This is a genomic window from Shewanella sp. WE21, from assembly GCF_002966515.1.
Lineage (GTDB): Bacteria > Pseudomonadota > Gammaproteobacteria > Enterobacterales > Shewanellaceae > Shewanella > Shewanella oncorhynchi.
The window spans coordinates 2,825,898-3,748,643 of the sequence record NZ_CP023019.1 but is presented as its reverse complement, the minus strand read 5'-3'; the positions used below and the strand labels follow the sequence as shown (position 1 = coordinate 3,748,643).

General features: G+C 45.3%; 810 protein-coding genes, 38 tRNA genes, 1 other RNA gene, 8 pseudogenes and 3 riboswitches (2 of these 860 running past the window's edge). Of the genes and pseudogenes, 382 read left to right on the top strand and 475 right to left on the bottom strand.

Features of this window, described 5'->3' with window-relative positions:
- A protein-coding gene (locus CKQ84_RS16675; protein ID WP_105252102.1) for an MBL fold metallo-hydrolase crosses the window boundary here: on the bottom strand, nucleotides 1-76 show its 5' end (the start). It extends 569 nt beyond the left edge of the window; 76 of the gene's 645 nt are visible here — the first part of the coding sequence; it begins with the start codon at nucleotides 74-76; its stop codon lies beyond the left edge, outside the window.
- A 255-nt stretch (nucleotides 77-331) separates the two neighbouring features.
- On the opposite strand from CKQ84_RS16675, the gene CKQ84_RS16670 reads away from it, so the two are divergent.
- Complete coding sequence (locus tag CKQ84_RS16670; RefSeq protein WP_105252101.1) at nucleotides 332-1,621, top strand: alpha/beta fold hydrolase; 1,290 nt, start codon at nucleotides 332-334, stop codon at nucleotides 1,619-1,621.
- A gap of 210 nt (nucleotides 1,622-1,831) precedes the next feature.
- Here CKQ84_RS16670 and CKQ84_RS16665 read toward each other — a convergent pair whose 3' ends face one another.
- Nucleotides 1,832-3,931: a DNA topoisomerase III gene (locus CKQ84_RS16665; protein WP_105252100.1), complete on the bottom strand. Its 2,100-nt coding sequence runs from the start codon at nucleotides 3,929-3,931 to the stop codon at nucleotides 1,832-1,834.
- Between the two features lie 166 nt (nucleotides 3,932-4,097).
- Here CKQ84_RS16665 and CKQ84_RS16660 point away from each other — a divergent pair, with 166 nt between their 5' ends.
- Together CKQ84_RS16660 and CKQ84_RS16655 are read left to right on the top strand one after the other, a co-directional pair.
- Entirely contained in the window at nucleotides 4,098-4,385 is a 288-nt protein-coding gene (locus tag CKQ84_RS16660; RefSeq protein WP_028761027.1) for a hypothetical protein, read from the top strand.
- A 267-nt stretch (nucleotides 4,386-4,652) separates the two neighbouring features.
- Entirely contained in the window at nucleotides 4,653-6,131 is a 1,479-nt protein-coding gene (locus tag CKQ84_RS16655) for a sodium:alanine symporter family protein (protein WP_105252099.1), read from the top strand.
- A 127-nt stretch (nucleotides 6,132-6,258) separates the two neighbouring features.
- Here CKQ84_RS16655 and purF read toward each other — a convergent pair whose 3' ends face one another.
- The 9 genes from purF to fabB form a co-directional block, all read right to left on the bottom strand.
- The gene (gene purF, locus CKQ84_RS16650; protein WP_028761029.1) at nucleotides 6,259-7,773 is read right to left on the bottom strand and encodes an amidophosphoribosyltransferase; all 1,515 of its coding nucleotides are present in this window, start codon (nucleotides 7,771-7,773) and stop codon (nucleotides 6,259-6,261) included.
- Between the two features lie 57 nt (nucleotides 7,774-7,830).
- The gene (locus CKQ84_RS16645; protein WP_028761030.1) at nucleotides 7,831-8,319 is read right to left on the bottom strand and encodes a CvpA family protein; all 489 of its coding nucleotides are present in this window, start codon (nucleotides 8,317-8,319) and stop codon (nucleotides 7,831-7,833) included.
- Nucleotides 8,320-8,434: 115 nt separating this feature from the next.
- Complete coding sequence (locus tag CKQ84_RS16640) at nucleotides 8,435-9,208, bottom strand: SPOR domain-containing protein (protein ID WP_028761031.1); 774 nt, start codon at nucleotides 9,206-9,208, stop codon at nucleotides 8,435-8,437.
- Nucleotides 9,201-10,472: a bifunctional tetrahydrofolate synthase/dihydrofolate synthase gene (gene folC / locus CKQ84_RS16635; protein WP_105252098.1), complete on the bottom strand. Its 1,272-nt coding sequence runs from the start codon at nucleotides 10,470-10,472 to the stop codon at nucleotides 9,201-9,203. Before folC ends, CKQ84_RS16640 begins: the two co-directional genes overlap by 8 nt.
- Before the next feature lie 44 nt (nucleotides 10,473-10,516).
- Nucleotides 10,517-11,302 carry a tRNA pseudouridine(38-40) synthase TruA gene (gene truA / locus CKQ84_RS16630; RefSeq protein WP_028761033.1) on the bottom strand — a complete coding sequence of 262 codons (786 nt, stop codon included), beginning with the start codon at nucleotides 11,300-11,302 and terminating at the stop codon, nucleotides 10,517-10,519.
- Nucleotides 11,303-11,404: 102 nt separating this feature from the next.
- Complete coding sequence (locus tag CKQ84_RS16625; RefSeq protein WP_105252097.1) at nucleotides 11,405-14,836, bottom strand: FimV/HubP family polar landmark protein; 3,432 nt, start codon at nucleotides 14,834-14,836, stop codon at nucleotides 11,405-11,407.
- A 177-nt stretch (nucleotides 14,837-15,013) separates the two neighbouring features.
- Nucleotides 15,014-16,030: an aspartate-semialdehyde dehydrogenase gene (locus CKQ84_RS16620; RefSeq protein WP_028761035.1), complete on the bottom strand. Its 1,017-nt coding sequence runs from the start codon at nucleotides 16,028-16,030 to the stop codon at nucleotides 15,014-15,016.
- A gap of 2 nt (nucleotides 16,031-16,032) precedes the next feature.
- Nucleotides 16,033-17,163: a 4-phosphoerythronate dehydrogenase gene (locus CKQ84_RS16615; RefSeq protein WP_105252096.1), complete on the bottom strand. Its 1,131-nt coding sequence runs from the start codon at nucleotides 17,161-17,163 to the stop codon at nucleotides 16,033-16,035.
- Nucleotides 17,164-17,323: 160 nt separating this feature from the next.
- On the bottom strand, nucleotides 17,324-18,535 hold the full coding sequence (gene fabB, locus CKQ84_RS16610; RefSeq protein WP_216822559.1) for a beta-ketoacyl-ACP synthase I: 1,212 nt from the start codon (nucleotides 18,533-18,535) through the stop codon (nucleotides 17,324-17,326).
- 138 nt (nucleotides 18,536-18,673) lie between these two features.
- On the opposite strand from fabB, the gene mnmC reads away from it, so the two are divergent.
- Entirely contained in the window at nucleotides 18,674-20,716 is a 2,043-nt protein-coding gene (gene mnmC / locus CKQ84_RS16605; RefSeq protein ID WP_105252094.1) for an FAD-dependent 5-carboxymethylaminomethyl-2-thiouridine(34) oxidoreductase MnmC, read from the top strand.
- A gap of 96 nt (nucleotides 20,717-20,812) precedes the next feature.
- On the opposite strand, the gene CKQ84_RS16600 is transcribed toward mnmC, so the two are convergent.
- The 6 genes from CKQ84_RS16600 to prmB form a co-directional block, all read right to left on the bottom strand.
- Nucleotides 20,813-21,586, bottom strand: coding sequence for an RNA methyltransferase (locus tag CKQ84_RS16600; RefSeq protein ID WP_105252093.1), 774 nt, complete (start codon nucleotides 21,584-21,586; stop codon nucleotides 20,813-20,815).
- Nucleotides 21,576-21,860 (bottom strand): YfcL family protein, encoded by a 285-nt coding sequence (locus tag CKQ84_RS16595; protein WP_028761040.1) that lies wholly within the window; start codon nucleotides 21,858-21,860, stop codon nucleotides 21,576-21,578. The genes CKQ84_RS16600 and CKQ84_RS16595 overlap by 11 nt, the downstream gene beginning before the upstream one ends.
- A 4-nt stretch (nucleotides 21,861-21,864) precedes the next feature.
- A complete protein-coding gene (locus CKQ84_RS16590; RefSeq protein WP_105252092.1) occupies nucleotides 21,865-23,043 on the bottom strand; it encodes an ATP-NAD kinase family protein in 1,179 nt (392 codons plus the stop codon).
- Between the two features lie 60 nt (nucleotides 23,044-23,103).
- Entirely contained in the window at nucleotides 23,104-24,279 is a 1,176-nt protein-coding gene (locus tag CKQ84_RS16585; RefSeq protein ID WP_105252091.1) for an MFS transporter, read from the bottom strand.
- 117 nt (nucleotides 24,280-24,396) lie between these two features.
- Entirely contained in the window at nucleotides 24,397-25,491 is a 1,095-nt protein-coding gene (aroC, locus tag CKQ84_RS16580) for a chorismate synthase (protein ID WP_028761043.1), read from the bottom strand.
- Between the two features lie 124 nt (nucleotides 25,492-25,615).
- Nucleotides 25,616-26,560: a 50S ribosomal protein L3 N(5)-glutamine methyltransferase gene (gene prmB, locus CKQ84_RS16575; RefSeq protein WP_011788895.1), complete on the bottom strand. Its 945-nt coding sequence runs from the start codon at nucleotides 26,558-26,560 to the stop codon at nucleotides 25,616-25,618.
- Between the two features lie 80 nt (nucleotides 26,561-26,640).
- Here prmB and smrB point away from each other — a divergent pair, with 80 nt between their 5' ends.
- Entirely contained in the window at nucleotides 26,641-27,171 is a 531-nt protein-coding gene (gene smrB, locus CKQ84_RS16570) for an endonuclease SmrB (RefSeq protein ID WP_105252090.1), read from the top strand.
- A gap of 98 nt (nucleotides 27,172-27,269) precedes the next feature.
- On the opposite strand, the gene sixA is transcribed toward smrB, so the two are convergent.
- Nucleotides 27,270-27,740 carry a phosphohistidine phosphatase SixA gene (gene sixA, locus CKQ84_RS16565; protein WP_028761045.1) on the bottom strand — a complete coding sequence of 157 codons (471 nt, stop codon included), beginning with the start codon at nucleotides 27,738-27,740 and terminating at the stop codon, nucleotides 27,270-27,272.
- A 169-nt stretch (nucleotides 27,741-27,909) separates the two neighbouring features.
- Here sixA and CKQ84_RS16560 point away from each other — a divergent pair, with 169 nt between their 5' ends.
- The 3 genes from CKQ84_RS16560 (at nucleotide 27,910) to CKQ84_RS16550 (ending at nucleotide 35,818) form a co-directional block, all read left to right on the top strand.
- Nucleotides 27,910-30,699: an insulinase family protein gene (locus CKQ84_RS16560; RefSeq protein WP_105252089.1), complete on the top strand. Its 2,790-nt coding sequence runs from the start codon at nucleotides 27,910-27,912 to the stop codon at nucleotides 30,697-30,699.
- A 284-nt stretch (nucleotides 30,700-30,983) separates the two neighbouring features.
- A complete protein-coding gene (locus CKQ84_RS16555) occupies nucleotides 30,984-35,243 on the top strand; it encodes an EAL domain-containing protein (RefSeq protein ID WP_105252088.1) in 4,260 nt (1,419 codons plus the stop codon).
- Between the two features lie 107 nt (nucleotides 35,244-35,350).
- On the top strand, nucleotides 35,351-35,818 hold the full coding sequence (locus CKQ84_RS16550) for a hypothetical protein (protein ID WP_105252087.1): 468 nt from the start codon (nucleotides 35,351-35,353) through the stop codon (nucleotides 35,816-35,818).
- Nucleotides 35,819-36,204: 386 nt separating this feature from the next.
- On the opposite strand, the gene CKQ84_RS16540 is transcribed toward CKQ84_RS16550, so the two are convergent.
- The 3 genes from CKQ84_RS16540 to fadI form a co-directional block, all read right to left on the bottom strand.
- Nucleotides 36,205-36,405: a hypothetical protein gene (locus CKQ84_RS16540; protein WP_105252086.1), complete on the bottom strand. Its 201-nt coding sequence runs from the start codon at nucleotides 36,403-36,405 to the stop codon at nucleotides 36,205-36,207.
- A gap of 379 nt (nucleotides 36,406-36,784) precedes the next feature.
- Entirely contained in the window at nucleotides 36,785-38,905 is a 2,121-nt protein-coding gene (gene fadJ, locus CKQ84_RS16535) for a fatty acid oxidation complex subunit alpha FadJ (protein ID WP_105252085.1), read from the bottom strand.
- Nucleotides 38,906-38,910: 5 nt separating this feature from the next.
- On the bottom strand, nucleotides 38,911-40,221 hold the full coding sequence (fadI, locus tag CKQ84_RS16530; RefSeq protein WP_105252084.1) for an acetyl-CoA C-acyltransferase FadI: 1,311 nt from the start codon (nucleotides 40,219-40,221) through the stop codon (nucleotides 38,911-38,913).
- A gap of 262 nt (nucleotides 40,222-40,483) precedes the next feature.
- Between fadI and CKQ84_RS16525 the strand changes: the two genes are divergently transcribed.
- The 17 genes from CKQ84_RS16525 (at nucleotide 40,484) to CKQ84_RS16445 (ending at nucleotide 62,220) form a co-directional block, all read left to right on the top strand.
- Nucleotides 40,484-41,440, top strand: coding sequence for a MoxR family ATPase (locus CKQ84_RS16525; protein ID WP_028761051.1), 957 nt, complete (start codon nucleotides 40,484-40,486; stop codon nucleotides 41,438-41,440).
- A 24-nt stretch (nucleotides 41,441-41,464) separates the two neighbouring features.
- Nucleotides 41,465-42,418: a DUF58 domain-containing protein gene (locus tag CKQ84_RS16520; protein ID WP_105252083.1), complete on the top strand. Its 954-nt coding sequence runs from the start codon at nucleotides 41,465-41,467 to the stop codon at nucleotides 42,416-42,418.
- A 2-nt stretch (nucleotides 42,419-42,420) separates the two neighbouring features.
- Entirely contained in the window at nucleotides 42,421-43,065 is a 645-nt protein-coding gene (locus tag CKQ84_RS16515; RefSeq protein WP_105252082.1) for a DUF4381 domain-containing protein, read from the top strand.
- Nucleotides 43,059-44,078: a VWA domain-containing protein gene (locus CKQ84_RS16510; protein ID WP_105252081.1), complete on the top strand. Its 1,020-nt coding sequence runs from the start codon at nucleotides 43,059-43,061 to the stop codon at nucleotides 44,076-44,078. Before CKQ84_RS16515 ends, CKQ84_RS16510 begins: the two co-directional genes overlap by 7 nt.
- Nucleotides 44,078-46,114: a VWA domain-containing protein gene (locus CKQ84_RS16505; protein ID WP_105252080.1), complete on the top strand. Its 2,037-nt coding sequence runs from the start codon at nucleotides 44,078-44,080 to the stop codon at nucleotides 46,112-46,114. The genes CKQ84_RS16510 and CKQ84_RS16505 overlap by 1 nt, the downstream gene beginning before the upstream one ends.
- Nucleotides 46,108-47,829, top strand: coding sequence for a BatD family protein (locus CKQ84_RS16500; protein ID WP_105252079.1), 1,722 nt, complete (start codon nucleotides 46,108-46,110; stop codon nucleotides 47,827-47,829). Before CKQ84_RS16505 ends, CKQ84_RS16500 begins: the two co-directional genes overlap by 7 nt.
- 72 nt (nucleotides 47,830-47,901) lie before the next feature.
- Nucleotides 47,902-48,465, top strand: a complete 564-nt coding sequence (locus CKQ84_RS16495) for a sigma-70 family RNA polymerase sigma factor (protein WP_006085483.1) — start codon at nucleotides 47,902-47,904, stop codon at nucleotides 48,463-48,465.
- A complete protein-coding gene (locus CKQ84_RS16490) occupies nucleotides 48,458-49,162 on the top strand; it encodes a DUF3379 domain-containing protein (RefSeq protein ID WP_105252078.1) in 705 nt (234 codons plus the stop codon). Before CKQ84_RS16495 ends, CKQ84_RS16490 begins: the two co-directional genes overlap by 8 nt.
- 157 nt (nucleotides 49,163-49,319) lie before the next feature.
- Nucleotides 49,320-50,771 carry a sodium/proline symporter PutP gene (gene putP / locus CKQ84_RS16485; RefSeq protein WP_105253092.1) on the top strand — a complete coding sequence of 484 codons (1,452 nt, stop codon included), beginning with the start codon at nucleotides 49,320-49,322 and terminating at the stop codon, nucleotides 50,769-50,771.
- A gap of 353 nt (nucleotides 50,772-51,124) precedes the next feature.
- Complete coding sequence (locus CKQ84_RS16480) at nucleotides 51,125-52,441, top strand: OmpP1/FadL family transporter (protein ID WP_105252077.1); 1,317 nt, start codon at nucleotides 51,125-51,127, stop codon at nucleotides 52,439-52,441.
- A gap of 103 nt (nucleotides 52,442-52,544) precedes the next feature.
- Nucleotides 52,545-52,931 (top strand): VOC family protein, encoded by a 387-nt coding sequence (locus tag CKQ84_RS16475; RefSeq protein ID WP_028761061.1) that lies wholly within the window; start codon nucleotides 52,545-52,547, stop codon nucleotides 52,929-52,931.
- Nucleotides 52,932-53,074: 143 nt separating this feature from the next.
- Nucleotides 53,075-53,791, top strand: coding sequence for an SIMPL domain-containing protein (locus CKQ84_RS16470; protein ID WP_028761062.1), 717 nt, complete (start codon nucleotides 53,075-53,077; stop codon nucleotides 53,789-53,791).
- A 176-nt stretch (nucleotides 53,792-53,967) separates the two neighbouring features.
- Nucleotides 53,968-54,981 carry an efflux RND transporter periplasmic adaptor subunit gene (locus CKQ84_RS16465; protein WP_028761063.1) on the top strand — a complete coding sequence of 338 codons (1,014 nt, stop codon included), beginning with the start codon at nucleotides 53,968-53,970 and terminating at the stop codon, nucleotides 54,979-54,981.
- A 36-nt stretch (nucleotides 54,982-55,017) separates the two neighbouring features.
- Nucleotides 55,018-58,260: an efflux RND transporter permease subunit gene (locus CKQ84_RS16460; RefSeq protein ID WP_105252076.1), complete on the top strand. Its 3,243-nt coding sequence runs from the start codon at nucleotides 55,018-55,020 to the stop codon at nucleotides 58,258-58,260.
- A 43-nt stretch (nucleotides 58,261-58,303) separates the two neighbouring features.
- Nucleotides 58,304-58,516, top strand: a complete 213-nt coding sequence (locus CKQ84_RS16455) for a DUF2892 domain-containing protein (protein WP_105252075.1) — start codon at nucleotides 58,304-58,306, stop codon at nucleotides 58,514-58,516.
- 108 nt (nucleotides 58,517-58,624) lie between these two features.
- Nucleotides 58,625-59,041 carry a rhodanese-like domain-containing protein gene (locus CKQ84_RS16450; RefSeq protein WP_173913194.1) on the top strand — a complete coding sequence of 139 codons (417 nt, stop codon included), beginning with the start codon at nucleotides 58,625-58,627 and terminating at the stop codon, nucleotides 59,039-59,041.
- A gap of 722 nt (nucleotides 59,042-59,763) precedes the next feature.
- On the top strand, nucleotides 59,764-62,220 hold the full coding sequence (locus CKQ84_RS16445; RefSeq protein WP_105252074.1) for a S8 family serine peptidase: 2,457 nt from the start codon (nucleotides 59,764-59,766) through the stop codon (nucleotides 62,218-62,220).
- 82 nt (nucleotides 62,221-62,302) lie between these two features.
- On the opposite strand, the gene CKQ84_RS16440 is transcribed toward CKQ84_RS16445, so the two are convergent.
- From CKQ84_RS16440 to CKQ84_RS16395, 10 genes are all read right to left on the bottom strand, one after another.
- Nucleotides 62,303-62,848: a YaeQ family protein gene (locus tag CKQ84_RS16440; protein WP_028761068.1), complete on the bottom strand. Its 546-nt coding sequence runs from the start codon at nucleotides 62,846-62,848 to the stop codon at nucleotides 62,303-62,305.
- Between the two features lie 176 nt (nucleotides 62,849-63,024).
- Nucleotides 63,025-63,936: a bifunctional precorrin-2 dehydrogenase/sirohydrochlorin ferrochelatase gene (locus CKQ84_RS16435; protein WP_105252073.1), complete on the bottom strand. Its 912-nt coding sequence runs from the start codon at nucleotides 63,934-63,936 to the stop codon at nucleotides 63,025-63,027.
- 19 nt (nucleotides 63,937-63,955) lie between these two features.
- On the bottom strand, nucleotides 63,956-64,315 hold the full coding sequence (locus CKQ84_RS16430; protein ID WP_105252072.1) for a rhodanese-like domain-containing protein: 360 nt from the start codon (nucleotides 64,313-64,315) through the stop codon (nucleotides 63,956-63,958).
- A 128-nt stretch (nucleotides 64,316-64,443) separates the two neighbouring features.
- Nucleotides 64,444-64,761: a DUF2007 domain-containing protein gene (locus tag CKQ84_RS16425; protein WP_028761071.1), complete on the bottom strand. Its 318-nt coding sequence runs from the start codon at nucleotides 64,759-64,761 to the stop codon at nucleotides 64,444-64,446.
- A gap of 235 nt (nucleotides 64,762-64,996) precedes the next feature.
- On the bottom strand, nucleotides 64,997-65,944 hold the full coding sequence (secF, locus tag CKQ84_RS16420) for a protein translocase subunit SecF (protein WP_028761072.1): 948 nt from the start codon (nucleotides 65,942-65,944) through the stop codon (nucleotides 64,997-64,999).
- A gap of 12 nt (nucleotides 65,945-65,956) precedes the next feature.
- Nucleotides 65,957-67,807, bottom strand: coding sequence for a protein translocase subunit SecD (secD, locus tag CKQ84_RS16415; protein ID WP_028761073.1), 1,851 nt, complete (start codon nucleotides 67,805-67,807; stop codon nucleotides 65,957-65,959).
- A gap of 17 nt (nucleotides 67,808-67,824) precedes the next feature.
- A complete protein-coding gene (gene yajC, locus CKQ84_RS16410; RefSeq protein WP_007649452.1) occupies nucleotides 67,825-68,157 on the bottom strand; it encodes a preprotein translocase subunit YajC in 333 nt (110 codons plus the stop codon).
- A 27-nt stretch (nucleotides 68,158-68,184) separates the two neighbouring features.
- Nucleotides 68,185-69,309, bottom strand: coding sequence for a tRNA guanosine(34) transglycosylase Tgt (gene tgt, locus CKQ84_RS16405; protein WP_006082277.1), 1,125 nt, complete (start codon nucleotides 69,307-69,309; stop codon nucleotides 68,185-68,187).
- A 161-nt stretch (nucleotides 69,310-69,470) separates the two neighbouring features.
- A complete protein-coding gene (queA, locus tag CKQ84_RS16400; RefSeq protein ID WP_105252071.1) occupies nucleotides 69,471-70,508 on the bottom strand; it encodes a tRNA preQ1(34) S-adenosylmethionine ribosyltransferase-isomerase QueA in 1,038 nt (345 codons plus the stop codon).
- A gap of 62 nt (nucleotides 70,509-70,570) precedes the next feature.
- A complete protein-coding gene (locus tag CKQ84_RS16395) occupies nucleotides 70,571-70,780 on the bottom strand; it encodes a hypothetical protein (protein ID WP_105252070.1) in 210 nt (69 codons plus the stop codon).
- A gap of 207 nt (nucleotides 70,781-70,987) precedes the next feature.
- Between CKQ84_RS16395 and CKQ84_RS16390 the strand changes: the two genes are divergently transcribed.
- Together CKQ84_RS16390 and CKQ84_RS16385 are read left to right on the top strand one after the other, a co-directional pair.
- On the top strand, nucleotides 70,988-71,611 hold the full coding sequence (locus CKQ84_RS16390; RefSeq protein WP_105252069.1) for an ACP phosphodiesterase: 624 nt from the start codon (nucleotides 70,988-70,990) through the stop codon (nucleotides 71,609-71,611).
- Between the two features lie 75 nt (nucleotides 71,612-71,686).
- Nucleotides 71,687-72,358, top strand: coding sequence for an RluA family pseudouridine synthase (locus tag CKQ84_RS16385; protein ID WP_105252068.1), 672 nt, complete (start codon nucleotides 71,687-71,689; stop codon nucleotides 72,356-72,358).
- A 98-nt stretch (nucleotides 72,359-72,456) separates the two neighbouring features.
- Here the strand turns inward: CKQ84_RS16385 and CKQ84_RS16380 are convergent, their stop codons facing one another.
- A complete protein-coding gene (locus CKQ84_RS16380) occupies nucleotides 72,457-72,897 on the bottom strand; it encodes a hypothetical protein (RefSeq protein WP_028761078.1) in 441 nt (146 codons plus the stop codon).
- A gap of 351 nt (nucleotides 72,898-73,248) precedes the next feature.
- Between CKQ84_RS16380 and CKQ84_RS16375 the strand changes: the two genes are divergently transcribed.
- Nucleotides 73,249-74,628: a Gfo/Idh/MocA family oxidoreductase gene (locus CKQ84_RS16375; protein ID WP_028761079.1), complete on the top strand. Its 1,380-nt coding sequence runs from the start codon at nucleotides 73,249-73,251 to the stop codon at nucleotides 74,626-74,628.
- Nucleotides 74,629-74,804: 176 nt separating this feature from the next.
- Here CKQ84_RS16375 and CKQ84_RS16370 read toward each other — a convergent pair whose 3' ends face one another.
- The 7 genes from CKQ84_RS16370 to CKQ84_RS16340 form a co-directional block, all read right to left on the bottom strand.
- Nucleotides 74,805-75,329 carry a CIA30 family protein gene (locus CKQ84_RS16370; RefSeq protein WP_028761080.1) on the bottom strand — a complete coding sequence of 175 codons (525 nt, stop codon included), beginning with the start codon at nucleotides 75,327-75,329 and terminating at the stop codon, nucleotides 74,805-74,807.
- 75 nt (nucleotides 75,330-75,404) lie between these two features.
- On the bottom strand, nucleotides 75,405-76,631 hold the full coding sequence (gene sstT / locus CKQ84_RS16365) for a serine/threonine transporter SstT (protein ID WP_028761081.1): 1,227 nt from the start codon (nucleotides 76,629-76,631) through the stop codon (nucleotides 75,405-75,407).
- A gap of 171 nt (nucleotides 76,632-76,802) precedes the next feature.
- Nucleotides 76,803-77,702 carry a chemotaxis protein CheV gene (locus CKQ84_RS16360; RefSeq protein WP_028761082.1) on the bottom strand — a complete coding sequence of 300 codons (900 nt, stop codon included), beginning with the start codon at nucleotides 77,700-77,702 and terminating at the stop codon, nucleotides 76,803-76,805.
- Nucleotides 77,703-77,841: 139 nt separating this feature from the next.
- The gene (locus CKQ84_RS16355) at nucleotides 77,842-78,312 is read right to left on the bottom strand and encodes a dual specificity protein phosphatase family protein (RefSeq protein ID WP_028761083.1); all 471 of its coding nucleotides are present in this window, start codon (nucleotides 78,310-78,312) and stop codon (nucleotides 77,842-77,844) included.
- 72 nt (nucleotides 78,313-78,384) lie between these two features.
- Complete coding sequence (locus tag CKQ84_RS16350) at nucleotides 78,385-79,668, bottom strand: DEAD/DEAH box helicase (protein WP_105252067.1); 1,284 nt, start codon at nucleotides 79,666-79,668, stop codon at nucleotides 78,385-78,387.
- Between the two features lie 47 nt (nucleotides 79,669-79,715).
- Nucleotides 79,716-80,273, bottom strand: coding sequence for a methylated-DNA--[protein]-cysteine S-methyltransferase (locus CKQ84_RS16345; protein ID WP_028761085.1), 558 nt, complete (start codon nucleotides 80,271-80,273; stop codon nucleotides 79,716-79,718).
- A gap of 103 nt (nucleotides 80,274-80,376) precedes the next feature.
- On the bottom strand, nucleotides 80,377-82,068 hold the full coding sequence (locus CKQ84_RS16340; protein ID WP_105252066.1) for a DNA-3-methyladenine glycosylase 2 family protein: 1,692 nt from the start codon (nucleotides 82,066-82,068) through the stop codon (nucleotides 80,377-80,379).
- 172 nt (nucleotides 82,069-82,240) lie between these two features.
- On the opposite strand from CKQ84_RS16340, the gene CKQ84_RS16335 reads away from it, so the two are divergent.
- Nucleotides 82,241-84,070 carry an ABC transporter ATP-binding protein gene (locus tag CKQ84_RS16335; protein ID WP_105252065.1) on the top strand — a complete coding sequence of 610 codons (1,830 nt, stop codon included), beginning with the start codon at nucleotides 82,241-82,243 and terminating at the stop codon, nucleotides 84,068-84,070.
- 581 nt (nucleotides 84,071-84,651) lie between these two features.
- Here CKQ84_RS16335 and CKQ84_RS16330 read toward each other — a convergent pair.
- From CKQ84_RS16330 to gltX, 10 genes are all read right to left on the bottom strand, one after another.
- A tRNA-Glu gene (locus tag CKQ84_RS16330) sits at nucleotides 84,652-84,727 on the bottom strand.
- Nucleotides 84,728-84,858: 131 nt separating this feature from the next.
- Nucleotides 84,859-84,934, bottom strand: a tRNA-Glu gene (locus CKQ84_RS16325).
- Nucleotides 84,935-85,052: 118 nt separating this feature from the next.
- A tRNA-Glu gene (locus CKQ84_RS16320) sits at nucleotides 85,053-85,128 on the bottom strand.
- 118 nt (nucleotides 85,129-85,246) lie between these two features.
- Nucleotides 85,247-85,322: transfer RNA gene (locus CKQ84_RS16315), tRNA-Glu, on the bottom strand.
- A gap of 118 nt (nucleotides 85,323-85,440) precedes the next feature.
- A tRNA-Glu gene (locus CKQ84_RS16310) sits at nucleotides 85,441-85,516 on the bottom strand.
- Nucleotides 85,517-85,647: 131 nt separating this feature from the next.
- Nucleotides 85,648-85,723: transfer RNA gene (locus tag CKQ84_RS16305), tRNA-Glu, on the bottom strand.
- A gap of 130 nt (nucleotides 85,724-85,853) precedes the next feature.
- Nucleotides 85,854-85,929 (bottom strand) — tRNA-Ala (locus tag CKQ84_RS16300).
- 104 nt (nucleotides 85,930-86,033) lie between these two features.
- A tRNA-Glu gene (locus tag CKQ84_RS16295) sits at nucleotides 86,034-86,109 on the bottom strand.
- 63 nt (nucleotides 86,110-86,172) lie between these two features.
- Nucleotides 86,173-86,248, bottom strand: a tRNA-Ala gene (locus CKQ84_RS16290).
- A gap of 105 nt (nucleotides 86,249-86,353) precedes the next feature.
- On the bottom strand, nucleotides 86,354-87,763 hold the full coding sequence (gene gltX / locus CKQ84_RS16285) for a glutamate--tRNA ligase (RefSeq protein ID WP_105252064.1): 1,410 nt from the start codon (nucleotides 87,761-87,763) through the stop codon (nucleotides 86,354-86,356).
- A gap of 608 nt (nucleotides 87,764-88,371) precedes the next feature.
- On the opposite strand from gltX, the gene CKQ84_RS16280 reads away from it, so the two are divergent.
- From CKQ84_RS16280 to CKQ84_RS16225, 12 genes are all read left to right on the top strand, one after another.
- Nucleotides 88,372-88,447: transfer RNA gene (locus tag CKQ84_RS16280), tRNA-Val, on the top strand.
- 44 nt (nucleotides 88,448-88,491) lie between these two features.
- Nucleotides 88,492-88,567: transfer RNA gene (locus CKQ84_RS16275), tRNA-Val, on the top strand.
- A 29-nt stretch (nucleotides 88,568-88,596) separates the two neighbouring features.
- Nucleotides 88,597-88,672, top strand: a tRNA-Val gene (locus CKQ84_RS16270).
- Between the two features lie 48 nt (nucleotides 88,673-88,720).
- A tRNA-Val gene (locus CKQ84_RS16265) sits at nucleotides 88,721-88,796 on the top strand.
- 28 nt (nucleotides 88,797-88,824) lie between these two features.
- A tRNA-Val gene (locus CKQ84_RS16260) sits at nucleotides 88,825-88,900 on the top strand.
- A gap of 28 nt (nucleotides 88,901-88,928) precedes the next feature.
- Nucleotides 88,929-89,004: transfer RNA gene (locus CKQ84_RS16255), tRNA-Val, on the top strand.
- A gap of 167 nt (nucleotides 89,005-89,171) precedes the next feature.
- Nucleotides 89,172-89,402 carry a hypothetical protein gene (locus tag CKQ84_RS16250; RefSeq protein WP_105252063.1) on the top strand — a complete coding sequence of 77 codons (231 nt, stop codon included), beginning with the start codon at nucleotides 89,172-89,174 and terminating at the stop codon, nucleotides 89,400-89,402.
- Between the two features lie 467 nt (nucleotides 89,403-89,869).
- Complete coding sequence (locus CKQ84_RS16245; RefSeq protein WP_105252062.1) at nucleotides 89,870-90,889, top strand: TRAP transporter substrate-binding protein; 1,020 nt, start codon at nucleotides 89,870-89,872, stop codon at nucleotides 90,887-90,889.
- A gap of 59 nt (nucleotides 90,890-90,948) precedes the next feature.
- Nucleotides 90,949-91,605, top strand: a complete 657-nt coding sequence (locus tag CKQ84_RS16240) for a TRAP transporter small permease (protein WP_173497702.1) — start codon at nucleotides 90,949-90,951, stop codon at nucleotides 91,603-91,605.
- Nucleotides 91,605-93,002 (top strand): TRAP transporter large permease, encoded by a 1,398-nt coding sequence (locus tag CKQ84_RS16235; protein ID WP_105252061.1) that lies wholly within the window; start codon nucleotides 91,605-91,607, stop codon nucleotides 93,000-93,002. Before CKQ84_RS16240 ends, CKQ84_RS16235 begins: the two co-directional genes overlap by 1 nt.
- 129 nt (nucleotides 93,003-93,131) lie before the next feature.
- Nucleotides 93,132-94,928, top strand: a complete 1,797-nt coding sequence (locus CKQ84_RS16230; protein WP_105252060.1) for an ATP-binding protein — start codon at nucleotides 93,132-93,134, stop codon at nucleotides 94,926-94,928.
- Nucleotides 94,929-94,932: 4 nt separating this feature from the next.
- Entirely contained in the window at nucleotides 94,933-96,312 is a 1,380-nt protein-coding gene (locus CKQ84_RS16225; protein ID WP_105252059.1) for a sigma-54 dependent transcriptional regulator, read from the top strand.
- A 16-nt stretch (nucleotides 96,313-96,328) separates the two neighbouring features.
- Here the strand turns inward: CKQ84_RS16225 and CKQ84_RS16220 are convergent, their stop codons facing one another.
- A complete protein-coding gene (locus CKQ84_RS16220; RefSeq protein ID WP_105253089.1) occupies nucleotides 96,329-97,576 on the bottom strand; it encodes an MFS transporter in 1,248 nt (415 codons plus the stop codon).
- Nucleotides 97,577-97,738: 162 nt separating this feature from the next.
- Between CKQ84_RS16220 and CKQ84_RS16215 the strand changes: the two genes are divergently transcribed.
- The gene (locus tag CKQ84_RS16215) at nucleotides 97,739-98,620 is read left to right on the top strand and encodes a LysR family transcriptional regulator (RefSeq protein ID WP_028761094.1); all 882 of its coding nucleotides are present in this window, start codon (nucleotides 97,739-97,741) and stop codon (nucleotides 98,618-98,620) included.
- An 85-nt stretch (nucleotides 98,621-98,705) separates the two neighbouring features.
- On the opposite strand, the gene CKQ84_RS16210 is transcribed toward CKQ84_RS16215, so the two are convergent.
- The 4 genes from CKQ84_RS16210 to CKQ84_RS16195 form a co-directional block, all read right to left on the bottom strand.
- A complete protein-coding gene (locus tag CKQ84_RS16210; protein WP_105252058.1) occupies nucleotides 98,706-102,602 on the bottom strand; it encodes a S8 family serine peptidase in 3,897 nt (1,298 codons plus the stop codon).
- 741 nt (nucleotides 102,603-103,343) lie between these two features.
- Nucleotides 103,344-103,745 (bottom strand): YbaY family lipoprotein, encoded by a 402-nt coding sequence (locus CKQ84_RS16205; RefSeq protein WP_028761096.1) that lies wholly within the window; start codon nucleotides 103,743-103,745, stop codon nucleotides 103,344-103,346.
- Between the two features lies 1 nt (nucleotide 103,746).
- Nucleotides 103,747-104,613 (bottom strand): acyl-CoA thioesterase II, encoded by an 867-nt coding sequence (tesB, locus tag CKQ84_RS16200; RefSeq protein ID WP_028761097.1) that lies wholly within the window; start codon nucleotides 104,611-104,613, stop codon nucleotides 103,747-103,749.
- Between the two features lie 237 nt (nucleotides 104,614-104,850).
- On the bottom strand, nucleotides 104,851-105,789 hold the full coding sequence (locus CKQ84_RS16195; protein ID WP_105252057.1) for an SDR family NAD(P)-dependent oxidoreductase: 939 nt from the start codon (nucleotides 105,787-105,789) through the stop codon (nucleotides 104,851-104,853).
- Between the two features lie 342 nt (nucleotides 105,790-106,131).
- Between CKQ84_RS16195 and CKQ84_RS16190 the strand changes: the two genes are divergently transcribed.
- Complete coding sequence (locus CKQ84_RS16190; protein ID WP_028761099.1) at nucleotides 106,132-107,007, top strand: 1,4-dihydroxy-2-naphthoate polyprenyltransferase; 876 nt, start codon at nucleotides 106,132-106,134, stop codon at nucleotides 107,005-107,007.
- A 144-nt stretch (nucleotides 107,008-107,151) separates the two neighbouring features.
- Here the strand turns inward: CKQ84_RS16190 and CKQ84_RS16185 are convergent, their stop codons facing one another.
- Nucleotides 107,152-107,967, bottom strand: a complete 816-nt coding sequence (locus CKQ84_RS16185) for a class III extradiol ring-cleavage dioxygenase (RefSeq protein WP_105252056.1) — start codon at nucleotides 107,965-107,967, stop codon at nucleotides 107,152-107,154.
- A 97-nt stretch (nucleotides 107,968-108,064) separates the two neighbouring features.
- Nucleotides 108,065-108,547 (bottom strand): DoxX family protein, encoded by a 483-nt coding sequence (locus CKQ84_RS16180; protein ID WP_105252055.1) that lies wholly within the window; start codon nucleotides 108,545-108,547, stop codon nucleotides 108,065-108,067.
- Between the two features lie 163 nt (nucleotides 108,548-108,710).
- Between CKQ84_RS16180 and CKQ84_RS16175 the strand changes: the two genes are divergently transcribed.
- On the top strand, nucleotides 108,711-109,601 hold the full coding sequence (locus CKQ84_RS16175; protein ID WP_105252054.1) for a LysR family transcriptional regulator: 891 nt from the start codon (nucleotides 108,711-108,713) through the stop codon (nucleotides 109,599-109,601).
- 153 nt (nucleotides 109,602-109,754) lie between these two features.
- On the opposite strand, the gene gndA is transcribed toward CKQ84_RS16175, so the two are convergent.
- The 3 genes from gndA to CKQ84_RS16160 all read right to left on the bottom strand — a co-directional run bounded on the left by gndA (nucleotide 109,755) and on the right by CKQ84_RS16160 (nucleotide 114,278).
- Nucleotides 109,755-111,281 carry an NADP-dependent phosphogluconate dehydrogenase gene (gndA, locus tag CKQ84_RS16170; protein ID WP_105252053.1) on the bottom strand — a complete coding sequence of 509 codons (1,527 nt, stop codon included), beginning with the start codon at nucleotides 111,279-111,281 and terminating at the stop codon, nucleotides 109,755-109,757.
- A 426-nt stretch (nucleotides 111,282-111,707) separates the two neighbouring features.
- Nucleotides 111,708-112,022: a quaternary ammonium compound efflux SMR transporter SugE gene (sugE, locus tag CKQ84_RS16165; protein ID WP_011789592.1), complete on the bottom strand. Its 315-nt coding sequence runs from the start codon at nucleotides 112,020-112,022 to the stop codon at nucleotides 111,708-111,710.
- Between the two features lie 297 nt (nucleotides 112,023-112,319).
- A complete protein-coding gene (locus tag CKQ84_RS16160; RefSeq protein WP_105252052.1) occupies nucleotides 112,320-114,278 on the bottom strand; it encodes a propionyl-CoA synthetase in 1,959 nt (652 codons plus the stop codon).
- 291 nt (nucleotides 114,279-114,569) lie between these two features.
- Between CKQ84_RS16160 and CKQ84_RS16155 the strand changes: the two genes are divergently transcribed.
- From CKQ84_RS16155 to CKQ84_RS16100, 12 genes are all read left to right on the top strand, one after another.
- On the top strand, nucleotides 114,570-114,977 hold the full coding sequence (locus CKQ84_RS16155) for a MerR family DNA-binding transcriptional regulator (protein ID WP_006082318.1): 408 nt from the start codon (nucleotides 114,570-114,572) through the stop codon (nucleotides 114,975-114,977).
- 140 nt (nucleotides 114,978-115,117) lie between these two features.
- On the top strand, nucleotides 115,118-116,287 hold the full coding sequence (locus tag CKQ84_RS16150; protein ID WP_105252051.1) for an isovaleryl-CoA dehydrogenase: 1,170 nt from the start codon (nucleotides 115,118-115,120) through the stop codon (nucleotides 116,285-116,287).
- A gap of 116 nt (nucleotides 116,288-116,403) precedes the next feature.
- Nucleotides 116,404-118,011: a carboxyl transferase domain-containing protein gene (locus CKQ84_RS16145; protein ID WP_105252050.1), complete on the top strand. Its 1,608-nt coding sequence runs from the start codon at nucleotides 116,404-116,406 to the stop codon at nucleotides 118,009-118,011.
- 49 nt (nucleotides 118,012-118,060) lie between these two features.
- Nucleotides 118,061-118,942 (top strand): enoyl-CoA hydratase-related protein, encoded by an 882-nt coding sequence (locus CKQ84_RS16140; protein WP_105252049.1) that lies wholly within the window; start codon nucleotides 118,061-118,063, stop codon nucleotides 118,940-118,942.
- Nucleotides 118,942-120,984 carry an acetyl/propionyl/methylcrotonyl-CoA carboxylase subunit alpha gene (locus CKQ84_RS16135; RefSeq protein WP_105252048.1) on the top strand — a complete coding sequence of 681 codons (2,043 nt, stop codon included), beginning with the start codon at nucleotides 118,942-118,944 and terminating at the stop codon, nucleotides 120,982-120,984. Before CKQ84_RS16140 ends, CKQ84_RS16135 begins: the two co-directional genes overlap by 1 nt.
- Before the next feature lies 1 nt (nucleotide 120,985).
- Nucleotides 120,986-121,909, top strand: a complete 924-nt coding sequence (locus tag CKQ84_RS16130) for a hydroxymethylglutaryl-CoA lyase (protein WP_105252047.1) — start codon at nucleotides 120,986-120,988, stop codon at nucleotides 121,907-121,909.
- A gap of 84 nt (nucleotides 121,910-121,993) precedes the next feature.
- On the top strand, nucleotides 121,994-122,698 hold the full coding sequence (locus CKQ84_RS16125) for a CoA transferase subunit A (protein WP_105252046.1): 705 nt from the start codon (nucleotides 121,994-121,996) through the stop codon (nucleotides 122,696-122,698).
- A 128-nt stretch (nucleotides 122,699-122,826) separates the two neighbouring features.
- Nucleotides 122,827-123,483 (top strand): CoA transferase subunit B, encoded by a 657-nt coding sequence (locus CKQ84_RS16120; protein ID WP_105252045.1) that lies wholly within the window; start codon nucleotides 122,827-122,829, stop codon nucleotides 123,481-123,483.
- A gap of 363 nt (nucleotides 123,484-123,846) precedes the next feature.
- Complete coding sequence (locus tag CKQ84_RS16115; protein WP_105252044.1) at nucleotides 123,847-124,449, top strand: DJ-1/PfpI family protein; 603 nt, start codon at nucleotides 123,847-123,849, stop codon at nucleotides 124,447-124,449.
- Between the two features lie 38 nt (nucleotides 124,450-124,487).
- The gene (locus CKQ84_RS16110; RefSeq protein WP_105253088.1) at nucleotides 124,488-124,805 is read left to right on the top strand and encodes a cytoplasmic protein; all 318 of its coding nucleotides are present in this window, start codon (nucleotides 124,488-124,490) and stop codon (nucleotides 124,803-124,805) included.
- 191 nt (nucleotides 124,806-124,996) lie between these two features.
- Nucleotides 124,997-125,755 (top strand): sulfite exporter TauE/SafE family protein, encoded by a 759-nt coding sequence (locus tag CKQ84_RS16105; RefSeq protein WP_105252043.1) that lies wholly within the window; start codon nucleotides 124,997-124,999, stop codon nucleotides 125,753-125,755.
- Between the two features lie 216 nt (nucleotides 125,756-125,971).
- Nucleotides 125,972-127,135, top strand: coding sequence for a PQQ-dependent sugar dehydrogenase (locus CKQ84_RS16100; protein ID WP_254053108.1), 1,164 nt, complete (start codon nucleotides 125,972-125,974; stop codon nucleotides 127,133-127,135).
- Nucleotides 127,136-127,289: 154 nt separating this feature from the next.
- On the opposite strand, the gene CKQ84_RS16095 is transcribed toward CKQ84_RS16100, so the two are convergent.
- Nucleotides 127,290-130,367 carry a transglycosylase domain-containing protein gene (locus CKQ84_RS16095; protein WP_105252041.1) on the bottom strand — a complete coding sequence of 1,026 codons (3,078 nt, stop codon included), beginning with the start codon at nucleotides 130,365-130,367 and terminating at the stop codon, nucleotides 127,290-127,292.
- A 369-nt stretch (nucleotides 130,368-130,736) separates the two neighbouring features.
- Nucleotides 130,737-131,333 (bottom strand): thymidine kinase, encoded by a 597-nt coding sequence (locus CKQ84_RS16090; RefSeq protein WP_028761119.1) that lies wholly within the window; start codon nucleotides 131,331-131,333, stop codon nucleotides 130,737-130,739.
- Nucleotides 131,334-131,874: 541 nt separating this feature from the next.
- On the opposite strand from CKQ84_RS16090, the gene CKQ84_RS16085 reads away from it, so the two are divergent.
- Together CKQ84_RS16085 and CKQ84_RS16080 are read left to right on the top strand one after the other, a co-directional pair.
- A complete protein-coding gene (locus CKQ84_RS16085) occupies nucleotides 131,875-133,974 on the top strand; it encodes a cytochrome c3 family protein (RefSeq protein WP_105252040.1) in 2,100 nt (699 codons plus the stop codon).
- Nucleotides 133,975-134,177: 203 nt separating this feature from the next.
- Nucleotides 134,178-136,328: a M3 family metallopeptidase gene (locus CKQ84_RS16080; RefSeq protein WP_105252039.1), complete on the top strand. Its 2,151-nt coding sequence runs from the start codon at nucleotides 134,178-134,180 to the stop codon at nucleotides 136,326-136,328.
- A 143-nt stretch (nucleotides 136,329-136,471) separates the two neighbouring features.
- On the opposite strand, the gene CKQ84_RS16075 is transcribed toward CKQ84_RS16080, so the two are convergent.
- The 3 genes from CKQ84_RS16075 to CKQ84_RS16065 all read right to left on the bottom strand — a co-directional run bounded on the left by CKQ84_RS16075 (nucleotide 136,472) and on the right by CKQ84_RS16065 (nucleotide 140,088).
- Nucleotides 136,472-138,040: a Na+/H+ antiporter NhaC family protein gene (locus CKQ84_RS16075; RefSeq protein ID WP_028761122.1), complete on the bottom strand. Its 1,569-nt coding sequence runs from the start codon at nucleotides 138,038-138,040 to the stop codon at nucleotides 136,472-136,474.
- A gap of 79 nt (nucleotides 138,041-138,119) precedes the next feature.
- Nucleotides 138,120-138,316, bottom strand: a riboswitch (Lysine riboswitch).
- Between the two features lie 95 nt (nucleotides 138,317-138,411).
- Entirely contained in the window at nucleotides 138,412-139,338 is a 927-nt protein-coding gene (locus tag CKQ84_RS16070; RefSeq protein WP_105252038.1) for an electron transfer flavoprotein subunit alpha/FixB family protein, read from the bottom strand.
- On the bottom strand, nucleotides 139,339-140,088 hold the full coding sequence (locus tag CKQ84_RS16065; protein WP_028761124.1) for an electron transfer flavoprotein subunit beta/FixA family protein: 750 nt from the start codon (nucleotides 140,086-140,088) through the stop codon (nucleotides 139,339-139,341).
- Between the two features lie 310 nt (nucleotides 140,089-140,398).
- Between CKQ84_RS16065 and CKQ84_RS16060 the strand changes: the two genes are divergently transcribed.
- The 8 genes from CKQ84_RS16060 to CKQ84_RS16030 all read left to right on the top strand — a co-directional run bounded on the left by CKQ84_RS16060 (nucleotide 140,399) and on the right by CKQ84_RS16030 (nucleotide 149,436).
- Nucleotides 140,399-140,791 (top strand): H-NS family nucleoid-associated regulatory protein, encoded by a 393-nt coding sequence (locus tag CKQ84_RS16060; RefSeq protein WP_028761125.1) that lies wholly within the window; start codon nucleotides 140,399-140,401, stop codon nucleotides 140,789-140,791.
- 215 nt (nucleotides 140,792-141,006) lie between these two features.
- Nucleotides 141,007-144,096 (top strand): amidohydrolase family protein, encoded by a 3,090-nt coding sequence (locus CKQ84_RS16055; protein WP_105252037.1) that lies wholly within the window; start codon nucleotides 141,007-141,009, stop codon nucleotides 144,094-144,096.
- On the top strand, nucleotides 144,096-145,442 hold the full coding sequence (locus CKQ84_RS16050; protein WP_105252036.1) for an amidohydrolase family protein: 1,347 nt from the start codon (nucleotides 144,096-144,098) through the stop codon (nucleotides 145,440-145,442). The genes CKQ84_RS16055 and CKQ84_RS16050 overlap by 1 nt, the downstream gene beginning before the upstream one ends.
- 78 nt (nucleotides 145,443-145,520) lie before the next feature.
- Nucleotides 145,521-145,901 carry an Rcs stress response system protein RcsF gene (gene rcsF, locus CKQ84_RS16045; RefSeq protein ID WP_105252035.1) on the top strand — a complete coding sequence of 127 codons (381 nt, stop codon included), beginning with the start codon at nucleotides 145,521-145,523 and terminating at the stop codon, nucleotides 145,899-145,901.
- A gap of 178 nt (nucleotides 145,902-146,079) precedes the next feature.
- Nucleotides 146,080-146,814, top strand: a complete 735-nt coding sequence (tsaA, locus tag CKQ84_RS16040; RefSeq protein ID WP_105252034.1) for a tRNA (N6-threonylcarbamoyladenosine(37)-N6)-methyltransferase TrmO — start codon at nucleotides 146,080-146,082, stop codon at nucleotides 146,812-146,814.
- Nucleotides 146,815-147,444: a DapH/DapD/GlmU-related protein gene (locus CKQ84_RS16035; RefSeq protein ID WP_105252033.1), complete on the top strand. Its 630-nt coding sequence runs from the start codon at nucleotides 146,815-146,817 to the stop codon at nucleotides 147,442-147,444. It abuts the gene before it with no gap.
- A 27-nt stretch (nucleotides 147,445-147,471) separates the two neighbouring features.
- Nucleotides 147,472-147,636 (top strand): hypothetical protein, encoded by a 165-nt coding sequence (locus tag CKQ84_RS23780; RefSeq protein WP_216822558.1) that lies wholly within the window; start codon nucleotides 147,472-147,474, stop codon nucleotides 147,634-147,636.
- Between the two features lie 84 nt (nucleotides 147,637-147,720).
- The gene (locus tag CKQ84_RS16030; protein ID WP_105252032.1) at nucleotides 147,721-149,436 is read left to right on the top strand and encodes a proline--tRNA ligase; all 1,716 of its coding nucleotides are present in this window, start codon (nucleotides 147,721-147,723) and stop codon (nucleotides 149,434-149,436) included.
- A gap of 140 nt (nucleotides 149,437-149,576) precedes the next feature.
- Here the strand turns inward: CKQ84_RS16030 and CKQ84_RS16025 are convergent, their stop codons facing one another.
- Complete coding sequence (locus CKQ84_RS16025; protein ID WP_105252031.1) at nucleotides 149,577-150,458, bottom strand: helix-turn-helix domain-containing protein; 882 nt, start codon at nucleotides 150,456-150,458, stop codon at nucleotides 149,577-149,579.
- A gap of 186 nt (nucleotides 150,459-150,644) precedes the next feature.
- Here CKQ84_RS16025 and panB (CKQ84_RS16015) point away from each other — a divergent pair, with 186 nt between their 5' ends.
- The 6 genes from panB (CKQ84_RS16015) (at nucleotide 150,645) to CKQ84_RS15990 (ending at nucleotide 157,182) form a co-directional block, all read left to right on the top strand.
- Nucleotides 150,645-151,487 carry a 3-methyl-2-oxobutanoate hydroxymethyltransferase gene (gene panB, locus CKQ84_RS16015; RefSeq protein WP_105252029.1) on the top strand — a complete coding sequence of 281 codons (843 nt, stop codon included), beginning with the start codon at nucleotides 150,645-150,647 and terminating at the stop codon, nucleotides 151,485-151,487.
- Nucleotides 151,488-151,623: 136 nt separating this feature from the next.
- Complete coding sequence (locus tag CKQ84_RS16010; RefSeq protein ID WP_028761134.1) at nucleotides 151,624-152,748, top strand: patatin-like phospholipase family protein; 1,125 nt, start codon at nucleotides 151,624-151,626, stop codon at nucleotides 152,746-152,748.
- Between the two features lie 194 nt (nucleotides 152,749-152,942).
- Nucleotides 152,943-153,182 (top strand): hypothetical protein, encoded by a 240-nt coding sequence (locus tag CKQ84_RS16005; RefSeq protein ID WP_105252028.1) that lies wholly within the window; start codon nucleotides 152,943-152,945, stop codon nucleotides 153,180-153,182.
- A gap of 148 nt (nucleotides 153,183-153,330) precedes the next feature.
- Complete coding sequence (locus CKQ84_RS16000; protein WP_105252027.1) at nucleotides 153,331-154,041, top strand: YjbF family lipoprotein; 711 nt, start codon at nucleotides 153,331-153,333, stop codon at nucleotides 154,039-154,041.
- Between the two features lie 10 nt (nucleotides 154,042-154,051).
- Nucleotides 154,052-154,837: a capsule biosynthesis GfcC family protein gene (locus CKQ84_RS15995; protein ID WP_105252026.1), complete on the top strand. Its 786-nt coding sequence runs from the start codon at nucleotides 154,052-154,054 to the stop codon at nucleotides 154,835-154,837.
- Entirely contained in the window at nucleotides 154,837-157,182 is a 2,346-nt protein-coding gene (locus CKQ84_RS15990; RefSeq protein WP_105252025.1) for a YjbH domain-containing protein, read from the top strand. The genes CKQ84_RS15995 and CKQ84_RS15990 overlap by 1 nt, the downstream gene beginning before the upstream one ends.
- Nucleotides 157,183-157,290: 108 nt before the next feature.
- Here CKQ84_RS15990 and CKQ84_RS15985 read toward each other — a convergent pair whose 3' ends face one another.
- The 4 genes and pseudogenes from CKQ84_RS15985 to CKQ84_RS15970 form a co-directional block, all read right to left on the bottom strand.
- Nucleotides 157,291-158,385 carry an NADH:flavin oxidoreductase/NADH oxidase gene (locus CKQ84_RS15985; RefSeq protein WP_105252024.1) on the bottom strand — a complete coding sequence of 365 codons (1,095 nt, stop codon included), beginning with the start codon at nucleotides 158,383-158,385 and terminating at the stop codon, nucleotides 157,291-157,293.
- Nucleotides 158,386-158,418: 33 nt separating this feature from the next.
- On the bottom strand, nucleotides 158,419-158,958 hold the full coding sequence (gene rfbC / locus CKQ84_RS15980) for a dTDP-4-dehydrorhamnose 3,5-epimerase (RefSeq protein ID WP_105252023.1): 540 nt from the start codon (nucleotides 158,956-158,958) through the stop codon (nucleotides 158,419-158,421).
- A 53-nt stretch (nucleotides 158,959-159,011) separates the two neighbouring features.
- A pseudogene (locus tag CKQ84_RS15975) lies at nucleotides 159,012-159,170 on the bottom strand (sugar phosphate nucleotidyltransferase); the annotation flags it as partial.
- A gap of 454 nt (nucleotides 159,171-159,624) precedes the next feature.
- Nucleotides 159,625-160,359 carry an XRE family transcriptional regulator gene (locus tag CKQ84_RS15970; protein ID WP_105252022.1) on the bottom strand — a complete coding sequence of 245 codons (735 nt, stop codon included), beginning with the start codon at nucleotides 160,357-160,359 and terminating at the stop codon, nucleotides 159,625-159,627.
- Nucleotides 160,360-160,532: 173 nt separating this feature from the next.
- Between CKQ84_RS15970 and CKQ84_RS15965 the strand changes: the two genes are divergently transcribed.
- The 48 genes from CKQ84_RS15965 to CKQ84_RS15725 all read left to right on the top strand — a co-directional run bounded on the left by CKQ84_RS15965 (nucleotide 160,533) and on the right by CKQ84_RS15725 (nucleotide 192,435).
- Nucleotides 160,533-160,757 carry a helix-turn-helix transcriptional regulator gene (locus CKQ84_RS15965; RefSeq protein WP_071938781.1) on the top strand — a complete coding sequence of 75 codons (225 nt, stop codon included), beginning with the start codon at nucleotides 160,533-160,535 and terminating at the stop codon, nucleotides 160,755-160,757.
- A 4-nt stretch (nucleotides 160,758-160,761) separates the two neighbouring features.
- Nucleotides 160,762-162,768, top strand: coding sequence for a transposase domain-containing protein (locus CKQ84_RS15960; protein ID WP_105252021.1), 2,007 nt, complete (start codon nucleotides 160,762-160,764; stop codon nucleotides 162,766-162,768).
- 44 nt (nucleotides 162,769-162,812) lie between these two features.
- The gene (locus tag CKQ84_RS15955; protein WP_105252020.1) at nucleotides 162,813-163,757 is read left to right on the top strand and encodes an AAA family ATPase; all 945 of its coding nucleotides are present in this window, start codon (nucleotides 162,813-162,815) and stop codon (nucleotides 163,755-163,757) included.
- 8 nt (nucleotides 163,758-163,765) lie between these two features.
- Entirely contained in the window at nucleotides 163,766-164,020 is a 255-nt protein-coding gene (locus tag CKQ84_RS15950) for a hypothetical protein (RefSeq protein WP_105252019.1), read from the top strand.
- Complete coding sequence (locus tag CKQ84_RS15945; protein ID WP_105252018.1) at nucleotides 164,020-164,235, top strand: hypothetical protein; 216 nt, start codon at nucleotides 164,020-164,022, stop codon at nucleotides 164,233-164,235. Before CKQ84_RS15950 ends, CKQ84_RS15945 begins: the two co-directional genes overlap by 1 nt.
- A 1-nt stretch (nucleotide 164,236) precedes the next feature.
- The gene (locus CKQ84_RS15940) at nucleotides 164,237-164,431 is read left to right on the top strand and encodes a hypothetical protein (protein ID WP_105252017.1); all 195 of its coding nucleotides are present in this window, start codon (nucleotides 164,237-164,239) and stop codon (nucleotides 164,429-164,431) included.
- Nucleotides 164,431-164,751 carry a hypothetical protein gene (locus CKQ84_RS15935; protein WP_105252016.1) on the top strand — a complete coding sequence of 107 codons (321 nt, stop codon included), beginning with the start codon at nucleotides 164,431-164,433 and terminating at the stop codon, nucleotides 164,749-164,751. Before CKQ84_RS15940 ends, CKQ84_RS15935 begins: the two co-directional genes overlap by 1 nt.
- A gap of 14 nt (nucleotides 164,752-164,765) precedes the next feature.
- Nucleotides 164,766-165,386 (top strand): DUF3164 family protein, encoded by a 621-nt coding sequence (locus CKQ84_RS15930; RefSeq protein ID WP_105252015.1) that lies wholly within the window; start codon nucleotides 164,766-164,768, stop codon nucleotides 165,384-165,386.
- Nucleotides 165,387-165,656: 270 nt separating this feature from the next.
- A complete protein-coding gene (locus CKQ84_RS15920) occupies nucleotides 165,657-165,893 on the top strand; it encodes a hypothetical protein (RefSeq protein WP_105252013.1) in 237 nt (78 codons plus the stop codon).
- Nucleotides 165,877-166,059, top strand: a complete 183-nt coding sequence (locus CKQ84_RS15915; protein ID WP_105252012.1) for a hypothetical protein — start codon at nucleotides 165,877-165,879, stop codon at nucleotides 166,057-166,059. The genes CKQ84_RS15920 and CKQ84_RS15915 overlap by 17 nt, the downstream gene beginning before the upstream one ends.
- On the top strand, nucleotides 166,052-166,723 hold the full coding sequence (locus tag CKQ84_RS15910; RefSeq protein ID WP_105252011.1) for a DUF2786 domain-containing protein: 672 nt from the start codon (nucleotides 166,052-166,054) through the stop codon (nucleotides 166,721-166,723). Before CKQ84_RS15915 ends, CKQ84_RS15910 begins: the two co-directional genes overlap by 8 nt.
- Nucleotides 166,722-166,798, top strand: an RNA gene (locus CKQ84_RS15905) — hammerhead ribozyme type II. The genes CKQ84_RS15910 and CKQ84_RS15905 overlap by 2 nt, the downstream gene beginning before the upstream one ends.
- A 13-nt stretch (nucleotides 166,799-166,811) precedes the next feature.
- Nucleotides 166,812-167,081, top strand: coding sequence for a hypothetical protein (locus CKQ84_RS15900; protein ID WP_105252010.1), 270 nt, complete (start codon nucleotides 166,812-166,814; stop codon nucleotides 167,079-167,081).
- Nucleotides 167,082-167,122: 41 nt separating this feature from the next.
- A complete protein-coding gene (locus CKQ84_RS15895; protein ID WP_105252009.1) occupies nucleotides 167,123-167,377 on the top strand; it encodes a hypothetical protein in 255 nt (84 codons plus the stop codon).
- Between the two features lie 9 nt (nucleotides 167,378-167,386).
- On the top strand, nucleotides 167,387-167,641 hold the full coding sequence (locus CKQ84_RS15890) for a hypothetical protein (RefSeq protein ID WP_105252008.1): 255 nt from the start codon (nucleotides 167,387-167,389) through the stop codon (nucleotides 167,639-167,641).
- Between the two features lie 8 nt (nucleotides 167,642-167,649).
- Nucleotides 167,650-167,862, top strand: coding sequence for a hypothetical protein (locus CKQ84_RS15885; protein ID WP_105252007.1), 213 nt, complete (start codon nucleotides 167,650-167,652; stop codon nucleotides 167,860-167,862).
- Nucleotides 167,855-168,373 carry a gp16 family protein gene (locus CKQ84_RS15880; protein ID WP_105252006.1) on the top strand — a complete coding sequence of 173 codons (519 nt, stop codon included), beginning with the start codon at nucleotides 167,855-167,857 and terminating at the stop codon, nucleotides 168,371-168,373. Before CKQ84_RS15885 ends, CKQ84_RS15880 begins: the two co-directional genes overlap by 8 nt.
- Nucleotides 168,374-168,646 (top strand): hypothetical protein, encoded by a 273-nt coding sequence (locus CKQ84_RS15875; RefSeq protein ID WP_105252005.1) that lies wholly within the window; start codon nucleotides 168,374-168,376, stop codon nucleotides 168,644-168,646.
- Nucleotides 168,647-168,737: 91 nt separating this feature from the next.
- Nucleotides 168,738-169,169, top strand: coding sequence for a Mor transcription activator family protein (locus CKQ84_RS15870; RefSeq protein WP_105252004.1), 432 nt, complete (start codon nucleotides 168,738-168,740; stop codon nucleotides 169,167-169,169).
- 14 nt (nucleotides 169,170-169,183) lie between these two features.
- The gene (locus CKQ84_RS15865) at nucleotides 169,184-169,669 is read left to right on the top strand and encodes a phage head morphogenesis protein (RefSeq protein ID WP_216822557.1); all 486 of its coding nucleotides are present in this window, start codon (nucleotides 169,184-169,186) and stop codon (nucleotides 169,667-169,669) included.
- 63 nt (nucleotides 169,670-169,732) lie between these two features.
- Nucleotides 169,733-170,317 (top strand): glycoside hydrolase family 108 protein, encoded by a 585-nt coding sequence (locus tag CKQ84_RS15860; protein ID WP_105252002.1) that lies wholly within the window; start codon nucleotides 169,733-169,735, stop codon nucleotides 170,315-170,317.
- A complete protein-coding gene (locus CKQ84_RS15855; RefSeq protein ID WP_105252001.1) occupies nucleotides 170,317-170,577 on the top strand; it encodes a hypothetical protein in 261 nt (86 codons plus the stop codon). Before CKQ84_RS15860 ends, CKQ84_RS15855 begins: the two co-directional genes overlap by 1 nt.
- Complete coding sequence (locus CKQ84_RS15850; protein ID WP_105252000.1) at nucleotides 170,562-171,170, top strand: hypothetical protein; 609 nt, start codon at nucleotides 170,562-170,564, stop codon at nucleotides 171,168-171,170. Before CKQ84_RS15855 ends, CKQ84_RS15850 begins: the two co-directional genes overlap by 16 nt.
- Nucleotides 171,170-171,385 carry a TraR/DksA family transcriptional regulator gene (locus CKQ84_RS15845; protein ID WP_105251999.1) on the top strand — a complete coding sequence of 72 codons (216 nt, stop codon included), beginning with the start codon at nucleotides 171,170-171,172 and terminating at the stop codon, nucleotides 171,383-171,385. Before CKQ84_RS15850 ends, CKQ84_RS15845 begins: the two co-directional genes overlap by 1 nt.
- Complete coding sequence (locus CKQ84_RS15840) at nucleotides 171,385-171,687, top strand: DUF2730 family protein (RefSeq protein ID WP_105251998.1); 303 nt, start codon at nucleotides 171,385-171,387, stop codon at nucleotides 171,685-171,687. The genes CKQ84_RS15845 and CKQ84_RS15840 overlap by 1 nt, the downstream gene beginning before the upstream one ends.
- A gap of 8 nt (nucleotides 171,688-171,695) precedes the next feature.
- Entirely contained in the window at nucleotides 171,696-171,986 is a 291-nt protein-coding gene (locus CKQ84_RS15835; protein ID WP_105251997.1) for a hypothetical protein, read from the top strand.
- A 9-nt stretch (nucleotides 171,987-171,995) separates the two neighbouring features.
- On the top strand, nucleotides 171,996-172,589 hold the full coding sequence (locus tag CKQ84_RS15830) for a DUF3486 family protein (RefSeq protein WP_105251996.1): 594 nt from the start codon (nucleotides 171,996-171,998) through the stop codon (nucleotides 172,587-172,589).
- Nucleotides 172,589-174,247, top strand: coding sequence for a terminase family protein (locus tag CKQ84_RS15825; protein WP_105251995.1), 1,659 nt, complete (start codon nucleotides 172,589-172,591; stop codon nucleotides 174,245-174,247). Before CKQ84_RS15830 ends, CKQ84_RS15825 begins: the two co-directional genes overlap by 1 nt.
- Entirely contained in the window at nucleotides 174,244-175,809 is a 1,566-nt protein-coding gene (locus CKQ84_RS15820) for a DUF935 domain-containing protein (RefSeq protein ID WP_105251994.1), read from the top strand. The genes CKQ84_RS15825 and CKQ84_RS15820 overlap by 4 nt, the downstream gene beginning before the upstream one ends.
- Nucleotides 175,802-176,581 carry a phage minor head protein gene (locus CKQ84_RS15815; protein WP_105251993.1) on the top strand — a complete coding sequence of 260 codons (780 nt, stop codon included), beginning with the start codon at nucleotides 175,802-175,804 and terminating at the stop codon, nucleotides 176,579-176,581. Before CKQ84_RS15820 ends, CKQ84_RS15815 begins: the two co-directional genes overlap by 8 nt.
- Nucleotides 176,582-176,923: 342 nt before the next feature.
- The gene (locus CKQ84_RS15810; protein ID WP_105251992.1) at nucleotides 176,924-177,886 is read left to right on the top strand and encodes a phage protease; all 963 of its coding nucleotides are present in this window, start codon (nucleotides 176,924-176,926) and stop codon (nucleotides 177,884-177,886) included.
- Nucleotides 177,886-178,785, top strand: a complete 900-nt coding sequence (locus CKQ84_RS15805; RefSeq protein WP_105251991.1) for a Mu-like prophage major head subunit gpT family protein — start codon at nucleotides 177,886-177,888, stop codon at nucleotides 178,783-178,785. Before CKQ84_RS15810 ends, CKQ84_RS15805 begins: the two co-directional genes overlap by 1 nt.
- A 92-nt stretch (nucleotides 178,786-178,877) precedes the next feature.
- Entirely contained in the window at nucleotides 178,878-179,516 is a 639-nt protein-coding gene (locus CKQ84_RS15800) for a hypothetical protein (protein WP_105251990.1), read from the top strand.
- A gap of 10 nt (nucleotides 179,517-179,526) precedes the next feature.
- Nucleotides 179,527-179,958, top strand: coding sequence for a gp436 family protein (locus CKQ84_RS15795; RefSeq protein WP_105251989.1), 432 nt, complete (start codon nucleotides 179,527-179,529; stop codon nucleotides 179,956-179,958).
- Nucleotides 179,958-180,500 (top strand): phage virion morphogenesis protein, encoded by a 543-nt coding sequence (locus CKQ84_RS15790; protein WP_105251988.1) that lies wholly within the window; start codon nucleotides 179,958-179,960, stop codon nucleotides 180,498-180,500. The genes CKQ84_RS15795 and CKQ84_RS15790 overlap by 1 nt, the downstream gene beginning before the upstream one ends.
- Nucleotides 180,497-181,090 carry a hypothetical protein gene (locus CKQ84_RS15785; RefSeq protein WP_105251987.1) on the top strand — a complete coding sequence of 198 codons (594 nt, stop codon included), beginning with the start codon at nucleotides 180,497-180,499 and terminating at the stop codon, nucleotides 181,088-181,090. Before CKQ84_RS15790 ends, CKQ84_RS15785 begins: the two co-directional genes overlap by 4 nt.
- 50 nt (nucleotides 181,091-181,140) lie before the next feature.
- Nucleotides 181,141-181,326, top strand: a complete 186-nt coding sequence (locus tag CKQ84_RS15780; protein ID WP_105251986.1) for a DUF2635 domain-containing protein — start codon at nucleotides 181,141-181,143, stop codon at nucleotides 181,324-181,326.
- 14 nt (nucleotides 181,327-181,340) lie between these two features.
- Nucleotides 181,341-182,822 (top strand): phage tail sheath subtilisin-like domain-containing protein, encoded by a 1,482-nt coding sequence (locus CKQ84_RS15775; RefSeq protein WP_105251985.1) that lies wholly within the window; start codon nucleotides 181,341-181,343, stop codon nucleotides 182,820-182,822.
- Between the two features lie 15 nt (nucleotides 182,823-182,837).
- Nucleotides 182,838-183,191, top strand: coding sequence for a phage tail tube protein (locus CKQ84_RS15770; protein WP_105251984.1), 354 nt, complete (start codon nucleotides 182,838-182,840; stop codon nucleotides 183,189-183,191).
- On the top strand, nucleotides 183,191-183,535 hold the full coding sequence (locus CKQ84_RS15765) for a phage tail assembly protein (RefSeq protein ID WP_105251983.1): 345 nt from the start codon (nucleotides 183,191-183,193) through the stop codon (nucleotides 183,533-183,535). Before CKQ84_RS15770 ends, CKQ84_RS15765 begins: the two co-directional genes overlap by 1 nt.
- Before the next feature lie 125 nt (nucleotides 183,536-183,660).
- Entirely contained in the window at nucleotides 183,661-185,409 is a 1,749-nt protein-coding gene (locus CKQ84_RS15760; RefSeq protein ID WP_105251982.1) for a phage tail tape measure protein, read from the top strand.
- Nucleotides 185,410-185,429: 20 nt separating this feature from the next.
- Complete coding sequence (locus CKQ84_RS15755) at nucleotides 185,430-186,746, top strand: DNA circularization protein (RefSeq protein WP_105251981.1); 1,317 nt, start codon at nucleotides 185,430-185,432, stop codon at nucleotides 186,744-186,746.
- Entirely contained in the window at nucleotides 186,746-187,846 is a 1,101-nt protein-coding gene (locus CKQ84_RS15750) for a phage baseplate assembly protein (RefSeq protein ID WP_105251980.1), read from the top strand. The genes CKQ84_RS15755 and CKQ84_RS15750 overlap by 1 nt, the downstream gene beginning before the upstream one ends.
- Nucleotides 187,836-188,483, top strand: coding sequence for a phage baseplate assembly protein V (locus tag CKQ84_RS15745; RefSeq protein ID WP_105251979.1), 648 nt, complete (start codon nucleotides 187,836-187,838; stop codon nucleotides 188,481-188,483). Before CKQ84_RS15750 ends, CKQ84_RS15745 begins: the two co-directional genes overlap by 11 nt.
- A 7-nt stretch (nucleotides 188,484-188,490) precedes the next feature.
- A complete protein-coding gene (locus CKQ84_RS15740) occupies nucleotides 188,491-188,943 on the top strand; it encodes a phage GP46 family protein (RefSeq protein ID WP_105251978.1) in 453 nt (150 codons plus the stop codon).
- Entirely contained in the window at nucleotides 188,933-190,000 is a 1,068-nt protein-coding gene (locus CKQ84_RS15735) for a baseplate J/gp47 family protein (protein WP_105251977.1), read from the top strand. Before CKQ84_RS15740 ends, CKQ84_RS15735 begins: the two co-directional genes overlap by 11 nt.
- The gene (locus tag CKQ84_RS15730; protein ID WP_105251976.1) at nucleotides 189,985-190,569 is read left to right on the top strand and encodes a YmfQ family protein; all 585 of its coding nucleotides are present in this window, start codon (nucleotides 189,985-189,987) and stop codon (nucleotides 190,567-190,569) included. Before CKQ84_RS15735 ends, CKQ84_RS15730 begins: the two co-directional genes overlap by 16 nt.
- Nucleotides 190,570-190,635: 66 nt before the next feature.
- Entirely contained in the window at nucleotides 190,636-192,435 is a 1,800-nt protein-coding gene (locus CKQ84_RS15725; protein ID WP_105251975.1) for an SGNH/GDSL hydrolase family protein, read from the top strand.
- 119 nt (nucleotides 192,436-192,554) lie between these two features.
- Here the strand turns inward: CKQ84_RS15725 and CKQ84_RS15720 are convergent, their stop codons facing one another.
- Entirely contained in the window at nucleotides 192,555-193,925 is a 1,371-nt protein-coding gene (locus CKQ84_RS15720) for a GAF domain-containing sensor histidine kinase (RefSeq protein ID WP_105251974.1), read from the bottom strand.
- A complete protein-coding gene (locus CKQ84_RS15715) occupies nucleotides 193,922-195,463 on the bottom strand; it encodes a DUF3369 domain-containing protein (RefSeq protein WP_105251973.1) in 1,542 nt (513 codons plus the stop codon). Before CKQ84_RS15715 ends, CKQ84_RS15720 begins: the two co-directional genes overlap by 4 nt.
- A 259-nt stretch (nucleotides 195,464-195,722) precedes the next feature.
- Between CKQ84_RS15715 and CKQ84_RS15710 the strand changes: the two genes are divergently transcribed.
- Nucleotides 195,723-196,175 (top strand): copper resistance protein NlpE, encoded by a 453-nt coding sequence (locus tag CKQ84_RS15710; protein ID WP_105251972.1) that lies wholly within the window; start codon nucleotides 195,723-195,725, stop codon nucleotides 196,173-196,175.
- 197 nt (nucleotides 196,176-196,372) lie between these two features.
- The gene (locus tag CKQ84_RS15705) at nucleotides 196,373-197,080 is read left to right on the top strand and encodes a HutD family protein (RefSeq protein WP_254053106.1); all 708 of its coding nucleotides are present in this window, start codon (nucleotides 196,373-196,375) and stop codon (nucleotides 197,078-197,080) included.
- A 30-nt stretch (nucleotides 197,081-197,110) separates the two neighbouring features.
- On the opposite strand, the pseudogene CKQ84_RS24040 reads toward CKQ84_RS15705, so the two are convergent.
- From CKQ84_RS24040 to rfaH, 20 genes and pseudogenes are all read right to left on the bottom strand, one after another.
- A pseudogene (locus tag CKQ84_RS24040) lies at nucleotides 197,111-197,250 on the bottom strand (dTDP-glucose 4,6-dehydratase); the annotation flags it as partial.
- Nucleotides 197,251-197,489: 239 nt separating this feature from the next.
- On the bottom strand, nucleotides 197,490-198,533 hold the full coding sequence (gene wecA / locus CKQ84_RS15695) for a UDP-N-acetylglucosamine--undecaprenyl-phosphate N-acetylglucosaminephosphotransferase (RefSeq protein ID WP_105251971.1): 1,044 nt from the start codon (nucleotides 198,531-198,533) through the stop codon (nucleotides 197,490-197,492).
- 144 nt (nucleotides 198,534-198,677) lie between these two features.
- A complete protein-coding gene (wecA, locus tag CKQ84_RS15690; protein ID WP_105251970.1) occupies nucleotides 198,678-199,751 on the bottom strand; it encodes a UDP-N-acetylglucosamine--undecaprenyl-phosphate N-acetylglucosaminephosphotransferase in 1,074 nt (357 codons plus the stop codon).
- 296 nt (nucleotides 199,752-200,047) lie between these two features.
- A complete protein-coding gene (locus CKQ84_RS15685) occupies nucleotides 200,048-201,214 on the bottom strand; it encodes a nucleotide sugar dehydrogenase (RefSeq protein WP_105251969.1) in 1,167 nt (388 codons plus the stop codon).
- Between the two features lie 261 nt (nucleotides 201,215-201,475).
- Complete coding sequence (locus CKQ84_RS15680) at nucleotides 201,476-202,483, bottom strand: NAD-dependent epimerase (protein WP_105251968.1); 1,008 nt, start codon at nucleotides 202,481-202,483, stop codon at nucleotides 201,476-201,478.
- 25 nt (nucleotides 202,484-202,508) lie between these two features.
- A complete protein-coding gene (locus CKQ84_RS15675) occupies nucleotides 202,509-203,630 on the bottom strand; it encodes a glycosyltransferase family 4 protein (protein WP_105251967.1) in 1,122 nt (373 codons plus the stop codon).
- Nucleotides 203,631-203,655: 25 nt separating this feature from the next.
- Nucleotides 203,656-204,786 (bottom strand): glycosyltransferase family 4 protein, encoded by a 1,131-nt coding sequence (locus CKQ84_RS15670; protein WP_105251966.1) that lies wholly within the window; start codon nucleotides 204,784-204,786, stop codon nucleotides 203,656-203,658.
- The gene (locus CKQ84_RS15665; protein WP_105251965.1) at nucleotides 204,787-205,350 is read right to left on the bottom strand and encodes an acyltransferase; all 564 of its coding nucleotides are present in this window, start codon (nucleotides 205,348-205,350) and stop codon (nucleotides 204,787-204,789) included.
- An 8-nt stretch (nucleotides 205,351-205,358) separates the two neighbouring features.
- Nucleotides 205,359-206,657 carry a hypothetical protein gene (locus tag CKQ84_RS15660; RefSeq protein WP_105251964.1) on the bottom strand — a complete coding sequence of 433 codons (1,299 nt, stop codon included), beginning with the start codon at nucleotides 206,655-206,657 and terminating at the stop codon, nucleotides 205,359-205,361.
- Between the two features lie 4 nt (nucleotides 206,658-206,661).
- Nucleotides 206,662-207,594, bottom strand: a complete 933-nt coding sequence (locus CKQ84_RS15655) for a glycosyltransferase family 2 protein (RefSeq protein ID WP_105251963.1) — start codon at nucleotides 207,592-207,594, stop codon at nucleotides 206,662-206,664.
- Between the two features lie 220 nt (nucleotides 207,595-207,814).
- The gene (locus CKQ84_RS15650) at nucleotides 207,815-208,552 is read right to left on the bottom strand and encodes a hypothetical protein (protein WP_105251962.1); all 738 of its coding nucleotides are present in this window, start codon (nucleotides 208,550-208,552) and stop codon (nucleotides 207,815-207,817) included.
- A complete protein-coding gene (locus CKQ84_RS15645) occupies nucleotides 208,549-209,799 on the bottom strand; it encodes an O-antigen translocase (protein WP_105251961.1) in 1,251 nt (416 codons plus the stop codon). Before CKQ84_RS15645 ends, CKQ84_RS15650 begins: the two co-directional genes overlap by 4 nt.
- Nucleotides 209,796-210,899, bottom strand: coding sequence for a DegT/DnrJ/EryC1/StrS aminotransferase family protein (locus CKQ84_RS15640; RefSeq protein ID WP_105251960.1), 1,104 nt, complete (start codon nucleotides 210,897-210,899; stop codon nucleotides 209,796-209,798). The genes CKQ84_RS15645 and CKQ84_RS15640 overlap by 4 nt, the downstream gene beginning before the upstream one ends.
- A gap of 1 nt (nucleotide 210,900) precedes the next feature.
- Nucleotides 210,901-211,362 carry an acyltransferase gene (locus CKQ84_RS15635; RefSeq protein ID WP_105251959.1) on the bottom strand — a complete coding sequence of 154 codons (462 nt, stop codon included), beginning with the start codon at nucleotides 211,360-211,362 and terminating at the stop codon, nucleotides 210,901-210,903.
- The gene (locus CKQ84_RS15630; protein ID WP_105251958.1) at nucleotides 211,340-211,762 is read right to left on the bottom strand and encodes an FdtA/QdtA family cupin domain-containing protein; all 423 of its coding nucleotides are present in this window, start codon (nucleotides 211,760-211,762) and stop codon (nucleotides 211,340-211,342) included. Before CKQ84_RS15630 ends, CKQ84_RS15635 begins: the two co-directional genes overlap by 23 nt.
- Before the next feature lie 3 nt (nucleotides 211,763-211,765).
- Nucleotides 211,766-212,641 (bottom strand): glucose-1-phosphate thymidylyltransferase RfbA, encoded by an 876-nt coding sequence (rfbA, locus tag CKQ84_RS15625; protein ID WP_105251957.1) that lies wholly within the window; start codon nucleotides 212,639-212,641, stop codon nucleotides 211,766-211,768.
- 76 nt (nucleotides 212,642-212,717) lie between these two features.
- Nucleotides 212,718-213,806 (bottom strand): dTDP-glucose 4,6-dehydratase, encoded by a 1,089-nt coding sequence (rfbB, locus tag CKQ84_RS15620; RefSeq protein WP_105251956.1) that lies wholly within the window; start codon nucleotides 213,804-213,806, stop codon nucleotides 212,718-212,720.
- Nucleotides 213,807-213,969: 163 nt separating this feature from the next.
- Nucleotides 213,970-214,944 (bottom strand): Wzz/FepE/Etk N-terminal domain-containing protein, encoded by a 975-nt coding sequence (locus tag CKQ84_RS15615; protein WP_105251955.1) that lies wholly within the window; start codon nucleotides 214,942-214,944, stop codon nucleotides 213,970-213,972.
- Between the two features lie 103 nt (nucleotides 214,945-215,047).
- Complete coding sequence (locus tag CKQ84_RS15610) at nucleotides 215,048-217,534, bottom strand: SLBB domain-containing protein (protein ID WP_105251954.1); 2,487 nt, start codon at nucleotides 217,532-217,534, stop codon at nucleotides 215,048-215,050.
- A gap of 1,013 nt (nucleotides 217,535-218,547) precedes the next feature.
- Nucleotides 218,548-219,054, bottom strand: coding sequence for a transcription/translation regulatory transformer protein RfaH (rfaH, locus tag CKQ84_RS15605; RefSeq protein WP_105251953.1), 507 nt, complete (start codon nucleotides 219,052-219,054; stop codon nucleotides 218,548-218,550).
- Between the two features lie 472 nt (nucleotides 219,055-219,526).
- On the opposite strand from rfaH, the gene CKQ84_RS15600 reads away from it, so the two are divergent.
- Entirely contained in the window at nucleotides 219,527-221,032 is a 1,506-nt protein-coding gene (locus tag CKQ84_RS15600; protein WP_028761163.1) for a peptide MFS transporter, read from the top strand.
- Nucleotides 221,033-221,150: 118 nt separating this feature from the next.
- Here CKQ84_RS15600 and CKQ84_RS15595 read toward each other — a convergent pair whose 3' ends face one another.
- Nucleotides 221,151-222,254, bottom strand: a complete 1,104-nt coding sequence (locus CKQ84_RS15595) for a response regulator (RefSeq protein ID WP_105251952.1) — start codon at nucleotides 222,252-222,254, stop codon at nucleotides 221,151-221,153.
- Nucleotides 222,255-222,375: 121 nt separating this feature from the next.
- Complete coding sequence (locus CKQ84_RS15590; protein WP_105251951.1) at nucleotides 222,376-223,164, bottom strand: VacJ family lipoprotein; 789 nt, start codon at nucleotides 223,162-223,164, stop codon at nucleotides 222,376-222,378.
- 219 nt (nucleotides 223,165-223,383) lie between these two features.
- On the opposite strand from CKQ84_RS15590, the gene CKQ84_RS15585 reads away from it, so the two are divergent.
- Together CKQ84_RS15585 and CKQ84_RS15580 are read left to right on the top strand one after the other, a co-directional pair.
- The gene (locus tag CKQ84_RS15585) at nucleotides 223,384-225,291 is read left to right on the top strand and encodes a hypothetical protein (protein WP_105251950.1); all 1,908 of its coding nucleotides are present in this window, start codon (nucleotides 223,384-223,386) and stop codon (nucleotides 225,289-225,291) included.
- A gap of 61 nt (nucleotides 225,292-225,352) precedes the next feature.
- A complete protein-coding gene (locus tag CKQ84_RS15580) occupies nucleotides 225,353-225,661 on the top strand; it encodes an EscU/YscU/HrcU family type III secretion system export apparatus switch protein (RefSeq protein ID WP_105251949.1) in 309 nt (102 codons plus the stop codon).
- Nucleotides 225,662-225,714: 53 nt separating this feature from the next.
- On the opposite strand, the gene CKQ84_RS15575 is transcribed toward CKQ84_RS15580, so the two are convergent.
- The 50 genes from CKQ84_RS15575 to CKQ84_RS15330 all read right to left on the bottom strand — a co-directional run bounded on the left by CKQ84_RS15575 (nucleotide 225,715) and on the right by CKQ84_RS15330 (nucleotide 274,690).
- Nucleotides 225,715-226,113, bottom strand: a complete 399-nt coding sequence (locus tag CKQ84_RS15575; RefSeq protein WP_028761168.1) for a DUF2802 domain-containing protein — start codon at nucleotides 226,111-226,113, stop codon at nucleotides 225,715-225,717.
- 230 nt (nucleotides 226,114-226,343) lie between these two features.
- On the bottom strand, nucleotides 226,344-226,838 hold the full coding sequence (locus CKQ84_RS15570) for a chemotaxis protein CheW (RefSeq protein WP_006082380.1): 495 nt from the start codon (nucleotides 226,836-226,838) through the stop codon (nucleotides 226,344-226,346).
- A 7-nt stretch (nucleotides 226,839-226,845) separates the two neighbouring features.
- Nucleotides 226,846-227,841, bottom strand: a complete 996-nt coding sequence (locus tag CKQ84_RS15565; RefSeq protein WP_105251948.1) for a chemotaxis protein CheW — start codon at nucleotides 227,839-227,841, stop codon at nucleotides 226,846-226,848.
- Entirely contained in the window at nucleotides 227,825-228,616 is a 792-nt protein-coding gene (locus tag CKQ84_RS15560) for a ParA family protein (protein WP_028761170.1), read from the bottom strand. Before CKQ84_RS15560 ends, CKQ84_RS15565 begins: the two co-directional genes overlap by 17 nt.
- A gap of 71 nt (nucleotides 228,617-228,687) precedes the next feature.
- A complete protein-coding gene (locus CKQ84_RS15555; RefSeq protein ID WP_105253086.1) occupies nucleotides 228,688-229,209 on the bottom strand; it encodes a membrane anchored protein in chemotaxis locus in 522 nt (173 codons plus the stop codon).
- A 13-nt stretch (nucleotides 229,210-229,222) separates the two neighbouring features.
- The gene (locus CKQ84_RS15550; RefSeq protein ID WP_105251947.1) at nucleotides 229,223-230,350 is read right to left on the bottom strand and encodes a chemotaxis response regulator protein-glutamate methylesterase; all 1,128 of its coding nucleotides are present in this window, start codon (nucleotides 230,348-230,350) and stop codon (nucleotides 229,223-229,225) included.
- A 20-nt stretch (nucleotides 230,351-230,370) separates the two neighbouring features.
- A complete protein-coding gene (locus CKQ84_RS15545; protein ID WP_105251946.1) occupies nucleotides 230,371-232,620 on the bottom strand; it encodes a chemotaxis protein CheA in 2,250 nt (749 codons plus the stop codon).
- Nucleotides 232,621-232,635: 15 nt separating this feature from the next.
- On the bottom strand, nucleotides 232,636-233,373 hold the full coding sequence (locus tag CKQ84_RS15540; protein WP_105251945.1) for a protein phosphatase CheZ: 738 nt from the start codon (nucleotides 233,371-233,373) through the stop codon (nucleotides 232,636-232,638).
- Nucleotides 233,374-233,386: 13 nt separating this feature from the next.
- Nucleotides 233,387-233,770, bottom strand: coding sequence for a chemotaxis response regulator CheY (gene cheY / locus CKQ84_RS15535; RefSeq protein WP_007649667.1), 384 nt, complete (start codon nucleotides 233,768-233,770; stop codon nucleotides 233,387-233,389).
- Between the two features lie 47 nt (nucleotides 233,771-233,817).
- Nucleotides 233,818-234,531 (bottom strand): RNA polymerase sigma factor FliA, encoded by a 714-nt coding sequence (locus CKQ84_RS15530; protein WP_028761175.1) that lies wholly within the window; start codon nucleotides 234,529-234,531, stop codon nucleotides 233,818-233,820.
- Nucleotides 234,524-235,405, bottom strand: coding sequence for a MinD/ParA family protein (locus CKQ84_RS15525; RefSeq protein ID WP_006082389.1), 882 nt, complete (start codon nucleotides 235,403-235,405; stop codon nucleotides 234,524-234,526). The genes CKQ84_RS15530 and CKQ84_RS15525 overlap by 8 nt, the downstream gene beginning before the upstream one ends.
- Before the next feature lie 4 nt (nucleotides 235,406-235,409).
- Entirely contained in the window at nucleotides 235,410-236,792 is a 1,383-nt protein-coding gene (gene flhF / locus CKQ84_RS15520) for a flagellar biosynthesis protein FlhF (protein ID WP_028761176.1), read from the bottom strand.
- A gap of 11 nt (nucleotides 236,793-236,803) precedes the next feature.
- The gene (flhA, locus tag CKQ84_RS15515) at nucleotides 236,804-238,903 is read right to left on the bottom strand and encodes a flagellar biosynthesis protein FlhA (protein WP_028761177.1); all 2,100 of its coding nucleotides are present in this window, start codon (nucleotides 238,901-238,903) and stop codon (nucleotides 236,804-236,806) included.
- Between the two features lie 182 nt (nucleotides 238,904-239,085).
- Complete coding sequence (gene flhB, locus CKQ84_RS15510; protein ID WP_028761178.1) at nucleotides 239,086-240,216, bottom strand: flagellar biosynthesis protein FlhB; 1,131 nt, start codon at nucleotides 240,214-240,216, stop codon at nucleotides 239,086-239,088.
- Between the two features lie 18 nt (nucleotides 240,217-240,234).
- On the bottom strand, nucleotides 240,235-241,032 hold the full coding sequence (gene fliR / locus CKQ84_RS15505; RefSeq protein WP_028761179.1) for a flagellar biosynthetic protein FliR: 798 nt from the start codon (nucleotides 241,030-241,032) through the stop codon (nucleotides 240,235-240,237).
- Nucleotides 241,033-241,036: 4 nt separating this feature from the next.
- Nucleotides 241,037-241,306 carry a flagellar biosynthesis protein FliQ gene (fliQ, locus tag CKQ84_RS15500; RefSeq protein WP_012587225.1) on the bottom strand — a complete coding sequence of 90 codons (270 nt, stop codon included), beginning with the start codon at nucleotides 241,304-241,306 and terminating at the stop codon, nucleotides 241,037-241,039.
- Nucleotides 241,307-241,324: 18 nt separating this feature from the next.
- Nucleotides 241,325-242,071, bottom strand: a complete 747-nt coding sequence (gene fliP, locus CKQ84_RS15495; RefSeq protein WP_028761180.1) for a flagellar type III secretion system pore protein FliP — start codon at nucleotides 242,069-242,071, stop codon at nucleotides 241,325-241,327.
- Nucleotides 242,068-242,496 (bottom strand): flagellar biosynthetic protein FliO, encoded by a 429-nt coding sequence (gene fliO, locus CKQ84_RS15490; protein WP_105251944.1) that lies wholly within the window; start codon nucleotides 242,494-242,496, stop codon nucleotides 242,068-242,070. The genes fliP and fliO overlap by 4 nt, the downstream gene beginning before the upstream one ends.
- 30 nt (nucleotides 242,497-242,526) lie before the next feature.
- Nucleotides 242,527-242,907, bottom strand: a complete 381-nt coding sequence (gene fliN, locus CKQ84_RS15485) for a flagellar motor switch protein FliN (RefSeq protein WP_028761182.1) — start codon at nucleotides 242,905-242,907, stop codon at nucleotides 242,527-242,529.
- Between the two features lie 11 nt (nucleotides 242,908-242,918).
- The gene (fliM, locus tag CKQ84_RS15480) at nucleotides 242,919-243,947 is read right to left on the bottom strand and encodes a flagellar motor switch protein FliM (protein WP_105251943.1); all 1,029 of its coding nucleotides are present in this window, start codon (nucleotides 243,945-243,947) and stop codon (nucleotides 242,919-242,921) included.
- A gap of 39 nt (nucleotides 243,948-243,986) precedes the next feature.
- Nucleotides 243,987-244,514: a flagellar basal body-associated protein FliL gene (gene fliL / locus CKQ84_RS15475; RefSeq protein ID WP_105251942.1), complete on the bottom strand. Its 528-nt coding sequence runs from the start codon at nucleotides 244,512-244,514 to the stop codon at nucleotides 243,987-243,989.
- Nucleotides 244,515-244,598: 84 nt separating this feature from the next.
- Nucleotides 244,599-246,491 (bottom strand): flagellar hook-length control protein FliK, encoded by a 1,893-nt coding sequence (locus CKQ84_RS15470; RefSeq protein WP_105251941.1) that lies wholly within the window; start codon nucleotides 246,489-246,491, stop codon nucleotides 244,599-244,601.
- A gap of 242 nt (nucleotides 246,492-246,733) precedes the next feature.
- Nucleotides 246,734-247,180, bottom strand: a complete 447-nt coding sequence (gene fliJ / locus CKQ84_RS15465) for a flagellar export protein FliJ (protein ID WP_105251940.1) — start codon at nucleotides 247,178-247,180, stop codon at nucleotides 246,734-246,736.
- Between the two features lie 29 nt (nucleotides 247,181-247,209).
- Nucleotides 247,210-248,547, bottom strand: a complete 1,338-nt coding sequence (fliI, locus tag CKQ84_RS15460; RefSeq protein WP_105251939.1) for a flagellar protein export ATPase FliI — start codon at nucleotides 248,545-248,547, stop codon at nucleotides 247,210-247,212.
- Complete coding sequence (gene fliH, locus CKQ84_RS15455) at nucleotides 248,516-249,511, bottom strand: flagellar assembly protein FliH (RefSeq protein WP_105251938.1); 996 nt, start codon at nucleotides 249,509-249,511, stop codon at nucleotides 248,516-248,518. Before fliH ends, fliI begins: the two co-directional genes overlap by 32 nt.
- Nucleotides 249,498-250,550: a flagellar motor switch protein FliG gene (gene fliG / locus CKQ84_RS15450; protein WP_028761189.1), complete on the bottom strand. Its 1,053-nt coding sequence runs from the start codon at nucleotides 250,548-250,550 to the stop codon at nucleotides 249,498-249,500. The genes fliH and fliG overlap by 14 nt, the downstream gene beginning before the upstream one ends.
- Nucleotides 250,543-252,231: a flagellar basal-body MS-ring/collar protein FliF gene (fliF, locus tag CKQ84_RS15445; protein WP_028761190.1), complete on the bottom strand. Its 1,689-nt coding sequence runs from the start codon at nucleotides 252,229-252,231 to the stop codon at nucleotides 250,543-250,545. Before fliF ends, fliG begins: the two co-directional genes overlap by 8 nt.
- Nucleotides 252,232-252,276: 45 nt before the next feature.
- Nucleotides 252,277-252,612 (bottom strand): flagellar hook-basal body complex protein FliE, encoded by a 336-nt coding sequence (fliE, locus tag CKQ84_RS15440; RefSeq protein WP_028761191.1) that lies wholly within the window; start codon nucleotides 252,610-252,612, stop codon nucleotides 252,277-252,279.
- 231 nt (nucleotides 252,613-252,843) lie between these two features.
- Nucleotides 252,844-254,187: a sigma-54 dependent transcriptional regulator gene (locus tag CKQ84_RS15435; RefSeq protein ID WP_028761192.1), complete on the bottom strand. Its 1,344-nt coding sequence runs from the start codon at nucleotides 254,185-254,187 to the stop codon at nucleotides 252,844-252,846.
- A complete protein-coding gene (locus tag CKQ84_RS15430) occupies nucleotides 254,180-255,262 on the bottom strand; it encodes a PAS domain-containing sensor histidine kinase (RefSeq protein ID WP_105251937.1) in 1,083 nt (360 codons plus the stop codon). Before CKQ84_RS15430 ends, CKQ84_RS15435 begins: the two co-directional genes overlap by 8 nt.
- A 109-nt stretch (nucleotides 255,263-255,371) precedes the next feature.
- Nucleotides 255,372-256,805, bottom strand: coding sequence for a sigma-54 dependent transcriptional regulator (locus CKQ84_RS15425; RefSeq protein WP_105251936.1), 1,434 nt, complete (start codon nucleotides 256,803-256,805; stop codon nucleotides 255,372-255,374).
- A 287-nt stretch (nucleotides 256,806-257,092) separates the two neighbouring features.
- Complete coding sequence (gene fliS / locus CKQ84_RS15420) at nucleotides 257,093-257,503, bottom strand: flagellar export chaperone FliS (RefSeq protein WP_028761195.1); 411 nt, start codon at nucleotides 257,501-257,503, stop codon at nucleotides 257,093-257,095.
- Nucleotides 257,504-257,509: 6 nt separating this feature from the next.
- Nucleotides 257,510-257,830 carry a hypothetical protein gene (locus CKQ84_RS15415; RefSeq protein WP_028761196.1) on the bottom strand — a complete coding sequence of 107 codons (321 nt, stop codon included), beginning with the start codon at nucleotides 257,828-257,830 and terminating at the stop codon, nucleotides 257,510-257,512.
- Nucleotides 257,831-257,860: 30 nt separating this feature from the next.
- On the bottom strand, nucleotides 257,861-259,231 hold the full coding sequence (gene fliD, locus CKQ84_RS15410) for a flagellar filament capping protein FliD (RefSeq protein WP_105251935.1): 1,371 nt from the start codon (nucleotides 259,229-259,231) through the stop codon (nucleotides 257,861-257,863).
- A gap of 33 nt (nucleotides 259,232-259,264) precedes the next feature.
- A complete protein-coding gene (locus tag CKQ84_RS15405) occupies nucleotides 259,265-259,642 on the bottom strand; it encodes a flagellar protein FlaG (RefSeq protein WP_105251934.1) in 378 nt (125 codons plus the stop codon).
- Between the two features lie 139 nt (nucleotides 259,643-259,781).
- On the bottom strand, nucleotides 259,782-260,600 hold the full coding sequence (locus CKQ84_RS15400) for a flagellin (protein WP_028761198.1): 819 nt from the start codon (nucleotides 260,598-260,600) through the stop codon (nucleotides 259,782-259,784).
- Between the two features lie 253 nt (nucleotides 260,601-260,853).
- Complete coding sequence (locus CKQ84_RS15395; RefSeq protein ID WP_105251933.1) at nucleotides 260,854-261,675, bottom strand: flagellin; 822 nt, start codon at nucleotides 261,673-261,675, stop codon at nucleotides 260,854-260,856.
- 94 nt (nucleotides 261,676-261,769) lie between these two features.
- Complete coding sequence (flgL, locus tag CKQ84_RS15390; protein WP_105251932.1) at nucleotides 261,770-262,981, bottom strand: flagellar hook-associated protein FlgL; 1,212 nt, start codon at nucleotides 262,979-262,981, stop codon at nucleotides 261,770-261,772.
- An 11-nt stretch (nucleotides 262,982-262,992) separates the two neighbouring features.
- Nucleotides 262,993-264,918: a flagellar hook-associated protein FlgK gene (gene flgK, locus CKQ84_RS15385; protein WP_028761201.1), complete on the bottom strand. Its 1,926-nt coding sequence runs from the start codon at nucleotides 264,916-264,918 to the stop codon at nucleotides 262,993-262,995.
- A gap of 40 nt (nucleotides 264,919-264,958) precedes the next feature.
- Nucleotides 264,959-266,101, bottom strand: a complete 1,143-nt coding sequence (flgJ, locus tag CKQ84_RS15380; protein ID WP_105251931.1) for a flagellar assembly peptidoglycan hydrolase FlgJ — start codon at nucleotides 266,099-266,101, stop codon at nucleotides 264,959-264,961.
- 17 nt (nucleotides 266,102-266,118) lie between these two features.
- On the bottom strand, nucleotides 266,119-267,210 hold the full coding sequence (locus CKQ84_RS15375) for a flagellar basal body P-ring protein FlgI (RefSeq protein ID WP_028761203.1): 1,092 nt from the start codon (nucleotides 267,208-267,210) through the stop codon (nucleotides 266,119-266,121).
- 11 nt (nucleotides 267,211-267,221) lie between these two features.
- Nucleotides 267,222-267,896 carry a flagellar basal body L-ring protein FlgH gene (gene flgH / locus CKQ84_RS15370; protein ID WP_028761204.1) on the bottom strand — a complete coding sequence of 225 codons (675 nt, stop codon included), beginning with the start codon at nucleotides 267,894-267,896 and terminating at the stop codon, nucleotides 267,222-267,224.
- An 11-nt stretch (nucleotides 267,897-267,907) separates the two neighbouring features.
- Nucleotides 267,908-268,696 (bottom strand): flagellar basal-body rod protein FlgG, encoded by a 789-nt coding sequence (gene flgG, locus CKQ84_RS15365; protein WP_028761205.1) that lies wholly within the window; start codon nucleotides 268,694-268,696, stop codon nucleotides 267,908-267,910.
- A 10-nt stretch (nucleotides 268,697-268,706) separates the two neighbouring features.
- Nucleotides 268,707-269,450: a flagellar basal-body rod protein FlgF gene (gene flgF, locus CKQ84_RS15360; RefSeq protein ID WP_105251930.1), complete on the bottom strand. Its 744-nt coding sequence runs from the start codon at nucleotides 269,448-269,450 to the stop codon at nucleotides 268,707-268,709.
- A gap of 173 nt (nucleotides 269,451-269,623) precedes the next feature.
- Entirely contained in the window at nucleotides 269,624-270,985 is a 1,362-nt protein-coding gene (flgE, locus tag CKQ84_RS15355) for a flagellar hook protein FlgE (protein ID WP_105251929.1), read from the bottom strand.
- Between the two features lie 82 nt (nucleotides 270,986-271,067).
- On the bottom strand, nucleotides 271,068-271,838 hold the full coding sequence (gene flgD / locus CKQ84_RS15350; protein WP_105251928.1) for a flagellar hook assembly protein FlgD: 771 nt from the start codon (nucleotides 271,836-271,838) through the stop codon (nucleotides 271,068-271,070).
- A gap of 24 nt (nucleotides 271,839-271,862) precedes the next feature.
- Nucleotides 271,863-272,279 carry a flagellar basal body rod protein FlgC gene (flgC, locus tag CKQ84_RS15345; RefSeq protein WP_006085646.1) on the bottom strand — a complete coding sequence of 139 codons (417 nt, stop codon included), beginning with the start codon at nucleotides 272,277-272,279 and terminating at the stop codon, nucleotides 271,863-271,865.
- Between the two features lie 2 nt (nucleotides 272,280-272,281).
- Nucleotides 272,282-272,686, bottom strand: coding sequence for a flagellar basal body rod protein FlgB (gene flgB / locus CKQ84_RS15340; RefSeq protein WP_105251927.1), 405 nt, complete (start codon nucleotides 272,684-272,686; stop codon nucleotides 272,282-272,284).
- 143 nt (nucleotides 272,687-272,829) lie between these two features.
- Nucleotides 272,830-273,669 (bottom strand): protein-glutamate O-methyltransferase CheR, encoded by an 840-nt coding sequence (locus CKQ84_RS15335; RefSeq protein ID WP_168824478.1) that lies wholly within the window; start codon nucleotides 273,667-273,669, stop codon nucleotides 272,830-272,832.
- Between the two features lie 100 nt (nucleotides 273,670-273,769).
- On the bottom strand, nucleotides 273,770-274,690 hold the full coding sequence (locus tag CKQ84_RS15330; protein ID WP_028761211.1) for a chemotaxis protein CheV: 921 nt from the start codon (nucleotides 274,688-274,690) through the stop codon (nucleotides 273,770-273,772).
- A gap of 205 nt (nucleotides 274,691-274,895) precedes the next feature.
- Here CKQ84_RS15330 and flgA point away from each other — a divergent pair, with 205 nt between their 5' ends.
- The 3 genes from flgA (at nucleotide 274,896) to CKQ84_RS15315 (ending at nucleotide 276,430) form a co-directional block, all read left to right on the top strand.
- A complete protein-coding gene (gene flgA / locus CKQ84_RS15325; protein ID WP_028761212.1) occupies nucleotides 274,896-275,603 on the top strand; it encodes a flagellar basal body P-ring formation chaperone FlgA in 708 nt (235 codons plus the stop codon).
- Between the two features lie 75 nt (nucleotides 275,604-275,678).
- The gene (flgM, locus tag CKQ84_RS15320) at nucleotides 275,679-276,002 is read left to right on the top strand and encodes a flagellar biosynthesis anti-sigma factor FlgM (protein WP_105251926.1); all 324 of its coding nucleotides are present in this window, start codon (nucleotides 275,679-275,681) and stop codon (nucleotides 276,000-276,002) included.
- 2 nt (nucleotides 276,003-276,004) lie between these two features.
- Nucleotides 276,005-276,430 carry a flagella synthesis protein FlgN gene (locus CKQ84_RS15315; RefSeq protein WP_028761214.1) on the top strand — a complete coding sequence of 142 codons (426 nt, stop codon included), beginning with the start codon at nucleotides 276,005-276,007 and terminating at the stop codon, nucleotides 276,428-276,430.
- A 127-nt stretch (nucleotides 276,431-276,557) separates the two neighbouring features.
- Here CKQ84_RS15315 and CKQ84_RS15310 read toward each other — a convergent pair whose 3' ends face one another.
- Together CKQ84_RS15310 and CKQ84_RS15305 are read right to left on the bottom strand one after the other, a co-directional pair.
- Nucleotides 276,558-277,007, bottom strand: coding sequence for an LPP20 family lipoprotein (locus CKQ84_RS15310; RefSeq protein ID WP_028761215.1), 450 nt, complete (start codon nucleotides 277,005-277,007; stop codon nucleotides 276,558-276,560).
- The gene (locus tag CKQ84_RS15305; protein ID WP_105251925.1) at nucleotides 277,004-277,636 is read right to left on the bottom strand and encodes a FlgO family outer membrane protein; all 633 of its coding nucleotides are present in this window, start codon (nucleotides 277,634-277,636) and stop codon (nucleotides 277,004-277,006) included. The genes CKQ84_RS15310 and CKQ84_RS15305 overlap by 4 nt, the downstream gene beginning before the upstream one ends.
- Before the next feature lie 280 nt (nucleotides 277,637-277,916).
- Here CKQ84_RS15305 and CKQ84_RS15300 point away from each other — a divergent pair, with 280 nt between their 5' ends.
- The 13 genes from CKQ84_RS15300 to CKQ84_RS15240 all read left to right on the top strand — a co-directional run bounded on the left by CKQ84_RS15300 (nucleotide 277,917) and on the right by CKQ84_RS15240 (nucleotide 292,041).
- Entirely contained in the window at nucleotides 277,917-279,083 is a 1,167-nt protein-coding gene (locus CKQ84_RS15300; RefSeq protein ID WP_105251924.1) for a flagellar assembly protein FlgT, read from the top strand.
- 55 nt (nucleotides 279,084-279,138) lie between these two features.
- Nucleotides 279,139-279,214: transfer RNA gene (locus CKQ84_RS15295), tRNA-Arg, on the top strand.
- 51 nt (nucleotides 279,215-279,265) lie between these two features.
- Entirely contained in the window at nucleotides 279,266-280,594 is a 1,329-nt protein-coding gene (locus tag CKQ84_RS15290) for a motility associated factor glycosyltransferase family protein (protein ID WP_105251923.1), read from the top strand.
- Nucleotides 280,591-280,830, top strand: coding sequence for a hypothetical protein (locus tag CKQ84_RS15285; RefSeq protein ID WP_105251922.1), 240 nt, complete (start codon nucleotides 280,591-280,593; stop codon nucleotides 280,828-280,830). Before CKQ84_RS15290 ends, CKQ84_RS15285 begins: the two co-directional genes overlap by 4 nt.
- Nucleotides 280,831-280,908: 78 nt before the next feature.
- The gene (locus CKQ84_RS15280) at nucleotides 280,909-281,781 is read left to right on the top strand and encodes an N-acetylneuraminate synthase family protein (RefSeq protein ID WP_105251921.1); all 873 of its coding nucleotides are present in this window, start codon (nucleotides 280,909-280,911) and stop codon (nucleotides 281,779-281,781) included.
- A complete protein-coding gene (locus CKQ84_RS15275) occupies nucleotides 281,781-283,526 on the top strand; it encodes a thiamine pyrophosphate-binding protein (protein WP_105251920.1) in 1,746 nt (581 codons plus the stop codon). The genes CKQ84_RS15280 and CKQ84_RS15275 overlap by 1 nt, the downstream gene beginning before the upstream one ends.
- On the top strand, nucleotides 283,519-284,253 hold the full coding sequence (locus CKQ84_RS15270) for an SDR family NAD(P)-dependent oxidoreductase (protein ID WP_105251919.1): 735 nt from the start codon (nucleotides 283,519-283,521) through the stop codon (nucleotides 284,251-284,253). Before CKQ84_RS15275 ends, CKQ84_RS15270 begins: the two co-directional genes overlap by 8 nt.
- Nucleotides 284,254-284,271: 18 nt before the next feature.
- A complete protein-coding gene (locus CKQ84_RS15265) occupies nucleotides 284,272-285,465 on the top strand; it encodes a bifunctional 2-polyprenyl-6-hydroxyphenol methylase/3-demethylubiquinol 3-O-methyltransferase UbiG (protein WP_105251918.1) in 1,194 nt (397 codons plus the stop codon).
- Complete coding sequence (locus CKQ84_RS15260; protein ID WP_105251917.1) at nucleotides 285,455-286,681, top strand: ATP-grasp domain-containing protein; 1,227 nt, start codon at nucleotides 285,455-285,457, stop codon at nucleotides 286,679-286,681. The genes CKQ84_RS15265 and CKQ84_RS15260 overlap by 11 nt, the downstream gene beginning before the upstream one ends.
- 9 nt (nucleotides 286,682-286,690) lie before the next feature.
- Nucleotides 286,691-288,625 carry a glycoside hydrolase gene (locus tag CKQ84_RS15255; RefSeq protein ID WP_105251916.1) on the top strand — a complete coding sequence of 645 codons (1,935 nt, stop codon included), beginning with the start codon at nucleotides 286,691-286,693 and terminating at the stop codon, nucleotides 288,623-288,625.
- Nucleotides 288,622-290,352, top strand: a complete 1,731-nt coding sequence (locus CKQ84_RS15250) for an NTP transferase domain-containing protein (protein ID WP_105251915.1) — start codon at nucleotides 288,622-288,624, stop codon at nucleotides 290,350-290,352. The genes CKQ84_RS15255 and CKQ84_RS15250 overlap by 4 nt, the downstream gene beginning before the upstream one ends.
- The gene (locus tag CKQ84_RS15245; RefSeq protein WP_105251914.1) at nucleotides 290,339-291,454 is read left to right on the top strand and encodes an acetyl-CoA carboxylase biotin carboxylase subunit family protein; all 1,116 of its coding nucleotides are present in this window, start codon (nucleotides 290,339-290,341) and stop codon (nucleotides 291,452-291,454) included. The genes CKQ84_RS15250 and CKQ84_RS15245 overlap by 14 nt, the downstream gene beginning before the upstream one ends.
- On the top strand, nucleotides 291,451-292,041 hold the full coding sequence (locus tag CKQ84_RS15240) for a bifunctional 2-polyprenyl-6-hydroxyphenol methylase/3-demethylubiquinol 3-O-methyltransferase UbiG (RefSeq protein WP_105251913.1): 591 nt from the start codon (nucleotides 291,451-291,453) through the stop codon (nucleotides 292,039-292,041). Before CKQ84_RS15245 ends, CKQ84_RS15240 begins: the two co-directional genes overlap by 4 nt.
- 6 nt (nucleotides 292,042-292,047) lie before the next feature.
- Here CKQ84_RS15240 and pseC read toward each other — a convergent pair whose 3' ends face one another.
- Both pseC and pseB read right to left on the bottom strand, forming a co-directional pair.
- A complete protein-coding gene (pseC, locus tag CKQ84_RS15235; protein ID WP_105251912.1) occupies nucleotides 292,048-293,193 on the bottom strand; it encodes a UDP-4-amino-4,6-dideoxy-N-acetyl-beta-L-altrosamine transaminase in 1,146 nt (381 codons plus the stop codon).
- Nucleotides 293,190-294,191 carry a UDP-N-acetylglucosamine 4,6-dehydratase (inverting) gene (pseB, locus tag CKQ84_RS15230; protein ID WP_105251911.1) on the bottom strand — a complete coding sequence of 334 codons (1,002 nt, stop codon included), beginning with the start codon at nucleotides 294,189-294,191 and terminating at the stop codon, nucleotides 293,190-293,192. Before pseB ends, pseC begins: the two co-directional genes overlap by 4 nt.
- Before the next feature lie 406 nt (nucleotides 294,192-294,597).
- Between pseB and CKQ84_RS15225 the strand changes: the two genes are divergently transcribed.
- From CKQ84_RS15225 to CKQ84_RS15215, 3 genes are all read left to right on the top strand, one after another.
- On the top strand, nucleotides 294,598-297,057 hold the full coding sequence (locus tag CKQ84_RS15225; protein ID WP_105251910.1) for a 6-hydroxymethylpterin diphosphokinase MptE-like protein: 2,460 nt from the start codon (nucleotides 294,598-294,600) through the stop codon (nucleotides 297,055-297,057).
- Nucleotides 297,058-297,175: 118 nt separating this feature from the next.
- Nucleotides 297,176-297,655, top strand: coding sequence for a DUF2947 domain-containing protein (locus CKQ84_RS15220; RefSeq protein WP_105251909.1), 480 nt, complete (start codon nucleotides 297,176-297,178; stop codon nucleotides 297,653-297,655).
- Nucleotides 297,656-297,954: 299 nt separating this feature from the next.
- Entirely contained in the window at nucleotides 297,955-298,515 is a 561-nt protein-coding gene (locus tag CKQ84_RS15215; protein WP_105251908.1) for a chalcone isomerase family protein, read from the top strand.
- 12 nt (nucleotides 298,516-298,527) lie between these two features.
- Here CKQ84_RS15215 and CKQ84_RS15210 read toward each other — a convergent pair whose 3' ends face one another.
- A complete protein-coding gene (locus tag CKQ84_RS15210) occupies nucleotides 298,528-299,472 on the bottom strand; it encodes a DUF6268 family outer membrane beta-barrel protein (protein ID WP_105251907.1) in 945 nt (314 codons plus the stop codon).
- A 120-nt stretch (nucleotides 299,473-299,592) separates the two neighbouring features.
- Nucleotides 299,593-300,222, bottom strand: a complete 630-nt coding sequence (locus CKQ84_RS15205) for a TetR/AcrR family transcriptional regulator (RefSeq protein WP_105251906.1) — start codon at nucleotides 300,220-300,222, stop codon at nucleotides 299,593-299,595.
- 139 nt (nucleotides 300,223-300,361) lie between these two features.
- Between CKQ84_RS15205 and CKQ84_RS15200 the strand changes: the two genes are divergently transcribed.
- Nucleotides 300,362-301,468, top strand: a complete 1,107-nt coding sequence (locus CKQ84_RS15200; RefSeq protein WP_105251905.1) for an efflux RND transporter periplasmic adaptor subunit — start codon at nucleotides 300,362-300,364, stop codon at nucleotides 301,466-301,468.
- 2 nt (nucleotides 301,469-301,470) lie between these two features.
- Nucleotides 301,471-304,551, top strand: a complete 3,081-nt coding sequence (locus CKQ84_RS15195) for an efflux RND transporter permease subunit (protein WP_105251904.1) — start codon at nucleotides 301,471-301,473, stop codon at nucleotides 304,549-304,551.
- Here the strand turns inward: CKQ84_RS15195 and CKQ84_RS15190 are convergent.
- Nucleotides 304,536-304,781 carry a YdcH family protein gene (locus tag CKQ84_RS15190; protein ID WP_105251903.1) on the bottom strand — a complete coding sequence of 82 codons (246 nt, stop codon included), beginning with the start codon at nucleotides 304,779-304,781 and terminating at the stop codon, nucleotides 304,536-304,538. The genes CKQ84_RS15195 and CKQ84_RS15190 overlap by 16 nt on opposite strands.
- A 260-nt stretch (nucleotides 304,782-305,041) precedes the next feature.
- Between CKQ84_RS15190 and CKQ84_RS15185 the strand changes: the two genes are divergently transcribed.
- Nucleotides 305,042-307,045, top strand: coding sequence for a methyl-accepting chemotaxis protein (locus CKQ84_RS15185; RefSeq protein WP_105251902.1), 2,004 nt, complete (start codon nucleotides 305,042-305,044; stop codon nucleotides 307,043-307,045).
- A gap of 625 nt (nucleotides 307,046-307,670) precedes the next feature.
- Here CKQ84_RS15185 and cydX read toward each other — a convergent pair.
- The 4 genes from cydX to purL form a co-directional block, all read right to left on the bottom strand.
- The gene (cydX, locus tag CKQ84_RS15180; protein ID WP_011788717.1) at nucleotides 307,671-307,787 is read right to left on the bottom strand and encodes a cytochrome bd-I oxidase subunit CydX; all 117 of its coding nucleotides are present in this window, start codon (nucleotides 307,785-307,787) and stop codon (nucleotides 307,671-307,673) included.
- Between the two features lie 19 nt (nucleotides 307,788-307,806).
- Entirely contained in the window at nucleotides 307,807-308,946 is a 1,140-nt protein-coding gene (cydB, locus tag CKQ84_RS15175; RefSeq protein ID WP_028761243.1) for a cytochrome d ubiquinol oxidase subunit II, read from the bottom strand.
- 15 nt (nucleotides 308,947-308,961) lie between these two features.
- Complete coding sequence (locus tag CKQ84_RS15170) at nucleotides 308,962-310,518, bottom strand: cytochrome ubiquinol oxidase subunit I (protein ID WP_028761244.1); 1,557 nt, start codon at nucleotides 310,516-310,518, stop codon at nucleotides 308,962-308,964.
- Nucleotides 310,519-311,789: 1,271 nt separating this feature from the next.
- Entirely contained in the window at nucleotides 311,790-315,671 is a 3,882-nt protein-coding gene (purL, locus tag CKQ84_RS15165; RefSeq protein ID WP_105251901.1) for a phosphoribosylformylglycinamidine synthase, read from the bottom strand.
- Between the two features lie 279 nt (nucleotides 315,672-315,950).
- Here purL and mltF point away from each other — a divergent pair, with 279 nt between their 5' ends.
- Nucleotides 315,951-317,381: a membrane-bound lytic murein transglycosylase MltF gene (gene mltF, locus CKQ84_RS15160; protein WP_105251900.1), complete on the top strand. Its 1,431-nt coding sequence runs from the start codon at nucleotides 315,951-315,953 to the stop codon at nucleotides 317,379-317,381.
- Between the two features lie 469 nt (nucleotides 317,382-317,850).
- Here mltF and tadA read toward each other — a convergent pair whose 3' ends face one another.
- The 3 genes from tadA to guaB form a co-directional block, all read right to left on the bottom strand.
- Nucleotides 317,851-318,378: a tRNA adenosine(34) deaminase TadA gene (gene tadA / locus CKQ84_RS15155; RefSeq protein WP_105251899.1), complete on the bottom strand. Its 528-nt coding sequence runs from the start codon at nucleotides 318,376-318,378 to the stop codon at nucleotides 317,851-317,853.
- 151 nt (nucleotides 318,379-318,529) lie between these two features.
- On the bottom strand, nucleotides 318,530-320,107 hold the full coding sequence (gene guaA / locus CKQ84_RS15150; protein ID WP_028761248.1) for a glutamine-hydrolyzing GMP synthase: 1,578 nt from the start codon (nucleotides 320,105-320,107) through the stop codon (nucleotides 318,530-318,532).
- Nucleotides 320,108-320,225: 118 nt separating this feature from the next.
- On the bottom strand, nucleotides 320,226-321,692 hold the full coding sequence (gene guaB, locus CKQ84_RS15145) for an IMP dehydrogenase (protein ID WP_006085677.1): 1,467 nt from the start codon (nucleotides 321,690-321,692) through the stop codon (nucleotides 320,226-320,228).
- 120 nt (nucleotides 321,693-321,812) lie between these two features.
- Here guaB and xseA point away from each other — a divergent pair, with 120 nt between their 5' ends.
- Nucleotides 321,813-323,159 (top strand): exodeoxyribonuclease VII large subunit, encoded by a 1,347-nt coding sequence (gene xseA / locus CKQ84_RS15140; RefSeq protein WP_105251898.1) that lies wholly within the window; start codon nucleotides 321,813-321,815, stop codon nucleotides 323,157-323,159.
- Between the two features lie 82 nt (nucleotides 323,160-323,241).
- Here the strand turns inward: xseA and der are convergent, their stop codons facing one another.
- The 8 genes from der to CKQ84_RS15100 form a co-directional block, all read right to left on the bottom strand.
- The gene (gene der / locus CKQ84_RS15135; protein WP_105251897.1) at nucleotides 323,242-324,708 is read right to left on the bottom strand and encodes a ribosome biogenesis GTPase Der; all 1,467 of its coding nucleotides are present in this window, start codon (nucleotides 324,706-324,708) and stop codon (nucleotides 323,242-323,244) included.
- A 79-nt stretch (nucleotides 324,709-324,787) separates the two neighbouring features.
- Nucleotides 324,788-325,975 carry an outer membrane protein assembly factor BamB gene (gene bamB / locus CKQ84_RS15130; RefSeq protein WP_105251896.1) on the bottom strand — a complete coding sequence of 396 codons (1,188 nt, stop codon included), beginning with the start codon at nucleotides 325,973-325,975 and terminating at the stop codon, nucleotides 324,788-324,790.
- A gap of 11 nt (nucleotides 325,976-325,986) precedes the next feature.
- Nucleotides 325,987-326,607, bottom strand: coding sequence for a tetratricopeptide repeat protein (locus CKQ84_RS15125; RefSeq protein WP_105251895.1), 621 nt, complete (start codon nucleotides 326,605-326,607; stop codon nucleotides 325,987-325,989).
- A gap of 13 nt (nucleotides 326,608-326,620) precedes the next feature.
- Nucleotides 326,621-327,898 (bottom strand): histidine--tRNA ligase, encoded by a 1,278-nt coding sequence (gene hisS, locus CKQ84_RS15120; protein WP_028761252.1) that lies wholly within the window; start codon nucleotides 327,896-327,898, stop codon nucleotides 326,621-326,623.
- Nucleotides 327,899-328,042: 144 nt separating this feature from the next.
- On the bottom strand, nucleotides 328,043-329,158 hold the full coding sequence (gene ispG / locus CKQ84_RS15115; RefSeq protein WP_105251894.1) for a flavodoxin-dependent (E)-4-hydroxy-3-methylbut-2-enyl-diphosphate synthase: 1,116 nt from the start codon (nucleotides 329,156-329,158) through the stop codon (nucleotides 328,043-328,045).
- 48 nt (nucleotides 329,159-329,206) lie between these two features.
- A complete protein-coding gene (locus CKQ84_RS15110; protein ID WP_105251893.1) occupies nucleotides 329,207-330,277 on the bottom strand; it encodes a RodZ domain-containing protein in 1,071 nt (356 codons plus the stop codon).
- Nucleotides 330,274-331,062, bottom strand: a complete 789-nt coding sequence (gene pilW, locus CKQ84_RS15105) for a type IV pilus biogenesis/stability protein PilW (RefSeq protein ID WP_028761255.1) — start codon at nucleotides 331,060-331,062, stop codon at nucleotides 330,274-330,276. Before pilW ends, CKQ84_RS15110 begins: the two co-directional genes overlap by 4 nt.
- A 32-nt stretch (nucleotides 331,063-331,094) precedes the next feature.
- Complete coding sequence (locus CKQ84_RS15100) at nucleotides 331,095-332,216, bottom strand: bifunctional tRNA (adenosine(37)-C2)-methyltransferase TrmG/ribosomal RNA large subunit methyltransferase RlmN (RefSeq protein WP_028761256.1); 1,122 nt, start codon at nucleotides 332,214-332,216, stop codon at nucleotides 331,095-331,097.
- 151 nt (nucleotides 332,217-332,367) lie between these two features.
- On the opposite strand from CKQ84_RS15100, the gene CKQ84_RS15095 reads away from it, so the two are divergent.
- Entirely contained in the window at nucleotides 332,368-333,459 is a 1,092-nt protein-coding gene (locus CKQ84_RS15095; RefSeq protein WP_028761257.1) for a CNNM domain-containing protein, read from the top strand.
- A 144-nt stretch (nucleotides 333,460-333,603) separates the two neighbouring features.
- Nucleotides 333,604-335,349: a bifunctional UDP-sugar hydrolase/5'-nucleotidase gene (locus tag CKQ84_RS15090; RefSeq protein WP_105251892.1), complete on the top strand. Its 1,746-nt coding sequence runs from the start codon at nucleotides 333,604-333,606 to the stop codon at nucleotides 335,347-335,349.
- Between the two features lie 84 nt (nucleotides 335,350-335,433).
- Here CKQ84_RS15090 and CKQ84_RS15085 read toward each other — a convergent pair whose 3' ends face one another.
- A complete protein-coding gene (locus CKQ84_RS15085; protein ID WP_105251891.1) occupies nucleotides 335,434-336,327 on the bottom strand; it encodes a LysR substrate-binding domain-containing protein in 894 nt (297 codons plus the stop codon).
- 183 nt (nucleotides 336,328-336,510) lie between these two features.
- Between CKQ84_RS15085 and CKQ84_RS15080 the strand changes: the two genes are divergently transcribed.
- Both CKQ84_RS15080 and CKQ84_RS15075 read left to right on the top strand, forming a co-directional pair.
- Nucleotides 336,511-336,954, top strand: a complete 444-nt coding sequence (locus tag CKQ84_RS15080; protein WP_028761260.1) for a DoxX family protein — start codon at nucleotides 336,511-336,513, stop codon at nucleotides 336,952-336,954.
- Nucleotides 336,955-336,967: 13 nt separating this feature from the next.
- Entirely contained in the window at nucleotides 336,968-337,678 is a 711-nt protein-coding gene (locus CKQ84_RS15075; protein ID WP_105251890.1) for a pirin family protein, read from the top strand.
- 235 nt (nucleotides 337,679-337,913) lie between these two features.
- Here CKQ84_RS15075 and CKQ84_RS15070 read toward each other — a convergent pair whose 3' ends face one another.
- The 5 genes from CKQ84_RS15070 to CKQ84_RS15050 all read right to left on the bottom strand — a co-directional run bounded on the left by CKQ84_RS15070 (nucleotide 337,914) and on the right by CKQ84_RS15050 (nucleotide 340,573).
- The gene (locus CKQ84_RS15070; protein WP_105251889.1) at nucleotides 337,914-338,438 is read right to left on the bottom strand and encodes a GNAT family N-acetyltransferase; all 525 of its coding nucleotides are present in this window, start codon (nucleotides 338,436-338,438) and stop codon (nucleotides 337,914-337,916) included.
- A gap of 166 nt (nucleotides 338,439-338,604) precedes the next feature.
- Nucleotides 338,605-339,126 (bottom strand): GNAT family N-acetyltransferase, encoded by a 522-nt coding sequence (locus tag CKQ84_RS15065; RefSeq protein WP_105251888.1) that lies wholly within the window; start codon nucleotides 339,124-339,126, stop codon nucleotides 338,605-338,607.
- 186 nt (nucleotides 339,127-339,312) lie between these two features.
- On the bottom strand, nucleotides 339,313-339,615 hold the full coding sequence (locus CKQ84_RS15060; RefSeq protein ID WP_006082493.1) for a hypothetical protein: 303 nt from the start codon (nucleotides 339,613-339,615) through the stop codon (nucleotides 339,313-339,315).
- Nucleotides 339,616-339,740: 125 nt separating this feature from the next.
- On the bottom strand, nucleotides 339,741-339,950 hold the full coding sequence (locus CKQ84_RS15055) for a DUF3820 family protein (RefSeq protein WP_006082494.1): 210 nt from the start codon (nucleotides 339,948-339,950) through the stop codon (nucleotides 339,741-339,743).
- 152 nt (nucleotides 339,951-340,102) lie between these two features.
- Entirely contained in the window at nucleotides 340,103-340,573 is a 471-nt protein-coding gene (locus tag CKQ84_RS15050) for a GNAT family N-acetyltransferase (RefSeq protein WP_105251887.1), read from the bottom strand.
- A 527-nt stretch (nucleotides 340,574-341,100) separates the two neighbouring features.
- On the opposite strand from CKQ84_RS15050, the gene CKQ84_RS15045 reads away from it, so the two are divergent.
- The 6 genes from CKQ84_RS15045 to CKQ84_RS15020 all read left to right on the top strand — a co-directional run bounded on the left by CKQ84_RS15045 (nucleotide 341,101) and on the right by CKQ84_RS15020 (nucleotide 347,198).
- Nucleotides 341,101-341,907: an AAA family ATPase gene (locus CKQ84_RS15045; RefSeq protein WP_105251886.1), complete on the top strand. Its 807-nt coding sequence runs from the start codon at nucleotides 341,101-341,103 to the stop codon at nucleotides 341,905-341,907.
- Nucleotides 341,867-342,313 carry a CopG family transcriptional regulator gene (locus CKQ84_RS15040; RefSeq protein ID WP_105251885.1) on the top strand — a complete coding sequence of 149 codons (447 nt, stop codon included), beginning with the start codon at nucleotides 341,867-341,869 and terminating at the stop codon, nucleotides 342,311-342,313. The genes CKQ84_RS15045 and CKQ84_RS15040 overlap by 41 nt, the downstream gene beginning before the upstream one ends.
- Before the next feature lie 249 nt (nucleotides 342,314-342,562).
- On the top strand, nucleotides 342,563-343,966 hold the full coding sequence (locus CKQ84_RS15035) for an ABC transporter substrate-binding protein (protein WP_105253084.1): 1,404 nt from the start codon (nucleotides 342,563-342,565) through the stop codon (nucleotides 343,964-343,966).
- Nucleotides 343,953-345,692 (top strand): GGDEF domain-containing protein, encoded by a 1,740-nt coding sequence (locus CKQ84_RS15030; protein WP_105251884.1) that lies wholly within the window; start codon nucleotides 343,953-343,955, stop codon nucleotides 345,690-345,692. The genes CKQ84_RS15035 and CKQ84_RS15030 overlap by 14 nt, the downstream gene beginning before the upstream one ends.
- 109 nt (nucleotides 345,693-345,801) lie before the next feature.
- On the top strand, nucleotides 345,802-346,626 hold the full coding sequence (locus CKQ84_RS15025; RefSeq protein WP_105251883.1) for a zinc-dependent peptidase: 825 nt from the start codon (nucleotides 345,802-345,804) through the stop codon (nucleotides 346,624-346,626).
- Between the two features lie 23 nt (nucleotides 346,627-346,649).
- On the top strand, nucleotides 346,650-347,198 hold the full coding sequence (locus CKQ84_RS15020; protein ID WP_105251882.1) for a nuclear transport factor 2 family protein: 549 nt from the start codon (nucleotides 346,650-346,652) through the stop codon (nucleotides 347,196-347,198).
- A 97-nt stretch (nucleotides 347,199-347,295) separates the two neighbouring features.
- On the opposite strand, the gene CKQ84_RS15015 is transcribed toward CKQ84_RS15020, so the two are convergent.
- Nucleotides 347,296-348,771, bottom strand: a complete 1,476-nt coding sequence (locus CKQ84_RS15015) for an HDOD domain-containing protein (protein WP_105251881.1) — start codon at nucleotides 348,769-348,771, stop codon at nucleotides 347,296-347,298.
- A 194-nt stretch (nucleotides 348,772-348,965) separates the two neighbouring features.
- Nucleotides 348,966-349,979 carry a low-specificity L-threonine aldolase gene (gene ltaE, locus CKQ84_RS15010; RefSeq protein ID WP_105251880.1) on the bottom strand — a complete coding sequence of 338 codons (1,014 nt, stop codon included), beginning with the start codon at nucleotides 349,977-349,979 and terminating at the stop codon, nucleotides 348,966-348,968.
- Between the two features lie 343 nt (nucleotides 349,980-350,322).
- Between ltaE and CKQ84_RS15005 the strand changes: the two genes are divergently transcribed.
- The 3 genes from CKQ84_RS15005 to tpx all read left to right on the top strand — a co-directional run bounded on the left by CKQ84_RS15005 (nucleotide 350,323) and on the right by tpx (nucleotide 352,490).
- On the top strand, nucleotides 350,323-350,913 hold the full coding sequence (locus CKQ84_RS15005) for an OmpA family protein (protein WP_105251879.1): 591 nt from the start codon (nucleotides 350,323-350,325) through the stop codon (nucleotides 350,911-350,913).
- A gap of 32 nt (nucleotides 350,914-350,945) precedes the next feature.
- Complete coding sequence (locus CKQ84_RS15000; RefSeq protein WP_028761273.1) at nucleotides 350,946-351,773, top strand: mechanosensitive ion channel family protein; 828 nt, start codon at nucleotides 350,946-350,948, stop codon at nucleotides 351,771-351,773.
- A 123-nt stretch (nucleotides 351,774-351,896) separates the two neighbouring features.
- Complete coding sequence (tpx, locus tag CKQ84_RS14995; protein ID WP_105251878.1) at nucleotides 351,897-352,490, top strand: thiol peroxidase; 594 nt, start codon at nucleotides 351,897-351,899, stop codon at nucleotides 352,488-352,490.
- Nucleotides 352,491-352,566: 76 nt separating this feature from the next.
- On the opposite strand, the gene CKQ84_RS14990 is transcribed toward tpx, so the two are convergent.
- Together CKQ84_RS14990 and CKQ84_RS14985 are read right to left on the bottom strand one after the other, a co-directional pair.
- Nucleotides 352,567-353,208, bottom strand: coding sequence for a trimeric intracellular cation channel family protein (locus tag CKQ84_RS14990; protein ID WP_028761275.1), 642 nt, complete (start codon nucleotides 353,206-353,208; stop codon nucleotides 352,567-352,569).
- Nucleotides 353,209-353,567: 359 nt separating this feature from the next.
- Complete coding sequence (locus CKQ84_RS14985; protein WP_028761276.1) at nucleotides 353,568-354,128, bottom strand: DUF4136 domain-containing protein; 561 nt, start codon at nucleotides 354,126-354,128, stop codon at nucleotides 353,568-353,570.
- A 180-nt stretch (nucleotides 354,129-354,308) separates the two neighbouring features.
- Here CKQ84_RS14985 and CKQ84_RS14980 point away from each other — a divergent pair, with 180 nt between their 5' ends.
- From CKQ84_RS14980 to ruvX, 4 genes are all read left to right on the top strand, one after another.
- Nucleotides 354,309-354,626 carry a hypothetical protein gene (locus CKQ84_RS14980; protein WP_105253083.1) on the top strand — a complete coding sequence of 106 codons (318 nt, stop codon included), beginning with the start codon at nucleotides 354,309-354,311 and terminating at the stop codon, nucleotides 354,624-354,626.
- A gap of 177 nt (nucleotides 354,627-354,803) precedes the next feature.
- The gene (gene yciH / locus CKQ84_RS14975) at nucleotides 354,804-355,133 is read left to right on the top strand and encodes a stress response translation initiation inhibitor YciH (RefSeq protein WP_037392612.1); all 330 of its coding nucleotides are present in this window, start codon (nucleotides 354,804-354,806) and stop codon (nucleotides 355,131-355,133) included.
- 66 nt (nucleotides 355,134-355,199) lie between these two features.
- Nucleotides 355,200-355,763, top strand: a complete 564-nt coding sequence (locus tag CKQ84_RS14970) for a YqgE/AlgH family protein (protein WP_105251877.1) — start codon at nucleotides 355,200-355,202, stop codon at nucleotides 355,761-355,763.
- A gap of 29 nt (nucleotides 355,764-355,792) precedes the next feature.
- Nucleotides 355,793-356,218 carry a Holliday junction resolvase RuvX gene (ruvX, locus tag CKQ84_RS14965; RefSeq protein WP_006082513.1) on the top strand — a complete coding sequence of 142 codons (426 nt, stop codon included), beginning with the start codon at nucleotides 355,793-355,795 and terminating at the stop codon, nucleotides 356,216-356,218.
- A gap of 87 nt (nucleotides 356,219-356,305) precedes the next feature.
- Here the strand turns inward: ruvX and hemH are convergent, their stop codons facing one another.
- The 4 genes from hemH to CKQ84_RS14945 all read right to left on the bottom strand — a co-directional run bounded on the left by hemH (nucleotide 356,306) and on the right by CKQ84_RS14945 (nucleotide 360,237).
- Nucleotides 356,306-357,319, bottom strand: a complete 1,014-nt coding sequence (gene hemH, locus CKQ84_RS14960) for a ferrochelatase (protein ID WP_028761280.1) — start codon at nucleotides 357,317-357,319, stop codon at nucleotides 356,306-356,308.
- 32 nt (nucleotides 357,320-357,351) lie between these two features.
- A complete protein-coding gene (locus CKQ84_RS14955; protein WP_105251876.1) occupies nucleotides 357,352-357,891 on the bottom strand; it encodes a glutathione peroxidase in 540 nt (179 codons plus the stop codon).
- Between the two features lie 186 nt (nucleotides 357,892-358,077).
- A complete protein-coding gene (locus tag CKQ84_RS14950) occupies nucleotides 358,078-359,190 on the bottom strand; it encodes a PilT/PilU family type 4a pilus ATPase (protein WP_028761282.1) in 1,113 nt (370 codons plus the stop codon).
- Between the two features lie 9 nt (nucleotides 359,191-359,199).
- Nucleotides 359,200-360,237 carry a type IV pilus twitching motility protein PilT gene (locus CKQ84_RS14945; protein ID WP_006082517.1) on the bottom strand — a complete coding sequence of 346 codons (1,038 nt, stop codon included), beginning with the start codon at nucleotides 360,235-360,237 and terminating at the stop codon, nucleotides 359,200-359,202.
- 35 nt (nucleotides 360,238-360,272) lie between these two features.
- Here CKQ84_RS14945 and CKQ84_RS14940 point away from each other — a divergent pair, with 35 nt between their 5' ends.
- The 8 genes from CKQ84_RS14940 (at nucleotide 360,273) to CKQ84_RS14905 (ending at nucleotide 367,385) form a co-directional block, all read left to right on the top strand.
- Nucleotides 360,273-360,971 (top strand): YggS family pyridoxal phosphate-dependent enzyme, encoded by a 699-nt coding sequence (locus CKQ84_RS14940; RefSeq protein WP_105253082.1) that lies wholly within the window; start codon nucleotides 360,273-360,275, stop codon nucleotides 360,969-360,971.
- Between the two features lie 216 nt (nucleotides 360,972-361,187).
- Nucleotides 361,188-362,006: a pyrroline-5-carboxylate reductase gene (proC, locus tag CKQ84_RS14935; protein WP_105251875.1), complete on the top strand. Its 819-nt coding sequence runs from the start codon at nucleotides 361,188-361,190 to the stop codon at nucleotides 362,004-362,006.
- A gap of 46 nt (nucleotides 362,007-362,052) precedes the next feature.
- Entirely contained in the window at nucleotides 362,053-362,601 is a 549-nt protein-coding gene (locus CKQ84_RS14930) for a YggT family protein (RefSeq protein WP_105251874.1), read from the top strand.
- The gene (gene yggU, locus CKQ84_RS14925) at nucleotides 362,601-362,906 is read left to right on the top strand and encodes a DUF167 family protein YggU (protein ID WP_105251873.1); all 306 of its coding nucleotides are present in this window, start codon (nucleotides 362,601-362,603) and stop codon (nucleotides 362,904-362,906) included. The genes CKQ84_RS14930 and yggU overlap by 1 nt, the downstream gene beginning before the upstream one ends.
- 135 nt (nucleotides 362,907-363,041) lie before the next feature.
- A complete protein-coding gene (locus tag CKQ84_RS14920; protein WP_105251872.1) occupies nucleotides 363,042-363,476 on the top strand; it encodes a DUF4426 domain-containing protein in 435 nt (144 codons plus the stop codon).
- A 122-nt stretch (nucleotides 363,477-363,598) separates the two neighbouring features.
- Nucleotides 363,599-364,216 carry an RdgB/HAM1 family non-canonical purine NTP pyrophosphatase gene (gene rdgB / locus CKQ84_RS14915; RefSeq protein ID WP_105251871.1) on the top strand — a complete coding sequence of 206 codons (618 nt, stop codon included), beginning with the start codon at nucleotides 363,599-363,601 and terminating at the stop codon, nucleotides 364,214-364,216.
- The gene (gene hemW / locus CKQ84_RS14910; RefSeq protein WP_105251870.1) at nucleotides 364,216-365,382 is read left to right on the top strand and encodes a radical SAM family heme chaperone HemW; all 1,167 of its coding nucleotides are present in this window, start codon (nucleotides 364,216-364,218) and stop codon (nucleotides 365,380-365,382) included. Before rdgB ends, hemW begins: the two co-directional genes overlap by 1 nt.
- Before the next feature lie 152 nt (nucleotides 365,383-365,534).
- Nucleotides 365,535-367,385 carry a DUF885 family protein gene (locus CKQ84_RS14905; RefSeq protein WP_105251869.1) on the top strand — a complete coding sequence of 617 codons (1,851 nt, stop codon included), beginning with the start codon at nucleotides 365,535-365,537 and terminating at the stop codon, nucleotides 367,383-367,385.
- 664 nt (nucleotides 367,386-368,049) lie between these two features.
- On the opposite strand, the gene CKQ84_RS14900 is transcribed toward CKQ84_RS14905, so the two are convergent.
- The 5 genes from CKQ84_RS14900 to trmB form a co-directional block, all read right to left on the bottom strand.
- Complete coding sequence (locus CKQ84_RS14900) at nucleotides 368,050-368,991, bottom strand: LysR family transcriptional regulator (protein ID WP_006082526.1); 942 nt, start codon at nucleotides 368,989-368,991, stop codon at nucleotides 368,050-368,052.
- Nucleotides 368,992-369,443: 452 nt separating this feature from the next.
- On the bottom strand, nucleotides 369,444-370,265 hold the full coding sequence (locus tag CKQ84_RS14895) for a YggN family protein (protein ID WP_105251868.1): 822 nt from the start codon (nucleotides 370,263-370,265) through the stop codon (nucleotides 369,444-369,446).
- Between the two features lie 183 nt (nucleotides 370,266-370,448).
- The gene (gene glsB, locus CKQ84_RS14890; protein ID WP_105251867.1) at nucleotides 370,449-371,363 is read right to left on the bottom strand and encodes a glutaminase B; all 915 of its coding nucleotides are present in this window, start codon (nucleotides 371,361-371,363) and stop codon (nucleotides 370,449-370,451) included.
- Complete coding sequence (locus CKQ84_RS14885) at nucleotides 371,363-371,689, bottom strand: YggL family protein (protein WP_028761293.1); 327 nt, start codon at nucleotides 371,687-371,689, stop codon at nucleotides 371,363-371,365. Before CKQ84_RS14885 ends, glsB begins: the two co-directional genes overlap by 1 nt.
- A gap of 48 nt (nucleotides 371,690-371,737) precedes the next feature.
- Nucleotides 371,738-372,454, bottom strand: a complete 717-nt coding sequence (trmB, locus tag CKQ84_RS14880) for a tRNA (guanosine(46)-N7)-methyltransferase TrmB (protein WP_105251866.1) — start codon at nucleotides 372,452-372,454, stop codon at nucleotides 371,738-371,740.
- Between the two features lie 200 nt (nucleotides 372,455-372,654).
- On the opposite strand from trmB, the gene mutY reads away from it, so the two are divergent.
- Both mutY and CKQ84_RS14870 read left to right on the top strand, forming a co-directional pair.
- On the top strand, nucleotides 372,655-373,746 hold the full coding sequence (mutY, locus tag CKQ84_RS14875) for an A/G-specific adenine glycosylase (RefSeq protein WP_105251865.1): 1,092 nt from the start codon (nucleotides 372,655-372,657) through the stop codon (nucleotides 373,744-373,746).
- Nucleotides 373,747-373,748: 2 nt separating this feature from the next.
- The gene (locus CKQ84_RS14870; protein ID WP_011788659.1) at nucleotides 373,749-374,027 is read left to right on the top strand and encodes an oxidative damage protection protein; all 279 of its coding nucleotides are present in this window, start codon (nucleotides 373,749-373,751) and stop codon (nucleotides 374,025-374,027) included.
- An 86-nt stretch (nucleotides 374,028-374,113) separates the two neighbouring features.
- On the opposite strand, the gene CKQ84_RS14865 is transcribed toward CKQ84_RS14870, so the two are convergent.
- Nucleotides 374,114-374,689 (bottom strand): YceI family protein, encoded by a 576-nt coding sequence (locus CKQ84_RS14865; protein WP_028761297.1) that lies wholly within the window; start codon nucleotides 374,687-374,689, stop codon nucleotides 374,114-374,116.
- Nucleotides 374,690-374,693: 4 nt separating this feature from the next.
- Nucleotides 374,694-375,245, bottom strand: coding sequence for a cytochrome b (locus tag CKQ84_RS14860; RefSeq protein ID WP_105251864.1), 552 nt, complete (start codon nucleotides 375,243-375,245; stop codon nucleotides 374,694-374,696).
- A 389-nt stretch (nucleotides 375,246-375,634) separates the two neighbouring features.
- On the opposite strand from CKQ84_RS14860, the gene CKQ84_RS14855 reads away from it, so the two are divergent.
- The 4 genes from CKQ84_RS14855 to CKQ84_RS14840 all read left to right on the top strand — a co-directional run bounded on the left by CKQ84_RS14855 (nucleotide 375,635) and on the right by CKQ84_RS14840 (nucleotide 376,862).
- Nucleotides 375,635-375,710, top strand: a tRNA-Phe gene (locus CKQ84_RS14855).
- A 34-nt stretch (nucleotides 375,711-375,744) separates the two neighbouring features.
- Nucleotides 375,745-375,820 (top strand) — tRNA-Thr (locus tag CKQ84_RS14850).
- A gap of 846 nt (nucleotides 375,821-376,666) precedes the next feature.
- A tRNA-Phe gene (locus CKQ84_RS14845) sits at nucleotides 376,667-376,742 on the top strand.
- A 44-nt stretch (nucleotides 376,743-376,786) separates the two neighbouring features.
- Nucleotides 376,787-376,862, top strand: a tRNA-Thr gene (locus tag CKQ84_RS14840).
- A gap of 294 nt (nucleotides 376,863-377,156) precedes the next feature.
- Here CKQ84_RS14840 and CKQ84_RS14835 read toward each other — a convergent pair.
- Nucleotides 377,157-377,342, bottom strand: coding sequence for a hypothetical protein (locus CKQ84_RS14835; RefSeq protein WP_105251863.1), 186 nt, complete (start codon nucleotides 377,340-377,342; stop codon nucleotides 377,157-377,159).
- Nucleotides 377,343-377,495: 153 nt separating this feature from the next.
- On the opposite strand from CKQ84_RS14835, the gene CKQ84_RS14830 reads away from it, so the two are divergent.
- The gene (locus CKQ84_RS14830; protein WP_105251862.1) at nucleotides 377,496-377,840 is read left to right on the top strand and encodes a DUF3634 family protein; all 345 of its coding nucleotides are present in this window, start codon (nucleotides 377,496-377,498) and stop codon (nucleotides 377,838-377,840) included.
- Nucleotides 377,841-377,923: 83 nt separating this feature from the next.
- Here the strand turns inward: CKQ84_RS14830 and CKQ84_RS14825 are convergent, their stop codons facing one another.
- The 12 genes from CKQ84_RS14825 to CKQ84_RS14770 form a co-directional block, all read right to left on the bottom strand.
- Nucleotides 377,924-378,151, bottom strand: a complete 228-nt coding sequence (locus CKQ84_RS14825) for a hypothetical protein (protein ID WP_105251861.1) — start codon at nucleotides 378,149-378,151, stop codon at nucleotides 377,924-377,926.
- Between the two features lie 257 nt (nucleotides 378,152-378,408).
- Entirely contained in the window at nucleotides 378,409-378,954 is a 546-nt protein-coding gene (locus CKQ84_RS14820; protein ID WP_105251860.1) for a DUF3833 domain-containing protein, read from the bottom strand.
- Complete coding sequence (locus CKQ84_RS14815; RefSeq protein WP_105251859.1) at nucleotides 378,942-379,556, bottom strand: chalcone isomerase family protein; 615 nt, start codon at nucleotides 379,554-379,556, stop codon at nucleotides 378,942-378,944. The genes CKQ84_RS14820 and CKQ84_RS14815 overlap by 13 nt, the downstream gene beginning before the upstream one ends.
- 94 nt (nucleotides 379,557-379,650) lie before the next feature.
- A complete protein-coding gene (locus tag CKQ84_RS14810; RefSeq protein WP_105253081.1) occupies nucleotides 379,651-380,232 on the bottom strand; it encodes a DUF2878 domain-containing protein in 582 nt (193 codons plus the stop codon).
- A 91-nt stretch (nucleotides 380,233-380,323) separates the two neighbouring features.
- Nucleotides 380,324-381,598: a cyclopropane-fatty-acyl-phospholipid synthase family protein gene (locus CKQ84_RS14805; RefSeq protein ID WP_105251858.1), complete on the bottom strand. Its 1,275-nt coding sequence runs from the start codon at nucleotides 381,596-381,598 to the stop codon at nucleotides 380,324-380,326.
- Between the two features lies 1 nt (nucleotide 381,599).
- Nucleotides 381,600-382,409, bottom strand: coding sequence for a DUF1365 domain-containing protein (locus CKQ84_RS14800; RefSeq protein WP_173913193.1), 810 nt, complete (start codon nucleotides 382,407-382,409; stop codon nucleotides 381,600-381,602).
- Nucleotides 382,406-383,656 (bottom strand): NAD(P)/FAD-dependent oxidoreductase, encoded by a 1,251-nt coding sequence (locus CKQ84_RS14795; protein ID WP_105251857.1) that lies wholly within the window; start codon nucleotides 383,654-383,656, stop codon nucleotides 382,406-382,408. The genes CKQ84_RS14800 and CKQ84_RS14795 overlap by 4 nt, the downstream gene beginning before the upstream one ends.
- Nucleotides 383,653-384,453, bottom strand: a complete 801-nt coding sequence (locus CKQ84_RS14790) for an SDR family NAD(P)-dependent oxidoreductase (RefSeq protein WP_105251856.1) — start codon at nucleotides 384,451-384,453, stop codon at nucleotides 383,653-383,655. Before CKQ84_RS14790 ends, CKQ84_RS14795 begins: the two co-directional genes overlap by 4 nt.
- Nucleotides 384,453-384,899, bottom strand: a complete 447-nt coding sequence (locus CKQ84_RS14785; protein ID WP_105251855.1) for a nuclear transport factor 2 family protein — start codon at nucleotides 384,897-384,899, stop codon at nucleotides 384,453-384,455. The genes CKQ84_RS14790 and CKQ84_RS14785 overlap by 1 nt, the downstream gene beginning before the upstream one ends.
- Before the next feature lie 23 nt (nucleotides 384,900-384,922).
- Entirely contained in the window at nucleotides 384,923-386,425 is a 1,503-nt protein-coding gene (phrB, locus tag CKQ84_RS14780; protein ID WP_105251854.1) for a deoxyribodipyrimidine photo-lyase, read from the bottom strand.
- Complete coding sequence (locus tag CKQ84_RS14775; RefSeq protein ID WP_105251853.1) at nucleotides 386,412-387,443, bottom strand: MerR family transcriptional regulator; 1,032 nt, start codon at nucleotides 387,441-387,443, stop codon at nucleotides 386,412-386,414. The genes phrB and CKQ84_RS14775 overlap by 14 nt, the downstream gene beginning before the upstream one ends.
- 60 nt (nucleotides 387,444-387,503) lie before the next feature.
- Nucleotides 387,504-388,457 carry a DUF523 and DUF1722 domain-containing protein gene (locus CKQ84_RS14770; protein ID WP_105251852.1) on the bottom strand — a complete coding sequence of 318 codons (954 nt, stop codon included), beginning with the start codon at nucleotides 388,455-388,457 and terminating at the stop codon, nucleotides 387,504-387,506.
- A gap of 273 nt (nucleotides 388,458-388,730) precedes the next feature.
- On the opposite strand from CKQ84_RS14770, the gene CKQ84_RS14765 reads away from it, so the two are divergent.
- Nucleotides 388,731-389,255, top strand: a complete 525-nt coding sequence (locus CKQ84_RS14765) for a hypothetical protein (protein WP_105251851.1) — start codon at nucleotides 388,731-388,733, stop codon at nucleotides 389,253-389,255.
- A gap of 153 nt (nucleotides 389,256-389,408) precedes the next feature.
- Here CKQ84_RS14765 and CKQ84_RS14760 read toward each other — a convergent pair whose 3' ends face one another.
- From CKQ84_RS14760 to CKQ84_RS14750, 3 genes are read right to left on the bottom strand one after another with little or no spacing between them, the layout of a single operon-like run.
- Complete coding sequence (locus tag CKQ84_RS14760; protein ID WP_028761311.1) at nucleotides 389,409-389,693, bottom strand: heavy-metal-associated domain-containing protein; 285 nt, start codon at nucleotides 389,691-389,693, stop codon at nucleotides 389,409-389,411.
- Entirely contained in the window at nucleotides 389,690-390,007 is a 318-nt protein-coding gene (locus tag CKQ84_RS14755; protein WP_309247085.1) for a hypothetical protein, read from the bottom strand. The genes CKQ84_RS14760 and CKQ84_RS14755 overlap by 4 nt, the downstream gene beginning before the upstream one ends.
- Nucleotides 390,008-390,023: 16 nt before the next feature.
- Nucleotides 390,024-391,166: a transglutaminase-like domain-containing protein gene (locus CKQ84_RS14750; protein ID WP_105251849.1), complete on the bottom strand. Its 1,143-nt coding sequence runs from the start codon at nucleotides 391,164-391,166 to the stop codon at nucleotides 390,024-390,026.
- A gap of 691 nt (nucleotides 391,167-391,857) precedes the next feature.
- Between CKQ84_RS14750 and CKQ84_RS14745 the strand changes: the two genes are divergently transcribed.
- The 3 genes from CKQ84_RS14745 to CKQ84_RS14735 are packed head-to-tail and all read left to right on the top strand — an operon-like array spanning nucleotide 391,858 to nucleotide 395,018.
- The gene (locus CKQ84_RS14745) at nucleotides 391,858-392,934 is read left to right on the top strand and encodes a porin (protein ID WP_105251848.1); all 1,077 of its coding nucleotides are present in this window, start codon (nucleotides 391,858-391,860) and stop codon (nucleotides 392,932-392,934) included.
- A gap of 9 nt (nucleotides 392,935-392,943) precedes the next feature.
- Nucleotides 392,944-393,354 (top strand): phosphate ABC transporter substrate-binding protein, encoded by a 411-nt coding sequence (locus CKQ84_RS14740; RefSeq protein ID WP_105251847.1) that lies wholly within the window; start codon nucleotides 392,944-392,946, stop codon nucleotides 393,352-393,354.
- Nucleotides 393,355-393,398: 44 nt separating this feature from the next.
- Nucleotides 393,399-395,018 carry a methyl-accepting chemotaxis protein gene (locus CKQ84_RS14735; RefSeq protein WP_105251846.1) on the top strand — a complete coding sequence of 540 codons (1,620 nt, stop codon included), beginning with the start codon at nucleotides 393,399-393,401 and terminating at the stop codon, nucleotides 395,016-395,018.
- A 113-nt stretch (nucleotides 395,019-395,131) separates the two neighbouring features.
- On the opposite strand, the gene CKQ84_RS14730 is transcribed toward CKQ84_RS14735, so the two are convergent.
- A complete protein-coding gene (locus CKQ84_RS14730; protein ID WP_028761316.1) occupies nucleotides 395,132-396,403 on the bottom strand; it encodes an amino acid permease in 1,272 nt (423 codons plus the stop codon).
- Nucleotides 396,404-396,659: 256 nt separating this feature from the next.
- Between CKQ84_RS14730 and CKQ84_RS14725 the strand changes: the two genes are divergently transcribed.
- From CKQ84_RS14725 to CKQ84_RS14715, 3 genes are read left to right on the top strand one after another with little or no spacing between them, the layout of a single operon-like run.
- On the top strand, nucleotides 396,660-397,043 hold the full coding sequence (locus tag CKQ84_RS14725; RefSeq protein ID WP_028761317.1) for a RidA family protein: 384 nt from the start codon (nucleotides 396,660-396,662) through the stop codon (nucleotides 397,041-397,043).
- Nucleotides 397,044-397,067: 24 nt separating this feature from the next.
- Nucleotides 397,068-398,342: a serine dehydratase subunit alpha family protein gene (locus CKQ84_RS14720; protein WP_105251844.1), complete on the top strand. Its 1,275-nt coding sequence runs from the start codon at nucleotides 397,068-397,070 to the stop codon at nucleotides 398,340-398,342.
- Nucleotides 398,343-398,392: 50 nt separating this feature from the next.
- Entirely contained in the window at nucleotides 398,393-399,052 is a 660-nt protein-coding gene (locus CKQ84_RS14715; RefSeq protein ID WP_105251843.1) for a transcriptional regulator, read from the top strand.
- A 65-nt stretch (nucleotides 399,053-399,117) separates the two neighbouring features.
- On the opposite strand, the gene CKQ84_RS14710 is transcribed toward CKQ84_RS14715, so the two are convergent.
- Both CKQ84_RS14710 and CKQ84_RS14705 read right to left on the bottom strand, forming a co-directional pair.
- Nucleotides 399,118-400,707: a hypothetical protein gene (locus CKQ84_RS14710; RefSeq protein ID WP_105251842.1), complete on the bottom strand. Its 1,590-nt coding sequence runs from the start codon at nucleotides 400,705-400,707 to the stop codon at nucleotides 399,118-399,120.
- 227 nt (nucleotides 400,708-400,934) lie between these two features.
- Nucleotides 400,935-401,849 (bottom strand): DUF368 domain-containing protein, encoded by a 915-nt coding sequence (locus tag CKQ84_RS14705; protein WP_105251841.1) that lies wholly within the window; start codon nucleotides 401,847-401,849, stop codon nucleotides 400,935-400,937.
- A gap of 223 nt (nucleotides 401,850-402,072) precedes the next feature.
- Here CKQ84_RS14705 and CKQ84_RS14700 point away from each other — a divergent pair, with 223 nt between their 5' ends.
- Nucleotides 402,073-402,573, top strand: a complete 501-nt coding sequence (locus CKQ84_RS14700; RefSeq protein ID WP_105251840.1) for a hotdog fold domain-containing protein — start codon at nucleotides 402,073-402,075, stop codon at nucleotides 402,571-402,573.
- 211 nt (nucleotides 402,574-402,784) lie between these two features.
- On the opposite strand, the gene xapA is transcribed toward CKQ84_RS14700, so the two are convergent.
- Nucleotides 402,785-403,612 carry a xanthosine phosphorylase gene (gene xapA, locus CKQ84_RS14695; RefSeq protein ID WP_028761323.1) on the bottom strand — a complete coding sequence of 276 codons (828 nt, stop codon included), beginning with the start codon at nucleotides 403,610-403,612 and terminating at the stop codon, nucleotides 402,785-402,787.
- A 135-nt stretch (nucleotides 403,613-403,747) separates the two neighbouring features.
- On the opposite strand from xapA, the gene CKQ84_RS14690 reads away from it, so the two are divergent.
- From CKQ84_RS14690 to CKQ84_RS14675, 4 genes are all read left to right on the top strand, one after another.
- On the top strand, nucleotides 403,748-404,665 hold the full coding sequence (locus CKQ84_RS14690; RefSeq protein WP_105251839.1) for a LysR family transcriptional regulator: 918 nt from the start codon (nucleotides 403,748-403,750) through the stop codon (nucleotides 404,663-404,665).
- Between the two features lie 65 nt (nucleotides 404,666-404,730).
- Nucleotides 404,731-405,168, top strand: coding sequence for a nucleoside deaminase (locus CKQ84_RS14685; protein ID WP_028761325.1), 438 nt, complete (start codon nucleotides 404,731-404,733; stop codon nucleotides 405,166-405,168).
- 199 nt (nucleotides 405,169-405,367) lie between these two features.
- Nucleotides 405,368-406,573, top strand: a complete 1,206-nt coding sequence (locus CKQ84_RS14680) for a DUF418 domain-containing protein (protein WP_173913230.1) — start codon at nucleotides 405,368-405,370, stop codon at nucleotides 406,571-406,573.
- Nucleotides 406,574-406,602: 29 nt separating this feature from the next.
- Nucleotides 406,603-407,124: a DUF1294 domain-containing protein gene (locus tag CKQ84_RS14675; RefSeq protein ID WP_105251838.1), complete on the top strand. Its 522-nt coding sequence runs from the start codon at nucleotides 406,603-406,605 to the stop codon at nucleotides 407,122-407,124.
- A gap of 79 nt (nucleotides 407,125-407,203) precedes the next feature.
- Here CKQ84_RS14675 and CKQ84_RS14670 read toward each other — a convergent pair whose 3' ends face one another.
- Nucleotides 407,204-407,818 (bottom strand): TetR/AcrR family transcriptional regulator, encoded by a 615-nt coding sequence (locus CKQ84_RS14670; protein WP_105251837.1) that lies wholly within the window; start codon nucleotides 407,816-407,818, stop codon nucleotides 407,204-407,206.
- Nucleotides 407,819-408,094: 276 nt separating this feature from the next.
- Between CKQ84_RS14670 and CKQ84_RS14665 the strand changes: the two genes are divergently transcribed.
- A complete protein-coding gene (locus CKQ84_RS14665; protein WP_105251836.1) occupies nucleotides 408,095-408,574 on the top strand; it encodes an HPP family protein in 480 nt (159 codons plus the stop codon).
- An 81-nt stretch (nucleotides 408,575-408,655) separates the two neighbouring features.
- On the opposite strand, the gene CKQ84_RS14660 is transcribed toward CKQ84_RS14665, so the two are convergent.
- A complete protein-coding gene (locus tag CKQ84_RS14660; protein ID WP_105251835.1) occupies nucleotides 408,656-410,011 on the bottom strand; it encodes a short-chain fatty acid transporter in 1,356 nt (451 codons plus the stop codon).
- Between the two features lie 250 nt (nucleotides 410,012-410,261).
- On the opposite strand from CKQ84_RS14660, the gene CKQ84_RS14655 reads away from it, so the two are divergent.
- Entirely contained in the window at nucleotides 410,262-410,732 is a 471-nt protein-coding gene (locus CKQ84_RS14655; RefSeq protein ID WP_105251834.1) for an FKBP-type peptidyl-prolyl cis-trans isomerase, read from the top strand.
- 132 nt (nucleotides 410,733-410,864) lie between these two features.
- Here CKQ84_RS14655 and CKQ84_RS14650 read toward each other — a convergent pair whose 3' ends face one another.
- From CKQ84_RS14650 to CKQ84_RS14640, 3 genes are all read right to left on the bottom strand, one after another.
- Nucleotides 410,865-413,471 (bottom strand): glycosyl hydrolase family 18 protein, encoded by a 2,607-nt coding sequence (locus CKQ84_RS14650; RefSeq protein WP_105251833.1) that lies wholly within the window; start codon nucleotides 413,469-413,471, stop codon nucleotides 410,865-410,867.
- Between the two features lie 113 nt (nucleotides 413,472-413,584).
- Nucleotides 413,585-413,673: riboswitch (cyclic di-GMP riboswitch) on the bottom strand.
- Nucleotides 413,674-413,807: 134 nt separating this feature from the next.
- Nucleotides 413,808-414,566: an IS5-like element ISSod6 family transposase gene (locus tag CKQ84_RS14645; RefSeq protein ID WP_011071076.1), complete on the bottom strand. Its 759-nt coding sequence runs from the start codon at nucleotides 414,564-414,566 to the stop codon at nucleotides 413,808-413,810.
- Nucleotides 414,567-414,901: 335 nt separating this feature from the next.
- A complete protein-coding gene (locus CKQ84_RS14640; protein WP_028761333.1) occupies nucleotides 414,902-415,687 on the bottom strand; it encodes an ROK family protein in 786 nt (261 codons plus the stop codon).
- Between the two features lie 704 nt (nucleotides 415,688-416,391).
- Here CKQ84_RS14640 and CKQ84_RS14630 point away from each other — a divergent pair.
- Nucleotides 416,392-418,179: an aminopeptidase P family protein gene (locus CKQ84_RS14630; RefSeq protein ID WP_105251832.1), complete on the top strand. Its 1,788-nt coding sequence runs from the start codon at nucleotides 416,392-416,394 to the stop codon at nucleotides 418,177-418,179.
- 202 nt (nucleotides 418,180-418,381) lie between these two features.
- Here CKQ84_RS14630 and CKQ84_RS14625 read toward each other — a convergent pair whose 3' ends face one another.
- The gene (locus tag CKQ84_RS14625) at nucleotides 418,382-419,647 is read right to left on the bottom strand and encodes an HD-GYP domain-containing protein (protein WP_168822982.1); all 1,266 of its coding nucleotides are present in this window, start codon (nucleotides 419,645-419,647) and stop codon (nucleotides 418,382-418,384) included.
- A 531-nt stretch (nucleotides 419,648-420,178) separates the two neighbouring features.
- On the opposite strand from CKQ84_RS14625, the gene CKQ84_RS14620 reads away from it, so the two are divergent.
- Complete coding sequence (locus tag CKQ84_RS14620; protein WP_105251831.1) at nucleotides 420,179-421,747, top strand: methyl-accepting chemotaxis protein; 1,569 nt, start codon at nucleotides 420,179-420,181, stop codon at nucleotides 421,745-421,747.
- Between the two features lie 361 nt (nucleotides 421,748-422,108).
- Nucleotides 422,109-423,410 carry a DEAD/DEAH box helicase gene (locus tag CKQ84_RS14615; RefSeq protein WP_028761337.1) on the top strand — a complete coding sequence of 434 codons (1,302 nt, stop codon included), beginning with the start codon at nucleotides 422,109-422,111 and terminating at the stop codon, nucleotides 423,408-423,410.
- 116 nt (nucleotides 423,411-423,526) lie between these two features.
- Here the strand turns inward: CKQ84_RS14615 and CKQ84_RS14610 are convergent, their stop codons facing one another.
- Both CKQ84_RS14610 and CKQ84_RS14605 read right to left on the bottom strand, forming a co-directional pair.
- Nucleotides 423,527-424,417: a hypothetical protein gene (locus CKQ84_RS14610; RefSeq protein WP_105251830.1), complete on the bottom strand. Its 891-nt coding sequence runs from the start codon at nucleotides 424,415-424,417 to the stop codon at nucleotides 423,527-423,529.
- Nucleotides 424,418-424,456: 39 nt separating this feature from the next.
- Nucleotides 424,457-424,795, bottom strand: coding sequence for an ankyrin repeat domain-containing protein (locus tag CKQ84_RS14605; protein ID WP_254053105.1), 339 nt, complete (start codon nucleotides 424,793-424,795; stop codon nucleotides 424,457-424,459).
- Between the two features lie 308 nt (nucleotides 424,796-425,103).
- On the opposite strand from CKQ84_RS14605, the gene CKQ84_RS14600 reads away from it, so the two are divergent.
- From CKQ84_RS14600 to CKQ84_RS14590, 3 genes are all read left to right on the top strand, one after another.
- Complete coding sequence (locus tag CKQ84_RS14600; RefSeq protein ID WP_105251829.1) at nucleotides 425,104-425,757, top strand: peroxiredoxin-like family protein; 654 nt, start codon at nucleotides 425,104-425,106, stop codon at nucleotides 425,755-425,757.
- Nucleotides 425,758-425,856: 99 nt separating this feature from the next.
- On the top strand, nucleotides 425,857-426,492 hold the full coding sequence (locus CKQ84_RS14595; protein WP_105251828.1) for a DUF2913 family protein: 636 nt from the start codon (nucleotides 425,857-425,859) through the stop codon (nucleotides 426,490-426,492).
- Nucleotides 426,493-426,637: 145 nt separating this feature from the next.
- Nucleotides 426,638-427,390 carry an ABC transporter substrate-binding protein gene (locus tag CKQ84_RS14590; RefSeq protein ID WP_105251827.1) on the top strand — a complete coding sequence of 251 codons (753 nt, stop codon included), beginning with the start codon at nucleotides 426,638-426,640 and terminating at the stop codon, nucleotides 427,388-427,390.
- Between the two features lie 79 nt (nucleotides 427,391-427,469).
- Here CKQ84_RS14590 and CKQ84_RS14585 read toward each other — a convergent pair whose 3' ends face one another.
- Genes CKQ84_RS14585 through CKQ84_RS14575 form a run of 3 tightly spaced genes read right to left on the bottom strand, consistent with a single transcriptional unit; the run spans nucleotide 427,470 to nucleotide 430,791 of the window.
- Nucleotides 427,470-427,988: a hypothetical protein gene (locus CKQ84_RS14585; protein ID WP_105251826.1), complete on the bottom strand. Its 519-nt coding sequence runs from the start codon at nucleotides 427,986-427,988 to the stop codon at nucleotides 427,470-427,472.
- Nucleotides 427,989-428,006: 18 nt separating this feature from the next.
- Nucleotides 428,007-430,130, bottom strand: coding sequence for an aldehyde ferredoxin oxidoreductase (locus tag CKQ84_RS14580; protein ID WP_105251825.1), 2,124 nt, complete (start codon nucleotides 430,128-430,130; stop codon nucleotides 428,007-428,009).
- A 16-nt stretch (nucleotides 430,131-430,146) separates the two neighbouring features.
- Entirely contained in the window at nucleotides 430,147-430,791 is a 645-nt protein-coding gene (locus tag CKQ84_RS14575) for a 4Fe-4S dicluster domain-containing protein (protein WP_105251824.1), read from the bottom strand.
- Between the two features lie 355 nt (nucleotides 430,792-431,146).
- On the opposite strand from CKQ84_RS14575, the gene CKQ84_RS14570 reads away from it, so the two are divergent.
- On the top strand, nucleotides 431,147-433,516 hold the full coding sequence (locus tag CKQ84_RS14570; protein ID WP_105251823.1) for an OmcA/MtrC family decaheme c-type cytochrome: 2,370 nt from the start codon (nucleotides 431,147-431,149) through the stop codon (nucleotides 433,514-433,516).
- A 155-nt stretch (nucleotides 433,517-433,671) separates the two neighbouring features.
- Here the strand turns inward: CKQ84_RS14570 and CKQ84_RS14565 are convergent, their stop codons facing one another.
- A complete protein-coding gene (locus CKQ84_RS14565) occupies nucleotides 433,672-435,450 on the bottom strand; it encodes a flotillin family protein (RefSeq protein WP_105251822.1) in 1,779 nt (592 codons plus the stop codon).
- 36 nt (nucleotides 435,451-435,486) lie between these two features.
- Nucleotides 435,487-436,122, bottom strand: a complete 636-nt coding sequence (locus tag CKQ84_RS14560; RefSeq protein ID WP_105251821.1) for a YqiJ family protein — start codon at nucleotides 436,120-436,122, stop codon at nucleotides 435,487-435,489.
- Between the two features lie 438 nt (nucleotides 436,123-436,560).
- Between CKQ84_RS14560 and CKQ84_RS14555 the strand changes: the two genes are divergently transcribed.
- The 5 genes from CKQ84_RS14555 (at nucleotide 436,561) to CKQ84_RS14530 (ending at nucleotide 440,208) form a co-directional block, all read left to right on the top strand.
- A complete protein-coding gene (locus tag CKQ84_RS14555; RefSeq protein WP_105251820.1) occupies nucleotides 436,561-438,066 on the top strand; it encodes a carboxypeptidase M32 in 1,506 nt (501 codons plus the stop codon).
- Between the two features lie 443 nt (nucleotides 438,067-438,509).
- Nucleotides 438,510-439,007 carry a GNAT family N-acetyltransferase gene (locus CKQ84_RS14545; RefSeq protein WP_105253076.1) on the top strand — a complete coding sequence of 166 codons (498 nt, stop codon included), beginning with the start codon at nucleotides 438,510-438,512 and terminating at the stop codon, nucleotides 439,005-439,007.
- Nucleotides 439,004-439,354 (top strand): DMT family protein, encoded by a 351-nt coding sequence (locus CKQ84_RS14540; RefSeq protein WP_006082592.1) that lies wholly within the window; start codon nucleotides 439,004-439,006, stop codon nucleotides 439,352-439,354. The genes CKQ84_RS14545 and CKQ84_RS14540 overlap by 4 nt, the downstream gene beginning before the upstream one ends.
- Nucleotides 439,355-439,381: 27 nt before the next feature.
- Nucleotides 439,382-439,639, top strand: coding sequence for a DUF2960 domain-containing protein (locus tag CKQ84_RS14535; protein WP_006082593.1), 258 nt, complete (start codon nucleotides 439,382-439,384; stop codon nucleotides 439,637-439,639).
- Between the two features lie 59 nt (nucleotides 439,640-439,698).
- Complete coding sequence (locus CKQ84_RS14530; protein WP_028761351.1) at nucleotides 439,699-440,208, top strand: RDD family protein; 510 nt, start codon at nucleotides 439,699-439,701, stop codon at nucleotides 440,206-440,208.
- Nucleotides 440,209-440,328: 120 nt separating this feature from the next.
- On the opposite strand, the gene lptG is transcribed toward CKQ84_RS14530, so the two are convergent.
- Complete coding sequence (gene lptG / locus CKQ84_RS14525) at nucleotides 440,329-441,387, bottom strand: LPS export ABC transporter permease LptG (protein ID WP_105251819.1); 1,059 nt, start codon at nucleotides 441,385-441,387, stop codon at nucleotides 440,329-440,331.
- Nucleotides 441,384-442,496, bottom strand: a complete 1,113-nt coding sequence (gene lptF, locus CKQ84_RS14520) for an LPS export ABC transporter permease LptF (RefSeq protein WP_105251818.1) — start codon at nucleotides 442,494-442,496, stop codon at nucleotides 441,384-441,386. Before lptF ends, lptG begins: the two co-directional genes overlap by 4 nt.
- 243 nt (nucleotides 442,497-442,739) lie before the next feature.
- Between lptF and pepA the strand changes: the two genes are divergently transcribed.
- The 3 genes from pepA (at nucleotide 442,740) to CKQ84_RS14505 (ending at nucleotide 447,990) form a co-directional block, all read left to right on the top strand.
- Nucleotides 442,740-444,248 carry a leucyl aminopeptidase gene (gene pepA, locus CKQ84_RS14515; RefSeq protein WP_006082597.1) on the top strand — a complete coding sequence of 503 codons (1,509 nt, stop codon included), beginning with the start codon at nucleotides 442,740-442,742 and terminating at the stop codon, nucleotides 444,246-444,248.
- Between the two features lie 341 nt (nucleotides 444,249-444,589).
- Entirely contained in the window at nucleotides 444,590-445,093 is a 504-nt protein-coding gene (locus CKQ84_RS14510; protein ID WP_105251817.1) for a DNA polymerase III subunit chi, read from the top strand.
- A gap of 20 nt (nucleotides 445,094-445,113) precedes the next feature.
- Nucleotides 445,114-447,990: a valine--tRNA ligase gene (locus CKQ84_RS14505; protein WP_105251816.1), complete on the top strand. Its 2,877-nt coding sequence runs from the start codon at nucleotides 445,114-445,116 to the stop codon at nucleotides 447,988-447,990.
- A 604-nt stretch (nucleotides 447,991-448,594) separates the two neighbouring features.
- Here the strand turns inward: CKQ84_RS14505 and CKQ84_RS14500 are convergent.
- The 13 genes from CKQ84_RS14500 to recA all read right to left on the bottom strand — a co-directional run bounded on the left by CKQ84_RS14500 (nucleotide 448,595) and on the right by recA (nucleotide 455,932).
- Nucleotides 448,595-448,671 (bottom strand) — tRNA-Arg (locus CKQ84_RS14500).
- 101 nt (nucleotides 448,672-448,772) lie between these two features.
- Nucleotides 448,773-448,864, bottom strand: a tRNA-Ser gene (locus CKQ84_RS14495).
- Between the two features lie 45 nt (nucleotides 448,865-448,909).
- A tRNA-Arg gene (locus CKQ84_RS14490) sits at nucleotides 448,910-448,986 on the bottom strand.
- A 49-nt stretch (nucleotides 448,987-449,035) separates the two neighbouring features.
- A tRNA-Arg gene (locus tag CKQ84_RS14485) sits at nucleotides 449,036-449,112 on the bottom strand.
- Between the two features lie 49 nt (nucleotides 449,113-449,161).
- Nucleotides 449,162-449,238 (bottom strand) — tRNA-Arg (locus CKQ84_RS14480).
- An 86-nt stretch (nucleotides 449,239-449,324) separates the two neighbouring features.
- Nucleotides 449,325-449,401, bottom strand: a tRNA-Arg gene (locus CKQ84_RS14475).
- A gap of 44 nt (nucleotides 449,402-449,445) precedes the next feature.
- Nucleotides 449,446-449,522: transfer RNA gene (locus CKQ84_RS14470), tRNA-Arg, on the bottom strand.
- Between the two features lie 22 nt (nucleotides 449,523-449,544).
- Nucleotides 449,545-449,636, bottom strand: a tRNA-Ser gene (locus CKQ84_RS14465).
- Nucleotides 449,637-449,841: 205 nt separating this feature from the next.
- A complete protein-coding gene (gene csrA / locus CKQ84_RS14460) occupies nucleotides 449,842-450,039 on the bottom strand; it encodes a carbon storage regulator CsrA (protein ID WP_006082602.1) in 198 nt (65 codons plus the stop codon).
- A 118-nt stretch (nucleotides 450,040-450,157) separates the two neighbouring features.
- On the bottom strand, nucleotides 450,158-451,414 hold the full coding sequence (locus CKQ84_RS14455; RefSeq protein WP_105251815.1) for an aspartate kinase: 1,257 nt from the start codon (nucleotides 451,412-451,414) through the stop codon (nucleotides 450,158-450,160).
- A 9-nt stretch (nucleotides 451,415-451,423) separates the two neighbouring features.
- On the bottom strand, nucleotides 451,424-454,048 hold the full coding sequence (gene alaS / locus CKQ84_RS14450) for an alanine--tRNA ligase (RefSeq protein WP_105251814.1): 2,625 nt from the start codon (nucleotides 454,046-454,048) through the stop codon (nucleotides 451,424-451,426).
- Nucleotides 454,049-454,367: 319 nt separating this feature from the next.
- Nucleotides 454,368-454,790, bottom strand: coding sequence for a regulatory protein RecX (locus tag CKQ84_RS14445; protein ID WP_105251813.1), 423 nt, complete (start codon nucleotides 454,788-454,790; stop codon nucleotides 454,368-454,370).
- Nucleotides 454,791-454,864: 74 nt separating this feature from the next.
- The gene (recA, locus tag CKQ84_RS14440) at nucleotides 454,865-455,932 is read right to left on the bottom strand and encodes a recombinase RecA (RefSeq protein WP_105251812.1); all 1,068 of its coding nucleotides are present in this window, start codon (nucleotides 455,930-455,932) and stop codon (nucleotides 454,865-454,867) included.
- A 402-nt stretch (nucleotides 455,933-456,334) separates the two neighbouring features.
- Between recA and mutS the strand changes: the two genes are divergently transcribed.
- Complete coding sequence (mutS, locus tag CKQ84_RS14430; protein ID WP_105251810.1) at nucleotides 456,335-458,905, top strand: DNA mismatch repair protein MutS; 2,571 nt, start codon at nucleotides 456,335-456,337, stop codon at nucleotides 458,903-458,905.
- A gap of 132 nt (nucleotides 458,906-459,037) precedes the next feature.
- On the opposite strand, the gene rpoS is transcribed toward mutS, so the two are convergent.
- The 10 genes from rpoS to CKQ84_RS14380 all read right to left on the bottom strand — a co-directional run bounded on the left by rpoS (nucleotide 459,038) and on the right by CKQ84_RS14380 (nucleotide 466,714).
- Nucleotides 459,038-460,018, bottom strand: a complete 981-nt coding sequence (gene rpoS / locus CKQ84_RS14425; protein WP_028761361.1) for an RNA polymerase sigma factor RpoS — start codon at nucleotides 460,016-460,018, stop codon at nucleotides 459,038-459,040.
- Nucleotides 460,019-460,098: 80 nt separating this feature from the next.
- Nucleotides 460,099-460,995 carry a peptidoglycan DD-metalloendopeptidase family protein gene (locus tag CKQ84_RS14420; protein ID WP_105251809.1) on the bottom strand — a complete coding sequence of 299 codons (897 nt, stop codon included), beginning with the start codon at nucleotides 460,993-460,995 and terminating at the stop codon, nucleotides 460,099-460,101.
- A gap of 99 nt (nucleotides 460,996-461,094) precedes the next feature.
- On the bottom strand, nucleotides 461,095-461,730 hold the full coding sequence (locus CKQ84_RS14415; protein WP_028761363.1) for a protein-L-isoaspartate(D-aspartate) O-methyltransferase: 636 nt from the start codon (nucleotides 461,728-461,730) through the stop codon (nucleotides 461,095-461,097).
- Nucleotides 461,727-462,476: a 5'/3'-nucleotidase SurE gene (gene surE, locus CKQ84_RS14410; protein WP_105251808.1), complete on the bottom strand. Its 750-nt coding sequence runs from the start codon at nucleotides 462,474-462,476 to the stop codon at nucleotides 461,727-461,729. The genes CKQ84_RS14415 and surE overlap by 4 nt, the downstream gene beginning before the upstream one ends.
- Entirely contained in the window at nucleotides 462,473-463,588 is a 1,116-nt protein-coding gene (gene truD, locus CKQ84_RS14405) for a tRNA pseudouridine(13) synthase TruD (protein ID WP_105251807.1), read from the bottom strand. Before truD ends, surE begins: the two co-directional genes overlap by 4 nt.
- Before the next feature lie 20 nt (nucleotides 463,589-463,608).
- A complete protein-coding gene (ispF, locus tag CKQ84_RS14400) occupies nucleotides 463,609-464,094 on the bottom strand; it encodes a 2-C-methyl-D-erythritol 2,4-cyclodiphosphate synthase (RefSeq protein WP_028761366.1) in 486 nt (161 codons plus the stop codon).
- A 37-nt stretch (nucleotides 464,095-464,131) separates the two neighbouring features.
- Nucleotides 464,132-464,923, bottom strand: coding sequence for a 2-C-methyl-D-erythritol 4-phosphate cytidylyltransferase (gene ispD, locus CKQ84_RS14395; protein WP_173913192.1), 792 nt, complete (start codon nucleotides 464,921-464,923; stop codon nucleotides 464,132-464,134).
- 12 nt (nucleotides 464,924-464,935) lie between these two features.
- On the bottom strand, nucleotides 464,936-465,235 hold the full coding sequence (gene ftsB, locus CKQ84_RS14390; protein ID WP_105253074.1) for a cell division protein FtsB: 300 nt from the start codon (nucleotides 465,233-465,235) through the stop codon (nucleotides 464,936-464,938).
- Between the two features lie 174 nt (nucleotides 465,236-465,409).
- Entirely contained in the window at nucleotides 465,410-466,378 is a 969-nt protein-coding gene (locus CKQ84_RS14385) for a tyrosine-type recombinase/integrase (protein WP_105251806.1), read from the bottom strand.
- A gap of 48 nt (nucleotides 466,379-466,426) precedes the next feature.
- Complete coding sequence (locus CKQ84_RS14380; protein WP_105251805.1) at nucleotides 466,427-466,714, bottom strand: helix-turn-helix transcriptional regulator; 288 nt, start codon at nucleotides 466,712-466,714, stop codon at nucleotides 466,427-466,429.
- A gap of 105 nt (nucleotides 466,715-466,819) precedes the next feature.
- Here CKQ84_RS14380 and CKQ84_RS14375 point away from each other — a divergent pair, with 105 nt between their 5' ends.
- From CKQ84_RS14375 to CKQ84_RS24145, 10 genes are all read left to right on the top strand, one after another.
- Nucleotides 466,820-467,092: a hypothetical protein gene (locus CKQ84_RS14375; RefSeq protein ID WP_105251804.1), complete on the top strand. Its 273-nt coding sequence runs from the start codon at nucleotides 466,820-466,822 to the stop codon at nucleotides 467,090-467,092.
- Between the two features lie 45 nt (nucleotides 467,093-467,137).
- Entirely contained in the window at nucleotides 467,138-467,311 is a 174-nt protein-coding gene (locus CKQ84_RS23775) for a hypothetical protein (RefSeq protein ID WP_158683062.1), read from the top strand.
- A 142-nt stretch (nucleotides 467,312-467,453) separates the two neighbouring features.
- Nucleotides 467,454-467,714, top strand: a complete 261-nt coding sequence (locus CKQ84_RS14370; RefSeq protein WP_254053104.1) for a hypothetical protein — start codon at nucleotides 467,454-467,456, stop codon at nucleotides 467,712-467,714.
- A 14-nt stretch (nucleotides 467,715-467,728) separates the two neighbouring features.
- Nucleotides 467,729-467,986, top strand: coding sequence for a hypothetical protein (locus CKQ84_RS14365; RefSeq protein WP_105251802.1), 258 nt, complete (start codon nucleotides 467,729-467,731; stop codon nucleotides 467,984-467,986).
- The gene (locus tag CKQ84_RS14360) at nucleotides 467,983-468,582 is read left to right on the top strand and encodes a 3'-5' exonuclease (RefSeq protein WP_105251801.1); all 600 of its coding nucleotides are present in this window, start codon (nucleotides 467,983-467,985) and stop codon (nucleotides 468,580-468,582) included. Before CKQ84_RS14365 ends, CKQ84_RS14360 begins: the two co-directional genes overlap by 4 nt.
- 307 nt (nucleotides 468,583-468,889) lie before the next feature.
- The gene (locus CKQ84_RS14350; RefSeq protein ID WP_105251799.1) at nucleotides 468,890-471,166 is read left to right on the top strand and encodes a replication endonuclease; all 2,277 of its coding nucleotides are present in this window, start codon (nucleotides 468,890-468,892) and stop codon (nucleotides 471,164-471,166) included.
- Nucleotides 471,163-471,399, top strand: coding sequence for a PapB/FocB family fimbrial expression transcriptional regulator (locus CKQ84_RS14345; protein WP_105251798.1), 237 nt, complete (start codon nucleotides 471,163-471,165; stop codon nucleotides 471,397-471,399). Before CKQ84_RS14350 ends, CKQ84_RS14345 begins: the two co-directional genes overlap by 4 nt.
- Nucleotides 471,400-471,627: 228 nt before the next feature.
- The gene (locus tag CKQ84_RS14340; RefSeq protein WP_105251797.1) at nucleotides 471,628-472,191 is read left to right on the top strand and encodes a Panacea domain-containing protein; all 564 of its coding nucleotides are present in this window, start codon (nucleotides 471,628-471,630) and stop codon (nucleotides 472,189-472,191) included.
- A 113-nt stretch (nucleotides 472,192-472,304) separates the two neighbouring features.
- Nucleotides 472,305-472,601 (top strand): hypothetical protein, encoded by a 297-nt coding sequence (locus tag CKQ84_RS14335; protein ID WP_216822556.1) that lies wholly within the window; start codon nucleotides 472,305-472,307, stop codon nucleotides 472,599-472,601.
- A 605-nt stretch (nucleotides 472,602-473,206) separates the two neighbouring features.
- Entirely contained in the window at nucleotides 473,207-473,329 is a 123-nt protein-coding gene (locus CKQ84_RS24145) for a hypothetical protein (RefSeq protein ID WP_301553930.1), read from the top strand.
- 753 nt (nucleotides 473,330-474,082) lie between these two features.
- Here the strand turns inward: CKQ84_RS24145 and CKQ84_RS14330 are convergent.
- The gene (locus tag CKQ84_RS14330; protein ID WP_105251795.1) at nucleotides 474,083-475,039 is read right to left on the bottom strand and encodes an IS110 family transposase; all 957 of its coding nucleotides are present in this window, start codon (nucleotides 475,037-475,039) and stop codon (nucleotides 474,083-474,085) included.
- Between the two features lie 317 nt (nucleotides 475,040-475,356).
- On the opposite strand from CKQ84_RS14330, the gene CKQ84_RS14325 reads away from it, so the two are divergent.
- The gene (locus CKQ84_RS14325; RefSeq protein ID WP_105251794.1) at nucleotides 475,357-476,016 is read left to right on the top strand and encodes a hypothetical protein; all 660 of its coding nucleotides are present in this window, start codon (nucleotides 475,357-475,359) and stop codon (nucleotides 476,014-476,016) included.
- Nucleotides 476,017-476,802: 786 nt separating this feature from the next.
- Here the strand turns inward: CKQ84_RS14325 and CKQ84_RS14310 are convergent.
- The 22 genes from CKQ84_RS14310 to CKQ84_RS14210 form a co-directional block, all read right to left on the bottom strand.
- Entirely contained in the window at nucleotides 476,803-477,789 is a 987-nt protein-coding gene (locus tag CKQ84_RS14310) for a hypothetical protein (protein ID WP_158683060.1), read from the bottom strand.
- A complete protein-coding gene (locus CKQ84_RS14305; RefSeq protein WP_105251791.1) occupies nucleotides 477,774-478,454 on the bottom strand; it encodes a hypothetical protein in 681 nt (226 codons plus the stop codon). The genes CKQ84_RS14310 and CKQ84_RS14305 overlap by 16 nt, the downstream gene beginning before the upstream one ends.
- Nucleotides 478,455-479,033 (bottom strand): adenine glycosylase, encoded by a 579-nt coding sequence (locus CKQ84_RS14300; protein WP_105251790.1) that lies wholly within the window; start codon nucleotides 479,031-479,033, stop codon nucleotides 478,455-478,457.
- Nucleotides 479,030-479,899: a hypothetical protein gene (locus tag CKQ84_RS14295; RefSeq protein ID WP_105251789.1), complete on the bottom strand. Its 870-nt coding sequence runs from the start codon at nucleotides 479,897-479,899 to the stop codon at nucleotides 479,030-479,032. Before CKQ84_RS14295 ends, CKQ84_RS14300 begins: the two co-directional genes overlap by 4 nt.
- Before the next feature lie 30 nt (nucleotides 479,900-479,929).
- Complete coding sequence (locus CKQ84_RS14290; protein WP_105251788.1) at nucleotides 479,930-481,723, bottom strand: phage tail protein; 1,794 nt, start codon at nucleotides 481,721-481,723, stop codon at nucleotides 479,930-479,932.
- A 21-nt stretch (nucleotides 481,724-481,744) separates the two neighbouring features.
- A complete protein-coding gene (locus tag CKQ84_RS14285; RefSeq protein ID WP_105251787.1) occupies nucleotides 481,745-482,332 on the bottom strand; it encodes a phage tail protein in 588 nt (195 codons plus the stop codon).
- On the bottom strand, nucleotides 482,329-483,516 hold the full coding sequence (locus tag CKQ84_RS14280) for a baseplate J/gp47 family protein (RefSeq protein ID WP_105251786.1): 1,188 nt from the start codon (nucleotides 483,514-483,516) through the stop codon (nucleotides 482,329-482,331). The genes CKQ84_RS14285 and CKQ84_RS14280 overlap by 4 nt, the downstream gene beginning before the upstream one ends.
- Nucleotides 483,507-483,827, bottom strand: a complete 321-nt coding sequence (locus tag CKQ84_RS14275) for a DUF2590 family protein (protein ID WP_105251785.1) — start codon at nucleotides 483,825-483,827, stop codon at nucleotides 483,507-483,509. Before CKQ84_RS14275 ends, CKQ84_RS14280 begins: the two co-directional genes overlap by 10 nt.
- Nucleotides 483,824-485,869, bottom strand: coding sequence for a phage tail tape measure protein (locus tag CKQ84_RS14270; protein WP_105251784.1), 2,046 nt, complete (start codon nucleotides 485,867-485,869; stop codon nucleotides 483,824-483,826). Before CKQ84_RS14270 ends, CKQ84_RS14275 begins: the two co-directional genes overlap by 4 nt.
- Complete coding sequence (locus CKQ84_RS14265; protein WP_105251783.1) at nucleotides 485,866-486,534, bottom strand: hypothetical protein; 669 nt, start codon at nucleotides 486,532-486,534, stop codon at nucleotides 485,866-485,868. Before CKQ84_RS14265 ends, CKQ84_RS14270 begins: the two co-directional genes overlap by 4 nt.
- An 8-nt stretch (nucleotides 486,535-486,542) precedes the next feature.
- A complete protein-coding gene (locus CKQ84_RS23885) occupies nucleotides 486,543-486,719 on the bottom strand; it encodes a hypothetical protein (RefSeq protein WP_173913191.1) in 177 nt (58 codons plus the stop codon).
- Nucleotides 486,720-486,727: 8 nt separating this feature from the next.
- Entirely contained in the window at nucleotides 486,728-487,075 is a 348-nt protein-coding gene (locus CKQ84_RS14260) for a putative phage tail assembly chaperone (RefSeq protein ID WP_158683058.1), read from the bottom strand.
- A 55-nt stretch (nucleotides 487,076-487,130) separates the two neighbouring features.
- Nucleotides 487,131-487,556 (bottom strand): M15 family metallopeptidase, encoded by a 426-nt coding sequence (locus CKQ84_RS14255; protein ID WP_105251781.1) that lies wholly within the window; start codon nucleotides 487,554-487,556, stop codon nucleotides 487,131-487,133.
- Nucleotides 487,557-487,565: 9 nt separating this feature from the next.
- On the bottom strand, nucleotides 487,566-487,889 hold the full coding sequence (locus CKQ84_RS14250; protein WP_105251780.1) for a hypothetical protein: 324 nt from the start codon (nucleotides 487,887-487,889) through the stop codon (nucleotides 487,566-487,568).
- Nucleotides 487,890-487,897: 8 nt separating this feature from the next.
- A complete protein-coding gene (locus CKQ84_RS14245) occupies nucleotides 487,898-488,362 on the bottom strand; it encodes a phage protein (RefSeq protein WP_105251779.1) in 465 nt (154 codons plus the stop codon).
- A 14-nt stretch (nucleotides 488,363-488,376) separates the two neighbouring features.
- Nucleotides 488,377-489,534: a DUF2586 domain-containing protein gene (locus CKQ84_RS14240; protein ID WP_105251778.1), complete on the bottom strand. Its 1,158-nt coding sequence runs from the start codon at nucleotides 489,532-489,534 to the stop codon at nucleotides 488,377-488,379.
- Nucleotides 489,535-489,537: 3 nt separating this feature from the next.
- A complete protein-coding gene (locus tag CKQ84_RS14235) occupies nucleotides 489,538-490,191 on the bottom strand; it encodes a phage virion morphogenesis protein (RefSeq protein WP_105251777.1) in 654 nt (217 codons plus the stop codon).
- The gene (locus tag CKQ84_RS14230; protein WP_158683056.1) at nucleotides 490,181-490,681 is read right to left on the bottom strand and encodes a phage tail protein; all 501 of its coding nucleotides are present in this window, start codon (nucleotides 490,679-490,681) and stop codon (nucleotides 490,181-490,183) included. Before CKQ84_RS14230 ends, CKQ84_RS14235 begins: the two co-directional genes overlap by 11 nt.
- On the bottom strand, nucleotides 490,678-491,139 hold the full coding sequence (locus CKQ84_RS14225) for a head completion/stabilization protein (RefSeq protein ID WP_158683054.1): 462 nt from the start codon (nucleotides 491,137-491,139) through the stop codon (nucleotides 490,678-490,680). The genes CKQ84_RS14230 and CKQ84_RS14225 overlap by 4 nt, the downstream gene beginning before the upstream one ends.
- A gap of 90 nt (nucleotides 491,140-491,229) precedes the next feature.
- Nucleotides 491,230-491,952 carry a phage terminase small subunit gene (gene gpM / locus CKQ84_RS14220; protein WP_105251774.1) on the bottom strand — a complete coding sequence of 241 codons (723 nt, stop codon included), beginning with the start codon at nucleotides 491,950-491,952 and terminating at the stop codon, nucleotides 491,230-491,232.
- 9 nt (nucleotides 491,953-491,961) lie between these two features.
- Nucleotides 491,962-493,284 carry a phage major capsid protein, P2 family gene (locus CKQ84_RS14215; protein WP_105251773.1) on the bottom strand — a complete coding sequence of 441 codons (1,323 nt, stop codon included), beginning with the start codon at nucleotides 493,282-493,284 and terminating at the stop codon, nucleotides 491,962-491,964.
- A 23-nt stretch (nucleotides 493,285-493,307) separates the two neighbouring features.
- On the bottom strand, nucleotides 493,308-494,360 hold the full coding sequence (locus CKQ84_RS14210) for a GPO family capsid scaffolding protein (protein ID WP_105251772.1): 1,053 nt from the start codon (nucleotides 494,358-494,360) through the stop codon (nucleotides 493,308-493,310).
- Nucleotides 494,361-494,472: 112 nt separating this feature from the next.
- Between CKQ84_RS14210 and CKQ84_RS14205 the strand changes: the two genes are divergently transcribed.
- The 7 genes from CKQ84_RS14205 to CKQ84_RS14175 all read left to right on the top strand — a co-directional run bounded on the left by CKQ84_RS14205 (nucleotide 494,473) and on the right by CKQ84_RS14175 (nucleotide 500,499).
- Nucleotides 494,473-496,278 (top strand): terminase family protein, encoded by a 1,806-nt coding sequence (locus CKQ84_RS14205; protein ID WP_105251771.1) that lies wholly within the window; start codon nucleotides 494,473-494,475, stop codon nucleotides 496,276-496,278.
- The gene (locus CKQ84_RS14200) at nucleotides 496,278-497,306 is read left to right on the top strand and encodes a phage portal protein (protein ID WP_105251770.1); all 1,029 of its coding nucleotides are present in this window, start codon (nucleotides 496,278-496,280) and stop codon (nucleotides 497,304-497,306) included. The genes CKQ84_RS14205 and CKQ84_RS14200 overlap by 1 nt, the downstream gene beginning before the upstream one ends.
- On the top strand, nucleotides 497,306-497,569 hold the full coding sequence (locus CKQ84_RS14195) for a hypothetical protein (RefSeq protein WP_105251769.1): 264 nt from the start codon (nucleotides 497,306-497,308) through the stop codon (nucleotides 497,567-497,569). Before CKQ84_RS14200 ends, CKQ84_RS14195 begins: the two co-directional genes overlap by 1 nt.
- Entirely contained in the window at nucleotides 497,569-498,219 is a 651-nt protein-coding gene (locus tag CKQ84_RS14190; protein ID WP_105251768.1) for a hypothetical protein, read from the top strand. Before CKQ84_RS14195 ends, CKQ84_RS14190 begins: the two co-directional genes overlap by 1 nt.
- Nucleotides 498,220-498,221: 2 nt before the next feature.
- Nucleotides 498,222-498,836, top strand: coding sequence for a hypothetical protein (locus CKQ84_RS14185; protein ID WP_105251767.1), 615 nt, complete (start codon nucleotides 498,222-498,224; stop codon nucleotides 498,834-498,836).
- Entirely contained in the window at nucleotides 498,833-499,201 is a 369-nt protein-coding gene (locus tag CKQ84_RS14180; protein WP_105251766.1) for a DUF1353 domain-containing protein, read from the top strand. The genes CKQ84_RS14185 and CKQ84_RS14180 overlap by 4 nt, the downstream gene beginning before the upstream one ends.
- A 227-nt stretch (nucleotides 499,202-499,428) precedes the next feature.
- Nucleotides 499,429-500,499: a site-specific DNA-methyltransferase gene (locus CKQ84_RS14175; protein ID WP_105251765.1), complete on the top strand. Its 1,071-nt coding sequence runs from the start codon at nucleotides 499,429-499,431 to the stop codon at nucleotides 500,497-500,499.
- Here the strand turns inward: CKQ84_RS14175 and CKQ84_RS14170 are convergent.
- The 4 genes from CKQ84_RS14170 to mazG all read right to left on the bottom strand — a co-directional run bounded on the left by CKQ84_RS14170 (nucleotide 500,462) and on the right by mazG (nucleotide 505,102).
- Nucleotides 500,462-500,782, bottom strand: coding sequence for a hypothetical protein (locus CKQ84_RS14170; RefSeq protein ID WP_105251764.1), 321 nt, complete (start codon nucleotides 500,780-500,782; stop codon nucleotides 500,462-500,464). The genes CKQ84_RS14175 and CKQ84_RS14170 overlap by 38 nt on opposite strands.
- A gap of 116 nt (nucleotides 500,783-500,898) precedes the next feature.
- Nucleotides 500,899-502,194: a phosphopyruvate hydratase gene (gene eno / locus CKQ84_RS14165; protein WP_105251763.1), complete on the bottom strand. Its 1,296-nt coding sequence runs from the start codon at nucleotides 502,192-502,194 to the stop codon at nucleotides 500,899-500,901.
- Nucleotides 502,195-502,424: 230 nt separating this feature from the next.
- Nucleotides 502,425-504,062, bottom strand: coding sequence for a CTP synthase (locus CKQ84_RS14160; protein WP_012587102.1), 1,638 nt, complete (start codon nucleotides 504,060-504,062; stop codon nucleotides 502,425-502,427).
- A gap of 116 nt (nucleotides 504,063-504,178) precedes the next feature.
- Nucleotides 504,179-505,102 carry a nucleoside triphosphate pyrophosphohydrolase gene (gene mazG / locus CKQ84_RS14155; protein WP_105251762.1) on the bottom strand — a complete coding sequence of 308 codons (924 nt, stop codon included), beginning with the start codon at nucleotides 505,100-505,102 and terminating at the stop codon, nucleotides 504,179-504,181.
- A gap of 509 nt (nucleotides 505,103-505,611) precedes the next feature.
- Here mazG and aguA point away from each other — a divergent pair.
- Together aguA and CKQ84_RS14145 are read left to right on the top strand one after the other, a co-directional pair.
- Nucleotides 505,612-506,724 (top strand): agmatine deiminase, encoded by a 1,113-nt coding sequence (gene aguA / locus CKQ84_RS14150; protein WP_105251761.1) that lies wholly within the window; start codon nucleotides 505,612-505,614, stop codon nucleotides 506,722-506,724.
- A 73-nt stretch (nucleotides 506,725-506,797) separates the two neighbouring features.
- Nucleotides 506,798-508,504 carry an amidase gene (locus CKQ84_RS14145; RefSeq protein WP_028761372.1) on the top strand — a complete coding sequence of 569 codons (1,707 nt, stop codon included), beginning with the start codon at nucleotides 506,798-506,800 and terminating at the stop codon, nucleotides 508,502-508,504.
- A 180-nt stretch (nucleotides 508,505-508,684) separates the two neighbouring features.
- On the opposite strand, the gene CKQ84_RS14140 is transcribed toward CKQ84_RS14145, so the two are convergent.
- Together CKQ84_RS14140 and CKQ84_RS14135 are read right to left on the bottom strand one after the other, a co-directional pair.
- A complete protein-coding gene (locus CKQ84_RS14140; RefSeq protein ID WP_028761373.1) occupies nucleotides 508,685-509,749 on the bottom strand; it encodes a methionine synthase in 1,065 nt (354 codons plus the stop codon).
- A gap of 55 nt (nucleotides 509,750-509,804) precedes the next feature.
- Nucleotides 509,805-510,779, bottom strand: a complete 975-nt coding sequence (locus tag CKQ84_RS14135; protein WP_105251760.1) for a DUF1852 domain-containing protein — start codon at nucleotides 510,777-510,779, stop codon at nucleotides 509,805-509,807.
- 637 nt (nucleotides 510,780-511,416) lie between these two features.
- Here CKQ84_RS14135 and CKQ84_RS14130 point away from each other — a divergent pair.
- The 4 genes from CKQ84_RS14130 to CKQ84_RS14115 all read left to right on the top strand — a co-directional run bounded on the left by CKQ84_RS14130 (nucleotide 511,417) and on the right by CKQ84_RS14115 (nucleotide 519,832).
- Nucleotides 511,417-516,207 carry a DUF3320 domain-containing protein gene (locus CKQ84_RS14130; RefSeq protein WP_105251759.1) on the top strand — a complete coding sequence of 1,597 codons (4,791 nt, stop codon included), beginning with the start codon at nucleotides 511,417-511,419 and terminating at the stop codon, nucleotides 516,205-516,207.
- A 241-nt stretch (nucleotides 516,208-516,448) separates the two neighbouring features.
- Nucleotides 516,449-516,883 carry an OsmC family peroxiredoxin gene (locus CKQ84_RS14125; protein ID WP_105251758.1) on the top strand — a complete coding sequence of 145 codons (435 nt, stop codon included), beginning with the start codon at nucleotides 516,449-516,451 and terminating at the stop codon, nucleotides 516,881-516,883.
- 362 nt (nucleotides 516,884-517,245) lie between these two features.
- A complete protein-coding gene (locus CKQ84_RS14120) occupies nucleotides 517,246-518,076 on the top strand; it encodes a PRC-barrel domain-containing protein (protein WP_105251757.1) in 831 nt (276 codons plus the stop codon).
- A gap of 43 nt (nucleotides 518,077-518,119) precedes the next feature.
- On the top strand, nucleotides 518,120-519,832 hold the full coding sequence (locus tag CKQ84_RS14115) for an FAD-dependent oxidoreductase (RefSeq protein WP_105251756.1): 1,713 nt from the start codon (nucleotides 518,120-518,122) through the stop codon (nucleotides 519,830-519,832).
- Nucleotides 519,833-520,336: 504 nt separating this feature from the next.
- On the opposite strand, the gene relA is transcribed toward CKQ84_RS14115, so the two are convergent.
- Both relA and rlmD read right to left on the bottom strand, forming a co-directional pair.
- Nucleotides 520,337-522,544 carry a GTP diphosphokinase gene (relA, locus tag CKQ84_RS14110; RefSeq protein ID WP_028761378.1) on the bottom strand — a complete coding sequence of 736 codons (2,208 nt, stop codon included), beginning with the start codon at nucleotides 522,542-522,544 and terminating at the stop codon, nucleotides 520,337-520,339.
- 151 nt (nucleotides 522,545-522,695) lie between these two features.
- Entirely contained in the window at nucleotides 522,696-524,048 is a 1,353-nt protein-coding gene (rlmD, locus tag CKQ84_RS14105) for a 23S rRNA (uracil(1939)-C(5))-methyltransferase RlmD (RefSeq protein WP_105251755.1), read from the bottom strand.
- Nucleotides 524,049-524,148: 100 nt separating this feature from the next.
- On the opposite strand from rlmD, the gene barA reads away from it, so the two are divergent.
- The 3 genes from barA to CKQ84_RS14090 all read left to right on the top strand — a co-directional run bounded on the left by barA (nucleotide 524,149) and on the right by CKQ84_RS14090 (nucleotide 527,901).
- Nucleotides 524,149-526,950: a two-component sensor histidine kinase BarA gene (barA, locus tag CKQ84_RS14100; protein ID WP_105251754.1), complete on the top strand. Its 2,802-nt coding sequence runs from the start codon at nucleotides 524,149-524,151 to the stop codon at nucleotides 526,948-526,950.
- Entirely contained in the window at nucleotides 526,925-527,524 is a 600-nt protein-coding gene (locus tag CKQ84_RS14095) for a YjaG family protein (RefSeq protein WP_105251753.1), read from the top strand. Before barA ends, CKQ84_RS14095 begins: the two co-directional genes overlap by 26 nt.
- A gap of 143 nt (nucleotides 527,525-527,667) precedes the next feature.
- Nucleotides 527,668-527,901, top strand: a complete 234-nt coding sequence (locus tag CKQ84_RS14090; protein ID WP_006082632.1) for a DUF3319 domain-containing protein — start codon at nucleotides 527,668-527,670, stop codon at nucleotides 527,899-527,901.
- A 21-nt stretch (nucleotides 527,902-527,922) separates the two neighbouring features.
- Here the strand turns inward: CKQ84_RS14090 and lldR are convergent, their stop codons facing one another.
- The gene (lldR, locus tag CKQ84_RS14085) at nucleotides 527,923-528,822 is read right to left on the bottom strand and encodes a LysR family transcriptional regulator LldR (RefSeq protein WP_105251752.1); all 900 of its coding nucleotides are present in this window, start codon (nucleotides 528,820-528,822) and stop codon (nucleotides 527,923-527,925) included.
- A gap of 290 nt (nucleotides 528,823-529,112) precedes the next feature.
- On the opposite strand from lldR, the gene CKQ84_RS14080 reads away from it, so the two are divergent.
- Nucleotides 529,113-530,075, top strand: coding sequence for an AEC family transporter (locus CKQ84_RS14080; RefSeq protein WP_105251751.1), 963 nt, complete (start codon nucleotides 529,113-529,115; stop codon nucleotides 530,073-530,075).
- Nucleotides 530,076-530,203: 128 nt separating this feature from the next.
- The gene (recN, locus tag CKQ84_RS14075; protein WP_105251750.1) at nucleotides 530,204-531,862 is read left to right on the top strand and encodes a DNA repair protein RecN; all 1,659 of its coding nucleotides are present in this window, start codon (nucleotides 530,204-530,206) and stop codon (nucleotides 531,860-531,862) included.
- A gap of 136 nt (nucleotides 531,863-531,998) precedes the next feature.
- Here the strand turns inward: recN and CKQ84_RS14070 are convergent, their stop codons facing one another.
- The 9 genes from CKQ84_RS14070 to glyA all read right to left on the bottom strand — a co-directional run bounded on the left by CKQ84_RS14070 (nucleotide 531,999) and on the right by glyA (nucleotide 539,728).
- Nucleotides 531,999-532,493, bottom strand: a complete 495-nt coding sequence (locus CKQ84_RS14070; RefSeq protein WP_028761385.1) for a phosphatidylglycerophosphatase A — start codon at nucleotides 532,491-532,493, stop codon at nucleotides 531,999-532,001.
- Between the two features lie 15 nt (nucleotides 532,494-532,508).
- On the bottom strand, nucleotides 532,509-533,465 hold the full coding sequence (gene thiL / locus CKQ84_RS14065) for a thiamine-phosphate kinase (protein ID WP_037392620.1): 957 nt from the start codon (nucleotides 533,463-533,465) through the stop codon (nucleotides 532,509-532,511).
- 78 nt (nucleotides 533,466-533,543) lie between these two features.
- Nucleotides 533,544-533,948: a transcription antitermination factor NusB gene (nusB, locus tag CKQ84_RS14060; protein WP_006082638.1), complete on the bottom strand. Its 405-nt coding sequence runs from the start codon at nucleotides 533,946-533,948 to the stop codon at nucleotides 533,544-533,546.
- Nucleotides 533,949-533,959: 11 nt separating this feature from the next.
- The gene (gene ribE, locus CKQ84_RS14055) at nucleotides 533,960-534,439 is read right to left on the bottom strand and encodes a 6,7-dimethyl-8-ribityllumazine synthase (protein WP_006082639.1); all 480 of its coding nucleotides are present in this window, start codon (nucleotides 534,437-534,439) and stop codon (nucleotides 533,960-533,962) included.
- A 130-nt stretch (nucleotides 534,440-534,569) separates the two neighbouring features.
- Entirely contained in the window at nucleotides 534,570-535,673 is a 1,104-nt protein-coding gene (ribBA, locus tag CKQ84_RS14050) for a bifunctional 3,4-dihydroxy-2-butanone-4-phosphate synthase/GTP cyclohydrolase II (protein ID WP_028761388.1), read from the bottom strand.
- A 95-nt stretch (nucleotides 535,674-535,768) separates the two neighbouring features.
- The gene (locus tag CKQ84_RS14045; RefSeq protein ID WP_105251749.1) at nucleotides 535,769-536,425 is read right to left on the bottom strand and encodes a riboflavin synthase; all 657 of its coding nucleotides are present in this window, start codon (nucleotides 536,423-536,425) and stop codon (nucleotides 535,769-535,771) included.
- A gap of 11 nt (nucleotides 536,426-536,436) precedes the next feature.
- Nucleotides 536,437-537,591: a bifunctional diaminohydroxyphosphoribosylaminopyrimidine deaminase/5-amino-6-(5-phosphoribosylamino)uracil reductase RibD gene (ribD, locus tag CKQ84_RS14040; protein WP_173913190.1), complete on the bottom strand. Its 1,155-nt coding sequence runs from the start codon at nucleotides 537,589-537,591 to the stop codon at nucleotides 536,437-536,439.
- 145 nt (nucleotides 537,592-537,736) lie between these two features.
- On the bottom strand, nucleotides 537,737-538,186 hold the full coding sequence (gene nrdR / locus CKQ84_RS14035; protein WP_105251748.1) for a transcriptional regulator NrdR: 450 nt from the start codon (nucleotides 538,184-538,186) through the stop codon (nucleotides 537,737-537,739).
- A 288-nt stretch (nucleotides 538,187-538,474) separates the two neighbouring features.
- The gene (gene glyA / locus CKQ84_RS14030; RefSeq protein WP_105251747.1) at nucleotides 538,475-539,728 is read right to left on the bottom strand and encodes a serine hydroxymethyltransferase; all 1,254 of its coding nucleotides are present in this window, start codon (nucleotides 539,726-539,728) and stop codon (nucleotides 538,475-538,477) included.
- A gap of 189 nt (nucleotides 539,729-539,917) precedes the next feature.
- Here glyA and ettA point away from each other — a divergent pair, with 189 nt between their 5' ends.
- Nucleotides 539,918-541,585, top strand: coding sequence for an energy-dependent translational throttle protein EttA (gene ettA, locus CKQ84_RS14025; protein ID WP_105251746.1), 1,668 nt, complete (start codon nucleotides 539,918-539,920; stop codon nucleotides 541,583-541,585).
- A 180-nt stretch (nucleotides 541,586-541,765) separates the two neighbouring features.
- On the opposite strand, the gene CKQ84_RS14020 is transcribed toward ettA, so the two are convergent.
- Nucleotides 541,766-542,707 carry a LysR family transcriptional regulator gene (locus tag CKQ84_RS14020; RefSeq protein ID WP_105251745.1) on the bottom strand — a complete coding sequence of 314 codons (942 nt, stop codon included), beginning with the start codon at nucleotides 542,705-542,707 and terminating at the stop codon, nucleotides 541,766-541,768.
- A 243-nt stretch (nucleotides 542,708-542,950) separates the two neighbouring features.
- Between CKQ84_RS14020 and CKQ84_RS14015 the strand changes: the two are divergent.
- The 7 genes and pseudogenes from CKQ84_RS14015 to CKQ84_RS13985 all read left to right on the top strand — a co-directional run bounded on the left by CKQ84_RS14015 (nucleotide 542,951) and on the right by CKQ84_RS13985 (nucleotide 552,275).
- Nucleotides 542,951-543,873 (top strand): annotated as a pseudogene (locus CKQ84_RS14015) (MBL fold metallo-hydrolase).
- A gap of 188 nt (nucleotides 543,874-544,061) precedes the next feature.
- Complete coding sequence (locus CKQ84_RS14010; RefSeq protein ID WP_105251744.1) at nucleotides 544,062-544,754, top strand: DsbA family protein; 693 nt, start codon at nucleotides 544,062-544,064, stop codon at nucleotides 544,752-544,754.
- A 2-nt stretch (nucleotides 544,755-544,756) separates the two neighbouring features.
- Nucleotides 544,757-545,227 (top strand): nuclear transport factor 2 family protein, encoded by a 471-nt coding sequence (locus CKQ84_RS14005; RefSeq protein WP_216822555.1) that lies wholly within the window; start codon nucleotides 544,757-544,759, stop codon nucleotides 545,225-545,227.
- A 308-nt stretch (nucleotides 545,228-545,535) separates the two neighbouring features.
- A complete protein-coding gene (locus CKQ84_RS14000) occupies nucleotides 545,536-546,738 on the top strand; it encodes a metallophosphoesterase (RefSeq protein ID WP_105251743.1) in 1,203 nt (400 codons plus the stop codon).
- Nucleotides 546,739-547,017: 279 nt separating this feature from the next.
- Entirely contained in the window at nucleotides 547,018-547,812 is a 795-nt protein-coding gene (locus CKQ84_RS13995; protein ID WP_105251742.1) for an ABC transporter substrate-binding protein, read from the top strand.
- Nucleotides 547,813-548,022: 210 nt separating this feature from the next.
- The gene (locus tag CKQ84_RS13990; protein WP_105251741.1) at nucleotides 548,023-549,132 is read left to right on the top strand and encodes an efflux RND transporter periplasmic adaptor subunit; all 1,110 of its coding nucleotides are present in this window, start codon (nucleotides 548,023-548,025) and stop codon (nucleotides 549,130-549,132) included.
- A complete protein-coding gene (locus CKQ84_RS13985) occupies nucleotides 549,132-552,275 on the top strand; it encodes a multidrug efflux RND transporter permease subunit (RefSeq protein WP_105251740.1) in 3,144 nt (1,047 codons plus the stop codon). The genes CKQ84_RS13990 and CKQ84_RS13985 overlap by 1 nt, the downstream gene beginning before the upstream one ends.
- 76 nt (nucleotides 552,276-552,351) lie before the next feature.
- On the opposite strand, the gene CKQ84_RS13980 is transcribed toward CKQ84_RS13985, so the two are convergent.
- Complete coding sequence (locus tag CKQ84_RS13980; protein WP_105251739.1) at nucleotides 552,352-553,275, bottom strand: DMT family transporter; 924 nt, start codon at nucleotides 553,273-553,275, stop codon at nucleotides 552,352-552,354.
- Between the two features lie 193 nt (nucleotides 553,276-553,468).
- Between CKQ84_RS13980 and CKQ84_RS13975 the strand changes: the two genes are divergently transcribed.
- Entirely contained in the window at nucleotides 553,469-554,329 is an 861-nt protein-coding gene (locus CKQ84_RS13975; RefSeq protein WP_028761405.1) for an AraC family transcriptional regulator, read from the top strand.
- 115 nt (nucleotides 554,330-554,444) lie between these two features.
- Nucleotides 554,445-554,918: an NYN domain-containing protein gene (locus tag CKQ84_RS13970; protein WP_105251738.1), complete on the top strand. Its 474-nt coding sequence runs from the start codon at nucleotides 554,445-554,447 to the stop codon at nucleotides 554,916-554,918.
- A 93-nt stretch (nucleotides 554,919-555,011) separates the two neighbouring features.
- Here CKQ84_RS13970 and CKQ84_RS13965 read toward each other — a convergent pair whose 3' ends face one another.
- From CKQ84_RS13965 to CKQ84_RS13940, 6 genes are all read right to left on the bottom strand, one after another.
- The gene (locus CKQ84_RS13965) at nucleotides 555,012-555,473 is read right to left on the bottom strand and encodes a group 1 truncated hemoglobin (protein ID WP_105251737.1); all 462 of its coding nucleotides are present in this window, start codon (nucleotides 555,471-555,473) and stop codon (nucleotides 555,012-555,014) included.
- The gene (locus CKQ84_RS13960; protein WP_173913189.1) at nucleotides 555,470-556,351 is read right to left on the bottom strand and encodes a DUF3034 family protein; all 882 of its coding nucleotides are present in this window, start codon (nucleotides 556,349-556,351) and stop codon (nucleotides 555,470-555,472) included. Before CKQ84_RS13960 ends, CKQ84_RS13965 begins: the two co-directional genes overlap by 4 nt.
- Nucleotides 556,352-556,427: 76 nt before the next feature.
- Nucleotides 556,428-558,734 (bottom strand): GGDEF domain-containing phosphodiesterase, encoded by a 2,307-nt coding sequence (locus CKQ84_RS13955; RefSeq protein ID WP_105251736.1) that lies wholly within the window; start codon nucleotides 558,732-558,734, stop codon nucleotides 556,428-556,430.
- A complete protein-coding gene (locus CKQ84_RS13950) occupies nucleotides 558,724-559,401 on the bottom strand; it encodes a methylamine utilization protein (protein ID WP_028761410.1) in 678 nt (225 codons plus the stop codon). The genes CKQ84_RS13955 and CKQ84_RS13950 overlap by 11 nt, the downstream gene beginning before the upstream one ends.
- 443 nt (nucleotides 559,402-559,844) lie before the next feature.
- Complete coding sequence (locus CKQ84_RS13945) at nucleotides 559,845-563,003, bottom strand: efflux RND transporter permease subunit (RefSeq protein WP_105251735.1); 3,159 nt, start codon at nucleotides 563,001-563,003, stop codon at nucleotides 559,845-559,847.
- 13 nt (nucleotides 563,004-563,016) lie between these two features.
- Nucleotides 563,017-564,255, bottom strand: coding sequence for an efflux RND transporter periplasmic adaptor subunit (locus CKQ84_RS13940; protein WP_105251734.1), 1,239 nt, complete (start codon nucleotides 564,253-564,255; stop codon nucleotides 563,017-563,019).
- A gap of 418 nt (nucleotides 564,256-564,673) precedes the next feature.
- Here CKQ84_RS13940 and CKQ84_RS13935 point away from each other — a divergent pair, with 418 nt between their 5' ends.
- Nucleotides 564,674-565,297 carry a TetR/AcrR family transcriptional regulator gene (locus CKQ84_RS13935; protein ID WP_105251733.1) on the top strand — a complete coding sequence of 208 codons (624 nt, stop codon included), beginning with the start codon at nucleotides 564,674-564,676 and terminating at the stop codon, nucleotides 565,295-565,297.
- A 75-nt stretch (nucleotides 565,298-565,372) separates the two neighbouring features.
- On the opposite strand, the gene CKQ84_RS13930 is transcribed toward CKQ84_RS13935, so the two are convergent.
- Nucleotides 565,373-566,260 carry a LysR family transcriptional regulator gene (locus tag CKQ84_RS13930; protein WP_105251732.1) on the bottom strand — a complete coding sequence of 296 codons (888 nt, stop codon included), beginning with the start codon at nucleotides 566,258-566,260 and terminating at the stop codon, nucleotides 565,373-565,375.
- A 90-nt stretch (nucleotides 566,261-566,350) separates the two neighbouring features.
- On the opposite strand from CKQ84_RS13930, the gene CKQ84_RS13925 reads away from it, so the two are divergent.
- Nucleotides 566,351-566,785: a PACE efflux transporter gene (locus tag CKQ84_RS13925; protein ID WP_105253070.1), complete on the top strand. Its 435-nt coding sequence runs from the start codon at nucleotides 566,351-566,353 to the stop codon at nucleotides 566,783-566,785.
- Between the two features lie 327 nt (nucleotides 566,786-567,112).
- On the top strand, nucleotides 567,113-567,937 hold the full coding sequence (locus CKQ84_RS13920) for an ABC transporter substrate-binding protein (RefSeq protein WP_105251731.1): 825 nt from the start codon (nucleotides 567,113-567,115) through the stop codon (nucleotides 567,935-567,937).
- A 28-nt stretch (nucleotides 567,938-567,965) separates the two neighbouring features.
- On the opposite strand, the gene CKQ84_RS13915 is transcribed toward CKQ84_RS13920, so the two are convergent.
- Nucleotides 567,966-568,856, bottom strand: a complete 891-nt coding sequence (locus CKQ84_RS13915) for a LysR family transcriptional regulator (protein WP_028761417.1) — start codon at nucleotides 568,854-568,856, stop codon at nucleotides 567,966-567,968.
- 140 nt (nucleotides 568,857-568,996) lie between these two features.
- Between CKQ84_RS13915 and CKQ84_RS13910 the strand changes: the two genes are divergently transcribed.
- Nucleotides 568,997-570,253 carry an adenylosuccinate synthase gene (locus CKQ84_RS13910; RefSeq protein WP_028761418.1) on the top strand — a complete coding sequence of 419 codons (1,257 nt, stop codon included), beginning with the start codon at nucleotides 568,997-568,999 and terminating at the stop codon, nucleotides 570,251-570,253.
- Nucleotides 570,254-570,405: 152 nt separating this feature from the next.
- On the opposite strand, the gene CKQ84_RS13905 is transcribed toward CKQ84_RS13910, so the two are convergent.
- Nucleotides 570,406-571,386: a chemotaxis protein gene (locus CKQ84_RS13905; protein ID WP_105251730.1), complete on the bottom strand. Its 981-nt coding sequence runs from the start codon at nucleotides 571,384-571,386 to the stop codon at nucleotides 570,406-570,408.
- A 352-nt stretch (nucleotides 571,387-571,738) separates the two neighbouring features.
- On the opposite strand from CKQ84_RS13905, the gene CKQ84_RS13900 reads away from it, so the two are divergent.
- Nucleotides 571,739-572,170 carry a thioesterase family protein gene (locus CKQ84_RS13900; protein ID WP_105251729.1) on the top strand — a complete coding sequence of 144 codons (432 nt, stop codon included), beginning with the start codon at nucleotides 571,739-571,741 and terminating at the stop codon, nucleotides 572,168-572,170.
- A gap of 208 nt (nucleotides 572,171-572,378) precedes the next feature.
- Here CKQ84_RS13900 and CKQ84_RS13895 read toward each other — a convergent pair whose 3' ends face one another.
- Both CKQ84_RS13895 and CKQ84_RS13890 read right to left on the bottom strand, forming a co-directional pair.
- Nucleotides 572,379-573,872, bottom strand: a complete 1,494-nt coding sequence (locus CKQ84_RS13895) for a bifunctional diguanylate cyclase/phosphodiesterase (RefSeq protein ID WP_105253069.1) — start codon at nucleotides 573,870-573,872, stop codon at nucleotides 572,379-572,381.
- Between the two features lie 90 nt (nucleotides 573,873-573,962).
- Entirely contained in the window at nucleotides 573,963-574,805 is an 843-nt protein-coding gene (locus CKQ84_RS13890; protein ID WP_105251728.1) for an HDOD domain-containing protein, read from the bottom strand.
- Between the two features lie 328 nt (nucleotides 574,806-575,133).
- Between CKQ84_RS13890 and yegQ the strand changes: the two genes are divergently transcribed.
- From yegQ to CKQ84_RS13875, 3 genes are all read left to right on the top strand, one after another.
- Nucleotides 575,134-576,501 carry a tRNA 5-hydroxyuridine modification protein YegQ gene (yegQ, locus tag CKQ84_RS13885; RefSeq protein WP_105251727.1) on the top strand — a complete coding sequence of 456 codons (1,368 nt, stop codon included), beginning with the start codon at nucleotides 575,134-575,136 and terminating at the stop codon, nucleotides 576,499-576,501.
- Between the two features lie 4 nt (nucleotides 576,502-576,505).
- Nucleotides 576,506-576,757, top strand: a complete 252-nt coding sequence (locus CKQ84_RS13880; protein ID WP_105251726.1) for a YfhL family 4Fe-4S dicluster ferredoxin — start codon at nucleotides 576,506-576,508, stop codon at nucleotides 576,755-576,757.
- A 521-nt stretch (nucleotides 576,758-577,278) separates the two neighbouring features.
- On the top strand, nucleotides 577,279-579,168 hold the full coding sequence (locus CKQ84_RS13875; RefSeq protein WP_105251725.1) for a S8 family peptidase: 1,890 nt from the start codon (nucleotides 577,279-577,281) through the stop codon (nucleotides 579,166-579,168).
- 109 nt (nucleotides 579,169-579,277) lie between these two features.
- Here the strand turns inward: CKQ84_RS13875 and CKQ84_RS13870 are convergent, their stop codons facing one another.
- Nucleotides 579,278-579,811: an SCP2 domain-containing protein gene (locus CKQ84_RS13870; RefSeq protein WP_105251724.1), complete on the bottom strand. Its 534-nt coding sequence runs from the start codon at nucleotides 579,809-579,811 to the stop codon at nucleotides 579,278-579,280.
- Between the two features lie 138 nt (nucleotides 579,812-579,949).
- Between CKQ84_RS13870 and CKQ84_RS13865 the strand changes: the two genes are divergently transcribed.
- Both CKQ84_RS13865 and CKQ84_RS13860 read left to right on the top strand, forming a co-directional pair.
- Nucleotides 579,950-580,960: a peptidase U32 family protein gene (locus CKQ84_RS13865; RefSeq protein WP_105251723.1), complete on the top strand. Its 1,011-nt coding sequence runs from the start codon at nucleotides 579,950-579,952 to the stop codon at nucleotides 580,958-580,960.
- Nucleotides 580,961-580,997: 37 nt separating this feature from the next.
- Nucleotides 580,998-581,885: a U32 family peptidase gene (locus CKQ84_RS13860; protein WP_105251722.1), complete on the top strand. Its 888-nt coding sequence runs from the start codon at nucleotides 580,998-581,000 to the stop codon at nucleotides 581,883-581,885.
- Between the two features lie 36 nt (nucleotides 581,886-581,921).
- Here CKQ84_RS13860 and CKQ84_RS13855 read toward each other — a convergent pair whose 3' ends face one another.
- Nucleotides 581,922-582,635: a hypothetical protein gene (locus CKQ84_RS13855; protein WP_028761881.1), complete on the bottom strand. Its 714-nt coding sequence runs from the start codon at nucleotides 582,633-582,635 to the stop codon at nucleotides 581,922-581,924.
- A gap of 706 nt (nucleotides 582,636-583,341) precedes the next feature.
- On the opposite strand from CKQ84_RS13855, the gene CKQ84_RS13850 reads away from it, so the two are divergent.
- The gene (locus tag CKQ84_RS13850; protein WP_105251721.1) at nucleotides 583,342-584,700 is read left to right on the top strand and encodes a YjiH family protein; all 1,359 of its coding nucleotides are present in this window, start codon (nucleotides 583,342-583,344) and stop codon (nucleotides 584,698-584,700) included.
- Between the two features lie 538 nt (nucleotides 584,701-585,238).
- Here the strand turns inward: CKQ84_RS13850 and CKQ84_RS13845 are convergent.
- Together CKQ84_RS13845 and CKQ84_RS13840 are read right to left on the bottom strand one after the other, a co-directional pair.
- On the bottom strand, nucleotides 585,239-586,129 hold the full coding sequence (locus CKQ84_RS13845; protein WP_105251720.1) for a hypothetical protein: 891 nt from the start codon (nucleotides 586,127-586,129) through the stop codon (nucleotides 585,239-585,241).
- Nucleotides 586,130-586,491: 362 nt separating this feature from the next.
- Entirely contained in the window at nucleotides 586,492-587,487 is a 996-nt protein-coding gene (locus tag CKQ84_RS13840; protein ID WP_105251719.1) for a DUF5677 domain-containing protein, read from the bottom strand.
- 483 nt (nucleotides 587,488-587,970) lie between these two features.
- On the opposite strand from CKQ84_RS13840, the gene CKQ84_RS13835 reads away from it, so the two are divergent.
- The 3 genes from CKQ84_RS13835 (at nucleotide 587,971) to CKQ84_RS13825 (ending at nucleotide 591,485) form a co-directional block, all read left to right on the top strand.
- Entirely contained in the window at nucleotides 587,971-589,062 is a 1,092-nt protein-coding gene (locus CKQ84_RS13835; protein WP_105251718.1) for a UDP-2,3-diacylglucosamine diphosphatase, read from the top strand.
- Nucleotides 589,052-590,938: a lysophospholipid acyltransferase family protein gene (locus CKQ84_RS13830; RefSeq protein WP_105251717.1), complete on the top strand. Its 1,887-nt coding sequence runs from the start codon at nucleotides 589,052-589,054 to the stop codon at nucleotides 590,936-590,938. Before CKQ84_RS13835 ends, CKQ84_RS13830 begins: the two co-directional genes overlap by 11 nt.
- A 115-nt stretch (nucleotides 590,939-591,053) precedes the next feature.
- The gene (locus CKQ84_RS13825; RefSeq protein ID WP_028761428.1) at nucleotides 591,054-591,485 is read left to right on the top strand and encodes a CBS domain-containing protein; all 432 of its coding nucleotides are present in this window, start codon (nucleotides 591,054-591,056) and stop codon (nucleotides 591,483-591,485) included.
- Between the two features lie 62 nt (nucleotides 591,486-591,547).
- On the opposite strand, the gene CKQ84_RS13820 is transcribed toward CKQ84_RS13825, so the two are convergent.
- Nucleotides 591,548-592,900 carry an NCS2 family permease gene (locus tag CKQ84_RS13820; RefSeq protein ID WP_105251716.1) on the bottom strand — a complete coding sequence of 451 codons (1,353 nt, stop codon included), beginning with the start codon at nucleotides 592,898-592,900 and terminating at the stop codon, nucleotides 591,548-591,550.
- A gap of 692 nt (nucleotides 592,901-593,592) precedes the next feature.
- Between CKQ84_RS13820 and CKQ84_RS13815 the strand changes: the two genes are divergently transcribed.
- Nucleotides 593,593-593,964, top strand: a complete 372-nt coding sequence (locus tag CKQ84_RS13815) for a PilZ domain-containing protein (RefSeq protein ID WP_105251715.1) — start codon at nucleotides 593,593-593,595, stop codon at nucleotides 593,962-593,964.
- 81 nt (nucleotides 593,965-594,045) lie between these two features.
- Here the strand turns inward: CKQ84_RS13815 and radA are convergent, their stop codons facing one another.
- Nucleotides 594,046-595,410, bottom strand: coding sequence for a DNA repair protein RadA (gene radA, locus CKQ84_RS13810; protein WP_006082696.1), 1,365 nt, complete (start codon nucleotides 595,408-595,410; stop codon nucleotides 594,046-594,048).
- Nucleotides 595,411-595,510: 100 nt separating this feature from the next.
- Between radA and CKQ84_RS13805 the strand changes: the two genes are divergently transcribed.
- Complete coding sequence (locus CKQ84_RS13805; RefSeq protein WP_105251714.1) at nucleotides 595,511-597,892, top strand: PilZ domain-containing protein; 2,382 nt, start codon at nucleotides 595,511-595,513, stop codon at nucleotides 597,890-597,892.
- Here CKQ84_RS13805 and CKQ84_RS13800 read toward each other — a convergent pair.
- Both CKQ84_RS13800 and serB read right to left on the bottom strand, forming a co-directional pair.
- Nucleotides 597,889-598,884, bottom strand: a complete 996-nt coding sequence (locus CKQ84_RS13800; protein WP_173913188.1) for an alpha/beta fold hydrolase — start codon at nucleotides 598,882-598,884, stop codon at nucleotides 597,889-597,891. The two genes, CKQ84_RS13805 and CKQ84_RS13800, sit on opposite strands and share 4 nt — an antisense overlap.
- A 115-nt stretch (nucleotides 598,885-598,999) precedes the next feature.
- Complete coding sequence (serB, locus tag CKQ84_RS13795; protein WP_105251712.1) at nucleotides 599,000-599,980, bottom strand: phosphoserine phosphatase SerB; 981 nt, start codon at nucleotides 599,978-599,980, stop codon at nucleotides 599,000-599,002.
- A 79-nt stretch (nucleotides 599,981-600,059) separates the two neighbouring features.
- Between serB and CKQ84_RS13790 the strand changes: the two genes are divergently transcribed.
- Entirely contained in the window at nucleotides 600,060-601,094 is a 1,035-nt protein-coding gene (locus CKQ84_RS13790; RefSeq protein ID WP_158683052.1) for a YtjB family periplasmic protein, read from the top strand.
- A gap of 190 nt (nucleotides 601,095-601,284) precedes the next feature.
- Here CKQ84_RS13790 and deoD read toward each other — a convergent pair whose 3' ends face one another.
- The 11 genes from deoD to pnp form a co-directional block, all read right to left on the bottom strand.
- Nucleotides 601,285-601,995: a purine-nucleoside phosphorylase gene (gene deoD, locus CKQ84_RS13785; RefSeq protein WP_006086929.1), complete on the bottom strand. Its 711-nt coding sequence runs from the start codon at nucleotides 601,993-601,995 to the stop codon at nucleotides 601,285-601,287.
- Between the two features lie 91 nt (nucleotides 601,996-602,086).
- The gene (locus CKQ84_RS13780; protein ID WP_105251710.1) at nucleotides 602,087-603,301 is read right to left on the bottom strand and encodes a phosphopentomutase; all 1,215 of its coding nucleotides are present in this window, start codon (nucleotides 603,299-603,301) and stop codon (nucleotides 602,087-602,089) included.
- A gap of 9 nt (nucleotides 603,302-603,310) precedes the next feature.
- Nucleotides 603,311-604,642, bottom strand: a complete 1,332-nt coding sequence (gene deoA / locus CKQ84_RS13775; protein WP_105251709.1) for a thymidine phosphorylase — start codon at nucleotides 604,640-604,642, stop codon at nucleotides 603,311-603,313.
- A gap of 184 nt (nucleotides 604,643-604,826) precedes the next feature.
- Nucleotides 604,827-605,597 (bottom strand): deoxyribose-phosphate aldolase, encoded by a 771-nt coding sequence (deoC, locus tag CKQ84_RS13770; RefSeq protein ID WP_006086931.1) that lies wholly within the window; start codon nucleotides 605,595-605,597, stop codon nucleotides 604,827-604,829.
- Between the two features lie 424 nt (nucleotides 605,598-606,021).
- Complete coding sequence (locus tag CKQ84_RS13765) at nucleotides 606,022-606,882, bottom strand: outer membrane protein OmpK (RefSeq protein WP_105251708.1); 861 nt, start codon at nucleotides 606,880-606,882, stop codon at nucleotides 606,022-606,024.
- A 347-nt stretch (nucleotides 606,883-607,229) separates the two neighbouring features.
- Nucleotides 607,230-608,525 (bottom strand): NupC/NupG family nucleoside CNT transporter, encoded by a 1,296-nt coding sequence (locus CKQ84_RS13760; protein ID WP_105251707.1) that lies wholly within the window; start codon nucleotides 608,523-608,525, stop codon nucleotides 607,230-607,232.
- 176 nt (nucleotides 608,526-608,701) lie between these two features.
- Entirely contained in the window at nucleotides 608,702-609,466 is a 765-nt protein-coding gene (locus CKQ84_RS13755; protein ID WP_105251706.1) for a TatD family hydrolase, read from the bottom strand.
- 10 nt (nucleotides 609,467-609,476) lie between these two features.
- Nucleotides 609,477-609,680 (bottom strand): hypothetical protein, encoded by a 204-nt coding sequence (locus CKQ84_RS13750; RefSeq protein ID WP_105251705.1) that lies wholly within the window; start codon nucleotides 609,678-609,680, stop codon nucleotides 609,477-609,479.
- 91 nt (nucleotides 609,681-609,771) lie between these two features.
- On the bottom strand, nucleotides 609,772-611,352 hold the full coding sequence (gene prfC, locus CKQ84_RS13745) for a peptide chain release factor 3 (RefSeq protein WP_105251704.1): 1,581 nt from the start codon (nucleotides 611,350-611,352) through the stop codon (nucleotides 609,772-609,774).
- Between the two features lie 99 nt (nucleotides 611,353-611,451).
- On the bottom strand, nucleotides 611,452-612,354 hold the full coding sequence (gene nlpI, locus CKQ84_RS13740) for a lipoprotein NlpI (RefSeq protein WP_105251703.1): 903 nt from the start codon (nucleotides 612,352-612,354) through the stop codon (nucleotides 611,452-611,454).
- A 192-nt stretch (nucleotides 612,355-612,546) separates the two neighbouring features.
- Nucleotides 612,547-614,646 carry a polyribonucleotide nucleotidyltransferase gene (pnp, locus tag CKQ84_RS13735; RefSeq protein ID WP_105251702.1) on the bottom strand — a complete coding sequence of 700 codons (2,100 nt, stop codon included), beginning with the start codon at nucleotides 614,644-614,646 and terminating at the stop codon, nucleotides 612,547-612,549.
- 195 nt (nucleotides 614,647-614,841) lie between these two features.
- On the opposite strand from pnp, the gene CKQ84_RS13730 reads away from it, so the two are divergent.
- Nucleotides 614,842-616,896 carry a bifunctional diguanylate cyclase/phosphodiesterase gene (locus CKQ84_RS13730; RefSeq protein ID WP_105251701.1) on the top strand — a complete coding sequence of 685 codons (2,055 nt, stop codon included), beginning with the start codon at nucleotides 614,842-614,844 and terminating at the stop codon, nucleotides 616,894-616,896.
- Nucleotides 616,897-617,087: 191 nt separating this feature from the next.
- Here CKQ84_RS13730 and rpsO read toward each other — a convergent pair whose 3' ends face one another.
- From rpsO to rlmE, 14 genes are all read right to left on the bottom strand, one after another.
- Nucleotides 617,088-617,357, bottom strand: coding sequence for a 30S ribosomal protein S15 (gene rpsO / locus CKQ84_RS13725; RefSeq protein WP_028761447.1), 270 nt, complete (start codon nucleotides 617,355-617,357; stop codon nucleotides 617,088-617,090).
- A gap of 148 nt (nucleotides 617,358-617,505) precedes the next feature.
- A complete protein-coding gene (gene truB, locus CKQ84_RS13720) occupies nucleotides 617,506-618,471 on the bottom strand; it encodes a tRNA pseudouridine(55) synthase TruB (RefSeq protein WP_028761448.1) in 966 nt (321 codons plus the stop codon).
- Nucleotides 618,471-618,929 (bottom strand): 30S ribosome-binding factor RbfA, encoded by a 459-nt coding sequence (gene rbfA, locus CKQ84_RS13715; RefSeq protein WP_105251700.1) that lies wholly within the window; start codon nucleotides 618,927-618,929, stop codon nucleotides 618,471-618,473. Before rbfA ends, truB begins: the two co-directional genes overlap by 1 nt.
- 57 nt (nucleotides 618,930-618,986) lie before the next feature.
- The gene (infB, locus tag CKQ84_RS13710; protein ID WP_105251699.1) at nucleotides 618,987-621,629 is read right to left on the bottom strand and encodes a translation initiation factor IF-2; all 2,643 of its coding nucleotides are present in this window, start codon (nucleotides 621,627-621,629) and stop codon (nucleotides 618,987-618,989) included.
- A 25-nt stretch (nucleotides 621,630-621,654) separates the two neighbouring features.
- The gene (gene nusA, locus CKQ84_RS13705; RefSeq protein WP_028761452.1) at nucleotides 621,655-623,154 is read right to left on the bottom strand and encodes a transcription termination factor NusA; all 1,500 of its coding nucleotides are present in this window, start codon (nucleotides 623,152-623,154) and stop codon (nucleotides 621,655-621,657) included.
- A gap of 29 nt (nucleotides 623,155-623,183) precedes the next feature.
- Entirely contained in the window at nucleotides 623,184-623,639 is a 456-nt protein-coding gene (gene rimP, locus CKQ84_RS13700; protein WP_006082718.1) for a ribosome maturation factor RimP, read from the bottom strand.
- A gap of 173 nt (nucleotides 623,640-623,812) precedes the next feature.
- Nucleotides 623,813-623,889, bottom strand: a tRNA-Met gene (locus tag CKQ84_RS13695).
- 82 nt (nucleotides 623,890-623,971) lie between these two features.
- Nucleotides 623,972-624,058 (bottom strand) — tRNA-Leu (locus tag CKQ84_RS13690).
- An 11-nt stretch (nucleotides 624,059-624,069) separates the two neighbouring features.
- Nucleotides 624,070-624,405, bottom strand: a complete 336-nt coding sequence (gene secG / locus CKQ84_RS13685) for a preprotein translocase subunit SecG (protein ID WP_028761453.1) — start codon at nucleotides 624,403-624,405, stop codon at nucleotides 624,070-624,072.
- Nucleotide 624,406: 1 nt separating this feature from the next.
- Nucleotides 624,407-625,189 (bottom strand): triose-phosphate isomerase, encoded by a 783-nt coding sequence (tpiA, locus tag CKQ84_RS13680; RefSeq protein ID WP_006082720.1) that lies wholly within the window; start codon nucleotides 625,187-625,189, stop codon nucleotides 624,407-624,409.
- Nucleotides 625,190-625,383: 194 nt separating this feature from the next.
- Nucleotides 625,384-626,721 carry a phosphoglucosamine mutase gene (gene glmM, locus CKQ84_RS13675; RefSeq protein ID WP_028761454.1) on the bottom strand — a complete coding sequence of 446 codons (1,338 nt, stop codon included), beginning with the start codon at nucleotides 626,719-626,721 and terminating at the stop codon, nucleotides 625,384-625,386.
- A gap of 80 nt (nucleotides 626,722-626,801) precedes the next feature.
- A complete protein-coding gene (folP, locus tag CKQ84_RS13670; RefSeq protein WP_105251698.1) occupies nucleotides 626,802-627,635 on the bottom strand; it encodes a dihydropteroate synthase in 834 nt (277 codons plus the stop codon).
- 210 nt (nucleotides 627,636-627,845) lie between these two features.
- Nucleotides 627,846-629,816 (bottom strand): ATP-dependent zinc metalloprotease FtsH, encoded by a 1,971-nt coding sequence (gene ftsH, locus CKQ84_RS13665; protein ID WP_173913187.1) that lies wholly within the window; start codon nucleotides 629,814-629,816, stop codon nucleotides 627,846-627,848.
- A 29-nt stretch (nucleotides 629,817-629,845) separates the two neighbouring features.
- The gene (gene rlmE, locus CKQ84_RS13660; protein WP_006082724.1) at nucleotides 629,846-630,475 is read right to left on the bottom strand and encodes a 23S rRNA (uridine(2552)-2'-O)-methyltransferase RlmE; all 630 of its coding nucleotides are present in this window, start codon (nucleotides 630,473-630,475) and stop codon (nucleotides 629,846-629,848) included.
- 90 nt (nucleotides 630,476-630,565) lie between these two features.
- Here rlmE and yhbY point away from each other — a divergent pair, with 90 nt between their 5' ends.
- Entirely contained in the window at nucleotides 630,566-630,865 is a 300-nt protein-coding gene (yhbY, locus tag CKQ84_RS13655; protein WP_006082725.1) for a ribosome assembly RNA-binding protein YhbY, read from the top strand.
- An 89-nt stretch (nucleotides 630,866-630,954) separates the two neighbouring features.
- Here the strand turns inward: yhbY and secF (CKQ84_RS13650) are convergent, their stop codons facing one another.
- From secF (CKQ84_RS13650) to CKQ84_RS13620, 7 genes are all read right to left on the bottom strand, one after another.
- On the bottom strand, nucleotides 630,955-631,857 hold the full coding sequence (secF, locus tag CKQ84_RS13650; RefSeq protein WP_028761458.1) for a protein translocase subunit SecF: 903 nt from the start codon (nucleotides 631,855-631,857) through the stop codon (nucleotides 630,955-630,957).
- Between the two features lie 2 nt (nucleotides 631,858-631,859).
- Nucleotides 631,860-633,674: a protein translocase subunit SecD gene (gene secD, locus CKQ84_RS13645; protein ID WP_105251696.1), complete on the bottom strand. Its 1,815-nt coding sequence runs from the start codon at nucleotides 633,672-633,674 to the stop codon at nucleotides 631,860-631,862.
- A gap of 226 nt (nucleotides 633,675-633,900) precedes the next feature.
- Nucleotides 633,901-634,530 (bottom strand): hypothetical protein, encoded by a 630-nt coding sequence (locus CKQ84_RS13640; protein WP_173913227.1) that lies wholly within the window; start codon nucleotides 634,528-634,530, stop codon nucleotides 633,901-633,903.
- 386 nt (nucleotides 634,531-634,916) lie between these two features.
- Nucleotides 634,917-635,393, bottom strand: a complete 477-nt coding sequence (gene greA, locus CKQ84_RS13635; RefSeq protein ID WP_028761461.1) for a transcription elongation factor GreA — start codon at nucleotides 635,391-635,393, stop codon at nucleotides 634,917-634,919.
- 298 nt (nucleotides 635,394-635,691) lie between these two features.
- Nucleotides 635,692-636,510, bottom strand: a complete 819-nt coding sequence (locus tag CKQ84_RS13630; protein ID WP_105251694.1) for a DUF4198 domain-containing protein — start codon at nucleotides 636,508-636,510, stop codon at nucleotides 635,692-635,694.
- A gap of 55 nt (nucleotides 636,511-636,565) precedes the next feature.
- Nucleotides 636,566-637,078: a DUF2271 domain-containing protein gene (locus CKQ84_RS13625; RefSeq protein WP_105251693.1), complete on the bottom strand. Its 513-nt coding sequence runs from the start codon at nucleotides 637,076-637,078 to the stop codon at nucleotides 636,566-636,568.
- Between the two features lie 16 nt (nucleotides 637,079-637,094).
- Nucleotides 637,095-637,775: a PepSY-associated TM helix domain-containing protein gene (locus tag CKQ84_RS13620; RefSeq protein WP_173913186.1), complete on the bottom strand. Its 681-nt coding sequence runs from the start codon at nucleotides 637,773-637,775 to the stop codon at nucleotides 637,095-637,097.
- A gap of 362 nt (nucleotides 637,776-638,137) precedes the next feature.
- On the opposite strand from CKQ84_RS13620, the gene CKQ84_RS13615 reads away from it, so the two are divergent.
- Complete coding sequence (locus tag CKQ84_RS13615; protein ID WP_105251692.1) at nucleotides 638,138-638,926, top strand: hypothetical protein; 789 nt, start codon at nucleotides 638,138-638,140, stop codon at nucleotides 638,924-638,926.
- A 206-nt stretch (nucleotides 638,927-639,132) separates the two neighbouring features.
- On the opposite strand, the gene CKQ84_RS13610 is transcribed toward CKQ84_RS13615, so the two are convergent.
- The 10 genes from CKQ84_RS13610 to CKQ84_RS13565 all read right to left on the bottom strand — a co-directional run bounded on the left by CKQ84_RS13610 (nucleotide 639,133) and on the right by CKQ84_RS13565 (nucleotide 643,415).
- A tRNA-Gln gene (locus CKQ84_RS13610) sits at nucleotides 639,133-639,207 on the bottom strand.
- A 40-nt stretch (nucleotides 639,208-639,247) separates the two neighbouring features.
- Nucleotides 639,248-639,332 (bottom strand) — tRNA-Leu (locus tag CKQ84_RS13605).
- 75 nt (nucleotides 639,333-639,407) lie between these two features.
- Nucleotides 639,408-639,484 (bottom strand) — tRNA-Met (locus tag CKQ84_RS13600).
- A gap of 2 nt (nucleotides 639,485-639,486) precedes the next feature.
- A tRNA-Gln gene (locus tag CKQ84_RS13595) sits at nucleotides 639,487-639,561 on the bottom strand.
- A 24-nt stretch (nucleotides 639,562-639,585) separates the two neighbouring features.
- Nucleotides 639,586-639,660 (bottom strand) — tRNA-Gln (locus tag CKQ84_RS13590).
- A gap of 59 nt (nucleotides 639,661-639,719) precedes the next feature.
- Nucleotides 639,720-639,804: transfer RNA gene (locus CKQ84_RS13585), tRNA-Leu, on the bottom strand.
- Nucleotides 639,805-639,898: 94 nt separating this feature from the next.
- Nucleotides 639,899-639,975 (bottom strand) — tRNA-Met (locus CKQ84_RS13580).
- A 208-nt stretch (nucleotides 639,976-640,183) separates the two neighbouring features.
- On the bottom strand, nucleotides 640,184-641,275 hold the full coding sequence (gene ychF / locus CKQ84_RS13575; RefSeq protein ID WP_028761466.1) for a redox-regulated ATPase YchF: 1,092 nt from the start codon (nucleotides 641,273-641,275) through the stop codon (nucleotides 640,184-640,186).
- A 139-nt stretch (nucleotides 641,276-641,414) separates the two neighbouring features.
- Nucleotides 641,415-642,002, bottom strand: a complete 588-nt coding sequence (pth, locus tag CKQ84_RS13570) for an aminoacyl-tRNA hydrolase (protein ID WP_028761467.1) — start codon at nucleotides 642,000-642,002, stop codon at nucleotides 641,415-641,417.
- 165 nt (nucleotides 642,003-642,167) lie between these two features.
- Nucleotides 642,168-643,415: an FAD-dependent monooxygenase gene (locus CKQ84_RS13565; RefSeq protein WP_105251691.1), complete on the bottom strand. Its 1,248-nt coding sequence runs from the start codon at nucleotides 643,413-643,415 to the stop codon at nucleotides 642,168-642,170.
- Nucleotides 643,416-643,792: 377 nt separating this feature from the next.
- On the opposite strand from CKQ84_RS13565, the gene miaB reads away from it, so the two are divergent.
- The 7 genes from miaB to CKQ84_RS13525 all read left to right on the top strand — a co-directional run bounded on the left by miaB (nucleotide 643,793) and on the right by CKQ84_RS13525 (nucleotide 650,791).
- Nucleotides 643,793-645,217 carry a tRNA (N6-isopentenyl adenosine(37)-C2)-methylthiotransferase MiaB gene (miaB, locus tag CKQ84_RS13555; RefSeq protein ID WP_006082739.1) on the top strand — a complete coding sequence of 475 codons (1,425 nt, stop codon included), beginning with the start codon at nucleotides 643,793-643,795 and terminating at the stop codon, nucleotides 645,215-645,217.
- A 214-nt stretch (nucleotides 645,218-645,431) separates the two neighbouring features.
- On the top strand, nucleotides 645,432-646,481 hold the full coding sequence (locus CKQ84_RS13550) for a PhoH family protein (protein WP_028761469.1): 1,050 nt from the start codon (nucleotides 645,432-645,434) through the stop codon (nucleotides 646,479-646,481).
- Nucleotides 646,471-646,932 carry an rRNA maturation RNase YbeY gene (ybeY, locus tag CKQ84_RS13545; protein ID WP_105251690.1) on the top strand — a complete coding sequence of 154 codons (462 nt, stop codon included), beginning with the start codon at nucleotides 646,471-646,473 and terminating at the stop codon, nucleotides 646,930-646,932. Before CKQ84_RS13550 ends, ybeY begins: the two co-directional genes overlap by 11 nt.
- Nucleotides 646,933-646,972: 40 nt before the next feature.
- A complete protein-coding gene (gene corC, locus CKQ84_RS13540) occupies nucleotides 646,973-647,848 on the top strand; it encodes a CNNM family magnesium/cobalt transport protein CorC (RefSeq protein WP_006082742.1) in 876 nt (291 codons plus the stop codon).
- A gap of 6 nt (nucleotides 647,849-647,854) precedes the next feature.
- On the top strand, nucleotides 647,855-649,429 hold the full coding sequence (lnt, locus tag CKQ84_RS13535; protein WP_105251689.1) for an apolipoprotein N-acyltransferase: 1,575 nt from the start codon (nucleotides 647,855-647,857) through the stop codon (nucleotides 649,427-649,429).
- A gap of 10 nt (nucleotides 649,430-649,439) precedes the next feature.
- Complete coding sequence (locus CKQ84_RS13530; protein WP_105251688.1) at nucleotides 649,440-649,943, top strand: Tfp pilus assembly protein FimT/FimU; 504 nt, start codon at nucleotides 649,440-649,442, stop codon at nucleotides 649,941-649,943.
- Between the two features lie 188 nt (nucleotides 649,944-650,131).
- A complete protein-coding gene (locus CKQ84_RS13525; RefSeq protein ID WP_105251687.1) occupies nucleotides 650,132-650,791 on the top strand; it encodes a methyltransferase in 660 nt (219 codons plus the stop codon).
- A gap of 100 nt (nucleotides 650,792-650,891) precedes the next feature.
- On the opposite strand, the gene CKQ84_RS13520 is transcribed toward CKQ84_RS13525, so the two are convergent.
- Nucleotides 650,892-651,392, bottom strand: coding sequence for a zinc ribbon-containing protein (locus CKQ84_RS13520; protein ID WP_105251686.1), 501 nt, complete (start codon nucleotides 651,390-651,392; stop codon nucleotides 650,892-650,894).
- Nucleotides 651,393-651,513: 121 nt separating this feature from the next.
- On the opposite strand from CKQ84_RS13520, the gene leuS reads away from it, so the two are divergent.
- The 14 genes from leuS to lipA all read left to right on the top strand — a co-directional run bounded on the left by leuS (nucleotide 651,514) and on the right by lipA (nucleotide 665,676).
- Nucleotides 651,514-654,093 (top strand): leucine--tRNA ligase, encoded by a 2,580-nt coding sequence (leuS, locus tag CKQ84_RS13515; protein WP_105251685.1) that lies wholly within the window; start codon nucleotides 651,514-651,516, stop codon nucleotides 654,091-654,093.
- Between the two features lie 100 nt (nucleotides 654,094-654,193).
- Complete coding sequence (lptE, locus tag CKQ84_RS13510; RefSeq protein ID WP_028761476.1) at nucleotides 654,194-654,688, top strand: LPS assembly lipoprotein LptE; 495 nt, start codon at nucleotides 654,194-654,196, stop codon at nucleotides 654,686-654,688.
- Nucleotides 654,689-654,705: 17 nt separating this feature from the next.
- On the top strand, nucleotides 654,706-655,737 hold the full coding sequence (holA, locus tag CKQ84_RS13505) for a DNA polymerase III subunit delta (RefSeq protein ID WP_105251684.1): 1,032 nt from the start codon (nucleotides 654,706-654,708) through the stop codon (nucleotides 655,735-655,737).
- A 24-nt stretch (nucleotides 655,738-655,761) separates the two neighbouring features.
- Entirely contained in the window at nucleotides 655,762-656,412 is a 651-nt protein-coding gene (gene nadD / locus CKQ84_RS13500) for a nicotinate-nucleotide adenylyltransferase (RefSeq protein ID WP_105251683.1), read from the top strand.
- 107 nt (nucleotides 656,413-656,519) lie between these two features.
- On the top strand, nucleotides 656,520-656,849 hold the full coding sequence (gene rsfS, locus CKQ84_RS13495) for a ribosome silencing factor (RefSeq protein ID WP_006082751.1): 330 nt from the start codon (nucleotides 656,520-656,522) through the stop codon (nucleotides 656,847-656,849).
- The gene (rlmH, locus tag CKQ84_RS13490) at nucleotides 656,849-657,319 is read left to right on the top strand and encodes a 23S rRNA (pseudouridine(1915)-N(3))-methyltransferase RlmH (RefSeq protein ID WP_006082752.1); all 471 of its coding nucleotides are present in this window, start codon (nucleotides 656,849-656,851) and stop codon (nucleotides 657,317-657,319) included. Before rsfS ends, rlmH begins: the two co-directional genes overlap by 1 nt.
- Nucleotides 657,320-657,380: 61 nt before the next feature.
- The gene (mrdA, locus tag CKQ84_RS13485) at nucleotides 657,381-659,237 is read left to right on the top strand and encodes a penicillin-binding protein 2 (protein ID WP_105251682.1); all 1,857 of its coding nucleotides are present in this window, start codon (nucleotides 657,381-657,383) and stop codon (nucleotides 659,235-659,237) included.
- Complete coding sequence (gene rodA / locus CKQ84_RS13480; protein ID WP_028761480.1) at nucleotides 659,234-660,340, top strand: rod shape-determining protein RodA; 1,107 nt, start codon at nucleotides 659,234-659,236, stop codon at nucleotides 660,338-660,340. The genes mrdA and rodA overlap by 4 nt, the downstream gene beginning before the upstream one ends.
- A 16-nt stretch (nucleotides 660,341-660,356) precedes the next feature.
- On the top strand, nucleotides 660,357-661,433 hold the full coding sequence (gene mltB, locus CKQ84_RS13475) for a lytic murein transglycosylase B (RefSeq protein ID WP_105251681.1): 1,077 nt from the start codon (nucleotides 660,357-660,359) through the stop codon (nucleotides 661,431-661,433).
- Entirely contained in the window at nucleotides 661,417-662,262 is an 846-nt protein-coding gene (locus CKQ84_RS13470; protein WP_105251680.1) for a septal ring lytic transglycosylase RlpA family protein, read from the top strand. Before mltB ends, CKQ84_RS13470 begins: the two co-directional genes overlap by 17 nt.
- A gap of 141 nt (nucleotides 662,263-662,403) precedes the next feature.
- A complete protein-coding gene (locus CKQ84_RS13465; RefSeq protein ID WP_028761483.1) occupies nucleotides 662,404-663,579 on the top strand; it encodes a serine hydrolase in 1,176 nt (391 codons plus the stop codon).
- Between the two features lie 121 nt (nucleotides 663,580-663,700).
- Entirely contained in the window at nucleotides 663,701-663,967 is a 267-nt protein-coding gene (ybeD, locus tag CKQ84_RS13460) for a DUF493 family protein YbeD (protein ID WP_006082758.1), read from the top strand.
- Nucleotides 663,968-664,060: 93 nt separating this feature from the next.
- The gene (lipB, locus tag CKQ84_RS13455; protein ID WP_028761484.1) at nucleotides 664,061-664,714 is read left to right on the top strand and encodes a lipoyl(octanoyl) transferase LipB; all 654 of its coding nucleotides are present in this window, start codon (nucleotides 664,061-664,063) and stop codon (nucleotides 664,712-664,714) included.
- A complete protein-coding gene (lipA, locus tag CKQ84_RS13450; RefSeq protein ID WP_028761485.1) occupies nucleotides 664,711-665,676 on the top strand; it encodes a lipoyl synthase in 966 nt (321 codons plus the stop codon). The genes lipB and lipA overlap by 4 nt, the downstream gene beginning before the upstream one ends.
- Before the next feature lie 220 nt (nucleotides 665,677-665,896).
- Here lipA and CKQ84_RS13445 read toward each other — a convergent pair whose 3' ends face one another.
- Nucleotides 665,897-666,376 carry a GNAT family N-acetyltransferase gene (locus tag CKQ84_RS13445; RefSeq protein WP_105253067.1) on the bottom strand — a complete coding sequence of 160 codons (480 nt, stop codon included), beginning with the start codon at nucleotides 666,374-666,376 and terminating at the stop codon, nucleotides 665,897-665,899.
- A 155-nt stretch (nucleotides 666,377-666,531) separates the two neighbouring features.
- Nucleotides 666,532-666,897, bottom strand: coding sequence for a hypothetical protein (locus tag CKQ84_RS13440; protein ID WP_028761487.1), 366 nt, complete (start codon nucleotides 666,895-666,897; stop codon nucleotides 666,532-666,534).
- Between the two features lie 243 nt (nucleotides 666,898-667,140).
- Between CKQ84_RS13440 and dpsA the strand changes: the two genes are divergently transcribed.
- A complete protein-coding gene (gene dpsA / locus CKQ84_RS13435; protein WP_028761488.1) occupies nucleotides 667,141-667,608 on the top strand; it encodes a DNA starvation/stationary phase protection protein DpsA in 468 nt (155 codons plus the stop codon).
- 94 nt (nucleotides 667,609-667,702) lie between these two features.
- On the opposite strand, the pseudogene CKQ84_RS13430 reads toward dpsA, so the two are convergent.
- The 9 genes and pseudogenes from CKQ84_RS13430 to CKQ84_RS13390 all read right to left on the bottom strand — a co-directional run bounded on the left by CKQ84_RS13430 (nucleotide 667,703) and on the right by CKQ84_RS13390 (nucleotide 678,307).
- Nucleotides 667,703-668,958, bottom strand: a pseudogene (locus tag CKQ84_RS13430) (DUF1624 domain-containing protein).
- On the bottom strand, nucleotides 668,948-671,119 hold the full coding sequence (locus CKQ84_RS13425; protein ID WP_105251679.1) for a TonB-dependent siderophore receptor: 2,172 nt from the start codon (nucleotides 671,117-671,119) through the stop codon (nucleotides 668,948-668,950). Before CKQ84_RS13425 ends, CKQ84_RS13430 begins: the two are co-directional and overlap by 11 nt.
- 85 nt (nucleotides 671,120-671,204) lie before the next feature.
- Nucleotides 671,205-671,495 carry a DUF2607 family protein gene (locus CKQ84_RS13420; protein ID WP_028761491.1) on the bottom strand — a complete coding sequence of 97 codons (291 nt, stop codon included), beginning with the start codon at nucleotides 671,493-671,495 and terminating at the stop codon, nucleotides 671,205-671,207.
- A 154-nt stretch (nucleotides 671,496-671,649) separates the two neighbouring features.
- Nucleotides 671,650-672,651 (bottom strand): siderophore ABC transporter substrate-binding protein, encoded by a 1,002-nt coding sequence (locus tag CKQ84_RS13415; protein WP_105251678.1) that lies wholly within the window; start codon nucleotides 672,649-672,651, stop codon nucleotides 671,650-671,652.
- On the bottom strand, nucleotides 672,648-673,430 hold the full coding sequence (locus tag CKQ84_RS13410; protein ID WP_014611499.1) for an ABC transporter ATP-binding protein: 783 nt from the start codon (nucleotides 673,428-673,430) through the stop codon (nucleotides 672,648-672,650). The genes CKQ84_RS13415 and CKQ84_RS13410 overlap by 4 nt, the downstream gene beginning before the upstream one ends.
- Entirely contained in the window at nucleotides 673,427-674,377 is a 951-nt protein-coding gene (locus tag CKQ84_RS13405; RefSeq protein ID WP_028761494.1) for an iron chelate uptake ABC transporter family permease subunit, read from the bottom strand. Before CKQ84_RS13405 ends, CKQ84_RS13410 begins: the two co-directional genes overlap by 4 nt.
- Nucleotides 674,374-675,227: pseudogene (locus CKQ84_RS13400) on the bottom strand (ABC transporter permease). The gene CKQ84_RS13405 and the pseudogene CKQ84_RS13400 overlap by 4 nt, the downstream one beginning before the upstream one ends.
- 159 nt (nucleotides 675,228-675,386) lie before the next feature.
- A complete protein-coding gene (locus CKQ84_RS13395; RefSeq protein ID WP_105251677.1) occupies nucleotides 675,387-676,097 on the bottom strand; it encodes a TetR/AcrR family transcriptional regulator in 711 nt (236 codons plus the stop codon).
- Between the two features lie 92 nt (nucleotides 676,098-676,189).
- On the bottom strand, nucleotides 676,190-678,307 hold the full coding sequence (locus CKQ84_RS13390) for a TonB-dependent receptor (RefSeq protein WP_105251676.1): 2,118 nt from the start codon (nucleotides 678,305-678,307) through the stop codon (nucleotides 676,190-676,192).
- A gap of 319 nt (nucleotides 678,308-678,626) precedes the next feature.
- Here CKQ84_RS13390 and CKQ84_RS13385 point away from each other — a divergent pair, with 319 nt between their 5' ends.
- Nucleotides 678,627-680,228 (top strand): ABC transporter ATP-binding protein, encoded by a 1,602-nt coding sequence (locus tag CKQ84_RS13385; protein WP_105251675.1) that lies wholly within the window; start codon nucleotides 678,627-678,629, stop codon nucleotides 680,226-680,228.
- Complete coding sequence (locus CKQ84_RS13380; RefSeq protein WP_105251674.1) at nucleotides 680,225-681,802, top strand: ABC transporter ATP-binding protein; 1,578 nt, start codon at nucleotides 680,225-680,227, stop codon at nucleotides 681,800-681,802. The genes CKQ84_RS13385 and CKQ84_RS13380 overlap by 4 nt, the downstream gene beginning before the upstream one ends.
- Before the next feature lie 286 nt (nucleotides 681,803-682,088).
- Here the strand turns inward: CKQ84_RS13380 and CKQ84_RS13375 are convergent, their stop codons facing one another.
- The 3 genes from CKQ84_RS13375 to CKQ84_RS13365 form a co-directional block, all read right to left on the bottom strand.
- Nucleotides 682,089-683,504 carry an ammonia-forming cytochrome c nitrite reductase subunit c552 gene (locus CKQ84_RS13375; protein ID WP_105251673.1) on the bottom strand — a complete coding sequence of 472 codons (1,416 nt, stop codon included), beginning with the start codon at nucleotides 683,502-683,504 and terminating at the stop codon, nucleotides 682,089-682,091.
- Complete coding sequence (locus tag CKQ84_RS13370; RefSeq protein ID WP_105251672.1) at nucleotides 683,488-684,699, bottom strand: NnrS family protein; 1,212 nt, start codon at nucleotides 684,697-684,699, stop codon at nucleotides 683,488-683,490. Before CKQ84_RS13370 ends, CKQ84_RS13375 begins: the two co-directional genes overlap by 17 nt.
- A 671-nt stretch (nucleotides 684,700-685,370) precedes the next feature.
- Nucleotides 685,371-685,447: transfer RNA gene (locus CKQ84_RS13365), tRNA-Trp, on the bottom strand.
- Nucleotides 685,448-685,828: 381 nt separating this feature from the next.
- On the opposite strand from CKQ84_RS13365, the gene CKQ84_RS13360 reads away from it, so the two are divergent.
- Nucleotides 685,829-686,167 (top strand): PBPRA1643 family SWIM/SEC-C metal-binding motif protein, encoded by a 339-nt coding sequence (locus CKQ84_RS13360; RefSeq protein ID WP_028761503.1) that lies wholly within the window; start codon nucleotides 685,829-685,831, stop codon nucleotides 686,165-686,167.
- Nucleotides 686,168-686,273: 106 nt separating this feature from the next.
- Here CKQ84_RS13360 and CKQ84_RS13355 read toward each other — a convergent pair whose 3' ends face one another.
- Genes CKQ84_RS13355 through CKQ84_RS13345 form a run of 4 tightly spaced genes read right to left on the bottom strand, consistent with a single transcriptional unit; the run spans nucleotide 686,274 to nucleotide 689,314 of the window.
- Nucleotides 686,274-687,218: a hypothetical protein gene (locus tag CKQ84_RS13355; RefSeq protein WP_105251671.1), complete on the bottom strand. Its 945-nt coding sequence runs from the start codon at nucleotides 687,216-687,218 to the stop codon at nucleotides 686,274-686,276.
- A gap of 40 nt (nucleotides 687,219-687,258) precedes the next feature.
- Entirely contained in the window at nucleotides 687,259-687,417 is a 159-nt protein-coding gene (locus tag CKQ84_RS23880) for a hypothetical protein (RefSeq protein WP_173913185.1), read from the bottom strand.
- Nucleotides 687,414-688,346, bottom strand: coding sequence for a 3'-5' exonuclease (locus CKQ84_RS13350; RefSeq protein WP_105251670.1), 933 nt, complete (start codon nucleotides 688,344-688,346; stop codon nucleotides 687,414-687,416). The genes CKQ84_RS23880 and CKQ84_RS13350 overlap by 4 nt, the downstream gene beginning before the upstream one ends.
- Before the next feature lie 35 nt (nucleotides 688,347-688,381).
- Nucleotides 688,382-689,314 carry a DUF808 domain-containing protein gene (locus CKQ84_RS13345; RefSeq protein WP_105251669.1) on the bottom strand — a complete coding sequence of 311 codons (933 nt, stop codon included), beginning with the start codon at nucleotides 689,312-689,314 and terminating at the stop codon, nucleotides 688,382-688,384.
- A 239-nt stretch (nucleotides 689,315-689,553) separates the two neighbouring features.
- Between CKQ84_RS13345 and rpiA the strand changes: the two genes are divergently transcribed.
- The gene (gene rpiA / locus CKQ84_RS13340; RefSeq protein WP_028761507.1) at nucleotides 689,554-690,216 is read left to right on the top strand and encodes a ribose-5-phosphate isomerase RpiA; all 663 of its coding nucleotides are present in this window, start codon (nucleotides 689,554-689,556) and stop codon (nucleotides 690,214-690,216) included.
- A gap of 184 nt (nucleotides 690,217-690,400) precedes the next feature.
- Here the strand turns inward: rpiA and CKQ84_RS13335 are convergent, their stop codons facing one another.
- Complete coding sequence (locus CKQ84_RS13335) at nucleotides 690,401-691,591, bottom strand: class I SAM-dependent rRNA methyltransferase (protein WP_012090004.1); 1,191 nt, start codon at nucleotides 691,589-691,591, stop codon at nucleotides 690,401-690,403.
- Between the two features lie 280 nt (nucleotides 691,592-691,871).
- Nucleotides 691,872-693,062 carry an endonuclease/exonuclease/phosphatase family protein gene (locus tag CKQ84_RS13330; RefSeq protein ID WP_105251668.1) on the bottom strand — a complete coding sequence of 397 codons (1,191 nt, stop codon included), beginning with the start codon at nucleotides 693,060-693,062 and terminating at the stop codon, nucleotides 691,872-691,874.
- 763 nt (nucleotides 693,063-693,825) lie between these two features.
- Between CKQ84_RS13330 and CKQ84_RS13325 the strand changes: the two genes are divergently transcribed.
- The 4 genes from CKQ84_RS13325 (at nucleotide 693,826) to CKQ84_RS13310 (ending at nucleotide 698,256) form a co-directional block, all read left to right on the top strand.
- Entirely contained in the window at nucleotides 693,826-694,533 is a 708-nt protein-coding gene (locus CKQ84_RS13325; protein ID WP_105251667.1) for a hypothetical protein, read from the top strand.
- 19 nt (nucleotides 694,534-694,552) lie between these two features.
- Complete coding sequence (mgtE, locus tag CKQ84_RS13320; RefSeq protein WP_105251666.1) at nucleotides 694,553-695,926, top strand: magnesium transporter; 1,374 nt, start codon at nucleotides 694,553-694,555, stop codon at nucleotides 695,924-695,926.
- A gap of 251 nt (nucleotides 695,927-696,177) precedes the next feature.
- Nucleotides 696,178-697,266 carry a methyl-accepting chemotaxis protein gene (locus CKQ84_RS13315; protein ID WP_105251665.1) on the top strand — a complete coding sequence of 363 codons (1,089 nt, stop codon included), beginning with the start codon at nucleotides 696,178-696,180 and terminating at the stop codon, nucleotides 697,264-697,266.
- A 216-nt stretch (nucleotides 697,267-697,482) separates the two neighbouring features.
- A complete protein-coding gene (locus tag CKQ84_RS13310) occupies nucleotides 697,483-698,256 on the top strand; it encodes an ABC transporter substrate-binding protein (protein WP_105251664.1) in 774 nt (257 codons plus the stop codon).
- A gap of 66 nt (nucleotides 698,257-698,322) precedes the next feature.
- Here CKQ84_RS13310 and CKQ84_RS13305 read toward each other — a convergent pair whose 3' ends face one another.
- From CKQ84_RS13305 to CKQ84_RS13270, 8 genes are all read right to left on the bottom strand, one after another.
- A complete protein-coding gene (locus tag CKQ84_RS13305) occupies nucleotides 698,323-699,054 on the bottom strand; it encodes an RluA family pseudouridine synthase (RefSeq protein WP_105253066.1) in 732 nt (243 codons plus the stop codon).
- A gap of 120 nt (nucleotides 699,055-699,174) precedes the next feature.
- Nucleotides 699,175-702,399, bottom strand: coding sequence for a carbamoyl-phosphate synthase large subunit (gene carB / locus CKQ84_RS13300; protein ID WP_105251663.1), 3,225 nt, complete (start codon nucleotides 702,397-702,399; stop codon nucleotides 699,175-699,177).
- A 27-nt stretch (nucleotides 702,400-702,426) separates the two neighbouring features.
- The gene (gene carA, locus CKQ84_RS13295; protein WP_105251662.1) at nucleotides 702,427-703,587 is read right to left on the bottom strand and encodes a glutamine-hydrolyzing carbamoyl-phosphate synthase small subunit; all 1,161 of its coding nucleotides are present in this window, start codon (nucleotides 703,585-703,587) and stop codon (nucleotides 702,427-702,429) included.
- Nucleotides 703,588-703,754: 167 nt separating this feature from the next.
- Nucleotides 703,755-704,567: a 4-hydroxy-tetrahydrodipicolinate reductase gene (gene dapB, locus CKQ84_RS13290; RefSeq protein WP_105251661.1), complete on the bottom strand. Its 813-nt coding sequence runs from the start codon at nucleotides 704,565-704,567 to the stop codon at nucleotides 703,755-703,757.
- Nucleotides 704,568-704,638: 71 nt separating this feature from the next.
- On the bottom strand, nucleotides 704,639-705,256 hold the full coding sequence (locus CKQ84_RS13285) for an FKBP-type peptidyl-prolyl cis-trans isomerase (protein ID WP_006083907.1): 618 nt from the start codon (nucleotides 705,254-705,256) through the stop codon (nucleotides 704,639-704,641).
- A gap of 219 nt (nucleotides 705,257-705,475) precedes the next feature.
- A complete protein-coding gene (locus CKQ84_RS13280; RefSeq protein ID WP_105251660.1) occupies nucleotides 705,476-706,285 on the bottom strand; it encodes a M48 family metallopeptidase in 810 nt (269 codons plus the stop codon).
- 149 nt (nucleotides 706,286-706,434) lie between these two features.
- Nucleotides 706,435-707,019, bottom strand: a complete 585-nt coding sequence (locus tag CKQ84_RS13275) for a GNAT family N-acetyltransferase (protein ID WP_105251659.1) — start codon at nucleotides 707,017-707,019, stop codon at nucleotides 706,435-706,437.
- Nucleotides 707,020-707,153: 134 nt separating this feature from the next.
- The gene (locus CKQ84_RS13270; protein ID WP_105251658.1) at nucleotides 707,154-708,485 is read right to left on the bottom strand and encodes a DEAD/DEAH box helicase; all 1,332 of its coding nucleotides are present in this window, start codon (nucleotides 708,483-708,485) and stop codon (nucleotides 707,154-707,156) included.
- A 513-nt stretch (nucleotides 708,486-708,998) separates the two neighbouring features.
- Between CKQ84_RS13270 and CKQ84_RS13265 the strand changes: the two genes are divergently transcribed.
- Both CKQ84_RS13265 and CKQ84_RS13260 read left to right on the top strand, forming a co-directional pair.
- A complete protein-coding gene (locus CKQ84_RS13265) occupies nucleotides 708,999-709,277 on the top strand; it encodes a hypothetical protein (protein ID WP_006082790.1) in 279 nt (92 codons plus the stop codon).
- A 398-nt stretch (nucleotides 709,278-709,675) separates the two neighbouring features.
- Nucleotides 709,676-710,685: pseudogene (locus tag CKQ84_RS13260) on the top strand (sugar-binding protein).
- A 736-nt stretch (nucleotides 710,686-711,421) separates the two neighbouring features.
- Here the strand turns inward: CKQ84_RS13260 and CKQ84_RS13255 are convergent.
- The 3 genes from CKQ84_RS13255 to dnaK form a co-directional block, all read right to left on the bottom strand.
- Entirely contained in the window at nucleotides 711,422-712,015 is a 594-nt protein-coding gene (locus tag CKQ84_RS13255) for a hypothetical protein (RefSeq protein ID WP_105251657.1), read from the bottom strand.
- A 296-nt stretch (nucleotides 712,016-712,311) separates the two neighbouring features.
- A complete protein-coding gene (gene dnaJ, locus CKQ84_RS13250) occupies nucleotides 712,312-713,448 on the bottom strand; it encodes a molecular chaperone DnaJ (RefSeq protein WP_105251656.1) in 1,137 nt (378 codons plus the stop codon).
- 110 nt (nucleotides 713,449-713,558) lie between these two features.
- Complete coding sequence (gene dnaK, locus CKQ84_RS13245; RefSeq protein WP_105251655.1) at nucleotides 713,559-715,478, bottom strand: molecular chaperone DnaK; 1,920 nt, start codon at nucleotides 715,476-715,478, stop codon at nucleotides 713,559-713,561.
- A 288-nt stretch (nucleotides 715,479-715,766) separates the two neighbouring features.
- Between dnaK and CKQ84_RS13240 the strand changes: the two genes are divergently transcribed.
- From CKQ84_RS13240 to CKQ84_RS13230, 3 genes are all read left to right on the top strand, one after another.
- A complete protein-coding gene (locus CKQ84_RS13240) occupies nucleotides 715,767-716,687 on the top strand; it encodes a DMT family transporter (RefSeq protein ID WP_105251654.1) in 921 nt (306 codons plus the stop codon).
- Nucleotides 716,688-716,806: 119 nt separating this feature from the next.
- Nucleotides 716,807-717,283, top strand: coding sequence for a Cys-tRNA(Pro) deacylase (gene ybaK / locus CKQ84_RS13235; RefSeq protein WP_028759489.1), 477 nt, complete (start codon nucleotides 716,807-716,809; stop codon nucleotides 717,281-717,283).
- Between the two features lie 209 nt (nucleotides 717,284-717,492).
- The gene (locus CKQ84_RS13230; RefSeq protein ID WP_105251653.1) at nucleotides 717,493-717,801 is read left to right on the top strand and encodes a hypothetical protein; all 309 of its coding nucleotides are present in this window, start codon (nucleotides 717,493-717,495) and stop codon (nucleotides 717,799-717,801) included.
- Between the two features lie 104 nt (nucleotides 717,802-717,905).
- Here CKQ84_RS13230 and CKQ84_RS13225 read toward each other — a convergent pair whose 3' ends face one another.
- The 5 genes from CKQ84_RS13225 to CKQ84_RS13205 all read right to left on the bottom strand — a co-directional run bounded on the left by CKQ84_RS13225 (nucleotide 717,906) and on the right by CKQ84_RS13205 (nucleotide 722,738).
- A complete protein-coding gene (locus tag CKQ84_RS13225) occupies nucleotides 717,906-719,183 on the bottom strand; it encodes a glutamate-5-semialdehyde dehydrogenase (RefSeq protein ID WP_105251652.1) in 1,278 nt (425 codons plus the stop codon).
- Between the two features lie 12 nt (nucleotides 719,184-719,195).
- A complete protein-coding gene (gene proB, locus CKQ84_RS13220) occupies nucleotides 719,196-720,314 on the bottom strand; it encodes a glutamate 5-kinase (protein WP_105251651.1) in 1,119 nt (372 codons plus the stop codon).
- Nucleotides 720,315-720,516: 202 nt separating this feature from the next.
- Complete coding sequence (locus tag CKQ84_RS13215) at nucleotides 720,517-721,806, bottom strand: NCS2 family permease (protein WP_105251650.1); 1,290 nt, start codon at nucleotides 721,804-721,806, stop codon at nucleotides 720,517-720,519.
- Nucleotides 721,807-722,047: 241 nt separating this feature from the next.
- Entirely contained in the window at nucleotides 722,048-722,386 is a 339-nt protein-coding gene (locus tag CKQ84_RS13210) for a carbon starvation protein CstA (protein ID WP_105251649.1), read from the bottom strand.
- Between the two features lie 25 nt (nucleotides 722,387-722,411).
- A complete protein-coding gene (locus CKQ84_RS13205; protein ID WP_028761704.1) occupies nucleotides 722,412-722,738 on the bottom strand; it encodes a winged helix-turn-helix domain-containing protein in 327 nt (108 codons plus the stop codon).
- 207 nt (nucleotides 722,739-722,945) lie between these two features.
- Between CKQ84_RS13205 and CKQ84_RS13200 the strand changes: the two genes are divergently transcribed.
- Nucleotides 722,946-723,497, top strand: coding sequence for a DUF924 family protein (locus CKQ84_RS13200; RefSeq protein ID WP_028761703.1), 552 nt, complete (start codon nucleotides 722,946-722,948; stop codon nucleotides 723,495-723,497).
- Nucleotides 723,498-723,648: 151 nt separating this feature from the next.
- Nucleotides 723,649-724,506 (top strand): ABC transporter substrate-binding protein, encoded by an 858-nt coding sequence (locus tag CKQ84_RS13195; protein ID WP_105251648.1) that lies wholly within the window; start codon nucleotides 723,649-723,651, stop codon nucleotides 724,504-724,506.
- A gap of 15 nt (nucleotides 724,507-724,521) precedes the next feature.
- On the opposite strand, the gene CKQ84_RS13190 is transcribed toward CKQ84_RS13195, so the two are convergent.
- The 3 genes from CKQ84_RS13190 to CKQ84_RS13180 form a co-directional block, all read right to left on the bottom strand.
- Nucleotides 724,522-724,959, bottom strand: coding sequence for a universal stress protein (locus CKQ84_RS13190; protein ID WP_105251647.1), 438 nt, complete (start codon nucleotides 724,957-724,959; stop codon nucleotides 724,522-724,524).
- A 171-nt stretch (nucleotides 724,960-725,130) separates the two neighbouring features.
- Nucleotides 725,131-725,562 (bottom strand): universal stress protein, encoded by a 432-nt coding sequence (locus tag CKQ84_RS13185; RefSeq protein ID WP_105251646.1) that lies wholly within the window; start codon nucleotides 725,560-725,562, stop codon nucleotides 725,131-725,133.
- A gap of 108 nt (nucleotides 725,563-725,670) precedes the next feature.
- The gene (locus CKQ84_RS13180) at nucleotides 725,671-726,054 is read right to left on the bottom strand and encodes an STAS/SEC14 domain-containing protein (protein WP_028761699.1); all 384 of its coding nucleotides are present in this window, start codon (nucleotides 726,052-726,054) and stop codon (nucleotides 725,671-725,673) included.
- A gap of 226 nt (nucleotides 726,055-726,280) precedes the next feature.
- Between CKQ84_RS13180 and CKQ84_RS13175 the strand changes: the two genes are divergently transcribed.
- Nucleotides 726,281-727,705, top strand: coding sequence for a coniferyl aldehyde dehydrogenase (locus CKQ84_RS13175; protein ID WP_105251645.1), 1,425 nt, complete (start codon nucleotides 726,281-726,283; stop codon nucleotides 727,703-727,705).
- A 17-nt stretch (nucleotides 727,706-727,722) separates the two neighbouring features.
- A complete protein-coding gene (locus CKQ84_RS13170; RefSeq protein WP_173913184.1) occupies nucleotides 727,723-728,328 on the top strand; it encodes a TetR/AcrR family transcriptional regulator in 606 nt (201 codons plus the stop codon).
- A 147-nt stretch (nucleotides 728,329-728,475) separates the two neighbouring features.
- On the opposite strand, the gene CKQ84_RS13165 is transcribed toward CKQ84_RS13170, so the two are convergent.
- The 10 genes from CKQ84_RS13165 to CKQ84_RS13120 form a co-directional block, all read right to left on the bottom strand.
- The gene (locus CKQ84_RS13165; protein WP_105251644.1) at nucleotides 728,476-729,282 is read right to left on the bottom strand and encodes a CsgG/HfaB family protein; all 807 of its coding nucleotides are present in this window, start codon (nucleotides 729,280-729,282) and stop codon (nucleotides 728,476-728,478) included.
- Complete coding sequence (locus CKQ84_RS13160) at nucleotides 729,282-729,677, bottom strand: curli assembly protein CsgF (RefSeq protein WP_105251643.1); 396 nt, start codon at nucleotides 729,675-729,677, stop codon at nucleotides 729,282-729,284. Before CKQ84_RS13160 ends, CKQ84_RS13165 begins: the two co-directional genes overlap by 1 nt.
- Before the next feature lie 10 nt (nucleotides 729,678-729,687).
- The gene (locus CKQ84_RS13155; RefSeq protein ID WP_105251642.1) at nucleotides 729,688-730,098 is read right to left on the bottom strand and encodes a curli production assembly/transport protein CsgE; all 411 of its coding nucleotides are present in this window, start codon (nucleotides 730,096-730,098) and stop codon (nucleotides 729,688-729,690) included.
- 298 nt (nucleotides 730,099-730,396) lie between these two features.
- Nucleotides 730,397-732,085, bottom strand: coding sequence for a PAS domain-containing sensor histidine kinase (locus CKQ84_RS13150; RefSeq protein ID WP_105251641.1), 1,689 nt, complete (start codon nucleotides 732,083-732,085; stop codon nucleotides 730,397-730,399).
- Nucleotides 732,086-732,131: 46 nt separating this feature from the next.
- Entirely contained in the window at nucleotides 732,132-733,610 is a 1,479-nt protein-coding gene (locus CKQ84_RS13145; protein ID WP_105251640.1) for a sigma-54 dependent transcriptional regulator, read from the bottom strand.
- Nucleotides 733,611-733,733: 123 nt separating this feature from the next.
- Entirely contained in the window at nucleotides 733,734-734,933 is a 1,200-nt protein-coding gene (locus CKQ84_RS13140; protein WP_105251639.1) for an FtsX-like permease family protein, read from the bottom strand.
- Nucleotides 734,934-734,943: 10 nt separating this feature from the next.
- Nucleotides 734,944-736,254, bottom strand: a complete 1,311-nt coding sequence (locus tag CKQ84_RS13135) for an ABC transporter permease (protein ID WP_105251638.1) — start codon at nucleotides 736,252-736,254, stop codon at nucleotides 734,944-734,946.
- A gap of 11 nt (nucleotides 736,255-736,265) precedes the next feature.
- Entirely contained in the window at nucleotides 736,266-737,015 is a 750-nt protein-coding gene (locus tag CKQ84_RS13130; RefSeq protein WP_028761691.1) for an ABC transporter ATP-binding protein, read from the bottom strand.
- 98 nt (nucleotides 737,016-737,113) lie between these two features.
- Nucleotides 737,114-737,377 carry a hypothetical protein gene (locus CKQ84_RS13125; RefSeq protein ID WP_105251637.1) on the bottom strand — a complete coding sequence of 88 codons (264 nt, stop codon included), beginning with the start codon at nucleotides 737,375-737,377 and terminating at the stop codon, nucleotides 737,114-737,116.
- A 109-nt stretch (nucleotides 737,378-737,486) separates the two neighbouring features.
- A complete protein-coding gene (locus CKQ84_RS13120; protein ID WP_105251636.1) occupies nucleotides 737,487-738,749 on the bottom strand; it encodes an efflux RND transporter periplasmic adaptor subunit in 1,263 nt (420 codons plus the stop codon).
- A gap of 353 nt (nucleotides 738,750-739,102) precedes the next feature.
- Here CKQ84_RS13120 and pyrC point away from each other — a divergent pair, with 353 nt between their 5' ends.
- The 4 genes from pyrC to CKQ84_RS13100 all read left to right on the top strand — a co-directional run bounded on the left by pyrC (nucleotide 739,103) and on the right by CKQ84_RS13100 (nucleotide 741,995).
- The gene (pyrC, locus tag CKQ84_RS13115) at nucleotides 739,103-740,134 is read left to right on the top strand and encodes a dihydroorotase (RefSeq protein WP_105251635.1); all 1,032 of its coding nucleotides are present in this window, start codon (nucleotides 739,103-739,105) and stop codon (nucleotides 740,132-740,134) included.
- A 131-nt stretch (nucleotides 740,135-740,265) separates the two neighbouring features.
- On the top strand, nucleotides 740,266-741,312 hold the full coding sequence (locus CKQ84_RS13110; protein ID WP_105251634.1) for a hypothetical protein: 1,047 nt from the start codon (nucleotides 740,266-740,268) through the stop codon (nucleotides 741,310-741,312).
- Nucleotides 741,312-741,566, top strand: a complete 255-nt coding sequence (locus tag CKQ84_RS13105; protein WP_158683050.1) for a hypothetical protein — start codon at nucleotides 741,312-741,314, stop codon at nucleotides 741,564-741,566. The genes CKQ84_RS13110 and CKQ84_RS13105 overlap by 1 nt, the downstream gene beginning before the upstream one ends.
- 135 nt (nucleotides 741,567-741,701) lie before the next feature.
- Nucleotides 741,702-741,995 (top strand): DUF3144 domain-containing protein, encoded by a 294-nt coding sequence (locus CKQ84_RS13100; RefSeq protein ID WP_105251632.1) that lies wholly within the window; start codon nucleotides 741,702-741,704, stop codon nucleotides 741,993-741,995.
- Between the two features lie 457 nt (nucleotides 741,996-742,452).
- Here the strand turns inward: CKQ84_RS13100 and CKQ84_RS13090 are convergent, their stop codons facing one another.
- On the bottom strand, nucleotides 742,453-744,318 hold the full coding sequence (locus CKQ84_RS13090; protein ID WP_158683048.1) for a P-loop NTPase fold protein: 1,866 nt from the start codon (nucleotides 744,316-744,318) through the stop codon (nucleotides 742,453-742,455).
- Between CKQ84_RS13090 and CKQ84_RS13085 the strand changes: the two genes are divergently transcribed.
- Nucleotides 744,312-745,070, top strand: a complete 759-nt coding sequence (locus CKQ84_RS13085; protein ID WP_011071076.1) for an IS5-like element ISSod6 family transposase — start codon at nucleotides 744,312-744,314, stop codon at nucleotides 745,068-745,070. The two genes, CKQ84_RS13090 and CKQ84_RS13085, sit on opposite strands and share 7 nt — an antisense overlap.
- 21 nt (nucleotides 745,071-745,091) lie before the next feature.
- On the opposite strand, the gene CKQ84_RS24200 is transcribed toward CKQ84_RS13085, so the two are convergent.
- The 5 genes and pseudogenes from CKQ84_RS24200 to CKQ84_RS13060 all read right to left on the bottom strand — a co-directional run bounded on the left by CKQ84_RS24200 (nucleotide 745,092) and on the right by CKQ84_RS13060 (nucleotide 748,335).
- Nucleotides 745,092-745,184, bottom strand: a complete 93-nt coding sequence (locus CKQ84_RS24200; RefSeq protein WP_367870070.1) for a P-loop NTPase fold protein — start codon at nucleotides 745,182-745,184, stop codon at nucleotides 745,092-745,094.
- 222 nt (nucleotides 745,185-745,406) lie between these two features.
- A pseudogene (locus CKQ84_RS24035) lies at nucleotides 745,407-745,752 on the bottom strand (ISAs1 family transposase); the annotation flags it as partial.
- 262 nt (nucleotides 745,753-746,014) lie between these two features.
- Entirely contained in the window at nucleotides 746,015-747,157 is a 1,143-nt protein-coding gene (locus CKQ84_RS13070) for a glucosaminidase domain-containing protein (protein WP_254053102.1), read from the bottom strand.
- A 264-nt stretch (nucleotides 747,158-747,421) separates the two neighbouring features.
- A complete protein-coding gene (locus CKQ84_RS13065; protein ID WP_254053187.1) occupies nucleotides 747,422-748,009 on the bottom strand; it encodes a LysR substrate-binding domain-containing protein in 588 nt (195 codons plus the stop codon).
- Nucleotides 747,985-748,335 (bottom strand): LysR family transcriptional regulator, encoded by a 351-nt coding sequence (locus CKQ84_RS13060; protein ID WP_158683044.1) that lies wholly within the window; start codon nucleotides 748,333-748,335, stop codon nucleotides 747,985-747,987. The genes CKQ84_RS13065 and CKQ84_RS13060 overlap by 25 nt, the downstream gene beginning before the upstream one ends.
- A 96-nt stretch (nucleotides 748,336-748,431) precedes the next feature.
- Here CKQ84_RS13060 and CKQ84_RS13055 point away from each other — a divergent pair, with 96 nt between their 5' ends.
- The gene (locus CKQ84_RS13055) at nucleotides 748,432-749,499 is read left to right on the top strand and encodes a tartrate dehydrogenase (RefSeq protein WP_105251625.1); all 1,068 of its coding nucleotides are present in this window, start codon (nucleotides 748,432-748,434) and stop codon (nucleotides 749,497-749,499) included.
- A 125-nt stretch (nucleotides 749,500-749,624) separates the two neighbouring features.
- Here CKQ84_RS13055 and CKQ84_RS13050 read toward each other — a convergent pair whose 3' ends face one another.
- Nucleotides 749,625-750,083 (bottom strand): GNAT family N-acetyltransferase, encoded by a 459-nt coding sequence (locus tag CKQ84_RS13050; protein WP_105251624.1) that lies wholly within the window; start codon nucleotides 750,081-750,083, stop codon nucleotides 749,625-749,627.
- Nucleotides 750,084-750,200: 117 nt separating this feature from the next.
- Between CKQ84_RS13050 and CKQ84_RS13045 the strand changes: the two genes are divergently transcribed.
- Nucleotides 750,201-751,664 carry a PLP-dependent aminotransferase family protein gene (locus tag CKQ84_RS13045; RefSeq protein ID WP_105251623.1) on the top strand — a complete coding sequence of 488 codons (1,464 nt, stop codon included), beginning with the start codon at nucleotides 750,201-750,203 and terminating at the stop codon, nucleotides 751,662-751,664.
- A gap of 9 nt (nucleotides 751,665-751,673) precedes the next feature.
- Here CKQ84_RS13045 and CKQ84_RS13040 read toward each other — a convergent pair whose 3' ends face one another.
- From CKQ84_RS13040 to CKQ84_RS13030, 3 genes are all read right to left on the bottom strand, one after another.
- The gene (locus CKQ84_RS13040; RefSeq protein WP_105251622.1) at nucleotides 751,674-752,057 is read right to left on the bottom strand and encodes an MAPEG family protein; all 384 of its coding nucleotides are present in this window, start codon (nucleotides 752,055-752,057) and stop codon (nucleotides 751,674-751,676) included.
- A gap of 92 nt (nucleotides 752,058-752,149) precedes the next feature.
- On the bottom strand, nucleotides 752,150-752,545 hold the full coding sequence (locus CKQ84_RS13035) for a GNAT family N-acetyltransferase (RefSeq protein WP_105251621.1): 396 nt from the start codon (nucleotides 752,543-752,545) through the stop codon (nucleotides 752,150-752,152).
- Between the two features lie 30 nt (nucleotides 752,546-752,575).
- On the bottom strand, nucleotides 752,576-753,091 hold the full coding sequence (locus CKQ84_RS13030; RefSeq protein WP_105251620.1) for an ATP-binding protein: 516 nt from the start codon (nucleotides 753,089-753,091) through the stop codon (nucleotides 752,576-752,578).
- Between the two features lie 470 nt (nucleotides 753,092-753,561).
- On the opposite strand from CKQ84_RS13030, the gene CKQ84_RS13025 reads away from it, so the two are divergent.
- Both CKQ84_RS13025 and CKQ84_RS13020 read left to right on the top strand, forming a co-directional pair.
- A complete protein-coding gene (locus CKQ84_RS13025; protein WP_105251619.1) occupies nucleotides 753,562-754,680 on the top strand; it encodes a glycerol dehydrogenase in 1,119 nt (372 codons plus the stop codon).
- A 225-nt stretch (nucleotides 754,681-754,905) separates the two neighbouring features.
- The gene (locus tag CKQ84_RS13020) at nucleotides 754,906-756,297 is read left to right on the top strand and encodes an NAD-dependent succinate-semialdehyde dehydrogenase (protein ID WP_105251618.1); all 1,392 of its coding nucleotides are present in this window, start codon (nucleotides 754,906-754,908) and stop codon (nucleotides 756,295-756,297) included.
- 62 nt (nucleotides 756,298-756,359) lie between these two features.
- Here CKQ84_RS13020 and CKQ84_RS13015 read toward each other — a convergent pair whose 3' ends face one another.
- From CKQ84_RS13015 to CKQ84_RS12970, 10 genes and pseudogenes are all read right to left on the bottom strand, one after another.
- Nucleotides 756,360-757,187, bottom strand: a complete 828-nt coding sequence (locus CKQ84_RS13015; RefSeq protein ID WP_105251617.1) for a cobalamin-binding protein — start codon at nucleotides 757,185-757,187, stop codon at nucleotides 756,360-756,362.
- Nucleotides 757,188-757,263: 76 nt separating this feature from the next.
- Nucleotides 757,264-758,298, bottom strand: a complete 1,035-nt coding sequence (locus tag CKQ84_RS13010; RefSeq protein ID WP_105251616.1) for a DUF2235 domain-containing protein — start codon at nucleotides 758,296-758,298, stop codon at nucleotides 757,264-757,266.
- A 207-nt stretch (nucleotides 758,299-758,505) separates the two neighbouring features.
- Nucleotides 758,506-759,129 carry a cob(I)yrinic acid a,c-diamide adenosyltransferase gene (gene cobO / locus CKQ84_RS13005; RefSeq protein WP_105251615.1) on the bottom strand — a complete coding sequence of 208 codons (624 nt, stop codon included), beginning with the start codon at nucleotides 759,127-759,129 and terminating at the stop codon, nucleotides 758,506-758,508.
- A 44-nt stretch (nucleotides 759,130-759,173) separates the two neighbouring features.
- Nucleotides 759,174-760,816, bottom strand: a pseudogene (locus tag CKQ84_RS13000) (cobyric acid synthase).
- A 75-nt stretch (nucleotides 760,817-760,891) separates the two neighbouring features.
- Nucleotides 760,892-761,533: a bifunctional adenosylcobinamide kinase/adenosylcobinamide-phosphate guanylyltransferase gene (cobU, locus tag CKQ84_RS12995; protein WP_105251614.1), complete on the bottom strand. Its 642-nt coding sequence runs from the start codon at nucleotides 761,531-761,533 to the stop codon at nucleotides 760,892-760,894.
- A complete protein-coding gene (locus CKQ84_RS12990) occupies nucleotides 761,530-762,318 on the bottom strand; it encodes an adenosylcobinamide-GDP ribazoletransferase (protein ID WP_028759425.1) in 789 nt (262 codons plus the stop codon). Before CKQ84_RS12990 ends, cobU begins: the two co-directional genes overlap by 4 nt.
- Nucleotides 762,319-762,424: 106 nt before the next feature.
- Complete coding sequence (cobT, locus tag CKQ84_RS12985) at nucleotides 762,425-763,507, bottom strand: nicotinate-nucleotide--dimethylbenzimidazole phosphoribosyltransferase (RefSeq protein WP_105251613.1); 1,083 nt, start codon at nucleotides 763,505-763,507, stop codon at nucleotides 762,425-762,427.
- A 208-nt stretch (nucleotides 763,508-763,715) separates the two neighbouring features.
- Nucleotides 763,716-764,846 carry an iron ABC transporter permease gene (locus tag CKQ84_RS12980; protein WP_105251612.1) on the bottom strand — a complete coding sequence of 377 codons (1,131 nt, stop codon included), beginning with the start codon at nucleotides 764,844-764,846 and terminating at the stop codon, nucleotides 763,716-763,718.
- A complete protein-coding gene (locus tag CKQ84_RS12975) occupies nucleotides 764,843-765,718 on the bottom strand; it encodes an ABC transporter ATP-binding protein (RefSeq protein ID WP_105251611.1) in 876 nt (291 codons plus the stop codon). Before CKQ84_RS12975 ends, CKQ84_RS12980 begins: the two co-directional genes overlap by 4 nt.
- Nucleotides 765,719-765,817: 99 nt before the next feature.
- Nucleotides 765,818-766,011: riboswitch (cobalamin riboswitch) on the bottom strand.
- A 221-nt stretch (nucleotides 766,012-766,232) separates the two neighbouring features.
- Nucleotides 766,233-766,958, bottom strand: coding sequence for a histidine phosphatase family protein (locus CKQ84_RS12970; RefSeq protein ID WP_105251610.1), 726 nt, complete (start codon nucleotides 766,956-766,958; stop codon nucleotides 766,233-766,235).
- Nucleotides 766,959-767,227: 269 nt separating this feature from the next.
- On the opposite strand from CKQ84_RS12970, the gene metH reads away from it, so the two are divergent.
- Nucleotides 767,228-770,962: a methionine synthase gene (gene metH / locus CKQ84_RS12965; protein ID WP_105251609.1), complete on the top strand. Its 3,735-nt coding sequence runs from the start codon at nucleotides 767,228-767,230 to the stop codon at nucleotides 770,960-770,962.
- 402 nt (nucleotides 770,963-771,364) lie between these two features.
- On the opposite strand, the gene CKQ84_RS12955 is transcribed toward metH, so the two are convergent.
- Nucleotides 771,365-776,293 (bottom strand): NACHT domain-containing protein, encoded by a 4,929-nt coding sequence (locus CKQ84_RS12955; protein WP_105251607.1) that lies wholly within the window; start codon nucleotides 776,291-776,293, stop codon nucleotides 771,365-771,367.
- A 1,231-nt stretch (nucleotides 776,294-777,524) separates the two neighbouring features.
- On the opposite strand from CKQ84_RS12955, the gene CKQ84_RS12950 reads away from it, so the two are divergent.
- From CKQ84_RS12950 to CKQ84_RS12940, 3 genes are read left to right on the top strand one after another with little or no spacing between them, the layout of a single operon-like run.
- The gene (locus CKQ84_RS12950) at nucleotides 777,525-780,422 is read left to right on the top strand and encodes a xanthine dehydrogenase family protein molybdopterin-binding subunit (RefSeq protein WP_105251606.1); all 2,898 of its coding nucleotides are present in this window, start codon (nucleotides 777,525-777,527) and stop codon (nucleotides 780,420-780,422) included.
- On the top strand, nucleotides 780,419-780,952 hold the full coding sequence (locus CKQ84_RS12945; RefSeq protein ID WP_006082848.1) for a (2Fe-2S)-binding protein: 534 nt from the start codon (nucleotides 780,419-780,421) through the stop codon (nucleotides 780,950-780,952). The genes CKQ84_RS12950 and CKQ84_RS12945 overlap by 4 nt, the downstream gene beginning before the upstream one ends.
- Entirely contained in the window at nucleotides 780,952-782,241 is a 1,290-nt protein-coding gene (locus tag CKQ84_RS12940; protein ID WP_105251605.1) for a cytochrome c, read from the top strand. Before CKQ84_RS12945 ends, CKQ84_RS12940 begins: the two co-directional genes overlap by 1 nt.
- 190 nt (nucleotides 782,242-782,431) lie before the next feature.
- On the opposite strand, the gene CKQ84_RS12935 is transcribed toward CKQ84_RS12940, so the two are convergent.
- Nucleotides 782,432-783,433 (bottom strand): dienelactone hydrolase family protein, encoded by a 1,002-nt coding sequence (locus CKQ84_RS12935; RefSeq protein ID WP_173913183.1) that lies wholly within the window; start codon nucleotides 783,431-783,433, stop codon nucleotides 782,432-782,434.
- Nucleotides 783,434-783,658: 225 nt separating this feature from the next.
- Between CKQ84_RS12935 and CKQ84_RS12930 the strand changes: the two genes are divergently transcribed.
- The 6 genes from CKQ84_RS12930 (at nucleotide 783,659) to CKQ84_RS12905 (ending at nucleotide 794,065) form a co-directional block, all read left to right on the top strand.
- Entirely contained in the window at nucleotides 783,659-784,606 is a 948-nt protein-coding gene (locus CKQ84_RS12930; protein ID WP_105251604.1) for a LysR family transcriptional regulator, read from the top strand.
- A 279-nt stretch (nucleotides 784,607-784,885) separates the two neighbouring features.
- On the top strand, nucleotides 784,886-786,094 hold the full coding sequence (locus CKQ84_RS12925) for a NupC/NupG family nucleoside CNT transporter (protein WP_105251603.1): 1,209 nt from the start codon (nucleotides 784,886-784,888) through the stop codon (nucleotides 786,092-786,094).
- Nucleotides 786,095-786,299: 205 nt separating this feature from the next.
- Nucleotides 786,300-788,597: a hypothetical protein gene (locus CKQ84_RS12920; RefSeq protein WP_173913182.1), complete on the top strand. Its 2,298-nt coding sequence runs from the start codon at nucleotides 786,300-786,302 to the stop codon at nucleotides 788,595-788,597.
- Between the two features lie 12 nt (nucleotides 788,598-788,609).
- Nucleotides 788,610-790,352, top strand: a complete 1,743-nt coding sequence (locus tag CKQ84_RS12915) for a toxin-antitoxin system YwqK family antitoxin (RefSeq protein ID WP_105251602.1) — start codon at nucleotides 788,610-788,612, stop codon at nucleotides 790,350-790,352.
- 159 nt (nucleotides 790,353-790,511) lie between these two features.
- Nucleotides 790,512-792,824, top strand: coding sequence for a toxin-antitoxin system YwqK family antitoxin (locus CKQ84_RS12910; protein ID WP_105251601.1), 2,313 nt, complete (start codon nucleotides 790,512-790,514; stop codon nucleotides 792,822-792,824).
- Nucleotides 792,825-792,967: 143 nt separating this feature from the next.
- Nucleotides 792,968-794,065: a calcium:proton antiporter gene (locus tag CKQ84_RS12905; RefSeq protein WP_025008445.1), complete on the top strand. Its 1,098-nt coding sequence runs from the start codon at nucleotides 792,968-792,970 to the stop codon at nucleotides 794,063-794,065.
- Between the two features lie 29 nt (nucleotides 794,066-794,094).
- Here the strand turns inward: CKQ84_RS12905 and CKQ84_RS12900 are convergent, their stop codons facing one another.
- The 5 genes from CKQ84_RS12900 to CKQ84_RS12880 all read right to left on the bottom strand — a co-directional run bounded on the left by CKQ84_RS12900 (nucleotide 794,095) and on the right by CKQ84_RS12880 (nucleotide 798,352).
- Nucleotides 794,095-795,000: a hypothetical protein gene (locus CKQ84_RS12900; RefSeq protein WP_254053101.1), complete on the bottom strand. Its 906-nt coding sequence runs from the start codon at nucleotides 794,998-795,000 to the stop codon at nucleotides 794,095-794,097.
- Between the two features lie 164 nt (nucleotides 795,001-795,164).
- Nucleotides 795,165-796,133 carry a D-alanyl-D-alanine endopeptidase gene (pbpG, locus tag CKQ84_RS12895; RefSeq protein WP_105251600.1) on the bottom strand — a complete coding sequence of 323 codons (969 nt, stop codon included), beginning with the start codon at nucleotides 796,131-796,133 and terminating at the stop codon, nucleotides 795,165-795,167.
- 396 nt (nucleotides 796,134-796,529) lie between these two features.
- Nucleotides 796,530-797,021 carry a GNAT family N-acetyltransferase gene (locus tag CKQ84_RS12890; RefSeq protein WP_105251599.1) on the bottom strand — a complete coding sequence of 164 codons (492 nt, stop codon included), beginning with the start codon at nucleotides 797,019-797,021 and terminating at the stop codon, nucleotides 796,530-796,532.
- Between the two features lie 174 nt (nucleotides 797,022-797,195).
- Nucleotides 797,196-797,915: an LrgB family protein gene (locus CKQ84_RS12885; RefSeq protein ID WP_028761650.1), complete on the bottom strand. Its 720-nt coding sequence runs from the start codon at nucleotides 797,913-797,915 to the stop codon at nucleotides 797,196-797,198.
- A gap of 2 nt (nucleotides 797,916-797,917) precedes the next feature.
- A complete protein-coding gene (locus CKQ84_RS12880; protein WP_105251598.1) occupies nucleotides 797,918-798,352 on the bottom strand; it encodes a CidA/LrgA family protein in 435 nt (144 codons plus the stop codon).
- 122 nt (nucleotides 798,353-798,474) lie between these two features.
- On the opposite strand from CKQ84_RS12880, the gene CKQ84_RS12875 reads away from it, so the two are divergent.
- Nucleotides 798,475-799,365, top strand: a complete 891-nt coding sequence (locus CKQ84_RS12875) for a LysR family transcriptional regulator (RefSeq protein ID WP_105251597.1) — start codon at nucleotides 798,475-798,477, stop codon at nucleotides 799,363-799,365.
- Nucleotides 799,366-799,373: 8 nt separating this feature from the next.
- Here CKQ84_RS12875 and CKQ84_RS12870 read toward each other — a convergent pair whose 3' ends face one another.
- Complete coding sequence (locus CKQ84_RS12870) at nucleotides 799,374-800,255, bottom strand: hypothetical protein (RefSeq protein WP_105251596.1); 882 nt, start codon at nucleotides 800,253-800,255, stop codon at nucleotides 799,374-799,376.
- Nucleotides 800,256-800,625: 370 nt separating this feature from the next.
- On the opposite strand from CKQ84_RS12870, the gene CKQ84_RS12865 reads away from it, so the two are divergent.
- The 3 genes from CKQ84_RS12865 to CKQ84_RS12855 are packed head-to-tail and all read left to right on the top strand — an operon-like array spanning nucleotide 800,626 to nucleotide 802,766.
- A complete protein-coding gene (locus CKQ84_RS12865; RefSeq protein ID WP_105251595.1) occupies nucleotides 800,626-801,360 on the top strand; it encodes a basic amino acid ABC transporter substrate-binding protein in 735 nt (244 codons plus the stop codon).
- A gap of 7 nt (nucleotides 801,361-801,367) precedes the next feature.
- Nucleotides 801,368-802,048, top strand: a complete 681-nt coding sequence (locus tag CKQ84_RS12860) for an amino acid ABC transporter permease (RefSeq protein WP_006085903.1) — start codon at nucleotides 801,368-801,370, stop codon at nucleotides 802,046-802,048.
- Complete coding sequence (locus CKQ84_RS12855) at nucleotides 802,041-802,766, top strand: amino acid ABC transporter ATP-binding protein (RefSeq protein ID WP_028761645.1); 726 nt, start codon at nucleotides 802,041-802,043, stop codon at nucleotides 802,764-802,766. Before CKQ84_RS12860 ends, CKQ84_RS12855 begins: the two co-directional genes overlap by 8 nt.
- A gap of 487 nt (nucleotides 802,767-803,253) precedes the next feature.
- On the opposite strand, the gene CKQ84_RS12850 is transcribed toward CKQ84_RS12855, so the two are convergent.
- From CKQ84_RS12850 to CKQ84_RS12835, 3 genes are all read right to left on the bottom strand, one after another.
- On the bottom strand, nucleotides 803,254-803,991 hold the full coding sequence (locus tag CKQ84_RS12850) for a hypothetical protein (protein ID WP_105251594.1): 738 nt from the start codon (nucleotides 803,989-803,991) through the stop codon (nucleotides 803,254-803,256).
- Between the two features lie 614 nt (nucleotides 803,992-804,605).
- Entirely contained in the window at nucleotides 804,606-804,962 is a 357-nt protein-coding gene (locus tag CKQ84_RS12840) for a DUF6547 family protein (RefSeq protein ID WP_014611206.1), read from the bottom strand.
- Between the two features lie 77 nt (nucleotides 804,963-805,039).
- Nucleotides 805,040-805,405, bottom strand: a complete 366-nt coding sequence (locus CKQ84_RS12835; RefSeq protein WP_105251592.1) for a glyoxalase superfamily protein — start codon at nucleotides 805,403-805,405, stop codon at nucleotides 805,040-805,042.
- Nucleotides 805,406-805,567: 162 nt separating this feature from the next.
- Here CKQ84_RS12835 and CKQ84_RS12830 point away from each other — a divergent pair, with 162 nt between their 5' ends.
- The 3 genes from CKQ84_RS12830 (at nucleotide 805,568) to CKQ84_RS12820 (ending at nucleotide 808,268) form a co-directional block, all read left to right on the top strand.
- Nucleotides 805,568-806,221 (top strand): oxygen-insensitive NAD(P)H-dependent nitroreductase NfsB, encoded by a 654-nt coding sequence (locus CKQ84_RS12830; RefSeq protein ID WP_028761757.1) that lies wholly within the window; start codon nucleotides 805,568-805,570, stop codon nucleotides 806,219-806,221.
- Between the two features lie 334 nt (nucleotides 806,222-806,555).
- A complete protein-coding gene (locus CKQ84_RS12825) occupies nucleotides 806,556-807,200 on the top strand; it encodes a DNA-J related domain-containing protein (RefSeq protein WP_006082872.1) in 645 nt (214 codons plus the stop codon).
- A 312-nt stretch (nucleotides 807,201-807,512) separates the two neighbouring features.
- A complete protein-coding gene (locus CKQ84_RS12820; RefSeq protein ID WP_105251591.1) occupies nucleotides 807,513-808,268 on the top strand; it encodes a DsbA family protein in 756 nt (251 codons plus the stop codon).
- A gap of 106 nt (nucleotides 808,269-808,374) precedes the next feature.
- Here CKQ84_RS12820 and CKQ84_RS12815 read toward each other — a convergent pair whose 3' ends face one another.
- Complete coding sequence (locus CKQ84_RS12815; protein ID WP_105253061.1) at nucleotides 808,375-808,902, bottom strand: cytochrome b/b6 domain-containing protein; 528 nt, start codon at nucleotides 808,900-808,902, stop codon at nucleotides 808,375-808,377.
- Nucleotides 808,903-809,009: 107 nt separating this feature from the next.
- Nucleotides 809,010-809,531, bottom strand: a complete 522-nt coding sequence (gene hemG / locus CKQ84_RS12810; RefSeq protein ID WP_105253060.1) for a menaquinone-dependent protoporphyrinogen IX dehydrogenase — start codon at nucleotides 809,529-809,531, stop codon at nucleotides 809,010-809,012.
- Between the two features lie 476 nt (nucleotides 809,532-810,007).
- On the opposite strand from hemG, the gene CKQ84_RS12805 reads away from it, so the two are divergent.
- The gene (locus tag CKQ84_RS12805) at nucleotides 810,008-811,216 is read left to right on the top strand and encodes an MFS transporter (protein WP_105253059.1); all 1,209 of its coding nucleotides are present in this window, start codon (nucleotides 810,008-810,010) and stop codon (nucleotides 811,214-811,216) included.
- Nucleotides 811,217-811,360: 144 nt separating this feature from the next.
- Nucleotides 811,361-812,200, top strand: a complete 840-nt coding sequence (locus CKQ84_RS12800) for a TIGR03899 family protein (protein ID WP_105251590.1) — start codon at nucleotides 811,361-811,363, stop codon at nucleotides 812,198-812,200.
- Nucleotides 812,201-812,305: 105 nt separating this feature from the next.
- Here CKQ84_RS12800 and cysC read toward each other — a convergent pair whose 3' ends face one another.
- The 5 genes from cysC to cobA all read right to left on the bottom strand — a co-directional run bounded on the left by cysC (nucleotide 812,306) and on the right by cobA (nucleotide 818,086).
- Complete coding sequence (gene cysC, locus CKQ84_RS12795; protein WP_105251589.1) at nucleotides 812,306-812,923, bottom strand: adenylyl-sulfate kinase; 618 nt, start codon at nucleotides 812,921-812,923, stop codon at nucleotides 812,306-812,308.
- Nucleotides 812,924-812,987: 64 nt separating this feature from the next.
- Nucleotides 812,988-814,712: an SLC13 family permease gene (locus CKQ84_RS12790; protein ID WP_105251588.1), complete on the bottom strand. Its 1,725-nt coding sequence runs from the start codon at nucleotides 814,710-814,712 to the stop codon at nucleotides 812,988-812,990.
- 3 nt (nucleotides 814,713-814,715) lie between these two features.
- Entirely contained in the window at nucleotides 814,716-816,158 is a 1,443-nt protein-coding gene (cysN, locus tag CKQ84_RS12785; protein WP_105251587.1) for a sulfate adenylyltransferase subunit CysN, read from the bottom strand.
- Between the two features lie 82 nt (nucleotides 816,159-816,240).
- Entirely contained in the window at nucleotides 816,241-817,149 is a 909-nt protein-coding gene (gene cysD / locus CKQ84_RS12780; RefSeq protein WP_105251586.1) for a sulfate adenylyltransferase subunit CysD, read from the bottom strand.
- Between the two features lie 91 nt (nucleotides 817,150-817,240).
- Complete coding sequence (gene cobA / locus CKQ84_RS12775; RefSeq protein WP_105251585.1) at nucleotides 817,241-818,086, bottom strand: uroporphyrinogen-III C-methyltransferase; 846 nt, start codon at nucleotides 818,084-818,086, stop codon at nucleotides 817,241-817,243.
- A 441-nt stretch (nucleotides 818,087-818,527) separates the two neighbouring features.
- Here cobA and CKQ84_RS12770 point away from each other — a divergent pair, with 441 nt between their 5' ends.
- Complete coding sequence (locus tag CKQ84_RS12770; RefSeq protein WP_105251584.1) at nucleotides 818,528-819,412, top strand: phospholipase A; 885 nt, start codon at nucleotides 818,528-818,530, stop codon at nucleotides 819,410-819,412.
- Nucleotides 819,413-819,645: 233 nt separating this feature from the next.
- Nucleotides 819,646-821,202, top strand: coding sequence for a S41 family peptidase (locus CKQ84_RS12765; protein WP_105251583.1), 1,557 nt, complete (start codon nucleotides 819,646-819,648; stop codon nucleotides 821,200-821,202).
- Nucleotides 821,203-821,263: 61 nt separating this feature from the next.
- Here the strand turns inward: CKQ84_RS12765 and CKQ84_RS12760 are convergent, their stop codons facing one another.
- The 5 genes from CKQ84_RS12760 to CKQ84_RS12735 all read right to left on the bottom strand — a co-directional run bounded on the left by CKQ84_RS12760 (nucleotide 821,264) and on the right by CKQ84_RS12735 (nucleotide 829,316).
- Nucleotides 821,264-823,000: a hypothetical protein gene (locus CKQ84_RS12760; RefSeq protein WP_105251582.1), complete on the bottom strand. Its 1,737-nt coding sequence runs from the start codon at nucleotides 822,998-823,000 to the stop codon at nucleotides 821,264-821,266.
- A gap of 402 nt (nucleotides 823,001-823,402) precedes the next feature.
- On the bottom strand, nucleotides 823,403-824,188 hold the full coding sequence (gene mtgA / locus CKQ84_RS12755) for a monofunctional biosynthetic peptidoglycan transglycosylase (protein ID WP_105251581.1): 786 nt from the start codon (nucleotides 824,186-824,188) through the stop codon (nucleotides 823,403-823,405).
- Nucleotides 824,189-824,944: 756 nt separating this feature from the next.
- The gene (locus CKQ84_RS12745; RefSeq protein ID WP_105251580.1) at nucleotides 824,945-825,727 is read right to left on the bottom strand and encodes a phosphoadenylyl-sulfate reductase; all 783 of its coding nucleotides are present in this window, start codon (nucleotides 825,725-825,727) and stop codon (nucleotides 824,945-824,947) included.
- Nucleotides 825,720-827,417 (bottom strand): assimilatory sulfite reductase (NADPH) hemoprotein subunit, encoded by a 1,698-nt coding sequence (gene cysI, locus CKQ84_RS12740; protein ID WP_105251579.1) that lies wholly within the window; start codon nucleotides 827,415-827,417, stop codon nucleotides 825,720-825,722. The genes CKQ84_RS12745 and cysI overlap by 8 nt, the downstream gene beginning before the upstream one ends.
- 99 nt (nucleotides 827,418-827,516) lie before the next feature.
- Nucleotides 827,517-829,316: an assimilatory sulfite reductase (NADPH) flavoprotein subunit gene (locus CKQ84_RS12735; RefSeq protein WP_105251578.1), complete on the bottom strand. Its 1,800-nt coding sequence runs from the start codon at nucleotides 829,314-829,316 to the stop codon at nucleotides 827,517-827,519.
- A gap of 419 nt (nucleotides 829,317-829,735) precedes the next feature.
- On the opposite strand from CKQ84_RS12735, the gene CKQ84_RS12730 reads away from it, so the two are divergent.
- Both CKQ84_RS12730 and pntB read left to right on the top strand, forming a co-directional pair.
- On the top strand, nucleotides 829,736-831,262 hold the full coding sequence (locus tag CKQ84_RS12730; protein ID WP_105251577.1) for a Re/Si-specific NAD(P)(+) transhydrogenase subunit alpha: 1,527 nt from the start codon (nucleotides 829,736-829,738) through the stop codon (nucleotides 831,260-831,262).
- A gap of 11 nt (nucleotides 831,263-831,273) precedes the next feature.
- Entirely contained in the window at nucleotides 831,274-832,758 is a 1,485-nt protein-coding gene (pntB, locus tag CKQ84_RS12725; protein WP_105251576.1) for a Re/Si-specific NAD(P)(+) transhydrogenase subunit beta, read from the top strand.
- A 145-nt stretch (nucleotides 832,759-832,903) separates the two neighbouring features.
- On the opposite strand, the gene CKQ84_RS12720 is transcribed toward pntB, so the two are convergent.
- Nucleotides 832,904-833,662, bottom strand: a complete 759-nt coding sequence (locus CKQ84_RS12720) for an IS5-like element ISSod6 family transposase (RefSeq protein WP_105251575.1) — start codon at nucleotides 833,660-833,662, stop codon at nucleotides 832,904-832,906.
- Nucleotides 833,663-833,858: 196 nt separating this feature from the next.
- Between CKQ84_RS12720 and CKQ84_RS12715 the strand changes: the two genes are divergently transcribed.
- On the top strand, nucleotides 833,859-834,239 hold the full coding sequence (locus CKQ84_RS12715) for a hypothetical protein (RefSeq protein ID WP_105251574.1): 381 nt from the start codon (nucleotides 833,859-833,861) through the stop codon (nucleotides 834,237-834,239).
- 196 nt (nucleotides 834,240-834,435) lie between these two features.
- Here the strand turns inward: CKQ84_RS12715 and CKQ84_RS12710 are convergent, their stop codons facing one another.
- The 4 genes from CKQ84_RS12710 to hldE all read right to left on the bottom strand — a co-directional run bounded on the left by CKQ84_RS12710 (nucleotide 834,436) and on the right by hldE (nucleotide 838,074).
- On the bottom strand, nucleotides 834,436-835,020 hold the full coding sequence (locus CKQ84_RS12710; protein WP_105251573.1) for a hypothetical protein: 585 nt from the start codon (nucleotides 835,018-835,020) through the stop codon (nucleotides 834,436-834,438).
- A 168-nt stretch (nucleotides 835,021-835,188) separates the two neighbouring features.
- Nucleotides 835,189-835,668, bottom strand: a complete 480-nt coding sequence (locus CKQ84_RS12705; RefSeq protein ID WP_006082899.1) for a TetR family transcriptional regulator — start codon at nucleotides 835,666-835,668, stop codon at nucleotides 835,189-835,191.
- Between the two features lie 151 nt (nucleotides 835,669-835,819).
- Entirely contained in the window at nucleotides 835,820-836,647 is an 828-nt protein-coding gene (locus CKQ84_RS12700; RefSeq protein ID WP_105251572.1) for a hypothetical protein, read from the bottom strand.
- Nucleotides 836,644-838,074 carry a bifunctional D-glycero-beta-D-manno-heptose-7-phosphate kinase/D-glycero-beta-D-manno-heptose 1-phosphate adenylyltransferase HldE gene (gene hldE / locus CKQ84_RS12695; RefSeq protein WP_105251571.1) on the bottom strand — a complete coding sequence of 477 codons (1,431 nt, stop codon included), beginning with the start codon at nucleotides 838,072-838,074 and terminating at the stop codon, nucleotides 836,644-836,646. Before hldE ends, CKQ84_RS12700 begins: the two co-directional genes overlap by 4 nt.
- Nucleotides 838,075-838,177: 103 nt before the next feature.
- Between hldE and CKQ84_RS12690 the strand changes: the two genes are divergently transcribed.
- Nucleotides 838,178-839,104: an LpxL/LpxP family Kdo(2)-lipid IV(A) lauroyl/palmitoleoyl acyltransferase gene (locus tag CKQ84_RS12690; protein ID WP_105251570.1), complete on the top strand. Its 927-nt coding sequence runs from the start codon at nucleotides 838,178-838,180 to the stop codon at nucleotides 839,102-839,104.
- Nucleotides 839,105-839,195: 91 nt separating this feature from the next.
- Here CKQ84_RS12690 and CKQ84_RS12685 read toward each other — a convergent pair whose 3' ends face one another.
- Nucleotides 839,196-840,926 carry a potassium/proton antiporter gene (locus CKQ84_RS12685; RefSeq protein ID WP_105251569.1) on the bottom strand — a complete coding sequence of 577 codons (1,731 nt, stop codon included), beginning with the start codon at nucleotides 840,924-840,926 and terminating at the stop codon, nucleotides 839,196-839,198.
- An 886-nt stretch (nucleotides 840,927-841,812) separates the two neighbouring features.
- Between CKQ84_RS12685 and CKQ84_RS12680 the strand changes: the two genes are divergently transcribed.
- The gene (locus CKQ84_RS12680) at nucleotides 841,813-842,727 is read left to right on the top strand and encodes a L,D-transpeptidase family protein (protein ID WP_105251568.1); all 915 of its coding nucleotides are present in this window, start codon (nucleotides 841,813-841,815) and stop codon (nucleotides 842,725-842,727) included.
- Between the two features lie 92 nt (nucleotides 842,728-842,819).
- Here CKQ84_RS12680 and CKQ84_RS12675 read toward each other — a convergent pair whose 3' ends face one another.
- Complete coding sequence (locus CKQ84_RS12675) at nucleotides 842,820-843,647, bottom strand: M14 family metallocarboxypeptidase (protein WP_105251567.1); 828 nt, start codon at nucleotides 843,645-843,647, stop codon at nucleotides 842,820-842,822.
- Between the two features lie 216 nt (nucleotides 843,648-843,863).
- Between CKQ84_RS12675 and CKQ84_RS12670 the strand changes: the two genes are divergently transcribed.
- Nucleotides 843,864-845,282, top strand: a complete 1,419-nt coding sequence (locus tag CKQ84_RS12670; RefSeq protein ID WP_105251566.1) for a pitrilysin family protein — start codon at nucleotides 843,864-843,866, stop codon at nucleotides 845,280-845,282.
- Complete coding sequence (locus CKQ84_RS12665) at nucleotides 845,279-846,844, top strand: pitrilysin family protein (protein WP_105251565.1); 1,566 nt, start codon at nucleotides 845,279-845,281, stop codon at nucleotides 846,842-846,844. Before CKQ84_RS12670 ends, CKQ84_RS12665 begins: the two co-directional genes overlap by 4 nt.
- A gap of 44 nt (nucleotides 846,845-846,888) precedes the next feature.
- Here CKQ84_RS12665 and CKQ84_RS12660 read toward each other — a convergent pair whose 3' ends face one another.
- Nucleotides 846,889-847,686: a polymer-forming cytoskeletal protein gene (locus CKQ84_RS12660; RefSeq protein ID WP_105251564.1), complete on the bottom strand. Its 798-nt coding sequence runs from the start codon at nucleotides 847,684-847,686 to the stop codon at nucleotides 846,889-846,891.
- Between the two features lie 281 nt (nucleotides 847,687-847,967).
- On the opposite strand from CKQ84_RS12660, the gene zapE reads away from it, so the two are divergent.
- A complete protein-coding gene (gene zapE / locus CKQ84_RS12655) occupies nucleotides 847,968-849,248 on the top strand; it encodes a cell division protein ZapE (RefSeq protein ID WP_105251563.1) in 1,281 nt (426 codons plus the stop codon).
- A 587-nt stretch (nucleotides 849,249-849,835) separates the two neighbouring features.
- Nucleotides 849,836-851,461, top strand: coding sequence for a methyl-accepting chemotaxis protein (locus CKQ84_RS12650; protein WP_105251562.1), 1,626 nt, complete (start codon nucleotides 849,836-849,838; stop codon nucleotides 851,459-851,461).
- A 109-nt stretch (nucleotides 851,462-851,570) separates the two neighbouring features.
- On the opposite strand, the gene CKQ84_RS12645 is transcribed toward CKQ84_RS12650, so the two are convergent.
- Nucleotides 851,571-852,569, bottom strand: a complete 999-nt coding sequence (locus CKQ84_RS12645; protein WP_105251561.1) for a LysR family transcriptional regulator — start codon at nucleotides 852,567-852,569, stop codon at nucleotides 851,571-851,573.
- A gap of 138 nt (nucleotides 852,570-852,707) precedes the next feature.
- Between CKQ84_RS12645 and CKQ84_RS12640 the strand changes: the two genes are divergently transcribed.
- Entirely contained in the window at nucleotides 852,708-853,667 is a 960-nt protein-coding gene (locus CKQ84_RS12640) for a sodium-dependent bicarbonate transport family permease (protein WP_105251560.1), read from the top strand.
- A gap of 77 nt (nucleotides 853,668-853,744) precedes the next feature.
- Here the strand turns inward: CKQ84_RS12640 and CKQ84_RS12635 are convergent, their stop codons facing one another.
- Together CKQ84_RS12635 and glnE are read right to left on the bottom strand one after the other, a co-directional pair.
- Nucleotides 853,745-854,716 carry a diguanylate cyclase gene (locus CKQ84_RS12635; protein ID WP_105251559.1) on the bottom strand — a complete coding sequence of 324 codons (972 nt, stop codon included), beginning with the start codon at nucleotides 854,714-854,716 and terminating at the stop codon, nucleotides 853,745-853,747.
- A gap of 117 nt (nucleotides 854,717-854,833) precedes the next feature.
- Nucleotides 854,834-857,689 (bottom strand): bifunctional [glutamate--ammonia ligase]-adenylyl-L-tyrosine phosphorylase/[glutamate--ammonia-ligase] adenylyltransferase, encoded by a 2,856-nt coding sequence (gene glnE, locus CKQ84_RS12630; RefSeq protein WP_105251558.1) that lies wholly within the window; start codon nucleotides 857,687-857,689, stop codon nucleotides 854,834-854,836.
- A 238-nt stretch (nucleotides 857,690-857,927) separates the two neighbouring features.
- On the opposite strand from glnE, the gene CKQ84_RS12625 reads away from it, so the two are divergent.
- From CKQ84_RS12625 to CKQ84_RS12590, 8 genes are all read left to right on the top strand, one after another.
- The gene (locus tag CKQ84_RS12625) at nucleotides 857,928-858,899 is read left to right on the top strand and encodes a hypothetical protein (protein WP_105251557.1); all 972 of its coding nucleotides are present in this window, start codon (nucleotides 857,928-857,930) and stop codon (nucleotides 858,897-858,899) included.
- Between the two features lie 13 nt (nucleotides 858,900-858,912).
- On the top strand, nucleotides 858,913-859,812 hold the full coding sequence (locus CKQ84_RS12620; protein WP_105251556.1) for a DUF350 domain-containing protein: 900 nt from the start codon (nucleotides 858,913-858,915) through the stop codon (nucleotides 859,810-859,812).
- Between the two features lie 4 nt (nucleotides 859,813-859,816).
- Nucleotides 859,817-861,541: a polyamine aminopropyltransferase gene (locus tag CKQ84_RS12615; RefSeq protein WP_105251555.1), complete on the top strand. Its 1,725-nt coding sequence runs from the start codon at nucleotides 859,817-859,819 to the stop codon at nucleotides 861,539-861,541.
- 78 nt (nucleotides 861,542-861,619) lie between these two features.
- Nucleotides 861,620-862,033, top strand: coding sequence for a YjfI family protein (locus CKQ84_RS12610; protein WP_105251554.1), 414 nt, complete (start codon nucleotides 861,620-861,622; stop codon nucleotides 862,031-862,033).
- 11 nt (nucleotides 862,034-862,044) lie between these two features.
- Nucleotides 862,045-862,734, top strand: a complete 690-nt coding sequence (locus CKQ84_RS12605; protein WP_028761835.1) for a PspA/IM30 family protein — start codon at nucleotides 862,045-862,047, stop codon at nucleotides 862,732-862,734.
- Nucleotides 862,735-862,898: 164 nt separating this feature from the next.
- Entirely contained in the window at nucleotides 862,899-863,552 is a 654-nt protein-coding gene (locus tag CKQ84_RS12600) for a hypothetical protein (protein WP_028761836.1), read from the top strand.
- A gap of 101 nt (nucleotides 863,553-863,653) precedes the next feature.
- A complete protein-coding gene (locus CKQ84_RS12595) occupies nucleotides 863,654-863,983 on the top strand; it encodes a hypothetical protein (RefSeq protein WP_028761837.1) in 330 nt (109 codons plus the stop codon).
- A gap of 155 nt (nucleotides 863,984-864,138) precedes the next feature.
- Nucleotides 864,139-864,963: an ion transporter gene (locus tag CKQ84_RS12590; RefSeq protein WP_105253058.1), complete on the top strand. Its 825-nt coding sequence runs from the start codon at nucleotides 864,139-864,141 to the stop codon at nucleotides 864,961-864,963.
- An 83-nt stretch (nucleotides 864,964-865,046) separates the two neighbouring features.
- Here CKQ84_RS12590 and CKQ84_RS12585 read toward each other — a convergent pair whose 3' ends face one another.
- Nucleotides 865,047-866,543: an inorganic triphosphatase gene (locus tag CKQ84_RS12585; protein ID WP_105251553.1), complete on the bottom strand. Its 1,497-nt coding sequence runs from the start codon at nucleotides 866,541-866,543 to the stop codon at nucleotides 865,047-865,049.
- Between the two features lie 231 nt (nucleotides 866,544-866,774).
- On the opposite strand from CKQ84_RS12585, the gene CKQ84_RS12580 reads away from it, so the two are divergent.
- The 4 genes from CKQ84_RS12580 (at nucleotide 866,775) to putA (ending at nucleotide 873,279) form a co-directional block, all read left to right on the top strand.
- Nucleotides 866,775-867,455, top strand: coding sequence for a TIGR00153 family protein (locus CKQ84_RS12580; protein ID WP_105251552.1), 681 nt, complete (start codon nucleotides 866,775-866,777; stop codon nucleotides 867,453-867,455).
- 26 nt (nucleotides 867,456-867,481) lie between these two features.
- Nucleotides 867,482-868,771, top strand: coding sequence for an inorganic phosphate transporter (locus CKQ84_RS12575; protein WP_028761838.1), 1,290 nt, complete (start codon nucleotides 867,482-867,484; stop codon nucleotides 868,769-868,771).
- A 224-nt stretch (nucleotides 868,772-868,995) separates the two neighbouring features.
- Nucleotides 868,996-869,547, top strand: a complete 552-nt coding sequence (locus CKQ84_RS12570; protein WP_105251551.1) for a TIGR04211 family SH3 domain-containing protein — start codon at nucleotides 868,996-868,998, stop codon at nucleotides 869,545-869,547.
- Between the two features lie 537 nt (nucleotides 869,548-870,084).
- Nucleotides 870,085-873,279, top strand: coding sequence for a bifunctional proline dehydrogenase/L-glutamate gamma-semialdehyde dehydrogenase PutA (gene putA, locus CKQ84_RS12565; protein WP_173913181.1), 3,195 nt, complete (start codon nucleotides 870,085-870,087; stop codon nucleotides 873,277-873,279).
- 533 nt (nucleotides 873,280-873,812) lie between these two features.
- Here putA and CKQ84_RS12560 read toward each other — a convergent pair.
- The 3 genes from CKQ84_RS12560 to CKQ84_RS12550 form a co-directional block, all read right to left on the bottom strand.
- Nucleotides 873,813-874,670 (bottom strand): SIR2 family protein, encoded by an 858-nt coding sequence (locus CKQ84_RS12560; protein ID WP_105251549.1) that lies wholly within the window; start codon nucleotides 874,668-874,670, stop codon nucleotides 873,813-873,815.
- Nucleotides 874,671-874,672: 2 nt separating this feature from the next.
- Nucleotides 874,673-874,876, bottom strand: coding sequence for a hypothetical protein (locus CKQ84_RS12555; protein ID WP_105251548.1), 204 nt, complete (start codon nucleotides 874,874-874,876; stop codon nucleotides 874,673-874,675).
- Nucleotides 874,877-875,078: 202 nt separating this feature from the next.
- On the bottom strand, nucleotides 875,079-875,657 hold the full coding sequence (locus tag CKQ84_RS12550) for a ParA family protein (protein WP_105251547.1): 579 nt from the start codon (nucleotides 875,655-875,657) through the stop codon (nucleotides 875,079-875,081).
- A gap of 870 nt (nucleotides 875,658-876,527) precedes the next feature.
- On the opposite strand from CKQ84_RS12550, the gene CKQ84_RS12540 reads away from it, so the two are divergent.
- Together CKQ84_RS12540 and CKQ84_RS12535 are read left to right on the top strand one after the other, a co-directional pair.
- Nucleotides 876,528-877,271, top strand: coding sequence for a DUF599 domain-containing protein (locus CKQ84_RS12540; protein ID WP_105251545.1), 744 nt, complete (start codon nucleotides 876,528-876,530; stop codon nucleotides 877,269-877,271).
- Nucleotides 877,272-877,363: 92 nt separating this feature from the next.
- Nucleotides 877,364-877,540 carry a helix-turn-helix domain-containing protein gene (locus CKQ84_RS12535; protein ID WP_006082937.1) on the top strand — a complete coding sequence of 59 codons (177 nt, stop codon included), beginning with the start codon at nucleotides 877,364-877,366 and terminating at the stop codon, nucleotides 877,538-877,540.
- 311 nt (nucleotides 877,541-877,851) lie between these two features.
- Here the strand turns inward: CKQ84_RS12535 and cyaB are convergent, their stop codons facing one another.
- The 3 genes from cyaB to cydD all read right to left on the bottom strand — a co-directional run bounded on the left by cyaB (nucleotide 877,852) and on the right by cydD (nucleotide 882,228).
- Nucleotides 877,852-878,439 (bottom strand): class IV adenylate cyclase, encoded by a 588-nt coding sequence (gene cyaB, locus CKQ84_RS12530; protein WP_105251544.1) that lies wholly within the window; start codon nucleotides 878,437-878,439, stop codon nucleotides 877,852-877,854.
- Between the two features lie 91 nt (nucleotides 878,440-878,530).
- On the bottom strand, nucleotides 878,531-880,282 hold the full coding sequence (cydC, locus tag CKQ84_RS12525; protein ID WP_105251543.1) for a cysteine/glutathione ABC transporter ATP-binding protein/permease CydC: 1,752 nt from the start codon (nucleotides 880,280-880,282) through the stop codon (nucleotides 878,531-878,533).
- Complete coding sequence (gene cydD / locus CKQ84_RS12520; protein WP_105251542.1) at nucleotides 880,279-882,228, bottom strand: cysteine/glutathione ABC transporter permease/ATP-binding protein CydD; 1,950 nt, start codon at nucleotides 882,226-882,228, stop codon at nucleotides 880,279-880,281. The genes cydC and cydD overlap by 4 nt, the downstream gene beginning before the upstream one ends.
- 279 nt (nucleotides 882,229-882,507) lie before the next feature.
- On the opposite strand from cydD, the gene CKQ84_RS12515 reads away from it, so the two are divergent.
- A complete protein-coding gene (locus tag CKQ84_RS12515) occupies nucleotides 882,508-883,026 on the top strand; it encodes a type II secretion system protein (RefSeq protein ID WP_105251541.1) in 519 nt (172 codons plus the stop codon).
- Between the two features lie 135 nt (nucleotides 883,027-883,161).
- Here the strand turns inward: CKQ84_RS12515 and CKQ84_RS12510 are convergent, their stop codons facing one another.
- Nucleotides 883,162-884,208, bottom strand: a complete 1,047-nt coding sequence (locus CKQ84_RS12510) for a DUF3626 domain-containing protein (protein ID WP_105251540.1) — start codon at nucleotides 884,206-884,208, stop codon at nucleotides 883,162-883,164.
- 634 nt (nucleotides 884,209-884,842) lie between these two features.
- On the opposite strand from CKQ84_RS12510, the gene CKQ84_RS12505 reads away from it, so the two are divergent.
- On the top strand, nucleotides 884,843-886,387 hold the full coding sequence (locus CKQ84_RS12505) for a DEAD/DEAH box helicase (protein ID WP_105251539.1): 1,545 nt from the start codon (nucleotides 884,843-884,845) through the stop codon (nucleotides 886,385-886,387).
- A 190-nt stretch (nucleotides 886,388-886,577) separates the two neighbouring features.
- On the opposite strand, the gene CKQ84_RS12500 is transcribed toward CKQ84_RS12505, so the two are convergent.
- From CKQ84_RS12500 to CKQ84_RS12465, 6 genes are all read right to left on the bottom strand, one after another.
- Nucleotides 886,578-887,627 carry a hypothetical protein gene (locus tag CKQ84_RS12500; RefSeq protein WP_105251538.1) on the bottom strand — a complete coding sequence of 350 codons (1,050 nt, stop codon included), beginning with the start codon at nucleotides 887,625-887,627 and terminating at the stop codon, nucleotides 886,578-886,580.
- A gap of 289 nt (nucleotides 887,628-887,916) precedes the next feature.
- Nucleotides 887,917-889,293 carry an ATP-dependent RNA helicase DbpA gene (gene dbpA / locus CKQ84_RS12495; protein ID WP_105253057.1) on the bottom strand — a complete coding sequence of 459 codons (1,377 nt, stop codon included), beginning with the start codon at nucleotides 889,291-889,293 and terminating at the stop codon, nucleotides 887,917-887,919.
- A 350-nt stretch (nucleotides 889,294-889,643) separates the two neighbouring features.
- Nucleotides 889,644-890,531, bottom strand: a complete 888-nt coding sequence (locus CKQ84_RS12490; RefSeq protein WP_105251537.1) for a pirin family protein — start codon at nucleotides 890,529-890,531, stop codon at nucleotides 889,644-889,646.
- 721 nt (nucleotides 890,532-891,252) lie between these two features.
- On the bottom strand, nucleotides 891,253-891,501 hold the full coding sequence (locus tag CKQ84_RS12480) for a hypothetical protein (RefSeq protein ID WP_105251535.1): 249 nt from the start codon (nucleotides 891,499-891,501) through the stop codon (nucleotides 891,253-891,255).
- Nucleotides 891,502-891,620: 119 nt separating this feature from the next.
- Nucleotides 891,621-892,292 carry a RusA family crossover junction endodeoxyribonuclease gene (locus CKQ84_RS12475; RefSeq protein ID WP_105251534.1) on the bottom strand — a complete coding sequence of 224 codons (672 nt, stop codon included), beginning with the start codon at nucleotides 892,290-892,292 and terminating at the stop codon, nucleotides 891,621-891,623.
- Between the two features lie 820 nt (nucleotides 892,293-893,112).
- Nucleotides 893,113-893,316, bottom strand: a complete 204-nt coding sequence (locus CKQ84_RS12465; protein WP_011788205.1) for a YheV family putative zinc ribbon protein — start codon at nucleotides 893,314-893,316, stop codon at nucleotides 893,113-893,115.
- Between the two features lie 253 nt (nucleotides 893,317-893,569).
- Between CKQ84_RS12465 and CKQ84_RS12460 the strand changes: the two genes are divergently transcribed.
- Nucleotides 893,570-895,483, top strand: a complete 1,914-nt coding sequence (locus tag CKQ84_RS12460) for an ABC transporter ATP-binding protein (RefSeq protein WP_105251533.1) — start codon at nucleotides 893,570-893,572, stop codon at nucleotides 895,481-895,483.
- 54 nt (nucleotides 895,484-895,537) lie between these two features.
- On the top strand, nucleotides 895,538-895,999 hold the full coding sequence (locus tag CKQ84_RS12455; protein WP_105251532.1) for a TIGR02444 family protein: 462 nt from the start codon (nucleotides 895,538-895,540) through the stop codon (nucleotides 895,997-895,999).
- Nucleotides 896,000-896,078: 79 nt separating this feature from the next.
- Here the strand turns inward: CKQ84_RS12455 and CKQ84_RS12450 are convergent, their stop codons facing one another.
- The 3 genes from CKQ84_RS12450 to CKQ84_RS12440 all read right to left on the bottom strand — a co-directional run bounded on the left by CKQ84_RS12450 (nucleotide 896,079) and on the right by CKQ84_RS12440 (nucleotide 898,712).
- Nucleotides 896,079-896,489 (bottom strand): GFA family protein, encoded by a 411-nt coding sequence (locus tag CKQ84_RS12450; protein ID WP_105251531.1) that lies wholly within the window; start codon nucleotides 896,487-896,489, stop codon nucleotides 896,079-896,081.
- Nucleotides 896,490-896,540: 51 nt separating this feature from the next.
- A complete protein-coding gene (locus CKQ84_RS12445) occupies nucleotides 896,541-898,136 on the bottom strand; it encodes a GMC family oxidoreductase (protein ID WP_105251530.1) in 1,596 nt (531 codons plus the stop codon).
- Nucleotides 898,137-898,205: 69 nt separating this feature from the next.
- On the bottom strand, nucleotides 898,206-898,712 hold the full coding sequence (locus CKQ84_RS12440) for a TAT leader-containing periplasmic protein (RefSeq protein WP_105251529.1): 507 nt from the start codon (nucleotides 898,710-898,712) through the stop codon (nucleotides 898,206-898,208).
- Nucleotides 898,713-898,900: 188 nt separating this feature from the next.
- On the opposite strand from CKQ84_RS12440, the gene CKQ84_RS12435 reads away from it, so the two are divergent.
- The 3 genes from CKQ84_RS12435 to CKQ84_RS12425 all read left to right on the top strand — a co-directional run bounded on the left by CKQ84_RS12435 (nucleotide 898,901) and on the right by CKQ84_RS12425 (nucleotide 901,151).
- Nucleotides 898,901-899,944, top strand: coding sequence for a hydrolase (locus CKQ84_RS12435; RefSeq protein ID WP_105251528.1), 1,044 nt, complete (start codon nucleotides 898,901-898,903; stop codon nucleotides 899,942-899,944).
- Entirely contained in the window at nucleotides 899,928-900,173 is a 246-nt protein-coding gene (locus CKQ84_RS12430; RefSeq protein WP_105251527.1) for a YheU family protein, read from the top strand. The genes CKQ84_RS12435 and CKQ84_RS12430 overlap by 17 nt, the downstream gene beginning before the upstream one ends.
- Before the next feature lie 90 nt (nucleotides 900,174-900,263).
- Nucleotides 900,264-901,151, top strand: coding sequence for a phosphoribulokinase (locus tag CKQ84_RS12425; RefSeq protein WP_011847692.1), 888 nt, complete (start codon nucleotides 900,264-900,266; stop codon nucleotides 901,149-901,151).
- Nucleotides 901,152-901,893: 742 nt separating this feature from the next.
- On the opposite strand, the gene CKQ84_RS12420 is transcribed toward CKQ84_RS12425, so the two are convergent.
- Nucleotides 901,894-902,403, bottom strand: coding sequence for a GNAT family N-acetyltransferase (locus CKQ84_RS12420; protein WP_173913180.1), 510 nt, complete (start codon nucleotides 902,401-902,403; stop codon nucleotides 901,894-901,896).
- Nucleotides 902,404-902,592: 189 nt separating this feature from the next.
- A complete protein-coding gene (pepB, locus tag CKQ84_RS12415) occupies nucleotides 902,593-903,885 on the bottom strand; it encodes an aminopeptidase PepB (RefSeq protein WP_105251525.1) in 1,293 nt (430 codons plus the stop codon).
- 201 nt (nucleotides 903,886-904,086) lie between these two features.
- On the opposite strand from pepB, the gene sfsA reads away from it, so the two are divergent.
- From sfsA to CKQ84_RS12365, 10 genes are all read left to right on the top strand, one after another.
- On the top strand, nucleotides 904,087-904,791 hold the full coding sequence (gene sfsA / locus CKQ84_RS12410; protein ID WP_105251524.1) for a DNA/RNA nuclease SfsA: 705 nt from the start codon (nucleotides 904,087-904,089) through the stop codon (nucleotides 904,789-904,791).
- Between the two features lie 163 nt (nucleotides 904,792-904,954).
- Complete coding sequence (dksA, locus tag CKQ84_RS12405; RefSeq protein ID WP_006082967.1) at nucleotides 904,955-905,398, top strand: RNA polymerase-binding protein DksA; 444 nt, start codon at nucleotides 904,955-904,957, stop codon at nucleotides 905,396-905,398.
- Nucleotides 905,399-905,567: 169 nt separating this feature from the next.
- Nucleotides 905,568-906,482, top strand: a complete 915-nt coding sequence (gluQRS, locus tag CKQ84_RS12400) for a tRNA glutamyl-Q(34) synthetase GluQRS (protein ID WP_105251523.1) — start codon at nucleotides 905,568-905,570, stop codon at nucleotides 906,480-906,482.
- 19 nt (nucleotides 906,483-906,501) lie between these two features.
- On the top strand, nucleotides 906,502-908,043 hold the full coding sequence (locus CKQ84_RS12395) for a polynucleotide adenylyltransferase PcnB (RefSeq protein WP_173913179.1): 1,542 nt from the start codon (nucleotides 906,502-906,504) through the stop codon (nucleotides 908,041-908,043).
- Complete coding sequence (folK, locus tag CKQ84_RS12390; RefSeq protein ID WP_105251522.1) at nucleotides 908,043-908,531, top strand: 2-amino-4-hydroxy-6-hydroxymethyldihydropteridine diphosphokinase; 489 nt, start codon at nucleotides 908,043-908,045, stop codon at nucleotides 908,529-908,531. The genes CKQ84_RS12395 and folK overlap by 1 nt, the downstream gene beginning before the upstream one ends.
- Nucleotides 908,532-908,587: 56 nt before the next feature.
- On the top strand, nucleotides 908,588-909,382 hold the full coding sequence (gene panB / locus CKQ84_RS12385; protein ID WP_105251521.1) for a 3-methyl-2-oxobutanoate hydroxymethyltransferase: 795 nt from the start codon (nucleotides 908,588-908,590) through the stop codon (nucleotides 909,380-909,382).
- A gap of 27 nt (nucleotides 909,383-909,409) precedes the next feature.
- Complete coding sequence (gene panC, locus CKQ84_RS12380; protein WP_105251520.1) at nucleotides 909,410-910,255, top strand: pantoate--beta-alanine ligase; 846 nt, start codon at nucleotides 909,410-909,412, stop codon at nucleotides 910,253-910,255.
- Between the two features lie 389 nt (nucleotides 910,256-910,644).
- Nucleotides 910,645-911,172 carry a hypothetical protein gene (locus CKQ84_RS12375; protein WP_105251519.1) on the top strand — a complete coding sequence of 176 codons (528 nt, stop codon included), beginning with the start codon at nucleotides 910,645-910,647 and terminating at the stop codon, nucleotides 911,170-911,172.
- Between the two features lie 553 nt (nucleotides 911,173-911,725).
- Entirely contained in the window at nucleotides 911,726-912,145 is a 420-nt protein-coding gene (locus CKQ84_RS12370; RefSeq protein ID WP_105251518.1) for a curlin, read from the top strand.
- Nucleotides 912,146-912,159: 14 nt separating this feature from the next.
- Entirely contained in the window at nucleotides 912,160-913,665 is a 1,506-nt protein-coding gene (locus CKQ84_RS12365) for a curlin (protein WP_105251517.1), read from the top strand.
- A 174-nt stretch (nucleotides 913,666-913,839) separates the two neighbouring features.
- On the opposite strand, the gene CKQ84_RS12360 is transcribed toward CKQ84_RS12365, so the two are convergent.
- On the bottom strand, nucleotides 913,840-914,505 hold the full coding sequence (locus CKQ84_RS12360) for a LuxR C-terminal-related transcriptional regulator (protein WP_014611267.1): 666 nt from the start codon (nucleotides 914,503-914,505) through the stop codon (nucleotides 913,840-913,842).
- Nucleotides 914,506-914,899: 394 nt separating this feature from the next.
- Nucleotides 914,900-915,508, bottom strand: coding sequence for a DUF2238 domain-containing protein (locus tag CKQ84_RS12355; RefSeq protein WP_105251516.1), 609 nt, complete (start codon nucleotides 915,506-915,508; stop codon nucleotides 914,900-914,902).
- A gap of 154 nt (nucleotides 915,509-915,662) precedes the next feature.
- Between CKQ84_RS12355 and serA the strand changes: the two genes are divergently transcribed.
- Together serA and ygfZ are read left to right on the top strand one after the other, a co-directional pair.
- Nucleotides 915,663-916,892 (top strand): phosphoglycerate dehydrogenase, encoded by a 1,230-nt coding sequence (gene serA, locus CKQ84_RS12350; protein ID WP_105251515.1) that lies wholly within the window; start codon nucleotides 915,663-915,665, stop codon nucleotides 916,890-916,892.
- A 154-nt stretch (nucleotides 916,893-917,046) separates the two neighbouring features.
- Complete coding sequence (gene ygfZ / locus CKQ84_RS12345) at nucleotides 917,047-918,009, top strand: tRNA-modifying protein YgfZ (RefSeq protein WP_105251514.1); 963 nt, start codon at nucleotides 917,047-917,049, stop codon at nucleotides 918,007-918,009.
- Nucleotides 918,010-918,097: 88 nt separating this feature from the next.
- Here ygfZ and CKQ84_RS12340 read toward each other — a convergent pair whose 3' ends face one another.
- Nucleotides 918,098-919,114 (bottom strand): two-component system response regulator, encoded by a 1,017-nt coding sequence (locus tag CKQ84_RS12340; RefSeq protein ID WP_028759378.1) that lies wholly within the window; start codon nucleotides 919,112-919,114, stop codon nucleotides 918,098-918,100.
- Nucleotides 919,115-919,162: 48 nt separating this feature from the next.
- Nucleotides 919,163-922,746, bottom strand: partial view of a PAS domain S-box protein gene (locus CKQ84_RS12335; protein WP_105251513.1) — the 3' portion only. Its footprint extends 1,741 nt past the window's final position; the window shows 3,584 of its 5,325 coding nt (coding positions 1,742-5,325); its start codon lies off the right edge, out of view; it ends in the stop codon at nucleotides 919,163-919,165.

The window sequence follows — 922,746 nt, the reverse complement described above, 5'->3', positions numbered from 1 at the left end:
CACGCTTGGTTTTTTCACACCAGATCAAGCTGCAATTTTGCTGAAAAGGTGTCACTGGAATAATCTGATACTTCATAGCTTCAATCTCGTGTTATCCATAAGCGATAGATTACGCTAAGAAACTCATCATGGCTCAAATTTGTATCCAAAAAATTGATCTTCACCAAAAGCTAATCAAATAATCCTAGCTTACGACATAAACTATTTTGTCTATACCCAAGTTAGCTGAAGATACGCATTTCAGGTAGCCTAGGTTGCTGCATCTTCAGCTTATTTGGGTATACAATCTGCCAATCACAATAACATGATCCTCTGCCATTAAGGTTGTTTGATGAAACCCGATATTATTCTCGCCGGAGTGCTGGCGAAGAAACACACTTTTACCTTGCCCCTCAACTATCAAAATCCAATTGCAGAGCAAATCCAAGTGTTTGCCAGAGAACTCTGTAGCCCAGAAAACAAAGATAAAAAACTACCTTATATCGTATTTTTTCAAGGCGGCCCTGGATTTGCGGCCATGCGTCCCGCCAGCAACAGCAGCTGGATCCGCCGCGCATTAAAAGAATATCGGGTATTATTACTCGATCAACGTGGTACAGGCTTATCAACACCGATTAATTACCAAAGCCTGCAACACTTAGATCCCGCAGCTCAAGCGGATTACCTAAGCCATTTCAGGGCTGACAATATCATTCGTGATGCCGAAACGATTCGTGCCCAGCTTTGTCCCGCCGATAAGTGGGCGATTCTCGGCCAAAGTTTCGGGGGATTTTGCGTGTTACATTATTTAAGCGCCGCCCCTCAAGGCGTCAGTGAAGCCTATATCACGGGTGGCATACCATCATTAACCCGTAGCAGCGACGACGTCTATCTTGCGACTTATCAACGCGTACTGGCGAAGAATAAACAATTTTTCCAACGCTTCCACGATGCTCAACATCTCGTCACTCGCTTAGCAAAACATTTGCTTGAAAATGAAGTGTATTTGGCAACGGGTGAACGCCTCTCGGTTGAAATGTTGCAACTGCTGGGTATTAATATCGGAATGGAGCAAGGGCCTGAATCGGTTTATTATTTGCTTGAGCAAGCCTTGATCAACACGGCTTCAGGGGCAGTAGTCAATCCGTTATTTTTAAATCATTTCGGTCAAATGCTCGATTACAACACTAACCCGATTTTTGCCCTGTTGCATGAAGCCATCTACTGTCAACACTCGGCCTCACAATGGTCGGCACACAGGGTTAGACAGCAATTCCCCGCCTTTAACTATCAACAAGGTAAACCGTTTTTATTCACAGGTGAGATGATATACCCATGGATGTTTGACCAATTTAGTCACTTAGTGCCGCTTAAAGCCGCGGCAGAAATCCTTGCCCATAAATCAAATTGGCCAACACTTTACAATCTAGAGCAACTGGCACAAAACCGAGTCCCTGTTGCAACGGCCATTTACAGTGAAGATATGTTTGTAGAGATGCAATACAGTTTAGAAACCACAAAACAAGTTGGCAGGCTAAAGTATTGGTTAACATCAGAATATGAACATAACGGCATCCGCATGGATGGAGAACGCATACTGGATAAGCTCATCAGCTTAAACCGAGGCGACACCCTAAGATAAATATGAACTTTAAGGGCTAATTAAGTTAATGCTGAGATTATATGCCTGCTCCTCATCAATTGAGTGATTTTGGCAAGCTTTAACGACCTATTTCCGTATGAGTAAACCGTTTTGGTTTACTCTTTTTTTTGCCCAAATTCAGTGCTATGAAAGCGTTATAGCTTAAGGTCGAATATCCCCTACAACAGAATCACAACGCACTCGTGACGATTAAACCTCTGTAGCCATTTTGCGTGTTCGACTCCTTGCGCCAGCACTAGCCACTGACTTATTCACACTGCTTTTAGCTGTACTTGCAGTGCCTGCCCGTTTTGCCGAGCTCGAGGCTTTGCGGTAAGGCGACTTACGATAACCAGATTTATTACTTGCCGTTTTACGATAACCTTGGCCTTGTAAACCATTAAGCGCGGTTGGCAGTTGGGCGCCTGCATTCTGGATAAGCGTGGATAAGGTGCCGAGCAGTGGCTGCATAAAGGCTTGATAAGAGGTTTCTTTATGGCAAATGCCATTCAGACTCGCTTCCCAAAGCGCTGTCATATCCGGCGTAGTCGCACTCGCGGGCAAGCTGTTAATCAATCCTTTCCCCACGTCTGTCGAGACAATAGATTTACCTAAGCGTTGTAAAAAACCGCGTTTGAACAGCAATTCGATAATACCTGCACGGGTGGCCTCTGTACCTAATCCGTCGGTTTCTTTAAGAATTTTACGGATCTCAGGATCGGTCACATAACGGCTAATACCCGTCATAGCACCGAGTAAAGTGGCATCGTTAAAGGCCTTTGGTGGTTGAGTATTTTTCTCCAACAATTCGCCTCGAGTACAATGCAAAGCCTGTCCCAATTTCAAAGGCGGTAATTGGCCGATAAACTCGTCATTCTCCTCATCGTCCTTACCTGTGCTTTCTTCCGTCGACTTGTTGCCACTCGCCTTACTGCCATTTGGCTCTTGGCGGGCAAAGAGTTGCTTCCAGCCGAGGGATTTATCCTGACGCGCCTTGGTATTAAATAAGCCACCCTCGATTGTCACTTGCACTGTGGTTTCACTGTAACAATAAGCCGGATAAAACTGTGCTAAGTACTGGCGAGCAACATGAAGATATAACTGCCTCTCACGCTGACTCAAGCTAGATAAGTTAGCCGTCTTCTCTGTGGGGACGATTGCGTGATGGGCGTCCACTTTTTTATCATCCCATGCTTTAGATTTAAGACGGGGCTCGGGTGCATCAGCACCTTGCAATAACTCAGCAGCACCGTCACTTATCGCCTTAAGTACCGAAGGCGCAAGGTTATGTTGCTCAACGGGTAAATAACGACTGTCGGAGCGTGGGTAAGTAATGAGTTTATGGCGTTCATACAAACTCTGGCAGGTATCGAGCACATCCTTAGCACTCATGCCAAACCGTTTCGCCGCATCAATTTGCAACGCGGATAAGCTGTAGGGCAATGGTGGATTCTGTTTCTTGTCCTTAGCCACTAATTGAGTGACTAAGACGGGTTTATCACTGATGCGACTCACCACATTTTGCGCTAACCCTCTCACTAACACTCGTCCTTCTTCATCCATATAAGGCTGACAAGCTTCGCTAGGTTGCCACTTGGCGCTGAAGGTTTCTTGCTTCTCGGTCGCCAAATGCGCTAGTACTTCATAAAAAGGTTTAGATTGAAAGTGGGCAATCTCTTCATCACGGCGCACCACTAGCCCAAGCAATGGCGTTTGTACTCGGCCGACGGATAACACGCCTTGATAACCGACCTTTTTACCTTGGATGGTGTACGCACGCGTCATATTCATGCCATAGAGCCAATCGGCTCGACTGCGGGCTAAGGCCGATGTGGATAAAGGAATAAACTCGCGATTACTGCGTAGCTGCGTTAGAGCCCGTTTTACAGCTTGTGGGTTTAAGTCACTGATCAGTAAACGCTGGGTTTGATGTAGCTTGTCCCCCGTCACGCCAAGATAGGCAATCACTTCATCCACGAGTAACTGCCCTTCACGGTCGGGATCGCCCGCATTAACCAAGGTGTTGGCTTGTTTGACTAATCGTTTAAGCACTGTAAGTTGGCTGCGGGTTGCGGCCTTAGGTTTTAGTTGCCACTTGTCTGGCACTATTGGCAAATGCTCGAATTTCCAAGACTTAAATTCGGGATTATAGGCATCAGGTTCAGCTTGCTCGAGCAAGTGACCAACACACCAAGACACACAATCGCCATTGGCGGCTTCGATAAATCCATCGCCTTTTTTATGGGGTTTAGGCAATACATCGGCAATGGCCCGCCCTAGGCTAGGTTTTTCTGCGATATAGAGAATCATATAAACACCAAGCACTGGATATAATTACAGTATAATTTAGCCCAAACGCCAGTTGAGTGCAAATTTCTGTAGTAAACCGAGCTTAAATGTAAAAGCTTAAGTGTAAATTCAATTGCGAATGATTCTCAACAAGGCATAAGATACACTAAATAACTAAGGAGTGACTATGAGACAGTTTGCAATAAATGCGCGACAGGCTATGACAATAACTCCAGCATTAATATTAAGATTCAATCAGTTATTGATATTCCATAGCTTAATGTTACTCGCAATAAGCATGCTCACCAGTACCTGGCTGGGACAAATGAAAATCATCGATATGCCGTTAGCATGGGGATTCATTCTCGTCATTCCTATTGCTGTGAGTTTATCTCTATTACTCAGCCATCAAATCACGCGCCATAGCTTAAGCAGCTTATTCGGCGTGTGGATGCTACTTTGGGTAATGGGATAACTGACATTCATAATAAATCACTACCGTATTTCGAGTTAACTCGCCCCTCTGCTCTATTTATCCATGCTAAAACTCAATTTCAAAACACATTGGTTTCAAATATTTAACATTTTAACTATGAAGCTCCCTAAAAAATAGTTATGTTGAGTATCTTGGATATTTACAAAAAATGTCTTAATCAAAAGTGAATGTCCTAACTCAACATCTGTTGAATAACCGTAAACCTAAAAACTCTGCTAAAACAACACAATAAAGGAATCGGAGTCTATGAATGAGATTGTCAACGCGATCAATAGTGTAATTTGGAGCCCTGCACTTATTTTTCTTTGCCTAGGTGTCGGGCTCTATTTCTCCCTTCGCACTCGATTTTTACAGCTGCGCCATCTGCCAGAAATGATCCGCCTGATGTTTGATGGTAAGAGTACTGATGCGGGAGTGTCGTCTTTTCAAGCACTCGCGATGACATTAGCGGGTCGAGTCGGTACAGGTAACATTGCAGGGGTCGCCACAGCAATCACCTTTGGTGGTCCTGGCGCTTTATTTTGGATGTGGATGGTTGCCTTTCTCGGTGCCAGCTCCGCCTTCGTTGAATCTACCTTAGGTCAAGTCTATAAAGAAAAAATCAATGGCGAGTATCGTGGTGGGCCTGCTTTTTATATTGAAAAAGGCTTAGGCATGAAATGGTATGCATGGGTATTTGCAATTGCGACCATATTTGCTTGCGGGATCCTGCTGCCGGGCGTACAAGCTAACTCGATAGGTTCAAGTTTAAAAACCGCTTTCAACATAGATCCTAATGTGACTGCAGCCATACTGGCTATGCTTCTTGGCTTTATCATTTTTGGCGGTGTAAAACGTATCGCTCACTTTGCCAGTGCCGTCGTCCCCTTTATGGCACTGGGTTACATCATAGTGGCTTGTGTCATCATAGCGCTAAATATTGGCCAGCTACCGGGTATTTTATGGTTAATTATCAAAAGTGCCTTTGGCTTTGATGCGGGTTTTGGTGCCATTTTAGGCTTAGCCATCATGTGGGGGGTAAAGCGGGGTATTTACTCCAACGAAGCGGGTCAAGGTACAGCGCCACATGCCTCATCTGCAGCGGCGGTAAGCCATCCAGCCAAACAAGGGTTAGTTCAAGCTTTTTCTGTGTATATCGACACCTTATTCGTTTGCTCTGCAACTGGTTTCATGCTGCTTATTACAGGACTGTATAATGTTCAGGGCCCAGACGGTGCGGCGCTCTATACCGGCATTGCCGGAGTCGCTGCAGGACCAGGCTACGTACAAACGGCAATGGAAAGTATGATGCCAGGATTTGGCAATATCTTTGTGGCTATCGCACTCTTCTTCTTCGCCTTTACGACCATAGTGGCTTATTACTACATTGCCGAGACCAACATTGCCTATATCAACCGTAAAGTAAATCATCCTTGGTTCATGGTCGTTCTCAAAGTCGTGATCATTGGCTCAACCGTATACGGCACAGTTAAAACGGCTGATATGGCTTGGGGAATGGGTGACATTGGTGTTGGACTCATGGCATGGCTCAATATTATTGCCATTATTCTATTAAGGAAAACCGCATTCACTTGCCTAAAAGATTATGAATCACAGCAAGCACTCGGCATAGAGCCACTTTTTGACCCGGTAAAACTGGGTATTAAAAATGCGGATTACTGGGTTGAACGTAAGCACGCTGAAGAAAATGTAATGACTGAAACAGCGCAACGCATAAATACGTAGACGTTATCACGATGATCCGTTAAGCAAATATAAGCCATTAAAAAGCCAGTGATTTCTCACTGGCTTTTTTTGTATCGTTTAGAACAAAAAGGACTCAAACTTTACGATACTGAATGACCCACAATCCTTATGGGTGACAGACGTTATGCAGCTCTAAGTTAGTGCCAATATCTTTATTTCGATCGGCTTTAGCATCGTCATTTCGCAGTTGCGTCAAGTGATCTAAATACGCTTGGTCAACGTCGTTCGTGATGTAGTGACCATCAAATACGGACGTTTCGAAACGTTTAATCGCAGGATTCTCCATTCTTACCGCTTCAATTAAATCGGGTAAGTCTTGGAAAATAATGCCATCAGCACCAATTAACTTGGCGATTTCATCGGCATCACGACCGTGGGCGATAAGCTCGTTTGACGTTGGCATATCAATACCGTACACGTTCGGGAAACGAATTTCCGGTGCGGCAGAGGCAAAATACACTTTCTTGGCACCGGCTTCACGGGCCATTTCGATGATTTGCTCTGAGGTCGTACCGCGAACGATAGAGTCGTCCACCAACAAGACATTTTTGCCTTTGAACTCAGTGTTAATCGCATTCAACTTACGACGCACTGACTTCTTACGCTCCTGTTGACCAGGCATGATGAAGGTACGGCCAATATAACGGTTTTTCACAAAACCTTGGCGGTACGGTAAATCCATGCAACGGGCAATTTCCAGCGCGATATCGCAAGAGGTTTCAGGAATAGGAATAACCACGTCGATATCATGATCGTACCATTCTTTCTTAATCTTCTCGCCAAGCTTAGCGCCCATGTTGACGCGACTTGCATATACAGACACTTTGTCGATCGTCGAATCTGGACGGGCAAAATAGACGAATTCGAAGATACAAGGTGCATAGCTAGGCTCGGCAGCACATTGACGGGTATACAGCTGACCGTCAATTGAAACATAAATCGCTTCACCCGGTGCAACATCACGCATCACTTCAAAGCCAACTGCATCGAGTGCCACACTTTCAGAAGCCACCATGTATTCAGTGCCAGTGGCAGTTTCGTGCTTACCTAATACCAAAGGACGAATACCAAATGGGTCACGGAACGCGACTAAGCCTTGACCAATAATCATAGCCACAACCGCGTAGGCGCCACGAGCTTGTTGGTGTACGTTAGCGACCGCATCGAACACTTCTTCCGACGTCAGAGTCAAACTCGTGGTTTTTTGCAGTTCGTCGGCGAGCAGGTTTAACAAGACTTCAGAATCCGAAGTGGTGTTCACGTGGCGACGTTTTTTGATCAGCCCTTCGGCTAATTCGACTGTGTTAGTTAAGTTACCGTTATGGGCTAATGAGATCCCAAATGGCGAGTTAACATAGAAAGGCTGCGCTTCAGATGCGCTTGAACTACCCGCAGTTGGATAACGCACATGGCCAATACCAGCATTACCTTGTAGGCGTTGCATGTGTTTGACTTCAAAAACGTCTTTAACCAAACCATTGGCTTTACGTAGTCTGAAAGCACCACGATCAATGGTCACAATACCTGCCGCATCCTGACCTCTGTGCTGCAACACTGTCAGTGCATCATAAATGGTCTGATTAACCGATGATTGGCCAACTATTCCGACGATACCACACATGGGTAAGCTTCCTCATTGTAAGATGTTCTATCACTTAGGATTATTTTATTTTCTTTCTTATAGTTTGGGTACAAAGCTGGAGGTGTTTTCCAAATAGTCAAAAAACCATTGGATAACAACGCCAAATTCGGGCACTAGCACAGAATCTTTCCACCATTGGGAGTTGGGAGAGCCTGTAAAAGCATCCATGAAAAACAACAAGGCGCTCACAATAAGCGCGCCTCGAATAGCACCGAAGCACAAGCCCAAAAGCCTGTCAGTGCCAGATAATCCGGTTTTGACAACAAGTTGTCCGAGAATATAGTTAACTAAGGCACCGAGCACCAAAGTGGTAATAAAGAGGATGGCAATAGAAACGCCATTACGCAGCATCTCATCGTTCATTTGTGTTAAGTGAACGGCAAGATCTTGGTAAAATTGGCTGGCAACAAAGAAAGCCGCAAACCATACCACTAAGGACATGGCTTCTTTGGCAAATCCACGGATCAGACTGATGAGAGTCGATAATCCGATGACGAATATGATAGCGTAATCAATCCAAACCATTGAGATGGCTTTCCGACATGGGCTTTAAGACGGCGCGATTCTACCAGAGACTGAAACGATTCTCACCCCTAGTGAGGTAAATAAATCATTTTCAGTCTCGAGTGTTGTATCACCATTAAGATTCTAAGGGATTAAAAGGAACAATCCAGCCCTTGAGACGTGTAAGGTTTTCCACCTCAACTTGTACTTTCTTCAGCTTTGCCTCAGACACATCGGGTCCGACAAACACTTTAGTTAATACGCCATCTTTAGGGTTTTCAGGAATAGTGTACGCTTTAAAACCACTCTTACGCAGCTGTGCAACCAAAGCTTTAACATTCGTTGCGTTGTTAAAACTGCCAAGCTGCAAAGTAAAGCCACTTTTCAAGCTGTCACGGCTGACCACTTTAACGGCATCCTCTTTGGCTGCACTGGCTTTGGGCGTTTCTGCTTTAGGCTTTTCAGCCTTAGCCACAGTAGTCGCTTTAGCGTCCGCTTTTTTAGCCGGCTCAGTTTTTACAGTGGCTTTAGGCGGCTCTTTTTTAGCTTCAGGTTTCGTTTCAGGCTTAGGCTCTGCTTTTTTAACATCAGGCTTAACGTCTTTCTTAACATCTTGCTTTGCGACTTCGATTACTGGCGCAACGGCAGACTTTTCATTGTCAGCATTAACTGGCATTTCGGCTAAGGCGACCTCAGTCCCATTCAGCGCAGCAGCATCCTCGGCCGACAAGACTTCAAACATATCATCGTCGGCTTTTTGCTGCTCAATCACGGTCGGGCGCAAAGGAATTTCGGAAAACTGCTCTTCTTGGCGATCTTTTTTGCCATCCAAAATATCCGGCAAAAAAATTACCCCAAGCGCAACCAGCACCACAGTGCCGACTAAACGATTATGAAACTGGCTAGACAAAACTGACTTCCTGCATAAATTGAGACTTAAAACCTGCCACAGTGTAAAAGGAGCCAAACACAATTACCACATCATCTGGGTTAATTTGCGCTTTTAATGCAGACCAAGCCTCAGATATGTCCTCAAACTCAAATGCAGCAGCCTCAGTGGCTAATGTTTTGCGTAGCATGGCCGAACTCGCGCCACGCTCACCGTGCAGACTGACTAAATACCAAGTGTCGATCAGAGGGTTGATCACAGGCAACACACCTGCGATATCTTTATCCTTCAACATGCCGCAAAGGGCGAACACGCGCTTACCCACAACGATTGGCGCTAACTGTTGTACCAAAAACCGCGCCGCATGGGGATTATGGGCAACATCGAGTAACACTAACGGCTGCTCACTCACCCGCTCTAATCGACCCGTTAACCGAGCCGTGCTAATACCCTCAGCAATAATTGAAGGCGTGATATCCGGCCAGCCCTGTTCAATCACTGCCAATACAGTCGCCGCATTAGGTAATGGCAAAGTTGGTAACGCTAAATCGTGCAGTTTGAGCACTTGACCTTGAAAATCCCACAGATTGCCATGGGCTTGATAACTGAATTCATTACCGACACGATACAAGATGGCGCCAACCTCATTGGCGACATCATTGACAGTGTGTGGCAAGTTGGGTTCACCCACAATGGCAGGTTTACCACTGCGGAAAATGCCCGCCTTTTCACGGCCCACAAGCTCACGGGTATTACCGAGATAACTTTCATGGTCTAAATCGACCGACGTCAGTACGCTAATGTCGGCATCGATAATATTGGTAGCATCTAACCGTCCACCTAAACCGACTTCTAAGATAACCACATCAAGCTGAGCGGTTTTAAAGAGTATCAAGCCTGCGAGCGTAGCGTACTCAAAAAAGGTCAGAGAAATATCGCCGCGCGCGGCTTCAATTTGCTCAAATGCCGTAACAAAACCGCTATCACTGACATCGCTACCATTGATACGCACTCGCTCGTTGTACTTCAGCATGTGTGGCGAACTGTATACGCCCACAGTCAAACCTGATAGGCGCAAAATATTTTCGAGCATGGCGCAGGTGGTGCCTTTGCCGTTCGTCCCCGCCACTGTCACTATTTTGGTTGGACCTAAATCCAAAAGACCCAGGGTTTGCGCGACCTTAGAGACACGGGTTAACCCCATATCGATTTCGGTCGGATGTATAGATAGCAAATAATCCAACCACTGTTCCAATGCTGCATTTGACGCTGGTACTGTAAGCATGTCTGTATATCCTCGTATTCGATTATCTCTCAAATAAGATCTTTTCAATCCAACATGAATAATGGCCCAAGGGCGAGCTTAGGTAATTGATATTGTTCTGGATAAGTCACATCAACTAAATAGAGTCCATGGGGTTTAGCCGTTGCTGCGGCTTGGTTTCTGTCTTTTAACGCGAGCAAATCGCCCATCCAAGTCAGTGGCTGATTACCTAGACCGATTTCTAACAATGAACCGACAATATTGCGCACCATGTGATGCAAGAAAGCATTCGCGGCGATATCAACAATCACATACATACCTTGGCGCGTGACATTAACGCAATGCACATTACGAAACGGTGTTTTCGACTGACACTGAACAGCGCGAAAGCTAGTAAAATCCTGCTCACCCAAGAGTGCCTGTGCCGCTTGGTGCATTTTGTCAGCATCGATATTGCCGTGATAATGGCTTACACCATGGCGTAAAATCCCAGGGCGAAAAGTGTGATTATAAATCACATAGCGGTAGCGTCTGGCGGTGGCCGAAAAGCGCGCATGGAAACTGTCGTCGACTTCTTTGACCCAACGTACGGCAATATTGTCGGGCAAATTAGCATTCACCCCTAAGGTCCATGCACCTTCATTACGAATGGCATTGGTTTCAAAATGAACCACTTGGCCTGTGGCATGCACGCCCGCATCGGTACGTCCAGCGCAGAAGACGCCGATAGGCTCATTAGCCACTATCGATAACGCCCGTTCTAATTGCCCTTGTACTGAATCGACTTCGGCCTGACGTTGCCAGCCAAAATAACCATTACCGTCATATTCAATACCTAATGCAATCCGCATCCACTTATCCTCACAATTGATTTAGCGGCGCATTTTATCACAGCAGCCCATAAAAAAAACGGCGCTGAAGGCGCCGTTAGATTGAAACACTCTCAACCGGGATTAACTAATCTCTTTGAGCAAACGTCCAGCTTCATCCTGCTGGCGCTCGTTACCGTCAATTTGCACTTCTTTGAGCAGGGCTTTCGCACTGTCGCTGTCGTCAATTTCGATATAAGCACGCGCTAAATCCAGCTTAGCGTTGACTGAGTTTTCTTCATCATCAACATCGATCATCGCGGCATCACCGATTAAGGCACCGACATCACTCATCTCAACGTCAACTTCCGAATACAAATCAGTATCTGCGCCCTCTTCATCGGCATCATTCAGCAGCTTGTCGATGTCGATAAAACCGTTTTCATTTTGAAAACTGGTTAAATCATGGTCAGGAACAAACTTTTTCTGCGCTTTTCGCGACTCCTGGGCATCAAGTGCAGCCAAGGCTTCATCGACGGTAAGATTATGATCATCGACGAGTGAGAAACTGTCTTCCGACGTCAACACATCTTCATCGTCATAATCTGTATTGGCTGTAAAAGCGGCGAGCACATTATCGTCACTTAAGTCTAGCCCTTGCTCAAGGTCCAAATCATCCGCGTCTTCTTTGATATCAAGTTTAAAATCTTCACTAAAATCAATATCGTTACGCGTAGCCTTAATGGGCTTCTCTTGAGAAGCATAATCGAGCGCTGTGGCATCTTTGTTAGGCTCAACATCATTAGCCGTTACATCTGCTTGCGTTGCCGCAGGCTTAGCCTTAGGCGCAAAATCTAGCTCAGAGTCCCAATCGAGCACATGGGGATCTTTGCTCTTATTGGCTTTTAAATCATTAAAGAAAGAAGATTCTTTTTCTTTAACACTGGCCGCAGCAGCGGCCAAAGTGACTGCGGCCGTCGCTAATACATCAGCGTCGTTATCGTCACTCAGTTCCTCGACTAATGTAAAAGTATCATCGGTGCCGTCGATAGAGTGAGCCGCACCAATGCCTTTAAGTAAATTATCTTCGTCAACTGAATTGTCTGCTGAATCGAGTTGCGCCGTTTCCATATCGAAGTCGAATTCATCTTCATCGGCATCCAATTGCTCCGGCACATCAAACTCAGCTAAGAGTGCATCTAAATCATCATCACCTGACGCTTCACCTTTTATGTCTTCAGGTAACGAAGCTTCTAATTCTGCGGCAATTTCTGCACTGATATCATCATCTTCTGTATCGACTTTGAGTTCAGGCTCAGCATCAAAACTCGCCAGTAGTAAATCAATATCATCGGATTCTTCTACGCCTAATTCATTAAGCTCATCGTCTAACTCAGCGGCAATTTCAGCACGAATATCGGGCGCGATTTCAGGTTCAACCGCTGGCGTCGGTTTATCAAAATCCGCTAACAGAGCATCAATATCATCGGTATCTTCCACACCCAGCTCATCAAGCTCAGCGTCTAACTCTGCGGCAATTTCAGCGCCGAGGTCGGGTTCAACTTCAGGTTCTGCTGGTTTATCGAAATCGGCTAACAGGGCATCAATGTCGTCGGTATCTTCTACACCCAGTTCATTAAGCTCAGTGTCTAATTCAGCGGCAATTTCAGCGCCGAGATCAGGTTCAACTTCAGGTTCTACTGGTTTATCAAAATCGGCTAACAGGGCATCGATGTCATCGGTGTCTTCTACGCCCAGTTCATTAAGCTCCGCATCTAGTTCAGCAGCAATTTCAGCGCCAAGATCAGGCTCGACTTCAGGTTCAGCGGCTGGCGTTGGTTTATCGAAATCAGCCAATAAGGCATCGATATCATCAACGTCTTCTCCGCTAAGTTCATCATCTAGCTCATCACCGAGTTCAGCCGCAATAGCAGCACTGAGATCTTCATCATCAGACGCAACAACGTCTGGTGCAGGCGCTTGTGCAATCTCAGTATCTTCTGCAGGAACACTAAACTCGGCAAGTAATGCATCAAGATCATCGTCATCCGCGATGGCTTCATCGGCAGGTTTAGTGTCTGCGACTTCAACATCATTCAGCTTAGAAGTAATATCATTACTGTCATCTTCTTGAGCTAAATCGCTCGCAAAGTTACGCTCTAATTCACTTAAATCCTCTTCGGCTTCGGTGCTGTCTTCAGAAGTGCTGTCGTCAGAACCTAGGCCCGCTAATAGTGCATCAAGATCGGCTTCCTCAAGAATATTGCCAGATTTGGGTTTCTCCTCAACAATATCCTCTTCCTGATCGCCCATGGCTTCGGCCCACAGGTCATCAAGAGATTGCCCTTCGTCTTCAACCTCTGGTTCGGCAGAGATCCCCGGATCGACAAACATTTCAGAAGCCATATCCATCTGATCGTGGGAGTCAGTCAAATCTTGTTCAGGTTGTAAATCGACACTGCCCATATCAAGAAGACTATCGATGGAATCCGCATGGTCAGAATCTAAATGTACCGCCATATCGTCTAAATCGTCATCATCCATATCCATGATGGCGGTACCCGCAATCCCAGCGGCACCGGCGGCCATAACCGCTTCTTGTGTCTGCATTTCACGACGTTCTTTATTGCGTTTACGGCGCAGGAACCAGAACACAGCAAGCAGTAAGAACAAGGCAGGGATCACAGCCGCGGCAATCAATAACACAGGACTGTTAAGGATATTGCGCCATAAGTCATCGGGCTCAATAGGTGCCTCTGCCTCTACTTCAGCTTCAACAGCTGTCGTCTCTGGCACTTGCGCAGCTTCAACTTCGGCTTTCAAGGCTTGGTTTTGTAGTTTACTGGCTTGAAGTGTTTCTTCCAGCACAGCAATCCGTTGATTTAATTCTTCAACTTTAACTTTTAGCGCTTCAACATCTGAAGTGCGCACTGACAGTTGATCTTGCGTGCGGGCTAATTCATCGGTTAATGACAGATTTTTGCTTTCTGCCGCTTCTAACCGCGCCGTCACATCTGAACTCAGCATCTTGGGCTTTTCAGGAACAGGTGTTTCAGCAACCGCTTTAGGTGGTGTCACTTTCGTTTCAACAATCACCGCAGGAGCCGTGACTGGCGCTTTCGCTGTCGTCACCTTAGCTGGCGGTTTAGACGTTGCTTTCGCCGGAGCCCGAGATTGTCTATCACTTTGCTCTGCTCTGGCTATCGCCATACGATTGGGGATCGACAGCATGACTTCTTTAGACGGAATGAGCAGGATCATACCGCGTTCTAAACTATTATAACTGGCAGAGTTAAACGCATGAGGGTTAGCATCGTATAAGGCGGCCATCACCTGATAGACGCTAACACTGGCATCAGGACGGACTTTTTGCGCTATGCTCCAAAAAGTGTCTTTCGATGTTGTTGGACCATATTGATGGTTAACTTGACGGATCTGTCCGTCTGGCCCCATGATTTTTAAGGGTTTTAATCTTGGTGTATCTGCAGCAACGGCGGGATCAATAAAATAAGCGGTAGAAGAAACAGCTAAAACAGTGGCCATTAGACCCACAAGATACGAAGTGCGAAATTTCATCAATCCTTCCCTTTGAAGCGCTATAAAGTTATCTCACTGATAACAGGCTTTAGGCAATTGTATTTATTGAGATTACTATAAACCAGAAATCCCCGCCCTGCTACTGTTCACAATTGTAAAACAAAAAAAGCCTGCTGACAGCAGGCTTTTCAATGGGCATCAAATGCAATCTAATGCTTAGTAATAATCTCTCACTAAGATCTCGGCAATTTGCACACTGTTCAAGGCTGCGCCTTTACGAATATTGTCTGACACGACCCACAAGTTAATCCCGTGAGAATGAGAAATATCCTTACGAATGCGACCCACATAAACCGGATCGGTTCCTGCGGCATCGGTCACTGCTGTTGGATAATCCTCATCGGATTCAAACAATACCACTCCTTCGGCATTACGCAGTAAAGCTTTAACGTCTTCGGCATCAACAGGCTGACGAGTTTCGATATTAATGGCTTCTGAGTGACCATAAAATACAGGGACACGTACGGCGGTCGCATTCACTAAAATCTCATCGTCACCGAAAATCTTCTGGGTTTCCCAGACCATTTTCATTTCTTCTTTGGTATAGCCGTTATCCATAAATTTATCGATTTGTGGCAATACGTTAAAAGCAATTTGTTTTGGATAGACTTCAGCGTCAGCAGGTAAACCTTGCAGTAATTTAGTGCACTGATGCGCTAATTCTTCAATGGCTTTTTTACCTGTGCCCGATACTGACTGGTACGTTGCCACATTAATGCGGCTGATACCATAGGCATCATAAATTGGCTTAAGTGCCACCAGCATTTGAATGGTTGAGCAATTTGGGTTAGCAATGATATTGCGATTGCGGAAATCAGCGATAGCATGCGGATTCACTTCAGGTACAACCAAAGGAATATCGATGTCGTATCTAAAGTGTGAGGTGTTATCAATCACAACACAGCCTGCTTCAGCGGCAATCGGTGCCCATTTGGCGGAAACATCACCACCTGCAGAGAAGAAACCAATTTGAGCTTGGGTCCAATCGAAGGTTTCTACGTCGAGAATGGTAATTTGTTTGCCATGAAAGCTGACCGTTTCACCGGCGCTGCGGCTACTGGCTAAAGGGTACAAATTGGCAACCGGGAAATTACGCTCTTCGAGGATCTCTATCATAGTTTGACCCACTGCGCCCGATGCACCTAAAACGACAACATTAAATTCCTGTGACATAGCTACTGACCGACTCCTGAAAAACCTAAATTGGACAACCAATCTACCTCAGATTGACCGTCATAAGCCAGCGCCAATGCACTAAATTCGCGTCTATGTTGGTGATTTTTTCTCATAGTGTCGAAGCCATTCTCATTTAAGAATGTATTTCTGAACATCTTGTCATCATCGCGCAAATCATAGACAAAACGCGCGAGCTGTAATAACGCTTTTTCATTCGGCGCAGTCGCAAGTTCGACCGCCTTAATGTTAAAGCTTGGCAAGAGATCCAGCAGAATTTTATCGGCAGTAATATTAAGTAACTGACACAGCTTTTGATAGAGCATAAAAGTGCCACGCGCCTTACCTTCTAAGCTGTAACCTGCAATATGCGGGGTGGCAAATTCAGCCAGTGGTACCAGTTCAGGCATCGGTGTTGGCTCGCCTTCCCACACATCGAGCACTAATTTAAGATCATCACGCTGGCGTTTAACTCTGACAAGTGCTTTGTTATCTATCACATCGCCACGACAGCAATTAACTAACCAAGTATTGGGTTTGAGCGCCTTTAAGCGCGCCTCATCGAATAAATGTTTGGTTTTATGCTCGCCCGTTCGCGTGATGGGCACATGTAAACTGATGATATCGGCCTGCGCCATGATGGTCTCTAAACTCACAAAACTGCGTGGATCGCCCTGTTTCTCTTTGATGGGATCATTAAGCAACACGTTAATACCGTAGGCTTGCAAACATTTTGCTGTTGCAGTACCGGTATTGCCCGCGCCCACTATGCCGACGACCTTGCCCTTAAGCGGCGAATCAAACCGCTGTGCTAACTCCAGCATAGCGATAAAAGCAAACTCCCCAACCGCAGTCGCATTGCAACCTGGCGCATTAGAGAAGGGGATATTACGCTCGGCAAGGTAGGCTAAATCCACATGATCTGTGCCTATAGTGGCACTGCCGACAAACTTCAGTTGATGATTGTCCGAGAGCAACTCGGCATTCACTTTGGTGACTGAGCGCACTAATAACACATCGGCATCGCGCACTTGCGCTGCGGTTAACGTGCGGCCATTAACAGGAATAATTTCCCCGAAATCGCCAAATAGCGGTTCAACATAGGGCATATTTTCATCGACTAAAATCTTCATGGGCACCTGATCGGATAAAAGTGGGAATGGAAGGCATCAAGATGCTCGGTATTCTAACAAGACTAATGGGATAAATCCTTGTCGATGCAACAGGTTTACAAAAATCGCCCATAAAAAAGGGAAGCCTAAGCTTCCCTTCTATCGCGTTTGATAAACAAACTTATTTGAATTTACGCATCACTAGCGTGGCGTTTGTACCGCCAAAACCAAAGCTGTTACTCATGACTGTATTCAGCTCAGCATCACGATATTCACGCACGATAGGCATATCTTTCGCCGCGTCGTCCAGATTTTCGATATTGATGCTTGGGGCAATAAAGCTGTTTTCCATCATGATTAAGCTGTAAATCGCTTCATGTACACCAGCGGCGCCTAAAGCATGACCTGTCATAGACTTAGTCGATGCAATCGGTGGGCACTTGTCTTTGAAGACTTCACGTAGCGCTTCTAATTCACGTACGTCGCCCACTGGCGTTGAAGTGCCGTGAGTGTTGATGTAATCGATTGGGGTATCGACATCCATCATCGCCATTTGCATACAACGCACTGCGCCTTCGCCAGATGGCGCTACCATGTCATAACCGTCTGAAGAAGCGCCATAACCAATCACTTCAGCGTAAATTTTTGCGCCGCGAGCCAGAGCATGCTCTAACTCTTCAACCACTAAAATACCGCCGCCGCCAGAAATCACAAAACCATCACGGTCTGCATCATAGGTACGAGAGGCTTTTTCGGGTGTGGCATTGTACTTAGTTGACAGTGCGCCCATAGCATCGAAGCCCATGGTCAGTGTCCAATCCACTTCTTCAGCACCACCGGCAAACACCATGTCTTGCTTACCCATTTGGATAAGTTCAACGGCATGACCAATACAGTGGGCGCTAGTTGCACAGGCTGAACTGATAGAATAATTCATGCCTTTAATTTTAAATGGCGTGGCTAAACAAGCGCTGGCCGTGCTCGACATGATGCGAGGCACAATATACGGACCTACACGTTTAACGCCTTTTTCACGCAATGTATCGGCAGATTGTACTTGGTTAGACGATGATGCGCCGCCTGTACCCACAATCAAACCTACGCGCGGATCTGAATACTGTTCTTCAGTTAAATTGGCATCGGCAACCGCTTCTTGCATAGCAATGTAGGCATAAGCTGCCGCATCACCCATAAAACGCAATGCCTTACGATCGATATGCTCAGCAGGGTTTAACTTGATGTCACCCCATACATGGCTACGTAATTGCATCTCTTCAAACTGAGCTGAATGCGTAATACCACTGCGGCCCGCTTTCAGTGACTCGGTCACTTCTTGCTTGTTATTACCGATACTTGAAACAACACCCATTCCGGTGATCACGACTCTTTTCATTTTATTGCTATCCATTGTGTACATGTCAGTACCTACTTTTCGCTGAGCCAATAGTATCTGTTTTGACTCAATTAAGTGGTCAGCTTTCCATAAAGGCGAGTAAAATAATGCCAATTATGAGACCGAGAGTAAATTTCTTTGACTGCAGAGCCCAATAAACCTTGCCAAATTAAGCGCGATTACACGCAATTAATCAACCTTTATCCCGCAACAGCTCACACTGATGCACACTATCTCAGCAAGTTGAGCATTTATCAGCAGCGGGTATTTGAGGCTCATTCACAGCAAAAACTCTTAGTATTAGGGCAAATAGGTTTAGGCAACGGGCTTGAACTCTTATCTTGGTGGCGCACTCAGACAAATCCTAACCAACGATTACTCCTTAACGTATTCGAACCCAATCCGATTAATGCGTACGAACTTAAATTACTTTGGGATCAATCCGCCAGTTTAACCAAAGTGCCTGAACTTGAGCCACTTGCCCAACGCTTACTTCATACAGAGCCGACGGCTATTATAGGTTGTCAGAGATTAATTTTTGATGACGGTCGTATCACAATCGACCTGCACTTTGGTGATATTCAATCCCAGCTCTGTTCACTCATCCATTCTCCGCTTCACCCCGTTCAGCACTGGCTGGTATTGCCCCATCTACAAAATGGGTTAAATCAGCAGATCCATTGGCAGATGGCAAAACTCAGTGACGATGGCGCCACTGTTGCAACTATTGGATTAAACGAATCAAGCGGACTAAGCGAAACACCTGCGAGCCGTTTCCAAGCCTGCGGCTTTGAGGTGAGGGATTTTACCTGCGCGGAAATACAGACAAACCCTCAGCCTGATGCCATTTTGTTACACGAGCGCCACGTCTTACGCCAGCAAGATGCTAAAGCCTATGCCTTTAATCCTATGGCTGCAATCTTACCCTCGGACGCGCCCAGCTCGATTGCCATCATAGGCGGCGGGTTAGCCTCGGCGCATTTGGCACTGTCTTTGGCGGAACGCGGCCAAAGTACGCAGCTCTTTTGTAAAGATACCAAGCTTGGCCAAGGCGCCTCGGGCAATCGCCAAGGGGCGATTTATCCGCTGATGACACCTGAAAATGATGAATTAAGCCGCTTCTTCCAGCAAGCATTTTTATTTAGTCGACGTAGAGTACAGGCGCTGACATCTGTCCCCGCCCCAAATCAAACGCCGATTTCCCATGATTTTTGCGGGGTATTGCAAACTGCCCACGATGAACGCAGCCAATTACGACTCGATAAAATTATTCAAAGCCAGAACTGGCCAAGTGAAATTGCCTATCGAGTCGATGCGCAGCAGGCTAATTCTCTTGCGAACATTAATATTGACAAATCAGGCTTTTTCTATCCGCTGGCTGGCTGGGTTTGTCCCTACGAATATGCCGAAGCCGCACTACAAAAAGCGCAGCAGCTTACTGAGGTCAAACTCCATTTGGAGACTGAGATCCTTGAAATTGAGCATCAAAGTGAAGGTTGGTATTTAATCACCGCTAAGCATCGCTTTGGCCCCTTTGCGCAAGTTGTGCTCGCCAATGGCGCAGCGCTCACGCAATTTGATGCCAGCAACAAATTACAAATTAGCCCTTTTCGCGGCCAAGTCAGCCATGTGCCCGCTCAATTTCAATTGAGTCAGCTCGCGACTGTACTGTGCGCCAACGGTTATTTAACCCCGAGTCACGAAGGACTCCACTGCCTTGGCGCGAGTTACGTTAAAGAACCTAAGCATTTAGATTTTTGCCCGCAGGAGCAGCAAGAAAACCTCGCCAAAATGCACGAGAGTTATCCCAATCAGCCTTGGCTTGAAGATATCGACATGAGTGGCAACAATGCTCGCGTTGGCGTGCGTATGGTCACGCGGGATCATTTCCCTATGATGGGCTGCGCGCCCGATGTGCTTAAAATCCTTAAGGATTATGAGCAACATCAGCTCACGAAAGAAAGTCGTCACTACTGGCAAACCACGCCAACGCCGGTGCATCAAGGGCTGTATATTCTCGGAGGGTTAGGCTCACGGGGGTTAAGTTCTGGGCCATTGGCCGCCGAATGTCTCGCGGCGCAGCTTTGCGGCGAGCCAATACCACTCGATAAAGCGACTCTGTGTAAACTCAACCCTAATCGTATGTGGCTGCGAAAATTGCTCAAGGGCAAAGCGCTCTAGGCAATCAATCGCTAGAAAAATAACGTTTTTGAGCGCTATAAAAAAGGGATTAAGCCATGGCTTAATCCCTTTTTAAAAATGTTATTTTTAAACCAATTAAGCTGCTGTGATGGCTATCGCGTTATCAATGCTGCTAGGTTCAAGGCTGCTAGACCCGACACTACTAGATTCAACATGTCGAGGTTTTCGCGGCGCTCTGGCCACTTTCACCCGAGTACGATTGTTGTTATCACGACTCTGACGAATAAGCGCATCACCACTTAGGTTCGAAGGTAGACCAGATGCTAGGCTCGATGTCAGGTTTGCTGCCTCACGGTGGGATTTAGCCAATCTGTCGTATAACAGCACATTGACCGAAGCCGCAAGATTCATACAACCGACCGTAGGCACATACACTACGGCATCGGCTTTATCGATAATCTCTTGGCCAATGGTGCCATCCTCAGGACCAAACACATAAAAGGCTTTCGCGGGATGGACAAAATCCGGCAACGGCGTGGCGCCAACCACCAAATCGACACAGATAAGCTGAGTGTCCGCCGGAATCGCGGCTAACAATGAAGTGACGCCCGTGAGCGGAATACGCTCGCCGGCATCTTTGGTATCGATATGGTATTGCACTGCCCCCGAACGCGCGGCTAACTCATAACGTCTGCCGGTATAAAATACGCCATCGACGCCATAGCAACCCGATGCGCGCATAATGCCACCGACATTAACGGGTGTTTTAGGATTCACTAAACCGATAAATACCGCGCTAGCACTGAGCGTTTGCTCACAGGCTAATTCAGCACTCGGCATTTCTACACTCGTTACTTCGGTATTAGTCACGTGCTCGTTGTCAGTCATCGGCTGGGAGCTAGGCAACATCCAATTCGCCTATAATCTTTGCCTGCAGCTGTGCCCATGCCTGTTCAACCAAGGCATAATCGGCATCGTTTAATTCTTGGCGCGCGAGTGCTAGACAGTCGGTCATTTTTAGCATTAAAGCATCAAGATCCGTTTCACCCTGTACTTCCAATTGGGATAACACTACGGCCACATGGCCCTGTAAGTAGCCACAGGCAAACAAAGCATCGTCATCACCATGACTAACAACGCTGGCGATCCACTGTTCTAATGCGTCTTCGTAATGCTCTAACATGGGTCTAACTCTCCATTAATACTGGATTGGCCGACACATCTGCTGCGACCAATAAATCTGGATTGGCCACCTGATACATGACGTAATCATGGTAGCCCGTCGTCACTTTATAATAGCCGCCAAGCTCGCTATCTAATTTAGGGTCGCCACTATCCACAATTAGTGGTCGTCCATCAAGTGCTTTTAGCTTAGTTTTTGTGGCAAGGATAATAATATTGTCTTTTCCGATGCGCCGAATGAGCTCGGGCGACAATTGTTGATTACCGCGCCCTAAGATATGGCCTTGACCGCCAATCAGAGTGATCACCAACTTAGTCGGCTTATCTTGGGTCAGTTCGAGTAATTTGTTCGCGGTTAAGTCACTGCCGACTAAACTTTTATTTTGAATGAGATCAACACCGAGCAGGGTATTATCGAGGCCTAACTCTTCCATCACAAAGGCAACCGTACTGCCAGAGCCCATGATGTACAGTTCATCTTCCATTTGATTGATCACATCGGCGGCGATATCGGCCAGCACGAGTTCATCGACTTCCTTGCCGCCCATCTTCACCGCTTGCACATAGCGCGGCTCGGCGGGCACTAAGAGCTCACCAAATCGTTTAGCGCGCACTGTACCTTGGCGAAAAGCCACTTCGTCAATATCCATCACATCGGCGGACATCAAACTGACAAGTTCGCCATCGAGTAACATCTTGACCACCATGCCAGACGCATGGGGCGTAATACCGTAAACGCCGGAATGAATTTTAACCCCAGCAGGCACGCCGAGTACGGGGAGTTTATCGTCGATAGTGCCTCGTTCAAATACGGAGTAAACATCGCGGGCCGTGCCATCACCACCAGCAAAAAGGAGTAAATCCAGTGGTTCATCCAGCAGCGCACGCACAACGGCCTGCGTATCCAGCGCCTGAGTTTTATCCGGAGTTTGATACACCACTCGCGTGGTAAAACCGAGTGTTTTAGCGGCGTCTTCACCCATGATACCTGAAGCAGTAATGACTTCAATGTCATCACTATAATCACGGATAACCTCGAGGGCCTGCATCATACGCAAGGCGGCTTTGGGTTCAGCGCCTAAGGCGAGCGCTTCTTCGGCAACGCCATCGCTGCCCTTAAGTCCAACACTGCCACCTAAGCCAGCTAATGGATTGATAACTAACCCTAAACGAAACCGAATCACCCTTTACCTCACTTAACGCAATCTTTTGATTTTTTTATATTTTTATCTTAGTGGATATGACTAGGCCGTATGGGCTGCAACACTCGGTTTATCCTTAGGGATAAAGAATACCGCCAGCATAGCGGCAAAGGCGCATACTGCGGCAAATACCCAAGACCAAACCGCCCCGCTACCATCGCCCCAAATATAGCCGCAAATCCAAGTACCGAGCGCGCCGCCAACCCCAAAACTTAAACTAGCGTATAGGGCTTGACCTTGGCTTCTGTGACTCGCATCGAAATGTTTATGCACAAATTGAATCGATGCAGCATGGGTTAAGCCAAAGGTAAAGGCATGTAATAATTGGCTAAAGCCAAGCCACAACACGCTATCTACCCCAAAGGCAACCAATAACCAACGCAAGCAAGTCATGCCGATACTGACAATCAATAGGGTGTTAACACCATAGCGACCGAGTAAACGCGGCGCGAACATAAACATCACGATTTCGGCCATAGCGCCAAGGGCGACAAATATCCCCGCTGATGATTCTGAGTAACCCGCTTGTTTTAAATATAAGACGAAGAAGCCGTAGAAAGGTCCCGCGCTCATTTGTAGCAACATCGCCGAGACTAAGAACCAAATAATCGCCCGATTCCATTGCAATGGCGGCCGCACTTGGCTGGTGTCGCGCACTAAGCGATTTGCAGGCAATGGTAACGCACAGGCTAACATGCCGATAAATAATGACAAACCAATATAAGGCAGCACTTCTGTGCCCCACTGACCAATGGCAAAGCCCGCACCGACAACAAGACAGATATAACCGACACTGCCCCAACTGCGAATTTGACCGTAGCGGCTGGCATTCTCGCCTAAGGTTTCTAAGGTGATCACTTCAAGCTGGGCGAGGATCGCATTCCAAAAGAAAGTATAGAGGGCCAAACTCAGCGCCATATACACAAAACCACCATGGTAGAAGAAACTCAAATACGCCAGCGCGGCGGCTCCCGCGCCCATTTTGATCAGCTCGGCGCGCATCCCCGTTCGGTCAGCCACTTTAGCCCACACATTCGGCGCAACGATGCGCGTCGCCATCAGGATGGCGAGTAAAAAGCCAATTTCTTGGGGATTAAAACCGCGATTTTCGAAGAAGACCCCAAGATAAGGGACCATAGTGCCGAGAATAGAAAAGAAGAAAAAATAGCAGGCACAAAGCCAGCGCAATTGCCGGCTTGTGCTAGAAGAAGTTGACATTAACGCATTCCATTTATCTCATGCCACTCATTGTATCGTTATCGCATACCAGCTATTTCATGCGCCTATCGCATACCCCTATCTCATACCCCTATCTCATACCCCTATCTCATTCGCCTATCGCATACCAAGCACGGGCGTGTGACTACGCACATCCTGATTTTGCGCTCTGTGTCTTAATAAGTGATCCATCAACACAATGGCAAGCATAGCTTCGGCAATCGGTACCGCGCGGATCCCAACACAGGGATCGTGACGACCTTTAGTGACCACTTCAGCCATTTCACCTTGTGCCGTCATACTTTGACCTGGCACGCTGATGCTGGAGGTGGGTTTTAACGCAATATGGGCAATAATCGGCTGACCCGACGAAATCCCACCGAGTACACCGCCCGCATGATTAGATTCAAAGCCTTGCGGCGACATTAAGTCACGCCCTTCGGAGCCCTTTTGCGTCACGACACCAAAACCATCACCAATCTCAACACCTTTGACGGCATTAATACCCATCAGCGCGTGGGCGATATCGGCATCGAGTCTATCAAATACTGGCTCACCTAAACCCACTGGCACACCTGTCGCGATAACGGAGATTTTCGCGCCAATCGAATCACCGGATTTTTTCAGCTCTCGCATGTATTCATCGAGCGCTTCAAGCTTGCTAGCATCGGGGAAGAAAAAGGCATTTTGCTCAATTTGGTCAAGATCAATGGTCTGCGCACAAATAGGTCCCAACTGCGACATATAGCCGTAGATCTCGATACCGTGAACTTGCTTTAAATACTTTTTAGCCACCGCACCCGCCGCAACCCGCATCGCAGTTTCACGGGCTGAAGAGCGGCCACCACCGCGGTAGTCACGCATACCGTACTTTTGCTGGTAGGTATAATCGGCGTGCCCAGGGCGAAATAAATCTTTGATATTAGAGTAATCTTGACTGCGTTGATCGGTATTTTCAATCAAGAGTCCAATTGAGGTACCCGTGGTTTTACCTTCGAAAACGCCGGATAAAATCCGCACTTCGTCTGGCTCACGGCGGGCCGTGGTATATCGGGATGTCCCTGGACGACGACGGTCTAGATCGTGCTGCATATCGGCTTCGGTTAATTCAAGCCCTGGTGGGCAACCATCAATAATGCAACCTAGTGCAACACCGTGACTCTCACCAAACGTCGTCACTACAAAATTTTGACCAATACTGTTTCCAGACATCCGCTTTGTACACCTTAGGTTATTTGTTCATCGCTCCGTGTCCAGCGAGTACTGGACAATTTATTTTCCCGCTGCAAGCCTAACTGGCAGCGGGAAAAGTCTCAACCTAATTTGCTATCTTAGGCTATTGTGCGTCGCGATAAATGCCGAACACTGACTGATTTTCGACCAGTTGATCGCGGGTCAATACAAATACGCCATCGCCGCCATTTTCAAAGTTAATCCAAGTGAATGGCACTTCTGGAAACTGCTCAATCAAATGCACCATAGAATTACCGACTTCGACTACGAGCAAACCCGTTGGTGTTAGGTATTGCGCGGCATTGGCGAGTATACGCTTGGTTAAATCTAAGCCGTCGCGACCTGAGGCTAAACCGATGGCAGGCTCATGGTGATATTCATCTGGCATGTCGCCAATGTCTTCGGCATCCACATAAGGTGGGTTTGAAACAATCAAATCATACTGAGGCCCTTCTGGAATGGCCGAAAACAGATCCGATTGCATCGGGAATACTCTGTCCATCACACCTAAGGTTTCGATATTGATTTGCGCTACATCTAAGGCATCCTCGCTGATATCCAGCGCATCGACTTCGGCGTCTTCAAATTCATAGGCACAGGCAATCGCGATACAAGCGCTGCCAGTACATAAATCTAAAATACGTGTGACTGGCTTGTTATATAACCAAGGACTAAAACGGTTAGCGATCATTTCGGCAATCGGTGAACGTGGCACTAACACGCGCTCATCGACGTAAAATTCAAGCCCAGCAAAACGCGCTTTGTTGGTCAAGTAAGGCACAGGTAAGCGTTCTCTCACCCGACGAATGATCAACTCGACAATTTTATGCTTTTCACTGCTGGTCAAGTTACTTAAAATCACTTGCTGACCGATTTCTTCGGGTAAGTGTAAGGCATGGAAAACTAAGGCGATGGCTTCATCCCACGCGTTATCAGTACCATGACCATAATACACATTGGCATCGTTAAAACGGCTCACGGCCCAACGTAACATATCGCCAATAGTACGTAATTCTGTCACAGCTTCATCTACAAAGATCTTATCCAAAACGTGCTCCCGCTAGTTTGTTCGCAAACATTGTAACTGAACTCTATTCAGAAACCATAGGATTCAATAGAATACCCGCCATGAATAAAGACGACGACAAAGAAGGCTTGGCGATGTTCTCAGCGCTTATTGATGGAATTAAACCCATCACCCAAAATAAGCGACACTTTCGCATGCCCTTAAAAACCAAACAAGAAATAGAACTGAAAGAGCAGCAACTGCATGCTAACAGTTATTTCTCAGATACTTATCAGCCACTACTGCCTGTACAAGGGCCAATGCGTTGGTTAGAAGAAGGTGTTGACAGTTTAGAACTCAAACGCCTCAGACGTGGCGATTACCAGCCAGATTTGCTGCTGGATTTACACGGCTATCGCCAATCAGAAGCCAAACTTGAGTTAGCAGCATTGATTCAAGCCTGCGTCAAACAACAGAGCCTGTGCTGCTGCATTATGCATGGTTATGGCAGTGGCATATTGAAACAACAAGTTCCCATGTGGTTAGTGCAGCATCCTATGGTGAAAGCTTTCCATCAGGCGCCTAAAGAATGGGGGGGCGATGCGGCGTTATTAGTGCTGATTGATATTGGCGAGCAGCCGCATAGACGTTAGCTAGCTATCGGCTTAGGCTTTAACACTTACTATTTAGCGAAAACAAACGGCCCATTTAATGTGGGCCGTTTGTTTTGTAAAAGAGATATAAACCTAGATTAGCTAATACTATGCGGGGCGTGCTGCCACACGATTGAGGCTTGCTCGGCATGTTTATCAATGAGCGTAATGCCTGACGTCGCGAATAATGGCGGCTCAACGCCAGCCACTAACTCACTGACTAAGTAACCCAGTAACGGCATGTGAGCAATCACGAGTACTTTATCCGCCTTGTATAACTCAGCATAAGCCACAACCAAGGCGGCTACATTGGCGGGATCGCCAGAAGGCACAAGATCATCGGCGACTAACCACTTACGCGGCTCAGGAAAATGCTGACTCAGTTCCTGCCACGTTTGCTGTGCTCGTAAGTAAGGACTAACTAAAACAAGATCGAAATCAGCCACACTGCGAGCTAGCCAGTTGCTCATCAACACAGTATGGTGCCTTCCAACATCGGTCAGTGTTCTGTCTCTATCAGACTGAGCATTAAATCCGGCGTCACCATGTCTCATCAAAAATAGCTGCATACTTCTCTCGCGACTCAAACTTGTTTTTGTTTTATCCCAATTGTAGCCCTAAAATCCGTTTCAACAAACCTCACAAGACTTAATCTTTAGTCGATAAACACAAGAGATATTTGCTAAAAACCATTAAGACTATCAATATATAACAAGCTATCGTTACCGGAGTGTCTCTTTGCAAGCCTCTCAGTCCATATATAAAAGTCCAAATGATCACCGCCAGTATAGTTATCTTGTATTAGATAATGCGCTCAGGGTGTTATTGGTTGAAGATCAAGATGCCAGCCAAGCTGCCGCATCTATGGCTGTAGGCGTGGGTCATTTTGATGATCCCGCAGATAGACCCGGCATGGCGCACTTTTTAGAGCATATGCTCTTTCTAGGTACTGAGAAATTCCCAGACTCAGGCGAGTATCACGCCTTTATCAACCAGCATGGTGGCAGCAATAACGCTTGGACGGGCACAGAGCACACTAACTTCTTTTTCACCATCAATGAAGAAGTGTTTGCCGACTCCTTAGACAGATTCAGCCAATTTTTTATCGCCCCAAAATTTGATTTAGATTTAGTCGATAGAGAACGCCAAGCTATTGAATCTGAATTTAGTTTAAAACTAAAAGATGATATCCGTCGAACCTATCAAGTACTCAAAGAGACAGTCAACCCACTGCATCCATTTTCGAAATTTTCCGTGGGTAACTTAGTCACCTTAGGCGGAGAACAGGCACAGGTACGTAGTGAATTACTCGATTTCTATCAAAGCCATTACAGCGCCAACTTAATGACCTTGTGCTTAGTCGCTCCGCTTTCCCTTGATGAATTACAAGATTTAGCCTGTCACTATTTTAGTGGGATCCGAAACTTGAACTTAGTGAAAAACTATCCTCAAGTACCACTATTTTCAGAAAAAGAACTGTTGAGGCAAATCGATCTTGTGCCGCTTAAGGAGCAAAAACGCTTAAGCATCAGTTTTAATTTCCCAGGAATTGATCACTACTACAAACGTAAGCCTTTGACTTATATCAGCCATATTTTAGGCAATGAGAGTCATGGCAGTCTGTTGTCGTATCTGAAAGAACAAGGATTAGTGAACAACTTGTCTGCGGGCGGCGGTGTAAATGGTTATAACTTCAAGGATTACAGTATCGGTTTACAGTTAACCGATAAAGGACTAGGCAATCTCGATGAAATTATCAGCTGCTGTTTTGAGTATATTGAACTTATCAAAACCCAAGGCTTAGATGAATGGCGTTATTTGGAGCGTGCAAACCTGCTCAAAATGGCGTTTCGTTATCAAGAGCAAGTTAAATCACTCGATTTAGCCAGCCATCTCAGCATCAATATGCATCACTATGAGGTCGAAGACTTGGTCTTTGGCGATTATCGGATGGATGGGCTGGATATCCCTGAAACCATTGAGCTACTTGAGCTCATGGTGCCACAGAATATGCGCCTGCAGCTTATCGCCCAATCGGTTAAAACCGATCGTAAAGCTAACTGGTATCACACACCGTACAAAGTCCGCCCAATTGCGCCACAGTCCCTCGCTCGTTGGCAAGTGAACAATATTCGCCCTGAATTACAGCTACCGGCTGCAAATCCTTTTATTGTCGCCGACTCGATTGCCCGTCCGGATAAGAGCGATGTTGACGTGCCAGTGATAGTTGCAGAATCAACTGGATACCGCATTTGGCATAAGAAAGATGATGAGTTTAATGTGCCAAAAGGTCACATGTATTTATCGCTAGATTCAGAGCAGGCAAGTAAAACGCCAAGGCATGCCGCCCTCACCCGCTTATATGTTGAAATGCTACTCGATTATCTAACCGAGCCAACCTATCAGGCCGAAGTTGCTGGATTAAGCTATAACATTTATCCGCATCAAGGCGGAATTACACTGCATTTATCGGGCTTTACCGGCAATCAAGAAACGTTATTAGCGCTATTAATCCATAAAGCCAGAGAGCGCAATTTTACCGAAGAGCGCTTTGCCCTCATAAAATCTCAGCTACTGCGCAGTTGGCAGAATCAGACACAGGCTAAACCGATTTCACAATTATTTACTAGCCTGACAGTTACTCTGCAAAAAAGCAGTTATGAACCAGCACGCATGGCTCAAATGTTGGAAGATATTAGCCTAGAAGATTTACATAACCATGTACGCGCCTTCTACGAAAAGATCTATCTTGAAGGGTTAGTCTACGGGGATTGGCTAGTCTCTGAAGCACAAGCTCTCGGCAAACGTTTAGAGCACATTTTATCCTTAGTTTCGACGCCGAGCGCCGAGTCCACCAGAGAATTAGTGAATTTAACAGGCCAAGGCACGTTACTGAGAGAACTCGCAATAGATCATCAAGATAGCGCAATTATTGTGTATTACCAATCTGCCGTGGCAACACCCGAAAAAATGGCGCTATTTAGCTTACTAAATCACACTATGTCGTCCACCTTCTTCCATGAGCTGCGTACTGAAAAACAGCTGGGCTATATGGTAGGCACAGGTTACCTGCCGCTCAATCGTCATCCTGGACTTATTTTCTATATTCAGTCACCCACAACTGGGCCACTGCATTTATTAGAAGCCATCGACGAGTTTATTGCCGACTTTAATTATGCAGTGATGCAAATCACCAACGAAGAATGGGAAAGCACAAAGGTAGGTCTGATTAATCAAATCATGGAGCACGACGCGAACCTCAAAACTCGCAGTCAACGTTATTGGGTCAGTGTCGGCAATAGAGATTATAAATTTAACCAAAGAGAACTCGTCGTAGACGAAATCACTAAGCTCACCCGCACTGATTTACTCAAATTCATGATGCGTAAAATGCGTACTAAGCACAGCGATCGCTTAGTGTTATTTAGCACAGGTGAACAACACAGAACCCAAGCCGCGCTGATGTCAGACAAAATGATCACGGATCTTAAAGTTTTTAAGCAAACGGCAGAAAAGTTTAATTTCTAAACAAAAAACACTTTTGCTCACACATTTGTGAGCAAAGTTAGGTAAACAAACAGAACCGCTACAAATCAGTCCAACTATAGTCGTATCTTTCAGTGTTGGACGTAATCCTGATGTAAAACATGGCTAGCCCATGTTCTACCACTTCATCACTGAACAATTTTACTGCATCTACATGCTGTTAAAAGGATTTTCTGCAGACTCCACTTTGACAAACCGCTCACTTTCTGGAAAAGTAATGTAACACAATTGTTTCATGGCATCCTCGGATAATAAGAACAAACACTATGCCTAAAGCACTCTTTAAAATCGTCTTGCTCGCTTTTTTTAGCTTGCATGCATTCGAAGACGTAAACGCATCTCCCTTTTCTGATAAATCTCCTATTATTCTCCAATCACAATCTTTTGGTGTCCCAGAAGGACTTTCCCAAAGTACTGTTACGTCTATCGTTCAAGACAATGATGGTTATATATGGATAGGAACATTTAATGGATTAAATCGATTTGATGGGAAAAACTTTAAGCATTTTTATGCTAATGATACCAGAACAGGCCTTCCCAGCTCTTTTATTAGAAGTTTACTTATTGATGATAAAGGCATTTTATATGTTGGAACAGATAGTGGCTTAGTCGTATATGATAAACTTCAAGAATCCTTTTCTCAGTATGGACTGTCGGTAAAAAGCTCTCCTGTTTGGAGCCTCAACTCAAGTGATAAGAGTTTAATTGTTGGAACTAACAAAGCAATTATAGATATAAATAACAAAGAAAAAACATACGAACTTTCAAATAAAGGCCTAAGTGAAATCAAAAAAACGATAAAAGTAGGCGACGATTATTACATAAGAGATTATGCAGGTACGTTATTTAAGCTCACCCAGAATGAATTAAAAGAGATAGCTAAAAAAACAATTGATTTCGAGCAAGAAGATCACTCAACACTACTCATATCATTAAGTGATGGACTATATAAGTATAAGGACAATAAAATAGTAAAAATTGATCCGCGAGTATTTTCTCAACTCACGAAACACAAAAACACTATTTATGGCATCACTAATAAAAATATAGTTAATATTTCTAAAAATAGCATTGTAGGACTTCTAGCCACAGATAGCACAGATAAAACATCTTCATTTTTTGCAACAGAAGATATGTTTATACTTGGCAGTATTGATCAAGGTGTTATTTTTATAAAAAAAGTAAAAAATTTAGTACAACAAACTAATTTAATAAAATATAACACTTGGCATCTTACAAAAAATCCACAGGGTTTTCTAGTATCATCTGAATCTGAAATGATAGAACTTTTTGACGAAAACTTTAATTTAATCGAAAGTTTCGACACTCAAAGCCAAGGATATAAATACGCTATATTGAATGATGACGGGCTCTATTTTGGCACTAGCACTGGGCTATTTCTGAAGACTGCTGGAACTGTAAAGTTGATTAGTGAAAAATCAATATCATCACTATCTAGTAATAAAGACAACTCGTTAATAGCTGCTGGAACATCAGATGGAAAGGTATTGATTATCAGTAAAGGAGAAGTAATCCGTAGTGTTGATACTAAAAAAAATGAGCCTATTTTTGACATTGAATTAGAGTCGACAGATGTTATCTATACTGCTGGTCAGGGAGGCCTTAAAGAATATAAAAATGGGCTATTAAAAAATTTAAGTGAAGAAATAACATACAGCATAGTAAAAGATGATCATGGAATTTATTTTGGAACATCTACATCATTAATGTTCTACAATAAAAATAACAATAAAACTTCTGAAGTATTTTCTAACAAAAAAGAAATTTACTCCATAGTTAATAGCAATAACTTTTTGACTGCTGCATCATTAAGCGAAGTGATTATATATGAAAAGAAAAATGAGAAATCATACACTTTAAAAACGTCAAATGGAAGTCAGTATGAATATAACTCGCCGAGTGGAATAGATGTTAATGGTTATGTTTTACTTGCAGGTATCAATGGAGTTAGCTTGGTATCTCCTATTAATGTAGTAAACTACATTAATAATAGAAAAATAAACAAAACGGAAATATCAGAGTTCTTAGTCTTTAATATCATACAAGAAAATGAAAGTAACTTTGTTAACAAAAAAAATCCAACTAAAAACGAAATAACCTTAAAGTATTCAGATTATCCATTCTCATTTAATTTTATATCGCCTATGTCAGACGACTCATCTACCAACTACCATTATAGGATGTATGGCCTTTCTGATACATGGATATCAGCAAATGGAACGAACTCTGCTACATATACAAACTTATCACCTGGAAAATATACTTTTCAAGTTTATGCCGTTGATTCACTTTCCGGTGAAAAATCTGTAACAAAAGAGCTTGATGTCATTATAACGCCTCCTTGGTGGTCATCATTTCAAGCAAAATCGATATATGTAGTAATTACAATATTTATTTCATTTATAATAGTAAAAGCCATTTTACGTCGTAGAGAAACGCAAAGACAAATTGTCCTCAGCGAAGAAAGATTAAAACTTTCCCTTTGGGGAAGTGGTGATGAAATGTGGGACTGGGACATAGAAACTGGCAATATTTTTCGCTCCAATATCTGGGGAGCTCTTGAATTTCCCCGTGATGGGCATCGTTCTGGAAAATCGGATGAAGAGAGTAATATACATCCTATGGATCAAGAACGTGTCCGTGAAGCGCTTAATAAGCATTTTTATGGTGAAACAGATCATTTTGAAGCCGCATATAGGGTAAAAGGCAAAGACGACAATTGGGTATGGATCTTAGACCGTGCCAAAATTGTAGAGAGGGATGACAAAGATAATGCCCTGCGAATGACTGGAACGATTAAAAATATTAGTCAGTTTAAACAAAAGGAAGAACAACTAAAACTCTTTGAAAAAGCAATTGAAAACATTTCGGAAGGTATGTTTATCCTCGACAACGAATACCGTTTTGTCGAAGTCAACGAAGCTTGCTGTAAAATTTCATTGCGTAACCGAACTGATTTTATTGGCAACTTACTCACATTTGATTTATATCCAGAAACCTTCTCCACCCAAATTAGAACTATGTTAAAACAGCAAGGTCGCTGGGCAAATGAAGTCGAAGCCGCCAGAGGAGATAACAGTCACTTCCATATGGAACTCACTATCGATGCTATCTATGATGAGTTAGGCGAATTATCACACTATGTCGGTGTTTTTTCTGATATATCAAGACGTAAGCAGCAAGAGGAAGAACTTAGAAAATTAACCAATAACGATCTCTTAACCGGACTACCTAATCGCTCCAACTTACAAGTGACCTTAAATAACCTAGTAAATCGAGAAATAGCTCATGCGCTTATGGTGCTTGATCTTGATAATTTTAAACGTATTAATGATTCCCTAGGCCATCAAATTGGGGATACTTTATTAAAGCTCGTTGCTACCCGCATTAAGTCCTTACTTCCTAAAAATACCAGTATTTATCGTCTAGGCGGAGATGAATTCGCCATTGTATTAGACAAGGGGTCAGATATAAGCGCCAGTGCAGCAATAGCTAACCGTATTATTGAGGGATTAAAACCTGCATTTGACGTTAGCAATGAACAACTAGTCCTAGGATTAAGTATTGGTATCGTGCTGTTCCCAGAAGATGAACAAAGCGAGCAAGCATTACTGAGAAAGGCTGACATTGCTATGTACCATGCTAAGTCTGCGGGAGGTAATTGCTACCAGTTTTATTCTGAGTCCTTGAACCAACATGCAATTAGGCAATTAGAAATAGAAAATCTTATCCGTGAAGGCTTAAAAGATGATCTATTTGAAGTTTATTATCAACCTAAGGTTGATCTTAAAAGCGGTAAAATTGCAGGTATGGAGGCTTTAGTCAGATTAAATCATCCAATACATGGTTTAATTCCCCCCAATGACTTTATTCCACTTGCTGAAGAAAACGGTTTGATTGTTGAAATTGGTGAAATTGTCTTACGCAAGGCCTGTTTCGCAGCGCAGAAATGGCGTGAACAAGGCATATTCAGCGGCAGAGTCGCCGTCAATTTATCGTCACGTCAATTTGCACTGCCTGATATTCAACAGCGAATAGAGTCAATATTAAGACTCACTAAACTCCCAGCATGTCATCTTGAATTAGAAATAACTGAGGGAACCGTCATTAAACAGCCGGAAACGGCAATTATCGTCATGCAGCAATTGGCTAAAATGGGCGTCAGTTTAGCACTCGATGATTTCGGCACAGGGTACTCGTCCCTTTCATACTTAAAACGCTTTCCTATTCATACTTTAAAAATTGACAAAGCCTTTGTTGACGATATAGATAAGTCTGATCGCGATCTCAAAATGGTCGATTCTATTATCACTATCGCCCATAACATGGGGCTTTCTGTTGTGGGAGAAGGGGTAGAACAAGCAGCACAATTGAACATTTTACGGGCACTCAACTGTGAAGAAATTCAAGGCTATATTTTTAGTAAGGCCATAAAGGAGACCGAATTTACTCAGCTACTTCAAGAAGACATGATAAAGCTAAACACAAAAAGCAACATTACATAATCAATTCACTCTCAATTTGATTTGGATTTACAACATTGGCACAACAAGTGCAATAGCACTATCAGTGTCAATAATAAATCAATATCAACTACCCTGAGAGAATTAGAATGATTAAAGGAATCCTAGTAACAGTTACTCTATTATCTTCAATTGGCTTTGTAGCAAATTCTGCAGCACTTGAAGCGACTTCCAATTCTGGACAAACATCGCTTGAAGCTACTGGTCATCCAGCGGTCAAATTCAAACCACTCGAAGTTGCTGGCCATCCTGCTGTGAAGTTCAAATCACTTGAGGTCGCTGGTCATCCTGCAGTCAAATTCAAACCATTCGAAGTTGCAGGTCATCCAGCTGTGAAGTTCAAATCACTTGAAGTTGCTGGCCATCCTGCTGTGAAGTTCAAATCACTTGAGGTTGCTGGCCATCCTGCTGTGAAGTTCAAATCACTTGAGGTTGCTGGTCATCCTGCTGTGAAGTTCAAATCACTTGAGGTTGCTGGTCATCCTGCAGTGAAATTCAAATCACTTGAAGTTGCAGGTCATCCATGCGTGAAGTTCATTAACTCTGAAGTTGCATAACATTAATCAGGTTAAGGAGAGTGACTATGTTAAATTCTATCAAAAAAGCACTCGGTTTATCCAAGCCAGCGCGTAAAAAAGTTAAGTTGCCTGAAGGCTTGAATCGCCTTGAAGTGATTTCTGCAAAAGGTTGGTGGAACTAATTTAAGTTCTGTAGCCATGAGTCTAACTCATGTACAGTGATAGTTAATTAAGTTAGCGCAGCTTAGAAACAATAAAGGGAGCATTGACTCCCTTTAGTTTTAAGTGAATATAAAAGTACTAAATAGTCATGTAGTCATGTAGTCATGTAGTCATGTAGTCATGTAGTCATGTAGTCATGTAGTCATGTAGTCATGTAGTCATGTAGTCATGTAGTCATGGAAATTACCTAACAAATTAATAAATTAGCTATTTAATATCCCTTCCTCACTACAACGGATTTTCCTCAAGGCTAAATGACTATGTGTCGTAAAGAGTGGATAAGCCAGAGGCCCGAGCACAAAACCCAGCAGCACCCAATGCTTAACAGTAAGACCTGCGGTAAATGCAGCCAAGCCAAAGTACCAAGCCGAGATTAATGCGATAAAGATAACCAGCAAAACCACAAACCACCTCTTTAAAAACAACTAAATAAATCATAAAGGTAGAGAAATTAATTCCTAATCAAAATGCGGATGCTACTCGCGTAATCTTGGTGATTGATGCACATGTTAAATACGTCGTTTTAACGGCAGGATAAAAGGTTCTCCGCACTATGCATAAACGAACAACACTCATTCATCGCTACGCTCTCAGTACAGAACAGGTAACACCGAACTCTCGATAAAGGGCTCGGATTATACAAGATCCACACCCCCAACATGAACATTTTTCAGGCAAAAACATGCCTTATGGCAATAAAAAAAGCGGCAATAATCTGCCGCTTTTTTGTTCAATTCTGATTGACTAAGACCTAGATTAACGATGACTTAGATTCACTGAAACTTAGAAGAAACGCGCGTTTTCTTGAACCATGGTTTTTAAGCGCTCACAAGGTTCGAATCTGTTACCGAATTGACTTTGATAACCTTCAAGGATCTTCACTAAGTTCGCGGCGCCTAAAGTGTCAATATAATGGAATGGGCCACCGAGGAATGGCGGGAAGCCAATACCGAAAATAGCGCCAATATCACCGTCTCTTGGCGATGCGATAATACCATCATCTAAACAACGCACCGCTTCATTGAGCATTTGTACGACACAACGCTCAGCAACCGCTTTTGCGTCTTTATTGGTGCCAGGCTTAATACCTAACACGCCATAAACACTTTCATCGACAGCTTTAGCTTTCTTGCTCGATGCGCCGTATTGATAGAAACCTTTGCCATTTTTACGGCCTTTACGATCGTCACCCAAAAGCTTGTCAAAAGCCGCTGGCGCTTTAAAACGTTCACCCAATTCTTTCTCAAGGATCGGTGAAATTTTTGCGCCCACGTCGATACCCACTTCGTCGAGTAAAGTAATAGGTCCCACAGGGAAGCCAAATTTCACTAAGGCTTTATCCAAATGCTCAACACTTTGGCCTTCGAGTAGTAATTGCGCGGCCTCATTCATATACAGAGCCAGAATACGGTTCACGTAGAAACCCGCGCCATCCTGTACCACTATCGGTGTTTTACCTTGCTTACGGGCAAATGCGACAGTAGTCGCAATGGTTTCTGGCGACGTTTTAGCGTGGGCAATCACTTCCACCAGCGGCATTTTCTCTACTGGCGAGAAATAATGCAGACCAATCACATTTTCAGGACGCGTCGCCGCTTCAGCGATTTGGCTAATAGGCAAAGATGAGGTGTTTGACGCAAAAATAGTGTGCTCACCACACTCACGCTCAATGTCTTTCACCATTTGATGCTTAAGCGCTAAGTCTTCAAATACCGCTTCCACAACGATGTCGGCATCTTTAACGCCTTTATACTCAGTGGTTGTAGTCATCAGTGCCATTAAGTTGTCACGGGCAGCAGGCGTCATATGGCGGCGCTTTACCCCTTTATCCAACAACTTATAAGCGTAGGCTAATGCATTGCTTAAACCTTTTTCGCTGATGTCTTTGACGCGAACGGGGATTTTAGCCTTAGTAGTCGTCACAGAGGCAATGCCTCCGCCCATTAAACCGCCACCTAAGATCACCGCTTTCTTCACTTTGCGCGGTGTAGCACCCTCAGCGCCGGTTTCTTTCTTCATTTCAGTGGTGGCGAAGAAAATACTGCGCAGCGCTTCAGATTCTTTTGATACCACTAATTCGGCAAAGTGACTCGCTTCGACTTCTAGCCCTTTTTGCATCCCCTTCGCAATCCCTTGACGCACGCAGTCAATAATCTTGGCTGGTGCTGGATAATTACCTTGGGTTTTCTTTTCGACTTGTTTAGTCGCTTGATCAAAAATAATGTTACGGCCAAAGCTCGTGCCTTCAAGCACTTGATTAACGAGTGACTTTTTAATTGGTTTCGGTGCACGTTTACCCGCAAGCGCCATCTCAACGGCGGTTTGCAGCAAAATGGTCTGCGGTACAACATCATTCACTAAGCCCATTTTCAAGGCTTGTTTAGGACGGATTTGTTTACCGGTCAACATCATGTCTAAGGCGGTGGTAATACCGACTAAACGAGGCAAACGTTGAGTCCCACCGCCGCCAGGTAATAAGCCAAGTTGAACTTCCGGTACGCCGAGCATGGTTTTACCATCGTCGCTACATACCCTTTGATGGCAGGCTAAGGCTAACTCTAAACCACCACCTAAACAGGCACCATGGATTGCCGCCACTACAGGAATTTTTAAGGCTTCTAACTCATTAAAAACCACATGCCCTTGCTGGGATAAGGCTTTGGCATCGGCCGCCGTTTTACAGGCATCGAGCATAGAAATGTCCGCGCCCGCAACGAAAGAATCTTTCTTGCCCGAGATCAGCACGAGTCCACGAATATGAGGATCGCTTTTAATCTCAGCCAGAATCTCACTGATTTCAGGGCCAAACTGTGCTTTTAGGGTGTTCATGGTTTCGCCAGGAACATCCATAGTCAAAATGGCAATGCCGTCGTCGCGGCGGGTTAAATTAAAGGTCTTTTCCATGCCGATTACTCCACTTCCACTATCATAGCCACGCCCAAACCACCGGCCGCACAGGCCGTCGTTAAGCCAGTTCCACCACCACGGCGCTTAAGCTCACGACACACTTGGGTGATTAAACGGGTTCCCGTTGCCGCAAAGGGATGACCATAAGCGAGCGAGCCACCGAGCACGTTAAACTTGCTCATGTCGATTTCGCCAATCGCGCGGCTGCGGCCGAGTTTTTCTTCGGCAAATTTTTTCGAAGCAAACATCTGCATATTCGCTAATGTCTGCGCCGCAAAGGCTTCGTGCATTTCAATCAGAGTAAGATCTTCTAATTCCATTCCAGCACGTTTTAACGCCAGTGGCGTCGCGTAGGATGGCCCCATCAGCATATCTTGCCAGACATCAATGGCGCTAAAGGCGTAACTCTTAATGTAACCAATAGGTTGATAACCTAAGGCTTTGGCTCGACCTTCACTCATCAGGATAATCGCTGAGGCACCGTCAGTCAGTGGCGTACTATTGGCCGCCGTCACAGTACCATGTTGTTTGTCGAATGCAGGACGCAACTTAGCATATGACTCCAGTACCGAGTTTTCGCGGATATTGTTATCGCGATCGATAAACTGCTTATACGGCGGTATATGCGCGACCATAACTTCGTCACGCAAATGGCCAGAAGCCCAAGTTTCGCTCGCTAAGGTATGTGAGCGGTGCGCTAAGGCATCTTGATCGGCGCGACTAATATTGTAGGTTTTTGCCATCTGCTCGGCGGTTTGTCCCATAGACAAGCCCGTTGAGTACTCGGCAACCGCAGGCGGCACAGGTAATAAATCCTTTAAACCTAAACGACGGAAAATTTGTAATTTTTGCCCAAAACTACGGGCTTTATTCAGATCGACTAACGCATGGGCTAATTTTTTCGATACACCGATAGGCAATACAGAGGAAGAGTCGGCGCCGCCCGCAATACCGATTTCGATATTACCCGTCATGATAGATTCAGCCACGTTTACGGCAGATTGAAAGCTAGTTGCACAGGCGCGAGTGACACTATAGGCATCGGTCGACACATTCATGCCAGTACCGAGTACGATTTCACGGGCAATGTTAGGTGCAGCCGGCATTTGCACGACTTGTCCATAGACTAATTGCTCAATCAGCTTAGGATCGAGTTCTGAGCGCGCCAATAATTCATTGACTACCATTTTGCCCATATCGAGCGCCGATACGCCGTGGAATGCCGTGGCTTGCTTTGCAAAGGGCGTTCTTAAACCCGCTACAATGGCGATACGTTCACCCTTGGCGTTCGTAACCTGTTGTCTATCACTCATTTGTCACCCTCTTTATGTGCGCAATCGCTGAGAGATTTCAGGCGGCGCTAGCTATTTCCGTGTTTGACCCATTGTTTTACGGCGAAAAACGCCCAATAACAGGTCTGACCATTAAAGTGTGATCTGATTCTAACTTCTTGTCAGCAAGTTTTAAACACCTGTTTGTTTTTTTAACACTAGCCAAACCCTAAGGGAATTCTTTACCATAGCTGTTGTCTATAGCCCACACACGTATTTTCAACATAATAAAACGAGTAGCATCATGCCTTTGAGTCGCTTCCACGCATTACGCACTTACCTAAATAAGGTTGTTTTAGGGCAGCCAGTATTGACCGAAAATCTGCTCATTGCCTTAATTGCCAATGGCCACTTATTAGTTGAAGGACCACCGGGGCTGGCAAAGACCCGTGCAGTGAAAGCCTTATGTGACGGGGTTGAGGGCGATTTTCACCGCATTCAATTTACCCCAGATCTGCTGCCCGCCGACTTAACTGGCACAGATATCTATCGCTCGCAAACTGGCACCTTCGAATTTGAAGCCGGACCGATTTTCCACAATTTAATCTTGGCGGACGAAATTAACCGCGCCCCAGCCAAAGTTCAGTCAGCCTTATTAGAAGCCATGGCCGAAGGTCAAGTCACAGTTGGTAAGCACAGCTATAAGCTACCGCCGCTGTTTTTAGTGATGGCCACCCAAAACCCATTAGAGAACGAAGGCACGTATCCGCTGCCCGAAGCACAGCTTGACCGTTTTCTGATGCACTTAAACCTTGATTACCCGAGCGGCGAGACTGAAATCGAAATTCTGCGTCAATCCCGCAAAGAAGCGCTGACCCACGAATTGCCAACCACTGAGCCGATTGCACAAGCAGATGTGTTTGCCGCCCGTGACGAAGCCATGGAAATCTATCTCGCCGAGCCGCTCGAAAAGTACATAGTCGAAATCGTGATGGCGACCCGTGAGCCTTTACGTTACAGCGAAGACTTAGCTAAGTGGCTTGAGTACGGCGTCAGCCCGCGCGCAACCATTTCATTAGAACGCTGCGCCCGCGCCCGTGCTTGGCTGCACGAGCGAGACTTTGTTTCACCAGAAGACATTCAAGCCGTCGCGCCAAATGTATTACGCCATAGACTCCTACTCAGCTACCAAGCACAGGCCGAAGGTGTCAGCCGCGATCACGTGATCAACCACATCTTAAGTCAAGTTGCAGTACCTTAACGGTGAGGATAAAGGTGAAATAAGATGAGTGACACAGCGCGACTCTCAGCCTCAGTCGATGGCTTGCCGCTTTTTGCCGATGGCTTGCATTTAACCGAGCAAGAGCTGCTGGCGTGCCAAAATATCGCCCGTGCTATGCCTGAGCGTTATAGCCGTGCCCGCGCTAATTTAGCGGGCCATCGCAGCAGCTTAATCAAAGGCCGCGGTATGGAGTTTGCCGAGGTGCGCCACTACCAACAGGGCGACGATGTGCGCACCATTGATTGGCGCGTTACCGCTCGTACAGGCACAACTCACACTAAGTTATTTGTCGAAGAACGTGAGCGCCCTATTTTATTGTTAATCGACTTGAGCCAAAGCCTCTATTTTGGTTCGAGTTTATTGCTGCAATCGGTGCAAGCAGGACACCTTGCGACCACCTTAGGTTGGAATGCGATTAACCATGGCGATCGGCTCGGCGCCTTGATCGCCTGCGAGTCTGAGCATTTAGAGCTCAAACCCCGCAGCCGTCGTCAGGGCATATTGCAATTGATCTCAGGCCTGCGCCGTGTGCACGAAAATCAGCTCAATCATGTTGGCACTGGCCAGCGCGATCCTGACCATATCCTGCGTGCCTGTCAGCGATTACAACGTATCGCCAAACCCGGCTCCTTAGTTTGGATAGTGACAGATGGCAGCCATTTTAGTCCCCAATGTATCGCGCCTCTCACCGAGCTTAAGCGTCATTGCGATGTGGGCGCCTATCTTATTACCGATCCTCTGCGTCAAGGCACACTGCCGTTACCGCACAACTTTAATTTGCCGGTGCGGGATGGGGATGAGAACTTAGTGCTTACCCGCCACAGTTATCAGGCTTGGCTCGACATTCAGTTACGTCAGCAAAACGATTTTATCGCCATGATGCAACAACTGCGCGTACGCACCCAGCTCATAAATGCGGGTGCTCCCCTAGCCCATCAATTGGAATTATTGCGTTAACTATGGATCCAGCAACAGTGAATTCAGAAATAGCAAATCCACAGGCAACAGTACCTATGCCTTCTACGGCGTCAAACCCAGCCCTTGCACAACTGCAGGATATTATTCATCCCGATCCGATCGGCGCTTGGCCTTGGGCAATCGGTTATTGGCTGGTTTTAGCACTTGTGATTGCCCTCATCACACTCTTAGTTATCTGGCTAAGAAAACGCGCCCGTGACTTAGCGCCGAAAAAAGCCGCTAAACAGTTACTCAATCAGCTCGATAAACAAGCGACTTCCTATGCCTCTGACGTCAACAGCCTATTAAAGCGCACCGCCATGAGTTATATCAGCAGAGAAGCGATAGCCTCCTTAAATGGCGAAGCTTGGGCGACTTGGTTAGACAGCTATTTACCCGAGCATAAACGCCAACGTATCGGCCCCTTATTAGCCAAACGTCATCAGGCAACGCCATTGACCTTAGCTGAAGCCAATGAATTGCATCAACTCACACAGGCTTGGTTGGCATCGAAAGCAAAACTGAGTGCGCCTGAGCCGAATCTTGTTCAAGCTAAAGGCTACGTTCAAGCTAGTGGCGACGCTCGAGCTAAAAGCCAAGCGCCAACCCAGCAAACTGACACTGAAAAAGCGGAGGCACAATGTTAACAATTGCATGGCCTTGGCTATTGATATTATTGCCTTTACCTTTGATTTTTTGGCGCCAACAAACCGTGCAAGTGGATGGTGGCCGGCTGCAATTACCCGGAATAAGCCAAACGGGTAAACAAAGCTTAGCGGCCAATACGCGTCAGAGCCGCAAACGCTACTGGCTGATGTGGTGCCTGTTAGTGCTCGCTATTGCTCGTCCTCAATGGCTTGGTGAACCTATCGAACTGCCAAGCCAAGGCCGTGATTTGATGATGGCGGTGGATTTATCCGGCAGTATGCAGATTGAAGACATGGTGGTGAATGGCAAAACCGTCGATCGTTTCACTTTAATTCAGCACGTCGTCAGTGACTTTATCGAGCGCCGCAAGGGTGATCGTATCGGCTTGATCCTCTTTGCTGATCACGCCTATTTACAGGCGCCGCTCACTCAAGATAGACGTTCAGTGGCGCAATTTTTAAAAGAAGCACAAATTGGCTTAGTCGGTAAGCAAACCGCCATAGGTGAAGCCATAGCGCTGGCGGTAAAACGCTTCGATAAAATGGACGAGAGTAATAGAGTGTTGATTTTATTGACCGACGGTTCTAACAACGCGGGCAATATCGAACCAGAGCAAGCAGCGCAAATTGCCGCTAATCGTAAAGTTACCATTTATACGGTTGGTGTGGGCGCAGATGTGATGGAGCGCCGCACACTCTTTGGCCGCGAGCGGGTTAATCCTTCGATGGATCTGGATGAAAACCAACTTAAGCATATCGCCGACGTCACCCACGGCCGTTATTTTCGCGCCCGTAACAGCCAAGAGCTAGACCAGATTTACCAAGAAATCGATAAACTCGAACCTGTGAGTCGCGATCAGTTAAGCTATCGTCCGCAGGCAGATCTGTTCTACTGGCCGCTGGCACTGGCATTACTGACGAGTCTGTGGATTACCTTAGGTCAATTGCCACTCTTTGCAGCGCGCCGCGTTAAACCCTCTGTCGCAACCACTTCACAGGGGAACATCAAATAATGAGCCTACATTTTATTCGTCCCGAATGGCTACTCGCCCTAGTGCCGCTAGCCTTAGCCTTGTTGAGTTTATGGCGGCAACACGAAAGCCACAGCGCGTGGAACCGTTATATTGCGCCGCACTTAGCCAAGATATTGGTCACCCAAGGCAATAAGAAATCCCGCCGTCCGTTACATTTATTAGCCTTAACTTGGTTGATTGCGACCTTGGCACTCGCCGGACCTGCCGTGAATAAACAATCCTTACCTGTGTTTGCCGCCGAGCAAGGCCGCGTACTGGTGATGGACATGTCCGTATCTATGTTCGCCACCGATCTTGCCCCGAATCGGTTAACCCAAGCTAAATTTAGGGCAACGGATCTCCTGCGTAATCTTAAAGAAGGTGAAACAGGTTTAGTCGCCTTTGCCGGCGATGCCTTTACTATCAGCCCATTAACCCGTGATACCGGCACATTACTCAATTTACTGCCGACGTTAAGTCCTGAGATCATGCCCGTTCGTGGTTCAAACTTAGCGGCAGGCTTGACCCAAGCCAAAACGCTACTGGCTCAGGGTGGCCATATTCGCGGTGATATTATCCTGATGACAGATGGCATCACAACAGCCCAGTTTGATGAGGCTAACTCGGCATTAAATGGCACCCAATATCGCCTCGCCGTCGTCGCTTTTGGCACCAGCCAAGGTGCGCCAATCCGTCTACCCGATGGACAATTACAACGCGACAGTAGCAACGAAGTCGTTGTGGCCCGCACTGATTTCGCTCTGCTGCAAAAACTGGCCGTGAATAACAAAGGCGTTCTGATCCAGAATCGCACCGACGGTAATGATCTCGCCCAATTACAGCAATGGTTAAGCGATGCTGGCGATGCGAAAGCCACAGATCTTGATGGTGAAACTTGGCAGGATCTCGGTCCTTACCTCGCCTTATTATTACTGCTACCCGCCCTTTTCAGCTTTAGACAAGGAATCGTGGCCAGTGTTGGATTTGTCACTCTTGCTGGCAGCTTACTGCTCGCGGCTGTGCCTCAGCCAGCCCATGCCAGTGTGTGGGACAATGCCTGGGATAATGTGTGGAAAACCACAGATCAACAAGCGATGCAGGCCTATCAATCCCAAGATTACGCAAACGCCGCTAAGCAGTTTGAGTCGCCCCAATGGCGTGGCAGCGCCCAATATAAAGCTGGTGATTTTGCGCAAGCACTGAAAACCTTCGAGCAAGATAGTTCAGCCCATGGCCTCTACAATCAAGGCAATGCGTTGATGCAACTCGGTAAACCCGATAAGGCCAAGGAGCGCTATCAAGCCGCGCTTGAGAAACAAGCTGATTTCCCTGCGGCCAAGGCCAACCTTGAACTTGCTGAAAAGTTATTGCAGGAACAGCAACAACAGCAAGGTAAAAACGAGCAACAGGATAAGAACCAAGATCAACAAGGCGATCAGCAGTCCGGTGATCCCAAATCAGGTGATCAGCAGTCTGGCGACCAACAATCCGGTGACCAAAAATCGCAGGATAAACAGCAATCAGACCAAGATAGCGCTCAGAAAAATAAACAAGATCAAGCAGGGCAAGAGCCTCAGGATCAACAGGACAATGCCGACGCGGATCAAAGCCCTGAACAGCAAAAAACGGATGAGCAACAATCTGAGCAAGATAAGCAAAATGGCAATGCTCAGGACAAGCAGAATGAAGCTCAGCAGGAAAATGAGCCGGTAGACAATTCACCTGTAGAAAATGAAGCTAAGATGCAAGCGCAGGCTAAAGCCGATGCTGAAGAGCAAAAGTCAGCTGAACAAGAAAAGCAAAGCGTTGCCGCCAAAGAAGCTCCAGAGCAAAATACGCAAGATAAACAAGAGGCTGCTATGAGTGAATCGGTCGAGGCACCGCCAACCAATAGCGAGCCACTGCCCGCAGAAATGCAACGAGCACTGAGGGGCGTGAGTGAAGACCCGCAAGTGTTACTGCGCAACAAGATGCAGTTGGAATATCAAAAACGCCGTCAAAATGGCCAAATATCAAAGGATAACGAACAGTGGTGACGAGACAATTTTTTATCCTGCTACTCCTTGCCATCGGAGTGGCCCATCCCGCCTTTGCACTTAGCAAAATTGAGGCCTCGGTCGATCGCAACCCTGTGATGGAGGGCGAATACTTTGTGCTCAACATCAGTGTCGATGACGAAGTCGATACCGGTAAGCTAGACACGTCCGCCCTACTAAAAGATTTTATTGTCGGCCGTACTAGCGTGAGTCGCAGCACGCAAATCATGAACTTCGATGCAGTCAAAGAAACCCGCTGGCAAGTACTGCTCGCGCCAAAACAACAAGGCCAGTTAACCATTCCAGCCTTTAGTATTGACGGCGTCAGCTCATCGCCTATTCCTCTCAAAGTGGTCGAAACCGGTAGCCAGCCCGCGCAAATGAACAATCTGTTCATTGACGCCAAAGTCTCGACCGACGAAGCCTATGTTGGGCAGCTCATTACCTACAAGGTGAAACTCTATCTGGCGGTAGAATTACAAAGGGGCGTATTGAGTGCACCAGTGATCGAAGGCGCACAGATCAAACAAATCGGTGAAGATAGGGATGGTTCAGAGATAGTCGATGGCCGACGTTACCGCGTGATTGAACGCACCTATGGCATCATTCCCGATTTGCCCGGCCAAGTGAATATCAAAGGTGCAACCTTTGCTGGCGATGTGCTGGTAGAATCCCAACGCCGCGGCGGCATGTTTGGCTTTAATGAAAGCCGCCCAATGCAAGCAGGCGCGCCCTCACTGACAGTTCAAGTGAATCCCGCACCAGCAAGCTTCCAAGGCCAATGGCTGGTTGCCGATTTAGTAGCGCTAAAAGAAAACTTCCCTGAGGATATTAAAAAGTTTACCGTCGGTAGCCCTATCACCCGCACTATTACGCTGTTGGCTTCCAATGCCGATGAAAATAGTCTGCCTGATATAGTGCAAACTCTGCCCGATGAGCTTAAGTCATACCCAGAAAAACCTCAGCGGCAGACCTTTGTGCGCGATGCACAAATTGTTTCGCAGTACAGTATTACTTCGGCAATCGTTCCCAGCAAAGCGGGCACCTTTACCTTGCCCGAAATCAAAGTGCCTTGGTGGAATCCGCGCCTTAAACGTCAAGAAACTGCAACGCTGCCCGCGCGTACCATAATCGTTGAAGGCGGTGCTGTCAGCGATACGCCAGCTCAACCAACATGGGAAACCAACTCCGCGGCCGATAAGGGCTGGTCTTGGCTAACCACGGTTTTTGCTGCGCTATGGCTGGTCACTCTAGTCGCTTGGATTATCACCTTAGTCGCTTGGCGCCGCGCCTTAAAAAATCAAACGGCCGCCCCAATTTCAGTAAACTCTTCAATCAGTTCAGCACAATCAGTGACTGCCTCCGGCTTGAAAGGATTAGAGCAAGCCTGCGCCAGTGGCGATGTGAGCCGAATAATGTTGCAATTGCAGCGACATTTCAGTGAGTTACAGCAAACGCCTATGACATTAGATAAGATTGCTGAGCAGTCACCACAACTGGCAGCAGCGATACAGCAACTGCAAATCAAAGCCTACAGTGCGAAGGCCGATAAGAGCCATCATACTGACAGTGCTAATACGAGCAGTGCGAATTCTAACAATACAAATAGCCACTTAAGCGCCGAATGTACCGCCTTACTTAACGCGGTTAAGGCCTGTGAGCATAAACATTCAAACCCAAAATCAGCGCCATTAAGCCCACTGAATCCTAAATAAATGATGGGGTTAATGACAAAGAAGCGAGTGCTACCATGCTAAATATTCAGCCAAAAAGCCCAAAGATAAAAAATGTTTGCTAACTGGCGCAAGAAATCCGTCGAGCCCGCGGTCTCTTCTGACATGCTAAGCAAACAACGACGATACAACAGCCTAGTCAAGGCGCTACATGCAGACATTTTCCGCTACGCCTATTGGTTATGCGGCGATAAACACGTGGCTGAAGACATTACCCAAGAAACCTTCTTGCGGGCGTGGCGCTCTTTGGATTCCCTCAAGGATGATAAAGCGGCGAAAGCTTGGCTGATCACGATTCTTAGGCGTGAAAATGCGCGGCGTTTCGAGCGTAAACAGTTCGATTATTCCGACGTTGAGCAAGATACCTTAGAGGACAATATCTCCAATAGCAGTGAAGAGCAGACCGAGCAATATCTGATCCGTCGACAAATTGGCAAGCTGGATATCGAATACCGCGAACCACTCTTACTCCAGCTCATTGGTGGCTTTAGCGGCGATGAAATCGCCGAGCTGATGGAGCTCAATCGCAACACCGTAATGACGCGTTTATTTCGGGCGAGGAGCCAATTGAAAGAATTACTTGAGAAGAATGATGTGAGAGGTCAATCCAATGGATGAGCTTAAATTTAGACGTCAAGCTTATGAAGATCCTCATAATCAAGATGCTGACTTTCTGGCACAAATCAATGCCAAGTCAGAAAACCAAGCCCTAATCAATGAGCTTAAAAACCTTGATGCCAAACTGAGCAACGCATTGAAAGTAGATGTGGCTGAGGATCTCGCCGACAAACTCATTTTGCGTCAGCAGTTACAACAGCACCATAAACAGCGCCGGCAAACGTTTTTTTTAGTGGCCATGGCAGCCTCGGTCGCGTTTGTGGTAGGGATCAGCTTCAGCCTATTACGCTTAGGGCCTATTGATTTGGCTGAACATGCACTGGCCCATGTCTACCATGAAGATATTGCCTTGCATGTCGATCAAAATGTCAATTTTAGTCAAGTCAATGCCCAGCTTGCGTCGATAAAAGACTTTGGCAATGCCAAATTTACCCAACAACCGGGCAAAGTGTATTACACCTCTTATTGCGATTTTCAAGGGGTAAAAAGCCTGCACTTAGTACTTCAGGGCGAACAAAGTAAGGTGACACTCTTTATCGTGCCACTCGAGAAACGTATGGTGTTGGATAAAACCTTCGCCGACGGTAAATATCAAGGAATGGGCTTTGAAACGCCCGATGCATTTATTTTGCTCATAGGTGAGGATCAAGCTGACCTTAGCTATATAAAAGACGAAATCAAGAATATATTTATTTAAGCCATTGTTATAAATTGCATTTAAAAATCAATCTCCGATATTTTCATGTTATCGGAGGTTAGATTTCAATCACACTTACATCTGCTAATGGGCGCACGTTCAAACATCTGGTAGCATGCTTGCCACTTTTAATAATAAAAAGATGGGAAAAGGCAAGATGACGATTGAAACCCCGATTTTAATCACATTTGTTGGTTACTTAGTATTGATGATGGGCATAGGTTTTTGGGCTTACCGTGCTACCGATACTGTTGATGATTATATTTTAGGTGGCCGCAAAATGGGCCCCGCAGTGACCGCACTCAGCGTGGGTGCATCTGACATGTCAGGTTGGCTGTTACTGGGGTTACCCGGCGCAGTTTACTTAAGCGGCTTAGGTGCAGCCTGGATTGGCGTAGGATTAATTATTGGTGCTTGGCTAAACTGGTTATTTGTTGCCAAACGACTGCGCATTTATACCCAACTCGCCGATAACGCCCTCACTTTACCGGATTTTTTCGAGAAACGTTTCCACGATACCCAAGGCTATCTCAAACTCGTTTCCGCAATCACTATTCTGGTGTTTTTTACTTTCTATGCCTCCTCTGGCATGGTCGGTGGCGCGATTTTGTTTGAGAAAGTCTTTGGGCTTGATTACACCGCAGCCCTCGTGATTGGCTCGGCCATCATAGTCGGTTACACCTTTATTGGCGGTTTCTTTGCCGTGTGTTGGACTGACTTTTTCCAAGGCAGTTTAATGCTCATCGCCCTATTGATTGTCCCTTTCGCCGTTTTCGCTCACCCCGAAAGCCATGCAGGTATTGAAACGATCGATCCCGCGATGTTGGCATTAGTCAATGACAAAACCACTGCCATCGGCATGTTATCTTTGCTCGCATGGGGCCTAGGTTATTTTGGTCAGCCACATATTTTGTCGCGTTTTATGGCGATAGGCAGTGCTGATGCTCTGCCCTTGTCACGCCGTATTGCCATGAGCTGGATGGTGTTATCTCTCATTGGCGCGTTAGCCACAGGTATCGCAGGATCGCTCTATTTCGCCAAAGAGCCATTAGCCAATTCTGAAACGGTATTTATCCATTTAGCTCAAGCAGCGTTTAACCCATGGATTGGTGGGCTATTAATCGCCGCTATTTTATCGGCAATCATGAGTACTATCGACTCACAGCTCTTAGTCTGCTCAAGTGTCATCACCGAGGATTTCTACCGTAAATGGTTGCGCCCAAAGGCCGATGATCGCGAGCTAATGATGGTAGGTCGTTTAGGTGTACTCGCTATCGCTGTAATTGCAGGTGTGATAGCACTCAATCCTGAAAGTAGCGTGCTCAGCCTAGTGAGTTATGCTTGGGCAGGCTTTGGTGCGGCCTTTGGTCCCGTAGTCTTGTTATCCCTGTTTTGGAAGCAATATAGCCGTAATGGCGCTATCGCCACTATTATTGTCGGTGCATTAACTGTGGTGATTTGGAAGCAACTCACTGGTGGCATTTTTGAAGTATACGAAATCCTTCCTGGGTTTATATTCGCGACTATTGCGGGTATTTTAGTCAGTAAATTCTCTGCTCCAAGTGAAAAAGTAACGACAGAGTTCGAACAATTTAAGTCTGCACTCTAATCTAGATATGCTTCCATATGTTAAAAAGCGCACAAGTGTGCGCTTTTTACATTTTGTATCCTTTTAAATGCCCAACACACCATTACAAACCGTTAACTTCAATTGAAACCCATAGCGGTACCCAAAGCCCTTCATATCAAGCATCTGGCCAGACCATTCAAGCATACTAAAGTATCACTCTTGTTTTAAAGACTTTTAATTAACTGAAAATTAACATATTTCACTTCTGGTCGGACTTGTTGAGGGTACATTGAATCCATAAGATGCCGGAGACTAATAAATGGATTTAAATACTTTCGGCGGACTAGGACCGAATAAAAATCCAATACTTATAAAAAATAGAGAGAATAATAATGAAAACATTCAACAAGACACTCATTGCCGTTTCTGTCGCATTAGCAAGCACACAAACCTTAGCTTCAGGTTTTCAACTAAACAGCCAATCAGCAACGGGTATGGGCCGTGCATTTGCGGGTGATGCGGTTATTGCCGATAACGCTTCTGTGTTATCACGTAACCCTGCTGCTATGGCATTATTCGATAAAGATGCGATCTCCTTCGGCTTAACTTATGCCGATATTACTGTTGATGTTAAAGACGTTAACTTTGCCGGTGGTGCCGTTGACTTAGGCAGCATCGATGACGCGGGTAGCTCTAAAATTATCCCTAATATTTTCTACATCCACCCCATCGACGATAAGTTCGCCGTAGGTTTTGCCGCTTTCTCTAACTTTGGTACCGGTACCGATGCCAGCTCACTTTCAAAGAGTTTACCAGCAGGCTCACCAGCACCTTATGATCTGCTTGGCGAAACAGAAGTAACAACGGTTAATTTTAACACCAGCCTTTCATACCGTATTAATGACATGTTCAGTATCGGTGCTGGTATTGATGCCATTTACGGTGAAGGCCGTTTAACCCGTAACATGGGCGCGACACCTCTGGTTGACGTCGACGCTGACGGTTGGGCGTTTGGTGGTATTGTGGGTGCCACAATTGAGTTAGATAAAGACAATCGTTTCGGTATCAGTTACCGCTTCAGCCCAACAGTGAATGTTAAAGGTGATATCAACACAATCAGCACTAAAGATCTATCTGCCGTTGGTTTAGGTTCAAAAACAGCACTAGCGACAAGCTTTGACAGCTTAGACGTACCCCTTGCGGATATTTTCCAAGTTGCTGGTTTCCATCAGCTCACACCTAAGTTTGCAGTGCACTACACTGCGCAGTACACCCAGTGGAGCAACTTTGAACAAATCACGGCTAAAGATGGCGTAGCCACTATTATTCCAGGTCAAGCGGGTGCAGGTACTCAACTGCAAGCTGGCGACGTTGCTCTGAAAGAATACCAATGGAAAGATTCATGGTTATTCAGCCTAGGTGGCACTTACACAATCAACGAACAATTCACCGTGCGCGCGGGTTATATGCATGACCAAGGCGTTGTGGACGAAATCAGCTCTATTTCATTCCCAGACTCTGACCGTAACTGGTATACAGCGGGTATGAGCTACCACATCAACCCACAAAACACGGTTGACTTTGGTATCGCTTATATTAAAGGTGAAGAAGTTCACCTGATCGAAAACAGCGCAATCGCAGGCCCTGTTAATGCGATTACTGAATCGAGTGGTATGTACTACTCAGTTCAATACAGCTACCAGTTCTAAGATAAATTCCTAACACCAAAAGCCGCATTTTTTGCGGCTTTTTTGTATCTTAAGCATTTATTGCCTAAAGTTAATTCATACTCCTGTAAATGCAGCTACGGCTATGGCTAAAGTCATTGGACTCGGTGGAATTTTCTTTAAAAGTGTCGATCCCGTTGCCTTGGCAACTTGGTACAAAACCCATCTTCAAGTCCCCATTGAAAACTGGGGAGGCGCCGCGTTTTATCACACAGATAAATCAACTCTTGGCTACCATGTTTGGACCCCTTTCGCCCATAGCACGGACTATTTCGCCCCCTCAGATAAAGGGTTTATGTTCAACTTTGTCGTTGACGATCTAGAGCAAGCCCTAGTACAAGTAGAGCAAGGTGGCGGTCAACCGATTGGTGGTATTGAAGATTCAGAATTTGGCCGCTTTGGCTGGTTTATTGACCCTGACGGCAATAAAGTCGAATTATGGCAGCCAAGCGCCATCCCTCCTGAAAAATAAATGCTTTAAACAGATATTTCAAAACTCATATCTCAACATAATCTCCTCTGCCTTAAGCGGCATCTATTCCGAATAAACCCAGTGCATGACTGAGGTTTATTCGGTATCGTAGACTGAGTTCATCTAATCAAGAGATTCTTTTTATGGAAAAAAGTAACATCCTTCCTGCCCTGCTGTTAGGTGGTTTCCTTTGCGCTGGACTTGTTTATGTAGGCCAGACAGCAAGCTCAGCACTATTGCAAATGAAAGCCATGGAACGCACTGTCACGGTAAAGGGCTTAGCGGAAAAAGAAGTCAAAGCCAATGTGGCAATTTGGCCAATCAATTTCACTGAGGTCGATAACAATCTGCCTAAACTCTACGAGACGGTACAGCAAAAAACCGATCGTGTTGTGGCGTTTTTAAAGGAACAAGGCTTTAGCGACAGCGAAATTACTGTCTCTTTGCCCTCAATTGAAGATCGCCAAGCCCAAGGTTATGTCGATCCCAACGTCAGATACCGTTACTCAGCAAAAGTGAACCTATCGGTTTATACCCCACAGATTGATCTTATGCTGAACACCCGTAAGCAAATGATTAACTTAGTAAAAGAAGGCATAGCGATCGCCAGCCAAGATTATGATAATCGCACTGAGTTTCTGTTTACCGATCTCAACTCAGTCAAACCTATCATGGTGCAAGAAGCGACTCAAAATGCCCGCGAAGTGGCTGAAAAATTTGCTAAGGATTCGGATTCTCGCCTCGGAAAAATTAAAAGTGCGAGTCAAGGCCAGTTCACTATTTCAGACCGCGATAGCAGCACGCCTTACATTAAACAAATTCGCATCGTTTCCACACTAACCTATTATTTAAATGACTAAATTTTAGGCTTAATTTGAAGCTCTGAAGCACGAGGAATAAGGCGCTATAGGCCTTATTCCTTATTCCTAAATTAGGTAAAAACACTACATTAAATTTTTCTAATAAATATTGATTGCCTATTGAAAACAACTCCATTAGAATTTTCTCATAAATTACATCTGGGGTGATATAAGTTATGACATCAATTTCTCGTGCTTTTTTCTTACTGCTGGCACTTTCCAGTACTCAAGCTCAGGCTGCCTCAGTCGAAACCATCGAAGTCTTAAATAAACCCTATCCGAATTGGGTCACCTTAGACGCCACTATTGAAGCAGTAAAAGCGGCGACGGTATCGGCGCAAACCTCTGGTCGTATTGTCAAACTCAACTACGATGTTAACGATGTCGTCCCCGAAGGAGCCGCCCTACTGGAAATTACCAGTAAAGAGCAAGGCGCTGAACTGGCAAGCTTTGAGGCTGATCTAGCCAAAGCGAAGGCTTTAAATGTCGAAGCTCAGACGCAATACAAACGTTATAAAGAGCTATTTCCCCAAGGCGCGATTTCTAAGGGCGCGATGGATGAAGCCACCGCCAATGCTAAAGCAACAGAACAAGCCGTCAGTGCAGCACAAGCCCGTGTCATCAAAGCCAACGAATCCTTAAAATACACTGTCGTTTCAGCGCCTTTTAGTGGCATAGTCACTGAGCGTTTTGTCGAACTTGGCGAAACCGTAAGCCCAGGACAAGCACTACTTTCAGGGTTTTCCGCGAGTCAAATGCGCGCCATTACCCAAGTGCCACAGCGTTACATTAACCAACTTAAAAATTCCCCCGAATTTCTCGTCCGTTTAAGTGATGGCCGCGAGTTCACCTCAACTGACCTCACGATTTTCAGTTTCGCCGATCCCGTCAGCCACAGTTATCAAGTGCGAATTAATCTGCCAGAAAATGAAGCCAATCTTCAACCCGGTACTTGGGCAAAAGCTTCCTTTAAAAATGGCGATCGGGAAAAAATCCAACTGCCCACCTCTGCACTGCTCACAATGAACGAACTGAGCAGTGTTTACCTTAAACAAGGCGAAGCCTTTGTGCTGACCCAAGTCCGTGTCACTGAACCCTTAGATGGCGAGGTAGAAGTGCTTGCGGGCCTTAAGTCGGGTGACAAGGTGGCCGTTGATGCCTACCAAGTGTTGCTCAGCAAGAAGCAATAAATTCCCTAGCGACTTAAGCTTTGTCGAGGTTGTTTTATGAAACATGCTCCAGTACCACAAACCACACTTGGGATTTCCGGACGAATTGCCGCAGCCTTTCAAAATAGCGCCATCACGCCGCTATTAGCACTTCTCGGGCTCTTACTTGGCTTATTCGCCATTTTGGTGACACCAAAAGAAGAAGAGCCACAAATTGATGTCACCTTTGCCGATGTGTTTATCCCTTTTCCCGGCGCGACACCCACGGAAGTTGAAAACTTAGTCACTCTGCCAGCGGAACAAGTGATCTCCGAAATCAAAGGCATAGATACTCTGTACTCGTTCTCCCAACCCGATGGCGCGCTGATCATCGTCATCTTTAAGGTCGGCGTTGCGCGCAATGATGCCATCGTCAGCCTATACAACCAGATTTATTCCAATATGGATAAATTGCCAAGGGGCGCTGGCGTGGGCGATCCGCTAATCAAACCCCGCGGCATCGATGATGTGCCCATTGTCAGTTTGACCTTGTGGTCTAAGGACAGGCAAGTGTCTGCTGAGCAGCTAACCCATGTCGCCCTTGGATTAGAAACCGAAATTAAGCGTATTCCCGGCACTCGCGAAATTGATACCGTTGGCCAGCACGATATGGTGGCCAACATACGTATCGATCCCGCCAAGATGAACAGCTTTAATCTGACCTACGATAAGTTAAGACAAAGTCTGAATGACAATAATATGGTCTCTATGCCTGCATCCTTAGTGCAAGGCAATCAAGAGATTAAAGTTCAGGCTGGGCAGTTTTTACAATCCATCGACGATCTCAAGCAATTAGTCGTCAGTGTCTATCAAGATAAACAAGGCAAAAATATTCCGATTTATTTGGCGGATATTGCTGAAATCAGCTTAAAAAGTGATATCCCGAAACAGAGCGTTTGGCACGCAGATAAAACCGACATTTATCCCGCCGTCACAATCGCAATTGGTAAACAAGCAGGCCAAAATGCCGTCGACATCGCCGACAGTGTGATTGAGCGAATTGCTAAAGTCGACAATGTGTTGATCCCGGCAAATGTCGAAGTCACAGTGTCACGTAACTATGGCGAAACCGCGGCGGATAAATCTAACACCCTTATTTTAAAACTGATTTTTGCCACCAGCGCCGTAGTTGTACTGGTATTTTTAACCATGGGCGCACGCGAATCCTTAGTCGTGGGCGTGGCCATTATTATCACGCTGGCGATCACCCTTTTCGCCTCTTGGGCGTGGGGATTTACCTTAAACCGCGTGTCCTTGTTCGCCTTGATTTTCTCCATCGGCATCTTGGTCGACGATGCCATAGTCGTAGTAGAAAACATCCACCGGCATATGGCGCTCGGCGAAAAGTCCTTCAGCGAGCTTATCCCAGTGGCGGTTGATGAAGTCGGTGGCCCGACGATTCTGGCGACATTTACTGTTATCGCAGCCTTGCTGCCGATGGCTTTTGTATCGGGCTTAATGGGGCCTTACATGAGCCCGATCCCCATCAACGCCAGTATGGGCATGTTAATTTCCCTCGTAGTGGCATTTGTGGTCACTCCTTGGCTCAGTCGTAAACTGCTGAAACATAATGACCAACACGATACTGCCCAAGCCTCGCACGAGGATGAAGCTGAAACTAAGATGGTGCGCCTCTTTACTCACTTAATTGGCCCTTTCCTACTGGGTAAAAATGCCCGTAAGGCAAGAGTGGGACTAGCTGCCGGCGTATTTGTGTTAATCGGCATCGCCGTCGCGCTCCCCGTGGGTCAGCTCGTGGTGCTTAAAATGCTGCCCTTCGATAATAAGTCCGAGTTTCAAGTAATGGTGGACATGCCAGAAGGCACTCCCGTAGAGCAAACACAAAGAGTATTGCAGGATTTGAGTCGCTACCTAACAACCGTCCCTGAGGTCGAGCATCTGCAATTGTATGCGGGCACTAACGCGCCAATGAACTTTAACGGCTTAGTGCGCCACTATTTCCTGCGTCACAGCCAAGAACTTGGCGACATCCAAGTGAACCTAGTGGATAAGAAACACCGCAAGCGCGACAGCCACAGCATAGCGGTATCGGTGCGAGACGAACTGCAGCAAATTGGCGAGCAATATCAAGCCAATATCAAAGTGGTTGAAGTGCCACCTGGACCACCAGTGTGGTCGCCGCTGGTTGCAGAAGTGTATGGCCCAAGTCCCGCTATTCGCGAGCAAGCCGCATATGAGATGCAGGCGCTGTTCCATGAAACCAAAGATGTGGTCGATATCGATATTTTCTTACCCGCCGCCCAGCAAAAATGGCAAGTGATGATCGACCGCAGTAAAGCCAGCCTGATGGCCGTGCCCTACAGCAATATTGTCGACTTGATTGCCACCTCAGTTGGCGGCAAAGATGTGAGCTATTTACATCAAGCCCAGCAAAAACAACCGATACCGATCCGCCTGCAATTAAACGAAGGCGCGAAAGTCGATTTAGAGCAAGTGCTGAATATGAAGTTACTGAGCCAAACGGGGCAATCTGTGCCTGTCTCTGAGCTGGTGACCATCAAACGCGGCAAAATCGATGCACCAATTATCCATAAGAATATGATCCCTATGATCATGGTCGTCGCCGATATGTCGGGACCACTGGACAGCCCGCTCTACGGTATTTTCGATATGGCGGGCAAAATTGATGGCACCGATGGCTTAGGGTTTGATCAGCATTATATTCACCAACCCACAGGGTTAGACTCAGTCGCCGTGCTCTGGGATGGCGAATGGAAGATCACCTACGAAACCTTTAGAGACATGGGTATCGCCTATGCGGTCGGTATGATTGCGATTTATTTATTGGTGGTCGCGCAGTTTAGATCGTATCTGGTGCCGCTTATCATCATGGCGCCAATTCCACTGACTGTGATTGGCGTAATGCCTGGACATGCCCTGCTCGGAGCGCAATTCACCGCGACGTCCATGATAGGCATGATAGCGCTGGCGGGGATTATTGTGCGTAACTCGATATTATTGGTCGATTTTATTAATCAAGAAACCGCATCCGGCGTGCCCTTTGAGCGGGCAGTGATCCACTCTGGCGCCGTGCGAGCTAAACCTATCATGCTGACTGCATTTGCAGCCATGATAGGGGCATTGTTTATTCTTGATGATCCGATTTTCAATGGCTTAGCAATCAGTCTGATCTTTGGTATTTTTATCTCGACCATACTGACGTTAGTTGTCATCCCTGTGCTGTACTACACGGCCATGAAAAACCGTATGAATACTGTTCAGATACAAACACAAAATTAACCACAACAAAGGCCATCACCAAGATGGCTTCAAGGAGTAAGGTATGTCATTAGAACGCAGTATTATGGCTTTTGCCGGATTGATGGTGTTATTGTCACTGGTGTTAACCGCCTATGTGCACCACAACTTTCTGTGGTTAACCGCATTTGTTGGCGCTAACCTATTCCAAAGTGCTTTTACCGGTTTTTGTCCTGCCGCCATGGTTTTACGAAAATTGGGTGTAAAATCAGAGGCTGAAATTGCTAAACAAAGCTAAGCCACATACAGTCACTACTTAAGAGTTAAGATAAGAGATAAGAGTTAGGTGAGCAAGTACACGCTTGGTTAATACAAGCGTGCCAAAAAGCCGTCAAGGAGAGATAAAGTGACCCACAACCTCGTAACCCGTGGCCAAAGCCTAATGCGCTTAGCCCTATTAAGCCTGCAATCACTGGTTCTCATGCCACTGCTGCTAATGCCCATGATAGCCAGCGCAGCCGACCAAGATCCTGCAATCGCATGGGATAAAATTGCCGCAGGCGCTATGGTGCTCGATGTTAGAACGCCTGAAGAATTTGCCGAAGGTCATTTAGCGAATGCGGTCAATATTCCCTTTGAGCAAGTGACAGAGGAGTTTGCTAAGCGTGGCATCGCCAAAGATGCTCCCGTCGTCTTGTATTGCCGCAGCGGCCGTCGTAGCAGTATTGCGACCGAAGCCTTAGTCGCTGCCGGATACACCCAAACCTATAATGGTGGCGGTTACTCCAGCTTAGTTGAGGCGCAAAAAACACCCGCTAAGTAATTAACAACCATCAAATTGACTCTAGTGTGGGGAAGTAAGAATAAATCACTTTAGTACTCTCACCTCGCTCTAGCCATTCAAGGCTTAACGGCTAAAAGCGCCCTAGGGCGCTTTTTTATTGTCTAAATAAAATATCGAAATTAAGCAGGGGTGGATTAATAAGTTTTTACCAGATTCATTGTGGACGAAAGAGCACAGGATTTTTTAGTAGTTCTATAAAATAAGTAACACCCGTATTCCCAAACAGCCTAAGTAAAGTCAATCAATTGGCAACTGCCACCCTATTGACAGCCTTTTGCAACAATTTCGCATAATCAATCACTTGAGAAAATCTTCTCATTATGATGAAAACTTAAAGTTTGTTTTTGTTATTTTTAATCACAAAAAAAATATATATATAAATTTCAATGTATTGCTAACAGCAAAATCAATCAAAAACCAGTATATGGAGTCGTAAATTCGTATTCACTTATTCACGTTTATCACATAAAAAAACAAATATTTTAATAAAATTTGGTTACAACTCGTTACAAGTTGAATTTATATGCACTATAAATGCCTATTAAATCTAAATACTTACCAACCGCCATACCGTTAACAATTGATTTACAAATGCTTTAGTCGCAGATAAATTCACTAACCGAGTAGCATCTGAGTCGTAGTTATTCTTATGAAACATAAAATAATAATGATTAACACTAAATTGACCATGGAAGAAGAACATGACAATCAACAGAACCACTAAAATAGCGTTAAGCCTTTCAAGCTTAGCTATTGCGATCTCAGCCGGTGTACAAGCAGCACCACAAGCCCTAGGTTTTGCCGCAGCATTACAAGCACAAACCTCCCCACTGCCAAAGCGTTACATTGTGAAGTTTAAAAACACTGATGCCGCGGCCATCATGTCAGCCAATAGTGTGCAATCAACGAGTGATCTGCAGTTACTCAGTGACGCGACAACAGATACGCTACCAACCACAATGAATTATCAGCCACAAATGGCCGAAATCAGTGCCCAACATACCGCATTAAATAAAGTACAAGCGAAGGAAATGAAGCGTATCGGCCGCAGTAACAGCTACTCGGTGAAACTCGATGCCAAAGGGATCAATGCATTAAAAACCCGTGCTGATGTGGAATATGTCGAAGAAGATATGCCACGCCGCTTTCTAAGTGAAAGTACGCCTTGGGGCCAAACTTTTGTAGGAGCAACCCAGCTAAGCGACAGCCAAGCGGGCAACCGCACTATTTGTATTATCGACTCAGGCTACGACCGTAGTCACAGCGACTTAGGTGGCAACAATGTCACAGGGACCAATAACTCAGGCACGGGTAACTGGTTTGAGCCGGGCAATAATAACGCCCACGGTACCCACGTTGCGGGGACGATTGCGGCGATTGCCAACAATGATGGCGTGATCGGCGTTATGCCAAATCAAAATGCCAATATTCATGTGATCAAAGTGTTTAATGAATCTGGCTGGGGCTACTCTTCATCCTTAGTCGCTGCCGTAGATACTTGTGTCACCAACGGCGCCAATGTTGTCACTATGAGTTTAGGTGGTTCAGGTTCTAGCACCACTGAGCGTAACGCTCTGGCCGCCCACTATAATAATGGTGTTCTCCTGATTGCTGCTGCGGGTAACGATGGGAATAGCACTCACAGCTACCCAGCATCCTACGATGGCGTCATGTCTGTCGCCTCTGTGGATAGCCATAAAGACCACTCAGCATTCTCCCAATACACCAACCAAGTGGAAATATCAGGCCCTGGTGAAGCCGTTCTATCGACTGTTACCCGTGGCGAAGGCCGTTTAGCCGATATCACTATCGGCAATCAGTCTTACTTTGACTCAGGTGTCGTACCGCACAATCGCCTGATACCCTCTGGTAGCAGCTATGTCCCCGCACCATTTAACGGTACCAGCACTGCAACTTTGGCAGAATGTACCGTTAGCGGCACAAGCTTCAACTGCGGCAACATGACCAATAAGATTTGTTTAGTGGAACGTGTTGGTAATCAAGGCACTAGCTACCCTGAAATTAACGCAGCTAAAGCCTGTAAGAATGCGGGCGCCAGTGCGACGATTGTTTACAGTAACGCGGCATTACCCGGCTTACAAAACCCCTTCCTTGTCGATGCTAACAACGAAATCAATATGGTTTCTGTATCTGTTGATCGTGCAACAGGCTTAGCATTGCGCAATCAACTGGGCGCCACAGTCACTGTCAGCAACCAAGGCAATAAAGATTACGAGTACTACAATGGTACATCTATGGCGACACCGCATGTGTCAGGTGTTGCGACCTTAGTGTGGAGCTACCACCCAGAATGTAGTGCGGCGCAAGTCCGTAACGCATTGAAAATGACCGCCGAAGATCTTGGTACTGCGGGTCGTGACAACTACTATGGCTATGGTTTAGTTAATGCAGTTGCAGCAAAAGCCTTCCTAGACGCATCTTGTACTGGTCCAACGGGTCCTGTCGATCCAACCGAACCGGGCGATAGTGTTCTGGTGAACGGTGTGGCGAAAACAGGTTTAGCAGGCGCAACAGGTGAAGAATTACATTTTTCATTTGAAGTTCCAGCAGGTGCAACTAACCTAGGCTTTGTGATGAACGGTGGCACAGGTGATGCGGACTTGTATGTGCAATATGGCGCGGCGCCAACCACCACTAATTACGATTGCCGTCCGTATAAAAGTGGCAATAGTGAGTCTTGTCCAATCACCAACGTACAATCAGGCACTTACTATGCCATGGTGAAAGGCGATTCGGCTTTCACTGGTGTGTCGTTAACGGCGAACTACACAGCGTCTAATGGCGGCGGTACGCCAACGAGCTATACCAATGCTGATAACTATAATATTCCTGATAACAAAGCGGCGGGGATCACTAGCCCAATCACGGTTACTCGCACAGGTGATTCAGGTACTGTGACTGCAGTCGTGAACATAGTCCACCCTTATATTGGTGACTTAAAAGTGCAGCTGATCAGCCCTTCAGGAAAAACGGTTACCCTGCATAACAACACAGGTCTTGGTGCAGACAATATCAACAAGAGCTATACCGCAGATATGACAGGTGCGAATTCGAACGGCGTATGGAAGTTAAAAGCCGTAGACAGTGGCCGTGGTGATGCTGGCTATATCGATAGCTGGGAACTGAGCTTCAAATAAATCAAAATCGATACTCTTACTGATACTTAAAAGTGATAAACGGAAAGAGCCTGCAATTGCAGGCTCTTTTTTACAAAACATGTTATTCAATATCTTTGAGAATTTCAGGCTCAATCAACACGCTGGTTTCATTATCCGATAACCAAATTTGGCCTTCACTAATCGAAACTTGCAATGCCATATTACGCCCAACAAAGGCTTCCATCGCCGTGACGGACTCTTCGGCAATATTCCACACTTTTAAATTCTGATAACGCTCTAATGCCTGCTGATTCTGTTTCCACCAAATCGGTACACTGCGACCACCATAGGTAAAGAGCTGTACGACTTTGGCACGGCCGCTGGCCTTTCGAAGCCATTTTTCATCGGCCTGACCAAACTCAACCCACAACTCAATTTCACCGGATAGGGTTTTGTCCCATAGCTCTGGCTCGTCATCGACGCACAGACCTTTACTAAAACTTAAGGTTTCGCTGGCATTCACAATAAACGCGAGTAAACGCACCATCATGCGGCCATCGGTTTCGGAAGGATGCTGTGCAAGCGTCAATTGATGGTCTTGGTAATAATTCCGATCCATATCGGCTATCTGTAAATTGACTTTAAACACGGTCGCCTTGAGGGCCATAGTCATCCTAAATGCAGAGTGAAATCCTGAAACAGCGAAATCCTAAAATAAGGCTGCCGAGTCTACCTGAGACTCGGCATTAGCTCAAACGAACAATAGAATACGCCCATGAAATCGAACAAAACGTGCAATCGAACAGAAGGTTAAATCGAACCCAAGGCTGAATCGGTAAGAAATTAAATCGCACCGGGTCGCAGATGTTTAGCCGTGGGGAAATGGGCTTTCAACAAGCTGATTTTTTGCGTATCCGCTACCAGTAGCATGCGCGTACCCAGCTCATACTGTTGACTCAATTCACTGAAAGCGGGTAAAAAACCGCGATCTGCGTCGCGGCGAACAAGTTCAGTGAGTTCGACGCTCAAATCCCCTTGGCTGTATATCCAATCGAGGCGCTGTAATAATGGCATGGCGGCGAGCGGCAATAAGTCCACAGACGTTGCATCATCCAACAAAAGGATTTCGCCGCGGCTGACTAAGTTATTAAACGCATTATGGTAATGCTCGGTGGTACGACTATCGAAACGGTCGCCATTGGTATCGAAAAAACGCTCCCAAAATAAGCGGCGTTTCGAGGTTGAATCGAGTTTATCTTGTACTTCGACGCGTCTATCAGCAACAAAATCGAATAACGGTTTGAGTGACTGCGGTAGGCTAGATTCTAAACGCGAGCGAATCGTGCGTGTAAATACCGGTGCAGCGCCCGCAGTGCTGATCGCGACCACTAAACGACCTCGATCCACAATAGAAGGAGTGATGAAGCGGCAAAAGGCGGGATTATCAACAGCATTAACCCAGATACCACGCGCGGTAGCTAAGGTCGCTAACTCGGCATTAAGACTGTCGTTTGCCGTAGCTAAATACACCAAATCATAATTTTGAATGTCGGCATGGACGACTTCACGCTGGGATAACAAAATGCGGCCAGCATCTGCATAACGTTGCACCTCAGGGTTCACCTCTGGCGCTACCACGTGGATATTGGCTTCAGTACGTGTCAGCAGTGCTAACTTACGGCTCGCCACATCGCCCGCGCCCACCAGCAGGACATTTAAGTTAACCGTATCGACAAACAAGGGGAAATATTGCATTAGATGAGATCCTGAACGCTTAGTCCTGCACCACTGGTAGTTGACGCTGTATCCAGCCCTTATAGCCACCAATCATAGAGGCAACGTGGGTGTAACCCATAAGTTGCAGATTATGAGCAGCCAAGGCGGAGCGCGCACCACCCGCGCAGTAGAGTAATATGGGGGTATTTTTATCGGGAAAACGCGCTTCAATATCACGATCTAAAATACCCCTGCTTAAATGTTTCGCTTGGGGTAAATGATCTTGCAGCCACTCACGATCCTCACGCACATCAACAAGGTGCCAGCGGTCATCGGCCTGATAAGCTTCGATTGTCACTTCGGTGATATTAGGCAGAATAGCGTCAACAAGGGCGGAAAATGCATTGGGATGCTGCATCACTAACTCCTAGATAAGATATTGAATGACATAATGAATGTCAGCTTATCAGCAAAGTGTAATCTTCTCATCCTGCAGACGCAATCTTTCAGCCTCACCGCAAAGCTGAGAAAGTTGCCAGTGAAAGACTAGTTGTGGCTCTCGCTGCGCTCTGAGCTACATTGCCAGCAAAGCTCAAAACTGCCTTCATTAGTCTCATGGCATTGCACACACTGCCATTGCGGACTTTCAACATCCAACGCATTCAATTGAACTTGTGCCGACGCGTATTGGGACTCACCTACCCATAACTCGACGTTTTGCATCCCAGTAGGGAGTTCACCAATGCCGCCTAATAACGCTTCACCTCTGAGTTCAACATGAATGCCACAGGCCTCCAATAAACCTTTCCATGTGTGGGCCTGCAATAAATTACCACCAGCAACTAACACTTTACGTTCTTCCATGCGACATCCTACGGCTACAACTCTCTAGAATATGGGTTGCCGACATCCTACTGCTAAATAGCCGAGGCTGTCGAGCGCTGATTTTTACATCAGTTGTTAAATAAATTAACATTCACTTTTTACAGCATAACTGACTATAACTTTGTGAGTTTGCTAGCAGAATGTCAGATACGCCTCAAAAAATTGATGCAAAAAAAGCCACCTCGTCGGTGGCTTTTTAACTCCAAATTAACCTTTAAGGCATCATAGGAGGTTGATCTGCGCCTTCTTTCTCAATCTCAACTGGCATCATGTGTTCACGATTGATACCCAGTTTAACGGCCAAGAAGCTCGCCACATAGATAGAGGAATAAGTACCCACAAAAATCCCCAACAGCAATGCAGTCGCAAAGCCATGGATCATAGTGCCGCCCTTAAGGAACAAGGCCACAACAGTCACCAAAGTCGTGCCCGTTGTAATAATGGTACGGCTCATAGTTTGACTGATTGAAATGTTAACTATTTCTTCAGGATCGCTCTTACGCAGCTTAAGGAAGTTCTCACGGATACGGTCAAATACCACGATAGTATCGTTAAGTGAGTAACCCACCACAGTCAACAAGCCCGCCAATACGGTCAAGTCAAATTCCAATTGAAATAACGAAAACACCCCTAAGGTCACGATGACATCGTGCGCCAGTGCCGCTACAGAACCAAACGCTAAGCGCCATTCGAAACGAAACGACACATAGATCATGATACAAATCAGCGCAACTAATACCGCCAATGCACCTTGCTCTGCCAGTTCTTTACCCACTTGTGGGCCAACAAACTCAACACGCTTCTGCTGCACTTGTGGGTCAACTTTCTGCGCGGCTTCCATGATAGACTTAACCTGCACATCGCTCTTAACGCCTTCTTTCACCTGTAAACGTACAAGTACGTCACGGCTAGAACCGAAGTTTTGCACGATCGCACCTTCGGAATCTGGCGTCGTCAGTTGCACACGCAGCGCATTCAAATCAACCGGCTGAGTAAACTCCATTTCAACAACAGTACCGCCAGTGAAATCAAGACCCCAGTTAACGCCATTAGTTGCGAGCGATACCAGCGAGCCCAGCACTAACACTGCCGACATAATGCTAATAGGCAGTGCATGGCGGAGGAAGTTTACTGTATGTTTTAAGGATAAAACTTCAATCATTGTCACTTCCCCTTAGATAGACAGAGTCTTCACGCGCTTACCACCCCAAATCGCGTTAACGATTGAGCGAGTACCCACGATGGCGGTAAACATAGAAGTCGCAATACCTATCATTAAGGTCACAGCGAAGCCTTTAATCGCACCAGTACCTACGGCAAACAAAATGAGCGCAGTGATGAAGGTGGTGATGTTCGCATCGGCGATAGTTGAGAAAGCATTACCATAACCTTCATGGATTGCCTGCTGTACGCTACGTCCTGCACGAAGCTCTTCACGAATACGCTCATAAATCAGCACGTTGCCGTCAACCGCCATACCGACCGTCAACACCATACCGGCAATACCGGGTAGGGTTAACACAGCGCCAGGGATCATAGACATAACGCCCACAACCATGACTAAGTTTGCGGTTAAAGCCAGGTTAGCAATAAGCCCAAAGCTACGGTAGTAAACCAACATAAAGAGTAAGACAACTGCCATACCCCATACCATAGCTTGCACACCGCTTTGAATGTTTTCAGCACCTAAGCTTGGACCAATGGTACGTTCTTCAACAATTGATACAGGGGCAATCAAGGCACCCGCACGCAGTAATAGCGCAAGGTTTTGTGCTTCACCATGACTTAAGCCAGTGATCACAAAGTTACGGCCTAAACGTGCTTGAATAGTAGCAACCGAAATTACTTCTTCAATTTTCAGCATCTTAACGCTGCCATCGGCATTGCGTTCACCACTGTCTTTATACTCGATGAACAAAGTCGCCATAGGCTTGCCTATGTTGTCTTTGGTCACGTCAGAGAAAATGGTACCGCCTTTAGCGTCGAGGTTGATACTGACCTGAGGACGACTGTACTGGTCAAAGCTAGGTTGTGCGCCAGTGATATGATCACCCGTCAACATCACTTCTTTCTTCAATATCACAGTGCCACCTTCGCGGCGCTGATACACTTCAGAACCCGCAGGTACACGGCCTGATTGCGCAGCATTCGGATCGGCTTTGTCATCCACCATGTGGAATTCAATTGATGCGGTTGCACCTAAGATTTCCTTAGCACGAGCCGTATCTTGCACACCTGGCAGCTCAACGATAATGCGCTCGGCGCCTTGACGTTGTACTACAGGCTCAGCCACACCTAACTCGTTAACACGGTTACGAATGGTAGTAATGTTTTGTTGCAGTGCTTCTTCTTTAATCTGCTTTAGATAAGCTTCACTCATCACAGCTTGCAGCGCGAAATCTTCGCCACGGCTAGCATCGGTGAACACCATATCTTGATTGCGAGTCTTAAGAAAACGCTCGGCAGTCGCTAAGTTTTCAGCATCACGGAACTTGATTTCAATTCCAGTGGCATTAACACGAATACCAGCATAACGAATGGTTTCTTCACGTAATTGTGAACGGAAATCAGCGACTTTAGCTTCTTCCATCTTACGAATCGCTTCGCCCATGTCCACTTCCATGAGGAAATGCACACCACCGCGAAGGTCAAGACCAAGCTTCATTGGGCTACCGCCCATGGACTCGAGCCACTTAGGCGTCGCAGGCGCTAAGTTAAGTGCCACAGTAAACTTATCACCTAAGCTGTCAGCAATCAGTTCTTTAGCCAGTAGCTGTTGATCCGCATTTTGCAAACGGACCAACAACTGACCTTTTTCAAGCTCAGAGCGCTTTACCGCAATGCTCTTACTGGCTAACAGCTCGTTCACACTGGCTTGGGTAGATGCTGTTACTTCAGCACCTCGAGTCGCCACCACTTGCACCGCGTGATCTTCACCAAAAAGGTTAGGTACGGCATAGAAACAACCTATGGCGATGACGAGCATCACCATAATGTTTTTCCACATTGGGTATTTATTTAACACGCCTGAGCCCTCTTGGCTTACAACGACTGGATAGAGCCCTTAGGCAATACAGCTGCAATATAGTCTTTTTTGATCGTGATTTGTGTTGTGTCGTTCAAGCTCAGTAACACGTAATCGCTTTCGTCGCTGATTTTTGCAATCTTGCCTAAAATCCCACCACTGGTTAACACTTCATCGCCTTTGCCTAATGAAGACATTAGATTTTTGTGCTCTTTAACGCGTTTTGATTGCGGACGGAAAATCATGAAATAGAAAATCAGGCCGAAAATCGCCAGCATGAAAATCAGTTCCATCGTGCCGCCACCTTGTGGTGCGCCGGCAGCGCTTGCATATGCATTTGAAATAAACATAGTTTTTCTCTTCTTATTAGCAAAAAATCAATCGACTAACTCTGGTACTTCGCGACCTTGACTGGTATAGAAGTCCGCCACAAAGGCGTCTAATGTACCCGTCTCAATCGCACCGCGCAAACCTTCCATTAACATTTGATAGTATCTCAAGTTGTGAATGGTGTTTAAACGCGCACCCAGAATCTCATTACAACGATCTAAGTGGTAAAGATACGCCCGTGAATAATTTTTACAGGTATAACAATCACACTTAGTATCAAGTGGTGACGTGTCATCTCTATGACGCGCATTGCGTATTTTGATCACACCTTCACTCGTAAACAGATGACCGTTGCGGGCATTACGGGTTGGCATCACACAGTCAAACATGTCAACACCACGACGTACACCTTCAACTAAATCTTCTGGTTTACCGACCCCCATCAGATAGCGAGGTTTGTCTGCAGGAATTTGCGGGCAAATATGCTCAAGAATGCGATGCATATCTGCTTTAGGCTCACCTACGGCCAAACCACCGACGGCATAACCGTCGAAACCAATATCGACTAAGCCTTTTAAGCTTTCGTCGCGTAAATCTTCATACACACCGCCCTGAATAATACCGAAGAGTGAGTTAGGGTTCTCTAAACGGTCAAATTCATCACGCGAACGTCTTGCCCAACGCAAAGACATCTGCATTGACTTGCGCGCTTCATCTTCAGTGGCAGGATACGGGGTACATTCGTCAAAAATCATCACCACATCACTGCCCAATGCATCTTGAATTTGCATTGATTTTTCAGGATCTAAGAAGATTTTCTCACCATTTATAGGCGAACGGAAATGCACACCTTCTTCGGTGATCTTACGGATATCGCCAAGACTAAACACTTGGAAACCGCCCGAGTCCGTTAAAATAGGACGCTGCCAGTTCATAAAGTCATGCAAGTCACCGTGCTTACGCATGATTTCTTCGCCTGGGCGCAACCATAAATGGAAAGTGTTACCGAGCAAAATATCCGCGCCAGTGGCACGAACTTCTTCCGGTGTCATGCCTTTCACTGTGCCGTAGGTTCCTACCGGCATAAAAGCGGGGGTTTCTACTGTGCCACGATCAAAAATTAACCGACCACGGCGCGCACGCCCGTCGGTAGTGTCTAATTCAAATTTCATAATTCACCTCGCCAGATAAACAGTCTGACTACATTTTTAATGGCTAATGCCATTTTGATTAACAATAGAGATGGGGACAGGGTTAAAAGGTTCAATCTTTTAACGAAAAAAATTGCCGCACAATCTCACTTTGGGCGGCTATTTTAAAACAAAATCTTAGTCTAGTGGGCTTTTTTCGTCACAAACATCGCATCGCCATAGCTAAAGAAGCGATATTTTTGCGTGATAGCATGTTGATACGCCGCCATAACATGATCAAAACCGACAAAAGCACTAACTAACATGATCAAAGTTGATTCAGGTAGATGAAAATTTGTCACCATAGCATCGACCACTTGGAATTCATAACCTGGGTAAATAAAGATATCGGTATCGCCGCTAAAAGCTTTGAGTTCGCCAAGGCTTGCGCGTGCCGCACTTTCTAAGGAGCGCACTGACGTCGTCCCTACGGCCACCACACGTTTACCCGCAGCTTTGGTTTGCGCGATTAAATCAACCACGTCCTGCGGTACATTCGCCCACTCGGAATGCATCTTGTGTTCAAGAATGGTATCGACACGCACTGGCTGAAATGTTCCCGCGCCCACATGCAAGGTCACAAACGCGACATTCACGCCCTTGGCTTTTAATGCATCGAGCATGGCATCGTCAAAATGTAAACCCGCCGTTGGCGCGGCAACTGCACCAGGGTTTTGGTTATACACAGTTTGATAGCGCTCTTTGTCGGCATCTTCATCGGGTCTATCGATATAAGGAGGCAAAGGCATGTGCCCTACTGCTTCAAGCACTTCTAAGATGGTTAACTCGGATAACAACTCAAGTTCAAACAAAGTATCGTGACGGGCGACCATCTTCATCTGATAGCCACCATCGAGATGGATTAACGAATCCACTTTAGGGGATTTAGAGCTACGAACGTGGGCGAGGATGCGCTTATCATCGAGCATACGCTCAACTAAAATTTCTAACTTACCGCCACTGGCCTTTTGACCAAACATGCGCGCGGGGATCACTCGGGTATTGTTGAACACCATTAAATCACCGGGATTAATCATCCCCAGCAAATCGGTAAACTGTTTGTCGCCTAACGCGCCAGAGTTGCCGTCTAAGGTTAACAGACGGGATGCGTTACGCTGCGCCATAGGATAACGAGCGATCAGCTCATCGGGAAGATCGAAAGAAAAGTCTGCAACGCGCATATTGGCCTCTAGATAGCTTAGAACGGCGGCTAGTCTATGGTTAGAGGCCAATAAGATCAAGATTACTTATTGCCAGTGTCCACTTCTTGCTCGGGTTCCACTGGATTGATGCCATCTTGGGGCTGATTGTCATCGGCATCGAATTTTAGCCGCGAGCGACTAAAGTCATCCATGCTGAAACGGTGTTGTTCAAAGGGGATTTCTATTAGCACTTTTTTGCGCTTCTGCTGCTCGTCTTTACCAAGCATTTTGGTGAACCAGTTCCACATCATCCATGATCCTAAAAAAGGTTATTGATTTTATTTCACTTTCCCTTATCGATTACTATGTCAACGTTTAAGTCAGCCATAATTATTCACGGCGAATCAAATGTCATTATCAATAAAAAGTGAAAAAATACTGCATTTTTAGCTTCGGCGCTTTCCTAAGCGCGCTTGTGCATGATACCGTGAACCGACGTGGTTAACCAAGCACAAATAATGAACTTTCTTACACACTTACATCTCGCCGACATCAGTAAAACCCACCTTGCTGCCAACGTAGCAGGTAACTATATTCAAGCGCCAATTGCGCAAGCCCCAATGGTGTTACGCCAAGCCTTATGGCTAAACCAAGAGATTAATACCCTCTGCGCCAGCCATGAATTGACGATTGAATTAATGGAAGCTTTCCCTGCGCCCTTAAGAAGCATAGCAGCAGAACTCATGGCGGTGAGTTTCGATCACTATTTAGCTTACTATTGGGAAGAATATCACCACCAACCCTTGGATGAATTCAGCAGCAAGGCCTATGACGCGTTAGATGCTTTGGCCACGCAAGGCGTTGATCCATACCATCCAGAGGCATTATTTACACTCTTGCCCACAATGCGCAGCGCCGATTGGCTAGGCAGCTACACCACCGAAAAAGGATTACAACAAGCCTTAGCACAAGTGGCCAAACAGCATCCGCAAGCCGCACTGTTTAAAGATGCCCATAAAGTCGTCAATAAAATGCAGATAGAAATCGAAACCGCGTTCCGCACTTTTTATCCGCAGCTGATGGCTTATACCCGTATTTGGAGCCGTAAGACGCCTGTAGAATATTTGCCCTCACCCCTCTAAGAATAAGCAAGCATGAGATTATGCTGTGTGCCTGCGTAAATTTTGCTAGTATGGCCGCGCAAAAATGAGGACAAGATGCAGATATTTGATTACCAGCCCCCAGCAGTTCCTTGGCTAGACATACGCTATAAAGATAGAGATCTGATTATCATCAATAAACCTTCGGGATTATTATCTAATCCGGGTCGAGCGGCTCACACCTTCGATTGCGCGTTAACCCGCTTACAAGCCCTTTATCCAGAAACAATTTTAGTGCATAGGCTCGACTGCGCGACCTCGGGCATTATGGTGTTCGCCCGTAATAAAAAAGCGGAGTCGCATTTAAAAACACAGTTTCAAGATAGACAGAGTAAGAAAGTCTATATTGCCGAAGTGATGGGACATGTGCTGCAAGATCAGGGGATTATTGACCTCGCGATAGTGCCAGACACTGAACATCCGCCCTATCAAAAAACGCTACAGGCGGGAGAGACTGGCGGCAAAAGCGCCCTCACTCACTACCGTGTATTAGAGCGCCGAGAAAACAGCACCTTAGTCGAGCTTTTGCCAGAAACAGGCCGCACCCATCAATTGCGTGTGCATATGCTTGCCCTAGGCCATGCGATTTTGGGTGATGAGTTTTATGGTGATGCCGAGGTTATCAAGGCCAAACCGCGTTTATGTTTACATGCACAAAGCTTAAGTTTGACCCATCCCTATTCGGGTAAATCGCTGTTTTTTAGCAGCAAACATCCATTTACTGAATAACTTAAACCACTCGCTACAATTCCATAAAAGCAAAAGGTCGCGACTTAGCTCTTAGCTATCGTGCGACCTTCGTTATTTACGGATTCGACTGTCGTCGTTTAAGCGACGCGTATACCTTGACCAAAATCGACATCAGCCGCTAATTTTTCTGCTTGGAAATAACAGCCCTGCTCATTACAAAATTGTAATTGCTGCGACGATGTAACGATAAAAAATTCACCAAAGAAATTGCCGCCAACATCCTCTAGCTTATGGCCCTCAGAAGTTTGCGTCATATAGACTTCATCTAAACTATGGCAGCCATCGCTAAACCAAGTTTCTAAAAAATATTTATCGTCTTCTTTATAGAGGGTAATTTTGTCCCCCAATAAAGGACGCCCATCTAACCAACGACCTATAATTTCACGATTTTGCATATCTGTCTCCCGCCAATGAAGGCGACGGCGTTTTTCGATCCCAGACATCCTGATATCCTTATGCAATACCCAATCACCTAAAGTGAATGTCAGTTGTGGTAGTACATTAAGCATAGAACCCATTTAACTCTTTACTCCCCACAGCAGCAAATTACTTCAAATCGCCCGTCAAATGTAACTTTTTGGTTAATTTAAATTTGCTAAATATTTAAAATATAAAAGATAAATACCTTTGACTAATTAATCGGCAGTGTAGCTCAATCTAAAAATAAAAACGCGATCTTTATCACTATTTACTTATCGCTAAAGTAAAGGCAGCTAAAAGACTTATCTTCCTAGATGAATGAGTTTGTTACATCTTTTATTGCCAATTTTAATAGGGTTTCTGATATAACCCATAAGTGAATTACCGCACAAATAAGACCAAGTGATATTTCAATATCCCTACAAAACAAAAATAAAGCAGGAAGCGCTATGCATAACATTCATCGTCGTCATTTTCTTAAGGCAGCGGGTGCCGCAACCGCCGGACTCGTCACAGCCAATATTGCCCTCAACGCCTACGCCAGTAGTGTCGCCCCTAAACCGCAAGCGGGTAAATCCGTTATCGGACTCATAGCACCCAAAATGGACGTGGTTCGAGTTGGCTTTATCGGTGTTGGCGAGCGTGGCTTTAGCCATGTCGAGCAATTCTGTCATTTAGAAGGCGTTGAACTTAAAGCCATTTGTGATACTCACACAGCGGTGCTGGACAGAGCCGTGGATCATATCGTTAAACAGAATCGGCCAAAACCGGCTGTCTATACTGGTAATGACCTGAGCTATCACGATCTGTTAAGCCGCGATGATATTGATATTGTGATCATTTCTACTCCATGGGAATGGCACGCGCCTATGGCGATAGAGACGATGGAAAGCGGTAAACATGCCTTTGTCGAAGTACCGTTAGCACTCACAGTAGAGGAATGCTGGCAAATTGTGGATACCGCTGAACGCACTCAGAAAAACTGCATGATGATGGAAAACGTCAACTACGGCCGTGAAGAACTTATGGTTCTCAACATGGTACGCCAAGGTGTGTTTGGTGAGTTGCTCCACGGTGAAGCCGCTTATATCCACGAGCTACGTTGGCAGATGAAGGAAATAGACCATAAGACGGGCTCATGGCGGACTTATTGGCATACCAAGCGCAACGGTAACTTGTACCCGACCCACGGTTTAGGGCCGGTTTCCCAGTATATGAACATCAACCGCGGTGATAGATTTGATTATCTAACCTCGATGAGTTCACCTGCCCTTGGCCGTGCGCTCTATGCTAAACGTGAATTCCCCGCCGATCATGAGCGTAATCAGCTCAAGTACATCAATGGGGATATCAATACCAGTCTGATTAAGACCGTTAAGGGCCGGACCATCATGATACAGCATGACACTACGAGCCCAAGACCTTACAGTCGCCACAATTTAATCCAAGGGACAAATGGCGTGTTTGCGGGTTTCCCGAATCGTATCGCCGTCGAAAATGGTGGCTTTGGTCAGAGTTACCACGAGTGGGATATGGACATGCAAAAGTGGTATGACAAATATGATCACCCTCTGTGGCAACACATAGGCAAAGAAGCTGAGATTAACGGCGGCCACGGCGGCATGGATTTTGTGATGTTATGGCGCATGATTTATTGCCTGCGCAATGGCGAGGCCTTAGATCAGGATGTGTACGATGGCGCGTCTTGGTCGGTGGTGAATATCTTAAGTGAACATTCAGTCAATGACCGCAGTAATTCAGTCACCTTCCCAGATTTTACCCGCGGCGCGTGGCAAACCGCCAAACCATTAGGGATTGTCGGCGCTTAAGCAGCAGCTTTCGCCAAACTCACAACTTTGCCCTGCCCACCATAAGGATAAGTGCCTCGGCCTTATCCTTTTTCTTTTCTTAAATGAAGCCTAGAAATGCCAGCACCATCAATAGCAAGCAATAAGGGACAAGCAATTAGGGGCAAAAACTCATGATAAGAAACCAACTATAAACGCTAATAGTAGCCAATTTCTTTGATTTTCAAAGAAAAATCACCACTCTGCTGGGCGCCAATCACTAGCCCTAGACTACAGACTTGGCTTAAATCTATTGCCACTCGGGAAATCGGTTTACCCCGACATTGGGGCAAGAAGTCAATGAAGGGAATTTCTATCCGCTGCCAATTCAAGACTCTAGCGCCACTCACACCAAACGTTTGATGGCTTGGCGCGGGCGTAGGCGCTTGATAAACCGTGCTTTGGGGTGTGTCGACATCCTTTAGATTCACTTTATAATCTTTAGGTCGGTCGCCATCAAGTTCGACATAGATCCCAGTAAATCCACTGACATCTATAGGGTTAAACTCACAACGCACTGAAGCAAACCCGCCACCATTTGCCAGCGACACATGGCCGCTAAACTCACCATAGCCTAAAGGTGACACCGTCATCTTACTGCGAGACAAACCGCCCATCACAGTGTCATTTATCCCATACCAGGGCTTTGCAGCATCTCGCACTCTAAAATCAAAAAAGATCATAACGACTCCCATAAAAAAAGCAGCCACCTAAGTGACTGCTTCCATAATACTTTTCAATACGAATAACAGCACTCGTTAACTCAGTTTAGCTTTATTCTCAGCGGCTTCACAAGCAGCAGCGGTAAAGATAACGTCAGTTGAGCTGTTCAATGCGGTTTCGGCTGCATCTTGAACCACACCAATAATAAAGCCGACAGCGACCACTTGCATGGCGACATCATTAGAAATACCAAACAAGCTACAAGCAAGTGGGATCAACAGTAATGAACCACCCGCTACACCCGAGGCGCCGCAAGCCGAAATAGCGGCTACAACGCTCAATAGCAATGCGGTGAGTAAATCGACTTGAATGCCCAAGGTATGCGCGGCAGCTAAGGTCAATACCGTAATAGTGATCGCCGCGCCGCCCATATTAATGGTGGCACCTAAGGGAATAGAGACTGAATAAGTGTCTTCATGCAGATTTAATTTTTCACACAGCGCCATATTCACCGGAATATTCGCCGCACTCGAGCGGGTAAAAAATGCCGTCACGCCACTTTCACGCAAACAACGAAATACCAACGGATAGGGATTACGTTTAATCTTCACGTAAACAATTAAAGGATTAACGATTAAGGCAATAATGGCCATCGCACCTAATAACACAGCCAATAACTGCGCATAACCCGCAATTGCGGCAAAACCGGTTTCAGCAAACGTCGCAGCAACTAAACCAAAAATACCAATAGGTGCTAAACGAATAATGAAATGCACCATTTGCGAAATGCCGTGGCTCATGTCGGCAAATACTTGCTTAGTCGAATCGCTAGCATGATGTAAGGCTAAACCTAAACCCACACCCCAAGCAAGAATACCAATATAGTTGCCCGTCATTAACGCATTCACTGGATTATCAACCAATTTAAATAATAAGGTATTGATCACTTCACCAATACCTTGTGGAGGACTTGTACCTTCCACACCAGCAACCAAAACTAAAGTCGTGGGGAAAATAGAGCTTAAAATCACAGCAGTTAACGCCGCGGCAAAGGTACCCAATAAATACAGGATCACAATTGGGCGCATATTGGTTTGCGTATTTTTCTTTTGATTGGCAATCGACGATGCTACTAAGATAAATACCAGTATTGGAGCAATCGCTTTTAATGCTCCAACAAATAAACTGCCTAAGAAGGCGATATCTTTTGCGCTATCGGGTGAAAAACTCGCTAACACCACACCAGCGATAATCCCTAATAAGATTTGTAATACGAGACTGCCATTAGCCAACTTAGCTAATAATGATGATTCTTGTTTCATGGTTTAACCTGTCGTTATTATATTTCGGTTGAGATCCCCAACGCGCACCTTCGGAAATGAGGCCAATAAGGTTTTTATAGGATGTGACTAGACTTGTCTAGTTTTGCGGGGAAATAAGCTAACTAAATTACCCTTGTCCCGCAAAAAGCATACAAAAAACTAACAAGCGTCTTATTGGCGCTGCTTCATGGCTAAATCGGCACCACGCAACATGGCATCAATCAACTCGTGAGCATCGAACTTAGTCAGCGCTTCATTTGCCCCCACTTGATGGGCCTGACTCACGCTTATTTCGCTGGATAAAGACGTGTGTAAAATGATGTAGGCCTTGGCGGTCAGTGGATTATCACGCACCTCAAACGCCAGTTCGTAACCATCTAGTCCCGGCATCTCAATATCACTCACCAGAATATCTATGGGGTGATGCTCTAGTGCCGCTTGTTCCATCATGACTAAGGCTTCTTTACCGTCGGCGGTCACTCGATAAGGGATGTTGATCATATCAAGGGCATCGGATAACTGCTTACGTGCCACCTTAGAATCATCCACTAACAGGATATTCATGGGTTTGAGTTTCTCACGCTGCACATCGGTCAAGATTGCCCGATTTGCCTGTGGGTTATTCGGGAAAATTTTCGACAACAATAACTCAACATCAAGCAATTGTACTAACTGGTCCTCAAAACGAGTCACACCAGTCAAGTAAGCATTCTTGCCCAAATTGGCAGAAGGCGCCTCAATATCACGCCAATTACATTCAATAATCTTATCGATACCACGCACTAAAAAGCCAATGATCATCCGCTGACAGTCAGTGATGATGATGTAGCATTTTTCCCGCTCTTCAGGAGCTATCGGCCGATAACCAATCGCAGCCGCCATATCTATGATAGGAATAGTATGGCCACGAATCGTTGAAGCGCCAAGAATCGTCGGATGAGATTGGGGAATTTTGCTTAGCTGTGTGTACGGCACCAGCTCACGCACTTTCAACGTGCCTAAGGCAAACACTTGAGTCTGTGATAACCGAAACAGTAGTAATCCCTGTGACTGACTTGCCTTACTTTTCATAATTAGATAAATAACTCACTAAAAACAACCTTCGGATAGCTTAACCTTAACACAGTAAAATTTTGATGACTAAGGTCAAACGAATGAAACTATTATTACCTATTTATTAATAGGTTCGACGCCAATCGCCGACAAGTACTTAGTCTTGTAATGCGTACAAGACATCAAAGGCGAATTGATCCCAACCTTCGGCAGTAAAAGCGATATCGCGAATATTACGAACTTGGCTCACCGCATGTAATGGCGCTGCACCATTGACCATCAAGTAATAGGCCATGATAAGACTGGTGCGATCCTTGCCAGAGCGACAATGGATCACTACAGGCAGCTCATCGGCTTCACATTGCTGAATAAAAGCGAGTGCCTTGGGCAACTGAGCGACACAAATCGCCACATCCCCATCTTGGGGCGGCACATTGCGCGAAAAGGGAATACATTCGTAACGTAAATCAAGCTGCTTAAACGCACTCGGCTCGCAGCCCTCGCCCCCATTGACCGACAGAATGGCACCAATACCGGCCTCTTTGAGCGCTTGTAAATCCCAAGGATCTTTATTAGGGCCACTGCGCCCTGCGACTTTACCTTCAACTAACCAGAATAAGTGTTGCATAAACCTTACCTACGACAAGTGAGATGACAAGGAACGCCAGAGATAAGCTAAGAATAGCTTGTTTCCAACGACTTAAGATTTTTTACCCCAAAATTCAGCATTGGCAGGCGGTAACTGTTTACATTTTTTTTTACCCATACCTTCAGGCTTGGCGACAGGTTTAGCTTGTTCTAACAGTTCGGCTGGCATTTCATCATCGGCTTCAAAACCGACAATTTGCTCACGCACTAACTTAAGCTTGTTCTTTTTCTCTATGACGCCAAAGTGGTGATAATCCTCATGGGAAATCAAGGTCACGGCCAAGCCTGCTTCACCAGCGCGGCCACTACGGCCAATACGATGCATATAATCTGCAGGGCTCCTTGGTAAATTAAAGTTGATCACCACAGGCAGTTTATCGATATCGATACCACGGGCGGCAATATCGGTCGCAATTAACACACGGATCTCACCATTTTTAAAGCCATCGAGCACCCGCGTACGCGCGCCTTGGGCTTTATCGCCATGGAACACTTCGGCAGTGATCCCACGTTTAGACAGCTTTTGCGCTAAGTGATTACAGGTATTTTTGGCACTCACGAAGATCAACGCCTGTGACCACTGATGTTCTTTAATCAGATGCGCCAATAATGCGGTTTTCATCGGACGATTAACCGTGATCACCCGCTGATGAATCGTGCTTTCTTGCTCACTTTGCAATTGATATTCAAGCGGATTATTAAGCAGTTTTGCCGTTAACTCACGGACTTCTTCAGGGAATGTCGCAGAGAATAATAAGGTTTGTTTCTTGGCAGGCAAAGCGTCGAGCACTTGGGCTAATTCTTCAGTAAAACCAAGGCTTAACATGCGGTCAGCTTCATCTAGCACTAAGGCGCTGACACGATTGAGTTTGATGGCATTACTCGACAACAGATCTAACAAACGGCCCGGCGTTGCAACTAGGACGTCAGCGCCAGAGCGTAGACTCTGCATTTGCGCATTCACCGACACACCGCCAAACGCAGCCACAATTTTTAGCTTGCCATTGAGATGTGAGGCATAGGATAAAAAGCTGTCGGCGACTTGTTGTGCTAATTCACGGGTTGGGACTAAGACCAAACAACGAACATAAACGCCCGTCTTATCGTCTGTTTTTGCTTCAACAAGTTGTTGCAACAGCGGCACGGCAAAGGCTGCCGTTTTACCCGAGCCCGTATTAGCACCGGCTAACACATCGCGCCCCGCAAGCACAGCGGGGATCGTCGCCGCCTGTACTGATGTAGGCGAAACATACGCTAATTCGGTTAATCGATTTAGCAAGGGTGCAATAATGCCGAGTTGGGCAAAGCTTGCCGCAGAGGAAGAAGCCTGAGTCATAGAAAGTTTAACTGCTCACCAATATCTTAATAGGCGGCTATTCTAGCTTAAATATCGAGGCAATGCTTGGCAGTTTCCAGCGTTAATAACTGCTGTTTCATCGCAAGCCCATAGGCGTAACCCGTTAACTTGCCATTTTTGCCTATCACTCTATGGCAAGGCACGATAATCGCAATGGGATTGGCACCATTGGCCGCGCCCACTGCGCGCACCGCCTTAGGCCGACCAATTTGCTCGGCAATCTGCCCATAACTGCAGCTCTGACCATAATCGACATTGATCAAGGCTTGCCAAACTTCACGCTGAAATTCCGTTCCTTTAGGTGCGAGCTTTACATCAAATTCAATCAGTTCACCTGCAAAATAACGCGCGAGCTGCACTTGAGTTTCACTAATATGCGCCTTGGCTTGATTGAGGGCATCCTCACTCACCTTAGCAAGCGCAATCTCAGTGCGATCCGAGCCAACAACCGTTAAATGACTCAGTCCATAGGCATTGGCATTTAACTGTAATATTCCGGCAGGACTCATAAAAGTATCCACGGCGCAGGGCTGATACGCTGCAATACTCGGCGCTTGGCTCAATTGACGAATCGCATGCTTCATAATCTGTCTATTTGTTTGCTCTAAATTTGGTTCTAAATTGGCTCTTAACTTAACGCTAAATCATCTTTTTAAACTAGCAGTTAAATGTGAGGCGGCTTGATGGTTATTGATGCCAAAGCTGAAAGGTTAAATAACTGCCCCAAGGCGCGATTTCTTGACTCAGTTGCTGACACAGCTTCGGGTAGTTGACTGCACCCGCAGCAGCTTCATCCAGCCTATGGATCTTGCCATACAAAGCAAGCAAATGCTTTTTAACAATCAAATCGGTATCCAAAAACACATTGGGATCGCCCAAACCGCGGAGCTTAGCATACGCGATTGTCCAAGGACCTATGCCCTTAACGCTGAGCCAATCATCGACACTCGCCTCAGGATGATCACAGATAAACGCCGCGAGCGCATTGAGGGCTAATTTACGAGCGCCGGGCATTTTTAGCTCAGTTAAACTCGCCTCACGAATAGCCTCGGGTGTCGGGAATAAACGATACTCGCAACCATTGAGACTAAAGCGCTCACCATAGGCTTCAACCAATTGATTCAGTAGCTTAGTCGCCTGCACTACCGTCACTTGCTGGCCTAAAATCGCGCGGCAGGCCGCCTCAAATAAGGAGCCTGCACCGGGAATGCGTAATCCCGAAAACGGTGTTAATCCTAAACTTGGTAGCGCACTTAAACCTTGTTCAATCTGTTGCATATCCGCATCGAGATCTAAAATGCGTCGCACTTCAGTGACCAGCAATTGCAGCTCATCGACAGGAGAGTCTTCGGTCAACATTATCGCGAGTTTGAAGCGATTTAGCTTAGGCTCATGGATAATGTGCACTGTGCCGCGCATCTTACCTAGGGCAAAACAACGACCATATTCGAACCCATTATCGCCAGTTTTGGCCTCATCTACCACGGTCGCCTCATCACCAACGACATCGCTCGCTTGTGGATGACTCATCTGCGGTGTGAACCATTCCATCCCTGTTACCGCACGTAATCGATAAAACGCCAGCTGTGACGCCCAATCCAATGGTGGCCGATAATACTGATACAAGGTTAATCCATAGTGCGGCACAAATTCACCCATAGTATCAATCTCACTTAATCCTGTTAGTGGCTCAATCATGGACTCCTTTACCGCTTTGGTTAATGCACTCTTTCTTAACTGCGTCGGCGTCAATTGCAAGGTTTGCTTAAACGCCTCATTGAAACGGCGAATACTGTTAAAACCCGCCGCCATCGCGACTTGAGTGATAGGTAATTGGGTTTGGTGCAATAATTGTTTAGCAAACAGTAACTGCCGATATAAGGCATATTGTTTTGGCGAAGTGCCAAAACCTTCGGTAAAGAGCTTATTGAGATAACGACTGCTGATCCCTAATCGGTCAGCCAATTGTGTTACTGTCGAGGCTGGCTCTCCCGATGATTTTCCCGCTAAGGCGCCCGCTTCGATTAAGCTAATGGCCCTCGCTAACGTTGTGCCAGTCCCCTTCCAAGGATTCGATCCCGGCGCACTGTCGGGCCGACAACGTAAACATGGGCGTAATCCCGCCTGCGCGGCTTTAATGGCCGAATCAAAATAACGCACATTTTGCTCTTTTGGCGCGACGGCGGGACACACAGTTCGGCAATAAATGCCCGTCGTTAAGACGCCCACAAAAAACTTACCATCAAACCGCGGATCGCGGCTCATCCTCGCCTCACGGCAAATGGACGCAGAAAGTTGCCCCGAATAGGACTCCAGCGAATGCACCGAATCTATTTCATCACGCTTAATCGCACTCTCAGACACTCTATCTGCACTCATTTTTCATCACGCCCGACAATATTCGCTCACAATTAATTTCTTGTTCATTACTTTACGTAAAACTAGCATGTAGCACTAGCGGAAAACGGAACTCAATCATTTCAATGCTTTTAGGGCATGAAATCCTATATGCTAGAGCCGACTATTTTTTATCTCACCATAGAGTTAATTCATGTTTAAACGATTTGAATACTGGGTTGAAGCCCTACCCGATGATGAACCCACTAAACCACCCACAGGGGTTTATGCTTTTTGTCGCCACTATACTAAGGGCTACGAACTGCCGCTGATCTTAATGTCAGTGCTGACCGCCATGCTGGCCATGCTTGAAGTGTCACTGTTCGGATTCATGGGCCAATTAGTGGATTGGCTGGTGAAAAAAAATCCCGAAACCTTGTTCCAAGACGAAGGCACGACCTTAATGCTGATGGGAGGAATGGTGATAATTGTGATGCCAATATTGGTATTACTGCATGCACTTATCATGCATCAAACCTTGCTCGGCAATTATCCTATGTCGATCCGATGGCTTGCACACCGTTATTTGCTAAAACAAAGTGTATCGTTTTATCAAGATGATTTTGCAGGCAGAATCGCCACGAAAGTCATGCAAACCTCCTTAGCCGTACGCGAAACTGTGATGAAATTGCTCGATGTTTTGGTATACATTTTAGTGTATTTCACCTCTATGCTAGTGATGATTGCCAGCGCTGACCTGCGCTTAGTCATACCTATGCTCGTCTGGCTTGCACTGTATGTTGGTCTGCAATGGTACTTTGTGCCTAGACTAAAAAGTGTCTCTACCGAGCAAGCCGATGCGCGCTCAACCATGACAGGCCGTATCGTCGACAGCTATACCAACATCACCACAGTGAAGCTATTCGCCCACACACAGAAAGAAGCCGAATACGCCAAATCCAGTATGCGGATATTTTTAGACACGGTTTATCGCCAAATGCGCTTAGTGACGGGCATCAGCGTCAGTGTGCAAATCATCAACTATCTGTTGGCCTTTAGTATTGCAGCAGTATCGATAGCCCTATGGACCGATAGCGCAATCACGGTCGGCGCCATCACCATTGCGGTCAGTTTAGCACTGCGCTTAAACGGCATGTCACAGTGGATAATGTGGGAAATCAGTTCGTTATTCGAAAATATCGGCACGGTTACCGATGGAATGAACACCTTATCGAAAACAACGATCATCCAAGATGAGCCAAAAGCCAAGGCGCTGGTCGTCAATCATGGCAAGATTGATTTCAACCAAGTGTGTTTCCATTACGGTGAGCAGACTGGCGTGATTGAAGATCTGAATCTGAATATTAAAGCGGGTGAAAAAGTTGGCTTAGTGGGGCGTTCTGGCGCGGGTAAATCGACCCTAGTGAATCTACTAATGCGATTCTACGATGTTGAAAAAGGTCAGATTAATATTGACGACCAAGACATCAAGATGGTTATGCAAGATTCACTGCGTTCGCAAATTGGCATGGTGACCCAAGATACCTCCCTCTTGCACCGCACCATTCGCGAGAATATTCTTTACGGCAATCCCAGTGCCAGTGAAGAGCAACTTGATCGCGCGATTAAACAAGCTCAAGCCTATGACTTTATTCAGGAACTAAGTGATCCTAACGGTAACCATGGCTTAGATGCCCAAGTGGGTGAACGCGGCGTAAAACTCTCTGGTGGCCAAAGACAGCGTATCGCCATCGCGCGGGTTTTATTGAAAAATGCGCCCATTTTACTGCTTGATGAAGCCACATCTGCACTAGATTCCGAAGTCGAAGCTGCTATTCAAGAAAGTTTGTATGAATTAATGCAAGGCAAGACAGTGATCGCGATTGCCCATCGACTTTCGACTATTGCCGCGATGGACAGGTTAATTGTATTAGATCAAGGCCGAGTCGTTGAGCAAGGCACGCACCATGAACTCATCGCCGCAGGCGGGATTTATGCTCAATTATGGGCCCACCAAACAGGTGGATTCTTAGGTGTAGACTAAGCCAAAGGTAAGATGACGAAAGGCGACACTCAGCAGTGAGTGTCGCCTTTTTTATCTCAAATAAGTTTCCGCCTAATTCTGCCCTCTTCCCGCAAAGCTTCACTCTTACACTCGCCCGCATATTCACCGCAACGATACGCTATTCAGCTATTACAATAGCTACCGTAAGAACGGTTCACTTCAAACTTTACTCGTTGAACGATTGGAAACAAGAGATAAACCGCGCTTAACGGCTCAACTTATCAGCATTGAAAGTGGCAGCATTCAAAGTACCAACACACTGAACAATCCGAAAGGTGAGTTTGGGCCATGGGTTAGCGCAAGGTTAAGCAGGAAAACGCTTCGATAATCTTTATCGCACGATTGAACAGAATGACTTCACCACACTAAGTAAGCCTCTCGAAGCATCATTTATTTAGGTGGTTTGAATTGGTGGGTAAATTAGGCAAATAACTCGGAGCGTATGACTCGTAAATGAATCGGGGAGATCTCGATTTAATATTCAAAATTCAGACACAAAAAAACCACCTTGAGGTGGCTTATTGTCTTTAATCAAAGTTTCGATAAACCTTGATTAAAATTGGTATCCCCTAGGGGATTCGAACCCCTGTTACCGCCGTGAAAGGGCGGTGTCCTAGGCCTCTAGACGAAGGGGACCCGGACTTATGATTTAACTCGTAACCGAGCTTTGTAACACATTCACTTCAGTAGGCTAGGAAGTAAATGCTTTGTTCTTACCAAACAACTCGTTAGTTATTTGCTAGGAACCACTCTCTATAAAATATAGATGGTATCCCCTAGGGGATTCGAACCCCTGTTACCGCCGTGAAAGGGCGGTGTCCTAGGCCTCTAGACGAAGGGGACCCGGGCTTATGATTTAACTCGTAACCGAGCTTTGTAACACATTCACTTCAGTAGGCTAGGAAGCAAATGCCTTGTTCTTACCAAACAACTCGTTAGTTATTTGCTAGGAACCAAAATGTGGTATCCCCTAGGGGATTCGAACCCCTGTTACCGCCGTGAAAGGGCGGTGTCCTAGGCCTCTAGACGAAGGGGACCCGGACTTATGATTTAACTCGTAACCGAGCTTTGTAACACATTCACTTCAGTAGGCTAGGAAGCAAATGCCTTGTTCTTACCAAACAACTCGTTAGTTATTTGCTAGGAACCAAAATGTGGTATCCCCTAGGGGATTCGAACCCCTGTTACCGCCGTGAAAGGGCGGTGTCCTAGGCCTCTAGACGAAGGGGACCCGGACTTATGATTTAACTCGTAACCGAGCTTTGTAACACATTCACTTCAGTAGGCTAGGAAGCAAATGCCTTGTTCTTACCAAACAACACGTTAGTTATTTGCTAGGAACCAAAATGTGGTATCCCCTAGGGGATTCGAACCCCTGTTACCGCCGTGAAAGGGCGGTGTCCTAGGCCTCTAGACGAAGGGGACCCGGACTTATGATTTAACTCGTAACCGAGCTTTGTAACACATTCACTTCAGTAGGCTAGGAAGTAAATACTTTGTTCTTACCAAACAACTCGTTAGTTATTTGCTAGGAACCACTCTCTATAAAATATAGATGGTATCCCCTAGGGGATTCGAACCCCTGTTACCGCCGTGAAAGGGCGGTGTCCTAGGCCTCTAGACGAAGGGGACCCGGACATATTAATTTGAACCTAACGTTCCCGTTTAACATCTACGGCCTGATAGGCACTCTTCTAAATAACGAATTATGCCTTGGGTGTATTAATTTAAACTTTCGTTTCTGCTTAATAAGGCAGTAAATTGGTGGAGCTACACGGGATCGAACCGTGGACCTCTTGCATGCCATGCAAGCGCTCTCCCAGCTGAGCTATAGCCCCAAATTTTTGTTAACACAGCTAACTTTAGCAGTATATGTATCAGCAGAAATTTAGATTTTGTTCTTACCAAACAACACGTTAGTTATTTGCTAGGAACCAATATTTGGTATCCCCTAGGGGATTCGAACCCCTGTTACCGCCGTGAAAGGGCGGTGTCCTAGGCCTCTAGACGAAGGGGACCCTGGACATATTAATTTGAACTTTTCACTATAAAAGGTTCCCGTTTAACATCTACGGTAAGTTTGGTGGAGCTACACGGGATCGAACCGTGGACCTCTTGCATGCCATGCAAGCGCTCTCCCAGCTGAGCTATAACCCCAAACCTATGGAACTACATTTAAGTGCACTGCAAGCATTTGCTCGACTGTGTCTCAACTGCGTGGCGCATTCTATGCAGCGCACCTAAAAGTGTCAACTCGTTTTTTTAGGAATTTATTCTATCTGCTACAAATTCAATCGCTTTGGATATTCTTTGCTCAGAACGGCTTCTTCCAATTAAAAATAGTGTGATATCTAAGCCTGGAGACTGCCCTGCCCCTGTTACTGCAACACGTAAAGGCATACCGACCTTACCCATACCCACATCTAATTCAGTCGCTGTATCTTCAATTGCCTGATGAATAGCTTCAGCTGTCCACTCAGTTAATGCCGATAATTTCTGTTGCACCAGTTGCAATGGCTCTAACGCAACACCGCGTAAATGCTTTTTCGCCTGTGCTTCATCAAACTCAGCAAAATCTTCATAGAAATAGCGGCTAGATGCGGCTAACTCTTTTAGAGTCTTAGCGCGCTCAGCTAATGCAGTGACCACTTCAGCTAATGCTGGGCCATTTGACAGATCAATTTTTTGATCGTCCATGTGCCATTGTAAGTGTGTTGCCACATATTCTGGATCTAGGCTCTTTATATAGTGTTGGTTCAACCACACCAGTTTATCGGTATTAAAAGCAGAAGCGGCTTTGTTGATGTCACTCAACTTAAAGAATTGCTTCATTTCTTCTAATGAGAAAATCTCTTGATCGCCATGTGACCAACCTAAACGTACTAAATAGTTCAGCAGTGCTTCTGGTAAATAGCCATCGTCACGGTACTGCATTACGCTAACAGCGCCATGGCGCTTAGACAACTTAGCGCCGTCATCACCTAGAATCATAGATACGTGTGCATATTCTGGGATCGGCGCCCCTAATGCTTTAAGAATGTTGATTTGACGCGGGGTATTGTTGATATGATCTTCACCACGCACCACACAAGTGATCCCCATATCCCAATCGTCAACCACCACACAGAAGTTATAGGTTGGCACGCCGTCGGTACGGGCGATGATCAAGTCATCTAATGCATCGTTAGAAAATTCAATCCGACCACGAACATGGTCATCAAATACCACTGAACCACCGATTGGATTTTTAAAACGCACCACAAATGGTTCATCAGTCTCACGAGCGGGTAAGTCGCGACAACAACCATCATACTTTTGTGCTTCACCGTTAGCGGCCTGTGATTCTCTTAAGGCATCGATTCGCTCGCGTGAACAGTAACATTTATACGCTGTGCCCTTTTCTAACATTTGAGCAATGATTTCGTTATAACGGTCAAAACGCTTAGTTTGGTAATATGGGCCCTCGTCCCATGTCAAACCTAGCCAGTTCATGCCTTCTAAAATCGCATCGCAAGCAGCTTGAGTCGAACGCTCAATATCAGTGTCTTCAATACGTAATACAAACTCACCGTTATTGGCACGGGCTTGTAACCAAGAATAAAGTGCAGTACGGGCACCACCAACATGCAAGAAACCGGTAGGACTAGGGGCAAAACGCGTCTTAGTTGTCATAATGGGACACTAACCTATATAAAGTCGTCTAGATAAAGACAATCACGATAAAAAAAGTGGGCTTATTCTAACAGTCAAAGCAGGCGCTGCAAATGGGACAAGCTTCACAGTATCACTTATCTGGTTAAATCGTGTCGCTAATCCCTCCCTTTTATAGGGAAGCCAATATAAAGCGATATATAAAGGTGGCACTATTGCTATCACCACCATTGATTAATGCTAACACTTGAGAAGATTTTTCAGACTCTATATTCCAGCCCCTAAATCTCTACACCTATATTCCTTCGACTATAAATATCTGCGCCATCGAACACGCGCATCTATACACTATCAATGCACTCATACTATTAGTGCGCTAATTTTTATAAATCACTCACTTCCTCAGCACTTTTACCACAAAAAAGTCAGGTGAATGGGATGAGTTCAACTCGTATTTAATCGCGAGCGTCCAAATTACGTACCATTGACTGGCGAATTAAATAACACTTTGATCGGCGGCGTGATTAGCATTAAGCCAATGTGGACAAAAATAGCGCGACCAATGCTTTTTTCACTAAAAAGCGTTGACACTAGATCGAACCTCCCTATAATACGGCTCCACACAGCGAGGTCGATTAGCTCAGCTGGGAGAGCACCTCCCTTACAAGGAGGGGGTCACTGGTTCGAGCCCAGTATCGACCACCATATTTTCTACAAAGAAATTATGGCATACAAAATGTTATATCCCAGGTCGCTTAGCTCAGCTGGGAGAGCACCTCCCTTACAAGGAGGGGGTCACTGGTTCGAGCCCAGTAGCGACCACCATATAACTTAATGTGTAAAAGTCATTCCCAGGTCGCTTAGCTCAGCTGGGAGAGCACCTCCCTTACAAGGAGGGGGTCACTGGTTCGAGCCCAGTAGCGACCACCATTATTTAGTGAAGAATGACTTAAAAAATGTGTAATTTAAGAATGCCCAGGTCGCTTAGCTCAGCTGGGAGAGCACCTCCCTTACAAGGAGGGGGTCACTGGTTCGAGCCCAGTAGCGACCACCACATTCTGCAATACACATGTTATATCCCAGGTCGCTTAGCTCAGCTGGGAGAGCACCTCCCTTACAAGGAGGGGGTCACTGGTTCGAGCCCAGTAGCGACCACCATATTCTGCAATACACACGTTATATCCCAGGTCGCTTAGCTCAGCTGGGAGAGCACCTCCCTTACAAGGAGGGGGTCACTGGTTCGAGCCCAGTAGCGACCACCATATATCTCCCCCAATAAACTTTACCCACGCGCTTACTCAACTATGCTTGATCTCAATCAGCGAGTGATAAGTTATGCTATTCGGCATTTTATATTTCGTTAAATACTAAGCACTATCGACACTCAGCCTGATTTCATTCTGCTTTAGCATTTTTGGAGATCAACATTATGGCCAGCGTCAGTCAATCCGCTTCTCTTGCCAATATTGCCACTTATTTAAAGCATACCCACGCCTGCGATGAGCAAACGGCTCTAAAAGAAGCGCGGGAAGTCATGCATAATCTCGTCAGCATGCGCCAAAAAGGCTTTATTACCGGTTGGTACTTTGATGAACAAGGCCATTTAGCCTTGTTACCTAGCGATGCTATCCTTAAACGTATTCTTTTAGAGGATGACTAACAGCATCAAATGAATTGTGTCTTGATTGACTACGATAGCTATCGACTTAACCTCCATAGACTTCACATCTCACCTACACTTCTTCTACTAAAGCAGCCCACCACAATATTTGTCGTTATATCGCATACTTTTACGGCTTTTTTTGATCTCAAAATAACTAAGTTTGTTTAATTTATCTGCAACAACAAGAGCCGTCAATTTGGGGCCGATCTTCACTATGGGTGGGTTTCCACCCAAACACAAAATCACTGTGAGCGAGATCTCACCCACCAAACTAAAAGTGTGACAAACATCAAATGAACTACACTTTAGTAACCAAACACTTACAGAAGCCAGTGTAAGTTGGCGTGGTATTTGCCTTTAGTAAGACAGACCTCAGGGAAATCAAGGCTGTATTCCTACTCAAACTTGGTAACAAACTAACCAAGACTGAGGACAAATCCTAACAACAGAAAAAGGAACTCAAGATGATATTGAATCAACAAACTGGATTGACCCGTCCACTCAAAACCTTAGTCAAAATGCTCGCTGTTGCCTCCGTATTTGCGACCAGTTTTAACGTATTTGCAGAACCGATTGAAATTAAGTTTTCACACGTAGTGGCAGAAAACACACCTAAAGGCCAAATGGCACTTAAATTTAAAGAACTCGTTGAACAACGTTTACCAGGTGAATACAAAGTCAGTGTATTTCCTAGCTCACAGTTATTTGGGGATAACAACGAACTAGCGGCACTGCTGTTAAACGACGTACAATTTGTCGCGCCTTCACTCTCAAAGTTTGAACGTTACACTAAACGCCTACAAATATTCGATTTACCATTTTTATTCAATGATATGGATGCCGTGAACCGTTTCCAACAAGGTGAAGCAGGTCAAACATTACTGAACTCAATGAACCGTAAAGGGATTGTCGGACTGGGTTATTTACACAATGGTATGAAACAGTTCTCCTCTAACACACCACTTAACAATCCAGCAGATGCTAAAGGCTTAAAATTCCGCGTAATGGCGTCTGATGTTTTAGCGGCTCAGTTTGATGCCATCGGTGCGATGGCTATAAAGAAACCGTTCTCTGAAGTCTTTACCCTGCTGCAAACCCGCGCTATCGATGGTCAAGAAAACACTTGGTCAAATACTTATTCACAAAAGTTCTATGAAGTGCAAAGCCAAATCACTGAGAGTAATCACGGTGTTCTCGACTATATGGTCGTGACCTCTGACACTTTCTGGAAAGGTCTACCAGCTGACAAACGTAAGATCATCAAAGAAGCTTTAGACGAATCTATCGCATTAGGTAACAAGATTGCTGCTGAAAAAGACAATGAAGACAAAAAGTTAATCCTTGATTCTAAACGTTCACAGTTAGTGACCCTGTCTCCTGCTGAACGTCAAAAATGGGTTGAGGTAATGAAACCTGTTTGGGCTAAGTTTGAAGATCAAATCGGTAAAGATGTGATTGATGCTGCTGTTGCTGCAAATAAATAATAATGATGATAGCCGCTTAAGCTCAACCGAGCTTAGGCGGCCATTTCAGCGAGGGGATTATGGCTGTGATATCGCGAATATTTGGTTATATTGAAGAAGGTGTGCTCAATTTATTGATCACTCTGATGACGCTGTTAGTGTTTTCAGAAGTCGTCGCCCGCTTCTTCTTCAACACGGGTTTTCTTTGGATCCAAGAACTTACATTAACCTTTTGCGGTTGGTTTGTGTTATTTGGTATGTCCTATGGGGTTAAAGTCGGTGCCCATATTGGTGTCGATGCGTTTGTTAAAAATTTAGCGCCAAAGGCTAAAAAGATAGTATCTCTTATTACTGCCTTTGTTTGTATCGTCTACTGCGGACTCTTTTTAAAAGGCAGTTGGGATTACTTAAGCCAGATGTATCAAATCGGTTTGCCTATGGAAGACATTCATTTCCCACAATTTATATTAAAAAGCCTTGATCCAGATTTTGCTTGGAACACTTTAAAAATAGATATTGAAGATGGCGCAATACCGATTTGGTTATCTCAAAGTATTTTAATCATTGGCTTTTTTATGTTGACTTGGCGTTTCGTCGAACTCTTTATCGCCATTCTGCGTGACCAAGTCTCAGGCTTCCAATTTGCCGATGAAGCGAAAGAAAGTATGCATTTAATCGATGAGAGCGCTAAAAACGCTAAAGTAGATCCAGTCTCTGACCAAAAGGAGGCTAAATAATGGCTATTGCAACCCTATTTACCGCCCTATTCGTATGTATGTTTCTCGGTATGCCTATCGCTATCGCATTAGGTTTTTCCAGCATGCTGACGATTTTATTGTTCTCGAATGACTCCTTAGCTTCAGTTGCACTCAAGCTGTATGAGTCTTCATCAGAGCATTACACTTTACTCGCTATCCCCTTCTTTATTCTGTCATCCGCCTTCCTATCAACGGGTGGTGTTGCTAGACGGATTATCGATTTTGCCATGGACAGTATTGGACATGTCCGTGGTGGATTAGCAATGGCATCCGTTATGGCGTGTATGCTGTTTGCTGCGGTTTCTGGATCATCTCCTGCGACTGTTGCGGCAATTGGTTCTATCGTCATAGTCGGCATGGTAAAAGCAGGTTATCCCGAAAAATTTGCTGCAGGCGTGATCACGACCTCTGGCACTCTCGGGATTTTGATCCCACCTTCAATCGTCATGTTAGTGTATGCCGCAGCAACTGAAGTGTCCGCTGCAAAAATGTTTATGGCAGGCTTAATCCCAGGTTTAATGATGGGATTTATATTGATGATCGTCATTTATATCGTTGCCCGCTTTAAAAACTTGCCCTCACGCCCTTTCCCTGGCGTTAAACAACTGGGGATTTCAAGTGCCAAGGCAATGGGTGGATTAGCACTCATCTTTATCGTATTAGGCTCTATCTATGGTGGCGTCGCTAGCCCAACCGAAGCATCAGCTGTGGCTTGTGTATATGCTTACCTTATTGCGGTATTTGGCTACCGTGATATCGGGCCATTAAAAAACGTGGCATGGCGTAATCAAGGTGAAAACTTAGCCAAAGCAACTGCGCGTAACTTAGGCCATATGTTCTTAGGACTGATTAAAACGCCTATCGACAAAGACATACGTCATGTTGTGCGCGATGGTGCCAAGGTCAGTATCATGCTGCTGTTTATCATAGCTAACGCTATGCTATTTGCGCATGTATTAACCACAGAACGTATCCCTCACATTATTGCTGAGTATATTGTTAGCATGGGTTTACCCGCCTGGGGATTCCTGATCATCGTTAACTTACTGTTGCTTGCTGCCGGTAACTTTATGGAGCCATCGGCGATTGTACTCATTATGGCGCCAATTCTGTTCCCTATTGCAACGCAATTAGGCATAGATCCTATCCACTTAGGTATCATAATGGTCGTGAACATGGAGATCGGTATGCTAACGCCGCCGGTGGGACTCAATCTCTTTGTTACCGCGGGGATCACGGGGCGCAGTATTGGTTGGGTGATTCAGTCGGTTCTGCCTTGGTTACTCGTGATGCTAGCCTTCTTAGTCTTGATTACTTACGTACCACAGATTTCACTCTTCTTACCTGAATGGTTGGATTCGATGCGTGGATATTAGTCTGCAATTCAAGGTTGTGAGATTACCCCTTGATTACAGATAGATTTTAAGCGAGCCTAGTCAGGCTCGCTTTGTTTTATTATGCGCAGTATCTGTTATTGATCCCGTTGCTTTATCAGGATAACCACCATGTTGCCCATGACGCCTAAGGCCAAGAAACGCCTCTTTCTGACCGTTGTGTTACTTGCAGGCCTATTTGCAACCCTCAAACTGACCTACTGGGTGCATTTGCATCAAGGTAAAATCGAGATCCAAAAGCAATCGGAGAAACAACTAAAGGAATTAGTCAGTTTTCTCGATGGTGCACTATCGCGCTACGAAAGTATTCCCCACGTGCTCTCGACTAACCCAATGCTCGCCAATGTCCTGAACGACCAGCAGAATCCTGATAAAGTCCAAGAGCTTAATTTATATCTCGAAGAAATTCAGCATGTCACCGAAGCATCCGATATCTATCTGATTGATGCCTTAGGTATCGCCATTGCCGCCAGTAACTGGCAACAAAGTTTTTCCTTTATTGGCAAGGACTACTCCTTTAGACCCTATTACACAGATGCTATCTCGGGCAATCTAGGCCGTTATTATGCAGTGGGTACCAGCTCAGATAAGCGCGGATTTTATTTCTCTTACCCTATTTATCAACAAGGTGGTAAAGGCATACTTGGGGCCATCATAGTCAAAGTTAATATTGCCGACATAGAGCAACAAAGTACCAGTATCGCGATTGCGGGTCAGTATCAGTTCCTTATCAGTGATCCTGAAGATATCGTCTTTATTTCCAGTATCGATGAATGGCGGTTAAAATCACTAACCCCGCTTACCCAAGCCAAGCAATATGCCCTTAATGCCTCTAAACGCTATGCAGAACGTCCCATAGGAGAGTTGTTGATGAAGCCGCCCTATGAAAGTGGTAGTCAAGCTATGCTCTACCAGCTGCAAACGGGTACAGACCATGAACAATACATGGACATCCACCAATCAATGGCGAAGGCAGGCTGGCGAGTACACATCTTAGCGCCAATCAAACCTTTACTGACCTCTTTGCCCGCACTGATGTTACTGTCAGCCAGTATTTATCTTTTGCTGGCACTCAGCATCCTATTTAACGCCGAGCGCCGTCGCAATCTACACCGAATGCAACTAGCGCAAAGCCTATTAGAACAGCGAGTTGAAGAACGCACTCAGGACTTACAGCAGGCCAACAATCAACTCAAAGATACTCAAGATGAGCTGATCCAAGCGGCAAAACTGACAGTGATAGGCAGTTTATCCGCCAGTATTAACCATGAACTCAATCAACCACTCGCGGCACTTCGCAGCTATGCCCAAAATACCCAAACTTTTCTCGCCCGTGATATGCAAGATAAGGCACTGGATAATATCAAGATTATTATTGAACTTACCGATAGATTAGCCGATATTGTTGGGCAATTTAAAAGCTTTACCCGCAAGAGCCAAGGCGCTGATAGCGCAACCGAGATTGGCCGCTGTATCAAGCAAGCCCTGACCATAGTTCAACCTGCAATTGATAAACAGGGTGTTGAACTCGATGTGCAATTACCCAACGGCAACTATCAGGTTTGGGGCGATAAGGTTAGATTACAACAAGTGTTTGTCAACATTATGAGCAACGCCATTGTCGCTATGCAACAATCGGTTAAACGCCAATTGGTTATCCGCGTGACCAGTGAAGATAAGTTTTGCATCAGCATCCAAGATTCAGGCCCGGGTGTACGTGAAAGCCAAATGGAGAAAATCTTCGAACCCTACTTTACCACCAACGAACGGCACGGATTGGGGCTAGGCTTATCGATTTCACAACGTATTATCGAATCCATGCAAGGCCAAATTAACGTTGCCAATGCCGAAGAGGGTGGCGCTATTTTCCAGATTATTTTACCTATTTACTTGCTCGAGGAACGTTAGTTTTATGAGTGTGCCCAATTCAATTCAAGATTATTCTGTTCTCATCATCGACGATGAGCCGCACATAGGCACAGTTCTCGTGCAACTATTTGAACTGGAGGGCATTAAGGCGCTCGCCACCACAGAACCCAAAGGTATCGCTAAGTTGCTGCATAAAGATTGGGCGGGAATGGTGATATCGGATGTCAACATGCCACAATTAGACGGCATCAGCTTAATGCAACAAATCCGTCTGCAAGATCCCGATCTCCCCGTCGTCCTACTCACTGGTTTTGGTGATATTGCCATGGCAGTCAATGCCTTAAAACAAGGCGCCTACGACTTTCTCGAAAAACCCTTTAATAACGAACATATACTCGATGTAGTTAAACGCGCCTTAGAAAAACGCAGTCTAACCTTAGAGAACCGCAAGCTTAAAAAGGATCTCGAAAGCCAAAGCGTACCGGGCCCTCGTATTTTGGGCAACAGTGTCGGCATCAACCGTATGCGCCACATCATAACGCAAGTAATAGATACGCCTGCGGATGTGTTAATTGAAGGCGAAACAGGTACAGGTAAAGAACTTGTTGCCCGCTATTTACACGACCACAGCAGCCGCAGCCAAGCCAACTTTGTCGCCATCAACTGTGGTGCAATCCCCGAAAACTTAATTGAAAGTGAGCTCTTTGGCGCCGAAGCGGGGGCCTTTACTGGCGTCGATAAGATGCGCATTGGTAAGTTTGAATACGCCAACGGCGGTACATTATTTTTAGATGAAATTGAAAGTACGCCACTGTCGCTGCAAGTAAAACTGCTGCGGGTACTTGAAGACCGTAAGGTTGAACGCTTAGGGTCAAACAAAAGCATCAGCCTTGATATACGGGTAATCGCCGCCACTAAAGTAGATTTAAAGAGCCTGTGTGACACCGGGGAATTCCGCCAAGACTTGTTGTATCGCTTAAATCTGGTGACTGTGCCCATCCCTCCCTTGAGAGATCGCCGTGAAGATATTCCGTTACTCTTTTTACACTTTGCCCGCGTCGCATCGGCACGCTATCACAAAGCACTTATCGCCTTAAATGCGGAGCAAAACGCGATACTTACTTCCCACGACTGGCCAGGCAATGTGCGTGAGTTACGTAATCTAGCCGAACGCTTTGTGCTGCTGGGCGGAGAAGCTGCCTTTGCCGGCTCGTTAGGCAATACTCCAAGCCTGCACTCGAGTATGTCCCTGCTACAAAGGGTAGAGTTTTTTGAACGGGTACTGATTGAAGAAGCACTTAGCCACAACAAGGGCAGTATTAAGCAGACCATGGAGCAGCTAGAACTGCCCCGCAAAACCCTCTACGACAAAATGCGTAAATACGATTTAGACCGCAAACAGTACATTAATTCCGATGACTAAAGGACATATTTAAGCTTTAGACTAAAGCCCGTTTGACATGAGTTTGATGGTAATGCAAACGGGTGATTGCTAAGGCGATCAAAGCTAATAAGGTTAACGATCCCATCACCACACCGCGCCACTGTGCCTCATGCCAAAACATCATCAAATAAGGGCCGCCAATCGCAGCACCTAAGTAATAACAGCATAAATAGAGTGATGTTGCCTTAGCTCGATCACGACTGGCCCGCATTGCAACAAAGGAATTACAACAACTGTGGGTAAGGAAGAACCCACAGGCGGTCATTAAAAAACCTAAGCTAATGGTCAAAGTGGTATTAAACAGGGTCAGTAAACTGCCGAGCAACATCACGCACCAAGACCACTGATACAACTTATGTTGGCCAAATTTGGCGAGCCATTTCGCAGTGAAATACGAGGCGACAGTCCCGCTGGAATAACACAGAAAAATCAAGGTGGCTTGGAAACGACTCCATTCATAGGGTGGAGCCATCAAATGCAGTTGAATAAAGCTAAATTGATTCACCATCATCATAAAGGTCAAGCCGCCAATCGCGTAGACCAAACGCATTTGCGCATCGGTGAGATGATGACTAAAGCCATGAAGATCTTGCGCTAAACGGGCGCGTTTTGATAAGGAAGGCTCAGTGTTACTGGGTGACATCGACTGCGCATCGGCAAGTGAAGGCAGCAAATAGTTCACTAAAGCCACCCCCGCTAACGTCACTAGAAACAGCAACCACATAGATTCTTGCCAAGATAAAAACTGCGACATTAAACCACCGAGCAGACGTCCAGCAATCCCGCCAATACTGTTCGCCATAATATAAATGCCTGCGGCTTTCAGCATAGTGCTTGGTGATAATTGCTCCTTAAAGTACGCCATGGCAATCGCAGGTACGGCAGCGAGTAATGCACCTTGTAGCAATCGTACTAGCACTAACCCATTAAAATCCGGTGCCCAGATTAATAGTAAGTTAGACAATGCCAATAACCACAAGCTGACAATGATTGGAGTGTGTCTACCGATACGATCTGACAGTACCGCATACAAGAGCAATGAAAAGGCTAAGGAAAAACTGGTCACCGACAGGATCAAGGTTGCTTTAGAGCCTGATACCGCAAAATGTTCCGCAATCAGCGGCAACATGCCTTGCATTAAATACAAGTTGATATAGACCACCACTGAAGCGACGCAGAGCGCCCACATCAATCGGGTGTCACGCTGTTTATTGTCAATCATAGTATCTAATACGGCTTGCACGGGAGCCTCGACCAAGTATCAATCATAAGATAGACAAAGATTATCACTGGGCATAACATAACAATAATAGATAATATCTATCGTAATCATTGATTTTTGTTATAGAAATAGCGCGCCAAAAGTACACTTCTTGCCACTGATAAAATAGTACGAGCCCGATTAATGGATATTCGCCAACTCAAACATTTAGATGCCCTTGCCAATACCGGCAGCTTTACCGCCGCAGCCAAGAAACTGAATATGGCTCAGCCCGCGTTAAGTCAAAGTATCAAGCGCTTAGAGGTCGCACTCGGCGTCACCTTAGTCAATCGTACGAGCAACAAGAATGATAAACTGCTCACACTCACGGCCGAAGGTATAGTCCTGCATCAACACGCCACTTTGATCCTAAAACAAGTTAAGCAGGCCGAAGCGCAAATCCGCGCCATGGCCAATCTCACCTCGGGAGAGGTCCGCATTGCCGTGCCGGGCATGCTGGGTTCTTTCTATCTCCCCTCGCGCTTAATGGCTTTTCGGCATAAATACCCCGAATTGAAACTATCACTGTTTGAAGGCGGGACACGGGATGCACTGCGCATGTTGCAACAGGAAGAAGTGGATATTGCGATCATTACCGCCCAAGACCTACAGCCCGAATTTGATAGTCAGCTGTTGATCCGTGAGCAAATGGTCATCGCTATGGGTGCCGAACACCCTTTAGCGGAACATAGCGCTGTGAGTCTACATGACTTTTTCGACCATGAATTAGTGATGTTCAAAACAGGTTATTTCCACCGAGAGTGGATACTCTCTCAAGCCAAAGAATTAGGCAAAAAGCCCAATATTGCATTCGAGACCAATTTGATTAATCTGATTAAACAGATTGTTTCCCAAGGATTTGGGATCACCAGTGTACTTGAGATGGCGATAAGCTCAAAAGATGACATTTTAGCCAAACCCTTCGATCCACCGGTATTTTTAAACCTCCATATTGCATGGAAAAAGCAGCGCCCTGTCAGCCAAGCAGACCGTGCCTTTGTCGATTTTTTAATGTCAAATCGCTAACCCAAACCAGCAAATACAAAAAGGGCTGATATCAATATCAGCCCTTCTCTCTTACCATTAAACCTTCCGATTTTACTCTGAGGGTTTAGCCTTGTTTACGACGACCAAAAGCAAAAGGTAGCAACAACAAGCTTAACCAACCTAAGGCACCACCATCATCTTTCTTGGCTGGTGTTTCAGTCACAGATACAGACACAACACTTGAATCTTTATTGCCGTGGTTATCAGATACTGTCAGTTGGAATGAAACAGTCTGAGCAGAGCCACTCACGTTTGGTGCGACAAGATTAAGCTTGGCCGCATTAGCGTCAAAGTTAAAGCTGGTGCCCCCTAACTGAGTCCATTTGTAGGTCAAAGGATCATTGTTGGCATCCGACGACTTGCTCGCATCGATGAACAAAGGTTTACCTTCTTGGACAGTGGCAGGAGCTTCAATCACAGCGACTGGCGCCACTTCTGGAACATCAAATTGATACTCCTGCTTCAAGATTTCAGCCGAGTCGTTATTCACTTTGTTGGTCAATGCCACTATGTTGCCTTGACTAGCCTTACGTGGCACTAAGTCAAATGTGACATCTAATGCCGCAGCAGCAGAGGCCATTTCGATAGTCCAAGTGATCTTATTGCCCACTTGCGCACCTTGATGGCTAATATTAGCCACTTCATGACCTTCTGGTAATAACGCCTCTAGGGTGTAAACACGGGTTTCTTGCGTTTTGTTCGCTTCAATACGTGTCTTCATCACTTTAGCGGTGCCAGGTGTTAATTCACCAGAAACAGTACTGCCTAGAGGAGGTAATACGTCATCACTAACGCGCTCAAATACGACCGGAATTTTAACAGGTGCGACTTTGTCATCAGTGGTGGTCAGCGTCAGCATAGCTATGCCAGCATCTCCCACTAGCATCGCTTGTTTCCATGCTAAGTTGACATTGAAATCTTTATGATCACCCGTAAGATTTGCAGTTAAGTTATCACCCGCTTCATCGTATAAGGTTACTTGTTTCAAACTAAAGGCATCATCCGCATCGGCTGTAGATGCCTGATAGTTTTGTACAACGACAATATACTCACCCTTCACTGGGTTCTTAATGGATACACTTTCCTTTGAACCGCCAAACGCAGAAGATGCCGCGATAGAAAGCTTGCTACCGTCTTTCTTATCGAGTATCACAAACATGTCTAAGTCAGGAGAGGTTGTATTACCGATTGATGCATTGAAATATAAAGCTTTATCTTCAACATTAAAGCTAAATACTTTTACGCCATCGGCCAAATCATCAAATGCACTATCGGTATTTGAATCCTGTTTCACACTTGATTCATAAGTAGCGCTTAATTTAAGTGCAGTCACTGTCGCCGCAACACCCGGTAGGTCAATCGCTTTCAAGTGCGCCAAATTACGTTCATCTGCATCACGTGAGGCTGAAACATTAACCAAAGCAGGTAAATCGCGTTTAGCTATCTTAGCTACGATCGGCATATTAGCCGCTGGGAAAGTATCGGACGTTAATACTAAGTTACCAAAGCCCCAACTTGCACCGACGTCAGTCACATCCGCAGTCACTGTAATCGTTTGGCTTTCACCTTTTTTGAGATTAAAGCTTTCTGGCGTCACAGTTAACGCGAATTTATCCGTTGCGGAAACGCCTTTTGCAGTCCAGCTACCATCAGCCGTTGCAGTAACAGTACGTGTCCAAGTACAAGTATCGATACAACGTGAATCAGCCATGCTTGGAATGTTTAGCTTACGTGGATCACCACCTGTCGAAGGATTAGCAATCTCGTAGTTTAAGGCACTTTCATCCATCACTAAGCCCGTTTTTGCCGCTAAATCAACACGAATACGACCGGCTCCTACGTCAAACGGATCAGCAACGGTTTTACCATCGGCTTTTTTCATGGCTTGGGCTGTCGTTGACGTCATCATTAGCGCAGAACGAATGTTGTCTGGCGTCCAATCCTTATGCAGCGATTTAAGTAACGCACCAGCACCGGCAACGTGAGGACTCGCCATTGAAGTACCTGACATCAAAGTGAAATCGGCAGGATCTGTACCTGTTTCATCATGGCCGAATTGTTGGTCGGAATAAGCTGCGTAGATGTCACTGCCCGGTGCAGCGACATAGGGTACGAGTACATCGTTAGTCAGATTAGGTCCAATCAATGAACTGGCAGATAAAACATCCGCTTCTTTACTGGCAACTTTAGGGGTTGGAGACAGCGTGATTTCAAGAGCAGGATTTGCCGCCATAGCAGCAATCAATTCTAAGCCATCAATATCACCAATAAATACCGCTGGAATATTCAATTTATCCAGCCCCGACATAGTCAGACGCGCATTATTTTCACCATCTCTATTGAAAACAATCACACCCTTAGCGCCAGCTTCCATTGCTGCAGCCACTTTGATATCGAATGAGCAAACACCGCGTCTTAAAACGGCGATCTTGTCTTTAAAGGCATCGGCTGGGAACGGTTTACAGGCTTCAAAATTCGTCGCATCGATTGCGCCTGCATAAAGGGGCACACCTTTGAGCACTTCAGTTTGAACCGGACCAGAACCAGCAGTGTAATGATAGTTTTTACCATTAAATTCCACGGCGCGTACTATGTCACGGTTATGAGTCGAGTTAGCGACCGAAGTATACCAAGGTGCATTTTTAGGCGTAGAGTAAGGTGTTTGATTAATCGCAGGGCTCGTGCTTGTCGCAGCACGTGTGTTACCCGCAGCCACTGCAGCAAAAATCCCCGCATTACGCGCGGCTAAAAAACCTTGTTCCGTCGCACTATTCCACGGGTTTCCACCACCACTGATAGAAAAGTTCAGCACATCGACGCCATCTTTAATCGCATCATCTAAGGCTTTTAAAATCGGTGCACTTGGACACCCTGAATAAGTGTCGCCCGCATTACCCGGATTACAAATTTGATAGGCTATGATGTTCGCGTGGGGGGCCACACCTGAGATTTGTTTAAATTCAAGGCCTGTCGCAATGCCATCGCTTTCTAACTTACCTGTTTCACCTTGCACATAAGGCACATTCACTAGGATGTTACCTGCTGCGGTACTCGCAACGTGAGTACCATGCCCACCGTAATCCTCACCATTTTTAGCTGGAGGGGTGTCACCAAACACTTTTGCATCGTCGTAGTTATTTGTTATCTCAGAGTAACTGCGAACTCCAATCAACTTGTCATTACACATGCTCGCGAAATCAGTTTTACAATCACCAATATAGATGCCTTGACCTAATGGGTTTGTGTGGTCATAGCCATCTTGGCCAACATCAGCGAAAGAAGCATGATCTGAGTTAATACCTGAGTCGATAATACCGACGATCACGCCTTCACCCATGGCTTTCGTGCCCGTCGCGCTGCCATCCCATACATTAGGAGAACCGATAAGCGCTTGACTGACGTCGGTTTCCATTTGCTCCATGCGCTCGCGCTCAACAAACGCAACCTCAGGTAACTCAGCCATTTTCTTCGCTTGAGCTTGAGTCATGCGAACCGCCATACCATTTAACGCATACTGATATGTCGTTAATGGTTGCAGATTGGTGCCAATAGCCGCACTCGCGTTAGCTAAAAATCGGTTCTGTTTTACTTTCAAATAACTAACATAACTTTTGACTTCAGCTTTAGAAGCATCAAGTTTACCGTTCACAGCAACTTTTGAAGTACCGTTTACCTGCACTCTTTGTGAACTAGTCGCTTTCAATCCTGGAATAGTTCCTTGGTAATTAGCAACCGAACTATCGCGTAAACGGACGATATAAGTATATTCACCCTCACCTAAATCTGCTTCTGGTACAAACTTAACCTCCGCTCCGGCAGCGTTACCGCGTAATGAAGTGACTTGTAATTCACTTGGAATATCTAACTGCAGGGTTTCACCCGTAGGTGATAATACGGTTTGTGCATTTGTCGCCGACGATAACAGTGCCATAGACACTGCTAATGCTATTTTAGTTTTCATTGTGACTTCCCTAATTCTTATAAGTTGTATGATTTATAAAACTCAGGTTTGGGTGGCATGAAAACGCTGCGACAACCAAAAACATCACCCGTAACTGACATTTTTTATGAATAACCATTCAATTTACTGTGATGATGATCACTGAGTTTTATCGCGACAATTTGTAACACGCGATGATACAGATTAAAACAGCAAATTAACAGAACGTAATTCAGTAAATGATGAACAACCTCATACCTTGTTAAAATAAATCCATAGAACCTTTATCCGACTGTTTTATGTCCCAACGATAAGTCGTAGTATAAAGTCGATAAAAACAAATAATAAACATTAAATCATAGCGTTAAAATTAACCTTTAAGTGTCGGCTCAAAAATAGCATTAGGTTAAACAGAATAAATCCCCGTAAATAAATACTCTCTTTTATAAATATCATTAGTTACAAAATAAACACAAAATACCATAAGCTGAAACAACAGATCACCAAAAAACGAAATGTTAAATTAACAAATTGTATGCATTTTGTATTTGTATAATATTTTACAAAATGATACCCCTTATAAAAATTAACTAACTTATGCATTAATATTCTTAATCCTGTATAGAGCAAATTAATACTTAATCTCACATTTACAGCATAGCAAGCGGATTATTGACCACAAAAAAGCCCTTTCAATATCGAATTGAAAGGGCTAAATCTTCATCAATATAAAAACAATATTATTGCAGTTATGGCCAGTGGTTAATTCGCCATAACCGCTTTCATTAACACTTCTGTCGTGAACTTATCATTATTGATAACTGGGAACCTGTCATAGGTTTGGAAGATCACTTGGTCTTGAAACTTGATCATCGCCACTACGCCATATTGGATACTTTTATCGATCGATTTAGCGGGCAATGTAAATTTAAATGGCACAGGTGCTCTGGCGATATTGAAGGTTTTTTGTGCGACGATGACACCTGGAGTATTCAAATCAATAATGGCAATAATGATTTGGCAGCCTTGAGGTAATGGGATCTTCTCTAGATAGCCAGCTGCGCCATTGATGATAATCGGTTGATCAGGTGTTACAGTCACGCAGCCATTGAGCAAGACAGCCATGAGAGAGAACAATATAAACGATTTTATTTTCAGATACATACTAACGTCCTTTTACCATGCGTATCAGGCCTTCTTGGGTAGAAGAAGCCACTAACTCGCCTTGTTGATTGAAAAACTGCCCTCTGACGTAACCTCTGCCACCGCTAGCATTAGGGCTATCGATACTGTAAAGCAACCACTCTCCCATATTAATCGGGCGATGGAACCACATCGCATGGTCGATCGTCGCCATTCGTACCCCAGGACTTAAGAAGGATACACCGTGGGGCTGAGCTGCCGTGACTAAAAAGTTAAAGTCTGAGGCATAGGCGAGTAAATATTCATGGATATGGGCATCATTTGGCATAGGACCATTAGCCCTCATCCAAACATAACGGTACGGCTCGGTTTCTTTAGGCGCAAAAGGGTGCAGTGGATTGACCAATCGCATCTCAATTGGCGCATCGGCCATAAACTTTTCAAGTATGCTCGGCGGTACTTTATCCCGCATCGTCAGCGCCAATTCCTGCTGATTCAACAAACCTTCAGGTCCGGGCACTTGCGGCATAGCGGCTTGATGACTAAAACCTTCCTCAGGTTCTTGGAAGGAGCAGGTCATATGAAAAATTGGTCGACCTTTTTGAATAGCACTAACCCGACGAGCGCTAAAACTACCGCCATCACGCATATTTTCCACTTCATAAACAATCGGCAACTTCTCGTCACCAGCACGTAAAAAGTAAGAATGTAATGAATGGATCTTACGCTCAGCAGCTACAGTCTGTTTTGCGGCGCTCAGTGCTTGGCCCATCACTTGACCACCAAACACATGCCCAAAACCCAGATCTTGGCTTTGACCACGAAAGAGGCCAATTTCAATTTGCTCAAGGGAAAGTAATGATAAAAGATCGTCTAATACCTGACTCATGGGATCCTACTGCGTAATTAGCAATTAATCTTAAAGGGTAACTCAGTTAGCATTAAGCTGACCAGTCTTCTATCGATTATTCACAATCAAATCATCACTCCAACGGTGAGGAATTAAACGAGGCACGCTGGAGTGTCTATGTTATTTATTGTGGTTAGCATTTACGGCTTTATTGAGCCACTTACTGCATTTAAATCGCTATAGATGCAGGCTTAGTTCAAATACAAGCATGATGAATCAATCGATTTTAATGTGATGTTCTAGCGCACTTAACTTAGACCAAGACAAAACCTTATCCTCTCCACAGGAGTGCAAAGTCACGGGGAAGGATTGGTGTAACTGTGGCCACTGCTGCGCGAGGTTATCTGGCGTAAAAAGACCTTCATTAAAATACATAGGCTGAAACTCGACAAACATGCCGTGGCTAACACTGCCCGCTCCGGCGAGTAGATGTTGACCATTTGGCGCCTGTTCACTCACCAAGAAAGCCGTAGTAGCCGTTAATGATTCAAAGGAAAATAGCGGCTGAATCGCACTCGCTAAATGTTTGGCCGTCATCGCAGTTACGGCCTGAGGGCATAAACTATTGACTCGAATATTATGGATTTCACCTTCTAATGATAAGCTATTCACCATGCCGACCAGCGCCATCTTGCTCGCACTAAAACCAACTTGGTGCAAGTCACCGAACAAGGCCGAAACTCCCGTTGTCATCATTATCCGGCCAAAATGCTGTTGTTGCATATAAGGCCAAACAGCTTGAGTGAGATAAAAGCTGCCATTGAGATCGACATCCAATTGCCGTTGCCACTGCTCAAGTTTAATGTGCTCAAAGGGACAAGCACCATAAACGCCCGCGTTATTAATCAAGATATCAATGCGATGCCAGCGTAGGATCACCTCTTCGATCATGCTATTCACTTCATTTCGCTGACTCACATCAAGCACAAAATAAATGCAATCTCCACCGAGTTTAATAATGCTGCAATAAGTCTGCATTAATTCTAAGTTGGCTTGGCTCGTCTGAGTGCCGTCGGTGGAAATTGACTCATAGGACGATAACGGCTGGTCGACGAGTATCACTTTTGCCCCCCGTTCAGCCAACATGATGGCATACGCTCGACCTAACCCAGCCGCAGCCCCAGTGACTAATGCCACCTTATTGTCAAAACGCATCCAAATATGTCCTTATCGGCATTGTTGTAGCGGCAAAAAATAACGAGCATAGGGTAACAACCGCCTATGCTATTTACTAAACAGAGTATTTAGCGTTACGCCTATGTCATGGACAGCACAAAGCCTCCATCGACATTAACTATGGAAACACAGACTTTTTTGATTTTCTTTGAACTTAACGACAAATCTCATCCTGCATCAGTGAACATATGTGCGCCAATTCAAACTCTGTTAAATGCGTTTATTAGATAGTGCTCACTTTCGTGTTAAATCTTGTTATGCTATGCGCTAATTGAGCCCTTGCTCGGTACCATTTCCATTTACCAATAACGACTGGACGCCATGAATCCTTGGATTTTAGCAATAAGACCCCGTACGCTACCCGCGGCCATAGGTCCCCTACTGATAGGCAACATTCTCGCCCTGCATCTTGAGAGTTACAGCTGGTTAATCGCTGCCACTTCAATGTTGTGTGCTGTCTTATTACAAATCGCCGTCAACCTCGCTAACGACTATTTTGATTTTAAAAACGGCATAGATACAGACGAGCGCTTAGGGCCCGTTCGCGTGACTCAAAGTGGTTTAATTTCACCAACAAGCGTTCGCAATGCCATGATATTTTGTCTCTTAATGGCGCTTGCCGTGGGATCATATCTGATTTGGCACGGAGGCTGGCCCATCGCCATTCTCGCCGCAGCCGCTATTTTAGGTGCTCTTGGCTACAGTGGTGGCCCCTATCCCCTCGCCTCCCATGGGCTCGGTGAAGTCGCGGCATTTGTCTTTTTTGGCTTAGTTGCAGTGGTGGGCAGTTATTATTTGCAGGCGGGCGATACGACTATTAATGCTTGGTTATTAGGTTGTGCGATTGGCTTATTCAACGCTGCGATTATGTTGGTGAATAACACTCGCGATATCCGTACCGACACCCAAGCGGGCAAGCATACTCTAGCGGTACGTATTGGCGAAGCTCAGGCAAAAGTGCTTTATCAAGCTTTAATCTATTTGCCCTTTGGCTTAGTCATCGCTGGCTTTTTATTCGGTATTTTACCCGGCTTACCAGTACTACTTGCGGGATTATCTCTGCTTATTGCCCGCAAACTCAGTAGCGATTTTTATGCAGTTTCTGGTGAAGCCTTAAATCCGTTACTCGGCCGCACAGCTAAGTTAACCATGATTTTCAGTACCTTGTTTAGCGTGGGTTTAGTGTTTACCGCATAAGAGTAAATCCGCTAAGCTAATGCTACACCACAGCTCAATGCTGAATATAAAAAGGTTCATATCTTCGATAGATACGAACCTTTTTTATTGGCCGCAGCACGACTTCAATTTGGCTTATTATCGACGAGGGAAATCCTACCCCATTTATTGCCAGATATAACCAGAGATCAGCGTGTTTAACAAAATACCATTAAAGTTGCGTTCGGCATGGGATGAACCATTATGGCCTGCACCAAAACACACGTGTAGCGGTAATAAATGTTCTTCCCGCGGATGACTAAAACGCGCTTCAGGGGCTGATTGCCAATGAGTTAACGCTGTTTTTACCTCGGCAGAACTAACACTTGCCGTTAAAGTTTGCGTCAACCAATGATCAAATTCTGCACTGCGGCTTTGCACTGTGAGATCGCTTGAGAAAAATGCCCGCATATTGTGAAACGACATGCCAGACCCCACGATCAACACCCCTTGGTCCCGCAGCGGCGCTAAAGCCTCCCCAATCGCTATATGGGTTTTAGGATCGAGGCTGTGGACTAACGACATCTGCACCACGGGAATATTCGCCTCAGGATACATCAACTTAAGTGGTACAAAGGTACCGTGATCAAATGCGCGTTCGCTATCTAAGCGGGCTGCGATGCCCTTATCCGCTAGCATATTCGCAATCTGTGCGGCTAATTCTGGCTCACCGGGTGCAGGATATGTCAGCTGATAAGCCTCAGGTGGAAATCCATAGTAATCATACAAAATACTTGGCTTTGAGCTACTCGACAAAGTCACCACAGATTCTTCCCAATGGGCAGTGATCAACACAATCGCCTTCGGAGTTGGCATTGGCGCTGTTACTGAAGTTAAAAATGCACGCAACTCCCTATGATTAACATCATTGAGCAAAGGCATAGGGCCACCACCATGGGGCACAAATAGCACAGGCATACGACTCGCGTTAACTTGCATCATAATCCTCTCGTGTTGATTAACTTATATCTGTACTACTGGCTTTAAACTCAGCGTTTCTCACTTAACTCACTGTTCTACATAACACTTCAATGCACGCTTAAAATGCGGAACGACTCTGCACCAACTGCCGCTGAAATCGCACTAAACGCTCAATAATTTCATCCAGTTTAATAATCAGAAAGAGTCCTGCCGATAAGCTCAATGCCGGCAGTGCATTAATCGGCGCTTCATAGTTAAAGTGGAAATAAATCGCCCCCAGCATAATCGCCAGTAAACCGCTCGCCGATAGCACTCGGTAGTCACGTAGACACAATCCAAGGGCGCCAATCACTTCCATCAAACCAATAAAATAACCAAATCCGGTGGGAAGATTCATTAATGTGAACGGAACATGGAACATAGACACGCTAAATAACTTGGCAAATCCCGAGATGAAAAACACTATGCTCATCGCCAATGTGACGGTTGCAGCGGCGCGATTGAGTGTATTGGCACAAAGGAATAACTTCTGTGTATCAACCTCTGCAACTAAGCCATTGATACTTGAACCCTTAGTATCACATAAGTTTGAAAATCGCATCGCACACACCCCATTAAACGTGATATTTGCCGTCAGTCTTGGGCATAAATTCGCAGACGACGAGCGAGAATGGAATCGATTATGAGCCGATAAAAGATAAATAAATATGGAATAAAATCTAATATCTCATAAACTAATAATTTACGACTTGCGAGCAATCCCAGTGACCTTAGACCAACTGCTGATGTTTAAAACCGTGGCTGAGGCGGGCTCACTCAAAGCTGCTAGTGACAAGCTACATAAAACCCAACCCGCCATTAGCCAAAGTATCAAACAGTTAGAATCCCAACTCGATCTTATCCTGTTTAATCGCGAAGGTTATCGACTCGCCATCACTGAGCAAGGTCGAAAACTGCTGCAACATACCCTGCGGGTACTGAATGAAGCGCAAGAAATGAAGCAAGTAGCGAAGCATTTAGCCAAAGGTAACGAAGCAAGCATCACCTTAGCTTTTGAAGCCTCTTTCAATCTCGCTCGAATTTTGCCGATTTTAGAGCTGACTCAAAATGAGTTTCCCTATACCCAAATTATTCTCAAACAAGAGTTTTTAACTGGTGCACTCGAAGCGCTGAATCAAGATAAAGCTGAAATCATCATCTCCGCAGGCGGAATTGAGCCCATACGTTCGAGCCATTTAGAATTAGCCTATCTTTTTTCCGGTAGCCTTCTCGATGTTGCCGCGCCGCGCATGCTTGAGCGTCATCCGACACTGACCTACGCACGAGAACTCGTTAATGAATACCAAATCGTGATCCAAGATACAGGCTCAGGCACTGCGAATATTGAGTTTGGGGTACAGGCGGGGCAACGACGTTGGTATGTTAATGATTTTTACACCAAAAAAATGCTTATTCAAAGTGGTATGGGCTGGGGCAAGCTGCCGCACTATATGATTGAAGATTCACTCAAACAAGGTGCATTGATTGCACTGGATCTGCGTGAAAGGCAAAACAATATTCAACTCGATTACTATGTGATGCGAAAACCCCACTCACCTTTAGGCCCCGTCGCCCAAGCACTCTGGCAAAAGCTGATCGCCTTTTCATTGAGCTGAATGCTTAAGACTTCAAGCTTCAGGTTTGGTTTTAGTGGCTTTAAATAAGGTGAAGTAACTAAGTTATATGCCCTTATAAAGTCATCGGCCATAAACAAAAACGCCCCTCGATAAGGGGCGTCTTTCATTTCAATAACAGGCTAAACCTTAGATTTAAACCTTAGCTAAGGTGCGCTCTTTGGCGCTCCAATCTAAGTGATATTTCTCGCCTGCTGGGGTATCGATACGCTCAAAGGTATGGGAACCGAAAAAGTCACGCTGACCTTGGAGCAAGTTTGCCGGTAATGTTTCGCAGCGGTAACTGTCGTAATATGCCAGAGCCGAGCTAATACACGGCGCTGGAATACCTTGCATTACCGCAGTCGCTACCGCTGTGCGCCATAGGCCTTGCTTTTCAGATAAGGCTGACGCAAAACTGTCCGCCATCAACAGATTGCTAAGATCAGCATTGTCTTCATATGCTTGAGTGATTGATTGCAAGAAAGTCGCGCGAATAATACAACCCGCACGCCAAATTTTTGCAATTTCAGCAAAGTCTAACTGCCATTTTTGTTCATGGGCCGTCATTGCCATCAACTGGAAGCCTTGGGCGTAACAACACACTTTCGCGCAATATAACGCACTTTCAAGGGCTTCAATCAACTGCGCTTTTTGCGCATCATCGATAGCAGGTGCATTTGGCCCAGCCAATTTCTGGCTGAGTTGTAGACGTAAGGATTTTTGGGTACTTACGGCGCGCGCATACACAGCTTCAGCAATCGTCGGTGCAGGGCAACCAATTTGTAAACTGCTCACGGCCGTCCACAAACCCGTGCCTTTTTGGCCCGCTTTATCTAAGATCATTTCCACCAGCGGTTTACCCGTTAATGGATCAGCTTGTTTTAAGACTTCGGCACTGATCCCCATCAAATAGCTGTTTAAACTACCTTTGTTCCAGCGTTCAAACACATCGCCCACTTCTGCAGCGCTCATGCCTAAACCGTCATGCAGCATTTGATAGGCTTCGCAAATCAACTGCATGTCAGCGTATTCAATACCGTTATGCACCATCTTCACATAATGGCCAGCACCCGCGGGGCCAATATAAGTCGTGCATGGCTCGCCTTCTGTCACGGGATTACCCGGCTCAAAGCGTTCGATAGGTAGCCCAGTTTTGGCATCAACCTTAGCGGCAATCGCTTTCCAAATAGGTGCCACGTGATGCCATGCATCGATATCGCCGCTTGGCATAAGTGATGGACCGAAACGCGCACCGACTTCACCGCCCGAAACTGCAGAGCTGAAAAATACAAACTGACCTTTGTAGCGCGCTTCACGCTCAACAGTGTCAGTCCATAGGCTGTTACCAGTATCGATCACAATATCATCGGACTCAATTCCGGCAGAAATCAAAGCACTACAGACACCATCGACGGGTGCACCCGCGGGAACAGAAAGCACAAAAATACGGGGTTTTGTGAGACTGGCTAACATTTCGGTAAGATTAGCACAGCCAAGAATGCGAGACTCGAGTCCAGCACGTTCCTGTTTTTCTTGCTGTATTACACCATTAACTTTAACAGGATCGAGGTCAAACGCGCTGACGTGATATTGGTTATCTGCGATGTTTAGCGCAAGGTTTTTACCCATAACACCAAGGCCAATTACGCCGATATCATTAAGATTGCTGTGGTTTTGCATTATATTATTCCCACGGGTCACAGAGGTTAGAGCTAACCAATTTTGAGGGGTAATTATACCGATCTTTGTAACTTAATTACCAGAGACATACGATTGGCAATTTCGATTGTGCCGAAAGTACCAATCGTTTAGGTCTCATTTTATCTAGGGCGTGTTGACGTTTCAGGGTTGTTTTTGCAGCGAGTTGGCTGACTTTTATGCAAGGCAAAGCCCGTGCAGTGTAGTTATTCTACATAAACGGGCGATAACGCAGCAGAAACGCTAGCCAAACGCTGCCCGAAGGGTTCGTCTGGCAAGCTCTTGCTCTTTGTCACTCGTCATTTGAGTAGAATAACTACACGTCACTCCTCGTTTCGTGATCACGAGCTTGCCAGAGCGAACAAAATTTAATCTCGAAACGTCAACACGCCCTAGTAGAACCGTCAATTAATGGGCAAGTTTAAGCCCTAAAACACCCAGTAATATCAATATCAAACTGGCGATTTTAAGTAAGCTAACGCCTTCTCCTAAGAGGATAATTCCCGCAATCGCCGTACCCATAGCACCAATGCCGACCCACACGCCGTAAGCCGTACCAATAGGCAAATGCTTAACCGCGAGTCCTAGTAGCAACACACTCACTGCCATCGACGCTACTGTAAAGATACTTGGCCACAAACGCGTAAAACCGTCGGTATATTTAAGCCCTATAGCCCAACCAATTTCAAATAAACCCGCAAGAACTAATAAGAACCAACTCATAGTGAACTCCCATAAAGGGGTCGTCCCCATGTTAGATTAGGCGTATTTAGGGTCGTCCCTAAGCCATTTGATTACAGTAAAACTGTAGGTGATATAGCTGTGCGTGATAACTGTACATGGTGAGAATGCAAGACTAGCAAATTTGAGGTGAAAATTTCAATCTTTGATTTTACCGAAATAAGAAATGCCATGCGCAAAAAGGCGATAGCAAGCTTGGTCAGTTTACTATCGCCTTAATATTTCAACTCTCTATAAGACCTTTACACTCTTTCTATAAAAGCCTTTACGCTCTATTTCTTACACTAAGGCATCGGCATAACCCATGCGAGTGAGCGCGGTGCGCACTAGCTCTAAGGTCTGTGGATCTTCTATGGTCGCTGGCGCGGTATATTGCTGATTATCAGCAATTTTTCGCATAGTACCGCGTAAAATTTTACCTGAGCGCGTTTTAGGTAATTTTTGAATCGCACTCACTAACCTAAAGGAGGCGACGGGACCAATCTCTTGGCGTACCAAGGTTATTAACTGTTTATGCAGCTCTTCATCACTGATCGTCACGCCTTTCTTGAGTACCACTAATCCGAGGGGAACTTGGCCCTTAAGCGCATCATCTACCCCAATTACCGCGGCTTCGGCCACATCAGGGTGTTGACATAACACTTCTTCGAAGCGTCCCGTCGATAACCTGTGCCCCGCTACGTTTATGATGTCATCGATACGACTCATAATGTAGAGATAGCCGTCTTCATCGGTATAACCCGCATCGCCAGTTAAGTAGTAACCCGGATACATAGACAAGTAACTATCTTGATAGCGTTGATCATTTTGCCACAGTGTCGTCAATGTCCCCGGCGGTAGAGGCAATTTAATCACTACATTACCCGAAGTATTGGCCGCAACTTGCTCACCTAATTCGTCCAGCACTTCAACCGCATAACCCGGCACAGGTAAAGCTGGCGAACCTGGTTTAATGGTAACCGGCGCTGTGCCCATCAAATTTGCTGCGACAGGCCAGCCCGTTTCGGTTTGCCACCAGTGATCAATAACAGGTTTAGCGAGTTTAGTGTGTGCCCAAACTAAGGTATCGGGATCGCAACGTTCCCCCGCCAAAAACACATTTTTAAGACAATTTAAATCAACACCTTGTAGATATTCACCGTCAGGATCTTCACGCTTGATTGCGCGAATGGCCGTCGGCGCGGTGAAGAAGCTTTTGACCTTATATTTGGCAATCGTGCGCCAAAATGCGCCGGGATCTGGCGTTCCCACAGGTTTGCCTTCATACATTAAGGTGGTGGCGCCCACCAGCAGTGGCCCATACACAATGTAAGAATGACCCACAACCCAGCCCACATCGGACGCAGCCCAAAACACATCACCCGCTTGAATATCGTAAATATGCTGCATCGACCAAGCCAGAGCCACGGCATGGCCACCATTATCGCGTACCACACCTTTAGGCTGACCCGTGGTGCCTGAGGTATAAAGCACATACAAGGGATCGGTAGCCTTGAGGGCGACACAATCGGCCTTAGGTGCAGTTGCTAATGCGGCTTGCCAATCTAAGTCACGACCCTCAAGTAAATCGGCCTGATACTGGCTACGATTCAAAATTAGGCAGTGATCAACCTGATGCACTGACTGCGCTAACGCTTTATCTAACAGAGGTTTATAAGGAATGACACCTGAGGGTTCGATACCGCAAGATGCCGACAAGACCAATTTAGGCTTAGCATCATTGATCCGAGTCGCGAGTTCATTGGCGGCAAAGCCACCAAAAACTACCGAATGAATCGCGCCTATGCGGGCGCAAGCCAACATAGCGAAGGCGGTTTCGGGCACCATAGGCATATAAATCACAACACGGTCGCCCTTCCCTATACCAATAGATTGCATAAAGCCCGCGAGTCGGCTCACTTGAGCCTGTAACTCCCCGTAGCTAATGCCGTATTCAGTATCAGTAACAGGACTCACATACTGGATAGCCACTTGGTCACCGCGTCCAGCCAACACATGGCGGTCAACGGCGTTATAACAAGTGTTCATCTCACCATCGGCGAACCAGTGATAAAACGGTGCCTGCGATTCATCGAGCACAGTTTGCGCCGGCTTAATCCAATCGAGCGTCTTCGCCGCTTCTCCCCAGAATTCGGCTTTATTAAGCAAGGATGCTTGGTGCAACGCTTGATGTTTTTGTTGGTTCTGTTTTTGATTTGTGGCTTGCGCTACAGATGCATTTTGCTGTTCGGTCAACATATGTCCTCCAATCAGGACTGCGACTCACATCGTCAGCCGCAATAACTACCCCTTCCTGCTTCTATTATTAGCAAGGAGGTCTAAAGCCCACTATTAGACGTTAGCCTATAACCAGAAGATATTTGTGGTTTTATGTGAGAACACTAATTTAAAGCACACGTTTTAATCTCACGGCACAGGCTTATGGCAATTGGGATTGACACTTTTTTGCCAACAGAATAAAAGCCAAAATCTTTACCTTTACGTAAACTTCATATATCTTGCTTAAAACTGATTATTTAGGGTGCATGAATGAGCGCAACGAACACACCACAAACGACTTACTCGATCAGTGATCTCTCAAAAGAGTTTGATATCACTACTCGTAGTATTCGTTTTTACGAAGACCAAGGTTTGCTTAAACCTAAACGCCGCGGCCAAACCCGTATTTATAGCCTCAAAGACAGGGTGCGTCTCAAGCTCATTCTTCGCGGTAAACGCTTGGGCTTTTCTTTGGCAGAAACCCGTCGCTTGTTCGAATTATACGATGCCGACAAGAGTAGCACCTCACAGCTCAATACCATGCTAGCGCTAGTGGAAGAAAAGAAGTCCGCACTACAACAGCAAATGGACGACATCAAAGTCGTATTAATGGAACTCAATTCCGCCGAGCAGCAGTGCCGTTTAGCCTTAGAAGATAACAAAACGGCAAAAGCCTAAATCCCCGTTGACACAAAATCAAATCAATTTGATGACGATAACGACTACGGATTTAAGTACAAGATTTAAAAGACTCAAGCACCTAAAAATCATAAAAACTATAACAATCTGAAATTAGAACATCTGAAAGGACACAAGCAATGAACTCTCTCTACACAAGTCTAAATTTTGGCCTAGGCGAAGACGTCGATATGCTGCGCGATGCAGTGCAGGATTTTGCCGCGAATGAAATCGCCCCAATTGCCGCGAAAGTGGATCACGACAATGCCTTTCCCAATGAACTTTGGCCTGTGCTTGGAGGAATGGGACTGCTCGGAGTAACTGTACCCGAAGAGTTCGGCGGCGCGAACATGGGCTACCTAGCCCACGTCGTTGCAATGGAAGAAATCTCCCGTGCATCAGCTTCTATCGGCCTAAGTTATGGCGCCCACTCAAACCTGTGTGTCAATCAAATCAACCGTAACGGTAATGCCGCGCAAAAAGCCAAGTACCTGCAAAAACTGGTGAGCGGTGAGCATATTGGCGCGCTGGCCATGAGTGAGCCAAACGCGGGTTCTGACGTGGTTTCGATGAAGCTGCATGCCCGTAAAGAAGGCGACCGATTCATCTTAAACGGCAACAAAATGTGGATCACTAACGGTCCAGATGCACACACCTATGTCATTTACGCGAAAACCGACTTAACCAAAGGCGCACACGGTATTACCGCCTTTATCGTTGAACGTGATTCGAAAGGTTTTAGCCAAGCGCAAAAGCTCGACAAACTCGGCATGCGCGGCTCTAACACCTGCGAACTGGTGTTTGAAGATGTAGAAGTACCAGAAGAAAACATTTTAGGCGGACTCAATAACGGCGTAAAAGTGCTGATGAGCGGCCTAGATTACGAGCGCGTCGTACTGTCTGGCGGCCCGCTGGGGATCATGAATGCCTGTATGGACATCGTTGTGCCTTACATCCACGAGCGTGAGCAATTTGGTAAATCGATTGGTGAATTCCAACTAGTGCAAGGCAAGTTAGCCGACATGTACACAGGCATGAATGCCGCCAAATCCTATGTCTATAACGTGGCAAAATCCTGCGATCGCGGTGAAACCACCCGTAAAGATGCTGCAGGCGCCATTCTTTATAGCGCAGAACTCGCCACCAAAATGGCACTGGATGCAATTCAACTGCTAGGCGGCAATGGCTATGTCAACGAATACGCCACAGGCCGCTTACTGCGTGATGCCAAGCTGTATGAAATCGGCGCCGGCACCTCAGAAATTCGCCGCATGCTGATTGGCCGCGAACTGTTCAATGAGTCGAAATAACGCGAGTTTAAATAATCTCTCACAAGTGAATGGGTAGCACCTCACTGTAACTTACAGTTTGCGCCACCCATTCGAGCAAGGTGATACCGAGTTTCCGCTTTATAAGGACAATCAAAGTGACGCAATTAAGCAGTCGTATCAACGCCCGTAGCGATGAATTTAAAGCAAAATCCGACGATATGGCCGCCCTAGTGGCCGATCTTAAAACTAAACTCAATAAAATCGAACTCGGTGGCGGCCCTGTGGCGCTAGAGCGCCATTTATCCCGCGGTAAATTGCTGCCACGTCAACGTGTTGAAAAGCTGCTTGATGCAGGCTCACCCTTTTTAGAGCTATCGCAATTTGCGGCGTTTGAAGTCTATGACGAAGAAGTGCCCGCAGCGGGCATTATCGCAGGTATCGGCCGTGTGAGCGGTGTTGAGTGCATGATCATCGCCAACGACGCAACAGTTAAAGGCGGCACTTACTACCCGATTACCGTTAAAAAACACCTACGCGCCCAAGATATTGCCAGCCGTTGTCACTTGCCTTGTATCTATTTAGTCGACTCAGGCGGCGCTAACCTGCCCCGCCAGGATGAAGTCTTCCCCGACCGCGACCATTTCGGCCGCATCTTTTACAATCAAGCGCAAATGTCCGCTAAAGGCATACCGCAAATTGCAGTGGTGATGGGCTTATGTACTGCAGGCGGCGCCTATGTGCCGGCTATGGCGGATGAATCGATTATCGTAAAAGATCAAGGCACTATCTTCTTAGCAGGCCCACCATTAGTCAAAGCGGCCACAGGTGAAGAAGTCAGCGCCGAAGAGTTAGGCGGCGCCGAAGTGCATACTAAAATTTCCGGCGTAGCGGATCATTTAGCCCAAAACGATGAGCACGCGTTAGAGCTTGCCCGCCGCGCGGTATCACGCCTGAATCATCAAAAAGAAATCAAATCACTCTTAAGTCCTGTCAAACCACCGAAGTTCGACATTAGCGAACTGTACGGCATTGTCGGCACCGACTTGAAAAAGCCCTTTGATGTTAAAGAAGTGATCGCCCGTATCGTCGATGATTCTGATTTTGATGAGTTTAAAGCCAACTATGGCGCAACCTTAGTATGCGGTTTTGCCCGTATTCACGGCTACCCCGTCGGCATTGTCGCCAACAACGGCATTCTGTTCTCTGAGTCGGCGCAAAAAGGCGCGCACTTTATTGAACTGTGCTGCCAGCGCAAAATTCCGCTGCTGTTCCTACAAAATATCACCGGCTTTATGGTGGGTAAAAAGTACGAACACGAAGGCATAGCCAAACACGGCGCCAAGATGGTGACCGCAGTCTCTTGCGCCAATGTGCCTAAATTTACTGTGATTATCGGCGGCAGCTACGGCGCGGGTAACTACGGCATGTGTGGCCGCGCGTTTGAACCGACCATGATGTGGATGTGGCCTAATGCCCGTATTTCTGTGATGGGCGGAGAGCAAGCCGCAGGCGTTCTCGCCACAGTGCGTCGCGACGGTTTAGCCCGTAAAGGTGAAGAATGGTCGCTTGAGGATGAAAAAGCCTTTAAAGCGCCAATTGTCGCCCAGTACGATAAAGAAGGTCATCCGTATCATGCCAGCGCCCGTTTATGGGATGACGGCATTATCGACCCAGCGCAAACCCGCGATGTGGTCGGCCTTGCCCTATCGGCAGCATTAAATGCTCCTATCGAAGACACCCGCTTTGGTGTGTTCCGTATGTAAAGACACATGTGAAAAACATATGTCACACAAGAAGATAGGGGAAAGAATAATGACAGACACATTAAAAAGCGCTAGCGGCAAAAAGGATTTAAGCAACTTACAGCACGTGAGCCATGCGCTCAATAACGGCGTTGCAGAGCTTATTTTAGATCGCAGCGATGTGCACAATGCCTTCGATGAAGTAATGATTAGCGAGATGATTAGCGTCCTTAGCTATTTTGCTGAGCACAAGCAATGCCAAATGCTGGTACTCAAAGCGAACGGCAAAAACTTCAGCGCCGGCGCCGATCTCAATTGGATGCGCAAGCAAGCCAAAATGGACTTTGAGCAAAATCTAAATGATGCCAAAGCCTTAGCAAAACTGATGCAGGATCTTGATACTTTTCCTAAGCCCACCATTGCACTTGTGCAAGGTGCAGCCTTTGGCGGCGCACTGGGGTTGATTTGCGCCTGCGATATCGCTATCGCCACGACGCGCGCCAGCTTTTGCTTAAGCGAAGTGAAACTCGGATTAATTCCAGCGGTAATTAGCCCTTATGTTGCCCGCGCTATGGGTAACCGTGCATCGCGCCGCTACATGCTGACCGCCGAGCGTTTTAGTGCAGAAACCGCATTAAAGCTTAATGTCATTCATGAGATCAGCGATGACTTAGACGCCGCCGCAAAGCCGATGATTGATGCTCTGCTAGCCAATAGCCCGCAAGGCATGGCATGGGTCAAAACACTGCTGTCGCATCTTGAAGACGGCGTGATAGACCAAAAAACCATTGATTACACTAGCGAGCGTATCGCCCGCATTCGGGTATCGACCGAGGGCCAAGAGGGCTTAAACGCCTTTTTTGAGAAACGTCAGCCTAACTGGCAACAAGCGCACTCCGCGCCCTCTCCAACGCCAATGCAAAAGCCAAGTGATACCCAAGGAGCCCTTTGATGTTGACCAAGCACATGTTTACCAAACTATTGATTGCTAACCGCGGTGAAATCGCCTGTCGCATCATCAAAACGGCCCATGCCATGGGCGTTCGCACCGTTGCCCTATATTCCGATGCCGATAAAGAAGCGCGCCATGTCGCCATGGCCGACGAATCCTTCTATTTAGGCGGCAGCGCACCGGCAGACTCCTATTTAAAGGGTGATTTGATTATCGACATCGCCAAAAAAGCGGGCGCACAAGCGATTCACCCAGGTTATGGTTTCTTGTCTGAAAATGCCGACTTTGCCCGTAAATGTGAAGCCGCTGGCATCACCTTTGTTGGCCCAGGCAGTGATGCTATCGATGCCATGGGCAGCAAAAGCGCCGCTAAATCTATTATGACTGCGGCAAACGTGCCCTTAGTGCCGGGTTATCACGGCGATGACCAAACCGATGCGACCTTAAAAGCTGAGGCACTGAAAATCGGCTTCCCTATGCTGATTAAAGCGGCTTATGGCGGCGGCGGTAAAGGCATGCGTATCGTCGAGAATGAAGGCGAAATCATGGAAGCCGTTAACTCGGCGCGCCGTGAAGCGGCCTCTTCTTTTGGTAACGATAAGTTATTGATGGAGCGTTATTTACGCCAGCCGCGCCACGTCGAAGTGCAAGTGTTTGCCGACACCTTTGGCAACGCGATTTACTTATCGGATCGCGATTGTTCGATTCAACGTCGCCACCAAAAAGTGGTCGAAGAAGCACCTGCGCCCGGTTTAAGCGATGCACTGCGTGCCCAAATGGGTGAAGCAGCCGTCGCCGCAGCCAAAGCTATCGATTATGTTGGCGCGGGGACTGTAGAGTTTCTGCTCGACACAGACAATAGCTTCTATTTTATGGAGATGAACACCCGTCTGCAGGTTGAGCATCCAGTGACTGAGATGGTCACAGGCCAAGATTTAGTGAAATGGCAATTGATGGTCGCCAGTGGTCAGCCATTGCCCCTTAAGCAAGATGAAGTGCGGATCCACGGCCATTCCTTTGAAGTGCGTATTTATGCCGAAGATCCACAGAATGAGTTTTTACCCGCCAGCGGTAAGCTCAACTTTTTACGTGAACCCGAGCAAAGTAAATACGTGCGTATCGATTCGGGCATTCGCGAAAACGATGTGATCAGTAACTTCTACGATCCTATGATTGCCAAGCTTATTGTCTGGGATGAATCGCGCCCGCGCGCCCTGCAACGTTTAGTGCATGCGTTAGAGTCGTATCAAATCAGCGGTCTTAAGCACAACATTGAGTTTTTGGCGAACATTGCCGAACACCCAGCGTTTGCCAATGCCGACTTTAGCACTGACTTTATTGGCCGTTATGGCGACACCTTAATTGGCACAGCTTCAAGCGAAGCTGACACTGCGCTTGCCTTTGCCGCGCTGTATCAAGTGCTTGCCCGTAAAGAAGCCGCCAAAGCGCAAGCTGTCAACAGCGCCGATCCTTACTCTCCTTGGGGTCAAGTGAGCGGCTTTAGACTCAACAGTTGCAGTCAGCACAATATTGCCCTGCTCGATGATGCCCATGAATTGCAGCAGTTAGTGATGCTCGATTTAGGCGGCATGTATCAGCTACCGCTGCACGGTCAAGATTGGTTACTCAATGGCGAGCTGAAACAAGATTTACTGCTCGCCGAAATCAACGGCCATAAGAGTAAAGTGCCCGTTAGCGTCCAAGGTGATGACTTTACGCTGTTTTTATCCTCTGGCAGTTACCACTTTAAAGCAGTGCAAACACTCGTGGTCGAAGAACAAGCCAGCAATGCTGACAAGTTAAAAGCGCCCATGAACGGTACGGTAGTGACCCATTTAGTCGATGTCGGCACACAAGTGAAATCGGGCCAAGGTTTGCTAGTGATGGAAGCCATGAAGATGGAATACACCATCGAAGCCCCCTTTGATGGCATAGTCACTGAGTTCTACTTTAAGGCGGGCGAGCTGGTGACCGATGGCGCAACCTTGCTTAACGTTGAGCCGTTAGAGACAGACGAGCCAACCGCGATCAAGGAAGCCTAAGATGTCGTTAGCCAATCTAAGCCAAGCAGCGAACGCCAAAGACACGGTCAGCATCTTCGAGATGGGCGCACGCGACGGCCTGCAAAACGAAGTCGCAGTGTCGACGGCAGCTAAAATCGCCTTGATTGAATCGCTGGCAGGTGCGGGGCTTAAGCGTATCGAAGCGGGCAGTTTTGTATCACCTAAATGGGTGCCACAAATGGCCGATTCTGCCGATGTGCTCAAGCAAATACAGCGTCAAAGCGGTGTGGTGTATAGCGCGCTCACACCCAACGTTAAAGGCTTTGAACTGGCACTGGATGCAAAAGCGAGTGAGGTGGCAATATTTGGCGCCGCCTCACAAAGCTTTAGTCAGCGCAATATCAACTGCTCGATAGAAGAGTCGATTGAACGCTTTATCCCTTTGATGGAATTAGCAAAAGCACACAATATTCCGGTGCGCGGCTATGTGTCCTGCGTGCTAGGTTGCCCCTATGAAGGTGAGATAGCGGTCAGTGAAGTGGCCCGCGTGTCTGAAATCCTTTACAAAATGGGCTGTTACGAAATATCGCTCGGTGACACTATCGGTATCGGCACGCCGCAAAAAGCCCGTAGAATGCTGCAAACTGTGGCTGAACGTGTGCCTATGGATAAACTGGCGCTACACTTTCACGACACCTATGGCCAAGCACTCGCTAACATTTTGGCCTGCTTAGACTTAGGTGTGCGGGTGTTTGACTCCTCGGTTGCGGGTCTTGGTGGTTGCCCCTATGCCAAAGGCGCATCGGGCAATCTTGCCACCGAAGACTTAGTGTATATGCTGCACGGCATGGGATTCGAAACGGGTATCGATTTACAAAAACTCGCGTTAGCAGGGCAAGCTATCAGCACGCAGTTGAATCGCAACAACGGCTCGAAAGTAGCCACAGCCCTGTTAGCAAAATAGAACAAAAACAATTAACGACAACAACCGTTATTAAAAACGCGCGTTATTTCCCGCGCGTTTTATACAGCATAAAAGGACATCACAATGGCAGGACTCAATAAAGTCGTCAGCAGCTATGAAGAAGCGTTAGCAGGCTTATCGGACGACATGACCATTATGGTCGGCGGCTTTGGCCTATGCGGCATTCCAGAAGGCTTAATCAATCAAATGGTTAAGATGGGCGTTAACGGCTTAACGGCGATATCAAACAACGCGGGCGTTGACGATTTCGGCCTTGGCTTACTGTTAAAACATCGCCAAATCGCCACTATGATCGCCTCTTACGTGGGTGAAAATGCCACCTTTGAACAGCAAATGCTCTCTGGCGAACTGAACGTGATTTTAACGCCCCAAGGCACGCTGGCGGAAAAGATCCGCGCAGGCGGCGCAGGTATTCCGGCATTTTTCACCGCTACAGGCTACGGCACGCCAGTCGCTGATGGTAAAGAAACCCGCGAAATCAAAGGTCGCCATTACGTGTTAGAAGAATCGCTGACCGCAGATTTTGCCTTAGTGCGTGCATGGAAAGCCGATACCATGGGTAATTTGGTGTTCCGTAAAACCGCCGCCAACTTTAACCCTATGATGGCGACCGCGGGCAAAATCACTGTGGTTGAAGCCGAGTTTATTGTTGAGCCGGGCGAGCTAGATCCAGATCATATCCACACGCCGGGCATCTATGTTGACCGCGTTATTCAAGGCACGTTCGAGAAACGTATCGAGCAGCGAACGGTAAAAGCCGCGAAATAAAAGGCGCTGGCAAAACCTTGAAACACAGTTAACGCAATTGGCACTTAGCTCCCTAAAGTAAAAAACTAAGGGTAAAATCCTAAGAGTAAAGGCCAAAGCGTCAAAGCCAAATAGAAAGGATAGATATCATGGCATTATCAAGAGAACAACTGGCTCAACGCGTCGCCAAAGAATTAAAAGATGGCTACTACGTCAACCTCGGCATTGGCATTCCAACACTGGTGGCCAACTACATTCCCGAAGGAATGGAAGTCATGTTGCAATCAGAAAACGGCCTACTCGGCATGGGTGAATTCCCGACCGAAGACACCATCGACCCGGATTTAATCAACGCGGGTAAACAAACCGTTACCGCAGTCAAAGGCGCGTCGTTTTTTTCTTCAGCCGAGAGCTTTGCCATGATCCGTGGCGGCCATGTGGATTTAACCGTACTCGGCGCCTTTGAAGTCGATGTCAATGGCTCTATCGCCTCATGGATGATCCCCGGCAAACTCATCAAAGGCATGGGCGGCGCGATGGATTTAGTCGCGGGCGCCGAAAACATTATCGTGACTATGATGCACGCCGATAAATACGGCAATTCTAAACTGCTACCCGTGTGCGAATTGCCGCTAACAGGTTACGGCTGCATTAAACGTGTCGTCACAGATTTAGCCTTTATCGAAATCAAAGATGGCGCATTCCATTTACTCGAGCGCGCACCAGGTGTCAGCGTCGAAGAAATCGTCAGCAAAACCGCCGGCAAGTTAATCGTGCCAGAGCATGTACCAGAAATGGTGTTTTAAGCGTTCAGTTTAGCTTTGCTTCTTAACATCACTGCTCAAGTTTTATACATTAAAGCTCAGAAGATAATTCTGAGCTTTTTGTTTATCTAGCAATTAGTTAGCGCTGCGACTTGAGAACTAATCCTAGTCAATTGCACAACTCATTCATTAGTATGAATTACCTGATTAACTCATTAGATTTGAGCAAATGACCTCTTGAAAAAGCGATAATACGCGCCAAATTGTAGGCTATAGCTCATTGCAGTTCGTGATAAGGATGCGGAACGAATACCTTAAGGCCTATAAAACACTAACTAATTGTATATATTAAACAATGCCAAAATAACACCTAAAAACTATCCGCACAAAGCCAGAGGAAAGCTTATGTACCAGATTGCGATTGTGATATTTGATGAATTTACCGATATCGATTTCTTCTTAATGCGCGATATTCTCGGCCGTACAAAAACCGATTGGACAGTAAAAGTACTCGGGACCAAACCTAGCCACATATCAAGCTTGGGGATGACGGTTGCAACCGATGGTCATGTGGCCGAAGTCGCTGATGCCGACGTGGTATTATTCAGCAGTGGTTACAAAGGCGTACCTGCGGCACTTGCTGATACTGAGTTTATGTCCGCCCTTAAATTAGATCCCACACGACAATTGCTTGGCAGTATCTGCGCTGGGTCATTCTTCTTTGCCAAATTAGGGCTACTCGACAATCTTTCAGCAACGACTCACCCCGATGCAAAACCTGCCCTAGTTGCCATGGGCGTCAATGTGGAAGACTCTGCTCTTGTTATCAATGGCAATATTGCCACTGCGGGTGGATGCTTGTCCTCACTCTATTTAACCGGCTGGGTCGCAGAGCGTTTATTCGACAGTGCGAAACGCCGCGAAATTCACAGGCAGCTTATTCCTGCCGGGCAAACAGATATTTTTGAAGCATTAATCCAATCCTCCATCTCCGCGGCCATTCGTTAAAAGTGATGTAGATACTCTCGATGAATGAAAAAGATCCCATGATAAAACTTAAAAATCTTCTCGAGGCTATAAAAGCCGAGCATCAAATAACCACCCATAATGAACTTGTGGCTTTGCTATCGCAAAATGAATTACTCATTCAGCAAATCCAAACTGCTGATGCGCAGTATTGGGTCAATTTTGCTAAGAATACCTTCGATGGTTGGTATTGCATTCGAACACCTATGCTCAGTACCTTTCATGTTTACTACCAAGAACGTGGGCAAAACTGTTGGGGAGAAGATGTTTTTACCGAGCAAAGTGAAGCCATAGCAGCGGTTATTTTTATGTCTGGTATTTGGGACCAAGTCCCCTAGCACTAAGCAAATAAAAGCCTGCTCACTCATCCTATATTTTCACCTTCACGAATGGCGATATGTAACGAATCATTACGCGACTTTCAATATCGAAATCATCATGTTAGGGTGAGTGCTTAGATTGACTCATAATAACAGACACATTTTTAGCGCTCTGTTTAACTCTCTCATTGTCCAAAGGAGCGGTATCTATGGACTGGCTTATTATTGCACTCGCGGGCTTTTTAGGCGGCATGCTCAATGCAGTTGCCGGTGGAGGCAGTTTTATTACCCTATTAGCGTTAGTGTTTGTCGGGGTTCCACCGATTGCGGCGAATGCCACGGGGACAGCCGCGCTGCTGCCTGGTTATATCGCCAGTGCATGGCGTTTTAGAAAGGATATCGAATATCCGGCGAGTCTTAGCCTTAAAAATCTGATCTTAATTGCTTTAATTGGCGGCAGTATTGGCGCGGGTATTTTGCTGACCACCAGCGAGCAAGTCTTCGCAAAGCTGATCCCTTGGCTGATTCTACTGGCCACCGCGGCCTTTATTGTTGGCCCTTGGTTACTCAAACGAAGAATCGCTGAGCAAGGCGAAAACACCTCTACGCCAATGTTAAGTCCGATAACGGCACTGATAATGCTGTCGGCTGTGTGTATCTATGGCGGTTATTTTAATGGTGGCTTAGGCATCATACTACTCGCAAGCTTTGGCCTGATGGGGCAAACCAATCTACATGGGATGAACGGACTTAAAAATCTGATTTCAGCCCTGCTCACCGCCATCGCAGTTGTGGTTTATGCCGCGGGCAATGTTATTGATGGGCAATATCTGTTACTGCTTGCCGTTATGGCGATTGTCGGTGGTTATGTGGGGGCGGCGCTGGCCTACCGTATTTCACAGCCCTTGCTACGCGGCTTTATTGTGATCGTCGGTTTAGCGATGGCTTTAGGCTTTTTCATGCGCTAGTTTTTCATGCGTTAGTTTTCATACGTTAGGCTTTTGATTTGTGAAGCTTAAACTCATAAAAGCTGGACAGGCGAGTTTTCGATACAAGGTCTCACCGGATAAATTGCCCTTATGTGACTGACTTGTTACTCTGATCCATCCTATAGGAGAACACTGTGATTAAGGATAGCGATGAAACTAACCTTGAAGCTGAGGACCTTGAGACTGAGTAAATTAATGCCAAAGACCTTGAAGCTAAGCACCTTAAATCTTGCCCTGTGTCTTATTGCATGCTCACCGGCTATTTACACCGAAACCGCTAGCGCTGCGACCATTAGCGTCAAAACGGAAACGGGTAATATTCAGGTAAAAACCATAGCCCAAGGGTTAGAGAATGTCTGGAGTATGGCATTCTTACCCAACGGCAGTATGCTCGTGACTGAACGTGCTGGCAGAATGCGCATTGTCAGCACCGCAGGCAAAGTGGGTGAACCCTTAACGGGTTTACCGCCTATGTATGCCAAAGGTCAAGGTGGTTTACTTGATGTCGTGCTTGCGCCAGATTTTACCAGCAGCAAAAAAATCTATTTCAGTTATTCAGAACCCGCTGAAGGTGATGCAAGCGAGCTCAATAGCACAGCGGTCGATTTTGCCACGCTCAATGGTAACAAGCTTGAAAATCTCACCCGCGTTTTTAGTCAACAACCCAAAATCAACAGCGGCCACCATTTTGGATCTCGTTTAGTATGGGCGCCTGATGGCACACTGTTTATCACACTCGGCGATCGCTATAGCGAAAAAGATAGCGCACAAACATTGGACAATCATCTGGGCAAAGTCGTGCGTATTCATGCCGATGGCTCAGTGCCTAAGGATAACCCCTTCGTCAATACGGCTGGCGCCTTACCCGAGATCTGGTCTATTGGTCATCGCAATATGCAGGGCGCGGCGATTAATCCCGTCAGCAAAGTATTGTGGACGGGCGAGCATGGCCCCCAGGGCGGCGATGAACTCAATATCGATCAAGCGGCTAAAAACTATGGCTGGCCAGTGATTACCTATGGTGAGAATTATGGCGGCGGCAAAATTGGCGAAGGCACCCATAAGGCGGGAATGGAGCAACCCGTCTACAAATGGGTGCCCTCGATTGCCACCGCAGGCTTTATGTTTTACACAGGTGACAAATTTCCACAGTGGCAAAACAATCTGTTACTCGCCAGCCTAAAGGAAAAAACACTGGTGCGTTTAGTACTTGATGGCGACAAGATTATTAAAGAAGAGCGGCTACTGAAAACTGAATTAGGGCAAAGATTGCGCTCAGTCGTGCAAGGGCCAGATGGACTGATTTATCTCGTAACCGATGAAGCTAAATCAAAAATTTACCAGTTATCGCCGCAGTAATCTTAATCACTGCACTTTTATCACAGTGCTTTAACTAAACCATGTTAACCACAGCAATAAACTCAATCGATAGAGAATTTAAGCCTTAAAACGACAAAGAGTGTTCATCAGGAACACTCTTTGTCGTTGGCGTGGCACTTATTAATTCATGCCTTTATTCGTTCACCACACACATGCCCTGCTCGGTTTGTACATAGGGAGCTAAAATAGGCATCATGCCCTTCATCACCTGCAATGGCAGCGCCGAAGTAAAACTAAAATCATCGGATTTACTGCCTGGCACGAAGGCGGTCAAAGTACCGAAGTATTTGTCACCTAGATAAAACACGAAGGTCGCGGTGCGGTTCATCGCCGTAGTCGCCACTTTTTTACCTTGCTGCATCTGAGTCACAATACGGTTATCACCGGTGCCGGTTTTCCCGCCTATGGCTAACATGCCACCTTTTTCATCGGTAAAAATGCCTTTTAAACGACGTGCGGTGCCGTTTTGCACTACGTTCGCCAGCGCTGCTTTTAAGGCTTGTGCTACTTCATGGCGCATTACCCGCTCACCTTGGGTATTCTGATTCTGCAATCTCACTTCATAGGGCGTATCTGCGGCGAAATGCAGCTGATTGATACGCACTGTGGGCAAACGATAGCCGTCGTTTTGAATAATGCCCATCAGCTCGGCTAAGGCTGCGGGTCGGTCACCCGAGCTACCCAGTGCTGAGCCTAAGGATGGCACCATAGAATCAAAGGGATAACCTAAACGCGCCCAACGTTGATGTATGTCAAGGAAGGCTTCAACTTCAAGCATCACTTGCACTCGTACGTCACGGGCGTTTTTATGCCGCGTCCTAAACAACCAACGGTAAACCTCTTGACGTTGTGCTTCACTCGCCTGCTTAACATCGTTCAAGTTGGCATCAGGATTATGATTAAGGTAATCCAGCACCCACAATTCCAAAGGATGCACCCGTGCGATATAGCCTTGATCTGGCAAATTATATTTATCCGGACCGTACTTGTTATATAAGCTCTTAATACGACCATCGGTATAGCTTACCTGCGGCAATCTTTGCTTCAAGAAAGCCTTAAATGCCGCCATAGGTTCATCGGGCAGTAAATAGCGATACGCCGCCGTCAACTGCTGCTCCGACTGGGACAAACCGTCAAAAAACATGTCGAAACGCTCATTCGCAGCCACTTTTTTGTACTTGCGATAAAACTTAGTAACGAAGGTATTACCTTCTCTATCAGCAAATACCCGCAGATATTCGTCACGGCGCGGATCTTTATCATTACGCAGCAACTGGGCCATATTGCCCTCGTTTTGCATACTACTGCTGTAATTCACGATATCGCGCATGAGGCGCACAAACGGCAAGTTAACCGAATCCTGCAGGGCTTGGTAAAGTGTTGGCGTTTTTAAATCTTCTGTTTTTTTAAAGTTATTAAACACATGCAACCCACCACCGGTAAAAAATTGTTCACTGGTTGAGGCCGAATATTCTCGCTGTAACGCCGCATCTAACATGCGGTCTAAACGTCTGTCGGGATTCAAAATCAAGTAATCAATCGCCCAACGGGTTAAATGATCCCTAGGTTCGATAATGATAGATTCCAATTCAATCCCATGTTTCTTGGAATACTTGTCGTGGATCTCGGCAATGATTTCTAAGTAGGTCGCCATCACCCGCAATTTAGCGGTTGAGCCCAATTCCAACTTACTGCCCTCGTTAATATCAAAAGGCTGATCGGTGCTATCCGTCTGCACTCTAACTCGGTTGGCGGTCTCAGTGCGCTCATAAAGCGTAAAGCTATACAGTACGTTTTGCAGTTGACTTGGGTCGAGTAACCGTTCGCCAAGCAGACCCACTTTCTCCGCGGTAGGCACTTGCGCCAGACTGCGTAAGTAGTGACTGACTTTCTGCTGTAAGTCACTGTGTAAGCTACTATTGACCGTCAAATCGAGCCTGTCTAAATCATACAGCCCCACATTTAACATGCCTGCGGTGCGAATGCGAACTGTGTTCACGCCCTTATCTGCGCCAGATTGGGTATTACGTTGCGGCTTGGCGACCTTAAACTGCAATTTCTGCGCGAGTGCAGCATCACGTAGGCCACGATCAATCAAATAATACTGGCCGAGTAAACGGATATGGCTATCGACTAAGTTTTCAAGATCTTCATGACCTTGTAATAGATAGTAGGACGGACGACGTTGGGCGATCATCAAGGCAACTACTTGCCGGAATACTTGTCCGCGCTTGGTGGCATTACCTTTGATCTGCGGCGATGCTAACAGCTTGTTTGCAGTATCGAAATCGGTACCAAACCACGCCCACAATCCATCACCAATACCATGAACTTCACCATGATTTGGCGCCGAAGATAATGGCACGGTATTCAGATAATCTTGAACGATGCGCTTACGAGCAGGTTCAGTGTTTTCACCTTGTTGGTACACGCGCACACTGGCCGAGCCAATTTGCAGTAACTTATCCTTAATGCTCAAGGTTAAACCTTGGGAAGAATGGCGGAATTTCTCAATCTGAGTCGCGAGTGTACTGCCACCCGCGGTAGAGACATTCATACCAACCATTTCAGCAATTTGGCTCATGCCTGCCACCACAAAACGTGGCCAGTCGATCACCGGATTGAGTTTCTCTTCCGTCGTCCATAACTCGCGGTTTTCAATAAACAGTAAAGTATTAACGATTTCATTGGGGATCTTATCGTCGTCCTGATAAACCCGTTTAGGATAGGCAAATTCGTATAAATCGGTATTGCGACAATCGAGCAGCGTCAACCCAGATTGAGCCTTTTCATGGTAAGGCGGAAAAAATCCAAGTTGAGCGTATTCCTGCAACGCTGGCGAAAACGCCACTTGTTGCGTTACCTGAAAATTTCGTTGCAGTAACCTATCAATATACTGAGGTAACTTACTGTAGCCATGGCGCTCATCGAAAGGACCATAACTAGGATAAATAACCGCTTGGCTCGGTGAGCTTTCTAATTCATAGGTGAGCGTCTTAGCATATTGATTGATGAATTTTGCTTGATAAAACGAAGTTTTAACCTCAAGTCCAATCAGCAATGCAGCGCAGCAAATCAGAATGAAAAATAAGAACCAGACCCTGCCCTTTGATCTGGCTTTACGCGGCGGCTTAACCTTAGCTTTAGGCTCAGGTTGTGGTGGACGAGGACGATAATTTTCGAACTTCATCTCTGATGTGGAATTAGGCAAAACAGCTCCAAAAAAACACTAAAATATTCATCTTTCATGCAACTCAGCAAATCCGTTGCCACTCAGTAAAGCAAGATATCAAACTCATCTAGCCATTATCCGGCTCTATTAATTAGTCTTAGTACCCATTATGTTCCACACTTTATCAAACCTAACTTCACTGTAAAGAAGGGTGCCTGTGACCCACAACCGCCACTAATCAATACTCATGTTAAGCTGATAGTACATTTTGCCAAATATTAATTTGTTGATATCAAGGTATTTTCAGCGATTAAGGCAATAGACAGTATGACTTAAAAACAAAACGAACTAATTTAAGTCGTATAAAAAGAATGAGTCGCTCAATAATCACACGCGATTAACGAAGCCTCATCCCACATATTCATGCGCATCCCAGATAAATTCACGAAAATGTTTGCGACAGACAGACTCGTAACTTTCATTACCACCAATCGCCACTTGCTCACCCTCGCGCATCACCTTGCCTTCACCATCAAGACGCACCACCATGTTAGCCTTACGTCCACAATGGCAAATAGTCTTCAACTCAACTAATTTATCGGCCCAAGCTAATAAATAATGACTGCCGCTAAAAAGTTCGCCTTGAAAGTCCGTTCTTAGGCCATAGCAGAGTACAGGAATATCAATATTATCGACCACATGCGTCAGCTGCTTAACCTGTTCTTTACTCAAAAACTGACACTCATCCACCAGCACACAACTTAATGGCGTAGCTTGATGCACATCGCTAATCATTTGAGTCAAATCATCTTGGCTACTAAATACCTGTGCTTCGGTTTCAATGCCAATACGTGAGGCCACTTTACCTTTGCCATATCTGTCATCTATGGAGGCTGTCATGACCAAAGTATTCATACCGCGTTCACGGTAGTTATAGGATGACTGTAATAGGGAAGTGGATTTACCCGCGTTCATTGCCGAATAATAAAAATACAATTGAGCCAAGACTTATACCCTTTAAAAACGTTATCGCTTACGCGTCTGCTACCAGAGCCAAATTGAGCGCTAGTCTAACATTGCGCTTCACATCAGAACACTAGCAGCCGCTAAGCTTTTATCATGAAATTCTGCAATGACACCAACTTATCAATCATTTTAATCCCCAATCGCCTCCTGAAATATTTCTAGTCCACTTCATTTAATACTCTTCCCTGCAAAAAACATAAAAAACGCCCCGATGCCGTTCAATTGTTAATGAAAGCTTAACTGAAACTTAAATGTTGTTTCATAAGGAAAAATTAGTAAAAGTTAAATTTAAAAAGTGCGATCTACCTCCAAAGTAATAGGTATAAATGGGCTTGCGCTCAAAAAACAAACACAAATTTAACAGTAATCTTTCATTCGAGACAAAACGTGCTCAATTAAAAAAAGAAAAGTATTCGATAGCTTGCAAATTGAGACCAACGGTCAAAGCACTAATCTACCCTGCAAACTTTAGTGCTCCACTCCGTCCTTTATTCGCATATTGGATCAAATGGAGATTATGATGAGAATTTTCACCTCTAGAAAACTGGCATATTTAGTTGCCTTAGCACTAACTGGCGCCCTTGTTGGCTGTGGCGATGATGGTAAAGATGGTGTAGATGGAGCACCAGGAACGCCCGGTATCCCTGGAACACCCGGTGAACCTGGAACACCCGGAGAGCCTGGAACACCGCCCCCAGTCACCAGTTCTACTATGACTAACGTCAAAGTGATCAACTATAGCTTTGGCGAAGGCAGTATCACTTACGAATTTGAAATTACAGATGAAAACAATAACCTAATCAACGGACTGTTAAATGCTCAAGCCAAAGTGGCTGCACTAACAGATAAAGGCTTCATCACTAACCGCACCGAAGCTGATAAAAATGGTGTTGCAGATAACGTCCATATTGGCGGTGAAGCAACTCAAGCAACCGTCGGCGCTGAATTGACCGCTTTAGCTGATGGTCATTACCAATTTAAAGTACCAATGAAAGGGGTTAATCCAAGCACTGAAGGTATTGTTTGGTTACGTGTCGGTGGTAATAATGGTATTGCGACCTCTAAACCTCTGGTCGTTAACAAACCTGAAGGCACCCATTCAACCACAACTGATAGTTGTTACTCTTGCCATATCGACTACTCAACAAGCCCTCGTCGTCATGCAAGCTATGTCGCTACTGGCATGGACAGCGAAGTCACCTTCGTGGAAGGCTGTTTAGTGTGTCACGGTTCAGTTAGCCGTGCAGTTGTCAATGCTGAAGGTTTCTCTACGGGTGGCTATGCGACAAACACCCTATCTAAAATTGGTCATATCAATCACCAAGATTTTACTAAAGACTTTTCAGTACAAAACTGTACATCTTGTCACGTTGAAGCACCTAAAAACATCAACGTAGCTGGACCAGGTTGTATTGATTGCCATGACAGTGGTGGCGTACCAGGGGCTATTATCCCAAGTAATGGTGCGGATCTGCGCATTATGCACGAAAGCAAAGCGGGTATAACCGAACGCCAAGCGATTCGCGCTAAGTATAAATTGAGTCTATCAACACCTGTTAAAGTAGATGATATTTCTACCAAGACAGACCACTATGCACCAACAGGTGCTGCGGCTGCAGTAACCGCCCCAGGCTGGTGTACAACGCTGACAGTGAAAGACACCGATGGTAACGTCTTTAGCATTAAAGACAACTTTAACTATTCTAGCCCGCTAGTATATGACGCTAAGAAACCCGTAGTTTATGCGGGCGCTTATTTACATTCCTATGAAAATGGCAGCTTAGTGGGTCGTCCAGGTAACCGTACTAACTACTACTATGGTTACAACACTGACGGCACTAAAAATATCTGTCATTTACTGACGGATATCAGCGCAGTGAATGCTAACTATGTTTATTCTGCCCGCGTGACATTCAGTACCGCTGGTTGGATGGAATATGATGGTAAGCAACGCTACCAAAGTAATGGCAACCTAAGAGCGACAGGTTATGATGGTTCTATGGGCATATCCTTTACGGCTTACTCAGATGTCGTTAACCCTGTCACCACTCAAAAGGTCTCTGGCTTCGAACGTCGTGAGATAGCGAGTACTAACAGCTGTACTACTTGTCACAACGATGCCACTGCGTTCCACAAAAATGGTGCCTTCGATGAAGGTGGTAAAGCTTGTATCGCCTGCCATGACAACGGCATGGAACGTACTTCAGCAGCCTTAGGCGCAGGTTTTGGTCCTATGGTGCACAGCTGGCACTGGGGTAATGGCGCTAAAGTCGGTGAAGTTAAAGCTGATGGAACTCAAGCGCAAACCGCTAACGGTGCAGGCGCGATTGAAGCCTCTACTAGCTGCGTTGCCTGTCATGAAAAAGCGATTGATTTAAGCAAAGTGCCAAATCAATACATCGCTGAGCCAGGTAGCAAAATGACAAGCCCAGTCACCGCAAACTGTTATGCCTGCCACACTAGCGATTCAGCTAAGGCGCATATGGCAAGCAACGGTGGTGAAATCAGCATACCAAAGGTTGCTGACTGGTTTAAACAACCGACCTCTGAATCCTGTGCAGTATGTCATGACACAGGTAGAAGTTCTGGTATTGATAAATACCACAAGTTTACTCGCTAATTAATCATCTCATCATCGCGTGATTAAGAAGTAAGTAAAAAGCGGTACCTATTTTCCCTGCAAGGAAATAGCCAAAGGAGTCTCGCTAATGCGAGACTCCTTTTTTACTTAGACATTCCCGATAACAAGCCATTTTCAGTCCTATTTAAGTTACTAACGTTACAGTCCTAAAAAAACAACAATTCAAAGGAAGTCACTCAATTATGCGTAAAAGTTTTATTGCCATCGCCATCGGCGCCACTCTCACCGCCGGATTCATGGCAGGTTGCAGCAGCACAGAAACTAAAGCACCTAACGTTATCTCGGTACCAACCCAAAACTCGCTGTTCCAAGCCAGTAACCTGCAATATCAAGCCCCTGATTTTAGCCTCATTAAGAATGAGCACTTCGCGCCAGCCCTAGAGCAAGGCATGGCTGAGCAGTATCAAGAAATTCTCGCAATAGCCAATAATCCGGCAGCAGCAACCTTCGATAATACGATTGTGGCTATGGAGAAAAGCGGCGCTCTACTCAACCGTGCATCAAGCGTGTTTTATAATTTAGCAGGGTCGAATAGCAATCCAGAACTGCGTAAAATCCAAGGCGAAATGGCGCCAAAAATGGCGGCCCACTCAGATAATATCAACTTAAACCCAGCGCTATTTGCCCGTATCGAAGCTATCTATAACGACCGCACTAACTTAGGGTTAACCCCAGAAGCCGTACGTTTGGTTGAGGTATATCACCAACGCTTTATCATGGCTGGTGCTAAACTTACCGATGAACAAAAAGTTAAAATCCGCGCGTTAAATGAAGAACAATCAACACTAACGAATGAGTTCTCTCAGCGTTTATTACGCTTAACCAAAGAAATCGCCGTTGTGGTGGATTCAAAAAGTGAACTTGCTGGATTAACCGACGGTGAAATAGCTTCAGCCGCGAACGATGCCAAAGCGGCCGGTCACGATGGCAAGTATCTGATTAACATCACCAACACCACTCGCCAACCTGTGTTGGCATCACTGGAAAACCGTGAGCTACGCCAGCGTATTTGGGAAGCCTCAGCGAACCGTGGCTTAACTGGTGAAAACGAAACTGCGTCACTCGTATCTCGTTTAGCGAAACTCAGAGCCGAGCGCGCAACATTATTAGGCTATGAAAACTGGGCAAGTTATCGATTAGCACCGCAAATGGCCAAAACACCCGAAGCGGTTTACAGCATGTTTGGCTCAATGGTGCCTGCGGTAGTTGCTAACACAGAGAAAGAAGCGGCCGACATTCAAGCGATGATCACTAAAACCGGTGGGAAATTTGGACTGGCACCGTGGGACTGGGAGTTTTACGCAGAAAAAGTTCGCCAAGAAAAATACGCCCTCGATGCCAATAGCATTCGCCCATACTTCGAGTTTAACCGTGTGCTCGAAGACGGCGTATTCTACACACTCAAAGAACTCTATGGCGTCACCTTAAAACCACGCCCAGATTTACCGGTTTACCATCCCGATGTGAAAGCCTACGAAATGTTTGATGCCGATGGCTCAAGCATGGCCATTTTCTACGCCGACTATTTTGCCCGTGAAGGTAAACGTGGTGGCGCTTGGATGAGTTCGTTCGTCGGTCAATCCTTCCTAGAAGGCACTAAACCTGTGGTCGTCAACGTGATGAACATAAAGAAAGCGCCCGAAGGTGAACCCACATTCGTCAGCTATAACGAAGTCACCACTATGTTCCATGAAATGGGTCACGGCACCCACGGCATGTTCTCTAAAGTGACTTATCCAAGTCTGGCGGGCACCTCGGTTTCACGCGACTTTGTTGAATTTCCATCGACGTTTGAAGAAGATTGGGCCGCCCATCCAAAAGTGTTAGCGAACTACGCGAAACACTATGAAACAGGCAAACCCATTCCCGATGAACTGCTGCAAAAACTGCTGAAATCTGGCAGCTTCAACCAAGGCTTTGACACACTGGAATACATGGCCGCCGCATTAGTAGACATGGAATGGCATTCATTAAGCCCAGATACGCCGCTGCAAGATGTACCAACCTTTGAAGCCAATGCCTTGAAAAAGCACGGTTTAAACATTAGTGCCGTACCTCCGCGTTATAAGTCGACCTATTTTGCCCATGCCTTCCCCGGCGGTTACTCGGCAAGTTATTACGCTTATATGTGGAGTGAGATTTTAGCGGCGGATGCGTTTGCCTATGTACAAACCCAAGGCGGGCTCAATCGTGAAATCGGCATGAAGTACCGCAAAACGATCCGTGAAGTGGGTAATAGCATAGCGCCAATGGACGCCTACAAAAACTTCCGCGGACAAGAACCCACCACAGAAGGCTTACTTAAACGCCGCGGTCTAGATCAAGCACGCTAAGCTAAGAGTTGATAGCCTTAATGCGATAGGCTATAGATAAAGACAAACTCAGCCTTAACCAAAAAATCAGCCAGCATAATGCTGGCTGATTTATTTTGACTTATTTGTCGTGAACGTTTGCAGTGAAAGGTTTCAATTAACGTCTAGCTAATTGCGCCTTTAGATTTGATTTTAAGTACGATAATACTAATCACAAATGCCACACTACAAGCCACTAAACCCGCGACAACAGACTCGGTAAATCCAAGTGCCACATAACCCACTAAGCTAATAAACGCCGCAATGAGTGCATAAGGTAGCTGAGTCACCACATGGTCAATGTGGTGGCAACTGGCGCCCGTAGACGACAAGATAGTCGTGTCGGAAATTGGTGAACAGTGATCGCCAAATACAGCCCCCGCCAGCACAGAGGCAAGCATAGGCAACATCATGCCTGTGTGACTTCCCATAGCCATATCAGCAGCAATCGGCAACATGATCCCGAACGTACCCCAGCTAGTACCAGTTGAGAACGCAGTAATACCTGCTAGCACAAACATTAAGGCGGGTAAAAACGCGAACGGAATATTTCCTGTTGCTAAACTCGCCATAAACTTACCGGTTTCGAGTTGACCAATCACCCCTGCGATTGTCCAAGCAAATAACAGGATGTAAATCGCCGGCAGCATAGAGCGAGCGCCCTGCACTATACCTTTGACTATCATCAATTTCTCAACGCCTTGCACTAAATTCAATATCAGCGAAACCGCTAGACCAATTAATGCACCAAAGAAAAGTGATGAACTGACATCGGTTTTCTCAAAAGCAGAAATAATATTAAATTCAATCCCTTCCGCCGCGAGTACTTGAGCGCCACTGTTAATCATAAAATAGAGGGTTGCAAATACCAACACGGTAATCGGCAGAAATAGACCTAAAATCTTACCGGTTTCGGCTTCAGGTAAATCCGCGTTCGCCCCAGGCGGTAATCCTTTAGACTCATCGTATAAATTACCACGTTGGGCATTGAGCTCATGCTCACGCATTGGCCCAACATCTAATCCCATAAAGACAACAAAAAGTAATAATAACAAGGAGAAGATTGCGTAAAAGTTCATTGGGATCATTTGAATAAAAATACTCAAATGACCCGTATCAGCAAAACCATGGGCAGTTAATATCCCGCCAATGAGTGCGATAATATAAGCGCCCCAGCTCGAAACTGGAGAAATAACGCACACAGGCGCGGCAGTAGAATCTAATAAATAAGCTAACTTCGCGCGGGAAACATAATAACGATCAGTAACAGGTCGAGCGACCGAACCAACAACTAAACTATTGAAATAATCATCAATAAAAACTACGCAACCTAAAAACATGGTCAATAGTTTAGCGTCACGTTTATTACGTATATGTAAACGAGCCCAATCGGCAAAAGCCCGCGCGCTGCCACTTACGGTAATTAACGCTGTAATCATTCCCAGTACAATTAAGAAACCGAGAATATATAAGTTCCACGAATTTAGACCTTTATCAGTCCAAAAAAGCCCTTTAACGCCATTAAATACAAACTCACCCGTTGCTAAAGGTGAAAATTGATTGAGCAATAAAGCACCAATTAAAATACCTAACCCCAAAGAAAGCAGTACACGGCGAGTCAAGATCGCCAACACGATAGCCACCGCAGGCGGCAACAAGGAAAGTGCCGAATCGGCATAATTCATAACAGTCATTGATTATTATCTTCGTTAAATACGAATGGAGGGCGACTGAACTGGTGGGAAAAGGCAATAGATACCCAAAGTCACCTGTCCTATCAGTAGCGCTCCATAGTAACTATTCCCAATATCCATATCGGAAAATACTATGGCAGTGCTGCACCTATTAGGTACAACCCCAGCAGTTGATCGTGATAAATCGAACCACTTCGGCACCAAATCCTTTCGCAATCGATCAACGGAATCACCCTACTGATCACTACTAATATTTGGCGCGCCTCTACTTCTAAGAACGCCCTTACACGGGCGTGAGGCACATAAAAACATAAGCGGCTTAGCAGATGCTACCGCAAAGTCACTTAATGTGACCCAGATCACAGATAAAATCAACTGAGACTTGTAATCAGCTCAGGAACCGCCTCAAACAGATCAGCAACGAGTCCATAATCGGCAACTTGAAAAATCGGCGCTTCAGGATCTTTGTTGATTGCAACGATGACTTTAGCGTCTTTCATGCCGGCTAAATGTTGAATCGCGCCAGAAATACCGACGGCAATATACAAGTTTGGCGCAACGATTTTACCGGTTTGACCCACTTGTAAATCGTTAGGCACAAAACCTGCATCAACTGCGGCGCGTGATGCGCCAACTGCTGCACCGAGCTTGTCAGCAAGTTGCTCTAACATGCCGAAGTTTTCACCACTGCCCATGCCTCGGCCGCCAGATACAATAATGCCAGCATTGCCTAACTCTGGACGGGCAGAAACTGTCAGCGATTGAGAAACAAACTGAGTTCTCGCTTCAAACACTTTATCGAGTGTCGTCACAGCCGCACTGTTACCTTCTGGCGCAGCGTCAAACGCACTGGCGCGCACTGTCATCACTTTAATGGCATCATGGCTTTGCACTGTCGCTAAAGCATTACCCGCATACACAGGACGCACAAAGGTATCGGCATTGACGACGGTAATAACTTCTGAGATTTGCGCGACATCTAATAATGCCGCCACGCGCGGAAGCGTGTCCTTACCTAAACTTGAAGCCGAGGCCAGAATGTGACCATAGTTTGGCGCTAAGTCCACCAGCAATTTGGCAAAATTTTCCGCTAAATGCGCTTCATACACGCTGGCATCAGCAACGAGTACTTGGCTAACACCTTGTAGTGCCTGCGCCGCTTGGACAACCGCGCCACATTGGTGCCCCGCAACCAAGACATGTACTTCATCGCCTATGGCACAGGCGGCGGTAACAATTTTTGCCGTATCGAGTTTCAGTGCAGCATTATCATGTTCAGCTAATACTAAAATGGCCATTTAGATCACCTTCGCTTCATTTTTTAACTTTTCAACTAGCTCAGCTACCGACGCTACCATGATGCCCGCTTTACGTTCAGCTGGCGGAGTGACCTTCACAATCGTTTGGTGACTCTTTAACGTCACGCCTAAGTCTGCCACAGTAAATACTTCTAATGGCTTACGCTTGGCTTTCATTATGTTAGGTAGTGAAGCGTAACGGGGTTCGTTCAAACGTAGATCAGCGGTCACGACAGCAGGTAAAGGCAGCTTGAGAGTTTGCATGCCGCCGTCAATTTCACGGGTGACTTGTAATGTATTCGCTTCTAATTTGATTTCTGAAGCAAAGGTCGCCTGTGGCATATCCATTAACGCGGCAAACATTTGGCCAGTTTGGTTATTATCACCATCGATGGATTGCTTACCAAAAATCACCAGCTCTGCTTGTTCTTTGTCTTGTACCGCTTTGAGCAATTTGGCGATAGACACTGGCACGAGCTCTTCTTCAGTATCGATATGAATTGCACGATCTGCGCCTAATGCAAGCGCGGTACGCAGTTGTTCTTGCACGGCTTTATTACCAATACTGACAACAACCACTTCAGTAGCGCTACCCGCTTCTTTTAAACGAACCGCTTCTTCTACTGCGATTTCACAAAAAGGGTTCAACGCCATTTTTAGGTTTGCAGTGTCAACACTTGTATTGTCAGCTTTGACCCTGACCTTCACATTGGCATCAACAACGCGCTTAACGGGCACCAATACTTTCATAGGGTTTCCTTCCTACACTTTCATGTACATGGACAAAACATTGGTTAATACCAATGCAGGATAGAGCAACTTTACGTCCTGTTAACGTTAACGTCAACCAAAGTCAAACGCCTGTTTGTATTTTTTAATCCGCTGCAACGGCCACTTTTTTGGACACTTATTTGAGGGAATAAGAAAAGTTCAAAAAATAAATAATATTTAATTTCCTTAAAACGCATAATTTTATTTGATTCGAGCTATATTAGTTTCTATCATTTAGGTGTTGTTCACCATTATCCTGTATTAAAAATAGAGTGGGACGAAAATAGATATGAGCGAATTTTTAGAGATATTAACTCACGGCCGTCGTTTTAAAGCTGCAGTAAAAGAACTTAGCGTTGAAGAGTTACGTGATTTAGCCGACAAATTAGATAAAATTTTAGTAGAACGCGAGTCTATGGCTGAGGAAGAAGAACAAGCCATGGCAGCTCGTAATGCTAAGATTGAAGAAATCCGTCAACAAATGGAAGCCGTTGGTTTATCAATTGATGACTTAGGTGGCGTAGCTGTTAAAGCTGCTGCGAAGAAACGCGCTCCTCGTCCAGCCAAATACCAAATTGAAGTTGACGGTGAAATGGTTCAATGGACTGGCCAAGGCCGTATGCCTACCGTATTTAAGAACGAGATCAACAAAGGTCGTTCTATGGAAGATTTCTTAATCTAATCCAACCAAGTGTGATGGCGCTAATTGCCAACACCAGTTTGCATAAAAGCTCGCATTAGTTGCGAGCTTTTTTATATCCATCAATCATTTCAAACTTAAACGACAGCCGTTAATTCCGCACCTCACTCCCACTCAAATTACGTTACAATTCAGCCTTAGTATTTACATCTGCTTTCAGTTACTCTTTGTTCACCCTCACTCGATTGAATAAAATAATGCAGATAAACAATAAGATAATGATAAGCTGCAGCATAATCGCTAGCTTAGTATCACAAACAACATTTGCCCAACTCAATACTGGAACAACATCCAGTAAACTCACTGCATTTACCCATGCTGAATTAATTATTGCCCCAGGAAAGCGTTTAAGCGATGCCACTTTATTAATTGAAAATAATCGAATTAAAGCCATTATTGAGCACAACGACATTCCCGCAGGCGCATTTAGAATCGATTTGAGTGGTTATACAATTTATCCCGGATTTATCGATCCTTTTACCGATTATGGGATTGAGTTCGAATATCCCAAACTTAAGCTCACTCGCCCCGTCTATGATATAAAACGTATCGGTGGTAATGCGGAAAATGGTGCAATTCATTCTGAAAAAGAATGGTTTAATTACGTTTACCCCAATAAAGAACGCGCAAAAGAGTGGATTAATAATGGTTTCACCAGTGTGCAAAGTAGCAAACTCGACGGTATCTTCCGTGGGACGGGTGTCAGCCTTTCATTAGCGGACAAAACGGCTAATGAAGTGATTTATCGCGCCCGCAGTCAACCTTTTATGGCATTTGATAAAGGTTCGTCTGAACAAGATTATCCCTCATCATTAATGGGCAGCATTTCACTTATTAGGCAAACCTTTGCCGATGCAAATTGGTATAACCAAAATAAAAACAAACCTGCCAATGGCGCAATAAACAATCAAGTCGAATTTAATATCGCCTTTGAGCGTTTAGATAATTTAGCCGATAAGCAAATTATCTTTGAAACCAAAAATCTCAATGACCAATTACGTGCAGCCCATTTACTCAAAGAACATAAACTGCCAGCCAACCTACTTGGTAATGGTCAAGAATACTCACGCATCAATGAGTTAAAGGCGCTGAACTATCCGTTGATCTTGCCTTTAAACTATCCGCAGGCGCCCGATGTCGGCACAGATGACGCTGATCGTGAAGTATCACTGGCGGATTTAAGACAGTGGGAACGTGCACCAACCAACCCTGCGGCGGTAGCTAACGCAGGAATCCCCTTTGCGTTAACGCAGTTTGGGATTAAGACCGATGCCTTCTGGCCGCGCCTACGCCAAGCCATTGCCCAAGGTTTAAGTGAAGAAAACGCTCTCGCGGCACTCACCACCCAAGCCGCAGAGATGACAGGCACCGCCGACTTTACCGGTAAACTCGCGCCCGGTTATATGGCTGACTTTGTTATCACTAAAGGCAATATCTTTAAAGATGGCCAGATCTACAGTGTTTGGTTGCAAGGTCAGGAGCAAAGTCTGCGCTCACTTCCCCAAGCACGATTACTGGGAGATTACCAATTAAGCCTCAATAACCTCACGCTAGATTTATCGCTACATGATGAAAGTAAAAGTGATAAACCCAACATCCAAGGCAATTTAAGCAGTGGCGAACAAAGTATCTCACTCACTCAACTTAAGTTAGATGATAACGGAAGATTGAGCTTTACTGCCAATTTGAGCGCCGCAGGCATTAACGGCCTTAGCCGCTTTACGCTGTGGATAGCCGATGACGGCATTCAAGGTCGCATGGTCGATGCAAAAAGTCGCACTACAAATGTTGCCGGTGTCGCTTTAACTCAAACTGCAAAGCTCAAAAAAGCAGACCAAGCAAGCAATCATGCTCCCAAGAATGAAGCAAACACGAGCCTAGTGAGTCACCTCACCTTCCCTAACGTAGCTTACGGACTGAGAGAAGCCCCTAAGGTGGAGAAGCTGCACATCAAGAATGCCACCCTGTGGACATCGGATAAACAAGGTATTCTCGAACATGCTGATCTCTTGATGGCCAATGGCCGCATCGAAAAAATTGGCCAACAATTAAGTACGCCATCAGGTTATCAAGTCCTCGATGCAACAGGTAAACACCTCACCGCTGGCATAGTCGATGAACATTCGCATATCGCCATTAATGGCGGTACTAACGAAGGAACAGACGCAGTTACCTCTGAAGTACGCATTGGCGATATTATTAATCCCGACGATATTTCAATCTATCGCGCCTTAGCGGGCGGCGTCACCAGCGTGCAATTACTCCACGGTAGCGCCAACCCTATCGGTGGCCAATCACAACTGATCAAAATGAAATGGGGCGAGTCGGCCGAACAACTCAAATTTGTTAACGCGCCCGCCAGTATCAAATTTGCTTTAGGTGAAAACGTCAAACAGAGTAACTGGGGCGAGAAATTTGTTCAGCGCTTCCCCCAGACTCGCATGGGAGTAAAAGCCTTATTTGAAGAAACCTTCGACGCTGCTATCGCCTATGAAAAGGCGTTAAAAACCTATGATAATCTGCGCTCCAGCGATAAAAAGAAAACCATCGCCCCGCGTCCAAGTTATCGTCTGCAGGCGGTCGCCGAAGTATTAAACCAGCAACGCGACGTACATATTCATTCCTATGTACAGTCAGAAATCCTGATGTTTATCCGCTTGGCCGAGGCCTATCACTTTAAAGTACAAACCTTTACCCATGTGCTCGAAGGTTACAAAGTGGCGAGTGAACTGGCTGCCCATGGTGCTGGCGCATCGACCTTTGCCGATTGGTGGGCCTATAAGTTTGAGGTGTACGACGCGATTCCACAAAATGCGTGTTTGATGCAAAACAAGGGGGTGACCACCAGCATTAACTCAGACGATTATGAAATGCAGCGCAGACTCAACCAAGAAGCGGCTAAGTCTATGATGTATTGCAATATGTCGAAGGAAGACGCTTGGAACATGGTTACTATCAATCCAGCCAAACAATTAAGAGTCGATGAGTTTGTGGGTTCACTCACCCCAGGCAAAATGGCCGATATCGTACTCTGGAACGCAGAGCCTCTGTCTATTTACGCCAAAGTGACGCAGGCATGGGTTGAAGGAAAACGCTATTTTGACCGCGACCAAGACCAAGTTGCCCAGCTCGCTGTAGTCAACGAGCGCGCCGCACTGATCCAAAAAATTCTCAGCAGTGATGACCAAACTAAAGCGGGTGAAAAAATCACGCCACTCAACGAGCCACAGTGGCACTGCGACACCCACTTTCAGGCATGGGGCCACGCTCATGAGGGAGCCAAATAATGCAACATTTATCTAAAACCGTTTTGTTTGTGGCGCTACTCGGCGCAATTTGCACCACGCAGGCCCCAGTTATGGCCAATGATATCGTACCTACGCCTAAACAAAGCCGCAGCGTACTGATTAAAAACGCCACTGTGCACACAGTCACTCAAGGCGTGCTCAGCAACACAGACGTCTTAATTGAAAATGGCAAGATCACGGCCGTTGGGCCTCAACTGACCAGCCAAATCAACAATGCAACCGCAGAAACCAGTGACACTCAAATCATCGATGCCAGCGGTAAATACTTGTATCCGGGCTTAATCGCCCTAGACACCAGCTTAGGCTTAGTCGAAATTGAAATGAGCCGCCCAACGGTTGATAACGCCGAGGTAGGTTATATCAATCCGCAGATCAGCACGGCCACAGCTTACAATGCGGATTCGGAGCTCATCCCGACCATACGTTACAACGGCATTACCCACGCACAAATCGTTCCGAGCGGTGATGGGTTAGCAGGACAATCGGTACTGGTGGATCTCGATGCATGGACGATTGAAGATGCGATGACACCAAGTGCTGGACAGTTCCATGTCTATTGGCCGCAAATCAAACGCATGCCAGAAGATGAAAAAGAGAAAGCCAAGGCCATCGAGAAAAATCAGCAGGCGATCGACAAGCTCAATATCGCCTTTGAAGATGGCTATCGCTATTTCTTAAGTGATAAGGCCAACGGCAAAGACAAAAACCAGAATGAAGATCCCCAGTCCGCGACCAACAACCTGCGCTGGCAGGCTATGCTGCCGCTATACCAAGGCAAAGCGACACTGTTTGCCCATGCCGACAGTGTTGGCCAAATTGAGCAAGTGATCGCTTTGACGAAAAAATACCAATTCAAATTGGTGATTGTCGGCGGATACGATGCATGGCGTTTGGACTCAAGCCTAAGGGAAGTTAAGGCTGGAGTCATTTACCCTCATACCTTGAGTCTGCCTAAACGTAAAGATGAGCCAGTCGATTTACCCTTTAAGATCCCATCTTTACTCGCCAATGCAGGTATTCCCTTCGCCCTTGGGTTCTCATCGGACTGGAATAGCCGTAACCTCCCCTACGCCGCAGGTTACAGCGCCGCCTATGGTTTAACGCCTGAACAAGCACTTAAGTCCATCACCTTAGATGCCGCAAAACTGTTAGGTGTGGAGGATTTAGGTGCGATAGCGGTGGGATACCAAGGCAGTGTCGTGCTGTCAGAGGGGGACATTCTCGACCCTATGACCAATAAAATTGAGGCAATCTGGATTGAAGGACGGCGGATAGATCTGAATAATCGCCATCAGCAGCTTTATCAAAAGTACCTTAAGCGGTAGAATTTACTCAGATAATAATATCGCATCGGCGCAGCCTACCAAGGCTGCGCAGTTTTCTCCTCAACCTCAGGTCAAACCATGAAAATTATCCTCTCAAGTGCATTAGTGCTCCTGCTCAGTGCCTGTGCAAGCGACTACAGTTTTAACAGTAATTTGGACAGTGAGGCGATTAATGACTATTTCAAGGCATCCGATGTCATCCTTTATGAAGGTGATACCTTGCCGAAAGGTCATTATGAATTAAAAGGATTGGTCGAAGGTGAGTCCTGTCAGGCCGATACCAACGGTGCGCCCGCATCACTTGCCGATGCCAGAACCGAAGCCCGTCGCAATGCCGCAGATAAAGGAGCTAACGGCATTATCATCAAGCAATGTGTCATATTTGAAGAAGCTGCCCAAGGTTGTATCAGCCGCGCATTATGCGTTGGTCAAGCAGTAAAAACGGCTACAACAGAGTAAGCCTCACGCATATTAAGCATACTGCTCGCGGCGTGATCCTATAGTTTTCTAAGATTGCCCCTATCAACCGCTTAATGGCTAACGCTTCATGACCAATGCTGCATTATTAGCACACAAAGATGGGCCTTAATAATGAGCTTAGGCGGTTGTTATACTTACCCTTTAGGTAATTTTTTGCATGATATTTACCAACCAAATTATCGCAGTGGCAACATGCCGCACGCCCTATAAACAAAAATTTGGCATTCCAAGACAACCCGGACTTGTTGAAGCGCGCGGCTATATCGAACTAGAGCCCCATGTGAATCATATCGATGCGGTGCGTGGCATAGAGCAATATTCCCATCTCTGGTTGTTGTTTTGTTTCCATGAGAATCTTGCCCAAGGTTGGAAAACCACAGTGCGGCCGCCGCGTTTAGGCGGCAATGAAAAACTTGGCGTGTTCGCCACTCGCTCCACTTTTCGCCCCAATGGTATAGGTCAGTCTGTAGTGAAATTGCACGGCGTAGTGCAGCGCAAGGGCAAAGTGTGCCTCGAAATTTCCGGTATGGATCTGCTTGATGGCACGCCGATTATTGATATTAAGCCATACATTCCTTTCTCAGATTCTATTACCGATGCTGTAGGCGGCATTGCCCAAGACGCGCCTAAACTGATTTCAGTGGTGTATTCTGACCATGCCAAGACACAGATTGAGCGTTACGCCCTGCAGGAAACCTACACAGATTTAGCTCTGCTTATCCGCGGTGTGCTGGGGCAAGATCCGCGCCCCGCCTACAAAAAAGCCAAGGACGATCCTAAGTTATATCAAGTCGCCCTCTATGATTTAGATGTGTTCTGGCAAATGGCGGTCGATGACAATGACCAAGAATACATCTTAGTATTGGAACTCAAACCGGGGAAATGTGGCTAAATGTCCGCGCCAACGCCTACATCAAAACCTGATTATCAAAGCCAGCATAAAAAGCGGCTCTCTTGGATGCCGTGGCTGTATTTTTCTTTAAAAGAGAAACATTTAATCTGGGCCAAACCTTGGCAAGACGATATTCAAGCAAAACTTTGTGCCCTCGAAACGGTAACTATCGGCGAGCACTGTTTTATCGCCCCAGAGGCGCAGTTATTTGCCGAACCCAATCGTGATATCCGCATAGGTAATCGCTGCATGATCGCCGCCGAGTGTTTTTTGCATGGGCCTATCACGCTAGGGGACGAAGTGGCGATTAATCATGGTTGCTCCTTCGATGGCGGCAGGGTCGGGATTCAGATAGGCAATCAAACCCGCATCGCCAATAATGTCACCCTTTACGCCTTTAACCATGGCATGGCACCAGATACCCCCATATATCAACAAGCTGCCAACTCCAAAGGCATTGTTATTGGCAAAGATGTGTGGATTGGCGCTCAGGCAGGCATAGTCGATGGTGTGACCATTGGTGATCACGCTGTGGTGGGTATGGGCAGCATAGTAACGAAAGATGTGCCCGACTGGGCGATAGTGGCAGGCAACCCCGCCAAAGTGATTGGTGATAGACGGGATAAGTAAGCAGTAAGGATTATCTTGATACTAGCAGTGACGAAGTCACGCTCTAACAGCACAGCGCTCTTCCTTTCGTTATCCGTTATCCGTTATCCGTTATCCGTTATCCGTTATCCGTTATCCGTTATCCGTTATCCGTTATCCGTTATCCGTTATCCGTTATCCAGCATCAAAAAATGCTATTTATCTCCCAGCTAGTTGAATTTAACCTAAATCCCTAGGTGACATCACCAAAGCAGGTGATAAAATGGCGACCATTCAACTCAAATTTGGACATCGGTAATGCGCGTCAGCAAGTACCTGCTATCAACACAGAAAGAAACTCCTGCCAACGCAGAAGTCATTAGTCATCAATTAATGTTACGTGCGGGCATGATCCGTCGTAACGCGTCGGGCCTTTATAGCTACCTCCCCACGGGCTTACGTGTACTGCGTAAAGTCGAAGCGATTGTTCGTGAAGAAATGAACAAAGCTGGTGCAATTGAAATTCTAATGCCTATGGTGCAACCGGCAGACTTGTGGGTAGAAACGGGTCGTTGGGAAAAGTTTGGTCCCGAGCTGCTGCGCTTTAAAGATCGTCACAATCGCGACTTCGTACTGGGGCCAACCCATGAAGAAGTGATCACCGATCTCATTCGTAAAGAAGTCAGTTCATACAAGCAATTACCGCTGAATCTTTACCAAATTCAAACCAAATTCCGTGACGAAGTTCGTCCACGTTTTGGCATGATGCGCTCACGCGAATTCTTGATGAAAGACGCCTACTCTTTCCACCTTGACGTCGATACCATGAATGAAACCTATGAGGCTATGTACACAGCCTATAGCAACATTCTATCGCGCATGGGCTTAGCTTTCCGCCCAGTTTTAGCTGATACGGGTTCAATCGGTGGCAGCATGTCACACGAGTTCCATGTTCTAGCACAAAGCGGTGAAGATTTAATTGCTTACTCAACGGGCAGCGATTATGCGGCTAACATTGAGAAAGCCGAATCACCTATACCAACCGAACCACGCGGCGCAGCCACTGAAGCATTGCGTTTAGTCGATACCCCAAATGCGAAGACCATTGCGGAATTAGTTGAGCAGTTTGGTTTGGATATCACTAAAACGGTCAAAACCTTGATCGTTAAAGGTGCGACCGAAGCCGCTCCGCTAGTGGCGTTAATCGTTCGTGGTGACCATGAACTCAACGAAGTCAAAGCCGACAAGTTAGACTTAGTCGCATCACCATTGGAAATGGCGCCAGAAGCGCTGATCCGTGACGCCATCGGCGCAGGTCCAGGTTCACTTGGCCCTATCGGTCTTAAAATCCCTATCGTTATCGATCACAGCGTTAGCGTAATGAGCGATTTTGCCGCCGGTGCTAACGTTGATGACCAACACTATTTTGGTATCAACTGGGAACGCGATCTGCCGACAGCGCAAGTTGCCGACATCCGTAACGTAGTCGAAGGCGAGCCAACACCTGATGGTTCAGGCACTTATGCTATGGCACGCGGTATCGAAGTGGGCCATATTTTCCAACTGGGCACTAACTACTCTAAATCGATGAACGCGACTGTACTTGACGAAAATGGCAAGTCACAGGTGCTACTGATGGGTTGTTACGGTGTCGGCGTGAGCCGTATTGTGGCAGCAGCCATCGAACAAAACTTCGATGACCGTGGCATCATTTGGCCAGAAGCGATTGCGCCATTTAGCGTGGGTATTCTGCCAATGAACATGCACAAGTCGCACCGCGTAACCGATATCGCCGAGCAGTTATACAAAGACTTAAATGAAGCGGGTATCGAAGTGTTATTGGATGATCGTAAAGAGCGTCCAGGTGTGATGTTCGCCGATATGGAACTGATTGGTATCCCACATACAGTGGTGATTGGCGATCGCAATATTGATGCTGGCGTATTTGAATACAAAAACCGCCGCACAGGTGAAAAACAAGATATTCCATTCGATCAACTGCTCGACTTCCTGAAAAACGCAGTTAAAGGCTAAGCCTTAACGCGAAATGTAGACAAGCTGAAGATCAAAAACAAAACGCACTTGAGCCCAGCTTAAGTGCGTTTTTTATTGGACTTTTTATTGACCTTCATCGTTCACATTGGCTCGCAACATGACTTTTTATATGCGGCTGTTTACCGCTGTATTTTGGGCAAGGTATTTTGCGCTAACAGGTACTGACTCGGAGCGACACCCATCAACTGCCTAAACATATAACCAAAGGCTGAACCCGAGGCATAACCTAAGGATAACGCTGTAGTGAGCACAGATTCACCTCGGCTGAGCATTTGAATCGCCACCTGCAATCTAAGCCTTTGCAACCATTGGCTATAACTCAGCCCTGTTTGCTGTTTAAATAATCTCGCTAACGTGCGGGCAGAGGCACCGACCTCCCGCTGCCAATCAACCAAAGTACGTTGCTCACTTGGATCGGCAAGCAAAGCCTCGGTAATGCGCAGTAATTTTTTATCCCTAGGATAAGGTAAATCCAAGGCGACCTTAGGGGCGAGTACCATAAAATCACGGATCACCATCAAGAGCCGCATGACGCGATCCTTAAAATCGGGATCAATTAGCCCAGCCTCACTCTTCACTAAGGCATTAGCCTCTTGCAGTAATAACTGCAAAACAGGCTTCACACTCAAACAAGTGCAGTCGGGTGGAAACCCGCCTATCCGGGTTTCATCCAAATACAGACTACTCAATTGCACCTGACCTAGCGCGATAACCTCATGATCGACAAAGGGAGGCACCCACACCGCTTGCTCAGGCGGCACAATGTAACGCCCCGCAGGCGTGATCACACTCAACACACCTTGACTGGCATAAATGACCTGTCCCCAAGAATGACTATGGCGCTGCACATGTTCAAACGGCTTGAGTGTTCGCTTAAGCAACATGATGGAGGCACTTAGCCCTGCGGCGGCTAAACGTGAAGGCGCGACCTGCGTGTGCTGAGTAATATGCTGCTGGGATAAATGCGTGTCAGTGACTTGATTCAAGGTGTTATCGCCCAAGGTGATTTTTATATCGAAGCTTCTTTTCGTATTATCGAGCCTCTTTGTTTAGAAGCACCTCTTTGTTTAGAAGCACCTTTATGTAAAGAAGTGTCTTTATATCTAGACATTAAGTCAATCTATCGAGCTAACGCCAAAGCAGCAAGCGCTAACATGCCCTCTCAGATTTAACAAATTGGAGATGACATGAGCATCCACATGAATAAAAACCGCGTTACGCCCGTCACCTTACAAAAAATGAAAGGCAAAACGCCCATAGTTGCCCTCACCGCCTATGAAAAACCGATGGCAGAACTTATCGATCCCCATGTGGATATGATTATCGTCGGCGACTCCGTCGGTATGGTGGTTTATGGGCAAGACTCTACACTAGGGGTTACCTTAGAAATGATGATTAACCATGGTCTTGCTGTCACTCGCGGCGCAGCACATGCCTGCGTTATTATCGATATGCCCTTTGGGAGTTATCAAGAATCGCCTCAGCAAGCCTTCAGACATGCCAGCCAAGTATTAATACGCACAGGCGCGCAGGCGGTAAAACTTGAAGGGGGCGCAGAAATGCTCGACACCACTCGTTTTTTAACCCAGCGAGGGATCCCTGTAATGCCACACATAGGATTAATGCCGCAACACGTGAATCAATTGGGTGGATTTAAAACCCAAGCAAGGGATGCTGCCGCCATCGAAGCCCTCGTTAGTTTAGCGAAAGACTTTGAGCAAGCAGGCGCTTTTAGCATACTGATTGAAGGCACATCCGAGCTCGCGGCGCGCACAGTGACGGCAGGAGTCTCAATCCCAGTTATAGGCATTGGTGCCTCACCCGCCTGCGATGGTCAAGTGCTCGTGACTGAGGATATCTTAGGCTTATTTTCTGACTACACGCCTAAATTTGCTAAACGCTATATCGACTTAGGACCATTGATCACTAAGGCCTGCGCCCAATATGCCCAAGAAGTGAGGACGGGTGAGTTTCCAACATCGGAGCATTGCTTTGGCCTCAGCAAAACGACCAAAGTTACAGCGGATTAATTGTCTAAAGCGAAATGTTCCAGCAATCGAATAAACGATAAATCGAAATTTACAACTAATTGAGTCTACCGACTTGCTTTTTATAGGGGGGCGTTGCTTTAATAAAACTATTAAAACAATAAATTGAGTCTGAAGATTGCCTACATCAACTGCATTAGTCTTAGGCGGTGGCGGCGCTAGGGCGGCCTACCAAGTCGGCGTGTTAAAAGCACTGGTCCAGCTTTATCCACGCAATCATGGTATTCCCTTTAAAATTATTTGCGGAACCTCTGCGGGTGCCATCAATGGCACCGCTATCGCGACCCATGCCTCTTGCTTTCACCTTGGTGTCAGAAAACTCGAATGGGTTTGGCGTCATTTTGAAACTCGAAAAGTCTACCGAGCTTCGATCACAGGTGTTCTCAGCCATCTAACGAAAATGGCCCTCAAAGGCATGCAAGATGATAAGGTCAATACCGATGCAGGCAGTCTGCTCGATAATGATCCGCTCAGAGGCTTACTCAATGAGCTCATCGACTTTAAACGTATCGACCGTAATATCCGTAATGGCTCACTGACCGCGCTAAGTGTTGATGCCTCTTGTTATAATAACTCTCGCTCAGTGACCTTTTTCCAAGCCGCGAAAGAAATCGAAAACTGGACCCGTGCCCGTCGCAGTGGCGAACGTATCATGCTCAATACCGAGCACCTACTCGCCAGTTCGGCAATCCCTATGGTATTTCCATCCATTAAACTCAACCAAGCCTATTATGGTGATGGTTCAGTCCATCAGCTAGCACCGCTCTCAAGCCCTATTCATTTAGGCGCCGAAAAACTCTTAGTCATTAACTTAGAGAGCCCGCACAAGCACTTTCCTATGGAACTAGAATATCACCCAAAAACAGCGACAATAGCGGGTCATCTGCTCGATACCATCTTTTCAGATACCTTAAATAGCGACCTTGAGAGACTAGAAAGGATCAATAACACTTTAAGCCTGATTCCTGAGTCAAGCCGTAACAAACTCGCCTTGCATCCGATTAAAGCCCTAGTCATCAAACCTAGCGAAGATCTCAGCAAAATTGCTGCCCGCTTCTATGACGACATGCCATGGGCCGTTAAAACCTTACTCGGCTTCATTGGTATAGACAGGCAATCAGACTCAAGTATTGTGTCCTACCTACTCTTCGAAAAAACGTATACCAGCGCTTTAATCGACTTAGGCTATAAAGATGCCATGGAAAAAATCGATGAACTTAAAGATTTCTTTTGTTTAAAATAAGCTAACGATTTAATCAGTTTCTTCACTAAAAACCATACCAAATGGATAGATATAGCTTGAATATTAGTGCCGAAATTCAAACTTTCGCATGAGCAAGAAGATGGATTTAACATTGATAATTTTGTTTGCATCGCTTACTATGCTGTACTAGATTATCAAAAAATCATGCACATTTTTTCAAAAAGGGAATCACGATGAAAAAAACTTCACTAGCACTTATCGTTGCAATGACAGCATTCAGCTCTATGGCTGCAAATGCAGTTGAAGGCAAAGCAGCAGGCGCTAACGCTGCAGCTAACAGCACTGGTTTAATCGTTGCTGGTTCTGTTGCTGCTGGTGCTGCGATTGCCGGTGCTGTTGCAATCTCTAACAGCTCTGATGGCAACCCAATCACGAGTACAGGTACTAACACTACCACTGGTACTGGCAACTAATCAGTCGGATATAGCTATCAAACAACCGCCTACTGGCGGTTGTTTTTTTTGTTTCTCTAGAGAAACGTGAGAATTACTCCATTTCTTGAAATAAATCTCACCTCTCTCTACATTTGATATTTATGACTATTGAGAATAAGCAACTCGGATGCGTATAAATAAAAAACTACTATCACTACTCACAGCCTCCATTGCATTAATGGGAATTTCTGGCTGTAGTCAACGAATTAGCGCCCTCAACGATACGATGAAATTGGCTTTCGTTGGAGATAGCGATATTAAGCTCACAACCGAGCAAGTGAAAGCCAATCCCTATGCCAGCATTTATGTCAAGATTGATGACACACCCCAAGCATTTGTTGTTTTAGCCTTTGCGGAACCGAAACAAACTCTCACCTCAGTCAGACCCGTACCAGAAGTAATTGAGTTAAAATGGCTCTCCGCGGATAACGCTATGTTAGTGACAGTGAACGGACGTTTAGTAAAAACTCAAAGTCTACTTACTGGCAATTTAGCCGCAATAGAAAGCTCTGAACCCGATCCTATTCTCTTAGGTTTGCATTTAAGCAGTACCCCTAAAACTTGGACTCGAACTATTGATTGGCAGCCAGGATACCATTATGGATATAAGATTAACTCGCAGTTTTCTTTTATTGCCGAGGAAGAGATACTCATCAACGATACGCCAACTCAAGCTCTGCATTACAGTGAGCTCGTATCAGTGGAAGGCCTGAATATCCAGTATCAAAATGAATTTTGGTTAAAGCCAGATAATGGACACGTCATTAAAAGTCGCCAGAAGATAGCACCAAATCTACCTTTTATTGATATCACTTTACTTAAGCCATTTGCATCCTAGTGGAACCATTATGAGATATTACATAGCGCCATTGGCACTTGTACTTAGTTCGGTATTAACGACAACTGTTCAGGCTGAAACTCAGCTATTCATCAGCACATCAACAAATCAAGATGCTCAGGTTCAACTGAACTATCCTGCAGCAGTGCGTATTGAGCAAATAGTACAAGATGGATTAGTCCAACTTCCAAAATATAATAAAACCAATCAAAATGAAGTCGTGCCTATTTATTGGTTAGGTGCAGCATTACTCGATATTGAGAATACCACCGTATTAGAGACTAAACGCCAGCAAGTCTTAACCCTACTATCCAAAATGGGCGAAGCTAAAGACGACAGTGCTTACATCGCCAAGCTAGCTAAACTTGCACAATTCATTCGCAACTTAAAACTTGGACAACGTGTAATACAACCACTGGATGTTGATGTTATTCGAATTAATGATTCGTATAATGCGCTGATTAATGGTCGTTTTCTATTAGTTTTACCGCCTCGCCCAACAACCATCACCGTACTTGGTGCAGTGGCTCAAACGGGGAGTTTTACATGGCAGAATAAACTAAGTAGCAAAGATTACCTTAAGCAAGCAGGCATACTAGATAATGCTGAGACTAGTTTTATATGGATAATTCAACCCGATGGACAGGCAATAAAACAACCTATCGCCTATTGGAACCATCAGACTCAGGATATTGCACCTGGGGCAACACTTTACGTTGAGTTTTCAAGCGGCTTTGGTGACGACACGAGTTTGAATGAAAACATGATTGAATTACTCAGGAATCGGGCTCTGTAATGAAAAACTCTCTCCATTCTTTAGGTCGTCTATCCGCACTATCTTTGGCACTTTTGCCACTATTACATGCGACTGCCGATGAATTTAGCTATCCCACACTCTTAGCCTCGCAATCAGATTTTGGCGGTGTTGGTTTAATGCAGATGCCAACGGGGCGTATGGCACCTGAAGGCGAGTTTAATTTTGCCACTAGCTATAACGACGAATACCAACACTTTACGGCCTCTGTACAACTTTTCCCTTGGTTTGAAACCACAGTTCGTTATACCCAAGTACAAGACTTACTCTATAGTAGCGACCCCAGTTTTAGTGGAAACACAAAATACACGGATAAGGGCATAGACTTTAAAGTCCGTCTACTTGAAGAAAGCAACTGGCTACCAGAAACCTCGATTGGTGTCCGTGATTTTGGTGGCACAGGATTATTCGATGGTGAGTTTATTGCAGCCACTAAACGAGTTGGGCCGTTAGATTTCACCTTAGGTATTGGCTGGGGATATATCGGTAATAGCGGCAACCTGACATCGGATAAAAAAGATCTCAACTATAACTGCGATCGAGATACGTCCTATGGTGGTAAAGGTGGCACAGTTGATTATCAACGTTGGTTTAAAGGTTGCGCGGCCCTCTTCGGCGGTGTCGAATATCAAACGCCTTGGGACCCACTACGCGTCAAAGTCGAATACGATGGTAACGACTACCAATCCGACTTTCCAGTTGTTCGCGGCGGTATTGCTATGCCACAGGACAGCAAATTTAACTATGGCCTATTATATCGGTTCGGAGACTGGGGAGATCTGCATTTAAGCTATGAGCGCGGAAACACTTGGACGCTTGGTTTTAGCCTACAAACGAATTTTAATGAGTTAACACAGATTAAACGCGATCCTGCTGCAGCGAAATATAAGCCAATTCCTGCGGCACCGTTAACACATGTGCAAACAACCAATACGCCATTAGATAGTGTTAATTCTTCAGAACAAACGCCTGCAATACCCAGCGCCACCTTAGATACCACAACCGAAATCGCTGACGTTCATTTAATACAGCCACAAGAGGGCATGTTAGAAACAGCAATTAACTGGTCGAAAGTAGCACAGGATCTACAATCCATTGCGGGCTATAACAATCCTAAAATTTACCTCGACTCTGACAGCATCACTGTCGTTGGTGAGCAAACTAAGTTTCGAGATAGAAATGAAGCCCATCAAAGGGCGGCAACCATACTCGCCAACAGTAGCGATCTAACTCGAATCAAAGAGTATCGCTTGATTGAAACTCACTATAGCCAGCCAATTACCGAAACTCGTATTGATGCGGAAAAATTTGCGCAAGTAGCAAGTTTTGGCTATCTGAATGCGAAGATTACAGACGCAAGTCAAGTCAGTGTCCCTTCATTACCTCAAGGCCAACTAGTCACACACTCAGACAAAAATTGGTTAGACAAGCTTGGCTTTGATATTTCACCGACTATGGTGCAATCCTTCGGTGGTTCAGAAAGCTTCTACATGTTTAATATCGGTGTTACAGGTAGTGCCAACTATCGATTTACCGATAACTTCGAATTTGGCGGTTCTCTCTACCTTAATTTATACGATAACTACGATAAGTTTTTATATGACGTGCCACCAGACGGCACCGACTTAAAACGCGTAAGAACCTTAATCCGTCAATATGTTCACGATAACCCAGTGAGAGTTAATAACCTGCAACTCACTTGGATGGACAATCTTAGCGATAATATTTCCTATCAAGCCTATGGTGGCTATTTAGAGATGATGTATGGCGGTGTTGGTACTGAGTTTCTATATCGCCCACTTAATAGTCAATGGGCCTTTGGGTTCGATGTTAACTATGCTAAGCAGCGAGATCCCGATAGTATGTTTGGGTTCTTTAAGGATGAAAATCAATTTGACCCTCTCACCAATCGTGCCTATCGAGTTCAGACTGGCGTAGTGACTGGACATGCAACAGCTTATTACCAACCGGAGTGGTTTCCTAACACCTTACTCAGAGTCAGTGCAGGACAATATCTCACCGAGGATAAAGGCGTGACGGTTGATTTCTCTAAACAGTTTGATAGTGGTGTTATCGTCGGCGCATTTGCGACTAAAACTAATCTATCGGCAGATGAATACGGTGAGGGAAGCTTTACCAAGGGATTCTATATTTCAATCCCATTCGATCTAATGACGGTTAAGTCTACCCATAGTCGTGCTTTCCTATCATGGATGCCGTTGACCCGTGACGGCGGTCAAATGCTTGGCCGTAAGTACAACTTGTTCGATGTAACTGATGCACGTGCGCCTTGGTATACCAGACCCAGTGTTGACCCCATTAAATAATTAGTACGCAGTAAAACCTCAAAACGGGCAAGATAATTCTTGCCCGTTTTGTTTTCTGCCATTAGGACTAACTTACAATAGTAAAATCTGCACTGCCAAATTAGCTCACTACTTTATTGGCGATTTAATCCCATGTGGCGATGAACGTAAGTACTGTGGCGGCGCTTTCACAGTTGCACCTAATATTGCTGCCGCATGCCAAGGCCAATGTGGGTCATAGAGCATAGTGCGAGCAAGTGCAATAGCATCAGCCTGTCCTTGTTCCAGAATCGTTTCCGCTTTATTGGCATCCGTAATTAATCCCACTGCAATCACAGGTGTGTTTACCTCAGCTTTAATGGCTTCGGCAAAAGGCACTTGAAAGTGTTCTGCAACAGGGATTTGTTGTAGCGGACTTAATCCACCTGTACTCACATGGATAAAATCACAGCCTCGGGCCTCTAATGCTTTTGCCAATACTAGGCTTTGGGTTAAATCCCAACCGCCATCAACCCAATCGGTTGCCGAAATCCGCACACCGAGTGCCATCTTAGGCGATATCACTGCTTTAATTGCATCGAACACGGCCAACAATAAACTCAAACGATTTTCTAAACTGCCACCATATTGGTCAATGCGTTGATTCGATAGTGGGGATAAAAATTGATGAAGTAAATAACCGTGAGCAGCATGAAGTTCAATCGCATCAAGCCCTAATCGTTCGGCACGTTGCGCCGAACTGACAAATGCCAATATAAGCTCATCAATTTCATCCAATGTCATCGCACTCGGTAATGCTGTACCTTCGTTAAAAGCCTGCGCGGAAGGCGCTATCGTCTGCCAACCATTATGTTCATCGGGTGCAATAGTGCCGCCACCTTCCCAAGGTTTTCGAGTTGATGCTTTACGCCCCGCATGGGCGAGTTGTATCGCCATTGGCATACTTGAATACTTGCGAATAGATTTGAGGGTTTTATCTAAAGCAGCCTCCGTTTTGTCATCCCATAGGCCTAAATCTGCATAGGAAATTCGGCCATTGGGCAGAACAGCGGTAGCCTCTAAAATAAGCATTCCCGCACCCGATAACGCCATGCTCCCTAAATGAATCGTATGCCAATCGGTTGCTTGGCCGTTTTCTGCCGAATACTGACACATAGGCGCGATGATAATGCGGTTGGCTAACTCGAGTTGACCTAAGGTTAAAGGCGAAAATAATAAACTCATAGTCATTCCTTTTAATACAAGCAGTAATTGGCTTTATGAGGGTGTACTGGCGTTGCTATCTCTGGTGGATAAAATCGGTGCAGCAATTAATGGCCAATCAATGGCAAACTCAGCACTGTTCCAAGCTAAAACGCTTTCATCTTCAGGATCATAATATTGGGTACATTGATAAATAACATCAGCATAATCAGTAAGAACATAAAAACCGTGCGCAAAGCCCGGTGGGATCCACATTTGCAGGTGATTCTCTGCGGATAGCACTCGCCCAACCCATTTTCCATAGGTGGCCGAGTCAGCCCGAATATCGACGGCAACATCAAAAATGCTCCCTGCACAGACCCGCACCAATTTACCCTGCGGTTTTTGCCGTTGAAAATGCAAGCCTCGCAGAACATTGTGTTGCGAACGACTCTGGTTTTCCTGCACAAATACGGGAAGCTGAAGTCCTCTTGCAGTGAAACAAGCATCAAAATAGGATTGCCTGAACGTTTCCTTAAAAAAGCCACGTTCATCACCGAACATTTGGGGTTCAAACACCAATACTTCGGCTAATTCTGTTTCGCTATATTTCATCCAATACCTGCTTATAGAGTCATGCACGAAACAGCGAAATAGTAGGGTATAAAAAGGATCAATCTATCCCGAATCTCAGCTTGCATAAGTGTGGCCAAAGGGTAATAAATCATTGGTTTATCATAAATGGGCAGTAATTGCTTACAGACAACCTGCGTCATAGGATAAAGACGCGAGCCAGTACCGCCCGCCAGTAAAATGCCTTTTCTCATTGAAATATTTAGGATTGATAAGCCATGTTGAAATGCCAAGATTGTAGCATACAAAATGTCGCGAGCAGGAAGAACAGATAACGGGGCTGTTGGCTGTTAATGCAGGAAAAACAACGCAACAGAATATTAAACCGCAAAAGCTAAATACCATGTTGGCTCAGTAAGATTTCAATTCGTCTTTTACTTAATTGTATAGGGTCTAGTTAAATGAACACTGCATAACGTTAGGGATCAAATTGGATCTATGTGGATTAGATGGGATCGTAAAGTGGATTAGATCTAGATACAGCGCGGGGCTCAAGGTTTTTAAAACTTGGGCCCCTTACTTATTTTAAGTATTCCGTAATCTGAGCAGGTTTGAGCACTCCTTTTAAAATGTGCTGATTTAGCCTAGTAGATTGAGCACTAGCTGATTGTGTTAGAACTCAGTTTAAAACCCGTTTAAACATTTAAATCAGTCGCCGATATCTTTGGCAATATGAACCACCTGCCCAACTACTTCAAACTGATGCTGTTCCTGTTTAGGAACATCCAGGTCACGATAAAAATTATTGTCACTTATCAAGCGCCAAGTCCCGAGCATATTCTGAAAACGCTTTACAAAAAGGTTGTCGCCATCTCTAAAAATGTAGATGTGCCCGTCTGCTGGATTATTGCGCCCAAGGTGAACCACTAGCGTATCGTTGCTGTGAATGGTGGGCTCCATGCTATCGCCTTTTGCCCATACTATGGCTAACTCAGATTCGTTGAAGCCTCTGAACTTCAACCATTTACGCCTGAATGCTAAAAATCTACTTGGCTCAAGCTGTTCAGGGTTTAATGCACCATGCCCAGCAGATACTTGGATTCTATATCCTGGTATTAATGCAAACTCTTCTATGTCTAAGCCTGCATTGTATAAAGCCTTTACCTCTCTGACCTCATCACCTCTACCAGTCGCTAACCATTCTATTGATACGCCCGTCTTATCAGCCAGGGTAATCAGATTATCCAGCGTTGGCGAACTAACACCAGATAGATAGTTATGCAAAGTACTGTATGAAATGCCTATCTCTTTAGAGAAAGCGCGTCCGCTTTTACTACCTAATACCGACCCTAGTCTTTCTGAAAAAGAAGATCCTTTTGCATGTTCCTCAAAAGGATCCGAGTTCCTTTTTAGGTTTTCATGTTCCTTTTCATTGTAAGTCATTGTTTATTTCTACCTTTTTAAAGTTTAAATATAGGAACACCAATTCTTAAAAAGGAACAAAAACACATTGACCTGTTCCTATTGTTGATCAATACTGTTCCTAGATTAACTAAGTTAGTTAGTTTAGATGGTTAACTAACTGCCAATCATTACAGAAAATGAGAGGGATGGGAATGGAACGCACAGATTTACATCGAGCAGACATTATTGCTGCACTAAAAAAGAAGGGCATTTCCATGAGTGCACTAAGCCGTGAAAACGGACTTGCTTCTACAACTCTTGCAAATGCTTTAGAGAGACCATGGCCGAAAGGCGAAAGAATTATAGCCAATGCCATTGGTTTGACTCCGGCTGAAGTATGGCCAAGCCGCTACGCAGAACTGCCGAAAGCGGGGTAACCATATGGAACGGTTTGTTATTAGCGAGATTGTTGGGCTTTCTGGTTTACCGACTACAGAACGTGGTATTCGCAAATTAGTTGAGAGCTTAGCTGAATCCAATGGCATAGAGAGAAGCAAGCGCCAGGGAACAAAGGCATTTGAATACCCTATTAGTATTCTGCCTTTACCTGTCCAAACGGCCTTATACAAGCGTGAAGGTCAAATCAAAGTTGGCGATCAAGTACTGGCATTGCCTAAAAAGAAAAGCCAGCAAACCTATTGCCGTGAAGCACTTTGGGCGCGTTGGAATAAAACCAATCATGCAGCCCAGGCTAAAGCGCAATTCGCATTACGCACAGTACAAGCCGTGTTTGCGCTTAAGCGTAATGGCATCAAGTTAATGGATGCGTATGACTCAGTATGTGCCGAGTACGACATTGCACTTAGCACGCTGCGCCGTCATTGCGCCATGGTCAAAGGCATTGATGAATCAGATTGGGCGCCAGCCTTGCTGCCGAAACACTTTGAAGCCTCACAGGCCAAGAAGAAAAACCAGTTTGCGTTTGTATCACCCGAAGCATGGGAAGCCTTCAAAGCTGATTACCTGTCACTAGAACAACCTGCAATGACAGTGTGTTACGAGCGCTTAAAAGATACCGCTAAAGGTAAAGACTGGGTGTTACCCAGTTTAAAAAGCCTTTCCCGCCGTATAGCCCACGAAATACCAGCACAGCAATTAGTGCTACTGCGTGAGGGTGAACATGCCTTGCACCAACTGTACCCACCGCAAGAACGCACAGTCGAAGGCTTGCATGCGCTTGAGTGGATCAACGGTGACGGCTACTTACACAATGTGTTTGTGAAGTGGTTTAACGGTGAGGTGCTGCGCCCTAAAACGTGGTTTTGGCAAGACATCTACAGCCGTAAGATCATCGGCTGGCGTTGTGATATCAGCGAAAACACCGACAGCATTCGCTTGTCACTTATGGACGTATGCGAAAAGTACGGTGTGCCAAAAGAAATCACGATCGATAACACCCGCGCAGCGGCCAACAAATGGATGACCGGAGGCGTGGCTAACCGCTACCGCTTTAAAGTTAAAGAAGATGATCCACTCGGCATTATCCCCATGCTTGGGATCAAGCTGCATTGGTCGAGTGTGATCCTCGGTAAAGGCCACGGCCAAGCTAAGCCTGTTGAACGTATGTTCGGTGTGGGTGGGCTTGAGGAATACATAGACAAACACCCGTTATGTCGTGGTGCCTATACAGGCCCTAACCCAATGGCTAAGCCGGATAACTACGGTAGCAAAGCCATAGCAGCAGAGGACTTTTTAAAAGCCATTGCTAAGGGTGTTGAAATGTACAACGCCAAAGAAAACCGTAATACCGAAATCTGTAAAGGCTTTATGAGCTTTGATCAGGCATTTGATATCAGCTACCAAAACGCTGAAATACGCAAAGCCACCAAGGCACAGCTGCAACTGATGATGCTGCAAGCCGAAGCGGTACGAGTATCTAAGCACGGTACGATTGTGCTCGATGCTGGCGGCAGTATCAAAGGCCGTAAAAACCGTTATTTCAACGAGACGATGATGAACTATGTCGGCCAAAAACTGGTTGCTCGTTTTGACCCGTTAAAGCTGCATGACTCGTTAGAGATCTACGCCCTCAACGGTGTGCATATTTGTACTGCTGAATGTCTTGAAAAAGATGCCTTTGGTGATACCCAATCAGCCCGTGAAACCAAGCGTAAACGCACCCAGTTTACTAAGAGCAACAAGCTGGCTGCGGCTGCAAAAATCAGCGTAGACCAACTTGAACTGGCCGCAATGATGCGCCCAGCAGCCGAAGAGATTATCCCCGAAACCAAAGTGGTAATGATGGTGCGCCCGACCTCAATCGGTAACACCGCCGCCGCTATGGCTTACGACTATGAACACGACTCAGACCACCAAGCCGAGTGCGCCGCTAACTTTAGCGAAAGCGTTGCCTACCTGCGTGAACTGAAAAGTAAAAACCGTCTTTAAACACTCTCGAAACCAGCGTTAAACGAGCAATAAAAGGAATGAATATGACCAACGTACACAGCCTAGCGAAGGCCGAAAGCAAGCAAACAGACGTCATCATGCGCATAGCTGCATTGATAAACGCAAAGCGTGTTACCTCGGGACAAGTGGCGCAAGAAATTAGCGTTTCCCCGTCGACTTTAAGCCAAGTGTTGAACGGTTTATATAAAGCCGATCCGGTCAAGATTGTGGAGAAGTTAGAGAACTGGCTGCGCCTACGTGAACAACGAGACTCAAACCCAAGCACTGACCCTGGCTTTGTATTAACACCCACCGCCAAGTTGATTATGGACGACCTCACCTATGCCCAAATCACCGAATCTATTGTGGTGATCTACGGTGCATCCGGCGTTGGTAAAAGCAAAACGCTGGATGAATACCAACGCACTAACAACAACGTCTGGAAAGTGACCGCCAGCCCAAGCCGCTCAAGCCTGACCGAATGTTTATACGAGATAGCGATGGAGCTGGGCATGGATCAAGCGCCACGCACTAAAGGCCCACTTGCCCGAGTTATCCGCCAGCGCCTTAAGGGCAGCGAGGGCTTACTGATTGTTGATGAAGCTGATCACCTCGATTACCCCACGCTAGAAGAGCTGCGCATCCTCCAAGAAGAAACAGGCGTAGGCATGGTGCTTGTGGGCAACAACAAGGTCTATACGCAGCTTACGGGCGGACGCCGTAATGAAGACTTTGCTCGCTTGTTCTCGCGCATTGCTAAGAAGCGCGGCATCCATAAAACCAAAGTTGCTGACGTTCGTGCCATTGCAGAAGCGTGGCATGTCGGCGGCAGCACTGAAATGAACGTGATGATCCAAATCAGTGAGCGACCAGGTGGCCTGCGTCTACTGACTAAGACCATAAAGCTTGCCGCCATGTTTGCTAAAGGCGCGGTGATCACAGAGCAATTGCTGCGCACAGCACTTGCTGAACTAGAAACCAACGAGTGAGGTGAGTGATGGAAACATGCTCTGAAAAACTAGGTGGTTACGCTGCCACTTTATGTGAACACATGGCAGCCATTGCGGATGTATTTCCTACTAAAAAATCAAAGGGGATCTACAAGCACACGATAGTCAACCTTACCGAAGGCACCTCAAAAGGAACCATGGTGAAGGTCAAGCAAGGCGAGCATTTAGCGGATGGTCTGGTGTTTAACTACTGCCCATTTTGTGGCGGAAAACTACGTGACACAACAAAGGATGGTGAGTGATGGAAACAGTAAACAAGATTGAAGAGAAAGTGATTGCAGTCATCAAGGGTAAGCCAGTTGAAGCAGACCGCTTTATCACTAATCGCCACGGTAAAAAGTTTGAGTTTGATCGCGTGGGTGTCAATACCCGCGGCGGGTTCTGTTTAGACCAAATGCGTGATGACGAAGTGGTCATTGCACCTGGGCTTATCTACCGTGCAGTGAAGGAGGCATGAGATGGCTTTCGAAGCAAAAGTTAAATGTGATGCCAACGGTTGCTGGCGCGAAGTTGAATTAGATAGTGGCGATCCATCTGATTCACAAAATGAATATTGCGCACTAGAGCAGCAAGGTTGGTTGATTAGTAGCAACGGTGGTGATTACTGCCCTAAATGCGCCCCGATTGTTAAAGCTGAAATGGAGCAAGACTGATGAAAACTCAACTCGAAAAACAAGCGCAAGCACTTATCGCTGTTGGCCGTTTAAATCTGCATGGTTGCACAGTGATCAACATTAACAGTCAGCACTTAACGCCAGTGATCGACGTAGATAAACCGCCGTTCAAACTGCGTTCAAAAGCAGTTCGCATTACCGAAGTACTGCACGGCATGGTCAATCAAATCTGTGTTGCCAGTTACAGCGGGTGCCTAGTGCGTTGGGTAGATGATGGCATGGAAATACCCGAGCAGATTTGCCAAACCCTTAACCAATATTCACCTGAGTTAATCAGCGTGTGGCCGAAGAATTTTTAATAAGGAACTTATAGATGAACACCACTAACCAACCAGCCCCACAGGGCTTCCGCTTAAATGCACTCGGCCATGCTGTACCAGAAAGCCAAGTGAAAGATATCGACAAACTGCGTGATGAAGTCGTGCTCAAAATCATCATGGCTGCTAAAGAAATGCAAGGCCACATGGCGACGTATAAAGCGACATCGATGGCAACGGTTGCCGACTTTATCGACCTCAGCGCCAGCGAGTTTGGCGTTAAGTTTGGCGGCACTAAGGGCAATGTCTCGCTTGTCTCCTTTGACGGAAAATACAAGGTCCAGCGCAGCATAGGCGAACACCGTATTTTTGATGAACGGATACAAGCTGCCAAGGTGAAAATTGATGAATGCATCAAACGTTGGTCGGTAGGTTCGAGCGACCAAATCAAAGCGCTAGTTGAGCTTTCATTCAAAGTGAACAAGCAGGGTTATATCGACGTTAACCAAGTGCTTAGCCTGCGACAGTTAAACATCGATGACGCTGATTGGCGTGAGGCTATGGATGCCATCGCTGACTCAATCCAAGTGATGGGAAGTACGCCTTATCTGCGCGTTTACGAACGCCAAGACGATGGCACCTATAAGCAAATTGCGCTCGATATCGCCAAGTTGTAGCCATGCAATATCTGCTACTGACCCGCTACGGAGAAGTAACCGTAAGTCGCCACGCTGTACAAAGGTGGCGACAACGAACGGGCCGCAACTGGGCACAGATGGTCGAGGCGATAACCACCGCTCACCGACCCACTAAGCAGCAGCTGCGGCGGATAAGGAAGCGTTCAGGCTGGCAACCAAAACGAATATTGGAATGCGAGTGTGCCTACTTCCTTATCACTAACCACAACATTGTCACCGTGTATGACAAGACACGAAGGATTGAAACCGATGCATGAACTTAAACGATTGTTCACCACAGCCCTCAGCCTCAGCGAACTAGAGCATGAAATCGTGATGGCCGAAGCCGTGATGGAGAACGAACGCGCCGGAACGGCATTCCCTGACTCCACCTTTGAGGAAGGTTATATCGCCGCACTTAACTTTGTACTGGGCCGTGAAGGTTCCAACGTGCGCGAAGACTACGAAGCGTTAAGCACTGGCGGTAAGCATGAGCAAACGCCATGAAGACATCATCAAAAGCATCATGGCTTATGGCAGGTTCAAAACCAAAGAACTCGCTGAGGCTTGGGCAATAAAAGAGTTTGGTAGCGACTGGCGTACACGCAGCGCAGTAAAAGCCAAGCGGATCATTATGACAAACCCGCACGAAAAGGAATGGGACGATGAATAGCAAAATATTAGACAAGATTAAAAAGCTACTAAGACTAGCAACATCAAGTAATCAACACGAAGCAGCTTTGGCGCTTTCTCGCGCTCAAAAGCTAATGCAAGAGCATGGTATTGAAAGTGACAATCCAGCCTTAGCAGGTGTTAAAGATGCCACTATTGAAGCGTTGTTTAGAGCAAGAGTGCCAACTCAATACTTATTAATTTTGGCTTACTCGATCGCTAAAGCTTTTGGGTGTGAGTTCTACTTTCAACCCACTTTTAAGAATATGCAGATCGTCTATATCGGCCACAACGAACGCCCAGAAGTCGCAGGTTATGTATTCAATGTTTTAGAACGTCAGCTAACCAAAGCTCGCAAAGAGTTTCTAGACACACTCAGCACCAGAATGAAACGCGCCAATAAAACCAAACGAGCAGATCAGTTTTGTGAGGGTTGGTGCGCTGGTGTGCATAACAAGATTCAGGAGTTTGCGTTAACCGACCAAGAGCGAACTGAACTGATTGCCTTTAAAGACAAAATTGATCTTGCTAAAGGTGGTGCAAGAGAGGCTAAAGGCACTGGCCGTCTCGCTGATGATGCCAAGAATCAAGGCTATAAATCCGCTAAAAACGTGACTTTAAACCATGGCGTAAACGGTCAAGCACAACAACGCATTGCATCTTAAGCGAAACAAGCAAGGCGCTGTGGTGCCTTTCTTGTCTGTTCGGCGTGGTAGCCGAGCACTGATGAGCAGCCTAATGAGGAGTAAGCAAATGAACGTTTACGCAATGAATGAATGCGATTGGTGGATCGGTGAATCACTCGAAGCCTGTATTGCTGACTGTATAGAAGAAACTGGGGATCCTGATTGTATTGAAGACCCTCAAGAATTGAATGGAAAACTACTTGAATCATTAACTTATTTTTCTGATGAAGATTATGACGATGGTGAACCAATCACAAGAACCTTTAAAGAGCAGTTAGAAATTGAAATAGCTTTAGGTGGTGTATTTCCGCGCCGCTTCGCCTCAGCTGAATATTAATTAAACGCGGTTTAAAACCAAAGTAAACGGGGGTTAAAACTATGTTCGGTGAATACACGCCACTCATGAAGCCCATGCTGATAGCTCGCCGCATGGAACGCGGTACGGCAATTGTTGATGATGTACTCGGCCTGCTAAAACTTTGCCCCCGCTGCCAAGAGTTTTGGCCGCAAGATACGCTGTTTTGGTCTACCTCTTCACGCGAAGCTGATGGCCTGCAATGCCATTGTAAAGCGTGTCAGTCAGAGCACCGCAGCGAACGAATCCAACGTAATGAAAGCCGCAACGCGGCATAGGAGATCAGTATGTCAAAAGCAAAATTAGCTGAGTACAACGAGTGGATGATTAAGGCAGAAGATGCAGGTTTTAATCTATTGGTATTTAAAACCCCATGCTGTGATAAAGACCTAAAGACTATTGCACCATCTGATAAAGGTTCAATGTGGGATTCGTTTGCTGTGTGCCCCCATTGTTCACAACCGTTTTTAAAAGAAGTCTACGTTGATCGTGTGGTAGTACAGCGCCTTGAACATCCATCAACCAACTTGAAAACTGCTTAGGGGGATTTATGTCATTACCCGCAGATGATTTTAATAATAAATATCCAATAGGATCGTCTTTTATCTGGCAACCATGTAAGTTTTTAAGAGGCGGTCTAGGAGTTAAAACAATTGAAATCGCTTATGGTAATAAAAAAGAAGCGGTAGTTAGGATTAATAATCCAACAAAATCTGTTGTTTCAATTAATGATTTAACCCCAGCAGGTAATGTAAATGTCTAACGCCCTTAAGCTGGTGCAAATCGGTAAGCGTGATCTACAACTTGACGATGCTATGTATCGCGATTTGTTAGAACAAGTCACGGGCGAACGCAGTGCCAAGGGACTGAGTGAAACCCAACTCAATGCAGTCGTGGCCGCAATGAAGTTGCGCGGCTTTAAGCCAAAGCCTAAACCTCAACCACAGGCGGCGGAGGTGCCGAAGATCCACGCTATCTGGCTAACAATGTATGACCAAGGCTTTGTGCGCAGTCGAACCGAAGTCGCGCTTAATACCTACGTTAAGCGCATGACTAAAACCAGCAACGGCCAAGGCATTGACCGTATTGAATGGTTAAAGTCAGCACAGGCTGTGGCCGTATTAGAGGCGTTAAAGAAGTGGCATTGGCGCTGTATGTCTGATGCCATTATCGCCCGTGGTGGCCGCGTTCCGCTCAATGATAAATTGACAGACAAGGCAGGCTATGAAAAGTTAGCAGACTATTATAGTGAACGGTTTAAACAGGAGGTTTAAATGACATTCATAATCTTAGTGTTAGCGTTTTTAGTTGCATTATTTTTATACAAGGTAATCGGCTGGTTAGCGCCATTTTTGTTTATCGCTGTTGCGGTTGGGTTAGCAATGGAACACTTCAATTTAAGTTTGATAGAAGTTTTTCAAATTGTTGTTTTACTTATAGTTGCAGTGATGGCTATTTATGCTTACGTCAAAAAGGAGAAGCATCCAGAGCAACCAGTTCATCATTCTGATAAGGATGATAAAAATTCCGCGCTTTGGAAGGAATAGCCCAATCCCATGACCATGGGATCACCTGTGCCGTATACTTAACACACCTCGCCATGCGGGGTGTTTTTCTATCTGGCGAAAGGTGGCGGCAATGACTCAATCAACAACTCATATACACAATGCGGCGAACGAAGATAACGGCGACTTTTTTGGTTACGATAATGTCAGCCTAGAAGATGTTGAACGCATAGCTGATGATGAAGAGTCACAGCGCTGGCCTGAAGCGATGCGCCAAATCTATGTCATGTTTAAACATGAACTTGAAGTGCATGATGCTGATACTCGAATTGCCATTGCATTACTAAATCGTATTTGTCGTGAGTTCGGTGGTGTGCAGCTGTACCTACCCCGTGGCCGTCAACTTGAATCTGAGATCATGAATCTGTCAATTTGGCATGAGTTCAAAGGCGATAACGTTGAGGAACTATCGCGCAAATACGATAAGAGTATGCAGCATATCTATCGCGTTATTGCTAAGATGCGCAAACGCGAAGTGAAGAACCGACAACCAGAATTGTTTTAAGGGAAAGGATTATGGTGAGTGAACCATTATTTAATGCAGCATTTGAAAAAGTGTGTAATGAATTTGCAATACCTATAACCTTGCATAAAAAAATCCATAAAGTAATTTTAAAAAATCAGAATGATCCAAGAACAGCAAGTAAGATGGTTGCTGAGATACTTCCATTTAATTGGGTTCACGAATCGATTTCGCCAATTTTATTAGGCGAAAATAAAAATGATTTTAGCAAGGAGCACGTATCATTTTTCGTATCGAGAATAGTAAGAATTCATCGCATTTATGAGCAATGGGAGCGAATACAAAGAACGAAAAAAACATTGCCATATTTGCTTCTTTCTCGTGGCACCACGCTTCAAAATTGTCCAGTCCATAAAGATGATTACGATAAGATATTTTCTGTTGATGATGAATATTGGATTACTCATCCAATAGCAGAGCATCTCATATGTAGTTGTACGATTAGAGGAATGACTGATTTGGAACTAAACAACCGACGTTAATTAATCCCACCTCACTATAAAAAGCACAATCCGATTAGGCTATTTTAATCAGGTTGTGCTTTTATGTTTTCATCCTCTCACTCTTTTGTCGGCATAGCGTTTTCAACCGCTGGATACTCGCCTGAGTTTATTCATGCTGTACGCTTTATACTGATTGAAGAAGGTGCGCTATATCAAGATGGCACACCCAAGCCAGACCTTGGCTATGTCAACGACCCTAAAGATGCTGGCGGTGAAACCAAAGGCGGTATCAGTAAACGCGCTTTCCCTAACCTCGACATTGCCGCGCTCACCTTAGATAAAATCGTTTCTATTTATCATACCTATTATTGGAAACCCGCATTCTGTGCGCAATGGTCTGGCCCTGTTGCGCTGTATACCTTCGATGCTGCCGTACAGCATGGCGTGACCAATGCGCTATTGATGCTGCAAGAAATCGCTGGCACTAAAGCCGATGGCAAGATTGGCCCCGCCACTCGCGCCGCTGTTAATGGCTGCGATGTTGAATACCTCTGTGCCCGTTATGGCCTGCGCCGTGCACGTTTTTATGCCCGTATCATCATAAAGAATATTACCCAAGGCCGTTTCCTTGAGGGCTGGCATAACCGCTTAGTCAGCCTCACCAGCGCCGCATGGGAGCTTCAGTAATGGGTAAGAACTGGGACTACTCAAAAGCTAAGGGGCGCGAGATGCGCCTTAATGCTGAACTGCGTTTTTACCACACTGGCGAGCCAGTACCTCAGCCGCCGTTGTTTAGCCATTGCGGCACTATGCAAGCGCACTTTAATCATGCCTGGCATAACGTTTCTCAATGCGATATCCGCATTCATCTCGACCAATCCATTGTGCCCACTGGCACAGACAAATTATCAAAACTTAGGAGCTTACGACAATGGCACTCCCTTTAATTATGGCTGTGGCACAAATGGCTATGCAGGTTGGCCCTGCTGCAATTCGTGGTATTTCATCACTCTTTGGCGGCAGTGATACCGCCGATAAAATCGCTGGTATGGTTGAGCAAGTAGATGATGTACTTGGCTTTAGCAGTGAGCAAAAGGAAATGGCGCTTACTCGCAAAATGCAAACACTATCACCTGAGTCGATGGTGGAACTTGAGCGCATTAAAGTGGAAATGGAAAAGGAAATCACCCGCCGCCAAGAGCTTGCGCTTAACGATAAGCAGGCCGAGCAGCACGAAACCCAAGAGACGATCCGCAGTGGCGACAAAGCCGAAGATCCTTACATACGTACCACTCGCCCGTTAATGGCGCGTCAATCCATGTGGGCTGTGATCCTCTATTGCTTTTTGATGGAAGTCTTACATGCCTTTGGCTATGGCGTTGGCATTGATGTGTCAGTTGCTGCGCTGCTATCGAGCCCCGCGTGGGCTTACCTTGGCTTGCGTACCCTAGATGGCTTTGCCCCGCACCCCAAAGGCAGCGGTCAAAAAGTGGTTAGTACACTGATGAACGTTGGTGCCAATGTTATCAAGGGGCGTTAATGACTAACCCATTTGATCTCGCACAGGAAGTTGAGCAGGTGTTTAGAGATAACGCCATTGCTCGACAGTTAGACCATGATGTTGAACAACCCTTAATAGATAAACACGGTAGCCGTTTTTGTATCGCCTGTTGCGAGCCAATCCCGCCAGCGAGTTTAGCTGCTAACCCAAATGCGGTGCGTTGTATTGATTGCCAAACGGCTAAGGAACGCTAATGGAGATCTGGCTTAAAGCCTATTGGCCGATGCTGTGGGCGGCATTAAGTACCATTGGCTTAATGATTCTTGCGCTGTTGTCTAAGACATACGCTAAGCATGAAGACCTCGCTAAGGTTGAAAAGAAAGTGGATGACTTAAAGGCACATGTGGATAGCTTGCCGACTCAAAAGCAAATAACAGAATTGATGGTTGAGCTAGCAAACACACGCGGTGAGATTAAAGAACTCAGAGCAAACATTCAGCCCGTAGAACACTTAGCAAGACTGCTATTAGAACAGCGTTTAAAGGATGATAAATAGGGGTTCATATGTCATTTAAAGAGCTATTAATCGAAGACCAACGGCTAGTGATCTTACGCTCTTTGCGTGAGATGCCAGCCTATGAAGCCAATGAATCAATTGTTGATTCTTGTCTTGAAGCCTACGGCCATAACATTAGCCGCGACCAAGTACGCACTCATTTAGCATGGCTCGAAGAGCAAGGTTTAGTATCAGTACGTAATTTATCCGAGTGCCAAATTGCCCGCTTAACTGGCCGTGGTGAAGATGTTGCATCCGGTCAAGCAACAGTGCCAGGTGTTAAACGCCCACGGGCATAAGGGGGCACTATGTCTAATCTTACCAATGCAAAGAGTAGCCGTAAGTCAAAAGTGAATTTGCTGCCGCAGGAAATCCGCGATCAACTGCATGCGCTTTTACGCAGTGGCAGCATGCATCAAAAAGATATCCTTGAAGCCGTTAATCAAATGATTGATGAAGCGGGTTTGCCAGAAGATGCCAAGCTATCGCGCACCGGCTTTAATCGCTTTGCTAAAAAGTTTGAAACCATAGGTGAGCGTATTCGCCAAAGCCGCGAAGTTGCCGAAGTGTGGACAGCTAAGCTAGGCGAAGCACCCACATCTGATGTGGGGAAATTGCTGCAAGAGTTTGTGCGCACAATGGCGTTTGAAACCTCAATGAAGATGATGGATGCATCTGATGAAGAAGACGCAAAACCCATTGATCCAAAAGCCCTAGGGCAGTTGGCATTAGTCATACAACGTGTTGAAGCGGCAGCGATGTCGAGCATTAAAGTTGAGAAAGAGATCCGCAGTGCCTTTGCAATTGAAGCCGCAGAGAAGGTAGAGAAAGTTGCCAAAACAGCAGGTTTAAGCAAAGAATCAGTTGAGCTATTCAAGCGTGAAATATTGGGGATTGCATAATGAGTATTAAGCAAAAGGTATTAGGTGCCGCTGCTGGTGTTGCCTTGGCGCTGAGCAGTTCGGCCAGTACCTTTGATCCTACTTATGAAGCCTCGGTACTCAGTCGCTTTGATCCTACTGCGGTATTGCTCGGCTACCAAAAAGATTGGATAGCCGATGAAGCCCCATTAAAGATTGGCGAGAAGTCGCGGCGAACTGGGCTCACTTGGGCTGAGGCATGTGATGCTTCACTGTGTGCCAGTGCGGCACGCGGCCAAGGTGGGACCAATCATTTCTATGTGGGTTCCAACAAAGAAATGGCGCGGGAGTTTATTGATGCTGCGGCAATGTGGGCCAAGGTATTCAATAAAGCGGCTGGCGAGATCCAAGAAGAATTATTTATTGATGATGGTCAGGAAGGTAAAGAGATCCTGACCTTCTGCATTTACTTTGCATCCGGCTTTAAAATTCAAGCGCTATCCAGTAACCCCGCAAACTTACGGGGTATGCAGGGTAACGTTACTATTGATGAGGCCGCATTCCACGAGAAGCTAGCCGAAGTTCTTAAGGCCGCTTTAGCGCTCACTATGTGGGGCGCAAAGATACGCTTGATCTCAACCCATAACGGCACTGATAACCTATTTAATACCCTGATTAACGATTCCCGTGCGGGTAAAAAAGATTACTCAGTGCACCGCATCACCTTAGATGATGCATGCGCCGATGGCCTATACAAACGTATCTGTCAGGTACGTGGTAAAGAGTGGAGCCAAGCTGCTGAGGATGAATGGAAAGCAGGCTTGATCAAAGCCACTGCTACCGAAGAAGATGCCCAAGAAGAATACTACTGTGTACCCAAGAACGGCGGCGGTGCTTACATTAGCCGTGGCCTACGTGAACGTGCCGCGATACTCGATGCCCCCGTGCTGCGCTTTACCGGATCAACTCTGTTTAACCAAGCTAGCGAACATGCGCGTAAGGGTGAAATGCAAGAGTGGTTAGAGCAAGAGCTTGAGCCTGTGCTTAAGAACTTGCCTGTAAATCTGCGCCATGCCCTCGGTGAAGACTTTGCGCGGACTGGCGACTTAACCGTGTTCGCCCCAATCACTGTTGAAGAAAACACTAAGCGCACTGTGCCGTTTTTAGTTGAGTTAAAAAACGTGCCATTTAAGCAGCAAGAACAAGCGCTGTATTACATCTGTGATCGCCTACCAAGACGAGACGGTATCTATCTCGATGCCCGTGGTAACGGCCAATACTTAGCCGAGCAAGCCCGTTATAAATACGGTGCTGAGGTGGTTGAGGTCATGCTGTCGGTGGCTTTCTATCGCGAGAACATGCCGCGCTTTAAAGCCTTATTTGAAGACGATGAGATCTTGCTGCCTAAGCATGAAGATGTGATTACCGACTTAGGCCAAATCCAAATCTATCGGGGTGTGCCAGGTATTGACGATAGCCGGACAACGGGCAGCGATGGTAACAAGCGCCACGGCGATAGTGCAGTCGCTATCTTCTTAGGGATCTTGGCGTCAAAAGCTGACATCACTCGTTATGAACTGCATACCATTAAAGCCGAACAAGATGAGCAACACCGCAAATTCTTTGGCACAGCCGCCGATAACAACCGATTTGAAGACAGACCGCACCAAGACTTACGCGGCAAAGGGATAAGACTATGAGCAGCATTTTAGACCCGTCAACGGGTAAGCCTTTTAAAGTCGATCAGCAGGTAATGAGTACTGACATTGCCCGTGCTTATACCACTGGGGTACGTAACCCCCGCGCTAACCCTGTTGCATCCAGCTTAACGCCCCACCGTTTGGCGGCTGTGCTGCGAAGTGTGATTGACGGTAACGACCCCGAAGCCTATATGACTTTGGCCGAAGAAATTGAAGAGCGCGATCTGCATTACTCGGCGCAGCTGCGAACGCGCAAGCTAGCCGTGGCCGCAATAGCGCCAACCGTAGAAGCGGCCAGTGATGATGCTATTGATGTGCTAATGGCTGAGCGTGTGCGGGAGATAATGGACGATGACCAAATCCCCGAGTTGTTTTTCGACTTGCTCGATGGCCTAGGTAAAGGCTTGGCCGTGGTGCAAATTCTTTGGGATACCCAATCAACCCCATGGAAACCACAGGATTATAAATGGGTAGACCCACGCTACTTGCGCCAAGACCAAGAGACGCTTGAGCAGATATTATTGATTAGTGAAGATGCGCCCATGGGTGCGCCACTTGATCCATACAAGTTTATCTTGCACACGCCGCGTTCTAAGTCGGGTAGCGTGTGGCGCAATGGCCTAGCGCGTTTAGTCGCTGTGATGTACATGCTTAAGTCGTTTACGATTCGCGATTGGTGGGCGTTCGCTGAGGTATTCGGTATCCCAGTGCGCATTGGTAAGTACGGCGCGAACGCCAGCACAGATGACATTGATACTTTGATTAATGCGATTGGCCGGATTGCCAGCGATGCGGGTGCGGTGATCCCTGAATCAATGAAAATTGAAATGGTTGAAACGGCTAAGGGCAATGGCGGTAATACCCTGTTTGAGAACATGGCCCGTTGGTGTGATGAGCAAGTCTCAAAAGCCGTTCTCGGCCAAACTATGACAGCCGACAACGGCAGCTCGCAATCGCAAGCGACTGTGCATAACGAAGTGCGGATCGATATCGCTAAGTGGGATGCGCGCCAACTTGAGTCATCAATCAATGAGTACTTGATCAAGCCATACATCATCCTTAACTGGGGTGTGCAACTGCGTTATCCCAAAGTACGGATCAAGGTGCCTGAGCCAGAAGACTTAAAGATGTTTGTCGAAAGCATCACGCCATTAGTTGACCGTGGCCTAAAAGTCTCGACCTCTGAAATGTCTGATAAGTTTGGTTTGAGTACAGTGAAAGACGGTGAAGAAACCTTAGTGCCGCTACAGTCTGCCAGTATGCTTGATATGCCCATTTCAATGAATCGCCAGCATGAGCAGCGTATAGCCATTAACCGCGTGATGAATACTGCGGAAGCCGAGATTGATGCACTGACTAATGAGGCTATGAGCGAGTGGGAACAAGTCGCTGACGAGTTTATGAACCCTATTATTGAGCTCGCCAACAAGTCTGCTACCTATGACGAGTTCGCCGCAGGCTTGCCAGCATTGCAAGAGCAGCTCGGCGCGGAACAGTTCATTGCCCAAATGGCGCAGTACATGTTTCAACTACGTGGCCTAGGAGACAACCAAGATGGCTGATGCTCTTATCCCCAAAGAAGCGCTGGCATGGTTCAAGCGCAAAGGCATTAAGCCAGGATTCGACTTTCGGGATGTGTGGAAGGAAGAACAAGCCAACGCTTTTACCGTCGCTAAGATGATGAACGCCGATCTACTCGTTGACGTAAAGCAAATCGTTGAAGACGCTATTGCCAGCGGCCAAACCTTTGAACAGTTCCGCGATATCCTTAAACCGCTATTAGTGAAGTCAGGTTGGTGGGGTGTGCAGACCATGCAAGATCCATTGACCGACGAAACCAAGCTAGTGCAACTGGGTAGCGAAGGCCGTATAAAGACCATTTATAAAACTAATATGAGAACGTCGCGCTCTGCTGGCCAATGGGAACGTATCCAACGCACTAAGCGCACCTTGCCCTATTTGCTTTATCAACTGGGACCAAGTGAGCAACACCGCATCGAGCACTTAAAGTGGAATAACACTTTATTGCCAGCGGATGATCCGTGGTGGGACGTTCACATGACACCGAACGGATGGGGCTGCAAGTGTTGGATAAGGCAAGTCTCGCAGTACGAGGCCGACAAGTTGATCGCCTCGGGTAAAGTGTCTACCACTTCACCCGCCAGTAAAAATAAGCGCTGGGTAAATCGGCGCACTGGCGAAGTGGAAGAACTGCCAGAAGGGATTGATCCAGGATGGAACTACAACCCAGGCAAAGGGCGTGAAATGATGCTTGCCAATGACCTATCTGAAAAAGAAGCGCGAATGCGTCAAACGCTCGCTACTGATGCTTAACTGACTACTGGCTACAAAGTTACTCGCAAAAAAGTTTAAACGCCTGTGGGAAGATTTAAACAGGGTTTAAACTAGGTTGCGCTGGATGTTTTAGGTTGGCTTGCAGTTGCGCGCTTGCCAACCTGTTTTTTTAGGGTAATCTTTAAGCCCTCATGTTCGTGCAATCAATCTGCATTCGTCTCTCTTCCCCCGATAATTAAACCCCACTATTAGAGCAACCGACGTTATTTATCGTCGGTTGCTTTTTTTATGCATGCTGAACTCCGTTGTTAATCAATATCAGATTACCCATACCAACCACGATTAGGAGGTTGATATGTAATTCTTAACGGAGTTTAACCCATGTCAGTCACTGCCCTTACCGCGCTTTGCTTCAACATGATGGCACTCGAAGCCAATGCGCCAGGCATTTGGCTGCCGATGATACCCGCAGGAAATTTCACAGGGATTGATGGACGTTCATGGATGAACCCTAATCCTGATGCTGTCGTCGCCAGCTTTACCAAAAAACGCCCCTTCGATGTTGAACACGCTACTCACATTAAAGCCCCCAAAGGTGAAGAAGCTCCAGCATCTGGTTGGATTACCCAAGTGGAAAACCGCGCAGGTGAGATTTGGGGCTTTGTTAAATGGAACGCCGAAGGTCGTGAACTGATTGAGGAAGAGAAGTACGCCTTCTACTCCCCAGCGTTTGCCCATGACCCAGACACAGGAGTTATCTACAGCCTTGAAAGTGCTGGCCTGACCAACTCCCCCAACTTAAATGTACCCGCTTTAAACCGACAAGAGGATGACCCAATGAAGCTGCCAAAGCTTTTGACTGATCTGCTTGGCCTTGCAGAAGATGCCAGCGCAGAACAAGCCGTAGTTGCGATTAACGCAATTAAGCAAGCCGAAACGATTGCGCTTAACCGCAGCAATACACCGGACTTAAACAAGTTCATTCCAATTGAGACGCACCAAGTCGCGCTTAACCGTGCCACCACGGCAGAGACTGCGCTCAAGACCATTGCAGATAAAGAGGTTGATGCACTGGTACAAACCGCCATTGATGCTGGCAAGGTCGCACCCGCTAATAAAGATATGTTTGTTGGCATGTGTCGCACAGAGGGTGGCATCGAGCAGTTCAAAAACTTTGTGGGTTCGGCTCCAGCTATTGCGACCAACGCACAGAAGAAGCTGCCTGTTGATACTAATGGCGTGGCGGCGCTTGAAGAACATGAAATCGCAATGTGTCGCAAGATGGGTGTCTCTAAAGAAGATTTTCTAGCGGCAAAACAACAAATGAACGTAGGAGCTAACTAATGGCTACTGAAGCACAAGTGCTAGAAGCACTACAGGCCACGATGTCAGCGGCCTATACCAAAGGTTTATCTGCTGCAAAACCGCAGTGGAATATGATTGCAACTGAAGTGCCAAGTGCTAGCGCCGCTAACTTTTATGGCTGGCTAAAAGACTTACCAGGCATTATTGAATGGACAGGTGCTCGCCAATTAGCTGACTTGGGTAAGCGCGGCTACTCAATCGAAAATAAAACGTTCGAAAGCTCGATCTCTATTTCACGCGATAACGTAGATGATGACCAAATTGGTCAGTACGGTGTGATTGCGCAGAATTATGGTGATCAAGTTGCCTACTTCCCAGACACCTTGGCATATCCACTATTAGCGGCAGGCTTCACAACCCTGTGTTATGACGGACAAAACTATTTTGACACTGACCATCCGTTAGAAACTACGCCTGTAAGCCAATTCTCAAACGTAATCGGAACACCATCCACTGATACAGGTGAGCCATGGTTCCTGATTGATGACACGAAAGTGCTTAAGCCTATTGTGTTCCAGAACCGTCGCCCATTCGTGTTTAAAAACATGAACCCGAACGAAGAATACACTTGGTTTAATAACAAGTATGCGGCGGGTGTTGATGGACGTTGTAACGTCGGTTTCTCTTTCCCACAACTGGCGATTGGTTCTAAAGCAGCATTGACCGAAGCCAACTATGCAGCGGCTAAAAAGCTACTGATGAAGATGAAGAAGGTTGACGGTACGCCAATCGGCACCCGTGCTACTAAGTTAGTTGTTGGTCCTGATAACGAGGCAGCTGCGAAGAAGTTGATCGGCCGCATGTTGATTGAAGGTGGCGACACTAACATCTATTTCAACGATGTTGACATTGTTGTTTCACCAATGATTACTGCATAACCCAAAGCCGAAACAAGCATTAATTGGGCGCAAGGATGCGCCCCATTAATTAGCAACTGAATGGTTTAAACCTTGTTTAAAAGGAGTTCAACGTGAGTGGACAACAAACTAAAGCGCAGAAAGCTAAGGCCGTTACGGCCAATGGAGTTGCACCAGTTGCAACGGATACTGCCATCAATGCGCCGCAAACCGAACAGAACGCGGCCGTAAGTAGCGATGAAGCCAAAGCCAAATTTGATGCTGATGGAAAGCTTAAAGCTGAACTTGAAGCACAAACTAAAGCTGAGGCTGACACTAAAGCAAAGCTCCAAGCAGAAGAACAGGCTAAAGCCAAAGCTGAGGCGAAAGCCAAAGCGGACGAACAGGCCAAACTAAACCCCACTAATCAGGAAGGTTCAAATGAAGGTCATGTATCGCAAGGTAATGATGTAACTAATGGCGCTAACGGTAATGCTCTGCACATCCTTAGAGCCTTTACAGTGCGCGCTAAAACGGACGCTGGATTTTGGCGCTCGGGTATACAGTTCCATCGTCTCACAGAAACCTTGGTACTCGTGGTTGAACACGAAATCAAAGATGAAATCGAGTTTTGTACTAAAGCTCATGAGCCAGAACGCGTGGTGTATCTCACTCGTGAAAAGGCTCAGCGTGTCCACAGTGAACCCCACTTGGTCGTGGCCGACGTGGAACTCGAAAGCCTTATCGATCCAGCTAGCGTAATAGAACAGTAAGGCGGCAGTGATGGCAGTTTATGCAACTAAGCAAGACCTGATTGATCGTGATGAGTCGATGCTGTGGAACTTCGCAATAGATCGCACTACAGGCGAGTTAAACGATACCTATATCAATCAGGCACTTGAGCAAGCGGACGATGAGATTAACTCATTTATGACCCGCTATGTGCTGCCCTTGGCCACAGTGCCAAGCATGTTGAATAAGCTGGCCATCACTATTGCATTCTACTGGCTAGCGGATCGTGACCAGCAGGCCACCAACTTACTTGAAGATCGTTATAAAAACGCACTAACCACATTACGCGAAATCGGTTCAGGCAAACGTGACTTAGGTTTACCCGTAACCGATAAGCCGACTGAAACCAGCTTGGGCAAAGTGGAGTTAGTCCAGGACAACGAGCGGTTGTTTACTCGTAACAGTTTACGGGGCGTTCTGTAATGTCCATCAGTGTACAGGTCACGGGTGCTAATGAGCTGCAACGCTATCAGCAGCTCATGGATACCCTTGGCGATCCTAAGCACAAAGCGGAATTGTTAGATGCCATCGGCGGCATAGTTGAAAGCCAGACAAAGCGAAGGATTCAAGATGAAAAATCATCTCCTGATGGTAAGCCTTGGGCTGAGTGGAATGCTGCGTATGCCAAGACTCGTCACGGAAATCAGAGCTTGCTACAAGGTGACGGAGATTTGCTCGACTCCATTCAATATGTCGTCGAGAAAAATCAAGTTCGAATCGGTTCACCACTGGCCTATGCCGCAGTGCATCAAGACGGCTTTAGCGGTGCGGTTCAAGTGGATGCGCATACGCGCCTTATTACACAAGCATTTGGTAAAGCGTTGGCCTTTCCAGTCTATCAATCAGTCGGGGCTTTTAGCCGGCTAATGAATATCCCGCAGCGTGAGTTTTTAGGCTTAAGCACAGACAACCAAAAAGAGGTTTATTCAGTGCTCGGTAACTTTTTTGAAGGGCTAATGCAATGACAACCAGACCCGCGTTTAGTGTCGTTGGCTCAACAGTATGGGCATGCCAACAAGTCGTTGATTATCTAAAGCCAGAGCTTGAGGGCACAGATAAGCAACTTGATCGAGTGCAAACCGTTGAGCGCCATATCGGCAAGTTTGATACGCCTACTGATATTAAGCGCTGGATAGCTAACCGTGATGGCGGCGTTCGTATCGCTGCGCTACGTGTGCCCCAATACGAGAGCATTGGCAATCGCATCATAGGTACTGTGAACTTTGTGGCCTACGTCTTTACGACTGACCAATTTGGGTACCAGAAAGACGCCCGCGCCGAAGTGATTGCGGGAAAGTTAGCGGGTTTATTGCTGCGCCGTGGTGCCATGCCAACCGCTTACAGTAAGGCCGAAGCGGTACGCGGTGACAACCTTTACAGCGCACAGGTTGATGAGCTTGGCCTAGCTGTGTGGTCCGTTAGCTGGACTCAGCAATGGTATTTAGATGAAGAAATCGACCTAAGCACGCTCGATAACTTCGAACGATTCGGCATTAAAGCCGAACTAGCAGACGGTGCGCCATTGCTTGAAGGCGTAGTGGAATTGCCGCAATAACGTCTGCAGTGCTAACGACAACTAATTTTATTAACAACAGGAACATAGCCATGTTGATCAATATAAAACCCGCTAAAGCTGCGGTGCCAGTACGTAAACAAAATGGCGAGTACCTTGCCGACACAGGCGAGAAAGTTGAGCGCTCATCTTTTTGGGTACGTCGCTTAAACGATGGCGATGTAGTCGAAGTTAAAGCCCATGCCACTGCAAAAGCAGCGGCAACTACTAAAGCATAAGCAGGAGCATAACCATGTCACTCGGTAGCATCCCTAACGATATTAAGGTCCCTCTCGTTTATATCGAGATCGACAACTCTAACGCGCTATCGGGTACGCCTGCACTTGCGCAAAAAGTATTAGTGATCGGTCAGCAGCTGGCCGCAGGCACGGCCACCGCCTTAACGCTAAACCGCATCACCAACAGCGAAAGCCAAATGGATGCATTGTTTGGTAAAGGCTCGATGCTGGCGCGAACACTGAAAATGTTCCGCAAGTCTAACGGCTATACCGATGTCTATGCCTTGGGTGTAGCTGACTTAAGCGCAGGTAGTGCCGCCAAAGGTGAGATCACTATCGCCGCGACTACAGCCAAGGCGGGTGTGATTGCCTTGTTAATTGCGGGTGAGTCGGTGCAAGTGGGCGTTAACGAAGCAGATACTGCTGCCGCCATTGCTACAGCCATGATTGCTAAGATCAACGCTAATACCAACCTGCCTGTCACCGCTGCGCTTAAAGCGGCTACCACGGAAACGGTTGAGTTAACGGCTAAATGGAAAGGCCAAACCACTAACGACATCGATGTGCGTTTCAATTACTACGATGGCGAGCAGTTGCCAACGGGCGTCACCTTAACCCTAGTACAAATGACTGGCGGTGCAGGTACACCAGATATGGATGCGGTAATCGCGACCATTCCGAACGAGTGGTACAACCATATCGTAATGCCTTATAACGATACCCAAAGCATGAACAAGCTGCGTGATGAGCTGGTCAATCGTTGGGGCCCACTCAAGATGATTGAAGGCATTGCGTACACCGCGTTCCGTGGCACCTTTGCCGAGTCTGGCGCGTTTGGTGTGGCCCGCAATGATTACCTGTTTACTTGCATGGGTACCAACAAAGCGCCTCACTCACCATGGGAATGGGCCGCGGCTTATGCTGGCCAAGCCTCTTACTCACTGGGTATTGATCCTGCTCGCCCACTGCAAACGCTGGTAATGACAAGCCTGCTGCCACCGGCTAAAGAAATCCAATGGGACCCAACCGAACGCAACCTGCTATTAGGTGATGGTATTGCCACTTATATGGTGACGCCAGGTGGTGAAGTGGCGATTGAGCGCGAAGTGTCTATGTATCGCGAGAATGCGTATGGCGATCCAGACCCAAGCTATTTGGATATCACCACCCCCGCGACCTTGGCTTACTTGCGTTATTCACTGCGCGTAATGGTGACTAACCGTTTCCCTCGCCACAAGTTAGCTAACGATGATGTATTAGCGCGGCTTGATCCAGGTCAGCCCGTCGTCACGCCGAAGATCATGCGTAACACGATCCTTGAGTTGGCTAATAACGATTGGGTACCAAAAGGGTTAATGGAAGACTTCGAAGGCTTTAAAGAAACTCTTGAAGTGTACCGCGACAGCAGCGATCAGAACCGTCTTAACTGTGTGTTCAAGCCTGACATCGTTAACCAGTTGCGCATCTTCGCTGCGTTGATGCAGTTCAAACTCTAACAGGAGCATAAGCACATGGGACAAATCCTAGGTGAAGTGGTTATTCGTGCCAATGGCAAACAGCTGAAAACGAAAAAAGGTTCTACGTTAAACCCGGGCGGTTATACCCGCACCCCACATGTTGGCCCTGGTCGCGTATGGGGCCAGTCTAACGAGTACACAGTACCCACCATTGCTGTGGTGATTGCGGCGGATGAAGATGTGGATGTGCTTGAGATCAACAAGATCACTAATGCCACATTAACGTGGCAAGGCGATAACGGTGTGGACTATATGATGACCGATGCCGCCCCACAGGCTCCGTTTACGATCAGTGATAGTGGTGATGTAACGGGCACGTTCCAAGGTAATCAGGTCGAGCGCATCTAATGGCTGACATGACGTTTAACCTTACCCATGGCCTCAAGGTTGGCGAAACAGTCAACCTTGAGGTGGGCCTACGTGAGCTAACCTCGGGTGATTATATTGATGCCCAGTTAGCCGCCGAGAAAGTGATCGTTCAAGACGGCAAGGCGATTTGCTACACCTCAGATGTGTTGTACGGCTTGGAGCTATTAGTCCGCCAAGTCGAATACATCGGCAAAGTAAACGGGCCTATTAGTGTGAAGGAACTGCGCAAGCTGCACCAAGACGACTTCACTATGTTGCAAGTTAAGGCCAGCGAACTTGACCAGATGATTGCAGAGGCGCTAGCAGAACGGGGGCGAGCTTAAGGCGCTAGCCGATATTTGCGAGGACTTACAGCTTGCTATGAGTTCTCGCATTCCGCTAAGCGTCTCATCTGGAATGTCCCTGCGTCGTATTGTTCGTACCTACCGAAAGTTAAGAGAGTTAATCCATGGCCCAGCAACTTAAAACAGACATTATTTTAAACCTTGCTGGCAACCTTGCGGCTAAAGCGCGTCAGTACGGCACATCGATGAGTGACTTTGCTAAAAAGAATGACATGGCAATGACCATGATTAAGCGCTCTACTGAAGTGGCTGGCCGTGGCATTGATACGCTCGGCAATCGCTATGTTGGGATTGCTGCGGCGTTTGCCACTGGTGCCACAGTGCGCAGCATTGGTAACTTTAGTGAGCAGATGACCCGCTTAGGCACTAACGCCAAACTGACTGATGACCAAGTCGCCACGCTGAAAGGCAACATACTTGAGCTAGCCAATCAAAAAGACATACGCATTGATACCACCCAATTTACCGCCGCTGTTGACGAGCTGCTTGGTAAGACTGGTGACTTTGAATTTGTGAATAATAACCTTGAGAACATGGGATTATTCATGCAAGCGTTTGGTGCAGATGCTAAATCCAGTGGTGCGTTATTCGCCCAGTTCCGCGAAAAAGGAATTACAGACGCTAAACAGGTAATGAATACTATTGATGATTTATACAGTCAATTTGCTGTGGGTAGCGTTAACGTAAAAGATTTAGCGGCCATATCAGAACAGTTATTTGCGGTATATCAAGGTAAAGGCCCTGCGGCCATTACCCAAATGGCTTCATTGGTTCAGTTGTTTGCAAAAACTAAAGGTAACGCCAACGAATCATTAACCTCTATTCAAGGAGTGTTTGAAGCTTTTTCAGATAAAACTAAAGTCGAATTTTTAAGCCGTCAAGGTATAGATGTATTTAAAAAAGGCACAAAGGAGTTGCGCGAACCTGTTGAATTATTATTAGAGATTATGGATAAGGCAAAAAACGATCCAATGAAATTGGGTGATGTCTTTGATTCAACAGCTAAGCAAGGTTTGGCGTCTTTATATTCGAAAGATAATAAAGACCTATTAAAGCAAATGAATATCTCAACTGGTGAATATGGGGAAACCCAAAAAGCCGCCGCTAAAAATGCCGCTGAATTTAATAATGCGGTTAAGTCGTTAAATACTTCATTTCAAAACTTTGCTGAAAGTCGTCTATCTCAACCGATTAGAGACCTCGCTGATGCCATAAACAGTGTGGACGACAAGACCATAGATAACTGGCTCAAATGGGGCGAAGCAGCGCTATGGGTAGTCGGTGGCTTAGTAGCTGCTAAAAAGACCGTTGATGCTGTGTCATGGGTTGGCGATAACTTTGGTGGCAAAGGTAAAGGTAAAAATGGCAAAGGTGGTGCGGGTGGCTTTGCTGATATGGGCGTGATGCCTGTGTATGTCGTCAATATGGGCGCGGGTGGTATGGGTGGTGGCACTGACATAACAGATGTAATGGGCGGTAAAAATACCGGAGCCAATCCTTCTAAAACTTCGCGCTTTTTCAATCGTCAGACAATAGCAACGCTTGGAACTGTTGGACTAGGTTTCAGCATGGCCGATGAGTTCTCACCCGTTAATATTCGTCGGGCAGGTTCTGTTGATCCTTCATTGTCAAAAGGTGTTCCGGTGCAGCCTGGTCTGCTGGATGCTATTGACGATTTTAAAAAATGGTTCTCAGGTGCGCAGAACGGTGACGCCGCAAGCATAGTGAATAACATGAATGCGGTGGGCAGCAAGTTAGATTTAAAAATTGCGGTATCTGATGACCGTATCAAAGTCACCCCTGTTTATGTGCCTAAAGGCATCTCCGTTGATTCAGATACTGGCATCAACTAACCCCCGCAAAGGAGTTTTAAATGGCATTTGAAGACCGTTTAACCGCCTCGTTTCGGGGCGTTGAATTTTTACTAGAAGAGGCCGACGGCGAAAGTGGCCGTCGTGCTATCCCCCACGCTTACCCTAAAAAAGAAATTGGCTACACCGAAGACAACGGCAAGGTATTAACCCAAGAGCGCATTAGTGGCCGTGTAGTCGGTGATAATTACTTTGAGCAATTACAAGCCATTCTTGAGGCATTGAATAAACAAGGACCAGGGGAATTGGTTCACCCTTGGTTTGGTATTCGTAAAGTTCAAGTCGGCAAAGTAAGCCATAAATTAGTGAATCGCATTGATGGCACTGCGACTATTAACTTTGAAGTATTTGAAGTGGGTGAAAACTTATTCCCCAATTCAAAATCTGATACCGCTACACAAGTAAAAACCGAAGCCGAAAAAACCAAAGACGCAGTGAATAATGATTTTGTCACTAATTTTGATACCAACACATTGGACGGTGTTGGCGATATGGTTGATCAGTTTTTAGATGACTTAGATGAACTCACTCGCGGCTTACCCTCATTACCAGATGACTTGCGCCAATGGACGGATCGCTTAATGCGCACCAAAGATAGCATTGGTGATCTACTCGCTTACCCTGGCGATTTGGCGCGTGAAACGATGGGCTTGCTTGAGGATATCAAAGGCGTTGTAAAGGACCCGATCCGTGCCTTAGATGTTTACTCAAATGTGCAAAGCCGTTGGGACGGTATGCGCGCCGAACTCGCTGTGACAGGTGGGCTTGCTCGCAATATATCAAGTGACGGTGGCATGGCTGGATCTGTGCCTAAGTTTGCTAACCCCTCAAAAAATGACGCTATGCTGTCGAATGCTCAAACATTTAAAACGCTGACCTTAAACAGTGCCATTGTGGCTCAGTGTTCTGCGTTAAGTGATGCTGAGATTGTTAAAAAACTGAATGATGAAGCGCAAGTAATTGAGAGCTTATCGGGTGCAGAACGCAACGCGATCTTAACGGGGCAACAATTAAAAAGTCTTGGATATGGCATTGCCGATCAACTTGCTCTTTATGCAGCAGCTGCTGTTGAAAGCGGTAGTTCGTCAGTGTGGCGTCAGATGCGCGTATTGAGACAAGCAGTATTGGCCGATACCCGCAGCCGTGCCGAATTGTTACCGCAAGTCTCTTTATATAAAGCAAAAGAGACTGTACCCGTTGCCTTGGTAGCATGGCAGCAAACGGGTAATACAGAGCGCCGTGACAGCATAGTGCAGCGCAATGGTTTTAGTAACCCTGCGTTTATATTGCCGACTGATACGGTTGAGGTGATCAGCTAATGAGTGAGGAAATCGTATTAAAAGCCGGAGGCCAGATTTATGAAGGCTGGACTAAGGTTAGCGTTACGCGATCACTTGATGCGATGTCGGGCGCATTTGACTTGGAGCTAACGTGGAAATACCAAGGCAGTGAACAGCAGTATAAAAAGTTTATTGAGCCAATTAAACAAGGCCAAGCCTGCACAGTAGACATAGGCGGTGAGCGTGTGATCACCGGCTACGTCGATGATTGGGTACCAAGTTATGACGAGTCAACAGTGACCATTAGCGTGAGTGGGCGCGATAAGACTGCCGACTTAGTTGATTGCTCGATTGACTACCCCAGCGGCCAGTTTACTAGCCAGACCATTACAAAAATTGCTGAGGTGGTATGCAAGCCGTTCGGCATTAAAGTGATCGTCAATACTAATGTAGGTGAGCCGTTCCAGCGCATTCAGATCGAACAAGGTGAAACCCCGCATGAACTATTATCGCGCCTCGCTAAACAGCGTGGCGTGCTGCTAACCAGTGACACGTTTGGCAATTTAGTGATCACTCGTGCAAGCAAAGTTAAAGCGGGTGTTTCGTTAATACTGGGTGAAAACGTTAAAGCAGCTCGGGGCCGTTTTAGTTGGCGTCAACGGTACAGTAATTTCACGATTAAAGCCGCAGGCGCTGCATTTGGAAAAGATTGGGATCCTGCCGCTTTAACTTCAGTTGGAGGCATTAAAGCCGATGTGAAAGATAATGAGATTGGCCGCTATCGCCCTCTCATTATTGTTAATGAAGAAATCACCACCGCCGAAGGTGCAGCTAGGCGCGGTCAGTGGGAACGCCAGCGCAGCATAGGCAAATCAAACACAGCTGAATATACCGTCACAGGCTGGCGGATACCGCAAACTGGCAAGCTTTGGAACATCAACACCCTAGTGCCTGTGATTGACGAGATCATGGGGCTGGATGAAGAAATGCTAATTGCATCGATCATGTTTAGCGAAGACGATGCAGGCCGTTTAGCGGTGATCAGTGTTGTAAGGCCAGAGGCTATGGATATTCCTGCGGAAGTAGTTAAAGCCACTAAGCTTACAGGCTCAGATTGGAAGAAAACCAATGGTAACTGAACGCTATATTGATCGTTTGCTGGCCCCAATCCGACGCCGTATTACGGGCATGCTAACCCGTGCAGTGGTAAGCGGCATAGTTGAAGATTTGCAGCGCCAAAACTTACAAGTAAAACTGCATGCTGATGAGTCAGCAGACAACATTGAACGCTTCCAAAACTATGGTATGAGTTCGTACCCACCCGAAGGTGCTGAGGCGATTGTGGCGGCCTTGGGTGGCTCATTATCTGGCTTGGTGGCGATTGCGGTTGAAGATAAAAAATGTCGGCCACAGGGTGAACTTGGCGATGTTTTTCTATACCATCTCGAAGGTCACAAAATCCGCTTAACCAAAGACGGTAAGATTATTCTTACTGCTACTGATGTTATTTTTGAAATCCAAAACAGCTTCACGATTGGAGCAACCGACGTTATTTTCAATGCCTCCAACTCATTCACTATCATCTCACCAGAGTCTTTAATTCAAGGTCCTCTACACGTCACTGGTGGCATATCAACAGACCTCGGTATTTATGCGGTAAGCGGCATTACTTCAGACAGTGTTATCACAGGTTCTGATTTTAGCGCTAACAGTATTACTTACCTTGGGCACCGCCACGTTGACGCTGAGAGCAGACCAACTACACCACCAGAGTGAGTTAGTTATGAGCGTTAGCATCGTGTTCGACATGATGAAAAACACAGGGGTAATCATCGAGGGTGGAGATGCCAGTAGCGTCATTTCCTCCCTCGTTTTGATCTCACTCTTTACTGACGCGAGAGCTGATAGCTCAGACACCTTACCTGATAACTCAACTGATTTTAGAGGCTGGCCAGGCGATACTTTTTCGTCAAAACCTTGGGGCTCTAAACTGTGGTTGTTATACCGCGAAAAACTCACCACAGATGTACGTAATAAAGCCGTTAAGTATGCGCAAGATGCCCTCGCATGGATGCTCGCTGATGATGGCAATGGCGTGACTGCTAAGAGTGTTGAGGTGACAGGCTCAATCCCTAAGTTTCAAACGCTCGCTTTGCATATCACGATCACTAAACCTGACAACTCAGTCATATCTTTTACTGTTTCAAAACGATGGGAGACTCAAAGTGCCATTTAATGTTCCCACGCTGCGAACGCTGATTGAAAGCGGTTTAATCGACATTGAGGCGTCACTTGATACGATTCTGCCTAAGTTCGGCATTGAACAAGCATTAAATACAGCGGTAAGCGGTAGCTTGCGCGACTTATATGATTTTCAAAGCTGGATAGTTCGCCAGATCATCCCGTCGTCAGAGTCAGAAGATCAGACGATTATTGACGTTGCCCGCTATGAAGGTGTGATTCAAAAATTAGCCACGTCTGCAATAGGCACAGTGACATTTGTTGGCGCTGTACCTATCCCAATTGACACCGTAATGACGTACTCAGATGGCCGCTTATATCGAGTCACGTCATCGAATGCGCCCTCCGGTGGCAATGTAGTTGTACAAGTAGAAGCAGAGGCCGCAGGCGGTGCAGGTAACTTAGCATCAGGCGAAACGCTGACGTTAATTTCAACCGTGCCAGGCATTCAGCCAAATGGCATATCTGGCGGCATTACAGGAGGGGCAGATCTAGAAACGCCACTTAAAGTGCTTGAGCGTTTATTGTTCCGTAAGCGTAACCCACCAATGGGTGGTGCAGTGCATGATTATGTGGGTTGGTGCCGTGAAGTGGCAGGCGTTGATCGTGCTTGGGCGGTAGATAATTATCAAGGGCCAGCTACGGTTGGTTATGCATTTGTATTCGATTCTCGCCCCGATATTTTGCCGACGTATTTAGATCAAGTGGCAATGGCCGCTTATATCTATCGTCACACAGATCCAGCAACGGGTGCTGATGTTGGTCGCCCAGGTGGTATAGAGGCGGTTTATATCCCACTTACTCTTAAGACCACCAATTTAGCGATCACGTTAACGCCAGACAGTATTGAACTACAGCAAAGCGTTAAAGCCAGCATTGAGGGTTATTTTAAGACGCTGAGCCCAGGCTCAATATTGCTATTAAGTGCTGTGCGAACGGCCATCGGTTCAACCTTAGGTGTAGCAGATTACACCCTTGATTTAAGTGCTGATGTCACAGCGACCACCACCGAACTGCATGCATTAGGAGCCATTACATGGGGCACTCCGTAGCGCAGTGGACTAGCTCACTTCTGGCTCAAATGCCTCGTGGCATTATTTGGCAACGTGCCACTTCGCTCGACTTATATAAGTACGCCCAAGGCTATGCGCCACGGTTAGAACGCGCCGAGGCCAGTGCTGACAATTTACTGTTTGAGATGCGCCCAGAGTCAACGCTGCAATTATTGCCCGAGTGGGAAGAGTACTTGGGCTTACCTGAGTGCGTAGCCGAGCCAGTATCAAGCATTGAATATCGTCGTTATGCAGTGGTTGAGAAGTATCACCGCAAGGGTGGTTTGCAAGCGTGGAATATCCAGAAATTAGCCACCGATTTAGGTTTTACGGTTGAGGTTGATGAGACGTTCCCGCACCACTGCATGCGCTCATGCACTTACCCATTATGGGAACAGAAATACCGCTACATCTTGCGGGTAAATGTTTACGGCATACCAGGCGCATACATGACCTGTTTAGACGATGTATTGACCCCTTTGTTAACGTCCGATGCGCGTGTGCTCGAATGCACACTACAGCGTTACAAAGTGGGCGGATTATTTTACGAGTTTTACTACGCCGTTTAGGCATTTTTATTAGCAATAAACCCGCTTTAAACGGCGTTTAAATGAATTTCGATTAGGAGAGTTAACATGCATCCGTTACGCAATGGTTCACAAGCAGTAGCGCGTCCAGCAGCAAAGCCATTAACGGGTACTGCTGGATGGTTTACTGAGTCAGGTGACAATAATGCCCCAAGCTATCCAGGTGCAGATTGGTTTAACCATGTGATTGCTGAGTTTCAGAATGTTTTGGCTGAAATGGGGATAGTGTTTGACCCAACTAGCGATGAACATTTGAAGCAAGCTTTTGAGTATGTTCAAAATAAAACGACAGATTTTATTGGAGAACTAGCAGAAGATGATAGTCAAGTTTTAATTGCTGGAGCAACAGCACTTGAGGTTGCAAAAGTAACCACAAAAAATGATACATTAATTCAGCCTAGTGTCAGTAAAATATCCAAACTATTGAAATCATTAACTCAAAGTAACTCGAGTGTAATCATTACTGGTGATAGCCTGGCGTTTAATGCTTTCGGCTACCCTGCTAGTTTTGGTGCAAATGGGGCAGACTACGCAACAAATAATCCCTTTGGTTTAAGTTCATGGGCGCACATATTACGTGATGTAATTTTCTCATCTCATGCGAGTTTTAATCCTATTCAAAATGCTGATCTCGATACCAATGCAACATTGTCTTGGCCTCTTGATACACAGTTTAAAAATTATGGGCTAAATGTCAAAGTAGCTTTTTTAACATTTAATGACGTCAGCAAAATTGCACGGATGAGTAATGGATATTCTGGTAATAAAGCGTTAATAATTTCCTATATGCCTGCTACTGATGCGGTGTTGTTCGACGTAAATGGACAACCATACGATAACACTAGCCCAGATGGACACTATAAAGGCTATGGGTATATGGTTATACCTGTGAATAGCGTTGGGATAGAAATTACTAATGTAAGGAAAAAAGTTGATGGTACCGCTGGAACCTTAGCTATATACGGTGTTGGTTCATCAGGTATGACTGTACCAAAGCTTACAGGAAAAGGTGCGTGGACTAGCGGTCAGATTCTTGCAGAATATAACACGTTAGTTAAACCTTATCTTCCTGATATTATTTACTATATTATCGGGGCTAATGATATTTCAAGTGAAGTTTTAGTGTCCACTTTTGATAGTAATATTAGAAGTTTTATTAATATGGCAAGAGTAGACAAGCCCAATTGCGAAGTTGTATTGATTTCTACTCCTCCAACCTCTTCATATTCCGAGGCCGCAGCAAGACCTTATATCAAGGCTATGCGAAAAATTGCTGAACAAACGAATAGCTCCTTGATTGACTTGTGGACTGAAATGGAGAATATCGATCCGTCAACTTATCGACATGATAATATTCATTTTAATACTCAAGGCGATACTCTTGTTTTTGATATCATTAGGAAGCTAACACTGAAAACTTACTCCGATGACATCAATAAATATCATCCATGTCGTGAGTCATATTTAGGTTTTGGTGGAGCTTTTTTCTTTTATAATCAGCCTAATAATAAAAACAAGCCTTTCAGTGCAATTGTTAAAGTTGGAGGCGGTGTAGCTCCGACTCTACCTTACGTATTCCCCACAAATAGAGTGCCAAGACTTACCGTAAGCTATGTTTTATTTGAAGGTGTAAGTGCAGTAAGAGTCACATTAAATGGAGGGGTCATATTAGGCGTTACACCATATCAGAACCCAATTGGTTCACCATCTGTTGCTCTTCGTACAGTCATATCGTCTACCGGAGATACTTGGGAGTTGGTTGGGCTCGATGTGGATGGAAACCAAGTCCCATTAGAAACAGGTGGGGATGTCTATTTTGTAGTTAACGGTGTCATCAATCCGCTTTAAATCAAAGAAAGAGGACTACAATTTTGAGCACTAATTTAAATGTTCAATATAATAGTCCTCGATGCTCATTTTTCGCGGCTCCGCTCATTAATAAACATATAAGAAGACACTAACCTATCTCAACCCTTACTACTTTCAGGGATCAGCATCTCAATACGTAACCCCTGATTAGGCGCTGAGAAGAGTGACACATTACCGTTCAGCTTTTGTGTGATCAGATTATAAATAATCGACATCCCCAAACCTGTTCCACCACTCTGCCTTGCGGTGGTGAAAAAAGGCTCGAATGCTTTGGCTTTCACTTCATCGGACATGCCTACACCATTATCTTCATAAATCATCTTGATCTGCGAAGCCATTTTTTCAACTACTATCACAATTTGCTTATCACCGACAAAATCATCGGGAAAAGCATGGCGAAAACTGTTCGCGACTAAGTTAGTGAAAATTTGTGCGATCGCTCCGGGGTAAGAATCAATAAAAATATTATCGTCAAGTTCAACTTTTAAAGTGATATTTTTCTTACGCATCAAGGGTTTTAATGAACTAAATATTTGAAAAATGTAATTCTTTAGATTAAAGCGCTCGCGTTCCAGTATCGATTGGTCTGCAGCAGTACGCTTAAAGTTATGCACCAGTTCTGCAGCGCGGGAAAGATTACGTTCAATTAAGCATAAACCATCCTGCATTGTATTGATAAAGCTGACAAATTTATCCTCATCGAGCTCGTTTTTCTCAAAGAGTCCTTTCAATAGGGATAACTCATCCAAACAATGGGTCACGGATGTGACAGCTATGCCAAGGGGTGTGTTCACTTCATGGGCAACACCGGCGACTAAGCTGCCTAAGGCCGCCATTTTTTCATTTTCAATTAAGTGCTTTTGGGTTGATTTTAAAGTCGATAATGCCGTTTCAAGCTCTGCGGTGCGCAGCTCAACTTGATGCTCAAGATCGGTATTAATGAGCTTGAGCTGTTGCTGATATTCAATGATCTCTTTAGCACTCATGGCTCGACCAAAAAGGTCGGCGAGTGCCGAGGCAAAGGCCTTCTCATCCCGAGTCCATTCCCTCGCCTCGCCCTGATGTTCAGAACAAATAATCCCCACCATTTTACCGTGGTGACGAATAGGACTATCCAACAAAGAGCTGATCTGATTCGGTTTCAGATAGGTTTCGACAAATTCTTTAGTGGCGGGATCCGTTTGCGCCTTATTGGCGACAATTGTGCGCTCATTGTCGAGCAGGCTAAAGTAGTGGGGAAACTGCGCGCGAGTGAGCACTAACGCTTCTTGCGGCTGTTGATTGTCGAGTGAATAATAACAAGTGATGCTCTGATTATCCGGACTCAACAACCAAATACCCGCCCGAGAGATTTGTAATCCCTTACAAATTGAGCTCACGATAAGTTGTGATGCTTGAATGAGATCACCCTCATCAATAACCTGAGACTTACTGACATCAAATAAAATTCGATCAAGCATTCGGGTCATAGCGGCTCGTCCGGAATATGAATATGTAGGGAGGCAAACACATCTAACAAATCAAGGCTAGCTTCACATAACATGGGATCAAACTGTTTACCCGATTGCGCTAAGATGTACTCGCGCACCGCCTCAACAGACCATGCCTCTTTGTAACTTCGCTTGGAAAGCAAAGCATCAATCACATCAACAATCGCCATCAGGCGGCCTTCAATAGGAATGTCTTCCTGCGATAGCCCACGGGGATAACCTTGCCCATCCCAACGTTCATGGTGAGTATAAGCAATTCTAGCGCCCATTTTGGCAATGATACGATTTGAGCCAACCAACAAGTTATAACCCTTCTCTGCGTGGGTTTGCATAATCGCCCATTCCTCGGCATCGAGTTTACCGGGCTTATGCAAAATACTCTCAGGAATACCGATTTTGCCTACATCATGAAGAGGCGCCGCATAACGAATAGTTTCGATAAAGTCTGCCTTCATACCAATGGCAATCGCGAGCATTTCTGTCATGCGCGCTACGCGGCGCACATGGGCTCCAGTCTCCTTACTGCGCTGCTCAATGGCATCTCCAATGATTAAAATTAGCTCCCTTTGTGTCTGCTGCACATTTTCGCGGCCCGACAAATTCTCAAAGGTTAAGCTCACATTTGCCGCAAATAGCTCAAGAATGCTGACTTGAAAATCCGTTAACTTAGTGTTGTGTTGTAAATAGAGAATACTGGTAACATGACCACTAAGCTCATAAAATCCAACATAGATATTGTCACGGATCAGCGACGTTTTTAGCGCTATCGCTTCAATAATATGTTCCCGCACATCCCCTGGCAGAGTCTCAACGCTACCACCTTCAAAGTAACTGATCATATCTCCCGTGGCGGCCAGCAGATTCATTTGAGTATCGAGGTAAAGGTCTTGATGATAACTCGTGAGATAAAGAGCCGAGCTTTCAAGATTGAGCAGCTGCAAGGTCTGTTCGAGCACTGCACTACCAAAGTTATGCAATGTATGGCTCTTAAGTACAGAGGTGGAAGCAGCAATCACTTTTTCCATCCCCTTTTGACTTTGCTCGATAATTTTTATATCGCGATAGGAGCGCAATGAGGTGTACACACAAGACTTAAGCCGAGCCGCGGTAAGCTCTGTTTTAGCTTTATAATCGTTAATGTCAAAATCCCGAATGACTTGCTCTTCAGGTGCTTGCCCCGGCTGACCCGTACGCAAAATAATGCGGGTACTGTGGTTATTTAATTCAGTGCGAATTTTTTGGACTAGCTCTAAACCTGCATGATCGGTTTCCATGACGACATCAATAAAGGCCAAGGCGATATCTGATTCAGTTTGAAATAATGTTAAACCTTCAGCAGCGCTGTAACAGGAGTAGAACTGCAAGACTCGATTATCTAAGGTCAGATTTTTTAACGCAAATCGAGTGACATCATGGATCCCAGGTTCATCATCAATAATGGCCACCTTCCAAATGCCTTGTTTAGGCTTATGGGATGTATCTTCGATAACATCAGCACTTTTCTTAAATAACGCCACAAAACCACCGTTTACGATGAATAGTTACGTTTTAGTATAGATTCAATCTTGAAAGTGACTAGTTTCAAAGGATAAATTATCATCCCGTTGATTACCACTTAGGACTAACAACTAACATACTGGCCACTTAAAATTCACACAAAAACAACTTAAGTTGTTGTTATAAAAATAGAAATAGCAAAAGTTAGCCTAACCTAGTCTTGGCGGGTATGATGAGTGCACTTAATGCATAATTCCCAAAATTTCTATTGGAGCTACTATGAAAAAATCACTATGTTACATCGCACTGCTGGCTTTATTCATCACGGCTTGCTCAGAAGCCCCAAAAGAAGAAACGGCAGTCAATACAGCCCAAGCTCAAACAGAAGCGGCAAAATCCGTCCCAATAGGTGATACCAGCCAAAACTCGCTCGATTGGGCAGGTAGTTATGAAGGCGTATTGCCTTGCGCCAGTTGTGAAGGAATGCAAACCCTAATCACTTTGCAAGCTGATAATAGCTTTGTCCAAGAAACAGTTTATTTAGGTAAAGATGAAAAGATTTTAAAACTGATGGGCAAAGTGACATGGGACGAACTGGGCCAGAAAATCACCCTAGAAGATGGTACACAATATTTGGTCGGTGAAAATCAGTTGATCATGTTAGACACTGAAGGCAAACGGATCACCGGCGAACTTGCTGCAAATTATGTGTTGAAAAAGAAAGGTCTATAAAAGCAGAGCTGGCAGCTAGCACTAAACTGCGGTACTAGATTATGAATAACGGAGGCTTTGCACTTACCGTAAGAGCAAAGCCTCCGTACCGTTATCCATAAGTCACACAAAAATGTTCTGCAACCGCAAAGCCATGCTTTAGAAGTTGTGAAGCTAAAAAAGGGGAACAAACCTTCTTAAACAATAAAGAGGTTATTTTGAATAACAGCATACAACTGATCCGCTATCAAGATTGCCCATCAACGCCATGGAAAAATGGTGGTGGAAGCACAAAACAGCTATTCATTGCCCCCATCAATGCCGAACTTACTGAATTTGATTATCGGATCAGCATTGCAAGTATTAGCAGCAACGGACCCTTTTCCACATTTATTGGCATAGACAGGCAACTGGTCATTCTGGAAGGCGATGGTGTTGAACTCGGCATCAATAATCATGAAGGGACAAAACAGATAAATGGCCTTAGAGCAGAAGAAAAGATACCGAGAGATGCAGACACAACTGAATATAAGCGACTCACACCCACAGATAGCCCATTCTGCTTTGCTGGTGAAACCTCAATAACAAGCCAATTATTAGGCAGTGATGTTATTGATTTCAATGTCATGACCAAACGCGGTGCATTTAAAGCGCATACGCAAAGGCTTAGCTTTGATGACACATTTATCGAAGAACAGATTGCAACCTCAAACAACTATCCAAATGAACTACAAAAAACTAAAGCTTACGTCCCTATCATCCAAATACTTTGCTGCTTAGATACCATGACATGGGAGCACAATGGCAAGGTTATCAAGATCATGCCCTATGATATTCTCGTTTTCCAACAAGGCGATGGTATAAGGTTAAAAACAACAAGACCAAGTCGACTACTTAAAGTGTCTATTGCTGCCTGTCCCCTATAACAGTATTTACAGGTTAAGCTCCAATATTACTCAATTTGGCGCGTTAAAATACCGAGCCACTATCCACTCGGCAGTTTTTCTGAGCCCAGAATCGAAGGATTCTAATGGTTGACATGGATCTTGCTCGCATCAATGGCATAACGCACATCATGCCCAGGTCTGTCTGTAACGTCGTTTGACCAATCAGCATAAGGACCAAGGCAGAACCGATAAAGCAGGCTCCACTGGTAATGCGTATTCGCATATCGCTAACCCAAAAAGTAAAAGGTTAAAAGAACTTGCCTTAATCAATTAAATCCACCTTGCCATATAACCAAAAAATCCTACAAAATATCTATCAAACAACCTAAAACAAAAAATGCCAATTCAAATGAATTGGCATTTCAAAAAATAAAGATAATTGGATCGGTTAATCTTTACGAACCCAAGTCAAAATTTGCCACACATTTGATAAGGCCCAGTTATAGCAAGCAAAAATAACCAAAAATGTTACAAACATGATCCACTCAGGAATATGCAAAATTTCAGCTACGACACCGATAGTTGCAAGTAAAAGTGAAGCAAGCGTAATTCGAATTAATGTTTGCTTACGATTATAGCCTGCTCGCTCGAAAATATGGTGCAAATGATCTCTATCAGGCTTAAAAGGAGACATACCTTTTTTTACTCGCCGATACATAATGGCAGTCATATCCATCAATGGAATAGCGATTAAATATAATGCGGTCACTGGGCTAAATACACTGGTCTGAGGTTGAGTACCAATCACCAACATCCAAACTACGGTCAAGCCGATTAACATACTGCCGGCATCACCCATGAATATTTTGTCGAAAGAAGGAAACGGCCACCTTAAATTGAAAAGTAAGTAGCCACTGATTGCCCCAATAAACAGCAAAGGTAGCATAAACCAGCTATTTCCAGCCCAGTAAAACAAAAAAGCTAAAGATGAAAAGGTCACTAAACTCAGCATGCCCGCTAAACCATCGATACCATCAACCATGTTAAAAGCATTAATAGCACCAATTACGGCTAAAATAGTAATAATAACACCGACATAGCCTAATTTAAGCTCAAAAAAATGCAGGATATGACCAAATGATGTTAAATATAATCCTGCACCAAAAATCAATATGGATGCAGTAATGACCTGTGCAGCCATTCTCACCCGTACCGAAAGATCATATTTATCGTCAAGAACGCCCAAAAAGAGGATTAGCGCAGCAGAAATCAAATATAGGTTAAAAACTTGGCTCTGCTCTATCACCATGCTAGAAACAAGTAGCACACTACAATAGATAGAAATGCCACCAATCAAGGGGATAGCACCAACATGTAACTTACGCTCATTCGGTAAATCAACTAAGCCAACCCGTTGAGCAATGGGGTTAAACACTTTGATCGCAACACAAGTTAAGCAAAACACAGTAAAAAGCGGTATGAGGTATTCCATAATCTCTTCCTTAAGCCAAATACATCATTATAAAAATGACTTTAATAACATTTTATTTCAAAAAAATGACACAGGATTATAGCAGTAACAGATGAAACAGATAAGTCATGAAGGAACAGAAAATGTACTGTTCGATTTAAGCCATTAAATAGACTTAGTAAATTTAAAGTCTCTACGCAAAAATGCAGTAATCCGCCATATATTATTCATAACGATAAAATACAAAGTAAAAGTGGCTAAAAAAGAAAAAAACATAATATTTTCATTCACTTTAACTAGCTCAGACCAAATACCAATTACTGCCATAATGCTTGCAGCAGCACAAATAACGAATAATGACATATGGGATGACAACCCCACACGTTGACAAATATGGTGCAAATGCTCTCGGTCCGGCTTAAACGGCGATTGACCTTTGCGAATGCGGCGGATCATGATGCACACCATATCCATCAGAGGTAAAGCAATTAACCAGAGTGCGGTAACAGGGCGGATAGCAGTAGATCGCTCACCTTGACTTGCGACAATCAATAACCAAATGACGGTAAATCCAATGAAAATACTGCCCGCATCACCCATGAACACTTTAAAACGTTTACCGAACGGAAACCCTAAATTCAGCATGATGTAAGGCAGCATAGCGGTCACTAACAGTGTGCAGAAGGCTGCAAAACTGTGCATACCATGTAAATAAAACAAAATACCTAAGCCACCAAAAGTGACGGATGCTAAACCACCAAGTAGGCCATCAATACCATCCACCATATTAAAGGCATTAATTGCCCCGATAACCGCAACAACAGTTAAAAAGTAACTGCCAACTTCAGGAACACGTATCGCGTCACTTCCCATTAAATAGCCAAGGTTGTGCAAACTCCGTTCACCAAGCACAATCATCAGTATCGAAATCCCCGCCTGCACGATAAGACGAAACTTAAAACTGATGTCATAGCGATCGTCAATCACACCTATGACGACAAGAATAAGGGCACACCCAACGAACAATCCAGGTGCCAACAATAGTTCAGGCGCTAAGAGCAGTGTGAGCATCATGGTAAAAAAAACGCTGACCCCTCCGACTAAAGGGACCTGACCAGTATGATGCTTTCGCTCATTAGGCTTATCAACTAGCCCTATTTTTTTAGCTATCTTGCGAAACACAAACAAACTGCTAAAAGAGACAAAAAAAACAAATAAAACAGCGATGTTTGCTGACATAAAACAACTCAATAATTATGCAATATATAAGAACAATTGGTGAAGTACTAAATAACACCATCAATAAAGCATTCCAGCCCAACAATTAGCGCCATTCGCACGATTATCAGAGACAATCAATAGCTCAAAGTAAGAAGGAATTTAATAACTTAATGCAACCCATAGAGTTTAAATCATAAGAAAAGTATATAAATGGAAATAGAGACAGTTTCAAAAACTATCTCACAACACCACTTCACATTTGATTTATAAGACAATAATCGCCGTAACCCTATACACAATACGATCAAAAATACCTAATCTGAACCAAACAAATCGCGGGTATAGACTTTATCAGCGACATCAGCCAGTTCCTTAGCCATCCGATTCGACACTATAACATCTGACTTAGCTTTAAACTCGTGAAGATCTGTCACCACGCGGGAGTGGTAAAATTCAGTCTCTTTTAACACGGGTTCATAAACAATAACCTCAATGCCCTTAGCCTTTAAGCGCTTCATAATCCCTTGAATACTCGAAGCACGGAAATTATCAGAACCCGACTTCATGATAAGACGGTAAATACCCACTACTTTAGGATCGCGACTTAAAATGGAATCAGCAATAAAGTCCTTCCGAGTAGTATTAGAATCAACAATCGCACCAATAATGCTGTTAGGTACATCGGCATAATTAGCACGTAATTGTTTTGTATCTTTAGGTAAACAATAACCACCATAACCAAACGAGGGGTTATTGTAATGGCCGCCAATACGCGGATCTAAGCATACTCCCTCAATAATCTGCCGTGAATCTAGCCTATGAGTCTCAGCATAAGTATCAAGCTCATTAAAATAAGCGACACGCATGGCAAGATAAGTATTGGAGAATAATTTAACAGCTTCAGCTTCAGTGGAGTCGGTAAATAACACTTGAATGTCTTTTTTAATAGCGCCCTGCACTAATAACTCAGCAAAAACCTTAGCACGTTCACTGCGCTCACCCACAATAATGCGCGAAGGATGTAAGTTGTCATAAAGCGCTCTTCCCTCACGTAAAAACTCTGGCGAAAAAAGAATATTATCGCAGTTATATTTTTGCTTAACCTTGGCAGTAAAACCCACTGGGACAGTAGATTTGATCACCATCACGGCTTTAGGATTAACCGCTAACACATCTTGAATAACTGATTCGACAGATGAAGTATTAAAGTAATTAGTTTTAGGATCGTAATCCGTAGGAGTAGCAATAATGACAAAATTTGCGTTTTGATAAGCTAACTTTTTATCTAAGGTAGCGATTAAATCGAGTTTATGATGAGCTAAAAAATATTCAATTTCAGTATCCAAAATTGGCGACTGTTTACTATTAATCAATTCAACTTTCTTAGGAATCACATCAACAGCAACAACTTGGTGGTTCTGGGCTAATAAAATGGCATTAGAAAGACCAACATAGCCAGTACCAGCAATAGCGATTTTCATTACTTATGTCCTAATATGTGTAAGCAATGTCTGATCTGCTCACGAAAAATATCACTCAATATGTCGTCATTCCTGCGCCAGCTGAAATCCATGACAAATAGCTAAGAGTTACAATAATGCTGAGAAAATACAAACCATCAAGCGAATTACTAACATCAAGAATGGCGGCAAAACAAGAAATTCTACGTACGCAAAGCGTGTTATAAATTGCGTCTGACAATTTAAATGGTTTAAATAATTCAAATAACATTTTTAACAAACTTAAATCCGGTAATAACTGCGATACCAAGCCACAAACTCAGCCACGCCTTCTTTTACGCCAACTTTAGGTTGATATCCTGTAACAGCAAATAAGTCTTGGGTATCCGCATAGGTTTGATAAACATCACCAGGCTGCATCTCGCGGAAGTTCTTTTTCGCTACAATGCCTAATTCATCTTCAATAGCTTTAACAAAGTCCATTAAATTAATTGGCGAACCGTGACCGATGTTATAAACCGCATAAGGCGCTGAGCTACTAGCGGGAGTACCTGTTTCAACCGTCCAGTTATGATTGCGTGTAGGAATTACATCGCTGATACGCACCACACCTTCGACAATATCGTCTACATGGGTAAAATCGCGCCACATATCACCATTGTTATTAATATCTATGGTTTCACCTTCTAAAATTTTCTTTGTAAAGATAAACGGCGCCATATCAGGGCGACCCCAAGAACCATAAACGGTGAAAAAACGTAAACCCGTGGTAGGAATATCGTAAAGATGAGAATAACTATGCGCCATCAGCTCATTTGCCTTTTTGGTAGCAGCATATAATGATACAGGGTGATCAACGCTGTCACTGGTGGCAAAAGGAGTTTTAGCGTTTAAGCCATATACAGAACTGGAAGAAGCATAAACTAGATGCTTCACTTTCGTTTGCCGGCAACCTTCTAGAATATTCAAATGACCCACTAAATTTGAATCAGCATAGGCATGTGGGTTTTCAATTGAATAACGCACGCCAGCTTGGGCGGCGAGATGAATTACTCGGTCAAATTGCTCCATATCAAATAGCTTAGCCATCCCTTCCCGATCAGCTAAATCTAATTTGGAGAACATAAAGTTTTGAAACGGTATAAGCTTTGCTAAACGAGCCTCTTTTAACGAGATATCATAATAATCATTCAGATTATCAATACCTATAACCTTATGCCCCTGCTGACAAAGGCGCCTGCTTACCACACTGCCAATAAAACCAGCGGCACCTGTAACTAAATATTTCATATTAACTAATTCCTAAACATTAAAACTAACTAACCGACAAGCATTTCTTGATTGCCTCAAGATATTTAGTAATCACAATCTGTTCATCAAATTCATTTTGAATTTTCAAACGACTTTTTTCTCCCATAGCTAGCCGTTCTTCATGAGTTTTATGAATAATTAACTCTAATTTTTCAATCAAGCTTTCAGAACTACGAAGCTCACATAAATAACCATTTAGACCGTCGTCAACAGTTTCTCGGCAACCGACATTATTTGTCGTCACAATGGGTTTACCCATAGCACCTGCTTCTAACAAAGATTTAGGAACTCCTTCACGATAATAGGAAGGTAAAACCATACAATCAACTTTAGCGATATCCTGCTCTACGTTATCAGAGGTACCGAGATAATTGACAATACCATCATCAACCCATGCTTGCATCTCTTGCTTTGATACGGCAGATGGATTGTTTACATCCAAAAAACCTAGTAACTGAAATTCAATTATCTCGCCATACTTAGTTTTTAATATGCGTGCCGCCTCTACATATTGTCCGATACCCTTGTCATACAGCATACGCGCTATAAGTAAAAATCTTACTTTCCCATCATCCGGTGCGGGAGATAGTGCAAAACGAGTTAAATCAACACCTGAACCAGGTAAACGATCAGTATCAACAGAAATGGCTATCTTCTTTTTTAAAAACAAAGCACGGTCGTCTTCATTTTGAAAAAAAATTTTAGATGCCTTAGATTGACTTATTCTGTAAAGGAAACGTGCAATTTTAGATGTAAAACTTTCATTTATGAATAAAAAACCTAACCCTGCAATATTATTAATAGATTTCGTGCCATTGAAACTTGCCGATAAAGTACTATATATATTATTTTTTGGCGTAAAATTAAGAACCACATCAATTTTTCTATTTTTATAAATTTTATAAAAAGAAATGAATGTTTCAATATCTTTAACTGGATTAGTCCCACCTTGATCGATATTAATATTAACTAGCTCACAACCAAGAACAGATAATTTAGCAGAATAATCATCAAGTGGGGAGATAGCAATTACTTTATAGCCTTGTTTTATTAGAGCTAGAATAGTGTTTTTTCTAAAATTGTAGAGATACCAACTTGTATTGGCTGAAATTCCAATAGTAAACATAAATACCTATTCTTATTTATAAAATTTACTTCATCGTGTCTAATTTAAATGTGTTAAAAAAGTTTTCTTTTTTAACATCCAGACTTTTATTAAAAAAGCTAGAAACGACTACCGAATGATTGGATACATCAGTATAGAGAGAAAGGTCTCCTGTTAATGTATTAATAACATTAACAATTTCATCTACATCCCCTGATTTAAACAAACATTTTTTATGAACAATTTCTGATATACCTCCAACATTAGAGCCAATCGCAGGAACACCAAATGACATAGCTTCAATTATAGAGCGAGGTAACCCTTCAGTAAGACTCGGTTGAACATAAACATCAATTTTTTTTAACCAAGAAAATAAATCCTCTTGTCTCGCAATAAAACCAAGTTGCTTAATACTACTAGACTTACTCATTAAGATTTCAAGTTCTGACTCCAATGTTCCACCTACAATTTGAAGTTCAAATCTACTGCTATCTAACTTATTAAATGCTTCGTATAAAAAAGAGATACCTTTCAAAGATAGAGCGGGATTAGCTATTACTCCAATCACTAATTTATCCTTATTATCTATAGTTCTAACCTTTGCGTTCGAGGAATCAACCCTCGCATCGGAAACTCCAATATAAGAACCTAATGTAGGATATTTATTTTGGAGATACTCATTAGTTACATAAATTACATGGCCAGAATGCATAATAGAAAACTTCACTCTAAGGTGAAGCAAGGGCGCATATAATTTAGCTAACAAATCTCCTCTGTACCACAAACAATCAAAAGGCGATGCTACCATTTCAACAATATAAGGCACTTTGAACTTCTTGGCTAAGTGAGCACTAAACAATCCAAGTTCACTGGGCTGCCTTATTATTAAAAAGTCATTATTCCTAATCAAGCCAACTAAAAACTGCTTTGTTTTTTTATAATAAAGCAAACCATTTAAACTAACTGGACTATGTAAGCCTATCACCGTCACTTTAGAACCATCAGAAATAAACTGCACACCGGGGTCATAATGTACTATCTTGAATCTTCCAATAACAGTTAACTCACTACAGAATTCCAAATAATACTTTAATACATCATAAGTTAATTTTCCGTTAGAATAGAATCGCTCTTTATATTTTAAAAAAACATGATCATGAACAAATAATGCTTTCATTTAAATTGACTTCTTTAATTTAGCAGGCACACCCGCATATATTGAGTTATTAGTTAACTGGCCTTTAACAACAGAACCTGCAGCAACTATAGTTCTGGAGCCGATTAGTGTGCCACCTAGTATTCGAACACCACAGCCAATCCAAACATCATCAGCAATTTCAATAGATTTAGTTATTAATGGATTATATTTTATTGGGAACTCTAAGAGATCATAAGTATGCTCAAAACTAATAATCGATGCATTATGTGCAATAGATACGTTATCGCCAATAAAAATACCACCAAGACCATCTAAATATGAAAATTCATGAATACTGACATTATCACCGAAAGAAATTTTTTCAATGTTTTTTAAAATAACAAATCGTGATATGTAGACATTTACACCCATTTTTTTACATATCGACTTGAGTAAAACATACCTAATTAATACGCCAAATCTAGTTGGGAAGTTGGAAAAAAAAACGTAAAAGGTTGTTCTTACAGACAGAGGTAAAATTCTAAGTAAAAATGATAAAAAATCAAAAAACCAAGCTAAATAACGGAAAATAAATCGGCCCATGAAATTACCTAATCCTTAACATTATATTTAATAGATGCTATTGTAAAAACAATAAACATTAGATTGAAAGATACAAGATTTAATATAACTAAACCTTTATAATGCAAAACATAGATAAGTAATAAAGTAATAAACCACAAAAGTTTAAATGTATTTCCTGATAGCAGATCAGCCTTATTATTTAAGACAAAATACAATACGCTAAGGGGCATGGTAATTGTAATAACCAAACCTAAAATACCAAAATGAATAATATCCCTCATGTAACCTGCATCAGTTCTCAAATATGGGTTAATCAAATTACTTTCAATATACCTGCCATAACCATATATAAAATTTTGTAAAGGTATCGAGAAATACATTTTATCTAAAATATCAGTAGATTGTGTGCTAACCCCATCACCATCTAAAAAATTATATATAAACTCAAAAGCAAACTCTGAAAATCGTTCGACCATAGCCATAAGATCATACTTGATAAGCAATGGTGTTATCGAAACTGATAGGAATACAACAGAAAGCAAAAGTTTTACTGAAAATGTTTTAGATGACTTATTTTTGATTGACAAAAAAATTAAGAGAAATGAAAAAAAAGTACCAATAATAGAAGTTCGACCGACTGACAGACCAGCAATAATAATCAGCAAAAATTTAAATACAAAAAAATAACTAACACTTTTATTTCTGGAATTTAGAACCAAAGCTACGCAGAATAACTGAGCAAAAGCAAAACAGGCTGACATAGGAAAAAACTGACTACCAGCTAAAGCATTGCCTCTAATACCACCATATTTCTCTGCGATATCAATATCAATATCACTTTTAAAAACTGATATAAAATCACGAAACTCAGGTAATAATATTGAAACTAAAATAATTACTGATTGGATAAAAAAAACATTTACAACTAGCTTACAAAGGTATTCGAAACTTATAAACCTTTCAAAAACCTTAAGAAAAACAAATAAAACAACCATGCTTACAAAATTTGAAAACATAGTTTTTAATCTATAATAATCCCCCTCACCAACCACAAAATAAGTTAATATAATAAGAAAGGATAGAATTAAAAAGTAGAATAAAAACAAAAAAAATATTTTTGATATTATATTATTTATTTTAAACTTAAATCTATTACATAACAAAATAACTGATAATATTGGGCATAACAATATAAAGGCGAAAATCAAACTATTATAAAAAAAAGGAATTTTAAACTGAAAAACTATAAAGAAAAAAATCAAAAAAGAAGAAAAATATCCAACTTTAACAATAATTGACTTATCCCCTGCAGTCACATGTGTCATATAACTACCTAAACTTTTTAACCAAATAACGTACTGAACTAATACGAATAATCGTAATTATCGCCAATGATGTAAGTGTCCGTTCATTGCTAAGCAACTTTGTTGCAATTAAAGATATCAGCTTAGATATTAAAACATCCTGAAAAACAATGATCCGAATAATAATTGGTACTTTTGGATTTTCCAAAATATATTTTTTGTCGATAATGCGTAATTGTTTACATAACTTTTCATTTATTAATTTACTCTTCATTTGAGAAATGCTTTCAGCTTTTCTATAGCGCACTAGAAAATTGGAGTTTAAAAATAACTTATCCCCATGCGATGTAATTTTAAGCCATAAAGGATAATCTTCAATCAATGTAAAGTTTGGATCAGCATATTCAATATCGACCAACAAATCTCTACAGATAAAACTAGTTGGCGCTAATAAAAAATTCCCCAAACATAGCATTAAAAACTGCGTATCTGCATCAATATAATTCAAACGTTTAATTTTTGTTACTAATTTAGTATCTTCAATAGAATCACCAAAAACAATCGCATTCGAAAAAATACATCTTGCCTCTGGATGTTTTATTGAAAACAGTAAATGTTCTGAAATACAGTCATTAGTCAAAACATCATCACCAGCAATTGTTTTTATCCATTTTGAAGTTGCTTTCTTCCATGCAATATTGCAATTTTTTGCCACACCTCCATTCACATTATTGCGAATTAAACTCACCATAAAAAATTTATCTTTATAACGTGAAAGCCATTCTTCAATTACATAAACTGTATTATCTTTTGAACCATCATCAGAAATAACTAATTCTATATTTTCTGAGCCATAATTTTGATTTAGGATACTATCTAATGTTTCCAGCACAGTCGCTGCAGAGTGGTAAGTAATAACCGCTACAGTTACAACTTTATCATTATTTTGCAGGTTCATTAAAATTTAGCCTTTGTGATTTAGAGTAACAACACTTTCATTTCATAATAAGTTACGATTTGACTCAGTGTAAAAAAGCAATGAATATATTTTCACCATTTATTAGCGCAGATAAAATTAAAATTCAATACGACTGAAAAATTTATTCACATGCAAAAAATAAATTTCACATTCAAGCCCCAAAAGATTCTAACCCTGCCAATTGTCGTAATTTATCTACTCAACGTTTCCAATTTACATTGGACTTTTTCATTTTAGCAGGACAACCAACGATTAAAGAATTCATTGAAAACTCCCCCTTTACAAATGACTTAGAACCAATGATTGAACCTTTACCAATGAATGCTCCAGGTGCTATAGTACAACCTTCACTAATCCAAACATCATTATCAATATATACAGCCTTATTAACTATTTCCCCATTAATATAATGATTGTTAGTGTCTGTAATATAGCAACCCCACGATATAATACACGCGCCCCCAATATGAATATTATTAGAACACAATATTTTTGTTTGGCATGTGATACCTGATGACTGATTATTGAATTCACCTTGAAAAGTTAAAATTGCATTATCTGACAAAGATATTATACAACCATTTCCTATATGAATAGTATTGCAAATCTGTAGTTGGGAATTTTTACCCACGGTAAAAACTGTTCGATCGACTCCATGATGAAACGATTCAAAAATAATAGCTAATTTACTATCACTCGAAATGTTGCAACCATTCGATTTTTCAATCACTACTTTAAATAAATTACTACTGAAAAATACTTTAGGTACAAAGAAGAAACCAAAAAGCTTATATGATAAAAAAACAGAATATATATAGCATATAATAAAATCGACACCCAAAAAGTATGGTCTTCGTCGTATACGTTTAAAAAAACAAAATAAAATAAAATTTTTCTCTTTATAACTTTTAAGTCGCGCCTTTATTTTATTAATCATTTTGAAAACCGTTTGTAATTTAGTAAAATGTATATTAAACAAAGAGAGTAATTAACTAAATAAGCAACAGGGGCACCTTTTACTCCCCAAATTGGGATTAGTAAATACGCTAGAGCGACAAATAATAGCGAAAAAATAATTTCAGTCCCGATAAACCATTTTGTGGCACCGCGCGATAACATAGGATAAGCATATAACCAACTGGTAATTTTTATTACATCACCCGATAACTGAATAGCGAATAAATCTCGCGCGGGTCTAAACTCGTCAGTGAATAATAAGCTAATCGCCACATCACGTAATAAATACACAGCAACGGACATCACAATTACAATGGGCAAAATAATCCTGACAGTATGATTTATTTCTTTAATAATCGCATCAACACCAATTAATGAAGCTAAGCGAGGTAAATAATAGGTCCCTAAAGCCATGGTAATGACACTCAGATAAACTTCTGAAACTTTCCAAACTGCTTGCCACTGACCGGTGGCATTCCATCCCACTTGGTCAATTAAAATATTACGTATAAAAATGAGCGATATGGGCACAGTTAATGCGCTGGTCATTGCCATTAGCATATAGCCGCCGATTGCCTTTCGAGCCTTTTTGTCAGTTGCTCCCCACCAATAGTAAAGCTTAAACCAGGGTTGGCGCAGATTGGCGATAAGCATTACAACACCAATTAAGGCCGATTGCACTGCCGCTGCTAAGAGTGCACCTTGGATATTGTAAAGCATTATCATGGCTAACATTGTGCCGCCAGAAACTAACGCTGACACCATACCAAGGCCGACATAACGGCGATATAACTGTTGACCGTTGATCACTGAATTGCACAGAGTACCAATTGCTGTAAACGGCAACACACAAACGGTTGCCATCACAACCCAAGTTAATTCAGCATCTTCGAATAGCCAAGTGGCGATATGTGGGGCTAACAATAAACCACTTGGAATTGTTATTGCTGAAATAATCAGCACCCACTGCAAAGAAGCACGCCACCAAGGCACACAAGCCTCAAAACCATGTTCTTTATTTTCAGCTGTAAACCGTACTATCCCACTTCCTACAGGCGAATTAATGATCCCGTTAAGGCTTCCCACCATACTTTGTACTTGGCCTAGCATTGCTAAACCCGTTGGACCTGTATAAATTGCTACAACCTTGGCAATGACAAAACCCATTGCCATTTTAAGTAAGGTTAATAACCCAGTCATGGCGGTAACTTTTAACAAGCGTTTCATGCATTAAAACCATTTATCGTATTTATCACTTGCTTAATTACTTCATCGCTCATGGTAGGATCTAAGGGAATAGATAAAACCTGTTGGTGGATAACTTCAGTTAGAGGCAAATATTGCGACTGAAATTCACTGTACGATTGCTGTTTATGTGGAGGAATAGGGTAATGGATCAAAGTTTGTATTCCCTCAGAAGCTAAATACTGCTGCAATGCTTCACGCTGCTCACAACGCACAACAAACAAGTGCCACACATGGGCTAATTCATCAGTTACTTGTGGTAAAGTGATATGTGGATTAGTAATACCAGTGCGATAAAATTTTGAAATTTGCTGACGTCGGGCGGTTTCAACTTCTAAATGGCACAATTTAACCCGCAGCATGGCAGCTTGTATTTCATCCAAACGGCTATTCACCCCTTGATAGAGGTTTTCATATTTTTTGTGCGAACCATAATTACGAAGAGCATTTAGAGTTTGAGCTAATTCATCGTCATTGGTTGTGATAGCACCAGCATCTCCTATTGCACCAAGGTTTTTACCTGGGTAAAAGCTAAAACCAGCAGCATCACCCCAATTACCCGCTCGTTTCCCATTAATTTCAGCGCCATGTGCCTGAGCACAATCTTCTAATACTAATAAATTAAATTCGTTAGCAAGCTCCATTATTTCCTGCATAGCCGATATTTGACCATATAAATGCACGGGTAAAATCAACTTTGTCTTTTCCGTGATTGCATTGCGAATAATATCAGGGTCAAGATTATATGTTGCTGGATTTGGATCAACTAATACAGGGACTAAATCATTTTCAGTAATTGCTAATACAGACGCTATGTAAGTATTCGCTTGCACAATTACTTCATCACCTGCTTTAAGCTTACCTAATTCTTTCCAAGCTCGGATAGTGAGAATTAACGCATCAAGGCCGTTAGCTACACCTATGGCATGCTTGGTACCACAGTAGGCAGCAAATTCAATTTCAAACTGAGCTAATTCGTTACCCATAATGTACCAGCCTGAATCGATAACCCGAGCACAGGCTTCCTTTAGTTCTTGCTGATATTGATTATTAATGGCTTTTAAATCTAAAAAATTAATCATTTTATATCTCTACATATCGAATAATTTTGGCTGGATTACCTACAACAACAGCATAAGCAGGCACATCTTTAGTCACTACAGAACCTGCACCCACCATAGCATGCTTGCCAATCGTGATGCCTGGTAATAAGGTCGCATTAGCTCCAATAGAGGCATGGTCTTCGATGGTTATTCGAGAGAATGTATCGGGATAAACTTTAGAGCGGGGCATTTTATCATTGGTAAAGGTCGCGCAAGGGCCTATAAAGACATTATTACCAATGTTTGTACCATCCCAAATATAGACACCTGATTTTACCGTCACATTATCACCAATAGTGACATCATTCTCAACCAGAGTGTGGGCGCAAATATTACAATTTCGGCCAATCTGGGCATCTTTTAAAACTACTGCGAATTGCCATACACGTGTACCGTCACCAATTTGGCTGGAATGCACATCACTTAACGGATGAATGAACATTTGCGCTGACCGCCTTAATAAACTCTGGATAATCCCTAATATAATCTGACTCATCATAGAACTGGTCTGCTAGCACCAGTAATACACAATCTTCAGAGAAGTCGCACATCTCTCGCCACAGAAATGATTCGATAAGCAACCCTTGGGCTGGGTTATCTAGCAAAATTTCGACTCGCTCACAGCCATTATCTAACACAAAACAGCAAGAACCTTTAAGACAAATAGCGACTTGTCTTAAAGCCTTGTGCGCATGAAAACCTCTCGCGACATCTTGTGCTGTGCCGTAAATATAATAAACACGCTTTATATCAAAGGGGATTTCACGATTAGCTTCTAATGCGACTAATCCACCACGCTCATCCCCTAGTGTTTTGAACTCAATTATTTTTATCAGACTCATGAGCTAACCTTTAGAATCTTTCAGTAAGTCAAGGAGATATATACCATAGCTGTTTTTAGCCATAGTCTTACCAATAGCCTTAATCGCCTTATCAGTTAACCAAGCATTGCGCCACGCGATTTCCTCCAAACAAGCGATTTTAAACCCTTGACGTGTTTCAATGGTTTCAACAAATGAAGCGGCTTCTAATAGGCTTTCATAAGTGCCTGTATCTAACCAAGCAAAGCCACGTCCTAAAAGCTCTACGTTTAATTCCCCCATATCTAGATAAGCTTGATTAATACTAGTAATTTCTAATTCGCCGCGCGATGATGGCTTAACATTCCTTGCTATATTCACAACTCGATTATCGTAAAAATATAAGCCTGTCACTGCAAAATTAGATTTGGGTTTTATGGGTTTTTCTTCAATACTAATGGCCTTTTGATTTTGATCAAATTCAACCACACCAAAACGCTCAGGATCTTTCACTTGATAACCAAATACTGTTGCTCCAGTTGATCTTGCAGCAGCTTTTTTAAGTATGGGTGAAAAACCTTGCCCCCAAAAAATATTATCCCCAAGGGCTAAACACACACTATCGCTGCCAATAAACTCTTCACCAATAATAAATGCTTGTGCTAAACCATCAGGGCTTTGCTGCACGACATATTGCAGATTTATGCCAAAATCACTGCCATCACCAAGTAGACGTTGAAATGAAGATTGGTCCTCAGGCGTAGTGATAATTAAAATATCCCGTATCCCTGCCAGCATTAGTACAGAAATGGGATAATAAATCATGGGTTTATCGTAGACAGGTAATAGCTGTTTCGAAACTCCTTTAGTAATCGGGTACAAACGAGTACCAGAACCGCCAGCGAGAATAATTCCTTTCATAGTAAAATCAGTTCCTAGATAAAGAGATCCTAGGTTTAAAGAAAAACTAGGACATAAAACAAAATAATAAAAGAGATTAAATGCCTAAACGCTCTCGCTGGTAGCTACCATCTTGGACATGCTGACACCACTCTTGATTCGCTAAATACCATTCAATGGTTTTACGAAGGCCTGTTTCGAAGGTTTCTTCTGGTTGCCAATTAAGCTCATTACTCATTTTCGAAGCATCTATGGCATAGCGGCGATCATGGCCGGGTCTGTCGGTGACATAAGTTATTTGCTCAGAGTAAGGAGTATCTTTAGGCATTAGGACATCTAAAATACTGCAGATGGCCTGTACCACTTCAAAATTCTGCTTTTCGTTATGACCGCCAATATTATAGGTTTCACCAACTTTACCACTTGTAACAACTTTATAGAGTGCACGAGCATGATCTTCTACGAAAAGCCAATCACGGATCTGATCACCTTTGCCGTAAATAGGCAATGGCTTGCCTTCGAGTGCATTAAGGATCACTAGCGGGATCAGCTTTTCAGGGAAATGATAAGGACCATAGTTGTTTGAGCAATTAGTCACTATGGTAGGTAAGCCATAGGTACGCAGCCATGCACGAACTAAGTGATCACTTGATGCTTTAGAAGCTGAATACGGACTACTAGGAGCATAAGGCGTTGCTTCAGTGAATAACGGTAATTCTTTATTCGCTGAAGGCCCTGTAGCATCTTCAATATCATCAGGATGCGGTAAATCGCCATATACTTCATCAGTGGAAATATGATGGAAGCGAAAAGCATTCTTTGCTTGTTCAGATAAACCACTCCAATATGCCCGAGCCGCTTCAAGCAGAGTAAAAGTACCAACGATGTTGGTTTGAATAAAATCTGATGGACCTTTAATTGAACGGTCTACATGAGACTCTGCCGCTAAATGCATTACTGTATCGGGTTGATGCTGTGCAAATACTCTATCGAGTTCTGCTCGATCGCAAATATCCACTTGCTCAAAAGTGTATCGTTGATCTTTTTCAACACTAATTAGTGATTCAAGATTACCTGCATAAGTTAACTTATCAACATTAATCACGCAATCTTGAGTATTATTGATGATATGACGAACGACTGCTGAGCCGATAAAACCGGCACCACCTGTAACCAGAATTTTCACTAAAAATACCTCGATAAAATATAAAATGTAGCGCTTGCGAAAGTTAGAAAGCGGATGACGGAACGCTTCGTGTCTAGAGCGGGCTACGCCCAGCTAGAAAAAGCAAAGCGTCACTTCGTTCCTTTTAGAGTCTAGATTCTAGAGCAGCGCTTTTTACTGCGTTCTATGCGTCTTTTCTTACAAAATGCCTAACCAACACAAACATCACACCAAACATACCGCCTAAGAGAGTACCTAATAAGCAAATTAATGCGCGTTTAGGTTTTGCCTTTTCTTCTGGCGCTAAGGCTGGGTCAATAGTCTTAAACACATATTCATCGCGGACCTCGGCAAACATAATGGTCTTAGCTTGTTCTTCCACCAACTTATAAAGAATTGCTTTAATATCGGCGACATTAGTTAGTGCAATTTGTCTATTTAAAAACTCACTGCTGCGATTAGCCTCGGCAACATCACGCTCTTTCATGACTTTATTAATATCTTCAATTAACCAAGTAACCCATTGTTTTGCAACGTTTGGAGATACATGCTCAACCGCTAGCGTCACCATTCCAGTTTCTTTATCCGTATTAATAGCTAATATTTTGCTGAAAACTTTATAGGCTTCCTGCATTGAGGGTTCAGGTCTAAGTGGAGGGTTAACTTCGCGTACCCAATGATTTGATTTCTCATCATAAAGATCCGCATCGTATACGATTACATCTAAATCTCGATCCCACTTTTTTGCTGCCATTAAATCAGCAAGAATATTATGCTTCTGAATGAAATCACTGGTAAATTGACGGGATTTTAATACCTCAATGGCAAGCTGGGTTTTATCTGTGCCACCCTTAGCACCTAAATTAACACCAGCAAGACTGGCTAAGCCGCCAAATTGAGAGGCTAAGGCACTTAACCCACCACCTTGCTCTTCTGCTGCAGGGGCCAGTAATGCCTCAGACTTATAGATATTGGGTTGCATTATCGCAAACACCAGCGAACCAATGGCGAATACAGCCGTAATGGCAATGATTAACCATTTGCCTTGCCATATAACCGAAAAAAGCTCGCGAAGATCAATTTCGTCATCGTTTGTAGTTTGAGGGAATTGCGCATCGGTTTTATATGTATTTGGATTTTGAGTAATTTGTGTGTTCATTAGTTCTTCAGATTCTAGATTCTAGTACGCGGCGAGAGCGCTGCGCTTCTATAAGGGCAAAAGCTAAAAGCAGAGCGGGCTACGCTCTGCTAGATTCTAGCGCCTAGAGCCCTGAGATTACAGACACTGCAACAGCAGTATTGTAGATAATGCCAGTGACTTGACTCCAAAGCGTTAAGTTGTCTTTATATTCAGTATCTAATGGTACAACTATGGTATCGCCTGGTTCCATGGCACTACCACCACTAAACCACATCGAAGATTCGGGCATTTGAACTGAGCCATCAGCCCTTAAAATATATGAGCGTGATTCATCGGCACGTTTACGTGCGCCACCGGATAATGCTAAATATTGGTCGAATGTTAAACCTTGTTTATATCTATGTGTGCTTGGGTGCTGTACTTGGCCCATGACTGACACGGTTTGATTAGTCGCAGGGATATACAACGCATCCTCATCTTCAAGCATAAGGTTGGCACTATCGATACCCAGCTGGATTGCATTGATATCAACAACTAATCGACCGACAGTTTTAACATTTTCAAGCTGATTTAACATCAGCTGCGCATCGTTATAACCAATGGTTGGTGTATCTTTTGTCAATGCTTTAGCGGCGATTTCACGACGTAATTCATCAGCAAGTTTTGATAACTCAAGCTGCTCTTTATCTTTTACTGACTTACGTAAAAATACAGCACTGCGAGGAGCTGCATCGCTCGTCAAACCACCTGCGCGAGATATCACATCTTTCAAGCTTTCGCTACGCTGAATACTGTAAGTACCGGGAAACTTAACTTCACCCTTGATAGTTACCCAGCGAGTCTCCTGCCAATCAGGAAGCGTGCGAACAGTTAGGATGTCACGGCTTTGTAGTATAACGTTTGCAGTTGGTACATTTTGCATGACCTGATCTAAGCTCAGCTGCATATGTTCAACCGATACACCGTTTTGCTCAGAAACATTTTGACGAGTCAATTCAGCCGAAAGTGTATAGGCACCTTCTTCTAAACCACCAGCCGCAATGAGTAATTCTTTAACATCGCCATTAATAGTAATGGGGTATTGCCCAGGAAAACGCACATTTCCATTGATGCTGACTAACTTAGCGGCATCGCCGAAACGACTCTGCTCTCTCAGTTTTTTAACTATAGGTTTTAATAACTCTTCACGGTCTGCGTAATCAAAAACAATGATTGAATCACGCGGATTTAGCTTAGGATTATAATGTGATTTAGGTTCTGCTATCGCTCGTCCAAGCGCAATACGCTCAACTTGAATATCACCGCGTTGATTTATTTCACGGACAAGTAAAGAATAATCCAAATCAGCGGATATGGTTAGATCCCCCCAAACTGAAGGAAGTAAATCGGCAACAGTTAAACCTTTCGTCCATTGATATTTGCCAGGACGAACAACTGCGCCTGCCAGAGTAATCGCATTATCAATACGGCTAGAGGCAGATCTTACATTTAAGAGGTCGCCATTTTTGACTAACGTGTTTAGGCCTAAATTTTCTGTTAAATCAACACTTACTACAGTTTTAACTGATTCATTACTATAACGTTCAACTGTACTTGCTTTTGGATATGCACCCGGATTTAGACCACTGGCCATGCGAATAACATCAGCCATGGTTTCATTATTTTTAAGTTCATATATAGCAGGACGACGAACTTCACCAATCACGCTAACTGAACCACCTGATGATGGAATAAAAACCACATCACCTGATTGCAAGCGAATATCACCTGATGCATCACCACGCAGAAGTAAATCATAGAGATCTAGGCGACCTACGGTTTTACCTGCTCGTTTAATTTGTATGTCACGCAAACTACCAATTTGATTCACACCACCGGAAATAAATAATGCTTGAGTGATCGTCGATAAACTAGAAACAGTGTAGGAGCCTGGTTGAAAAGCATCACCAGCAACAAAGATACGAATTGACCGTAATTCGCCCATTGTGATATTTGACTCAATGCCAATCATACTTTGGCTAATTTTTTGCTGTAACAATTCGCGTACTTCAGAAAAACTCAAACCAACAAGCGATATTGGCCCTAAACCCGGAAATTGAATTGCTCCATCACGACCAACGGTTAGCGTGTACTGGTTATTCTCTTTACCAAACAACTGAACATTTAAGCTATCACCGGGACCAATCATGTACTCAGCAGGCACTGGCACATCGCTAACTGGTGCAAAAGTGCTTGGCGAACCCGCAAAGAGATCGTAACCAAAACGCTTTAGTTGATTTTCTTTTTTGTCTTCAATAGCTTCAACCTTTGCCTCTGACTTCGTCGCCTGGTTTAGCTGGTCACTTTCAGATTGGTCAACTACGTCATTATTGGCAGCACGTGGAGTCACCACAGTTGGATTTTCAACTACTGTTTGAGCAGCTGAACCACCAGTGATCATCGAAGGGTCAACGCCATATTGACGTGCTAGCCTTTCTTGTTCTGACTTAGGTAAAGCTTTGAACTGCTCGATCATCTGTGGAGATGGCGTAATGGCATTAGCCTGCGCGCCCATCAAAATCGCGGCACTTATGCCTAGTATGATGAATTTTTTGACTTGTTGTAGCACCAGATATCTCCGTTTATAAAAATGAGTCAAAGCTTATTATTGGATTTTTAGAGGTAAAACCTGAGTTTCACATTCAAACACTCGGCAATCAAACGCCATTTAGAGTGTACAAAAAACTAACGATTCTTTGGGGTAAATGTTGGATTGTTTACATCATCAAGCAACTACGGTTAATCGTATCATGGCTGAATAAAGGTAAAATTGGACATATTAATGGCTATTGAGGCTCCCTGCATTACCCATTTAATGAAGTTAATGAAGAAACTGTTTTTCGATAAATATATCCCTATATACCTGCCAGTTCGGTATCCGTACCTCTCGTTCGAGGGATCAACCTGCGGTTTCTCACCTTTCAGACACGCTACCGATCCGCGTGGCGGCCCGAGGCCTTCGGCGTCCGCTTAACGAATGAAACTTTTCATTCGATGCCTTTCAGACACGCTACCGCCCATAGATTGCGGCTTCTATATTGCCCTTCGCGACGCGAAAACTCATATTTTTCATGTAATAAAACCTCATCATTCTTTATAGAAAGAATTACAAGGCTCCAATCCATTTGAATTTCTAGCGAGTGATATCACCACTCTTGTGGGAAAAACACGCCAAATTATTAATTAGAACAAGACTATCGCAGCCTAAACCCAATAGTCACCTAAACGTTAATGCAGGCCTTAAGCAGCTAAGTTTGCGCATCAACTAAAGATTCATTTTTAACAACATACCAATGACGTTAAGAAGAATAAACGACAATCTTAAAGTCTGGTTACATAAGTTTACTTCAAACCCGAAAGCTTGACTGGTTAATTAACAAGCAATTGCAAGTCTATGTTTCAAATTTTAGAGATAAATTAAAATCTTAATGATTTGAATTTTGTAAAAATCCATAAAAACCTTATTATTTAATAACTTAACAAAACGTTATCCATCTCTGGCAAAAAGCCTTAATAATAAGAATAGTCAATTTCCTACAAATATTTCATCTTAATTCTTACAATGAAACTTGTGTCAATTAGTTAACTACAAACTCTTTCAACCGTTTGCTCAGGTACAGTAACCGTCTTTATCTGCCCCATAATGTTAAAAAGAACATGGCAACGTTTATTTGGGCATTTTTCTTGAAAAATGCCTTCGAGATCAACAAAGGGCCCATCTGTAAAACGAATTTTTTCCCCCGTTTTTAGCTCTAATTCTTCGGCTAATACTGTTTGGGAAGGCGTTAGTTCTTTCATGCGAATGGCATGGATAATTCTGTCGTCAATGGGCGTCATTTTCTCTTGACAATTAACGATTCGATTCACACCACGAGTAGAATGGACCTGCCTGACACTTGTCTGGCTTGGGTCAAAATTGATGAATAAATAATTTGGAAATAGTGGTACACGACAAACTTGTTTGCGCCCGCGCTGAGATTTCTCTTCAGAGACCATAGGCAAATACGTCTCTAAATTTTGAAGTGCTAAGTTTTGTTGTGCTCTCGCTTCACTACGAGGTTTACAATACAAAAGGTACCATGCCTTCATAAGCTAATCTCACTACCCTATAAATAAGTGATGTCCATTCACGGGTCGCAATCATAGCAAAGATGCTCAAGTCGGTGGAAGTAATTTTTCGACTATTCCAGTCTCTCGCTCGGTATGCATACAATGACGCTCACATTAACTAATTCATAATTAAAATCACAACACTATACTGCTGATAATGTCACCACTTAGCTTACCAAAATTGACTTTGGTTGCTTTTAAGGGGTATATAAGGTGGGATTTTAGCGAAAAGACTCATTTTACTGCTAAACACATTACTTTTATTATAAGAACGTAACAATAACCCATACGTAACTAGCGGTTATTCAACAATTAATGAATGCTATAGCGGGAATTAATGGTTGATTAAACCTGCAGGCGATATTGGGACGAGCAACAACCATTTTTCTGTGGTGACATCATCCTGTTTCAGGGGCCCACAGGCAATCACGAGCTTAAGGTGGAAGACTTCATGAGCGTAGCAAAACCACAAGGAACGATGCTTGGGCATCCCAAGGGATTGTTCCTGCTGTTTACAACAGAACTTTGGGAACGATTTAGTTATTATGCAATGCGTGCCATTTTGGTACTGTATTTAGTTGATCAGGTGGGTAAACAAGGCGGTGGCGGCTTAGGATTTAGCCAAGCTGACGCTTTATCCTTGTATGGTACTTTTACTGCGTTAGTGTATTTAACGCCGCTGATTGGTGGTTGGTTAGCTGATAATTTTCTGGGTCAGCGCAAAGCCATTTATTTTGGTGGTGCGTTAATGGCAGCTGGCCAATTTATGCTAGCTGCGCCTCATGCTTGGTTTCCTGGTATTGAAACGACCATTTTTTATATCGGTCTAGGTACACTCATTCTGGGTAATGGTTTGTTTAAGCCGAACATTTCCACTATGGTGGGCGATCTCTACGAGGAAGGTGATCACCGTCGCGATGGTGCATTTACTATTTTCTATATGGGAATCAATTTAGGTGCGGCATTATCCGGCTTTATTGTTGCTTGGGCTTATACTAGCTTTGGCCACACTGAAATGGTTAATGGCCAAGAGGTTTTTGTTAATAACTGGCAGGCAGGTTTCTTCTGTGCTGGTATTGGGATGCTGCTGTCGCTGGTGATTCAATTTTTATTTGCTCAAAAACTGTTAGGTAACATTGGTACCGTGCCAGCGGCCAAGCTAGAACGTGAACGCCAGGCTAAGCTAGGCAATACCCGTAAAGAACCACTTACTAAAATTGAGCGTGATCGTCTCAAGGTAATTATGGTACTGGGTTTGTTCACTATTATTTTCTGGGCGGGTTTTGAACAAGCGGGCGGGTTAATGAACTTATTTACCAATGAGTTTACTGACCGTTACATAGGTACTTGGGAAGTGCCAACGACTTATTTCCAATCGCTAAATGCTATTTTTATTGTGTTATTTGCCCCTGTAATTGCTTCTATCTGGATCCGTTTAGGTAAAAATGAACCTAATTCGCCAGTAAAATTTGCCTTAGGTTTGTTCTTATTGGCGATTGGCTTCTTGTTCATGATTGGCGCTGTGGTTGAGATGGGTAGCGATCCTACTGCTAAATCAAGCATGTGGTGGTTAGTGGGTGCTTATTTCTTCCATACTATGGGTGAATTATGTTTGTCACCTATTGGCTTGTCTATGGTGACTAAGCTTGCTCCACTGCGTATTGCCTCTTTGATGATGGGCGCTTGGTTCCTGTTTATTGCGATGGCGAACAAGGTTGCAGGAGTCGTAGGCTCTTTGATTGGTCACGGTGGTGGCAAAGAGGAACAACTTGCTAATGCTATGTCAATTTTTGCCGGTATTGCGATTACAGCGGCTCTGTCTGGCGTGATCCTGTATTTTATGGCTGACAAATTAGTCGATTGGATGCATGGCGCAGAAACCAAACATCACACTGAAGCTGAAGCCTTAGAAAGCGAAATTGCAGTGACGGCTGAACATGAAGCGATAAAACGTTAATTATCCTGTTCAACTGTTTTTGACTGTTAAAACAAAACGCCTTACTCGCAAGAGTAAGGCGTTTTTGTTAAGTCAGCTATTCGGTTATATACTCAATTTCGCCAAAGCGTCAAAAAAACTAAAGGCTTAACTGTAGAAAACCACCTGCGGGTAGCGTTGCATCATAGACTAAGCCCTTAAACTTGTTATCAAGTAAAGCTTGTTTATGCTCAGGCTCACTTGTCGCAATACACAACTGTTCTTGCGGTAAAATACTGCGGAACTGAATGCTCGGTTTACCCCAATCCAACACGCCAAGCTGCAGGCTCTCAGACAGTGCTAACGGGCTTAATCCCTCTTCATTACGCAGATAACAACGCAACCCCTTACCCGCCTGTGCAATAGCAGCACGGTACTTAGTTAGCTCAATAGCAACGTAAATCATATCGGCTTTAATATCGAGACCAGATTTCACTAAACGCTCGTTCAAATAGCTCATCATGTTAAAGGGTTCAATAATGCTCTGACTCTGACCATTTCTAAAATCTTTAAGCTTCTGATTAACAAAACTTCTAAGCAAAACGCAGGCAAACGCAGCTCGATTATCCTCTGGGTACAAATGGGCCATGTACATAATCAGGTGATCACTACCAACCATAGTTGAATCAATGAAATAACTGCTTATATCGCTATTTTTATAAAGGCTATAGTCAACCTTGGCTGCCGGATAACTAATATTTGAAGCGGGAAAGAGCTGTTGCTGAACTTGTTTTGCCGCAGCAACACTCTGCTCAAGCAATGCTAGATTATCACTTAATTCTTGGTGGGATAGCGCATCAAAATCTGCGGCTTGAGTATCATCAATGTAGGAACTATGAAGGCTTTGTTTAATGGCTTGTTCAATAATAAATAAATCAGATACTGGCTTAACGAGATAATCACTTGCGCCAATGCGTAAGGCTTCTACGACGTCAGCCATGACATTATTACCCGAGATCACGATAGAAGGCACTAAAGGTGCTAACCTTGTCATTTCCTTAAGCATATCGAGCCCACCGAGCTTAGGCATACTCAAGTCTGCAAGGACAATATCGAAGCGCTGCGATTTAAAAACTGACAATCCTTGTTCACCATCACAGGCTTGTGTGACTTGCGCGCCTCTGCTATCGAGAAAGCTTGCAACAATCTGTCTAAACACGGGGTCATCTTCAACTAAAAGAACCGCAACACCATTTAACGCCATAAAGGTTCCCGAATAAAGTTCATCGCATAGCCATTACTCAAGTGAATATGCCAATAACAAAATTTAACAAGGCTAGCATTTGATGACTAAAGACAAATGCTGTCAAGTACGGCCAATAGGGTTACTCAAGCTCCTGCATATACTGATCGAGCAACTCATCATCATCATCTTGCTTTTGAGGGACATTACCATCATAGACTTTATAGTCCATGTGCTGTAAATATGCATCTTTGACAAAGGCATAAGGATCGAGTGCATTATCAACAAGTCGCTCTTGATCGATTGCTGATGCTCTAGAATGAAGGTTTTTAAGTCCCCATTTAACAATGGATTGCCACATTGTTAACTCAGACAATGGGAAGTATAGACCATCAACCCAATCAGACGCGAGTTCTCGCACAACATAAGGACCCGCAAATGGCGCCATGAAGTAAGGTCCATTAGGCACCCCATAATAACCCAGCACTTCATTAAACTCATCTTGCTTGCGGCTCATACCCATCATGTCAGCAACATCAATGACACCTAATAAGCCGACAGTAGAATTGATTGTAAAGCGTCCACCGGCATTAGCTGCCCAGCCCCACTTACCCTGCAGCACATTGTTTACTAAGCTGCTAGGTTCCTCTAAATTCTGTACAAAGTTATTGATACCTGTTTTAGCAGGCGTAGGAATATAATCGTTATAACCATGGGCTACAGGACGATATAAATATCTATCTAGGTAGAGATAGTTGAAGTCCCACATAGCTCGGTTAAAGCCTTCGAACGGATCGCGGGGATCATCATAGGTAATTTGTACCTTAGCAGGTGTTTCCTGCTGAATGGTATCTGATAGGGATACTTCAGCCGATTGCACTTCAGGCAACAGCATTAACCCCAAAGATAATCCCATCCATTTTAACTTCATATCGCTCTCTTAATATAAATGTACAGTTTAGACATCAAATTTTCGCTAAAGTGACAATACAAAAATGACGATATAAAGATAATTCGTCTTAGTGGCATACTATCCAGTATGACAGTTCCTTTGTCACAAGGCGCATAAGCATACTTGGCAAAAAAAATTGGTCAATTGTTAATTTTACTAAACGAATGTATCGCAGGATAAACTATATAAGGTCATTAAATGGAGTCGATTCCACTTGTCAGCAGTCAAAATTCGCAGTTACACACTGCGATGGCCCACACTTATGCCCTCAATGCTACTCCACGCCCCATTCCAGCTCAGGTACAAACATCACCTGAGGGAGATAGTATTATTCTAAACGGTACAGAATATAATTTAAAGCTAGTTAATGCTCAACAGCGGCAAATATTGTTGACTGCTAATAGCTTTTTAGTCACGCCCAATGCGCAGAACAGCTCAACTCCAACTACGATAGTGCAAAACTCCACTAGCCAACTGCTTGCCTTAGCTACACCTCTCGTACTGAAAATTCCTGAGGCAGTGATCAATCTGGCACAACAAAATGGCATATCTCAGACGCAGCTTTCAGCGCTCGCGGCTCGCACACAGGGCTATCCATTACCCAACGTCACTATAGTTAACAAGGAGTTTCAATTTGCTAATGGTACCGTTGTAGCACAAGATCCTGGACCCCAGCTGAATCAAGGTGAATTCATCGCGAAAATAGCCTTTCAACAAGGGCGCCCTATTTTATTACTCACCCCAATACAGAGCAAACTCGAAATCATAATTGGGGCGCCAGTAAATGAAACTCAGGTTCCCACAAATAAACCATCTTCTGATCTTGTGATCGCGAAAATTGAACCAGCCCAGATCATTGCCTCCTTTCTAAAAAAACTCGAAAATATCAACTTTCTGCCTGAGCCCACAAAACAAATGGTCACGGCCAAAGTCGATATAATGCAGCTTCAAAGTAAAGTAGATGTTCCATCAGCGCCTACTGCGACTGGCTCACAGAATATCTCTAACGCGCAAGTCATAACGCCAACAACTAAAGACTTAGGTCAGATCAGCACTCAAAACTCAGCCCTTGAAAATCGGCTTGTGGGTCAATCACCGGCATCACAAATGGGTGAAAACGTAAATAGCAAAAACGGGTTATCTCAAGGCTCAAAAACGTCACAAGAAATCCTAAGTGTGAGTCCTACAGACATAAACAAACTTAAGAATATTTTAGGATCCAGTAGCCAAAAGAGTGAACAACAAGGCAATGATGCTAAGACTGACACTTCGGTAAAAGTGGCTGATGTCTTACAAAAAGCGTTCAATAAAGCGGGGGCACTTCCTATTGAGCTATCTCGTTCTAATAGCAGCTCGAATTTAGCATCTGAGTTATTGAAACACCTACCGCATTTAGGGCTACCACCACTGAGCCAATTGAATGATATCGATGAACTCAAAGCCAATATTCTCGGTCTAGCGAGTCTAAATCTTGCTACGCCTCAATCAAATCAAGCCTCTATGCTCATGAATGGGAGTGCAATTACCTCACTTTTTCAGCTGCTACTTGGCTTTAAAGCCAATAACAATTCGAATTCCGTTAGCAAAAAGCTTGCCGACTACCTTGAGCAGTTACAAGCTAAAGTGGGCTTCTCCACTAAACTTCTTGGGCAACTGAGCAAAGCAGGAGGCCTTGATAGCATGGGACTATTAGCCTCTAACCTGCATTTATACCAACAGGCAAGTAATGAGAGCGCTGGCAATTTGGTGTGGTTCTTCGCCCTGCCCTATGGCATTAACCAACGACAGGAGCAACTGGAAGGGAAATTTGAGCAAGAAGCCGATCCTGATGACCCAGATAAAAAAATTGGATGGCGTTTACAACTGAAGTTTAATCTAGCACAAGGACCTCTGCTGATTTCAGCCCAAAACCACAATCAACAATTAGATATCCAGTTTAAAGGCAATAGTCAGATACTACTTAATAAGGTTAATAACTTTTTAACGCCCTTAAGCCAAAAACTATCACAACTGGGTTTTACGCCTGGAGAACTATCAACTCAAATAGCGCAAGTACCAGCAACCTTATTACCTGGTGATCATTTCCTCGTAAAGACAAAAGCTTAATGAGTGATAATGTTCCAACACTAATATTGAGTTCATTATACAAAACATTGGAAATAACGATATGAATGAAGAGAGTGAACCTAAACAAGCTGTCGCACTGAGCTACGATGGCCGTAACGCTCCTAAAATAGTCGCGACTGGTGAAGGGCTTATCGCAGAAGAAATTATTGCCTTAGCTAAGGCTAACGGCGTTTATATCCATCAAGATCCCCATCTGAGCCATTTTTTGCAATTGCTAGAGTTAGGAGAGGAAATTCCCAAGGAGCTTTACCTGCTTATCGCCGAACTGATTGCATTTGTGTATATGCTCGACGGTAAATTTCCTGAGCAATGGAATAATATGCATAAAAAAATTGTCGAGAAGGCATAAAATAAAAAAGCTAATTCAGAAAAATTAGCTTTTAGTGTTCAATTGGCTACCGATTACTTACGATGCAGACGGATCAACAGCTCGGCTTCAGCTTTAGGTAATTCGCATTCCTTAATCAATTCGTCGACGCCAGCACCAAGCGCGACCATCTTCATGGCTCGAGTATAAAGTTTTGCCTGTGGATCCTGTTGAGTCGTCTCTTCAATTCGTTCAGACTGTTGCAATATGCGTTTCTCTAATTCAATAACACGACGGCCTACACCGATTGTGCCACTGCGTAATTCTTGCAATTCGCGTTTAAAAGACTCTCGCTGCCGATCGCCCTCTTTAACTAACACAGTCAATGCCTCAACTTTGCTTCTTAATTTACTCAATTGCTTTTGTAAAAAGAGTACTAACCCTAAGCATGCAATGACATAGACTAACGCTGCGATCAAAAATTCATCGCCCATCAAAAATCCTTATACTCACTCAAAGCCATAGATTAGGAGTTGGCTTACAATTAAGTTATCTATTCCAAAGTGCTCACTTAACGTCACCAATATAATTGGCCATTGTTCAAGCTATGATAAAAAGACTTCGTCTATCCATAAATCGTAAATACTCAACATCATCGATTTATTCGCAAATAAACAAAATGGCTGAATGAATTCTAATCATTCAGCCTTATCACACTCATTGATTAGATCTGAGTCAACTCAGCCCATTCTTCATCGGACAATAATTTGTCGAGATCAACTAAGATAAGTAATTCATTGTCGCGATTGCTCACGCCTTGAATAAACTTAGCACTCTCTTCCGTTCCAACATTTGGCGCATTGTCAATTTCAGAGCGGCGCAAATAAACTACTTCTGCAACACTATCAACTAAAATACCAATAACCTGCTTTTCAGCTTCGATGATAACGATTCGAGTTGAATCATCAACTTCAGCAGACTGCAATCCAAAACGTGAGCGGGTATCAATTACAGTGACGACATTACCACGTAAGTTAATGATCCCTAGTACATAATAGGGAGCACCTGGTACAGGAGCAATTTCAGTATAACGCAGCACTTCCTGCACTTGCATTACGTTGATACCGTAAGTTTCATGGTCCAACTTAAAGGTAACCCATTGTAATACTGCATCATCTTTACTTGCAGCGACTGCTGCTACATTTCTTGTATCTTTCATGTTTACCTCAACCAATTGAGTCCTGACAACCTAAACCCGCATTAAGCATTTCAACTAAGGCTTGTACGTGCAAAATGCCACACATCTGTTCTTTCACTACACCTGCTAACCAAGGACGTTTACCCGCTTGACTACGCCAGTTGACTTGCGATTTATTAATTTTTACCGCATTGACCAAGGACTCACAAGTCAATCCCCAGTTACTGCCTTCTAATAATACAAGATATTGATAATTTACTGATTGCGCCAGTTTATCTGTGTATTTTTCTGGCATAACCCACGCACAAGTATCAACAATGTTCAATTGCTCCTCCCTATGCGTCTGTACACCAAGAAACCATGCGGGTCGACCAAAGATGTGGTTTATCCGCTCAACTTTTACTATTCCGCCTAAACTCACCAAAGGCACAGCCAATGTCAGCCCTGCTACTTTAAAGAATAGTACCTGAAACTCATCATCGAGCACTTCTTGCAAATCTTTTGTCACACTAGGAGGCGTAATGCCGACTTGTGTTTCTGGCACAACCACTGGCTCAACGATTTCATCAGCAACGGTTTCATTAACAACAGGCTGAGCTTTTGGTACTTCCACCACAACAGGTTGAACATCAATAGGTGGCGCTATCTCTACTGAAGGTGGTATCGGTTCTAACCTTGCAGTCTTTAGTACTGGCGCTAATAATTTCTCTAACGCTTGCTTATTCACTTGAGCTACAACCTGGCTTACCGGAGCAACAAACTCATGCTGTCTTGGCGCCGCTTTTGGCTGCAACTGCGCAATAGGCGTTATGGCCTTCTCTACATTCTGCGGTGCGGCAGTGCGACCATTTTCAGCCAAAATTGCCGCATCGAGCAATGCTGCCTCCGTTTGATTAACGGCAACATTTTGATTTGAGTCTGCTTTTACAATGCTTTGAGGGGAAACAATCTGGTTTGGACTGTCGTCTTCCTGCAGCAATAATGCGAAAAAATCAAAAACAGTTTCATCAACCGATTTTGACATGGCCAAACTCCCCAACTAATAAGAAATCTAATAATCTTTCATAGGCTTTAACGCCGCGGCAACCACTCGCATAATGCGATGCAGGTAAATGTGCCAAACTGGCATCTCTAAACTTAGTGTCTACTGGAATAACGTCTTTCCACAAAGTATCACTGTATTCGGCACCAAGAACTTGCAAAGCAGCAGGTGATGCTTTGGTGCGTTTATCATACATGGTAGGCACAACAGTGTAACTGTAGCGCGTCTTCTTAGATCGGCCCATTAACTCCATCGTTTTAATCATCCGCTCTAGCCCTTTAATGGCAAGAAACTCCGTCTGCACAGGAATAATGATATGCTGACTTGCCGCAAGCGCATTGACCATTAATACCCCTAGTACGGGTGGGCAATCAACGATAGCAACATCATAATCATCAGCAACCAGTGCTAATAAATTACGTAGTACTAATCCCATTCCTTCTTGATGACCTAAGGCTCTGTCTAAGGTAGCCAATGCCATAGTTGCAGGCAATAAATCCAAACCATCGACTAAGGTTGGCACAACATGGGATAAAACGAGTTCCTTAGAAAGGTTTTTATGGGCAAGAAAAACATCAAACAACGAGCCTGGAACCTCTTCAGAATCAATACCTAAGTAATAACCTAACGAAGCATGTGGATCGGTATCTATCATAAGAACACGCTTGCCACGCTTAGCTAATGTTCCCGCTAAACTCGCTACCGTCGTGGTTTTACCTACGCCACCTTTTTGATTCGCTATGGTCCAGACTTTCAAGAAGTGACCCCTATCTATACTGGTTAATACGCTAATGAACTAGAAAATTGTGAGTTCACAAATTCTAAAAATTACTGCTCTTTTCTGGTAGTGACTCGAATGCCGCCATTGGGCAAACTAATCACTTTGACACCATCGGCATTCTCAGATATCACCACGGGCAGCATCTCTGCATTTTGGGGGGCAATTGTCTGAGAAACAGCTTTAACCTCTTTTTCTGGCGCTTGAAGCTGTTTAGGAATAGAGGATTCCAGATTAGTTTTTTCCTTCGCCGTATCTATTTCAGTATCTGGTTTGCCCAGCAAAGGCGGAATGCTATTTTGTACCGGCTCAGGACCAATCGCTACAGCCTTCTGCTCACCAGGAGCCGCTAATTGCAACATTGCTTTAGTCTGATCGGGATGAGACGCTAACCAAGTTGCAATGGCTTCAGCCTGTTCGTCAGGTACCATTAACAGCACCTGAGTCGATTCCAAACGTTTTACATCCGCCTGCAGTAAACTATTCTTACGCTTGTAATCTAGGCTTAAGGCACCAAGAACCAAAATGGCGATGCCCATCAACAAGATGATGAGCACACTATTTGTGCTCATCGGATATTGATTTTTAGACACGAACAGACTCTTTTAAAATACATTCGGCCATGTTATCTAAGGCTATCGACTGGGTGGCAATCCCTGCACTCGCAACGGCTTGTGGCATACCATAAACCACACAACTGGCTTCATCTTGCGCCCAAATGGTTGCGCCTACAGCTTTCAACATACGTGCGCCTTCTCTGCCATCCGCCCCCATGCCAGTTAATACAACAGCAAGCACATCACCACTAAAGGCTTTAGAAGCAGAAGCAAAGGTGATATCCACACAGGGCTTATAATTCATATCAGCACTGCCTGCGATAACTTTTAATCGGCCACTTGCTCCAGTACGTTCAACCATCATTTGCATACCACCTGGCGCTAAATATGCGCAACCCGGTTTAAGAAGATCGCCATTAGCGGCCTCTTTTACTTCAATCTTACATAAGCCATTTAAACGACTCGCAAATGCAGGGGTAAAAGCAGCAGGCATATGCTGGATTAATAGAATAGGATGCGGATAGTTTGCCGGAAACTGCGTGAGTATTTTTTGCAGCGCAACCGGACCACCAGTAGATGTACCGATCAGCAATAATTTATACTGTTTACCACTTGCACGAATCGTCGTTACCGTTGAGGTTCTAACAGGAGCAGCGACAGGCGTATGAGCCGATATACTCGTTGTACCTAAAACGCTACCTGTTGGACGCACGCTAGGTGTTGGCGCGACCACAGGACGTGCAATCGGACGAAACATTCTGCGTCGTCCCAATGCCTTAACTCTTTGTTGCAACAATAAAATGGCATCATCTTTGTTGGTCGCAATATCTTCAAAACGTTTAGGCAGAAAATCTAATGCACCAGCATCTAAAGCGTCTAACGTTGCTTTAGCGCCATCATGGGTTAAAGAAGAAAACATCAAGATCGGAGTCGGACACTTAGCCATGATCTCACGAACAGCAGTAATACCATCCATGACAGGCATCTCAATATCCATAGTGATAACTTGGGGATTAAGCTCAGCAGCCAACTTTACCGCTTCGGCCCCATTTGAGGCCGTCGCGATAACTTCCAGTTCAGGATCTTGATTGACTATTTCACTAACACGTCGTCTGAAAAAACTTGAGTCATCAACGACTAATACTTTAATGGCCATTCCATTCCTTAGCTTGGAAACTAATTCTTACTTTTCGCATAATGCTTTAGCAATCCAGGAACATCTAAGATCAGTGCAATACCACCATCCGATGTAATTGTCGCACCAGCCATCCCAGGTGTGCCATGTAACATAGCGCCAAGAGGTTTAATAACGACCTCTTCTTGTCCTATTAAAGCATCCACTACAAAACCAATTTGCATCATGCCTAATTGCACGATAACCACATGACCATGCTTTTTATCGCCATGTTTAAAGGTGGTTTTGTTTCTATGTAGCCAGTGTTCCAAATAGAACAAAGGTACGGCCTTATTACGCACTATGACAGTCAGTTGCCCATCAACAATATTGGTTTTTGTGAGATCGAGATGGAAAATCTCATTCACGCTAGATAGAGGTAATGCAAACACTTGTTTAGCGACATCGACCATTAAGGTTGGCATAATCGCCAGTGTTAACGGTACTTTAATCTCAAGTATCGTTCCCTTACCTTTCATGGAATCGATATGTACAGTGCCATTCAGCTGGGTGATACGAGTTTTTACCACGTCCATCCCAACACCACGGCCTGAAATATCTGAAATCTCAACTTTAGTTGAAAAACCTGGTGCAAAAATCAAATTATAGGCTTCGCTGTCTGTCATCCGCGAAGCAGAATCTTCATCGAGCACACCACGGTTTATGGCGATTTTTTTGAGTTTTTCAGGATCCATGCCTGCGCCATCGTCTTCGATTTTCAGCAGTATATGGTCGCCTTCCTGACTTGCAGATAAGGTAATCGTTCCCGTTCTTGGCTTACCACTGGCTTCACGCTCGTTTGGCATCTCTATACCATGGTCCACAGAGTTACGCACTAAGTGGACGAGTGGATCGGCAAGCGCTTCAACGAGGTTTTTATCTAAGTCAGTTTCTTCACCGACCATAATCAAATCAATTTCTTTGTTTAGTGTACGAGCAAGATCGCGTACCACCCGAGGGAAACGACCAAACACTTTCTTGATCGGTTGCATACGGGTTTTCATCACAGCGCCTTGCAAATCGGCAGTAACGAGATCTAAGTTCGCAAGAGCTTTCGACATCTCCTCATCATCACGGCTGATGCCTAAGCTCACCAATCGATTACGCACTAACACTAACTCACCCACCATATTCATGATCTGGTCGAGTCGTGCGGTATCTACACGTACTGTTGTTTCCCCCTGAGGCACATTCGCAGAGCTAGCCTTAGCAGGTGCTTTATCGACAACCGCAATTTCCACCTTAGGTTTTGCAGCAACGACTGGAGCAGGAGCTGGTACTGCGGCTTTAACTGGCGCAGGAGCATGTGGTGCAGCAGTAGGTGCCACGGTCGAAACGGGGGGCGTAGGCGCTTTTACTTCAGCTTTCGCAGGTGCTCCGCCTTTCCCATGGAGTTCATCGAGTAATCGCTCAAACTCATCATCGGTAATTTCATCAGCATCTACAATCGGTTGAGGCGCAGGTGTTGCCACAACCTTAGGCTTAACAGGCACTTCAGCCTCAGCTTTAAATTTACCTGAGCCATGAAGTTCATCCAGTAACGCCTCGAACTCATCATCAGTAATGTCATCACCTGATGTTGAAGGTGTTTTAATTGGTGCAGCAGGCTTGACAGCAACAGGCTCTGATACAAATGTGGTAGCAGCGACCGCAGGTCCCTTTCCTGAACCATGAAGCGCATCCAATAAAGCTTCAAATTCAGCATCATTGATATCATCGATACTTGAAGACGTATTTTCAATGGAAGATGAGTTATCACTTATGTCAGCAGGGATTTCTTGAAGGGGAGGAGTATCAATAATGACTTCAACAACTGGTTCTGGCTCTACAACCTTGGCAGAAGCGACTTCAGATGGCAAAGGCGCACCTGAACTGAGCATTTTAAGTCTCGCTAACAAACCTGAATCGGCGGGGTCTTGTTGCTCGCCCTGCTGGGTTTGCGCAAACATGGTATTAATTGCATCAACAGCCTGCAAAATAATATCCATCAACTCTGCGTTAACGCTACGCTTGCCTGTCCGCAATAAATCGAAGGTATTCTCAGCCTCATGACAAACATCAACCATGGGAGTTAAGCTAAGAAAGCCAGCACCACCTTTAACGGTATGAAAACCTCGGAAAATGGCGTTCAGCAAGTTAGTATCATCAGGATTATTTTCAAGCGCAACGAGTTGCTCTTGCAGAAGCTCTAAAATTTCACCGGCTTCGATTAAAAAGTCCTGGAGTATCTCTTCATCTACATCAAAGGCCATCAAATTGACTCCCAGTTAGAAACCCAGACTCGATAGAAGATCATCCACTTCGTCTTGACCCGTTACCACATCTTGACGAAGCTCGGCATTCATTATCGGGCCTTCTGCTTCAATATTATTTTTCTGAGCAATCTGACTTTCAATCATAGGTTGCTCACCAAATACCGTCAGCATAGAAACCAGATTACTTTCTACTTCCATTACTAGATCAATAACACGACGTATTATTTGTCCTGTTAAGTCTTGAAAATCTTGCGCCATCAAAATTTGATTAAGCAATTCACGTAATCGAGTCGAGTCATTTGCACTACGAGACATAAGGTCTTGTACATCGTGACAAAGGCCCTTAAATTCAGTCAGCGCTATCTCGCGTCGCATTAATCTGTCCCAAGATGGCATGACATTTTGAATATTTACGGTCACGGCATTAGCCAAAGGTAAACATTCTTCAACCGCATCCATGGTTTTATTTGCAGCTTGTTCGGTCATGTCAATAACGTAATTTAAACGTTGCTTGGCATCGGGGATCTCTGTATTGGCTAATTCAGCAAGACGATTATCAACTTGAAAATCCATCAGCGCACTATGAAGTTGCCGAGTTAATTTACCTACTTCTTCGAATAATTCTCGTTGCAGTGGAGCAGCAAGCTCCCGAAATAAATCATCTGCCTGACTTTGCTCACTTGCACTTAATAATTCAACTAAATGCTGAGCTTGCTCGAGCGTGATGAGCCCTGATGTTTGTGACTTCATAGCTCATCCTTGCTCAAGCGAGTCGTTCGAATATTTTATCTAACTTCTCTTTCAGCGTTGCAGCGGTAAAAGGCTTAACCACATAACCATTCACTCCCGCTTGAGCGGCAGCAATAATCTGTTCACGTTTTGCTTCAGCAGTCACCATTAATACGGGTAAATGCTTTAGCGAATCATCAGCGCGAATTGCTTTTAACAGATCGATTCCTTGCATACCAGGCATATTCCAATCTGTAACAACAAAATCAAAATCCCCCTTTTGCAACATCGGCAGGGCTGTTGAGCCATCGTCTGCTTCTTGGGTGTTATTAAACCCCAAGTCTCGCAACAAGTTCTTGATGATACGCCTCATTGTCGAAAAATCGTCAACAATGAGAATCTTCATATTCTTGTCCAAGGTTTCCTCCGGTGAGCTGACATTCTGTGCTCGATTAATAATTATACTTATGTCCAGTGCTTGAGTTTAGCTTTCAATCGCAACATTGCCTGACTTAATATCTGGCTAACCCGCGATTCACTGACTTCAAGAATGGCGCCAATCTCTTTTAAATTCAATGCTTCATCGTAGTACAGGGATAACACTAATGCATCTCTTTCAGGCAATAATTTAATTGCCTCAACCAGAGCAGAATGAAATTGGTTCTCAGCTAATGCTTCAAATGAATCATCATCGGACCGATCACTCACTGTAAGTATATCCTGAGATACGCCTAAATCTTCTATCCCTATGATTTTTCCGACAGAAACATCGTTAAGAATATGATGGTACTCATCGAGCGTCATATCAAGTTTTTCTGCAATTTCTGTGTCGCGTGCATCACGGCCCAGTTCTTGCTCTAACTCATCAATAGCGTGTGCAACCTTACGATTGTTACGATGAACGGAACGAGGGACCCAGTCGCCACGACGAATTTCATCTAACATGGCTCCACGTATGCGTATGCCGGCGAAGGTTTCAAATTTCGCACCTTTGCCACCATCAAACTTGGATGATGCTTCTAGTAACCCCATCATCCCAGCTTGGAGTAAATCATCTAACTGCACAGATGCAGGTAGTCTGGCGAGTAAATGATGCGCAATTCTTTTAACCAACGGAGCATACTGTTCAACGATCGACGATTTATTGTCTAAACAAGTATACGCAGCGGCTTTATTCACTCGTTTTTTCCTCTTGAAAATCTGGTCGTTGTACTAAACGCTCAACGAAAAACTCCAAATGCCCACCAGGTTGCTGCGGCACAGGCCAGCTCAAAATTTTATTTGCCAATCCTTGATACGCAATCGCCGCTGGTGATTTAGGATAAGCTTCAACCACCAATTTTTGTTTACGAACTGATTTACGTAAGTTTTCGTCAAATGGAATCGTGGCGACTAATTCAAGTGCAACATCTAAAAATCTGTCGGTCACTTTACTGAGTTTAGCAAATAATTCCATACCTTCGCGTAAACTACGCACCATATTGGCAACTATTTTAAAACGGAACACGCCATGCTCACGGCTGAGAATTTTAATCAGGGCGTAGGCATCGGTAATAGAAGTAGGTTCATCACAAACAACGACTAGCACATCCTGCGAAGCACGTGAGAAACTGAGCACCATATCTGAGATCCCAGCCGCTGTATCTACGACTAGAATATCAAACTGAGTCCGCATCTCGCTAAATGCTCGGATTAATCCAGCATGTTGTGCAGGGCTTAATTCCACCATCCCCTGTGTTCCTGAGGTGGCTGGTACTATGCCGATCCCCTTTGGACCACGCACGATAATATCGTCAAGCTCTGCATCACCAGAGAGAACATGAGAGAGGTTACGCTCGGCACGAATACCCAGCATGACGTCGACGTTTGCTAAGCCAAGGTCAGCGTCAAGTACCAAGACACGCTTGCCTTTTTCGGCTAATGCCACAGCAGTATTAATAGAAACGCTGGTTTTACCCACGCCTCCTTTGCCACCAGTGACCGCGATTACTTTCACTTTTTCGTTATAGGGTTGATTCATCATACGTAAACCACTTGCTTGATCCAGGGTCATAAATCTACTCAAATGCACAGGCCATATTATCTGACCACGCTGTGTCTTGTAATGATTGTTGTTCTGTACTATCTAACGCTGCGAGTGCCTGCTGGGCTAAATCTAGGGTATCCGCAACTTTCATATCTTCAGGAACTCTTTGTCCATCAGTAATATAACTTAATGGTAATCCGTTTTGGATCAACACACTTAATGCCCCTGCTAACGACACAGATTCATCGAGTTTTGTGAGAACGACACCAGATAGGGGAATGCGTTTAAAATGATTGACTGCATCTTGCAGCACACGGCGCTGCCCTGTCGCAGACAGTACCAGATAACTGCGGATAGGTATCCTGCTATTTGCAGTTAAATTATCAAGTTGCTGGTAAAGGCGCATATCTCGCTGTCCCATGCCAGCCGTATCTATCAATACTAGCTTGCGATTCCTAAACTGATAGAGAATTTGCTCTAATTCATTTAGATCATGAGCTTGCTTTACTGGGCAGCCCATTATTTTGCCATAAGTTGCTAATTGCTCATAGGCTCCGATGCGATAATGATCTGTGGTAATTAAAGCAACATGTTCAGCACCATGATGTGCCGCAAAACGGGCAGCAAGTTTAGCTAATGACGTTGTTTTACCAACCCCAGTAGGACCAACTAATGCAACCACCCCGCCCTGCTTAACAATGTCATCGCCCTGATTATCAAGCATATTAGCGAGACTTTGTGGCAATGCTCTGACTAATTCAGCCGGCGTATAATGCTGGCTCAGCGCGGCTAATTTATTCGCAACCGCAGGGGAGAATTCAGCCTCAAGTAATTTGGCTTCGAGCATAGCACCGACGGGATCGATGCGTTTTTTATGTTCCGTCATCAAGGAGGATACTTGATGTGTCAGTAAATTACGCAGTGATGCTAATTCATCACGCATAGCTTCAATATCAGCACTTTGTTTTAGTGATGTTTGTGGCTTTTTATCAAACGAGGAAGGTGCTTCACGACGTTCTGGTTTCACAGCAGTAGGGGCTTGTAAGCCCTTAGCCCATGCTGGTAACTCGGCATCAACTTGCTGATGTGACATTTGTTGATTCAAACGGCTTTGCTGCTTCTCAAGTAAGGCTTGTAATGAGTCTGCAGGTGCGGCTGGCTTAGCGCGAGTTTCTACACGGACTGGCTGCTTAGCACCTAGGGACACGAGATCGTCGCTCACGTCCATAAAGGTCGGTGCTGGCGCAGTGGCTGCAGTTTTTGCTTTAGGTTCGTCATAGTCAACGGCAGCGACAATTTCGATGCCACCGTTCACTTTTTTATTTGACATAATGACGGCATCTGAGCCGAGTGTTTCTTTCACTTGGGCCAGTGCGGCGCGCATGTCTTTGGCAAAAAATCGTTTAATCTTCACTTATGCGTCCTCTACTGGCCGACTGCAGATACGATACGTATTTGCTTCTCATCAGGTATTTCTTGATATGAAATGACTCTGAGATTAGGAATAGTATGTTTAACAAAGCGTGACAGCGTCGCGCGTAACATACCTGACGTCAACAATATGGCGGGTTGTCCGACCATTTCTTGCTTTTGAGCCGCATCGGCAAGGGACTGCTGCATGCGTTCTGCAAGACCGGGTTCAATATTAGGACCATCACCACCGGTTGCTTGCATTGACTGATGCAACATCTGTTCCAACTCTGGCGCCAAAGTAATGACGGGGATTTCGAGCTCTGGGCCTGAGATTTCCTGAACTATCATACGTTTCAAAGCGATACGTACAGCGGCTGTCAAGACTTCAGTGTCATTGCTCTTAGTGCCATATTCTAACAAAGTTTGCACTATAGTACGCAAGTCTCTAACTGAAACCCCTTCATTTAATAGGTTCTGCATCACTTTTACGACATGTCCTAGTGGCATGATATCTGGAATAAAGCCATCAACCAGCTTAGGTGAGTGTTTCGCAAGCATATCCATCAGTTGTTGCACTTCTTCGTAGCCTAACAACTTAGCGGCATTATTTGTGAGTAATTGACTAATATGAGTTGCAACAACAGTGGCGGCATCGACGACGGTATAACCTAATGTTTGTGCGTGCTCACGTAACTCAGGAGCGATCCATACCGCTTCTAGGCCAAAGGCGGGATCGCGCGTTTCGATACCATCGAGTTTGCCATAGACTTGACCAGGGTTGATCGCCAATTCGCAATCATGACGAATATCTGCCTCTCCGACGACGACGCCCATTAATGAAATGCGATACGCATTAGGCGATAAATCTAAGTTATCGCGAATATGCACCGCGGGCACTAAGAAGCCTAATTCCTGAGACAACTTTTTACGCACGCCTTTAATGCGGCTTAGTAACTCGCCACCTTGGCCCTTGTCAACCAGAGGGATCAAACGATATCCGACCTCAAGACCAATAGTATCAACATGATGTACATCGTCCCAACCTAGCTCTTTAGGCTCTTTATCTTGTCTTTCTATTGGACCCGATTTAACTTGTTCTAGCGCTTTAAGACGTTTGTTTTCATTTCGTTTATAAACAAAATAAGCCGCACCAGCAGTCATAAAGGCAAAGCTTAAAAACGCCATGTGTGGCATACCAGGAACAATACCCATGACAAACAGGACTCCGGCGGCGATACCCAATGACTTATGACTGTCAAACATCTGACTCATCATCATTTGGCCCATATCACCTGACTCGTTTTGACGAGTCACCATCAAGGCTGCGGCGATTGACAATAATAGACCAGGGATCTGCGCTACTAAACCATCACCGATAGTCAGTAAGGTATAAATTTCAACCGCTTCAGAGAAACTTAAGCCATGCTGCACAATCCCTATGATGAAACCACCTACGATATTGATTACTAAGATCATGATACCGGCAATCGCATCCCCTTTAACGAATTTGGACGCACCGTCCATCGCACCATAGAAATCGGCTTCACGGGTAACTTCGGCACGGCGTATTCTCGCTTGGTCTTGATTTAAGGTTCCAGCATTTAAGTCAGCATCAATTGCCATTTGCTTACCAGGCATAGCATCCAAGGTAAAGCGGGCACTGACTTCTGCGATACGACCAGCACCTTTAGTAACTACCGCAAAGTTGATGATAATCAAAATGATAAATACCACTAGACCAACGGCATAGTTACCACCGATCACCACAGAACCGAAGGCTTCAATCACCTTACCCGCGGCATCACCGCCATTATGACCCTCAAGTAAAACCACACGAGTAGAGGCAACGTTGAGCGCAAGACGTAATAATGTCGCCACCAGTAACACAGTTGGGAAGGCAGCAAAATCTAAGGGTCTATCGGTATAAATAGCCACCAGCAATACGATGAGAGCTAACGCAATGTTGAATGAAAAGAGTATGTCTAATAGAAATGGAGGGATAGGTAAAACAATCATGGCCAATGCAGCAAGCACAACCACAGGCGTGCCAATGCCTTTAAAAGTGCTGAGCCTAATTTGTTTTACTTGACCAAGAGTCGCTTTAACATCCATTCGCTATAACCTAAACTTTGACGTGTAATAGCATAAAGCAAAAAACGCGCCAACAAGATTAAAGCCATTAATGAAGGAAAGATATGTACTGTGACTGATTGATATACATAAAATTAGCCATAAAAAACAAATGAACTCGACATCATCAGCTTTACCAATGACTACCATCTGAGACTAGTGGTTCAATATTTCAATTCATCTGGTATAGGTTGATTAAGTGGGACAGGAATAGGTTTACGACCGCGTCCTTTTTGATATTGGCGCAGCTGGAATACATAAGCCAAAATCTGTGCGACAGCAGTAAACAAACCTTCAGGGATCTGCTGGTCTAACTTAGTCGTATGGTAAATCGCCCTTGCAAGTGGTGGGGCCGAGACAATCGCAATATTGTGCGCGCGGGCAATCTCACGTATTTTAAAGGCCACATCATCAACACCTTTCGCTATCACAAAAGGAGCCGCAGAGCGCTGCACATCGTATTTAATCGCAACGGCAAAATGCTCAGGGTTAACGACAATCACATCGGCATTTGGCACTTCAGCCATCATACGCCTTTGTGCTAGTTCACGTTGCATCTGCCGTATATGCCCTTTCACCTCAGGTTTACCCTCAGTGTCTTTATATTCATCTTTTACTTCTTGTTTGGTCATCTTAAGTTGCTTGTTGTGATTCCAAATTTGGAACGGCACATCGATGACGACAATAAACAAAATCGAGGAACATAACAGGATAAACATCCAAACCAACAAATCTAATGCATGGTAAACATTACCTGGAAGATGGTCGCTAGACAGCAACATGATGTCATTGAAATAGAAGCTTAATAAAAAATAAGCAGAAAACGCTACTACCGAAAATTTTGCAATGCCTTTGGTAAGTTCAACCAGAGCCTGTACGCCAAACATACGTTTAAAACCAGCAAGGGGACTCATTTTACTGGCTTTTGGCATCATAGCTTGGGTCGAAAAATTGATCCCACCAAGAGAGACGTTACCGATAAACGCAACCACCACAATCAGTAGCATAATTTTAGCCATGGGCCAGGCTATTTCACTCGCAACAACACCCCACACTTTGAACATTTCATTAGTATCAAAAATTTGCGCCCTATCCATGGTAAATACAATTTCAAACACCCGAGTTAGGCTAATGGCCAAACTTGGGCCTAGCATATAAAACCCACATGCTGCCGAAATTAATACCGCTGCAGTTCCAAGTTCTTTCGAACGTGCAATCTGTCCTTTTGTTCGCGCCTGTTCTAGACGCCTCCCCGTGGGTTCCTCTGTACGTTCATCACTTGATTCCTCAGCCATGGGCTTCTCCTAATCCCATCATATCAAGCCATCAGCGTTACATTGGAGCGCTAACATATCGCAAAGCAGCACTTGAGCCGTCGACCATACTTCATCGAAGTGTGCCATTACCGGTGTTAGGGTTAACCACAGAATAAACAGTCCACCAATCATAGTGATCGGAAAACCAATAGAGAAAATATTCAATTGCGGTGCGGCTCGGGTCATGACCCCGAAGGACAAGTTGACTAATAACAAGGCGATAATCGCAGATATCGACATAGTGAGTGCCGCACCAAACATATACGACCCCCAATCCGCCAGCGATCGATAACTTGTCAGTGTTAAGCCTTGATTAGAAATCGGCAAAGTTTCAAAGCTTGCCACTAGCATACGGATCATCAAAAGATGGCCGTCCACAGCTAAGAAAATCAATGTCGCCAATAAAAGAAAAAAGTTACCAATAACGGGTGTTTGTTGGCCAGAACCAGGGTCAACCATAGAGGCAAAGCCTAAACTGGTCTGCATACCAATGATCTGTCCAGTGAGCACAAAGACTTGCATCACCATTTGAGTCACAAACCCCATGGCAACACCGATAATAATTTGCTGCGCCGTGATGAATACTGCGCTTAACGAAAATAAATCCACATTTTGAGTTGGAGGAAGAACGGGTGCTATCGCAAAGGTAATTGCCATCGCCAATAATAAGCGAACTCGTGTTGGTGTCGTTGCCGCCCCAAATACTACCATGACCATCAACATGCTCGCGACGCGAAACAATGGCCAAATATAAGCGGCAATGGTTTGCATTAAGGTATCGAGCAGCAGCTCCATCGCGTTAGCCTATCACTTGAGGAATGCGATTCACCATCTCGATGAAAAAGTCCATCAGGGTTTCAACTAACCAATGTCCCATAAACATTAGGCCAAAAAGTGTCACTAACAAACGCGGAAGGAAACTTAAGGTCTGCTCGTTAATAGAAGTCGCCGCTTGAAACACAGCAACGATTAACCCAATTCCCAGCCCAGGCAACACAATAGCAGACACCATCATAACGATAACAGCGAGAGCTTCACGAAAAATATCAATTAGCGCCTCAGGACTCATGTGTTTACTCTCCCTTGGCTATCCGAAACTATTCGCTAATGTCCCGAGGACTAAGCTCCAACCATCTACGAGCACAAACAACATGATCTTAAACGGTAGCGACACTATCATGGGAGATAACATCATCATACCCATAGCCATCAAGATACTCGCCACCACTAAATCGAGTACTAAAAAAGGCACAAATAGCATAAAGCCAATCTGAAATGCGGTTTTTAACTCACTGGTAATGAAAGCGGGCACTAACACACTCATGGGTGCTTCTTCGGGAGACTTAATATCCTTATAGCCAGAAATCTCAATAAAGGTCTTTAAATCCGTCGTTCTTACTTGGCCCAACATAAAGCCTCTCAGCGGCTCTTTCCCTTTATCAAACGCTTGCTGCAAGGTTAATTGCTCATCGATATAAGGCTTCACCCCTTCATCATAAATCCGGTCGAATACCGGTGCCATGATAAAAAAAGTCATGAACAAACTCATGCCAATTAAGACTTGATTAGATGGAGTCTGTTGTAATCCAATGGCTTGGCGTAATATCGACAGGACAATGATAATCCGCGTGAAAGAGGTCAACATGATGAGCATCGCAGGTAAAAAACTCAGCGATGTCATCAACAGTAAAATCTGCATTGTGACCGAATATTCCGTTGAGCCGTCTGGCGCCGTTGTTACTGTTACAGCTGGTAAGACGCCATCTGCGGCCCATGCTGACGGCATCAATAACAGCATAACTAACCCAACTAACGCGAGGATACGTGTTGTCATTGTTTTAATTTCGCCTGGCGTAATCGACTCGCAAACGAATCAGCTTCTAGATGGATAGGTTCAGCTAACTTATCAATCAAACTCACCTGCTGCGAGCTAACCCCAAGCAAATATTGCTGTTCGCCCACCTGAACCAAGACTAAACGCTCTTTTTGACCGAGGGAAGTCACAGCAATGGTCTTTAGTACGCCATTGGTCGTGGGGACTAAATTAAACCTTCTCAGTAAATAAGCTAACGCGAAAATTAATAATAAAACCAGAATCAAGCCACCTAACATACTTGCTAAGGTCGCAACTTGAGAAGGTTCTGCCATTTTTGTAGCAGCAGGCGCTATTGAAGCAATATTCGCTGCGCCTTCCCCACCGAGGCTATCTGCGCTCGCTTGAACCGCTACCACTAAACTCTGTATTACCGATGTGCTCATTTAAAGTTCCAACGACTTTTACATCTCGTATTATTTAAGCTTTTTAATTCGCTCAGTTTGACTGATCACATCCGTTAAGCGAATACCGAATTTATCGTTTACCACCACCACTTCACCGTGAGCGATAAGCGTGCCATTGACCATCACATCTAACGGTTCACCTGCGACTCTATCTAACTCAACCACAGAACCTTGGTTAAGTTGTAATAAGTTTCGAATACTAATATAGCTACGGCCCACTTCCATCGAAATGGTGACAGGAATATCTAAAATTGTATCTAACTTAGCCGCTTCAGCCTTAGAAATAGGTCTTGAATCATCAACCAGCTCATCGAGTTCAATTGCGTTGGCTTCTTCTAACGCTTGTTCTGCCATTGCTGCAGCCCAATCATCCGTATCGTCTGTGCTCATCTTACTTCACCTTATAATTCTGATATATCACGAGATTTACCCTTACGTGTCACCAATTGCAGCTCAGATTTAACTGTCTCTGGCCGAGGGATTTTCTCACATATTTTAAGCGCTAGGTTATCTCTAGAACGGCCCATTTTACAACGATATGTCGGTAAATCCTCGATTTTCATCATGATAAACTCGGGTAACTCAATCGGAATAATATCGCCCGCTTTAAAATTCATGACCTCTTTGAGCGTTAATTCATGTTCAACAATATTGGCATCGAACCCAACCTTCACATCCATGATTTCATCGTGCAATGCCTGTGACCAACGCATATCAGTATCTTGCTTGTCACTTTGCACACCCGCATCGAGTAACTCTCGGATAGGTTCAATCATGGAGTAAGGCATAGTGATATGAAAATCACCACCGCCTCCATCGACTTCAATATGGAATGAATTAATCACCACAACTTCGGTAGGACTAACAATGTTCGCCATGGCGGGATTGACTTCAGAGTCCAAATAATCAAACTCAACATCCATTACGGGCGCCCAAGCATCTTTATAATCTTCAAATATAATCTTAAGCAGTAACTGCACGATTCGTCTTTCTGTCGGCGTAAATTCTCGCCCTTCAATCTTGGCATGGAAACGCCCATCGCCACCAAAGAAGTTATCCACTAGGATAAATACCAGTCGCGCTTCCATGGTGATCAATGCTGTGCCTTTGAGTGGGCTAAAACGCACCATATTCAAGCTAGTTGGAACAAAAAGCGTATGTACGTACTCACCAAACTTGAGCATCTGTACACCGTTGATCGACACTTCGGCCGCTCGGCGCATCATATTAAACATGCTGATGCGCAAATGGCGCGCAAAACGCTCATTCACGATTTCCAGCGTCGGCATACGCCCACGAACTATTCGATCTTGGGAAGAGAAATCGTAGGAACGGGCATCTTCTCCAACAGCGTCAATTTCGTCATCATCAACGTCATCAACCCCGTGCAATAGCGCATCAATTTCGTCTTGGCTTAATAAATCACTCACTATATTGCCTTCGCCTCTTTTGGTGCTGAAGTTAAAGGATTATTGCATTACAAAACCGGTAAATAGTACTTTCTCGACAACCTTACGCCCAGTTACTGACTGTAGAGTATTTTGCACACTCAAAAGTGCTAACTGCCGTAACTCATCTTTCCCCGCTTGCGTGCTGAGCTTTTGCACATCTGCACCACTAAAGGTCGTTAAAAGCGCATCTTCAATCAGCGGAATATGTTTTTGTGTTAGCACATCATCATCGGTACCACGCACCATCAGCTGCACTTTAATCTCAACTAAACGAGCCCTATCAGGCCCAGGTAAGTTGAATAAGAAAGGACGCGGCATAGGCACGTATGATGCGGTAGCTACTTCTCCTGATGCTGGTACTTCAGCCTGAACAGCACTATCTGCTGCTACGGCGGGAACCTCTTCGGTACTGCTTCCTATAAAGAACCAGACGCCGCCACCGATTAACAGCGCGACTAAAACGCCTACACCAGCAAAAATAAATAGTTTCTTCTTACTCTTAGGCTCTTCAGTACTTTCAAGTTCTAACGATTCTTCCTTAGCCATCACTATTCTCTTTAATTTAGGCGGAAACTCATTACAGTTTTATTTGAAACGTAATTATGTCAGTCATTGCTATAGGTTACCTGCTTAAGCGTAATAATCTATACCTGAAGTTACACTAATCGCTTGATTTAAACCTAAATGTAACTCTTCTGCCGAGATTTCATCCATATCAGCCGCATTTGAACTGCCGCCATCACCGAAACTACCTTCCCGACGCTCACCTTGATCGCCTTGAGAAACATGGCTGTCAGCCAACTGCATCCCTTGCTCTTGCAATAACTCACGTAATCTTGGCATAGCTTGTTCAACCAGATCACGCGTTTGCGGCTGAGTAACATGGAACTGTACTTGGGTTTGGTCGCCATGCACTTGGATCTTTACCAACATATGCCCAAGCTCAGGGGGATCGAGCCGGATTTCCGCATGTTGGATGCCTTGACTCACCATAGTAATCAATTGCTGCTTCATCACAGGTGAAAATCGTTGGATCATCTCCTGCATTTGGTTTTGCTGTTCTACTCCTTGACGCAATGACAGCTGAACTTGCATGGTTTCTTGGCGATTTAATTGTGACATCGAGAGTGTCTGTATGGATGATGTCGACTTAAGTTCTGAGAAAGTATTACTATCATCCATAAAACTTTCGTCTCTGGGAATATCCATTGCAACCGTCAATTTAGCATCTTTCAGTAATAGGTTAGCAGCCAAATCGGAATTGGGAATCCCATCAAGATCACTTTCTGTTACAGATGTTGTATCTAATGGTTCAGATGAAATTGAAAAGCCTAAGGTATTCAGGTCGAAAGTATTTCCCGAGGTCGCGATATTAGCCGTATTGAGACTATTCACTTTAGAGCTACTAGTCGTTGCTTTTGCCGCAGTGTTGGTTGCCGACTTTATCGTTGCACTGTTCGCTAAGCCCGCTTGATTAATCACAGCATTTAGTGTGACCTCATTCTCAACTAAAGACTCATCTATACTCACCCCGACTTCAGTGGCAGAGACAAGCTCAGTGTCTTCTAAAGGTAATTCTGAAGCGTCATCGGTCAAATTTGGATCAATCACAGCATCACTATCCGCTGACACTTCAAGTATATTTGGGTCTATGGGGAGAATTTGTACGAGTGACTTATCAGTCAAAGATGATGGTTTCACATCATCTGCGATTAAAATTGCTGCCATATCTGGGCTAGTAGAAACTAACTTTTGTAATTCAGCAGAAAAACCCGCTTCATCTATATCTGATGCCAGTTCAATCTCAGCAAAAACAGTAGAAACAGTAGAAACAGTAGAAACAGTAGAAACAGTAAATGCCAATGCTGAATCAGCAGAAACAGTAGTTGCCAATGTTGAATTATCAGGAACAGTAGGTGCCAATGGTGAATCAGCAGAAATAGTAGAGGCCAATGCTGAATCGGCAGAAACAGTAGAGGCCAATGCTGAATCGGCAGAAACAGTAGAGGCCAATGCTGAAACAGTAGAAACAGTAGAAACAGTAGAAACAGTAGAAACAGTAGATGCCAATGCTAAATCAGCAGAAATAGTAGATGCCAATGTTGAATTATCAGAAACAGTAGATGCCAATGCTGAGCCGGTTAATAAAGCTGATGAAGTATCAATATTTTCTTCACCAGTTATATCTTCTTCAGCATTTAAAAATGCTAGCGGCAAACTATCTCCATCTGATGCCGTTTTCTTCATATCATTTGCCATGCTAATTTGGGCAAAAATGAGATTTACGTCGGCGTCATCAGTTGATATATCGTCATCTTTTACTTTATCAGCAGAGGTAACCTGCACAGTATCATCAGTGTTAGCAATGGTTTTTTTAGACGCAGAAATAGAAAATGAGCTAGCGGTGACTGACGCAAGTGTAGATGAAAAGTCTTCATTATTAGACTCTTGGGAAGATGTCTTAGCGGAATTGGCCGCAGAGTTGCCTGTTTTACTTAACAGGATATTGGTCATTTGTTGCATAAGTGCTCCCAAACATCACCCAGCAAAAAAAGAAAATGGCTAGGTAGAAACGTCAATTAAACACTGCGGTTGCAGGGTCATGGACTAAACCAAAGCAAATAAGATGCCAAAACATAAGGTTTTACGACAGCATATCGAAAAGAATTAACTCTGGGAGGTGTCAAATTGATGCTTATGCCATCAATACAAAAAAACTAAAGAGCCTATCCGGCTAGCGAGCAGTAAATATGCCTATCATTTCACTAACGTTGATGACGGCGATAAAATTGCTGGGAAGCAAATTCATCGGTCATTTTTTGCTCCCTTTTTTGTTCAACCACTTGACGCTTCTTCTCTTTACTGGCTAAGAGTAATTCTACTGCCTTACGTTTTTTTTGCTTTTCCAACCAATGTTGTTGTCGATATTCTTTTTGCTTTTCACCGTCGGCTACGACGCGATTTTGCTGGATAATTGCGTCATCGATCTGACGAATAAAACGGTGAAACTGGTGATAGTGACTAGCACTGATGGCTTGACCTTGCTGGGATTGCATTTGCTTCATGTATTCTAAGCGATAGTTATTCAGAGCACTGAGTTGATTCAACCGTTTTTGACACTCTAACTGCGCCGATTTGAACAATAAAGCCGCTTGTTCTTCGGCATCATTGGCAAGCTTTAACACTAACAACAAGGGATCGGCGTTAGCCATACTAGACCTCGATTAATTCGATGACGCCATTATTTGCACTGTGCAGCAAGTTGCCCAAGCATGACTTGGCTATCGGCAAAGCTAAATGCATCACGCATGGTTTGTCGCAAAAAAGCATTCATTGCTGGCTGCAGTCGTATCGCATTATCAATGCGCGGATCGCTTCCTTGGGCATAGGCCCCAATAGAAATCAAATCTCTATTTTGCTGATACAAAGAATAGGTTTGTTTCACGCGGCGCATCGCTTCCAAATGTTCATTGGAGATCACCATAGGCGCGACTCGGCTAATAGAAGCTTCAATATCAATTGCAGGATAGTGCCCCGAATCCGCAAGCGAACGTGACAAGACAATGTGACCATCGAGGATCGCCCGCGAAGCATCGGCAATGGGATCCTGTTGATCGTCCCCTTCCGTCAACACAGTATAAAATGCCGTAATTGAACCTTGTCCAGGGCCACCGTTTCCGGCGCGCTCAACTAAACGTGGCAATTTTGCAAACACAGAAGGCGGATAACCTTTAGTCGCAGGCGGTTCACCCACAGCCAAAGCAATTTCCCGCTGCGCTTGGGCGTAGCGCGTTAAACTGTCCATAAGCAATAAAACGTTATAGCCTAAATCGCGGAAGTATTCGGCAATACGAGTCGAGGTTTCACAGGCGCGAAGACGCATCAGAGGCGATGTATCCGCAGGCGCAGCAACAACGACTGAACGCGCTCGACCTTTCTCACCAAGAATTTCCTCAATAAACTCTTTCACTTCCCGGCCACGCTCACCCACTAGCCCAACCACAATAATGTCGGCGGTAGTACCGCGAGTCATCATACCTAAGAGCACACTCTTACCTACACCTGAGCCCGCAAACAAGCCCATACGTTGGCCTTTGCCCACAGTCAGCATAGCGTTGATAGCGCGAACACCAACGTCCAGCGGTTCAGTAATGGCACGGCGAGATAGAGGATTAATGGCAGCGCTATGTATTGGCGCTTGTTGGTCGGTTTGCAACGCGCCTAAACCATCTAAAGGCACGCCGTTACCATCGAGTACGCGTCCTAGCAGGGATAAACCAACATTGAGTCCAGTTTGTTCCCCCAAAGGCACAACCCGCGCACCGGGCAATACACCACGTAATTCTTCAATGGGCATTAAATATAATAGTTCGCCATCAAACCCGACCACCTCGGCGATTAACTCGCCCGCCATGGTTTCGATCGAACATAAACTGCCCACAGGCGCACGGCAACCGCTTGCTTCTAAGGTTAAGCCGACAACACGCACCAGTTGACCACTGGCCACTGCGCGAAATGGCGGCACCTTACCCTGATGATGATTAAGCCTATTCAGCAGTTGATGTTGGCGATTTTGCATCTGATTTTGCCTCTAATTGCTCACCTGTGTTTGAGGCAGATTGTATATCCTCAGCATGTTGAGAAACCGTATCGACAACCTGATCATCAAGCTCTGATCCCACAGCCTCAGAAGCCGCAACGTATTTTGCGGTATCTTCAACCTCTATCGCCTCTTGCAGTTGACGCTGCTTATCACTTAAGTGAGCATGTTGGTTCCGTAAGGACTCAAACACAGCATCGATACGCGATGCGAGGGTCAAATCGACTAAAGAACGATGACTACTGAGAATACAGTCACCAGGGCTTAAGGAAGGGTCAACTTCAAGTTCCCACTTACTGCGGGTCAATTGAGCGCTGGAATAAAGTTGTTCGACTAAAATAACATCGTCAGGATGCAAGCGGATTGTGACCGTTTGTTCTTTTATCGGCAGCGATTCTATACCTAAGCGCAATGCCGAAAGCACTTGTTCAGGATGAGTTTTTAATTCGTGGCCAATGACAGATTTCGCTAATGTCATACTCAGGTTCATTAGAGAGAGTTCAATATCGCCATCGAGCAATTGCAATGGTTTTTCAAATTGGGCTAATAAGGTTTCAAAACGCGAGAGCAATATTTTTGCTTGGGCTAAACCGGTTTCTAATCCTTGCTCATGCCCTTGGGCGAGCCCTTCAGTATGGCCCTGCTCTAACCCTTCTAAACGCCCTTTTTCTAGCCCTTGCTCATACCCTTGCTGCTTACCTTCGCTAAAGCCTTCTTCTTCGGCTTGGGCACGAATGTCTTCAATCTCAGCCATAGTCGGTGGAGAAACACTTTCCACAGTAGTCGACTTAGCGGCTTGATGATTAGAATGGCCGAACAGATTTGAGATAGAATCATCATCGGCTTCAGTCACATCTGGCAGCGCCCAGTGACTAAATTCGACATCTCCTTCGCTCAAGACCTTATTCAACAATTTATTGTCGCTCGGATTAGAGGAACTCATCGCCACCACCGCCGCCTAACATGATTTCGCCGCTGTCACTTAAGCGACGAGCAATAGACAGGATTTCTTTTTGTGCGACTTCCACTTCACTGATACGGATTGGGCCCATAGCTTCAAGATCATCACGCAATAATTCAGCGGCACGTTTTGACATGTTACCCAATATTTTTTCTTTCAGCTGATCATCTGTGCCTTTAAGCGCCTTCATCAGTACATCTTGCTGCACTTCACGCAACAGGGCTTGAATACCGCGGTCATCGACATCGATTAAGTTTTCAAATACAAACATCAAATCTTGGATTTGCTGCGCCATTTCTTCATCAGACTCGCGCATGGTTTCCATCAACTGGCTTTCGATACCCGTGTCTAAGTAGTTCATTATGTTGGCGGCCGCTTTTAAGCCACCCATTTTCGCGGCCTGGGCGCCACCTTGACCGGCAAACTGTTTCTCCATGATGTCATTCAACTCTTGCAGTGCGGCAGGCTGCACTTCTTCAAGATTGGCAATACGCATCATCAAGTCTAAGCGGGTATTCTCAGGGAATTGACCAAAAATTTCCGCCGCTTGATCGGGTTCTAGATAAGACAAAACAATGGTTTGGATCTGTGGATGTTCGTTTTGAATAATGGTCGCCACTTGGCGCGCATCCATCCACTTCAACGAGTCCAAACCTTTAGCGCCACTGCCCATGATAATCTGTTCAATCAGATTACCCGCTTTATCTTCACCCAGCGCAGCGGTTAAGGCTTTACGGACGAACTCTTCACTGTTGAAACCAATTGAAGAATACTTTTGAATATCATCAAGAAACAGCTTATGTACCCCGATAACTTTTTCCTGACCAAACTCATCCATTGCCGCCATGGCCATACCCACTTTTTGCACTTGCTTCGGCTCTAAGTGTTTTAAAATGGATGCAGCATCAGCCTCACTCAAACTGAGGAGTAAAATAGCGGTCTTTTCAACGCCACTAATATCTTTGATATTAAAGGCAGGTGCGGCCGCAGGAGCCACTTCTTTCGTTTTATTCTCAGCCATTGTCTTGTAACCAGTTTTTCACGACTTGAGTAGAGAGCTCAGGCTCATTCGCCACGAGCGCACGGATAGCTTTAATCATATCATCATCTTTGTGAAGATTAGGGATATGAATTGAGCCATCGTCAGCATAACTGTATTCCGCCTCTTGAGTATTGAGCATCCCTAGCGTATCAGCCGCATATTGGTCCTCAATTTCGGCTAATTCATTACCTAATCTGCCATCCTCAGGCATATTCACACTGTCAGGATAGATCAAGCGTTTCAGCATAGGACGTACCACAGCTAGAATCAGCACCAAAATCACTAGCGCACCAATCCCAAGCTTAATCGCACGCCAAAACCAAGGTTGCTCCCAAAGTTCAGGTGCGGGTAAATCTTCAACCAATTGATCCATAAAGGGAACGGTTACCACTTCCAGCACATCACCCCGTTGTGAACTAAAACCAACCGCGCCTTCAAGCAAACGACGGATATTGGTCAGTTCTTGCTCGGTACGGGCAACACGGGCTACTTGACCATTTTCTCCAGCGGCACCAGGTTTAAAGTCCACCGCGACTGACACACTAATGCGGCGCACTGCACCAACTTGCTGGCGAGTATGGCTAATGGTGGTATCTAATTCAAAGTTACGGGTCGCTTCGCGGTGCGAATTACCTGCTGCAGCCGTTGCTGACTCTGCCGCTTTTGTTGCATCTTCTGGAATATTAGACTCCATTGGCGGTTGATTGGATAACGCGCCAGGGATCCCACCAGAAGAGCCGCCAGTGGTGTTATTTTCAACGGTCATTTCACTGCGCAGTGCCGGTAAATCAGGGTTAAAACGCTTTGATGTTTGCTCAACAGCAGTAAAATCCATACTGACGTCGACTTGAGAGGTAAAATTATCAGGACCTAGAATTGGCACCAGAATCGATTCAATCTTAGTGCGATATTCAGCTTCTTTTTGCTGTACTAATTCAAGTTCACGGCGAGCCGTCGCAGACGCGCCATCTTGGCTGCCAGAGTTCAATAAACGGCCGTTAGAGTCAGTTACCGTCACCCTTGATGGTTCTAAACCTTGTACTGCAGAAGCAACAATATCGACGATAGCATCGACTTCACCTTGGCCTAAGCCACCGCGACGGGTATTGATCACCACAGTTGCACTCGGTTTAGAGGCATTGCGGGCGAAGACGTTTTCTTTAGGTAACGCAAGAATGACTTTGGCACGGCTGACACTTTGTAGTTGCTCTATCGCACGGGCGAGGTTTTCTTCTTGGCTATGCTTAAGACGAGCCTGTTCCATGCGTTGGCTGACACCAAAACCACTGTCTTTATTCAAAAAATCTTGGTTGGCTGCAGGACTGTCGATACCTGCACGGCTCAACATCATTTTGACTTCTTGATATTTATCTTCAGGAACTTTAATAACGTCCACGTCGATTTGGTACTTAACTTTATTTTTATCAAGTACATCTAGCACTTGAACCATTTCCTGAGTTTCCATTTTACCCAATGGACGATACTCTGGCTCCTGCGCCCACAGCATGACAAATACCGCCAAGGCTAAACAAATCGCTAAGGCTAAAATCATAGTCACTTGGCGCATCATATCGACACCGCCAAGATTTCCCATCATTCCTGACTTATGTTCTTGCTGGACACCTTGGTCAGCTAAACCGGAATTGGATCCGACAATCATTTCTGTACTCACGATTCGTACCTGCTAATTGGGTTATTCACTGGCCTAGACAGGCATGCTCATTATTTCTTTGTAGGCTTCGACAAGCTTATTACGCACTTGCACTGTCGCCTCGAAAGCGACACTTGCTTTCTCACGGGCAATCACAGTGTCCGATAAAGAAACGGTAGTATCACCCATCTCTAAACGTGTCGCGAGGTTTGACGATGCAGACTGTAAGCCGCTGACATTGCCGACGGCTTGCGATAGCAACTGACCGAAGTCTGCACCACTGGTGTTATTCACTTGCTGCATGATATTTGGCTGAACGCCAAACGACGGCGTTATTTCGCCTTGGAGTTTCTGCATTTCCTGCAGGAATGAATTTGCGCCTATTTGCATGCTGAGCTCCCAGTCGTCGAATTCTTGACGATCAAAATACCGATAACGGGACAATGCAAAATAACGGCCAAGTTTTCAGATGGTCGTGATTGATAATAAATTGACGGGATAAGAAGATGTCAATATCTAAGGATTTTGGATGAAATGAGCCACTTTTACGGTTGTGTATTTTAATAAATACAGCCTCACACTCAATGTGGAGGCTGCGAGATGATAACTTGAATTTATAGACTAATTTGGCAGTTGGATCCCCATATCACGCATCCTTGCCATCTTGTATCTTAGGGTTCGTGCGCTAATTCCTAGCTTTTCGGCGACTAACTTACGACTTCCTTGGCATTGATTAAGGGTCTCTAAAATAATCACATGTTCTTGAGCTTTGAGCTCTTCACCTAAACCGTCTGGCTCAGAAGAAAATGGGTCTAGATCTTCACCGCTTAAAATCACATCCTGCGCATCGATAATAATGTCATTGGCAGTGATCAATTGACCAGCTCTTAATATCAAAGCACGCTGGATCACATTGTCGAGTTCACGTACGTTCCCAGGCCAGCGATGACTCAATAAACGTCGACGCGCATTCTCATCCAACTCAGGCACATCGGCAACATTCAATGCCTTAGCATGTTTAGCCAGTAAATGACGCGCAAGAGGTAAAATATCTGCAGGACGTTGACTTAACGCAGGCCAAGCTAAAGGAAATACGTTAATTCGATAGTAGAGATCTTCCCTAAATCCGCCAGCTGCGACCACTGCCTTTAAATCACGATTGGATGTGGCAAGCACGCGCACATCCAATTTAATGGTTTTACGGCCACCTAAACGCTCAACTTCACGCTCTTGCAAAACCCGCAACAACTTAGCTTGTAAGCCTAAATCCATCTCAGAGATTTCATCGAGCAGCAAAGTGCCACCTTGAGCCTGCTCAAATTTCCCCGGACACGCTTGATAAGCCCCCGTAAATGCCCCCTTTTCATAACCAAAAAGGGTAGCTTCGAGCATGTTCTCAGGAATCGCGGCACAGTTAATGGCCACAAAGGCTTGATTAGCACGGCTACTGTGTTGATGAATATAACGGGCCAAAACCTCTTTACCCGAACCGCTAGGACCTAAGATCATGACAGAGGCATCGGAGGCGGCAACCCGTTGAGCAAGTGCTAATAAGGCTAAACTTTTTTCATCAGCGACGACGGGCTGATCCACATTTTGTTTTAATGGCAAATAGCGTGAGACTTGATTGAGTAACACTTCTGGTGCAAAAGGTTTGGCTAAATAATCAACAGCGCCTAATTTTATAGCGTTCACCGCGCTACCAATAGTCGCGTAGGCAGTCATCAACAGCACTGGCAACTTAGGATGATGCTGCTGCAGGTAGTTCAATAAACCTAAACCACCAATACCTTGCATCTGCACATCGCTAATAACTAAATCAAACTGATGTTGTTTCAAGGCTAAAATAGCGTCTTCACCGGAGGCAACATCAACACACTCATACTGAGCCAGCATTAAAGTATCCAACAAGGCTTCACGTAATGAAGCATCATCCTCAACGAGCAATAACTTTGCTTCAGACATGGGTAATCTCCAAAGGTAATATCACCGCGGATTTAGCCCGAGGGAATACTAAAGACACAGTACAGCCTTTATTCGGTAAACAACTGAGTTGCAGTTGTCCTCCATGATTGCGCACCACAGATTGCACAACGGCTAACCCAAGCCCAGTTCCCTGCGACTTAGTCGTAAAGAAAGGTTCAAATACCTTCTGCTGCATAGTGGCGTCTAAGCCTTTACCATTATCGATGACGTCCAATAATAACCGTTCGCCCTCTTCCTTCGCTTGGATACGAATTTCAGTTGCTCCGGCTTCTATGCTGTTCATGACTAAATTATTAATCGCCGAGCTTAATGCATTGGAATTAGCTAACATCGAGCTGCTTGACGCATCATCAAATAACAAGTCACAGCCTTGCTTTGCCGCTATTGGCTCACAATTTGCCAAAACATTGTCGATAACCTCAGCCAACGAGATTAGATCTCCAAGTTCATCCTGACGGCCTTTCGCCATCAATAGCATGTCGTTAACCTGCCGCTCGAGTTCATTGAGTCTATCAACAAGTTTTTGCTGGAATTTCGCTTTAGCGGCATCGGATAACTTCGGACTAGCAAGATTTGAAGCGTATAACAAAGCGGCAGATAAAGGCGTGCGCACCTGATGAGCCAAAGTTGCTACCATCTTGCCCAGTGCAGATAAACGTTGTAAATGGGAGATATTTTTCTGTAATAACCGAGTTTCAGTCAGATCAGTTAACACAATTAATTGACCAGGCTCTGGCGTCAATGGCGTAATCGCTAATTTAACGCGACGGCCATTACGCAGCGACACTTCGTGGCCATCATCGTCCTGCGGCGCAAAGGCACTGTGGATCACATCAATCCAGCGAACGCCACATAAGGAGCGCTCAAGTAATTCAACTGCTACCGGATTGGCATCCGTGACTATACCGTCGCCATTGATAATCACCACGCCAGATGGCATAGCCTGTAAAATATGCTCCATTCGATTGGACATATTCGCGGCCTCACGCAGTTGGTTCCATTGTTTGCTAGTGTGCTTGAATGACTCAATTTGCGCTAGTGGGTTGGCTGACATAGTCACTCCGTCAAAAAATTGCTTATGACGGGGTGACTGCAGTATCTATGCCAAATTGGAAATTGAACTTTAGAGGTTAAAACAACTTATATAACAATAAAATAGAAAACTAATCTTTTGTCATTCCGTACTTACGCATTTTTTCTACAAGCGTTGTACGGCGTATTCCAAGCATTTCAGCAGCGCGAGCTACGACATTATCTTGTAGCTCTAGCGCCTGACGTATCATGTCTATTTCTAGTTCTGCTAACAAATCCTTAAGGTTCACACCTTCAGGCGGCAGCTCACTAGGGAAACGCGTTTCAGGGATTTCAACCGGCTCTTCATCGCTAAAGATAGAAGCTAAAGCATCACGTTCCTGTTGCTCTTCACTCATCTCTACACAATATTCGGGCACATCGATATGGCGATATTTGACAGGTAAATCGTTAACATCGACCAGTCCACCCGGATATAAAATGGTGAGGCGTTCGACTAAATTAGACAGCTCGCGCACGTTGCCCGACCAAGCATGTTCTTTCAGCGACTCTATCGCACGCTGCGTAAAACGCACCTTACCACGGCCTTCGTTATAGACTCGGCTAACTAACTCTTGTAATAGCAAAGGCACATCGTCCTTGCGATCACACAACGCGGGCATTTCAATCGGGAATACGTTTAGGCGGTAATAAAGATCCTCACGGAACTCATTAACGCTGATCATGGTTTCTAAATCTCTATGTGTTGCAGCAACTACGCGTACATCAGCATTAATAGTCTTAGTACCACCAACGCGCTCAAATACCCGCTCTTGCAGCACACGGAGTAATTTAACTTGCATTTGTAGTGGCATGTCTCCTATTTCATCGAGAAATAGTGTACCACCCTCAGCTAATTCAAAACGGCCTTTACGAGAACAGATTGCCCCCGTAAATGACCCCTTTTCATGACCAAATAGCTCACTCTCTAATAACTCAGGCGGTATAGCACCACAGTTAACAGGGATAAATGGACCGTCACGGCGCTCAGACAAATAATGGATATTACGGGCGACCACTTCTTTACCTGTACCTGATTGACCCAGAACAAGCACGGTTGCCTCAGATGTTGCTACTTGATTTATCAAGTGCCTCACATTCGCAATACCATCACTGCGTCCCACTAAGCTTCGGAATAACTTTGTTTGATTCGCACTAGTAGGGACTTGAGGCCGTTTAACTTGACCGAATACTTGGCAAAAGTGTAATAATTCAGTGAGCTGAGGATACGTTAAAGGTTCTTCTATATGTCCAAGAATATTAGACACTTGCAGATCGTCAACATTGCCAAGCAACAGCATAGGTTGCCATGGATGTTGACCTGCGATGTTTTTAAGCCCATCAGCATCCATAACATCAGTTAGGATAACTAAAGCTCGAAAACGGGTATCTTGGAGGCTAGCACTTAATTTTTCGGTGTCAATTTGTACAAATTGCTCACCTAAAAAATCCAAAATGCAACACAGGCGATTTAATCGCTCTGATGGAGGGCCGATAAGTAAAATTCGTTGATCTGTTTGCATCATTCAGTAGGCCGTAAAGCTCTAATATGTATTAATTCGCATTAATTATTTATGATTAGTTGCTGTAAAAGCTTAACAAATTCAATGTAACAATCTGTGCCACCATCACTACTTGTGATGAATATTGTATTATCAGCAGACGAGAAGCAAGCCTCAGATGAGGTTTATGCCAAACTGAATTGATTTTAGTTCATTTACATCATGATTCTAGTCTAAAACGTCAATACTTTGACTTTTAGCCAAAAAAAAGACGCAACCAGTGCGTCTATTTTTAATCACGAAATAAGATATTAACCCGCTTCAGAATGCGCAGAAATATTATGTTTATCTGCAGGAATTGCATCCCAACCTTCTTTGATAGTACGTAAAATATCACATACATCATCAATCGCTTTCACATCATTATTTACGTTAGCTTCAGAAATTCTACGCAACATAAAGTCATATAAATCACTCAAATTTCTAGCTATCTGGCCACCAGCATCCATATCTAGGCTATTGTTTAAACCAGTAATAATCCCAATAGCTTTGCCAATGTACATACCTTTATTAGACAAGTCATTTTGTTCAATCGCAAGACGACTTTGTGCTAAACGTTGCAGTGCCCCCGCAAACATAAGCTGAATAATACGATGTGGTGACGCAACAGTAATTTCACTCTCTAAAGACACCTTACGATACGATTGCAGTGATCCTCTCATAAACACCTACCTGTTTAAATCTATAGTCTCATAAACACTAATCTGGCGCTTATTCTTATTACCTGCATGTAATAATGCTTGTCTATCTGCCATAACAACACTTGCTTTACTTGTGTACTCTTGAGTAAGTTCAAGCTGATGTTGAAGATAATCAACATCTGTCATATTAGCATCAGCCACTAATACATTGAGTAAAATTTGACGCTCTCCAACCAGTACTTGCAAGTTCGACACCAACTCGTCAGATTGAGGCTCTTCAGCAGGAAGCTGAGTCAGTTTATTTAAATTTTCACTCAAAAGGACATTAAGCTCATCGAGTTGTTTCACTTATACTCCCCTTACTCATTTATAATTTCACTATCGTTTTTTAACAGCTCCAGGAAGCGAATTCAAACGATCAACAAGACCACTGCTCTGCTGATTTAGTTTTCCAACGACAAGATCCATCGCATTAAATTGCTTCGTTAAACGGGCTGTTAGTTGATCCATTTTAAGCGTGAAAGCTTCTCTTCTATCTGTAAGCTGGCTTTGTTGATTAGTATATCCGGTTTGACGTGACGCAATTAATCCTCGAGACTTGACATAACTATCAGCAAGATCATTAAAGCGATTAGCAAGCCCTTTATCTGGTGTCGAGAATAATGCCTCAACACTGGCCATATCTTCAGAGATGACTTTATTAAGTTTAGTATCATCGACAGACAACTTACCATATCTATCTGTTTTTATACCAATATCATATAATGCTATCGAACTGCCGCTATCAGTTGGCACTCGTTCACTCGATATACTTCGGAGTTGCGATTCTATAGAACGGATCATAGAGTCGCCCTGTAATGCAGCTGCTGTTTTTTTCTCTTTATCATAAGACGACATTTTATCAACTGCAGTCGCTAAACTATTGTAGGCATCGACAAAAGCTTTCACATTTGTCTTTACTGCATCATCATCTTGTTCAATTTTTAACGTAGTCGTCTTAGAAACATCAGCATCAGTTAAGTTTAACGTCACCCCTGCAATAGCATTTTTAACTTCATTAGTTTGCGAGGTAACTTTCTGATTATCGATATAAACAACTGCATTTTTAGCATCTTGAAGCGTGGAGATATTACCAGCACCGAACATATCATTTAGTCCAGTTCCAGTCGTGTCATTAGCTGTAATACTAATTTGATTGTCTTCACCTGACTTATCTGAACTAAAAACCAATCGACTGCCTGCATCACTGGTAATAACAGTTGCAGTTACGCCCGTATTATCTGGGGATTCATTAACTTTTTTAGCAATCGCAGCAAGTGAATCGGTAGCCGAAACATCAATGGAGAAATTCTTACCATTGATACCAAAATCAAGGCTCCCTTCACCTACAGGTAATGCAGGATCTGCAACGTTTTTTCCAGCAATTTTATGATTTACCGCAAGTTGCTCAACTTTAATACCATAGCTACCCGCTTGTGCAGTTTTGTCTGTTGTTGCTGACAAATAAGTTTGATTACTAACAGAAACCTTACGCAGATTGAGGGCATCGCCAGTTTGAAGTTTTTTTAAGGCATCTTGAAACGTAGACAACGCACTTTTTAAGGTTCCCATGGCAGAAACTTTTGCTTTGATGCTGTCTTCCGTTTTATTAAACATCGCTTCTTTCGGTGTTTTTTCGGCATCAACTAAAACTTGCACAATTTCACTAATTTTAAGGCCAGATCCCATGCCTGTCGCAGTTAATGCCATATAGACCTCTCAATCAAACGTACTTACAAATATTTATGCTTCTGTTTTCATCAAAAGCCCTGTGACTTCTGATAGTTTTTCTGCCAAGGCTAATGCTTCTTCACTCGGCATTTGTCTAATCACATCACCAGTATCTCGGTCAAGTACAGTCACAACAGCTTGTCCAGAGTTCTCATCAACCTTAAATGCTAAACCTTTACGCATCATAGACATCATATCAGACAACTCTGTGGCAACTTGAGCCAGCTTACTTGGATTCTGTTCATTTTTCGTTACATCTTGTTCCACAGCTTGTTCAATAGCCGTATTTCGCTTTAATTCAGCATCTGAAGCAGATGCTTTTAGCGGCGTTTGAGCTAAATCAACCTTACTGTGAAGCATAGAAGGTGAACTTGCTATATTGATATCCATAGCCATACCTCAGCAAATTTAGTAATAACTTTAAATGGTTACATTAAAATTACCCTATAAAACTACATTAACCTTAAAGTGGCAAAGGGAGATCCGTCACCGAACCTCCCTTATCACTTTCTCACTATTCTGCTTTAAACTACAGCAGTGACAAGGCCACTTGAGGTAACTGGTTGGCTTGGGCCAGCATTGCAGAACCCGTTTGTTGCAACACTTGGTTCTTGGTCATTTGTGATGTTTCTTTCGCAAAATCCACATCAACAATTCGGCTCTTCGCATCAGCAACGTTTGCTTGAGTATTAGCACTGTTACTGATGTTGTATGCTAGACGGTTTTGTTTAGCACCTAAGTTAGCACGCTGACTATCAATCGTTTTAATGGCAGCATCAATCGCAGCGAGTGCAGTTGAACGGCCAGCTGAACTTGCAACCGACAAACTATTAACAGATAACGCACCAGCATTCGTTGCTTTTACTGAAATCGTAATGTCTTCGCCTTCTTGGTGTCCGACTTGGAAGGTCTTACCTGCGGAGAAATCACCATTCAGTAATTTTGTGCTACCAAATGCAGTTGTATCACCGATTGCTGTAATTTCTAATGCCAGTTCATCAATTTCGCTTTGCAATGCTGTCAAATCATCAGTACTGTTAGAACCATTCTCTGCTTGTACTGTCAAATCACGCATACGTTGAAGCATGTTAGTCTGTTCTTGCATCGCACCTTCAGAAATCTGGGCGATTGAAATGGCATCGTTAGCATTGCGCATGCCAACATCAAGGCCACGCACTTGGCTGTTTAGTCGGTTAGATATCGCTAAACCAGCAGCGTCATCTTTGGCACTGTTAATACGCAGACCACTGGATAAACGTTCCATAGATGTGGCCAAACCGCCTGCGGAAGTATTTAAATTCTTTTGAGCTTTTAATGAAGTGACGTTTGTGTTTACTGTAATGGCCATGATCGTTTCCTCTTTATACCTGGCTTGTGAACTTGCCTGTCTACTTAAGCCAGGCGGGTCTTAGTGGTTACAGTATATTTAACGGCAGCATCTTTTTTAACTTTAGAGTTATTTTTTAAAATATCTTGATTTTAAAAAATAACTCTAATTATCATAAACATAAATATCAACTCCTATAAAACTTTGCCTACTTTTCTAGATAATTCTAGAACAAGTAGGCAAAAGTGCTTCATATAACATCACGCAAATAACATTAACCAAGAAGAGATAATGCAACTTGAGGTAACTGGTTAGCCTGTGCAAGCATTGCAGAACCCGTTTGTTGTAACACTTGGTTCTTAGTCATAACTGAAGTTTCCTTCGCAAAATCGACATCCACGATACGACTCTTAGCATCAGCAACGTTGGCTTGAGTATTAGCACTGTTACTAATGTTATAGGCCAAACGGTTTTGCTTCGCACCTAAATTGGCTCGTTGATTGTCAATTGTTTTAATGGCAGCATCAATATTCGCGAGTGCAGTTGAACGACCAGCAGAAGTCGCTACGGATAGCGAATTGACAGATAAACTTGCAGCATTGGTTGTCCCTACCGAAATAGTGACATCCTCAGCTTCTTGGTGCCCTACTTGGAAGGTTTTACCCGCAGAAAAGCCACCAGTCATTAATTTGGTGTTACCAAACGCCGTACTATCACCTATAGCAGTAATTTCCTCTGCTAATTGATCCATCTCTTTTTGTAATGCTGCTAAGTCATCAGTGCTATTCGCACCGTTTTCCGCTTGAACAGTCAAATCACGCATACGCTGCAACATATTGGTTTGCTCTTGCATCGCACCTTCGGCAATTTGAGCAATTGAAATCGCATCATTTGCGTTACGCATACCCACATCTAAACCACGCACTTGGCTATTCAAGCGGTTAGAAATGGCTAGACCAGCGGCATCATCTTTTGCACTGTTAATGCGTAGACCACTGGATAAACGTTCCATTGAGGTCGCTAAACCGCTACTGGAAGTATTTAAATTCTTTTGTGCCTTCATTGAAGTCACGTTGGTATTTACTGTAATAGCCATGTTGAGTTCCTCTTCCTAGTTATACCGCCAAGGCTTGGAGCTTGGCTAAATTTTTAACAATTTATCTTACAGATGGATAGGTACTTGCTTTCTGTTAAATAAAGTCGAACAGGGAAACAGAACCCACCTTACTAAACACGCTAGAGACTGCGTTCAATGCAAGCTGTTGCTTTTCAAATTCCGTAATCGCTGATGCATAATCGAGATCTTCCAAGAGTGATAGCGCTGATGAGTTCACCACTTTCTCCTCGGTATGAGTCTCTTTGTAACTTTCGACAACTTTCAGATTATTCCCCGCCACACTTCTGGCAGAACTAATTTGATTGACGCCACTATCGATGTTATTCAATATCTGTGCCAACTGAGCTCGACCTTGGGGAGTGTTGGCAGAATTAGGGTCTTCAATTAATGCAATCGCACTGCTGATCGTATCGAAAATACTGACTTCGGCCTGCGGCTCCATGGTGAAAGTATCGCCAGCGCTGGGTTTTCCATCAATTTTAACTTCTATACCATTAAAACTAACGGGATTAGTGGCATCGAAGTTAACTACGTTTGCGACGGGATTACTTGCAGAATCGAGCACTTGCAAGTTAGTACCGCCGGCGCCATTATCAGTGAAGTTAAATGTATATGTATCAGCAACATAAGTTGCAGCATCAGCAATTTTTGCTGTTTTAACGCTAAACTCCCCCTGCTGGCTGGCCAAATAATTGACGCTATAATCACCAAGTCCATTGGGTGCTTTCATAAACGCGCTATCGCCAGGGATGTTTGTCCCCATGGCAACACCCGTTTGTACTAAACTATTTTTGACGCCAGAGTCGCCGCTATACACTATTTTAGGCGGCGTCGAGTTATCAAAAGCAAAAGGTTCTTTATCGGTACTGAAACCAGAGAACATATAATTGCCAGATTCATCCTTACTATTGGCAATAGAGAGCAATTCTTCTAAGCTGCCTTTCATCTCTTCGGCAATCATTTGCCGCTCAGTTCCTGATAGTGTGCCGTTTATCGCTCGCATAACTTGCTCACGCATAGAGCCAGTTAAATCTTCAGCACTACCGAGTTTACTTTCTGCCACAGCAAGACGATTTGTCGCATAGTCAATATTTTTCATAAACTGATCGACGAGTGCATTTTTCTGATTCAGATTATCAATACCCTGTGACGCCACAGGATCATCACCAGCAGTATTGACTTTCTTACCACTGCTCAATTGGTCAAGAATTTTGCTGGTCGCCGTTTGCTTTTGCAGCACACTGGTAATGCTTTGATTAAAAATCTGCGCGGATGATAATCGCATAGTTAAATCTCCTAACGCACTGAGGATAATAAGGTGTCAAAAATCTGCTGTGCAGTCGTCATGATCCGCGCAGAGGCTTGATAGGCTTGCTGAAAACGCATTAAATTTGCTGCTTCTTCATCTAAGTTCACACCCGACTCACTCTCTACTCGCGCATAAGCTTGTTGATACACGGCCTCTGCCGAACCGACACGCACTTCAGCCGCTTTCGTTTTACTGCCTACCTCGAGCTTAGTATTCTCGAACACATCAGCTAGGGTCGACTTTCCCCCATTCATCACCTTACTTTCGCTCAACTTAGCCATAGCGACAGCATTAGAGTTATCCCCCTCTGCGAAGGATAAATCGAAGGTAAATCTGTCATTGCCTGCAGCCGCTTTGCTGTCAACTTCAAAGGTAAAACCAAAAGCGCTAATACTCGGAGGCGTATAAGGGGCTGCAGCCCCAAGGGATGTTCCCGCGGCGTCGAATGCTTCATAGGTTGGAGGCACAACTGTGGTATCGAGCTTTATCGTCAACTCACTGCCCGTTACAGGGAAATTTGCGGCATTGCGATTGCTAATTTGAGTCAGCTTCACTTGGGTATTGCCAGAGTTAGCGGCATCGGCGGTAATCTTTGGTGATGCGGCGGCAATGCCTTTAGGGTCTTTCATGACCACTTCAATGCCATTTGAAGCACCCGCTGTCGGACGAATGGCAAAACGATCGCCAGACGCCATAGCGCCCGCTTTTATGTCAATTGAAAATCCAGAGCCACCCGATAAAGTCGAGCCAGTTAACGTCAGTGGCGTAATTGCCCCCGTTTTCGAATCTCTCAGCTCATAAGTTGCAGGCGCGGTAAATGACAGTTCGTAGGCACCACCAGTTAATAAACTGGTGTCATCTATGGTGACGCCTAACGTTGCATTACCCGTATTACCAGAAAAACCTGCTGCACGGCCCAAAGACATCATAGGATCGTTGATATCTTTGAAGATATTGGCACCAACTTGCCCATTGAGGTCAATACCTTGTGCTTGCATTTTATTGAAGTTATCAGCCACGCCCAAGGCTAATTGATCGAGCTCATGACCCGCGGGAATTAACGTTTGATCACGATAATCAAAAATGGCCCCTAACTGACCGCCAAGTTTACTCGGATCAACAGTGACACTTTGCGAACCAATACTTGAAGTCAATTGGAGCTCATTCGGAAATGGATCACCCGCTTGGACTCCCATCGTCATAGCAATTTCACCAGAAACCAACATCACTGAGCCACCAAGCATTACGCTCTTAGCACCATTTTCTAATGGAATAACATTCACTTGAGCGTACTGGCTTAACTCTTGAACAAGTGCATCTTGCTTATCAAGCAACTGCGCATCCTGATTCGGCGACTTCATTAACTCTAGGTTTAAATTTGCCAGTTCTGTACTGATCTCATTGATACGCTTAGTCATACCTGTGATCTGGTCATTGGTCTGATTAAGCTGGCCATTCAAATACGACTGCATCTGATTAAGACTGCTGGCAACTTGCTGTGCGTTTGTTAGGGTCGAACTCCGGATACCCAAATCTGCAGGTAAATCAGCCACACTATTCAGCCCCGAAAACAGGTCATTCAAGCTTTGTGGCACAACTTTACCTACCTGTGAAAACAGCTGATCTAGCTCACTCAATTTACCGTAGCTGGCTTCGGCGGCGCTTAACGTTGTTTGGCCAATGCGTAACTCTCTTGCGGCATAGTCATTGTAGATACGCTTAACGTCATTAACGTAAGTTCCCGTGCCATAAAAGCTACTACCAAAACGCTGCGATTCAAGAGTCGACTGGGTTGCCACTTGTCTGTGGTAACCAGCGGTATTGGCGTTAGCTATGTTATTACTGGTAACACCCAGTTGTGACTGGGAGGCAAGCACCCCAGTTCGCGCTATATTCAGTAGATCAACGGCCATTAGTTGACACTCCTATGAACAAACAGGGTTGTAAGATTCATCATTTGTCTTCTCCTGGCAGAATTGATTTCAGTTCTTCACTGATCGACTGCATCACTTTAATCACTTTTTCAGCGTATCGAGGATCAGTGGCATAACCCGCATCCTGCAAAGCTCGGATGAATTGAGTTGGGGAAGCGGCCACTTTTTTCGCATCTTGATAACGTTCACCTTCGGCAATGAAGGACACAAAATCGTTAAAGCTATGCTCGAAATCACTATAAACTCGGAAGTCAGCTTTTTGCTGGACAGCAACACCGTGCTCAAATTCTAAGGTACTGACGTTAGCCTTATCGCCTAACCAACGACGATCAGCTTTAATGTTGAATAGGTTATGACTCGGCGCACCGTTATTGCCGCGGACGATTTTTTGTCCCCAGCCAGTTTCCAGTGCCGATTGCGCCAATAATACTTCTGGTTGGGTACCTAATGTTTTTGCGGCTTTTTCAGCATGTGGATATAAGGTCGCTAAAAATTCTTCTCGACTACCGAACCTGACAATTTTTTGGGTTTCCCTAAATGCTGCCGTCGGCAAAACTTGGCCGCTAATCACAGGTTCTACCACTGAAAGTGATTGTTCACTCCAGCTCGGCTTAGGCGTATTGATAGCCAGTGAACGATTAGGCGCATCAATGTCCATTGATGAATTTGCATCTTCAGCTCTATCCGGTTCAAATACAGGCCGAGCAATAGCAGCCGGCACACCATGATTTACAACTGTGGGTTCAACCACAGGAGCGGCTGAACTCTGCATAGGCACATTAAGCGCTTTATCGTCGTGGAGCATTTTCATGCCACCATCGTCACGCAATACCGATGCAGGCGTGAAATGACTTGTTTCGGGAGAGAGTTGCTGCACCATCATATCGGCAAGGCCCAATACACCTTTGTCAGATAAATCGACCGATAACTGCTGATCGCGCATCTGCTCGTAAAACTGAGTGTATTGGCTATTGAGTGGACTATCAGACTGAAAAACCGCATTGGCATCGCGCATACTTTTCATCAGCATTTGCACGAAAATACCTTCAAATTGTTGGGCAACCTTTTTCAAGGCGCCCTTCTCATCTTTCTGAGCCTGGGCGCGGAGTGAATCTAGTCCGCCCAGGTCAAGAAAATGTGATGAACTTGAAAGCTTTTCCATGATTTTCCCGACAGAAATTAGATGATGATAAGTTCACCATGCAAAGCTCCTGCCACTTTTAATGCTTCAAGTATTGCTAACACATCTGAAGGGGCTGCACCGACTAAGTTAACCGCTCTAACCAGCTCATCCAGCGTAGTGCCTGGATTAAACATAAACATACGGCGGTCACTTTCTGTTGCTGTAATCGTACTATTACTCGTGACGGTTGTTTGACCATTTGCCAACGCGTTAGGCTGCGAAACCTGTGTCGCCTCCGCAATAGTGACAGTCATGCCGCCATGGGTAATCGCCGCAGGGAGTAAGCGTACGTTTTGCCCAACCACTATGGTTCCAGTACGTGAATTAACAATCACTTTGGCAGATTCCTCTGCGGGAACAACATCAAGGTTTTCAAGCGTTGCTAAAAAGGAGACCCGTTGTGATACATCACGTGGAGCCGTTACCTGAACAGACGTCGCATCTAAAGGACGCGCCATATCTGGACCTAATAGATCATTGATCGCATCGGCCATGCGCTGCGCAGTAGAGAAATCCGAACGACGTAGGTTAAACGTCAAATAATCGCCAGTTGAAAATGGGGTTGCTACACTACGCTCAACAATCGCGCCATTCGGTATACGACCAACAGTTGGCGTATTTTGAATCACCTTTGAACCATCTAAACCATCGGCACTAAAACCACTCACCACTAAACTACCTTGGGCAATCGCATACACATTACCATCTACCCCTTTCAAAAAGGTCTGTAATAAGGTTCCACCGCGTAAGCTTTTGGCTTCACCTAAGCTAGATACCGTCACGTCAAGATCTTGACCAGGTTTGATAAAGGCAGGCATATCCGCATGTACGGCTACCACTGCAACGTTTTTAATTTTCGGTTTGACGTTGTCAGGAAGATTAATCCCAAAGTTTTTGAGCATAGTCATAAAGGTCTGCTCGGTATAACTGGTTTTTTCCCCCGTTCCCGGTAAACCGACCACTAAGCCATAACCAATCAACTGGTTACTACGCACACCTTGCACATTGGCAATATCTTTAATTCGTTCAGCCTGACTAGGTAGAGAAAACACTAGCATGGCAACGGCTAACACCAGTTTATATTTCATGATACGACTCCTTAGAAGGGCCACCAGTCGCTCATAAAGAACTGGCTTAACCAGCCCACTTTTTGAGCATCTGCGAAAGTGCCTGTGCCACTGTATTGGATACGGGCATTAGCCATTCGCGTTGAATCGACAGTGTTATCGGGTTTAATGTCCTGCGAGCGAACGAGACCAGTGACACGAATAAACTCATCACCGTTATTAATTGAAATCCATTTTTCACCACGGATCACTAAACTGCCGTTGTTCAGTACTTGCATCACGTTTGCCGAGATGCTGCCATCTAGACTATTGCTCTGATCCGCATCCGATTCACGCTTAGTGTTCATGCTATCTTTGTAACGCAAATCAATTGGCACTCCGCCAATGGACACATTACTACCACCAGCAAAGATGGGATCTAAGCTCATGTCTGAACCTTTTTTGATCTGATTGCCTGCACTCTTCTTCGCCTGAGTCGATTCCTTCAATACGATAGTGATAATGTCACCGACTTTGTGGGCGCGTATATCCGAATACAAGCTAGATGCTTGGCTGTCTTGATAAATAGAGCCAGTTGCGGCAATTTTTGTCGGCGGCGCCTCTGGGTATACCGGCGCGTAAAAGGGATCATCCGCAAGGGGTTTCTTTTGCGTCGAGCTACAGGCTGCAAGTAATAACGCGACGGCCAACACAAGATATCTAGCCATGATGTTTGCCTCTATAAATTCTGAGTCACATAAGACAGCATCTGATCTACCGCTGAAATCACTTTAGAGTTCATCTCGTAAATGCGCTGACTTTCGATAAGGTTCACCAGTTCCTCGGTCACGTTAACGTTAGAGGTTTCTAAGGCGCCTTGACGAATAGCACCCATGCCATCTAACGAAGCGGTCCCTTGAATGGGCGTACCACTCGCACCGGTTTCCGTATATAAGTTTTGTCCCATAGGATCTAGACCCGATGGATTAATAAAATCCGTCATAGTCAACTGACCCACGACTTGGTTCTCAGCGGTACCCGGCGTTTTTACTGAAACTTCACCCTCCGCTGAAACGGTAATACTGGTCGCATTATCAGGAATAGTGATCGCGGGTTGTAGCAAATAGCCAGAACCTGGCGTCACAATCTGACCCGTATCGTCTAAGGTAAACTGACCATTTCGAGTATAAGCAGTGGTTCCATCAGGGAGCTGGATTTCAAAAAATCCAGGACCTTCAATCATGAGATCCAGTGAGTTATCCGTCGTCAGCATGTTACCCTGAGTAAACATTTTTTGAGTGGCGACGACTTTCGTACCCGCACCTATGTTTAATCCGTTGGGTAGCTTAGTGTTAGATGCACTAACACCACCCGCTTGGTTAACTGTTTGATAGAGTAAATCTTCAAATACTGCGCGGCTTTTTTTGTAGCCCACAGTGCTAGCGTTCGCTACGTTGTTTGAAATCACTGAAATATCAGTTTGCTGTGCGTCTAAGCCAGTTTTACTAATCCATAACGCCGGATGCATAATCTATCTCCTAACTAATACGCATTAATGAAGATGAAGCGCGATCATTCTCTTCCGCGGTTTTCATCATCTTGACTTGCAATTCAAACTGCCGCTGAAGATCAATCAAAGACACCATTTCATCAACAGGGTTAACGTTACTGCCCTCTACGGCGCCACTTTCAACTGCGACGAAAGGGTCAGCTGGTGCTGGTTCACCTGACATTTGTCGAAATAATCCATCTTCACCACGCATCATCTGCGCATTGCCGGGATTGACTAACTTCAATCTCGCCACTTCTTCTATCACTTCAGCAGTCGCCCCCTGAGGGCGAACTGACACTATGCCATCCTGTGAAATTGACACTTTATCAATAGGTAATGGCAGCACTATCGGGCCAGCATCCCCCATCACGGGATTGCCTCTGTCGTTATACAACATGCCCGTCGCATCGAAACTGAGACTACCTGAACGGGTATAAGCTTCACTGCCATCTTTCGCCTGAACGGCAAACCAGCCATCGCCTTTAATGGCAACATCGAGATCCCGTCCAGTGGTTTTTATCGGACCAGAGCGAAAATTAGCTGACGGAGATTCTGTCATCGCAAACACCCTTGAAGGCAACCCTTCACCGAAGGCTTGCATCGATCTGGCCTGCGCCATATCTGATTTAAAACCATCGGTATTAGCATTGGCTAAGTTGTTCGCACGGAGTGCCAGCTCATTCATATTTTGCTTAGCGCCACTCATGGCGACATAAAGGAATTTGTCCACAGACTGCTCCGTCAAATTTTCTACATGACAATATCAAAGCAAGCATCATGCCAACAAAAAATAACGTTTAATTTACTGATAGAATTGAAAAATATGAAAATGAAGTGATTTGACGGCAGGATAAAGGCTAAGTGTTGCCACTGGCGGCAACACTTAGTTAAATAAAGTAATGATTAGCGGATTTGTAATACGGTTTGTTGCAGCGTGTTATTCACTTCAAGGGTACGAGAGTTCGCTTGGAAGTTACGCTGTGCCGAAATTAAATCGACCAGTTCAGTCGTCAAATCAATGTTCGATTGCTCTAACGCCGATGAACTGATGCTACCAAAAGTTCCACTATTTGCCTCACCCGCTAACGCTGGACCAGAGTTCAAACTAGCCTTCCACGACGTATTACCCACTTGCGTTAAACCTTGTTCGTTAGCAAAACGAACTAAAGCAACCCGTGCTAAAGGCACGGTTGAACCATTAGAATAACTCGCGGTCACTAAACCATCTTCGCCGATTTCAACGTTAGTTAAGCGACCTACAGTCGTACCATCTTGCGTCAACTCAGTTGCACCAAAAGGAGCCGCATATTGCGTTGGGGCATTAAACTTCACAGTCAAATCTTGAGTACCATCGGCACCAGCCCCTAAAACACCCGCACCACTGACGCCCAAAGCCTCAGTCTTGACTATAGCAGGATCACTACCAGTGTAGACACCAACAGAATTAAACTTGAGGACAGAGCCTTTCCAACCACCAGCAGTTTGAGCTGTGCCCGTTGCATCAGGTGTACCATCGCCAGTGGTATCTGTTTGATAAGTACCAGCAGGACCGGCTAGATCGACTTGTTTTCCATCAACAGCATAGTAAGCTACCCAATTGTTCTCACCATTGTACGAACCATCTTTGGGCTTAACAAAATAAGTGGTCATAATATGTGGCTCACCGAGTGAGTCATAAATTGTCATTGATGTAACGTTATTGTAGGTTTTTGCATCTAGAGGATCGAATGCCGCGGGGTCGAGTGCACTTTCCTTAGCATTTAAGTTCATTTGTAAAGTAACATTCTCAGTCTTTACAGGGCTACCTGCAGTGTCTGGTATTTGTACCGGCTTAGCCGTCGTTAAACTCACTGATGTCGAGTTCCCATCTTTATCCACTGGGAAAGTTTGCAAATAATTACCAGCAGAATCAACCATGTAATTATTTTTATCGACCTTAAATGCTCCAGCACGGGTAAACGAGTGGTCTAATGTACCCAGTTCAGAGGCAGTAACGAAAAAGCCACCCCCTTTAATCGCCATATCAAGGGAGTTATTCGTCAACTGTAAGCTACCTTGATGGAATTGCTGTGCCACTTGGCTCGTCGCAACACCACCACCGACAGCAGTTTTAGCATTTGAAAAAATAGAATTAGCGTAAACATCCGCAAATTCAGCACGGGACTCTTTAAAGCCAATGGTGTTCGCATTAGCAATGTTATTCGCCGTAGTGTTTAAATCTTTCTGCGCAGCAGAAATGCCACTCAATGCAATGTTAAACGACATAATTCACCTCTACACTTGACTCAATTCATTTATGAGCGATTTACGCCCAATTCGGATGCTGCAAAAATTCTTTTATACAAGCTTAGGTTTCAGACACAGCTAACACATCGGTTAACTTGATGCCCATACCGCCTCTCAAGTTAAGAATCGCGCCAGTACTGGCCGTACCGAGAGAAACGCTGGTCACATGAGCATAGGTCGAGACTGGCAATTCTTGGGATTTCCCATCCACTAAACCACTCGCCTTGATCGTATAGTTACCTGCGGTTACAGGTTTTCCATCTTTATCGAGGCCATCCCAGTTAACATCGACATTGCCCCCCTTACTGCCATCAACTTTAAAGGTGGTCACAACTTGGCCTTTCTCATCCTCAACACGTACAGTAACTTCAGGAATTTTAGCTGGCGTGCTAATCACACCTTTTATTGTTGGGCTTTCAGCTGAAATGTTACCTGTATCAGTTGGGATCAACACCTTGCGACCAACAAGTCCTGATGCCTGTAATGCTTGGCTTGATGTCATAACACCGTTTAAATTAACGATTTCCTTATTCAACTTAGTAATACCATCAACCGTCGAGAATGATGCCATCTGCGCAATCATTTGGTCGTTGTCGACGGGCTTAAAGGGATCTTGCATCGATAACTGTTGGCTTAATAACGAGAAAAAGTCATCTTGAGTTAACTGCTGGCTTTTTGCTTCCGGTACTATTGACTCTTTTGGCAAACGTATGCCATCAAGAAACGGATTACCCGTTGAGCTGGTTGATGAATTCGTCGTAACGGCATTTGGCTGACTCTTATTTTGAGCCGTCTGCGCCGACGCTTGGTTAATTTGATTAATGAGGCTCACAGCTTACCTCCTAAGTAACACATGTTATTTACCCATCCCAAGTGTTTGTTGCAGCATAGACTTAGCTGCTTCAGCGACTTGAACATTCATTTGATATGAGCGCGAAGCAGAAATCATATCTGCCATTTCTTCCATGACATTAACATTCGGTTTATAAATAAAGCCGTCCGCATCCGCCATTGGATGATCGGGCGAATATTCTTTCAGTAGTGGTTTATCACTTTCTACAATGCCTTTTACCGCAACGCCTTGAGAAGCTTGTTGCTGACTTTGGGCTTTAGCCATTTCGGCTTCAAAAATGGGATGACGGGAACGATAGGTCTTATCTACACTACTCGAGACGGAATCCGCGTTAGCTATGTTGCTCGCGGTGGTGTTTAGCCTGACCGATTGAGCAGACATTCCCGAGCCAGCAACATCAAATATGCTAAATAAACTCATGATTAATCCCCTCTCAACGCTTTCTTCATGCCACTAAACTTACTATCTAAAAAACCTAGCGACATTTGATATTCAAGTGCATTTTGCATGAATGCCGATTGTTCCTGTTGGATATCAACAGTATTACCATCACCGGTATCGGGTTGATTTGGCACACGGAACTTAACAAATTGCCCAGTCAACTCCGCAAGCCCAAAATGCTTATCTGGCTCTTGCATTTCAAGACTATTTCGCTGCAGCTGTTGGCCTCGAGCGGCCTGCATTGCCGCAGAAAAATCAACATCGCGGGCTTTGTAATGTGGCGTATCCGCGTTAGCGATATTGCTTGAAATAACTTCAGCCCGCTGCGCTCTAATACCGAGAGTGTATTGATGCACACCCAGTGCATTATCAAAATTGATCGCCATAAAATTGCCTCCTCGTGTTCTCACGAAAACAAAGCAATTCATGTGCCAACATCAGGAAAATTTTGAGAATAACAACAAGGATGAACAAGCGATGAGTAAAAAATTACCGACAATTGTCGGTAATTTTCTTTAGAGCGGCTGAGTTAAGTCTTTTTTTGGTAATAAATGCCAGGGTTACAACGAACCATATCAAACTCGTCCGTTAAACCAGCGATAGATTCTGATGCACCGAGAAATAAAATCCCTTTGGGATTGAGAGCGGCAGCGAATTGCCGCAAAATTTTTGCCTTTGCCTCTGGTGCAAAATAAATCAGCACATTGCGGCAAAAGATAATGTCGAACTTGCCAAGCAGACTATAACTCTCGAGTAAATTATGCGCTCTAAAGTTCACCAACCGCTTCACATTGTCCTTTAACTTCATATTGCCTGAAGGTAATGCATCAAAAAACTGACGCTTACGTTCTTCAGATAAACCACGCGCTAATGCCAAACTATCGTACTCGGCATTTTTGCAACGTTCCAACATGGAAGGAGATAAATCCGTTGCTTGAATCGAAGCACTACCAGCCAGGGCACCAGGCTTCTTCTGTTGATACTCAAGAATAGTCATAGCCAATGAGTATGGCTCTTGGCCAGACGAGCAAGCCGCAGACCAAATTTTAAGCGGACGCCCCAGACGACTGTATTCAGGTAGTAGGACATTATTCAACAACTCAAATGGATAACGATCACGGAACCAAAGGGTTTCATTAGTCGTCATAGCATCGATCACTTCAGCTCTGAGCGCACGCTCAGTAGGCTTCATCGAATGCTTAACCACATCAGATAAGGATGGCAGGTTATATTTGCCCATCAAAGGAGCAAGACGACTGCGCACAAGATATTGCTTATTTTCACCCAGTACGATGCCGCTGTGTTGCTCTAAGAACAACCTAAATTGATTATATTCAGCCTCAGCGAGTGATTTATTTGGCACATTCACATCCTAAATCCTATAGCAAGCACCAAAATCAGTGCGAAACCATCATGTTATAAAGTCGAGATTATAGCGTAAAGCGTATCTAGGTACTAACCTACAGCAATTACAAACTTAAATGCTTATTCACAGCAGCAGCCAGTTCGTCGGGATTAAACTTAGCGATAAAGTCATTAGCCCCCACTTTTTGAACCATTGCCTGATTGAATACACCACTTAACGAAGTATGCAGTACCACTTTAATATGCTTAAGCTTAGGATCATCTCGGATTTCAGCGGTCAGGGTGTAGCCATCCATTTCAGGCATCTCAATATCAGAGATTATGAGGGGGATCTCATCGGCCACATTATCCATCTCTTTGGCGATCTCTTTAAGCTTGTCTAATGCTTCGCGACCATCTTTTGCGGTATCAATTTGTAAATTCAATGACTCGAGTGAACGAATAATTTGTTTACGCGCCACGGCAGAATCATCAATAACCATAATATGATAATGCTGAGTTCTGTCGAGGGTCAGTTTTTCATTGGCTTCTTCACTGATAGCCGTTTTAACTGGTGAAATCTCATCTAAGATTTTTTCCACATCGAGAATTTCAACTAATTCACCTTCAATTTCAGTCACAGCTGTCAGATAAGAATAACGGCCAGCACCTTGCGGCGGAGGCATAATCGCTTCCCAATTCATGTTGATGATCCGCTCAACAGAACTGACCAAGAAGCCTTGAACACTGCGGTTATATTCAGAAATAATGATGAAACAGTTTTCAGTGCTCGCTAAAGGTTTTCCCCCTGTTGCCGCACTCAAATCAATCACTGAAATGGTTGTTCCACGAATATGAGCAACACCCTTCACATAAGGATTAAGTTTAGGCAAAGTGGTCAGTGGTGGACACTGCAGTACTTCTTTCACCTTAAACACGTTAATCCCAAACCGTTGACGACCGTTTAATTTAAAAAGCAGTAATTCTAAACGGTTTTGTCCAACGAGCTGGGTTCGTTTGTTGACTGAATCAAGAATACTCGACATAACTCTGCCTTGTTGTTCTGTTTATGTTCGGCCCTATAACTCAGTTGAGTATAGGCATATTAATTGCTTACGTCTTATCTATCGATAAACATAGTCGAAACTGAGTCAATCTTCTGACAGTGATGCAAATTATTATTACAGTGGTCAGCTTCGAACTTAATAAAAGTATAGGTGCATTCTGGCGTTACAAGCTAGTCTCTTCATTATGAAAGTAAATTTAGTCTGTTTTTTTAGTCTTTTCACCCTCTTCATGCCCGCTTTTGCGAGTGCAGAGCCTATTGTCCCCACCGTATCGGCAATCTCAGAATTAGCTAAAGCGCTTATTTCAGAAAAAATATCCGTTCCAGAAAATGCCAAAGTAAATATTTCGCCACAGATGGTTGACGCAAGAATGCTGCCGTCACAATGTTCATCTCCAATGAAAGTAGAACTGGCTAGCGATAGGGAAATTAGCCGTAATAACACCTTAAAAGTCAGCTGCGATACACAAGACTTAGCTTACCCTTGGCAAATCTATATCTCGGTTCGGGTGGATATCTTATTCCCCGTTGTTGTCTCAACCGAAATCTTAGCACCAGGCGAACTCATCTCTCCTAGTCAAGTAGAAGTCCGTTACATTGAACAAAATAGCTTGAGAGGTGCCGAATTCGATGACCCGAGTAAATTGGCTGGCGTGCGAGTAAAACGACGAGTAGCAAAAGATAATCCAATATTAAGCAACAACTTATGCTTCGTTTGTAAAAATGATTCGGTATCTATCTACGTTCGTTCAGGCTCATTCGAGCTCAAAACAGTGGGCGAAGCCCTACAAGATGGCAATAAAGGTGATCGGATCAGAGTCAAAAATAGCAGTTCAAACAAAGAACTAGATGCTATAGTCACAGGCATTGGCGAAGTTGAAGTAAGAATGTAAAATAATCTAAAGCTTTTTTGTAAGCTGCCGATACCCCAGTTAAGAAATCCCGTACACACGACGCTGGAGCCTAAAATGGCAATTGATATTAGCAAACTCAATACTGCAACGACTGCGCAAGTTCGTTCAGGCGCAACGAAAACGAGCAGCGATCAATCTGCTCAAGTTGCTGCAAAATCGACAACACCACAGAGAAGCGATTCAGTGGTCATTACGGCCCAGGCACAACAACTTCAAGGAGCTCAGACTAAAATGGCTAGCCTTCCTGAAGTTGATCAAAAGAAAGTAGCCGAAATCAAACAAGCTATTGCCGAAGGTCGCTATAAAATTGACCCTGAAAAGTTGGCTGCCAATATTGCAAGTTTTGAAGCCGAACTTAATGACTTAAATAAAGAGTAACTATGACTGAAATAGCTAAACTGGTAGATCTACAACACGCCCATTTGGCTGTTCTTAAGCAAATCATACTCAAGGAAAAAGGCGCTTTGGTTGACCAAAACGCCGATTTACTGCTTTCCCTTGCTAACGAAAAATCGCAATGTCTGAAAGAACTAAAGAATAATGATGATATTCTGGCAAAACACAGTGATAAATCGCTACTCACTCAGCAAGTCGAACTCGTACATAAAATGGCCGAGATCAAAGACGCATTGACTGAATGCAAAGAATTAAACGAACAAAATGCCAGTTTAATTGAGATGAATTTAGCGAGTTTAAATCGCTTTGCTCAAGCTTTACAAGCCAGCAGAAACGCCTCCAGCCTCACCTATAACGATAAAGGCAAGACCTCGACTATCTCAAGTTTAGGCAATGATTTAAAGGCCTAACAAGCGCATCACTCCCACTTAGCATTCCCTTTTCTAAGCTCTGATTAGATCTTAATGTCTTGTACAAAAAGAAAAGCCGCGTTAATACGCGGCTCAATACATGCTGTTGAACATACATTCAATAACGCTAGAAATACGTCACTTCCTTCACTCGTTGTGGACGGTTCTGTTGTTGATAAAGCGCCCAAACCTGTGAAAAATCAAGTTCTAACTCAGTGACATAATGCTCGCCTGCTGGATAACTCTTAACGACTCGTGCGCCGCGGATCACGCCAGAAACTGACGCTTTGACATTATCGTCCGTCAACATCCAATCACTGACACTGCTATTTGCCGTTATTTTCTGCCCATAAACTTGTTCCGCTAATTCACGATAAGCCACAATTTTTGATGCCTGCATAGCCATCAACACTCTTTGTGATTGCTCTTTAGCCGGTTGAGTCGCTAAGGGCGCATATCCTATAGCCGTTAACTTAGGAAAACTCGGCGGCGGCACATCTTCCCATTGCACATATCTATCTTTAGCAGCGCAGCCAGTTAGCATTAGCGCCACAATAACTAAAAGGTAGCGTTTCATTTTCCATCTCCTAAGACACGCACTTCATTCATGCCTGGACTCGCCTGACGATATAAGATGCCATTTTGTGACACAATTTGCTCCGAAGGCTGCATGTAGTTTGCCAACTCTTTTTGAGTCACAAAAGTTTGAGATGCCGATACCACGCGATTGTTACTAATGTTCACAATCCGAGTATTGATCGCCATACCATTGGTTACTACGCTCATAGTCGAAACGACAAGATGCTCAACAGGAAGATCTTTCGACAATTTTTGCCAATCTCGCGTCAAAATAAAATCCCCGTCAGATGTTACTCTCAAGCCATCAGCTAAGTTTAAATCCACCACATTAAACTGAAAGCTATGGAGCGATGTCATTAATCCTTGCTGTAACTGTTGCGCTAACGCATTAGTGCCATTCAAATCGCCCACTAATACTGGTGTTGCAATTACGATAGGTTGATCAGCACGCAAAGCATCATTTTGCTTAACGAGCTCAGTCACTATTCGCTGTGCTAAATGGTTAATCACTGCCGTTGGCGGCAACCCATTGCCATCCACTAAACTCGGTTTGGGCGGCGTAACTGGTTTAGCTACACATCCACCTAACATTATCAATGTTAAGGGAATAATCACACGCTTTAGCATTGGATTTACCTCATCTATGGGTGCATTGCCAGTCAAATGACTCACTTTCTAAGCTTCAAATTTTTAATGAGTAACAAAAACCAGCAATCTTCGGACCAATATTAACCTCAGTCCGACAATATTCTTCTATTACGCAGTATATCGACTGTAACAATGGAAACTTTATCAAAAGTTCTCATACTCAGGCACGAAATTTGCTTTATTGCCATATTAGATTAAGAGTCAGAAAACTGGCTCGATTGGTAATATCGCCATTAGCTTAGCGATAAGGATTGAATTGATGCACATAACAGGTTCAGCTTCGCTCATCATTTTGAGCCTTTTACTACTTTCTTTGCCCACCAGAGCCGAATGGATAGAAGCCAGCGGAGAAGCAACTATTATCAATGGTAATACAGCTCAAGCAAGGGAAGAAGCAATTAATCAAGCTGTTAGCTATGCGACATTAAGCACAGGTATTCAAATATCCAGCGAGCAACAAACCTCTAATGGTAACCTCACACAAAATAACTTTGCGATAAATCGCAACGCCCAAGCCATAAACATCCAACTCGTAAGTGAACAAATTCAGGGAAATAAAATATATGTATCCCTACGCCTCGATCTAAATGATGATCCAACACAACAGTGTCCTAATGGCCAATTAAAGGCCGCTATTTTAATACCTCAAACACAAATAAAAGATCGTTCTCAGCTTAGATATGGACAACTTTCAGGCTTTGAAGAGGTCATTTCAGAGGCGTTAGGGAACACTATAGAAGATTACTCTTCAACTGGCTTTAGTCACATCCATGCTAACGAGCGACTCGATATTGAACAAGACCTAGTGGATATTCGCGGTTATCGACTTCCAAGCTGGCTCAGTGAAATTACCGACAGCCAATATATTCTTCAACCGCAGATCATTGATATATCGATAGAGCCTGTACAACCCACCTTCTTAGGATTTTGGGATGAAGCTCCGCTAAGGCAATTTCAATTCAAACTCAGCCTCTATCATGGGATCAGTGGCGAAGAGGTCTGGAGCAAAAGCTACAGCACATCGGCCCCATGGGAATTTGAAGAACAGGCTATCATTGCTCCCAACAGTAATAGATTCTGGCGTTCCTCCTATGGAAAAAGTATTACTCAATTAATATTGCAAGCTACCCGAGATTTAGACAGCACACTTAATTGCAGGCCATTACTTGGCCAAGTCGTTAGCCGACAAGCAGACAGGATTATATTAAATCTAGGCCGTAAACATGGCATTCGTGTCGGTGATAAATTCCAAGTAGTATTACAACAAAACTTACCCGATAGACTCAATGAAATGCGCGCCGTCGCGAGCAAAAGTCGTGCAACGGTAAAAATTGAGCAAGTAAGCGAAGAAAGCGCCACCGCAGTACTTGTAGACCAAAATGCCGCCTACAATGTACAGATAAACGACATAGCGCTTAAGATTTAAGCAACTAAATCATAAGCCTTTTAATCAAAGATAAAACCAGTATAATCACTGTCGTCTCTTCATAGCTCAACAGGATAGAGCAGCCGCCTCCTAAGCGGCCGATCGGGGTTCGAGTCCCTGTGGAGAGACCAGATAGTGACCTTGGTGATATCAAACTCCCAGAAATCTTCCGGAGAAACGGAATGACCGAGCTATTTGCGTCTAATCTCAATATTATCGTTAAGCGTTGGCCTATAGTAGCCGCTGCGGTCAAAAGCCAAACCATCAATGAATTAGATGCCCGCCTTGTCAACGGTCGCAATCAAACTATCAGTGTCAATGGTATTCAGCTCAGTAGTCGTCATAACCGCATCGCCGAAGCACGGCTCTTTATCAGTACATTACCTGCAGATGCAACTCACGTAACCGTCTACGGTGTCGGTATGGGAGATGTACCAAGTTTACTTATCGATAATCCACAGTATCTTTCAATTGATGTTTGCATTTTAAACCTCAGCGTTTTTGCCCTCCTCATCAGTTACACAGATCAAAGCGAATGGTTAAAGCATCCGAACATTAATTTGACTGCGCTTCCAAGCACAAAGTTAAATTTTCCAAATATTGCAATTACACCAGATCTCGCCCTTGTCAGTGATGAAAATGCGACTCTCAGAGACTTATTAGTCATGGAGCTCAATCGTGAGTTCTCTAATCAGCGACATCAATCTGATGATCCTGCAATATTAAAACGCTTCGAGGATAACCAACTCTATATTACTCACGATCCTGATGCCGCGAGCTTAATAAATAGTCATAGTAGTTATAAGGCTATCGTAATTGGCTCGGGTCCTTCTTTAGAAGAACATTATGATTATCTGCAACAAATTAGTTCAAGTTCCCATAGACCACTGATCATTGCGGCCGATACAGCATTACGTGGTTTACTTCACAATAATATAAAACCAGATATTGTGATCTGCATTGACGGGTTAATAGGCGAATACCATTTACCGCTAGCCTCAACTCATGACATCAATCTTGTTTATTTTCCCCGAGTTGATCCAATTGTACTTAATGCTTGGTTAGGCCAAAGATTTATTGCCTATGGAGGCAGTAAAATATATGACAAGCTCGCATCTCGATATCCCAAACTAAGACTGTTCACGAGTGGAAGCGTCATTCATCCGGCAATTGATTTAGCGATCAAATTAAAGGCAAAAGAAATTACCCTATTAGGGTGTGATTTTTGTTATTGCAATAACAAGAGTCATGCGTTCTGGAATGATCACAAATTTGGTCAAAACGATATAAAAGAACAAATATGGGTTAATGCGGTTATTCAGAAAGTGAAGGAAGCTAAACACTGGTTGATCAATGGCAAAGGCCAGCGGATAGCGACGGATCTAAACCTAAGAGCATATCTCAGACACTTGGAACACTATATCGCCAAGCATCCAGAAGTAAAGTTTTACCAAGCGAGTTTATCAGGCGCTAAAATTCGCGGTTCTCAGTATAAGGACCTTATATTATGAGCTTAAGCCTACAAGATTCACTGCGGCAAACGGCAGGTTTATTTAGACTCGGTCAAGAAGCAAAGGCTTCAGTAGAGTTACGGTTATGTCTTGATAAAATAGAAAAAAACTGCCCAGAACTTGTCCTTAATTCGACTTTTCAGCAAATATTGCCTGCTATGCTTCAGGCACAAGAGCAACACGATTGGTTAAGCCTTGCCGATTATTTAGAGTATGAACTAATAGAACTAGTCTGATAAAGCAAGAGCAACAGGGCATCAAGCTTCCCAGAGACTTGCCGTTAATAGACTATACCGAGCCATTTGCGAGTAACTATGACTACACATTCACCTATTTTTATCGCTGAAGTCTCCAGCAACCATCATAGAGACTTACAGCGTTGCATTGAGTTTATTAAAACTGCTGCAGACATTGGTTGCGATGCCGTAAAGTTTCAGCTTTTCCAAATAGAGCAACTTTTCGCTCCCGAGATTCTGGCTAAAAGTGAAACGCATCGAAAGCGCAAAGATTGGGAGCTCCCAGTCAGTTTTTTGCCTGAATTAAAACAAAGTTGTGATAAATATGGCATTCAGTTTTCTTGTACACCATTCTACTTAGATGCAGTGGCAGAACTGGCTCCATATGTCGATTTTTATAAGATTGCCTCCTACGAATTGTTATGGACGGATCTACTAGTAGCCTGTGCAAAAACGGGATTACCTGTTGTTCTTTCAACTGGCATGGCTACTTTAGAAGAGATAGATCAAGCGGTACTCACGCTAAAAGAAAATGGCGCGAAAGACATCACCTTGCTTCATTGTGTATCGGCATACCCAACTCCTGAGAATGAATGTAATCTTGCGGTATTAGAAAGCTTTAGAAACCGCTATCAAGTTAACGTTGGCTGGTCTGATCATACTGTCTCTAGTGCGGTACTTAACCGAGCTGTACACAAATGGCGAGCCGATGTCATAGAGTTTCATTTAGATTTAGATGAAAAAGGCGATGAATATGCTTCAGGACATTGTTGGCTGCCACAACAGATAGCACCCGTAATCCAAGGTATAAAATTAGCCAATGTGATTGATGGCATCCCAGAAAAACAATTTGTTGCTAGTGAAGCCTCAGATAGAGAATGGCGAGCGGATCCCCTTGATGGATTACGTCCATTGCGGCATCAAAGAGAGAAATTTGGAGTATCAGAATAATGAGTTTGTCCCCCATCACAGTGGCAGCAGATGCTGTTATCGAATTTTTGGCACATCAGGGTATTTATGCACTCCATAACTATCCAGGAGGAACAATCGCTCCCCTCCTCGATGCATGCAAACGATTTGGTGTTGCCGTTTATACATCTCGTAATGAACAAGGAGCAGGTTACGCAGCTTTAGCTCAGGGGAAATTAACGCAGTTACCCGGTATTGTTGCAGTGACATCGGGGCCAGGCGTAACGAATGTGCTAACCCCTGTCGCTGATGCCTATTTTGATGGCATACCTATGCTGGTGTTCACCGGACAAGTCGGTACGGGAGATCTCACCGGAAGCAAGTCTGTTCGTCAATCAGGATTCCAAGAGGTCGATACCCCAGCCCTAATGAAGCCGATCACTAAAGCACAGTTTCAACCCCAAAATATTGTGGAATTATACGAAATCCTTCCACAGGCATGGGCTCTCGCTTTAGAAGGCAGAAAAGGCCCCGTTTCCATTGATTTACCAATGGATGTGCAACTCACCGCAGTTACAGAGCCAATCAAGCTGATTACAGCTGCATTAGCGAAAACCAATACAGCAGAACTTGATGTATTTGTTGATACCCTAATTGAAGCAATAAATACTTCGCAAAGGCCAGTCATTATTTGCGGTAATGGCATGACGACTCCTGCATTAGTAGAAGCATTGCATAAACTGAGAATCCATTGGCCAGCTGCTGTCAGTCATAGTCTTTTGGGTATCGGAGTTCTACCCACTGATGATAATGGCTGTTTAGGCTTTCATGGTCATACCGGTAGCCAAATTGCAGGTAAAGCCATTGCAGAATCCGATTTATTACTGGTTTTAGGATCTCGATTGGATGTCCGCCAAACGGGTACGCTTAAAGCGGATTTTGCAGCAAATGCAAAAATTTTCAGAGTTGATATTGATGAAGGTGAATTAGCCCACAGCCGCATTGCACACCATGCAGCAGTTCATTCTGGACTTACTGAGTTTTTCGATACTTTATTAAAGAATCAACACAAATTATCAGTTCCAGAACTTTCTGAATGGAATAACACTATCACGCAATGGCGTGACCAATTTAGTTGGCCATATCCAGAATATCCAGGTATTGCACCAGATAAACTACTCAAAAAACTCAGTGACAAGTTACCCGAAAGTACTTTAGTCACAACTGGAGTAGGTGCACACCAACACTGGGTTGCTAGACACTTCAGATTTGCACTACCGCAGCGCAAACTTTTGACTTCTGCAGGACATGGCACTATGGGGTATGATCTCCCTACCGCTATCGGTGCAGCTATTCACGCTCCTGAGTCTACAATTCTCTGCATTGCTGGGGATGGTTCGTTTCAGATGAATATCCAAGAGTTAGACGTCATCAGTGAATTAGGACTTAATATTAAAATTCTTGTTGTCGATAACCATAGATTAGGACTTGTTTCCCAGTTTCAACTGATGAATTGGGAAACCGATACTGCATGCGGCAATAAACATTCGCCCAATTTTGCCCTCATAGCCCAAGGTTACGGTATTCAAGCTATCCATTGCTCCGAAGAAGCTGAACTAGAACAAGCGCTCACCGCATTTATCGAAGCCAAAGGGGCGGTTTTACTCCATGTAGAGATAAATCCTCAACACGATATTTTACCTATGCTACTTGGTGGACAAGCCACAGATAAGATGTGGCCATATTTTGATGCTCAAGGCAAGCCAAGGGGCCAGAACCATGACTAAGCTCGTGCTCATAACAGGTGGGAGTCGTGGTATCGGTGCTGAATTAGCGCGTAGTTTTGCCGCCAATGATTATTTAGTCGCAATGACATATTGCCATAATGCAAATGCAGCAACTAAGTTAGCAGAGGAGCTAGGTCCAAATGTGTATGCATTTTATCTAGATCAGTCTATTCCTGACAGTATAAGTACCTGTGTTAACGCAATTGAACATCATTTTTCGCGTACTATTGATATTCTTATAAATAATGGGGCTATTGCGCAGGAAAAGCCTTACTTAGAAATCACAGCTAACGATTTTGAAGCGATGCTCAATACTAATTTACGTGGACCATTTCTGCTAACTCAAGCCTGTATTCCAGCAATGCAAGCAAATACATGGGGAAAGATCATCAACATTAGTTCTATTGGCGGACAATGGGGAGGATTTAACCAAGTTCATTATGCTGCGGCAAAAGCCGGTTTACTCAACTTAACTAAGTCTATTGCTAAAATATATTCCGCCGACGGCATAAATTGTAATGCTATATCAATCGGCCTAGTTGAAACAGAAATGACACGTAATGAGTTAGCATCTGAACTGGGTAAACAAAAAGTGGCAGCAATTCCGGCTAAACGACTGGGCCATACTAGCGATATAAACGCTATCGCATTATTTCTTGCTTCCGATGACAGCAGTTATCTTTGCGGGCAAACGCTCAATGCTAATGGCGGCATGTATTTTAGCTAGTTGATATTAGGATAGACGATGATCAGAAACTGTTTTTTATGCGGCGCTGATACAGAAAACATTTTCAGCTCAGATTGGGTATTACCAGGCCTTGGAACAACAAAAATCGGTTTTTCTATTTGTCCAGATTGCGGATCGGTTAGCCAGAGTCCATCGGTTTCTTTTGACGAAATGATGACCTTTTATAGTTCAATAGCGGTATACACCAATCCAGGTCGTAAAGAACGCCCAAGTGAGTCGAAAATCAGAGATGTTGATGAACAGATCCGCTTTATAAAACGAGGCATCGGTGAATTGCCAAAATCAGCAATGCAAATTGGCAGCTCAGACGGCTACACTTTGTCGCAATTTAGAGATGCTGGTGTAACGCGAGTTTTGGGCGTAGAACCTGGGACTGCCTCTGTTTCACTTGCAAATCGACTTTACAATATTGACTGTATTCATGGTAGTGCTGAAAGTTTTGAAACAGAAGAATCTTTCGAGCTGATTATCCTTACCCATGTACTCGAGCACCTTTACCATCCACAGAACACATTGAAGAAATGCCGTAAAATTCAGGACTCTGAGGGCGAAAAATTTATCTACGTTGAAGTACCTCTAATGGCTAATCACACGAGCCTGTGCCCAGGATTTTTTTCCTTTGAACACATCAATTATTACACTAAAGAAAACCTAATACAGAGCCTACGGCTAGCTGGATACTCACCAATCTCCGTTGTGGAGCATTTTAATAGTAACTTGTCACCTATCATTGGAGTACTCGCCAGTACAAAAGAGCAACATCACTATGTTGATTTCCATGCAGATGTTGAAGTTAATCGTCAACGGCTCATTAACTACCGTCAAAAAGAAGTCAACTATTGGCAAGGCTGCTTAGACAAAGTGCTGGACAAATTGCAGCAATGCAAACGCATATTTCTTTGGGGCGCAGGGATCCACACCTGTCAACTGGTAGCCAATACTAACCTACTCCAACATTGTCAAATCGACGGTCTGACAGATACTTCATCCCTAAAATGGGGGATCAAACAAGGTAAGTGGATCTGCCAAGACCCTGTAAATATCAATTGGCAGGAAGGGGACACTGTTTTGATTTCCTCCTATGCATCAGAAAAGGAAATTTTTAATGCCTTGTCGTGGCTTAGGGATAAAGGTGTCGAAACCTTAAAGCTGCATAGCATTGACAATAAAGAGCACGCTAATGCCAAATAAAGATAAACACCTGCTTATCATAGGGGCAGGCATTGAAGCCTGTGAAGGCATAAAAATTGCCAAAACTATGGGTCTTAAGCTCATTATTGCCGACGGTAATCCGGCTGCACCAGGTTTAGCTATGGCAGATTGGGCCATTATTGCAAGCACCTATGATGGAAATGCCATACTGACTAAGACTCTGGCACTGATAACTTCTGGTGTTCGAGTGGATGGCGTTATAGCTATGTGTGCCGATGTACCGTTAAGCGTAGCAACCGTCTGTAATGCTCTAGGACTAGCGGGATTATCACTCGAGTCCGCATTCTGGGTCTCGGACAAGCTCGCGATGAAACAACAACTACAAAAAATGGGCATCCCTATTCCTCGTTTTTGCGCAGTGGTAAATAAAGCCACACTTCATGTATGCGCCAATGAGATTGGCTTCCCTTTGGTGATCAAACCCGTAGACAGTCGAGGCGCTCGAGGAGTGCAACTCATTGAGCAGACATCACAACTTGATGCAGCATGGACACTCGCCCATCATGAATCACCAACTGGCCGTGTGATGCTTGAAGAATATCTCGAAGGTCCTCAATTTAGTACCGAAACCCTAGTCGACAATAGCCAATGTTATACCTTAGGCTTTGCCGACCGTAACTATGAGTGGCTTGAACGCACTAAGCCATTCATCATAGAAAATGGTGGCGATGCTCCAACAGCATCAAATGAAAGTGTTCGCTCTGCAGTCATTTCATGTGTCGAGCAAGCAGCGTTAGCCTTGGGGATCTGTTCCGGAGTCGCAAAAGGCGACATGGTATTTACCGATACTGGTCCTAAGGTGATCGAGATAGCTGGTCGCCTCTCAGGTGGCTATTTTTCAACCACTCAAATTCCACTAGCGTGTGGGGTAAACTTTGTCGAAAAAGCCATCAAACTCGCTCTTGGACAAAGTCTATCGGTTGAAGAAGTCACACCCTCTAAACAACAGGCGGTAGCCATACGTTATTTGGATCTTCCTGAAGGTAAAGTCAAATCTATTTTCAATCATGATGTTGCTTCTAAAGCACCTGGAGTTCAGTTACTCAAAATATTCATTACTCCGGGTTCCATCATAGCTCCGCTGTCAAATCATACTCAACGAAGCGGTTTTGTCATTACCACAGCAACCAGCAAGCATGAGGCCATTGAGCTAGCTCAAGCTGCACTATCACTTGTCAAAGTGACGTATGAATAGGATATCGGCATGACGCCAGTAAAAATTTACGCTATTTTTCATATGAATCTGGCATTCTCATCCATAGAGAAAGAATCACATCTTGAAGTAGTACAGCGATGCTATTGGCCTTTGCTGCAACTGATCGAAAATGGGATTCCGCTCGGATTGGAGATGACAGCATACACGCTTGAAGCAATTCAATCTGTAGACCCCGATTGGATTAAGTGCTTCAAAACGTTACTGAATGAAAATCGTTGTGAACTTATTGCGAGTGGCGACAGCCAGATCATAGGCCCACTAGTACCTGCCGATGTTAATCGTCATAATCTTCGACTTGGGCAAGTATCCTACAACCGTATTCTAGGTTACAAACCAACAATCGCTTATCTTAATGAACAAGCTGTTTCTGCAGGGCTACTGGATATTTACCTTGAAGTTGGCTTTGATGCTGTTGTTGTGGAATGGGATAACCCCTATTCGCATAATCCTAATTGGCATACTGATTTATTGAAACGTCCCCAGTCCCTAGTTACCGCATTAGGTAACGAAATTAAGGTTATCTGGAACCATGCAATCGCCTTCCAAAAGTTTCAGCGCTATGTACATGGGGAATTATTACTCGAAGACTATCTGCAATACCTCAATAAAGTTATACAACCTGGATGCCTTGCTTTTCCTCTCTATGGCAGTGATGCGGAAGTGTTCGATTACCGCCCAGGACGTTACAACACAGAAGCAGTTCAAGCAGATAAAGAGTGGCAACGAATTGACCTACTATTTAAAACATTAAATAGCGATGCAAGATTTTTATGGAGCCCTCCATGTGACGTAATGACATTATGGCGTCCATCTCCAGCGTTAACACTGACGAATGCCGAACATCCCGTCTCAGTAAAGAAACAAGCAAAATATAACATTAATCGTTGGGCATTAAGTGGGCGCAATGACTTACAACTCAACAGTGAATGTTTTGCTGACTTCCAAAAACTGAATAAAGACACAGCAACCGATCATCAATGGCGGCAGTTGTGCCGACGATGGGCCAGCGATCTGCGAACTCATTTAACCCAAAAACGATTTGAGGCGTTGGCAGTTCAAAAGCCAATATTTAAACCATCGACTTTAATCAGCCAAAATACACAGCAGACAAATATCATCCCAGATAATGTCCAAATTGAATTTGACGAAGCAAGACGAAAACTCAGCATACAAACACCAGAAATCCATCTAATACTCAACGCAAACAGAGGATTGTGCATAGAAAAGTTGAGTTTTATATCACAGGGATTCACACCCATTTTAGGCACACTCTCACATGGCTACTTTGACCACATCAGCTATGGCGTTGATTTTTTTAGTAACCACTTATTAATGGAAAGATTCAGACATAGAGACAGAGTTACGGACCTCAATAAAGTTGAGTATCAGATTTTAAATACTGCCAATGACTTACTTATACTCAGTCATCAATCATTACGCTCAGGTGGATTAAGCAAATGGTATAGATTAAGTGGCGAAAACCTAACCTGTGGTTTCACTTTTGATAACCATACTCGGCCTGAAGCATCACTGCGGCTTGGGTATGTCACATTACTCGATTGCAGCCAAAGAAACTGGTACCAAACTCACTTAGGTAGCGATACCTTGGAAACCTTTCAGGCCAAAAATGATTTTAATCATGGTAATCCAGTATCATCAATTGTCTCTGCTACCAGTGCACTTGGCGCTACGGCTGGAGAAGTGCGTTTCGGTTCAGGGCCTTCTGGCGTAAAACTTAAATGGGATCCCGCACACTGTGCAGCATTACCTATGATTTCTAGCCAAAAAATTAATGACAACTACCTTAATAGGTTATGGTTTTCACTCATTGAAGCCGATGAAACGCTTAAGGAAGATGGTTACTTGCCAAGTTTTGAATACAGTATAAGTCCATGTTCACTCCAATGTGAGACCCACAAATGAAGACCATTGCCATAGTTGGTGCTCGATTAAATTCTAGCCGTCTACCAGGAAAGCATCTGTTGCACCTAGCCGGTAAGCCTATGATTGAGCGGCTATGGTGTAGGTTAACCCGCTGCAAGGAAATCGATGACATCATACTTGCTACCACGGCAGATGATTACAACCGCCCACTGGTGAATTGGTCGCAAGATCAAAATGTAAACTGTTTTACTTTCGAAGGTGATGTCAATGATCTCATGGGGCGCTTAGATGCAGTCATAAATACATTTCAACCTCAATATATTGTCTACATCTGCGGCGATTGCCCCCTAGTCGATCCAGATTTTATCGATCATGCGATCAAAGAATTAAAACACCATCCAATCAAAGACAGTATTGTTCTTACTGAGGGAATAATGAGTATTCACGAAGGTATGGCATTTTACAGCTTCACGGGCTGGAAGAAACTGTTAGTGGCGAGTCAAAGTGACATGTCTCGTGAACATGTTGGTTATGCTGATAAACTGATACCCGTATTAGAAAAACTCAACATCACCGACAGTGATGATTTTTCAGCGATAAAACATAGGATCTCAGTCGATACCCATGCCGACTACCTTTTCATGGAGAAAATATACCAGCGTTGGTTCCAAGAGAATACTAGCGATTCTATTGTGAACTTGAAATGGGTTCAGTCGCAGCTTCTGGCGGATCCTGAACTTCGAGCTCTGAATAATCACGTACAACAAAAACGTCCAGATACGCACTATAAAAAGGCACATATACTCTGTCATGCAGGGAAAGATATCGGTATGGGACATCTCAAAAGAAGTGCTTTTATCGCTAACTTACTGCAAGAACATTTATCGTTAGGAGTCACTCTACATATAGTTGGTGACAAACGCACCGACTTACCTTGGCTGCAAAGTACTGCAATATGGTACAAAAACGAACAATCGGCGCTTTCCCAAATGCTGGAAAATAGCACCGCACTCTGGATAGTAGACATTCATCCACATTACATAGACAAGGTTCTTTTAAATTCAGCCCTTACCAAGGCAAAATCAGCAAACACTAAACTGCTAGCCATCGACAAAACCGATGCTGATATCAATTTCTTAGTGGATGCCATATTTGTACCTGCATTTTTTTGTCAGTCAGCTTCAGATAAAACAACATACGGCTGGTCGCATTACCTGTTCACACCGCAGAAAATAGTGCCCAAGGAAAAGCGGGTCCTGATCACCACTGGCGGCAGCGATGCATTGCAATATGGCTCTTGGTTACCGGCAATAATAGAAACACAGGTCCCAACCACTTATAAAATAACTTGGGTACAGGGGCCCTATGCAGACAACCCGAAACTACCTAACCAAGAAAGATGGGCTCATGTCATTAACCCTGAAAACTTACCCGAGCTAATGTCAAAGTCAGAAATTGTTATTTGCTGCTATGGCATTTCTCTGTTTGAGGCGATTGCATCTGGATCACTCACACTGCTACTCCCAACCGACTCACTCTGCGAGCCACAAGAACTTGATGCGCTAGAGAAAGCAGAATGTTGTCTCATTAGTCGCTCACGAGAAACCATAACCCAAGGTATTCAAGCGCTATTTACATCGGAAAGCCAAATGTTTCGAGAGCGATGTCTAAATAATGCTGACCAGCACTCCCTTGAAATAGAGGGGGGAAACAAGTTGTGTCAGTTAGTTAGCCGTTTAATCGAGGATGCTCATGTCAAGCTGTGATGGATATATTCTCAGCGTTGGAGCTGGGCAGAATCAAGTTCCTCTGATCCTAAAAATTAAAGAAATGGGCTGGAAAGTCGTATCTTGTGATGCCAATGCTCAAGCGCCAGGAAAGATGATTTCGGATCTGTTTATCAATGTCAGTACCTATGACGCGACACCGATCATTGACGCCATTATTGCAGAAAATATCAAATTAATCGCAGTGCTAACGAGATCAACAGGCAAGCCAGTGGTTAGCTGCGCAATGATTGCTAAATATTTTAAACTCCCTGGACTAGATATAGACAATAGTGAAATTTTCACCCACAAACAAAAATTATTACACGCGCTCAGACTACATGATATTGCTGCACCAAGAATATTCGATATTCATAATCCTATCGATTACCCTGTCTTTGTAAAACCTGCCAATACTGTAAAATCTCACGCAGCAATGAGTTTATGTAATTCAAGCATAGACTTAGAGCAAGCTTACTCAAATGCGGTATCAGTATCCTTAGATGGCTCGGTAAATATTGAAGAGTACTTGCTTGGTCAGGACATTGTCTCAATAGACTTCGTTTATAACAGTCAGATATTGCACCTATGTACCATAGGCGAAATATCAAACGGACCGCCTAGCTTTGACGGCATAGGTTGGTATACCGTCTCACAAAACTTAAACGAAGTGGCACAAAGCCAGTTTTCATGTATGAGAAATGCTTTGGCAATTCAACATGGTTTTTTTCAAACGGCAATGAAATTTAATCCGATTGACGAACAATGTAAAATCTATGAAGTTCATGCGGAAATTGGTGGCGACAAAGTCAATGACATCTTCATTCCAATGATGAGCAATGGCTATGATGTATTTGAAAACAACATTCATCTCGCTCTCGGAAAATCCCCAGAGTCGATAAAACAAACAGTTCCCATGCTACTGCTATTTAAGCAAAAACTTGAACAATACAACATCAAATTACCAGATTCGGGATACCAAGAATGTGCAGAGATCGACGGCTGCTTGATACTCTCATTCACGTATCAATGGCAATTAAATGCATTTTTATCAAACACAACAGGAAGAGCATTCTCATTTAATACAGGAGCTAAAGAATGAGCTGGGAAACACATTATCGGGAAGTCAGAGCAAAAAAACCTTTGGTTTGGCCGGATATTAATGTCATAAGACAGGTTTCTAGACTGGACCTAAAACCAGATGCACGACTTTTAGATCTTGGATGTGGCGAAGGACGTAACATCAGAGCATTGTTGGAGCTGGGATTTCGGCAAGTATATGGCGCCGATCAAAGTGCGGCAGCACTTGAAATAGTTAAATCTCGCTATCAATTACCGCAACAACAACTTTTATGTGGTTCGGTACCGGATGTGTTAACCCCCTTCTCGGCCCAACACTTTGATATGATTCTTTGTTGGGGGCTGATGCATTATTTGAAGCAACCTGAATTTACTCTACAAGCAATTAGCCATGTTCTTAAGCCAGGTGCAAGTCTAATCATTTCTTTCAATGCAAAAGAAGAGTGCAGAAAAACTGTTGATACAGTGAAGAGCTATTACGATGATAATGAGATACGTCAGTTAATTGAGCGTGCAGGATTAACCATTCAATCCATCGGGAAAGTCACTGATGAAAACTTTACTGATGGCAGAATCGAGTCTTATTACTGGTTAACTGCACGTAAATAAAAACTATCATTGCTTTGATAACTGAAGCTTGAGTTGGGTTATCACTAAGTTCAGTTCATCGAGTTCTAGTCCAGGATATAAGGGCAAGCTCAAAATCTGCTCATAAAAGTGCTCCGCAGATGGAAAATCTCCTCGTTGGAAACCTTTTTGAAGATAAAATGGCTGAAGGTGTACAGGAAAATAGTGCACATGTACTTGTATACCTGCAGCTCGCATATCATTGAATATCTGCTTTCTTGCAGAGGTATCATGTAGGCGGATAATTTGTAGATGTCTAGCACTTTGAGTATTAGGTAAAGGCTCTACCCAACTAAAAGGTAGGCCTATGAGTTGTTTACGATACAGGGCTGTTAATTCATTTCTTTTTAACACAAAGGCATCGAGTCGCTTCATTTGCGACACGCCGAGCGCTGCCTGTAACTCGGTCATGCGATAGTTAAACCCCAACTCATGCTGTTCATAATACCAGTCACCTTCATCCGGCCTAAGCATAACAGTATGATCTCTAACAATCCCATGGCTACGAAGTTGAACCATACGTTTAGCTAAGTCAGATTGTTGAGTAGTCACAACTCCTCCCTCTGCACTCGTGATTATTTTTACCGGATGAAAACTAAATACACAAATATCGGAATACTGACATGCGCCTATCTTCTGGTCTTGATAGCTTCCTCCTATAGCATGGGAAGCATCCTCTAAAACACTCACAGCATACTGCTTAGCTAAATCGCCAATTGCTTGCATATCGCAGCTATGGCCTGCTAAATGAACAGGAATAATAACTTTAGGCAAACGCTCAGCATTACGTAATTTATTGGCAAGGGCTACAGGACACATGTTACCTGTTTCTGAGTCAACATCGACGAAGTCAATTTCAGCACCGCAATACAAAGCGCAATTTGCCGATGCTACAAAGGTAATCGGTGATGTCCATACTAGATCTCCAGGACCAACACCCAAGGCAAGACAAGCAATATGTAAAGCAGAAGTTGCACTATTAACGACAACAGAGAATGCGGCTCCCGTGTAATCACAAATGGCCTTTTCAAACTCAGGAACTTTAGGACCTTGAGTTAAAAAATCGGATTGTAATACTTCAACAACGGCAGCAATATCATCGGCAACAATATCATGCCTTCCATATGGAATCATGAACATGACTCCTCATCTAGTTTTAATATTTCTTCGACTGTTAAAAAATGAACATTACTACCAGAGTTATATTCGAAGCCAGAATTAACTAAAGTGCCAACTTCATTTAAAGCATTAACTGTAAAATCACTTTCACGACCAAAAAATTTAATTGATGGTGTGATAACAAAATGATCATAGAATTCTATCGTATGATGAGAATCATCACCTGGACACATAACTTCATGCATTTTTTCACCAGGACGAATACCTACGATCTCATGTGGTAATCCATTACCATAAGCATCCGCTAAATCGGAAATTCGTATTGAAGGGATCTTAGGTACAAAAATTTCTCCACCTTGCATTCTAGAGAAATTTTTAAGAACAAAATCAACACCATCTTGGAGTGTAATCCAAAAGCGTGTCATATCGGGATGGGTAATAGGAAGAGATGAAGCACCATTAGCAATCAACTGCTTAAAATAAGGAACGACGGAACCACGAGAACCTACGACATTTCCATATCTGACGGCAGCAAAGCGTGTTTTCCCAGGACCTACGATGTTATTGGCTGCAACAAATAACTTATCAGAAGCCAACTTTGTCGCACCATAAAGATTAATTGGACTCGCAGCTTTATCTGTCGATAAGGCGATCACCTTTTTTACTTTATTGGCAATAGCTGCCTTAATAACATTCTCTGCACCATAAATGTTTGTCTTGATACATTCCATAGGATTATACTCTGCAGCAGGTACCTGTTTTAATGCTGCTGCATGGATAACATAATCGACATCTTGCAATGCTTGCATTAAGCGGTCGGCATCACGCACATCTCCAATGAAATAACGCATACAGGGAGCATTAAATATCTGCTGCATTTCAAACTGCTTCAATTCATCTCTGGAAAAAATGATCAACCGTTTGGGCTTATACCTTTCTAAAATTGTTTTTGTGTATTTCTGCCCAAATGACCCAGTGCCACCTGTAATTAAAATTGTTTTGTTATCAAACATAGGGCCTCCCCAGTGGCTCAATTTAGCTTTCCATCTTGATAATGTAACCGTAGCAACCTATACAATTGACGATTTACTGCTAAAGCAATTAAATCAAAGCAAAAAACAAGCCAACATGGCATAAAATCATTACTAGAACGTAGTTTACTCACCTATAAAGCTCTATTAGTATAGGTAGTTACTCGTAAAATTTACATGATTTTATAGGCTAATTTCGACTTTATTGCATCAAGTCAGCCCTTTCTAACTAGTCAATCAACACCTGAGGGCTAAATGTCAATATAAACTGTCAAAAAAATAACATGGCGCATTTATTGCTGTTTTCTACCTGAGCAATTTTTTGCCTTGGCATATAAGATAAGAGCTCGTATTGACTTACTTGCCGACCAATAGGAATGTATAACTAATGAACAAAATATTGAATAGTTTCGCAATAAGTCGATTTAATGAATACTATTTACCTAGCATAAATCGCCATACTTTTGAAAATCTTGACTCAAAAACAATTTATAACAATAAGTTTAAAAAGGCATTTTCGATTAAAGATAAGCTTAATATTATTATTGGAATGGACTCAGGACTGCTAGCAAGTTATGCATTAGAACAGGAAATCGCTTTAGGGTCTAAATTTATATTTATCGAATTGGATGAAGTGCTACCATTATTAATTATAGATATCCCGTCAACTAAGCAAAAAAACTTTAAGATAGTAAATGAAACTGATTTTCTAGAGCAGTTAGAACAAGAGGATATAAAAATATATCTCGCTAAAGGAGAGTATGAGATTTATGCTTCTCTTGGTGTCACATCCCAACACCTAGAATCCTATAACTCACTATTTAGCAGAATAGAAAACAAAGTCCAAGATGAATATTTTAATCATAGGATTTTATTCACCCAAAAAATATTCTTTCAGACTCAACTAGAGAATATCCCAGACAATCACACACCTGCAAAGCTTCTTAGAAACAAATTTGAAGGGAAGACTTGCTTGGTTGTTGCTGGCGGCCCCTCACTTGATGAGCATATTGATTGGATAATAAAGAACAGTGACAATCTTTTCATTATTGCAGTGTCGCGTATTGCAGGTAAGCTAGCTAAACACTCTATTTCAGTTGATATTATCACTTGCGTTGATCCACAAGAGTTTAGCTTTGATGTTAGTCGAGAAATTTTTGCATTAAGTGAAAACACACTTCTAGTAAACTCTTACCACGTTAGTCCAAAAGTACTTTCACAATGGCAAGGACAAAGTATATATCTAGGTCAACGATATCCATGGAGTGGCAAAAAGGATCACGACAACATCATTACTGTCGGGCCGACAGTTACTAATAGTTCGATTCGCCTAGCTGTTGAGATGGGGTTCAAAAAAATACTATTAAGTGGTGTTGATTATTGTTACTCAAGATCTGGATACACTCATGCAAACGGAACAGTTGAAGCTAATCTAGGCCCTAATTTAGGACATAATAATAAATGGGTCGAAACCTATGCAGGCTACCAAGCTGAAACTCCAATACAGCTTGTCCATGCGATGGAGTCACTAGCATCTGAGGCTAAAAAATATCCTAATGTTGACTTTATAAATTTGTCAAAAAATGCTGCAAAAATCGAAGGCATTTCTCATATTTCTACTAAAAATATTATTCTTGATGAACTTGGTAGTAAAATAATTTCTTGCCTAGAAAAGTGCGACACCAAAAATAAAAAAATTGACTTAGAACAAACATTAGATGAATGTAAAAAAGCTAAAGACGATCTCACCAAGCTACTAAAGCTAACAAAGAAAGCGTTAGCACTATCTAAAAAACTCAATTTAAACTCATTGAACTCTGATGTCATACTTGATGAAGTCAATAAGATTGAAAAAAGTATAAACTCAAAGTACCCAGAGCTAACAAGATTAATTAAAGCCTATGGATATCTTGAGTTTTCAAAGTTTCTAACTACAAGAGAAACAGAAAATTGGACTCAATCACACATTAATAAAATGACTATAAATTACTATGATGCATTTAATACGACCTGCCATAACATTCTTAAACTAGTAATAAAATCTTACAAAAAAATAGTTTTTAGAATATTAGAAATTGATTCTAGCTCATTAGCTCCACTCGCCCCTGTCTGGCTAGAAAATCATCAACCTGGTAGAGTTTTCTTATGGTGCAAAAACCATAAAGTTGCATTATCTGACTCGCATGAAAATTTTATTTTTTCACAATTAAAAGATAAATTTGAAGAAGATATCACTCAAGTACGAAAAGCTTATATCGATACGCTAAATAAAGCCTCTGGAATGGAACGCGTCTATAAAAAAATCATAGGACTAAACTCGAATGAAAATAGTTATGGATTATCACTTACAGTCCAAAACTTATTCCCCTTAATTGAATCTGACAATGAAGCTAAAAGGCTGTACCACCTCGCCTTATCATTCCAACTCAGCCTTGAACAGCAGCCGCAGCAGGCATTAGATGCTTTACTTGCTCTGCCTGAAGAACTTTGTACTGAGATGGAGTTAAAGCATATTATTTTACTGGCGCTCAAACTAAGTAACCTTGAGCTTGCAACAGCAACTCTAGTCAAAATTTTGGCTTATAGTGATGAGTACATGCCTCAGTATGCACATATTTTAAAACTCCAAGGCAAGATTCAAGACTCAGTTAATGTCTACCTAGATTACCTAGAGAAGTATCCATCAGATACACAAACATGGATAAAACTTGGGTTATTCATGTTTGAAATCAATCAAATAGAAGCTTCACATACTGCATTTTCTAATGCAATTAATGCCGATCCCGATAATCAAGTGGCACGTGATTACTTATCTGAACTCGCAAGACTAATGAACGTCTCGCAATAACAAGCTCAAGATCACCGAACTCGCATATTCGTGTTCGGTGATTTCACTATTACTTCGCTAGACCGTATAATTAGCCTCGTTTCAGCATTGCTCATCTGCATATCCTAGGAGATTTTGTTTGGCTCATACCTATATACCTTTAGAAACTTACCGCCGTAAGTGGATTTTCAACCACAAAGACTTGCCTGTCACCGACGAGGACAAGGCGCACATCCTGCCGTTAACAGATAAAAGTGCGATGGAAATCTGGAACCAATGGATCAGCAACAAGAGTAGTCGTGCGGAGCAATTTACTAAGGGAGACTGGGCGGTGAAAGCTGATGCTTGGGTGGAAACAGATCATTGGCAGAGCGCTTGGGATAGTGAAGATAGCAGTTTACCCACCATGTTAGCTGAGTTTATACAATGGCCCGATGAGACGCCGGTGTATTTTTGCTATGAAAAATATCAGATTATTGAAACTCGTTGGGATGTGTTCGTCCGCAATTGGAAGTGTTTTCTTTTCTTTGACGACGGTCCCATTTTGATCTCGCCAAAACAGAAACAAGCGGTGATGTTCGAACAGAGTGGTCAGTACAAGCTAGGCACTCGCGGATAATTTATACAGGTTGCTTAACGCTGATAATTTCCCATTGATTGCTTTACGCCAACACTTTTACGCAATAGTTTAGCGCGAGGAGTCATCTTGTTGGCATGCTCATATTTAATGATGAGTATGCCATAATAGCCATTTTCGAATGATGCGTAAGCACAATTAGCCTATCACTCCCCTCTTCTTTAGATTAACATCCGTTTTCGGTGCCGAGTATTTGAGAAGTTGGGGTCAACTTTTTGCTGTAAATACTCATAAAAATCTGCTTAAAACCCAATAATTAAAATAGAAAAATGAGGTGTATTATGAAGTTACTCTCCACTCTTACCCTAGCAAGCGCGCTGTTATTACCCCACACATTAATGGCCAAAGAAGTCTCAGGAGTGCAAGTCGCCGAGACAGTGACATTAGATAGCCAAACATTACAGCTCAATGGCGCGGGCGTTCGCAGTAAGTTCTTTATGGATTTATATGTAGGCAGTTTGTATTTGCCAGCAGCATTAAGTAGCACTGCAGCGGTTATTGATGCACCAGTTGCAGCGATACGCCTTAACATTACCTCAGGCATGATCACCTCAGAAAAAATGCGCGATGCGATCACTGAAGGTTTTGAGCAAGCGACGGCAGAAAACACCGCCGATATTCAACCGCAGATAGATACCTTTATGGCACTGTTTAAGGAAGAAATTAAAGAAGGTGACCAATTTACCTTAGTCGCCAATAAAGCCCGCGGCGTGACGGCCTATAAAAATGGTCAGGAACAAGCCACCATCGAAGGTGAAATGTTCCGTCAAGCACTGTTAAAAATTTGGCTAGGTGATAAGCCAGCCCAGAAAAGCCTCAAAGAGGCCATGCTGGGCAAATAACTGACATTAACGTTAGAATTTGAATTCGATATCCAAGGCCGCTGCGCCTTGGTTATCCATTTCAAGCGCGGCTTGATTTGTCACTTCTAACTCACCATCAAAGTAATAACCAGCATAGAGATTTACGGTTAAAGCAGGCGTTGCTCGCCAACCGCCACGCAGATAACTCACCCATTCGTTCGTTTCTACAGCAATATCATCATCCTCAATAAGGAATCGCTCAGTACGACGTGAACTACCCAAACCAATATTCCAATCAGGATTGAATTGATAACTAAGCTCTAGTCCTGCTGGACCACTAAAACCAGCTTGGAATGGATTAGCTAGTGTCCAATGTTCATCTATCTGCCAACGCATGGCAAGATAAGGCACTGTGCGAACTTCATCGATATCATTAAGATACGCGACGCCAAAGCCAATCATGTTTCCCGAATCAAATGCATACATGGCCGATGCCACAATACCGTAACTCTGAGCTTGGCTAGCCGATGCAGTATCGGCGTAGGCATATTGGATCTGCGGCGCTAAAAAGAAGGCCCAATGTTTATCCATGCGATAATTTAACGACACTCCGGCACGGTAACGATTAATATGATCCCAATACTGTCCGTCGGTGCCAAACAGCGGTGCGACATTGTTTGCGCCAGTAAGCGTGATGTTACGCCAGTCATAATCAAGTCGGTCATAGCCCACACGAAAGCCTAGCGACCATTGCTTATCCAGTGATACATTCATCCCAGCATTCAGTAATAAGCTGTCCCTTTGTAGCTCAGTATTGCCATTAGCTACCTCGGCGCTTTGGGTGCTGATCTGTGTGACACTTAATCTAAAAGGTTTGTATTCCTGCGAAGGTTTATCCGCTGCAATAGCGGCACAGCTCATTAACGGTAACAATAACAAACTGCCTTTCAGCAACCGCTGTTTTACGCTTAATGGTGCGAGTTCTCGATTAGCCACGCTAGCTCCTTGCATTTAAAATAATGAATAAATTTTTGTGCATAATACGCGCTATTGAATAAAAAGGTTCACACTTTCAAAATGAAAATACAAACTAATACCTCTAAAACAAACAAGCCTTCACTCTACCCGATGCGCCCTCAAGAACATGTCAGCACAACCCAATATATAATGATTCCTGTCGTCAAAAAGTTCATCGGCCACTAATCCCAATTCTAATTTAAGTTTTAACTCACCAAACAACATTAAACATAAACGCACTGCACTATGGTGAGCATTACCAAATCGATATTGCCCTAACGCTTCTACAGCGACTAAATAATCCGCCAATAAGCCCACTATGTGTTTAGGGCCTGCATCAAAGAACAATCGCGACACTTCAGGATGACTTTCGGATTGCGCCACACAGGCTTTGAATACAGTAATAGCTTCAGGACTGACAATCATCTCCCCAAATTGCAAGGCAAATTGGGTTAATGCCGATTCCGGTTTAGTGGGATCACTTAACAAATCATCATTAAGATTATGGCCAACACACTTAGATTCAATTGCCGCAACAAATAATTCATCTTTGCTACCGTAATGGGAATATACGGTTTGTTTCGACACGCCCGCAAGCTTTGCAACCTCATCCATACTGGTATGAGGGAAACCTTGACGACAAAACAAATCAATAGCTGCCACAAGGACTTGCTGACGTTTTTGTTCACTACGGCTCAAAGGTAATTGCGTCTCAGAGGAATGCGTCATATCAACTCTCAAATGGATAGACATAATTAATTGGCATTAGTTAAGCACAAAATAGACTAGACAGTCTAGTTTCGCGCAACTAGACTAGCAAGTCTAGTTACATAGTATTAACGTTTAACTTACAGCGGAAGCCTTTAAAATGGATCGAACTGCCCGACTTTCTTGGCGCACTCTTAGCGTCTGCGTGTTTGCTTTAGCCACATTATCCGCCTGTCAAAAGGAAGTCACCGAACACGCTACGACAGCCACGCTACCCACAGTCACAAGCCAAACGTTGATCCAGACCCCTAGTTATGAACACTTTCAGACCTTCACTGGCACCATCCGTGCAGGTAATACCACAGGCGTCGGCTTTGAACTAGCGGGGAAGTTGAACAATTTACAGGTCGATTCTGGGAGTAAAGTTAAGCAAGGACAAATACTTGCCGTTCTCGATACCCGGCTACTCGAAGCCGAGCGTCAAGAGATCCAAGCAAGTCTGGCACAAACCCAAGCCGATGTTGATCTGGCCACCAGCACTCTAAAACGTAATCAAGAATTGAAAAAATCGGGCTATGTCTCTGAGCAGCTATTAGATGAAAACCGCTCTCAATTAAATAGCTTAGCCGCAGCGAAAAACCGTTTACTTGCCTCGCAGCATGCCAACCAACTTAAGCTCGACAAATCCATTTTAGTGGCCCCCTTCGAAGGTACCATAAGTCAAAGGCTACATAATCTTGGCGAAGTGATTGCCGCGGGCAGTCCTATCTTCACCTTAGTGGGTAACATCAATCCTGAAGCTTATATTGGTGTTCCTGTTGCGCTAGCAGAACGATTTCACACCAAAGAGCAAGTGCAAGTTAGTGTACGAGATCAAACCTTTACTGCTGAAATTGCCGGTATTAGCGCTGAAGTCAATCCCATCAGTCGTACCCTACAACTGAGAATAAGCCTGCCCAATGATGCCCATGTAATCAATGGCGAAATTGCGTATCTGCATCAACAACAGCAAATCCCGCAACCGGGCTATTGGGTACCCATTTCCGCACTGACGGATGGTATTCGCGGATTATGGAATCTCTATGTCATCGCAAACTATGAACAGCAATCCATCATAGAGCGCCGCGATGTGGAAATCCTCTACACCACCCAAGACATGGCCTACATTCAAGGCGCGATTCAGCCTAATGAAATCTATGTCAGCCAAGGGCTGCATAAGCTGGTCGTAGGCCAAACTGTATCTCCCATTGCTGCAGCCACGAGGTAATTATGATTAAAGCCTTTGTTGAAAACGGCCGCTTAGTCAGCCTCGTTATTGCGCTATTACTTGTCGCAGGCTTTGGTGCGATATCGAGCCTACCGCGTACTGAAGATCCCCACATAACTAACCGTTTCGCCTCTGTGATCACCCCTTATCCTGGCGCCTCAGCAGAGCGGGTCGAAGCCTTAGTGACTGAAGTCATTGAAAACCAGCTCAGGCGTTTGGAAGAAATTAAGTTGATCCAATCAACCTCTCGACCAGGGATTTCAGTTATACAGTTAGAATTGAAAGATACAGTTAAAGAAACGGCTCCCGTATGGTCTCGAGCGCGGGATTTATTGGCCGATGCGAAAATTAATTTACCTGAGGGCATACAATCTCCCACACTCGATGATCAAATTGGTTATGCCTACACCGCCATCTTAAGTTTAGTGTGGAATAGTAATACGCCCGTACAAGTCGACATGCTAAACCGCTACGCAAAAGAATTACAGAGTCGACTCAGGCTGTTATCGGGCACGGATTTTGTCAAACTTTACGGCGCACCGACCGAAGAAATGCTAGTGCAGCTTGATGGTAACAAGATGAGCCAGTTACAGCTCTCTCCTGCTTCAATCGCCCATATTCTCAGTGGCGCCGACAGTAAAATTGCTGCCGGTGAAATCAACAACAGTGAATTTCGTGCCTTAGTTGAAGTCTCCGGCGAGCTTGATTCTTTAACCCGTATTCGCCAAGTGCCGCTTAAAATTGATAGCCAAGGGCAAATTATTCGCCTCGGCGACATAGCTACTGTGACCCGCCAAGCTCAAACCCCATCGGATAGCATAGCGTTAGTCGATGGTGAACAAGGCGTAATGGTTGCAGTGCGAATGATCGATAATACCCGTGTTGATCTTTGGCAAGCACAAGTCAATAACGTCGTTGACGAACTCAATCGCGAAGTTCCCGCTAATATCCAGATCCGATGGCTATTCGAGCAAAACAGTTACACCAGCGAACGACTTGGCGGGCTAGTGGTTAACCTGCTGCAAGGATTTGTCATCATCTTGCTGGTATTACTCCTCACCCTAGGCTTAAGAAACGCCATCATAGTGGCGATTTCATTGCCGCTCACAGCGCTGTTTACCTTGGCCTGCATGAAATATATCGGCCTGCCGATACATCAAATGTCGGTGACAGGACTCGTCGTCGCCCTTGGGATCATGGTGGACAATTCGATAGTGATTGTCGATGCCATATCACAAAGGCGTCAGCAAGGAATGAGCCGTTTAGCCGCAGTGAGCGAAACCTTACACCACCTTTGGCTGCCCTTAGCGGGATCGACTATCACCACTATTTTGGCTTTTGCGCCCATAGTACTCATGCCCGGTGCTGCGGGGGAATTTGTCGGTGGTATTGCCATGTCAGTGATGTTTGCGCTGCTGGGCTCTTACGTGATTTCCCATACGTTAATTGCAGGGCTCGCGGGACGTTTTAGTTATGAAGGTAAACAGGATGTCTGGTACCAACACGGGATCAACCTCCCGCTAGTGAGCCAATATTTTCAAGCGAGCCTGAGAATTGCCCTTAAACGCCCCATCGTCAGCGCGCTGCTTATCGGCATTACGCCAGTATTAGGTTTTTTAGCCTCGGGTAAGATGACGGAGCAGTTCTTTCCGCCATCGGACAGGGACATGTTCCAAATTGAAATCTATCTTGCGCCCCATGTGAGTTTAGAAAACACCTTGAACCAAGTGCAGTTGATGGATAAAAAACTCCACGCAGTCACAGGGATCACTCAAGTCGATTGGGTGGTGGGCGGTAATACGCCCTCATTTTATTACAACCTGACGCAGCGCCAACAAGGGGCGACTAACTATGCACAGGCCATGGTAAAAGTGACTGACTTTGAGCGTGCCAATGAGTTAATCCCCGAATTACAACAGCAATTTGATAGCGCTTTTCCCGAAGCGCAAGTACTAGTTCGAAAACTCGAGCAAGGCCCGCCCTTTAATGCGCCAGTGGAGTTAATGATCTTCGGCCCGAATCTAGATACTTTGCGATCATTGGGCGACGACGTTCGTAATATTCTCGCGCAAACGCCGGACGTACTTCACACACGTGCAACCTTAAGTGCCGGTGCACCTAAGCTGTGGCTACAGGTAAATGAAGATGCCAGTCTAATGAGTGGGTTAAGCCTGACGGACATTGCCAAACAGATCCAAATGTCAACCACAGGCGTTATCGGTGGCAGCGTGCTTGAGCAAACAGAATCCTTACCCGTACGAGTTCGCCTTGCTGATGACAGTCGCGAGCAGGTGAGCCGCCTTTCTGAAATTCAATTAATGACACCTTCGGGTGAGTCTGTTGCATTATCAGCCCTCGCCCACAATGAAGTACAAGTGAGCCGCGGCGCCATTCCAAGGCGTAACGGCCAAAGGGTTAATACCATAGAAGCCTACATCGTCAGTGGGGTATTACCTGCCCAAGTACTTAATGATGTTAAAGATAAAGTGGCTCAATTACCGTTGCCATCGGGTTATCGCATTGAAATCGGTGGTGAAAGCGCCAAGCGTAACGAAGCGGTCGGTAATTTACTGTCCAATATGATGTTGGTCGTCACCTTGTTATTAGCCACTGTGGTGTTGTCGTTCAACTCCTTTAGGCTCACGGCGATTATTCTATTGAGCGCGATACAATCGGCAGGACTTGGCCTATTAGCCGTGTTTGTATTTGGTTATCCCTTTGGATTCCCGGTCATCATAGGACTACTTGGATTAATGGGACTTGCCATTAACGCTGCGATTGTGATCTTGGCCGAACTAGAAGATATGCCGAGCGCTCGGCTCGGCGATATGGAAACCATAGTCTCTACCGTCAGCAGCTGTGGCCGTCATATCAGCTCAACAACTATTACCACCGTGGGCGGTTTTATTCCGCTCATCATTGCTGGCGGCGGGTTTTGGCCTCCCTTTGCCATTGCTATCGCGGGCGGCACCCTGCTGACGACTTTACTTTCTCTGGTATGGGTTCCAACCATGTATTTGCTGCTGATGAAAACCCGTACGGCGAACAACCCATCCGCGATTCAAGCTCAAATCGCATCATGAACTAGATATTGGTACAGTTTATCTTTAAGGTTTAATCGCTCTAATTTTAACGCTAAAAAGTGCTCATCGGCGGTGGGCACTTTTGTTAACTCCAGCGCCCTAATTTTATTATCGAGCTCATGGTAACGACTAGCCATGGTCGCGAAGGCAGTATTATTGACTTTTAAATGCTTAATTTGATCGACAAAATCAGGAAACTCATAAACCAACGCATGATTCTCACCTAGCATATACACTTCTCCTATAATGTGGTTCTAACACTATGAACTCCATTCACCTTAAGCAGCTTAGTCTATACCCTCAGAATACAGCCAGTACTTGGGCATGTTATCTGCTAACATTTCTGCAAAATAAGCCGATGAGTCCAAGTCTAAAACTGCAAAAATATCAACGAAATGAGTTTAAAATTGCAGAAGTTTTAGACCCACATCAAGACTACAGAGTAAAACTTAGGCTACATTGATGTAACCGTTACCTATAGGATCTTACGATGAATTATAAAAATTGGCCTATTGCAAAACAAATTGGCGCCCTCGCGTTTATTCTCACTCTTCTCATCTTTGGCGTATTGAGTACCGTCTCCTATAAAGCCGCTTCAAATGTATTAGAAGATAAAGGTATCAGTGCCATGAAATCTGAAATGCGTGCAGTTTCAGACATGTTAGAGCTGCAGTACGATAGTCTTCTGCAACTTGCGAGACGCAACGCCGATGTTTTTAAGGAAATGTATCCTGGACAATTTAGTCTGCAAAATAAAACTGTCAATGTGATGGGAGTTGGCTCTCCAGCCCTAATGCACGAACAAGAACAAGTGAACTCATCAAAAAGTAAAGTCGATCGTTTTGCTAATCTAACTGGCGGTACCGCTACGGTATTCGTACGTGATGGCGATGACTTTATGCGAGTTTCGACTTCGCTCAAAAAAGCCGATGGCAGCCGTGCACTAGGTACTTCCCTTGGCAAAACACATCCAGGCTATCAAGTGCTGATCAGCGGTAATGAATACGAAGGTTATGCCAAACTTTTCGGCAAAGACTACATGACAGTCTATCGTCCAGTGAAAGACACACAGGGCAAAGTTATTGGTATCTTATATATTGGCTTCGACATCACCAGTTCCTTAAAACAATTACAAGAAGCAGTTAACAGAATCACCTTAGAAGAAAGTGGCCATTTTCTATTAGTACGCAAAGCGGACAATGTGTTAGTCGCACATCCTAAGTTCAACGCAGGTGACATCATCACCGAAAGTATGCTTGATGGCTTAAGTGTTGCGTATGCCACCCAAAATGATGCGGAATCCCATTACAGCAATAGTAAAAATGAGCCTATGTTTGCCTATAGCCAAACCGTGACGGGCTGGAATTGGGTGCTAGTGGGTCAAGTCAAGGCAAGTGAGCTTAATGAAGAAAGTATGCAATTGCTCACCATCAACGCCATCGTTGCTATCACAGGGATCGCGCTGATCACAGCGCTATTATCAGTTGTCTTAATTCGCGCACTCAAACCTTTGCATTCCCTCCAAGTGCATATGGAAAATTTAGGCAGTGGCGATTTTAGCCATCACTTAGCGCCATCAGAACCACAGAGTCAAAACGAAGTGGATCGAATCACGACCAGCGTATCAACTATGTCCTCAGAGCTCAGGCAATTGATTATTGCATTGCAGGATTCAGTCATGAGTCTAGAGCAACAGGCCTCCAAGGCACAAAGTATCGCGAAGCAAAATGGTGAAGAAGCTCAAGCCCTAATGCTACAAACGGATCAAATCGCAACTGCCATCGAAGAAATGTCGACCTCGATCCGTGATGTGGCTAATCATGCCCAAGATGGCGCAGTTCAAAGCCAGCAAGTGGATGCCGCAGCCAAAGAAGGTCAAAACCAACAGACGAAAGTGGTGCAGGATTTACTCAAACTCAGTCAGCAACTCAGTAATAGTCATCAATCGGTTGAAAAAGTCAGCCATGAAAGTGAAGCGATCAGCAAGGTGACCGAAGTCATTAACAGCATTGCCGAGCAAACTAATTTACTCGCATTAAATGCAGCGATTGAAGCGGCGCGCGCAGGCGATCAAGGTCGAGGCTTTGCCGTCGTTGCCGATGAGGTGAGAACTCTCGCCCAGCGGACCCAGTCATCCATTGTAGAAATTGGCCAAACGATTGAAAAGCTGCAAACTCAAGTGAAAAGCACCACAGAACAAATGAGCCAAAGTCATCAATTAGGAATGGAATCTGCAGCACAGGGTGAAGCAACGGGTGAACAACTGAAGGAAATCACCCGTAGGATTGGCGAACTCGCGATTAGCTCACGCAATATTGCCTCGGCTACTGAGCAGCAAAGCAGTGTTGCACAAGAGATAACCCACAATTTGCATCAGATCAGCGAACTCGCTAACGAAGGCGAGCACCGTGCCACTGAAACAGTGCATTCTGCCAATGAACTGTCTTCCTTAGCCGCCGCCTTAAAACGCCAAATAAGCCAGTTTAAGGCCTAACTCAAATACGGACTTAGATAACCTGAGCTCGGGATAAGCAGAGCCGCTGAATAGGCATCTTTTTGGGCCTCTCTGCGTTGCTCTGTCTAACCATAGCTCGCTATGGCGTACGACAGAGCGCCTTGATATGCGCAAAAATCTGCGCATTCAGTCAGGAAATAGATTTTTCGCTTTAAACGAATAATTTTATACCATTGATTTTATTTGTTAAATTTAGATTTTTCGACACTCGTTATCCCGAGTTCAGGTTAGATACAGAGTTAGTGCTTTATCAAACGTTAAATGCCGCCCTAACAGGGCGGCATTTTTTATAACAGCACTACATCAAAACGATAGGAGCCACATTTAAGAAATGGGATTTGGGACTTTGATTTAGGATACTGACGTAAAGGAGTAATGGAGAAAATATCTTAAGCCATGCAGAGCAAGCATCTGCAGAGAGCACAATCAAAAAACAATGATATCAGGCCTATTCGCTGCAGTTACATCAACACTCTGCTGCGAAGTTAACTGCTTGGCCTAATACGATAGCCTAGCTCTGCCTCAAATTAAAATAACCTCAGCCCATCAAAAAATCGCAATAAAAAACCCCGCTGATGCGAGGTTTTTAAATCGAGTTTAGACGTTACTCGGCATCTTCTGCCGATCTGTCCATGTTCTCTGTATTCTCAAGCCACAGGGCATTGATAATCCCGAAAGAACAGGCCAACAAAACCCCTAATATCCACGTAAAATACCACATAGCAGATGCTCCTTAATGCCTAATAGAGTGAGGCTTTGTTATCTTCAATATGCTTACGGCCGATACGACCAAACATCTTGTAGTAAGTCCAGACAGTGTAGCTCAACACTATAGGTACGAAAATCGCTGCAGCAGCAGTCATAACACCTAAGGTCATTTTACTGGCTGTTGCATCCCACATAGTCAAACTGACGTTAGGGTTAAGTGATGATGGCATGACGAATGGGAACATTGCTGCACCGCAAGTCAAAATCACCATAGCCACAGTGAGTGAGCTGAATAGGAACGCAAAACCTGAACGGTTAAAGCGGCTAACCAAAATCACTAGCAGAGGCAATGCCACACCTAAGATGGGGAACAGCATAGTGATGGGGTATTTGTCATAGTTGGCAAGCCAAGCACCCGCTTCAATTGCGACGGTTTTCATGGCTGGGTTAGAAACCGCATTATGGTCCAGTACTGAAGTCACTACATAACCATCAATACCATTGGCTAACCACACACCCGCAGCAGCAAACAACACAGCCACTAACAGTGCGAAGAATTGCGTGGCTTTCGCAGCACGAACACGCAGCTCACTGTCAGTCTTCATTTGTAGCCAAGAAGCGCCTTGCATCATAAACATGCTCACGCTCACAAGACCTGCCAGCAAACCGAAAGGATTCAACAGGCCGAACAGACCACCGTGATAAGTCGCACGTAGGAACTCGTCGAATTCAAAAGGCACACCTTGCAACAAGTTACCAAAGGCCACGCCTATGATTAGCGGAGGTACAAAACCACCGGCAAACAAGGCCCAGTCCCACGACTTACGCCATTTTGGATTTTCGATTTTAGAACGATAATCGAATCCGACTGGACGCATGTAGAGGGCAAACAGCACTAACATCATGGCGACATAGAAGCCAGAGAAAGATACTGCATACACCATAGGCCAAGCGGCAAATAACGCACCGCCTGCTGTGATTAACCACACTTGGTTGCCGTCCCAATGGGGAGCAATAGTGTTAACCATGATACGGCGTTCAGTATCGTCTTTGCCTATAATTGGCAGTAACGCACCGACACCCATGTCAAAACCATCAGTAACCGCAAATCCGATGAACAGTACGCCGATCAGAGCCCACCAGATAACTCTTAATATTTCATAATCAAACATAATGAAATCCTCTGCTTAGGCTTCTAGGTTCTCGAAATGATAACGACCAGTTTTCAAACTGCTCGGACCAATGCGGGCAAACTTAAACATCAAGAACATCTCAATCACCAGCAGTACAGTGTAGAACAAGGTGATAGAAAGGATACTGAACCATAAGTCGCCAGTAGTTAAGCTTGACGCAGACATAAAGGTCGGTAGTACCTCAGAAATCGTCCAAGGTTGACGACCATACTCAGCCACAAACCAACCACACTCAATCGCGATCCAAGGCAATGGCAAGCTATAAAGTGCAGCTTTAAGTACCCATTTTTTCTCGGCGATTTGATGACGTGTGCTTTGCCAGAATGCCGCAGCAAATACGAACAACATGATAAAGCCTAGACCTACCATCACACGGAAGCTCCAGAAAATCGGTGCTACGTTCGGGATAGAATCTTTAGCTGCTGCTTTAATTTGCTCTTCAGTCGCATCGACCACTTTGTCTGTGTAGCGTTTCAGTAAGAAACCGTAGCCTAAGTCAACTTTCGCTTCTTCAAAAGCAGCACGTAGTTCAGGCGTTTCTTCACCCGCACGCAGTTTCACTAACATGGCATAGGCTTTCATACCATTACGGATACGCACTTCATGCTCAGCAATCAAGTCATGAATACCAGTCACTTCTTCATCCAACGAGCGTGTTGCCACTATACCCATCGCATAAGGAATTTTGACTGCAAAATCTGTTTTCATGGTTTCTTGATTCGGAAAACCGACAGCAGTAAAGGCCGCTGGAGCAGGCTCTGTATGCCACTCAGCTTCAATCGCTGCTAACTTAACGCGCTGTGCTTCACCCACTTTATAGCCAGATTCGTCACCTAACACGATAACCGACAGAATCGCCGCCATACCAAAGCTTGCCGCAATCGCGAATGAGCGACGAGCAAAAGGTAAGTCACGTTTCTTGAGGATGTAATAAGCACTGATCGCCAGTACAAACATGGCACCCGCCACATAACCCGAAGCGACGGTGTGAACAAACTTAACCTGCGCGACAGGGTTAAACACAACTTCAGCGAAGCTGGTCATTTCCATACGCATGGTTTCGTAGTTGAACACTGAACCCACAGGGTTTTGCATCCAACCGTTTGCCACTAGGATCCACAATGCCGACATGTTAGAGCCAAAGGCCACTAACCAAGTCACGACTAAATGCTGACGCTTAGTGAAACGATCCCAACCGAAGAAGAACATACCCACGAAGGTAGATTCAAGGAAGAAGGCCATTAAACCTTCAATAGCCAGAGGCGCACCAAAGATGTCCCCTACGTAATGCGAATAGTAAGACCAGTTAGTACCAAACTGGAATTCCATTGCCAAACCTGTGGTAACCCCCAAGGCAAAGTTAATACCAAATAACTTACCCCAGAACTTAGTCATATCTTTATAAATTTGTTTATCTGTCATCACATACAGTGATTCCATGATAGCCAGCAAAAATGCCAACCCCAAAGTCAAGGGAACAAATAGGAAGTGATACATGGCTGTCAGCGCAAACTGCAACCGCGATAGCTCAACAACCTCTTCAACAATCATCGGTGACTCCTTACTTGGTGCGTCCAATTGCTATGACAAAACCCGCGTCAATCACAGCAAGTGCCTTTGTAGGATAGTGAGTTTTCATTTTGTGTTTATATCTGCGACAACAGTATAAACCGTTAAATTTAATCTTTTGCATTAGTTCGAAGCAGCAAGGGCTAAAAAGTACCAATATCTGTTGCATATTGAGACGCGAGTCACACTATCACAAGTAACTGAGACCGACACCCTACCACTCACTCAATCAAATGATTTCATCGATATAAATATCAGATAGTTAAGATATTTATTCATTTTCATTTGTGGCTATTTTATACCACCTCGCTTTGATGCAAATCAATCAAACTCAGGGGTTTAGGTGGGTTTTGCGGTGAGGCACACACTTCCCCATCAGAGAGGATTGACAATCGACAAAAACAAGAGTAGTGAGCAGCCATTAATTAATATAAAGTCATACTTTTACCAACTAGGCAGTAAAAAATAGCTCTAATCATCAAAAAACCAATAAATAAATAATGTTGCAACAAATTAACTAAAAAATATTGTCACAAATTTAAGTGAGCCATAATTTAAAACCTTTAAAATCAAATATAAATAAATATAAATATAAAAAATCACAATCGAACAGGCTAAAATGCATTAGTTTTAATAATGAATATTTGTATTTTTTCTCGTTTGAGAAGCTAACCTAAGTTGTTTAATATATGTCCTGTGTTAAGGAGACAATTTGGTAGAACTGGTGTCGTAGCCCAGCCAAGACCAACTTCGCGCACATAGGTACTAACTTTTGGTGTGGAGATATCGATATGACTAAATTATTTGAACGTCTGGTTAACAGCTACAAGCGTGTTTTTGTTGAACTTTATACAGCTAATGAGCTGAAATAATCCCCAGAATTACTCGTGAAATTGATTGCATTTATGTGAAGTTTTGTTAGCGCAAAACGGGCCCCCATCTCCCTGAGATTGGGGGCTTTTTCTATATTAAGACCCTAGCATCCCCCAACAACTCCAGAACCCCATAAAACACCACGCCCCGTATCAAATGCGCAACATACCTATTAATAGGTATTTACCGATTAAAGTGGCTATTTTGCCACTTTAGTCCATTAGATTATTTGCAATAAGCGTTAATAATTTGAAATACAATCACTTCCATAAAATGCATTTTATATATAAAAAAAGGAGCGAAATTATCGCTCCTTTTTTACGCTTTCATTAACCTGCTTTTACCACTCAACAAAGGCAAAAGCCGTTGACTTTAAACGCTTAACCTAAGGTCACTCGTGCATTACGGAACATACGCATCCAAGGGCTATCTTCACCCCAAGCATCTGGATGCCAAGAGTTCGCCACAGTTCTGAACACACGTTCGGGGTGCGGCATCATCAAGGTTACGCGGCCATCTGTGGTACAAATCCCAGTCAAGCCATTTGGCGAGCCGTTCGGGTTTTGTGGATACTGAGTCGCGATATCACCTTTACCATTGACAAAACGCAGCGCAATAGTGCCTGACGCTTCGGCAATCGCCAGCGCTTCAGGGCTAGCAAACTCAGCCAAACCTTCACCGTGAGATACAGCAATTGGCATACGTGAACCGGCCATACCTTGGAAGAATAACGACGGGCTCTGTTGCACTTCAACTAAGCTGAAACGTGCTTCGAAACGCTCTGAGCGGTTACGCACAAAACGTGGCCAGTGCTCGCTACCTGGGATAATTTCTTTCAGGTTAGACAGCATTTGACAACCGTTACACACGCCAAGGGAGAAACTTGAGTCACGTTCAAAGAAACGAGAAAACTCATCGCGAGCTCGCTCATTAAACAGAATCGACTTAGCCCACCCCTCACCTGCGCCTAATACATCACCGTAGGAGAAGCCACCACAGGCCACTAGGCCTTGGAACTCACCTAGGCTGATACGGCCAGATAAAATATCCGACATGTGTACGTCGCGGCTTTCAAATCCAGCGCGGTCAAAAGCAGCGGCCATTTCTACGTGGGAGTTAACGCCCTGCTCACGCAAAATCGCCATCTTAGGCGCAGCGCCCTTAAGGATATAAGGTGCGGCAACATCAGTGCTTGGATCAAAACTTAAGTTAACGGTTAAGCCTAAATCGGTTTCGTCTTGCTTAAGTTTGAACTCTTCAAGCGCGCACGCTGGGTTATCACGCAGAGCTTGCATTCGATACGTGGTTTCTGACCACACAGTACGCAGCGCTACACGGGTATCACTGAAGATTTCACGCGCGCCATCTTTAATGGTGATGCGTTGATCGTCGGCTAGAGTTCCGATCACATGGCAAGGCACGCCAGCGATAGCGAACTGAGCGGCAATTTTCGCAGCATTGTCACGGCTCACTTGCAGCACAGCGCCGAGCTCCTCATTAAAGAGTCGTTCTAAATCAGTGCCCTGCAAGTCCTCTACATCTATGTCTAAACCTGTATTACCGGCAAAAGCCATTTCCACTAAGGTAGTGAATAAACCACCGTCGCTACGGTCGTGGTAAGCGATAACCGATTTTTTAGCGACTAGATTTTGCATGGTTTCGAAGAAACCGCGCAGCAGTGCAGCATCGTCAAGATCCGGCGCAATATCACCCAGCTCACCAAACACTTGGGCTAAACAAGAACCGCCTAAACGATTTTTGCCCGCACCTAAATCCACTAACAGTAAAGACGTTTCGCCTTTATCTGTGCGTAGCTCTGGCGTCACTGTATTGCGAATATCTTGCACCACACCAAAGGCGGTAATGACCAATGACATAGGTGACGTCACGGTTTTATCCGCGCCATCTTGCTGCCATGCGGTCTTCATCGACATAGAGTCTTTACCGACCGGAATGGTCAAGCTCAGCTCTGGACACAATTCTTCACCTACGGCTTTCACCGCTTCATAAAGACCCGCATCTTCACCTGGGTGACCCGCGGCAGACATCCAGTTGGCAGAAAGCTTAATACGCTTAAATGAACCGATATCGGCACCAGCGATGTTCATAATTGACTCAGCCACAGCCATACGGGCAGAGGCGCCAAAGTCTAGTAGCGCTAGCGGTGTACGTTCACCCAGTGACATAGCCTCACCGGCGTAGGTATCAAAGCTTGCCGCAGTCACAGCGCAATCGGCCACAGGCACTTGCCATGGACCCACCATTTGGTCACGGTTCACTAAACCCGTGACTGTGCGATCGCCAATAGTGATAAGGAAGGTTTTATCCGCAACTGTAGGCAAGCTCAGTACGCGTTTAACCGCTTCTTTAACATCAATCTTGTTTTGTTCGAGCGCTGGCGATACGGCTTTGGCCGATACCACATCGCGGCTCATCTTAGGTGCTTTGCCTAATAAGACTTCGAGCGGTAAATCGATAGGATTATTGTCGAAATGGCTATCGCTAAGCGTCAGGTGTTTCTCCGCTGTCGCTTCACCCACAACCGCAAACGGTGCGCGCTCACGCTCACAGATGGCAGTAAATAGCGCGAGGTTTTCAGGGGCAACTGACATCACATAACGTTCTTGTGATTCGTTACACCAGATTTCCAGCGGGCTCATGCCAGGCTCATCCGAAGGCACATTACGCAGATTAAATAAACCGCCGCGCTCGCCGTCATTCACGAGTTCAGGGAAAGCATTCGACAAACCGCCAGCGCCCACATCGTGGATAAATTGGATAGGATTTTTATCGCCAAGCTGCCAACAGCGGTCAATCACTTCCTGACAACGACGTTCCATTTCTGGGTTTTCACGTTGCACAGAAGCAAAATCTAAGTCTTCACTCGATTGACCCGATGCCATAGACGAAGCAGCGCCGCCGCCCAGACCAATGTTCATCGCTGGGCCACCCAGCACAATCAGCTTAGCGCCAACGGTGATTTCGCCCTTTTGTACGTGTTCTTCACGAATGTTACCTAAACCACCGGCTAACATAATTGGCTTGTGGTAACCACGGACTTCAACACCGTTGTGGCTGCTGACTTCCTGCTCATAGGTACGGAAATAACCGACCAGTGCCGGACGACCAAACTCGTTGTTAAATGCCGCGCCGCCAAGAGGACCTTCGGTCATGATGTCCAGCGCGCTCACGATACGTTCTGGCTTGCCATAGTTACCTTCCCATGGTTGAACAAAACCCGGGATTTTTAAATTGGATACACTAAAGCCTGTTAAACCCGCTTTAGGTTTAGAACCACGACCCGTCGCGCCTTCATCACGGATTTCACCACCCGAACCGGTTGCAGCGCCAGGATATGGGCTGATAGCGGTTGGATGGTTGTGGGTTTCCACTTTCATCAGGATGTGCATAGGTTCAGTGTGGTAGTTGTATACCCCATCAGGATCGGGGAAGAAACGACCCGCAACCGAACCTTCCATCACAGCAGCGTTATCTTTGTAGGCAGATAACACGTGATCAGGCGTGGTTTCAAAGGTGTTCTTGATCATCTTGAACAGTGACTTAGGCTGAACTTCACCGTCAATGGTCCAATCTGCGTTAAAAATCTTATGACGACAATGCTCAGAGTTCGCCTGAGCAAACATCATCAATTCGATGTCATGGGGATTACGGCCTAAACGGACGAAGTTCTCGACTAAATAGTCGATTTCATCTTCGGCTAAGGCAAGCCCCAATTCAGTGTTAGCCACTTCAAGTGCGCGGCGACCTTCGGCAAGAATATTGACGCTCTTAAACGGCGCAGGCTCAGTGCGTTTGAACAGCACATCGGCTTTGGTAAAATCATCGAGGATAATTTCAACCATGCGATCGTGCAGCAACGCATTTAAGGCTTGTTGCTGAGGCGCTGTCAGTGCATCTGACTCGACATAATACGCAACGCCTCGCTCCAAACGCTTCACTTTACCAAGGCCACAATTGTGCGCGATGTCAGTAGCTTTTGAAGACCAAGGAGAAATAGTACCGGGGCGAGGAGTGACAAACAGGAGTGAACCTTGGGGGATATGAGCTTCTATCGCAGGTCCATAGGTGAGAATTTTTTCAAGTTGCTGGCGTTCATTTGTGTCGAGCAACTCGCTCAAATCCGCTAAATGGACATACTCAGCATAGATTTGGCGTACCGGAAGCGCCGCGTTTTCGCAGGCCTCCATCAGCTTTTGCACCCTAAACGTCGAGAGTGCAGGGGCTCCGCGGATGATCTCCATCACGTCTATTCACCTTATTATTTATTATTGCAGGGGTCAGAGGTGGCGCTATTATAAGGAAATGTCTGTCACAAATCACCTGCGACCTTACGCAAAACAGTGTTTCCTGTGATATAAAAAGCCCAGTATTGTGTCGACTGCACTTTCCCCCAGAATGATTTTTTTTCGAAATCGCAGACAAACGGATATAATCCCACCAATGTCAGCCAGTTCACCACTAATGCCCCACTGTTAACTCGCTATCTATAATATTGATTTTATTTACTATAAGTACATTTAATGACTCGATTTCTGTTCGCTCTTATCTTAGGTTTCCTACTGACTGCCTGTCAGCAGGTGACCGTGGACGAAACAGAATTCGTGCCAAAAAAATTAACTGAGCTAAGAGTCGGTACACTTTACGGCCCACAGATTTATATGACCTCGGGCCAAGGTGATAGCGGTTTCGATTACGATATGGCGGTATTGTTTGCCGAATACTTAAATGTGCCCTTAAAAATGGTGCCCTACACAAACCGTATCGAGTTGTACGAAGCCCTCAAAAAGAATGAAATCGATATTATTGCTGCAGGCATGACAGAAACGCCCACAAGGCGAGAACAGTTCCGCTTAGGTCCACCGCTATACCGGGTGAATCAAGTGTTGGTGTATCGCGAAGGCATGCCAACCCCAAAAGACATCAGCGACTTAAAAGGCAAGATCACCGTTATCGCCGACTCTTCCTTCGTCGAGACCTTGACCCAGTTGCAAAAGCATTATCCAACGCTGGTGTGGGATCAAATTACCGACAAAGACAGTGAAGAGTTGTTGGCTATGATTGCCAACAAAGAAATTGACTACACTATCGCCGACTCTAGTAGCGTACAGATCAACCGTCGCTACCTGCCCGACTTACGCTCAGGTCCTGTGCTAGAAGAAAAACTCGATGTGATCTGGCTATTACCTCCCACTCACAGTGATGAACTTATGAGTAAATTGCTGGCCTTTTGGCACCAAGAGAAGCTTGCCGGCACGCTGGATCACCTCAACGAGAAATACTTTGGTCATGTAAAACGCTTCGATTATATCGATACTCGCGCATTTATCCGTGCCATTGAGACAGTATTGCCGCGTTATCGACAATTATTTGAAACCCATGCAGGCAATTTAGATTGGCGTAAACTGGCAGCAACCAGCTATCAAGAATCACATTGGAATCCTAATGCCCGCTCGGCCACAGGAGTGCGTGGCATGATGATGTTGACTCAGCCAACCGCCAAAGAGATTGGGATCACCAACCGACTCGATGCCGAAGAAAGTATTCGCGGCGGCGCGGCGTATTTGAACGATATGATCAATCGCCTGCCAGAATCGATCCCCGAGAGTCAACGCATGTGGTTTGCGCTGGCCTCTTACAACATAGGATATGCCCATATTGAAGATGCGCGTAAGCTTGCGGAATCGATGGAGTTAAATCCGAATGCTTGGCGAGATTTAAAAAAGGTACTACCGCTACTGCAAAAGCGTAAATATTATCAAAAAACACGTTATGGTTACGCCCGAGGCAGTGAAGCCGTTCATTACGTCGACAGCATCCGTCGCTACTATGACACGCTAGTCTGGGTGGATAATCAGTCGAAACAACCCGACCCCGATGATGACTCGAGCGACCTTACTGTGGAAGAACCCGTACTTCCAGCAGGAACGTTAAGCCCTGATCAACCTAAATAGCTTAACTCGTTAGCGCTCAGGTGCATGGGCCAAACGACAATCCAACAACTCACTTCTTATATATCAAGTACAGAGTTTTACGTAACAAGAACACCAACATAAAAACTCAAGATGTACGTAGATGTCTTCAACAAGGTCAGATACTAAGCAACAGGCAAGCTGAATTAAGGTTTATCAACCTAACTCAAATTTGCGATGAAAAACATCGCTTAGTTCAGCTTATCTGACCAGTGCTATTGCTGCACTCCTGTGCAACTGCTACTGTCTTGGGTTATGACCTAAGATAAATCTCTGTAGGGCATCGATAATAACAATTAATGGGGTCAATATGAGAAGAAAAACCATCAACAATACCGTTGCGCGTCGTCGTACTTTGCTAAAAATTCGTCATCGCCGTATTTTAAATCGTCAAAAACTCTTCTTTACTTTTATTCAGTCTCAGGATTAATTCTGTCACGTTAATCGACACTTACCCAATAGCTTGCTGCGCCTTTTGAGCCTGTTTCAGGGCTTTTTTCTCTTCCCTGCGACGTTTAAAAAAACGACTCAATTGCGCGCTACAAGCATCGGCCAACACCCCAGATGTGACTTCAACTTGGTGATTAAACGCCGGATGTTGCAGCAAATTCAGCACAGTACCCGCTGCTCCCGTTTTTTCATCCCGTGCACCAAATACCACACGAGCAATTCTGCTATGCACCATAGCGCCCGCACACATAGCGCAAGGTTCAAGCGTGACATATAAAGTCGCATCTAAAAGACGATAGTTTTCGACCAAACGCCCTGCTTCCCGCAAACATAAAATTTCCGCATGGGCGCTAGGATCGTGCTGGCGAATGGATAAATTGTAACCCGTCGCAATCTGCTGACCGTCTTTGACCAATACCGCCCCCACAGGTACTTCGCCCTCAGCTTCAGCTTTCTCGGCCATCAGCATCGCGACTTGCATCCAATGTTCATCTTGCTGAGATTGTTCGTCTTGTTGCGTTTGCACCACTTACACCTTATCTCTTTTAGCAAAAAATAAAGCCGGATTATATCAGTCAAGCACGGATATTTCACGGCTGAGCCATTCAACCTAAGTTAATCCATCAAACAATAAAAAAGGCGCACTCGGCGCCTTTTAATCGTTAATTCAAATAATTAACTTATTCCCATTCGATAGTCGCTGGCGGCTTGCCAGAGATATCGTAAACTACGCGAGAAATGCCATCGACTTCGTTAATGATGCGGTTTGATACGCGGCCTAAGAAATCATAGGGCAGATGTGCCCAATGAGCTGTCATAAAATCAATTGTTTCCACTGCGCGCAGTGATACAACCCAGTCATATTTACGGCCATCGCCCATCACGCCAACAGAGCGTACAGGTAAGAACACAGTAAAGGCTTGACTGACTTTATTGTATAAGTCGGCTTTATGCAGTTCTTCAATGAAGATAGCATCGGCGCGGCGCAGCAAGTCACAGTATTCTTTTTTCACTTCACCTAATACGCGCACACCAAGACCGGGGCCTGGGAACGGGTGACGATAAAGCATGTTGTATGGCAGGCCTAACTCAAGACCAATTTTACGCACTTCGTCTTTGAACAGTTCACGCAGAGGCTCGACTAAACCGAGCGCCATATCGGCTGGCAAACCGCCAACGTTATGGTGAGATTTAATCACATGTGCTTTGCCTGTGGCACTACCAGCAGATTCAATCACGTCTGGATAAATCGTGCCTTGCGCTAACCATTTGGCATTGGCGCATTTTTTCGATTCTTCATCGAAAATTTCCACGAATACGCGGCCGATGATCTTACGCTTAGCCTCTGGATCGGCTTCGCCTTTCATCGCATCGAGGAAACGGTTTTCCGCATCAACGTGAATAATATTCAGGCCGAAATGATCGCCAAACATTTCCATCACTTGCTCGGCTTCATTCAAACGTAATAAACCGTTATCAACGAATACGCAGGTCAGTTTTTTGCCGATAGCGCGGTGTAGCAGCATAGCCACAACCGAAGAATCAACACCGCCCGATAATCCTAAAATCACTTCATCATCACCGATTTGCTTCTTCAAGCGCTCAATCGCATCTTCGATGATAGAGGAAGGTTTCCAGTTCGCCGCACAGCCACAAATGTCTAAGGCAAAGTGCGATAACATGCGCATGCCTTGGCGAGTGTGGGTCACTTCTGGGTGGAACTGTACGCCGAAGAATTGCTTTTCTTCGTTTGCCATAGCGGCAAATGGGCAAGTGTCCGTTTTAGCGACCGCCACAAACCCTTCAGGAATAGCCGACACTTTATCGCCGTGGCTCATCCATACGTCGAGTAAGGGTTTGCCGTCACTGCTAACCGCATCTTCGATGCCTTTGAATAGCAATGAATCTGTCAGCATTTCAATTTGAGCGTAGCCGAATTCACCTTCGCCCACACCTTGGATCACTTTACCGCCCAGCTGCTCAGACATAGTCTGCATGCCGTAGCAAATGCCCAGTACCGGCACACCTGCGGTAAAGACGTATTCGGGCGCACGCGGCGAGTTTTCAGCCGTGACACTTTCTGGTCCGCCCGCAAGAATAATGCCGTTCGGGGCAAATTCGCGGATTTGGGCTTCGGTGACATCCCAAGCCCATAATTCACAGTAAACGCCGATTTCACGGATACGACGGGCAATCAGTTGAGTGTACTGGGATCCAAAATCGAGGATCAGTATCTTGTGCTCATGAATATCGCTCATGGGTAACCTTTATCTCATCTATTGTTTTAACATTGCTCAAAGCAGCGATTGCCAGCTTTAAGTATTGGATCATACGTTTTACAAAGAGGCGGCTTACGCCACCCCTCTTATCAAACGATTAAGAACCTGAACGGTAGTTCGGCGCTTCTTTCGTGATAGTCACATCGTGAACGTGGGACTCGCCCATGCCCGCTGAAGTCACTTTCACAAATTGGGCTTTTTCATTCAGTTCTAGAATGGTGGCACAACCGGTTAAGCCCATGCATGAACGAAGGCCGCCCATATGTTGATGGATGATTTCCTTCAACTTGCCTTTGTAAGGCACGCGCGCCTCTACACCTTCGGGGACTAACTTGTCGGCAGCATTGTCCGATTGGAAATAGCGGTCAGATGAACCTTGAGACATAGCGCCTAATGAACCCATACCACGGTAGGATTTATAGGCACGACCTTGATATAACTCAGTTTCGCCCGGTGCTTCCTCAGTTCCCGCAAACATTGAGCCCGCCATAATGCAAGATGCACCCGCGGCTAATGCTTTGGCTAAATCGCCAGAGAAACGAATGCCGCCATCGGCAATCACAGGAATACCTAGGCTCTTCATGGCTGCAGCGGCATCGGATACAGCAGTAATTTGCGGTACGCCCACGCCTGTCACGATACGAGTCGTACAGATAGAACCTGGGCCAATACCCACTTTAACTGCGTTAACACCCGCTTCGACTAAGGCTAATGCACCTTCTGCCGTGGCAACGTTACCACCGATAATTTGCAAATCAGGATGTTTAGCGCGAGTTTCACGAATGCGTTGTAAAACGCCTTCGGAATGACCGTGGGAAGAATCGATAAGTAAAACGTCAACACCGGCTTTAACCAGAGCGTCAACACGCTCTTCATTACCAGCGCCCGCACCTACGGCGGCACCAACACGTAAACGGCCTAACTCATCTTTACAGGCATTCGGTTTACGTTCGGCTTTTTCGAAGTCTTTAACTGTGATAAGGCCTTTCAATTTATAGTTATCATCGACCACTAACACTTTTTCGATACGATGTGAGTGCATCAATTTTTGCACTTCATCTAATTTAGTGCCTTCGGCAACAGTGACTAAACGCGCTTTAGGCGTCATCACTTCTTCTACCGTTTTGCTCCAATCTGTCACGAAACGTACGTCACGGCCAGTAATGATACCGACCAGCTCGTTTGCTTCGTTGACCACAGGATAACCCGCAAAACCATTCTTCAGTGTTAACACTTTCAGATCGGCTAAGGTCGTTGATGGGGTAACAGTCACAGGTTGTTGAACCACGCCCGCTTCGTAAATTTTTACTTTACGAACTTCTTCGGCTTGTTTTTCAATGCTCATGTTTTTATGAATAAAGCCTAAGCCGCCTTCCTGCGCCATCGCGATCGCAAGACGAGCTTCGGTAACTGTGTCCATAGCGGCAGACACAAGTGGGATATTCAATTCAATGGTATTGGTCAGGCGAGTTTTTAGAATGGCGGTATTTGGGAGTACAGTCGAATGCGCAGGAACAAGCAACACATCGTCAAAAGTAAGCGCTTCTTTAATTAAACGTAGCATATGCAACATCTCCCCAGTTGAGTAGGATTTAGAGGTGAAATATTGCGGCGGGATTATACCTTGCATATCGCCACTGGTAAATGGAAAATAGTAAATATCCCCATTTTATTGAGTTATTCGATGCAAGACACCAAAAACAACATTTATACTGTCTCGCGGCTCAATGGTGAAGTCAGACAAATTCTCGAAGGACAACTGGGTAAAATTTGGCTTAATGGCGAAATATCCAACTTTTCCTCCCCCAGCTCAGGGCATTGGTATCTCACCTTAAAAGACCACTCTTCGCAGATCCGTTGCGCCATGTTTAAAGGCCGTAACCAAACGGTCAGCTTTAAGCCCATCAATGGTCAGCAAGTGCTGGTCAAAGGCGCGATCAGCGTGTATGAACCCAGAGGCGACTATCAATTACTAATTGAGTCCATGCTGCCCGCAGGAGATGGATTGCTGGCCCAACAGTACGATGCACTCAAGATGAAGCTCGCCGCCGAAGGCTTATTTGCCGCCGATACCAAGAGACCTTTACCGAAGAATATTCAGCGCATTGGCGTTATTACGTCACCTACGGGTGCAGCGATCCGTGATGTGTTACATGTATTGGCAAGGCGCGATCCTTCCATCGAAGTCATTATCTATCCGACCCAAGTTCAGGGCGAAACCGCAGCGCAGAGTATTTGTCAGGCAATCAATATCGCCAACCAACGTTTAGAAGTCGATGTATTACTGCTCACCCGCGGTGGCGGGTCGCTTGAGGATTTGTGGTGTTTTAACAGCGAAGCACTCGCCCACACGATTTATAACAGCGCCCTACCCATTGTCAGCGCCGTCGGCCACGAAGTTGATACGACTATCAGTGATTATGTTGCTGATATCCGCGCCCCAACACCCTCTGCAGGCGCGGAGCTATTATCACAAGACAGTGATAATAAGGCGCAAAAACTCGCCACAGCCTTATCGCGCCTGCAACAAAGCGCGAAACATTATCAGCTTAAACAAGAAAGACGACTTAGTTTGCTAGAGCACAGACTGCAACGCCAAGACCCTAAACGGACTTTGCAGCAGTTCGAACAAAGATTCGATGAGATGCAATTACGACTAGAGTCCGCGCTGTCGAATCGCTTGCATCTGCTCAGCCGCCGTCAGCAGTTGCTCGCAAGCCGCCTTGAACAGCAATCTCCCAAGCATAAACTCGCCATTGAGGGTAACCGCTTAAGTTATCTTGCGAGCCGCTTACAGGATGCATTGCAGGACAAACTCAGCCAAAGTGAGCAACGGATAAAATACGCGGCCCATCAACTCGAAACCGTGAGCCCGCTTGCCACTTTAAGCCGTGGTTACAGCATTACCACTGACATCCACAATCAAGTGGTCGACTCTGCCGATAAACTGACGATAGGTGATAGTTTGCAGACCCGCTTGCGCCATGGACAAGTGATTTCAACCGTCACTCAGATAAAGCCGCTCGAATAAATCTACATGACGCTGAAATAGTCTTAAAACACAAAAGGAACCCTAAGGTTCCTTTTGTTTCAAATGTGTCTGGTAAAAAACACTATTTAGTTTTTCTGTCTTTGATATGGCTTTGTGCGCGCTTGCGGCGGCGCTCTTGGCTCATAGTCAACTTCTCAGTCTTGTTTTCAAATGGGTTATCACCCTCTTGGAAACGTAGCTGGATTGGTGTGCCCACCACTTTCAATGAACGACGGAAGTAGTTCATCATGTAGCGCTTATACGAGTCTGGCAGTCTACTCACTTGGTTACCGTGAATGACCACGATTGGCGGATTGTAACCACCGGCGTGAGCGTATTTAAGCTTCACACGGCGACCATTCACTAATGGCGGCTGGTGATCGTCCTGCGACATTTGCATAATACGGGTCAGCATAGAAGTGCTGACGCGGCGTGTGGCACTGTCGTAAGCTTCTTCAATCGATTCAAATAAATGGCCAACACCAGTACCGTGCAGCGCCGAAATAAAGTGAATACGGGCAAAGTCGATAAAACCAAGACGACGGTCAAGCTCGCTTTTCACACGATCTTTAATCCCTTGGTCGATACCATCCCACTTGTTGACGGCAATCACTAAGGCGCGACCCGCGTTGAGCGCAAAACCCAACAGACCTAAATCTTGCTCGGCAATCCCTTCACGGGCATCGATGATAAGCAACACCACGTTAGCATCTTCAACCGCTTTCAAAGTCTTGATCACTGAGAATTTCTCAATGACTTGATGTACTTTACTGCGACGACGAACACCCGCGGTATCGATAATCACGTACTCGCGACCTTCGCGTTCCATTGGAATGTAAATACTGTCACGGGTTGTACCGGGTTCATCGAATACCACGACGCGCTCTTCACCTAAAATACGGTTAGTCAGGGTCGACTTACCTACGTTAGGCTTACCTATGATCGCCAGCTTGATAGGCAAATCTTGCAGACGCTTTTGCTCAGCTTCCGCTTCTTCTTCGGTATATTCACGCTCTTCAGTAACTTCGTCTTCACCTTGACGCACAATGCCCATCGCTTCGGCATAAGGGGTCAGCGCGTATTCGATCATGTTGGTCACGCCACGTCCTTGGGACGCCGCCATTTGGTAAACTTCACCTAGACCTAAAGACCAAAACTCGGCACAAGCTGAATCGGCATCAATACCGTCAACTTTGTTAGCAACCACAAAGGTGGTTTTTTGACGGCTACGTAAGTGCTGTGCAATCGACAGATCCGCAGCGGTTAAACCCGCGCGCGCATCGGTCATAAATAGAACGACATCGGCTTCTTCAATGGCAGCAAGGGATTGCTCAGCCATTTTCGTCTCGATCCCTTCTTCAGTGCCATCGATACCGCCGGTATCGACCACAATGAACTCATAGCCGGATAAGAATGCTCGACCATATTTACGGTCACGTGTTAGGCCAGGAAAGTCAGCAACCAGCGCATCACGCGTGCGCGTAAGACGATTAAATAGGGTGGATTTACCGACGTTCGGCCGACCAACAAGGGCCACTACAGGGATCATGATTTTGCCTCTAAAAAACTTTTCAATAAAAAGCCCCCGGAACACACTTCCAGGGGCTCAGCAAGGATAACACTTTTAACTATGGAAGTGTTACAACAGCCAACTTTCCGCTGCGACCTTGAACATAGATTTTATCATCCACCACTAACGGCTGGCTGTATAATCCTGAGCTGTCCACTTGGACACGACCCACAATCGTCCCTGTACTGCGATCGATGAAGTGTAAATAACCTTCGAAATCACCCACAACTAAATAGTCTTTATATACAGCCGGAGATGTCAGAGTGCGGTTAGCTAACTCAGAATTACTCCACAGTTCCAAACCGTTACGTTTATCAACTGAGTAGATACGGCTGTGATCGTCAACTAAGTACAAGCTTAGGCCCGCTGATGCTAACTCGTTAAAGCTAGAATACTTACGTGTCCACACAACTCGACCCGTGCGCAGTTCCATCGACACTAAGTTACCGTTGTAGCTCACCGCGTATAAATTGTCGCCAAGGATCAAGGGGGTCATATCCACGTCGGCCATACGCGTAAACTCGTTACCGCCCGTTGGATTGTAAATCGCCTGTTCCCACGCAGCTTGACCATTGTTTTTAATCACAACAGCCACTTTGCCATCGGCGGTACCGATGAAGAAACCACCCGCTTCGTAAGCTGCAGAACCTGTACCGCGCAGGGTCAGATTCGGCAATTGCATTTCATACACCCACAGCTTAGCGCCAGTATCAACGTTAAACGCTTCGAGTGAACCAGAGCTGGTACTGACCACCACGACGTCATCGGCCACAGTGGGAGCTGACAGTAATTCACCGCCCGCAACGACATGCCATAACACTTGACCATCTTCAGCGTTCAGTGCAGCAAGCAGCCCACTTTCACCACCTAAAAAGACTTTATTACGCGCAGCAGTCACACCAGCAGCAATACGCGCACCTTTATTTTTCGCTAAAGCGTTATCACGAAACTCTTCGCTGAAATCTTTAGTCCAAACACGCTCGCCAGTGGCCTCATCGAAGGCAACCACTTCACCATAACGGTCGGCGGCAAAAATTTTTCCGTAACTAACGGCGGGGGCGAGGCGAGAATAATAATCACCAACACCATTACCGACAGAGGCGCTCCAACTCACTTCAGGAAACACTGTCGCCTGAATGGCAGTTAACTCACTTACCGGTTCTTCTTCGACATCGCTCGACGAACAGGCGGATAACATGGCCAGACTTAATCCAGCGGCTAGCAGGTTTTTGCACCAAGACTTCATCAAGGGATCCCTTATGCCTGATTTAGGCTATCAAGTTTGATTTTAAGCGCAGGGCTTGTCACCACACCACCATTGTCCATGGCAGCTTGATAAGCTGTTTTTGCCTTCTCAACATCACCTTGACGTACTAAGAAATCACCTTTCAACTCATCGCGCTGAGCAAAGAAAGCTTTATCTGTTACTTGATCTAAGGTCGCTAGAGCTGCATCAATTTGACCTTGCTCAGCTTGTACTCGTGCTAAACGCAAAGTCGCAATCACATCTAAACCAGCACCGGGTTTAGCCGCAATCACCTTGTTCAAGGCATCAATCGCTTTTGGATAATCCTTCGCTTCTACCGCAGTTTTGGCCACGATCAGTTCTAACAAGGCTTGATAGCCCTTTTGATCGTGATTTTTAGAAAACTCGGCGACACCCGCCAGCATTGCGGCTTCATCGGCAGATTTAGTGGTCAAATTTTGGAACGCTTTTGAAGCTTCTTCCGCTTGTGCCACTTTAACGTCAGAATAATAATTCCACGCATATAGGCCGCCTAAACCCACTACGGCACCGATTAAAATTGAATTTCCGTAATCTTTCCAGAACTGCTTGATAGCATCAACTTGTTGTTCTTCTGTGCTATAAATTTCCACGCGCACGTCCCCTTTATTTGATCAGTTCAGCCAAAAATGCGCCTAAGGCACTTCGAGCTACCCGTTGTTGTTCGATGTCATTGCGTAAATGTTTAACCGTAACCATACCTTCGGCAAGTTCATCTTCACCTATCAGTAGTGCCACACTCGCACCGCTTTTGTCGGCACGCTTCATTTGTTTCTTCACGTTACCGCCGCCACAGTGACTCATCACTTTAAGGTTTGGCAGTGCGTTACGTAATTCCTGCGCGACCTTGATGGCTTCGACCAGACAGCTATCACCCATGGCCGTGACATACACATCCACTTCTGGCGGAATATCTTTGGTTAGCTCTAAGGTTTCAAGCAGCAAGACAATGCGCTCTAAGCCCATAGCAAAACCGACCGCTGGAGTATCTTTACCACCTAACTGAGCGACTAAACCATCGTAGCGCCCCCCCGCAAGTACAGTACCTTGTGAGCCTAAACTAGATGTAACCCATTCAAATACAGTGCGATTATAGTAATCTAAACCACGTACTAGACGCGGATTAATGGTGTATTTGATACCCACTGCGTCAAGTAGTTCACGCAATTGTGAAAAATGTGTCTTCGATTCTTCACCGAGAAAATCCATTAACTCAGGTGCATCAACCAATATGGCTTGGACATTTTGATCTTTTGAATCCAATACTCGCAGCGGATTGCTGTACATGCGACGCTTACTGTCTTCATCTAGCGCATCTTTATGCAGCTCTAAAAACGCTATTAAGGCATCACGATAAACAGCGCGCTCAGCAGGATCACCTAAGGTATTTAGCTCTAATGAGACGTGCTCGCTAATACCGAGTTTTTCCCACAGACGTGCCGATAGCATTAGGACTTCAGCATCAATATCAGCCGAGCCAATGCCATACACTTCAACGCCAAATTGGTTAAACTGACGATAACGGCCTTTTTGTGGGCGCTCGTGGCGGAACATAGGCCCCATATACCAAAGACGTTGCTCTTGGTTATATAGCAGACCGTTTTCGTTACCTGCACGCACTGTCGACGCGGTACCTTCAGGGCGTAGCGTTAAGCTGTCACCGTTATTATCTGCGAAGGTATACATTTCTTTTTCAACAATATCAGTCACTTCACCGATAGAGCGTTTAAAAAGATCTGTATTTTCCACTATTGGAGTGCGGATTTCGCTGTAACCGTAAGCACTGACGCTCGAACGTAGTACCGCTTCCACTTTTTGCCATAGAGGACTTTGAGTTGGCAGAATGTCATTCATTCCGCGAATCGCTTGGATCTGTTTTGCCACTGTATCGACTCGTCCGATTTCGCTAAATTAATAAAAATGTCACGCATTATAGGCTTTTGAGCGTAAAACGTAAAACGACCCCGTCGGTTTCGGGGCCTAGCTCAACATCATTAAGCGTAATCTATGCCCAAATGCGGGTACATATTACTCAGTTGTATCTTTGATTTGAATACGGTTCGCCATTTGACTGGCTTTTGCGCGAATTTTCGCTTCGAGGGAATCGACAATGTTGTCGTTGTCAAAACGTTCTTTTTGACGTTCACCCTCGTCATAGTAACCGCTCTTATTGTGCCCACCGGTTAAGCCGATGTGCGACACTAAGGCTTCACCTGGGCCGTTGACTACGCAGCCGATAATAGACACATCCATGGCGGTAGTCACGTCTTCGAGGCGACGCTCTAACTCATTGACTGTACTGATCACATCGAACTCTTGACGAGAACAAGATGGACAGGCAATAAAGTTAATGCCACGGCTACGAATACGCAGCGACTTTAAAATGTCAAAACCGACTTTGATTTCTTCGACCGGATCAGCGGCCAAGGAAATTCGTAGGGTATCGCCTATGCCTTCGGCCAATAACATGCCTAAGCCTACGGCCGATTTCACTGAACCCGCGCGCGCGCCACCGGCTTCGGTAATGCCTAAATGCAGGGGTTGGCGAATTTGCTTTGCCAATAAACGGTAGGATTCGACCGCTAAAAATACATCGGAGGCTTTAACGCTGACCTTGAACTGATCAAAGTTCAATCTGTCCAGAATATCCACATGGCGCATAGCTGATTCAAGCAAGGCTTCAGGTGTGGGTTCTTTGTACTTGTCCATTAGATCTTTTTCTAATGACCCACCATTCACACCAATACGGATAGGAATATTATGGTCACGGGCACATTCCACCACGCTACGAATACGCTCTTCATTGCCTATATTGCCCGGATTGATTCGAAGGCAATCGACACCGTACTCAGCAACTTTTAAAGCAATGCGATAATCAAAATGAATGTCGGCCACTAAAGGAACATTGACCGCTTGCTTAATGAGTTTAAAGGCTTCAGCCGCATCCATAGTGGGTACAGAGATACGCACTATATCGGCACCGACTTTCTCTAAGGCACGAATTTGAGCAATTGTCGCTTCAACATCTGTGGTCTTAGTATTGGTCATTGACTGAACAGCAATCGGCGCCCCATCACCAATCGGTACATTACCCACATAAATGCGGGTGGAAGGACGTCTTTTTATGGGAGTTTCATTATACATGCTTAATACGCTCTATTTCGGTACGTGCTGCAGATCATTACGCGGTCGTTAGGCTTTAGGCAAGGTTAAACGCGCGACTCGTCCCTTGGGGAAATCCGCTAGGCTAACAATTTGACCATCTAAGCTTAAGGTCGCTACATGGGGGGCACCTAAAATGACTTTAAACGGTGGCACACCGCTCACTTGCACTGTCGCGCCAGCGCCTTTAACACCATCGACTAACGCTTTACCTTTCGCATCAACAATGTTTATCCAGCAATCACCCGTCAACTGGACATCTATAATCGATTGTCCTGCAACAGCAACCAAAGTACTTGCTGCAGTGGCAGTGGTCGTTGATGTTGTGGTGGGTGAAGGCGTTGAACTAACAGGCTGTTGGACTACAGGAGCTGTCGTTTGCGGAACAGATGGCGTTGTCGTAGTGGCTGCGATTGCTGAACCACCATCTTCATTACTCGTATCAACGGTCTGAGGATAATTATTGTCCGTTGGTCCTGTGCTGACATCAATAGTGCTTGCATCAGTATCTTTAATTGGACCATCGATAGACATTGAGCCGTTTGCGGCAATCTCAGTCAAACGAGGACTGGCATCCGTTTCGGTCAATAACACATCACCTGGCAGCGTCTGATTCGCCGCTGCGACCTCTTCAGCCGTGGGTTGCGACACATCAATAGTGCTTAGCAAGGTCGTTTTTTGCATCCACCAGACGACTAACGAACCGAGTAACACTATGACGATAAAAATACTCAGCCAAGTTAAACGCGTATCGCGAGCTTGATATGTGGTTTTGCGTGAAAAACTTTGCATTGCAGGCTCAGTCACGACTGGCACTTGCTGCACAAGACAAGCTTCAATCAAAGCCGCATCGGCACTGACCATACGCGCGTAGTTTTTCACATAGCCACGTACATAAGTCGATGAGGCAATATTTGTAAAATTGTCAGCTTCAATATCTTCAATAATACGAGGACGTAGATGCAGCTTTACAGCGGCATCTTGAATACTAAGGCCCATTTTTTCGCGGGCGGCTTTTAATAAAGTACCAAGCGTGACATCTAGCGCGACTGATTGCGGTGCTACCGACTCAACTGGCGCATTGGTTTCATGATCTTTCATTGATGCAAATTAACTCTGTATTGCTTGGCCTGAGGTGATGCTGGGAATTTGGCAAGCAATAAAATACCAAATCTCTTCACAGCGGCATCATCATTCACTGCCTGCTCTATTTTGATCCCGAGCGCTAAACTTTCTGGAGTTTGCTCAGCCACTTGGTGATAGCGCGCTAATTGGTTTCGCGCCTGAATAAAATCACCTTGATCGACTTCTAACTCTGCCAACTCCAGTAATGACACCGAGCGTCTCGGGTCATACTTTAACGCCATCTGAAAATACTGTCGTGCCTTTTCTGCTTGTCCTGCTTCGCGACTACAAAGACCTAAGTTCTCATAGCTTGAGGCAGTGCGCGTATATTTGGGCATTTCAATTGCGGCCAAAAACATTTTTTCAGCTTTGTTGTATTGCTTTTGTTGGCACAAAAACACCCCGAAATTATTCATGGAATCGCCAGAGGCGTCCTTAGTACTAATGGCATTCATGTACGACTCTTCGGTACGCACTAAATCGCCCACGGTTTGATAGTAATAAGCCAGAGCGGTATGCACATCTTCGAGCTCTGGAGCATATTCTAATGCTTTATCAAGATTGTATTTGGCTTGTTCCGTGCTACCTCGATTTAAATAGGTTAAACCGAGCTGCATCCGCTCTCTTGCGGCGGCGACTTTGTCTAACTTTCGTTCCGAAACAGGAATATCTGTCCCAGTATAAGTACGCTCAGTGACGCATCCTGTCATCAATAATGACAGGCTTAAAATCAACGAAAACCTTGGCAATCCATGCTTCATGGGCAAGCCTATAAATCTGTGCAAACAAAGAGTTAATTCATTGTGACTGAAATCTGGTTTTCTTGCATGCGTTTTTTCGCTAAACGTTTCGTTCTGTCGCGAATATCGCCAGCTAACTGACCACAAGCGGCATCGATGTCATCTCCACGGGTTTTACGTACGATGACAGTAAAACCGTATTCCATAAGAACCTTAGAAAAACGGTCGATACGTGAATTAGATGAGCGGCCATAAGGCGAGCCTGGATACGGATTAAATGGGATCAGATTCACCTTACAAGGCGTATCTTTCATTAACTTAGCTAACTCATGGGCTTGGTCTGTGCTGTCGTTGATATGATCTAACATCACATATTCAACTGTCACGCGGCCGCGGTTAGCATTTGATTTAGCAATATAGCGACGAATACCCGCTAAAAACTCATCCAGCGGATACTTTTTATTGATCGGGACCAGAATGTCACGCAACTCATCATTGGGTGCATGAATACTGACAGCAAGTGCCACATCGATGGCATCGCCCAGTTTATCTAACGCTGGCACTACGCCTGATGTTGATAAAGTCACGCGGCGCTTTGATAAACTAAAACCAAAATCATCGAGCATGATGTCCATAGCAGGGATCACATTGGCTAAATTGAGTAATGGCTCACCCATGCCCATCATCACGACGTTAGTGATCGGACGCTCGCCCGTGTCTTTTGCAAACCCTAAAAAGTGCGATACGCGCCAGATTTGGCCGACGATTTCAGAAACCGTTAAGTTACGGTTAAAACCTTGCTGACCCGTCGAGCAGAAAGTACATTCCAGCGCACAGCCAACCTGTGAAGATACACACAAGGTCGCACGATCATCCTCAGGAATATAAACCGTTTCCACTTCTTGGCCTTGGCCAACATTAATTGCAAATTTTATCGTACCATCAGTCGATTTTTGGAAACTCGAAATTTCTGGTGCAACGATCTCGCAGCGGGCCGCCAACTTTTGACGTAACACTTTGTTGATGTTGGTCATCTCTTCGAAGTCACTGACACCGAAATGATATAGCCATTTCATGAGCTGATCGGCACGAAAGGGTTTTTCACCCATTTCCGCAAATAATGCGCGCATCGCCTTACGATCAAGGTCTAATAAATTGATCTTCTTTTCACTCATATAGCTAACCTCAACACCAAAAACCGGATCCTGCAACAGGGCGGCGAATTATACAGACGCAAATAAATTTTAGCCAGTAACTCAATTCACCTATGATAGAATCTCCAAGGGCTAATATTGGCCTAAAATACGGAGTTGTAATTCCACCTATATGTTAACCCTCATCATTATAGTGCTTGTCGCTGTTGCTGTTTCTTTTCTGTGCAGTGTGTTCGAAGCTGTTCTGTTATCGGTTACCCCAAGTTATATCGCATCACTCGAACAAACTGACAGTGCCGCAGCCGCGCGCTTGCGTAGATTGAAAGAGAATGTCGAAGCCCCTTTGGTGTCAATCCTTACCCTAAATACTATCGCTCATACCGTCGGTGCCGCCGTTGCAGGTGCGCAAGCGGCTAAAGTATTTGGTGACGATATGTTAGGTGTTTTCTCGGGCGTATTAACCTTTATTATCCTGTTTTTCTCAGAAATCATTCCTAAATCATTGGGTGCAAACCATTGGCGTCGCCTCGCACCAAGTGTTTCTGTTGCCGTGCTGTGGATGAAGCGTACCACTAAACCGCTGATCTGGATGTCACAGCAAGTCACTCGCCTAATGGGCAAAGGTGATGAAGGCCACTACATACGCCAAGAGATGAGTGCTATGGCCAAAATTGGCCATGAATCCGGTGAGCTTGATGAGCAAGAGTCAAAAATTTTGACGCAAATGCTGAAGGTGCGAGATATGCCAGTCACAGCGATCATGACTCCACGTACTGTAATGTTTTCTTTGCCCATAGATCTCACCCAAAATGAGTTTGTGCGCCAATACCGCGACAAGCCTTTTACTCGAATTCCAGTTTACGACCAAGATCATGATGATGTGATTGGTTACATTACCCGCACCGATGTATTGCTAGCAGAGCGTTACACGCCAGAAGCACCGATTGGTGAACTTAAACGGAGTTTATTTGTGGTGCCTGAAACCGCAAAAATTCTGCCACTTTTTGAGCGTATGATTAAACGTAACACCCAAATTGCGATGGTGGTCGACGAGTACGGCAGTAGCCAAGGTATCGTAACTCAAGAAGATATTATCGAATCTATGTTAGGATTAGAGATTGTCGATCTAAACGACCCAGCGACCGATATGCAGCAATTGGCACGTAAACTTTGGACTAAGCGCATGAAGCAAAAAGGCATTCGCCTATCCGATGACGGTGATTTTGAAGCCGCATCCGATGATGACGAAGCCAAATCTGGTTGAAGGCTAACCAAGTTTAGTGCTTGTTAATATAAAGGGAGCCTAGCTCCCTTTATTCTTTTAGAATGCGGATGACTCAGAACCCTCTGAAACTCGCATTTTCAGGTTGCTTGGGTATATACTCACCCGCCGTAATAGAGGTAAGTTATGACACAGAGCTACACACTCTCACTCGCGCACATTAATGACACCCATTCGAATTTTGAACCCTGCCGCGTCCAATTTAGCCTTAACATAGGTCAACATAAGCTAGATGTGACCAGCCATAGCGGTGGTTATGCCCGCATCGGCCATCACATCACAAAAGCGCGTCACACCGCTGCACAAACCAATACGCCTTTTATTTTCCTGCATGGTGGTGACAGCTTCCAGGGCACGCTGTATTTCAGCCATTTTAAAGGTAAGGCCAACGCCCACTTACTCAATCTGTTGGCACCTGATGCTATGGTCATTGGCAACCACGATATCGATGAAGGTAACGCCAGACTTGCCGAGTTTGCCAAGCAAATTGATTTCCCATTGCTTGCGGGCAATATGGATTTAAGCCAAGAGGATCTAAACAAACCCGGTTGTCTGCGGGGTTTGCCTAATATCTTGGATTATGATCATGAGCAAAAACACGCGAAATACCTGCTTAAGCCCTTCCACGATAAGACATTAGCCATTGTCGGTATTACCTTAGATCAGATGAAAGAGATCGCTCGTCCCGATCCCGACACCCATTTTGTCGATGCTATCGCCACTACCGCGCACACGGTTGAGCACCTTAAAAATCAAGGTATTAAGCATATTATCGTGCTCAGCCACTTAGGCTTAGATCAGGATAAACGCCTCGCGGCCGAAGTCGATGGTATTAGCCTTATCGTCGGCGGTCACACGCATACACTACAGGGGGATTTTCGCGCCTTAGGTTTGAGCAACCTGCCCTACGGTGAAGTTATTAATAACACGCCCATAGTGCATGCGGGTAAATATGCCGAAGTCGTCGGCTTGGCCGAGGTAGTATTTGACGCTGAAGGTAAAATGCTGAATTTAAAGGGCGGCAACTACTTCATGCTAGATCAACACTTTATCTTAAGTGCTAACACGGCCGTCGATAACCAAGATTACCAAGCTGTGCGCCAGCAGCTTAATCAGCATCCGAATATCTTTTGGGATGATGCCGATGCCGATATCGATGGCGTGATCCGAGATATCTACAAACCGGCTATCGCAGAGATGGAAAACAAAGTGTTAGCACTGGTGCCGAAGAACTTAGTCCATACCCGCTTACCCTCTAAAGCCCTGCCCCACGGCAGTGAAATAGCACCTTGGGTGAGTCGCAGCATGTTCCAAGAAGCCAAACTGGTCGACCCAAGAGTGAACTTTGCTCTGCATAATGCTGGCGGTGTGCGCCAATCGGTGGCCCAAGGACAATTGACACTAGCCGATGTGATGGGGCAATTACTCCCCTTCGAATTACCATTAGTTAAGTATGAAATTCAAGGTCAATTCCTCTATCAAGCGCTCGAATCGGCGATTAACGCGGCGACCAACAACAGCGTCCGTGGCACAGGCGCGGGTAGTTTCCCCTACACCTACGGCCTACGGTATTACTACGATGGGCGACGCCCACTGGGTGAGCGTTTATTTAGATTGGAGATGATGCAGCAGGACAGCCAATCACTATGGTACCCCGTTGAACCTGAGTCACTTTACGTAGGAGTTTCAACATCTTATACCGCCGCTGGTAAAGAAGGTTATTCTCCATTGCTGCAAGCCCGCTGGCAGGAGTCGATGGAGTCACTGACTTTGCCACAGGCCTTTATTCGATTCTTGAATCGCTCACCGAATCTGTCTGATTTATTGTCACAGCATGTGCATTACACCAGCCACAGCCAACGTATAGGTTAGGCGCTATGCTCCCCATGGCGTAAACATTAATGCTGTGAGGAGCAAAGTGAGTGGCAACTTACAAAGCACTAAACAAACCTGAGCTTAAAATTGCCAATCACATTGCGGTAAACGCGCAGTAAACCAATCCTGCGCCTTGCCTTCAGCATATTTACGCCATGCCATAAACACAGCTTGCGTTGGGCGCGGCATTTCCACATGACAAGCCACTAGGCTTCCCGCCGCCAACGCATCTAAGATCAAGTGCTTTGGAATGTAACCCACACCTAATCCCAATTGCTGCGCCTTAATTTTGGTCTGCATATTCGGCACACGGATCACTTGGCGACTATCAAATAAACCACTTGATCGCTGTGCTAGGGCAGTCGAACTATCTGCTACCACAATAGAAGGAAATTGCAGCAATGCCTCGGTCGGAATTGGACCTGCATGTTGCGCCAATGGGTGCGCGGGATTTAAAGCAAATACAAACTCCAACTCCCCAATTTCAACCACATGATATTGGCCTTTGGGCAACTCCCCTGTTACGCCGATGGCGATATCGGCACGGCCAGAATAGAGCGCATCCCAGCCGCCACCTAAGGACTCTTCGCTGATATTCACAGTCACTTGCTTACCCAGCTCAGTAAACTCACCAATCAACTGCAGCAGGGGTAAATCCGGCACCACTGTATCTATAGCTAAGGTCAATGAAGACTCCCAGCCTGTCTCGAGTTGACGCACCGCCTCTTCGAGCCTTGATGTTGCCGCAAGGATTTCTCTGCCTTGGCGCAGCACAAGTTGACCGACTAAGGTCAGCTCGGCGCGCTGGCCCTTACGTTCAAATAATTTTGTGCCTAAATCGCTTTCCAGTTTCTGCACTGTGTAGGTCAGTGCCGACGGCACCCGAAACAAGGACTCGGCCGCTGCGGAAAAACTGCCTTTCTTATCAATGGCATCGAGCACGATTAATCCATCGAGATTAATAGATGGCAACATAAAAACCTCATATTCAAATTATTTGAAGTAGATATTGAAAATGTTCCGATTTTCTTTGCCAAAGGTCAAGTCTACACTGCTTAGCAATGGAGAGGTTCTGCGGAACTGCAGCCAAACTAACTTAAGACTGAGTGAACAATACCCTTAACTATTCGTTAAATAATTTGAAATGAGGAATATCCCATGAAAGCACTGATCACAAAAACACTGAAATCAGCCCCGAGTTTTGCCCCACTGGCACTGCGCATTCCTATCGGGATCATCTTAATCGCCCATGGTTCACAAAAACTGTTTGGCTGGTTTGGTGGTTACGGCTTAGAAGGCACTGGACAATGGATGGCATCGATTGGTTTGACGCCAGGTTACTTAATGGCATTGATGGCAGGTTCAAGTGAATTCTTCGGCGGCCTGTTCCTGTTGCTCGGCCTGCTGACTCGCCCAACGGCCCTCGTCTTGTCATTCACTATGGTTGTGGCGATTTTCTCGGTACATATAGGCAACGGTCTGTTCCTTGCCAATAACGGTTACGAATTTGGTCTCGCCCTATTAGCAGCCACAGTCTCATTGACGGTATCAGGTGCTGGCAAATTCGCTGTAGATAACCTATTCGCTAACCGCATCAAATAAAGGGGAAAGCAAGATGATCACATTAAGAAAAGCACAAGATCGCGGTCAAGCAGACTTAGGCTGGCTAAAGAGTCAACATACCTTCTCTTTCTCTAGCTACTATGACCCAGAGCACATGGGGATATCATCCCTAAGAGTCATCAACGATGACAGAGTGGCACCCGGCGCAGGTTTTGATACCCATGGTCATAAAGACATGGAGATAATCAGTTACGTGATATCCGGCACTATCGCTCACAAGGATAGCTTCGGCAATATCAAAACCTTACCCGCAGGAGAGTTTCAATTGATGTCCGCAGGTAAAGGCATTTACCACAGCGAGTTTAATGCCTCTAAAACCGAGCCGCTGCACTTTTTACAGATTTGGATCCGCCCAGATACTTTAGGCATAGATGCGGGCTATCAGCAAAAAGCATTTGAGCAAAGCTCACCACTGACAGCCGTGGTGACGCCAAACGGTGAAAATGGCACGCTCAAAGTGCAACAAGATGCGACCCTATATCGTTTAGTGTTGAGTGAAGGCGAAAAAGTAACGATGAGTAGAAACGCCGCTCAAGCAAATCGTCATCTGTATGTTCAATTGATTGAAGGTACGTTGGATATCAATGGCACAACACTCACGGCTGGGGATGGCGCGCATCTGACACAACTCGCGAGTATCGACTTTACTGCAACAAGCGGCCCAGTTACCGCATTAGTGTTCGACTTGTCGCCTAATGCGTAATACAAATGATTTAACAAAGCGATTAAATAATGCGGCTTCACTATTTATTAGTGATTAGCAAACTACCAAGCAAACGATTGAGTAAGTGATTAGATGCCAGCTTGATAAGCACTCACCGAGAAGCACTGCCACAAGTCATCTTTGGCAGTGTTTTTTATTGGCGCTTCTATGGCGATGTTATAAAGCAGTGCTAACGGCTTCGTTTAGCTACCAGAACAGCCCTTGATAAGCTGAGTTAGAGGACGAGCGTCATGCTGAAGTTAACCAATACTTGAGCTTGGCCCTGTGCTTTATCCGTCGCATTCAAAAAACGCTTATGTTCATTACGACGAATACTGCGAAATCCCTGTTTCTCAAAAAAAGGTCGCGCGAGATAGGATGCTTCAACCGTTAATCGTTTCAGCGCTAAGATTTTAACTTCTTCAAACAACGCAAAATACAAAGAGGTAGCCACCCCAGAACGGGCATATTCTGGATGAACAAACAAGCATTCCACTTCGGCAGCGGCTTCAACATCGCTGTCGGCGCCTATCTTAAGATTGATAAAACCAACCAGCATATTATCGGTTTCGGCAACCCAAATAGTGGTTCCCTGTAAGCGTTCAAGCCAATAACTCTCGCTGCGGGTCTCACCTTCAATATAAGCCCATGCAGAGCGCTCGGCGAAGGAGTAAAACTCACCAGAACCTTGCATTACACTCGCCTCAAAGATTGCCGCCAACTGCGAGACATCCGATGGCGTAAATAGTCGAATCTTCATTCTCTGCCCTCCATCTTGAATTGTTAATCGCTTAAGATTAACCGAATTCTAATTTAAGCTAAACAGTGCTGATTTAGTTAAATAGTGTCACTAAACGGCGTTAAGCTAATGTTTTACTGTGGAATACCTTACATCACTTTCTAGCTGAAACCATAGTAAACGCGCGTTAAATATTCTTTCCTATATTCTTTTCCATATAGAAACCGGGGATCACTTGCCCAAGTTTTTGCTGATAACTGCGCTGTATTTGAATAAATCCCATCCGAGTAAACAACCCTTTAGAGAGATAAGATGCGTCCAAGCTCAAGCGCACATAGCCTTGTGCCTTAGCCCAAGCTTCTAAAACAAGATAAGCGTGCTCACCTAATCCCTGACCTTGATAATCTGGATGTATATATAAGCTATCTAAGTAACCTTGACGGGGGAAATGGGTTTCGACATTGATAAAACCGCAACAAACTGAAGAAGCAGTCGCTTCATCTATGGCTAAAACCACCCACGCCTTCGAGCGGCTTAACCGTAAATGCCAATGTTTAGCCGATCTTGGCGCCGCAGACCAAGCCATAAGCTGCGTCTGCGAATAACGAACATGGGTAATGCTGTGCACGCAAAGATGAAATAACTCACTCACTTCCCGTGCATAACATGACTGATAATGCTGGATCTCGAACTGTTCAAACGCCATCACTTGAGTGATCCCCTGCTGAGTAATAACGGCTAGAAAAATAGCCGCTATTTTGCCGCCTTTGTCCCCATCGAGATAGTCACAAACTCAGATTTAGCGGCATTGAACGCTAAAAACAAAAACGGCCTCGAAAGTATCGAAGCCGTTGAATTACAGAGGCGCTCAGGTTAGCGCACTCGATACTGCTGACTATTTCTTATCGATTTGGCCAACAAATAACAGTTTATCAAAGGTGCGGTTCAAGGTTTTGCTGGTGAATTCGTTCATCCACATTTGCTCAACCACAGCCACTTTATCGCCTTTGCTCACTTCAGTTTGAGGACCCGCGGCCCAAAAAGTGGTATCAGCTTCTTTAATCTGTACGTAGGTGTAACCACCACCGTTCATCGTATCAACAACAGTACCTTCGTGGGTGACACCCTGAGCCCAAGCACTTGACATGCCTAACGCTAAAGTCGCTACTGCCGCTAATTTTACCCATTTTGCCATCATGCCTGCGTTCCTTTTGTTTTGCTAATATGCTGCATTAAAGCACGCTAAAAACAATAAATCGCTAATCTCTATCACGAAATACAACACTTATCGCAAAAGCAGTATTTTTCTTAAAAGAAGGGAACTCATTTCAACAGCGGTTTTAGCATGCCTTCTAAGCCATTAAGTTTGATTTCGTACATTAGGGCTAATTGCTCACCAAGTTTCCCTTGAGGAAAACCTTGCTTATGAAACCACACCAGATAAGGTTCGGGTAATTCGAGCAACTTACGTCCAGCGTACTTACCAAAGGGCATTTTTTGATTAACAGCATCAATAAGGAGTTGCTGATCCATAGGTTGTTATCTCATACAGAACGTCACGATAATCCTACGGATGCTACAACATAAGCGAACAAATGTCGCCGTTAACTCACGCAAAAGTGACTATATACCCAAGGGCTAAAATACGCGCTAGCTAACACCTAAAAGGCATTCTAACACGAATATTAAGCGATAATTTTTAACAAATTAGGCCCTAAATTAGCGCAGGGAGCATACTGAAAACCATATTCACTACATAAACGCTCATGCTCACCATGGGCGGTCATACTGACACAAGTTCCCGCACTCGCATGGTCATCAACAAAGGCCATCACCCGCTCAAGTATTATCTTTGCTAGCCCATAGGATTGGTATTCGGGTAAGACAATAAAATCTTCAATCATCAAATGCCCGGGCTTGTTGCCATAAACACACGCCGTTGCCAATAGATTAGACTTAGCGGCCCCAGCGCCTGCATGTTCCAATTCAGTCTTGTCACTTAATCGAATAGAGACCCAGAACAATGCCTGTACATCCGCAAGTTCAACGCCAATAGAAGGGAGGCCAACTGTGGCCCGCAGATTAAGTAGTTCATGAAATAACGGTGCAGTTTCAACGAGTTCAAACTTAATAGGCATAATAGTTTTGATATCCATTTGGCATCCCTTCTCCATGGTTGAAATTTCAAGCGATTTAGACGTCAGTCTATAGAGATGATAAAGCCAGCATTTGGCAGTTTGATGACAAGTGCCTCACCAAACAAGACCACTTTCGACTGAGAAGCTGATAATTTACTTAGATCAGTTAATAACATTTAGAAATATAAAATTAACATTTGTACCGAGGAAGAAATAAAAAACTACACCCTAAGTCCTATGCACAGTTACCGAACACCACAAACAAACCTTTTAGCTGACGGATAACAGATAAAACAATGTAAAACCAATAAGATAAAAAAACATTTTTATAAATCCCTCGTCTCATCTTTTTTGTCAAATTAACGGCATATGACCAGATACTGACAAAAAAACGCCTACGACAATTTAATTAAAAAACGTCAAAAAATCAGCCAATTGACCGAGATTAACATTAGGCTTACATTCGATTTCGGACATCAATGCGGATAGCTCCAAACACATCAACTCGCTGCACAAGGGTCATCAAAAGAATTAAGGAATGCGTCATGATAGTCTTAATCGGTGGAGAAAAAGGCGGCAGCGGTAAAAGTTGCTTGGCCCAAAATATAGCTGTATTTCTAACTACAGAATGTAGCGCCTCGGTCATTATGGTGGACTGCGATCCCCAGCGCACTACCTCTGATTGGATCCATGCAAGAAACAACAATCCGCAACTTGCCAGCATCAATTGCGTGCAGCTTTACGGTAAGATCCGTAATGACTTACTCAGTCTTGAGCAACACTATGATGTAGTCATAGTCGACTGCGGTGGGCAAGATAACCTAGCACTACGAGCAACCATGTCAGTCGCCTCTTACATTTTAATGCCCTTAAGACCTAAGCGCCGCGATTTAAAAACCGTATGTCACATGGACGATATAGTCGCGACGTGTAAGATGATTAATCCCAAGTTACGGGCTTCTTTTGTGATCACCCAATGTCCAAGTCTACCCAATCAAGCTAACCGAATTTTGGAGGCCAAAGAAGTCTGTAAAACCTATGACATCCATGTCCTTGACGCAATAACATATTGCCGCAATGTTTATGATGACAGTGAAGAATCAGGATTATCGGTAATTGAAATCGAGCCCATAGGAAAAGCAGCCGAAGAAATTCGAACTATCGCCTGCGAACTATTCCAAGTCGATTGTGCTACCAGCTTAGCCAATCTCCTACATCCCGCGATACACGCTCAGGGGGTGAGTCAAATGCATCATCATTTGACCCATCAAACTCAATCCACTCACACGACTACTCAACGAAGGGGGCAAAATGGGACTCAGCGATCTCAAGAAAAACGCTATGTCATCTAGCAGCTTACAGCACTCGCTTTCGTTAGATGAGTTTATTGAAGCGGCAAACTTGTACGCAATGGGACAAAGTCTGAATAAGCTAAAAAGCAATCTAGATCATAAAGCAGATGCAACTGTCACAAAAACCACAGACACAACTGACATGGCGCGGAGCCATTCCAATGTGTTGAGCTTGCACAAACAAAGCCTAGAAACAGACGTATTATTCCCCGCAAAAGTAGAAACTAAAACACACTATCGCAAAGCAACATTTTCCCTCAGTGAAGCGGCTATAACCCATCTTGCTACACTGGCAGAAGAAAGCAGTATATCCAAATCAAAGCTGCTCCGACTCTTGATTGAACAACACTTCGACCTACCTATTGCCTTGAGGCAATTACGAGAACAACAACGCCAACACCGTTAACGATTCACACTACTCCCACCCTTTTCCGGTAACTTAGCTAAGATCGAGTTACCGGCTTTTTGCTCAAAAAGTAAAAAACACAATAAAAACCATCATAAAATCGCGGCATAAGTTCTGATCCCACCTATCCTTAAATATACACAATGCTGAATTAATGATATTAACTCAGAGTCAATGCGTAACATTAAGGTGTTATTTTTGTTAAACCGGATCAGATTTATTTTTCTTTGTTTAACCGCAGCGATAATGATGCCCTGTTACGCAGAATTTTCATTGGCACAAATCCCGCCGCTAACAAACAAAACACCTATCACTTTGGTCGCTGAAAAAGGATTTTGGACCGACTATTTAACCCAAGAAATGTTGCCTAAATTCACCGCAAAAACCGGCGTAAAAGTGCAAGTGGTCAGTACTGAATTAGAGGATATGTTTAACTTACAGACCCAGAATTTACTTCAAGGTTCAGGCAAATACGATTTACTCACAATGGAAGCGGGCTGGGCTAAAGAATGGGCTGCCAATGGTTATACAGTGCCCTTAATTGAACTCGCTAAACTTTACGATCCCGATGGCGAAAAGGCCATGGAGAAATACCTAGAACCCTATTACCCATCGCTACTTAACATCTTGTCCTATCAAGGTGAAATCCATGCTATTCCCTATAACAATTATGTTATGGGAAATCATTATCGAGCAGATCTCTTTGATAATAAAACTGAAAAAGCTCATTTTCTGCGTCAGTTTGGCTATCCACTCGCACCAGCAAAAACCTTAACAGAGTTACGAGATCAAGCTCAGTTCTTCACTCGTAAAGCAGGCACTACATTGGCGGATAAAATACTGACTCATGACTTTTACGGTCTAGCGCTAATGTCGGGTGATAAGCCCCATATTAACGATGAATTCTCTAGCATGATTTGGAGCTTAGGGGGCACTTGGATGCAGCCCGTCTATAACAGCCAGAAACAGATCTCCCATTTTGAAGTGCCTACCATCAACCATGAAGCCATTGAAGCGGCCAAGCAATATCGCGAATTAATGCCCTATGCCGTTCCCGCTAACGAGCAGTTTGCTTTCAATGAAACAGCTAATGCTATTGCGACAGGTCAAGCGGCAATGTGGCCTTTTGCCTACAATAATCTGTGGTATAAATCCTTTAAAGTTGAACAGAACATTCTCGGCGCGCGTCTAGCCGTAAGCCAAGTGCCTGGAGGTTATCCCTACAATGGCGCTTATGCCTTTGCCGTTAGCTACGACAGCAAAAACCCTCAAGCTGCCTATTGGCTGCTCAAATATATGGGCACCTATGAGGCACAACATGCCTATGCTATGGGGGGGGGTAATCCCTGTCGTATGGATGTAGTAACAGCCCCAGAATTTAAAGATGAATCTTTAAGAGGCATAGCAGGCGCATTTGAGGCAAGCCACATAGCCAATATGTTTTGGTCTACTAAGGTCTTATCCTTTGGGCATTTCACCAGTACTGCCATGGGACAAATTTACCCTGAACTCAGCCACGCCTGTTTTAGCGCAAGCCGCAGACCCGCTAACAGTGAAGATATTTTCATTAAATTAAGTGCAGAGATAAAACACCTCCAAAATACCTATGGAGAGGTACCTGCTATTGACAAAGAAAATAATGCCAAGCACTAAACCACTGAAAAGTTTGAAACAAAAAATAACCTCAGCCTTCTATATCATAGTGGGCATGGCGCTATTAAATGGTGTTGTCGCCATACTACTGTCACAGCAACTCAAATCAGAAATTGAACACTTAGTCGGGGTAGATGTGGTAAAAGTCACCACTGCGCTGCAACTGGCAAAAAACAGTGAAAAACTACAAATCATTACTGCACGCTTAAATAATTATTATGATGAAAAACAAAGAACTAGCCTGTTAGACGAACTTTCCGCACAATGGGAATTACTCATCAATGACTCACGACTACTGGCCTCAATAGAAACTTCTACTGTCAATAAGCAAGAATTAAATTACGCCTTAGATACTCAACTGTATTACTTACAACAACTGCCATTACTCAACACGTTAACCGATACTGCCTTACAAGCCAATTCACAGGCAGCCAATATTCAAGCCAACTTAACGTCAATGGCGTCGGGATTTAGCGATGAAATGCAAACCCAATTTCAGCGTATTAATACGGACTCCGAACGTCAGCTTAAGCTGAAAAACGTTGACCAGATTGCTTTAAATATCAATACCAATTATCAGCTATCTTTATTTAGTCATCTAGGAGAACACTTATTTACCCAGTTAACTCAAGTGAATATCATCGACAATCTGGTTGAACTAAACCAAACCCAAAGAGATGCTATGCGACTACTGTTAAGCATGGAGGCTATGCTTAACAGTATTGGTGGCGATAAAAACTTATATTTGAATTTGTTATCACAAATAAAACAGACCATGGTCGGTGAAGACAACCTCTTTGAACTTTCTCGCAAAGCAATTAGAAGCACTCATATCGCCAATGCGCATTTAGAATACCAAGCTGATGCCGCACAAATCGTTGCGACCTATACGCAGGATCTCGTTAACCAAGTTGAAAATGAAATTCAGCAAACAGGCCGCGAACTTAAAAACGATAGCACCGCATTTATCGTATTGATTTTCTGCAGTGGCATCTTATATTGCTTCTTCATCTGGCTCACCAGTTGGCACTTTATCACTAAGGGAATCATCAAGCCTGTCATGGCGACTCGAGATGCTATGAATGCCATTGCCAATGAAAAACTCGACGCCAGAATGCCTGTCACTGATAACTTAGAGCTCCAGCAAATGGTGAGCTCCTTAGAGACATTAAAAAGCTATGCAGCTCAGGTTAAAGGCATGGCCGAAACCGACGGATTAACTGGCTGCTATAATCGCCGCTATTTAGATTTACAACTCCAAAAAGAATTAGAGTATGCAAGGGACCACAACATGCCCCTAGGTATAATTCTGTTTGATATTGATAATTTTAAACAATTTAACGACAGGTATGGTCATGTCGCAGGTGATCAATGTCTTAAGAAAATCGTGAATGCCACCAAATCGATCTTGAAACAACCCACTTACATGCTTGCCCGCTATGGCGGAGAGGAGTTCATGATAGTACTGCCATCGAGCAATCTCGAGGAGGCATATCATTTTGCTGAAGTATTACGCAATAAAATCATCAGTTTAAAAATACCACATGAAGACTCCCCCCATGACGGCATACTGACCATCAGCGCTGGTATTACTTGCTGGGAGCGATCACAACCTATGGATACGAATAGCTTAATTAATCAAGCTGATGAGGCTCTCTATCACGCCAAACTAACAGGTCGCAATCGTACAGAGACACGACTAAACCAACCAGTTCGCTATTCCTAACCATAAAATGCGGCGACTGTTCAGTTTCTTTTTTCACCAGAGGATTGAGTTACGCTGACTTCCCCCCCATTAGCTAATACTAAGTTAATCAGGATAAAGTCAGGGAAGTATGCTCGCTATTGTTATCACGCTTATCCTAGGAATTGGCGCAATTACCTGGCTACTGTCGAGTCGTTGGCGCAAGACCTTACATCGTCGACGAGTCACGATGAAACCTTTTCCAAAAGAATGGCGCAGCATTCTCAAAAAAAGACTGCCTTACTTCCATGCTCTACCCGCAGATCTACAACTGCAACTCAAACGGCATATCCAAATTTTCATCGATGAAAAAGTCTTTATCGGCTGCGATAATTTTGAGATCACGGATGAAGTAAGAGTCACAATCGCGGCCCAAGCCTGTCTACTGCTACTCAATCGTAAAACCGACTTTTACCCCAAACTGAAACAGATTTTGGTCTATCCCGATGCCTTTATCGTCAATAATCAACATAAAGACATTAGCGGTATCGTGTGGGAACAACGCAATGTGCTAGCAGGGGAATCATGGGAATACGGTAAAGTTGTGCTCTCATGGAGAAATACTCTAGACGGCGCCGCCGATCCCCATGATGGTAATAATGTCGTAATCCATGAGTTTGCCCATCAGCTCGATCAAGAAGATGGCCAAGCCAATGGCGCACCCATTCTGCAGCATTTTGCCGACTACAGCACTTGGTCTGAAGTGCTAAATAGGGAATTTACCCAATTACAACACAGTGCAAATTTTGGCACGCCCTCATTATTTAATTATTATGGTGCGACTAATCCCGCTGAGTTTTTTGCCGTCATCACCGAAGTCTTTTTTGAGAAACCAGAGGATTTTTACCAACAACACCCAGACTTGTATCGTGAACTGAGCCGCTTTTATCAACTCGATCCGATAAACTGGCATTAACCCATAAGAGTAGAGGCACGCAAATGCTCAAAGACACTCATGCATTCTCAGTTAAAGGTTCCAATATTAATCGCGCTACCTTGGGGTTACTGCTCAGCGCGTTAATGCTTGGCGGCCTTAATGTAAGCGTACAGGCACAGGACTCGCCAACACAAAGCGCTCAAACGACTTCGAATCCTGATCAACAAGCGGCGGCTCACGTATTAGATTTACTCAACCAATATTCAAGCGATGCCAATTGGGATAAATACTTTGCCCTGTACCGAAAAGACGGCATTTTTATTGGCACGGATGCGAGTGAGCGCTGGGGAATGGCGGAATTTGAACGTTACTCCCGCCCCACAAAAGGTTGGCGCTATGATTTAACTGAGCGTCATTTAATCCAACACGGCAATGTCATATTGTTTGACGAGTTATTAAATAGTCCAGCCTATGGCGTCAGTCGAGGAACTGGCACTTTAATCAAAACCAATGGCAACTGGGAAATAGCGCAATACCATTTAAGCTTTCCCATTCCTAATGAGGTAGCCAAGCAAATAACTGCCGAGATTAAAGCCGCAAACAAACAATAGTGCAGTACTCCCAAAAATACAGTTTGAAAGAATGCAATTTCGAAAGGATACAGCTTGAAATTAAAAAAACATAAAAACAATAACTTAAGATTATTTACTATCTCAAAGACACAGTAAAACACACATTCGCCAATTGGGAGAAGTGGATGAAACTTTGAAAATCCACGTCTTCAAATGCCCTTTCCGAAGGGCCCCTATCCGCATAATAAAACCCGATCACTTTACTATCGACTAATAACGGTGCTAATAAAAAGCCTTGACGTGACACATGTTGCGCTTGTAATTCTTTACACTGCTCTTGCCATTTCTTAGAGCTAGGATCATCTACCCAAAGCGGTAACTTATGCTCCATCGCTTGGTAAAATAATCCCCGCCTATCGCTCAAATCGATAATAAACTCTTGCTTAATGGCATCTGCATCACGACCTAATATCACCCTAGGTTGAAGTTGTTTACGGCTTGGCGACAATAACAGCACGCCGCACCGGTCAACGCCAACGCCCTCAAGTATACCTTCGAGAACCGTTTGCATGATTTGGTTAAAATCGGCTTTATTAATGGCGAAGCCTGTTAATTCTCGTAGCTTAGCTAACTGAATATTCAAGTTAACTTGATAGACAGGCATATCTAACGGAATGGGAAGTGGAACAGGTTTAACTGTGACCATACGCTTAGGATCTGGTAGATAGTCTAGCAACACCTTAGCGCCATATACTTCAGCTAACTTATGGGTCGCATTCGCGCAGCGTTGCATCCGCACCATAAACTCATTTTCTTCTAGTCCAGTAAAACTCGCCGCTTGCGTGATACGTTTCCCTAATTCCTGCTTATCAAGATTAGGCTGAGATAAAATATCGCAGAGCTTATCCGCAATAAAAATAGACCGAATTTCAGGTCTTTGGTCTTCAGGATTATTAACTGCATGGACCAACAGTTCTCCCAATCCCCAATTGCGGGCAATACTTTGAGTTAATAGTGAAAAAGAAGTGCCGAGGGCTTCGCGGGTTATACTTCGTTCCTCTGCTGGCGTTGCACATTCACGTAGTTTTAGATCTAACTCTTCGGTGAACTCACCACCAATACTCCAAAAAGCGCTCTCACCTATGTGATACAGTAAAGAGGCTATAAAAGCTTCCTCCTGCATTTCTTCGTCATAATGGCTCAACATCATCCGTGCAATCATGGCTGCTTGAAATGCTTTAGCCATCAACTTTATTAATCTTTGATATACGTTAGGTGCCAAATTTTTACTCTCTAACAAGCTTGAGAGTAACTTGGCTGTGATACAGATATTTCGCACTGCATCGAAACCAAGCACTATAGCCGCTCGGCTGACAGTGGAGATTTGGCTACTACCTTTATGGTAAATAGCGCTATTAGCAACTCGAAGAATACGAGAGGTTAAGGCGTTATCGTGCATCACGCTACGCCCGAGTAATGCGAGAGAGGAAACGTCATCCTTGGCGAGCTTTTCTAGCGATTTAACAGTCGAACACAGTGCTGGCATTTCCAATTCACTGATCCGATTTGTCCAATAATCGACCCCTTTATTAGTCTTGTTATTAGGCTTCAACCTAAAGTTACCTTAGCGATATAATCTTGTTGTTTTTAGTATAGATAAACGCAAACATTTCGCCTGTTGTCTAAAGCTTGTTTTAGCAAATCATTCATTAATTGCTTAATAATTCAACATTAAGCAATGCCTGCCTATAAAAATGCCCAAGACAAAGCTCGGGCATTTCAGTAAAACCGGAAATCAATCCACACTTAGGCTTTGAGGTACTGCTTAACAACACGCAACACTTTATCTATATCCTGACGGCTCACATCTTTGTGAGTCACAAGTCGAATCGTGCGCCCAGGGCTTATCAGAATGCCTTCCGCTCGACAGTGTTTCGCCAATAAATCCGCATCAACTTGAGGCGCTAATTTGGCAAATAACATATTGGTTTGTACTGCGGCTAAATCGACGTCGAACTCACTCAGCTCGGCCAACTGACGAGCCAAATACGCCGCATTGTCATGATCTTCACTCAGTCGTTGCACTTGCTCAGTTAAAGCAAGCTTACCTGCCGCTGCAAGTATCCCAGCTTGACGCATACCGCCACCAAGCATTTTACGCCAACGAATGGCTTTCTTAATCAAGCGTTCATCACCTAAGAGTAATGAGCCGACTGGCGCACATAATCCTTTGGATAAACAAATCGACACTGAATCAAAGTGCGCCGTGATATCACTTATTGCAATATTCTGCGCAACCGCAGCATTGGCAACTCGCGCACCATCTAAATGAATTTTTAATCCGCGATTAAAGGCTAATGTCTGCGCATCCGCCAAATAGCTTTGCGGGAGAACCTTACCGCCAATCGTATTCTCTAAACTAAGCAAACGAGTACGAGCAAAATGGATATCATCAGGCTTAATTGCGGCTTCAATGTCAGCTAATGCAATAGTGCCATCTAATTGATTCATTAAAGGTTGAGGTTGAATGCTGCCTAGGACAGCAGCGCCGCCGCCCTCGAACTTATAATTGTGAGCCTGCTGACCGCACAGGTACTCATCTCCACGATCACAATGGGCCATCAAAGCCAATAAATTTGCTTGAGTACCCGAACAGGTAAATAATGCACTTTCAAAGCCAAACATCTCCGCAGCCATATCCTGCAAACTATTTACCGTAGGGTCATCACCGTAAACATCATCACCCACTTCGGCTCTGGACATGGCTAACCGCATGGCTGCTGTTGGCTGGGTAACAGTATCACTGCGTAAATCTATCATCTTGTCCTCAACTTAAAGTTTGGTTGGCGCATAATGGGCTCAAGACTCTAGCGCTAAAGGCTTATTTTGTATAGTTTATCGTCATACTTGTCGACAAATTTACCGATGTAGAACCTCGCATATACTTGAAGCAAGTATCGACATACTGACATCTACTAATAAAAACATAAATATACTCAAGATCTTGCCGATATCTATCTGTCGATGTATAGACGCTTGTACGCGTTTAGCTTGGCGAAAAGAGTCTTACTCGTTAGAATGCCACACTAAGATGGTCATGCTACAACAATGCGATCGCTTTAGTAATTTTGACTAATACTTATCGTTCAATAGGTGATTTGTAGTGAAAAACTCCCAATCTCGATGGATTCAGCTAGCGCTTTTGCTATTAAGTTTAAGCCTAACATCACAGGTATTTGCTTGGTCTGACACTGACCGAGATGGAGTGCCAGATATCAAAGATGCCTGTCCTAACACGGAGCCAAATACACCTGTTATGGCTAATGGTTGTGTGGAAGAAATCGCTGTGGAAATGACTGCATCACCAGTTTGCGATATGAGTCATTCAAATGCTGAGTTAAACACAGATTGTCATAATATTTCTGCAGCTATGGTGTATTTTGAATTTGCCATTGCCGAGGTTGACTTTTCTCAATGGAAAACTTTAGCCTTAGTAAAAGCATTCTTAGAAACAAATGATGCTGAATTAACCTTAGTGGGCCACACAGATATCGTTGGTACACCAGAGTTTAATTATCAACTATCACTTCAGCGAGCTCAAAATGTAAAACGTATTTTGGTTGAAGATTATGGCTTTAATCCAAATCGCTTTACCGTAATGGGTAAAGGTATATCTGAACCTGTAGCGGACAACCGTTCTAGCGAAGGGCGCAGTTTAAATCGACGAGTAGAATTTATCGTCAATAATAAATAGTTTTTGTTAGCGTATATTTAGGGAGTTATTCAATGGAAAACCTCGAAGGTTTATTAAAGCAAGCACCAGATCTGATTGTGACTTATGGCTTAAAAACATTATTCGCCATTATCATCTTCTTTGTTGGTAAATACTTTGCGGGCGTAGCACAGAAGCTTGTTCGTAAATTACTGAACAGCCGTAAAGTTGATCCGACAGTCGTTTCATTTGTCGCAAATCTCGCTTGGGCAGTGGTATTTGTTTTCGCGGTTATTGCCACGTTAGGCCAAATTGGTGTACAAACCGCATCACTGGTAGCCGTTATCGGTGCTGCAGGTTTAGCAATAGGCTTAGCGCTACAAGGTTCTCTGTCTAATTTTGCATCGGGTGTATTAATGGTGTTATTCCGCCCTTGCCGCGTAGGTGACTATATTGAAGCTGCAGGTATCGCCGGCACTGTTGATGAAATAACCATATTCTCAACCAAGCTTCGCACTCCTGATAATAAAGTTATCGTAGCGCCAAACTCATCTATCATGAATGGCACTATCACTAACTACTCAGCAATGGATAGTCGTCGTATCGATTTAGTGATTGGTGTATCTTATTCCGCCGATATTGCACTCACTAAAAAAGTATTGACCGATATTTTAGATAACAACCAGTATGTGTTAAAAGATCCAGCATATACAGTTGGACTTTCTGAATTGGCTAGCTCTTCAATCAATTTCGTGGTTCGTCCTTGGGTAAAAACATCTGATTATTGGACTGCACGTTTCCAACTGCTTGAGCAAATAAAAAATGCATTAGACGCTGCAGATATAGGTATTCCATTCCCACAAATGGATATCCATGTCAAAGAATTACCGCTAAGCAAATAACAATTAGTGGATAATAAAGGTCGGTAATTACCGGCCTTTTTTTATGGTTCTACGCATCATTTTAGCGTACCTTAATGGACAGATATTAGCGAAGGCACAGATATTCATGTGTGAGGAAATCCAATGCAAAAATATGTTTCATTTTTAGCCGCAAGCTGTATTTATAGCCTAGTTCTGATGAGTCCCAATACACTCGCCAGTGAGAAAACACAGGTTTTAATGGGTGAAAAAACAGTCACATTAGAAGGGAAAAGACCAAAATTGTCGCAAATGGCGCCGGGGTTTAAAGTCGTTGATGAGCATTTCACGCCAGTGATGCTAAGTGATTTTAAGGGTAAAACTGTACTGATAAGTGCCGTGCCAAGCCTAGATACAGGTGTTTGCGCACTGCAGACGAAGCGCTTCAACAGCGAAGTTGGCCATTTTTCCGATGACGTCATCATGCTAACGATCAGTACCGATTTACCCTTCGCACAGAAGCGTTTCTGTAAAGTGGAAAACGTAGATAAAATCAAAGTGCTATCAGATAGCGTGTGGCGTGATTTTGGTGAAAAGTATGGTTTGTTAATTCAAGATTACGGCTTGCTGGCTAGAGCCATTTTCATCATAGATGCAGAAGGTAAGCTCCAATACCAAGAGTTAGTACCAAACATCACAGAGCATCCTAACTATGATGCTGCCCTTGAAGCCTTGAAAACCCTGCAAGCCCAGCAGTAATTCACCGCTAAAAAACAGGGCAGCCTTAGCTGCCCTTTTGTTTAACGGTTCTATTTCTACGATTTGGTTTTACGATTTAATGTGTATGCTGATCGCCACTGGATTGGTAGTCAAAGGTTGGCATAGACCAATGATATCGCAGCGCCAACATCCGTAAGCTAAAACCAACGCTTAGACAAATAACCAGATTAATCCATTCCGTTAACTGATAGGCTTTTAAGACGATATACAAACCTGCCGTCAGTAATGAAATCACCGCATAGAGTTCTTTTTTAAAAATCAAAGGCACTTGGTTACACAGAATATCGCGGATAACGCCACCAAAGACACCAGTGACCAATCCCATGACTACGGCAATTGTTGGGCTAAATCCCAGCATTAACGTCTTTTGTGCGCCCACGATGGAGAATACGGCTAAACCTAAGGCATCAATAGCCAAAAATAACTTAGACAGATAACGCATCACAGGGGCGATAGCGACTGTGAGCAAAGAAGCGAATGCAATCGCAATAAGGTAATGCACATGCTCAACCCAAATTAAGGGGTAATTTCCGAGCATCATATCCCTTAGTGTGCCGCCACCAATTGCCGTTGCGCAGCCAATGATCACCACACCAAACAAATCCATCTGCTTGCGGCCAGCCGCCAGAGCGCCCGTCATCGCCTCGGCAATAATCCCAATCAGCCAAAGTAATCCAATAATCTGCGTCTCATGCATCTTTGCTACTACCAACAACTCAAAGAATTGATTCTGCCTGATAACCGCTCAGTTCTATAATGATTTTATTTTGAATTCATCATTAGAAAAATTAATTCATCATCTTATTAATAATCTGATGCAGACTCCTATTACATTATTAAGTTATAGGATAAATATCATACAAAATAGTCAGTTATAAAAATGTTACTTTCACATTGTCATCTATGAAAATAGAATTTTTAATAAGTATTAATAACGTAAATCCAATCAGATGATAAATAACTGCAGATCATCTAATACCGTAGACAAATGCATAAAAATCAACCACAAAAAAGCGGCCCTTAGGCCACTTAATGTTCATTCAAACTGAATCAGAACTACTTAGTGTCAGGCTTAGGTGGATAATTTGCCATTACACTGCCCACTGCTTGATTGATGATCTGTACTCTTTCTTCTGGGGTATTTTTGTCGCGAATGGTATCGGCAACAGAACCACGCCAGATCAGTTTAGTGGTTTTATTATCAACCAAATCAATAATCAGGGTGCCAACTTCATATTCTCTTACTGTGGTTTGGGTCTGCATATTGCCGCCCCAACCCCATCCTGGACCATAGTATGGGTTGTAGCCAAAATTACTATTGAAGGTATCAACATTAATCTTCTTATCAACTTTGGTCAGATAATTAACAAGTACATCAGCATCTTTTGCATCAACTAATGTCATCCCCTTACTCGCTAACTGGCTATTCACCGCTTCTCTGACCCGTTGGTCCATCAAGCCATCTAGATGATATCCAGCAGAATCCGTTTTCTGAGCAACCCAAGCATAGGTTTTATATTGGGTAAAATTGGCGCTAGGATCAAAATCCCAACCTGACTTCATCGAACTACAGGCACTGAGTGCCAACACAGCTAATGCTACAAAAATATTTTTCATCTTAATTTCCTCAGATGTTCGACCCGAACAAAGACAAGTATCAGAGATATGAATTTAGCTTACAGAGCAATAGCCTAATCTACAACTCAATTGATTAAAAAGCAGCATCTCATTCAGCTTGACTTCAGCAAAGCCAAAGATGATAATGATTATCAATTGAGATTTAAAGGGGGTGTTGAAATGTACTGGTTTATTAGCGCGTTTATGGTTGCATCTGCCATTTTTTTCCTTGCACCAGAAAAAATTTCTCTCGAGGCGAATAACGCCAAAATTAAACGTCATTTGCCTACCAGTTTACTGATATTACCCCTCCTAGTCCTTGGCTGGTTGGTTATTGATACCATTGCTAATGGCACTAACTATGCCACAGTCGCCGCATTTGGTTTTGTTACAACAGCCTGCTTAATTGCATTACCTAAGTTACATAAATTTATTATGCCCAGTGCATTACTCACCGCTGTGGCGCTGATAGCCATGGTATTCATGCGAATGAATTAATCCTGAGCTTTAAGCTTACTTTTCAAAAATATGCTTACTTCCCTGCAAAGAGTTAGCATTTTGTTCAGACCACTTAAGGATAATCCTCAAGTGGTCTTTTTTTACCTCCCAGAACCCCTGCAAATTTGATAAACTGAACGGGTATAAGTCATCTTTTAACACCAATGAATGAAATCTATGAAAGCAGATCCTAATGTATCCTTAGTGTACAGCACCGACAAAGGCCGTATTAATGCAGAGCCCGTCACTAAAGCGATTCCTGAATCCGACGGTATAGTCAGGATCCATAGAGACAGTAAGGGCCGCAAAGGCAAAGGCGTTTCGATTATCTCAGGCCTAGGTCTCGATGAAACCGCGTTAAAAGCAATGGCTCAAACCCTTAAAAAACAATGTGGTTGTGGTGGCACGGTTAAAGATTTCACTATTGAGGTCCAAACCGATAACCGCGAGCAATTAAAGCTATTGCTTGAGAAGCAGAACTACAAAGTTAAATTAGCTGGCGGTTAATCTCGCCCGACTTAGCAATATAGCAGCAAGCTAGATCAACTTAGCCACATCAAACGGAGTAGTTTAATGGAGAGTTTGCAGAACCATTTCTTAATTGCGATGCCCTCACTACACGGTACGTTTTTTGAACGCTCAGTCATTTATATCTGTGAACATGATGCCAAAGGCGCCATGGGGCTGGTGATCAATAAACCGCTCGGTATCGAAGTTAATTCGCTATTAGAACAAATGGATTTGCCGGCAGAGCAAGTCTCCGCGGATTTAGTGCTCAATGCCAATGTCATGATGGGCGGCCCCGTTTCCCAAGATCGTGGCTTTGTGCTGCATACCTCTCAGCCCTATTGGGCCAATAGCACAGATCTGGGTTGTGGTTTAATGCTAACCACTTCACGTGATGTGTTAACCGCGATTGGAAGCAACAGATCGCCCGAGAAGTTTCTCGTCGCATTAGGTTATGCTGGATGGAGTAAAGATCAGCTCGAACAAGAGCTTGCCGATAATTCTTGGCTCACAATTCCAGCAACGAATGCGCTCTTGTTTAACATTAAACACGAAGACCGTTGGCCACAGGCCAGCCGTGCTCTCGGATTTGATGCTTGGCAAGTTTCAGCTCAAGCGGGTCACGCTTAAGTCTATTTATTAATATAAGTCAGCACACTATGAATTCGAAAACCGTATTAGGCTTTGATTTTGGCACTAAGAGCATTGGTGTCGCTATAGGCCAAGAAATCACCGCTAGCGCCACGCCATTGTTGTCAATTAAAGCCGTCGATGGTATCCCAAATTGGGATCAGATAGGCGACTTAATCAAAGAGTGGCAACCTGACTTAGTCGTCGTTGGTCTGCCCTTAAACATGGATGGTACAGAGCAAGATATGACCCACAGGGCGCGTAAATTTGCGAACCGCATCAATGCTAAGTTCAAAGTCAAAATAGCCACTCAAGATGAGCGATTAACTACCACTGATGCTAAGGCCAGATTATTCGAATTGGGCGGGTTTAAGGCGCTGACCAAAGGTCAAGTCGATGCGGTGTCAGCCGTCCTTATCATCGAAAGCTACTTCGAAAATAACTTCAGCAAGTAATGCCACAACAAATAAAACTACAATAAAAATAAAAGGATAAGTTGCCTTATCCTTTTAGTTTGATGTTTAACCCGATAAATTACCAGATCAAAAATGTGGCTTCACTAAGTTTGCCATCATAGTAATGTGTGCATCATCATCGTTTAGTGCAGCAATGTAGCGGAACTTCTCACCGCCCGCCTCGGCAAACAGATGACCATTCTCACCAACAATTTCTTCCAGCGTTTCTAAACAATCGGCGCTAAAAGCCGGGCAGACTATAGCGATATCACGCACGCCTTGTTGCGGCAACGCTTTCAAAGTCGCATCGGTATAGGGTTGTAGCCATTTAGCTTTACCAAAACGCGATTGGAAAGTCATGACAAACTCATCTTTACCTAACCCAAGCTTTTCGGTAACCAGTCGAGTCGTTTTCATGCAGAAGCAGTAATACGGATCGCCTAAATGCAAATTACGCTCAGGCATACCATGGTAAGACAACACCAATTTTTGCGGTTTACCATGGGCTTCAAAATCAGCCGTGATCGAACTGGCTAACGCGTTAATAAAGTCAGCATTGTCATGATAAGTATTAATAAAATGCAGTGCTGGAATATAGCGCCACTTGGACAACTCAGCGGCAATAGCATCAAATGCAGAACCCGTGGTTGGCGCCGCATATTGGGGATACAGAGGTAACACCACGATTTTATCTATGCCATTTTGATGCATATTCTGCAAGGTGCTAGCAACCGACGGACAGCCATAACGCATTGCTAAATGCACAGAAACATCATGGTTATCAGCTTTAAGCTTATCCGCTAACTTTGCCGTTTGACGCAAACTAATGTCCATTAACGGTGAACCTGCCGCAGTCCATACCTTTTGGTATAACGCTGCCGATTTTGCTGGCCGTACCCGCAAAATGATCCCGTGTAAAATCAACATCCACACTAGCTTAGGGATCTCGACGACTCGGGGATCCGCTAAAAACTCTGCAAGATAACGTCTAACAGCAGATGCTGTGGGTTCATCTGGAGTACCTAAATTCAACAACAACACGCCTACTTTGCCGCGCTGCCCGTGTCCAACTTCTTTGGATAAGCCTGAAAATTTAGCCAAAACAGCCTCTTAATTAATAAATATTCGTAAAATTAAAGTACAGATTCTATCGCTTGCTTAAGCTCTTCACTATCTGGCTTCACTTTAGAATTGAACTGTTGCACAACTGCACCATCACCGCTGACGACATACTTATAAAAATTCCACTTAGGCGCACCGGTTTTTTCAGCTAAGTATTTGAAGACACTATTAGCGTCACTACCACGTACTGGCGATGTCGACAGCATAGTAAAGGTGACACCGTAATTGATGTAACACACTTTAGCCGTATCTTTCTCATCATTTTCTTCTTGGAAAAAATCATCCGATGGGAAACCAATGACCACTAAGCCTTTATCTTTGTAGTTTTCATGCAATGTTTCGAGCGCTTTAAACTGCGGGGTGTAACCACAGTTACTGGCCGTGTTAACAATCAACACTGGTTTTCCCTGAGTTAATTCACACAGATTAACCGTCTCTTCAGAATGTAATTTTCGTACTTCAAGGTTCAGATACTCGGGACAAGTGGCTGCAATCGCGCCAACACTCGTCAAGCTCGCTGTCATAGCGAATATCATAGGTAATTTTTTCATTGCTTTCTCCTTTACCAGTACATTACGTAAACGCACTAGGTAAAGATCATATTGAATTAAAAAATAAAAGCTATGGATAATGGCAACATAGCGATGAAGTAGAACCGATTGAGCTGAACGAAAATCTAATACACAAACAAAAAGCAGCCCATAAAGAGCTGCCGAACCCAGAACCGGACTATCGCGCTAGTCCATGTCTAAGGTGACACCTTCCATAAAACCTGAGCCCGTGGATTCTTTATTCTGCAATTTAATCATCAAACGTAAATCGTTTGGTGAATCAGCATGGTGCAGCGCATCGGCGTAACTAATCTCGCCATCGACATAAAGTTTCAGCAAGGCCTGATCGAACGTCTGCATACCCTGCTCGTTGGATTTTGCCATGGTTTCTTTGAGTAAATGCAGCTCGTTCTTCGCAATTAAACTCGCCACCCTTGGGGTGTTAATCAATACTTCAATCGCAGCGCGACGCCCTGTGCCATCAACTTTAGGTATCAATTGCTGTGCCACAATACCGCGTAAATTCAATGATAAATCGAACAATAACTGTTGGTGTTTACTCTCAGGCACGAGATGCATAATCCGGTCTAACGCTTGGTTGGCGTTGTTGGCATGCAAGGTTGCCATACAAAGGTGACCCGTTTCTGCAAATGACAGCGCAAACTCCATCGTCTCTTGGGTACGGATTTCACCAATCAAGATCACATCGGGAGCTTGGCGAAGGGAGCTTTTTAGCGCCGCATCGAAAGATTCAGTATCTATGCCCACTTCACGCTGGGTGATAATGCTTTTTCTGTGGTCATGAACGAATTCAACCGGATCTTCAATAGTCAAAATATGCCCACGAGCATGACCATTGCGATAACCCACCAAGGCCGCCAAAGACGTTGACTTACCCGTTCCCGTTCCGCCCACCATAATGATGAGACCACGTTTGCTCATCACCAGATCTTTTAGAATAGGCGGCAATTTTAAATCATCGACATCCGGGATTTTAGTCTCAATACGGCGCATCACGCAGCCAGGCGATTCACGCTGCCAAAAAGCGCTCACCCGAAAACGACCTAAATCCTTTGCCGCAAAAGCGAAGTTACACTCACGAGTGGAATGAAACTCTTGCTTCTGAGCCTCAGTCATTAACGACTCAACAAAATCCAGGGATTGTGCTGGTGTAAACGCACTTTCTGCCAATGGACGCAATTCACCGTCAATCTTGGCACTCGGCGGAAAACCCGCTGTGATGAACAAGTCGGAGGCTTTGCGTTCCACTATCACTTTTAAAAACGGACGAACATCCATCATAAATCCTTAAAATGTCGCTTGTTTATTCGAACTTTTCGCCATTGCATCTTCACGAGTGATAAGACCACGATTGACTAAGTTCTGTAAACATTGCTCTAAGGTCTGCATTCCATGGGCCATACCTGTTTGAATTGCCGAATACATCTGCGCCACTTTGTCTTCACGAATTAAGTTGCGGATAGCGGGCGTGCCCATCATGATTTCATGGGCGGCGACACGGCCTCCTCCCACCTTTTTAATCAGGGTTTGCGAAATAACCGCTTGCAGCGATTCAGACAACATAGTGCGCACCATGTCTTTTTCACCGGCGGGGAATACGTCGACCACACGGTCAATCGTTTTCGCGGCAGAGGTGGTATGTAAGGTACCAAACACTAAGTGGCCCGTTTCTGCGGCGGTCATCGCCAAACGAATGGTCTCAAGGTCACGCATCTCACCGACTAAAATCACGTCTGGGTCTTCACGCAGTGCGCTTCTAAGCGCCGCATTAAAGCTGTGGGTATGGCGGTGAACTTCACGTTGGTTAATCAAACATTGCTTATTTTGGTGAACGAATTCGATAGGATCTTCAATGGTTAAGATATGATCATGTCGATTTTCATTCACGTAATCCACCATGGCGGCAAGTGTGGTACTCTTACCCGACCCCGTAGGTCCAGTCACTAGCACCAATCCGCGAGGGAAACTGGCAATTTTTTTAAAAATTTCCGGCGCACCCAATTGCTCAAGTGACAAAATGTCACTTGGAATGGTACGAAACACAGCCGCTGCACCACGGGATTGATTGAATGCGTTAACACGAAAGCGTGCAAGATTAGGGACTTCGAACGAGAAATCGATTTCTAAATGTTCTTCGTAGTCCTTGCGCTGCTTATCATTCATTATGTCGTACACTAAACTGTGTACACCTTGATGATCGAGCGCGGGCAGGTTAATTTTTCTCACTTCACCGTCAACACGGATCATGGGAGATATCCCTGCAGAAAGGTGTAGATCCGAGGCTTTGTGTTTTACACTAAATGCCAATAACTCAGTGATTTCCATCGTTTGGGATATCCTTGCAACTAGATAATTACATCATGACAACAATAGCAGACAGACTCGCAATCGCCCAGCGCAGGATCACACAAGCAGCGCAAAAATGTGCCCGCCACCCCAGCAGTATTCGCTTACTTGCCGTCAGCAAGACTAAACCTATTGAAGACATTATAGCAGCCTACCAAGCGGGTCAGCGTTGCTTTGGCGAAAACTATGTCCAAGAAGGCGCTGAAAAAATTACTGCGCTCAAGGGGGATTTCCCGGACATAGAATGGCATTTTATCGGCCCACTCCAATCCAATAAAACCAGCATAGTCGCCCAGCATTTCGATTGGATGCATACCCTCTCACGCGACAAAATTGCCCTACGTCTCAATGAGCAACGTCCGGCCGAATTGGCGCCATTAAACGTCTGTATTCAAATTAATATCAGTGCTGAAGACACAAAATCTGGCATAGATGCGGCTCAAATGCTGCCACTGGCAGAACTGATAGCTCAGCAACCTAACTTAGCACTGAGGGGCCTAATGGCAATTCCAACGGCAACCGCGGATACAGAGTTGCAGCTTAAAGAGTTTTCCATGTTAAACAATCTATTTCAAGAACTTAAAACGCATTATCCCGCTGTAGACACGCTTTCAATGGGGATGAGTAATGACCTAGATACAGCGATTAGCTGCGGTTCAACTATGGTGCGTATTGGCAGTGCCATTTTTGGTGAGCGCAATTACGCTGCGTAAAATCCACGTTAGGCATTTAGTTAGAGGTCAATTTAACCTTGTTTTTAGCACTTTATGCCCAAATACTGTATTTAAGAACACCGAACATTAACGATTTAAGAGCAATTAGCGAGAGTCGATAATCAGGCTCAATCATTCAAATGACTAACCGTTTTATCATCTTAATTTAAGGTGAAGATGTTACAAGTTAACGGTTAACACACTGAAGAGAATCAAATGGATCAACAGAAAATCTGCTTTATCGGTGCCGGCAATATGACGCGCAGCATCATCAGTGGCTTAGTCAATAACGGCTATCCAGCTCAACTCATCCAAGCGACTAATCCCAGCCAAGGTAAACTCGATGCACTAAAAGCCGATTTTGGGATTTTGGTTTCTCAAGATAATTTAGCCGCGGCGCAAGCTGCCGATGTCATAGTACTTTCGGTAAAACCACAGTTGATGCAACAAGTTTGTGAAGCATTACAGACAGTCGAGCTGTCGAATAAGTTAGTCATCACTATCGCAGCGGGCATTAAGGCAAAGCGATATACCGACTATCTGGCACAAGACATCAAGCTTATCCGCGCTATGCCAAATACGCCGATGCAAATTAGTGTGGGTATGACTGGCCTCTATGCGCCTCAAAGCATTACTACCGAGCAGAAAGCCATTTGCGATCGTTTGATGTCAAGCGGCGGCGAAATAGTATGGGTAAATGAAGAGTCAGATTTAGATCAAGTGATTGCACTATCGGGCAGTTCACCGGCTTATTTCTTTTTGCTAATGGAGTCTATGATAGATGCAGGCAAAGAAATGGGAATGGATGAAACAAAAGCCAGAAGTTTAGTGCAGCAAGCTGCGCTTGGCGCTGCTATGATGGCAAAGCAAAACCCACAACTGACCTTAGGTAATTTAAGGGAGAATGTTACTTCAAAGGGCGGCACCACCGCACAAGCGCTGGCGACATTTGAAGCTGCGGATATGCGCGGCTTAGTAAAAAAAGCCATGGAAAACTGTATTAATCGTGCAGAAGAAATGGCTAAAACATTTTGATCCACTAACACGTTTTTATATCGAACTTTAATAGGTAGAAATCTCGATGAATGCATTTACCTTTTTAATCACCACTCTATTCGATCTCTATTTGATGGTGGTGATTTTGCGGATTTGGTTACAACTGGCAAGGGCTGATTTTTACAATCCTTTTAGCCAATTTATTGTTAAAGCAACTCACCCGCTCATCGCACCAATGCGCCGTATTTTGCCTTCCTTAGGGCGATTTGATACCGCATCTTTCGTCCTCGCATTATTGGTTGTGATAGCCAAGCTGCTACTAATTAGCCTCATTGCGGGCGGTGGCATAGACATACTGTTATTTTTGCTGTTTGCCGTTGTATCTGTGGTCAAAAAAGCAGGGGTACTGCTATTTTGGATGCTATTAATACGCGCAATCTTAAGCTGGTTTAACCAAGGCTATAATCCAATTGTAATGATCATGGGTCAGTTAACTGAACCCGTATTAGCACCAATACGTCGTATCATACCGCCAATTGGTGGTTTAGATTTATCCGTAATGCTGGTCATTATTGGTATGAATTTCCTCAATATGTTACTTGCTCAATATATCCCTTATTGGGCTGTGATCTAATGAGTGCAGTGACTTTGCAGCAAGGTGACTTGCTGCTTAATCTCTACATTCAGCCTAAGGCTAGCCGAGATCAAATTGTAGGATTGCACGGTGATGAGCTAAAAGTAGCCATCACTGCGCCGCCTATTGATGGCAAAGCGAATGCCCATTTAAGCAAGTACTTAGCAAAAGCTTTTAAAGTGCCAAAGAGCGACATTCACATAATAAAAGGTGAACTTGGCCGACATAAACAAATCCGCATTATTGACCCTAAGATCATCCCAAGTGTCATTACTGAACTGATGGGGCAAGATAGTAAAAAGTAATTCAGTTGAAAGATTAATCAGTTAAAGAATCGTACAACTGAAAACGAATTAATCCTTTGAAAGCGATTAATTTATTGAAAAAAATAGTCACAGCGGCCCTATAATCCAACATTCCCTAATATGAGGTATCCCATCATGTTCCGTAATCTTCTCGCTGTATTAGCCCTCACGGCCAGCCTTTGCGGTGTTGCAAATGCTGAGCAAAAAGAAACTGTCGGCAATTTTGATATTCATTACATGGCACTTGGCAGTACATTTTTAACGCCTAGCATAGCCAAATCCTATGGCATTAAGCGCAGTAACTACACTGGCATTATCAATATTGCCGTATTAGATATTAGCGAAGCGAATAAGCCCGCAGTACCCGTTGAAATTACTGGAGTTGCTAATAATTTGTTAGATGCGCGAATCAATCTAACGTTTAAAGAGATCCGCGAAGGTGATGCGATTTATTACATTGCCGAAGTGCCCTACCGCGATGATCAGGAAATCAACTTCAATATCGCAATTAAATATGGCAATCAACTGAACACGAACTTACAGTTCAAGCAAAAATTCTACGTTGAATAAACCTATTTTATACCTTTGTTGGCGTTGCTTTCCTGTAGCGCCAACCCCTTTCCCTGTCCTTTACTATTGAGCTTGGGTATCATAGTGCCAACGCACGTCGCCCCATTTATGATAGGTATTCCATGCAACAAATCGTCCTCGCCAGCGGTAATAAAGGCAAACTCGCCGAATTCGATCAAATGCTCGCAAGCTACGGTGTCACTGTACTGCCGCAGAGCCAGTTTAATGTCAGCGAAGTAGCAGAAACGGGTACCACTTTTGTAGAGAATGCCATTATCAAAGCAAGGCATGCCGCCGAAATCACCGGACTTGCGGCCATTGCCGATGATTCGGGTTTAGAAGTGGATATACTCCAAGGCGCTCCAGGCATTTATTCAGCACGTTACGCGGGCGAAAATGCCAAAGATCAAGACAACGTATTGAAACTACTTGAGACGTTAAAAGACCAGCCAGCACCTCGCGGGGCAAGATTCCAATGCGTACTGGTATATATGCGCCATGCGAAAGACCCTACCCCGATTATTTGCCAAGCCTCATGGGAAGGCCAAATCGACTTTAGCCAACGCGGCGCTAATGGCCATGGTTACGATCCGATTTTTATCCCTGAAAATTATCAATGTAGCGCGGCAGAGCTGAGCAGCAACGAGAAAAATGCCTTAAGTCATCGTGGTAAAGCTCTAGTGCAACTCATCGCTGCCATGCAAGCCCAAGGCGTATTAACAGGCGGGAATGCACAATAATGTCGTCAACTGCCGTGACTACTACGATGAAGCTCGAACTGCCACCACTCAGTCTGTATGTCCATATTCCCTGGTGCGTACAAAAGTGTCCCTATTGTGACTTTAATTCCCATAGCCAAAATGGCGAACTGCCACAAGAGGCTTATGTTGATGCGCTATTGGAAGACTTACGCCAAGATTTACATCTCGTCCAAGGGCGGCAGATCCATACCATCTTTATCGGTGGCGGCACGCCATCCTTATTCGATGCTTTGCAAATCAAACGCATACTCGATGGTGCCAATGCGCTAATCCCCTTTAGTAACAATATCGAAATCACTATGGAAGCCAATCCTGGTACTTTAGAGCACGATGACTTTAGTGCCTATCGTGCAGCGGGCGTCACTCGTTTATCTATCGGGGTGCAGAGCTTTTCTAAGGATAAACTCAACTTACTCGGACGTATTCACGATCAAAACGAGGCACAAGTCGCCGCTCAAAAAGCCAGCCAAGCGGGATACTTGAGTTTTAACCTCGATTTAATGCATGGATTACCCAACCAAAGTTTTGCTGAAGCTATGGCCGATATCGACACGGCAGCGGCGCTTAACCCGCCACACCTATCTTGGTATCAGTTAACAATTGAGCCCAACACCCTATTCCACTCAAAACCGCCGCAGCTGCCCGATGACGAAGCGCTCTGGCATATCTATGAGCAAGGTCAACAAAAGCTGGCCGCATTAGGGTATGAGCAATACGAAATATCTGCCTACGCAAAACCTGGTTACCAATGTAGGCACAATCTCAACTACTGGCAGTTTGGTGATTATCTAGGCATAGGCTGTGGCGCCCACGGCAAAGTGACGTTGCCAGAAGAAAACCGCATCATACGCACGGTAAAAATTAAACATCCAAAGGGATATCTGAGTGCACACAACTACACCTTCGAATCGATTGAAGTTGCAGAGGAAGACCGCGCGCTCGAATATTTAATGAATCGCCTGCGTCTGATGACACCTATTCCTAAGCAAGAATTTGAACTGCGCACAGGACAACACAGAGACACATTGACCGAAGGAATGGAAAAAGCCAAACAACGCGGTTTACTCACAGAATCCGCTGAACATTGGCAATTAACCAGTAAAGGTCATATGTTTGTTAATGATTTACTGACACAATTCTGCTAAGCCTGCCGTTAAAATAGCTCTATAAATAATGTGTTAGCTTTCAATAGTGCAGTTTAAGACTATTACAGCTAACACATTTTCTAACACTAATATCCATACATTCTTGTTCCGCTTCTTTAGTATTGATGCAAATCAATCTAGGAAGCCTGATCATGCCAATAAAAACTAAAATCAGCTTAGTCGCACTGACCCTTTCAGCTCTGCTGACCATTCCCGCATATGCAGCATCAACTTCGCCAGCCTTAAACAGTGCAAGCGAACCTGTGAATGCAGTAGCGCAAACCGAGTCAGAAAAAGCCAATGCTCTGTTCGAAACCATCTTCATGGAAAACATTATGGCGAGTCCCATTTCGCAGACCTATATGGGGATCAAGCAAGACTATGATAAATGGGATGAACTGGGTGATGCCGCCGATGATAAAACCTTAGATCGCACAAAAAAACAACTGGCGCAAGTCAATCAGATTGATGCGGCCAAACTCGATCCACAAACAAACCTTAGCCTCACGTTACTGAAGCAAAATCTGCAAAATGACATCGAAGATGACCAATGGCGCTATCATAATTATCCTGTGAATCAGATGTATGGCGGCCACTCTATGATCGCCTCCTTCTTAATTAACCAACATCAAATCACAGATGTCAGCGATGCTAAGGCCTATATCAGCCGCTTGAATGGCGTGCCCAAACGCTTAAGTCAATTACAGACAGTATTAGACGTTCGCGCAGATAAAGGCATTATCGCGCCTAAGTTTGTATTCGCTTATGTGATTTCAGACAGCCAAAACATTATCAAAGGTGCGCCTTTTGATAAGGGCGACGATAGTGCGCTACTCGCAGATTTTCGCCGTAAAGTGAACGCATTAACGATTCAAGAGACAGAGAAGCAAGCACTGCTTAAACAGGCTGAGCAAGCACTCGTTACTCAAGTTGAACCCGCCTATAACAAGCTCATCAGTTACGTCAAAACCTTAGCAGCCAAAGCTGATGACCGCGATGGTGCGTGGAAACTCCCTAACGGCCCCGCCTATTACAATAATGCCTTGGCACGAACGACCACGACAAACATGAGCGCCGATCAAATCCATGACTTAGGTCATTCTGAGGTGGAACGTATTCACAATGACATGCGTGCCATCATGAAGAAGGTCAATTTTAAAGGCGATTTGCAGCAATTCTTTAGCTTTATGCGTGATGATCCCCAGTTCTACTACCCCAATACCGCCGAAGGCAAAGCCGCCTATTTAGCTGAGGCGACTAAGTTCATCGACAATATGAAGTCGCGCTTGGATGAAGTGTTCAAAGTAAAACCTAAGGCCGCCATGGTAGTGAAGCAGGTTGAAGCCTTTAGGGAAAAATCCGCGGGTAAAGCCTTCTATGAACAACCGGCACCGGATGGTTCGCGTCCAGGTAGCTACTATGCAAACCTATATGACATGAAAGCCATGCCAAAATACCAAATGGAGGCGCTGGCCTACCACGAAGGTATTCCGGGTCACCATATGCAGATAGCCATTTCCCAAGAACTGCAAAATATTCCTAAGTTCCGTAAGTTTGGGGGCTATACCGCGTATATTGAGGGCTGGGGTTTATATAGCGAATCTTTCCCAAAAGAAATGGGACTCTACGCCGATCCTTACTCTGACTTTGGTCGCCTAGCAATGGAGTTGTGGCGTGCCTGTCGCTTAGTCGTTGATACTGGTATCCACGCTAAAAAGTGGACCCGCGAGCAAAGCATTGCCTATTACGTGGACAATACGCCAAATGCTAAATCAGATGCGGTGAAAATGGTTGAACGCCATATCGTTATGCCATCGCAAGCGACAGCTTATAAAGTAGGTATGATTAAACTACTAGAGCTAAGACATAAAGCAGAGCAACAGCTTGGCAGTCAATTTGATATCCGCGACTTCCATACGCTAGTACTTGCTAACGGCGCATTACCACTGGATGTGTTAGAACAACAAGTCGATCTCTGGATAGCCAGTAAGAAGCAGGCCTAATGTTTTAATGCCCTAATGCTGAGCCGTGAAGCACTGTTAACTTGCTTCACGACTAAAGCGACATAGGTGAAAGTCTTAAGCTGCAGCCAATAAAAAAGCCACTCGAAAGTGGCTTTTTTATTGGTACCATTATCCCGTTAGATAACAGAACCCTTCTCACTGTGGGTCACTATATTTGTTGCATTAATATATGCTTTAGCACTCGCCTTCACATCATTTAACACACAGTTGCGACTTTAGGGTACAGGGAGACAAAACTTGTGCTCAAGGCTACAAACCATCAATAAAAAAATTACCTCAGCGATAAGGCTGAGGTAAACCAAAAACTAGGATGATGGTTTAAAGAGCCAACATTGTTTTAGTTCTCAAACTTCTGTTGGCTGTGATCCAAAACTGCATTAATGCCGACCTGTATACAAAAATTGAAAGGGGTCATTTCCAATAAACGTATAGGACTCAGATCATTCCGAATCAACTGTTACCATTGTATTCAATTAAGAACAGAGTTCAAGGATGTTATAAAAAAGTGCTTTAGAACACCCTAAAAAACCATCAACAAATGTACTCATCAACTCAATCTAAAGTATTGATTTTAAATAACCATAAAAGTGCGTGCTCAATTTAAAACCACATAAGACTGCTTTTGAGAACAATGTTTCCTATTTTACTGACGTTTACTGAATAATTCGACATAGGGAGCATCCCAATACGGTGGCGTTCCTATGTGATCTTTGATGAATTCGATAAAAGAACTAACCTTAGGTGCTAAGTGCTTACGACGGGGATAAACTGCCTGCAATGGCAGATGGTGGGTCAATTGCCAATCCTTCAGTAAAGGCACTAATGTCCCTTTGGCAATTTCATCTTCCATCAGATAACTCGCAAGATACACAACCCCAAGACCACTGATTGCAGCAGATTTTAATGCTGGCGCGTTATCTACCCTGAAATTGCCCGATACGCCAATTTCACAGTAATCATCACCCTTCTTAAATTGCCACATGCTGTGCTCGTGCCACTCGCCTTGATAGACCAAACAATTGTGGTCAACTAACTGCTCAGGTCGAGTTGGCTCGCCATGTTGAGCAATATAGCCAGGAGAAGCAACTAACAGGAATTGGCACTTCATCAGAGGTCTAGCAACCATGCCAAGCGGTAATTGCTCCGACATAGTTAACAGTAAATCTAAGCCTTCACTCACTACATCTACTTTATGGTCCAGTAAACTCACTTGTAGCTCAAGCTCAGGATGTTTTGCCATAAAGGATGGCAGCGCAGGAATGATATGCATCACCCCAAAGGATTGGGAAATCCCCACCTTGAGCACACCGCGGGTCGCATCATTTAAGTTATGTACGCTGGCTATCGCTTGTTCAGCGTCACGCAGCAGTTCTTCACCTTGCAGATACAGCAAATGCCCTGCTTCAGTCAGACTTAAGCTGCGGGTGGTACGTTGGATTAATTGAACACCAAGTCTATGTTCAAGATCGGCGACTTGTGTACTAACCTTAGACTTAGAGATCCCAAGCCTTCTTGCGGCGGCACTAAAACTACCTGCTCTGGCCACATGAGTAAAAATCGCAATAGGTTCTAACAGTTCTAACATGGAAGTCGCCTTAAGCTGTTTACGACAATGATATTAACTTTCGGTGAGCAGCTATGGTTAGCGTAATCATCGCTTAAAAATAACCATAGCATTGATATCTCGCATCAAAATGATATAACGCAGAGATTTAGACCGAAAAAGTCCACTAAAGTAGGGGGTTATATCTGACTGATATGCCAGCTTTTAATTATATTTTAAGAGTATACCAAATATTCGTCTCTAGACTGTAACATTCCGAACTAAATCGCTGCAAGCCTAGCCTATAAGCCACATCAACTTAGCCATAAGGGTTGTAGCCACGATTAAACAGTAGCCAATAAAAAAGCCCCTAGTCGATTAATTGACTAGAGGCGTAGCATTCAAGTTTGACTCATGCACAAGGAGATAGAAGTTATTGCAGTTAAAAATAAGGGCGATTCGTAAGAGATATTTACAAGAACTATTTGCAAGAACTATTCACGCAGTTCCTTGGTTGAGTTTTGTGTCAACACATAAGGTTCTAGTTCTGGCACTTCTTGGCGCAATTGATTTTCAAGCACTAACAAATTTTCAAATCGGTCGCACAAACGGTCAGCCTTAGTTTCTAATCCCTTAGATTGGCTCTCAATTTGTTGCTCAATATCTTTGCCTAAATTGTCCATTTTTTTGGAGAAGGTATCCATCTTGGCTTCAAAATTTTCACCGCCACCAGACATGATTTGGCCACCTAAGTTCATCATAATTGCGCCAATTGAATTCTGGACAATTTGTTCCATTTCCTGCTCGAATTCATCGTTAAATGTACTTTGCATCGAGTCTTCAGTCGCCCCTAAATAGAAGCTATCACCATTCTTATAAGCCACTGAATCAACCCGTTTTTGAACGCCAGCCATCATTTCATCAAATTTTGCACCAGCGGCATCACCCATTAAAGGTGTTAAGGCCATACCAACCGCTTTGGAAGCAAGAGATACTGCCTCATTCACCAGTTCAATCACTTCTGGCACTTGAGTCGAAACTTCATCGGCATATTGAGTAACCAATTTTTTCTGCTTGTCGGTTAAGTTAACTTGCTTACCTTCCACAAATAACTTGTCAACTTCGATGCGATACTTTTCTGTGCCCTTCTCGCTCATGACTAATTTTTTAGGCTCAACCATAACGTCATAATTTAAGGAAACTTCACAGCGTTCATCTATTTTTGGCTCTGTTTGTGCTTGCGCCAGCTGCACACTAGATGTTCCTAAAATCACGCCAGATAATGCAAATCCAGTTAATAACTTATTTAATTTCATTTTTGTTCGTCCTTTAATCTGAATAATTCGATAAACCTAAACTACTGAATAGCTTATAGCAGGAGACGTGCCAACTTTATAACAATATGATTATGTTGGATTTTGAAAGTTAGCACTAAAAGGTCATTAGCGAAATTCGCTAACATTTAGTCTGATAGTGCTAATAAAAAACGAGAGATAAGACTAGAAAATAGAACGACCGAGACGCTGACTTAGATACTCAAGCATCGCAGTGCCCGCAAGTGAGTTGCCATTATTATCGAGTTCTGGCGACCATACACAAATCGACAGTTCTCCAGGGATCACGGCAATAATACCGCCGCCGACGCCACTTTTACCTGGCATACCAACACGATAAGCAAACTCACCCGCACCATCATATAAGCCCGAGGTTGCCAACAGAGCGTTAAGTTGCCGAGTTTGCACTTGAGAAATAAGCTCAGTCCCTGTGATACTTTTGCCGCGATTAGCCAAGTACAACATGGCCTTAGACAAGTCAGCACAATTCATCTTTAAGGCGCAGTAATGAAAATACGTGCGCAGCACAGTATCGACATCGCCTTGAAAATTACCAAAGGACTTCATCAAATAAGCAATCGCCGCATTGCGCGCACTGTGCTGATATTCTGAGTCGGCCACTTGTTTGTCGAAACTAACCTTATCGTTTTGGCTTAGTTGCCTAACTAACTCGAGCATTCTGTGTTTAGGTGCACCTAAACGACTCTGCAATAAGTCAGCAATCACTAACGCGCCAGCATTGATAAATGGGTTGCGCGGCTTGCCACGTTCTAACTCGACTTGTACTAAAGAGTTGAATGAATGGCCCGAAGGTTCTTTGCCAACTCGGCTCCAGATTTCGGCTTCTTCATATAAAGTTAACGCTAAGGTTAAGCTGAAAACTTTAGAGATACTTTGAATCGAAAACGGCTCAAGGTAATCGCCCGCACCTAAGGTTTCGCCATCAACGGTTGTGACGGCAATGCCTAATTTGCCAGCATCAACGCTGGCCAGTGCGGGGATATAATTTGCAACCTTTCCTTGGCCGAGCAAGGGTCGAACTTTCTCGACCACTTCCTCAAGTAATGCCAACTCGGGCATTAACCCCACCAAATGTCGTACAGTTCGCTAACTTCAACCTGAGACACTTTTTGGGTTGCCCAGAATGCCTTAACTGCAGCAATATCTTCTTCGGTACATTTCCCAATCGTTTGAGTGGCGATAATGCCTTCCCATTCGATGTGGCCGCCGCCATGGAAACCTAATTTACGGGTTTCGATCACTTCATCGATGAATTTATCTACAGTTGCATCGATATCGGCTTCAGATACTGATGCATCAAAAGTCCAAGCCATATCGAAACCTAACTCTTGGAATTCATCAACGCGCATTTTCTTACGTAAACGACGGCTACGATTAGTTGCCATAGTGATTTTCCCTTTTGTGTTTAAAATTAGCTAAAATTGAGTTCGTGATTAAGCGATACGCTCAAACATCAGATCCCATACACCGTGACCCAGTCTATGGCCGCGGGCTTCAAACTTTGTCAATGGACGATGATCAGGACGCGGCACAACACTGCCGTCGGCCGACTGGTTTTGATAACCCGGTGCGGCTTGCATCACCTCTAACATATGCTCGCTGTACTCTTCCCAGTCAGTGGCCATATGGAACACACCGCCAATTTTTAGCTTGCGACGAATAAGTTCGGCAAATTCAGCTTGTACGATGCGGCGTTTATGGTGACGTTTTTTATGCCAAGGATCTGGGAAGAACAATTGCACTCGGGCTAATGAACCGTCAGCAATCGCATGTTCTAATACTTCCATGGCATCGTGATGATACACACGTAAATTAGTCACACCAGCAATGGCGGCATCACTGAGGCAAGAGCCTACACCCGGTTTATGTACTTCAATACCAATGAAATTTTGCTCTGGTGCATCTTTAGCCATTTGTACTAAAGAGGCGCCCATGCCAAAGCCAATTTCCAGCACAGTATCAGCTTCACGACCAAAAACGTCGCTTAGTACCAATGGCACTGGGCTGTAATCTAAACCCATTGTTGGCCACTGGCTTTCAATAGCGTGTGCTTGGCCTTTGGTTAAGCGACCTTCTCTCAGGACAAAGCTTCTGATCTTGCGCAGATACTTGCCTTCTTCATTAAATTCAGCGGTAGTGACTTCGCTCATTTTTGCCTCGTCTAGTGGACAACACCATCATAAAAGAAGGGCATTATCCAAAGTTCAACATACAGTGCAAGCACTAATGGGGCGAAAGTATACCAAGATTATTTAAGAGTGCGAATTTAGCAGCGATTTTTAGCTTTAGATCCCTTGCCAACTTATCTTTGACGCTTGTCTAAGAAGATAACTGCCGCTACACTGCGCCGATGAAATCTACAGCCTCCTTCGCTACACGTATCGTCTCTTGGTACGACAATCACGGTCGTAAAACCCTCCCTTGGCAGCAAGATAAAACCCTATATCGCGTATGGGTTTCTGAAATCATGCTGCAACAAACTCAGGTTGCGACTGTTATTCCCTATTATCTTAAATTTATGGCGCGTTTTCCCGATGTGTTAGCACTTGCTAACGCGCCAGACGATGAGGTATTACATCATTGGACCGGTCTTGGCTATTACGCTAGGGCGCGTAATCTGCATAAAGCAGCCAAAATAATCCGCGATGATTATCAGGGATTATTTCCAACACATTTTGAACAAGTGCTCGCCCTACCCGGCATCGGCCGCTCGACGGCAGGCGCAGTATTGTCATTGTCACTTGGGCAACATCACCCCATTCTCGATGGCAACGTAAAACGTGTATTAGCAAGACATGGGGCAATAGCAGGTTGGCCAGGGCAAAAGACGGTTGAAGAGCAACTTTGGCAACTGACGAATGCCTTCACACCGCAGCAAGATATTCAGAAATATAATCAAGCCATGATGGATATCGGCGCCAGTATTTGCACTCGTAGCAAACCTAACTGTGCCGCTTGCCCTGTAGCGATTGATTGCAAAGCTCAACTGATTGGCAGACAAACCGATTTCCCTGGCAAAAAACCTAAAAAAACCATACCCACCAAAGCGGCGTGGATGTTAGTGATGATGCAAGACAACCAAGTCTTTCTAGCTAAACGTCCGCCAGCGGGAATTTGGGGCGGGCTCTGGTGTTTCCCTGAATTCGCTACCCAAGCCGCCCTTGAAACTCATCTTGAAGAGCAAGGGTTTGATGCGCAGCAACTCGAATGGTTAACTGGCTTTAGGCACACATTTAGCCACTTTCATTTAGATATTCAGCCCATGATGCTTAATCTAGATAAAGCCCTCGGCAATAAAGAGAGCGTGGGCGCTGTCATGGAACAAAACCAGTCTCTCTGGTATAACATAAGTCATCCTTCCAAAGTGGGACTCGCCGCCGCCACCGAGCGCGTGCTAGCCAATTTGGGATCACTCGTTCAATCCGCAGTCAGTAAGGAATAATCATGGCGCGTACAGTCAATTGCGTATATTTAAATAAAGAAGCCGACGGCCTAGACTTTCAACTGTATCCAGGTGATTTAGGTAAGCGCATTTTTGATAACATCAGCAAAGAAGCTTGGGGCCTATGGCAAAAAAAGCAAACCATGCTGATCAACGAGAAAAAACTCAACATGATGAATGTTGATGATCGTAAATTTCTTGAAGAACAAATGACCTCTTTCCTATTTGAAGGTAAAGATGTTGAAATTGAAGGTTTTGTACCAGAAAAAGACCAAGATTAATTCTGGTAGTTAGTCGGCCCTAAGTATAAAGCTTACAAAAAAGCGCCTTTCGGCGCTTTTTGTTTATCTAATGGCAGAATAAAGAGTTACTTACGCACGCCTTCAACCACTAGATCTAACTCAACATGGCTAGATGCTGGACCTAAATCCATCTTGATACCGAAATCTTTCATCGCAAACGTGGTTGTGCCCGTAAAACCGGCACGGTAGCCACCCCAAGGATCCTGACCTTCACCCACAGCATGGGCCTTGATCGCTAATGGTTTAGTCACACCATTTAAAGTTAAGTTACCGTTAATCACTAAATCGCCATTTCCTTTATCTTCCACCGAAGTAGATGCAAAGGTTGCTTTAGCGAATTTGCCAGTATTAAGGAAATCTTCACCGCGAATATGTTTGTCACGCTCAGCATGGTTTGAATCGACACTTAATGTATTCACTGTGACATTCACTTTCATCGCAGTTGGTTTAGCCGCATCGTAGCTAAAATCGCCGCTAAAATCATTAAAACGCCCCACCACATAGCTATAACCTAAGTGATTCACTTTAAATGTAATAGAAGCGTGAGCGCCTTCATGATCAATCACATAGTCAGCCGCTGAAGCCGCCACAGGAGCCAATAGAGATACACCAATCAGTGCGCTTAACAGTTGCTTTTTCATTGTATTATCCTCGTTTAAATTTAATCATTCTAAGTAGGGTAGTGTCTTTATCGATAAAGTGATGTTTTAATGCGCCCGCCGCGTGAATAACGACCAGCGCGATCAAGCTGTAAGCCGCATACTGGTGAATATCACCCGCGATATCAGCTTGGTTTTCAAACAAAAGTCCCAATCCTGGTAGTTCAAACCAATCAAACACCCAGATACCACGGCCATCTGCGGTTGAGATCAAAATGCCAGCAGTCATGATGACAAAGAGCAAGACATAAATAATAAAATGCGCCAAATGTGCGGCCGTCTTTTCCCACGGTTTATGACTCGCCTCAGGTACAAGCTTGGGATTAACTAAGCGCCATACCAAACGAAATATTGTCGCAGCCAATAACAGAATCCCAATACTTTTATGTAGATGCGGCGCAGTTTTGTACCAAGTACTGTAGTAGGTTAACTCCACCATCCACACACCGACTGCAAATAACCCAATCACGACGAACGCACTCAACCAATGGGTCACAATGGCGGTAATTCCATAAGCAAACTGACTATTTCGAAACATACTGCGACTCCGTACTCGCGTTTTCTTCATGCTATCCATGAAATAATATTCATTATCATAAATCTAAATTTAAAAACTAAAATCAGTAAAAATCGCTTATATCTTTCTAAATTTTAGAAAGTAAGCCAAAAATCATGATCTGTGAGCACAAAGCTATAGTAAACATCAGTATCCCTCTGACTTGAAAAATACAGCCAACGAATGAAATTGAACTGAATTCACAGAATAAGAGATAAAAAACACCCAAGATGTGCATTAAACAGCCGAACGAGTGATTTATCAGGAAAAAGCACTTGCAGAGGTCAAACACCCTAGCTAATATAGCCGCACTTCGAACGATACGGCTTAGCCAACGAGTTCAAAGTAGTTAACTAACACTTAGTTTAGTTGCCCGAATAGCTCAGTCGGTAGAGCAGAGGATTGAAAATCCTCGTGTCCCTGGTTCGATTCCGGGTTCGGGCACCATTATTCTGTAGTAAAAATTGCAGTAAAGATTTAAGCCGGCATAGCTCAGTTGGTAGAGCAACTGACTTGTAATCAGTAGGTCCCGAGTTCGACTCTTGGTGCCGGCACCATATAAAACAATGAAGCCACTCAATGAGTGGCTTTTTTGTATCTGAAATTTGAATAAAAACTCACAAAGTCTGTGGTCAATCGCAACTGACTTACTCTTGACAATACCAATAAGTCCCGAGTTCGACTCTTGGCATCTGCACTATATAAAGCAACGAAGCCACTCATTGAGTAGCTTTTTCTAACTGAAATTTGAATAATAACCAACAAAGTCTGTGGTCAATCGCAACTGACTTACTCTTGATAATACCAGTAGGTCCCGAGTTCGACTCTTGGTGCCAGCACCATATCAAGCAACGAAGCCACTCAATGAGTGGCTTTTTTGTATCTGAAATTTGAATAAAAACACAAGATGTCAGTAATGAACCGCAACTGATTTACCCTCGATAACAACAGAACAGTTGGCCTCGTGTTTGACTCTTGATACCAGCACCATATCAATAAACAAGCCACTCGCTTACTCTTAGTTGCTCCGCTTAGTTACACCCCATAAATATCAGCCAGCCATCAATCAAAGCTCAACAATACCCACTGCGCCCACAGCCCCTTGCTTGCAACAGATGAGCTTAAACCTTAATTTTTCCTCCAAAATAGAAGATAAATGAATGAGGAAGTTAGGATAAACAGCCAAAAGGAACACCTACTGGCGTTAAAGTACTGAAACTTTCAGCGGTAAAATAAGGGTAAAACGAAAGAATCAAATAAATAAGCGCATTTTGTTTAATAGTTAATCAGTCACTTAAAAAGGGCTTGCACAGCTAAAGCGAGCACTATATTATACGCGCACTTCGAACGAACAAGGTCTTCACGACTTAGTTCAAAGTAGTTAACTAACGCTTAGTTTAGTTGCCCGAATAGCTCAGTCGGTAGAGCAGAGGATTGAAAATCCTCGTGTCCCTGGTTCGATTCCGGGTTCGGGCACCACTTTTAAGGTAATGAATCCGATTGGGTTTATTACAATGCTTTACGCCGGCATAGCTCAGTTGGTAGAGCAACTGACTTGTAATCAGTAGGTCCCGAGTTCGACTCTTGGTGCCGGCACCATATAAACAACAAAGCCACTCAATGAGTGGCTTTGTTGTCTCTGAAATTTGAATCGTTTCAAAGCAAAACACAACTGACTTTCCTCAATAATAACGATAGCGCCCTCAATACTGGCACAATAAACGCTCAAATTGAGCGTATAAGATAATTTATTGACTTCATGCAACAGACAATCACTTAATCCTTTACCCCTATAAATGATAGTTTTATATTCGCCACATAAAAAAGCCACTCATTATTGAGTGGCTTTGCGTTCTTATACAAACTATCTAGTTCCAAATGACTCAATCGTGCTTATTTGATGAGCTCGAGTGGCATAGGCCTATCACCTGCTTGAACTTGATGTTGAACATGGCGCCACCCTTGAGTGAGCTCACTTAGATGTGCTTTTCTCTCGGGGAAATGTGTAGCAAGTTTTTCGATAACATCGATTTGCTTCTTACACAATAATGACCAACGATCTGCATTTGATAAGTACATGGCGTTTTCCTTAACTGAGGGGTTACTTTTCCTTAGCCAGTTAAGTCTAGGCTGGAATCATTTTATTGCCAATTCAAAATTGCGCGTTAGCGCACTGTTAAAACAACTAACTCGGGAGTATCTTGGTTCTATAAACATAAGATAGGAGGCGTTATGACAGCCGATATTTTCAAACTCATTTTTGTCGCTATTGGTATATTTCTCGTTTACAAACTGATATTTGGTGGCAAGAAAGGTCTGACTATTTTTGAAATGCATTTTAAAGATGGCCGTATGACTCAGCATAAGGGCAAGATCCCCGAACGATTCGAACGGGAATGCCGCCAAATCGCTAAAACCGAAAAACTGACTTGTACTGTTAGGGCTGAAAAATCAGGAGATGTACGCTTACATATTTCTGCCAACGTGAGTGACAATGTGAAGCAAAGGATTCGCAATCTGTTTCCATTTGAATATTATGACAAAAAATCGATAGATAACAGTCGTCAAGCGGGTTAGTTCTTCGCCTCTCCCCTAGCAACCTTAATACTTGCTATTAATAGTTAAATATTGAGGTTGCAGTGAGTTCCTAAGGCATTTTCTTATTTAAACTTAACTGGATACCTAGGTTTTAGAAAATCGGATTCTAACTGACCGTCTTTTCTCGCATCTCGAATACGACGTTCATTATCTTGCACCATAGGATCGCTTGCGGGTTGATGAGGATCGACTTGTTTCTCAGAATGATCCTCAAACTTAAAGTCAAAAGATGAACAAGCAGTTAACGACAGACTAAAAAATATTCCCCATAAAACAACGAGTTTTTTCATCGACTACCCCTATCCATTTAAACTTAAGTTCAGATTAATTAAATTTAAACAATGGGTTGCAATAACCTTACCCCCATATATCACTTATGCCACTAGCAAAAATGCCTAGCTGCAACTTTGGTTTGACTTCAACACTTTAATGCAGAAAAAAGGGGGTTATTAGCCAAGCTATACTGTTTAAGCCAATTTAAGTCTTAATCAACAGAGTGAATCCAAGACAAACTAGGTTAAGCCAACTTAACTAAAAATTGCTGAGACTATTTTTGAATAACTAAAGTGACTTTAGCAACTGTGATGCCAAACTTAATAATATCGCTCTGATTTATAATGGTATTATCATTCACTAAGAACATCCAATCGTCGAAATGAACTTGATATTCCTCACCATCCACAGGCAATAACATATCGTATTTCCAACGTAGCGCACTGCCGCTAGATTGGCCATCGGCAGTCCCGATAATGTCACCTGCAGTTCCTGAGTATCGCCCTTCCCCTAGTGCCTTGATGCGCCACACACGAGTTTGAGTTTCACCATCATCATACACAAACCATTCATTAATGACTCCCTCACTTCCCTGCCAACTGGCTTCCATAATGACATTGAATTTGCGGATTACTTTGCCACTAAAATCTTGTACGACCCCAGAGGCTTTTAATGGCCCATTAAAAAATGACTCCAAAACCAATGTCGGATGAGTATCTTTATAATCAGTCACTTCCACCGATGAACAACTCGACAACAGCCCTATCATTATTAAACCTAAAAATAACTTTCGGCCGACAAGCCGTTTCAACAATCGCATGGTTTTTCTCCGAGTAATTGCGCCCGCAAACTTGGACGACTAGTGGCTTTCGATAACCAAATCGCTAAAAATGCCTCAGCAAAATTAGCATCATGGATAATGTCGAGTGGTTGATGATTAAAGAAAAACTGACTCGTTTGTCCATCTATCACCTTAAAACTTAAATGATCGCCCTGCTTCACATCGGGCCAAGTCGCATTTAATAAACCCAACCAACGTTGGATATCATTTTCGGCAAACGCTAGATGCTTCCATTGATCTTTTGTCGCTTCGAGCAAATCCTCTGACTCAATATCTCGATAATATTCAATATCTAACAGCAGAGGATATTGCCCCTGTTGATAACGGCCATTTACCGTCATCAGTCTCGCCTTATACAAACTAAACCACAGCCAATCCATTTCTCCGCGGCCCACTTCCTGAAAAGTCTGCGTCACATCGGCGGCATCATTCAGTTCGATAGTAATGTTTTCAAAATCAGACGTTTTCGCCTCTAACGCTTTTAAAGGTGCGGCCAATAAACCGAGGGCCAATAGACTTAAGCAGCTTGAATTCAAAAATGAAAAACCAATATTTGGGCTACGATTACGAACTGACGACATGTGATCCCCCTTTTACTGCATGATGTCTTACAACAGGTACTTAACTAAAAATGGCATAATGACTTAACCGCGATCAATTCCTACAACTCAATAATTAACGCCCAAACACAGTAAAAGAACGCGCTTTAGTGCTTCGATTAAATCCATAGGGATTAGCAAGTTGGATTAAAAATGGCAGCAAGACTAGCCAAACCAAAAATAACACCACAGCAGAAATAACATTGCCATAGGGCAAACTCACGGCATTAAATTGTGCGCCAGCCAAATAGCTTAACCCACCAAATATGCCCCCGAGTAACGCCTGAAATATCAACGGTAAAGGTCGCATAAAGGCCAAACTATGATTCAGAGTCAAAGCAAAATGCAGCCACAGGCAACCAAGCCACCAAGGGAAAAGAGCAAACTCAAACACCCCTAAAACAGAGAGTACTATATCGACGCCTATTCCTAAGGCTGCAACCTTTAGCATCAATAGCAAATCCACTTTGCGATACTCGTGCTTACCTAATGAAGCTAGCAGGATAAAGTGAAATAATAACAAAGGGATAGTTAATAATAGTGAGCTGTTAAGCCAAAGTACGCTAGACCACCACACAGCCTGAAAACTCAAGGCGTTATAGAGAATAAAGCCCTGATGTTTAAAAGGAACCCGAGAGTTAGCTAACATGGACTTCATCTTTGCCTCACTTTTATCTTGCTGCAAACAAAGCGGCTCATTCCAACGAAAATGGTTATTTCCACTAAAGTGACTGCTTAATCAAAACAGATTACATCGCATTAGGGCTATGGCTTGGGAGATTATGGCTAGCAATGCGATAGTCCGGACGCACAGCCACTAAATGCACTGTGCTTGTGGTACGTTCTAAAAATCCACCTTCACAATAACTTAGGTAAAATTTCCACATCCGAATAAAATCATCGCCATAACCTAAAGCTTGGATTTCGCCTATCGCATGATCAAAATTCTCATGCCAATGTTTTAAGGTTTTAGCGTAATCGAGCCCCATATCATTGAGCGACCAGACCACCATGTCCGTCTGTTTGGCAATGTGACCGACCATTTGGCTCACTGAGGGTAAGCAGCCACCGGGGAAAATATAACGCTGAATAAAATCCACACTTTTGCGATAACTGTCGTAACGTTGATCGGCAATCGTTATCGCCTGTAGCAGCATGCGCCCATTGGGTTTTAACAATGTTTCCAGCTTTTTAAAGAAGCCTGGTAAATACTCATGCCCCACAGCTTCAATCATCTCGATAGAAACAACCCTGTCGTATTCCCCAGTGAGATTGCGATAGTCCTCAGTCAGCAGCGTCACTTTATCGCTTAGCCCTTCGCGTTCGACACGGGCTTTGGTATAGGCGTATTGCGCATCTGAAATCGTTGTTGTTGTCACGTGTACGCCATAATGCTTAGCCGCATAAATAGCCAGTGCGCCCCAGCCTGTACCAATCTCAAGCAAGGTTTGACCTGGCTGTAAATCGAGTCGTTCACAAATAGTCATCAGCTTAAACAACTGCGCTTCCTGCAAACTGGCTTCCTCATGTGGATAAAGCGCGCTGGAATACAACATTTCACGGTCGAGGAATTGCTCATACATAGCATTACCCAAATCATAGTGGGCGAGAATATTCCGCTTTGAGCCCTCTTGAGAATTGCGATTCAGCACATGCTTCACACGGTTTATCGTGCCAGTTAACCAAGAGAATTTGGCTTCAATCTTATCGAGTAAGGCTAAATTACGGGCAAACAGTTGTACGACTTTGGTGAGATCAGGGCTCGTCCAATGGCCTTGAATATAACCTTCACCCGCACCAATGGAGCCTGAAAGCATTATTTGACGATAAAAACTCGGGTGTTTAACCACAAGCGTAGCGTGCAAGTCGGTATGACTCTCACCAAAACGATAACTCTTGTCGCCCTCAACCAAGGTCAAGCAGCCATGTGGGAGACTTTCCAGCGCCTTAAGCAAGACTTTACGCGCAATACTGTCGGGCAGTTTCCCTGTGGTGACTGAGGTTTGCGAAGCCGTATTTTCCATGTTATTTCTCCATCTGAGCTGGATGCGGCACAAAGGGCACACGTTTAAAAAAGAGTTTTAGCGCTTGCCAATAAATCCCGAAGAAGATCTTGAGAGTCATAAAAGGGAAGCGAAACAAAAGCGTCCGTAAATTGGCCGCCGTGATCGGTTGGCGTTTCATCACTAAATTGGCATTAAACAGTTTTTTGCCATTCTCTTGCATCGACTTGTTTTCAATACCAATGTTTAAGTCTTCACTCGGCGCAGACACATGCCAGAGATAACGCATATCGAGGGTCATAAAGGGAGACACGTGAAACACTTTGTCAGAAGGTTTGGGCGCGGCTAAATCGACTAAATAGCAATGGCGCTGATCCCAAGGCGTGTTACTCACCTCGGCCAACATGTATAAAGGCGTTTGATCTTGATAACAAAAGTAGAAATTTACTGGGCTAAAATACACGCCAAAATGGCGGATCTGACCCACAAACAAAACACGATCGCACAGTTTATCTGCGCCTAACGCTGCCACTTGAGTCAATACGCGACTCTTGAGTGCAGCGGCGCTCGGATCGACAACAGCCACTTCACCACTGTCATTGGATGTAGTCGTAAAAGAAGTTAAATAGTCTTTAGGATTGAATCTCAGTAAAGCGCGGCGCTGGCTGGCAAAAACTCGCCCCATGGCACTGATCTTATCGACTTCATCTAAATCAATCGCCAACAGCGCCATAGCATAACTAAAGCTATGTTTAATCGGTGTAAAACGGCTGTGGGATACAGTGCCGTAATAAATACCGCTATTGAGCTCTGTCACATTTAAACCTGTCATAGACTGACACCAAAATGGGCACACACATCAAGTGCACTGCGAACGCCATCTTCATGGAAACCATTGTGCCAATAGGCGCCAGCAAAATGGGTATGATTTTGCCCGGATATTTCCTCACGGCGGCCCTGAGCCTTAAGACTGGCTTCGTTAAACACTGGGTGGGCATAATTGAAGCGGCGTATCACTTTCGCCTCATCAATCGACTCTGACTGATTCAAGGTGACACAAAAGGTCGGCGCATTGGCTGGCAACTGTTGCAGTATGTTCATGTTGTAAGTCACTGACGCTGGACGTTTTAGGTTACCATCTAATCGATAGTTCCAACTCGCCCAAGCGGCTTTTCGCTTCGGTAAAATACGCGTATCCATATGCAGCACAACATCGTTATTCTGGTAGCTGAGGTCGCCTAAAATGGCGCGTTCTGTTGGCGTAGGATCGTTTAACATACGCAGTGCTTGGTCGCTATGACAGGCTAAAATCACCTCATCGAATTCCAACCATTCACCGTGAACTTGTAACTTAACCCCATTGCCATGGCGTTCAATACCTGTCACAGGTGAGTTAAGGCGGATATTGTCTTTAAAGGGCGCAATAAGATCAGGAATATAGCTACGCGAGCCACCCTTTAGCACATACCACTGGGGTCTATCACTGACATTTAATAAACCATGGTGCTGGAAGAAACGAATAAAAAACTTCAACGAAAACGCGCGCATATCTTCTATGCTCGAAGACCAAATCGCCGCCCCCATGGGCAAAATGTAATGTTCAGCGAAAAATGGTGAGAAGTGTTCATTGTCTAAATAATCACCTAAGTTACCTTCGGGATAAATATCCTGTTGATAGAGTGCCTTACAGCCTTTATTGAAGCGCAATATTTCTTTTAAAAAAGCCCAAAAGCGTGGATTCAGGAGGTTACGCTTTTGGGCAAACAAACTGCCTAAATTGTGGCCGTTGTATTCAAGCCCAGTCAGAGCATTGTGCACGCTAAAACTCATCTCAGTCGGTAATATGGTGACATTAAGGCGAGCCAATAAACGTTCAAATCGTGGATACGTTCTGTCATTAAACACGATGAAACCTGTGTCTATAGCGTAGGTTTGCCCTTGATGCTCCACATCGACTGTCGCCGTGTGGCCGCCGATATAGTCATTGGCCTCAAACACTGTAACCCTGTGCGACTCACTTAATAGATGGCCACAGGTTAATCCAGAAATGCCGGTGCCGACGATGGCGATATTTTTCATAAACTCTTGTCCTTTAGCGGCTTGGCTTGAGTATCGTTTGCAATCATTTTTTGCCACACAAAGGCAGGTAAAAACGACATCAACTTCAATAGATAAGTAAAGCGTCGCGGAAAATGGATCTCGCGCTTGCCACCTTTCAGCCCATTACGTATCGCCTTAGAAGCGGTTTGTACACTCACTTGCATTGGCATAGAAAAATCATTTTTTGCGGTCAGTGGTGTCGCCACAAAACCAGGGCAAATCAAGCTCACGCCTATGTCGTTCTTGGCAAGATCGAGCGCAAGACTCGAGGCTAAATACTGCACGCCGGCTTTAGAGGCGCCGTAAGCTTCAGCGCGAGGGAAAGGTAAATAAATAGCACTAGAACTCATTAAGCCAATACGTGAACCCCTTGGCATTAAAGGTAAAAATGCCCCGAGGCAATATCCCATTGCAATTAGATTGGTATGGATAACGCGCTCGAACAACACATCATCGAAAGCCTTAGCATCATCAATATATTCACAACTGCCCGCATTCAAAATGACCAAATCGAGCTGAGAATCTGTTTTCGCCAATAGCTCAGCTACATTTTGGCCAGCTTGTTGAACTTGGTCGCGCTGGGATATATCGAAGATAAACAACGTAGCACCTAAGAGTTCATTCAAGGCTAACGCCTCTAACCTTTCTTGGGAGCGGCCACAGGCAATAACATGCCAACCTAGGGACAAATAATCCTGCGCCAGTTGCAACCCAATGCCTGAGCTTGCGCCTGTAATCAGCACGGTATTCATTTTCAATGGCTTAACAGCGTCCATTACTTTGACGCCCTGTCTTTGAGCAAGCGGATAAGGCCGCCCATGCAAGGCAAATGCTCATACAACATTTGCCCTAAGTCGAAGTAATCCCTGTGAAAATAAATCTTGTCGTTGAATTTAAGTTGGCTCATGCCATCAACACGGATAAGTCCGCCTTTATTCAACTTAGGGTGGCTATATTCCATCTGCCAGAACAGCGCGGCTTGATTCGCATCCTGCTGTACTTCTTTGATCTCAAACTGAATATGCTTAACATTCTTATATAACTTCGCGAAGTACTGAGTTAACGACGCTAGCCCTGTGATTTGATGCATAGGATCGGTAAAACTAATACTGTCGTCGTAAACCCGACCTAACAGATGCAAGTTATCTTTATTTAAAGCTTGATAAAGCTGAATAAAATCATCAACAAGCGTATTAGTCTCAGTCGTCGCTTGGTTTATCATCTTGTTATTGCTCCTGATCCTATTTATTGGGCCGTGGCCTTTTTCAATACGCCTAATACTGTTAATGCCCTTGCTCTTGCTGCACTGTGCTCGACAATCGCACTTGGATAAGCCGTTTTAGTGTTGAATAACGGCTGTTCAAACAAGGACGGTGTCTGCGCTGTACTGGGTTGATGTAATTGCTTAATTCCCCAAGATGCGAGCTCTGGTAAATACTTACGGATAAAGCTGCCATCTGGATCAAACTTTTCACTCTGGCTTATAGGATTAAAAATACGGAAATAAGGCTGAGCATCGCAGCCACAACCCGCAGACCACTGCCAGCCGCCATTATTCGCGGCTAAGTCACCATCAATCAGTTTTTGGCGGAAATAGCGCTCGCCCCAGCGCCAGTCAATCAGCAGATGTTTAGTCAGGAAACTCGCCACCACCATACGCAGCCGATTGTGCATCCAACCCGTTTGATTGAGCTGGCGCATTGCCGCATCGACAATCGGATAGCCAGTACGACCTTCACACCAAGCAGCAAACTCCTGCGGGTTATTGCGCCACTGCACATGGTCGGCTTGACGATTGAAATTGTGATTCTTAGATAAATCGGGAAATGCCACCAGCAAGTGACGGTAAAACTCACGCCAAGTAAGCTCATTTAACCAAGTACGAGCAGGGCTAGTATCGTCGACAATCACCTCAGGGAAGTGATGCAGCAGCGCGGCAACGCATTGTCTTGGGCTCACCACACCAATGGCCAGATAGGGTGAAATTGAACTAGTGCCATCAATGGCGGGGAAATCCCTATCTTGCTTATAATCCTGCACTTTCTGCTTAATAAATGCCGAGAGTAAACGCTTTGTCTGCCCTTCTCCCGCAGCCCAAAGTTCACTCGACACTTTAGTGACATTGTTAAACAAAAGCGGCTTTGGCTCGGCCAACACAGGTCCAAGTGGCGCCGGAACAGGAAGCGGCAAAATGGCATAGCGGGCGGCAATTTCTCGCCACTTACGGCTAAAAGGAGTGAAAACCTTGTACATGTCGCCGGACAAATTCAGCACAGTGCCCGGCTTAAGCAAACAATGCTCATCGGTTAACACCAGAGGAATCCCCGATTGAATACAGGCTTGGTCGCGCTGTTGCTCGTTAATCTCAGGCTCGCAACCAGCAAACACTCTACCAATCCCCTGTTGCTGGCAATAGTGACCGATAAACTCAGGTACATCAGCAAAGGTCTCTAACTGAATTAACTCGAATCCAATACCAAGACTCGCCAGTCCTTGGGCAAGTAAATTGATATGACGTTCGATAAAATCCAACTGAATTGGCGCAACGTCATGGCGCTGCCACTGGGTTGGTGTAGCGATATAAATCGCCTTAAGTGCCACGCCATTCTCCCGCGCCCAATCACAGGCTGCGGTTAACGCCTGATTATCGGCAAGGCGTAAATCTTGGCGAAACCACATCAGTGCATTATTGCCCTGCACTTTTATTGGAATTGAATCTATTTGCATTGAATCGTTAGCTAATATCATTGTTTTTCTCGCTATTTATCTGCTCGCTTTGATTCACGGTATTCATCTTTCCACTGTGCTTACGACTTCTATTCACCTTCCCCGCTAAACGAGATGGTATTTTCCCAATCAAGTCCGTCGTCGAAGACGCCAAAAAAGCAGATAAAAAGCTTAACGTTGGCGCAAAAGGACCCATAAACCAGCATGGGAAAGTCATTTTCTCCAATACAGTCAGCATTTCAGTCTGTTCAGAACCCGAATGATTTGAGTCGGGAATAAGCAAAAGTGCATCGACGTTAAGCCTGCCTCGCAGCAAAGGTAAACTGCCCATGGCTTGCTCGCCAAGATCAATTACCGATACCCGCAACGACGCTAACTCGAGCGATAGAAGTAAAGAAAACAAAATGTTAGTGCGGGTGGAATTAAGCGAGGTATGTACCCCACGGGATAGACTCACCACAGCGATTCTCGCCGTCACGGCCTGTCCATTAAAGGCATGACGTCCACCCACTCGGTTAAGTAACTCGCTCTTTAACCAAGCAATAATCAACTCGGCATCGAGCCGCTCATTCACTAAGTCCTCGAGTTGATTAAGCCAAGGTTGTAGCAACTTTTCTTTCACCAATTGGAAAGGATATAAGCCAAATGCATCATCTAAAATCTGCTGTAATTTGTGCTGATTGAAGTCGAATAATGCCGTATTAAGCGCAGTGACTTGCTCGCACCATAAATCAATGGCTTGAGTTTGAACTATTTCTGTAAACGAAGATTTAGCAGCACTCATCAGCAAAGGTTTAACCTTACTGATCGCAACACCTTTAGCTAGCCATGCATTAATCTCATGGATTTCTTGGATATTTTCGCTCGTATATAATCTGTGTCCCTTGGGTGTACGTGCAGGGATCACTAAACCAAAACGACGCTGCCATGCCCTTAAGGTCACGGCATTCACGCCAGTTAAGGCCGACACTTCACCAATAGGGAGTAATATCTCACCATTGGGTTCTGTGTGGGCCGTGTTCTCTATAGTTTGTTTCATATTTCAGTAATAACTCACTAAATCAAAAGCTAAAATCAACTGAATGCGATTAGGTAAACGTTAATAGGCATAGCGCAGCTTTAACGCCTCAGGATGAGGGTTTAAGTACACTTGCTCTTCAATATAAGGTGTTGGAAATTCGCGTAAATAATGGTTAATGAGTGTGATAGGTACTAATAACGGCAATAGACCTTGGCGATATTTCATAATCGCTTCAGACAGTTCTGTCTTTTGCTCTTTGCTCAAATGCTTTTTAAAGTAACCCTGAATATGCTGCAGCGTACTGGTATGATTTTTACGAGTCGCATTAATTTTCAGCGCCGTCATAAAGCCTTCAAAGTAGCGGGTCGCGCTTTGCTCAATATCCTCAATATTAGCCACTATCGGCCCAAGCTCGCGATACCATGTCGGGCTGTGTGCCATTAACAGGTATTTATAGCGGGAATGAAACTTCACTAACTTATGCTTAGTCAGCCCTTCATGTTTCATCAGGTGCCAATCGTGATAGGCATAAACGCGGGTGAAAAAGTTCTCCCGCAGCACCATGTCATGCAAGCGGCCTTCTTCTTCCACGGGCAATAGTGGATATAGTTCCATCAACTTGCGAGCAAATACACCAATGCCAGACTTAGAACCATTGTTAGTGCCAATTTTATACTCTGTTACCCGCTCCATGCCGCAGGTTGGCGACTTAGCGCAAAGTAAGTATCCTCCGAGGAAATCGAGCTCTTCAACCTTGTTTTCGCTGTATTCATTGAGCTTATCGGTCACATCTAAGCTACCGTCACCACTCTGAACTAAGATGGTTTCCCCATCACGGACTAGTCGGATACTTTTCCGAGGGGCCCCTAAGCCAATCGCCATTTCAGGACAGATGGGCACATAATCGAAAAATTGCTTAATCTCTTGATTACAATAGGTCGAATTTTTATGTCCGCCATCAAAACGAACCTTCTCCCCCAATAGACAAGCGCTGATCCCAATCTGAATTCGCTGCGGGTTAAACTTGTACATAAGTCGACTCCTTGTATCACTATGCTTCTAATTACGGACCATAGTTGTACAAGGATCAAGTTTTTGTATAAATATTTTTTAAAAGTATCGTTTAACAGTGACTCCTGATAAATCAACCACAAATAAACCTAACTTGGCCTATAACTTGCTAATTCAAATTGCAAAGTTGTCATCAGATAATATTGAAACGTCCAGCAACACCCATTAGTTAACCGCTCAACATTTTAAACCGCAGGTGGCCAAGGGACAGATTCATATATAAAGGAGTCGAATATGAGCACAATTAACCCCAATAGTTATACCAATACCTTTGCGAAAAGTTATGCCAATGTGCCACTCAAGCAAGTCGAGCCGAGCACAAATGGCCTAGGAACTCGTGCAAATTCAATGACGGCGGAGAATCTAACTTCATCAATAAGCCATGATACTGTAACGCTCTCCTCTGCAGCATCGGTAACGACTGCCGATACCTATAGCCATCTGGCCCCTAACGCCAAACAAGGCTACACGGGTAATGTGCAAGCCATTGCTGGCACGCCTGAACCAGACAAAAGCATCAACCGGTTGGACAAAGCCATGCAGGCTATTTTAGATAACCGTACAGGAGTCGATAGGGATAAAATTAATAAGATAGATGAAGAAATGGCGAAGGTTGCCGCCGATGAAAATCTATCTGAAGAACAAAAAGCCAAGCAACTAGAATTACTGCAAGCGCAAAAATTGGATCTGATTAAGGAATCATCGGAGAAAAATGAAGAGCGGCAACGTCGTATCGAGCCCGAGGTGTATTACAGCTAACGAAGAAATGACCCGCAAAGGAAAAAATTGGCAGTGAAGGAAGTAACAAGTGGGATACAGAGTGTATTTTCTCGGTGAAATATCAGTCTAATCATTTGAAGCTAGACTGATATTTTATAATGTCACTCAATCCGTTACTAAAGACACCAACGCTTAGGATTGTTTTTCTACCTTATTAATACTGCCCTTATACCCAGTTTCGTCGACGGCCTTAAGCAAACTATCTAGATTAAAATCCTCTGGCACTGTCACTAAGGCTTGCTCCGTTTTTAACGAAGCCTTGGCCTTAATCACCCCATCGGTTTTACGCAGCGCTTTATTCACGACAGTGACACACAGCGGACAAGTCATGCCCTTAACATCTAAGGTGACCAGCACGTTTGCCGCCCAGCTCGACGCTGAACACAGACTTAAGGCGAGAAATAACACTAACTTCATTCAAGCACCTCTAATAACCAAGGTAATACAAAAGGATATGACTGAAATGCCAGCACAACAGGTACAGTTAACCAGTACAGCCACAGCATCTGAGTACGACTCAACGTCGCGGTACACAGTGGCTTTTTAGCAAAATAGAGCCGCCAAAATCCCATCAGAATCAGCCCAGACGACAGTATCAACATGGGTACTTGCAGCCAGCTAAGTTGCTCAATCCCCGATAGACTTGCGGCCGACACCCCGAACACCAGATAAATAAGCGGTGCAATACAGCATAGGCTTGAAGCAACCGCAGCAACCACTGCGGCGGCCATAGTCGCTAAGAGGCCCTTAGCGTTGTTCGGTTGACTGGTAGTCATAGGCAAACACTTTAGGCTCATAATAGTTCACGGGATCGCCATCAACTTCGGCATAAGGGTAGCCAAAGTTATTCAGTGGTGTCTGCTCGGCTTCAGGGAATAAATCAAAATCGCGGCCATAGTTAAAGCCAACCCAGTTCATTTCCCAATTACCAAAGAGGTAATCATTCACGGCCTGAACTGCGGGATCGCTGTGTTCTTTTTTCTCCGTCAAACGCATTTTTGTCACATCGGCGGGATCGGCTGGCAACCAACCATAACCCGCTAAATAGAACATAGCGCGACAATGTTGACCACCACTGACATCGGCAACCCCTTTGTCATCGGCACTACCAAAGGCCTTTTTAGAGTATTCGCCCATCTTGATCGCCTGACCTAAGCGAATCCCAAACATCTCACGGGCAGGGATCCCCACTGCGCGCATTAGCGCCACAAATACTGAGTTAATATCGGTACACTTACCGCCTAACTTGCCACTTTCGAGGATACTTGCTACATCACCCGTACCACAGCCAATCACGCTATTATCGCGAAACATATTAGCGCTAACCCAAAGATAAATCAGTCGTGCTTGCTTCAGTGGTTCAGTCTCGCTGCCAACGATCTTATCTGCTGTTTGCTTCACAATACCATTAATCGGCATGTGTTTAGTCGGCAGCAAATAACGTTCAACATCTGCAGGATAATGTATCTGCTCTGGGGTGCGGTAATGGGTTAAGGCGCCGCTTTTAACGGGTTCCCAATCTATCGTTTCAATATCAAGCTCAACCGTTATTGTCATGTTCGCTTTGGCATCGGGCCAAGTCGCAAACAGGGTTTTGGCGCCATAACTGTTGTTTGAGCTGATATAGGCGTCTTTAAAACTACCCGTAAAATTCAGCTGACTCACCAATTGGAATTGCGTGTCTTCGGGCAAAGGGATCCACAACTTAACCACACCCTCAGACCCTTCTGGGGCAATAAGATGGTAAGTATTGATTAAGGTAAAACGGCGGCGTCCATCGCTTGAGCTATGTTCAACGACACTCGATTTAGAGGAAGATGCCAGTACTGGCGTGATAAAACCCGCAGTCGACAAAATAGCCGCACTTTTTAAAAAATTGCGTCTTTGCATTAGGACATTCCTTTTATTGGATCATGTTTAGAAAGAAGAGAAACTCAACATAAGAGAGCAAGATTATAAGTGCTATAGCACTGTGCAGCAATCAAGCCGCTAACCATACAGTATAAAACCACGACATCGGAGAAAAAGACTCAGGAAAATATACTACAGCGCTGGCATACTCACGAAATAGAATAAATATCGACGTTGACTTAACAAGCATAATCAATGATAGATTTAGAGCATTTTTATGCAAAAAGCCCAATTTTAGTTTAATAAAAAAGTATCCATTGCGTTATTTTTATAATCTAAAGGCTAAATAATAACCATATTTAGCCTTAGCTAATATTATTAATAAAGATAATTATCTCACCACTTTTCACTCAAGCTTTGAGTCTCTCATTTAGCAAAATCAATAATATTCTTTGGCAAATTTTCGAAACAGTTTTCAGGGAGATCACAGTCTCACTTGAACAGTTTAATGGGTATGGCTGAGTAATCATTCCAAATTTAGAATATTGAACTTACAGTTTTGACTTAAGTTAGCTCGAATTACCTAACGCTTTTTACTCATAAAATATCAAACTTATCTTTCAAAATGAGAGCCAGACCACCATGTTGCAAAAATGTTTAATAAAAGTTTGCGTATGTTTGTGCCTGTTCTAGGCTTAAAAACGAATATACTCACTTAAAGGGCTTTTTTATGAAACATAAGCTTTCATTAGGTCTTTGCTCACTTTTGCTCAGTTCTACCGCTTATGCAGAAGTCAACATTTCAGGTTTTGCCTCAGTTGTTGCTGGTCAAGTTCTCGAAGGATCGGGCGTTGCAGAGTTTGATTTAGGCCCCACCTTTCTCGCCGATTATCCACTCGTTGGCGCCTATGATGAAGATATTAGTTTCAAACCCGATACCTTATTTGGTATTCAATTCTCAGCGGATTTACTCGAAGGTTTATCTGCCACTGCACAGGTTGTTTCCCGCGGGGCTGATGACTTTTCGGCAAGTTTTGAATGGGCTTATCTGTCCTATGAGATCAATGATCATTGGACAGTACAAGGAGGTAAAAAACGCTTACCGCTCTACTATTACAGTGACTTTTTTGATGTTGGATATGCTTATCCTTGGATACGTCCACCCGCAGATAACTACACATGGCAAATATTTAACTACACAGGTGTCAGCGCCTTATATAACTATTTAATTGGCGACTGGACTATGTCTGGACAAGTTTATTACGGTAGCGAAGATAGCGAACCTAATAAGCTTTTATCTGATTTTTTCTTCCTCGAAAAGACCCGAGAAGTATGGAAGGATATAGGCGGTATTGTTGTTCAATTCAACAAAGATTGGTTAGATATTCGCCTCACGCATATGCAATATACTAACGAACGTTATATTGGTGGTATTCAGCAGGAATGGAATGGTAACAACCAACGTACGGGTAAGTTTTATGGCCTATCCGTTAATATAGATTATGAGAATTTCCTTTTTTTATCTGAGCTTAACCGCTTAGATCTCGATGGGAGTAATCTAGATACTTATCTTCTCTCGTTCGGCTATCGTATCGATTCAGTGATGCCTTACATTTCCTATTCGGACTTCAATGATGGTGAAGGCGGTGAAGTTCACCATACAAGTTCTGCAGGTATACGTTGGGATTTCCATCCTTCGGCGGCCTTTAAAATTCAGTATGATGACGTTAAAGATGACGGTGGCCCAGGTATGAAAGTCGCAGGGGATTCGAAATCAATCAGTCTTGGCATTGACTTAGTATTTTAGGAGAGAGAAATGAATAAGTTACTTTGCTTAATCCTACTCAGCTTAGTCTCAATGCCACTATTTGCTGGTGTGGTTGTCATCGTTCATCCCAGTAATGCAGACACTGTCGACCAAAAGGTTATTGAAAATATTTTTCTAGGGAAAACAAAGACCTTTCCTGGTGGAGCGCAGGCCGTGCCGGTCAATCTTGACAGTGCTATGCCCTTAAGGGAAACCTTTGATACTAAAGTGCTGGGCAAGTCATCCAGCCAACTTAAGTCATATTGGTCACAAAAAGTATTTACAGGCAAAGGAACGCCACCCAAGGAAGTCACTAGTGGGGCGGAGATGATAAAATTAGTTGCATCGAACCCCAATATTATTGGCTATATTGATAGTAGTGAGGCCAATGATTCGGTAAAAGTTATTGCCGAGTTTTAGATTGGAGTGCCGAGCTCAAGCTCGGCACAACTTGGGGGCAAGGGATGAATTTCTTTAATGATATTTCTATTTTTAAAAAAGTTATCGCGATATTTATTTTAGCTGTCATCATTTTCGCTTTAAACTTAAGCATTAGTGTCATCTCCATAAATAAAAATCGCACCACACTTAATTATATGGAGCAGCAAGTTTACCAAAGAGTTGAACTCGCCAATCAAAACGTGTTTTTTATCCAACGACTCGATGAACTTTACACTCAATCGGTTTCTTTTGCCGACGAAGACCTGTTAACAAATGCAGGTACTATGTATGAATCTTTACGTAAAAACCTACAACAATTAGATAGTGTCGATCCCTCACAAGCCAATAAACTCAGCAATCTATCCGCTAAATTAACCCGCTATAACGACATGACGATTACGCTGGCTAAAGGCATGTTGGCGGGTACGATTGATATGGCAAACATTGGCCAGATCAGCCAAGAAAAATCCCAAGCCTATGAAGCTGTACTTAATGAAATACAAGATTACAAACAAAGCAAAGTACTCGAATTTAAACAATCGATAAAAGAAGCTGGCGACAGATCTGCGCAAAGTTTGTGGCTCACCCTCTCCATCGGCATCGCTTTGCTGATCGTGATGTTGATTGTCACTATTGCCATAGCACGCGCTATCAGCTCGTCTGCGCGTAATGTCGCCCAGTCACTGAGTGAGCTGGCCGATGGAAAAGGCGATCTTAGTCATCAGCTCAAAGTATCTGGTAGTGATGAACTCGGCCAAGTATCAAGTAACTTCAATCGATTTCTTCGCTTGCTCGGAGATTCTATTCGAAGGGTGGTGAATGTTACCGATCCCTTACTTGATAGCTCGCGCTCACTGAAACAGCGCATGGAAGATGCGACGCATGCCACCCAGCGGCAAAGCCATGATGCCAGCGCAGTACAAGTCTCAATGGAAGACATGCGTCACTCTGTCATCGAAATCTCGCAAAATGCCCGCAAAGCCGCCAGTGCAGCACAGGTCGCGGAGAAAGAAGCGATGCAAGGTATGACAGTCGTTCAGCGTACCATCGATATTTCACAGCAATTAAATACAGGAATTCAGGCGGCTTCTAACTCGATCAACGAGCTCGCCAGAGATACTGAAAATGTCACTTCTATCTTAAATGTGATTACCTCTATTGCCGAGCAAACCAACCTGTTGGCACTTAATGCCGCCATCGAAGCCGCCCGCGCAGGTGAGCAAGGACGAGGCTTTGCCGTAGTCGCTGATGAGGTCCGCGCCCTTGCCTCTAAAACAGCCGATGCAACCACTGAAATTCGCCATGTGTTACAAAACCTTAAAACGGCGGCCATTTCCTCGGTCAATACCATGAATGTGGCGATGTCGAAGTCATCGGAAAATGAAACCAATGCTCAAAATACAGGGAGTGCACTGAAATCAATTCAACAGCAGATTGTCAGTATCAATAGTATGAATACTCACATTGCCTCGGCAACGGAAGAGCAAGCCTCGGTTGCTTCTCAAGTGGTCGATAACGTCGTCAATATGAACGCTTCATTTGAACAGACATTGCAAATTCTGTCGCAGGTTCGCAATGTTTCTGAGGGATTAGTCGATTTTGCCGATGAACTGAAAAACGCCACATCTCAATTCAAACTTTGACCATAGAGCATTATCGAGATGATGACTTAACACAGAAAGCCGGTATTGAGTTTACACTTAATACCGGTTTTTTAATTCCTTAAAGCTTATCTTTTTGTACCACTTAATCCGTGTTAACTAAACGCTAAGAAGGGGGATACGCACAGCAATAAGCCTGTGATAATAATGATGTACAGCGACACGCCCTTGTACTTATGTAATGCAGGTACTTGGTACACTAAATAAGCGGGGATCAAGCAACCCACTAAACCAAAAATTGGACTACAAATCGACGTAAAGCTCAGCACTGGCGCATTCAACACAATCGCGCCCCAAGATAATAGAATGGTAAAAATCATAATGCCGTAACCAACAAGCTTTTTGTTGATACGATCTTCAGGCATATAACGGCGCAGCATATTCATGGTCAATCCTTGGCAAGCTTCCCTAAAACCGAGATATACGCCAAAGTAAGCCGTCATCACCGCAAAAATATTCAAGGTTAAACTCAGCAATTTCAGTGTTTGTCCCTGCATACCTTGGGCAACCATAGCAAGAGCCGAGATATTTTCTTCCGATGCACGCACGGCCTGATCATGTCCCATTGCTAGGGTGAATGACACGGCATAAAAGAACACCACGACAAACAAGACGCCAAAGGCAATGTTCATGGCGCGCATCGCTTTAAAGCGCGCTACCGCAAGGGATTTTTCCCGCGAACGGTATGAAATCACCATAGGGCTTAAACTTTGAATAAACAGAATCGATGTTAGCGTAAAGGGCAGCATAACGACCGCATCTTTTAACCAATCTCCCGTTGCTGGGATAGCGCCGATATTATTGATATCCCATTTATCCACCATCAATAACCCTAGCACGGCGACAACGCCCAACTTAGTCAGTACCATAAAAGTAGAGATCTTAAACAAAAGATTCTCACCGCGGGAGGCTAAAGCAACAAGACCGCAGATCAAGGCTAAACCATAGAAAGGATTTTCTGACAATAACGCTTTAGTGACCCCAAAACTTTGCAAAAATGAAGCACTGTCGTTTGTAATGGCCGTTGAATAAACGAACACCCAAATGACCAGCATGATGAAATACAAACCACCCAACAACATACCCCAGTTTTTACCTAAATAACCCGAAATCACACTCGGGTAATCCTTACATTCTGGAGATTCCGCTAAGGTATTGATAAACAACCGTTGGAACATATACATGGCAGGATAGCCAATAATGCCAGACAGTAAGAAAACCCATAACCCCATCAAACCGACCTGCACAGGCAAGAATACGATCCCCGCGCCAATCGCCATTCCGATACTCATGATAATCCAGCCCCAATCCGTACTATCGAAGCGGGTATCTGCTTTCCACTGTGCAGCAGTAATTGTTGCATCCATCATTTCACCTTTACCTAGTTGGTATTATTTTGTGCAAATATATTTGAACAAAACAAACTCAGCAATCAAAATACTCAACTTTTGTTGAACAAAGAGTTAAAGCTCACAACTTGATTGAAAACGAGATAAATAGCGCACAAACTGCAGTGACAAATGAAATTCATTAAAAAATAATTGCAATAAAACATAAAAATACAAATAATGTTGCACATACGCCGACCTAGGCATTCAATTTTATTTGCAAGTTGGAGAGACTATGAAAACCATTATTCACGCAGAACGCGCTCCCGCGGCCATTGGCCCTTATTCCCATGGCACAGCCTATGGCAACCTCATTTTTACCTCTGGCCAACTCCCTGTTTGTAAAAAGAAAGGCAGCGTAGTTGACGGTGGGATTACTGAGCAATCGATTCAATCATTAGAGAATCTCAAATACGTACTCGAAGCGGGTGGTGGCAGCTTAGAAACGATTCTTAAAACCACTTGTTATCTTGCAGAGATCAATGACTTTGCCGCCTTTAACGAAGTGTATAAAACCTATTTTAAAACCGACTGCCCAGCTCGTAGCTGTTTTGCAGTGAAGGACCTTCCGCTGGGCGTTAAAGTAGAAGTTGAAGCGATAGCACACGTTAAAATCTAAGCATTAACATAAGGTTGTAAGCTCATGAAACCCCAATGGCAGCAGTATATTCAAATCATTAAACAAGTGGTTAAGCCCGCATTAGGCTGCACAGAGCCCATCGCCGCCGCTTACGCCGCCGCCGTCGCCCGCGCCTTGTTGGGTGTTGAACCCGATTCAATAGCAGTACAAGTGTCTGACAATCTTTATAAAAACTCTATGGGCGTGTTTGTACCTGGCACTGGCAAAATCGGTCTGGCAATTGCCGCTGCAGCAGGCGCCATTGCGGGTAATCCTGATGCGGGCTTAGAAGTATTGGCCGTGATAACGCCAGAACAAGTCGCCAGAGCACAGGCCCTTATCGATGCGGGCAAAGTGACGGTTGAGCGCACCGAAACAGCAGAATTTATCTATTGTTGTGTCATCGCGAAAAAAGGCGACCGCGAAGCCCTAGTGAAAATCTGCGGCGGCCATACGCTTATTGCCGAAAAGCGCCTCAATGGCGAATCCGTCTTCAGTGTCGATAGCACGCAAGCCAAAGCCACTGGTTCCATCTGTGAAGGCGTGGATATCACTATCGAGTCCATTTATCGCTTCGCCCAAGAAGTCCCCTTCGAAGAGATCAAATTCATCCTCGAAGCCTCTGAGCTAAACGGCAAATTATCCGATGAAGGCATGGCGAATCCCTATGGGCTTGAAGTCGGCCGCACCATGAAAAGCGGCATAGCCGCCGGCATTATCGGTGAAGACTTACTGAATAAAATCGTCATGTTAACTGCTGCAGCATCCGATGCTCGCATGGGCGGGGCAAACTTGCCCGCCATGAGTAATCTTGGCAGTGGTAATCAAGGCATAGCGGCAACTATTCCTGTGGTATTGACGGCACAATGCTATAAGGTTTCGGAAGAAAAACTCGCCCGCGCCTTGATTATGAGCCATCTAGGGGCGATTTATATCAAGTCCCATTATCCACCACTGTCGGCATTTTGTGGCAATACAGTCACCAGCGCAGCCGCTTCTATGGCCATGGTGTATTTAGCCGGTGGCTCGTTCGAACAATCCTGTTTCGCGATTCAAAACGTGATCAGCGACAGCTCTGGCATGGTGTGTGACGGCGCTAAAGCGTCCTGCGCCATGAAGGTTAGCACTTCATCCAGTGCGGCCGTGCGCTCATTTTTGATGGCGCTCAGTAGTCACAATGTCTCAGGCCAAGGTATTATTGCTACCGATGTAGAGAAAACCATTAAAAACATTGGAAAAATGATCCTCAATGGCATGTCATCCACAGATGTCACTATTATCGATATTATGTCGGCATAATGATTTTAACCCGCTGAATATTGGCGGGTTAATAACTAAAGGTTGAAATTGTGAAACTGCAAGATTTAACGCAAAGTGATCTGGATATTCTGAAATCCATCGAAAATATCGTCGATGGCATCGCTGCCATGTATGGTCAACACACAGAAGTGGTATTGCACAGCCTAGATGCGAAACATCCGTCTGTAGTCAAAATTGCCAATGGCCATGTCACAGGCCGTGAAGTGGGTGCTCCAATAACCAACCTTGCCTTGCTCAAGCTCAAAACCGGTCAGGATATTTCCAACTCTTACCTGACTAAATGTGCCAATGGTAAGACGCTAAGATCAATTACGACGGTGATCCGTAACAGTAAAAATCAACCTATAGGGTTACTGTGCATTAACAGCGACATGGATGCACCACTGCAATCAGTTCTGCGCACTATGATGCCAGAGCAACTCCTTGGCAGCGAACTGACCAGCTCGCCCGAAGTGTTTGCCCGCAATATTGATGAAGCGCTCCATAGCACTATCGACAGTGTGAACCATGAGGTTCGCGCGAATCCCGCGATTTCACCTTCACAAAAGAGTCGCGAAATCGTCAATCAATTGCATGAGTTAGGGATTTTCGAACTCAAGGACAGTACCCAAGTCGCGGCCACTCGATTGGGGATTTCGGTGCATTCGATTTATCGCTATCTGCGGGAAATCAAAGCCAATCAAGCTTAAAGCGAGAAAAAACTCGCCTAAATAGAAAGGGCTAAGGTGTAAATAACCTTAGCCCTTTCGTTTTATTATTTTTGCACTTGTGATTGCGCAGCTTGTCCGCTAAAGCCCATCATATTCCATGCCTGCACTGTGCCATCGGCCATTAAGGCAATGGCATCGAGCAAATTGCTGCGAATGTCGCGCATTTGGCTCAAATCAACGGCTTGTTTATCTAATGTTAACGCAGCCTCGCCTCCCATCCACACCGCAATCGAACCATCTTGGCGTTTAACCGTAAACCCTAAGCCTGTCGGGAAAATATCCGTTGCTTGGGTGATTTCAGTTTTGGGCCCAGAGTGGCCATCAACCACAGTGCCATCCTGTTTTAAAAAGGCAAACTCCCGCTCATAGGTCACCACTTTGCTCACCTGAGTGACTTCTTGATAGCGTGGTTGCTTGTCTACCAAGTCCCAACCTTCCCAAGCAATGGCCGTATTATCCCTGCGTAACGCGACAAAACCCTCCTCAAAGGGATAAACCTTGTGCACTTTTTGCAACTTATCCTGTAGGACTAATGTATCGGCACCATTGAATTTACTGCCCCATACGTGCAGTTGACGACTGATGGTTAAGGCGGCAAACGCTCCACGATTTGCATAAATATCAATCACTTTATTGGCGCGTTTTGTAGTAGATAAACGAGCTGGAAACGCGACGTGATACTCAGTCAATTCGCCCTCACCCCAGGTATATACGCTGCCATCCGCCAGCAGCGCCGCAAACCCATGATCCGTGTTGACAACTTTCACGGCAGGCGCTAATTGGCTGAGTTTTGCCAGTTGTTCGCGGCCTTTTTGGTCATCGCTGACCCCGCCCCAAGACACTAATTTTCCCGTCGCAGTCCTCGCGGTAAAAGCATTATTGTTGGCATAGAGCAGATCGACATGGTTAAGCTCAGAGGCCACGTGGCGACTATCGCCACCATAAGCGGCATCGCCCCAAGTCACTACTGCTCCCCCCAGCTTTAAGGCAGCAAAGGCACCTTTATTAATCAACACAAAATCAATATTGGTCATCGCAGGCGCCGCATATTGACCCGAGAGCAGTTCGGCTGGTGTTGAATCCAGATTAGACCAACTGACTACACTACCATCTTGTTTGATGGCCGCATAAAGCCCTTCTGCCAACACAAAAGAACGAACGCCTGTCAGCACTTGCTTCATCCCCATCCCCCAAGGGATAAGTTTGTCATCACGGGTTAAGGCCGCAAAACCACAGGTATTCTCCGCCGCGTATAACTCTTTTACATTGACCAGAGGCTCTGCGGCATTATTGATATCGCCACCACATTCAGCATCGCCCCATGCCACCACAGTACCATCTTGCTTGAGTGCCGCAAATGCACTGAGATTACTGTAGATTTGACTCACTTGGGCTAACTGGGCAGGCATAGGGATTTTGGTAGAATCGTCGGCCACCTCAAGATTGCTCGGGATGGACGTTAATGCATTATTCGCGGTGGATGGTGATCTGTGAGCCAAGATCGTGTCAGAAATTTGCTGTTTTAATTCGGGCGATATATCAGAATCCTGTTTATCTATGAGTAAGTTAACCACATGACCCAAAGCAAAAATCGCCAGCGCTACACCGCCCCACGAAACCTGTTTTTTATCCACAAGTATATCCTTATCGTAACTGCAAACTCTCACTGAGTTTAAACTAGAACATAACGTCGACTGAGTACGCTAAATGTGAACTGTGATTGTAACCAAAACAGGGCTAAAATGACATTGCCCTAAAGTCGAAAGCTGACCAGATTCAAGTAAGATGAGCATATGAGCAAAAAAATAAAAGCAGCGTATCTCGCTGCTTTTATTGGATATGATGTTGAGGTAACAAAGGGCTAATCTCTTTTGCCCACTTTCTCTAACCCCCAAACCAGTGCAATCGCCGCTAACATACACACAATGGCGAACAGCAGTTGTGAAGGCTGACCCGTTACTTGCTCAAAATTAAGCGGGGAAATATTTTGCTCCAGCAAAGGTACTTGTTCGCCGTGGGAGTTGGTCCGCCAAGTTAAGATTTCTTTCCATGGCCAAATTTTACCTAAGGTACCTAACATTAATCCGGTTAGAAACACGATAGTGGCATCATGGTATTTACGCAGCAGCGCCGACAATAAATGGCTGAACGTCAATAATCCCATCACGGCACCAGCAGCAAAACAGGCCAAAATATCCAGCTGAATATTTTTAGCGGCAGCGAGGACCACAGGATATAACCCTAACAATAATAAGATGAAACTGCCTGAAATTCCTGGCAATACCATAGCGCAAATCGCAATCGCGCCGCCGAAAAAGATATTCATGTAACTGGCTTCTACCGCGACCGGATTCAGCACAGTAATCGCCCATGCAGCCAGCACACCAAGCGCAAATAAACCTAAACGTGCCACAGTGAAACCACTCACTTGCTTAAGCATATGCACGACAGAGATAAGAATAAGCCCAAAAAAGAACGACCAGATCGGGATGGGATGTACCGCCAACAACCAAGAAATCAGCTTCGCAAAAGTAAAAATACTGGTCAGGATCCCCGCCAGCAGACTCAGTAAAAAGCCACCATTAATATGGGCAAATGCCCCTTTTATGCCCTGCGACTTGATTACGCCCCAAAGGGAAGGATTAATGCGTTTTACACTATCGAGCAAAGTATCGAGAATACCGGTAATAAACGCTATGGTGCCGCCCGAAACGCCAGGCACAACATCAGCAGCGCCCATGGCCATTCCCTTAAAATACGTCAGCAAATATTTCACTGTGAGTCCTTGTAGTTAAATCAACATGCCATTGCCGCTACACGACAAATTGGCCGCAATTATACGGTGTTACACTTAAAACCGCGAAATGAAGTTTACTTAATTAAGCCGACTGGTATTTGTTGTTATCCTAATGTTACACTCATCCGACCAGAGCAACCCAAGCTCAACTTGGAACAGGCTCAAGATAACAACACCCTTTGCACCATTATTAAGGATGACCATGAGCCAGACAGACTCTTCTAGCACTGCAGAACAAAAACCTAATAAAGTGCTCGCGCTCTACCACAAAACTCGCCGTTATCCCTTCGGCCAAAAACTGTTTTCAATCATGGTTTCACGCATGGCGCCCTATTTCGGCACCATCAAACCACTGATCACTGAATTACGCCTTAATCATTGCGCCTGTTTAATTAAAAAACGCCATGCCGTTCATAATCATATAAAAACTGTGCATGTGATTGCGATTTGTAATGGTCTAGAAATGGCCATGGGCGTGATGGCCGAAGCCTCTATTCCAAAACATTTACGTTGGATACCTAAGGGCATGAGTTTGGATTATACGGCTAAAGCAGGCAGCGATATTTTATGTGTCGCCGAAGTGACACCAGAGCAATGGACTCCTGGCGATATGCTGGTCCCGGTTACCGCCTACGACACCCAAGGAGTGGTTGTGGTGAAAGGATATATCAAATTGTGGATTTCAGAAAAACCGCAAAAATAAACGCTTTGAATCAAGACTTACACTTAATGTCAGCATTTAAAAAGGGAGCTTCGCTCCCTTTACTTTTTAACCTCCCGCCGTATTTCGCAAAAACATTCGGTGAACTGAATTGCGCGGCGCCTTGCTCGCTCACGTTTAGGTACGAACTGTTAGATACGAGCTTTTAAAATCGCAGCCCTATCGCAATATAGCAGCACAGTTATGCAAAATATTAAGCAAAATGGCTTGCAGTAAAACGCTCAATTAAACGGATAAAGTCGGCTTCAGCAAGCTTGGCACACTTTAAGGTTTGTTCATGGGATAACTGCACGTCCCCCAATCCTTCTGCCATATTGGTAATAGCGCACACAGCCAACACGGGCAAACCACAATGCGCCGCCGAAATCACCTCTGGCACCACGGACATTCCCACTACATCGCCACCGATGATTTGCATCATGCGGATTTCAGCCGCGGTTTCAAAACACGGGCCAGAGTAAGACACAAAGACCCCTTGATTCACTTCAATGCCTGCGGCTTTTGCGACACTTAAGGCTTCTGATCTCAGGTCTTTATCATAAGCATTGGCTAGGCTAAAAAAGCGTGGACCGTAGTTATCATCATTTGCGCCCGTCATGGGCGTACCCGGCATAGTATTAATGTGATCGCTGAAAATCACTAATGATCCCACGCCGATCCGCTCTGGCCGTAATGACCCCGCAGCGTTAGTCACGAGTAACAATTCACACCCTAAACGTTTGAAAGTACGCACAGGCGTCGTCATCACCTTCATGCTTTGGTGCTCGTAAAAATGCCCGCGGCCTTTCATGCACACTATATCGATGCCATGTAAGCTGCCGAGCACGAGCTCTCCCGAGTGGCCGACTACGGTACTCACAGGAAAGCCGTCTAACTCTTCATAGGGGATCACTACTTTGTTATCTAAATTATCGGCAAACGCACCAAGCCCTGAGCCCAAAATCATAGCAGCACGGGGAGAGAAATTCGGTTTACGGGCTCGAATCGTCGCAAGGGCATTAATAACAGGATCATGGCTCATACAAGGTACCTCATAGCAAAAGAATGAAAGAGTAAGCGACCCTCAGTATAAGCGGGCTTAGGATTGCAAATAATCGCGATTAACCGCACTATTGTGCTGATAAAAAGGACAATAGCTGAAAATAGTGAGCCAAAAATGAGCACGATAAACGCATCAGAACTCGTCACCTTGAAGATGCTGCGGTATTTTCATCGAGTGGCTGAAGTGAAAAACTTTACCGCTGCCGCCGAACAACTGCATCTATCGAAATCTCCGCTGAGCGCACAAATCAAAGAGTTAGAATCGCTCCTTGGCGTTGAGCTGTTCACCCGCAGCACTCGTCAGGTCGAGCTCACGCCCTATGGCCAATTGTTAAGAGAGAAGTGCGAGCAAATATTCGAACTGGTGAATATCTCATTGGAACAAGTGGCTCAGCTTGGGCGACTCGATAGAAACCATATTCGGATTGGCATCATGAGCTCGCTGTTTTGGATGGGATTTGGTGACATACTGAAGAGCTTTCGCAAGCAATGCCCTGATAATGAGCTGATCTTTCAAGAGTTATCACCTGAAACTCAAAAAGTCGCCTTAGCACATCAAGAAATCGATTTTGGCCTAGTGCGCTACGCCGACACCTTAAATTTGCCGCACCTTCTCGCCGAAACTATCACCAGCGAACCTATGGTGTTAGCACTGGCAAGTAAGCATCCCTTAGCCAGACGTAAAAGCATCGACTTGAGTGAACTCAAAGATGAGCCTTTTACCTTACTGAGCCGTGCCAATTCCGCCTCTAGCGATTTGATTATCGCCAGCTGTCAGGCCGCAGGATTTATGCCGCAATTAGTACAGGAAATGGTCGAGCCCAATAGCTTGATGGCCATCATCGCTGGCGATAACAGGGTATCCATAGTGCCGCAAAGTTATGCTTTACAACCTTGGCCTAGGGTAAAGTTTATTAAGTTAAAACAAACCATCCCCGCCGATATCTGCCTGATTTATCGGCCAGAAATGGCTTCGCTGCCAATTCTCGATAGCCTGAGGAACTTATTGAAGCAACAAATCAAAACCATTTAGATTGTCTCCCAAACGAATGCTATGCTGAGTTCAATACTCAGGGTTCATATTTTAAGGATATCAAGATGGATGAATTTTTAGCGGCAGCCATTGAAGAAGCCAAACAAGGACTCGCCGAGGGCGGCATCCCCATTGGTTCGGTATTAGTGATCGATGGCAAAATCGTCGGGCGCGGCCACAATAAACGGGTACAAAAAGGCAGTTCAGTACTGCATGCCGAAATGGATTGTCTCGAAAATGCCGGCCGATTTAGCGCCGCCGAGTACCAAAGGGCGACCTTGTATTCCACCCTATCGCCCTGCGATATGTGCAGCGGCGCAGTATTACTTTATGGCATACCAAAAGTCATCGTCGGTGAAAACGCTACCTTCCAAGGGCCTGAAGCCTATGTAAAATCGCGCGGTGTGGATGTCACTGTGGTCGATAATGCCGAGTGCAAACAATTGATGCAGGACTTTATCGCCAGTAATCCCACACTCTGGAACGAAGATATCGGCGAGTAATGGTTCGACAGTCTTCTCAATCCGTTTCTGCATTTTTGTATTTCACTTTTTACGTTGGCGCTATTTCACTTTCTACCTTTCCTCTATTTTACTTTTTGTGTTGGCTGTATTTCATTGGGGGCTAGCGCCTGCTAGGCTAGCCCTCCCAAATCCCAGTGAAAAGTGAAACATGTCTACTAGCGAAAGGAACTCAGCTAACGTGCCAGAAAACTTACCTAAAGACCCTTGGTCAAGATCAGACTCCACACAGCCAGTTGTAATGACGATACCAGCACAGCGTAATGCCAACCTCGATGCTATTCGCGGCTTAGCTGTGTTGGGGATATTTTTTATGAATATCTATTTTATGGGCATTACTTTTTTTGGCTATGCGCCCCATGAAACACAGCCGCTGTCGGATCACATTATCAAAGTGTTCAGTAACTTTTTCATCGAGGCACGCTTTATCAGTCTGTTTTCCATCTTGTTTGGTGTCGGGCTTTTTATTCAATATCAGCGATTTAGCGCCAAAGGCCTAGAAGCTTATCCCCTACTGCGATCACGTTTAAAATGGTTAATTGTATTTGGCCTACTCCACGGCATTTTTATTTGGTCAGGTGATATTTTATTCACCTATGGCATCAGCGGATTTTTAGCTTTGTGTTACAAAGATTTAAGTGTTGAAGCCCTTAAGCGCAAAGCGAATATTTTTATTTTAAGCGCCTTAGTTATCATTACGCTGGTTAGCCTTACGGGCAGCGATGAACCTTTCACTCGAGAATCGAGTCTATTTGCAGAGCAATACAGTGCATGGACCTCTGGCTATGCCGACCAACTGTTACTGCAATTGATGCAAGTTGGCTATATGGCACTGGTGATCCCTTTTACCATAATGTGGTTTACAGCTGGCTTGATGTTGCTCGGCATGGCCTTGTATCAACAAGGGACTTTTGAGCAAGGTTTTAGCAAATCGGTACTGGTAAAGTTACTGCTAGCAAGCGTAACGCTATCACTGCTTGATACCATCTTAGGTTTAACGAAAAATACTATTCTCGTTGCGTTTTCAGATGTGTTAATCATGCTAAGTGCTATTCCTATGGCGCTGATTTACATCCACATTATAGTTAAGGTTTGCCAGAATAATCCTAATATACTGACTCCGCTGCAAAATATTGGCAAACTCGCGTTTAGTCTCTATATTCTGCAATCCATCGTTGGCGTGTTAGTGTTTAGACACTTAGCTCCCGAATTGCTATTGAGCTTAGATAGATGGGGATACATGGCCATGGCGCTGGTTTATTCAGTAGTGCAATTACTGTTAGCCAGCCTGTACTTACGCTATTTCAAGCAAGGGCCGCTAGAGAAACTGTGGCGCCACCTCGTATTTAAAAAATACACGGCATCACAAGAACACAAGCAAGCTTAAAAACACTGACACGAGATTGATACCAGATAATGACGAACAAAAAAACTACTAAAACGGGCAACAGCGCTTCACCTCAAACCAATCGCCCGCAAAAGAGTCGAGCACAAAGCGGTCGCGCTCAGAACAGTCGCACACAAAACAATCGCGCCCAAAGTAGTCGCGCTCAAAAATCCAATACAGCCGCTTCAGGCTCAAGCCTTATGCCGCTGTTATTGGTGGTGATTTTTCTTGCTGGCTTAATCGGCGCAGCGCAGCAACATATGCTGCCAGTCGGGATTGCGGGCATGTACCTCACACTGAGCCTGCTCACCTTTATCGCCTATGCCATCGATAAATCCGCCGCTAAACGTAATAAATGGCGCACTAAAGAAAGCACATTACATCTGCTCGCCCTCATGGGCGGTTGGCCAGGCGCTCTATTTGCCCAAAACCTGTTAAGACACAAGTCCATTAAAGCCTCATTTAGAAACGTCTTTTGGCTCACCGTTGTCGCTAACTTAGCCGTGCTGGGTTATGGCATAAAAACCGGCGCCGTAGATATGTTTATCTAATGCTCTTATTTAAGGGCTTTTATACAAAGGCCTTTATATGAGGCGCCTTATCTAAGAATCGCTATCTAAGGGTGGCACTCTAAGCAGCATGAGTCGCGGTATCGATCAACTGATCAACCACAGACAACGCCAACAGTGCTGACTGAGTGTCACCTTTTAGTTGCGCCGACACTGTCGCACCCTCTTTGAGTAAACCTATTGCTGCAACGAGAAATTGGGTCTTGGCTTCTGGCAAGCCCAATGCCGATACTTGCTGTTCAATTAAACTCGCCACTCGCAGTTTATGCAGGGCGCAGAGTTGGTGCACTGGATGGCTCGGCTCAGTAAATTCGGCGCTGACATTGATAAAAAAACAGCCGCGAAACTCACACAGTTGCGGCACTCTTTGATTAAACCAATCATCGAGCGCGATAAATAACCCACCAATGCCCTCCCGTCCCGCTGGCAATGCGTTCACTCGCTCGCTAAGCCATTGATAAAATACCTCATCACGATAGCGAACCACGGCTTCAACTAACTCATCTTTACTGGCAAAGTGGTGGTACAGAGTTTTTTTGGCGATCGCCGATTCCTGCAAAATCTGGTTAATCCCCACCCCATGCACACTTTGAAAATAAAACAGTTTAAATGCGGTAGTGACCAATTGCTGCCGTTTATCCGATGGCGTACCTGCCTGAATCTCAGTGCCCTGCATCAACTCATTCCTCTTCTTTGGTAAACATTCGTTAGCAAATCTTAGCTAACAAATATGAGTCCTATCTTCTCACGAGTAGACAAGTCAGTCTACTCGTGAGAACATTCACATAGGTAGACAAATCTGTCTACTTCGGTAACTAAATTAAGTTAATAGTGAAATCAAGAGTGAACACGGAACACCACAGCATGTTAGCAGCGATGGTTTTCTGAGCATTCACGTCCACAATTCATTATCAAAATAAGGGCTTAACACAAGCCATTAATAGGAGAGAAGATGCAAAGAATCAATCCACAGAATCTAAAGATGGCCTTGCTCGCAGGGTGTGGAGCCACGTTGTGTATCAGTAGTTTAGCGGCGCTTGAACAGCTAACACCGCAAACCATTTGGTTGATGGCCCCCTTTGGTGCCACTATGGTGTTGTTGTTTGCCTTGCCAGAAAGTCCACTCGCTCAACCGAGAAACATTCTCTGCGGCCACTTACTCACGAGTTTGGTTGGACTGATAATTCTAAATACTTTAGGAGTCTCCCCGCTAGCCTTAGGGCTTGCGGTCGGATTAGGCATAGCGGTTATGATGCTAACCCATACAGTGCATCCACCAGCGGGAGCGAATCCTCTGGTCGTTATGCTCACGGCGCAGCACTGGGATTTTCTGTATATGCCCGTCGCCAGTGGTGTTGCGCTCATTCTGGCTTTTGGTTGGCTATATCACAACTTACTTTGCCGCCGGCAATACCCACAAAAGTGGTTTTAATCATTCATCACCAATAAAAAAGGGCAATTTAAAATTGCCCTACACTTTCTCTAAAATGCAAAATTGGCTGTCACTTTGCCTTTAGAACCAGCTCAACGCGATACTGATAATCACGCCAGTGATCATCAATTGCATTAAACAAAAGCCCATAATATCCCGCGCTTTTAAGCCTGCAATCGCCAGCACGGGCAGTGCCCAGAAAGGTTGAATCAAATTAGTCCACGCATCTCCCCAAGCAACGGCCATTGCGACCCGAGCGACATCTGCACCTAAAGCCTGTGCGGCGGGTAGCATAATCGGTGCCTGCACCGCCCATTGGCCACCTCCCGATGGCACAAAAATATTCACAATTCCTGCACTGATAAAGCTCCAAAATGGCAGGCTCTCGGCGCTAGCGATGGCCACAAAACCTTCCGAAATACTTTGAGCTAAACCCGATTGCACCATCACAGCCATAATGCCCGCATAAAAGGGAAATTGGATAACAATACCTGCGCCGCCCTTAATGGCCTCATTCAAACTGGTTAATAAACTGCGTGGTGTTTGATGTAACAGTATGGCGAGGAATAAAAATAAGAAGTTCACTAAATTGAGGTTTAAGCTGCCGCCCTGCACCCAAAAGTAAAAACCTAAATATACAAGCCCAGCGCCACCGACGCTCCAGCCGAGTAAACGACTATTTTCTAACTTATCCGCAGGACGGCTTTCTGGCTGACGCTCGCTCATATTTGCAGGGTTAAGCTCTAACGCCGAAGAATCAAGTTCGGCGTCTTTGTCATCAAGGGCGCTTGGGTCAACATAAACACTGTCCTTATCTTCAGGCAACATAAAGCGATTCACTAAGGGCATGACCACAAACAGAATTGCCACTAACAATAAATTATAACTCGCGAAAATGGTGTCACTGGTGGGGATGATACCGATTTGCGATTCAGAGAAATGCCCCACCGTCGCTATGGTTAATGGGATCGAACCCGCAAGCCCACCATGCCAAACCACAAAGCCGGAATAGGCGCTGGCGACCAGCAGCCGATAATCCACTTTTACTTTGCGAGCTAAGGCTTTGGCAAATAACGCGCCCACCACTAGCCCAAAACCCCAGTTAATCCAACTGGCGGCCAGTGACACCAAAGTCACTAAAATAATGGCTTGTGGTGCCGACTTAGCCAATCCAGCAATGGCATCGAGCAGCTTTTTAATCGGCGGCGAGCTTGCCAACATAAATCCTGCCACCAGCACTAACAGCATCTGCATCGAAAAACTTAACAGCGTCCAAAAGCCATCACCCCAATAATTGATGACTTCCAGCGGGGTTTTATGTTCGGCAACCACAGCAGCAATTAATACGACTAAGGTAAGTAAAAGCACGAAAATATAAGGATCGGGTAGATATCGGTCGACGAGTTTGACCAGAGGTTTTGCCGCTTTGTTTAACATAGACTTTCCTTGTTTATTATCTGAACTAAAACGTCAACACGCCCTAGTTCTTATTTGTTTTTATTGAATTTTTATTGAGTCTTAAGCCCACAGATTAAGCGATCTCTAAAGCAGGATAAAGTCTTGAGGGAGTTTTTAACGGTTTGAACTGGTAGCACCAGATATCCAGCTCAACGCACACGCGAGTGCCGATAGCATCTGATGCTAAAAAACTGATAATATGGCAAAAATTAACTAAGGTGCTCTTTATATGAAAATGTTACTTGTCGTTGTGGTGATTGCGGGGGTGATTTTTTACTTCTTTACCTCGATGAACGGCCAAAAAGCCGCCCAAGAAAATATCCGTTTAGGCAATGAGTTTTTAACACAAAACAAAACCAAAGAAGGTGTGATTACCACAGCTTCAGGTTTGCAATATCAAGTATTAACTCAGGGCGATGGCACAGTTCATCCTAAAGCCAGCGATACAGTGACAGTCCATTATCATGGCACTTTGATTGACGGTACTGTGTTTGACAGTTCGGTTGATCGCGGCGAACCCATCGCATTTCCGCTTAATCGGGTGATTAAAGGTTGGACTGAGGGCGTACAGCTTATGGTTGTTGGCGATAAAATGCGGTTTTTTATTCCCAGTGAACTCGCCTACGGTAACCGTAACACGGGCAAGATTGGTGGTGGTTCTGTGTTAATTTTTGATGTGGAACTGCTTAAGATTGATTAAATAAGTCTTCAATGAGTCTGTCTTAACGCATTCGGCTGTATTCATAAAAAAACCTAACGCTTAATAAAGAAAAAAGCCCTGAATCTTCGCAGGGCTTTATTTTTTAACCAATAATATCAAAATTTTGGATAATTACTGGCAGGTTGCCGCGCCAATATCAACCCATACTGCTGCAACACCCGGTACATCACCTTTAGTCCAGTAACTCGCCTTCCAAACACGACCGTTATAGCGAGTAGTTTGACCGCCGTTATACACCACACCCGCATCCCAACCGAGATCAACTTGGCTGAGTAGCTGCCATTGGTCTGCGGTGCGAGATGGCGTATTACCCTGCGTCCAATACTTTGCTTTCCATACCAACTGACTATGACTCACAGTATTACCCGTGTTGTATACCACACTGGTTTGCCAAGCAGGATAGTTACCGGCATTGGGATCGGTTGCATCGCATCCACCGCCGACCACTTTTGGCGTCACGGTCAGATTAGTCGATGCGCTCGCATCTAAGGCACCATCGGAAACCAGCACGCTCAAACCATAGAGGGTCGCTTCGGTAACATTGGGGCCAGTAACTACTAACGTGGCACTATTTTGCCCGGTTGCCGACACGCCTGCGGGCACAGTCCAAGCGTAGGTTAAAGCATCACCATCTGCATCGGAGGCATTCACCACTATACTGACGGTTTTACCCGCTTCAACTGTCGCAGTCGGAGCCAGAGTCACTACAGGTGCTTGATTAGGCGTATCAGCCTTGTTCGTCACCAGCACAGTATCGCTGGCAAATAGCCCTTCAGGATCGGTGACTTTAAGGCTAAAACCATAGGCGACATCGGTTTGGGTTGCTCCCAGTTGAATAGTCGCATTCGCCATATCCGCATTCGCGATGGCAACACTTGGCCCAGAGACTTGAGTCCAGAGATAGCTTAAGGCAGCGTTTTCAGGATCGCGCGAACCGCTACCATTGAGCGTCACATCGGCGGGACCTGTGACATTCACATCCACGCCAGCATTGGCAATGGGCGCTTTATTCACTGGCGGAGTGGTGCCTTCACCATGGCCTAAACCTTCGTGCATGGCATTCAGAATGTCACCATTATCGGCATCAAGTTCCCACGCAAAAAGCCCACCAAGTTGATTAGAAAGCACATATTGCCCCTTGGCTTTAACTGAACGAGCATCATCGAAAGTGATTAAATCGCCAGTAGATGCCTTGAACAAAGATGGCGCCTCGGCCGTTTCGTCATAGCTGTAAGTCCAACCACTTCCCATGTAATCGTTCGCTATCTGACGATAATCCACCACACCAGCTTCCCAAGTACCTTTCACTTTGCCCGTTGCCGTCCCCGTAAAAGGATTATTACCACTGTAGCCATTAACACCTGTCCAGCCGCGGCCATACATAGCGGCACCGACCACAATTTTCCCAGGGGTCACGCCTTGGCCTAACAGCGCATTAACGCCATTAGCTGTGGTGTAACGAGTATTAGGATCCCAACTCGCTTCATACAGATTGGTTTGATGGCCGAGTTCAGTATTAGTCCAACCACCATTAAAGTCGTAACTCATCAAGAAGATGTAATCCATGTACTGCTGAGCAGCCTGATAATCGACTTTTTGAATTTTATCGTCACCAGCACTAATAGCAGAGGTCAGCTCATAGGTACGACCCGTTTCGGCGCTTAGTTCATCAAGCATAGCCCGCAGTTCACGCATCAGAGTCACATAGGTTTCACCGTCATTGGCATTACCTAAATTTGGGTTAGCGCCATTCCCCCCTGGAAATTCCCAGTCGATATCCACGCCATCGAAGAATTTCCAGGTCTGTAGAAACTCTTTCACCGAAGCGACAAAGATATCGCGCTTGGTTTTATCACCGAAGAAAAAGAAGGGATCCGAGAGGGTCCAACCACCGACCGAAGGTAAAATCTTCAAATCTGGATGTGCTTGCTTAAGTGCCATCAATTGACCGAAGTTACCTTTGTAAGGATCTGAATGCTCACTCACTCCCGCCTGCGGTATTTGAATCGCTGCCCAAGGATCGTGAATCGCAACTTTAAAATCACCACGACCACTACAGGCACGTTGCAACGCTTCGAAACTGCCTTCGATTTCTTTCAAGCTATCATTGATGCCATCACCACCACAAATTGGGGTAAAGCCATATAAAATATGGGTTAAGTTTTGCGCAGGTATCTTATCGACCGGGAATTTACGACCGTATACGCCCCATTCGACAAAGTAACCGCCCACCACTTTGCCTGATTTATTAGCATAGGGACGGTTGTTTTCTTTTAGGGGAGCATTGAGTGGCACTAAATGGCTGCCGTCGGTATCAGCCACGAGGATTTGTTTAGCATCACTCGCCGTACAGCCATCGCTGTTACACAGTTGTACTTGCATCTGATAACGGCCGCCCTTGTTCACCTTAAAGTTAGCGGTTCCCGACGCGCCAGATGGGCCTTCCCAAACTACATTGCCGTTGAGTAACACTTGGGCTCTATTGCCCACATCGCCACTCCAAAGGTTCCAACTGACGGAGACATCGGCGGCATCTTTCACCGTAACTAATTGATTGTAAGCGGTAGCCGCTTGATTCACTTCAATAATAGCGAACTTAGTTTCGCCCCAACCTAAAGTCGGTTTACCGGGCGCCGCTGCAAAAACGCTGGCACTGATGGTAGATGCCAGCGCTGATGCCACTAGCAAGGCTGATGTTGAAATTTGAGTCTTGAACATGAGATATCCCTATTGAATTTTTATATGAATCAATAAGGCAAACAAAGCGTAGACAGGAAACAGCACTCTCTTAAAACCATGCAAAACGACTGACAACTGCACGAAGAAAAACCTGTGGTATCCCCGCTATCATAGGTACAGACGAACCCTTAGACCGGAGGCTTTGCGTCCCAGTTTTTCAACTGGTTTGCCTTTTACACACAATGACAACGTTGTCATTGCAAATATCAGCATAAGCGTAAGCGCAATAAAATTGCAACAAAATATTATCAACTGTGTTATTGGCTAAAATCGTAAATAGAACTAGGGTCTGTTGATCTTTGCTGTACAAATTGTTCAGCAATACATCGGCAGCCACATTAACATAAACGCCAGTGACACCATACTGGCGTAATTTCTTGCTAGCTTGTCATATCTTGTTGATATTGCTCGATAGTGCTTAATTCTTCCAAAAGCATTCTCCACTAAATGTCGATACCGATATAAGCACCAATCGACTCTTTCTTGAGGTGTATTCTTATAGCGGCGCCTTGGAATAACAGATTTCCCGCCTTTATTTGCGATAAGTTCACGAAAAGCATCGCTGTCATAACCTTTATCTGCAATGACGGTATCAACCTGCTTCAGGTGCTCAATTAAGCTGGGGGCGTGTGTAATATCGTGTTTTTGGCCTTCTGATAATTCGAAATAAATCGGTAATCCTCCGCTGTCGACGGCTAAGTGAATTTTGGTTGAATTACCGCCTCGACTTTTACCAATACTCTCATTACTTAGCGTCGCTGCACCTGCACTGTGCTGGTGAGCCCGCACTATCGAGCCATCAATAAAGACCCATTCTATATCAGCAAGGTTGGCTAAGGCCTTGAATAAATGTGCTAGAACGCCTTTCTTAGACCATAAATGAAACCGTCTAAAGACCGTGCTCCAATGACCGAACTCTTTAGGTAAATCTCGCCAAGGGATACCTGTTCTAAGGCGGTAAAGAATACCTTCGAATGTTTGTCTATGTTCAGGTTTGTCATAAACACGGCCTGTGCTTTTCATTAAATGAAATAGCTTTTCCCAGCGTGCATCGGTTAGCATAAGTCTTGGCATGGCTTGAGGTTATGGTTACTTTTGGCGAAGCAAATTATAACGTCTTGCCATGCTGTCTAAAAATCACTCTCGAAAGATCAACAGACCCTAGTCATCTGATAAGAAAGGAATTATGCAAATTAAACTATCGCTAATATTTACTTTGGGTAATGAGGATCATCTGAATACTTTAAGAATAAAAAAACAGGACTCGATATGCCAAAGGCATCATAAGTCCTGCTTTATATTTCACAATTTACGTCGCTTATACAGCTAAAACTCAATCACTAAACATTCATGGCGCAAACCATTGTCGAACAACATGATGCTCCTTATGCGCGGGGCATTTATGATCCTTATGCACGAGGATAGTCCCTTGCGAGCATCACTGATAAACCGCGGCAAACCAAGGTTTCCATATCATCGACACGATTGATTTTCATCTCAGCTAAGGGCGCGCTCAATGCCATTTGCTTTAAGCTTTCGAGACAGCCTTTGTAGTAAGGAGCGCTATTCATCATACCGCCAGCAAGCCAAATTCGATTGGGATTAAATAAATTAACCGCCCACGCTAATCCCATGCCGAGATAACTGCCCGCGCGATATAAATCATCCTGAGTGGAGATTTTGCGGCTGCGCACTGAATCGCCACTGGCCAGTTGCTCTAAGCTAAACTCGCCAGATTCTGTCATCACGCGACAAGGCCCCAACTCCCCCGCCACGCCCGTAGCTCCCGTAAAGACTTGTCCATTAAAGGCAATAGACATACCGATCCCAGTGCCGCACATGACCAATAACTCACAGGCATATTTGGCATCACAAGTCGCTTGCATACCCGCATCGATATCGTTGCAGATAAACTTAAGCTCACCCTGGGTTTTGACTGTATCGAAGCTCAATCCATTGAGTCCAGGTAAAGATTTACAAGAAACCAAACGATTATTTTGTACCAGTCCAGGTACGGCAATCGCTAGTTGGTAATGCTGTAAATCATAATCACGTTCAAACGCCGCAATTTGATTATTTAACTCTTCAATTTTAAAACCTTCACCTGTGGGGATTTTATATTGTTCTGTATGTCCCGCGAGCTGAAGTTCGAACAGGGCTTTGGTACCGCCCACATCTATTGTTAGTATTTGCATCGCTTACTCCACTGATACATGTGCTCCACTCTCACCCCGAGTGGAGATGGCAAATGTTAGCATAGGGTCCAAATGTTAGCGATTGAATAAAACTTAAGTTGCTAATTTTTAAGGAACAAGTCCTAATTAAAACATGACCAACCTTTTATTTAATTCACTTTTCATGCTCAAAATCACATAAATAAATTAACAACAAATCCCATAACCTCAAGCGTCTTACCTGCACAAATTCACGATTGTATACAAAATCCTTTATTCGCTACCCTTGCATCTAGCGCGCTAGACTTGCGATAATCCGAGCCGGTTAAAACTCAAATCAACATATACCCAAGCGACCTGAAGATACGAGTTTCAGAGCGCCTAGGGTGCTTCAATTCAAGGCGCATCAATGACAGAATGTCGGCCACCTTTTAAATTGATGCAACACGGAAGTGAAGCACCCTAGGCGCTCCGTCCCGGCGGGTTTTAACGCACTTTATGCTGTGTTGGTTATTTTGAACTTAGTCCACTAGGTCCGCAAATAACCGCAATCGCCATGGATGGCGTGAATGCCATTTATGCAGGAGCAATAAAGGGCCTTGCCTAAAGTGCGTTAAATTACCGCTGAATCCTGCATCTTCAGGTTGTTTGGGTATAAACCATTCATCCTTAGGCGATCTTCGCCTACCGACTCGCATAGCATGCCAGTCTTAATTGGAGCCCTTATGTCACAATCAATCGCTAACCGTCTCGGTGCTATTCGTAACGAATTAACATCTGCTAATCTCGATGCTTTTATTATTCCCCGTGCCGACGAATATCTGGGCGAATATGTGCCGGCACATAACGAACGTTTGTACTGGGCAACCAACTTTACCGGTTCGGCAGGTATGGCTATCGTATTGAAAGATAAAGCCGCAATATTTACCGATGGCCGCTATACGGTTCAAGTTCGTTTGCAAGTCGATGCCACACTTTTCAGTTATGAAAGCCTAACCGATACACCACAAATTGAGTGGTTATGTGACACGCTACCAGCGGGGTCACGCGTTGGTTTCGATGCGCGCTTACACACCTTAGCTTGGTATGAAAATGCCAAAGCAACCTTAAATAAATCTCAAATCGAATTAGTTGCAGTTGAACAAAACCCCATCGATTTGCATTGGCAGAATCGCCCAGCACAGTCGAACGCGCCTATCACTTTGTTTAGCAACGAGAGTGCTGGTAAAACCAGCCTGCAAAAACGTAACGAAATTGGTGCATTAGTAAAAAAAGCCGGTGGTGATGTTGCCTTAATCGCCGCCTTAGATTCTTTCTGCTGGCTACTCAACATTCGCGGCAATGATGTACCGCGACTACCCGTTGTACTCGGCAGTGCCCTGCTCCACGCCAATGGTGATATGCAGCTTTTCACCGATTTAAGCAAACTCCCAGAGGGCATTGAGGAGCATGTTGGCGCTGGCGTAAGCTTTAAGGGCGAGACATCTCTTGCCGATACACTCGCCAGCATGCAGGATGTAAAACTACTGGCCGATCCGAATTCTGCAAACGCTTGGGCACAAAACATTGCCCGTGAGGCAGGAGCAAAATTGATAGCTGGAATCGATCCTGTCGCTTTACCTAAGGCGCAGAAAAACGCCGCAGAACTGGCTGGCATGCGTGCCTGTCATATCCGCGATGGCGTCGCAGTGAGTCGATTCCTTGCATGGCTCGATGCCGAAGTGGCGGCCAATCGCATGCACGATGAAGGCACCCTTGCGGATAAATTGGAAAGCTTTCGCCTAGAAGATGAGCGTTACCGCGAGCCAAGTTTCGACACGATTTCAGCTGCCGGTCCTAATGCCGCTATGTGCCATTACAATCACAACAATGGCACACCAGCCATGATGACAATGGACAGCATCTACTTAGTGGATTCTGGCGCTCAGTATATTGATGGCACGACAGATGTGACCCGTACCATTGCGATAGGTGAAGTGACCGATGAGCATAAAAAAATGGTTACGCTGGTGCTAAAAGGTCATATTGCCCTCGACCAAGCACGCTTCCCAAAAGGCACCTCAGGTCAGCAGCTCGACGCTTTCGCCCGCCAATATTTATGGCAACATGGTTTTGATTACGATCACGGTACAGGCCATGGTGTGGGTCATTTTTTAAGTGTGCACGAGGGTCCGCAGCGCATAGGTAAAAATGTCAACGGTATCGCATTGATGCCCGGCATGGTGCTTTCCAACGAGCCGGGTTACTACCGCGCCGACGATTTCGGTATTCGCTTAGAAAACCTCGTCGTAGTGCAACACTGTGAAGCACTTAAAGGGGCTGAGCGTGAAATGTATGAATTCGATGCGTTGACTATGATCCCTATGGATGCGCGCCTTATTGATAAGAGCCTGTTAACGCAAGCGGAAATAGACTGGTTTAATGCTTATCATCAGCAAGTATTCAATACACTTTCTCCGTTGATGTCAGGGGATGAATTGGCTTGGTTAACTCAAGTGACTAAAGCAATTTAGCACTCCGCTGATAAATAGCGATTTAAGTCGTTATTTTAGTCACTTACGCGCTATAAAATAGAACGCCCAAGGCAATTAGCATTGGGCGTTTTTTTTAGCGCTATCAGTGTGTTTTAAAACCCACTCCTTATTTCAAAATCATGATTTCAAAACCATGATTTCAAAACCATGATTTAAAAACACGATTTAAAAACATGAGTCGCTAAACCATAGTAGGTTGTGCCATCGGCTGATAAGCATCATCCAGCGATGCTTTAGACAACACTTCAAAGTCCTGATGAATTTCAATAAAACAATCGACTAATTCAGGGTCGAAATGCTGACCTTTGCCTTCAATAATTAAGTCGATAGCCTCTTGATGGCTAAAGGGCCGCTTATAACATCGGGGAGAAGTCAGCGCGTCATAAACATCAACTAGGGCCACTATCCTTGCCGAAAGCGGAATATCTTCACCTTTCAAACCAAGGGGATAACCACTACCATCCCACTTTTCATGGTGACCCGAGGCAATATCGCGGCCCATCTGAATAAAAGTACATTGGGGCGCATATTCCAACAAACTGCGTAGCACTTGTCCCCCGATCACAGGATGAGCTTTAATTTGTTCAAACTCCTGCGGCGTTAGTTTACCCGGTTTAAGCAAAATCGCATCGGCAATACCGACCTTACCTATATCGTGCAAAATGGCCGACAAACTAATGTCTTGAATATAATCTTCGTTCAATTCTGCAGGAGGATTGGCGGCCAGTAGTCGCTGCGACGCGAGCATTTTCGAATACTGCCGCATACGTAGCAAATGCGCGCCCGTTTCGTTATCTCTGTATTCGGCGAGTTTAGCTAAGCCTAATACGGTAGCTTGGCGTGATGCTAAGGTTGAATCGAGTGCGTCAGCCAACTTACCTAATAAATAAGTGATGGTTAACGTCAACATGGCATTGGTCACGATAAAATTGACCACGACAACGGCCCAAATACCGACACTATAACCTTGGGTTTCAGGCCAATTGAGCCAATTAAAATGATAGGCAAAACCAATCAATACCAAACTTAGCCCATTCAAACACTGGGCATATAAGCTGGCTCGATTGCCTAAAAAAATACCGACTAACGGCGGGAAAATAAATAACCAGAAAAAACCAGCTCCCGAAGGGCCAATCGCAATTAAAAAACCGATGCCGATAGCAAAACCCAGCAAGCAGCCACAGCCAAAACGCGTACTATCAGCAAGCTTAGGAAAATACAGTAAAAGCAGTAAAAACAGATAAGCCAGCGTATCAAATACCACCATAAACCAGAGATCGGCGATGACGCATAAATACACACTAGTGATATATACAGGCACGCAGAGAATCGCTAGAAAGCCAAATAAACGTTCAAAGATCAAACGTCGCCAATGTGGCAGTGCTGCCGCTGTTCCCAAGGACGCTGTGGCTAATTTAGTTACACCACGCCTAAGTGATATCGCCATGGGAAGTTCCTCTTATGTAGCATTCCCGCTGTGAGCTAATGAACTAGAAGAGCAAAATCAAGATACACCACTGAAGCAAGGAAAAATAAGCCATCTTTTGTTGCCCATTAAAGAATAGACTAAGGCCAATAAAGCGCTCCATGAATACTGCGATATCAAGCCGAATCAACGACATTAGCCCAATATCATCGAACATAATTTATATTTAAGATGAATGACAAATACCCACTCAAGACATAAAAGAATAACCCTATACAAAATACTAGAATTAACGATTTAACAGGATAAACGCTCGTTTAACACCATATTCTCACTACTTAAAAACTTTATATATTGCAATAGCTTATAAATACGACGAACGATTGATTTTCACTAGTCAGCCATGAGAAACCGCTCTCCTATACCCACACAAAAATGATACTCTTATCACATAACAAGCTTACTCCGATGAGAGTCAGCACAAGAAAATTCGCGCCTAACACCGCGCCCTGAACCCTAATGAACCACATCGGCCCTGAATGGACACACTAAATGAGCCAGAGTAACGCCTCAGCGAATAAAATAGTTAATACACAGAGATCAGATCAAGAAATCCGCTTAACACCACAAGATGAACTCATTTCCACCACTGATACTCGCGGTATCATCACTTACGTTAATGCCCGTTTTGCCGAAGTCTCAGGCTATAGCGATCAAGAATTAATTGGCAGTGCCCACAATATGGTGCGCCATCCGGATATGCCGAGTGCCGCCTTTAAAGAAATGTGGGGAAAACTTAAGTCAGGCCAATCTTGGCGCGGCATAGTCAAGAACCGCTGTAAAAATGGTGGCTTCTATTGGGTCGATGCCTTTGTTTCGCCCTTGTTTGAAAACGGCACTATTATCGGTTACCAATCGGTGCGCATTCAGCCTCAAGCCGCCTACGTCACGAAAGCTAATGAGATTTACCAAAGACTCAAATTAGACAAATCCATTCCTAAACCCTTAAGTTTAATGCAAAAACGTATCGTATCTGCGGTTGTAGCCTCCACAGGTTTACTGATCGCTGGCTACTTTTGGGGCTGGGGCGTGATTATCGCAGGGGCGATTTTGATGAGTTTAAACCTCGCCATTTTCTACGATGAGGCCTTTCGTATTCCCGCTAAACTGATTGAAATGCAAACCAAATATGACTCTATCAGTCGTTATATTTACTCGGGTGCCGATACCTCTTCTATCCTCGATTTCCAGCTCATCATGCTGCAGGCTAAAATGAATGGCGTACTTGGGCGCACCCAAGATCAAGCCAATCAATTACATGCCATTGCCGATCAATTAGTGGTCGCGACCGAGCAAACCTATGTCAGCCTAGATCAAGAGAAAAGTCAGCTAGAACAGCTCTCTGGCGCGATGGAAGAAATGAGTTCAACCATCACAGAAGTGGCGCAGAATACACATCTCACGTCCACCAGCATCAATACCGCCTATGATCTCTGCCTTAAAAGCAGTGCCAACATGAAGGCCAACACTCAAAAAATGGAGCAACTGGCAAAGTCTGTTGCCGATGCCACCAACAATGCCCATCAATTAAATAAAGAAGCCGAGCAAGTCGCTAATGCGATGGGCGAAATTGACTCTATTGCCGAGCAAACTAATCTCCTCGCCCTCAATGCCGCGATTGAAGCTGCCCGTGCGGGTGAACAAGGCCGTGGGTTTGCCGTGGTCGCCGATGAAGTACGCGCCCTATCGAGCAGAACCCAGCTATCGACCAACAGTATTTCTAAGAGTGTCGATAAGATGTTCACTATGCTCAACGCATGGGCCAAAGAAATGGAACAAAGCCGTCAACATGCGGAGCGTTGTGCCAGTGATATTCAGCTGTCCGCCGACAATGTAAACACCATTTACCAAGAAGTGAGTGACATCCACACCTTTGCCCAACAAAATGCAGTGGCAGCCGATCAACAGCGTCAAGTGGTCAATGAGATCGCCAGTAATATTCACTCCATCACCCATGCCAGCTCCGAGAACTTAGCTGCAACCCATCTGATTGGTGATGCAGCCCATCTTCTTAAACACAATGCCGAAAAAGCCCTTGGCCTGAGGCGCACCTTCGGTTAAACATAAGTACAAGATCCAAAATGCCGCAGCCTAGGTTGCGGTATTCTCTAATATAGCGAGCTTTAATCCTTATTGTTGAGTCCATATTTTACTCAACCCTTGTATAGATCAATAAGACCTTACCCACCTGAACCAGTGCCAAGCCTTTTATCCCCTCCTGATGAAATGATGCAGATAAAATGCCAAAACACTAAAAAGTACAGGTTTTAACCGAAATTTTTGCTATACTCCGCGCCCGCCATTTTTCTTATAAAATCTGTGTGGAAGAATGAGCCAGCCGGTACACCTCTCTCCTTTAGACGAGTGATAAAGAGGCTAGTGGCGCTTGAATGTTTGAATAAGTGAACGATAGGAATCCAAAATGAGATTTGAATCTTTTAGTTTTTCCCCCGAGATTTTGCGCGCTATCTCAGATTGCGGTTATCAACAAATGACGCCTATTCAGCAGCAAGCGATACCTGCTATCCGCCGCGGCCAAGATGTCTTAGCCAGTGCCCAAACCGGTACGGGTAAAACCGCCGCTTTCGCGCTGCCAATCCTGCAAAAGATGGTTGAAAAGCCAAGCGAAACGCTAAAGTCGAATGCCCGCGTATTAATCCTTACGCCAACCCGTGAGCTTGCAGCTCAAGTGGCTGACAACGTCACGGCTTACTGCAAATACTTAAACTTCAGTGTCTTAACCATTTACGGCGGCGTAAAGATTGAGACTCAAGCGCAAAAGCTGAAACGCGGCGCCGATGTGATTGTTGCCACCCCAGGTCGCTTACTTGAGCACCTTACCGCCTGTAACTTAAGCCTGTCGAACGTCGACTTTTTAGTGCTAGACGAAGCCGATCGCATGCTCGACATGGGCTTTAGCGCCGATATCCAAAAAATCCTTCAAGCGGTAAATAAGAAACGTCAAAACTTGTTATTCTCGGCCACTTTCTCAAGTGCGGTGAAAAAACTCGCCAACGACATGATGGTTAAACCGCAAGTGATCAGCGTTGATAAACAAAACACTACAGCCGACACCGTTAGCCAAGTGGTTTATCCGGTTGAACAACGCCGTAAACGCGAACTGCTTTCTGAGCTTATCGGCAAGAAAAACTGGCAACAGGTATTGGTATTTACTGCGACCCGTGAAGCCGCCGATACGCTAGTCAAAGAATTAAACTTAGATGGTATCCCATCTGAAGTGGTCCACGGTGAAAAAGGCCAAGGCAGTCGTCGCCGCGCCCTGCGTGAGTTTGTGGCGGGTGATGTGCGCGTACTGGTTGCCACCGAAGTTGCCGCCCGTGGTCTAGACATCCCAAGCCTTGAATACGTAGTCAACTATGACTTACCTTTCCTCGCAGAAGATTATGTACACCGTATCGGTCGTACAGGCCGTGCAGGAAAAACAGGCGTAGCCATTTCATTTGTGAGCCGCGAAGAAGAGCGCACGTTAGCCGATATCGAAAAATTGATTGGCCAACAGATTCGCCGCGTCACTGTGCCAGGTTATGAAGTTGGCAGCCGCGAATTGCTATTAAAGCAATTGCAAACCCGCCGCAGTTTTGCCAAAAAGCAACAAAGAACCGACAACGTCGGCGCTCAAGTTGCTGCTGAGAAAAACATGCAGGGCCGCCGCGTAAAAATGAAGGTGGGTCAAGCACCGAGCAAGGCAAAAAAACTTAAGTAATTATCCGTTGATTGATATTATCAGTGTTTGTCAATATTGATAAAACAGCGATTTTAAAGCGTCCATAACCGGACGCTTTTTATACTCACTCAATAATAACCTTGGTAACCTTTATCTCACCGTATTATGTTACCCAATAACGCTTGAAGCCTTGTTTCATTTATACTATTTTCGCCTCGCCACCCCGCGAGAGGAAGCATAATATCCGATCGAGTACTTCCAGGGTATTTCACACTACAGATATCGGTAAAATGGGTGAATCCATCATATAAAGGTTTTACATACGGATTTGGCATAATTCCCAATTCAGCCAATACCATTAATTGTCCTCGAAAACTATATTTCTCATAGTTAGGAATAATTTTAGCTTTCTTGATGCGCTGTTCTAATTTTCCGGGTGTTTCATCTTGAGGAGCTTGACGGATCATATCGATTAACGATGTCAATATACTGATATCCTCTGGTGTAGGAGTACAAGGGGGAATGGCAGTAAACTCCTCTAATTCAACAAGATTACCACACCACCTTTCGTTCCATACACTCCCGGCATAGCAACTGAATATTTTATGTCCTTTTTCTATCCAAACATTTCTTCTTATAGAGCAAACGGGACAAACATCCCCTTCGCTGACCATTTTATGTTCGGGAACCGCTTGAGCGAACAAATAACTTAATATGGGTTGTCTTCCTCTTGGAAAACTTGAAAAGCCACATATATATGCCGAAATCAAATTCTCAATCGATAAGTGAGGATGCTCAAGCAACGTTTTATAAGCGTTAATACATTCATCATGACTATATTTGATTATCTGATTAACAGGATAACCACTCTGTTCAATTGTTAGTATTTCTGCATTAGATAAACCGTCATTAGAATAGTGTGTAGTCCCAGACTCGTAATCAAACTGGTCTCCATTATCTATTCTTTGCATATATCCATTTTCGTCTTTGATATAAGACTTTTTAAAATAGATTTTCTTTAATATTTTAAATAATCCCTTATCCATTTACAGCTCCCGTGATTGAATATTGAAGTGCAATACAATTTATCGATGACCACGTTGAACGCCACCATAGCGCTCCAAATACTTCACCATTTTTTGACTCGTGGCGGTATAACTCCCTATATGAAACTCGCCATGCCAATGGGCCAGTTCAACAGGAAGGTGACCTAAGTTATTGGCATGATGGACATAGGCTCCAGCTTCAACCAGTAACATGAGAATATCGAGTAATTGCAGTTGGCAGCAATGCAATAAAGCCGTCATATTTTGTGAGTCGATATATTCGACATCAACACCCTGTTTGATCAACTGTTTTACGGTAATGATATCGTGTTTTACCACTGCATCAATTAAGGCTTGCCCCATCAGCTTGTCGCTCACTCGTTTTAACCACTCTAACACTACGCTGTAATCGCGATAAAATCCAAATGGTTACCGTTATAAATACCTCACCAACCAACCCAATCGATATCACATTGGTGCAATCATCTGCATTCGTTTGTAAGAATGTTCGGCAATTGCCGCTCTTTTAATGCTCATACCCGTTTAGTGCAAACTCAAACCACTCTATAAGCGAGTAAGGCATAACAAATACAGATTTACGCAATATCTCTTTGTCTAAAATGAGGGAAATATTAACAACAACGACTTAAAAAACGAAGAAAACAAAACCAAATTAAGGACTTTATATGCAAACCGCTTCGATGTTACACAGGTTTTACTTCACAACCATCTTACTACTAACAAGTCTAACGGCTATTGCGCAACCCATTGCTAAGGATGAATTTTCCATCAGTCCGCTACTTAATGGTCAGCAAATCCCTAAGGTAAACTTACAAGATATCAATGACAAAACGGTCGATTTAGCAGAATTAACCCAGAAAAAACCGACCATCTTTTTCTTTTACCGCGGTGGCTGGTGCCCATTTTGTAACAATCAAATGGGACAACTAAAAGCCATTGAACCTGAGTTATTAAAAATGGGCTTTCAGTTAGTGGGGATTTCACCCGATACACCAGCTCAACTTAAGGCTTCGGCGGCAAAAAATGAACTTAAATATCTGCTGCTTTCCGATGAAAAAATGCTGGCATCCCAAGCCTTTGGTTTAGCTTTTTACACTAGCGAAAAGGTGACTGAAACTTATACCGCACGCCTTAAGCTCGAGAATCCTTTATGGATCACCCCTGAAGGTGCCAAACGTTTAGTCTTACCTGTACCCGCCATTTATATCAGCGACGACAAGGGATTGATTCATTTTCAATATATCAACCCAAACTACAAAGTAAGGCCCGCGCCAAAGCTGATTTTAACCGCCGCGAGTTTGGTGGGATCGCAAGAATAAATATCGGTTTATCGACCGCTTTGCTAAACTAGCTCCGCCGCAATCAATATCGTCCAAGTTCAAATAGATAACATCACTTCAGCCCGCGGCGGAGTCATAATGAATTCTCAAACCTATAACCAAGCTGTGCTCGAACTCGCCCTTGCGGGTCTTGCCGATTTAACCGCTTCAGCACAGACCAAGAAAGCCCAGCGCACTTCTGCGCAGGAAAGTCATTTTTTGTGTAATTGGATGGTCGAGTCCTTAAAGGAAAAACGCTTTTCTAAACTGGTAGCCGAGGATCTCACGGCTTGGATACGTTTGGCTCGCAGCCAAGGTGCGGGCGCCGAACTCAAGCGTTTGCTACAAAGGATTGTGCATCAATATCAAACAGTTGAGACATCAGAGCAAGCTTTAGGTACGGCATTAAATGCTATGATAGCAACCTTAAAGCAAGCCGAATGGTTGGTCTTTACTGACACTGAAATCAGTGCCAAGCTGAAACTCGATGGTGATGGTCAATCTAGCTTAGTGATTGATGCCAAAGAATTTAATCAACATATTAAAGACAATCAGCTGATCAAGCCAATCAACTTATATGTCCGCGCCGATGAACAGACACTAACGCGTATCGCCCTGTCCCATGGGTTATTGCTCAGCCAAGGCAACAAGAAAACCAGTTTGATTAAGCACCATAAAACCTATCAAATTTTCCCTAATAATCAGCAGCCCGCTTTGTGTCAGCTATTGGCTTAAGGTGTAATAGCGAAAAGCAGAAAATAGCTTAAATATGGCGGATGTGACTGATTGTGATCCAATAAACAATTCATTCACACAGTTTAGATAGAATGACCATCGGATAGGTCTTAGCTAAAGCAGAGATAACAAGGATAAAAGCAATATGGTTAAGCGATGTTTGCAGTATAAACACTTAGTTCGATTTGCCTTGTTCACCCTTTGCTTGACTCAACAGCACGCCTTTGCGGAACAGCTCAAATACAATATCACTGGCTCCTATTCTTGGTATCCGTATTTTATCGGTGATCAAGCCGATGCGCCGGGGATGATCACTGAGCTTATTCCGATGATTTTATCTATGGCTGAAATCAAAGGTGAAATCCTCGCCCTGCCGCCAAAGCGCACCAATAATGCACTAGAAACCGGTCAACTCGACTTTGATATCGTCAGCCCGAGTTGGTTTGAAAAGCAGGATTTAGGGCCGCTGTTTGTCAAATCGGCCCCCATAATGCAAATCACTGAATATGTGGTCACATTGCCAGAGAATGTCAGTAAATATAAAGATATCAGCCAGATAAAAGGCCAAGAAATAGGTACAGTGCGCGGTTATTTATATCACGACGATAAAGATTTTATCCGTGCAGACTTTACCTCAGAGCAGGAGCTGATCAAAGCCTTAGATAAACACAGAGTCAACGCTGTTATTGCTGGTAATTACCCGGCGTTGTATTGGTCGACTCAATTGCGGATCCCAGTCGCACTGGCGGCAGTGCATTCTGATGGTGACTTGGTGTTTAGGTTACGAAAAGAACATGCCGATTTGCTTCCTGCCATCAATCAAGCCATAGCGACACTGAAGGCCAATGGTAAAATTGACGAAATCATCAAAAAGTACACTCAAACGCTGGCAAGCTAATTTCACGCTAGCTATATGAGATATTGCAATAAAAAAGCGCCCGAAGGCGCTTAATCAATATCAATAAGGTCGCAGAATCTCAGTTTGACCATTCACAAGGATCATAATTAGCGAGGACGGCCGCATAGCTGTGACTCAATCCCAGAGTCGAGTAGTAATAACCTTTCCCCTTGTCCACCGCATAATGGATATCCTCGGCCCCTAGCTGTTGTGGTAATTGCTCACGCACATTGGCTAATGTAGGCTCATCATAAAGATAGGGGGCAAACGTCAGTACACTCTCCAGATAGATCTCAGTATGGCGGCAGCTATTGCGACGGATCTGGGCAATAATCGCCTCAAACGCTTCACCCCGCTCCAATGCTAACCATTGCTCAGCGTAACGTTCAACTATGCTTCTGTCGGAATAGAAGAAATACCGCTTATCCGACAAACGCATCTGCACATCCTTGTATGCCTCATTGAGGATTAGGCGAATATAACTGTTAACCGTTTGCTCACTATCCCACTCGAGCCCTGCCACGGCGGCGATTTGCTCCGCCGTGACTAAGCGTCCGTGTTGGCTAAATACCCTGATATAACCGACAAGTTCAATCATAGTGTCCAACTATAGTGTTCAACTGGGTAACAGGCCTCGCGCCGCCAATCTATCGGCAACAAAACCTAGGCTAAACTTGTCGAGCGTGGCCCGAGTTGGCGCACCGGTTTGAATATCCCAACCAAAGGCTTCATAGAACATGTCCAGCGCCGTTTGCATGTCAGCGCGGTCCATCTTGATGGTGCCCTCTTGACCGAAGTTTTTATCTGGATTCAAATCATAAACCCAGTCACTGAGCACATCATGCTCTTCGCGCATATTGCTTTCATTCATTTGCAATACGGTTAAGGCACGGTGTAAATGCAGCACTCTTTCCGCCTTAAAGTCCAATTCCGTTTCTGTGGTTTCAATCCCAGTCACTAAACTGAACATCTGCGATTCAATGGTGCTATCGCCTTCATAGTTACGATTTTTATCCGGTGATGCCAGCAGTGGGAACATCCAATTACACAGTGTCAGAGAATCATGTAATACGTTTTTCACCAGCGACCATTTTGCAAAACGGATCTTAGCCGCATTGATTGGGGTATACCAATTCACCTTATCGAATGCACCTTCACCCCATTTTTTCTCGGCAATCGCCACTGTCATATCGTGTGGCAAACCACTGTTAACTATGTTGATGTGGGAATGGCACTGAGCATCACGGTTAAAGACGACGTTGATTAACGTACCCACCTGACCCGCGGTTTCACTGGCATGGTGCACGGCAGCATTGGTTTTTTTGTTGAATACCTTAGTGGCACTTTCTTTATGAATATCCCAATTACCTAACTTAGGATTGGTTCCATCTAACCCCCAACGCTTGATCAAATCATATAAGCCGTCGGCCATATGGGAAATTTCACCTTCTTTAAACGCCACTCGGCGATAAAAATCAAGTAAGAAAGCGGGATCTTGGTTATCCCAGAGCGCCCAAGGAATACTGTTAAATTCATCTTCAGGTAATAAATGCTTAAACATATCCTTTGTTTTTAGGAATTTAAATAGATGTGAAATGGAGCCATAGTTACACCAAATACCATAGTCATCGAGAATATGAGCCCCTAAAGCGCCCGCCATCGCATGTGCTTCTGTACCATTTTTGGTGCCCATTAAATACTGTGGTACGAGGAATCCCATACAGACGTTAGATATATGTTCGGTTTTACGACCGTATTTGCTTTTCAATTCAGGGACTTTTAGCTCGCAGAAGCAACGTATTGGGCATGAATGACAGCCTCCCGTACGCTTCATCCACTTATTGGCGTATTCCACACCTATGTAGCTTTCTGCCATCGAAGTTCGAAACCCAATACGATTGCGTTCATTCCATGGCACTTCGCCTAAATCGATTTCTTGATCGGCAGCGCCCCACTTCAAACCGGGCCGAGATTTCCAGCGGCTGATGGGTGCTGAGTACTCAGCCCAAGATTGCGGCGTTGAAGGAACGACACCATTATTGTTGGCACCGATAATACCTAAAATATGGTCATCTAAGGCACGCATCTTTTCATTATTGGCGGCGATTTTAACGGCGCCAGTGCCGATAATGCCGATCCCTTTACAATTTTTGGACCCCATTACCGAGCCATGACCACCTGCTGAGTGCCCGCCCTGAGTCATAATGACAGAAAGAGGCACTTGGTTTTCACCCGCTTGGCCAATCGCAGCGACTTGTGCATTAGGTCCCATCATTTGCGCGATCATGGCGTGGGTATCAAATATACCTTTACCCCATAGGGCGTCAGCAGGTTCAATCGTGACCTTATCATCCACAATTTTAAGCCACACAGGACTGCTCGCTTTGCCTTCTATCGCAATCGCATCGAAACCTGCAAATTTCATTGCGGGTGAAAAATGCCCACCAAAGTGACCATCGGCAATCAGATGTTTTTCAATTACGGGACTACGGGAAGTAATGGTTGTTCGTCCAGTACAAATAACGCCTGAACCCGTTAATGGTCCGGCAGAAAAGACAATAATATTATCTGGGTCGATTGCTGTAATATTATCCTTATGATCATCCCACAATATTTTATAACCAATCCCCATACCACCGATATAGTCATAATATTTATTGATTGGCTCATACCATATATGATTAGTTGTTAAATTAACTCTGAGGACTTTACCCGCCCAACCACCTATTTTATCACTCATATTATTTCTCCTGAATTTAAGAAACTAAGCCGGTATATTTTTCGTATTGTTCTAATGCAGCTTCAGCCTCTTCCCAGTTATAAAATTTAATTGCACCTGTAGGACAAACTTGCGCGCAGGCAGGTTTACCGTTACATAAATCACATTTGACGGCTTTCATTTTACTGCGAACAACTTTAATGACTTGCTGAGGACACTTATCTGCACAATAACCACATCCGACACAACGTTCTTCATCAATCACTTTGGCGCCAGTCTGTTCATTCGTTGAAATAGCTTGCTGTGGACAAACTTCAGTGCAAACTTCGCAGTGGCGACAAGTAGAAGGAACAACGGTTTTATCGCCGCATTCTCCTCGTTGTATTTCATAGTCAAATTGCACACCATGTGGGCCATAGTTCATATTTCTTTCTACTTTGACGCGGGCAAGTGTCGGACTGCTATCCCCTTCATGGTTCCAACCACAGGCAATTTCACAGCGTCTACAGCTAACACAAACCGTAGGGTTCACCACCATGAGTCCACCAGGCATGACCTCTACTATCTCTTGGCTATTACTGTCACTGCCACAACCGGTCAGAAAACTGATTAATGTTCCGCTATAAACTGTACCGACAGCAACGCCCATACCGCCTTTAAGCATTCCTCTTCTGGTAATCATATTTGATCCTTTATTAGTCAAAGCAATATAATTAAAATATGCATACACTTTGATTCCCGACAATTTATGCTAAAGTAATTATGTCTTTGATTTTTAACCTGCGTCACAATTACCCATATTGGGGCATTATTAGATCAAGTTACACGACATGCATCAGAGTAACGTTTTTAAGAATTAACAATTAAACATCTAGCAAATTTAAATAATGCATCACTTCAAATTACCTTAATATAATTAACAAATAACTTTTAAATTTGGTTAATTAAGTGCAACTCAACTCATAACTAAGTTAATATCTATACCGCATACATTCCGATTAGAGTCCCGACAGAATCTAATTAAAAAGGAATGGAAAATGATGAAAACGAATACCCGTTCTCAATGGAAAATCTTTACGCCAATGGCAGTCGCAGTCTGTCTGATGACAGCCTGTTCCGATGGTGACGATGGGAAAGAAGGTCCACCAGGGATTGTGAGTATCAGCATTGAACAAGCGGATACACTCAAAGCGACAATAGAAAATGTGGTTATCGATGCACAAACTCATGTGCAGGTCGATTTCTTCCTCAGCAATGCCAATGGTATTGCAGTCACTGGACTAGAAAACCTGAAGGAGCTAGATACCTTAGGTGTCGGTATTGCCAAATTAGCACCGCCGCAGGAGCACTATCAAATCACCCATGCCGCGGCTAATGCTATGGCAACAACTGGCGCTGAAATCACTAACTCTGTAGCAAGCGCGACAGATGCTGCGTTGCAATGGACCAGTTACATCAATAATCAAGTAGAACCTGCCACAAATGCCCAAGCGAATGCACAGACTCAGTGGCAAGCAGGCATTGAAAGCAGCTGTAAAACGGCTTGTCTAACCTCATTAGGCGCGGGTCAATACCGTTACACTTTGAGTAAACCACTCACGGGTTACTCCCAATTTACGGGGATAGACACCCATTACTCGCCTGAGCTCACCCACAGGATTTACCTAGAGTTAAAACCGTTCGCAAACAGCCCTATCGACACTCAGTTGATCAACAGCGTATACGATTTTGTACCCGCCACAGGACAGACTGTCGCGGCGGATATGGGCCGTAAAGTGATCGAGCCGGAACAAGCTTGTTTTCGATGCCATAACCCAGACTTAGCCAATACCGACACTCGCCTTTTGATGCACGGCAATAAACGTTTTGCCTTTGAGGGCTGCGTTGTCTGTCACACGACTTACTCTGGCGATCCTGAAACGGGTAATAGCCTTGATATGGCGACATTGACACACCAGATCCACCAAGCCAAATATCAAATTGTCGGTTACAAGGGACAGCTATATGACTACGCCAATGTGACCTTTCCCGGTGATATGACCCAATGTCAGCAATGCCATATTCCCGGCGCAACGGCGCAAAGTGGCAATAATAATATCCCCAGTAAAACCGCGTGTCTTGACTGTCACAAAGCGCAAATTCCCGCAGATTGGAATGGCACTGTAGCGGGTTTATTCCACAACAGGGAAATTTTTGCCAACCCATGGGCACTGGGTTGTAGCGGCTGCCACCCTGATAGCACTAATCCTGAAGGTGTCGGGATTTTCCACAATGCCGCCGTGAAAACAGCCACTAAGCTGGTGAGCGATTACCAAGTTAAGTTACTGAGTTCGCAGCTCAGCGTTGAAACTAAGACCCTTGCGGTGACATTGCAAGTGCAGCAAATGGAGCAACTGCCCACCAGTCAACCTATGATAAAATCCTTCTGGTTGATTGCCACAGGTGAAACAAATAGCGCGAACATGCCAATCAATAACGGCCAGCGTAAAGTGTGGGATTTATTAGTAAACACGAGCGACGTCGCCTTAAAAATTACCGCACCCAATCAGCTAACCGTCACTATATCTAACCTGTCGGCTGCCGATTTTGGCGATCTGAGTCAGTCAAAACTCTACAGTAAACTGGTGCTCTGTGCCGATAAAAATACCGGCTTTGCCGTTAACTGTAATATTGCAAATCAAGAGGTGAGTCTCAGTGCCATTAATTCGCTAAGCCTGCAAGATCAAGCTGTTACAGCAAAAGCTAAGGTCGATGAACAGGCCTGTCGCCAATGTCATGATCAAGGATTAGAAGATAGAGTTCTGTCAGCGCATCAAATGAAAGGAATTTTTGAACCCAATAGCAGCTGTGGCACCTGTCATGCACCGCAAACAGCAACCGCACTGACCGATGGGCAATGTCAAAGTTGCCACAGTAATGATGCAATTATGTATCTCAATGCCAATGTGATGCATACTCCTGGGGCCAGCCAAATCAAGCCCTATCGCACCATCAACAATACTTTGAGCTACAGGGAAATGGTGCATTCACTGCACGCGGGAACCCGCACTGTAGTGGGTTTTGATAATCCACGTCCCGAACTCACTTACCCTAATGCAAAAAATAACTGTAGTGTTTGCCATAGCGCAGGACAGCTCAGTCTCGAGGGGCTAAGTGCACAGCAATCCCTGTTAGTTGCGACACCCGATGCAGCCAACATAGGGCAAATTGCCGAGTACTCACCAACCTTAGCAACCTGCACGGCTTGTCACACGCTTATCGATAGTTTAGTCGTCCATGCACGCAGCTTTGGCGGGGTTTACCAAAGCGATGCCAGCGGTGGTCGAATTTACCAATCAGGACAGGAATCATGCGCAACCTGTCATGCTGAAGGTCGCTCATCGGGGATCGACAAGGTACACAAATAAGCCATTAGATTTGATTTAATGCAAAAAAAACGCTCACCATAATGGTGAGCGCTTTTATTTCATTCGTATTATTTATCAATACCTTACCCGCACAAGGCTCAAAAGAGCAACGGCGAGCGCTTTACTTGATTTGACTTAGTTTAATGTCGTTTAGATTAAGACTTGAGCACACTTTGGCTCTCTACTACCTGCGTTTGGCTATAGTCCTTAGGTCTAGAGTTCGACAAGGTAACACCACTTAAGGCTTCGGCGGTTAAGGTGTTATTGCCGTTCAATAAATCATTCAAGGTTCCAGAGTCGCCATTCACTAACCCTAACTCCCTGAGCATGGCATCGATAACAGGCGCATTGGCGCGATAGTTTAACGCTGCACTGGTCACTTGCTCTGCGATGCCACCTTGATGGTGAGCACCTTCGCCACCCACAGCAAATTGATGACCTGCACCATAACCTTGAAGAATCTTAATACCTTCGATGTTTTCTAACGGCTTAACGGCTTGGGCCACAATTTCAGGCAAGGCCTTCAAAATGGCGAGGGATTTTTGCAGGGCAATTTGCTCATCACTCAAGACGTTTTCTGCTTCATAAAGTGCTTGTTTACCTGCAGCTTCAACGGCATAGACTTTTTCATCCGCTTCAGCCTGCAGTTTTTTCGCATCGGCACTGGCGCGCGCTTCAATCAGAATCGCACTCGATCTGTCTTCAGCGGCACGTTTCTCAGCTTCGGCCTGCACTGTTACGCCGACTGCATCACGCTCAGCTTCCTTACGGGCATCAATCACTTCAATCTCTTTGCGACGATTAGCTTCTGCCACTTGGCGCGCTGTGATTACCGCTTCTTCTTTTTCAACTTTCAGTTTTTCGGCTTCAGCTGCACGGGCACGAGCTGCTGATTCTTCTTCAGATTTGGCCGCAACCGCAATGCGTTTTTCCTGCTCAGAAACTTCGATATCCCTTTGCTGTTGAATGCGCGATTGCTCAATCGACTTATACTTTTCAATCTCACGGGTTTCGATATCTTTGGTCTTTTCGATTTCAGCGGTTTCAATGGCGCGCTCTTTGGCAATCTCGGCTTCGCGTTCTTCACGAGCCTTGTTTTCTTTCTGCTTAATAATCTCCGCTTTTTGATCGGCGCGTTTAAATTCTAACGACTGTTGCTGGATCAGGCGCGCTTCTTCTTCCGACTTTTCAATCTCTAGGGATTCCTTTTCAGCTTCGAGGTTACGCTGCTCGATCTTAATGCGGTTTTCCTGCTGAATATCGTTGGTTTCCTTGCGCTTCTCTTCGATAATCTTCGCCAGACGCGCACGACCTTCGGCGTCAAATGCGTTGTTTTCATTAAAAAACTGCAAATCAGTTTGATCGAAACCCGTTAATGAAACCGATTCGAGTTCGAGACCGTTTTTCTCCAGATCGTTGGCGACGTTATTTTGCACCCGTTGCACAAAATCGGCACGCTGCTCATGCATTTCTGTCATGGTCATTTCGGCGGCCACGGCACGCAGCACGTCAACAAACTTAGACTCCATCAGCTTTTTAAGCTCTTCAACGCGGTTTGTACGCGTGCCTAAGGTTTGCGCTGCCATTGAAATACCATCGGAATGTGGGGCAACACGCAAGTAGAAATCGGCCTTCACATCGACACGCATTCTGTCCTTAGTGATCAGCGCATCTTTCTGGGTTTTCTCCACTTCGATACGCAGAGTGTTCATGTTTACCGAGATGGTTTCATGTAATACAGGCAACACAATAGCGCCGCCATCTTTAATGATTTTCTCACCACCAAAGCCGGTACGCACAAAGGCCATTTCTTTGGTTGCACGTTTATATAACTTGGCGAAAATTAACCCGATCACAATGAGGCCGAGTAGCACCATACCCGCAACGAGCAAAATAAAACTACCGGATGAACCTACGTTTGTTAACACATCCATTTGATTTCCTTTCAATTGATTTATGGCTTGGGAAGATTAATTATCAAAACGCGTAGCAGACCAGACTCGGCCTTCTCGCTTAAGCAGCACGACTTGAGTGCCTGAGGCAAACTCGATATCCGAAGTTTCGGGCTCGACTAAAACGTAATGTTTTTGTTGATGTTTATCGCGAACGACAGCTTCAGAGGGCATGCCTTTAATTGCGCAACCTAAGGTGATAGTGCCGACATAGCCGCTAAGATCATCTAGCGAGATCGCACTCGATTCATTTTTAGGCAAATGATCAGCAAGTACTCGGCCAAAATAACGGCAAGAAAATGCACTAGCGACAATAGCAATGGGTAAAGTGAACAGTTGCGGCAGTAAAAAACCGGCAAGACTAACACTGATAAAATTGACGATATAACCCGCAATCGCAAAACTGGTCAGCGCAAGCACAAACCAAATAAGTAATGGGAGTCTATTTAGACACAGCCAACCAGCAATGCCCGTGAGTCCACCCGCGCCCACATCAGCATCATATTCCACATCAGCAGGCACCCATTGGTCTAACGCACTTAACATGCTTAAACCTATGAATAATGCGAAGGCTTCAAACACACCAAGGGCCAGTACGCAGGCAAAAGCTATGGTGTAAGGTAAATTAGGCTGTTCAACTAAAAACGCCCACATAGTCATCTCCTTGAACAATACAGCATTCCATTTATTTCACTGTAATTATCGACTTAACCACCACAGAATAGCAAGGCAAGCACAATTTCCAAACTAAAAATTGTCCCTAAAACAGATTTGACTATTACTCTGCTGCACCCAAATAGCGTGGCCATCTTCGCTGCTAGTACCCTATCGAAAACCACTTTAACACTACAACTCCCTTTTTAGCTTAGCGCGCTAGCGCTGCAAATAGCCGCAATCGCCATACATGGCGTGGATGCCATTTATTCAGGAGCAATAAATGGCCTTGCCTCAAGTGCGTTACTATAGCGTTAATATCAGCCCACTGAGTCCTGCATCTTCAGGTTGTTTGAGTATACTGTTGACGTCATTGTATTATCATCCTGTTATTGTTATTTATTCGCGCAGGATTTGATGCGCCAGAAGGGAAATTCCATGGACTCACCCAAGAGCAAAGTACCAACACCAAGTTACGATAAACTGACAGCACATTTTCAAAAAATTTCTCACTTTGAACATTTCAGCGCTCTAGGTGACTGGGATCAAGCAGCTATGATGCCTATGGGCGGTAATAGCGATCGCGGCGATGCAATGGCTGAACTGGCGCGACATATCCACACACTCAAAACCTCAACCATATTAGCTGAACACTTACACGGCGCGACGGACGAATCTCTCACAACGGAACAACAAGCTAACCTGCGGGAAATGCAGTACCAATATCAACAGGCAAATTTAGTGCCCGGCGATCTCGTGCAAGCCAAAACTAAAATGGCCTATCAATGTGAGAATGCGTGGCGTGAACAACGTAAAAATAATGACTGGCAAGGCTTTAAACCAAACCTTAAAGCCGTAATTGCACTTGCTAAGGAAGAAGCGCAGATCCGCGGCGAAGCCCAGAATATTTCCCCCTATGATGCCCTGCTCAATAAATTTGAGCCGGGAATGACCTCGGCAAAGCTGGAGCAAACCTTTGGCGGACTGAAAAATTGGCTACCGACACTTATCCAAGAAGTGCTGGCTAAACAGGCAAACGAGCCTAAGTTAACGCTAAATGGTCCCTTCGATGTTAGCGCGCAGCAAGCCCTAGGCCGAGACGTAATGGATTTTCTGGGGTTTGACTTTAACCACGGTAGGCTGGATATCAGCAGCCATCCATTCTGTGGCGGCGTGCCAAGCGATGTACGGATAACGACTCGCTACAATGAGGCTGATTTCAGTAGTGCTATCATGGGCATAGTTCATGAAACAGGCCATGCCAAATATGAGCAGGGTTTACCTAAAGCGTGGCGTGGACAACCTGCGGGACTGGCGCGTTCTATGGGTATCCACGAGAGCCAGAGTCTATTCTGCGAAATGCAACTCGGGGCAAATCCGGCATTTTTACGCCAATTGCAGCCTAAAATTGCGCAACATCTTCATTGTCATTTTAGCGCCCAAGAATTAGCACAGCATTACACCCGCGTAGCGCCCGGACTTATCCGCGTCGATGCCGATGAAGTCACCTATCCTTGCCACATTTTACTGCGCTTTGAGGCAGAAAAAGCCTTTATCGACGGCAGCTTAACCGTAGATGATTTGCCTGATTTTTGGTCGACGCAGATGCAACAACTACTGGGGATTAATACCGATGGCAACTACCGAGACGGTTGCATGCAGGATATCCATTGGGCCGTTGGTGAACTAGGGTATTTTCCCAGCTATACCTTAGGCGCCATGTATGCCGCCCAATGCCGTTTTGCGATGGAAAAAGCCTTAGGACCAATTGAAACCCTGATCGATGCAGGCAAGTTGAACTCGGTATTCCAATGGCTGAGTGAACACATTTGGTCTAAGGGATCTTTGCTCACCACCGATGAACTGATACGCCAAGCAACGGGTGAAACCCTAAATGGTCAATATCTTGAGCGTCACCTGCGCCAACGATATCTGGGCATTTAACCGCTGCTAATGCTTATACCCAAGCTACCTGAAGAGTCGAGTTTCAGAGCGCCTAGGGTGCATCAATTCAAGGCGCATCAATGACAGAATGTCGGCCACCTTTTGAATTGATGCAACACGGAAGTGAAGTGCCCTAGGCGCTCCGTCCCGGCGGGTTTTAACGCACTTTATGCTGCGTTGGTTATTTTTAACTTAGCCCGCTAGGTCAGCAAATAACCGCCTTGCCTAAAGTGCGTTAAATTCCCGCTGAATCCTGTATCTTCAGGTTGTTTGGGTATACAAGCGCTGAAAGCTCAGTTTATACGGGTTTTAAAGCGCTTTATATTGCCGCTGGAGCCTGCATTTTAACGCTGCTTGAGGTTATAATGCCGAGCTTATTTGAATCAGGACTCTTTCCACGGAGTTCCTTCAACAGAACTCTTGAAACAGGATAAATGTCGGCCATGTTACTGCGTGCAATCACCCCAGAGGATTGGGATGCCATTTTAGCGATCCAAGACGAGTGTTACTCACAACTGGATCCTGAGCCACTGCACGTACTGCAAAGTAAATGGCAGGTATCACCTCTGTCCTGTTTTGTGTTCGAAGTGGATAAGTCGGTTGTCGGTTATTGCTTGGCTCACCCTTGGACCGCCAATATGCCGCCCGCGCTATATCAGCCCATCACCCATTTACCCAAGGCTGATACCTTATACCTACACGATATTGCGATTTCGGCCAAAGCCCAAGGTTTAGGCGCCGGCGCTAAGGCGCTGACCCGCCTAACACTACTGGCTGATCGCTATAATCTCAATTCCTTATCCCTCGTAGCCGTACAAGGTGCCGACAGCTATTGGCTTAAAATGGGTTTTAAACCTAAAGCAATCGATAAATGCCTTGGCAGCTATACTGACGATGCTATGTATATGATTTATAAATTTAATCATAGAGATGAAAAATGAATCCAACCCTAACCACTATCGGTTTACTTTGCTTAAGTAATATTTTTATGACCTTTGCTTGGTACGGGCATTTGAAAACGCTAGGCTCAAAACCTTGGATTATTGCGGCCTTAGTGAGCTGGGGTATCGCCCTATTTGAATACTTGCTGCAAGTGCCTGCTAACCGTATCGGCTACACAGTAATGAATGTCGGCCAGTTAAAAATTTTACAAGAAGTCATCACCTTAAGTTTGTTTGTCCCCTTTGCCTATTTCTATATGAAAGAACCATTGAAGCTCGATTATCTGTGGGCAGGACTGTGCATCTTAGGTGCCGTGTATTTTATTTTTAGAAGTGAATTTAATTAATTTCAGACTTATTTCAGGAGAACTCCCATGGCCCGTCAAGTCACTTATACCTTCAAAGGTAAGACGAAAACCATCGCCTTTAGCTACGACAAACACCATGATTTATATGAAGCAGTGGCCGAAGCAGAAGGCATAGATCTGACCAAATTTTTGGCTATGGAGCAACAAGTCGCCATGACATCTCGTAAAGGTGCGAAGGCTGAAAAAGAATTCAGAAAAGTAGAGTTTGCCCGCTTTGGTTTTAGCAATATCCACTTTGTCAGAGATGAAGAACCTGAAGCCTAGGCTGAAATATTAGTTGTTTTTTGTATTAGCTTTAAGCACTTCAATAACAGGACACTGTAATGCTCAATACCGAACATGCTAATTTCCCCCGCGCAGGATTCTTCCGCCGCCTAGGCGCTGCAGTTTACGATTCGATGTTAGCCGTGGCCGTCTATATGGTTGCTGGCGCAATGGGCTTTGGGATTTTCTACGGCCTCACCGCTTCAGGACTGGCTGGCATGAATGGCTTTGAGCATGTCTCAGATGCACTCAATGGCACGCCAGTTTATCAGGGAATTTATCAACTCTGGCTTGCCTTGTGTGTCGGCACTTTCTACGCATTATTCTGGAGTAAGGGCGGTCAAACCTTAGGGATGCGCGCTTGGCGGCTTAAAATTCAACATCCTAATGGCCAAAACTTAAGTCTAATCACTGCCTACGCTCGCATCATTTGGTCACTGCTCGGCATTGGCAATTTATGGATTTTAATCAATGATGATAAACGCGCACTGCAGGATATGATGACTCGCTCAGAAGTGGTCGTGCTGTCTAAAGAAGCCAACCAAATGCGTAACTGGCATGGGGCATAAGTTTATTCTTAAGTAAATCCGAAATACAAAAAACGACGCAAAAGCGTCGTTTTTTATGGGCTATTTTTATGGACTATTCTTAATTGACGAAATCCGGAGTAAGGAGTAATAAGCTGCGTATCATCGCCGGATAAAGTAGAAGGCAACGCCAGTAAACAACAAGCTTGGTGCAACAGCCCCCACATAAGCAGGTAGCTCATACACTATACTCATTGGACCAAAAATCTCATTACTGATATAAAAGCTAAAACCTGCTACGACCCCAAGTAATACGCGCGCGCCCATAGTCACAGTCCGCAGTGGACCAAATACAAACGACAGTGCCACTAACATCATCACTGCGACCGTCACGGGCTGCATCACCTTGCGCCATAAAGCAAGCTCATAACGGCTGGGATCTTGACTGTTAGTTTTAAGGTAATCGAGATAACCGACCAGACCACGTATAGATAATGCCTCGGGTTTAATCGACACTACGCTGAGCTTATCTGGCGTTAAACTCGACTGCCATTGGTCTTCTTCAAGATACTCAAGCACGACTTTCTCATAGCTTAAATCAGTACGTTTAACGTCAAATAAACGCCAGCGATCTTGGGAAAATACCGCTCGGTCTGCGTGAACTACGTTGGTGAGCTTAAGTTCGCTATTGAATTTATAAAGCGTGATATTGCTGAGTTTATTGATGTTTTCAACTTCACCAATATTAACGAACAAATCACCATCCTTTGCCCAAATTCCACGATGGGACTTAATTAAACTCCCGCCAGAGAGTTTAACAGCTTGTAACTCATTCGCTTTTTGCTCAGCAATCGGTGCGCCCCACTCCCCTAAAACCATCACCAATAACATCAAAGGCACAGCAGTTTTCATCGCCGACATAGTGATCTGCAAACGTGACATGCCAGAAGCTTGCATCACCACAAGTTCGGAATTCGATGCCAACATTCCCATACCAATCAAAGCGCCTAGCAAGACGGCCATAGGGAAAAACATTTCAATATCCCGTGGCACTAAAAATAAAACATAGATGCCAGCATCCATCATGCTATAGGTGCCACGGCCAACTAAACGCAGCTGATCAACCCATTTGATGATGCCCGACAAACCAGTCAACACCAGCAAACAAAGCGCTGAAGTGCTTAACAATATTCTGGCGATATAAAGGTCTAATATCTTCATGCTGCCACCTTCTTAGTGGCAAACAAGGACGATATACGACTGAAAATAGGCCTATCTTTGCCGAGCAAGAATAACCCCATCAAGAGCGCAGAAACATGGATCCACCACATACCTAAATACAGTGGAATAATCCCATCTTGCAATGCCTTACGTCCCGCGACCATCAGTCCAAAATAGCCAAGGTACAAAAGTACTGCCGGGAACATCTTAGCAAACTTACCTTGGCGCACATTCACCCGCGCTAACGGCACAGCAATCAGGGTCATAATTGGAATCGCGAGCGGGATAGCAAGACGCCAGTGGAATTCAGCCGCAGCTTCAGCACCTTCAATTTTAACGAGTTCATCAACGGGCAATGCAGATAACTTACGGCGACGCTCATCAACTTGCTGCTCTTTAATTTGCATTTTATAACCACCAAATTCGATCATTTGGTAGTCCTTCGCCTTCGGGCTGCCTTGATAACGTACGCCATCATTCAAGTTCAATTGTTGAGCACCTGAACTATCTTCCTGTACTCGTCCACCTTTAGCCACCACGACATTGGTCACGCCAGTTTCATCATCAGGATCTGGCAACTGGGCTACAAACACTTTATCTAACTCGTTATCTTTACCAATACGCTCAACAAATAATACCGCGCGACCATTGGGACTCGCCTGAAAACGCCCTTGGATTAAGGCGGCAAGACCTGCTTCGGACTGGGCTTTTTCGAGCACTTGGTTTTGCTGTTCTTCTGCCCAAGGAGCAACATAAAGGGATAAATAGCCAGTAAACAGCATATTGATCACGGCGAGGATCAGCGTCACGCGGGTGACATACCACTCACTGACCCCAACACCGTGGAGAATGACCATTTCATTTTCGGAATACATACGGCCGTGGGCCAGTAAAATACCCAAGAACAAACTTAACGGCAGCACTAAGATCACCAGATAAGGCAAGTTAAGCCCAATCAGAGTCATGATTAAAGAGGCGGGAAAATCGCCGTCGGAGGCATCGGCCAGTATACGCACGAAATGCTGGCTAATAAAAATAGTTAACAGCACTAAAAGTACCGCAATTTGTGCCTTTAAAACTTCTCGAATAAGGTATTTAAATACAATCACAGGCAGGATCCGGTCTCTAAACTTATCTTTTTGCTGGTAACAGACTAACTTTCATGTAAACTGTTTACTTTTGATAGTTTTCTGACCAGCTTCAGGGGTTCTAGGTAAACTTAACGTCACGAAATGCGTGACTCAAGCGCCGAGAATAAATCACCTTTGGAGTAATAACTTAGGCCCTTTTCGGGACAAGCAGACATTATCCAATAAATATAAAAATTTGTCTTTAAGAATCTAGGAGTGCTCATGGAGTTTAGCGTAAAGAGCGGTAGCCCCGAAAAACAACGCTCAGCCTGTATCGTGGTCGGTGTTTATGAACCCCGTCGTCTGTCGGGTATCGCGGAGCAATTAGATAAAATTAGCGAAGGTTATATCAGTAACCTACTGCGTCGCGGCGATCTGGAAGGTAAACCTGGCCAGATGTTATTGCTGCACCATGTTCCTAACGTATTGAGTGAACGTGTATTATTAGTGGGTTGTGGCAAAGAACGAGAATTAGACGAACGCCAATACAAACAAATCATCACTAAGACAATCAACACCCTTAACGAAACGGGTTCAATGGAAGCGGTTTGCTTCTTAACTGAACTGCACGTGAAAGGACGCGATACGTATTGGAAAGTACGTCAAGCGGTTGAAACCACTAATAGCAGTCTTTATAGCTTTGATGCCCTGAAGACCCGCAAAGGTGAAACTCGCCGTCCACTGCGTAAATTAGTGTTCAATGTCCCGACTCGCCGTGAATTAACCTTAGGTGAGCGCGCCATCGAGCATGGTATGGCAGTATCTGCTGGCATGCATTTATGTCGCGATGTAGCCAACATGCCACCGAACATCTGTAATCCAGCCTATTTAGCTTCACAAGCTCGCCAAATGGCTGAAATACACGACACTCTGCATGTCACCACTATTGGTGAAGAGCAAATGGCCAAACTGGGCATGAACTCATACCTTGCAGTCGGTCGCGCCAGTGCCAACGAATCCATCATGACTGTGATGGAATACAAAGGCGCTGTCGATAGCACAGAAAAACCAATCGTATTAGTCGGTAAAGGGTTAACCTTCGACTCGGGTGGCATTTCATTGAAGCCTGGCGAAGCCATGGACGAAATGAAGTACGACATGGGTGGCGCAGCGGGTGTTATCGGCACCATGAAAGCCATCTGTGATATGAAGTTACCTATCAACGTTGTGGGTATTCTGGCTGGCTGTGAAAACATGCCATCGGGTAATGCTTACCGTCCAGGTGACATTCTGACCACTATGTCAGGTCAAACCGTTGAAGTGTTAAATACCGATGCGGAAGGCCGTCTAGTCCTATGTGACGTATTAACCTATGTTGAGCGTTTCGATCCTGAATTAGTTATCGATACTGCAACCCTGACTGGCGCGTGTGTGATTGCCCTTGGTAAACACGCATCGGGTCTGTTCTCATCGCATAACCCTCTGGCACACGAGCTATTAAGTGCCGGTGAGCAAAGTGGTGACCGCGCATGGCGCATGCCGTTGTGGGATGAGTATCAAGATATGCTCGACAGCCCGTTTGCTGACATGACCAACTTAGGTGGCCGTCCTGCTGGAGCTATCACAGCAGCATGTTTCCTTTCGCGCTTTGCTAAAAAGTACAACTGGGCTCACTTAGACGTTGCAGGCACAGCTTGGAATAGCGGTGCTAACAAAGGTTCTACGGGTCGTCCAGTGCCACTATTGACTCAGTTCCTGATCAATCGTGCTGGCGTTGAACTCGGCGAATAACCGACTATCCGGCCTTAGTGTGTTAAAGGCTCGATAAATGAAAGGCGAAGATGAAAATCTTCGCCTTTTTTATTTTCTTAATTTAATCAGAAAATCGATTTCCTGAATAAGAACTTGAGTAAAAAACTGAACAACTAATGGTTTTAGAATAATTTTTTAAAGAGTTATAGCTCTACCCTCTGCATCTCCAACGGTTTGAAAGCATCCCATTAAGTCCCGCCAGACAGTGATAGATAAAACCTCACTGTAAGGTTTGCCCTAAGCATTAACCCATACTGACTTTTAGTGTAAACTGCTGCTTTCGTTCGCCACTAAAACAAGTGAAGCAAGGCATTGAAATCATGACTCAAGTGCTGTTTTATCTTATGCCGCCAGTGGCATCGCCTGCCAAAGCCAAGGCTGATTCACCTGTTGCAACCGCGAATGCGAACCCTGCGCTTTGCGAGATGCATCTTCTGGCATGCCAACTGGCGCAGCAGGCTTTTGTGAAGCAACAATGGGTCTATATCCATTGCCAAGATAAACAGCAAGCCCATGCAATTGATGAACTTTTATGGCAGTTTGAGCCAAGTGCCTTTGTACCTCATAACCTCAAAGGTGAAGGCCCGATGACGGGATCGCCGGTAGAAATTGGTTTTGATCGCCTCGGCGCCAACAAAAGTCGCCAAGTTCTGATTAATCTTGCAGACCAAGCGCCCCCATTTGCGGTAAACTTTGGCCACATTATCGATTTTGTTGCCAATGACGATCAGCATAAAGCGGTCGCTCGCGAACGTTATCGACAGTATCGCGGCTTAGGGGTCAATTTACAGACCCAAGACTTAGCAACACATCCACTTAATTAGTTTGAGACAGACACGTTCCCATGGAAAAAACATACGATCCGCAGTCCATCGAGCAAACGCTTTACCAAAATTGGGAAGAGCAAGGTTACTTCAAGCCACACGGCGATGAATCCCAAGGCAATTATTGCATCATGATCCCGCCACCAAACGTGACGGGCAGCTTGCACATGGGCCACGCCTTCCAAGACACTATTATGGATACTTTGACCCGTTACCAACGGATGAAAGGCAAAAATACCCTATGGCAAGTCGGTACTGACCATGCGGGTATCGCCACCCAAATGTTGGTTGAGCGTAAGCTTGAAGCCGAAGAAGGCAAAAATCGTCATGACCTAGGTCGCGATGCCTTTATGGATAAAGTGTGGGAATGGAAAGCGCAATCGGGCGGCACTATCACTAAGCAGCTACGTCGTATGGGCGCTTCTGTAGATTGGGACCGCGAGCGTTTCACTATGGACGAAGGCTTGTCCAAGGCCGTGCAAGAAGTGTTTGTACGTCTGTACGAAGACGAGTTGATTTATCGCGGTAAGCGTTTGGTCAACTGGGATCCAAAGCTGCACACGGCTATCTCTGATTTAGAAGTGGAAAGCAAAGAAAAACAGGGCCACATGTGGCATCTGCGTTATCCACTGGCCGACGGTGAACTGACCGCCGATGGTAAAGACTATTTAGAAGTCGCTACCACGCGCCCAGAAACCATGCTCGGCGACAGTGCGGTTGCAGTGCATCCCGATGATGAACGCTATCAAGCGCTGGTCGGTAAGTTTATTCTGTTGCCGATTGTTAACCGCCGCATTCCTATCGTGGCCGACGATTACGTCGACATGGCCTTTGGTACTGGCTGCGTGAAGATCACTCCAGCCCATGACTTTAACGACTATGAAGTCGGTAAACGTCACAACCTGCCCATGTTTAACGTGCTGACCTTAGATGCCGCCATTCGCGTGAGCGCTGAAGTGGTGAACTCTGACGGTACCTTTAACAAAACGCTCGATGGCAGCCTGCCTGAACGTTTTGCCGGACTTGACCGTTTTAAAGCGCGCGATGCTATCGTCGCTGAATTTGACACTTTAGGGCTGCTCGAAAAAATCGCGCCTCACGCCTTGAAAGTGCCTTACGGTGATCGCTCCGGTGTGGTTATCGAGCCGATGCTGACCGACCAATGGTATGTAGCTGTTGCGCCAATGGCGAAAACCGCTATCGAAGCCGTTGAAAATGGCAGCATTAAATTTGTACCACAGCAATATGAGAACATGTACTTCTCGTGGATGCGTGACATTCAAGACTGGTGTATTTCACGTCAATTGTGGTGGGGTCACCGCATCCCAGCATGGTACGACGAAAATGGCAAAGTCTATGTCGGCCGCAACGAAGCCGACGTCCGTGCTAAGCACAATATCGCCGACTCGATGACATTACGCCAAGACGAAGACGTACTGGACACTTGGTTCAGCTCAGCCCTGTGGACTTTCTCGACCTTAGGTTGGCCTGACAATTTAGAAGATTTAAAAACCTTCCACCCAACCGACGTGTTGGTGACAGGTTTTGACATCATCTTCTTCTGGGTTGCCCGTATGATCATGATGACCATGCACTTCATCAAAGATGAAGACGGTAAACCACAAGTCCCGTTCAAAACCGTCTACGTAACCGGTCTTATCCGCGATGAAGCGGGTAACAAGATGTCAAAATCTAAGGGCAACGTACTCGATCCATTAGACATGATCGACGGTATCGGCCTTGAAGATCTCGTTGAAAAACGTACCGGTAATATGATGCAGCCACAACTGGCCGCTAAAATTGAAAAGAGCACTCGCAAAGAGTTTGCCGACGGTATCGAAGCCCACGGCACTGATGCACTGCGCTTTACGCTTGCGGCAATGGCATCAACGGGTCGTGACATCAACTGGGATATGAAGCGCTTAGACGGTTACCGTAGCTTCTGTAACAAGTTATGGAACGCCTCACGCTACGTGCTGATGAACACAGAAGATCAAGATTGCGGCCCTGGCTCACCGGAGCACAAAGGCGGCGAGATGGAACTGTCGTTGGCCGATCGCTGGATTATTGGCTTGTTCAATCAAACCGTTAAGACCTTTGACGATCACATGACAGCCTACCGTTTCGACTTAGCAGCCAATACCCTGTATGAGTTCACTTGGAACCAGTTCTGTGACTGGTACTTAGAGTTAACCAAACCGGTATTGCAAAACGGCACCGAAGCGCAAATGCGCGGCACCCGTCACACCTTAGTGACAGTCCTCGAAGCGATGCAACGCCTGATGCACCCTATGATGCCGTATATCACTGAAACCATTTGGCAGCGCGTTAAACCGTTAGCCGGTGTCACAGGTGATACCATCATGCTGGCACCGTTCCCAACATTTGATGCCGCTAAAGTCGATAGCGCAGCAATGGCCGATTTAGAATGGGTTAAGCAAGTGATCGTCGCGGTGCGTAACATTCGCGCTGAACTGAACATTGCCCCATCTAAACCGCTAAATGCCCTACTTCGTGGTGTTAGCGCGCAGGATAAAGCCCGTGTAGAAGCGAACCAAACCTTCTTCACTACGCTTGCCCGCTTAGAAAGCATGACCATTTTAGCCGATGGCGAAACTGCGCCTATGTCGACCACAGGTTTGATTGGCGAAATGGAACTGCTGATCCCTATGGCAGGCTTAATCGATGTCGCCGCCGAAATGGCCCGTATCGACAAACAGCTTGAAAAGCTCGGCCAAGAGATCGCTCGTATCGAAGGCAAATTGTCAAACCAAGGTTTTGTGGCAAAAGCTCCAGCCGAGGTTATCGACAAAGAGCGCGCCAAGATGGCCGATCTCAAGCGAGATATGGACAAACTCAATGAACAAAAATCAGAGTTCGCTAAGTTAGAAGCTTAAGCTTCTCATTTACTCTGATTCACTTGTTATGATTAGTTCTAACTGAATGAAGGGCAGCCACTTGGCTGCCCTCCTTGTATCTATATCGCTGCAATCTATGAGCAATTATGAGCCTTAATCTACGTTCTTGAGCCAAATGCCGCCTTTAACCCGAGTCAACTCTAAACACTGTCATTTAACCTACGGCACTGTATTGAAACCACCTCACAATTCATCCTCATCATTCCCCGTGATCTATCGCTCACGAGCTCACACGTAGCCCATCACTGCCGACATAAGTAAACACCACACATGTAGACTAAAGAACAGCTAATACCTCCAGAGGCAGCACTGAGAGACTGACATTGAGTGCAGACATGAATATCTAATGTCGTCATAGACTCTCAACACAGGCAAAAGCAGATTCTTCAATGAGTTGAACCTAAGAAAGAGAAGTGTTTAAAGCGAAATGGCTAAAGATAGCGACACCGAAGATAGCTAAGGTAAGGCAAAAGATGGTGATGCAAAGTTAAGGTTAAACCTAAGCGGGTAAAAATATAATGAGTTAAACCATACAGATTAAAAAATAAAAAAGCCCTGCAATTGCTTGCAGGGCTTATCTATATGGTGCGCGTGGAAGGAGTCGAACCTCCGACCGCCTGGTTCGTAGCCAGGTACTCTATCCAGCTGAGCTACACGCGCAAACTCGTTTTTGTACTTCTAAGATCCAATCAAGATTGAGTCTAGGATAAGCACTTTTATCTCGCAAATTTATTCTATTCTTCTCGACTAAAAGAATAGAATGGCGGAGAAGGAGGGATTCGAACCCTCGATGGGAGTTAAAGCCCATACTCCCTTAGCAGGGGAGCGCCTTCGGCCACTCGGCCACCTCTCCGCGTTTAACGCTTTAAATCAACAAGACGTATCTCGTTAACTATATTGGTGCGCGTGGAAGGAGTCGAACCTCCGACCGCCTGGTTCGTAGCCAGGTACTCTATCCAGCTGAGCTACACGCGCATGTTAAACGGTAAAACACTAATACGACCTAAATCATATTAATTTAAATTGGTGCGCGTGGAAGGAGTCGAACCTCCGACCGCCTGGTTCGTAGCCAGGTACTCTATCCAGCTGAGCTACACGCGCATATTAAACGGTAAAACATTAATACGATTTAAATCGTATTAATCTAAATTGGTGCGCGTGGAAGGAGTCGAACCTCCGACCGCCTGGTTCGTAGCCAGGTACTCTATCCAGCTGAGCTACACGCGCATTTTAACTCTTTGCTATAAGCAATTATCTACAAAATTTCTTATGAAATTCAAAACTGATGAGTTAAAGATTAACTAATGCAGAGATGGTGCGCGTGGAAGGAGTCGAACCTCCGACCGCCTGGTTCGTAGCCAGGTACTCTATCCAGCTGAGCTACACGCGCGACTTGTATCTAAATTTACTTTTACATCAAACACTAATAAAAAATGGTGCGCGTGGAAGGAGTCGAACCTCCGACCGCCTGGTTCGTAGCCAGATACTCTATCCAGCTGAGCTACACGCGCACTGTTTTCTATCAGTAAGAAATGGCGGAGAAGGAGGGATTCGAACCCTCGATGGGAGTTAAAGCCCATACTCCCTTAGCAGGGGAGCGCCTTCGGCCACTCGGCCACCTCTCCGTTTTCTTGGCGCACATATTACTGTTTGACGAAAATAAGTCAAACCCTTTTTCCGAAACAGATTCCATTTGAACTGTTTTTAATCACATTGCTGTTATATCAAGCCAATGTATTGATTTACGCCAATCTTTCGGTCTGAAAAATAAAAAAGCCAGTTAAAAAACTGACTCTTCTGTTGCCGTAGTACGCTTGCCAAAACAAGGTACTAAAAGTTACCACCTTCCGATGGTGTACCTGATTTTTCAGATTGAATGCGTTGGTAGATTTCTTCGCGATGAACAGAAACCTCTTTTGGTGCATTCACACCAATACGCACTTGATTGCCTTTTACCCCTAGCACTGTAACTGTGACTTCATCACCAATCATCAGTGTTTCGCCAACACGACGAGTCAAAATCAGCATTCGATAGCTCCTTTATTTCTTAATTCAGCTTACACACGGCACTCATCCGGTAGATGGGCTTATTATAAGGTCAGCTTAGTACAAATTAATAGTATTCAATACTCAAACGGTTATTTAATTACACCTTATTTAGCTCGAAAGCGTGATGTAACGCCCGAACCGCCTTGTGTAAGTCCCTTTCATCGATAACGGTTGATAATTTACTCTCTGACGTCGTGAGTAACTTAGCATGAATAGTTTCATTACCCAAGACTTCTAACATCTTAGTCAATAATCCCATTTTTGCCTGTAAACCTTTGCCAACTAAAGATACTTTTGCACGTTGCCGTTCGATCATCAATGGTCCGAGAGCAAGGCTTTCGCTTAAGCCTTCGAGCTCATTAAGCAGAGTATCAACCTTAGCTTCAGCGAGCATAAAACTGACTCGACCCGAAGGATCATCCTCATGGATCCTCAATGGAGAAATAAATTCCACATCGATTTCCAATCGCGTTAAGCAGCCTAACAGCGCTTGATAACGTTCACTGGTGGTAAACAGCCCTTCAATCGTTAGCGTTGCCAGCGCCTTATTAATCGCGATACCTTGCACTAATGAGGCAATCGTTAATTCCGACTCGTCGCCAAATTGGATTAACGTCCCCTGCCCAGCTTCAAAGCTCGACAATACTCGCAGCGGTACGCGAAAACGCTCGGCGTATTCAACAGAATCGGGATGCAATACTTTAGCGCCGAGCTTTGCCATTTCGAGCATCACATCAAACCCAATCACATCGAGGCGACGTGCACTGCTATCAATATTAGGATCTGTGGTAAATACCCCAGCCACATCGGTAAAAATCTGGCATTCATCGGCTTCTAACGCTGCCGCTAAGGCTACTGCAGTGGTATCTGAACCACCGCGTCCTAAGGTGGTCACTTCGCCTTGAGGATCGATGCCCTGAAACCCTGCAACGATCGGCACAACACCATCGGCAAGCAAAGACTGCAAATATTCAGTATCAACTCGCTCGATGCTGGCGCGACCGAATTGACTATTTGTATGAATTTGCACTTGATCGCCCGTAAGGGATTTCGCTTTTATGCCGCGACGTTGTAGCGCCATCGACATCAAAGCAATACTCACTTGCTCACCCGTCGAGACTAGCATGTCTAACTCGCGCGCCGAGGCGCGCGGATTAATTTGTGCTGCAAGTGCAAACAGGCGATTCGTCTCACCCGCCATCGCGGATAAGACTAAAACTTGCTGCTCACCATTGTGAGCTGACTTTGTAATCTGCTCAGCGACCGCTTCGATACGTTCAATAGAACCTACCGAAGTGCCGCCGAACTTTTTCACAAAAAGCTTGCTACCACTAAGCTTTCGTTTTTGGGGCACAGCAACCTCTTAAGCTAGACGCTCAGTAATCCAAGGTAATACTTGAGCCAATGCCGCATCCAGATTTTCTGGCTGGCTACCGCCCGCTTGAGCCATATCAGGACGACCACCGCCTTTACCGCCCACTTGTGCAGCGACCATAGCGACTAGCTCACCCGCTTTGACTTTACCGATCAGATCGTTACTCACACCCGCGATCAGGTTAACTTTCCCTTCCTGCGCAGTGCCAAGCACGATAATGGCCGATTTCAATTTCTGTTTTAATTCATCTTGCAAGCCGCGTAGTGAACTTGCCTCAACGCCGTCTAATTTTTTGATCAGTACGTTAACGCCATTAACTACAACGGCATCGCCCACTAAGTCTGCACTCGCTGCGGCCGCGAGCTTATCTTTCAGCTGCGCCATTTCTTTTTCGAGTTGCTTCATCTTATCGAGCTGCGCTTTTAACTTAGCCACCACTGAGTTTGCATCGCCTTTCAATAAGGCAGCGGCTTCTTCCAGTTCAGCTTGTTGCTGCGCCACATAAGCCATAGCAGCAGCGCCAGTCACGGCTTCGATGCGACGTACACCCGCAGCAATACCTGCTTCAGAGGTGATTTTAAATAAGCCGATATCGCCAGTGCGACCCACATGGGTACCGCCACACAATTCGATAGAGAAATCGCCCATAGTCACAACACGCACTTGTGAATCATATTTCTCACCAAAAAGTGCCATAGCGCCTTTCTCTTTAGCTTCATCTATGCCCATTTCAGCGGTTTTAAGTTCATGGTTACGACGAATTTGAGTGTTAACTAATTCTTCAACTTCTTTTAATTCAGCAGCTTTTACGCCTTCGAAATGGGAGAAGTCAAAACGTAAACGCTCAGGATCAACCAAAGACCCTTTTTGCGAGACATGAGTACCGAGCACTTGACGCAGTGCGGCATGCAGTAAATGCGTAACAGAATGGTTTAACTGTGTACGGTGACGCAGTTTTTTATCCACTTTCGCTTCAATAACTTGGCCAACGCTCAAGCTACCTGTAGCCAAAACACCTTGATGGCCCGTTGCTTGACCATACTTTTGCGTATCGTTTACCGTAAACTCAATACCATTCGCAACCAATTGGCCTTTATCGCCTACTTGACCGCCAGATTCAGCGTAGAAAGGTGTTACATCGAGCACGACAACGGCTTCATCACCCGCTTTGATCGCCGTCACTGACTCACCATTTTGATAAATCGCGGTGACCTTAGCTTGACCCGCTAATTCGGTGTAACCACTGAATGCAGTTTCAGTATCAATTTTCAGCGCAGCGTTATAATCTGCACCAAAGTTACCGGCAGCTTGTGCGCGGCTACGTTGCTCAGCCATGGCGACTTCGAAACCGGCTTCATCGACAATGATGTTGCGCTCACGGCAGACATCAGCGGTCAAATCCATTGGGAAGCCATAGGTGTCATACAACTTAAATACGGTTTCGCCGTCTAAGGTGTCACCTTTCAACTCGTTTAAGGCCGTATCTAAAATACCTAAACCACGTTCAAGCGTACGGGCAAATTGCTCTTCTTCCGCTTTCAGTGCTTTTTCAACAATCGCTTGAGTCTCAGCTAACCCTTTTGCTGCATCGCCCATCACCGCAATCAAAGACGGAACCAGCTTGTAGAAGAAAGCTTCGGTCGCACCTAACTTGTTACCATGGCGAACAGCGCGACGAATAATACGGCGCAGCACATAACCACGGCCTTCGTTCGACGGCATAACGCCATCGGCAATAAGGAATGCACATGAACGGATATGGTCAGCAATAACGCGCAGCGACTTTTCAGATAAGTCACTAACACCAATGACCTCTGCGGCTTTAGCAATCAAAGTACGGAAAATATCGATTTCGTAGTTAGAATGTACGCCCTGCATAATCGCAGCAATACGCTCAATCCCCATACCTGTATCAACCGAGGGCTTAGGCAAAGGTAACATTTCACCCGATGCTTGACGGTTGTACTGCATGAAAACGATGTTCCAGATTTCGATGAAACGATCACCATCTTCTTCAGGACTGCCAGGACGTCCGCCCCAAATATGATCACCATGATCATAAAAAATCTCAGTACATGGACCACAAGGACCGGTATCACCCATTTGCCAGAAGTTATCTGACGCAAAGGCAGCACCTTTATTGTCACCGATACGTATGATGTTCTCGGCAGCGACACCAATTTTTTTATTCCAGATTTCAAAGGCTTCATCATCTGTCTGATAAATAGTGACGCACAGACGTTCCTTCGGCAGCTTTAAGGTTTCAGTTAAAAAAGTCCAGCCCAAACGAATCGCTTCTTCTTTGAAATAATCTCCAAAACTGAAGTTACCTAGCATTTCGAAAAAGGTGTGATGACGTGCTGTGTAGCCAACGTTATCCAAATCGTTATGTTTACCACCAGCGCGTACACAACGTTGAGCAGTAGTCGCACGCGTATAATTGCGTTTGTCCATGCCAAGAAACACGTCCTTGAACTGGTTCATGCCTGCATTGGTAAATAAAAGTGTGGGATCGTTGCCTGGCACTAATGAACTACTGTCCACAACTTGATGACCATTGCTGCGGAAAAATTCGAGGAAAGCGCTTCTGAGCTCTGCTGTAGTTTGATACATGAAATCATCCTGAATTGGGTAAGCATTACCAGCTACGCCTTAGGCTAGCCGTATTTCTATTTGCCCAGCATTATAAGCAGACTAAGGAAGGACGACCAGTCTTGATTGGTGATATACACATCAGGAATTTAATATTTTAGCGTGAATCGCCCACACCAGAGTCACTAGAAGCAAAACGACAGGATAAAGCACAAATAAAGACGGCGTAAGTTTATCGCGGCACGGACAATATTTAAGCAAGTGAGTCTAATGTGAAGTATGAAATTGACAATACCCATTGATGATATTTAGATGAGCTTTTACAGTCTTAGCTCCAAATTTAATAATCTTCATCGAGATCATTGGGATCATTGGGATCTGAATCTAGTGCGTAAGTGATTTGATCGTAGCTAAAGCCTTGGCCCATTAAAAAACGCACTCGTTTGGCCTTTTCCTTTGCGATCAGATCCCGAGCTTTAGAGCCCTTCACTTCTGTTACGCGAGGTACACCGTATTTCTTGGTGGCTTTATCTTTTGCTAGCTCAAACCAGTCACAATCACAATTAACCAAAGCGGCTTCAATACAGTCTTTAGATAAGCCTTTCTGTGCGATTGCTTGGCGGATGCGTATTGCACCGTGGCCTCGACTGATGTGGCTACGCACCAACAGTTCGGCATAACGAGCATCATTAATAAAACCGGAGGATTCGCAAGCATCGAGTACAGGTTCGATATCGTTAAGTTCGAAACCTTTTTCGAGCAATTTATCGCGGATTTGTAAACGGGAATAATCGCGGCGCGCTAACAGCGCGACCGCAATTTGATGGGCTGACTGACTCAGAATACTTCGCCTGTCTCTAAATCAATATTGTCCTCAGTACTATCATCAGCTTTGGCAGCCAAGGCACTCGGATTACTCAAAAGCAACTCACGTAGCGTCTTGTCAATTTCAGCAGCAATAGCTGGGTTTTCAGTCAGATATTTGCCAGCATTAGCACGACCTTGGCCGATTTTGTCACCTTTATAGCTGTACCAAGCGCCCGCTTTTTCAATCAACTTATGGGCTACGCCTAAGTCTACTAACTCACCAGTACGGTTAATACCTTGGCCATAAAGGATTTGGAATTCGGCCTGCTTAAACGGCGCTGCAACCTTGTTTTTCACCACTTTAACGCGAGTTTCGTTACCGACCACTTCATCGCCGTCTTTAATGGCACCAGTGCGGCGAATGTCTAAACGAACAGAAGCATAAAACTTCAGCGCGTTACCACCAGTTGTAGTTTCTGGGTTACCGAACATCACACCAATCTTCATCCGAATTTGGTTGATGAAAATAAGTAAGGTGTTAGATTGCTTTAAGTTACCCGCAAGTTTACGCATGGCTTGGCTCATCATACGCGCCGCTAGGCCCATGTGAGAATCACCAATTTCGCCTTCGATTTCAGCTTTAGGCGTTAATGCCGCCACTGAGTCGACTACGATAACGTCAACAGCGCCTGAGCGAGTTAAAGCATCACAAATCTCAAGCGCTTGCTCGCCAGTATCCGGTTGTGAACACAGCAGGTTATCAATATCTACGCCCAATTTTTTAGCATAAATAGGGTCTAACGCATGCTCTGCATCGATAAAGGCACAGGTTTTGCCTTCACGTTGCGCTGCGGCAATCACTTCTAAAGTCAGTGTTGTTTTACCTGATGATTCAGGACCATAGATCTCAACGATACGACCCATTGGCAAACCGCCAGCACCTAAAGCAACGTCCAGAGACAGAGAACCGGTAGAAATGGTCTCAACATCCATAGAGCGATCTTCGCCCAGCTTCATGATGGAGCCTTTACCAAATTGTTTCTCAATTTGGATCAATACCGCAGCAAGTGCTTTCTCTTTATTTGGATCGACCTTCATTCCTGTTCCCTCATCAAGACAAGCATTAAGCTGTCAAAAGTGATATTCAATTTACAAACGGGTAATTCAAAAAGCCGCGCTTTTTGTCTTAATTCTGCTGACTAGTATACTGTACAATCATACAGTATCAAGACCTGTGACTGAATTATTTTTAGCTGATAGGATTTTTAATATGGCCAAGGTTTTAGCGAATATCAAATCAGATAATAGCTCCCTTTGATCAATATCCATCGTTAAGGGCTCAATTTTCGCTAAATTATTGCTAAGATTGGCGCAACAAATTTTGCGTGGTCTTTTTAGCTGAAAATTGTACAGCAGTCTTCCGCTTCCATAGCGCTTAATCACCCTTAACCACACAAACTGTATCGCCTTTAGGCAGTCACAACGGACGATAACGATTTAATGAATGTAATTGATACCGATGATTTAGAAAAACATACTCCTATGATGCGTCAGTACTTGACGATGAAAGCAGAACATCACGATATGTTGCTGTTTTATCGCATGGGTGACTTCTACGAGTTGTTTTATGACGATGCTAAACGCGCTTCTGAGCTATTAGGCATTTCACTCACTGCGCGCGGTAAAAGTGGTGGCGATCCTATTCCGATGGCGGGACTTCCCTACCATGCTGTGGAAGGCTATCTTGCAAAATTAGTTCAAATTGGTCAATCAGTTGCGATTTGCGAACAGATTGGCGATCCCGCGACATCTAAAGGGCCAGTAGAACGTAAAGTGGTGCGAATTGTAACACCAGGCACCTTAACCGACGAAGCGTTGCTACAAGAACGCCAGGACAATCTGTTAGCCGCGGTTTATCAAGGTAAAGTCGGTTTTGGTTATGCCACATTAGATGTTTCATCCGGACGTTTTGTGATTGCTGAGCTCGACACCCGAGAGTCATTAGAAGCAGAATTGCAACGCACTAATCCCGTTGAAATTCTCTACAGTGAAGACTTTGGCGAACTAGGTCTACTTAACGGTTTTAAAGGCAAACGCCGTCGCCCCGAGTGGGAATTTGATTACGATACGAGTATCAAGTTACTACTGGCCCAGTTCGGTACTAAAGACTTACATGGTTTTGGCATCGCAGATGCACGTTTATCACTGCAGGCTGCAGGTTGCTTGATGCAATATGTCAAAGACACACAGCGCACGGCACTGCCCCATATCAATGCCATTATCCGCTTCAATCAAACCGATAGCATAGTACTCGATGCGGCAACTCGCCGAAATTTAGAATTAACTCAAAACCTTGCCGGTGGCCGCGATAATACCTTAGCGGCAGTATTGGATAATACGGCAACGCCTATGGGCAGCCGTATGTTACAACGCTGGATCCATCAGCCTCTGCGAGATCCTAAGCAAATCAAGGCGCGCCAACAGGCGGTGACTGAACTCCTCGATACCGCAGCCCACGAAGGTTTGCATGAGCAGTTAAAGGCACTTGGCGATATCGAACGTATCATGGCAAGACTCGCGCTGCGTACCGCTCGCCCAAGAGACTTTGCACGTTTACGTCAAGCACTGGGCTTATTGCCTGAATTACAACAGAGTTTAAGTACACTGAGCGCGCCACACACGACTCAATTGCGTCAACACTTAGGTGAGTTCCCCGCTGAGCAAGCCCTGCTTGAGCGCGCGATAGTCGATAATCCACCTATGCTTATCCGCGATGGAGGAGTGATCCGTGAAGGCTACAACAGCGAATTAGATGAATGGCGCGGTCTTAGCGAAGGAGCGAGTGATTACTTAGTACAACTCGAAGCCAGAGAAAAAGAACGTACAGGTATCAACACACTTAAAGTCGGCTATAACCGTGTACACGGCTATTACATTGAAGTGAGCCGCTTGCAATCCTCGCAGGTACCGCTCAATTATCAACGACGTCAAACCCTTAAGAATATGGAGCGTTATATCACGCCCGAACTTAAGGAGTACGAAGAAAAAGTGCTCTCGAGCCAAGGTAAAGCGCTGGCACTCGAAAAGCAGTTATGGGAACAGTTGTTCGATCTTATTCTGCCAAAATTGCATGAATTACAAGCTTTTGCTCGAGCGGCGGCTGAGCTTGATGTGTTGAGTAACTTTGCTGAGCGCGCCGAAACCTTAGGCTACACTTGCCCAGAGCTGCGCCAAGATATCGGCGTACAGATAGAGGCTGGTCGTCACCCAGTGGTGGAGCGTGTCAGTCAAACACCGTTTATCGCTAACCCCGTGACCTTGCACAATCAAAGACGTATGTTGATTGTGACTGGACCTAACATGGGCGGTAAATCGACCTATATGCGCCAAGTCGCCTTGATCACGCTGATGGCCCACATTGGCTGTTTTGTTCCAGCAGATCGCGCCCTGATTGGCCCGATTGATCGCATCTTTACCCGTATTGGCGCATCAGACGATCTGGCCTCTGGCCGCTCAACCTTTATGGTAGAAATGACTGAAACTGCCAACATCCTGCACAATGCCACTGCCAGTAGTTTAGTGTTAATGGATGAAATCGGCCGTGGAACATCCACCTATGATGGTTTATCGCTAGCTTGGTCGGCGGCGGAATATTTAGCCCAGCAAGTCGGGGCTATGACCCTATTCGCCACCCATTATTTTGAATTAACTCAATTGCCTGAGCTAATGACAGGCGTGTATAACGTGCACTTTGATGCCATTGAGCATGAAGATACCATCGCCTTTATGCATGCGGTACAGGAAGGCGCCGCCAGTAAAAGCTACGGCTTACAAGTTGCGGCGCTTGCCGGCGTGCCAAACAAAGTGATTAAAGCAGCGAAACATAAATTGCAGCAATTGGAGAGTCGCGATCACCAACCAGAAGGAACGAGGACGCCCATTCAAAGCTTACTCGCTTTACCTGAACCGGTTGAAAATCCAGCTTTGACTAAATTAAGTAGCATTAATCCCGATAACTTAACGCCAAAACAGGCGCTTGATTTGCTCTATGAACTGAAACGCTTGAGCTAGACATCAGGTGATCTAAATAAAAGCCTAAAAATAACAACGCCCACTCTATAGTGGGCGTTTTACTTTATGACGTGATCTCACACTAAGTACATTTTCTGGATAGCTTCTCTGAAAGGCACCAGAAGACAGATATTAGTTTCTAAATAAAGCTTCAACAGATAAACCTTGAGAACCCAATAAATCACGTAAGCGTTTTAATGCTTCCACTTGGATTTGACGAACACGTTCACGGGTTAAACCAATTTCAGCCCCAACATCTTCAAGCGTAGAAGGTTCATAACCTAACAAACCAAAACGACGGGCTAATACTTCTCTTTGTTTTGTGTTCAACTCGTTAAGCCATTTCACCACCGAGTTAGAGATGTCTTCATCTTGCACTTTATAGTCAGGGCCAACACTATCATCATCGGCCAATACATCTAATAATGCTTTCTCGTTATCGCCCCCCAAAGGCGTATCAACAGAGGTAATTTTTTCATTCAGCTTAAGCATGCGGCTCACATCAGAGCTAGAAACTTGCAGTTTTTCAGCAATTTCTTCCGCTGTAGGTTCATGATCCAGTTTTTGTGCTAATTCGCGGGCTGTGCGCAAGTATACGTTGAGTTCTTTAACAACATGAATCGGCAAACGAATAGTACGAGTTTGATTCATGATAGCGCGTTCAATCGTCTGTCTGATCCACCAAGTCGCATAGGTTGAAAAACGAAAACCTCTTTCTGGGTCAAACTTTTCTACGGCACGAATTAAACCTAAATTACCCTCTTCGATAAGATCGAGCAGTGCTAAGCCGCGGTTATTGTAACGACGTGCAATTTTTACGACGAGACGTAAATTACTTTCGATCATGCGATTACGGGATTTTGCACAACCTTTTAAGGCCTTACGGGAAAAGTAAACTTCTTCTTCTGCGCTAAGAAGTGGGGAAAAACCAATCTCACCTAGATAAAGTTGAGTAGCATCAAGATTTTTTTGCAGGTCATCTTGGACCTGTTGTTCTATTCCTAGCTCTTGGACTAGATCGGTGGCAACTTCTTCTTTTTCAAGATCAAAGTCTACGGTTTCTACGGAAAAATCTACTAGTGCTTCTGCGGCAGTGCTATTTATGCGGCTCATGATCAAATCTCCCAAACCTAATTAAACTGCTGAATTAGTGCAATTTCCTATCCTCCATTTGCCAACAAGGCCCCAAACAATCATTGTTTAGGTAAATAAGTAAGTGGGTTTACAGACTGTCCATGGTAACGAATTTCAAAATGTAACATTACCCGATTGGCACCTGTATTGCCCATTTTTGCAACAGTCTGCCCTGCGAGGACATGTTGCTTTTCTTTGACTAAGATCTTGTCCGTATGAGCATAAGCACTAAGGTAATCGTCACTATGTTTAATAATCACTAAATTACCGTAACCCCTAAGAGCACTTCCTGCGTATACCACCCGCCCATCTGCAGCAGCTTTGATGATATCTCCCCGATTTCCCGCGATCTTAATACCTTTATTTCCCTGCTCATTGGCAGAATAAGTTCCGATTAACTTCCCTCTTACTGGCCACTGCCACTGACTCACACTGGCTGGCAGTGTTGAGGTGGGTGGAACCATTAGCTGGTTAACATTTTGTTGGGAACTTGTTACAAGGTACGCGGGCTTAGCTTTCTGATCAAGTGTTTTTTTCAGATCGTTACTTGACTTAGCATTAGACTGATAAACCTTATCATCTAATTGTTTTTTATCACTTTTACTTGAGTTAGCATCTAAATCACCCGTTATATTTCCATCTAAAGTCGTAGATTTTGATTGGTTACTAGATTTAGCATTAGTTAAATATAAAATCTGTCCAGGGTAAATTGTATAAGGGTTATCTAATTGATTAAGTTTAGCTATTTCAGAAAAGTCTTTCCCTGCAGCCCAAGAAATAGAGTAGAGAGTGTCACCTTTTTTAACTTTATATGAATTCGATTTAATGTGGCCTTTGCTATTTTTAGAGTAGCTATGGGAAATATTTTCGACGGGTGCGGGTCTGCTGGCCTGAAAGCTACAGCCTACAAGCAGAAATATAAAGCAAAGGTTTAAGAGTAAACCCGCATTCAACAATAAAAACTCCTTGGTAAGGTTGTATTACTGTTTATGATGAAAAATGACGCCTTCTGTGCAAAACAAGCACTTCGCTTAACACAGTAGCACAACACAAGGTTAAGCTAACTCTCCATTAATTAAAGGTACAAATTTAACCGTTTCAATGGTTTCAGAACTAAAGCGGTCAGCAGTGCGCGTAATACGCATCAATTGTTGAGTATCCTCTCCCACAGGTAAGACTAACACCCCTCCATCAGCCAATTGAGACAGCAAAGCTTCTGGTATAGTCGCCGCCGCCGCAGTCACCATAATGGCATCGAACGGACTACGATTAGCCCATCCCAACCAACCATCACCATATTTGAACGACACATTATGCAAATCTAATCGTTTTAAACGCTGTCTTGCCTGAATTTGTAAACCTTTGATCCGTTCGATAGTACAAAGCTGAGGCACCAATTGAGCCAAAATGGCTGCCTGATAGCCCGATCCCGTCCCCACTTCTAGCACTCGCTGTGGCATCTTGTGCAGTAAGAGTTCGCTCATACGGGCAACGATATAAGGCTGCGAAATGGTTTGCCCTTGTCCAATTGGCAAAGCCGTATTTTCATAGGCTTTATGGGCTAGCGCATTATCGAGAAACATTTCTCGCGGCGTATGCGATATCGCCTTTAACACGGCTTGATTACGGATCCCCGCATCTTGAAGCTTTTTAGCTAAATTCACCGCCGATGTTAAGGCAACTCGAGTCATATTTTATCTACCCAATTTTGCAATGCCGTTAGTTGTCCGTAGGCGGTTAAGTCAACCGTCAAGGGCGTAATTGAAACATAGCCATTGGCGATAGCATGAAAATCAGTGCCCTCTGTGGCATCCTGCTCTTGTCCTGGTGGACCAAGCCAGAAGATTTCACGTCCGGCAGGATCTTGCGTTCGCACTATGCCTTCGGCCTTATGACGAGCGCCGAGGCGAGTCACTTTGATCCCTTTAATTTGATCAAGTGGCAAGTCAGGCACATTCACATTTAAGATCTGATCTTTTGCCAAAGGCTGGGCCAACAAACCTTGAACTATCCGCCGAGCATAAACAGCCGCCGATTGATAATGTTCGAATTTACGGCCATTAAGCGAAATCGCTATTGCAGGAAAACCTAAAAAGCGTCCTTCCATCGCGGCGGCAACCGTCCCCGAATATAAGGTGTCATCACCCATATTTGCCCCCGCATTGATGCCAGACACCACCATATCAGGTTCGCCATCACATAATTCTCGGATAGCCAAATGGACGCAATCTGTCGGTGTACCGTGAACGGAAATATAGCCATTATCTAACCTATTAATTCTTAATGGATTAGTCAAGGTTAATGAGTTGCTCGCACCAGAGCAATTTCGATCCGGCCCCACAGTCAGCACAGTCGCAATTTCAGCCAAAGCCTCAGATAAGGCTTTGATACCTGGAGCATTAATCCCATCGTCATTGCTAACAAGGATACGGATCATGACTCTGCTTCAGTCTTAACAGTATCAATGTTAGCCACTACGTTAGCGTTAATTACCTCAGGCGCAGGCTCCTGCACCAATGTAGCTTGCCATTGCTGCTCTTTAACATCTTGATAATTAACCAACTCTCTCAATAACGATGTTGCAAAACTGCCCGCAGGCAACACAAACTCCAGCACTAAGCCATCGGCGGTTTGTTCGTATTTAAGGCCTTGGGGCTCAAGCAGTAACGGACGGCGTTCTTGCTCTAATCCGGCGTGCTCTAAACCATAGCAATCGTCAGCTAACTCACTCATGGCTAAGGTTTCCACCGCAGCAGCTTCACCTTGGGGTAACATCATGCCGCGCCCCCACAATGGTGCAGAAAGTTGAATGTCTTTTTCAATCAGACGCTTCAATACGATGAGATCCCATTCAGGCGTAACAAAGAAGCTTTTGCTGCCCGCTAACATCACACAATCACCCGCTAAAGGCTTAGTGCCATGGTTGGCTAATCGGTACGACACTACAGTGTTAAACAGATTTGAGCGCACGGCAGACAAATACATGCTGCGCTTATTTCTGTCTTTCACTTTTTTACCCGCCATCATTTGGCGACCAAACACTAAGTTTTTGCCATCATGACCAAAGCGCTGCTCACCAAAGTAATTGGGCACGCCCACTTGAGCGACCTTTTCGATACGAATGATAATGTCTTCCACTTGGGTGACATTTCTCAGGGTAAGAATAAAGCGGTTACCGACTAAGGCACCAATTCGCAGTTTCTTGCTGTGGCGGCTGCTCGACAATATGGTCAAACGATCGCTATTGAGCTCCTTCCAAGTAGGCGTTTCTTTACCTGGAATACGCACCCCGAACCACTGTTCTGTGATGGCATTTTTATCTTTTTGCCCAGCGTAGGTGACTTCCTTTGGATGCACCTTAGCGAACTTAGCGATCATTTCAGCGACTTGTACTGTATTTAGCCCTTCTTTGCGTACATGCAGCATATGATGTTCACCTTCACCCGTCGGGCTAAAAGGCAAAATCTCTTTCACGATAAAATCGCTATTTTGGGTTCTTAGATCTGCTGTACCTAAAGGCTTACCATACAGATAATGTAATTCGCTCATGGGACTTTTTTACTCTTAAGTTAATCGTGTTTGCGGGCCATAAGTACCACGGCTTCTACCGCAATACCTTCTTTACGCCCGGTAAATCCAAGCTGTTCAGTCGTGGTCGCTTTGACATTAATATCGTCAAGTTCCGCGGTTAAATCGGCGGCTAATATCTGGCGCATTGCCTCTATGTGCGGTGCCATTTTAGGAGCTTGGGCTATGATAGTGACGTCAAGATTACCCAGCACAAAGCCTTTCTCCCTCGCTAAAGCATAGCAATGACGCAGCAATACGCGGCTATCGGCACCCTTATAGGCGGCATCGGTATCGGGGAAATGTTTGCCTATGTCACCGAGCGCTAAAGCACCGAGGATGGCATCGGAAATCGCATGCAGTACCACATCACCATCTGAATGTGCGACTAGGCCTGTTTCATAGGGTACTTCCACGCCACAAAGGATAAGTGGCCGCGCCGCACCAAATTTATGCACATCGAAACCATGGCCGATACGGATTTTCATTTAATATTCCTAACGTATTATTTTACTTTGATTATGACTATTTAACGGCACGCATCAAAAACAGTTCGGCTAGCCCTAAATCGTCGGGATGCGTTACTTTTATATTATCAGCACGGCCCGAAACGAGTCCGGGTGATATCCCCGCCCATTCCATCGCCGAAGCCTCATCTGTGACTACCGCACCTGCAGCCAGAGCCGCATTGAGGTAATGTTTTAATTGCTGCGCTGGAAATAACTGCGGCGTCAATGCATGCCATAAATTATCGCGGCACACAGTGGCACTGATTTCACCCTGTTTATTCGCGCGCTTCATGGTATCGCGCACAGGCATAGCCAAAATAGCGCCTTGGGGGAATTGCACTCTGGATGCGAGTAACTTGTCGATATCCGTCGCGGTTAAACAAGGTCTTGCCGCATCATGCACTAAGGCCCAACTGTGCTCGGGCGCAATTTGCAGCGCCGCCAACACAGAATCAGCGCGCTCACCGCCACCTATTACTGTAATCAATTTAGGGTGCACGGCCTGTGGCAAGGTATCGAAGATAGTATCGTTCGAATGTAAGGCAACGATCACTTGAGAAATGTGCGGATGGGACAAGAGCTTATCTAAGGTATGAGCAAGAATACTCTGGCCGCACACCTCAAGATATTGCTTAGGTCTGTCGGCGCCCATACGGCTACCTATGCCCGCAGCAGGAACGATGGCAACCACAGCTTGAGTGACATGCTCAGCTTGGCGCTGCAATTCAATTTGTGTTACCAGATCAGATTGACTATCGGGATTGGATTGTTCATTTAATCCAAGATCTAAATGTCCTAGCTCTGTCATCCTAACTCCATATTACTGAGATGGACTCGATACCGAGCGCTCACCACCCACGACGCGATAGAAGGTCTCGCCTTCTTTAACCATGCCAAGTTCGTTGCGTGCGCGCTCTTCGATGGCTTCTGTACCACTTTTCAGATCGATGATTTCTTCCTTCAGCACTTGGTTACGCTCATTGAGTTTGGCGTTACCTTCTTGCTGGGCGGCAATTTGTTTTTGCAGAACGAAATATTCAGGAAGACTATTACCTCCCGACCAAAGACGGAATTGCAGTACACCGAGTAGCACTATGAGTGCAATGACAAAAAATTTCATGGAGGAATTAGCGTCAGTATCTTGGATTAAAAAAATATACAGCAGATAGTACAACAAAAAAGGCCACCAAGTGGTGCTTTTTTATGTTATTTAAAATCAGCTGCTTATCTTACATTTCAACGATTTAAGGCGATTTCCTTACCGCAGGAAACCGCCAAAAACCACCTATTTTGGTCAAATTATGGACATTGGCCTAAAGGTGACAGCGTCTTGCAAGTGGTCTGGCGCTAAATGCGCATAGGCCATCGTTTGCTCAATTGTACTGTGACCAAGGATTTTTTGTAATGTCAAAATATTCCCCCCGTTCATCACGAAATGACTAGCGTAAGTATGCCGTAGGACATGCGCCGCCTGCCATTTTGGTAGTTCAAAACCTAAACTCTGGATAATCTGTCGAAACTCAAGGTACGACACATCAAACAGCTTGCCGCTCTTACCTGTATACAATTCTTTGAACAATTCAGCCGTAATTGGGATCGTGCGATTTTTACCGTTCTTGGTATCCACGAACGTCACTCTCCCATTTGCGAGTTGACTGCCTCTTAAGTTGGCTGCTTCACTCCAACGTGCACCAGTGTCAATGCAAACTTTCGCCACTTTAAGCGAGTCACCGTCTAAATTGTTCAGCAAGGTTCTTACCTCATCAATAGATAAAAACCCCATTTCTCTTGGCTTAACCTTCATCTTCGTTAACCCTTTAAGAGGATTTTCGCCCTGAAAGTCATCGGCTTTAATTGCTACAGTGAACACGCTGCTTAATAGCATTTGGTCACGGTTAATTGTGTTGGCACTCGTTCCATTAGCCGTTAGTTGATGGCGGTAGTCCAACCACTGGGCTTTGCCAAATTGATATACCTTCAGGTAATTAAGCAATTTATCAATACGCTTTAAGCGCCTAAAATCCCGATCGCCACTTTTCAAATATTGCCCGTGTCGCGAGTACCACGACTCAATAAGCTCTGAGAGTGTTCTGCTATCACGCGGCTTATCAACCCAATCATTGCTATTTCGAGTTGAAACCACCCAGCGTTCATATTGCTGCGCTTCCGCTTTAGTCTTAAATGACTTGCGGTAGCGTTTACCATTTCGCCCTTGCGGACGTACATCGACCATATAACCGTTAGGGGTTGTCTTAATTGACATAATAACCCCCTTGCTTGCCCCAGCGATAAAACGCTGTAGCCGCAATAATTAAGCCTTTTTCCCTACAGATTGTAAGGTTTCTTGCGTGTTTTGAGTTGAGAAAACCGGGCAAACTTGCCCTACACCCGGCTCAACATTTCCTGAAAGTAGCCAGACAAGATACTTATTAAATACCTTACTTTCTGAAAACTTTACAAAAAACTTACTGGCAGGTTCACGCTTCCCACTTATGTATCGCTCAATAGCAACAAGAGACATGTCCATCTCTTCAGCAAATTGTCTTTGTGACATTCCTTCCTCCTGAATCACATATTTCAATCTTTCACCAAAATTCATATTGATCTCCAACCGAATGGTAGGTAAAGTACCAACCAAATGGATGGCACTCCATAAAACCCGCCTAGCCCCAGATAGGGCTAAACCTGCTGAGGATACATGAAAATGTTGAAGAAACCAGAAGAAACACAAGTAGATGCCGGCCGCAAAACGGTGATTTTGCAGCCTGATATGTTGCCACTGACGTTAAGCGCCTACGCCCGTCGAACTGACCAAACCCTAAAAGCTGTTCAACACCAAGCCGCATCAGGATTTTTGCCAACCATGCGCATTGATGGCAGCAAGCTGATTTATGTGAATCAAGCGCAAATGGTTCTGTCGTCACTGGATGCTGCTGGTTGGAATGTCATCACGCCAAATAAGAAATATTCAATATAACCGAACGATTAAGGACAAGGACGTGAATGCAAAACGGGAGGACATATGAGTTACCGCCACATACCAGGCACCACAATTGAAGTGCCCGACTGGGTACACGTCCCAGCATTTTCAGAATTTAGCCAAAAAAAAAGAGACCGTAATCGGTTTTTAATAAGTGAATTACGCAAGAAGTATTTTGGAAGTAAGAAAGAAAAAGCAGAAAAAACAAAGCCATAACCGCGCTAACAGTTATGGCCTATATCACTTAATGAGGACACACCAAATGATGACAAGAAGCATAGCAGTAACTCCCCCTTTAATTCAAGCACCCGCCCTAATTTTGTCGGCGCTTACCACAGCGCAGGAGGCTAATGCCTTTATGAACCAATTTAATTTCGACCTTAACAATCATTACCACAGCAGCATGCGCCGCCTAATGGTGGATGTGCATACCCGCCATGGTGATGCGCTTGCGGAAGCAAATCCCATCAGTGCAGCACGTTATCGCGGTATGGCGCAGGGACTTGAACGTGTTGCGCTATTGGTGCTGGGCGATTCCTTTCTATACCACGCGTGTAGCGAGCTTGGCGATGAGCTTGAGCGGCTACATGAAGAAATGATGGTCGAGGCTGAACACTAAAAGCAGGGGGATATATGAAATTAGCCAATATTGAATTATCAGAAATCCGCATCACTGCGCTTTATGTCGTCACTTGTTTTACATGTGGTAAAGAGCTGCGAATAGAGTCAAGAGAAGCTGAAATCACGGTTAGCGACGCCGTCTCTATGGTGTCGGCACAGGGTTGGCACAGCTACGAAACTGACAATGAAACCTGCAGTGCCGCATGCCCTAATTGCATCAAAGAAGTTCGCGAAAACTTAACCGAAACAACTGAGGAACCAACAGCATGAAACAGCCAGAAAGCTCAGGCTTAACTCAATACAAATTAGCCTCAAGAACTGCAGCACAGTACTGGCTTGATAATGATGCAGTAATTTTTGACACTGAAACCACTGGCCTTGATTGGGGTAGTGAAATTGTTGAAATCAGCATTATCGAAGCACACTCCGGTTTGATACTGCTAAATACCCTTGTTAGACCAGTAAAATTAGGCGGTATCCCACCTGAAACAACCGCGATTCACGGCATCAATAATGAAATGGTTGAAGATGCACCGTTGTTTATTGAGATTGCCGACAGCATTGCGAGCATCTTACAAGGCCGGATGGTTATTGCTTATAACGCTGCGTTTGATAAAAAAATGCTATTTTCATCAGCTGCTTATTTCACTAATTACACGCTAAATCTTACACATGATTTTCACTGCGCAATGCTGGCCTACGCCCAATTCAAAGGCGATTGGAACCACGGACACGGTGATTTTAAGTGGCACTCGCTAGTTAATGCAGCTAAGCAGCAAGGGATTACGCTCGAAGGAACGGCGCACCGTGCGCTATATGACTGCCAGCTTACCCGCGAGCTAATACTAAAGATGGCGGCTGAGTAATGGCTAAATCACATTTGTTTGCGCATTTACTCAGGCACTTTCGCTCTCGTCGGGAAGACCTGCCGACTCGGTTTCGGGAGCATCACGAGGACCCAACTGAGCTGAGTTTAATCAGATTAGCCGAGGTATTTGGCGCGCTAGATTGTCTTTATTGGCAGTCGCTTGGCTGTGGCGAGGTGTTATTGGCTAAAAAAATCGCTAGAACGATTAAGGAGCCGTTCGAGGTTTTTGTGGCAGCTAGTCACGTTTCAACCGTTACTCCACATAGCAACTTCAGTAAGACAACGAGTGGGAACTGTAACCCTCAATGAGTTTGCGAACCTCTTCTAATCCATTTCCCTTCAAACGGCGTTTGCAGCATTTGCCAACGCCGTTAACGGATGCACTATTAGCCACGTTTACTCACGAGACTGTGGCACAACCCGCTGCCGACTTATGGCAAGATGATAAGGCAGTTGTTCGTGAGCGAGTAGATACCACCCGCTTATATCAGCCGATATTTGACTACAAGTCAGAATATTTTACCGCAGCAAAAGGCTTTGAAATGCTGGCCCCGCTATCTTTTCACGTCCGCAATTTCATTCAAAACAAATACGACAAAGCCTTTAAACATAACGGCACCATGGGTGGACTAGCATATTTACGCAAAACCATTGAACAGTTATTAGTGGTCTGGCATAAGTACCCTTTCCATCAAGTTTCGGGCATGAAATTCATCAAGCGCCCAGAACAAGAACTTGATGATAGTGATAACACCGAAATAGATCCTGAAGCTCGCTCATTAGTGACGGCCTCACCCTTTAGTGCTTTTCGGATATTGAGACATCGCAAATCTACCGAACTCACCCAACTAGCTGCTCAACTTGCTGACGCTTGCATGGTGCAAGTGAAAGCCTTTGCATCTGGCGCGCCAAGTGACATGGCTTATTTTGAGGCATATGACGCTGCTGCTGAAATCTGCAAAACGTGGGGAATCGTACCGCCGTACTGGAACGCAGCACATCGTGATCATATTGATGAAGCCGCCGAATGTGCCATATTGCGCATGACCTGCGCCAAATGGTGGGGCAAAAAACTTTTAAAACTACGCGATCAGTGTTGCGAACACCTATGCCTAAGCGTTGGCTTAGTTACCAAGAAAACCCCCTTCATCAGTGATGAATGCTTTAGCGAATGGCAGTCACAACAACGAACAGCTTTGCAATGGCTAGAAAGCACCATAATTGAAAACGATGACGGTGTAATTCTTCCATTAATCGAAGCCGCTATGGCGGGTAACGCTAACCCTGCAAACCGTGTGACCGAACTTATTGTTCGCAATCGAGGCTTAGAAGAAATAGCGGACGCAGCTGGCATGATATCTCTAGCCGTAACCCTCACCTGCCCCAGTAAATTTCATTCAATCTCGCTCAAGTGGGATATCGGCAACGCCAAAAAAGCCCAGAAACACTTAGTCGAAACCTTTGCCAAAATGCGCTCTGCGCTTAGCTACCGAAAAATCCCATTTTTAGGGTTTAGGGTGGCTGAGCCGCACAAGGACTCTACCCCACATTGGCATATGGCATGGGTGATAAGACCGGATGATGAGGATACGGTTAAAGACATCATCACTAAGTATGCCTACCAAGTTGATGGCGATGAACCGGGTGCGGCAAAACACAGACTTAAGATTGAACACATCACGAAGCAGAAAGGTGGCATTGCAGGTTATTTCATTAAATATTTGCTTAAAGGCATACCGGGCGATCATATGCACGGCCAAGGCGAACTTGATCTTGAGTCAGGCCAAACCATTGAGGCGGCTTCTGCGCGTGTTGCAGCGTGGGCGAGTCGATACGGCATCAGGCAGTACCAGTTTTATGGCGCTGAATCCGTTCAGGTTTGGCGAGAATTACGCAGACTAAAAGTGGGGCCACAATCCCCAGAAATTGAAGCGGCAAGGGCCGCGGCATGTAGCTCAGATTGGAAAGGCTTTGAGGAAGCCATGAAACATGCCCAACTTTCACTTAATTATGAAGTCACCCCGGAAGGTAATCAGTACGGCGAAGCCACTAAGCGAGTGCAAGGCATTAACGGTATCGCCTTTGGTGAAAAACGGCTAATCATTACACGAGGCGAGCGTTGGAAACTACGCAAAGCAACCGAAGATGAACGAGACGCCTATAAAGAACTTAAGAAGCGCCGCAAAGACTTATTCACGGTTAACCGGGCTATGAATGCAGAAAGCCGCCTGTCCCGCAAAGAACTCAAAGACGCGATGCCGAAGTGGAGCATGTCGCTGTTGCCTTCGGCTTTTGGCTCTCCTTGGACGTGTAGGAATAACTGTACAGACCCTGTTTTGGAGGAGGTTGATAGCCGAATTATCAGGCACCTTGCACAGGTGGGGATTACTGACCCTGCCAACATTGAACGGTTATTGTTCGATGGTTGTCGGGTGATGGATGCCGATGGCGGCGAATGGTGGGTTGATGATGGCCAGCTGCGTAACAAGCCGTATCGATATCACGAAATTAGAGATCTTACGCTCGATGAACTCGTCTCCGAAATGCAGATGAGGGGAAAAACTATGGAGTATTCAGCATGAAAACACTTATCCAAGGTTGTGAAAGTGCGGAGCAATTTGAAGTACTGCTTAAGCTGACAGGTATCACCAGCGAAAACAAAAAAAATGCGCTGCGCGCTTATTTGGTCAAAGGGTTCCCGGCGAGCCGTTGTTATGCCAGGTTTGGTGTAACCCAGCAGCATTTTAGCAAGGCGTTAATGCTGCTCAACAAAAAGGCAGACTTGGCGATGCAGTATGCGGTGCGGGTTCAATAGATCTTACCCTGTTGATAAGGTAAACGCTAATTAACACCAGATAAGTAGTGTTGCGGGTAAATTAGTGTGAATTAGTGATAATCAGTGTTAATTAGACATATTCCGCTATATTTGCACATATGGCTTTACACAACTAAAAGCGGTAAATATACTTCACGGATAGTGTATGTCGGGCTTAGAAAGGCTTTGATGTCTGTTGAAAGTGACTAGAATTGCGATAGGAGGGTGATGATTATGTTTTCTGAGATTAAAGTTGCTCAAATGTCTGCGTTTATTCTGCACTTGAATGGGCAGAAAATGTCTTATCTGAAGCTTATCAAAATATTATACTTAGCTGAGCGTGAAGCAGTGAGTCGTTGGGGTGACTCTATGAGTGGTGACAATTTTGTGTCAATGCCTCACGGTCCTGTTTTATCACTAACATACAATCTGATCACTGGCGGTTCCAGAATGGAAAGTGACGGATGGAACAAGTTTATTAGTGGATGTGCTAACTATGAAGTTTCGTCAAATCTAACCAATCCAGATAGAGATGATTGGGACGAACTAAGTGATGCAGAACTGGCAATTATTGAATCAATTTTCAATAAGTTTAAACATCTTACCCGCTGGGAACTGGTTGACTACACTCATGATAATTGCAAAGAATGGATAGATCCTAAAGGCTCTTCAGCACCAATATCACTTGAAAAAATTATCTACGCGACATGTGATAAAAGTAAGACTGCAGCCTTAATTAGCTTTAGCAAATCAATGAATGAGCTTAGCGACGCGAGAAGCATTATACAGTGACGCAGAGCCATCCTTACCGAAAAGGGAGCCTTTTAATCCCTTCTGGCAGTTGTAATCATTTACACGTTATATGCAATGATCCGGTTATATACCCCAGCATAGGTGGTTACGCCGTGTTAGCAGTAAACATCACATCAATAACCCCCGTTATACCACATGACCAATCTTGTATACTGAAAGCGGGTGATCATGAATTCGTAAAACATGACAGCTATGTGTATTACCGTAAAGCAGACATTTTTAGCGCCGAAAAGATTGTCAATGCCTTAAATGATGGATCTTTTATTATTCACGCTGACTTTGATGAAGATACATTTGGTAAAATTCTCAATGGATTTGAAGTAAGCACAGAAGTTTCATATAAGAATAAACGCTTTTATGAGAAATACTGCAAAGTTTTGCCTGAATAATTTCGCCTGCAAGACCGAGATACCACCATCAATTAATGGTGGTATTTTTTTGTCTTAAGAACTTTTTTGCGGTCAGTTTTTAATCTATCCACTCTATCAATAAAAGGATCCCTAATGGCACGGAGTGCCATTAGGGATAGCTTGATTTACGTATCTATTCTTTTGAATTTATTGGCATTATCTTAAGGTTGCTGATTTTCAAAAGATCGCATTATTTTTAGCGATAAATTTTAGAAAAATTTTTTTACCTATTAAATATCAAAAACTTAAAAAACATTAAGCTGGTTCGAGAATGGCAATTAACGCGCCTTAATTGCCATTTGTGCTACTAAGGATCTAATAAAGAGATCGCGCAAGCCTTACAGCTACAAGGGCTAAAGCCCTATTGGCAAACATTCCTTAATGGCAAAAACGTCACACAAAGAGCCCCAAGGTGTGGTGGGGATGAGTGCTTTTTTCGCATAAATTTTTTTTCGGGGAAAATTTTCCACAATGGATAAGCTGATGCGTATGCTCAACGTGTGCGCGCAAACGTTAGTGTTAATATGGTGGCAAGGGCGAGCCTATTAGCGCGTGATTAATGACTTAATGCGAGGGTGTGATATGTGGCAGCGACCAGAACCAACTCAAAAATTAGTAATGACATCATTCATCATTCATCATTCATCATTGAAGCGTTGGAAAAAATTAGAGAGGAAAAGCTTCTTGTTGCACCAGAGGTTTTTTAAGATGACGATCATCGCATGCAATAAGAACCTACAGGTTGATTTAACTCACTTCTGCCCCAAAGCTTGCTAGCATTCATTTAGTGAATCGAAAACTGACGAATGAATTGCTCTACAAAATCTTATCTATTTACCTAATGTTTGGTCCTACCGTAAAGCGACTAACAATGTGTGGGTATACAGTCGTATTTAAATTTAGATGCTTTTGAGTGTTTTCACACCCATTAGTTTGCGCATTTATCCAGCCTAAAATTAACAAAACTCTTTAAAATCATTTGCATATACTTTTCCAAAATTAGTTAATAGGTTTGGAAAACGCGCATGCGCGTTTTTCCGGATGGTGTATTTGATAAAAAGCTGATAAGTTCTTTGCATACAGGTCGTTAACTGTGCGCGTTTTCACTGGTCTAATGAGGTACACGCGCATGCGCACTAATAAAATGTTATGTCTCTCAGCAAGGAAGCGTGAAGTGCCCATAGAGCATTGCCCTATATGCGGGTTCGGCCCACTCAGCGAAACCTATTCAAGCGCACAAGAACTCCGCTTTAGCTTCGATATTTGTCCTTGCTGCGGCTGTGAATACGGCTACGACGACCTAGAATCACATTACCTAAAGTGGGCTGCCTCAGGTTTTCAATGGTTTAACCCAAAAATCAAACCCGAAGCTTGGAGCATTGAGGCTCAACTAAAATATCAAATAAGACCTTGGCCTCCTCGTAATAGAGAAACATAACAAGAGACTATGGCGTCAATAGCTAATTTATCGCTTTTGGCGCTTCCCATAGGGCACCGTCTCTCAACATCGAATTTAACGTCACCACCATCTTCCTAATACAGGCAATGATAGCCACTTTTTTAGGTTTCCCTGCGGCAACTAATCGCTGATAGGTGCTCTTAAAAACCGGGTTAGATTGTATGGCTGACATCATTGCCATATATAAAACCGTTCTCACTTGATGTCTTCCTCCTTGTATTTTTCGCATGCCTTTAAAGCGCCCGCTTTCTTTATTCATCGGTGCCACACCGACCAATGCGCTTGCTTCCTTGTTACTGATATAACCCAATTCTGGTAAGTTACTGATGATGGAAGCTGCGGCGATTTTACCTATACCTTTCATACTCTGAAGCAGCGTATTTTTCGCTTGATAATCAGGGTTTGACTCAATGAGTTTAACGATTTTTATTTCAATCTTTTCAATCTGATTTTTAAACGCCGTTAAAATAGGTTTAATGGTCATTTCAAGTTCTTTTGGCAATATTTGAAGGCGGTTTTTTTCCATCGTCTGCATCACCAATAGTTGATTTCGTCTTGCGACTAAATCACTCATAGCACGCATTACATCAGGTTTTAAGGTTGATAAGGTCGGCTTAATCGCTTCGCTGTAATGCGCTATAAGTTGCGCATCGAGCTTGTCAGTTTTTGCCCGTTGACCAATGGCACCTGCAAAACGTTTTATGTGTACAGGGTTGGCGATGACAAAAGGTAAGTTTGCCTCAGCGCAGGCCATAATGAATGGCATTTCAAGACGACCTGTCGCTTCGATAACGATGCGCTCAGGAGTGTATTTTTTAATGGTTTTGATAGCCTCTTTAATCCCTTTTTCATCGTTCGATACAGTGAAATAGATATTGAGAGGGCGGATATAAATGTCGAGTTGAAACTTGCCAGTATCAACACCTACGTTAATGTTTTGATTAGACGTTGTTTTCATAATAAGCTAACTCTTGCTTGCAAATGCGGGTTCGAGACCCAGTAGACTATTCGAGTATTTTGCTTGGAGTCCTTTGTCGCGTTCTTTCTTGTTATCGGTCTCTCAATAGAGGAGCCAGCGTTCAATCGAACTACGACAAGGAAAGCTTTAGTTGCAGCTAAAGCCTGGGTCTCACATTACCCGAAACTGGAAATTATTTGTAATCAGGTGAGTTTATTATCCATACAAGTGGTTCAAATCGTTCGCTTTGCTCACTGGGACGGGCTAAAGCCCGCCCCTTAACCAAACGTTAGCCAGCAATAGTAAACGGAGGATTTATGGTTAAAAGAAAAAAAGGGTATTTCCGTGCAATCACACTCTATGATATCGCGGTCGATGCTAGAGATAGAACTAAAGAGCATCCTGAACAAGCGTTAGTTAGCTTAATGTTTTCATTTAATGCACTTGAAGCCTTTATTAATGAGACCGTTACTTGTTGCAAAATGACAGTTGGCGGAAGGTTTGCAGAGCATGAGAAAACATTTTATTCAGTGATGAATGATTTGCAAAACAATAAAGCTTCAACTCAAAATAAATTCGAAATTGGAAGGTTATTATTAAGTGGCTCATCTTGGAATCATAACCAAAAACCTTATCAGGATTTCAAGTTACTTATGAAAGTGAGAAATGAACTAGTACATCGTAAGTCTGAAATACATGAAGATGAACTTATTATAGGTACTGGTTACCCTGAGAAAACGCTTAAAGATCACCCACGTTTTTTCACCGACTTGCAGTCTAAAAATCTTTTTAATTCACAAGATTTAGAGTGTAGTTGGATAGACCTCATTCAAAATGAATTATTTGCAACGTGGTGCTGCGATACCGTATTGCAGATGATTCAAGAATTCCTACATTCGATTAAAGATGTACCAGATAGTAAGCTAAAGCCAAAAATGCTTGAGACCTTTGATTTCACTGCGGACAAAGCTGGCTAACAAACGCTTCAAGAGGGACAGCCAACGCGCGGCATTTTTACTATGCGTTGGTTTTCGTGATTACAGTGTTATGCGGAAGCTTGGTAGTAGCGTTGGCTGCCCCTTAAGCGGGCGTTAACCCACAGAAATTTTAATCCGAAACTGACGAGTTAGAGCAAAGGGTCTATCACGTTTTTGTACTCTAATAAGCTGTTAAAAAAGGACTAAATACAGTTGAAACTTGCTCGTTCGTCGCTTTTTAGCCTGTAACAGTGTGTTAGGTTTTACAAGGAAGCAGTATGTATTGCCCATCATGTAATGGAACCATCAAGTATTTTTCAAAGGTGAATTTTTCTTTTGGCAGGATAACGACATGCCCACATTGCAAAGAAAGAATTAAGCACTCTATTAACATAAAGTATTTCCTAATTGGCTTTATTCCGATGACATTATTTCATCTTAAGATATTAGGCCCTATATTGTTTGAGTTTGGTGTACCACGTGCATATCCTGTAGGTCAGTTTATAACTTTTTTTGTGTTTATGACTTTACTTCATCAGTTTAAACTTACAGATAAACCTAACAAGCCACTGTAGTCGTGCGCTACGCACTCAGGGACAAATACTCGCTGTGTTCCTGAATTTTAGTCTGCGGTACTCGCCTCTAAATGGAGCATTATCGCATACCCTAATGACGATAGTCTTTTTCAGGGCTTAAGCTCTAAAACGTTATTGTCTCAAAGTGAGCTAGGTTTCGGGTGGAGGTTGTACGATTAAAACTGTCAATTCGTGTATGAGTTCATACGTATTATACCACAATCCCTTTCAGCTTCTGCGCTAGCACATCCGCTTGTAAGCCTTGGCCTGAGATAACCCCCGCTTGCATAGGCGGGGATGTCGGTCCATGTGGTGCGGTGTGGGTATGAGACGATAAGGCGTTGGCCAGCTGGCTGACGCAATCAATCAACTTATACAAGGTCGCGACCACATCCACTACTTCATTACCGATACGAACGCCGCCTTCCTTGATGAATACATCAAAGCCTTGATCGCTTAAATTCAAGTGTCCTGCCTTGGTGATAACAATATCAAGCAGTTCATCAATCACACTTTGACGCTTACCGGCGATATTCTCGTTTAAGTCATCTGCAGTGGTCAGTGTCAGGCTTTCCAGCGCTGACAGCTCAGCATGCCCCGTGGTGAGCAGTAATAACGCCCCGAGCGCCTCAAGGCTAAACTGACCGCCTACCTCATGTAGTGAGTGGGCTTTGGTGCGTGTAGTGCGCGATAGGCGCTCACTTACACTGTGACCGGTCTTTTGATTATGGGCTCTGGATAACTCGTTAAGGGCGCGGTCGGTATTGAGGTTGATATTACCTTCATCATCCAAATGCACGTTAACACCGGCGCGGCGCTGCATAATCACTTCACCGGGTTTAATGCCTGGCATGGTTAAGCCGTAAGGTAGCACCTTATCGATGTAAGGTTTATCGGGCATACCAAAGGCAAATGATAGCGTCACAATCGCCCCCACTTCGGGTAGGTGCAAGAAACCGCCTTCCATCGATAAAGAGCCGGCTAACGCAATATTGTGCATCTGCGGTAAATCGGCCTCTGTGCCTTGCTTGGTGAGCACATTAACACTGACACAATAACGCGGCCTGAAGGCATCGGATAAATCGCCCTCGTTTGGCGATTCATTGATACTGGTAATCTTGGCCCACAAAGGCACGTGCCAGCCATTAGATATTTCAGGATAATGCTTCTTGATAATACGGGCTATTTTGTCATCCATGTGACCACCATCTTCTCTTTGTGAAGCTGGATATTGCGCACCCGCTGACCGTTAACAATGGCGCCAGGACGAAGCGCTGGCACCAATGGAAAAGTGGCGGTATCGATAGCGGCATTTTCGATAAGATGTGCTGGCATAGGTAGGTTGTGCTTGGCCCAGATAGAGTCCTGCCAACTGCCAACAAAGATGCGGCCATCCCCCTGCTGTTGCCATGTGTATTTATCGATGCCAAATACTGCGCCAAGACTATCCATTAAGGCGTAACCGTTACCATGATTTGTAATACAGGCGCTTGGCGTATCAGCGTATGTTTTTTCAGGGATAATAAAATCAAGCCCTGTTTTAATATGCAGTCCATCTAAAATGTCGCGCAGGGTGACATGCTGATAAAACAGCGCCATAGGATGGCGCAGTAGCGCGCTCAGCTCACGACAAAAAAGCGAATAGACGTTATCGTTAACCGCCTTGTATGAATCAACATAGCCGGTAAACCAGCGAGTCAGCTCACCATTAAAGCCGCACTCATAGGCCACTAACTGCCCCACGTTGGGCTCAATGTCCGTGATAAATTGTGCGGTACCAGGATTGCGAAAACTCAAATAGCAGGTGGCACTAATGACCTCTGCTTGAGTGTTGCCTACATATAAGCGTTCGCTATGCTTCATTTACACGACTGCCTTAGGATTTTCATCCGCTTTATCTTCACTCACAAGCCCTGCAACGGCGGTATCAATGTACTTAAGCACAGATTCAAAACCGGTTAACTCGGTGTTAGGTGGAATATTGGGGTTATCAACGGCCACCACAGTATCGCCACCGCCTTGTTGTTTCGCGGGTAAAATCGCGTCACGCTGTGCTTTACGCTCAGGCACCGATAACAGCTCTTGCAAGGTAAAACTCACCAGCCATCCTTGAGTCTCATCCAGTTCAGTGATATTGAGCTCACCCACAAATTTGGCTTGGTAAAGCTTAATCGCCCTTGCCGCATCATAGCCGATACGGTAAACAACACGTGCACCGGTGGCTTTGTCGGTTGCCTCAGCTAGCGTGACAACTTGGGTTAACCAGTCGATTTTCTCAAAGGGCACAATGAGGCTAACGGTTAGCTGCTTGGCCTTGGTGCCGGTTTCAGCACTTTGTGTGCCACTGCCTTGACCGCTTAGGTCGCTGTCGCCAAATTGCAGTTTAATAGACACCTTTATATCTTCGCCCATCAACAACTTATCGTTAAGCTGCAACGTCATAATCCAAGTGCCTCGTTGAGAAATACTGGTGGTGTATCACACAACATAATCAGCACCGTACTGTGTGGTTGGTTGTCGGTGCGAAAATCTCGCAATTGCTTTGCCATCACTGCAGGTAAGCCTGAAAGCGTGGTGGCATAGACCTGCTCACTAAATAATGCATTAAGCGACTGCAGGTGTTTTTGTAATAATGTCAGCCTATCCACTTGTTTTTGAGCGAGTTGCGTTAACCGTTCAACGGGCGAAACGGCATGAATAGCGCACGCGCTGGCCACACTGATGGCATTGCTTAGGGTGTCATTTACGCCATGCAGTGGCGCGCAATCACTCACACTAAGGGCTTGCCAATAAGGCGCTGGCCGCGCCTTAGGAATTTGTGCCCGCTCAATCGCCAGCACCGCATGCTTAGCGGCAAGGTTACTCAGCGCCAGCCATTGCGGGAACGCCAGTACATCCGTTACTGCACTAAGCCTGCTAGCAAACTGGCTTTGAGTTGGCGCGGTCACCACTAACGCCACGCCATGGACTAAAGCGCCCAGCCCTGCCGCGCTATAAGCGGCCTCGTTTAATAGTTGCTGCGCTGCAAACGCCAGCGCGGTATCGGCTGACAATGTGCCATTAAGCCCAACACCATATTGATAGGGTGTCACGCACAGGCTCACGCCTTGACATTGCAGGCGCGCAAGCTCATCACTGAGCCCTTGTAATTGACTGGCCTGTCCGCTTAATGGCGATTGACTGTGCAATGCAGGCAATGCATCAAGCCTTGTTTGCGTTACTCTGACTTGCTCAACCATTGCCTGGGCAAAGTCGTTTGCCGGCAATGCTATCAACTTGATAGATTCGGGGTAGCTGATTGAATTCATGACGGCCCTTTGGCGTGCAACTGGTGTACGTTAAATCACTCTTTGGAATAAAAACCATTCCACCGTTGTCGTGCCGGTGACTTCATTCCCATGCCCAAAAATTTCAATGTAGACATGATTACCCGTCTCCCAATACTGCCGAAACTGCACAACAGGACGAAAAGACCAGAACATGGTTGGAGGATGTGATGAACTGACTGTGCCATTTGTTTTCAGCATGACTTGCCAACTTTGTGGATCGAAAGTTCGGCCCCCCGCCAGTACCCCGGTATCAATCAGCGCCAGTGATATTTCTGAGCCATTCTGAAGGTTGACACTCACGTTCCCAGACGTAACCAATTTGCGAATACCAGCAATCTCATTGGCTTGGTGAACATGATTTGAGGCTGCGTAATCATGGCTATGCGCCCTATCTGCCGCACCAATCGATTCAGGCGTGTGCCCATGGCCTCTATCAGCTGCCCCGATTGATACTGGTGTGTGCCCGTGATTTCTATCTGCCGCCCCAATCGACACGGGGGTGTGACTGTGATCTGAGGGTGAATAATCATGGGTATGATTGGCAGGTGCAGCCCCGACGCTTTGCGGTGTGTGCGCAGCATTGCTTTGCACATGACTGGTGTGATTATCGCTATTATTGTCCACTCGAATGGTCAGCTGCGCCAATGTAGCAAACAGTGATTGCACCGCACCGCCAGCCTCCTGTAATGCATCAGCCACCTCTTTAATGGTATCGAGCGTACTGGCTGGAATACCACCGTAAATATCTTCTTTGATTTTGTCAGCATACGCCTTTGCCTTGGCAAGCAATCCGGGCTTATCCAGCGTTTTAGGCGTTACGGCCTTATGGTCATTAATGGCATCATCAACCTCTTTTTGCGTGGCAATGGCCATCACACCACTTTCCCCTTCTGTCGCTTCACGTTTGTTGTATTGGGGATGGGGATCTGCATTAGTATCAATATGCTGAGCGCGCCAGGTTTTGGGACGCACATCTTCAATATCACCAGCACTTCGAACGATCGCAATGGCTTGGGCGTAGTACATTACCCCATTAGATTCGGTGACTTCTGGGTAGGCATTTGCAAAGCGAAGCTGTGTATGCGTTTCCCATGCACTATTCAGCCCGCCCTTAAAACTTGCCACAAGGAACAAGGTTTTAGGTAACACCTCGCCGGCTAAACTCACCATCTGCAAGGCGGTATTATCACAATGCAACCCCTGCACATAACCACAACCGGCCGACACAGATAACGCGCCATTAAGTGGGGTGACTTTCCAGCCATCATCAATGAATGCCGCCGCACCATACACGTCAAGGTTTTGTTGACGCTGGTGCTCATCAATTGCCATCAGGCGTTGATTAAACTCCAGCTGCCACGTGTCGGCACTCACATGAATTTGAGTCAGTTTGGCGGCGTTGGTATATGGGGTAATAACATTGCGAGTTAGCGTATCCCCTTCAACACCGTTTTCAGGTGAAGCCTTGACCTTCGTTTGTGTTGAGGTATGAGTGATCACCCCAACAAAGTTGTGCTCACGGTTAACCAGACCAATCCAATTAAAGTCCCATGAGCCCACATTTGTGCCGAGAATAATCGAATACACCACCGCATCAGGGTTAAGCATGCCTTTTTGGGAAACCGCAAAACGCCCGACAATTTGACTGTCGGGCGGTAAAGATTCATCCAAGTCGATAGGTTCACCGTATTGCTGTGTTGGCACCATCGCAAAAACGAACTCGTCCATCACAATCGGGCGGTTATGAGCTTCGCACTGCGCCTTATAAGTGGCAAATGCATTGGTTAAAATCGTCTGGTTCATGAGATGCGTCCGTGATGAATGTCAGGCATAAGCCCAAAACAAAATATTATTAATAGGGATGACAGGTTTAGCTGGCGCAGGCGGTGGCGGTGTACTCACATAAACCTGATGCGACCACTGCATCAGCCCTACATGAACAAATTGCACCACTTTCGTACTGACTTGATATTCATAGCGCCGACATGTTGCTCCGTAGGTATTGACCAGCAGGTTAATCAGGTTCTTGTGGGTTGATAACGCATCATCACTAAGTTCAATTGTCACCACATCCCAATCTTTATTTGGCTGACGTTCAAGGATCCCTTGTAAAGGCACCCCCAAACGCTCAAAAATATTGAACATGCCACGATTCATGCCTGCATCTTGCGCATTCAAAAAAGCGTAATGTACGCGCCGGCGATAAATCATTTCATCCTCACCATCAAGGCGGGTGATTTTTCGCTCCCAAGCAACGCAATCAACAAAAACCAAGTCACAGGTCAACAAGTCAAACTTGGTGAGGGAAAGTTGCAGCCATAAATCCACCTTTTCCCAAAAGGACTGGCTGGCACATCGAAGCTTAGCCAGCTCGCCCTTCTGCATCCAAAACGGCAGTGTTAAGGTGATCATGTCCCCTCCCGCAAATCGGTTAAGGCCAATTGAGTGAGCCTGGCTATCTCAAGGCCGGTCTTAAAATCCCGTTCGGCAAAGTACAGCGATTCAATCTGCGGGAATTGGTTGCGAATTTCTTGATTAAGGGTGGAAAAGCTAAACAACGCCAACGGCCACGTCAGCATGGTGTCCTTGTAGGCTTGGTTTTCGCGAAACACACAGCGAATGTATTGCGCCACATCATCAATCAGCCCTGCACGCACATCATTAGACAAGTGCGCCACGGTTAACACCTCGCCGGTGATAGTGATGGGCTTTTCGGGCAGCGCTAACGCCAGCATGTCATCACCTAAGCCGTGATAACCATCAAGACGTACCGCTTTATTAATCGCATCAAGGAACGGCTGCGTGGCCGTGCCACTGTCCAACAATAAATAGGCATTGGCACTGCCAGGGCCACGTGGGCCATTTTTCTGAATATAAATCTGGTCAACCTTGACGCCACCAAACTGCGCCATAATCAGTTTATATTTGTCATCGATGTACCAGCCAGACACCGCCATAAATTGCGAGCGGTACCGCTCTCTTGCATCAATATCGCTCTCTTTATCCGCGCCAGGTGTAATGAGCCAATCATCAGGATTCGACACTTTGATAAGACCAGGCAAAGGCGTTTGCGGAATTTGATAATAACCACCGGCAAGATTGAAATGACTGCCAGGAGATTCTGCGCGGCAATTGACGCGCACATGGGTAACACCTGCAGGCAGGGTTAACTCCTCATCAATCACTAATCGATACACCACGCCATTAATGCGCTCTGTGCTAATCGTAAACCCTGCAGGTAATTGCAACTCTGGCGCATTGGGCATGCGCTCAAACACCACATCACCTCTGGCTGCGCTTTCACTTTTGCGCGTCAAGTTGACCGAGTGCAGATACAAATCAAGAAAGAAACCCGTGGCGGTTTTGACAAACGACTGCGGCAAAATTGTGCCCAGTAGAAAATCAATCAACCACAGGTACGGCGTGACAATCACGCTGCGCACTAGCCGCCAAAATGGCGAGTAGGTGCTGTTGTTATTGATGAGCGAACCTTGCGCCTTTACTTCCGCTTCAAACACCGCCCTAATCGCATCCTGCGAGCTCGGAATATTGGCGTTCTTGAGGACTTGCTCAAATTCGGGTGGGGTTACAGCCATGTTTTTACATCTCCAAATTCATAGGTCGAGGCAGACAATAAGCGGCCATCCTCCAGCGGCGTGATTTCTGCCGTGCCTGGCACAATACGAATATCCATTTCGGCCAGCATGATGATGCGATACTCAATATCAGATATTTCGGTGGGGCTTCGCTCTGCGACCAGTTCAACCGCAAGGCCACTCTCTAAAATGGCGTGCTTGATGTCCTGCGCAATACAGGCCGCATCCGTAATGATGATGGGGTTGCGCCCGGCATCGAGTACCACATCACCATTTTCAATCCACAAATCGCGATAGACACTGTTTGTCATGGCGTCACCAAGGAAAAGTAATTCTGCATATCCGTAGGTGTAGGGGCGTGTTTTGTTGATACATTTACGGTACCAATCGACATCGAATTTGCATGGTTGTTTTGGGTTTGGTTTTGCTGCTGCATCCATTGCGGTGCGCTGCTGCGAGTGTCATCACCGTTACGCGCTGTCGTAATAGGTATGGCACTATTAACCAGCTGAGTTTGCTGAGTGATACTGGCTGACAGTTCGGTAGATTGCAGCATGGACTCTGGCTTAAACCACATGTCCTGCGCGGGCTTAATATTGCCAAAGTTAGGATTGACGTAAGGTGCGTTATTCATCTCAATAACGGGTTTGTCAGACCAGCCCATAAAATCAGCAGCGCTTGACCAAAGCCCCTTCATTAACTCCCACGCGCCCTTAAGTCTGCCAACAAAGGCGTCCAGCGCCCCCATTAATATCTCTGTCCAAGAGATATCCGTCAGTAAGCGTGTCAGCCAGCCCCATGCATCACCAAGGTAAGCAAAAAGCCCGCCCCACATCAACGCGATACCACTGCCAATATCAGCAAAGAATGAACCCACCGCACCGATAGCCTGCATTATCACTTGGCCCCAAGAGGTGTCCAAAAATGCTGCCACCAATTCATCCCAGTAATAAATAACCAGCCCAATCGCCAAAGCAATCACCGCAATCACGACGGGGATCCAGCCGAAGGCAAGAAAAGACGCCACTGCGACTAAACGCATGATTAATACGATGCCTTGAAGGATTTGCCATAAACGCACGAGCGGAAAAATACATTTAGCAATCGTCCAGCCTAACTTGGCAAACATGAAAACGCCCCGGAACAGTGCGCCAGCGGCAATGATGGCCGTGACGTACAACATCCACTTAGCAAATACCGCCACAGCCATGGTGATATTGGGGAAAGCAATCATCCAGTCCTGCAGCGTCACCACCGCGCCGGTCATATAGGTGATCATTGGCATCAACGCCCTATCGAGCGCTTGACCAAAAATCACCCGCACGTTATTAACCGATTCAAATAATTTATTCCAAGGATCCGCTATCTTTGCGGCCATCTCTGCCGCCTGTTCCATATTGGTTATTTCACCAAGACTTGAGATGTGCCCACTAAGCTCGTCAGTCTTACTCCATAATCCTTGAATAAGACCGGATGCAACGGTACCGAAAGCGGAGTTGAGCTGGCCCACTACATCAAGAGTTAACTCGCTACCTAATTTTTCTTTCAGCTTATTCACAATGTCGATCATGCCGAGGGCTTTACCGTCGTCACCCGCAAAATTAAGCCCTAGTTTCTTTTGTGCACTCGGCATCGCATCTAAGAAGCTTGCGTAAGCGGTACCCGCCACACTCCCTTTAAGGCTTGATTGCATCATCCCTAAAATGGCAAATTGTTCGGCAGAGCTGATATTTTGGTTTGCCGCCCGCGAGCCAAGCCCCGCAAAGGCTTCGTTCATTGATGCACCGGATGCTTTGAAAATATTCACCGCGACGGCTGTTTGACCTGCTATTTGTTCAACCCACTTACTTTTGCCCATTTTTTCAGCATGACCTTGAAAAATGCCGTACATGGTGCCCATATAGCTTGTAATCGTTGCAGTGTCGGCCTTTGTCGCCATCGCCAACACAGCAGAAGCATTAGTGAAATTAGCCAGAGTCTCACCAGAAAGCCCGTTAATCGCGGACTGAATGTCGTAAGACGCGCCCACAAATTCGGTGGCAGATTTGCCATAAGTGCTAGCAAATTTCATTGCGGTTGCCTGAACCAAATTGAGAGTTTGGGTACCATCACCATTGAGAAGTGAATATAAATCAGCTCGTGCGTTGTTCATTTCACGCGCAGGCCCAACAAGTGCATTTACCGTTTGTCCTACTGCCCATACCCCCATCGCGCCGGCGCCCGTATTTTTAAGAGCATCCTTCGTTTCTCGACCTAAGCGCTGCAAGCTACGCATACGGCTTGTTACCTGACTAAAGCCTGCTTGTGTCCGGTCACGTAACCATACCGAAAAATTTAATGATTGATTGCTCATGGCAATAACGCCTTAATATTGGGCGGAAGCGTTTCATTGAGCAGCGCTTTTGCGCACGGGTTATCCCACAGCAATGTCAGTGTTTGCGTGAGGCTTGAGGCCGAAATGGTATTAATCAACTCAGCCAGCAGCGCGTTCTCTTTATCAAAAAGCGTGGCCATGTATTTGCCAAAGGCAGACAATTGCTCACTCAGAGGATCTAACATGGCCATTAACGCGCTTTCATCGAGTAAGCCTGATAGATACGCATCAATCTGAGTAAGGTAGCCAGCGCCAGCAGCAAGCAAACCAAGCAACGGCTCGGTCAGTTCGCCAGTTAAGCTACCCGTAGCTAAAAATAAATTGGCACAGCTGCTGGGCACGCCGTTAATGCGGCCGGTAATGCTGGCATGGGAAATATTGGGCAGTAAATCGGTGAGTTTTTGCGTCAGCGTCAGTGATGTGGCGTCAAGTTGCACCATACTGGCCTCGATCGCGCGCACTGTGCTATCTGTCCACGCTGGCGGAAAACCTGCCGTGAGTGGCGGAGTTGCCACGGGTAGCGACTTCACTTGTGACAACGCTTGTGAGAGCTTAGCCTTTGCATCAATTGTTTGTTCAAGCGCGGGAGAGGTTAACCCTAGCCCGCCTTGATCTTTAATCGCATCGAAAATCGCTGTATTCATGTGCAAGCCTATTTAAAGAGCAGACCGGCACCTTTATTAACGGCCATGGTCATTGCATGGGTGAAATGTTCATCAAGCCATATCGCCTTTGCCAGACTGTCGATAGTGTCTGCTTCATTGGGCAAATAATGAGCACGTAATGCCTGAGCTTGGCTCGTACTGTTTTTCCGGTACACACTGACCATGGCGGTGACTAGTCCAATGTGGACGAAACGTGTGGCGCAACCTCTTTAATCACTTCGCCCATGACAAAATCCAACATACCGGTCACGCCCAAAAGCTCAGTCAAGAAGGCTTTATGCTCCTTATCCACGGTGTGCATCAGTAAATCCTTTGACGCTACGGTTAGGCTGACCTTGCCAGACTGCGAGGCGTTTAAAAATTTGTTGTAGTCGGCCAGTGAGACAGAAAATGTCACACCGTCATGCAATTTTTGACGTTGTAAGAACACCGGCACAGTGACCGATTTTGCCCCTTGCATCCCCTTAAGTAAGGCTAACGCTTCGTTTTCAGGTATAGCCTTCATGTCATCTTTCTTCATTATCTTGCTCCTGGTTAAATGGATGGATGATGCCGACGGCCTCATTCATTGATTTTTAGCGTAAACCGACAAATTCAAAATGCGGACCGTCATATGTGCCACGCTGATGTTCATCTGCGCTTTGGCCATTCTGGTTCCAATCACCGCCCCAGCGAATACGAATGCCAAGCATGTCGGCAGACTCAAACATGGCCTTGGCCACCAAGGGACATGCAGCCCAATCAGCAGCACCACCAACCTTCAGTGGGGTTAAATCCACTGCATGGCTATAGCCGTCAGTTTGAATCAGATGTTTACTATTAAGCGTCCACGTCTTTTTAGGGATACCGTGATATAACGCATATTGGCGCTCAGTGGTTCGAACTGTCTCGCTGATGGAAAAATCAGTGTTAGTGCGAGTGATTGCCAGTGCCACACAAGCGGCAAGCAGTGGATGAAGTTGGTGCAGCCGTTCAAGACTGCGTTTGCCTAACTGAAACATGCATCCCTCTTATTTTTTCCAAATACTGCGCAGCTGCTCTAAAAACAATTTTGGATCACGGGTGATCTGCGTTGCGACCTTATCGAGCATGTCTACGATGTAGCGATTAAGGTAAGCCGCCGCGCCAACAGTCACCACGCGGATGTTTTCTTCCACCCCGTAATGCACCAGTAATAAATTGACGCCATAAGCGACAAATCCAGCAAGCACCACACCGCTCACGATCGACTTCAGCGAATGCTGGCTGTCTTTGAGCAATCCAGCCCCACAGGCCAGCACAAACATCACAATAAGGGCGCCACTTTCTTGAAACTTATGTAATAAATGTTCCATAACACTTCCTATCGTTGCGGGAGGTGTTCAACCTCTTTGGCATCCAGATAAGGTGTGCCATTAATTTTGATAAAATCACGCCCAACGACTTCATAATCGATCTTGTGAATCATGCCGTCGCCACCTTCTTTTTGGTCAACATCCAATAGATTGGTGATCTTAAGCTGGCAGCCAAAAGCCTCGACCTTGAGTTCAATGTCCGTTTTGGCATACCACATCACATCAAAAGGCGGTAATGCTCGCCATGAACCCGCCGCTTTTGCTTCGTCGCTCAAGCGACTAAAGTTTTCGGTATTGAGTTCGATACTGCCCTTTGCCCCCACAGCCCCCTTGAGCCAACCACTGGAAACCCCGCGCGACTTTGATGCTTTGCTGTTATCTTCAATATCAAGAGTTATTTTATCCACTGTGATATCGGTGCTGCCGATGGTGATATCGACATCTAATCCACTTAAACTTGATCCGTGAGACATGCGTACCCCTTGCGTTAATCTGCTTTAGACAAATCAATACCCACACCAATACTGATGTCTTTTTGACATCCCACTGGACGAACACTGACATAAATCTCTGTTTTATTGTGGGTGATCCAATTAATCGAAATAGCACCATCATGGGGCGGCTCAATCTCACCCGGAAACTTCACATTGTTGATCACTACTGGCGCAGCCATTTGCAGTAGCGGTTTCATGTACAGTCGTTTGTTGTTAGCAATACTGTTAGGCGAACTGTTAAGGCCACGGTCTGCAATCGTAGGAATGGCAATTTTGTATACATTGCGGCACGCCTTAAGCACAACGCGCAGGTGCTCAATCACTTTAAAATCACCCGTTTCCACATCGAAGGTATTACCATCGGCAAAGTACCAACCCGCTTCACCAGGATAGGTTTGCACCACACTAAAGCGGGCTTTATCCAGCTCAGCAAAAATAGTGTCTGGCATAGCCTTGCCGTCTTTATCCAGTGGCGGCGTAGTCAGTCCCAATAGTGGGCCTGTTTTTACTCGCATGGGTGAATCTGCAATGGTCACGCTGCGTGCACACAAGCGACCCGCTAAAATACCTTGCTCGTTACCAAACAATGGCGGCACACATAACACGCGGCTACCGGCAAAATCGGTCACAATGGCCTTGGCAGCTTGCACATAGTCAGGCCATGATTGTTCTGGGCTAATCGGGGCAATGGTAGTAATAGCAAACATCCAGCGAGCCAGCTTTGCCTCGACTTCTGCCACTTTGGCGCTCACGTGCTCAAAGTCGCTAATACTCACTAAGGGATCGCAAATCACCATGCCCTCAACATTGTTGTGCAAAAGCGCGAGATCAACAGCCGCTTCCCAGGTGCTACCATCGGGCACCCCGATAAATACAGCCTGCCAACCCGCGCCAGCATTTAACTGCGCGGCGAGCACTTGCTGGAAACTGTAGTCAGGCGCAATAGCGGCACTGGATTTAGCAAACTTTTTCACGCCAGGATTGCTATCCACTGCAAATAACGCGGCCAAATCAGTTTGTGCATTCAAAAAGGTGGGCGTGTTGTGTAATGCGCTGGCACTGGTTTTCCCAACAAACAGCAGGAAACGCTCCACTTCATTAAGGGTATTTTGATGTTGATTGCGATTGGTGACCGTGACACTACCTAGCATGCGTTACTCCATTTCCCGCAACACTTCGCGGGTAATAATCTGATCTGATTGTTGGCGCGTTAATCCTAAGAAAGCGCGCGGTGCGTTATTAATTTCCCAGCGGTGTGAAGCTTCATGTCCTGTCAGCTCACGCCAAATGGCAAACAGCTTTCCTTGGGTTAGGTTGGCAATAACCCACTTTGATGTGGGCCGTTTACGACCTTCTCCGCGCTTCTTTTTTAACGTAAAGCCGGCCTTGATCAGCATGCGCGCCTGTCTTGGTGTGGGCGGTTTATCGTAATGCTGATAATGGCCACGCACTTTAGTCATGCGCTTGCCTGTCCATGTTTCTGACGGTGTACCATGTTGTTGCGTATGCGCGATGCGCCCCGTCAGGCGATTGTTAAAGCCGACATCAACTCGGTTAGCCTCATTTTTACTGCGCAGCTTTTTAGCCAAATTGGGCAACATCTTGCGCCGCCCTTTGCGCTTTTTAAGCCGGGGCGCAAACGCTTGACCGTTTACGCTCTTTTGCTCTCGTACATTTTTCTTGGCTTGCTTTATCACTGCGCGACCAATGCGCCGCAATACCACTTGTTCACGACGATATGTTAAGCGGCAACGCTCGAGCGCGCGGGTAGCCTTGTCGATGTCGGCTGCTGAAAACTCACCGTTCACGGCTTAATACCTCGCCCGATTCAGCCACATCCACCGCAAAGGGAGCGATGTTCCATTGCGCACCGTTGTACTGAATGTCGCCTTCACCCTCGGCCACTTTTTGCATGGTGATAGGCTCTGAAAATTCAATTTCAATCGTCATATCACTCAGCGAGCCTTGGTTATCCGTCGCGTAAGCATCCACCTCAATCACGGGACCTTTAAGGTTTTGTTGCTTCCTGTCTTTGTCGTTCTCCAGCAGCCAGCAAGTCGTCGTCGCCATCAAAATGCGCGGATCCATTAATGACGCTGGCAAAGCCTCAAATTCAAAGATGGCTTTGTAATTAAATCGGGCGACAATCATGCCGTCGCCCATGTCTTTAAACGATGGCAGCAATGTGCCGCCATCGATGTAGCAATCAAACTTATCCTTACCCACGCTGCCCAGCTTGCGAGTCAACGCCGCTTTGTAAGCGCTGGCGAGTAAGGCCATGTAAGTGCTACTACTCACAATAATTTTACCGAAGCCACGGTCATGCCAAGGATGTTGCGCACCGCCATTTGCGATAACGCCATTAAACTGGTGTGGGTTTCTCGCCCTTCTTTACCCAAAGACTCCGCCTCTTTACGGCGCTCAAGCGTGGCAAAATGCACTAACAGCGACGCCTTCGCGCGGTGGTGCACCGCTTGTAAATACGATGAAACGTGCGCACTTTGCCCACCAATTCGCGGCCCAATATCGGCCATCTGCTGATAACCCTGGCTCATGCTTCGCTGACGAAAGCTGACTAATTCGATGTTAATGCCCGCGATGGCACTAATAATCATGTTGCGCTGCTGAGATGGGTTATATTCAGGCGGAATGCGGCATTCACGCTGAAAATCAGCAATAGACACATTCGGAAAAAAGCCGTCATTCATCACCTCATCATCCACTACCGTGTCGGGCGTTTTCACGTCTTGAAACATGGTCATCCTTAGAGTGAACCGGAACTGCGCCAGTAATAATTGCCCCTTGGCCATTGCTGATGCGTCCGGTCACAGTGGGTTGGGTAGTCGTTACTCCGCTACCACTTGCAGCGGAAGATTTAATTTGGTTAAGCGTTTATCAATTTCTTCAATACGCACATTGACGCCGACCTTGCTGTAGCACTTAAGCGCCTCTTCAAATAAAGCTTTAGCGGCATACAAACGCTCGGGCTCAGACACGAGGCGCACCTTTTGGGTGTGGGTGCCCAGTGTCATTAAGCCGGCTAACTTGAGGTACTTGGCTTCAATTTGCTCAAACAGGTTCCACTCATTCACAACCAGATGGAGCATGTTATTAAAGTAAGGTCCTGTCGCTTGACCTAAGCGCCATTGCGCCTCAGACCATGCCAGCACACTGTCCGCCATGAAGGTAGCAACGTCAGACTTAAAGCCGTCTGGCATAGCAAAGCCATGCTGTACGCAGGTCAATCCTAATGGCACGGCTCGCGGCATATCACCGCAATCAAACAGCCATACCATCAAGGCCGTGGCAATGTCGCTAGGGACATCACTGCGACTTAACACGTGGGCGTACTGCTCAAGGTTGCGCTGTTTGTATTCCAGCTTTTCGCGGATTTGCTTAATGCCTTTTAGGGCGCGTTTATCTTTTGCAATAGACGCGCGCACCACGTCCCACTCGCTTTTATTGGTCAGCGCTGGCGTGGGTATACCGTCGCCCGTTTGCGCCAATACGGATTGAGATAGCGCCACCGATGCAATTCGCGCTCGTCGTTGTTGTAAAGGTGACGTCATAACAAGCTCCTACGCGCTGACAGTCAGCAATGCTGAACTTAAGGCGTTACCAAACTCACCCACACATTCAACGGCCACGCGATATTGACCTGCTGCAAGTTCAGAGCTTGTTTCAAAGGTGCCATTTTCATCAATCGCAACGCTTTGGCCATCAATGCGCCAGTGATAGGTATTGGCATTGCTGGCAACCACAGTGAATGTGGCCGATGTACCGTGTGCCACCGTTTGGTCAGCAATTGGCGTAGTCACGACCGGCAGCTTGGCCCGTTCAGCAAAAGAGCCAATCACGACCACACTTTCATCAAACGCAGCGTACTTGCGTGGCTCTTCAACCATGTAGCCTTCTAGACGCCATAGGTAAGACTCTAAACGGCCTTTGTCATCGTTATCTTTGACTTTACGGCGACGGGTTCCCAGTTGAGTGTAGATAGCCAGGTTTTTAAGCGAGGTCACCACCATGCGCTTGCCTGGGAAGTAAGGCACCACATAGGCCGGACGCCCGGCAATCGACTTATCCAGCTTTTGCGCGGCGTTATGCTCAAGCGGTGTATCCGCTTGACTAAAGAGGCGGTATTGCGCCGCAGCGATCAAATCGCGACCAACCAGCACTACGAGATCACCCGCATCGCGGAACTCTTCCGCTAGCACGTTATTGATTAAGTCAGACGCCATGGCATCCAAGGTGTTGTAATCCGACTGCAGCTCACCATTGGCATCACGGGTGCCTTTGGGATCAAAGTAGATTTCAACATCATCCTTATCCAAGTCAGCGCCAATGATTTGCTCCGGGGCAACGCGGCGAATACGCGCATGCCAACCTTCGTTCACATCTTGGCCATTCGGGTACTTTATCGGATCAGTGATTTTGGCGGCATGGGTGCCGTTCCACGCCACGCGCAGCATGTCATTGCCAATTTGCTGCGTGACATATTCCATGAGTTTTTTCTCAAACTCACCCTGTGAGCCTGAATGCACCCACTCGGCTAACCGTGCCCAAGTGATATGCACCACGGTATCGGTCACTGACAGTTCATACTCGTAACCATCAATTTCTGGCGTCTCGCCGGCAAAGCGTTCTTTATCACGCCCAGTAGAGAGACGATCACTGCCCACCGTGACCGCTTGGCCTTTGATTTGGTAGACATCGACCATGTTAATCTTTTGCAGAAAGGCATTAGATAACATGATGGCGGAACGCAGCTTGGTTTCCTTGGGCGCTTCTACTGAAAAGTACGCGCCGTCCTTTTTCAGGCTATAGGCCGTACGGGTACGCTCAAGCATTTTTGCAATGCGCGTTTGTGTTGCATTGTCACAAAAAAGATTTAAAGACATTGGAGCCTCTGTGTATGAGTCAATTAAAGGTGATCAAGGCTTGTGTCGCTGCCGCCATGGTCTTGACTGGCGGTAAAATTCGCCTCGTTAACGGTGGCGTCACTAAATTGCTTGGCAAGCAGTTCAAACTCTTCACGCGTCACGATGGCGCCTTTATCTGCAAGCTCACCGCCTGTAGCGGAAAGATCATCTTTGCCACCTGTCGCAACCGGCTTAACACTAAAGCCTTGTGCACTCAGCAGTGCTTTAGCGGCATCAAGCTCGGCTTGGCCAGCGTCTTTAGCGACGCTATAGCCGTTGGCTGCAAGTAATGCTTGTGCAGATTTAAGCGCTGTATCATCTGCGCCGGCTTCAACCTTAAAGTTATGCTTGGCGAGCAACGCTTTAGCAGACTCAAGCGCCTTGTCATCATTGGGCGCTTCCGCCCCTGATTGAAACTTCGCAAATTGCGCAGCAATGGTGTCAGCCAGTGTGTTTTGAAGCGCACTAAAGCGTGCTTCAAGTTCTTTTTCAGTCATGTGTTTCTCCTGCTCAGTAAATAAGGATGCTGTGTCTGTGCCCAGCAAACGCTTGAGCAGTCGGCTAAACAGTTTTTCATCGGGATCATTTGGCGAGCTGTCGCTAAATTGCAGCGGCGTTTGCACAAAGTCAGTGGTAATGCGCTTGTCATCCGTTGCGCCACTGGCAAACATCAATTGCTCAGTGCCCACGGATGCAGGTTTTGGCGTGACAGCCAACGCATCGAGATAACACGTGCCAGAATCTTGGAAATTGGGATCAAGTGACATAGAGGTAAACAACACTTGCGCGCGGCTCATCTCGACCAGCGAGCTGCTCGGCTCGATATTGGCCAGCAACGTCGTATTGCCACGATTATCCTTGCCCGCTTTCACTTCGAGCACCTTGCCATAGGTGCCAGCCCAGCGGGTGTCCCAGTGGTTTAGGTCAATCACTGCGGTATACAGCGCGGGATCATAGGTAGCCGCCGCTTCTTCTAGCCACTGCGGCTTAATATCGCGGCCATCTACCGTTTTACCGCTGGTACCAATGACAATAAAGCCACTTTGCAATGTCATAGTCGTGTTCCTGTTAATTAATCAGGCCATGATAAGGCGGCACTGAGGGAATAGGCAGCACGGGAGGTGGTGAACTACTAGAGTTTACAACTTTAGAAACAAGAGCTTGCGCGTGACTACCGCTACACTGCTCACCATGAAAGACACTCGCAACAGCCGCTACGCTAATGAAACAAAAGAACAGGCCAAGAGCCTGTATTTGGCGTGCCTAACACCCAGAGAAATCACTGAAAACCTTGGCATTAATAGCGTCAGAACGGTGTACAACTGGATAAACAAGGAAGGCTGGAACAACCTGCTGTCCGCTTTCAGTGTCGAAAAGCAATTAGAGCAACGCATTACCGCGCTAACCAATCGTGATTTAAAGAATAGGCGCGAACTAGACGAGATTGACCGTCTAGTGGCCAACCTCATTAAGATGCAAAGCGCCAATGCCAGGCTGCGCGAGCAAGAGATGTCACTGCGTGAGCGCGAGGTGGCATTAAGCAGTGGTGAGTCGCAGTATCGCGATAAGTCGGACAGCAAGAAAAAAAGCAAAAGCCGTAAAAATGACATACCCGCCGTGGATGACCCGCGTTGGCAGGAATGGGTTAGCAAGCTTTACCGCTACCAGAAAGTCCACTTTGATGCGCGTAACCTTAAAGAACGCTGGACCATCAAATCCCGCCAGATTGGTTTTACCTTTGAGGCCGCAGGCGAAGCGCTCTATGTTGCCCGCGAGACGGGCCGCAACCAGACATTCCTTTCGGCTTCCAAAGCGCAAGCCTTGGTGTTTCGCTCTTACATCATCAACCTTGCACAGCAATATTTTGATATTGAGTTAAAAGGCGATCCTATACGTCTACCCAATGGCGCAGAACTGCGCTTCATTGGCACCAATCGCAACACTGCACAATCCTTTAGCTCGGATTTGTATATCGATGAAGCGTGCTGGATTGGTAAATTTGAAGGGATTTACGAAACCGCTGGCGCGATGAGTACCCTCAAAGACCGGCGTATCACGGTTTTTTCAACGCCATCAACCCGTCAGCACGGGGCATACAAAGTCTGGTCGGGCGCATATTGGAAAAAAGGCGACAAAGACCGCGCGGATATTCACTTCCCGTCAAAAGAGACACTGCGCAAATACCCGCAAGTCTGCCCAGATAAAAAATGGCGTTATGTCGTCACCTTGCAAGATGCGATTGATGGCGGTAACCCAAATATCGACATTGAGGATTTAAGGGAGCGCTGCAGTGCCGCCTCGTTTGAATACCTCTACAACGGCGAGTTTATTGACGAAGCGGATAGCATTTTCACCCTCAATGAGCTGACGAAGTGCATTCGTGCTGATCCCTGGTCAGACGTCGATTTATCCCTCGCAAGGCCATATGGCGATAAACCAGTGGCGATTGGGTATGACCCTGCAAGAACAGGCGACCTCGCCCGCTGTTACGTGCTCAGTATTCCAGAAAAAAAAGGTGAAGCATTTCGGGTAATTGAAGCCTTTGAGTATCGTGGCTTTCATTGGTCTTATCAGGCAGAGCAAATACAAAACCTCACCTACCGCTACAACGTGCAACACATCGGTATCGACTGCAGTGGTATTGGGAGTGGCGTGGCTGAAATGGTTAAAGCCTTTTTCCCGCGCACCATGCTCATTAACTACACCCAGCAAAGCAAACAAACACTGGTGCTTAAAGTCATGGACTTAATCAGCACTGGTCGCCTTAAGTGGCCCGCCACATTTGAGACTATTGCGCCCTCATTTTTGGCGATTAAACGTAAACAAACAGGCCACGGCACGATGACCTTCGCAGCAGATAGAACAGAAGAAACGGGCCATGCGGATGATTTCTTTGCCATCGCTCACGCCGTTGCCTATGAAGGGCTTAACGCCATGATGCAGCGATCTTCCACGATACGAGTAAACCTATAATGACCAAAAGAAAGTACCCGTCAGCTAAACCTGCAACGCCCGTGCACGATACATCCAACGCCCCCGCGCAAATGTTTGAGTTTGGCGGCATTGAGCGTGTGCGAGAGCAAAGCCCGGTTAGCTGCAGTGACGTCACGTTTGATGATTGCGAAGGATTTTACACGCCGCCTATCGAGCCTGAAATATTGTCTGGCTTATTAACGGCCAACTCATACCACGGCTCAATCGTTGAAGCCAGAACGCGCATTTTATCTAAAGATTACATCGAAACACCCACACTACCATTTAGCGATGTGATGAATATTTGCAAGGATTTAGTGACCTTTGGTCATTGTTATTTTCAGATATTCAAAAACGTCTTTGGTGCACCTTTACGCCTTGGGCATATCGCGGCGCAGTACACCCGAAGGGGCAAAAATAACAGCTTTGTCAGAATAAACGATGATGAAAGTAAGACGTGGTACAAGCCAGGCGAAGTGTTTCAAATTCGCCTTTATGATCCGCGGCAAAACATCTATGGCTTGCCCGATTACTTGTCAGGTATTGAATCAGCACTCTTGTCGCAAGATGCGACTCAGTTTAGGCGGCGCTATTACAAGAACGGTATGCACATGGGTTTTATCTTGTACATGACCGACCCGCACATGACGCCAGCAACAGAAGAGATGATGGCTGAAGCGCTTAAAAAATCTCGTGGTGTAGGCAACTTCTCCTCCATGCTCATCAATATCCCTGGCGGCCAAGAAAAAGGCGTACAGCTTATTCCGGTGGGCAATATTGGGACCAAGGATGAATTTGAAGGGATAAAAAAAATATCCTCTCAAGAAGTCATTGTGGCGCACCGCTACCCTGCTGGCATGAGCGGCATTATCCCGCCGGAAGGCGCAACCATGGGTAATCCGCTGCAATATGGCGAAATGTATTACGAGAATGAGGCAAGGCCGCTGCATAAACTTATATGCGGTATCAATATGCAACTGCCCAGTCACATGCATATTCAATTTGAACCTAAAAAAATGGAGGCGTAATGGCCACAAAACCCAAAATAAACACGGTGGATTATGAATGGCGTGCTTACCCCAATTCTGCCGGCCACAGTGGTGCCGTACAAAACCAATCAAGCGATGGCGTGTTGCTTTATGTGTATGTCACAAAAGCGGGAGAAATTCCGCCAGAAGATGAGGGCGTCATCATTGACACTGCAATGCGCACATTACCTATTCAAATAGGAGCGAGCGAAGTGATGCATGTGCGCAGTATCGAAGGTGATGGCACTGTGAGGCTAGTGTAATGGGTGGAAATGTCGCAAGTCGCAATAGCACTGAAATGAATGAGCATAAACAAGATAGTCAGGCCCATGATACCAACGCCATTAATCACCAAGGGCAGTCACTGAGTGACATTATCACGCAGCTACTTGATATTCCTGAGCTGATTTCACAACTGACAGCCAAGGTGTTTGGCTGGCAATTGGTGTATGAAGGGGCTCTCGAAAAAACAGGAATTGCTGTTGCCAGCCCCTCAAAGGCAGGCGAAGTATGGACATATATTATTGTCAAATCTTCCTATGAAACTGCATTCCCGCGATCCACATTTTGTGTTGGAACGAGTACCAATATTGCTTTAAACAACTTTAGCGGTGTTTTTTTTAGAGCAGACACTCGCCAAGATTCAGTTCTCACAGGGCTCAATACAGGTGGTAGCTACTACAGCATAGCATCGTGTGAAAATGGCATTATCTGGCAGATGAGCATTAATCCGAGTAATGAATTGCAGATCACATCATTACCTCTCCACCAAGCAGGGGGAACGTTCTATCAAAGCTATTCAAACCTAACTCAAAAAGTAGGCTTACTTCCCGGAGAAGATGTGTTTTTGAAAGGCAACCCAGCAACTCACCCAGCAAATAAACCGCCTACTGTGCGCATATACAGGTACTAGATATGAGTTTCGTCGTCTTTCACCAAAACCCTGTAGATGGGGCAGTCTCATTATTAACATTGGCCTCAGAAGATGAGGCATCAAACATTAACAATAAAATGCAAGCACATGGGCGCAGAGCTTTTTTTGCTGCCAGTGGCGACGATATTTTTCTGGATGATGACAGTAGACCAATGCACTGTTTAACAGTTGATTTCGATAAACAAACATGGCAATGGGATATAGAGAAATACCATCAAGAGATATTACTTGAAAAGCTAAGCCTGCTAGCCACAGAAACTGACGCTACATTTAGTCCAGTGCTAAACACGTATTCACAAGCAGAAATGCAGAGCTGGATGGCGCAAGAGACTGAGGCCATAGCATGGATTGCCGATAATAACAGTCCAACCCCCACACTTGATGCCCTCAATCCCCGAGAGTCCAAAGAGCACTTTTGCCACTTAGTGATACGCAAAGCCGTTGCATTTAAAGACATGCTCAAGGTTGTCGGAATATCACAACGCTTAAGAGATGATCTGAGCGCAATGACCTATCAGGAGCTCAGTACGGCCCAGCCACAAGTCATGCTTAGGTTAGCCATCCTTGAAGCAACAACTCAAGGGGCCTCTACATGACATTAAAAGTCATCACCTGTGACACTCCACTGCTTACGCCGATGCCCTTTAGTAAACGCTATCGATTGGAACGCAATATGGAAGTGAAGTGGCAATATCGTGGCAAAGTCCAAGCTCTCATTATCCCACAAGGATATGTTACTGATGGAGCCAGTATCCCCAAACCGTTCTGGTCTGTCATCGGAAGTCCTTACCTGCCCGAGTTCATCGCAGCCGCCATCGTGCATGATTATTGTTGTGAGGCAAACTGGAATGTCACCGAAATGAGCGAGCTCTTTTTTAGACTGTTAAAAGATGCAAATGTTAAAAACGTTACAGCAAAAACGATGAAGCATGCAGTAAAGGTCTATAAAAGCCTATTTTAAAAGCAAGACCGTCCAAAGGTGTGGCTAACATTCTCATTCTAAGACCAACTTTGATACACTGTTTATTTAAACAGTATGTTGAGCTAGTACCATGAAGCCTGTCCACTGCCTTAGATGCAACAAAATGCTGTGCTACATTGAACATGGGCGCGTCGCCATAAAATGTCCACGCTGTAAATTTATTACTGACCAGAACACCCCGAGTGTCAAAGCTGGAACCAACAGTAATGCAAAAACGCCTCACCCTCATCAATGACGATTGTTTATCGTCATTGAAATCTTTAGCCGATAACAGTATCGACCTTATTGTCACAGATCCGCCTTACTTTCAAGTTAAGCCAGATGCATGGGATAACCAGTGGGCTAACCAAGACGATTTTTTATCTTGGCTTGACTGTGTGGCCTTAGAATTATGGCGAGTATTAAAACCTTCAGGCACCTTATATTTATTTTGCGGCTCTCGCCTTGCCTCACAAACCGAGATACTTCTGAAACAGCGCTTTGATGTGCTTAACCATATCATTTGGACAAAACCCTCTGGACCGTGGAATCGTACCTGCAAAGAAAATCTGCGCTCATTTTTTCCAGCGACAGAGCGGATCATCATGTGTGGCCATTACAAAGCAGAAGGTAGCGCAAAAGGTGGTTCTCAATATCATGACAAGTGCCAAGACTTAAAGCGCCATGTGTTTGCGCCGTTGATTGACTACTTTCAGAAAGCGAAAGAACGCCTGAACATTCCAGCGAAAGCCATCAACGAAGCCACCGGAACGCAGATGTGTTCACATTGGTTTAGTCCGTCACAATGGAAACTACCGACGGCAAAGCAATACACACAGCTACAGGTGCTGTTTGCCAAGTACGAGCAAAACGTACTTACCGCTAGCCATGAAGGATTAGCCCAGCAATTTGCCGTCTTACATGAAAACTATCAGGTACTTGTTCGAGAGTATGATGATTTAAAAGCGCAGTACCATTCCCTAAGACGCCCTTTTACGGTGACTAAAGAAGTACAGTTTACGGATGTGTGGTCGTTTAAATCGGTGCCATATTATCCAGGTAAGCACCCATGTGAAAAACCAGCAGAACTACTCGAACACATCATCAATGCCAGCAGTCGCCAAGGCGAAACGGTACTGGATTGTTTTATGGGTGGCGGTTCTACTGGACGAGCTTGTTTAGCACTGGATAGACGTTTTATTGGGATAGAGATGGATGCAGAGATTTTTGCACGAACCGCAAGCCGATTTGAACAAGAAGCTAAAATGCTAAATCAAGTTGCTCTTTGTGAGGCTTAAATCCAGCGGCAGTATTGCCATGCATAGTATGAATAACACCTGCATGTGTGGAATCTACCTTGAAGCGGGTTAAGCAATTTTCATCAAGACAATCACAATAAAGGACTTGATAGGCGGGTGTAATACGTTTGCTAGTGCGGATGGTTGTTTTGCTGCCGTGGCAGATAGGACAAATGGCTTTAAAGATAGGCATGAACACCACCGAACAGTGAAAATTTGGCACATCATCGCAGCGCTGAAACCTAAAAGCAAGAAAGCCGCCAATTAAGGCGGCTTTCTTCATTTCCTAACGACATGTGGTCAATATGTGGTCCAGATCAAAATAAAATCAATCAAAAACAAAACCTTACACAACAAAAAAGGCCACCAAGTGGTGGCCTTTTTACATCAAATATTAAATTACGCCTGACCTTTGATCTCTTTCAAACCACGGTATGGGGCTTTTTCACCTAATTGCTCTTCGATGCGCAGCAATTGGTTGTATTTAGCGACACGGTCAGAACGACACAGTGAACCGGTTTTGATTTGACCAGCAGCAGTACCCACGGCTAAGTCAGCAATGGTTGAATCTTCAGTCTCACCACTACGATGTGAAATCACGGCGGTATAACCCGCTTCTTTCGCCATACGAATAGCCGCTAAAGTCTCTGTCAATGAACCAATTTGGTTAAACTTGATAAGGATTGAGTTAGCAATACCGTTTTCAATACCACGGGTTAAGATTTTAGTGTTAGTAACGAATAAATCGTCGCCCACTAATTGGATCTTGTCACCCATGATTTGAGTTTGATAAGCCCAGCCATCCCAATCTGATTCGTCTAAGCCATCTTCGATAGACACGATTGGGTATTGGTCAGCCAATGATTTTAAGAAATCAGAGAAACCGTTCGAGTCGAAGACTTTGCCTTCGCCCGCTAAATCGTATTTGCCGTCTTTGTAGAATTCAGATGCAGCGCAATCCAGCGCTAACGTCACATCAGTACCTAACTTGTAGCCAGCCAGTTCAACCGCTTCTTTGATAATGGCTAACGCATCAGCATTTGACGCTAAGTTAGGTGCAAAACCACCTTCGTCACCCACAGAAGTGCTTAGACCTTTGTCGTGCAATACTTTTTTCAGCGTATGGAAGATTTCAGCGCCCATGCGCAGTGCTTCACGGAAGGTTTTCGCGCCAACAGGTTGCACCATGAATTCTTGGATATCAACGTTGTTATCCGCGTGCTCGCCACCGTTTAAGATGTTCATCATAGGCACAGGCATAGAATATTGGCCTGGTGTACCGTTTAATTCAGCGATATGCGCGTATAAAGGAATACCTTTAGATGCTGCTGCTGCTTTAGCAGCCGCTAAAGACACAGCCAGAATCGCGTTTGCGCCTAACTTGTCTTTGTTTTCTGTGCCATCTAAGTCGATCATGATTTGATCAAGCTCAGCTTGTGCCGTCGCATCTTTGCCTAATAATGCAGCGCGGATGACACCGTTTACGTTAGCAACAGCTGTTAATACGCCTTTGCCTAAATAACGGCTCTTATCGCCATCACGTAATTCTAACGCTTCGCGGCTACCGGTTGATGCACCAGAAGGCGCCGCAGCCATACCCACAAAACCACCTTCTAAATGCACTTCGGCTTCAACAGTTGGGTTACCACGAGAATCCATAATCTCGCGACCAATCACGTTAATAATCTTAGCCATAACACCCTCGATTTAAGTTTAAAGATAAAAGAAAAAACCAATACCTATGGGAATAAATGGAAGTCACATACCGCAGAAAATAACCAAATTCCATTTACGGTTTGCGTCCATACAGATGCAACGGATACGCATGCTGTTTACACCCAGAAGTATTAAATTCTTATGTTTCAAGTAGCGACGAGTGTAGCAAAAGGCCGGCCGCACTGTCGCGGGTCCGGCCTCAAATATTCTTACTTCAGATCACGTTTTTGATGCGCACTTGCCGCAGCAATAAACCCTTCGAACAATGGGTGACCATCGCGCGGAGTTGAGGTGAATTCAGGATGGAATTGACCTGCAACAAACCATGGGTGATCTTTTAATTCGATCATTTCCACCAGTTTGCGATCAGAAGACAGACCGCTGAAGATCATGCCAGCTTGCTCTAAACGCTCTCTGTATTTGTTGTTCACTTCGTAACGGTGACGGTGACGTTCTACACAGCTGTTGCCTTTGTAGGCTTGAGCCGCTTTTGAACCCTCGAGTAAATGACACAATTGAGCGCCTAAACGCATAGTGCCACCTAAGTCAGACGCCTCATGGCGCTGCTCAACATTACCTTCTTCGTCAATCCATTCAGTGATCAAACCCACAACTGGGAATGGTGTTTCTTTATTGAATTCAGTTGAATGTGCATCAGCCATACCTGCAACATTACGCGCAAATTCAATTAGGGCAACTTGCATACCTAAACAAATACCGAAATACGGTAAATTGTTTTCACGGGCAAATTTTGCCGCCAGTATCTTACCTTCAACACCACGCTCGCCAAAACCGCCTGGTACTAAGATACCGTCTAAGCCCTGTAAGACTTCTTCGCCTTTAGCTTCTACGGTTTGTGAATCAATATACTTGATGGTCACTGATACGCGGTTTTTAAGGCCTGCGTGTTTTAATGCTTCGTTGACTGACTTATAGGCATCTGGCAGTTCAATGTATTTACCCACCATACCAATAACGACTTCGCCGTTTGGATTAGCTTCTTGATAAATAACATTTTCCCACTCAGACAGATCCGCTTCACGGCATTCTAAACCGAAACGCTTAACCACTAAGTCATCCAAACCTTGTGAACGTAACAAAGCTGGGATTTTATAAATACTATCAACATCTTTTAATGAAATAACCGCACGCTCTTCGACGTTACAGAACAGCGAAATTTTGGCTTTTTCATTCGCAGGAATAGCACGATCACCACGGCAAACCAGCACATCTGGTGCAATACCGATAGAACGCAGCTCTTTCACTGAGTGTTGAGTTGGCTTAGTTTTCACTTCGCCTGCAGCACCTAAGAAAGGCACTAAGGTTAAATGCATGAACAGAGTACGATCACGGCCCAGCTCAACACCGAGCTGACGGATAGACTCTAGGAACGGCAAAGATTCGATATCACCCACAGTACCGCCGATTTCGACGATAGCCACATCATGGCCTTCGCCACCTGCTAATACTTTTTCTTTAATCGCATTAGTAATGTGTGGGATAACCTGAATGGTTGCGCCCAAATAATCGCCACGACGTTCTTTACGTAATACTTCTTCGTAAATACGACCGGTAGTGAAGTTGTTACGACGATTCATCTTCGTACGGATGAAACGCTCGTAGTGACCCAAGTCGAGATCTGTTTCTGCACCGTCTTCAGTAACAAATACTTCGCCATGTTGGGTTGGGCTCATGGTACCCGGATCAACGTTAATGTAAGGGTCCAGTTTCATGATGGTTACATTGAGACCGCGGGCCTCTAAAATTGCAGCTAATGATGCTGCTGCAATGCCTTTACCTAGTGATGAAACAACGCCACCAGTAACGAAGATATACCTTGTAGTCATGCTGAACCTGAGAAAATGAGTTTGAAAATACGTGCTTGTAAGAAAGCACTAGGACGGGGCAGTAGTATACCAAAGGCGGCGCGATTCGACAAACACCAATCGGGATAATTTGCCGTTTATCTCGTCTCTGTCGCTTTTACTTGGTCCCAATAGGCATCAAGCTCCATTAATGTGTGCTCTTCCATACTTTTACCGCTGTCACTCGCCAACTGTTCTACACCGCGAAAACGGCGTTCAAATTTAAGGTTAGCTTGGCGCAACGCTTGTTCTGGATCGACCTTAAGATGGCGAGCTAAATTCACCACGGCAAATAGTAAATCGCCCATTTCGGACTGCACTTTAGTTTGGTCTTGCTCAGTTTGATTCACTTCATGCAAAACTTCATCGATTTCTTCGTGGATTTTAGCGACCACGGGCTCAAGTTCAGCCCAATCGAAACCGACTCGCGCCACCCTCTGCTGAATTTTGATTGAGCGCGACAGCGCAGGTTGTGAGCGAGGAATATTATCCAATACAGAAACCTGCACATCAGCTTGGGTTTCACCCGCCACTTGCTGCGCCTTTTGCTCACGCTCAGTCGCTTTTATCGCCTCCCAATTGGCTTTCATCGCTTGGGCGCTATCGCCTATTTGCGGATTTTGTTCGCCAAACACATGGGGATGACGGCGGGTCAACTTGTCGCTGATGTTCTCAATCACTGTGGCAAAATCAAACAGCCCCTGCTCTTTACCGAGCTGACAATAAAATACGATTTGAAATAATAAATCCCCAAGTTCATCGGGCAACTCATCCCAGGCTAAGCGCTCTATAGTATCGGCAACCTCATAGGCTTCCTCTAAGGTAAAAGGCACTATAGTTTGAAAGGTTTGCGCTTTGTCCCAAGGACAGCCCGTGTGCGGATCACGCAGTTTTTCCATAATGTTAAGCAGCGGCTCAACATCTGTTATAGAAAATCCCGTTGTAGAAGATTCCGTTGTAGAAATTTCAGTGATAGAAGGTTCAGTAGAAAATGAGGTTAATGGCGCCGTGTGGGAAGTCATGCTGATATCCTTTAAAGATAAATACTGCAACGGGCAAATATTGAGAAAGAACAAAAAATACGCCTCCGCAGTGTTTTTTAGCAAAAGGCTACAATAAACCGATGATGATAAGCTAGGTAAAATAAAAGCGCTATTTTGATGCTGAGATCAGATTTTAGTGCCGTATTTCAACTAAAGACTTATTTTAACTAAAGAGCATTCGCTCCATTTCGTAATTCACTCATCTCGTGAGCAATAAATTGACAAGCTTCCTCCCCTACAAATTCTCATCTATGTCCTGCATACAAGTATTTAGCGCAAGCCATCTTAAATGATAAGATACGCAGCAATATTTCAATGAAGCTAAAACTCACCGAGTGAAGACCTGACAATTTCGGCCAAACTATGCACATGATAAATGCGGTCCTTTAATTTATTCATTTGATTGATGTTAGGTATATTTCGATTCTGTCGTCCGATGTTAGGACGCACACCCTTATCGTTTTTAAGCATTACTGGAGACAAAACTCATGACAAACGTGACCGTGGATGCCACGCAGTTAACGACTAAGCCATCCCAAGATGGTTTTTATATGCCTGGCGAATGGGCTGCGCAGCAAGCGGTGTGGATGATTTGGCCCTATCGTCCTGATAACTGGCGTGCAGCTGGTGCTTATGCTCAGGCGACCTTTGCTAAGGTGGCCGATGCCATTGGTGCGGCAACCCCTGTTTATATGGGTGTTCCTAAGACGTTTTTAGCCGAAGCTAAAGCGGTGATGCCATCCCATGTCACCTTGGTTGAAATGGACAGTAACGATTGCTGGGCTCGTGACACTGGGCCAACCGTCGTTGTGAATGACAATGGCGAATGCCGTGGTGTTGACTGGGGTTTTAATGCTTGGGGCGGCCATAACGGTGGTTTGTACTTCCCATGGGATAAGGACGAGCAAGTCGCGCAGCAGATGCTTGCGCAGCATGGTTTTGCCCGTTACAGCGCGCCGCTGATCCTCGAAGGTGGCTCCATCCATGTCGATGGTGAAGGCACCTGTATGACAAGTGCAGAATGTTTACTTAACGCCAACCGTAACCCTGAACTGACAAAAGAACAGATTGAAGACTTACTGCGTGACTATTTGAATGTTAAGCAGTTTATCTGGTTGCAAGATGGCGTGTATATGGATGAGACCGATGGTCATATCGACAATATGTGCTGTTTCGCCCGTCCTGGTGAAGTCATTCTGCACTGGACCGATGATGAGACTGATCCCCAGTATCCACGCTCAAAAGCGGCGCTCGATGTGCTGCAAAATACCGTGGATGCCAAAGGCCGTAAGTTAAAAATCCATCTATTGCCACAACCGGGGCCGCTGTATTGCACCGAAGAAGAATCAAAAGGCGTGACCGAAGGCACTGGCGTGCCACGCACGGCGGGTGAGCGTTTAGCCGGTTCTTATGTGAACTTTTTAATCACCAATAATCGCATCGTGTTCCCACTGCTTGACCCTGCAACCGATGATATCGCCGCCCAAAAACTGCAGGAAATCTTCCCAGAGCATGAGATTGTGGGTGTGCCAGCCCGTGAGATTTTATTAGGTGGCGGTAATATCCATTGTATTACCCAGCAGATCCCCTCTGGAAAGTAATCTAAGGAGAACAGCATGACGATTGATGTCACTGTTATTACACCACAATTAGCTTTCAGCGGGAGGGTGTAAGATGTTTGAAGTCACTGAAGTTTCTATTGCCGAGTTGCGTGCTGCGCTCGAATCTGGCCGCACCACCGCAGTGGAGTTGGTTAAGTCGTATCTCGCGCGGGTTGAGGCGTATGACGGCCCTGCGACAAAGACTAAGCTCAATGCGTTAGTGGTACACAATCCCGATGCGCTCAAAGAAGCTGAGGCGTCAGATGCGCGCCGCGCCCGTGGTGAAATACTGAGCCCACTTGAGGGTATTCCGTATACCGCCAAGGATAGCTATTTGGTGAAGGGGCTGACGGCAGCTTCTGGCAGCCCAGCCTTTAAGGATTTAGTGGCGCAGTATGATGCCTTCGCCGTTGAGCGCCTACGCGCCGCAGGTGCCATTTGCCTAGGCAAAACCAATATGCCACCTATGGCCAATGGCGGCATGCAGCGTGGTCACTATGGCCGCGCTGAAAGCCCATACAATGCTGAGTATCTTACTGCACCATTCGCTTCGGGCTCTTCCAATGGGGCAGGCACGGGTACGGCGGCAAGTTACTCTGCTTTTGGTCTTGCCGAAGAAACTTGGTCGAGTGGCCGTGGCCCTGCGTCCAATAATGGTTTATGTGCCTATACACCGTCTCGCGGCGTGATTTCGGTGCGCGGTAACTGGCCGTTAACGCCGACCATGGATGTTGTCGTGCCTTATACCCGCACTATGGCCGATATGCTTGAAGTGTTGGATGTGATTGTGGCCGACGATCCTATCACCCGTGGCGATCTCTGGCGTCTGCAACCTTGGGTACAAATCCCTAAAGCATCAAGTGTCCGTCCAGCATCTTATCTGGAGCTTGCCGCTCAAGCCGACACGCTTAAAGGTAAGCGTTTTGGTGTGCCGCGCATGTACATCAATAAGGATGAATTGGCGGGCACTAGCGAAAATCCGGGCATTGGCGGGCCAACGGGGCAACGTATTCATACCCGCCAATCAGTTATCGATCTATGGGAAGCGGCTCGTAAAGCCTTAGAAGCCGCTGGCGCCGAAGTGATTGAAGTCGATTTCCCGTTGGTATCAAATTGCGAAGGCGACCGCCCAGGTGCGCCGACCGTGTTTAACCGCGGTATCGTCACGCCTCAATTCCTCCATGATGAATTATGGGAACTCTCAGGTTGGGCGTTCGATGAATTCCTGCGTGCTAACAATGACCCTAAACTCAACAAACTTGCTGATGTTGTTGGGCATTTGATTTTCCCCCACGACTTAGGCACCTTGCCTAACCGTGAAGGTGACTTAGCGGCAGGCATGGAAGAGTACGTCAACATGGCTAAGCGTGGTCTTAAATCCTATGACCAGATCGACAGTATTCCCGATGGTCTGCGTGGCTTAGAGAAGACGCGTAAGCTAGATCTCGAAGACTGGATGGACGAGCTAAAGCTCGATGCAGTGCTGTTCCCAACCGTGGCAGATGTCGGCCCTGCCGATGCGCATGTGAATCCGGCTTCCGCCGATATCGCTTGGAGCAACGGAGTTTGGGTCGCTAACGGAAACCTTGCGATTCGCCATTTAGGCGTGCCGACTGTGACTGTGCCTATGGGCGTGATGGCCGATATTGGCATGCCAGTCGGTTTGACCTTCGCAGGCCGCGCCTATGACGATAATAACCTGCTTAAATTTGCAGGTGCATTTGAGTCAACAGGTGACAGGCGCATGATCCCGCCACGCACACCAAAACTTGGCCAATAAGCGCTAAGACAATGCATAAGCCTAAGCACTAAATGTAAGAGCTTAGAAATGAACAATGGGATTGGCATCAGAATGCCAATCCCGTTTTTTAACACCAATGTCGATATCCCTTCAACAAAGCTGGACTTATGCTGCTATAAAACATGCTGCTGTAAAAAAGACAGCAACACTTAACGCGTCTTATCTTAATGCCAAGAGTTCTTTTCTGACGATCTCTGCACCTGCACTCAAGGCGTTGAGTTTGCCTCTTGCGACTTGATGGGATAAAGGCGTCATGCCGCAGTTAGTACAAGGATAAAGCTTGTCGGCATCGACAAATTTAAGGGCTTTTCGTAGGGTGTCAGCCACTTCCTCAGCGGTTTCAATCGCGTCGGTGGCGACATCAATCGCGCCAACCATGACTTTCTTACCGCGAATGAGTTCAAGTAGCTCCATTGGCACATGGGAGTTGTGACATTCTAGCGAGATAATATCGATATTAGACTTTTGCAGCTTAGGAAACACTTCTTCATATTGGCGCCACTCTGAGCCCAAGGTTTTTTTCCAATCTGTATTGGCTTTAATGCCGTAACCATAACAAATATGCACCGCCGTTTCGCATTTAAGCCCTTCAATGGCTCTTTCTAAACACGCAATACCCCAATCGTTTACCTCATCAAAAAATACATTAAAGGCAGGCTCATCAAATTGGATAATATCAACACCCGCCGCTTCTAATTCTTTGGCTTCCTCATTAAGAATTTTGGCAAATTCCCAAGCAAGCTTTTCTCGGCTTTTATAATGGTCATCATAAAGCGTATCTATCATGGTCATAGGGCCTGGCAGCGCCCATTTAATCGGTTGTGTGGTTTGCTTGCGTAAAAATTTGGCATCTTCAACAAACACCGACTTTTGGCGGCTCACTGGGCCGACAACCGTGGGCACGCTCGCATCATAGCGATCACGAATTTTAACGATTTTACGTTTTGAAAAATCAACGCCATTGAGGTGCTCAATAAAGGTAGTGACAAAATGTTGCCGCGTTTGCTCGCCATCACTGACAATATCAATCCCTGCTAGCTGTTGATCCTGTAATGACAAACGCAGTGCATCGTGTTTACCGGTAATTAATTCCTCTCCTTGCAATTTCCATGGAGACCAAAGTGTTTGAGGCTCTGCAAGCCATAAAGGTTTAGGCAAACTGCCCGCAGTTGAAGTCGGTAACAGTGTCTGGTTAAGCGATGTTTTATTAAGTCGTGTTGTCATAATAATGATGCCGTATTGGATTAATTAATGAGCGTGACAATTAGGCGCAGAGCGACTAAAGGTAATTAGCAGACCATTGTTCAAAAAACGTTTGATAGGGTTTGATAAAGTGCTCCGCTGCAAATTTGCCTTGCTCATTCGCCAATTGGCTACGTTCTGCTCGGTCATAAACAATTTGAGTCAGTGAATGATCCAGATTTTTCAAATTAGGTTGATAGCATTTCCCTGCAACAGCATTGGCATTATAAATCTCAGGGCGATAGATTTTTTGAAAAGTTCCCATAGTGCTGATGGTGCTTATCAACTCAAGATGGGTGTAATCATTCAGTAAATCACCAAAGAAATAAAAAGCTAAAGGCGCCACACTATTTGGCGGCATAAAATAGCGCACCTGTAAGCCCATTTTTTTGAAATATTGCTCAGTTAAAGACGATTCATTTGGCTGATATTCAACCCCTAATACGGGATGCTGATTCTCAATTCTATGGTAGGTTTTATTATCCGACACACTGAGGCAGATAACCGGTGGCTTATTAAAATTCTGTTTGTAAGCATCAGAATTAACAAAAGACTGAAATAGCTTGCCATGCAGACCACCAAAATCATCTGGAATACTAAATTTGGCTTGGCCCTTATTATGCTCTGCCAGTAATACGCTAAAGTCATAATCGCGTACGTAAGATGAAAAGTTATTGCCGACAATACCTTCAATACGCTTATTAGTTTTATGATCAACAATATTGGTTTTCAAAACTTCAATCGATGGGAAGGTTTGACCACTGCCGTCAATATCCAGATTAACGGAGATAATTTCAAGTTCGACAGTATAACGATCGCCTTTAGGGTTATCCCAATGCGCTAAGGCATTAAAACTGTTATCAATCATCTTTAACGCGTTGCGTAAGTTCGCTTGGCGATGACTGCCTCTGGCCAAGTTAGCAAAGTTGGTCGTGATACGCGTCTTGTCTGAGGGATGATAATTTTCATCAAGACAAATGCTGTTAATCGTAAATGTAAAATGCTTATTCATAGTGATCCAGTATCCCATTGCCTGATTTCAAACCTGAGTTTATGCCCTGCGCTTCTAGCTTCTCGACCCGACTCTGATAGACATTATTCGTGTTCTGTCTGAGGTTCTATTTAACTTAAGTGCCGATGACTTAAGTCCTGATGGCTTAGCTAGGGTGCAACTTCAAGCTTGTCTAATATTTCGCTTGGAGTCATTTATACGTGGTTCGGCACATGAACAAAAACGGTTTTATTTCACATACAACATGAGCCATATTCATGATCAATTAGCATAGCGTTGTTGGTTAAATCATTCCGTAGCGCGTAATAACTCCTCGGAGGCTGGCCGATTAGATAATTTGCTTGCAAAAGGGAATACCCAGAATTGCTGGAGCACATTTTTCCTAATTAGTCATAAGTTGAGCAGTAATCTCATGGCGAATAGCACCATCAACTTTAGCTAATTTCGTTAAATTTATTAACGACCAATAAAAGCAATATACGCTCACTCACTTTCTGCACGACTACTTCTTATCATTCTAATAATTCGCAAGATTGCTTTTAGAAACAACCGTTGATATGGTAGATTTTTAAACAACGCCACCAGCAAAACCTTGTGAAAACTATTGCTGTTCAGCATATCTCGGAGATGGATTTTTATGGTTGTTGAGCAGCAACTGGAACGTGCGCGTCTGGAATTACTTGATATGGGTCTTCGATCCAACCCTCAGCTGAATTACCGCAGTGGTAGTAAAGCCCTCGACATTATTGATGAGCAATCTGCCAAGATATTTGAAATGCTCGTTGAGCAAGAAAACACACTCAGCTTTTTACCACTGCCAGAAGCTTATCAGCAAAAAATTGCCGACAGTGAAGATGAAGGATCATTCTTTCAGACCGACGATGATTTGGAATTGCCACCTCTTGATTTATACCTCGAACAGAAAAAGGGAGTGGCCCGCTTCACCGACAAATACCTACAAACCGGATTAGTGCCCGCCAAGCTGGATAAAGCCCTGCTGAAACTGGAAACCGAAGCCCATACAATGCTGCAAGAACAAGGTGTTGAGGTTCTGTATTTAGCACTTGGTTTTTTACAGTGGAATGAGCCAACAAACTCATCTGTTTCAAGATATGCACCTTTAATTCTGATCCCAGTTCAACTAATGCGATCATCAGCCAGAGATAGCTTCAAATTGCGCTACACCGGCGAAGAGCTGGGTTCAAACCTGACCTTAGCTGCAAAACTAAGGACTGAATTTAAGTTAATGCTTCCCGCTTATTCTGATGAGATGGTCATCACAGATTATTATCAGGCGGTATCAGATGCGATTACAGTGCAACCTTCATGGCGAGTGCATCAGGATAAAATTGGTTTAGGGCTGTTCTCTTTTGGCAAGTTTCAAATGTACATGGACTTGGACCCTACAGGCTGGCCGGAAGGAAAAAAACCATCACAGTTACCTTTAATTGGCCGCTTATTTCGTGATGGCTTTCCCCACGATGCAGAGATCAATCCTGCAGATCTGAATCATCCAGAAAAACTCCACTTGGTAAAAGACGCCGATTCTAGCCAGATTGAAGCAATCTTGGCGATGAAATCTGGCGCGGACCTGATCATTCAAGGGCCACCAGGTACAGGTAAATCCCAAACTATCACCAACATTATTGCCGAAGCGGTTGCGCTGGGTAAAAAGGTGCTGTTTGTTGCACAAAAAATGGCAGCACTTGAGGTGGTGAAAAAACGCCTTGATGAAACTCATATGGGCTACGCCGTACTCGAACTACATAGTCACAAAAGTACCAAGAAATCTGTGCTTGGTTCTATTGCTGAGTCACTTGAGCAAGGTCGGCCACAAACAGCAAACCGGGAGCAAGAGTTTTCAGATTTAGCGGAATCAAAAGCCTCGCTGGATGCTTATGTGCATGCCATCCGAGCCCCTATTCTGCGTAGCGGTATCAATTACATTGAAGCGTTGGGCTCATTGCTGCAATTGAAGACAAAGGATCCCGACAACTCCTTACCAGCCCTCCCATTTAGCTACTTCGAACAATGGACAGCTGAGGAATACAGTAATGCGAGGAAACTGGTTACGGAATTAGTACAGCAACTAGCACGCATTGGCATACCTGCAGCGCATCCATTTGCGATGTCTGGTCGCACTGACTTTTCACCTGCATTGCAGCAGGCATTAACCTCTACTTTGGTAGAAATAAGCCAGTTGCTTAGCCAACTTGATACGCAAACTCAAACCGTCAGTGTTTTTCTGCAGCTTGATAAACCACAAAGCTTGCAACAAGTCGCACCGCTGATTTCAACAACGAGCTGGCTATCCGAAGTGCCAGATCTTAAAAGCGTTAAAGTAAATAACCCCATATGGGCTTTAGAAAAAAAGCGGATCGATAACGGCCTGACCTGCCTAGCTAATTTCTTATCACTCAAAGCCAGCTGCGAACAGCACTTTATCACGCAGGCGCTGGATGCCGATTTACTGAGTATCCGCCAAGGCTTGATTGGCAAAACAGATAAATGGTGGCGTTTCCTGTCGTCCAGCTATCGCCAAGCCAAAGCACAGCTAGCAGGGCTTTGGCTTGGCGCTCTGCCCGCTTCGTCTACCGACTGGCTTACTGCATTAGATACTGCTTTAACTTACCAAAGCACGAAAAAAGAGCTAACTAGCTACCACCCCCTGTTATCTGAATCTTTTGGCGCGCAGTGGCAAGGCGAATTTTCGGAGCACAATGAATTAACGCAAATTCACAGCTGGATAAACACCTTTTATGCAAAGGTAAACCGTGTTGAATTGTCGCAGTCATTGGCTGAACTGATTGATACGGGCCTTGATAAAATGCTGCTGCGTGACCAGACGAACTCACTGACAGCGCTTTGTAACGCTATTGCAGTGCAGGCACAAACGCTGCAAGAGCTGATACAAATCCCCGACAGCAATCCAAACCATGACTTAGCAGCAATGCAATTTACGCAACTAAATGTCTGGTTAGAAGGCTGGAAAAACTCTGCCCTACTTTACGATTTTGCACGCTACAACCAGATTATTAAGGCGTTTGAGCCTTATAACATCAAGGACTTCACTAAACATGCTTACTCATGGCATGCAGCCCCAGACTTGCTAATGACGGTATTCGAACTTAGCTATTATTCTGGTCTGGTTAACTATGCCTATGACAGCTCAGAAGCAATACGGCACTTTGACCGCAATAAACATGAACAAAGCCTACGCGACTTTAAACGTATTGATGGTAACAGTTTGTTTTTCGCTCAAGAATTTTTAGTAAACAGCCTGTACGAGCGCTTGCCAAAGAAAACAGCTAAAGGTGAAATGGAATTAGTACTGCGTGAGTTAGGTAAGAAAAAACGCCATATTCCTATTAGGAAATTACTGGCTGAAGCAGGTAACGTGATCCAGCAAGTAAAACCTATTTTTATGATGAGTCCTATGTCCATCGCCACCTACCTAAAACAAGGTGCGTTAGATTTTGACCTGGTGATTTTTGACGAAGCAAGTCAAATTCCAGCACCCGATGCCTTAGGCGCAATGCTGCGCGGGCGGCAAGTGATTGTGGTAGGTGACAGTAAGCAAATGCCACCAAGCAACCTATTTGGTAAAGCTGTTGAACTGGAAGAGGAAGAACTGGAAAACAGCGCCACCGCAGAAATGGAAAGTATTCTGGCATTAATGGAAGCCCGTGGTGCGGCAAGTAAAATGCTGCGCTGGCACTACCGTTCTCGCCACGATTCACTGATCGCAGTGTCCAACGACCAGTTTTATAAAAACAAGTTAGTGGCCTTTCCAAGCCCAGGCTTTCACCCCGATGCAACAGGACTGAAGTTTCATTATTTACCTGAAACACATTACGACAAAGGCAGCTCTCGCACTAATACTGGCGAAGTAAAAGCTGTTGTAGCAGCAGTAGTGAATCACGCTTTAACTAAACCTCACCTATCGTTAGGCGTTGTTGCGTTTAGCCTTTCGCAGCGAGATGCTATCTTGCTTGAGCTGGAAAAAGTGCGCCGCTTACAGCCAGAAACTGACGAATTCTTTGCACGCCATGCAGGTGGCGATGAGTTTTTTGTAAAGAACCTGGAGAACGTGCAAGGCGACGAGCGCGACGTTATTTTGATCAGCATTTGTTACGGAAAAACCAGCACAGGCCAGCTGAGCCAGAATTTTGGCTTATTAAATAAACCAGGTGGAGAACGCCGATTAAACGTGCTTATCTCACGCGCTAGACTGGCGATGGAAGTGTTCGCCAACTTCAAAGGCGATGAACTAAAAGTTGGCGCAGACAGCCCTTTTGGTGTGCGTTCACTGCAAATCTTTTTGCAGTTTGCCGAATCAGGCCAGTTGAACAAAGCCTATGAAAAACAGCAGGAACAAAACTTTGCTTTTGGCGCCCTGCTGCATCAGGCAATACAGCGTTTAGGGTATCAGGTAGCCACCCGAGTCGGCAGTCAGGGTTATTACATCGACTTAGCCATCAAGCATCCTGAAGACCCAAGTAAATTTGTATTGGCGCTGGAATATGACGGCGCTGGCTATTATGGAGCTACTTCGGCACGCGACCGCGAAAGGTTACGGCAAAGTGTACTGGAAGGCCTTGGCTGGAACTTTGAACGCATTTGGTCCACTGACTGGTTTCGAGATCCAGAGGCAGAGTTACATCGCCTGAAAGTACTCATAGACAAAGCCATAACCCAACATGACGAACTGATGGTAACAATGGCAGCACAAGCCAATAGCACCATACAAGTGAAACACAAAGTTGCTGCGCCAGAGGCCATTGCAACGCCAATAATGCGGATTGAAGAAGAACAACCAGAATTTGAAGCCTGTACTACGCCCTATAAAAAAGCCGATGTGTCTAAGCTCAATATTCCGCATGTCGATGATTTCAGCGCCATCCCTTTAAGTATGTTGGTGTATGCGGTTGAACGTATTGTTGAAACCGAATACCCAATATTCACCAGCCTAGTTGCTACTCGTTTAGCCAACGCTGCAGGCCTGACAAGGGTTGGCGCCAAAATTAAACGCACTGTAGACCAAGCCATTACAGGCGCTGTTGCCAAAGGATTAATCCAGTTAGATAGCGATGAAGTGTTATGGCCGCATGGCCGCAGTACAGTCAAGTTAAGAAACTGGAACAGCGTCGACACAGCCACCCGTAAGCTGGAAAACGTCTGTGATGCCGAGCTCATAAACGCCTTATTGCTGACAGTGCAAGACGCCCACGCTATCAGCGTAACGGACGCAGCATCAGCTGCTTTGGGCTTATTGGGTTTCCAACGTGCCACAGCTCAGGCGGCAGAACGGATGGCGAAGTTAGCGCAGATTCAGTGTGATAAAAATGTGTTGGTTTGTGAGAATGAGCGGTTGAAAATATCAATCAATAAATCAGGCCATATATGGCCCGTTAATCCTCTGAAATGAAAGCGTACAAAGGCGATCTTGAGAAGCATATCTTCGATTGGTAGGTGGGGATCTTCAACGCCCAGCGCAATCACATTAGCGCCTTCGCAGCTATCATATCTGTTGCATACCGTACAGACGGATACCTATGGTCAAGTCCAGACTGGCATAGGTTGGCAGTATAAGTCGTCTCAATTTGCCCAATCATTAGCGTCGAAAATGAAACCCTTCTTGAGCAATTTTGATATTTAGGAGACACACCATGATTGAAAAAATCGCAACTATCCAATGGCAAGGTCAAGGTAAGAAAGGCCAAGGTAAAATAAGTACCGAGACCGGTGCACTGAAGCAATATCCTTACGGCTTCAGTAGCCGCTTCGAGGATGACCGTCGTGGCACGAACCCTGAAGAGATACTAGCTGCCGCCCATGCCGCGTGTTTTACGATGGCGTTTTCATTCGCCTGCGACAAGGCAGGGTTTGCCACCACCAATATCGACACCAAGGCCAGTGTACGTCTCGCTAAACAAGGCGAAGGTTTCGTTATAGACCGCATCGCATTGACTATGATCGCAGAGGTTGCGGACATCGACGAAGCGAAATTCCAGGAGATTGCGGCTGCGGCAAAGTGTGACTGCCCAGTATCGAAGGCCCTTGCTGGTGTTGAAGAGATTACCCTGCAAGCGACACTGAAATAACTCATCTCCTGAGACACACTATCAGCCAGCGCCATGTGGCTAAGTTGTACTAACACCAGCGCCAGATCTGCCGCTAAAATTCATTTTTTAATTGGTGTGTTCATATCGCCCGCTAAAAATGTTTCCCACAGCCCTTAACATTACCGATTGTCTTTCTATGGTGAATGACCAGCGGTCTGGTGTCAGTGCGTTCACGCACCCACTAATAGTTTGGATTTGGCTGAGAACTCGGCGACTTAGGCATCTGGCAGTTCGTCACTTCCACAAAAATGATACTTACGTTAGACAGCGTCGCCGCTTTTGCATACTACATAGGTATATCGACCCTCTAGGAAAACAAACATTCGAAGGAGACAGTGCTTATGTTACGCACAGTTAAGAATATGGAGGACTATGTCATCAGTGCTACAGATGGCAACATTGGTCATGTTAAAGATGTCTATTTCGATGACGAAACTTGGTGCATTCGCTATCTCGTTGTTGACACTGGCACTTGGCTTTCCAGTAGAAAAGTACTGATTTCGCCTATCTCGATAGGCCAAGCTAACTGGGCGGACAAGCTGTTGCCCGTCTCTATCACAAAAGTTCAAGTCGAGAACAGCCCCGATATCAGCACCCAAAAACCTGTCTCTCGACAGCAAGAAATTCGCTTACTTGAGTACTACGGCTATCCCTATTATTGGGGCGGTGACGGGATGTGGGGCGGGGGTGTGTATCCGAATATGATGTTAATGGGCTACGTCGGCTTAGCGTCTCCACCTGATGTCGAACATCCAGAAATGGCTAAGACTAATGTACAAACTAAAGCCAAGCAGCACCAAGATGACGACATTCATCTGCGTAGTTGTCAGGCGGTAATCGACTACCGCATTCATGCGACCGATGGTGACATTGGCCACATACAGGACCTGCTTATCGATGAAGAAACTTGGGCCATTCGATACCTGATAGTGAATACGAGTAACTGGTGGCTAGGTCATCAAGTGCTGATTCCTGCTGATTGGATCGAAGATGTGAGTTGGCCCGATGCCAAGGCGTCTGTCAATCTGACACGACAGGCAGTGAAAGACGCTCCGCCGTATAACCCAACGGTGCCAGTGGACCGTAAGACAGAAATGCATATTTACCATCATTATAGTCGCCCCAGTTATTGGCCGGATGACAAGAAACATGAAAGCATAAAATCCCCCTAAAAGCACGTTAGACACAAACGACGATCATGTTAAGAGGTGCTAAATGTTAGTTGAAGCTATCTCTAAATCCACAGAATCATCTACAGAAGCGAAAAGTGTCGCTATTTTTGGTAGTGGTATTGCCGGACTAACGGCAGCGCATGAATTTGCAAAACTTGGGTATAAAGTGAAGATATTCGAGGCGAATGCGGATGCAGGTGGTTTTTTTAGAAGTGCCAGAAGAAAAGAAGATCAGGGTATGCCTTCTGAATACTCTTGGCATGGAATGGGCCCTTGGTATAACAATTTTTTCGAACTCATCAAGGAGATCCCCTTTGATGAGCATTCCAGTCTCTATGACAACATTCTTTCTCGGCCAGTCGTATTCGGCTTGGCGCCTAACTCAGGTTCGGCTCACTTTGGTGACTCTCACTCCAGCAATGTCGATTTGGAGAACCTGTTTAGTATGACGACCAAAGAAAAATGGCTTTGGTGTTGGCTGATGGGAAAAGCATGGTGTTCAAATACCCGAAGTAGCCAAAAGTACAGCAACATCAATGCGAAAGAAGCTTGGCGACCTTATTTAGCAGCTTCAACACTGAGTACCTGGAGTTCCACTTTTGGCCCTTGGGTGGGCTCTGACTGGTGTCATGTTTCTTTCCATCATGTGGCGCATTTTTTCCGTAAGCAATTGGTCACTAAGTATTGCTATCGTCATCAAGCAGACAGTGAAGGCGGGCCATGGGAACACAAGGCCCGTACGGGATGGCTGCTTCTGAACGGGCCCAGCAGTGAGGTTTGGTTTGATAAGTGGGTCGATGACCTGAAGCAAAAGCAGGTTGAGTTTTATTGGCAGACCCCACTTCATCGTTTGAGTTTTGAAAATAACCGCATAACAGCAGCAGAACTGGACAATGGCGAAACCGTTCAGGCCGATATCTATGTCCTCGCACTGAATCCTTTTTCTGCGGCAGATATTCTAGACAGAACCCCGCTTCTTCAAAATCAACCGCAACTCAATCTTTTTAAATCCTTGGTACAACAGGGGCCGCATACCCAAGTGTCCTTTAGAATTGGCTTCAAAGAAAAAATGTCTTGGCCGCGAAAGCGATGCGCGCTGGTTATTTCAGACTCCGCTTTTAACCTGACACTTTTTGCTCAGGAACAAGCGTGGGGAGAGTCGAGTTATCTGGGAGAAGAGATCCAATCACTGTGGACTGTCACCGCTTGTGTTTCAACAGCCCTAGGCCCAGTTCATGGCCTTTGTTTGGAACAATGCACTGAGGAGCAATTCCTTGATGAAGTGTTATTTCAATTAAAGCAGTGTGATGCCCTAGATGAACTGGTGAAAAAGGCTAACGGCGGCAAAAGCTGGCAAGATTTTTCCATTGTAAAAATCAAAGTTTGGCATGAATGGGCGTTTTCTCCCGAAGGCATAACATCGGCGCAGCCCAAATGGGTGAATTCGACCCACACCCAGCAATATATGCCACAACAAAAGACATCAATATCCAACCTTGTTCTAGCAGGCGCTCACACCCAAACGACGGCGGATGTGTGGAGCATTGAGGCCGCGGTCGAGAGTGGCAAGCTTGCGGTAAAGGTTTTTGAGCCGCAACTTCAGGTCATTCCACAGTCGAACTTTCTGGTGTTGACCATCCTTGGGAAAATTGATGATGTGCTTTATTACTGCAAACTGCCTAACGTGTTGGATGTTGGTTTGGCAGTCATTGTTATCTTGTCGGTGAGCGCCATCGCCTTTGGGATTGCCGGATAAAGAGTGACTGATATAAAAGACAAATAACGCAGGGCGTCTGCATGACCATGAGAATAATGTTGGCTGAAAGCTCGAAGTGAATTGCCCAACAGCAATTCCTGACATTGATTGCGGCCATCGTCATCACCTTTTTCTGCTTATAGACATGGCGATCTATACGTCATCTCCAAGATCAAGTGGGTGCAAGGATTACCTTTCTTAATTACTTTGGTTCACTCGAAATATTAGCCCTCCATGGCTCTCGTTCATAAACTTAGAATCCCTAGGCTTCTATCCACAGTGTCTGAGAGTGAATGCCATGGTACACCTGTATGGGTGATATCAGGCTAACACTAAGAACACCGCAGCTGAACTAACAAGTCATGCAGCTCAATTTCCATAAAAAATAAGCCAAATAAAAAGGCGGCAGGTGAAATTCACCCTGCCGCCCTAATCCTTGATTACTTTCTTTCTAGCTTCTAGATGGTTTCTAGATACTTACCGCTTCGAAAGGCGTTGCTAGCCTTAAAGTCGTCTTGCCTCAATCACGCTATCGACTTGGGTCAGTTTAGATAACACCCGCGATAAACCATCGAGGTTATAAAGCTCCAGTTCCAACTCAATCGCAGCGGTCTGATTTTTAGTGTCCGATGACGAACTCATGGCCAGTACATTGGATTTTTCGGCCGCCAGCACTGAGGTTAAGTCACGCAATAAGCCACTGCGATCGTGGGCCAATACCCGCAGACGCATGCGATAACCGCCGGAGTAATTTTCGCCCCAGACCACATCGACACCACGTTCTGGGTGAACCCGCATTAACTCTTTAACTTGTTCACAATCAGCGCGATGTACAGAAATACCACGGCCTTTCGTGATAAAACCTAAAATCTCATCACCGGGAACTGGCTGACAACAACGGGCGATATGGTTAAGCAAGTTACCCACACCGTTGACTTCAACCTGACCACGGCCACTGGAGGTCGGTTTGTGTTGGCCTTTCTTAACTAACTCTTCGACCGCATCTTCTTCTGACACTTCGTCGAGTCGCAGACGGCTTTGAATATGGTTAACCACTTGATGCAGACGCACATCACCGCCGCCAATGGCCGCCAGTAAGTCATCCATGCTCGCCATATTAAAGCGCTCGACCGCGATGGCCGCGTCTTTAATTTTAAGGCTCACCCGCGCGAGTTCTGATTCAAGCATTTCTTTGCCAGCGACAATATTCTTGTCTCTGTCCTGCTGCTTAAACCAATGCTGGATTTTAGAACGCGCCCGCGAGGTACGGATATAACCTAAGTTAGGGTTAAGCCAGTCGCGCTTAGGATTGGGCTGTTTCGAGGTGATGATCTCGATGCGCTCACCCGTTTCAACCTGATAGGTAAACGGTACAATACGGCCATCGACCTTAGCACCAATACATTTATGTCCCACTTGGGAGTGAATGTAATAGGCAAAGTCGAGCACGGTTGAGCCCAGTGGCAAGTCGACGACTTCACCGCTTGGGGTGAACACATAGACTCTATCTTCAAACACTTGGCTGCGCACTTCTTCGACCAAGTTGCCACTTTCGACCACGTCTTCCTGCCATTGCAGAATTTTACGCAGCCAGTTAATTTTTTCTTCGTAGCCGCTTTGCTTACCGGAATGATTGCCTTCTTTGTATTTCCAGTGGGCGGCCACACCCAGCTCTGCATCTTCATGCATGTCTTGGGTACGAATTTGAATTTCAACGGTTTTGCCCTCAGGCCCCACCACCACCGTATGAATCGATTGATAACCGTTAGGTTTTGGGTTAGCGACATAGTCGTCAAATTCCCGAGGAATATGGTGCCAAAGCGTATGCACCACACCTAACGCGCCATAACAATCCTGCAGACGTTCAGTCACGATACGCACGGCGCGCACGTCAAACAACTCATCAAATTTAAGGTGCTTGCCCTTCATCTTGCGCCAAATACTGTAGATATGTTTCGGCCGGCCGTAGACCTTAGCGCGAATTTGATCTTCATCTAATCTTTGTTGCAACTGACTGACAAACTTGTCGATAAAAACTTCACGATCCAGTCGTTTGCCATCTAATTGCTTAGCAATGTCTTTATAGGTATCAGGATGCAGATAGCGGAAAGAAATATCTTCCAGCTCCCACTTTAATTGACCAATACCCAAACGGTTAGCCAGCGGCGCGTAAATATCGGCAATTTCACGGGCCAGCAGCACGCGAGTTTCTTCGTCGGCATTTTTCACCGCCCGTAGTAAACACACACGCTCGGCAAGCTTAATCACCACAGCGCGCACATCTTCAACCATAGCCAATAACATGCGGCGGATATTGTCGATTTGCGGCTCGGTTGAACGACTATTAGGATTGATTTTCAAGGCGCCAATCGCGTTCATGGTCACGACACTCGCCACTAAACGCGCCAGCGGCTCACCAAATTTCTCTTGGATGGCTTCTTCGGTCAATAACCCAGCATCGAGCACCACAAACAGAATCGCCGCCTGCAGGGTTTCAATGTCCATGTTTAGCGGTGCGAGGATTTCAATCATCTCTCGAGCACGTTCGAGCAGTTCTCTCTTCGCCGCAGGACTCTTGGCTGGTAAGGCGTCAATCTGCCCTATCAAAGAGAGCAGCATCTGCGCTTCATCGGCATGACCAACATAGCGAGCTACCCAATCTTCTAAGTGAAAATCGGGATCATTAAAGTGCGCTTCGCGAACAGAGACCATCTAATTTATTTCCTTATCCGTGCTCAGAGAGAAAGTGGGCACCACTTCAGCTCTCCTATCTTCAGCATTGGCGCGAACTTGTCAAACCCAACCGACGTAATAATCACATTTTTACGTTATTCAAACGCTTTGCTTACTTTGCCAGCGCAAATTACTTGGTTAATTCAAACAGTGCCATGGCTTCGATATGGTGTGTTTGTGGGAACATGTCGATAAGTCCCAATTGCTGTAATCGGTAACCGCGCTCTAACAGTACAGCGCTATCGCGAGCCAAGCTCGCAGGATTACACGAAACATACACGACTTTGCGCGGCTTCATTTTCTTTAGCCATTGCAAGCTTTCAAATGCCCCCGCACGAGCGGGATCGAGCAGTAATTTATCAATCTTGCCCATCCAAGGCTCAAGGGATAAATCCGCACTTAAATCGCCGTGGTAAAAGGTCAGTTTATCCAGATTGTTAGCTTTCGCGTTCACCCGTGCCTGAGTCACCATTTCGGCAACCCCTTCGACGCCAATCACATCCGCGCCCATTTTCGCTAAGGGCAAACTGAAATTACCCATGCCGCAGAACAAATCCAAAATGCGCTCATCAGGTGCTGGCGCTAACCAATCCATCGCTTGAGCGACCATGGCCTTGTTAATCTGTCCGTTCACTTGCACAAAGTTACCTGGGGTGAAACTTAAGCTCACCGCATCCAACTGCGCATTTTCATCTAACAGTTGATAAACAGGTAACACTAACTCAGCGCCGACGCCTTGGAATTGGCCTTCGTTATCCTGCAGACAAATATGGATCTGATGCAGCTCAGCAAAGGCTGACAACTTAGCGAGATCTTTATCGTTTAACGCCTTAGTGATACGCAGCACGGCAAAGTGACCATTATCGGCGGCAATTAACTCAAGATGACCTAAGCTGGCTTTAGCTGACAATTGGTTCAGCAACTTAGCAAAGGGGACGATCAAGTCCGATAATGGCTTAGCTAACACCAGACACTGACTGATTGGCACCACATTGCTGCTACTGGCGGCGCGAAAGCCTAAACTTAAGTGCTTGGTATTTTTATCAAATAAAGTTGCAAGACGGGCGCGGCGACGATAATGCCAACCTTCCCCCGTGAGTGCGGGCGATAAAGCACCGCCTTCAGTGCCAGCAAACTTAGCCATAATATCCAGCAACGCGGCTTCTTTATGCTCACGCTGACCCGATAATGACATATGCTGTAAGTCGCAGCCGCCGCAGGTGTGGTAGTGTGGACACTCAGGCTCGACGCGCTCAGAGCTAGGTGTATCGACTTTAATTAACTTGGCGCGGGCATAATTTTTCTTTTGCTCGGTGAGCTGTACTGTCACGGTTTCATCGGGCAAAGCGCCAGGGATAAACACGACTTTACCTTGATGTTGTGCTATACCAGCACCTAAGTGATCGAGCTGTTCTACGCTCAGCGATAACTTAGCCGACAACTGTTTGGAACTATTTGGTTTTGCTTTAAAAAATTGCGCCATTTCGGCCTCTAAATCAATAAAATACTGGCAAAGACCGCCCTCTTTCTGGCAGTCTTATAAAATTATCTTAGTCTCTATCACAGGAAACACCGCCGCTGCTATGAACCCTGTCAACAACATGACCAAATACAGCCTACGTTCTTGGGTTCTTGTGCTGGCGCTCGCGCCAACAATCTTGGTCGGTATCCTTCTGGGCAGCTACTTTACCATAAACCGTTTTTATGAGCTCGAAGATACGCTCGTCGAACAGGGCAGCAATATTATCGAGCCACTGTCGATTGCCAGTGAGATCGGCTTAGTGGCGAATGATCGCGAGGCGACCAAACGCTTACTCGCGGCGGCGCAGCTCAACAAATCCACCTTAGTAAAATCCATCGCGATTTTCGATGCCAATAATCAACTCTTTGTGACCTCCCACTATCACAAAGACTTTGAGATTATGCGCTACAAAGAAGCCCTCAACACGCTGCATAAAACCGAAATTGAACATGTGGACGACAGCCTTATTTTACGGACGCCCATTTTTGCCACAGGCCCCATTGCTGCTCCCGCTAATTACGATATCCAGACAGACGATGGTCATCTTTTAGGTTATATCTCGATAATAATCAATAAAGAACGCGCCTTGTTAGAGCAACATAGAGCCGCAGTCGCCGCCTTTATTATCGTGTTGATCGGCGTGCAGTTAAACCTGCTATTTACTTTCCGGCTAGTGAAAAACGTCACTCAGCCCATTACTGAAATGGTGCGCGTCGTCGCTAAAATCCGTGAAGGTAAATTGGACGCCCGCTTAGATGGCAACTTGATTGGTGAGCTGGACTTACTCAAACGCGGCATCAATGCCATGGCAGGTTCGTTGTCAGAATACCATGATGAGATGCAGCAAAATATCGACCAAGCGACGTCGGATCTGCGGGAAACCTTAGAGCAGATTGAAATCCAAAACGTCGAGCTGGATTTAGCTAAAAAACGCGCCCTAGAAGCCAGCCGAATTAAATCTGAATTCTTAGCGAATATGTCCCACGAGTTACGTACGCCGCTCAATGGCGTTATCGGTTTTGCGCGGCAATTAGTCAAAACACCATTGCATTCGAGCCAAGTCGATTACATCAAGACCATAGAACGCAGCGCCACTAACCTGCTGGGTATCATCAACGACATTCTCGATTTTTCTAAACTCGAAGCCGGTAAAATGGTGTTAGAAAACATGCCCTTCGGCCTTAGGGAAACCATAAGCGATACGATTACCTTGATCTCGGGCAGCGCACAGGCCAAAGGCCTAGAACTCGTCGTCGATATCGCCCCCAACGTGCCCGACAATGTCAATGGCGATGCCATGCGCGTATGCCAAATCATCAATAACTTGGTTGGTAACGCGATTAAATTCACTGACTCTGGCAGCGTGATGGTCAAAATCGAACTGCAGAGCCAGTCGGATGAACAAGTGGTACTGCGCTGTGATGTGGTCGACACAGGTATTGGTATCGATGAAAGCCAACAGGACTTTTTATTCCAAGCCTTTGGCCAAGCAGACTCGTCGATTTCGCGCCGCTTTGGTGGCACCGGCTTAGGTTTAGTGATCACTAAGCGTTTAGTGAATCAAATGGGCGGCCAAATCGGCTTTACTTCATCCCCAGAAAAAGGCTCAAACTTCTGGTTCAGTTTACCGCTCGGCTTAGGTCAATTCCAAATCGGTGACTCACTGCCGCTCGAAAAACTCAAAGACAAAACCATACTGTTTTACGAACCGCGAGTACTCACCCACGCAGTATTAAGCCGCCAATTGAATCAATGGGATACAAAAGTCACCCATCATCAGCATATTCCAAGCTTGTTGACTACGCTCACCACGGCTGAAGCGCCATACGACTATGTTCTCCTGAGTTGCCATGGGTTTAGCGATTCAGCACAACTGGTAAGTACACTAAACTTAGCGAAGACCAAAACAGATTGCCTTATCGTGCTATACGATTGCCAAGAACAGGATGCCTTAACCCAATTTATTCGCCCGAATGCCGATGTGGTGTTGTCTCTGCCAGTCAGTGAGCATCAGCTTGCGCGCAACTTACTCTATCCACCGATGGAGTACGACATCATAGCCCCTGCGACAATATCAACGCCGGTTGCGCGCCAATCCTTAACCGTGCTAGCGGTAGATGATAACTTTGCCAACTTAAAACTGATTGATACTTTACTCAGCGAATTAGTGACGACTGTGGTTGCCGTCAACAGTGGTGATGAAGCAGTTAAACAGGCGAAGACTCGCACCTTCGACTTGATTTTTATGGATATCCAAATGCCTGGCACAGATGGCATTAGCGCCACGAAGCAAATTCGCCAAGGCTCGATGAACCGCAACACACCGATAATTGCCGTGACAGCCCATGCCATTGCCGAAGAACGCGAACTGATTTTAGGCAGTGGTATGGACGGATATTTGCCTAAACCTATTGATGAAGCGGCGCTCAAAGATATTATTCATCGCTGGATCACTCGGCCTAAGTTCACCCATTTTGACCTGCATACGCTGAACTGGGATTTATGCTTAACCCAAGCCAATCACAAGGCCGATCTCGCCTTAGATATGCTCAGAATGTTGCTCGACTCATTGCCGCAAACCGTGGCGACGATTCAAACGGCGCTAAGTCAAAACGATCACCCTGTCATGCTCAGTACTATCCATAAGCTGCATGGTGCGAGCTGCTACTGCGGCGTGCCCACCACACAAAGGTTATGCCAAGAAATTGAATCGGCACTAAAACGTGAAACATCGGTTGAAGATCTCGAACCCGAAATACTAGAGTTACTTGATGAGTTAACTAAGGTAGAATCTGCGGCAAATCAAGTGATATCACAGCTATCAGCGGAAATAACAGATGACCAAAAAAACGGGCTTCTTTAAACGTCTCAAGGCGTTAACACTGCCACAAAAACAACTCTTTGCCACTGCACTTTGCCAACGTATGTTGCCCAACTATCAACTGTTTTCCGAAGTCTGTGAGTTTGGCGATCCTACTGTGTTGAGTACCGCATTAGAACTATTGTGGCAATCCCAGTACGACTCCAAGCTCAAATTCAATGTCGATGTGCATCTGCAACGCTTGGAAGATAACACCCCAGAACCCGCTGATTTTGAAGCCTATGGCGTCTATCCTGCCATGGATGCTGTGGTCGCCATATCGACCTTACTGGGTGCGATTCAAGGCAAAATTGAAGAAGATATAGTCAATATCAGCAAATTGTCATCCAGCACAGTGGCTAACTACATCGAAGCGATCAGCGATGTCGATTTGGTGGATGAAGCATTAGATGATTTCGTTTTCGCCCATGAAGTCATGGAAGAAGAGAAAGAATTACAAAATTCTCTGCTGGAAATTATTGAAGAAAATCCGAAGATCACTGCAGAACTGGTCAAAGGTTTACGCAAAGACATTATCGAAGCTGGCGTATCAAATATCGGTATCAGCGTCGCTTAATTGATGGGGGTGCTTGGGGTTACTCAAGCACCTATTATCCATGCAGAATAAGAAAGGGATCATCGTTTTACACCCTCACCAACGAATCCCGTCAAAGATATCCAGTTGCTATAAATAGCATCAATAAAGATTGAGTTATTCCAATGAAAAAGATTGTTTATCAAGGATTTGTCTTAACCAATAGCGAAGGACGCACCGACAGTTGGAAACTGACCATCAAAGATCAACAGCGTATCGGTTCTTTATTTGAACTACGGCGTTTAGTGGGATACTTCTTAGAACTCGGCATACTGCCCGCGACACGCTCCAGCCTGCAAGATGCAAAACAAACGCAAAACACCATGAGCAAAAACACCGTAAAACCTAAAAGACGCTAAAAATCAGTTCTCCTCAATAAATCAACGCATAGAGAATAACTCTGGCGCCTTTGACTGCATAAACTCAATAAAGACTCTTACCTTTAGCGGCTGCTGGCTGCGCTGATGATATAAAATCGAAATTCGCCTCTGTTCGCCAATCCATTCCGGCAGTAATACTTTAAGTTTCCCCTCTTTAATCTGCTGTTTTACAAATAGTTCAGGACCATACAAGATCCCGCCATGGCCTAAAGTAGCCTGAATCGCTCCGTGTAAGTCCGTGAGGGTGAGCTTAGTCGGGCCATTAAAATAAAAAGACTCGCCGCTTGGATGCTTTAAATGCCAATTAAACAGCGGCCAGACTTTTATCAGTTGATGGGCTTCAAGATCATCGGGATGCTCAAGTTTAGGCGCCTGAGCCAAATATTCTGGTGTGGCAAACAGGCAATAGTCGAGCTCGCCTAAGGTACTCGACACCCAAGAAGAATCAGGCTGAGCCCCGCCAACAATCGCCACATCTATGCCTTTGTCGATCAAATCGACTAACTCATTGCTCTGGGAAATGTGTAAACGGATATCGGGATATAGGCGGCCAAATTCATTTAATGCTTGAATAAACACGATGGAAATAATCGAAATCGGCGCCGCGATGCGCAAGGTTCCCTCGGGTTTATCGCTGCCTAAACCACTTAGTTCATCAAATTGAGCAACCACGCTCTGGTAACGTTGAAAGAGCGCCAGCCCTTCCTCTGTCAGTCGCAACTTGCGGGTGCTGCGCATAAAGAGCTGTTTATCGAGCTTCTCTTCCAACTTCGCTAACTTGCGGCTCACTGTGGCAATGGGCATATCAAGCTCCTTCGCCGCCTGCGAAAAACTGCCCGCATTGACTAAATGCACAAAAAGATAGACAAGTTGTAGTTCAGCGCCTAAATCATCACTCATTGCATATCCTAATTTCACATATTGGGTATTGACGTTAAAACGCTAAATTCACTAAGTGATTGTGTTTTAAACATTGAATTATTCACTTATACGACCATAGCGCAATAGCCTTAGATTGAAATGGTATGTTATTTTGTGGCGAGTTTTACTGCGCTGGCGCTAAATCTGGCTCTAAAGTGACATAAAAAGAAGCAAGTGCTGTAACTCTGTCCACCAAGAATCATAGCGACAGTAAAATGACGACGGTGGGCGAGTTTATTCAAATTTAATCGTAAGGATGAGTGAGGGAAATGACCATTTTAACCCCTCTGTTTGCCGTCTTCGGGATCATGTTGCTCGGTACACTAGTGCAAAAACTAAAACTCTTGCCCGTCGATACGGATCAAGTGCTAAACCAATATGTGTACTACATTGCATTCCCCGCGATCATGCTTATCGCCCTCGCCCTGCAGCCGATTGACGAGATTTTGCAATGGGGATTTATTGCGGGCTACAGCACAGCTATGGTAATCACTTATCTTGTCTGCCTTGGGCTATCGCTGATCGCTAACCCTAAACAGCATGCGGTTGCCGCTATTCGAGCCCTCAATGCCACCTTTGGTAATACGGCATTTATTGGTATTCCACTGCTCATCATCCTCTTTCCGCACCAACAAAGTGCCTTAGTCGCCGCCGCGATTGCCAGCTTATTATCCGTGCTGATGTTTGCCGTCGCCTTAGTCTCGATGGAACTGGCCACTAACACCCAAAGACAACACCACGCCTTAATCATAATGGCAATGGCGGTCGGTAAAAACCCTATCGTTATTGGTAGCTTAATTGGCGTCGGCATTTCGGCGCTAGAGATAAAACTGCCGTCAGGGCTGGCGCTAATGATCCAGCAAATAGGCAATACCTCAAGCCCCTGCGCCCTATTTGCTATCGGCATGGTACTCGCCAAAGCGATGCGCTACCAGAAAGATAGCAGCGTATTTAGCCCCAAGAATTTTATCGAACTGAGCCTTATCAACCTCTTCAAGCTGACTATCCAACCGGCACTCGTTTACTTTATGCTTAACCGTTTTGGCGTAAGTGGTGACTACCTGATCATGGGCGTGATCTTGAGCGCACTTCCCACCGCGGCTAGCGTGTACTTACTCGCCCAGCGTTATAACACTCAGGCTTCAACCAGTGCTCAAGGCATTCTATTTGGCACCTTAGTCACTTTCTTCAGTTTACCTATCTTAGAAAGCTTAGTAAGAACCTATGCATAATCAGTTAATTAAAAATATTTACTGTCGATAATGCCGATTTTTCACCCAAGCCACTTTACTGTATATAAAATCAGTATATACTGTTTATCAATACAGTGGTTTGGTATATTTTTCGACAGGAATTCACTATGCTTTGCCAACTCAGCATTAATAACTTCGCTATCGTCCGTTTTTTAGAACTGGATTTTCGCCCCGGTATGACCAGCATCACAGGTGAAACCGGTGCGGGTAAATCGATTGCCATCGATGCGCTAGGCCTATGCCTAGGCAATCGCGCCGATGCCAGCAGTGTTCGTCCCGGAGCCAATAAAACCGAGGTCAGCGCCCGCTTTTCCTTGGATGATATTCCACTGGCAAAACGTTGGTTAGAAGATAACGATCTTGAACTCGATCATGAGTGCATTCTACGTCGAACTATTGGTAGCGATGGCCGTTCACGCGCCTACATCAATGGGAATCCAGTGCCGCTGACGCAGCTAAAATTACTGGGTCAGTTGCTTATCGGTATTCACGGTCAACATGCGCACCATGCAATGTTAAAAAGTGAACATCAACTCACCCTGCTCGACAGTTATGCCAACCACAGATTGCTTATCGATACGGTTGCCGCTAGCTTTCAACGCTGCAAGCAAATTGAGGCCGATCTAAAACAACTCGAAGCCTCCCAGCATGAACGTATTGCCCGTAAGCAATTAGTGCAATATCAAGTAGAAGAACTCGATGAGTTTGATCTTAAAGTTGATGAGTTCGATGAGATTGAGCAAGAGCACAAACGTCTGGCTAATGGCACTGAGTTGATTGATACCTGTCAGGCGAGCTTAGATATACTCACAGAGGGCGAAGAGAACAATATAGAGTCGCTGCTCAATCGAGTCGTTTCCCTCGCCGAAGATCTGCAAAGCTACGATCCTGCATTAAGCAATATCAACACTATGCTCAATGATGCCTTAATCCAAGTGCAAGAAAGTGCAGGCGAATTACAGCACTATTTGAGTAAGCTTGAACTCGATCCAACCCACTTTGCCTATTTAGAAGAACGGCTATCAAAAGCCATGCAACTGGCGCGTAAGCATCATGTTAGCCCGAATAAACTGGCCGAGCATCATTTAGCATTAAAGGCTGAGCTGAGCACCTTAGACAGTGATGAAAGTAAACTTGAAGAAATTCAGCTTCAAGTCGAAGCAAGTAGAGCCGCTTACCTTAGCAATGCGCAAAAGCTCAGCCAAAGCCGCGCTAGATATGCCAAAGAACTCGACAAACTGGTGACTCAGTCAATCCACGAACTGAATATGCCTAAGGGTAAATTTACGATCGAAGTCAATTTCCACCCCGAGCAAATGTCAGCCAATGGCAGTGACAATATCGAATTTATGGTAACCACTAACCCTGGCCAACCTTTGCAACCGATTTCAAAAGTCGCGTCTGGCGGTGAGCTCTCACGGATAGGGCTAGGGATCCAAGTGATTACCGCGAAGAAGGTTGCCACACCGACATTAATTTTCGATGAGGTGGATGTCGGGATTTCCGGCCCCACCGCCGCAGTGGTGGGCCGCATGTTACGCAGCTTAGGGGAATCGACCCAAGTACTGTGCGTGACTCACTTGCCGCAAGTTGCGGGCAATGGTCATCAACACATGTTTGTCGATAAATTTAATAAGGCAGGTAGTACTGAGACCACAATGAAATCGCTCGATCGTGAGCAGCGTATCCAAGAGCTTGCAAGACTGTTAGGTGGCGATACTATCACCAGCAATACCCTCGCGAACGCAAGGGAACTGCTGCAATAGTAGTATGGATCAGATAACGAATGAGGTCGCTAAACGCTTGAATCTACACACTCTATATCACAAGCTAAGGGGCTATATCAAAAACTAAGGGTTAGTTGTTGGCCATGCTAACTAACATGTCGGGTTAGCGATAATGTTAGCTAAAACACCAGACTAGCCCTTGCAGACAAATAAACGAAAACACGCCCGCTAACACATCGTCAATCATAATGCCAAAACCACCATGAACTTTGGCATCGAGCCATCGAATAGGCCAAGGTTTGATGATGTCGAAAAAGCGAAATAGACCAAAGCCGACTAACAACCAACCCCAACCTGCTGGTGCCGCTATCATAGTGATCAGTAGCCCAACCACTTCATCCCACACAATCGCACCGTGATCGTGTACCCCCATATCTTGAGCGGCTTTACCGCAGATATAAAATCCCGCAAATGCGCTCAATAAGGTTAAGCCGATATACCAAGTGAGCGGTAATGGCGCCATCAATAAGTAGAGGGGAATGGCTGCTAAGGTACCGAAAGTACCGGGTGCTTTAGCGGCGAGTCCGCTACCAAAACCGAGTGCCAAAAAGTGGACAGGATTTTTTAATGACAGGCGCGTTAGCACCTGATCCTTTGACAACCATTTCATTAACATGCTCTTCGCTTAAAAGTGCTCGAAACCGTGATACGGCGGTGTAAACGGCTCACCATTGAGTTGCAACTTGAGCTTACTGCCTGCACAAATTTGTCCAACGCGAACAAACTTTGCTCCTGCATGGCTTAATGCCGTCTCAAGCGCGCCTTTTTGCGCTTCAGGAACGGTGAACAGCAGTTCATAATCTTCGCCCCCTGTAAGCGCATAACCTAAGGCATGCTCCTCGCTGACGGTATCTTGCATCGCGCGTGAAAGCGGGATGCAATTAACGTCCACCACAGCACCAACTGCCGAAGCCTTAAGCACATGACCGATATCCGAGATAAACCCGTCGGAAAGATCGATTGCACTGGAGGCAAGCGAACGCAAAGCTTGGCCCGCTAAAACTCTTGGTGTTGGACGATAATGGCGATTAATCAGGAATTCTTTATGCTCGGCTCTGGCCTGTTGCGCGCCTCGAATAATATCCAGACCTAAGGCCGAATCTCCGAGCGTGCCCGTGACATAAATCCAATCACCCGCTTTAGCACCATGACGCGTGAGTGCTTTACCCTGTGGGACTTGGCCGTGCACTGTGATGTTAATAGCCCGTGGACCACGAGTCGTATCGCCGCCAATTAAAGCGATGCCATAGTAATCGGCCGCTTCAAATAAACCTTCACTAAAGCCACTTAGCCAAGTCTCATCGACTTCGGGTAGCGTTAAGGCAAGCGTCATCCACGCGGGTTCAGCGCCCATGGCTGCCAGATCAGATAAATTTACCGCTAAAGCTTTGTAACCTAAGGCAGCGGGAGGCATGTCGGGGAAGAAATGGACATTTTCAACTAAGGTGTCACAGGAGATAGCGATCGACTTGTTTTCTGCAGGTTGCACTAAAGCGCAATCGTCACCGATGCCAAGCTTCACATCACGGCGAGTGGGGCCGCGGTTGCTAAAATAACATTCAATTAATTGGAATTCTTTCACTGTACAGTTTGGCACGACTTACATCGGCCACCTTTGTTAGCAATGAAAAACGGTATCCTAAGATACCGTTTGTCTTTATTACTTGCGTGCAACCAGTTTGTCGAGCAGTCCGTTCACAAACTTATGACTCTCGTCCGCACCGAAAGCTTTTGCCAACTCAATCGCTTCATTAATCGCGACCTTGTATGGCACATCTTTACGGAAAGTCAGCTCATAGGTCGCTAAACGAACTATGGCTTTCTCTACTGGAGACACTTCATCAATCGGGCGTTCCAGATGCGGGATGATCAGCTCATCCAATTGGGTTTTCTTCGTTGCAACGCCTGAAAATAGCTCACGAAAATAAGCTACATCAACACCGTCGAGACTTTGTTCAGTTAAAAACTCATGCTCGACATCGGCAATATTATTCCCGCTTAGTTGCCATGAATAGATGGCTTGAACGGCTAAACGGCGGGCCTTGCGGCGCTCAGAAGGCTTCATTATTTTTCCTACTATAACAACTGTTGTTCAAGTTCTTGCAGAACATTGACCATTTCAAGCAGGCTTAGAGCAGCTTCGCCGCCTTTGTTACCCGCTTTGGTACCTGAACGTTCAATCGCTTGTTCAATGGTATCAGTGGTCAAAACACCGAAAGCAACAGGCAGATCAAATTCTAAAGCAACTTGAGCTAGACCTTTATTACATTCGCCTGCAACAAAATCAAAATGAGGAGTACCACCACGGATCACCGCACCTAATGCGATAATACCGTCGAATTTACCACTGGCAGCTACGCGACGCGCAGCTAGCGGCAACTCAACCGCACCTGGTACACGGACAACAGTGATATTGTCGTCGCTGACTTGGCCAAAACGTTTCAGCGTGTCAAGTGCACCTTCAAGCAAGCTCTCAACTAAAAAGCTGTTGAAACGCGAAATTACAATCGCAACTTTGGCATTTTTCGCTTCGATATTACCTTGAACTACGTTCATTATCTTACCTAATTTAGCTAAAGCACCCAGCTCGGGGCGAAAAGTGGCGACATGATATCACAGCCAATTGCCCAGAGCCCTATGCAAATTATCAGAAATTGTTAATTTTACTTCAGTGTAACTTTGGGTTTCAGTCCGCCACATACTCAGTCACTTCAAGGCCAAAGCCTGAAAGTGAGTGGTAGCGTTTAGGCGAGCTGAGCAGGCGCATCTTAGTCACACCAAGGCTGGCGAGAATTTGCGAACCCACACCCACACGGCGCGACGTCCCCTGCCATTTTGCAGAAGCAGGCGCTTGGCCTTGATCTTCAGCTTCAAAGGCTTTCACCTTAGAGAGAATTTCACAGGGATGTTCTTGATTCCCGAGTAAAACCAATACACCACCTTCTGCAGAAATACGTTCCATCGCCTTTTCGAGTGGCCAGCTGCGTTGCTGATCGCGCTCTGAGTGGAGTAAATCGTTGAAGGTATTTTGCAAATGCACGCGCACCAAACAATCTTCTTTCACCTCACCTTTGACTAAGGCAAAGTGCAGTTGATTGTCGATAGTGTCTCTGAAGGTCACCATGTCGAACTCACCGAAACGGGTCGGTAATTTGCATTTAGCTTCACGCACAACCGTGGTTTCTTTGGTGTTGCGATACTCGATTAAAGCCGCGATAGTGCCGATTTTGATGCCATGCAACTCGGAGAAAATCTCCAAATCTGGGCGACGTGCCATAGTGCCGTCTTCGTTCAAAATTTCAACGATAACGCCCGATGGCTCAAGTCCCGCAAGACGGGCTAAATCACAGCCAGCTTCAGTGTGGCCTGCGCGGGTTAATACACCGCCGTCCTGTGCCATTAACGGGAAGATATGCCCTGGTTGCACTAAATCAGACGCTTTAGCCTCTTTAGCCACAGCCGCTTTCACCGTTACAGCGCGATCGTGGGCCGAAATACCGGTAGTCACACCCTCCGCCGCTTCAATAGAAACCGTAAAGTTAGTCGAGAACTGGGCGTTATTATTCGTCACCATTAAGGGGAGATTTAACTGCTGGCAACGGGCTTTAGTCATGGTCTGGCAAATGAGCCCACGGCCATATTTTGCCATAAAGTTAATCGCTTCTGGCGTGACCATTTCGGCCGCCATGATCAAATCACCTTCGTTTTCTCTGTCTTCGTCATCCATCAAAATAACCATTTTGCCTTGACGAATATCTTCGATGATCTCTTCTATACTGTGCAGCGCCATTGTAGGACCTTATGATTTTGCTGTTATTATGAAATTCTATACCTAAATAACCTAAGCTGCCGATAAGCTTAAGTTAAATAATCTGCTCCTGTGCACTAACGCACAAAGCCGGCACGGGCTAACATTTCCATGGTGACACCGCCGCTATTGCTGTCTTTGCCATCATAATTCATCAAGCGTTCAAGATAACGGGCGATTAAATCAACTTCGATATTCACCTTATCGCCCGCTTGCAGGTCGATTAACGTGGTTTCACCTGCGGTATGCGGCACTATGGTCAAGCGGAATCGACTACCGTCCACCTCGTTAACTGTCAGACTCACGCCATCAATGGTGATGGAACCTTTATGGGCAATGTAACGCCCAAGCTCTGCGGGTGCGGCTAACCAAAATTCAATGGCTTGACCACGCACTAAGCGTTGCTCAACCGTTGCAATACCGTCAACATGGCCGCTGACCATGTGGCCGCCTAAGCGTGTGGTTGAGGTAACGGCCTTTTCAAGATTTACCTTAGTGCCCACTTTGTAGTGAGCAAAGCCGGTTAGACTCACGGTTTCGGCAGAGACATCAGCCACATAACCGTCGGCTAATTGCTGCACAACCGTTAAGCACACACCGTTGGTGGCAATACTGTCGCCTAAACGCACATCGTTTAAATCCAGTTTGCCGCTCGCCACGGTAAGGCGAATATCATCGCCTTTACGCTCCAGTTTTCGCAGGGTGCCAACGGCTTCAATAATCCCAGTAAACATGGTTAACTCACTTAATTAAATAAAGAACTATCAAGCTTAACGCTCAAGGTTAAACGGGTATCTGGCCCTAATTTTCGCTCATCGACCAAAGTGAGTACAGGAATGTGCGCCATGGTTTGATAATCGGGCAATTGCAGCAGATTACGCCCATGCCCACCGAGGATTTTCATCGCTTGATATAGCACTAACTCATCGGCAAGCCCCTGCGCTAAAAATGCGCCCGCTAAGGTTGCCCCCGCTTCCACCAGCACGTGATTACAACTTTGGCCTAAATAGCTTAATAGTTCAGGCAATGAGACGCGACCTGCAATTGCAGGTAACACGAGGCAACTCACATGGGAGGGCAATTGTGCTTGAAACTCTGCGGAATAAGCCACGGTCGAGACCAAGAGTATCGGCGATACGATAGTCAAGCAGGCGGCCGATAACGGCAAACGGGCGCGACTGTCGAGTATCACTCTTAATGGCTGCAGTAATTGCGCCTCGGTTACACTGTCTTTTAAGCTGCCAAGTTCCTGATAACGCACATTAAGCAAAGGAGCGTCTGCCAGTATGGTTTCAATTCCCGTAACTAGCGCGCAGGAACGTAAACGTAATCGCTGCACGTCACGGCGGGATTCTGGGCCAGTTATCCATTTAGACACACCGTTAGACAGCGCAGTTTTACCATCGAGACTGGCAGCCAATTTGACTGTGACTCTGGGTAAACCCGATTCCATCCGCTTCATAAAGCCTACATTCAAGGCATAGGCTTCATCGCGATGTAATCCCACATTCACTTCAATACCGGCGTCACGCAGCATTTGAATGCCACGACCACCTACTTGCGGATTAGGATCTTCCACCGCTACCACCACACGTTTAACGCCAATATTGATCAGCGCCAAGGCGCAGGGCGGCGTGCGGCCATAATGACTGCAGGGCTCTAAAGTAACATAGGCCGTTGCGCCGCGGGCGCGTTCGCCAGCCATACGTAGCGCATGCACTTCGGCGTGGGACTCACCCGCTTTTTGATGATAACCTTCACCAATGATTTGGTTATCTTTAACGATAACGCAGCCCACACTGGGATTGGGTCTAGTGGTGTAAAAGCCTTTGCGCGCCAATTGAATCGCGCGGCTCATCATTTGGGTATCGAGTACGGACCAACTTATGTTCAAGCTCATGTTCAACCCTGTTGTTAAAGGTTTCGGCTTTCACCAGTCTTGTAAATCTGTGTTTAAAACCTGTCTTGCTGAAGCTATTAATCAAAGCCTCTTTTAAAGCTAGCGCAACCAGAAGCCTGAAAGACAGGCCGCAAGAATCGAATAACTACTTTTGCAGTTTGGCGATGGCTTCGCCAAATTCAGACACGTCTTCGAAAGCGCGGTACACGGAAGCGAAACGTATATAGGCGACTTTATCTAGGTTCATCAATTGCTCCATCATTAAGTTACCGACCATTTCTGAGGGCACTTCCCGTTCGCCAGTGGCGCGCAGGGTAGATTTGATTTTGCTAAGCGCTTGCTCGATTTCATCCATAGATACGGGGCGTTTTTCAACGGCGCGCAACATGCCACCTTGGAGTTTTTCTTCATCGAAGGGTTGGCGTGAACCATCACGTTTAATCACCCTAGGCATAACTAACTCGGCGCCTTCGAAGGTGGTAAATCTTTCATGACATTCGGTGCATTCTCGGCGACGGCGCACTTGGTGGCCTTCTGCCACTAATCGGGAATCGATGACTTTAGTATCTGTCGCGCTGCAAAATGGACAATGCATTGAGCCTCCTGCCAGTGAATGATCGTAAAGCGTTAATGGATTTACCTGTTAAATCTCAGTCAAACGCCATGGATTTAAACTTAAGATTTTACCAATAAAAATGGCCGCGAGATGCGGCCATGGGATTTTATCCTATTTATGGGCTGAGGTTAACTACCTGAGCTTAACAACCTAATGTTAACTACTTGATGTTAAGTGCCTGATGCTAAGTACCTGATGTGACAAGTATCAAGTCAGTCGGCGATCAATCTCGGCCCTTCATCTACTAAACGTAGATGCATAGGCAAATTAGCCGTAAACGGGGAAACGTGCGCAAAGTGCCAATACTTGGCCTTTAACACGCTCAATCACAGCAGGATTGCTTGCATCATCAAGGATGTCACAAATCCAGCCCGTCAGCTCTTTCGATTCCGCTTCTTTAAAGCCGCGACGCGTAATCGCTGGTGTACCGATACGCACACCTGAGGTCACAAAGGGTGAACGTGGGTCGTTTGGCACTGAATTTTTGTTCACGGTAATGTTAGCGCTACCTAAGGCAGCATCGGCTTCTTTACCCGTTAAGTCACGACCAATCAGGTCAACTAGCATTAAGTGGTTGCTGGTTCCGCCAGAGACGATTTTGTAACCGCGCTCAAGGAACACTTCAACCATAGCTTTAGCGTTATTAACCACTTGCTGTTGGTACACTTTAAATTCTGGCTCTAGAGCTTCTTTGAACGCCACCGCTTTACCGGCGATAACGTGCATTAATGGGCCACCTTGACCGCCAGGGAATACCGCAGAGTTCAACTTTTTGTACAAGTCTTCATCGTCAGCAGCAGATAGGATCACGCCACCACGAGGACCCGCTAACGTTTTGTGGGTCGTAGATGTCACAACATGCGCGTGTGGTACTGGGTTTGGATAAACGCCCGCAGCAATAAGACCGGCAACGTGTGCCATATCGACAAATAAATAAGCACCGATTTTGTCTGCGATTTCACGCATTTTTGCCCAATCAACGATACCTGAATAGGCAGAGAAACCGCCGATCATCATCTTAGGCTTATGTTCTAAGGCAATACGCTCCATCTCGTCATAGTCAATTTTGCCAGACTCGTCGATACCATAAGGAATGATGTTGTACAGTTTGCCAGAGAAGTTAACCGGTGAACCGTGGGTCAAGTGACCACCGTGGGCTAAGTTCATGCCCAGTACGGTATCGCCAGGTTTTAACAATGCCATGTAAACCGCGCTGTTTGCCTGTGAACCTGAATGAGGTTGTACGTTAGCATAAGTTGCGCCAAACAGTTGTTTAGCACGTTCAATCGCTAAGGTTTCAACTACGTCCACATACTCACAACCACCGTAGTAACGCTTGCCTGGATAGCCTTCAGCGTACTTATTGGTTAACTGTGAACCTTGCGCTTCCATCACGCGTGGACTGGTGTAGTTTTCAGAAGCAATCAGCTCAATATGCTCTTCTTGACGCAGAGTTTCATTCTGAATTGCGTTAAACAGTTCCGGATCATAATCTGCGATATTCATATCTTTTTTCAGCATTGCTTACTCCAGCTGCCAATTCTTATAGGTAGGGTTGCGCGGTATTCTACTCGGAACGCGGTCACAATCCCAGTATTTGAAACATGAAATTCCTGCAGAGAGTGCTTGAACTTGGCTCATTGTCGAGTTGAGTTCGGCGCGCAATCGAGTAGAATTAGCCGCATCATTAGTCACTTAAGATAGAGAAAAATGGCTCAGTTTGTTTACAGCATGCTGCGGGTGGGTAAAATTGTTCCGCCTAAGAAGCAGATCCTTAAAGATATTTCTTTAAGCTTTTTCCCCGGCGCCAAAATTGGCGTACTCGGCCTCAACGGTTCAGGTAAGTCGACACTACTGCGCATTATGGCGGGTATCGACACCGAAATTGAAGGCGAAGCGCGCCCAATGCCGGGATTGAAAATCGGTTACCTGCCGCAGGAACCTAAACTCGATCCGAATCAAACCGTGCGTGAAGCGATTGAAGAAGCGGTAGCAGAGGCAAAAAATGCCCTGACTCGCCTCGATGCCGTTTACGCAGCCTACGCCGAGCCGGATGCCGATTTCGACGCCCTTGCAAAAGAGCAAGGCGAACTCGAAGCCATTATTCAAGCCCAAGATGCCCATAACTTAGAGTACGTCCTTGAGCGCGCAGCCAACGCCCTGCGTCTGCCAGATTGGGATGAGAAAATCGAAGTATTATCCGGTGGTGAACGTCGCCGCGTGGCGATTTGTCGCTTGCTGCTTGAAAAACCAGAAATGCTGTTACTGGACGAACCCACCAACCACTTGGATGCTGAATCGGTGGCGTGGCTTGAGCACTTCCTGCAGGAATATGCTGGTACTGTGGTCGCGATTACCCATGACAGATACTTCCTCGACAATGCCGCTGGCTGGATTTTAGAACTCGACCGCGGTGAAGGTATTCCGTGGGAAGGTAACTATTCTTCATGGCTTGAGCAGAAAGATGCCCGTCTGAAGCAAGAATCAGCCACCGAAAGCGCTCGTCAAAAAACCATTGCCAAAGAATTGGAATGGGTACGTCAAGGCGCCAAAGGCCGTCAGTCTAAAGGCAAGGCCCGTATGGCGCGCTTTGAAGAACTGAACACTAACGATTACCAAAAACGTAACGAAACCAACGAGCTGTTTATTCCGCCCGGACCACGTTTAGGCGACAAGGTTATTGAAGTGAATAACCTGACCAAGTCTTACGGTGACCGCGTATTGATCGACAACCTGTCGTTCTCTGTGCCTAAGGGCGCGATCGTCGGCATTATCGGTGCCAACGGCGCGGGTAAATCGACGCTGTTCCGCATGTTATCCGGCACTGAAACGCCTGACAGCGGCAGCATTGAGCTGGGTGAAACAGTGCAATTGGCATCGGTTGAGCAGTTCCGCGATTCGATGAATGATAAGAACACCATTTGGGAAGAAATCTCCGGTGGTCAAGACATCATGCGTATCAACAACATGGAAATCCCGAGCCGTGCCTATGTAGGCCGCTTCAACTTCCGTGGTGGCGATCAGCAAAAAATCATCGGCACTCTGTCGGGCGGTGAGCGTAACCGAGTACATTTAGCCAAACTGCTGCAAGCGGGTGGTAACGTATTATTACTCGACGAACCCACCAACGATTTAGACGTTGAAACCCTGCGCGCACTGGAAGAAGCGATTCTGGAATTCCCAGGTTGCGCTATGGTGATTTCGCATGACCGTTGGTTCCTCGACCGTATCGCGACCCACATTCTGGATTACCGTGACGAAGGCCAAGTGAACTTCTACGAAGGTAACTACACAGAATACTCGGCATGGTTGAAAAACACCTATGGCGCCGATGTGGTTGAGCCACACCGCTTGAAATACAAGCGCATGATTAAGTAAATCTAGAATCTAGAATCTAGAATCTAGAATCTAGAATCTAGAATCTAGAATCTAGAATCTAGAATCTAGACAAGTGTAAATCTGAGGAGTTTAGCTCGAAAGGGTTAAGCTCCTTTTTTATGGTATTCAGTTACGCTATGAGTGCCGTAGACTTTGGCGCTATTTCAAACTGGCACGATTTCAATTCAAGCTGGCAAAGTAGGCCACCAGCATGTCCATCATCACCCTAAGTGCAGGCTGCATGTGTTTGCGGGATTGATACACGCCATACACACCGAGGGACTGCGGCTTAAACTTCATTAATAAAGGCACTAGCTGACCCGAGTCTAAATAGGGTTTCGCCGCCCAAACGGGCTGCATAGCGATCCCCTCACCTGCCAGCGTGGCATTGAGCACCACCATGGAATCATTGGCGCTAAAATTCCCATTCACAGGCACGTTAAATACTTGACCTTGGTTTGACTTAGGATCGGAGTTAAGCGCCTGAGCCTGTTTCGCAACCACATCGGTTTGATAAAACCGCCACATCACATCGCCAAAATAGGAATAGGTTAAACAGTTATGCTGAGTTAAATCCTCTGGATGCAGCACGGCGGCGCGCGCGGCAAGGTAACTCGGTGCAGCGCACACAACAGACTCACACTCCCCTAAACGCCTAGCGATAAGATTGGGATCGAGTTCATTGGTGATGCGAATCGCCAGATCAATTCGCTCGGCGACTAAATCGACGGTTTGGCTGCTCACGTGGAAATTCACGCTCGCCTGCGGATAACTGGCTAAATATTGCTGTACCACGGGCGCTAAAATCTGATGTGCCAAAAACTGGGAGCAACTAATACGTAGTAATCCCCGCGGAATAGCCACAGCGGCATGGCTTACCGCAGGGACTTCGTTAGCCAGTTCGAGCAGCCGATGGCAATAGTCCAGCACTTGCTCACCCGCGGGCGTTAAGCTGAGGCTACGCGTCGAGCGATGCAACAACCTAGCACCAGACCATTCTTCCATTTCGCTCAAGTAACGGGTCACCATAGAACGCGACATATCTAAGGCATTGGCGGCGCTGATCATGCTGCCGCGCTCAACAATAGTCACAAACACCTTAGCCGCTTCAAGTCTATCCATGATTTATCTCCACTCACATTTTCGCGTTCCCGCATAACAATAACTCAGAGTTCAAGGTAAGTCAGAGTCCAAGGACGCACGCGGCAATTCGTCCGATTTATGCAACAAACATGGGCAGATACTCGCATTTATCTATTGATTATTGCAACCTATACTTAACTCACTTTTTGCAGCAACTGCAAATCAATGAATGCTAAATCGAACCTTTTACTCTTTCACCCTGTGACTATAAGTGAGCCCCAAATGAACACATCGACCTATGCAATACGTAACACAGTTAACGCCACATTGAAGGCCTCGTCTAAAATCAGCCTAGCCGCCACTTTACTGCTAGCAGGATTTGGCACGGTCAATGCTGCGCCATTGCAAGTGAGCCATTTTAATCCGGGCGAAAACAGCATCTTTGCCGTGTCATCGAGCTTTATCAGCGGCGAACACGAAATAATGCTAGTCGATGCACAATTTCAAAATAACGATGCCCAAAAATTGGTCGACACCATTAAGGCCAGCGGTAAAAAGCTGACTCAGGTGTATATCAGTCATAGCGATCCTGATTTCTATTTCGGCTTAGCCGTGATTAAAAAGAATTTCCCCGATGCACAAATCGTCGCGACTCAAACCACTGTCGATGCGATTAAAGCCTCAATGGAAGGCAAACTCGCCTACTGGGGCCGATTTTAAAAGATAATGCGCCAAGCGAATTAGTGTTACCTAAGGCGATACACAGCGACACTTTCACCATCGACGGTGAGCAAGTGATTATCAAAGGTTTTAATGATAAACACCCTAAACACACTTTCCTGTGGGTGCCATCGGCAAAAACTATTACAGGTGGCGTGGAAGTATTTGATAACACGCATGTTTGGATGGCTGACACTCAAACTGCCTCTGAGCGTCAGGAATGGTTAACCCATTTAGATGCAATGGAAAAACTGCTGCCGACCACAGTGATCCCAGGGCACTATTTAGGCGAAGCGCGATTTAATACCCACGCCATCGGTTTTACTCGTGAATATGTAAAAGCCTTTGAAATCGCTGCAAAAGCCTCGAAAGATTCAGCCGAATTAATCCAAAAGATGCTGGCGCTATACCCACAAATGCCAGCCGATGCAGGGCTTGAGATCAGCGCCAAAGTTTACATGGGCGAAATGACCTGGCCTATGTAAGCCCAGCCATATCTATCTAGGCGATTAGATACAAGCATTTAAGTGAAAACAGTTAAAGACAGGCACGTGAGCGATTGCGTGCCATTTTTTAGCTAAATAACGGTACCAACCTAACTATTTTAATCGATGTTCTCAAAGGGCTTAAGTCGCTAATGTCGCGACGAACTTAAGCCAAAAGGTTTAACACTATGACTCAGCCAACAACTCATTCAGCAAATTCAGTCAACAGCGCACTGGCTGCCAAAGAGCGCACTCTGCACGCCATTATCGACCCTTTATGTGGTTGGTGTTATGCCGCAGCGCCTTTACTCGATGCCGCCGCAAAAGCAGGCTTTACCATTAAGCTCCACGGCGGCGGTATGCTCACGGGCCCAAGACGTAAACAAATCGATGCTAACTGGCGCGACTATGTTATGCCCCACGATCTGCGTATTGCCGAGCTAACTGGACAACCTTTTGGGGAAAACTATTTTGATGGTCTGCTGCGCGATACCACAATCGTACTCGACTCGGCGCCTCCTATTAAAGCCATGCTCGCAGTCGATGCTATGGGTGGCGACAGTTTGGCCTATCTACACTCAGTACAACTGGCCCATTACCGTGATGGTCACAGCGCCAGTGATGAAGGTAATCTGGCAAGGTTAGCCGCTGAACTTGGGCTCGACCCTATAGGCTTTGCGCAACATTATGCCCAAGGTGAAGACAAGCTATATGAGCATATTGTTGAATCCAGAGCATTACTGAATCTGATAGGTGCCCAAGGTTTCCCTTCGATGGCTATAGAGGATAATAACGGCAACATCACCGTCATTAATATCAACCGCTTCTACGGCCAACCCGCCCAGTGGTTAAGCCATCTTGAAGCGCAATTTGAGTCATAATCATGCCAACGCTTAATGGTGTTCCAACAAGCTCTTTAGTGAGTGAGCCTGCTCAGTTAAATCTTATCGAAACAGCAAGACAAACTGATGCGAATCTTGCTCTTGTCAAAAGTACTTACGAGGGACACAGCTCAGCCGAAAATGCTAAAAATCTTGAGCATGCACTGGCAAATGACGCACGCTGGACAGAGGCGGCAGGTTTTCCCTATGCGGGCACTTACATAGGTTTTAGTGTGATAGCCGCCAATGTGTTCGCCCGCCTCGAAACAGAATGGGATAACTATCGCGTCGATATCGAAGACTATGTCGCCCAAGGCGATAAGGTTTTTGCCTTTGGCACTTATTCAGGTACTTATGTCAAAACTGGCAAACATTTTACCGCTCGAGTCACCCATTTATGGAAGATACACAGCGGAAAAATCATCAGTTTCGAGCAGTTTGTCGATAGTCATACCGTCGTCAATGCCATGTAACTGCCAATACCATGTAAAGACAGTCATGCACGATAGAAATGCAATGATGGAATAACTGAATCACAAGGCGGGCAAGTTTAATTTAGCCCGCCCCACGACTTGCCGATGTTAAGCCTTATCCGTATGATTTAGTGTTTTCAATAGGTTGAGCACTTGACATTAAGTACTTAAGATTAGGCACTTGCGATTAAGCGTTTGGATTAAGCGCTTGAAATTGAATTCGTCAAGCTGCACGTTCTAAGACTCATCAACTCAAGTGTCTAAAATGAAAAAATGAATAACTAAAACAAGAACAAGGATGCGGTCTAATGCAAATCAATTCGATGCCAGTCGGGGCTCACCCAATCATGCTATCTATGACGCGACTTAGCCGAACCAGCCAATGGATACTCAAGCAACAGAGAAAATTCACGCCACTGTTATGGCTTGTCACCGCACTCCCCTTTACCTCACTGGCGTTGACCTCATTAGCGGCCAATGCAAGTGAAGCCGAGCTAGAGCTAAAAATTCAAGAAAACAGCGTCACCGATGGCCCTTATGTGTTTTTAGATGATGCTCAAAAAGACACAGCCTATTGGATTTGCCAAAGCGAGCTAAAACAAACACCGATTGCGAAGGCGCAGTTAACTCGCCCTACCAATTGCGGTGAATTACCCCAACCGCACCTTCATACACAAGCTGTCACGGTTGAGCCCGATACCTTCACCCATGTCAGCAGAATTGTCGCCCTTAGCGATGTGCACGGCCAATTTGATGTGATGATTAACTTACTAAAAGCCCATAAGATTATCGACAAAGATAACCACTGGGCCTTTGGTGACGGTCATATGGTGATGACGGGCGACATGTTTGACCGTGGTCATCAAGTCAATGAAGTATTGTGGTTTTTATATACCTTAGACCAAGAAGCCCAAGCTGCGGGCGGACGCTTACATCTACTCATGGGCAATCACGAGCAAATGGTGTTTCGCGGCGACTTACGCTACGTCAACGAACGCTATCAAGTCTCGGCAGATTTACTCAAACGCAGCTACGATGCGCTCTACAACAAAGACACCGAAATAGGCCAATGGCTTCGCAGCAAACATACTTTAGTCAAAATCAATAATATCTTGTTTATGCACGGCGGTATCAGCCCTGAATGGGTCGAGCGTAAATTAAATATCAGCGATGCTAACCAATTATTTCGGCAGCATTTAGATGATAAAAAAGCCGATTTAAAACAAGATGATTTACTCAACTTTTTGTTTTTTACCAATGGTCCAACTTGGTATCGTGGCTACTTTAAAGATGAACTGAAAGAGTCGGATATCGATAGCATACTGAACTATTTCAAGGTCGATCATATCGTCGTAGGGCACACATCGCAGGAACAAGTGCTTGGGCTTTATCATAATAAAATCATTGCGATAGATAGCAGCATTAAGAATGGTAAATCCGGTGAGCTGTTACTTATCGACGCTGGCAAACTCCGCCGAGGTTTGTATCAGGGTGAGCAGGTTTCGCTATAACCTGCCTCACTAATATCTTTTGCCCCAATACGTGAATGAGCTAGCGCCCTAATCCATGAATGCGCTGGGGCAATAAGGCATGAATGAGCAAAGGTAAACGGGCACCCACCATGGTTATAAATCTGTAGAGTTCTCAATCTGAATGATTCTAAATCGGCATAGTTCTAAATCTGTATGGCTCTCAACATTCACCCATCTTAATATCCATAAGTTCGCCTGTTTTAATTAACTCTGACTATACTCAAGCCAAGTGCGACTCACCTAAGTGCTGGAGTAGAAATGGGGAAGAAATTACTCACATTATCTAGCTTTTGCCTGTTTCTATTCAGCTTCTATCCCCCAGCATTTGCGGGCAGAGAACTCCAATTAGTCGCCACTAACTATCCTCCTTTTTATGCCGATGCTTTACCTGAACAGGGCGGCGTTGCGCAAGTCGTCAAAGAAGCTTTTAAACGCCAAGGTTACACTGCCAGCCTCAAGTTTTATCCCTTCGCCCGCGCGGCTTTACTCGTTAAAACAGGCCAAGCTGATGGCATCATTGGGCTCTGGTATCGTAAAGAGCGCGAGCAATGGGCCCAATATTCTGCGCCTATCCAACCCGTACAAATTGTGTTTTATAAACGTAAAGATTCACCGCTGAGTTTCAGTCAACTTTCAGATCTTAAACCTTTCACTATCGGTATAGGTCGCGGTTACGCTAATCCGCCAGAAATCTTCGCCGCGGGGCTCACCACAGAGGAAGGAAATTCGGATGAGATGAATCTCAAAAAGCTGTTTTTAAAACGTATTGACTTAGTCTTGATTGGCCATAACTTAGCGAGGTATTTAATTAAAAAAGGACCAAGTGAATATGAGGGGGCCTTTGAGCAAGTCGGCCAACCCATAGCGACTGAGGTATTTCACTTAGGGATCTCTTTGGCTGTGGCGGATCATCCGCAGTTAGTGACGGATTTTAATCAAGGTTTAGAGAGTATGCGCCGCGATGGACGATTAGCGGCAATTTTAAGCCAATATCCTCAGGTTGAAACGACTCAAGCGCCGATTGAAAAAACGCGAACTGAAGTCCATCCCTAAAGTCCGTCCAGCTTTTAAAAAGCAATAACAGCACAAAAAAACAGCAAAACTCTCGTTGAATTGTGCTCAATGCTCAAAAAACACAATTTCTTTCATTTTCGTTCGCTTACCTTTACAAACTTTTACCCAACTGGCGTACGTTATTCACTAGAATAGCGCCATTAGAGCGATTACCTTTTTAAACTGCCTTTGCGCGAGATAATAATTACAATGAAAAAAACCATTATTGCCATTGCCCTGCTTGCGATTATCGCCACAGCGGTGAGTTTTAGTGATGTCCTTCAAGCGGCTAAACCCGAGAACGCACCACATCTTATGCGTACCGTTCCTGTGGTCACGGGTGAAGTGATTGAATATCCATTAGCGCAATCTATCTCTCTTATCGGCAAACTCGCGGCTGAACGTGCAGTGATCATTGCACCGCAAGTCACAGGTAAGATTAAACAAGTCGCAGTGACCTCAAACCAAGCGGTGAAAAAAGGCCAGTTACTGATCGAACTCGATGATATGAAAGCCCAAGCCGCCGTCGCCGAGGCCAATGCTTTCCTCAATGATGAAAAACGTAAACTCAAAGAATTTGAAAAACTGATCAGCCGTAACGCCATTACCCAAACCGAGATTGACGCACAAAAAGCCAGTGTTGATATCGCCCAAGCACGCTTATCCTCCGCCCAAGCAGATTTACATTACCACTCGCTGATAGCACCGTTTGCGGGTAATACTGGCCTGATTAATTTCAGCGAAGGCAAGATGGTCAGCATGGGCACTGAGTTGATGTCGCTAGATGATTTGTCCAGCATGCGCCTCGACTTACAAGTGCCTGAGCATTTCCTATCGCAACTGAGTATTGGCATGCAAGTATCAGCCACCAGTCGCGCTTGGCCGAATGAAATCTTTACTGGCAAAATGGTGGCTATCGATCCCCGCGTCAATGAGGAAACCTTAAACCTCAAAGTACGAGTGCTATTCGATAATCCGAAGAAACGCTTAAAACCGGGCATGATGATGTCGTCAACTATCACCTTCCCAGCGATTTCAGCACCTATGGTGCCAGTACAAGCTCTTGAGTATTCAGGAACTAAACGTTACGTATACGTAGTTAGCGCCGACCACATTGCCCACCGCACAGAAGTGACACTCGGGGCACGTATCGATAACCAAGTCTTAATCGAAAGCGGTTTAAACATAGGTGACAAAGTCGTGGTACAGGGCTTAGTCAATATGCGCGATGGCCTGCAAATCAATGAAGTCACGCTCGATGGTAAAGCCTCAGCCCGTGCGACAGAGCTTTCAGGTCCTAAAGCAACGGAGACGAAATAATGTGGTTATCCGATGTTTCGGTTAAACGCCCTGTCGTTGCCATCGTTTTAAGCTTACTGCTGTGTGTATTTGGCATAGTGTCGTTCACTAAACTGTCGATACGGGAGATGCCCGACGTCGAAAGCCCTGTAGTCACCATCAGCACCAGTTACTCGGGTGCATCGGCGGCGATTATGGAAAGCCAGATCACTAAGACTTTAGAAGATGAGCTAACAGGGATCAGTGGTATTGACGAAATCACCTCGACCACACGTAACGGTAGCTCGCGTATCACAGTTAAATTCCTCCTCGGTTGGAACTTAACCGAAGGGGTCAGCGATGTGCGTGATGCAGTGGCCCGCGCCCAACGCAGGCTCCCAGAAGATGCAAAAGACCCCGTCGTCTCAAAAGACAACGGCTCCGGCGAACCCTCAGTCTATGTGAACTTAAGCTCGAGTGTGATGGACCGTACTCAATTAACGGACTACGCCCAGCGAGTACTCGAAGACAAATTCAGCTTAATCAGCGGCGTGAGTTCTATCAGCATTTCCGGCGGCTTGTATAAGGTCATGTACGTCAAGCTCAGACCCGAACAAATGGCAGGACGTAATGTTACCGCAACGGATATTATCAACGCCCTGCGTAAAGAGAACATCGAAACGCCCGGCGGCCAAGTGCGCAACGACACCACAGTGATGTCGGTGCGTACCAAACGCTTGTACTACACGCCGAAGGATTTCGACTATCTTGTGGTGCGTACCGCCAGCGATGGCACGGCTATCTACTTAAAAGATGTCGCCGATGTGGCTGTTGGAGCACAAAACGAAAACTCGACCTTCAAAAGCGACGGCATAGTTAACATCAGTTTAGGCATTATTGCCCAGTCCGATGCCAACCCTCTGCTCGTTGCCAAAGAAGTACATAAAGAAGTTGATCGCGTACAAGACTTCCTGCCCGAAGGCACTAGCCTAGTGGTCGACTTCGACTCGACCGTATTTATCGACCGCTCAATTAACGAAGTGTATAGCACACTTTATGTCACGGGCGCCTTGGTCGTACTCGTGCTGTATATCTTCATTGGACAAGCGCGAGCAACATTAATCCCAGCGGTGACGGTTCCAGTATCTTTGATCTCGGCATTTATCGCCGCCAACATGCTAGGTTATTCGATTAATCTACTGACATTGATGGCATTAATCCTCTCCATCGGTCTAGTGGTCGATGATGCGATTGTGGTGGTCGAGAACATTTTCCACCATATCGAAAAAGGTGAAGAGCCCTTACTCGCCGCCTATAAAGGTACTCGCGAAGTGGGCTTTGCCGTTATCGCCACTACGGCGGTACTGGTGATGGTATTCCTCCCAATTTCCTTTATGGAGGGCATGGTCGGGCTACTATTTACCGAGTTCTCCGTGATGCTGGCGGTGTCAGTGCTGTTCTCCTCCTTAGTGGCACTCACACTTACGCCTGTACTGAGCAGTAAATTACTTAAAGCCAACGTCAAACCGAATCGCTTTAATCGTTGGGTCGACAGCGGCTTTGCTCGCATGGAAAGCGTTTATCGCGTCGCCGTGACTCGAGCGATTAAACTCCGTTTACTCGCGCCCTTAGTTATCCTCGCTTGTATCGGCGGCAGCGCTTGGTTAATGCAACAAGTACCGTCACAGCTTGCGCCGCAGGAAGACCGCGGCGTGTTGTTCGCCTTTATTAAAGGCGCCGAAGGCACCAGTTATAACCGTATGACAGCCAACATGGACATAGTCGAAGACAGACTCATGCCCTTGCTCGGTAAAGGTGTGCTGCGATCCTTCAGCGTACAAGCTCCCGCCTTTGGTGGCCGTGCTGGCGATCAAACTGGCTTTGTCATCATGCAACTAGAAGATTGGGAACACCGCGATGTGACAGCGCAGCAAGCCCTTGGAATTATTAGCAATGCCTTAAAAGATATCCCAGATGTAATGGTTCGCCCTATGATGCCAGGCTTTAGAGGGCAATCGAGCGAACCCGTGCAATTTGTACTTGGTGGTTCGGACTATGCCGAACTGTTTAAGTGGGCGCAGATATTGAAAGAAGAGGCTAACGCTAGCCCTATGATGGAAGGGGCTGACTTAGACTACGCAGAAACAACGCCAGAACTCATTGTTACTGTCGATAAAGAGCGAGCCGCGGAACTGGGGATCAGTGTCGACCAAGTATCGGAAACCTTAGAAGTCATGCTGGGTGGCCGCACCGAAACGACCTTTGTTGATCGAGGCGAAGAATACGATGTGTATTTACGCGGTGATGAAAACAGTTTCAACAATGTCGGTGACCTGAGCCAAATCTACATGCGGTCAGCTAAGGGCGAATTAGTCACTCTCGATACTGTCACTCATATAGAAGAAATTGCCTCTGCACAAAGATTAAGCCACACCAATAAACAAAAATCGATCACCCTCAAGGCTAACGTCAGTGAAGGTTACACCTTAGGTGAAGGCTTAAAGTTCCTTGACGCTAAAGCCATTGAACTATTACCTAAGGATATTTCGATTGGTTATACGGGCGAATCCAAAGACTTTAAAGAAAACCAAAGCAGTATCTTTATCGTATTTGGTTTAGCTTTACTGGTTGCCTACTTAGTATTAGCCGCACAGTTTGAGAGCTTTATCAACCCGTTAGTGGTGATGTTTACTGTGCCTATGGGTGTATTCGGTGGTTTCTTAGGACTACTGATCACGAGCCAAGGGATCAACATCTACAGCCAGATAGGCATGATCATGTTAATTGGTATGGTGACTAAAAACGGTATCCTCATCGTGGAATTTGCCAACCAATTGCGCGACCGCGGCTTTGAACTCAATAAAGCCATTATCGATGCGTCATCCCGTCGTTTACGGCCAATCCTAATGACAGCCTTCACCACCTTAGTGGGTGCTGTACCGTTAATTTTCTCGACGGGCGCGGGCTCAGAAAGCCGTATCGCTGTAGGTACTGTAGTGTTCTTCGGAATGGCGTTTGCTACCTTTGTGACCTTACTGGTGATCCCCGCCATGTATCGATTAATCTCGGCCACAACGCACTCTCCTGGTTATGTTGAAGCTAAGCTCGAAGCGGCGATTAAAGCACAAGAGTTAGCGGCACAAGAGTTAGCGGCAAAACAGCAGGAACTCGCACCTAAAGCCTAGCGCTAATCATAGTTGTTGATAATCGAATAACAAAAAGCCAAGACACTCAATGTCTTGGCTTTTTCTCATTAATGTTTTAAGCGTTTTTTGCTTTATTGGCTAAGCCTAAAAGTAAACCGAGACCAGCACCAAGCGGTTTTTGACGGCGCGTTAACATGTTTCCGAGCGCGACCAGCAAGAGTCCCACGCTTGAATACCAAGTCCACTGATAATCCTCAAACACGCTCGATACACTTAACGCCACCACAGGGGTAATCACCAACAGATACGCAGCGGCATTAGCGCCAATTCGCTCAACCAAGATCAAATAAGCGGTAAAGCCAACCACAGAGGCGATAACGGCTAAGTAGAACAAGCTGCCAAGATAGCTGGTTGTCAGCGGTAAACTAAAGCTTAAATCTTTAAACCAGATGATCAGCAGTAACGCCGCACTGCCATAGCACATGGCATACGCTGTTGAAGTAAAGGGCGACACATTATCGCGCGAGTTGCGCATACTGATCATGTTACCAATCGAGAAAAACCACGTACCTAGCAGCGAAAACAATAAGCCCCACACTAAATTTTGTGACCACTGAGTCGCGAGCAAATCGGCACCAAAGAGTAAGCTAATGCCCCCCAGACCGACACCGACTCCTAACCAAAAATTACGACTGGTGGGCGTACCGTAAAAAATGCGGCCATGTATCGCATTAAAAATGGGGGCAGTGGCCATAATCACCGCCGTTAAACCGCTGGCGATATAATGGGTTGCGGTATAAAACGCGATAAAGTTCAAGCAAAATAGACACACGCCTTGTAGTGCAAACCAAGGATGCTGCCTAAGCTTTACCGCTTGCAGCTTGTTAAAGGCAAAGCCAATGGTGAACATCAAGAGACTCGCAATCACAAACCGATAGAAAATCGAGACTTCCGTCGCCACCTCACCGTGCTGCCACTTAATGGCAATCCACGAAAAACCCCACACAAAAATCATCAGCAAATACATCACAGCAGCCATAATGAGTCCCCTACACCTTCATAAAATGCTTAATGAGGCAAACTATACAACTATGGCTTTCGTCCTTATGTCACCATCTTGTTGGTCATAACACGATATTGCGGTTTTAATCGCGAGCGGACGTTGAGCCACGCCCATAAGTGCGATAATTTGGAAAGACAAAATGCTTAGCCAGTGAGATCACTAGGAACCCATGGAGCCCAAATACATCAGTTTTGATAAATCCGCCAAAACCTGTATTCGTAAGCAAGCGATTACGGAGGATTTATCTTGGGCCCATTATCAAAATGCGGGCGAGCGTCTGTATTACCAAAACGATGCACAACATACGCTGAGCATGTATCTGGATGGCGGCTACGAAACCCACAGAACCGATATCAAGGCCGACTATGGCGCGCCCAGTAAGTTTTGCCTTATGCCCCAAGGCTGCCAAAGCCATTGGCAACTGGGACAACCGCAGCAGTTTATGCATTTGTATTTTAGCGATGAACATCTTAAAAAATTGGCGGTGCGAGTCTTTGATAAAGATCCACGCCAAGTGCGTTTACCTGAGTTGACCTTTGTCGATAATCCGAGATTAGAGGCGCTGTTTCGGCACCAAGTTGCCGGGCTCGATTGGCAGACGAGTGATCACCATCTGATGATGGAACAAGTAACCGACACTGTGCTGGTGACTTTGCTGCAAAGCTCAGGCTTTAATTTGTCGGTGGGGCCAATTAAGGGTGGACTCGCACCTAAAGTGGCCAAAGCGATCAAAGAGTTTATTCATTGCCATTCCCATAGGCAGATTTACTTGTCTGAGTTGGCCGAGCTTGCCCAACTGAGCGAGTACCATTTTTGTCGCATGTTTAAATGCCAATTTGCGATGACGCCGCAGGAGTATTTGCTGCAAGTGCGCATTGAAAAGGTCAAACAAAGCTTGAGCCATTCAACGCAATCCTTGACCGATATCGCCCTCAATAATGGCTTTGCCAATCAAAGTCATATGGGGCGTTACTTTAAAAAACTCTGCGGCATGTCACCGGGCGAATATCAAAAATACCATAGAAGCTAACATACGCTTTGGGTTCACAATCTCGACGGCTGAACCCAACACTCTAACATCCTTGAAAACCCCATTGCCTCGATATGCTATAGTGCCCTTACTCCCCTAACCGCTGGAAAACGCCTTGAAAAAAATCGCTTTATTTGTCGATGTACAAAACATCTATTACACCTGCCGTGAAGCCTATGGTCGCCAATTTAATTATCGTAAACTGTGGCAACACTTAGGTTATGAAGGTGATATAGCGTTGGCCGTGGCTTATGCCATCCATAAGGGCGACGATGGGCAATTGAAATTTCAAAACGCACTAAAGCACATAGGTTTTGAGGTGAAGTTAAAACCGTTTATTCAGCGTAGCGATGGCTCAGCCAAAGGCGATTGGGACGTGGGGATCACCATAGATATTATGGAAGCGGCGAGTGAAGTGGATACAGTGATCTTATTGTCTGGTGATGGCGATTTCGATTTATTGCTGCAAAAAATTCATCAAAAGTATGGCGTTGAAACCCAAGTGTATGGCGTCCCTACCCTGACGGCTAAATCCTTAAGGGATGCAGCCTCTCAATTTCACCCTATCGATGAGGCGTTATTGCTCTAGTCACAAGACAAAAATGAGGCGATTCATCACACTAACCGCATCAAACACCTTCGCCATATTTAAAGGCCACTTTTTGATAATACAAACAACACACTAGTGATAGGTAATGTCCGTATACATAGGGGCGAGACGTTTTAGAAAGGCATTACGGGTCGATAGCGGAATATGTTGCTCTTTCATCGATTCAATCAAATGACCGACTAAGGCATCAAAATCCGCTTGAGTAATATTCAATCCTCTATGACTGTGCTGCATACTTTCGCCGTGATACACGCAGCCGCCATCGGCAACCAGACAAAAATGTTCAATGGCACGCTCACGAAATAACGCAATATCTGTCTCTTGAAAGTGATGCACTATGCGTGGATCTGTGGCAATACGTGCCAGTAAACCATCGACTATCGCCGATACGCCTGCGTTACCACCTAAATCTTGGTATAAGGTTTGATGACTCGAGTGAGTTTGTGATGCAGAGGTTTCGGTCGTTTGCACCGCACAGCCAGTGAAAAAAAACACTACGACAAAAGGTATTAACTTCACCCGTAAACGCCTCATAACGCCCCCTCCACCGATAGGTACCAACCCCGCTGCTCTTCAAACCCTGCAATACTGCCCAAATTCGCATAGGCCGTCACCACGGAAAGATGCTTATTGATAAACCACGCTAAAAACACATCTTGCCAATCATCCTCACGGGCAAAAGCTAACTCATTGGGTTTCTGGCGATATTCGATACCCAGTGCCACATTATCCGTCAGTAATACCGCGGCAGAGGCTTCGAGCACAAACTGATAATCATGATTGGCTTGAGTACCAAAACCCAATAAACCCGTTTGATTCGCCTTGGTCGCGCGCACGGTCCCATTGAGTAATACATTTCGTCCCGCTACCGCATCAAAAAATACTTTGCTGGCAGCAATATACACATCTAAACCCCAATCATCCCGCGCCCCAACTGCCTGAGGAATCGCAAAGTCATCGACTCTTTTATACTGGGCACCTAAGGTAATTTGCGGCATAGCCGTATAAAGCAGCTCTCCGGCAAGCTTGTATTTTACGCCGAAAATATCTTGGCCTAACTCGCCGCCCATAGTATCCAAATCAAAGGTTTGCCGAGCAACACTGAGCTCGAATCGATTATCAAAACTCAAAGAAGCGCCGATCACTTTCAGCGTAAAATCATCGACATAGACACCCGTCGCCATCGCCGTAGCGGACCATTCACCGCTACTACCATAACCGTTGATCACAGCCCATGGCACTATGCCACCGCCAGCACTGCCTTCAATCATCGTCCCGCCGCCAGTCGCGACCACACGGCTACCTTCAGCAAACGTAGGAACAGTGCTCAATAGTAAAAATAGGCAAGACAAAGCCTTAACATAAGTCCAAGTTAATGAATTCAACTTCAATGCATTTATGGAAATGTTCACTTGATGCTCCGCTCTAATTCTGTCGACGATGAATCTTTAGCCTAGCGTCTTTGCATATTGACTTGAGTAAACGCGCTTATGCATCAGAAGTATTTGGATGGTTAAACGCCTCGAACCACAGATCAAATTCAGCCGCTTTTAAGGGTTTCGAAAACACATAACCTTGAATGATATCGCAATCAAGATTGCGCAATATATCAACACCTTCTTGTTCTTCAACGCCTTCGGCTACTACGGTAAAACCTAAGCCATGGATCAATTTAATACTCGTATCGACTATCATCACATCTTGGCTATCCGTGAGCATGTCTTTGATAAAGCTGCGATCAATTTTCACTTCATTAACGGGTAAAATTTTCAAATAAGCTAATGATGAATGACCTGTGCCAAAATCATCAATGGCAACAGACACGCCCATGTCACGGAATCGCTGTAATACACTCACCACAGTCTGTGCATCTTTCATCACGGCGCCTTCAGTGACTTCGATACAGAGTGCACCGCTTGGCAGATTATTATCTTTCAGTAAAATGGCGATTTGATTCGGTAAGCGAGTATCGACTAAATCATGGGCCGACAGATTAATAGCCAGTTTTAGCACTATACCCCGCCGCTGCCATGTCACTAATTGCTGAATTGCCTGCTTCAATACCCATTGGCTGACGATATCAATGTTGCCTGAATTTTCAGCCAGTTGGATAAATTCATCGGGAGGAATAAACCCTAGCGTAGGATGTTGCCAGCGGATCAATGCCTCGGCGCCAGTGCACTGGTTTAGGCGTAAATCCACTTTAGGTTGGAACACTAAATACAATTGGTTTTGCGCCAAACCTATAGGCAAATCACGAATAATCGTCAGCTCACGCTGGTATTTCTCATCGGCGCCTTGACGATAACTGACAATACGTTGCTCTTCGAGACAGGCTTGATTGAGGGCAATTTCGGCGCGGCGCACTAACACATCGATATCAGCACCATTACCATCGATTTCGAGTAATCCCGCACGCACGGTAAGAGAAATATTTGAGCCTTGGATTGGAAAGGGTGACTCCAGCATATCCAATGACTTCAGTAAATGTTCAGGGCGAATACCTTGGCTATAAAGAAGTAAAAATGAGTCACCGTCTAATCGTGCCAATAAATCCGGTGTCGGTGCTAATTGCTCTAGGCGACGAGCAAAAAGCAGTAACAAAGTATCGGCGTTGGCAAAACCAATAATATCGTTGATATGGCGGAAATGTTTAATATCTAACAACACCATAGCACCGGATAATTTATCGTTAAGATCCGCCAAATGCTGTTTTGCGGCAAAACGATTGAGTAAACCTGTCAAGCTATCGTGGCGAGATTGGTAGACTAAATCCTTTTCCCGCGCTTCAATATCATCGCGCATTAAGGATAAACTCTTAGCCAACACCCTCAGCTCTGCTGGCGCACCTTGAATATTGGCAGGCTGCTTACCTTGACCGATTTTACGGGCATAATTCACAAGTTGATGCACGGGTTCAGTCAAACTGCCCGACAACCAAATCGCAATCGCAATCGCCAGTGCTAAGGTCAAAGCAAAAATTAGCAGCATATTATTGCGTAGTTGCTGATAACTTTGCTGCCACTTAAGGTTTGATTGATGTAGTAGCGCTAATTGGCTGCCGTTGTGATCATAAAGTTTGATGCCCATAGACAGATGATCTACGGGAATACTTTCACTAGGCATTTTCAGCAAGCTAGGCAATAAGCTCGCCTGCTCAATTACGCTTAACTTTTCATTATCTGATAAGGTTGAAGCTATTTCAGTGCGGCCCGTTGCCTGATTGACAAAACTCACATCGATGCCCGTAATAGCTTTAGCTTGTTGGGCGACCTTCTCATCCAATAAAAAACCCATGCCAACCCAAGCGATTAAGGTCGGCGCCTTCACCGGCTGCAGCACAAACTGATAGCTAGCATGATCAAAATTAAGGATAGCTAACGCATTATGATTGCTGGTGGTCATATTAAATAAGGATTGAATATCATCCTGAGTGAGTCCGGGCAAACTCGAGGTCAAGAGCTCCCCTTTAGGTGATAACAATACAGCGGCGTCGGCACCAATACGAGAGCCGTGATTAGATAACACTGACTCAATGGTTTCTTGCTCACCAGTAGCAATCGCGCGCTTAAAACCAAAATCGGCACTGAGTACGGACAAACTTTGACTGAGCTGAATACCGCGATTCGATAACACTTCGAGAAACACATTCGCGCCAATATCGAGGCTTTTCTGTTGCTGTAAAAAGTTATCTTTTTCGGTCGCTGTCAACACGGAAAATGCCGTGGCAAATTGCACTAACGTCAGCACAATAAAGAAAACTAAAATCAGCCGAGCGCGAAAACTATTTAGCATGTAATGGCTTACCTTCAGAATCGTAGTGACCAAATCCCGACGGCGGCGACGACGGTTTAGCTTGACGCTCAATGTCTAAGGACAGACTGAGTTGATTAGGACCATTAGCGATCAGTAAATCCGTTGGCTCTGATGCCGCCTTCTGCCATGGATGCCAGCGCTTAACTTTATATTGACCGGCGGTAAGTCCCTTAAACTGGATCTCACCTTTTTCGTCCGTCACCGCGACAATAGGGCTATCTGCCACATAGATAAATGCCTGCATATAATCGTGAATATTACAGCCAAGCGCGACCAAACCGGGTTTATCGAACTGAATCGGCGCTTCGGCCTGACCCACATACAATTTAAGTTCGAAAGGTTTAGCTTCTGAAAAAGAATACACATGGTGGCGAGTACGATCTAAGTTGGGAAAATCCACCTTTGCACCTTTAGGCACCGCCAGCACAAAGGGGATAAAGGTTCGATTTTTTTGCGACATTTCATAATGCTCGATAGGTATTGCATTATCGGGCATCACTGCTGGGATCAGCTCCACGACAGTATCGGCAATGGCCTGTTGTTGCAGATCTACTACATTAATATTGAGTTCAGCAGCCATGACTTGAGGCGTGAAATAGATCAAAACGCAAAGTACTAACGCATATAAAACGCGATATAGGATCATCCGTTACCTCGGGCATAGTGATGCAAGGTCAACAAGTACCTTAGCTGAGTTCTGCGTAAAAAAACGATCTAGATTCATCTAGCATTGTACATTACTAATACATTGAATAATCATCAAATTATATAGAAAAGTCGTAAAACAGTAACCATTCTAATCATACTGTGATAATGACGCGCTCAAGTGGCAATAAGTTATAAGCTAACAGAATGGTCTCGTAATAGTTATTCATTGTTTCTTATTGATGACCCAGAAAATACCAACGATATTCCTCATTTCTGATTTTAGTTTTAATCTGGCGAGCAATACCATCACTAAACATCAATTGACCTAATGTTAATTAACCCCAGCTAAAGATAGTCAAATCTAATCGCTCTCGCCGTGAATAAACAAAAAAGGCCTACTCAATGTAGACCTTTCATGTGTTTTTCAACTAGAAAACAAGCTTAACCGACGGTTATCTCTTTATGCTCATCGGCTTTTTTACCGCCTCTCTTTGCTAAGGCATAGTAAAACAGCGGCGTTAGGATAAGACCAAATACAGTCACCCCTATCATACCGGCGAATACTGCCACCCCCATGGCTTGGCGCATCTCAGCGCCCGCGCCAGTGGAGAACACCATAGGCACCACTCCCATGATAAAGGCGATAGATGTCATCAAGATAGGGCGTAAACGTAATCTTGCTGCCTCTAATATCGCCTCCATAGGTGCCATACCATGGTCTTGTTTCTCCTTTGCAAACTCGACAATCAAGATAGCGTTCTTAGTCGCCAGCCCCACCAGCACTATCAGGCCAATTTGGGTGAAGATATTATTATCCCCACCGTAAATCAGCACACCACTGAGGGCTGAAAGTAAGGTCATTGGGATGATTAAGATAATCGCCAGTGGCAAGCTTAAGCTCTCGTACTGGGCGGCTAGCACCATAAACACTAAGATGATCACCAGCGGGAAAACCAAAAGACCCGTATTGCCCGCGAGAATTTGCTGATAGGTCAGCTCAGTCCACTCATAAGTCATACCATTAGGTAACGTTTCAGCCAAAATTTTCTCAATCGCCGCCTGCGCTTGGCCTGTACTCACTCCGAGCGCTGGACCACCGTTGATTTCAGCGGTCGTGAAACCGTTATAGTGCATCACTCTGTCTGGGCCTGAACTTTGGCTGACGTTGATGAACGAACCTAGCGGGATCATGTCACCATTCAGATTCGGCACCTTTAGCTGACTTATCTGCTGCGGACTTTGACGGAACGCCTCGTCGGCTTGCATATTCACCTGATAAGTTCGACCGAAACGATTGAAGTCATTGACATAAGTCGAGCCCATATAGGTTTGTAATGTCTGGAAGATTTGATCGAGCGACACTGCCTGCTGTTTCGCTTTAGTCCGATCGATATCCAGTTCAAGTTGTGGCACGTTCACTTGATAGCTAGAGAAAACACCAGCTAACTGAGGATCGGCCCACGCCTTGTACATCACTTGTTGGGTCACCTGATACAAGGCCTCATAACCAAGGTTGGCTCTGTCTTGAATTTGCAGACGGAACCCTCCTATAGTGCCGAGGCCTTGCACAGGTGGCGGCGGGAAGATGGCAATAAATGCGTCTTGAATAGCAGCAAATTGCTGATTCAATTGTCCTGCAATGGCATTCGCCGACAGCTCAGGACTGGTACGCGAGTCAAAATCATCGAGCGCGACAAACACCACGCCTGAGTTAGGACTATTGGTAAAACCGTTGATGCTAAGGCCAGGGAAGGCAATCGAGTGCGCGACTCCGGGGTGATTTAGCGCAATCTCAGACATCTTCTTGATCACACTATCCGTACGTTCAAGGGATGCCGCATCGGGCAACTGAGCAAAGGCCACTAAATACTGTTTATCTTGGCCGGGCACATAACCCGTTGGTGTATTGGCAAATTGCACACCCGTTAACGCCACCATGCCTAAATACACTAGACCAATAATGCCGCCAAAACGGATAACCTTACGCACTAACCAGCCATAACCATCGGATGCACGGTTAAATAAGCGATTAAAAGGCACAAATAACCAAGCACCAAACAACTTATCCATTAGACGCGTTAAGCCGTCCTTAGGTGCATCATGGCTCTTGAGTAACAGCGCCGATAATGCCGGACTCAAAGTGAGTGAGTTAATCGCCGAGATAAAGGTCGAGATAGTAATAGTCAAGGCAAACTGTTTATAGAACTGCCCGGTTAAACCGCTCATAAAGGCCGTTGGAATAAACACCGCCGCCAGCACTAAGGTGGTTGCCACAATCGGGCCAGTCACTTCCTTCATCGCCTTTTGTGTTGCCGCAACTGGGCTTAATCCTGCGGCAATATTACGCTCGACGTTTTCGACCACGACGATGGCATCGTCAACCACGATACCGATGGCGAGCACCAGCCCAAATAGCGACAAGGCGTTTAACGAGAAACCGAGCAGATGCATAAAGGCAAAAGTACCGACCAAAGACACAGGCACGGCCACCAGCGGAATAATCGATGCGCGCCAAGTTTGCAGGAACAGTACCACCACTAACACCACCAGCAACACGGCTTCGAGCAGGGTTTTTACCACAGCTTCAATCGAGCCACGCACGAACACTGTTGGGTCGTAAACGATTTCGTACGTTAATCCTTCAGGGAATCCTTTAGACAGCTCTGCCATTTTGGCGCGTACATCGTCGGAAATCTGAATCGCGTTAGAACCCGATGCTTGGAATACAGGAATAGCGACCGCGTCCTTATTATCGAGTAAAGAGCGCAGCGCATAACTCGTTGCCCCGAGTTCCACCCGCGCGACATCTTTAAGGCGGATCACTTCAGCATTCTGACCAACTTTGATGATGATATCTTCAAATTCAGACAGTTCAGTTAAACGGCCTTTCACGTTAATTAAAAGTTGAAAGTCAGCACTGCCACTGGGCTGCGCGCCTAAACTGCCCGCTGCTGCCTGTTGGTTTTGCTCACGTACGGCGGCAATAATGTCCGCTGGCGATAAACCCAGCGCCGAGACTTTATTCGGGTCGAGCCAAATTCTCAGGCTGTATTCGCCGGCGCCAAACAAACGTACCGCGCCCACACCGTTAATCCGTGCGAGCTCGTCTTTAACGTTTAACGCTGCATAGTTAGACAGATACAACATGTCGTAACGGTTATCCGGCGATAACAAATGCACCACCATGGTCAAGTCTGGCGATGATTTTTCAGTAACAATACCAAGACGTTGTACTTCCTGCGGCAGGCGGGGCATAGCGCGATCAACTCGGCTCTGCACTTGGGTTTGCGCCTTATCCACGTCAGTGCCAATCGCAAAAGTGATAGTCAAGGTCATGCGTCCATCGGACGTCGCCTGCGATGACATATACAACATGTCTTCGACGCCGTTAATTTCCTGCTCCAACGGTGAAGCCACAGTTTCGGCAATCACTTTAGGATTTGCGCCAGGATAATTAGCAGTGACCACTACCGTTGGTGGCACTACCTCTGGATATTCGGTAATAGGCAACTGCCAAACGGCAATCGCCCCCGTGATAAGAAACAGCAATGACAGCACGGCTGCAAATATCGGTCTTTTAATGAAAAATTGCGACAACATAGTGTGTTATTCCTTAACCGCGGCTCGCCGTTTCAACCGCTTGCGCCGTCAAATGCTCTTGGTTTTTATCGAGTATTAACTGGGCTTGGCGCAGTGCTTCGAGCTTGTCGCTGTCGACCATGTCCACTATGTTTGGCTCAATTTGCATCTTAGGACGTACGCGTTGCATACCGTTGACGACGATCTTGTCATCGGCTATCAAGCCTTGGATCACGATGCGCAGTCCTTGGACTTTTTCGCCTAAGGTCACGCCGCGATATTCGACCGTGCCATCATGACCGACGACCAGCACAAACTTATTATTGAGATCTGTGCCAACGGCTTTATCGTCAATCAAGATCCCCTCATAGGCGCCACTGCCCGCAGTACGAAGACGCGCAAACAAGCCTGGCAATAGGTTATTGTCTTCATTGTCAAAAGTCGCACGAACTCGAATAGTACCCGTCTGCTTATCCATCGCGTTATCCACAAAGTCGACCATGCCAATATGGTGATAATCGCGCTCATTGGCTAAAGCCATGTACACAGGATTATCGCCAGCACGGGGATCGTTACGTTTGTTCTGCGCAGTTAACTTCACGTATTTAAGGTAGGTTTGCTCGTCCACATCAAAATAGGCATACATGCTGGCGGTAGAGACTAAGCTGGTCAGCACACTCTGCCCTGCAGTGACATAGTTACCCGCAGTGACGTTGGCGTAGGACACGCGGCCATCAATCGGCGCTTGCACTTGGGTATAAGCTAAATCAAGCTCGGCGCGCATGAGTGCTGCTTTCACCGAAGCGACTGCGGCTGCAGTCTGACGTTTATTCGACTCACGGGTATCGAGTAATTCGCCCGATACCGCCTTTTGGTCAAATAATTTATGTGCCCGTTCAAAATCATTAGTGGCCAGTTGCTCTGCAGAGAGTGCGCTAGTAAGATCTGCTTTTAACCGGGCCACTTCCACTTCAAACACGCTTGGATCGATGCGAAATAACACTTCGCCTTTTTTCACTAAGGCGCCTTCTTTAAAATTTACTGAGTCGATATAGCCCGACACCCGCGGGATAAGGGTGACACTTTCTGGCGCCTGTAAACGACCGGTAAACTCATCCCATTCGGTGACTCGCTCATGTAATACCTGAGCGACATCCACCTTAGGCGCACTCGGTGCAGGTCCCTGCTGCGTTGTTTGCTCACCACAAGCTGAAAGGACGAAAGCAGCCACAGCCGTTAACATCATTATTCGTAAAGGTTTGTTACTCATCATATTACTATCCTCAAAGTGGCGGGCATTTCACGCTGTTCGAACCACACACATGCAGCTGTGTTACAAACCAAATCAATTAAATACCGACTGGTAAAAAATGTTCTGTACTGGACGGTAATATATAGCGTAAAATGATGCTGTCAACAAATTTATGTACCGAACGGTATTTAATTAAAAGTGTGCACTTACCCTAGGCAGGCAATGCGTCCAGAGGCAAAAGGCTATGAGTTTGAACGGCAAAGCATTTTGATGAATATTGAAGCAAACACTGACTAACGCAGATAACATGCTGAACTTAGGTGACACCTTGAATGACTAAGTAGACATATCCCCCTAAGTCCGTCATCGGTGGCAAGTGTGGCTGGACAGGGACTAAACCCATGTCTATCCTAGGGGCAATTGAGAATTGAGGAGCCTAATGATGTCAACCGTCACCCAGACGCCCTGTGTTGGTCGCCCACGAGCTTTTGACACTGACGATGCATTAGCAAAAGCCTTAGAAGTCTTCTGGCTCAAAGGTTTTGAAGGTACATCGTTAACCGATCTCACCCAAGCTATGGGCATTAATAAACCTAGCCTTTATGCCGCTTTCGGTAATAAAGAACAGTTATTTCTCAAAGCGATAGAATTATATGAACAGCGCCCCTGTGCATTTTTCTACCCAGCACTGGAACAGAAAACAGCCTATCAGGTTATCGAGTCAATGCTACTCGGTGCGGCAAGCTCTTTGGTGGATAAAAGCCATCCACAGGGATGTTTAATTGTTCAAGGGGCACTCACCTGTAGTGAAGCAGGGCAAGCGATTAAAGATACTTTGATTAATCGTCGCCGCGACGGTGAAATAGCCCTGTGCGAACGACTGCAACGCGCCAAAAATGAAGGTGATTTGCCCGCTGACGCCGATCCCTTGCTGCTTGCCCGTTATATAGGCACTGTATTGCAAGGTATGGCCGTACAAGCAACCAGTGGAATTTGCCCGAATGAACTGCGCAAAGTGGCCGAGCTAGTGCTGGCTAACTTTCCGCGTAATGATGAATACTGATTCACAAATCCTGATCTACAAAAACTAAACCCCAGTAGAGTGCTCACTTAACTGGGGTTTTATTTATGCTTTGCTTTATTTCTGTCCAACCAAGAGCTCTCTAAACAGTTGTCTGAGTCGTTTCAATAATGGCAGGCTGCTTTTATCTTGATGCTGGATCACATCGACGTTTGCATGCCAGCCTATCTGCTCAAATTCTATGGGGACGCGAGTTAAGTTACCCGATGAAACTAAATTGGACGCCATATGCTCGGGCAATAGACACCAACCATGGCCCTGTAATGCGAGCTCCAATAACACGTAATAGTTATCGGCATACCAAACATCAGGACTGAACGCCTGCTGAAAACTACTGGTTTTAGTATTCCGTGAGCGGATAAGTAATTGTCGATACAGTCGCAATGAGTCCATGTTCGGTGCAACTGATTTTGCTAAGGGATGCGAACTCGCCACATAAAGATCGAATTGAATCACCCCAATACTCTCAAAATCTATACTACTTGGCATAGATAATTCACTAAAAATCAATCCTGTAGATGCTCTTCCCGAATGCACCATGTCGATAATATCTATGCTTGAAGCACTGAGAAACTCGAGTTCGATATTAGGGAAATCACCTTCTAACAACCGAATAATTTCAGATATTCTCTGTATCGGAATGCCTTCATCCATCGCAAGGCACACTTCTGAAGATTGACTACTGAAGAGTGATAAGGCGGTATGTTTGAGCCTACGATGTTGAAGAATCGTCGCTCTTGCGTAGGGCAGTAATTTACTACCTTCGGCCGTTAATACCGGATAACGACCCGAACGGTCAAATAACTCAACCCCACAGTCAATTTCAAGATTCATCACATGCTGGCTAATCACGGATTGTGCTTTCTTAAGTTGCCTTGCAGCATTCGAAAATGAACCCGATTCTACGGTTTCCATAAAGGCTTCGAGTTGTTCGAGACTAAACATATCGCTTTTACCGATACTATCTAACTATAACTTATCCCTATAATAGATAAAATTATGGCCATAGTCACATTAAATGAATGGGAAATAGCCATGAAAACGACAGAACGTATCTTTAACGCCTTACTCTTTGAAGCGATTGCACTCGCTATTATTATCCCCGTTTCTACCCTTATATCAGGCAAGGGAACCAGTGAACTTGTCATAGTTGGTATCGCTTTGAGTCTTTATACCGTGGTATGGAACTACTTCTACAACCTAGGATTCGACAGGATATTTGGGGCAAATCGAGAGCAACGCACTTTGAAAACCAGAATACTGCATACCTTTGGATTTGAAGGGGGACTTATTTTCATTAGCATACCGACCATCGCCTGGTTTCTACAGATAGGTTGGTTGGCAGCCATGGGCTTAGAAGCGGTTTTTTTGATCTTTTTCTTCTTCTACAGCACCCTATTCCATTGGTGCTATGACAAGTATCAGCCCTATAAGACTTGGTTTTCGATGCAAGCCACTAAGGTCAAATAGCGCAGCTAAGATCAACACACATCACCATCAAACGAACCTCACTAAACAATTTAGCGATTCGTTTGATGGCAACATTGAAACTTATCCATTTCAATTTCTTCTACTTAGCAAGAAAGCTAAACCAGTTCATGTGTTGCCCAGCGTAAAATTCCCCTTAAACACAGTACATAAAAATAATAGACCCGCACACAGTAAACTGAGGTTGTTGAAATATCCTATAAACGTCACAAAAGGACTAACTATCAGTAATTAATATTCAAATCATTAGTCTAGATATAATTCTTTATGCTATAAAAGCCATATATTAAGTGGGGAGATGGAAGCAAAATGCGCGCAGGGAACAGAATGAAGCTCAGGATGCAGCAGGCATTAAATTTGCCGTCAGCATTGATACTTAGCATCGTTTTATTGCTCGTATCCATTATTTGCAACATGGCACTCGCTAAAGAAAGTAATGCAATACCAGCAGAATCGCAACCTCAAGCCATAACCTTAGCCGCAGAAGACAGTTGGCCACCTTTCGCCAATCAGTTTGGTCAAGGTATTTCCCATCGTTTAATCCAAGCCGCATTTAGACAGTCGCATATTGAAGTGAATAGCTTAGTTGTACCCTACTCCCGTGCCTTAATGATGGCGGAAAAAGGTGCAGTTGATGGGGTGTTTAACGTCACCCGCGAGAACAGTACTGAGCAACGCTTCATCTTTGGAAACACCCCATTATTTATCGCCACGGCTTCTTTTTATCAAAAGAAACAAAAACCTATTCTGGCAGACAATAAATGGGCGCTACCTAAAGGCACCGTTATCGGCGTGATTAAAAGCTATGAATATGGCGATGAGTTTCCCACATTAGTTAAACAGCAACAGCTCAATATCGTCACCGTCGCCAACCAACAACAGCTCATCAATTTATTATTGATTGGTCGCATAGATGCTGCCTTGATGTTCGACTTAGTCGCCAAGGAAAACCTGAAAAAAATGGGGGTAGATGATGAGATTATTCCTGCATTTGCTAACCACAGCAGCGATATTTTTTTGGCCTTCTCGAAAGAAAATCCGCAAGCACAAACCTTAGCAAGCCAACTCGACGCTGGCTTATCACAGCTAAAAGCCACAGGCCAATATGACAAACTGCTCTTAGTCGCTGACTAATCCACTATCGCTACAAGCGAATGATAGATTACCGCTGCGATCGAATGATCTCTTGATTCACCCAATATAACAGCTGCTTAATAGCCTTCGACAGGATCTGATTCTGGCGCACAATATAACCTAAACTCGTAGTAGGGAATTGCGGTAGAGGAGTGACTTTCGTGGTGAGATTCGCCTTAGTGTAAACCGAAAACTCCGGTACGATCGCCACACCAAATCCCGCCTCAGCCCAATCGATTTGCGCGTCAACACTGCCGACTTCCATTATTCTGTAATTCGATAAGTTCAGCGACGGTAATGCGGGATCTAACAATTCGCGGGTTCGCGTATCGTGTCCTAATAAAATCAACGTCGGTTGCTCGGCTAAGGGCGTATCCACAGAGGGTTTTGCCTGCTGCCATTGCTGTAAATTATCTCCGATTGCACACCATTTAATCTGTTGTAGCTCAGTAAAATGCAGTGGCTGACTTTCCTTCTGCGCAATCACAAACCCTAAATCGGCCTCGGCATTTTTTACCAATTCAGAGGCTTGTGATGAGGTTGTGTTGAGCAGCGAGAAATCTATTCCCGGAAACTCCGCCTTAAAGAGCTGAAACGGCTGGATCAATAATAACCGCGAGATAATATCGCTGGCGGCAATGGTCAAGGTGCCTTGGCTAAGGTCATTAATCGCATTGAGATCCGCCTGACAAATTTGTAGCTCCATTAACGTCTTCTGACTGCTCTCTAACAGGCGAAATCCCGCTTGCGTTAATCGAAAGGGATTACGGTCAATCAGCTTGACTCGAGTGCTTTGCTCTAACTGCTTAATATGCAAGCTAACATTGGGCTGCGTCATGTGCAGCGCTGTGGCCGCTTTCCCAAAATGCTTGTATTCAGCCAAAGTCACGAAGGTCTTTAACCAATGGATATCGAGCATCACGTCACCTTTTGCAAAGTATTAGAGTTAATGATAGCCAATGATATATGAAATTCTTATTGGGATGATAACCATAATTAATTTCTCTTATTCAAATGACGGGTCTAGCATAGCGTCTTAATCAATGAGGAGATGTTGTTATGCCGTCGATCGTGGTTGTGGGTGCAAATTGGGGTGATGAAGGCAAAGGCCGCATCGTAGATTATTTAGCCGCGGATGCCGCTGCCAGTATTCGCTTTCAAGGTGGTAACAACGCTGGCCATACCGTCGTCAACGACTATGGCACCTTTAAATTACACCAATTACCGAGTGGCATTTTCAACCCTAACTGCGTTGCAGTTTTAGGCCCTGGCATGGTGATCAGCCCTGAAAAACTCAGTGTAGAAATTGCTGAAGTGCAAGCGGCTGGCATTGAAGTCAAATTATGCATTTCTGACCGTGCTACCCTGTGCTTACCTCTACATGCATTAGAAGATACCTTAGAAGAACAACGTCTTGGCGACCTCGCCTATGGTTCAACCCGTCAAGGGATTGCGCCAGCCTATGGCGATCGCGTGATGAAAAAAGGCATTTTAGTCGGCTGGTTAAACCAACCTGAAGTGCTGCAAGAGCGTATTCAATTTATGCTCGACTGGAAATTGCCACAGTTAAAAGCACTTTATCCAAGTTGCGATTTTAATCAAACCGCCGCCGAAATGACCGCATGGTTATTAGAAGTGACGGCACCTTGGCGTCCGTTTATTTGTAACGTGACAGAGCCATTAAAAGCATTACAAAAACAAGATGCGAGCTTACTGTTTGAAGCGCAATTAGGTGCTGGCCGCGACTTAGTCTACGGCGAATATCCTTATACCACATCTTCAAACGTGACTGCGGCTTACGCGGGTATCGGCAGCGGTTTACCAGCTCTGCGTCCAGAGCGCGTAATTGCTGTCGCGAAAGCCTTTAGCTCATCAGTCGGCACTGGCACGTTAGTGACCGCAATGGAAGAGCAAGACGCCTTCCGCGAAAATGCCAACGAGTTTGGTGCAACGACAGGCCGTCCACGTGACATGGGATATTTTGATGCTGTTGCCACCCGTAATGGTGTTGAGCTACAAGCAGCAACCGAAATTGCCCTGACTAAGATTGATTGTCTTTCTGGCATGAAAGATCTGAAAATCTGTGTTGCCTATGCTGGTGAACACACTGAGAACCCAATTTGGCCACAAACTGCTGCGTTAAGCCCAGTGTATGAGCAAATGCCAAGCTGGAGCGAAGATATTACTGGTTGTCGCACCTTCGAAAGCCTGCCAGTCGCCGCACAACAATATGTTGAACGTATTGAAGACTTAATGGGTGTACGCGTTAGCATGGTTTCTGTTGGACCAGAGCGCGATCAAATGATCATTCGCTAGTAAACAACGTTTACCCTACAAAAAAGCCATATTCGCCTCGGTGAATATGGCTTTTTACTTTGATATGGTTTGTCATTGAAGAATCACTCAAGACGTTGATAGCAATGACTCGAATACCCCATATTCAAATATCGTCGCTAAGTGAAATAGCATTACTCTTCGAATACGTATTTATCTATCATACCGACCATACGACCAATTTCTGGTTTAGTAATGGTATCGTTAGCACCTAATGCCATCGCCTTTGTGCGGTTATCTTCACTCATTAAAGAGGAAAACATCACAATTGGCATTTGTCGATACGCCTTGGATTCTCTTAAGCGTTTCACCAAATGCATGCCATCCATGCGAGGCATCTCAACATCCGTAATAATGGCGCTGACAAAATCAGAGATAGAAGCATTATCTTGGTCAGCAAGATTCTCAAATTCCATTAGCATTTCAAGAGCATCACCACCATCTTTGGCTGTGATAATGTTGTAACCTGCGCTGCGAAGGGTATTTTCGATCATCTTACGAATAAAAGCGGAATCATCGACAATTAAAATCGTTTTCGCTTCACGTTTCGCCAGCATTTTATCATTGATCAGTACACTTCTATCGAGCGTGACATCGTACTTATCCATACTCAGTTCAGGATTAATGTCAGCAATAATTTTCTCAAAATCCAATATCATAATGAGCATGCCATCACGGCGCACTACGGCAACGACACAATCATTTTCACCCGCTTCTAAAAATTGACTCGGCGATTCAACTTGCTCCCACGACACTCTATGGATGCTACGAACACTATCGATTAAGAACCCATTAATCATCTTATTAAAATCAGTCACTATGACCACTTTGTGGGTTAAATCCTCAGGTGTCGATATTCCGAGCCAACCGGCAAGGTCGACCAAAGGGATCAACTTTTCTCGCAGCGAGAACACCCCAACCATGTGCCGCTGGGCATTGGGATAATCTGACGTTTCTGGCACCCTAATGACTTCTCTCACTTTGGCGACATTAATACCGTAATGGCACACCTTATGGCCACCGTTAGGAAGTGTCTTATGTAGATGAAACTCAATAATTTCGAGTTCATTTGTGCCACTCTCTGTCAATATTTCTGATTTTTTAATTTCGCTCATATAAAGCTCTCAACCTAGCAAATCAACGTAAGAAAGGGATTGCAGTTATCAGTATAGGAAGGGATTAATGAATTAGGCACGATAGTGTGATTTTACTGCCTGATTAGCGTGATATTTTTTGGGTAACAAGCATTTTATCTATAAGCAGAAAAACGTCACATAATCGAATCTAATAACTATTTCAGTCGTCACATTGTCAATCATGTCCAGATTAAGCATCGCCGTTGCCGACCTAAAGTAGCCTGCACATTTCCCTTAACAGCGCTTTTGTCTCTCCGCATTAGAGGTTTTGTTTTAAGAGATAAGCCGCTAAACTATTGCGCAATAAAACTATCTAGAATAGCCGTACCCCATGCCGCAATTTAGCCCGACCTTTTCTTTCCCAGTGCAAATCTACTATGAAGATACTGATTTTTCTGGCGTGGTGTATCACCCCAACTTTTTGAAATACTTCGAGCGAGCCCGTGAGCATGTGATTGGTGCTGAGCGTTTAAGTGCATTATGGCAACAAAACCAACTGGGTTTTGCTGTGTATCGTAGCGATATGTTGTGCCATGAGGGGGTGGAATTTGCCGATATTATCGATGTTCGCACTAAGTTTTACTTTGAGAGTAAGTACCGCACTGTGTGGCAGCAGGAGATTTGGCGTCCACAAGGTAAAAAGCCAGCGGTCACGGCAACCATTGAAATGGTGTGTATGAATCAAGCCCGTCAATTAGCGCCTATGCCGGCAGAGTTAATCGCCATATTAAGTCTTGGTTTCACATCAAGCGAACAAAGCTAATACTCTTACATACAAGTACGCGCGCGATTTCCTGAGCTTATTTCGACATAAGCAAAGGCAACAAAAATCACTCAAAGAAGTACAACTCAAATAGCGATAACTGGACAGTATTAAGGCTCGACTGCAAGCCTTAGTACTCTTGATTTAACGAGCATTTGATTTGACGAGCATTTGATTTAACGAGCGCTTACTTTAATGAGCACAAGGTTTAGATTGTATTATGTAGTTGGGTCCAGTTCATTTCGAGTTCGGCGGCACTCATGGGCTTCGCGTAATACATACCTTGTATAGTATCAACCCCCATAGCCACTAACCTATCTCTAATCTCAAGCGTTTCAATTCCTTCAACAGTTACCTCATAACCGAGTTTTTTGGCAATATTAATACTGGCTTCGAGGATGTATTCCGACGGTTTATCCTGCTCTAGATCCTTTAAAAAGGCTTTATCAATTTTGACTTCATTAACGGGTAAATGCTTTAAATAAGCTAAGGAAGAATGACCCGTACCAAAATCATCAATTGCAAGTCTAACCCCTAAGGCACGTATCTTTCCTAACGTCTCGACCGCCTTAGTTAAATCCGCCATTAAAGTGCTTTCAGTAATTTCGATCATCAAGGATTCGGGTGGGAGCTGGTAATAGGCTAATCTTGCAGCAATTTCTTGGGGTAAGGTTTCACTGTCAAGATCCCGTGTCGACAGGTTAACTGCAACACACAATTGTATCCCCGCCGCGCGCCATTTTGCCTGCTGTGCTAAAACCTGATCGAGTGCCCATTGGCTGACTAAATCAATCATGCCAGCATATTCAGCTAAGGGAATAAATTCTCCCGGAGAAATAATCCCGAGTTCGTCATGCTCCCAACGCATCAAGGCTTCAACCTGAAAACATCGACCCGTGGCAATATCCTGTTTAGCTTGATACACCATATATACTTGATTACGTTGCAAACCTTTAGGCAAACTATCGATAATTTTCAGTTCCCTTAACTGACGAATATCATCATTTTGGGCATAGTAAGCAATCGCACTACGAGAATGGCGGGCTTTCTTCAGCGCCAAATCGACTCGACGTAGCATCTGACTCGTGTCGGCATGGTGTTCTTGTAAATGCAGACAACCGATTTGAAGCTTAACGCTGACTGGCGTGTTCTTAATGTTAAAAGGCACTTGCAACCGCCCTCTTAAGTGGACTAATTGCTCCTCAGTCAACGCTTGCTCGTAATATAAACAGAATTCATCACCATTGAGGCGTGCGATTAATCTCGGGGATAAACTTAAGCTATTTAAGCGTTCGGCAAATTGCTTCAGCAGGATATCGCCAAACACAAAACCAAAGAGATCATTCACATAGCGAAATCGATAAATATCAATTAGCACTAATGTCCCTTGAGTCAGCGGCATCATGCCAGTAAGAGTACGTTTCAAGCCGACACGATTAACAAGTCCTGTTAGCTTATCCTTACCCACACTTGCCGGTAACGCCTTTAATAATTCATTTAAAGTATGGTAGAGAGGAGCAAACGCTTGGGGGACGATGCCAATGTCTAAAGCTTGGCGTTCAACCTTTTGCAGCTCTAGCTGGGTACAAAGCTGTGCTAAAAAATTTTGCTGCGACCGTAAAGATCTGTATTTTGACTGCAGGATATACAATGAAAATATCAATAAAGCGAGAGAAGCGACAACTAACCCGATTACGAACATACCTTGGCCTCTGCCATACCACGTAAGCTTGTTCTCAAATGACACGATAAAGAATATCAGCGCCATTTGAATTCCATTTAGGCCTAACGATTATTGGTAACTTTCTCTAATTGAATGGAATTTTTCCATAAACTCATCACTGGCTAAATCATCGGTCGTCACAGGTAATCCACGGGCGACAAACACACCGAGACGTTGCTCTAGTTCAGTGCCCGCTCGCAATTCACCGGTATAAAAGGCCGCTGCACGGATAAAGTCGAGATAGGTGACATGATCGGGTAGATAAGGTAAATCAGCCCAACGCTCAACCACTTCCATCACTTCGGTAGAGAAATCCCAACTTTTCAAAACAGCACGACCCAAAGGCCCTTGCATTTTACGTACGAGCGCGCGTAATTGATCAATGCTAGTGAATAAATGGGGATGCGCCTCCGCTTCTGTTAATACAGGTAAGGCGCCAATGTTATGCACGAGTCCAGCTAAGGTTAAGGTATCAAAATTTAACCGACTGGTTGAATGGCGCTTATTATACATCTGCAGCATGGCACAAGACGCAGCGGTTACATCGATTGAGGTACGCCACACTTCGTCCATGACGTCCCACACCATTTCATTGGTGGAAATGAACAATTGCTCCATCGCCACCGAAGTGGCGATACTTTTAATCTGGATTAAACCGATACGAGAAACCGCACTGTTGATACTTTCAGCTGGCACGCCTCGGCTATATAGCGCGCTGTTGGCGACCTTAATAATACGCGCAGAAATCGCTGCATCTTGGCCGATCACTTCTGCCACTTGTTTAAGGCTCGCATCGGAGCGTCCAACCACTTCTTGCACCCGCATCGCCACTTCAGGCAAGGTCGGTAGTACTAAGGCATCGTCTTTTAGTTTTTTTAATAAACTGACTAATAGTAGATGTTCGGTAGACATCTTAACTCCCATCAATCTGTAAACATCAACATTGGATTGTTGGAGTATATCAGTTGGCTGTCATTAGATGCGTAGAAAAAACTGCAGACGTTAATAATTTGTATGATTGCGTTATCAATTTTGCCTTACTTATCTGTCTTGATCATCGACCTCAATCATCACTCAAGTTGAAATATTCCGCTCCAGTTGATCTAAGCCAAACTCACTATATTCGTAAAATGTGAAGTACTGCTAAAGTTAACTAAGGCAATTTGCATACCCCTACTTTCATTGTGTAAAATGCCGCCCCCGCGCACCGCGTCATTTATTAACCCATTTGAGAGTGATTATGTTTAAACCTGAGCTGCTGTCTCCAGCTGGAACCTTAAAGAACATGCGCTACGCCTTTGCCTATGGCGCAGATGCAGTGTATGCCGGTCAGCCAAGATATAGTCTAAGGGTACGTAACAATGACTTTAAAATGGAAAACCTTGCCACTGGGATTGAAGAAGCCCATGCACTCGGTAAAAAGCTGTATGTGGTGAGCAATATCGCGCCCCACAATGCCAAGCTAAAAACCTATATCAAGGACATGGAACCCGTTGTGGCGATGAAGCCTGACGCACTGATCATGTCCGATCCAGGTTTAATCATGATGGTGCGTGAAGCGTTTCCTGATCAAGTGGTGCATTTATCCGTGCAAGCGAATGCCATCAACTGGGCCTCGGTAAAATTTTGGCAAACCCAAGGCATCAAACGCGTGATCCTGTCACGCGAATTGTCTTTAGATGAAATCGAAGAAATTCGTCAGCGCTGCCCCGATATCGAGCTTGAAGTGTTTGTGCACGGCGCCCTGTGTATGGCGTATTCAGGCCGTTGTTTACTCTCGGGTTATATCAACAAACGCGATCCTAACCAAGGCACCTGCACTAATGCTTGTCGCTGGAAATACGATGTACACGAAGCGCAGCAAAATGACAGCGGTGACATCATTGCCATGCCAAATGCGGTGCAAATTGAAACGCCAACGACCTTAGGCGCAGGCGCCCCCACAGATCAAATTTACCTACTACAGGAAGCCAATCGTCCCGGCGAATACATGCCCGCCTTCGAAGATGAGCACGGCACTTATATCATGAACTCTAAAGACTTACGGGCCATTCAGCACGTTGAGCGCCTGACTAAAATGGGCATAGACTCGCTCAAAATTGAAGGCCGCACTAAGTCCTTCTATTACGTTGCCCGTACCGCACAACTGTATCGCCGCGCGATTGAAGATGCTTCATCGGGTAAAGATTTCGACCGCAGCCTAATGAATCAATTAGAAGGCCTAGCCCACCGTGGTTATACCGAAGGCTTTTTACGTCGCCATGTCCATGATGAATACCAAAATTATGACTATGGCTACTCAGTTAGTGACACCCAACAATTTGTAGGTGAACTGACAGGCAAACGTAATCTTGCAGGATTGGCCGAAATTGAAGTAAAAAACAAGTTCTCCGTTGGCGACAGTGTTGAACTGATGACGCCGCAGGGCAATATCAGTTTGACGATTGAACAACTCGAAAATCGCAAAGCTGAAGCAGTTGAAGCCGGTTTAGGTTCTGGGCACACTGTGTATCTACCCGTACCGAAAGAAGTCGATTTGAGCCACGGAATTTTGCTGCGTAACTTGCCCCAAGGTCAGGATACTCGCAACCCACATGAACTAGGTTAAGATCATGGCACTACTGATCGACGATAGCTGCATCAATTGCGACATGTGTGAACCTGAATGTCCTAATCAGGCCATCACTATGGGCGAAGAGATCTATGAAATCGATCCAGACCGTTGCACCGAATGTGTGGGTCACTACGACAAACCGACTTGCGTGTCTGTCTGCCCCATTGATTGCATCGACCCAGATCCAAACCGTGTCGAATCTAACGACGAATTGTTAGTGAAATTTGCCGTGTTAACGCAAAAAACTTAATCACGTCACCTGACCGAGTGGCTATAATGCCTCTCGGTCACATCTGCTCTAATACCTGCAATAACCTGCGCAAAACAACCCGCATAAAAAATCACAATAAAGATGCATTTAACGGTATGGAAAACCTTTAAATCGCTTAAATCCAAGCCTTTATTTCAGCATTAGTCAAAACACTACTTTAGACTGACTTCTTTTCAGCGGTGAATGTCAAAAAAGTAGCAGACGGAATTTATCACTGCTTCACAGTTTGTGATTCGGACAAAATGTCGCTTGATAAATCACCACTTTTACAGACTAGGTTGTTTTAATAGACTAATAGTTATTATTTTGACGCTTATTTGTACACCTCACTCTTTAGCTAAGTAAAAAGTCACTTGCGGTCAAATTGTAAATCAAGTGTTACATTTTAACCTTGTAAATTAGATATACCTTAAGCACCGAACTGGGCAGGTTGAAAATACCTTCTACATTAAATTATGTCTCGAAGTCCGTGGAGACATAAAAAGAAAATGGAGTTCAACATGCATAAGAAACATTTAATTGCAGTCGCGGTCGCAACTGGACTTGCTTACTTCCCTGTTAACGCTAATGAATACCAAGCGAGTATGGTAAGTGTCCCACAATCTAAAGCCATCAAAGATACTTACATTGTTGTATTCAATACCCCAAGCGTTCTTAATCTAAGTAATAACAACACCATAGCTGAATTTGCGACGAAACAAGCCGAGAGTTTAGTCAACCAATATGATGTCACTGTGATGAAAAACTTTGGCAATGTGCTCAATGGTGTACTCATCAAGGCCAGCGCCCAACAGATTAAAGCACTGCGTAAAGATCCAAATGTGAAATACATAGAACAAGATCAAATCATGTCAGTAACGCCTATGGTTGAAGCCAATGCCAATCAACCGAGTCCGACCTGGGGCATAGACAGAATCGATCAACGAAACTTGCCATTGGATAGTAACTATCACACGGATTTCGACGGCTCTGGTGTAACCGCCTTTGTGATCGATACTGGCGTGCTTAATTCTCACAATGAGTTTGGTGGTCGCGCCAGCAGTGGCTATGATTTTGTGGATAATGATTACGATGCGACTGACTGTAACGGCCATGGTACCCATGTGGCAGGAACTGTTGGCGGTGCTACCTACGGTGTGGCTAAAAACGTCAATCTTGTGGGCGTCAGAGTACTCAACTGTTCAGGTTCAGGTAGTAACTCTGGCGTGATTGCAGGGATAAACTGGGTGAAAAACAATGCTTCCGGCCCCGCCGTCGCGAACATGAGTTTAGGAGGAGGAGCCTCCCAAGCAACTGATGATGCAGTCAATGCCGCAGTTGCCGCAGGGGTCACTTTCGTAGTGGCGGCGGGTAACGACAACAGCAGCGCTTGTAATTACTCACCCGCACGGGCGATAAATGCCATCACGGTTGGTTCAACCACCAGTAACGATTCCCGCTCAAGTTTTTCTAACTTCGGGACTTGCCTTGATATCTATGCGCCAGGTTCGAGCATTACGTCCGCTTGGTATAACTCGAATTCAGCGACTAATACCATAAGTGGTACCTCAATGGCAGCCCCACATGTGGCAGGCGTTGCCGCATTATACTTAGATGAAAATCCAAATCTCTCTCCCGCACAGGTGACAAACTTACTTACGACGCGCGCCACGTCAAATAAAGTTACAGACGCGAAAACAGGTTCACCCAATAAATTACTCTTTTCACTCGCAGGCGATGATGGTGGCTGTGGCAATAATTGTCCCGTCGATGAAACACCACTGCAAAATAATGTGGGTGTCGCAATCAGTGGTGCCACAGGTTCTGCGACGTATTACTACATCGATGTCCCAGTCAATGCGGCAAGTTTAGGGATCAATCTAGCGGGTGGTTCTGGTGATGCGGATATTTATGTCAGCCAAGGGCAAAAACCGACGACAACAAGCTACCAATGCCGCCCCTATCAAAATGGCAACAACGAGAGCTGTAACTTCACCACACCTACGGCGGGTCGGTGGTATGTGATGGTGCAAGGCTATAATAATTACGCCAATGCCCAACTGACAGCCAGCTATAACCTGAATGGTGGCGGAAGCTGCACCGATGCAAACTGCTTAACCAATGGCGTACCTGTCACGAATTTAAGCGGGGCAACGGCAACAGAGAAACTGTATAAGATAGTGGTTCCTGCCAATAGCCAACTCAATATTACCACCAGTGGCGGGACTGGAGACGTGGATCTGTATGTCAAAGCAGGGGCTGTCCCAACGACCACCAGCTATGATTGCCGTCCCTATAAAAACGGGAACAATGAAAGCTGTTCGATTACCGTGACTCAAGCGGGAACTTACCATGTGATGTTACGCGCTTATTCGAGCTACTCGGGACTACAACTGAGTGCAAGCTACTAACTCATTGACCAAACCATACAATAAAGTTTAAATAAAAATAAGCCCACTAAGATAACAACTTAGCGGGCTTCTTTATGGAATTAGCAGTGTGTAGTCTCACTAAATAACGTTAAAAGCTTGGGGATTTGGCGAGAATAATTGTCGGTTTCGCTTCAATTTGCAGACGCTCAATCACAGCGGCAAGCTTTTCAACACTAAGACGAATTGGGGCTGGCATACTGGCAAATTCGATACTTAACAGCAGGTTTTTCACTTCGAGTCCTAATTCAGTATCACCTTGAATACTCAGCTTACGCTGGAAGAATAGCGTGTCGGGATCTTCCTTCGCCGCCGCCACTAACACTAGCTCAGCAGAGTTGGCACTGAAGGTCACCTGCGCATTGGTGAGCTCTCTGACTTGCCACTTGCCATTAAAACTGACTTCGAAGGCTAAGTTTATATCTTCCACTCGAATCGCGACCCATTTATCCGTCAAAAATCCAAGCTCATCGCCAGCAGCTTGCTCGGCAAGTAAGAGTTCAAGCAATTGGCTGATGGCTTTTGCTTTGAGGCTAAACGGCATCTTAGCAAGGGGAAAGCCGATGGCTTTTGGGGTGAACTCTAAAAGTTGCTGAGCAAATTTTGCGAAAAAAACAGCGGACATAGCGGGAACCCTACAAAAATAAAACATGATATATCCCAGTTTATCGGGATTTTATGATCTTAAACCTGTTTTAAATCAATTCATCGCCATTCAATCTTACCTACACTCAGCGGCTATCATTTTATCGGGAGCATCACTATGGAGCTGTTGTGTCCAGCAGGAAATCTGGCCTCGCTAAAGTCGGCATTACATGCCGGAGCCGACGCTGTGTATCTAGGGTTAAAAGACGACACCAACGCGCGCTCGTTTGCAGGATTAAACTTCACCCCCGCAAAATTGCAAGAAGCCACTGAGCTGACGCAAAAGCACGGCAAAAAAATCTTTTTGACCTTAAATACTTTTCCAAAGCCCGGTGAAGAGCATCGTTGGTATCAGGCTATCGATTTAGCGGCAAAACTGGGTATGGATGCATTAATTGTCGCCGATCTTTCTTTACTCGATTATGCCCATAGGCACTATCCAAACCTGCCACTGCATTTATCGGTGCAGGCCAGTGCAACCAATCTGGGGGCGCTGAGCTTTTATAAGGAAGCCTTTAATATCACCCGAGTAGTATTGCCACGGGTGTTATCCATGAAACAAGTACGGGATCTTGCTAAAGTCAGCCCAGTGGATTTGGAAGTATTCGCCTTTGGTAGTCTGTGCATTATGGCCGAAGGGCGTTGCCAGCTGTCATCCTATGTAACGGGCCAATCACCCAACACAGGTGGATCTTGTTCACCAGCAAAACACGTACGCTGGCAAGAAGAAGGACAGAACAGATTAACGCTGCTCAACGATGTGTTAATTGATAAATCGGCCCTCGACGAACAAATGGGTTATCCCGTGGTATGCAAAGGCCGTTACATCACAGCAGATCAAGATTCGCCGCAATATTTACTCGAATCACCAACCAGTTTGAATACCTTAAGCTTGCTTCCAGAGCTAGCCAAAGCTGGCATAGTGTCGCTGAAAATCGAAGGACGTCAACGCAGCCCCGCCTATGTTGAACAAGTCACTCGAGTATGGCGTCAAGCCATAGACACCTATCTAAATAATCCAGCGCTGTACTCACAAAGCCAAAATCAACCCCATTGGGAACAAGCCCTAGCGAAAGTATCCGAGGGTCAGATCACTACGCTTGGCGCCTACGAGCGCGATTGGCAATAAAAGGTAAATAGAGAGCAAGATTGACAAAGGACACCTTATGAAGATTTCCCTAGGACCACTGTTGTATTGCTGGCAGAAACAGCAAGTCGCTGACTTTTACCAGCAAGTCGCCGCCAGTCAAATTCCCTTAGTGTATTTAGGTGAGGCGGTTTGTAGCCGCAGACGCGAACTCAAGTGGGGCGATTATCTAGATCTGGCACAAATGCTCAAGCAGGCGGGTAAAGAAGTCGTGCTTTCGACGCTGGCCTTAATCGAAGCGCCATCTGAATATACTGAGCTCAAACGCCAGGTCGATAACGGTGAATTTATCGTCGAAGCAAACGATATGGCGGCAGTGTATCTTGCTAAAGAGCGTAAGTTACCCTTTGTCTGCGGCGCGAGTATCAATAACTACAATCGTGCTAGTTTAGACATCTTGCAGCGGTTTGGAATGCAAAGATTTGTGATGCCAGTGGAGCTATCTAAGGCTTGGTTACAACAAGTGATTCAAGAGCAGCCATCATTTGAGGTGGAAGTGCTCGGCCACGGCTATTTACCACTCGCCCATTCAGCGCGCTGCTTTACCGCTAGACACAAACAGCTCACGAAAGATCATTGCGAAACGGTGTGCCGTGAATACAGTAAAGGACTACTCGCGCAAACCCAAGAGCAGCAGCCTTTACTCAGGCTCAATGGAATTCAAACCCAATCCGCTAGCTGTTTAGATTTACGCAGTGAAATAGCGGTAATGACACAAATGGGGGTCGATGTGTTTCGAGTATCGCCCAGTAGTCTTGACTGCATCATTAAAGCCAATGCTTTGGTCGATACGATTCAAGCGACTAAAAATACTCAGGATTTTTCGATGAATAGCAACCTTGATATAACCCAGTGCAACGGTTATTGGTTTGGTGAAGCGGGCCTTGCTGTGCATGTGAATCCATAGCCTAGAGCTGAAGATAAGTCTAAATTCAAAGATAACTCAGCCAATGATTTTGGGATCTTGGCTGAAGCTTAACTGGCTAAAAAGCAGCACACTTGTCCAACACAATAAACTTCCCAGTCCAATCCATTCTAGTAGGGCTGGCCACCACAAAGTAGGACGCGGCAGTTGCAATACCATCTCCTGATAAAACGGTCTATCGCCTTCGGTCAAACCTAAATTGAGCTGTGGCGCATACAGAAACGTCAACATGCTACATAAGACTATTAACGCCAACAACCCAGTCCAACGGCCAAAGTTAGACTTGCCGAAACAGACCAAGGCTAAGTAGAAGATCGCACTCAAACTCCCCAGATAGAAAAACCATTTCAGCCCAAGAACATGCAAGTGATACACGTTCACCGGAAATAATCCCACGCTCGCTAAAGCCAGAAAAGTGAGAGCCAAACTGATAAAGAAAGGGTATCCCCAGCAAGAAGTCACCTGCTGCAATGAAGACAAACAATAGAAAACGAGGCTTAAACTGCCAAAAAACAATCCACCGTTGAGAATGACAGCGAAAGACGAATGACCATAAGTCCCTAATTCACTTAGGGTGTGATTCAAAAAGTTGAAGCGATGGAATTCAGAATCATCGAACCCCAAAACAGTAATGACAATGCCAATTAAAAGCCCAAAGATCCCCAAAAAACCAAACTTAATGGCCAGTGTTGAGCCGCCTTTAATCGTAACCTTCTGTACTTTTGCGATCATGAATACTAGAGCTGGATGGGAGTAATACTAACTTACATGGAAATGAGAAGATTTAAAGCGGCAGGTATCCGCTTTATGAATAATATTTTTACTTTCATCGTTATTTACGACTTTTTAGTCAATCACAAAAGCATCAAAATAATGGAGAAGGTCACTTATAGAGATAAGTCGATTTAAAGGCTTATCGCATAAAAATGTGTCCTAGTGCCCAAGGCGCCTTAACATTAGCGCGATATGCACAAGAGGTTCTCACCAACGCTATATAGCCAGAGTTATCTCTATTACACTTTCAAATCGAACAGAAAACCAGCCAACATGGCGGTAGGGCTAAAGTTGCTGATGTTTTTTTGTGCAGAAATAACATCTAGATAGTTTCACACACATCAGTAAACAAGTAATTAACCAGTCGTTAACCCGCCTAAGGTAGACGATGGTAAAACTATGTTTAATAATGCTTTTACAGTAATGCAAGCCAATATAACCACTCTTAATTTATCGACAACTAAAGTAAAATAACTATGCTGTTTTGCTGCTTATATCAAACTAACTAGCGAATCGTTTTACATAGAGAAGCTAAGCGAGTAATCTTCCACATTCTCGTTTTTGAGTTGAATTTAAATGCACCTTAATTAGCGTCGACAGCTTGTTACGTGCGGCTATTTATTCAAACTTACCATGTACGACTCGTACTTTAAGGTGTACAACATTGGCTACTGAAAATAAAAACCGAAACATTAAGACGATACTCACCTTTATCGTCCCTTCGCTGATTGGTCTGTTGTTATTTATGACCCCTATCAGCTACAACGATGCGATCACAATTCCTATCGCTATCATATCTAAAGCACTGCAAGGCGCATTGAGCGGTGTGCTAACCCTCATAGTGACTATTATTGTTGTGACTACGGCGCTGGCCTCTTTGCTGTCAAAAGTGTTTAAGCCCACATTCGTTACGCAAAATCACTTCCTTAATGGTTTATTGAATGTCAGCCCTATGTGGTTGACGACTCGGATCTTAGGTGCAGTGTTTATCGTACTGACTTACTTAGGTTTAGGTCCAGAGATCATCAACTCCTCGAGCACTGGCGCATTAGTCTTAAACGACTTATTACCTGTGTTGTTCTCGGTATTTATCTTTGCGGGTATGTTACTGCCGCTGCTGCTGAACTTCGGCCTACTCGAGCTCTTTGGCACACTCTTAACGAAAGTCATGCGTCCCGTGTTCAATCTACCGGGTCGTAGCGCTATTGATTGTATGGCCTCATGGTTAGGTGATGGCAGTGTCGGTATTTTGCTGACCAGCAAACAATACGAAGCCCGTTTTTATACCCAGAGAGAAGCCGCAGTTATTGGTACAACCTTCTCGGCGGTATCGATTACCTTCAGCTTAGTGGTGATCTCACAAGTTAAGTTAGAGCATATGTTTGTGCCCTTTTATTTGACTGTGTGCCTCGCGGGTTTTGCCGCCGCTGTGATTGTGCCTAAGTTGCCACCATTATCGTGGAAGAAAGACAACTACATAGATGACACACCACGCATGCCAGATGATGAGCTGATCCCAGCTGGACATGGCGCCTTATCTTGGGGCTTTGATAAAGCCTTAGAAAAAGCCGCCAGTGCAGGTGGCATAAAAGCCGTTTTAAATGAAGGTGTTAAAAACGTTGTCGATATGGTGTTTGGCATTATCCCTGTGGTAATGGCCATTGGTACGCTGGCGCTGATTATTGCCGAGCACACGCCCATTTTTAACTATCTGGGTATGCCGTTTATTCCATTACTCGAATTACTGCATATTCCAGAAGCCACTGAAGCCTCTAAAACAATCGTGGTCGGTTTTGCGGATATGTTTATTCCGTCAATCCTTGCCAGCTCAATTGAATCAGATATGACCCGCTTTGTAATTGCAGCCTTATCTGTGACTCAGTTGATCTATATGAGTGAAGTCGGTGCACTGCTTATCGGCAGTAAAATTCCCGTCAACTTCGTTGAGCTTTTCGTGGTGTTTATTCTACGCACCTTAGTGACACTGCCTGTTATCGCAGGTGTGGCGCATTTATTGTTCTAACATTACGCTAGTTTGGGCCTAACGTAGGTTTTAATGTAAGTCCAACAAGCGTTCTAAAAAAGGGGAGTCAGATTAACTGACTCCCCTTTTTGCACTAACTCATACACGAACTGGCTGTTTTGATTATATAGCGTGACTTAATCGTACAATCTCCACTCGACACCACACAACTCATTTTTGGACAGAAATGTGTTGGAAAGTAGTGTTTGGGGAACAGTAATTTCAGTTGTTAGAAGTTTAGCGTTTACGGGTATCCACTCGCACAGGCTTGCCATGGCATTCGCTCGTCGACTCGCAGCAAGTCCGTCCTTGGATGCTCGACCGCCCCGTCCATGGGGCGGACGGTCGTCTCGCCAATCACCATGGCACACCTTTCGAGCATTCGCGTAATCTGTAGATTTAAAAGCGTTACGCAGCACGCTTTTGGACAAAAACGTGATAGACACTTTGCTCTAACTCGTCAGTTTCGGATTTAAATTACTATGGATTAACGTTTTAATAAGGGGCACACGCTGTTTATGCGTCCAATGCCACACTTTTATATCGTTGCTAACTTGGGTGAAAAACCTATAGTTCTAATAGTCTCAAACAACCAATCTTGCGCATTAATGATATCTTCTGACGAAAAATTATCTTCTTCGTACCGCGCACTAGGTGAACAAGTTATTACATCAAGCCTATCAGTGCTTAACTCCTCTACATAATGATTGTTAAATGCATTTACTAATTTGTGTATGCTGTGCCCATATTTGTGTTTTAGCTCATTTTCCGTGATTCTAGCCTTCAGAAGCCAAGCTTTAAGTATTTTTTCTGCACACTGTGAATAAGCCCATCGAGCTTGGCCATAATTCATTGTATGGGTCTGTAACTGGACCGTTATAGTTTTAAGGTCTGCATCAATAGCGTTGCAAAATGGTATTTCAGCAATTCTCCAGCCTGACAGAATTTCGAATGATTCGAGAGCTTTACTAAACGTTTCGATTAACGAACTTAATTCATCATCAGTTAAAGAGTTCACATAAGCCTGCGTCATATTGGGGGACATTCGCATTATATTTGTCTCATTGTGTGCCCCACAAACTGTTAAATTTTTATCTATAAAAAAGTTACATGTACCGACAAAGTCGGGCACCCGATAGTGCCATAGGTCACCTCTGATTTTTTGATAGAAAAAACCTAAATCGGAATTAAAGGACTGAAGTTTACCGTACTTGGCGTCATACCAGTCATTCAGCCATACGCAAAGTTGATTGCCTAAGTCATTATCTGGGAGAAGTGATTTTGGTGATAATGGTATTGAAGCATTTCCAAAGTATTTACTAACCTCGCCGACAGCTTGCATATAACGGAGTGTAATGGGCAAACCTTGCTCAATAAGACGTTGATCTATCTCTTCGAAAACTTCATTAATGATCACTTTTTTACGCAACTAAAACCTCCAAGATATAACGCTTTCTATAGGGCTTGTAGCCATTCCTCATCCGCCTATGATGCAACCTTTCGAACAGCAGTTCAATTAACGATCAATAAGTTAATAAAACAAAGGGATATTAGATTTCCAAATGGCGCATAATGTTAGAAAAGCTTACTTCCAAACTCTTTCAGATAACTTTACATAGGGCAAATCTAGTGAATGAAGAGTGGATGGGGTCTTTGTTCAAAATTGGAATGTGGCAAAGACGCGCTGGTGGTGATAGCTCTAGCGCGCCCTTGAACATAAGAGGGTCAGAGCATTTGCACTAACTCACTCTCCGAAGATCAGAAAAAGTATCTTGATACCTTAAACGTTTGTTATCTTGGTTTTTCGACGTTCAAGAACGCCTCACCAACCTCTTTGACATAATTGTCTATCACTTTCATAAACAAAACTGAGTCCTTGTAGTCCAGTCCACTATTTTCATCTTCAATATAGGTAGTCAAAAATACTGAAGTAATTTGCGCAAGACTGATAGCTGTAAAGTGCGCTGGTTCTGTTAGCCCAGAGTTAGATTGACCACAAAGCAACATATCTTGTTTAGCTTCTTGCATAGCGTACAAGGAAGCCATTTCGTAATAGTCAGAATGAACGTTTCGGCTAGCTAGCTTATAGTTGTGTGACCACTTATCAAGCTCTACAAATTCACGTAATTTGCCGATTTGCTTAAGCCCTGTGTGCTTTCTAGCCCAATGCCACCCATAATCACCATTGGTGATTTCCTTTTTAAGTCCTGCGTAAAACTCTGCCTCTTCATTTGAAAAGGTTTCTTGCCCCATCGCATCTGCTGTTTTTCTGTGTTCTTCAATTCCTTCTGCTGTTTGAACCATTCCATGTTTGATATAGTCAATTGCGGCTTCACGACCACATTTTTTAATCACTAGGCATGTAACAACCATTTCATACAAGGTACGCCAACGTGCTAAAGCGGCATCTGGATAACCACCTTCTAAAAGATGAATTATTTCTCCTGTAATACGACATGCGTGAGCATGTTGACGCATAAAAACACCGATAAGCTCATCAGTTTCATATTTGGGGATTTTTATGAATTGCTGCTGAAAATTTATACCAGCCTGTAAGCAAGTTTCTCGTAACGCATGCAGTTTAATGAAACCAAGAGACCACCTTTCCCTATTTCTTTTTGTGAAAGCGTCATGTTCAGACATAACACGTTTAACGTTACTTTCTTCTTGCTCATTGGTATCTTCGATTAGAACAGTCGCAGCCAAATCTATGATCGACTCATAATCAGGATTACCACCATTTTCTCGGAGTTTCTTTTCTACAAACTCTAACAGTTCTTCGAACATTTTTTATCCAGACTTAATCGACCAATAATCAATAGACACTACACCCATTAGGAAAACTCGGTCAAATGCTGCTTCAATAAACGGATAGCTCAAAGAGATGAAACACACAATTGGGCAATAGCTTTTTAGCTAAACGAACAGCAGAAATGTTAGTTAAGATTGGCATTGTTGCAACAGTGACCGTTGGCGACATGGATGTCGCCGTCGAGCCCTCAGGGACGCTTCTTGTCAAATGCAAGGGCGGTGAGTCACAGGGGAAACAATGACAATTCATGCTGCAAACTGACAACAAAGTTATCTTGCTTTGGGGCAGAAGTAAGTTAAACCAACCTATCGGATCTAATTACATCCTGATGTGAATCTTGCAGGTTCAGTCCAGGCTAATTCACCTTTTGTCATCTGCATGTCATCTAAACTTCATCATTCGGTCAAAGCCCCCCACTAAGCTCATATTCGTTAACAGCCTAATGGGGTGAATACGAGATGACAGGATTTAATTTCAGGAAACTTGAGAGGTCTACGCGGGGAGAGATAAATGACCCCAGCCTTTCCCCTCCCATCTTTAATCGCTCAACGCCAACATTAGCACCAACATCCTCAAATCAATCCAATTGTGCCGCTATTACCCCATCCGCATCAACTTCAGCCCATACAGCAAGCATCACAGTTAACGCCCTCTGGTTGTCAGATATTCATTTAGGCTGTAAGGATTGCAAGGCTGACTACCTGCTCAGCTTGCTTGAAACCGTGCGTTGTCAGCACTTGTATCTGGTCGGTGACATAGTCGATTTATGGGCGTTGAAACGTAAGCTGCACTGGCCCGATAGCCACAATAAGGTGCTGCAAAAATTCATTGAACTGGCACAAAACGGCACCCAAGTGATTTATCTGCCGGGCAACCACGACGAATTGATTAAACCCTACGCCGAGCTAAGCCTGTGGAATATTAAAATTGCCCGCCAACATATTCACCACGGAATCGGCGGCCATAAACTCTTGATGCTCCACGGGGATCAGTTTGATGCCGATGTGTGTGTCGGCCGTTTCTACGCCATATTGGGCGACCATTTATATGACCTATTATTGTTCCTCAATCGCAATCTCCATAGCTTGCGGGAACGCTTAGGTTATCCCTATTGGTCACTGGCAAGTTATATCAAGTCCAAAGTGGGCAAGGCTCAAGCCGCTATTGGACATTACCGTCAAGCGGTACTCAACTATGCCCAGCACTTTGATGTTGACGGTGTGATCTGCGGTCATATCCATCAGCCCGAACTCTCGACTCACTCCAGAGCCGCCCAATATTACTCACCACTCAGTCCCCCAGAAAAGAGGCAGATCATCTACGCCAACGACGGTGACTGGGTCGAAAACTGCAGTTTAATCACAGAAACCTTAAGCGGCGAATTACAACTTTGCCGCTGGAACGAGCAAACGCTCAAGCTCGATATTCTCAACAGTATAACGCTGGTACAACAGCCGCCTGAGACGCACAAAGACAAGCAACAAAAAATGGCAGCGCAGCAAATGCCAAACACAAATACCGGCGAAACTCGCCCAAGGGATGTTGCCTAACACTATGAATCAATTACATAACGCTATGGAATACAATGAAAAAACGCTAAACAGCAACCTTAGCCATAACAAGCATACTGTGCCGTTTAAGGCGAATAACATGATTTTTACCGTTGATAATGTGGTTGAACAAAATCTACCAGCGATCAATGACAAACCTTGGCTCGCTAAACCTGCCAAGGCCATGCTGCGTTACCTGCTCAATGAAAAACAGTGCAACGATATCGCCAGTCAATATACCTATTTACAGGGCGTAGATTTTGTCGAACAAATGCTGGCGAGTTTTGACTTTAGTTTTACCGTGCCCGCCAACGAGATAGAAAACATTCCCTGTGAAGGCCGAGTGGTCATATTCGCGAACCATCCTATAGGTTCACTCGATGCATTAGCGCTCATCAAACTCATCAGTGAAGTTCGCCCAGATATAAAAGTCGTCGCGAATGAACTCTTGATGGCGCTGGAACCGCTGCACTCAATCCTACTGCCAGTACGCAATATGACCGGCGGCACACCGAAACAGCATTTAGAAAAAATCCACCAGCACCTACGTAACGAAGGCGCAGTGCTGATTTTCCCGTCGGGCGAAGTCTCGCGCCTGCGTCCTAACGGCGTGCGTGATACCCAATGGCACTCAGGCTTTTTAAAGATGGCAATTTCCTGCAATGCGCCCCTACTGCCAATATTTTTAGATGCCAAAAACTCTGCCACTTTCTACGGCGCATCTATGATTTACAAGCCACTCGCGACACTGCTGCTAGTGAAGGAAATGTTCAAGCAGGCTAAACGTAATATGCCGATCCGCATTGGCGAGCTCATTCCCAATGAAGCCGTACGCTCAATGGACTTTCCACTCAAGACCAAGATAAAACTGCTTAAAAATCACTTGTATCGTATTGGCAAAGATAAAGATCCACTGTTTATCACACAGAGCGCTATCGCCCACCCCGAATCGCGCCGTGAACTGCAAGCGGCACTGCAACAATGTGAACTTCTAGGGGAAACGCAAGATAACAAGTTGATTTATCTCTACCAACACCACGACAGTAATCCCATCATGCGGGAAATTGGCCGCCTGAGGGAAATCGCCTTTCGCGCCGTAGGCGAAGGTTCGGGCAAGCGCCGCGATATCGATAAATACGATTCCTACTACCAACACTTAGTGTTGTGGGATAAAGAGCAGTTTGAAATTATCGGCGCCTATCGTTTTGCCAGTGGTGAGCAAGTCTTAGCAAAATATGGCGACAACGCACTCTACAGCCAATCCCTATTCCAATACGCCGACAGCTTTATGCCCTTTGTGAAGCAAGGGTTAGAACTCGGTCGCAGCTTTGTGCAGCCTAAATATTGGGGTAAACGCAGTTTAGATTATCTGTGGTTTGGCATTGGGGCTTATCTCGCCAAGCATCCTGAATATCGTTATCTATTTGGCCCTGTGTCCATCAGTAATCAACTGCCTGGAAGTGCTAGGGAAATGCTAGTGCACTTTTATGCGCGGGAATTTGCACCTGCGCAGCAGATGGCAGTTTCCATGTCACCCTTTGGTTTATCTAAATCCCAAAAAGCTAAGTTAGATGACTTGTATTTCTCCGAGGATTATCAGAGTAACTTTAAGCAACTCAAACAAGTGCTCGCGAGTATGGGGGCGGCCGTACCTACGCTCTACAAACAATATGGTGAACTGTGTAAAACCGATGGGGTTAAGTTTCTCGCCTTTGGTATTGACGCCGACTTTGGCGATTGTATCGATGGCTTAGTGCTGGTGGACACCCACAAACTGAAAGGCAAAAAGTATCAACGCTACATAGGCGCACACTTGCCCGAATCGGAGAGGATGCCAATCACAGCGGATGATGAGCCAGAGGTCCAAGATCTTTGAGTTAAAACTTTGTAATGGGTGTTGGCTAAACTTGCACCACTCTGTTATAAGTAACTGTAATGCTGCGCATTAACAGAGCGCATCCTAGGATGCGCAAGCTTAACAGGGGATCATCATGCCGATCATTATCGCCGATATTATGAGTACCCGAGTCGTCACGGTTGAAATGGACGATCGATTAACTGTGGCGAAGGAAATCTTCGACCAAGCGAGCTTTCATCACTTGTTGGTCGTCGATGAGTACCAACTTGAAGGCGTGTTATCGGAGCGGGATCTATTGCGCGCGATTAGCCCGAACTTGGGCAGTAGCGCGGAAACCGCAAGAGACTTAGAAACTCTACAAAAACGTGTACATCAAGTGATGACGCGTAATCCGGTTACCGTCGCACCCCACATCAATTTAGACACGGCCACCCGCATGTTATTAGATAACGATATCGGCTGCTTACCCGTGTTAGAGGACGGTAAATTGGTTGGGATTGTTACTTGGAAAGACTTATTACGTGCCTATTGTGAATACAGGACACAAAATCAAAGCGAGTGCTAATCCTAAGACTGCACTCGCTTCTGTTCTCAATAACTCAGTTAAAATCACTCAGTTTGCCTAACTTAAATCGCCCAACCACCCATATAAAACACCACTAAACCTAAGGTGATGGCAAGCACGCCTAACTTCAGTTTACGCCATTCGCCACTGCAAATACGACCTACCACCAGTGTCACAAAACCCAGCATAATACCGGTAACGATATTACAGCTTAAGATGATAAACACAGCGCAGGTTAAGCCCGACATGGCATCAACTTTATCGTCAAAGTCGAGTTTCGCCACATTACTCAGCATCAACAAACCCACATACATCAAAGCAGGCGCTGTCGCATAGGCAGGCACTAAATAGCTTAATGGTGCTAAAAACATCATCAATAAAAACAGTACGCCAACTATGGTAGCCGTTAAACCTGTCTTACCGCCCGCAGCAGTCCCCGCCGCCGACTCGATATACACAGCCGCTGGTGCACCGCCGACTAAACCTGCCACCATACTGCTGACTGAGTCTGAGGTTAAGGCTTTACCGCCGCCGACAATATTGTCGTCTTTATCGAGTAAATTCGCTTGCCCAGCCACAGCACGGATAGTGCCGGTCGCATCGAAAATCGCCGTCATCACTAACGCTAATACGATAGGCAAGACCACAGGATTAAAGGCTCCCATAATATCGAGCTGACCAATCAGTGAATGCTCTGAGGTAAAATCAGGCAAGGCGAACAAACCTTGGTATTTCACGCTCGGATCGAACACTAAACCAAATACCGATAGCGCGATAATCACCAACAAAATACCACCTGGTACACCGCGGCGCTCTAAACCAATTGTCGCCGCTAAACCTATAACGGTAGCGATAACAGGTAAGCTGTTAATGTCGCCTAACTTCACAGGTAAGCCTGCGCTATTGGCCACAATCAACTGCACACTATTAGTCGCAATCAAAAGTAAAAACAAGCCGATACCTATGCCTGTACCGTGGGCTATGCCCTTTGGTAAATTAGCCAGCACCCACTGGCGAATACCTGTCACACTCACAAGCGTGAACGTGACACCCATTAGGAAAATCGCGCCTAAGGTGACTGGAATCGACATTCCCTGACCTAGGACTAAGCTAAACGCAGTAAAGGCCGTGAGCGAAATCGCGCAGCCAATTGCCATAGGTAAGTTAGCCCATAAACCCATGAGCAAAGAACCAAATGAAGCTATTAAACAGGTGGCGATAAACACGGCGCCGGGATCAAATCCCGCTTGGCCTAACATGTTAGGCACCACAATCACTGAGTAGACCATAGCGAGGAAGGTTGTGAATCCCGCAATCACTTCTTGGCGAACTGTGCTACCACGTTGTTGAATAGAAAAATAACGGTCCAGAAACGAACCAGAGGATACGGCTGTTGAACTCAATTGCTCAGACATAATATTGTTATACCTTGTGATCTCTTAAAATGGGGTCGGTACCAATTACCCTAAAACGCAATTGGCGACGCTGGCTGCGGCAGATTAGAGCCCCAAATCCATCAGACTTGGGTGAGAGATCCACATCATTTTCCTACTGTGGGAAAAATCCATGATCTGCAAGCAGTGATGCCTCGCGATGATTAAAAAGCCATTAACCATGTAGACGCAGCCGTTGTTGGCCGCGGATGATACTGGAATCTCCCAAAGATAGCTAAGACATCGCCTACACTTCGATAAAAAATTAGCGGCAAAAACTGAAATCTGTTGTTTAAAAAAACGTCTAAACCTATGTAATAACTGCTACTTAATATCACATTAATCACGATAAGAGTCTGCCAGTGCCGCGTAAACGTACGCTAACTTCACCCTTCCTTCATCTCCCAATATTAGAATATGGCAAGTCAACCAAACCTTGATACTGTGTATTGATACTTGGCGTATTAACGTTTCAGTGGTTGTTGTTTAAGGAGCCACACTTACGCTTTCTGTAACGAACACCTCGTCATTCACACCGCCTGCGTGAATATGCGATCTTGGTAGCTTTATTGAACAAAAAATTACTCTGCTTTTACAGTCACATCAATATGACTTATGCTTAGAGGCACTGATGGGACTACACTTAGCTGACTATGAAAGAAAAAGGATTGGGTATGGACGAAAGGCGTAAGTTTTCGCGGATTCTATTTGCCACGAGCGCACATCTACAACAAGGTGGTGCACAGTGGGAGACGACCATTCTCGATTTGAGTCTAAATGGCGCCTTGGTTGAAGAACCGCAAAATTTTATTAATTCGGGTGATGCTATTACACTCAGTTTTGCCTTACCAGAATCTGACATTGAGATCCGTATGGAAACTGAGTTGGTCCATCAAAAAAATGCCCAATTAGGTTTGAAGTGTAACTTTATCGATGTTGATAGTATCAGCCACCTAAAACGTATGGTGGAACTGAACCTAGGTGATGCTTCTTTACTGAATCGTGAACTTATGTTGTTTATCGAAAAACACAATATCACAGCTTAAAACACCAGCTCACAAATACAAACAGCGCCTAATGGCGCTGTTTTGCTTGCTGGTGTTAATCTCACTCGCGAGCATTTGATGCTAAATCGCTTCTAGCGCTTCGGATAACTTAGAAACACCCACCACTTCCATCCCAGCTGGAGGCTTTTTCGGCACATTGGCCTTGGGCACTATTGCTCGCTTAAAACCATGCTTAGCGGCTTCGATTAATCGCTCTTGCCCATTGGGCACAGGACGAATTTCGCCGGACAGCCCGACCTCACCAAAGGCAACTAAATCGCTAGGCAAAATATCACCGCGAAAACTCGATACCATTGCCAAGAGTAACGTTAAGTCGGCACTGGTTTCAGTCACTTTCACGCCGCCCACCACGTTAACAAACACGTCCTGATCCGACATCTGCAAACCACCATGGCGGTGCATTACGGCAAGCAACATGGCCAAACGGTTTGCATCCATACCCACAGCCACGCGGCGCGGGTTAGACATGGCTGAGTTATCCACCAGCACTTGCAGCTCCACCAACAAGGGCCGGGTGCCTTCCCAAACCACCATGACAAGCGAGCCAGATGATTCTTCTTCACCACGAGAGAGGAAGATTGCCGAAGGATTGGCGACTTCCTTTAAGCCGCGCTCTGTCATGGCAAATACGCCTAATTCATTGATCGCGCCAAAACGATTTTTATGGGAGCGCAAAGTGCGGTAACGACTATCGCTATCCCCTTCGAACATCACAGAGCAGTCGATACAATGTTCCAATACCTTGGGCCCAGCCAAACTGCCATCTTTGGTTACATGGCCGACCATGATCACGGCAATGCCATTTTCTTTCGCAAAACGGGTTAAGTAAGAAGCGGATTCACGCACCTGCGACACACTGCCAGGGCTCGATGCCACATCACTCATGTGCATCACTTGAATCGAGTCAACAACGATGACTTTAGGCAATTCTTTAAGGGCAACTTCGCAAATTTGCTCGACGCTGGTTTCAGACAACATCCGCAATTTATTGGTTGGTAAACCAAGGCGATGGGCGCGCATCGCTACCTGCTGCAACGATTCTTCACCCGTGACATACAGTGCAGGCATTTGCTCGGCCAGATGACACAGAGTTTGCAATAAAAGCGTACTCTTACCTGCGCCTGGATGTCCGCCTATCAAAATGGCAGAACCTGGTACAATCCCACCACCGAGCACTCGATCTAATTCGCCAAAATGACTCAAGATCCGCGGTAAGGCATTAAGATCGATTTGATCTAATGTCTTCACTTCATTGCTGCTTGCTCCGGCATAACCGACAAACTTAGTGCTGCGCCCAGGCGAAGCTGCACCGAGCCTCACCTCAGTGATCGTATTCCATTCCTGACAAGCGCTACACTGCCCTTGCCAACGGGGAAAGTCTTGTCCACACTCATTACATACGTACGCCGTTTTATTCTTTGCCATAACTCATTAAAATCTGTATAAAATCAATTTAAGTAACTGCGAATACTGCCGACATAAGACTAACAGCCCAATACAAAATAAGCATTAAAAAGAACCCTACATGAGTCTAGATAACCATAGTGCACTCATCGAACAGCTCAAGCCATTGCTCATGGAACCTAACTTCCAAGAGATTTTCCAGCAGCTGACGATAGATGAAACCAATTCGACCCGTTTTCTAGTGAAAATGGAACTCAGTCGTTTGGCTTCACCATGCACGCGAATTATCGATCTCAGGGATAAATCTGAGCTTCCTTGTGTTGAAGTGATGTTAGGTCAACAGCGACATTTTTTAGATGAACCCGCCAAAAACAGTATGCATGAGGCCATGTCACTGTTTCGCAACCAATATACCTTGGGAGTATACGAGTATGTGCTCAATGCTCACCAACAACGTCGGTTAAAGTTGCGCCAAAGTGTCACGCAAGTGGAAGCCGCTGAGTCAGAGCCTTTTATGGTGCCCGGCGTGGTATTAGGCAGTTATTTCAACCGCACAGAAGAGCGGATGAATTACAGTATTCGCATCGCAGCATCGCAAACCGGCCGTGGTGAAGTACAAGGGATAACTGCAGATTTATCCGTAGGTGGTGCCCGTATTCGCCTTGCAGCTAACCATCCCTTCGATCTCGACCACCCCCTAAAAATAAAGTTACTGGAACTCAGTGAAGAGTTTTACTATCCCGATCTCCAGCTCGGTGTTGACTATGAGGTTGTCGATAGCCAAACCAATGGCGAATATATTTGGTTAAGACTCAAGCGTATTGGGGGCAGCGAAGCCTTAAGTGAAATGCTTGGCAATTTAATCCGCGGCTACAAACTGCGTTACAAAGTAGATGTGAATGATGTGATAGTAACTGCATCTGGGCTTGGATTTGAGCGTCATTACTTACCCCATTTGCCGCACTTACCTTTATATTTCAATACTCACACGCAAGGTTTGAGCCACATGCTACTCAGCCGAGACAACCAGCAGATAGTGCATTATTTTCAAGATGAAAATGATGTGAGCCAGTTACCAGCTATGCTGACGCCAAGCCGTTTATCTGAGCTACTTAATCATCCTGAAAATCCCGACCATGGGCTGTTTTTTAGCTTTACCTATAATGCCCAAGGTTGCTTATATTTTTACTCTGCCACCTTAGCAGAGCTTAAAGCTAAGGGCATGATGCCTTTATTTTTAGGCTTTGCATCGACCAAGCCCAGCTGGCGGATCTTCAAAGTCACCCAAGATAAAATTTATCATGATAAGGGTTATCGACGTGCGACCCTCCCTGGAGATGAAGCAAAATTTAGCCCATTGGTCGAACAACAATTATCACAATTTAGTCATTTGCTTCAGCTCATCGAAATCAGCAACGAAGATACCAGAGGCCATTACAAAGCTTGGCAAGACGATAGTAATGCCAACGCCCTAAAAACCTTTGGTCAACAAAGACTGACCACCAATCAAATTAAGTTAGTTTCCATGCAGTTTAGCGAGCGACGCCAAGAAGCGCGTTTCGCCTTTAAAACCTTAGTCAATGTGACTCAAGACAAGCACAAAGCCACGGGCATTACTTTAGATATTTCAAGCCGAGGCATGCAATTAACCTTGGATAATCCTGCCGATTTTTCATCAAATAAACCACTACTGTTAAGCTTCCCAAAGCTCCAAACCATTGCAGGCAAAACACAGCTAGATAACCTCCCCTACCGCTTAGTACGTACCCGCAAGAATGGTGTAACCTTGCATTTAACCGCCGTTATGGGCCATACGCCCCATGTTGGAGTGGAATTTTTAAATAAACTTATTGCCCATAACAAAGAAAAATTAGAGCAACTCACCGAAAACAATAGTGAAATCAAAGAACTTGCCGATGGTTTAAAAAATATTTTGATGCATGATTTACATTCTGTGCCCTATTTTGTTGAAAAAACGACAAAATCTGCCCAAGTCGCTTGTTTAGGCGTTGGTACACAACAGGATGAGATCAGCGATATTTTTGCCGCAGGCACCTCAGATACCCTGCAATATAATTTAGCGCCACTGCTAAAAGACGGTTTTTTTAAGCGAGATATTCTCGAACCTATCCGTCAAATGAAACCCCAACAGGACATGGATTTTATTGAAGTGTTTATTCAGTTAATTCGCCAATCTCGCGGAAAAATCTTTTTAAAGTGCACTCTTGCAACTGAAATCGGCGATGTCGAAGCACAGATAACCTTTATCAATCAGAGCAAAGCACTAGGCAGGTTTCTCGCCCTACGGATTTATCGCGGCGCGACAGAGAAGCCTGACATGAACTACCTACGCCGTGAATTGGAATACATTAATATTCATGCAAACCATAAAGCTAAACAGTTAGAAGAACAGTTATGGCGTGTGATTGGTGTCGGCGAACTGTTAGATATTACCCAAGAAGTCGAATTAAGATACCCAGTACTTCATAAAAAGCAGTCTTAATTGTTCAATACCGCCAGATCAAAACTTAAATACCAATCCCTTATCTTAGGAAAATGATCACTGGTGGCATCTAAATGCGTCAGCATATCTGCATGACCATAGTCATGCTTAAAGCCATTCTCCTTAGCGAGAAGCGTCGATTTAACCCGTTTAAAGCCACACTCTACGACCATATCCGCCACATCTTCTGGATGCCCCAACACAGTATCGTTTTGCCCTGAGATAAACCAAGCCGGTGGCCAATGAGCATGCTTTGCCGCTTTCGCATAATCAAATCTATCATCGTGATCGATCCAATCGCCCCGCACCCAATCGATACTTTGAACTAATGAGGCGCGGCTCTCATTGTCCATACCAATGCGCAGCTTATCGGCGGCGAGGTAACCTTGTCCCATCGCTAAACCTGGCGCTAAACGATTCCAAAAAACATCAACCATTAACCACTTTTTGAAGGACTTAACCCGAATCGTCCGCTTGCTACCGAAGGTAAGCAGCGAACGAACGCTTTGTTGTAACTCAGGATAACGGGCCAGACTGCTCGCCATTAACACCCCGCCCCATGAATGGGCGCACCAATGCACCTGCGAAGGCGACACGGCTTTGCGATCATCTTGAGCCGCTTGTTCTTGACAAGCTTTTTGATGTAAATCGAGAATGGCCTGCTGCACTAAAGGTAACTGCTCGCGGATCACTTCCCCCTGCCCTAAGGTAAAATCACGATCGATTTTAGGCAAGCTGAGCCCTCTTCCTGCAGTATCCAGCACATACACCACAAATCCCGCCTTCGCTAAATAACAACCAAGACCACGGCCACTCTGGCTATAAAACACCCGACCGTTAGACATAGCGCCATGGAGCATGAGGATAGGCGTTTTAGAAAAATCAGGCGCAGCCGGTAATAACTGGCGTAGATGCAGTTGACCATCGCGGTACGGCAGGTAGATTGAAGACTGTGAAATGGTCGAAATTGAGCCTTGGGCGAGCTGAGTCAAAATAAGTCACTGGTAGTTTATCAATATCCCTAAACTACCAGCTCATCAATAAAAGACAAGAGTCCTTACTCTAACTCAGTATCTATCCAGACTTATATTTAAATAAATGAATAACCTAGATTTGTAGCAGATAAGGTAGAACCCGCAGGTCGAGGTGACGAATATTGGCATCCGCCGCCGCTGCCAGCTTAGGTTTGGCATGGAAAGCGATACCAAAATCCGCAGCCATCACCATAGGAATATCATTCGCGCCATCGCCGATAGCGACTCTTTGGCCTTTTGGAATTTGCCACTGCTCACTGCAACGCTCAACCACATCCGCTTTAAACTGCGCATCCACAACTTTACCTGTTACTTCACCCGCAAGTTTACCGTCAGTGATCACTAACTCATTAGCAAAGGCCGCATCTAAGTTTAGAAGCTGCCTTAAATGGCCAACAAAAGGCGTAAAACCGCCAGATGCAACCACTAAACGCCAGCCATGGGATTTAAGCTCTAAAAGCATAAGCTCAAGCCCAGGCATCAAAGGCAAATTGTCGCACAAGGTCGTGATAATACTGGCATCGGCGCCCTTAAGCTGTGCCACACGCTGACGCAGACTCTGCTCAAAATCTAGCTCACCTTGCATAGCACGTTCAGTAATCGCCGCCACGCGCTCACCCACGCCTGCCATGGCCGCTAATTCATCAATACATTCAATCTGAATCGCCGTGGAATCCATGTCCATCACTAATAAGCCGGGATGATTCAAGCGAGGCAAATCAGCATGAATGACATGCAATTCAGCTAAAGACTGAGGGAATGCCGCTAACTGCGCCTGAGAAGGCAAATTTACCAGTGCCAACTCGATACAATGTAAACCAACTTGTCGTTCGATATGGGCGATACCGATAACGTTAGACTGAGGTAATTGCGCTATCCATGCCGATATTGTCGCCTCTACCACGGCATCTTGATAAATAATTCGCACACGTGAAACACCAGCGGGGTTTGCTGACTCTTGATAACGTTCAAACACTTGCCCTTGGCGTTCAAACCTTGGGGAATGGCCAGAGACTAACCACAAAAAAAGCGCATCTTGGTTCAAGCTTTCCATCGGACTTAAATTCTCCAACTATCGGGCTCACTCAGAATCAATTATGATTAGGCAAGCGCTCTACATTTTAAGGGTCAAAGTGTTATATCTTAAAGGGCTAAAGAAAAGCCATAAAATCAGTAGACTGATCCAAATTGCCGCCGCCTTCGCCTTAATATTCGGCTTAGTGCAATTGTGGCAGACAAGCCTACTACAAGGTCAGTTGCTTCTAAAGTCCCAAACTCAAAAGATGGCCAGATTACTGGTACAGCAAACCGCTTATGGTGCCGCACCCGCGCTACAACTGCAAAATGACGAACAGTTGCAATGGCTCGCCAGCGCTTTAGTGGAAGATCCTAAGGTGATGTCCGCCGCCATCTTCAGTGACCAAGGCATGCGGCTATCCTTCGCTCAAAGCATCACTAAGGATGTAGTTGATCCTGACTCGGAAGAAATGAATTTGCTGCTAAGCAAATATCCTCCCTATGTAGAGCCCGTGATCCAAGAAGGGAAAAATCTAGGTTATGTCGAAGTCAGGCTTGATACCAAGTTATTTTTCAACGAAATCAAAGAAGCCCATAATTTAAACATGGAGCAACAACAAATCATGCTGTTGGTTGCAGGCTTGATTGGTATGTTACTTTCGCGCTCTTTGTCTTTCAAACGTGCCGACTTCGACCGCCGTCGCTTTCGGGTTAAGTTGCGTCAAGCGCCGAAAAAACCTGAGAAACGATCATTAGCTAAAGAGCCATCAGAAAGTGTTAATGATGGTTTGGCGCAAGAGCTAACCGAAGATCAACCGGTGGCAACCACTGATAACCCACAAGAGAAAGTGACTAAGCCCACTAAGGCACCAAAAGCAGTGACAGAGGCAAATACCGATAAGCTCACTCAGACCAGCGTGCAAACTAAGGCCGAAAAAACGTCAGAAAAATCATTGGAATTACAGGATAATACAGCAGTTGAAAACGCGGCAAACGATGCGGAACAAGCGGTACCTGTTAAGGTTAAACCTAAAGTAAAAAGTGTCCGTCGGGTAAAACACGCGACTAAAGCAACAGCCGCTGCGGCCGAAACCTCGACGCCAAAAACACCCAGTGAACCAAGTGATCTCGACACAGATTCAACAGGTTAATATCTATTTCGATAGATAAGGTAAATCACTAATCTATTGATAGCTAAGCTCTAGATAAGCCATAAACAAGCAATTTCTAATAACCAAACCATTAATAACAAAGTCGAATAGAACAGCCGCTAAAAATTGGCATAAAAAAGGGTTCGCATTGCGAACCCTTTTTCAGTAGCACACTCTTACAGCGTAACAGTTACAGTGTAATCGCCGCTTCTAATGTCATGATGATCATGTCATTGAATGTGGTTTGACGTTCTTCTGCAGAAGTCTTTTCACCGGTGCGGATATGATCAGATACAGTCACAACGCACAGGGCACGCGCACCAAACTCATGGGCAACGCCGTACAAACCAGCCGCTTCCATTTCTACGCCTAATACGCCCATCTTCTCCATCACGTCAAACATTTGTGGATCAGGAGTGTAGAACAGGTCCGCAGAGAAAATGTTACCTACGCGAACTTTAGTGCCACGAACTTTCGCAGATTCGATAACCGCATTCATCAGCTCATAGTTAGCGATAGCGGCAAAATCTTGGCCTTTAAAACGTAAACGGTTAACCGCTGAGTCAGTACATGCACCCATACCGATGATCACGTCACGTACTTTAACGTCAGTGCTGATCGCACCACAAGTACCCACACGGATCAGGTTCTTAACGCCGTAATCACGAATTAATTCAGTTGCATAGATAGAGCATGAAGGAATGCCCATGCCAGAACCCATTACTGAAATACGCTTACCTTTGTAAGTACCAGTAAAACCTAGCATGTTTCGAACATCAGTCACTTGCTCAACATTTTCTAAGAATGTTTCAGCAATATATTTTGCACGTAATGGATCGCCTGGAAACAGCATTGTTTCAGCGAATGCGCCCTCTACAGCATTAATGTGTGGTGTTGCCATCGAAATAACCCCTGTTTATTTTATTAAGACTTAAGTCTTTGTTTACTGACGGCAAATGTCAGCCGCCAAATCGAAATAAATGCTAATTTGCCTAAAGGAACGATTCGCCATAGGCCATAGGTTCAAGCTTAAAGTGGCTCGCAATAGATTGGCCGATATCGGCAAAGCTATTACGACGACCCAGCGATCCCGCTTTCAATCCAGCGCCAAAGGCTAATACTGGCACATATTCACGGGTATGATCCGTGCCTTGCCATGTTGGATCGCAACCGTGATCCGCCGTTAAAATCAGCAGATCGTCTTCACCTAATAATGCGAGCATTTCAGGCAAACGGGCATCAAAATATTCCAGCCCTTTGGCGTAGCCAGCAACATCACGGCGATGACCGTAGTGAGAGTCGAAATCAACGAAGTTAGTAAACACTATAGTGTTATCACCCGCAGATTTCACTTCGGCTAAAGTCGCATCGAAAAGTGCTTCTAAGCCGTTCGCCTTCACTTTTTTAGTGATACCACAGTAAGCATAAATGTCGGCAATCTTGCCTACACTCACCACTTCACCGCCAGCCTCTTTCAGCTTATCGAGTACAGTTTTTGCAGGTGGCGCGAGCGAATAATCCTTACGATTGCCAGTACGGGCAAAATCACTTGGACCAGTACCATCAAATGGACGGGCAATGACGCGACCTATGTTGTAAGGCTCTAACTCTTCACGGGTTATTTCGCAAAGACGATAGAGATTGTCTAAACCGAAGGTTTCTTCATGACAAGCGATTTGGAATACTGAATCAGCAGAGGTGTAGAAAATAGGCTTGCCAGAGCGCATGTGCTCTTCGCCTAACTCTTCTAAAATGGTTGTACCTGAGGCATGGCAATTACCTAAGAATCCATCCAGACCTGCACGGGCTAAGATCTTATCCGTCAGTTCTTTAGGGAAAGAATTTTGGTGCTCGCTGAAATAACCCCACTCGAATAGTACGGGCACGCCCGCCATCTCCCAGTGACCGCTCGGCGTATCTTTACCCGAACTTAACTCTTGTGCATGACCATAAGCACCAATCAGCTCAACATTATCGCCAAAACCGGGGGCAAAGGCGCCAGTACTTTCCATCGCTGCATGGCCTAAACCTAAGCGCGCTAAGTTAGGTAATTTCAGCGGACCTTCGCGGCCAATATCGGCTTTGCCTTCGGCACATGCTTTAGCAATATGACCAAAGGTATCGGAACCGACATCACCAAAGCTTGCTGCATCAGCAGAAGCACCGACTCCAAAGGAGTCCAACATCATAATAATGGTACGTTTCATAATTCTTCCTTAAAGATCCGATGCACGAATATAGGCATAGATCTCAGGTGTTTTTTCTGGAGCGGTTTCACCAATGTGAATCGCTTTTTTCACCGCAAGTTCAGCTTCCGCGAAGGCGGCTTCAGACTGTGCATGGATAACGGCAATCGGAGTCGATGAATCTACTTTATCGCCTAAAGCACACACTTGAGTTAAGCCAACACTATAGTCTAGTGCATCACCGGGCTTACGGCGGCCACCACCTAAGGTCACAACCGCTAAACCTAATTCACGGGTATCCATGCTATAGGCATAACCTTGCATATCGGCAAAAACTGGACGAATAATTTGTGATTGCGGTAGGTATTTACTGTAGTTTTCAACAAAATCGACTGGACCACCAAGACCCGACACCATCTTGCCAAAGAGTTCTGCAGCACGACCATTATCGAGCACACGATTCAGTTTAGCGCGAGCGTCGGCTTCATTGCTTGCAAGACCGCCAAGAAGCAGCATCTCAGCGCAAAGACCCATAGTGACTTCATATAAACGCGGGTTACGGTAAGCACCCGTTAAAAAGTCGATGGCTTCTTTCACTTCAACCGCGTTACCGGCACAAGATGCAAGCACTTGATTCATATCGGTAAGCAAAGCTGTCGTTTTAGTGCCCGCGCCATTAGCAACAGCTGCAATACTGCGAGCTAATTCTTCCGATGCTTCATAGGTTGGCATGAAAGCACCACTACCGACTTTCACATCCATCGCTAGTGCATCTAAATTACAGGCTAATTTCTTAGACAGAATCGACGCTGTGATGAGGGAAATGGATTCAACGGTGGCGGTATTATCGCGGATAGAATAGAAACGTTTGTCGGCAGGAACGAGATCGCCTGTTTGGCCAATAATCGCCACACCGACTTCTTTAACCACTTTGCGGAACAATTCACTTGATGGCTCAGTTTGATAACCCGGAATGGCATCAAACTTATCGAGCGTGCCGCCCGTATGACCTAGGCCACGCCCAGAAATCATAGGCACATAACCACCACAAGCCGCAGCCATAGGGCCAAGCATAAGGCTAATCACATCGCCCACACCGCCAGTGCTGTGCTTGTCAATAACAGGGCCATTGAGTCCCAATGACTGCCAATTAAGTACAGTGCCAGAATCACGCATCGCTGTCGTTAAAGCGATTCTTTCATCCATATTCATGTCATTAAAGTACACGGCCATGCCTAATGCCGCGATCTGGCCTTCGGACACTGCGTTAGCAGTGATACCTTGAACAAAGAACTGTATTTCTGCGGAACTTAGCGCTAAACCATTACGTTTTTTACGAATAATCTCTTGAGCTAGAAACATGATACTGCCTCCAAGATAGGCACTAACAACCCTGTCGCTAGTGCTTATCTTTGCAATGAAACATCAAAACTGTAGCAATATTACAAGTTCATACTATCGAAGTTTTGAGTTTGCCAAATAGATTTAGGTCACACTTAATTAGGCTCGCTATACGCTGATAGTATTAATCAGCGATAGTTTGCAATTAATAGCCTTGAGTTGGCTTAGGCGCATCAGCTAATTCTAGTGTGTGTAACAAGCTGTTTAGTAAACTTGAAGCACCAAATCTAAAGGTACGTGGTGAAACCCAATCAGCACCTAAAATACGCTCAGCAACACCGAGGAATTCAGCCGCTTGTGCAGCATCACGCACACCACCGGCAGGCTTGAAGCCTACTTGGGTATTCTTCTCGCTGATCACAGTTAACATGATTTCAGCCGCTTCAAGTGTGGCGTTTACAGGCACTTTACCAGTAGAGGTTTTAATAAAGTCAGCACCTGCATCGATTGAAAGCTCTGATGCACGGCGGATAAGTGCAGGATCAGCTAACACGCCAGATTCGATGATGACTTTTAACAAGACTTCACCACAGGCTTCTTTACAGGCTTTAACTAATTCAAAACCAATTGTTTCATTGCCTTCCATCAGTGCGCGGTATGGGAATACCACGTCCACTTCATCGGCACCATAGGCAACAGCTGCGCGAGTTTCTAGCACAGCAATGGCAATGTCATCATTGCCATGGGGAAAGTTAGTCACAGTGGCGATTTGGATATCTTCAGCACCGATTTCATCTAACGTCTTGCGTGCAATCGGGATGAAACGTGGGTAAATGCAGATAGCGGCAGTATTGCCCGCAGCCGTTTTCGCTTTGTGGCACAGGTCGATCACTTTTTGATCTGTGTCGTCATCATTCAAAGTCGTTAAGTCCATTAACTCAATGGCGCGTTGTGCTGCTTTTTTTAAATCAGTCATAATAGCTCTCCAAAATAAAAATTAAATGAATAGAAATCAGTCGCATAAAAGCAACGCTTGAGAGGTGGCATTATTTTGATTATTTTTATATGGCCGGGCCTTCAGGCGGTGCCGAGTAATTTGCTTGTACAAACTACCTTGTTGTAGGTATTCAATCTTGCCTAAGCCATAAAGAACAATAGGCATCCTGACACTTAAAATAACTTATAAGTGACCACGACTTGAATCCTTGAAGACCGGAAGAGAGGATACGAATAAAATCTTGCTCCTACTTTTCCGCGAAAAATCCATTTTAGCGCGAGAAAAACACAAACCTTTATATAAACTCACTTGTTAGCCTAATAGGCTTAGATAAAGACTCATGGTAAAACTAAAGATGGAGCCGCATAATGCGGCTCCAACAAGCAACTACTATTACAAGAGATTAGAACTTGTAAGTTGCTGACAGGTAGTGTGACCAACCTGTTGATTCTAGAGCTAGTGCACCAGCACCATCTTCTAACAGATAGACGTCTTTAAAGCCTTTCAAGCCATATCCAAGAGCGTAACGATCTGAGTGCCAGTATAGGCCAAAGAATGCGTTACCACCGTTAGTTGTTTTTGGTACGAAAGCAGCTTGGTCTTCGTCAGCGCCGAATTGATAATCAACATAACCTTGAAATGCTAAGAAGCTCTTATTGTCGAAGAAGTAGAAAGGCTTGAACCAGTTAGCAGAGAACTGGTAACCGTTCCACTCTTTAGCATTCATATCGTAGTGGCCGTACAGGTTCATGCCTGTTTTGCCTAACCAAGGCACGTTTACGTCTGCACCTATACCCCAGAATGTGGCATTAGTACCAACATTATCACCATTAAAGTCACCACCGATTAATCCGTCCCAGTTGAACAGAGTAGAGAAGTAAACTTCTTGGATTGGACCGAAAGATAAATCTTTACCAGTCACTGCATCAATAGAAATACGTGGTGCAAACTTCATAAACAGTTTGCTTTTGGCATTAGCTGGATTCTTATCACCATTGCTTGATGATTCATTAGCAAGGTTAAATATATCAACATAGCCATATAAATCGAATATTCCAGAACGGCCGCCAAATTCCATTTCTAAATAGTTATGTTGATCGCCTGATGCTGGGTTCTCAGGTTTTTCACCAATAGAGTACATAGCATTGAATTGCATCCACTTGTAATCAGAACCGTGAAGATCAGTACGATCAGCAGCAAATGCGTTACCAGAGATTGCTGCTACTGCAGTAGCGGCTAAAGCTAAAGTTTTAACGTTTTTCATCATCAACCCCATTTATCTTGTTTGCTACCATCGAGGGTAGCGTTCTTTTTGTGGCGTTCGCATTCTACCTAGATTAAAAAAAATCTCAATAATCTAGCGTAAAATCACAAACACAAAATTCTTAATTGTGAACAAAGTCGCGACTTCTGCATTACGATTAATTAACGTAACCGTAGACTCACGACATTTAAGACAGAATGACAGCTACACTTCGGTTGCATTCTGTGTCTTTCAATTGGAGAAACTATTCACTACAGGAATCACTACTGGAAAATGGTTGAATTAACTTAGGCCCTGCCCTGCATGGTCAGGACCCAGTTAGTGGGGTTTCCCCCTACTGTTGCTACTTAGATAGCTAAGAACAAACCAGCAAGTGTTGCGCTCATTAAGTTAGCTAAAGAGCCGGCGATAACCGCACGAATACCCATTGTAGCTAAATCATGACGACGGTTAGGAGCCATAGCACCTAAACCACCAAGCAGAATCGCGATTGAAGACAAGTTAGCGAAACCACACAGAGCAAACGAAATAATCGCTTGTGTTCTATGAGTCATCACAGCTTGTGTCTCAGCAACACATAACGGCAGACCTTTAACAACTTCAGCAGCTACTGCTGTACAAGCCGTGGCAGCATCAGAGATATATGGAGCAAAGTTTAAGTAAGCAACGAATTCGTTAACAATGATCTTTTGACCGATGAAAGAACCTGCTACTAATGCTTCATTCCAAGGCACACCGATAAGGAATGCTAAAGGCATAAACACATAGCCAAGGATCAGTTCAAGTGTTAAACCTTCAACGCCAAACCAACCGCCCACACCACCAATAATGCCGTTGACCATAGCGATCAAACCAACGAAGGCTAACAGCATAGCGCCTACGTTTAAGGCTAAATGCATACCAGATGAAGCACCTGCAGCAGCGGCGTCTAATACGTTAGCTGGTTTGTCAGGATCTTCTGGTAAATCGCTCATGTCATTTTTAGCAGCTTCAGTTTCAGGGTGCATCAGTTTAGCCATTAATAGACCACCTGGTGCTGCCATGAATGAAGCGGCAACTAAGTATTCGATAGGTACACCCATCTGCGCGTAACCAGCCAATACTGAACCCGCGATTGATGCCAAACCACCCACCATGATCGCAAACAGTTCAGACTGCGTCATAGTTGGAATGAATGGGCGAACCACTAATGGGGCTTCAGTCTGACCAACGAAGATGTTAGCAGTTGCTGACATAGATTCAGTACGGCTTGTGCCCAATGCTTTTTGTAAACCACCACCGATGATACGGATGATCCACTGCATAACGCCTAAGTAATATAGAACCGCAATCAGAGAAGAGAAGAACACAATAACGGGTAACACGTTAACTGCGAAGATAAAGCCAAGTTTGAAGTTAGCTAAATCACCAAACAGGAAACCGATACCGTTTTGTGCGTAACCAATAACGCTAGAAACCGCATCAGACATTCCTTTCAGAATGTCTTTACCAACAGGAATATACAGTACAAAACCACCGAAGGCAGCTTGGATAGCTAACGCGCCGCCCACTGTACGTAAATTAATTGCTTTTTTGTTATTCGATAGGAGGAAACCTATCGCAAGTAGGGTGACCACCCCTACTAAACTCATTAATATATCCATTAACCATCACCCTATTGTTAACACTTTTTAATTATGTTGTTAATCAACCTATTTCCGAGTCAGATTATACCCGAGGCAAAGTCGAAAATCGTCGTTTTGATCATATTTTTGGAGTTTAATTTCAATCGCTTAGTGCAGAATGCTAGTGCGACCTACACCTGTTTATTTAAAAACAGCTAAAGGTCAAACAGTTGCATTGCATTCAACACCAAGTGTTCTGATATTAGAACACTTGATTTTTTTTGCAAATTGGCAATTTTGTCTATAAAAAGAACAAGGTTAGCGGGCTGGTTACGTTTTTCAGTAACATTTATCGGTGTCATTGCTGGAGAGTCAGTCTCAAGTATGAAGTGCTGAAGTGGTAATTCGCTGACAGTTTTGAGCAATTTTTTAGCATTAGGGTTCATAATCAAACCACCAATTCCCAGCTTAAAACCTAATTTGATATATTCCAGTGCAATTTCAGTACTGCCAGAAAAAGCATGTATCACACCGCCTCTAGGCAATTGATACTTTTTCAAACACTCTAAAACCTCTGAATGTGCTTTTACGCTATGAATAATAACTGGCAGATTAACGGACTTAGCTAAAGCTAATTGTGCCTCAAAAAATGCGAGCTGCTGAGGCCACGTTGAGGAATAGAGCTTATCTAAGCCACATTCACCAATAGCAACAAAGCGAGGACATTCTAGTAACGCAGAAACTTGAGATGTTAATGCTAAGATCCCAGCATCAACATCCTCTGGACAAAACCAAGGATGAATACCAAGGGCAAAATAAGTTTGGTATTGTTCGGCAACGGCGAGCTGTTTGTGCCAGTGCTGCGGCGACACACCGGGAATAATCAGATTATCTACGCCAACACTGTGCATTCGCAACACCACATCGTCGCGGTCAACATCAAACTCGGCAAAATCCAAATGGGCGTGGGTATCAATCACAGTAAATGCCTCACTCTGCGGTCGATTTACCAATTGAATGAGGTTCAGGTGGTGATACGGTTTCGTCAACCACCAAAGCTTTGGCGCATTTTACCGCTAATGGAGGATCTTCAAGGCGTGGCATGCAACAGCGACGATTTTCAGGTGTCAGCCCCATTCGGTCGCACCAATGAATATAAGCCTGCCATGTTTTTGTGATCCAATTCGCCATCATTCACATCCAGAACCGATTTTTAGTTTTCGTTAGATACAAAAATGGCGGTGAATTCACCGCCATTTCAACCACTATTCTAAACCGAACCCTATTAGTGTTCGCGGGTTTTCGCAAACTCAATATCAGGATATCTTTCCATCGAAAGATTAAGGTTAACCATAGTTGGTGCAATATAGGTTAAGTTATCGCCACCATCGAGAGCCAAGTTTTGGCTACACTTACGGCGGAACTCTTCAAGCTTACGCTCATCCTTACAATAAACCCAGCGAGCTGTCGACACGCTAATACCTTCGTAAATAGCTTCGACGTTATATTCACTCTTCAGACGACCAACAACCACTTCAAACTGCAGTACACCCACAGCGCCAACAATCAAATCGTTAGTATCAATTGGGCGGAATACTTGTACAGCACCTTCTTCAGATAACTGTACTAAGCCTTTTAAGAGTTGCTTCTGTTTAAGCGGATCGCGCAAACGAATACGGCGGAACATTTCAGGGGCGAAGTTAGGTACGCCAGTGAAACGGAATTTTTCACCTTGGGTAAACGTATCGCCAATACGGATAGTGCCATGGTTATGTAAACCGATGATATCGCCTGGGTAAGCTTCTTCAGCACGCTCACGATCGCCCGCCATAAAGGTCAATGCATCGCTAACGTTAACATCTTTACCAATACGCACATGGTGCATTTTCATGCCCTGCTCGTAACGGCCAGAACACACACGCATAAAGGCGACACGGTCACGGTGTTTTGGATCCATGTTTGCTTGGATCTTGAACACGAAACCGGTGAATTTTTCTTCATCAGGCATGATAACGCGTGTATCGCTTTCGCGCGGTAATGGCTTAGGTGCCCACTCGACGATGCCGTCAAGAATATGGTCCACACCAAAGTTACCTAGCGCAGTACCGAAGAACACTGGCGTCAACTCGCCTTTCAAGAAAGCTGCATGATCAAATTCATGCGACGCGCCGCGCACTAATTCCATCTCATTGCGCAAATCAGCGGCATAACTGCCAATCGCTTTCTCAAGATCAGGATTATTAATGCCTTTAATTACACGACGCTCTTGGATCGTGTGTCCCATACCGCCTTGATACAAGACCACTTCATCACGCAGTATGTGGTAAATACCTTTGAACTCTTTACCGCTGCCAATAGGCCAAGTAATAGGTGCACAGGCAATATTCAGCACGCTTTCGACTTCATCCATTAGATCAATAGGATCACGGATATCGCGGTCGAGTTTGTTCATAAAGGTCACAATCGGCGTATCACGCAGACGTGTCACTTCCATCAACTTGATCGTACGGTCTTCAACACCCTTAGCAGAGTCGATCACCATCAAACATGAGTCAACGGCCGTCAGAGTACGATAAGTATCTTCAGAGAAGTCTTCGTGACCAGGCGTATCGAGTAGGTTAACAAGGGCGCCACCATAGGGAAATTGCATGACAGACGTAGTAATAGAAATACCACGGTCTTTCTCCATTTCCATCCAGTCAGACTTAGCATGCTGACCCGATTTTTTGCCTTTAACCGTACCCGCTTTCTGCAAAGCGTTTCCGAATAACAGCACTTTTTCGGTAATGGTTGTTTTACCCGCGTCGGGGTGCGATATGATCGCGAAGGTGCGACGTTTATCGACCTCTACTTTATTGCCTGACATGTTAACCTATGCACTTGTATCGCTAAAAAGGCGCAAATTATAGCGCCTCAGTTCGAGCTTGGCTAGGCAAAGCCCGAGATGAACTCGGGCTGAGAGAGGTTATTTTGTGGCTTCGAGCAAACCTTTGACTTTGGCGAGTTCAATACGCGCATATCTATGTTCGACAAAATCATAGATATTGGTTGCTAATGCTAAGCGAAAATAGTTTGCAGCATCTTGATATTGCTTAGTTTCTATCGCCATTTTTGCAAGGTAAAAATAAGCTTCGCATAAACGTTCAGCATATTCTTTCGGATATGTTAAGCCGACTTTAGCGGCTGAAAACACCTCATCACGGCTTTTTTTACCTAAATAATAATCGACGATAACAGTCGCCCAAGCATCATTTTCTAAATTCTGACGATGCTGCGCTAACTGTTTTTTAGCTTCAACGGAGTCAGCTTGCAAATCAATCAAATACAGCCATAATGCCCGATAACCGTCTTTATTATCGCCGGCATAAAACGCCTGCATATCTTTAGTCGCTAAATCAATACGGTCGCCATAGTACAAAGCAATACCACGATTCAAATAGGCATAATCATAATTAGGTGCTAACTCTAATACGCCATCGAAGGCTTCATAGGCGCTGTCGTATTCACCTTCTTGGGTGTAATAAATTCCAAGGAAATTATAGGCATCAGCAAGATCAGGCTGAAGTTTTAACGCTTGCATAAAATCAATCCGTGCGAGCAGTCTTAAGCCTACACTGTCGTAAATCACACCACGATCGTAATGAAATCTGGCTCTCTGTTCATTCGTCAGTTCGACCGTAGCCAAAATCTCGTTGAGTTTTGCCAGTGTCACTTCGACTTTATAATCAGGCATGACAGGCGCGACAACCAATTTACCTTCAACATCATTATGGTTATCTAAAGGAGACTGGGTGGTTGCGCATCCGGCTAACAACAGACTGGCACTCGCCAGCACAGCAACGACAGCGGTTCTAATTTTAAGACTCATCCATTTCTACCTTTTTAGATTCCCAACATACGCAGAAGAATCTTCATGATAGCAATCCCACCACAGGACCGCTATTAGGGAATTAAGATTAATAGTGACTTTCTTAATGCCAAAACAAAAAAGGAGATCATTTGATCTCCTTTTGATGCAATCACTTAAAAAGTGTGTGCCTATAAATAAGTCAAAGACTCATTATTCAGCAGCAGCTTCTTTCGTTTGTGCTTCTTTAATTGACAGACGTACGCGGCCTTGACGATCCACTTCCATCACCTTAACGGCAACTTCTTGGTTCAGCTCAAGGTGATCAGACACGTTAGCAACACGTTCATCACTGATTTGTGAAATGTGTACTAAACCGTCTTTGCCCGGCAGAATATTCACGAATGCGCCGAAATCAACGATACGGATAACCTTACCATTGTAGATACGACCCACTTCAACTTCTGAAGTGATTTCTTCGATACGACGGATAGCTTCTTTAGTTGCTTCGCCGTTTGAAGAAGCGATCTTCACAGTACCATCATCTTCCAGTTCAATCGTAGTGCCCGTTTCTTCGGTCAGAGCACGGATAACTGCGCCACCTTTACCGATAACGTCACGGATTTTTTCTGGGTTGATCTTGATAACAGTGATACGTGGAGCGTGATCAGAAATATCATCACGGTGTGAACCAATCGCTTGATCCATCACGTTCAGGATATGTACACGTGCACCATAGGCTTGTTGCAGTGCGATATCCATGATTTCTTTAGTGATACCTTCGATCTTGATATCCATCTGCAGTGCAGTAATACCATCACGCGTACCCGCAACTTTAAAGTCCATGTCACCTAAATGATCTTCATCACCTAAGATGTCAGAAAGAACAACGAAATCATCGCCTTCTTTCACTAGACCCATAGCGATACCCGCTACAGAAGTCTTGATAGGTACACCAGCATCCATCAACGCGAGAGAAGTACCACATACTGACGCCATAGAGCTTGAACCGTTAGATTCAGTGATTTCAGATACAACGCGTACGCTGTATGGGAATTCAGCCGCTGAAGGCATAACAGCGTTAATACCGCGCCAAGCTAACTTACCATGACCGATTTCGCGGCGCTTAGGTGATCCCACCATGCCTGTTTCACCAACAGAGTATGGAGGGAAGTTATAGTGCAGCATAAAACGGTTAGTGCGCTCGCCCATGATGCTGTCGATCTTCTGAGCATCACGTTCAGTACCTAGAGTACAAGTGACTAACGCTTGAGTTTCACCACGAGTGAACAATGCGCTACCGTGAGTACGTGGCAATACGCCCGCTAACACACTTAAGGCACGGATCATGTCTGGTTCACGACCATCAATACGTGGCTCGCCACGGATGATGCGACCACGAACCACTTTCTTCTCTAAGCTACCCAGTAAGTTGTCAACTTCACGTAAATCAACGCTTGGGTTGCTCGCTAACAAGGCTTCTTTTGCTGCTGCTTTAACAACAGAAACTTGAGCATAACGATCTTGTTTAACTTGGATTTTATACGCATCACCTAAACCAGCTTCAGCAAGCTCTTTGATTTGGGCAACTAAATCGGCATCTTGCGTTGGTGCAGTCCAATCCCAAGTTGGTTTACCGGCTTCTGCTTTAAATTCAGCAATCGCCTTGATAACCACTTGTTGTTGATCGTGACCGTAAACTACAGAACCTAACATCACTTCTTCTGGTAATGCTTGGGCTTCTGATTCCACCATTAATACTGCACCAGCAGTACCAGCAACCACTAAGTTCAGTTGACTGGTTGCAAGTTGTGCAACACTTGGGTTCAACACGTATTCGCCATCAATGTAACCCACACGTGCAGCACCTAAAGGACCGCTGAATGGAATACCAGAAATAGCCAGTGCCGCAGAAGTACCGATCATGGAGATGATATCTGGCTCGATTTGTGGATCGACAGATACTACGGTAATGATAACTTGAACTTCGTTTTTGAAACCATTAGGGAAAAGAGGGCGAATTGGACGGTCGATCAGACGAGCGATTAATGTCTCATCTTCTGAAGGACGGCCTTCACGCTTAAAGAAACCACCAGGAATTTTACCCGCTGCGTAGGTTTTTTCTTGATAGTTAACAGTCAGAGGGAAAAAGTCACGGCCTGCATCTGCATCTTTTTTACCGACAACAGTGACTAACACTGTCGTGTCACCCATACTCGCTAAAACGGCTGCATCAGCTTGACGCGCTATAACACCTGTTTCCAGGGTGACTGTATGTTGACCATACTCAAAACTCTTTACAATAGGATTCACGTGACCCATTCCTTAATTAATGACCTTGAATTACGCGCGTAAGTATACTGCAATTCGGATCAATAGATAAAGAGCAGATAATGATGACAAATACGTAACTTTTCACTAAAGTGGTTAAATCAACAAAGAGTTGCGGTTTATATTGATACGGAAAATCTCGCCGATGGTGAATAATTATCATGAAGGATGCGCCCGATGACAGGCCGTTTTAAGTCACTGACGTGGAAACAAACTAACCTAGTCGTATTTACTGCCCTATTTTTTGCCATTGCCATTTTTATTGTTGAAATCGCTTTAGTCGTAGTATCAACCAAACAACAACTCACGACCACTCAGCAAGAACTCCTTGATTCAGTTGAACAACCTGCAGCAAATGCCGTATGGGCATTAGATGATAATTTAGCCCGTCAAACTTTAGAGGGTGCCATCAAAGTCGAACATGTTGGCTCGGCGGTGATTGAGCTGGACGATGGCTCAATGTTTGTTTCTGTCAGTAATAATAAGCAGAATAACTCACAGACTTTTATCAGTTTAAGTAATAAATTATTTGATGATCTCAAAGAAATTTCTCGCCCTTTGTATAGGCCTTTTTATTTTGAAGGTACCCAACAACAGCAACTCATTGGTACATTAACAGTTTTCTACGATACCCAAGAACTAACAAACACCCTCTTCTCGCAGTTAAGATTTAGTTTTTTTGCTACTCTCGCTCGTGCACTCTTACTCACCTTAGTGCTGTCCGTGGTATTCCATCGCTTCCTGACTCAGCCTATCGCACGCATCAGTGAGGCCATCGATAAGATCGAACCCGACTCACCGGACGAAAATCTCTTACCTATGTCCAACGCGCATAAGGATGATGAACTCGGCCTAGTGACCTCGAAATTCAACCAAATTCTTATCCAATTTAGCCAAACGCAATCCAAACTGCGCAAAATGGCGACCCGAGATCCGCTAACTGGCTTACCGAACCGCACACTATTGCTTGAAACCATTGCAGTCACTATCCAACGCTCGCGAGTACACAAACGCAGCTTTGCATTGATGTTTATCGACTTAGACCGTTTTAAGAATATCAACGATTCCCTTGGCCACGCATTAGGCGATCAATTCCTCGCTCGTATCGCCCGAATTCTCGAACGATTCGTTGGTGATAAAGGCACAGTTTCCCGCTTAGGTGGCGATGAATTCGTTATTCTGGCCGATACGGTTCACACCCCAGACCAAGCGGCAGATTTTGTAGATAAGCTACTGATCCAGCTCAATGTCCCGATTCAATTAAATGAACATGCAATTCATCCTGCGGCATCGATTGGGATTTCTATTTATCCCGAAGACGGTAACAGCGCTGAAGATTTGATCCGTCACGCTGACATTGCCATGTACAGCGCGAAAGCTGCAGGCTCGAATCAATGGGCCTTCTTCAAACAACAGATGACTGAGCGAGCAGCAGTTCGTTTACGCACTGAAGCATCTTTACATGATGCGTTAAAAAACAATGAATTTTTACTGTATTTCCAACCGAAACTTGATCTGCAAACAGGCAAAGTCATCGCCTGTGAAGCCTTGATCCGTTGGCAAAAAGACGGACGACTCATCAGCCCCATTTCCTTTATTCCCGTCGCGGAAGAGACCGGTATCATCATTCCTATAGGTCGTTGGGTGATAGAGCAAAGCTGTAAAGTCCTTAGGGAATGGCAGAAAAAATATAACTATGCCATCCCAATTGCTATTAATGTTGCCTCACAGCAATTTGCCGATGCCAGTTTAGTTCCCGATATCAAACAGATGGCATTACGCTATCAAATCCAACCTGAGTTGCTGGAAATTGAAATCACTGAAACCTCGTTGATGAACGACATTGAACTCGCTATCGCTAAGCTTGAACAATTGAAATCAGCCGGATTTGGTATTGCAGTCGATGACTTTGGCACAGGGTATTCTTCACTCTCTTACCTGCGCCATTTGCCTATCACTACCATGAAAATCGATCGTTGTTTCGTTTCCGATCTACCAGGGGATAGCGCAATTGCATCAACCATTTTAATGTTGGGAAAGCAGCTTAATTTGACCATTGTGGCCGAAGGCATTGAAAACGAGCAGCAATTGGATTGGTTGAAAGAAAATCAGTGCCAAGTCGGCCAAGGTTTCTATTTTAGTCAGCCTCTACCCCAAGCAGAATTTGAAGCGCTGTATATAGCAACACAAACAGCAACAATAAGCAGTCTTGATGGTTTACGTGGGGCTTAGGATACTTACATTGGCACTTAAGTTTCGATTCGATGCTTAATCACATCAAGCTCAGCGTAACAGACCTAGACATTAGACTGATTTTGGCTGTAACTTCTGTATATCTCTCGTTTGCACAATAAATATTCTGTTAAATTTTAGGCAATAAAAAAGGAGGCTAAGCCTCCTTTTTCACGTTAGTCGACGCGAAATTAACGACGTAGACCTAACTTTTGGATCAGAGCAGTGTAACGTGCTAAATCAGTACGTTTCAGGTAAGCAGTTAACTTACGACGTGAGCTAACCATACGTAACAGACCACGACGTGAGTGGTGATCATGAATGTGCTCTTTGAAGTGATCTTGCAAATGGTTGATTTGCGCAGTTAACAAAGCAACTTGAACTTCAGTTGAACCAGTGTCGTTTTCACAACGGCCAAAATCAGCCAAAATTTTTGCTTTTGCTTCAGGACTTAGTGACATGTATATCTCCAAATAAATAATATGAATCTCTAGCCGATCACTAACTCAGCCAGAGGGCGCGCTATTTTACCCATAAACCCACCCTAGCGCAATAAAAGGCGGGGACTAATGCATCAACTAATTTAATCATTTGTCGATGGATAGCGGGCTAATGCGTTTCTGCAGGTTCGTCATGGATAACAATGAGTCGTTTCGGCGCTAATAAGCCATCTTCGTTCATTGTGCCAATCCCCACAAATCGGCGAATGTCACCTAAAGTGATACGTACCAACTCATCGGTTTTCAATTCTGCATTAACCGGTACACGAACCGCTTGACCTTGCATTAAGTAAGGAGCTATCGCATCCGGCACATTCACCTCTGGAAAATCGGCCACGGCCGTGTCCATAGGCAATAACAGAGGGTCGAGTAATACGCTCGGATCTATCTGTTGTTCATGTGCTTGAGCAACTAGCGCTTCAAGTTGTTCTAAAGTGACCATTCTGGCATAGGGATACTGCGCAACTTGGGTGCGGCGCAGCATAATCACATGGGCGCCACAACCGAGCATCTCACCGAGATCGTCTATGATAGTGCGAATATAAGTGCCCTTAGAGCAATGAATGTCTAAGGTCAGCTCATCGCCTTCAAGACCGATGAAATTTAGCTCAAATACCGTAATAGGGCGAGATTCTCGCGGCACTTCTATACCTTCACGGGCATATTTATACAGAGGCTGACCCTGATATTTCAGCGCGGAATACATAGACGGTACTTGCTGAGTTTCACCACGGAAGAAATCAAGCGCGGTTAATAACTGCGCCTCGGTAAAATCAATGGCGCGGGTTTGCACCACTTCACCATCGGAATCACTGGTATCTGTCCGTTCGCCAAGCTTTGCCGTGACTAAATAGCGTTTATCGGCATCCAATAGATGCTGAGAAAACTTAGTCCCTTCGCCTAAGCATACAGGTAACATACCTGTCGCTAACGGATCGAGTGCGCCCGTATGCCCAGCTTTATTCGCATTAAAAAAGCGCTTTACCCTTTGCAATGCAAAGTTAGAACTCATGCCAGTGGATTTATCCAGCAGCACTATCCCATCGATAAAACGACCTTTTGGACGACGAGCCATTAATCTTTACCTTCCGTTTCATCTGCGTCATCAGCAATATCATCACCTAAGACTTCATCTTCAACCGATGCGTCTTCGCTGCCAAATTGCTGTTGCTTCGCTTTGTCTTGGTTGATCACTTGGCTAACTAAGTTAGACATGCGCATACCTTCAACTAGCGAGCTATCGTAGATAAAACGCAGTTCAGGCATGACACGCAGCTTCATACGACCCGCCACTAAAGTGCGGATATAAGGAGCTGCGCTGATCAAAGCGTTTAGCTTTTCTTGAACGACAGCTTTGTCTTCTTCGAAAAAAGTCACAAACACTTTGGCATAGCTGAGATCGCGAGAGACGTCGACGTCATTCACAGTAACAAAGCCAATACGAGGATCTTTCATGTCGCGCTGTAGCACTTGAGCAAGTTCTTGCTGAAGCTGCTGAGCGATTCGACGAGTACGACTGAATTCTTTTGCCATAATATTTCTTACCATAGCTTAAATTGATAAGGGCGGCTAAAGCCGCCCTTATTATCGTTACAGAGTACGAGCAATCTCGACGGTTTCGAATACTTCGATTTGGTCGCCAACGCGAACATCGTTGTAGTTCTTAACGCCAATACCACATTCCATACCATTGCGAACTTCAGCAACGTCGTCTTTGAAGCGGCGTAGAGATTCGAGTTCACCTTCGTAGATAACAACGTTATCACGTAGTACGCGAATTGGCGCGCTACGCTTGATGGTACCTTCGGTCACCATACAGCCAGCAATTGCACCCAGCTTAGGTGACTTGAACACATCACGAACTTCAGCCAGACCGATAATTTGTTGTTTGAACACAGGAGACAACATACCTGTCATTGCTGCACGAACTTCATCAATCAAATTATAGATAACGCTGTAGTAACGTAAATCAACACTTTCACTTTCGATAGTCTTACGGGCTTGTGCATCGGCACGTACGTTAAAGCCAACCATGATAGCGTTAGAGGCAGCCGCTAAGGTTGCATCCGTTTCAGTCAGTGCACCCACACCGCGAGCGATGATGTTCACTTTCACTTCGTCGGTAGACAAACCTGTTAACGAATCAGTAATCGCTTCCAGTGAACCTTGTACGTCTGCTTTAAGAACGATGTTCAGTTCTTTCACTTCGCCGTCTGTCATGTTCGCAAACATGTTTTCTAGCTTAGATTTTTGCTGACGTGCCAGTTTCACATCACGGAACTTACCTTGACGATACAGGGCAACTTCGCGAGCTTTACGTTCGTCACGTACGACTGTTGCTTCATCACCTGCAGACGGAACGCCTGACAGACCTAGAATTTCAACAGGAATAGATGGACCAGCTTCAGTGATTGAACGACCGTTTTCGTCTTTCATTGCACGAATTTTACCGTACTCAAGACCACACAGAACGATATCACCTTGGCGCAGCGTACCTTCTTGAACCAGAATCGTAGCTACAGGGCCGCGACCTTTGTCCAATTGTGATTCAATGACCACACCGGCAGCCATACCATCACGTACCGCTTTCAGTTCGAGAACTTCAGCTTGCAGTAAGATACCTTCTAACAGTTCATCAACGCCTTCACCTGTCTTAGCTGAAACGAAGGCAAACATGTTGTCTCCACCCCAATCTTCAGACATAACACCGTGTTGTGACAATTCGCTCTTAACGCGATCGATATCCGCTTCCGGTTTATCCATCTTGTTCACAGCCACGATTAATGGCACGTTACCAGCTTTAGCATGTTGAATAGCTTCGATTGTTTGCGGCATTACACCGTCATCGGCAGCAACAACTAGCACAACAATATCCGTTGCCTTGGCACCGCGGGCACGCATTGCGGTAAACGCGGCGTGACCAGGAGTATCAAGGAAAGTGATCATGCCATTTTCAGTTTCAACATGGTATGCACCGATATGCTGAGTAATACCACCGGCTTCGCCAGCAGCCACTTTAGCGCGGCGAATGTAGTCGAGTAAGGACGTTTTACCATGGTCAACGTGACCCATGATAGTCACAACCGGTGCACGAGATTCTAGCTTGATGCCATCTTCATCATCACGGTCTTGTAGCACTTGGTGCTCAAGTTCGTTTTCACGGATAAGCACAACTTTGTGACCCATTTCTTCAGCAACTAGCTGGGCAGTCTCTTGATCTAACACTTGGTTGATCGTGACCATAGAACCCATTTTCATCATCTGTTTGATGATTTCAGTCGCTTTCACTGCCATTAAATGCGCAAGTTCAGAAACAGTAACAGTTTCACCGATACGCACATCACGGCTCACGGCTGCCACAGGTTTATTGAAGCCATGCGCCATAGACTCAGGTGCAGTGCTACGGTTACGCATGTGTTTTTCACGGCCGTCACGGGCATCTTTGCCGCCACGTTTTTTCGCGTTGCTCTTGTTACGAGCACGACGTCCGCGTTTTTCTTCATCCAGATCAGAAGTATCTTCAGCAGCACGAGCTACTTTAGATGTCGTGATGTGATGATCACCGTTTTTCTCGGCTTCTAAACGTTGGCGCTCTTCTTCGGCCCAGCGCTTAGAATGTTCTTCAGCGAGTAAGCGAGCAGTTTCTGCCGCTTTAGCCGCTTCTTCGTCTTGCTTACGTTTGGTTGCCGCTTCTTGCGCTGCTTTCAAACGTTCAGCTTCTAGACGAGCCGCTTCTGCTTCTGGTGACATATCTTTAACCACTTTCACTTCGGCTGCTGCTTTAGCTTTCGCCTTGGCTTCTGCTTCCACTTTTGCCTTAGCATCTGCTTCAGCTTTCACTTTTGCTGCCGCAGCAGCTTCTGCTTCGGCCTTTGCTTTTGCCAAAGCTTCTGCTTCGGCTTTCGCTTCTTCTTCAGCCTTCAGAGTAGCCTCATTAGCATCACGCTTAACGAAAGTTCGTGTTTTACGAACTTCAACTTTAACATCTTTAGATTGACCACCATTACCGGCCACACTTAGGGTCGATACGGTTTTACGCTGCAGCGTCATTTTCGTTGGCGCATTTTCGCCACCGTGCTGCTTTTTCAGATAATCCAGTAACTGCTGCTTTTCAGCTTCAGTCACTTTATCAGCTTGGCCTTTCTTAATTCCAGCCTGAGAGAATTGCTCAATCAGACGTTCAACACTTTTACCCACTTCCGTGGCCAATTTCTCTACGGTAGTATCTGCCATCAGTTAAATCCCCCTGTTGATCGACTTATGCTTCTTCGCCAAACCAACAGATATTGCGGGCTGCCATGATGAGCTCACCTGCTTTTTCTTCTGTCAATTCTTCAATTTCGATCAAATCATCAATGCCTTGTTCAGCCAAGTCTTCTAGAGTCACAATACCTTTGCTAGCGAAAACATAGGCTAAGTGTCTTTCAACACCTTCAAGTGCTAGCAACTCTTCACTTGGCTCCACACCATCCAGTGCTTCTTCAGTAGCGAGAGCTCGAGTTGAGATCGCCGCTTTTGCACGTTCACGTAAAGCTTCGACGAGATCTTCGTCAAAACCGTCAATCGCCAATAGTTCAGACACAGGCACATAGGCAACTTCTTCGAGCGACGTAAAGCCCTCATCTGCCAGTACTTGTGCAAAATCTTCATCGACATCCAGTGAGTTAACAAATAAATCAACCACCTTGGCACTTTCTGCCTGATGTTTCTTATTCATATCTTCCACTGTCATAACGTTCAGAACCCAACCAGTCAGTTGTGTTGCTAAACGTACGTTCTGGCCATTACGTCCAATGGCTTGTGCCAAACTATCGGCTTCAACAGCGATATCCATAGAATGGTTATCTTCGTCGACTATGATAGAGGCAACATCGGCTGGCGCCATGGCATTGATCACGTATTGTGCTGGATTATCATCCCACAACACGATATCAACACGTTCGCCACCCAGTTCATTCGAAACGGCTTGTACACGCGCACCGCGCATACCCACACACGCACCGATAGGATCAATACGGCGATCATTCGACTTAACGGCGATCTTAGCGCGAGCGCCTGGATCACGAGCAGCGCCCATGATTTCAATCAGTTCGTCAGCGATTTCAGGCACTTCAACACGGAAAAGCTCGATCAGCATTTCAGGCTTAGTACGGCTTAAGAATAACTGTGCACCACGAGCTTCTGGACGTACTGAGTACAATAATGCACGCACACGGTCACCAGGGCGGAAAGATTCGCGTGAAATTAAGTCTTCACGGAACAATACGCCGTCAGCGTTATTACCTAAGTCAACCACTACGCTCTCGCGAGTCGCTTTTTTGACCACACCAGTGATTAACTCACCTTCTTGATCTTGGAACTGCTCAACCACTTGCGCACGTTCAGCTTCACGTACTTTCTGTACGATCACTTGCTTAGCAGTTTGAGTGGTAATACGGTCAAACACCACTGACTCGATATCGTCTTCGATAAACTCGCCAGGCTGGATGTCCGGATTTTCGTAACGTGCCGCTTCTAACGTGATTTCACGATAAGGGTTTTCTAACGCTTCACCGTGATCATCAACCACCATCCAACGACGGAAAGTATCATAACCACCGGTTTTACGGTCGATAGCAACACGAACGTCAATATCACCTTCGTACTTTTTCTTGGTTGCTGTGGCCAGAGCAATCTCTAGCGCTTCAAAAATTTTCTCGCGTGGAACGGCCTTTTCATTTGAAACCGCCTCAGCGACTAGCAGAATCTCTTTATTCATCTCGTCTTGCCTCGTTCACCTTGAAACCATCAAAACTTAGCGATTAAGTTGCCTTTGCGGATATTATCCAATGCGACAACTAACTCTTTACCATTCACTTTCAGCGAGAGCATTTGCCCGTCGACCGCAGTGATGGCGCCTTTTAAATTACGACTGCCGTCAACCGGCATAGTCAATTGAAGCTTTACATCCTCGCCTACATAGCCCGCGTACTGCTCAGCAGTAAATAAGGGTCTATCTACGCCTGGCGAAGAAACCTCTAGGGTATATTCTGTAGAAATAGGATCTTCAACATCGAGTACAGCACTGACTTGGCGACTTGCATTGGCACAATCTTCAATATTGATACCATTCTCACCATCAATGAACACTCGCAGTGTGGAATGCTTACCCGCTTGAACATATTCAATGCCCCACAGCTGAAAGCCTAATGCTTCCACAGGTACTTTGAGCATTTCTGCCAGTCTGAATTCTAACGTTGCCAAGATTGACCCCCGAAAAAACAAAAAAGGGCTTAATAGCCCTAGTACAACGCCACATACGAAGCATGCGACAAATTTAAAAGTCCCAGATAACAAAAAACCCCGTAATCACGAGGTCATTAATTTCAAGAACCTGTAAACCATAACGAATTCAAACACTATTCGTTACTAGGAGCTGGTTGCGGGGGCCGGATTTGAACCGACGACCTTCGGGTTATGAGCCCGACGAGCTACCATGCTGCTCCACCCCGCGTCAACTGTGTGCAAGTATATTGACTATCGTCATTTCTTGCAATAACTAAGAGAGAACTTATGTCGCCTATCTTAGTTATATTTGGTGCCGAGAGCGGGACTTGAACCCGCACGACCGTTAGGTCACAGCCACCTCAAGGCTGCGCGTCTACCAATTTCGCCACCTCGGCGACACCTTTTACTAGTCAGGAATTTTCGTTTCTGACTTTTGGGTTCCTTGCTCAACAGGTTGGGTAACCTGTTCAGTGTCTGAACCTAAATCTTTCCATGAATCTTCATTTTTTGCGTGGTTTGCACTTAAGTTACCAATAAGCAGACTTAAAGTGAAAAACGCAATGGCAAGAATCGCCGTACTGCGTGTCAAGAAGTTACCTGAACCGCTTGAACCAAAAAGAGTACCTGATGCACCGGCGCCAAAAGAGGCCCCCATGTCAGCTCCCTTACCTTGCTGAATTAATACTAAGCCGATTAGACCTAATGCAACCAACAAGTAAATAACTACTAGAACTTCATACATATTATGCGCTCATCGCTATGGTACACAGACTTAAAAACTCGCTAGAGTTTAAGCTAGCACCGCCAATCAGTCCACCATCAACATCAGGTTGGGCAAATAAATCTGCAGCATTACTCGGTGTCACACTACCACCGTAGAGAATCCTGATATTTTCTCCGATAAACGGAGACACTTCAGAGAGGCGTTTGCGAATAAACGCATGAACTTCTTGTGCCTGCTCTGGTGTAGCACTTTTACCTGTTCCTACAGCCCAAAGCGGCTCGTAGGCGATAATAGCGTTATCAAAAGCCATAGTGCCATTTTTCTGGATCACTATATCCAACTCTTCAGCAATCACCTCAAAGGTGCGTCTTGCTTCACGTGCTGGACCTGACTCACCCACACATAAAATTGGAGTTAAGCCATGCTTTTGTGCAGCGGCGAATTTCTCCGCTACGATATTACTCGTCTCTCCGTACATACGGCGACGTTCTGAATGCCCGATAATTACATATCGACATCCTGAATCTTTGAGCATCTGACCTGAAACTTCTCCGGTATAAGCGCCAAAGTCATGTTGACTTAGGTTTTGTGCGCCCATCCTAACAAGTGAACCGTCTAACGCTTCCTTGTTTGCTTCTAGCAGTTGCCTAACGCTCTCTAGATAGATAGAAGGCGGGCATAAAACCACTTCAGCTGAATCATTTTGGAGCTTAGAGGCAAATTTTTTGAACAACTCTTGGGCTAATGCCGCACTGCCGTTCATTTTCCAATTGCCAGCTACCATAGGACGTCTGAGTGCCATCACTGTCTCCTCTGAAAGCGGCGTGAATAATAGCGAACCACTTATTAAGTTACAATAGCTAAATTCGAATTTTTTCAGATATCAGGTTGGAATGCTTATTTTTTACACGCCAAAGCTGTTTTCTGTTCATTTGTGCAGCTAACACCTTAATTTTAAATTGGTATCAGCCGCACTTATTACAAAATTAGCAAATATTAGCTTGCCGATTTTACCGCATCCGCAATCAAATTTGCGTGCGCCAATACTGCACTATGATCGTCACCTTCAACCATGACACGGATCAAAGGTTCAGTACCTGACTTACGTAATAATACTCGGCCACGCACGCCCAGTTGAGATTCAACCTGTGCCTGCGCCGCTTTAACTTTATCTGACTTAAGGGGGTCATGCTCGCCTTCAAAGCGCACATTGACTAACACCTGCGGCAACATTTCCATCGCAGAAGTCAGTTCTTCTAGCGTGGCATTCTGACGACGCATAGCCGCTAACACTAAAATCCCCGCAACTATGCCATCACCAGTTGTGCCGTGATCAAGATTGAGGATATGCCCTGAATTTTCACCGCCGATGCGCCAATCGAGTTCTTTAAGTAGTTCCATCACATAACGGTCGCCCACTTTCGAACGCGCAAAGGGGATGTCTAATGCTTGCAAGGCGAGATCAAGCCCAAGGTTTGACATTAACGTACCAACTACACCACCGCGTAATACGCCACGGGATTTCGCATCACAGGCCAGAATATATAAAATTTGATCGCCGTCGATCACTTCGCCTTTGCTGTTGACCATCATAATACGGTCACCGTCACCGTCGAGTGCAATACCTAAATCGGCACTTTCGGCTAGAACGGTTTCACAAATTTTGCCCATGGACGTCGCGCCCACTTTATCATTGATGTTCATCCCGTTGGGTTTATCACCAATGGCAATCACCTCGGCGCCTAACTCACGAAACACAGCTGGCGCTATGTGATAAGTTGCGCCATGGGCACAATCAACCACAATTTTTAGCCCAGTTAACGTGTGTTCTGCAGGAAAATTACCTTTGCAATACTCAATATAACGGCCACGGGCATCTTCAATACGCGATACCTTCCCCAATAGATGCGACTCAACACAAACGAGGGGCTTTTCAAGCTCTGCTTCAATTTCTAACTCTAGGTTATCGTCTAACTTACTGCCGTCGGTGGAAAAAAACTTAATACCGTTATCGTAATACGGATTGTGTGACGCGCTGATCACCACCCCAGCTTCGGCGCGAAACGTACGCGTCAAATAGGCTACAGCTGGCGTTGGCATAGGTCCCATTAACATCACATTAAGGCCTGCAGCAGAGAGGCCAGCTTCTAATGCTGACTCAAACATATAGCCCGAAATACGGGTATCTTTCCCTATAATCACCTTTTTGGTACCACTGCGGGATAACACGCGCCCCGCCGCCCAACCTAACTTAAGCGCAAGCTCAGGCGTCATTTGACCTGAACCGACTTTTCCCCGAATACCGTCAGTTCCAAAAAATTTACGTTCTTTCATATCGCTCCACAAACTCAAATGTGTCCCAATGATTTGGGATCATAATATTAATTAAATGCTTAACGAGAGCATAACGATGCTTAAAAATACGCTTGTGTCGCTTGTAACACCTTGAGCATATCCACAGTTTCAGTAACATCATGCACACGAATGATATGAGCGCCCTTTTGGGCCGCTATCATAGCGCCAGCAAGGCTCCCAGCAAGACGTTCTGAGGTCGGTTTTGCTAAGAGGTTTCCTATCATGCTCTTACGAGACAATCCTATCAATATCGGTAAATCAAACTGGGCAAAACAGTCGAGCTTCGCCAGTAATTCATAGTTATGTTCTAAGCTTTTACCAAAACCAAATCCCGGATCGAGTATTAATAATTCACGGGGGATTCCTGCTCGCAAGCAAGCTTCAATCCGCTCAGTTAAAAAGACAGAAACTTCTTCAATAACATTATGGTAAGTCGGTGCAAATTGCATGCTTTGGGGTTCGCCTTGCATATGCATTAAGCATATGGGGACTTGCAACTCTGCAGCAGCTTCAAGCGCACCGGGTTCCATCAGGGCGCGCACATCGTTAATCAAATGTGCGCCCGCAGCAACAGCTTGACGCATGACTTCAGGTTTACTGGTATCGACCGAAATCCACACATCATGGTGCGCCGCAACATATTTAACCAACGGGATCACCCGCGCAAGTTCATCGGCTAAGCTCACCTCGGCGGCGCCAGGTCTTGTCGACTCACCGCCAATGTCTATCATTCCCGCGCCTTGAGCCACCATGTCATCGGCATGCTGACAAGCAAACTCATAGGAAGAATATTGGCCACCGTCGGAAAAAGAATCGGGAGTGACATTAAGAATACCCATCACAATGGGCGAAGATAACGCGAGGCGTTTAGTGCCAGCAATCAGTTCAAACACGCATTTACTCCTGTAATACGAACACTTACGATTTTACTCACTGGCAAAACTTGCGTCATTAATTTCAAGCCTTCATTTTCTATCCGAAAAGACCAATGTCAGAAGATAAATATCAATGGTGGCAGAGAGTATCAATGACAGCGCAGTCAAATTGCTACAAGGTAAAACAAGAAAACCCCTTTACGGGGTTTTCTTTGGTTTCACAACACATTACTTAGCTGGAGATTCATCAGGATCTTTAAGTTCTGGCTCAGCAGGTGCAGTCACACTGTCTTCAGCTTTCGCTGCTGGTTCACCATGACCATTGCCTTTATCGTTAGAACCACTGTCATCCACTTGCCAATCAGCAGGCTGACGCACTTCACGACGTTTCATTAAATCGTCAATTTGAAGTGAATCAATGGTTTCATACTTCATTAAAGCTTCTTTCATTGAGTGCAGAATATCGAGGTTATCCGTCAATATCTGTCTCGCTCTAGCGTAGTTTTTGTCGATAAAGACTTTTACTTCAGCATCGATAATGGTTGCAGTTTCATCGGACATCGCTTTGGCTTTACCCATGCTGCGACCTAAGAAGACTTCACCATCTTCTTCTGCATACAGCAATGGACCTAACTTGTCCGAGAAGCCCCACTGAGTCACCATGTTACGCGCAATAGATGTCGCGTATTTGATGTCCTGTGATGCGCCAGTCGACACTTTCTCAGTACCGTAGATAAGCTCTTCTGCTAAACGACCACCGTAGGCGACCGAAATTTGGCTTTCTAACTTACGACGGCTCTGACTCACTGAGTCAGCTTCGGGTAAGAAGAAAGTCACACCTAAGGCACGGCCGCGAGGAATGATAGTCACCTTGTGCACAGGATCGTGCTCTGGCACTAAACAACCCACAATCGCATGGCCCGCTTCATGGTAAGCAGTCATTTCTTTTTCGGCTTCAGACATCACCATAGAACGGCGCTCAGCACCCATCATGATTTTATCTTTTGCACGCTCAAATTCTTCCATGCCTACAACTCGGCGATTTCCGCGAGCCGCAAACAAGGCAGCTTCGTTCACTAAGTTAGCTAAATCAGCACCCGAGAAACCTGGCGTACCACGAGCAATCACACTCGCCTTCACATCTTCAGAAAGCGGCACTTTACGCATATGCACTTTCAAAATCTGCTCACGACCACGAACGTCTGGTAAACCAACGACCACTTGACGGTCAAAACGACCCGGACGTAATAACGCAGAATCGAGTACGTCTGGACGGTTAGTTGCCGCGATAACAATAACGCCTTCATTACCTTCGAAGCCATCCATCTCAACCAGCATTTGGTTCAGTGTTTGCTCACGTTCATCATGACCACCACCTAAACCCGCGCCGCGTTGACGACCGACCGCATCGATTTCATCGATAAAGATGATACAAGGTGCCGACTTTTTCGCTTGTTCAAACATGTCACGCACACGGGATGCACCGACACCAACAAACATTTCCACGAAATCAGAACCTGAAATAGTGAAGAAAGGGACTTTAGATTCACCCGCAATGGCTTTCGCCAGCAAAGTTTTACCTGTACCTGGAGGACCCACCATCAGTACGCCCGTTGGAATTCGGCCGCCCAATTTTTGGAATTTAGTTGGGTCACGCAGGTAATCAACCAGCTCTTTCACTTCTTCTTTTGCTTCATCACAACCGGCAACATCGGCAAAAGTAGTTTTAATTTGATCTTCGCTCATCAGCTTGGCTTTGCTCTTACCAAAGGACATAGCGCCTTTGCCACCGCCGCCTTGCATCTGGCGCATGAAGAAAATCCATACCCCGATAAGCAATAACATCGGGAACCAAGAGATGAAGATTTGGGTAAGGAACCCTGACTCTTCGGCTTCTTGGCCCTTCATAGTGATGCCTTTACGATCAAGATCATTAATTAAATCTTGGTCATATAACGGCATGATAGTAGTGAATTTTTCACCAGTTCGTTTAGCACCTTCAATAGTACGTTGGTCGCTCTTAACTTCAACAGTTGCGACCTGTCCATCACGGACATTATCTAAGAAGGTAGAATAATCCATCTTCTGCGATGACGAAGAAGAGGGGGAGTAACCCTGAAACACTGACATCAGCACAACGGCGATGACAACCCAGAGTATTAGATTTTTTGCCATGTCACTCAAATTACTAGACCTCATTAAGTCTTGCGATTATTAACGCTAGGTTACTACAACTTGTACCCAGTCGCCACAAGATAGACTTCGCGGGAACGAGCCCGTGAAGAGTCTGGTTTACGTGTTTTAACGACTTTAAACACTGCTTTTACCGCTTTCATGTATTCGTCAAAGCCCTCCCCCTGAAAGACTTTTACCGCAAAACAGCCATTAGGAGCCAATACTTGATGGCACATATCTAACGCCAATTCCACTAAATACATGGCACGGGGCTGATCAACACTATCTGAACCACTCATGTTGGGTGCCATATCAGACAACACAACGTCAACTTTAGCATCACCGACGCGAGTAAGTAATGCTTGAAGGACTTTATCTTCACGAAAATCCCCTTGCAAAAAATCGACGCCGACGATGGGATCCATAGGCAAAATGTCACAGGCGATGACTTTACCTCTATCTCCCGCTAATTTAACTGCCACTTGAGACCAACCTCCCGGAGCAGCACCGAGATCAACCACAGTCATGCCTGGGCGAATTAGTTGATCCTTTTGCTGGATCTCCTCAAGCTTAAACGCAGCGCGAGATCGCAAGCCCATTTTTTGGGCGAGTTTGACATAGTGATCATCAAAGTGTTCTAGCATCCAGCGATTAGAACTGGCCGTACGTTTTATACCTGACATTTAAAATCCGCAACAATTGAGAGTTACACAAAGGCTATATAAGGGTAGAATAGCCGTTTTTCAACAGTAACTCAGCAAAAGTTGGTAGAAATGAACTTAACAACCAAACAAAAACAGCATTTAAAAGGTCTAGCGCATCCGCTAAAGCCAGTGGTGCTGCTTGGTGCCAATGGATTGACTGAAGGTGTACTCGCTGAAATTGAAAGCGCACTCGCTTATCATGAACTGATTAAAGTGAAAGTAGCCTCTGCCGACAGAGAGCTAAAAAATGCCATCGTTGATGCCATAGTACGTGAAACTCAATCCGCAAAAGTGCAACTTATTGGTCATATTCTGGTGATTTATCGTCAATCACCAGAAATGAAAATTGCTTTGCCAAAGGCAAAGTAATTTTTCTTGATTTTATCGTGTTAACAAAAAGGCCATTCAATCGAGTGGCCTTTTTGTTTTCGCTGTTAATTTAAGCGATTAGCATAGCCCTAAGGTGTTTCAGAAATCACTTGTTCCTTATAATGCTCAGGCGTTAAGCCTAATAACTCCGGTAATGAGGTACCAACTGAAATCGAAGAGAATGTGCCGGTTAATATACCGATAAACATTGCAATCGAAAATCCTTCCAGCGGTCCACCGCCCATGATCCACAACGCACCGACCGTCATTAAGGTTGTCCCTGATGTCACCATAGTGCGAGAAAACGTCGCCACAATTGCTTGGTTGTTAATGTCTTGAATCGCAAGCTTTGGCTTAGCAATCAATAATTCACGAATACGGTCAGCGATAATGATCGAATCATTTAAGGAATAACCTAAAATCGCCAGTACAGCCGCAAGTATCGTTAAATTAAACTCCATCTGAGTCAAGGCGAAAAATGCCAGCACGAACACTACGTCATGCACTAAGGCGAATAGGGCACCCGATGCGAGTCGCCATTCGAAGCGATAACTTAAATAACCTAATATCGCCAGCATAGCGACTAACAGCGCCAAACCGCCCTGCTCAGCCAATTCTTGACCAATCTGCGGCCCGACAACGCTGCTGTTAAGCACTTGCACTTCAGAGTTAAGCGGCGCTAATACCTGCTGAATATCGATATTACCTTGCTCTGTATCGGCACTCTTTATATCGGAATAGCGCAACACCCAACGTCCCGGCTCACTGGCGGAGACTACACTCACCTCTTGCTGATAAGCGGCATTAAGTAAAGGTTGCAATTCACTGCTGGTAATTTTTCTATCGATCTGTACTTCGGTGACGACACCGCCAGTAAAATCTAAGCCCCAGTTAAAACCTTTCACGCCGATGATGGTTAATGACACTAGCATCAACAAAATTGAGATAGCACTCGAAACATAACGCCATTTAGTTAGATTGATATTTTTCATGGTTATACCTTTACATGACGGCTAGCATCACGTCCATAAACTAAGTTGATCAAGGCCCTTGAAGCAAAGATACCGGTAAACATGCTGGTCAATAGACCTAGACCTAAGGTCAAGGCAAAACCTTGAATTGGACCATTACCTATGGAGTAAAGCACCACTGCAGTGATCATAGTGGTGAAGTTGGCGTCAAAAATAGTAGAAAACGCGCTATCAAAACCCGTATCAATTGCCAGCGCAAAACTGCGACCTTCCTTTAACTTGTCTTTTATTCGCTCAAAAATCAGTACGTTGGTATCTACAGCCATACCGACTGTTAACACCAAACCCGCAATCCCAGGTAAGGTCAACACAGCGCCAGGGATAAGCGCCAGTAAACCAAACAGGATCACCATATTGGAGATCAGCGCTATATTCGCCACCCAACCGAGACGGCGATACCAAAGCGCCATAAACAGCAAGGTAATCCCCATCCCTAAACCAAGGGCAGCAAAACCGTTTTCAATGTTTTCAGCACCCAGCGTCGGGCCAATAGTGCGCTCTTCAACAATAGTCACTGGCGCCGTCATAGAGCCAGCTCGCAGTAACAGAGCTAATTGTTGTGCTTCTTGATAGGAGCCTGCACCCGTAATGCGAAAACGATCTCCAAGTTGGGATTGAATAGTCGCAACACTGATAATCTCTTGTGTTTGCTTTGCCTTACCTTGCTCATCACGGCTGTATTCACTGTAAGACGTCGCCATAGGTTTGCCGATATTGGTACGGGAAAACTCAGACATTTTCTGCCCGCCCACACGGTCAAGGTTAATGTTCACCTCCGCCATGCCCATCTCGCCTAAACTCGCCCTCGCATCGACAATATGATCGCCACCCAGCACTGGTGTGCGGCTCACATAAATAGGCTTACCAGACTTGTCATTGAGTACCATAGCATTAACGGAGCCAGACTCTTTAACCTCGAAAAAGGCCAAACTCGCCGTAGCACCGATAACATTCTTGGCAGCGGCAGGATCTTGGACTCCAGGCAATTCAATCCGAATTCGATGCTCCCCTTGACGCTGCACTAAAGCTTCAGTGATACCGAGTTCTTCAATACGGCTGCGCATCACTTGTAAGTTTTGCTGCACTGTCAAATTACGCAGTTTCGTTTGCTCTTCTTGGCTCAACTTAATCAGTAAACCCGCGCCATCTGCATTGGATAGCTGCCAATTAGGATAGGACTCTTTCATCATTTGACGCACGGCAGCACGGGCATCATTATCGGGCAACGTCATGTTTAACTGGTGACTTTGGTCCAAATGCACGCTAGCACCACGAATTTTCTGCTCACGGATGAATTGACGTAGCGAATCAACAAGCGTCTCGGCCTGAGTTTGATAAACAGGATCAATATCAACATCGAGTAAGAACTGTACGCCACCGCGCAAGTCGAGCCCGAGTTTAATCGGCTGAAAGCCTAAGTTTTGTAACCAACTTGGCGCCGCACTGGCAAGGGATAAAGTCAATTCTTTTGGCTCTGCAACCATAGAAGAGACTAAAGTTTTGACTAAGGTTTGTTGGTTATCCGCATCGAGGACAATTAAGGTTTCACCATTTTTTTGGTCGATACGTTTGACCGTCACGCCTTCAGCTTGCAGCTTATCTCGAAGGGCAATAGGTGTGAGCGTTAAACCCGCCTTCGCGCCCACCTGCACCGCCGCATCCTCACCGTAAAATGTCGGCAAGGCACTGAATAGCATCACGATAATAGTGACGATAAGCACTAAGTATTTCCAAGCTGAATAGTGATTTAGCAGCCGTTGATTGGGTTTTCTTTCCATGGGATTAACTCGCTATTTAACGCTCAGCATTTGAATCAAATCGCTAAGCGAACATATTGATATCAGTCCGAAACACATGATTGAGTACCAGCGGCTAAGCTCGTAAGGCTCAAATCATCACTGCTTACTTAAGCAGCTATAAAAAGTTTCGGTGAGTACAAAAAGGCAACAGCATGAAAAATCGATAAGAGTAGGCTCCTATCAACGTCATGCCTAAATAGGCGAGCTAAGCGGCTTGTTGGCTAAATCGATATTGAAGATTTGAGACTTTCCAACCCGAAATTCGGGCGGGGGAAGAAACAGCAGAAAGCGTCCAATCTGATGTGATATCAAGATCAGTGGGTTCAACGACATTGGATGTCGGTTCGGCAGTAAAGTCTACAGCGAGTACATATACTGGCTTGACCTCACGCACATCGTGCTGGGCAAGACTGATAAATCGCGGCGAATTTATCGGGGCAAAATCTAAGTCATCAGAATGACTTAGATAGTCAGAGCTCGGACAAGGTGCTGGCTGTGATTCTGAGTCTGCACTGACTAGATCGGTATCATGACTATTCGGTGAGCCGCAGCTTTCAACGGTTTGCGCATCAGACTGTGCATTAGATTGGGCGATAACATCGGCATTGGGCAAGCTTTGAGGCTCAGCGCTTAGTTTTGTATGGGGAGTCGAGCTATCAAGACTCACAGTATGCATCTGAGCCGTTTGTTTCAGAGCAGTGTGTTTCAGAGCAGTGTGTTTCTGACCCATATGCATCTGAACATAATGGCGAGTTGCATCACTGCGCTGTACTGAGGGTTTTGGCGCATAGCTAGCCGAGTGCGCAATCAACATGATCGCCACGCAAACTAACATCAATCCTGTACGCCAATGTTTGACCAAAGCGTGCCCTCTTATAAAACGTTATCAAACTAAAGATGAACCTATTCACTGTTCGCTTTTGATGCTTAACTGTGGGTCCATAAAGTGAAACTCGCGCAAAAAAAACAACATCCACATTTCGCCAATGTTGATTTTGCTAGGATGGCAGCTTAGGTAAAAACCTACAAAGAGACAAATTAAACTTTGTCCATCTTACCCCGAATTCAACGCTGAAGCGCGATCGATATCTTTGGCTAAAGCCCTAAACTCAAACCGTAAACAAACTTAATTCGCGTATAACAAAAAACCGCCCTAGGACGGTTTTAGCGATATCGCATGAGTCACGCTCACAACACTATAAGCAAAGTATTATAAGCAGATTATAAATACTGTACTGAGATGATTTCGTAATCTGTCATACCACCTGGCGTAGTAATAGACACTTCATCACCTTCATTTTTGCCGACTAAACCGCGGGCTATTGGTGAATTCACTGAAATCAGGTTTTCTTTAATATTCGCTTCGTCATCGCCGACTATGCGATAAGTCACTTCAACATCGGTATCGAGATTTAAAATAGTCACAGTGGCGCCAAAAATGATACGACCGTTATTCACCATCTTAGTGACGTCGATAATTTGCGCGTTAGATAACTTACCCTCAATATCACGGATACGTGCTTCACAAATACCTTGTTCCTCACGAGCCGCATGGTATTCCGCGTTTTCTTTCAAGTCGCCTAACTCTCTCGCTGAAGCAATTGCTTCAGTGATTTTAGGGCGACGGTCAAACTTGAGAATATCTAACTCTTTACGCAGCTGCTCTGCACCGACAACTGTCATAGGAACCTTAGTCATAACTTCTTTCGTCTCCTTTAAAACAAAAGCAACCCGTGCCAACGCTAAGGTCAACACAGTCAAATGAGGGTGGAATTGCGCTATTCTAATCGTTATGCGCTTTTGATGCACCAAGAACAATGCATTGACGCAGCTTACCCAACCTTAAGCAGAGTTACCAGTAATCAAATTCAAATCTGTATACCTAAGGAAATTTCGCACAAGTTTTAGCTCGAAATGGGTACAAAAATGCCCACTAGCCATTTAGACCGTGGGCATTAAGACTCAAAGCAAAAACCTCAAATAGAGGTTAACTCATTTATTCAAGCCCAGCCTCAAAAGTCAAAAAGATTTCACTAACCGTTTTATCAGCAAGGGATTTATCTGCATTAGGGCGCTCAATTGCCGCATGTAAGAGATAACGTCCTGCTGAAGGTAAGATCATTGAAACTTTACCGTCTTTATCTGAGGTAAATTCGATTTCCTCTGGTTTGTTACGATATAAGCTACCGTCTTTCATAATGGCGACTTTAACGCCTTCAACGGGCTTACCATCGAAAACAAATTGCAGGGTAGCAGCTTCGTTCTCAACAATATCTGCAGGATGAGTCACAGGCACTAGTTCTAAATATTCCCCCTTAGGCTTTAACACTTCCTCAGTTGGCTTATTACGTGTGACATAAGTTTCAACCCGCGACACATTTAATGAACTTTCAAGTTCATAGGCTCCCTTTGGCATAGCAGCAGTTGTGGCTTTTTTATCCATACGGCTGCGTACAACCCCTTCTTTTCCTTTAACTTTATATTGAGAAAAATAACGAGGTGAAACTTCTTTTTCAAACTTATATGTGCCATCTTGCATCAGTTGCACATCAAACACCGACTTACGTCCGCCCGTGTAACTTGAGCTTGGAGACGTTGGTTTTCCATTTGGCTGTAACACACGCACATCACTGGCACTAAAAGGTTTATCCATCATAAACACTTGATTGCTGGCAGACACATCTGAGGTAATCCACACAATTTCTTCACTTTCAGCCGAAACGTTGAAGTGGCTAGGTAAAATCCATCTGTCGTGGCTACTTACCAATGGGCTAATACAAAGTGTGCCAAGTAATGTAATAAGACGTAATTTCATGCCTTTTCCTTAAGTTTAACGATTAATATACGGGCTAAATATTTAATGGATTGACTCAACGAGCCATGCCGCTTAAGCGTATGTCGATAACGCCAGTTTCTGTCGTGGCGGGCAACTGCACAGAGAAATCTCCCGCAGCTAAATCGATATTTTGTCGTACAAGATCGCGACCACCGTGTTCACGCACCACTTCAATAAATACAGTGTAAGTGGCAGGTTCAAGCACTTTTCCCGCCTCATCTTTTAAATCCCAATCGATTTTGTAATGACCCGCGGGACGTGTCGCAGATGCAATACCGTCAACAAAGCTCATATCTTCGCGTCCGGCTTTACGCCACCAACGACGGATATCTTTCAACCATTTATGGCCTTCATCCCATACCCAAAGGCTTAAGGTTTTAACCGTTTGCCCCTTGGCATCCTCAACCCATACGGCCACATAAGGTCTGTGATATTGCCCTTCGGTAATTTCAGGCAAGGTTAAATCGACTGTCATTTTAGGCGTCGCAAACGCCACAGAACTGACAAACAAAGCACTCACCGCAATGGTGCGAATAAGATGACGCATACTCGGCCTACACTCCTTATGGAACAAAATAAACATACACAAGCCCGCAACTACTGCTGACGAGTACCATGTATAACAATGACTTTTTGAGGCGCTTGGTTTGAGGCAGCAACAAATAAGCCCCAGTGAGCGAAAATAAAATGATAAGCACAGCGCTGAGATCGAGTATCCAAGCCCAAGCTGTGCCTGTGTTACGGCCCTTATGCAAATCATTCACTACGGCAACGACACCGTAATCTAAGGTTTCGACATAGGCTTGCCCGTCGAGTAAGTCCAACGTCAGACTCCGATAAGTACCAGGTCCTTTGCTGACTAAACTAATTTCATCTTCATCGATATCGGCGCTCGTCATATCCATAGCCCATTCACTTTTCAACCAATGACCCGCAGCCAGACGCCATTGTGAGTCTTGGGCATTAACGGGTAACAAATAGGCCGGGATTGGCACTTGTTCCCGCTTAGGTTCCTGATCAGCTTGAGAAAACCAATTAGGATGATTTAACGTTATACCTGTCACCGCAAAAAACAGCATCAGCAACAATAAAGCCATAGACACATAAACATGAATAATGCGGGCAAAGGACAAAGACGACTTACTGACTCTTAATTTCCATGATGCACTCTCAAAAACAAACCGAAGAGAAATACCTCCAGAGTCTGCTTTCCCTATGCAGCTAAAGATAGAAATGAGCTGCATTAAACTAATTTAATGCGCCGAGATTAAATGAGATCGATTATCAAACAGAACAAAGTTTACAAACTTTACATATCCAATACTGAAAAATAAGTTAAAAAGTAAGAAGAAAAATAAGTGCTAAAAATAAAGCACTTAGGGGTAAATCTGTTTTTAGCACTCAAAAACCATTACCTTCGATTAAATTAGCAGCAAATAATTTATTGTATCACCTGTAAATACCTTTCAAATTCAGGAGGATAAAATCCAACATTTGGGTTAATTTTTTTGCTTAAAATTTACTTTGCCACCCTCTCGTTTACCTTATGCCAATCAGCTACAATCCGCCGCCGGCGACTTGCTGGTACTTCCAAGGAAATATCATCTTGAGTACATCTCTGCTCAAAAAAATGCGCTGCCTGCATATTGTGTGGCTCGCATTAATGCTCAACGCCTGCGTTGCACCACTCTTATTAATGTCACCCCAAGGCCAGCTCATGTGGGCCCTGCTTAAACCCCTTGTCGGTTTAGATCCGAACGATGTCGGATTATTCGAACAACCGCTCATCAAGAACCGTATGCAGGAATTGCTGGGTAAAAATTACGATACCACCCTGTCCCTGCTCAAAACGGCCGACAAGATCCAACAGGAAGGTCCACTCATCTACTTAGTGTCAACTTACACCCCTGTCCCCGAAATGGCAGAAAAAGCAGGCCTAGTTTGGAACTCAGACACCAACCAAATGGCAGTCATGCTGATGAAAGGCGGTGCACCCTTAGTGATTTCTGAGCAATTCAGTAATCAGGTAGAAAAACGGGTCCCAAGTTGGCCGAAGGAATTAGCCGACTATACTGATCCACAGAAGTTACAACAAAAAGCCATAGAAGCGGGCGCGAACCAAGTGCAGCAACAGTTAGCAATACCTGATGCAATCAAAGCCGTTGCAACAGGTGATGTTAAAGCGGCCCAAGGTGCCGTTATTGATAGTGCGCTCACAGAGAATGCCGTTATTTATAGTGCGGTCACAGAGAATGCCGTCATTAAGAATGCTGCAATGCCAATCAATATCACTGAAGCAGCTGCAAAAGTCGCCGTTCCAGTGGTTCCAGCGGCTCCAGCAGCTCCAGCAGAAATAAAATCGCCACCCGTTGCTCCTGAAGTCAAAAAGCAATAAAACGGATCACCACAGTGCCAGCTCAAATGGCACTGTGGATTAACTTTGAAAATAGCTGAATTGCCACAACCAACGGGAATTATAGAGACAAGGGAAAGGCTGGACGGGCTAATTGAAGGGAAACTGAAACCAAAATAACGCTAAGCTGAAAATAGTTAAAATTTAAAAAGCAAAAAGCCTGTCCGAAGACAGGCTTTTTAACTTTTTGGCTGGGGTACAAGGATTCGAACCTTGGGATGCCGAGATCAAAACCCGGTGCCTTACCACTTGGCGATACCCCAATAAACTGTGTTTAATCTTCTATCGAAGATTGCATTTTGATGGTACGGGAAGAGAGACTTGAACTCTCACACCTCGCGGCACCAGAACCTAAATCTGGCGTGTCTACCAATTTCACCATTCCCGCATCAAAATGTACCAAAATTGTCTATTCAACATTTTTGGATTTTTCTCTGATAAATCACTTTAACAGAGTTAAATATGGTAGCAATGGCGGGACTTGAACCTGCGACCCCAGCATTATGAGTGCTGTGCTCTAACCAGCTGAGCTACATTGCCAATGGCTGGGGTACAAGGATTCGAACCTTGGAATGCCGAGATCAAAACCCGGTGCCTTACCACTTGGCGATACCCCAATCAACTTGGAAACTGAGAAAAAATGGCTGGGGTACAAGGATTCGAACCTTGGAATGCCGAGATCAAAACCCGGTGCCTTACCACTTGGCGATACCCCAACTAACTCTGTTTCAAACATCCGCTATCGCCGATGTTTCTAAATTCATATATCTAAAAATGGTACGGGAAGAGAGACTTGAACTCTCACACCTTGCGGCACCAGAACCTAAATCTGGCGTGTCTACCAATTTCACCATTCCCGCACAGTTTCATGTTTACATCGTGAAGAGATGCTAGCAATTAATGCTAGAGTAAAATCGTGATTCATTTTATATAAGAAATTTATCTTAAATAAAATGGTAGCAATGGCGGGACTTGAACCTGCGACCCCAGCATTATGAGTGCTGTGCTCTAACCAGCTGAGCTACATTGCCACATCGATATTACGCGCCCCTCTCAGCGAGGAACGGGGCGTATTATGCTTATTCGAGGTATCTAGGTCAACAGCTTTTTTTCGCTATTTCCCTTAGGTTAAGCTGTTCGGCTATTACTTCACCAAACTGAGCAACAGATGTGCTAAATAACGCCTTGTTGCCCATACTTAGCTTAATTTATCGAGACTTACAGCGTGAATAAGCTTTGTTATACGTTAAACAGGAAATGCATCACATCGCCATCTTTAACAATATAGGTTTTACCTTCCACGCGTAACTTACCGGCTTCTTTCGCGCCAGCTTCACCTTTGTGGGCAATAAAGTCGTCAAATGCCATCACTTGGGCACGGATAAAACCGCGTTCAAAATCGGTATGGATAACGCCTGCCGCTTGCGGAGCACTCGCACCCACTGGCACAGTCCAAGCACGCACTTCTTTCACGCCTGCGGTGAAATAGGTTTGCAGATTCAGTAATTCATAACCTGCGCGGATCACACGATCTAAACCTGGTTCTTCGATACCCAGATCCGCCATGAACTCATCGCGCTCCTCGATTTCCATCTCGGCCAGTTCAGATTCAATCGCCGCACATACTGCAACAACGATAGCGTTTTCAGTGGCAGCAATGGCGCGAACGGCATCTAAGTGCGGGTTATTTTCAAAACCATCTTCCGCAACGTTAGCAATATACATGGTCGGCTTTAAGGTTAAGAAGTTCAGGTAAGCCACCGCTTCCAGTTCTTCTTTCGATAAATCCATTGAACGCAACATTTTAGCTTCGTCTAAAATGGGGCGCATTTTTTCTAATACTTCTACTTCAAACTTAGCGTCTTTATCGCCACCTTTAGCACGTTTCTGCTGACGCTGAACCGCACGCTCTAAACTATCTAAGTCAGCTAACGCTAATTCAGTATTGATGACTTCGATATCGCCAGCTGGGTCAACCTTGTTAGCAACGTGAACAATGTTGTCATCATCAAAACAACGTACTACATGACCAATGGCATCGGTTTCACGGATGTTAGCGAGGAACTTGTTACCTAAGCCTTCGCCTTTAGATGCGCCAGCCACAAGACCCGCAATATCCACGAATTCCATGGTGGTAGGTAACACACGTTGTGGATTCACAATCGCAGCTAACGCATCCAGACGTGGATCCGGCACAGGTACAACACCAGTGTTAGGTTCAATGGTACAAAACGGGAAGTTAGCCGCTTCGATGCCAGCCTTAGTTAACGCATTAAAAAGCGTTGATTTACCTACGTTAGGAAGACCAACAATGCCGCATTTAAAACCCATATGCTTACCTTTCTCTCGATTATTGGCTGACAAGTCACACTCATCAGCGAGGTTTAGTCGTCCTACCCTATGGCAGCACATTACTGAATAATTAAATCACTTGAATCACTTAACACTTGAGTCTCGCCAAAGGCAAAACCTACTCCGCTTTAAAGGAGTGTAATCTGTTCATGGCTTTCACCATGTCTTGTTTAAACAAAATTTCGGTAGAACGCACGGCTTCATCTATCGCCGCCTCGATAAGCTCTTGCTCTTTAGCTGGTGCTTTTCCCAGTACGTAACCACTCACTTGATTTTTATCACCAGGATGACCGATACCTAAGCGTAAACGGTAGAAGTTTTTATCGTTAGCCAGTTTAGCAATAATATCTTTCAGACCATTGTGGCCGCCATGACCGCCACCGAGCTTAAACTTAGCCACACCGGGCGGCAGATCGAGTTCATCGTGAGCGACCAGAATCTCTTCCGGCGTGATACGAAAAAAATTCGCCAAAGCGCCAACCGCTTTACCGCTTAAATTCATATAGGTCGTCGGGATCAATAAGCGGACATCTTTACCGTGCAATACGGCTCTGGCGGTCAAGCCAAAATACTTACTGTCGGCCACTAAAGTCACGCCGCAAATTCTCGCTAACTCAAGAACGTACCAAGCCCCCGCATTATGGCGAGTGTGTGCATATTCAGCACCTGGATTAGCCAGACCAACTATTAATTTTATTTCGCTCATGACACTCAATATCGTTATTTCGTCGATGACAGCCGCGCAAAGTGCCGACTGAACTGACCATACCAGCTAAAAACGCGGCATTTTAGCACTCAAACCCCAAGTCAACAAATGCCACGTCATCGCACAGGAGCAGAACACAAGGTCAGAACACCGAACAACTCAGCGTTAATTAAGTCCCATAGCATATTTAAGGACAGTCTTTTTGAGCGGGGAATTGATGTTTGCCAACTTTAACGCGCCATTACGCAGCAGCTTTAGCGGCAGAATATCGTTGCTAAAACCGGCGTAAAACAAATCCATCGCCGTCATCATCAGTTGGTTATCGCGATAACGTTTGCGCTGATATTGGGCAAGCACTTCATTCGACCACCAGAGGTTATTTTGAGTTAATGCCTCCTTTATTACCGCCAAAAATGCTTCGACATCCTTAAACCCAAGATTCACCCCTTGGCCTGCGAGGGGATTAATGGTGTGAGCGGCATCACCTAAAATCACCACATTATGGCGATAGTAACTCTGGGCATGGCGGCGAGTGAGGCCAAAACTGCCTTTATTCTCAACGGTAAAATCAGCGTCCAAACGCGCTGGGAAATGCACTCTTATCTGATCTGCAAGCTGTTTATTATTAAGCTGCATTAACTGCTTAATTCGATTGGCATCGTCGTACCACACCAGCGAAGCGTTATTGCCAGGTAAAGGTAATAAGGAACGTGGCCCTTTGGGCGTAAACTGCTGCCAAGTCACATCCTGTTGCCCCTGTGCGGTGTTGATATTAATCAACATGGCCGATTGAGCGTAATCCCAACCAGAAATGCCAATTCCCGCCCATTGGCGTACCTGCGAGTGAGCACCATCGGCGCCAACCAACAACTTAGCGGTCAGTTTACTATTTGACTGTAAGTGCACGCTCACACCGTCGCTATCGCGGGCAAATGCCACCACTTTATCGGGACAATATAAGGTGATGCCAGCCAATTGCGTCATCTGTTGCCACAGGGCAAGTTGGATTAAACGGTTTTCGACTATATGACCTAAATGGCTGGCACCAATTTGCGAACAGTGGAATTGGGTGATGCAGCCATCGAGCTCCCAAGTTTCTAAGCCAAGATAAGGCACATTACGCATCTTAAGCAATGAGTCCAAGGCGCCAAGACGTTCAAGCAGCGTTTCAGAAGCCACACTGATGGCCGAGACTCGCACATCTAATGGCTGTTCGGCTTGATAAGCCTCTGGCGCAAAAGATTCAATCACCGCCACTTGCAAACCCTGTTGGGCTAATCCAATTGCCGTCGCCGCACCAACCATGCCGCCGCCGACAAGAATGACGTCGAACTCAGTGCCTTCTGCATGAGTGACATTAGGATCTGTGGTGTCGTATATCATCTGTGCATGTGTCTCTTCAATCTGGCTCATCCTACTTACCACCTTAGTTACGACCTTAGTTACCACCTTTAAGCCCTTCTGTATTTCTGCTCAAGCGACTTTTCACAAACCCGCTCGATTATGCCTTATATCAAGATACCACGGAAATGTTGAGCGCATTTCGATTCGAAATCCGTGAAGACATAGGCATTCAAGCCCGAATAGTTTGCTGGAAATAACGAAAGCTCAGCCTGTTAACAATATTAATCTTGCCCAAATGCAGCCGAACAATAAAAACCTAGCATTTGTGAGGGTATCGTACTTGGCAAAAGCCAACAGCTAAAAGTGTGGACAAAGCTGGTCAGCAGCCGTAACAGCAGGTAAAATGTCGCGCTATTTTTATTGGTCATCTTAGGGCGACACAACTGATGAGTAAGAAACTCCATATCAAGACTTGGGGCTGTCAAATGAATGAGTATGACTCATCCAAGATGGCTGATCTGTTAGGCGAATACCAAGGTTATACCTTGACTGAAGAAGCGTCTGAGGCAGACATTCTCCTGCTCAACACTTGTTCTATCCGCGAAAAAGCGCAAGAAAAAGTGTTCCATCAGCTAGGACGCTGGAAGACGCTTAAAGATAAAAATCCCAATTTGATTATTGGCGTGGGCGGCTGCGTTGCCTCACAAGAAGGCAAAGCCATTAAAGACAGAGCCCAATGTGTCGACATTATTTTCGGACCACAAACATTGCACCGTCTGCCCGAGATGATCGAGCAAGTGCGCCGTGGCGACAAAGCGGTTATCGATATCAGCTTCCCTGAAATAGAAAAATTCGACCGTCTGCCAGAGCCACGCGCCGAAGGCCCAACCGCGTTTGTGTCTATCATGGAAGGTTGCAGCAAATACTGCTCGTTCTGTGTTGTGCCTTATACTCGCGGCGAAGAAGTCAGCCGTCCATCGGACGATATTATCCTTGAAATCGCCCAATTGGCAGAGCAAGGTGTGCGCGAAGTAAACTTGCTAGGCCAAAACGTGAATGCCTATCGCGGCGCAACTCACGATGGCGCTATCTGTACCTTTGCGGAATTACTGCGTTTCGTGGCAGCCATCGACGGTATCGACCGTATCCGCTTCACGACCAGTCATCCGATTGAATTTACACAAGATATCATCGACGTTTACGAAGATACCCCTGAGCTTGTAAGCTTCTTGCACTTGCCAGTGCAATCGGGTTCTGACCGTATTCTCACGGCGATGAAACGCGGTCATATGGCGATTGAATATAAGTCAATCATCCGCCGCCTGCGTAAAGCCCGTGAAGGGATTCAAATCAGCTCGGACTTTATCATTGGCTTCCCTGGCGAAACCAAAGAAGACTTTGCCGATACCATGAAGTTGATTGAAGACATAGGTTTCGACCACAGCTTCAGCTTTATCTATAGCGCACGTCCGGGCACGCCAGCGGCAGATTTACCCGATAACGTCGATATGGAAGAGAAAAAACAACGTCTGGCGATTCTGCAAGATCGCATCACCCAGCAAGCCATGCGCTACAGCCGCCACATGATGGGCACAGTGCAACGTATTCTGGTTGAAGGGCCATCGGTGAAAAATCCTATGGAACTGCGCGGCCGTACTGAGAACAACCGAGTGGTGAACTTCGAAGGTCAACCAAAACACATTGGTACTTTCGTGGATGTAGAAATTGTCGACGTTTACACTAACTCACTGCGCGGTGTCTTTATCCGCGGCGAAGATGAAATGGATCTACGTCGTAGCCTGCGTCCGGCAGAAATTCTGGCCAAGCGCAAGCAAGATGATGAACTGGGTGTGACTCAATTTAAGCCATAAGCGTTAAATCGGCTTAAACAGTACCGATATCAGTACCTATATAAAGAAGGGCGACTTAGTCGCCCTTTTGCTTTCACGCACTTTTATTTAAGTCTACCGAGGCAATTGCTATTTTCCGTTAGCAATTATCGGCTATGGCTCGTAAACTAAAATTATCTTGCGATGGTTAACCAACCTCGTACCTTGCTTTCTTATTCGCTATTGGGAGTGCTATTTGTCCAGTAAATTAACTACCATGAATCTGTATCTCGAACCCGCAGAAACACGCCGTTTGGCTTCACTGTGCGGTCCATTCGATGACAATATCAAGCAGATAGAACGTCGCGTTGGCGTTGAAATCGTCCGTAAGAACAATCATTTCCAGATCACCGGACTGCCACGCAATTGTTTAAGCGCCAACAACTTACTAAAAGAACTCTACATCGAGACCCAAACGGTTAAAGGCAGCACGCCCGATCTTGAGCCTGAGCAAGTCCATATCGCCATTCAAGCGGCCATTGCCCTAGAGCAAGCAGACGCTAACGACGACAGCGGTATTAATATCAAAACCCGCCGCGGTGTCATTAAGCCACGCAATCCGAATCAAAGCTTGTATGTGGCCAATATTACGCGTCACGATATTACCTTCGGTATTGGTCCTGCAGGAACGGGCAAAACCTACCTTGCCGTAGCAGCGGCAGTAGATGCGTTAGAGCGCCAAGAAGTGCGCCGCATTCTGCTGACTCGCCCTGCGGTGGAAGCGGGTGAAAAACTCGGTTTCTTACCCGGTGACTTAAGTCAAAAGGTAGACCCCTATTTGCGTCCGCTCTACGATGCCCTGTTCGAAATGCTTGGCTTTGAAAAAGTGGAACGCCTCATCGAGAAAAATGTAATAGAAGTGGCACCGCTTGCCTATATGCGCGGTCGTACCTTGAACGATGCCTTTATTATTCTCGATGAAAGCCAAAACACCACAATCGAGCAGATGAAGATGTTCCTTACCCGTATCGGTTTCAATTCCCGTGCGGTGATCACCGGCGACATCACTCAAACCGACTTACCCAAACATCAAAAGTCAGGGCTACGTCACGCGATTGAAGTGTTAAGCCAAGTCGAAGAAATCAGCTTTAACTTTTTTGTCTCCCAAGATGTAGTGCGCCACCCTGTGGTTGCCCGTATCGTTGAAGCCTATGAAGCCTTCGAGTTAAAAGAGCAAACCTTAAAAGCCAAAAAAGAAAGCCAGTACCAAAAGCAACAGCAGGAAGCCGCAACACATGAGTCTTGAGTTAGCCTTAGATATTCAACATGCCAGCACCAGTGAGTGGCTACCAACGGACGAACAATTCGCCCTTTGGGTCACTACCGCAATTGGCAATAGCATGGATGAAGCTGAATTAACCATACGTATCGTCGATAGCCGCGAGAGCCAAATGCTCAACAATACCTATCGCGGTAAAGACAAACCGACCAATGTACTGTCATTTCCCTTTGAAGCACCGCCAGAAATTGAACTTCCTTTACTCGGAGATCTTGTCATTTGCGCGGCAGTCGTTGAAAATGAAGCCCGTGAACAACAAAAACCACTAGAAGCGCACTGGGCACACATGGTTGTACATGGTTGCTTGCATCTGCTAGGGTATGATCACATCGACGATGAAGAAGCCGAAGAGATGGAGTCATTAGAGACTCAACTCATTGAAAGCTTAGGTTTTACTGACCCATATAAGGAACAATAATTAGCTAAGATAATCCCTATCAAAAGCTAATGAGAAAACTATGAGTGACGATATCCCCCCTAGTACGAACGCCCACAAGAAAGGTTGGTTTGATAGAGTAAGTCAGCTATTTCAGGGCGAACCTCAAAATCGCGAAGATCTAGTCGATGTGATTGATGGTGCCGAGCAGCGCGATTTGATCACCCAAGATACCCGCGAGATGATAAAAGGTGTATTAGACGTTTCTGATATGCGTGTTCGGGATATCATGATCCCAAGAGCTCAAATTGTCGCCCTCCAGATAGACAATTCGGTCGAAGAGTTACTTGCGACTGTGATTGGTTCAGGTCACTCGCGCTTCCCCGTCGTTAACGAAGATAAAGACCATATCGAAGGCATATTGCTTGCCAAAGATTTGATCCCTTACGGTTTCTCCAACAGTGATGAGCCCTTCTCACTGGATCGCGTGATCCGTCCCGCCGTGGTTGTGCCCGAAAGCAAACGCGTCGATGTTCTGCTAAAAGAATTCCGCTCTCAACGCTACCATATGGCGATTGTGGTTGACGAGTACGGCGGTGTATCGGGACTCGTGACTATCGAAGATATTCTTGAAGAAATTGTCGGCGAGATTGAAGACGAATTCGACCACGATAGCACTGAAGAAACCGAGATCCGCAAAGTTGGTAACACGGTTTATATGGTTAAAGCCTTGACGCCAATCGAAGATTTCAACGAAGAATTCAACACTGAATTCAGCGATGAAGAGTTTGATACCGTCGGTGGCTTAGTCTCACATGCCTTTGGCCACCTGCCAGAACGCAACGAGAGCATCATCATTGAAGGCATAGAATTTAAAGTCATCAATGCTGACACTAGGCGTTTAATCCAACTCAGAGTTAAACTCCCCGATCCTAATACTGGCGAAGACGTAGAATAATCACTCGTGCTAAAAAAAATCCGGGCTTTTGCCCAACAACAGTCCCAACCTAGTGCTGTGAGACTCGTACTGGCATTTGCCCTTGGCGCCAGTACGGCGCTTTCATTTGCGCCCTATTCCATTTGGATAATCTATCCGTTTGCCATGGCTATTACCCTCTGGCACAGCCGAACGCTGAGCGCTAAGGCAAGCTTTTACTATTGGTTAAGCTTTGGATTTGGCTGTTTTGCCGTAGGGATCAGCTGGGTTCACGTGAGCATGGATACCTTTGGTGGTATGCCGCTCATTGCCTCCGTTGGGTTAATGGCCTTGTTAGCCTTGTATTTAGCCTTGTATCCAGCGCTAACTGGTTTGGCGCTGGTTTGGTTAACTAAAACGCTGAGCCATAATGGTGAAAATCGATTTGGTCTTTGGCGTAATCTCGCCCTATTCCCCGCATTATGGACCTTGACCGAATGGGCTCGTGGCTGGGTAATGACAGGCTTCCCTTGGTTATGGGCGGGTTACTCGCAAACTCAAGGGCCACTAAAACCCCTTGCCAGTATCATAGGCACACTGGGAATAAGTTTTGTATTGGCCATGCTCGCTGGTGCATTAGCGCTTTGTTTTACTAAGCGTTATAAGAGTTTACTGCTTTTACTGCCGCTCAGTATTCTGGCAGTGTGGGCTGCGCCTAAACTTTGGGACATTCATCCTACGGGTGAAAATGTTAAAGTGGCACTGGTGCAAGGCAATATTCCCCAAAGCATGAAGTGGGAACCCGATGCCCTGTGGCCGACGCTGTTAAAATACATGGATTTATCCCGCGAACATCTGGATGCCGATATCATTATTTGGCCAGAAGCGGCAATTCCAGCGCCAGAATCTATGGTGCAGGACTTTTTAGATAACGCCAATAAAGTCGCCAATCTAAACCATACCTCAATTATCACAGGCATTATTAGCCATCAAAACAATGAGTTCTATAATTCATTGATTGTGCTTGGTAATCATAATCAGAAACAACAAGCAGGCCCAGACTATGAGGGCGATGGTAGCAATCAATTTAAGAAACACCATCTGTTGCCAATTGGCGAGTTTGTCCCCTTTGAAGCGCTGCTGCGCCCGATAGCACCTTTCTTTAATTTGCCCATGTCGTCCTTTACGCGAGGCGAATATCAACAGCCTAATCTCAGCGCACTAGGCCATAAAATCGCGCCAGCAATTTGTTATGAAATAGCCTTTCCCGAACAGTTGCGCGACAACGTTAATCAAGGGACAGATATACTATTAACTGTCTCTAACGATGCATGGTTTGGTAGCTCAAATGGGCCATTACAGCATATGGAGATCGCTCAAATGCGCGCGGTTGAATTGGGTCGGCCTCTATTACGCGCAACCAACAATGGCGTGACAGCCATAGTCGATGAGCATGGCAATATCACAGCGTCATTGCCACAATTTGAAATAGGTGTGCTAAGTGCAACCATTCCATTAGTCACAGGGCAAACTTGGTTTGCAAAATTAGGCCAAATGCCCCTACTGATACTCTGTGGTTTAATCGTTCTGCTTGGTCTTGCCCGACGTTTTAAAGCGCAATAGGATTTAGGCCATGCATTACCAAGTCAATAAACAAGATGTGGCAGGTTTTACCTTAATTGAGCTTGTCGTTGTGATTATTGTGCTTGGGATCTTGGCTGTGATCGCCGCGCCTAGATTTATCGGTTTAAGTAAAGAAGCGCGGGTACAAACCTTAAACCAAGTACAGGCCAGCGTTAAAACAGCCAATATGCTAGCTTACTCAAAAACCCAAATGCCTAGCCTACTGAGCCAAGCGGTAGCTGGGCGCGATGATATTATTGATATCGACCTCAATGGTGATGGCACTCCAGATACACGATTAAAATGGGGTTACCTCGATAATACTGATGTGGAAAAATGGATCACCTCAGATGATAAACTTATCATCCAATATCAAGGCATTGATATCACTTATATAGGCTACGATCTTAACAACAATTCCTTAGTGAATGATGACCAATGCTATTTCCGCTACACCCAAGCCAGCGATGCCAGCACTGCGCCGCAATATGATATCAACACCCAAGGTTGTTAGGCTGACACTCAGTTAACCTGTGTTATCACGCAATTGTCTGCGAATACATTAGGCTGATTGCGCGTTCCACGTTAAGGTGAACGATTAGACGTGGCCTTATACCAATCACAGTGACTGTGTCTGCATAGCCAATATGATTGGTACCATTACCTCGTTCCTTAACCAAGGTACACAGTCAAGGCAACTCTATGGCACAGCTTCGCGTGCGCTACCAAACCCACGAATTTGGGGATCTCGACATTCATGTCAGAACCCTAAGAAATAACCAAGAATTTGAAGACCTAGATGGCGAAGCTGAAAAGCTCGGTATTTCCTCCGCAACTTGGCCATTATTTGGCATAGTTTGGCCGTCTAGCCAAGTGCTATCCCATCATATGGCCGATTATCAAATTGATAATAAACGCATTCTTGAGGTTGGCTGCGGTATAGGGCTGGCAAGTCTAGTGCTAAACCACAGACATGCCGACATCACAGCAACCGACTATCACCCCGAGTCGGAAAATTTCCTTAAGCAGAATGTCGATTTAAATCATGGTCGTGCGATTCCGTTTGTTCGAACAGGATGGGCAGATGCACAAACTAATTTAGGTTTATTTGATCTCATTATCGGCAGCGATCTCTTGTACGAACAAGAACATGCCGATCTCTTATCACAATTTATTGAGCAGCATGCTAAACCAATTTGTGATGTAGTCTTAGTCGATCCAGGCCGTGGTAATCATGCAAAATTCAGTAAACGTATGGTGACTTTAGGTTACGAACACTCACAACATAAACCCATTCACACTGAATTTTTATTAGCGCCCTTTGGCGGTCAAATCCTCAACTACTCTCGTACCAACAGTTGATACAGCCTAATTAATGCAAATATGAGCCATTTAGGTCTAATAGAACTCAAAAAAAACGACGCTGAGGCGTCGTTTTAGCTGCATAACATCACCACCTTGATTAAGGCGTTAGCGGCTCGCGGGTAAATTCTTCATGGTCACATTCAGGACAGTCTGGGATGGGACTTGGAAATTCAATACTCATTTCATTACCACAGTTAGTGCACACCATGATGCCCTGATTCACAATATCACCACTCTTGTAGTAGCCTTGGTGCTTAAAATCTTGCGTTAACTCATGCCATTCGACTTGGCTGCGGTCGGTGATTTCACTGAGCCAATGCCAAAGCGTATTCTCTAAAGTAATCACGGTTGGGCTATGACTCAAACTATCCGCGTTCTGCTCACGGAGAAAACTCGTAATATCACGCTTTAAGAATTGTTCGACTAAAGCGAGTTCATCTTCCCCTGCCTGTTCTTTAAGACGTAAATACTCCTTACCTTGAGTGACAGAATTAAATAAGTTCTTTACAGTCATAGTGTTATTTTCTGCAAATTGAGATTTCACTTCGGTAATTAAGGCTTGATACAGTCCTAGTAACGCGTTACTTCTATCATTCATAACCAATACTCCTTCATACGAACCTTTTTAATGCATCGCTTCTAGTTTATTCTATGCAGATCTTACTCGCGCTGATATGGCGTTAGATCCAATAATAGGCGGCACTGCCGGAAATAGAGTGATGCAAGAGCAATATAATCCCTCAGAAATTGAAGCCTTAGTGCAAAAGCACTGGCATGACAACAAAACCTTCGAAGTCACTGAAGACGCAAACAAAGAAAAGTTTTATTGCCTTTCGATGTTTCCGTACCCTTCTGGCAGACTCCACATGGGACACGTACGCAACTATACCATAGGTGACGTAGTTGCACGCTTTCAACGTCTTCAAGGCAAAAACGTGCTCCAGCCTATTGGTTGGGACTCATTTGGCCTGCCCGCAGAAAATGCCGCAATTAACAACAAGACTGCGCCTGCACCATGGACCTATGAAAACATAGAATACATGAAGAACCAGCTGAAATTGCTGGGTTTTGGTTACGATTGGAGCCGTGAAATCGCCACTTGTACCCCTGAATATTATCGCTGGGAACAATGGTTCTTCACTAAGTTGTACGAGAAAGGCCTAGTCTATAAAAAGACAGCTTCAGTCAACTGGTGTCCAAACGATGAAACCGTACTGGCGAACGAGCAAGTTCAAGACGGTTGCTGCTGGCGCTGTGATACCCCTGTGGAACAAAAAGAAATTCCACAGTGGTTTATTAAGATCACTGCCTATGCAGAAGAATTATTAAACGATATCGATACCTTAGATGGCTGGCCTGAACAGGTTAAGACCATGCAGCGCAACTGGATTGGTCGCAGCGAAGGTGTGGAAATGACCTTCGGCGTCGCAGGTCACGATAAAACCTTCGATATCTATACCACACGTCCAGATACCTTAATGGGCGTGACCTATGTGGCGATTGCCGCAGGTCATCCATTAGCTGAAGTCGCCGCGCAAACCAATCCAGAGCTTGCCGCCTTTATCGATGAGTGCAAAAACAGCACAACATCAGAAGCCGAACTCGCGACAATGGAAAAACGCGGTGTCGCTACAGGGCTTTTCGCCATTCATCCTATCACTGGTAAGCAAGTCCCGATTTGGGCAGCTAACTTTGTGTTGATGAACTATGGCACAGGTGCCGTAATGTCAGTTCCAGGCCACGACCAACGTGACTTTGAATTTGCAAAAAAATATGGTCTAGCAATTGAGGCTGTGATCAAGCCAGTTGATGGCGAAGTGGACATTAGCGAAGCCGCTTATACCGAAAAAGGCGTACTGTTTAACTCGGGTGAGTTCGACGGTTTAGACTTTGAAGCAGGCTTTAATGCCATCGCTAATAAGTTAGTTGCCGAAGGTAAAGGCAAGCGCCAAGTCAACTATCGTCTACGTGATTGGGGTGTTTCACGTCAGCGTTACTGGGGCGCACCTATTCCTATGGTGACCTTAGCCGACGGCACTGTGATCCCAACGCCAGCAGATCAACTGCCAGTATTGCTGCCAGAAGATGTCGTAATGGACGGTATTCAAAGCCCAATCAAGGCCGATAAAGAATGGGCAAAAACCCAAGTTAATGGCCAAGATGCGCTGCGCGAAACCGATACCTTCGATACCTTTATGGAATCCTCTTGGTATTACGCCCGTTACTGCAGCCCGCATGCAGACGAAATGTTAGACCCCGCTAAAGCCAACTACTGGCTACCTGTGGATCAATACATTGGCGGTATCGAACACGCTTGTATGCATTTGTTATATTTCCGCTTCTTCCACAAGTTGCTGCGTGATGCAGGTCTGGTTAACTCTAACGAGCCAGCTAAACAATTGCTGACCCAAGGTATGGTGTTGGCCGATGCTTTCTACTACATCAACGAAAAAGGCGCCCGTGTATGGGTTTCGCCTTTAGATGTAGCGACCACAGAAAAAGACGACAAGGGCCGTATTACTAAGGCTATCGACAAGGACGGCAACGAGCTGGTTTATACTGGCATGTGCAAGATGTCTAAGTCGAAAAACAACGGTATCGATCCTCAAGTCATGGTCGAAAAATACGGTGCAGATACGGTTCGCCTATTTATGATGTTCGCCTCACCACCAGAATTAACTCTGGAATGGCAAGAGTCTGGCGTTGAAGGCGCACACCGCTTCATTAAACGTCTGTGGAAACTTGCAAACGAGCATGTGAACCAAGATAACAGCGAAGCCTTAGATGTCAGCAAGTTAACTGCCGATCAAAAAGCGCTGCGCCGTGAAGTCCACAAGACGATCGCGAAAGTGACCGACGATATCGGCCGCCGTCAGATGTTCAACACTGCGGTTGCCGCCGTGATGGAACTGATGAACCATCTGCAAAAAGCACCACAAACCACAGGTCAAGACAACGCCATTATTGGCGAAGCCTTATCGGCCATAGTGCGTTTGCTGTACCCTATCATTCCGCATGTGAGCTTTAACCTGTGGAACGAGCTAGGTAATGCGAGCAACATCGAAGATAGCCAATGGCCAATCGTTGATGAAGCTGCGCTAGTTGAAGACAGCAAGCTCATCGTTGTGCAAGTCAACGGTAAAGTTCGCGCAAAAATCACAGTAGCCGCCGACGCTGATAAAGAATCAGTAGAAGCCTTAGGCATGAGTGATGAACACGTGATCAAATACCTAGACGGCCTGACAGTACGTAAAGTGATCTATGTGCCGGGCAAACTGCTCAGCATAGTGGCTAATTAACGGCTACTAATAACTCGCTATACTCAAAGCCAATGAAGTTGCAGCATAGCTGCAACTTCAAGCCTGTAGGGTATACCACGAATAGGAAACCGCGAAATCTATGCTAATCAAACGCATATGCTTCGCAATCATGGCACTGGTCATTATGACCAGTGCTGGTTGCGGTTTTAAGCTTCAACGCAGTTATCAGATCCCTGATGCCCTCAATCATTTGAGTTTGAGCAGCGTGGATGAATACAGTGAACTCACTCGTTTGGTGCGTGAACGCCTGCGCTTGAACAATATCCAAGTTGTCGACGCCGCCGATGACGTTCCAGTATTAAGGCTAATCACCGACTCCCTTGAACGCTCGACATTATCTTTGTACCCCACAGGTAACGTCGCCGAGTATGAGCTAATTTATTTAGTCGAATTTGCTGTGGCACTGCCGGGCAAAGAAGCGCAGCCTTTCAAGGTTGAAATTCGCCGCGACTACTTAGACGATCCGCGTACCGCATTGGCAAAGAGCCGTGAAATGGAATTGCTGACGAAGGAAATGCGTATCCAAGCTGCCGATCGTATTCTGCAGGCAATGGCCAGTACTGAGGTGAATTAATGCGGGGCTATCATTAAATGAGAGTCTATCCAGACCAACTCTCCCGCCACCTTAACCAGTTATTTCCTTGTTATCTGATTTTTGGGGATGACCCTTGGTTGATTGAAACCACCAAAGATCAGATCCGCCAATTCGCCAAGCGTCAGGGATTCGATGAAAAAGTCCAACTCATTCAAGAGACGGGCTTTAATTGGAACGATCTGACTCAGGAATGGCAGGCCATGAGCCTGTTTTCCAGTAAACGCTTGATTGAGCTAACCCTTTCCCAAGCTAAGCCCGGTGCCGAAGGCTCAAGCACACTGCAAGCCCTATTGCAGACGCCCAATCCCGATATGCTGTTGATTATCGAAGGGCCAAAGCTCGCCACAGAGCAAACCAACAGTAAATGGTTTAAGACCTTAGATGCCCATGGCATGTATCTGCCCTGCGCTACGCCAGAGGGCGAGCAGTTTATGCGCTGGCTCGATGGCCGCATCAAGCACTTTAAGCTCAATCTGCAGCCTGATGCCCGTGCTATGCTGCATTCTCTGTATGAAGGGAATTTACTAGCTGCCGATCAAGCCATGCAGTTGCTGCAACTCCTGAGCCCAACAAAACCCGTCAGTGCCGACGAACTGGGCCACTATTTTGAAGATCAGTCGCGCTTCACCGTATTCCAACTCACGGATGCATTGCTGAATAATAAACAGGATAGCGCGCAGCACATGCTAGCCCAGCTCAATGGCGAAGGCACTGCCTTACCTATCCTGCTCTGGGCCTTGTTTAAAGAACTCGGTTTGTTATTCAATTTGAAATGCGAGCAAGCCCAAGGCGTTGCGCTCAGTGCACTCTGGGGTAAACATCGAATTTGGGATAAACGTAAACCACTGTATCAAGCGGCACTGCAACGACTCAGCCTTGAACAACTCGAACATATGCTCGCCCTCGCCTCGAAACTTGAGCTCAACTTAAAGCAACAGGGGAAAGAGGATTGGACTGGTCTGAGCCACCTGTGTCTGTTATTTGATCCTAGAGCCCATCGGCATCTGGCACATATAGCCATAGACTAATCATAGGTTAACCAAAGGCTTGATATGCGTATTGGTATTTTAGGCGGCACTTTCGACCCGATACACTATGGTCATATCCGTCCCGCGATTGAAGTGAAACAAGCATTAGCCTTGGATAAAATCCTGCTGATGCCGAACCATATTCCGCCCCATAAACAGCAGCCGAACTTAACCACAACACAGCGCCTCAAAATGGTAGCCGATGTCTGTCAGCAACTCGACGGATTTGCACTGTGCGACATCGAAGCCAAACGCGACACGCCTTCGTACACAGTTGTCACGCTTGAGCAACTGAAAAGCTTACATCCAGAAGATGAGCTGTTTTTTATCATGGGGATGGACTCTTTCATCCAATTAAAAAGCTGGCATGAGTGGCAACGCCTATTCGACTTTGCCCATCTCGTTGTCTGCCAGCGCCCGGGTTGGCAGCTCGATGCAGAGCATCCTATGCAGCAGATATTGACGGCTCGCAGTCAAGCGCCCCAAGGGACAGTGGAAGGTTGTACTAGCAGTCTCCATAAAAACTGTGGGCAGATTTTCCCTGTGGCGATTACACCACAGGATATTTCCTCGACGCTCATTCGTGAACAACTGGCAAAAGGCGAAATACCCGCCGATTTACTCATGCCCGTCACGCTAGATTACATCCAAAATCAACGACTTTACTTACCTTAGCTCGAACCGTAAGCAGATATCGCCAACTCAACTGCCAATGACAATGTATTCCCAGCAGCAACACTGGTATACTACCGCGCTATTTAAAATTAATGAGGTACGCCAGCGTGCAGAGCGCGGAATTAAAACAGTTTGTTGTCGACAAGATCGACGACTTGAAAGCCAGAGACGTTGTTGTTCTGGATGTCAGCAAGCAATCTAACATCACTGACTACATGGTCATATGTTCAGGTACATCAAAGACTCACGTTAAAGCTATCGCTGAAAACCTTGTGGTTGAAGCGAAAAAAGCCGGTATTCCACCTTTAGGTGTTGAAGGCCGCGAAAGCAGCGAATGGGTTCTTGTGGACATGGGCGATGTGATCCTGCACGTTATGCAAGATCAAACCCGTGATTTCTACCAGCTTGAAAAGCTCTGGTCAGAAAAGCAAGACTGATGAAGTTACAGCTCATCGCAGTAGGAACACGGATGCCCGATTGGGTTACCCGTGGTTTCGAAGAATACCAGCGCCGTTTTCCCCGTGATATGGCGCTGGAGCTTATCGAAATACCCGCTGGAAAGCGGGGGAAAAATGCCGACATTGTCCGGATACTTCAAAAAGAAGGCGAACAAATGTTGGCGGCCATTCCCAAAGGCAATCATATTGTTAGCTTAGATCTCCCCGGCAAAAACTGGACGACCCCCGAGCTAGCAACCGCACTGACTAAATGGCAACTCGATGGTCGCGACGTCAGTTTACTGATTGGTGGACCTGAAGGATTAGCGCCAGCTTGCAAAGAAGCGGCAAACCAAAGTTGGTGTCTTTCGGCATTAACCTTACCTCACCCACTCGTACGGGTGGTGGTTGCCGAAAGTTTGTACCGCGCGTGGAGCGTGAACACGAATCACCCCTACCATAGAGAATAGCGGGATCTTGATGTTAACGAGTGTCAACCACCCGTCATGGGATCAGCCGGAGATAGCATAAGTGTCGCCAAAAAAGCGGATAACAATGCATGATCACGCCGCCGAGGCGTCTCTTTTTAAGCGCAGGGCGCTTTTCACTTTTTTTTGCGTTTTCGCTCTATTTAGCGTATTAATCACCAACCTTTATCATTTACAGGTTGAATCCTATAAAGATTATGCAACTCGCTCAAATGATAATCGCATTCGTGTTGTTCCAATTGCCCCTAGTCGTGGTCTCATTTACGATCGCAACGGTATACTTTTAGCTGAAAATTTACCCTTTTATTCCCTCGATCTCGTGCCTGAAAAAATCAGTAACATGTCAGAGACCTTAGATGAACTCGGCAAGTTAATTGAGATCAGTGATGATGAGCGCGAAACCTTTACTGACGCCCTGAAATTTCATCGCCGTTTCAAACCGCTAACACTGAAAAACCAGCTCACCGAAGAACAAGTGGCCATTTTCAGTGTTAACCAACACAGATTTCCGGGGATTTCGGTCGAAGCGGGTCTTAAACGTAACTATCCCTACGGCGCGCAAATCACCCATGTGCTGGGCTATGTAGGTAAAATTAACACCCGAGATCGCGCCCAACTTGAACGCAGCGATCTGTGGAAAAACTATGCGGCAACCAAAGACATTGGTAAGCAAGGCATTGAAAAATTTTATGAATCTTTGCTGCATGGCAAACCCGGACACTTAGAAGAAGAAGTGAACAACCGCGGTCGCGCCATTCGCACCTTAAAAATTGTTCCGCCAGAGCCGGGGCAAGATATTTACCTCACCTTAGATCTCAAGCTGCAACAAAAAGCGGTGGAACTACTCACAGGTCTGCGTGGTTCTATTGTTGCCATCGATCCCCGTGACGGTGGAGTATTAGCTATGGTATCGAGCCCAAGCTATGATCCAAACCAGTTTGTACAAGGCATTAATAGCAAAGATTACAGTGCGTTACTCAATGATAAATCCCGCCCTTTGATCAACCGTGCGACTCAAGGTCAATATGCACCTGCGTCTACCATCAAGCCTCACCTCGCACTGTTAGGCCTTGATGAGAAAGCCATTAGCGAGAGTACCCGAGTGTGGGATCCCGGTTTTTGGCAAATACCTGGTGTTGAACGTAAATACCGCGACTGGAAACGCTGGGGGCATGGCTGGGTCAACGTTTATAGCGCGATTGTAGAATCCTGCGATACCTTTTTCTATGAGTTAGCCTATAAGGTCGGTGTCGATCATATCGCCCGCTTTATGGAACAATTTGGCTTTGGCCAAAATACAGGGATTGATATCTTTGAAGAATCGGCTGGCAATATGCCATCCAAAGAATGGAAACGCTTAAAGTACAATCAAGCTTGGTATATAGGCGACACCATTTCCGTAGGTATTGGCCAAGGTTATTGGACGGCAACGCCATTACAACTCGCTAATGCCGTTGGGATTATGGCCAACAAAGGCCGCCGTCTCCCGCCACATCTGCTGAGATCCATTAAAGACAATACTGCCAAAATTGACTCACCGATTAATGAGTTACCGCCAATTGAACTTAAAAATCCCCGTAACTGGAACATCATCAACGAAGCTATGCGCCAAACTGCAAATAAGTCACGCTTTACCGATGCCACTTACACTGCCGCAATGAAAACCGGTACTGCACAGGTCATCGGCGTGGCGGAAAATACGAAATACGATGCCAGTAAAATTGCCGAACATTTCCGCGATAATGCCTTAGTTGTGGCCTATGCGCCCTTCGAGGATCCTAAAATCGTCCTCGCCGTCGTGATGGAAAACGCAGGTTGGGGCGGCGCAAATGCTGGCCCAGTCGCTCGAGCTATGCTCGATGAATATATGCTTAGAGATACTTGGAAACCCATACCATGAGTACCCATAGCCAATATCAAAACATCTGGCAACGCTTGCACATAGACTTGCCTTTATTGCTCGGACTATTAGCTGTGATGGGCTTTGGCCTGTTTGTCATCTATTCTGCCAGCGGTGCAGATTTAGAGATGATGGAACGACAACTATTCCGTATGGTGTTGTCGCTAGGCATCATGTTTACCATGGCACAAATCAATCCTGAAGCGCTTAAACGTTGGGCATTACCCATTTATCTTGCGGGGGTTGTCTTGCTGCTTGGGGTACACTTTTTCGGTGAAATCAATAAAGGCGCGCAGCGCTGGTTGAACTTAGGCTTTATGGAGTTTCAACCATCAGAGCTTATTAAACTCGCCTTCCCCATCACAATGGCTTGGTATATCAGTAAGTTCCCTCTTCCCCCCAAGAAACGTTACCTCGCTGGCGCAGGAGTGATTTTACTCGTACCAACCCTATTGATCGCTAAACAACCCGACTTAGGCACCTCAATTTTGGTGGCCGCATCGGGGATTTTTGTGCTGTTTTTATCGGGCATGAGCTGGATCATTGTTGGCAGCTTTATCGCGGCAGTACTCGCCTTCCTGCCTATCCTTTGGTATTTCTTGATGCACGATTACCAAAGAACGCGGGTATTAACCTTGCTCGATCCAGAGCAAGATCCCCTCGGCGCGGGTTATCACATTATCCAGTCGAAAATCGCCATCGGCTCAGGTGGACTTTGGGGCAAAGGTTGGCTCGAAGGCACTCAATCACAGCTTGAGTTTATTCCCGAGCGCCATACCGACTTTATCTTTGCGGTGATCGGTGAAGAATTTGGTTTAATTGGCAGTATCTTACTGTTAATTATGTACCTTTACATCATAGGCCGTGGGTTAGTCATCGCCTCTCGCGCACAAACCAGTTTCGCTCGTCTACTGGCTGGCAGTATCACGCTGACGTTTTTCGTTTATGTTTTTGTGAATATTGGCATGGTTTCAGGTATCCTGCCCGTGGTAGGTGTACCACTGCCCCTTGTCAGTTATGGTGGAACCTCCATGCTGACATTGATGACAGGGTTTGGCATTCTTATGAGCATTCATACCCATAGACGTTTCGTAGATAGATAATTTTAGGGACTTTTTTATGCCTACTCTCCGAGCTTATTTGGCTCCACTCGGTTTACTGTGTTTAAGTTCATGCTTAGTCGCATGCACCACGGCAAATGAACCGACACCCGCGCAGGCACCCGCTTCAAGCACCCCAGTGGCTCCCGCAGTGGATAAAGTACTAGTACCCGCCACTCCCGCTGAGCTCAAAGAAGAGTTTATCCAAGCCCAAGTAAAACAAGGTTTTACTCGGACAGAAGTGCTCGCTTTTCTAGACAAAGCAAAATACAACCAAGGGGTTATCGATGCGATGACCCGTCCATGGGAAGCAAAACCTTGGCATGTGTATTACCCGATTTTTTTAACAGAAAAACGTCTTGATGCTGGGCTCGCTTTTTGGAAAAAACACGAGAAAACCATTGCTAAAGCGGCGGCTAAGTACCAAGTCGACCCACAGATTATCGTTGCCATTATTGGGATTGAAACCTTTTACGGCCAGTTCACAGGTAATTACCCTGTAATTGATTCCCTCTATACCTTAGGTTTTCACTATCCGCCTCGCGCCACCTTTTTCCGCAAGGAATTTGGTGAGTTGATGAAATTAGTCAAAGAAGAGCACTTAGATATCAATACCCTCAAAGGCTCCTATGCGGGTGCCATGGGTTATGGACAGTTTATTCCCTCAAGTTACCGCCATTACGCCGTCGATTTCGATAACAGTGGTAACCGCGATTTATTGCAAAGCCCAGAGGATGCGATTGGCAGTGTCGCCAATTATTTCCATGAACACGGTTGGCAAGCCAATGCACCCGTTGCTTTGCCACTGGTCAATAGCAGCCAAACAGCGCCCAAAGCAAAAGTATGGGCAGGCGAAAAGCTCAATTATAAAGTCGCCAATATTCTAACGCCAACCTTGTCCTTGGCTGATGCGAGGGACTTGGATGTCTCGCAAAAAGCCTTACTCATTAAACTGGAACAAGCCGATCACGATGATTATTGGCTTGGCTTAAACAATTTTTATGTAATCACTCGCTATAATCGCAGTCCTTTGTATTCAATGGCCGTTTATCAATTTAGCCAACAATTAAAGGAACAGCATGCCGCTAAAAAATAATCTTTTACAGCTTGTCGCTTTGGTTGCGTGCTTCACACTTGTTGCGTGTTCTTCGAGCCCAAACCAAGCTAGCTCCAGCACAAACAAAAAAAATATGGACCCCAACAAGGGGCGCTATTCGCTAAAGAATGACAAGCTGCCACTCAATCCACCCAATGTGGACCATGTGCCAAATGCCACGCCTAAGTACGAGCCCTATAGTCGCCGCGGTAACAAGCCCTATACGGTTTACGGCGAGTCTTACACTGTGATGAACACAGGCCAAGGTTTTAGTGAAACGGGCCGTGCCTCATGGTACGGTGAAAAATTTCATGGCTATGAGACATCCAATGGCGAACCCTATGACATGTATTCCATGTCAGGTGCTCATAAAACGCTGCCACTGCCAAGTTATGCTCGGATCACTAACTTAGATAACAATAAGCAAGTGATCATTCGTATCAACGATCGCGGGCCATTCCACTCAGACCGTATTCTCGACGTCTCCTACGCCGCCGCCTATAAACTCGGCATGCTCGGCAAAGGAACCGCGCGGATCAAACTCGATGTGGTGTATGTCGGCAGTGTCGCGGCCACTAATTCGGCTATTGCCAGCGCGCAAGATACAGGTAATCATTACATTCAGTTAGTCGCATCGAAAGATAAAGCCAAACTCAATACCATGGCGAAAAATCTGGAGCGAAAATATCAGGTAAAGACCCGTGTACAAGCCGCAAACAATATGTTTAGACTACAGCTCGGCCCCATAGGCCAACCTGAATTAGCAGACAAACTGCTCAATAACGTCAAGCAAAATGGGTTTCCTGAGGGCTATATAGTCCATGAGTAATGACTGTTTGCTCGGACCAGAATTGATTTAAAAATAGAGATGAAGGAACCTTCACTAAAACCCACAGTCAGAAAGTGGTACACTGTTGGAGATCTTCTCGAATCCTTTCCATTTAATACAACCAAAAGACGTGCCAAGTTAATGATGAATTTTGTAAAAAGTCCCATTAAAACATTGCTGCTAATTTCCAGTGTGTCTCTCCCCGTTTATGCTGCGCAGCCTATTATTACACCTGATGCACCAGCAGTGGCCGCCAAGGCTTTCGTCTTGATGGATTATAATTCGGGCCAGATTATCGCTGAGAGTAACGCTTATGAAAGCCTTAACCCAGCCAGCCTAACTAAAATGATGACCAGCTATGTCATAGGTCAAGAAATCAAAGCGGGCAATGTCTCGGTCGATGATGATGTGACTATCAGTAAAAATGCCTGGTCTAAAAACTTCTCTGACTCCTCAAAGATGTTCATTGAAGTCGGAACTACCGTTAAAGTCGGGGATTTAAACCGCGGTATCATCATCCAATCGGGTAACGATGCGTGTGTAGCTATGGCAGAGCATATCGCTGGCACCGAAGGCGCCTTCGTTGACATGATGAACTCATGGACAAAACAGCTGGGTATGCGTGATAGCTACTTCGAAAACTCCCATGGCTTAGACTCAGAAAACCACAAAACAACTGCCTATGATATGGCATTGTTAGGTGCAGCCTTAATCCGCGACGTTCCAGAAGAATACCGCATCTATAGCGAAAAATTTTATACCTTCAACGGTATCAAACAATATAACCGTAATGGTTTGTTGTGGGATAACAGCATGAGCGTGGACGGTATCAAGACAGGCCACACCTCTGGTGCAGGTTACAACTTAGTGGCATCTGCAACCAAAGACGGCATGCGTTTGATTTCTGTGGTTCTGGGTACTCAAAGTGAATCAGCCCGTAAAGCTGAAAGTAAAAAGTTACTGACCTATGGCTTCCGTTTCTTTGAAACTGTCACGCCTTACAAAGCGGGTGATAGTTTCACAACCCAACAGATATGGTACGGTGACAAGAGCACTGTTGATTTAGGCGTCGCAACTGATACACCTATTACGATCAGCCGTGGCCGCGGTAAAGACTTGAAAGCAAACTTCGAATTGACTAAGCCATTAGATGCACCGTTGAAAAAAGGTGAAACTGTAGGCCGTCTATTCTTCCAACTTGATGGTAAAGACATTGCCCAGTTCCCACTGGTGACCTTGCAAGAAGTCAACGAAGGTAGCTGGTTTAGTAAATTAGTCGATTACTTTAAGCAGATGTTTTCTGGATGGTTTAGCTAAGCTAAGTCCCATAAATAAAGCCACCTTAGGGTGGCTTTATTTTTTTGGGGAGTGCATCGCCCTTGAATCGGGTATAATCGCCACCATATATATCCCAATATAGCCGCTAAGAGTACTGAGTATGTTAGACACTAAATTTGATGAACTGATGGATTTCCCTTGCGCATTTCCTTTTAAGGTCGTCGGTGAAGCCCACGAAACGCTAACTGACAAAGTCGTGGCTGTGGTACAAAAACATGCACCGGGTGATTATTCACCTTCGACAAAAACGTCGAGCAAAGGTAGCTATCACTCCATTACTATCCGCGTGACAGTGACCAGCAAAGACCATATCGAAATTTTGTACACTGAACTTGCCGCCATCGAAGGCGTACGCCGCGTACTATAAATATTCCTCAAGGCCATGAAATGTGATCTGTCTTACATTTATGGTCAAGAGGCGTATAATAGCGCCACTCAATTCTAAGGGGAGAGGTTGCCCTTGCAAGACACGACTTTGCATATTCGGCATCTTGGAAAACAAGATTACGAATCAGTGTGGCATGCTATGCAGCACTACACTGACACGCGTAATAGTGAGAGCCCAGATGAGCTGTGGATAGTAGAACACCCACCCGTGTTTACCCAAGGCCAAGCTGGTAAAAGCGAGCATATTTTGAATGCTGGCGATATTCCTGTGATCCAAGTGGACCGTGGTGGCCAAGTCACTTACCACGGCCCTGGACAACTAGTGGTATATCCTCTTCTCGACATAAAACGTAGTAAAGTCGGCGTGCGTCAACTCGTTACTCATATAGAGCAAAGCATTGTCGATATGCTCGCCAAGTACGACATTAACGCTTATGCCAAAGCCGATGCGCCGGGCGTATATGTGGACGAACGTAAAATTGCCTCCCTCGGATTACGCATTCGTAAAGGCTGTTCATTCCATGGATTAGCCCTTAATGTCGATATGGATTTAGCACCATTTCGCCGCATCAACCCTTGTGGTTATGCCGGTCTTGAAATGGTGCAATGCAAAGCACTTGGCGGACCACAAACCGTGATTGAAGCGGGCGAGCAACTTACTATTACTTTTAGCCAATTACTGGGCTATCAACACCTAGTTCATCATCAAGGATTAGCAGCGTCATGAATAGGCCTGAACGTTTACAACCCGGAGTAAAACTAAGAGATGCCGATAAAGTGTCTCGTATTCCGGTCAAAATCGTCCCATCAGAGCGCGACACTATGTTGCGTAAACCCGATTGGTTACGGGTTAAACTGCCGGCATCGAATCAACGCATTTTAGACATCAAGCAAGCGCTGCGTAAAAATGGCCTGCACTCTGTCTGTGAAGAAGCCTCTTGCCCTAACCTTGCGGAATGCTTCAACCACGGCACAGCAACCTTTATGATTTTGGGTGCGATTTGTACTCGTCGTTGCCCATTCTGCGACGTGGCCCATGGTCGTCCGCTTAAGCCTGATGCTGAAGAGCCAGTTAAATTGGCGCAAACAATCCGCGATATGAAGCTGAAATACGTGGTAATTACCTCTGTAGATCGTGACGATTTACGTGATGGTGGCGCCCAGCATTTTGCCGATTGTATTCGTGAGATCCGCAAACTAAATCCTGACATCAAGATCGAAACCTTAGTGCCTGATTTCCGTGGTCGTATCGATGCTGCCTTAGATATTTTATCGACTGAGCCGCCTGATGTGTTTAACCACAACTTAGAAACGGCGCCCATGCATTATCGTAAAGCGCGCCCAGGTGCGAATTACCAATGGTCGCTCGATCTGCTAAAACGCTTTAAAGAACGTCATCCCAATGTGCCCACTAAATCAGGTCTGATGATGGGACTGGGTGAAACCAACGAAGAGATCGCTCAAGTACTGCGTGATCTGCGTGAACATAAAGTTGAAATGCTGACCTTAGGCCAATACCTACAGCCGTCTAAGTTCCATTTGCCGGTTGAACGTTATGTGCCACCAGCAGAGTTTGATGAGCTTAAAGCCTTAGCCGATGAGTTAGGTTTTACCCATGCAGCCTGTGGCCCATTAGTGCGATCAAGCTACCATGCAGACTTGCAGGCCCAAGGTAAAGAAGTGAAATAAACTTCTTACTTAGATGCGGATAACCTTGATGCAAACTTCAGGTGATGCTGAGTTTAAGTGATATAAAGTTCAGGGTTATTCAAATAGAAAAACAGCGCTTAGGCGCTGTTTTTTATTGGCTGTTTTTATGACAGTTGTTTATGACTGTTATTTATGACTGTTGTTTATGAAGAGTGGTTCGTATAGCTGTCGTTTTACGACATGAATGCTAATGCTCAGCTTATTCTTGGGTTATCGCTAAATCCATCAAGATAGCATCTTCTTTACCGCCCTCTATCGGGTAGTAACCTTTACGTCGTCCCGATTCAATAAAGCCAGCCTGTTGATATAAAGCACGGGCGGCAAGATTAGACTCTCGCACTTCTAACATAAGCACCACAGCGCCCGATACCTTGGCCGATATCATCACAGCCTTAAGTAATAACTTGCCGTAACCTTTGCCCTGCTGACTCGGTAATAGGCAAATATCCAATAAAGTCACTTCATCGATAATTTGCTGCACTATCGCAAACCCTAAGAGTCCTTCGACGTGATAAGTATCTGAATCCGAAACGACGTCAATATTTGCCTCAGTATTTACATCTACCTCTAAGTTAACACTCAGCTTTAAACCTAGGACACGGTACAAGTGACCAAAACAATCGGCAAGATTCCCCTCACTCATGGGATGGCTATGGGCCAAGGATTCAAGCTGCGCCATTTGGGGAACATCTTCAAGCGTGAGAGCCACAAGCTCAACAGGCAAACCTGCTGTCAATTGTGCTGCGAATGGTGTTGTGAATAGACTATCTACTGGTGGGATGTTCAACGCCGGTATTCCAAAGTATTGGTTATTAATGTATTTACGAGTAGAGCTTAAGACTTGCTTGGCGCTTGGCCGCTAACTTGGTCGCGCCATTGGTAAATCTGCTGCCAGAGCGCGCTTTTAGCCTGCCAACCCACCAATAAATCGGCCAACGGCTCAGACACTAACCATGCGGTACGTGGCCTAACTTTGTGACGTCGCAGATCCCAAACGATCTGTTTACCCGTATGGGGCTCACAGTCAAAATCACATTCGTCACGCTTTATGTCGATAAGCGTTAGCACAGCGTCAATAAGCGGCTCTGCTTCTGGTAACTCACCGTTTTCATCCCAAATCACTAAATAAGGTTTCACCTTAGTGTCGCGCACTCGCCAAGTTGTCACATTCATGGCGGTTAAATAGGCTGATTTATTCATTAAGGTCAGTTTTATTCAATTAAAGTATCGACTCACAATATGCCGCTAGGATAGCAGTTCTGCCATGGCATTGTTACTGCAGCACGGCGAAAGGAGATGATATCTGGCTTTATCGCTTACGAGATTTAACACTCGGAAGTTCAATCGAATTTATAGATTTACAAAATCTAATTTACTCATTTTACATTTAATATCAGAAGATTAGACTAAACACACTCAGTAAGACAATAGAAGGAAAACGCCATGATTAACATAGGTATCAATCAAGCTCACAGAGAAGAAATCGCCGCAGGGCTAAACCAACTATTGGCTGACAGCTACAGTCTTTACCTTAAGACCCATAGCTTTCACTGGAACGTTACTGGCCCAATGTTCACTAGCTTACACTTGCTATTTGAACAGCAGTATACCGAACTTGCCCTTGCGGTCGACCTTATCGCAGAGCGTGTACGTGCATTAGGCGCCAGAGCACTCGGCTCATATTCAGCCTATGCCGCGCTAACCGAGATAAAAGAAGATCAAGGTGTCACTCAAGCCGAAACCATGATCCGCGAACTATTAAGCGATCAGGAGCTAGTGATCCGCAATGCCAGAGCCTTGTATCCGCTGGTAAATCAAGCGAATGATGAGGCGACTGCGGACTTACTCACCCAGCGCATCCAACTGCATGAGAAAAATGCCTGGATGCTACGCAGCTTACTCGCAGAATAATTGCTAAATAGATTATTGCTCTGACCAAAGCAAAAAAGTCGCCAAGTAAACACTTGGCGACTTTTGCCTTTAAAGCTTGATCAAACAGAATAGATTAGAGGTACTTAATCCAAGCCTGAGTGCTGTGTTTTTTATACTCGCTAAATCGCTTAACGGGATAATACAATGCGATGGCTAACACGCCCGCGATAAACCAAACCCATCCTATATTGCTCACGCCAAAGTACTCACCATGGTTTGCGCCAAAGATGAATTTCGCTAAAGTATAAAGCAGTAACAGCACGTACAAATGTAAGATATAGAAGAACATAGGGACTGAGCCAAACACAGACAACCCATGGCCCACTCGCGCTAATCCCCCACCCACTTTCCCACTTGATGCAAAATACCGCTCAAAGGCCACTAAGCAAAAAAACATGCCGCCTAAGGTCACCAGTAAAAAGCTTAGTGATGGCGGGTATTTCGTTAAATTGAATACCGACATCAAGGTTTCACCCAAATGTGCCCCGACTGCCAAGGCAGGGTTTCGCCATAAAGGTTAAACCCACGTAGCACCGCAAAAAGTACCCAACAGCTGATCCCTAAAAACAACAGCTTTTGCTGGCGAGCCGATGCATCAAGATGGCTTCCGTTCGGCTTATTACTAAAAAGTGGCCCTGCAACATAACCCAGTAAGATCACCCCAATCCAAGGCAGCACGGGATAACTCACCTTAACCCTAAGCGCACCTTCGCTGACGAGATAACCGCGGTCGTGCAATATGGTCCACAGACCGTAAGCCCACTCATTGGGCTGAAAACCAATTGGCGTCAACAGATTATGGCCAAAAACAATCGCAAATCCTAAAAGGGCCATCCAAGGTCTAGGCAGGTTTATCAGCGCAGCGAGCGCTAACATACTCAGACCAATCACCCAAATCACCTGCAACCAAAGGGTGTAATAGCTGACCATCCAAGAGAGGTTAGAGAAGTTAATCACAAAAATTTCCAGCGCGATTAAAAACAGCCCGCGTTTAATCAAAAACATACGTGCTGAACGTGGCTCGCCATGGCTACGATTGGCATAAAGCCATGCAGAAACCCCGGTTAAGAACACAAAGACCGGCGCACAAAAATGGGCGGCAAAGCGACTCACAAAAAGCCCCCAAGAGGTCGAACTCAAATCCATAGGATCGCTCACCTGCATGTGAAAGAAAAACCGCTCCCGCACATGGTCGAGTAACATGATAAGCATCACCATGCCGCGCATCATATCGATACTATTAATCCGAGTGCGGCCAATAGAACGACCCAGTTCTTGCTCGGCAAAACCTGAAGATAACGCTGGGTTAGCACTGATATTAGAATTCATAGCTGACACTCACTTTAATACTACGTGGCTCACCCGGCACGGCCCAAAGAGCGGAATAGCTACTCGCGATGTAATGTTCATCCAGTAAGTTATCCAGATTCACTCCAAGGCTTAAGTTGTCGCTTAAGTGGGTGTTCATAAACAACCCAAGTAACTGATAAGAAGGCAATTGAAAACTCGGATCGGCAGAATCGCCGAGGCGCGCATCCACATAACGCCAGCTAAGCCCTAGATGACCATCAATAGAAAGCCTATTCAAATCCTGTTTCAGAATCACACTCGCGGTATGCTTTGGCACATTCACCAGTGGACTGCCTGCAGGAATGAGCACGCCCCAATCAGGATTCAAGCTGTCATTGGCGGTACGGGTATTAAGATAGGCATAGGATAATTTTGCTTGTAAATCCTCCGTCAGTTCGGCGGCTAAATCGAGTTCAACCCCGCTACTTTTAGCTTTACCTAAGGTGGCAGAAAAACCAACATTGATAGGATCTGAGGTCAAGATATTGCTCTTTTGGGCATCGAACACGGCTAAACTACCGTTTATAGGAAGATCGTTTAACCAAGTACCATTAAACTTCATCCCCAGTTCAACCGACTGACTCTCTTCCGCTTCGAATGGCTTACCCGCAAAGTCAGTTCCAGAAAGCGGTAAAAAGCCTTCAGAATAAGAGCTATAGAAACTTAAGGCATCGGACCATAAATACACCAGACCCACCTTGGGGCTGACTCGACTATCGGTTTGCTCTGACAGAGTATCTTTCGCGACTTCACTGATATCTTGCTGATAACTATCGAACCTTAGCCCAAGGTGCAACTTCCACTTTTCAGTTAAATCCATTTGATCTTGCAGATAGGTCCCCCACGCCTTTTGAGTCTCGTTATTCTCATACAACAAACTCACCTCTGGCTGAGGCCCACCGTATTGAGGGGCATAGATATCGATGGCGTATTCACCTTTTTTGCCCCGATAACGATACAGTCCCGTCTTCAAATTGTAGTGATAGGCATCGGCACCAAGCAGCAAATTATGACGAATAAAACCCGTATCCACATGACCACTTAACTCTAGACGCAGCGAATTGTCCTCAGAGGCGTAGTCACGATATCTGTGCTGCCTAGTCAGCGTGCGACCATCATCAAATAGCGATTGCCGCCCCTTTGCTAACTCGGCATCAGACGAATACCCCTTCAAGCTAGAGTCTCGATAGTTATAGCCAGCAGTTAATGACCAATCATCATTTAATTCATAGTCATAGGTCAGCTGATGCCCAGTGGCATTCACCTCCGTTGCGCCATCATTAGGCTCACCTAAATAACGCGAGCGTGGTACGGTATTAATATCGTTATTGAGCACAATAATGCCGCGATCGAATAGCTGTTCCTGCTTGAGGTATTCCATTTCATACAGCAAGGAAGCTTTTTCGGAAATCTGCCAACGCACAGACGGCGTAACGATTTTTTTATCGCTAAACATATAATCACGAAAACTATCGTGTTCCTGCCAAGCGCCATTAATCCGAAATGCCAAGTTATCGGTTAAACCTGAGGTCACATCACCTTCTAACCGATATTGGTCGAAACTCCCAGCCGATGCTTTTAAATAACCACTGGTTTCATATTGGGGTTTCTTAGTGACGATATTAACTGTGCCACCGGGCTCCGAGCGGCCATAAAGTGCCGAACCTGGGCCTTTTAAAATCTCGACATAGGCAACGTTTGATAAATCTCTATGACCACTAAAACCTCGGCCACCATTAAAGCCATTGATTAAATACCCCGATGGCATGTTTTCGTTGCCCGGAAAGCCGCGCAGCGAAAAGCTATCCCATAAACCACCGCCATTGTTTTGCCGCGCCACACTCGCGGAATAGTCCAGTACATCTTGAAACCGCGTCAGCCCCGCATCTTTTATCAATTGCTCGTCTAACACACTGATCGCTTGGGGAAGTTCAGTTGAGGACACATTGCCACGATAGGCTTGGCGATAGTGGATACTTAAACGTTCAATGTCAGTGTCAAGCACTGCGTCACTCACAGTATCAATAGCTTGTGAACTCGATTGACTGCTTTCTGCGGCCAACAACATTGAAATAGGATTGAGCACAAACAAGGCGCCCAGCAATAGCGCAGTGCGCTTAGGGACATAAAAAGAAGTCATTTTCACTCCGGAAACAAACAGCATCGGCGCCTTAGCTAAGCCAAGGCGCTCAAAGTTAATTAAGATAAATTGAATAAACAGTAACTTATGCTGTTATGGGCGGAGCACGACTATTGAAGAAACGACTAAAAGGTCGCTTAAAGGAAACGGCCTGAAACTCAACCGAGATATAACCCTGCTGAGCGAGTTGAAAATGAAAGGGTGTACTGGTTAGCGCATGTTGCAACTGGTGCTGATGTAAGCACAGCGAACAATTGGCCTTAGAGTCTTCACTAGCATGGGAAACACTGTGAACAGCAATGGCAACAGACAATAGCACCAATATGGCAGCAAGCCATATTGCTAGGGTGCGTCTTGTTTGTATCACACTATTCAAACCCTACTTCCTCAGATAATTTGGCAGGCGATTGTATGTTAAGCACTACTAAAGTTGCAAACCGATTTACCTAAGCCGTAGGGCTTAAATGTTACAAGAGGTAACTTATCTCATGAGTCATTAGCTATGCCGTCCATAGACTATTTGCAGCCAGCTACTTTACATAACCCTTTAACACATCATCAATCATGATATTAAGGGATGTTATGCCCGCCCCAGTTATATACCAAGCCTCTGGATCCACAAAAATAACATTCCCCGTCTTCCAAGCGTTAGTTTCACGCAAAAGAGGGTTATCTATGGACTGTTTATCCAATACTGGGCTTCGCTCCATCACTGCGGTTCTGTCTACCACGTAAATGATGTCGGGATTGTTTTCAAGAATAAACTCGCTTGATACAGGTTGACCGTGCAATCCCATCTGCTCTGATAAGCTAGCGGGTTTAACCCCTAGCGCACTGTAAATGAACCCATACCGAGAACGAATACCTAAAAATCGAAAAGCGCCATTATTATGTAGCACCACCAAGGCTTTTTCTGGCCTGTCCTTAATCACCATTCTGGCGGCTTGGATCTTAGTTTCCAGTTCATCCACTTTATGTTTTGCCAAGGTTTGCTTATCGAATAATTTACCCAGCATCAATAAGTGTTTTGTGACTATATCAAAGTAATCGCTGTTGCTGTCTTGATAATCAATATCCAAATGAATGGTTGGTGCCAAATTGGAAAGCGCTTGATAGTGACTAGCTTGAACGGATGACATCAGCACCAAATCGGGTTTAAGTGCATAGATACGTTCCATATTGGGTTGAACGATAGCACCTAAATCAACGATATTACTATTGTTGCTGTAGTCTTTCAGGTAGTAAGGAACAAAATCCTTTGGCATACCGACAATGGGAATACCCAACTGTTCGAGATAGTCGACTTCATTCATATCTAGGGCCGCAACGCGTACTGGCCGTTTTGTAATAACAGTAGTGCCCAGCTTATGCTCTACCTCTATCGGGGCAAAATCCAACTCAGCCGTTGAAGCACTCGCATCCAATGATGCAAGTTGTACTGATTCGGTTTTATTGTCGCAGGCCAGCAAAAAAGCCGAGCTAAATAACAGAATCGCTATCACTTTAGTCCCACTTCTACATTTCGACGTCACTTGTATTCTCCTTGTAAGTTGAAGTTGAAATAGTTACATACTGTTCCTTGGTTCGTTTTCAGCACCTCAAGATCCAGTTCGTACAGTGCTTTTAACCTTTGTGCTGTGACGACCTCTTCAACGGGTCCAGCGCAGTGCACAACGCCTTGCTTCATACCGACAATATAGTCGGAGTAGTTAGCCGCAAAATTGATATCGTGAACCACTAACACTACCGTTCGTTTGTAATCGTCACACAGATGGCGAAGTGCCCGCATTATGCTAACGGCATGTTTCATATCCAGATTGTTGAGCGGTTCATCTAACAATAAATAATCCGTTTGCTGCGCAATCGCCATTGCCAGAAAAGCCATTTGGCGTTGTCCGCCGCTAAGTTCATCAATAAATACATTGGCTAATGACTGTAAAGCTAAAAACGACAGAGCTTCATCAATGGCGCGATGATCTTCCTTTGTGAGTGCCCCTTGGCTATAGGGAAAACGACCAAATGCCACTAACTCCCTGACCGTCAGGCGTAAATTGAGGCTGTTAAACTGACGCATGGTTGCCACTTGCTTGGCATAATCCTTCAAGGGAATATTGTGGATAGCAGTACCTTTGAGTAATACCTCGCCCTGCTGGATATTCAGTAGCCGACCAATCGACATCAGTAAGGTACTTTTGCCGGCACCGTTAGGACCGATGAGAGAAGTCATCTGATGTTCGGGAAATTGTGCCGTGACATTTTTTAGCACAGGTTTCGCGCCATAAGACTGATATAAGTTATTGACGGTTATCACACTGCGCTCCGAGGTTTAAGAATTAAAACAAAGAAATAGGCGCCACAAAATAGATTAATTAACAGCCCAACACTGGTTTGATAATTAAACAGATGCTCAACAAGCATTTGCGCGATCAGAAAAACCGAGATAGCAACGGCACATCCTGTTATCAAAGTAAATGAGTGCGACGGATGCCTTGCCAGTGCATAGGCCATATTCGCGACAAATATCCCCATAAAGGCAGTTGGCCCCACTAAACTGGTTGATATTGCGACCAATACCGCGATAAGACCCAATAGCAGGCGCACCACTTTTTGATAATCAATACCAAGAGAGATAGCTTGCTCCCGCCCCATCAGTAATACATCAAGCACTACACGCACTCTCCAAGCGGCAATACACACGGCACTGACAAGTACTAGAGAGATAAGCAATTGCTCTGGTTGAGCGCGGTTGAACGACGCTAAGCTGTAGCTCTGGAAAATAGAAAACTCACCGGGACTGATAGAATATTGGATTAACTGAGTAAAACTGCCTAACACCACAGTGAGCACTAAGCCCACAAGCAGTAGGAAGAACACATCATGTCGATCTCCACTAAATAGCCAACGGTGAATCGCCATTGAGTAAAGCAGCATCACCACGACTGAGACAAAGAAATTGCTGTTAGCGGTGATCAGAATACTGCTGCCCGTCCCTAAGATAAGGATCAACAGTGCCTGCAAAATCAAGTAAACGCCTTCATACCCCATGATAGATGGCGTTAAAATGCGATTTCCGGCTAAGGTCTGAAACAGTATCGAAGAAAATGCAATACAGATACCACCAAGGCAAATAGTGCCCAAACGCACCAATCGATTCGGTATGACATAGTCAAAATCAAAGCCTGAGCCCATCAATAAAAATGTGACTGCCAACATAATAGGCAGCCCCCAGCTCAAAAAACGCCATGCACTGTCTTTCATTTGATTTTCCAAACGATAACTAGAAATATGAGTCCACCTAAACAGCTTGCTGTTAGACCTATAGGAATTTCGAAGGGATACAAAACAAGCCGACCAAGCAAGTCACAGATAATCAGTAGTGTTGCGCCAGCAAAGGCGATAATAGGCAAGGTACGTTTTAAATTATCGCCGTAACGCATAGCGACAAGATTAGGAATAATCAAACCAATAAATGGAATGCTCCCGACTGTGATAACTGTGGTCGCTATGGTCAGGGAAACCAGCACTAACCCTAAGATAACTAGGTTGAAATAACTCAGGCCTAGTGTGGTAGCCAAGCCTTCGCCCATTCCCACTATGGTAAAGCGCTGTGCATAAAGGTAGGTCAGTATGACTACGGGAAGGATCAGATAGATGATTTCGTAGTTACCCTGCACGATTTTTGAAAAATCACCCAGCATCCATCCCTGCATACTCTGCATCATATTGTTTTGATAAGCATAAAGTTCCGCTATCGCACTGAGTACACTGCCAAACATAATCCCAATAATTGGAATGAGCACCGGACTCTTATACCGAATACCACGAATAATCAGAATAAAGGCTAAGCTCGCAAGCAGGCAAAAAACCAAAGCCCCAACATTCTGGCGGTGACACCCATACTCGGGGCATGAATGATTGAAATTAATATGCCTAGTTTGGCGGCATCAAGCCCGCCACAAGTAGCAGGTTCAACAAACTTGTTTTGCACAATCTGCTGCAATATCACGCCACAGACTGCAAGCCCTACACCTGAGCAAATCAAGGCAAAGAGCCGCGGCAGACGACTCGCAGATAACACCAACCAGACATCATCCGATAACGTCAGCATCTGCGTTACAGAGGCATACTTTGCGCCTAGCAGCAATGAGGCAAAACAAAGCACAAAAAAGCACGTCAGTGCATAAACCACCTTCACAAACTGATACTTCCTATACGCAATAAATCTTGTACTAATCTGCAGCCGCTATGAGGTTTTCATATCGACGCGCTATGTTTGAGCCTTATCGGATCTCCCTGCCTTTTGGGCATGGGTAACGGCAATACCCGCTAACACTAAGTCACGTTTTCGCTCCCACCATTTGCGGGCGCCCACCTTCATGATGTCAACCATCGCATTTATCTGCTCAGCTTTATCAGGGAGCTTGGTGGCTTCATCTTCCCAAATTGCGATAATTCGCTCTTTACGTGTCCGACCATCGGCTTCTGGTTTAGTGGTTGACCACCATCCCAAAAAGCACTCCCCCACCATGTCAACTAAGATATCAACGGCAAGCACTGCTTCATCGAGGGAGAAGCCTTTTTGTTGCAGCTTTTCGACCGACTCAGCAAAAGAACGTATACCCGATGACGGCGTAACACTGGCCTGATGGATAGACTCAGCGAGGCCAGGATGACGCTCATACAGTGCCCAAATGGCATCGGTCAATATAATCAATTCGCTCCGCCAATCTGTGGCCGCTGGCGCTCGCCAGTCCAGCTCATTAATTGCAAGCTCAGCAGCAATGGAGATAACATCATTTCGACCTGCTACGTGATGGTAGAGGGAAGAATGATCGACCTTTAAATGCGCGGCTATAGCAGGGATGGTCGCTTGATCAACCCCAATCTCCAACGCAGCTCTGGCGATAGCCTCACGGGAAATACGGCTAGGTCTGCCACGCTGGCGTTTTTGAGTAAGTTGCTCCGGTACTTGTGTCATATCGATAAGGTTTCCAAGGCAAAAAAGCCATTCTAACCGCTCTTGCTACCCGCTGCATGGCAATAGCCAATACCGCGGGTAGAAGCTAGCCGCTAAAACTTCGCCCTAACGCCTACACCTATTTCTCGAGGTTCAAGTAAATATGCATCCACGCCTCCGGTACTTCTGTCAGCCATTTTTGCCACGGGTGCACGTTCATCCAGCAAATTGCGTGCATAAACAAAGGCTTCAAAATATTGGTTGATTTGATAGGAAGAATTCAGGTTTACCGTAGTGTAAGATCCCACTCTTAACTCTGGCTCATTGGTATCCGTTGAAAAGTATCCATCCGTATGGCGCACATCACCGCTCAGTTTGATCGTGTCTGTGATTGAATAGTCAAACCCTATATTGAACATATATCCCGGCGCTTTACTAAACTCATTGCCGACAAACTCCTCGCCACGGTAGTCATTAAATTCACTTATCTCAGTTTCAAGTAAACCCAGCCCACCATATAGGCTAAAACTATCGGCCACTTTAAAGTTCCAATCTAATTCAATCCCATAGCTTTGCGCTTCATCGGCATTAATAATGACAGAACCAAAGGGACGCCCATCGAGGTAATCAGTAACTGAACGTTGTGAATCCTTAAAGCGGGTGTAAAAGAGATTGCTATTTATGATTAAGCGCTGTTCAAACAGATCGATACGGGTAAAAAGTTCATAGTTCCATGCCGATTCAGCATCGAATGTATAATATTCGCCGCCGCGGAAGTTAATGCCTGTGCCCCCAGGAATGTTACCTTCACTGATCATAGCGCCGATTAAGACGTTATCTGTCAGATCATAGGACAGGGCAACCTTAGGTAATAACGCCGTAAACGTCTCTTCATATTGATGGCGCACACCTGGGATGTAGCTGGCAATACCATCGTGGCTAATTTCATCAGACTGATAACGAAGAGCGCTGGTGAATGCCCACTTAGGTGAGAAGCGCCATATGACTTCACCGTAGGGGGCAAAACTGGTATGTCTCAGGTCGGCGTCGGCATTACCAAATACGTTGTTCAGCTTGTTGTTGGTTTTATCATCCCAGTAGAAGACACCGGCAACCCCACTAAATTCTGAACTTTTGTCACCAAAGTTCAGCCTTATATCATTCGAAAAGTTTTCATTATCTCGTTTTGCGATCCCTTGATAAGGTGCTGCGAACCGATAATCAAACTGCCCTTCTGAATACTGCAGTTGGTTATGCAACTTCATCCCATTGTCGAACACATATTCAAGATCAAAAATTCCAACATGATTGCTGACTTCTTGATTATCCTGAAAAATTGAACGATTTTCTAAGTCATCATAGGGTTCTGATACCACCTCGTTTCTGGGACGTTTAGCCTCAGTGGAGGAATAAGTCAGCATGGCGGAAAAGTTGCTGTATTTTTCGGGTTCCCATAACAACTTCGCCCGTAGATTTTGGTTTTTAAACTCAAAATCTAAATCATGGGCAGTAAAATCGGGGTTAACGTAATCAACAAAAGTATCTCTAGCGCTGTAATCTGCGCTAATTCTTGCGGCAAAGTCATTACTTAGCGCACCGGACGCCATGACCGAAAAGCGCTTCTTATCCCGACTGCCATAAAGTGCTTGCGCTGCAAATTCTGGCGTATAAGTGGGATTATGGGTATGGATCACTACAGCGCCAGCAATACTGTTGGCTCCTTGACTGGTCGTTTGCGGACCACGGTAAACTTCAATAGACGACACATCCCACACGCCAGCGGCACCTAAATCCAGTTCTGCGGGGCTCAGATATTTACCATCAACACTGATAGTTGCCCCGGGCACAGGCTTAGATAAGTAGGCATTACCCGCTGCAACAGGCCCTTTAGTATCTGTTCCGCGGATAATGGGCGCATCGGTATTTCCGGCATAAATTAAGTTTGGCGTACCGCCGAGAATTTCAGAAATCGTTGATTGGTCGGCATTTTTCCTCAACTGTTCTTCGGTGATCACTGTCACTGAGCTCGCCGTTTCCTTCAGCGTCCGCTCGATTTTCTGACCGTAAACTGTGATAACTTCAATATTTCCCGCTGCATCTTTTTGCTTGGATTGCTTATCTGGAGCAGTTCCACTGTCAGCAATAGTTGAGCCTGAAATAGCGCTAAGCCCCAGCGCAAGAGAACCGATAACCCACTTTGATTGTGGGTAAAACTTACCAAATCGGGGCATGTGTAATAACTCCTTATACGAAAGATTTGTTGCCAATGAGAATAGTTATCAATTATATTATCGCCGTTAAAAAAATTTATCAACACCATGTTGATAAATAAAAATGACCGCTTAATATGGTCGCCATCTCATGGCGGTTCAATTTTTATGAAACAAGGAATTTGGCTCGTGGATGTTCATTTGCCCATAAACTCTGGCACTCAGACTATTTTTTACTCTGCAATATCAAGACTTCATCGCTTCATTGGCTTTGTGTTAATCACACTTTCCAGACCGAAGCCCAGCCTGTTCCACTTCGATTTTTTAGGTGAACATTAAAATGCAGCGACTTTTCAGTCCCACTTCAACATTAGCCTTCGCCCTACGTCCGGCGATTCCCGCACTCACTTTCGGAATGCAGCTAGCGGCAGGTGCTGGCGTGATGGCACTAGGTGCACTCTGGTGCATGATTCAACTTATTGCAGGCCATCATTCGCTATGGTTAGCGGGGGCGCTCATATTTGGGGTCGTGTCAGCGTTGCTATCAGCTGGCGCATCTTGGGTTAACCACAATGCTGAGGCGCAATTTTCTGGAAGATTAAGGCGTCATGTTGCAGCGCATCTTGTCAGGTTGCCACCAAGTACCTTGGCAAAATATAAGGGCGAAAAGTTAAAGCGATTAATGGTCGATGACATAGCGTCATTGCATCATATGATCGCGCATTTACCCTCTGAGCTAGCGACCTTTATCATTGTCCCTGCTATCACTATTGGTTTGCTGATCTTAAGTGCGGGCTTAGTCGCATTACTTGCCCTTATCCCAGGTCTAGTCGCCGCACTTTTCTATTTGGTGGTGATCCCAAGGCTTGCAGCAAAACAGGGGGAAGCACGAGTCAATGTGATGGGAAATATCACTGCAGCAGTAGATGACTACGCCCGTGGTGCGCCTGTATTTCGCATTTATGGCGTACAAACTGGTGCTATGGCCGATTACCAAAAGGCAACGACACATTTTATTGGGGATATTCTTGAGCGGGTAAGCAAGGTATCAACTTCAGTCGCCTTGGCCACATCACTACTGCAGGCTGTCTGTACTTTTGCCATTGTCTATGCCATCGGGTATGAATGGCCCCCAGAAAACCTTGCAGCAGCCTTGTTCTTCAGTCTGGCCATAGTCACGCCAGCCCTAAAGCTCGGGCATGGGCTTGATTATCTCGCCACGGGCCGCGCTGCCGCTCAGCGGCTAACGGATTTTCTTGAGCAATCGAGAGTTCCTGTTGGTAACGGCAATATTGAGCTTAATACACCTATGCCGCTCACTCTCACCGATGTCGTGCCTTCAATGTCTACAAGCAGTAAAACAGTGCCCATTAACTATCAATTTAGATCTGGCAGAGTCACGGCAGTTACAGGGATCAGTGGTGTTGGCAAATCCACATTACTGTGCTTATTAGCTGGCATGGAGCAGCTAAATGCCGGAGATATTCGACTCGCTGGTATGGCACTCAAAGAGATGGATGAAGCCTCGATTAATCGCGCGATCATGCTATTACCACAAAGTGCGGGACTACTGGCGACCTCCATCGCCGACAATCTCGCGCTCACCGCACCTTATGCCACGGATGACGATTACTTAGCAGCATTACACTGTGCGCAATTGGATAAACCCTTAAATACTCATGCAAGCACACTGTCTGGCGGTGAAATACAACGCGTTAATCTTGCCCGTGTGTTTCTTTCACCCGCTAGGGTGATATTGCTTGATGAACCCACATCGGCCCTAGACAGCGAAACGGCGTTTAACGTGTTCACAGCACTACGCCATCACGCAAAAACAAACCACAAAACGATTGTGATGGTCACCCATGACTTAACGCTTGCCGAGCTGGCGGATGACAAGCTCGCACTCAAACATTATCACAGGGAAGGAGAAGGCCAATGATAAATCGTCCCCAAGATTACGCAGCCATAAAGCACTTAATACCTGTTGCCTGCGGTTGGGCTGTGGCGGCCATATTGGAAGCGGCATGCTACATTCAACTGGCTTTAGCCATTACTCAGCAGCAATCACCGCAAAAAGTGCTATCGATTGCCGCAATAACCATACTCACCACAATACTGGCTTCGCGTTCAGGTTTTTGGGCTGGCGCAAGGCTGGCCAATGCGCTCTACAGTGCATTAGGCACGACCATGCAACAAGCGAAACTCTCTTGGTTTACACCGAGTGTCAGGACACTACTCATAGAAACTGTCTCTCGGAGTATTCCTGGCTTTATGAGTATTCCGGCACATCAATTTCAGGTATTTATTCATGCACCGCTTATTCCGCTCTGCATTACCTTTGGCATAGGATTGATCGGTGGCATACCACTGGTACTAATGTTGGCTAGCTTGTTGCTGATGTCATTTGTGATTCAGAGTATGGCGCAACGAGCCCTTGCCCGCGCAGATATGGACCGAAACAACACTGAATTGGCTGCAGAGCAGTCAACTCTTGAACTGATCGACCACTTAGAGTTACTGCGCACAGCAGCAGGATATAGCGGCGCAACAACACGGGTGGAGCAAAACTGGCAAACACAAGAAATCGCATTGGAACGAACTAATCGCGCCGCTGCTATAGCAACATTACTGTCGGCTATCGCCAGTTTTTTACCTATTGCAGGCATGGCACTCTACCTGGTGCTATCCGGTATAAACAATACGATAATGCTGCTCGCTGTTTTGATGTTGACCATGCGCGCGGCGGCGCCACTTGAGACTCTCGCCGTGGCGGCAATAAGCATTAATGATCAGTTAGCGGCTATTAAACACTATCGACAAGCGACTCATGCGCCAACGCTCAAAGAGCCAAGCCAAGCGCAACAAAAGACACCGAACAATCATACAATCGAATTGAATAACGTAACATTTCCCCCTGCGGTGCAAAATATCAATGCCACTATCGAATCAGGTGAACGCGTGCTGATTTGTGGCCCGAGCGGTTCAGGTAAAACCAGCTTACTTAAGCTATTGATGCGCTTTGATGATCCCACCCTAGGCCTGATCACTTTGGGCAAGGTGCCGCTCACGTCAGTTCCCGCAACTGAACTTGCCCGCTTTTTCGCCTATGTGCCGCAGGATCCACTCATCTTTACAGGCACCATTGCCAGTAACATTCGTATTGGTAACCCTGATGCCGACGATCAAGCCGTAGATAAAGCGGCACGCCAAGTGGCTCTGGATGAAGTATTAGACAGATCAGAACTGGGCATTTACCAAGAAGTCGGCCTGCAAGGCGCAGGGTTATCGGGAGGGGAACGCCAAAGGCTTGCCTTAGCACGCGCGCTTATCAAAAATGCACCGATTCTGATAATGGATGAGGCCACCTCGGCATTGGATGAAGAGACAGAAAAGCGTGTAGCCAAGGCTATTTGCGAACAGAGTTGTACATTGGTTTTAGTTTCGCATCGAAACCAATCACTTTGGCAGCCAACCAAGATAATAGAATTTCATCAATTACTTGCCTCAAAGTAAGATCGGCTTTCTACGCATTAAAAAACTGAATTACAGATATCTGACACAGATTACAGTGATTAATTTGTCGTTACTGACCAACCTATCAATGAGTTATGTACTGCAGCCGAAATGACATGAATCATTTCGGCTGCAGTTATTGCTCGTGCAAAGGAAGATGAGCATCGCTGTAGAACCGACCAAGCCTTGTTGGCATAACGCTCACTGAATCAAAGCATAAATACTCGAACTTCCTCTCGCTTTTGAGCTTTAAAATCCCTCAAATTATCAGCCACCCGCTAATAAACTAATAACCATATTTTGCGACAGGCTGCCAGTTTTTATTAACATCATCTTCAATAAACTTTTGTTTTTCTTTGATTAAATCCGATTCAATTAACCCTATCGCTTGATGGGCCTTTTCCTTAGTACTGATATCTGGATAACTAACTTGAGTCACGTTAAGTTGCTTCAATATTCCAGCGAGCAGATGACGTGCTTCGTTCGCTTGTTCGATAGCTTTATCTAAAAGCTGCTTACCTTCTTGTGGATTATGTGCATACAAACCATGTGAAGACATGGCAAAGTCCCAGCGCCACTGACTGTGTCGTATCGCCATAATGGGCTCATTCATATTCTCCCATTTAGCACCTGCATCCCATGCCGCTTTGGCTTCATAGTGGGCCTTGACGAGCAGAGCTTCAACTTCGCGGGCTTTGGTCTCAATCGTTAATTTATTAGCCGCGAGCTTGGTTTCAATTTTGGTTTTACTGCTATGGCAGCCACTGCAACTGTTATCAAAATGCGGTAAGGCTTTATCAACTTTATGGCTAGTAAATTCAACACCTTTTGCATCCTGCTGGGTTGGCATATGGCAGGTAATGCAAGTGACACCGACTTCGGCATGTTTACTGCGACTCCAGTGTTCAAACTCAGGATGACGTGCTTTGAGTATGGGCGTTTTCGAAAGAGGATGGATCCATTCGAAGAAGCGGCGAGTGTCATAATATTTTTCAATATCATCGGCTGTGCTGCCAAAAATCCAGGGAATATTTACAACATTACTTTTTTCCGGACGGAAATAGTAAGTGACATGACATTGACCACATACCTGCGCACCTTGCATATCGGTATCTTGTTTATCGAATGGCAGGTGAATTTTAGCCATAGCCTCTTGGGCATGGGGGCGAGGTAAAGTTAACTTATTAGTGCTAGTGCCAGATTCATGGCAATCGCTGCAATACACTACGCTTTGGATCTCTTTGCCCAGATCGGTAAAGTTTTTAGCGGAGTATCCTTCAAATCCCAGTTGTTCAATCAATCTAGGGGCATCCGGCGTCTTGCAGGTCCAACAACTGGCGGATAATCCTTTCTCTCCTGCTTTAGGGGGGATACCTGTACGTAAAGTATGCGTCACATCAGCAACGGCAAAATGATGCCCACGTGGGCTATGGTACTCTTTGGCATAGGAAGATCCTGCCCAGAGTATGATGCTGGCGGGATAATTGGCGAGCATATCTTCGCGTTCAACTTGTTCAGAGGTGGCTTGCCAAGATTGATATTGGTTAGGATATTTTTGTTGATTGCTAGTATCGGAAGCCGCTACAGATGTACATGTAGTTATGGCGAGCAAGCAAATCATTTTTAGCAATGTGACTGTTTTAAAATAAGTTTTCACTTTGTATCCTTTTGTCCTAACATCAATATTAACCTGGGCGCCCATCAATACGGGGGCGAGAAAGTATCGGCAAGTAATGCCATACAAACAGTGCAAATGCGATAAACCAGCAACTGCCAGCCAACCATAACCAGACTTGGGTGTGGGCCGGAAACCAGATGGGCATTAGCGCCCTGAGCAGTGCCGCTAACGGTAGGCAAATAAATGCCAAGATCATCTTAGGGCCCTCATAAATATTTCGACTTGTGTGCCCGAGTGACACTCTGGAAATCATCGAAAGACACAGGGTAGCCATACAACCAATAGCAAATAGGTGAAGCAGACTGCGGTAGGCATATTCATTATCGAGATACCAACTCATGGCTAACAGGCAAAGAGGCAACATTAAATAGGCAAGATGCAAGGACCACAGCATAGGTTCTTTCAGTGTTTTATGGGGTAACCAGCGTGCAAATCGGACCAGCTGCAAGAGCCCCGCAATGAGCAGTAAGCCTCGCTCGACTTCCAGAGGTATAAGGTGGATGAGTGATTGAATGACGAGCAAGATCATCGTCAGGATCAGCGGGTATTCAATCCAAGTTAAGGGATCTGCTTTAGTGGCCTTAATGCGCATCGCGGTAAAGAATGGAATGACACGCCCACCGACTATGGTGATAAGTAAGGCTAACCACCATAACATCGCCTGCCAGATCTGGTTGGCAAGAATAAAGTCGCGTTCAAATAAAGCGTAATAGCTGACATTGTTAATCACGAGTGCGGCAAACAACATGATCGGAAAACCAATATTGCGCCATTGCTTCACCTTATAAATGCAGCGCCATAGAGTAAGGCTTGCCATACCAAGGAACAAGGAATCAAACAAGGCGGGCAAAATGAGCGGAACTTGCATTGGGAGTAAGAGTAATAATCGTGCCAGTAACCAGCAGCTAAAGGTCAATGCGAGTGGCCATCCCTTTAATGTGGGTTGGTTGGTCCAATTTTGAACGGCAGTCAGCAAAAATCCACACACAATTGCCATAGCAAAACCGAACAGCATTTCATGTGGATGCCACCATAGCGGCAATATCTTGCTCCAAAAGGATGAAGGGAAAAAACTATATTGGGGAGTAAACCAAGTTAATAGCCATAAAGGGATATATAGCGCAGCTAATATTGCTCCCCCAAGGAAAAAAGGTCTAAAGCCTAAGCGCCATAACGCGTGAGTACGTTCGGTTTGTGTAGGATCATCAATATTTAGCATAGTTGTTAGCCGAGTAGCAGAACGATGATGAACACACTTAAGATGCATTCAATATGAATCTTATATTGTACTGTTATGACCTTCAATTCAAACTAAATCTTAGATTTTGGAACTAAGATCCCAAAGATGAACAAAAAATAAAGTGTCATGGAATACTCATTTCTGACGGCTAATAGGCTTGATCAATGTACTGCGGGTTCATGATGGACAAAGGTTCGATGCAAACTTTTACACAGGTAACGGCACAAACAGTCACACATTGGTAAATTTTAGATGGGAGAAATACCGTTTTGATTTAAATAACCGTGGCTCTGATTGGCCTATCTTATTTCGAACACAGCCAAGACTTTGATAGCACAGGCAGCTCAATTTATAACGGCGATAACAGTTGCAGATGATTATGTGGTAACTCGCTTTAGCGTCGATTATCAAGCTAAAAACTGGCGGATTAGTGACTTCGCCAACAACCTATTTGATGAACAAGCATTGACAGCAAATGAGCCTACTACCGCAGTTATGTGGAGGGTTACGACAGAAAAATGGAAATAGTACCAGCAATTGGTAGCGTTAAAAAATGGCAAGTTATTCAATCCAAGCAAAATCATTTTTTACGCTTTATTCAACACAAAATAAAACGGCTCGCATATTTCTATGCAAGCCGTTGTTTTATTTGGCAGGGGTGGCAGGACTCGAACCCGCAACCATCGGTTTTGGAGACCGCTGTTCTACCAATTGGAACTACACCCCTGTTGACGTGGGGCATTATGCTAAAAGCACTTCCAAAGGTAAAGTACTTTTTATGGCAAAACTCATTAACTGAAGGTTTTTCAAACAAGTTAGGCTATTGCTGTTGATTTAACTGCCACTGAGATTAAAAAGCCATCGCATATTAGCTTAATGACGTAGTAGATACTTAGTTTAGAGCCCATAGGTTAATAGTAACTCGACTAAATGATCCCACAACAAATCAGTTTGATGACGTCGAATAAGTGTGCCGTTTCGGCCATTTTGAGGTGCTTAAGGGTTAAAGACGCGCATTTATCGAAAAAAGATCTGAGTTCGATTTATAAAATCGGCGTTTTATAGTATAAGCATCGTCAATTTCATACACAGCTCGACGGAACCACTCATGTCTGACAAATTTTTCTTCAAGGGTCGTAAAACCCCTAAGCCAAAGCACGAAAGCTATGGCTACAACACTAAACGTGCCGCTAAACCGGGTACAGAAGCATTACCATTACAATTAATTGTTGCCGACGAAGCGCGTAAACTCGAAGTTGCCGCGATTGTTGCCGAACACCAACTGTTCGCCAATATCGAAGTCAATGCCGACGTCGCTGAAGATATTGTTGAATTAGAAGGTTTATTAAATAAGCCTAAGACCACGACTTTCGAGAAAAAACCGAATCGTAACGAGCCTTGCGTTTGTGGTAGCGGTCAAAAATTCAAGAAGTGCTGCGGCAAGTAAGCGCTTTCATCAGCGTGATATAGATAGGGACTTTTGCTGTAACGCTTTTGTGCGTCGGGAATAGCCCCTTTTCTCCCCTCTTTTTAGTTTCTCTCCCCAAAGCCAATTAATCTTCCAACTTTGAGATAAAAATCCGCTGCAAATCGTTATTCCATAGCTGAATAATTTTGCGGGTCTTTTCTTTATTCCAAAAACATTTACCAAATAAAATCAAACCAGCACCTTCAAAGCAGCGTTTATCTTCTATTTCAAATTGCGCTAATAATGGTTGCTTTATCCCATCGATAGGAATGCCGATATCTTTACTGTCGGCGGGGTTAAGCCAGCTCATCGTCGGGTCAGTGTGGGATATCGTGCCCCAATACATGTGGGGTTTATTATCGCTTGGGTCCGCATCGGCAAAATTGACAAACAGGTTCTTCGCCCGCCAACGGTATTTTCGCTCAGCGTCTGTGTATACCCAGAGATCCGATTTCGCTAAATCTGTACCTCGCAATAAACTGTGGAGTAACTTTTCGAGCCCTTGGCTAGGCACTCGTTTTTCAGTGGTATGTTCAGCTGTGTTAACTTGGTAGCCTGTTTTCGACTCTTGTATTCGATCATCCACTGACGATGCAACAGACGCTTTCGATGACTCAGGCATAGAGGACAATTTAGGCGTTGGCTCAGTCTTGCTGCTTAATGCCTGTGTTGTCGAAACTTTGTTTGCAGGCGTATGGCGACGAGGTTTACGGCTAAAGTCGATCATTAAGGCATCGGCGTCCACCAGCTGTTGCTGCACTTCAATGGCATCTTGCTCCTCACGGGACTTTTGTGCCGAAGGTTTAAATTCAATACAATCGGCTTGGTGATATCGCGAGCCAAAACAAGCGGCTTTACCGTCCTTTGAGGCTTTACGGAAATATGCTTTACCACCGCAGGCGGGGCAAATTAACCATTGCCGCAAACGCTCGATATCCTCATCGGGTAATTGTTGAAACTTAAAAACACTATAAGTCGTTCTCGCAATTAAATGATCCTCTGTTTCGAGTTCACAAATAGCATCTAACATAGTGTTCTCCTTTATTTTCGACTGCTGGCAATACCGCTATCTATGCCCAAGCATTAATCCAAAAAGTGATAACACTTAACAGAAGCAAGATGCCAAGTACGCGATAAATCAAACCTAAAGTACTGGTGCCTTGCGAGCTCACATCCGAATGTAATGGCATTATTTTAACTTTTGCAGCATCTTGGGTTTTGTGTTTCATTCTGCATCCTTAAAATATTTCGCCAAGGGCACTATCAAACTTGAAGGAATTAATAATGCGGCTTTTGCGGCACTCGATGCATGATAAAAGGGTGTCAGTTGAGTGATTAACGCGTTGAAGCATTTGAGTGCGGCCAAGGCATCGGCGGCGGCATAATGAATTTGCGCACTGGATAACGGCACGTGCTGCCAATTCGATAAGGTGACTTTTTTAGGTTTGTCGATACGTACACCCAAAAGCGCCGCAACTAACTGGCGCGTCCCCATTTCCTTCTCCGCTCCAAGTTGAGCCAGTGCCCAATTTAAATCTAATGTTGAGGCGACATTAATGCCCCATTGCCGCTTGAGAGCTTGTGCATCACTGCGTAAACCAACCCCGACTTTGAGTATGGTTTCATCTTCTAATAAGGCTTTTAACTGGATGAATTGCTCTCCCAAAATGGCATGCTGAAATAAATAACAGGTATTCGCTGTCGCGATTTGGATAAGACTCAAGGGATGTTGCACGCCGCGCTCAAAACTTGCACGGGTTTCAGTATCAAAACCTAAGACTTGCTCAGCCTGTAATCGCGCGACAACCGCATCGAACTCCGATGGTTCAACCACCTCGATGCGGACATGTTGAAATTCAAAAGCTGCTAACGCTGCAAGTTCAATATCATCAATACGTGTAGTCAAAGCGATACGTTGCTGCAGCCACAAATATGCCCACTGACGCTGCGCTTGAAGTTGAGTTTTAGCTTTAATTGCATTTTCAGCCTTGGCCGATACCTGCTCACTTTTCTGCAGCTCGGTCAAGGCATTGAGGTTATCAAGATAAGCCGTGCCAGCAGCATCCATTACCGCCATTAACCCATCGGCATCTTTGCCAAACTCTTTACGTAACCAAGCCAGCTTACTCGGGGAGACACAGTACTTCATTAACTTCATCGTGCTCATCCTTGATGGTTGATGCGCGCAGCTAGTTAACTACGCAATTTCTGTATTCCTGTCATCGCAATAAGTGCAACAGCGCCAGCAACGACACCAAATAAGCCATTAAGAATACTTGGCGTCAGCACAGCAAACACAGGTCCAACAACACCAATGGCAGCAACCGCTTGTTCAGCATGGTGGATTTGCTCGCCGACTAGGTGTAGGCCATGAGTTAAAATCCCACCGCCCACCATAAACATGGCTGCCGTGCCAATAATCGTTAAACTTTTCATTAATACGGGAGCTGCACTCAATAAACCAAAACCTAATTTACGGTTCATTTGAGTTAATACAGAGGCGCCTTCACGTTGACTCAAGTACAAACCCGCATCATCCATTTTCACAATTGCCGCCACTAAGCCATACACGCCTATGGTCATGACTATCCCTATGACAGCTAACGTAAAAAACTGTGTCGATAGGGATTTGTCCGCCACGATACCAAGGGTAATGGCAATAATTTCCGCCGATAACACAAAGTCGGTACGAATCGCCCCTTTGACTTTTTCGGCCTCGTAGGCGGCGAAATCTTTAATCTCAGGTAACTCATTCTCTACTTGGGTTTCGTGTTGTTGCTGGCCTTTTCTATGGCTATAGCTGTGATGCAGTTTTTCAAACCCTTCGTAACATAAAAACAGTCCACCAAACATTAATAAAGGGGTGACAGCCCAGGGAATAAAAGCGCTGATAAGCATTGCTGCTGGTACTAAAATCAACTTATTACGGAATGACCCCTTGGCCACTGCCCACACGACGGGTAATTCACGATCGGCGCTTACGCCCGTCACTTGCTGGGCATTGAGGGCTAAATCATCCCCCAGTACACCCGCGGTTTTCTTTGCCGCTACTTTACTCATTACCGCTACGTCATCCAAAATCGATGCGATATCGTCAAGTAAGGTTAATAAACTCGCTCCTGCCATGCTAAATCCTCAATAAATCATTCTGCTTTTGCCATAGTAGCTTAGTTAGATTAGTTGCGTATAGCGAAATGCTTTCCAACTTAACTGCTTAAGTTACTTACGTTATTGGGACTGGTTGCTAATGTGAAAATGCCAGCAATCTAGATCACACCCACGGTGGAATTGCGCCACATTATTTATCGGAAAAGAGTATACTAAGCCCAGAATTTTTTACTCATTTGCCGTTACAGGATGTCAACATGACTCAAGATGAAATGAAAAAAGCTGCCGGTTGGGCCGCACTTAAGTACGTTGAAAAAGACAGCATTGTTGGTGTTGGTACGGGTTCGACTGTGAATCACTTTATCGATGCACTGGCGACCATGAAAGCCGATATCGAAGGCGCAGTCTCTAGCTCTGAGGCATCAACTCAGAAAATGAAAGCGCTGGGTATTCCCGTTTATGACTTAAACAGCGTCGATCGTTTATCTGTCTATGTGGACGGTGCCGATGAAATTAACGACCGTATGGATATGATCAAAGGCGGCGGCGCGGCATTAACTCGCGAGAAAATTGTCGCGGCAGTGGCTGAGAAGTTTATCTGTATCGTGGATAACACTAAGCAAGTCGACATACTAGGCGAATTTCCACTACCCGTAGAAGTCATTCCGATGGCACGCTCTTATGTGGCGCGTCAACTTGTTAAACTTGGCGGCGATCCTGTGTACCGTGAAGGCGTTGTGACCGATAACGGCAATGTGATCCTCGATGTGTACAATCTTAAGATCCTTAATCCAAAAGAATTAGAAAGTCAGATCAATGAAATAGTCGGTGTAGTGACTAACGGTCTGTTTGCCAAACGCGGTGCGGATGTGTTACTCGTTGGCACCCCTGATGGCGTAAAAACCTTTACCGCCAAATAAGTTAAGCGTAAAAATCCTATCACAGTCACAAGGCTGCTGATTGTAAAAATGCACAATAAAAAATACGCTGTAAAAATGCCAGCCACTTTTTTCAAAGTGGCTGGCATTTTTTATGGTTCTTTTTAGGGTTCAATGTTATCTGACTCAGCTGCCCATCGCAGACAGCTTATATCAAACGCTTGGCTTACCAAGCTCTGGCGACTAGACCTTTTAAGTAGAATCCTTCTGGGAAGGCGCTACCGATAGGGTGATCGCTCGCTTGGCTTAAGCGTTCAATAAACTGGATTTCACGTTTCGCATCGAGCGCAGCATCGGCCACGATTTTTTGGAACAGATCCGCAGGCATTAATCCTGAGCAAGAGAAGGTCAATAACACGCCTCCCGGATTCAATAACTGCAATGCAATCATGTTGATGTCTTTATAACCACGGCAAGCCCCGTTTAACTGCGCTTTGTTATCGGCAAACTTAGGCGGGTCGAGCACAATCACATCAAAGGTTTTGCCTTCATCACGGTACTGGCGCAGCAACTTGAACACATCGGCTTCGTTGTAATGCACATTGTCATCACTCAAACCGTTCACTTGCATATTGAGGCGCGCTGTCGCCAAGGCTAGAGAAGACACATCGACGTTTTCAATACTGGCAGCACCTGCTTTCGCAGCGTACAGACCAAAAGTCCCCGTGTAGCAAAAACAGTTCAATACCGATTTATCTTTGACAAAACGGGCGGCAATGGCGCGGTTATCACGTTGATCGAGATAGAAACCTGTTTTATGGCCTTTAATCACATCGACAGCGATCTTGATGCCGTTCTCTTCGATAATCACCGGCATTTCAGGCAGAGTGCCGTGCAGTAAACCGGTAACTGGCAGCAGGCCTTCTTTCTTACGGGAATCCACATCGGAACGCTCATAAATAGCGCAATCAGGATATTGCTCAGCCAATAGCTCGACTAAGGTATCGCGCCATAAATCAGCACCTGTGCTCAGTAACTGACACACCAACACATTGGCATATCTGTCGATGGTGATCCCAGGTAAACCATCGGACTCAGCAGCCACTAAACGGTAACCCGTTAAGCCTTGCTCGCGGATTAAATCGTTACGGCCGATTTGCGCCCGCTGTAAACGTCTGGCAAAAAACTCGCGATCAATTTCTTCTTCGCGATCAAAAGTCCAAATCCGCACTTGAATTTGCGACTCAGGCGACCAAGCACCACGACCTAACCAGTGACCATCATGCGCGACCACATCGACTGTCTCACCCGCTTCAGGTTTTCCCTTAATGTTATGAATAGCATTGGAAAATACCCAAGGATGGCGACGCTCAAGTGACTTCTCGCGGCCGGGTTTAAGTTTGATTCTGATAGCCATAGTTGCCTTTAAAAATAGGGCCGCCACTAAAAAGGGCTGCTGTCTAAAAAATGGGAAACGGATGATATACCCAATGTCACCTAAGTGCGAGTACCGAACGCGCCGCAGCGCTTATTTTCCATCATCCACGGGTGGCCGATCATACCTTATTTTAACGGTTAATTCTGAATGATATTCATGCGAAATGATGTAGGAATGGTTAATGAAACAACGCTAACAAAACCGTAAAGACAACTGACATGATTTGAAATAAGACGAATTAATCAGTAAACACGAGAACTTAGCTACGTAGCGCTAACTCAACAATGACGGGCGCATGGTCAGTACTGTAGGCGTCGCGTTCATATTCAGGTCTGATTAAGTGTCTATCGCAGGTCTGATAATCTACGACTTGCGCTAAACTGCGGCCATGGCTCGCATCAAACTCACTCGAAAGCAAAATATAATCCAGCACTGAACCTTTAGGGCCATAGTAATGGGTCGCCGCTCGGTGTTCTCTATGGTAAGCGGTATTGCCCGTCAAACTGTCCCTCAAGTTCGCTTCAATAAATAACTCATAGGCATCTTTAAGTTGATACTGAGCAAACACCGCCGCTAACGTCGCATCCGATAAATGCCCAAGGCCCGCAGCTTTAATGTCATTAGTGTGAATGCTCTCGCCCTGTATCGTTAACGCATCTAAGGCGCCCATTGTCAGACTGTCATTAAAGTCCCCCATCACTATGACGGGATGTTTAGATTCTTGCCTGCGTACCAATATGCCATTGAATAATAACGCAGCTTCCGCGCCGCGCTGCATGGTAGATGCCCAGCGACCTAAGGCTTGCTCCGTGAGTAATTGGGTTTCTGAATGCAGTTTCATGCTCGCTGCGGGCGCTAAATTATCTAAACTAAGTGGCTGATGTCCGAGAGGTTGATGTTCAAATAACTTAGGTTCAAGTGCTAATCCGGCGCGTTTTGATTTAAAGTGCACCACATAATAGTCACACTTGCCGATGTGTGGCACTTCAACGGTTGCGCGCAGCACCTTACGGCTAAAGGCAAATTCACTCGATAATCCCATGGCTGCCACTAAACGCGTATCAGGTTCGACACTGCTGATTTCCACTATGGGATACCGGGAGGCAAGCGCGACCACAGGGCTGCGATAAATGTAATCACTGATAAGAGTTGGCTCATCAACGACCGCAAAATACCCTAGACCTTGCTCACTGGCGATTCGTTTGAGCGGTTCAAGGCTAAACACTTCTTGAAATCCCACAATATCGGGCTGGCGATGGGCGAGAAACTCACTCAACCACTGACACTTTTTCTGCCATTGCCCATGGCTATAGATATTTTCAAAATCATAGTAAGCCAAAGGCGGCTCAATAAAATTAAACAGATTGATACTGGCGATCTTGATATTCGCGGTGCATTTATGATCGATAGGTGCAGCTATTGAATCCAACTCATCGATATTGTGTGCCACAGCTTAATCCCCCTAAATCTGAATAGAGCAAACTATCTTAATCTGACTTAATCTGAATGAGCACAATGACTCACCGCTGGCACGACAAGGGTATACCCGAAGTGCACTAATGCCAAATCCCCCATTTTAGATAAAGTCTTAACTCATCTCTGGCGACTCAAATACAGCTTACAGAGATAAGCCATACCGTTAAAAACCATAATTCAATATCACAGTTAAATCTGACAACAAAAATCAACCGCTACCAGCCAAAAAATAAACAATCAAACAACAATGATTAGCACACAAAACCACCAGCACTCCCAACAAAATCACGCAAGCCCAAGAATGATCATAAAATTAACTTTTACTTAAAGTGTAAATTCAAACAAAAACATATGTAATAACATGTGCGGTTGACTTTACATTTCAGTCCCTTAGAATGTGGCGACTTTAATCATTGCGGAGACCCACTGTGGGCACACACATAAGCGACAGTAGATGCCCTGTCCAAAAGACAGGATTTAACGCCTAGCACTAGCCCGCAATATTTGCTGCTACCTGCTAAGCAGGGTAGTAGTGTGAACCATTCTTCACTCAGCCTCCCCCAAAATATCAATCACAGACAATAAGCCTGAGCCTATGGCTGCGCTTTAGCAATTCCAGCATTTTGCTGGGGTTCAGTTATGTGTATTTATTGCATCTCAAAGCAAGTTTTTGCCTCAGTGGACTTCGTTTTCCCTATGGATTTACACCTATGGGTTTACATCTGAGGAGCCTAAATATGGCTTACATAAACAACACAGCAATTTTGCGATCGTTATCCTGCGCAAGTATCAGCTTGTACTACAGCATGAGTGCAGCGGCATCCCATCTCGAAGTAGATGATCCCGCCCTCGCTGAGCGCTGCGAATTAGAAATGGGCTGGCAACAACCTAGGTCGGATCATGCTCGCCCACAATTAAATGCAACCACGACTTGCAGCCGCAATCAATGGGAATGGCATGTAGGATTAGCGTCCAATACCAATGACGATATTCGTGAGGAGCAAGCTGAAGTCGGCATTAAGCTACCACTCAACGTAAACTCCCACTCAGATCCAGAGCAGCAACAGGATGATTGGCACAGCGCACTGGTAATCAACTTGCAGAAAAACCTCGATGCCAGTAACGAATTAGCCACCGAAGTCTTCGGCATTTTTGGTAAAACCTTAGGCGATTCTGATGTCAGTCTCTATGCCAATTTAGGTTTTACCCATGAGTTTAATCAATCAACCCAATTGCTTGTGGGTATCGCGGCGGCGTATGAACTCAGTAGTCACCATCGCGTGATAGCCGAGATTTATCAAAAAGAATTGAGCGAGACTACCTATCAGTTTGCTTATCAACACTCGCCGCAACAACAGCTACAGCTGGAATTGAGCTTAGGCAATGCCCTTCGTGGCAACGCGCTGCAACTTGGCGCAGACATCACCTTTTACTTTGGTCACTAGATCGTTGAGAGAATGAACTATGAACATGAATAACAGCACAAACAACACTAAAAAAATCATCCATAACCTGCAAATGATTATCGAGCAACGCAGTGCCAGCGCCATGGCTGAATTAGCCGAAAAACGCCACCCTGCCGATATTGCAGCCGTATTTAACGTCTTTAATCAAGCTCAACAAGTCCTATTATTGCAACTGGCCTCACCTAAGGTTTGCGCCAATTTGTTTCGCTATCTGACCGATGAATTGCAAGCCAGCTTAGTACAGCAATTAGATAAAACTACGCTATCTGCGCTGCTGGTTCACATGGCAGCAGATGAACGTGCCGACCTCTATAATCTGCTCGATGAAACCCAGCAAGCGGCGATTTTACCTGCGCTAGCATTGGCCAAACGGGAAGATATGCGCACCCTCGCCGCCTATGATAAAGCGAAGGTTGGCGCGGTCATGACTTCGGATTACACCTTGCTCAATAGCCGCCATACTGCGGCAGAAGCCATTGATACCCTACGCACTGAGGCCGCTGATAAGGAAACCATTTATCAAACCTATGTGGTGGACATGTTAGGTCGCTTGATTGGTACTGTGTCTTTAAGACAGCTATTGCTGGCGCAACCGCACGAGCGAGTGGTCGATTTTATGAAGCCCGATCCCGTCGCGCTCGATGCCAATGCCTTTCGCGAAGAAGCGGTGCAGATGATCGCCCATTACGACTTGATGGCGCTGCCTGTAGTCAATGGCAAAGGCCAGCTTGTCGGTATTGTCACCTATGATGATGCTATGGATATTGCCAGCTCACAGGCGGATCTTGAGTTCACGAAAACCGCGGCCATCGGCAATATTGACCATAACCTTAAGACCGCCAGCATAGGCTTACTCTACCGCAAGCGCGTGGTTTGGCTGGTGATTTTGGTCTTTGGTAATATCTTCTCAGGGGCCGGTATCGCCTTCTTCGAAGACACGATTGCCAGTTATGTCTCTTTAGTCTTCTTCCTGCCGCTACTGATCGATAGCGGCGGTAATGCGGGATCACAATCGGCGACCTTAATGGTACGTGGCTTAGCCACAGGGGAAGTGGTTCTCAAGGATTGGTTATCTATGCTAGGGCGCGAGTTATTTGTCGCCGGATTATTAGGTGCCAGCATGGCGGCGGCAGTGTCCTTGCTCGGATTTTGGCGCGGCGGACCTGAAATCGCGCTGGTTGTGGCACTCACAATGCAAATTGTGGTGATTATTGGCAGCTTGATTGGTATGTCTCTGCCTTTCTTACTGAGCAAGTTAAAGATGGACCCTGCGGCCGCGAGTGCGCCACTCATCACCTCCATCGCCGATATCATAGGTGTGCTCGTGTATTTCAGCATAGCCACTGTGGTGCTCGACTTACCTATGCCATAGGCCTCAAAGTGAACCAAGCTAAGTTAACCTTAGCGTGGTTCACTTATCATTCGATAGTGCTAACCCATTTATGACAACGCATAAAAGCTTCAATAACCTTAAAAAAATTAAGAATAAAGCTTAAAGATCAGTTAATATTTCCATACCTGAATCGTTTTACTTTTTATTAACATTGCAGTATTTACCGCTGAGCCCAGTCACAGTAAGTCGATAAGCAATAGTGATAGTCCTAGCGACTTGAGAGGTTTTATATGTGGTTTAATTCCCAGCTCAAAGCTGAAAACCAGGCGCTTAAAGAGCGACTCATCCAACTAGAACGCCAACACCAAAATGAAATAGATGAACTGCGTGGCATGATCCGTGAAAATGAGAGCATGCAACAACAGTCGCGCCAAAATGCAGACCACTACACTGAAGTGATCGCCTGCCAAAACCAAGGCGGAGATATGCTTAATGCCGTGCGCGAAGGCTTAGCCAGCAGTGCCGAATTACTCTCTGCGGAAAAAGAATCACTGTCTGAACTCAATCACGTTTTTGATCAAACCCGTGTGGCCATTGCTAATTTAGGCACTAGAGCGACTTATATTAATGATCAAGCATCGAACAGCATGAAAGCTGTCACAGAACTCGATGCTACGACCTCTTCAATCAATCAATTTGTAGCAGCAATTCAAGGAATTTCAGAACAAACAAACTTATTAGCATTGAATGCCGCCATTGAAGCCGCCCGTGCAGGCGAAGCGGGACGGGGGTTTGCCGTGGTGGCCGATGAAGTGCGCCAGCTTGCAAGCAAAGCCCATGAAGCCAGTAGCCATATTGAAAAGCTCGTGAAACAAATCGTCGCGCAAGCGGCTGAAATTAAAGGAATTGTTCATAATAATCAAAGTAGTGCCGTTGATGTAGCCACCTCCTCAACCCAAATTGGTCAAGTCGTTGAAGATGTCCTGCAACGCTCAAAACAAATGCAGCACGTTATCCATAACGCAGCCACAGCGTCATTCTTGAATACCACTAAGCTCGACCACGCAGTCTGGAAAAGTAGCGTTTATCAATTAATTGAAAAACCACAGCATAACCACAATGTGAACTCACACACTGAGTGCCGCCTAGGGCAATGGTATTTCAAAGGATTTGGTGCCGAGAATTATCAGCATTTAAGTAACTTCAAAGCATTAGATGCACCACATAAAGCGGTACACGAGGCAGGAAAAGCGGCGCTCAATGCGAGACAAAAAGGTAATTTGCCTGAGATGGTCAAACAACTGCACTCAATGGAAGACGCCAGTATGCGTGTTGTGCATTGCATTGATAACCTTATGCGAGATGTATATCGAGCGTGATATATAGGCACAGAAAGATAAGCTATCACCCATAAATAAGCCTACCTAAGAGCGCCATACAAGCGCTCTTTTTTTATCGTTCAAAACGGTATAGTAAATTTAATCTTAGAAAATGAACCCCTAGCTATACTTGATTTAAGCACAGCCTTCATCTTTAATCGTTTCAAGAGCAAGCAGTGAGACTCAATTATAACATTCTAATTTTTAGGGTTATTAATGAAATTAGTCACAAGTTTATTGTTATCACTCACCCTTAGCAGCGCAGTTTCTCTTCGCGCGCAGCCGCTCAACATCTATACCGAAGAATGGTCACCAATCAGCTTTTCTGTCGATGGCAAACCCGATGGTTTAGCTGTACAGGTAGTACAAGAAATTCAAAAGCGCATAAACAACCCAGATCCAATCAAGGTCGTACCTTGGGCTCGCGGCTGGAAAATGCTGACCGAGCAACCTAATACTGTGTTGTTTACTATGACGCGCACAGCAGAAAGGGAGCAAATGTTTACTATGATTGGGCCTGTTGCTGTCGGCACGACTAATTTTTATGCCTTAAAAAATAGCGGTATAAAAATAACCACTATAAATGATGCAAAGACGGCTAAGGCAATTGGTGTCTATCGTGCCTCGGTGGAAGAACGCCTATTGCTCGAACTGGGATTTACGAATGTTGCGGCCTCATCCGAGCCCTTATTGAGTGCCAAACAATTGATGAAGCAACGTGTCGATCTTTGGTGTAATGCCAATCTCACCGCGCCGAGTATTCTGTCGGATGCAGGCGCGAGCATTGATGATGTAGAGTCGCTCTTCACGATTAGTGCTAATCATCTTTACATTGCCTTCTCACAAGGCACGCCCAATGATGTGATCGAACAGTGGAAAAACAGCCTAGAAGCGATAAAAGCAGATGGCACCTTCGCAACTATTTACCATACTTGGCTCCCCAACGATGCGCCGCCCATGCAAACCGAACGTATCGGGTTTAGCAACTAAACCCATTGATCTAAATTCTAAGTGCTGAATGCTGAGAGCTAAACTCTATTGCTCTTTTAAAAGCGCTTAAAAAGGACACTCACAAACCCAGTCGATACGCTCACCCGTGATAGGATGATTAAACGCTAAGCGGGTCGCATGCAGCATTAATCTGCTGCTCGTCGTATTAGTGATATCAGCTTCATCAACATCAGCCTTATCAGTCACGCACTCACCCACGCCGCCGTAGAGATCGCACCCCAGTATTGAGTGACCCAATTGCTGACTGTGGATCCGCAGCTGATGAGTGCGACCAGAAACCGGAGTAAACTCGACCCGCGTGGCGAAAGGTTCGGTTAATCGTTCCAGCACCTGATATTCACTGATCGCAACTTTGCCTGTGCTATGGCAAATCATCTGCAGTGGGAAATGGTCACTATCTTTAGCAATCGGCAGATTAATCACCCCGCTGTCAGCGGCGATATGCCCGTGCAGCAAGGCGGTATAACGCTTTTCAACCGTGCGCGCCTGAAACTGCTTTGTCAGCAAGCCATTCACGCTTTTATTCAACGCCACCAGCATGATGCCCGAAGTGCCAAAATCGAGCCTGTGCAGCAAAGTGGCCGTCGGAAAATCCTGCACTAAACGATAATGCACTGAGTCGAGATTCAGCGGATTCTTTCCCGACAAACTCAATAATCCGCTCGGCTTATCAATCAGTAGAATATCGCTATCTTGATAGAGCACGCGTATTTGCCCGAGGCAAGGCGGCGCAATAAAAGTATCGACTTTGGCAAGGCTATCGGCTGGCGCTGACATAATTTTCTCAGGCAACATAAGTAGAAGATAAAATGAACGAAGCGCTCAAAATTGACGAAATAATAAGGCCGCATAACCTAAGTTATGCGGCCCTCTAATTAACAACATTAACGCTATAGCTTATTTAGCCAGTACGCGCAGATGCAGTTCTTGTACTGACGTCACGTTAGTACGGTCATCCGCTGCATGGGCCATACAAGTGGCGAATGCAGCGTTCATGGTCGTCGTGTAGTTAACTTTGTAACGCAGTGCACCGCGGCGCAATTGACGAGAATCTTCAATCGCTTGGCGACCTTCGGTAGTGTTCACAATATAAGTGTATTCACCATTCTTGATGCGATCGAGAATGTGTGGACGCCCTTCGTGTACCTTGTTCACTAAACGTGGGTTGATACCCGCTTCGCCTAGGATAACCGCAGTACCATGAGTCGCATCGATTTGATAACCGAGCTCAATTAACTTAGCCGCTAAATCGGCAACGCGTTTCTTATCACTGTTACGCACAGACAATAATGCACGGCCCGACTTAGGCACCTCAGAAGTCGCACCTAACTGCGCCTTAGCATAGGCTTCGGCGAACGTATCGCCCACGCCCATGACTTCACCGGTAGAGCGCATTTCTGGGCCTAACAGTGGGTCAACACCCGGGAACTTGTTAAAGGGCAACACCACTTCTTTCACTGAGTAGAAAGGTGGGATCACTTCTTTAGTGAAGTTTTGCGACGTTAAACTTTGGCCCGCCATCACACGCGCGGCAATCTTAGCTAAAGGCACACCCGTTGCTTTGGATACGAATGGCACTGTACGGGCAGCACGTGGGTTAACTTCAATCATATAGATTTCGTTATCTTTCACGGCGAACTGTACGTTCATCAGACCGACAACGCCGAGTTCCATCGCCAACTTGCCGACTTGAACGCGCATGCGATCTTGGATTTCTTGGCTTAGCGTGTAGGGAGGCAGTGAACAACCTGAGTCACCAGAGTGAACACCCGCTTGTTCGATATGCTCCATAATCGCGCCAATCACCACGATTTCACCGTCACATACTGCGTCGATATCCACTTCAATCGCATCATCTAAGAAACGATCGAGCAATACTGGCGACGCGTTCGATACGCTCACGGCTTCGTTGAAGTAACGCAGCAAATCTTGCTTGTCGTAAACGATTTCCATCGCGCGGCCGCCCAGTACATAGGATGGACGCACAACTAGCGGATAACCGATACGCTCAGCGGCAATCACAGCACCTTCAACCGTAGTCACGGTATCATTTTCAGGCTGCTTCATCTCTAAGCGTTGAATCGCTTGCTGGAAACGCTCACGGTCTTCGGCGCGGTCGATGGCATCTGGGCTAGTACCAATTACAGGTACGCCAGCAGCTTCTAAGGCACGGGCCAATTTCAATGGCGTTTGACCACCGTACTGCACGATAACGCCCTTTGGCTTCTCGATACGGACGATTTCTAATACGTCTTCCAGTGTGACGGGTTCGAAGTACAAACGGTCTGAAGTGTCGTAGTCGGTTGAAACGGTTTCAGGGTTACAGTTCACCATGATGGTTTCATAACCGTCTTCACGTAGCGCTAACGCCGCGTGCACACAGCAATAATCGAACTCAATACCTTGACCGATACGGTTTGGCCCGCCACCTAACACCATGATTTTGTCACGGGTCGATGGGTTAGCTTCACATTCTTCTTCATACGTTGAGTACATGTAAGCCGTGTCTGTTGCAAACTCGGCCGCACAGGTATCCACACGCTTATAGACTGGGTGCAGGTCGAACTTATCACGCAGCTTACGCACTTCGGCTTCGTTCACGCCTAATACATCGGCCAGACGCGCATCGGCAAAGCCTTTACGTTTCAGCTTACGCAGTAAGTCGATATCCAAACCCGCCAGACCCGCTTCAGCGACAACACCTTCGAGCTGAACCAGCTCTTCGATTTGCACGAGGAACCAAGGGTCGATATTGGTCAGTTTAAAGATTTCATCTAAGCTCAGCCCCGCACGCATCGCATCGGCTATGTACCAAATACGGTCGCAACCAGGCTCTTTCAGCTCGTGGCGGATTCGCGACATCGCCTCAGGTTTAGACATATCTGTGACAGGATCTAGACCGTTACGGCTAACCTCTAAACCACGTAAGGCTTTTTGCAGTGACTCTTGGAAAGTACGGCCAATCGCCATCACTTCACCCACAGACTTCATCTGTGTGGTTAAGCGGTCATTCGCGCCGGCAAACTTTTCAAAGTTAAAGCGTGGCACTTTAGTCACGACGTAATCGATAGCAGGCTCGAATGATGCTGGCGTGCGACCGCCAGTGATGTCGTTCATCAGCTCATCAAGGGTGAAACCAACTGCTAACTTAGCGGCGATTTTCGCAATCGGGAAACCCGTTGCTTTTGATGCTAATGCTGAAGAGCGCGATACCCGTGGGTTCATCTCGATGATAACCATACGGCCATCTTTCGGGTTGATACCAAACTGTACGTTCGAACCGCCGGTCTCAACACCAATCTCACGCAGTACGGCCATAGAGGCGTTACGCATGATTTGGTATTCTTTATCAGTCAGGGTTTGCGCGGGTGCAACTGTAATAGAGTCGCCCGTGTGCACGCCCATAGGATCGAAGTTTTCGATGGCGCAGACGATAATGCAGTTATCGTTGCGATCGCGGACCACTTCCATCTCGTATTCTTTCCAACCGATCAGTGATTCGTCGATCAGCAGTTCACTCGTTGGCGATAACTCTAAGCCCTGTGAACAGATCTCTTCGAACTCTTCCCTGTTGTAAGCGATACCGCCACCCGAGCCACCCATAGTAAAGGATGGGCGGATAATACAAGGGAAACCCACTTGATCAAGTACGCCATAAGCTTCGTCCATATTGTGGGCAATGCCCGCGCGTGGACAATCAAGACCAATACTTTTCATCGCTTTATCAAAGCGGCTACGGTCTTCAGCTTTATCGATAGCATCGGCAGTCGCGCCAATCATCTCGACGTTAAATTCTTTCAGTACGCCTTTGGCTTCAAGTTCTAATGCGCAGTTCAGTGCGGTTTGGCCGCCCATGGTTGGCAGAATCGCATCTGGGCGTTCTTTAGCAATAATGTTACGGACCACTTCCCAGTGAATCGGCTCGATATAAGTGGCATCGGCCATTTCTGGATCAGTCATAATGGTGGCAGGGTTAGAGTTCACCAGAATGACACGGTAGCCTTCTTCACGCAGCGCTTTACACGCTTGTGCGCCAGAATAGTCAAATTCACATGCCTGACCAATCACGATTGGGCCGGCGCCTAGGATAAGAATACTCTTTATATCTGTACGTTTTGGCATTGCTTCTCTCTTCTCCTAGCTAGCGTACTACTTGGCGTTCTGACGGTATATGTCGATTAGCTTGATAAAGTGATCGAACAGCGGGGCGGCATCGTTCGGGCCAGGGCTCGCTTCAGGGTGACCTTGGAAGCTGAACGCGGGCTTGTCCGTGAAATGGATACCTTGGAGTGAACCATCAAACAGCGACTTATGCGTCACCTTAATGTTGGCGGGTAAGGTCGTTTCATCGGCAGCAAAACCGTGGTTTTGGCTGGTGATCATCACGTTACCTTTCTCGATATTGCTCACTGGGTGGTTTGCACCGTGGTGACCAAACTTCATCTTCAAGGTTTTTGCACCTGAGGCCAACGCGAGTAGCTGATGACCTAAACAAATACCGAAAATCGGCGTGTCGGTTTTCAGAATTTGTTGAATCGCTTCAATCGCGTAATCGCATGGCTCTGGATCGCCAGGGCCGTTCGAAAGGAACACACCATCGGGATTCATCGCTAACACTTCGGCGGCTGAAGTTTTAGCTGGCACTACGGTAACGTCACAACCGCGATCCACTAACATGCGCAGAATGTTTTGCTTAACGCCGTAGTCGTAGGCTACTACTTTGTATTTAAGCTCATTTGCTGGCGTATCTTCTGGTAAGCCGCCCACTAAACGCCAGCTACCTTTACGCCATGGATAGGCAGTTTTGGTCGTGACTTCTTTAGCGAGATCCATGCCTTTTAAACCGGGGAAAGCTTTGGCAGCGGCGAGCGCTTTTGCTTCGTCTAAGTCTGCACCTGCCATAATACAACCGGCTTGTGCACCTTTTTCACGGAGAATACGCGTTAACTTGCGGGTATCGATATCTGCTATGCCAACGACATTGTTCGCTTTGAGATAATCACTTAAGCTTTGTTGATTACGGAAACTACTTGCGATGAGCGGAAGATCACGAATGATAAGACCACAAGCGTGAACCCCATCGGATTCAACATCTTCATCATTGGTACCAGTGTTGCCTATGTGTGGGTAGGTTAATGTTACAATCTGGCGTGAGTAGGATGGATCAGTTAAAATTTCTTGGTATCCTGTCATGGAAGTGTTAAAAACAACTTCACCAACAGCGAGACCATAGGCACCAATTGCTGTGCCAGAGAATACAGTTCCATCTTCGAGTACGAGTAAGGCAGACTTTGTCAACGCGACCTCCATAAAGAGCCAAGCCACTGAAATATAATGTTTTTATGTTATGTTAAGATACCAATTTCCGCTAATTTACGAAATTTTGACAAATTCCAGCGATTTTACAGTAAAAACGCGAAACCGTCCACCCACTGGTAACTGGGTGCAAAAAAAACGCCATATCGGCGTTTTTAATATTAATGCAAACCTAAAACCTGCTGCATATCATACAAGCCCGGCTTTTGCTCCACGAGCCAGTGAGCGGCACGCATAGCACCATTAGCAAAGGTCATACGACTCGAAGCTTTATGGGTGATCTCTAAACGCTCACCGATATCGGCAAACATGGCCGTATGTTCACCAACGAGATCACCGGCACGAATAGTCGCAAAACCGATAGTTTCACGGTCACGTTCACCCGTGATCCCTTCGCGGCCATATACGGCACATTTCTCAAGATCGCGACCTAAAGTCTTAGCAATCACTTCACCCATTTTCAGGGCTGTACCCGACGGCGCATCTTTTTTGTGTCTGTGGTGGCCTTCGATAATTTCGATATCCGTGTAATCACCCATGACTTCGGCAGCCAGTTCGAGTAATTTCCACATCAAATTGACACCCACAGACATATTCGGCGCCATTACGACCGGCGTTTGCTCGGCAAAGGCATTGATCTGTTCTTTTTGAGCATGATTGAAACCGGTTGTGCCAATCACCATGGCTTTCTTATGGCGAACACACCAATCTAAATGGACAATACTGGCGTCTGGCGCAGTGAAATCGATCAACACATCAAAATCATCGGTCGCATAATCGAGCGAATCCATGATCATGACGTTTAATTTACCCACACCAGCTAACTCACCCGCATCCACACCCACTAAACTTGAGCCTGCACGCTCAATGGCAGCACCCAGTAAAATATGGTCGTGATTGTAGGCCGCTTCAATAAGAGTGCGTCCCATACGACCACCGGCACCGACGATTGCCACTCTCACTTGTCCACTCATTTCAATCTCCTCAATCTTTCTTTGTATTCCATAAGAAAACGCCTAAGACAGGCTTAGGCGTTTTTTCAATATTAGATGATATCTAATAATTCAACTTCGAATACCAAAGTTGAATAAGGAGGAATCGATGCCCCCGCGCCGCGCTCACCGTAAGCTAAGTGATGTGGCACAAATAATTTCAACTTAGTGCCTACTGGCATCAGTTGCAGTGCTTCAGTCCAGCCAGCGATAACGCCAGAAACTGGGAACTCAGCAGGTTGGCCACGAACTACAGAGCTGTCAAACACATCACCATTGATGAAAGAACCATGGTAGTGAGTACGAACAGTATCTTCGTAAGTTGGAGTAGCACCGTCACCTTGGACTAATACTTCGAACTGCAGACCAGAGTCAGTCACAGTCACGCCATCACGCTTAGCATTTTCAGCTAAGAAAGCATCGCCTTCAGCAGACGCAGCAGCAGCAGCTTGCTCTTGAGCAGCTTGAATACGACCGCTAATTTCAGTGAAAGCAACTTGCAGATCTTGCATAGACACAGCACTTTCTAAACCGGCAAACGCATCGGCTAAACCCGCTTGAACGGCTGGAATATCCACACCATCAAAAGAATTGGCGGCCAGTTGCTCACCCATTTGACGGCCTACACCGTAGCTTGCTTGCTGTTCAACAGTACTGAATTTATCAGACATAATTAACGACTCTCAATTATCAGTGGAATTTTGCGCGCCAGTTTACCATAGTTCAGCGAGCTATGCTGATAAACTGACTGCTTATTTAACTAAGGAGGCTTTTTTACACACTTATTGCGTATTTATCCAAAAGCATAAATAGGTTGAAGACACATATCTCTGCGCAAACGACAGCGAACACTCACCAAACGGGTACTTAGATCTTAAATAGACTTCAGCTTATTTCGGCGCCACACATTGATTCTTCACCTGCGCTTTAGCACTGGCATAAAGTGGCTGCATCTGTGCTTGCAATTGTTGTAGCTGAGCAATGCGATTACTGTTCGATGGATGGGTCGATAATAACTCCGGCCCTTGGCTACCGCCCACCTTCGACATATTCTGCCATAACTCAACACTCTGAGCCGGATTGAAACTCGCTCGAGCCATTAGCTCTACGCCCATAATATCAGCTTCGCTCTCTTGGGCGCGACCAAAAGGCAGAATAACCCCCACCTGAGCACCGAGTCCTAACGCCGACATATATAAGTCGCGATTCGACACACCACTCGCCCCTAGCGCCGCATCGGCAATCTGCATTCCAACGCCCGTTAACTGTCCACGGGAAACCTGCTCATTACCGTGCTGCGCCAACACATGCGCGACTTCGTGACCGAGCACAGTAGCAAGCTGATCAGATCCCTTAGCGACCTTAAGCAATCCGGTATAAACCCCAATATGCCCACCCGGCAGAGCAAAAGCGTTGACTTGTTCTGAGTCAAACAAAACCACATCCCAGCGTTGGGTTTGGTCCGGCAGCACTGCAGTAATACGATTAGCGACACAATTGACGTATTGCGTCAGCTTTTTATCACTACTCACTTTTTGCTGTTTTTTCATTTCCTCGAAGGAGGAATCGCCCATCTGCTGCATTTGCGCCGCTGAATACAACAAGGTCTGCCCTCGCCCTATTGGCGATTGCGTGGTCGCGCAGGCCGATAATCCGAGCACGACCGCCAAACCCACTAAGCCTAAACGCATTGATTTCATGTGGCACTCCTTAAATCCCATGACGGGCGTGAAGATCCTTGAGCCAACACGGGCTCAACTAATGGAAAGATTTTACTGAGATAGACAAGATAAGCCAAATAGAGAAACACTGGCGGCACACGTTAGCGATACTTTGCACCTAAAGGGAATTAATACTCTTCCTTTAACAAGGCATAGAGGAGCTCATCGCCCCACGCGCCTTTAAAGAAGATGTTTTTCACATAATGGGCTTCGCGCCTAAAGCGGAGTTTTTCGAGTAAGCGACAGCAGGCAAGATTTTGTGCATCGGTGATGGCAATAACTCTATGCTTATGCAATTCAATAAAGAGGTAATCCAGCAATGCGCTGACGGCCTCAAAAGCAACATGTTTACCTTGATGCTCAGGCGCAATCGTAAAGCCAATTTCCACCTGCTGCTCATCAATAAAGTGCAGCGCCAGATCGCCAACTAATTGGGTTGGTGTAGTTCCCGACGCGCCACTGACAATCGCAAGCTGAAACCAAGTATCAACCGCACCAAATTGTGCATAATCCATCTTCTCGAACAACGCGAGTGCATCGCTATAGCTGTAATCTGTCCAGCTTTGATATTTGGCGACCTTAGGGTCGGCTCGATAGGCGGTAAAAGCCTCAAGATCCGCTCGCTGGAATGGCCTAAGAACAAAGTGCTCAGTCGTTAAACCGTTATTCACCACTTTATGAAGTGCTTTGCTTAACGCCAATGTCGATCCCATGACTTAGTTCCTTAATGTAAATAAGTCACTAAGTTACACCCAGAGCGAAAGTGATAACAGCGGCCAATGCGCTTTATTCTGTTATCAGTTTAGTGATTGAAGCACGACAAGCTTGAACGCTATGGATAGCTTCATCAGCGCTTACCTTTAAACTCTTTGGCGCTGTGCTTATTGATGCTACGGCGATTCGCCTGTTTATCACGCGGTGGTCGCTTACGCTCAACTTTGATATCAGTGGCGCCATCAGTGATTTTTTCACTCGGCTTATCCGTTACCGGAAAGTCAGCCAATAATGCCAGCGGTAACTCCCGCGCGGTTAAACTGCGGATCGCCGTTAAAGTTGCCATTTCACCGTGGCACACAAGGGAAATCGCCAGCCCTTTTTCGCCAGCGCGCGCGGTGCGGCCAATGCGGTGCACGTACACAGGCGCACTCATGGGCAAATCCAAATTGATGACAACAGGCAAGGCATCAACATGAATGCCGCGCGCCATCAAATCTGTCGCCACTAATACTTGGATCCGATTGGCTTTAAAGTCGGCTAAGGTTTGGCTGCGAACGGTTTGCTCTTTTTCACCGTGCAGCGCGGCGACTTTCATCCCTGCTTTAGCGAGTCGTTTAGCGACGGCATCGGCATCATCACGGGCGCTGATAAACACCAACACCTGCGGCCATTGATACTGTTTTAACAGCGCAATCAATGCCTGTGCTTTGCTGCCCTTGTTGACTAAATAGAGTTGTTCTTCGATTTCACCAGCCACTGAATTCACCTTGTGGGCTTCGACCCGTAGCGGCTGATTCACCAGCAGCTTGCCCGCCAATGTATCCAAAGCCTCGGGCAAGGTGGCAGAAAACAACAAGGTTTGCTTAAGCTTGGGCATAAATGCCATCAGCTTTTGCACATCAGGCCAAAATCCCATTTCTAACAGGCGGTCAGCTTCATCCAGCACAAGATGTTTTATCGAATCGAGGCTGACGTGGGACTGTTTGCATAAATCCAGTAAACGCCCAGGGGTTGCCACTAATACCCGCGGCTTGGCTGCAAGTTCGGCTAATTGGTCTTCCAGTGCGACCCCACCGCACAGAAGCTGAATGATCAACGAAGCCGATAACTGACTTGCCACCGCTTGCAACGCTTCAGTCACTTGCAGCGCTAATTCCCGTGTAGGCACCAGCACTAACGCCAGTGCATTTGGAGGCGGCACAGACTTAGCACCCTGTAACTGTGTTTGCTGTTGCAACAAAATTTGTTGTAGAAGTGGCAAACCAAAAGCTAAGGTTTTCCCGCTACCGGTTTGTGCTAAGGCTAACAAATCCCGTCCCGCAAGAATGGCCGGAATCGCCAATTGCTGCACCTTTGTCGGATGCGCCAGTGTTGCAGGCAAGGCCTTAAGTAACGCCGAATTTAAGCCAAGCTCAGCAAAAGTTAACGACTCAGGGGAAGAAGAAAGCTCGGGAAAGGTCATCACAGCACCGGATCAAAACATGGGAGCGAAAGTTTACTGAGAGTTGCCTTTGAATACCAATGTTGTTTCGGCTTTTACGCAAGCCTTGGCACAGTTTACAACGATACAGCTACGGCATTTACGTTACGCCACTAAGAAAGTCTAGTTTGAAACTTCGTTTAAATTTCTAAACCAAAGGACAAATCAATGGCCGACCTAAAGAGAATCAACTGCAATCCCCTCTTGGCTCTCCCCTGCCAACAAGGTCCATGTCTAACGGCCAGTTCGCAGGAATAGGTGAATGCCTGTCGCTTCGGTGTTCGTGGTTTATCTTAAAAGAGACTCCAGCCGCATCTTTCTTATGTGCGCAAAGTTAACGCAGGTGATGGGATGGTAGATTTTAATCCCACAGCTTTCGTGAGCGCTTATGGTAGAATCCCGCCCAATCAGCTTTATGAATGTGCAACACAACTCATTTGTTTAACTGAACGTAGTGGAACACTACCGTGATTAACTAAATGAGGAGAACAGATTATGAGTAAGTTAAATGCCGAAGAACGTAAAGCCCGCGATAACGCCCGTTTTTCACAACGCGTCGATGAACGCCGCACAAAGGGCGAAGACGTCGTCGCCTATGTGCTAGGCAACAAGCTCGCGTTTAAGTTTCTGACTAAACCAGAGAGACACGAATTTAAACAAAGAGAAGCGGCACTTGAAGAAGAAGCCAAGCTTAAAAAGCAGCAAGCGTTTCAGCTTAAAACCGAGCAAGAGTTAGAGAAAGCCGAAGCCGCATTTACTGTTCCAGAAGAGTAACCTCTCAAAAGAGCCATTGATTATAATTGATGGCTCACGCATATCCCATTTCCAAACTTCGTTTGAATTTTTAAATCAAAATCAACGTCGTGGTACTTCGCCCCTGATTTTTATTAGAGAATCGACCAAGAGGGGGTCAACAGCAATCCCGCTCTTGGATCTCCCTTGCCGCCCATCTGCAGAGTCGAAAGCACCATGTACTCATCGGCAAATTATTAAGGCATAAAACTCATGCCTGTCCGATTTTTTTATTACGTTCTAAGCGTAATATGGTGAATTACTGATTCAGATCAATAATGTTCAATAACACCGTTGCATCTCATGTCTTTAAATCCATTCCTTTGCTACATTCTGTTATAAAGCTTTAAGTCGCTGTCTCATTGTTTTTAGGAGGAAGTGTGGTGAAATTATTTTTGTTGTTCATTGCATTAAGTCAATTAGCAATATCCTCTGCCTATGGAAAAGAGCTGAAATTTGCTGTTGTGCCTAAATTTTATAGTGTTTTTTTGATCAAAGCAAAAATGGCTGTATAGATGCAGCGGCTCAAATAGAAGCCGTAGAATGTATATATCGAGGACCTGAAATTAGCAGTGTTAGATTGCAAGATCAGGTAATCAATCAACTCATTGATGAAGGTATAGATGGTATCGCTGTCGCCGTTACGCAGTCTAAATACCTAGTTGAAAATAGCCTAAAAAGAGCTAAAGAAGCAGGCATCCCGATTGTTACCTATGACTCTGATTTTGATGCTTCTATCAAAGAAGAACCTAAAAATTTACGCTTAGCTTATATAGGCACTGACAATTTTGAACTGGGTAAGTCATTGGGTGAACAGTTAAAAAAACTACGGCCAAATGGCGGAACGTTAATAATGCATTCAGGGCGGCCAGATTCTCCTAATCTGAATTTAAGACTTATGGGTGTACGCTCCGCCTTATCAGGAAAAAAATACGATGCTCCTCCTGGCGAATTACTCAATGGCGATTTAGGCTGGACAGAAGTTAGAGAACCTTTGTTTAACTTTGATCAGCTTAGTCAAGCTGTTAAACAAATGGAGTCCGTAATGAAAGGTAAGCCTGTGAAAGCAGACTCTTTTATCGCAGTTGGTGGTTGGGCGCAAAATAATGATGCGCTCTATCGTGAAATGATTACTCCATACCAAGAAAAAATTAATAACAAAGAAATCGTCATTATTATTACCGATACATCTCCAGAGCAGTTAACGATGCTGAAAGATGGTCTTGCTCATGTCAATGTGGGTCAAAATCCATATGAAATGGGAAGACAGGCAATTTTGACGCTTTATAAAATTGTCACAAAACAAAAGTATGAAGAAACAATCTACACACCTGTTACGTTTTGTACTCCTCAAAACGTTGACACCTGTGACAAGCGTACCGGAATGTGACGCAAAAATGATGGATTAGGCCAGTACACATCTCAAAGGAGCCATTGATCATAATTGATGGCTCACGCATACCCAATTTCCAAACTTCGTTTGGATTTTTAAATCAAAATCTACATCAAAGTCGTGGGGCTTCACCCCACACGCGACCAAAAGGGGAAAAGCGCTTGTTCCCCTTTTGGAAATACCCCGGCGAACAACGTCCATGTCTAACTGCCAGTTCGCCATCCCAGGCTCTCGTTCGAAACGCTGCTACGCAGCACTCACCCTAGCGAAGTTACATGCATTAATTACCTGTCTCATACTCCAATAAAAATTGCCTAACGGCTCAGATGACACATCCATGTTCCCCCGAGCCTGCACCATCATCCATGATGTCGCCACGGCATTTTTACTCCGTATTTAGACAACTTCGCAGGGAATATGAACTCCTGAAGTTTCAGTGTTACTTATTCGTATTTAAAAAAGAACTAACACTCCATCTTTCTAAAATTTAGTAATGAGTGTCTCAATAACATTTCCTGCCTGTCCAATCATTTCAATGAAACGGCATACAAACCTCCTTGTTCAATGCTTAAGCAAAGCTGGAGATTAACTACCACGCAATTACTGTGGATGCCTGTCTGATCTTCTGGGCGTTATCATGAAGGGAGTAGTGGCTATATTTAAATTTGGTACAAGTTTTATTATTTAGTGGACAATTAAATTAATAGGTTTGCAAGTCCGTGGTCTGCTCTTGTTAGCTGCATTGATTGTCAGCATATACATTACCAGTTTTAGGGCAGATTCTAAAAACACATAAAACATTTTCTGCATCACCATCATCGCCCCAAAGAGAAACTTCATAACCAGCTTGAGGAGGAATGACTATTATTATTTCTTCACTATTGTTAGTGAATTGGACTTGTGGAAGTAGATTTTTGAAATCATTAAAATCCATTTTTAGGATTTGTTCGTGTGCAAATTTCACTTTTAAAAAGGAGGTTGGGTAATTTTCATAGGGCCAATCATTTTCAGCTTCTCGGGGATGGACTGATTGTATCTTGATACTTCCGTCATATCTTATTTGATATTTGATTGAACCACCATCATGCATAAACGGATAAATTAATGCTATGCTAGAAAACTGGATGTTGTCGAATAAATCTAATATATCTCTGTTTAATGTAAACAAAAGATGTAACTTTGCTGTCTCGGGAAAGTTAGATATTAATGGTAAGTTACCGCCAAAATATGACTCAGACTCTTCAGATATATTCAATGCTACGAGATTTCCCTTATAGTAAATTAAGGGTTTTCTGATTTGTCCATATTTTCCAGTTATTGAATCCATAATTACTCTTTCATTAGCAGTTACGGTGCATATTAAGTGTTACTTTTCATTATAGTAACGCTATTTACGGTCATAGTCATTTTGTTTTATAGCAACTGCTTGATTCCGAATTCAACTCCGAAGTACGACACAGGACAATTAAGCAGCTAATTGGTGAAACACCACCACAGGCTGCTTCAACTTTAAACACTTTAATATTTGGGCATAAATCCGAATATAAAAAAGCCCTGCAAGGTTAACCATTGCAGGGCTTTTTTCTTCTAGTGCGCAGCTAACCTCTGCGCCACTAGACCAAGTTAGCTATTCAGATCTTGAAAGAACTTTTTCACGCCATCGAAAAAGCCCTCAGCCTTTGGGCTGTGTTTTTTCGACTCACCAGTTAAGGTGGCTTCAAATTCGCATAACAGTTCTTTTTGACGATCGTTTAAGTTAACTGGGGTTTCCATAACCACTTTGCAGAGCAAGTCGCCTACCGCATGGCTGCGAACCGACTTGACGCCTTTGCCACGTAAACGGAACATACGGCCCGTTTGCGTTTCGGCTGGGATCTTCAGGCTGACTTTACCATCCAGTGTTGGCACTTCAATCTCACCGCCTAGGGCCGCTTTACTGAAGGATATCGGCACTTCGCAGTAAAGGTTGTTGCCATCACGGACGAAAATCGCATGCTCACGCACGCTGACCTGAACGTATAAATCCCCTGGAGGCGCGCCAAACTCACCCGCTTCGCCTTCACCCGCTAAACGAATACGGTCGCCCGTATCAACGCCGGCTGGGATCTTAACTGATAAGGTTTTGCTCTTTTCAACACGGCCATCGCCATGACACTTAGTGCAAGGATCTTTGATGATCTTGCCGCGGCCATGACAGGTTGGACAAGGCTGTTGCACCGCAAAGAAACCTTGGCGCATTTGGACTTGGCCTTGACCATGACAGGTGCCACAAGTGGTTGCAGAGGTGCCTTTTTTAGCGCCGCTGCCTTCACATAGATCGCAAGTCGCCAGTGTTGGGATACGCAGTTCTTTGGTTAAGCCTTTAACGGCTTCTTCCAGTGATAACTCTAGGTTGTAACGTAAATCTGAGCCGCGGGCCGCTTGGCGTTGACCGCCACCACGACGTCCACCGCCGAAAATATCGCCAAAGACATCACCGAAAATATCACCGAAATCGCCTTGACCACCACCGTAACCACCGCCACCGCGATTAGGATCCACACCCGCATGACCAAATTGGTCGTAGGCCGCTTTTTTGTCGGCGTCGGTTAGGATCTCGTAGGCTTCTTTAATTTCTTTAAAGTTAGCTTCTGCGGTTTTGTCGCCTGGGTTGCGATCTGGGTGAAATTTCATGGCCAGACGTTTGTAGGCCTTTTTAATTTCACGTTCGCTGGTGTCACGACTGACACCTAATACTTCGTAATAATCTCGCTTTGACATAATCTCATGCTTCTCAGCTGGTGTTGAACAAACGGGCGTTAGGGTTGCCCCGTAACGCCCGCCTAGAAATTAACGCTTTGAAATCAATCTATTTGATTGAAAACAAGTCATTATTTCTTGTCGTCTTTCACTTCTTCGAATTCAGCATCGACAACGTCATCGGCAGCAGCGTTAGCCTGTTTGCCCGCGTCGGCATTGTCGCCGCCTTGAGCTTGAGACTTAGCTTGAGCGATTTCCATCAGCTTAGCAGATGCTTCGATCAAGTTTTGAGTTGCCTTTTCAATGGCTTCTTTGTCATTGCCTTTGCTGGCAGTGTCAACAGCGGCCATAGCAGCTTGGATTTTCTCTTTATCTTCGCTTGGCAATGCATCACCCGCTTCTTCCACTTGTTTCTTAGTCGCGTGGACTAAGCCGTCAGCTTGGTTGCGTGCTTGCACTAACTCTTCAAACTTCTTGTCTTCATCTGCGTGAGCTTCGGCATCACGTACCATTTGTGCCACTTCTTCTTCGCTTAAGCCAGAAGAGGCTTTGATGGTGATGTTTTGTTTCTTGCCGGTTTTCTTGTCTGTCGCAGACACATGCAGAATACCGTCGGCATCGATGTCGAACATCACTTCAATTTGTGGCTGGCCACGTGGAGCTGGCTCAATACCGTCTAAGTTGAACTGGCCTAATGACTTGTTCGCGCTCGCTTGCTTACGCTCACCTTGCAGTACGTGAATCGTCACTGCGTTTTGGTTGTCATCGGCTGTTGAGAACACTTGCTGCGCCTTAGTAGGAATAGTAGTGTTCTTTTCAATCAACTTAGTCATCACGCTGCCCATGGTTTCGATACCCAGAGACAGTGGTGTTACGTCTAACAGTAATACGTCTTTCACGTCGCCTGACAGTACGCCCGCTTGAATTGCAGCACCTACGGCTACCGCTTCGTCAGGGTTCACGTCTTTACGAGGTTCTTTGCCGAAGAAGTTTGTCACTGCTTCTTGAACCTTAGGCATACGTGTTTGACCACCCACTAGAATCACTTCGTTGATGTCTGTTACAGATAAATCTGCATCAGCCAGGGCAACTTTTAGTGGCTCTAATGTACGGATAATCAAGTCTTCAACCAGAGATTCCAATTTAGCACGAGTGATTTTAATCACTAAATGCTTAGGACCTGTTGCGTCTGCCGTGATGTATGGCAGGTTCACTTCAGTGTGGTTGGTGCTTGAAAGTTCAATTTTCGCTTTTTCTGCTGCTTCTTTCAGACGTTGCATTGCTAATGGATCTTTACGCAGATCTAAGCCTTGCTCTTTCTTGAATTCGTCAGCTAAGTAGTTGATCAAACGGTTGTCAAAGTCTTCACCACCTAAGTGGGTGTCACCGTTGGTTGCCAACACTTCAAATGTTTGGTCGCCATCGTTGCTGTCGATTTCGATGATAGAGATATCGAATGTACCACCACCTAAATCGTATACTGCAACAATGTTGTCGCCTTGTTTCTTATCGATACCGTAGGCTAATGCTGCAGCCGTTGGTTCGTTGATAATACGTTTAACATCAAGACCTGCGATACGACCCGCATCTTTAGTCGCTTGACGTTGTGAATCGTTAAAGTAAGCAGGAACAGTAATAACCGCTTCAGTTACTTCTTCACCTAAAAAGTCTTCTGCGGTTTTCTTCATCTTTTTCAAGATTTCTGCAGAAACTTGTGGTGGAGCCATCTTGTTGCCACGCGATTCAACCCATGCATCACCGTTGTCGGCTGCAATGATTTTGAATGGCATGATGTTCACGTCACGTTGGACTTCGTCATCTTTAAAGCGACGACCAATCAAACGCTTAATCGCGAAGAATGTGTTAGTCGGGTTAGTCACAGCTTGACGTTTTGCTGGCGAACCGACAATGGTTTCATCATCTGTATAAGCGATGATTGACGGGGTTGTGCGATCGCCTTCAGCGTTTTCTAACACACGTGCTTTGCCACCATCGAGGACAGCTACACAAGAGTTTGTTGTGCCTAAGTCGATACCAATAATTTTACCCATGAGGTCCTCCGAAAAATTTCATTCAATCTAAATTTGTTTAGTTGGTTTTGATATGGGGCTAGACGGTTTAAATATCAAGTCCATCGTTGGCCACCTTCTCTGCCTTGATACCTATATTGGGACAGGGAATTTAATTACAAGGGCGAACAAAAAAATTTTCTGATTTATCTTTCTCGCATCTACAGCGGGATAAAATATCCAATCACATAAAATAGTCTTGCTTATCAACCAAAGCTGTTATTCAATCTGCCCACATTTGGCGGATGTTTATCCTAGTAAGGTAGCAGAGTGAAGTCTTCGAATTTAGCGTACGTGTATGGCATGGCGGCGGTCTTTCTCTGGTCTACAGTGGCCACGGCCTTTAAGATTGCCTTGAGTTACTACACACCGCTGCAACTGGTGTTTGTTGCCGTACTCACTTCGATTATTGCCCTTGTCGGTATCCTTGCTTGGCAAAAAAAGCTTTCCTTACTCAAGCAACAGTTTTTACGCCGCCCCATGTTTTATCTGGTGACTGGACTCATCAATCCCTTCCTCTACTATGTCGTGCTATTTAAAGCGTATTCCTTACTGCCAGCGCAGCAAGCGTTGTCACTTAATTACACTTGGGCGGTATTACTGCCGTTACTTGCCGCGCCTTTGTTAAAGCAACATTTGCGTAAGAGCGATATAGCTGCGGCGCTGATTGCCTATACAGGCGTGTTTATCATTGCTACCGGCGGCGATATCAGCGGCTTTAGTTTTGATAGCCCACTCGGTATCGGTCTTGCTCTCACCAGCACTTTACTCTGGTGCCTATATTGGATCGTCAACACTAAAGATCAAGGCGATCCTGTGGTCAGTTTATTATTGAGTTTTCTTATCGGCTTACCTTTTATTGCCGTCACCTTAGTGCTGACAGATACCCTGCCCAGTTTTAGTATTAAGGCGATATTTGCAGGTATGTATGTGGGCTTATTTGAGATGGGCATTACCTTCGTGCTCTGGTTAATGGCGCTGAAAACAGCCACTCGCACCGCGAACATCAGCACTATGGTGTTTTTATCCCCAGTGATGTCGATTGGTTTTATCGCGTGGATTTTGCAGGAAACGATTGCGATGGCAACCTATCTCGGCCTAGCCTTTATTTTATCGGGGATGATGTTGCAGCAACTTCTGCCCCGTTATTTAGAGCGTAAAAACAAGATAAGCACAAAGCTAGCGGAATAATCGTTGAGTAGCAGCCTTAAATAATGTTAGCTCACGGCAATGAGCCAATTAAAAGAGCTGGCTAACATTTTAAGCCAAGATTAAGCGCTAATATCTCCCATTTTGTGAAGGAGTATAAAATGACCCCGGCCGTCCGATTGGCGAAAAAAGCCAAGATCGCGTTTGATATCTTAGAGTACAGCCACGATCCACACTGCGCCGCCTACGGCGAAGAAGCCGCTAACACCTTAGGGCTTGAACCCGCGCAAGTATTTAAAACCCTTTTAGTTGCCATCGACAAAGCCCATGCGCCGATTGCCGTTGCGCTCGTGCCCGTCGATCATCAGCTTAATCTAAAAGCCGTAGCTAAATGCTTAAGACAAAAGAAACTACAAATGGCCGATGCCGACCTAGCACAAAAATCCTCAGGCTATCTGGTCGGCGGTATTAGTCCCTTAGCGCAAAAGAAACAATTACCAACCTTGATTGATGCCAGCGCTCAAGGCTTCGACAGGATTTATGTGAGCGCCGGCAGACGCGGTTTAGAGATAAGCTTAGCGGCAACAGACTTAGCCCTGCTTTGCAAAGGCGAATTTGCCGATATCAAGACTCTTTAAGCTATCCAGGCCACATTAAGCACAAGTCATTCGGCGTTAAGTAAGCAATTCACTTTAAGTTGTACGCGCTCATATTAGATAAATGGTGAACAAGGCTCAAACGGCAACAAACTGGCCAGCGTACTGAGTCTAAAGTGGAAAGCGTTTGATAAAGCCGAGATATCCGTCTATAAATTGTACTGAGGTACAAATCGACTAAGGATAGTCAGATGGAAAAATCAACCCAATGGAATCCAGAAAATAGCATCAGCCCTATCAGTTGGTGCGCCATGCTACTCTGCATCGCCTTATTTATTTATGAGCATTTCTGGGGAAACAGTTTTACCACTATGGTAGTCATGCTCTATTGCAGTTTTATGCTGCCTTCGGTTTTACTCACTCGCAGAGTACAAGAAAAGTACTTTATTTATACCTTGGAATACATCAAGGCCTTTCGTAAATTCACTGTCGTTATGTCGACGATATTTTTCTGTATCTGGTTACTTGCTACTTATACCCCGCTCACCATAAGCAGCTAAACTCGTTAGCCAAACACATTAATGTCGCTATTCAGTTGGATACCGCAAACAAAAAAGCCGTCAACGCAGTAAGTTAACGGCTTTGGGTTTATCGGTATTTACCGCTAAACACGACTAGTGTAATCACCCCAAGCTAACCACTTATATGTGGTTAATGCCTCAAGCCCCATAGGACCGCGGGCGTGCAGTTTTTGCGTGCTCACCGCCACTTCAGCGCCAAGACCAAACTGACCGCCATCAGTAAAACGCGTACTGGCATTGACATACACGGCGGCTGAGTTCACTTCATTCATAAAGTGCGCCGCTGCATGAATATCATCGGTCAAAATGGCTTCCGAATGGCCGCTAGAATACTGGCGAATATGGCTAACGGCGGCATCGATATCGCTCACGACTTTGATACCTAAGGTTAACGACAACCATTCAATGCCAAAATCCTCAGACTTAGCAAGCATCACATCGAACCCTAAACCATCTAGCAGACTAAAACTTGTGTCACAAACTGAAAAACGCACGCCTAGACGATGCAGATATTCGGCAATTTGCGGTACAAAGCTGCTCGCCACGCGCTCATCCACCAGCAAGGTATCAAGAGCATTGCACACAGTTGGACGCTGCACTTTGGCATTAGCGATTACGCCTAAGGCACGCTCAAGGTCGGCATTTTTATCGACATATAAATGGCAAATACCTATGCCACCTAAGATCACCGGAATGGTCGCTTGCTCGGCACATAGGCGCTGCAATGCTTGACCGCCGCGCGGCACTATCATGTCGACATATTGATCGAGCTTTAGCAGTCCCGTCACTAGGGCTCTGTCTGAAGAATCAATAAATTGCACCGCATCTATGGGCAAACCTTGGGCGACAATCGCGCCGCGGATCACTTCACTGATAAGCTTATTCGATTCAAGGGTTTCTTTACCGCCACGGAGGATCACCGCATTACCCGTTTTAAGGGCGAGTACCGCGATATCAACAGTCACATTCGGGCGCGCCTCGTAGATAACCCCAATCACGCCCAGCGGTACGCGGCGACGAGTCAACCTTAAACCGTTATCTAATAACTTGCTGCCAAACTCTTCGCCCACGGGATCGGCAAGGCGGATCACATCACTGATATCACCGATAATGCCCGCTAAACGTGCATCATCGAGCAACAGTCTGTCGATCATCGCCTCCGTTAATCCATCAACCTTAGCAGCGGCAACGTCTTTAGCATTAGCCGCTAAAATGGCGGCGGAGTTTGCCGTCAGCGCATCGGCAATAGCTTCGAGTAAGTCAGCCTTTTGGCTCGCCGTTAAATTGGCTAAAGCATAACTGGCCTGTTTGGCATTTTGGCCAAGTTGCTGTAAATACTGATCTTGATTCATTTGACTCAAAACAGACCTCGCTTATAAGACAACCATGTCGTTGCGGTGCACTATTGCGTCACCATAATCGTAACCGAGTACAGACTCGATCTCGTCGGAATGCTTACCCGCAATCAAACTCAGGGCTTGGCCACAGTATCGTGTCATCCCTTTAGCAATCACTTTACCTTGTTGATCAACTAATTGTAGCGTCGCACCACGTTCAAACTGACCTTTAACGCCTACGATACCTTTAGACAATAGACTGCGGCCCTTGTCAGTCACGGCTTTGACCGCGCCCGCATCAAGCACTAAAGAACCTTGAGTCGCAGGTCCCGCTAGAATCCACTGTTTGCGGCTTTCGAGCGGGTTTTCGATGGCACTAAAGTGAGTACCGACTGACTCTTTGGCGACCACTTTTTTGATCACATCAGGGTGATGGCCAGAAGCGATAACCACTTCGATGCCAGCACGGCGAGCAATATCCGCCGCTTCCAATTTAGTCGACATACCACCCGTGCCTAAACCCGATACAGAACCGCCCGCCAGCATACGCAGACTATCGTCAATCTTCACCACCTGTGAAATCAACTTAGCGTTCGGGTTAGTGCGTGGATCCGCATCGAATAAGCCCTTTTGATCCGTCAGTAAAATCAATAAGTCAGCATCGCATAAGAGTGCTGCGCGCGCCGATAAATTGTCGTTATCGCCCACTTTGATCTCATTGGTGGCAACGGCATCGTTTTCATTGATGATCGGCACAATATTATTCGCCAACAAGGCATTGAGCGTGTCGCGGGCGTTAAGGTAACGCTCCCTATCCTGCAAATCGGCACGGGTCAGCAGCAATTGGCCCACATGCAGCCCATAAATACTAAAGAGTTGTGCCCAAGCGAGGATCAACTGACTTTGCCCGACAGCGGCTAACAATTGCTTATTGGCCATAGTGTCGGGCAGCGTCGGGTATTGGAGATGTTCGCGCCCAGCGGCAATTGCTCCTGAGGTACATAATACGACTTCGACCCCTGACTTCATCAGTGCGGCCATTTGACGAGCAAGCTCAACCATGTGGGCTTTATCTAGCTGTTTACTGCCAGAGGTCAGCACACTCGTCCCTAACTTCACTACCACGCGGCGATACGCAATCTCACTTAAGTTCATTATTCATTTGTAACAAAATAACCGAACAATCCTTATACCTAATCCGCTGAGTAATTGGTAGCAAGGAGTTATTAACTCGAGATAAATTTTCGTTTTTGCTTAGAATCGCGCATTAAAAAGGGCCATCGATTAGATGGCCCTCAAAAAATGTAAACAATCTACGCTGCGAGTTTTTACTGTGCAGGTGAATTAATCGACAGCATCAACCATAGACAAACTTAGCTACAAACAATGCGGCTAATACTAAAATGCCCACATTAAGATCGCTAAAGCGACCTGTGAGTAATTTGATTGCTGCATATGAGATGATCCCAAAGGCAATGCCCGTCGCGATAGAAAACGTTAGCGGCATTAATATACACACAACCACCACAGGCGCGGCTTCAGTCAAATCTTCCCATTCAACATGCACCAGTCCCGACATCATCAAAATAGCTACATAAAACAATGTGCCCGCAGTCGCATAAGCCGGGATCATCCCCGCCAATGGCGACAGGAATAACGCAGCAATAAAGAGTAATCCCACCACAACGGCCGTTAAACCAGTACGACCACCCGCGCTCACACCCGCGGTGCTTTCTATATAACTTGTCGTGGTGGAAGTGCCAAAAGCCGCCCCCGCAATCGTTGCTAAACTGTCAGCGGTCAAGGCACGACTCAGACGTGGTAAACGGCCTTTATCATCGAGAAAACCACCGCGCTGTGCAACCGCCACTAAGGTGCCAGAGGTATCGAAGAGATCCACAAATAAGAAGGCAAAAACGACTGATAACATAGTTACTTCAAATACTTGGGATAAATCCATCTTCATAAATGTAGGTGCGATTGAAGGTGGCATTGATACAATGCCCTGATACTGCACATCACCAAACACTAATCCTAGGCCAGTGATAATCAGAATGCTGGCAATCACCGCTGACTTCATTCCCCGCTGCACCATAGCAATAATGAGGAAAAAGCCCAGCACAGCCATAACCGCCGGAAATGCCGTGATATCGCCCAGCGTCACTAGCGTAGCAGGACTTGCCACCACAATACCGGCGCTCTTAAGGCCAATCAGTGCAAGGAATAAACCAATACCTGCAGCAATACCGATACGTAACGACATGGGAATACTATTTACAATCCATTCTCGAATACGCACTAAGGACAAGATTAAAAAGCAAATTCCCGACAGGAACACTGCGCCTAACGCAGTCTCCCAGCTGTAACCCATTTCACCCACGACTGTGTAGGTAAAAAAAGCATTAAGTCCCATACCTGGAGCAAGCGCAATTGGATAATTCGCCATCAACCCCATAACCAAACAGCCGACAGCCGCCGCCAAACAGGTCGCCACAAATACAGCACCATGGTCCATGCCCGCATCGGCTAACATCATTGGGTTCACAAAAATGATGTAGGCCATCGTCATAAATGTTGTCAAACCTGCGACCGCTTCCTGCTTGAGGCTCGTTTGATTTTGTTTCAGTTTGAACAGTTTTTCTAACATGGAACAAGGTTCCTTTTTATTTTAAGTATGTAGGGTATTTAGATGTGAACACTATGTAACGTGATGACATTTGCAGCCGATTATAGGGAGTTTAGGCTGGTCAGGCCAGAAAATTGGCAAAGGAGTAACGAAGAGAAAATGCTCAAATATCTATGCAAACGAATGCAATATCCTCGGGTGAGATTCGCGTTGAAGGTTAAGCCTAAAAAATGAACACATGATGAACAAGATGATTCTCTCGTTAGCGACCAATGCTGATTTGTAGCCATAAACAGCCTACATAAAGAGTAACAAGAATATATACAGCAGAAATAACTAAATTCAATTTCCACAGACTCAACCAAAAACTCCCTTTAAAATATGTACGTAGCCTTACTTCTGATTTGCATAATGTTAAAGAAGAAGGTACCAACATTAACGCAGGACAGCCAAAGGCTGGTAATACCATAAAAATCATGCCTAAACCCGCAGCCCCAGCAGAAGCTTCAGATGTTTGACCGTCAATAGATGCTAGCGTTATATATCCCAAAATGACGCCTGCGATGGCAAGAATAAAACCTAACAGTTGAAGAGTTCTCAAATTCGTCCTTGGTAACAAACAGCGTTTAAATTGACTTCTCGTAAAATCCTATCAGCTCAGCGATTTCGCTTAGATGAGTATCGACCCAAGCGCTGCTGATTGGCCCCCAAGTGACTATGCGGTAATAACCTGAATTGTTACGGCTGCCTTCCTGCACAAACTCGACTCGAATACCTATATCCTCAAAAGCTGCGATAGCATCCTGTAAAGTTCGGCGAGGCATTCCGGTTAACTTATTGAGTGATAATAGATTATGGCGGTCATCATCCATTAAATGCGCCAAATATAACTTACGCAGAAACGCCTTATTTTGCTTTGAAACCTGTTGGGATGCTGGCATTGAAAGTGACATAGGATGACCTGTCTGGAAACAAAAGTAATTATCATCAAAACTACTTTATATTCAGTCAATAAGGCAATAGCCAATGCTAAATACTTACGGTTCGCGACAAGATCATCAGATAACAAATCTGCACTTAAATCAAACGAAACGGCTTGTCATCCTCCCCCAACAACTGTTATTTCTAATATCACTCAACACCTATGAAGAAAGGCTAAAATGAGCCAGACAATCACAGCAGACCAAATACTGACATTTTGGTTTGAAGACATTGACCCAAAGCTCTGGTGGATTAAAGATGTTGAATTTGATACCCAGATCAAACAGCGCTTCGAAGGTGTACTACTTCAAGCTAAACGGGGAGAACTTTCACATTGGCGAATCACGCCTCAAGGTCGATTGGCTGAGATAATAGTGCTCGATCAATTTTCCCGTAATATTTACCGCGATACGCCTGCCGCTTTCGAAGCTGATACCATCGCCTTAGTGCTCGCCCAAGAAGCCGTTGCCCAACGGGTCGATACCGCACTAAAATCCAAACAAGTCCCTTTTCTATTTATGCCCTATATGCACAGCGAATCGGCAACCATTCACCAAGTAGCAGTAAAACTGTTTAATCGCGAAGCTGCGATAACAAACCTAACGTTTGAACTGCGCCATAAAGCGATTATCGACAGGTTTGGCCGCTATCCACATAGAAATATTATCTTAGGCAGGGAGTCTACGGCGGAAGAAATTGCTTTTTTGACTGAACCGGGCTCATCCTTTTGAGCCTGTAATAGGTTAAAGCGTTAATGTGTATTTGATAAATAAAGCCGTGCTGAGTTCACAGACACACTACACTTACTCAAGATAGTCATGGAATGACTTGGCGAGTATCAAACACAGTTGCAAGTGTATACCGCGGAGGTGTTGGTAACTTATGGCGCATAAACTAAATAAGCCAAATAGCTCAGTGGCTCGTCGTAACCACTATAAATTGATGGGGTTACTCATCCTATGCGGCGCTCAGCTCGGCCAAGCGGCTGAAATTAAGATAGGCGTCAGCCTGTCTATCCCACCCTATGTCATCCAAGCAACAAATAGCGGGATCGAACTCGAATTACTTAACCAAGCCCTCGCAGTTAAAGGCCATACTGCTTCTATCCACTACTTACCACTGGCGCGCACTTTCCATGAACTCAGGGAAGGTAAACTCGATGGCATCATCAACATCAAAGAAGGAATGATTAACAACGTTTTTTATTCCAACGTTGCGATAACCTACCAAAACTGCGCCATCAGTCTCGAGAGTAATCAATTTAACATCAATAGCATAAACGATTTAAACAACAAACAAGTCGTCGCCTTTCAACGTGCATCATCGTTACTGGGGGAAGAGTTTGCCAACATGGTTAAGACCAATAGTGGCTACCAAGAACAAGCGAGGCAAGTGCAGCAGGTTTATATGCTGATGAAGCGCAGGGCCGATGTCGTTGTGATGGATAAAAATATTTTCAAATACTACTTAAAGCAGGCCTATCTTGAGGGCAAACTCACTGAGAAAGACTTAAAACAACAGGCGATTTGCCACCAAATATTCCCACCTACAGAATACAAGTTCGCGTTTCTCAGTGAACAAATTCGGGATGATTTTAATGCGGGACTCAAACAAATTACCCAAGATGGTAGCTTAGTGGCTCTGCAGGAAAAGTATCGACGCCTGATGTCATTTGACAATGAAGCCGAGGCGTCGACTAAGTTAACAGAACCTAAAATGATCAAAAATGATTCCTACTAAACTTATCCCATAGTGTTATTTCACCACCAACACAGGGCACTTAGCATACTTAACAATATCCTGTGTAACGTGGGGTTTTAAAAAGTCAGCTAAACCGCTGCTCCCATGACTAGCGATAACCACCATGCCCACATCGACGGCTTCCGCTAAAATCTCATCAATAGCATCACCATGGCGCACGACTAACTTAATATTGAGCCCTTCGGTAAGGTTCTGCTGCATTTCCTGCTGCAAACTGTGCATTTTTGCATCAACGAAAGCTTTGAGTTCATTTTCCAATGTAGCGGGAATATCGACCGCAATACCATAACAATGGGCGCCACGGGCAGGGCTAGTCACATGCAACAACCGAATATCGACTTGATAAACATTTGCCATTTCAACCGCATATTTTAACGCATGGGCCGCAGTGGATGAAAAATCCGTAGGGCATAACACTTCTTGAGTACGCATAAGCTTATCCATCATTTGAGTTTTTAATTAAGCTAATTATTAAGGCCAAAATACCACTATTTTATAGCAGTTTGCTATGCTTCTTGCGTACCCATTTCAATTAATTATTCTTTATCAATCAAAAAGAAAGGACGCTATAAGCGCCCTTTGGATTTATAGAGTCAAAGCCAGTTACTTAACCACAAGCACAGGACAAGCTGCACCATTCGCCACCGCTTCTGAGACATTGGTGTGTAAAAAATGCGAAATCCCAGTTCGGCCATGGCTAGCAATTACTACCATGCCAATGTCTTTACTGTTGGCCTCTTCTAAAATTTGATAGACAGGATCGCCACGGCGGATCAAGGTAGTGATGGGAAGATCAGTATTCAATCCATCCAATAGTGCTCGCATTTTAGTTGCCGCCGCTTCCTCCATGCTTTTAGCAAGCTCTTCAGGGGTAATAGATAGAATCATAAAGTTTTCATCACCGATCGGCTGTTCAACCACATGTAAGATTTTTAGCCCTACATGGTATAGATTAGCCATTTCAATGGCATAGCTCAGTGCATGGGCCGCAGTTTCCGAAAAATCTGTGGGCCAGAGTATTTGACCTGTACGCATAATTTGTACTCCTTCTATGGCGCGAATGGATTGCTGGGTGAATCTTTACGGCGCTGCTATAACGCCCGATTTAGCGCATTGGCAGACCACAAACTTCATCTCACAACCTTAGTCTCTCAGCCAAGCAACAGCATCGCCATTATCAACAAAAAACCTTACCTCAGCAGGCGTAAACCAGTTTGCCAATTTAGCCAACACTTCCTGCAAAGTCGTCTTACCGACGATGGCTATTTTCTCGAAATGACGAATATGCTTCACCCCAAGTTTGAGATCGTCCCAAGCGGCCTGTAGTTCCAAGCCTTCCAACTCGGTGACATCTACCAAGGCGAAGATATCAGGATCTTTCACCCCAGCTAATGCAGACTCCAACACAGGCACCATCATTTCGTAGTCTTGATGAGTTAAGGTACCGATAGCTTTAAAGGTAACGAAAAAATCATCATCACCATAACGCTCAATACCAATCGAAATTCCATGCTTTAACAATGCCATACATACTCCTTATGTAACAACCCTTGATTTAGTGTAAAAGCTAACGCCACAACAAGCCGTGATCTTGCTCAAAAATACACCAGATACCTTGCACCATCTCACTAAGCAAGCTAGGATAAACCGACTAATCAGTCGGTAATGATTTAATAAAAGACTCAATCGAGACGATTACTTAAATAAAGTACCGAATAAGACTCAGCCTACCATTTCCCTTGGAGCAACCACTATGAATATGGCCACCGAACACCTTAATACTTCGCCACTGACTCAGTTGCTCCAACGCCAACGCAGCAGCTATTTAGCGGCGCCGAATCCTAATTACGCTACGCGAGTGGAGCAATTAACTCGACTTAAGGCGGCCATACTGCAATTTCAAACACCCTTAGTCGAAGCCTTAAGCCAAGACTACGGCCATAGATCGATTGATGACAGCCTGATCTCAGACATTATGCCTGTCATCAACAACATCAATTACAGCTTGAAAAATCTCAAAAAATGGCTCAAACCCAGCGCTCGCCATGCGGGCATCTTACTCGCACCCGCCAAAGTCACAGTGCATTATCAACCTCTGGGGGTGATCGGTATTATCGTGCCGTGGAATTTCCCCGTCATGCTGTCAATTGGCCCGCTAGTGACTGCTATTGCCGCGGGTAATCATGCCATGCTCAAAATGTCAGAATTTACCCCAGCGACCAACCAAGTGATCAAACAGTTATTGGCACAAGTCTTCGATGAATCCCACGTGGCGGTTGTTGAAGGTGAGGCGGACATTGCTGCCCAATTTTCTGCCCTGCCATTCGATCATTTACTCTTTACAGGCTCGACCACAGTCGGCCGCCATGTGATGCGCGCCGCAGCGAATAACCTCACCCCAGTAACACTCGAATTGGGTGGTAAATCGCCTGTGATTATCGCCCCCGATATGCCGCTTGAGATAGCAGTAGAACGAATGATTTACGGTAAGTGTTTGAATGCCGGACAAATCTGCGTCGCCCCTGATTATGTGCTTTGCCCTAAAACCAAGGTGGGTGACTTTATCGCCGCCTACCAAGCTAAGTTTAAGGCCATGTACGGCACCATTAACCACAATAAGGACTATGGCAGCATCATTAATACACGTCAGTTTGACCGCTTGATGACAGTGCTCGAAGACGCTAAAGCAAAAGGTGCCCGTGTTATTTCAGCAACTGACGAAGCCATAGATAGTCAAAACCGCAAAATTGCGACTCAGTTAATAACGAACACCAGTGAAGACATGCTATTGATGCAAGAGGAAATTTTTGGCCCATTGTTACCAATTATTAGCTACGACACCTTAGATGAAGCGATTCAGTACATCAATCACAGAGCCAGACCCTTAGCGCTTTATGTGATGAGTTTCGATGAGCCAACTCAGCAAAAGATCCTCCAGCAGACCCATTCTGGCGGTGTGTGCATTAATGAAACCGTGTTTCATGTCGCCGCCGACGATGCGCCCTTTGGCGGAATAGGCCCGTCGGGCATGGGGCATTACCATGGCAAGGAAGGCTTTTTGACCTTTAGCCACGCTAAAACGGTACTCAGCCGTGGCCGATTCAACACAGGCAAATTTGTTCACCCGCCCTACGGCACTTTTATCCAGCGCATCTTAATGAAGCTATTTTTGCGCTAGTCATTGGGGGATAAATCTTGGATAAACCATCAACAACACAACCCATTAAAACCATGACTGATAAACGCCAAGCTATTCTCGATACTGCTTTAGCGCTCTTTGTCAGCCAAGGATTTCATGGCACGTCCACCGCCTCGATTGCGAAACAAGCAGGTGTAGCAACGGGCACCTTGTTCCATCACTTCCCTTCTAAGGAAGACTTGATGGAATCTTTGTTTCTTACCATAAAACAAGAATTTGCCGATGCCTTACTGTTAAACACCCATAAGGGCAGCGATCTTAAGCACAATGCCCTACAACTATGGCAAAGTGCGATAGATTGGTCGCTGGATAACCCTGTCAAACAACTGTTTTTTCAGCAATATTCAATGTCGCCCATGATTGCCGCTAAGGTGCGCGATCAAGCGATGAATAGTATCTTAGGCTTTATTAGCGAACTCATTAAGCAGGGACAAATGATGGGGCTAATCGCCCATTATCCAGTGGAATTGATGCTAGAAAACTGCCACGGCCAATATCTAGCAGCAACCCGATTCTTTATTGATAACCCGCACTTGGGGACAGATAAAATATACCGCGATGCCAGTTTTGAACTGTTTTGGAAGGCCATGCAAGCGGACTAAAATAGCCTAATATCAACTGACTGCTGTAATAACTGCAATAAAAAACCGAGTCAGCTTAACTGGCTCGGTTTTCTTTTTCGCTATAGCAACTAAGTGCTAAAGCAGAAGTCTGCTTTGCTCTAGCATCTAATACCGACTTTCAAGCACCTAGCCCTGACTCAACTCCTGGGCTTTTTCTGCTGGCTGCGCCACTTGAGTTGGGCTCCAGTAACCTTGTTTGATACCCTTATCAATCAGCTCAGCGACCGCCAATTCAATGGCTTGTAACACGCAAAATTGCACTGGCTCATTGGTTGTAAAACCGACTTCAGCCTCAGCGAGTCGATTTAAACTCGTGTAACGGAACAAGCCCGCACGCATTTCTTGGGATAAAACACGTTTGCTGGTTGAGACCGACATCATGACTTTACCTGTGTGTACATCCACGGCGCGTAGATAAATGGTCACCAGATCTTCACGGTACATTTCAGAAGCGCCAATGCCGTAGTATTCGACACCGCTACCACCAGTGCTAGTGTTGGTCTCATAACTAATCACTCCACCTTCGAGTAACAATCTGGCGGTGGATAATACGGGCACTTCATCGCCCTTAGTACCGCTCTGTTTGTTGCTGATCTTACGCTCGGTAAGCAAATTTTGTAGCCCTTCACGCTCAACGGGTGTAAACCATTTAGAGTCGAGCAAAGTCTGCATCAACATCGATGTTGCGCCCTGAGTTACCGCGGTCGAAAACGAACTCACGTTAGCCTGCGGCTTATATTGGCCAGTTTGATCGCGAAAGGAATACACGGCCACAGGGATAGGAAACTTAGGTCCTGGTTGAGTTTGCAGCCCACGCATCACCTCACTCAAGGGGTTAACCTCGGCAGCCGTGATATTTAAATCGGGTTTGGAGATAAGGCTACAGGCCGACACACTTAGCAGTAATAAACTCACTAACACTAGACGGGCCATTAGTTGCCACCTCCAAATGCTGACATTTCAATTATTGTCACTTCATTCGTGGCAATATTAGTGATAGTCAGTATAACTTTATCCCCTATAGAGTTAATTTCTATACGAAAATCGCCAGTATTATAGTCACCGTCGGTGATTTCACCATCAGCAATCCCTCGGGTAATAGAATTGATAAGATTACGCTCTAGGGATTCTTTAAAGCGAGTAATAAAGTCCTTCTCGGACGAGTTGGATTTATTGTCATTCTGGGCTTGGGCTTTATTTAATAGAAAAGCCCCATTTTGTGGATTGCCGCCAAAGCTGGGATTCACTGGCGTATAAATCAATTCAGTGGCTTGGCCACTGCTTGCCACACATAGCGTGACAAGAGCAAGTAACGTCCTGTATGTCATTATTATTATCCTAAAAGTCGTCCGATGTACCTGAAAAATCACCTGTTATTGCATTGGCTCTGACTTGCGCTAAATAATCAATCGTAAGCAAAATCGCCAGCTCTGCGCTCTCTTTAATCGGATTTGCACGACGACCAAAATGGGTGGTGTAAATCCGAGTCCCGTTTACTTCTAAGGTTAAAACGGTTCCAGCCTGTGGAAACACTGTCTCATACAGAGTGACGTTAAAGCCTTGGGTAAAGGGCAGTTCGCGCCAATAGCTTGAGTAGTAAAAACCAAAGTCCTTACCAAACCGAGTCAAGGTTCTATCTATTACTAAGCCACTAATTTCAATGTCGTTATCGGCAATAGTGATAGGGGAAGCCAGCAGCAGGAATGGACATAAAACGTAAGTAAGCAGACGCTGTTTTAACTGTTTCACTTATCCCTCCTTAACCTTTTTAATCGAACCTTAAAAACCGCGCTAACCTCTGTTAGAACAAGGTGAGTTTTAACGCAAATTTTCGATAAAACAGGTTAACAGGGTTAAAGATCTCCCGTCATTACGCTGGGGGGCAAATTAGCCCGAAGAGCTAAGGTAAAAATGCAAAAATAGCCCATTTGGCTAATACGCCAAGAGGCTGTTGAGGATAGGAGTTATGCATTAAACAAGCGGATAAGATAAGCAATAAAAATGCGACTTAAGAGTCGCATTACGGTGTTGATTCAAAACGCGAGCATTATTGTGGTAACCATAGTCGAACCAACAGGCCACCGTCACTGCGATTATGCATGCTAATACTGCCATCGTGGGCTTCGATAATTTCACGACACAAAGGTAAACCTAAGCCTGTACCCGATTGTTTTGTTGAGTAAAACGGCAGTAGCGCCTGCTCTAATACTTCACCAGACATACCTGCGCCGCGATCCTCAATCACAATACTAAAACTTGCACCATCCACTAAGGTTTGATACCGAATCGACAGGGTGACATCCTCGGGGTTTGAGCCAGATTCATGGGCGTTTTTAAGTAAATTGAGGAGCACTTGCTCCATCTGTCCTTGATCGAAAAAACCATCAACCTCAGGTAACTCATGAGTGAGTTTAAAGGGATAATGCTGAGTTAACTGGGCAGTAAATTGCGTCCAATTCACCTGACGCCGTTGCGGGAGCGGCAACTTAGCAAAACGGGCATAGTTGAAGATAAACTGGCTTAGATGACTGGTGCGATTCTCGATAGTATCGAAAATTAAGGTTAGCTTGGGATTATCGATATCTTTGGTGAGCAGTCGGCCGGAGTTCACCATAGAGGCGATGGGCGCGACTGAGTTATTGAGTTCATGGCTAATAATGCGGATGACTTTTTTCCATACTGCCACCTCTTGACGATTGAGCTCGCGGGTCATCTGCTTGAGCAAAATCAAGTTATGCTGTTGGTTATTCAATAAAAATTGGCCGCGACTTAAATACCAAGTTTCCACATCATCTTCACCCATGGCGAAGAGTCCGTTCTTTTCATGTTTAAGCGCTAAGGCCAATACTTCGGGCAAATCCACCAGCAATTCATCTAAGCTCAAGCCTTCCATTCTGCCCTTTTTATGGAATAGGTGACGCGCCGCATCATTAGCGTAAATGAGCCGCTGATGATCGTCCAGTAACAACATCACATTGGGAGAACTTTGAATCACCTTATCCAGTAATAACTCCCGCTGGTAAATGTACTGCCTTTCTTGGCGCAATTTTGCCGCCGAATGGTTAAATAACTGCGCTAAGGTTTTGAGCTGACCTTCGCCATGTTCAGGAATACTCACACTAAAGTCATTATCACTAAAATTTAGCAAGCCGACTTCAAGGGAATCTAAACTGCGGCCGAGATGTCGAGTCAACCAAGCAATACCTAAACCACAGACAGTACAAGCGAGAAACAACACGAACAAACCTTCACCTAAGGTCAAACTCGAGACACGCTCTCCCTTAGCTATCTCAGCGGATATCGCAGGAGATACAGGTGCTTTGGGCGGTAAAATAGATAGCGGTTCTACACGTAAAGGCTCAACCACATGACGAATAGAATTAAACAGCCCTTCTTTAAGTTGTTCTAACTTGAAGAGTTTTATTTGTAACTGCTCTTGTTTAAGTTGTTCAAGCTTTTGCAGCTCGGCCTTAATCTGCTCGGCCCTCTGGTGCGCTTGCATCGCCGCAGCCTCCTGCAATTGCTCACTATTGTTAAGGGCGAGTTCGATGGAGGCGACCGTTTTCTCAAGCTCCGCAAAATCGAGTGGCACATTCACATCAGGGATTTCAATCGTGTTAGACGTGGCAACAGACGAAGCATCGGGTGAGATATACCTCACCAAGGCAAAACTCAGCAAGACGCCAAAGGCGCAGCAAGCCATTGAAAAAATGATAAGTTTAGTTCGAATTAACACTCAGATTCCTTAATCGATAGCCTTTACCCTAGCATCTGCACTTAGCCTATGACTTATCTAAACCAAACTTGTCCATCCGCCGATACAACGCTTGGCGACTGAGTCCAAGCGCTTTTGCCACCCGAGCAATTACGCCATGATGCTGTTTTAGCGCCGCTTCGATATCTTCTCGGCTCACGTCTATCGCCTCATTGGCATCTGACACTTGGGCACGAACAGACTCATGATAAAATGCGGTATTTACGGGGATGGAAGCCGGCGAATAAACAGGCTGAGGATCAAACTGTCTCAGGTCAGATAGCCGCGACTCAGATACAGCCGAAACACTGGAAGCAGATTTTATAACACTCGCAACAGGTGCCAAACCAAAGTCAGCTTCCGTCAACACATGGCTTTGCGCCAACAATACCGCTCGCTTACAGGCATTTTCAAGCTCGCGCACATTTCCCGGCCAGCGGTGCTGTAATAACGCCTGCAACGCAGGTTTACTCAAGCTAAAATCGCTGCCAATAAAATGCTGCACTAAAGGTAAAATGTCATCGGTGCGTTGATTCAGCGGTGGCAATGCCAGTTCAATCACGTTTAAGCGGTAAAACAAATCCTCACGGAATCGCCCTTCGGCGATATCTTGGGCCAGATCCGCATTGGTCGCACTGATCACCCGCACTTTTACTTTCTGGGTTTTATGGCTTCCTAAGCGTTCAAATTCGCCGGTTTGTAGCACCCGCAATAATTTCACTTGCCCAGACAAAGGTAAATTGCCAATTTCATCTAAAAACAGCGTGCCGCCGTCTGCCGCTTCGAAACGGCCAATACGCGCTTTAGTCGCGCCCGTAAAAGCGCCCGCCTCGGCACCAAACAGCTCGGCCTCTAATAAATCCATCGGCAAAGCGCCGACATTGACCTTAATAAAAGGTTTGTTTTTTAAGGGTGAATTGGCGTGGAGAATATCGGCGAGTTTGTCTTTTCCCGCGCCATTGGGGCCAGTGATCAAGACCGATACATCGGAGCGTGCCAGTTGCAAGGCTAAGTCAATACAACGCTGCATAGCACCGCTACCAAAGACAATACCGCAGAGATCCGCATCGGCGATCGCCACTTGGCGTTGATGATTCACCCGCTCCAAGCGGTGGTTAGCACGGGAGAGTTTATAAAGCGCAATCAGATTAGTGATGCTATTAAGTAGCTTAGCGTCATCCCAAGGTTTACCCATATAATCGGCGGCGCCCGCTTTGACTAATTCAACTGCGGTTTCGAGTTGCGTCCACGCCGTCATCAAAATAATCGGCAAATCCCCTTGGTGTTCGCGCAGGGCGTAAAACAGCTGCCGACCTTCCTCACCCGAGGTGGTATCTCGGGTAAAGTTCATATCTTGGATCACTAAATCCACATCTTGAGTCGTCAATAACCCAAGGGCGTCCTCTGGGCTATGGCAAATCAGCACCCGATAATCATTGAGTTCTAGCATCAAACCTAGGGCTTGGCAGATGGCATGATTGTCATCGACGATAAGGATAGTATCCATAAGTGTGAGTGTTGTCCTAAGTAAAACTGTTAACCGTAAAGTAACAAAAAGTGCAATAACATCCTATTGTTATCGCACTTTTGTCGAGCTTTTATCGTACCTTGAGTGACATCAAATATTCCGCTATACGCTGCGAGTTGCGGTTGCTGGCGAAATATTTGCCGCCTTACGCGCCGGTAAGTAAACCGCTAACGTGGTGACAATAAACAAACCTGCCACAGTAATTAGTGGGTAGCTTAAGTCCAACATAGGCAAGCTATAGATTTTCATCAACTGTTGGCCTAACTGTATCGCTAACAAGCCGCCCAGCACGCCTCCCGCTAAGCAAATCAAATAGTTCTCCACGAGGAAGTAACTGATAATATCGCGCTTTTTAGCCCCCAATGCACGGCGGGTACCTATCTGCTTAGTGCGGCGCTGGATATTAAACATCACCATGCCCGTTAAACCGAGCGAGGTGATAAGCAATAACAACACCACCATCATAGTTAACACAGTAATCATCAATTTATGATCTCGGTATGAACTATCTTTTAAGGCCTCGATTGACTTAAATCCATCGAGCACTCGGTTTGGATTCTCCGCCATCAGCGCTTTTTTTATCGTGTCTTTAAGCTCGGCGTGAAACTCAGGTTTGGCCCGTACCATGTAAGAACTGCTGCCATAATCCACATTTTGAATCACACTATTTTCAAGGCTAGAACTGTCAATCCACGCGCCTTGTAGTTTTTCGACTACGCCAATCACAGTGATCTGTGCATCCTTGCCCTCGTACAACACTTTGCCAAGTGCGGATTCATCAGGCCAAATGGCTTTGGCTAACACACTGGAGATGATCGCTAATCGGCTAGGGCTATCGAGGTTATCCTTAAGTTCATGGGGGTAAAAGTTACGTCCCTCAATCAGCTTAATGCCTAAGGTCTCAATGGTGTGATCTGTCCCTAAATACATGGCAAATTGCGGTGTCGATTTAGCGCTATCTGGGTCGGGGCCCAGATTTAACGTGCTCGACCAGCCGCCACCGCTTAACGGCAACATATTGGTTGAGGTCGCATCAATCACATTGGGTAGCCCCCGCAAAATTTGCTGATCAATTTTGTTTTGCGCGGTTTTATCAATCAATGGATCGAAGTTGAACAAGCTAAAGGTCAAGACTTCTGACTCTTTAATCCCCGAATCACGCTGCATCAGGGCTAAACGCTCTTGAATAATAAAGCTCGCATTCGCCACAATCGCCACAGACAAGATAATCTGAATAAGCAGTAAGACCGGACCGCTTTTACTGCGCAATAAACTGCTGAGAATAGGTTTAATATGCAACATAATGAGTCCCTTACTGGCTTTTAAGATAAACGCTAGGTTTAGTACGACACACCACCCATGCGGGATACAAGCCAGCCAACAAGGCTGTGCCTACCGCAATACTTGGGGTGATAATCCACATACTCGCCGATAAATGGGTTAAATCCTTCGCGACCTCAAACTGGGCCGATAACCCATAAAGCGAAGCGTAGGCCCAAGCGAGTCCCAGCAAACCACCGAATAAGCCAATCATGCCCACTTCCACCATATATTGAGCGAAGATTTGGCCACGGCTAGCACCAATAGCGCGGCGCACTCCTACCTCGGGAGCTCGCTTGAGGAACTTTGTCAGCATTAAACCTAATATATTGACTAAACAAACACTTAAAAATAGCGCACTCAAGCCAACCAAGATTTTATTGTCTTCGGGCACCACATGATTGTATTCAAGCCAAGTTGCCACATCGGATACTTTGACTGAGTCAGCGGCAGATTTATTATCCGTAAAACGGCCTAGGGCTTTTTGCTCCGCTACATAATTGCTGAGCCAAGAACGGTAACTGGCTACTGCATCTTTATTGGGTAACTCAACCCAATACAGCAGCCACACTTTTTCAGAGTTAAGGCGATCACTGTAACTATTCATCGTCTCAAACTTCCAACCAGACGTGTTACCCCATACATCAAACTCTTCGATAGGTGTCAGCGAAAACGGCACAAAAATTTGTTCCGTGTCGTTAAAGGCACCGTTAGTGGGATCATAATATTTAGGCTTAGGATCCCAAGCATCAATCACCCCAACCACTTGATAAGGTTTACGATTAAGATAGATAACTTTGCCAACACTGTTTTGACCCGCAAACAACTTTTGATTGAGTTTATCGTTAATCACCACTTGATAAGCAGGTTCAGTGTCGACGGATTTATCCCACGCATTACCGTACAAAAATGGCACGTCAAACAGCTTAAAAAAGTCACTGTCCGTCACCCGAATGCTTTCTAAAATAGGCGCAAAATTGGCATCCTCCGTTTGCACTGCCATCCCAGTGCGAAACATCGCAGCTTGGCGTTTAGGTAAGGTATTGTTGCGCAGATTCATCGCGTCTTGGTAAGTCACTAACGAGTTTAACTCATCCCAAGAATCAGGACCTTGGCTCCAAAGCTGTACCGCATTTAACTCATCAGAGCGTTCACCCGCAGGATTAAATGACATCATCTTGTACACGTTTAACGTAGTAATCGTGATACCAATACCAATCGAAATCGCCAACACCATCAGCAGCGACAACACTGGGGTTTTCTTAATGCTGCGCCAAGCTAAATCAACATAATAAAAGAACATAATGCATATCCTTAGCGGTCGGCGTTGGCAACAAGTTTGTCGATATCAGTCGCAGCAGTGATGTCACTGACATGTCGATGACCTTGATGATACATAGTAAAGTCACATACTTGACCATCGACAATTTGAATGTTGCGTTGGGCGCGGCGAGCGAGTTCAGGATCGTGCGTCACCATGATAATGGTCGTGCCCGCTTGATTGATATTTTCGAGTAATTCCATCACTTGACGTGCCATTAGGCTGTCGAGGTTTCCCGTAGGTTCGTCGGCGAGTAGGAAGCGTGGCTCCCCCGCCAACGCACGAGCAATCGCCACCCTTTGTTGTTGTCCACCCGACAACTGAGTAGGTAAATGTTTAAGCCGTGAAGCTAAGCCCACTTGCTCTAATGCCTCTTGTACACGACGTTGACGCTCCTTGGCATTAAAACCACGATAGCGCAGCGGCACTTCAATATTCTCAGCTAAGTTAAGATCGGGAATTAAGTTAAAACCTTGGAAAATAAAGCCAATTTTTTCATTCCGGATAGTGGCGCTCTTGTTATCGCTCAAGTTAGACACGTTAATCCCATCGAGAAAATAGTCGCCGTGGGTAAAACCTTCGAGTAAACCTGCAATATTTAAAAAGGTGGTTTTACCCGAGCCAGAAGGACCTGTGACTGCGACAAATTCGCCTTCGTTCACCTCTAGGTTAAAATCGCGCAGGGCGTGGGTTTCTACTAAATCCGTTTTAAAAACCTTGCTCACATTCTTCATTGATAACATGTTCATTTCCTTTAAATAATCAAATCTATTTTGCGCCTAGACTCTGCGTCTACACCTTAGGCATCGACTCATGTACGACCGTAATCAGCACACCTTTATCAGCCAAAGAATGGCTCAACGACACACTCTAAAAACCACATAAAAGCGCCCAGCATAAGGTTGGCAGTTTCGGTTGAAACCTCACCCACTTGGCGAAACTCATCCAAAGGATTACTCCATTCCAACAAATTGAGTCCGAGGAAAAACCAGCTATTGGCCTCACCGATACTTAGTTCCACCGCAACCACCAGTAATAATAAGGCTAGTACTCCAAACACTTTGGATGACATCAACATGCTGATATCAAATTGTTTATCACGCATATCCGGCTCCTATTCTTATCCATGTCGCAGCAGGTTTCGTCATTCACCTTGATCACTGCGCTGTTAAATTCATCAGATTGGTTGTTTAATAATTTACGAATATCGGTCATCAATGAATTCTGACCTGTTCGGCGTGATTAAAAGGGTCGACACTTGAAATAACCCACTCATCTCCGGCTTTGCCACCATCAAGCACTTCGACTTGGCTCAGGCTAGTACTGCCGAGCTTAACCTCACGACGGCTGGCTAAATCGCCCTCGACTTGATAAGCCACATTACCTCCACCGCTGGTCATAAAGGCGCCGCGTTTTACCATAAGAACATTGGGTCTGTGCTCTAATAACACTCGGGCCGAGATGCGTTGATTCTGGCGCAGTGTTAGGCTGTCGCTTTGGTCAAATTGCACCCTAGCGGTCACTTCACGGTTACGCACTTCAGGGGAAATCGACGATAGCTTGCCCATTAACTTAATACTGCCAAAACTCAACTCGACTTCCATGCCTAAACCCAGATCATCCGCATAGGACTCAGGCACGGCTAACTCAGCCTCATAGGCGCTTAAATCCACGACGGTTAAAATCGGTTGGTTAGCGCTAAGACGGGTTTTCTGCTCGGTAATCCAGTTACCGATAATGCCGTTAACAGGTGCAACAATATTCAAGGCATCGACTTGGCGTTCTAATTCACGCACCGCGAGAGTTTGACGCTCAACTTCTAGGGCTTTGTTTTTAATTTCAAAGGTTAACGTATCTTTCGTTAACGCCACTTCTTGCTCGGCATGCTTAAACTTCAGCTTGGCTTTGTGTAAATCATCTTTGCCCTTTTCATAATCAATTTGGCCAATAAGCTGACTTTGAATCAGTTCCTCTCCGCGTCGGCTTTCCCTATCCGCCGCTTCAAGATCGACCGTTGCGATATCTAAGGTTTGATAAGCTTGTAATTGATCGCGTCTTGCATCCAACTTAGCGCGCTCTAATGCACTCTCCATGCCCGCTAATACGGACTTGGCTTGCGCTAGCTGATTAGTGAGTCTTGGACTATCAAGTTTGGCGACCACATCGCCCTTATTAACAGTATCGCCAGGATTGCTGAGCAGGGTCACTGTGCCTTCCTCTGTGCTATACAAAATAGGCGCATTGGCCGCCACGATTTTACCTGTGGTCGCCACATCGCGGGTTAACGTTCCAACGAAGAGTTTTGCGGTAGTGATGTCGCTGCGGCTTAAAGATTTGCTCACGCTATCAGTGCCCAAGCTCGCCCAAACTAAGGCGCTGACTAATAAGGCGCAACCGCCAATGATCAGCGGTAACTTAAGACGTTTAGAGGTCGATGGCACAAGTACTGTATCTTGGCCGCTAGTATCTTTAATCATGGCTTTACTCGCTTCCCTGTTGGAATCATCAGTGCCGGAACGTATCAACGGACACTATTGGAAATCTCTACCCTAGAGACAGCAAAGCCTATGCCAAAAAAGTAAAATCATATTATTTCAAAACGTTAACAAAAAATTGCAGATAAAAGTGTCCGCGGACACTGGCGCTTTCATTTAAAAGTGTCCGCAGCAGTGAAATGAAAAGTGTCCGATTGAAAAAAGCAGTTCCTAGATTCTAGGGTCTAGAATTTAGATTTATTAACCCAAACCGCCGAGTTTCCCTTTACAGTAAAATCCTTGCCACATAAGATCCCGCCACCCTCGCAGCAAAAACGATCAAAAGACCAAACCCTATGACTACAATAACAATCACTCGCCCAGACGACTGGCATATTCATTTAAGAGACGGCGCCCAGCTTAAAGAGACAGTGCGCGATATCAGCCGCTATATGGGCCGCGCCATCGTGATGCCAAACTTAGTGCCCCCCGCTATCGATACTGAAACCGCACTGGCCTATTACGATCGCATTAAAGCGCAAGTGCCCGCGGGCTCACAATTCGAACCTTTGATGGTGTTGTATTTAACCGACAAAACCAGCCCAGATGAAATCCGCAAGGCCAAAGCCTCGGGTAAAATTGTCGCCGCTAAACTCTACCCAGCGGGCGCGACGACCAACTCAGATTCCGGCGTAACCGATGTTAAAAACATCTATCCCGTACTCCAAGCCATGCAAGAAGTCGGTATGCTGTTTTTAGTCCACGGTGAAGTCACAGATTCAGCTATTGATATTTTCGACCGCGAGCGTGTCTTTATTGAAAATATCCTCAGTAAAATTGTCGCCGATTTCCCCGCGCTTAAAATAGTGCTTGAGCATATCACCACCAAAGATGCCGTCGATTTTGTCACTCAAGCCTCAGACAATGTGGCCGCGACTATCACGGCCCACCATTTGCTGTATAACCGTAACCACATGCTGGCTGGCGGTATTCGTCCGCATTTTTACTGCCTGCCAATTTTAAAACGCAACACCCACCAGCAGGCGTTGTTAGGTGCAGCGGCAAGCGGCAGCAAGAAGTTTTTCCTCGGTACAGATTCAGCGCCACACGCCAAGGATAAGAAAGAAGCGGCCTGTGGCTGTGCGGGTTCGTACACTGCTCATGCCGCCATTGAGCTGTATGCCGAAGCCTTCGAGTCGGTCAATGCGCTGGATAAACTCGAAGCGTTCGCAAGCTTTAACGGCCCAGACTTTTACCATCTGCCACGCAATACCGATACCATCACGCTGGTCAAAAAGTCATGGGATGTCCCTGCCACTTACCCGCTTGGCGATACTAACGTCGTGCCTATTCGTGCTGGAGAAGCCATTGATTGGCAAGTTGAGTAAGCCTTAAGTCTTTAACATCAAGTCGCCTACGGGCGACTTTTTTATCAGATTTTGATTTTTAATCCATAATCGGTCAGTATCCTGCGCTTAGAATACGGCCCTTACTTATCACCTTTTAAGAGAAAATCAGTATGCCCACAAGGATGTTATTCTCCGTTTTATCTTCAAGCCTATTGCTGACCGCCGCGATCTCTTTGCCGACCTTTGCGGCCAATGAACTCACAGGGATCTGGCAGGGACAGTTAGGTAAAAGCAAAGTCAGAATTTGTTTTAATCAATATGGAACAGGCAGTTATTACTATCAACGCTACTTAACGCCGATAAGACTCGAGCAGCAAGATGAACTGTGGAAAGAAGAAGGCAATACCGGAAATTGGCAGTTTGATAGTGTCACGCCACAAAAACTGAGCGGCCATTGGTTTAAAGATACCGCGAGTAAATCGTTACCAGTGCAACTTGAGCGAGAAATCAGCCCAGATAAGGTCGAGGATTGTGGTGCCGATGCTTACAATCTACCGCTAGAAACCACGCCAAAACTCAGCCGAGGTAAATGGCAAAGCTACGAAAATATTGAGTATCGCCCGCTGACTTTTGGCACAGATGTAGGTATCGAACTTAAAGGCCCACAAACGGGTATATTGGCAATTAATCAATGGCTTGAACATAAGCTCACCGATGAAGTCCAACTAGCACAAACCTTTGACACTCGCCGCAGAATGCTGGCACAAATGGGCAGTTTTGTAACTGATGAAACCTTTGCCGAACCGATTTTTATTAATCAGCATTGGCTCAGTGTGCGCCTATATCGCTGGGCGGCAGGTTATGGCGCCAATGGTATCAGCCAAGAATTTGTGAGTTTCTCCCTTAACGACGGCAAACCTTTCCACCCATGGCAATGGTTTCTCGCCGATACTCAACCACAAAGCATGCTCGAGGGTATGAGTCATCCTTTACCCCCAGCATTAAGGGACAAATTGTTTGCTGGCAAAGCACCGGACGCAGAATGCCCCACATCCGACGGCTCGGGATATTACCAGCTCACCCTCGAGCCAAAGGGCATCAAATTCTGGGAAACGCCCCGCGGCGATGGCTGTGAAAATGAGTTTATCCTCAGCCCGCAAGAAGCCATGCCCTATGCCACCCAATGGGGACAAACACAGCTTAAGATATTGGAATAGTGTACTTAACTGAGAAAATATTAGAGGGAAAGAAAGCAGTCATGGCGATGATAGTAGCGCGACGACAAGCACTCTTTCCCTCCCGACACAGCAATGCATTTCGAGCTAATTTATTCAGTAAGGATGAACTGCTTGAAGTGATGGTGGTGTTTAAGGTTAATGATGAGTTGATTCAAGCCATGTGGAGTTTTGCAACCAATAGAAAAGTGTTACGCCTATCTCAAATTGAGTTTAGGCACATTATTTTAGTGTGATATCAACGCATTTTGTGAGATTTGCGACTGTCCCTCAGTCGCAAAATATCTTAGGGTAAGTGGCAATAACCAAAAGGGTGAAAACACACTACGTGCCCTTTCTTTAACCACATTGCCCAATAATAGGAATTGCTGATGTCTGATAACGAAAAAGCCTTTTACGACCGTGCCTCTGAGTTGATAAAGCTCGCGAACCAGCAAAACCAGAGCACCGAGATCCAAACCGGTGAGGTCAGCGCGTCCTTTATGTGGGGCGTCGCCCGCTACAACGCTTGGTTTGGTTCCACCAGCTTTGAAAGCAAAGAGCAAATGCAGGCCAAAAAGCAGGAAATGATGGACTATTATATGGAACGCTATAAAGAGATGCTCGACGCTAATCTGGAAGATTATATCGAGAACTTCGACCACTACCGCGCAACGCAGAAGTAATGACTTCCCCCACTCCGAGAATCAAGATTCTCAGAGTGTTTAATTTACAAATCTAAGCCTTCATTATCCAAACTGTATTAGGTTAGCTTTGGTATTGGCTGCCTAGGTAATAGGCTTATAACTATTAAGCCTAGCTGACCAACGTCGTGGGGCTTCACCCCACACCCGACCAAGGAGGACTGCTCGTCCTATCCTCCTTGGATGCTCCAAGACGTCCCTAGCGAAGTTACATGCATTAGTGACTGGCTTCGTGCTTACTCGAAAATAGCTAACGCTTCCGATGGGGCGTCCCTTCCCCCCGAAAGCTACGCAGACGTCCTGTCTGCGTTACGCGATTTTCTTCAACGCCCTTCAGCAACTTCGCAGGGAATTGGCGTATTCCTGTAGCCACGGTGGTGTTAGCCACTTATTCTGAAAAGAATTATGTCTGTCCCGACTTTTTTAAAAATATACAGGATTAGCTCAATGTGTCATGTGTCAGCCGCCTTTCAATAAAATCAATATTTTCAGATATTTGCTGAATTACAAACTCAAGGATTATGGTAGATATCGATTTTGAAGCAGTCTTTAGATGGCCTTCAAGCTGTTCTTTAAACAATTTAAACCATTCAAATTCAGGGTACAACTCATGGTCTTTACCAAGAACTTGATTTAAACGATCTTTGATTATTGGTATAAACTGACGCTTGGTTTCATTTGGTAAATTTAAAAAAGCATTAAGAAATTCATCAGGTTTTATAAATTGTAATATTGGTTTATTTTTGTAGTGTTTTTGTTTGTCAGACCACTCAAAAAATAAAATAAACTGTTTCGGGTCTGAATTCATGATTTGGATTAACTTAACTGAATCCACTTGCGTTATCTTCTCATTAGCATTAATAACATAATCATTAATACATTTTGATATTAACTGAAAGTAAGGATGTTCTCTACAGGTATAACCTAAACCTTGGTATGAACCAAATCCATTTAATGATTCGAGTTGGTCATCAGTGATTTCAAAAAGGTTTAATTTCTTAATGTCATATATATAAGCTTCCACATCGTTAACAATATCCTGCGGCGTTTTATTCAATAACTCATATTGTGATTGCCGCAAAAACATACCTGCAACATGCTTTAATACACATAGATTCTGATATTCTCTGTTATTAAACTCTGTGATTACCAAGGCTTGTAGCTTAGTAAATTCATGATCATCTAAATTGTAGAAGTACCATAATTTTTTCCAATTAGGAGTCTGTTCAAAAGCAAAGTATTTAGAAGTTCTAAATTCAGCGTTTATTTGCACAAAATTCGTACAGCCACTTTCAAAAAACTCTTTCCAAATACTTATATCAATAATTGAATCATAAAAATCAATTGGATATTTATCTTGTAAATTTCCCTTATTTTTCGCGTCAGGATTTACCTCTTTTTCTGAGTTATCATTCCGCTGGTAATCATAACCGAAAAATTTACCCACATTATTAGTAAGTAAACTTCCGGCATGCACTTCCATTGAAACCGCGATAAATAAAGTAAGAAAATGCTCCATTAGCTCTTCTTTATCCCTAATATCAGCGTCTAACTTACTGAACCACAATTCTAAATCTAGAAAGCACTTTCTTAATGATCTTAGGTTGTTATATCCAGAATGGATAAAGGTACTAATTATGACTGCTTTATACTTAGCAAGTGCTTTTTGGTTAGCGAGTGAAATCAGATTTTTTACAAAATAGTCAAATACACCTTCTACATCTGGTTTCACTTCTATTGTTTTACCAATAAGCTTTTCTTTTATTTTTTGATATTTTATCTGAGACTCGGGATTTGAATTCGAAAACGCTATCAGTTTCGACTCATCTGCTATGAGAACAACTTTATAGCCATCCTTCTCTACAAAGTAATTGATATAACCTAAGATAACTTGAATATCCATTGAGCATCGTTCAAGATCATCAAAAACCAAAATACAATGTTTAGTATCCGTTAAATATTTAGCTAGATTTATTTCGGGAACACTAATATTTGCAGATGCATCGGCCTTTCCGTCACCATCCAAATCAATTTTTAACGCTCCCTTTAAAATTCCTTTTGCAATTTGACCAGCAAACATCATTTTTTTACTAGATAAGATAGGGTTTAGCTGCTCAAAAAACTTTGCTTCGATATCTGTAATATCTCCAATGCCATAAAGGCTGACTCGAAGAAACTTGAGATCACTATTAGTACTTTTCATTTTACTAGGGTCTGTTGATCTTTCGAGAGTGATTTTTAGACAGCATGGCAAGACGTTATAATTTGCTTCGCCAAAAGTAACCATAACCTCAAGCCATGCCAAGACTTATGCTAACCGATGCACGCTGGGAAAAGCTATTTCATTTAATGAAAAGCACAGGCCGTGTTTATGACAAACCTGAACATAGACAAACATTCGAAGGTATTCTTTACCGCCTTAGAACAGGTATCCCTTGGCGAGATTTACCTAAAGAGTTCGGTCATTGGAGCACGGTCTTTAGACGGTTTCATTTATGGTCTAAGAAAGGCGTTCTAGCACATTTATTCAAGGCCTTAGCCAACCTTGCTGATATAGAATGGGTCTTTATTGATGGCTCGATAGTGCGGGCTCACCAGCACAGTGCAGGTGCAGCGACGCTAAGTAATGAGAGTATTGGTAAAAGTCGAGGCGGTAATTCAACCAAAATTCACTTAGCCGTCGACAGCGGAGGATTACCGATTTATTTCGAATTATCAGAAGGCCAAAAACACGATATTACACACGCCCCCAGCTTAATTGAGCACCTGAAGCAGGTTGATACCGTCATTGCAGATAAAGGTTATGACAGCGATGCTTTTCGTGAACTTATCGCAAATAAAGGCGGGAAATCTGTTATTCCAAGGCGCCGCTATAAGAATACACCTCAAGAAAGAGTCGATTGGTGCTTATATCGGTATCGACATTTAGTGGAGAATGCTTTTGGAAGAATTAAGCACTATCGAGCAATATCAACAAGATATGACAAGCTAGCAAGAAATTACGCCAGTATGGTGTCACTGGCGTTTATGTTAATGTGGCTGCCGATGTATTGCTGAACAACATTTGTACAGCAAAGATCAACAGACCCTAATAACATCTTCGACTAGATGTGACTTGCCGCACCCCCAAAAACCTTTGACTAGTAATGCATACTCTGGAGCAACTTTCATAGAGCAATAATATTCAATTAAATCTCGAGCATTTTTATTCAAATCAGTCACAAGCGTTCCTCCTTGAAAGTCAATAAATAGGCTTCTCACCTTTTGGCTATATTTGCACAAAATTCGCTTTAAGTTCAATATCACAGAAAACAGCCACTGATGAGTATGGCTATTGACGATTGCGTTCCTGCTCTGCATAGCTTAATCCCAAGGCGTCCGCATGAGTGTGCATTAATTGACCACAGAGGCAAAACCAGCTAATAACACGCGTTCCAGAAAATCTGGCTTTCATCATGCAACGTTTCTGCTTCATTGGCACGCTGATCTTGGTTGTTTCAGCGTGCAGCATATTAAGTGCCATGTGTCAAAGACCCGCCAAGTTTTCTGCTGCATTATCCCGATAGATTTGACAGGCATCATCTTGCAGACTTACATCTAGGATCAAGTGCATAGATTCTATCCCCCAATGAGCTCTTATCGCTTGCCCGGCACTGAGATCTTTGGAACTGATGTAGTAGCAATATTCAATGTTCGCGGCCTTGCCTTTTTCAGCGTGGAAGTTTTCCACCATGACGACAGTGTTGGGCCCTTTCTAGGCAGAGAAATCACCCACTAGTTGTGTGGCACTAAAGGAAAGTAGGGACATAACTAGGACAAGCATAACTTTTATGCCTTAATAATTTACCAATAACACCAGAGTCTGAGGAATACACCATCCCCCTCGGAGTTGCCGCAGGGCGAATAGAGCTCTTGATTTAATAAAGAGTGCATGAGTCCAGCCATGGCTGGCTAGCTTTCGCAGCTGAAGGTCACCTGAAAATGCTTATTTTACCAATCACTTAGTTTGTTCTTGTTAATAGATGTAATGGCGCGTCATCACTTAAATAAATATCATCCACCAGATATAGCTTATTGGTACGGATCATCTGACGAATCGCCTCAACATAGGCGTGTCCACGCTCCGAATATCGGTCTAACGTCCCTGCGAGTGCAGAGCCTGTCACAGCTTGATTAGCTTGTCTTGATTGGGCACGAAAATCTCGCATCTTCTGATAAGCATTATGGGTATTCAAATTCAACAAATACCCTTCCACCGAAGCAAATGGTGTATCGAATCGTGCTAAACCATAATTGCCTAAACCTTGGCGCTTTTGCCTAGGTTCCATACCATTACCCTTGAAATCCCACTGCCCAAATAATGCATTACCTTCACGGGCAAATCGCGATGTGCCCCAACCGCTTTCTTTTGCCGCTTGAGCTAACACTAACGATGGTGGCAGGATATCCACCCTTTCAAGTAGCATTTGTCTTTGGGCTTCTAACAGCGGTTTATCTTCACTGCTTATTACTTTGTACTTTACCCCTAAGGCTAATAACGCAATATCATCGAGGGGGGCAGACATAATGACCTGTCTTTCTTGTAAAATTTTCTCATTCGCCAATAAGACTAAAGGGGCAATCATTCTAAGAAACACCATTTTCTTTTGCTTCACTGGGAGTTGGCTTGACACTGAACTCCAGCCCTCTCCCACGGCATCAAAGGTCAATCTAGGGACCGATTTATTACCATCACGAAAGCTTTCTGGCGTGTAATTAAGCGAGTCAAACAAGCCCATGAGTTCATCGAGAGAACTGATATTCAGACTCAGTTGTTTAGTCTCTGGATTGTCGAAGGATAACTGCTCAAGCATTTTTGGGGATGAGAAATGTTCAGCAACCGTTGGATTTGCAACAGCACCTTGATTCGCTTGCACCAAGGAAGTCGTCATCAGTTTTGGCAAACTCTGCATATGATGCAGAGCACTCTGACTGGCAACTAAAGAATTGGAAGCCGTCTGTGACTGAAAACCAAGAGCATCAACTGGCAGCCTATTTGAAATCAGCTTAGTCGCTAGCGTTTCTTGCACATACACCGAAGAGCATAAAACAGACAAAGCAATGAGTGCGAGCATAGCAACGGGAAGCTTAAACTTTATAAACATGGTATCTCTTTTAACTGAGGTAAAACGGTAGCAATGGGATTAGCCAATACATCGGGGGCGTAAGGTAACAGTAAAAACCTGACAGTTTGCTTAATAGATATACAAAATGACCTATTACGGTCATTTTTTAAGGAGAATAGGACGAGCGCCTTCTTGGCCGCCTCTTGACCCAATGTCAGCAATTAAATCCAACACCTTGATTTATTTAAACTCAATATGAAAATAGCGAGTGTTCACTCGCCAATAGAGGTTGACGAAATAGAATCAACTTATTCCAGAGCCAGCAAAACGAGGTAAAGCCTCTTCAAGATAGGCGACGCAGGTGCGGAGTTTGGCAGACGTTTCTAATCGTGAAGCATAAATTACATGAATTTCAGCGGATTGATGATACTCGGGGAGTACTCTGACTAATCTGCCGCTTAAGAAATCTTGCTGTAAATCCCAGATGGAGCGCAACATAATACCGTGGCCTTTAAGGCACCACTGCTTAGCGACTGTGCCATTGTTGGTCATCAAGGAAGCCGCTAAATCAATCGAGGCTATGCCAGCCGCACTTTCCAATCGCCACACTCTATGGTTTTGATCGCGCTCGCGGATCCCTATGCACTTATGCTCGGCTAATGCCGCGAGATTGTTTGGCATGCCATGCGTGTCGATATAGGTCGGCGATGCCGCCAATACCCGATAATTACTCGCAAGACGCTTAGCTATCATTTGCGGTGGCAATTCGCCACCGACACGGATCTCCAGATCAAAACCTTCAGAGACCAGATCGACCGGGCGGTCGAGCAACTCTAAATCAACTTCTAATTCGGGATAGTGGAACACTAGGTCTGAAATAATCGGCGCAATACAGTGGCTGCCAAATCCTGTGCTGGTTGCGATACGTAATCGCCCCGTGGCACTTGCTGCTCTAAGCTAATTTCAAGGCTCATTTGCTCCATTGTATCGAGCAAACGTTCGGACCATTCCAAGGCAATCTTGCCCTCTAAGGTGAGGCTGACACTTCTGGCAGAACGCAGAAACAAGCGCACTCCGAGCGCTTTTTCTAATAGGCCAATGCGTTTACTCACATACGCTGGAGAAAAAGATAATTGCTCCGCAGCGGCTGTAAATCCCCCGCTTGTAGCGGCGAGAACAAAGACCCGTAAATCTTCAAGTGGCGGCAGTTGACTCACGATTCGTAATCCTTAACAAAACATTTAGCCTATTCATACACGATACGAATATGGAATAACATACAAAAAACGCAGAATCCCCTATTGGAGTCGAAGATGTCTAAGGTAAAAATCGCCGTAATCGCCGGAGATGGCATAGGTACAGAAGTGATCCCCGAAGGGATACGCACACTCGAAGCCGCAGGAAAAATCTTAGGTGTGACGTTTGAGTGGACCTATTTCGACTGGTCCTGTGAAACCTACCATAAAACCGGTCGCATGATGCCAGAGGATGGACTTGAGCAACTAAAATCCTTTGATGCCATCTACTTAGGCGCTGTTGGATTTCCAGGAGTTCCCGACCATATTTCACTCTGGGGATTGCTACTACCGATCCGCAGAGCCTTTGAGCAATACGTGAACCTTAGGCCTATTCGGTTATTTGAAGGCGTGCCCTGCCCACTCGCGGGTAAAAAGCCCGGCGATATCGATTTTTATGTAGTACGTGAAAACGTGGAAGGCGAATATTCCGCCGTCGGCGGCATTCAGTATGAAGGCACTGAACATGAGATTGTCTCCCAGCAGAGCATTTTTACCCGTCGTGGCACAGATCGCATCTTAAAATATGCCTTCGATTTAGCCCAAAGCCGCAAAGCAAAGCACTTAACCTCGGCGACCAAATCCAATGGTATATTTCACTCTATGCCCTATTGGGATAGTCGCGTCGTGGAAATGGCAAAACAGTATCCCAATGTTAAGGTCGACCAATATCATATCGATATTCTGACGGCAAATTTCGTGCTGAAACCCGAGCATTTTGACGTGGTTGTTGGCTCAAATTTGTTTGGCGATATCCTGTCTGATCTTGGCCCTGCGTGCACTGGCACTATCGCCATTGCCCCTTCGGCGAACATCAATCCAAGCAAGGAATTTCCGTCGATGTTTGAGCCGGTACATGGTTCGGCGCCGGATATTGCAGGCCAAGGTATTGCCAATCCTTTAGGCACAATTTGGGCTGGCGCTATTATGATGCAACATTTAGGTTATAGCGCAATGCACGACCTGATACTCAGCGCGATAGAAAACGTATTGAAAGATAAGCAGTCTTTAACCCGCGATATGGGCGGAACGGCGAATACTCGGGAGCTGACCGATGCAGTGATCGCTGCGATTAGTCGCAATTAAAACGTGCATTAAAACCTAATGCTAAAAGCCCTTTAGCATTAGGATTGAAAGGATTTTAGACTATCAAACCGCTGATAATAAATGCATTAATAAGCTAGCCAGTTAATGCATTTATTAAAGGCCCCTTACAACGGCATTCTGTACTCAATGACTCCCGGTTTTTCACCAATCCAGTTATAGAGTTTTTGCGCGGTTAAATTTGTTTCCTGTGTATGCCAGTACAGGCGCGCACACTTGTGTTCAATGGCCGCTTGCTTTACATACTCAATCAATTGTTTTCCAACATGTTGACCCCTTGCTGTTGGGGCAACAAACAAGTCTTCAAGATAACAATAATCCGTTTCGGCCCAAGTAGAACGATGAAAAACATAGTGCACAAAACCGAGTAAGTTTTGGCCCTCTCTTGCGACGGCGCAATAAATAGGTTCTTGGTCATCGAAGAATCGGCGCCACGTGGCTTGGGTGGTCGCTTCTGATAACACCACTTTGTAAAAGGTCTGGTAATCACGCCAGTGTGGTAACCAGAGTGAATAGTCCGTTTCTTTAACCATATCAATGGTTACTGTTAGTGATTGGCTGGACATTAGCGCACTCCTTGAAATTAAGTAAATGGTCTCAGTTTTACTGAAGCAAGATTCTAGATTCAATTGTGGTACCGCATAAGGTACACTTTTTGTATTTTTAACAGTACCAGTTAGCAAATGAAAAAACCTCAATCCAATTTCCCTCACTTGCAACTCAAAGATGGCATCCTCAAAGATCAGCTTTATCATGCGTTTAGAGAGGCCATTCTTGATGGACGTTTACACCCGAGAATGAAACTTCCATCCAGCAGAGCCTTGTCGGAAACCATGCAGATTTCACGTAACTCAGTACTGCAAGGGTTTGAGCGCCTGATTGATGAAGGCTATCTGCTGACTAAACCGGGATCGGGCACTTATGCGTCAGATACCATTCCCGATGAATTGATCGATATTCCAAACCGTGCCGGAGAAAGCGCTCAAGCCTTTGATTCCGATTTAGAAATTAATCCACAGTTAATAGAAATGGCGCGACTGAAAGCGAAGGGGAATACGGACCACAGCCATAGCATGTTTAATATTGGCGTCGGATGTATTGATCTTTTCCCGCACCAACTTTGGGGGCGGCTGTTAGGCCGAGTTTGGCGGCAATCGCGTAAAACCTTAGGTAAATCAAACCATAGCGCAGGGTATTTGCCGTTGCGTGAGGCGATAAGTGACTATGCGCGTTCGACCCGCGGCCTCAATTGCACACCTGAGCAGATCATCATAGTCAATGGAACTCAGCAGGCCATTAACCTCACAGCGCAGGTACTACTCCAACAGGGAGATGAAGTCTGGCTTGATGAACCTGGGTATGACGGGGCTTTAGGTGCTTTTCTCTCGCAAAATATGCGAGTTCGTCCTGTGAGTGTTGATGATGAGGGCACAAATATTGCCGATGCGATCCAGCGGTGGCCCGCAGTGAAACTGGCTTTTACCGCGCCCTCACACCAATTTCCCCTCTGCGGTATGCTAAGTCTGCCACGACGATTGGCCTTACTCGATTGGGCCGCAGAGCAAAGTAAATGGATTTTAGAGGATGACTATAACAGTGAGTTTCGTTATAACGCCCGTCCGATACAGGCATTACAGGGGCTCGATAAACATCAAAGGGTGATCTACGCAGGCACCTTTTCCAAGATGCTGCTGCCCGAATTACGACTCGGCTTTCTGGTGGTACCACCCAAACTTGTCAACGCTTTTCAGCTGGCAAAGCATTATGCCGACACGCATACCGCCTATTTAGAGCAAGCTACACTGGCGCTGTTGATTACCGAAGGACATTATGCGCGGCATGTTCGCCGAGTGCGAAAAGCCTGTCATGAACGCCAAACGGCGTTAATCGCGGCAATTGAGCAGTATCTACCCGACAAATTGTCCGTTCAAACCTCAGACTCAGGTATTCACCTCGTGTGTTGGCTGAAGGGCGACTTGACCGAAGAGGAAGTGATCAACAAATGCCGCCAACTCAGTTTAGGGGCACAGCCTTTGTCTCGATATTGCCAAGCGCCCTATCCAAGGCAAGCTATCTTACTGGGCTATGCCGCTCATACGCCTGATGAGCTGCGGGAAAGCATCAAAAAACTGGCGCAGATCCTTTAATATCCAAGCTTAAAAAGCCTGAAAGAAAATCCCGAAAGCACTGAAGATGGCAACAAACCATGTGAGGGATCTTAAGGTACCTTTGTTGGCAAGATAGAGGATGTGATACACAAAGCGGGCCCCGACATGGACGATTGCGAGCCACTCAGTGGTGGGATTCACTTTGCCGGTAGCAATCACCACTAATACGGCTAGGCCAAACACCAGCAATGATTCAAAGGCATTTTGATGTCCCGCTAAAGCGCGAGCGCCAAAACCGGTTAGCTGTGCTTGCTGAGCACGGGGATGATTATTATCGTAACCACCCGTCTTTGCCATAGCCCAAGCCACTGGACCTTTCGCAAGATATGGCAATAACATGGCGACAAATAAGCAAATAAGTAAGGTATTCATGGGGTAATCTTCCTTTGATTGTTGTTTTGAGCTCTACTGTTTGAGTTCTACTGCTATAAGTGCCTAAGTTACAAGTGTATTGGTTAGCGCCGTTATTTCACCATATACATGCCTTCACTTGCGGGACGACTAAATTTAAAGCCAAACTTTTCATAGAGTTCAGGCACATCCGCCATCAGGGTAATATACGCGCCCTCAAAAGCCTCACGATCTAGATAAGCCATGATGTGCTGCATAATAAGCCGCCCTAATCCCTTACCTTGATGCTCAGGATCCACTGCGATATCGACAATTTCGAAGTTGAGCGCGCCGTCACCAACCACACGCCCCATACCCACAGTCTGCCCGGCAAGCTTTATTTGCACGCCATATAAACTCCTTGGCAAAGCCTTGATGGCGCCCTCCAATGGTCTAGGGCTTAAGCCAGAAATCTGTCGTAGGCGAACAAAATCATTGGCTGAAACAACCTCCTCAAGCACTTGGTACATGATATTTCCTATTGTTTTTATTCACTATAATTATCTTTCTATCACCTCAAGCTCAAAGCCTTCATCCAGAGTCGGCGGCTGAAAATAACCGCTCACATGCCAGAACATCGCCTCGGTATCGAACATAGCGCGCTCAGGGTGGCTTTGTCTGCGTTTATCGAGTTGACTCAAACAAAGCGCATCGCTGTGATTAAGATAAATAAGTTTATGGGCGGCGCAATCAGTAAAAATGCTTCGAAACCACAGGCGCTGATTGATAGTATTCGCGGGAAAGTCCATGACCACAGAAACACCCGAACAGAGCAGTTCCTGCACATGCTTTTTAAGCAAAGGCTTAAGGCGAGCGGAATAGCTCAAGTAAGTATCAAAATCTTTAATTTCATCGGGGTATAGCGCCGCCAGCCATGCGTCTTCCGAGATTAAAATACAGTTTTCGGCCTCAGAAAGTTGTCGCGATAAGGTTGATTTACCTGAGCCCATTTTGCCACAAAAGAATATTAACGTACCTTTACTGACCAATTGTCCTAACGCATTCTGCTGTGTCATCTTCACTCCTTGATTACTGGTCTTTTATCTCAGCCGACGATTTCACTCGCTATGACACCAATGAACGACTGTACAGAGCATCACATAAAGCATGAACACCGAGCAAGACTTGGGACGAGTTTAAGGTAATAAAATCCCATTACATTAATGACTATGCAGTGTTTAGACAGCAGACGTTTACCGCTATTCGCACAATCCACCGTTAGCTTTTTTGAGATCTGACATCTCTTCGTCCGCTTAGATCGCCTCGCTCTCTGAGCCCTATCCTTTCCTTAAACCAGAGACAAACCAAAGTATTTAACTCGAATAATAAAACAATAAACCACATCATTAATCTAACAATTAAGCACTAAAGTAGTAATTTACGCTTAGCAATAAAAACATTGCCACCATTCATGCTATGACATTAATTTAGGCGTATGCTAGGGTAAGAATGAAAGGATAACCGTCATAAGTGCAAAGGAGGCTCTATGAGCACTGTCGTTCCACGTACCGTCACTTCCCCTAAAAAATTCATTATCGGCAAGGGCCTATTAGCTCAAATGCATGATTATGTTAAGGACTTTGGTGATAATGCTTTTATCATCTGCGATGAATTTATCCTCAGCCGCGTGAAGAATGAAGCGGTCGCTGGGCTAGATCAAAATGGGATCAGCAGCCACCTCGAAAAATTCAACTATGAGTGCAGCGAAGCCGAGATAAAGCGCTTAGGCGCGCTGGCAGAACAGCATCATACCAACGTTATTGTTGGAGTTGGCGGTGGAAAAACCTTAGATGCCGCCAAAGCCGTCGCCTTCTATCAAAAACGGCCTGTCATCTTGTACCCTACAATTGCCTCAACCGATGCGCCTTGTACTGCACTTGCAGTGATCTACTCCGAAACAGGTGAGTTTGAACGCTATCTGTTTCTGCCACAGAACCCAGATGCTGTCGTTGCCGACACTGCTATTATCGCCGCGGCTCCGGCCCGATTTTTTGCGGCAGGCATAGGCGATGCACTGGCAACCTATTTTGAAGCTCGTGCCTGCTATCAATCGGATGGCGTCAACCTAGTCCTGAAAAAGCCTTCCCGCACAGGGCTGGGATTGGCCCAACTTTGCTATCAGTTACTGACTGAAAATGTTGAAGCTGCTATGGACGCCGTTAAAAACAAAATAGTCACACCTGCGCTAGAGCAAACCATTGAAGCCACCATCTATCTCAGTGATGTTGGTGCAGAAGCGGGCGGGTTAGCCGCCGCCCATGCCGTAAACAATGGTATGTCAGCGGTGGCAGACTTACATAAAGCTCAGCACGGCGAGAAAGTCGTCTTTGGGCTGCTAACTCAGCTCGTGCTCGAAAATGCCCCCAAAGCCGAAATCGATAACGTTATCCGCATCATCAAAACAGCGGGACTACCGCTCACTCTCGCAGATTTAGGGCTGAAAACCTTTATCGAGACCGAATGGCGCAAAGTGGCTGAGATAGCCTGTGCTGAGGGCGATACTATGGGCAATATGCCAATGAAGTTAACCGCAGATGATGTCTATCAAGCCATGATAGCCGCCAATGCCATGGCTGAACGCTATAAAACAGCTGAAGCTTGTTAACCGTAACAATATGACGTGTACTCCGTAGGTGGCAACCATCTATCAATTTGATTTAATTGATTAATACTACTGAGATAGTTCCTGCTGCCACACGAGTTTACCGTTCATCCTAGGCTTCCTTGCCACATAATCAATGGCAAGGGAGTCCACAACAAACAAGACATTTCCACCCTCGATGCCAAAGCTGGCATTTACGCTCTATTTGTTAAACGCTTGGAGGCACATATGGCTTATGCAACAACCAATCCCTTTACGGGAAAGCTCATTAAAGAATTTCCAAATGCAACAGATACCGAAGTCACACAGGCGATAGAATCCGCCCATCAGGCATTTTTAAGCTGGCGAACCACTCCCTTTGCCGACAAGGCCGCAATACTGTCTAAGGCAGCAAAGATCCTCAGAGACAATAAATCCAAATACGCCAATCTACTGACCTTAGAAATGGGCAAAGTCACAGCAGAAGCCAAAGCTGAAGTCGAACTGTCGGCGCAAATTTTCGAATACTACGCCGAACATGCCGAGCGACTGCTGGCACCGCAAAAACTGCCGGTTGCCGATCCCGCCGAAGGTGAAGCGATACTGGTTAATGAGCCGCTGGGCGTATTATTGGCTATCGAACCTTGGAACTTTCCCTACTACCAAATTGCGCGCATCTTAGCGCCGCAGCTTGCCGCCGGAAATACCTTACTACTCAAACATGCATCCAACGTGCCCCAGTGCGCAGCGGCCTTTGAAGGCTTAATGCGCGATGCCGGACTGCCCTCAGGTGCATTCCAAAATCTGTATGCCACCCGAGAGCAGATAGAACAGATCATCAATTCGCCCAAAGTGCATGGTGTTGCGCTCACGGGATCAGAAGATGCGGGATCGATCATTGCCGCTCTGGCGGGTAAGGCACTGAAAAAGTCCACCCTAGAACTGGGTGGCGCAGATGCCTTTATCGTACTTGAAGATGCCGATCTGCCTAAAACCATCGACTGGGCTGTGTTTGGCCGTCACTGGAACGCGGGACAGGTCTGTACATCATCTAAGCGGATGATCTTAGTTGAAGCCATTTACGATGAATTTATGAAGGGTTATATCAAGGGGATCGAAGCGCTAAAAGCAGGCGATCCTATGGACTCGGCCACTACGCTAGCGCCGCTCTCTTCCCAAGGCGCGGCCGATGAGTTGAAGCAGAAGATCCGTGATGCCGTAAAACACGGCGCAACCGCGACCGAAGTGGGGCCAAAAGTGCCGCAGCAAGGCGCCTTTGTGCAGCCAACAATACTGACAAACCTGACGCCAGATAACCCCGCCTACTATTGGGAATTCTTCGGCCCTGTGTCCAGTATCCACAGGGTGAAGGATGAGCAAGCAGCGATTGCCATCGCCAATGACTCACCCTTTGGATTGGGTGGCTCAGTGTTTACCGCCGATATCCAACGCGGGCTGGCGGTCGCTAAGCAGGTTTCCACAGGCATGATGTTTGTCAATCATCCAACTATGGTCAAGGCCGACTTACCCTTTGGTGGCGTGCGCCGCTCAGGTTATGGCCGCGAGTTGATTGATTTAGGATTAAAAGAGTTTGTAAACCACAAGCTGATTAATGTGGTCGACATCAACGCGCCTTTCTAAACGCTTAGAAAATAGCAACATCTGACTAAACGCCTGACGGAATAATCTGTCAGGCGTTTTATTTAACGTGCTTTATCCAAGGCATCACATAAGGCTTGAACGCCAAGCAAAGCTCTGGGCGTCGCACGGTGTAATAAATCGGCATTGAGTTGATAAATATGCTGTTTCTTCACGGCAGGAATTTCTGGCCATTGGCGCCAATCAACCCCTTTCACATTACCTTCTTCTTCACTCTGCAAAATCACCTCGGGCAAGGTCAGCAAGACGTTTTCTAAACTGACTTGCGGATAATCACTGGCGGCATCGTAAAACACATTTTGTCCATGGCACACACTGATGATCTGTTGGATCCAACTGTTTTTAGAGACTGTCATCAAGGGGGTCGACCAGAGTTGATAAAATACCTTAGGTTCTGATTTTTTAGCATTTTCAACCCGCAATCGGATAAGTTCAGCGCGATAAGCGGCTGCAGCCTTGCTTGCTTCTTCAACATGCCCCGTAAGTTGGCCTAACTCTTCAAGCTCCTTGGCGACGCCTTCTAAGGTTTTGGGATCGCTACCATAAAGGTTAAATCCTAACGTCCTAAGCTGGTTGATATCTTCGGCTTTATTACCCGAATCCCACACCACAATCAGATCGGGATTAAGCTCCATCACCCGCTCCATTTGAATGCCGTAGTACCCCCCAATACGCGGGATATTTTTTGCTGCCTCGGGATAATCCGCATAATCAGTTGCGGCCACAATCGTATCGCCCGCGCCTATGGCGTAAAGCATTTCCACCGCATGGGGGGAGAGCGCAATAATGCGTTTAGCGGGCTGCGCCAATACGCTATGGGGAAGAAACAGACTGAGCCCCAAAAAGAGTCCAGCTAAGTGTCGCTTAATCATGATATGCCTTAGTATTTATCCCCAAACCGCCTGAAGATGCAGGCGTAGTCTCTTCAGGTTACTTGGGGTTATAGAGTTAAACTAGCGGCTCTGGCCAGCCATAGTGTTCGATATAAGTTTGTAGATTCTTGGGGCGATACTGAGGATCTTGATCCCAGCGGTCCTTCACCGAATGATGTAAAAGTACTGGGACTTGCTCAGGATCGAGTGGTCGCAAATATTCCTGTTTTATCCGATAAAAACTGCGTCTCGAGTCATGTAAGGTCGCGAGCGGATTTGGATGTACACTCGCGGCTAAGTGTGGCTCTAGGCTTAAATTAAATTTCTGCGCCTCGGATATCATCCACAACAGTGCAATATCCGACAACAATGAACCGTCTTTATCGGGTTTATAACTGCCGCCAATATTGCTATGGGCGCCCGCAAACCACACTTGCTGCATGTCCATATTGTCACGCAGTTGCCAAATGGTCGGCTCAAAATCACTGCGATGTTCATCTATGGCTAACGCATGACGGGCAACGCGCACATTGCGGCCAATTTTAGTGTCGTAAAACTCGTCTTTATCTTCGAACAAGCCTAAAAATGAAATAGGGATCCCCATAGCACCCACGGTATCCCACACACCAACAAACTTGATTTCCCGAGATTCATGACTGTATCTCGCTCTAAATTCGAGGGATTTTTCACCATCAGGCGCAAAGGGCGCACTGCTTTTTTTATAGTGGTCGAAAGCTTGTTGAATCAACGCCGCATCGGGGCGTTTAAGTATGCCGCAGTTATTAATCAAACCACACAAGCAACGCACAGTGTAAGCACCGCGGCTAAAACCAAAGAGATAAATCTCATCGCCAGGGGAATAGTTTTGCACTATATAGCGATACCCATCCATGATGTTTTTATGTAAACCGCGCCCTGTCGCACCACCGATGGTTTGATCGTAATAGGAACCCACGCCCCAATCATAAAATACCTGCTGGGGTTTACCATCTGCCGCTATCGGGCTGATAGCACGCGCAAGGCGCAGCACATTGGTGGGGAAATCGACCTTAAGATCTTTCTCGGGTCGATTCCACGTGCCGTCGGCACAAATCACGATACGCTTATTCATAGGATCATCCTTGAGAACGCTTTGAACACTGAACGGCTAGAGGCTAACCCATAGTCGCTAACAACAAATTGTCGCTAGTTGCTAATAGGCAGTTACTCGTCCTCAAACTTAGCGCATTTTATTCCTGTGCTAAAGCCATTCGCGCGTCTTACTTAACATTGCAACCAACAATGCTGCGTCACTTATGCGCCGACATTTAAGGTTCAATTAGTAATCAAAACCTTGCTGTGCCTTGATACCCGCTTCGAATGCGTGTTTCAACGGCTGCACTTCGCTGACAGTATCGGCAAGTTCAATAATGGCGCGATGACAGGCCCGGCCCGTAATAATCACATGCTGCATGGGTAGACGATTCTTAAGTGCGCTAAGGACGCGTTCCACATCTAAATAGTGATAGCTCACCATATAGGTGAGTTCATCGAGCATCAGGCAATCTATGCTCTCATCTTGCAGCAGCTTTTCGGCGGCTTCCCAAGCGAGTACAGCGGCGGCGGTATCTTTTTCTTTATCTTGGGTTTCCCAGGTAAAACCTGTGCCCATTACATGAAACTCAACCCCTGCACCTTCGAGTAAATTACGCTCACCGCACTCCCAAGTGCCTTTGATAAATTGCACTACCGCGGCTTTTTTACCGTGACCGACGGCGCGGGCCACTGTGCCAAAACCTGAGGTCGATTTGCCTTTACCGTTACCGGTTAACACCAGCAGAATCCCCTTCTCCCCTTGGGCGGCGGCAATTTTAGCATCCACACCGGCTTTCACTTTCTGTTGGCGAGCCTTGTGGCGTTCGGCCTTGATTTGCGCTTGTTCGTTGTCGTTTTGTGCTGTCATGGTCTTCTCTTCACTCTGCTGCTAAAAATGTCTGCTTTTAAAACTTATGCTTCTAAAATTGGCTGTAATTTTTGCATGTCTAAATGCTCAGCTAACACATCGGCTAAACGATCGAGTTGCTGCTCACGTATTTGATTGATATCTATCGCCTTAGCATCGTTTAATCCCGCCCAGCGTAAAATCAACTGACACGCATCAGGGCTATCAAACAGCCCATGTAAATAAGTACCAAGGATTTGCCCGTCATCGCTTTGCAGGCCATCAGCAAAGCTCACAGATGTGGATTCAGGGATTAACTGCAAGGGCGCATTCGTTTGTTCAAGCCTAGGGATAAGATAGCTTGATTCACCGCAGTGGATTTCATAGCCCTTAACAGCAACCTTTTGCCCAAGTAACGTTAGCTCACCTCTCACTCGCCGTAACTGTTTTTCGGCTTTGAGTTCTGTGCTTAGCGGTAAATAACCAAGTCCTACGGTATCACCCGCACTGTCTTCAATACCTAAGGGATCGGCAATGCTTTGGCCTAGCATTTGATAGCCGCCGCAAATGCCGAGCACTTTGCCGCCGTAACGCAGGTGTGTGGCAATATCTTTATCCCAGCCTTGCTGGCGTAAAAAGGCCAAATCGGCGCGCACATTCTTACTGCCGGGCAAGATCAATACATCGGCGGCGGGCAAATGAGTCGCGTGATTTGCGGCTTGGGTTTGCAACGACACATAATCAAAATCAATATCGGGATGCAGCCGCAGCGGATCAAAATCCGTGTGATTACTGATCCTTGGGTACACTAATACCCGTACTTTTAAGCGGCTGTTAGCGCCTTTAGTCGGCGAGCTTATCAGCGCATCTTCGGCATCAAGATGTAAATCATGCAGATAAGGCAACACGCCTAAAACAGGCTTTTGAGTATAAGCTTCAAGCCAATCGAGGCCAGATTGCAACAGGCTAATATCACCACGGAAACGGTTGATCACAAAGCCCTTTACCCGCGCCTGTTCGGATTCTGATAACAAGGCCAAGGTCCCGACCAAATGGGCAAATACGCCACCCTTATCGATATCGGCAATGATAATAACAGGACAATCCACAGCTTCGGCAAATCCCATGTTGGCAATATCACCTTCACGCAGATTGATCTCCGCCGGACTCCCGCGCCTTCAACCACTATGGTTTGATACTGACCGCTTAATCGCTCGAAGGATTCCAGCACAGCGCCAAGCGCCATTGCCTTGTAATCCTTAGATTTAGGCCCAAAAAAGGCCGAGGCTTCGAGTGTCGTCAGGGCTTTGCCATGAACAATAATTTGCGCGCCCGTGTCCGAGCTTGGTTTAAGCAGAATGGGATTAAAATCGGTATGGGGCTCAAGATAACAGGCCACGGCTTGCAAGGCCTGTGCGCGGCCAATCTCGCCGCCATCAATAGTGACAGCGCTATTGAGCGCCATATTTTGCGGCTTAAAGGGCGCAACCTTAATCCCCTGACGAGCGAGCAAACGACAAATGCCTGCGACTAAGGTGCTCTTGCCCGCATCGGATGTTGTGCCCTGCACCATCAAGACTTTTGCGCGACGAGGTGAATTAACAGCAGGCGTATTCACCACAAGATTAGCTGCAGAATGAATAGCTAAAGCGTCAGCGGTATCGAGTGCATTAGCACAGGCTGTGTTGTCTGTGTTTGGAGAGGACATAGGTTTAAAAGGCTTATTCTAGTTTGCAGGGATAAAGATAAAAGCTCAGTCTCAACATCACTTAACTTAGTTAGATTAAAGTGGTTTTAGTGCTAAGGGTAAACCAGCGACCACTAAGGTGACATTGTCCGCTAAGTTCGCCACAGCTTGATTCAACCAGCCCGCTTCATCGACAAATTGTCGGCTCAACTCACCTAAGGGCACTATGCCAGAACCGACTTCGTTACTGATCAAAATCACCACTCCCTCGAGCTCGACGAGGGAATCCACAAAAGCGGTTTTCTCGGCCTGCCAACTCGCATGAGCTTTATCGTCAGAGGTTGAAGTGGCAGAGGTTGAAACGGCAAAGGTGGAAGTGGCAAAGTCAGTCGCATTCCACTCAGTCGGCGCGGGTTCATCATCGATGTTAACGTTCGATGCAAGTAATTGATTAGTTAACCAAAGAGTTAAACAGTCTACTAAAATCACTCGCCCAGGTTTTGCTAACTGTTTTAACAGTGCAGTGAGGGCGAGCGACTCTTCAAACAATTGCCATTCGATACCATCGTCCGATCGTCCCGCTTGATGCTTGGCGATACGTGTCGCCATTTCATCATCTAGCGCCTGCGCCGTCGCCACATAGCAAGCATCGAAGCCGAGCGCAGTGTACTGACGCACTAAGGCTTCGCCGTAGCGACTCTTACCGCTACGGGCGCCGCCTAGGACGAGGTGGATCACAGTATGTTACCCACAACGAGCAATACAAAATAACACACGATTTCAGATATTTGCTGCGCCGCGCCTAAGGTATCACCCGTGTAACCGCCAATCTGGCGTCTAAAAATCACTATGATCAAACGGCGCAGTCCTATCATCACCAATAGCAATGACAATGCCGCTAACCCCTTGAGGAATAGCAGCACTAATACGCCGCTGGCGATCAGGATAAGCAGCTCATTAATGCCTTGATGTTGCGATAGCGGCTTAGACTTACTGGTCTCGTCATCGCGGACATATTTTTCACTAAAGATGATACTGGCTGATACCACACGGCTCACAGTATGCGCGACGATAAGTGCAGAACCCGCCACGACAGGATCGTACAAGGCCAACTCGACTAACAACTGCCATTTCAGCAGCAGGGCCAACATCAGTGCCAGTGCGCCATAACTGCCAAGGCGCGAGTCTTTCATGATCCGCAGCTTGTCTTCAGCCGTCCAACCCCCGCCAAAACCGTCGAAGGTATCGGCGAGGCCATCCTCATGGAATCCGCCCGTGAGCAAGACGCCAACCAACATAGCTAAAAGAACAGAAACGCCAGCGGGGAGCCAGTTCTGCGTCAGCCAAAACACTATGGCGCTTAACAAGCCGACCAGAAGACCGACGAGACCGAAATAACGGCTGGCCTTATTCAACTTATCGCTATCGACTTCGACCCACTTAGGCATAGGAATGCGGGTAAAATAGCCCATGGCAACTAAAAATAAATCTATCTCTTTGTGCCAGCTTTCGCGTTCTGACATAAAGCATCCTTAGTGAATTCACACTTGCTGCAAGGTTTAAAATTAAAACGGTTGGCTAAAAGGCTATTATTTTAAATAAGTAAAATAAGCGACTTAGCAGAGCACATCATACAACAGCCTCAATCCCCGCATCACTAAAACTCGCCATTTGATTGTAAAAATTTACTGAGGCTTGAATAAGCGGCAATGCCAAGGCCGCCCCCGTACCTTCGCCTAATCTCAGCCCTAGGGATAATAAAGGTTTAGCCTGCAAAAATTCTAACATTCGCAGATGACCTTGCTCATCGGATTGATGGGCAAAAATCAAATAATCACGCACATTAGGGGCGATTTGCACCGCGACTAATGCCGCCGCTGTCGCGATAAAACCGTCCACGACCACCAGCATTTTACGTTCGGCGGCGGCTAACATAGCCCCCGTCATCTGCACAATTTCAAAACCTCCTAGGCAAGCTAACACTGACTTAGGCCCAGTTAAGGCGCTTTGATGCAGCAATAACGCGAGCTCAATCAGCATCAATTTACGTTCTAAGGTTTCACTATTAATGCCAGTACCACGGCCGACACAATCAATAACATCCAGCTGCATAATCGCCGCCATAATGGCCGCAGCAGAGGAGGTATTGCCTATGCCCATTTCACCAAAGGCGACTAAGTTACAACCCGCTTGATGGTGACGTTCAATCAAATCGCGCGCCATAGCAAAGCCTTTATCGACGGTTTCAAGCGCCATTGCGGGCTCTAAATGGATTGCACCCGTTCCAGCACCAAGACGTTGATCAATAATGCCTTCAACCCCTTCAACTGGCGTTAAAATACCGCAATCGATCACTTCGAGCTTAAAGCCCACCTGCCGACAAAAAACGTTAATCGCCGCGCCGCCATGGGCAAAGTTTTGCACCATTTGGTGAGTCACTTCGCTAGGGGCAATCGACACGCCTTCTGCGGCAATGCCATGATCCCCCGCAAACACTAACATGGTTGGATGGACTATTTTGAGCACATCCGTTTGTGGCTGCTCCGTTTGTTGCAAATCAGTCGCTTGCACGCGGGCAATCTGCAAGGCTAAGGATTCGAGCTGACCTAAAGCGCCGGGCGGCTTAGTCTTAAGATCAATTTTCTGCAGAATCACCAGATCCTGCGCTTTACTCACAGGGCTTATTTGAAAAGACACGGCTGACTGAGACATCCACACTCCACTTTGTAATCTACATTAAATAACCACAACGCATCCCGCGTCTATGACGAACATGTCCAATTGTGCATTTCCAATCGCGGGTGGGATATCAACAGAAATACTGATTATCCCGTCAGTTTGCACTTACGACATGACTCTAGGATGACGACTTAACTCTGGGTTTACGTCCTGACTAGGTGCCTACGGCATGACCTTGTATTTACGGCATGACTCTACGCTTACGCAAAATAAGCAAAAAGAACATGCTACCTATGGCGGCCGTGATAATGCCCACGGGCAACTCTTGATTACCCAATAAACAGCGCGCTAATACATCAATCCACACCATAAATAATCCGCCCACCAGCGCCGTTAATAAAATCGGCTGACGACCGGGAAACAGCATGCGTACTGTATGGGGGATCATTAACCCGACAAAACCGATACCGCCGCAGGTAGCCACCAAAATAGCGGTAATCAAGGAGCAGAGCAGCAGCATATTGAGCCGCAGCTTAGGCACATTCACCCCTAAGGTATGCGCCGTTTCATCCCCCGCCTGCAACGCCATGATCTGCCGTTTCATGCCTAAAATAATGAATAAACTCGCACCAATCACCAGTGTCGGCAGTACTAACAAGGACCAACTGGCCTTTGCAAAACTGCCTAAACTCCAAAACAGCACAGAGGCTGTCGCCTGCGGACTGGCGAAATACAGCAGCAGACTCGTTAATGCGCCGAACATAAAGGAGGTCGCCACACCAGAGAGCAACATGCGCTCCACTTGGCTATTAAGCCCTAAGCCTGACAAAGCAAGCACTATCAGCACCGACAAACTCGCGCCAATAAAAGCGCCCAAGGGCAAGCTAAACCAAAGTAATCCAGACAAGGCACCCGAACCGCTAAAAAGCCCAGAATGTGCCGCCATGCCTGCATTATCAAAAAATCCAGAGCCAGTGAATAAGGTCAACATCACCACAGCGCCAAAGGACGCGCCAGAGCTAATACCAAACAAATAGGGATCGGCGAGCGGATTGCGAGTCACGGTTTGCAACACACTGCCCGCCAGAGACAAACCCGCACCCGCCACAAAAGCCAGTAAAATGCGCGGTAGCCTGAGCTCCATCACAATGCGCTCAGTCATGCCATTGGCTTGAGTGAGGTTCGTCGCCTTATTGATAAATACTTGAATAACATCCGTAAAACTGATGTTCGCCGCACCAAAACTCGTCGCAGCAATAGGCGTTATCAAAGTGATGATACCTAATACGAGCAGCATCAGTTGTTGTCTCGTCAACGGTGTCACGATACGCCCCAAATATGAGATGAAATATTGTTTACTCCCCTGAGTCATCCACCCTCGCCTCGCTCGTTCAGGCCATGCTCTACATGGTGGTAACCATAAAAATAGCTGATTAAGGGCTTTTTATGTTGTGGATGGGGCGATACCTGAGCACACACGCCAAACACATCGCCAATTCGCGCCTCGGTTAAGACTTCGGTTGGCGTCCCCATAGCGCTGACTTCCCCGTTATGGATCAACAACAAACTGTCGCACAGGGCACTGGCTAAATTAAGATCATGAATAGAGGCAATCACGCTAATCCCAAGACTACGCACCAATTCGAGGATTTGAATTTGATAGCGCACATCGAGGTGGTTCGTTGGCTCATCGAGGATTAAAAGCTGCGGCTGCTGCACTATGGCGCGGGCAATCAAGGCGCGTTGCTTTTCACCGCCAGATAAGTGCTCATATTGTTGGTGCATCTTATGGCTCAAACCGACTTTCTCTAAAGCCTTAGCAATACGCTCAGTATCACAGCTCGAATTGGTATCGAACATGCCCTTGTGGGGCGTTAAGCCCATGCTGACCAATTGCTCTGTGGTGAGGTCAAAATAGTGTGGTGTATCCTGCTGCACTACGGCGACGCGACAGGCAAACGCCTTGGGCGACAAGCGCTCAATATCTTGATCAAAAAGGGTAATTTTGCCCTGAGTCGGGCGAACAAACCGATACAAACAGCGCAACAAGCTAGACTTGCCCGCACCGTTAGGGCCAATCAGCCCCAGCATCTGCCCCGTTGGCAGCGTAAAGTTAATATCGGAAAGTATGGTTTTGCCATCGATACACCAGCTCAACTGGCTCACATTGAGCGCGACTGACGGGCTCAATGACGGGTTAGTGTCATTCACGGGGCTGTTAGTTTGGATTGCGGAAAGTTTCACCTAAGCGGCGCTCCTATCGAGTCCAAACCTGTATAAAAAAAGGTTGTGCACATTGTCATCTGCTCCCTCGAGTCACCCGCTCGAGAACTAAGGCTGCACGCAGCGATAACAGAAATAGGCAGGTCTCCTGACTCGTAGAAAAGAAGGAGCTAGGCTCTAGAATCTAGGTGCTTCTTTAAACTACTCACAGTTGCGGGCACAGTTCGGGCTGACTGACGAGCAGCTCCCCGATTCCCTATTATGTTTGGGTTGATATGCTCTTTGTTAACAACGCCACTGTGAATAAAAACAACGGAGCGATTCGAACAAAGAGAGTCTATTCCCAACACCTATTTCTGCGACGTTATCACTCATTGCGCATGTAATACGCTATCTCGTTCAAACGTCAGGGAAAAGCATTATCCTACATCTATCCCATTAGGCAATGCTGTTTAAATCAGAATATTTTCATGTCAGCTTATTCTCGCCAAACGATCACGCCTACACCATAGCGCCGAGATAGTGAAATAAGGCCTCAACACCTGCGCCCACTCGGCCAATCTAAACGCCAATAGCAGGCACCCTGTTCATCTTGCAGCACATTAATAGTCACCACGGCCGCCACGGGTAAATCGAGTTGACTATAAAACCCCACCGCCCGTTCAACCCCTAGGGCACGCGCTATTAAGTGACGGATCACCCCGCCGTGGGTCACGACCCACACTTGAGTGGCTGGCATATTGTCAGTGGTTTCATTAACGGCACTGTTTTCATTACCAATTTTATGTGAGTCAAGGGTCAATCGTTCAAACTCGGCGGCGAGTATCTGGTCAATCGTCCCATTCACCCGCAACTCAAAACTTGCCATAGTTTCACCATTGGGCGGCGGAGTTTGCCAAGGGTCTTGCCAATACGCCGCTAAACGTTCGCCCTCTTGTTGATACAGTTCATCGAGCCGACAACCGTCCCAATCACCAAAATCAATTTCCTGTAAACCCGACAAACACTGCGCCTGCAATGGCCTTGACTCAGATATCAGTGCCGCCGTCGAATGCAACTCGGCGGCAAAAGCGTGGGCAAAATCGGCGCAGCGGCGTGAAGTCGAGCTATAAATCGCGCTACACACGCTGGCCTGTGACTCAACTGCTGCCGACATTTGTTGCCAACCCTTTTTGCTTAAAGGCACATCCACACGACCCCGCAAAATAGCGCCGCCTTCACACTCACCGTGGCGCAACAATAACAATCGAACTTGTTTCATATATGCCTTTTTAGTTAGGGACTAGATGCTAGGAACTCAAACCGAGGGCCTAAATTCTAGATTCTCGATTCTCGCTCCTAATGCCTTTGACTTTCATCTTGCCCTGACAATCATAAGTCGCGTATTATGGACGTCTATACGTTTAAATGTCCAAAACAAATTTTTAAGAACAAGTATTCAAAAAATGTCGGCTGACGACAATAAAATGCACTTAGCATAACAATGGCCGATTTTTGGACTTAACTTAGCTGTATTTAAGGTAATTATTTATGACGATACCCTCAACCAAAGCCAGCCAAATATTAGCAGACATTCGCAAACAGCTTGCAGAGCGCATTCTGATCTTAGACGGTGCCATGGGCACTATGATCCAAGGCTACAAGCTGGAAGAAGAGGACTATCGCGGCGAACGCTTTAAAGATTGGCACACTGACGTCAAAGGCAACAACGACCTATTGGTCTTGTCACAACCCCACATCATCAAACAAATTCACACCGACTACTTAAACGCCGGTGCCGACATCATTGAAACCAACACCTTTAACGCCACCACCATCGCCATGGCCGACTACGACATGCAGTCGCTGTCCGCCGAAATTAACTTAGTCGGCGCGCGCCTCGCCCGTGAAGCCTGTGATGCAGCCTTTGCTGCCACAGGCATTCCACGCTACGTCGCCGGTGTGTTAGGCCCCACTAACCGTACGTGTTCGATTAGCCCTGATGTGAACGACCCAGGCTACCGCAACGTCAGCTTCGATGAGTTAGTGACTGCTTACAAAGAATCCACTAAGGCGCTGATTGAAGGCGGCGCGGATATCATTATGGTCGAGACCATATTCGATACCTTAAACGCCAAGGCTGCGCTGTTTGCGATTGAATCCGTATTCGATGACTTATTCGGTCAGCATTCTAAAGACAGATTGCCGATCATGATTTCGGGCACCATTACCGATGCCTCTGGCCGCACACTGACTGGCCAAACGACCGAAGCCTTTTACAATTCCCTTCGCCATATCAAGCCCTTATCTATCGGTCTTAACTGTGCACTTGGGCCAAAAGAATTACGCCCCTATGTGGAAGAATTATCCCGCATCAGTGAGTGTTATGTGTCGGCGCATCCGAATGCAGGCCTGCCGAACGAGTTTGGCGGTTACGATGAAACCCCAGAAGACATGGCGAACGTGATCGAAGATTGGGCGCGCGAAGGCATGCTTAATATTATCGGGGGTTGTTGTGGTAGTACGCCTGAACATATCCGCGTGATCCGCGAAGCGGTGAGCCGTCACGATCCACGTATTTTGCCGGACATTCCGGTCGCTTGCCGCTTGGCAGGTTTGGAACCACTGACTATCGACGCCCAATCCCTGTTCGTTAACGTGGGTGAGCGCACCAACGTTACAGGCTCGGCCAAGTTTTTAAAGTTGATCAAAGAAGGCAAGTTTGAGCAAGCGCTCGATGTCGCCCGCGAGCAGGTCGAAAGCGGCGCGCAAATCATCGACATCAACATGGACGAAGGCATGCTCGATGGCGCCGAGATCATGCACAAGTTTTTAAACTTGATAGCCTCTGAGCCCGACATCAGCCGCGTACCTATTATGATCGACTCCTCTAAATGGGAAGTGATCGAAGCTGGCCTCAAATGTATTCAAGGCAAGGGCATAGTTAACTCTATTTCCCTCAAAGAAGGCGAAGCCAAGTTTATTGAGCAAGCCACCTTAGTGAAACGCTACGGTGCGGCGGCCATTATCATGGCGTTCGACGAGCAAGGTCAGGCCGACACTAAAGCGCGTAAAATCGAAATCTGTACCCGCGCCTATCGGGTGTTGGTCGATAAGGTCGGCTTTCCGCCCGAAGACATCATCTTCGACCCGAATATTTTCGCCATCGCCACAGGTATCGATGAACACGACAACTATGCCGTCGATTTTATTGATGCCATTAAAGCGATTAAAACCACCCTGCCCCACGCAATGATTTCGGGCGGCGTATCGAACGTGTCGTTCTCATTCCGCGGTAACAACCCAGTGCGCGAAGCGATTCACGCGGTATTCCTGTACCACGCCATCAAAGTCGGCATGGACATGGGCATTGTCAACGCGGGCCAATTAGCCATTTACGACGATATCGATCCTGAACTTAAAGTGCGGGTCGAAAACGTGGTGCTTAACTTGCCCTGCCCAATTGAAGGCTCAAGCAATACCGAGCAGTTACTTGAAATCGCAGAGAAATTCCGCGGTGATGGCGCGCAGGTCGGTAAGAAAGAAGATTTAGAATGGCGCAGCTGGCCGGTGAGCCAACGCTTGTCCCATGCGCTCGTCAAAGGCATTACCGAATTTATTGATGAAGATACCGAAGCCGCTCGCCAAGAAGCGAAACGTCCGCTGGATGTGATTGAAGGCGCCTTGATGGACGGCATGAACGTGGTCGGCGACTTGTTCGGCTCGGGCAAAATGTTCCTGCCGCAGGTGGTGAAATCGGCGCGGGTGATGAAAAAAGCCGTGGCTTACTTAAACCCCTATATCGAGCTTGAAAAGGTCGAAGGCCAATCTAATGGCAAGATTTTGATGGTGACGGTAAAAGGCGACGTGCACGATATCGGCAAAAATATCGTCGGCGTAGTGCTCGCCTGTAACGGTTTTGAGGTATTCGATTTAGGTGTGATGGTGTCGGTGGAGCGAATTCTCGACGCCGTGAAAGAACACAATATCGATATCATCGGCATGTCGGGGCTCATCACGCCGAGTCTGGACGAGATGGTGCATAACGTGAAAACCTTCCACCGTGAAGGCTTAACCATTCCGGCGATCATCGGCGGCGCCACTTGCTCTAAAATCCACACAGCGGTGAAAATTGCGCCCCATTATCCCCATGGCGCTATCTATATCGCCGATGCGTCCCGCGCCGTGCCTATGGTGAGTAAGCTCATCAACAACGAGACACGCCAAGCGACCATAGACGAAACCTATGCTGAATACGACGACATGCGCACTAAACGTTTATCCCAAGCCAAGCGCAAAGAAATTGTGTCACTCGAAGCGGCCCGTGAAAACCGCTGCCAACACGATTGGGCCAACTACACCCCGTTTACGCCAAACGTGCTCGGTCGCCAAGTATTTGATAATTATCCGTTAGAAGATTTAGTCGAACGTATCGACTGGACACCGTTTTTCCGCTCTTGGGAACTGCACGGCCATTACCCTGAAATCCTCACCGATAAAGTGGTCGGTGAAGAAGCGCAAAAGCTGTTCGCCGATGGTCAGGCCATGCTCAAACAAATCATCGAAGAAAAATGGCTCACGGCAAAAGCGGTTATCGGCTTATTCCCAGCCAATACCGTCAATTACGACGACATTGAGCTGTACACCGATGAGTCGCGCACCACTGTTGAAATGACCACACATCACCTGCGGATGCAGCTTGAACGTGTCGGTAACGACAACTTCTGTCTATCTGACTTTGTTGCGCCAAAAGACTCAGGCGTCGCCGATTACATGGGCGGCTTTGCGGTGACCACAGGCCACGGCATAGACGAACATGTGGCGCGTTTTGAAGCCAACCATGACGACTATAACGCCATCATGCTCAAATGCTTAGCCGACCGTTTGGCCGAAGCCTTTGCCGAACGGATGCACGAACGGGTACGTAAAGAGTTTTGGGGTTATGCGGCCGACGAGCAGTTAAGTAACGAAGCCTTAATCCGCGAGAAATACAAAGGCATACGCCCCGCACCGGGTTACCCAGCTTGCCCAGACCACACAGAAAAAGGCTTGTTATGGGACTTGCTCAAGCCCGATGAAACCATCGACTTGAACATCACCGAAAGCTACGCCATGTTCCCCACAGCGGCAGTATCGGGCTGGTATTTCGCCCACCCGAAATCCCGCTACTTTGGCGTGAGTAACATAGGCCGCGATCAAGTGGAAGATTATGCGAAGCGTAAAGGGATGACTGTAGCTGAGACGGAGAAGTGGCTGGCGCCAGTGTTGGATTATGATCCAGAGTAGGGAGTGATCCTGAGTAATTAGGATCGGACTTACGCTAACGCGGTTTGAAAAGCTGATTCAAACTTCGTTTGAAATTTTAAATCAAAATCAAAGTCGTGGAATTCCATTCCACACCAGGGCAAGAAGGGGATCAACAGCAATCCCCCTCTTGCATCTCCCCTTGCCGCCCCTAGCGAAGTTACATGCATTAGTTTCCGGTCTCATACTCCAATAAAAATCGCCTAACGGCTCAGATGGCACATCCATGTGCCCCCGAGCCTGCGCCATCATCCATGATGTCGCCACGGCATTTTTATCTGCGTATTTCGACAACTTCGCAGGGGATCGGTGAACGTCTGTGGCATTAGAATTAACTTTTCGCATTGAAAGAGTTAGACATATCCTAGCTATTGGTAAATAACATTAAAAAATCATCGCGGATTTGTATATAACTCGCTCGCCCTTACTTTCCTTTAATGTCTTTCGAACAATAGAATTAAGTTTTTGTGAAACATTTAGAGATTCTGAACTTGAAAGGATGTTTATTCCACTAATTTTATTACCAATCCCATTAATTGAAGTACCGAGCTTAATTCCATTAGCCCCAAGCTCATCTAACCACCAACGATCATGAATCATAGGTTTAGGATCAATTTTTGTTCCACAAAATATAAACTCAATCCTAGGGTTACTATCAGGACAGATATTATCCTTCCAATAACACTCCAAATATTCATCTAAATCATCAAAATTACCACACATCGACATTTGCTTAACCAAATTATTGTAACTATCAACGCTTGAAATTATTTTAAAATCAACAGAATAGTCTCTATCAAAAGCATCAGAAATAAACACTAAATCATCAACACAGAAATAAGGCTCAGAAATAATCACGCTTGCAATATCTTTATTTGAAGCCCATCCTCTGATAAATGATATAGAGCGTCTAATTTCATCATCTCCAGTATCCAAAACAATAGAGTCCGTCTCATTAGCATTAACAACTTGATATATTTCGGATATTTTATATATATCACAAAATTCATTTGCATTTGACTTTAATGACTTAAAAATAGGTTGAAGACAATCATTTGACTGTTCAACAGTTTTAAAACTATCACCATAGGCTTGAAGGAAAAAGCTAAGTATTGTATGAGCATTTTCAGACGACACATATTCAAGATTTTGTATAAACTTAAAAAGCTGAGATACTTTTCTTTTCTCAGATTTATTGGCATTCATTTTTGCCAATTGATTTTTACAAAACTTAGCATACTCACCTTGTTCGACTTCATTTAAATTCTTTGACCCATATTCATTAAAGTCATCAAGAATTTTTTCCTTACACTTCTTATCTTCAATATTACTTTCTATTAGTTTCCTACGATAAGGATCACTATCAGTTAACGAAGATAATGTACTAGACAGTTTTTCATCCAATTCATAACATGCATCAATTAAATCTTTTCTCTTCTCCGCAAACTCAGAAGAGTTATCTTCAATAGTTAATAACAAAGCATCATTCAATGCATCTCTTACAGTTTTTCTGCAAATACCCTTACAAGTAGAATATATGTGCTCTATCAAGTCAATTTTCTCAATAGAAACATTTACCAATGAGGTACTATGAATTAAATTCTCTAAAGATTCCTTCCTATCTGTAAGATTGAGGCTAGATGATAACTCTAATATGTAAGCTCGCGTGTAAATACTATCTGCTAAATTAGGGATATTATCTGCTTCTTCATTTAACATTTTCCATGCGGCAGCATTTTTTTCATTTTTCAAATGTAAGAGCAGAGCACGGGAACAGATCGCATAACCTTTGTGATTAATACAATCAACCAAAGGAAATTTATTTATTATATCTTCATATAACCCCAGAATTGCCAACCTTTGAGTTTCAGTGAACTTCTTCTGCTTAAACAACTGCTTTAGTGAATACGTCAACCTTTTAAGATGTGAAACGATTAACCAATCCTGAGTCATTTTTAGTAATAAGTTAACTGTATTCCTTACATCTTGAAATGTTAAATCATAACTATTCTTGTCTGAATAGTAATATGGTTCCCAAAGCATTATTTTTTCAAAGAAATATGAAACAGTTGAACTAAGTACGTCATTATACAAACCAAAATCACTAACTCTACCTAAATATTCAAAAAACTGCTCTTTATCATATTTATAAATACATGGAGCAATACTATAAAACACCAACCCAAACTCTTTACTATAGTTAGGATCAAAACTATCTAACATATCAATTACGGATTTATTTATAAAATAAGAAGCCTGACTTTCAAATCCATTAATTTGCAAAGATGATATCAACTTAGAAAAAAGTCTAGATTTTTCAATATCCCCACTTAATACTGAAACCAACTGAATTACACTTGTAACATTTTCCTCTCTATAATTACCAGCTTTTAGTAATGAATTATTAACCCTAATAATTAACTCTAGACATCTAACATATGAGTTTTTAATTTCATACGCATCAATCTCAGATTTTTTTCTTATATCAATAACTTTCTCTCGAATTTCCTTTGATAAAATAACATCTGAAATTGCTAAAATCTTAGATACTTTAAAGCCAATGTTTATCTTATTCCAATCGCCATCAACCTTAGAGAAGTAATCTAATAACTCAGAAGATAAATTATTTTCTAAGTTATTAATTTTTAAATTTGATTTTTTATAAACGCATAATAAATATGAAATATATATTAGTCTATCAGCACTACTATGAAATCTGTTTTTTAACTTTCTTAATCGCTGAAATTTCACGTCACTCAATTCATTAACTAATTTGGAACTTTCATGCACAGCTTCAATTAAAGAATAAGCAGCCCTAGCAAACTCTACAAAGTTTTTTATATTAATAATGAAATCACACACAGCGACAACATCTATATTATCACAGTTATTAATATGACTAATAACAGCTTTAGATATTGCTTTATCTCGACGATCCTGAGTATTTAACTTATTACAAATTGATATGGCTGACTTAATATTTATTTTTGCTTCTTCCTCAATTGAATCTTTAAGAGAATTATAATGCTGTGCGGATTCAAACAAGATCTTATCAAACAAAACATTTTTATGCTTTATCAATTCACCCCAATATCTCTTATAATCGAAAAAATTCCATGCAGATTGTATTGCCATAACACACTTAAGATTTAAAACATAATCACTGACATTATTTTTTACATAGTTAAATATACTTTTATACTTAGTGTCATCTCTTTTTGTTATAAACTCAAACGACGCAATATTAATCATCATTTTAACATAGTCAACTGTTGGTCCAATATCCTTAAGCCTTGGTGTCTGTTGTAATATTTTATTGCATACATCTGAAGCCATAAAGTTTTCTTTATGTAGATGTAAACATGATGACAAAACTTTATATGTAGTACTATTCGATGAGTACTCTGGAGTCTCAAGTATTAAATTAAGACAATCCATAACTATAGAAACGATTTCTTTATGCTGAGGAAACACCTTAACAGTCTCAATCATCAACGATATTTTGTCACCATTACTTAACGAAAGTGATTTAATTTCCACAAAAAATTTATCAACACTTAGATCACCCTTTAGATCTTGTATACTCTTTATCGAGCTTTTGAACTGCTCATCAATATCCATCTCATCCAAATCAAACCCCTGAAGCTCTTCATTATTTTTAAGAACGGCTTCAAAATAGAACCTTGCATAAGCATAATCTGACTTATTCTCACCATACGCACCTTTTTTATCTACAAAAGAAATTATTTCAAATGATAACTTAGGAAATATAGAGAAAATCGCCACAGAGATATCAATTGATGTCTTAATATCCATATGTTCCAAGTCAAGATTAGAATAAAGATACTCAACCTTTGATAATAAACTTGGGTCAACTATTAAATTTGATTTTTTTTGAGCACTTGCTATCATCGCTAATAGCTGTATTTTCTCCTCATCTAAAACAGCCTCATCAGCTAATGACATCGCAGAAACAAAATCTTCATCAGAGATATAGAGTTCAATTTCACTTTTAAGAACAGTTATTTCAGAGACTCCATTAATCAATGATAACAAGTGACTAAATTTAATTTTTTCCGCTATATATTTTCTGTCATTCGTGGACTTCGCCGCTAAATTCAAAATCTTAGATAATGTGTATAAATTTTTCTTCTCTTTATAAACCTCAACTAAAGCACCATCTGCCAACTCTGATATTACTCCCTCATAGTCACTTTCAGTAAATTTATATTCAACAATAGTGAGAATATTATCTGCTGTTCTAGACCTTCTTGCGACAAGCAACCCTAACTCAAGCTTTATAATATTTTTATCTTTTAAGAGCTTTTCAGTTAAATATCTTTTAAATCCTACATTGGCAAATGTCACGACTGAATCATTTACTTTCAAAAATGAAAAGTCAGACAATAAAGAATTTATTGAAATACAATCTAATGATAATACACTATGAAGTTCATCTAAAGTAGCGGAGAATGGACAAAATACAAGGAGACTTATTAGAGTTAAATTTTCGGAAATCCTATTTTCATTCAATCTCCACTCTGCATCTAATATCGAGTTGTTATACTCACCATAACCATTAAGCAAATCATTTACTGAATGTCCTTTATTGATAATTCTACGAATAGACGAAATTTTTTCTGGCAGCGGTTCATATACTGAAATAATCGATTCAACATCTTCAATTGTTACTGTATCACCCAGTAAAACTTTACACTCTACATTAGTCATTAGCGGGACAGAAAAATGAGCTATAGCCTCCTTTCTTTTGGTGAACCTATCTAGAACCATCTGACTATTTGAACTAATTATAAACTTAACGCCAGGCAAGTGAAATGGAATCAATCCAAGTATATTTTCGACATAAGACTTATCTTGTATATCATCAAGACCATCAATAATCATAACCACTCTTTGCTCACTTTTTTTTGTATACTGAGCAAGCATTGATATATATTGAACATAATGATCTGAACGTTGATTAAGATCAACTTTATCTATTGATGTTTTATCTTGCACTAACCAAGATATTTGTTCTGATATATCATTCTTTATAAATGAATCTGACATACCTAAATTACTAACAGGGTCGATGAATAGTGCAATTACGTTACGCCCTAGTTCATAAGCGAGCTGTTTCAATAAAATACTTTTACCTATACCACTTTCGCCATTAACAAAGATATAGGAGTTTTCTTTGTCAGTAATATATTTAAGATTCTTTAATGACTCGTCTCGATTAACTTCAAAATCAACAAATGGTAATTGATATGAACTATGTTTAAAAGGATAGTCTAGTTTACTATTTACCATAATAATCTCTTTAACTGTTAATTTTGAAATATATTAATTTTTTTAGTTTATAAAATTCAACTTTATGACGAATAGAATTGGTCATGTTCTATATTCAATTCATAAACACAAATACTAAAGACTACACCAATACCCTGCGAAGTTGCCGACGAGCATTGAAGAAAATCACGTGAGCGAGGCATGGATGCCGAGCTAGCTTTCGGGGTACAGGATGTACCATCGGAAGCGTTAGTGATTTTCGAATAAGCGCTAGGCCAGTAACTAATGCATGTAACTTCGCTAGGGGCGTCTTGGAGCATCCAAGGAGGATAGGACGAGCAGTCCTCCTTGGTCGGGTGTGGGTTGAAGACCCACGACCTTGATTCACCTCGGCCGCTAGGCCGCAAAATTACTAGTTAACTAATTTGTGAACCGACAAAGCTTCCCCATTGCTACCGCACTTCGCCAACATCCGTCAGCCAAGCCATCAATCAAAACAAGGTCGCACCAGCTCAAAACGTCCACTGCTGAACATTGAGTACAATGCCAATAAGCACTATGGCAACAAGCATAAGTGCCAAAGCATATTCACCAAATTTGCAGGAGGAGTTGGGTATCTAAGAAAGAGAAAAGACACATCGTCCTGATGCAAGTGACTCGAATCGCGGGTACGCGATTAAAGCTCATCCTTGTTAAAAACCTAAGATAGCGACATAGAGTACACTTGTCTATAACTTTAGCATTACAAATCAAGTAATTAAGCAAGCACTGATTTAACAATTTTGATATGAATGCATGTGACTAAACCAATCGCCATCAAATAACACTATCTCTTGATCTTGCAGTGGCATGAAGTCTCGCTATGACAGGCGGTCTTGTTTTGGCAAATGGCCATATTTCGACATGCAAATAAGCCCCAATCGAGCGCATTGCCCAAGTGGCTCTGAGCAAAGAGCACTGAGCAAAATTCAGCCATAACGTAACTGAGTTGAATCACAGTACGAACATCACTGCAGAAGCCTGATAACACGGGTTTTACACTCTGATTTAGCTTGGTCAAAACTGCAACGATTAACCGCCTAAATTTGCATTTTCGGCCCTACATGCTAACGTGGCTAATGTAAATTTACATTCAGTGTTTATCAAAGCTATGTCGCAACAATCAATAAAAAGTCGATCGACAACAAGCTTATATCGGGCGATACCATGCAGCGCGGCTGATATTACACGGAAGCACAACTGAGGTTGAGATATGGAACCATCTAATACGTCACGCCGGACCTTTATTAAGCAATGTGTGATTGGCGGGGTTGCCGTATATTCGGCCCCTTTGTTGTGGGAAATGAGTCGCGCTAATGCGGCGATTGTCTCACCTGAACTGGCAGCCCAATGGCAAACTCAGGTTAATGGTCAATCCAAACCTAAGTTTCGTAACGACGGCATAGCGAAAGTCACAGGCCAAAAAGTCTATGGCCGTGATTACCGCGCTATGGACATGGAGGGCTGGCCCAAGCAGCAAGGTTACGCTTTTATACTTCGCGCCGCCGATGCCTCCCATGTTTATCAAGGCTTTTCACTCGACCACCTGCCCGCATCGGCTAAGCCCTATAAAGTGATCACTGCGGCCGATCTGGCCCGTGATAAAATCAAGCTGCCCGATTTTTACGGTGACAATATGTTACTGGCCGAGGGGCAAACCGCAGACTACTTAGGTCATGCGGTGGCGATATTGTTGTTCGACAGTTTCCCCGCCTTTAAGCAAGCTAAGTCCTTGCTGCAATTTGACCAGACCTTACTGCGCTTTGGTGAGCAAACGCCGTTTGTATCGGACTCGAAAGACCCGTACGCCAGCTGGCGCCTTATTCGAGTTGAAGGTGAAAATGGCGCAAGGGAAGATTTATATAGCCCGCTCCACGATGGGCTGTTTTTCCCTAGCGTAAAAGATCGCAAGCCTGAATGGTTAGGTAATCCGAATGCCAAAGGGACAGTGTCTGAGCGCGGGCTTTATTATGCGGGTGAGATAGATAAGCAGATTGCTAGCGCCCAAGCCAATCAACAATGGCAAGTGTTAGAGCGGGAATATCGCACCCAGATCATCGATCCTATGATGATGGAACCCGAAGCCTTTAACGGCTGGTATGATGCGGCTAGCCAAACCTTTCATACTGTGATTACCTCGCAGTCGCCGCAGGACTTTCAAGAGATGGCAGTGCACATGCTGTTATCTAGCCCACTGGCAGGCAAGGTAAAACATCTTGTGGTGCACTCGCCTTATATCGGCGGTGGATTTGGCGCGAAAGACCATTCGATATTTCCTTATTACGGCGTGATCGCGGCCGTTTATGCCAAAGGGCCAATCCGACTCGCCAATGACAGATTCGAGCAATTCCAGTCTGGCCTTAAGCGTCATCCGTTCATCATGAAAAGCCGCTTAGCGGTGGATAAATCGACCTTAAAAATCCAAGCCTTAACTTCACAGATGACAGTCGATGGCGGTGGACGAGTCAACTTTACCCCGTCTGTGACCTCGGTTGGTGCGACAGCGATGCAAAGCATTTACTACACGCCGCGCAACGATATTATCGCCACCGCCTATGCGTCGCGTAATCCAGATGCGGGGTCGATGCGCGGTTATGGCACGCTGCAATCGATGACGGCGATGGAATGCATGATCCACGAGATAGCCGACGAGCTAAAGGTTGATCCCTTTAAACTGCGCGCCGCCAACGTGATGGAGTCTGGCCAGCGTAATACTCAAGGTGCAATTCCTAACGGCACTTTGCGTTACCGCGAAATGCTCGAGATGGCCGAGCAAGCTCCCGTGTGGCAAAACCGCGCGGTGAATAAAAAGGACTATGAGGCCAAACATCCGGGGATGCGTTACGGCGTAGGTTTTGGTATCGCCACTAAAGATTATGGTACGGGCGCAGCAGCGCCAAGTGCGGCGGTTCGCCTAGCTAAAGACGGAAAAATCACCCTAGAAATCGGCTTTATCGAAATGGGCACAGGCACGCAAACCTCCCAAGCCGTGGTGGTCAGCGATGCCCTCGGCAACTTTGCCGATGAAGTAAAACTCGCCGAAGTGGATATTTGGGATGCGATGCAATTAGTGCAAACTGATAATCCTTATATCATTTCGCAGCAACGCCAAGATGAAATGGCGGCTAATCCACGCTGGACGCCCGTTAAAGCCATGGCATCGTCGGCATCTATGTCGGCCTATTATCAAAGCCATGTCAGCCGCATCGCCGCCGATATTATCTATCGTCACGGCCTGTGGCCTGCGGCGGTATCAATTTGGAACGAGTTGTATTTTAACACCCCGATGGGCTCGACTAATTTGCATAACTCACGGGATGGTCGCTGGGTCGATGGCAAGCTAACCGCCTTGGGCTTTCCGCCATTGTCGCTAGATATTCTCGCTAAACGCGCCCACGATATGGGTTTAGTGGTCGGCGTGATGGGCCATGCCTTTAATCGCTGGGCTTGGGCCGAAGCCGATTTCGACATTCTTGGCACTAAAGAGCGTTTAGCACTCGATGCGCTGGCGCTGCAATACGGCGAAGGCAATGCGACGTTTGCGGCCACCTCCGACACGACTATGAGTATCAAAGCGCGCCAAGCCAGCATGAAGTCTAATGGCTATCACTTGATCGATCGTCAAGCCATGAGTTATCCCAAGGCCGAACTGAACAATGCCATGGTGACTTACTACGCCCCCTGCGCCACTTTGGTTGAAGTGGCCGTAAACGAAGGCAATGGCGAAGTCACGCTGCTGAGTTCTCATACTTGGTTAGAAGCGGGCAAAGTGATTGTTAAAGAATTAGTCGAAGGGCAAATTCAAGGTGGTCTTGCGATGGGGATTGGCCATGCACTGCATGAAGGCTTACCGCCATTTGAAGCAGGCGCTGGCAATGGTACCTGGAACCTCAATCGCTATCAGGTGCCGTTAGCGCGGCATGTGGGCGTGTGGGATCAACGTCATACCATATTGCCGCAGTTATCTGATAACGATCCCAGCCGTGGTATCGCCGAAGTGGTGATGATCCCTGTGGTCGCGGCGCTGATTGAAGCCGTGTATCAAGCAACCCATGTCCGCTTTTACGATTTACCTATGACAGCGAAAAAAATTAAGGAGGCCATGGCATGAGCCAGTCTATTAAACTGACCATTAATAACCAAGCCGTAGGCCCGATTGAAGTCGCCGATGGTGTGATGATGATTGAGTTTCTACATGAGTACTTGAACCTCACAGGCACTAAGTTTGGTTGCGGCGCAGGCGTATGCCACGCCTGTACAGTGATCGTCGACGACGAGCAAGGCATGAGCGAAGTGGTGCGTACCTGCATCAATGGCGTCGAGCGTTTTAATGGTAAACGCGTCCGCACTGTCGAAGGTCATGCTAGACAAAACTCCCTTGGCGAAATCACCGCCCTGAGCCCAGTGCAAGAGGCTTTTTTAGAGCACTTTTCGTTTCAATGTGGTTGGTGTACCTCGGGCTTTGTCAACGAATCGACTGCACTGCTTGAGCGATTAGAGCGACAACCTATCGCTAAAGATCAAGTTGAAAAAGTCGTTGAAGATGCCTTGAGTGAACACGTATGCCGCTGTACTGGCTACGTAAAATACTATGCGGCGGTCAAAGATCTGATCCTCAAAACTAAGGGGCTAACCCTGTGATGACATCAGCCAATCTGCGCTATTTCCAGCGCTATTTCCCGCATATTAGTAGGATAAAAAATCTGTTGAGCCACAATCTACTCCTGAGCTTAGGGCTAGGTTTGCTCGCCTGTTCCAGCAGCGTTGCCGATGAAGGTGGCAATACGAATAACGACATCGCACGCGGCGCGTATCTGATGAAGATAGGCGACTGCGTGGCCTGCCATACTGCGGTGGGCGGGCGCGAACTCGCGGGCGGTTTACCGTTCGAAACGCCCTTTGGCGCTGTGTACTCGACCAATATCACCTCAGACAAAGAAACCGGGATTGGCAAATACAGTTACGAGGAGTTTTTTGATGCCATGCACCACGGTGTTGGCGTCAACGGCAACCTCTATCCTGCTATGCCTTACACTTCCTACAGTTTGCTCACGGACGCAGACACTCAGGCGATTTATGCCTATCTGATGAGTACTAAACCTATCAAGCAAGCTAATCGCGACAATGATGTTTACTTTCCGTTTAACCTGCGTTTTGGCCTAAAAGCTTGGAACTTAGTCGCACACGATGCTAAGGAATTTACCCCTAGCAAGGAAAAAAGCGAACATTGGAACCGCGGCAATTACTTAGTCAATGCCCTAGGGCACTGCGGTGAATGCCACACCCCAAGAGACACGCTGTTTGCCATGGAGCAGGACAAGCACTTTGAGGGCGCGATTATCGAAGGGCTAGAGGCATCGGACATTCGCCCCGCCGAGCTTAACAGGCAAAACTGGACCCATGAGGATCTTAAGTCGCTATTTACCGAAGGCTACTCCCGTAAAGGCACCGTCTTTGGCGGCATGTATCCCGTGGTGTATCACAGCTTTAGCCACTTAACCGATGATGATATGCGCGCGGTGAGCAGTTATCTGCTAGATAACGACGATGATCTTAAACCGGATCCGCTCACCTTTAACGGCCATAAACCTGAACTGCCAGGTTATACGCTCTACAAAGGTTACTGCGCCGGTTGTCATGGTCAAAATGGTGAAGGTCGTCCTAATGTCGCCCCTGCGATGGCAGGAAACGCCACCTTAGATAAAGCGAGTCCACACAATATCGTCGCCGTGATACTAAAAGGTATTCAGAGCCAGCATTACAACGCTACCACCAGCTTTTATGCCATGCCGGGATATGCTGATGAGTTAAGCGACGAGCAGATTAAAGACTTAGCCAATTACCTAAGACTCACCTGGAGCACACAAGCTGGTAATCTCGATGTGAAGACCATCCAAAGCTTAAAAGAAGTGATCCTCGAGCACGACTAACCCACATAGATATGTGGGAGATTTAAGATAAAAGCCGCATGGATATGTGGGATATTTAAGATAAAAGCCGACTCTAGCGTCGGCTTTTGCTTGAATGATATAGAGCGCGAGAATCGGTCACTCATCGACTTAATCAAAGTAAGCGAGATCAGAATAAGCGGGATCAGAGTAAGCGGAGCTTCACTCCCACTTAGCCACGCAGTCGAGTATCGAAGAAGGCTAAGCTGCGCGCCCAAGCGAGTTCGGCGGTGGCTTTATCGTATCTGCCAGTGGAGTCGTTATGAAAACCGTGATTAACATTCGGGTAAAGATAAGCAACATAATCGGCTTTGTTGGCTTTTAGCTGGGTTTCGTACTCGGCCCAAGTGTCGTTTACCCGCTGATCGAGCCCAGCAAATTGCAACATAAGTGGCCCCTTTACTCGGCTACGCAGTTCCGCAGCGGCTGGCGTGCCATAGAAAGGTACACCAGCATTAAGCTCATCGGGAATCGTGGCGGCCAGCATATTGACTATATAGCCGCCAAAGCAAAAACCTACGGCACCGAGTTTGCCATTGCTTTGAGGATGGGATTTTAAAAACTGCGCAGCGGCAATAAAGTCTTGCTCGATTTTGGCTCTGTCTAAACTGCTTTGCATAGCGCGGCCCGCATCATCATTACCCGGATAACCACCGAGGGAATAAAGTGCATCGGGGGCGAAGGCGATATAACCCTGCGCGGCTAATCGGCGAGCCACATCTTCGATATAGGGATTAAGGCCACGATTTTCGTGCACCACTAATACCACAGCGGCTTTTTTACTGAGATCTAAGGTTTTCGGCTCACCTGCGGCACTGCCCGCGAGCAATAACTCATCGGGCATGACTAAGTAGCCGCGCCCTTCACCGTAACCATTTGGCGAGGGAAACTTAACATAGCTGGCTTGAATACTGGGATCGTTAAAGGAGACTTGCTCGGCGAGGGCATAGTTCGGCAAGAGTGCGCCCGTGAGCATCGTCATGGTAAAACCTAGCGCCACCAATCCTGCGAGCCGCCCCATAAACTCACGGCGATCGATAATGCCATGGGCATATTCGTCATACCAGTCAAAGGCTTCCTGCGGTATCGGTTGTACTTTCTGGGCATGTATCTGACTTGTTTCTGCTAAGGCTTGCTTGGTTTCTGCTAAGGCTTGCTTGTCTTGTTGTGTCATCGTTATTCCTCCATTGAACAAGCTAACCACAGGTAACACGTCTTCCCTAGCTTGTGGGTGTTAAGATTTAACTCAAGAGTAAAGTAAGAATCGCACTTAGGGCAACTGACTTTAACGTTTGCCGTTTGGTAAGTTTGTTTTGAAATAGCACACGATCGGCACAAACGGCTGTCGGTTAGGGCAAGGCTAGCTTAAAATAGCGATTTAGATTCTAGAGGGCCTAGCGTGATACAACATAGAGCTAGCCAGATGGTGATATTCCACACTCTGGTGACCAGTGGTAGTTTTACCCAAGCGGCGGCCAAGTTAAAAACCTCGACTTCCTATGTCAGCAAGCAGCTTGGCGCACTGGAAGCCGAGCTGAACTTGCTGTTAGTCCAGCGGACCACTCGCACCTTAGTGCTAACCGACGCGGGCCAACAGTTTGCCCATTACTGTGAGCAAGTGTTTGAAGCGACGCAAAATGCCGATGCGATTATGCTAGATGCCCGCGATGACATTAGCGGTACGATTCGTCTCGGTTCCTCCCAGTCCTTCGGCACCTTACACATCATCCCCGCACTGGAAGTGTTGCAGCAAAAATACCCCGAATTGCGATTTGAGCTAAGCCTGTTCGACCATAAAGCCGACATGCTAGAAGAAGGCCTGGATCTGTGGATCACTAACCATGAACAGTTGAACGAAGGTTATATCGCCCAGCACCTTGCCGAGACTAACTTTGTGGTGGTCGCCTCTCCCGATTATTTACTCAAGCATGGCGTGCCTCACCATCCACAGGCGTTAGCGCAACATAATTGCGTTATCTATCAAAGTAAGAGCCGTAATTATGATCGCTGGAGTTTTGCTAAGGATGACCTAGAACAAACCGTGCATGTGGCGGGAAATTACCGTGTCGATTTAGCCGAAGCCGTGCGCAATGCCGTGATTGCAGGGCGCGGCATAGGCTATGTGGCCACGTATTTACTCAGTGATGAGTTTCAAAGCGGAAAACTGATCCAACTCTTACCCGATTGGAAACCACTGCAACAGATGCCCGTCTATGTGGTTTACCCAAGGCGGCGCCATTTACCGACTAAGTACAAGGTGATAATCGAGTGTTTAAAGTCCCATATCGGCCACCCGCCCTACTGGGATAAAAAGCTCAAACCTTGGTTAGGTAAGACAGTCATTTAAGCTGCAGTCACTTAAGCTGCATTTCAAACCTGCACTGACTACGACACCAGCCTAAAGTCGTCTGTAGCGTGATTTCGATTATTGCCACAGGCACAAATATTATTTCCTCTGGGCAACAGTAGCTAAAATAGCTTTTATTCTCCTGCATAAACAGCAACTTAAACTGTTGCTATTTTCGACTGTTTTATCGTAACAGCCCAGTAACGCCCTCGACTTGCCCTTACTGCGACTCGGCCTACAATGCGCGGCTTCTTCCTTAACTCAAAAGAATAACCCCTTATGACCGCGATATTAGGCATGATTAGTATCTTGTTTTTTGCTTGGTTACTGTCAGTGAACCGCAAGAATATTCCCTACCGCACTGTGATTTTAGCCCTAGGCTTACAAATTATATTTGCCCTGTTAGTGCTCTACGTTCCTGCGGGTAAGGCCGTATTGCAGTCTGTTACGGCGGGCGTGTCGAGTGTGATAGCCTATGGCAACGAAGGGATTGGTTTCCTGTTTGGCGATCTCGCCACAGGCAAAGTCGGCTTCGTATTTGCAATCAATGTGTTAGGTATCATCATCTTTTTCTCGGCACTGATTTCGGCCTTATACCATATTGGGTTAATGCCTAAGGTGATCAACATTATTGGTGGTGGTCTGCAGCGTTTACTGGGCACGGGCCGCGCCGAGTCTTTATCTGCCACGGCAAACATCTTCGTCGGCATGATTGAAGCGCCGCTGGTAATTAAACCCTACTTAAAGCACATGAGCGATTCGCAATTCTTCGCGGTCATGAGCTGTGGTTTAGCCTCAGTCGCAGGCGGTACCTTAGTCGGATATGCCGCTTTAGGTGTCGATCTCAACTATTTGATCGCCGCGGCCTTTATGTCCGCACCCGCGGGTCTGTTGATGGCAAAAATCCTCATGCCGCCTAGCGACAATGACAAAAATAGTGCCGATGAAATCACCTCAGTCGAACTGCCACGCGCCACCAATGTGGTTGAAGCCTTAGCCGATGGCGCTATGTCTGGCATGCGGATTTCTGTCGGGATTGGTGCCACTCTACTGGCCTTTGTCAGTGTTATCGCCCTACTGAATGGCATGTTAGGCGCTGTGGGTGAATGGTTCGGTTACCAGTTAAGCTTCGAATTTTTACTCGGTTATCTGTTCGCCCCTATGGCGTGGCTGCTGGGTATTCCTTGGCATGAGGCCATTACTGCAGGCTCACTCATTGGCCAAAAAATCGTAGTGAATGAATTTGTAGCCTTCATCCAGTTAATGAAAGTCGAAGACCAACTGAGCGCCCATTCTCAGGCCGTTGTGACTTTCGCCCTGTGCGGTTTCGCTAATATTTCCACTATGGCAATTTTGATCGGTGGACTGGGTAGCATGGTGCCAGAACGCCGTGAATTTATCGCCCGTAATGGTTTTCGCGCCATTGCCGCTGGCGTATTCGCTAACCTCATGAGTGCGGCCATTGCCAGCGTGATCCTCTCGCTGTAATCCATCAGCTTGGGCTTTTTTAGGCACTCATCTCACCATTGAGTTAGCCACTCTCGCGCAGCAAAACCGCGATCAACACAAACCCAAATCAAGCAAGCTTGGTTTGGGTTTTCTTTTATGCCTCAGATATTTTTTGTGTATAATGTCGCCAGAAAAAGATTAATGAGTTTACATTTCAATAACATGCGTAGCCAAAGGAGTACGAATGGCCATAGTGAAATACAAGGCAGTTAACGCCGCAATCGGTATAACAGCACTAGGCATAGCCTTAGTGCTCGCCGCCTGCGATAACTCAACGTCACCCTCCAATTCAGTTAATACCAACATACCCACAGAGCGTGAATATCAGATTATCTCCACCATAAACCTCAATGATGGCTTTGAAACCCGCAAAGTGCTGCAAGCACGACTGCTGCTGGATTACCAATTACAGAATGCAGAGGGTAAGGCGACCAGCTTAACGACGCCGTTAACCCATAGCGCCCGCTTTTTTCTCCAACCTAACCTATTGCAAATAAGCGACTATGGCTTGCCTATTCCGGTGAGTAATATCGACCCTAAAAGCAAGTCCAATGAAATCGTCCAATTGGTTAAAGACGGCTTTAATGTCGAGTTCAGCAAGGGTGAAGTCCGTCAACTGACGCCCATCGCGAAGGCGGATCAAAAAGAGGTTATCGAGCTATTTGAGCACTGGACTAATCTTAAATCACTGTTTGAACAGGCTCCAACCTTGCCCGTGGCGCTAGAGCCTCGCGTGGGTTATAGCATTAGCGCCCCCATGGACGCACGCCTAACTTGGACGGTTGAGGGAGTGACCGAAGATAAGTTATTTGCGGTAGTACAAGGTGAGAAAGACAACTTTAAGGCCTATGGAAAGTTCGAGCTTAACCGCAAAACCGGTTGGTTAGAGAGCATGGCGTTTTTTCAACAAGAAGTGCAGCAAGGCAGTACTCTCACCCGCCGCATCGCCATGGCGCCCAAGGATAGCCCTTATATTATGAGCATGCTTTGGCATGCCGACGCTCGCTACGATGCGGAGCGTGATATAGATGATCTGCAAAAAGAGCTCTACCCGATTAGCGATGTTCCGCGGGAATATAAAGCCCATGATAAGGACTTTATAAAATCCTTATTAGCTGATCAGCAAGGTATTCTTGATAATATTGGCCCATGGGGCGCTGACACGCCAGAAGTGCTGCAATTGCGCTTTGTGCATAATATGAGCCCGCGATATGTGGTTGCTAATGTGAATTATGAAGACTTAGCCGCCTTTGATGCCAGCGGAAATCCGATAGACATTCACTTCTGGCAGCACAGCAGAGGTGTGGCGATGAATTTCAACCGCTCGATTGAGTCTTCGGTGGATCTTATCGCCACAGGCTGGGACAACACCGCCAATAAACTCAAACAGATAGACCATATCACCGCCAAGCTGACCCTTATCCCCGAAAGCAATAAGATAGTCGAAAAATCGTGGGATGAACTGGTCGCCACTCCCTATACCTTTGGCGATGCGAGCCTCACGATTCAGGTGCTCGACGCCGAGGCAAAGCTATTTAAAGTCGTGACAAAGCAGAGTAAGACTAAAAACATTAACCTTCCTTTTCAGCAATTTAAAGGAAAGATGGCCGAAGCCCGTCGCGATGGTGATTATCCTAAATGGTTAACGGTGACGGATAAGGAACTACTGGGGGAATTAATCGGTGTCGATGATCCTCATCACCTTAGCACCCGCGCCCTGCTACTTAAGCTAGATGAAATCCCTAAAACCGTTGTAATACTGGAGAGCCAGCCACAGCCGGAGTTAAGCCAAACCAAGAACATCCGCTTTGTGACCTTTACCGACTACAACCAAAATCTGGCCAATCCCTTAAGCGAGTTTGGCGATTCGAGCCTCAATAACTTCCTCTATCAAGATCTTGAGCCATCAAACGCCGAAATCAGTGCGATCCAAGGGATAAAACCTGAGACTGAAAATGGCCATAATCTGTATATTCCTATGTCAGCCGCATTAGCGAGTACCTGTAAACCTGAAATAGAACAAGGTTTTAAAGAGGGGAAACACGAAGTCACTTGGCTGTTTGAGCATAATGCCCCAAACGGACCAGCCTATACCCTGATGACGCCCGACCGCGAGCGGCAGTTTTTCTACGATAAACACATCCAAGGAAAAATCCATTGCCAAGGTGATATCAGTTGGCAACCCTTAGAGCAGGCAGCTAACCCACGTCCTTGGTTAATCGATTTACAAGCTTGGCTAACAAAAACCGATTATGGTGACGAGCCGAGTAAAGATCTTAAGAACTACTTTAAAGTCGAGGATGCCCAAGGCAAATCCCTAACGATTCGACTGCCCGAAACCACCGAACTGCGGATTAAAGAGGCGCTGGTCGATGGCCGCTATTTGAGTGTGGAGGGCCCTGCAGCGAAGGTGAGTTATATGACGCTCTCTCAAAACCCCGTAGACATCCCCTATGAATTCACCTTTAAACCTTTGCCATAAAAAGGAGCGGTTATGCGTCTATTTACAGTAAAACTGCTCCTTGGAGCACTGATACTTATTTGTATCACTATCAGTGCCAGTGCCAATGCACAAAAGGTGTTACTCGATGCCCATTGGAAGGTTGTCAAAGATGAAAAACAGGCTCAATACTATCTAAAAAAATCGACCGAAGTTATCGACGGAAATTATAAGGCTGAAGTTTATTACAAAAATAACGATATGCTTTTCTGCGCCAGTGCCCTCGCCGATAACAATATCGGTAAAACACTCGCGAGCGAACAATTTCGCGGTGCTTATCAATGCTACTTTGAGGATGGCAAGCCCTACGAACAAGGCTTTCGCAACGAGCAAGGTCAACTTCATGGCCTGCTCAAAAAATATATCGCCACGGGTCAATTGTATGTTGAATCGCACTATGAAAATGGCGTTAAACAAGGCCTTGAAACGGGTTACTGGGAAGGTGGGAAGATCCGGTACAAAGCGACCTATAAAGATGGCAAAGAGGTCGGTATAAGCGAGCTTTTTGATAGCGAGGGCAAGCTTAGGGGCAAGGTCTGTAATAGTGGTACTTGTGTTACCCAGTACTATGACAATGGCAACTTACACGTCGAAATCCCTATGGTGGATGGGCTTACACATGGCAACGAGACCAATTGGGGCTTTGGTAAAATCATTTCGACCCAAGCTTATGTCAAAGGTAAGAAACACGGGGATTACTTCGAATATTTCGACGATGGCAAGGTAAAGCGCCACTACCGCTACCACAATGATTATAAAGTCGGTGAACAACTGGATTACTTTAAAAATGGCCAGATAGCCCAAAAGGAAATCATAGAGGCGCCATGGAATGTGAAGTTATCGATTAAATACAATGAAAAGGGCGAAATGCTCAGTTCAACCGAAGAAAAACACCAAGACAACAACTGGGTTTACCGTAAGCATCAACGCTTTAGTGAAGGTCAACTTACCTCTAACATAGAAGAAGACAAGCTTAAAAAATGGGTCCTCAACGAAATATTTGAGCAAGGTGAGTTAATTAGCCGCAGCGAGCATATCGATAACCAATTGACAGGTTTATATCTGCAAACCTTAAACCGAACTCAAACCTTAAAAGTCATTACCCGGGAATATTTTAAAGAGGGCAAGCGCGAAGGCCCCTACGAAATGCTGAAAATTAACCATGAGACAGGGGAGCAGTGGGTGGCCGAGCGCGGCCAATATGCCAATGACAAGCCCGTTGGCGCTTGGAAGAAACAACAAGAAGATGCCACCCTCACCTTTAGCTATGATGCCCAAGGCGAGCTCGATGGTGAGTTCCGTAATGAGACAAGTTCTGGGCAATTGCTTGAATTAATCAACTTTAACCATGGCAAACCCGAAGGATTAGTACAACGCTACGCCACGAACGGCCAATTGTATGAAAAGGGCGAATACCGCAATGGGCAGCAGGATGGCGACTGGGTGTACACCCATGGCGAGTTCGGTTTTAACCCAAGGCCAAATCCTGAGAGACACTATTGGTACGGACGCTTCGACCAAGGTAAACAAGTCGGCCACTGGGAACTGCGTAATACCGAAGACTATGTGCTTGAAATAGCGAATTATGACGAGCAGGGCAGGCTTCATGGTAAACAATACGAATTTAGGGATAATGGCTGGATAGAAGTGATCAATAGCTTCCATCATGGCGAGTTTTTAAATCGGGAAATACCGCCGCCGGTGATTACCTCGGACCATGTTTTCCCTATTTTTTAGCCTAAGCATATTCGCTTAATCGATTAACTTAACCCTTGGCGCTGTGCACTGTATATAAGTGCACAGCCCGATAAATAAACTCAACAGCAAAAAATTAGGATTCTTGTATAGGCTGCAAACCGCGCGGCCTTAAGACCCAGAACAGAGCAAGGAATCAGCATGTTCAATAAGCCATTTCGCTTTATCAGCCTCGCGATTGCGGGAGCCAGCTTAACCAGTGTCCATGTACAAGCAGCGCAAAATCTCTCCTCAATGATGGTCGAAATCCGCCAACAGGACGGAATTCCCAGCTATTACAATCTCGCCACTGGCATGCCCTTAAATGGCGATATCGCAATAGTGCGCGATAACCAAGGCTATACCTTAGGGCAGTTTTCCGAGGGGATCCCTAATGGTAAATGGCAAGTATTTCATACCAATAACAGCAAGCTAGTCGAAGGAAACTATCAGCAGGGTTATCAAGATGGCACTTGGCATATGTTCGATTTGAGCGGCGCAGTTACTGAGGAACAGCAATTTGCCAAAGGCGTGCCCACGGGCGAATGGAAGGAATACAACAGCAGCGGCCATCTCAGCCAAACGACGCGCTATCAAGACGGTAAAAAGGAGCAAGTAAAACGTTTCTATGCCAGTGGCAAACTGCAAGCCCAAGAAAGTTACCTCGATAACCTGCGCCACGGGAAATGGGAAAGTTTCTATGAAAACGGTACCTTGTCCCAAAGCCAGAGCTATGCGAACAACCAACTCTCAGGTTCTTATTTAGAACAAAATCCCAATGGACAGGCCACAGTGACGGGCCGCTTCGATGCCGAAGGCCGTCGCCAAGGAACATGGGAAACCTTTTTCGATGACGGGACTAAATCGAGCAGCAGCCAGTTTAATCTCAATCTGCTCGAGGGTGAAGAACGGACATTTTACCCCAATGGTGAACTCGCCAGCCGCTGCCAATATAGCGCTGGGCAACGCCAAGGGAAATGCCAGCAATTTAATGATGCAGGTAAATTACAAGTTGAAGAACAGTATGTTAATGGTGCATTAGACGGGCCACAGCAATATTTTAATGCCGAGGGCATTCTCACTAGTGCTCTCAACTATAAACAGGATCAACTCGCCGGTACGCAAAAATATTTCCACAACAACGGCCAACGTAAAGAATTACGTAACTACCAAGACTCAAAGCTGGCTGACAATGGCCAATATCCGCTTCATGGACCATCGGAGCGTTATGATACCGAAGGCAATTTGCTCGAAAAAAGCCACTACGACATGGGAATTAAGGATGGCCAATTTGAGCGCTATCACGCTGGCAAGCTGCAATCCTCCGAGCAATGGCGACAAGGGCAGCGTCACGGTGAATCACGCCGTTACCACAACAATGGCAAGCTGCGGACGCTAGATCAATACGTTGAAGGTAAACCAACAGGGAAATCAGAAACCTATTTTGACGACGGCACAGTGAGTGAGCGCGGCGAACGTATCGATGGCCAATGGGTCGGAAAATATGAGTCATTTTACGATAACGGTAAACCTCGGGAAGTATCTCACTACGCACGGGATAAAAAAGACAATGCCAGTCGTTACCCTCTTGATGGCCATTTCGCCCGCTGGTATGCCAATAGTGATCCCAATGAAGAAGGCACATATCAAAGCGGCAATAAAGAAGGCCTATGGATACAGTACAGCGAAGGCCTGAAACAACGGGAGCAAACCTTCGCCAATGGCAAACTTAATGGTAACTATACAGAGTATTACCACGGACGCCGCCGTGTGACAGGGGAGTATCTGGACGACCAAAAAACCGGTCTATGGACAGATTATCGCTACGAAGAAAAAGACCCTACCTATGGCACAATCCCCGAGGGGAATATCCAGCAAAAAAGCCATTGGCAGGAAAACAAGCGCCACGGAATTAAGGAGTTTTACAGCTTTAAGCAAGTGGTTTACCGCTCAGAAACCTATGATAAAAATGATAAAACTGGCCCGTATGCCGAGTACTATCCCAACAATGGCCAGCTAAAACTCAGCGGCGCTATGGATAAAGGTAATCAAACTGGATTGTGGGAAAGCTGGTTTGAGGATGGGATGCAAGCTGCTAGCACTGAGTTTTTAGAGGGTCAAAGCCATGGCCAAACGAAAGAATATTACAGTAACGGCCAACTCAAATTAGAGGCAATTTATGCTAAGGGGTCGCTTGATGGTCAAGTTAAGCAATATCACCAGAACGGTAAGCCAGAACTCGTTGAAACTTGGGTGAAAGGCCAAAAAGAAGGCGATGCCACCTATTACCACAACAATGGCAAGTTAGCCGAACAAGGCACTTATCTTAGGGATCGCAGGGAAGGTCTATGGCAAAGTTTTTGGCCTAATGGTGAAAAACGCACTGAAGGCAGTTATCTCAGCGATCGAGAATCAGGGGATTGGAATCATTATGATCAACTCGGCAAGCTGATTAAAACAGAACACCATGGCTAGCTTAAAAATGGGGTTTTAGATTAAAAAGCGATCTAGTTCAAACATTTATCCTTAACTCCAAATCTAAAGGAAGTTTCATGCAAAGTGTGCCATAACCAGTGTCTATACTAACGGCCTTTTTTTTCGTTTAGGACAAATTGCCTATGAAGACATTTATGAAAGACGAGTTAGCCCTGCTACTGGGAATACTGACCTTAGTATTCTTTAAAACCGGTGGCGATAGCTTACTCGCCGATGGCACCGCCCTCTCGACCTATATTCCCGTTTCGCTCGCCCTATTGGGTGTAGTGACTTGGGCTATTTTCTCTGTGGTACGCCACTCAGATGCACTAGCGATTAAGCTTGGCGATCCCTATGGCACCTTAATCTTAACTTTATCGGTCATTTCACTCGAAGTGGTGATGATCTCCTCCGTGATGCTGACCGGAGAACCTAACCCTGTCATGGCGCGCGACACTATGTTCGCCGTAGTCATGTTGATCATCAATGGCTTAGTGGGCTTTACATTATTACTTGGCGGCTGGCGTTACCATACCCAGCATTTCAATTTAGATGGCGTAAAATCCTATCTCGTGGCGATTATTCCCCTCGCCCTACTCTGTTTAGTACTGCCCAATTTTACCGAAGGTGGCACTATTGGCGGCATGTCTAAAGCCATGTCTTGGATGCTGATCATTATTTCGATACTGCTCTATGGCGTCTTTTTAGTGGTACAGACGAAGAGCCACAGCCATTTCTTTGTCGATGCCGATCATGAAGACCATGAGGAACACCACGGCATACTGCGCAGTAATGCTTACCATACGATTCTATTAATTGGCTACTTACTTGTGGTCATTTTGCTGGCAAAAACCTTAGCTATGCCCATCAATTACAGCGTAGCAACCCTAGGTGCTCCACAGGCATTAGGGGGCTTTATTGTGGCCTGCTTGATTTTATCCCCCGAAGCTGTGGGAGGCTTTAAGGCCGCGTTAAACAATCAATTACAGCGGGCGATGAATCTGTATTTTGGCTCAGTGCTCGCGACGATTGCACTCACAGTCCCTGCGGTATTAATTATTGGCAGCGTGATAGATCAAGAAGTCCATTTAGGCCTGTCACCCGCCGACATGGTGCTGTTAATCACCAGTTTAATGGTCTGTAAGGTAAGCTTTAGTAGCGGTCGCACCAATGCATTGCATGGCGCGACTCATATAGTGTTGTTTATCGTTTACTTGTTCTTAATGTTTGAACATGCCTAAACTTGATTAAATCCAAGGCCGAGCGTGATTTATTTGCGTCTCGGCTTTACGCTTTTCTCATCCAGATTGACCCGCAGTAAGAGTACAAACCAGACTAAAGTGCCAACAATAAACCAGATAAAAATCCACACTAACTTATGGCCATTACGAGCCTCAAATGGCTCAAATTTGGGCATAAAAATCGTTTGATGTTCAGCTTGATAAAGCGGACTTTTTTGTGCGGCGCTGAGCAACTCTGAACGAAGAGAGGATGGGGCTAATCGTTCAAGGTAAACAAAACTCTGAGGGTCCAACTCATTGAACTCATTTAGGGATTTAGCCAAAAACGCTTTGAATTGCGCTTCTTTCTCATTGGGTTCAAGTCGATTACTGATCTCCTGCTGATAAACTTTACCATACCAAGCGAGGGCCTTAGCATGCCAACTGTCTGCACGCTCTGCAAAAATCGGCATAGCGATATACAGTGCCATATTTAAGTGACTACTATGTTTACCTGTAACCTCTAGGCTTCGCTGCAAACCAATTTGCGTCTTATCAATATAAGATTGCTGCAACTGATAATACTGAGTATTTTCATGGAGATATAATTCTTGTATCGATGCTAATTGCGTTAACTTCCCCGTGGTAGTCTTGAGATATTCCTGCGCAACGATGCAAGGAACAGCCATTAATTGCACCGCGATCAATAAATAGAAAAAGCGCGAATTATCTTTAACAAACTTGAGTCGTTTTAGCCTAGGCCTGATATAAATGATCGACAATAACCAAGACAGTATCTGCGGCAGCCACAAATTAACGATATCTTCATCTAGGCTAAAAAACTCAAGGTTAACCAACAACAGCCAATGGACAAAACTGTAACCAGAAACAAATAACAGGCTGAGAAATAAGAAGGGAAAATAGATAAGTTGAATTTTTTTTAAAAATACATCCACACGAATGTCATCCTTGAGAACATAAAATAACGACTATGGTACGCTCAAATCCATCATAAATTTACCAAAATTGAGTAGAAACTCAAAGCGTTAAAACATAAAGGCCAGATTGATTGCTCATCTGGCCTTTATGTTTGTACTTTTATAAAGCTGCAACCGAGAAACTAGGTCTCACTCAACTTAGCTAATTGCTGCTGGCTACGTTGTTTCTTGTATTGCTTAGCTTCAGCAGGAATAGGAGTGACTTTGCCAGTCTCTAACCAGTTACGTAAACGGTTAGCATCCGCAATATGAGTATATTTGCCGTAAGCATCGAGCACGACAAATGCCACTTGGCGTTTTGCCATTTCAGTACGCATCACAAGGCAGTGCCCTGCTGCATTCGTAAAGCCTGTTTTGGTTAGATGAATATCCCAGTTATCTTTATAAACCAAACGATTGGTATTACGAAAATCTAAACTGTATCTTGGGTTGGCAAAGGTAACCGTCTTCTTCTCGGTCGAACTCAGCTGGCCTAGCATAGGATACTTTTCACTGGCCTTAAGTAATACAATCAGATCACTGGCACTCGAAACGTTTTTATAGGATAAACCTGTAGGTTCAACATAGCGGGTATTTTTCATTCCCAGCGCTTTTGCTTTGGCATTCATCGCCTTAATAAAAGCTTTATGACCACCGGGATAATGATGTGCAAGACTTGCAGCTGCACGGTTTTCTGATGACATTAAGGTCAGTAATAACATTTCTTTACGGCTGATTTCACTGCCGATACGAACTCGAGAATAAACACCTTTCATTTCTTTGGTATCACGGATGTTTACCGCAAGCTTTTGCTCCATAGGTAACTTTGCATCCAGCACCACCATAGCTGTCATCAACTTAGTGACAGATGCAATTGACATTACTGCATTAGGATTATTGGAATAAAGCACTTCATTGGTTTTTAAGTCCACGACTATCGCACTACGTCCTGCAATTTCTTGCTTTAATGGTGCTTGCTTCGTTTTTGCTGTCGATTGAGTTTTGGTGCTTTTATATGCGACAGAGGCCGAATCGGCTGAATGCGCTGTCGTGGCAACGGTGAGACTGCTGCACGCAAGAATAAAACTACTGAGCAGAAAACGGATCTTCATATAGATTTCACTGAATAGATAAGGGATCGATTGTGCTATGGCACAGGTTTTGGCTAAGTATAGGAGTTCTACAGTGAAAGAAATAGAATGCAATTAGACTTTTATCAGTAAGATCAGCACTTTCTTCTCAATTTTTTTATGTAAAACCAGCTTAACCTGTCACCAATCCAGAGCAATAAAGCATCTAGGCCTAGTCCATTCAATTACAGTAGAGACAAAATCTTAGAAAGAGGCTTTTTTCAGTAGAATAATTTGAAATGAAAATAATGGGCGACTTTTTGCACTTTTAACAAAAGTCCCTGTACAACAGTGGTTTCAAGCATCTAAATACGTCATTTTAGGCGAATGAAAGCGTTAACATACGCCCTAAAATGCCGCGTTATAGCATCTTATCCGCTAGCGTAAGACAAATTCGAGTAAAGCTTCAGTATCTTCACACTCTTGTATCAGTTGGTCTGTCAGCACAAAACTGTGTCTGAGCAGTACTCGCTGTGAAGCTAAATTATGTTTAGCCACATGGGCAAAGAGGGGTCTTAAACTGACTAAAGGCAAAAATTGCGCTAAGGTCTGTGTCGCGATACCTTTTCCCCAATATTCACGGTCAATCCAATACCCTATCAGCGCTTGTCCATCACTTTGCCAATGCCCAATATTGCCCACAAACTTGCCATCGACCACTATCGCCCTTGGTAATACATTCACTTGTCCCAGAATATTTTGATGCCAATGTTTAAAAAACGCTTCCCGATCCCGAGGAGGAAATTGAGCAAGCTGGTTAGCAATGGGATCGCTTTGATGCACAAAAATAGCTTCAAGATCACTTTCAATAATCGGGCGTAAACTCACGCTGCATTGCGTGTTTGGTTGTTTGTCTGACTTACTAGACATAGGTATCACCATTAATACTATGTATTTCAACTTGGTACAGCATGCCACATTTTATGAAGGTAAGCTCAAAAAAAAGCGCATAACCGAGAAGGAGTTAGCGCTCGAAGAGGCAAATTTGCCGAAATTGAGGTGTGTAAATTCAAGCCATAAAACTCACACGATAACATTCAAAACCTAGATAAAAATCAATGCAAAAACGGGTGCGCCTAACACCATAGCGATACCAATAAAAATCATAGTCAAACTGGCGATAACGCCCTCTTGCTTGCCGATTTCATTGGCTTTTGCGGCGCCCGCACCATGGGCAGATGCCCCTAGAGCAACGCCTTTACCTAACGAAGTACGAATACGCATAAATTTGAATAAGGGATCGCACACCAAGATGCCAATGACGCCTGTAATTAACACCATCATGGCCGTCAACTCAGGCACGCCGCCAAAGGCACTGGTCGCCTCCATCGCAAAGGGCGTCGACACCGAACGTACCAGCAAACTCTTAGACAATTCCACCGGCAGAGGCACAAACTTCACCAGCAGCCAAGAAGACATCATCCCCAGAAACAATCCGGCCGTTACACCTAACCCTATCGTCAGCGGATACTGGCGGATCAAGTTACGCTCACGATAAATCGGCAAAGCAAAGGCGATAGTCGCTGGCGCTAACATGGCCATCAACCAATGGGTGTATTCAAAATAGGTTGGCAGCGGGATCTTAAGATTAAACACCAATAAGGTAATCACTATTGGCGCTAACACTATGGGCGCTAACCACCAGACTCTATGGTACTTATAGAGACGCTTGGCACCGAAGTAACAGAATATTGTCAGCAATAAGCTGAATAAGGCTAATCCGGTCTGCGACAACACAAAATCCACCACTTTTGAGTCTGTCATCATTAAGCCGCCTTAGCGTGGCGACGGGCTTGCTTTTTGATGTTCAGTTGGCGCTCAAAACGAAACACTCTATCGACCACAAAGCCTGTACCAAACATCACACACACACTGCCCATCACTAAAGTGAATAATATATTGGTGCCGTATTGCTCAAACAAACCTTCGTACTTAATAACGGATATCACTGGCGGGATGAAAAACAGCAATAACTCACCAATCAACCAAGCGGCGCCCAGTTGTACGGCATTTTCAGGAATGAGTTTAAAACCTAATAAAAATAAGAGTATGCCTAAGCCAATCACACTCCCTGGAATAGGAGAATTTGCCCAAGTGGCGAACCAGTGACATGCGAAGGACAGTAAACAGAAGAGGCCGATTTGGCTTAATAACAAAGCCCAATGTCGACACTGACGTATTGCGGCTTGTGGGAATGACATGATTTTCTCGGTTAGAACAAAGTTTTCTATAGGGCTATTCTAGGCTTGCCTATTTGATAAAAAAAATGAATATTAAGAATGCAATGCATGAATTTTAAGAATACATTTAAAGGTGAACCTTAATGGACCTCAAAGTTATCCGCTATTTTATCGAAATCGTCGATGCTGGAGGCTTCGGTAAAGCCAGCGAAAAAGTCCATCTCACCCAACCTGCACTATCAAAGGCCGTACGCCAATTGGAAGAGGAGCTAGACCTCATCTTACTCGAACGCGGTAAACGCGGCACCCAAGTCAAACTCACGCCCGCGGGCGAAGTTGTTTATCGACATGGCAAAGAGTTACTCGCTGGTCGACAACGCATGCTCGCTGAACTCACAGCCCAACGCAGCTTAATCGCGGGCGAACTCAATCTCGGATTGGCTCCTCTAGGTAGTGCCGAAATTTTTGCCCCGATTATTGCCAAATATCGCCAGCAATATCCGCAGATAGAGATGCACTTACTCGTCCGTGGCGGTGTAGAGCAAACCGCGGCAATCCAAAAGGGCGAAATTGAACTGGCCACTGGGATTATTGATTTTGATGAGGGTTATGACGGCATACGCGTGTTTAGCGATCCTATGGTAGTGGTACTGCCTAAGGAAAATCCGTTATCCACCCGACAGATATTATCATTTAGCGATCTCAGTGCCGACCCTCAGGTGATGTTCGAAACCGAATACACTCTCTATCAATTAGTGCTCAATGCCTGCCGACACGCCGGATTTGTCCCTAAAAACATCACCCGCGTTAGCCAAGCCGATTTCGGGATTGCCTTAGTCGCCGCGGGCACAGGGGTTATGGTATTACCGCGCTCCATCGCGCGGCGCTACAGCGTGCCCGGCGTCGTAAATATCCCGCTGGCGAGTGACGAGCTGCGCTGGGAGCTATCGCTCTTTTGGCGCAAAGACCAAGTCTTATCCTTCGCGGCTCAAGCCATGATCGCCTTAGTCGAGAAGCACTTAACCCATAAATAACCCTATTCTTACCAAGGAACCACTAAGCTAAAACGCACTAGCGTATCGCTATCCCATGGCAGAATAGGCAAATACTCAGCCGAGTTAACATCGACTTTAGCATATTGGTCTAAATTGTATTGCGTGTGCTCAGCGCTCAGTATTAACACGCTATTGGGCCGCCAAAAATCGGTTTGGTAACTCAGCTCAAATCGATATTGATTCTCTAACCATTGGTCTTCGTCTTGCCAGGTTTGTGCGGCCACTTGCATATGTAGCTTAGGCGTCACATTAGCCCCTACACTTCCCATAAAGGTATAAGCAAACGTACCATTCCCAAAATCGCCACGATCGTAACCTCGAGTTCTAGGCACATCGTCATCGATTTCGAGATAGTAATAACCCGCACCCGCCTTGAACTGGGCCTGTAATGCTTGTCCGTCAAAGTTAGCCGTCAACCCAGGAAATACCTTAGCTTGTTTCTCAACCGAGCTAACGGTATTACGCTTTCCCTGTAAATCGAACTGCCAACCGAATGAAAACGCGGGATTAACACGATAAAGTTCACCGCTCGCGGCATAGGCAGACTTAAACCACACAGGGATGTGGTCAGGATCGAGTTTATCGACATCTACGTCTAAATAGGCATCCAGCGCCGCCGTCAGCAAAATATCGCTTTGGGTTTTATGTTCTAACAATAGACTCGCATTCACCCCTAAGGTGTGAGAATCCTCGACCACAAAATCATGGCTGCCTAAGCTGTAATGCCACTGAGTTTGCTCTTCGGCCTGCAGTGCACTCGATAAGCACAGGGCTAAGCACACTAATGCTGAGTTGAGATAGTTCACTTTTGACTCCTGAAACATCGTTTCTAGCTTGATAATCAAATCAGCCAGAGGATTAAACTGCATAAAATAGGAATAACACCAACTAAGGTTGCCGTTAAAGAGCGGCTAAACTAGCCAATTTAATCAAAGAATAATAGGCGATAGTTCAAATTATGACACTCTCATTGAGAAGCCGCTAATAAACACCACAGAAGTATAGATAGCCAAAAACCTAACAGTAACAATAGTTATAGACCAAGGCACAATAATTCAACCCAGAAAAAACAACTTACACACAAATTTGTACAGGAAAGCAGCGGGCCTCAATCTTGCGACTGAAAACCGCAAAATAGAAATGAATTTTTAATCAAATTAAAAGCATAATTATTGACACTTAATGCTCATCTGCCTATAGTCGCCACACTGATAGTGAAATCGAACAAGAGAGTCTTAAATGAAAAAATCCATGTTATTAGGCGGCCTGACCTTAACTGCCACCTTGTTGTTAGCTGGATGCGGAAAAAGCGATGACGTGTTAGTCGTTGGCACCAATGCCGCCTTCCCTCCTTTTGAATATGTTGGCGGCCAAAGTGGCGATGAAATCAAAGGCTTTGATATCGATCTGGCCAAGCAAATCGCTAAAGATGCGGGCAAGACACTGAAAGTCGAAAACATGAAATTCGATTCACTGATCGTCGCACTCAACTCAGGCAAGATTGATTTTATCGCCTCAGGTATGACGATAACCGCTGAACGTCAAGCCAACGTAAACTTCTCTGAGCCTTACTACGAAGCGACCCAAGTGGTACTGGTTAATAAAGATAACAATAGTATTCATACGCTTGAAGATATTAAAGGCAAACACTTTGCGGTGCAGTTAGGCACAACCGCTGACATCATGTCAAAGAAATACACCCAAAATATCACCGCCTTTAATACGGGTTTCGAAGCCATTATGGAGCTTAAAAATGCCAAGGTGGATTTAGTGTTATTCGACAGCGAACCTGCCGCTAACTATCTGGCTAAAAATCCTGAATTAAAGATGATTAAACTGGATTTTCCTGCTGAGTTTTATGGTTTCGCCGTGTCAAAAGAGCAGCCTGAACTGCTGGCGAGCATCAATAAAACACTGGCTAATATGAAAGCTGACGGCCAATATCAGACGCTCGTTTCTGCCCATATAAAGTGATATCAGCATGATAGACGCAATTAATACCTCGCTGTTTAGCCCGATTGGCGAAGATGGCATGATAGGCATACTGCTGATATTAAATGGTTTGAAAGTGACGTTAATCGTCACTTTCTTCGCCATGTTATTAGGCGCAGTGTTAGGCATTGGCACTACCTTTATGAAGATGTCGTCTAAGTGGTATATCCGCTTCCCCGCCAATCTTTATGTCGGTGTGATCCGTGGCACCCCAGTAGTTGTGCAATTAGTGATCCTTTACTTCATCGTGCTTTCAGCCTTAGATGTCGATAAAATCACCGCCGCCATTATCGCTTTTGGTCTCAATAGCGGCGCGTATATTTCTGAGATAATCCGCGCAGGGATTCAAGCCGTTGATAAAGGTCAAACCGAAGCGGCCCGTTCACTTGGCTTGTCCCAAGCAATGACCATGAAATCGATTATTCTGCCCCAAGCGATTAAGAATATTCTGCCCGCACTTGGTAATGAATTTATCGTGCTCCTCAAGGAAACCGCCGTCATTGGCTTTATCGGTGGTGTTGACCTTATGCGCGCCGGTGAAATCATCCGTAGCCGCACCTTCGAGGATAGTGTGCCCTTATTTACCTGCGCCCTTATTTACCTATTCCTGACCTACAGCTTCACATTTGTGCTGTCGAAATTTGAAAAGAGGTTGAAACAAAGTGATTAAAATAACCAACCTGCATAAAAACTTCGGCGATAACCAAGTGCTCAAGGGCATTAGCGAGCATATTCGTCAGGGCGAAGTGGTGAGTGTGATCGGCCCAAGTGGCAGTGGCAAGAGTACCTTTTTGCGTTGTATTAATCTGTTAGAACAGCCAAGCCAAGGCGATATCGAGATTGAAGGTCAATTGATCACAGCGCCAAACGCCTGCGTAGATAAACTGCGGCAAAAAGTGGGCATGGTGTTCCAAAACTTTAACTTGTTCCCCCATAAAACCGTCATCCAAAACATCACCTTAGCGCCCATCAGCCTAAAACTGATGACGCCAGCTCAAGCCGAGACCAAAGCCCTCGACCTACTGGCACAGGTTGGTTTAAGTGACAAAGCCAATGCCTACCCCGCCAGTTTATCGGGCGGCCAAAAGCAAAGGGTCGCCATTGCCCGCGCATTAGCGATGGAACCAGACTTGATGCTGTTCGATGAGCCAACATCGGCACTCGATCCCGAAATGGTCGGGGATGTATTAGACGTGATGAAAGATTTAGCGCTAAAGGGCATGACCATGGTCATTGTCACCCACGAAATGGGCTTTGCGCGCGATGTATCCGATCGAGTGATCTTTATGGACGGCGGTTATGTAGTCGAATCAAGCCCACCCGATGAACTATTTAGCCACCCGAAAGAAGCCCGTACCCAAGCATTTTTAAGCAAAGTATTGCGCTAGCTTAAGCGGCTTAAGTCCTGTCACTCACGCTCACTGTCGTGACCTTTATAAGTACGTGCAGTGAGTGAAGGATTCAAATTAGGATCCCAACATTCAACGTTTATGACAAAGACTAAATTAGACAAATCAGGATACAATCATCTTTCACAACACCATAAAAATTATGCCTTTGAATTAATAGGTATTGAACAAAAGCTAAATAGCCGTTTATCTGTTCAGGGAGTTTATTGTCATTGTGTCTCCAGCGACACGCCGTGAATATGTCCTTATAGGCTCGACGGCGACATCCATGTCGCCAACGGTCACTGGTGCCCCAATACCAATTTTAACTACCAGTTTTGCTATATATACGTAAAAAGCTAGTAGACATAAATGGGTTAGAATTCTTGCTCTAATCTATGATTTTCGGATTAAATTTTCTATGGATTAACGCCGCGCTCTAGAACAAACCGAAGCGCAGCGCAGATTTGTCCCTAGCAGCGCCTTGTTATGCGCTTGCCGCTTCACTTAAATCAATCTCCATTGGAATCTGATATGAATTTGTGTAAAGGCTAGTTTTAAATGATGCCCTCGGCTTGATCAGGACTTTTCCATCTTTCACTGAAATTGTACCGACCAGAGGAAATATATCCGATGGTCCCTTAAGATCAACAAACCTTTTAGTGAAAGTAGCACCTGTTTTGTGGTTAATGTATTTTACAAGCCCATGAGATGCTTCGCCATTTGGGCGCAATTTATATGAAACCAAAACCGAATATGACTTAGTATGTTTTGCCTTAACCGGAAGCTCGACCGCAGAACCAAATCTTTCCACCTCGTTTGAAGCAAGCTTGATTTTTTCGGTTTTTTCTATGCTCAACTTACAAAGGTGCTCAAGACACTCAAAGGTACTGCGAATTACAAATTGTTCAAGTTCGGACTCATTTAATGATTTTAATTTCTCAAAATTTACACCACAGTCTATATACCTAAGCCACTTTTCTGGTGTTCTATCGGAAAAAACCATCGTGCCTTCTGGAATAGCATTTGTGTAGTTTACATATAGGTGATCGAATTCTCCGAGGGATAATCCATTTTCACCAAGTATTGTGGCTATACGAGCACCCCAGTAATGAAGCAGCTTAGGAAATTTGAAAAATCTAGAACAACTCGAAGGTAGACTCTTACCTGTCTCATATAGGGAGTCGCTAGCGTAATACCTAATATCTATTAATGCTTTTTCCATTTATATATCCGATCTATCTTAACGCATAAGCTGCAAACAGCTGCTTTGTAGTGGATTGTTTTGCGGTAGCGTAGCAAAACAAGGAACGAAAAAGCCATCAGGCTGGTTTGTATTGTTATGTGTTACTCACAGAATGGACAAAATAAGTTGTTCATGAAGTCTAGTGGATCAATATTGGAGCTAGGTAGTAGAACCGTAACTCTACCGTGCTTTTGACATTCTATTTCTTGGAAGCCACCTTCTGCTTTTAAAGTACTTATTTCCAGATCGCTCCAGCCGCACCAAGGGCAACATTTTATCTCAGCCTCAGTGATAGCAGCTATTTCCTGCTCCCAGTTACACTCTCCGCAATGGACTTTGCGAATCGTTCTGGCTTCTGTGAGGTTTATTACTTTGGGTCTTTCGATCATTAAGATTCCCTTACACATAACGTTGGGTATAAGCAGATCCGCGTTAGCGAATAATAAATCAAGCCATCCATTTTAAACCAACAACATAATGCACTTTTGGTTTGCCTTCAACCAACGATTGCTTTGTTAAGTAACTGAAATCATTAAGCTGTGTGCTAGGCTATATGCAGGGTGAACACTGGAAGCGAGATATTTCGATAATACCTATTCTTGCTCCCAATTATCCCCTTCTCGGCGACAAACATAGTCATAGTAAAGGGTGGAACCAAAGGGCTGAAATTCCATCTCAATGCCGTTTTCGTAATACTGACCATTTTCGCAGTCCATTCTGTCATTAAGTCGTACTAAGGCATCATGAATACCACCACGTCTAGCATTAATAAGCATCTTGACGAGAATCTCTCTTTGCTGGACAGTTAGTGACTTTAAGAACTCATTTATTTCTGAATTTTCCTGCCTGTTTGGATAGCTCCCTTCTTGCAAGACCCATTTTTCAAATACTCCATCATGTAACTGAGCAAACTCGTCAACAAAGCTTTTCCACAATTCAACTGAACTCATTTTTTCTCCTGAGAGCATAACGCAGTGCCCATGCGCGTAAACTTGTAAATGCCGCGGGTCTCGAATGCCTCACTCTGTTATGTGTCTGCTGCTTCATTAAACAAAATCCTGTTTGAAAACGGATCTGTTACAGTAAAGCAACGATCGCCCCAAGGCGCATCTTCAATACTAGGTTTGTTGTATTTATATGGCTTAGAAGTCACATGAGCAAATAATTGATCAAGTTCACTCACATTCACAAAAACCTTACAGCCAGGAGTACAGTCGCCTGAATGTTCGCTCAAGTGCAAAACAAAATTACCAAGTGAAACTTGTATATAAATCGGGTAGCCATCCTCAAAGCGATGTTCCCAATCTAATTCCATTCCCAGAAAGCCAAGGTAAAACTCTTTGGCTTTATCTTCATCAAAGATCCGCATAATTGGGATTGTCTGAAACTTCATGCCATCTACTCCATCACACATAAGCTTTGTCTAGTGCGCATAGGCACCCAGTTTCAAATTTTTTTTGAAACTAATACCTGCCTTGATCACATTGTTTTTTACTTAAACCTGCTTAAAATGCTGCCATTGAATTTGTATTCCTTAATGATTTGGAGCCGTTACATGAGTGATTTAAGTTTCTTCGCCAAAAAGCGCTACACCACTAAGGCCTTTGATCCAACTAAGACGATTCCTGCGGATAAAATAGCAGAAATCAAAACCTTATTGCAGTACAGCCCATCATCGACTAACTCACAGCCTTGGCATTTTGTGTTAGCGAGTACGGCGGAAGGTAAAGCGTTAGTTGCCCAAGCGACCGAAAACTATGCGTTTAATACCCAAAAAATTCTCGATGCTTCCCATGTACTCGTACTCTGTGCTCGTGCTCAATTAGATGAAGCACACTTACTGCAAGTACTCGAGCAAGAAGCGAAGGATGGCCGCTTTGCTAATGAAGAAGCCAAGCAAGGCCAACATAATGGCCGTTCTTTCTTCGCTAATATGCATAAATTTGAGCTGAAAGATGCCCAGCATTGGATGGAAAAACAAGTCTACTTAGCGCTTGGCACTTTAATGCTCGGTGCAAGTGTATTAGATATTGATGCGTGTCCGATCGAAGGTTTTGATGCCACTAAAATGAATCAAGTCTTAGGCTTAAGGGAGCAAGGTCTATGTGCCTGTGTGGTTGTCGCATTAGGTTATCACTCAGAAAATGATTTCAACGCTAAGTTGCCTAAGTCTCGCTTAGATCAAGAAGTGATCTTCACCGAAATCTAGTCCTTCACTCTATGTGAAAAATAAGCATGCCCTTGATTTTATGTGATATAAACAAGGGCGTCATGTCTAAAACTAGCCCTCTCTTAACTACCTTCCCCTAAAACCTCACTGCTGTTAACGGCTTATTTACGCCGAGAAACCATCTAAAGTAGGAGTAAACAATCACGGTATTGCTCTAAAATTCATCTTTGCCTACACTTTGGCTCTGTGGCATAGTTTGCGGCTCAACTTAGTGAATGATCATTTATCGTCGCCTTTCGAGTCATATTTGTTGCAGCCCAGCGGTTTTATCGGCGCATTGGTAACACTCACAATTTAGGATGGGACAGTCAGTATGTTATTTGCCAAACCCTCACTCACTGAAGAACCTCAATCGATTCGAGTTGCAAACACTAAGGGCGATAACCCACTGATCTGGCCGTTGCTTACGGTTTTACAAGCCTCAAATCAAAGTTGGAAAATCCATCACTTAGCCACTGAATTACAAACCCAAGGGCTGATCCACCAGCTTGATGAAAATCCGGGTAACGATTTATTCAAACGTAACTTCCTACTGATGAACGCCCTGTTTGAACTGCAGGAAATATTACTGCCCAAGCAATGGCTACAAGTCAAAGCCATGGAAATTCAAATCTTCCGCTTAGTACCATCAAACGTTAACCTGCTGATAATGCAAGATACTTCCCTGCGTGAGTATTACCTCGATTGGAATAACTACGACACCAGCGAAAACGTAGTACGAGAATTACTTGAGGCATTCTGGAGCAATTATAAGAGCTATATTGGCTTAAATATCAATCTGATGAACAAAGGTAACGCGCTGCGAGTTTTCGAATTAGACGAGAGTGCTACCGCCCGTGATATCCGCAAGCAATGGCGTCGTTTAGCGCTTAAATGGCACCCAGACAGGCCCGATGGCGATGCGGCGCGTTTTCGCGAGGTGTGCGAAGCTTGGCAGTCGCTTAGGGATATTGCGTAAGAATTTAGCCAGTGGTGATGCAGAACGGGGCTTTAATCAATATGCACCGACTTAGCGATGCGATCCTGTCTGCAGTCCTGCCAAATCTAAGGTAAAACTTCCATTGAGATCACAGATTTAGCCTACTAGCTTCATGCCAATTCAGTCATAATTAAGCCTTTCCATTTAACCTGAACCTATGTGTCAACGCTGCCATTTGGGCTAGCTTAACTCCTAGGTTGAAGCTCACTCTATCTCTAATGTTGACCGTTGAATATCAACGATAACAACGACTGACATTGTGAATTCAATCCCACCGAATTTGAGGAAACTATGATTAAACAATTAGCCTTGGCTGTAACCTTAGCGATTGCACCATTGAGCACCTTTGCCGCCAATTTTGTTGAAGGCACACATTACACTCAAATCTCGACCAAAGCGCCTAGCAGCGAACCAAAACTCACTGAATTCTATTCATTTTATTGCCATAACTGCTTCAATATGGAAACCAACTATTTGCCTGATATCAAGGCAAACCTCAACAAACAGATAAGTTTCGACAATAAGCATGTCGACTTTATGAATAGCGACATTGGCACCGAAGTGATGCGTTCATTAGCCGTGATCCAAAGCGTTGATAACAAAGACGCCTTAACCCATGCCATGTTTACCGCAATCCAAGGCGCAGAGGGCGCAAACGGCCACGATCATAGTGCACCTGGCCATCAGCATGAGCCGCAAATTAACAGCCGTGATGACATCAAAAAAGTCTTCGCCCAATTTGGTGTCGATGCTGCTAAATACGATGAATTAGCCGATAGCAAAAGCACTAATGAAAAGCTTTCCCTGTGGCGCACCCAGCAGAATGAATTCAAAATCGACAGCGTACCCGCCTTTATCGTGAACGATAAATATGCAGTAAATTTAAACAGTATCAAAACCTTAGATGAGTTAATTGGGTTAATTAACTACCTTGCAGTTGAGAAAGATGCCGCCCCCGCTAAAACCTCATCGGGTGGCAGTCTAGGCTGGTTATTTCTAGTCTTCGCCGCCGCAATTGGTGTGACCCGTCAGCAACGTCTTAGCTAATTCAAAACAATCGTTGAAATAAAAAATGGCCTCCAAATTAGGAGGCCATTTTTATGCGTGTTCAATCCAAGTGATTGTTATAAGCGCTCAATATGGGTTATGAAGTTTATTGCCGAATAAAATCAAGAATATGGCTCGCAGCCAAGACGAGATGTAGGATCAAGAAACCAATAAAAGCCTGCGCAAAGACTTGATGATAACCACGCCATGCCAGTGCTGTTGGCGTCCCTTGAACAACAAACCAAACTAGGCCCGTAACCCCTGTAGCCACCAGCAACAGCATGCCAATACCTTCTATGGCACTAAACAGCCCTTTACCACCAGCGACGGGGAATTTGCCTTTAGCAAGTCCAACAATATCTTGCTTTAACTGTGCCCAATCGCCCGCCAACCAGCCAAAGTATTGGTGCCACTTGCCACGCAAGGTATTGCTGAGTAAAAAAAGAATCCCAAGCACAGTGCACGCTAAACCTAAATATACATGCAAATAATCCCAAAAACTGGCGTTATCGGGTATCCGTCGGCCCATAAAAATCCACGGACTGGAACACACGAGTAAAATAGTCGACACGACAATCCACACATGCAGTTGCGCCATAATGACTCGGGATAAGGAGCGAAGTTTAGTCATCATACTGATCATATTTAATGCTCCTTTGCCCTTGTGACTAAGGCATGCATACAGCTTTCAGGGCGCGAATAGAATAGGGCTAAATGAAGCACCGAAATTTGATATCAAGCTTAAGCGCTGTGGATCTGCTCACCAAACTCAGTCACTTTCTGCCAATCCGTATATTCAACATTAGTAACAGGGTCCGTAGGTCCTTTCGTTAACCACATGATGAAACGGATAATATTTCTATCTAAAGCGTTATAGCCTTGGTAATTCAAGTTACCCCCAAAAACGCGCAGCAATTGTGGCCGCCAAGTGGTTTTACTTAAAAATGCCTGCATGTAAGGATTGGTCTCTGGGGTGTTTTTCTCGGGTTTACGTGCCACTAAACTGACAGAGAAAAAACCACTGACCTTACCCGTCAATACGGCTTGATGCTTTTCAATAAACTCGTACAAACTTGGATTATGTTTACCATGGCGAATACTGGCGCCTATGATGATTTTGTCGAACTCAGTGAGCACTGGAGCGGCCTTGATATCGGCAGTAACCACTTCATTACCCAAAGCCATTAACTGCTGTGCGAGCTTTTTAGCAATCTTTTGGGTCTGGCCGTGAACACTAGAGTAAATGATAAGAATTCTTTTCAATTTAGCCTCGATTAATCCCAAGCAAAATAACAATAAGCGGCCTAGAAAAGACGGTGCAGGCGACTTAATTTCGACTCTCTATGCCCGTTCGGCATATCAAATGACATCACAACGCTCAGACTAAATGCGCTAAAAGTAGCAATGGACACTCAGAGTCATTGGCATTCCAGTGGAATTTAACTTGGTATGCAAAAGTAAAATGACAATTAAGATATTTCATACTAGGTGATTTACCCGCCAATTTACATGAAATAGATCACGGGCTTAGCGCCAAACACCCCAAGTATATGCGGTAGTTTTAACTGCCTCACAAAAATAACGCCTTAGGTATATTCTCGCTTTAGCGTCTTTGTAACCTAGGGAGTTAATTCGCCTAAACATTGTTACAAAATTGAAAGGGATAAGTCACACCTTATATAGCCAACCTAAGGAAAAAGCATTAGCATTTGAACACTTATCGCCTGAGTCCCTTATCAATGAAAGCTATTCAAGCAAAAGATCCTAAAGCACTCTTGCTGTGGATGACCTTTGTTATGTCGCTCGTGTTTGCCGTTTGGCAGGCATTGCTCAACAACTTCGTGATTGAGAAAGCCCAATTCACTGGGGCTGAAATCGGCATGTTACAAAGCCTGCGCGAAATCCCCGGCTTCTTGGCTTTTACGGCGATTTTTGTGCTGCTGCTCATTCGAGAACAAGCCTTCGCCCTGCTCTCGCTCGCCATTTTATGTATCGGCGTAGCGGTAACAGGTTTCTTTCCTCAGGTCATAGGCCTATATCTAACGACTGTGCTGATGTCCGTCGGGTTTCACTATTTTGAAACCATCAACCAATCGCTAACGCTGCAATGGGTCGATAAAAAAGACGCGGCGGGTTTTATGGGGAAAGCACTGGCGTGGCGTTCGGCGGCCGCTTTAGTCGGTTATGCCAGCATTTGGCTAGTAATGACTTGGTTGAAGCTAGACTACCTACATATGTATTTGATTATAGGCGTATTAGGTCTCATCATTGTGCTAACCATAACATGGTATTACCCCAAGTTTGAGACAACGGAAATACAACACAAAAAAATCATACTGCGTAAACGCTATTGGCTCTATTACTTGCTCACCTTTTTTTCAGGTGCAAGGCGGCAAATCTTTATGGTATTTGCGGGCTTTATGATGGTTGAAAAGTTTGGTTATAGCGTCAGTGAAATCACTGCGCTGTTCTTAATCAACTATGCCGTTAATCTACTGTTTGCGCCTGCTATTGGTCGTTTGATTGGACGTATTGGTGAGCGTAATGCGCTTACTGTGGAATATATTGGACTCATCTTAGTCTTTATCAGCTATGCCCTAGTCGAACAAGCCCATATGGCGGCAGCACTCTACGTTATCGATCATTTACTTTTTGCGATGGCAATTGCGATGAAAACCTATTTTCAAAAAATCGCCGACAGCAAAGATATTGCCGCCACTATGTCAGTCAGTTTCACCATAAACCACATAGCGGCTGTGATTATTCCTGTGCTTTTGGGCTTATTATGGTTAACCGATCCCGCCTTTGTATTTTACATAGGGGCGGGCTTTGCCGTATGTTCGTTAATACTAGCGCTGAATGTTCCGCGCCATCCTGAACCGGGTAATGAAACCTTATGGTCTTGGCCAACTAAAAGTGCGACATCAATTGCTAAAGTCGTTAAATAAAACGGCATAATAACGAACCAAAGAATTGGCTTAACGAGATGCTCAAACTAAAGAGATGATCATCTAAAGTGAGCTACAACCGAATGTAAGAGTTCACTAAGCCCACACCTCAACCACAGTGCAGGCTCAAGGATTAATAACGCGATGAAGGATTCAGATATTTTACTGTTGGCAGAAGAAAGCGAGTCAGCATCCGAGGTATCCGCTCGCAAAAAAGCCCTGCTACTTGGTCGCCAATTAGGGCTCGCCAGTGAGCAAGAATACCGCCCTGCGAACGCCTCAATAGCCGAGCGAGCTCAACATAGAGCACGCAAGTTATCGAGCGAATATCAGGCCAATGTGGAAACCATTTTTGCCTTAGCCCTCAGTTATACCCACTCAGATGTCACTGGGGTCGATCTTGATCCCGATTGGAGCCATCAATTTTTCTTGATGGCGGAACAAATCCATAACCGTAAGATGCAAGATTTATGGGCTCGGATATTGTCGAGCGAGATAGTGAATCCGGGCAACTTCAGTCTACGTACCCTAGCGCTGCTCAAGCAACTGACTCACAGGGAAGCACAAATTCTTGAAAAAGCCCTTGGCATGGCGGCGAAGGTAAATAACGAGCAGCGCCTAAAACTCATCAGTGGCTACCGCTTGTCAGGTGGGATTGGCCAGTATTTCCGTAAAACCACCTCAGTCAATTTAGGCTTATCCCAGTTTGGGCTACCTTATTCCAGTATTTTGACCTTAGTCGATGCGGGAATACTTCACAGCAGTGAGTTCGAAACCGGCCTACTCAATAACAAAACACCAATTCAATTTGCCCTGCAAGGCATACAAATGAAGCTTACGCCCAAGAGCGGTAATCTGCTTTTTAGCTATTATCGCTTAACACCGATTGGTGATGAACTGGCCCAACTAGTACAGCCTAAGCCGGATCAAGAATACTTGAAGGCTCTACAGCTCTTGTTTGCTAAAGACTTTAAAATAGAATAATGATCACGCCATAAAAATAGATTATGAGTCAATGGTATAAGCAGTAAAACCCAGAAATAACAAAGGAGCTTAAAGGCTCCTTTTAAGCAAGATAAGGGCTAAATGTTAAGCTAGCGCTTTTGCCTTATCGGCATTAATGACATTGATCGCCGTTAAATAATCGATTAATGCACGCACTTGAGTCACTAAATCGCCTTTGCTGGTATCTATGGTTAATTCGGCGGCTAATGGCGCTTCATAAGGTGATGAAATACCAGTGAAATTGCTAATTTCGCCACTGCGCGCTTTCACATATAACCCCTTAGGGTCACGCTGCTCGCACACACTCAAAGGCGTAGCTACATGCACTTCAATAAACTGCCCTGCAGGAAAACGGGCACGAATACCATCACGTTCTTCACGGGTCGGGGAAATAAAGGCCGATAACACCACAAGCCCCGCATCCACCATTAATTTAGCCACTTCGCCCACACGACGCAGGTTCTCATCACGATCTTCAACCGTAAACCCTAAATCTTTACACAGGCCATGGCGCACATTATCACCATCGAGCAAATAAGTGTGGAATCCCGCCTCAAATAACGCCCGCTCTAGTGCACCCGCCAGTGTTGACTTGCCCGCGCCAGAAAGTCCGGTAAACCAAAGTAGTACTGGGTTTTGGCCTTTCTGCTCGGCTCTCGCGGCTTGGTCTACAGGATGTTGATGCCACACGATATTTGTCATAAAAACTCCTCAATCCCCATGTTGACTAACCACTAACATAAGGGCAATAAACTCAAGCTAATCACTAAAATGGAAAGATGATCGGCACCATAAATATCACTATCAGGGAATACAGCACAGATAACGGCAATCCAAGGCGGACAAAGTCACTGAAGCGATAATTACCCGCATTAAACACCATCAGATTGGTCTGATAGCCGTAGGGTGAAATAAAGCTCGCGCTGGCACCAAAGACAACGGCCATAATAAAGGGCCTTGCATCGACACCGTAATTAAGCGCAATCGCGTAAGCGATAGGGAACGCCAGCGCCGCCGCTGCGTTATTGGTCACCAGTTCAGTCAGCAATAAAGTCATTAAATACACGCCGACAAAAGCGCCAAATACCCCATAACCGTTAATAACTAAGAGTAATCCTTGGGCTAAACTGTTCGCAAGGCCTGTACTCATCATCAAGTTGGCAAGCCCTAATGCACTCCCCACGATCACCACTAATTCCAATGGGAAACGGCGTTTAAGCTCAGCCAGCGTGACTGCGCCTATGGCAAAATAACTGAGCAGCAATATCACTAAACCCTTAGCCAAGGGTAATATGCCAGTAACACTCAGGATGATCGTTGCCGCAAAGCCCAGCAATACCCAACGACCACGACGACTGTCTAGACGCACATTCAAATCTAAGCCGCTAATCGCCGCAAACTCTGAACTCAGCTTTGCGCTATTGCTAAAACCATCACCTGGCGTCAATAACAACACATCACCGGGTTGCAGAATAATGTCACCGAGTCCGCCCTTCAACGGATGATTTCCGCGGCGAATGGCCATCACTGCCGCATCAAATTGCTCACGAAAACGCGATGCTTTCAACGAACTGCCCACTAAACGGGATGACGGTGCGAGCACAGCTTCAACTAAATTTTGTCCTTTGGCTTGATGTTTACCAAACCAATCTAAACCATCGAATTGGTGCAATAACTCAACCGATTCCACCGCGCCACTGAAGCGCAGCACATCGTCCGCTTGCAGCACTAACTGGGGCGGAACAGGGCAAATACAAATGCCGCTGCGTTCTAATTCAACCAGATATAACTTCTTCAGCGCCCTGAGTTTGTTATCCACCACACTGCGACCCACTAAGGACGAGCCTTTTGCCACATGGGCTTCGAGCAAATATGGCAGCGCTTCTTCACCTGATTCTTCCCGTCTGTCGGGCAGAATGTTCGCCAGTAAGGTCAGTAACAAGATGCCTGCGACGACGATCACCACAGCAACTGGTGTAAACTCGAAGAAGCCTAAGGCGGGTAAGCCGGCGTTTTCTACAAAGGAGTTCACAATCAAGTTGGTCGAGGTACCAATCAGGGTCAGTGTGCCACCTAAAATTGCCGCATAATTTAACGGCAATAATAACTTAGCTGGCGCGTGTGCTTGATTGCGGCGCACAACACCAATCAGTGATGCCACAACTGCAGTGTTATTGGTAAATGACGACAGCAAAGCCGTCGAAAAACCAAGCTTTGCCATTGTCATAGGCAAAGAACTATTGCCTATGACTTGACTCAACTTTCCCAGCAGGGACGTTTTTTCTAACGCCGTCGCGGCCAACACCAACAGGACGAGTGTGACTAAGCCAATATTGGTAAAGCTTGTTAATGCGGTATCGAGCGCAACCATGCCAAGCAAATAACAGAGCAAAAATGCAAATAAAAACAATACCGCTGGATTGATACGGCCGCTAATTAAGCCAGCCACAAGCCCTAACAAAATAATCGCTAATAGCCACAAGTCACTCACAAATTAAGCTCCAAGCTTAGTGATATCTATCGCTTGCCAATGGGGGAAGTGTTTACGCACTAAGGCATTAAACTCGACTTCAAAGGCACTAAATTGTGACGCTGTTTGCTTGTTAACATGTTGACCCGACACCACCATAACCGCGGCAACCGTCGCATTACTCAGGCGGTCGATTAAGATCATTCCGCCGGTATCGCGTACTAACGAATATGCATCAAACACTATGTCTTCGGTCAGCTCTAAGGTCACACGCGCAATGGCGTTTAACCCAAGCGTGTCCGTCGCACTGCGTGCTAAGGTATTAACGTCAACCACATAATCGATAGCAGTCACAGAAGCTTGCGTCTTCTTACCGGCCACTTTGATGTCGTATAACTGACCGAGTTGTAATGGCTTTTCATCCATCCACACTATATCAGCGCTGATCACGTTAGCGACGGCTGGCGCAGAATCGGGTTTTGCCAGTAAATCGCCACGGGAAATATCAATTTCATCTTCCAGCGTGATAGTCACAGCTTGGCCTGCAACCGCTTCTTGTATGTCACCATCGAAGGTCACAATACGTTCAACCTTACTGCGTTTGCCCGATGGCAAAGCGACTAACTCGTCGCCAACATTAATGATGCCAGAGGCTAAAGTGCCTGCAAAACCGCGAAAATCTAAGTGAGGGCGCGACACATATTGCACAGGGAAACGCACAGGCAATGAGCTGAGTTCACGTTGAGTATCAATGGTTTCTAGCAGTTCAAGCAATGTACCGCCTTGATACCATGGGCTTTGAGTGCTGCGCTCAACCACGTTGTCACCATTAAGCGCCGATAACGGCACAAAGTGGATATCGAGGTTGCCGAAATCTTTAACGAAATCCGTAAAATCGGCACGAATACGGTTGAATACTTGCTCGTCAAACCCAAGCAAATCCATCTTATTCACGGCCACAACAAAGTGACGAATACCCAGTAATGACGCGATAAACGCATGGCGCTTAGTCTGAGTCTGCACGCCGTAGCGGGCATCGACTAAAATCACCGCTAAATCACAGGTCGATGCACCCGTTGCCATGTTGCGAGTGTACTGCTCATGCCCTGGCGTATCGGCGATGATGAACTTGCGCTTATCACTTGAAAAATAACGATAAGCCACATCGATAGTGATGCCCTGCTCGCGCTCAGCTTGTAGCCCATCCACCAGCAAGGCTAAGTCAATGGCTTCACCTGTGGTGCCCATCTTGGCGCTGTCGCTCTTGAGGCTCGCCAATTGATCTTCATAGATCTGCGCGCTGTCGTGTAACAGACGGCCGATTAAGGTACTTTTACCATCGTCAACACTGCCACAGGTTAAAAAACGCAGTAAGCCTTTGTATTGCTGCAGGGCTAGATATTCTTTCACACCATGGAGGATAATTTCTGCCGCCATGAGATTGGTTTTATTGACCGCTTTGTCCATCATATTCTCACTCTTGATCTGCTTGGCTGAAGATCGCGCTGATTAGCGCCACCTTCGCGAAATAGGGTTAACCCTGTAGAGATTAGAAGTAGCCTTGACGCTTCTTCTGCTCCATAGAGGCGCTTTGATCTGAGTCGATCAATCGGCCCTGACGTTCGCTCGAACGGGTTAACAGCATTTCTTCAATAATCTTTTCTAGACTGTCGGCCTCAGAATACATGGCGGCCGTGAGTGGGTAGCAACCTAAGGTTCTAAAACGCACCACTTCTTCTTTAATCTGCTCGCCCTCGGCTAACTTCATCCGCTCGTCATCGGCCATGATTAACTGACCACCGCGCTCAACCACTTTACGTTTAGCAGCAAAGTACAAAGGCACTAACTCAATGTTTTCTTGATAAATATATTGCCAAATATCCAGCTCAGTCCAGTTAGATAATGGGAACACGCGAATACTTTCGCCCTTGTTCACTGCGCCGTTATAGGTGCGCCATAATTCTGGACGTTGGTTTTTAGGGTCCCATCTGTGGTGACGGTCGCGGAAGGAATACACGCGCTCTTTGGCGCGGGATTTTTCTTCATCGCGGCGAGCCCCACCGAAAGCCGCATCGAAACCATATTGGTTAAGTGCTTGCTTTAAACCTTGGGTTTTCATGATGTCAGTGTGTTTCGCACTACCATGGTCGAAGGGGTTAATCCCCTGCGCCAACCCTTCTGGGTTGATGTGCGTCAATAACTCGAAGCCAAATTTCTTTGCCTGCGCATCACGGAACGCGATCATCTCTTTGAATTTCCACCCCGTATCGACATGCAGCAACGGGAATGGGATCTTGCCCGGATAAAAGGCTTTACGCGCTAAGTGCAACATAACGGAAGAATCTTTCCCGATGGAATACAACATCACAGGATTATCGAATTCGGCTGCAACTTCACGAATGATCTGGATGCTCTCAGCTTCCAGTTGTTGTAAGTGGCTTAGTTCACGCCCGGCCATACTATTCTCCGTTACCTTAAATTCGCCGTGTTACCACAGCATGGATTAGCTTAATTTGTTTAACTGCTTAATAGCTTTAACTGTTTGCGGCTTAGCTTATCGACGCGACGGCCGAGACTCTAACCGATTGAGTCTGTTCATCGCTGACCTGAGTCGATTCAATCGCTTCAGGTTTGAACCAATGCAAGGTGTCACTCAGCGTGACGACTTCACCTATGATCATCAAAGCTGGCATTTGTAATTCTGGATCGGCGGCAAGCTGTTCAAGCTCACCTAAACGGCCGATAAAACGACGTTGCTCTTTAGTGGTTGCCTTTGACACTATCGCCACGGGCGTTTCAGGGCTTCGGCCCGCATCGACTAGACCTTGACGAATAATGCCTGCGTTCAGAATCCCCATATACACGACTAAGGTATTGTTAGGATTAGCATAACCTTGCCAATCCATAGGGCGACTCTCTAACTGACAATGGCCAGTGATAAAAGTGACGCCTTGGGCATGGTCTCTGTGGGTTAGGGGAATTCCCGCATAGGCTGACGTGCCGCTGGCAGCAGTAATGCCGGGAACGACTTCAAACTCAACCCCAGCTTCGACTAAAGTTTGTAACTCTTCGCCCCCGCGGCCGAAAATAAAAGGATCGCCACCTTTAAGGCGCACCACATTTTTACGGGTGTAGGCTTTAGTGACAAGTAACTGATTAATCTCGTCCTGTGCGGCGCTATGCTTGCCCGCACGTTTACCTACGGCAATCTTCTCAGCGTCTTTGGGAATAAGATCGAGGATATCTTGGCTGACTAAAGCGTCGTATAGCACTGCATCAGCAGTTTTAAGGATGCGCCATGCCTTTAACGTCAATAGCTCAACGTCGCCGGGACCTGCACCCACCAGCCAGACTTTGCCTTTGGCCGCTTGGCCCGGTAAAGAGAAAATTTCCATCAGAATCCCCAAGATCACTTTAGTCTGTAGAAATATAGCGCGTCTTATATTCCATAATAAATAGATAATTATTAGTTTTTATATCATTTAGATATAAAAGAATAAGTGACCACTCACTTAAAGTGGGGAAAACCTTAGGTTTCAAAATCAAAAATGCCCCAAATCCAGTTTAACCAATTGAAATAAAATGACTTAATAAGATTAAGCGAATTGCATCAAATTAATTTCTGTCCGCTAAGTGCATGATTTTGGCACTATGTTATTGCCAAAAATTCTACCTAAACATGTATCTATGGGACTAAAAATGGCTGACTACAAGATTTGTCATTAAGTGACACAGGATTTTTCCATAACCATAAATTCACTTTCTAATGTTAAGCTGGAAATAACTATCTTTGTTGAGTACGACTGACAAATAAATAAACACATCAAGGAGGGCAGATGAAACCACTTTACTCAGGTATTGCATTGGCAGGGCTATTAGCCTGTACGGACGTAAATGCCGAAGAATCATTAGTAAAAGGAAGAGTAAAAGATGAACTTGCCACGGCGGATCTACCTTTTGTGATTACGCCACATAAAGTGAATTACCTTTTACCAGTCACCTACAGCCCAGATCCCAACATGGCACCTTTCACCGAAGATGCAATACTCAACCCCTATTCTTTAGATGAGTTTGAGGCTAAGTTCCAAATCAGTTTTAAATTTCCTATTTGGTACAATGTGTTTGGTGATAATGGCCATATATTTTTTGCTTACACCAATCAATCCTATTGGCAGGTTTATAACAAAGACACTTCGTCGCCTTTTAGGGAAACCAATCACGAACCTGAAGTCTTTATGCTGTTTAATAACGATTGGAAAATTGGCAGTGTGACCAATTCCTTTTGGGGATTTGGTGCCGTACATCAATCGAATGGTAAAGCAGGGCCACTTTCCCGCAGCTGGAATCGCCTCTATGCCACTATGATTTTTGATGCAGGCCCACTCGCCTTCTCCACCAAAGTGTGGTGGCGTATTCCTGAAGATGAAAAGACAGATCCATATAAAGCCAGCGGCGACGATAACCCTAATATTGATGACTATATAGGTAAAGCAGAGTTTATTGGCGTTTATGGTATCGATGAACATAGATTCACTTTAACCGTTAAAACGAATCTAGAAGATATCGACAGAGGCTCAGCAGAACTGACTTGGAGTCATCCTATTGTCGGCAACTTACGCTTTTATACTCAATACTTTAATGGTTATGGCGAAAGCCTAATCGATTATAACTATCACAATCAACGTATTGGTATCGGAATTTCACTCAACGATATTCTTTAAGAAAGATATACCCACTTGATCCCGCTATTTAAGATTGTTTGGGTATATAAAGTGACTAAGTACAAAAATCGACCATAATTTGCTGCTAATCTACCAAACCTGCTGCTAAATTGCTCAGATGGACCTGAGTTTATGGCTCAGCGGGACGATTTACATTGATCCGAATGGCATTTAAGCCGATAGTCGCACACCTTTTTGTGCCCTGAAGCCGCGCCTTAACATCATGGAGGAATATGAGTTTTAGCTACCGCAGCATAGTCATGCTACTCAGTGTCATTATTTTCGCGAGCTTACTTAAGCTCGCGTTTTTCGCTGTGCCAAAAGATAGCGCTGCACCAGTGCTGAATGCACAAGAAGTACGCCAGGATCTCTATGCCTTATTGGATCAAATCGAGCAACACTCAGCGTTTTATGCCTTAACGGCCGACAAAGCCAACCCGCAGCTTAAATTTATGGCTAGCCTTATTGTTGAACAGTATCAAGATATTACTCCCAATGATCGCTTTGCTGCTGAAGTCACTAAATTACTCAATACCCTCAAAGATCCAGGCGCTCAAGTGCATAACTTCGATGATCAAAGCGGCGATCTCCCGTTAACGCTAAGGCCAGTCAACGACCAATGGTTAGCCTTGGATAACGGTAATAATCCAGTCAACAACGACTTCCCCTTTATCACTCATATCGATGGTTTACCTATGAGCAAATGGGTAGCGGCCAGCCAAGCCTACTTACCTGAGCCGGCAAAACAGAGTCAAGAAATGCAGTTACCTTGGCTGAAAAAACTTAACCTACTGCGCGAAGACTTAGGACTCAGCATAAAGCCCTATGTGGTCATTACGCTAATTAATGATGACCTGCAAAGCCAGCAGGTGACTCTCGCCCTGCCAAGCCATAAACCGCAAGTTCAATTAGCAACTATCAGTGAAAAAGACGAGACTCAAGATATTAATGTGCTCGAATTTATTAACCAATTATCTCAATTTGAGCGCACCGAATTTCAAGACATGCCAAATCAATTAGAGACGGTCAACAATACGACGGTCAAACTTAAGATCAGCGACCTCTACGCCTTTGAATTAGATAAAGAACAACAGCAAGAACTGCTAAAAGGCATGACACATCCCTTACTTATCATTGATTTACGTGATGCCAGTGGCTTTAGTCCGAAATTATTGACTATGCTGTCGCGATATCAAGATGCGGATTTAAATAACACTTTAACACCTAACGTGATGGGATTTGCGCACTATCGCCGCTCACCAGAGCTGAGAAATGACTATCTACAGCCGCTCAATTTTATGCCTCTGAATGCGTTAGAGTACAGTCCTCCTAGGCTCAAATCTCTCACCCGTAACTTACCCTCTGTCGATAAAGAGAAATTCAGCCCTTGGTATGTCCGCACTAAGCCTGCGGTGGCTCCTGAAGGGCGAAATCGCTTAGCGCTACTCGTGAGTCCCCATTGTCGCCAAGAATGCGAGTGGATTGCCTATCGTACTAAATCTTGGTCTAGGGCAAATTTGATTGGTGAAAAAACCTCAGGCGACTTTGCACGTCAGTATCATTTCAAACTGCCAAACAGTGGATTAAACATAAGATTCAGCAGTTCGTTAACCTATGATGCACAGGGGAGACTCCTGTCCGGTATCGGGACTGAACCGGATATTTTGCTCCCTCAGAACAGTGATATTCAATGGCAAGGGCTCGTTAGTTTAATGCGCTCCGCCAAGCCCAAAGCGCAACTTGTTCTGCCAGCACAGCACACTAAGTTGGCTCAAGCTAAGCTGAATTAAGCCAAAAAAAGAGCCAGCAATCTGCTGGCTCATTTTAAGCAAATATGAGTTTACTAACGCATTACTTCTTTTCAGTTGCTTTAGAATTGGCGACGGAACCTATGACCAAGCCTTGCTTATTCACATCGAAGCTCATTTGAACTCGCATGTTGTAATCTTTAAGCATTTGCATTTCTTCAGGGATCGGCTCACCGCTCATTTCTAACAGTGTTAGCACTGGCGTAAACATCTTGCCGTAATCGGCAGATAAGCTGTACATGCCATTCGCTGACAGTTTCTCGCCTGCTAATTTGTTGGCTAAAGCCAAGCCTTTATCACCGCTATACACCACTAAATGTTGGCCTTTAATCGCCAGCATTGGCTTAACACCTAACTCTGGAGGCAACATCAATATTGGAGATAAATCAGTAGCATCGCCGTTATCGGCTAATTGCACTTCAGCCAGCATAGGGGCGAAAGGTTTGACCATATTAAACAACATGGATGGGTTTTCGGCGCTGAGGCTGACTAAAGCATCTAAACTTTCTAACTTAGGCTCTTGATCTTGTGTGCTCATTTTAAAGTCGAGCAATGAAACGCTCATGCCTTTCACACCGTTAGCCATACCAGTGAACATGCCTAGCATAGCTGGGCTCTGTTGGCTCAACTCAGCCTGCAACTCTGCCAATGGTGCACAGGTCAGTTGCGGCTTTTGCAGATCATCCCAAATAGCCGTTAATGAAGGGGTAATTTCATTGATATCTAAGCCTATTCCCATGGAGAAGATAGTGCTGTCGATATCCGCCAGATGCGATGGAATAAAACCACGCATCTTTTGCATTGCCGCAAGAATAGGTTGATTCTTCGTTTCGACAACAAATGAAGCCGCCATATGGCTTTCTTTTTCAGTCACAGAAAACGCCGTTAAACCAGCAACAGTACGCGGCCAGTTAGCGGCAATCGCAGTCAGTTCGGTACGACATTCTGGTGTTCTGATTTGAGCTAATGGATCTTCACCCGCACTTTCATCAGCAAAAAATTGAGTCAGTTGCTTAGCTAGCATATTGCTATCTGCAGAAGTTAATGCCTTTACAATTTCCACATGGTTAATAAAGCTAATGCTGTCATCTTTAAAACCATGGGTCTTAATAATATCTTCTAATATGCCAGAAGCGGCTAATGACTGCGGCGCCTTCTTAATACCAAATGCCATTTCTAATAACTCAGGCTCGGTAATAGAGGTGCTGAAAGTCATCGTTAATATGCCATCTTTCTGGGCAAATAGCAGTTCTGCTTTCTCTGCTGAGCTTTCATCCGATAGTGCATAAGCGCGATAATCAACATCGCCCACTTTACGCATTTCGTGGGTTACACCACTGTCTTTTTCGGCTTTATCTAATACAGCCCAAAATGCTTCAGCCTGATTAACATCAATCTTTAATACTGGCAAAGCACCTAAAGTATAAATATAAGGTTTAACTTCATCGGGGAAACCGAAGGTTTTTAACAGTAAGGCAGGATCTTTCATCCCATCCATATACTGCTGATAAATGCTAACGAAGAACTTGCCCATAGGGCTATCCTGCACACCGAGTTCATCAAGCGTGTTACTTGGATATTGCTGATAATTTCCAGAAATAGACTGTAAATACGCTTTTAACGGGAAGGGTTTTAACTGGCCCGAAAATATCGGCGTATCGGCAGGCACATAGTCGAGCAAAGGATTAGCAGAGGCACTAGAACCCGCGCCATTCTGCATATACCAATAACCACCAGCACCTGCTGCAATAATTGCCGCGGCAATCACAATCTTTTTCATTTAAGAAACTCCATTTAATGACATTCAATTTTATGAAAACAATACCTAAAGAGCTCACCTTAGGTATTTAAATATTTATCCGCTCTTACATATCCCTTACGCAGATAATGCAAAATCAGAAAACGCAACGACTCAGCCCTACGCAATACAAACCCAGTTTAAAATGCTTAGGCTAAGCGAAACTAAGGTATAAAATTTTCCCGATAATTTAACATTAAACCGACACAGAAGCGAACAGGATAGGAGTTCGCAGCATTAAAAACGCATTAGAATTAACGTTTATTAAACATAACTCCAATCTTATTTCAATTCGGTAATAAAACATCTCAAAGTCATCGACGATTAAGCAAAGAACTCAATGACAAATTAAGCTCATCTCACTCAAACTAACTCACCAGAGCGTCATCGTGCTTCGTGGACTTTTTTAAGCGTGACGTCACCTAGCTGACGCATTTGCTTACGGATCCAAGCTGAGCGCTGCTGCACATACGATGACGGTGGAGACACCTTATAGCGCCAAGGATTGGGTAAAATGGCTGCGAGTAATGAGGCCTCGTATTGGGTAAGTTTTGCCGCTGACTTTCCAAAATAATGCTTTGATGCCGCTTCGGCGCCATAAATGCCTGGGCCAAATTCTACAATATTTAAATATACTTCAAGAATACGCGACTTATCCCAAGTCAACTCCATCAATAACGTAAACCAAGCTTCCAATCCCTTACGAAAGAAACTGCGACTCGACCACATAAAAAGGTTTTTCGCCGCCTGCTGACTTAAGGTACTTGCCCCGCGGACTTTGGTGCCTTTTTGATTGTATTTCAGTGCCGAACTTATCGCGGCTAAATCGAATCCAGTATGCTCAACAAAACGTTGATCTTCCGCAGCAATCACAGCCAATTGTAATTCGGGAGAAATTTGCGCTAAATCGCGCCATTGATGCCTGATCTCACCGATAGGAGCAGGTGGAAATAAGGCACGTTCGATACGCCAAGTCCACATAGGAGGATCGACAAATCGTAGTAGGATCACTAATAAAATTGAGCAAATAAATGCCCAAACTAATCCCTTAAATAACCAAGACAATAAACGACGAAAACCACGCTTTCGTCTCTGAGGTGCTGGGTCACTCGACTTATTAACACTTGGACGCCTGACATGATCTCGCATCGCATATAAAGGGGCCGTCATTTATACCATCTCATCCACACACTCTCATTTCTTGTTTCTCATCTATCCAGTCAAGCCATCCCATTGCAAGAATTCTTTGGGCAACCTAGGCTTACAGAAAATATTCTAAAGCTTTACGCGAGTTGCAAGCTGATCATGCTACGAGAGTAAAGGAAACACCAAGGATATCTTACTCGATAATCAAAGATAGGTTGAGAAATAACCATAACAAGAACAAATCACTATTAGAGATTAACTGGGGTCGACTTAACTTGACCTCGGCAGCTTTGACGACAGCTGACCGAGGTAATGATGGCTGATTAACGAGAGCTAGCAAGTCAATCAAACTGCTTGATACTCGCAGGTGCGAGTCAGGTTTTCAACGCTTTCACTGCATCCAATTAAGCCATATCGATACACAGCAAACCCAGCCCATAAATACCGATATACAACAACTTAACCTCATAAAAGACATGAATCATGTCAATTAACGCAGTAAAACGCTTCAAAACCATCTACGGGAACTTCAAAATATAGCGCAGGCTTAACCAATGTGCATAACTCTGTGAGTAAAAATGTACAACATTTTTAGCATTTAAAAATGAATGCAAACTAACTCTATGAATATCAATCTATCTTAGTTAAATGACGCTTAAATGACATCACTTAACTTCCTCGACAATCCAGAGTATTAAATTCAATCCCACTTATCTTAAAATGATAAAAAAACGCCCCAAACTAAGTTGAGGCGTTTAATATTTAAAATCAATAAAATGACTAGATATCGTAGTGCAAACCACACTCACGTTGTAGGCCATTAAAGCGAGTTTCTTCCTCTGTCATGCCTAATTCGAGTGGTTTACTCGAATGGGTATCTCCCACAGAAACATATCCTTGGTCCCAAAGTGGATGGTACGGCAAGTCAAATTGAGTCAGATAGAGGTGCACATCTTTATTCGACCACTCGATAATAGGCAGTAACTTAAAGCGCGTGCCATGAATCGCCAGTATCGGCAACGCCTCACGGGTACTGGCTTGGCTGCGTCTCAGCCCTGCAAACCAAGTGCCTACCTCAAGCTCGGCTAAAGCGCGTTGCATAGGCTCAACTTTGTTTAACCGGTTGTATTGCTCTAGTCCGTTTACCCCTTGCTCCCACAACTGGCCAAAGCGCGCCTCTTGCCATGCCGATGTCATCACTGCTTGGTACACTTTTAAATTCAGTGATAAACGCTCTGTCAGCTCGTCGATAAACTGATAAGTCTCAGAGAATAAATAACCCGTATCCGTGAGAATAACCGGAATATTCGCCTGTGCCTGACTCATCATATGTAGCATTACAGCGGCTTGGATCCCAAAGCTTGAGGACAGCGCATGATTACCGGGCAAATAAGTTAAGCCCCATAGCACTCGCTCTTGTGCGCTTAATCCACCTAAGAACTGATTAATACGTTCAAGCTCTATCGCTTGCTCTGCCTTAGGCGCACTCAATAATGCCTTGAGTTCGGCAGCGCTGACCACAGTCGGCACTTTATCACTGGTTTTTTGCTCAATATCAGCCATGAAAATCCTTAGCGGCATCGATCACCGCCTTCACTACACCCACGCGGACGGTGAAGTTACCAAAGGTTTCGCCTGCATCACGCTCTACGGCGTAGCGGCCAAACAGGGTATCCAATTCGGCGAGAATGTCCGCCTCTTGGATATTTTCTCTGTGCATTTTGTTCAAACGAGTCCCTTCAAAACTTGCACCTAAGTACAAGTTATAACGGCCCGGCGCTTTACCCACAAGGCCAATTTCAGCGGCAAATGGGCGAGCACAACCGTTAGGACAACCCGTCATACGCACGACAATCGCTTGCTCGCTAATGCCGTGTTTTGCCTGCAGCGCATCGATATGATCGATAAACTCAGGGAAATAACGCTCGGCTTCCGCCATCGCTAATGGGCATGTCGGCAACGCCACACAGGCAATCGAGTGACCGCGGGTTTGCGTCAACACTTGGCCCAGCAGACCATGTTTACGGGCTAAACCTTCAATGGTAGCTTTATCTTCAGCTGCGACGCCTGCGATGATCATGTTTTGATTCGAGGTCATGCGGAAATCGCCCTTGTGGATCTTAGCAATTTCACGCAGCCCCGTTTGCAGGGTTTGGCCTGGTAAATCTTTAATACGACCGCTTTCGATAAATAAGGTTAAATGCCACTTACCGTCAACGCCTTCGACCCAACCATAACGATCGCCGCGATCGCCAATCACTACATCACGTTTAGGTTCAAATTTCACCCCAGCACGTACTTCAACTTCGGCTTTAAATTTCTCATAGCCGTGGTCAACGATTGTGTATTTAAGGCGCGAGCGCTTACGATTAGAGCGATTACCCCAGTCGCGTTGCACTGTCATCACAGCTTCGGCAAACTTCATCACGTCTTCAGTTTTGATAAAACCAAAGTCGTCCGCTAGGCGGGGAAAGGTTTCTACTTCGCCGTGGGTCGAGCCCATGCCGCCGCCCGCGGTTAAGTTAAAGCCAACCAACTCGCCATTTTCGGCAACAGCAATAAAGCCTAAATCGTTAGTGTAAACGTCAACATCGTTATCGGGAGGAACCGCAACCGCCATTTTGAACTTACGTGGCAGATAGGTTTTGCCATACACAGGTTCGACGGTTTCATCTTCGGTCGAAAGTAACTTTTCTTCATCTAACCAGATTTCGGCGTAGGCGCGAGTATGTGGTAATAGATGATCAGACAGTTGTTTCGCCACCGCATAGGCTTGCTCGTGCAGTTTCGATTCCACCGGATTGGGGTTACACATCACGTTACGGTTAACGTCACCACAAGCGGCAATCGAATCCAGCGCTTCACGATCTAAGTCTTGAATAATGGTCTTCAAGTTACGCTTAGGAATACCGTGGTATTGGAAGGTTTGGCGGGTCGTCAAACGAATACTGTTCGAGCTGGTGAGCGTCGAGGCAATTTTGTCCACGCCTAACCATTGCTGTGGAGAACAAATACCGCCAGGTACACGGGCGCGTAACATAAAACTATATAAAGGTTCGAGTTTTTGCTCTTTACGTTCGTTACGTAAATCGCGGTCATCCTGCTGATAGAAGCCATGAAATTTGATCAGCTGCTGATCGCCGTCACTGAAACTGCCAGTCACAGAAGAATCTAAACCTTCTTTGATGGTCCCGCGCAGGTAATCACTGTCGGTCTTTAGGTATTCGTTTAACGCTAACTTTTGCTCACTCATGGCAACTGCCTCTTAAAATTGGGTTCGCTGGCTGCACAGGTCATCACGTGTGCAGCTTTGGCTATTCTTATGCGTTTCTTATCTGCGCAACGGTTGAGATTAATACACGTCTTTTTGGTAACGTTTATCGCTGCGCAGGGTTTCAAAATAGGCTTCGGCAGCTTCGGTATTCAAACCACCGACTTCGACTGCCACCTCAATCAAGGCTTGGTGAACATCTTTGGCCATACGTTCAGCATCACCACAAATATAAAGATGCGCGCCATTTTGCAACCATTGCCACAGGGCTTGGCCTTGTTCTTTAATGCGGTGCTGCACATAAATCTTATGGGCTTGATCGCGTGAGAACGCCACGTCGATACGGCTGAGATCGCCATTTTTCAAATACTGTTGCCACTCAGTTTGATACAAGAAATCCTGCTCAAAGTGAGGATTGCCGAAGAATAACCAGCTATCGCCTTTAATTCCTTGAGCAACGCGCTCCTGCATAAAGGCACGGAAGGGTGCAACACCGGTACCAGGCCCAACCATAATAACCGGTGTTTCTGGATTTTCAGGCAAACGGAAATGCTTGTTCGACTCAACATAAACCTTAACTTGCGTGCCTTCCTGCGCAGATGCTAAGAAGTGTGACGCACCGCCAAAACGTGCTGAGCCGTGGCGCTCATCTTCCACTAAGGCCACAGTTAAGTGGACTTCTGTTTCGACTTCGCTTTGACTTGAGGCGATAGAGTAAAGTCTTGGCGTTAATGGACGCAGTAGCTCAAGCAGTTTTGCTGCATTTAAGGTTACTGAGTTATTTGATAACGGATACTGAGTGACTAAATCGGCAAATTGATGCTTAAGGATAAAGTGGCGCACTTGTTCTTTATCTTCGCTCAATGCCAGCAGTTCAGCGCTGCCGCTCAATTCGGCCCAGGCTTTGACTAATCCAGGGTATAACTGGGTCAGTTCTTTCTTATCAACCAAAGCTTGCTTAAGGGACAAGGATTCTGTGCCTAGGGTTACTAACTCATCAGCGACCAATGACAGGCCTGCTAAGACTTCATCGACTAACACTTCGTTATTACTAAACCACACACCAAGGGCATCACCCGCTTGATAGGTTAACCCTGAGTCGCCTAAGTCGATTTCAACATGGCGCACATCTCGGTCTGATCCACGGCCGGTAATTTTCTGGCTCACAAGCACTTCGGCGCTATAGGGGTTTTGCTTAGTAAATTCACTTTCGCCAATCGCTTTAGCAGTGCCGATGGATACCACACTGGCGGACGAGGTTTCAATTAGCGGCTTAACGGCCTCTAATACATCGGCGTGCCACTGGCCCGCGGCAGCTTCATAATCCACATCACATTCAATTAAAGGTAACAGTGATTTAGCACCGAGTGCAGCTAGGCGGGCATCGAAGTCTTTACCAGTTTGGCAGAAAAATTCATAGCTAGAATCCCCCAGCGCAAGCACAGAGTAATGTAGATTGTCTAACTTAGGGGCACGTTTCGATGCTAAAAACTTGTGTAATTCAATCGCATCATCCGGCGCTTCACCTTCACCATGGGTGCTGACCACCAATAAAAGCACAGCTTCTTGCTTTAATTGGCGAACATTGTATTCGCCCATTGAAGCCAGATTGACCGCATAACCTTGCGCCAGTGCCTTATCGGCGAGCGCTTTAGCGACACCACGGCCATTACCCGTTTGGCTGCCATAGAGGATAGTCACAGTTTGAGCCGTTTGCGTTTGCGCGACGGGCGCTAATTGGCCCGCATTGGCTGTGGCAGCAAGATAGCCACTCACCCAGGCCAATTGCACAGCACTTAACTCAGAAGTGAGTTGTTTTAGCTTCTCGACTTGTCCTTGAGACAATGGCGAAGCCAGCGATGAAAGTTCTTTTAACAACATGAGACGGCCCTATGACAGTGTAATGTCCACAAGCTTATCGCGGTTTAAGAAAAGCAAAAAAGAATAAAATAGGATTTTTAATTCCATTTTGGAATATACAAAGTGCAAAATTTAAGCTACAAAAGTGTGCACTGGTTAAAAGTTTTTGATCCGACCAGTGCAGAAACGGCCTGCTTGAGAAATATGCACTTGTGCCAAGCTAAAGTATTGCCACAATGGTCATGAGCCTGTCGAACAATAATTTCTGTTGCCCACAGAATAGTTTGTTTTAAAAACAAAAAGTGTCCATCCTAGATTGAATGCCCTAACTGACTCGAATCACCCGCCGAATAAACGCTGGTGACGACAGATTTTGCAGTTGAGTACGATGAAGGAAGAACAGCAGGCGGAACGATTATATAAACCATCAGGGAGTAGTCATGCAGATTGGAATACCGAGAGAAAGTCTCGCCGGTGAAACTAGGGTCGCCGCGACCCCAGCCACCGTTGAGCAGCTTAAAAAACTCGGCTTTGAAGTTGTTATTGAGGCCAATGCGGGTCAACTGTCAAGTTTCGATGATGCAGCTTTTGAAGCTGCGGGCGCGAAGGTGACAACAAACGTTTGGCAAGCCGATCTGATCTTTAAGGTCAATGCGCCAAGCGACGCCGAAATTGAACAAATCAAAGACGGGGCGACTATCGTCAGCTTTATTTGGCCCGCACAAAACCCTGAGCTGGTTGCGAAGTTATCTAAACGTAAGATCAACGTGATGGCAATGGACATGGTGCCACGCATCTCCCGTGCCCAGTCACTTGATGCCCTCTCCTCTATGGCAAACATTGGTGGATATCGCGCCGTTGTTGAAGCCGCACATCAATTTGGCCGTTTCTTTACTGGCCAAATTACCGCTGCTGGTAAAGTACCGCCCGCCAAAGTGTTAGTCATTGGTGCTGGTGTAGCTGGCCTTGCCGCCATTGGTACAGCTGGATCGCTTGGCGCCATAGTGCGCGCCTTCGATACCCGCTTAGAAGTGGCCGAGCAAATCGAATCTATGGGCGGCCAATTCCTTAAACTGGATTTTGGTAACGAGGAAGGTGGTTCATCGGACGGTTATGCTAAAACCATGTCGGATGAATTTATTGCCGCCGAAATGGCACTGTTTGCCGAGCAAGCCAAAGAAGTCGATATCATCATCACCACAGCGCTAATTCCTGGTCGTCCAGCGCCTAAGCTCATCACCAAAGCCATGGTCGATAGCATGAAGAGCGGCTCAGTGATCGTCGATTTAGCCGCTGCGACGGGTGGTAACTGCGAATACACGCAATCGGGTGAGCTGTTTGTTACTCCTAACGGCGTAAAAGTGATTGGTTATACCGACCTTCCCGGTCGTCTACCGGCGCAATCCTCACAGCTTTACGGCACTAACTTAGTCAACCTGATGAAGTTAATGTGTAAAGAAAAGGACGGCACAGCCAGCATCAACTTTGATGATGTAGTCATGCGCAATATGACAGTGATTAAAGAAGGTGAAGTGACCTTCCCGCCACCACCGATTTCTGTTTCTGCGGCGCCAGCAAAACCAGCGGCGAAAATCGAGCCTAAAAATACCACCCCAAAGGCGCCATCTAAGCTCAAATACGTGCTCGCCGCCTTAGGCGTTGCAGGGTTTGCTGCCGTGGCATCGGTAGCACCACCAGAGTTCCTGTCGCATTTCACAGTATTCTTGCTGTCCTGCGTTGTTGGCTATTACGTGGTATGGAACGTATCCCACTCACTGCATACGCCTTTAATGTCAGTCACTAACGCGATTTCGGGCATTATCGTGGTCGGCGCCCTACTGCAAATCGGTCAGGGTTCAACTTTGGTCACTGTACTGGCGTTTATCGCCGTGCTGATCGCCAGTATTAACATCTTCGGTGGCTTTACCGTCACTCAGCGCATGCTGAAGATGTTCCGTAAGGATTAAGGGGGTTTAACGTGTCTCAAGGACTGGTAACAGCAGCTTACATTATTGCCGCCATTCTCTTCATCTTCAGTCTCGCGGGACTGTCGAAGCAAGAGACGGCAAAACACGGCAATTTATTCGGTATCTTAGGTATGGCAATCGCCCTACTGGCTACCATTTTCAACCCCGATACTAACGGAATTGCGTGGATCTTAATCGCTATGGTGATTGGCGGCGCGATTGGTATCCGTTTAGCACTAAAAGTCGAAATGACTGAAATGCCTGAACTGGTTGCCATCTTGCACAGCTTTGTGGGTATGGCCGCGGTATTGGTTGGCTTTAACAGCTTTATCGACTTACACCCACAGGAAGTCTCACAAGTCGTGGTGGCTGTCGGTGGTGATATCAATACGACCCTCGCCGCAGTACAAGATGCGCTAAGTGAAGCGGTGAAGACCGCCAGCAAAGAGCACCTCACTGGCGCTATGCTTAACATTCACTTAGTCGAAGTCTTCCTCGGGATCTTCATCGGTGCGGTGACCTTTACGGGTTCTATCGTTGCCTTTTGTAAGTTACGCGGACTGATTTCATCTAAACCTCTGATGCTGCCACATCGCCACAAGCTGAACCTAGTCGCAGTGCTAGTGTCTTTCGCCCTGTTGGTATACTTCGTACAGACAGGCGGCACTATGCCAGCATTGCTGTTGATGACCTTGATTGCCTTCGCCTTCGGCTGGCATTTAGTCGCATCCATTGGCGGCGCGGATATGCCAGTGGTTGTGTCTATGCTGAACTCCTACTCAGGTTGGGCAGCGGCAGCGGCAGGCTTTATGTTGTCGAACGACCTCTTGATTGTGGTCGGCGCATTAGTAGGTTCATCGGGTGCTATTCTGTCTTACATCATGTGTAAGGCCATGAATCGCTCATTTATTTCAGTTATCGCTGGCGGCTTTGGCACAGATGGTGTGGCCTCGACTGCCGATGAAGAAATGGGTGAATACCGTGAAACCAACGCCGAAGATGTGGCGGATATGCTGAAAAATGCCACTTCAGTCATCATCACTCCGGGTTACGGTATGGCAGTGGCGCAGGCGCAATATCCTGTTGCGGAAATCACTCAAAAACTACGTGATCGCGGCGTGAAAGTGCGTTTTGGTATCCATCCAGTTGCTGGTCGATTACCAGGCCATATGAACGTACTGCTCGCTGAAGCGAAAGTCCCCTACGATATCGTGCTCGAAATGGACGAAATCAACGAAGACTTTAAAGACACAGATGTCGTGCTCGTTATCGGCGCCAACGACACGGTTAACCCTGCAGCAATGGAAGATCCAGGCAGTCCAATCGCAGGTATGCCAGTGCTGGAAGTGTGGAAAGCACAAAACGTGATTGGCTTTAAACGTTCGATGAACACAGGTTATGCCGGCGTGCAAAACCCGCTGTTCTTCAAAGAAAATACCCAAATGCTGTTTGGGGATGCTAAGGCCAGTGTTGAAGCCATTTTAAAGGCACTTTGAGTTTAATTTAATATCAACAGAGTAGAAATCGCTTAGGCGATAAACACTATTCTAAAGAAATGAAGGGAGCCACTGGCTCCCTTTCTTTTCACATTTTTTTAAGCCTATTAAGCTAGGGTCTGTTGATCTTTGCTGTACAAATTGTTCAGCAATACATCGGCAGCCACATTAACATAAACGCCAGTGACACCATACTGGCGTAATTTCTTGCTAGCTTGTCATATCTTGTTGATATTGCTCGATAGTGCTTAATTCTTCCAAAAGCATTCTCCACTAAATGTCGATACCGATATAAGCACCAATCGACTCTTTCTTGAGGTGTATTCTTATAGCGGCGCCTTGGAATAACAGATTTCCCGCCTTTATTTGCGATAAGTTCACGAAAAGCATCGCTGTCATAACCTTTATCTGCAATGACGGTATCAATCTGCTTCAGGTGCTCAATTAAGCTGGGGGCGTGTGTAATATCGTGTTTTTGGCCTTCTGATAATTCGAAATAAATCGGTAATCCTCCGCTGTCGACGGCTAAGTGAATTTTGGTTGAATTACCGCCTCGACTTTTACCAATACTCTCATTACTTAGCGTCGCTGCACCTGCACTGTGCTGGTGAGCCCGCACTATCGAGCCATCAATAAAAACCCATTCTATATCAGCAAGGTTGGCTAAGGCCTTGAATAAATGTGCTAGAACGCCTTTCTTAGACCATAAATGAAACCGTCTAAAGACCGTGCTCCAATGACCGAACTCTTTAGGTAAATCTCGCCAAGGGATACCTGTTCTAAGGCGGTAAAGAATACCTTCGAATGTTTGTCTATGTTCAGGTTTGTCATAAACACGGCCTGTGCTTTTCATTAAATGAAATAGCTTTTCCCAGCGTGCATCGGTTAGCATAAGTCTTGGCATGGCTTGAGGTTATGGTTACTTTTGGCGAAGCAAATTATAACGTCTTGCCATGCTGTCTAAAAATCACTCTCGAAAGATCAACAGACCCTAGTCTCTGCGCCAATATGATGCGAGGCTTATCTGCCCACAATGCTGATATGCTTAATGTAAGCTAAAACAGTAAGTTAAATCTAAAGCTGGTTTAAGGAAATAATAAATGTTGCTTGGGTTGTTTATCCTGTCTGCCGTATTAATCAAAACCTCATTACTCGGGCTTGGCTGGATATCGATTACTATCGGCCTGAGTGGGTACCTATTTTGTCGATGGTTTAATATCAATTTAGATATCAAACTGATTGATAAATTTAAACGACTCTTTATCACTGGCGCGGCTCTACATCTTCTCGTCTATATCGGCTTAATCACTAAGCTTTTCCTTATCGACAGCTTTGAAGACTTGCCCACATTCCTGATAAGTCACTTAGTCTTCCACCACGCAATCAGTGCCGTGATTGCTGCTGCATTAACCTTCTTGGCGATTCGCATCTATCTACAACAGCAAAAATTAACTCAAGCCTATCGACAGGAATTAAGCTAACTCAACATGGTTTTGATGACAAATGCAGACGAATAAAAGCTGGCTAGATTCATAATTAACTTAAGTGCCATAAAATAATGGGGGACTAAAGCTGATCAGGCAAAGGTGTTGTCAGCAACACTGAATTCATCAATGGATTCAAACATCAGGGATAAGAATGACCCCTGATGTTTGGTTGGAGCTAAGCCAAGATACGTTAGTCGACGGCAATATCGTTATCTTTAAGCTCTTTTGACAGGGTTTCATAATTCGTTTTGAGTTTTGGCAAAGTATCTTCTTTGATTTTACTCAATACATTTTGCAACTGATCCTTACCGTAAGAAACGCTATAGTGACGGGTTTCAATATTGCTAATGATCTTCTCAGACTCTAAATACAAACGACGAATATCAGACAAAATATCACTCGGTGTTTCTAGCGCATTGGCAGAATAGCGCATGTTATCCCAGACAAATAATCCCATCTGCGGATGCATTTTCACTAAACTATTACTACTCACAGTCTCAACTGTGTCAGCGTAATGACTCAAGATTTCAACATTGTCACTCACTTCGTCATATAGGGCATGACGCAGATGATAGTTATTCTGCATATTGCTCAGGGCATCAAATTTAATTGCCTGTGACAACCCTTCTTGCGCGGCTAAATACACGCCAACAACAGTCGCAATGATTATAAAAATCTGACTCACCCAAAAACTGGTTTTGATAAGCTCAGTGTTATCAAGCTTAATGGCGCGTTTAGGCATATCTGCCTCATTAGAGATGGGGGTCATGTCCATATGTTTTATCCTGTCAAATCAAGAGTAAAAGGCAATATCACTAACTTAAATCATTGTTAAGTGGTCATCCTACACTATTGTGGTATGACTTACCTCAGTACAAATCACGATTTTTACTCACAAAAAAGGAGCCATCTGGCTCCATTTTTATATTCATTGGTCAGTCTATTATGCTGCTTTTGCCACATCAAAATTGGATAGCAACATCACAGCTGTACGGCCTAATAGGTGGTTGATCGTGCGATCGCCCGCTAAGCCTAACTCAGCAATCGCTTGCTGACGCGCTGTACTCACCGCTCTAAAGAGGGTAATTTCATTATTCGCACCACCACAAAGACTAAAGAACAGTCTCAATACTGCGCGGTAATGTTCTTCCTGCATTGCCTGCATCCAGGATGTTTCCAATGCCTCTTGGCTAGAAAAATCCAGCGCAGCAACAAATAGATTGCCGATACGACTATCTAAACGAACAAGAAAATCGCTTTTGCGTGGAAAATGGTGACTAATACCTGTGCGACTAATACCCGTTGCTTCAGATAACGTAGTATAAGACATAGTCTCAAAGCCGATAGTCAAAATTTGTCTTAACGCTTCATCCATAATTTGATTTATGGTTTGCTCAGTTTGTACTCGCGAGCGCTTAGCCATAGTAATGTCTCCCCTCTTATTTTTAGGGGGAAAGCTTACCAAAGCCGCTCAGGGATTACTGCTGTTCACTGGGCCGTAACCAGCGTATTTCACTTTTGTTCAGCTAGGGTTCAGTTTAAAACAGGCTTCACCACTGATTTAATTAACACATTCATAACATTGAATTTTGTACCAACCAGTTATGTGCTTTTTCTTCGCCCATGAGTAAAACGAACGTCGGTTGGAGATAGTGTCCAAGATCCGCTTTTCGCCAAAATAGATATTCAGGAAGGGGTTGCAATACACTCTCGCCAAAAGTGCGTTGCATTAAGCTCGAATACTCACCTAATAATCTCGGCTCTAATTGCTCGGCTTTAGGGTAAAAATTCGTTAAAAAGTCCCGATACTCGGCAAATTTAGCCACTTGAGCAACATCGTATCGATGCAACACTTGTATCAACATTGGCGAACTCCAATGTGACAAGTATTGCGGGCTTGTTAATGCATCAAGATTGCGTCTGTGGTATTGCTGCCACGCCAAGGCAAAATCATTTTTCTCCCGTGCGATACGCCAAACCAAATAAACGTCAGCTAGCCATTCATGTTGATATGCACTCAAGTGAGTCGGTAACACAGAGCCTTGCAGAGCAAGGTTCTCCAAATGACCGAGCTCATGCCATAGGGTTAATTGCGGCTGTTCAAGCAAAGGTAATTGGTAGGTCACCATATCGACACTGGCTAACTGTACTTGCGGTGTCCGCTGCTCATTAACTAAGACTAGGCCCGCAATTTTATTGTCATCGACGGGCATGACCATGGCACTTCTGCGGCCTAAATCAAGCCTAAATTGTTCGAGAGTTTCAGGAAGCTGCACCAACACTTGCTTAGGCAATAATGCCAAGCAAGTATCAAGCTCAGGTAAAGGGCAAATCAAAGCCTGCTTATCGGCAATGGGCGTCCAAGTCAGGCTAGATGCGAATGCCAGAGCGACTAAGCTCACTGATTCGCCATGATATTTTGTATAATCGCCGTGGTTGAAATACCATCCTCAAAGCCCAGCACTTGCACTTGGCCACCGGCGGCAATCACTTCAGCGCCACCAGCAATATCCTCAAGCTTATAATCACCACCTTTGACCAGCAGATTTGGCAGCAATCGAGTAATGATGCGCTGCGGCGTATCTTCACTAAAAGGCACAACCCAATCGACAGAAGCTAAGCCAGCGAGCACAGCCATACGACGATCAACCTGATTAACTGGACGGCCTTCACCCTTGAGGCGTTTAACCGAGGCATCATCGTTTACCGCGACGATCAAACGATCGCCCAAAGCTTTCGCCTGTTTAAGATAGCTCACGTGGCCCGCATGTAAAATATCAAAGCAACCATTAGTCATCACTACACGTTCACCGCGTAGTTTGGCTTGCTCTAAGGCGTAGGCCAGTTGATCTTCACTCACCACCCCAAAACCCGATTCTCCATGGTGCAAAGCTAAAGCTTCAATAAGCTCAATGCGGCTCACGGTAGAAGTGCCAAGTTTACCGACCACAACGCCTGCGGCGGTGTTCGCAATCGCACAAGCTTGCGGTAAATCGGCGCCCGCGGCTAATGAGGTTGCTAAGGCCGAAATCACAGTATCGCCAGCCCCCGTCACATCATAGACTTCACGGGCAACGGTAGGAATGTGCAACTCAGGCGCATTAGCGGTCACTAAGGTCATACCCTTTTCAGAGCGGGTGACTAAAATGGCATCAAAATGATGTTGCCTGAGTAAACCGCGGGCTTTTTCTAGCAGATCGGCTTCAGAGGTCACAGTGCCAACAACTGCTTCAAACTCGCTCATATTTGGGGTAATGAGTGACGCGCCATGATAACGACCAAAGTCACTACCCTTAGGATCGACTAATACCATCACACCTTTCGAACGCGCTAATGCAATAAAATCTCGCGGCTGATCGATAGCGCCCTTTGCATAGTCGGACAACACCACGACATCGACAGAATCGAGTAAAGCCTCGGATTGTTTCAATAAACGCACGCTATCGGCCTTGTCGAAGGCTTCTTCGAAATCGAGGCGGATAAGCTGCTGATTACGTGATAACACCCGCAGCTTAGTGATGGTTGGTTTATCAGCAATACTTAACCATTGGGGTTCAACCCCTAAAGTTTGCACACCGAGCGTTAGGGCATGGGCAGTATCGTCTTGACCGACGAGCCCGGCAAGTTGGACTTGCCCCCCTAAGGTCGCGATATTGAGCGCCACGTTGGCCGCGCCGCCGGGTCTGTCTTCGACTTGATTAATCTTCACCACAGGTACGGGGGCTTCAGGGGAGATACGTCCCGTAGGGCCAACCCAATAGCGGTCTAACATCACATCGCCGACGACTAACACTCTGGCTTTTTCAAATGCTGGCAGAGAAACCTTCATAGTGCTCTTATCTTTATGCAGAAATTAAACCGTGATTGTACCTAATTTTCAGCAAAAATTGAGTTAGAATGAGCAGTAATTTTCAAAAGTAGTGAGTATTTTTGTGGTCGAGAAAGCCGAGTTTTCATCTTCTTTATATCATCCTAAGCATTGGCCCATGTGGTTTGGCGTATTTTTGATGCGTTTAACTCAGCTTCTACCGCTTCCTTGGCAGATGACGCTGGGGAAGGGATTCGGTCGCTTAGTAATGAAATTCGCAGCTGGCCGCACCCACACAGCGCGCCGTAACTTGACCCTCTGTTTCCCTGAAATGACGGAAGCACAGCGAGAAGATTTACTCACGCGTAACTTTGAAGAAACGGGCAAAGCCATTTTCGATACCATCAATGCATGGTGGTGGCCCGATGAAAAAGTGCAGCAGCACATGAGTATCAAAGGCGAAGAACACGTACAAAACACGTTAAATGCTGGCCACGGCGTGATCCTCTTTGCCGTGCATTGTTTACCGCTGGAAATGGGCGCACGTATCTTCGGCCAATTCCAACCCGGCGTGGGGGTTTATCGCCCACACAATAATCCAGTGATGGAATACCTGCAGGTCAAAGGCCGTTTACGCTCCAATAAAGGTCTCGTTTCTAAACGCGACTTGCGCCAAATGATACGCTGCCTACGCAATCCCGATGTCATTTGGTACACGGCCGATCAAGACTTTGGCCGTTCCAGTGCGGTATTTATCCCATTTTATGCCATGCCAGATGCGGCAACGATCACTGGTGCCACCACTTTAGCTAAACTCGGCAAAGCCAAAGTCCTGCCTTTTTTTGTGGAACGTACTACAGATGATAAAGGCTATCGAATTGAAGTGATGCCACCGCTGGATAATTTCCCCGGCGAAGATGAATTAGCCGACGCGATTCGCGGTAACAAGATTATTGAATCCATCATAGATAAAAACCGCGCCCAATATATGTGGTTACATCGCCGCTTTAAGACCCGTCCCGACCCAACGGACAAATCTTTATATCAATAAGCTCAATTAGCTTTGAATACAAAAATGCCAGCAAATAAGCTGGCATTTTTTATGGCGACTTTCGATAGTAAGGACCATCTAGCACATAGGATTAGAGCGCATTCTCAGTCGGTAAACGAATACCTACGTTAGTGACTTTGCCTTCATATAGCCCCGCCACCACCCAATGCAACGATTGCCAGTGGAACTGATCCCCAAGTACAGGATTGGCGCCAAGCTGAGATACCACAAGGTCTGCGACTGTCATATCATCAGCGAGATTATCTAAACTCAAACCATAAATAGGCGCGAGATCCGCAAGCTTAACGTCTGTTTCAATAAAGAAATCACCGAAGAATCGTTGTACTTCTTTATTTTCTGGCGCTTGGCTAAAGAGGTTACTCAAGGCTTCTAAACTTTTCTCCTGACCCAGCACACAGAGTATATCGCCCGCCTCGAGACGAGTGCTACCCGATGGATGCAGCAAAGTGTCATCCCTAAATACCGCCGCAATCCGTGTCCCATCTGGCATAGCCAAGCGCTTTAGCGGCTCACCAATACACCACTTACTTTCACTCAAACGATAGACAAACACTTCCCATTCGCTGCTCGGGTAAATTTCAACTCCCGAGCGCGAAACGGGTAACGGCTTTGGGGGCAGTTCCACCTTAGCTAAACGCGCTGCTGTGGTCAAAGATGCACCTTGAACCAGCAACGACACTAATACAACGAAGAAGGCTAAGTTGAAGTACAACTGAGCACCCGGTAAGCCCGCCATCATAGGAAATACTGCTAAGATGATAGGCACAGCGCCGCGTAACCCCACCCAAGAAATAAACCAGCGGTCGCGACTGCTAAAGCTCTTAAATGGCAATAGACTGATCCATACGGCGACAGGGCGAGCAAATAAAATCATTCCGAATGCCAGAGCAAAACCTGGGATCATGATATCGACTAAATCTGAAGGGGTAAGCAATAACCCTAATACGAGGAACATGCCGATTTGACTGACCCAAGTCATACCATCCAGTACGTTCAAAATCGCATGACGGCCACGGGTTGGCTTATTGCCGAGGAACAGACCCACTAAGTAAATCGACAAAATACCGCTACCACCCAGTTTGTTGGACGCAGCATAAATAATCAGACCACCGCTTAAAACTAAAATAGAGTACAGACCATCAGCTAACTTGCTTAAATTGACGAGCTTCCACAGCATCCAGCCGCCGCCCAAACCTAAACAAATACCCAGACCAAATTGCTTAATAAAGCTAATAAGCATAAAGCTGAAGGACAACTCACTGTCGACATTGGCAAGAATGGCAATCAAGGTTACGGTTAAGAATACCGCCATGGGATCGTTACTGCCGGACTCAATTTCTAAGGTCGCACCAACCCGCTCATTAAGGCTACGCCCTTTAAGCAGTGAAAATACCGCGGCGGCATCGGTCGAGCCCACAATCGCGCCCACCAGCAAACCTTGCAACCAATGCAAATCGAACAACCATGCGGCCATCATGCCGGTGATACTGGTCGTAATGGCAACGCCAAAGGTCGCCAACGATAATGCAGGCCATAGTGCCACCCTAAAACTGGCAACGCGGGTGCGCATACCGCCATCGAGTAAAATAATCGCTAAGGCTAAGTTACTGACTAAATAGGAAGTTGAATAATCATCAAACTGGATTCCACCAAGGCCATCTTCGCCAGCCAAAATACCCACAGCGAGGAAAATCAATAAAATAGGGATGCCCAAACGGGAAGACATAGGACTAAGTAAAACACTCACTGCTGTAAGCAAGGCGCCAATCAGAAAAAAACTATTGATGGAATCTGCATCCACAAACGCCTCCTTAATACAGGTTGTTTAGTTAAACGATAGACAAATCACCGAGGTTAAAAATGACTCAACTCACAATTTTATGATTTTATATTAGCACAAAAATATCGAATTATTGGAGCGTTAAATATTAAATTTCAATCATCTACATAAAAAATGTCATAAAAACAACTTTCTATTAACCTTTAGATAAAGGCTAACGTAAAACCTAAAGGATAGCAGAACATCTCCACACGACTTAATAAGAATTAAAATAAATAAATATCATATAGTTAAAAATAACAAACTGAACGTAAACTCAAATCATTCAAGCAAAACTCAGCTCACAAACCTGTATAAACTAACGGTATCATGACCAATTTAGTGTCAGATAAAATAATGTCGTGTAAAGAGTGAATATTTGAACATTATCCTTAAGCTAATTGTTTTAACTCCATTTATTTGCCAATGAGATGATTTAAACTCACTTTATCCGATGAGCAATAGCCTTGTCAGAAAATGACCACACACTGTTTTCCCAAAACAAATCAATTCAGTTCCAGTAACGCCATACATGCTCGCCATTTCAACAGACACGTTTTAGATTGGTTAACACTGCAAATATTTATCATCAAGCAGAAAGGCATACACAAGACAATTGAGTACAGCAGGTTTTAACGATAAGACTAAATACTGACAATTGACGCCGCCAAGGAAAACCGTTAAAACAAAAAATTAAGCGATAAATACGCCGTACTGATCATATTTCAGTTGAAATAATGTCCAAAATAAGGAAGGATGCGAGCTTCGCGCGCCAGTGCATTTTGCTCGTCAAATTGCCGCTCTCGTTTTAAGAGAGAAAGCTGCGTTAAACACGCTTTTTTATTAACAGGAATCGTAGTATCCGCTTATGAGTATGCTTCGCACCACAGCTTTATTATTGACTTTGGTTTTCCCTAGTCTGTCCGCTTTAGCAACGGAATATCCTTTACCAGCCGCCCAAAGCAGGCTAATTGGCGAGAACCAGTATTATACGGTTCCAGAGGGTAAACACACTCTCGAAGATATCGCAGCCAAATACCAACTTGGTCTCAGTAACCTACTCGAAGCTAACCCCGGTGTGGATCCATTTCTGCCAAAACCAGGTAGCCAACTGATCATTCCATTGCAATTGATCCTGCCAAACGCTCCCCGTGAAGGCATAGTGATCAACGTGGCTGAAATGCGGTTGTATTACTATCCAAAAGGCAAAAAGACTGTTGAAGTGTTGCCTATTGGTATTGGCCAAATAGGTAAAGACACACCAGAAAACTGGGTGACCACTGTACAACGCAAGCGTGCGAATCCAACTTGGACACCCACACCGCGCATTCGTAAAGAATATGCTGCTAAAGGTGAAATCCTGCCAGCGGTATGGCCAGCCGGTCCAGATAACCCTATGGGACTGTATGCGCTGTATATCGGCAACTTGTATGCGATTCACGGTACTAACGCGAGTTTCGGTATTGGTTTGCGTGTCAGTCAAGGTTGTGTGCGTTTACGCCATGAAGATATCGAGCATCTATTCAAGACTGTACCAGTGGGAACCCGGGTACAATTTGTGAACCAGCCGATTAAAGCAACCGAAGAGCCAGACGGTAAACGCTACTTAGCCGTGCATCAACCATTGTCTCGCACTGTGGCGGAGTTTGAATCAAATGAGCCCGTTGCGATATCACTGCCAAAAGAGATCGCTAAGTTTATCGCTAAAGCTGACACTGATTCTTCTGTGATCAAGAAGCTACTCGATGAACGTACTGGTGTGCCAATGCGAATTAATCAATAATTCACTGGCGAATATCACCTAAAAAAATACCCGCAATCTGCGGGTATTTTTTTGTCATGTCAGGCTATTCACTAACGTAATAGACTAAAATATCAATCACATAAAGGTGCACACAGGGCCAAGAAGTGAGTCATAGCAGCACTGTTTGCTAATACGCGTTGATCGAAGTTTTGCAACGCAGGCGTTTCAGTACAAGCACCGACACGAGCACCACTTCGTACTAAACAAGCTTCAAAAGACGTATCAAAATGATTGAAGATCAAACCATCCTTAACAGGACACCCATCAATCTCACCGTCTACCGCAATCGGGAAATAACCACCTAAAGTATCGCGCAGATCGAGACTAAAACGTCCTGGCACTTGGCTTGGCTCAAAAGAATACACATAGGCTTCACGACTCAAGACATCTTCATGGCAAGTTAAAATACCGTCTCGACTCGCAGCAAGCAGTAACTGTGCGTGCTCTAACAATAGCTTACCTTCAACCGATGTATGTTCATTCGCTTTAGGTTTACCGTTCTCAAATACAAAACCACGATTTGGGTTTTCGCCGTATTTATTAAATCTATGACCACGACTGAATCCAGTAGGATTGACGAGAGGCAATAAACTCAAGTTCACCCGTTCAAATAGGTCTGCTGAAGCTTCACTCAAAAAATGCAACAAACCCCATGGGCCTGCAGATTCTTCGCCATGAAATCCTGTGCTGATCAATAAAGAAGGTAAGCCTGACTTAGCGGCCGGTGACTGATACAAGCTAACATCGTATTTACCCACTTCACCCAATGTTTTCTCAACCATGCCCAAACGGGTCATTTCCTGCTCAAGCAGCAGATAGAAATTATCAATATCAGTGCTTTCACAGTTAAAAATATCGCTTTTCCACTGAAAGGATTCGAACGGAGATCTGCTTACCATATCTTGTACTTATGCCAGAAAAAGAACTGTGCCATCATAGCAGTTCTTTTCAAAAACTGAATGCTATTCAACTGATTTCGATGAAATCCGAGCAGTCGTCGACAGTGGTGCAATCTGTATCGATACCTGCGAATGTATCAATTGCCTGTCGTTAATGGTATCCAGCTTGAGTAAGACATTTAACAAATTAAAAAATAAGCTCGGCAGGACGCACTTATGAACACTCAAATCACCTTTTTTATCGCCCTTTCGGCCAGTGTTTTCAGTCATACGCTACAGGCCCAATGCCACGCCGAGCAAGATGCACAAGCCTTATATGCGCTCGAAGCGAATATAGAGACCTATACACTACAAAATGGCCTAACAGTGCGATTACTGCCCATGGCAAATAAACAGACAGTCACAGTCGCCAGCCAATTTAATTTAGGCGCCCGCAACGAAGCCCAAGGTCAGAGCGGTTACGCCCATCTGTTTGAGCACATGTTGTTTAAAGGGAGTGAAAATGCCCCCGGCGATACCTATGCTCAGCAGTTCAGTGCTTTAGGTGCACGTTTTAATGCCAGCACGCATTTTGACTACACCAACTACTATGTGACGCTGCCAAACCAAGCATTAGAACTGGGCTTATATCTCGAAGCCGATCGCTTTATCCGCCCTAGCCTTAATGCCACTACGGTTAAAAATCAGCAGGAAACCGTACTGCAGGAAATGGCACAAACCATAGATAATCAGCCCTATATCCGCAGCGCGATGGCGTTTTTACTCGAGCAAGTAAAAGGCACTCCCTACGGTCACGGTATTATTGGCAGTCGCGAAGATATCTTGCAAGCCACGCCAGAAAACCTAACTGCCTTTCACCGTGCTTATTATCGTCCCGATGCGATGCAGCTTTCCCTTGTCGGCAAACTGAGCCCACAAACCCGACAATGGATTGAGCAAAATTTTGCGGCTTGGTCTAGGCCAACGATTGCTGAACCTGAATTTTCTGAGTTAACAATCCAGCCTAAACAAGTACATGCTGAGTTAGTGGATGAGCGCGGACCTTGGCCCGGATTACTGCTCGCTTGGCATACAGTAGGTAAAGATCACCCAGATGCTGCGGCAATTCGGCTGCTAGAAGGCTATTTATTTCAAAACACCACCAGTGCACTTGCTAAACTCAGTCTGCATAATCCCGAACAAATGCTCAGCTACTCCCTGCCCTTTGAGTTAGAAAATCATGGCATAGCGAATATCGTCCTGGTTCCACGGGCACGGACCTCACTCGATGCCTTAGTGCAAAAAGTGTTGGGACTTGTGGCACAAACGCAGCAAGATGCTCTGGATGAAGCAAGTCTTTGCACACTTAAACAAGTGTGGTTAAACAATCAATTACAACAACTGGATGACACACAGGCCTTAGCCATCAAGCTTTCCGCAACGTCGGCTCAAGATAAAGACCATCCCTTCACTGCGCAGTGGCAACGGATCAACGCAGTCACGGCCGACGATATCCAAAGCGTCGCAAAACGGTATTTTAACCAAGATTATGTCCGAGTCGACCTACTGCCACCTTGGTATATTCGCTGGGGTAAAACGCTACTGGAATGGCTGCCTAACGATATGAGTGACAGTTTAGAGGATGCGGTATTATGACGACTCAGACAATGTCAAAGCAGCTACAAGGCTTAATGTTCTGCGCTGTGGCTTTATCACTAAACGCCTGCCAGCAGACGCAAATCGTCTTCACGCCGAGCGAACCGCCGAGTTTGGCCCATTTTGAAACGCCAAACTCTTTAGCCCATTCTTTGCCTAGCCCTTTGAACAATCATTTACCCAAAAGCGGCGTCATTATCCCCGTAACGGATGAAATTTTTACCGATGAAGTCCATACCGAATTGGATTTACCCTATCAATTACATCGCCTTGCCTCACTTCAAATGAATAGCAGTGTGAGCAACAGGGTCAGTTTAGCGGCTGTGAGCCCGCAAGTTCCCTTCAATAATCCTGATATTTTACAGATTGCCTTTCAAGAAAAGGCCCGCGCACTTGCCATTAGCCGCGCAGATCCCTGTCTTGAGACTTTCAATATGCGTGTCAGCTTGCACAGCATTAATTTAAGCCTCACTTGCCCCGACGATGTTAACCATATCTACGGCTTACTACTGCAATTTTGGCAGCCAGATGCCTTTGTTGATGCGACAACCGCCCCCGTCGATGTCGACAATATTCGCCGTCAACTCAAGCTCAATAAACACTTAAACGCCTTTAGTGGCGCCGAGATAGATAAAGTGTGGCGCGATAAACTGCTCGGCCCTGAACATCCCTACAATAGAGTGATCAATAATAATGCATTGTTCGATTCGCTCAGCCTAAGGCAACTGCAACAAATCCAACAGCAGGCGGTAACACAAGCACAGTGGCATCTTTTTCTACCCAACTCTTTGGCAAATAACGCTAAATTTGACCTTCAAGCTAGCCTTAAACTGTGGCCAATATTGCCTAATTCAGTGTGGAAAGCGGATAAAGCAGAGACAGTAAAGCCTCAGCAAATCAAGAGGATTTACCTTATTGATGCGCCGGGCAGCGTGCAAACCCAAGTCCGCCTAGGTTATGCCATAGATCATGTCCTAAGTGATGCATCAACTCAGCAGCAACTGAACCCACAGGAAGTCGCCTTAAGCTGTCGCAGTTTATCCGCACTCATGGGCCGCAGTTTTTCGGGCAGACTCTACTATGATTTACGGGAAAAACGCGGCCTCACCTATGGCATCTACGGCCAGTGCGCCAATGCACCGCTCTCCAGCAGCATCAAGTTTTATGGCAGTACAGCCATAGAACATACGGGCGCGTTTGTGGTGGGGATAGTAGATCACCTAACACTCGTTAAGACGCAAGGTGCTAGCCAAGGTGAAATCGATGCACTTAAAACCTATTTGATCGGTGAAGATTTGCTCAGCCAAGACAACAGCATTCAACGTGAAAACCAATATATCCACCAAGTCGCCATAGGGTTAACTCAAATTGAAGTGCAGCAGCTAAATACAGAGTTGCAGGCTCTGACGCCTGAGAGGCTACAACAGCTAGCAAACGCGGCGTTTAGCGGTGAGCCATTGATTATCTTGCGGGGCGATGTTGATCGAATTCTTCCTGACTTAAAAACCAAGCTACCAGAGTGGCAGTTTGAAAGGGTCAAGGTTGGCCTAACTGACAACTAAAGCCAAATAATCCTTCTAAAAGATTCAAATGCGCGATCGACAGATTAGAGCTTATTGGTCGCACTGTCGCTGGCTGGCGGTGCGCCATTATCACCGTGCGTCATCTGTTCATGGCCTTGTTCCATTTGTTGCAAATCTTCCATCGCCGAATCCTGCTGCATAGCCTGCGGATCAGGATCAGTTGCCGGTAATACCGCCATATTGTCGGCATTCGCGCTATTTAGCGTAGCAGGTTGATCAGGAGCCATACCATTTACTGCCTTAAGCCCCTCGATTGCCGGAGACACCTCAGTTTTCAACGTGCTGTCACTAAGATTCGGTAACCACTCACGCAATTGCTCGGGTCCAAAACTAAAACCTAACGCTATGACGACAGTTGCCACTGCAACATACAGCCAAGGGCGAATCGCCAGATGATCACCTCTTAGTAAAGTGCTTTCACTGGCATATAAATGCGCATCCGAGCGTTGAGCTATTGGCGCGAGTGCTTGTAGCATGTCCGGCAAGGCATCGAGTTCAGGACCTTTAATACGCTGACCAATAAACTGCCCACCTTCGTAAATCTCCATCTGATGACTGGCGACTTCACCGTCAACCACACCAGAACTGGTAATAATCAACTTATTACAACAGACTCTTCCGCGAAATACGCCACAAACCCGCAGCTCATGACAACTGACTTCACCAGAGATCTCGCCGCCAAGTTCGATCTTAATTTGTCCTGCTGATCTAATCTTGCCCTGCAATTTACCCGCAATGAATGCCGCGCTCTCTAACTGAATGTCGCCCTCAATCAAGGTTTGCGCACTGATAACCGTAATGCCATTGCCCTTACTCGCCATAGGATTCATTCCATATCATTATTTTTGTGACAAAGATGTTATGGTAAAAGTCCTCGAGAATAAAGCACTGGTTTCGCTTAGTATTTGACCTAAGCCCCAGAGCGGGACTTAAGTCACGTCAGCGACTATGTTACCCTGCGCATCTTGCCATATGGCTCCCGAGTACCTGAATATGAGTAACAGGATGCCTCAAAAAGGTGAGTGCTGATATCGCACTAAAACAAAGCTAAAGAACACACTAGCAGCAAACACCGAAAACAAACCGCCAACGAGACCCCGACATGGCACATTCAAACTCCGCTAGCTCGCAATCGATAACCCCAATCGTGACACCACTTGAAGCGTATCGCGCCAAGGTGAGCATAGATCTCATTGACGATCCCGCGCAGCAACAGGCGGTGTTGGCGCTCGATGTGCTATTTAAGCAGTTGATGCTACAGCCACATTCAGCACAGTTTTCCCTTATCAACAAACAAGCAATCAAAGGTCTGTATCTGTGGGGCGATGTGGGTCGGGGCAAAACGTTTCTGATGGATTTGTTTTTCGATTGTTTGCCGAGTGAAGGCAAGTTAAGACTGCATTTTCACCGATTTATGGCGCGGATTCACCAAGCATTACGCGAACATTCGGGTAAACGAGATCCGTTAACTCTCATAGCTAAAAATCTCGCAAAAGAGTGCAAGGTGCTGTGTTTCGATGAGTTTTTTGTCTCGGACATTGGCGATGCCATGATACTCGCAGGGCTCTTTGAATGCCTATTCAAACAAGGTGTGGTACTGGTCGCCACCTCAAATATTCCTATTGAGCGCTTATATGAGAACGGCCTAGCTAGACACAGATTTTTACCTTGCATCCAACTGCTGCAAACACACACTCAAATGCTGCATCTCAATGGCAACCAAGACCATAGGATGCACGCCATCAATGCTTCATTAAACAACGAGATTGGCATTGATAGCGCTGAAGTTAACGCCTCGATTTCCCGCAATATCGGCATTACCGGAACACTCGATTTTGAGCAGATTTTTGACAAGCTAGTGAATGGGTTAACGCCAAATACACCCTATATAAGCGCTACTGCCATTAGTGATAGCAGAATGAGTAATGCTAGCCTCACCATCTGCAACCGTGAAATTCCAGTGATCCGCGCCGCTATAGCACCAACAGGCAACTCAGTCGCTTGGTTCGATTTTTATGTCCTGTGTGACGGCCCGAGATCTCAACTCGATTATATCGAAATAGCCAGCCGATTTAAGATCTTAATGGTAAGCGGCGTTCCCAAATTAGGCGGCGAAATAAAAGGCTGGATCCGTGCCCGCGGCACAGAGGACGGTACAGGTGATAACCAAGCCGCAGCCACGGGCGAGCGCAAACTCTCCTATGCGGCCAACGACGACCCAGCACGGCGTTTTATCAGCTTAATTGATGAGTTATATGATCAAAATGTCAGCTTATATCTCAGCTGCGACGTGCCACTGAGCGAACTTTATCAAGGTGGCGCACTCAGTTTTGAATTCCGCCGCACCTACAGTCGATTAATAGAAATGAGTCGAAGTAAATGACCGTAAAACATTAGCGATTTATCGCTCTGTTGAGTTAGACCAAAAGCCTAATATTGATAAGCGAGAAGTTAGCCATCACGATAAAAATTCGAGGAACAATTAGTGACAAGATAATTCATGCATTCAGAATATAACAAGTCAAATACGCTATTTGCAGATACAAGCCTAGAAAGATGAATAAGTACCTAAATTGAAAATCTGCAATCATAGACAAACTAGTACAGCAAAAACATTATAATAATTAAAAATCAAATACATAAAATAGAAAACCCATCTGCCATAATCGATTCAATCCACACAACTAAATGACTCATTACGTTCAATTTGCTTCTAGCTGTTGCTAACCTTGAGTTTTAAGGTACGGTGTAACTTAGTTTCAATTGTTCTAATTTACAGCCTATAGGTTTAAATCGATCAAATTTACAACCTGCAACATAAAAGCTCAAAAATATAATCTATAGTTTATGCAACCAACTAAAGACTCATGATTCTGACTAAGCGCCATGACACTTAGTTCGAAATATTCGCTAGAAAATATTAAGAACTGCCTTAAACGGAACTCTTTTAAATACAGGGACGATTAACTTATGTGGTTACGACAATTTAAGATTGGCTCACGATTAATTGCTGCGTTTGGATTACTTGCTCTTGTGTTGCTACTTCAAGGAATCATGTCATTACAGACAATGTCATCCATGCGATCCACTGCAGAAGAAATTGAAGATAATACCCTACCTACGCTGGTCAGTCTGTCGAGCATCAACCTCAATGTGATGCGCGCTAGGGTGTTTACATTTCGCCTGTTATTAGCAAATTCGACTGCTGAACTTAACAAAGGACTCGATACATTAAGGCAAATCCGCCAGAGTATTAAAACGGATCAAAAAAACTATGAGCCTTTAATTAGCCTGCCAGGTGAGCAGGAGCTCTATCAAGAATTTAGTGGCAGCCTTGATCTGTATTTAAAGCATCAAGATGAGATGATCAGCAAGCTACAGGCGAATGATGCAGCCGAAGCTAAACGGATCATGGATGATGTCATGATAGTGCAAGCCGAAAAAATGACAAAGACGCTCATTAGCATTGGCAGCTTGAATACTGAATATGCAAAGGAACAAGGTCAAATAACTGCACAAGCCTACGACGAGAGTAAATGGCTAAACAGCATTATGATAGTGGGCTCCTTAATCGCTGCATTTATGGTGGCAATATTTTTAACTCGCAGTATCGTGCAGCCAATGAAGGAAGCTGTAGGCATTTCAGTAGCAGTCGCAAGGGGGGATTTAACGCAGAAAATCAGCACAGTGGGTAAAGATGAAACCAGTCAACTGATGCAATCATTAGCTGAAATGCAGCAAAACCTGCGTGACACTTTATCCCATATAGCAAACTCCTCTAGCCAGCTCGCCTCCGCCGCCGAAGAACTCAATTCAGTCACTGAAGATGCTTCCCGCGGCATACAGCAACAAAATGATGAAATACAGCAAGCGGCAACTGCGATTACCGAAATGAGTTCGGCAGTAGATGAAGTTGCCAATACGGCGGTGCTCGCTTCAGAAGCCTCTGAAGAAACCGCCCGCAGTACCGAATTAGGTAAAAAACAGGTAGATCAGACTGTCGCAGCCATTATCGACATGAATCAGGATGTAACGCAAAGTTCACAGGTTGTTCAAACCTTAGCGATTCAAGCGAGGGATATAGGTAAAGTTCTCGATGTGATCCGCGCCATTGCTGAGCAAACGAATTTACTGGCCTTAAACGCAGCCATTGAAGCGGCGCGAGCGGGCGATACAGGCCGTGGTTTTGCAGTTGTTGCTGATGAAGTTCGTGCCCTAGCCCATCGCACTCAGTCCTCGACCCGTGAAATTGAAGACATGATTAACAAAATCCAGCACGGCACCGAAACGGCTGTGCAATCAATGCAGCACAGCGGCCAAAAGGCTGAACAGGCACTCTCAGTCGCAAGATTGGCAGGGGATGCATTAAACACGATTAATCGCCAAATCAGTACTATGAATAACAGCAACATGGTCATCGCAAGCGCCGCCGAAGAGCAAGCGAAAGTCGCACGCGAGGTCGATAAAAACATTGTGAATATTAGTGATCTTGCCAGCCAAAGTGCTGCGGGGGCACAGCAAACCAGTGCCTCGGCACATGAACTCTCAAGGCTCGCCGTTGAACTGAACAATCTACTGACGCGATTTAAAGTCTAGAGTATCGCTTTATAATGGAATCTGAGGGTAATGGCGCAAGATGTGTTCAACCGTTACCCTCAATGCATAACGCTATGATCTAGCATAATACAAGCAAGACTCAAGAGTGCTAGGACCGAGCTTGCGGTGCATGATTAAAGTGCATAGCCAGTTCACTGATATCAGTGGCAACCCATTCTGGCTCGATACACTCGACCAAATGCGCCGCCATAAAGTCCACCAGTTGCATGGCGGCATAGGGTAAACGGCGATCTTTACGGCCAACTAGATACCAGTTACTTTCGAGCGGAAACCCCGTAACAGTTAGAATTGCAGGTTTTTCGCGCCCTTCTTGCAAGGTATGCGCCGAAATTACGGACAAACCTAAGCCCGACGCGACACTCAAGCGTATCGCCTCATTACTCTCGATTTGCATAGTGTCACCGAGCGTGATGCCTTGTCCGCTGCACCAAGACTCGAACATTAAGCGGGTGGCTGACCCCGGTTCGCGCACGATAAAACGCTCATTCTTAAGCTCGTTAAAATTCACTTGCTCACGACCCACAGCCCAATGCTCCTTTGGTGCAATCAGTTGCAGCGGATTTTTAATGATGCGTGCAGATAACACGTTATCGCCACTTGGAGGATGACTGAACAGGTATAAATCATCTTCTTGACGTTCAAATCGACCTAATACATGGGCACGGTTACCAATGTTTAAGGTCACTTTAACCTGTGGAAACTGCCGATAAAATGCCCCTAAAATCCGTGGTAACACGTATTTGGCGGTAGTGACAATACCGATATTGATGTGACCGACACTGCCACCTTTAGCCTGCTGCATAAAAGCATCAAAATCCTCAAAACGACTCAAGGTATCGCAAGCTGCGCGGTACAACTCATTACCAATCAAGGTCGGTAACATGCGGCCATCACGACTCTCGAGTAATGGCTCGCCCAACACATCGGCCAGTTTTTTAAGCTGTAATGACACTGTGGGTTGAGTTAAATGCAATGCCCTCGCCGCTGCGGAAATATTACCTAACCGCACCACTTGCACATACACCTGCAGTAACCGAAAACTCAAATGCCGCAATTTAAGCTGAGTCGATGACGAACGCTTATCCATAGACAATTATCTATACCTAGGTGGTAAACAATTTATTTTTCAATATAACTAATTAGGTCCAAAATCACCAGCCATCAGGATCACTCGACAAACAAGCGCGTTTTGCACCGCTTAAAAGTCAAACTTAATGAGATACCTATGCCCGATATTGTCATTGCCTTTTTCGCCTTAGGCCTGTTAGCTGGCCTAGTGAAATCAGATCTTAAAGTCCCACCCGCGATCTACGAAACCCTATCCATACTGTTAATGCTTACCTTAGGTTTAAAGGGCGGAATGGCGCTCCACGGTCACACTCAAAACTTAGTGTTCACTGAGCTGTTAGCGGTTGTTGCCTTAGGTTTGATTATCCCCTTGGCCTTATACCCTGTACTAACCCGGCTGGTTCGCATTGGCCATACCGATGCCATTAGTATTGCCGCCCATTACGGCTCCGTCAGTGCGGGAACCTTTGCGGTGGTGATGGCTATGGTTGAAAAATCTGGGCTGATCTTAAGGCCAGAAACGACCCTATATCTCGTGCTGCTGGAACTACCTGCTATTGTCGTAATGCTCTGGTTACACAGATACTTAAGTGCCAAAAAAGCAATTGAAACATCACCCAAAAATGAAAATCAATCAAGCGTGTTGCACGAAGCCTTAACCAGTCGTGGCGTTGTATTACTCCTTGGCGGTGTGGTGATAGGTTGGCTTTACGGCCCAACGGGACTTGCGCCGCTTACACCTGTGCTACTAGGCGGATTCAAAACCTTACTGGCATTATTTTTACTGGAAATGGGCTTAGTAACGGCCAAAGTGTGTTTGCCGCTACCACTTAAACAATGGCGGTTATTAATGTTTGCCGCCGTAGCGCCCTTTGTATTGGCTTGGTGTGGTATTGGTGTAGGTGTTTGGCTGGACTTACCTTCAGGCAGCATTTTAGTGTTAGCGGCATTAAGTGCCAGCGCATCTTATATCGCAGCGCCAGCGGCCATTCGTGCCGCAATCCCCGAAGCCAATATAGGGCTGGCTATGCTGGCCTCACTCGGCATTACGTTTCCGGTTAACGTGTTAATTGGCTTACCCTTATATCAACATTGGGTAACGCTCATTACAGCTTAGTACTTCTTCGCCGAATAAAGTCCAATGAAAAGGGAGGCATTATTGTCTCCCTTTTCATTGGCATAAGCGTAAACAATTTAAGATGCATCACTGTGATGTGTGGCTTTATCCTGATACATGGCTTTATCGGCGGAATCTAACAGATCCTCTAAGCTCACATCAGAATCTGGCGTCCAATGGGCGATACCAATACTCGTCGCTAAGCTATGTTGCTTAGGATGCTGTTGATTATATTGCTCAAGTAATTGCTTAAAACGCTCAATCACTCGATCGACTGTATCTCTATGCACAAAACTTAATAGCACCACAAACTCATCACCGCCAAGCCTTGCAATCACATCCGACTCCCTAAAAGCGGTCATCAAGATATGGGCAAAATCGTATAACACTTGGTCGCCCTTGAGGTGACCAAAGTTGTCATTCACTTCCTTAAAGAAATCGAGATCGAAGAAGAGTAAGGCCGCCTCAGATTCGGTACGTCGACAACTCGCCAGCGCCTGATGGGCCAGTAACTCAAATCCACGCCGATTCGAAATCGTGGTCAAAGGATCTAAGGTGTTTTGCGCGATAGAGAGTAATTCCGCCTCCACCATTTCGCCTAAATCCGTCAAGGTTTCAATATCTTCAGCCGTAAACTCTCGCGGTTCAGTGCCGATTAAACACAAGGTCCCTACCCGATATTGCCTATGAATGGTTAAGGGATAGCCAGCGTAGAAGCGAATATGCGGCTGCTCGGTCACCAGTGGATTGTCACTAAAGCGCGGATCTTTGAGGGCGTCGTTTACGATAAAAATGCCGTCATGATTGATCGCATGGCCACAAAATGAAATTTCCCTTGGTGTTTCAGTCACCTCTAGTCCTTGACGAGATTTAAACCACTGCCGCTCGGCATCCACTAAGGTCACAACACAAATCGGCAAAGAGAAAATTCTGCGCGTGAGCCGAGTGATACGATCGAAACGTTCTTCGGCATCGGTGTCGAGCACATTGAGTGCGCGTAACGTGGCCAAACGTTGCAGCTCGTTTTCAGGGATAGTAGGTAATTGCATGGTGCTCTCTGCTAACTGCTCTCATTAAACTCTAGCCTAAATTGGGCATTCTTGCGGTATTAAGGCTGATATTCGTTTCAGCCTTACTCCCTTTAAATGACTGTATAGATGACTGCACTATTCGAGCACAGCACGATAAATGTTTAACACCCGCTCAGCATGGTCTTCTACCTCTGACACTGGTAACTGCCCCGCCTTTTGTTGCAGAGTCAGTCGATGATTTTCATCCCGTAGTAAGCAATATGTCTGAGTTAAATGCTGGGCACTCATCATTGGCAAAAGTTCAAGCTCAGCTAAGACACCAAAAATCCGCACATTGTCAGACCAAATCGTTAGCTCTGGATACTCGTGAGCATTAGCCAGCACTAAGTACTGGGCAATAAACTCAATATCGGCAATCCCGCCTAGACTCTGCTTTAAATCAAACATGCCATCACTGACTTTAAGCAAGTGATCACGCATCTTCTGACGCATCTCACGCACCGCTTTTTGCAGCTCAGCTTTATCACGGGGCTTTTCCAATACTGAAGCGCGAATATGGCTGAATTTAACCGCTAAGCTATTGTCACCAAAAACAAAACGCGAGCGAACTAAAGCTTGATGTTCCCAAGTCCACGCCTCATTAGCTTGGTATTCGCCAAAACGCTCAATCTCACTGACCATCAAACCCGAGGCGCCAGAAGGACGCAGGCGCATATCCACTTCATACAACTCCCCCGAAGTGGTGCGAGTCGAGAATAAATGCAGAATGCGCTGGGCAAGTTTGAGGTAAAAATGACCAACTTCAATCGGGCGATCACCATTGGTCAGGCCGTTTTCTGTTTTATTTTCACACAAGAAAACTAAATCGAGATCGGAGCCGTAACCCAATTCAATCCCGCCGAGCTTGCCATAACCGACAACGGCAAAGCCTGTGTCACTACCCTCAAGGTGAGCGGGCACCCCATGGCGCACTGAAACCTGTTGCCACGCCTGCATCACCACTTGTTCGATAATAGCTTCGGCTAAAAAAGTTAAGTGATCGCTCACTTGCATCACGGGTAAAACACCCGTGACATCGGCGGCGGCGATTTTAAGTTGTTGTGAAAGCTTAAATTGTCGCAGCGCTTCCATCTGCTGCTCCATATCATCCTCGGGCACGCGCATCATGTACTGACGCAGCTCGCTCGGATAATCGTCGATGGAGGTCGTGTCATAGAGCTGCGACGGATCGATAAGCTCATCAAGCAACATGGGAAATTTAGCCAACTGCGCGGCAATCCAAGGACTGGCGCAACACAAGCTCACTAACTGCTGCCGCGCACCTGGGTTTTCACACAAAAGCTCAAGGTAAGTGGTGCGAGTTAAAATTTGCTCCAGCACCTTAGACACGGGCTCAAAAGCTGACGATGGACTCTGTTGATGAATCAATTCTTCCAATAATCTTGGCATTAATTTATCTAAGGTTTCTCGCCCGCGTGGTCCAATCGAACGCTTAGTCACTGTTTCGCGCCAGCTGCTAAGCATAGGGCACAGCTTGTCATCATCAATTTGCTGTTCGGCCAACAACGTAATGCCATCATCAAGGTCTTGCATATTCCACAGCTGCGCCGTCCAATGTTCGGCTTTTTCTTCGCCTTCTTCGCCACCCACAGTGGCTTTAAAATGACGATGGATTTTGCTCATTGCCGCTTCAATATGAGTGCGTAAATCAACCTCATTGGCCATATCGAGTACATGGCACAATCGCGCCCAATCCAGTGGATTATTCGGTAAGGTTTGGGTTTGTTTATCGTCAATGGCTTGCAGCAGATTCTCAACCCGGCGCAGCAGTAAATAACTGTGTTTAAGCTCATCCACCGCCAAATATTCAAACTGCCCTAAGCTGTAAAGCGTATCGATAGCACCGAATAAACTCTGCTGACGCAACGCAGGCTCACGGCCGCCACGGATCAATTGAAAACTTTGCACCACGAACTCGACCTCACGAATACCGCCTGCACCGAGTTTAATATTGTCGGTCAAATGACGGCGCCGCACTTCTTGCGCTATGAGTTGCTTCATTTTCCGCAGGGATTCAATTGCCGAAAAGTCGATATAACGGCGATACACAAAGGGTCTCAGGAGGCTGTGTAGTTCATCGGAGAAATGGTTCCAAGGCCCGAGCGCACGCGCCTTGACCATGGCATAACGCTCCCAGTCTCGCCCTTGTTCTTGGTAATAATCCTCAAGACCACTAAAACTCACCACCAAGGGGCCACTTTCACCGTAGGGGCGCAAACGCATATCCACGCGGAACACGAAACCATCGACTGTGACTTGATCGAGCAAGTTCACTAGCCTTTGCCCCATGCGGATAAAGAATTGTTGATTATCTAAACTGCGACGACCGCCGACGGTTTCGCCATGCTCAGGAAACGTGAAAATCAAATCGATATCGGAGGAGAAATTAAGCTCGCGGCCGCCTAACTTACCCATGCCTAAAATCAGTAGCGGTTGCGGATTCCCTTCTTTGTCCATAGGCGTGCCATATTGAGCGCACATATCTTTATAGAGCCAATCGCGGGCGCAGATCACTAACGCTTCGGCGAGCGCCGACAGATCAAGCAAGGATTCCTCTAAACTGGCATAGTCTAAAAAGTCACGCCAAGCTAAACGCACCATTTGATAGTTACGAAACCGTCGCAGGGTGGTTTTAGCCATCTCCTCAGTGGTCGTGCTAGCCAGTTCTTCATGTAAATCAACATCAAAGTTTTTACGATCAATCAGGCTTAACTCGCCCGCAAACAGCATAGCGATCCACTCGGGATGTCGGCATAGTTGAGCCGTCACATAATCACTGAGTCCCAAAACCGTTTTGAGTTCTTGCTGCTGAGCAGGCGTTAATTGCGCAAGTCCTTCGGACCATGCTTCCTCTAATCGCAGCCAATTGCGTTCAGCGGTTTGATTAATAAGAATAGACAATGACTTATTACTGTCTTTTTGCATGGTCATAATAATCCCTAACAAATTTAGCTATCGACATATTATGTCGTAAATGATATAGATTGACGCCACATCATGTTATGTTCGACGAGACTTGCAGCTACCTGATGTAACACACAAATAAAGGTTTACACTTTTATCTGTGGCATTTAAGGGTACTATAACCTGCGCGGCAGGCATATTGGGCAAGCGGATTATTATTGCCTGCAAGTATTTGAGTTTTATTTCATTACCTTTTGGAGAAAACATGGCAGGAATGCTAACCCGTGTTCTCACATCGATACTTTTTTTAGCCGTTTCGCTATCGCTGACGGGTTGTGGCGATGACAGACCGGATAAAATCGCGAAGTATCAACAACTCACACAGCAACGTCTCGCTACGCTCACGACGATGATCGATGACGGCCAGTTGCGTAACGCTAATCTCTTAAAGCAATACACGACACTGCTAAAGCAACAGAAACCCGATTTAGCACCCTTACTCGATGAATTAGCAAAGGATTCTGGTACCCAAGGTCCCATGTATACCTCGCTAAAACGTCGTTTAGATGAATCGAAAGTGGCGAGTAACTTTGCTGATCTCGATCAACAGCTGGCCGAAGCAGAAAATCTTTATCAAGCCGCAGATCCCAGTCTGTTTAACGATATGTTGTCTGATCCCGTCAACGTGGTCGCCGATATGTCCGACGGCAAACTGGCTCGCGTAAATGCGATTAGCCGTGAGGCCGCAACATTAGCCAATGGCGGTGAAGATTTCGGCCCTGGTAGTCAACTGGTCGGCAATCCCTCTTACGGTAACTGGCAAACCGACTCGAGCGGCACTTCGTTTTGGGCTTGGTATGGCATGTATTCGATGTTTTCGAATGTCTTCAATCGCCCAGTTTCCTACGATCGTTGGTCGGGTAACCGAGGTTATAGCTATTACAATGACGTAGGTCGTTATCGCTATACCTCACCCAAACAAGCGGATGCGCAAAATAAGACCTTCGAACAAACGAAAAAACGTTTCGACTCACAAGGCAAGCGCTTTGACAGCCCTTATGCTAAACCGCGAACTGGTGGCACGGCGTTATCCCGTGAAAGTACCAGCGCACCTAAGGCCAGCACGACAAGTGCGAGCAAGAGTTCGAACAGTAAGTTTCGATCTAACTATGCTAAAGACAGCAGTTTCCGCAATTCCAGCAATCGCACGACCCGCAGTGTGCGCCGGGGCAAGTAACTAAGGATTTCCAATGACATTATTTCAGGATTTCGGTATCACACCAGAGCTAGCCATCATTCTGGCTATCGATCTCACCATAGCCGTGATTTTGCTAACGCTAATGCGTTATTTGCAAGGTTGGAGTGTAAAGGTCAATAGCAGTAAGGAGCTGGCAGAGCGGGATAACTTTGCCTTTGGCATAAGTACCGCTGGCGCAGTTGCCGCCCTAGGTATAGTGCTTACAGGCGCTATCACAGGCGCTGCGGCACACTCTTATCTTACCGAAGCGATTGGCATGAGCTGCTATGGTTTATTCGGTTTAGTACTGATTAAACTCGGCCGTTTTCTCCACGATAAAATAGCGCTAAATGAGTTTGATAAGAACGAGCAAATCATCAAAGGTAATGTGTCCGTCGCTATCGTCGATGCCAGCGTTGCTATTGCTACCGCCATTATCATTCGCTCCGTCTTGCTGTGGGCAGAAGATTTAACGGTCGATACCTTCATTGCCATCTTCAGCGCCTTTGCGATTTCGCAGTTGATGTTAGTGCTACTCACGCGCTGGCGTGAAAACCGTTTCGCAAGCCGCAACCAAGACTCATCTATGCAGCAAGCCTTAGCCCAAGGTCATACAGCGTTAGCGCTACGCCATGCGGGTTATATGATTGCTATGGCACTGAGCTTTAATGCCGCTAGTCACTTTATGATTTATAATCCAACGGCTTATGTGACTAACGTGATCGGTTGGTTAGTGTTCTCAGTCATTATGCTGATCGCGCTCTCCTTACTGCTGTTCGTCGTGAAGAAACTGGTATTGGCCCGTATCGATTTAGCCGATGAAGTGGAAAGACAACACAATATCGGTATCGCCGCAGTAGAAATGGCGATCAGTATCGCTATCGCACTTATTCTTACGGCACTGATGGCTTAATCGAATGCAAGAAATTAGCTTAACTCCCTCGGCGGCTAAACCTAGCCGCCTAGGTTGGTTCGACGATGTTCTCTTACTGGGCATTATGGCCGTATTAGCAGGTTGCGGCCTGATCTACGAATATCTTTTATCCCACTATGCGGGCCGCATTTTAGGCGCATTAGAAGCCGCCATTTACACCATGATAGGCTTAATGATTGTCTCCATGGGGCTAGGTGCCTTCGCCGCCCGTAAGATCCGTGATGCCTTTACCGGTTTTGTGATCTTAGAACTCACAGTTGCACTCTGTGGCTCACTCGCCATTTTAATCACAGCAGCGGTGATTGGTTTTGGTCAACAACTACCATTGATCATTGCTAACACCTTAGGTTTACCGCCAGATCAACTGCCCGAAGGTGGCATGATAGGCTCGCTGCAAAAACTCAGCGAATACTTACCCTATGTGTGGGGTGTGTTATTGGGCCTGATGATTGGTATGGAAATCCCGCTGATTGCTAGGGTTCGCCAATCCCTTTCCGACGAGCATTTACTGCATAACGCGGGCACCATTTACGGAGCTGATTACATAGGCGCAGGCATAGGTGCCGCCATTTGGGTTGGCTTTATGCTCGCCATCGATATCCAACTCGCCGCCGCCTTAACCGCCAGTTTCAATCTATTGGCAGGTTTTGTGTTTATCTGGCGATTCTGGCCTAAAATCCGCCGCCCTAAACTGCTTTTGAGTGGGCATTTTATCGTGACTGGTGTCTTACTCGTATTAGCAATCCACGGCCCACGCTGGGAGCAAGAATTCAATAATTTGCTCTATAAAGACAAAGTGGTTTACGCCAAGGCGACACGTTTCCAACAGCTGACCTTCACCGAGCGGTTGCGCGGTAACGGTCTGCCGCCCGTTTATGCTTTATACATCAATGGTCGCTTACAATTTTCTAGCATAGACGAGCACATCTACCATACGTTTCTCGTTCATCCTACGCTCGCGGCCAGTGCCCGTCACAACAAAGTGCTGATCATTGGCGGCGGTGATGGACTCGGTCTCAAACAAGTACTGCGCTGGGAACCAGAACAAGTCACGCTGCTCGATCTCGATGTGGGCCTAGTGCAATTATTTAAATCGCCCGATACAGATATGCCCGATAGTCTCAGTCGCGCTATGTTGGCGCTCAATGGCAACGCACTGAATGATCCCCGTGTCACAGTGATCAACGACGATGCATTTAATGGTGTCGATAAACTGATTGCCACAGGCGTGAAATACGATGCGATTATCGTAGACTTGCCTGATCCGAGCCATCCCGATCTTAATAAGCTGTATTCGGACTATTTCTACCGTAAATTAAAGGAACTTATGAGCAGTGATGGCGCTCTGACTGTACAGTCAACATCGCCTTACCATGCCCCTAAGGCCTTTATTTCGGTAGCAAAAACCTTGGCATTGGCGGGATTTGACGTCAAGCAGTACCATCATAATGTGCCCAGTTTTGGCGAATGGGGCTGGAGTATTGCAACCTTAGGCGGACTCGATGCACAACACAGATTAGCGAAGTTAACTGAGTTGCCCATCGAAGATGATTGGCTCACTTTAGGTTTAGTGGATGGCGCCTTTGAGTTTCCAGCCAATTTTTATCAAGATGCCGCCAACATAAAACCCAATGAATTGGGTTCATTGCAGCTGTATCACTACCATTTGCAAGATTGGTCCGAGAATCAAGGACTGGATCTTTTTTAATAGGATGAGATAGTACTTGACATATTATGTCTCAGTGCTATCTTTGAACACAGACATAATATGTCAATAAGGACAAATATGAATATCCATACCATTGCCAATCACCTCAACAGTCTTGGCAACAACAGCCAAACTGGCTTTCAATTTGATTGTTATCCAATCGATGGTGAAGTCGAAGTGTTGCAAGTGAATGTGGTCGGCCGTGAAGAAATCCCGGTATTTGTATCGGTAACGGACAACCAAGTACTTTGCATCAGCTACCTGTGGGGCGAGAACGAAGTAAATCAAGAACGTCGCAGTGAAATGTTTGAAACCATGCTAGAGCTCAACATTCCAATGCCCTTGTCAGCTTTTGCAAAAATTGATGACAAATACGTGGTTTACGGTGCGCTATCACTACAATCTAGCATGCTCGAAATCGAGCAAGAATTAGCAGTTTTATCTGATAACTGTTTAGAAGTTATTGATGAATTGGTCGACTATCTGAAATAAGGAGCCACAAAATGGGCATTCTGAATAAAATTTTAACAGCGTTTCGCGGTGGTGCCACCGAAGTTGGCCAAAGCATCGTTGACGCAAACTCAACCCGTATTTTCGAACAGGAAATCCGTGATGCAGAAAAGCATTTAACCAATGCTAAACGTGAACTGACCGATGTCATGGCAAAAGAAATGCAAGCCAGCCGTGAAATCGACCGTCTGAAACGTTCGATTGCAGAACACGAAGGTTATGCAACTCAAGCATTGGACAAGGGTAATGAAGCCTTAGCGATTGAAATTGCTGAAAAGATTGCTCAGTTAGACCAAGAGTTGTCTGAGCAACAAAGCGCCAACGACAGCTTTAGCGCCCATGCTGCACGCTTGAAAGACTTAGTGAAGAAAACCGAACGCCAACTGTCTGATTATCAACGTCAGTTGAGCATGGTTAAAACCACTGAAAGCGTACAAAAAGCGACGGCAACCATTACTGACTCGTTCGCGTCTAGCAACTCTAAGCTGCTGAACGCTAAAGATTCACTAGAACGTATCAAGGCACGTCAGCAACAATTTGACGACCGTTTAAAAGCGGCTGAAACCTTAGCCGATGAAAACAGTGATAAGTCGTTGCAAGCCAAACTAGCCGAAGCGGGTATTGGTGAGCAAAAGTCAAACGCAAATGCAGTGCTAGATCGAATCAAAGCACGTAAAAGCTAAGCAATGATTGACCGAATGCCGAGTCTCAGTGGGATCATCACCCCCTACTGACCTCGGCATTTTTTTGTTTCATCCTCATTAAATAAAAATGATCACTATTGCCCGTGAATATCCGCAGCCAATCAATATGAGGCCGCACGCGAGCATAGTCAGCAGGAGTCACTATGGGATTTTTCAATAGTATTTTTGGTAAGAAAGCCCCGCCACAGCGCGAGCTCAATCACCCGTCCCAGCTCAATGTCGGCGACATGATCTCAATCGATGATAGTTTTGCCCTGCCACCACAACTCCGTGGTCAACAATTAAGAGTCGAAGCCGTACATACTTACGAATCTGAACGTAAACAACACTCCGAGTGGTTACTCAAGGGACATGGTAGTGATACTCTCTTTTTGAGCATTGAAGAAGACGACGAAACCTATCTCGCCTTTTCGATTAAGGTTTCCCGCGCGCAAGTGGAGCAATTATTCGATCTCGAGCAATTCAGCGCCCTGTTCGAGGAACCGGGTCATGCCGAGTTAACTACGCAAGTATTACCGGCCGACTTAGCTGAACAACTTGAACAATGGCTTGGAAAACAATACCACCAAGTGACTTTTGCCGCTTTTGGCTATTTTCATCGTCAGGATTATCGTGGCCAAAAGCCGCCACAGGATGCCAATGGCGCCACAGGTGAGCCCTTTGAGTACTATTTATTACTTGATGACAATGAAAGCTGCGCCGTCGAAGTGGAAGTCTACGAAGGGGGTGATACCGATGTTGTCTTGACCCTATATCGCCCGCTAACGGATATTCGGGAATACTGGCCGGCGAAATAACACAAAAATAAGATAAAGTGCGTGCTCGCACTTTATCAATAATCCCAATACAATCTCACAGATAAGCGCTAGAAACGGTTGATAGCAATAGGTAATACGCCATGAGTAAAACCAAACACCCTCTGCCCGAGCAATGGTTAAAGAACCAACAAGCCGCTAAGGCGACACAGGTTGCCTTCGATCTCGATGAAAAATTTCAATACTCTATTCGTAAAGCCGCGTTAGATGCAGGCGTTAGCCCTTCTGATCAAATTCGCACTATTTTAGGTCTTAGCGTATCGAAACGGCCAACGCGTCCGCGTCTTACCGTGTCACTCAATGCAGATGACTATGTGCAACTGGCAGAGAAATATGGTTTAAGTGCCGATTCACAGCTAGAAATTAAACGTCGTGTACTCGACGATTTAGTCCACTTTGTTGATGAAACCTAAAGCAACGCTGATCTCAAGCGCCAACCCTTCTTACCATTGGCTGGTGCGATTAATCGATATATAGCCCTTTTATTAACTCAGTCAATTTACTCACAGCCTAAAGTCTTTTACTTTAGTAGTGATATTCGCCGCACTTAACAGGGATCATGTTTGGCATGACAGATAAAACCCCATGGTCGCTTCGCACCCTTGGCACTCCTTCTCCATTCGAAATGGCGATGATGCTATTGTCCTTGCTGTCGGTGATCATAGTACTTGTCATGACCTTCGGCCGCCTAGATAGCGAAACCTACCGCTTGCTCTTCTTTGTCGATACCAGTATTTGTATGATTTTTATGATCAACTTCTTTGTTGGGTTGATCCGTGCTCGCGATAAACGCTTTTTCATTAAACACCATTGGATTGATTTTATTGCCAGTATTCCGGCGATTGAAGCCCTACGTATGGCACGGCTTTTTCAAATCCTACGGGTAATACGCCTGATCCGCATGAGTCGCTCACTGCTGCTCCCACTGGTAAAACAACGTAAACAAGCCACCTTAGCCAGTTTACTGGTTGCTATGGTGACGATTCTGACATTAGCTTCCGTCATTATGCTCATCGTCGAAAGCGGCACCGAAGGCGCCAATATCCAGACCGCTGAGCAAGCGATTTGGTGGGCATTAGTCACTATCTCTACCGTCGGCTACGGCGATTATTATCCTGTAAGCACAGCAGGCCACATCATAGGTGGAGTGGTCATTGTCAGCGGTGTGAGTTTTTTTGGTGTGATTTCAGGTTATATGGCATCGGTATTTGTCGCGCCAGATGAATCTGAACGCCAAGAACGCCAAGATGCGCATAAAGCCGAAATCAAATCAGAGCTTGAATTAGCCTTAGCGAGAATGGAAGAGAACCAACAAAAAATAGAACAAAATCAAGCGCAAATGCTGGCTCAAATTGCGGAACTTAAGCAGGCTATCGAAACAAAAAATAGCTGACTTTGTTGCGAAAACTGACTAATGAAAAGGCTCAATCTATATTAGATTGAGCCTTTTCCGTTTATCAGCGATAAAAAGTAATATTACCAGTAGACCTGCTGTTGCATCGCGTTACGGCGTGTCGATTCCATAGCAAACAACAAACTCTGCTGCTTGTCTTCCAGCCACTCAGCTAAATTGATATCTAACTCCCGACTCGCATCCTGTAAGGCGCGATAACAAGCCAAAGTTTTAATCCCAAGCGCGAGATCTTGCCAAGGTGCACGAAATGCGTCCCGTGATTTCGCCTCATATAAACTGCCGTAGGCATGACCCACAAGAATGCTCGCATCCAACACTGTGGCCACTTGTAGATAATTTGCCGCTGTCATGACGCTATTGAGTGGCATGACCTCAATTATCGCCATCCAAGAAGCTTGCTGAGCACGATCGGCATGCTGGCGTAAGCTAGGCTGATGGGTGATGTCCACTTCACCAGCACTGATCTTTAGCAACAGTTCAACAATAGCCAGCTGTAATTGACCATATTCGGTCTGTTGCCATAGGGAGAGTAAGCGTTCCGTCAGATTAATCTCTGTCAGTTGCGCCAGAAGTCGCGCCTTAACTTGGGCATGTTGGCCAAGTTTAGCAAATAAGCCTCTTTGGCTACCAAGCAAGGCGGTCAACGCCTGTGCCTGCTCAATAAAATCGAGCTGCTTTTCAATCAGCATAAATTGGCTAGACAGTGTCACATTCAATAATTCGAACTGATTTAAGGTCATTCGCAGCAAACGAATACAGGCGCGCATCCGCCACCATAGTGCCACACAGGCTTCAGGGTCGCTTTCCTCTGCAATCATGCTCTCTAATAATTGCCAGCGCTCAAGGGCGGTTTCAAGCAGGATTTGGCAGTTTGCACTTAAATCCTGTGAAGAAGAATCGTGTGACTCAGCCAGTGGCAGAAATTCCAATGCTTTTAAATCGAGCAGCTTAGCCTTACCCGCCAATCGATAGCCCCGCTGCGCTTTACTGGCCTTACCTAAACGCACGGGCACAACGCTCACCACTTGCATCGCCAGCTTAAGTAGCGCCTCAGTATCGCCACTGAGGAGTTCAAACTCGAGCTCACACAGGGCTTCTTGCTGGCCATTGGCGGTGATTTCACCTATGTCTAACGCCACTTCGACCACGCTGTTATCAATCTGAACATGCCAAGCGCGACGATGAAAATCGGTGTGAAATATACAAGTTAACTGAGCTTGAGTTGCCGCTAAATCGGCATCAGCGGGCCAAATGCTGGTAGGAAATAGACTTAAATCTGGGCTATCGGATTGGATAGTCACATTGTATTCGGGCCGCGAATGAATGCCGCCCACGACTTGTCCTGCGATTTTTATGGTCTGCTCTCGGTGCGCATCGTAACCGCGCACCCGCAATCCCATGTCCCACTGACGTAATTGCAAGTCAGGGGTGTCGAAGTAACCATTCGCCAAACGACGTTGACCTTGAGGTACGGCATTATCGAGACTATCTAACTTATTTATCAGGGATTCTTGATATATCGGCAGGAAAAACAGTTTTAATTCAATCTCAGCATTCATTGCGTAACCGCTCATTTTGTCATCAAATATTCATCGATGCGTCATCTTTAGTTCATAATGTCACAAATGTGTCATAAAAATCCCGTAGGATTTGGTTTTGCAGTTGGTATATAACCCGTTAGAATAAACCTGTCGTTTTTTCTGAAAAAACACAGTTTCAATACGCGGACGCATAGGTTAACATGCGCCCGCTTTTTCCAATAATGGAACAATCTAAATAGGTAAACGGCAATGCCAGTAAACTCTATTTTGGGCGTGTTTGCAAAATCGCCAATTAAGCCTCTTCAAGAGCACATGGACAAAGTACACGATTGCGCATCGTTACTCGTCCCCTTTTTCGAAGCCACTATCACAGGCAACTGGGACAGTGCAGTTCAATTACGTAAGCAAATTAGTTTAGCCGAGAAGCAAGCAGATTCACTAAAACGTGAAATCCGCCTTACTCTGCCAAGCGGTTTATTTATGCCTGTAGAACGTACAGATTTATTGGAACTTTTAACTCAACAAGACAAGATAGCCAACAAAGCCAAAGATATTTCCGGTCGTGTTATCGGCCGTCAGCTGTTAATCCCTCAGGTCATGCAAGTCCCATTTATTGCTTATCTACAACGCTGTATCGATGCGGTAGCACTAGCAAAACAAGTCATTAATGAACTCGAAGATCTGTTAGAAACAGGTTTCCGTGGCCGTGAAGTCGACTTAGTGGCAAAAATGATCAACGAACTCGACATCATCGAAGAAGATACTGACGATCTACAAATTCAGTTACGCCGTCAGTTATTCGCTATGGAATCTGAATTGAATCCTGTCGATGTGATGTTCCTCTACAAAACGATTGAATGGGTCGGTGGTCTTGCAGATCTTGCCGAACGCGTCGGTTCGCGTCTTGAGCTTATGCTGGCTCGCGTTTAACAAATTAAGGTTATCAAGGTATCAATATGGTTGATGCAGGTATTGAGGTGGCTAACGTCTTAGTCACTAATGGCCCGTGGCTTATTGCCATTGCGGCTGCATTTGGTTTTCTCATGGCATGGGGTATTGGGGCGAATGACGTCGCCAATGCGATGGGAACCTCTGTAGGTTCAAACGCAATTACAATTAAACAAGCGATTATTATCGCAATGATCTTTGAGTTTTCCGGTGCATTTTTAGCTGGGGGCGAAGTTACCAATACCATTCGTAGCGGTATTATTGATTCTAGCTATTTCACTGCGACTCCTGAATTGCTGGTTTACGGCATGATAGGATCATTGTTGGCAGCAGGTATTTGGCTTGTCGTCGCATCGGCTCTTGGCTGGCCGGTATCAACGACTCACTCCATCGTCGGTGCGATTATTGGTTTCGCCGCCGTGGGTGTTGGTGCAGATTCAGTCTCATGGGATAAAGTGGGCGGGATTGTAGGCTCTTGGATCGTAACCCCCGCTATTTCGGGCTTTATGGCATTCATTCTCTTCCAAAGCACTCAAAAACTCATTTTTAACACTGACGACCCATTGAGTAATGCAAAGCGTTTCGTACCTTTCTATATGGCATTTGCTGGTTTCATCATGTCATTAATGACGATTATGAAAGGCTTATCCCATGTTGGTCTGCATTTCTCAGTTACCGAGTCTTACCTACTCGCAAGTGCTGTTGCCGCTGTAGTTGGTATCTTAGGTAAAATCGCCATTTCACGCTTACAAATGAGTGATAAAGCAGATCGTCAAACCCAGTTCAAAAACGTTGAAAAAGTGTTTGCGATCCTGATGGTTCTGACAGCTTGTTGTATGGCTTTTGCCCATGGTTCAAACGATGTAGCAAATGCGATTGGTCCATTAGCGGCGGTTGTTTCAGTCGTCAATAGCGGTGGTGAGATTGCAGCGAAATCACCTCTAGTCTGGTGGATTTTACCTTTGGGTGCCGTAGGTATTGTGATGGGTCTGGCGATTTTTGGTCAGCGCGTTATGCAAACTATCGGAAAAAACATCACTCACTTGACGCCAAGTCGTGGTTTTGCGGCAGAATTAGCCGCGGCAACAACTGTAGTTATTGCTTCTAGCACTGGTTTACCTATTTCTACCACACAAACCTTAGTAGGTGCGGTATTAGGTGTAGGTATGGCCCGTGGTATCGCAGCGATTAACATTGGTGTGGTACGTAATATCGTCGTATCTTGGGTTGTGACCCTACCAGCAGGTGCTGGTCTATCAATCATCTTCTTCTATATGATTAAAGGTATTTTTAATTAAGAAGTCTCGCTAAATGTGTTGCTGACATTAAGCACTATTAGCGCCTAGGACTAGAAGGTCGTAGGAAAGATTGAATTAAATTGGAATGGTCATAGCATGGATGCCGTAAAGTTGAGGGAAGTCTATGACTTCCCTCTTGCATTACAGGCCTCAAATCCCTAGCATGTGCAGACTATTTCGTTGATGAGAATACAAAAGTGTTTAGACTCCTGACTCTGGTAGGAATGATCTTGCTGTCTTCCAACCTGCTGGCCGAAGGCCAATCCCGCTACATCTCGGATAACGTGTTTCTGTATCTTTTAGGTGGCCCTGGTACTGAGTTTCGAATTGTTGGATCAATTGAAGCGGGTCAACCTGTGACACTGCTCAACGAAACTCAAGGTGATTACTCCAAAATAATCGACCATAAAGGCCGTGAAGGTTGGGTACAAACCAACTTGATCAGTTCGACTCAAAGTTTCCGTGAGCAAGTCCCTGCGTTAACAACTGAACTCGCACAGGCCAAAGCTAAGTTAGCAGAAGTATCAAGTTCAACGGATAATCATGCCGGCGAACTGCTCGAATTAAAGGCTAAACTAAGCGAGTTAGAAACCAACCTAGCTAAAACGACTCAAGAACGTGATCAACTGAAAAATGCGGTAGATCGCACAGCTCAAGACGAGCGTTTTGAACTTTGGCGCCAAGGTGGATTAATCGCAGGCATGGGCTTAATCCTAGGCATTATTTTAGTGTATTTACCTAGACCACAACGTCGCAATAAAAAACGTTGGATGTGAGTCTGACACACAAAAAGTCTTAATTTACCTTCCAAAAGCCAGTGTTTTCAAACACTGGCTTTTTTGTCAATCAAGCGTTACATCGACTTATACCAATCACCTTAAATATCTAATCAGTTCAGAGCCTCACAGGCATCTCAATCCAAGGCGCATTGACGCAGAAATGGTTATTCCCTTTTAAGTCAATGCAACACGGGAGTGGGATGCCTGTGTGCCTCCCGAAGGGCGGCTGATGTTAACTGCATGGCAAAGCGCTTTATACTGCGTTCAAGGCTTTCGACAGAGCACCACTATGCCTTCAAGACTTCGCCTTGTCTAAAGCGCGTTTAACTCCCGCTGAATGAACAGATATTTAATACGATTGGTATTATTAACAAGCTAATCAAACAAGCTTCACAATCTTTCACGCTATAGTGTTGTCCGTCACATTTTGGCTGTATAATCTGCGCGCGCAAACCTTCATATTGTATACAAAATATCAAATGCGTTTGGCGCCTCCCAATTTGTTTCAACAATAGCGCCCCAATAACGGCCAAGATGGAAGCGATAACTATGTTCAAAGCGAGTGAAGTGCTGGCAGGCCGCTACGATTCTGCCAATCTCGACGAACTGTTCAAAGCAGTCAGCGACAACTACATTGTCGATGAAGAACAATACTTGTCAGAGCTGATCAAACTAGTTCCCTCAAGTGATGAAGCCATAGAGCGCGTCACTCGTCGTGCCCACGAACTGGTCAATAAGGTTCGTCAATTCGATAAAAAAGGTTTGATGGTCGGCATAGATGCCTTCCTGCAACAGTACAGCTTAGAAACACAGGAAGGCATTATCCTGATGTGTTTAGCCGAAGCTTTACTGCGAATTCCCGATGCGGCCACTGCCGATGCGCTGATTGAAGATAAGCTTTCAGGCGCTAAGTGGGATGAGCACATGAGCAAGAGTGACTCAGTGCTGGTTAACGCATCGACCTGGGGCTTAATGCTCACAGGTAAAATCGTTAAACTTGATAAAAAACTCGATGGTACCCCAAGCAACTTGCTGAGCCGCTTAGTGAATCGCCTCGGTGAACCCGTGATCCGTCAAGCCATGATGGCAGCGATGAAGATCATGGGTAAGCAGTTCGTACTGGGCCGCAACATGAAAGAAGCCCTAAAGAACAGTGAAGACAAACGTAAGTTAGGTTATACCCATTCCTACGACATGCTGGGCGAAGCGGCGTTAACGCGCAAAGATGCCGAGAAATACTATACCGATTACGCCAATGCGATAACTGAGCTTGGTGCTCAAAGCTATAACGAAAATGAATCACCGCGGCCAACAATCTCCATCAAGCTATCGGCATTGCACCCACGTTACGAAGTGGCCAATGAAGACCGCGTCTTGACTGAACTGTACGACACAGTGATTCGCCTGATTAAGCTGGCACGTGGTTTAAATATCGGTATATCTATCGATGCCGAAGAAGTCGATCGCCTCGAGTTATCACTAAAACTGTTCCAAAAACTGTTTAATTCTGAAGCAACTAAAGGCTGGGGATTACTCGGCATAGTCGTACAAGCCTACTCTAAGCGTGCCCTGCCCGTACTGGTTTGGTTAACGCGTCTAGCGAAAGATCAAGGGGATGAAATCCCAGTGCGTCTGGTAAAAGGCGCCTATTGGGATAGCGAACTTAAGTGGGCGCAACAAGCTGGCGAAGCCGCTTATCCACTCTACACTCGCAAAGCCGGTACTGACGTTTCTTACCTCGCCTGCGCCCGTTACTTATTATCGGATGCGACTCGCGGTGCTATCTATCCACAATTTGCTAGCCACAATGCGCAAACCGTGGCGGCAATTTCCGATATGGCGGGCGATCGTAACCATGAGTTCCAACGCTTACACGGCATGGGACAAGAGCTGTACGACACGATTCTGGCTGAAGCCGGTGCTAAAGCGGTACGTATTTATGCGCCTATCGGTGCGCATAAAGATCTACTGCCCTACTTAGTTCGTCGCCTGCTGGAAAATGGCGCAAATACTTCGTTCGTCCACAAACTGGTCGATCCTAAAACCCCCATCGAGTCATTAGTGGTACATCCGCTAACAACACTGACGGGTTACAAAACCCTGGCTAACAACAGAATCGTTTTACCTGCCGATATTTTCGGTAGCGAGCGCAAAAATTCCAAGGGACTCAATATGAACATCATTTCCGAATCTGAGCCATTTTTCGCGGCACTAGAACAGTTTAAAAATACCCAATGGCAAGCGGGTCCTCTGGTTAACGGTAAAACCTTAACTGGCGAACATAAAACGATTGTTAGCCCATACGACACCACCCAAACCGTAGGTCAAGTCGCCTTCGCCGACAAAGCTGCAATCGAAGCAGCCGTCGCATCTGCCGAAGCGGCATTTACCTCTTGGGCACGTACGCCAGTAGAAACCCGTGCCTCTGCACTACAAAAGTTAGCCGATTTATTAGAAGAAAACCGCGAAGAATTGATCGCCCTGTGCACCCGTGAAGCGGGCAAGAGCATTCAAGACGGTATCGACGAAGTACGTGAAGCCGTTGATTTCTGTCGTTACTACGCAGTACAAGCCAAGAAGATGATGGCAAAACCTGAACTGCTTCCTGGCCCAACGGGAGAGCTGAACGAACTGTTCCTCCAAGGCCGCGGTGTGTTCGTGTGTATCAGCCCATGGAACTTCCCACTGGCGATCTTCTTAGGTCAAGTGTCGGCGGCATTAGCGGCGGGTAACACAGTTATCGCAAAACCCGCGGAGCAAACCTCAATTATTGGTTACCGTGCGGTGCAACTCGCTCATCAAGCGGGTATTCCTGTCGAAGTGCTGCAATTCCTACCAGGCACTGGTGCGACTGTGGGTAGCGCAATTACGGCCGATGAACGTATCGGTGGCGTGTGCTTTACTGGTTCAACTGGCACAGCAAAACTGATTAACCGCACACTCGCCAACCGCGAAGGCGCGATTATTCCATTAATCGCCGAAACGGGCGGCCAAAATGCCATGGTGGTGGACTCAACCTCTCAACCTGAGCAAGTGGTGAACGATGTGGTTTCATCGTCATTCACCAGCGCGGGCCAACGCTGCTCCGCACTGCGCGTGCTCTTCCTCCAAGAAGACATCGCCGATCGCGTGATCGAAGTCCTGCAAGGCGCCATGGATGAATTAGTGATTGGCAACCCAAGTTCAATCAAAACCGACGTAGGCCCAGTGATTGACGCCACCGCCAAAGCCAACTTAGATGCGCATATCGATCATATCAAGCAAGTCGGTAAGCTTATCAAGCAAATGCCGCTGCCTGCTGGCACTGAGAACGGTCATTTCGTGTCGCCCACTGCGGTTGAAATAGATTCAATTAAAGTGCTTGAGAAAGAGCACTTTGGCCCAATCCTGCACGTGATCCGTTATAAAGCCGCCGATCTTGGCAAAGTGATCGATGAGATCAACAGCACAGGCTTTGGTTTAACCTTAGGTATCCACAGCCGTAACGAAGGCCATGCCCTTGAAGTTGCCGACAAAGTGAATGTGGGTAACGTCTACATTAACCGTAACCAAATCGGCGCAGTAGTAGGCGTACAGCCTTTCGGTGGTCAAGGCCTGTCAGGCACAGGTCCTAAAGCCGGTGGCCCACACTACTTAACCCGTTTTGTGACTGAAAAGACCCGCACTAACAACATCACCGCCATAGGTGGTAACGCCACGTTACTGTCACTGGGTGATAGCGAAGAATAATATCTCTCACCTGTGAGAGTTGAAAAAAAGCCAGACTAAGTCTGGCTTTTTTATTTGGTAATGAATGCTTATACCTAAATTCAATTCGAGAAATGAACACAGGAATCAGTGGCTTCCCCATCATTTTTTAGAGATAGCTTTTAGAGACCTGAGCATTGTGGGAGTCTTCGCATTTGCCATTTGAGTTTGTTAATTAAAATCAAAGTCGTGGGGCTTCACCCCACACCCGACCAAGGAGGACTGCTCGTCCTATCCTCCTTGGATGCTCCAAGACGCCCCTAGCGAAGTTACATGCATTGAATACTGGCTTCGTGCTTATTCGAAAATCGCTAACGCTTCCGATGGTACATCCTGTACCCGAAAGCTAACTCGGCATCCATGCCTCGCTCACGCGATTGTCTTCAACGCCCTTCAGCAACTTTGCAGGGGAAGATGAACTCCTGTGGTCACGGTGTTGGCAGTTAATTCCAAAAGAGTTCTGCATGTCTCATCTTTTATTTTATGTATTTCCCATCTTTTTGTGCTTGTTAGCACTAAGCAGGATTGCTTTCGCGGCGCAGGATAACTTGTTCTTGAAGTTCTTTTAGCATGTCATCTGCCTTTTTGTAATTGCCGGCTGGAAACTCGATAAAGTCTATATTATAAGCTTCCTTATATGCATTTTTTATGGATGTATTCATTCCTTCAGACACGAGGGCATAATGGGGGTGAGAGCCTTTATATGTTATGTTGGAATTCTCCAATAACAGCTGAATATCGGGGTCAGAAAGACTATAACCAACAAAGAATAAGGTATTAGTTAAGAATAATGCATCAAGTACTTTGTAAAAATTTGGGTGATTTTGACGCTCTCTAAAATACTGCGATCTAGTCAGTACTATTTTTGATGGGTCGCTTATACATCCGTGTGCTTTAACAACCTGTCTGACAGATGAACGTAAATCTGATACCAAGTGGCTCTCATAATATTTACATATATTATAAAGACCATTCTCTTGCCCACTACGACAATAGTTATCGTAGATATCATCATAATTTGTAGTAACGACAATTTTTGGGTCTATAGCCAAAACGCTTTCATGTATGGACGACTGTTTATAGCGTGGCTTAGCCATTACTTCTCTCATATATGCTGAAAAATCTGCTGAATTTGTACTACCAAATAGTACTTCAGCTGCATCGAGAAATTTTTCTTTAGCGATTAGATCATCAACGATTGTCAAAGAATCTTTATCTCTAGCAATGTCTTTTAAACCATCTAATAAATTTGACCATGTCGGTGGTGACGTAGGGTTATCTCCCGTTGTAATACACCCAGCTGAAGCTCCCGCTCCTAAAAATATAATACAACGCCTTGCGGCTAACTCTTCAATTAACGCTCGAGGCCACATACTTACCGCCCCATTTCTATGTTATTCACTAAGTTTGAGCATATTCCACCAAGAATCTCTTCGTATTGCTCTTTTTGCTTTCCTTGCGTACCTACTATCCCATCTCCACTTTTTAACTCGAAAAGAGGAGATGATACAGATTGTGCTAAAGGAATGAGACTATACAAATGAGGAACATCACCAAGCTGAAGGTTTTCTTTATCCATGCCTGTAGATAAATAATTAGATAGTGAATTTTCTATCTCAACAGGAACATTGCTTATTATTTGTTCATAAGCTCGTGTCGGCCTCCTAATACCACCTTTAGACTTAGTTATATACTGTTGAATTGTATATCCAATATATCCTTTTTTTATTGGTAAAGAGCGATCTATATTAAAAGCTGCTAATCTTCCTGCCGAGTTCCGCTCACAAAGTATTTCTAATACCCAAAATGCTGAAAATATCTGTCCCCATTGGGGTCATGAATTTATCGCAACCAATAAGTACACTTCTATTTATTGAACCTAAACTAGGTCCCAAGTCATACAGCACATAATCATAGCTATTAAATATTTTCCTTTTAAGGTAAGTGTTCCAGTTTGTCTTTCTTATACCTCCAATATCGCCACCCATCAGGTCATGCCATGCAGCGCCCAACCTATCTTCAATTATTGAAAAAGATGGATGCCCTGGAATCAAATCAACACCAAATCGATTGTCTGAGCTTTTAATCGGAACAATTGAATGTGCAATGGTTGAATCGCCATCTTCTATTGGACGAAGGATATCACTGATGGTTGTCGTAGACCCGTTATTCGTATCAGAAAAATACAATTCTGCTGCGTAGTTCTCCCCCATAATTAGCTGAGTAGCGTTACATTGTGGATCACAATCGATAACTAATACCCTCTTATTCCCTTTCTTAGCAAGGTAAGAAGCGATATTACAGGTCAGAGTAGTTTTGCCTACCCCACCTTTATTATTAAACATTGCTAAGGCAATCATTTATTTTCCTTATTCATAATTTATGCTAGATCTTTTATGGGTGCTAACGTCTTAGTATTTATGCGCTGCGTGTTTGCAGGGCATAAATCGCTTGTTAGACTTGAGTGCTGCGACATCCATATAAATTGCTATCAATGATGCTAAAGGAATTTACTTTTTGGTGATAGCGTTTTTTATCGCGTTTGATGGCGAATCACCCATTATTAAATTTTCTAAAAGTGATGTTAGGCATCAGTCTGTTTGCTGTGCAGACTGCGCGAAAGCGACAGGAGTTCACCATCCCCTCGGAGTTACCGTAAGGCAAAAAGACAGGACATATATGGTCACCTCGGGGTTAGCAAGGCCAATGTCCTACTTTATTCAAACCAAAAATTTAATGTGTCACCCATTTTTAAATGTTCAGTTATTAATAACTCACTTTCAGGTTTATGAATGGTTAGAGTAATGAAGTTTTGTCATAAAGTGACCATTCGCAGCATGGTAACGCTAGTCTTTTGAATTAGCAGATTACGCTGATTTAAAAAGGCAAACCATGGTAATGGGCGAGACGACCGTCCGCCCCATGGACGGGGCGGTCGAGCATCCAAGGACGGACTCGCTGCGTGTTGGTGAGCGAATGCAATGGCGAGCCGCTGCCGGTGAATATCAGCAAACGCTAAGCACCCAACCATCCTTGCCGCTTGGCTGTAATCCCACAACACTCACCCTGCGAAAGGTTTCAACACCAATGTGAGCGGCTTCAAATTGTGAATAGGATAGATTTCAAAGTGATACTAGGGGATTGCGCCTAAGAGATAAAAACCTTCATAATCAGCCTTCAATCAATCGATTGTTTTTTCACTTTCTCAAGGTAACTTTCTCAAGGTAACTATGGAATTTTCGTTGTTAGATATTTCTGCATTGGTGTGGTTTATCGTTTCTTGGGCTGGCTATACCGCCTTTGCCCGTCGTAAGGCGAGAGATACCGACTGTATTGCCCGTGGTCTGCATAAGCATAGAATTTACTGGATGCTTGAGGTGATGACTCGCGGTGTACGTGTAGGTGATGCGGCACTACTGGCCAACTTAGAACGCAATATTGCCTTTTTTGCCTCGACCACGCTGTTTGTGCTCGCGGGTGTACTGACCTTATTTGCGCAAGTTGAACGACTAGAAAGTGTGATTGCCACCATTCCCTTCGCTACGCCACCGAATCATGCGCTGGTGCAAGTCAAGTTAGCTCTACTAGTCGGCATTTTTGTAATGGCCTTCTTCCAGTTTACTTGGTCAATGCGTCAATACGGCTTTGTGAACGTGATGATAGGCGCGGGTCCTCTGGACACCGATGGCTCAAATGACAATCTCAAAGCCTATGCAAGACAAATGGCAACAGTGCAAGATCAAGCGGCACACTCCTATAACTATGGTTTACGCGCCTATTACTTTTCAATGGCGGTATTGTGCTGGTTTGTACACCCGATACTCTTTATCTCGGCCAGCTTATTTGTGGTCGCAACCTTATATCGCCGCGAATTCAAGTCCCGTGCCGTTCTGGCGATCACGGCAGCGAAAGGCCATCTCCAAATAGAAAGCCAAGTGCGGGAAACCGCCCGCAACCACAAAATAGAATCATAGCCTTGGCGGTTTAGGCTGCTGCGTCATCTTGATTGGAATTATTGTTCTATACTCTTTGGGTTATGTTTCTATTGAATTACTGGGAGAGTGCCATGAGCGATAACTTATTAACCTTAGATGAAGTGTGCAAAATGCTAGATAAAACACCAGCGACCATTAAACGCTTCGCTCGGGAGAATTTACTCTCAAGTGTTCAAGATGGTGACGAATTAAAATTCCCTGAAGCGGAAGTTAAACGCTACCTCGCCTTTTCACAACGCTTAGGCTAAAACGCATCAAGTAACTAACGGCAAATAAAACTGAATAATCAGTATGTAAGCCGTTTGAATTTGTAAAGGTGGCTTGAATTGAAATGTGATACTCGAATTTGAGTACGCTGCTTAAGTTTAAGTCGTCGATAGCGAGTTAAAACAAACAGTGAATGCGGTATGGACAGTGAAGCTCAAAGGGATTTGAACTGAGCCATAGCGGTTTGTTGCGATGGATTGATTAGCCGAATTTAGCGATGTAAACCATAAAACTTAAGCGATGAAACTTTAAGCTATTAAGCCTCAAGCTGTTAATCCAAAAGATTGAACCATTACTTATTATTTAAAGCCTGCTGCAACTGCCGATAGGATAACCACTCTCGCTGCACTTCACTTAGGCCTAAGTCAGCGGCGAGTTGTTGCAATTGAACTTCATACTTAGGCAACAGGGTTTCATCATTGGTCATAATCGCGAGTTCAGCAAAATCCCCTAAACCTTCGATATGATCGATTGTTAGATGAAATTCACCCAGAAAATAGATACTGCGGCGCTTTTTAATTTCCAGTACACACTCATAGCCTAAGGTATGCAGCATACTTTTTGCTTTTGTTGCTTCAGTGATATTCACGGCTTCACAGCGGTCTTTTTCTGGCCCTTTCACTATCCACAGCATTATCCCCGATGGCTGCATCTCACGGATACACAAGCTCTTGTGCTCACCTTTAAGTGATTGTGATGGCAGATCAAAGTAACAGTCATGCTCAAGGTTATCTTCGAGCATGACCTCGGGATTTCTCATTTGTAAGGCAGCGAAAAAAGCGTGGCGATCCAATAAGCGATATTTAAGCTCGACCTCAAACTTACCATTAAAATGGGCATTAATTTGTGGGGCTAATGCTTCCGGCATCGCAGGGTTCATAGATTCATATCCGCTTTTAATGGGTAAAATATATCGCTATTTATAATATTGAGCGCCAACGTCTTAATTCCAAAAGATTAAATCCAAAACCTTAAGCGAGTCTTTGGTACAAGGCCTGATACTCTGCACTGTCTTCAATTAAGCTCTGGTGAGTACCAGACGCAATAATCTTCCCCTGACCGAGTAGATGAATTTGATCCATCTTCGCCATAGCAGTTAAACGATGGCTAATCATCAGCAAGGTTTTATCTTTTGCAAAATCAAACAGTAAACTTAAAATCTCTCGCTCGGTGCGTTTATCTAGCCCTTCTGTTGGCTCATCGAGCAATAGCAGCGGCGCATCACGCAGCAGTGCCCTAGCAACACCAATACGGCGCTGCTCGCCACCCGAAAGCTGACGTCCACCTTCACCTATCCACATATCCAGCGGCTTATCACCCGTGAGTAAAGCGCCAAGCCCAACCCGCTGTAACACATCAATCAAACGTGCGTCGTGGGCCGTGCGTTTCTCACCTTCGATAACAGGTAGCGCTAATACTAAGTTTTCCCGCAAAGTACCCGCAAACAAATAGATGCGTTGGCTAATCACAGTAATCGCATCCCTAAGACCGCGCTCGCTGTACTCTGAAAGTGCATGACCATCGAGTTTGATGTGCCCTTGCTGCGCTTGCCATTCGCGGGTAATCAGCGTCAATAAGCTCGACTTACCGCAACCCGTTGGCCCAAGTAACGCGACTTTTTGCCCGGCTTTTATCTCAAGGGACAAGCCTTGCAGCACGTTTTGATCGTCTCGATAACCAAAGTGGATATCTTCAATCTGTAATGCGCCAGATTTTGCCCTCAGGCCTGTATCGACAGCAAATTGAATATCGGCCTTTTGTTCGGTGATTTCATTAATTCGCGTTGCGGCCAATACGCAACCTGACAAATGCTGAAACGCGCCCGCGATCGGCATCATCATCTCGACGCAGGCCATAGTCGCAAACACCATAAGTGCAAACATGGGCCCCGGCGGCACGGCATCACCCACACCTTGAGCGGCTAAATACAGCATCATGATCAAGGCTGAGCCCGTGGAGAGGATCAACATGGCTTGGCTGAGTGCAGTAATATTGGCCATCGCGCTTTGGCTGCGAAAAAGTGCAACTTCAGCATCATTCAGTTTTTGCCTGAATCTGTCGTTCGCGCCAAATAGACTGAGTTCGGCTTGGCCTTGCAACATATCCAGCAACTGCACCCGATAATGACGCTTGGTTTCGAGCATAGTCCGGCTCGGCCCGTGTCCAAGGCGATAAAATAGCAGTGGCATCACCAGCCAAACAGCGACTAAGAATAAGCAAAGACTGAGAGCAAGTTTGGCATCGAACCAAGCAAGAAACAGATACAAGAACCCCGTCATCAGAAGGGATGCTGCCATAGGCGTGAGCAGTCGCAGGTAAAGATGATCTAGGGTATCGATATCGGCCACTAAGCGATTGAGCATGTCGCCACGGCGCAGACCTTGCAGATTTTTAGCACTTAGCGGCAAGAGTTTACGCCACGCCCAAACACGAAGTTCAGTCAGCAACTTAAAGGTCGCCTCATGGGTCGCTAAACGCTCGCCATAACGACTAGCGGTTCGGGCAATTGATAAGAAACGTACCCCGCCAGCAGGAGTAAAAAAGTTAAAGGACTGCGCCGTGACTATCGTCAAACCCGCGACCGCGGTAGCGGAAAGAAACCAGCCCGAAAGTGATAGTAAACCTATGCCAGCCATCAAAGTAATAATGGTCAGCAGCAAGCCCACTGACATCATTAGCCACTGGCGCGAGAACAATCGAATAAAGGGGATCAGCACTTTCATTGGGCATCTCCTTTAGTGGACTCGGCGGCACTGTCGAGTGGAGCGTCACTATCAAGCTGCGTCTCACTGGCGCTGGCCGATAACGGTACAAGTTCAATATCCGCCACGGACTCAACATTTTCACGCAGTAAGGTTTGGAATAAGCCGTGAGTATTAGACAAAGTGGTAAAGTAGCCCCGCTGTACTATCAAGCCTTTATCGAGCACAAGAATAGTATCCATTTGATCTAACTGATCTAATCTGTGGGTCACCATAATGCACATCTTACCTGCCATGGCGCGATTCAGCGCAGAACTCACCGCCTGCTCACTCTGGCTATCTAAACTGGCTGTGGGTTCATCGAGGACAAACAAACTCGCCTGCTGCCCAAGCGCCCTTGCTAAAGCAATACGTTGAGCTTGGCCGACGGATAAACCGGAAGATTGCTCACCGACCGGCGCATCTAAACCCAATGGCTGCGCCTTAACGAAGTCGCTGATATTGGCCTCAGCCAGTAAGTGCCACAGCGTATCGTCGGGCAGAGTGGGGTCGGCTAAGGCCACGTTATCCCGCACTGTGCCATGAAATAACTGCGGTTCCTGTCCAAGCCAAGCTAAGTGCTGTCGCCAATGGGCTAAGTCTAATGCGGATAACTCATGGCCATTAATCAACAAATGGCCCTTGTAGGGTAAAAATCCCAATAAGGCGTTGAGTAAACTGGTTTTACCCGCTCCGCTCGGACCAACTAAAGCTAAGCGTTCACCCTCTTTTAACTCAAAACTCAGCGGGCCAAGCAAACGCGTGCCATCGACACTGAACACCTCAAGATTGTCGGCACTCAGCGTCTCTATGCTATTGATACGGACGTGGCCGGCAAATTCAGGTTCCGGATGTTCGAGCAAGGTAATCAAAGCTTCTGCCGCGCCTATAGCCTGCGCCTTAGCATGGTAATGAGTCCCCATGTCGCGCAACGGTTGATAAAACTCAGGAGCTAAAATCAGAATAAATAGCCCAGTAAATAAGCTGAAAGGAATACCGCCCATGTCAGGATCTGTACTTGAACTAATATTGGCATGGGCGCCATAATAGCCAAAATCTAAGTGACCTAAGTAACTGAAACCAAAGTAAACCGCCAGCACAGCAATCGAAACCGCGGCAAAAAACTCTAAGACTGCTGAGCTTAAAAAGGCCATGCGTAGCACCGACATAGTGCGGCTACGAAACTCTTCTGAAGCACTCGCGATCACCTTAAGCTCGGCATCACCACGGTGAAAAAGTTTCAACGTGCTTAAGCCTTTTAATCTATCCATAAAATGGCCGCTCAATCTTGCTAGCGCACTGAAATTTTTGCGATTCGCATCGGCAGCGCCCATGCCAACTAAGATCATAAACATAGGGATTAATGGCGCTGTGAGTAACAGGATTAAGCCTGCCGCCCAGTTAATCGGGAATACCGCCGCTAAAATGAGGATGGGAATAAAACCAGCAAGGCTGATTTGTGGGAGGTATCTGGCATAAAAATCTTGTAAATCTTCGACTTGCTCTAAGACTATGCTTGCCCAACTCCCTGCGGGTTTACCTTTAATAAATGCCGGACCTAGCTTAGTAAGCTTATCCATCACTGCCGCGCGAATATGGCCACGTAGACGCTTACCCGCCTCAAAACTGGCGCGCTCACGCCCATAAGCCAGCAAGGCACGCAGTAACATCAAGGCAATTAGCGCAATAAAATGAGGTGTATAGGTATCAATACTCACGCTGGAACTGATCGTTTGGGCATTGTCAGTTAGCGGTATAACTTGCCCTATGATCACGCCATCCAGAATCGTCGCGATAATATAAGCCTGCGCCACCATAGCGACGGCGCTTATCATCCCAAGCCATAACGACAATTTAAGGAACAGGCCACAGGCTTTTTTCTGGGCTTTAAGCCAAACAAGAAGGGATTTTTCTAACGACTTATCCATGGTGCTCCAACAAGAAAACAATTAAGCGACTCGTAGCGGGAATCGACTATCGATAACAATTCAGTTTAAGGGGCTTGCAACAGCTAAAAAGTTCCGATAGGGACGCAGTATCGCAGGCATCTACAACAGATGAAACCCTATCACAGACTTTTGCTAGCGGACTCACAAAAACGAGCTAAAGATAAATAAATCTAGGAGTTAACGGAACTTTACCTAGTACTAGCCTGATTTTAAAAACTTAGGTAGCATGAAGCTCCTTGTATTGAATGTCCTCTATCTATGCCAAATAAAAATGCTGGTTTCACCCTGATTGAACTCGTTGTGGTTATTATTATTCTTGGCGTATTAGCTGTAGTAGCTGCACCTAAATTCATTAATTTACAATCAGATGCCTATAAGAGTCAGCTCTCAGGTGCACTGGCTTCGATGAAATCCGCCGTCACTTTATTCAAATCAAAGTCGGAAATTGCTAATAGTGGCACCACGAATAGAGTCGTTTACGACGAAATCCGTGGTGAAAACTATCAGCCTTGGGCTGCCAGTACCAGCGGTATAACGCCAAGTACGGCTTACACGACTCCGCCAGAAATTTTTAAAGCGGCAGGGCTAAATGTGAATGAGTGGTCCTATCGAATTTACACCACCAACGGCACCTATGAAGTTATCGCCACACCAAAGCAAAAACTGAACCTTGCCACGCCCACAGAAGCGCAAGTCGAAGCGACAAATTGCTATATCGACTATAAATGGGAGACAACGGGCGTTCCCACTTATAAAAAAGTCGACACTGGTTGCTAGGCGACCTTAACGATAAAATATCTATATAAAAACAGCGAGTTAACCTGAGGTTATCTCGCTGTTTTATTTACGATCTAAACTCATTTTGTTGTTAATGCTTACGTTTACAATTAAGCATTTTTAAAGAGTTCGCGCTTATTGCACTCCACCGTATTTCACTAGCACATGCCAGAGCAACTTAAGTTCATGGGCGACTTGCGCACGATTACCGCGGTCACGCCAATGCTGGGGCGAATGGTATAAATCCCGCGCCGCCACGCCTATGGCATAGGCATCGACTCTGTCTTCTATGGCAATCCGATTAGCCAGCGATGTCATAGTTGGCCCACGGAAATCACTGGGGATCTGCGCCGTATGCAGGCTAAAGCCACCATGATATTGCAGCTCAATATCATATTTATCGCAAATTTTACTTAAGCTTGCGCCAATATCAGTCCCCTTAAAACTGGGGTCCGCCACCAGCATGGCGATATCTTCATCGAGGGAAACATCACCATGGATCTGCGCCTCTATATAATGGTCAAGATTATTCGATAGCGGCCGCTCGAAACGTGACAGCAAGGAAGCATTGAGCTGATGCCCCAAGTAATGGATCACATTCAGCGGCTTAAAATCGGTTTTGCCTAAAGCATAGTGACGCTCAAAACTCTCAGTCAGCAGCGCCGCTAAAATATCATCGAAACATGACAGCGTGCCCTTCTCTTTCGGATTACGATACGAGTCGAGATAACTAAAGGTTGAGCGCGCCATCGCACTTGTATGAGTCAAAAAATAACAGCTTCCAAAACGTGGGGCGGGACCGTCCTGCCACATCCCCAGATCGAGTGCACCGTATTTAGGCCGAGATTTAGTGCCCTTGTATACATCCCCAAAAAGCTGATTTTCCCAATGATCCCGTGGGCCACCTAACTCAGGTGACAACTGACCATTGGAAATATGCGTCTCAAACTGGCTACGGTATTGACCATCGCGCAGTAAACCTTCGGCAACAGTCATACCACGGCTGTCGATTCTATCTGGGTGAAAATGCAGCGCAATTCGGCCACAGTTGAGCAATTGTTTAAGCGCGAGTTGCATCTCATGCATGGGGATATTTGACATCTGCTGCACATTTTTAATCACAGCGACGGCTTGTTCACTGCGTCCTCGTGCAAGGCGTTCAATATGCTGTATCGCTGTCATAATCCACCTATAAATGAGAGGCGTTTAACCGTTCCTACAATGCCTCATCCTAAAATAAACGTGAGATAAATCGCAAGCATGCAGAGAACTGCTCTTAAGCCACTCCATCTAAATGACTAAGTTAAACATGAATGACTCAGTTAAACGTGACCGTGAAAACACTCAATAATTCTTTCGCTCGGTTCATTGTTAAAAATTCAGCGAATAACATCAATCACGAACTGAACAGATAGCGAAACCAATTGCGTCATTAGTTAATTCTACTCCAATCGACTTTAGTTTATACCACTCTCATTATTGTAGCGTGATCTACCGCTAACTCATTCTAACTCTAGATAAAAAATGCCTATGACTTCAATTGATATTATGAAATAGGCCTAATAGTCATCTTGTTCCTTGAAATCAATTAACTTCCATAACCTCAAACTCTGCCATCTAAACTTGCGCCTATAAAGATAAGCGAGGCCGAGTGAAAGCCGCCGACAAGCGATTTATGTGCCAATATGAATGAAACCCATCCCAAAAACCTTTATTAGATGGCACTTAAAGCCCTGATCCTGTAAGCTGCACGCCCGCCAGCAGACCTGGCTATTGACCATAAATGCAGCACAGTGTTGCCACAAGAGACCAATCTATGAGTTTTACCTCCCTGGGCTTATCGGCCCCGATACTTAAAGCCGTTGCCGAACAAGGCTACGACACACCTTCGCCAATCCAAGCTCAAGCGATTCCCGCTGTGCTTCAAGGCAAAGATGTGATGGCGGCCGCCCAAACAGGAACAGGTAAAACAGCAGGTTTCACCCTACCTATGCTCGAACTCCTGAGTAAAGGTAACCGTGCCCAAGCAGGCCAAGTGCGCGCATTAGTGTTAACTCCGACACGCGAATTGGCAGCTCAGGTTGCAGAAAGTGTTGAAACCTATGGTAAGAATTTACCACTGCGCTCAGCGGTGATATTTGGTGGCGTGCCCATCAATCCACAAATCGCGAAATTGCGCCACGGTGTCGATGTATTAGTCGCGACGCCTGGTCGATTGATGGATCTATATAATCAAAAAGCGGTGAAATTCAGCCAGCTTGAGATCTTAGTGTTAGATGAAGCCGACCGCATGCTCGACATGGGCTTTATCCGCGATATCCGTAAGATTTTGGCCATTTTACCTAAGCAACGTCAAAACCTGATGTTCTCAGCCACCTTCTCCGATGAAATTCGTGAGCTGGCCAAAGGCCTAGTCAATGATCCAGTCGAAATTTCGGTCACGCCACGTAACGCGGCGGCGACCACAGTAAAACAATGGGTTTGCCCAGTTGATAAGAGCCAAAAATCGGCACTCTTGATCCAACTCATCAAGCAAAACGATTGGCAACAAGTATTGGTATTCTCGCGCACTAAACATGGCGCTAACCGTCTGGCGAAAAGCCTTGAAGAGGCAGGTATCAAAGCCGCCGCTATCCACGGTAACAAGAGCCAAACCGCCCGTACTAAAGCCTTGGCCGACTTTAAAAATGGTCAAGCTCGCGTACTGGTTGCGACCGATATCGCCGCCCGCGGTTTAGACATAGACCAATTACCACAAGTTGTTAACTTCGACTTACCGAACGTGCCAGAAGATTATGTGCATCGTATCGGCCGTACTGGCCGCGCTGGCGCATCGGGTCAAGCCGTGTCACTGGTAAGTAACGAAGAAATCAAACTGCTGAACGATATCGAGCGTTTAATCAATCGCGTATTAGACCGAGAAATGGTTGAAGGCTTTAACCATGAATTGCCAGAATCACGTTTGGGTGGCGGCGGGAAAAGTAGCGGTAAATCAGTACCAAGCCGTAGAAATACCCGCAGCTCAAACCAACCGAGCTCACGCGATGGTGCCCCTAGAAGCGCCGAGCATAAAGATGGTCAACGCAGCGGTGACGTCGCGCGCGGTCACAAGCCAAACGACAAGAATCCAAGACACAGCGGTGAAGCCAGTAGCGCCCCCCGCAGTGATGCCAAACCTCGTCCACCACGTTCAAACGATGGCCGAGCCAATAGCGCAGGCGCTAGTCGTCCAAGTGAAAGCCGTTCAGGCGCTGGCGAAAATCGTGGCCAAGCGGGTGAGAATCCTTACGCCAATGGCCCAAAGAAAAACACCCGTCGCCCAAATAACGGTGCGAGTCGTCCAAGACATTCACAGGATTAATGCAAAAGCTAAGCGAACTTGCTTAGCGATTTAGCCGTATTAAGTCCTAAACAGAAACGCCCAACTCCATATGGAATTGGGCGTTTTTGTTTGTCTTTGTTTATTTTGATGTTTAGCTCGTTATCTACGCTTTGAACAATAATCGGCTTGAACAATCACTGCCTTAAACAACCTAAAACGGCAACCTAAGTTAATTCGCCTTTGTATCTGGCAACTGCTGCAGGACTTCATCCGTAAAATAGGGTTCATCTTCAACCCAAAAAATGTAGTCTAAGCCTAGGTAGTTTTGCGCAAAATCCAACAGCTCAGGCACAGTATTCTTTTTACCCGTTTTAGGATTAATCTGCCGCAAATTACCGTCTTGCACCGCCATACCTTTCACCAGTGTCGCTGGGTAATCTTTAATAAAGGCATAACTTTGTGCCATATGACTTTTACGGTAAGGCATCAAATCTGGGCCACCCACACCCATGTTGAGCGATTTGGCTTGCGCAAATAAGCCTCGCATATAGCCTTTGTCATTCCATGGCAGCCATTCGTCTGGCAAAAAGTTCAAATACACCATAGCGGTTGAATGCTGAAATGACTCAGCTAATACCTGCATATTCTCGCCAATCGCATCGATATAGGCTTTAGGATTAAAATCACTGGGGAAGGTGGTCGTTCCATCGGCGTTTTCAGTCCCCACATCAATTGAGCTTTCACTAAAGTTAATGCCCGCAATTTTCCCATCAAACTCTTGGCCAAGCTGACGCACCAATTGTTGATAACGTGCACGCACTGAGGGCTCCCACATTTTGGCTGACCAGCCATACTCATCATCCGTCACCGGTTTATTGGGATCACGCTCTGGTGCACTCAACATGCTTTGCTTCAACACACCGCCTTGATAAATAGGATCATCGAGCAAATAACGCGGCACATTGACTCTGGGCGTAAAGGATTTCTCTTGCAGCTGGATCCACAATTTTTTGCCTATCGAATCGAGATATGCAATATCGGCCCTAATCGCGCTGAAATCATATTCGCCCTGCTTAGGCTCTAAACTGCGCCAAGTATAAACAATCTGCGCACCGCCAAAACGGGGATCGCGCAGCGCCTTGTCGGCACGAATGTTTTCTCCGTTAGCCTCACGATGGTTAATGTAGATGAAGTGCTGTAACGGTTGCGGCTCTGGCTGAATTGATGCAGCGCTCGCTGCGCTTAAAAAGATGCTTAGTAAAATAGTCCATCGAAACATAAATACTCCAAACCGATGCAGCCTTATCACCTGACAAAGCCGTTAATCCGCTCATTTATTTTTGACTCAGAATCACTTCTAACACAGGCAAGCTGAGGGGCATATCAATTAAGCAGACAAATACAAAGTGTTACTTAATCGCCCAATAAGATTCGCGGTGAAGTAGACACAAAGGTGTAATGACTACCGCTATAAAACCGAACAAAAAAAGGGAATAAACCTGAGTTTATTCCCTTTAAAAATAGAGCGAATTAAATCGAGGTACGATTCAACTCAAGCTAGGCCAAACTTACTTCATTGGCCAAGCGCGGTAAGATTTTCCTTTAATGCGGCCGCCAGTAATTTTGTTCAGTGCTTTCTTGGCAACCTTACGATTAACGGCCACATAGGCGCGGTAATCGGTCACTTGGATTTTACCCACCTGTGAGCCTTCGATACCGTTTTCGCCTGTCAGCGCGCCTAAGATATCCCCTGGACGCAGCTTTTCCTTCTTACCACCATCGATCTGCAGAGTGATCATGGTTGGCGCTGCAGGCGTGTTGCCGAGCAGACTTTCTGATGGTAGTGATTCGCTGGTAATTTCGCGCTCTAAATACTCTTCTAACAAGGCAATTTTGTAACCGTCTTGGTCGTTATAGAAGGTATAAGCGGCGCCTTTACTGCCCGCACGGCCAGTACGACCGATGCGGTGAATATGCACTTCGGTGTCATAGGCGACGTGATAGTTAAACACGGCATCGAGCGCATCGATATCTAAACCACGGGCAGCAACGTCAGTCGCCACTAAGACACAGGCACTCTTGTTAGCAAATTGCAGCAGGGTTTCGTCCCTGTCTCTTTGCTCTAAATCACCGTGCAAAGCCAATACGCTAAAGCCTAAACCTTCAAGCTCATCGGCCACTTTTTGGGTTTCGCGTTTAGTGTTACAGAACACCACTGCGCTTTCAGGCTTATGTTCTAACAACAATAATTGCAGCGCTTGCATACGCGCCTTGTCATCGTCTAAATGATAAAAATGTTGGGCGATGCTCAAGCTGTCGTGATTACCTTCAACTTTAACCATGCTTGGGTCATACATGATTTGCTTGGCAATTGATTGAATTTGCTCAGGGAACGTCGCGCTGAATAGCAACGTCTGACGCTCACGTGGCGCTTGTTCGATAATCGCATCTAGAGCGGGTTGGAAGCCCATTTCTAACATGCGATCGGCTTCATCGAGCACTAACATGTTGAGATTGCTTAAATCTAGACGATTGCGATCTAAGTGATCGACGATACGACCCGGCGTACCCACAATAATGTGTGCACCGTGTTCCAGCGAGCCAACCTGTGGTCCCATAGGTACACCGCCGCAAAGTGTCAGTACTTTAACGTTATGAATACCACGGGCAAGGGTGCGGATTTCCTGCGCCACTTGGTCGGCCAACTCGCGGGTTGGGCATAACACTAAGGTTTGAATGCGAAAGCGTTTAACGTCTAACTTGTTCAGTAACCCTAAGCCAAAGGCGGCCGTTTTACCCGAGCCAGTTTTACCCTGACCTATCACATCCTGCCCCGCTAAAATGGGTGGCAAACTTTGCGCCTGAATTGGCGTCATCTCGTTGTAGCCCATAGAAGAAAGGTTCTCAAGCAGTTCGGGTTTTAGCTTAAGAGTCGCAAAAGCCATTGATGGATTAGGCTTAGTATCAGAGTTGCTCAAGGTGAATATCCTGTGGTGGGTAACGAAGCGGCTGCTAGGTTACTGAAATTGCGTTACTTATCGATTAAACTGGTCTATCAAGATTCAGGTTAGCTTTGGGTTAGCTTTGGGCTAGCTTGAGTTTAGATTTAAGCGCTAGGCTCGCTCAACCCAAAAGCACGGCTATTGTAGCAACAAAGCGCTGCTTTTGCCTCAAGTCCTTAAGCAATAGACATAGTAGGCGTGAACAGCAACAAAAAAGCCCTGTAGGAATACAGGGCTTAAACTTAGATTTGGGTTTGGGTTTAGAATTAGCTCAGCACGGCAGATTTAACAAATTACGCGATCTGGCCGAAACGCCCTTCTTGATAATCGCGAATCGCCTGCTGAATCTCCGCTTGAGTGTTCATCACAAAGGGACCCATCTGCACGATTTTTTCACGGATAGGTTTACCCGCAAACAGTAGTATCCCAGCGCCGCGCTCATCGGCTTTAAGCTTAAGCACACTTTGGCTATCGATCACTAAAAACTCGCCCTGATGATGTTGATTTGAAGCAGATGACCAGTGTGAATCCTCACCCTTACTTGAATCGCTTTTATATAAGTCACCTTGATACAAGTACAAAGCGACAAACTCATGTTGAGACAAATCAAGCGTGGCCTCAGCATTTGGCGATAGACTTAAATCAGCAATAGCAGCCTCACCCGCTAATCCTTGGATAGCCGCACTAATAAGCGGCTGATCTTTAAAGCCCCAATCACCCGCTAAGGCTTTTAAGCTAGCGCCAGTGTTATTGGTCACTTCAACGCTCGCGCTACCCGCAGTATCTTGATACTTAGCTGGACGCAGCTTGTCTTTGGCGGGCATGTTGACCCAAATTTGGAATCCATGCAGACCATCGACAGCATCGGCCAGCGGCATTTCAGAGTGCACTACACCGAACCCGGTACTCATCCACTGCACATCGCCGGCACGAATCGCCTTCACATTACCCATTTGGTCGCGATGCTCAAAACCGCCCTTACGAATATAAGTGAAGGTCTCCATCCCGCGATGGGGATGTGCGGGGAAGCCGCCAATAAAATCTTGTTCATCATCGGATTTTATTTCGTCGATCATCAAGAAAGGATCAAATTTAGTCGTCACAAAATCGGCGACACGGCGAATATTGACCCCATCGCCATCCATCGCGGCTTTGGCGGAAAACTGACTTAATACTTTCATTGCTGCTCTCCTATCGGTTGAGTAAAGCGATACGTGAAACACCAAGACCGTACGGCTAACACAAGACGCAAACGCTTTGCTGATGGAAGCAGAATAACAAGGAAGTTTACAAAAGAATAACGCGAAATCACGCTTGGATTTTTCGAAAAAGTAGAATGGTTGAAGATTGAGCACAAGGCGTTCTAGCTAGCCTAAACGAGACTGATCACTTAAGCGTTTTGAAAGAAAAACTGAATAACGTTTGATCACTGGTTCAGAGGTAATTGCCATTATCTCCCCAGTGACACGCCGTAAACTCTTCCATGAGGGCTCGACGGCGACATCCATGTCGCCAACGGTCACTGATGCCCCAATGGCAATTCTCACACCCGATACAACTGTTTTGTTATCTAAAAATGGAGCATAACCTTGTCAGATAATTTACTCTATATTAGCCAGATTCGGATTAGCTATTCTATTAATAACGCCTCTTTCGACTACAAACCAATCAACGCTTGATATAACTAGTCAGAATGGGCGTAACAGGAACATGAATCAGTTCTCTAGAGATTTGATTCATCTTAAGGGAAAAAACCGCCCCAGAATAGCCACAAATGGTGCGCTAGAGCGGGTTTTAGCGGTAGGCGTGAATCAGTCTGGTGTAGAGTGATTCACGGACACGATTTAAAGGTTTAGAAGTTAATGCTGTACATCTGACCAATTAGCAGTGGATATCTGCCACTTAAAGATGATTACGGGAGTATTCTTCAAAGTGTCCAAGCTGCTCAACACGAACAGTTGGATTAAACTGAGATTTATAACCATATTCTACGAAGAGTACACGCATTAAACAGGAATCAACGTCGATAATATCTCCCATTCTAGGTAAATAATTAAAAAACATTGTTGTTCCGTAAACGTTTGTCCACTTACCTTCTTCTTTAGCTTCAAAGTTAATGTGGAATACTGTGTCTTTGTCGTAACTTATCATTTTAAAATTTCCTTATCATTATGGTATTAAGTGGTGTATGTAACTCTTGCCTTAATAGACTAGAATACTTGACTAAATTTAGCGAAAAAGTAGGCAAGATAAAATTTTCACATTATTTTTTAGGCTTCATTGAGATATTGGTCTTTTGTAAGCATTTGGAATTCAGCTAAGCGCCCCTTATGAAACACACGCTGCATATGGTTTTTCCGTCTTGTGGCTCTTAAATAACCTTGGTTATCTATATCTTGTTTACGTTTAATATATTTTTCTTCAAGCGAAGAAAAATCTTCTTTACGTTTAGAAGAATCTTCATGAAGAGTCATAGGTAAATAAAGCTGTTTATCAAAGGCTACAAAAACTAGATTTTCTTTTGAAATTGTTTCGCTAGGATTAAAGTTGATGGTTACTATAAGTTTGTCATTATCATAGTCATAATAATTAGCCCAACCAACAAATATACTGTCTAGTTGATTATCATCAATTAACACCGCATCTAAACCACAAAATGAGTCAATTAATGGTTTTAAAATATTATCTAAATCTGCTGAGCTAGATGTTTCAAGCCTTTTTTTCTCGTGAAGTTGCCAACACACATGAAACGTCGCATCACCTGATAGCATATAATCTAAATGACTCAACGCAGCTCTGACTGCATTTTTTAACTCTTGTTTACGGTGGGTATTATCTGATTGAAGCGTTACTGGTGCGATGTTCAAATCTAAATAGATTTCACCATCTTCTCTTATATTCTCAAGCGCACCTAATCCGTTTGCAAGCTCAATAGTTTTCACGGAACCTCTCTGTCTTATATTTTTTATTAGCGCATAAGTATTGACGAAAAAGCACCCAAAACCAAGCAATCTTGAATACGACTGTATACTCTTCCAGTTTTCCATCTCAAGATGAAAAATTAAACGTAAGTTAACAGGTAATTAGATGATAAGTTTACTGTTCATCATCCTAGTGCCAGCAAGCATTGGGGCTGAAAGCGCATAATCCGAAGCTAACACAAAATGGCAGCTTTACGCGCATGAATCAAACTAGGCAAGTCTGGTTCACTGTAACGGTGTTTGCAATCCCTCACGGTCAGGTCTTACTTTTTAGTATCTATTACTTTTTGTATCTCTAGCTATCAGACAACAAAGGACTAATCTTTGAGCCGTTGAGGCAATAGCTTTTTAGCTAAACGAACATCGATAGGGTTAGTTAAGATTGGCATTGTTGCAACAGTGACCGTTGGCGACATGGATGTCGCCGTCGAGCCTATAGGGATATATTTACGGCGAGTCACTGGGGAAGCAATGACAATTCATCCAACCACCTGACGACAAAGTTATCTTGCTTTGGGGCATGAGCTTTTTAGGACAGGCTGAGATATAGAGAACATTCCCAAGATTGGCATTATTGCACCAGTGAAAGTTGACGACACAGATATTACCATCGAGCCTATAGGGATACTTTTTAAATTAAAGGGCGGCGAGTCACTGAGGAAACAATGACAATTCATGCTGCACAACTGACGATACCGTTATCTTGAATGGTTAGCCAAGCTTTAGAATGTGACCGAAAATATGGTCACATTCAGATTCTCACTTGAATTGAATCTTCAACCTAATCCGGCTTAAACACGCCGATCACTGCGCCGGTGGCTTTTTCTGCCACCTTTTCATCGGTTTGCTGTTCACGGTAATCACACTCTGTGCATTCAACGGTTTCGATGCCGTTTTCCTTGTAGAGTAAAATGCTGTCTTTGGCGCTGCATTTTGGGCACTTAGCACCGGCTACGAAACGCTTTTTGATTTTAGTGTTTGTCATAATAGATAAAGGACCAGATAGCAGGGCCAAGGGACTCGGCCGAAGAAATTGCCGCTATTTTGCCACACTGATGATTGAATGCCAGTGTTACCTGAAAGTATGAGGCCTTAGGTCGATGTGATGCGATTCACTGAAGATCGTCCTGAAAAGTCGAATAATTGTCCGAGTTATCGGGTCAGGCTGTGGTTTGAAACTGGGTTGTACGCTATTATCTGTGCCCTGACGAATTTACGTTCTAACCAAGTTGTAGTTAATGATCAGCATCAACCAAGCGCAATTAATCCGTGGCAGCAAAACCCTGCTAGATGAGACCTCTCTCACGATTTATCCCGGCCATAAGGTCGGTTTAGTCGGTGCTAACGGCACAGGCAAATCCTCACTGCTCGCATTAATTTTAGGTCACTTAAGCCTAGATAAAGGTGAATTTAGTCTGCCTTCTGGCTGGCAAATTGCCACTGTGGCCCAAGAAACCCCTGCGCTCGACGTCTCGGCACTGGAATATGTGATCGATGGCGATAGCGAATATCGCCAATTAGAAGCCCTATTGCACAAGGCTCAAGAAGATAACGACGGCAATGCCATCGCACTCTTACACGGCAAAATCGACGCTATCGGTGGTTATGCGATTCATTCGCGCGCGGGTTCATTGTTAGCGGGTCTGGGCTTTAGTGAAGCCGATCAAAGCAATCCAGTCAAAAGCTTTTCGGGCGGTTGGCGTATGCGCCTCAACTTAGCCCAAGCGCTACTGTGCCGCTCTGACTTATTACTCCTCGACGAACCGACCAACCACTTGGACTTAGATACCATGTACTGGCTCGAAGGTTGGATTAAGTCCTATCAAGGCACGCTGATTTTAATCAGCCATGATAGGGACTTTATCGATGAAATCGTTGATGAAATCGTCCACGTTGAAAATCAAAAACTCAATTTCTACAAAGGCAATTACAGTGCCTTTGAGCGCATTCGTGCCGAACGTATGTCGCAACAACAGGTTGCCTTCGAACGCCAACAAAAAGAACGTGCGCACATGCAGTCCTTCGTTGACCGTTTCCGTTATAAGGCGAGTAAAGCCAAACAAGCGCAGAGCCGCTTAAAGGCGCTAGAGCGCATGACTGAGTTGTTGCCGTCTCAAGCCGATAGCCCCTTTTATATGGAGTTTCGTGCTCCAGAAGCCCTACCCAATCCGCTGATTAAAATGGAGCAAGTCGCGATCGGTTATAGCGATAAGCCAATCCTTAGCAAGGTGCATTTAAACTTAGTACCAGGTGCGCGCATTGGTTTACTCGGCCGTAACGGCGCAGGTAAATCGACATTAATTAAGCTGTTGTCGGGTCAGTTATCGCCAATGACTGGTTTGTATGAACCTAATCCTGGCGTCAATATCGGCTACTTTGCCCAGCATCAAATCGAATTTTTACGCCTCGACGACACGCCGATGCAGCATTTAGTACGTCTTGCACCCAATGCCAGAGAGCAAGAGCTACGCAACTTCTTAGGCGGTTTTGGTTTTAACGGCGATATGGCGCTCTCACCTGTGCGCCCCTTTTCTGGCGGCGAGAAAGCCCGTTTAGTGTTAGCGCTATTAGTTTGGCAACGCCCTAACCTATTGCTGCTCGATGAACCCACCAACCATTTAGACTTAGAGATGCGCCACGCCCTGACAATGGCATTGCAAACCTTTGAAGGCGCTATGGTTGTCGTCTCGCATGATAGGCATTTACTACGATTAACCTGTAGCGATTACTATCTGGTGGATCAAGGTGAAGTACGCGCCTTCGACGGCGACTTAGACGATTATCACCAATGGTTGCTCGATGCGGCGAAAGCCAACTCGAATCAAAACAGCACCAGCGACGAGATCAAACCTGCCGCAGATAAAAAACAGCAAAAACGCCTCGAGGCCGAGATCCGCCAAAAGGTATCGCCGCTCAAGCGCAAACAAACTAAGTTAGAAACCGAGCAACAAAAGCTGAGTGAACGCCTCGCCGAGCTAGAACACTTGCTGGCCGATAGCGAATTGTATGCTCAAGATAACAAAGCCAAGCTAACCTCGGTATTAACCGAGCGAACGAGCTTGACGCAAACCTTAGAAGACAGTGAAATGCAATGGCTCGAGTTGCAAGAAGAAATAGATGCAATGGAGCAAGAGGTCATGGAGCAACAATAGCTCCAGCGTTCTTTTACATAAAAGTCAGTAGCAGCGGCAATACAAGGAAATAGTATGGCGGTTTTAACCCAGTTCGACAGTCAACTCTGGCAATGGTGTGATATGAGCTATGCGCAAAACAAAGCGCTCTGTCTCGAATTGCAAAATAGCTGTCAGGTGAACGTCAATCTACTGCTACTGGCACAATATTTAGATATCACTATGGATGTGTCTGGGCCGCAGCAATACAGCCCAGACCAATGGCAAGCACTGATGAATGCTGTGGGTGAATGGGATGAAAGGTTTCTCATGCCCTACCGCAAATTACGCAAACTCGCTAAGTCCAGCCTGAATGAACAAGAGTATCAGCAGATGCTCGCCGTTGAGCTGATGATGGAACGTAAAGCGCAGCGAACCATCTTGAATAAACTCAATGAACTCAGCCCAAGCGGCCAAGCGACAAATCTCGTGAGCTACTTAAGCCTGTTTGGACTCAGTGACATTGACGCCAACGAAATCGGCCTCATTGCGCCCTGATCTAAGTTAATCAAGTTAAAAAAATCTCAACCATGTTAGCTCAAACTCAATCAAATTAACGCTATGATCATCAGAGCCGCTAACAGCTTCGTGCTTGCGGATAGCGTTCACAGTCATCCTTGATCACCAACCAGTTCAACTGACTATCAGTGTAAATATGGTACTTAGGCTTAACTTGGTTAGCATCGTCCAGACTCGCTATACTCAAGGTCGAATAATCGGGATATTGAGTATGTCGGTAAGTTAACGATGTACCGCACTTGTCACAAAATCCACGGCGAATAAACTCGGACGATGCGAACTCAGTAACCTGACCTTTAAGCCAAATCACTTGGCTGAGTTTAAAATCCATCCAAGCCCCAAATGCAGATCCCGTGCTTTTTTGGCATGAACGGCAGTGGCAATAATCCGCATCAAAGGGTTCACCTTCAACCTGATAACGAATAGCCCCGCATAAGCAACCACCTTCCCGTAATATGTTTTCAGACATTCACACCCCATCAAGCTTTATCAAGCTAAGCTGCATTTTGATAAGATAACATCAGGCTTTACCGTCAGTGAGCTTCTGTGCGAGTGCGGTGGCATTACGTGCCGTGATGCCATAAATCGACAGCTGCGGGTTAGCGCCAAGGCTGGTCGGGAAGATAGAGCCATCCATTACAGATAAATTCTCTAAATAGTGCGACTGTCCATAACTGTTGACCATAGAAAGCTTTTCATCTTCGCCGAAGGGACAACCGCCCATTACGTGCGCCGATGCAACGATAGTGCGCAGTGGCGCGAGTGACATCTGCGCAATACTCTCTTTGGCGTCTTTCCACGAGGACAAGTAAGGCATGCCATCGCTGATCGGCAACACTTTTAAGGCGCCCGCCGAGAATTGTAACTCCGCCATACTGGCAAAAGCGCGTCTCGCGGCCCGCCAAAAAGCATCGGTTAACGGATAATCTAGTGTAAACCCCTTATCCGTTAAGTGTACTTCACCGCCTTGACTGTCGGGATGATAGCCATCGCGGATCAAAGCAATAGTTACTTGTAACTGATTGAATTGTGACATTAACTCAGCATGGCTCGTACCATAACCTAAGGTTTTAGAGGCAATTAAAATCGGATGCACCGGCGGCACTTCGAGTTTATAACCCAGCTCACCATCGGCGCCATTGTTCCACACAAACTCATCGGAATAGATAGATTGCGGCGCACCGCTATGGCCATTGATCGAATCGGCAAATACGCCGCCGGATAACAAAGTAGGATGTAAAAAGGTGCGTTTACCCAAAAGTTGGTGGGGATCGGGCACTTGCGAACGCATCAAAATCGTCGGTGTATGGATAGCACCCGCACTCAAAATATAATGTTTAGCCTTAAATAACAGCTCAACGTCAGTGGGTCGTAAATTCACATCCAGCGCCTGCGCCTTTAACGCAAACACTTGACCGTTATGGTGCTCAATCTTAGTCACTTTAGCGCGACTGATCAGCTGCGCGCCTTTCTCAAGTGCCGCGGGAATAGTGGTGACTAACATAGATTGCTTCGCATTGACCGGACAACCCATGCCGCAATAGCCAGTATTCCAGCAACCCGCCACATTGCGTTTAATGACTGTGTATTCCCAGCCAAGATTGATACAACCTTGCTTCAGGGCGGCATTATTGCGATTAGGCTCATAATTCCATTCATGAATGTTGAGCCGTTGTTCCATTTGCTCAAACCAAGGATCTAAACTCTCACGATTGAGCCCAGCAACCGATTTATGTTGCGCCCAAAAAGCTAACGCCTCGGTCGGAGTGCGAATTGAAGTGGTCCAGTTAACTGTGGTTGAGCCACCGACTGCACGGCCTTGAAAAATACCTATCGCCTTGTCGACGGTTTTCATCGCCGCAGCTTGTTGATACAAGTTGGGGTAAGCGACTCGCTCTTCCATATTAAAATCGCTGGAGGATTTTAGCGGTCCCGCCTCAATCATGATCACGCTCAGCCCAGCTTGAGTGAGGATTTCAGCCGCCACACCGCCGCCAGCACCTGTGCCGACAATAATCACATCGGCTTCAAACTGCTGGTTTTCTTGCAATTGGCTCGCATCAGTGTGCAACCAACCAGAGTTTAAACCATTCACTATAGGATCTATGATTGCCAACTTGAGTGCTCCACTGTCGCGGGTAAAATGCTTATTATTCGACGTTTAATTAGGTTAAAAATGGACTCGCTATTTGAACAGTTCAGGCTTGGCATAATGCAGGCGACTCCAGTGCTCAGGACAAGCGTAGTAACTTGCCATCACTAATTCCCGCAATCCGAGATAAGCCGTTTGTAACAAAGCAAAATAACTGTGGCGCCAGGTTTCTAACATATCAGTTAACTCAGCGGGAGAGCGCATCAATAGCGGCGTCATGCTCGAAGTGAGCACCAGTAAACCAAGACGATTTTCGAGCATATCGAGCAGCTCAAACAATTCGGTCTGCTGCTCATCGGGTAACACAGCAATCGACTGTTTGATGGCATCTAAAGTGCGGTTTTGCGCCGCTAACTTATGAATGGCCACATCAGGCAAGGCGCCGTCGAGCATCACAGGCAAAAGCACACTAAACAACAAACGATAATCTTTGCCTTCGCTATCCTCGGGCAAACTAAACTCAGGAGAATAGAGATTAACCCCTAAGGCTAACGCCGCCGTACCGGCAAACGCGCCCATTATAAAGGTTCGTCGCTTCATCTCTATCTCCTAATTATCAACCTAAATGTCGGCCTAAATATCAGCATAAAAAACAATTGTGCTACAATGGCCGCGAGTTTATACCCAAGCGACCTCAAAATACGAATTTCAGCATTTTGAGGTCGCTTGGGTATAAATTAAACACACGTTTTAATTTTCAGCAATAGCCGATACCAAGATAAACATCTATGCCAAATTCCTTTATGCCACCTTGGTGGGCCAAGAGTCCCCATATACAAACGATTTTACCCGTATTCACTAAAGTGGCCAAACCAGCATTACAGCGGCAGCGCTTAGAGTTACCCGATGGCGATTTTATCGATTTAGATTGGCAGGATGTTCCACAGTCTGGCAAACCGATCGTGGTGATCATCCACGGCTTAGAAGGAAGTGCTCAGTCCCATTATGCGCGGCGGATACTGCAAGCCTGTAAAGAACAGCAACTCGCAGCCGTCGTGCACCATCACAGAAGTTGTTCGGGTGAGGCCAATCGCCTCGCCCGCAGTTATCACAGTGGCGATACGGACGATTTACAGTTTAGTCTATCGACACTGAAAAGCGCGTATCCGCAATCGCCCTTATTAGCCGTAGGTTACAGTTTAGGCGGCAATGTGCTGACTAAGTATCAAGGCGAATATCAGGATGATAGTTTATTAGCCCGCGCAGTGGTTGTTTCGGCGCCGCTGCAATTGTCCGCCTGCGCAAAACGTTTAGAAAATGGTTTTTCGAAGGTATATCAAAGCTATTTAATCAAACAGTTGCAGCAAAAAATCAGCCATAAGCTGAACGATCCCGACTTAGCCATCTCTATGCCGCAGAGCCAGTTGCAGGTCGACCGTTTAAATACCTTCTATGATTTTGACGATAAAGTCACAGCGCCATTACACGGCTTTGACGGCGTCGACGATTACTATACGCGTGCCAGTGGCTTACCCTTTGTCAGCCGTATAACTAAACCGACGCTCATCATACATGCTAAGGACGATCCCTTTATGACCGATGAAGTGATCCCCCAATCAAGTCAATTGTCGGGCTATGTAGAATACGAACTGCATCCCTATGGCGGCCATGTCGGCTTTATCGAAGGCGGTACACCTTGGAAACCGCGCTTCTACCTTGAGCGACGGATTTTACATTTTTTATTAGGCGATCAAAGTGTTGACTCGCTTAGCGCAGACCCAATCAACGGCGACAATATCACCCAAGGAAACACCGATGCTCATTCCCTATGAAACCCTATTACAACTCCCCAAGGAAACGCTCGCCAATGTGATCCGCGAATATCTCTTAGGTCAAGTGGAGGATGGCAGCTTTGCCAGTCTCGATGAACAGGAGCTTGCTCAGGCGATAGTCCAATGTCAACAAGCACTTAAGCAAGGTAAGCTGAAATTAGAGTACAGTGAAGACGATGAATCCTTCGCCATACGTTCAGCGGAACAAATAGCACAGCAGCAAGATTGACCAGTCCTACCTCTGTACCGTATAAATAGTACTCGCGTTTTTATCGCTTCCCCATAAGCGGCTCTTTTGGTTCCTAGCTAGGTAGAAAAAATGTCAGCAAAACATCCCATTATTGCAGTTACAGGCTCATCAGGCGCGGGAACCACCACGACTACCACCGCCTTTAGCCATATTTTTCGCCAACTCGGGATCAACGCCGCCTTTGTCGAAGGCGACAGTTTTCATCATTTTACCCGCGCCGAAATGGAAGTCATGATCCGCAAATCCCAAGCTGAAAACCGCAATCTTAGCTATTTTGGCCCAGAGGCTAATAACTTTGCTCGTTTAGAGCAATGCTTTCGCGATTACAGCACCACAGGACAAGGTGAAACCCGCAGCTATTTACACACCTTCGATGAGGCAGTGCCTTTTAACCAGATGCCCGGCACTTTTACCCAATGGCGACCACTACCTGAAAATACCGATATGCTCTACTACGAAGGCTTACATGGCGGCGTAGTTACTGGTGATGCCAATGTCGCCCAGCATGTGGACTTGCTGATCGGCATGGTGCCCATAGTCAACTTAGAGTGGATCCAAAAAATTATCCGCGATACTTCGGAACGTGGCCACAGCCGTGAAAAAGTCATGGGCTCGATTGTGCGCAGTATGGACGACTATATTAAGCACATGACGCCACAGTTCTCCCGCACTCACATTAACTTTCAGCGAGTACCGACGGTCGATACCTCTAACCCATTTAGTGCCAAAGATATTCCGAGCTTAGACGAGAGCTTTGTGGTGATCCGCTTCCGCGGTATCAATAATGTCGACTTCCCCTATTACCTCAATATGATCCAAGGTTCATTTATGTCACGGGTCAACACACTCGTCGTCCCCGGCGGCAAAATGTCGCTGGCGATGGAGCTGATCCTCACGCCTTTGATTAAAGATTTGATGGAAAAACGTCAACAACTTAATACTCCAGAGGCGAACTGAAACCTTGAGGATTTACGGGTAAGTTTGACTAAAGGCTAAGGAAATAAAGTCTTTTTTTGCAATGGATTAAGTTTTATTTAAGCCACTAGCGCTAATCTTGTCGGCATCGGGATTTCAGGCGAAAGAACGATAGTTGGCATACTCTTGGGAGTTAATTCCCCCATCTTGATCTGTTGATTTCCTTGAGTATGTCAGCAACCTTTTTAACGAAACTATATAAGTTAATTCCGCATCCATGCTTGATCTCTTGATTCCCTTGAGTATGTCAGCAACCTTTTAACGTAACTTTAAGTCTTCAGAGTTAATTCCACATCCATACTTGATCTGTTGATTTCCTTGAGTATGTCAGCAACCTTATATGAAGAATGAATTCCACATCTATGCTTGATCTGTTGATTCCCTCGAATATGTCAGCAACCTTAGCTTAAACTCTAAATCTTCAGAGTTAATTCCACATTCATACTTGCTCTGTCGATTTCCTTGAGTATGTCAACAACATCTCAGAAAATAGGTTCTAGGCTTTAGATTCTAGGCTCTAGATTCTAGGAAAATAGAACATTCGTAAACTCACTCACAGAACGCTGCACTCACCGTAAGAGCAAAGTCCGTTGCATAAATCGTGAGTCAAAAAGTGACGTTCTGTAGCAGTTTGCTGCGTGCCGTTATCCGTAGCCGCAACGCGTCGTTCTAGCAGTTGCAAAGCAACGCCCTAGATTCTAGCAGCAGCGTTTTTTACTGCGCCCTAACAGGCCAAAAACCGCCCTAGATTTTTATACATCACCATACACTCTAAGGCTATTCCTCTGGGCGAACAGTAGATAGATTCCTCCTCTAAACCTTCACCACCAAAACCACAGTGACGATAGAAATCCACCGCATTTAAAGTTGATTCTAATCTGAGTTGGGCTATCCCCTGATTAAAAGCCATAGTTTCAATAAATTGTAGCAATACCTTGCCGACACCTAACCCCATAGCATCGGGGGAAACAAACAAGGCTTCTAACTGGGCATAGGGTTCATCCAACATGGCAGTGCCGACCACAGTCTTAAGCTGCAACTCGTCAGAGGACAACTCTGCCACATAAAAATGTGCATCGACGATACGGCTAAATTGCTCGGTCAGTTCGCCCTCGGTCCAAATCACCAGATCGCCCGCATCATAAAATCCAGCGCAGCCCTTATTAATAGCTGCATTACGGATATCCCAGCAGGCCTGAGCATCCGCTTTCGTCGCTTTTCGTATAGTTACCATCATGTTTTCCAATTAAAAATGCTCAGCCATAACATGCCATGAAGCCGCTAAAACGCCAAGTAAACGAGTGATCTCATCTTTCAACCAATAAAAAACCGCCCGTAGGCGGTTTTAATCAAAGCTACAGAACCTTAATGGATCTTAGCTAACATATCTGATTTAGTCTTAGCGCTAGACTTAAATCTAGGCTTAGCCTTTAATCAATTCACTAATAGTCAATACGCCGTGGGTCGTTGCACCCGCGCCCCACATGGCAGAAGCTGAATCTTCAAAAGCGCCCGCTAAATCAACGTGTAACCATTTAGCTTCGGGTGACACGAAACGCCATAAGAAACCAGCGGCATTAGAAGCACCACCTGCACCGCCGCCTTTCATTGCGCGGCTGTTGGCGGTGTCAGCATAGGCAGATGGACACATTTCTTTGTGCCAAGGATCCAGCGGCAGCGGCCATACGCGCTCGGCAACACTCGTGGCTTTTTGCTGGGCCAGTTGCAACACATCCGTCTGTGGCGAGAAAATCGCGTTGTAGTTAGAACCCACCGCCATCACAGCGGCGCCTGTAAGGGTCGCTGCATCGATAATAAAAGGTGCGCCTGTAGCAGAAGCAGCTTGTAGGCCATCGGCCAACACTAAGCGTCCTTCCGCATCTGTGTTCACCACTTCAACTGTTACACCATTTTTGTAGGTCAGAATATCACCTAACTTATAGGCGCGGCCGCTGATCAAGTTTTCAGCACAACATAAGAAGAGTTTAACGCGTTTGTTGAGGCCAGACTTGATCGCTAAACCAAGTGCTGCAGTCACAGTCGCCGCGCCGCCCATATCGCATTTCATGCCTAACATGCCTTCAGAAGCCTTGATGCTGTAGCCGCCAGAATCAAAGGTAATCCCTTTACCCACAAGCGCCACAGACACGGGTGCATCGGCGGCTAATGGGTTGAAGTCTAACTCTAACATTGCTGGTGGACGCTCACTGCCGCGACCGACGGCATGGATACCAATCCACTGCTCTTCAAGCAGCGCTTCGCCTTCGATAATCCGATAACTTACCTTGTCGCCACCAACGTCAGCCAACCATTTTGCTGCTTGTTGGGCAAGCTTCACTGGCGACAGGTTTTCAGGCGTATCGTTGATGAGTTGACGGGCAAAGGTTGCCACATCGAGTCGACGTTGCAATTCTGCTTGCACAGACTCATCACCACACCAATAAATTTGATAGCCTGGTTTTGCCGTCGCGAAACCTTGGGCAAACACCCATTGGCTATTGAGGTCCCAAAACTGCCCAGCTAATTCCACACAGCTAATACCTTGATTGCGCAGTTTACGGGCCGCCATTTGAATTTGACGCAGCTCATCGCCACCTGCTAAATGAATTTGCGCACCGTCGGCAGTATAAGTTACATCAGCCTTGCCCCAGTGCGCGACGGGTGCTTCTTTGGTTAATTGCACTTTCATCAATTCAGTTACTTTTAGTTCACTCATTAGGGATCCTTATTTTTCGATTCGTTTTAGAATAATCAATTAGAACAATCAATCAGCAATCAGAACAAACTTTATGGCGGCAGTTTACTGCTAGCAGGCGATGACGCAAAGCGATTGGCTGAAGTAACTCAGGTAAAATCTGTAAACATTTGCGAAATTTGCTAGGCTTTGCGGCCTAGAACAGCCGATATAGGTCTACCGATGGAATTTACTCCGCCACTACAACAGGGCATTTTACTGCGCCGCTATAAACGTTTTCTGGCCGATGTGCAGCTAAGCGATGGCAGTGAGATCACACTACATTGCCCCAATACGGGTTCTATGCGTAATTGCCTGTATCCCGGTGAAACCGTGTGGTTTTCTACCTCTGATAACCCTAAACGTAAATATGCCCATACGTGGGAACTGATGACCACGCCAGATGCAGGCTTAATCGGTATCCACTCGGGTCAGGCGAACACCTTAGCCGAAGAAGCCATCAATAAAGGTATCATCAAAGAACTCACGGGTTATGACAGCCTAAGCCGTGAAGTCAAATACGGTGATGAAAATAGTCGCATCGATATCCTGCTACAGGGTGCTCAAAAACCCGCCTGTTATATAGAAGTCAAAAGTTGTACTTTGCTCGAGGATGGCCAAGGTTATTTTCCCGATGCTGTAAGCCTACGCGGTCAAAAACATTTACGTGAATTGATGCACATGGTGAGTCAAGGCCATCGAGCCGTATTGCTATTTGTGGTGCAGCATAGTGAAATATTCAGTGTTGCCCCCGCAGCACATATCGACCCTGAATATGCTAAGTTACTGAAAATGGCTGTGTTAGCCGGCGTTGAAGTGCTAGCCTATCGCTGTAAAATCTCCCCTACAGAGATTCACCTAGCCCAAGCCTGCGATGTACGAGTATGATGTTAAGGCTGAGTTAAATTTGATTTCATTTGAATTAGCGAACATAGTCAAAAAATTCAATCAAAGCAGAATGAAAAGTTTGCCTCGATGTGAAGATTCTGCTATAGATAGCGGCCGTTCTTAAGGACGCCCTACAAACGCAAATGATTACAGGAGATGCGTTATGCCTGAAGGCACCAAAAAACTTGGCGTACTCGCTATCGCAGGTGTAAATCCTTACCAGGAAAAGCCGGGTGAGGAGTATATGAACGCTAAGCAACTGGGTCACTTCAAGACAATTCTTGAAGCTTGGCGCAATCAGTTGCGTGAAGAGGTCGACCGTACTCTTAGCCACATGCAGGACGAAGCCGCAAACTTTCCCGATCCTGTTGACCGTGCAGCACAAGAAGAAGAGTTCAGCCTCGAACTTCGTGCTCGCGATAGAGAACGTAAGTTGATCAAAAAAATCGAAAAAACACTGCAAAAAATTGAAGAGGACGATTTCGGCTTCTGTGATTCTTGCGGTATCGAAATCGGCATCCGCCGTCTCGAAGCGCGTCCAACAGCCGATCAATGCATCGACTGTAAAACGCTTGCAGAGATCAAAGAGAAACAAATGGCTGGTTAATCAAGCATACTGGGCGGGGATTTCCCCGCCTATTTGTTTCTAGCAACTCGTAATCTCGACGAGCTTAAGCCAAGCTCACTCCAATTTACCCCGATTCGCTTTTCTCTTAGCATCCCTCTAAAATACATCCACTTTTACCGTCGCGACTTTAAAACGCCATCTAGTTGTTATGTCAAAGCCATTGCATTCCGATTTATCCAGCCAGTCCTATGTCGGCCGCTTTGCGCCTTCGCCTTCGGGTGCCTTGCACTTTGGCTCGCTTATCGCAGCCCTAGGCAGCTATCTGCGCGCCCGCTCGCAACAGGGTAAATGGCTAATTCGCATCGAAGATATAGACCCACCGCGGGAAGTCAAAGGCGCCGCCGATGATATCTTACGCACCTTAGAAGCCTATGGATTTGAGTGGGATGATGTGCCTCTGTATCAAAGCCAGCGCACAGCGGCTTATCAAGCGCAAATTGACTCGCTGCTCGCCCAAGATAAAGCCTATTTCTGCCAATGTAGTCGCAAGCAAATTCAAGCCATGGGCGGCGTCTACGATGGCCGCTGCCACCGATTGCCACAAACCCAGTCTGCAAATCTTGTTAGGTCGGGTGCGGTGCGAATCGTCAACACGGCGCAAGTGCAAGAATTTGATGACAATCTAATGGGCCATATTTGCGTTGATAGCCATTTTGCCGCAGAGGATTTCATCATCAAACGCAGTGATGGTCTGTACGCCTATCAACTGGCCGTGGTACTCGACGATGCTTATCAAGGGGTCACCGAAGTGGTTCGAGGCTGCGACTTAATCGAGGCCAGTTGTCGCCAACTGAGTTTGTATCAAAGCTTTGGTTTAGCCACACCGCAATGGCTGCACTTGCCACTCGCCTGCATAAGTAAAGGCTTTAAGCTCTCAAAACAGAATCATGCACAGGCAATTGATACACTTAATCCACAGGCGAGCCTCAATGCGGCACTGACATTTTTAGGCCAAACCCCCGTCGAAACCCGCGGCTCTGTGGCGCAAATGCTCGCTCAAGCCGTGGATCAGTTTCAATTATCCACTATACCGCAACAATCTGAGATACTGATCGAGCCCTGATATACTCATTAGGCCGCATTTGGTATATGATAGCCGCCAGATTTTTAATCAAATAACAGATCATATTTCGAGGTGTCCCATTTTTCGCCGTATCAGCCAATTCTGCAAACAGCTATTTGAAGACGCGCCTAAAACGACCGCTCCGACTCCAGCTCAGATTGAACCAACAACACCTGAACAAAGTTCCGGTGCTTTGAGTTTAGAGTTAGTACCAAGAGATGCCCATACCATCTCGCGCAAACAAATCAGCGAGAATGCCCTTAAGGTATTATACAGACTGAATAAATCTGGCTTTAAAGCCTATTTAGTCGGCGGCGGTGTACGCGATTTACTCTTAGGGATTGAACCGAAAGATTTCGACATAGTGACCAATGCAACACCGGAAGAAATCAAAAAATTATTCCGTAATTGCCGTGTTGTCGGTCGCCGTTTCCGCTTAGCGCACATTGTTTTCGGCCGCGATGTGATTGAAGTCGCCACCTTCCGTGGTCACCACGGCGAGAGTAATGAGAAAGTCTCTAAAGCCAATGCCGAAGGGCGTTTGCTGCGCGATAACGTCTATGGCGAAATCGATGAAGATGCCGAGCGCCGCGACTTTACCGTCAATGCCCTCTATTACGATATCAGCGATTACTCGATTCGCAGCTATGGCGGCGGTATGGCCGATCTCAAAGCGGGCACACTGAGACTCATTGGCGATCCAGAAACCCGTTACCGTGAAGATCCGGTGCGTATGTTAAGGGCAGTGCGTTTCGCCACTAAGCTCAACATGGGTATCGAAACAGTCACAGCAGCGCCGATTAAACAATTAGCGCCACTGCTAAAAGATATTCCCGCAGCGCGTATGTACGAAGAAGTGTTGAAACTCTTCTTTGCAGGCAAAGCCTTAGCCAACTTCGAACTGATGCAAGAATACAAGCTATTCGCGCCGCTGTTTCCGCAAGTGGCCGCTCTGCTAAAAGATGATCCTAAAGGTACGACCACGAAAATGGTGCAAGCCATCATGAAGAGCACAGATCAAAGAGTTAACGAAGATAAGCCGGTCACACCTTCATTCTTCTATGCTGCGCTTCTCTGGTATCCACTGCGTCAACGCGCCGAAGATATCGCGGTTGAAAGTGGCCTGACGTTATACGATGCCTTCTTTGCCGCCATGGGCGATGTGATGGAGCAGCAATGCCAAACCATTAGTATTCCACGCCGTTTTAGTACGCCAGCAAAAGACATTTGGCAGTTACAGTTACGCTTTGATCGTAGCCAAGGCACTCGCGCCTTTAAACTAATGGAACACCCTAAGTTTAGAGCCGCATACGATTTACTCTTGCTCAGGGGCGAAGTCGAAGCGGGTAATGTCGCTAAAAGTGCCGCTTGGTGGCAACAATTTGTCGAAGCCGATGAAACGGAACGTTTAGCTATAGCGCGTAGCGGCAGTAAATCGCCAAACCGCAACCGTAATGCCACCCAACGTCGTCGCCGTCCTCGTGCACCGAATGCCGATGGTTCAGCGCCGACGAGCGCACCTAAAGCGAGTGGCACACCTAAAGTTAAAACGGCTGAATAATGCCCCGCGTCTACGTCGCATTAGGCGCAAATCTTGAAAATCCCAAGGCGCAATTGGACAATGCCGTGACGGCATTGTCCGCCTTAGCCTTAGGCAATAGTCTCGTCGTTTCTCCCTATTACCATTCGACGCCCATGGGCGATGTCGTGCAACCCGATTATGTTAATGCGGTAGCGAGTTTCGATACTGATCTTGCGCCATTAGCTTTACTCGATGCACTGCAGCATATTGAAAACACCCAAGGACGAATCCGCCTAGAGCGTTGGGGGCCTAGAACCTTAGATCTCGATTTACTCTTGTATGGTAATGAGAACATTGACATTCCTAGACTCAAAGTGCCCCACTACGGCATGAAAACGCGCGGCTTTGTGCTCGTACCTTTAGCCGCAATTGCACCGGATCTGATTCTGCCGTGCAACACTGCCATCGACAGTCTTATCGATACAAAAATGTTGGCCGAGTTACAACAACTGGGCATTGATCATTGAAGTCCGTCCTCAGTTAGCTTATAACACCACTTCTATTTGGTTTGAAGATCATCCATATGTCTAAAATTACTAGCTCAACCCTGTTGAAATACAAACAGGAAGGTAGAAAATTCACGGCACTGACAGCCTATGATGCCAGTTTTGCCAGCGCGTTCGATAGCGAAGGTGTCGATGTGCTGCTGGTCGGCGATTCTTTGGGAATGGTTCTCCAAGGCCATGACGATACCCTGCCCGTCACTACAGCAGAAATCGCTTACCATACTCGCTGTGTTCGTCGCGGTATCGAACGTGCCCTGCTGATCGCCGATATGCCCTTTATGAGTTACGCCACGCCAGAACAAGCTATGGTCAACGCCACTGAGTTAATGCAAGCTGGCGCGAACATGGTCAAGGTCGAAGGCGGCCACTGGTTACTCGAAACCGTCACTAAGCTTACCGAACGCGGTATTCCTGTGTGTGCCCACTTAGGCTTGACGCCTCAGTCGGTTCATGTGTTTGGTGGTTTTAAAGTGCAAGGCCGCGATGCCGAAAATGCCCAGCGCATCCTCGACGAAGCTAAGGCTTTAGAAGCCGCGGGGGCTCAACTATTAGTCGTAGAATGTATCCCTGCGCCTCTCGCTGCGGCGATCACTCAAGCCTTAACGATTCCTGTCATTGGAATTGGCGCAGGCGCATCGACCGACGGTCAAATCTTGGTGATGCATGATGTGTTAGGTATTTCAAGTGGTTACATTCCACGTTTCTCGAAAAACTACCTAAAACAAACCGGTGAAATTCGTTCTGCGGTACGTGCTTATATCGACGAAGTTGCCCAAGGAACTTTTCCTGGCGACGAACACACTTTTAACTAATAACAGATTTATGCAAGGTAAGGCTCAATGATCACTAGCGCCCATATTGATGATATTCGCACTCAAGTGCGTGCATGGCGTGCCAAGGGCGAAACTGTCGCCTTTGTGCCGACCATGGGTAATCTCCATCGGGGACACATCACCTTAGTGAAAGAAGCGGCTAAACGTTGTGATCATGTGGTGGTATCGATTTTCGTCAATCCAATGCAATTTGGCCAGAACGAAGATCTCGATGCCTACCCACGCACACTCGCCGCCGACAGTGAAGCCCTCACCGCCGCTGGCGCTGAGTTGCTGTTTACCCCAACGCCAGCCGTGATGTATCCCAAGGGCTTAGCGCAACAAACCTATGTTGAAGTGCCAGGTATTTCAGATCTGCTCTGCGGCGCTAGCCGTCCGGGGCATTTTCGTGGCGTTGCGACAATCGTCTGTAAACTATTCAACATAGTACAGCCCGATGTGGCACTCTTTGGCAATAAAGACTATCAACAGCTATTAGTCATTGAAACTATGGTTGAAGACTTGTCATTACCGATTGAGATTATCGGTGTTGATACCATACGTGAGGACTCAGGTTTAGCCATGAGTTCGCGCAATGGTTATCTCACCGCCGCAGAAAAAGCCGCGGCACCAGCGTTAAAACAGGCAATAGATACTATGGCTGCAGGGATCAAACAAGGTCAGAGTGTTGATGCTGTCACCGAGCAAGCGAAAATCAGTTTAGTGGCGGCGGGCTTTACGCCGGATTATCTGGAAATTCGTCATGCTCACACGCTTGAGAAAGCGCAGAGCCAAGACCAAACCTTAGTCATTTTGGCCGCCGCCTATATAGGTAAAGCGCGACTTATCGACAACTTAAGGTTCGATCGCTAATCTCTTAAGCGTTATCAATAAATAAAAAGGAGCAGTCGCTCCTTTTTATTTACCTAATGCTCGACCAGAAGCTATTTTCTTCTTTAGAATCAATCCCAGCGCCAAAAATTTGAAGCGTCAAAAAACTGGTTTTATCCCTAAATTTACGCCATAGTATGATGCAGATGTTAATTTAAGGTAAATGATTAGCGGCAGACATTGACGAGTGAATTTGACCTTCTAATGATGCATGGCTAATCCTTTAATTTATTGGACTTAACAGCCGGTTAAGCCTAATAAAAACGGTTATAAAGGCATAATAATGTAAACGTCATAATCATTATTTATCATGCTTAATCAAACAATTAAATCATAATAGCTATGCAAGTGTACAAAGGATTTGTGGCCTCATGGCAAGACTGATACTCACCCTAATTTGTGTTATTTTGCCCACTGCAATACAGGCAAATACTATTTATAAATGCCGTAAAGATGACAAAATTGTCTTTAGCCAAACCGCTTGTCCGCAGGAATTTAGCCAACATAAAATCGAATACCAGTTAGGGATAACGACTGAAGTAGACTCTGATAAAAGGGACATTCCTCTCGATCCTTTACACACTCTACTGAATAGCCGAACCATTTCTAAAGAAAAATTATTGCAGTTACTCGACGGCGAGATATATCGTCTTAAGCAGGAAAATAGCTATTTTGAAATTCTGCGCGCCAGTGAATTGCAGAAATTAGAACGTAAGCGTTATTGGCAAAATAAAGAGAAAACCGATCCTGAATACATTAACGAAATGGACGATATCAATACTCGCTTCAATGCGTTAACTGTGAGTAATAACAGTGCGATGCAACAACTGGAAGACCGTAAAAGCCAAATCAGTACCGAAGCATTCCATGAAGAGTTAAAAAAACCAGAAAAGCACTGATCTCGCATAAAACAGTAGTATTAATCTTCTCTCTACCTCATTAAGGAATTTAATCATAATAATGGTTAATCTTCCACTCACAGCAATGTCCCTTTGTTTAACCTAGGATTCATTACTGCAAGGACAAGAAGCCTCTTGTTGCACACAGGGTAAATGACATAGCTTGCTACAGTTGATTAAACTCCACAGCAGTTTCTCGCTGGCACAAACGCGTACTTTTTTATCAAGAAAATGCAAACGCGATAGTCGATGTATTTCCCTTCACTTGTTATTGCATTGTTTAAAAATCAAATACTCGCTTCACAACAAATACGACTTAACTACTAGGACAACTAGACTAGACCCCTTAAATAAAAACACGTCAATAAACATATAAAATCTATTTAATCAATACGATATAAATACAGCTATTATTTACCTTCCGTTAATCCTTTCTAGAATAAATACCCGTTTGGCCAATTGCGACATATTAACGGGACTCGTATCTTCAGGTCTGAATTTGGGATGCAAGTTGCTTTAAGCAGCCCAAGATATTTGATGCAAGGAGTCACCCGTGCCAAATACCTCTATACGCTTTTTGGTGCCGCTGATCTTGCTCTGTAGTTGTATGACTTCAGCACAAGAGCTGAATGTCAACGAGTTACCCGTAACCCTTCAGGCATTACTGGAACGTTCCGGTCGCGATAACCTTATCGAGCTGGTTCAACAAGGCACTGCCAACCAAGGATTACTGTTCCAGTCAGGCAGCGATAACAAGGCCGATGTAACACAAGTGGGCAATGATAACGATGCGCTAATCACACAGATTGGTTCAAACAATGAAGTCCAACTACTGCAAGTCGGCAGTCAAAATACGGCTTCAGTGACACAAATTGGCAATGACAATCTCGTGCAACTGAACCAACTAGGAAGCGGCAACTTTTCGATTCAACAGATTGCGGACGGTGCTGCAATCTCAATAACTCAATATTAAACAGGGAGCGTCACATGAAATCACAAGCTAAAAAATCACTTATTGCTTTGGCCATTGCAACAGGTTTAAGCGGTCAAGCTTTTGCTGCCAGTACAGTGAGTGAAATTAGCGTAGTACAGTCAGGCCAAGCCCAAGACACTTTAGTCTCACAAACGGGTGGCCTTAACGCTGCTGCGGTTGTGCAAACAGGTACAGATCAAACCGCAACCGTCATCCAAGACGGTGTGTGGCATGAAGCGGCTATTAATTCAACGGGTGATGATAACAAGGTCCAAATAACGCAACAAGTTGACTGGCATGTGGCAAGTGCGAATGTTGTAGGTGACAACAACAATGTAAATGTGTCGCAAGATGGTTTCTTTAACCAAAGCAGTAGCGATGTTACTGGCAACGATAACACGGTATTCGTTAACCAATTAGGCGAAGTCAACGAAAGCCAAGTTGAAATCACTGGCGCTGAAAACAGCGTGTTTGTTGAGCAAGAAGGCGACGCAAACTTTGCAGTTTTTCGCGTTGAAGGCAGCAACAACGACGGTAAAATCACACAAATCGGTGACAACAACCAAGCAGGTTTAATCGCTCTCGACTTAACCGCTAACGTGGGTAACAACAACGACGTTTCTGTTAATCAAGCGGGTAACAATAACTTTGGCGCAGCGAAAGGTATTGCAGGTAATGACAACACAGTAGACATGGTCCAAAAAGGTGATAACCATGTTGGCTTCGTTTACGCACTGGCCGGCAGCGATAACGATATTTCAATGGATCAAAAAGGTAACGGCAACACGGCTTATCTTGCGATGACTACGGGTGATGACAACAGTGTCGATATTACCCAAAATGGCAGCGGCAACACTATCGGTGATACTTTAGTGGCAGATATCCAAGGTGATGATAACGATATTACTATCGCTCAAAAAGGCGATGTCAACGGTGCAGAGTTCCAAGTATGGGGCGATAGCAACGACGTTGACTTGAAACAAAAAGGCGATGCGAACTTCGCAACCTTTGGTGCATACGGCACAGATAACGACTTCGATTTATCTTCTAAAGGCGATAACAACGAAATCATTGCCTTTGCTGATGGTCAAGATAACAGTATTGAAGTTAGCCAAGAAGGTGATGAGAACTTTGCTTATGTAGATGCCGTGGGTAGCGATAACGAAGTTGATGTTGAGCAAGATGGCGCTGAGAACGAAACATTGATTTCTGTTGCTGGCAACAACAATGCCGATGTCAGCGCACTTCAAAGTGGCGATCTTAACGTTATTGACCTGATTATTGAAGGTGATGAAAACACCGCGAAAATTACTCAATCAGGTAACGGTAACTGGGTAGGCGGCGATAATGACACTTCATTTGCTTCAAATTCATTTGGCGTTAGCGGTGACAATAACAGCCTGTCAATCACTCAAACGGGTAATGACAACTTAGTGTTAGGTTCTCAAGCAGGCACTAACAACAGCATCAACGTAAACCAATCAGGCAATATGAACGTTGCCACTGTAGTGCAATACTAGTCAATACTGTTAAACCACCACAGCTAAACTCTTTAGTGGTGGTTTATAAAAAGGGTGTTAAACAAAAAGCGGGAATGTTTAAATAAACATTCCCGCTTTTCTATGTTGATATGCCAGCAATCATTAACATTAACCACTCACAGCGAAAAGCTAACGACCAATATCTTTAACTGACTAACTGCACAGCTCAAAGTGAGTTTGATAGGTTTGCGCCCAACGTAAAAGCTCAACCCGATTACGAGACTGTGTCTTGCGGAAAATAGAAGAAATATGCGCCTTCACTGTATGTTCGCTGATACATAACCTATGAGCGATTTCTTTATTTCTCGCACCACTCGATACGAATTGAATGATAGTGCGTTCACGGGATGTCAGCATCTGCAGCATAGCCACAGTATCAGAGGGCATCTCATTATTACCTTCTAACTTTTGTACGACACGGCGGAACATTTTGCTTAGCAAAGTTCTATCGTACCAAAGTTCCTCTGCCACCATTTTACGTAAACCCGTTAACATCAGATCCATACGTTGATCGGCAAATAAAATGCCTCGAATGCCGAGTAACATTGCAGATTCTTGGTCTAAGGAGTCACGCTCAACTTGATACAGCGCCACAGGAAAATGTGACACTAATCGCGAAGCTAACAGAGGTATCCCTTTGTTATCTAATGCTGAACCTTTTTGGGTGATCAGATAAAAACTACGGCGACTCTTGTCTAAATCCAGTTCAGCCGCATGCTTTACTATACGCGTTTTCAAACCTATGGATTCAGCGAGTAACGCTAAATGACATGGCGCGGCCATTTGGTGTAAAAAAACCAATTCATTAATTGTGCTCAATGACTCTCCTCCCTGAAAAGTATTCTCTATTGCAAAATGGTATGTTTGACTCGTCTTTTTAGTTAGATTTTTCAACATTCCATTAACCTAGTTAATTCTGACTAGTTAACGATTGAAAAACATCACCCAAATGTACTATTCCCTGTTTAATGCTAGTAGGTTCGACTAACTCACCACAATAAAATGGAATAACAGTCAAAAATACCGTTTTACTTGGCCAACGCCCAGCACCTAATACTTTCCAACTATGACGTTATCAATCCAAAGTTGCAACACAAAGAAAACACAATAACAACACTAAAGTATGACAACTCAATGTCATCACACTCACACCATATATTTCAGGGAAGAAAGTCTTACAACTCGACCAGGGAGCATCACCCACTTTTAGCCGCTAAATCCTCTGCTTGAGTCTCGCGATTTGTTTATCTTGAAAACGAGACAGTAAAGCTAACGCGACAATTGCACCAATGAGGGCAAGAAACATGTCAGATTGGGTATCCCATACATAGCCTTGAGTACCTAAAAAGGCTTCAGCCCCTTCGCCAGTTGCCACGGCAACCCACCATTCGATCAGTTCATAAAACGCCGAAAAAGCGAGCACAAAACAAGTGGCAAGAAACGCGCACCAAGCCCCAGGTTTGACAGCTTGATTACGCAACATAATTTCACGGGCGAGCATGGCTGGGATAAAACCTTGCGCAAAATGACCCACTTTATCGTAATTATTACGTTCTGAACCCATCCAATCGGCAATCGTGTCGAATAACGGCACTTCAGCGTAAGTATAATGAGCACCTACAAACAACACACAGCAGTGTATTAAGACGAGAAAATATACTAAAGGTGTCAGTGGAAAACGTTTACGAGTAAAGAATAAAATCGGTACAGCAATCAATGCAGGTAAGGCTTCGAGCCACCATGTAAAAGGATCTGCGGGTTTTATCGCCGACCACACCAAAACTGAGAGGTAAATACCGCACCATGCTATTTTGTTATTCAATGTTTCTTCCTCTTATGCGATATTGTTCTAAATTTAGAATATTAACTTTAGCCATCTAGCCCTCCACACTGAGTAAAAAAAGTGCTACTTTGGTGGGTGAAGGTTGTGAGCATATCATAAGAAACATTTCTATTAATTAGAGGGTACCCATATCATGGCGAAACATTCGCTGGACAAGGATAAGATCAAGATCCTGCTGTTGGAAGGCGTCCACCAATCTGCGGTCGATGTATTTGAACGTGCGGGATACACCAATATCGAATACCACAAAGCTTCCTTAAGCGATGAAGCCTTACTTGAGTCCATTAAAGATGCGCATTTTGTGGGACTTCGTTCGCGTACCCAATTAACTGCAGAGGTGCTGAAACGTGCCGAGAAGTTAATCGCGATAGGATGTTTCTGTATTGGAACCAACCAAGTTGACCTTGCCACCGCCGAATCCCTTGGTATCCCAGTATTTAACGCTCCCTTCTCAAACACTCGCAGTGTTGCAGAACTCGTAATTGGCGAAATCATTATGTTGATGCGGGGTATCCCTGAGCGCAACGCTATAGCTCACCGTGGCGGCTGGATGAAAACCGCAGCGGGCAGCTATGAAGTGCGTGGTAAAACCTTAGGTGTGATTGGTTACGGCCATATTGGTACTCAACTTGGCATTCTGGCGGAAACCTTAGGTATGCGTGTCGTGTTCTTCGATATCGAAGACAAACTGCCACTAGGTAACGCACAACAAGTCCATTCGTTAGAACTCCTATTAGCACAAGCTGATGTAGTTAGCTTACATGTCCCTGAAACTCCACAAACAAAAGACATGATAGGCGCTGCCGAGTTTGCGGCGATGAAAAAGGGCAGCATCTTTATCAACGCATCACGCGGTACTGTAGTCGATATTGAAGCTTTAACCGTTGCGTTAAAAGAACGTCACCTCGCAGGTGCCGCAATCGATGTGTTCCCCGTTGAACCACAATCGAATGACGATGAATTTATCAGCCCTCTACGCGGTTTAGACAATGTTCTACTCACGCCGCATGTCGGCGGTAGCACGGCCGAAGCCCAAGAAAACATTGGTATCGAAGTCGCGGGTAAGCTCGCTAAATACTCAGACAACGGCTCAACCGTTTCTGCGGTTAACTTCCCTGAAGTGTCATTACCAACGCATAAAGGCACCTCGCGCTTGCTGCATATTCACCAAAACCGTCCGGGCGTGTTGATCAAGATCAACCAAGCCTTCTCGGAAAAAGGCATCAACATCGCCGCCCAATATTTGCAGACCACCGCAGAAATTGGTTATGTCGTGATGGAAGTCGACACAACTCAAGCGGAAGAAGCCTTAGTTGAACTCAAAGCCATTGAAGGTACATTGCGTACCCGCGTGCTGTTTTAAACTTTAAACTCCACTCGCTTTAAGCCTATCGACTAAAGCACACATAATAAGGCGCACAGATCATTCACAGATATGTGCGCCTTATGCTTTTGAGCCAACTGGAATTCCGTTACAATCTAGCCTCTCACATCGTCTTCATTTTCAGGATCTCGCTATGACTATTTCAGTTTCTACGCCCCATTGGGATCTGGACGCTACCTTGCCTCCACTTATGCTTGCCAACTTATCTCATTTGGGCCTCATCAAAGTCGTTGGAGAACAAGGCCGCAGTTTTATCCATGGCCAAGTGACCACAGACATCAGCTCATTGGCCACGGATCAATGGCGCTGGGGCGCCCATTGCGATCCTAAAGGTAAAATGCTGGCCAGTTTCAGAACCTTTGCCATTCAAGATGCACTCTTTATGTTGATGCCAAAGGATGCCATCGAAGTCGATTTACCCCAGTTACAAAAATATGCCGTGTTTAGTAAAGCCACCTTAAGCAATGCATCCGCTGAGTGGACTCTGCTCGGGGTTGCCGGTGAACAGGCAAGCCAATTCGTGAACAAACATTTTGGTGACATTCAGCAAGAGCTCACACTCATTGAAAATGGTGCGATTTTAAAAGACGCTGAACGTTTTATTTTAGTATTAACACCAGATGCCGCAGCAGCTTTAGTTGCGCAATCGGAACTGAGTGTATTTGACGCCAGTGCATGGCAAGCGTTAGAGATTGCAGCAGGTTACCCCAACCTTGCCGCCAGCCATGCCAGTCAGTACGTACCGCAGATGTGTAATCTACAAGCGGTTAACGGTATCAGCTTCAATAAGGGCTGTTACATGGGACAAGAAACCATAGCGCGCATGAAATATCGCGGTGGTAATAAACGCGCCCTGTATATTTTGCGCGGTCACACTAGTCTTCAAATCACCCTAGCATCAGGCCTCGAAATCGCGATGGAAGACAGTTTTCGCCGTGGCGGTCAAATCATTGAGTTTGTACAGCGTGGCAATCAAGTCTTGTTAACCGCCGTACTTCCTAATGACACGCCTAATGATACTCAGCTGCGTTTTGCCGACGATGAACAATCACATTTAACGATCCAAGCCCTGCCCTACTCATTAGATGAAGCGTAATACTTTGATTTAATATGATTAGTATAAAATATTGAAGCAGAATAAAGGCGCCAATGGCGCCTTTATCTTAGTCAATGCACTTCGAGCATCAATTTTCTAAATAAGTATCTCGAATGGCAATTGCTTCTGGCAGGATTTGCTTGAACTCCTCCACCAGCTTAGGATCGAAATGTTTTCCCGCTTGATTTTCAAATAACTCCATAGTTGCTTCAATCGTCCAAGCCTGCTTGTAAGGCCGTTGCGAAGTCAGCGCATCGAACACATCCGCAATCGCGGTGATACGCCCTTCAAGGGGAATTTCTTCGCCTACCAAGCCATTGGGGTAACCTGAACCATCCCACTTCTCATGGTGAGTTAAGGCGATACGACGGGCCATTTGCAATAACGGATCGCTATGTTCACCAATAATTTCTGCACCTATGGCGGCGTGCTGCTGCATAATTTCCCATTCCTGCGCATCAAGTTTCCCTGGCTTTTTCAGCACAGCATCGGGCGTACCGATTTTACCAATATCGTGCATAGGCGCCGCATTAAAAATCAAGTCACAAAAGGTTGTCGGTAAGCCGAGCTTTATCGCTAATATGCGGGCGTAATGGCTCATGCGCACAACATGTAGACCCGTCTCGTTGTCCTTGTATTCAGCAGCACGGCCAAGACGACGGATAATCTCGAAACGGGTTTCTTCTAATTCGTGGGTACGAACTTTAACTTGTTGTTCGAGTAGACGTTTTTGATCATAGAGCGCAAGATGCGTTTTAACCCGCGCTTTAACGACAGGCGCACTGACAGGCTTAGTAATGTAATCCACCGCGCCCAATGCAAAACCTTGGGCTTCATCAGCAATTTCAGATAAGGCGGTCACGAAGATCACCGGAATATGGCTGGTCAGCGGCTCTTGCTTTAGCAGCTTGCAGACTTCATAGCCATTCATACCAGGCATCATGACATCGAGAAGAATCAAGTCAGGCCGCGACTTTGTCACTAACGCTAATGCCCTTGGCCCATCGATCGCCACTTTGACTTTGTAATCATCACCTAGAATACCGATCAAAATATCGATATTCTCAGGTGTGTCATCGACGACTAATATTGTTGCTTTTTCCATTAACAACTCCACTCAATGTCACGCATTATAAATTCGCGCTACCGCTTTCTATCCTAACTGTGTAATCACATCGTCAATTAAGTCGATTGCCTCATCAAACTGATACTGGTTAATCATAGATAAAGCGGGGCTTAATGTTTGCCACATTGCACTACTCACCTTCGGCTTTAACGCATCAATTTTTGCCACAGCACTGGCATCGGCTTCATCTAGATTCTGACGTAAGACCCGTAATGCGGCTCTCAAGTCCTCATCTGATAGCAAGTCCACCGCTTGAGGCTCGGCTTGATTCACTATCACAGGCTTAGCCTGTTCAATCGCATCGCAGATAGAGGCCACTAGCGGTTGAATTTGAACTAACTCATCTTCATAGGGCGCTTTCTCTGTTAAATGCAACTCAAGCAAACGCGCTAATTCCACCAATTTTGCCGAACTTAAATTGCCCGCTAAGCCTTTAAGAGTGTGGGCGATACGCACGGCATCTTCGACTTGATTCGCCGCGATGGCTTTGCGAACCTGCTCCACGACATTACGTTGACTGCTCACGAAACGATCAAAGATTCGTTGATAAAGACGCGTCGAATGCTGCACCAGTTGCAAACCTCTATCGATATCCAGCTCAGGGTGTTCTGGCCACTTGAGCAATACCGTTTGATCAGCGCCATTGCTGACTTCACCCTGTGCGCTGGACGAAGTTAACTGAGTTGAGGCTTCCGCCCTTATCGCAGCAGAAATTCCAGAAGATCCGAGGTATTTCAATAGGGTTTGATAGAGCACATTCACTTCTATGGGCTTGGCAATATGGTCATTCATCCCAGCCCGAAGACACATATCTCTATCACCAGCCATCGCATTCGCAGTCATAGCGACGACAGGTAAATTTGCCAACTCAGGCCTTTTCCTTATCGCTTTAGTGGCTTGATAACCATCCATCACCGGCATTTGGCAGTCCATTAACACTAGATCGAAATGCTGTTGGGATAGCTTATCTAAGGCGATTTGGCCATTGGTCGCTATGGATAAAATAATCCCCACTTGCTCTAAAAACTCGCTGGCGACTTCAAGGTTCATCTCGTTATCTTCCACTAATAAGATACGCTTCCCTTGAAGTGGTAATAATAACTGCGGCGCCAGCTCTTCAGTGCGGCGTCTCACTGGTAATATGCCTTCACGGCCAATCGCATTCATTATGCCATCGAGCATGCGTGAGGCGCTGATGGGTTTACTTATGTACCCCGCCAGTGCTAATTGCTCAATTTGAGTGATAAATTCATGATTAGCATGAGCGGATACCATCAAGATCTTAGGCTGAGACTTAGCCTGTAGTTGGATCTGACGGGCGGTTTCTAACCCGTCCATACTGGGCATTTTCCAATCGATTAATGCCACTTCATAGGTCTGCAGTAAACAGCGGCTTATTGCTTCTTCACCTGAACGAACCGTATCGACTCTAAAGCCCATACTTTCGAGCGTTGTACGCATTATGTCCCTAGCGGTCGCGTTATCATCTACCACCAGCACAGACATGCCCTCAAGCTCTTGCTCAAGCACTAATTTTTGGCCCTCGGAAATTTGTAACTTCACAGTGAAATAGAAGGTGCTGCCATGACCAAATTGACTTTCGACACCAATATTGCCCCCCATGAGTTCAACGAGTTGCTTGCAAATAGCCAAGCCTAAGCCTGTACCACCGTATTTACGGGTGGTTGAAGTATCCGCTTGGGTAAAGGATTTAAATAATTTTGCTTGCTGCTGCTCAGTTAAGCCTATGCCGCTATCACGCACACTAAAACGCAGCACGACATCATCATCTTGCTGTTCAACAAGATTTAACGACAGTAATACTTCACCCCGCTCGGTGAATTTAATGGCGTTATTCATCAAGTTAATCAACACTTGACCTAAGCGTAGCGAATCACCATATAAATAACGCGGCACGTTAGGGGCGACTGCAAATAACAATTCAATCTGCTTGTGGGCGGCTTTCTCAGAGAACATATCGCTGAGATCTTCTAGCATAGTATCGAGCTGAAATGGCACTGAATCTATGTCGAGCTTACCCGCTTCGATCTTAGAGAAATCCAGAATGTCATTGATAATAGACAGTAAAGACTGCGATGCCCGCTCAATCTTCTCCACATAGTTTTTCTGTTTTTTATCTAATTCGGTCTGTAAGCACAGCTGGGACATGCCGATAATGGCATTCATTGGGGTGCGTATTTCGTGGGACATATTCGCCAAGAAGTCACCCTTGGCTTTACTGGCAGCATCGGCTTGCTCTTTGGCAAGTAACAGTTCATCGGAGAGCAATTTAAGCTCTGTCATATCGACCATGCTGATCACAGCAGATTCAAATTGTCCTTGGGCATCTAACAATGCCGACACATTGACCGTCATCCATAAAGGCGCACCGGAAGGACGAATAAAGCTTCTCTCGCCACGATAATGGTCAATTTTGCCACCGACCAATTCCTTAAATTGCGCCTTGGCGATATGCTTATCTTGCGCGCTAAGGACCTCAAAAATTGCGGTATTGCGTAAACTCTCCCGTGACCGCGCCATATCGGCACAGAATTGGTCATTACAATCTAAGATAACGCCTTTAACATCCACATTGACGATACCAATGGTCGCACCATCGAACAGAGCCTTAAAGTGCGCTTCACTGAGGGCTAACTCTTGTTCTATGCTCTTGCGTTGGGTAATGTCCATTACATACCCATTCCAAGTAATAGCGCCATCCTCCTCTATATGGCCGCTCGCACCCGCTTCCATCCAACGTATGCCGCCATTGGGATGGCGATAACGAAACTCGCGGATCCATTGAAACCTATCTTCACTCTTACCTGAAAGTGCCCGCACGACGTCCGGCCTTTCGTCATCAAAAATCCGCTCAGCGATGATGTCAAAATTACTAATAAGATCATCACGATGTAGCCCCAGCATTTTCATTGCCGCACCAGAGAGAAAGGTAAATCTGCGATCAGTAGGCGAGTGCCACAACAATTGGTACACGGTACAAGGAATAGACTCTGTAATATTGGTCAATTGCAGGCGCGAAGCCTCCAACTGCCTTATAGCAAGCTTACTCTCTGTGATGTCATCAATACTGCCATCGAACCAAAGTGGAACGCCCTCTTCGGTATAACTTGCCTTACCTTTCTCATGTACCCAGCGAATACTGCCATCGCGGTGGCGAATACGATATTCCACTTCAAAGGTTTCTTGCTGCGCGAGTGCCCTATCAATATGCAAATGACATGTAGGCCGATCCTCTTCTAAAATCAGCGAAGCAAAAGTACGTTGGCGATTTTCAATAAACTGACTCGCTGCATAACCCGTAATCTCAGCAATATTGTCACTGATATATTCCATGAACCATACATCAGCGATACGAGTCCGATAAACGGCGCCGGGAATATTAGTCACTAAGCCACGAAAACGCTGTTCGCTATCACGGATCTTCTGCTCAACGGCCAGTTTTTGTGTCATATCGCGTATTGAAGCCGCCACTTGCCTTTGTCCATCAAAGGCAGGGGGAAGAATACTCAGCGCTATTTCCGCAATAAATTCATTACCATCGGCTTTTAACGCCCGTACATGACGGGCATTTGCCATGCCTCTATCGCGGC

What these genes read in the sequence shown, in the direction of transcription:
- CKQ84_RS14815 (WP_105251859.1), bottom strand. Translation starts at nt 379,556, where the DNA reads ATGTCGTCAGTTCGTAATCGTAGCCCAAATATTGGTTTTTCATTTTTG.
- CKQ84_RS13100 (WP_105251632.1), top strand. Translation starts at nt 741,702, where the DNA reads ATGTCTGATAACGAAAAAGCCTTTTACGACCGTGCCTCTGAGTTGATA.
- CKQ84_RS13940 (WP_105251734.1), bottom strand. Translation starts at nt 564,255, where the DNA reads ATGATGAGTAACAAACCTTTACGAATAATGATGTTAACGGCTGTGGCT.
- phrB (WP_105251854.1), bottom strand. Translation starts at nt 386,425, where the DNA reads ATGATATTAGCTAACGATTCAATGCAAATAGATTCAATTCCAATAAAA.
- fliD (WP_105251935.1), bottom strand. Translation starts at nt 259,231, where the DNA reads ATGGCATTAACTGCGACAGGCATGGGATCTGGCCTTAAAATTAGTGAA.
- rpiA (WP_028761507.1), top strand. Translation starts at nt 689,554, where the DNA reads ATGACTCAAGATGAAATGAAAAAAGCTGCCGGTTGGGCCGCACTTAAG.
- fliH (WP_105251938.1), bottom strand. Translation starts at nt 249,511, where the DNA reads ATGAGTTCCTCTAATCCGAGCGACAATAAATTGTTGAATAAGGTCTTG.
- CKQ84_RS16375 (WP_028761079.1), top strand. Translation starts at nt 73,249, where the DNA reads ATGCATAACATTCATCGTCGTCATTTTCTTAAGGCAGCGGGTGCCGCA.
- CKQ84_RS15585 (WP_105251950.1), top strand. Translation starts at nt 223,384, where the DNA reads ATGGAGTCGATTCCACTTGTCAGCAGTCAAAATTCGCAGTTACACACT.
- CKQ84_RS12675 (WP_105251567.1), bottom strand. Translation starts at nt 843,647, where the DNA reads ATGGTAAGCAGATCTCCGTTCGAATCCTTTCAGTGGAAAAGCGATATT.
- CKQ84_RS14790 (WP_105251856.1), bottom strand. Translation starts at nt 384,453, where the DNA reads ATGGACGCTGTTAAGCCATTGAAAATGAATACCGTGCTGATTACAGGC.
- CKQ84_RS15600 (WP_028761163.1), top strand. Translation starts at nt 219,527, where the DNA reads ATGAGCGTAGCAAAACCACAAGGAACGATGCTTGGGCATCCCAAGGGA.
- CKQ84_RS12450 (WP_105251531.1), bottom strand. Translation starts at nt 896,489, where the DNA reads ATGTCTGAAAACATATTACGGGAAGGTGGTTGCTTATGCGGGGCTATT.
- CKQ84_RS13830 (WP_105251717.1), top strand. Translation starts at nt 589,052, where the DNA reads ATGTTGCCTAACACTATGAATCAATTACATAACGCTATGGAATACAAT.
- flgL (WP_105251932.1), bottom strand. Translation starts at nt 262,981, where the DNA reads ATGCGATTATCATCCGCGCAGATTTTTAATCAAAGCATTACCAGTGTG.
- CKQ84_RS15310 (WP_028761215.1), bottom strand. Translation starts at nt 277,007, where the DNA reads ATGAAACGCTACCTTTTAGTTATTGTGGCGCTAATGCTAACTGGCTGC.
- sstT (WP_028761081.1), bottom strand. Translation starts at nt 76,631, where the DNA reads ATGAAACAAGAATCATCATTATTAGCTAAGTTGGCTAATGGCAGTCTC.
- CKQ84_RS12375 (WP_105251519.1), top strand. Translation starts at nt 910,645, where the DNA reads ATGGCAAGACTGATACTCACCCTAATTTGTGTTATTTTGCCCACTGCA.
- CKQ84_RS12720 (WP_105251575.1), bottom strand. Translation starts at nt 833,662, where the DNA reads ATGCCAAGACTTATGCTAACCGATGCACGCTGGGAAAAGCTATTTCAT.
- CKQ84_RS14565 (WP_105251822.1), bottom strand. Translation starts at nt 435,450, where the DNA reads ATGGATGTGTTAACAAACGTAGGTTCATCCGGTAGTTTTATTTTGCTC.
- CKQ84_RS12980 (WP_105251612.1), bottom strand. Translation starts at nt 764,846, where the DNA reads ATGACTCAGGGGAGTAAACAATATTTCATCTCATATTTGGGGCGTATC.
- CKQ84_RS12650 (WP_105251562.1), top strand. Translation starts at nt 849,836, where the DNA reads ATGTGGTTACGACAATTTAAGATTGGCTCACGATTAATTGCTGCGTTT.
- CKQ84_RS12680 (WP_105251568.1), top strand. Translation starts at nt 841,813, where the DNA reads ATGAGTATGCTTCGCACCACAGCTTTATTATTGACTTTGGTTTTCCCT.
- CKQ84_RS15565 (WP_105251948.1), bottom strand. Translation starts at nt 227,841, where the DNA reads ATGTCAAAATCGGTTGATGAAACTGTTTTTGATTTTTTCGCATTATTG.
- tgt (WP_006082277.1), bottom strand. Translation starts at nt 69,309, where the DNA reads ATGAAATTTGAATTAGACACTACCGACGGGCGTGCGCGCCGTGGTCGG.
- CKQ84_RS12905 (WP_025008445.1), top strand. Translation starts at nt 792,968, where the DNA reads ATGAAGACATTTATGAAAGACGAGTTAGCCCTGCTACTGGGAATACTG.
- CKQ84_RS13955 (WP_105251736.1), bottom strand. Translation starts at nt 558,734, where the DNA reads ATGCTAAATAGTTTTCGCGCTCGGCTGATTTTAGTTTTCTTTATTGTG.
- fadI (WP_105252084.1), bottom strand. Translation starts at nt 40,221, where the DNA reads ATGAGTGATAGACAACAGGTTACGAACGCCAAGGGTGAACGTATCGCC.
- fliP (WP_028761180.1), bottom strand. Translation starts at nt 242,071, where the DNA reads ATGACAACACGTATCCTCGCGTTAGTTGGGTTAGTTATGCTGTTATTG.
- CKQ84_RS15635 (WP_105251959.1), bottom strand. Translation starts at nt 211,362, where the DNA reads ATGTTCATTCATCCGTTAAGTGATGTGCATTCCAGCCAAATTGGTGAC.
- fadJ (WP_105252085.1), bottom strand. Translation starts at nt 38,905, where the DNA reads ATGGAAAAGACCTTTAATTTAACCCGCCGCGACGACGGCATTGCCATT.
- CKQ84_RS15985 (WP_105252024.1), bottom strand. Translation starts at nt 158,385, where the DNA reads ATGAGTTTATTATTTTCGCCTTTAACCTTAGGTCAACTCGAGTTAGCC.
- CKQ84_RS16600 (WP_105252093.1), bottom strand. Translation starts at nt 21,586, where the DNA reads ATGTTGCCTAGCTCCCAGCCGATGACTGACAACGAGCACGTGACTAAT.
- CKQ84_RS13865 (WP_105251723.1), top strand. Translation starts at nt 579,950, where the DNA reads ATGGAGCTGTTGTGTCCAGCAGGAAATCTGGCCTCGCTAAAGTCGGCA.
- CKQ84_RS14340 (WP_105251797.1), top strand. Translation starts at nt 471,628, where the DNA reads ATGATTATGTTTTCTGAGATTAAAGTTGCTCAAATGTCTGCGTTTATT.
- rfaH (WP_105251953.1), bottom strand. Translation starts at nt 219,054, where the DNA reads ATGAAGGCATGGTACCTTTTGTATTGTAAACCTCGTAGTGAAGCGAGA.
- CKQ84_RS12805 (WP_105253059.1), top strand. Translation starts at nt 810,008, where the DNA reads ATGAAAGCTATTCAAGCAAAAGATCCTAAAGCACTCTTGCTGTGGATG.
- panB (WP_105251521.1), top strand. Translation starts at nt 908,588, where the DNA reads ATGTCTAAAATTACTAGCTCAACCCTGTTGAAATACAAACAGGAAGGT.
- lptG (WP_105251819.1), bottom strand. Translation starts at nt 441,387, where the DNA reads ATGAAGATATTAGACCTTTATATCGCCAGAATATTGTTAAGCACTTCA.
- ispF (WP_028761366.1), bottom strand. Translation starts at nt 464,094, where the DNA reads ATGAAAATCCGTATCGGCCATGGTTTCGATGTGCATAAATTTGGTGCG.
- CKQ84_RS15305 (WP_105251925.1), bottom strand. Translation starts at nt 277,636, where the DNA reads ATGCTAAAGCGTGTGATTATTCCCTTAACATTGATAATGTTAGGTGGA.
- CKQ84_RS14240 (WP_105251778.1), bottom strand. Translation starts at nt 489,534, where the DNA reads ATGCTAGGTAGTGTCACGGTCACCAATCGCAATCAACATCAAAATACC.
- CKQ84_RS15665 (WP_105251965.1), bottom strand. Translation starts at nt 205,350, where the DNA reads ATGGGCCGATTTATTTTCCGTTATTTAGCTTGGTTTTTTGATTTTTTA.
- CKQ84_RS14900 (WP_006082526.1), bottom strand. Translation starts at nt 368,991, where the DNA reads ATGTTAGAACTGTTAGAACCTATTGCGATTTTTACTCATGTGGCCAGA.
- CKQ84_RS14795 (WP_105251857.1), bottom strand. Translation starts at nt 383,656, where the DNA reads ATGAAAAATATCGCCATCGTCGGCACCGGCATTTCTGGATTAACCTGT.
- fliE (WP_028761191.1), bottom strand. Translation starts at nt 252,612, where the DNA reads ATGCAAATAGGCGCAAATTCATTCCTGCAGGAAATGCAGAAACTCCAA.
- mltF (WP_105251900.1), top strand. Translation starts at nt 315,951, where the DNA reads ATGACTCGATTTCTGTTCGCTCTTATCTTAGGTTTCCTACTGACTGCC.
- CKQ84_RS14180 (WP_105251766.1), top strand. Translation starts at nt 498,833, where the DNA reads ATGACATTAAAAGTCATCACCTGTGACACTCCACTGCTTACGCCGATG.
- CKQ84_RS16055 (WP_105252037.1), top strand. Translation starts at nt 141,007, where the DNA reads ATGCAGATAAACAATAAGATAATGATAAGCTGCAGCATAATCGCTAGC.
- CKQ84_RS15710 (WP_105251972.1), top strand. Translation starts at nt 195,723, where the DNA reads ATGAAAAAATCACTATGTTACATCGCACTGCTGGCTTTATTCATCACG.
- CKQ84_RS15550 (WP_105251947.1), bottom strand. Translation starts at nt 230,350, where the DNA reads ATGGCCATTAAAGTATTAGTCGTTGATGACTCAAGTTTTTTCAGACGA.
- CKQ84_RS15655 (WP_105251963.1), bottom strand. Translation starts at nt 207,594, where the DNA reads ATGAACCTGCAAAATAATGATAAAGTTGTAACTGTAGCGGTTATTACT.
- cydD (WP_105251542.1), bottom strand. Translation starts at nt 882,228, where the DNA reads ATGGATAAGTCGTTAGAAAAATCCCTTCTTGTTTGGCTTAAAGCCCAG.
- CKQ84_RS15055 (WP_006082494.1), bottom strand. Translation starts at nt 339,950, where the DNA reads ATGGATCAGCAACTCCTTATTGATGCTGTTAATCAAAAAATGCCCTTT.
- CKQ84_RS16665 (WP_105252100.1), bottom strand. Translation starts at nt 3,931, where the DNA reads ATGATTCTCTATATCGCAGAAAAACCTAGCCTAGGGCGGGCCATTGCC.
- CKQ84_RS14225 (WP_158683054.1), bottom strand. Translation starts at nt 491,139, where the DNA reads ATGTTTCAAGACGTGAAAACGCCCGACACGGTAGTGGATGATGAGGTG.
- putA (WP_173913181.1), top strand. Translation starts at nt 870,085, where the DNA reads ATGGAAGCGATAACTATGTTCAAAGCGAGTGAAGTGCTGGCAGGCCGC.
- ettA (WP_105251746.1), top strand. Translation starts at nt 539,918, where the DNA reads ATGGCTCAGTTTGTTTACAGCATGCTGCGGGTGGGTAAAATTGTTCCG.
- CKQ84_RS14735 (WP_105251846.1), top strand. Translation starts at nt 393,399, where the DNA reads ATGAATTTCTTTAATGATATTTCTATTTTTAAAAAAGTTATCGCGATA.
- CKQ84_RS13530 (WP_105251688.1), top strand. Translation starts at nt 649,440, where the DNA reads ATGCATTACCAAGTCAATAAACAAGATGTGGCAGGTTTTACCTTAATT.
- CKQ84_RS15595 (WP_105251952.1), bottom strand. Translation starts at nt 222,254, where the DNA reads ATGGCGTTAAATGGTGTTGCGGTTCTTTTAGTTGAAGATGACCCCGTG.
- aguA (WP_105251761.1), top strand. Translation starts at nt 505,612, where the DNA reads ATGACAAACGTGACCGTGGATGCCACGCAGTTAACGACTAAGCCATCC.
- CKQ84_RS16005 (WP_105252028.1), top strand. Translation starts at nt 152,943, where the DNA reads ATGAAAAAAACTTCACTAGCACTTATCGTTGCAATGACAGCATTCAGC.
- CKQ84_RS13900 (WP_105251729.1), top strand. Translation starts at nt 571,739, where the DNA reads ATGCCGCAATTTAGCCCGACCTTTTCTTTCCCAGTGCAAATCTACTAT.
- CKQ84_RS15265 (WP_105251918.1), top strand. Translation starts at nt 284,272, where the DNA reads ATGATCAGAAACTGTTTTTTATGCGGCGCTGATACAGAAAACATTTTC.
- CKQ84_RS13275 (WP_105251659.1), bottom strand. Translation starts at nt 707,019, where the DNA reads ATGGGATCGACATTGGCGTTAAGCAAAGCACTTCATAAAGTGGTGAAT.
- trmB (WP_105251866.1), bottom strand. Translation starts at nt 372,454, where the DNA reads ATGAGCGAAGTCACTACCGCTGAATTTAATGAAGAAGGCAAGTATCTG.
- ftsH (WP_173913187.1), bottom strand. Translation starts at nt 629,816, where the DNA reads ATGAGGTCTAGTAATTTGAGTGACATGGCAAAAAATCTAATACTCTGG.
- CKQ84_RS13370 (WP_105251672.1), bottom strand. Translation starts at nt 684,699, where the DNA reads ATGCTAAATATTGATGATCCTACACAAACCGAACGTACTCACGCGTTA.
- CKQ84_RS15640 (WP_105251960.1), bottom strand. Translation starts at nt 210,899, where the DNA reads ATGATTAATTTTTTAGATTTAAAAGCCATTAATAATCAATATCAGCAA.
- CKQ84_RS15650 (WP_105251962.1), bottom strand. Translation starts at nt 208,552, where the DNA reads ATGATTAATAAAATAAAGGCGCGACTTAAAAGTTATAAAGAGAAAAAT.
- CKQ84_RS16100 (WP_254053108.1), top strand. Translation starts at nt 125,972, where the DNA reads ATGCCAAAGACCTTGAAGCTAAGCACCTTAAATCTTGCCCTGTGTCTT.
- CKQ84_RS13010 (WP_105251616.1), bottom strand. Translation starts at nt 758,298, where the DNA reads ATGAATAAGCGTATCGTGATTTGTGCCGACGGCACGTGGAATCGACCC.
- CKQ84_RS12620 (WP_105251556.1), top strand. Translation starts at nt 858,913, where the DNA reads ATGACATTATTTCAGGATTTCGGTATCACACCAGAGCTAGCCATCATT.
- CKQ84_RS13935 (WP_105251733.1), top strand. Translation starts at nt 564,674, where the DNA reads ATGATGTCAACCGTCACCCAGACGCCCTGTGTTGGTCGCCCACGAGCT.
- mutS (WP_105251810.1), top strand. Translation starts at nt 456,335, where the DNA reads ATGAATGTAATTGATACCGATGATTTAGAAAAACATACTCCTATGATG.
- CKQ84_RS13765 (WP_105251708.1), bottom strand. Translation starts at nt 606,882, where the DNA reads ATGAAAAACGTTAAAACTTTAGCTTTAGCCGCTACTGCAGTAGCAGCA.
- yciH (WP_037392612.1), top strand. Translation starts at nt 354,804, where the DNA reads ATGAAAGCAGATCCTAATGTATCCTTAGTGTACAGCACCGACAAAGGC.
- folK (WP_105251522.1), top strand. Translation starts at nt 908,043, where the DNA reads ATGCCCCGCGTCTACGTCGCATTAGGCGCAAATCTTGAAAATCCCAAG.
- pyrC (WP_105251635.1), top strand. Translation starts at nt 739,103, where the DNA reads ATGACTACAATAACAATCACTCGCCCAGACGACTGGCATATTCATTTA.
- CKQ84_RS16110 (WP_105253088.1), top strand. Translation starts at nt 124,488, where the DNA reads ATGATAAAACTTAAAAATCTTCTCGAGGCTATAAAAGCCGAGCATCAA.
- CKQ84_RS16425 (WP_028761071.1), bottom strand. Translation starts at nt 64,761, where the DNA reads ATGGAAGAACGTAAAGTGTTAGTTGCTGGTGGTAATTTATTGCAGGCC.
- pbpG (WP_105251600.1), bottom strand. Translation starts at nt 796,133, where the DNA reads ATGAAGATCCGTTTTCTGCTCAGTAGTTTTATTCTTGCGTGCAGCAGT.
- fliN (WP_028761182.1), bottom strand. Translation starts at nt 242,907, where the DNA reads ATGAGCACAGACGATACGGATGATTGGGCTGCAGCAATGGCAGAACAA.
- CKQ84_RS14675 (WP_105251838.1), top strand. Translation starts at nt 406,603, where the DNA reads ATGACGAACAAAAAAACTACTAAAACGGGCAACAGCGCTTCACCTCAA.
- CKQ84_RS16155 (WP_006082318.1), top strand. Translation starts at nt 114,570, where the DNA reads ATGAGCGCAACGAACACACCACAAACGACTTACTCGATCAGTGATCTC.
- CKQ84_RS14415 (WP_028761363.1), bottom strand. Translation starts at nt 461,730, where the DNA reads ATGACTCGAGTTGCCTTAACATCGGCGGTGAATTTAGCTAAAAAGCTT.
- CKQ84_RS13305 (WP_105253066.1), bottom strand. Translation starts at nt 699,054, where the DNA reads ATGTCAGCGCCAGCCGATAGCCTTGCCAAAGTCGATACTTTTATTGCG.
- CKQ84_RS14325 (WP_105251794.1), top strand. Translation starts at nt 475,357, where the DNA reads ATGGTTAAAAGAAAAAAAGGGTATTTCCGTGCAATCACACTCTATGAT.
- CKQ84_RS15080 (WP_028761260.1), top strand. Translation starts at nt 336,511, where the DNA reads ATGAAAGCACTGATCACAAAAACACTGAAATCAGCCCCGAGTTTTGCC.
- CKQ84_RS13445 (WP_105253067.1), bottom strand. Translation starts at nt 666,376, where the DNA reads ATGGCGCAGCTTGAATCCTTGGCCCATAGCCATCCCATGAGTGAGGGG.
- CKQ84_RS13185 (WP_105251646.1), bottom strand. Translation starts at nt 725,562, where the DNA reads ATGCGTACAGGTCAAATACTCTGGCCCACAGATTTTTCGGAAACTGCG.
- CKQ84_RS13890 (WP_105251728.1), bottom strand. Translation starts at nt 574,805, where the DNA reads ATGTCTACCGAACATCTACTATTAGTCAGTTTATTAAAAAAACTAAAA.
- CKQ84_RS14000 (WP_105251743.1), top strand. Translation starts at nt 545,536, where the DNA reads ATGCAAATCAATTCGATGCCAGTCGGGGCTCACCCAATCATGCTATCT.
- CKQ84_RS15680 (WP_105251968.1), bottom strand. Translation starts at nt 202,483, where the DNA reads ATGAAATATTTAGTTACAGGTGCCGCTGGTTTTATTGGCAGTGTGGTA.
- fabB (WP_216822559.1), bottom strand. Translation starts at nt 18,535, where the DNA reads ATGAAAAGAGTCGTGATCACCGGAATGGGTGTTGTTTCAAGTATCGGT.
- CKQ84_RS12575 (WP_028761838.1), top strand. Translation starts at nt 867,482, where the DNA reads ATGGTTGATGCAGGTATTGAGGTGGCTAACGTCTTAGTCACTAATGGC.
- queA (WP_105252071.1), bottom strand. Translation starts at nt 70,508, where the DNA reads ATGCGCGTTGCAGACTTTTCTTTCGATCTTCCCGATGAGCTGATCGCT.
- CKQ84_RS14290 (WP_105251788.1), bottom strand. Translation starts at nt 481,723, where the DNA reads ATGAACCAGACGATTTTAACCAATGCATTTGCCACTTATAAGGCGCAG.
- CKQ84_RS12735 (WP_105251578.1), bottom strand. Translation starts at nt 829,316, where the DNA reads ATGTTGTTAAAAGAACTTTCATCGCTGGCTTCGCCATTGTCTCAAGGA.
- CKQ84_RS16490 (WP_105252078.1), top strand. Translation starts at nt 48,458, where the DNA reads ATGGATGAGCTTAAATTTAGACGTCAAGCTTATGAAGATCCTCATAAT.
- purL (WP_105251901.1), bottom strand. Translation starts at nt 315,671, where the DNA reads ATGGAGATCATCCGCGGAGCCCCTGCACTCTCGACGTTTAGGGTGCAA.
- CKQ84_RS12645 (WP_105251561.1), bottom strand. Translation starts at nt 852,569, where the DNA reads ATGGATAAGCGTTCGTCATCGACTCAGCTTAAATTGCGGCATTTGAGT.
- CKQ84_RS13630 (WP_105251694.1), bottom strand. Translation starts at nt 636,510, where the DNA reads ATGAAATTACGTCTTATTACATTACTTGGCACACTTTGTATTAGCCCA.
- CKQ84_RS15830 (WP_105251996.1), top strand. Translation starts at nt 171,996, where the DNA reads ATGTCTAATCTTACCAATGCAAAGAGTAGCCGTAAGTCAAAAGTGAAT.
- CKQ84_RS15850 (WP_105252000.1), top strand. Translation starts at nt 170,562, where the DNA reads ATGGCACTCCCTTTAATTATGGCTGTGGCACAAATGGCTATGCAGGTT.
- glsB (WP_105251867.1), bottom strand. Translation starts at nt 371,363, where the DNA reads ATGCCCGAGTTGGCATTACTTGAGGAAGTGGTCGAGAAAGTTCGACCC.
- CKQ84_RS12625 (WP_105251557.1), top strand. Translation starts at nt 857,928, where the DNA reads ATGGCAGGAATGCTAACCCGTGTTCTCACATCGATACTTTTTTTAGCC.
- CKQ84_RS16655 (WP_105252099.1), top strand. Translation starts at nt 4,653, where the DNA reads ATGAATGAGATTGTCAACGCGATCAATAGTGTAATTTGGAGCCCTGCA.
- secG (WP_028761453.1), bottom strand. Translation starts at nt 624,405, where the DNA reads ATGTATGAAGTTCTAGTAGTTATTTACTTGTTGGTTGCATTAGGTCTA.
- ygfZ (WP_105251514.1), top strand. Translation starts at nt 917,047, where the DNA reads ATGACTATTTCAGTTTCTACGCCCCATTGGGATCTGGACGCTACCTTG.
- CKQ84_RS14195 (WP_105251769.1), top strand. Translation starts at nt 497,306, where the DNA reads ATGGCCACAAAACCCAAAATAAACACGGTGGATTATGAATGGCGTGCT.
- CKQ84_RS16355 (WP_028761083.1), bottom strand. Translation starts at nt 78,312, where the DNA reads ATGCAACACTTATTCTGGTTAGTTGAAGGTAAAGTCGCAGGGCGCAGT.
- CKQ84_RS14200 (WP_105251770.1), top strand. Translation starts at nt 496,278, where the DNA reads ATGACCAAAAGAAAGTACCCGTCAGCTAAACCTGCAACGCCCGTGCAC.
- CKQ84_RS12505 (WP_105251539.1), top strand. Translation starts at nt 884,843, where the DNA reads ATGAGTTTTACCTCCCTGGGCTTATCGGCCCCGATACTTAAAGCCGTT.
- nusA (WP_028761452.1), bottom strand. Translation starts at nt 623,154, where the DNA reads ATGAATAAAGAGATTCTGCTAGTCGCTGAGGCGGTTTCAAATGAAAAG.
- surE (WP_105251808.1), bottom strand. Translation starts at nt 462,476, where the DNA reads ATGATCCGTATCCTTGTTAGCAATGACGATGGGATTAATGCTCCAGGT.
- CKQ84_RS14380 (WP_105251805.1), bottom strand. Translation starts at nt 466,714, where the DNA reads ATGAATTTTGGTGAAAGATTGAAATATGTGATTCAGGAGGAAGGAATG.
- CKQ84_RS14270 (WP_105251784.1), bottom strand. Translation starts at nt 485,869, where the DNA reads ATGAGCAATCAATCATTAAATTTTTCGGTATGGTTACGTGACCGGACA.
- CKQ84_RS12595 (WP_028761837.1), top strand. Translation starts at nt 863,654, where the DNA reads ATGAGTAAAACCAAACACCCTCTGCCCGAGCAATGGTTAAAGAACCAA.
- CKQ84_RS15780 (WP_105251986.1), top strand. Translation starts at nt 181,141, where the DNA reads ATGTTGATCAATATAAAACCCGCTAAAGCTGCGGTGCCAGTACGTAAA.
- CKQ84_RS16335 (WP_105252065.1), top strand. Translation starts at nt 82,241, where the DNA reads ATGTTTAAACGATTTGAATACTGGGTTGAAGCCCTACCCGATGATGAA.
- smrB (WP_105252090.1), top strand. Translation starts at nt 26,641, where the DNA reads ATGAATAAAGACGACGACAAAGAAGGCTTGGCGATGTTCTCAGCGCTT.
- CKQ84_RS13620 (WP_173913186.1), bottom strand. Translation starts at nt 637,775, where the DNA reads ATGCAGCTCATTTCTATCTTTAGCTGCATAGGGAAAGCAGACTCTGGA.
- tesB (WP_028761097.1), bottom strand. Translation starts at nt 104,613, where the DNA reads ATGAGTCAGGTATTAGACGATCTTTTATCATTACTTTCCCTTGAGCAA.
- CKQ84_RS15190 (WP_105251903.1), bottom strand. Translation starts at nt 304,781, where the DNA reads ATGCTAGGTGAGAATCATGCGTTGGTTTATGAGTTTCCTGATTTTGTC.
- CKQ84_RS14615 (WP_028761337.1), top strand. Translation starts at nt 422,109, where the DNA reads ATGAGATTTGAATCTTTTAGTTTTTCCCCCGAGATTTTGCGCGCTATC.
- CKQ84_RS16115 (WP_105252044.1), top strand. Translation starts at nt 123,847, where the DNA reads ATGTACCAGATTGCGATTGTGATATTTGATGAATTTACCGATATCGAT.
- CKQ84_RS15790 (WP_105251988.1), top strand. Translation starts at nt 179,958, where the DNA reads ATGTCCATCAGTGTACAGGTCACGGGTGCTAATGAGCTGCAACGCTAT.
- CKQ84_RS15775 (WP_105251985.1), top strand. Translation starts at nt 181,341, where the DNA reads ATGTCACTCGGTAGCATCCCTAACGATATTAAGGTCCCTCTCGTTTAT.
- CKQ84_RS15085 (WP_105251891.1), bottom strand. Translation starts at nt 336,327, where the DNA reads ATGTTGCCATCTATTAATCTCGATGGATTAATCGTGCTCGATGCCATT.
- CKQ84_RS14970 (WP_105251877.1), top strand. Translation starts at nt 355,200, where the DNA reads ATGGAGAGTTTGCAGAACCATTTCTTAATTGCGATGCCCTCACTACAC.
- CKQ84_RS13135 (WP_105251638.1), bottom strand. Translation starts at nt 736,254, where the DNA reads ATGTTCTTTTATTATGTTGATTTAGCTTGGCGCAGCATTAAGAAAACC.
- CKQ84_RS13355 (WP_105251671.1), bottom strand. Translation starts at nt 687,218, where the DNA reads ATGTTAGATGCTATTTGTGAACTCGAAACAGAGGATCATTTAATTGCG.
- CKQ84_RS12440 (WP_105251529.1), bottom strand. Translation starts at nt 898,712, where the DNA reads ATGAAGCGACGAACCTTTATAATGGGCGCGTTTGCCGGTACGGCGGCG.
- CKQ84_RS16080 (WP_105252039.1), top strand. Translation starts at nt 134,178, where the DNA reads ATGCGTAAAAGTTTTATTGCCATCGCCATCGGCGCCACTCTCACCGCC.
- CKQ84_RS13465 (WP_028761483.1), top strand. Translation starts at nt 662,404, where the DNA reads ATGATGAATTTTGTAAAAAGTCCCATTAAAACATTGCTGCTAATTTCC.
- CKQ84_RS15540 (WP_105251945.1), bottom strand. Translation starts at nt 233,373, where the DNA reads ATGAAGTCACAAACATCAGGGCTCATCACGCTCGAGCAAGCTCAGCAT.
- ybeY (WP_105251690.1), top strand. Translation starts at nt 646,471, where the DNA reads ATGAGTCTTGAGTTAGCCTTAGATATTCAACATGCCAGCACCAGTGAG.
- CKQ84_RS15395 (WP_105251933.1), bottom strand. Translation starts at nt 261,675, where the DNA reads ATGGCTATTACAGTAAATACCAACGTGACTTCAATGAAGGCACAAAAG.
- CKQ84_RS14805 (WP_105251858.1), bottom strand. Translation starts at nt 381,598, where the DNA reads ATGGAAAATACGGCTTCGCAAACCTCAGTCACCACAGGGAAACTGCCC.
- CKQ84_RS14700 (WP_105251840.1), top strand. Translation starts at nt 402,073, where the DNA reads ATGAGCCAGACAGACTCTTCTAGCACTGCAGAACAAAAACCTAATAAA.
- CKQ84_RS15070 (WP_105251889.1), bottom strand. Translation starts at nt 338,438, where the DNA reads ATGAAGATTCGACTATTTACGCCATCGGATGTCTCGCAGTTGGCGGCA.
- CKQ84_RS14920 (WP_105251872.1), top strand. Translation starts at nt 363,042, where the DNA reads ATGTTCCGTAATCTTCTCGCTGTATTAGCCCTCACGGCCAGCCTTTGC.
- CKQ84_RS12665 (WP_105251565.1), top strand. Translation starts at nt 845,279, where the DNA reads ATGACGACTCAGACAATGTCAAAGCAGCTACAAGGCTTAATGTTCTGC.
- cyaB (WP_105251544.1), bottom strand. Translation starts at nt 878,439, where the DNA reads ATGAACCCTGCGATGCCGGAAGCATTAGCCCCACAAATTAATGCCCAT.
- CKQ84_RS15785 (WP_105251987.1), top strand. Translation starts at nt 180,497, where the DNA reads ATGACAACCAGACCCGCGTTTAGTGTCGTTGGCTCAACAGTATGGGCA.
- greA (WP_028761461.1), bottom strand. Translation starts at nt 635,393, where the DNA reads ATGACTAAGGTTCCTATGACAGTTGTCGGTGCAGAGCAGCTGCGTAAA.
- CKQ84_RS14345 (WP_105251798.1), top strand. Translation starts at nt 471,163, where the DNA reads ATGAAAACACTTATCCAAGGTTGTGAAAGTGCGGAGCAATTTGAAGTA.
- CKQ84_RS13405 (WP_028761494.1), bottom strand. Translation starts at nt 674,377, where the DNA reads ATGAAAGACAGTGCATGGCGTTTTTTGAGCTGGGGGCTGCCTATTATG.
- CKQ84_RS15035 (WP_105253084.1), top strand. Translation starts at nt 342,563, where the DNA reads ATGCCCTGTTACGCAGAATTTTCATTGGCACAAATCCCGCCGCTAACA.
- CKQ84_RS14940 (WP_105253082.1), top strand. Translation starts at nt 360,273, where the DNA reads ATGACAACAATAGCAGACAGACTCGCAATCGCCCAGCGCAGGATCACA.
- CKQ84_RS14120 (WP_105251757.1), top strand. Translation starts at nt 517,246, where the DNA reads ATGTTACGCACAGTTAAGAATATGGAGGACTATGTCATCAGTGCTACA.
- CKQ84_RS14250 (WP_105251780.1), bottom strand. Translation starts at nt 487,889, where the DNA reads ATGGAACATTTATTACATAAGTTTCAAGAAAGTGGCGCCCTTATTGTG.
- CKQ84_RS16210 (WP_105252058.1), bottom strand. Translation starts at nt 102,602, where the DNA reads ATGAAAACTAAAATAGCATTAGCAGTGTCTATGGCACTGTTATCGTCG.
- CKQ84_RS15185 (WP_105251902.1), top strand. Translation starts at nt 305,042, where the DNA reads ATGAATTATAAAAATTGGCCTATTGCAAAACAAATTGGCGCCCTCGCG.
- pepB (WP_105251525.1), bottom strand. Translation starts at nt 903,885, where the DNA reads ATGAGTGAACTAAAAGTAACTGAATTGATGAAAGTGCAATTAACCAAA.
- CKQ84_RS15945 (WP_105252018.1), top strand. Translation starts at nt 164,020, where the DNA reads ATGGAAACAGTAAACAAGATTGAAGAGAAAGTGATTGCAGTCATCAAG.
- CKQ84_RS12615 (WP_105251555.1), top strand. Translation starts at nt 859,817, where the DNA reads ATGCAAGAAATTAGCTTAACTCCCTCGGCGGCTAAACCTAGCCGCCTA.
- CKQ84_RS15815 (WP_105251993.1), top strand. Translation starts at nt 175,802, where the DNA reads ATGGCTGATGCTCTTATCCCCAAAGAAGCGCTGGCATGGTTCAAGCGC.
- CKQ84_RS15240 (WP_105251913.1), top strand. Translation starts at nt 291,451, where the DNA reads ATGAGCTGGGAAACACATTATCGGGAAGTCAGAGCAAAAAAACCTTTG.
- CKQ84_RS14575 (WP_105251824.1), bottom strand. Translation starts at nt 430,791, where the DNA reads ATGATTACCAGAAGAGGAATGCTTAAAGGCGGTATGGGCGTTGCTGTC.
- CKQ84_RS15645 (WP_105251961.1), bottom strand. Translation starts at nt 209,799, where the DNA reads ATGAAACGCTTGTTAAAAGTTACCGCCATGACTGGGTTATTAACCTTA.
- cydC (WP_105251543.1), bottom strand. Translation starts at nt 880,282, where the DNA reads ATGAAAGTGCTGATCCCCTTTATTCGATTGTTCTCGCGCCAGTGGCTA.
- CKQ84_RS12940 (WP_105251605.1), top strand. Translation starts at nt 780,952, where the DNA reads ATGACATCAGCCAATCTGCGCTATTTCCAGCGCTATTTCCCGCATATT.
- tsaA (WP_105252034.1), top strand. Translation starts at nt 146,080, where the DNA reads ATGATATTTACCAACCAAATTATCGCAGTGGCAACATGCCGCACGCCC.
- CKQ84_RS13310 (WP_105251664.1), top strand. Translation starts at nt 697,483, where the DNA reads ATGAAATTAGTCACAAGTTTATTGTTATCACTCACCCTTAGCAGCGCA.
- mutY (WP_105251865.1), top strand. Translation starts at nt 372,655, where the DNA reads ATGAAATCTACAGCCTCCTTCGCTACACGTATCGTCTCTTGGTACGAC.
- CKQ84_RS15050 (WP_105251887.1), bottom strand. Translation starts at nt 340,573, where the DNA reads ATGGATATCAAAACTATTATGCCTATTAAGTTTGAACTCGTTGAAACT.
- CKQ84_RS14385 (WP_105251806.1), bottom strand. Translation starts at nt 466,378, where the DNA reads ATGTCAATTAAGACAACCCCTAACGGTTATATGGTCGATGTACGTCCG.
- CKQ84_RS14810 (WP_105253081.1), bottom strand. Translation starts at nt 380,232, where the DNA reads ATGAAGTCCATGTTAGCTAACTCTCGGGTTCCTTTTAAACATCAGGGC.
- CKQ84_RS14645 (WP_011071076.1), bottom strand. Translation starts at nt 414,566, where the DNA reads ATGCCAAGACTTATGCTAACCGATGCACGCTGGGAAAAGCTATTTCAT.
- CKQ84_RS13255 (WP_105251657.1), bottom strand. Translation starts at nt 712,015, where the DNA reads ATGGATTCAATAACTGGAAAATATGGACAAATCAGAAAACCCTTAATT.
- CKQ84_RS16065 (WP_028761124.1), bottom strand. Translation starts at nt 140,088, where the DNA reads ATGAAAGTATTGGTGCCCGTTAAGCGCGTTGTTGATGCCAATGTGAAG.
- CKQ84_RS13440 (WP_028761487.1), bottom strand. Translation starts at nt 666,897, where the DNA reads ATGAATAAATCAGCCTATTTAACCGCCATGAATGTGACAACTTGGCGA.
- CKQ84_RS12840 (WP_014611206.1), bottom strand. Translation starts at nt 804,962, where the DNA reads ATGAGTTCAGTTGAATTGTGGAAAAGCTTTGTTGACGAGTTTGCTCAG.
- CKQ84_RS12825 (WP_006082872.1), top strand. Translation starts at nt 806,556, where the DNA reads ATGTTATTTGCCAAACCCTCACTCACTGAAGAACCTCAATCGATTCGA.
- CKQ84_RS14190 (WP_105251768.1), top strand. Translation starts at nt 497,569, where the DNA reads ATGGGTGGAAATGTCGCAAGTCGCAATAGCACTGAAATGAATGAGCAT.
- CKQ84_RS15330 (WP_028761211.1), bottom strand. Translation starts at nt 274,690, where the DNA reads ATGTCGAGTATTCTTGATTCAGTCAACAAACGAACCCAGCTCGTTGGA.
- flgE (WP_105251929.1), bottom strand. Translation starts at nt 270,985, where the DNA reads ATGTCGTTTAACATTGCATTGAGTGGCATTTCTGCTGCGCAGAAAGAT.
- CKQ84_RS15955 (WP_105252020.1), top strand. Translation starts at nt 162,813, where the DNA reads ATGACCAACGTACACAGCCTAGCGAAGGCCGAAAGCAAGCAAACAGAC.
- CKQ84_RS14545 (WP_105253076.1), top strand. Translation starts at nt 438,510, where the DNA reads ATGTTACTGCGTGCAATCACCCCAGAGGATTGGGATGCCATTTTAGCG.
- pth (WP_028761467.1), bottom strand. Translation starts at nt 642,002, where the DNA reads ATGAGCGAAATAAAATTAATAGTTGGTCTGGCTAATCCAGGTGCTGAA.
- metH (WP_105251609.1), top strand. Translation starts at nt 767,228, where the DNA reads ATGACGATACCCTCAACCAAAGCCAGCCAAATATTAGCAGACATTCGC.
- CKQ84_RS14985 (WP_028761276.1), bottom strand. Translation starts at nt 354,128, where the DNA reads ATGAAAAATATTTTTGTAGCATTAGCTGTGTTGGCACTCAGTGCCTGT.
- CKQ84_RS14955 (WP_105251876.1), bottom strand. Translation starts at nt 357,891, where the DNA reads ATGAAAAAATTACCTATGATATTCGCTATGACAGCGAGCTTGACGAGT.
- CKQ84_RS16230 (WP_105252060.1), top strand. Translation starts at nt 93,132, where the DNA reads ATGTTGCCCATGACGCCTAAGGCCAAGAAACGCCTCTTTCTGACCGTT.
- CKQ84_RS16470 (WP_028761062.1), top strand. Translation starts at nt 53,075, where the DNA reads ATGGAAAAAAGTAACATCCTTCCTGCCCTGCTGTTAGGTGGTTTCCTT.
- CKQ84_RS12480 (WP_105251535.1), bottom strand. Translation starts at nt 891,501, where the DNA reads ATGATAAGTTACGACAAAGACACAGTATTCCACATTAACTTTGAAGCT.
- sfsA (WP_105251524.1), top strand. Translation starts at nt 904,087, where the DNA reads ATGGAATTTACTCCGCCACTACAACAGGGCATTTTACTGCGCCGCTAT.
- CKQ84_RS12705 (WP_006082899.1), bottom strand. Translation starts at nt 835,668, where the DNA reads ATGGCTAAGCGCTCGCGAGTACAAACTGAGCAAACCATAAATCAAATT.
- alaS (WP_105251814.1), bottom strand. Translation starts at nt 454,048, where the DNA reads ATGTATCAAACTACAGCAGAGCTCAGAAGCGCTTTCCTCGAATTTTTC.
- CKQ84_RS14760 (WP_028761311.1), bottom strand. Translation starts at nt 389,693, where the DNA reads ATGAAGTTAGTGTTATTTCTCGCCTTAAGTCTGTGTTCAGCGTCGAGC.
- CKQ84_RS15805 (WP_105251991.1), top strand. Translation starts at nt 177,886, where the DNA reads ATGGCTACTGAAGCACAAGTGCTAGAAGCACTACAGGCCACGATGTCA.
- CKQ84_RS14170 (WP_105251764.1), bottom strand. Translation starts at nt 500,782, where the DNA reads ATGAAGAAAGCCGCCTTAATTGGCGGCTTTCTTGCTTTTAGGTTTCAG.
- CKQ84_RS13280 (WP_105251660.1), bottom strand. Translation starts at nt 706,285, where the DNA reads ATGAAATCAATGCGTTTAGGCTTAGTGGGTTTGGCGGTCGTGCTCGGA.
- CKQ84_RS15110 (WP_105251893.1), bottom strand. Translation starts at nt 330,277, where the DNA reads ATGAAAGATCATGAAACCAATGCGCCAGTTGAGTCGGTAGCACCGCAA.
- CKQ84_RS13625 (WP_105251693.1), bottom strand. Translation starts at nt 637,078, where the DNA reads ATGCGTCATCTTATTCGCACCATTGCGGTGAGTGCTTTGTTTGTCAGT.
- CKQ84_RS24200 (WP_367870070.1), bottom strand. Translation starts at nt 745,184, where the DNA reads ATGAAAGTTGCTCCAGAGTATGCATTACTAGTCAAAGGTTTTTGGGGG.
- CKQ84_RS14295 (WP_105251789.1), bottom strand. Translation starts at nt 479,899, where the DNA reads ATGAATTCAATCAGCTACCCCGAATCTATCAAGTTGATAGCATTGCCG.
- cobO (WP_105251615.1), bottom strand. Translation starts at nt 759,129, where the DNA reads ATGACAGCACAAAACGACAACGAACAAGCGCAAATCAAGGCCGAACGC.
- CKQ84_RS16625 (WP_105252097.1), bottom strand. Translation starts at nt 14,836, where the DNA reads ATGAAATTTCGCACTTCGTATCTTGTGGGTCTAATGGCCACTGTTTTA.
- CKQ84_RS13835 (WP_105251718.1), top strand. Translation starts at nt 587,971, where the DNA reads ATGACAGGATTTAATTTCAGGAAACTTGAGAGGTCTACGCGGGGAGAG.
- truB (WP_028761448.1), bottom strand. Translation starts at nt 618,471, where the DNA reads ATGGCTCGTCGTCCAAAAGGTCGTTTTATCGATGGGATAGTGCTGCTG.
- CKQ84_RS15835 (WP_105251997.1), top strand. Translation starts at nt 171,696, where the DNA reads ATGTCATTTAAAGAGCTATTAATCGAAGACCAACGGCTAGTGATCTTA.
- CKQ84_RS15245 (WP_105251914.1), top strand. Translation starts at nt 290,339, where the DNA reads ATGTCAAGCTGTGATGGATATATTCTCAGCGTTGGAGCTGGGCAGAAT.
- CKQ84_RS16385 (WP_105252068.1), top strand. Translation starts at nt 71,687, where the DNA reads ATGCAGATATTTGATTACCAGCCCCCAGCAGTTCCTTGGCTAGACATA.
- pseC (WP_105251912.1), bottom strand. Translation starts at nt 293,193, where the DNA reads ATGATTCCATATGGAAGGCATGATATTGTTGCCGATGATATTGCTGCC.
- CKQ84_RS14095 (WP_105251753.1), top strand. Translation starts at nt 526,925, where the DNA reads ATGACCAAAAAAACGGGCTTCTTTAAACGTCTCAAGGCGTTAACACTG.
- CKQ84_RS15725 (WP_105251975.1), top strand. Translation starts at nt 190,636, where the DNA reads ATGCATCCGTTACGCAATGGTTCACAAGCAGTAGCGCGTCCAGCAGCA.
- CKQ84_RS15895 (WP_105252009.1), top strand. Translation starts at nt 167,123, where the DNA reads ATGTTCGGTGAATACACGCCACTCATGAAGCCCATGCTGATAGCTCGC.
- CKQ84_RS14665 (WP_105251836.1), top strand. Translation starts at nt 408,095, where the DNA reads ATGCAAAGAATCAATCCACAGAATCTAAAGATGGCCTTGCTCGCAGGG.
- CKQ84_RS16050 (WP_105252036.1), top strand. Translation starts at nt 144,096, where the DNA reads ATGCAACATTTATCTAAAACCGTTTTGTTTGTGGCGCTACTCGGCGCA.
- CKQ84_RS13520 (WP_105251686.1), bottom strand. Translation starts at nt 651,392, where the DNA reads ATGAATGATAGAAGTAACGCGTTACTAGGACTGTATCAAGCCTTAATT.
- CKQ84_RS13025 (WP_105251619.1), top strand. Translation starts at nt 753,562, where the DNA reads ATGAGCACTGTCGTTCCACGTACCGTCACTTCCCCTAAAAAATTCATT.
- CKQ84_RS15315 (WP_028761214.1), top strand. Translation starts at nt 276,005, where the DNA reads ATGACTGAAATAGCTAAACTGGTAGATCTACAACACGCCCATTTGGCT.
- CKQ84_RS14375 (WP_105251804.1), top strand. Translation starts at nt 466,820, where the DNA reads ATGTTGAAGAAACCAGAAGAAACACAAGTAGATGCCGGCCGCAAAACG.
- flhB (WP_028761178.1), bottom strand. Translation starts at nt 240,216, where the DNA reads ATGGCTGAGGAATCAAGTGATGAACGTACAGAGGAACCCACGGGGAGG.
- CKQ84_RS14265 (WP_105251783.1), bottom strand. Translation starts at nt 486,534, where the DNA reads ATGAATACAGCGATTTTCGATGCGATTAAAGATCAAGGCGGGCTAGGG.
- CKQ84_RS15810 (WP_105251992.1), top strand. Translation starts at nt 176,924, where the DNA reads ATGTCAGTCACTGCCCTTACCGCGCTTTGCTTCAACATGATGGCACTC.
- CKQ84_RS14560 (WP_105251821.1), bottom strand. Translation starts at nt 436,122, where the DNA reads ATGTGGGCGTTTTTAGTTGAACAGCCTAATTTACCTTACACCATAGCT.
- CKQ84_RS16555 (WP_105252088.1), top strand. Translation starts at nt 30,984, where the DNA reads ATGCCTAAAGCACTCTTTAAAATCGTCTTGCTCGCTTTTTTTAGCTTG.
- rfbA (WP_105251957.1), bottom strand. Translation starts at nt 212,641, where the DNA reads ATGAAAGGAATTATTCTCGCTGGCGGTTCTGGTACTCGTTTGTACCCG.
- ftsB (WP_105253074.1), bottom strand. Translation starts at nt 465,235, where the DNA reads ATGAAATTTTTTGTCATTGCACTCATAGTGCTACTCGGTGTACTGCAA.
- CKQ84_RS15910 (WP_105252011.1), top strand. Translation starts at nt 166,052, where the DNA reads ATGAATAGCAAAATATTAGACAAGATTAAAAAGCTACTAAGACTAGCA.
- CKQ84_RS16345 (WP_028761085.1), bottom strand. Translation starts at nt 80,273, where the DNA reads ATGAAGCATGCGATTCGTCAATTGAGCCAAGCGCCGAGTATTGCAGCG.
- guaA (WP_028761248.1), bottom strand. Translation starts at nt 320,107, where the DNA reads ATGAGCGATATTCATGAGCACAAGATACTGATCCTCGATTTTGGATCC.
- CKQ84_RS13055 (WP_105251625.1), top strand. Translation starts at nt 748,432, where the DNA reads ATGTCTAAGGTAAAAATCGCCGTAATCGCCGGAGATGGCATAGGTACA.
- CKQ84_RS12800 (WP_105251590.1), top strand. Translation starts at nt 811,361, where the DNA reads ATGAAGGATTCAGATATTTTACTGTTGGCAGAAGAAAGCGAGTCAGCA.
- cydB (WP_028761243.1), bottom strand. Translation starts at nt 308,946, where the DNA reads ATGTTTGATTATGAAATATTAAGAGTTATCTGGTGGGCTCTGATCGGC.
- CKQ84_RS14175 (WP_105251765.1), top strand. Translation starts at nt 499,429, where the DNA reads ATGCAAAAACGCCTCACCCTCATCAATGACGATTGTTTATCGTCATTG.
- CKQ84_RS14640 (WP_028761333.1), bottom strand. Translation starts at nt 415,687, where the DNA reads ATGCAAATACTAACAATAGATGTGGGCGGTACCAAAGCCCTGTTCGAA.
- cysD (WP_105251586.1), bottom strand. Translation starts at nt 817,149, where the DNA reads ATGGCCGGGCGTGAACTAAGCCACTTACAACAACTGGAAGCTGAGAGC.
- ltaE (WP_105251880.1), bottom strand. Translation starts at nt 349,979, where the DNA reads ATGATAGATTTACGCAGTGATACTGTTACCCAGCCAACAGCAGCCATG.
- CKQ84_RS12710 (WP_105251573.1), bottom strand. Translation starts at nt 835,020, where the DNA reads ATGGACATGACCCCCATCTCTAATGAGGCAGATATGCCTAAACGCGCC.
- CKQ84_RS12540 (WP_105251545.1), top strand. Translation starts at nt 876,528, where the DNA reads ATGGAATTTTCGTTGTTAGATATTTCTGCATTGGTGTGGTTTATCGTT.
- fliJ (WP_105251940.1), bottom strand. Translation starts at nt 247,180, where the DNA reads ATGGCTAACGCCGATCCCTTGTTGTTAGTGTTAAAGCTTGCCAATGAT.
- CKQ84_RS16475 (WP_028761061.1), top strand. Translation starts at nt 52,545, where the DNA reads ATGGCTAAAGTCATTGGACTCGGTGGAATTTTCTTTAAAAGTGTCGAT.
- CKQ84_RS15215 (WP_105251908.1), top strand. Translation starts at nt 297,955, where the DNA reads ATGAAGTTACTCTCCACTCTTACCCTAGCAAGCGCGCTGTTATTACCC.
- CKQ84_RS13345 (WP_105251669.1), bottom strand. Translation starts at nt 689,314, where the DNA reads ATGGCAGGAGCGAGTTTATTAACCTTACTTGACGATATCGCATCGATT.
- CKQ84_RS13160 (WP_105251643.1), bottom strand. Translation starts at nt 729,677, where the DNA reads ATGACATACAGGACGTTACTTGCTCTTGTCACGCTATGTGTGGCAAGC.
- CKQ84_RS13525 (WP_105251687.1), top strand. Translation starts at nt 650,132, where the DNA reads ATGGCACAGCTTCGCGTGCGCTACCAAACCCACGAATTTGGGGATCTC.
- CKQ84_RS15675 (WP_105251967.1), bottom strand. Translation starts at nt 203,630, where the DNA reads ATGTTTACTATTGGAATTTCAGCCAATACAAGTTGGTATCTCTACAAT.
- rlmE (WP_006082724.1), bottom strand. Translation starts at nt 630,475, where the DNA reads ATGTCAGGTATAAAACGTACGGCCAGTTCTAATCGCTGGATGCTAGAA.
- CKQ84_RS15845 (WP_105251999.1), top strand. Translation starts at nt 171,170, where the DNA reads ATGACTAACCCATTTGATCTCGCACAGGAAGTTGAGCAGGTGTTTAGA.
- CKQ84_RS16615 (WP_105252096.1), bottom strand. Translation starts at nt 17,163, where the DNA reads ATGAAGATTTTAGTCGATGAAAATATGCCCTATGTTGAACCGCTATTT.
- CKQ84_RS16135 (WP_105252048.1), top strand. Translation starts at nt 118,942, where the DNA reads ATGTTGACCAAGCACATGTTTACCAAACTATTGATTGCTAACCGCGGT.
- CKQ84_RS14215 (WP_105251773.1), bottom strand. Translation starts at nt 493,284, where the DNA reads ATGTCTTTAAATCTTTTTTGTGACAATGCAACACAAACGCGCATTGCA.
- csrA (WP_006082602.1), bottom strand. Translation starts at nt 450,039, where the DNA reads ATGCTGATTTTGACTCGTCGTGTTGGCGAAACACTGATGATTGGTGAT.
- CKQ84_RS15280 (WP_105251921.1), top strand. Translation starts at nt 280,909, where the DNA reads ATGACTACACATTCACCTATTTTTATCGCTGAAGTCTCCAGCAACCAT.
- CKQ84_RS14245 (WP_105251779.1), bottom strand. Translation starts at nt 488,362, where the DNA reads ATGTCTCACGGATCAAGTTTAAGTGGATTAGATGTCGATATCACCATC.
- CKQ84_RS14125 (WP_105251758.1), top strand. Translation starts at nt 516,449, where the DNA reads ATGATTGAAAAAATCGCAACTATCCAATGGCAAGGTCAAGGTAAGAAA.
- CKQ84_RS14745 (WP_105251848.1), top strand. Translation starts at nt 391,858, where the DNA reads ATGAAACATAAGCTTTCATTAGGTCTTTGCTCACTTTTGCTCAGTTCT.
- truA (WP_028761033.1), bottom strand. Translation starts at nt 11,302, where the DNA reads ATGCGGATTGCATTAGGTATTGAATATGACGGTAATGGTTATTTTGGC.
- nlpI (WP_105251703.1), bottom strand. Translation starts at nt 612,354, where the DNA reads ATGAGTCTTAAAATTAGAACCGCTGTCGTTGCTGTGCTGGCGAGTGCC.
- panC (WP_105251520.1), top strand. Translation starts at nt 909,410, where the DNA reads ATGATCACTAGCGCCCATATTGATGATATTCGCACTCAAGTGCGTGCA.
- CKQ84_RS16460 (WP_105252076.1), top strand. Translation starts at nt 55,018, where the DNA reads ATGAAACATGCTCCAGTACCACAAACCACACTTGGGATTTCCGGACGA.
- CKQ84_RS15840 (WP_105251998.1), top strand. Translation starts at nt 171,385, where the DNA reads ATGGAGATCTGGCTTAAAGCCTATTGGCCGATGCTGTGGGCGGCATTA.
- CKQ84_RS12605 (WP_028761835.1), top strand. Translation starts at nt 862,045, where the DNA reads ATGGGCATTCTGAATAAAATTTTAACAGCGTTTCGCGGTGGTGCCACC.
- CKQ84_RS16140 (WP_105252049.1), top strand. Translation starts at nt 118,061, where the DNA reads ATGACAGACACATTAAAAAGCGCTAGCGGCAAAAAGGATTTAAGCAAC.
- barA (WP_105251754.1), top strand. Translation starts at nt 524,149, where the DNA reads ATGAACCCTGTCAACAACATGACCAAATACAGCCTACGTTCTTGGGTT.
- CKQ84_RS14885 (WP_028761293.1), bottom strand. Translation starts at nt 371,689, where the DNA reads ATGGCAACTAATCGTAGCCGTCGTTTACGTAAGAAAATGCGCGTTGAT.
- rfbC (WP_105252023.1), bottom strand. Translation starts at nt 158,958, where the DNA reads ATGAAATATAGCGAAACAGAATTAGCCGAAGTATTGGTGTTTGAACCC.
- CKQ84_RS13390 (WP_105251676.1), bottom strand. Translation starts at nt 678,307, where the DNA reads ATGCCCCGATTTGGTAAGTTTTACCCACAATCAAAGTGGGTTATCGGT.
- CKQ84_RS16370 (WP_028761080.1), bottom strand. Translation starts at nt 75,329, where the DNA reads ATGATCTTTTTTGATTTTAGAGTGCGAGATGCTGCAAAGCCCTGGTAT.
- CKQ84_RS15720 (WP_105251974.1), bottom strand. Translation starts at nt 193,925, where the DNA reads ATGACCCGAATGCTTGATCGAATTTTATTTGATGTCAGTAAGTCTCAG.
- carA (WP_105251662.1), bottom strand. Translation starts at nt 703,587, where the DNA reads ATGGAGGTCGCGTTGACAAAGTCTGCCTTACTCGTACTCGAAGATGGA.
- rdgB (WP_105251871.1), top strand. Translation starts at nt 363,599, where the DNA reads ATGCAACAAATCGTCCTCGCCAGCGGTAATAAAGGCAAACTCGCCGAA.
- mazG (WP_105251762.1), bottom strand. Translation starts at nt 505,102, where the DNA reads ATGACTTCCCACACGGCGCCATTAACCTCATTTTCTACTGAACCTTCT.
- flgH (WP_028761204.1), bottom strand. Translation starts at nt 267,896, where the DNA reads ATGGCTAGATATCTTGTGTTGGCCGTCGCGTTATTACTTGCAGCCTGT.
- CKQ84_RS14730 (WP_028761316.1), bottom strand. Translation starts at nt 396,403, where the DNA reads ATGGATGCAACAATTACTGCTGCACAGTGGAAAGCAGATACCCGCTTC.
- CKQ84_RS14595 (WP_105251828.1), top strand. Translation starts at nt 425,857, where the DNA reads ATGAATTCTCAAACCTATAACCAAGCTGTGCTCGAACTCGCCCTTGCG.
- proC (WP_105251875.1), top strand. Translation starts at nt 361,188, where the DNA reads ATGGATCAACAGAAAATCTGCTTTATCGGTGCCGGCAATATGACGCGC.
- CKQ84_RS15930 (WP_105252015.1), top strand. Translation starts at nt 164,766, where the DNA reads ATGAACACCACTAACCAACCAGCCCCACAGGGCTTCCGCTTAAATGCA.
- CKQ84_RS16440 (WP_028761068.1), bottom strand. Translation starts at nt 62,848, where the DNA reads ATGGCCCTCAAGGCGACCGTGTTTAAAGTCAATTTACAGATAGCCGAT.
- CKQ84_RS14330 (WP_105251795.1), bottom strand. Translation starts at nt 475,039, where the DNA reads ATGAAAACAACGTCTAATCAAAACATTAACGTAGGTGTTGATACTGGC.
- CKQ84_RS16340 (WP_105252066.1), bottom strand. Translation starts at nt 82,068, where the DNA reads ATGAGTGCAGATAGAGTGTCTGAGAGTGCGATTAAGCGTGATGAAATA.
- CKQ84_RS13895 (WP_105253069.1), bottom strand. Translation starts at nt 573,872, where the DNA reads ATGTTCGTAATCGGGTTAGTTGTCGCTTCTCTCGCTTTATTGATATTT.
- CKQ84_RS13035 (WP_105251621.1), bottom strand. Translation starts at nt 752,545, where the DNA reads ATGTACCAAGTGCTTGAGGAGGTTGTTTCAGCCAATGATTTTGTTCGC.
- CKQ84_RS13990 (WP_105251741.1), top strand. Translation starts at nt 548,023, where the DNA reads ATGAAAAAAACCATTATTGCCATTGCCCTGCTTGCGATTATCGCCACA.
- CKQ84_RS12640 (WP_105251560.1), top strand. Translation starts at nt 852,708, where the DNA reads ATGCCCGATATTGTCATTGCCTTTTTCGCCTTAGGCCTGTTAGCTGGC.
- CKQ84_RS15400 (WP_028761198.1), bottom strand. Translation starts at nt 260,600, where the DNA reads ATGGCCATTACAGTAAACACAAACGTCACTTCATTAAAAGCTCAAAAG.
- CKQ84_RS13125 (WP_105251637.1), bottom strand. Translation starts at nt 737,377, where the DNA reads ATGCGTGATAAACAATTTGATATCAGCATGTTGATGTCATCCAAAGTG.
- ybeD (WP_006082758.1), top strand. Translation starts at nt 663,701, where the DNA reads ATGTTAGACACTAAATTTGATGAACTGATGGATTTCCCTTGCGCATTT.
- CKQ84_RS14350 (WP_105251799.1), top strand. Translation starts at nt 468,890, where the DNA reads ATGAGTTTGCGAACCTCTTCTAATCCATTTCCCTTCAAACGGCGTTTG.
- CKQ84_RS15960 (WP_105252021.1), top strand. Translation starts at nt 160,762, where the DNA reads ATGGAACGGTTTGTTATTAGCGAGATTGTTGGGCTTTCTGGTTTACCG.
- CKQ84_RS14080 (WP_105251751.1), top strand. Translation starts at nt 529,113, where the DNA reads ATGACCATTTTAACCCCTCTGTTTGCCGTCTTCGGGATCATGTTGCTC.
- CKQ84_RS15060 (WP_006082493.1), bottom strand. Translation starts at nt 339,615, where the DNA reads ATGATGGCAAAATGGGTAAAATTAGCGGCAGTAGCGACTTTAGCGTTA.
- CKQ84_RS13840 (WP_105251719.1), bottom strand. Translation starts at nt 587,487, where the DNA reads ATGTTCGAAGAACTGTTAGAGTTTGTAGAAAAGAAACTCCGAGAAAAT.
- nusB (WP_006082638.1), bottom strand. Translation starts at nt 533,948, where the DNA reads ATGAAGCCTTCTGAGCGCCGCAAGGCCCGCCGTTTAGCCGTTCAAGCC.
- CKQ84_RS15795 (WP_105251989.1), top strand. Translation starts at nt 179,527, where the DNA reads ATGGCAGTTTATGCAACTAAGCAAGACCTGATTGATCGTGATGAGTCG.
- CKQ84_RS14990 (WP_028761275.1), bottom strand. Translation starts at nt 353,208, where the DNA reads ATGCATGAGACGCAGATTATTGGATTACTTTGGCTGATTGGGATTATT.
- CKQ84_RS13265 (WP_006082790.1), top strand. Translation starts at nt 708,999, where the DNA reads ATGAGTAAGTTAAATGCCGAAGAACGTAAAGCCCGCGATAACGCCCGT.
- gluQRS (WP_105251523.1), top strand. Translation starts at nt 905,568, where the DNA reads ATGTCAAAGCCATTGCATTCCGATTTATCCAGCCAGTCCTATGTCGGC.
- CKQ84_RS12955 (WP_105251607.1), bottom strand. Translation starts at nt 776,293, where the DNA reads ATGGTAAATAGTAAACTAGACTATCCTTTTAAACATAGTTCATATCAA.
- CKQ84_RS15745 (WP_105251979.1), top strand. Translation starts at nt 187,836, where the DNA reads ATGGTAACTGAACGCTATATTGATCGTTTGCTGGCCCCAATCCGACGC.
- CKQ84_RS13285 (WP_006083907.1), bottom strand. Translation starts at nt 705,256, where the DNA reads ATGTCTGATAAATTCAGTACTGTTGAACAGCAAGCAAGCTACGGTGTA.
- CKQ84_RS15260 (WP_105251917.1), top strand. Translation starts at nt 285,455, where the DNA reads ATGCCAAATAAAGATAAACACCTGCTTATCATAGGGGCAGGCATTGAA.
- CKQ84_RS12715 (WP_105251574.1), top strand. Translation starts at nt 833,859, where the DNA reads ATGTTGCTTGGGTTGTTTATCCTGTCTGCCGTATTAATCAAAACCTCA.
- glyA (WP_105251747.1), bottom strand. Translation starts at nt 539,728, where the DNA reads ATGCTGAAAAAAGATATGAATATCGCAGATTATGATCCGGAACTGTTT.
- CKQ84_RS14590 (WP_105251827.1), top strand. Translation starts at nt 426,638, where the DNA reads ATGGTTAAGCGATGTTTGCAGTATAAACACTTAGTTCGATTTGCCTTG.
- dapB (WP_105251661.1), bottom strand. Translation starts at nt 704,567, where the DNA reads ATGAGTGGACAAGTGAGAGTGGCAATCGTCGGTGCCGGTGGTCGTATG.
- dnaK (WP_105251655.1), bottom strand. Translation starts at nt 715,478, where the DNA reads ATGGGTAAAATTATTGGTATCGACTTAGGCACAACAAACTCTTGTGTA.
- dbpA (WP_105253057.1), bottom strand. Translation starts at nt 889,293, where the DNA reads ATGGCTTTTGCGACTCTTAAGCTAAAACCCGAACTGCTTGAGAACCTT.
- CKQ84_RS15755 (WP_105251981.1), top strand. Translation starts at nt 185,430, where the DNA reads ATGGCATTTGAAGACCGTTTAACCGCCTCGTTTCGGGGCGTTGAATTT.
- yggU (WP_105251873.1), top strand. Translation starts at nt 362,601, where the DNA reads ATGAGTGCAGTGACTTTGCAGCAAGGTGACTTGCTGCTTAATCTCTAC.
- putP (WP_105253092.1), top strand. Translation starts at nt 49,320, where the DNA reads ATGACGATTGAAACCCCGATTTTAATCACATTTGTTGGTTACTTAGTA.
- CKQ84_RS13925 (WP_105253070.1), top strand. Translation starts at nt 566,351, where the DNA reads ATGAAAACGACAGAACGTATCTTTAACGCCTTACTCTTTGAAGCGATT.
- CKQ84_RS14530 (WP_028761351.1), top strand. Translation starts at nt 439,699, where the DNA reads ATGCTCAATACCGAACATGCTAATTTCCCCCGCGCAGGATTCTTCCGC.
- CKQ84_RS13905 (WP_105251730.1), bottom strand. Translation starts at nt 571,386, where the DNA reads ATGAGCGAAATTAAAAAATCAGAAATATTGACAGAGAGTGGCACAAAT.
- CKQ84_RS14650 (WP_105251833.1), bottom strand. Translation starts at nt 413,471, where the DNA reads ATGTTCAAGACTCAAATTTCAACATCAGCCTTGCTAGTGGCATCAGCG.
- tpx (WP_105251878.1), top strand. Translation starts at nt 351,897, where the DNA reads ATGCAAAAATATGTTTCATTTTTAGCCGCAAGCTGTATTTATAGCCTA.
- CKQ84_RS15870 (WP_105252004.1), top strand. Translation starts at nt 168,738, where the DNA reads ATGACTCAATCAACAACTCATATACACAATGCGGCGAACGAAGATAAC.
- dpsA (WP_028761488.1), top strand. Translation starts at nt 667,141, where the DNA reads ATGATTAACATAGGTATCAATCAAGCTCACAGAGAAGAAATCGCCGCA.
- CKQ84_RS13920 (WP_105251731.1), top strand. Translation starts at nt 567,113, where the DNA reads ATGCGCGCAGGGAACAGAATGAAGCTCAGGATGCAGCAGGCATTAAAT.
- leuS (WP_105251685.1), top strand. Translation starts at nt 651,514, where the DNA reads ATGCAAGAGCAATATAATCCCTCAGAAATTGAAGCCTTAGTGCAAAAG.
- CKQ84_RS13215 (WP_105251650.1), bottom strand. Translation starts at nt 721,806, where the DNA reads ATGTTAGAAAAACTGTTCAAACTGAAACAAAATCAAACGAGCCTCAAG.
- CKQ84_RS14830 (WP_105251862.1), top strand. Translation starts at nt 377,496, where the DNA reads ATGACAGCCGATATTTTCAAACTCATTTTTGTCGCTATTGGTATATTT.
- miaB (WP_006082739.1), top strand. Translation starts at nt 643,793, where the DNA reads ATGAGTAAGAAACTCCATATCAAGACTTGGGGCTGTCAAATGAATGAG.
- CKQ84_RS13975 (WP_028761405.1), top strand. Translation starts at nt 553,469, where the DNA reads ATGGAGCCCAAATACATCAGTTTTGATAAATCCGCCAAAACCTGTATT.
- cobT (WP_105251613.1), bottom strand. Translation starts at nt 763,507, where the DNA reads ATGTCTCAGTCAGCCGTGTCTTTTCAAATAAGCCCTGTGAGTAAAGCG.
- CKQ84_RS15615 (WP_105251955.1), bottom strand. Translation starts at nt 214,944, where the DNA reads ATGAACACACAAATTACTCAAAATCCAAATACATATAAAACCGATGCG.
- hldE (WP_105251571.1), bottom strand. Translation starts at nt 838,074, where the DNA reads ATGAAGGTTTCTCTGCCAGCATTTGAAAAAGCCAGAGTGTTAGTCGTC.
- yajC (WP_007649452.1), bottom strand. Translation starts at nt 68,157, where the DNA reads ATGTTTATTTCAAATGCATATGCAAGCGCTGCCGGCGCACCACAAGGT.
- radA (WP_006082696.1), bottom strand. Translation starts at nt 595,410, where the DNA reads ATGGCAAAGAATAAAACGGCGTACGTATGTAATGAGTGTGGACAAGAC.
- CKQ84_RS13915 (WP_028761417.1), bottom strand. Translation starts at nt 568,856, where the DNA reads ATGCTCGATATCCATTGGTTAAAGACCTTCGTGACTTTGGCTGAATAC.
- nrdR (WP_105251748.1), bottom strand. Translation starts at nt 538,186, where the DNA reads ATGCATTGTCCATTTTGCAGCGCGACAGATACTAAAGTCATCGATTCC.
- rlmD (WP_105251755.1), bottom strand. Translation starts at nt 524,048, where the DNA reads ATGGCGCAATTTTTTAAAGCAAAACCAAATAGTTCCAAACAGTTGTCG.
- CKQ84_RS14610 (WP_105251830.1), bottom strand. Translation starts at nt 424,417, where the DNA reads ATGGATAAGGGATTATTTAAAATATTAAAGAAAATCTATTTTAAAAAG.
- recA (WP_105251812.1), bottom strand. Translation starts at nt 455,932, where the DNA reads ATGAAGGTCGATCCAAATAAAGAGAAAGCACTTGCTGCGGTATTGATC.
- CKQ84_RS16075 (WP_028761122.1), bottom strand. Translation starts at nt 138,040, where the DNA reads ATGACTGTTATGAATTATGCCGATTCGGCACTTTCCTTGTTGCCGCCT.
- CKQ84_RS12950 (WP_105251606.1), top strand. Translation starts at nt 777,525, where the DNA reads ATGGAACCATCTAATACGTCACGCCGGACCTTTATTAAGCAATGTGTG.
- CKQ84_RS12590 (WP_105253058.1), top strand. Translation starts at nt 864,139, where the DNA reads ATGACAGATAAAACCCCATGGTCGCTTCGCACCCTTGGCACTCCTTCT.
- CKQ84_RS14360 (WP_105251801.1), top strand. Translation starts at nt 467,983, where the DNA reads ATGAAACAGCCAGAAAGCTCAGGCTTAACTCAATACAAATTAGCCTCA.
- lipA (WP_028761485.1), top strand. Translation starts at nt 664,711, where the DNA reads ATGAATAGGCCTGAACGTTTACAACCCGGAGTAAAACTAAGAGATGCC.
- CKQ84_RS12340 (WP_028759378.1), bottom strand. Translation starts at nt 919,114, where the DNA reads ATGGAAAAAGCAACAATATTAGTCGTCGATGACACACCTGAGAATATC.
- CKQ84_RS14765 (WP_105251851.1), top strand. Translation starts at nt 388,731, where the DNA reads ATGAGCACAATTAACCCCAATAGTTATACCAATACCTTTGCGAAAAGT.
- CKQ84_RS15950 (WP_105252019.1), top strand. Translation starts at nt 163,766, where the DNA reads ATGGAAACATGCTCTGAAAAACTAGGTGGTTACGCTGCCACTTTATGT.
- CKQ84_RS13165 (WP_105251644.1), bottom strand. Translation starts at nt 729,282, where the DNA reads ATGGCCCGTCTAGTGTTAGTGAGTTTATTACTGCTAAGTGTGTCGGCC.
- CKQ84_RS15270 (WP_105251919.1), top strand. Translation starts at nt 283,519, where the DNA reads ATGACTAAGCTCGTGCTCATAACAGGTGGGAGTCGTGGTATCGGTGCT.
- CKQ84_RS14280 (WP_105251786.1), bottom strand. Translation starts at nt 483,516, where the DNA reads ATGGCTGTAACCCCACCCGAATTTGAGCAAGTCCTCAAGAACGCCAAT.
- CKQ84_RS16250 (WP_105252063.1), top strand. Translation starts at nt 89,172, where the DNA reads ATGGCCAGCGTCAGTCAATCCGCTTCTCTTGCCAATATTGCCACTTAT.
- CKQ84_RS15195 (WP_105251904.1), top strand. Translation starts at nt 301,471, where the DNA reads ATGATTAAAGCCTTTGTTGAAAACGGCCGCTTAGTCAGCCTCGTTATT.
- CKQ84_RS13760 (WP_105251707.1), bottom strand. Translation starts at nt 608,525, where the DNA reads ATGGATATATTAATGAGTTTAGTAGGGGTGGTCACCCTACTTGCGATA.
- CKQ84_RS13130 (WP_028761691.1), bottom strand. Translation starts at nt 737,015, where the DNA reads ATGTTATCAATGAAGAATGTGAGCAAGGTTTTTAAAACGGATTTAGTA.
- CKQ84_RS14140 (WP_028761373.1), bottom strand. Translation starts at nt 509,749, where the DNA reads ATGACAACACGACTTAATAAAACATCGCTTAACCAGACACTGTTACCG.
- CKQ84_RS15275 (WP_105251920.1), top strand. Translation starts at nt 281,781, where the DNA reads ATGAGTTTGTCCCCCATCACAGTGGCAGCAGATGCTGTTATCGAATTT.
- lldR (WP_105251752.1), bottom strand. Translation starts at nt 528,822, where the DNA reads ATGAGTGATGATTTAGGCGCTGAACTACAACTTGTCTATCTTTTTGTG.
- hemW (WP_105251870.1), top strand. Translation starts at nt 364,216, where the DNA reads ATGTCGTCAACTGCCGTGACTACTACGATGAAGCTCGAACTGCCACCA.
- CKQ84_RS15575 (WP_028761168.1), bottom strand. Translation starts at nt 226,113, where the DNA reads ATGGGCGATGAATTTTTGATCGCAGCGTTAGTCTATGTCATTGCATGC.
- glnE (WP_105251558.1), bottom strand. Translation starts at nt 857,689, where the DNA reads ATGACCATGCAAAAAGACAGTAATAAGTCATTGTCTATTCTTATTAAT.
- CKQ84_RS14505 (WP_105251816.1), top strand. Translation starts at nt 445,114, where the DNA reads ATGGAAAAAACATACGATCCGCAGTCCATCGAGCAAACGCTTTACCAA.
- relA (WP_028761378.1), bottom strand. Translation starts at nt 522,544, where the DNA reads ATGGTCTCTGTTCGCGAAGCGCACTTTAATGATCCCGATTTTCACTTA.
- CKQ84_RS12925 (WP_105251603.1), top strand. Translation starts at nt 784,886, where the DNA reads ATGACCGCGATATTAGGCATGATTAGTATCTTGTTTTTTGCTTGGTTA.
- CKQ84_RS16160 (WP_105252052.1), bottom strand. Translation starts at nt 114,278, where the DNA reads ATGTTGACCGAACAGCAAAATGCATCTGTAGCGCAAGCCACAAATCAA.
- deoD (WP_006086929.1), bottom strand. Translation starts at nt 601,995, where the DNA reads ATGGCAACACCACACATTAATGCTGTAGAGGGCGCATTCGCTGAAACA.
- CKQ84_RS13020 (WP_105251618.1), top strand. Translation starts at nt 754,906, where the DNA reads ATGGCTTATGCAACAACCAATCCCTTTACGGGAAAGCTCATTAAAGAA.
- ychF (WP_028761466.1), bottom strand. Translation starts at nt 641,275, where the DNA reads ATGGGTTTTAAATGCGGCATTGTTGGTCTTCCTAACGTAGGTAAATCA.
- CKQ84_RS12890 (WP_105251599.1), bottom strand. Translation starts at nt 797,021, where the DNA reads ATGTCTAGTAAGTCAGACAAACAACCAAACACGCAATGCAGCGTGAGT.
- CKQ84_RS13120 (WP_105251636.1), bottom strand. Translation starts at nt 738,749, where the DNA reads ATGATTAAAGATACTAGCGGCCAAGATACAGTACTTGTGCCATCGACC.
- CKQ84_RS15290 (WP_105251923.1), top strand. Translation starts at nt 279,266, where the DNA reads ATGACCGAGCTATTTGCGTCTAATCTCAATATTATCGTTAAGCGTTGG.
- CKQ84_RS15090 (WP_105251892.1), top strand. Translation starts at nt 333,604, where the DNA reads ATGACACAGAGCTACACACTCTCACTCGCGCACATTAATGACACCCAT.
- CKQ84_RS14510 (WP_105251817.1), top strand. Translation starts at nt 444,590, where the DNA reads ATGACTCAAGTGCTGTTTTATCTTATGCCGCCAGTGGCATCGCCTGCC.
- CKQ84_RS14555 (WP_105251820.1), top strand. Translation starts at nt 436,561, where the DNA reads ATGGACTCACCCAAGAGCAAAGTACCAACACCAAGTTACGATAAACTG.
- CKQ84_RS13190 (WP_105251647.1), bottom strand. Translation starts at nt 724,959, where the DNA reads ATGCGTACTCAAGAAGTGTTATGCCCTACGGATTTTTCATCCACTGCG.
- serB (WP_105251712.1), bottom strand. Translation starts at nt 599,980, where the DNA reads ATGGAAAGCTTGAACCAAGATGCGCTTTTTTTGTGGTTAGTCTCTGGC.
- CKQ84_RS13070 (WP_254053102.1), bottom strand. Translation starts at nt 747,157, where the DNA reads ATGTTTATAAAGTTTAAGCTTCCCGTTGCTATGCTCGCACTCATTGCT.
- CKQ84_RS15375 (WP_028761203.1), bottom strand. Translation starts at nt 267,210, where the DNA reads ATGAAATATAAACTGGTGTTAGCCGTTGCCATGCTAGTGTTTTCTCTA.
- secD (WP_105251696.1), bottom strand. Translation starts at nt 633,674, where the DNA reads ATGGAAAGAAAACCCAATCAACGGCTGCTAAATCACTATTCAGCTTGG.
- eno (WP_105251763.1), bottom strand. Translation starts at nt 502,194, where the DNA reads ATGGCTAAGATTATTAACGTGATTGGTCGCGAGATTATGGATTCTCGT.
- CKQ84_RS14305 (WP_105251791.1), bottom strand. Translation starts at nt 478,454, where the DNA reads ATGAAGCATAGCGAACGCTTATATGTAGGCAACACTCAAGCAGAGGTC.
- CKQ84_RS16390 (WP_105252069.1), top strand. Translation starts at nt 70,988, where the DNA reads ATGAACTTTCTTACACACTTACATCTCGCCGACATCAGTAAAACCCAC.
- CKQ84_RS13780 (WP_105251710.1), bottom strand. Translation starts at nt 603,301, where the DNA reads ATGAAACGTACCATTATTATGATGTTGGACTCCTTTGGAGTCGGTGCT.
- CKQ84_RS12860 (WP_006085903.1), top strand. Translation starts at nt 801,368, where the DNA reads ATGATAGACGCAATTAATACCTCGCTGTTTAGCCCGATTGGCGAAGAT.
- CKQ84_RS12820 (WP_105251591.1), top strand. Translation starts at nt 807,513, where the DNA reads ATGATTAAACAATTAGCCTTGGCTGTAACCTTAGCGATTGCACCATTG.
- CKQ84_RS15890 (WP_105252008.1), top strand. Translation starts at nt 167,387, where the DNA reads ATGTCAAAAGCAAAATTAGCTGAGTACAACGAGTGGATGATTAAGGCA.
- CKQ84_RS14600 (WP_105251829.1), top strand. Translation starts at nt 425,104, where the DNA reads ATGCAAACCGCTTCGATGTTACACAGGTTTTACTTCACAACCATCTTA.
- CKQ84_RS15590 (WP_105251951.1), bottom strand. Translation starts at nt 223,164, where the DNA reads ATGAAGTTAAAATGGATGGGATTATCTTTGGGGTTAATGCTGTTGCCT.
- CKQ84_RS14090 (WP_006082632.1), top strand. Translation starts at nt 527,668, where the DNA reads ATGAAAAAGATTGTTTATCAAGGATTTGTCTTAACCAATAGCGAAGGA.
- CKQ84_RS14725 (WP_028761317.1), top strand. Translation starts at nt 396,660, where the DNA reads ATGAAAACCATTATTCACGCAGAACGCGCTCCCGCGGCCATTGGCCCT.
- CKQ84_RS13945 (WP_105251735.1), bottom strand. Translation starts at nt 563,003, where the DNA reads ATGTTGTCGCAATTTTTCATTAAAAGACCGATATTTGCAGCCGTGCTG.
- CKQ84_RS14580 (WP_105251825.1), bottom strand. Translation starts at nt 430,130, where the DNA reads ATGAGTGATAAAATAGGTGGTTGGGCGGGTAAAGTCCTCAGAGTTAAT.
- CKQ84_RS12425 (WP_011847692.1), top strand. Translation starts at nt 900,264, where the DNA reads ATGTCAGCAAAACATCCCATTATTGCAGTTACAGGCTCATCAGGCGCG.
- CKQ84_RS13350 (WP_105251670.1), bottom strand. Translation starts at nt 688,346, where the DNA reads ATGAAGTTAATGAAGTACTGTGTCTCCCCGAGTAAGCTGGCTTGGTTA.
- CKQ84_RS14905 (WP_105251869.1), top strand. Translation starts at nt 365,535, where the DNA reads ATGCCAATAAAAACTAAAATCAGCTTAGTCGCACTGACCCTTTCAGCT.
- CKQ84_RS14020 (WP_105251745.1), bottom strand. Translation starts at nt 542,707, where the DNA reads ATGGATAGACTTGAAGCGGCTAAGGTGTTTGTGACTATTGTTGAGCGC.
- flgK (WP_028761201.1), bottom strand. Translation starts at nt 264,918, where the DNA reads ATGGCCGTTGATCTACTGAATATAGCGCGAACTGGGGTGCTTGCCTCC.
- CKQ84_RS13640 (WP_173913227.1), bottom strand. Translation starts at nt 634,530, where the DNA reads ATGTTAGTTTGCGTGGCGATCATGTTGATTGCGCACTCGGCTAGCTAT.
- flgM (WP_105251926.1), top strand. Translation starts at nt 275,679, where the DNA reads ATGGCAATTGATATTAGCAAACTCAATACTGCAACGACTGCGCAAGTT.
- CKQ84_RS15630 (WP_105251958.1), bottom strand. Translation starts at nt 211,762, where the DNA reads ATGAGTCTGATAAAAATAATTGAGTTCAAAACACTAGGGGATGAGCGT.
- CKQ84_RS15920 (WP_105252013.1), top strand. Translation starts at nt 165,657, where the DNA reads ATGCATGAACTTAAACGATTGTTCACCACAGCCCTCAGCCTCAGCGAA.
- fliG (WP_028761189.1), bottom strand. Translation starts at nt 250,550, where the DNA reads ATGGCTGAGAATAAAACGAAAGAAGTGGCTCCTGCGGCCGCACCTGCC.
- CKQ84_RS16195 (WP_105252057.1), bottom strand. Translation starts at nt 105,789, where the DNA reads ATGCGTTTTGACAATAAGGTGGCATTAGTCACTGGGGCTGCGGCTGGG.
- rodA (WP_028761480.1), top strand. Translation starts at nt 659,234, where the DNA reads ATGAGTACCCATAGCCAATATCAAAACATCTGGCAACGCTTGCACATA.
- CKQ84_RS12580 (WP_105251552.1), top strand. Translation starts at nt 866,775, where the DNA reads ATGCCAGTAAACTCTATTTTGGGCGTGTTTGCAAAATCGCCAATTAAG.
- lptE (WP_028761476.1), top strand. Translation starts at nt 654,194, where the DNA reads ATGCTAATCAAACGCATATGCTTCGCAATCATGGCACTGGTCATTATG.
- CKQ84_RS15470 (WP_105251941.1), bottom strand. Translation starts at nt 246,491, where the DNA reads ATGCAACAAATGACCAATATCCTGTTAAGTAAAACAGGCAACTCTGCG.
- CKQ84_RS13820 (WP_105251716.1), bottom strand. Translation starts at nt 592,900, where the DNA reads ATGTCTGAGCAATTGAGTTCAACAGCCGTATCCTCTGGTTCGTTTCTG.
- CKQ84_RS15770 (WP_105251984.1), top strand. Translation starts at nt 182,838, where the DNA reads ATGGGACAAATCCTAGGTGAAGTGGTTATTCGTGCCAATGGCAAACAG.
- CKQ84_RS13815 (WP_105251715.1), top strand. Translation starts at nt 593,593, where the DNA reads ATGGACGAAAGGCGTAAGTTTTCGCGGATTCTATTTGCCACGAGCGCA.
- CKQ84_RS13750 (WP_105251705.1), bottom strand. Translation starts at nt 609,680, where the DNA reads ATGATGGCGAATTGGATCACAAAAACATGGCAGGCTTATATTCATTGG.
- CKQ84_RS12835 (WP_105251592.1), bottom strand. Translation starts at nt 805,405, where the DNA reads ATGAAGTTTCAGACAATCCCAATTATGCGGATCTTTGATGAAGATAAA.
- CKQ84_RS15000 (WP_028761273.1), top strand. Translation starts at nt 350,946, where the DNA reads ATGGAAAACCTCGAAGGTTTATTAAAGCAAGCACCAGATCTGATTGTG.
- cysI (WP_105251579.1), bottom strand. Translation starts at nt 827,417, where the DNA reads ATGAGTGAGCAAAAGTTAGCGTTAAACGAATACCTAAAGACCGACAGT.
- fliO (WP_105251944.1), bottom strand. Translation starts at nt 242,496, where the DNA reads ATGAGCACATCGGTAATACAGAGTTTAGTGGTAGCGGTTCAAGCGAGC.
- CKQ84_RS14870 (WP_011788659.1), top strand. Translation starts at nt 373,749, where the DNA reads ATGGCGCGTACAGTCAATTGCGTATATTTAAATAAAGAAGCCGACGGC.
- CKQ84_RS12610 (WP_105251554.1), top strand. Translation starts at nt 861,620, where the DNA reads ATGAATATCCATACCATTGCCAATCACCTCAACAGTCTTGGCAACAAC.
- CKQ84_RS16235 (WP_105252061.1), top strand. Translation starts at nt 91,605, where the DNA reads ATGGCTATTGCAACCCTATTTACCGCCCTATTCGTATGTATGTTTCTC.
- CKQ84_RS15670 (WP_105251966.1), bottom strand. Translation starts at nt 204,786, where the DNA reads ATGAAAGCATTATTTGTTCATGATCATGTTTTTTTAAAATATAAAGAG.
- CKQ84_RS12990 (WP_028759425.1), bottom strand. Translation starts at nt 762,318, where the DNA reads ATGTCAGAACGCGAAAGCTGGCACAAAGAGATAGATTTATTTTTAGTT.
- CKQ84_RS12770 (WP_105251584.1), top strand. Translation starts at nt 818,528, where the DNA reads ATGAAACCACTTTACTCAGGTATTGCATTGGCAGGGCTATTAGCCTGT.
- CKQ84_RS13325 (WP_105251667.1), top strand. Translation starts at nt 693,826, where the DNA reads ATGGCTTACATAAACAACACAGCAATTTTGCGATCGTTATCCTGCGCA.
- CKQ84_RS16510 (WP_105252081.1), top strand. Translation starts at nt 43,059, where the DNA reads ATGTTAACAATTGCATGGCCTTGGCTATTGATATTATTGCCTTTACCT.
- CKQ84_RS12885 (WP_028761650.1), bottom strand. Translation starts at nt 797,915, where the DNA reads ATGACAGACTCAAAAGTGGTGGATTTTGTGTTGTCGCAGACCGGATTA.
- CKQ84_RS15405 (WP_105251934.1), bottom strand. Translation starts at nt 259,642, where the DNA reads ATGGATATCAATATAGCAAGTTCACCTTCTATGCTTCACAGTAAGGTT.
- fliI (WP_105251939.1), bottom strand. Translation starts at nt 248,547, where the DNA reads ATGCAAAATCGCCAACATCAACTGCTGAATAGGCTTAATCATCATCAG.
- dnaJ (WP_105251656.1), bottom strand. Translation starts at nt 713,448, where the DNA reads ATGTCAAAGCGAGATTATTACGAAGTATTAGGTGTCAGTCGTGACACC.
- CKQ84_RS14945 (WP_006082517.1), bottom strand. Translation starts at nt 360,237, where the DNA reads ATGGAAATCACTGAGTTATTGGCATTTAGTGTAAAACACAAAGCCTCG.
- CKQ84_RS13855 (WP_028761881.1), bottom strand. Translation starts at nt 582,635, where the DNA reads ATGATCGCAAAAGTACAGAAGGTTACGATTAAAGGCGGCTCAACACTG.
- CKQ84_RS14740 (WP_105251847.1), top strand. Translation starts at nt 392,944, where the DNA reads ATGAATAAGTTACTTTGCTTAATCCTACTCAGCTTAGTCTCAATGCCA.
- CKQ84_RS15965 (WP_071938781.1), top strand. Translation starts at nt 160,533, where the DNA reads ATGGAACGCACAGATTTACATCGAGCAGACATTATTGCTGCACTAAAA.
- CKQ84_RS16465 (WP_028761063.1), top strand. Translation starts at nt 53,968, where the DNA reads ATGACATCAATTTCTCGTGCTTTTTTCTTACTGCTGGCACTTTCCAGT.
- CKQ84_RS13730 (WP_105251701.1), top strand. Translation starts at nt 614,842, where the DNA reads ATGACAGGCCGTTTTAAGTCACTGACGTGGAAACAAACTAACCTAGTC.
- CKQ84_RS13085 (WP_011071076.1), top strand. Translation starts at nt 744,312, where the DNA reads ATGCCAAGACTTATGCTAACCGATGCACGCTGGGAAAAGCTATTTCAT.
- CKQ84_RS16185 (WP_105252056.1), bottom strand. Translation starts at nt 107,967, where the DNA reads ATGATGCAAGTTAACGCGAGTCGTATGCCTGTGCTATTTGTGCCCCAT.
- CKQ84_RS16240 (WP_173497702.1), top strand. Translation starts at nt 90,949, where the DNA reads ATGGCTGTGATATCGCGAATATTTGGTTATATTGAAGAAGGTGTGCTC.
- CKQ84_RS15525 (WP_006082389.1), bottom strand. Translation starts at nt 235,405, where the DNA reads ATGACCCTGGATCAAGCAAGTGGTTTACGTATGATGAATCAACCCTAT.
- CKQ84_RS15250 (WP_105251915.1), top strand. Translation starts at nt 288,622, where the DNA reads ATGAAGACCATTGCCATAGTTGGTGCTCGATTAAATTCTAGCCGTCTA.
- CKQ84_RS13270 (WP_105251658.1), bottom strand. Translation starts at nt 708,485, where the DNA reads ATGACCTTTCCCGAGCTTTCTTCTTCCCCTGAGTCGTTAACTTTTGCT.
- fliR (WP_028761179.1), bottom strand. Translation starts at nt 241,032, where the DNA reads ATGGAGCTGCTGCTCGATACCTTAATGCAAACCATTGCCGCTTATATT.
- CKQ84_RS15860 (WP_105252002.1), top strand. Translation starts at nt 169,733, where the DNA reads ATGTTTTCATCCTCTCACTCTTTTGTCGGCATAGCGTTTTCAACCGCT.
- panB (WP_105252029.1), top strand. Translation starts at nt 150,645, where the DNA reads ATGAGCATCCACATGAATAAAAACCGCGTTACGCCCGTCACCTTACAA.
- CKQ84_RS12420 (WP_173913180.1), bottom strand. Translation starts at nt 902,403, where the DNA reads ATGGTAACTATACGAAAAGCGACGAAAGCGGATGCTCAGGCCTGCTGG.
- CKQ84_RS16130 (WP_105252047.1), top strand. Translation starts at nt 120,986, where the DNA reads ATGTCGTTAGCCAATCTAAGCCAAGCAGCGAACGCCAAAGACACGGTC.
- CKQ84_RS16180 (WP_105252055.1), bottom strand. Translation starts at nt 108,547, where the DNA reads ATGCGATTTTCAAACTTATGTGATACTAAGGGTTCAAGTATCAATGGC.
- CKQ84_RS15300 (WP_105251924.1), top strand. Translation starts at nt 277,917, where the DNA reads ATGCACATAACAGGTTCAGCTTCGCTCATCATTTTGAGCCTTTTACTA.
- CKQ84_RS16000 (WP_105252027.1), top strand. Translation starts at nt 153,331, where the DNA reads ATGCGTATAAATAAAAAACTACTATCACTACTCACAGCCTCCATTGCA.
- CKQ84_RS12880 (WP_105251598.1), bottom strand. Translation starts at nt 798,352, where the DNA reads ATGTCATTCCCACAAGCCGCAATACGTCAGTGTCGACATTGGGCTTTG.
- mtgA (WP_105251581.1), bottom strand. Translation starts at nt 824,188, where the DNA reads ATGACGGCCCCTTTATATGCGATGCGAGATCATGTCAGGCGTCCAAGT.
- deoC (WP_006086931.1), bottom strand. Translation starts at nt 605,597, where the DNA reads ATGACTGATTTAAAAAAAGCAGCACAACGCGCCATTGAGTTAATGGAC.
- CKQ84_RS12745 (WP_105251580.1), bottom strand. Translation starts at nt 825,727, where the DNA reads ATGGCTGATATTGAGCAAAAAACCAGTGATAAAGTGCCGACTGTGGTC.
- CKQ84_RS13180 (WP_028761699.1), bottom strand. Translation starts at nt 726,054, where the DNA reads ATGGCATTGTTAAAGCATGGAATTTCGATTGGTATTGAGCGTTATGGT.
- mgtE (WP_105251666.1), top strand. Translation starts at nt 694,553, where the DNA reads ATGAACATGAATAACAGCACAAACAACACTAAAAAAATCATCCATAAC.
- pepA (WP_006082597.1), top strand. Translation starts at nt 442,740, where the DNA reads ATGGAGTTTAGCGTAAAGAGCGGTAGCCCCGAAAAACAACGCTCAGCC.
- CKQ84_RS15660 (WP_105251964.1), bottom strand. Translation starts at nt 206,657, where the DNA reads ATGACACATGTGACTGCAGGGGATAAGTCAATTATTGTTAAAGTTGGA.
- CKQ84_RS14750 (WP_105251849.1), bottom strand. Translation starts at nt 391,166, where the DNA reads ATGCAAAGACGCAATTTTTTAAAAAGTGCGGCTATTTTGTCGACTGCG.
- CKQ84_RS15580 (WP_105251949.1), top strand. Translation starts at nt 225,353, where the DNA reads ATGAATGAAGAGAGTGAACCTAAACAAGCTGTCGCACTGAGCTACGAT.
- CKQ84_RS14670 (WP_105251837.1), bottom strand. Translation starts at nt 407,818, where the DNA reads ATGCAGGGCACTGAGATTCAGGCAGGTACGCCATCGGATAAACGGCAG.
- CKQ84_RS16150 (WP_105252051.1), top strand. Translation starts at nt 115,118, where the DNA reads ATGAACTCTCTCTACACAAGTCTAAATTTTGGCCTAGGCGAAGACGTC.
- CKQ84_RS15765 (WP_105251983.1), top strand. Translation starts at nt 183,191, where the DNA reads ATGGCTGACATGACGTTTAACCTTACCCATGGCCTCAAGGTTGGCGAA.
- CKQ84_RS16360 (WP_028761082.1), bottom strand. Translation starts at nt 77,702, where the DNA reads ATGAAAAGTAAGGCAAGTCAGTCACAGGGATTACTACTGTTTCGGTTA.
- CKQ84_RS14370 (WP_254053104.1), top strand. Translation starts at nt 467,454, where the DNA reads ATGAACCAATTTAATTTCGACCTTAACAATCATTACCACAGCAGCATG.
- wecA (WP_105251971.1), bottom strand. Translation starts at nt 198,533, where the DNA reads ATGGAATACCTCATACCGCTTTTTACTGTGTTTTGCTTAACTTGTGTT.
- CKQ84_RS12760 (WP_105251582.1), bottom strand. Translation starts at nt 823,000, where the DNA reads ATGAAAAAGATTGTGATTGCCGCGGCAATTATTGCAGCAGGTGCTGGT.
- CKQ84_RS15750 (WP_105251980.1), top strand. Translation starts at nt 186,746, where the DNA reads ATGAGTGAGGAAATCGTATTAAAAGCCGGAGGCCAGATTTATGAAGGC.
- CKQ84_RS13565 (WP_105251691.1), bottom strand. Translation starts at nt 643,415, where the DNA reads ATGAGCCAGATTGAAGAGACACATGCACAGATGATATACGACACCACA.
- purF (WP_028761029.1), bottom strand. Translation starts at nt 7,773, where the DNA reads ATGTGTGGTATCGTCGGAATAGTTGGCCAATCATCGGTTAATCAGACC.
- sugE (WP_011789592.1), bottom strand. Translation starts at nt 112,022, where the DNA reads ATGAGTTGGTTCTTATTAGTTCTTGCGGGTTTATTTGAAATTGGTTGG.
- folC (WP_105252098.1), bottom strand. Translation starts at nt 10,472, where the DNA reads ATGCTTACAGTACCAGCGTCAAATGCAGCATTGGAACAGTGGTTGGAT.
- serA (WP_105251515.1), top strand. Translation starts at nt 915,663, where the DNA reads ATGGCGAAACATTCGCTGGACAAGGATAAGATCAAGATCCTGCTGTTG.
- CKQ84_RS15885 (WP_105252007.1), top strand. Translation starts at nt 167,650, where the DNA reads ATGTCATTACCCGCAGATGATTTTAATAATAAATATCCAATAGGATCG.
- CKQ84_RS14685 (WP_028761325.1), top strand. Translation starts at nt 404,731, where the DNA reads ATGGATGAATTTTTAGCGGCAGCCATTGAAGAAGCCAAACAAGGACTC.
- CKQ84_RS12945 (WP_006082848.1), top strand. Translation starts at nt 780,419, where the DNA reads ATGAGCCAGTCTATTAAACTGACCATTAATAACCAAGCCGTAGGCCCG.
- CKQ84_RS12830 (WP_028761757.1), top strand. Translation starts at nt 805,568, where the DNA reads ATGAGTGATTTAAGTTTCTTCGCCAAAAAGCGCTACACCACTAAGGCC.
- tpiA (WP_006082720.1), bottom strand. Translation starts at nt 625,189, where the DNA reads ATGGCACTCAGACGTCCTATGGTAGCTGGCAATTGGAAAATGAACGGC.
- CKQ84_RS23885 (WP_173913191.1), bottom strand. Translation starts at nt 486,719, where the DNA reads ATGGTCAGTGTGTACCGGAAAAACAGTACGAGCCAAGCTCAGGCATTA.
- CKQ84_RS16550 (WP_105252087.1), top strand. Translation starts at nt 35,351, where the DNA reads ATGATTAAAGGAATCCTAGTAACAGTTACTCTATTATCTTCAATTGGC.
- CKQ84_RS16505 (WP_105252080.1), top strand. Translation starts at nt 44,078, where the DNA reads ATGAGCCTACATTTTATTCGTCCCGAATGGCTACTCGCCCTAGTGCCG.
- CKQ84_RS12870 (WP_105251596.1), bottom strand. Translation starts at nt 800,255, where the DNA reads ATGCAGTTTAATCCTCTGGCTGATTTGATTATCAAGCTAGAAACGATG.
- CKQ84_RS12935 (WP_173913183.1), bottom strand. Translation starts at nt 783,433, where the DNA reads ATGACACAACAAGACAAGCAAGCCTTAGCAGAAACCAAGCAAGCCTTA.
- cydX (WP_011788717.1), bottom strand. Translation starts at nt 307,787, where the DNA reads ATGTGGTATTTTACGTGGATATTAGGGGTTTTGTTGGCCTGTTCTTTC.
- CKQ84_RS14300 (WP_105251790.1), bottom strand. Translation starts at nt 479,033, where the DNA reads ATGACGTTGCAGCTTAACGATAAGTTGTTGATGGGCGAAGATATAAAG.
- CKQ84_RS12435 (WP_105251528.1), top strand. Translation starts at nt 898,901, where the DNA reads ATGCCAAATTCCTTTATGCCACCTTGGTGGGCCAAGAGTCCCCATATA.
- CKQ84_RS13425 (WP_105251679.1), bottom strand. Translation starts at nt 671,119, where the DNA reads ATGACTTCTTTTTATGTCCCTAAGCGCACTGCGCTATTGCTGGGCGCC.
- CKQ84_RS16190 (WP_028761099.1), top strand. Translation starts at nt 106,132, where the DNA reads ATGAATCCTTGGATTTTAGCAATAAGACCCCGTACGCTACCCGCGGCC.
- CKQ84_RS14930 (WP_105251874.1), top strand. Translation starts at nt 362,053, where the DNA reads ATGAATGCATTTACCTTTTTAATCACCACTCTATTCGATCTCTATTTG.
- fliF (WP_028761190.1), bottom strand. Translation starts at nt 252,231, where the DNA reads ATGATTGTCGGATCCAATTCCGGTTTAGCTGACCAAGGTGTCCAGCAA.
- CKQ84_RS14260 (WP_158683058.1), bottom strand. Translation starts at nt 487,075, where the DNA reads ATGAAGAAAGATGACATGAAGGCTATACCTGAAAACGAAGCGTTAGCC.
- zapE (WP_105251563.1), top strand. Translation starts at nt 847,968, where the DNA reads ATGGCACATTCAAACTCCGCTAGCTCGCAATCGATAACCCCAATCGTG.
- CKQ84_RS16395 (WP_105252070.1), bottom strand. Translation starts at nt 70,780, where the DNA reads ATGATGTGGAACTGGTTCACCAAAATGCTTGGTAAAGACGAGCAGCAG.
- CKQ84_RS13015 (WP_105251617.1), bottom strand. Translation starts at nt 757,187, where the DNA reads ATGATTAAGCGACACTTAGCTGGACTCTTTTTGGGGCTCAGTCTGTTT.
- cysC (WP_105251589.1), bottom strand. Translation starts at nt 812,923, where the DNA reads ATGACAAATATCGTGTGGCATCAACATCCTGTAGACCAAGCCGCGAGA.
- xapA (WP_028761323.1), bottom strand. Translation starts at nt 403,612, where the DNA reads ATGAGCCATGATCCTGTTATTAATGCCCTTGCGACGATTCGAGCCCGT.
- CKQ84_RS12500 (WP_105251538.1), bottom strand. Translation starts at nt 887,627, where the DNA reads ATGTTTCGATGGACTATTTTACTAAGCATCTTTTTAAGCGCAGCGAGC.
- CKQ84_RS14115 (WP_105251756.1), top strand. Translation starts at nt 518,120, where the DNA reads ATGTTAGTTGAAGCTATCTCTAAATCCACAGAATCATCTACAGAAGCG.
- CKQ84_RS13140 (WP_105251639.1), bottom strand. Translation starts at nt 734,933, where the DNA reads ATGTTGCATATTAAACCTATTCTCAGCAGTTTATTGCGCAGTAAAAGC.
- CKQ84_RS13230 (WP_105251653.1), top strand. Translation starts at nt 717,493, where the DNA reads ATGGAAAAATCAACCCAATGGAATCCAGAAAATAGCATCAGCCCTATC.
- CKQ84_RS13050 (WP_105251624.1), bottom strand. Translation starts at nt 750,083, where the DNA reads ATGTCCAGCCAATCACTAACAGTAACCATTGATATGGTTAAAGAAACG.
- CKQ84_RS13860 (WP_105251722.1), top strand. Translation starts at nt 580,998, where the DNA reads ATGAAGATTTCCCTAGGACCACTGTTGTATTGCTGGCAGAAACAGCAA.
- CKQ84_RS13175 (WP_105251645.1), top strand. Translation starts at nt 726,281, where the DNA reads ATGAATATGGCCACCGAACACCTTAATACTTCGCCACTGACTCAGTTG.
- CKQ84_RS12910 (WP_105251601.1), top strand. Translation starts at nt 790,512, where the DNA reads ATGTTCAATAAGCCATTTCGCTTTATCAGCCTCGCGATTGCGGGAGCC.
- deoA (WP_105251709.1), bottom strand. Translation starts at nt 604,642, where the DNA reads ATGTTTCTAGCTCAAGAGATTATTCGTAAAAAACGTAATGGTTTAGCG.
- CKQ84_RS12635 (WP_105251559.1), bottom strand. Translation starts at nt 854,716, where the DNA reads ATGCAATTACCTACTATCCCTGAAAACGAGCTGCAACGTTTGGCCACG.
- CKQ84_RS12970 (WP_105251610.1), bottom strand. Translation starts at nt 766,958, where the DNA reads ATGAAACAAGTTCGATTGTTATTGTTGCGCCACGGTGAGTGTGAAGGC.
- fliL (WP_105251942.1), bottom strand. Translation starts at nt 244,514, where the DNA reads ATGGCTAAGGAAGAATCGTTAGAACTTGAAAGTACTGAAGAGCCTAAG.
- CKQ84_RS13805 (WP_105251714.1), top strand. Translation starts at nt 595,511, where the DNA reads ATGAGTCTAGATAACCATAGTGCACTCATCGAACAGCTCAAGCCATTG.
- CKQ84_RS14535 (WP_006082593.1), top strand. Translation starts at nt 439,382, where the DNA reads ATGGCCCGTCAAGTCACTTATACCTTCAAAGGTAAGACGAAAACCATC.
- rbfA (WP_105251700.1), bottom strand. Translation starts at nt 618,929, where the DNA reads ATGGCAAAAGAATTCAGTCGTACTCGTCGAATCGCTCAGCAGCTTCAG.
- CKQ84_RS12365 (WP_105251517.1), top strand. Translation starts at nt 912,160, where the DNA reads ATGAAATCACAAGCTAAAAAATCACTTATTGCTTTGGCCATTGCAACA.
- fliQ (WP_012587225.1), bottom strand. Translation starts at nt 241,306, where the DNA reads ATGAGTCCTGAGGCGCTAATTGATATTTTTCGTGAAGCTCTCGCTGTT.
- CKQ84_RS12875 (WP_105251597.1), top strand. Translation starts at nt 798,475, where the DNA reads ATGGACCTCAAAGTTATCCGCTATTTTATCGAAATCGTCGATGCTGGA.
- pseB (WP_105251911.1), bottom strand. Translation starts at nt 294,191, where the DNA reads ATGTTTGATAACAAAACAATTTTAATTACAGGTGGCACTGGGTCATTT.
- CKQ84_RS14775 (WP_105251853.1), bottom strand. Translation starts at nt 387,443, where the DNA reads ATGAAACAAACTATAGAGAACACGGCCCACACAGAACCCAATGGTGAG.
- xseA (WP_105251898.1), top strand. Translation starts at nt 321,813, where the DNA reads ATGCAAGACACCAAAAACAACATTTATACTGTCTCGCGGCTCAATGGT.
- CKQ84_RS13470 (WP_105251680.1), top strand. Translation starts at nt 661,417, where the DNA reads ATGCCGCTAAAAAATAATCTTTTACAGCTTGTCGCTTTGGTTGCGTGC.
- CKQ84_RS14660 (WP_105251835.1), bottom strand. Translation starts at nt 410,011, where the DNA reads ATGTTAAACAAAGCGGCAAAACCTCTGGTCAAACTCGTCGACCGATAT.
- CKQ84_RS14895 (WP_105251868.1), bottom strand. Translation starts at nt 370,265, where the DNA reads ATGAAATTAAATAAGTTATTAACTGGATTTGCATTATCTGGCGTGATT.
- CKQ84_RS16645 (WP_028761030.1), bottom strand. Translation starts at nt 8,319, where the DNA reads ATGGTTTGGATTGATTACGCTATCATATTCGTCATCGGATTATCGACT.
- CKQ84_RS14210 (WP_105251772.1), bottom strand. Translation starts at nt 494,360, where the DNA reads ATGACATTGCAAAGTGGCTTTATTGTCATTGGTACCAGCGGTAAAACG.
- CKQ84_RS16620 (WP_028761035.1), bottom strand. Translation starts at nt 16,030, where the DNA reads ATGTCACAGGAATTTAATGTTGTCGTTTTAGGTGCATCGGGCGCAGTG.
- flgG (WP_028761205.1), bottom strand. Translation starts at nt 268,696, where the DNA reads ATGCATCCGGCGTTATGGATTAGTAAAACTGGCTTAGACGCACAGCAA.
- CKQ84_RS12510 (WP_105251540.1), bottom strand. Translation starts at nt 884,208, where the DNA reads ATGACAGCGATACAGCATATTGAACGCCTTGCACGAGGACGCAGTGAA.
- CKQ84_RS15095 (WP_028761257.1), top strand. Translation starts at nt 332,368, where the DNA reads ATGTTAACCCTCATCATTATAGTGCTTGTCGCTGTTGCTGTTTCTTTT.
- CKQ84_RS14950 (WP_028761282.1), bottom strand. Translation starts at nt 359,190, where the DNA reads ATGGATGTTCGTCCGTTTTTAAAAGTGATAGTGGAACGCAAAGCCTCC.
- bamB (WP_105251896.1), bottom strand. Translation starts at nt 325,975, where the DNA reads ATGAAGTCTTGGTGCAAAAACCTGCTAGCCGCTGGATTAAGTCTGGCC.
- CKQ84_RS12550 (WP_105251547.1), bottom strand. Translation starts at nt 875,657, where the DNA reads ATGATTGCCTTAGCAATGTTTAATAATAAAGGTGGGGTAGGCAAAACT.
- CKQ84_RS16435 (WP_105252073.1), bottom strand. Translation starts at nt 63,936, where the DNA reads ATGCAATATTTCCCCTTGTTTGTCGATACGGTTAACTTAAATGTCCTG.
- aroC (WP_028761043.1), bottom strand. Translation starts at nt 25,491, where the DNA reads ATGTCTGGAAACAGTATTGGTCAAAATTTTGTAGTGACGACGTTTGGT.
- gltX (WP_105252064.1), bottom strand. Translation starts at nt 87,763, where the DNA reads ATGACAACTAAGACGCGTTTTGCCCCTAGTCCTACCGGTTTCTTGCAT.
- CKQ84_RS12765 (WP_105251583.1), top strand. Translation starts at nt 819,646, where the DNA reads ATGAGTTTTAGCTACCGCAGCATAGTCATGCTACTCAGTGTCATTATT.
- CKQ84_RS13380 (WP_105251674.1), top strand. Translation starts at nt 680,225, where the DNA reads ATGATAAATCGTCCCCAAGATTACGCAGCCATAAAGCACTTAATACCT.
- CKQ84_RS16495 (WP_006085483.1), top strand. Translation starts at nt 47,902, where the DNA reads ATGTTTGCTAACTGGCGCAAGAAATCCGTCGAGCCCGCGGTCTCTTCT.
- CKQ84_RS16350 (WP_105252067.1), bottom strand. Translation starts at nt 79,668, where the DNA reads ATGACTCAGGCTTCTTCCTCTGCGGCAAGCTTTGCCCAACTCGGCATT.
- CKQ84_RS16455 (WP_105252075.1), top strand. Translation starts at nt 58,304, where the DNA reads ATGTCATTAGAACGCAGTATTATGGCTTTTGCCGGATTGATGGTGTTA.
- dksA (WP_006082967.1), top strand. Translation starts at nt 904,955, where the DNA reads ATGCCTGAAGGCACCAAAAAACTTGGCGTACTCGCTATCGCAGGTGTA.
- flgJ (WP_105251931.1), bottom strand. Translation starts at nt 266,101, where the DNA reads ATGGAAAAGCTTTCAAGTTCATCACATTTTCTTGACCTGGGCGGACTA.
- der (WP_105251897.1), bottom strand. Translation starts at nt 324,708, where the DNA reads ATGATCCCTGTAGTGGCCCTTGTTGGTCGGCCGAACGTCGGTAAATCC.
- cysN (WP_105251587.1), bottom strand. Translation starts at nt 816,158, where the DNA reads ATGGACAAAGCGGTCAATAAAACCAATCTCATGGCGGCAGAAATTATC.
- CKQ84_RS12815 (WP_105253061.1), bottom strand. Translation starts at nt 808,902, where the DNA reads ATGATGACTAAACTTCGCTCCTTATCCCGAGTCATTATGGCGCAACTG.
- CKQ84_RS15255 (WP_105251916.1), top strand. Translation starts at nt 286,691, where the DNA reads ATGACGCCAGTAAAAATTTACGCTATTTTTCATATGAATCTGGCATTC.
- CKQ84_RS15740 (WP_105251978.1), top strand. Translation starts at nt 188,491, where the DNA reads ATGAGCGTTAGCATCGTGTTCGACATGATGAAAAACACAGGGGTAATC.
- CKQ84_RS15970 (WP_105252022.1), bottom strand. Translation starts at nt 160,359, where the DNA reads ATGACTTACAATGAAAAGGAACATGAAAACCTAAAAAGGAACTCGGAT.
- infB (WP_105251699.1), bottom strand. Translation starts at nt 621,629, where the DNA reads ATGGCAGATACTACCGTAGAGAAATTGGCCACGGAAGTGGGTAAAAGT.
- CKQ84_RS16215 (WP_028761094.1), top strand. Translation starts at nt 97,739, where the DNA reads ATGGATATTCGCCAACTCAAACATTTAGATGCCCTTGCCAATACCGGC.
- CKQ84_RS23775 (WP_158683062.1), top strand. Translation starts at nt 467,138, where the DNA reads ATGAGTTACCGCCACATACCAGGCACCACAATTGAAGTGCCCGACTGG.
- nadD (WP_105251683.1), top strand. Translation starts at nt 655,762, where the DNA reads ATGCGTATTGGTATTTTAGGCGGCACTTTCGACCCGATACACTATGGT.
- CKQ84_RS13980 (WP_105251739.1), bottom strand. Translation starts at nt 553,275, where the DNA reads ATGGCTGCTGTGATGTATTTGCTGATGATTTTTGTGTGGGGTTTTTCG.
- CKQ84_RS13870 (WP_105251724.1), bottom strand. Translation starts at nt 579,811, where the DNA reads ATGTCCGCTGTTTTTTTCGCAAAATTTGCTCAGCAACTTTTAGAGTTC.
- CKQ84_RS13385 (WP_105251675.1), top strand. Translation starts at nt 678,627, where the DNA reads ATGCAGCGACTTTTCAGTCCCACTTCAACATTAGCCTTCGCCCTACGT.
- CKQ84_RS13040 (WP_105251622.1), bottom strand. Translation starts at nt 752,057, where the DNA reads ATGAATACCTTACTTATTTGCTTATTTGTCGCCATGTTATTGCCATAT.
- CKQ84_RS13910 (WP_028761418.1), top strand. Translation starts at nt 568,997, where the DNA reads ATGCCGTCGATCGTGGTTGTGGGTGCAAATTGGGGTGATGAAGGCAAA.
- CKQ84_RS16105 (WP_105252043.1), top strand. Translation starts at nt 124,997, where the DNA reads ATGGACTGGCTTATTATTGCACTCGCGGGCTTTTTAGGCGGCATGCTC.
- CKQ84_RS12600 (WP_028761836.1), top strand. Translation starts at nt 862,899, where the DNA reads ATGGGATTTTTCAATAGTATTTTTGGTAAGAAAGCCCCGCCACAGCGC.
- rpoS (WP_028761361.1), bottom strand. Translation starts at nt 460,018, where the DNA reads ATGAGCCGCATAAATAGCACTGCCGCAGAAGCACTAGTAGATTTTTCC.
- CKQ84_RS13030 (WP_105251620.1), bottom strand. Translation starts at nt 753,091, where the DNA reads ATGACACAGCAGAATGCGTTAGGACAATTGGTCAGTAAAGGTACGTTA.
- ybaK (WP_028759489.1), top strand. Translation starts at nt 716,807, where the DNA reads ATGACCCCGGCCGTCCGATTGGCGAAAAAAGCCAAGATCGCGTTTGAT.
- CKQ84_RS13045 (WP_105251623.1), top strand. Translation starts at nt 750,201, where the DNA reads ATGAAAAAACCTCAATCCAATTTCCCTCACTTGCAACTCAAAGATGGC.
- CKQ84_RS16515 (WP_105252082.1), top strand. Translation starts at nt 42,421, where the DNA reads ATGGATCCAGCAACAGTGAATTCAGAAATAGCAAATCCACAGGCAACA.
- CKQ84_RS16120 (WP_105252045.1), top strand. Translation starts at nt 122,827, where the DNA reads ATGGCATTATCAAGAGAACAACTGGCTCAACGCGTCGCCAAAGAATTA.
- guaB (WP_006085677.1), bottom strand. Translation starts at nt 321,692, where the DNA reads ATGCTACGTTTAATTAAAGAAGCGCTTACTTTTGACGATGTGTTGCTT.
- proB (WP_105251651.1), bottom strand. Translation starts at nt 720,314, where the DNA reads ATGAACTTAAGTGAGATTGCGTATCGCCGCGTGGTAGTGAAGTTAGGG.
- yegQ (WP_105251727.1), top strand. Translation starts at nt 575,134, where the DNA reads ATGTTTAAACCTGAGCTGCTGTCTCCAGCTGGAACCTTAAAGAACATG.
- gpM (WP_105251774.1), bottom strand. Translation starts at nt 491,952, where the DNA reads ATGACGTCACCTTTACAACAACGACGAGCGCGAATTGCATCGGTGGCG.
- CKQ84_RS14010 (WP_105251744.1), top strand. Translation starts at nt 544,062, where the DNA reads ATGACTCAGCCAACAACTCATTCAGCAAATTCAGTCAACAGCGCACTG.
- truD (WP_105251807.1), bottom strand. Translation starts at nt 463,588, where the DNA reads ATGAGCGAATTACATTATCTGTATGGTAAGCCTTTAGGTACAGCAGAT.
- CKQ84_RS12660 (WP_105251564.1), bottom strand. Translation starts at nt 847,686, where the DNA reads ATGGCGAGTAAGGGCAATGGCATTACGGTTATCAGTGCGCAAACCTTG.
- CKQ84_RS15760 (WP_105251982.1), top strand. Translation starts at nt 183,661, where the DNA reads ATGGCCCAGCAACTTAAAACAGACATTATTTTAAACCTTGCTGGCAAC.
- CKQ84_RS12555 (WP_105251548.1), bottom strand. Translation starts at nt 874,876, where the DNA reads ATGGATAAAGAAAACCTTCAGCTTGGTGATGTTCCTCATTTGTATAGT.
- CKQ84_RS13195 (WP_105251648.1), top strand. Translation starts at nt 723,649, where the DNA reads ATGGCGCATAAACTAAATAAGCCAAATAGCTCAGTGGCTCGTCGTAAC.
- CKQ84_RS15025 (WP_105251883.1), top strand. Translation starts at nt 345,802, where the DNA reads ATGCTCGCTATTGTTATCACGCTTATCCTAGGAATTGGCGCAATTACC.
- CKQ84_RS13395 (WP_105251677.1), bottom strand. Translation starts at nt 676,097, where the DNA reads ATGACACAAGTACCGGAGCAACTTACTCAAAAACGCCAGCGTGGCAGA.
- CKQ84_RS12560 (WP_105251549.1), bottom strand. Translation starts at nt 874,670, where the DNA reads ATGTGGCCTCGAGCGTTAATTGAAGAGTTAGCCGCAAGGCGTTGTATT.
- flhA (WP_028761177.1), bottom strand. Translation starts at nt 238,903, where the DNA reads ATGGATGTTAAAGCGACTCTTGGTCAAGTAAAACAAATTAGGCTCAGC.
- CKQ84_RS15430 (WP_105251937.1), bottom strand. Translation starts at nt 255,262, where the DNA reads ATGTCAGCCAACCCACTAGCGCAAATTGAGTCATTCAAGCACACTAGC.
- mltB (WP_105251681.1), top strand. Translation starts at nt 660,357, where the DNA reads ATGCCTACTCTCCGAGCTTATTTGGCTCCACTCGGTTTACTGTGTTTA.
- rcsF (WP_105252035.1), top strand. Translation starts at nt 145,521, where the DNA reads ATGAAAATTATCCTCTCAAGTGCATTAGTGCTCCTGCTCAGTGCCTGT.
- recN (WP_105251750.1), top strand. Translation starts at nt 530,204, where the DNA reads ATGCTTTGCCAACTCAGCATTAATAACTTCGCTATCGTCCGTTTTTTA.
- yhbY (WP_006082725.1), top strand. Translation starts at nt 630,566, where the DNA reads ATGAACTTAACAACCAAACAAAAACAGCATTTAAAAGGTCTAGCGCAT.
- carB (WP_105251663.1), bottom strand. Translation starts at nt 702,399, where the DNA reads ATGCCAAAACGTACAGATATAAAGAGTATTCTTATCCTAGGCGCCGGC.
- ispG (WP_105251894.1), bottom strand. Translation starts at nt 329,158, where the DNA reads ATGTATAATGAAACTCCCATAAAAAGACGTCCTTCCACCCGCATTTAT.
- CKQ84_RS15435 (WP_028761192.1), bottom strand. Translation starts at nt 254,187, where the DNA reads ATGTCTGAAGCAAAGTTATTGCTCGTTGAGGATGATGCTTCATTACGT.
- CKQ84_RS15730 (WP_105251976.1), top strand. Translation starts at nt 189,985, where the DNA reads ATGGGGCACTCCGTAGCGCAGTGGACTAGCTCACTTCTGGCTCAAATG.
- CKQ84_RS13985 (WP_105251740.1), top strand. Translation starts at nt 549,132, where the DNA reads ATGTGGTTATCCGATGTTTCGGTTAAACGCCCTGTCGTTGCCATCGTT.
- CKQ84_RS14980 (WP_105253083.1), top strand. Translation starts at nt 354,309, where the DNA reads ATGTACTGGTTTATTAGCGCGTTTATGGTTGCATCTGCCATTTTTTTC.
- CKQ84_RS14785 (WP_105251855.1), bottom strand. Translation starts at nt 384,899, where the DNA reads ATGATAAACCAAGCGACGACTGAGACTAATACGCTTGTTGATGATTTT.
- CKQ84_RS14070 (WP_028761385.1), bottom strand. Translation starts at nt 532,493, where the DNA reads ATGAAATGGTTGTCAAAGGATCAGGTGCTAACGCGCCTGTCATTAAAA.
- CKQ84_RS14825 (WP_105251861.1), bottom strand. Translation starts at nt 378,151, where the DNA reads ATGAAAAAACTCGTTGTTTTATGGGGAATATTTTTTAGTCTGTCGTTA.
- CKQ84_RS16035 (WP_105252033.1), top strand. Translation starts at nt 146,815, where the DNA reads ATGTCCGCGCCAACGCCTACATCAAAACCTGATTATCAAAGCCAGCAT.
- CKQ84_RS12430 (WP_105251527.1), top strand. Translation starts at nt 899,928, where the DNA reads ATGCTCATTCCCTATGAAACCCTATTACAACTCCCCAAGGAAACGCTC.
- CKQ84_RS14005 (WP_216822555.1), top strand. Translation starts at nt 544,757, where the DNA reads ATGCCAACGCTTAATGGTGTTCCAACAAGCTCTTTAGTGAGTGAGCCT.
- ribBA (WP_028761388.1), bottom strand. Translation starts at nt 535,673, where the DNA reads ATGGCGCTGCACAGTATAGAAGAGATCATCGAAGATATTCGTCAAGGC.
- CKQ84_RS14820 (WP_105251860.1), bottom strand. Translation starts at nt 378,954, where the DNA reads ATGCGATTGTTGAAACGGCTTGTCGGCCGAAAGTTATTTTTAGGTTTA.
- ribE (WP_006082639.1), bottom strand. Translation starts at nt 534,439, where the DNA reads ATGAACGTAGTTCAAGGTAATATCGAAGCGAAAAATGCCAAAGTTGCG.
- prfC (WP_105251704.1), bottom strand. Translation starts at nt 611,352, where the DNA reads ATGTCAGGCAATAAAGTAGAGGTCGATAAACGTCGCACCTTCGCGATC.
- CKQ84_RS14770 (WP_105251852.1), bottom strand. Translation starts at nt 388,457, where the DNA reads ATGTACAAGTTTAACCCGCAGCGAATTCAGATTGGGATCAGCGCTTGT.
- CKQ84_RS13825 (WP_028761428.1), top strand. Translation starts at nt 591,054, where the DNA reads ATGCCGATCATTATCGCCGATATTATGAGTACCCGAGTCGTCACGGTT.
- CKQ84_RS12570 (WP_105251551.1), top strand. Translation starts at nt 868,996, where the DNA reads ATGATCTTGCTGTCTTCCAACCTGCTGGCCGAAGGCCAATCCCGCTAC.
- CKQ84_RS16585 (WP_105252091.1), bottom strand. Translation starts at nt 24,279, where the DNA reads ATGTCAACTTCTTCTAGCACAAGCCGGCAATTGCGCTGGCTTTGTGCC.
- CKQ84_RS15045 (WP_105251886.1), top strand. Translation starts at nt 341,101, where the DNA reads ATGATAGTCTTAATCGGTGGAGAAAAAGGCGGCAGCGGTAAAAGTTGC.
- CKQ84_RS14255 (WP_105251781.1), bottom strand. Translation starts at nt 487,556, where the DNA reads ATGTTTCAGTTAGGCAAACGCAGTCTTGAACGGCTGCACCAACTTCAT.
- CKQ84_RS16085 (WP_105252040.1), top strand. Translation starts at nt 131,875, where the DNA reads ATGAGAATTTTCACCTCTAGAAAACTGGCATATTTAGTTGCCTTAGCA.
- CKQ84_RS16480 (WP_105252077.1), top strand. Translation starts at nt 51,125, where the DNA reads ATGAAAACATTCAACAAGACACTCATTGCCGTTTCTGTCGCATTAGCA.
- flgA (WP_028761212.1), top strand. Translation starts at nt 274,896, where the DNA reads ATGAAAGTAAATTTAGTCTGTTTTTTTAGTCTTTTCACCCTCTTCATG.
- ispD (WP_173913192.1), bottom strand. Translation starts at nt 464,923, where the DNA reads ATGACAGAGCTAGGACATTTAGATCTTGGATTAAATGAACAATCCAAT.
- CKQ84_RS14285 (WP_105251787.1), bottom strand. Translation starts at nt 482,332, where the DNA reads ATGATCACCTTAACACTGCCGTTTTGGATGCAGAAGGGCGAGCTGGCT.
- CKQ84_RS16525 (WP_028761051.1), top strand. Translation starts at nt 40,484, where the DNA reads ATGCCTTTGAGTCGCTTCCACGCATTACGCACTTACCTAAATAAGGTT.
- CKQ84_RS14860 (WP_105251864.1), bottom strand. Translation starts at nt 375,245, where the DNA reads ATGTTTCGAAATAGTCAGTTTGCTTATGGAATTACCGCCATTGTGACC.
- CKQ84_RS16030 (WP_105252032.1), top strand. Translation starts at nt 147,721, where the DNA reads ATGCGCGTCAGCAAGTACCTGCTATCAACACAGAAAGAAACTCCTGCC.
- CKQ84_RS12515 (WP_105251541.1), top strand. Translation starts at nt 882,508, where the DNA reads ATGCCAAATAAAAATGCTGGTTTCACCCTGATTGAACTCGTTGTGGTT.
- CKQ84_RS15030 (WP_105251884.1), top strand. Translation starts at nt 343,953, where the DNA reads ATGCCAAGCACTAAACCACTGAAAAGTTTGAAACAAAAAATAACCTCA.
- CKQ84_RS15825 (WP_105251995.1), top strand. Translation starts at nt 172,589, where the DNA reads ATGAGTATTAAGCAAAAGGTATTAGGTGCCGCTGCTGGTGTTGCCTTG.
- CKQ84_RS13335 (WP_012090004.1), bottom strand. Translation starts at nt 691,591, where the DNA reads ATGGCTATCAGAATCAAACTTAAACCCGGCCGCGAGAAGTCACTTGAG.
- CKQ84_RS14145 (WP_028761372.1), top strand. Translation starts at nt 506,798, where the DNA reads ATGTTTGAAGTCACTGAAGTTTCTATTGCCGAGTTGCGTGCTGCGCTC.
- holA (WP_105251684.1), top strand. Translation starts at nt 654,706, where the DNA reads ATGAGAGTCTATCCAGACCAACTCTCCCGCCACCTTAACCAGTTATTT.
- ruvX (WP_006082513.1), top strand. Translation starts at nt 355,793, where the DNA reads ATGAATTCGAAAACCGTATTAGGCTTTGATTTTGGCACTAAGAGCATT.
- CKQ84_RS14310 (WP_158683060.1), bottom strand. Translation starts at nt 477,789, where the DNA reads ATGGATGACAAAATAGCCCGTATTATCAAGAAGCATTATCCTGAAATA.
- CKQ84_RS14130 (WP_105251759.1), top strand. Translation starts at nt 511,417, where the DNA reads ATGGTTGTTGAGCAGCAACTGGAACGTGCGCGTCTGGAATTACTTGAT.
- CKQ84_RS13205 (WP_028761704.1), bottom strand. Translation starts at nt 722,738, where the DNA reads ATGTCACTTTCAATGCCAGCATCCCAACAGGTTTCAAAGCAAAATAAG.
- CKQ84_RS15880 (WP_105252006.1), top strand. Translation starts at nt 167,855, where the DNA reads ATGTCTAACGCCCTTAAGCTGGTGCAAATCGGTAAGCGTGATCTACAA.
- glmM (WP_028761454.1), bottom strand. Translation starts at nt 626,721, where the DNA reads ATGAAAGAACGTAAATTTTTTGGAACTGACGGTATTCGGGGAAAAGTC.
- CKQ84_RS16070 (WP_105252038.1), bottom strand. Translation starts at nt 139,338, where the DNA reads ATGGCCATTTTAGTATTAGCTGAACATGATAATGCTGCACTGAAACTC.
- CKQ84_RS14835 (WP_105251863.1), bottom strand. Translation starts at nt 377,342, where the DNA reads ATGTACTTATCAAATGCAGATCGTTGGTCATTATTGTGTAAGAAGCAA.
- CKQ84_RS14585 (WP_105251826.1), bottom strand. Translation starts at nt 427,988, where the DNA reads ATGATTGAACTTGTCGGTTATATCAGGGTATTTAGCCAACACGGACGC.
- CKQ84_RS13360 (WP_028761503.1), top strand. Translation starts at nt 685,829, where the DNA reads ATGTCTGACAAATTTTTCTTCAAGGGTCGTAAAACCCCTAAGCCAAAG.
- CKQ84_RS15205 (WP_105251906.1), bottom strand. Translation starts at nt 300,222, where the DNA reads ATGACGCATTCCTCTGAGACGCAATTACCTTTGAGCCGTAGTGAACAA.
- gndA (WP_105252053.1), bottom strand. Translation starts at nt 111,281, where the DNA reads ATGCAAAACCACAGCAATCTTAATGATATCGGCGTAATTGGCCTTGGT.
- CKQ84_RS15545 (WP_105251946.1), bottom strand. Translation starts at nt 232,620, where the DNA reads ATGGCCTTTGATGTAGATGAAGAGATACTCCAGGACTTTTTAATCGAA.
- corC (WP_006082742.1), top strand. Translation starts at nt 646,973, where the DNA reads ATGAGTGACGATATCCCCCCTAGTACGAACGCCCACAAGAAAGGTTGG.
- CKQ84_RS15940 (WP_105252017.1), top strand. Translation starts at nt 164,237, where the DNA reads ATGGCTTTCGAAGCAAAAGTTAAATGTGATGCCAACGGTTGCTGGCGC.
- ribD (WP_173913190.1), bottom strand. Translation starts at nt 537,591, where the DNA reads ATGAGCTTGAACATAAGTTGGTCCGTACTCGATACCCAAATGATGAGC.
- cobA (WP_105251585.1), bottom strand. Translation starts at nt 818,086, where the DNA reads ATGGAAATTTTCTCTTTACCGGGCCAAGCGGCCAAAGGCAAAGTCTGG.
- CKQ84_RS15685 (WP_105251969.1), bottom strand. Translation starts at nt 201,214, where the DNA reads ATGAAAATCGCTATTGCTGGTACTGGCTATGTTGGTCTTTCTAATGCC.
- CKQ84_RS15900 (WP_105252010.1), top strand. Translation starts at nt 166,812, where the DNA reads ATGAACGTTTACGCAATGAATGAATGCGATTGGTGGATCGGTGAATCA.
- CKQ84_RS14865 (WP_028761297.1), bottom strand. Translation starts at nt 374,689, where the DNA reads ATGAAAAAGCAACTGTTAAGCGCACTGATTGGTGTATCTCTATTGGCT.
- CKQ84_RS15425 (WP_105251936.1), bottom strand. Translation starts at nt 256,805, where the DNA reads ATGATGCAAACAGATCAACGAATTTTACTTATCGGCCCTCCATCAGAG.
- CKQ84_RS16595 (WP_028761040.1), bottom strand. Translation starts at nt 21,860, where the DNA reads ATGTTAGAGCATTACGAAGACGCATTAGAACAGTGGATCGCCAGCGTT.
- CKQ84_RS12455 (WP_105251532.1), top strand. Translation starts at nt 895,538, where the DNA reads ATGGCGGTTTTAACCCAGTTCGACAGTCAACTCTGGCAATGGTGTGAT.
- CKQ84_RS14620 (WP_105251831.1), top strand. Translation starts at nt 420,179, where the DNA reads ATGAGCCAGAGTAACGCCTCAGCGAATAAAATAGTTAATACACAGAGA.
- CKQ84_RS12585 (WP_105251553.1), bottom strand. Translation starts at nt 866,543, where the DNA reads ATGAATGCTGAGATTGAATTAAAACTGTTTTTCCTGCCGATATATCAA.
- CKQ84_RS15935 (WP_105252016.1), top strand. Translation starts at nt 164,431, where the DNA reads ATGAAAACTCAACTCGAAAAACAAGCGCAAGCACTTATCGCTGTTGGC.
- flgC (WP_006085646.1), bottom strand. Translation starts at nt 272,279, where the DNA reads ATGAGTTTATTTAGCATATTTGATGTTGCTGGCTCGGGAATGTCTGCT.
- CKQ84_RS13930 (WP_105251732.1), bottom strand. Translation starts at nt 566,260, where the DNA reads ATGTTTAGTCTCGAACAACTCGAAGCCTTTATGGAAACCGTAGAATCG.
- CKQ84_RS14755 (WP_309247085.1), bottom strand. Translation starts at nt 390,007, where the DNA reads ATGGCCGCCGCAGTGGTTGCTGCGGTTGCTTCAAGCCTATGCTGTATT.
- CKQ84_RS14690 (WP_105251839.1), top strand. Translation starts at nt 403,748, where the DNA reads ATGAGCACGATAAACGCATCAGAACTCGTCACCTTGAAGATGCTGCGG.
- CKQ84_RS12865 (WP_105251595.1), top strand. Translation starts at nt 800,626, where the DNA reads ATGAAAAAATCCATGTTATTAGGCGGCCTGACCTTAACTGCCACCTTG.
- CKQ84_RS15020 (WP_105251882.1), top strand. Translation starts at nt 346,650, where the DNA reads ATGCTCAAAGACACTCATGCATTCTCAGTTAAAGGTTCCAATATTAAT.
- CKQ84_RS12915 (WP_105251602.1), top strand. Translation starts at nt 788,610, where the DNA reads ATGCGTCTATTTACAGTAAAACTGCTCCTTGGAGCACTGATACTTATT.
- CKQ84_RS16380 (WP_028761078.1), bottom strand. Translation starts at nt 72,897, where the DNA reads ATGGGTTCTATGCTTAATGTACTACCACAACTGACATTCACTTTAGGT.
- CKQ84_RS13315 (WP_105251665.1), top strand. Translation starts at nt 696,178, where the DNA reads ATGTGGTTTAATTCCCAGCTCAAAGCTGAAAACCAGGCGCTTAAAGAG.
- CKQ84_RS13875 (WP_105251725.1), top strand. Translation starts at nt 577,279, where the DNA reads ATGCATAAGAAACATTTAATTGCAGTCGCGGTCGCAACTGGACTTGCT.
- CKQ84_RS15170 (WP_028761244.1), bottom strand. Translation starts at nt 310,518, where the DNA reads ATGATTGTTGAAGAGGTTGTTGAGCTATCGCGGTTGCAGTTTGCGCTG.
- CKQ84_RS14570 (WP_105251823.1), top strand. Translation starts at nt 431,147, where the DNA reads ATGATGAAAACGAATACCCGTTCTCAATGGAAAATCTTTACGCCAATG.
- CKQ84_RS16245 (WP_105252062.1), top strand. Translation starts at nt 89,870, where the DNA reads ATGATATTGAATCAACAAACTGGATTGACCCGTCCACTCAAAACCTTA.
- CKQ84_RS16660 (WP_028761027.1), top strand. Translation starts at nt 4,098, where the DNA reads ATGAGACAGTTTGCAATAAATGCGCGACAGGCTATGACAATAACTCCA.
- flgB (WP_105251927.1), bottom strand. Translation starts at nt 272,686, where the DNA reads ATGGCGATCAATTTTGATAATGCACTGGGTGTGCATCAATACACTCTC.
- pilW (WP_028761255.1), bottom strand. Translation starts at nt 331,062, where the DNA reads ATGAAGCATGGATTGCCAAGGTTTTCGTTGATTTTAAGCCTGTCATTA.
- CKQ84_RS15100 (WP_028761256.1), bottom strand. Translation starts at nt 332,216, where the DNA reads ATGAGTGAAAAGAAGATCAATTTATTAGACCTTGATCGTAAGGCGATG.
- CKQ84_RS15915 (WP_105252012.1), top strand. Translation starts at nt 165,877, where the DNA reads ATGAGCAAACGCCATGAAGACATCATCAAAAGCATCATGGCTTATGGC.
- CKQ84_RS15225 (WP_105251910.1), top strand. Translation starts at nt 294,598, where the DNA reads ATGAACAAAATATTGAATAGTTTCGCAATAAGTCGATTTAATGAATAC.
- CKQ84_RS13145 (WP_105251640.1), bottom strand. Translation starts at nt 733,610, where the DNA reads ATGGATACTATCCTTATCGTCGATGACAATCATGCCATCTGCCAAGCC.
- CKQ84_RS12460 (WP_105251533.1), top strand. Translation starts at nt 893,570, where the DNA reads ATGATCAGCATCAACCAAGCGCAATTAATCCGTGGCAGCAAAACCCTG.
- CKQ84_RS14135 (WP_105251760.1), bottom strand. Translation starts at nt 510,779, where the DNA reads ATGAATAAGCATTTTACATTTACGATTAACAGCATTTGTCTTGATGAA.
- CKQ84_RS16670 (WP_105252101.1), top strand. Translation starts at nt 332, where the DNA reads ATGAAACCCGATATTATTCTCGCCGGAGTGCTGGCGAAGAAACACACT.
- CKQ84_RS16445 (WP_105252074.1), top strand. Translation starts at nt 59,764, where the DNA reads ATGACAATCAACAGAACCACTAAAATAGCGTTAAGCCTTTCAAGCTTA.
- CKQ84_RS14045 (WP_105251749.1), bottom strand. Translation starts at nt 536,425, where the DNA reads ATGTTTACTGGGATTATTGAAGCCGTTGGCACCCTGCGAAAACTGGAG.
- CKQ84_RS13965 (WP_105251737.1), bottom strand. Translation starts at nt 555,473, where the DNA reads ATGAGGCGTTTACGGGTGAAGTTAATACCTTTTGTCGTAGTGTTTTTT.
- CKQ84_RS15075 (WP_105251890.1), top strand. Translation starts at nt 336,968, where the DNA reads ATGATCACATTAAGAAAAGCACAAGATCGCGGTCAAGCAGACTTAGGC.
- CKQ84_RS13950 (WP_028761410.1), bottom strand. Translation starts at nt 559,401, where the DNA reads ATGATCCTATATCGCGTTTTATATGCGTTAGTACTTTGCGTTTTGATC.
- CKQ84_RS15875 (WP_105252005.1), top strand. Translation starts at nt 168,374, where the DNA reads ATGACATTCATAATCTTAGTGTTAGCGTTTTTAGTTGCATTATTTTTA.
- CKQ84_RS12920 (WP_173913182.1), top strand. Translation starts at nt 786,300, where the DNA reads ATGGCCATAGTGAAATACAAGGCAGTTAACGCCGCAATCGGTATAACA.
- CKQ84_RS15570 (WP_006082380.1), bottom strand. Translation starts at nt 226,838, where the DNA reads ATGAAAGATACAAGAAATGTAGCAGCAGTCGCTGCAAGTAAAGATGAT.
- CKQ84_RS16520 (WP_105252083.1), top strand. Translation starts at nt 41,465, where the DNA reads ATGAGTGACACAGCGCGACTCTCAGCCTCAGTCGATGGCTTGCCGCTT.
- CKQ84_RS13995 (WP_105251742.1), top strand. Translation starts at nt 547,018, where the DNA reads ATGGGGAAGAAATTACTCACATTATCTAGCTTTTGCCTGTTTCTATTC.
- secF (WP_028761072.1), bottom strand. Translation starts at nt 65,944, where the DNA reads ATGATTGAAGTTTTATCCTTAAAACATACAGTAAACTTCCTCCGCCAT.
- CKQ84_RS12535 (WP_006082937.1), top strand. Translation starts at nt 877,364, where the DNA reads ATGAGCGATAACTTATTAACCTTAGATGAAGTGTGCAAAATGCTAGAT.
- CKQ84_RS13375 (WP_105251673.1), bottom strand. Translation starts at nt 683,504, where the DNA reads ATGGGCGCCCAGGTTAATATTGATGTTAGGACAAAAGGATACAAAGTG.
- CKQ84_RS15855 (WP_105252001.1), top strand. Translation starts at nt 170,317, where the DNA reads ATGGGTAAGAACTGGGACTACTCAAAAGCTAAGGGGCGCGAGATGCGC.
- CKQ84_RS16060 (WP_028761125.1), top strand. Translation starts at nt 140,399, where the DNA reads ATGAGCGAATTTTTAGAGATATTAACTCACGGCCGTCGTTTTAAAGCT.
- CKQ84_RS12730 (WP_105251577.1), top strand. Translation starts at nt 829,736, where the DNA reads ATGCAGATTGGAATACCGAGAGAAAGTCTCGCCGGTGAAACTAGGGTC.
- CKQ84_RS14800 (WP_173913193.1), bottom strand. Translation starts at nt 382,409, where the DNA reads ATGACAGGTTTAAATGTGACAGAGCTCAATAGCGGTATTTATTACGGC.
- CKQ84_RS23880 (WP_173913185.1), bottom strand. Translation starts at nt 687,417, where the DNA reads ATGAAACACAAAACCCAAGATGCTGCAAAAGTTAAAATAATGCCATTA.
- CKQ84_RS15995 (WP_105252026.1), top strand. Translation starts at nt 154,052, where the DNA reads ATGAGATATTACATAGCGCCATTGGCACTTGTACTTAGTTCGGTATTA.
- CKQ84_RS14655 (WP_105251834.1), top strand. Translation starts at nt 410,262, where the DNA reads ATGAAAATGTTACTTGTCGTTGTGGTGATTGCGGGGGTGATTTTTTAC.
- CKQ84_RS16225 (WP_105252059.1), top strand. Translation starts at nt 94,933, where the DNA reads ATGAGTGTGCCCAATTCAATTCAAGATTATTCTGTTCTCATCATCGAC.
- CKQ84_RS12850 (WP_105251594.1), bottom strand. Translation starts at nt 803,991, where the DNA reads ATGGAAAAAGCATTAATAGATATTAGGTATTACGCTAGCGACTCCCTA.
- CKQ84_RS14365 (WP_105251802.1), top strand. Translation starts at nt 467,729, where the DNA reads ATGAAATTAGCCAATATTGAATTATCAGAAATCCGCATCACTGCGCTT.
- CKQ84_RS12490 (WP_105251537.1), bottom strand. Translation starts at nt 890,531, where the DNA reads ATGAAAGTATTAAGTCAGTTTTCCGCCAAAGCCGCGATGGATGGCGAT.
- CKQ84_RS14625 (WP_168822982.1), bottom strand. Translation starts at nt 419,647, where the DNA reads ATGGCGATATCACTTAGGCGTGGTGTAACTAAATTAGCCACAGCGTCC.
- CKQ84_RS13200 (WP_028761703.1), top strand. Translation starts at nt 722,946, where the DNA reads ATGAGCCAGACAATCACAGCAGACCAAATACTGACATTTTGGTTTGAA.
- CKQ84_RS14720 (WP_105251844.1), top strand. Translation starts at nt 397,068, where the DNA reads ATGAAACCCCAATGGCAGCAGTATATTCAAATCATTAAACAAGTGGTT.
- CKQ84_RS12465 (WP_011788205.1), bottom strand. Translation starts at nt 893,316, where the DNA reads ATGACAAACACTAAAATCAAAAAGCGTTTCGTAGCCGGTGCTAAGTGC.
- CKQ84_RS14275 (WP_105251785.1), bottom strand. Translation starts at nt 483,827, where the DNA reads ATGACAAACAGTGTCTATCGCGATTTGTGGATTGAAAATGGTGATGTG.
- CKQ84_RS15200 (WP_105251905.1), top strand. Translation starts at nt 300,362, where the DNA reads ATGGATCGAACTGCCCGACTTTCTTGGCGCACTCTTAGCGTCTGCGTG.
- secF (WP_028761458.1), bottom strand. Translation starts at nt 631,857, where the DNA reads ATGAAAAATATCAATCTAACTAAATGGCGTTATGTTTCGAGTGCTATC.
- CKQ84_RS16430 (WP_105252072.1), bottom strand. Translation starts at nt 64,315, where the DNA reads ATGCAGCATCCCAATGCATTTTCCGCCCTTGTTGACGCTATTCTGCCT.
- CKQ84_RS15990 (WP_105252025.1), top strand. Translation starts at nt 154,837, where the DNA reads ATGAAAAACTCTCTCCATTCTTTAGGTCGTCTATCCGCACTATCTTTG.
- sixA (WP_028761045.1), bottom strand. Translation starts at nt 27,740, where the DNA reads ATGCAGCTATTTTTGATGAGACATGGTGACGCCGGATTTAATGCTCAG.
- CKQ84_RS13880 (WP_105251726.1), top strand. Translation starts at nt 576,506, where the DNA reads ATGGCACTACTGATCGACGATAGCTGCATCAATTGCGACATGTGTGAA.
- CKQ84_RS14540 (WP_006082592.1), top strand. Translation starts at nt 439,004, where the DNA reads ATGAATCCAACCCTAACCACTATCGGTTTACTTTGCTTAAGTAATATT.
- CKQ84_RS15285 (WP_105251922.1), top strand. Translation starts at nt 280,591, where the DNA reads ATGAGCTTAAGCCTACAAGATTCACTGCGGCAAACGGCAGGTTTATTT.
- CKQ84_RS15040 (WP_105251885.1), top strand. Translation starts at nt 341,867, where the DNA reads ATGGGACTCAGCGATCTCAAGAAAAACGCTATGTCATCTAGCAGCTTA.
- wecA (WP_105251970.1), bottom strand. Translation starts at nt 199,751, where the DNA reads ATGTCAGCAAACATCGCTGTTTTATTTGTTTTTTTTGTCTCTTTTAGC.
- CKQ84_RS16125 (WP_105252046.1), top strand. Translation starts at nt 121,994, where the DNA reads ATGGCAGGACTCAATAAAGTCGTCAGCAGCTATGAAGAAGCGTTAGCA.
- CKQ84_RS15555 (WP_105253086.1), bottom strand. Translation starts at nt 229,209, where the DNA reads ATGAGCACAAATAGTGTGCTCATCATCTTGTTGATGGGCATCGCCATT.
- CKQ84_RS15820 (WP_105251994.1), top strand. Translation starts at nt 174,244, where the DNA reads ATGAGCAGCATTTTAGACCCGTCAACGGGTAAGCCTTTTAAAGTCGAT.
- rlmH (WP_006082752.1), top strand. Translation starts at nt 656,849, where the DNA reads ATGAAGTTACAGCTCATCGCAGTAGGAACACGGATGCCCGATTGGGTT.
- CKQ84_RS14630 (WP_105251832.1), top strand. Translation starts at nt 416,392, where the DNA reads ATGTCACAATCAATCGCTAACCGTCTCGGTGCTATTCGTAACGAATTA.
- CKQ84_RS12670 (WP_105251566.1), top strand. Translation starts at nt 843,864, where the DNA reads ATGAACACTCAAATCACCTTTTTTATCGCCCTTTCGGCCAGTGTTTTC.
- rpsO (WP_028761447.1), bottom strand. Translation starts at nt 617,357, where the DNA reads ATGTCACTAAGTCCTGAAGCAAAAGCAAAAATTTTGGCTGATTTTGGC.
- CKQ84_RS16205 (WP_028761096.1), bottom strand. Translation starts at nt 103,745, where the DNA reads ATGTATCTGAAAATAAAATCGTTTATATTGTTCTCTCTCATGGCTGTC.
- fliS (WP_028761195.1), bottom strand. Translation starts at nt 257,503, where the DNA reads ATGAGAGGATCACTGCAATCGTATCGTAAGGTGTCTTTAGAGAGTGAA.
- CKQ84_RS13110 (WP_105251634.1), top strand. Translation starts at nt 740,266, where the DNA reads ATGCCCACAAGGATGTTATTCTCCGTTTTATCTTCAAGCCTATTGCTG.
- CKQ84_RS14160 (WP_012587102.1), bottom strand. Translation starts at nt 504,062, where the DNA reads ATGACTACAAGGTATATCTTCGTTACTGGTGGCGTTGTTTCATCACTA.
- CKQ84_RS14185 (WP_105251767.1), top strand. Translation starts at nt 498,222, where the DNA reads ATGAGTTTCGTCGTCTTTCACCAAAACCCTGTAGATGGGGCAGTCTCA.